General features: G+C 40.6%; 774 protein-coding genes, 8 tRNA genes, 1 other RNA gene and 20 pseudogenes (2 of these 803 cut by a window edge). 362 read left to right on the forward strand and 441 right to left on the reverse strand.

Annotation, left to right across the window (positions count from 1 at the left end):
* Positions 1-325, reverse strand: partial view of an excinuclease ABC subunit UvrB gene (gene uvrB, locus NSMS1_RS11045; protein ID WP_224093156.1) — the 5' portion only. Its footprint begins 1,673 nt before the window's first position; the window shows 325 of its 1,998 coding nt (coding positions 1-325); the start codon lies at positions 323-325; its stop codon lies beyond the left edge, outside the window.
* A gap of 257 nt (positions 326-582) precedes the next feature.
* On the opposite strand from uvrB, the gene NSMS1_RS11050 reads away from it, so the two are divergent.
* The 6 genes from NSMS1_RS11050 (at position 583) to NSMS1_RS11075 (ending at position 4,907) form a co-directional block, all read left to right on the forward strand.
* Entirely contained in the window at positions 583-1,065 is a 483-nt protein-coding gene (locus tag NSMS1_RS11050; RefSeq protein ID WP_224093158.1) for a hypothetical protein, read from the forward strand.
* Positions 1,066-1,437: 372 nt separating this feature from the next.
* The gene (locus NSMS1_RS11055; protein ID WP_224093160.1) at positions 1,438-1,620 is read left to right on the forward strand and encodes a CsbD family protein; all 183 of its coding nucleotides are present in this window, start codon (positions 1,438-1,440) and stop codon (positions 1,618-1,620) included.
* A 241-nt stretch (positions 1,621-1,861) separates the two neighbouring features.
* Complete coding sequence (locus NSMS1_RS11060; protein ID WP_224093162.1) at positions 1,862-2,305, forward strand: hypothetical protein; 444 nt, start codon at positions 1,862-1,864, stop codon at positions 2,303-2,305.
* A 39-nt stretch (positions 2,306-2,344) separates the two neighbouring features.
* The gene (locus NSMS1_RS11065; protein ID WP_224093164.1) at positions 2,345-2,866 is read left to right on the forward strand and encodes a hypothetical protein; all 522 of its coding nucleotides are present in this window, start codon (positions 2,345-2,347) and stop codon (positions 2,864-2,866) included.
* A gap of 418 nt (positions 2,867-3,284) precedes the next feature.
* On the forward strand, positions 3,285-4,439 hold the full coding sequence (locus NSMS1_RS11070; protein ID WP_224093166.1) for a glycosyltransferase family 39 protein: 1,155 nt from the start codon (positions 3,285-3,287) through the stop codon (positions 4,437-4,439).
* Between the two features lie 87 nt (positions 4,440-4,526).
* The gene (locus NSMS1_RS11075; RefSeq protein ID WP_224093168.1) at positions 4,527-4,907 is read left to right on the forward strand and encodes a hypothetical protein; all 381 of its coding nucleotides are present in this window, start codon (positions 4,527-4,529) and stop codon (positions 4,905-4,907) included.
* Positions 4,908-4,959: 52 nt separating this feature from the next.
* Here NSMS1_RS11075 and rpe read toward each other — a convergent pair whose 3' ends face one another.
* Positions 4,960-5,667: a ribulose-phosphate 3-epimerase gene (gene rpe, locus NSMS1_RS11080; RefSeq protein ID WP_224093169.1), complete on the reverse strand. Its 708-nt coding sequence runs from the start codon at positions 5,665-5,667 to the stop codon at positions 4,960-4,962.
* 225 nt (positions 5,668-5,892) lie between these two features.
* Between rpe and NSMS1_RS11085 the strand changes: the two genes are divergently transcribed.
* The 6 genes from NSMS1_RS11085 (at position 5,893) to NSMS1_RS11110 (ending at position 12,622) form a co-directional block, all read left to right on the forward strand.
* The gene (locus NSMS1_RS11085) at positions 5,893-7,491 is read left to right on the forward strand and encodes a S8 family serine peptidase (RefSeq protein WP_224093171.1); all 1,599 of its coding nucleotides are present in this window, start codon (positions 5,893-5,895) and stop codon (positions 7,489-7,491) included.
* 346 nt (positions 7,492-7,837) lie between these two features.
* Complete coding sequence (locus NSMS1_RS11090; protein WP_224093173.1) at positions 7,838-9,166, forward strand: serpin family protein; 1,329 nt, start codon at positions 7,838-7,840, stop codon at positions 9,164-9,166.
* Positions 9,167-9,268: 102 nt separating this feature from the next.
* The gene (locus NSMS1_RS11095) at positions 9,269-9,496 is read left to right on the forward strand and encodes a hypothetical protein (protein WP_224093174.1); all 228 of its coding nucleotides are present in this window, start codon (positions 9,269-9,271) and stop codon (positions 9,494-9,496) included.
* On the forward strand, positions 9,496-9,909 hold the full coding sequence (locus tag NSMS1_RS11100; protein WP_224093175.1) for a type II toxin-antitoxin system VapC family toxin: 414 nt from the start codon (positions 9,496-9,498) through the stop codon (positions 9,907-9,909). The genes NSMS1_RS11095 and NSMS1_RS11100 overlap by 1 nt, the downstream gene beginning before the upstream one ends.
* Before the next feature lie 59 nt (positions 9,910-9,968).
* A complete protein-coding gene (locus NSMS1_RS11105; RefSeq protein ID WP_224093176.1) occupies positions 9,969-11,231 on the forward strand; it encodes an FAD-binding oxidoreductase in 1,263 nt (420 codons plus the stop codon).
* A 35-nt stretch (positions 11,232-11,266) separates the two neighbouring features.
* Positions 11,267-12,622, forward strand: coding sequence for a (Fe-S)-binding protein (locus NSMS1_RS11110; RefSeq protein ID WP_224093177.1), 1,356 nt, complete (start codon positions 11,267-11,269; stop codon positions 12,620-12,622).
* A gap of 11 nt (positions 12,623-12,633) precedes the next feature.
* Here NSMS1_RS11110 and NSMS1_RS11115 read toward each other — a convergent pair whose 3' ends face one another.
* From NSMS1_RS11115 to NSMS1_RS11125, 3 genes are read right to left on the reverse strand one after another with little or no spacing between them, the layout of a single operon-like run.
* Entirely contained in the window at positions 12,634-13,338 is a 705-nt protein-coding gene (locus NSMS1_RS11115; RefSeq protein ID WP_224093178.1) for a Uma2 family endonuclease, read from the reverse strand.
* A 44-nt stretch (positions 13,339-13,382) separates the two neighbouring features.
* Entirely contained in the window at positions 13,383-18,542 is a 5,160-nt protein-coding gene (locus NSMS1_RS11120) for an eIF2A-related protein (RefSeq protein ID WP_224093179.1), read from the reverse strand.
* A complete protein-coding gene (locus NSMS1_RS11125) occupies positions 18,512-19,849 on the reverse strand; it encodes a P-loop NTPase fold protein (RefSeq protein ID WP_224093180.1) in 1,338 nt (445 codons plus the stop codon). The genes NSMS1_RS11120 and NSMS1_RS11125 overlap by 31 nt, the downstream gene beginning before the upstream one ends.
* A 432-nt stretch (positions 19,850-20,281) precedes the next feature.
* Here NSMS1_RS11125 and NSMS1_RS11130 point away from each other — a divergent pair, with 432 nt between their 5' ends.
* Positions 20,282-20,923, forward strand: coding sequence for a hypothetical protein (locus NSMS1_RS11130; RefSeq protein WP_224093182.1), 642 nt, complete (start codon positions 20,282-20,284; stop codon positions 20,921-20,923).
* Between the two features lie 144 nt (positions 20,924-21,067).
* On the opposite strand, the gene NSMS1_RS11135 is transcribed toward NSMS1_RS11130, so the two are convergent.
* On the reverse strand, positions 21,068-21,691 hold the full coding sequence (locus tag NSMS1_RS11135) for a hypothetical protein (protein WP_224093184.1): 624 nt from the start codon (positions 21,689-21,691) through the stop codon (positions 21,068-21,070).
* A 187-nt stretch (positions 21,692-21,878) separates the two neighbouring features.
* Here NSMS1_RS11135 and rpsD point away from each other — a divergent pair, with 187 nt between their 5' ends.
* Positions 21,879-22,487, forward strand: a complete 609-nt coding sequence (gene rpsD / locus NSMS1_RS11140; RefSeq protein ID WP_224093185.1) for a 30S ribosomal protein S4 — start codon at positions 21,879-21,881, stop codon at positions 22,485-22,487.
* 300 nt (positions 22,488-22,787) lie between these two features.
* Here the strand turns inward: rpsD and NSMS1_RS11145 are convergent, their stop codons facing one another.
* A complete protein-coding gene (locus NSMS1_RS11145) occupies positions 22,788-23,108 on the reverse strand; it encodes a hypothetical protein (RefSeq protein WP_224093187.1) in 321 nt (106 codons plus the stop codon).
* A 723-nt stretch (positions 23,109-23,831) separates the two neighbouring features.
* Here NSMS1_RS11145 and NSMS1_RS11150 point away from each other — a divergent pair.
* The 3 genes from NSMS1_RS11150 (at position 23,832) to ssrS (ending at position 25,742) form a co-directional block, all read left to right on the forward strand.
* Complete coding sequence (locus NSMS1_RS11150) at positions 23,832-24,308, forward strand: pentapeptide repeat-containing protein (protein WP_224095198.1); 477 nt, start codon at positions 23,832-23,834, stop codon at positions 24,306-24,308.
* Positions 24,305-25,447 (forward strand): 5-(carboxyamino)imidazole ribonucleotide synthase, encoded by a 1,143-nt coding sequence (locus NSMS1_RS11155; protein ID WP_224095199.1) that lies wholly within the window; start codon positions 24,305-24,307, stop codon positions 25,445-25,447. The genes NSMS1_RS11150 and NSMS1_RS11155 overlap by 4 nt, the downstream gene beginning before the upstream one ends.
* Before the next feature lie 111 nt (positions 25,448-25,558).
* Positions 25,559-25,742, forward strand: a non-coding RNA gene (gene ssrS / locus NSMS1_RS11160) — 6S RNA.
* Positions 25,743-25,958: 216 nt separating this feature from the next.
* On the opposite strand, the gene NSMS1_RS11165 is transcribed toward ssrS, so the two are convergent.
* Complete coding sequence (locus NSMS1_RS11165; RefSeq protein ID WP_224093188.1) at positions 25,959-26,525, reverse strand: PEP-CTERM sorting domain-containing protein; 567 nt, start codon at positions 26,523-26,525, stop codon at positions 25,959-25,961.
* Between the two features lie 316 nt (positions 26,526-26,841).
* On the opposite strand from NSMS1_RS11165, the gene NSMS1_RS11170 reads away from it, so the two are divergent.
* Entirely contained in the window at positions 26,842-28,044 is a 1,203-nt protein-coding gene (locus NSMS1_RS11170) for an argininosuccinate synthase (protein ID WP_224093190.1), read from the forward strand.
* Positions 28,045-28,222: 178 nt separating this feature from the next.
* On the opposite strand, the gene NSMS1_RS11175 is transcribed toward NSMS1_RS11170, so the two are convergent.
* Entirely contained in the window at positions 28,223-28,852 is a 630-nt protein-coding gene (locus NSMS1_RS11175; protein WP_224093192.1) for a DedA family protein, read from the reverse strand.
* Positions 28,853-29,312: 460 nt separating this feature from the next.
* Here NSMS1_RS11175 and NSMS1_RS11180 point away from each other — a divergent pair, with 460 nt between their 5' ends.
* Positions 29,313-29,666: an STAS domain-containing protein gene (locus tag NSMS1_RS11180; RefSeq protein ID WP_224093194.1), complete on the forward strand. Its 354-nt coding sequence runs from the start codon at positions 29,313-29,315 to the stop codon at positions 29,664-29,666.
* Between the two features lie 622 nt (positions 29,667-30,288).
* Here the strand turns inward: NSMS1_RS11180 and NSMS1_RS11185 are convergent.
* Both NSMS1_RS11185 and rpsF read right to left on the reverse strand, forming a co-directional pair.
* Positions 30,289-30,852, reverse strand: coding sequence for an Npun_F5560 family protein (locus NSMS1_RS11185; RefSeq protein ID WP_224093195.1), 564 nt, complete (start codon positions 30,850-30,852; stop codon positions 30,289-30,291).
* Positions 30,853-31,129: 277 nt separating this feature from the next.
* Positions 31,130-31,456, reverse strand: coding sequence for a 30S ribosomal protein S6 (gene rpsF / locus NSMS1_RS11190; RefSeq protein WP_224093196.1), 327 nt, complete (start codon positions 31,454-31,456; stop codon positions 31,130-31,132).
* Positions 31,457-31,630: 174 nt separating this feature from the next.
* Here rpsF and NSMS1_RS11195 point away from each other — a divergent pair, with 174 nt between their 5' ends.
* Positions 31,631-32,404, forward strand: coding sequence for a fumarylacetoacetate hydrolase family protein (locus NSMS1_RS11195; protein WP_224093197.1), 774 nt, complete (start codon positions 31,631-31,633; stop codon positions 32,402-32,404).
* Between the two features lie 2 nt (positions 32,405-32,406).
* Here NSMS1_RS11195 and NSMS1_RS11200 read toward each other — a convergent pair whose 3' ends face one another.
* Complete coding sequence (locus tag NSMS1_RS11200) at positions 32,407-32,886, reverse strand: Tic20 family protein (protein ID WP_224093198.1); 480 nt, start codon at positions 32,884-32,886, stop codon at positions 32,407-32,409.
* Between the two features lie 81 nt (positions 32,887-32,967).
* The gene (locus tag NSMS1_RS11205; protein ID WP_224093199.1) at positions 32,968-33,165 is read right to left on the reverse strand and encodes a hypothetical protein; all 198 of its coding nucleotides are present in this window, start codon (positions 33,163-33,165) and stop codon (positions 32,968-32,970) included.
* A 626-nt stretch (positions 33,166-33,791) separates the two neighbouring features.
* Between NSMS1_RS11205 and glyA the strand changes: the two genes are divergently transcribed.
* The 3 genes from glyA to NSMS1_RS11220 all read left to right on the forward strand — a co-directional run bounded on the left by glyA (position 33,792) and on the right by NSMS1_RS11220 (position 37,736).
* The gene (gene glyA, locus NSMS1_RS11210) at positions 33,792-35,075 is read left to right on the forward strand and encodes a serine hydroxymethyltransferase (RefSeq protein WP_224095200.1); all 1,284 of its coding nucleotides are present in this window, start codon (positions 33,792-33,794) and stop codon (positions 35,073-35,075) included.
* 216 nt (positions 35,076-35,291) lie between these two features.
* Positions 35,292-36,338: a glycosyltransferase family 4 protein gene (locus NSMS1_RS11215; protein WP_224093200.1), complete on the forward strand. Its 1,047-nt coding sequence runs from the start codon at positions 35,292-35,294 to the stop codon at positions 36,336-36,338.
* A gap of 147 nt (positions 36,339-36,485) precedes the next feature.
* Positions 36,486-37,736 carry a competence/damage-inducible protein A gene (locus NSMS1_RS11220; RefSeq protein ID WP_224095201.1) on the forward strand — a complete coding sequence of 417 codons (1,251 nt, stop codon included), beginning with the start codon at positions 36,486-36,488 and terminating at the stop codon, positions 37,734-37,736.
* A gap of 209 nt (positions 37,737-37,945) precedes the next feature.
* Here NSMS1_RS11220 and NSMS1_RS11225 read toward each other — a convergent pair whose 3' ends face one another.
* The 8 genes from NSMS1_RS11225 to NSMS1_RS11260 all read right to left on the reverse strand — a co-directional run bounded on the left by NSMS1_RS11225 (position 37,946) and on the right by NSMS1_RS11260 (position 47,762).
* On the reverse strand, positions 37,946-40,993 hold the full coding sequence (locus NSMS1_RS11225) for a GAF domain-containing protein (RefSeq protein WP_224093202.1): 3,048 nt from the start codon (positions 40,991-40,993) through the stop codon (positions 37,946-37,948).
* Positions 40,994-41,302: 309 nt separating this feature from the next.
* Positions 41,303-41,464 carry a hypothetical protein gene (locus NSMS1_RS11230; protein WP_224093204.1) on the reverse strand — a complete coding sequence of 54 codons (162 nt, stop codon included), beginning with the start codon at positions 41,462-41,464 and terminating at the stop codon, positions 41,303-41,305.
* Between the two features lie 7 nt (positions 41,465-41,471).
* The gene (gene petN / locus NSMS1_RS11235) at positions 41,472-41,561 is read right to left on the reverse strand and encodes a cytochrome b6-f complex subunit PetN (protein ID WP_010998401.1); all 90 of its coding nucleotides are present in this window, start codon (positions 41,559-41,561) and stop codon (positions 41,472-41,474) included.
* Positions 41,562-41,886: 325 nt separating this feature from the next.
* Positions 41,887-42,834: an aldo/keto reductase gene (locus NSMS1_RS11240; protein ID WP_224095202.1), complete on the reverse strand. Its 948-nt coding sequence runs from the start codon at positions 42,832-42,834 to the stop codon at positions 41,887-41,889.
* 153 nt (positions 42,835-42,987) lie between these two features.
* The gene (gene dusB, locus NSMS1_RS11245) at positions 42,988-44,040 is read right to left on the reverse strand and encodes a tRNA dihydrouridine synthase DusB (protein ID WP_224093207.1); all 1,053 of its coding nucleotides are present in this window, start codon (positions 44,038-44,040) and stop codon (positions 42,988-42,990) included.
* Between the two features lie 258 nt (positions 44,041-44,298).
* On the reverse strand, positions 44,299-45,195 hold the full coding sequence (locus tag NSMS1_RS11250; RefSeq protein WP_224093209.1) for an MBL fold metallo-hydrolase: 897 nt from the start codon (positions 45,193-45,195) through the stop codon (positions 44,299-44,301).
* Between the two features lie 314 nt (positions 45,196-45,509).
* Entirely contained in the window at positions 45,510-46,301 is a 792-nt protein-coding gene (locus NSMS1_RS11255; RefSeq protein ID WP_224093210.1) for an inositol monophosphatase family protein, read from the reverse strand.
* 12 nt (positions 46,302-46,313) lie between these two features.
* A complete protein-coding gene (locus tag NSMS1_RS11260; protein ID WP_224093211.1) occupies positions 46,314-47,762 on the reverse strand; it encodes a BCD family MFS transporter in 1,449 nt (482 codons plus the stop codon).
* A 234-nt stretch (positions 47,763-47,996) separates the two neighbouring features.
* Between NSMS1_RS11260 and NSMS1_RS11265 the strand changes: the two genes are divergently transcribed.
* Together NSMS1_RS11265 and NSMS1_RS11270 are read left to right on the forward strand one after the other, a co-directional pair.
* A complete protein-coding gene (locus NSMS1_RS11265) occupies positions 47,997-50,123 on the forward strand; it encodes a pentapeptide repeat-containing protein (RefSeq protein WP_224093212.1) in 2,127 nt (708 codons plus the stop codon).
* 263 nt (positions 50,124-50,386) lie between these two features.
* Complete coding sequence (locus NSMS1_RS11270; protein WP_224093213.1) at positions 50,387-51,769, forward strand: serine/threonine-protein kinase; 1,383 nt, start codon at positions 50,387-50,389, stop codon at positions 51,767-51,769.
* A 259-nt stretch (positions 51,770-52,028) separates the two neighbouring features.
* Here NSMS1_RS11270 and NSMS1_RS11275 read toward each other — a convergent pair whose 3' ends face one another.
* Positions 52,029-52,928 (reverse strand): DUF3365 domain-containing protein, encoded by a 900-nt coding sequence (locus NSMS1_RS11275; RefSeq protein WP_224093214.1) that lies wholly within the window; start codon positions 52,926-52,928, stop codon positions 52,029-52,031.
* Between the two features lie 192 nt (positions 52,929-53,120).
* Here NSMS1_RS11275 and NSMS1_RS11280 point away from each other — a divergent pair, with 192 nt between their 5' ends.
* Together NSMS1_RS11280 and NSMS1_RS11285 are read left to right on the forward strand one after the other, a co-directional pair.
* On the forward strand, positions 53,121-53,894 hold the full coding sequence (locus NSMS1_RS11280; protein ID WP_317986589.1) for a phosphate/phosphite/phosphonate ABC transporter substrate-binding protein: 774 nt from the start codon (positions 53,121-53,123) through the stop codon (positions 53,892-53,894).
* Between the two features lie 120 nt (positions 53,895-54,014).
* Positions 54,015-54,821 carry an aminoglycoside N(3)-acetyltransferase gene (locus NSMS1_RS11285; protein WP_224093215.1) on the forward strand — a complete coding sequence of 269 codons (807 nt, stop codon included), beginning with the start codon at positions 54,015-54,017 and terminating at the stop codon, positions 54,819-54,821.
* A gap of 81 nt (positions 54,822-54,902) precedes the next feature.
* Here NSMS1_RS11285 and rbsK read toward each other — a convergent pair whose 3' ends face one another.
* The 4 genes and pseudogenes from rbsK to NSMS1_RS11300 form a co-directional block, all read right to left on the reverse strand.
* A complete protein-coding gene (rbsK, locus tag NSMS1_RS11290) occupies positions 54,903-55,826 on the reverse strand; it encodes a ribokinase (RefSeq protein WP_224093216.1) in 924 nt (307 codons plus the stop codon).
* Between the two features lie 18 nt (positions 55,827-55,844).
* Entirely contained in the window at positions 55,845-55,970 is a 126-nt protein-coding gene (locus tag NSMS1_RS35055; protein WP_263432571.1) for a hypothetical protein, read from the reverse strand.
* Between the two features lie 81 nt (positions 55,971-56,051).
* Positions 56,052-57,158 carry an IS630 family transposase gene (locus tag NSMS1_RS11295; RefSeq protein ID WP_224087570.1) on the reverse strand — a complete coding sequence of 369 codons (1,107 nt, stop codon included), beginning with the start codon at positions 57,156-57,158 and terminating at the stop codon, positions 56,052-56,054.
* A gap of 79 nt (positions 57,159-57,237) precedes the next feature.
* Positions 57,238-57,540: pseudogene (locus NSMS1_RS11300) on the reverse strand (IS630 family transposase); the annotation flags it as partial.
* A gap of 167 nt (positions 57,541-57,707) precedes the next feature.
* Between NSMS1_RS11300 and NSMS1_RS11305 the strand changes: the two are divergent.
* Entirely contained in the window at positions 57,708-58,571 is an 864-nt protein-coding gene (locus tag NSMS1_RS11305) for a 5'-nucleotidase, lipoprotein e(P4) family (RefSeq protein ID WP_224093217.1), read from the forward strand.
* A 168-nt stretch (positions 58,572-58,739) separates the two neighbouring features.
* On the opposite strand, the gene NSMS1_RS11310 is transcribed toward NSMS1_RS11305, so the two are convergent.
* A complete protein-coding gene (locus NSMS1_RS11310; RefSeq protein WP_224093218.1) occupies positions 58,740-59,864 on the reverse strand; it encodes a hypothetical protein in 1,125 nt (374 codons plus the stop codon).
* Positions 59,865-60,313: 449 nt separating this feature from the next.
* Here NSMS1_RS11310 and NSMS1_RS11315 point away from each other — a divergent pair, with 449 nt between their 5' ends.
* Positions 60,314-64,486 carry a CheR family methyltransferase gene (locus NSMS1_RS11315; RefSeq protein WP_224093219.1) on the forward strand — a complete coding sequence of 1,391 codons (4,173 nt, stop codon included), beginning with the start codon at positions 60,314-60,316 and terminating at the stop codon, positions 64,484-64,486.
* Between the two features lie 94 nt (positions 64,487-64,580).
* Here the strand turns inward: NSMS1_RS11315 and NSMS1_RS11320 are convergent.
* Positions 64,581-65,654, reverse strand: a pseudogene (locus tag NSMS1_RS11320) (IS701 family transposase); the annotation flags it as partial.
* A gap of 40 nt (positions 65,655-65,694) precedes the next feature.
* Between NSMS1_RS11320 and NSMS1_RS11325 the strand changes: the two are divergent.
* A protein-coding gene (locus NSMS1_RS11325) for an IS630 family transposase (RefSeq protein ID WP_411908649.1) occupies positions 65,695-66,806 on the forward strand; the annotation gives its coding sequence in 2 pieces (ribosomal slippage) (positions 65,695-66,115 and positions 66,115-66,806; 1,113 coding nt in all).
* A gap of 17 nt (positions 66,807-66,823) precedes the next feature.
* Here NSMS1_RS11325 and NSMS1_RS11330 read toward each other — a convergent pair.
* Both NSMS1_RS11330 and NSMS1_RS11335 read right to left on the reverse strand, forming a co-directional pair.
* Positions 66,824-67,051 (reverse strand): annotated as a pseudogene (locus NSMS1_RS11330) (transposase); the annotation flags it as partial.
* 48 nt (positions 67,052-67,099) lie between these two features.
* A protein-coding gene (locus tag NSMS1_RS11335; RefSeq protein ID WP_263432538.1) for an IS630 family transposase occupies positions 67,100-68,054 on the reverse strand; the annotation gives its coding sequence in 2 pieces (ribosomal slippage) (positions 67,100-67,712 and positions 67,711-68,054; 957 coding nt in all).
* Between the two features lie 177 nt (positions 68,055-68,231).
* Between NSMS1_RS11335 and NSMS1_RS11340 the strand changes: the two genes are divergently transcribed.
* From NSMS1_RS11340 to NSMS1_RS11370, 7 genes are all read left to right on the forward strand, one after another.
* Positions 68,232-68,456, forward strand: coding sequence for a type II toxin-antitoxin system ParD family antitoxin (locus NSMS1_RS11340; protein WP_224093220.1), 225 nt, complete (start codon positions 68,232-68,234; stop codon positions 68,454-68,456).
* On the forward strand, positions 68,443-68,781 hold the full coding sequence (locus NSMS1_RS11345; RefSeq protein ID WP_224093221.1) for a type II toxin-antitoxin system PemK/MazF family toxin: 339 nt from the start codon (positions 68,443-68,445) through the stop codon (positions 68,779-68,781). The genes NSMS1_RS11340 and NSMS1_RS11345 overlap by 14 nt, the downstream gene beginning before the upstream one ends.
* Positions 68,782-68,979: 198 nt before the next feature.
* Positions 68,980-70,347: an NAD-dependent succinate-semialdehyde dehydrogenase gene (locus NSMS1_RS11350; RefSeq protein WP_224093222.1), complete on the forward strand. Its 1,368-nt coding sequence runs from the start codon at positions 68,980-68,982 to the stop codon at positions 70,345-70,347.
* A gap of 103 nt (positions 70,348-70,450) precedes the next feature.
* Complete coding sequence (locus NSMS1_RS11355; RefSeq protein WP_224093223.1) at positions 70,451-72,097, forward strand: acetolactate synthase large subunit; 1,647 nt, start codon at positions 70,451-70,453, stop codon at positions 72,095-72,097.
* Between the two features lie 882 nt (positions 72,098-72,979).
* Entirely contained in the window at positions 72,980-77,653 is a 4,674-nt protein-coding gene (locus NSMS1_RS11360; RefSeq protein WP_224093224.1) for a filamentous hemagglutinin N-terminal domain-containing protein, read from the forward strand.
* 22 nt (positions 77,654-77,675) lie between these two features.
* Complete coding sequence (locus tag NSMS1_RS11365) at positions 77,676-79,562, forward strand: ShlB/FhaC/HecB family hemolysin secretion/activation protein (RefSeq protein ID WP_224093225.1); 1,887 nt, start codon at positions 77,676-77,678, stop codon at positions 79,560-79,562.
* Between the two features lie 56 nt (positions 79,563-79,618).
* Positions 79,619-82,564 carry a CHAT domain-containing protein gene (locus tag NSMS1_RS11370; RefSeq protein ID WP_224093226.1) on the forward strand — a complete coding sequence of 982 codons (2,946 nt, stop codon included), beginning with the start codon at positions 79,619-79,621 and terminating at the stop codon, positions 82,562-82,564.
* Positions 82,565-82,931: 367 nt separating this feature from the next.
* Here the strand turns inward: NSMS1_RS11370 and NSMS1_RS11375 are convergent, their stop codons facing one another.
* The 3 genes from NSMS1_RS11375 to NSMS1_RS11385 form a co-directional block, all read right to left on the reverse strand.
* Complete coding sequence (locus NSMS1_RS11375; protein WP_224093227.1) at positions 82,932-83,843, reverse strand: DUF928 domain-containing protein; 912 nt, start codon at positions 83,841-83,843, stop codon at positions 82,932-82,934.
* Between the two features lie 22 nt (positions 83,844-83,865).
* Positions 83,866-85,749 carry a CHASE2 domain-containing protein gene (locus tag NSMS1_RS11380; protein WP_224093228.1) on the reverse strand — a complete coding sequence of 628 codons (1,884 nt, stop codon included), beginning with the start codon at positions 85,747-85,749 and terminating at the stop codon, positions 83,866-83,868.
* 158 nt (positions 85,750-85,907) lie between these two features.
* Positions 85,908-86,945: a TIR domain-containing protein gene (locus NSMS1_RS11385; RefSeq protein WP_224093229.1), complete on the reverse strand. Its 1,038-nt coding sequence runs from the start codon at positions 86,943-86,945 to the stop codon at positions 85,908-85,910.
* Positions 86,946-88,415: 1,470 nt separating this feature from the next.
* On the opposite strand from NSMS1_RS11385, the gene nuoB reads away from it, so the two are divergent.
* Entirely contained in the window at positions 88,416-89,105 is a 690-nt protein-coding gene (nuoB, locus tag NSMS1_RS11390; RefSeq protein ID WP_224093231.1) for an NADH-quinone oxidoreductase subunit NuoB, read from the forward strand.
* 52 nt (positions 89,106-89,157) lie between these two features.
* A complete protein-coding gene (locus tag NSMS1_RS11395; RefSeq protein ID WP_224093233.1) occupies positions 89,158-90,531 on the forward strand; it encodes a cytochrome P450 in 1,374 nt (457 codons plus the stop codon).
* Positions 90,532-90,655: 124 nt separating this feature from the next.
* On the opposite strand, the gene NSMS1_RS11400 is transcribed toward NSMS1_RS11395, so the two are convergent.
* Both NSMS1_RS11400 and NSMS1_RS11405 read right to left on the reverse strand, forming a co-directional pair.
* Positions 90,656-91,255 (reverse strand): hypothetical protein, encoded by a 600-nt coding sequence (locus tag NSMS1_RS11400; RefSeq protein WP_224093235.1) that lies wholly within the window; start codon positions 91,253-91,255, stop codon positions 90,656-90,658.
* Between the two features lie 238 nt (positions 91,256-91,493).
* On the reverse strand, positions 91,494-92,366 hold the full coding sequence (locus tag NSMS1_RS11405) for a 4-hydroxybenzoate solanesyltransferase (RefSeq protein ID WP_224095204.1): 873 nt from the start codon (positions 92,364-92,366) through the stop codon (positions 91,494-91,496).
* Between the two features lie 331 nt (positions 92,367-92,697).
* Here NSMS1_RS11405 and NSMS1_RS11410 point away from each other — a divergent pair, with 331 nt between their 5' ends.
* From NSMS1_RS11410 to NSMS1_RS11430, 5 genes are all read left to right on the forward strand, one after another.
* Entirely contained in the window at positions 92,698-94,350 is a 1,653-nt protein-coding gene (locus tag NSMS1_RS11410; RefSeq protein ID WP_224093237.1) for a Ppx/GppA phosphatase family protein, read from the forward strand.
* An 81-nt stretch (positions 94,351-94,431) separates the two neighbouring features.
* Positions 94,432-94,809, forward strand: a complete 378-nt coding sequence (locus NSMS1_RS11415) for a type II toxin-antitoxin system HicB family antitoxin (protein ID WP_224093239.1) — start codon at positions 94,432-94,434, stop codon at positions 94,807-94,809.
* Positions 94,806-95,225 carry a type II toxin-antitoxin system VapC family toxin gene (locus NSMS1_RS11420; RefSeq protein ID WP_224093240.1) on the forward strand — a complete coding sequence of 140 codons (420 nt, stop codon included), beginning with the start codon at positions 94,806-94,808 and terminating at the stop codon, positions 95,223-95,225. Before NSMS1_RS11415 ends, NSMS1_RS11420 begins: the two co-directional genes overlap by 4 nt.
* A gap of 310 nt (positions 95,226-95,535) precedes the next feature.
* Complete coding sequence (locus tag NSMS1_RS11425; protein WP_224093241.1) at positions 95,536-96,606, forward strand: DMT family transporter; 1,071 nt, start codon at positions 95,536-95,538, stop codon at positions 96,604-96,606.
* Positions 96,607-96,794: 188 nt separating this feature from the next.
* Complete coding sequence (locus NSMS1_RS11430) at positions 96,795-97,928, forward strand: peptidoglycan-binding protein (RefSeq protein ID WP_317986590.1); 1,134 nt, start codon at positions 96,795-96,797, stop codon at positions 97,926-97,928.
* A 123-nt stretch (positions 97,929-98,051) separates the two neighbouring features.
* Here the strand turns inward: NSMS1_RS11430 and NSMS1_RS11435 are convergent, their stop codons facing one another.
* Together NSMS1_RS11435 and NSMS1_RS11440 are read right to left on the reverse strand one after the other, a co-directional pair.
* Positions 98,052-98,507, reverse strand: a complete 456-nt coding sequence (locus NSMS1_RS11435; protein ID WP_224093243.1) for a DUF2141 domain-containing protein — start codon at positions 98,505-98,507, stop codon at positions 98,052-98,054.
* Positions 98,508-98,757: 250 nt separating this feature from the next.
* Complete coding sequence (locus NSMS1_RS11440) at positions 98,758-99,264, reverse strand: pentapeptide repeat-containing protein (protein WP_224093244.1); 507 nt, start codon at positions 99,262-99,264, stop codon at positions 98,758-98,760.
* A 137-nt stretch (positions 99,265-99,401) separates the two neighbouring features.
* Here NSMS1_RS11440 and NSMS1_RS35060 point away from each other — a divergent pair, with 137 nt between their 5' ends.
* On the forward strand, positions 99,402-99,527 hold the full coding sequence (locus NSMS1_RS35060; protein WP_263432572.1) for a hypothetical protein: 126 nt from the start codon (positions 99,402-99,404) through the stop codon (positions 99,525-99,527).
* A gap of 22 nt (positions 99,528-99,549) precedes the next feature.
* Here NSMS1_RS35060 and NSMS1_RS11445 read toward each other — a convergent pair whose 3' ends face one another.
* Positions 99,550-101,061, reverse strand: coding sequence for an LCP family protein (locus NSMS1_RS11445; RefSeq protein WP_224093245.1), 1,512 nt, complete (start codon positions 101,059-101,061; stop codon positions 99,550-99,552).
* A 116-nt stretch (positions 101,062-101,177) separates the two neighbouring features.
* On the opposite strand from NSMS1_RS11445, the gene NSMS1_RS11450 reads away from it, so the two are divergent.
* The 6 genes from NSMS1_RS11450 (at position 101,178) to NSMS1_RS11475 (ending at position 111,420) form a co-directional block, all read left to right on the forward strand.
* Positions 101,178-102,242 carry a mannose-1-phosphate guanylyltransferase gene (locus tag NSMS1_RS11450; RefSeq protein WP_224095205.1) on the forward strand — a complete coding sequence of 355 codons (1,065 nt, stop codon included), beginning with the start codon at positions 101,178-101,180 and terminating at the stop codon, positions 102,240-102,242.
* Between the two features lie 189 nt (positions 102,243-102,431).
* Positions 102,432-104,075, forward strand: coding sequence for an ABC1 kinase family protein (locus tag NSMS1_RS11455; RefSeq protein WP_224093247.1), 1,644 nt, complete (start codon positions 102,432-102,434; stop codon positions 104,073-104,075).
* A gap of 255 nt (positions 104,076-104,330) precedes the next feature.
* Positions 104,331-105,179 carry a hypothetical protein gene (locus NSMS1_RS11460; RefSeq protein ID WP_224093249.1) on the forward strand — a complete coding sequence of 283 codons (849 nt, stop codon included), beginning with the start codon at positions 104,331-104,333 and terminating at the stop codon, positions 105,177-105,179.
* 101 nt (positions 105,180-105,280) lie between these two features.
* On the forward strand, positions 105,281-106,261 hold the full coding sequence (locus tag NSMS1_RS11465) for an ATP-binding cassette domain-containing protein (RefSeq protein WP_224093250.1): 981 nt from the start codon (positions 105,281-105,283) through the stop codon (positions 106,259-106,261).
* A 48-nt stretch (positions 106,262-106,309) separates the two neighbouring features.
* Entirely contained in the window at positions 106,310-107,098 is a 789-nt protein-coding gene (locus NSMS1_RS11470) for an ABC transporter permease (RefSeq protein ID WP_224093252.1), read from the forward strand.
* A 206-nt stretch (positions 107,099-107,304) separates the two neighbouring features.
* On the forward strand, positions 107,305-111,420 hold the full coding sequence (locus tag NSMS1_RS11475) for a tetratricopeptide repeat protein (protein WP_224093254.1): 4,116 nt from the start codon (positions 107,305-107,307) through the stop codon (positions 111,418-111,420).
* Between the two features lie 75 nt (positions 111,421-111,495).
* Here NSMS1_RS11475 and NSMS1_RS11480 read toward each other — a convergent pair whose 3' ends face one another.
* The 3 genes from NSMS1_RS11480 to NSMS1_RS11490 form a co-directional block, all read right to left on the reverse strand.
* Positions 111,496-111,933, reverse strand: a complete 438-nt coding sequence (locus NSMS1_RS11480; protein WP_224093256.1) for a hypothetical protein — start codon at positions 111,931-111,933, stop codon at positions 111,496-111,498.
* 310 nt (positions 111,934-112,243) lie between these two features.
* Positions 112,244-113,914 (reverse strand): serine/threonine protein kinase, encoded by a 1,671-nt coding sequence (locus NSMS1_RS11485; protein ID WP_224093258.1) that lies wholly within the window; start codon positions 113,912-113,914, stop codon positions 112,244-112,246.
* A 204-nt stretch (positions 113,915-114,118) separates the two neighbouring features.
* Positions 114,119-114,976 carry an alpha/beta fold hydrolase gene (locus NSMS1_RS11490; RefSeq protein ID WP_224093260.1) on the reverse strand — a complete coding sequence of 286 codons (858 nt, stop codon included), beginning with the start codon at positions 114,974-114,976 and terminating at the stop codon, positions 114,119-114,121.
* 367 nt (positions 114,977-115,343) lie between these two features.
* Between NSMS1_RS11490 and NSMS1_RS11495 the strand changes: the two genes are divergently transcribed.
* The gene (locus NSMS1_RS11495; protein WP_224093262.1) at positions 115,344-115,925 is read left to right on the forward strand and encodes a hypothetical protein; all 582 of its coding nucleotides are present in this window, start codon (positions 115,344-115,346) and stop codon (positions 115,923-115,925) included.
* Positions 115,926-116,151: 226 nt separating this feature from the next.
* Here NSMS1_RS11495 and NSMS1_RS11500 read toward each other — a convergent pair whose 3' ends face one another.
* The 3 genes from NSMS1_RS11500 to NSMS1_RS11510 form a co-directional block, all read right to left on the reverse strand.
* The gene (locus tag NSMS1_RS11500; RefSeq protein ID WP_224093264.1) at positions 116,152-116,511 is read right to left on the reverse strand and encodes a Spx/MgsR family RNA polymerase-binding regulatory protein; all 360 of its coding nucleotides are present in this window, start codon (positions 116,509-116,511) and stop codon (positions 116,152-116,154) included.
* Between the two features lie 158 nt (positions 116,512-116,669).
* A complete protein-coding gene (locus tag NSMS1_RS11505; protein WP_224093266.1) occupies positions 116,670-120,653 on the reverse strand; it encodes a CHAT domain-containing protein in 3,984 nt (1,327 codons plus the stop codon).
* A 220-nt stretch (positions 120,654-120,873) separates the two neighbouring features.
* A complete protein-coding gene (locus tag NSMS1_RS11510) occupies positions 120,874-121,554 on the reverse strand; it encodes a hypothetical protein (protein ID WP_224093268.1) in 681 nt (226 codons plus the stop codon).
* A gap of 242 nt (positions 121,555-121,796) precedes the next feature.
* On the opposite strand from NSMS1_RS11510, the gene NSMS1_RS11515 reads away from it, so the two are divergent.
* Positions 121,797-123,782: a DNA polymerase III subunit gamma/tau gene (locus NSMS1_RS11515; protein ID WP_224093270.1), complete on the forward strand. Its 1,986-nt coding sequence runs from the start codon at positions 121,797-121,799 to the stop codon at positions 123,780-123,782.
* A 144-nt stretch (positions 123,783-123,926) separates the two neighbouring features.
* On the opposite strand, the gene NSMS1_RS11520 is transcribed toward NSMS1_RS11515, so the two are convergent.
* The gene (locus NSMS1_RS11520; protein WP_224093272.1) at positions 123,927-125,333 is read right to left on the reverse strand and encodes a glycosyltransferase; all 1,407 of its coding nucleotides are present in this window, start codon (positions 125,331-125,333) and stop codon (positions 123,927-123,929) included.
* 54 nt (positions 125,334-125,387) lie between these two features.
* Positions 125,388-125,612, reverse strand: coding sequence for a hypothetical protein (locus NSMS1_RS11525; RefSeq protein ID WP_224093273.1), 225 nt, complete (start codon positions 125,610-125,612; stop codon positions 125,388-125,390).
* 464 nt (positions 125,613-126,076) lie between these two features.
* Here NSMS1_RS11525 and ebsA point away from each other — a divergent pair, with 464 nt between their 5' ends.
* From ebsA to NSMS1_RS11550, 5 genes are all read left to right on the forward strand, one after another.
* On the forward strand, positions 126,077-126,451 hold the full coding sequence (gene ebsA / locus NSMS1_RS11530; protein WP_224093274.1) for a type IV pilus biogenesis protein EbsA: 375 nt from the start codon (positions 126,077-126,079) through the stop codon (positions 126,449-126,451).
* Positions 126,452-126,860: 409 nt separating this feature from the next.
* A complete protein-coding gene (locus tag NSMS1_RS11535) occupies positions 126,861-127,952 on the forward strand; it encodes a phosphotransacetylase family protein (RefSeq protein ID WP_224093275.1) in 1,092 nt (363 codons plus the stop codon).
* Between the two features lie 200 nt (positions 127,953-128,152).
* On the forward strand, positions 128,153-128,656 hold the full coding sequence (locus NSMS1_RS11540) for a DNA recombination-mediator protein A (RefSeq protein ID WP_224093276.1): 504 nt from the start codon (positions 128,153-128,155) through the stop codon (positions 128,654-128,656).
* A 223-nt stretch (positions 128,657-128,879) separates the two neighbouring features.
* Complete coding sequence (locus NSMS1_RS11545; protein ID WP_224093277.1) at positions 128,880-129,275, forward strand: MAPEG family protein; 396 nt, start codon at positions 128,880-128,882, stop codon at positions 129,273-129,275.
* Between the two features lie 75 nt (positions 129,276-129,350).
* A complete protein-coding gene (locus NSMS1_RS11550) occupies positions 129,351-129,842 on the forward strand; it encodes a YajQ family cyclic di-GMP-binding protein (RefSeq protein ID WP_224093278.1) in 492 nt (163 codons plus the stop codon).
* A gap of 120 nt (positions 129,843-129,962) precedes the next feature.
* Here the strand turns inward: NSMS1_RS11550 and NSMS1_RS11555 are convergent, their stop codons facing one another.
* Positions 129,963-130,517, reverse strand: a complete 555-nt coding sequence (locus NSMS1_RS11555; RefSeq protein ID WP_224093279.1) for a glutathione S-transferase family protein — start codon at positions 130,515-130,517, stop codon at positions 129,963-129,965.
* A 12-nt stretch (positions 130,518-130,529) separates the two neighbouring features.
* Entirely contained in the window at positions 130,530-130,985 is a 456-nt protein-coding gene (locus NSMS1_RS11560) for a hypothetical protein (RefSeq protein ID WP_224093281.1), read from the reverse strand.
* A gap of 368 nt (positions 130,986-131,353) precedes the next feature.
* On the opposite strand from NSMS1_RS11560, the gene NSMS1_RS11565 reads away from it, so the two are divergent.
* Complete coding sequence (locus tag NSMS1_RS11565) at positions 131,354-132,064, forward strand: tetratricopeptide repeat protein (RefSeq protein WP_224093283.1); 711 nt, start codon at positions 131,354-131,356, stop codon at positions 132,062-132,064.
* 310 nt (positions 132,065-132,374) lie between these two features.
* Here the strand turns inward: NSMS1_RS11565 and NSMS1_RS11570 are convergent, their stop codons facing one another.
* Both NSMS1_RS11570 and psaM read right to left on the reverse strand, forming a co-directional pair.
* Positions 132,375-132,788 (reverse strand): hypothetical protein, encoded by a 414-nt coding sequence (locus NSMS1_RS11570; RefSeq protein ID WP_224093285.1) that lies wholly within the window; start codon positions 132,786-132,788, stop codon positions 132,375-132,377.
* Positions 132,789-133,613: 825 nt separating this feature from the next.
* Complete coding sequence (gene psaM / locus NSMS1_RS11575) at positions 133,614-133,736, reverse strand: photosystem I reaction center subunit XII (RefSeq protein ID WP_224093287.1); 123 nt, start codon at positions 133,734-133,736, stop codon at positions 133,614-133,616.
* A 159-nt stretch (positions 133,737-133,895) separates the two neighbouring features.
* Here psaM and NSMS1_RS11580 point away from each other — a divergent pair, with 159 nt between their 5' ends.
* Entirely contained in the window at positions 133,896-135,164 is a 1,269-nt protein-coding gene (locus NSMS1_RS11580) for an FGGY-family carbohydrate kinase (RefSeq protein ID WP_224093289.1), read from the forward strand.
* A gap of 83 nt (positions 135,165-135,247) precedes the next feature.
* Here NSMS1_RS11580 and NSMS1_RS11585 read toward each other — a convergent pair whose 3' ends face one another.
* Entirely contained in the window at positions 135,248-135,847 is a 600-nt protein-coding gene (locus NSMS1_RS11585) for a hypothetical protein (RefSeq protein WP_224093291.1), read from the reverse strand.
* Between the two features lie 147 nt (positions 135,848-135,994).
* On the opposite strand from NSMS1_RS11585, the gene NSMS1_RS11590 reads away from it, so the two are divergent.
* Together NSMS1_RS11590 and NSMS1_RS11595 are read left to right on the forward strand one after the other, a co-directional pair.
* Positions 135,995-136,672: a response regulator transcription factor gene (locus NSMS1_RS11590; RefSeq protein ID WP_224093293.1), complete on the forward strand. Its 678-nt coding sequence runs from the start codon at positions 135,995-135,997 to the stop codon at positions 136,670-136,672.
* Positions 136,669-138,099, forward strand: a complete 1,431-nt coding sequence (locus NSMS1_RS11595) for a sensor histidine kinase (RefSeq protein WP_224093295.1) — start codon at positions 136,669-136,671, stop codon at positions 138,097-138,099. Before NSMS1_RS11590 ends, NSMS1_RS11595 begins: the two co-directional genes overlap by 4 nt.
* A gap of 35 nt (positions 138,100-138,134) precedes the next feature.
* Here the strand turns inward: NSMS1_RS11595 and NSMS1_RS11600 are convergent, their stop codons facing one another.
* Complete coding sequence (locus tag NSMS1_RS11600) at positions 138,135-138,593, reverse strand: hypothetical protein (protein WP_224093297.1); 459 nt, start codon at positions 138,591-138,593, stop codon at positions 138,135-138,137.
* Between the two features lie 541 nt (positions 138,594-139,134).
* Here NSMS1_RS11600 and NSMS1_RS11605 point away from each other — a divergent pair.
* The 3 genes from NSMS1_RS11605 to NSMS1_RS11615 all read left to right on the forward strand — a co-directional run bounded on the left by NSMS1_RS11605 (position 139,135) and on the right by NSMS1_RS11615 (position 140,561).
* On the forward strand, positions 139,135-139,734 hold the full coding sequence (locus tag NSMS1_RS11605) for a tRNA-(ms[2]io[6]A)-hydroxylase (protein WP_224093299.1): 600 nt from the start codon (positions 139,135-139,137) through the stop codon (positions 139,732-139,734).
* A gap of 17 nt (positions 139,735-139,751) precedes the next feature.
* Positions 139,752-140,159, forward strand: a complete 408-nt coding sequence (locus NSMS1_RS11610; protein ID WP_224093301.1) for a VOC family protein — start codon at positions 139,752-139,754, stop codon at positions 140,157-140,159.
* A 162-nt stretch (positions 140,160-140,321) separates the two neighbouring features.
* Positions 140,322-140,561, forward strand: a complete 240-nt coding sequence (locus NSMS1_RS11615) for a hypothetical protein (protein ID WP_224095206.1) — start codon at positions 140,322-140,324, stop codon at positions 140,559-140,561.
* A 54-nt stretch (positions 140,562-140,615) separates the two neighbouring features.
* Here the strand turns inward: NSMS1_RS11615 and NSMS1_RS11620 are convergent.
* Positions 140,616-141,957: pseudogene (locus NSMS1_RS11620) on the reverse strand (transposase).
* Between the two features lie 403 nt (positions 141,958-142,360).
* On the opposite strand from NSMS1_RS11620, the gene NSMS1_RS11625 reads away from it, so the two are divergent.
* The 3 genes from NSMS1_RS11625 to NSMS1_RS11635 all read left to right on the forward strand — a co-directional run bounded on the left by NSMS1_RS11625 (position 142,361) and on the right by NSMS1_RS11635 (position 144,100).
* A complete protein-coding gene (locus NSMS1_RS11625) occupies positions 142,361-142,840 on the forward strand; it encodes a GNAT family N-acetyltransferase (RefSeq protein ID WP_224093302.1) in 480 nt (159 codons plus the stop codon).
* Positions 142,841-142,880: 40 nt separating this feature from the next.
* Positions 142,881-143,570: a ComF family protein gene (locus tag NSMS1_RS11630; RefSeq protein WP_224093304.1), complete on the forward strand. Its 690-nt coding sequence runs from the start codon at positions 142,881-142,883 to the stop codon at positions 143,568-143,570.
* A gap of 128 nt (positions 143,571-143,698) precedes the next feature.
* On the forward strand, positions 143,699-144,100 hold the full coding sequence (locus NSMS1_RS11635; protein WP_411908675.1) for a PPC domain-containing protein: 402 nt from the start codon (positions 143,699-143,701) through the stop codon (positions 144,098-144,100).
* Between the two features lie 253 nt (positions 144,101-144,353).
* On the opposite strand, the gene NSMS1_RS11640 is transcribed toward NSMS1_RS11635, so the two are convergent.
* The 6 genes from NSMS1_RS11640 to NSMS1_RS11665 form a co-directional block, all read right to left on the reverse strand.
* Positions 144,354-144,677, reverse strand: coding sequence for an RNA recognition motif domain-containing protein (locus NSMS1_RS11640; protein ID WP_067763816.1), 324 nt, complete (start codon positions 144,675-144,677; stop codon positions 144,354-144,356).
* Between the two features lie 174 nt (positions 144,678-144,851).
* The gene (locus NSMS1_RS11645) at positions 144,852-145,640 is read right to left on the reverse strand and encodes a carbonic anhydrase (protein WP_224093308.1); all 789 of its coding nucleotides are present in this window, start codon (positions 145,638-145,640) and stop codon (positions 144,852-144,854) included.
* Positions 145,641-145,666: 26 nt separating this feature from the next.
* Entirely contained in the window at positions 145,667-146,035 is a 369-nt protein-coding gene (locus NSMS1_RS11650) for a Crp/Fnr family transcriptional regulator (RefSeq protein WP_224093311.1), read from the reverse strand.
* Positions 146,036-146,506: 471 nt separating this feature from the next.
* On the reverse strand, positions 146,507-147,259 hold the full coding sequence (locus NSMS1_RS11655) for a hypothetical protein (RefSeq protein ID WP_224093312.1): 753 nt from the start codon (positions 147,257-147,259) through the stop codon (positions 146,507-146,509).
* 18 nt (positions 147,260-147,277) lie between these two features.
* A complete protein-coding gene (locus tag NSMS1_RS11660) occupies positions 147,278-148,003 on the reverse strand; it encodes a hypothetical protein (RefSeq protein WP_224093313.1) in 726 nt (241 codons plus the stop codon).
* 1,070 nt (positions 148,004-149,073) lie between these two features.
* The gene (locus NSMS1_RS11665; RefSeq protein ID WP_224093314.1) at positions 149,074-149,535 is read right to left on the reverse strand and encodes a VOC family protein; all 462 of its coding nucleotides are present in this window, start codon (positions 149,533-149,535) and stop codon (positions 149,074-149,076) included.
* 75 nt (positions 149,536-149,610) lie between these two features.
* Between NSMS1_RS11665 and NSMS1_RS11670 the strand changes: the two genes are divergently transcribed.
* The 4 genes from NSMS1_RS11670 to NSMS1_RS11685 all read left to right on the forward strand — a co-directional run bounded on the left by NSMS1_RS11670 (position 149,611) and on the right by NSMS1_RS11685 (position 154,600).
* On the forward strand, positions 149,611-150,072 hold the full coding sequence (locus NSMS1_RS11670; RefSeq protein WP_224093315.1) for a DUF4385 domain-containing protein: 462 nt from the start codon (positions 149,611-149,613) through the stop codon (positions 150,070-150,072).
* Positions 150,073-150,807: 735 nt separating this feature from the next.
* Positions 150,808-152,754 (forward strand): amino acid transporter, encoded by a 1,947-nt coding sequence (locus NSMS1_RS11675; RefSeq protein ID WP_224093316.1) that lies wholly within the window; start codon positions 150,808-150,810, stop codon positions 152,752-152,754.
* 358 nt (positions 152,755-153,112) lie between these two features.
* Positions 153,113-153,367, forward strand: a complete 255-nt coding sequence (locus NSMS1_RS11680) for a hypothetical protein (protein WP_224093317.1) — start codon at positions 153,113-153,115, stop codon at positions 153,365-153,367.
* A gap of 3 nt (positions 153,368-153,370) precedes the next feature.
* Positions 153,371-154,600 (forward strand): murein transglycosylase A, encoded by a 1,230-nt coding sequence (locus NSMS1_RS11685; RefSeq protein ID WP_224095207.1) that lies wholly within the window; start codon positions 153,371-153,373, stop codon positions 154,598-154,600.
* An 84-nt stretch (positions 154,601-154,684) separates the two neighbouring features.
* Here NSMS1_RS11685 and glsA read toward each other — a convergent pair whose 3' ends face one another.
* The gene (gene glsA / locus NSMS1_RS11690; RefSeq protein WP_224093318.1) at positions 154,685-155,665 is read right to left on the reverse strand and encodes a glutaminase A; all 981 of its coding nucleotides are present in this window, start codon (positions 155,663-155,665) and stop codon (positions 154,685-154,687) included.
* 824 nt (positions 155,666-156,489) lie between these two features.
* Between glsA and NSMS1_RS11695 the strand changes: the two genes are divergently transcribed.
* The 4 genes from NSMS1_RS11695 (at position 156,490) to NSMS1_RS11710 (ending at position 161,156) form a co-directional block, all read left to right on the forward strand.
* Positions 156,490-157,599 carry a septal ring lytic transglycosylase RlpA family protein gene (locus NSMS1_RS11695; protein ID WP_224093319.1) on the forward strand — a complete coding sequence of 370 codons (1,110 nt, stop codon included), beginning with the start codon at positions 156,490-156,492 and terminating at the stop codon, positions 157,597-157,599.
* Positions 157,600-157,766: 167 nt separating this feature from the next.
* Positions 157,767-159,371, forward strand: coding sequence for a bifunctional pantoate--beta-alanine ligase/(d)CMP kinase (locus tag NSMS1_RS11700; protein ID WP_224093321.1), 1,605 nt, complete (start codon positions 157,767-157,769; stop codon positions 159,369-159,371).
* Positions 159,372-160,120: 749 nt separating this feature from the next.
* The gene (locus NSMS1_RS11705; RefSeq protein ID WP_224093322.1) at positions 160,121-160,723 is read left to right on the forward strand and encodes a superoxide dismutase; all 603 of its coding nucleotides are present in this window, start codon (positions 160,121-160,123) and stop codon (positions 160,721-160,723) included.
* 226 nt (positions 160,724-160,949) lie between these two features.
* Positions 160,950-161,156 carry a hypothetical protein gene (locus tag NSMS1_RS11710; protein ID WP_224093324.1) on the forward strand — a complete coding sequence of 69 codons (207 nt, stop codon included), beginning with the start codon at positions 160,950-160,952 and terminating at the stop codon, positions 161,154-161,156.
* 114 nt (positions 161,157-161,270) lie between these two features.
* Here the strand turns inward: NSMS1_RS11710 and NSMS1_RS11715 are convergent.
* Positions 161,271-162,325 (reverse strand): IS630 family transposase gene (locus NSMS1_RS11715; protein WP_224085966.1). Its coding sequence is split into 2 segments (ribosomal slippage): positions 161,271-161,930 and positions 161,933-162,325, totalling 1,053 coding nucleotides; the frame shifts between segments, so codons are not numbered across the junction.
* A gap of 518 nt (positions 162,326-162,843) precedes the next feature.
* On the opposite strand from NSMS1_RS11715, the gene NSMS1_RS11720 reads away from it, so the two are divergent.
* The 3 genes from NSMS1_RS11720 (at position 162,844) to NSMS1_RS11730 (ending at position 166,325) form a co-directional block, all read left to right on the forward strand.
* Positions 162,844-163,530, forward strand: a complete 687-nt coding sequence (locus NSMS1_RS11720) for a PHP domain-containing protein (RefSeq protein WP_224093326.1) — start codon at positions 162,844-162,846, stop codon at positions 163,528-163,530.
* 283 nt (positions 163,531-163,813) lie between these two features.
* The gene (locus NSMS1_RS11725) at positions 163,814-165,169 is read left to right on the forward strand and encodes an ATP-binding protein (RefSeq protein ID WP_224095208.1); all 1,356 of its coding nucleotides are present in this window, start codon (positions 163,814-163,816) and stop codon (positions 165,167-165,169) included.
* A 286-nt stretch (positions 165,170-165,455) separates the two neighbouring features.
* The gene (locus NSMS1_RS11730) at positions 165,456-166,325 is read left to right on the forward strand and encodes a DUF5895 domain-containing protein (protein WP_224093328.1); all 870 of its coding nucleotides are present in this window, start codon (positions 165,456-165,458) and stop codon (positions 166,323-166,325) included.
* Positions 166,326-166,464: 139 nt separating this feature from the next.
* Here the strand turns inward: NSMS1_RS11730 and NSMS1_RS11735 are convergent, their stop codons facing one another.
* Positions 166,465-167,796, reverse strand: coding sequence for a GAF domain-containing sensor histidine kinase (locus tag NSMS1_RS11735; RefSeq protein ID WP_224093330.1), 1,332 nt, complete (start codon positions 167,794-167,796; stop codon positions 166,465-166,467).
* A 279-nt stretch (positions 167,797-168,075) separates the two neighbouring features.
* On the opposite strand from NSMS1_RS11735, the gene NSMS1_RS11740 reads away from it, so the two are divergent.
* Entirely contained in the window at positions 168,076-168,393 is a 318-nt protein-coding gene (locus NSMS1_RS11740) for a DUF3155 domain-containing protein (protein ID WP_011318525.1), read from the forward strand.
* A 108-nt stretch (positions 168,394-168,501) separates the two neighbouring features.
* On the forward strand, positions 168,502-168,705 hold the full coding sequence (locus tag NSMS1_RS11745; RefSeq protein ID WP_224093331.1) for a hypothetical protein: 204 nt from the start codon (positions 168,502-168,504) through the stop codon (positions 168,703-168,705).
* Between the two features lie 231 nt (positions 168,706-168,936).
* Here the strand turns inward: NSMS1_RS11745 and NSMS1_RS11750 are convergent, their stop codons facing one another.
* Together NSMS1_RS11750 and NSMS1_RS11755 are read right to left on the reverse strand one after the other, a co-directional pair.
* Positions 168,937-169,467, reverse strand: coding sequence for a cofactor assembly of complex C subunit B (locus tag NSMS1_RS11750; protein WP_224093332.1), 531 nt, complete (start codon positions 169,465-169,467; stop codon positions 168,937-168,939).
* Positions 169,468-169,520: 53 nt separating this feature from the next.
* A complete protein-coding gene (locus NSMS1_RS11755; RefSeq protein WP_190475648.1) occupies positions 169,521-169,868 on the reverse strand; it encodes a PadR family transcriptional regulator in 348 nt (115 codons plus the stop codon).
* 570 nt (positions 169,869-170,438) lie between these two features.
* Here NSMS1_RS11755 and NSMS1_RS11760 point away from each other — a divergent pair.
* The 8 genes from NSMS1_RS11760 to rpsN all read left to right on the forward strand — a co-directional run bounded on the left by NSMS1_RS11760 (position 170,439) and on the right by rpsN (position 176,344).
* Complete coding sequence (locus tag NSMS1_RS11760) at positions 170,439-171,017, forward strand: DUF3611 family protein (RefSeq protein WP_224093333.1); 579 nt, start codon at positions 170,439-170,441, stop codon at positions 171,015-171,017.
* A 171-nt stretch (positions 171,018-171,188) separates the two neighbouring features.
* Complete coding sequence (gene serS / locus NSMS1_RS11765; RefSeq protein WP_224093334.1) at positions 171,189-172,469, forward strand: serine--tRNA ligase; 1,281 nt, start codon at positions 171,189-171,191, stop codon at positions 172,467-172,469.
* Between the two features lie 168 nt (positions 172,470-172,637).
* The gene (locus tag NSMS1_RS11770) at positions 172,638-173,381 is read left to right on the forward strand and encodes a hypothetical protein (RefSeq protein ID WP_224093335.1); all 744 of its coding nucleotides are present in this window, start codon (positions 172,638-172,640) and stop codon (positions 173,379-173,381) included.
* Between the two features lie 91 nt (positions 173,382-173,472).
* Positions 173,473-173,694 carry a hypothetical protein gene (locus NSMS1_RS11775; RefSeq protein WP_224093336.1) on the forward strand — a complete coding sequence of 74 codons (222 nt, stop codon included), beginning with the start codon at positions 173,473-173,475 and terminating at the stop codon, positions 173,692-173,694.
* Complete coding sequence (locus NSMS1_RS11780; RefSeq protein WP_224093338.1) at positions 173,682-174,083, forward strand: type II toxin-antitoxin system VapC family toxin; 402 nt, start codon at positions 173,682-173,684, stop codon at positions 174,081-174,083. Before NSMS1_RS11775 ends, NSMS1_RS11780 begins: the two co-directional genes overlap by 13 nt.
* Before the next feature lie 120 nt (positions 174,084-174,203).
* Complete coding sequence (gene rseP / locus NSMS1_RS11785) at positions 174,204-175,298, forward strand: RIP metalloprotease RseP (protein ID WP_224093340.1); 1,095 nt, start codon at positions 174,204-174,206, stop codon at positions 175,296-175,298.
* Positions 175,274-175,966, forward strand: a complete 693-nt coding sequence (gene nth, locus NSMS1_RS11790; protein ID WP_224093341.1) for an endonuclease III — start codon at positions 175,274-175,276, stop codon at positions 175,964-175,966. Before rseP ends, nth begins: the two co-directional genes overlap by 25 nt.
* A gap of 75 nt (positions 175,967-176,041) precedes the next feature.
* The gene (rpsN, locus tag NSMS1_RS11795; protein WP_224093342.1) at positions 176,042-176,344 is read left to right on the forward strand and encodes a 30S ribosomal protein S14; all 303 of its coding nucleotides are present in this window, start codon (positions 176,042-176,044) and stop codon (positions 176,342-176,344) included.
* 77 nt (positions 176,345-176,421) lie between these two features.
* Here the strand turns inward: rpsN and NSMS1_RS11800 are convergent, their stop codons facing one another.
* A complete protein-coding gene (locus tag NSMS1_RS11800) occupies positions 176,422-176,751 on the reverse strand; it encodes a hypothetical protein (RefSeq protein WP_224093343.1) in 330 nt (109 codons plus the stop codon).
* A gap of 98 nt (positions 176,752-176,849) precedes the next feature.
* Between NSMS1_RS11800 and aat the strand changes: the two genes are divergently transcribed.
* A complete protein-coding gene (gene aat / locus NSMS1_RS11805) occupies positions 176,850-177,425 on the forward strand; it encodes a leucyl/phenylalanyl-tRNA--protein transferase (protein ID WP_224095209.1) in 576 nt (191 codons plus the stop codon).
* A gap of 53 nt (positions 177,426-177,478) precedes the next feature.
* On the opposite strand, the gene NSMS1_RS11810 is transcribed toward aat, so the two are convergent.
* The 7 genes from NSMS1_RS11810 to NSMS1_RS11840 form a co-directional block, all read right to left on the reverse strand.
* Positions 177,479-178,564, reverse strand: a complete 1,086-nt coding sequence (locus NSMS1_RS11810) for a glycosyltransferase family 4 protein (RefSeq protein ID WP_224093344.1) — start codon at positions 178,562-178,564, stop codon at positions 177,479-177,481.
* A gap of 12 nt (positions 178,565-178,576) precedes the next feature.
* Positions 178,577-179,737 carry a glycosyltransferase family 4 protein gene (locus NSMS1_RS11815; protein ID WP_224093345.1) on the reverse strand — a complete coding sequence of 387 codons (1,161 nt, stop codon included), beginning with the start codon at positions 179,735-179,737 and terminating at the stop codon, positions 178,577-178,579.
* Complete coding sequence (locus NSMS1_RS11820; RefSeq protein WP_224093346.1) at positions 179,731-180,915, reverse strand: hypothetical protein; 1,185 nt, start codon at positions 180,913-180,915, stop codon at positions 179,731-179,733. Before NSMS1_RS11820 ends, NSMS1_RS11815 begins: the two co-directional genes overlap by 7 nt.
* Before the next feature lie 14 nt (positions 180,916-180,929).
* The gene (locus NSMS1_RS11825) at positions 180,930-181,514 is read right to left on the reverse strand and encodes a D-glycero-alpha-D-manno-heptose-1,7-bisphosphate 7-phosphatase (RefSeq protein WP_224093347.1); all 585 of its coding nucleotides are present in this window, start codon (positions 181,512-181,514) and stop codon (positions 180,930-180,932) included.
* Positions 181,515-181,583: 69 nt separating this feature from the next.
* Positions 181,584-182,147, reverse strand: a complete 564-nt coding sequence (gene gmhA / locus NSMS1_RS11830; protein ID WP_224093349.1) for a D-sedoheptulose 7-phosphate isomerase — start codon at positions 182,145-182,147, stop codon at positions 181,584-181,586.
* A gap of 9 nt (positions 182,148-182,156) precedes the next feature.
* Positions 182,157-183,083 carry an NAD-dependent epimerase/dehydratase family protein gene (locus tag NSMS1_RS11835; RefSeq protein WP_224093351.1) on the reverse strand — a complete coding sequence of 309 codons (927 nt, stop codon included), beginning with the start codon at positions 183,081-183,083 and terminating at the stop codon, positions 182,157-182,159.
* Between the two features lie 3 nt (positions 183,084-183,086).
* Positions 183,087-184,289 carry a class I SAM-dependent methyltransferase gene (locus NSMS1_RS11840; RefSeq protein ID WP_224093352.1) on the reverse strand — a complete coding sequence of 401 codons (1,203 nt, stop codon included), beginning with the start codon at positions 184,287-184,289 and terminating at the stop codon, positions 183,087-183,089.
* A gap of 485 nt (positions 184,290-184,774) precedes the next feature.
* Here NSMS1_RS11840 and NSMS1_RS11845 point away from each other — a divergent pair, with 485 nt between their 5' ends.
* Positions 184,775-188,377 (forward strand): S8 family serine peptidase, encoded by a 3,603-nt coding sequence (locus NSMS1_RS11845; RefSeq protein ID WP_224093353.1) that lies wholly within the window; start codon positions 184,775-184,777, stop codon positions 188,375-188,377.
* An 11-nt stretch (positions 188,378-188,388) separates the two neighbouring features.
* Here the strand turns inward: NSMS1_RS11845 and NSMS1_RS11850 are convergent, their stop codons facing one another.
* The 8 genes from NSMS1_RS11850 to NSMS1_RS11885 all read right to left on the reverse strand — a co-directional run bounded on the left by NSMS1_RS11850 (position 188,389) and on the right by NSMS1_RS11885 (position 197,807).
* Positions 188,389-189,354, reverse strand: a complete 966-nt coding sequence (locus NSMS1_RS11850) for a class I SAM-dependent methyltransferase (protein WP_224093354.1) — start codon at positions 189,352-189,354, stop codon at positions 188,389-188,391.
* A 42-nt stretch (positions 189,355-189,396) separates the two neighbouring features.
* Positions 189,397-192,387, reverse strand: coding sequence for a glycosyltransferase (locus NSMS1_RS11855; RefSeq protein WP_224093355.1), 2,991 nt, complete (start codon positions 192,385-192,387; stop codon positions 189,397-189,399).
* Positions 192,388-192,415: 28 nt separating this feature from the next.
* The gene (locus tag NSMS1_RS11860; protein WP_224093356.1) at positions 192,416-193,396 is read right to left on the reverse strand and encodes a hypothetical protein; all 981 of its coding nucleotides are present in this window, start codon (positions 193,394-193,396) and stop codon (positions 192,416-192,418) included.
* Between the two features lie 37 nt (positions 193,397-193,433).
* Positions 193,434-194,483, reverse strand: a complete 1,050-nt coding sequence (locus tag NSMS1_RS11865) for a class I SAM-dependent methyltransferase (RefSeq protein WP_224093357.1) — start codon at positions 194,481-194,483, stop codon at positions 193,434-193,436.
* Positions 194,480-195,226 (reverse strand): sugar phosphate nucleotidyltransferase, encoded by a 747-nt coding sequence (locus tag NSMS1_RS11870; RefSeq protein WP_224093358.1) that lies wholly within the window; start codon positions 195,224-195,226, stop codon positions 194,480-194,482. Before NSMS1_RS11870 ends, NSMS1_RS11865 begins: the two co-directional genes overlap by 4 nt.
* Positions 195,227-195,238: 12 nt before the next feature.
* Positions 195,239-196,171, reverse strand: a complete 933-nt coding sequence (locus NSMS1_RS11875) for an NAD-dependent epimerase/dehydratase family protein (protein WP_224093360.1) — start codon at positions 196,169-196,171, stop codon at positions 195,239-195,241.
* Positions 196,172-196,253: 82 nt separating this feature from the next.
* The gene (locus NSMS1_RS11880) at positions 196,254-197,000 is read right to left on the reverse strand and encodes an ABC transporter ATP-binding protein (protein ID WP_224093362.1); all 747 of its coding nucleotides are present in this window, start codon (positions 196,998-197,000) and stop codon (positions 196,254-196,256) included.
* Entirely contained in the window at positions 197,001-197,807 is an 807-nt protein-coding gene (locus NSMS1_RS11885) for an ABC transporter permease (protein WP_224093364.1), read from the reverse strand. It lies immediately after the preceding gene.
* A 485-nt stretch (positions 197,808-198,292) separates the two neighbouring features.
* Here NSMS1_RS11885 and tatA point away from each other — a divergent pair, with 485 nt between their 5' ends.
* Positions 198,293-198,466: a twin-arginine translocase TatA/TatE family subunit gene (tatA, locus tag NSMS1_RS11890; protein ID WP_317986600.1), complete on the forward strand. Its 174-nt coding sequence runs from the start codon at positions 198,293-198,295 to the stop codon at positions 198,464-198,466.
* Positions 198,467-198,536: 70 nt separating this feature from the next.
* On the opposite strand, the gene cphA is transcribed toward tatA, so the two are convergent.
* Positions 198,537-201,242, reverse strand: a complete 2,706-nt coding sequence (gene cphA, locus NSMS1_RS11895; RefSeq protein WP_224093368.1) for a cyanophycin synthetase — start codon at positions 201,240-201,242, stop codon at positions 198,537-198,539.
* A 174-nt stretch (positions 201,243-201,416) separates the two neighbouring features.
* Positions 201,417-202,280: a cyanophycinase gene (locus NSMS1_RS11900; RefSeq protein ID WP_190471389.1), complete on the reverse strand. Its 864-nt coding sequence runs from the start codon at positions 202,278-202,280 to the stop codon at positions 201,417-201,419.
* A gap of 563 nt (positions 202,281-202,843) precedes the next feature.
* Here NSMS1_RS11900 and trmD point away from each other — a divergent pair.
* The 6 genes from trmD to argH all read left to right on the forward strand — a co-directional run bounded on the left by trmD (position 202,844) and on the right by argH (position 208,758).
* A complete protein-coding gene (gene trmD, locus NSMS1_RS11905) occupies positions 202,844-203,563 on the forward strand; it encodes a tRNA (guanosine(37)-N1)-methyltransferase TrmD (RefSeq protein ID WP_224093370.1) in 720 nt (239 codons plus the stop codon).
* Between the two features lie 51 nt (positions 203,564-203,614).
* Complete coding sequence (ispF, locus tag NSMS1_RS11910) at positions 203,615-204,103, forward strand: 2-C-methyl-D-erythritol 2,4-cyclodiphosphate synthase (protein ID WP_224093371.1); 489 nt, start codon at positions 203,615-203,617, stop codon at positions 204,101-204,103.
* Positions 204,104-204,187: 84 nt separating this feature from the next.
* The gene (locus NSMS1_RS11915; protein ID WP_224093372.1) at positions 204,188-205,975 is read left to right on the forward strand and encodes an ABC transporter substrate-binding protein; all 1,788 of its coding nucleotides are present in this window, start codon (positions 204,188-204,190) and stop codon (positions 205,973-205,975) included.
* Positions 205,976-206,063: 88 nt separating this feature from the next.
* On the forward strand, positions 206,064-206,852 hold the full coding sequence (gene larB / locus NSMS1_RS11920; RefSeq protein ID WP_224093373.1) for a nickel pincer cofactor biosynthesis protein LarB: 789 nt from the start codon (positions 206,064-206,066) through the stop codon (positions 206,850-206,852).
* Between the two features lie 97 nt (positions 206,853-206,949).
* Positions 206,950-207,156, forward strand: coding sequence for a hypothetical protein (locus NSMS1_RS11925; protein ID WP_224093374.1), 207 nt, complete (start codon positions 206,950-206,952; stop codon positions 207,154-207,156).
* 180 nt (positions 207,157-207,336) lie between these two features.
* On the forward strand, positions 207,337-208,758 hold the full coding sequence (gene argH / locus NSMS1_RS11930) for an argininosuccinate lyase (RefSeq protein WP_224093375.1): 1,422 nt from the start codon (positions 207,337-207,339) through the stop codon (positions 208,756-208,758).
* Between the two features lie 143 nt (positions 208,759-208,901).
* Here the strand turns inward: argH and NSMS1_RS11935 are convergent, their stop codons facing one another.
* Positions 208,902-209,066, reverse strand: a complete 165-nt coding sequence (locus tag NSMS1_RS11935; protein ID WP_224093376.1) for a hypothetical protein — start codon at positions 209,064-209,066, stop codon at positions 208,902-208,904.
* Positions 209,067-209,536: 470 nt separating this feature from the next.
* Here NSMS1_RS11935 and NSMS1_RS11940 point away from each other — a divergent pair, with 470 nt between their 5' ends.
* Positions 209,537-210,280 carry a hypothetical protein gene (locus NSMS1_RS11940; RefSeq protein WP_224093377.1) on the forward strand — a complete coding sequence of 248 codons (744 nt, stop codon included), beginning with the start codon at positions 209,537-209,539 and terminating at the stop codon, positions 210,278-210,280.
* Positions 210,281-211,407: 1,127 nt separating this feature from the next.
* Here the strand turns inward: NSMS1_RS11940 and NSMS1_RS11945 are convergent.
* On the reverse strand, positions 211,408-213,123 hold the full coding sequence (locus NSMS1_RS11945; RefSeq protein WP_224093378.1) for a diflavin flavoprotein: 1,716 nt from the start codon (positions 213,121-213,123) through the stop codon (positions 211,408-211,410).
* Between the two features lie 278 nt (positions 213,124-213,401).
* Between NSMS1_RS11945 and NSMS1_RS11950 the strand changes: the two genes are divergently transcribed.
* Positions 213,402-214,091, forward strand: a complete 690-nt coding sequence (locus tag NSMS1_RS11950; RefSeq protein ID WP_224093380.1) for a Uma2 family endonuclease — start codon at positions 213,402-213,404, stop codon at positions 214,089-214,091.
* A gap of 194 nt (positions 214,092-214,285) precedes the next feature.
* Entirely contained in the window at positions 214,286-214,516 is a 231-nt protein-coding gene (locus NSMS1_RS11955) for a DUF433 domain-containing protein (RefSeq protein ID WP_224093381.1), read from the forward strand.
* An 85-nt stretch (positions 214,517-214,601) separates the two neighbouring features.
* On the opposite strand, the gene NSMS1_RS11960 is transcribed toward NSMS1_RS11955, so the two are convergent.
* From NSMS1_RS11960 to NSMS1_RS11975, 5 genes are all read right to left on the reverse strand, one after another.
* Positions 214,602-217,643, reverse strand: coding sequence for a HEAT repeat domain-containing protein (locus NSMS1_RS11960; protein ID WP_224093382.1), 3,042 nt, complete (start codon positions 217,641-217,643; stop codon positions 214,602-214,604).
* 105 nt (positions 217,644-217,748) lie between these two features.
* The gene (locus NSMS1_RS11965) at positions 217,749-218,195 is read right to left on the reverse strand and encodes a hypothetical protein (protein WP_224093383.1); all 447 of its coding nucleotides are present in this window, start codon (positions 218,193-218,195) and stop codon (positions 217,749-217,751) included.
* Positions 218,196-218,239: 44 nt separating this feature from the next.
* Positions 218,240-218,374 (reverse strand): hypothetical protein, encoded by a 135-nt coding sequence (locus NSMS1_RS35065; RefSeq protein ID WP_263432574.1) that lies wholly within the window; start codon positions 218,372-218,374, stop codon positions 218,240-218,242.
* A 9-nt stretch (positions 218,375-218,383) separates the two neighbouring features.
* The gene (locus NSMS1_RS11970) at positions 218,384-219,193 is read right to left on the reverse strand and encodes an Rpn family recombination-promoting nuclease/putative transposase (RefSeq protein ID WP_224093384.1); all 810 of its coding nucleotides are present in this window, start codon (positions 219,191-219,193) and stop codon (positions 218,384-218,386) included.
* Positions 219,194-219,350: 157 nt separating this feature from the next.
* The gene (locus tag NSMS1_RS11975) at positions 219,351-221,075 is read right to left on the reverse strand and encodes a diflavin flavoprotein (RefSeq protein WP_224093385.1); all 1,725 of its coding nucleotides are present in this window, start codon (positions 221,073-221,075) and stop codon (positions 219,351-219,353) included.
* Between the two features lie 109 nt (positions 221,076-221,184).
* On the opposite strand from NSMS1_RS11975, the gene NSMS1_RS11980 reads away from it, so the two are divergent.
* A complete protein-coding gene (locus NSMS1_RS11980) occupies positions 221,185-222,192 on the forward strand; it encodes a pantothenate kinase (RefSeq protein ID WP_224093386.1) in 1,008 nt (335 codons plus the stop codon).
* A 21-nt stretch (positions 222,193-222,213) separates the two neighbouring features.
* Here NSMS1_RS11980 and NSMS1_RS11985 read toward each other — a convergent pair whose 3' ends face one another.
* Positions 222,214-223,026, reverse strand: a complete 813-nt coding sequence (locus tag NSMS1_RS11985; protein WP_224093387.1) for an alpha/beta fold hydrolase — start codon at positions 223,024-223,026, stop codon at positions 222,214-222,216.
* A gap of 100 nt (positions 223,027-223,126) precedes the next feature.
* Positions 223,127-223,621, reverse strand: coding sequence for an NUDIX hydrolase (locus NSMS1_RS11990; protein ID WP_224093388.1), 495 nt, complete (start codon positions 223,619-223,621; stop codon positions 223,127-223,129).
* 488 nt (positions 223,622-224,109) lie between these two features.
* Between NSMS1_RS11990 and NSMS1_RS11995 the strand changes: the two genes are divergently transcribed.
* The 4 genes from NSMS1_RS11995 to NSMS1_RS12010 all read left to right on the forward strand — a co-directional run bounded on the left by NSMS1_RS11995 (position 224,110) and on the right by NSMS1_RS12010 (position 227,602).
* Positions 224,110-225,300 carry a site-2 protease family protein gene (locus NSMS1_RS11995; RefSeq protein WP_224093389.1) on the forward strand — a complete coding sequence of 397 codons (1,191 nt, stop codon included), beginning with the start codon at positions 224,110-224,112 and terminating at the stop codon, positions 225,298-225,300.
* Positions 225,301-225,440: 140 nt separating this feature from the next.
* A complete protein-coding gene (locus tag NSMS1_RS12000; RefSeq protein ID WP_411908676.1) occupies positions 225,441-226,163 on the forward strand; it encodes a GDSL-type esterase/lipase family protein in 723 nt (240 codons plus the stop codon).
* Between the two features lie 52 nt (positions 226,164-226,215).
* Positions 226,216-227,091 carry a polysaccharide deacetylase family protein gene (locus tag NSMS1_RS12005; protein WP_224093393.1) on the forward strand — a complete coding sequence of 292 codons (876 nt, stop codon included), beginning with the start codon at positions 226,216-226,218 and terminating at the stop codon, positions 227,089-227,091.
* A gap of 76 nt (positions 227,092-227,167) precedes the next feature.
* Positions 227,168-227,602 (forward strand): hypothetical protein, encoded by a 435-nt coding sequence (locus NSMS1_RS12010; RefSeq protein WP_224093396.1) that lies wholly within the window; start codon positions 227,168-227,170, stop codon positions 227,600-227,602.
* Positions 227,603-227,802: 200 nt separating this feature from the next.
* Here the strand turns inward: NSMS1_RS12010 and nrtS are convergent, their stop codons facing one another.
* From nrtS to NSMS1_RS12045, 7 genes and pseudogenes are all read right to left on the reverse strand, one after another.
* Positions 227,803-227,991 carry a nitrate/nitrite transporter NrtS gene (gene nrtS / locus NSMS1_RS12015; RefSeq protein WP_317986591.1) on the reverse strand — a complete coding sequence of 63 codons (189 nt, stop codon included), beginning with the start codon at positions 227,989-227,991 and terminating at the stop codon, positions 227,803-227,805.
* A gap of 107 nt (positions 227,992-228,098) precedes the next feature.
* Complete coding sequence (locus tag NSMS1_RS12020; protein ID WP_224093398.1) at positions 228,099-228,839, reverse strand: amino acid ABC transporter ATP-binding protein; 741 nt, start codon at positions 228,837-228,839, stop codon at positions 228,099-228,101.
* 113 nt (positions 228,840-228,952) lie between these two features.
* Positions 228,953-229,969, reverse strand: a complete 1,017-nt coding sequence (locus NSMS1_RS12025) for an amino acid ABC transporter permease (RefSeq protein WP_224093399.1) — start codon at positions 229,967-229,969, stop codon at positions 228,953-228,955.
* A gap of 107 nt (positions 229,970-230,076) precedes the next feature.
* The gene (locus NSMS1_RS12030; RefSeq protein ID WP_263432575.1) at positions 230,077-230,787 is read right to left on the reverse strand and encodes an ABC transporter permease subunit; all 711 of its coding nucleotides are present in this window, start codon (positions 230,785-230,787) and stop codon (positions 230,077-230,079) included.
* A 188-nt stretch (positions 230,788-230,975) separates the two neighbouring features.
* Positions 230,976-232,463, reverse strand: a complete 1,488-nt coding sequence (locus NSMS1_RS12035; RefSeq protein WP_224093400.1) for an IS1380 family transposase — start codon at positions 232,461-232,463, stop codon at positions 230,976-230,978.
* Positions 232,464-232,547: 84 nt separating this feature from the next.
* Positions 232,548-232,847, reverse strand: a pseudogene (locus NSMS1_RS12040) (amino acid ABC transporter permease); the annotation flags it as partial.
* Between the two features lie 122 nt (positions 232,848-232,969).
* Positions 232,970-234,043 carry an amino acid ABC transporter substrate-binding protein gene (locus tag NSMS1_RS12045; RefSeq protein ID WP_224093401.1) on the reverse strand — a complete coding sequence of 358 codons (1,074 nt, stop codon included), beginning with the start codon at positions 234,041-234,043 and terminating at the stop codon, positions 232,970-232,972.
* 505 nt (positions 234,044-234,548) lie between these two features.
* Between NSMS1_RS12045 and NSMS1_RS12050 the strand changes: the two genes are divergently transcribed.
* Complete coding sequence (locus tag NSMS1_RS12050) at positions 234,549-235,106, forward strand: hypothetical protein (RefSeq protein ID WP_224095210.1); 558 nt, start codon at positions 234,549-234,551, stop codon at positions 235,104-235,106.
* A 186-nt stretch (positions 235,107-235,292) separates the two neighbouring features.
* Positions 235,293-235,934, forward strand: a complete 642-nt coding sequence (locus tag NSMS1_RS12055; RefSeq protein ID WP_224093402.1) for a DUF3318 domain-containing protein — start codon at positions 235,293-235,295, stop codon at positions 235,932-235,934.
* Positions 235,935-235,985: 51 nt separating this feature from the next.
* On the opposite strand, the gene NSMS1_RS12060 is transcribed toward NSMS1_RS12055, so the two are convergent.
* Complete coding sequence (locus NSMS1_RS12060; protein ID WP_224093403.1) at positions 235,986-237,467, reverse strand: esterase-like activity of phytase family protein; 1,482 nt, start codon at positions 237,465-237,467, stop codon at positions 235,986-235,988.
* Positions 237,468-238,119: 652 nt separating this feature from the next.
* Positions 238,120-238,914 carry a 7-carboxy-7-deazaguanine synthase QueE gene (locus NSMS1_RS12065; protein WP_224093404.1) on the reverse strand — a complete coding sequence of 265 codons (795 nt, stop codon included), beginning with the start codon at positions 238,912-238,914 and terminating at the stop codon, positions 238,120-238,122.
* Positions 238,915-239,104: 190 nt separating this feature from the next.
* On the opposite strand from NSMS1_RS12065, the gene NSMS1_RS12070 reads away from it, so the two are divergent.
* Both NSMS1_RS12070 and NSMS1_RS12075 read left to right on the forward strand, forming a co-directional pair.
* Positions 239,105-240,154, forward strand: coding sequence for an anti-sigma factor antagonist (locus NSMS1_RS12070; RefSeq protein ID WP_224095211.1), 1,050 nt, complete (start codon positions 239,105-239,107; stop codon positions 240,152-240,154).
* A gap of 217 nt (positions 240,155-240,371) precedes the next feature.
* Positions 240,372-240,650, forward strand: a complete 279-nt coding sequence (locus NSMS1_RS12075; RefSeq protein WP_224093405.1) for a hypothetical protein — start codon at positions 240,372-240,374, stop codon at positions 240,648-240,650.
* A 143-nt stretch (positions 240,651-240,793) separates the two neighbouring features.
* On the opposite strand, the gene NSMS1_RS12080 is transcribed toward NSMS1_RS12075, so the two are convergent.
* The 6 genes from NSMS1_RS12080 to NSMS1_RS12105 form a co-directional block, all read right to left on the reverse strand.
* Complete coding sequence (locus NSMS1_RS12080) at positions 240,794-241,291, reverse strand: transposase (RefSeq protein WP_224092650.1); 498 nt, start codon at positions 241,289-241,291, stop codon at positions 240,794-240,796.
* Positions 241,255-241,677, reverse strand: a complete 423-nt coding sequence (locus NSMS1_RS12085; protein ID WP_224092649.1) for a hypothetical protein — start codon at positions 241,675-241,677, stop codon at positions 241,255-241,257. The genes NSMS1_RS12080 and NSMS1_RS12085 overlap by 37 nt, the downstream gene beginning before the upstream one ends.
* 278 nt (positions 241,678-241,955) lie before the next feature.
* Positions 241,956-243,278: a CO2 hydration protein gene (locus NSMS1_RS12090; RefSeq protein ID WP_224093407.1), complete on the reverse strand. Its 1,323-nt coding sequence runs from the start codon at positions 243,276-243,278 to the stop codon at positions 241,956-241,958.
* Between the two features lie 75 nt (positions 243,279-243,353).
* Entirely contained in the window at positions 243,354-243,941 is a 588-nt protein-coding gene (locus tag NSMS1_RS12095) for a CDP-alcohol phosphatidyltransferase family protein (protein ID WP_224093409.1), read from the reverse strand.
* An 80-nt stretch (positions 243,942-244,021) separates the two neighbouring features.
* Positions 244,022-245,524 carry an NADH-quinone oxidoreductase subunit M gene (locus NSMS1_RS12100; RefSeq protein ID WP_224093411.1) on the reverse strand — a complete coding sequence of 501 codons (1,503 nt, stop codon included), beginning with the start codon at positions 245,522-245,524 and terminating at the stop codon, positions 244,022-244,024.
* Between the two features lie 84 nt (positions 245,525-245,608).
* Positions 245,609-247,471 carry an NAD(P)H-quinone oxidoreductase subunit F gene (locus NSMS1_RS12105; RefSeq protein ID WP_224093413.1) on the reverse strand — a complete coding sequence of 621 codons (1,863 nt, stop codon included), beginning with the start codon at positions 247,469-247,471 and terminating at the stop codon, positions 245,609-245,611.
* Positions 247,472-247,882: 411 nt separating this feature from the next.
* Between NSMS1_RS12105 and NSMS1_RS12110 the strand changes: the two genes are divergently transcribed.
* The 3 genes from NSMS1_RS12110 to folP all read left to right on the forward strand — a co-directional run bounded on the left by NSMS1_RS12110 (position 247,883) and on the right by folP (position 250,542).
* The gene (locus NSMS1_RS12110) at positions 247,883-248,716 is read left to right on the forward strand and encodes an SWIM zinc finger family protein (RefSeq protein ID WP_224093415.1); all 834 of its coding nucleotides are present in this window, start codon (positions 247,883-247,885) and stop codon (positions 248,714-248,716) included.
* Positions 248,717-248,880: 164 nt separating this feature from the next.
* Positions 248,881-249,606 (forward strand): triose-phosphate isomerase, encoded by a 726-nt coding sequence (tpiA, locus tag NSMS1_RS12115; RefSeq protein ID WP_224095212.1) that lies wholly within the window; start codon positions 248,881-248,883, stop codon positions 249,604-249,606.
* Positions 249,607-249,696: 90 nt separating this feature from the next.
* On the forward strand, positions 249,697-250,542 hold the full coding sequence (gene folP / locus NSMS1_RS12120) for a dihydropteroate synthase (RefSeq protein WP_224093417.1): 846 nt from the start codon (positions 249,697-249,699) through the stop codon (positions 250,540-250,542).
* Between the two features lie 79 nt (positions 250,543-250,621).
* Here folP and NSMS1_RS12125 read toward each other — a convergent pair whose 3' ends face one another.
* From NSMS1_RS12125 to fabI, 5 genes are all read right to left on the reverse strand, one after another.
* A complete protein-coding gene (locus NSMS1_RS12125) occupies positions 250,622-251,455 on the reverse strand; it encodes an SPFH domain-containing protein (protein WP_224093419.1) in 834 nt (277 codons plus the stop codon).
* A gap of 385 nt (positions 251,456-251,840) precedes the next feature.
* Complete coding sequence (locus NSMS1_RS12130) at positions 251,841-253,328, reverse strand: SLBB domain-containing protein (protein WP_224093421.1); 1,488 nt, start codon at positions 253,326-253,328, stop codon at positions 251,841-251,843.
* Between the two features lie 440 nt (positions 253,329-253,768).
* On the reverse strand, positions 253,769-254,773 hold the full coding sequence (locus NSMS1_RS12135; protein ID WP_224093423.1) for an ABC transporter ATP-binding protein: 1,005 nt from the start codon (positions 254,771-254,773) through the stop codon (positions 253,769-253,771).
* Between the two features lie 173 nt (positions 254,774-254,946).
* On the reverse strand, positions 254,947-255,576 hold the full coding sequence (gene hisB / locus NSMS1_RS12140) for an imidazoleglycerol-phosphate dehydratase HisB (protein WP_224093425.1): 630 nt from the start codon (positions 255,574-255,576) through the stop codon (positions 254,947-254,949).
* Positions 255,577-255,706: 130 nt separating this feature from the next.
* The gene (gene fabI / locus NSMS1_RS12145) at positions 255,707-256,483 is read right to left on the reverse strand and encodes an enoyl-ACP reductase FabI (protein WP_224093427.1); all 777 of its coding nucleotides are present in this window, start codon (positions 256,481-256,483) and stop codon (positions 255,707-255,709) included.
* A gap of 591 nt (positions 256,484-257,074) precedes the next feature.
* On the opposite strand from fabI, the gene ntcA reads away from it, so the two are divergent.
* From ntcA to NSMS1_RS12160, 3 genes are all read left to right on the forward strand, one after another.
* Positions 257,075-257,746 carry a global nitrogen regulator NtcA gene (gene ntcA, locus NSMS1_RS12150; RefSeq protein ID WP_017321409.1) on the forward strand — a complete coding sequence of 224 codons (672 nt, stop codon included), beginning with the start codon at positions 257,075-257,077 and terminating at the stop codon, positions 257,744-257,746.
* 179 nt (positions 257,747-257,925) lie between these two features.
* Positions 257,926-259,416, forward strand: coding sequence for a DUF3084 domain-containing protein (locus tag NSMS1_RS12155; protein WP_224093429.1), 1,491 nt, complete (start codon positions 257,926-257,928; stop codon positions 259,414-259,416).
* A 105-nt stretch (positions 259,417-259,521) separates the two neighbouring features.
* The gene (locus tag NSMS1_RS12160; protein WP_224095213.1) at positions 259,522-259,968 is read left to right on the forward strand and encodes a pre-16S rRNA-processing nuclease YqgF; all 447 of its coding nucleotides are present in this window, start codon (positions 259,522-259,524) and stop codon (positions 259,966-259,968) included.
* 92 nt (positions 259,969-260,060) lie between these two features.
* Here NSMS1_RS12160 and NSMS1_RS12165 read toward each other — a convergent pair whose 3' ends face one another.
* Positions 260,061-260,324, reverse strand: coding sequence for a DUF3146 family protein (locus NSMS1_RS12165; protein WP_096682280.1), 264 nt, complete (start codon positions 260,322-260,324; stop codon positions 260,061-260,063).
* A gap of 216 nt (positions 260,325-260,540) precedes the next feature.
* Here NSMS1_RS12165 and NSMS1_RS12170 point away from each other — a divergent pair, with 216 nt between their 5' ends.
* Together NSMS1_RS12170 and NSMS1_RS12175 are read left to right on the forward strand one after the other, a co-directional pair.
* Positions 260,541-261,548 carry a glycerophosphodiester phosphodiesterase gene (locus tag NSMS1_RS12170; RefSeq protein ID WP_224093430.1) on the forward strand — a complete coding sequence of 336 codons (1,008 nt, stop codon included), beginning with the start codon at positions 260,541-260,543 and terminating at the stop codon, positions 261,546-261,548.
* 56 nt (positions 261,549-261,604) lie between these two features.
* Complete coding sequence (locus tag NSMS1_RS12175; RefSeq protein ID WP_224093432.1) at positions 261,605-262,339, forward strand: ATP-grasp domain-containing protein; 735 nt, start codon at positions 261,605-261,607, stop codon at positions 262,337-262,339.
* 57 nt (positions 262,340-262,396) lie between these two features.
* On the opposite strand, the gene NSMS1_RS12180 is transcribed toward NSMS1_RS12175, so the two are convergent.
* The 3 genes from NSMS1_RS12180 to NSMS1_RS12190 form a co-directional block, all read right to left on the reverse strand.
* On the reverse strand, positions 262,397-263,287 hold the full coding sequence (locus NSMS1_RS12180) for a hypothetical protein (RefSeq protein WP_224093434.1): 891 nt from the start codon (positions 263,285-263,287) through the stop codon (positions 262,397-262,399).
* Between the two features lie 118 nt (positions 263,288-263,405).
* Positions 263,406-263,852 carry a DUF6174 domain-containing protein gene (locus NSMS1_RS12185; protein ID WP_411908677.1) on the reverse strand — a complete coding sequence of 149 codons (447 nt, stop codon included), beginning with the start codon at positions 263,850-263,852 and terminating at the stop codon, positions 263,406-263,408.
* Between the two features lie 307 nt (positions 263,853-264,159).
* The gene (locus NSMS1_RS12190; RefSeq protein WP_224093437.1) at positions 264,160-265,407 is read right to left on the reverse strand and encodes a bifunctional sterol desaturase/short chain dehydrogenase; all 1,248 of its coding nucleotides are present in this window, start codon (positions 265,405-265,407) and stop codon (positions 264,160-264,162) included.
* Between the two features lie 563 nt (positions 265,408-265,970).
* Between NSMS1_RS12190 and NSMS1_RS12195 the strand changes: the two genes are divergently transcribed.
* On the forward strand, positions 265,971-266,522 hold the full coding sequence (locus tag NSMS1_RS12195) for a hypothetical protein (RefSeq protein WP_224093439.1): 552 nt from the start codon (positions 265,971-265,973) through the stop codon (positions 266,520-266,522).
* A 9-nt stretch (positions 266,523-266,531) separates the two neighbouring features.
* Here NSMS1_RS12195 and NSMS1_RS12200 read toward each other — a convergent pair whose 3' ends face one another.
* On the reverse strand, positions 266,532-266,699 hold the full coding sequence (locus NSMS1_RS12200; RefSeq protein WP_224093440.1) for a hypothetical protein: 168 nt from the start codon (positions 266,697-266,699) through the stop codon (positions 266,532-266,534).
* 284 nt (positions 266,700-266,983) lie between these two features.
* Between NSMS1_RS12200 and bchM the strand changes: the two genes are divergently transcribed.
* Together bchM and NSMS1_RS12210 are read left to right on the forward strand one after the other, a co-directional pair.
* A complete protein-coding gene (gene bchM, locus NSMS1_RS12205; RefSeq protein WP_224093441.1) occupies positions 266,984-267,670 on the forward strand; it encodes a magnesium protoporphyrin IX methyltransferase in 687 nt (228 codons plus the stop codon).
* A 178-nt stretch (positions 267,671-267,848) separates the two neighbouring features.
* Entirely contained in the window at positions 267,849-268,199 is a 351-nt protein-coding gene (locus tag NSMS1_RS12210; protein ID WP_224093442.1) for a hypothetical protein, read from the forward strand.
* A gap of 86 nt (positions 268,200-268,285) precedes the next feature.
* Here NSMS1_RS12210 and shc read toward each other — a convergent pair whose 3' ends face one another.
* Positions 268,286-270,196, reverse strand: a complete 1,911-nt coding sequence (shc, locus tag NSMS1_RS12215; protein ID WP_224093443.1) for a squalene--hopene cyclase — start codon at positions 270,194-270,196, stop codon at positions 268,286-268,288.
* Between the two features lie 172 nt (positions 270,197-270,368).
* Between shc and NSMS1_RS12220 the strand changes: the two genes are divergently transcribed.
* Together NSMS1_RS12220 and NSMS1_RS12225 are read left to right on the forward strand one after the other, a co-directional pair.
* Positions 270,369-271,577: a glycosyltransferase gene (locus tag NSMS1_RS12220; protein WP_224093444.1), complete on the forward strand. Its 1,209-nt coding sequence runs from the start codon at positions 270,369-270,371 to the stop codon at positions 271,575-271,577.
* Between the two features lie 6 nt (positions 271,578-271,583).
* Positions 271,584-271,844, forward strand: a pseudogene (locus tag NSMS1_RS12225) (DUF4351 domain-containing protein); the annotation flags it as partial.
* Here NSMS1_RS12225 and NSMS1_RS12230 read toward each other — a convergent pair.
* On the reverse strand, positions 271,830-272,543 hold the full coding sequence (locus tag NSMS1_RS12230; RefSeq protein ID WP_224093445.1) for a phosphorylase: 714 nt from the start codon (positions 272,541-272,543) through the stop codon (positions 271,830-271,832). The pseudogene NSMS1_RS12225 and the gene NSMS1_RS12230 overlap by 15 nt on opposite strands.
* A 175-nt stretch (positions 272,544-272,718) precedes the next feature.
* On the opposite strand from NSMS1_RS12230, the gene NSMS1_RS12235 reads away from it, so the two are divergent.
* Together NSMS1_RS12235 and NSMS1_RS12240 are read left to right on the forward strand one after the other, a co-directional pair.
* Entirely contained in the window at positions 272,719-273,714 is a 996-nt protein-coding gene (locus NSMS1_RS12235) for a peptidoglycan-binding protein (RefSeq protein WP_224093446.1), read from the forward strand.
* 128 nt (positions 273,715-273,842) lie between these two features.
* Positions 273,843-274,196 carry a phage holin family protein gene (locus tag NSMS1_RS12240; RefSeq protein ID WP_224093447.1) on the forward strand — a complete coding sequence of 118 codons (354 nt, stop codon included), beginning with the start codon at positions 273,843-273,845 and terminating at the stop codon, positions 274,194-274,196.
* 300 nt (positions 274,197-274,496) lie between these two features.
* Here NSMS1_RS12240 and NSMS1_RS12245 read toward each other — a convergent pair whose 3' ends face one another.
* Both NSMS1_RS12245 and cofH read right to left on the reverse strand, forming a co-directional pair.
* Positions 274,497-274,916, reverse strand: coding sequence for a cobalamin biosynthesis protein (locus NSMS1_RS12245; RefSeq protein ID WP_224093449.1), 420 nt, complete (start codon positions 274,914-274,916; stop codon positions 274,497-274,499).
* A gap of 791 nt (positions 274,917-275,707) precedes the next feature.
* A complete protein-coding gene (gene cofH / locus NSMS1_RS12250) occupies positions 275,708-276,877 on the reverse strand; it encodes a 7,8-didemethyl-8-hydroxy-5-deazariboflavin synthase subunit CofH (RefSeq protein ID WP_224093451.1) in 1,170 nt (389 codons plus the stop codon).
* Positions 276,878-277,242: 365 nt separating this feature from the next.
* Between cofH and NSMS1_RS12255 the strand changes: the two genes are divergently transcribed.
* From NSMS1_RS12255 to NSMS1_RS12265, 3 genes are all read left to right on the forward strand, one after another.
* A complete protein-coding gene (locus tag NSMS1_RS12255; protein ID WP_224093455.1) occupies positions 277,243-278,829 on the forward strand; it encodes an LA_3751/LA_3752 family putative glycosyltransferase in 1,587 nt (528 codons plus the stop codon).
* Positions 278,830-279,137: 308 nt separating this feature from the next.
* A complete protein-coding gene (locus tag NSMS1_RS12260; RefSeq protein ID WP_317986592.1) occupies positions 279,138-280,874 on the forward strand; it encodes a glycosyltransferase family 39 protein in 1,737 nt (578 codons plus the stop codon).
* Positions 280,875-281,104: 230 nt separating this feature from the next.
* Entirely contained in the window at positions 281,105-282,199 is a 1,095-nt protein-coding gene (locus tag NSMS1_RS12265; RefSeq protein ID WP_224093457.1) for a Gfo/Idh/MocA family protein, read from the forward strand.
* Between the two features lie 24 nt (positions 282,200-282,223).
* On the opposite strand, the gene NSMS1_RS12270 is transcribed toward NSMS1_RS12265, so the two are convergent.
* Entirely contained in the window at positions 282,224-284,266 is a 2,043-nt protein-coding gene (locus tag NSMS1_RS12270; protein ID WP_224093462.1) for an ATP-binding protein, read from the reverse strand.
* 318 nt (positions 284,267-284,584) lie between these two features.
* Here NSMS1_RS12270 and NSMS1_RS12275 point away from each other — a divergent pair, with 318 nt between their 5' ends.
* From NSMS1_RS12275 to grxD, 4 genes are all read left to right on the forward strand, one after another.
* Positions 284,585-285,286: a RibD family protein gene (locus tag NSMS1_RS12275; RefSeq protein ID WP_224093466.1), complete on the forward strand. Its 702-nt coding sequence runs from the start codon at positions 284,585-284,587 to the stop codon at positions 285,284-285,286.
* Between the two features lie 162 nt (positions 285,287-285,448).
* Positions 285,449-286,621 (forward strand): GNAT family N-acetyltransferase, encoded by a 1,173-nt coding sequence (locus NSMS1_RS12280; protein ID WP_224093472.1) that lies wholly within the window; start codon positions 285,449-285,451, stop codon positions 286,619-286,621.
* A 66-nt stretch (positions 286,622-286,687) separates the two neighbouring features.
* The gene (locus NSMS1_RS12285) at positions 286,688-286,927 is read left to right on the forward strand and encodes a BolA family protein (RefSeq protein ID WP_224093474.1); all 240 of its coding nucleotides are present in this window, start codon (positions 286,688-286,690) and stop codon (positions 286,925-286,927) included.
* Between the two features lie 84 nt (positions 286,928-287,011).
* A complete protein-coding gene (gene grxD, locus NSMS1_RS12290) occupies positions 287,012-287,335 on the forward strand; it encodes a Grx4 family monothiol glutaredoxin (protein WP_224093476.1) in 324 nt (107 codons plus the stop codon).
* Between the two features lie 66 nt (positions 287,336-287,401).
* Here the strand turns inward: grxD and NSMS1_RS12295 are convergent, their stop codons facing one another.
* The 3 genes from NSMS1_RS12295 to NSMS1_RS12305 form a co-directional block, all read right to left on the reverse strand.
* On the reverse strand, positions 287,402-287,908 hold the full coding sequence (locus NSMS1_RS12295) for a molybdenum cofactor biosynthesis protein B (protein WP_224093478.1): 507 nt from the start codon (positions 287,906-287,908) through the stop codon (positions 287,402-287,404).
* 88 nt (positions 287,909-287,996) lie between these two features.
* Positions 287,997-288,332, reverse strand: a complete 336-nt coding sequence (gene psb28, locus NSMS1_RS12300; RefSeq protein WP_224093480.1) for a photosystem II reaction center protein Psb28 — start codon at positions 288,330-288,332, stop codon at positions 287,997-287,999.
* Positions 288,333-288,602: 270 nt separating this feature from the next.
* Positions 288,603-291,734, reverse strand: a complete 3,132-nt coding sequence (locus NSMS1_RS12305) for an MFS transporter (protein WP_224093483.1) — start codon at positions 291,732-291,734, stop codon at positions 288,603-288,605.
* A gap of 488 nt (positions 291,735-292,222) precedes the next feature.
* Here NSMS1_RS12305 and NSMS1_RS12310 point away from each other — a divergent pair, with 488 nt between their 5' ends.
* From NSMS1_RS12310 to NSMS1_RS12325, 4 genes are all read left to right on the forward strand, one after another.
* Positions 292,223-293,524 carry a general stress protein gene (locus NSMS1_RS12310; protein ID WP_224093490.1) on the forward strand — a complete coding sequence of 434 codons (1,302 nt, stop codon included), beginning with the start codon at positions 292,223-292,225 and terminating at the stop codon, positions 293,522-293,524.
* 94 nt (positions 293,525-293,618) lie between these two features.
* Positions 293,619-294,086: a BON domain-containing protein gene (locus NSMS1_RS12315; protein ID WP_224093492.1), complete on the forward strand. Its 468-nt coding sequence runs from the start codon at positions 293,619-293,621 to the stop codon at positions 294,084-294,086.
* Between the two features lie 156 nt (positions 294,087-294,242).
* Positions 294,243-294,668, forward strand: coding sequence for a CAAD domain-containing protein (locus NSMS1_RS12320; RefSeq protein ID WP_224093494.1), 426 nt, complete (start codon positions 294,243-294,245; stop codon positions 294,666-294,668).
* 214 nt (positions 294,669-294,882) lie between these two features.
* Entirely contained in the window at positions 294,883-295,311 is a 429-nt protein-coding gene (locus tag NSMS1_RS12325) for a hypothetical protein (protein WP_224093496.1), read from the forward strand.
* A gap of 74 nt (positions 295,312-295,385) precedes the next feature.
* Here the strand turns inward: NSMS1_RS12325 and NSMS1_RS12330 are convergent, their stop codons facing one another.
* Positions 295,386-297,677, reverse strand: coding sequence for an ATP-binding protein (locus NSMS1_RS12330; RefSeq protein WP_224093498.1), 2,292 nt, complete (start codon positions 297,675-297,677; stop codon positions 295,386-295,388).
* Between the two features lie 753 nt (positions 297,678-298,430).
* Between NSMS1_RS12330 and NSMS1_RS12335 the strand changes: the two genes are divergently transcribed.
* The 3 genes from NSMS1_RS12335 to NSMS1_RS12345 all read left to right on the forward strand — a co-directional run bounded on the left by NSMS1_RS12335 (position 298,431) and on the right by NSMS1_RS12345 (position 301,397).
* Complete coding sequence (locus NSMS1_RS12335; protein ID WP_224093500.1) at positions 298,431-298,889, forward strand: GAF domain-containing protein; 459 nt, start codon at positions 298,431-298,433, stop codon at positions 298,887-298,889.
* Positions 298,890-298,950: 61 nt separating this feature from the next.
* A protein-coding gene (locus NSMS1_RS12340) for an IS630 family transposase (RefSeq protein ID WP_224085966.1) occupies positions 298,951-300,005 on the forward strand; the annotation gives its coding sequence in 2 pieces (ribosomal slippage) (positions 298,951-299,343 and positions 299,346-300,005; 1,053 coding nt in all).
* A 21-nt stretch (positions 300,006-300,026) separates the two neighbouring features.
* The gene (locus NSMS1_RS12345; protein WP_411908684.1) at positions 300,027-301,397 is read left to right on the forward strand and encodes a sensor domain-containing diguanylate cyclase; all 1,371 of its coding nucleotides are present in this window, start codon (positions 300,027-300,029) and stop codon (positions 301,395-301,397) included.
* Positions 301,398-301,415: 18 nt separating this feature from the next.
* Here the strand turns inward: NSMS1_RS12345 and NSMS1_RS12350 are convergent, their stop codons facing one another.
* The 7 genes from NSMS1_RS12350 to NSMS1_RS12380 form a co-directional block, all read right to left on the reverse strand.
* On the reverse strand, positions 301,416-301,934 hold the full coding sequence (locus tag NSMS1_RS12350) for a hypothetical protein (protein ID WP_224093501.1): 519 nt from the start codon (positions 301,932-301,934) through the stop codon (positions 301,416-301,418).
* Positions 301,935-302,150: 216 nt separating this feature from the next.
* The gene (locus tag NSMS1_RS12355) at positions 302,151-303,260 is read right to left on the reverse strand and encodes an aliphatic sulfonate ABC transporter substrate-binding protein (RefSeq protein ID WP_224093503.1); all 1,110 of its coding nucleotides are present in this window, start codon (positions 303,258-303,260) and stop codon (positions 302,151-302,153) included.
* Between the two features lie 111 nt (positions 303,261-303,371).
* On the reverse strand, positions 303,372-304,193 hold the full coding sequence (locus NSMS1_RS12360; protein WP_224093505.1) for a class I SAM-dependent methyltransferase: 822 nt from the start codon (positions 304,191-304,193) through the stop codon (positions 303,372-303,374).
* A 164-nt stretch (positions 304,194-304,357) separates the two neighbouring features.
* Positions 304,358-305,539 carry an acyl-CoA dehydrogenase family protein gene (locus NSMS1_RS12365; RefSeq protein ID WP_224093507.1) on the reverse strand — a complete coding sequence of 394 codons (1,182 nt, stop codon included), beginning with the start codon at positions 305,537-305,539 and terminating at the stop codon, positions 304,358-304,360.
* 177 nt (positions 305,540-305,716) lie between these two features.
* Complete coding sequence (locus tag NSMS1_RS12370; RefSeq protein WP_224093509.1) at positions 305,717-306,817, reverse strand: ABC transporter substrate-binding protein; 1,101 nt, start codon at positions 306,815-306,817, stop codon at positions 305,717-305,719.
* Positions 306,818-306,837: 20 nt separating this feature from the next.
* Positions 306,838-307,167 (reverse strand): ferredoxin family protein, encoded by a 330-nt coding sequence (locus NSMS1_RS12375; protein WP_224093510.1) that lies wholly within the window; start codon positions 307,165-307,167, stop codon positions 306,838-306,840.
* A 59-nt stretch (positions 307,168-307,226) separates the two neighbouring features.
* Complete coding sequence (locus NSMS1_RS12380) at positions 307,227-308,852, reverse strand: FAD-dependent oxidoreductase (protein ID WP_224093511.1); 1,626 nt, start codon at positions 308,850-308,852, stop codon at positions 307,227-307,229.
* Positions 308,853-309,850: 998 nt separating this feature from the next.
* Here NSMS1_RS12380 and NSMS1_RS12385 point away from each other — a divergent pair.
* The 5 genes from NSMS1_RS12385 to NSMS1_RS12405 all read left to right on the forward strand — a co-directional run bounded on the left by NSMS1_RS12385 (position 309,851) and on the right by NSMS1_RS12405 (position 316,122).
* Positions 309,851-311,623, forward strand: a complete 1,773-nt coding sequence (locus NSMS1_RS12385) for an iron uptake porin (RefSeq protein ID WP_224093513.1) — start codon at positions 309,851-309,853, stop codon at positions 311,621-311,623.
* 395 nt (positions 311,624-312,018) lie between these two features.
* The gene (gene ssuD / locus NSMS1_RS12390; RefSeq protein WP_224093515.1) at positions 312,019-313,179 is read left to right on the forward strand and encodes an FMNH2-dependent alkanesulfonate monooxygenase; all 1,161 of its coding nucleotides are present in this window, start codon (positions 312,019-312,021) and stop codon (positions 313,177-313,179) included.
* Entirely contained in the window at positions 313,176-314,003 is an 828-nt protein-coding gene (ssuC, locus tag NSMS1_RS12395) for an aliphatic sulfonate ABC transporter permease SsuC (protein WP_224093519.1), read from the forward strand. The genes ssuD (NSMS1_RS12390) and ssuC overlap by 4 nt, the downstream gene beginning before the upstream one ends.
* Before the next feature lie 152 nt (positions 314,004-314,155).
* Positions 314,156-314,926 (forward strand): ATP-binding cassette domain-containing protein, encoded by a 771-nt coding sequence (locus NSMS1_RS12400; protein WP_224093525.1) that lies wholly within the window; start codon positions 314,156-314,158, stop codon positions 314,924-314,926.
* 248 nt (positions 314,927-315,174) lie between these two features.
* A complete protein-coding gene (locus tag NSMS1_RS12405) occupies positions 315,175-316,122 on the forward strand; it encodes a D-2-hydroxyacid dehydrogenase (protein ID WP_224093528.1) in 948 nt (315 codons plus the stop codon).
* Between the two features lie 87 nt (positions 316,123-316,209).
* Here the strand turns inward: NSMS1_RS12405 and NSMS1_RS12410 are convergent, their stop codons facing one another.
* Positions 316,210-317,409 carry an acyl-CoA dehydrogenase family protein gene (locus tag NSMS1_RS12410; protein ID WP_224093529.1) on the reverse strand — a complete coding sequence of 400 codons (1,200 nt, stop codon included), beginning with the start codon at positions 317,407-317,409 and terminating at the stop codon, positions 316,210-316,212.
* Between the two features lie 853 nt (positions 317,410-318,262).
* On the opposite strand from NSMS1_RS12410, the gene NSMS1_RS12415 reads away from it, so the two are divergent.
* The 3 genes from NSMS1_RS12415 (at position 318,263) to NSMS1_RS12425 (ending at position 320,734) form a co-directional block, all read left to right on the forward strand.
* Positions 318,263-319,042 (forward strand): class II aldolase/adducin family protein, encoded by a 780-nt coding sequence (locus NSMS1_RS12415; protein WP_224093530.1) that lies wholly within the window; start codon positions 318,263-318,265, stop codon positions 319,040-319,042.
* Positions 319,043-319,177: 135 nt separating this feature from the next.
* Positions 319,178-320,275, forward strand: coding sequence for an LLM class flavin-dependent oxidoreductase (locus tag NSMS1_RS12420; RefSeq protein ID WP_224093532.1), 1,098 nt, complete (start codon positions 319,178-319,180; stop codon positions 320,273-320,275).
* Positions 320,276-320,299: 24 nt separating this feature from the next.
* Complete coding sequence (locus tag NSMS1_RS12425; protein ID WP_224093534.1) at positions 320,300-320,734, forward strand: GlcG/HbpS family heme-binding protein; 435 nt, start codon at positions 320,300-320,302, stop codon at positions 320,732-320,734.
* A gap of 336 nt (positions 320,735-321,070) precedes the next feature.
* On the opposite strand, the pseudogene NSMS1_RS12430 reads toward NSMS1_RS12425, so the two are convergent.
* Both NSMS1_RS12430 and NSMS1_RS12435 read right to left on the reverse strand, forming a co-directional pair.
* Positions 321,071-321,902: pseudogene (locus NSMS1_RS12430) on the reverse strand (IS982 family transposase).
* Positions 321,903-322,311: 409 nt separating this feature from the next.
* Positions 322,312-323,814 carry an IS5 family transposase gene (locus NSMS1_RS12435; RefSeq protein ID WP_224085439.1) on the reverse strand — a complete coding sequence of 501 codons (1,503 nt, stop codon included), beginning with the start codon at positions 323,812-323,814 and terminating at the stop codon, positions 322,312-322,314.
* An 11-nt stretch (positions 323,815-323,825) separates the two neighbouring features.
* Between NSMS1_RS12435 and NSMS1_RS12440 the strand changes: the two genes are divergently transcribed.
* Complete coding sequence (locus tag NSMS1_RS12440; protein ID WP_224093535.1) at positions 323,826-324,623, forward strand: hypothetical protein; 798 nt, start codon at positions 323,826-323,828, stop codon at positions 324,621-324,623.
* Positions 324,624-324,710: 87 nt separating this feature from the next.
* Here NSMS1_RS12440 and NSMS1_RS12445 read toward each other — a convergent pair whose 3' ends face one another.
* Positions 324,711-326,699: a zinc metalloprotease HtpX gene (locus tag NSMS1_RS12445; protein WP_224093536.1), complete on the reverse strand. Its 1,989-nt coding sequence runs from the start codon at positions 326,697-326,699 to the stop codon at positions 324,711-324,713.
* A gap of 705 nt (positions 326,700-327,404) precedes the next feature.
* Here NSMS1_RS12445 and NSMS1_RS12450 point away from each other — a divergent pair.
* The 5 genes and pseudogenes from NSMS1_RS12450 (at position 327,405) to namA (ending at position 331,722) form a co-directional block, all read left to right on the forward strand.
* The gene (locus NSMS1_RS12450; RefSeq protein WP_224093537.1) at positions 327,405-327,965 is read left to right on the forward strand and encodes a DUF2808 domain-containing protein; all 561 of its coding nucleotides are present in this window, start codon (positions 327,405-327,407) and stop codon (positions 327,963-327,965) included.
* A gap of 332 nt (positions 327,966-328,297) precedes the next feature.
* A pseudogene (locus tag NSMS1_RS12455) lies at positions 328,298-328,659 on the forward strand (FAD-dependent oxidoreductase); the annotation flags it as partial.
* 445 nt (positions 328,660-329,104) lie between these two features.
* Positions 329,105-329,293 (forward strand): hypothetical protein, encoded by a 189-nt coding sequence (locus tag NSMS1_RS12460; RefSeq protein ID WP_224093539.1) that lies wholly within the window; start codon positions 329,105-329,107, stop codon positions 329,291-329,293.
* 60 nt (positions 329,294-329,353) lie between these two features.
* Positions 329,354-330,568, forward strand: coding sequence for an MFS transporter (locus NSMS1_RS12465; protein WP_224093541.1), 1,215 nt, complete (start codon positions 329,354-329,356; stop codon positions 330,566-330,568).
* Positions 330,569-330,654: 86 nt separating this feature from the next.
* The gene (namA, locus tag NSMS1_RS12470; protein ID WP_224093543.1) at positions 330,655-331,722 is read left to right on the forward strand and encodes an NADPH dehydrogenase NamA; all 1,068 of its coding nucleotides are present in this window, start codon (positions 330,655-330,657) and stop codon (positions 331,720-331,722) included.
* Positions 331,723-331,892: 170 nt separating this feature from the next.
* Here the strand turns inward: namA and bioU are convergent, their stop codons facing one another.
* Positions 331,893-332,897: a (S)-8-amino-7-oxononanoate synthase BioU gene (gene bioU, locus NSMS1_RS12475; RefSeq protein WP_224093545.1), complete on the reverse strand. Its 1,005-nt coding sequence runs from the start codon at positions 332,895-332,897 to the stop codon at positions 331,893-331,895.
* Between the two features lie 275 nt (positions 332,898-333,172).
* Between bioU and NSMS1_RS12480 the strand changes: the two genes are divergently transcribed.
* The gene (locus tag NSMS1_RS12480; RefSeq protein WP_224093547.1) at positions 333,173-333,754 is read left to right on the forward strand and encodes a Uma2 family endonuclease; all 582 of its coding nucleotides are present in this window, start codon (positions 333,173-333,175) and stop codon (positions 333,752-333,754) included.
* Positions 333,755-333,855: 101 nt separating this feature from the next.
* Here NSMS1_RS12480 and NSMS1_RS12485 read toward each other — a convergent pair whose 3' ends face one another.
* Together NSMS1_RS12485 and NSMS1_RS12490 are read right to left on the reverse strand one after the other, a co-directional pair.
* A complete protein-coding gene (locus NSMS1_RS12485; protein WP_224093549.1) occupies positions 333,856-334,311 on the reverse strand; it encodes a HEAT repeat domain-containing protein in 456 nt (151 codons plus the stop codon).
* Between the two features lie 282 nt (positions 334,312-334,593).
* A complete protein-coding gene (locus NSMS1_RS12490; RefSeq protein WP_224093551.1) occupies positions 334,594-335,109 on the reverse strand; it encodes an SMI1/KNR4 family protein in 516 nt (171 codons plus the stop codon).
* A 108-nt stretch (positions 335,110-335,217) separates the two neighbouring features.
* Here NSMS1_RS12490 and NSMS1_RS12495 point away from each other — a divergent pair, with 108 nt between their 5' ends.
* Positions 335,218-335,472 (forward strand): hypothetical protein, encoded by a 255-nt coding sequence (locus tag NSMS1_RS12495; protein WP_224093553.1) that lies wholly within the window; start codon positions 335,218-335,220, stop codon positions 335,470-335,472.
* Positions 335,469-335,816, forward strand: a complete 348-nt coding sequence (locus NSMS1_RS12500; protein ID WP_224093557.1) for a type II toxin-antitoxin system RelE/ParE family toxin — start codon at positions 335,469-335,471, stop codon at positions 335,814-335,816. The genes NSMS1_RS12495 and NSMS1_RS12500 overlap by 4 nt, the downstream gene beginning before the upstream one ends.
* Before the next feature lie 39 nt (positions 335,817-335,855).
* Here the strand turns inward: NSMS1_RS12500 and NSMS1_RS12505 are convergent, their stop codons facing one another.
* From NSMS1_RS12505 to kdpA, 5 genes are all read right to left on the reverse strand, one after another.
* Entirely contained in the window at positions 335,856-336,956 is a 1,101-nt protein-coding gene (locus NSMS1_RS12505) for a universal stress protein (RefSeq protein WP_224093561.1), read from the reverse strand.
* 33 nt (positions 336,957-336,989) lie between these two features.
* Positions 336,990-337,595, reverse strand: coding sequence for a K(+)-transporting ATPase subunit C (gene kdpC, locus NSMS1_RS12510; protein ID WP_224093563.1), 606 nt, complete (start codon positions 337,593-337,595; stop codon positions 336,990-336,992).
* Positions 337,596-337,667: 72 nt separating this feature from the next.
* Positions 337,668-337,862 (reverse strand): potassium-transporting ATPase subunit F, encoded by a 195-nt coding sequence (locus tag NSMS1_RS12515; RefSeq protein ID WP_224093565.1) that lies wholly within the window; start codon positions 337,860-337,862, stop codon positions 337,668-337,670.
* Positions 337,863-337,930: 68 nt separating this feature from the next.
* Positions 337,931-340,030 (reverse strand): potassium-transporting ATPase subunit KdpB, encoded by a 2,100-nt coding sequence (kdpB, locus tag NSMS1_RS12520; protein WP_224093573.1) that lies wholly within the window; start codon positions 340,028-340,030, stop codon positions 337,931-337,933.
* A gap of 96 nt (positions 340,031-340,126) precedes the next feature.
* On the reverse strand, positions 340,127-341,812 hold the full coding sequence (gene kdpA / locus NSMS1_RS12525) for a potassium-transporting ATPase subunit KdpA (RefSeq protein ID WP_224093575.1): 1,686 nt from the start codon (positions 341,810-341,812) through the stop codon (positions 340,127-340,129).
* A 446-nt stretch (positions 341,813-342,258) separates the two neighbouring features.
* Between kdpA and NSMS1_RS12530 the strand changes: the two genes are divergently transcribed.
* Entirely contained in the window at positions 342,259-343,743 is a 1,485-nt protein-coding gene (locus NSMS1_RS12530; RefSeq protein ID WP_224093577.1) for an FAD-dependent oxidoreductase, read from the forward strand.
* A gap of 149 nt (positions 343,744-343,892) precedes the next feature.
* Here NSMS1_RS12530 and priA read toward each other — a convergent pair whose 3' ends face one another.
* Complete coding sequence (gene priA / locus NSMS1_RS12535) at positions 343,893-346,511, reverse strand: primosomal protein N' (protein WP_224093582.1); 2,619 nt, start codon at positions 346,509-346,511, stop codon at positions 343,893-343,895.
* A gap of 798 nt (positions 346,512-347,309) precedes the next feature.
* On the opposite strand from priA, the gene NSMS1_RS12540 reads away from it, so the two are divergent.
* The 3 genes from NSMS1_RS12540 to petJ all read left to right on the forward strand — a co-directional run bounded on the left by NSMS1_RS12540 (position 347,310) and on the right by petJ (position 349,622).
* Positions 347,310-348,485 carry an RpoD/SigA family RNA polymerase sigma factor gene (locus NSMS1_RS12540; RefSeq protein ID WP_224093583.1) on the forward strand — a complete coding sequence of 392 codons (1,176 nt, stop codon included), beginning with the start codon at positions 347,310-347,312 and terminating at the stop codon, positions 348,483-348,485.
* Positions 348,486-348,610: 125 nt separating this feature from the next.
* Positions 348,611-349,096, forward strand: coding sequence for a GNAT family N-acetyltransferase (locus NSMS1_RS12545; protein ID WP_224093585.1), 486 nt, complete (start codon positions 348,611-348,613; stop codon positions 349,094-349,096).
* Between the two features lie 190 nt (positions 349,097-349,286).
* The gene (gene petJ / locus NSMS1_RS12550) at positions 349,287-349,622 is read left to right on the forward strand and encodes a cytochrome c6 PetJ (RefSeq protein ID WP_224095216.1); all 336 of its coding nucleotides are present in this window, start codon (positions 349,287-349,289) and stop codon (positions 349,620-349,622) included.
* 99 nt (positions 349,623-349,721) lie between these two features.
* On the opposite strand, the gene NSMS1_RS12555 is transcribed toward petJ, so the two are convergent.
* Both NSMS1_RS12555 and NSMS1_RS12560 read right to left on the reverse strand, forming a co-directional pair.
* Entirely contained in the window at positions 349,722-350,516 is a 795-nt protein-coding gene (locus NSMS1_RS12555; protein WP_224093586.1) for a DUF2993 domain-containing protein, read from the reverse strand.
* Positions 350,517-350,730: 214 nt separating this feature from the next.
* Positions 350,731-351,225, reverse strand: coding sequence for a pentapeptide repeat-containing protein (locus NSMS1_RS12560; RefSeq protein WP_224093587.1), 495 nt, complete (start codon positions 351,223-351,225; stop codon positions 350,731-350,733).
* Positions 351,226-351,399: 174 nt separating this feature from the next.
* Here NSMS1_RS12560 and gcvT point away from each other — a divergent pair, with 174 nt between their 5' ends.
* The 3 genes from gcvT to gcvP all read left to right on the forward strand — a co-directional run bounded on the left by gcvT (position 351,400) and on the right by gcvP (position 356,200).
* Positions 351,400-352,530, forward strand: a complete 1,131-nt coding sequence (gene gcvT / locus NSMS1_RS12565; RefSeq protein WP_224093588.1) for a glycine cleavage system aminomethyltransferase GcvT — start codon at positions 351,400-351,402, stop codon at positions 352,528-352,530.
* Positions 352,531-352,620: 90 nt separating this feature from the next.
* Positions 352,621-353,013 carry a glycine cleavage system protein GcvH gene (gene gcvH / locus NSMS1_RS12570; RefSeq protein WP_067764001.1) on the forward strand — a complete coding sequence of 131 codons (393 nt, stop codon included), beginning with the start codon at positions 352,621-352,623 and terminating at the stop codon, positions 353,011-353,013.
* A gap of 232 nt (positions 353,014-353,245) precedes the next feature.
* Positions 353,246-356,200 carry an aminomethyl-transferring glycine dehydrogenase gene (gene gcvP / locus NSMS1_RS12575; RefSeq protein ID WP_224093589.1) on the forward strand — a complete coding sequence of 985 codons (2,955 nt, stop codon included), beginning with the start codon at positions 353,246-353,248 and terminating at the stop codon, positions 356,198-356,200.
* A gap of 101 nt (positions 356,201-356,301) precedes the next feature.
* Here the strand turns inward: gcvP and NSMS1_RS12580 are convergent, their stop codons facing one another.
* The 6 genes from NSMS1_RS12580 to NSMS1_RS12605 form a co-directional block, all read right to left on the reverse strand.
* Entirely contained in the window at positions 356,302-358,602 is a 2,301-nt protein-coding gene (locus tag NSMS1_RS12580) for a GAF domain-containing protein (protein ID WP_224093590.1), read from the reverse strand.
* A 423-nt stretch (positions 358,603-359,025) separates the two neighbouring features.
* The gene (locus NSMS1_RS12585; RefSeq protein WP_224093594.1) at positions 359,026-359,580 is read right to left on the reverse strand and encodes a hypothetical protein; all 555 of its coding nucleotides are present in this window, start codon (positions 359,578-359,580) and stop codon (positions 359,026-359,028) included.
* A gap of 9 nt (positions 359,581-359,589) precedes the next feature.
* Positions 359,590-360,855 (reverse strand): glycoside hydrolase family 10 protein, encoded by a 1,266-nt coding sequence (locus NSMS1_RS12590; RefSeq protein ID WP_224093596.1) that lies wholly within the window; start codon positions 360,853-360,855, stop codon positions 359,590-359,592.
* Positions 360,856-361,026: 171 nt separating this feature from the next.
* Positions 361,027-361,686, reverse strand: coding sequence for a hypothetical protein (locus NSMS1_RS12595; RefSeq protein ID WP_224093598.1), 660 nt, complete (start codon positions 361,684-361,686; stop codon positions 361,027-361,029).
* Positions 361,687-361,837: 151 nt separating this feature from the next.
* The gene (gene glcD, locus NSMS1_RS12600; RefSeq protein ID WP_224095217.1) at positions 361,838-363,310 is read right to left on the reverse strand and encodes a glycolate oxidase subunit GlcD; all 1,473 of its coding nucleotides are present in this window, start codon (positions 363,308-363,310) and stop codon (positions 361,838-361,840) included.
* A gap of 229 nt (positions 363,311-363,539) precedes the next feature.
* Positions 363,540-365,270, reverse strand: coding sequence for a WG repeat-containing protein (locus NSMS1_RS12605; protein ID WP_224093601.1), 1,731 nt, complete (start codon positions 365,268-365,270; stop codon positions 363,540-363,542).
* A gap of 321 nt (positions 365,271-365,591) precedes the next feature.
* Here NSMS1_RS12605 and NSMS1_RS12610 point away from each other — a divergent pair, with 321 nt between their 5' ends.
* A complete protein-coding gene (locus NSMS1_RS12610; RefSeq protein ID WP_224093603.1) occupies positions 365,592-366,320 on the forward strand; it encodes a Uma2 family endonuclease in 729 nt (242 codons plus the stop codon).
* A gap of 46 nt (positions 366,321-366,366) precedes the next feature.
* On the opposite strand, the gene miaA is transcribed toward NSMS1_RS12610, so the two are convergent.
* Positions 366,367-367,251, reverse strand: a complete 885-nt coding sequence (gene miaA / locus NSMS1_RS12615) for a tRNA (adenosine(37)-N6)-dimethylallyltransferase MiaA (RefSeq protein WP_224093605.1) — start codon at positions 367,249-367,251, stop codon at positions 366,367-366,369.
* Between the two features lie 358 nt (positions 367,252-367,609).
* Between miaA and gyrB the strand changes: the two genes are divergently transcribed.
* Positions 367,610-369,547, forward strand: a complete 1,938-nt coding sequence (gene gyrB, locus NSMS1_RS12620; protein WP_224093608.1) for a DNA topoisomerase (ATP-hydrolyzing) subunit B — start codon at positions 367,610-367,612, stop codon at positions 369,545-369,547.
* A 1,573-nt stretch (positions 369,548-371,120) separates the two neighbouring features.
* Positions 371,121-372,293 carry an RNA polymerase sigma factor RpoD gene (gene rpoD, locus NSMS1_RS12625; RefSeq protein WP_224093609.1) on the forward strand — a complete coding sequence of 391 codons (1,173 nt, stop codon included), beginning with the start codon at positions 371,121-371,123 and terminating at the stop codon, positions 372,291-372,293.
* Positions 372,294-372,466: 173 nt separating this feature from the next.
* Here the strand turns inward: rpoD and NSMS1_RS12630 are convergent, their stop codons facing one another.
* The 8 genes and pseudogenes from NSMS1_RS12630 to NSMS1_RS12665 form a co-directional block, all read right to left on the reverse strand.
* Entirely contained in the window at positions 372,467-372,646 is a 180-nt protein-coding gene (locus NSMS1_RS12630) for a chlorophyll a/b-binding protein (protein ID WP_224093610.1), read from the reverse strand.
* A gap of 416 nt (positions 372,647-373,062) precedes the next feature.
* Positions 373,063-373,683: a DUF3226 domain-containing protein gene (locus NSMS1_RS12635; protein ID WP_224093611.1), complete on the reverse strand. Its 621-nt coding sequence runs from the start codon at positions 373,681-373,683 to the stop codon at positions 373,063-373,065.
* Between the two features lie 43 nt (positions 373,684-373,726).
* Positions 373,727-374,519, reverse strand: a pseudogene (locus NSMS1_RS12640) (IS5 family transposase).
* A gap of 112 nt (positions 374,520-374,631) precedes the next feature.
* Positions 374,632-375,393 (reverse strand): AAA family ATPase, encoded by a 762-nt coding sequence (locus tag NSMS1_RS12645; RefSeq protein WP_224093612.1) that lies wholly within the window; start codon positions 375,391-375,393, stop codon positions 374,632-374,634.
* Positions 375,394-375,572: 179 nt separating this feature from the next.
* Positions 375,573-375,878, reverse strand: coding sequence for an AAA family ATPase (locus NSMS1_RS12650; protein WP_224093613.1), 306 nt, complete (start codon positions 375,876-375,878; stop codon positions 375,573-375,575).
* 97 nt (positions 375,879-375,975) lie between these two features.
* Positions 375,976-376,584 carry a Uma2 family endonuclease gene (locus NSMS1_RS12655; RefSeq protein ID WP_224093614.1) on the reverse strand — a complete coding sequence of 203 codons (609 nt, stop codon included), beginning with the start codon at positions 376,582-376,584 and terminating at the stop codon, positions 375,976-375,978.
* Positions 376,585-376,616: 32 nt separating this feature from the next.
* Positions 376,617-377,747, reverse strand: coding sequence for an aldo/keto reductase (locus NSMS1_RS12660; RefSeq protein WP_224095218.1), 1,131 nt, complete (start codon positions 377,745-377,747; stop codon positions 376,617-376,619).
* A 187-nt stretch (positions 377,748-377,934) separates the two neighbouring features.
* Positions 377,935-378,432 (reverse strand): bifunctional nuclease family protein, encoded by a 498-nt coding sequence (locus NSMS1_RS12665; RefSeq protein ID WP_067763954.1) that lies wholly within the window; start codon positions 378,430-378,432, stop codon positions 377,935-377,937.
* Positions 378,433-378,769: 337 nt separating this feature from the next.
* On the opposite strand from NSMS1_RS12665, the gene NSMS1_RS12670 reads away from it, so the two are divergent.
* A complete protein-coding gene (locus tag NSMS1_RS12670; protein WP_224093615.1) occupies positions 378,770-379,429 on the forward strand; it encodes a riboflavin synthase in 660 nt (219 codons plus the stop codon).
* Between the two features lie 103 nt (positions 379,430-379,532).
* Here the strand turns inward: NSMS1_RS12670 and NSMS1_RS12675 are convergent, their stop codons facing one another.
* The gene (locus tag NSMS1_RS12675; protein ID WP_224093616.1) at positions 379,533-381,098 is read right to left on the reverse strand and encodes a M23 family metallopeptidase; all 1,566 of its coding nucleotides are present in this window, start codon (positions 381,096-381,098) and stop codon (positions 379,533-379,535) included.
* A gap of 83 nt (positions 381,099-381,181) precedes the next feature.
* Entirely contained in the window at positions 381,182-382,006 is an 825-nt protein-coding gene (locus tag NSMS1_RS12680; protein ID WP_224093617.1) for a biotin--[acetyl-CoA-carboxylase] ligase, read from the reverse strand.
* Between the two features lie 72 nt (positions 382,007-382,078).
* Between NSMS1_RS12680 and pgeF the strand changes: the two genes are divergently transcribed.
* Complete coding sequence (gene pgeF, locus NSMS1_RS12685) at positions 382,079-382,858, forward strand: peptidoglycan editing factor PgeF (protein ID WP_224093618.1); 780 nt, start codon at positions 382,079-382,081, stop codon at positions 382,856-382,858.
* Between the two features lie 230 nt (positions 382,859-383,088).
* On the opposite strand, the gene NSMS1_RS12690 is transcribed toward pgeF, so the two are convergent.
* The 5 genes from NSMS1_RS12690 to NSMS1_RS12710 all read right to left on the reverse strand — a co-directional run bounded on the left by NSMS1_RS12690 (position 383,089) and on the right by NSMS1_RS12710 (position 386,597).
* A complete protein-coding gene (locus tag NSMS1_RS12690) occupies positions 383,089-383,598 on the reverse strand; it encodes a hypothetical protein (RefSeq protein WP_224093619.1) in 510 nt (169 codons plus the stop codon).
* 49 nt (positions 383,599-383,647) lie between these two features.
* Positions 383,648-384,415, reverse strand: coding sequence for a class I SAM-dependent methyltransferase (locus NSMS1_RS12695; protein ID WP_224093629.1), 768 nt, complete (start codon positions 384,413-384,415; stop codon positions 383,648-383,650).
* Positions 384,416-384,475: 60 nt separating this feature from the next.
* The gene (locus tag NSMS1_RS12700) at positions 384,476-385,105 is read right to left on the reverse strand and encodes a glutathione S-transferase family protein (RefSeq protein ID WP_224093631.1); all 630 of its coding nucleotides are present in this window, start codon (positions 385,103-385,105) and stop codon (positions 384,476-384,478) included.
* 50 nt (positions 385,106-385,155) lie between these two features.
* Positions 385,156-385,692 carry a peroxiredoxin family protein gene (locus tag NSMS1_RS12705; protein WP_224093633.1) on the reverse strand — a complete coding sequence of 179 codons (537 nt, stop codon included), beginning with the start codon at positions 385,690-385,692 and terminating at the stop codon, positions 385,156-385,158.
* A gap of 293 nt (positions 385,693-385,985) precedes the next feature.
* Positions 385,986-386,597, reverse strand: a complete 612-nt coding sequence (locus NSMS1_RS12710) for a peroxiredoxin (RefSeq protein ID WP_067764307.1) — start codon at positions 386,595-386,597, stop codon at positions 385,986-385,988.
* Positions 386,598-386,795: 198 nt separating this feature from the next.
* Here NSMS1_RS12710 and NSMS1_RS12715 point away from each other — a divergent pair, with 198 nt between their 5' ends.
* Positions 386,796-389,012, forward strand: a complete 2,217-nt coding sequence (locus NSMS1_RS12715; RefSeq protein ID WP_224093635.1) for an amylo-alpha-1,6-glucosidase — start codon at positions 386,796-386,798, stop codon at positions 389,010-389,012.
* A 166-nt stretch (positions 389,013-389,178) separates the two neighbouring features.
* On the opposite strand, the gene NSMS1_RS12720 is transcribed toward NSMS1_RS12715, so the two are convergent.
* On the reverse strand, positions 389,179-390,546 hold the full coding sequence (locus tag NSMS1_RS12720; protein WP_224093638.1) for an NAD(P)/FAD-dependent oxidoreductase: 1,368 nt from the start codon (positions 390,544-390,546) through the stop codon (positions 389,179-389,181).
* A gap of 536 nt (positions 390,547-391,082) precedes the next feature.
* On the opposite strand from NSMS1_RS12720, the gene NSMS1_RS12725 reads away from it, so the two are divergent.
* The gene (locus NSMS1_RS12725; protein WP_224093639.1) at positions 391,083-391,334 is read left to right on the forward strand and encodes a hypothetical protein; all 252 of its coding nucleotides are present in this window, start codon (positions 391,083-391,085) and stop codon (positions 391,332-391,334) included.
* Here the strand turns inward: NSMS1_RS12725 and NSMS1_RS12730 are convergent.
* From NSMS1_RS12730 to NSMS1_RS12755, 6 genes and pseudogenes are all read right to left on the reverse strand, one after another.
* Positions 391,331-391,672 carry a XisI protein gene (locus NSMS1_RS12730; protein ID WP_224093641.1) on the reverse strand — a complete coding sequence of 114 codons (342 nt, stop codon included), beginning with the start codon at positions 391,670-391,672 and terminating at the stop codon, positions 391,331-391,333. The two genes, NSMS1_RS12725 and NSMS1_RS12730, sit on opposite strands and share 4 nt — an antisense overlap.
* Positions 391,660-392,076 (reverse strand): annotated as a pseudogene (locus NSMS1_RS12735) (XisH family protein). Before NSMS1_RS12735 ends, NSMS1_RS12730 begins: the two are co-directional and overlap by 13 nt.
* A 161-nt stretch (positions 392,077-392,237) precedes the next feature.
* Positions 392,238-392,450 carry a type II toxin-antitoxin system HicB family antitoxin gene (locus NSMS1_RS12740; RefSeq protein ID WP_224093642.1) on the reverse strand — a complete coding sequence of 71 codons (213 nt, stop codon included), beginning with the start codon at positions 392,448-392,450 and terminating at the stop codon, positions 392,238-392,240.
* Positions 392,434-392,700: a type II toxin-antitoxin system HicA family toxin gene (locus NSMS1_RS12745; RefSeq protein ID WP_224093643.1), complete on the reverse strand. Its 267-nt coding sequence runs from the start codon at positions 392,698-392,700 to the stop codon at positions 392,434-392,436. Before NSMS1_RS12745 ends, NSMS1_RS12740 begins: the two co-directional genes overlap by 17 nt.
* A gap of 162 nt (positions 392,701-392,862) precedes the next feature.
* Positions 392,863-393,219, reverse strand: a complete 357-nt coding sequence (locus tag NSMS1_RS12750; protein WP_224093644.1) for a DUF5615 family PIN-like protein — start codon at positions 393,217-393,219, stop codon at positions 392,863-392,865.
* Positions 393,216-393,461 carry a DUF433 domain-containing protein gene (locus tag NSMS1_RS12755; RefSeq protein WP_190469354.1) on the reverse strand — a complete coding sequence of 82 codons (246 nt, stop codon included), beginning with the start codon at positions 393,459-393,461 and terminating at the stop codon, positions 393,216-393,218. Before NSMS1_RS12755 ends, NSMS1_RS12750 begins: the two co-directional genes overlap by 4 nt.
* 441 nt (positions 393,462-393,902) lie before the next feature.
* On the opposite strand from NSMS1_RS12755, the gene NSMS1_RS12760 reads away from it, so the two are divergent.
* The gene (locus tag NSMS1_RS12760) at positions 393,903-394,604 is read left to right on the forward strand and encodes a hypothetical protein (protein ID WP_224093645.1); all 702 of its coding nucleotides are present in this window, start codon (positions 393,903-393,905) and stop codon (positions 394,602-394,604) included.
* A 55-nt stretch (positions 394,605-394,659) separates the two neighbouring features.
* Here the strand turns inward: NSMS1_RS12760 and NSMS1_RS12765 are convergent, their stop codons facing one another.
* The 3 genes and pseudogenes from NSMS1_RS12765 to NSMS1_RS12775 form a co-directional block, all read right to left on the reverse strand.
* On the reverse strand, positions 394,660-394,971 hold the full coding sequence (locus NSMS1_RS12765) for a HigA family addiction module antitoxin (RefSeq protein WP_224093646.1): 312 nt from the start codon (positions 394,969-394,971) through the stop codon (positions 394,660-394,662).
* Between the two features lie 41 nt (positions 394,972-395,012).
* Positions 395,013-395,291: pseudogene (locus NSMS1_RS12770) on the reverse strand (type II toxin-antitoxin system RelE/ParE family toxin).
* Positions 395,292-395,383: 92 nt separating this feature from the next.
* Complete coding sequence (locus NSMS1_RS12775) at positions 395,384-399,370, reverse strand: magnesium chelatase subunit H (protein ID WP_224093652.1); 3,987 nt, start codon at positions 399,368-399,370, stop codon at positions 395,384-395,386.
* A 473-nt stretch (positions 399,371-399,843) separates the two neighbouring features.
* On the opposite strand from NSMS1_RS12775, the gene NSMS1_RS12780 reads away from it, so the two are divergent.
* Complete coding sequence (locus NSMS1_RS12780; RefSeq protein WP_411908678.1) at positions 399,844-400,677, forward strand: hypothetical protein; 834 nt, start codon at positions 399,844-399,846, stop codon at positions 400,675-400,677.
* Positions 400,678-400,805: 128 nt separating this feature from the next.
* Here the strand turns inward: NSMS1_RS12780 and NSMS1_RS12785 are convergent, their stop codons facing one another.
* The 4 genes from NSMS1_RS12785 to pds all read right to left on the reverse strand — a co-directional run bounded on the left by NSMS1_RS12785 (position 400,806) and on the right by pds (position 404,883).
* Entirely contained in the window at positions 400,806-402,131 is a 1,326-nt protein-coding gene (locus NSMS1_RS12785) for an ABC transporter substrate-binding protein (RefSeq protein WP_224093662.1), read from the reverse strand.
* Between the two features lie 193 nt (positions 402,132-402,324).
* Positions 402,325-402,416 (reverse strand) — tRNA-Ser (locus NSMS1_RS12790).
* Positions 402,417-402,527: 111 nt separating this feature from the next.
* Positions 402,528-403,460: a 15-cis-phytoene synthase CrtB gene (crtB, locus tag NSMS1_RS12795; RefSeq protein ID WP_224095219.1), complete on the reverse strand. Its 933-nt coding sequence runs from the start codon at positions 403,458-403,460 to the stop codon at positions 402,528-402,530.
* Positions 403,444-404,883, reverse strand: a complete 1,440-nt coding sequence (gene pds / locus NSMS1_RS12800; protein WP_224093665.1) for a 15-cis-phytoene desaturase — start codon at positions 404,881-404,883, stop codon at positions 403,444-403,446. The genes crtB (NSMS1_RS12795) and pds overlap by 17 nt, the downstream gene beginning before the upstream one ends.
* A 311-nt stretch (positions 404,884-405,194) precedes the next feature.
* Here pds and nagZ point away from each other — a divergent pair, with 311 nt between their 5' ends.
* Entirely contained in the window at positions 405,195-406,295 is a 1,101-nt protein-coding gene (nagZ, locus tag NSMS1_RS12805) for a beta-N-acetylhexosaminidase (RefSeq protein ID WP_224093668.1), read from the forward strand.
* On the opposite strand, the gene NSMS1_RS12810 is transcribed toward nagZ, so the two are convergent.
* The 4 genes from NSMS1_RS12810 to NSMS1_RS12825 all read right to left on the reverse strand — a co-directional run bounded on the left by NSMS1_RS12810 (position 406,292) and on the right by NSMS1_RS12825 (position 410,189).
* Positions 406,292-407,161 carry a polyphosphate kinase 2 family protein gene (locus NSMS1_RS12810; RefSeq protein WP_224093671.1) on the reverse strand — a complete coding sequence of 290 codons (870 nt, stop codon included), beginning with the start codon at positions 407,159-407,161 and terminating at the stop codon, positions 406,292-406,294. The genes nagZ and NSMS1_RS12810 overlap by 4 nt on opposite strands.
* 70 nt (positions 407,162-407,231) lie before the next feature.
* On the reverse strand, positions 407,232-407,726 hold the full coding sequence (locus NSMS1_RS12815) for a hypothetical protein (RefSeq protein WP_224093674.1): 495 nt from the start codon (positions 407,724-407,726) through the stop codon (positions 407,232-407,234).
* Between the two features lie 91 nt (positions 407,727-407,817).
* Positions 407,818-408,795 carry a formylglycine-generating enzyme family protein gene (locus NSMS1_RS12820; RefSeq protein ID WP_224093678.1) on the reverse strand — a complete coding sequence of 326 codons (978 nt, stop codon included), beginning with the start codon at positions 408,793-408,795 and terminating at the stop codon, positions 407,818-407,820.
* A gap of 20 nt (positions 408,796-408,815) precedes the next feature.
* A complete protein-coding gene (locus NSMS1_RS12825) occupies positions 408,816-410,189 on the reverse strand; it encodes a sulfatase (RefSeq protein WP_224093680.1) in 1,374 nt (457 codons plus the stop codon).
* 369 nt (positions 410,190-410,558) lie between these two features.
* Here NSMS1_RS12825 and NSMS1_RS12830 point away from each other — a divergent pair, with 369 nt between their 5' ends.
* The 5 genes from NSMS1_RS12830 to NSMS1_RS12850 all read left to right on the forward strand — a co-directional run bounded on the left by NSMS1_RS12830 (position 410,559) and on the right by NSMS1_RS12850 (position 416,542).
* Complete coding sequence (locus NSMS1_RS12830; RefSeq protein ID WP_224093683.1) at positions 410,559-411,278, forward strand: hypothetical protein; 720 nt, start codon at positions 410,559-410,561, stop codon at positions 411,276-411,278.
* A gap of 637 nt (positions 411,279-411,915) precedes the next feature.
* Complete coding sequence (locus NSMS1_RS12835; protein ID WP_224093686.1) at positions 411,916-413,646, forward strand: DUF1565 domain-containing protein; 1,731 nt, start codon at positions 411,916-411,918, stop codon at positions 413,644-413,646.
* A 170-nt stretch (positions 413,647-413,816) separates the two neighbouring features.
* Entirely contained in the window at positions 413,817-414,035 is a 219-nt protein-coding gene (locus NSMS1_RS12840) for a chlorophyll a/b-binding protein (RefSeq protein WP_224093689.1), read from the forward strand.
* Between the two features lie 234 nt (positions 414,036-414,269).
* Positions 414,270-415,817 carry a cation:proton antiporter gene (locus NSMS1_RS12845; RefSeq protein ID WP_224093700.1) on the forward strand — a complete coding sequence of 516 codons (1,548 nt, stop codon included), beginning with the start codon at positions 414,270-414,272 and terminating at the stop codon, positions 415,815-415,817.
* A gap of 278 nt (positions 415,818-416,095) precedes the next feature.
* Positions 416,096-416,542, forward strand: coding sequence for a response regulator (locus NSMS1_RS12850; RefSeq protein WP_224093702.1), 447 nt, complete (start codon positions 416,096-416,098; stop codon positions 416,540-416,542).
* A gap of 60 nt (positions 416,543-416,602) precedes the next feature.
* Here NSMS1_RS12850 and mazG read toward each other — a convergent pair whose 3' ends face one another.
* Both mazG and NSMS1_RS12860 read right to left on the reverse strand, forming a co-directional pair.
* A complete protein-coding gene (gene mazG, locus NSMS1_RS12855; protein WP_224093704.1) occupies positions 416,603-417,430 on the reverse strand; it encodes a nucleoside triphosphate pyrophosphohydrolase in 828 nt (275 codons plus the stop codon).
* Positions 417,405-418,010, reverse strand: a complete 606-nt coding sequence (locus NSMS1_RS12860; protein ID WP_224093712.1) for a metal-binding protein — start codon at positions 418,008-418,010, stop codon at positions 417,405-417,407. Before NSMS1_RS12860 ends, mazG begins: the two co-directional genes overlap by 26 nt.
* A 107-nt stretch (positions 418,011-418,117) precedes the next feature.
* Between NSMS1_RS12860 and NSMS1_RS12865 the strand changes: the two genes are divergently transcribed.
* Positions 418,118-418,190: transfer RNA gene (locus NSMS1_RS12865), tRNA-Val, on the forward strand.
* A 754-nt stretch (positions 418,191-418,944) separates the two neighbouring features.
* Entirely contained in the window at positions 418,945-419,592 is a 648-nt protein-coding gene (locus NSMS1_RS12870) for a hypothetical protein (RefSeq protein ID WP_224093713.1), read from the forward strand.
* Between the two features lie 269 nt (positions 419,593-419,861).
* On the opposite strand, the gene NSMS1_RS12875 is transcribed toward NSMS1_RS12870, so the two are convergent.
* Together NSMS1_RS12875 and NSMS1_RS12880 are read right to left on the reverse strand one after the other, a co-directional pair.
* Complete coding sequence (locus NSMS1_RS12875; RefSeq protein ID WP_224093715.1) at positions 419,862-421,199, reverse strand: PrsW family glutamic-type intramembrane protease; 1,338 nt, start codon at positions 421,197-421,199, stop codon at positions 419,862-419,864.
* Between the two features lie 339 nt (positions 421,200-421,538).
* Complete coding sequence (locus NSMS1_RS12880) at positions 421,539-422,216, reverse strand: GntR family transcriptional regulator (RefSeq protein WP_224093721.1); 678 nt, start codon at positions 422,214-422,216, stop codon at positions 421,539-421,541.
* 75 nt (positions 422,217-422,291) lie between these two features.
* Between NSMS1_RS12880 and NSMS1_RS12885 the strand changes: the two genes are divergently transcribed.
* Positions 422,292-423,893 (forward strand): 2-isopropylmalate synthase, encoded by a 1,602-nt coding sequence (locus tag NSMS1_RS12885; RefSeq protein WP_411908679.1) that lies wholly within the window; start codon positions 422,292-422,294, stop codon positions 423,891-423,893.
* Positions 423,894-424,039: 146 nt separating this feature from the next.
* On the opposite strand, the gene NSMS1_RS12890 is transcribed toward NSMS1_RS12885, so the two are convergent.
* Together NSMS1_RS12890 and NSMS1_RS12895 are read right to left on the reverse strand one after the other, a co-directional pair.
* Entirely contained in the window at positions 424,040-424,819 is a 780-nt protein-coding gene (locus NSMS1_RS12890) for a hypothetical protein (protein WP_224093723.1), read from the reverse strand.
* Between the two features lie 489 nt (positions 424,820-425,308).
* On the reverse strand, positions 425,309-426,796 hold the full coding sequence (locus tag NSMS1_RS12895; RefSeq protein WP_224093400.1) for an IS1380 family transposase: 1,488 nt from the start codon (positions 426,794-426,796) through the stop codon (positions 425,309-425,311).
* A gap of 362 nt (positions 426,797-427,158) precedes the next feature.
* On the opposite strand from NSMS1_RS12895, the gene NSMS1_RS12900 reads away from it, so the two are divergent.
* The 3 genes from NSMS1_RS12900 (at position 427,159) to NSMS1_RS12910 (ending at position 431,773) form a co-directional block, all read left to right on the forward strand.
* On the forward strand, positions 427,159-430,173 hold the full coding sequence (locus NSMS1_RS12900; protein ID WP_224093726.1) for a response regulator: 3,015 nt from the start codon (positions 427,159-427,161) through the stop codon (positions 430,171-430,173).
* Positions 430,174-430,179: 6 nt separating this feature from the next.
* Positions 430,180-431,229 (forward strand): response regulator, encoded by a 1,050-nt coding sequence (locus tag NSMS1_RS12905; protein WP_224093729.1) that lies wholly within the window; start codon positions 430,180-430,182, stop codon positions 431,227-431,229.
* Positions 431,230-431,335: 106 nt separating this feature from the next.
* Positions 431,336-431,773, forward strand: a complete 438-nt coding sequence (locus NSMS1_RS12910) for a KTSC domain-containing protein (protein WP_224093732.1) — start codon at positions 431,336-431,338, stop codon at positions 431,771-431,773.
* A gap of 123 nt (positions 431,774-431,896) precedes the next feature.
* Here the strand turns inward: NSMS1_RS12910 and NSMS1_RS12915 are convergent, their stop codons facing one another.
* The 3 genes from NSMS1_RS12915 to ppsA all read right to left on the reverse strand — a co-directional run bounded on the left by NSMS1_RS12915 (position 431,897) and on the right by ppsA (position 437,200).
* The gene (locus tag NSMS1_RS12915) at positions 431,897-434,065 is read right to left on the reverse strand and encodes a tetratricopeptide repeat protein (RefSeq protein ID WP_224093734.1); all 2,169 of its coding nucleotides are present in this window, start codon (positions 434,063-434,065) and stop codon (positions 431,897-431,899) included.
* Positions 434,066-434,143: 78 nt separating this feature from the next.
* The gene (locus NSMS1_RS12920; RefSeq protein WP_224095221.1) at positions 434,144-434,656 is read right to left on the reverse strand and encodes a universal stress protein; all 513 of its coding nucleotides are present in this window, start codon (positions 434,654-434,656) and stop codon (positions 434,144-434,146) included.
* 39 nt (positions 434,657-434,695) lie between these two features.
* Positions 434,696-437,200, reverse strand: a complete 2,505-nt coding sequence (gene ppsA, locus NSMS1_RS12925; RefSeq protein ID WP_224093748.1) for a phosphoenolpyruvate synthase — start codon at positions 437,198-437,200, stop codon at positions 434,696-434,698.
* A 403-nt stretch (positions 437,201-437,603) separates the two neighbouring features.
* On the opposite strand from ppsA, the gene NSMS1_RS12930 reads away from it, so the two are divergent.
* Positions 437,604-437,855, forward strand: coding sequence for a hypothetical protein (locus NSMS1_RS12930; protein WP_224093753.1), 252 nt, complete (start codon positions 437,604-437,606; stop codon positions 437,853-437,855).
* 197 nt (positions 437,856-438,052) lie between these two features.
* Here NSMS1_RS12930 and NSMS1_RS12935 read toward each other — a convergent pair whose 3' ends face one another.
* The 3 genes from NSMS1_RS12935 to NSMS1_RS12945 all read right to left on the reverse strand — a co-directional run bounded on the left by NSMS1_RS12935 (position 438,053) and on the right by NSMS1_RS12945 (position 440,816).
* Positions 438,053-438,274, reverse strand: coding sequence for a DUF4327 family protein (locus tag NSMS1_RS12935; protein ID WP_224093756.1), 222 nt, complete (start codon positions 438,272-438,274; stop codon positions 438,053-438,055).
* Between the two features lie 471 nt (positions 438,275-438,745).
* Entirely contained in the window at positions 438,746-439,294 is a 549-nt protein-coding gene (locus NSMS1_RS12940; RefSeq protein WP_224093768.1) for a Uma2 family endonuclease, read from the reverse strand.
* Positions 439,295-439,394: 100 nt separating this feature from the next.
* Positions 439,395-440,816: an NADP-dependent isocitrate dehydrogenase gene (locus NSMS1_RS12945; RefSeq protein ID WP_224093771.1), complete on the reverse strand. Its 1,422-nt coding sequence runs from the start codon at positions 440,814-440,816 to the stop codon at positions 439,395-439,397.
* A 378-nt stretch (positions 440,817-441,194) separates the two neighbouring features.
* On the opposite strand from NSMS1_RS12945, the gene NSMS1_RS12950 reads away from it, so the two are divergent.
* Together NSMS1_RS12950 and NSMS1_RS12955 are read left to right on the forward strand one after the other, a co-directional pair.
* Positions 441,195-441,911, forward strand: coding sequence for a GUN4 domain-containing protein (locus NSMS1_RS12950; protein ID WP_224093774.1), 717 nt, complete (start codon positions 441,195-441,197; stop codon positions 441,909-441,911).
* A 125-nt stretch (positions 441,912-442,036) separates the two neighbouring features.
* A complete protein-coding gene (locus tag NSMS1_RS12955) occupies positions 442,037-443,137 on the forward strand; it encodes an ABC transporter ATP-binding protein (protein ID WP_224093776.1) in 1,101 nt (366 codons plus the stop codon).
* A gap of 140 nt (positions 443,138-443,277) precedes the next feature.
* Here the strand turns inward: NSMS1_RS12955 and NSMS1_RS12960 are convergent, their stop codons facing one another.
* Together NSMS1_RS12960 and NSMS1_RS12965 are read right to left on the reverse strand one after the other, a co-directional pair.
* Positions 443,278-446,067 carry a GAF domain-containing protein gene (locus NSMS1_RS12960; RefSeq protein ID WP_224093777.1) on the reverse strand — a complete coding sequence of 930 codons (2,790 nt, stop codon included), beginning with the start codon at positions 446,065-446,067 and terminating at the stop codon, positions 443,278-443,280.
* A 430-nt stretch (positions 446,068-446,497) separates the two neighbouring features.
* A complete protein-coding gene (locus tag NSMS1_RS12965; protein WP_224093780.1) occupies positions 446,498-446,989 on the reverse strand; it encodes an NADAR family protein in 492 nt (163 codons plus the stop codon).
* A gap of 167 nt (positions 446,990-447,156) precedes the next feature.
* Here NSMS1_RS12965 and NSMS1_RS12970 point away from each other — a divergent pair, with 167 nt between their 5' ends.
* The 3 genes from NSMS1_RS12970 (at position 447,157) to NSMS1_RS12980 (ending at position 449,475) form a co-directional block, all read left to right on the forward strand.
* Positions 447,157-447,633, forward strand: a complete 477-nt coding sequence (locus tag NSMS1_RS12970) for a DUF2243 domain-containing protein (protein ID WP_224093782.1) — start codon at positions 447,157-447,159, stop codon at positions 447,631-447,633.
* A gap of 136 nt (positions 447,634-447,769) precedes the next feature.
* Positions 447,770-448,375 carry a DUF4129 domain-containing protein gene (locus tag NSMS1_RS12975; RefSeq protein ID WP_224095222.1) on the forward strand — a complete coding sequence of 202 codons (606 nt, stop codon included), beginning with the start codon at positions 447,770-447,772 and terminating at the stop codon, positions 448,373-448,375.
* Positions 448,372-449,475, forward strand: a complete 1,104-nt coding sequence (locus NSMS1_RS12980) for a DUF4350 domain-containing protein (RefSeq protein WP_224093783.1) — start codon at positions 448,372-448,374, stop codon at positions 449,473-449,475. The genes NSMS1_RS12975 and NSMS1_RS12980 overlap by 4 nt, the downstream gene beginning before the upstream one ends.
* Before the next feature lie 43 nt (positions 449,476-449,518).
* Here NSMS1_RS12980 and NSMS1_RS12985 read toward each other — a convergent pair whose 3' ends face one another.
* The 3 genes from NSMS1_RS12985 to NSMS1_RS12995 all read right to left on the reverse strand — a co-directional run bounded on the left by NSMS1_RS12985 (position 449,519) and on the right by NSMS1_RS12995 (position 451,646).
* Positions 449,519-449,743, reverse strand: a complete 225-nt coding sequence (locus NSMS1_RS12985; RefSeq protein ID WP_224093784.1) for a DUF433 domain-containing protein — start codon at positions 449,741-449,743, stop codon at positions 449,519-449,521.
* Between the two features lie 143 nt (positions 449,744-449,886).
* On the reverse strand, positions 449,887-450,159 hold the full coding sequence (locus NSMS1_RS12990) for a LapA family protein (RefSeq protein WP_224093786.1): 273 nt from the start codon (positions 450,157-450,159) through the stop codon (positions 449,887-449,889).
* A 59-nt stretch (positions 450,160-450,218) separates the two neighbouring features.
* Positions 450,219-451,646, reverse strand: coding sequence for a phosphoglucomutase/phosphomannomutase family protein (locus NSMS1_RS12995; RefSeq protein WP_224095223.1), 1,428 nt, complete (start codon positions 451,644-451,646; stop codon positions 450,219-450,221).
* A gap of 111 nt (positions 451,647-451,757) precedes the next feature.
* Between NSMS1_RS12995 and NSMS1_RS13000 the strand changes: the two genes are divergently transcribed.
* A complete protein-coding gene (locus NSMS1_RS13000) occupies positions 451,758-452,621 on the forward strand; it encodes a PD-(D/E)XK nuclease family protein (RefSeq protein WP_224093789.1) in 864 nt (287 codons plus the stop codon).
* 86 nt (positions 452,622-452,707) lie between these two features.
* Here NSMS1_RS13000 and NSMS1_RS13005 read toward each other — a convergent pair whose 3' ends face one another.
* Positions 452,708-452,947, reverse strand: coding sequence for a hypothetical protein (locus tag NSMS1_RS13005; protein ID WP_224093792.1), 240 nt, complete (start codon positions 452,945-452,947; stop codon positions 452,708-452,710).
* Between the two features lie 262 nt (positions 452,948-453,209).
* Positions 453,210-454,979, reverse strand: a complete 1,770-nt coding sequence (gene pyk / locus NSMS1_RS13010; protein WP_224093793.1) for a pyruvate kinase — start codon at positions 454,977-454,979, stop codon at positions 453,210-453,212.
* Positions 454,980-455,348: 369 nt separating this feature from the next.
* On the opposite strand from pyk, the gene crtR reads away from it, so the two are divergent.
* From crtR to NSMS1_RS13025, 3 genes are all read left to right on the forward strand, one after another.
* A complete protein-coding gene (gene crtR / locus NSMS1_RS13015) occupies positions 455,349-456,239 on the forward strand; it encodes a beta-carotene hydroxylase (RefSeq protein ID WP_224093808.1) in 891 nt (296 codons plus the stop codon).
* Positions 456,240-456,488: 249 nt separating this feature from the next.
* On the forward strand, positions 456,489-456,806 hold the full coding sequence (locus NSMS1_RS13020) for a hypothetical protein (RefSeq protein ID WP_224093811.1): 318 nt from the start codon (positions 456,489-456,491) through the stop codon (positions 456,804-456,806).
* Positions 456,803-457,171 carry an aspartyl protease gene (locus NSMS1_RS13025; protein WP_224093814.1) on the forward strand — a complete coding sequence of 123 codons (369 nt, stop codon included), beginning with the start codon at positions 456,803-456,805 and terminating at the stop codon, positions 457,169-457,171. Before NSMS1_RS13020 ends, NSMS1_RS13025 begins: the two co-directional genes overlap by 4 nt.
* 89 nt (positions 457,172-457,260) lie before the next feature.
* Here NSMS1_RS13025 and NSMS1_RS13030 read toward each other — a convergent pair whose 3' ends face one another.
* The 5 genes from NSMS1_RS13030 to NSMS1_RS13050 form a co-directional block, all read right to left on the reverse strand.
* Positions 457,261-457,479 (reverse strand): type II toxin-antitoxin system HicB family antitoxin, encoded by a 219-nt coding sequence (locus NSMS1_RS13030; protein WP_224093817.1) that lies wholly within the window; start codon positions 457,477-457,479, stop codon positions 457,261-457,263.
* 33 nt (positions 457,480-457,512) lie between these two features.
* Positions 457,513-458,124, reverse strand: a complete 612-nt coding sequence (locus NSMS1_RS13035) for a class I SAM-dependent methyltransferase (protein ID WP_224093818.1) — start codon at positions 458,122-458,124, stop codon at positions 457,513-457,515.
* Positions 458,125-458,245: 121 nt separating this feature from the next.
* Complete coding sequence (gene aroH, locus NSMS1_RS13040) at positions 458,246-458,656, reverse strand: chorismate mutase (protein WP_224093821.1); 411 nt, start codon at positions 458,654-458,656, stop codon at positions 458,246-458,248.
* A 102-nt stretch (positions 458,657-458,758) separates the two neighbouring features.
* Positions 458,759-459,580 carry a signal peptide peptidase SppA gene (gene sppA, locus NSMS1_RS13045; protein ID WP_224093823.1) on the reverse strand — a complete coding sequence of 274 codons (822 nt, stop codon included), beginning with the start codon at positions 459,578-459,580 and terminating at the stop codon, positions 458,759-458,761.
* Between the two features lie 542 nt (positions 459,581-460,122).
* Entirely contained in the window at positions 460,123-460,419 is a 297-nt protein-coding gene (locus NSMS1_RS13050) for a hypothetical protein (protein ID WP_224093824.1), read from the reverse strand.
* 376 nt (positions 460,420-460,795) lie between these two features.
* Here NSMS1_RS13050 and NSMS1_RS13055 point away from each other — a divergent pair, with 376 nt between their 5' ends.
* Positions 460,796-461,587, forward strand: coding sequence for an MlaE family lipid ABC transporter permease subunit (locus NSMS1_RS13055; RefSeq protein ID WP_224093826.1), 792 nt, complete (start codon positions 460,796-460,798; stop codon positions 461,585-461,587).
* A gap of 60 nt (positions 461,588-461,647) precedes the next feature.
* Here the strand turns inward: NSMS1_RS13055 and NSMS1_RS13060 are convergent, their stop codons facing one another.
* Positions 461,648-462,838 (reverse strand): transposase, encoded by a 1,191-nt coding sequence (locus NSMS1_RS13060; protein WP_224085836.1) that lies wholly within the window; start codon positions 462,836-462,838, stop codon positions 461,648-461,650.
* 249 nt (positions 462,839-463,087) lie between these two features.
* On the opposite strand from NSMS1_RS13060, the gene NSMS1_RS13065 reads away from it, so the two are divergent.
* The gene (locus NSMS1_RS13065; RefSeq protein ID WP_224093828.1) at positions 463,088-463,474 is read left to right on the forward strand and encodes a DUF3119 family protein; all 387 of its coding nucleotides are present in this window, start codon (positions 463,088-463,090) and stop codon (positions 463,472-463,474) included.
* A 154-nt stretch (positions 463,475-463,628) separates the two neighbouring features.
* Entirely contained in the window at positions 463,629-464,879 is a 1,251-nt protein-coding gene (locus tag NSMS1_RS13070) for a DUF3086 domain-containing protein (RefSeq protein WP_224093830.1), read from the forward strand.
* Positions 464,880-465,005: 126 nt separating this feature from the next.
* Here NSMS1_RS13070 and NSMS1_RS13075 read toward each other — a convergent pair whose 3' ends face one another.
* The 4 genes from NSMS1_RS13075 to NSMS1_RS13090 all read right to left on the reverse strand — a co-directional run bounded on the left by NSMS1_RS13075 (position 465,006) and on the right by NSMS1_RS13090 (position 469,899).
* The gene (locus NSMS1_RS13075; protein WP_224093832.1) at positions 465,006-465,380 is read right to left on the reverse strand and encodes a DUF5615 family PIN-like protein; all 375 of its coding nucleotides are present in this window, start codon (positions 465,378-465,380) and stop codon (positions 465,006-465,008) included.
* Positions 465,364-465,606 carry a DUF433 domain-containing protein gene (locus NSMS1_RS13080; RefSeq protein WP_224093839.1) on the reverse strand — a complete coding sequence of 81 codons (243 nt, stop codon included), beginning with the start codon at positions 465,604-465,606 and terminating at the stop codon, positions 465,364-465,366. The genes NSMS1_RS13075 and NSMS1_RS13080 overlap by 17 nt, the downstream gene beginning before the upstream one ends.
* 244 nt (positions 465,607-465,850) lie before the next feature.
* Positions 465,851-466,522, reverse strand: a complete 672-nt coding sequence (locus NSMS1_RS13085) for a rhomboid family intramembrane serine protease (RefSeq protein WP_224093840.1) — start codon at positions 466,520-466,522, stop codon at positions 465,851-465,853.
* A gap of 257 nt (positions 466,523-466,779) precedes the next feature.
* Complete coding sequence (locus tag NSMS1_RS13090; RefSeq protein ID WP_224093843.1) at positions 466,780-469,899, reverse strand: plasmid replication protein, CyRepA1 family; 3,120 nt, start codon at positions 469,897-469,899, stop codon at positions 466,780-466,782.
* 500 nt (positions 469,900-470,399) lie between these two features.
* Between NSMS1_RS13090 and NSMS1_RS13095 the strand changes: the two genes are divergently transcribed.
* The 3 genes from NSMS1_RS13095 to NSMS1_RS13105 all read left to right on the forward strand — a co-directional run bounded on the left by NSMS1_RS13095 (position 470,400) and on the right by NSMS1_RS13105 (position 474,309).
* Positions 470,400-472,925 (forward strand): penicillin acylase family protein, encoded by a 2,526-nt coding sequence (locus NSMS1_RS13095; RefSeq protein ID WP_224093845.1) that lies wholly within the window; start codon positions 470,400-470,402, stop codon positions 472,923-472,925.
* A gap of 201 nt (positions 472,926-473,126) precedes the next feature.
* On the forward strand, positions 473,127-473,288 hold the full coding sequence (locus NSMS1_RS13100; protein WP_224093847.1) for a DUF2256 domain-containing protein: 162 nt from the start codon (positions 473,127-473,129) through the stop codon (positions 473,286-473,288).
* 64 nt (positions 473,289-473,352) lie between these two features.
* Complete coding sequence (locus NSMS1_RS13105; protein ID WP_224093849.1) at positions 473,353-474,309, forward strand: isoaspartyl peptidase/L-asparaginase; 957 nt, start codon at positions 473,353-473,355, stop codon at positions 474,307-474,309.
* 102 nt (positions 474,310-474,411) lie between these two features.
* Here the strand turns inward: NSMS1_RS13105 and rdgB are convergent, their stop codons facing one another.
* From rdgB to NSMS1_RS13135, 6 genes are all read right to left on the reverse strand, one after another.
* The gene (gene rdgB / locus NSMS1_RS13110; RefSeq protein ID WP_224093851.1) at positions 474,412-474,993 is read right to left on the reverse strand and encodes an RdgB/HAM1 family non-canonical purine NTP pyrophosphatase; all 582 of its coding nucleotides are present in this window, start codon (positions 474,991-474,993) and stop codon (positions 474,412-474,414) included.
* Positions 474,994-475,113: 120 nt separating this feature from the next.
* Complete coding sequence (locus NSMS1_RS13115; protein WP_224093853.1) at positions 475,114-476,550, reverse strand: phosphoglucomutase/phosphomannomutase family protein; 1,437 nt, start codon at positions 476,548-476,550, stop codon at positions 475,114-475,116.
* Positions 476,551-476,769: 219 nt separating this feature from the next.
* On the reverse strand, positions 476,770-477,270 hold the full coding sequence (locus NSMS1_RS13120; protein ID WP_224093855.1) for a plasmid segregation centromere-binding protein ParR: 501 nt from the start codon (positions 477,268-477,270) through the stop codon (positions 476,770-476,772).
* A gap of 5 nt (positions 477,271-477,275) precedes the next feature.
* Positions 477,276-478,424, reverse strand: a complete 1,149-nt coding sequence (locus tag NSMS1_RS13125) for a ParM/StbA family protein (protein WP_224093856.1) — start codon at positions 478,422-478,424, stop codon at positions 477,276-477,278.
* A 220-nt stretch (positions 478,425-478,644) separates the two neighbouring features.
* Positions 478,645-479,262: a DedA family protein gene (locus tag NSMS1_RS13130; protein WP_224093858.1), complete on the reverse strand. Its 618-nt coding sequence runs from the start codon at positions 479,260-479,262 to the stop codon at positions 478,645-478,647.
* Between the two features lie 154 nt (positions 479,263-479,416).
* The gene (locus NSMS1_RS13135) at positions 479,417-480,493 is read right to left on the reverse strand and encodes a Gfo/Idh/MocA family protein (protein WP_224093860.1); all 1,077 of its coding nucleotides are present in this window, start codon (positions 480,491-480,493) and stop codon (positions 479,417-479,419) included.
* Between the two features lie 1,021 nt (positions 480,494-481,514).
* On the opposite strand from NSMS1_RS13135, the gene queC reads away from it, so the two are divergent.
* Positions 481,515-482,189 (forward strand): 7-cyano-7-deazaguanine synthase QueC, encoded by a 675-nt coding sequence (gene queC / locus NSMS1_RS13140; RefSeq protein ID WP_224093862.1) that lies wholly within the window; start codon positions 481,515-481,517, stop codon positions 482,187-482,189.
* A gap of 95 nt (positions 482,190-482,284) precedes the next feature.
* Here queC and NSMS1_RS13145 read toward each other — a convergent pair whose 3' ends face one another.
* Positions 482,285-483,634 carry a hemolysin family protein gene (locus NSMS1_RS13145; RefSeq protein ID WP_224095224.1) on the reverse strand — a complete coding sequence of 450 codons (1,350 nt, stop codon included), beginning with the start codon at positions 483,632-483,634 and terminating at the stop codon, positions 482,285-482,287.
* A gap of 93 nt (positions 483,635-483,727) precedes the next feature.
* Positions 483,728-484,429 (reverse strand): hypothetical protein, encoded by a 702-nt coding sequence (locus tag NSMS1_RS13150; RefSeq protein WP_224093864.1) that lies wholly within the window; start codon positions 484,427-484,429, stop codon positions 483,728-483,730.
* A 203-nt stretch (positions 484,430-484,632) separates the two neighbouring features.
* On the opposite strand from NSMS1_RS13150, the gene NSMS1_RS13155 reads away from it, so the two are divergent.
* Positions 484,633-484,705, forward strand: a tRNA-Ile gene (locus tag NSMS1_RS13155).
* A 209-nt stretch (positions 484,706-484,914) separates the two neighbouring features.
* Here NSMS1_RS13155 and NSMS1_RS13160 read toward each other — a convergent pair.
* Positions 484,915-485,349, reverse strand: a complete 435-nt coding sequence (locus NSMS1_RS13160) for a hypothetical protein (RefSeq protein WP_224093866.1) — start codon at positions 485,347-485,349, stop codon at positions 484,915-484,917.
* A gap of 101 nt (positions 485,350-485,450) precedes the next feature.
* On the opposite strand from NSMS1_RS13160, the gene pyrE reads away from it, so the two are divergent.
* Together pyrE and NSMS1_RS13170 are read left to right on the forward strand one after the other, a co-directional pair.
* Positions 485,451-486,071: an orotate phosphoribosyltransferase gene (gene pyrE / locus NSMS1_RS13165; protein WP_224093868.1), complete on the forward strand. Its 621-nt coding sequence runs from the start codon at positions 485,451-485,453 to the stop codon at positions 486,069-486,071.
* 102 nt (positions 486,072-486,173) lie between these two features.
* Positions 486,174-486,401 carry an HNH endonuclease gene (locus NSMS1_RS13170; protein ID WP_224093870.1) on the forward strand — a complete coding sequence of 76 codons (228 nt, stop codon included), beginning with the start codon at positions 486,174-486,176 and terminating at the stop codon, positions 486,399-486,401.
* A gap of 181 nt (positions 486,402-486,582) precedes the next feature.
* Here NSMS1_RS13170 and ssuE read toward each other — a convergent pair whose 3' ends face one another.
* Together ssuE and ssuD (NSMS1_RS13180) are read right to left on the reverse strand one after the other, a co-directional pair.
* Positions 486,583-487,149, reverse strand: coding sequence for an NADPH-dependent FMN reductase (ssuE, locus tag NSMS1_RS13175; protein ID WP_224093872.1), 567 nt, complete (start codon positions 487,147-487,149; stop codon positions 486,583-486,585).
* Between the two features lie 38 nt (positions 487,150-487,187).
* Positions 487,188-488,348 carry an FMNH2-dependent alkanesulfonate monooxygenase gene (gene ssuD / locus NSMS1_RS13180; RefSeq protein ID WP_224093874.1) on the reverse strand — a complete coding sequence of 387 codons (1,161 nt, stop codon included), beginning with the start codon at positions 488,346-488,348 and terminating at the stop codon, positions 487,188-487,190.
* A gap of 493 nt (positions 488,349-488,841) precedes the next feature.
* Here ssuD (NSMS1_RS13180) and msrB point away from each other — a divergent pair, with 493 nt between their 5' ends.
* Entirely contained in the window at positions 488,842-489,336 is a 495-nt protein-coding gene (msrB, locus tag NSMS1_RS13185; protein ID WP_224093876.1) for a peptide-methionine (R)-S-oxide reductase MsrB, read from the forward strand.
* 77 nt (positions 489,337-489,413) lie between these two features.
* Here msrB and NSMS1_RS13190 read toward each other — a convergent pair whose 3' ends face one another.
* The 5 genes from NSMS1_RS13190 to hemE form a co-directional block, all read right to left on the reverse strand.
* Positions 489,414-491,000, reverse strand: coding sequence for a B12-binding domain-containing radical SAM protein (locus tag NSMS1_RS13190; protein ID WP_224093878.1), 1,587 nt, complete (start codon positions 490,998-491,000; stop codon positions 489,414-489,416).
* Between the two features lie 141 nt (positions 491,001-491,141).
* On the reverse strand, positions 491,142-491,438 hold the full coding sequence (locus NSMS1_RS13195; protein ID WP_224093879.1) for a type II toxin-antitoxin system RelE/ParE family toxin: 297 nt from the start codon (positions 491,436-491,438) through the stop codon (positions 491,142-491,144).
* The gene (locus tag NSMS1_RS13200; RefSeq protein WP_224093880.1) at positions 491,423-491,608 is read right to left on the reverse strand and encodes a hypothetical protein; all 186 of its coding nucleotides are present in this window, start codon (positions 491,606-491,608) and stop codon (positions 491,423-491,425) included. The genes NSMS1_RS13195 and NSMS1_RS13200 overlap by 16 nt, the downstream gene beginning before the upstream one ends.
* Before the next feature lie 40 nt (positions 491,609-491,648).
* Positions 491,649-492,605: an NAD-dependent epimerase/dehydratase family protein gene (locus NSMS1_RS13205; protein ID WP_224093882.1), complete on the reverse strand. Its 957-nt coding sequence runs from the start codon at positions 492,603-492,605 to the stop codon at positions 491,649-491,651.
* Positions 492,606-492,761: 156 nt separating this feature from the next.
* Positions 492,762-493,814, reverse strand: a complete 1,053-nt coding sequence (gene hemE, locus NSMS1_RS13210; protein ID WP_224093884.1) for a uroporphyrinogen decarboxylase — start codon at positions 493,812-493,814, stop codon at positions 492,762-492,764.
* Positions 493,815-494,086: 272 nt separating this feature from the next.
* Between hemE and NSMS1_RS13215 the strand changes: the two genes are divergently transcribed.
* Positions 494,087-494,845, forward strand: coding sequence for a hypothetical protein (locus tag NSMS1_RS13215; RefSeq protein WP_224093886.1), 759 nt, complete (start codon positions 494,087-494,089; stop codon positions 494,843-494,845).
* Between the two features lie 37 nt (positions 494,846-494,882).
* Positions 494,883-496,952: a S9 family peptidase gene (locus NSMS1_RS13220; RefSeq protein WP_224093889.1), complete on the forward strand. Its 2,070-nt coding sequence runs from the start codon at positions 494,883-494,885 to the stop codon at positions 496,950-496,952.
* A gap of 178 nt (positions 496,953-497,130) precedes the next feature.
* Here NSMS1_RS13220 and NSMS1_RS13225 read toward each other — a convergent pair whose 3' ends face one another.
* Positions 497,131-498,120 carry a metal ABC transporter solute-binding protein, Zn/Mn family gene (locus tag NSMS1_RS13225; protein ID WP_224095225.1) on the reverse strand — a complete coding sequence of 330 codons (990 nt, stop codon included), beginning with the start codon at positions 498,118-498,120 and terminating at the stop codon, positions 497,131-497,133.
* 633 nt (positions 498,121-498,753) lie between these two features.
* Between NSMS1_RS13225 and NSMS1_RS13230 the strand changes: the two genes are divergently transcribed.
* Together NSMS1_RS13230 and NSMS1_RS13235 are read left to right on the forward strand one after the other, a co-directional pair.
* Positions 498,754-499,713, forward strand: coding sequence for an orange carotenoid-binding protein (locus NSMS1_RS13230; RefSeq protein WP_224093890.1), 960 nt, complete (start codon positions 498,754-498,756; stop codon positions 499,711-499,713).
* A 153-nt stretch (positions 499,714-499,866) separates the two neighbouring features.
* Positions 499,867-500,193 carry a hypothetical protein gene (locus NSMS1_RS13235; protein WP_224093892.1) on the forward strand — a complete coding sequence of 109 codons (327 nt, stop codon included), beginning with the start codon at positions 499,867-499,869 and terminating at the stop codon, positions 500,191-500,193.
* A 362-nt stretch (positions 500,194-500,555) separates the two neighbouring features.
* On the opposite strand, the gene NSMS1_RS13240 is transcribed toward NSMS1_RS13235, so the two are convergent.
* The gene (locus tag NSMS1_RS13240; protein ID WP_224093893.1) at positions 500,556-501,599 is read right to left on the reverse strand and encodes a WD40 repeat domain-containing protein; all 1,044 of its coding nucleotides are present in this window, start codon (positions 501,597-501,599) and stop codon (positions 500,556-500,558) included.
* Between the two features lie 142 nt (positions 501,600-501,741).
* Positions 501,742-502,713 (reverse strand): CobW family GTP-binding protein, encoded by a 972-nt coding sequence (locus NSMS1_RS13245; RefSeq protein WP_224093894.1) that lies wholly within the window; start codon positions 502,711-502,713, stop codon positions 501,742-501,744.
* A 475-nt stretch (positions 502,714-503,188) separates the two neighbouring features.
* Between NSMS1_RS13245 and NSMS1_RS13250 the strand changes: the two genes are divergently transcribed.
* Positions 503,189-503,692, forward strand: a complete 504-nt coding sequence (locus tag NSMS1_RS13250; RefSeq protein ID WP_224093899.1) for a phosphate-starvation-inducible PsiE family protein — start codon at positions 503,189-503,191, stop codon at positions 503,690-503,692.
* A 342-nt stretch (positions 503,693-504,034) separates the two neighbouring features.
* The gene (nifV, locus tag NSMS1_RS13255) at positions 504,035-505,165 is read left to right on the forward strand and encodes a homocitrate synthase (protein ID WP_224093900.1); all 1,131 of its coding nucleotides are present in this window, start codon (positions 504,035-504,037) and stop codon (positions 505,163-505,165) included.
* 76 nt (positions 505,166-505,241) lie between these two features.
* On the opposite strand, the gene NSMS1_RS13260 is transcribed toward nifV, so the two are convergent.
* The gene (locus NSMS1_RS13260) at positions 505,242-506,324 is read right to left on the reverse strand and encodes an ATP-binding protein (RefSeq protein WP_224093901.1); all 1,083 of its coding nucleotides are present in this window, start codon (positions 506,322-506,324) and stop codon (positions 505,242-505,244) included.
* Positions 506,325-506,497: 173 nt separating this feature from the next.
* Between NSMS1_RS13260 and NSMS1_RS13265 the strand changes: the two genes are divergently transcribed.
* Entirely contained in the window at positions 506,498-509,245 is a 2,748-nt protein-coding gene (locus tag NSMS1_RS13265) for a cation-translocating P-type ATPase (protein ID WP_224093902.1), read from the forward strand.
* Positions 509,246-509,330: 85 nt separating this feature from the next.
* On the opposite strand, the gene NSMS1_RS35330 is transcribed toward NSMS1_RS13265, so the two are convergent.
* The 6 genes from NSMS1_RS35330 to NSMS1_RS13295 all read right to left on the reverse strand — a co-directional run bounded on the left by NSMS1_RS35330 (position 509,331) and on the right by NSMS1_RS13295 (position 515,939).
* Positions 509,331-510,044, reverse strand: a complete 714-nt coding sequence (locus NSMS1_RS35330; RefSeq protein ID WP_224093903.1) for a rubrerythrin family protein — start codon at positions 510,042-510,044, stop codon at positions 509,331-509,333.
* 140 nt (positions 510,045-510,184) lie between these two features.
* Entirely contained in the window at positions 510,185-510,823 is a 639-nt protein-coding gene (locus tag NSMS1_RS13275; RefSeq protein WP_224093908.1) for a lysophospholipid acyltransferase family protein, read from the reverse strand.
* Between the two features lie 292 nt (positions 510,824-511,115).
* Positions 511,116-511,997: an ACP S-malonyltransferase gene (gene fabD, locus NSMS1_RS13280; RefSeq protein ID WP_224093910.1), complete on the reverse strand. Its 882-nt coding sequence runs from the start codon at positions 511,995-511,997 to the stop codon at positions 511,116-511,118.
* 90 nt (positions 511,998-512,087) lie between these two features.
* On the reverse strand, positions 512,088-513,080 hold the full coding sequence (locus NSMS1_RS13285) for a beta-ketoacyl-ACP synthase 3 (RefSeq protein WP_224093912.1): 993 nt from the start codon (positions 513,078-513,080) through the stop codon (positions 512,088-512,090).
* A gap of 156 nt (positions 513,081-513,236) precedes the next feature.
* Positions 513,237-514,262 carry a phosphate acyltransferase PlsX gene (gene plsX / locus NSMS1_RS13290; protein WP_224093916.1) on the reverse strand — a complete coding sequence of 342 codons (1,026 nt, stop codon included), beginning with the start codon at positions 514,260-514,262 and terminating at the stop codon, positions 513,237-513,239.
* Positions 514,263-514,463: 201 nt separating this feature from the next.
* The gene (locus NSMS1_RS13295) at positions 514,464-515,939 is read right to left on the reverse strand and encodes a leucyl aminopeptidase (RefSeq protein WP_224093920.1); all 1,476 of its coding nucleotides are present in this window, start codon (positions 515,937-515,939) and stop codon (positions 514,464-514,466) included.
* 240 nt (positions 515,940-516,179) lie between these two features.
* On the opposite strand from NSMS1_RS13295, the gene NSMS1_RS13300 reads away from it, so the two are divergent.
* Positions 516,180-516,878 carry a Uma2 family endonuclease gene (locus NSMS1_RS13300; RefSeq protein ID WP_224093921.1) on the forward strand — a complete coding sequence of 233 codons (699 nt, stop codon included), beginning with the start codon at positions 516,180-516,182 and terminating at the stop codon, positions 516,876-516,878.
* A gap of 10 nt (positions 516,879-516,888) precedes the next feature.
* On the opposite strand, the gene NSMS1_RS13305 is transcribed toward NSMS1_RS13300, so the two are convergent.
* The 3 genes from NSMS1_RS13305 to NSMS1_RS13315 all read right to left on the reverse strand — a co-directional run bounded on the left by NSMS1_RS13305 (position 516,889) and on the right by NSMS1_RS13315 (position 519,989).
* The gene (locus tag NSMS1_RS13305; protein WP_224093923.1) at positions 516,889-517,932 is read right to left on the reverse strand and encodes a hypothetical protein; all 1,044 of its coding nucleotides are present in this window, start codon (positions 517,930-517,932) and stop codon (positions 516,889-516,891) included.
* 128 nt (positions 517,933-518,060) lie between these two features.
* Positions 518,061-518,891 carry an alpha/beta fold hydrolase gene (locus tag NSMS1_RS13310; RefSeq protein WP_224093924.1) on the reverse strand — a complete coding sequence of 277 codons (831 nt, stop codon included), beginning with the start codon at positions 518,889-518,891 and terminating at the stop codon, positions 518,061-518,063.
* Positions 518,892-519,263: 372 nt separating this feature from the next.
* On the reverse strand, positions 519,264-519,989 hold the full coding sequence (locus tag NSMS1_RS13315) for a lysophospholipid acyltransferase family protein (protein ID WP_224093925.1): 726 nt from the start codon (positions 519,987-519,989) through the stop codon (positions 519,264-519,266).
* A 377-nt stretch (positions 519,990-520,366) separates the two neighbouring features.
* Between NSMS1_RS13315 and metG the strand changes: the two genes are divergently transcribed.
* The 3 genes from metG (at position 520,367) to lptC (ending at position 524,221) form a co-directional block, all read left to right on the forward strand.
* Positions 520,367-521,953, forward strand: coding sequence for a methionine--tRNA ligase (gene metG / locus NSMS1_RS13320; protein ID WP_224093941.1), 1,587 nt, complete (start codon positions 520,367-520,369; stop codon positions 521,951-521,953).
* 178 nt (positions 521,954-522,131) lie between these two features.
* On the forward strand, positions 522,132-522,758 hold the full coding sequence (locus NSMS1_RS13325) for an NYN domain-containing protein (RefSeq protein ID WP_224093943.1): 627 nt from the start codon (positions 522,132-522,134) through the stop codon (positions 522,756-522,758).
* A gap of 308 nt (positions 522,759-523,066) precedes the next feature.
* Positions 523,067-524,221 (forward strand): LPS export ABC transporter periplasmic protein LptC, encoded by a 1,155-nt coding sequence (gene lptC, locus NSMS1_RS13330; protein WP_224093944.1) that lies wholly within the window; start codon positions 523,067-523,069, stop codon positions 524,219-524,221.
* 471 nt (positions 524,222-524,692) lie between these two features.
* Here lptC and NSMS1_RS13335 read toward each other — a convergent pair.
* The 6 genes and pseudogenes from NSMS1_RS13335 to NSMS1_RS13360 form a co-directional block, all read right to left on the reverse strand.
* Positions 524,693-527,257: pseudogene (locus tag NSMS1_RS13335) on the reverse strand (AAA-like domain-containing protein); the annotation flags it as partial.
* 204 nt (positions 527,258-527,461) lie between these two features.
* Positions 527,462-529,072, reverse strand: a complete 1,611-nt coding sequence (locus tag NSMS1_RS13340) for an AAA-like domain-containing protein (protein WP_224093946.1) — start codon at positions 529,070-529,072, stop codon at positions 527,462-527,464.
* Positions 529,073-529,209: 137 nt separating this feature from the next.
* Entirely contained in the window at positions 529,210-530,529 is a 1,320-nt protein-coding gene (locus NSMS1_RS13345) for a D-alanyl-D-alanine carboxypeptidase/D-alanyl-D-alanine-endopeptidase (protein ID WP_224093947.1), read from the reverse strand.
* A 206-nt stretch (positions 530,530-530,735) separates the two neighbouring features.
* On the reverse strand, positions 530,736-531,806 hold the full coding sequence (locus NSMS1_RS13350; RefSeq protein WP_224093948.1) for an LOG family protein: 1,071 nt from the start codon (positions 531,804-531,806) through the stop codon (positions 530,736-530,738).
* 580 nt (positions 531,807-532,386) lie between these two features.
* Positions 532,387-532,734, reverse strand: a pseudogene (trxA, locus tag NSMS1_RS13355) (thioredoxin); the annotation flags it as partial.
* Positions 532,735-533,091: 357 nt separating this feature from the next.
* On the reverse strand, positions 533,092-534,255 hold the full coding sequence (locus NSMS1_RS13360) for a GuaB3 family IMP dehydrogenase-related protein (protein ID WP_224093950.1): 1,164 nt from the start codon (positions 534,253-534,255) through the stop codon (positions 533,092-533,094).
* Between the two features lie 278 nt (positions 534,256-534,533).
* Between NSMS1_RS13360 and NSMS1_RS13365 the strand changes: the two genes are divergently transcribed.
* The 5 genes from NSMS1_RS13365 to NSMS1_RS13385 all read left to right on the forward strand — a co-directional run bounded on the left by NSMS1_RS13365 (position 534,534) and on the right by NSMS1_RS13385 (position 541,513).
* Positions 534,534-535,499, forward strand: coding sequence for a hypothetical protein (locus NSMS1_RS13365; protein ID WP_224093952.1), 966 nt, complete (start codon positions 534,534-534,536; stop codon positions 535,497-535,499).
* 235 nt (positions 535,500-535,734) lie between these two features.
* Positions 535,735-538,152 carry an endonuclease MutS2 gene (locus NSMS1_RS13370; RefSeq protein ID WP_224093954.1) on the forward strand — a complete coding sequence of 806 codons (2,418 nt, stop codon included), beginning with the start codon at positions 535,735-535,737 and terminating at the stop codon, positions 538,150-538,152.
* 658 nt (positions 538,153-538,810) lie between these two features.
* On the forward strand, positions 538,811-539,416 hold the full coding sequence (locus NSMS1_RS13375) for a DUF3038 domain-containing protein (protein ID WP_067767421.1): 606 nt from the start codon (positions 538,811-538,813) through the stop codon (positions 539,414-539,416).
* 25 nt (positions 539,417-539,441) lie between these two features.
* Positions 539,442-541,001 carry a DUF4335 domain-containing protein gene (locus NSMS1_RS13380; RefSeq protein ID WP_224093956.1) on the forward strand — a complete coding sequence of 520 codons (1,560 nt, stop codon included), beginning with the start codon at positions 539,442-539,444 and terminating at the stop codon, positions 540,999-541,001.
* 227 nt (positions 541,002-541,228) lie between these two features.
* Positions 541,229-541,513, forward strand: a complete 285-nt coding sequence (locus tag NSMS1_RS13385) for a YiaA/YiaB family inner membrane protein (RefSeq protein WP_224093957.1) — start codon at positions 541,229-541,231, stop codon at positions 541,511-541,513.
* 105 nt (positions 541,514-541,618) lie between these two features.
* Here NSMS1_RS13385 and NSMS1_RS13390 read toward each other — a convergent pair whose 3' ends face one another.
* From NSMS1_RS13390 to NSMS1_RS13400, 3 genes are read right to left on the reverse strand one after another with little or no spacing between them, the layout of a single operon-like run.
* The gene (locus NSMS1_RS13390) at positions 541,619-542,080 is read right to left on the reverse strand and encodes a ferredoxin (protein WP_224093959.1); all 462 of its coding nucleotides are present in this window, start codon (positions 542,078-542,080) and stop codon (positions 541,619-541,621) included.
* The gene (locus tag NSMS1_RS13395) at positions 542,080-542,466 is read right to left on the reverse strand and encodes a DUF1257 domain-containing protein (RefSeq protein WP_224093961.1); all 387 of its coding nucleotides are present in this window, start codon (positions 542,464-542,466) and stop codon (positions 542,080-542,082) included. The genes NSMS1_RS13390 and NSMS1_RS13395 overlap by 1 nt, the downstream gene beginning before the upstream one ends.
* 38 nt (positions 542,467-542,504) lie before the next feature.
* Complete coding sequence (locus NSMS1_RS13400; RefSeq protein ID WP_224093963.1) at positions 542,505-542,714, reverse strand: DUF2997 domain-containing protein; 210 nt, start codon at positions 542,712-542,714, stop codon at positions 542,505-542,507.
* A 783-nt stretch (positions 542,715-543,497) separates the two neighbouring features.
* Here NSMS1_RS13400 and NSMS1_RS13405 point away from each other — a divergent pair.
* Positions 543,498-545,549, forward strand: a complete 2,052-nt coding sequence (locus tag NSMS1_RS13405) for a hypothetical protein (RefSeq protein ID WP_224093965.1) — start codon at positions 543,498-543,500, stop codon at positions 545,547-545,549.
* Between the two features lie 77 nt (positions 545,550-545,626).
* On the opposite strand, the gene NSMS1_RS13410 is transcribed toward NSMS1_RS13405, so the two are convergent.
* Entirely contained in the window at positions 545,627-546,502 is an 876-nt protein-coding gene (locus NSMS1_RS13410) for an alpha/beta fold hydrolase (RefSeq protein ID WP_224093966.1), read from the reverse strand.
* 108 nt (positions 546,503-546,610) lie between these two features.
* Positions 546,611-546,778, reverse strand: a pseudogene (locus tag NSMS1_RS13415) (NAD(P)H-binding protein); the annotation flags it as partial.
* A gap of 191 nt (positions 546,779-546,969) precedes the next feature.
* Between NSMS1_RS13415 and NSMS1_RS13420 the strand changes: the two are divergent.
* From NSMS1_RS13420 to NSMS1_RS13435, 4 genes are all read left to right on the forward strand, one after another.
* The gene (locus NSMS1_RS13420; protein ID WP_224093967.1) at positions 546,970-547,353 is read left to right on the forward strand and encodes a hypothetical protein; all 384 of its coding nucleotides are present in this window, start codon (positions 546,970-546,972) and stop codon (positions 547,351-547,353) included.
* A 400-nt stretch (positions 547,354-547,753) separates the two neighbouring features.
* Positions 547,754-549,523, forward strand: a complete 1,770-nt coding sequence (locus tag NSMS1_RS13425) for a WD40 repeat domain-containing protein (protein ID WP_224093968.1) — start codon at positions 547,754-547,756, stop codon at positions 549,521-549,523.
* 327 nt (positions 549,524-549,850) lie between these two features.
* Entirely contained in the window at positions 549,851-552,619 is a 2,769-nt protein-coding gene (locus NSMS1_RS13430) for an ATP-binding protein (protein ID WP_224095226.1), read from the forward strand.
* Between the two features lie 85 nt (positions 552,620-552,704).
* On the forward strand, positions 552,705-553,934 hold the full coding sequence (locus tag NSMS1_RS13435; protein WP_224093974.1) for a response regulator: 1,230 nt from the start codon (positions 552,705-552,707) through the stop codon (positions 553,932-553,934).
* Here NSMS1_RS13435 and NSMS1_RS13440 read toward each other — a convergent pair.
* A complete protein-coding gene (locus NSMS1_RS13440) occupies positions 553,897-554,067 on the reverse strand; it encodes a hypothetical protein (RefSeq protein WP_224093976.1) in 171 nt (56 codons plus the stop codon). The two genes, NSMS1_RS13435 and NSMS1_RS13440, sit on opposite strands and share 38 nt — an antisense overlap.
* 174 nt (positions 554,068-554,241) lie before the next feature.
* On the opposite strand from NSMS1_RS13440, the gene NSMS1_RS13445 reads away from it, so the two are divergent.
* The 3 genes from NSMS1_RS13445 (at position 554,242) to NSMS1_RS13455 (ending at position 557,978) form a co-directional block, all read left to right on the forward strand.
* Positions 554,242-555,552 carry a response regulator gene (locus NSMS1_RS13445; protein ID WP_224093978.1) on the forward strand — a complete coding sequence of 437 codons (1,311 nt, stop codon included), beginning with the start codon at positions 554,242-554,244 and terminating at the stop codon, positions 555,550-555,552.
* A 224-nt stretch (positions 555,553-555,776) separates the two neighbouring features.
* The gene (locus tag NSMS1_RS13450) at positions 555,777-556,928 is read left to right on the forward strand and encodes an FIST signal transduction protein (protein ID WP_224093980.1); all 1,152 of its coding nucleotides are present in this window, start codon (positions 555,777-555,779) and stop codon (positions 556,926-556,928) included.
* Between the two features lie 15 nt (positions 556,929-556,943).
* On the forward strand, positions 556,944-557,978 hold the full coding sequence (locus NSMS1_RS13455; protein WP_224093981.1) for a sensor histidine kinase: 1,035 nt from the start codon (positions 556,944-556,946) through the stop codon (positions 557,976-557,978).
* A 138-nt stretch (positions 557,979-558,116) separates the two neighbouring features.
* Here the strand turns inward: NSMS1_RS13455 and NSMS1_RS13460 are convergent, their stop codons facing one another.
* From NSMS1_RS13460 to NSMS1_RS35080, 3 genes are all read right to left on the reverse strand, one after another.
* The gene (locus NSMS1_RS13460; RefSeq protein ID WP_224093982.1) at positions 558,117-559,679 is read right to left on the reverse strand and encodes an NAD(P)H-quinone oxidoreductase subunit N; all 1,563 of its coding nucleotides are present in this window, start codon (positions 559,677-559,679) and stop codon (positions 558,117-558,119) included.
* Positions 559,680-560,106: 427 nt separating this feature from the next.
* A complete protein-coding gene (locus tag NSMS1_RS13465) occupies positions 560,107-560,763 on the reverse strand; it encodes a response regulator (RefSeq protein WP_224093983.1) in 657 nt (218 codons plus the stop codon).
* A 6-nt stretch (positions 560,764-560,769) separates the two neighbouring features.
* Positions 560,770-560,895, reverse strand: coding sequence for a hypothetical protein (locus tag NSMS1_RS35080; protein ID WP_263432577.1), 126 nt, complete (start codon positions 560,893-560,895; stop codon positions 560,770-560,772).
* 142 nt (positions 560,896-561,037) lie between these two features.
* On the opposite strand from NSMS1_RS35080, the gene lipA reads away from it, so the two are divergent.
* Together lipA and NSMS1_RS13475 are read left to right on the forward strand one after the other, a co-directional pair.
* Positions 561,038-561,940, forward strand: coding sequence for a lipoyl synthase (gene lipA, locus NSMS1_RS13470; RefSeq protein WP_224093984.1), 903 nt, complete (start codon positions 561,038-561,040; stop codon positions 561,938-561,940).
* 197 nt (positions 561,941-562,137) lie between these two features.
* Complete coding sequence (locus tag NSMS1_RS13475) at positions 562,138-562,272, forward strand: photosystem I protein PsaX (RefSeq protein WP_224093985.1); 135 nt, start codon at positions 562,138-562,140, stop codon at positions 562,270-562,272.
* 126 nt (positions 562,273-562,398) lie between these two features.
* Here NSMS1_RS13475 and NSMS1_RS13480 read toward each other — a convergent pair whose 3' ends face one another.
* Complete coding sequence (locus NSMS1_RS13480) at positions 562,399-563,265, reverse strand: branched-chain amino acid ABC transporter permease (protein WP_224093986.1); 867 nt, start codon at positions 563,263-563,265, stop codon at positions 562,399-562,401.
* Between the two features lie 195 nt (positions 563,266-563,460).
* Here NSMS1_RS13480 and hrmK point away from each other — a divergent pair, with 195 nt between their 5' ends.
* The gene (hrmK, locus tag NSMS1_RS13485; protein ID WP_224093989.1) at positions 563,461-565,272 is read left to right on the forward strand and encodes a hybrid histidine kinase/response regulator HrmK; all 1,812 of its coding nucleotides are present in this window, start codon (positions 563,461-563,463) and stop codon (positions 565,270-565,272) included.
* A gap of 131 nt (positions 565,273-565,403) precedes the next feature.
* Positions 565,404-566,237, forward strand: coding sequence for an ATP-dependent sacrificial sulfur transferase LarE (gene larE / locus NSMS1_RS13490; protein ID WP_224093991.1), 834 nt, complete (start codon positions 565,404-565,406; stop codon positions 566,235-566,237).
* Positions 566,238-566,370: 133 nt separating this feature from the next.
* On the opposite strand, the gene NSMS1_RS13495 is transcribed toward larE, so the two are convergent.
* Both NSMS1_RS13495 and NSMS1_RS13500 read right to left on the reverse strand, forming a co-directional pair.
* Positions 566,371-566,733, reverse strand: a complete 363-nt coding sequence (locus NSMS1_RS13495) for a DUF4864 domain-containing protein (protein ID WP_224093993.1) — start codon at positions 566,731-566,733, stop codon at positions 566,371-566,373.
* Positions 566,734-566,780: 47 nt separating this feature from the next.
* Entirely contained in the window at positions 566,781-567,911 is a 1,131-nt protein-coding gene (locus tag NSMS1_RS13500) for an SGNH/GDSL hydrolase family protein (RefSeq protein ID WP_224093995.1), read from the reverse strand.
* 391 nt (positions 567,912-568,302) lie between these two features.
* On the opposite strand from NSMS1_RS13500, the gene NSMS1_RS13505 reads away from it, so the two are divergent.
* Positions 568,303-568,515, forward strand: coding sequence for a hypothetical protein (locus tag NSMS1_RS13505; RefSeq protein ID WP_067767345.1), 213 nt, complete (start codon positions 568,303-568,305; stop codon positions 568,513-568,515).
* Positions 568,516-568,721: 206 nt separating this feature from the next.
* On the opposite strand, the gene NSMS1_RS13510 is transcribed toward NSMS1_RS13505, so the two are convergent.
* From NSMS1_RS13510 to NSMS1_RS13525, 4 genes are all read right to left on the reverse strand, one after another.
* Complete coding sequence (locus tag NSMS1_RS13510) at positions 568,722-569,621, reverse strand: DNA-methyltransferase (RefSeq protein ID WP_224093997.1); 900 nt, start codon at positions 569,619-569,621, stop codon at positions 568,722-568,724.
* A 32-nt stretch (positions 569,622-569,653) separates the two neighbouring features.
* Positions 569,654-570,094: a cyanase gene (gene cynS, locus NSMS1_RS13515; protein WP_224093998.1), complete on the reverse strand. Its 441-nt coding sequence runs from the start codon at positions 570,092-570,094 to the stop codon at positions 569,654-569,656.
* Positions 570,095-570,387: 293 nt separating this feature from the next.
* Positions 570,388-570,804, reverse strand: a complete 417-nt coding sequence (locus NSMS1_RS13520) for an acyl-CoA thioesterase (protein ID WP_224093999.1) — start codon at positions 570,802-570,804, stop codon at positions 570,388-570,390.
* Positions 570,805-570,876: 72 nt separating this feature from the next.
* Entirely contained in the window at positions 570,877-571,308 is a 432-nt protein-coding gene (locus tag NSMS1_RS13525; RefSeq protein WP_224094001.1) for a pentapeptide repeat-containing protein, read from the reverse strand.
* A 78-nt stretch (positions 571,309-571,386) separates the two neighbouring features.
* Here NSMS1_RS13525 and NSMS1_RS13530 point away from each other — a divergent pair, with 78 nt between their 5' ends.
* The gene (locus NSMS1_RS13530; protein WP_224094003.1) at positions 571,387-571,569 is read left to right on the forward strand and encodes a hypothetical protein; all 183 of its coding nucleotides are present in this window, start codon (positions 571,387-571,389) and stop codon (positions 571,567-571,569) included.
* 337 nt (positions 571,570-571,906) lie between these two features.
* Positions 571,907-574,654: a zinc-dependent metalloprotease gene (locus tag NSMS1_RS13535; protein WP_224094005.1), complete on the forward strand. Its 2,748-nt coding sequence runs from the start codon at positions 571,907-571,909 to the stop codon at positions 574,652-574,654.
* 226 nt (positions 574,655-574,880) lie between these two features.
* Here NSMS1_RS13535 and NSMS1_RS35450 read toward each other — a convergent pair.
* The 4 genes and pseudogenes from NSMS1_RS35450 to ligA all read right to left on the reverse strand — a co-directional run bounded on the left by NSMS1_RS35450 (position 574,881) and on the right by ligA (position 584,113).
* Positions 574,881-575,971, reverse strand: a pseudogene (locus NSMS1_RS35450) (ISAs1 family transposase).
* Between the two features lie 185 nt (positions 575,972-576,156).
* Complete coding sequence (gene moeB, locus NSMS1_RS13545) at positions 576,157-577,329, reverse strand: molybdopterin-synthase adenylyltransferase MoeB (RefSeq protein ID WP_224094007.1); 1,173 nt, start codon at positions 577,327-577,329, stop codon at positions 576,157-576,159.
* Positions 577,330-577,485: 156 nt separating this feature from the next.
* Positions 577,486-581,682, reverse strand: a complete 4,197-nt coding sequence (locus tag NSMS1_RS13550; protein ID WP_224094009.1) for a chemotaxis protein CheB — start codon at positions 581,680-581,682, stop codon at positions 577,486-577,488.
* Positions 581,683-582,076: 394 nt separating this feature from the next.
* The gene (gene ligA, locus NSMS1_RS13555) at positions 582,077-584,113 is read right to left on the reverse strand and encodes an NAD-dependent DNA ligase LigA (protein WP_224094011.1); all 2,037 of its coding nucleotides are present in this window, start codon (positions 584,111-584,113) and stop codon (positions 582,077-582,079) included.
* 329 nt (positions 584,114-584,442) lie between these two features.
* On the opposite strand from ligA, the gene NSMS1_RS13560 reads away from it, so the two are divergent.
* Positions 584,443-584,799, forward strand: a complete 357-nt coding sequence (locus NSMS1_RS13560; RefSeq protein ID WP_224094012.1) for a KGG domain-containing protein — start codon at positions 584,443-584,445, stop codon at positions 584,797-584,799.
* Between the two features lie 200 nt (positions 584,800-584,999).
* Here NSMS1_RS13560 and NSMS1_RS13565 read toward each other — a convergent pair whose 3' ends face one another.
* The 8 genes from NSMS1_RS13565 to NSMS1_RS13600 all read right to left on the reverse strand — a co-directional run bounded on the left by NSMS1_RS13565 (position 585,000) and on the right by NSMS1_RS13600 (position 592,301).
* Complete coding sequence (locus NSMS1_RS13565) at positions 585,000-585,788, reverse strand: SDR family oxidoreductase (protein WP_224094014.1); 789 nt, start codon at positions 585,786-585,788, stop codon at positions 585,000-585,002.
* Between the two features lie 14 nt (positions 585,789-585,802).
* Positions 585,803-586,624 (reverse strand): NADPH-dependent oxidoreductase, encoded by an 822-nt coding sequence (locus NSMS1_RS13570; RefSeq protein WP_224094015.1) that lies wholly within the window; start codon positions 586,622-586,624, stop codon positions 585,803-585,805.
* A gap of 96 nt (positions 586,625-586,720) precedes the next feature.
* Positions 586,721-587,842 (reverse strand): sulfonate ABC transporter substrate-binding protein, encoded by a 1,122-nt coding sequence (locus tag NSMS1_RS13575; protein ID WP_224094017.1) that lies wholly within the window; start codon positions 587,840-587,842, stop codon positions 586,721-586,723.
* A gap of 196 nt (positions 587,843-588,038) precedes the next feature.
* Positions 588,039-588,800 carry a class II aldolase/adducin family protein gene (locus NSMS1_RS13580; protein ID WP_224094019.1) on the reverse strand — a complete coding sequence of 254 codons (762 nt, stop codon included), beginning with the start codon at positions 588,798-588,800 and terminating at the stop codon, positions 588,039-588,041.
* Positions 588,787-589,455, reverse strand: a complete 669-nt coding sequence (locus tag NSMS1_RS13585) for a hypothetical protein (RefSeq protein WP_224094021.1) — start codon at positions 589,453-589,455, stop codon at positions 588,787-588,789. The genes NSMS1_RS13580 and NSMS1_RS13585 overlap by 14 nt, the downstream gene beginning before the upstream one ends.
* Positions 589,452-589,703 (reverse strand): RRXRR domain-containing protein, encoded by a 252-nt coding sequence (locus tag NSMS1_RS13590; protein WP_224094023.1) that lies wholly within the window; start codon positions 589,701-589,703, stop codon positions 589,452-589,454. Before NSMS1_RS13590 ends, NSMS1_RS13585 begins: the two co-directional genes overlap by 4 nt.
* Positions 589,704-589,833: 130 nt before the next feature.
* A complete protein-coding gene (locus tag NSMS1_RS13595) occupies positions 589,834-590,871 on the reverse strand; it encodes an aliphatic sulfonate ABC transporter substrate-binding protein (protein ID WP_224094025.1) in 1,038 nt (345 codons plus the stop codon).
* A gap of 260 nt (positions 590,872-591,131) precedes the next feature.
* Positions 591,132-592,301, reverse strand: a complete 1,170-nt coding sequence (locus NSMS1_RS13600) for an acyl-CoA dehydrogenase family protein (protein WP_224094036.1) — start codon at positions 592,299-592,301, stop codon at positions 591,132-591,134.
* Positions 592,302-592,897: 596 nt separating this feature from the next.
* On the opposite strand from NSMS1_RS13600, the gene NSMS1_RS13605 reads away from it, so the two are divergent.
* The 7 genes and pseudogenes from NSMS1_RS13605 (at position 592,898) to NSMS1_RS13635 (ending at position 597,764) form a co-directional block, all read left to right on the forward strand.
* Positions 592,898-593,935, forward strand: coding sequence for an NADP(H)-dependent aldo-keto reductase (locus NSMS1_RS13605; RefSeq protein ID WP_224094045.1), 1,038 nt, complete (start codon positions 592,898-592,900; stop codon positions 593,933-593,935).
* A gap of 114 nt (positions 593,936-594,049) precedes the next feature.
* On the forward strand, positions 594,050-595,105 hold the full coding sequence (locus NSMS1_RS13610) for an aliphatic sulfonate ABC transporter substrate-binding protein (RefSeq protein ID WP_224094054.1): 1,056 nt from the start codon (positions 594,050-594,052) through the stop codon (positions 595,103-595,105).
* Positions 595,106-595,278: 173 nt separating this feature from the next.
* Positions 595,279-595,494, forward strand: a pseudogene (locus NSMS1_RS13615) (glutathione S-transferase family protein); the annotation flags it as partial.
* A gap of 76 nt (positions 595,495-595,570) precedes the next feature.
* Positions 595,571-596,625 (forward strand): IS630 family transposase gene (locus NSMS1_RS13620; protein ID WP_224085966.1). Its coding sequence is split into 2 segments (ribosomal slippage): positions 595,571-595,963 and positions 595,966-596,625, totalling 1,053 coding nucleotides; the frame shifts between segments, so codons are not numbered across the junction.
* Positions 596,626-596,646: 21 nt separating this feature from the next.
* Positions 596,647-597,036 (forward strand): beta-lactamase hydrolase domain-containing protein, encoded by a 390-nt coding sequence (locus NSMS1_RS13625; protein ID WP_224095227.1) that lies wholly within the window; start codon positions 596,647-596,649, stop codon positions 597,034-597,036.
* 76 nt (positions 597,037-597,112) lie between these two features.
* Positions 597,113-597,469: a hypothetical protein gene (locus NSMS1_RS13630; RefSeq protein ID WP_224094056.1), complete on the forward strand. Its 357-nt coding sequence runs from the start codon at positions 597,113-597,115 to the stop codon at positions 597,467-597,469.
* 145 nt (positions 597,470-597,614) lie between these two features.
* Positions 597,615-597,764: a hypothetical protein gene (locus NSMS1_RS13635; protein ID WP_224094057.1), complete on the forward strand. Its 150-nt coding sequence runs from the start codon at positions 597,615-597,617 to the stop codon at positions 597,762-597,764.
* A gap of 24 nt (positions 597,765-597,788) precedes the next feature.
* On the opposite strand, the gene NSMS1_RS13640 is transcribed toward NSMS1_RS13635, so the two are convergent.
* The 5 genes from NSMS1_RS13640 to NSMS1_RS13660 all read right to left on the reverse strand — a co-directional run bounded on the left by NSMS1_RS13640 (position 597,789) and on the right by NSMS1_RS13660 (position 604,221).
* Positions 597,789-599,240 (reverse strand): hypothetical protein, encoded by a 1,452-nt coding sequence (locus NSMS1_RS13640; RefSeq protein ID WP_224094059.1) that lies wholly within the window; start codon positions 599,238-599,240, stop codon positions 597,789-597,791.
* Between the two features lie 111 nt (positions 599,241-599,351).
* The gene (locus NSMS1_RS13645) at positions 599,352-599,738 is read right to left on the reverse strand and encodes a hypothetical protein (protein ID WP_224094060.1); all 387 of its coding nucleotides are present in this window, start codon (positions 599,736-599,738) and stop codon (positions 599,352-599,354) included.
* Positions 599,739-600,797: 1,059 nt separating this feature from the next.
* Positions 600,798-601,529: a carbonic anhydrase gene (locus tag NSMS1_RS13650; RefSeq protein WP_224094068.1), complete on the reverse strand. Its 732-nt coding sequence runs from the start codon at positions 601,527-601,529 to the stop codon at positions 600,798-600,800.
* 112 nt (positions 601,530-601,641) lie between these two features.
* Positions 601,642-603,174, reverse strand: coding sequence for a SagB/ThcOx family dehydrogenase (locus tag NSMS1_RS13655; protein WP_224094070.1), 1,533 nt, complete (start codon positions 603,172-603,174; stop codon positions 601,642-601,644).
* Positions 603,175-603,345: 171 nt separating this feature from the next.
* The gene (locus tag NSMS1_RS13660) at positions 603,346-604,221 is read right to left on the reverse strand and encodes a DUF4349 domain-containing protein (RefSeq protein ID WP_224094079.1); all 876 of its coding nucleotides are present in this window, start codon (positions 604,219-604,221) and stop codon (positions 603,346-603,348) included.
* A gap of 174 nt (positions 604,222-604,395) precedes the next feature.
* Between NSMS1_RS13660 and gatA the strand changes: the two genes are divergently transcribed.
* Positions 604,396-605,856 (forward strand): Asp-tRNA(Asn)/Glu-tRNA(Gln) amidotransferase subunit GatA, encoded by a 1,461-nt coding sequence (gene gatA / locus NSMS1_RS13665; RefSeq protein ID WP_224094088.1) that lies wholly within the window; start codon positions 604,396-604,398, stop codon positions 605,854-605,856.
* Between the two features lie 73 nt (positions 605,857-605,929).
* Here the strand turns inward: gatA and NSMS1_RS13670 are convergent, their stop codons facing one another.
* Positions 605,930-606,799: a helix-turn-helix domain-containing protein gene (locus tag NSMS1_RS13670; protein WP_224094098.1), complete on the reverse strand. Its 870-nt coding sequence runs from the start codon at positions 606,797-606,799 to the stop codon at positions 605,930-605,932.
* A 533-nt stretch (positions 606,800-607,332) separates the two neighbouring features.
* On the opposite strand from NSMS1_RS13670, the gene NSMS1_RS13675 reads away from it, so the two are divergent.
* Positions 607,333-608,616: a valine--pyruvate transaminase gene (locus NSMS1_RS13675; RefSeq protein ID WP_224094100.1), complete on the forward strand. Its 1,284-nt coding sequence runs from the start codon at positions 607,333-607,335 to the stop codon at positions 608,614-608,616.
* A gap of 2 nt (positions 608,617-608,618) precedes the next feature.
* Positions 608,619-609,332 (forward strand): ribosome maturation factor RimM, encoded by a 714-nt coding sequence (rimM, locus tag NSMS1_RS13680; RefSeq protein WP_224094102.1) that lies wholly within the window; start codon positions 608,619-608,621, stop codon positions 609,330-609,332.
* A 141-nt stretch (positions 609,333-609,473) separates the two neighbouring features.
* Here the strand turns inward: rimM and NSMS1_RS13685 are convergent, their stop codons facing one another.
* On the reverse strand, positions 609,474-610,478 hold the full coding sequence (locus tag NSMS1_RS13685) for a serine/threonine protein kinase (protein ID WP_224094104.1): 1,005 nt from the start codon (positions 610,476-610,478) through the stop codon (positions 609,474-609,476).
* A 176-nt stretch (positions 610,479-610,654) separates the two neighbouring features.
* On the reverse strand, positions 610,655-611,554 hold the full coding sequence (locus tag NSMS1_RS13690; RefSeq protein ID WP_224094106.1) for an alpha/beta fold hydrolase: 900 nt from the start codon (positions 611,552-611,554) through the stop codon (positions 610,655-610,657).
* A 284-nt stretch (positions 611,555-611,838) separates the two neighbouring features.
* Between NSMS1_RS13690 and NSMS1_RS13695 the strand changes: the two genes are divergently transcribed.
* Positions 611,839-613,452: an S-layer homology domain-containing protein gene (locus tag NSMS1_RS13695; protein ID WP_224094117.1), complete on the forward strand. Its 1,614-nt coding sequence runs from the start codon at positions 611,839-611,841 to the stop codon at positions 613,450-613,452.
* 254 nt (positions 613,453-613,706) lie between these two features.
* On the opposite strand, the gene NSMS1_RS13700 is transcribed toward NSMS1_RS13695, so the two are convergent.
* Together NSMS1_RS13700 and NSMS1_RS13705 are read right to left on the reverse strand one after the other, a co-directional pair.
* Positions 613,707-615,224 (reverse strand): serine hydrolase, encoded by a 1,518-nt coding sequence (locus NSMS1_RS13700; RefSeq protein ID WP_224094119.1) that lies wholly within the window; start codon positions 615,222-615,224, stop codon positions 613,707-613,709.
* 306 nt (positions 615,225-615,530) lie between these two features.
* Positions 615,531-616,268: an RNA methyltransferase gene (locus tag NSMS1_RS13705; protein WP_224094121.1), complete on the reverse strand. Its 738-nt coding sequence runs from the start codon at positions 616,266-616,268 to the stop codon at positions 615,531-615,533.
* Between the two features lie 167 nt (positions 616,269-616,435).
* Here NSMS1_RS13705 and NSMS1_RS13710 point away from each other — a divergent pair, with 167 nt between their 5' ends.
* From NSMS1_RS13710 to NSMS1_RS13720, 3 genes and pseudogenes are all read left to right on the forward strand, one after another.
* Entirely contained in the window at positions 616,436-617,779 is a 1,344-nt protein-coding gene (locus tag NSMS1_RS13710) for a PQQ-dependent sugar dehydrogenase (protein ID WP_224095228.1), read from the forward strand.
* 262 nt (positions 617,780-618,041) lie between these two features.
* Complete coding sequence (locus NSMS1_RS13715; protein WP_224094123.1) at positions 618,042-618,446, forward strand: phosphomannose isomerase type II C-terminal cupin domain; 405 nt, start codon at positions 618,042-618,044, stop codon at positions 618,444-618,446.
* 128 nt (positions 618,447-618,574) lie between these two features.
* Positions 618,575-619,665, forward strand: a pseudogene (locus NSMS1_RS13720) (ISAs1 family transposase).
* Positions 619,666-619,839: 174 nt separating this feature from the next.
* Here the strand turns inward: NSMS1_RS13720 and NSMS1_RS13725 are convergent.
* Positions 619,840-620,385: an NADPH-dependent FMN reductase gene (locus NSMS1_RS13725; RefSeq protein ID WP_224094132.1), complete on the reverse strand. Its 546-nt coding sequence runs from the start codon at positions 620,383-620,385 to the stop codon at positions 619,840-619,842.
* 389 nt (positions 620,386-620,774) lie between these two features.
* On the opposite strand from NSMS1_RS13725, the gene ftsH reads away from it, so the two are divergent.
* The gene (gene ftsH, locus NSMS1_RS13730; RefSeq protein WP_317986595.1) at positions 620,775-622,676 is read left to right on the forward strand and encodes an ATP-dependent zinc metalloprotease FtsH; all 1,902 of its coding nucleotides are present in this window, start codon (positions 620,775-620,777) and stop codon (positions 622,674-622,676) included.
* A gap of 252 nt (positions 622,677-622,928) precedes the next feature.
* Here ftsH and psaK read toward each other — a convergent pair whose 3' ends face one another.
* On the reverse strand, positions 622,929-623,189 hold the full coding sequence (gene psaK / locus NSMS1_RS13735) for a photosystem I reaction center subunit PsaK (protein ID WP_067765074.1): 261 nt from the start codon (positions 623,187-623,189) through the stop codon (positions 622,929-622,931).
* 239 nt (positions 623,190-623,428) lie between these two features.
* Here psaK and NSMS1_RS13740 point away from each other — a divergent pair, with 239 nt between their 5' ends.
* Positions 623,429-624,328, forward strand: a complete 900-nt coding sequence (locus NSMS1_RS13740; RefSeq protein WP_224094143.1) for a glutaminase — start codon at positions 623,429-623,431, stop codon at positions 624,326-624,328.
* Between the two features lie 66 nt (positions 624,329-624,394).
* Here the strand turns inward: NSMS1_RS13740 and NSMS1_RS13745 are convergent, their stop codons facing one another.
* A complete protein-coding gene (locus NSMS1_RS13745; protein WP_224094146.1) occupies positions 624,395-625,912 on the reverse strand; it encodes a hypothetical protein in 1,518 nt (505 codons plus the stop codon).
* A 731-nt stretch (positions 625,913-626,643) separates the two neighbouring features.
* Here NSMS1_RS13745 and psaA point away from each other — a divergent pair.
* The 4 genes from psaA (at position 626,644) to NSMS1_RS13765 (ending at position 632,259) form a co-directional block, all read left to right on the forward strand.
* The gene (gene psaA / locus NSMS1_RS13750) at positions 626,644-628,902 is read left to right on the forward strand and encodes a photosystem I core protein PsaA (RefSeq protein ID WP_224094148.1); all 2,259 of its coding nucleotides are present in this window, start codon (positions 626,644-626,646) and stop codon (positions 628,900-628,902) included.
* 125 nt (positions 628,903-629,027) lie between these two features.
* Positions 629,028-631,259 (forward strand): photosystem I core protein PsaB, encoded by a 2,232-nt coding sequence (gene psaB, locus NSMS1_RS13755; protein ID WP_224094158.1) that lies wholly within the window; start codon positions 629,028-629,030, stop codon positions 631,257-631,259.
* 86 nt (positions 631,260-631,345) lie between these two features.
* The gene (locus tag NSMS1_RS13760) at positions 631,346-631,750 is read left to right on the forward strand and encodes a deaminase (RefSeq protein ID WP_224094159.1); all 405 of its coding nucleotides are present in this window, start codon (positions 631,346-631,348) and stop codon (positions 631,748-631,750) included.
* A complete protein-coding gene (locus tag NSMS1_RS13765) occupies positions 631,750-632,259 on the forward strand; it encodes an Imm1 family immunity protein (protein WP_224094161.1) in 510 nt (169 codons plus the stop codon). The genes NSMS1_RS13760 and NSMS1_RS13765 overlap by 1 nt, the downstream gene beginning before the upstream one ends.
* 200 nt (positions 632,260-632,459) lie before the next feature.
* Here NSMS1_RS13765 and petA read toward each other — a convergent pair whose 3' ends face one another.
* Positions 632,460-633,461 carry a cytochrome f gene (gene petA / locus NSMS1_RS13770; protein ID WP_224094163.1) on the reverse strand — a complete coding sequence of 334 codons (1,002 nt, stop codon included), beginning with the start codon at positions 633,459-633,461 and terminating at the stop codon, positions 632,460-632,462.
* 130 nt (positions 633,462-633,591) lie between these two features.
* Positions 633,592-634,131 carry a cytochrome b6-f complex iron-sulfur subunit gene (petC, locus tag NSMS1_RS13775; RefSeq protein ID WP_224094165.1) on the reverse strand — a complete coding sequence of 180 codons (540 nt, stop codon included), beginning with the start codon at positions 634,129-634,131 and terminating at the stop codon, positions 633,592-633,594.
* A gap of 232 nt (positions 634,132-634,363) precedes the next feature.
* Between petC and NSMS1_RS13780 the strand changes: the two genes are divergently transcribed.
* Positions 634,364-634,672: a DUF3067 family protein gene (locus NSMS1_RS13780; RefSeq protein ID WP_224094167.1), complete on the forward strand. Its 309-nt coding sequence runs from the start codon at positions 634,364-634,366 to the stop codon at positions 634,670-634,672.
* A 52-nt stretch (positions 634,673-634,724) separates the two neighbouring features.
* Here the strand turns inward: NSMS1_RS13780 and NSMS1_RS13785 are convergent, their stop codons facing one another.
* Positions 634,725-635,057: a tRNA-binding protein gene (locus NSMS1_RS13785; RefSeq protein ID WP_224094169.1), complete on the reverse strand. Its 333-nt coding sequence runs from the start codon at positions 635,055-635,057 to the stop codon at positions 634,725-634,727.
* Between the two features lie 8 nt (positions 635,058-635,065).
* The gene (gene tatC / locus NSMS1_RS13790; RefSeq protein WP_224094171.1) at positions 635,066-635,863 is read right to left on the reverse strand and encodes a twin-arginine translocase subunit TatC; all 798 of its coding nucleotides are present in this window, start codon (positions 635,861-635,863) and stop codon (positions 635,066-635,068) included.
* Between the two features lie 538 nt (positions 635,864-636,401).
* Here tatC and NSMS1_RS13795 point away from each other — a divergent pair.
* Positions 636,402-636,635, forward strand: a complete 234-nt coding sequence (locus tag NSMS1_RS13795; protein ID WP_224094173.1) for a hypothetical protein — start codon at positions 636,402-636,404, stop codon at positions 636,633-636,635.
* A gap of 148 nt (positions 636,636-636,783) precedes the next feature.
* On the opposite strand, the gene NSMS1_RS13800 is transcribed toward NSMS1_RS13795, so the two are convergent.
* From NSMS1_RS13800 to NSMS1_RS13810, 3 genes are all read right to left on the reverse strand, one after another.
* On the reverse strand, positions 636,784-637,533 hold the full coding sequence (locus NSMS1_RS13800; protein ID WP_224094182.1) for a choice-of-anchor E domain-containing protein: 750 nt from the start codon (positions 637,531-637,533) through the stop codon (positions 636,784-636,786).
* 621 nt (positions 637,534-638,154) lie between these two features.
* The gene (gene murJ, locus NSMS1_RS13805) at positions 638,155-639,759 is read right to left on the reverse strand and encodes a murein biosynthesis integral membrane protein MurJ (protein ID WP_224094184.1); all 1,605 of its coding nucleotides are present in this window, start codon (positions 639,757-639,759) and stop codon (positions 638,155-638,157) included.
* Positions 639,760-639,842: 83 nt separating this feature from the next.
* Positions 639,843-640,340: a cupin domain-containing protein gene (locus tag NSMS1_RS13810; protein WP_224094186.1), complete on the reverse strand. Its 498-nt coding sequence runs from the start codon at positions 640,338-640,340 to the stop codon at positions 639,843-639,845.
* Positions 640,341-640,493: 153 nt separating this feature from the next.
* Between NSMS1_RS13810 and NSMS1_RS13815 the strand changes: the two genes are divergently transcribed.
* The 10 genes from NSMS1_RS13815 (at position 640,494) to NSMS1_RS13860 (ending at position 649,823) form a co-directional block, all read left to right on the forward strand.
* Positions 640,494-640,565 (forward strand) — tRNA-Lys (locus NSMS1_RS13815).
* A gap of 217 nt (positions 640,566-640,782) precedes the next feature.
* On the forward strand, positions 640,783-642,018 hold the full coding sequence (gene cbiE / locus NSMS1_RS13820; protein ID WP_224094194.1) for a precorrin-6y C5,15-methyltransferase (decarboxylating) subunit CbiE: 1,236 nt from the start codon (positions 640,783-640,785) through the stop codon (positions 642,016-642,018).
* Between the two features lie 179 nt (positions 642,019-642,197).
* A complete protein-coding gene (locus NSMS1_RS13825) occupies positions 642,198-642,398 on the forward strand; it encodes a hypothetical protein (protein ID WP_224095230.1) in 201 nt (66 codons plus the stop codon).
* 206 nt (positions 642,399-642,604) lie between these two features.
* Entirely contained in the window at positions 642,605-643,849 is a 1,245-nt protein-coding gene (locus NSMS1_RS13830; RefSeq protein ID WP_411908680.1) for an N-acetyltransferase family protein, read from the forward strand.
* A 71-nt stretch (positions 643,850-643,920) separates the two neighbouring features.
* On the forward strand, positions 643,921-644,379 hold the full coding sequence (gene ruvX, locus NSMS1_RS13835) for a Holliday junction resolvase RuvX (RefSeq protein WP_224094218.1): 459 nt from the start codon (positions 643,921-643,923) through the stop codon (positions 644,377-644,379).
* Between the two features lie 138 nt (positions 644,380-644,517).
* Positions 644,518-645,093, forward strand: a complete 576-nt coding sequence (locus tag NSMS1_RS13840; RefSeq protein ID WP_224094227.1) for a DUF3727 domain-containing protein — start codon at positions 644,518-644,520, stop codon at positions 645,091-645,093.
* Between the two features lie 319 nt (positions 645,094-645,412).
* Positions 645,413-645,952 carry a YqeG family HAD IIIA-type phosphatase gene (locus NSMS1_RS13845; RefSeq protein ID WP_224094228.1) on the forward strand — a complete coding sequence of 180 codons (540 nt, stop codon included), beginning with the start codon at positions 645,413-645,415 and terminating at the stop codon, positions 645,950-645,952.
* Between the two features lie 261 nt (positions 645,953-646,213).
* On the forward strand, positions 646,214-647,323 hold the full coding sequence (gene proB, locus NSMS1_RS13850; protein ID WP_224094230.1) for a glutamate 5-kinase: 1,110 nt from the start codon (positions 646,214-646,216) through the stop codon (positions 647,321-647,323).
* Positions 647,324-647,986: 663 nt separating this feature from the next.
* A tRNA-Ser gene (locus NSMS1_RS13855) sits at positions 647,987-648,073 on the forward strand.
* Between the two features lie 247 nt (positions 648,074-648,320).
* Entirely contained in the window at positions 648,321-649,823 is a 1,503-nt protein-coding gene (locus NSMS1_RS13860) for an IS5 family transposase (protein ID WP_224085439.1), read from the forward strand.
* A 576-nt stretch (positions 649,824-650,399) separates the two neighbouring features.
* On the opposite strand, the gene NSMS1_RS13865 is transcribed toward NSMS1_RS13860, so the two are convergent.
* The 4 genes from NSMS1_RS13865 to NSMS1_RS13880 all read right to left on the reverse strand — a co-directional run bounded on the left by NSMS1_RS13865 (position 650,400) and on the right by NSMS1_RS13880 (position 655,518).
* Positions 650,400-651,584 carry an McrC family protein gene (locus tag NSMS1_RS13865; RefSeq protein ID WP_224094232.1) on the reverse strand — a complete coding sequence of 395 codons (1,185 nt, stop codon included), beginning with the start codon at positions 651,582-651,584 and terminating at the stop codon, positions 650,400-650,402.
* A gap of 5 nt (positions 651,585-651,589) precedes the next feature.
* Positions 651,590-653,203 carry an McrB family protein gene (locus NSMS1_RS13870; protein ID WP_224094241.1) on the reverse strand — a complete coding sequence of 538 codons (1,614 nt, stop codon included), beginning with the start codon at positions 653,201-653,203 and terminating at the stop codon, positions 651,590-651,592.
* A gap of 91 nt (positions 653,204-653,294) precedes the next feature.
* Positions 653,295-654,245, reverse strand: coding sequence for an N-acetylglucosamine kinase (locus tag NSMS1_RS13875; RefSeq protein ID WP_224094243.1), 951 nt, complete (start codon positions 654,243-654,245; stop codon positions 653,295-653,297).
* 1 nt (position 654,246) lies between these two features.
* A complete protein-coding gene (locus tag NSMS1_RS13880) occupies positions 654,247-655,518 on the reverse strand; it encodes an MFS transporter (RefSeq protein ID WP_224094245.1) in 1,272 nt (423 codons plus the stop codon).
* A 204-nt stretch (positions 655,519-655,722) separates the two neighbouring features.
* Here NSMS1_RS13880 and NSMS1_RS13885 point away from each other — a divergent pair, with 204 nt between their 5' ends.
* The gene (locus NSMS1_RS13885) at positions 655,723-655,998 is read left to right on the forward strand and encodes a GlsB/YeaQ/YmgE family stress response membrane protein (protein ID WP_224094257.1); all 276 of its coding nucleotides are present in this window, start codon (positions 655,723-655,725) and stop codon (positions 655,996-655,998) included.
* A gap of 161 nt (positions 655,999-656,159) precedes the next feature.
* Here NSMS1_RS13885 and NSMS1_RS13890 read toward each other — a convergent pair whose 3' ends face one another.
* Complete coding sequence (locus NSMS1_RS13890; RefSeq protein WP_224094259.1) at positions 656,160-656,342, reverse strand: CsbD family protein; 183 nt, start codon at positions 656,340-656,342, stop codon at positions 656,160-656,162.
* Between the two features lie 183 nt (positions 656,343-656,525).
* On the opposite strand from NSMS1_RS13890, the gene NSMS1_RS13895 reads away from it, so the two are divergent.
* From NSMS1_RS13895 to NSMS1_RS13910, 4 genes are all read left to right on the forward strand, one after another.
* Positions 656,526-657,392, forward strand: a complete 867-nt coding sequence (locus tag NSMS1_RS13895) for a TIGR02587 family membrane protein (RefSeq protein WP_224094261.1) — start codon at positions 656,526-656,528, stop codon at positions 657,390-657,392.
* Positions 657,389-657,787 (forward strand): TIGR02588 family protein, encoded by a 399-nt coding sequence (locus NSMS1_RS13900; protein ID WP_224094262.1) that lies wholly within the window; start codon positions 657,389-657,391, stop codon positions 657,785-657,787. The genes NSMS1_RS13895 and NSMS1_RS13900 overlap by 4 nt, the downstream gene beginning before the upstream one ends.
* 64 nt (positions 657,788-657,851) lie before the next feature.
* Complete coding sequence (locus NSMS1_RS13905; RefSeq protein ID WP_224094264.1) at positions 657,852-658,529, forward strand: potassium channel family protein; 678 nt, start codon at positions 657,852-657,854, stop codon at positions 658,527-658,529.
* 5 nt (positions 658,530-658,534) lie between these two features.
* Positions 658,535-659,077: a DUF3124 domain-containing protein gene (locus tag NSMS1_RS13910; protein ID WP_224094266.1), complete on the forward strand. Its 543-nt coding sequence runs from the start codon at positions 658,535-658,537 to the stop codon at positions 659,075-659,077.
* Positions 659,078-659,182: 105 nt separating this feature from the next.
* On the opposite strand, the gene NSMS1_RS13915 is transcribed toward NSMS1_RS13910, so the two are convergent.
* From NSMS1_RS13915 to NSMS1_RS13960, 10 genes are all read right to left on the reverse strand, one after another.
* A complete protein-coding gene (locus NSMS1_RS13915) occupies positions 659,183-660,736 on the reverse strand; it encodes a cation:proton antiporter (protein ID WP_224094273.1) in 1,554 nt (517 codons plus the stop codon).
* A gap of 136 nt (positions 660,737-660,872) precedes the next feature.
* On the reverse strand, positions 660,873-662,372 hold the full coding sequence (locus NSMS1_RS13920; protein ID WP_224094282.1) for a cryptochrome/photolyase family protein: 1,500 nt from the start codon (positions 662,370-662,372) through the stop codon (positions 660,873-660,875).
* 105 nt (positions 662,373-662,477) lie between these two features.
* The gene (locus NSMS1_RS13925; RefSeq protein ID WP_224094285.1) at positions 662,478-662,732 is read right to left on the reverse strand and encodes a TIGR03643 family protein; all 255 of its coding nucleotides are present in this window, start codon (positions 662,730-662,732) and stop codon (positions 662,478-662,480) included.
* 14 nt (positions 662,733-662,746) lie between these two features.
* A complete protein-coding gene (plsY, locus tag NSMS1_RS13930; RefSeq protein WP_224094286.1) occupies positions 662,747-663,442 on the reverse strand; it encodes a glycerol-3-phosphate 1-O-acyltransferase PlsY in 696 nt (231 codons plus the stop codon).
* A gap of 137 nt (positions 663,443-663,579) precedes the next feature.
* Complete coding sequence (locus NSMS1_RS13935) at positions 663,580-665,748, reverse strand: GumC family protein (protein ID WP_224094288.1); 2,169 nt, start codon at positions 665,746-665,748, stop codon at positions 663,580-663,582.
* Between the two features lie 173 nt (positions 665,749-665,921).
* Positions 665,922-667,235: a polysaccharide biosynthesis/export family protein gene (locus NSMS1_RS13940; protein WP_411908681.1), complete on the reverse strand. Its 1,314-nt coding sequence runs from the start codon at positions 667,233-667,235 to the stop codon at positions 665,922-665,924.
* A 61-nt stretch (positions 667,236-667,296) separates the two neighbouring features.
* Complete coding sequence (locus tag NSMS1_RS13945; protein WP_224094292.1) at positions 667,297-668,031, reverse strand: cyanoexosortase B system-associated protein; 735 nt, start codon at positions 668,029-668,031, stop codon at positions 667,297-667,299.
* Positions 668,032-668,278: 247 nt separating this feature from the next.
* Positions 668,279-669,199 carry a cyanoexosortase B gene (crtB, locus tag NSMS1_RS13950; RefSeq protein WP_224094294.1) on the reverse strand — a complete coding sequence of 307 codons (921 nt, stop codon included), beginning with the start codon at positions 669,197-669,199 and terminating at the stop codon, positions 668,279-668,281.
* A gap of 72 nt (positions 669,200-669,271) precedes the next feature.
* Positions 669,272-670,441 carry a DegT/DnrJ/EryC1/StrS family aminotransferase gene (locus NSMS1_RS13955; RefSeq protein ID WP_224094296.1) on the reverse strand — a complete coding sequence of 390 codons (1,170 nt, stop codon included), beginning with the start codon at positions 670,439-670,441 and terminating at the stop codon, positions 669,272-669,274.
* Positions 670,442-670,832: 391 nt separating this feature from the next.
* Positions 670,833-672,185 (reverse strand): hypothetical protein, encoded by a 1,353-nt coding sequence (locus tag NSMS1_RS13960; RefSeq protein WP_224094305.1) that lies wholly within the window; start codon positions 672,183-672,185, stop codon positions 670,833-670,835.
* 392 nt (positions 672,186-672,577) lie between these two features.
* On the opposite strand from NSMS1_RS13960, the gene NSMS1_RS13965 reads away from it, so the two are divergent.
* The 3 genes from NSMS1_RS13965 to NSMS1_RS13975 all read left to right on the forward strand — a co-directional run bounded on the left by NSMS1_RS13965 (position 672,578) and on the right by NSMS1_RS13975 (position 675,616).
* A complete protein-coding gene (locus NSMS1_RS13965) occupies positions 672,578-673,870 on the forward strand; it encodes an acetyl ornithine aminotransferase family protein (RefSeq protein ID WP_224095231.1) in 1,293 nt (430 codons plus the stop codon).
* A gap of 98 nt (positions 673,871-673,968) precedes the next feature.
* Positions 673,969-674,880 (forward strand): DUF1338 domain-containing protein, encoded by a 912-nt coding sequence (locus tag NSMS1_RS13970; protein ID WP_224094307.1) that lies wholly within the window; start codon positions 673,969-673,971, stop codon positions 674,878-674,880.
* 544 nt (positions 674,881-675,424) lie between these two features.
* Positions 675,425-675,616: a hypothetical protein gene (locus tag NSMS1_RS13975; protein WP_224094309.1), complete on the forward strand. Its 192-nt coding sequence runs from the start codon at positions 675,425-675,427 to the stop codon at positions 675,614-675,616.
* Between the two features lie 299 nt (positions 675,617-675,915).
* On the opposite strand, the gene NSMS1_RS13980 is transcribed toward NSMS1_RS13975, so the two are convergent.
* Positions 675,916-677,382 carry a hypothetical protein gene (locus NSMS1_RS13980; RefSeq protein ID WP_224094311.1) on the reverse strand — a complete coding sequence of 489 codons (1,467 nt, stop codon included), beginning with the start codon at positions 677,380-677,382 and terminating at the stop codon, positions 675,916-675,918.
* A 255-nt stretch (positions 677,383-677,637) separates the two neighbouring features.
* On the opposite strand from NSMS1_RS13980, the gene NSMS1_RS13985 reads away from it, so the two are divergent.
* The gene (locus NSMS1_RS13985; protein ID WP_224094313.1) at positions 677,638-678,981 is read left to right on the forward strand and encodes an FAD-binding oxidoreductase; all 1,344 of its coding nucleotides are present in this window, start codon (positions 677,638-677,640) and stop codon (positions 678,979-678,981) included.
* A 196-nt stretch (positions 678,982-679,177) separates the two neighbouring features.
* A complete protein-coding gene (gene rtcA, locus NSMS1_RS13990; RefSeq protein WP_224094315.1) occupies positions 679,178-680,221 on the forward strand; it encodes an RNA 3'-terminal phosphate cyclase in 1,044 nt (347 codons plus the stop codon).
* Between the two features lie 198 nt (positions 680,222-680,419).
* Here rtcA and NSMS1_RS13995 read toward each other — a convergent pair whose 3' ends face one another.
* Complete coding sequence (locus NSMS1_RS13995; protein WP_224094317.1) at positions 680,420-681,781, reverse strand: NAD(P)/FAD-dependent oxidoreductase; 1,362 nt, start codon at positions 681,779-681,781, stop codon at positions 680,420-680,422.
* A gap of 437 nt (positions 681,782-682,218) precedes the next feature.
* Here NSMS1_RS13995 and smc point away from each other — a divergent pair, with 437 nt between their 5' ends.
* Positions 682,219-685,845, forward strand: a complete 3,627-nt coding sequence (gene smc, locus NSMS1_RS14000) for a chromosome segregation protein SMC (protein WP_224094326.1) — start codon at positions 682,219-682,221, stop codon at positions 685,843-685,845.
* A 58-nt stretch (positions 685,846-685,903) separates the two neighbouring features.
* Positions 685,904-686,878, forward strand: a complete 975-nt coding sequence (locus NSMS1_RS14005; RefSeq protein ID WP_224094328.1) for a PRC-barrel domain-containing protein — start codon at positions 685,904-685,906, stop codon at positions 686,876-686,878.
* Between the two features lie 143 nt (positions 686,879-687,021).
* Here NSMS1_RS14005 and NSMS1_RS14010 read toward each other — a convergent pair whose 3' ends face one another.
* The gene (locus NSMS1_RS14010) at positions 687,022-688,158 is read right to left on the reverse strand and encodes an AIR synthase related protein (RefSeq protein ID WP_224094330.1); all 1,137 of its coding nucleotides are present in this window, start codon (positions 688,156-688,158) and stop codon (positions 687,022-687,024) included.
* A gap of 111 nt (positions 688,159-688,269) precedes the next feature.
* Positions 688,270-690,429: a flavin-dependent dehydrogenase gene (locus NSMS1_RS14015; protein WP_224094331.1), complete on the reverse strand. Its 2,160-nt coding sequence runs from the start codon at positions 690,427-690,429 to the stop codon at positions 688,270-688,272.
* 161 nt (positions 690,430-690,590) lie between these two features.
* On the opposite strand from NSMS1_RS14015, the gene NSMS1_RS14020 reads away from it, so the two are divergent.
* Positions 690,591-690,824: a hypothetical protein gene (locus NSMS1_RS14020; protein WP_224094333.1), complete on the forward strand. Its 234-nt coding sequence runs from the start codon at positions 690,591-690,593 to the stop codon at positions 690,822-690,824.
* Between the two features lie 143 nt (positions 690,825-690,967).
* On the opposite strand, the gene cimA is transcribed toward NSMS1_RS14020, so the two are convergent.
* A complete protein-coding gene (cimA, locus tag NSMS1_RS14025; RefSeq protein ID WP_224094335.1) occupies positions 690,968-692,638 on the reverse strand; it encodes a citramalate synthase in 1,671 nt (556 codons plus the stop codon).
* A 75-nt stretch (positions 692,639-692,713) separates the two neighbouring features.
* On the opposite strand from cimA, the gene NSMS1_RS14030 reads away from it, so the two are divergent.
* The 5 genes from NSMS1_RS14030 (at position 692,714) to NSMS1_RS14050 (ending at position 698,803) form a co-directional block, all read left to right on the forward strand.
* The gene (locus NSMS1_RS14030) at positions 692,714-693,052 is read left to right on the forward strand and encodes a 2Fe-2S iron-sulfur cluster-binding protein (protein ID WP_224094337.1); all 339 of its coding nucleotides are present in this window, start codon (positions 692,714-692,716) and stop codon (positions 693,050-693,052) included.
* Between the two features lie 21 nt (positions 693,053-693,073).
* Positions 693,074-693,565, forward strand: a complete 492-nt coding sequence (locus NSMS1_RS14035) for a hypothetical protein (RefSeq protein WP_224094338.1) — start codon at positions 693,074-693,076, stop codon at positions 693,563-693,565.
* 208 nt (positions 693,566-693,773) lie between these two features.
* Positions 693,774-695,786 carry a glycine oxidase ThiO gene (gene thiO / locus NSMS1_RS14040; RefSeq protein WP_224094340.1) on the forward strand — a complete coding sequence of 671 codons (2,013 nt, stop codon included), beginning with the start codon at positions 693,774-693,776 and terminating at the stop codon, positions 695,784-695,786.
* Between the two features lie 162 nt (positions 695,787-695,948).
* Positions 695,949-696,128, forward strand: a complete 180-nt coding sequence (psb34, locus tag NSMS1_RS14045; RefSeq protein WP_224094341.1) for a photosystem II assembly protein Psb34 — start codon at positions 695,949-695,951, stop codon at positions 696,126-696,128.
* Between the two features lie 461 nt (positions 696,129-696,589).
* Entirely contained in the window at positions 696,590-698,803 is a 2,214-nt protein-coding gene (locus tag NSMS1_RS14050) for a tetratricopeptide repeat protein (protein WP_224095232.1), read from the forward strand.
* A gap of 146 nt (positions 698,804-698,949) precedes the next feature.
* Here the strand turns inward: NSMS1_RS14050 and NSMS1_RS14055 are convergent, their stop codons facing one another.
* Positions 698,950-699,900 (reverse strand): serine hydrolase, encoded by a 951-nt coding sequence (locus NSMS1_RS14055; protein ID WP_224094343.1) that lies wholly within the window; start codon positions 699,898-699,900, stop codon positions 698,950-698,952.
* Between the two features lie 5 nt (positions 699,901-699,905).
* On the opposite strand from NSMS1_RS14055, the gene NSMS1_RS14060 reads away from it, so the two are divergent.
* From NSMS1_RS14060 to NSMS1_RS14070, 3 genes are all read left to right on the forward strand, one after another.
* The gene (locus tag NSMS1_RS14060; protein WP_224094345.1) at positions 699,906-700,610 is read left to right on the forward strand and encodes a C40 family peptidase; all 705 of its coding nucleotides are present in this window, start codon (positions 699,906-699,908) and stop codon (positions 700,608-700,610) included.
* Between the two features lie 14 nt (positions 700,611-700,624).
* Positions 700,625-701,644: a glycosyltransferase family 2 protein gene (locus NSMS1_RS14065; protein WP_224094347.1), complete on the forward strand. Its 1,020-nt coding sequence runs from the start codon at positions 700,625-700,627 to the stop codon at positions 701,642-701,644.
* A 100-nt stretch (positions 701,645-701,744) separates the two neighbouring features.
* The gene (locus tag NSMS1_RS14070; RefSeq protein WP_224094348.1) at positions 701,745-702,977 is read left to right on the forward strand and encodes an MFS transporter; all 1,233 of its coding nucleotides are present in this window, start codon (positions 701,745-701,747) and stop codon (positions 702,975-702,977) included.
* A gap of 61 nt (positions 702,978-703,038) precedes the next feature.
* Here NSMS1_RS14070 and NSMS1_RS14075 read toward each other — a convergent pair.
* Positions 703,039-703,112, reverse strand: a tRNA-Arg gene (locus tag NSMS1_RS14075).
* 37 nt (positions 703,113-703,149) lie between these two features.
* Here NSMS1_RS14075 and moaC point away from each other — a divergent pair.
* Positions 703,150-703,656: a cyclic pyranopterin monophosphate synthase MoaC gene (moaC, locus tag NSMS1_RS14080; RefSeq protein ID WP_224094350.1), complete on the forward strand. Its 507-nt coding sequence runs from the start codon at positions 703,150-703,152 to the stop codon at positions 703,654-703,656.
* Between the two features lie 3 nt (positions 703,657-703,659).
* On the opposite strand, the gene NSMS1_RS14085 is transcribed toward moaC, so the two are convergent.
* Positions 703,660-704,682: a DUF389 domain-containing protein gene (locus NSMS1_RS14085; RefSeq protein WP_224094352.1), complete on the reverse strand. Its 1,023-nt coding sequence runs from the start codon at positions 704,680-704,682 to the stop codon at positions 703,660-703,662.
* 252 nt (positions 704,683-704,934) lie between these two features.
* On the opposite strand from NSMS1_RS14085, the gene NSMS1_RS14090 reads away from it, so the two are divergent.
* Entirely contained in the window at positions 704,935-705,846 is a 912-nt protein-coding gene (locus NSMS1_RS14090; RefSeq protein ID WP_224094355.1) for an IS982 family transposase, read from the forward strand.
* Between the two features lie 299 nt (positions 705,847-706,145).
* On the opposite strand, the gene NSMS1_RS14095 is transcribed toward NSMS1_RS14090, so the two are convergent.
* From NSMS1_RS14095 to nifH, 9 genes are all read right to left on the reverse strand, one after another.
* Positions 706,146-707,246, reverse strand: coding sequence for an ABC transporter ATP-binding protein (locus NSMS1_RS14095; protein ID WP_224094357.1), 1,101 nt, complete (start codon positions 707,244-707,246; stop codon positions 706,146-706,148).
* Between the two features lie 5 nt (positions 707,247-707,251).
* On the reverse strand, positions 707,252-708,136 hold the full coding sequence (locus NSMS1_RS14100) for a carbohydrate ABC transporter permease (protein WP_224094359.1): 885 nt from the start codon (positions 708,134-708,136) through the stop codon (positions 707,252-707,254).
* 3 nt (positions 708,137-708,139) lie between these two features.
* A complete protein-coding gene (locus NSMS1_RS14105) occupies positions 708,140-709,051 on the reverse strand; it encodes a carbohydrate ABC transporter permease (protein WP_224094361.1) in 912 nt (303 codons plus the stop codon).
* A 55-nt stretch (positions 709,052-709,106) separates the two neighbouring features.
* On the reverse strand, positions 709,107-710,420 hold the full coding sequence (locus NSMS1_RS14110) for an ABC transporter substrate-binding protein (RefSeq protein WP_224094369.1): 1,314 nt from the start codon (positions 710,418-710,420) through the stop codon (positions 709,107-709,109).
* A gap of 626 nt (positions 710,421-711,046) precedes the next feature.
* On the reverse strand, positions 711,047-711,484 hold the full coding sequence (locus tag NSMS1_RS14115) for a response regulator (protein ID WP_224094371.1): 438 nt from the start codon (positions 711,482-711,484) through the stop codon (positions 711,047-711,049).
* 298 nt (positions 711,485-711,782) lie between these two features.
* Complete coding sequence (locus tag NSMS1_RS14120) at positions 711,783-712,505, reverse strand: Crp/Fnr family transcriptional regulator (RefSeq protein WP_224094373.1); 723 nt, start codon at positions 712,503-712,505, stop codon at positions 711,783-711,785.
* 263 nt (positions 712,506-712,768) lie between these two features.
* Positions 712,769-713,455, reverse strand: a complete 687-nt coding sequence (locus tag NSMS1_RS14125) for a Crp/Fnr family transcriptional regulator (protein WP_224094375.1) — start codon at positions 713,453-713,455, stop codon at positions 712,769-712,771.
* Positions 713,456-714,430: 975 nt separating this feature from the next.
* Complete coding sequence (locus tag NSMS1_RS14130; RefSeq protein ID WP_224094385.1) at positions 714,431-715,234, reverse strand: SDR family NAD(P)-dependent oxidoreductase; 804 nt, start codon at positions 715,232-715,234, stop codon at positions 714,431-714,433.
* A gap of 482 nt (positions 715,235-715,716) precedes the next feature.
* Entirely contained in the window at positions 715,717-716,607 is an 891-nt protein-coding gene (gene nifH / locus NSMS1_RS14135) for a nitrogenase iron protein (RefSeq protein ID WP_067767564.1), read from the reverse strand.
* Positions 716,608-718,057: 1,450 nt separating this feature from the next.
* Here nifH and NSMS1_RS14140 point away from each other — a divergent pair.
* Both NSMS1_RS14140 and NSMS1_RS14145 read left to right on the forward strand, forming a co-directional pair.
* Positions 718,058-718,279 carry a hypothetical protein gene (locus NSMS1_RS14140; protein ID WP_224094387.1) on the forward strand — a complete coding sequence of 74 codons (222 nt, stop codon included), beginning with the start codon at positions 718,058-718,060 and terminating at the stop codon, positions 718,277-718,279.
* Positions 718,272-720,509 (forward strand): ATP-binding protein, encoded by a 2,238-nt coding sequence (locus NSMS1_RS14145; RefSeq protein ID WP_224094389.1) that lies wholly within the window; start codon positions 718,272-718,274, stop codon positions 720,507-720,509. The genes NSMS1_RS14140 and NSMS1_RS14145 overlap by 8 nt, the downstream gene beginning before the upstream one ends.
* Here the strand turns inward: NSMS1_RS14145 and NSMS1_RS14150 are convergent.
* The 5 genes from NSMS1_RS14150 to NSMS1_RS14170 all read right to left on the reverse strand — a co-directional run bounded on the left by NSMS1_RS14150 (position 720,506) and on the right by NSMS1_RS14170 (position 724,713).
* Positions 720,506-720,907 (reverse strand): hypothetical protein, encoded by a 402-nt coding sequence (locus tag NSMS1_RS14150; RefSeq protein ID WP_224094391.1) that lies wholly within the window; start codon positions 720,905-720,907, stop codon positions 720,506-720,508. The genes NSMS1_RS14145 and NSMS1_RS14150 overlap by 4 nt on opposite strands.
* A gap of 51 nt (positions 720,908-720,958) precedes the next feature.
* Entirely contained in the window at positions 720,959-721,657 is a 699-nt protein-coding gene (locus tag NSMS1_RS14155; protein ID WP_224094393.1) for a Crp/Fnr family transcriptional regulator, read from the reverse strand.
* Between the two features lie 71 nt (positions 721,658-721,728).
* Positions 721,729-722,151 carry a response regulator gene (locus tag NSMS1_RS14160; RefSeq protein WP_224094395.1) on the reverse strand — a complete coding sequence of 141 codons (423 nt, stop codon included), beginning with the start codon at positions 722,149-722,151 and terminating at the stop codon, positions 721,729-721,731.
* Between the two features lie 289 nt (positions 722,152-722,440).
* Positions 722,441-723,253 (reverse strand): type 1 glutamine amidotransferase, encoded by an 813-nt coding sequence (locus NSMS1_RS14165; RefSeq protein WP_224094397.1) that lies wholly within the window; start codon positions 723,251-723,253, stop codon positions 722,441-722,443.
* Between the two features lie 134 nt (positions 723,254-723,387).
* On the reverse strand, positions 723,388-724,713 hold the full coding sequence (locus NSMS1_RS14170) for a MurT ligase domain-containing protein (protein WP_411908685.1): 1,326 nt from the start codon (positions 724,711-724,713) through the stop codon (positions 723,388-723,390).
* 259 nt (positions 724,714-724,972) lie between these two features.
* Here NSMS1_RS14170 and NSMS1_RS14175 point away from each other — a divergent pair, with 259 nt between their 5' ends.
* The 4 genes from NSMS1_RS14175 (at position 724,973) to NSMS1_RS14190 (ending at position 727,130) form a co-directional block, all read left to right on the forward strand.
* Complete coding sequence (locus tag NSMS1_RS14175) at positions 724,973-725,560, forward strand: thylakoid membrane photosystem I accumulation factor (protein WP_224094401.1); 588 nt, start codon at positions 724,973-724,975, stop codon at positions 725,558-725,560.
* Positions 725,561-725,726: 166 nt separating this feature from the next.
* The gene (locus tag NSMS1_RS14180; RefSeq protein ID WP_224094403.1) at positions 725,727-726,335 is read left to right on the forward strand and encodes a hypothetical protein; all 609 of its coding nucleotides are present in this window, start codon (positions 725,727-725,729) and stop codon (positions 726,333-726,335) included.
* A 143-nt stretch (positions 726,336-726,478) separates the two neighbouring features.
* Complete coding sequence (locus tag NSMS1_RS14185) at positions 726,479-726,829, forward strand: transposase (RefSeq protein ID WP_224085447.1); 351 nt, start codon at positions 726,479-726,481, stop codon at positions 726,827-726,829.
* Complete coding sequence (locus NSMS1_RS14190) at positions 726,795-727,130, forward strand: transposase (RefSeq protein ID WP_224085446.1); 336 nt, start codon at positions 726,795-726,797, stop codon at positions 727,128-727,130. The genes NSMS1_RS14185 and NSMS1_RS14190 overlap by 35 nt, the downstream gene beginning before the upstream one ends.
* 302 nt (positions 727,131-727,432) lie before the next feature.
* Here the strand turns inward: NSMS1_RS14190 and NSMS1_RS14195 are convergent.
* The 7 genes from NSMS1_RS14195 to egtD form a co-directional block, all read right to left on the reverse strand.
* Positions 727,433-727,506, reverse strand: a tRNA-Gly gene (locus tag NSMS1_RS14195).
* 100 nt (positions 727,507-727,606) lie between these two features.
* Positions 727,607-727,680, reverse strand: a tRNA-OTHER gene (locus NSMS1_RS14200).
* Between the two features lie 5 nt (positions 727,681-727,685).
* Positions 727,686-728,855 (reverse strand): SDR family NAD(P)-dependent oxidoreductase, encoded by a 1,170-nt coding sequence (locus NSMS1_RS14205; protein WP_224094404.1) that lies wholly within the window; start codon positions 728,853-728,855, stop codon positions 727,686-727,688.
* Between the two features lie 203 nt (positions 728,856-729,058).
* The gene (locus NSMS1_RS14210; protein WP_224094406.1) at positions 729,059-730,333 is read right to left on the reverse strand and encodes a sensor histidine kinase; all 1,275 of its coding nucleotides are present in this window, start codon (positions 730,331-730,333) and stop codon (positions 729,059-729,061) included.
* A gap of 27 nt (positions 730,334-730,360) precedes the next feature.
* Complete coding sequence (locus NSMS1_RS14215; RefSeq protein WP_224094407.1) at positions 730,361-732,538, reverse strand: ATP-binding protein; 2,178 nt, start codon at positions 732,536-732,538, stop codon at positions 730,361-730,363.
* Between the two features lie 647 nt (positions 732,539-733,185).
* Complete coding sequence (locus NSMS1_RS14220; RefSeq protein ID WP_224094409.1) at positions 733,186-733,995, reverse strand: hypothetical protein; 810 nt, start codon at positions 733,993-733,995, stop codon at positions 733,186-733,188.
* Positions 733,996-734,395: 400 nt separating this feature from the next.
* Positions 734,396-735,409 carry an L-histidine N(alpha)-methyltransferase gene (gene egtD / locus NSMS1_RS14225; protein ID WP_224094416.1) on the reverse strand — a complete coding sequence of 338 codons (1,014 nt, stop codon included), beginning with the start codon at positions 735,407-735,409 and terminating at the stop codon, positions 734,396-734,398.
* 289 nt (positions 735,410-735,698) lie between these two features.
* Between egtD and dndD the strand changes: the two genes are divergently transcribed.
* Positions 735,699-737,687 carry a DNA sulfur modification protein DndD gene (dndD, locus tag NSMS1_RS14230; RefSeq protein WP_224094418.1) on the forward strand — a complete coding sequence of 663 codons (1,989 nt, stop codon included), beginning with the start codon at positions 735,699-735,701 and terminating at the stop codon, positions 737,685-737,687.
* Between the two features lie 2 nt (positions 737,688-737,689).
* On the opposite strand, the gene brxL is transcribed toward dndD, so the two are convergent.
* The 5 genes from brxL to NSMS1_RS14255 form a co-directional block, all read right to left on the reverse strand.
* Complete coding sequence (brxL, locus tag NSMS1_RS14235; RefSeq protein ID WP_224094420.1) at positions 737,690-739,138, reverse strand: BREX system Lon protease-like protein BrxL; 1,449 nt, start codon at positions 739,136-739,138, stop codon at positions 737,690-737,692.
* The gene (locus tag NSMS1_RS14240) at positions 739,125-741,311 is read right to left on the reverse strand and encodes a hypothetical protein (protein WP_224094422.1); all 2,187 of its coding nucleotides are present in this window, start codon (positions 741,309-741,311) and stop codon (positions 739,125-739,127) included. Before NSMS1_RS14240 ends, brxL begins: the two co-directional genes overlap by 14 nt.
* A 2-nt stretch (positions 741,312-741,313) precedes the next feature.
* Complete coding sequence (locus tag NSMS1_RS14245) at positions 741,314-745,942, reverse strand: hypothetical protein (RefSeq protein WP_224094424.1); 4,629 nt, start codon at positions 745,940-745,942, stop codon at positions 741,314-741,316.
* A gap of 239 nt (positions 745,943-746,181) precedes the next feature.
* Entirely contained in the window at positions 746,182-746,622 is a 441-nt protein-coding gene (locus tag NSMS1_RS14250) for a hypothetical protein (RefSeq protein WP_224094426.1), read from the reverse strand.
* Positions 746,612-747,436: a DUF4007 family protein gene (locus tag NSMS1_RS14255; RefSeq protein ID WP_224094428.1), complete on the reverse strand. Its 825-nt coding sequence runs from the start codon at positions 747,434-747,436 to the stop codon at positions 746,612-746,614. The genes NSMS1_RS14250 and NSMS1_RS14255 overlap by 11 nt, the downstream gene beginning before the upstream one ends.
* A gap of 171 nt (positions 747,437-747,607) precedes the next feature.
* Here NSMS1_RS14255 and dndE point away from each other — a divergent pair, with 171 nt between their 5' ends.
* Positions 747,608-748,009, forward strand: a complete 402-nt coding sequence (gene dndE, locus NSMS1_RS14260) for a DNA sulfur modification protein DndE (protein ID WP_224094430.1) — start codon at positions 747,608-747,610, stop codon at positions 748,007-748,009.
* Positions 748,010-748,039: 30 nt separating this feature from the next.
* Positions 748,040-749,503, forward strand: a complete 1,464-nt coding sequence (locus NSMS1_RS14265) for a DNA phosphorothioation-associated putative methyltransferase (protein ID WP_224094432.1) — start codon at positions 748,040-748,042, stop codon at positions 749,501-749,503.
* Positions 749,504-749,726: 223 nt separating this feature from the next.
* On the opposite strand, the gene NSMS1_RS14270 is transcribed toward NSMS1_RS14265, so the two are convergent.
* Both NSMS1_RS14270 and NSMS1_RS35095 read right to left on the reverse strand, forming a co-directional pair.
* Positions 749,727-750,293: an HdeD family acid-resistance protein gene (locus NSMS1_RS14270; protein WP_224094434.1), complete on the reverse strand. Its 567-nt coding sequence runs from the start codon at positions 750,291-750,293 to the stop codon at positions 749,727-749,729.
* 60 nt (positions 750,294-750,353) lie between these two features.
* Positions 750,354-750,485: a hypothetical protein gene (locus NSMS1_RS35095; RefSeq protein ID WP_263432580.1), complete on the reverse strand. Its 132-nt coding sequence runs from the start codon at positions 750,483-750,485 to the stop codon at positions 750,354-750,356.
* 390 nt (positions 750,486-750,875) lie between these two features.
* Here NSMS1_RS35095 and NSMS1_RS14275 point away from each other — a divergent pair, with 390 nt between their 5' ends.
* From NSMS1_RS14275 to NSMS1_RS14285, 3 genes are all read left to right on the forward strand, one after another.
* Positions 750,876-752,345, forward strand: coding sequence for an efflux RND transporter periplasmic adaptor subunit (locus NSMS1_RS14275; protein ID WP_224094436.1), 1,470 nt, complete (start codon positions 750,876-750,878; stop codon positions 752,343-752,345).
* A complete protein-coding gene (locus tag NSMS1_RS14280) occupies positions 752,342-753,559 on the forward strand; it encodes an ABC transporter permease (protein ID WP_224094446.1) in 1,218 nt (405 codons plus the stop codon). Before NSMS1_RS14275 ends, NSMS1_RS14280 begins: the two co-directional genes overlap by 4 nt.
* A 219-nt stretch (positions 753,560-753,778) precedes the next feature.
* Positions 753,779-754,657, forward strand: coding sequence for an aspartoacylase (locus NSMS1_RS14285; RefSeq protein WP_224094448.1), 879 nt, complete (start codon positions 753,779-753,781; stop codon positions 754,655-754,657).
* 59 nt (positions 754,658-754,716) lie between these two features.
* On the opposite strand, the gene NSMS1_RS14290 is transcribed toward NSMS1_RS14285, so the two are convergent.
* Both NSMS1_RS14290 and NSMS1_RS14295 read right to left on the reverse strand, forming a co-directional pair.
* Positions 754,717-755,601 carry a succinate--CoA ligase subunit alpha gene (locus NSMS1_RS14290; RefSeq protein ID WP_224094457.1) on the reverse strand — a complete coding sequence of 295 codons (885 nt, stop codon included), beginning with the start codon at positions 755,599-755,601 and terminating at the stop codon, positions 754,717-754,719.
* Between the two features lie 109 nt (positions 755,602-755,710).
* Entirely contained in the window at positions 755,711-756,946 is a 1,236-nt protein-coding gene (locus tag NSMS1_RS14295) for a succinate--CoA ligase subunit beta (protein ID WP_224094460.1), read from the reverse strand.
* A 648-nt stretch (positions 756,947-757,594) separates the two neighbouring features.
* On the opposite strand from NSMS1_RS14295, the gene NSMS1_RS14300 reads away from it, so the two are divergent.
* Positions 757,595-759,373, forward strand: a complete 1,779-nt coding sequence (locus NSMS1_RS14300; protein ID WP_224094462.1) for a hypothetical protein — start codon at positions 757,595-757,597, stop codon at positions 759,371-759,373.
* A gap of 94 nt (positions 759,374-759,467) precedes the next feature.
* Here NSMS1_RS14300 and NSMS1_RS14305 read toward each other — a convergent pair whose 3' ends face one another.
* Positions 759,468-760,688: a FecR family protein gene (locus tag NSMS1_RS14305; protein ID WP_224094464.1), complete on the reverse strand. Its 1,221-nt coding sequence runs from the start codon at positions 760,686-760,688 to the stop codon at positions 759,468-759,470.
* Positions 760,689-760,982: 294 nt separating this feature from the next.
* Here NSMS1_RS14305 and NSMS1_RS14310 point away from each other — a divergent pair, with 294 nt between their 5' ends.
* Complete coding sequence (locus tag NSMS1_RS14310) at positions 760,983-762,296, forward strand: hypothetical protein (RefSeq protein WP_224094466.1); 1,314 nt, start codon at positions 760,983-760,985, stop codon at positions 762,294-762,296.
* A gap of 149 nt (positions 762,297-762,445) precedes the next feature.
* On the opposite strand, the gene NSMS1_RS14315 is transcribed toward NSMS1_RS14310, so the two are convergent.
* Both NSMS1_RS14315 and NSMS1_RS14320 read right to left on the reverse strand, forming a co-directional pair.
* The gene (locus tag NSMS1_RS14315) at positions 762,446-762,721 is read right to left on the reverse strand and encodes a hypothetical protein (RefSeq protein ID WP_224094468.1); all 276 of its coding nucleotides are present in this window, start codon (positions 762,719-762,721) and stop codon (positions 762,446-762,448) included.
* A 24-nt stretch (positions 762,722-762,745) separates the two neighbouring features.
* A complete protein-coding gene (locus NSMS1_RS14320) occupies positions 762,746-762,982 on the reverse strand; it encodes a hypothetical protein (protein ID WP_224094470.1) in 237 nt (78 codons plus the stop codon).
* A gap of 456 nt (positions 762,983-763,438) precedes the next feature.
* Between NSMS1_RS14320 and NSMS1_RS14325 the strand changes: the two genes are divergently transcribed.
* The gene (locus NSMS1_RS14325; RefSeq protein ID WP_224094479.1) at positions 763,439-763,627 is read left to right on the forward strand and encodes a hypothetical protein; all 189 of its coding nucleotides are present in this window, start codon (positions 763,439-763,441) and stop codon (positions 763,625-763,627) included.
* Positions 763,628-763,825: 198 nt separating this feature from the next.
* On the opposite strand, the gene NSMS1_RS14330 is transcribed toward NSMS1_RS14325, so the two are convergent.
* Both NSMS1_RS14330 and NSMS1_RS14335 read right to left on the reverse strand, forming a co-directional pair.
* Positions 763,826-764,014: a hypothetical protein gene (locus NSMS1_RS14330; RefSeq protein ID WP_224094481.1), complete on the reverse strand. Its 189-nt coding sequence runs from the start codon at positions 764,012-764,014 to the stop codon at positions 763,826-763,828.
* Positions 764,015-764,219: 205 nt separating this feature from the next.
* Positions 764,220-765,038, reverse strand: coding sequence for a sulfurtransferase (locus NSMS1_RS14335; protein WP_224094489.1), 819 nt, complete (start codon positions 765,036-765,038; stop codon positions 764,220-764,222).
* 163 nt (positions 765,039-765,201) lie between these two features.
* On the opposite strand from NSMS1_RS14335, the gene NSMS1_RS14340 reads away from it, so the two are divergent.
* The 3 genes from NSMS1_RS14340 to glmU all read left to right on the forward strand — a co-directional run bounded on the left by NSMS1_RS14340 (position 765,202) and on the right by glmU (position 769,568).
* Positions 765,202-766,128, forward strand: a complete 927-nt coding sequence (locus NSMS1_RS14340; RefSeq protein ID WP_224094491.1) for a tRNA (5-methylaminomethyl-2-thiouridine)(34)-methyltransferase MnmD — start codon at positions 765,202-765,204, stop codon at positions 766,126-766,128.
* Positions 766,129-766,722: 594 nt separating this feature from the next.
* The gene (locus tag NSMS1_RS14345) at positions 766,723-767,940 is read left to right on the forward strand and encodes a two-component system response regulator (protein ID WP_224094493.1); all 1,218 of its coding nucleotides are present in this window, start codon (positions 766,723-766,725) and stop codon (positions 767,938-767,940) included.
* A 272-nt stretch (positions 767,941-768,212) separates the two neighbouring features.
* Positions 768,213-769,568: a bifunctional UDP-N-acetylglucosamine diphosphorylase/glucosamine-1-phosphate N-acetyltransferase GlmU gene (gene glmU, locus NSMS1_RS14350; protein WP_224094495.1), complete on the forward strand. Its 1,356-nt coding sequence runs from the start codon at positions 768,213-768,215 to the stop codon at positions 769,566-769,568.
* Positions 769,569-769,829: 261 nt separating this feature from the next.
* On the opposite strand, the gene NSMS1_RS14355 is transcribed toward glmU, so the two are convergent.
* The 9 genes from NSMS1_RS14355 to NSMS1_RS14390 all read right to left on the reverse strand — a co-directional run bounded on the left by NSMS1_RS14355 (position 769,830) and on the right by NSMS1_RS14390 (position 777,778).
* Positions 769,830-770,168 (reverse strand): P-II family nitrogen regulator, encoded by a 339-nt coding sequence (locus NSMS1_RS14355; protein WP_017749852.1) that lies wholly within the window; start codon positions 770,166-770,168, stop codon positions 769,830-769,832.
* A gap of 403 nt (positions 770,169-770,571) precedes the next feature.
* Positions 770,572-771,210: a hypothetical protein gene (locus NSMS1_RS14360; RefSeq protein WP_224094496.1), complete on the reverse strand. Its 639-nt coding sequence runs from the start codon at positions 771,208-771,210 to the stop codon at positions 770,572-770,574.
* 245 nt (positions 771,211-771,455) lie between these two features.
* Entirely contained in the window at positions 771,456-772,274 is an 819-nt protein-coding gene (gene thiD / locus NSMS1_RS14365; protein WP_224094498.1) for a bifunctional hydroxymethylpyrimidine kinase/phosphomethylpyrimidine kinase, read from the reverse strand.
* Positions 772,275-772,357: 83 nt separating this feature from the next.
* A complete protein-coding gene (locus tag NSMS1_RS14370) occupies positions 772,358-773,962 on the reverse strand; it encodes a hypothetical protein (protein WP_224094508.1) in 1,605 nt (534 codons plus the stop codon).
* A gap of 391 nt (positions 773,963-774,353) precedes the next feature.
* The gene (locus NSMS1_RS14375) at positions 774,354-775,778 is read right to left on the reverse strand and encodes an aminoglycoside phosphotransferase family protein (RefSeq protein WP_224094510.1); all 1,425 of its coding nucleotides are present in this window, start codon (positions 775,776-775,778) and stop codon (positions 774,354-774,356) included.
* A 107-nt stretch (positions 775,779-775,885) separates the two neighbouring features.
* The gene (locus NSMS1_RS14380; RefSeq protein WP_224094511.1) at positions 775,886-776,305 is read right to left on the reverse strand and encodes a DUF1499 domain-containing protein; all 420 of its coding nucleotides are present in this window, start codon (positions 776,303-776,305) and stop codon (positions 775,886-775,888) included.
* Positions 776,295-776,423, reverse strand: a complete 129-nt coding sequence (locus tag NSMS1_RS35100) for a hypothetical protein (protein WP_263432581.1) — start codon at positions 776,421-776,423, stop codon at positions 776,295-776,297. The genes NSMS1_RS14380 and NSMS1_RS35100 overlap by 11 nt, the downstream gene beginning before the upstream one ends.
* Positions 776,424-776,506: 83 nt before the next feature.
* A complete protein-coding gene (locus NSMS1_RS14385; protein ID WP_224094513.1) occupies positions 776,507-776,695 on the reverse strand; it encodes a hypothetical protein in 189 nt (62 codons plus the stop codon).
* Positions 776,696-776,701: 6 nt separating this feature from the next.
* Entirely contained in the window at positions 776,702-777,778 is a 1,077-nt protein-coding gene (locus tag NSMS1_RS14390) for a PIN/TRAM domain-containing protein (RefSeq protein WP_224094521.1), read from the reverse strand.
* 251 nt (positions 777,779-778,029) lie between these two features.
* Here NSMS1_RS14390 and hemW point away from each other — a divergent pair, with 251 nt between their 5' ends.
* Positions 778,030-779,220, forward strand: coding sequence for a radical SAM family heme chaperone HemW (gene hemW, locus NSMS1_RS14395; RefSeq protein WP_224094530.1), 1,191 nt, complete (start codon positions 778,030-778,032; stop codon positions 779,218-779,220).
* A 44-nt stretch (positions 779,221-779,264) separates the two neighbouring features.
* Here hemW and dndC read toward each other — a convergent pair whose 3' ends face one another.
* Positions 779,265-780,914, reverse strand: a complete 1,650-nt coding sequence (gene dndC / locus NSMS1_RS14400) for a DNA phosphorothioation system sulfurtransferase DndC (RefSeq protein WP_224094533.1) — start codon at positions 780,912-780,914, stop codon at positions 779,265-779,267.
* A gap of 154 nt (positions 780,915-781,068) precedes the next feature.
* On the opposite strand from dndC, the gene NSMS1_RS14405 reads away from it, so the two are divergent.
* Positions 781,069-782,667, forward strand: a complete 1,599-nt coding sequence (locus NSMS1_RS14405; RefSeq protein ID WP_224094536.1) for a DGQHR domain-containing protein — start codon at positions 781,069-781,071, stop codon at positions 782,665-782,667.
* On the opposite strand, the gene NSMS1_RS14410 is transcribed toward NSMS1_RS14405, so the two are convergent.
* The 6 genes from NSMS1_RS14410 to NSMS1_RS14435 all read right to left on the reverse strand — a co-directional run bounded on the left by NSMS1_RS14410 (position 782,668) and on the right by NSMS1_RS14435 (position 789,549).
* Complete coding sequence (locus NSMS1_RS14410; RefSeq protein ID WP_224094538.1) at positions 782,668-783,609, reverse strand: HNH endonuclease; 942 nt, start codon at positions 783,607-783,609, stop codon at positions 782,668-782,670.
* Between the two features lie 12 nt (positions 783,610-783,621).
* Positions 783,622-784,092 carry a DNA phosphorothioation-associated protein 4 gene (locus tag NSMS1_RS14415; protein ID WP_224094540.1) on the reverse strand — a complete coding sequence of 157 codons (471 nt, stop codon included), beginning with the start codon at positions 784,090-784,092 and terminating at the stop codon, positions 783,622-783,624.
* A gap of 110 nt (positions 784,093-784,202) precedes the next feature.
* Complete coding sequence (locus NSMS1_RS14420; protein WP_224094541.1) at positions 784,203-786,095, reverse strand: DUF3370 family protein; 1,893 nt, start codon at positions 786,093-786,095, stop codon at positions 784,203-784,205.
* A gap of 92 nt (positions 786,096-786,187) precedes the next feature.
* A complete protein-coding gene (locus tag NSMS1_RS14425; protein WP_224094543.1) occupies positions 786,188-786,862 on the reverse strand; it encodes a cadmium resistance transporter in 675 nt (224 codons plus the stop codon).
* 444 nt (positions 786,863-787,306) lie between these two features.
* On the reverse strand, positions 787,307-789,379 hold the full coding sequence (locus NSMS1_RS14430) for an AAA family ATPase (protein ID WP_224094545.1): 2,073 nt from the start codon (positions 789,377-789,379) through the stop codon (positions 787,307-787,309).
* Positions 789,376-789,549: a hypothetical protein gene (locus NSMS1_RS14435; RefSeq protein WP_224094547.1), complete on the reverse strand. Its 174-nt coding sequence runs from the start codon at positions 789,547-789,549 to the stop codon at positions 789,376-789,378. Before NSMS1_RS14435 ends, NSMS1_RS14430 begins: the two co-directional genes overlap by 4 nt.
* Before the next feature lie 399 nt (positions 789,550-789,948).
* On the opposite strand from NSMS1_RS14435, the gene prfB reads away from it, so the two are divergent.
* From prfB to NSMS1_RS14455, 4 genes are all read left to right on the forward strand, one after another.
* A protein-coding gene (gene prfB, locus NSMS1_RS14440) for a peptide chain release factor 2 (protein ID WP_224094563.1) occupies positions 789,949-791,071 on the forward strand; the annotation gives its coding sequence in 2 pieces (ribosomal slippage) (positions 789,949-790,020 and positions 790,022-791,071; 1,122 coding nt in all).
* Between the two features lie 166 nt (positions 791,072-791,237).
* A complete protein-coding gene (locus tag NSMS1_RS14445) occupies positions 791,238-791,393 on the forward strand; it encodes a DUF3285 domain-containing protein (protein ID WP_224094565.1) in 156 nt (51 codons plus the stop codon).
* Positions 791,394-791,433: 40 nt separating this feature from the next.
* Positions 791,434-791,961, forward strand: a complete 528-nt coding sequence (gene ybeY / locus NSMS1_RS14450; protein ID WP_224094568.1) for an rRNA maturation RNase YbeY — start codon at positions 791,434-791,436, stop codon at positions 791,959-791,961.
* A 133-nt stretch (positions 791,962-792,094) separates the two neighbouring features.
* Positions 792,095-792,550: a diacylglycerol kinase family protein gene (locus tag NSMS1_RS14455; protein WP_224094570.1), complete on the forward strand. Its 456-nt coding sequence runs from the start codon at positions 792,095-792,097 to the stop codon at positions 792,548-792,550.
* Between the two features lie 151 nt (positions 792,551-792,701).
* Here the strand turns inward: NSMS1_RS14455 and NSMS1_RS14460 are convergent, their stop codons facing one another.
* The 4 genes from NSMS1_RS14460 to NSMS1_RS14475 all read right to left on the reverse strand — a co-directional run bounded on the left by NSMS1_RS14460 (position 792,702) and on the right by NSMS1_RS14475 (position 797,613).
* Positions 792,702-794,270 (reverse strand): alkaline phosphatase D family protein, encoded by a 1,569-nt coding sequence (locus tag NSMS1_RS14460; protein ID WP_224094572.1) that lies wholly within the window; start codon positions 794,268-794,270, stop codon positions 792,702-792,704.
* A 173-nt stretch (positions 794,271-794,443) separates the two neighbouring features.
* Positions 794,444-795,121 (reverse strand): DevA family ABC transporter ATP-binding protein, encoded by a 678-nt coding sequence (locus tag NSMS1_RS14465; RefSeq protein ID WP_224095233.1) that lies wholly within the window; start codon positions 795,119-795,121, stop codon positions 794,444-794,446.
* 57 nt (positions 795,122-795,178) lie between these two features.
* Positions 795,179-796,333: an ABC transporter permease DevC gene (gene devC / locus NSMS1_RS14470; RefSeq protein ID WP_224094581.1), complete on the reverse strand. Its 1,155-nt coding sequence runs from the start codon at positions 796,331-796,333 to the stop codon at positions 795,179-795,181.
* Between the two features lie 89 nt (positions 796,334-796,422).
* Positions 796,423-797,613: an ABC exporter membrane fusion protein gene (locus NSMS1_RS14475; protein ID WP_224094583.1), complete on the reverse strand. Its 1,191-nt coding sequence runs from the start codon at positions 797,611-797,613 to the stop codon at positions 796,423-796,425.
* 128 nt (positions 797,614-797,741) lie between these two features.
* On the opposite strand from NSMS1_RS14475, the gene NSMS1_RS14480 reads away from it, so the two are divergent.
* The 9 genes from NSMS1_RS14480 (at position 797,742) to NSMS1_RS14520 (ending at position 805,661) form a co-directional block, all read left to right on the forward strand.
* Positions 797,742-798,287, forward strand: a complete 546-nt coding sequence (locus NSMS1_RS14480; RefSeq protein ID WP_224094585.1) for a PadR family transcriptional regulator — start codon at positions 797,742-797,744, stop codon at positions 798,285-798,287.
* A 366-nt stretch (positions 798,288-798,653) separates the two neighbouring features.
* Positions 798,654-798,980, forward strand: a complete 327-nt coding sequence (locus NSMS1_RS14485; RefSeq protein ID WP_224094587.1) for a hypothetical protein — start codon at positions 798,654-798,656, stop codon at positions 798,978-798,980.
* 293 nt (positions 798,981-799,273) lie between these two features.
* On the forward strand, positions 799,274-799,966 hold the full coding sequence (locus NSMS1_RS14490; protein ID WP_224094589.1) for an SDR family NAD(P)-dependent oxidoreductase: 693 nt from the start codon (positions 799,274-799,276) through the stop codon (positions 799,964-799,966).
* A gap of 427 nt (positions 799,967-800,393) precedes the next feature.
* Complete coding sequence (gene psbB, locus NSMS1_RS14495; protein ID WP_224094591.1) at positions 800,394-801,923, forward strand: photosystem II chlorophyll-binding protein CP47; 1,530 nt, start codon at positions 800,394-800,396, stop codon at positions 801,921-801,923.
* A gap of 75 nt (positions 801,924-801,998) precedes the next feature.
* Positions 801,999-802,103, forward strand: a complete 105-nt coding sequence (locus NSMS1_RS14500) for a photosystem II reaction center protein T (protein WP_082727189.1) — start codon at positions 801,999-802,001, stop codon at positions 802,101-802,103.
* Positions 802,104-802,481: 378 nt separating this feature from the next.
* A complete protein-coding gene (locus tag NSMS1_RS14505; protein WP_224094593.1) occupies positions 802,482-803,501 on the forward strand; it encodes a 30S ribosomal protein S1 in 1,020 nt (339 codons plus the stop codon).
* A 93-nt stretch (positions 803,502-803,594) separates the two neighbouring features.
* On the forward strand, positions 803,595-804,329 hold the full coding sequence (locus NSMS1_RS14510; protein WP_224094595.1) for an HAD family hydrolase: 735 nt from the start codon (positions 803,595-803,597) through the stop codon (positions 804,327-804,329).
* A gap of 63 nt (positions 804,330-804,392) precedes the next feature.
* The gene (locus NSMS1_RS14515) at positions 804,393-804,974 is read left to right on the forward strand and encodes a Uma2 family endonuclease (RefSeq protein WP_224094597.1); all 582 of its coding nucleotides are present in this window, start codon (positions 804,393-804,395) and stop codon (positions 804,972-804,974) included.
* A 99-nt stretch (positions 804,975-805,073) separates the two neighbouring features.
* Entirely contained in the window at positions 805,074-805,661 is a 588-nt protein-coding gene (locus NSMS1_RS14520) for a Uma2 family endonuclease (protein ID WP_224094606.1), read from the forward strand.
* 87 nt (positions 805,662-805,748) lie between these two features.
* Here the strand turns inward: NSMS1_RS14520 and NSMS1_RS14525 are convergent, their stop codons facing one another.
* Positions 805,749-807,071, reverse strand: coding sequence for an alkaline phosphatase PhoX (locus NSMS1_RS14525; RefSeq protein ID WP_224094608.1), 1,323 nt, complete (start codon positions 807,069-807,071; stop codon positions 805,749-805,751).
* 701 nt (positions 807,072-807,772) lie between these two features.
* On the opposite strand from NSMS1_RS14525, the gene NSMS1_RS14530 reads away from it, so the two are divergent.
* Complete coding sequence (locus NSMS1_RS14530; RefSeq protein ID WP_224094610.1) at positions 807,773-808,414, forward strand: PEP-CTERM sorting domain-containing protein; 642 nt, start codon at positions 807,773-807,775, stop codon at positions 808,412-808,414.
* A 103-nt stretch (positions 808,415-808,517) separates the two neighbouring features.
* On the opposite strand, the gene NSMS1_RS14535 is transcribed toward NSMS1_RS14530, so the two are convergent.
* Positions 808,518-808,676 (reverse strand): hypothetical protein, encoded by a 159-nt coding sequence (locus NSMS1_RS14535; protein WP_224094612.1) that lies wholly within the window; start codon positions 808,674-808,676, stop codon positions 808,518-808,520.
* On the reverse strand, positions 808,633-808,815 hold the full coding sequence (locus NSMS1_RS14540) for a hypothetical protein (protein ID WP_224094614.1): 183 nt from the start codon (positions 808,813-808,815) through the stop codon (positions 808,633-808,635). Before NSMS1_RS14540 ends, NSMS1_RS14535 begins: the two co-directional genes overlap by 44 nt.
* A 762-nt stretch (positions 808,816-809,577) precedes the next feature.
* Between NSMS1_RS14540 and NSMS1_RS14545 the strand changes: the two genes are divergently transcribed.
* Positions 809,578-810,321 (forward strand): response regulator transcription factor, encoded by a 744-nt coding sequence (locus NSMS1_RS14545; RefSeq protein ID WP_224094616.1) that lies wholly within the window; start codon positions 809,578-809,580, stop codon positions 810,319-810,321.
* 514 nt (positions 810,322-810,835) lie between these two features.
* Here NSMS1_RS14545 and chlP read toward each other — a convergent pair.
* Positions 810,836-812,056, reverse strand: coding sequence for a geranylgeranyl reductase (gene chlP, locus NSMS1_RS14550; RefSeq protein WP_317986596.1), 1,221 nt, complete (start codon positions 812,054-812,056; stop codon positions 810,836-810,838).
* A gap of 291 nt (positions 812,057-812,347) precedes the next feature.
* Between chlP and yidD the strand changes: the two genes are divergently transcribed.
* Together yidD and NSMS1_RS14560 are read left to right on the forward strand one after the other, a co-directional pair.
* Positions 812,348-812,905 carry a membrane protein insertion efficiency factor YidD gene (yidD, locus tag NSMS1_RS14555; protein ID WP_224094633.1) on the forward strand — a complete coding sequence of 186 codons (558 nt, stop codon included), beginning with the start codon at positions 812,348-812,350 and terminating at the stop codon, positions 812,903-812,905.
* 104 nt (positions 812,906-813,009) lie between these two features.
* Complete coding sequence (locus NSMS1_RS14560; RefSeq protein ID WP_224094635.1) at positions 813,010-814,026, forward strand: sulfate/molybdate ABC transporter ATP-binding protein; 1,017 nt, start codon at positions 813,010-813,012, stop codon at positions 814,024-814,026.
* 152 nt (positions 814,027-814,178) lie between these two features.
* Here the strand turns inward: NSMS1_RS14560 and NSMS1_RS14565 are convergent, their stop codons facing one another.
* A complete protein-coding gene (locus tag NSMS1_RS14565) occupies positions 814,179-815,681 on the reverse strand; it encodes an IS5 family transposase (protein ID WP_224085439.1) in 1,503 nt (500 codons plus the stop codon).
* A 302-nt stretch (positions 815,682-815,983) separates the two neighbouring features.
* Here NSMS1_RS14565 and NSMS1_RS14570 point away from each other — a divergent pair, with 302 nt between their 5' ends.
* From NSMS1_RS14570 to NSMS1_RS14610, 9 genes and pseudogenes are all read left to right on the forward strand, one after another.
* Positions 815,984-816,274 carry a helix-turn-helix domain-containing protein gene (locus tag NSMS1_RS14570; protein ID WP_224094637.1) on the forward strand — a complete coding sequence of 97 codons (291 nt, stop codon included), beginning with the start codon at positions 815,984-815,986 and terminating at the stop codon, positions 816,272-816,274.
* A 116-nt stretch (positions 816,275-816,390) separates the two neighbouring features.
* The gene (locus NSMS1_RS14575; protein ID WP_224094639.1) at positions 816,391-817,008 is read left to right on the forward strand and encodes a Uma2 family endonuclease; all 618 of its coding nucleotides are present in this window, start codon (positions 816,391-816,393) and stop codon (positions 817,006-817,008) included.
* 168 nt (positions 817,009-817,176) lie between these two features.
* Entirely contained in the window at positions 817,177-818,160 is a 984-nt protein-coding gene (locus NSMS1_RS14580) for an alpha-ketoacid dehydrogenase subunit beta (RefSeq protein ID WP_224094641.1), read from the forward strand.
* A gap of 78 nt (positions 818,161-818,238) precedes the next feature.
* Positions 818,239-818,810 (forward strand): annotated as a pseudogene (locus tag NSMS1_RS14585) (Uma2 family endonuclease).
* Between the two features lie 119 nt (positions 818,811-818,929).
* Positions 818,930-820,351, forward strand: a complete 1,422-nt coding sequence (gene secD / locus NSMS1_RS14590) for a protein translocase subunit SecD (RefSeq protein ID WP_224095234.1) — start codon at positions 818,930-818,932, stop codon at positions 820,349-820,351.
* The gene (secF, locus tag NSMS1_RS14595) at positions 820,348-821,331 is read left to right on the forward strand and encodes a protein translocase subunit SecF (protein WP_224094643.1); all 984 of its coding nucleotides are present in this window, start codon (positions 820,348-820,350) and stop codon (positions 821,329-821,331) included. The genes secD and secF overlap by 4 nt, the downstream gene beginning before the upstream one ends.
* Positions 821,332-821,430: 99 nt before the next feature.
* A complete protein-coding gene (locus NSMS1_RS14600) occupies positions 821,431-821,826 on the forward strand; it encodes a hypothetical protein (protein ID WP_224094644.1) in 396 nt (131 codons plus the stop codon).
* A 161-nt stretch (positions 821,827-821,987) separates the two neighbouring features.
* Positions 821,988-822,533, forward strand: coding sequence for an imm11 family protein (locus NSMS1_RS14605; RefSeq protein ID WP_224094646.1), 546 nt, complete (start codon positions 821,988-821,990; stop codon positions 822,531-822,533).
* Positions 822,534-822,792: 259 nt separating this feature from the next.
* Positions 822,793-823,263, forward strand: coding sequence for a GNAT family N-acetyltransferase (locus tag NSMS1_RS14610; protein ID WP_224094648.1), 471 nt, complete (start codon positions 822,793-822,795; stop codon positions 823,261-823,263).
* On the opposite strand, the gene NSMS1_RS14615 is transcribed toward NSMS1_RS14610, so the two are convergent.
* The 3 genes from NSMS1_RS14615 to NSMS1_RS35105 form a co-directional block, all read right to left on the reverse strand.
* On the reverse strand, positions 823,223-824,140 hold the full coding sequence (locus NSMS1_RS14615; RefSeq protein ID WP_224094650.1) for a sensor histidine kinase: 918 nt from the start codon (positions 824,138-824,140) through the stop codon (positions 823,223-823,225). The two genes, NSMS1_RS14610 and NSMS1_RS14615, sit on opposite strands and share 41 nt — an antisense overlap.
* Positions 824,141-824,327: 187 nt before the next feature.
* Positions 824,328-824,519 (reverse strand): hypothetical protein, encoded by a 192-nt coding sequence (locus NSMS1_RS14620; protein WP_224094652.1) that lies wholly within the window; start codon positions 824,517-824,519, stop codon positions 824,328-824,330.
* 419 nt (positions 824,520-824,938) lie between these two features.
* Positions 824,939-825,061, reverse strand: a complete 123-nt coding sequence (locus NSMS1_RS35105; protein ID WP_263432582.1) for a hypothetical protein — start codon at positions 825,059-825,061, stop codon at positions 824,939-824,941.
* Between the two features lie 893 nt (positions 825,062-825,954).
* Here NSMS1_RS35105 and xth point away from each other — a divergent pair.
* The 3 genes from xth (at position 825,955) to NSMS1_RS14635 (ending at position 829,285) form a co-directional block, all read left to right on the forward strand.
* Positions 825,955-826,737, forward strand: a complete 783-nt coding sequence (gene xth, locus NSMS1_RS14625) for an exodeoxyribonuclease III (protein ID WP_224094654.1) — start codon at positions 825,955-825,957, stop codon at positions 826,735-826,737.
* 106 nt (positions 826,738-826,843) lie between these two features.
* Positions 826,844-827,719, forward strand: coding sequence for an SDR family oxidoreductase (locus NSMS1_RS14630; protein WP_224094656.1), 876 nt, complete (start codon positions 826,844-826,846; stop codon positions 827,717-827,719).
* A gap of 69 nt (positions 827,720-827,788) precedes the next feature.
* Positions 827,789-829,285: an HlyD family efflux transporter periplasmic adaptor subunit gene (locus tag NSMS1_RS14635; protein ID WP_224094659.1), complete on the forward strand. Its 1,497-nt coding sequence runs from the start codon at positions 827,789-827,791 to the stop codon at positions 829,283-829,285.
* 73 nt (positions 829,286-829,358) lie between these two features.
* Here the strand turns inward: NSMS1_RS14635 and NSMS1_RS14640 are convergent, their stop codons facing one another.
* On the reverse strand, positions 829,359-831,266 hold the full coding sequence (locus NSMS1_RS14640) for a lipoxygenase family protein (RefSeq protein WP_224094668.1): 1,908 nt from the start codon (positions 831,264-831,266) through the stop codon (positions 829,359-829,361).
* Positions 831,267-831,387: 121 nt separating this feature from the next.
* Here NSMS1_RS14640 and NSMS1_RS14645 point away from each other — a divergent pair, with 121 nt between their 5' ends.
* The 5 genes from NSMS1_RS14645 (at position 831,388) to NSMS1_RS14665 (ending at position 836,975) form a co-directional block, all read left to right on the forward strand.
* Positions 831,388-832,224 (forward strand): FAD-binding domain-containing protein, encoded by an 837-nt coding sequence (locus tag NSMS1_RS14645; protein ID WP_224094670.1) that lies wholly within the window; start codon positions 831,388-831,390, stop codon positions 832,222-832,224.
* A gap of 95 nt (positions 832,225-832,319) precedes the next feature.
* A complete protein-coding gene (locus NSMS1_RS14650) occupies positions 832,320-832,736 on the forward strand; it encodes a universal stress protein (protein ID WP_224094671.1) in 417 nt (138 codons plus the stop codon).
* 43 nt (positions 832,737-832,779) lie between these two features.
* The gene (locus tag NSMS1_RS14655; RefSeq protein WP_224094673.1) at positions 832,780-834,480 is read left to right on the forward strand and encodes a hypothetical protein; all 1,701 of its coding nucleotides are present in this window, start codon (positions 832,780-832,782) and stop codon (positions 834,478-834,480) included.
* A 198-nt stretch (positions 834,481-834,678) separates the two neighbouring features.
* Entirely contained in the window at positions 834,679-835,431 is a 753-nt protein-coding gene (locus tag NSMS1_RS14660) for a Uma2 family endonuclease (protein ID WP_224094675.1), read from the forward strand.
* A gap of 149 nt (positions 835,432-835,580) precedes the next feature.
* On the forward strand, positions 835,581-836,975 hold the full coding sequence (locus NSMS1_RS14665) for a TldD/PmbA family protein (protein ID WP_224094677.1): 1,395 nt from the start codon (positions 835,581-835,583) through the stop codon (positions 836,973-836,975).
* A gap of 16 nt (positions 836,976-836,991) precedes the next feature.
* Here the strand turns inward: NSMS1_RS14665 and coaE are convergent, their stop codons facing one another.
* Positions 836,992-837,582, reverse strand: coding sequence for a dephospho-CoA kinase (coaE, locus tag NSMS1_RS14670; RefSeq protein ID WP_224094678.1), 591 nt, complete (start codon positions 837,580-837,582; stop codon positions 836,992-836,994).
* 233 nt (positions 837,583-837,815) lie between these two features.
* Positions 837,816-838,214, reverse strand: coding sequence for a hypothetical protein (locus tag NSMS1_RS14675; protein WP_224094680.1), 399 nt, complete (start codon positions 838,212-838,214; stop codon positions 837,816-837,818).
* 187 nt (positions 838,215-838,401) lie between these two features.
* Between NSMS1_RS14675 and NSMS1_RS14680 the strand changes: the two genes are divergently transcribed.
* Entirely contained in the window at positions 838,402-839,088 is a 687-nt protein-coding gene (locus NSMS1_RS14680; RefSeq protein ID WP_224095235.1) for a dienelactone hydrolase family protein, read from the forward strand.
* A gap of 93 nt (positions 839,089-839,181) precedes the next feature.
* Here the strand turns inward: NSMS1_RS14680 and metH are convergent, their stop codons facing one another.
* Positions 839,182-842,718, reverse strand: a complete 3,537-nt coding sequence (gene metH / locus NSMS1_RS14685) for a methionine synthase (protein ID WP_224094682.1) — start codon at positions 842,716-842,718, stop codon at positions 839,182-839,184.
* Positions 842,719-843,080: 362 nt separating this feature from the next.
* On the opposite strand from metH, the gene bchH reads away from it, so the two are divergent.
* Entirely contained in the window at positions 843,081-846,848 is a 3,768-nt protein-coding gene (gene bchH, locus NSMS1_RS14690) for a magnesium chelatase subunit H (RefSeq protein ID WP_224094684.1), read from the forward strand.
* 59 nt (positions 846,849-846,907) lie between these two features.
* On the opposite strand, the gene NSMS1_RS14695 is transcribed toward bchH, so the two are convergent.
* From NSMS1_RS14695 to NSMS1_RS14710, 4 genes are all read right to left on the reverse strand, one after another.
* Positions 846,908-847,402, reverse strand: coding sequence for a pentapeptide repeat-containing protein (locus tag NSMS1_RS14695; RefSeq protein WP_224094686.1), 495 nt, complete (start codon positions 847,400-847,402; stop codon positions 846,908-846,910).
* A gap of 260 nt (positions 847,403-847,662) precedes the next feature.
* Positions 847,663-848,256, reverse strand: coding sequence for an HPP family protein (locus tag NSMS1_RS14700; RefSeq protein WP_224094696.1), 594 nt, complete (start codon positions 848,254-848,256; stop codon positions 847,663-847,665).
* Positions 848,257-848,662: 406 nt separating this feature from the next.
* Positions 848,663-849,499, reverse strand: a complete 837-nt coding sequence (locus tag NSMS1_RS14705) for an alpha/beta hydrolase (protein ID WP_224094698.1) — start codon at positions 849,497-849,499, stop codon at positions 848,663-848,665.
* Positions 849,500-849,685: 186 nt separating this feature from the next.
* A complete protein-coding gene (locus NSMS1_RS14710; protein WP_224094700.1) occupies positions 849,686-850,384 on the reverse strand; it encodes a DJ-1/PfpI family protein in 699 nt (232 codons plus the stop codon).
* A gap of 88 nt (positions 850,385-850,472) precedes the next feature.
* Between NSMS1_RS14710 and NSMS1_RS14715 the strand changes: the two genes are divergently transcribed.
* The gene (locus tag NSMS1_RS14715) at positions 850,473-851,192 is read left to right on the forward strand and encodes a LuxR C-terminal-related transcriptional regulator (protein WP_224094702.1); all 720 of its coding nucleotides are present in this window, start codon (positions 850,473-850,475) and stop codon (positions 851,190-851,192) included.
* A gap of 82 nt (positions 851,193-851,274) precedes the next feature.
* Here the strand turns inward: NSMS1_RS14715 and NSMS1_RS14720 are convergent, their stop codons facing one another.
* The 31 genes and pseudogenes from NSMS1_RS14720 to scyA all read right to left on the reverse strand — a co-directional run bounded on the left by NSMS1_RS14720 (position 851,275) and on the right by scyA (position 888,210).
* Positions 851,275-852,777: an IS5 family transposase gene (locus NSMS1_RS14720; protein WP_224085439.1), complete on the reverse strand. Its 1,503-nt coding sequence runs from the start codon at positions 852,775-852,777 to the stop codon at positions 851,275-851,277.
* 205 nt (positions 852,778-852,982) lie between these two features.
* A complete protein-coding gene (locus NSMS1_RS14725) occupies positions 852,983-854,002 on the reverse strand; it encodes a tRNA dihydrouridine synthase (RefSeq protein ID WP_224094704.1) in 1,020 nt (339 codons plus the stop codon).
* A 28-nt stretch (positions 854,003-854,030) separates the two neighbouring features.
* Positions 854,031-854,711 (reverse strand): NADPH-dependent F420 reductase, encoded by a 681-nt coding sequence (locus NSMS1_RS14730; protein WP_224094713.1) that lies wholly within the window; start codon positions 854,709-854,711, stop codon positions 854,031-854,033.
* A 260-nt stretch (positions 854,712-854,971) separates the two neighbouring features.
* Positions 854,972-856,093 (reverse strand): Gfo/Idh/MocA family protein, encoded by a 1,122-nt coding sequence (locus NSMS1_RS14735; protein WP_224094715.1) that lies wholly within the window; start codon positions 856,091-856,093, stop codon positions 854,972-854,974.
* Between the two features lie 234 nt (positions 856,094-856,327).
* Positions 856,328-857,050, reverse strand: coding sequence for a molybdopterin-dependent oxidoreductase (locus NSMS1_RS14740; RefSeq protein WP_224094717.1), 723 nt, complete (start codon positions 857,048-857,050; stop codon positions 856,328-856,330).
* A gap of 65 nt (positions 857,051-857,115) precedes the next feature.
* Positions 857,116-857,711 (reverse strand): annotated as a pseudogene (locus NSMS1_RS14745) (cytochrome b/b6 domain-containing protein).
* A 669-nt stretch (positions 857,712-858,380) separates the two neighbouring features.
* Complete coding sequence (locus NSMS1_RS14750; RefSeq protein WP_224094719.1) at positions 858,381-859,523, reverse strand: PEP-CTERM sorting domain-containing protein; 1,143 nt, start codon at positions 859,521-859,523, stop codon at positions 858,381-858,383.
* A 140-nt stretch (positions 859,524-859,663) separates the two neighbouring features.
* Entirely contained in the window at positions 859,664-860,191 is a 528-nt protein-coding gene (locus NSMS1_RS14755) for a hypothetical protein (RefSeq protein ID WP_224094721.1), read from the reverse strand.
* 445 nt (positions 860,192-860,636) lie between these two features.
* Positions 860,637-861,701, reverse strand: a complete 1,065-nt coding sequence (gene aroF, locus NSMS1_RS14760; RefSeq protein ID WP_224094723.1) for a 3-deoxy-7-phosphoheptulonate synthase — start codon at positions 861,699-861,701, stop codon at positions 860,637-860,639.
* Positions 861,702-861,723: 22 nt separating this feature from the next.
* A complete protein-coding gene (gene trpD / locus NSMS1_RS14765) occupies positions 861,724-862,815 on the reverse strand; it encodes an anthranilate phosphoribosyltransferase (protein ID WP_224094725.1) in 1,092 nt (363 codons plus the stop codon).
* A 52-nt stretch (positions 862,816-862,867) separates the two neighbouring features.
* Positions 862,868-864,094: a tryptophan synthase subunit beta gene (gene trpB / locus NSMS1_RS14770; RefSeq protein ID WP_224094727.1), complete on the reverse strand. Its 1,227-nt coding sequence runs from the start codon at positions 864,092-864,094 to the stop codon at positions 862,868-862,870.
* A 31-nt stretch (positions 864,095-864,125) separates the two neighbouring features.
* Complete coding sequence (locus NSMS1_RS14775) at positions 864,126-865,454, reverse strand: tyrosinase family protein (RefSeq protein WP_224094729.1); 1,329 nt, start codon at positions 865,452-865,454, stop codon at positions 864,126-864,128.
* 36 nt (positions 865,455-865,490) lie between these two features.
* Positions 865,491-866,339 carry a tryptophan synthase subunit alpha gene (trpA, locus tag NSMS1_RS14780; protein WP_224094731.1) on the reverse strand — a complete coding sequence of 283 codons (849 nt, stop codon included), beginning with the start codon at positions 866,337-866,339 and terminating at the stop codon, positions 865,491-865,493.
* A 174-nt stretch (positions 866,340-866,513) separates the two neighbouring features.
* Positions 866,514-867,338, reverse strand: a complete 825-nt coding sequence (gene trpC / locus NSMS1_RS14785; protein ID WP_224094733.1) for an indole-3-glycerol phosphate synthase TrpC — start codon at positions 867,336-867,338, stop codon at positions 866,514-866,516.
* Between the two features lie 92 nt (positions 867,339-867,430).
* Complete coding sequence (locus NSMS1_RS14790; RefSeq protein ID WP_224094735.1) at positions 867,431-869,626, reverse strand: anthranilate synthase; 2,196 nt, start codon at positions 869,624-869,626, stop codon at positions 867,431-867,433.
* Positions 869,627-870,011: 385 nt separating this feature from the next.
* A complete protein-coding gene (locus NSMS1_RS14795; RefSeq protein WP_224094737.1) occupies positions 870,012-871,394 on the reverse strand; it encodes an alkaline phosphatase family protein in 1,383 nt (460 codons plus the stop codon).
* Between the two features lie 76 nt (positions 871,395-871,470).
* The gene (gene eboE / locus NSMS1_RS14800) at positions 871,471-872,712 is read right to left on the reverse strand and encodes a metabolite traffic protein EboE (RefSeq protein WP_224094739.1); all 1,242 of its coding nucleotides are present in this window, start codon (positions 872,710-872,712) and stop codon (positions 871,471-871,473) included.
* A 5-nt stretch (positions 872,713-872,717) separates the two neighbouring features.
* The gene (locus tag NSMS1_RS14805; RefSeq protein ID WP_224094741.1) at positions 872,718-873,917 is read right to left on the reverse strand and encodes a 3-dehydroquinate synthase; all 1,200 of its coding nucleotides are present in this window, start codon (positions 873,915-873,917) and stop codon (positions 872,718-872,720) included.
* Positions 873,914-874,552, reverse strand: coding sequence for a DsbA family oxidoreductase (locus tag NSMS1_RS14810; RefSeq protein WP_224094743.1), 639 nt, complete (start codon positions 874,550-874,552; stop codon positions 873,914-873,916). Before NSMS1_RS14810 ends, NSMS1_RS14805 begins: the two co-directional genes overlap by 4 nt.
* A 12-nt stretch (positions 874,553-874,564) precedes the next feature.
* Positions 874,565-875,461: a bifunctional chorismate mutase/prephenate dehydrogenase gene (tyrA, locus tag NSMS1_RS14815; protein ID WP_224094745.1), complete on the reverse strand. Its 897-nt coding sequence runs from the start codon at positions 875,459-875,461 to the stop codon at positions 874,565-874,567.
* An 18-nt stretch (positions 875,462-875,479) separates the two neighbouring features.
* A complete protein-coding gene (locus tag NSMS1_RS14820; RefSeq protein ID WP_224094747.1) occupies positions 875,480-876,763 on the reverse strand; it encodes a glycosyltransferase family 4 protein in 1,284 nt (427 codons plus the stop codon).
* Positions 876,764-876,952: 189 nt separating this feature from the next.
* A complete protein-coding gene (gene eboC / locus NSMS1_RS14825; RefSeq protein WP_224094749.1) occupies positions 876,953-877,852 on the reverse strand; it encodes a UbiA-like protein EboC in 900 nt (299 codons plus the stop codon).
* Between the two features lie 75 nt (positions 877,853-877,927).
* Positions 877,928-878,863 carry a TatD family hydrolase gene (locus NSMS1_RS14830; RefSeq protein ID WP_224094751.1) on the reverse strand — a complete coding sequence of 312 codons (936 nt, stop codon included), beginning with the start codon at positions 878,861-878,863 and terminating at the stop codon, positions 877,928-877,930.
* Positions 878,864-878,898: 35 nt separating this feature from the next.
* Positions 878,899-879,606, reverse strand: a complete 708-nt coding sequence (locus NSMS1_RS14835; RefSeq protein WP_224094753.1) for an EboA family metabolite traffic protein — start codon at positions 879,604-879,606, stop codon at positions 878,899-878,901.
* A gap of 99 nt (positions 879,607-879,705) precedes the next feature.
* Positions 879,706-880,860, reverse strand: a complete 1,155-nt coding sequence (gene scyF, locus NSMS1_RS14840; protein ID WP_224094755.1) for a scytonemin biosynthesis PEP-CTERM protein ScyF — start codon at positions 880,858-880,860, stop codon at positions 879,706-879,708.
* Between the two features lie 178 nt (positions 880,861-881,038).
* On the reverse strand, positions 881,039-882,334 hold the full coding sequence (locus NSMS1_RS14845) for a ScyD/ScyE family protein (RefSeq protein WP_224094757.1): 1,296 nt from the start codon (positions 882,332-882,334) through the stop codon (positions 881,039-881,041).
* A gap of 43 nt (positions 882,335-882,377) precedes the next feature.
* Entirely contained in the window at positions 882,378-883,697 is a 1,320-nt protein-coding gene (locus NSMS1_RS14850) for a ScyD/ScyE family protein (protein ID WP_224094759.1), read from the reverse strand.
* A 79-nt stretch (positions 883,698-883,776) separates the two neighbouring features.
* Positions 883,777-884,757 carry a scytonemin biosynthesis cyclase/decarboxylase ScyC gene (gene scyC, locus NSMS1_RS14855; protein WP_224094761.1) on the reverse strand — a complete coding sequence of 327 codons (981 nt, stop codon included), beginning with the start codon at positions 884,755-884,757 and terminating at the stop codon, positions 883,777-883,779.
* A 122-nt stretch (positions 884,758-884,879) separates the two neighbouring features.
* Entirely contained in the window at positions 884,880-885,941 is a 1,062-nt protein-coding gene (scyB, locus tag NSMS1_RS14860) for a tryptophan dehydrogenase ScyB (protein WP_224094763.1), read from the reverse strand.
* Between the two features lie 264 nt (positions 885,942-886,205).
* On the reverse strand, positions 886,206-886,343 hold the full coding sequence (locus tag NSMS1_RS14865) for a hypothetical protein (protein WP_224094765.1): 138 nt from the start codon (positions 886,341-886,343) through the stop codon (positions 886,206-886,208).
* Entirely contained in the window at positions 886,297-888,210 is a 1,914-nt protein-coding gene (gene scyA / locus NSMS1_RS14870) for a scytonemin biosynthesis protein ScyA (protein ID WP_224094767.1), read from the reverse strand. Before scyA ends, NSMS1_RS14865 begins: the two co-directional genes overlap by 47 nt.
* Positions 888,211-889,287: 1,077 nt before the next feature.
* On the opposite strand from scyA, the gene NSMS1_RS14875 reads away from it, so the two are divergent.
* From NSMS1_RS14875 to NSMS1_RS14890, 4 genes and pseudogenes are all read left to right on the forward strand, one after another.
* Positions 889,288-891,201 (forward strand): scytonemin biosynthesis sensor histidine kinase, encoded by a 1,914-nt coding sequence (locus NSMS1_RS14875; protein ID WP_224094769.1) that lies wholly within the window; start codon positions 889,288-889,290, stop codon positions 891,199-891,201.
* A 135-nt stretch (positions 891,202-891,336) separates the two neighbouring features.
* On the forward strand, positions 891,337-892,167 hold the full coding sequence (locus tag NSMS1_RS14880; protein ID WP_411908686.1) for a response regulator: 831 nt from the start codon (positions 891,337-891,339) through the stop codon (positions 892,165-892,167).
* 619 nt (positions 892,168-892,786) lie between these two features.
* Positions 892,787-893,800 carry an SDR family oxidoreductase gene (locus tag NSMS1_RS14885; RefSeq protein ID WP_224094773.1) on the forward strand — a complete coding sequence of 338 codons (1,014 nt, stop codon included), beginning with the start codon at positions 892,787-892,789 and terminating at the stop codon, positions 893,798-893,800.
* Between the two features lie 2 nt (positions 893,801-893,802).
* Positions 893,803-894,893: pseudogene (locus tag NSMS1_RS14890) on the forward strand (ISAs1 family transposase).
* A gap of 106 nt (positions 894,894-894,999) precedes the next feature.
* Here the strand turns inward: NSMS1_RS14890 and NSMS1_RS14895 are convergent.
* Positions 895,000-895,707 (reverse strand): hypothetical protein, encoded by a 708-nt coding sequence (locus NSMS1_RS14895; protein ID WP_224094775.1) that lies wholly within the window; start codon positions 895,705-895,707, stop codon positions 895,000-895,002.
* A gap of 15 nt (positions 895,708-895,722) precedes the next feature.
* A complete protein-coding gene (locus NSMS1_RS14900) occupies positions 895,723-897,024 on the reverse strand; it encodes a mannosyltransferase family protein (RefSeq protein ID WP_224094776.1) in 1,302 nt (433 codons plus the stop codon).
* A gap of 473 nt (positions 897,025-897,497) precedes the next feature.
* Here NSMS1_RS14900 and NSMS1_RS14905 point away from each other — a divergent pair, with 473 nt between their 5' ends.
* From NSMS1_RS14905 to NSMS1_RS14930, 6 genes are all read left to right on the forward strand, one after another.
* Positions 897,498-898,739, forward strand: a complete 1,242-nt coding sequence (locus tag NSMS1_RS14905; protein WP_224095236.1) for a M16 family metallopeptidase — start codon at positions 897,498-897,500, stop codon at positions 898,737-898,739.
* 129 nt (positions 898,740-898,868) lie between these two features.
* Entirely contained in the window at positions 898,869-900,152 is a 1,284-nt protein-coding gene (locus tag NSMS1_RS14910; RefSeq protein WP_224094778.1) for a M16 family metallopeptidase, read from the forward strand.
* A 38-nt stretch (positions 900,153-900,190) separates the two neighbouring features.
* A complete protein-coding gene (locus NSMS1_RS14915; RefSeq protein WP_224094780.1) occupies positions 900,191-901,366 on the forward strand; it encodes a sigma-70 family RNA polymerase sigma factor in 1,176 nt (391 codons plus the stop codon).
* A 125-nt stretch (positions 901,367-901,491) separates the two neighbouring features.
* Positions 901,492-902,655 carry a DUF1822 family protein gene (locus NSMS1_RS14920; protein WP_224095237.1) on the forward strand — a complete coding sequence of 388 codons (1,164 nt, stop codon included), beginning with the start codon at positions 901,492-901,494 and terminating at the stop codon, positions 902,653-902,655.
* Between the two features lie 71 nt (positions 902,656-902,726).
* Positions 902,727-903,194, forward strand: coding sequence for a DUF4870 domain-containing protein (locus tag NSMS1_RS14925; protein WP_224094782.1), 468 nt, complete (start codon positions 902,727-902,729; stop codon positions 903,192-903,194).
* A 79-nt stretch (positions 903,195-903,273) separates the two neighbouring features.
* The gene (locus tag NSMS1_RS14930; RefSeq protein ID WP_224094783.1) at positions 903,274-904,395 is read left to right on the forward strand and encodes a Gfo/Idh/MocA family protein; all 1,122 of its coding nucleotides are present in this window, start codon (positions 903,274-903,276) and stop codon (positions 904,393-904,395) included.
* A 405-nt stretch (positions 904,396-904,800) separates the two neighbouring features.
* Here the strand turns inward: NSMS1_RS14930 and NSMS1_RS14935 are convergent, their stop codons facing one another.
* The 4 genes from NSMS1_RS14935 to NSMS1_RS14950 form a co-directional block, all read right to left on the reverse strand.
* Positions 904,801-905,949: a hypothetical protein gene (locus tag NSMS1_RS14935; RefSeq protein ID WP_224094785.1), complete on the reverse strand. Its 1,149-nt coding sequence runs from the start codon at positions 905,947-905,949 to the stop codon at positions 904,801-904,803.
* A 573-nt stretch (positions 905,950-906,522) separates the two neighbouring features.
* On the reverse strand, positions 906,523-908,421 hold the full coding sequence (ilvB, locus tag NSMS1_RS14940) for a biosynthetic-type acetolactate synthase large subunit (protein WP_224094787.1): 1,899 nt from the start codon (positions 908,419-908,421) through the stop codon (positions 906,523-906,525).
* A gap of 185 nt (positions 908,422-908,606) precedes the next feature.
* The gene (locus NSMS1_RS14945) at positions 908,607-909,869 is read right to left on the reverse strand and encodes an MFS transporter (RefSeq protein ID WP_224094789.1); all 1,263 of its coding nucleotides are present in this window, start codon (positions 909,867-909,869) and stop codon (positions 908,607-908,609) included.
* Between the two features lie 185 nt (positions 909,870-910,054).
* A complete protein-coding gene (locus NSMS1_RS14950) occupies positions 910,055-910,627 on the reverse strand; it encodes a hypothetical protein (RefSeq protein WP_224094791.1) in 573 nt (190 codons plus the stop codon).
* Between the two features lie 318 nt (positions 910,628-910,945).
* Between NSMS1_RS14950 and NSMS1_RS14955 the strand changes: the two genes are divergently transcribed.
* A complete protein-coding gene (locus tag NSMS1_RS14955; protein WP_224095238.1) occupies positions 910,946-912,058 on the forward strand; it encodes a ferrochelatase in 1,113 nt (370 codons plus the stop codon).
* A gap of 101 nt (positions 912,059-912,159) precedes the next feature.
* Here the strand turns inward: NSMS1_RS14955 and NSMS1_RS14960 are convergent, their stop codons facing one another.
* From NSMS1_RS14960 to NSMS1_RS14990, 7 genes are all read right to left on the reverse strand, one after another.
* Entirely contained in the window at positions 912,160-912,312 is a 153-nt protein-coding gene (locus NSMS1_RS14960; RefSeq protein ID WP_224094792.1) for a hypothetical protein, read from the reverse strand.
* A 118-nt stretch (positions 912,313-912,430) separates the two neighbouring features.
* Positions 912,431-913,765: an IS701 family transposase gene (locus NSMS1_RS14965; protein WP_224086148.1), complete on the reverse strand. Its 1,335-nt coding sequence runs from the start codon at positions 913,763-913,765 to the stop codon at positions 912,431-912,433.
* A gap of 394 nt (positions 913,766-914,159) precedes the next feature.
* Entirely contained in the window at positions 914,160-914,918 is a 759-nt protein-coding gene (locus tag NSMS1_RS14970; protein WP_224094794.1) for a HEAT repeat domain-containing protein, read from the reverse strand.
* Positions 914,919-915,103: 185 nt separating this feature from the next.
* Complete coding sequence (locus NSMS1_RS14975; protein ID WP_224094796.1) at positions 915,104-915,634, reverse strand: GNAT family N-acetyltransferase; 531 nt, start codon at positions 915,632-915,634, stop codon at positions 915,104-915,106.
* 70 nt (positions 915,635-915,704) lie between these two features.
* Positions 915,705-915,869 carry a hypothetical protein gene (locus NSMS1_RS14980; RefSeq protein WP_224094798.1) on the reverse strand — a complete coding sequence of 55 codons (165 nt, stop codon included), beginning with the start codon at positions 915,867-915,869 and terminating at the stop codon, positions 915,705-915,707.
* 105 nt (positions 915,870-915,974) lie between these two features.
* Positions 915,975-916,385: an ABC transporter permease gene (locus NSMS1_RS14985; RefSeq protein ID WP_224094800.1), complete on the reverse strand. Its 411-nt coding sequence runs from the start codon at positions 916,383-916,385 to the stop codon at positions 915,975-915,977.
* Entirely contained in the window at positions 916,370-917,881 is a 1,512-nt protein-coding gene (locus NSMS1_RS14990; protein ID WP_224094803.1) for an AmpG family muropeptide MFS transporter, read from the reverse strand. The genes NSMS1_RS14985 and NSMS1_RS14990 overlap by 16 nt, the downstream gene beginning before the upstream one ends.
* Before the next feature lie 691 nt (positions 917,882-918,572).
* Between NSMS1_RS14990 and NSMS1_RS14995 the strand changes: the two genes are divergently transcribed.
* Complete coding sequence (locus tag NSMS1_RS14995) at positions 918,573-918,836, forward strand: SemiSWEET family sugar transporter (RefSeq protein WP_224094805.1); 264 nt, start codon at positions 918,573-918,575, stop codon at positions 918,834-918,836.
* Positions 918,837-918,916: 80 nt separating this feature from the next.
* On the opposite strand, the gene NSMS1_RS15000 is transcribed toward NSMS1_RS14995, so the two are convergent.
* The 4 genes from NSMS1_RS15000 to NSMS1_RS15015 form a co-directional block, all read right to left on the reverse strand.
* Positions 918,917-920,977, reverse strand: coding sequence for a ribonuclease catalytic domain-containing protein (locus tag NSMS1_RS15000; protein ID WP_224094807.1), 2,061 nt, complete (start codon positions 920,975-920,977; stop codon positions 918,917-918,919).
* A gap of 218 nt (positions 920,978-921,195) precedes the next feature.
* Positions 921,196-921,411, reverse strand: a complete 216-nt coding sequence (gene rpsR / locus NSMS1_RS15005) for a 30S ribosomal protein S18 (protein WP_067763256.1) — start codon at positions 921,409-921,411, stop codon at positions 921,196-921,198.
* Between the two features lie 2 nt (positions 921,412-921,413).
* A complete protein-coding gene (rpmG, locus tag NSMS1_RS15010) occupies positions 921,414-921,608 on the reverse strand; it encodes a 50S ribosomal protein L33 (protein ID WP_224094809.1) in 195 nt (64 codons plus the stop codon).
* Positions 921,609-921,651: 43 nt separating this feature from the next.
* Positions 921,652-922,209: an RDD family protein gene (locus NSMS1_RS15015; protein WP_224094811.1), complete on the reverse strand. Its 558-nt coding sequence runs from the start codon at positions 922,207-922,209 to the stop codon at positions 921,652-921,654.
* Positions 922,210-922,599: 390 nt separating this feature from the next.
* Between NSMS1_RS15015 and glp the strand changes: the two genes are divergently transcribed.
* Positions 922,600-922,746 carry the beginning of a gephyrin-like molybdotransferase Glp gene (gene glp, locus NSMS1_RS15020; protein WP_224094813.1) on the forward strand. The gene runs 1,086 nt beyond the window's last position, so the window shows 147 of its 1,233 coding nt (coding positions 1-147); the start codon lies at positions 922,600-922,602; its stop codon lies off the right edge, out of view.

Below are 922,746 nucleotides of genomic sequence, written 5' to 3' on the forward strand. Positions count from 1 at the left end.
CAATATAAGTATCGGTAACGGGAATATAAGCTTCTGGCTGATAGTAGTCGTAATAACTGACAAAATACTCAACAGCATTTTTCGGAAAGAACTCGCGCAATTCATTACAAAGCTGCGCCGCCAAAGTTTTATTATGCGCCAAAACTAGAGTTGGCCTCCCCACCTTCTCAATAACTGCGGCGATAGAAAACGTTTTACCTGTTCCCGTAGCACCTAGTAAAGTTTGGTAGCGGTTGCCATCTTGAATACTAGCAGTTAACTGAGCGATCGCGTGTGGTTGGTCGCCTGTCGGACTAAACGGAGCTTGCAGGCAAAATTCTGTCATACATTTGTACTAAAAATACCCTATCTCATGGTAGCGATAAATCTTAGTCAGCAGTCAACAGCCCACTGATTAAGCCTGCCTTTTTATCAAGCAATCTTTTTTCACAAAATTTTAAGATTTAAGTTTACTTATATGTCAGTTTTGAAGATACTTATATATATGCAAGGTTCTTTAAGGGTAAACTCACTTATATAGGAAATAATCTCTTTTTTCCTTAAGTATTGTAAAGTAAAGTTAATATCCAGAGGTGTTTAATTATGACCATTAGCAGTACCGGCAAAACGGTCAGTCCTCGACAAAGACGCGCCAAACTGAAAGGAGAATCAACAGTGGAAGTAGAGAATAATCAGAGTCAGAGCTTGAATAAAGAGCAAGCCGAAGCGAATGGCGGTTTGTCGGCTGACAAATCTGAGCAAAAAGAAATTGTGGGAACACTAGCAATTTCTGGAGTGCGTCCCATTGCCGGTAGTGACTTGCAAGTAGCCCACACAATTTCATCTGCGGGAATACGTCCCATTGGTGTTAGCACTTTGCACATAGTTGAGACAATGAATGTGATGGGCATACGTCCCATTGGTGCTAATACAATTGATGTAGTTGATAGCATTAATCTTTCTGGAGTGCGTCCCATATCTTCCAGTGCGTTGGCGATTTCTAGTAGTTACTCAGTTATGGGTAATCGTCCAGTAGCATCAAATACTATTGATGATTCTGATGGCTTGATGGGTTTTATAGATTAGAGCGCAAAATAATTTAATTAATTTATATAACAGTAAAACCCAGTTGCATGATGCAACTGGGTTTTTACGTTTTTTGTTAGTTATCAGTACTCGTTACTACTACAGACAAAACTTTCTCCTCTTTGTTTTCATAGCATCATGCAGAGAAGTTTCTTATTGCTAAAAATTTGATCCCCGAATAATTACAAAATTTAAAGATATATACCTCAATCGTATATATTCAGTGATTTTTCACTCTTTATATATAGATAGTTAATATCTCTTGTGGCGGAAGGCTACAACAAGAAGTTTAAGTTACTTTGTAAATGTGATAACAAATTCAAAGTTAGTTAATAGCTTTGAAATTAAATTATATAAGATTAGGAGAGCAAAATGAGCTTAGAAGATAGAGCAAAAGCCACTGCTAAAAATATTGAAGGTAAAGCTCAAGAGGCTTTAGGAAATGTAACTGGTGATCCTGAAGATAAAGCTGAAGGTAAAGCCAAACAAGCCGAAGGCGAATTACGTCATGGCGTTGAAGATGTTAAGGACAAAGTAAAAAAGAATATTGACTAAGTTTAATTTAGTCATAGTTCAGGTAACTACTCAATGTGAGGAGTATTTAAAAGTTACCTGTTAGTTAAGGTTTTAGTTTGGGAGATGGAGGTTTATTTGCAAGGTTGTTGTAGAGATGTGTTCAATCATATCTCTACATTTCTTAAGTTTATTCAACATACTTAAATTAAGCAAAAAGAAAACTCAATCCATTTATTAATAAAAAAGCAGTTATGGAATTTATTGTTACAGGAGGTAGACAATGATGTTGGTTCAGCAGGGTCGGAAAATCTTGACTACTGTTGTCTTGGTTTTAGTGTTGATGATCACTACCGCTTGTAGTGGTGGCGGAAATGTTGCTCAACTTGATCGCACCAGCACACCACCAGCCATTGGTAGAGATGTAGCTTATTCTCAATTAGAAAGAGGTAATTCCCCATCTGGACAAAGTTTCGGTAATTGGGTTGTACAAACCTCTCAAGGATTGGTTCAAGATGCTTACGTCCGCGATAACAACAAATTAGGAATTGTAATTTCGCGCCAAGTACGCCCCAACGAAGTAAAACCTTTAGCAAAGTCTTTAGCGCAAGGTTTCCGCAAGAATTTTCCTAATCAGGATTTAACTGTTCTCGTGTACGGCCCCGACAAAAAACTGATTTTGACAGCTAAATACGATGTTCAGTCTAACCAAATTCAGTACACCTAAATACTGATTACTGAATTGGCATTAATAAGGAGAAAAATAGTGAGTAGTAGCGAAGAATACAGACGGCAAGTCATGAGAGATTTGGCAGAAGGTAATGTCGAATCTTTAGATGCCCCAACAGGCGAACCTGCGGCTGAGTACGAAACTTTTGACGATTTCGCACAACGGACAACTACAGATCAGCGTCGTCAATTATTCGGTCGTTCTTTGCATCCAGAACAGATTCCTAGCAGCCAAATGGAACCTGAATTGCAAAAAGCGATCGCCCAAATCAAACCCAATGAACGCGATGATGTCGCCCGTGCCTTTTTCAAACACTTCAAAGAACGGGGATTAGATGAACGCCACCTAGAACAACAACTAGGTCTTACCACCCACCATGCTGGTCGGATGAATGCTGACGATGTAAGTAAACTTGCATCCTTCGCCTATCATAATCACCCCGACATCTTCCGCGAAGTCCTAGCAGAACAACCAGGAATTATCAAATTCCTCAGCAATCCTGTAGTTGCAGGTATTATCGGAGTTGCAGCCGCTAAATGGTTAGGTGGTCGCAAATAGGTATAAGGTCATCAACTAAATAAAAATAAAAAGGTGGGTATTATCCACCTTTTTTTATTAATGTTTAACAGAAAAGTATTTGTGTATGGCAGCTAATAGAAAACAAACTCAAAAATTTCTGGCTGTAATTTTTATGAGCTAATCTATCTTGCAAAGGTTGCTATTTTATCTAAATTTTTTATATAATCAATTCCACTTTAATCTAAGTAAGTTATTTATAGTTTATAGTTTATAGTTATAAAAAGTACTAAAAAATAACTTACGATATTAGTTTAATATAAAGTTTTTGTAAGGAAATTATTTTTTCAAACAGAAAATATAATTTTATCTATACTAACTATTATAGATAAAATATGTGCTTGCCTTTAAACCATAGCAAGAACTACTAATGTAATTAGGAATTGTGAATACACAAGCAATGCAACTAAAAGAAAATTTGCAAACACATGTTAAGACTAGAAATATCAAAAAGCAGTACCTTCTACTCGGCAGTTTGATAGTTATTGGTGTACTATTGCGTTTACCAAGCCTTAAATTAGGTGTATGGCGGGATGAAGGATCAACCTATTTTAATGCACTGCCAACAAACCTACATGAAGTAATTAACACTGTTATTTATAGCGAACTAAATCCACCTGGTTTTTACCTCATTATGCACAAGTGGATACAGTGGTTTGGAGCAGATGATGTCATTTTTAAGTTACCTGTATTCATTTTTGGCATATTGCTAATACCTGCTACATACACACTAGGTTCTTTAATTAGTTCACCTAAAATTGGACTTATTGCTGCTGCTGTCACTACTTTTGAACCAAATGCTATTTATTACTCTCAAGAGGCTCGACCTTATACTTTAGCAGCTTTATTATGCTGTTTAATCTTAATTTTATACTGCAAAGCAATTAATAGTGACAAGCAGATATGGTACTTAATAGGCTTGGTAATTTGTGCTGACATAATGCTATATGTGCAGTATACGAGTTTAATTTTGCTTGCTAGTCTGGCGATTGTTACTGTGTATTTATGGTGGAGTGGGGTTGCCAATATTCGCCCAATAAGATTTGTTATAGCGGGTGTAATTATCTTTTTGCTATTTACACCCTGGTTGAAAATTTTCTTGATACATTTGTCAACTGGTCTTCCTTGGTTAACTAAAAAAGTTTGGTTTACTCGACCTAAGTTGTTGTATGACATTTTTTTATATACCCTACCCGTAACGAAGTTGCAAAAGTATTTAGTAGGAATTATTGTTATATTCTCTTTTGCATATCAAGCACGTCAGTTATTTTCTCGTAGTCAACAATTGACTGCTCTAAAAAACACAACAATCAAAACATATACATTGATATTATATTTGAGTGTTTTACTAACAGTTATGCTGCTAGCAGCCCTTTCCTATAGCGGACGCTATGTGTTTCCTTTTGCTCCTCTAGCTTGGGTAGTCTATACTCACAGTGTAGTTAATCTTTTCCAAAGCATAAATAACTACCGAACTGCTCAATTGTATCGTTTTAGTAAGCAAGTAGCTGTTGTTTTACTAGTTACTTTTATTATTTTCCCCAATATCAAATAAGCTTTATCTTTACAGGAGAGAGATAAATCGGGAATAAGAGCGATAGCGGCTGATGTACGTAAAGAATCACAAGAAAAAAGCTTTTACTTGATTAATCCTGACTATTTAAGTCCAACATTTGGTTACTATTTCGCGCATAAACCAGTCAAATTTTATGGCGTTGGTCGCTGGAATAATCCTGAAATATTTAGTCCGCAAAGTTATGCCGAAGTGTGGAAAAAACCTACCTTAATATCAGATATAGAACAGGGTATTCAAAATGAAATCAATAATGGTTATACACAATTATTCCTTGTTCAAGAATTAGGCACTAGAAAGAATATGGGAAAAATGGAATATAGCCGAGCTAATGAAGTTTTGGCAAGGTTAAAACAAAAATATTTACTACGAAGCAAAACTGACTATCGTGGTGTTACTGAATCTGTAAGTCTTTATGATTTCGCATTAAGAAATGAGATAAAGCAGTAAAAAAGGCGATCGCAATTTGTGATCGCCTTTTAATTATTTACTAACTAATTGCTTAAACCTTAGCCAATTCTGGTGTAGGACGCTTGCTGTTGCGAATATTTGTAATAGCCTCAGCATAATCCTTAGCATTAAATACCGCAGAACCAGCCACAACTGCATTAGCACCTGCTTCTAGAACTTGCCAAGTATTATTAGCTTTGAGTCCGCCATCTACTTCAATCCAGGGGTCTAAACCGCGCTCATCACACATTTGACGTAGCTTACGAATTTTCGGCAATACACCAGGAATAAAGCTTTGACCACCAAAACCTGGGTTAACACTCATAATTAGTACTAGGTCAGCTAATTCTAGTACATATTCAATCAGTTCTAAAGGAGTGCCGGGATTGAGAACTACTCCAGCTTTTTTACCTAACTCTTTGATTTGTCCCAGAGTGCGGTGTAAGTGAGGAGAAGCATTATGTTCCGCGTGAACAGAAATAATATCAGCTCCTGCTTTAGCAAAGCCTTCTACATACTTTTCTGGTTCCACAATCATCAAGTGGACATCCAGAGGCTTAGTTGTAACCGGACGAATCGCCTCCACTACCAGAGGCCCTATCGTTATATTAGGTACAAAACGACCGTCCATTACATCAACATGAATCCAATCGGCTCCAGCCGCGTCTACGGCGCGAATCTCCTCGCCTAAACGGCTAAAATCGGCTGATAGGATAGATGGAGCAATTACTATGGGTTTTTCAGATCGGTTTTGGGTCATGGCTAGTGGCTTTTTTAGCGTCCTCGTCTGTAAGCATTGTAACAAAATCTTGTAACAAAATATTGAGAATTTTAGAAACAAGGGAGTGGGGAGTAGGGAGTGGGAGATGAGTGAGATGAGGGAGAGGGGGAAGGGAGAAAGGAAGAAGCCTTTAACCTCTTACTACCTCCTACCTTTTGACTGTGGACTATTGACTATGGACTAATGACTGATGACTAATGACTAATGACTATGAAAAAACTAATTTGGATAATTTGCGGATTTAGTGCTTCTTGTTTGAGTGTACCTGTGTTGGCTATACCTTTATCAAGTTCTATAGGAACTAATGGTATTGATGCTTTGAGGTTACATCAACCTCCTTATAATTTACTCGGTCGTAAAATTGCTATCGGTCAGGTGGAAATCGGTCGTCCTGGGATGTTTGGTTGGGATAAGGCGGTGTCAAAAAATCGCGCTGTATCACTGGCGGCTGTCTTTTTACGCAATGGCCCAGCTAAGTCTAATAATGGTGTTGACCCCCACGCTTATAATGTTGCCGGTGTGATGGTGAGTAGGGACAAAGCTTTACCTGGGGTTGCGCCGGAAGCAAGGTTATATTCGTCGGCGGTGGGTTCTACAAAAAATATGGGTCAACCAGAGGAGTGTTTGTCCGCGCAGCACATAGCTTTACAAAATGGTGGTGATGTCCGGGCAATTAACTTTAGTTTTGGTGAACCCCTCAACCGTGACCCTCGACCGGAGGCTGTTCTAGATGGGAATGCTTTACTAACTTTATGTGTTGATTGGTCGAGTCGCGTTCACAATGTTTTGTATGCGATCGCTGGCAATCAGGGTAAAGGGGGTATACCTATCCCTACAGATAATTTTAACGCAGTTAACGTGGCTTTTTCATCCCGACGAGGAGGGATTTTTAATAAAGTAGACGTTTCTAATCTAGCTGGGGTGAATCAGGGTGTAAGTGGTCGCTTGGCGGGTAGGGAATTTAATATTGATGGTCGCCGCGCTGTGAGTATAGTAGCGCCTGGGAGTAATATTGCCATGCTCAATCCCGATGGCAAAGTAAACAAGGTAACAGGTACAAGCTTTGCTGCGCCTCATGTGACAGCTACTGTTGCTTTATTACAAGAGTTTGGTGATAGACAACTACGGACAAAACAACCACACTGGAGCATTGATAGCCGCCGTCAGCAAGTGACGAAAGCTGTATTACTCAATTCGGCAGATAAAGTACAAGATAATGGTAATGGCTTAATGCTGGGCATGACTCGGACACTTATTGATAAACAAAATCAAGACTGGTTGAGTTCTGATGCCTATAAAAACCCGAAAATTCCCTTAGATGCGCAAATGGGAACAGGTCATTTGAATGCGTTTCGTGCCTATCAGCAATTTAGTGCGGGTCAATGGCAACCAACAGCACCAATTCCGGCAATTGGTTGGGATTATCGACAAGTAGATGTAGGCAAATCTGTTGATTATACGTTAGCAAAATCGTTAAAACAAGGTAGTTTTGTCGCTATTACTTTAAGTTGGAATCGATTAGTAGAATTAAATGATACTAATAAAAATCAACAATTTGATGTGGGTGAAAATTTCCGCGATCGCGGTTTAAATAACCTCGACCTTTATTTAGTAAACGCTGATGCTAAAAGTACAGATCCCGGCGTTGTTTGTTCTTCAATTAGTGAAGTTGATAGTGTAGAGCATATTTTCTGCCCTGTGCCTGCTACTGGTAATTACAAAATCCGTGTGCAGTACCAGAAACAGGTCAACGACGCAACTCAGCCCTATGCTTTAGCTTGGTGGACAGTTCCTACTAATTAAGATTTTGTCAAGAGGTGATAGACAATATTAGGGTGGGTTATCCCCACCCTTCTTATTTACTAATTACTATTAGAATCCTGCTAAAATTATTATTTAGTAGTTTAGAATACAGATATTTAAGCTAAAAATCAACAGTCAAAGTTAACGATAATAAACTAAATCTGCATTGCCATATTTATAAAAATTTGGCAATAGTTATATTTACTTCTTTTAATAAGATTACTGTTACCAAAATTGTAACCGTCGATTGTTCAGGTTTTGTTAATGCAATAGTAAATAATCAAGACAACATGAATAATCTCAGGTTTGATAGATAGTTAAAAACTTTGGCGTGCGAGGTAGTAAAATGAATCGGCAAAAGTTCAGTGGTGTGAAAGACAGTTTCTTACAAAGACGCTACGGTGTTAGTTTGGGAAGACGTTATGTTTTAGCCGCCGCTAGTGTCGTTTTGTTTAGCGTATTAGGTTGTTCGCAAGTTGATACGAAGACAAGCGCGTTAGCACAGTCTGGACTACCTCAACCAGAGTCTTCATTGCAAAAAAAAACAGTAGTGCCTAATACTAAAGTTGTAGATGCTAATAATAAGTTTGCATTCAAACTGTTCTCAGAGGTGGTGAAAGAGGAAAATAACGCTAAAAATATTTCTGTTTCACCGACGAGTGTAGCGATCGCCCTAGCCATGACCTACAATGGCGCTAGCGGCTCTACGCAGAAAGCAATGGCTAAAACCTTAGAGTTACAGGGTATTACTCTACCAGAACTCAATTCTGCTAATGCTGAATTAAACAAGCTGCTACAAAACCCCGAAGAAAATGTCCAGCTAACTATTGCTAACTCTTTGTGGGTAAATAAAAATATTAGCTTGCGTCCTGATTTCTTGCAGAGGAACCGCGATTTTTATCAAGCTCAGGTGTCAAATTTAGACTTTCAAAACCCTAACGCTACAAAAACGATTAACAATTGGGTTAAAGAGAATACTAAAGGGAAAATTAACAATATTGTTGACACAATTGAGCCAAATCAGGCGTTATTTTTAATTAATGCCATATATTTTAAGGGGCAATGGAGCCAAAAGTTTGATAAAGCTCAGACTAAGCCTCAGACTTTTTACACTGGATCTGGTCAACAAAAACAACACCCAATGATGTCCCAAAAGGGTGAATATAGATATTTTGAAACTCCACAATTTCAGGCTATAAGTTTACCTTACGGTCAAAAAAGAAATGTCAGTTTATATATATTCTTACCTAAACAAAACTCTAACTTAAAAGCTTTCTACCAAAACTTAACTCCTGAGAACTGGAACAAATGGCTGTCTGAGTTTAGTCAGCGAGATGGGTCTATAACTTTGCCACGTTTTCAATCAGATTACGATATTTCTCTTAATGATACGCTGAAAGCTTTAGGCATGGGAGAAGCTTTTACTAATAAAGCCAATTTTTCCGGGATGGGAGACAAATTAGCTATTAGCCAAGTTAAACATAAAACTGTGATTGAGGTAAATGAAGAAGGTACAGAAGCTAGTGCAGCAACCTCTGTAGGGATAGTAGCTACATCTTTAAGACAGCCCCAACCACCATTTCAAATGGTTGTTAATCGTCCTTTCTTCTATGCAATTCGGGATCATCAAAGCAAGAATATCTTGTTTATGGGGGCAGTGGTTGACCCAGAGTAATTATTATACATTCATTGTTTAATGAGTATTTAATCTGGGATTGGTAAATACTTCTGACTTCTTTTAAAATTTAAAAACCAGCATTTGGTGGAGTCAATTTTTATGTCGCTTCAACAACTGAAACAACAAGCCCGTCAATTGTCTATAAATGAGCGCTTGGAACTTATCAGCGATATTATAGAATCATTACAAGCTCCTCGAACTCCACCTTCTGAGCGATCGCATATACTCAAGCAGATGAAAGGTTTATTGAAAACAGACCAGCCAGTACCAACTGATGCAGAAGTGGAAATCATGCTAGACGAACGTAGGGTGGAGAAATACCTTTAGTGAGAGTGTTGATTGATACCAATATTGTTTTAGATTATTTATTAGAGCGGAAACCTTTCTTTGAGGACACTGAAGCTTTATTTAACAAAATCGATTCGGGTCAAGTTATCGGATATGTTAGCGCTACAACATTGACTGATATTTTTTACATTGCACGTAGACAAACACGTAACCTTGAACTAGCCAGACAAGCTATATCGACTACATTAGCTGTCATGATGATTTGCCCAGTTAATCAAAATGTACTAGAAACTGCTTTTGCATCTGGCTTGGAAGATTTTGAAGATGCAGTACAAATTGCTTGTGCAGTAGCTTTAAGATTAGATGGGATTGCTACTCGTGATCAACAGGGCTTTATCGGTTCACCCATACCTGTACTAACAGTACATCAGCTATTAGAACAGTTAGGTTAAGGTTGTCGATTTTGTGTCATCATCACAGAGAATGGGATGTAGGAACTCAACATAAACTGATGACTGCCATCGCTGCTACTATTGCATCTATCGTTGGTGAAGAAAATACCGTTTCCCCAAAAGAAAATCTCAAACTTAGTCAAGCTATATCGGGAAACCTCCCCAGTTGTATCGTTTATCCCCAAACTCAAGCACAACTAGCCGCAGTTATCGCCGCAGTACACCAAAATAACTGGCGTGTTTTACCCTGTGGTAGCGGGAGTAAACTTAGTTGGGGTGGTTTAACTAAAGATATTGATGTGGTCGTCAGTACGGAACGCATCAACCAATTAATTGAACATGCTGTTGGTGATTTGACTATTACCGTTGAAGTTGGGATGAAGTTTTCCCATCTCCAGAATATTTTGGCACAAGCAAGACAATTTCTCGCCCTTGACCCCTCTACACCAGAAGCAACCATTGGGGGTATTGTCGCTACTGCTGATACTAATTCCCTACGTCAACGTTATGGTAGTGTGCGCGACCAACTTTTAGGTATTACTTTTGTCCGTGCTGATGGTCAAATTGCCAAAGCTGGAGGACGGGTAGTTAAAAATGTGGCTGGTTATGACTTGATGAAGTTATTTACAGGCGCATACGGTACATTAGGAATTATTAGCCAAGTAACTTTTCGTGTGTATCCTGTTCAAGAAGCATCAGGGACAGTAGTATTGACTGGTGCAGTAGAGGATGTATCGCAAGCGGCTACAACTTTGCGAGGTTCGGCATTAACACCTACCCAAGCTGATTTAATCTCTACTGGATTGGTATCTAGTCTAGAATTGGGTAAGGGAGTAGGGTTAATTGCCCGTTTTCAAAGTATTAGTGAGAGTGTGAAGGAACAATCGAACCGTTTGTTAGAAGTAGGGCAGAAGTTAGGTTTAGCTGGGGTAGTATTTTCTGGTGCAGATGAAAGTCATCTATGGCAGAGATTGCAACAACAAATACATCCTCCTACTACAGAATCTACAATTACTTGCAAAATAGGAGTATTACCTAGTGCGGCTGTAGAGATTTTGCATCAAGTACAAATTGGTTTGATTCATATTGGTAGTGGGTTGGGTGTATTACAAGTTGAGGATAAAAATCAAGTTTTGCAAATGCGATCGCTTTTATCATCTCACAACGGTTTTTTAACAGTTCTGCAAGCGCCTGTACCAGTTAAGCAACAAATAGATGTATGGGGATATGCTGGTAATGCTTTACCGTTGATGCGTCGCATTAAAGAACAGTTTGATAATAAAAATATTTTAAGTCCGGGTCGGTTTATGGGTGGAATTTAAGTAACTCACTAGAGATATACAGGGAGCAGATAAATATGCAGGTTTCAGAAAATTCTACTAATAATACTGCTAGTATCAAAAATTTACAGGGATTTGATCCTAATCATCCACCTGATCCAAAATTAATTGATAGTTGTGTACATTGTGGCTTTTGTCTTTCTACTTGTCCTAGCTATCGGGTAATTGGGAAAGAAATGGATTCTCCTAGAGGACGCATCTATTTAATGGATGCCATAAATGAGGGAGAAATTGCTCTTAATACAGCTACAGTAGAACATTTCGATTCTTGTTTGGGATGTCTTGCTTGTGTAACCACTTGTCCTTCTGGTGTGCAGTATGACAAGTTAATTTCTGCTACTCGTCATCAAGTAGAACGTAATTATCCTCGCAGTTTTTCTGATAATTTAATTCGTAAATTAATATTTACATTATTTCCCAACCCGGATTTATTACGTATTCTATTAATACCCTTATTCTTTTATCAAAAGTCAGGCATTTCCAAAGCCATCCGCGCTACAGGCTTACTCAAAAAAATCTCGCCTCGCTTGGCAGCAATGGAGTCAATTCTGCCAAACATTACGCTAAAAACTTTCCAAGATAATCTGCCTACTATTATTCCCGCACAGGGTGAGAAACGTTATCGAGTCGGAGTAATTTTAGGATGTGTGCAAAGACTATTTTTCTCGCCAGTTAATGAAGCGACAGTGCGAGTATTAACGGCAAATGGTTGTGAGGTGGTGATTCCTAAATCTCAAGGCTGTTGTGCGGCGCTTCCCGAACACCAAGGACAAACAGAACAAGCCAAAGCTTTAGCTAGGCAAATGATAGATAGCTTTGCTGATACTAATGTTGATTATGTGATTATCAACGCTGCTGGGTGTGGTCATACTTTAAAAGAATATGGTCACATCTTAGCGGATGACCCAGAATATAAGGAAAAAGCTCAAGATTTTGCTGCTAAAGTGAAAGACGCTCAAGAGTTTTTGGCTACTGTAGGGTTGACAGCCAAACTTTCACCACTGACAGATAAACCTTTGAATTTGGTTTATCAAGATGCTTGTCATTTATTACATGGACAAAAAATTAGTGTGCAGCCTCGTCAACTATTAAAGCAAATTCCCGGTGTGAAGCTGAAAGAACCATTGGATGCAGCTTTGTGTTGTGGTAGTGCGGGTGTTTATAATATGTTGCAACCAGAAGTTGCTGAGGAATTAGGCCAGCAAAAGGTGACAAATTTATTAAATACTGGCGCTGAGTTAATTGCTTCTGCTAATCCCGGTTGTACTTTGCAGATTACTAAGCATTTAGAATTACAAGGCAAGAAAATCTCTGTCATCCATCCGATGGAGTTATTAGATTACTCGATTTGTGGTGTGAAATTTGAAAGCTAATATTCAACTTTTCACACACCTCTTGTAATTGTTTCTACAAACTGTTCATGTGCGGCTGAAGTTAAACCTTGCTGCAATACTGCCAAAACTTGCGGCATATCTCCTGCTACTAATGCCGCAACATCCAACCACAAGCCGGGGAAGACTTGGCTTTTAATGATGCCTGCCTCATCTGCTGTTAATGGTAGGTATTCCCCATCCTGCAAACTAAACCAACTGACAGTTTTTTCATAAACCTGCCAAACAAAATACTCTTGAATGCCATTACGACGATAAGCACGTTTTTTATCATACAAGTCTTTGGCGGCACTACTGGCTGCAACTTCTGCGACTAATTCTGGTGCGCCTTCTACGTAACCATCGACGCTAATACGAGATGAACCACCATAAGCGGCATCAATTAAGAGAATGGCATCCGGTTGGGGTTCATTATCTAAATCTAGTCGTAAAGTTGGATTATCTCCCAGTCTAGTTCCTGGTGTACTTACTTTATAATTACCAAGCCAAATCATTAAATTAGCATGAGGTTCGGCATGAGGTTCAAAACGCAAAGGAGATGCCACGTAAACTATTCCTTCAATTAATTCGGCTTTTTTGAGATCAGGCATGGCGTTGTAGCGCCGTTCAAATTCGACACGAGTTAAGCGATCGCCACTTTCTAACGGTGGCAAGTTGGGGTTACTATTATTACCGTATTCTGGGGAAATCTTCACCATAACCGCAAGCAATAGAGGAGAGTAAATTCATTCTAAGTTGCCAGCTACTTAATATGGGGGCATAAAGTGCGATCGCTGTTACTCACTTTCATATTAGTTTTCAAATAATCATGTAGTGAATCACATCCACGCACCAGCAAATTTTCTAATTTAATATCAGCTAAGTTCCGCAACATGACCTGACCATCACCGCTACCTACTGCCAAAATTTGGCTGTCGGGACTGAAGGTAACACTAGTTAACTCTTCTTTGTCGCCTTTGAGGACTATCAGCAATGTCCCTTTTTGATTCCAAAGCCTGACTTTATCATCACTGCTGGCGGCTAACATCTTACCATCAGGGCTAAAACTGACGCTGATGAAACTATCTCCATCACCCGAAAGATTTTTGATCAGACTACCATCTCGATTCCATAGTTTCACTGTGCCATCAATACTAGCAGAAGCTAAAATCTGCCCATCTGGCGACCATGCTACGCCATTGACTCGGCGGCTATGGTCTTTGAGGTTGCCAATTAATTGACCTTCTCGATTCCATAATTTGATGGTGGTATCATCGCTGGCGGAGGCTAACAACTCACCATCAGGGCTAAAACTCACCCAATTAACAGCATCAGTATGACCTTGTAAGGTGTGGAGTAGTTGACCGTCTCGACTCCATAATTTCACAGTTTTATCTTTACTAGCTGAAGCTATTACCTGACTATCTGATGACCAAGCTACAGCTAAAACTCCATCTTGATGACCCACTAAGGTATGGAGTAATTTTCCTTGTGGGTTCCACAACTTCACAGTTTGATCTTTACTAGCTGAGGCTATCATCTGACGATTTGGCGACCAAGCTACACCCCAAATTGAGTCTGTATGTCCTTTAAGAATGTTGAGTTGTTTGCCATCTGGGTACAAAATTTTCACCGTTTTATCCCGACTCGCCGCCGCCAAATTCTTACCATCAGGACTAAAACTCACACTTGTTATCCAATCACTACCATCCGTTTGAGGATTTCGCAATAAGACTCGATCCCAACGCCAAAGGATCACCGTTTTGTCTCGACTACCAGAAACAAGGGTACGGCCATTAGGGCTGAAATTGACACTATTTACCCAACTGTTATGTCCCTTGAGGGTTCCTAAGAGTAGACCTTGCGGACTCCATAATTTTATAGTTGCGTCGATACTTGCAGATGCGATCGTTTGTCCGTTGGGGCTGAAGGTGACGGCTGTGACTTCCGCCGTATGTCCTGATAAGGTTTTTAATAAATTACCTTGGCGATTCCAAAGTCTGATAGTCTTATCGAAACTGGCAGTGGCAATTGTTTCATCCTTGGGCGACCAAGCTACACCCAAGATAGCATCATCATGACCTTGCCAACTTTTGAGGAGTTTACCTTCTCGACTCCAAAGTTTGATGGTTTTATCAGCACCCACAGAGGCAAGAGTTTTACCATCACCTGACCAAGCTACACCCAAAACAGCATCACTATGACCTGATAGAGTCTTGAGTAATTGTCCTTCTCGACTCCATAATTTAACGGTGTTGTCGCTACTAGCGGAAGCAATGAGAGAACCGTCAGGGCTGAAACTAGCACTATTTACGCCATCAGTATGTCCTGTTAAAGTTTTGACTAATTGACCGACTCGATTCCATAATCTAACTGTCTTGTCTTGACTAGCAGAGACAATCAACAAGCCATCAGGACTAAAGCTCACGCTGTTAACTACATTAGTATGTTGGGATAAGATGTTAACCGGAGTACCATCTTTACGCCACAGATGGATGGTATTATCAGCGCTGGCGGAAGCAATGAGGGAACCGTCGCGGCTGAATACAGTACCATTTACGCCAGCAATATGTCCTTCCAAGCGGTTGTACTCCCTCACTCCCACCACTGCTTGATAGAGTGCTGTTTTTACCTGTTCTCTGGTGTAACCATCTACCCAAATAGCTTGTTGTAGTTTTCTACCAGCTTTGACACCTTCTTTAACTGCATCAAGTCCTTTTTGCGAAGCAAACAAGGCTTCACTGGAAACACTCAAGGTTTTTATTTCGTTATCTACGGCTGTAATAATAGAGTAACTTAACCCTAAAATGGCAAGGCAAGAAGCAGCCAAGGCAATTTTTAGGGAACGATTAAGCTTGGCTTCACTTAGCCTTTGTTGTTTTTGACTTTCTACTAGTTGGGCAGTTAATTCTTTTTCTTTTAATTCTGCACGTAATTGTTCAATTTCTAGTTGAGTTAATTCTTCGCGTTTGCGTAACTCTCTCAGTTCTGTCACTAAATCTAATCCCGGTTGAGGATTAGGATCTAAGATTTTAGACTGCTGCTTTTTTTGTCTAAGTTCGCTTTGCAGTCGGGCAATTTCAACTTGACTTTGCTGCACTTTACGGCGCAATTGTTTAAGTTGTGCCTGTAAGCTTGATTCCTGTTGTTGGAGAAAGCGAATTAAATCTACTAGATAATCATGAATTAGTTGATAACGTTCGGGAACATCAGGAAATAAGACAACTAAACCAGAGCTAACTAAAATATCTAAGACTAACTCTAGTTTGTCTGGATCTTCTAATTCTGCTAGTTCAGACGCTAATTCTGCACGAGTTTTAAAAGGACGTTTATTACTCTCATCCGTTAATAAATATAAAACAAGCAACGCTGCACGCTCATTTTCCGGGCCACAATCTTTTATAAGTTCTTTGATATATCTTTCTATGAGTTTGTTTGGTCGATATTGCTGATATTCTTTTAAAGTATTAATTCGCTCATCTTGTAATTGAGCGCCAACTACTTGTAATTCGATGGGGCGGACTTCTCCTAATTCTGTAGATAAGTCTTCAACTAAAGCATCAATTAAGGCTGGTTCTAAATTGAGTTGAGAACGTTGTGTTAATTTTTGAATGATGACTTTGGCGTATTCGGGAGAAAAGTTATTTAATTGATAACGGATTTGTTTATCAAGAATATTATTATTGATTGCTTCTAGGTGAGAAAAATGTTTAAATTCTAATAGACGATGTAAATAGTCTTCTCTAATAGAAAGAATGATTTTGACAAAAGATATATTGAGACATTGGCTCAAGAAATTATCAAATTCTTGCTTTTGTTGTCTATCGCTATAACCAAAGAAAAATTCCTCAAACTGGTCAAATATCAAAACCGTGATCAAATGGTTGTTAGCATTTTGACGTAATTGATCTAATATATCCGCGATCGCCAAAGGTCGGGCATTATCTACCCCCATTGGTGGCGTAGGCGTTGATAAAATCTCTGGGGCAATGTTAACCTCCCCTTGCACATGATTAACCGCCTCAGTTAAAGATTTACCTAATTCGCGCACCCAATCTGTATATACTTGCAATACCACAGGCATAGCCAACTGATCACCGATCGCGCGATTTTGTAATGCTGGCACTAACCCAGCCGTCACCGTCGAACTCTTACCTACTCCCGATGGGCCGTGAATGACAATCAGTTTTTGATCAGAGCGGCTAATTCTGCCAATTAAATTATTAATATCCTGTTCTCGACCGGAAGCCTCAATTTCTAACGCCACACTACTACTTCCCAAGGGTGACATCACAGCCGGGTTAGTCGCTTGTCTTTGGGGTTGTAACCTCCCCGCACCAATAAAAGCGCGTAACCCATACTGCTGTTCTACAGAACGCCGTTGTTGGCGAATGCGGTAAGCTTCTAGATATCTGCCAGCTTCAAAGTAAAGCGATCGCAAAGTCCGCAGCAGTCTAATATAACGATGGGCATCATATTGATGGACACTATTTTCTAAGGCAGATGGTAATTCTCTAGCTGCTTTATCTAAATACTCCTGGGCAACAGCTTGTTCACCCAGATTTTGCTGGGCTTTGGCTAAAATTAGGTAATATACCTGCGCCAACAGCAGAGGAAACAGGCAATGATGGGGGTCACTATCTTGCAGTTGTTGCGCCTCAGCTAACTTGAGAAGTGAGACATGCGCCAAAATACTCGCCTGCACCCAGCGCGACTGTTGTAGTGCTACCTGCGCCAAAAAACCATAATCACAAGCTAACTGAATATGATTACCGTAGGTATGATGTAACTCTAGCGCCGTTTCCGCTATAGTTTGCAATTCACCCCAAGCTTGCAGATGTTCTAGAACTTCCTCCAGTTGACCAACAAATTCCGATGCAATATCTGGTCTTCCAGCTAATTCCAAAGTCTCCAAGCATTCCTGCAAGTAAAATTTGGCCGTATCCCAATGACGACGATTCTCTAGCTGATTATGTTCGGCAAGACGGCAGTAACATAATCCTATATAAAATTGCAAAACCCCCTGTCGGAGAATTGGCGCAGTGGGGGGAGTAGGAGGAGTAGGGGAAGATGAGGGAGTGGGGGGAGATGATAATTCATTGCTGCCTCCTGCCTCCTGCCTCCTGCCTCCTGCCTCCTGCCTCTCCCTTTTCACAAGCTGTTGCCAAACTTGCAGGCTTTGCTGAAAATGATGTAAGGCGTGATGAATGCGATCGCTTACGTAATCATCTAAGCCAAAAACAAATTTTAAACTGGCATTTAATTCTGGTTCTAAGGTAATTCCTCGTTCATGTAACTCGGAAATGCCATAGTGTAATTCTTTATTACGTTTCCAAACTTGCTCTAAAGTAGAGTATTCTTCAGGGGTTTGTACTTGTTGGCGCTGTCCGATATCTTTAGGTAAGACTTTGGCAAATAAAGAGTCGGTTTCTTCCCGCAGAAATTGTAACAACTCTGGCGTTGTCATTTCAAAACGAATCGGTGTCGCTGCCCAACTGGCGAAATCAGGCGCTAAACGCATCACCTTTTGTAAAACTTCGTCATTCACCCAAAAAATCATCGGAAATGAATGGCGTTTAGGAAATTCATCCCGAATGTGATTAATTGCTCTGAGTAAGTCGTCAATTTCATCGACTGATTCTAAACCTAACACCATCAATGCTGACGGCTGTTGTTCGGGTAGATTGATATGCAGTGTTGTATATAAACTTCTGGTATTATGAGGTAAAACAACTTTTTGAATGTAAGTACCACTCGCCAGTTCATCTAGTCTTTGCAGTATCCGATCTTGTAAGACTCGGTAATTACAACAAACCAAAGCTACAGAAAAATTACCATGAGATAGGGCGATCGCTCTCCAAAGACTCCTCAAAGCACGCTCATTTGCTGCTTTTATATCGACTGATGGGTTTCCTTCAACCATGATTTGAACTTTTGTGTCTCCGCTATAACTGGGTTAACAGCAAACCAAGCTCCTTGATGGTCGCGGTACTCAAAAACAAACAAGCTCCGCAATAGTGCATGATATTCAATATCACCCCTAACCCTCTGCTCTTGCATTACCCGGAAGATTAACTCCCATTCGTGGGGGTCGATGGCGTTGGCGCGGTAGTCCCGTTGTCTTTGAATAACCAACTCGACACATTCCCGTCCAAAGGGTGGATCTTGTTCGCGCAAACAGTCAAACAGCAACCCTAATAAGTCGCGTACATGACCACCACTGATCAAACACAACCTATCCAATGTTTCTAAACTATCAAACACTTCTGTAATTAAGCCTAACCGATCACTTGTGGGAATGTCAGGGAAACTCCTTGCTAATACCATTTGTCGCATCAGTGCTAACCCCTGCGTAAATATTTCCCCAGACCGCAGACGTACAGGTATCATTGGTAAGACTTTCGGTGCGACTCCACCACCCAGACGATGTTGCAGTTCGGCGCTATCGTTGGAGAAGGTTAACGCTAAAGGAATTGTGTAAACTACATGACAGTTGAGTTTCCGTAGCTGTTCGCCGCGTTCAATAAACAAGTATTCTGGAAGCGATCGCCCGGATGGTAATGGTCGAATTGCTACCCTATCCAAGTTGTCAACAATAACTACCAAACCCTTTTTACCTATAGCTTTGAGGTCTTTGGTGGCACGTTCCAGCAACTCTTGATTAATTGATTGCAGTATATTTTGTGTACGTGGTTCTAAGTAATCGCGTAACCTTCGCCGTAATTGTGGACTTTCCTTTGTCTTGGCGGTAATCTTGGCAATACCTACAGATAACTCACCTTCCACGCCTAACTCAATTGGCGTTTGTAGAAAATCTACAACCTCCCCAAACAACTTAGTAAAGTAGTTGGGTTTGAGACGAATTTTGATAGCTTCTAAACTCTCGCTCACCTGACCCGCGATCGCAAGTAAAATATCAGTCACATCCACATCCGCCATTTCTAGGACATGGGTAGACTCAAAATAAACTACGTGGAATTGTTGTTCTTCTAACTCAGCCTTGAGGCGTAATAACTCTGTAGATTTGCCACAACCAAGATGCCCAGTAAATAGCTGACAAGTAGGGGCATCCGGTGATATTTTACTAATTGTACGTAATAGAGCCTCGATAATTTTCCCGCCCCGTACCGCCGCAAAATCGATATAATAACGGCGATCGCTAGCATCACCTATCATCAAAGGTCTGCTTGGATTGCAAGCTTGATAAAATCTTTCTAAATCCAGGGGCATAGCTAATTAAACTTACTGAGGAATGGGCAAGTTGTATCTGCTGATTAAATATATTAATTTTTAGCAAGTTATGCTCTAAATCTGCCCGGTTTGTACCAGTTACTCACTAATTTAACAATAATTTAGTCAAATAGGTGGTTAGAAACTGCTTCTATCCACATATCTGTCATATTCTTTTGGCTTTAGTAATTAATTAAAAAAACAAGGAAGCTCAAGTAAGCGTCCGTTAGTTGACATCAGCCACACTCTTTTACCAGCAAGGGTTTTGATGATTGGCACAAATTTTGGCCATATCTAGGGTTTTTTCTAGATTTATATAGTACAATTGTACTAAATTGATTTTTAGTTTTGGCTATTACACTTTGTTGGGGTCAAACAACTGCCAGCAACAGTCTAGCCACAAGAAAAACCCTACTGTGAGATCATTTACTCATGATGACACCAATACAGGGTGTAACTGCAACCCAAATTAACTCACACCAGTTTGAGCCATACGTCGAAGATTCTGTGACCGCATCAGAATTTTCCTTTCAAACCCTTGCTGATGTCACCAAAGCAATTTTACGTCATGCTTTCTGGCTAGCCGAACAGAAACACAATCTTTCATTAAAAGAGTATAAAAAATTACTATCAATTTATGGTTGGCAAGGAGAGGAAAAGAAATACCTCAAGATTGCAGCCACATTTGGTAAGTTTGAGCCTCAAGATTTTGCTCAAGTTGAGCCAAGAACAATCTATCAACTAGCAGAGAGAAGCAAACAGTATCAAAAAGTTATAGATAAACTATTAGATTTAAGTGTAATTAACCAAGAAACGGTACGTACCCTAATTCAAAAACAGCGTACCCCAAGAGCGGCTAGACCCAAAAAACCCAGTATTTGGCGACGGTTAAAGAATGGCGGGAGATATTGCCAAATTCCCCCCATTCACGAAACCTCAGAACAAACTGGTACAACTTTACAAAAAATGATGGATGAAGAGGGATTGACCGCCCAACAAATCGTAGCAGAAGCGATCGCTCTGCGCCAAGCTTACAAAGAAGGGCAGCTAGTATTGGCAAAAGATAGAAATTAGTGCTGATTTATATATTGGTTGAAGTGGTAATAGCTAATGGGTAATTGTTTTCTCCCATTACCTATTACCAACCACCACAATATGATCAGTATTTAAACAGATCATGAGTGCTGAGTCACGAGATTTACCCTAACTCATCACTCATCACTGATTAGGACTTGCTGGCATTGGTTGAGTCTCAAAAGTCGGGCTGAACTGTGTTCCTCCTTGTTGACTTGGTAAGCTTGATGGAGGAGTATATCCACTAATGCGATCGCTACCATCAATACAAGTATCCAATGCCTGAATAGGAGGTAGCTCCTTAATTTCACTACGTAAGCCAACAACACACTGAGCAAACCGCACTGGTAACAAACTACGACCACAGTAATTTATTACATCTGGGTTAATAGACCCTTCAGTATTTTTACTTACTGCAACTGCACAAGTAGCTAAATCTCTCGGCTGTCTTGCCCTTCTACAGCCAGAAAGCGCATCAGTAGCAGTTATTTGAGTATTTCTGCTAATATCCAGCACACAAGCAGATAAATCTCTTGGGCGAAGTGCTGTAGCACAACCTTCAGCTGCTGCTTGTGCCGTTACTCCCAAACTGACGAGTCTACCTGCACAAGCACGATAATCATTGTTGTATGAGGCAGTAACAGCCACACCAGGGACACTCATCCCTAAAATCCCAGCCGTAGCCAAAGCAGGCGCTGTTAGCCGCATAATGCGAGTTTTGAGAGCTAATTTTTGTTTTTCCAACCCAAAAACCTTCTTTCTGCACATTGCCGTTCTCCAAACACCCAACGTTATGCTAACTCAAATGTGCAGCGAATCTTTGGCAAATCAGGTAAAACAGCAAATATAAAATAAAATTTTGCTGATCTGACCAATGATTTTTGCATTTGTGATTTCCAAGTACTTATAATAGTATGTCTGGGTAAATTTAAACAGGATTAAATTAAGGAAACTCATGTCCCGATATAGAGGGCCACGTCTTAGAATTGTACGTCGCTTGGGCGATTTGCCAGGATTAACTCGTAAGAGCGCTAGACGCGCTTACCCACCAGGACAGCATGGTCAGAACCGCAAGAAGCGCTCTGAATATGCTATCCGTTTAGAAGAAAAGCAAAAGCTGCGGATGAACTACGGTTTGACTGAAAAGCAACTGTTACGTTATGTGCGTCGAGCTAGACGTGTAACTGGTTCTACCGGACAAGTATTGCTACAACTGTTAGAAATGCGCTTGGATAATACGGTTTTCCGTTTGGGTATGGCTCCCACAATTCCAGCCGCTCGTCAGCTAGTAAATCACGGCCATGTTACAGTTAACGGTCGTGTGGTCAATATTGCCAGTTACCAATGCCGTCCCGGCGAAGAAATTGCTGTTAGAGACAAAGCACCATCACGGAAGTTAGTAGAAAACAATCTACAATATCCTGGTTTAGCTAACCTCCCCAGCCACTTAGAGTTTGACAAAAACAAGTTGGTTGGTAAGGTTAATGGTGTCATCGAACGTGAATGGGTGGCGCTACAAGTTAACGAACTGCTGGTTGTGGAATACTACTCACGGCAAGCGTGACAAAATCCCGTCGCCAACTGCCTTAGCAGCACGGCGCGGGCTTCTTCAGCTTATTTTTCACTCGCGTATTTTGATCTTGAGGTCTTCATCAACGACCTCAAAATTTTTATAGGGCATTTGTCTACCACATGACAAAATCATCCTGCTAATTGGTAATCATCTACTCATTCTTTGCCAATTAGCAGACTGTTTAGAAATCCCAAAAAGATTACCTTAGCTATAACTAAAAACTGCTCTTGGGTTAAAAGATTTCCAGCGCAGTAATACATCAGTTAATAGTTAATATCTGAAATCAATGACCTATGCTTCCTCTGGTTCAAGTTGAGCCACTGTCACGGCATTGACAGCAAAAGCAAATACTAATGGCATGGGACAACGGAAGACAAAGGTAGTGATAACCGCCAAAATTGTGCTAACTACGGCTGATATTGACCACAATCTTTCATCAAAAGTTAATCCTTTTTCGGCTTTAATATCTCTAAGAACATGGTTCGGAATAGGTTCAGGCATTACACAGCCAGGAGGAAACGCCCAAAAGTGGTTTCTTCTTTCTTCAAATAATTCTGTCCAGCCGTTTTCCTCGCACCATGCTTCAATCCATTCAATAGAATAATGAGTCATAATCACTGTTACTGATTGTTTTGGTTGAGTTTGTTTACTTAGTAAAAATAAGAATTTAGATAATTTATAGCTAATCTGTAATTAATTAAGGAATTACAATCAATCCTACATAAAGGAGTATATTAACCAGCATAAATATATAGTTTTTATGCTCATTGTCTTGCTATAGCTTCACCTTGTTTAACAGACTAACAGTCAACCTTACCTAGTAAACATAAAAGACAATAAACTTTACCTACAAAAATTAAAGTAAATAAATGTAAATCTAGGACGCACATAATAACTAATAAAAATATTTATATCGCAAAAATCGCCGCCAAAAATCAAGAATTGTAAACTACAGCTTGAGCAATTACTTGAAACTAAACTTAATACTTTATATATCTTCTAAAACGCTTATTTATCTAGTACCCAAAGTTATATCTAGCTAAACGTTTGTCAGCATTTAGTCATAAATTTCAGGACATAGACAGCTAGAGCAAAGTGCTGTTATCGGTAGCGGGACTTTGAGTGTCAAGCCTGCTATTTCAGGCTTTGAACAGTCAACAACTTTCTTACGTTATTGACGATTTTCCTAAAATCAGACTTTTGTGACAAAATGTTAAGTATAAATAATACCAAATAACTAAAAAATAGGGGATATAAGAAGTGGCAATCCAGAATGCTAGAAATTCTTATGCGTTCATCAAAAACCGAATTAGCCAGCTAACAAAGTTCTGCACGATCGCATTAGCTATAATATCCGCGATCTCTATACTTTGCTTACCATACCCAGCCTTAGCCGACTGGACTCATCCCCTATCATTTAGCAATGCTGAATTATCAAGACATAACTTTGCAGGTGAAAGTCTACAAGCGGCTGAGTTCTCTAACGCTAATTTAGAATTGGCTAACTTCGTCGGTGCTGACTTGCGTGGTGCAGTCTTGAGTGCTTCTGTGATGACACAAGCCAATCTCCAAGGAGCGGATTTAACGAATGCGATGGTTGATCAGGTAAACTTAACAGGGGCTAATTTAAGCGATGCCGTTTTTAAAGAAGCTCTTTTACTCCGCGCCGTATTCGCTAACGTGAACATAGAAGGCGCAGACTTTACTGATGCAGTTTTGGATAAAGCACAAATTAAAGAACTTTGTACAAAAGCAAGCGGAGTAAATACAAAAACTGGCGTAGAAACTCGTGATTCTTTAGGATGTCGATGAAGCGTGTAGGCGTAATTGGTGGTGGACAACTGGCTTGGATGATGGGAAGCGCAGCCAATAAACTAGGGGTTGAGTTGATAGTGCAGACTCCTAGTATGAATGATCCGGCTGTATCCATTGCCCAGGATACTGTATTAGCGAAGATAGATGATGCTCATGCTACAGAGATTTTAGCTCAAAAGAGTGATGTCATCACGTTTGAAAATGAATTTGTGAATCTAGAGGCTTTATCACTGTTAGAAAATCAAGGTGTCTATTTCCGTCCCAAGTTAGACGCTTTAAAACCATTGTTAGATAAATATCATCAGCGTTGCTACTTACAAAAGTTAGGTTTACCTGTTCCTCAATTCTTTGCACTGGAACACCAAGAAAATTTGTTATCCAAAATAGATAATTTGGGTTTTCCTTTAGTTTTAAAATCTCGCCGTCACGGTTATGACGGACAAGGCACTTTTATCATTCATGATTTAGCAACTTTACAAGCAAAAATTGAGTTAGATAAAAATACAAACACTGAATTTTTAATAGAAGAGTTTATCCCTTTTGAACGAGAATTAGCAGTAATAGCGGCTCGTTCTTTAGATGGGAAAATTGTCATCTATCCTGTGGTAGAAACGCAGCAAGAACAGCAAGTTTGTAGACGAGTTATTGCACCTGCTGATATTACATCTGAGCAAGCCGCAGCCGCCGAAGCGATCGCCCGTACACTATTAGATAGTTTGGAAGTAGTCGGCGTATTTGGCATCGAGTTATTCCTTACCGCCGATGGTCAAGTCTTAGTCAATGAAATCGCACCCCGCACCCACAATTCAGGGCATTTTTCTCTAGATGCTTGTGAAACATCGCAATTTGAACAACATTTGAGGGCTGTTTGCGGATTATCTTTAGGCAACCCAGCCTTACAATGCGCTGGTGCAGTCATGGTCAATCTTTTAGGCTACGAAACATCTCAAAGTGATTACCAAAGTCAGCGCCAACAACTAGCCGCCATTCCCCAAGCTCATGTCCATTGGTATGGCAAAACAGAATCTCGTCCCGGACGCAAACTAGGACACGTTACAGTTTTGTTAAATAATCATAACCAAAAGGATGCAGAAGCGATCGCTCGGACAGTGGAGTCGATTTGGTATCCCAGTTAGGAGATGAGGGAGCAGGAGATTACTGTCAAATGTCAACTGTCAATTGTCAACTGCCCAAAATTTTTAGACTTTGAATTTGTACAACCTGTTTTTGAAAGCTATAATGAGTTAGTTGCACTGCGACGTTGGTGACTGCCATCAAGTTTTTTGATCTATGTCTTTAAGAAAAAGGGAACTAAACATCTCTCGTGGCAGTAGACCGGGCATGTACCCGGAAACTTTAAACGAGGAAAATCGGTTCCCCCCTGGTTTTACCAGGTCATAAACTTAGGTAAAACGGCGTTGCGGTGAACTCAAAATTTTTAGCTCCCAAATCGTAACTTGGGAGCTTTAGTTTTTTAATTGGCAACTCATACAAGCAGACAAATGAAAACCCCACCTGTTAAAGTGGGGAGTGATTCAATCAGGATTTCTCTTGTCAGTACAAGTGTACTACATAAGATAAAAAATAACAAGCTATGTGCAGAAAACTGTTCATAGCTTTATTTTTTATCAGTTGCCAGAACAGATTTTATGCTGATTGGGTGCTTTTCTTTTGGCGGCTTGTCCATAAACCAACAGCAGAAGCGATCGCAGTACCAACAACAGCCAAAGGTTCTGATACTGGTACTGTAGAGTAGGTGACTGTGCCTACTGGGATAGCCGTGAATAAATTAGCACTCTCAACACTATAAAAAATGTTACCGCCTAAGAAGGGATTATCTAAATCTCCACCGATAAAAAATTGATTTTCCACTAAATAACTCAGTCCTAAAACTTTGCCATCTCTAAAGCTAACCAATGGTGCTACCCCTGTTGGGAAATCAATATCGTCTACTTCTGTATATTGAGTACCCAAGTAATCAAATTTAATAGATAATAATCCATTGCTGACATCTAGACTCTCTTCACCAAGTCCAGTTAAATTCGAGTCATCGTAACTAAAAGAACCAAAATACTGACCAGGATTACCACCAGATGTAGCATCTACAGTAAAGTTGTAATTAACTACAGCAGCCTGTGTTGGTTTAGCTTCTAAAGTAGCTAAAGAAACGGCAAGAGCAAAACTAGCCAAGCCAAGATTTTTATTTAATCTCATTAGACAAGCTCCAAAGCAAAAAAGTAAACATTATTGCTATGTCACTTAAATAAGCTTTGAACTAATGACAGAAGGTTAAGACAAATAGAATAAACGGTTAAGCTCGTAGTAAAGGCTTTAGCCTTTTCTTGAGGACTAAAGTCTTAACTACAAAAGTAAAATCATCAAGCTCTGACAAAAAATGCACAGATATTGTGCCTGTCCCTTGTCCCCTGTTTCCTACTAATTCCCAATCATTCAGCATTTAGAGAAAATATACCCTATGTAGTTAGATATAATAATGACTCATTATTTGTTTTCCTAACTGGAGAAAGCAATGGGTCGCGCCAAAAAGGTTGTTCTGGCATATTCTGGTGGGGTGGATACCTCCGTTTGTATTCCTTACTTGAAGCAAGAGTGGGGAGTAGAAGAGGTAATTACCCTCGCAGCAGATTTAGGCCAGGGAGATGAATTAGAACCAATCCGAGAAAAAGCTTTAAAATCGGGTGCAAGTGAATCCCTAGTAGCGGATGTCAAAGAAAGTTTTATTAAAGATTATGCTTTTCCCGCGATTCAGGCCAACGCCCTATATGAAAATCGCTATCCGCTAGGAACTGCTTTAGCTCGGCCGTTGATTGCTAAGATATTAGTTGAAGCGGCAGAAAAATACGGTGCTGATGCGATCGCACATGGTTGTACAGGTAAAGGTAACGATCAGGTGCGTTTTGATGTTTCTTGTACCGCCCTCAATCCTCACCTCAAAATCCTTGCCCCGGCGCGAGAATGGGGGATGAGTCGGGAAGCAACCATCGCCTATGGTGAAAAGTTTGGTATCCCCGCACCAGTGAAAAAGTCTTCACCTTACAGTATTGATAAGAATTTGCTGGGTCGCAGTGTAGAAGCTGGCTCCTTAGAAGATCCTACATTTGAACCGCCGGAAGAAATTTATGAAATGACGAAGGCGATCGCAGACACCCCTAATGAGCCAGAATACATTGAGATAGGATTTACCCAAGGTATACCCACCGCCATCAACGGTACCCCTAAAAATCCTGTAGAACTAATTCACGAACTCAATCAAATAGTGGGAAATCATGGTGTCGGACGCATCGACATGATTGAAAACCGACTAGTGGGAATTAAATCAAGAGAAATTTACGAATCTCCCGCGATGTTGGTGCTAATTCATGCTCACCGTGACTTAGAAAGCTTGACCTTGACAGCAGACGTTAGCCATTACAAACGAGGCATTGAAGAGACATACAGCCAAATAGTTTATAACGGTCTGTGGTACAGTCCCCTCAAAGCAGCCCTAGATGCTTTTATTCAAAAGACCCAAGAAAGAGTGTCAGGAACTGTGCGAGTAAAGCTGTTCAAAGGTAACGCCACCATAGTTGGACGCTGGAGTGAGAACACACTCTACACCCCAGACTTAGCCACCTACGGCGCAGAAGACCAATTTGACCACAAAGCTGCCGAAGGCTTCATCTACGTTTGGGGACTACCCACACGTATTTGGGCGCAGAAGGATAGAGGTTAGGGGTAAGGGAGATGAGGGAGTAATCAATTCAAAATTCGTCTTGGAAAGTTTCCTACGGAGGGAAACCCTCCTACAGAACTTTCCGCAAAATTCAAAATTCAAAATTTTCAGAACTTCTCACTTCCCCTACTCCCTCATCTCCCCCCACTCCCTCATCTCCTCTACTCCCTCATCTCCTCTACTCCTCAGCCGCCCGTTTAACTTGACGAGACTCCAGCCATATCGGCACGAAAATTAACGCTGCGAGTATAAGGACAGCTACAATGGCAAACTGACTTACCCAAGCAACTAATTGTTCGAGGGAAATTACTTTACCTGCGAAAAAGGCTAATGTCACCATCAAACTAGCCCAAGCTGTCGCCCCTGCTAAGTTATACGCAAAGAATTTTCCAAAAGGCATCTCAGCTATACCTGCCAAAGGAGCCGCAAAAATTCTTAACAATGCAAAAAAGCGGCCAAAAAATACGGCTTTAGCAGCATTTTGACTAAATTGTTCTTTGATATTTAATAATCTTTCTTCAGATATCCGAAAAATCTTCCCAATTCGCAGCAAGAAAGGCCAGCCGCCTAGTTTACCAACCCAGTAACCGCAATTAGCGCCAATTACGGCTCCTGTAACGGCGACACTGAGAACTAGCCAGTAATTCAATTCATCACTGCCAGCCAAAAATCCACCCACTAGAGTTACAGTTTCACCGGGTATGGGAAGACCCAAATTTTCTAGTAATATTCCTAAAAAAATCGCCCAGTAACCGTACTGATGGGCAAACTCCTGAATGTTTTCTAGTGAAATCAGCTCAAGAGACATCCCGCACCGCCGTCTTTACAATTTTTTACCATATAACCTATCTTGGCTCGTTTATGCCTGGGGTGTCAATCAAGCCGCCTTTGGATATTATGATGATTTTGCGTTACTTATATCTACTGCTGTGTGCGTATTGACAATACAATATAGTGCCGTTAAATAGCACAACCGCATAATTACGGACATAAATCAACTGTTTATTATAAAAAATTTATAAAAGCCCTGGACAAATATAAAAATTATGTAAAAGATGCGCTTGATACTGAAATCATTAAGCGTTTGTGCCTATATTGATGAAAGTTAACACAAATTATACGGCATGAATACTGACAGACAATTTGTCAACTATGTAGCTGTTGTGTTTCGTTTACACGAATAGCACAGCAACTTTGTTGAGGGAATTAATCAGTATTAATAGCCGTTTCTTGCTTTTGTTAAGTGTGCAGTTTACTTAGTAAAATTTATGACTATTACACAAGAACAACAACTAGTTTTATTCAAGCCCCAAGGCAGTATAGATTTGCAAGGTGGCTTGGCTTTATCGGAACAGATGACTCAGGCAGGATCGCAACCGGATCAACTTTGGGTTATCGATTTAGCCGAGGTAGATTTTATGGATAGCTCCGGGTTAGTTTCATTAGTTAAAGGACTTACTTCTGCAAGGCAACTTGGTTGCCGCTTAGTTCTGTGTAATGTACAAACTCCAGTCAGATTGATTTTAGAACTCACTCAATTAGATTCTGTGTTTGAAATTTTCGACACTTACGAAGATATTGTTACCCTCGTTAACGGTGGTAATCTCGCTTTAGTGAGCTAATCCAATATCTTACGATGGATAGGTGGCGAGGTCAATAGAAAGTGGTAGCTTCTTTTCAAAACCATCATTTTTACCATTACCTATGACTGCACCTATCGTCGGCGTAGCTCATACCAAGGTATTGGTATTAAAGTTATCTAACTCAAATTATGCGTGAGTATTTATACTAGGGATTCTTGCAAATTGCGATCGCTCATTCAACAATGGACAATGGACAATGGACAATTAACAATTGACTTTTTCCCTCTCGCGCTTAACTGAGAGGATTGGAGAAAAGGATCTATTTTTTGATTTTTTCTCTTTGAAAGGAGAGGTCTTAAACCGTTCGGCTGACGCTCACGGCGGAAGCCTTGAATGAAACAATTGTCAATTATCAATTGATAAAGCTATGGAACTAAAGAATTAGCAAATCTTATAGATGAGGAGTTATACCAATTCATAAAGCTTACGGTAAGTTTAATGCTTACCCAATTAAGAAAATTCAGATGTGACAAAATTTTTCCTGCTCTGCATCTGCTGCTTAATTTTTGAGAATTGGTATTACTCAATATCTAGTTAATTTATTACTAAAAATGTTTTGACTCCACAGAGTCAAGATTCAAAAAATAAATTTTTAGAGAACCTAAGCATTCTGTACACTAGGCATACCACCTTGTCCTGATATTGGACGGGGGAAGTTTGGTAAATCTATGCCACTGTGGCTAGAAGTACGGGTTTTTAATGCCAGACGATAACTAACACTTTGCAGTTCTGCTTGTAATTGCCGATTTTCTCGCTGTAGTACTGATACTTTTTCTCTAACTGGAGCCATACGTTCTTCAAATTTACGGCGGTAAATTTGAGGTAATTCTTGTACTACTTGCTCCAGCATTCGGCTACGATCAGTTAGTTCTTGTACTGACTGACGCAGTTGGTAAATTTCAGTGTCACGTTCTGTAATTTGCTCTTGATAAAACGTCACTTGCTGTTCAACAGCTTGTAATTGTTCTCGCAAGGCTTGTATCTGACTCAAATCAGGCTCAGACTCAGTTCGCAAGGGGGGCATAAAATTAGTGTTGCCCTTGACTAACCGAAAGAGTTCCTGAGATAGCTGTTGCACTAGTTGGTCTCGCAACTGTAGTTCTTGACGCAGCTGCGATATTTCCGTTGATAGAGCTTGGATGTTGGGTGTATCAGTTTGGCTCACGGTTGCTTACAGTTCCCATTGACGAATGTCGAACCTTATGTCTAACTGCAATAGTACTGCTTTTGGCAAGTACTTGTTAATCTAGCATTCCCAACTAAATAAAAAAAAAGTCAGAAGGTAAAATTTTTTTAAAAGAGTCGTAAGTGCTGAGTCGTCAATGCTGAGTGCTAAGTACTGAGTATGTCAGTTAACAGTCAACAGTGAACATAACTTGATAACTACTGAGTGTTGAGTTGTGCTAACCCAACGCTCAGTAAAAATTAGTTTAGAGACTATATTAAGCGGTCACAGGCTCTTTGTCTTCTTTTTCTTCGGTTACTTCTTGCTTAACTGTTAAGTAACGAATTACTTCTTCGCTCAACCGCATAGCACGCTCTAGAACAGCGATCGCATTTCCAGGTGCGTTGTAGTTAAATTGAACGTAAACTCCATCACGCTGCTTTTTGATTTCATAAGCTAGACGGCGCTTACCCCGATTTTGAATTTCTAGATCAGTCGCACCTTGATCTTGAAGTATGGTTTGGTATTTAGCGATCGCTTGGTCTACCTGTTCATCTGTCAGGTCTGGGCGTAGGATGTATAAAGTTTCGTAAACTGTGGACATGATAATATTAGTCTCCTTTTGGACAACTGGCTGCTTGTATTGGTTTATACAATTAGTTGATAATAACTACTCGCATCAATCAATATTTGAGCAACAAGGAACTATAATCTTACCAGTTTTTAAATTGAATCATCAGGTCTATCTGCCCTAACATCAAGGATATTCATCAAAATTATGGCGCAGCGCTACGTGCGAGTTCAAAACCGAGAAGGTAAAGTCTACTATGGGTTGCTACAACCATCTTTCAATGTGCAGGTTCTAGATGCTCCACCGTGGCTACAGGGACAACCAACGGATTTAATTTTAGAACCAGACCATTATCAAATTTTGGCTCCCTGCGCTCCTTCTAAAATTATCGCAGTGGGCAAAAATTACGCCAATCATGCAGCCGAAATGGGAACATCAGTTCCTAGTGAACCACTGATTTTTCTCAAACCACCAACAACAATTATCGCTTCGGAAACAGAAATAAAATATCCTCAGCAGTCGCAAAGGGTGGATTATGAGGGAGAATTAGCGTTAATAATTGGCGATCGCGCTTGTAACTGCACACCAGAAGAAGCCCAAACTAAAATTTGGGGCTACACCATCGCCAATGATGTCACAGCACGAGATTTGCAGCAGAAAGATGGACAATGGACAAGAGCTAAGGGGTTTGATACTTTCTGCCCCATAGGGCCTTGGATTGTCCGAGAATTGAGTCCTGGGGCAAAATTACAAACTTTTCTCAACGATGACACCAATCCTGTACAATCGGCTGGGATTGACCAAATGGTATTTGCCCCCGATTTTTTGGTGTCATATATCAGTCAAGTAATGACATTGCTCCCTGGTGATGTAATCTTAACGGGTACGCCAGAGGGTGTAGGAGCATTGCATACAGGCGATCGCATCCGTGTAGAAATTGAAGGTATCGGTCGCTTAGAAAACACCGTGGCAACCCGTTAACTCTAGCGCACCTGCATATAAACTGCATCTGAGATGGCAGGAATTTCTGCGTAACGTCCTAGCAAAGAATTAGCCACAGAATAGACAACGGCAGCGACAATACCCAAAAAGATGGTATTGGCTAATGTTTCTATTGCAAAGGCAGTGCCAGGAACCTGAGTCAAAATTCGCACTAATATAGAACACAAAAATATGACGATATCCAGCAGAATTGCCTGCATGGTGTTGAAACGAATGAAATGATTAATCTTTTCATTTCTCACCACAAATATAAATAAGGCAAAAAACATGAGAAGTTGACCCAACTGTCCCAAGCTTTCGTAAATTATCAACACTGGCTGCAATGGTATTAGCAGTACTTGTAGCGCGGGGAAGTTCCTAAATAAAAAACTCCCAAACATTAAACTATCAACTATGGGCAACAAGTAAGGTAAACAAGCAAAAATTCTATCTTTGATGGTTGTAGACCCGCGCCATGTCATCGTGCGTTCTCCTGTGGCTAAATTTTATGACCTACTTGAGCTTAGGATAACGCAGTTACTCAGCATTACTGGCAATTATGATTATTCTATCTGGGCAACCCGAAAACCCATGAGACATTCGTACTGTTCTGGTTGCTCTTGAGCAAGTTGACGAATAGCTTGACCACAGCTAAGTTTGCCACCGCGCCATCGGGGTTGGCCACTACCGTTAGCGAGTAAACAAGATTGGCAAACCCGCTCAGGGGCGAGGATTTGATCGTCCATTAAAATGACTAACATCTCCATTCCTCCTGTAACTCCTCAACACTCAGCAGTTTCTATTCAAATCGCCAAGTGAACCTAAATTTATTGTATGTTGTATATCTCGGAGATTAACTCTTTGGGTAAGATGTCATATATAAATTATTACTCCTTTGGTTAGTAGTCAGTAGTCAATTGTTAGTCGCTTTTGGATTTGGTTGATAGCTTGCTTTCTTATCAGAGGACTGCTAAAGCAAAAACATTCCAGATTTTCTCGTAGAATAGTCCCTCCAGACAGCCTGTTCTAGTTTATGGGTCGTCAGGATGCCCCGTCGGCAAACGGAAGATTTTATTGCAGGAAAATACACAATGATTTTCAAATACAAGTAGCTACTGACCACTAACAAAAAGCTGATAATAAATAAACCAGCATAAATAAAAGTCAATAGTACAGATTACGATGAATTGTAGGTGTACGGCTGCCAAAATAGATTGAACTCTTGATTGGTAAAACCAGCGCCCTCCGGGTTCCTCCCGTTGTTCGCGTTGGCACAGCCTCTTGTAGAGAAGAGAGGCGAGTGGCGAACCCCAAGGGGGAGTTTTATTTAAAAGCTGCGTTCAAACAAAATCAACGGTTTTGCAAGTTTCCATTAGGTATAGTTGAAGTGACAAGAACAAACTCAGATTTTCTCAATAATTCTGACCCGGCGATCGCCGGATTAATTAATCAAGAACTCCAACGTCAACGCGACCACTTGGAGTTAATTGCTAGTGAAAACTTTACCTCGGCGGCTGTGTTGGCGGCTCAAGGTTCGGTACTAACAAATAAATACGCTGAGGGTTTACCAGGAAAGCGTTACTACGGCGGTTGTGAATTTGTCGATAAAATCGAGCAAATCGCCATTGACCGCGCTAAACAGCTATTTGGTGCGGCTCACGCCAACGTCCAACCCCACTCCGGTGCACAAGCTAATTTTGCTGTCTTCCTGAGCTTATTGGAACCAGGAGACACAATTATGGGGATGGACTTGTCTCATGGTGGACACCTCACCCACGGTTCCCCCGTCAACGTTTCTGGAAAGTGGTTTCAAGTAAGCCATTATGGTGTGAGCCAACAAACAGAACAACTAGACTACGAGCAAATTCGTGAGCTGGCGCTTAGGGAGCGTCCCAAGCTCTTAATTTGTGGTTACTCTGCTTATCCTCGAATTATTGACTTTGAAAAATTCCGTAGCATCGCCGATGAAGTTGGCGCTTACTTGCTGGCGGACATTGCTCACATTGCCGGTTTAGTAGCAACTGGACTCCACCCCAACCCAATACCTTACTGTGATGTAGTCACAACCACCACCCATAAAACACTACGTGGCCCCAGAGGTGGTTTGATTTTGACCCGTGACGCAGAACTTGGGAAGAAATTAGATAAATCAGTTTTCCCTGGAACTCAAGGCGGGCCTTTAGAACATGTAATTGCTGGGAAAGCAGTTGCTTTTGGCGAAGCTTTAAAACCAGAGTTTCAAGAGTACTCAGCGCAAGTAATTAAAAACGCCAATGTTTTGGCATCTCAACTACAAAATCGTGGATTGAAATTAGTATCAGACGGTACAGACAACCACCTAATGTTAGTAGATTTGCGGTCTGTGAATATGACAGGTAAACGAGCAGATCAGTTGGTGAGTGAAGTAAATATTACCGCTAACAAAAATACCGTTCCCTTCGATCCTCAATCACCATTTGTTACCAGTGGCTTGCGTTTGGGTTCCCCAGCTATGACAACAAGAGGTATGGGAGTAGATGAATTTACCGAAATCGGTAATATTATCGCTGATCGCCTACTCAACCCAGACTCAGAAACAGTAGCTCAAGATTGTAAACGCCGGGTAGCCGCATTGTGCGATCGCTTCCCCTTGTATCCACACTTGGAGATTCCTGTGCCTGTCTTGGTGTAGGGATGAGGCAGGAGGCAGGAGGTAATTGACAGTTGACAGTTGACAGTTGACAGTTAACAGTTTGTTTTTTCTCCCCTGCCCCCCTGCCCCCTGCTCCCCCACTCCCCACTCCCCACTCCTAAATTTCTCGCTGATCAGGGTCTGAAATGTAGTAAAAATATGTAAGAAAGTCTGTTTGATTATTTTTGTTTCATAAACTACTCATTAAATATACAGATGCCTGCTCAGATTTATCATCTGATTGCCTTTTTGGTAGCGGCGGTAGTCGTTCTCTGGACTACGCCTGATGTGAGGAATATTGGTATAAAAAGTGGACGTTTAGATAGACCAGGCGATCGCAAAATTCACGACCGTCCAATGGTACGTCTGGGGGGGGTTTCTATCTTTGCGGGTACGATACTTTCCCTCATGGTCGTTTGGTGGTTGGGTGGATTTAATAACCTCTCCCCAGAAAAAGAATGGCAAATTTGGGGCGTTGTTTTAGGTGGTCTGGGCTTTTTCCTGATTGGTTTAGCTGATGATTTATTAAACCTGTCTCCTTTGGGGCGTTTAATTATACAAGTTATTGTGGCGGCTGGTGCTTGGAAAGCAGGTGTCAGCATAGATTTTGTGACTGTTCCCTTGATGGGGATAGTTGACCTCAACTGGCTGAGTTTGCCCATCACAGTTATATGGTTAGTGGGGATGGTAAACGCTATCAACTGGATTGATGGTTTAGATGGGTTAGCATCTGGGGTTTCGGGAATTGCAGCTGTGGTGATGCTGCTTGTGTCCTTGTTTATGCACCAACCAGCAGCAGCTTTAATTGCAGCCGCCTTAGCTGGTGCGGCTTTGGGATTTCTCCGCTACAATTTCAACCCCGCACAAATCTTTATGGGTGATGGCGGGTCTTATTTTATGGGCTTCACCTTGGCGGCTGTGGGTGTTATTGGTTTGGTAAAAATCCCGGCGTTTACGGCTGTAATTTTGCCTTATTTAATTTTGGCAGTTCCCATTGTTGATATGTCGGCGGTAATTCTGTCTCGTATCCGCCGTGGTAAGTTGCCTTGGGTGGCTGATAAACGCCATCTCCACCATCGATTATTACAAGCTGGTTTATCCCATCGCTGGACTGTATTATTGATTTATACTTTGACTTTGTGGGTAGGTAGTCTAGCGTTAGTTTTAGCTGGCGTACCTAGTAGCATTGCTTATGCTTGTGGTTCCACATCGCTGTTAACTTATGTGATTTGGAGAGCGTGGAAAGTTTCTCAGCAAAAGTAAATAAGTAAAGTAGTATTAGTGCCTTTGCCTTTTTACTTAATTATACCAATTTGAAAAAAGAAGGCGACAAATACACAGTCTCAAAGCCTTGTTCTGTCTGGATTTCTAATTTTGAATTTTGAATTTTGAATTTTGAATTGGTATTACATGAGTGCAGAAATTATTTGTGTTGGTACTGAACTGCTTTTAGGGGATATTCTTAATGGCAATGCTCAATATCTAGCGCAGCAGCTAGCTCAACTCGGTATTCCTCATTATCATCAAACTGTAGTTGGGGATAATCCAGACAGAATTAAGCAAGTTATAGAAATTGCTATTTCCAGAGCCAAAATTTTGATTTTTACAGGTGGACTAGGCCCTACACCAGACGACCTCACTTGTGAAACCATTGCTGATTTTTTTGGCTCACCTTTGGTAGAAAGTCCAGAAATTATTGAAGATATTAGCCAAAAATTTGCTCAACGCGGTCGGGTAATGACACCAAGCAACCGCAAACAAGCTTTAATTCCGCAAGGGGCAGACATTTTACCTAATCCCACTGGTACAGCACCCGGCATCATCTGGCAACCCCGTCCTGATGTGACGATTTTCACTTTTCCTGGTGTACCTAGTGAAATGCACCGGATGTGGGAAGAAACAGCCGTCCCGTTTCTTAAAAGTCAAGGTTGGGGAAAAGAAATTATTTATAGTCGCAGTCTCAAGTTTTGGGGTATTGGGGAATCTGCTTTGGCAGAAAAGGTAACAGATTTACTCAACTTGCCTAATCCCACAGTAGCGCCCTATGCAGGCAAAGGAGAGGTGAGGCTGCGTGTTTGTGCAAAAGCACCCTCAGAAGCCGCCGCCGATGCTTTAATTGTGCCTGTAGAAAAGCAAATTAAAGAAATTGCTGGCTTAGATTTTTATGGTGTCAATAGTGATACCTTGGCTTCTGTGGTGGGTGATTTGTTACGCGCGTCTAGGGAAACACTATCGGTAGCAGAATCTTGTACTGGTGGTTTGTTAGGGCAAATGTTAACAGAGATTTCTGGTAGTTCTGATTATTTTTGGGGTGGTGTCATTTCCTACGACAACTCGGTGAAGGAGGGGTTGTTGGGAGTGAACCCGGAAGATTTAGAGAAATGGGGTGCAGTCAGCGATACTGTAGCTGAACAAATGGCTATAGGTGTGAAAACTCGTCTGTCAACAACGTGGGGATTGAGTATTACGGGTATTGCTGGGCCGACTGGGGGAACTGAGACAAAACCTGTAGGTTTGGTTTATATCGGGTTAGCTGGGCCAAAAGATGAAGTCAAAAGCTTTAAATATCAGTTTGGTACAATGCGCGATCGCTCTTTTATCCGTCATTTAAGTGCATGTACAGCCCTAGATTTACTCCGCCGCCAATTATTGACTAGGTAAAGGCAAAAATGCGATCGCCTAATTTGCGATCGCATCTCTAAGGTTTATTATTTTTACAGTAGTTTAACAATTACGAATTACGAATTAAGTAGCTCAGTGTTAAAAATTATCGCTATGGCAAGGCAGGAGGCAGGAGGCAGAAGGCAGGAGGGAAGAGGGTTATAGCTTTATTTACCTTTCTTAACTTAGTTTTGTTTTTTCCCACCGACTTACTTAACTGGTATTTCTATACAAAACTCCGTACCCTTACCTAGTTCAGAAATACACTTAATTTGCCCACCATGTTTTTCCACAATAATTTGATAGCTAATAGATAAACCTAAGCCTGTACCCTGTCCTGGCTGTTTGGTAGTGAAAAAGGGTTCAAAAATGCGCGATCGCTTTTCTTCTGGAATCCCACAACCATTGTCAGCAATACAAATCACAATGTTTTTTTGTTCTAACTTTGTCCTTATTGTAATTTGTGGTTTTTCAGTTATTTCTCCTGCATTTTGAGAATTTTCTATGGCATCAATTGCATTATTAATAATATTCATGAATACTTGATTCATTTGGGCTGCATAACACATTACTTCCGGGAGATAATCATATTCTTTAACAATCTCTATAGAGAAATTATTAGTATTAGCTTGCAGCCGATGTTGAACTATTAATAAAGTGCTATCAATACCATCATGCAAATTAACTGGCTTCATTTCGGCTTCGTCAAGGCGAGCAAAAGTGCGTAAAGATAAGACTAGCTGGGAAATTCTTTCAGCACCCGATTTTAGAGAACCAAGTATTTTTGGTAAATCCTCAGCAATATAATCTAAATCTATTGCTGTTACTTCTTCTTTAATGTCTATCTTTTGTTGATAAATATTTATTAATTTGAACAAATTATCTATGTGTTCTGTAACATATGTAATGTTACCGTAAATAAAATTAATAGGATTATTAATTTCATGGGCTACTCCAGCTACTAATTGCCCTAAGCCAGCCATTTTTTCACTTTGAATTAGCTGGCTTTGAGTGGCTTGCAATTCTTTAAGAGTATGAATGATTTCTTCTTTTTGACGCTCTGTTTGTGCGAGTAATTCCGCTTGCTGGATTCCTACTCCCAATTGAGTACCAATCTGCACTAATAAATCTACTTCATCTTCTTGCCAATCACGGGGGTTGGTATTTTGATAAGCACCTAATAATCCCCATATTTTATCACATTGAAAAATTGGCACAATTATATATGCTCTTGCCTGCATAGCTTCAATCAGAGCAATATGGTATTGAGAATAATCACTACCGTAAATATCTTTGATAACTAAATTTTTGCCATTAACAAAGTATCCACCTTGAGTTCTTTGTAAATAATCATCTGTAACTACAGGTTGAAGTTGGCTAACTGGTGTCCAACCCTCAGCTAAAGATTCGGCGACAAATTCACCACTCCAATCTGGATTGAAACAATAAATAATCACTCGCTCTACTTCTAAAAGTCGCCGCACTTCTTGGGTGCTAGTAGCAAAAATAGTATTTAAGTCCAGGGAACGGCGGATTTTCTCTACTGTCGCAGCTAATGCTTTTTCCCTTTGTGCAGCTTTTGCTAATTGTGTGGCTTGTACTTGTACCTGTTTTAAAGTTTCAGCTTGCTGTAAGGCTACCCCTAACTGCACCCCAACTTGCGCGAGTAAGTTAATTTCTTCTTCTTGCCAATAACGGGGTTGGGAGTTCTGATAAGCTACTAGCAATCCCCACAACTTATCACCTTGAGAAATAGGTACAAAAACCTCATTACGTGCATACTTACCAGCTTGGGTTCTTTGTAGTAGTAGCCGTTCTGTGAAAGGCTGTGGTTTAACTATTGGTGTCCAGCCATCAACAATAGAATCAGCAACAAATTCACCACTCCAGTCAGAATAAAAGCGATAAATTGCCACTCTTTCTACTTCTAACAGACGTAAAACTTCTTGAGTAGTAGTTTTAAAGATGGTATCGATATCGAGAGAGTGACGAATTTTTTCAACAGTGTTAGCTAACGCTCTTTGTCTTTCCGCAGCTTTGGTAAGTTCTGCGGCTTGGGTTTTTAATTGTTTTAAATATTCTGCTTGCTGTAATGCTACACCCAGTTGGGTGCTAATTTGAGTCAGTAAGTATACCTCATCTTCTTGCCATTCACGCTTGCTTGTATTTTGATAAATTGCTAGCAAACCCCATAGTTTTTGACCGTGGTAAATAGCAATAATTACATAAGCTCTAGCTTGGTAACTTTCTAATATCTTGATGTAGCAGTCGCTAAAGCCTGCATTATAAATATCATTACAGACTCGATAAATTTCACATTTTGTAAATAGCCCACCATCTGTTTGTTGTAGGTAAGTATCCACTACAGGGATAGTAGCTAAATCTTTGGCGCTACATTCACTAACATTTTTTCTGAGTTCTGCATTATTTACCTGTTCATCTATCAGAGAAATCCAACCATCAGCAACAGATTCAAAGACAAACTCACCGCTCCAATCTGGATTAAAACGGTAAATAGCCACGCGATCTGCATTTAATAGTTTTCTAATTTCTGTGGTACTGGTGCGGAAAATATTTTCTAAATCAAGGGACTGGCGAATTTTTTCGATAGCGATCGCCATGCTTCTTTGCCATTGTGTGGCTTTTTCTCTGGCTTTGGCTTGTGCTAATTGTGCTGATTGTGCTTTTACCTGTTCTAGATATTCGGCTTGTTGTAAAGCCACTCCTAAATGTTCAGCGATTAATTGTACAAATTCAATTTCTGATGCGTTCCATTGTCTGGGTCTATCACATTGATGAATACATAGCAATCCCCATAAATCCTTTCCTCTCATCAAGGGAGCGGTTATATTAGCACGTACTTGCAACTTTTCTAGCGTCTGAATTTGACAATCACTAATTTTAAGTTCGTAAATATCAGCAGTTGCTGTGATTTGTCCATGCTGATAGGGTTGAGCGAACTCCTCACCAAAACAGCGATCGCCAAGTTTAGCTGTGAGGACAGAACTCCACTCACTACCTACATCCTCATATATAAATTTTCCTTCCCATCCCAACTCAGGATAAAAACGCAACACTCCCACCCGATCAGTCTGTAATAGTTGACGTACTTCCCTAACAGTAATTTGCAATATCGTTTCTATATCCAGAGACTGACGAATCCGAGCAATTATCATAGACAAAGCTGTTTTCATGTCTAATTGATGTTCTTGCTCGGTAGGGTTTTGTAGGGGTTGTGTTTGATACAAGTTTTCCATTTTGTTGGGACTTAAAATATCAAAAAGTCTTGTCTACTTATTGTTCCCAATTGTCTAACAAATGTAACACTTGTTAGCAATTATCAAGTTTCAGTAAACAGTAAATAAACTACTAAATTAACTACACAATCTTCATAAAAAATTTAGGGATACGAGCTAATCGTATCCCTAAAAAAGCATTTGTTTGTTAGTGGTCAGTAGTTGGTGGTCAGTGGTCAGTTGTTTTAAAGTAAATGAAAATTCTGACAAAGAATTGATTAAACCAGAGCAAGAAACAACTAACAACTGACAAACAACAACTGAAACGCGCTAGCGCCGTTTGGGTGTGCTGCGTCGGACTTCGCGCTTTTCGTTGTCTCGAAGACGGCGATCGCGCCAGTCTGCTAGTGTTAGATAACCAACGCCGCCTGTAACAGCGAGTAATAGCACTATGGCTACTAAAGCCAAAATACTTAGGAATGGACTTTCCACGATTCTCCTACAGTCCGTTACGTCCCCAAACTACCATCGCAATCGACCAAGTAAACACAACTAACAGTGATACCCATCCCAGTGTCAAAATCGCCATAGTCTCTCTTTGAAATTTATTTACAAAATGTCTCTAATATTTATCATACTGGGGACTGGGTGTTTAGGGATGAGGGTCATGGATATGTTTCGGTGGATTGTGGAAATTGTTCTTCGACCTCTGGAGAAGAAAGGTTTTGTTCATTTACCTTAAAACCTCGCCCCTAGTGGGCGAAAAAAAGCTAAAACTTTTTCCTCATTCAAACCCCATCCCTTTATGGTTGAATTTAAAAGCCGTATCCCAACTTTCCAAAAAATAGTGAAAGATATAGCCCAGGAAAACCTTGCTATATCCAAATTTCTTAATTATGAATTACGAATTGGTATTATTTCCACTCAAGAGTAACTTTATCTAAATCCTGAACTTCCTGGTCGCTTAATCTCCAACCCAACGCGCCTGCATTTTGCTGTACCTGTTTGGCGTTTTTGACTCCAGCGATAGGAATTACGTTACCTTGAGCAATCAACCAGTTTAGGGCGACTTGCGCAGGAGTGCGATCGTATTTTTCACCTAAGCTACGTAGTAGTGATGTTACTGATGTAATTTTTTGCAATCCGTCTTTATTAAATCTTGGGTCTATACTTCTAGCACCTGTCGGTGTTTCACCACTTTCAGGGGAATATTTTCCTGTAAGTAACCCTTGGGCTAAGGGACTATAAGCCAAAATAGTTACATCTAACTCACGCGCAGTTGCAAAAATCCCGTTAGTTTCTATTTGGCGAGTTACCAAAGAATAGCGGACTTGATTCACCGCTAAAGGTACACCCTTAGCAGCTAAAATTTGATGCGCTTCACGCATTTGTGATGCTGAGTAATTACTTACACCAACAGAGGCAATTCTGCCGCGCTTCACCTCATCCGCTAAGGTATTTAACAAAGTTTCTTGACTTAACAAAAAAGCAAACGGCCAATGCACTTGGTACAAGTCTACCCGCTCAAGTTGTAGTCTTTTAAGACTATCTGTTAAGGCATCAGAAACAGACTGGCCTGTAAAGCGCCAAGGTACAGGGCCAAATTTCGTGGCAATTTGTACAGGTTGGTTTGCCTGCTTGATGAATTTTCCTAATAATTCTTCTGATAAACCAAACCCGTAGATTTCTGCTGTGTCAAAGAAGGTAACACCAGCTTCTAATGCTGCGTTAAATGCTTCTTGCAACTGTTCCGGGCCGTAGCCATTGCCATAATTCCAGAAAAGTTTATCACCCCAAGCCCAAGTTCCAATACAAAGGGGTGTGACAGCAGGGCCATTTTTCCCTAAAGTAATTGTTTCCACGATCGCCAAATCTATTTATTTACATTTCTTTACTTTCTTAGTGTAGCCTTGGCGAACTGAATTTTATAAAGCTTCCAGGTTATGTACAATACACTGTCCTGAGAGAGATGCTAGAGAGGAGAATATTTTTACTCCACCCTCTCACGTTTAGTCTTAAGCAACTTGAAAGTTATCTGCTTCCTCGACAACCTCATAGCCATGAGTTAACTGTTCAGTGGCTTTATCAATTAAATCTAAACCTTGTTGGACTGTTTCAATTACACTTAATTGTCCACGTAGTTCAGCCGCACCGACAAAACCCTTAGCGTACCAAGTCATGTGCTTACGGGCTTGACGGACACCGCGATCGCCTTTATATTCCCATAAAGCCTGTAAATGATCTCTAGCACATTCCAAACGTTGAATTGGCGTTGGTGCTGGCAAAATTTCCCCAGTTTTTAGGAAATGGTCAATTTCTCCCACCAAAAACGGATAACCCAAAGTTCCACGGGAACACATCACCCCATCAGCGCCAGTTTCTTCCAAACATCTCACCGCCGCTTCCACTGAAAATATATCCCCATTACCAATTACCGGAATGGAAAGAATTTCTTTCACACGGGCTATCCATTCCCAACGAGCATTACCATTGTAACCTTGAGCGCGGGTGCGTCCATGCACCGTGATCATTTGCGCTCCCGCATCTTCCATCCGCTTGGCAAAGTCGAGAATGGTAATTTCTTTATCATTCCAACCAATACGGGTTTTGACGGTGACTGGTACATCAACAGCTTTCACCACTTCCCGCACAATGGCTTCTGCAACTTCCGGTTGGCGTAATAAAGAAGAACCACCACCATTTTTGGTAATTTTATTTACCGGACAACCCATATTAATATCAACAGTATCAGCGCCTTCCGCAACAGCTTTGACTGCGGCTTCTGCTAGGAAATCAGGGCGACAGTCAAACAACTGAATACTAATTGGTCGCTCGTTGGGGTCTACTTCCATGATTTTTGGTAACTGCTTAACATAATGTAAACCCGTAGCATTGACCATTTCCGTATACATCATCGAATCTGGTGCATAGCGACGTACCAAGCGGCGAAACACCATATCTGTCACCCCCGACAAAGGCGACTGAAGAACACGGCTGTTAACTGCAAATGAGCCGATTTTTAGGGGTTGAGCAAGTCTAGTTTTGAGGTTGGGAGACAGAGTAACCATAGAGGCAATTGAAAATACCAAATCAATGATAATTGTTGACTGTTGATTGTTGACTGTTAGAAGATATTTTAAAAGTCCTTCATGATGTATCAAATACTTTTAGATCCCCCTAAATACCCCTTATTAAGGGTATTTAGGGGGATCTAACCACATTTTGCACTCAGCACAAAGATGTGTGTACACCGTAGCCTTTTTAAGGGGGGTAGGGGGGATCAAGGAGTGTCTAAAATTACAGCCAACCACTCTTAAAATAACCTCTTAACTGTTGAATGTTAAAGGTTGACGCTGATCAGCAATTAACTCAATACACTTGTGTATCTGCTGACGCATTGTATCAACATCAGCATGAAAACGTCGCCCATGTCCTGGCAATACCCACTCAAAAGAGTAATCAGCTAATCGCCGCATGGACTTAATTTGTTCTGCCCAAGAATACCAGCATACATCATGAAATGCTATTAATTGTTGCCGAGTTTCTGACCATGCAAGATGATCACCTGTAAACAGAAACTTATTTTTATATAGTAAAACTGTGTGTCCTTTAGTGTGACCAGGGACGGGAATAATTAAGACATCTGGTTGTAAAGTAAATACTTCTGTACCAGATAATTGTATTTCTACATTGCGAGTACCTGTAGAAATTTCATCAGCGTGCAAGATACGTTGACAATGGAAATGTTCAGCGAACTTTTGATGATCTGCCACATCATCCCGATGAGTTAAATACATATATTTAATTCCCCCCATTTCTTCTATCCGTTTCACTAAAGGCGGTGTAAAGCGTGGGGAGTCTACTAATATATTTCCTTCGGGCTGTTGAATTAAATAGCTGGCTGCACCATAGGATTTTTCTGAATGATAGCCACAGTGATAAATATTCTCATCGACTAAAATAGGAAAATTTTCCTGAGCCACTTTGATATCTTTGGGTTTTTCAACTGTACCAATAGAACTTGTAGGACAAGATAAAAGTGCTTGCAGTGCTGCTAATCTTTCTGTCTCGTTTGCAGGTTGATGATACACTGCTGACATCTCATCAGCACGATAGAAAACTTCCGGTGTCATCCAGCGACAGGTATCGCAATCAATACAGGTAGTATCGACATAAAAATCGCCCTCAGTATTTTCCAGGCGACGAAGATTTAAGTGAGCCATAATCACCTCTGGTTAGCGATTTGCTAGGCGAGTCAGTAACCCTTATTTCACTACCCTAACAAATGCTGTTTGAAACTATCTGCACCACCAGAAATATATCAATGTAGGAGCGCTGTACTGTGCGCCCCTATTGCCAATTCATTTTTTACAAAAATTTTTGGAAATGGTGTAAGTAGAACGAGGTGAAAATCTACTAGTTCATTTGTTCGCGTTGAAAAGGCTGGGTGGGCAATGCCCACCTTTACATTTTGGGTAAAATAGGACTGCTGTGGACTATTGACTATTGACTATTGACTGTTGAGTGGAATTACATCTTAAATCAAGGGTGTGAAGTAGGGGACTAATTCTGAGCGACTGACGACGAGGGTAGGGAAAGAGCGATCGCTATAATCTTCCCCTGCTATTAAAGGAAAAGGTTCACTGTTAAGGGATACCCAGCTACCGCCAGCCGCTTGCACAATTACCCATGCGCCTGCTATATCCCAAACTTTTGGCGTTGCTTCTATACCCCCTAGTGTCGCCCCTGTCGCCACAGTGAGGAAGTTGTAACTCGCTACACCCAACATCCGAATTTTGCAGGGAAAGCCATTCTGTACAACCGAGAGACTGCGGGAACAAAGGTTAAAGAAGTGGTTGCTACTGGGAGCATCGTTACTGGTATGGATGGGGTGATGATTAAGAAAGGCTCCTGATGGGGTAGCTAAACCTGATGTACCTGGGTAGAAACCATGAAAGGCTTGATTAAGGGGCGGTACATAAACATAACCAAAAATTGGTGTGCCTTGATAAAGTAAACCCAAGGAAATCGACCAAATAGGAATACCCCGTGTGAAGTTTGTTGTCCCATCTAGGGGATCAATCACCCAACACCATTCTGTTCCCGGAAAGGTGCGATCGCTTTCTTCTGCTAATATGCCATAACCAGCGAAATTAGCTGCGATCGCATCACGAATTTCTTGATCTGCCCATTTATCTGCTTGCGTTACCAAACTACCATCGGCTTTTTGCAAAGCCTGCACTTGCCCAAAATCCTGCATTAATTGTGCGCCTACTCTGGTGGTAGTAGTTTGGGCAAATTCGAGAACTGTTGTCCAAAAATCACTCATGCTTGTTTTTAGTTAATCTAAATCACTTTCCAACACAGAAGCGATCGCTTGTTTGGTAGTGCTTTGAAATTCTGTCACATTCACGCGGTTAAGGAACCAAATCGATAACACCATCCCCACTGCTTCCAGTACAAATACTAAACAGTAAGCTAGTTCTAAGGTAGGAAATGCTTTTTTCCCTGCATCCAAGACTGCGCCACCTATAACTACTGCTAGTCCTCTAGCTAAGGACTGCGCCAGTCCCCAAGCACCGATAAATGTACCTGCGGTTTCTGCAACTGTTAAATCCAACATTAAACTAATTGCTGCCGTAGTGACAAAACCAGTGGCTAAACCAAACAATACCAAACCCAACTTCAAAAAAGCAGGATTAGCCGAAAAGCCTGACGCGCCTAGCAATAATGCCGCAAATGCCACCAGCACACAACCCAGGCGTGCAGTTCGCCGCTTACCCAAGCGCGGAACAATAAAAAAGCCAGTCACACCATAGGCAATTAAAATACCTATGCCATAAAAAACATTCAGTCTGGTACTTTCTGCCAAAGGCATCTTAAACACCTGACCCGCAAAAGGTTCAATTACTGGGTCTTGCATAAATAAACTGATGCTCATCACTACTAAAAAAGTGAAGAACAACGCTGTTTGAGGGCTAGCTGTCAAAATCTTCCAAGCAGCACCTAAAGTAATACTATCTTCTCTGTTTACGAGAGTGGAACGCTTGGTATATTGAGAGTATTTTTTCTCTACACCAAGGGTTGCAATAATTGACAACGCAAATACAATTGCTGGGACGATAATAAATAACCGATTAACTGCGGCTTGCAAGGTAGTTACAGTGGCTTCTGGTGTTAATTGTTTGAGTAAGCTAGAACTGATAATTGCTCCAACAATAATTCCCACCATCAACATCGACCAAACTATGCCCACCACTTGAGAACGGTTATCTTCTTCGGAGATATCCACCAATAAAGCGGCGAAAGCCGTACCACTAGCACAAATTGCTAGACCGTATATGGCAAAAACTAACGAGAGAACTGCCGTCCAGCCCATAGTTTGAGTAGTCCACACCCAACCGCTAGGGTTATTGGCGACAGCATTTAACTGCCACATTACTTGTACAGCTAAAAAAGCGGCGATCGCAAATACAGCCGCCCCTACCCAAACATAAGCTGTGCGATGATAACCCCACAAAGGCTTGGCATCAGACATCTGACCAAACCAGATGCGAGAAGGAGACACAAACGCAGGTAAAGCCAACACCACAGCTACTAATGTTGCCGGAATCGCTATTTCTTGAATCATGACTCTGTTGAGTACACCCAGAGTCAAAATTGACATCATACTCAGACCCATTTGAAATAATCCGAGTCTGAACACCGTCGGTATATTCACTCTGGGAACTGAATCAGGACGAATTGATTGACCTGATTCGGGATCGGGTAAAAAATTGCTAGTTGCCATTACGACTTTAAAGAGAAATAGTAAAGGATTTAGTCTTTATAACTAAAGATAAACCCTGCCCATCCCCAGTCTGCTAATTTTCATTCTGTTTACAAAAAAGGTGGTGGGGAGCTTTTAAAAATAGGAAATCTCTATGTCTTCATGACACTCACAATCCCTTCATTTTGGCAGAAACAGGAAAATTACATAGTAAACTTGTATAAAACCTCCGTATAAACCCTTAGTGATGCGATTATGCCACCAGACTATTCCGGTCAAAACTTGCGAGGTCGTTCATTTAAAGGTCAAGACTTGACTGGAGCTAATTTTAGTAAAGCAGATATTCGAGGCGCTAATTTTAGCAAGGCTATTCTCAAAGGGGCTAATTTCACAGGTGCTAAAGCTGGACTACAGAAACGTTTGATTGTTAGTTTGCTTATAGGCTCATGGTTGTTGTCAGCAATATCAAGTTTTTTCTCAATTCTTCTGGGTTCATTTGTAGCATATGCTTTTAACCTCAGCGAAACTGAAAACTTCAATGGAGGAATGATCAGCTTAATTATTCTTATAGTTTTTTGTATTGTGACTGTTCGTAAAGGTTTAACAGCAGGTTTTGGAGCCGTAGCCGTAGCCGTAGCCATAGCCTTCGCCATAGCCTTCGTCGTAGCTGGAGGCTTCGACGTAGCCGGAGTCGTAGCCGGAATCGGAGCCATAACCGGAGTCGTAACCTTCGCCTTGGTCGTAGCCGGAGCTGGAGCCGGAGTCGTAGCCGGAGCCGTAGCCGTAGCTGTAGCCGTAGCCGGAGCCGTAGCCGGAGCAGGAGCCATAGCTGTAGCCGTAGCCGTAGGCGTAACCGAAGTCGTAGCCTTCGCCGTAGCTGGAGCCGTAACTGGAGTTGGAGCCGAAGTCTTAGTCGTAGCCGTAGCCGGAGCCGGAGCTTTCACATTATTTATTGCTTATATTGGCTGGCGTAGTCTAGAAGGAGATGAAAAAGATGCTTGGATTCGCTCATTCGCCATTACCTTTGCAGCAACAGGCGGTACAAGCTTCTTTGGTGCTGATTTAACTGATGCTGACCTGACTGGAGCAACTCTCAAAAATACAGATTTCAGAATAGCAAATCTAACACGCACTCGTTTTTATGAATCTAAAAAACTAGACCTTGCCAGAGTAGGCGATGCAATATTAGCTAAACGAGATATTCTCAATTTGCTAGTTAGTTTAAATGGCAGAAATAAATCATATTTTGGTGCTAACCTAAAAGGCGCAAACCTCATAGGCGCAGATTTAAAAGAAGCTAATTTTAAAGACACCGATATTACTGAAGCCACATTTGCAGGAGCCTGTTTAGAGTGGTTAAACTTAACTCTAGCTCAAGCTGTAGGTACTGATTTCACTCGCGCTCAAATGACTGGTGCTTGTGTAGAAGCATGGAATATTGAAAGTACAACTAAATTAGATCATGTCGATTGTCGCTTTATCTATCTTCTAGAAAATCCCCATCCTGGAACTGATGATAGAGAACGCCGTCCCAGTAGTGGCGACTTTCAACAAGGTGAATTTACAAAACTATTTGCAGAAGTTTTAAATACTGTCGATTTAATTTTCCGCAATGGCATAGACTGGAAAGCTTTTGTTAGCACTTTCAAAAAAGTCCAAGAAGATAATCAAGATACAGAGTTAGCTATCCAAAGCATTGCAAATAAAGGTGATGGCGTAGTTGTTGTTAAACTTGACGTACCTGATGGTACAGATAAAGAAAAGATTCATAGTGATTTCATGCAGAATTATCAGTTAGCATTGCAAGCTGTCGAGGAAAAATATAAAGCGCAATTGCAAGCTAAGGATAATGAAATCACAATTTATCGCCAACAGAGCGCAGATATGAAAGAAATTATTAGCTTGTTAGCAAATAAGCCAATTAATGTTCAAGTTGATAATAAAGTAGAAACTAAAGCTATGACTAATAGTAATGACTCCAGCCGTAATATTAATATTGGCAATATTGGCAGAGATTTTAACGCTAGTGGACAAGCATTAAATTTAGGCGAAATTAGTGGTACAGTGACAAATACCATCAACCAATTACCAACTGCACAAGAACCAGAAAAACCCGGAATCAAGGAATTATTGACACAATTACAAGCAGCAATAGAAGCTGAAACAGATTTATCTGATGAAGATAAAGCCGAAGCCTTAGAGCAAGTACAAGCCTTAGCCGAAGCTGGGAAAAATCCCCAAGAAGAAACAAAACAGAAAGCTGCAAAAACTGCGCTGAAAATTTTGAAAGGGACAATGACTGGTTTACCAGCCACAGCAACATTAATTGAAGCTGTGAGTAAACTATTACCTTTGATTTCTAAGTTTTTGGGTTTAGGGTAGTAGACACAATAAAAAACTACTAAATTTTTCTATGACTCTTACTTGATTCTGAAAATATATATAGGGTGAGCATTTCCCGCGTATCATGGCTGTGTGGGCATTACCCAATCCATAAATACTGCATAAGCTCCAAAAGGTTTTTAATATCTAGAAATTAGATTTATATATATGTTAAAATAATTACCTGTATTTTTAACATAGCTTTTATTTGCTCATTTAGTAATTATGTCAAGATAAATGTAAGACTTAGCTAAAGTCATACAATGTTAGGTACTGTATTAGTCGGTCGTTATCAAATCCGCGAAATGTTGGGTGGAGGTGGATTTGGTAAAACTTATATCGCAATTGACACTCAACGTCCTGGTCAGCCCCAATGCGTAGTCAAACACTTTCAGCCTGTCACCCATAACCCAGAGTTTCTGGAAACGGCCAGACGGCTGTTTAACAGCGAAGCCGAAACACTAGAAAAATTAGGACATCATGACCAAATTCCGCGCCTTTTAGCATACTTTGAGGAAAATCACGAATTTTTCCTGGTACAAGAATTTATTGAAGGGCATTCACTGAAAGTAGAAATGCCACCTCATCAACCTTGGTCAGAAGACAAGGTTGTCAAACTGTTGCAGCAAAGCTTAGATATTTTGAAGTTTATTCACTCTCATCAAGTGATTCATCGAGATATTAAGCCAGAAAATATGCTCAGAAGGCTAGAAGATGGTAAGGTGGTGCTGATAGATTTTGGAGCTGTAAAACAAGTCCAAACACAGATAAGTGGACTTAGTGGACAAACGGAAATGACAATTGCTATTGGCACACCAGGATACATGCCTTTAGAACAGTTTCGGGGTAAACCACACCTTAACAGCGATATCTATTCTTTAGGTATGGTTTGTATTCAAGCGCTAACAGGGGTACATCCTAGACAATTAGGCGAAGATCCTGCTACTGGAGAATTTCTTTGGCAATATAGAGCCAAAGTTAGTCCTGAGTTAGCATCTGTGTTATCAAAGATGGTACTTATTAATAATAAACTGCGTTATCAGTCTGCAAATGAGGTTTTAGAGGCGCTACAAAATAACTTTTATCCTCACATAGAGACACAAGTAACTGAAGCACCATCAACATTAATGCAACCATCTCCAGTGACCATATCACAACAATCAGTAGATGATTGTTATAGTCAAAATAGCTTAATTCTTTCCGCAGAACAGTATCACTCTTTAGAAAATACACTCATGAAGTTTGTCGGCCCCATAGGTCGAACTTTGTTACAGCGTGCAGTATCAGTATCTAACTATCAAGAATTAGTAGATAATTTATCTTCGCATTTAACAGGAAATCAACAAACTGAGTTTAAGCAAAAAATAATATCTTTACTAGAAGAACAAACTAGCAAGGATGAAAATACTCCTATTAATACCCCACAACAAACACAGCCAGATATTAATAAAATAAATGATTCTGTTATCCGTGAATGTGAGAAAGAGTTACTCAACTTAATTGGGCCAATTGCCACTTTCCTAGTCCAAAAAGTAATAAAGTCTGGCAGTGCTGCACATTCTCGCGCCGAATTTATTCAAATGTTAGCGGCGGAAATTCCTGATGCTCAAAAAGCTTTGCAATTTCAGAAGCGTTTACTTCCTTAAATGTAAGACAATGAGATTTATTAACTGTTGGCCGTACTAATTTTTGATTTTAAATTTTGGATTTTGGATGATTTTTGGTTCAAGCCCAGCCCCTTGTGGGCGGAACAAATCGCGCTGCTTCGTCAATCCAAAATCTCCAAGCTGCATCCCCTTGTGGGTGCAGTCAATCCAAAATCGTCAATCCAAAATCTAAAATTGTTTGACTTTTACCAGCCAACATAAGAAAATAAAATCAGCTGCACCCCAATAGGAAATGTTATTAATTCTGCTTATTTAACATATCCATAGCTATAGTTAAACTGTACTTCATTCGATTAAATGCTGCGGCTAAACCACCAATTTCATCATTAGCATTATCCTCAAATTCTACAGCCATATCGCCTGTGCTTACTCTTTGGGCTATATTTTCAATTCTTCTAATGCGCTGAATTACAGTTTTCTTAATTAGGAAGTTAATAATAAATATAATTATGGCAAACAAAACGCTTAAAGATGCCATAATTCCTAACCAAGTAGTTCGCGCGTTACTAAACACTTCTTCAGAAGGCACTGAGATAATTTGAGCAGCAACAATTTCATTCAGGTTCCAGCCAAAACCATTTTCGGAACCATAGGTTACAAGTTGACTTTTCGGCGCTTTTTCTGGTGTAGAATGACATTGCAAACAGGTTTGCTCTTTGATGGCTAGTGGTCTAGCGATGTAAAATACTTTACCTTCAGGCAAATCACGAAAGTCAGTAATTTCCTTGAGTGAAGGATTTTTGCGAAAGCGCTCTACAATTGCTGATTCATAAGTATCAGCCTTATCTCGTAAATTCGTAGGGTTCAGTGTTGCTTCTTTATAGAAAAAGTTTTGATACTGTTCATTTTTGCGTAAATTTTCAAATACTTCTGTTGCAGAGTAAGCAGGTACGGTTTCTGGAATAAATGATGATGCAGTCTCTAGCTGAGGTAAGAGTAAATTTCTGACCTTATTTTGTGTGTATTGGCGTACAGCAGTCATTGTGTTCAAGAGCGCTAGGGCTTTAGAAGCTACTTCTGTTTGCGCTCGTTGCTGGAGTATGCTGGATAGCACTGTACCGCTTAAAACAATACTAATGATAAAAACTATAGTTAATAGTAAGTTAAATTTTGTACCAATCTTTAATTTTTTTAACATTAGTCTAAAATTATTAGATAAGTCTTATCTACTATTGTAGTAAAATACTGTAGCGAAGATAGCGGATAAAAGCAAGATAATATATTAATTAAAACTACTAATGCTAAGGAAATTCTCACGACGTTTTTTTTTGGGCAATCAATTTTATTAATAGTTAATGCCTGTACATCACAGTCTGAATCTTCTGGATTATTGAATATTGGTGTAATCAATTATGAAGGTGGAGCAGAAATAATTAATCAGTACGCTAGATTTAAGCGTTATCTGGGAGAGAGAACAAAAGCGAAGATAATTTTAGAGCCTACTTTTAATGAAAATAAAGCCATTGAGCGTTTAGAATCTCTTGCTTGGTCATTGATGTTTGCTCCTCCTGGATTAGCTGCGATCGCAATTTCCCGCTATCAATATATTCCCATATTTCCGTTAATTGGTTTAACTAATTTGCGATGTGTACTTGTTACCCGTGAAGACAGCGCCATTCGGAATATACAAGATTTACAAGGTAAAACAGTAGCGTTAGGGCAATTAGGTTCAGCCACCGGCTATTATCTGCCTCTTTATAATCTTTATGGACTGACACTAGCTGAAGTTTTATCTGCACCTACACCAAAAACCGTCATGGAATGGGTAGCAGAAGGAAAAGCTATTGCTGGGGCTGTTTCTATGGCAGAATTTAATCTTTATAGATCCCAATTTCAAGACACTAAATTTCGCATTTTCTATACCGACCCTCATTATGTACCGCCTGGTGTAGTGTTAATTCAACCAAATATAGAAAGTAAACGTCAAGAGTATATTCGTAAAGTTATGAGTGAGTTTCCTTCCACTTCGGCTCAAGAAGTTGGTTATATACCTAACGCACCTATTCCTAATTATCAATATATGATTAGTGTGGTTGAAAGAGTCCAACCAATTGCATCTCAATTACAAAGCAAACCTGTTCAGTTATTTAATAAAACTATTTAGCTATTAAGTATTTTTGTGCTAAAGATTAATGTTTTTTAATTAATTTTGAGCATAGTTATTTGTATAACCTGTAGTACATTAGCCAACTAATATTCTGCTCCTGCAAATATTATAAGTTCTATGAGCGAATCAAAGGTCATCCTCAGCACATCATTACCTCGCACTCGCCAGAGTCTAGCCACAGACTTATTCAATGCTGGGGTTAACTCAGGTATGACAGTAATAGTTCATTCATCTCTTAGTTCTATCGGTTGGGTTTGTGGGGGTTCGGTTGCAGTGGTTCAAGCGCTAATGGATGTAATTACATCAACCGGAAATATAGTCATGCCTACTCATACTGGTGATTTGTCTGACCCTGCTAACTGGCAAAACCCTGCTGTTCCTAGAGAGTGGTGGACTATTATTCGGGAAACGATGCCAGCTTTTGACCCTAAAGTAACGCCAACGCGAGGGATGGGGCAAATCGTAGAAACCTTCCGCACTTGGGAAAATGTGCTGCGAAGTTCTCACCCACAAGTTTCTTTTGCTGCTTGGGGAAAAGATGCCCAAAAAATAGTATTAAATCATTCTCTTGACTATTCTTTAGGAGAAAATTCACCCTTAGCTCGTCTCTATGACCTTGATGGTTGGGTATTGTTATTGGGAGTTGGATATGAAAATTGTACTAGTTTTCATCTAGCCGAATATCGGATTGGTGGAGGACAGCAAATTAAAAAAGGTGCGCCTACTGTAGAAGCTGGACAACGAGTTTGGCGTTGGTTTACAGATATTGATTTTGATACAAGCTGTTTTGTAGAGATGGGTAAGGCTTTTGAACAAACTGTTCAGGTAAAAATATCAACAGTTGGTTCTGCACAAATTAAGTTATTTAAAGTGAGGAATGCAGTTGATTTTGCTGTTACTTGGCTAAGAGATTATTCATGCTAGATAGATACAACAGTTTATTTTGATTGTGAATTTTGCTAGTAAAAATTAAATATCAGACTGAAAGTATTTTCCCAAGGCGTTTTATCCACAACGCTCTTTGAGGAAAGCATCAAATGTAAACCTGTTGGGTAACGAAGTTTGTGCGCCTAATTTTGTGGCGGCTAAAGCACCAGCCGCCGTACCCCAAACAACTGCTTGATGTAAAGAAAGTCCTGTGTAAAGTCCTGCTGCTAAACCAGCATTAAAAGCATCACCAGCCGCTACAGTATCAACAGCTTCTACAGAGAATGCAGGGACAAAAAACACTTCTTTTTCCGTAGCACAAACAACACCCTTAGCACCAAGTTTCACGATCGCACTTTTCACACCTCTTTGCAACAACATGCCAGCCGCCTTGGTTGCTGCTGCTTCCCCATCTACAGGAAAACCAACTAATTGCCCCGCTTCTACTTCATTTGGCGTAATAATATCGATTAAAGGATAAAGTTCTGCTGGTAAATTCGCTGGTGCTGGTGCTGGGTCTAAAATTACCTGAATATTTGCATTTCTTGCTGCTTGTGCAGCTGCTACTACGGCATTAATAGGAATTTCTAGTTGCAATAATAATGTTTTTGCGTCTGGTATTATATATGACAATCGCTCTACATCTTCCTCATCAACCCGTCCGTTAGCACCAGGAATCACAATTATTTGATTATCACCATTATGTGCCACGGTGATAATAGCAACTCCAGAACTGACGGTTTCATCTGCAAAAATATTCTCAGTTTCTACGCCAGCATCTTGTAGATTTTGCACCAGTTCTGCACCAAAACTATATGCGCCCACACGCCCTACCATTTGTGTAGGAACTCCTAACCTTGCTAGGGCGACAGCTTGGTTCGCACCTTTACCGCCAGGAACCTTCAAAAAATTTTCTCCCAGCAATGTTTCTCCGGCAACAGGTAAGCGGGGTGCTGTGGCGACTAAATCTATATTGATGCTGCCGAAGACGATAATACTCATGATTTATATCATGTTTGTTTAAATACTTATCATATCTTGAGGATTGGTAATTGGTGAGTCCAGTCCTGTAGGCAGGTTTCCCGCCGTAGGGAACTGGCGAACCCGGAGGGTAATTGGTAATTGGTCAAGATACTGGTGTGGCAAAACTCAAATTTAACAAACGATTTGGATAAAATTAACCGCCGATACACGTTTTTTAATGAATAAGCTGTTACGCAGCTAAAGTTAATAAACAGCATTACCTTTATTTTTAATCTTGCGTTCCCATTTAATAATAAGTCCACCTTGATTGAGCAATTTATTTAACAATTCTTCTAGCTGTGATACAGACTCAAACAATCTATGAGCTATATATTCTTTAGCTGAATGCCAAAGCAATTCAATTAAATTATAATCTGGACTATAAGGTGGAAGAAATTCTAGAATAATATTTGGCATTTCTGACTCAATTTTAGATAAAATATCTTTCCTTTTATGGAAACTAGCATTATCTAGTATGATAACTATTTTCGCTGAACCATCTTTAAATTCTTCAACTGATTTCCCTTGTTCTACCCATTCTTGTAACAGAAAATTATTTAGAGATTTAATCTGTTCATAGAATACATCTGCATTTCCTTTTTTTATGACAAAATTTATTCTTTTCTTGTCATGATAACGTAACCCTCCCATAATATTTACTCTTCCTCTTCTCCTTTGCCCTGTAACTTTTTTCCTTGTACCTTTCTTACCCCAACTTTTTCTTCTTATCACTCTTAAACTAAATCCACTTTCGTCCCAAAACCATACTTGTAAACGCTCTGGAGTTTTTTTGGTTATTCTTAAATATTCTGATAGCTTTTCTTGAAATGCCTTACGCTTTTCAGGATTCTGTTTGTCCTCTAGGCTATATTTTGCCCAGAGGTAAACGTACTTTTTTCGCTCTAATATTCTCCTAACTTGAGAGCCGCTTAACTTAATTCCTGTTGTTTCTTCAAGATATGTTGCTAATCTTGCCGCCGTCCATCGACCAAATTCATATCCATTTTCTACTGGGTCTTTCTCAATTATTTCTAATAACAAATTTTCATATTCTTTGGTAACTTTGCGGCAGTTACCTTCTCTTCTTCCATCTAAAAAGCTTTCTAAATTATCCGGGTCGCCGTGAACTGCCCAATATGCGACTGTCGGATATGCAATCTCTAAAAAATTGCTAATTTCTTGATATGTTTTTCCATCATTTATCAACAGAATAATCAGAATCTTCTCTCTTACATAAGGATTTTCATGCTCTTTTAGTGTTTTCAGTAGCCTTTCCTTCTGCTCTTGAGAAAGATGGTTTTTTGCTGGCATATATGGCCGATAATAGTTTTTACTTAAGTTTATATTATACAATTAAGCTGCGTAGCAGCTTACCCAGATTTATATAGGACTAGTATTTGATTTCTGAAAAAACTCCGTACATCTGGAGAGACATAAAATCAAAGGTAGTGTTTTGGATAAACCATTCAAACATCCACTTTAAATGAGAGAATGTTGAAATTAAAGCGCAAAAACGTCTAATCCAGGTTTTTGCTTGTAACCAAATATCTTATATAGGATTTTGTGATGGGCAATTAGGAGCAAAGCGGACGCAATGAATTTTCCATTGCTCTTGAGATAAACCTTGACTTACCTCGCATAAAAAGTTTTGAACCAGATGCGAACGATGGTAAGAAGCACCATCCCAAAAAATATGATTCCTATATATCTCAGTGTGTTATAAGTATTTAACTGTACAAGTAAATTAGTTAAAGCTAAATATCTACTTAGCGAAATACTAAGGAGAAATCCATAATAATGTATCACCAATATTTTAAATTTGTTACATTCTCTACACTCCTAACATCAAGTTTACTTCTATTGGGACTTAAACAAGATGCCGCAGAAGTTACTAACACACAGTTGAATGAACAGTCTGTATTAGCAATTAATTGGGTACAGCAATCTGGTGAGTATCAAGCCCTTGCTTACCAAGCTTTTAATATAGCTAAAATTGTTTTTGACCAAGCCAAAGCTAAAAAAGTACGTCAACCAGCCATTATTGTTGATATTGATGAAACAGTTCTCGATAATAGTGCTTATCAAGCTGGTTTAGTTGACACTAATAATAGTTATGAACTCTCAACATGGAACAAATGGGTAGCAGCATCTGGGGCTAGGACTGTTCCTGGTGCAGCTAAATTTGTTAATTATGTTAACGATAGTGGTGGGAAAGTCTTTTTTATTTCTGACCGAGATAAAAGCAGTAATAAACAGAGAAATAACAATGATTTAGAAATAGCAACTATCAATAACTTAAAGGCAAATGGTTTTAAAGGTGCTAATAGTACAACAGTGTTACTAAAAGGCGAGTTTACTAAAATTATTGATGGTAAAGAAAATACTTCAAAACAATGGCGGCGTGAAGCAGTAGAAAACGGTCAAGCCGATAGTAAAAAATATACGATAGTAGCCTTAATTGGCGATAATCTTAATGATTTTGACCAAGCAGCCGGCATCACAAATCAGGAACGTCGTAGTTACGTAGAAAAACATTCTAGTTACTATGGCATCCTTGATTCTATTCCTATTAGTAAGACTTTAGAGCCTGCATATATTGCGCTACCTAATCCCATGTATGGTAACTGGGAAACAGGGCTATATAAACCGCAAGCTGGTCAAAAACCATCACAAAAAAATCAGCAACGCAAGGAAGTTTTAATTCGTTGGCTACCCGATAAATAATTATTAACTAACTTATGTAAGTAAATGAGGAAAGGAGAGCCTAAAACTTTATTTTAAAGCAGTATTTAACTCTGATAAAGCTTTTTCAAGGCTCTTCTCCAATTAATTTAATGATATTGGCAAACAGAGGTTTGTTGCTCAACATTGCTGATGAGAAACTACGTAGGGTTACGGTGCGGGAACTGCTACGCGATTACTGGGAACAATCTGTGGCTGATATGAAAAAACTTCTCGGCTACGAGGATCTACTGTTACCTTAAGCCACTGTACATCGTTAGTACCATTTGCCTGATTGTCGCCAAATGTCTCAACTCTAGTAAAATTCTCCAGTCGTCTGCCTTGAGTATCTAGAAATGGCTTGTCAATACGGAAGTAGTGTGAGTCACCGTGTACATAGGCAACTGGCTTACGGAAAGCAATTACTTCTTCGCGCAACGCTAGTAAAAAGTCTTTGAAGCCATCAGGTTGTCCATCGGTTTGTTCTAGCGTTTTGGGATTACGCAAAGGCGCTCTGGTTGAATCGCTCTGATCCCAACCAGGATCGGCTTGAGAAATCAACATGACTGCTGACGAGTTGCGTTCCTTCGCCACTCTAAAAGTTTCTCTCATCCATGCAATATTAGCTGCGTTGCGTGCTTCGTACTCGGCTTTGTCTGGTGCTGTGTCGCATAAGTTATTGCATGAACCCTGGATGTTGAGTGTCACATAGGTAACTCTACCGACTGTCCAACGACGGTTCTCAACACAAGGAACTGCACCGTTAACACCAAGACAGAGTGGCGTTGTCTGCACTTCCTGGAATAGTCGGCGCTGTCCTTGGGTGAAATTCGTGCTGAAGAATACGCGACGCTCGTAGTCAAGGCGCTCAAGTGAGTTGTAGCCACCATTGGAAGTGCGATCGCAATCTGTCCAATCGTTGTCACCTGGTGTAAAGGCGGCTGGTGCATCCAAGGCGTTGAGGTAGCGGAGTGCTTTGGTGTACAGCGCATTGTCACAAAGGCTATTAGAACCAGCTTTGAGATCGCCATCATGAACGGTGAAAGCAAGTCTCTGCGAGTTCATATCCTCAATTAGTTTTATTACCCCAACTTCCTGTGCAGGCGAGTAGGGTAAGTCGCCCCAAAGCCCAATCTCATAGGGTGCATTCGCGTTCTCACGATCTCTAGCAACCACTAAATTAGTGTTAGCAAATGCCAAAAACGGTAAAGTCAGACCTACTAAACATATTTTGTAGAGCAAATGTGTAGTGGTGAAGCGTCGAAACAGTGAGTAGCCAAGCTTGGTCATCATCATATCCTTGTTTGTTTCTGGGTTCGTGGGTGCATTCTGGAGAAGTAGTTTTTGCCCACGCTATTCCTCTCAGAAATTTAGACTACCGATTCTTGATGAGAGATTGGTTATGAATAGGTTAATTGAGCAATTACCCAGATGAGAGGTAGTGTTGATTATATATTTCTGGCGTTGCTGAATAGCATTGCTGAGTTTAGGGATGATTTTTGTAGGGTAGGTATTGTACCAATACGGTTTGGTTAAGCTCAAAAATATTTAGACTGAGGGTTGTCCCCTAAATGTACTTACGTCATATCATTGAAGTGAGCTAGTGCTTTTCCTCCTGGCATCTGGCAACATGATCAGTTTTTTGGTTGAACTGAGACGGTCTGCTGTTAAGCCTGCTCAAAAAATCGCTCAACTACTGCTTAGTTCAGTGTTGCTCAAAGAAGCATTGAACCCCTATACAATTTATGTCTGCTGAGTCACCCCTCCCCAACGATCCATCCGACTCACTCCCCGTCAACCCAGACTCGGAGCTAAATCAGCCATCCCAAACCAATGCCCCTTTTCCCGTGGTGGGAATTGCCGCTTCTGCTGGCGGGCTAGAGGCATTTACGGAACTGATCCGCCATTTGCCAACGGATACAGGCATGGCGTTTGTGCTAATTCAGCATTTGTCTCCTGATCATGAAAGCCTGCTGTCGGAAATTTTGGGCCGAGTGACTACCATGCCTGTGCTTCAGGTGCATGACCAGATGCGGGTTGAGCCAAACGCGGTCTATGTGATTCCGCCCAATGCCCAAATGACCCTGGTCGATGGCATTCTGCGGCTCGCGCCCCGGCAGAAAAGTAAGGGCAAATATTTGCCCGCAGACATCTTTCTTGAGTCGTTAGCGACCGATCGCGGCAACAAAGCGATCGCCGTTGTGCTGTCGGGGATGGATGGAGACGGTGCTGAGGGGGTGAAAGCCGTCAAGATTGCTGGAGGTGTCACTTTTGCCGAATGTGATGCCACGGCGCAATTTAACAGTATGCCCAATACGGCGGTTGCAACTGGCAATGTGGATTTTGTGTTGCCGCCGCCAGCCATTGCTAGAGAACTGAGCAATCTCAGTCGCAACCCCTTTTTGGTGCAATCAGAGCCATTGCCGATCATCCAGAAGTTACCCCCGGAACCGGGTGATCCCCTGAGCCGAATTTTTTCCCTCCTCCGCACAACAACTGGCGTTGACTTTACCCAATACAAACCGGCATCGCTGGAGCGCCGCATCCAGAGGCGGATGCTGCTATATAAGCTGGACAGTCTGGCAGCATACGCGCAATATTTGCAAACGCACAGCGACGAAATTCAAGCTCTGTATGAAGAAATTCTCATCCATGTGACCAGTTTCTTTCGCGATCCCCACGTCTTTGAGAAATTGAAGACCCAGATTTTCCCTATGATCAGCCAAAATAAAGGCAGCGATGTTCCGCTTCGGATTTGGGTGGCTGGCTGTTCAACTGGGGAAGAAGTCTACTCACTCGCCATCTGCTTGTTAGAGTTTTTCAGCGATCGCGCCACCGTCCCGCCGATTCAGATTTTTGCCACCGACATTAGCGAAACAGCCATTAGCAAAGCCCGAACAGGCTTATACCTAGAAAGCCAGATGGAAGGCGTTTCACCGGAGCGTAAAAGTCGGTTCTTTGTCCCACAGGCAGAGGGTGGCTATCAAATTAGCAGTACCATTCGTGAATTGTGTGTGTTTGCCCATCATAACTTATGCGACGACCCCCCATTCTCGAATCTCGATCTGATTAGCTGTCGCAACCTGCTGATTTATTTATCAGATCGCCTGCAAGAGCGCATCATGGCGCTGTTTCATTACAGTCTCAACTTAACGGGCTATTTGGTGTTGGGTACGGCAGAAAGCGTCAAAGCTGCCTCAAATTTGTTTGCGCCCGTGGATGAAGCCTGCAAAATCTATGCCCGAAAATTAAGCTTATCTAATCGCTTATTTTCATTTACAGCCACTTCTGGGCGCGTCCCCAGTCTCCATAATCCGCAGCCCATTCCAGAAAACCGTTCCATTTCCTTTGATTTAGCCAGAGAAGTTGACCAACTGATCGCCAATCGCTATATGCCGCTATCAGTCGTGGTTAATGAACAAATGCAGATATTACAGATGCGCGGAGACCTCGATCTTTACCTGAAGTTGACCCCTAGCACCACGGAGCTAAACCTGCTGTCTATGGCACGCGAAGGGCTGGTAACACCCCTTCGCACCGCCCTATATCAGGCTCAGACAGAGAACGTGCTGGTGCGGCAGGAAGACGTTCAGATGGAACAGGGTGAGAGATCGCGACTGAATCTAGAGGTGCTGCCATTTCGCCCAGCCCAGACGAACACACTTTATTTTTTGGTGCTTTTTAATCCCATCTCGCCTTCTGCCCCTGCCTCTAACACGTTCACCAGTCCCGCAACAGTAGAAAACTTGGAGCCGGCAGACTTAGCGCGTGAGCTTGTAACGCTGCGTCAGGCCCTATCTGCTGCCACCCAACGTGAACTCTCAGCCCAAGCGCATCTGCAAGCGGTGATACAGGAGCAAAACCAACTCAACCAAAACTTACGCATAGCGAATGAAGAGATCCTATCGAGCAATGAGGAACTGCAAAGCACGAATGAAGAACTGCAAACGGCAAAAGAAGAAGTTCAAGCCACCAATGAAGAACTCTCGACGACCAATGAAGAGCTGCGGAGTCGGAATCTGCAACAAAATCGAGACAATAGTGATCTCAACAACTTTATCGCCAGCATTAATATCCCGATTGTGATGCTGACGAATGACTTAAGGATTCGTCGCTATACACCAACCGCCCAGAGACTGTTCAATTTCATCCCCACCGATATCGGACGACCCTTCACTGACCTGCATGGCAATTTTGACGTTTCCCAGCTAGAACCAATGATTTTGGAGGTTTTGGAGACCCTCAATACGAAAGAACAGGAGATCCAAACAGAAACCGGATACTGGTATACCATCCGCATTCGCCCCTATCGCACCACTGAAAACCAAATTGACGGTGTGACAATGGTGCTACAGGATATTGATGCCCTCAAACGCTACAACGTCAGCCTAGAGCGCGCTCGCAACTATGCAGAAACCATCATTGAGACGGTGCAAATCCCTCTGGTTGTGCTGGACGCTGATTTACGGGTGAATGCCGCGAATCGGGCATTTTACGAGACATTTCAGGTTTCTGAAGCTGAAACCATCCATACGTTGCTGTTTGAATTAGGCAATGGGCAGTGGGATATTCCCGAACTGCGATCGATGTTGAACGGTATTCTGGCGGGTGAGCTTGCGGTGCAGGATTTTGAGGTCAATCATGATTTCGAGCAGATTGGGCAGAAAAATATGCTGCTCAATGCGTGCAAATTGCACCGAGAAGACAACACAGACATGATTTTGCTAGCGATCTTAGATGTTACCGAGCGCACGGCACGCCAGCAGGCTGAAGCGGCCAGTCGTGCCAAAGATGAATTTCTCTCAAATCTATCCCATGAACTGCGAAATCCTCTCACCTCGCTGCTGGGATGGGTGCAACTGCTCCGCAACCGCAACTGCGACGAGGTAACAGTTGATCGCGCCTTAGAAGCCGTTGAGCAGAACGGTAGGCTACTCAATTACCTAATTGAAGATATTCTGGATGCCTCTCGGATTACGAGTGGCAAGTTGCAATTGAATAGCCGCCCGATCGACTTGAGCTTATTGGTTCAAGCTGCTCTCGATAGCGTTAACTTATCGGCGGTGGCAAAAAATATTCAGTTAGTGTCATCGTTGAGTGAGATCACCGTGCTGGGGGATGCCGAACGATTGCAGCAAGTGCTGGGGAACATGCTCTCGAATGCGATCAAGTATACGCCTGCGGGTGGACGAGTAGACATTACGCTGTCACAGGTTGACAACCAGGCGCAAATTCAAGTCAGTGACACCGGAATTGGTATTTCAGCAGATTTATTGCCACATATTTTCGAGCGGTTCTATCAGGGTGATTCCAGTACAATCAAAACCAATCAAGGGCTAGGACTGGGCTTGGCGATCGTGCGGCATCTCATCGAGCTGCATGGTGGCACTGTGCAGGCAGAAAGTCCAGGCGAAGGACAAGGTGCCACACTGACCGTGCGGTTGCCTTTATACGTCCCGCCCCCAACCTCACCGCCGATTGTCGAACCGACGGTAGAAACATCTTTGGACGCTTCGCAAAATCTCCCCTCTCTAGAAGGCTTGAAAATCCTGGTGGTTGATGATCAGGTCGATGTGCTTTTACCCTTGCAGTTAATGCTAGAGGATTACGGGGCAGAGGTGTTGGCCGTAACGACTGTCAGAGCAGCCCTCTCTGCTCTCAGGGAAAGCCCTAACCGCTATGATGTGCTGATTTCTGATCTCGGCTTGCCTGAGGAAGATGGCTACTTCCTGATTCAACAGGTGCGATCGCTCAGTGCGGCAGATGGAGGACAAATTCCGGCGATCGCTCTGACGGGCCATGCCAGTAAAGCAGAAGAGCAACGGGCGATCGAGGCTGGGTTTCAAATGCACATAGCTAAACCCTGTGATCTGGTTCAACTAGGTGCAATAGTTGCCGATTTAGCTAAACGAACTTAACGGCTTGCTTCTATACTCAATACTGCTTAGAGCTTAACCGAACCGTATTGGGCATTGTACTTGCTGATAAATATTAGCGGGACTTAGACAAAAATCAAGCCCAAATAAAGCCTAAACTGGCTTTATAAGCGGTAAACACGTCACGGTTGAGGGTCAACCAATCGAAGAATCGATAAGACATAGCCGTTCTAAATGCTTCCAAAGCTTCAGTAAAGGTGTTCAAAGGTTTGTTTGCCCACCTACGTCTCAAGCCTCCTGTCATCTGATGCCAAAGAATAAAAGTATAAGCACAAAAAACCAAGATAAAATGTCGAAATAAACTTCTTTTATCTCGAACTTGATATTCTCTTAGCCCTAACCACCCTTTTGCTTCTCTATAAAAAACTTCTACCCAATTTCTTGAGCTATAAGTGTCAACTATCCATTCTGGGGTGACAATTGATGAGTCAACATTGGTAATAAAATAGTCAATATCAGTAGCTTGTGAGAAAGTCGCAGCATTCATGACGATAGCAATATTCCGCTTTCCACTTAGACCAGATATCTCTACTTCTTTAGTTACCACCCATAATGTTTTGGGTTTATTTAAGTTGAGTTGAATTTCTGTAAAAGCTTCTTGGGGTAACGCTTGCGCTAATTCATCTAGTCTGATTGTTTCTCGAACCTTCTCTTGATTATTGACAATGACTTTGCGATTTTTAGCCAATCCCCCTAAATACTTTAGTTGGCGATTTTCTAATTTTAATAAGAAGGATGTGTTGTTGCCATATCCAGCATCTACAATTACTATTCCTGGTTGATAACCACGGTTTAAACTTAGGTCTATTAATTTAATTGCTAGTTCGGGTTTTTTCTCAAATTCTGGGTGTTGTTTCCCAGATGATAAAGAATCAGCGTGCTGATATAGCTCTATATCTAATGGTAAACTTTTTCTTCCATCATATAGATGTGTTGTTACTATTACTATTCCATTATCTGTTTTGCCAATTTCTCCGATGTACTGCCTTCCCACTCCAGCAGTAAAATTACCACTTTTTCTATGACCAGAATCATCAATTATTAAACTAAAACCTCTACTGATTCTCGTCTGGCTACACTTATCCATGATCTCTAACCGACGCTCATTCACTTGGCTACTAGTAGTCTGCCAAGGTAACTTTGCTAAGTAAAACCTCTAATTGGTAAAATAGCCAAAAACGGGGTGTAACATGGCGAAAAAGTACATTGTTGACTTGAATGAAGAGGAAGTTTCTCAGCTACAAGCAATAATTAAAAAAGGTAAACACAAAGCAAGAACCATAACCCGTGCAAACATTCTTCTAATGGCTTCTGAAGGAGAAACGGATCAAGCGATCGCTAGCATAGTTAGAGCGCATGTTGCAACAGTGCAACGAATACGAGAAAAATTTGTCATTGGGGGGTTAGATTTTGCTTTAAAGGATGAAGTTCATCCACCAAAACCTAAAAAGTTAGATGAAAAACAAGAAGCATTTTTAATTGCCACTGCTTGTTCCAATCCACCAGTTGGAAGAGTACGTTGGACAATGCAATTATTAGCGGATCATTTAGTGAACGTTGGTATCATAGATTCAATTTCGGACGAAACAGTGCGTCAAACTTTAAAAAAAATGAAATCAAACCGTGGTTAAAACAACAGTGGTGCATTCCTGAAGTTAACGCAGAATATGTTTTCCGAATGGAAGATGTGTTGGATTTATACAATGAGCCTTATGATCCTAAACGTCCTGTAGTCTGCTTTGATGAACGTCCCTACCAACTAGTAGAAGAAGTAAGACTTCCTTTGCCACCAGAGCCGGAGCAGCCTGAACGTTATGATTTCGAGTATAAACGTAACGGGACAGTAAATTTATTTGCGTGTTTTCAACCCTTGGCAGGTTGGCGGCATATCGAAGTTACAGAACGTCGAACTAAAGTCGATTTTGCTAAACAGATGAAAAATTTAGTAGATGTTTGCTACCAAGATGCTGATGTTATTCGTTTGGTAGTTGATAACCTGAATATTCATACTCCCAGCGCATTATATGAAGTTTTTCCACCAGAAGAAGCACGTCGAATTATTCAAAAATTAGAGTTTCACTATACTCCTAAGCACGCTTCTTGGTTGAATCAAGTAGAAATTGAATTATCTGTTTTATCCCGCCAATGTTTAGAACGGCGTATTCCTAATGCAGAAACATTAACTTCTGAGATTGCCGCTTGGGAGAAACAACGTAATCAGCAAAAAGCCAGTGTCTATTGGGGTTTCCAAACCAAAGATGCTCGCCGAAAAATGCAGCGTTTATATCCAACTCTAACCTAGCAAAGTTGTCTTGGCAGACTACTAGACCAAGGTGCTTCAGTTAAAAAATGGTGTAATCGGTGGTAAGTTACTCCTACAGCATTCTCTGCAATTTGAAACAGGTTTTTTCTCTCACTTTCACCCAATAATCCACCTACATAATGCCTAAACTCTCTTTTTTGAGCCTTATGAGTAAATACATCATCAAACCGTTGACACCATCTTTCAAAGCATGGCGGCATGGCGGCAGGTGTGGTTTCTTTCATGAGCTTTTTTAACGTGAAAGCTATGCTAATTCAGCATTATAGCGTTTCTCACTCTGGTGAAGTACAGTAACAAGAATGGGTAAACCAATTATAAATATCATTTAACGAGACTTGGTTAAAAGCACTTTCAATTGCTTTTGCTAAGTCTGGATAACTTTTAGCTCCAATAGAACGTAGTATATTTTTAATTTTTGACCAACAGTTTTCAATGGGTGAGAAATCAGGAGAATATGGTGGTAAATAAATCAATTTAGCTCCAGCAGATTCGATTAATTCCTCAATATCTCTACCTTTATGAATTGAACAATTATCCATAATTACATAAGCGCCTTCCCACAGTTTTGGAACTAATTTTTGAGAAATGTAAGCCTCAAATGTTAGCCCATCAGATGCTCCTAAAATGCTATATTGACTAATCACGCCTTTGAGAGCAATCGCTCCAATTATGGATACATTTTTACAACGTTTTTGAGGTCGTGAACTATGCGCTCTTTTACCTTTTTTAGAACGGGCGGAGTGTCTTATTAAAGATAGATTAGCTCCTGCTTCATCAATAAAGACAAGGTTTTCCGCCGGTATCTCATGAAGTTTAAGCCAGAACTGTACTCTTAATAATTGTACTCTTTCAGTCTCTTTTTCAGAGGCGTGCAATGTTTTTTTTTAGGCTGATTTCTATCCTCTGTAACATCCTGTCTACCGTAGATATACTAATTGTTATTCCTGTTTTTTCTTTGAGAATTAAGCTAATTTCTTTTAAGGTGGCATCATTCTTAGCTTCAACTATTTCTTCCAGAATCTTAATTTGTTCTTCGTTGAGCTTTGGAGGAGTTTGTTTTGTCCTCACTTTAGGAGCGATACTTGCTGTTTCTCTATATTGCTTTAGTAATTTCTCAATAAAACCTAAACTTACACAAAATTTGTTTGCTAATTGACGTTGTGATATTCCACCTGTTTTATATGTATCCAATATTTTTTGGCGAAAGTCTAGGGAATATGGTTTCATTTTTACCCTTGAGTAGATACACTGATTTATTTTAATAACTGTACTTCATTAGACTGGTAAACGCTATATACCCTTTTTTACTCTTAACTTCTGTTTAAGTCCCGTTAGGAACAGTTGGGGCTGCAAATTAAGTTACTATATTAGTAAGGATTTTCTTTACTACTTTTTGGTAGGAATATGAAAGCAGAAAAATTATCTATTTCTTTACCACCATCCTTAGTGGAGTTTATCGAAAACTATAAGTTTAATAAAGGATGTAAATCTCGTTCTCAAGTAATTGAAGAAGCGTTAGAGTTACTGCGAAATCGAGAACTAGAAGAGGCTTATCGAGAAGCCTCTGCGGAAGTTGACAGTGATTGGAATGTAACAGTAGCAGATGGACTAGCAGATGAAACGTGGTGATATTTACTACGCAGACCTTAGTCCTACCCTTGGTTCAGAAATGGGTAAACGCCGTCCAGTGCTGGTAGTGAGTAATAACATTAGTAATCGTGTTGCTACGACAGTAACGATTTTACCTCTTACTTCTAACGTTAATCGTGTTTATCCTTTTGAAGTGCTGCTAAATCCAGAGGTGAGTGGTTTAACAAAACCTTCTAAAGTCCAGGCGCAACAGGTAAGAACAATTTCTAAGGAACGAATTATGGGCGAAGTAGTGGGTAGTTTAGATGAAGAGATGATGGTACTAATTGATGCTGCCTTGATGTTGCATTTGGGATTGACTTGACTAGGAATAATGATGCGATCGCCTACAGCATTAATGCTTAGTCTCTGGTGTAGTCTATCACTAGAAAATAGTAACTTATAAGACATTTTTGGGAAAAATCAAAACGAAAAGACTAGAATTTGGGTGGTAGCTGACTTTGGGGAATGTGTGTAACACTAAGAAGCTACCTCAAGCTATTTATCCACGGGAGGTTAGGAAATGGCGATCGCCACCATCAATCCCGCAACTGGGGAGACGCTCAAAACCTTTGAGCCGATCAACGATGCAGAAATTGCCGCTAAATTAGATTTGGCAGACCAGGCTTTTGCAAAGTACCGTCATACAAGTTTTGCCGAGCGTGCCAAGGCTTTGCAAGCAGCAGCAGATATCTTAGAGCAAGAAAAAGCCGACTTTGCTAAGTTAATGACTGTGGAAATGGGCAAGCCTTATAAAGCAGCTATTTCCGAAGTCGAAAAATGTGCGGCTGTCTGCCGATACTATGCAGAAAATGCCGCCGATTTCTTAGCTGATGTCAGTGTAAAAACGGATGCTAGTCATAGCTTTGTCCGCTATCAGCCTTTGGGTATTATTCTGGCAGTCATGCCGTGGAATTTTCCCTTTTGGCAAGTATTCCGCTTTGTTGCACCTGCACTCATGGCGGGGAATGTGGGCTTACTCAAGCACGCATCGAATGTACCACAGTGCGCTTTAGCTATCGAAGATATTATCCTCCGGGCGGGTTTTCCTGAAGGTGTCTTTCAAACCCTGTTAATTGGGGCGGCAAAAGTAGCCGATGTCATCGCTGATGATAGGGTCAAAGCTGCTACCTTAACTGGAAGCGAACCTGCCGGTGCTTCTTTGGCGGCGGCGGCGGGAAAACAAATTAAAAAAACCGTGTTGGAATTGGGGGGAAGTGACCCCTTTATTGTGTTGGAAAGTGCTGATTTAGCAGCCGCAGCCGCGACAGCGACAACTGCAAGGATGTTAAATAATGGGCAATCTTGTATTGCAGCTAAACGCTTTATCATTGCAGAAGCGATCGCAGATCAATTTGAAAAACTGCTGTTGGAAAAATTCACAGCCCTAAAAATTGGCGACCCCTTGCATCTCGACACTGATTTAGGGCCATTAGCTACCCCCGACATCCTCCAAGATTTAGACCAACAAGTACAAACTGCCGTGAAAAGTGGTGGTAAAGTCTTGACTGGCGGCTATCCTTTAAGCGATCGTCCTGGCAACTTTTACCCCGCGACAATTATTATAGATATCCCCATTGACGCGCCTATCGCCCAAGAGGAATTTTTCGGCCCAGTAGCCTTGTTATTTCGAGTGCCAAATTTGGATGCTGCGATTAAACTAGCTAATGCTACACCCTTTGGGTTAGGTGCGAGTGCTTGGACAAACAATGACCAAGAACGCGATCGCTTAATTTCGGAAATTGAAGCCGGCGCAGTATTTATTAATGGTTTAGTTAAATCCGACCCCCGACTACCGTTTGGGGGCATAAAACGTTCTGGGTACGGCCGAGAATTAAGTATTCAAGGCATACATGAGTTTGTGAATGTAAAAACTGTTTGGGTGAAGTGAAAGGGGAGTAGGGAGTAGGGAGTAGGGAGTGGAGCTATCTTTCACTACTCCCAATTCCCCACTCACAACTCCCCGATATTTATCGCTAATTGAGGATTTGAAAATGAATACAGCAGAATTACTAGTCAAGTGTTTAGAAAATGAGGGTGTTGAATATGTTTTTGGTCTTCCTGGCGAAGAAAATTTACACGTTTTAGAAGCGCTTAGACATTCATCTATCAAGTTTATCACAACTCGCCATGAACAGGGTGCAGCTTTCATGGCAGATGTTTACGGACGTTTGACGGGGAAAGCTGGCGTATGTCTTTCTACCTTGGGGCCTGGGGCGACTAATTTAATGACTGGGGTAGCAGATGCTAATTTAGATGGTGCGCCGTTGGTGGCGATTACTGGGCAAGTGGGAACAGATAGAATGCACATCGAATCCCATCAATATTTAGATTTGGTGGCGATGTTTGCTCCGGTAACTAAGTGGAATAAACAGATTGTCCGTCCTAGCATTACACCGGAAGTTGTGCGTAAAGCCTTTAAGCGATCGCAAACTGAAAAACCCGGTGCAGTTCACATCGATTTACCAGAAAATATTGCCGCGATGCCCGTAGAGGGCAAACCTTTACATAAAGATAATAATATCGAAAAAACCTACGCTTCATTTGCTAGTATTCGCGCCGCCGCCGCCGCTATTTCTCAAGCGGTTAACCCCTTAATCTTGGTAGGTAATGGGGCAATCAGGGCTAACGCTAGTGATGCTGTAACCCAATTTGCCACGCAAATGAATATACCTGTGGCTAATACTTTCATGGGTAAAGGTGTGATTCCCTACACCCATCCTTTAGCTTTATGGTCGGTAGGATTGCAACAGCGAGATTTTATCACTTGCGGCTTTGATAACACCGATTTAGTAATTGCGATCGGCTATGATTTAATTGAATTTTCACCTAAGAAATGGAATCCAGAAGGGAAAATTCCTATTGTCCATATTGGGGCAGATGGTGCGGAAATTGATAGTAGTTATATCCCAAAAGTGCAAGTAATAGGAGATATTTCTGATTCCTTAGTAGAAATATTAAAAGTAGCAGATAGACAAGGTAAACCTAATCCTTATGCTATCAGCTTGAGAGGAAATATTCGCGCAGATTATGAGCAATATGCCAACGATGATGGTTATCCTATTAAACCGCAAAAATTGATTTATGATTTGCGGCAGGTAATGGGGCCAGATGATATTGTTATTTCTGATGTCGGCGCTCATAAAATGTGGATGGCTCGTCATTATCATTGCCATAGTCCTAACACTTGTATTATTTCTAATGGCTTTGCAGCAATGGGGATTGCTATTCCTGGTGCTTTGGCTGCCAAACTCGTATATCCAAACCGCAAAGTAGTAGCGGCTACTGGTGATGGTGGCTTTATGATGAATTGCCAGGAATTAGAAACCGCTTTACGAGTAGGTACACCATTTGTCACCTTAATTTTCAATGATGGCGGCTATGGTTTAATTGAATGGAAACAAGAAAATCATTTTGGTAAAGGTCACTCATCTTTTGTACATTTTGGCAATCCAGACTTTGTTAAATTAGCCGAAAGTATGGGTTTGAAAGGTTATAGAGTTGAATCAGCTTTAGACTTAATTCCTGTACTCAAAGAAGCCTTAGCGCAAGATGTACCTGCTGTCATCGATTGTCCGGTAGATTATCGAGAAAATAGCCGTTTTACACAAAAAGCTGGTGAGTTAAATTGTTCTGTTTAGTAGGATTCGCAAATAAGCTACTTTAACTATTTCAAGTTAGGCTTTTTCATTTAAGAATCTAGCCTCACATTATTTAAGTTCGTAGTAAGGACTTTATTCCTCTTTTTTATAAAGACTAAAGTCCTGACTACGAACATTACTTTCTTTGGTTTGTCTTGCGTCGCTAATTATAATAAAGCTACACTTTTTAAAACTTGTCTCATCATTATTGAGATTTTTTATTAAGAGGCTATTGATAAAGTAAATCTAAAAGTGAGAATAAAAGATTTAAAGTAAAATATAATACTTTATTTATAGTGTATTTACACAGTTAATCATAACACGAAGCTTTACCCCACAAGCTTAACTGATATGAAATGGGAAATCCTGTCTGTGATAAATGTGCGCTTTGTGTCTAAAGATTTACTTTATAAATAAATAGTCTCTCACGAGGTACAAAAGTATTTTTGTGGAACGTGGCGATTAATAGTGGTCTTTTACTAGTGGGGGTTTAAAATTGTAATATTAGCTTTTAATTAATTATTTTTACAGATTATTCATCAAATTTTTCTATCACTACTATATTTCTCACCCAATCATAATATTGATCTCCCATTATTCTCTTAGCTCATATATGCTGCTTGCTTCTAAAAGCAGCATATGTTACTATCCGTGGGAATACGGAAAAAAGTCCGTTAGCTAAATCTATTTGTAGATTCTAGATGCTAATCATTAGCAAAATTTATAGTGTTTCTTGATTTTGTGCTAAGAGTTTTTTCGGTTTAAGTTTAACTAAATTTACTACATAGATTGCTATAGATAGGCATTTGGTGTTTGTCATAGCGTAGCGACTGGCTACACTCAAAAAATACGGTTAAATAAATTTAGTAACAAGTAAAACTTATGAAACTAGGGTATTGGTGTATAGGTATGGCTCTGGCTACAACTAGCGCCATAATATCAAATGGGAATAAAGCGATCGCACAAATTATCCCAGATAGCAGCTTGGGGGTAGAAAATTCGGTAGTCACACCCAATATTGATATTAGAGGTATCACGAGCGATCTCATTGATGGAGGGGCAATTCGTGGTGCTAACCTCTTCCATAGTTTTCAAGAGTTCAACATTAGAGAGGGACGAGGAGCCTATTTTACTAATCCGACGGGAATCGAGAACATTTTCAGCCGAGTGACTGGGGGTAATGCTTCTCATATCTATGGCAAACTCGGTGTACTAGGCGATGCCAATTTATTTCTGCTCAATCCTCACGGGATTCTCTTTGGCCCCAACGCTTCCTTAGACTTGACGGGTTCATTTTTAGGCAGTACAGGTAACAGTTTTAATTTTGGTAACGGACTAGAGTTTAGTGCCACAAATCCCAAAGCTGCGCCATTGCTCAGTGTATCAGTTCCTTTGGGAGTGCAGTTTAACCAGGGACAACCAAAAGCGATCGCCAACTCCGCCCACCTCAGCGTAGGTACAGGGCAGAACCTCACCCTGTTGGGAGGTACAGTTGCTAGTACAGGGCAATTATCCGCAGGAGGAGAAATTGCAGTTGCCGCCGTACCCGGTAATAGTATTGTCAATGTCAATTCATCGGGACAGTTACTCAATATAGATACTTCTTCAATAGCCACTGGAGAAGGTTCTGCTCTGGCTGATTTATTACTCAACAGCGATACACAATTCCATCCAGGGCTGACGGTAAATAGCAATGGACAGGTGGAAGTGACTGAATCGGGCTTGTCTGTAACAGATGGTGATGTGGTAGCGAAGAATGTCGTAGCCCAGACAGCAATACTCACAGCCTATAACAATTTAACTCTGGTAGAAAGTTTGATCGGGACGAATGGCGATTTAAACCTGCTAGCAGGGGATACAGTACAGGTACGAGATAGTGCGGCGAATCCCTTTGTAGCCCAAGCTGGAGGAAAGTTATTAGTTCAAGGTAGACAAGGAGTTGATATTTTTGCCTTGAATAATTCTAATAGTGGGTTGGTATCGGGTGGGGATTTAATATTGCGATCGGCTAACACAGTCGGCGGTGATGCTCACTACTGGGCTGGTGGGAATTTCCGCATTGAACAAATGGATGGCAGTTTAGGAGGTTTGTTCAGTCCTTACGATCCCATTATTCGAGCGGCTGGAGATGTGAGTTTTGCAAGCTATCGAGGGGCTTCGCTGCACATTCTCGCTGGTGGGAGTGTCACAATTAACGGCAATGTTGAAATTATAGGTGCAGATGCAAATGCACTTACCGAAACAGTACCTTTATCACAAACACTACCAGATGGAACTTCATCAGTCCGGATTAATGGCATAGAACAACCAACTTTGGATATTCGGGCGGGTGTACGTGCAGATGCGATCGGTACTAGTACTAGTAGAATCGAAGGTATTCTTACTGATGTATCTGCTATTACAGGACAAAATCCTAATGAAATTGTCAACCGCCAATTAGGTAATGAACCAACAAGCGCGAACATCACAATCGGAAGCATTGTTAACACAAGAGTTAATGGTCAAATATTTTTAACTAATCAATATCAGCAAAATCCCAATCTAGCTGGCGGTTTGATTGAAATTACAGATGGGACTGTAGATCCAGAAGCCCCTACTTTAGGCTCCTTCTCAATCCGTGCTTACGGTAATCCAGTCACGATAGATGCTAGAGGAAATGTGCAGGTTAATGGCATCATTACTGGTAGAGGCGATGGTAACGGTGGAAATGTCAAAATTCTCAGTGACGGAGATATCAATACTACAGGTGGAAATATACTATCAAGAAGCAGTGGGCGTGCTGGTGATGTGACTCTTCAAGCGATTGGTAATATTAATTCTGGTAATATTGAAGCTTCTAATAATAGCAATACTAATGATAGAAACAATTTCAGTACAATCACACTTCGTTCATCACGAGGCTCTGTTTTCTTGGCTCAAGTTCAGCTAGAAGCTAGTAATAGTGGTTCAGATTTTGCAGGAGATATTAACATTTTTGCTCCTCAAGGGAATGTAGAAATCACTGGAAATGGAAGTACAAATCGTGGAGACGAAACTATTCTTACTGATGGATATTTTGGAAGAATTAATATTGAAGCTGGCGGTCAAGTATCTATCACTAATAGTACAGTGACAGCCCAAGCTAAGAACCCAAATGGAAGAGTGTTACCTGCCCCAGGACAAAGTATAAATCCTCAAGCGGGAAATATTGAAATTACTTCCCAAAACGGGGATATTAGGATACTTAACTCCCTTGTAAATAGCAGCACTAGTGTGCAAGTACAGCAAAATGGCAACAACATCAACGTAGATGCAGGCAACATCAACATTAATGCCAGAAATGGCTCTGTATCTGTTGTATCTTCTAAAGGTGAATCTAGAATTTTCAGCAGAAATGAGGGTGGACGAGGGAATGCAGGCAATGTGACGATAACAGCTAATAGTGGTACGGTTACTATCGATGGATCTCAAGAGAATGCTCTCCCCACTGTAGGTACTGATGTAACACAAGGTGGAATAGGAAACGGCGGCGAGAGACTCGATATTACAGCACGCTCAGTTCGTATTCAAGATGGGGCGATAGTAGCAGCTAGCATTCTCAGTGGAAATGGAGGAAGAAGACCAGATGGAACAACAATTGCAGCACAGGCTGGCAATGTGACTATTACGGCAACTGATACGGTTTCTGTAACTGGCAATAGTGTGGTTTTCAGCGAGGTAGTTGGACAATCAGTTGGTAACGGTGGCACAGTTAATATAACTGCTCCCAACGTGACTCTCAACCAAGGTACTTTAGCTACTGTTGTTAGAGAAGGAGGTCAGGGTAGGGGGGGTAATATAAATATCACAACTCAAATGCTGTCTTTAGAAAATGGCAGTATAGTAGCTACTAGCACTTTCGGTAATAGCACCCTTGGTGTTCCAGGTGGCGCTGGCAATGTAAATATTAGACCCATTAATTCTGAAGAAATTAATACTGTTAAAGTTGATGGTCAAGGTAATAATAGATGGAGTTTTTTAGTACCGAGTATTCGGGGTGATCGTAATAGCGATTTTATTCCTAGTGCAATCTTAAGCACAGTAGAAGCACCAGCACAAGGGACAAATAATGGCGGCATAATTGATATTAAAACTGGCTCGCTTTTTGTTACTGAATTTGCTCGATTGATTACTAGCACTTTTGCACAGGGAAAAGCCGGCAATTTAATTATTAATGCGGCTAACCAAGTTACCTTTGATGGAGGTTTTGCCTTCGCCACAGTTGAAACTCCCACACAAACACAAGCACGTATTACTGGTCAAGGCGGAGACATCAACATCAACACTGGCTCCTTCTTTGTTCGCAATGGCGCTCAAGTGCAAGCCCTCACTAGGGGACGGGGGGATGCTGGGAAAATAACAATTAATGCTTCTAATTCTGTCAATATTTCTGGAAATTCTAGCAGATTATTAACTTCCGCAGAACCCGGTTCTATAGGATCTGGTGGCGATATCACTATAGGGAGTGAAATACGACCTCATCTTTTTCGCATATCAGATGGTGCTGACTTAACTGCAAGTACTAATAACACTCAAACAGCAGGCAACATTGAAATAAATGCTAATAGAGTTGAAGCTATTAATGGCGGACAACTGATTGCTCAAACCAACGTTCAAGGTGGAGGAGCAGCAGGTACAATCACTGTCAATGCTGGTAGGCGGGTAACTATCAATGGGAATCCTGAAGTTGCAACTGGCTTTTTTGTTAGTTCTCAAAGCTCAGTGAGTCAAGCAGGCGATATTAATGTTAACTCACCCATCGTGTTTTTAGACAACAATGGCAGGTTGAATGCTAACTCTGGTAGAGGTAATGGGGGTAATATCAATTTGAACAATGGGACTTTACTACTGTTGCGTCGTAACAGTCTCATCTCAACTAATGCAGGTACTGGTGGGAATCGGGGCAATGGTGGCAGAATCAATGTCAATTACCCTGAAGGTTTTGTGATTGCTGGTTTTCGCAGAAATAACGACATTGCGGCTGACTCTTTTCAGGACTATGCTGGCAGAGTCACAATTAATGCTCTTGGTGTTGTAAATATAGAAGCGTTAAGTCGAGAAGAATTACAACGCCGATTACCTGACACCCCACTAGTAAACTTAAACCCTCAAGACTTACCAACTAACGATGCCACGGCAAACTCACTGACAAACCCTGCTGGAGCGGGGATTGTAGAAATTAATGGCATCATTGCAGACCCCACACGCGGGACGATTCAGTTACCAGAAGATTTAGGTGATTCTTCTAAATTGATTGCCCAAAGTTGTCGAGTAGGTGTGCAGGGGGCTGCTAGTAGCTTTGTCATCACTGGACGCGGAGGATTACCGCCTAGTCCTAATTCTGCTCTCAGCACTGATACTTTTTTAGGCAGTGCGGCAAATACTTCTGGTGAACAGACCACTTCCACCCCAGCACCTTTACGAGAAGCGCAAGGTGTGGAGATTGGGTCTAGAGGACAGCTTATTTTGACTGCTCGTCCCTCTACTTTCACACCTGATCCTTCAAAACCTGTATTCAACAGTTGCAATGGACTATAAATATTTTGGGTATTTGTGAAATATGCGTCAGCTTAAATTCTTACTTACACTAGCGGCTGTGGGGTTCAGCCTACCTATACAAACCAGAGCAATTGCTGAGGAAACAGTTCCCAGGCAAAACTTGCTTGCCCAGACTAACGTACCACAAAATTTACCTCCTCCCCAGGATGTCTTGCCTGCACCTTCTCCATCTCCTGAACTGCCAACAACGCCTTCCGCACCACCTTCTCCAGATAACTTACTACCTACACCTACTCCCAATCTCCCACAACAATCAGATCCTAAAGTACCGATTAAGTTATTAATCAATAAGTTTCAATTTAGGGGTAGTTCAGTTTTTAAAGATGAGGAAAAATTACTCCAAGCAATTGAAGTTTTTCTGTTTGAAGAAAGCTCTAATTTATTAAATGAGCAGGCAAAATGCGATCGCCTAAAACAACTCAATCAACAGCCTCCCCCACGGAAACTACCTAGAAACGAAACTGACCCTCCCGTTGAACTCACATTTTCTCAGTTACTAGAAGCACGTTCTGCTATTACTCAGCTTTATTTATGTAATGGCTATATCACCTCTGGCGCGGTGATCCCAGCAGGGCAAGAACTCCCACCTCCACCCCAAGCTGGTGCGGTAACAATAGAAATAGTCGAGGGTTCTTTAGAAGATATCCAAGTTATTGGGAATCGGCGGTTAGGTAAAGACTATATTCGCTCTCGCCTAGCCAGGGGAAGTCAAAAACCTCTTAATCGTGAGAAGTTATTAGAAGCCCTACAAATATTACAACTTAATCCTCGGATAGAAAATTTATCGGCTGAGTTAGCTGCTGGTACTCGTATAGGTCAGAATTTACTCGTCGTGCGAGTTGAAGAAGCCAAAACATTTAACGCTCAGATCGCCCTTGATAATAATCGTTCTCCCGCCGTGGGTACTTTCCAACGTAGCCTTCAGTTAGAAGAGACAAATCTGAGCGGGATAGGAGATACGTTGAGCGTTGGTTACGCCAACACTGATGGTAGTAATGAAGTGAATGTCAGCTATACTTTACCTTTAACTCCCCAAGAAACTACCTTAGCTTTCAACTACGGGAGGGGTTGGAGTAATGTAATTGAAAAACCTTTTGACAGGCTAGATATTTCTTCTGAGTCTGAGAATTATCAACTGACACTGCGCCATCCATTGTTTCGCAATCCTCGTCAAGAATTGGCCTTGGAATTGGCTTTATCCCATCAACAAACTCAAACCTTTATCGGATTTGATGATATCGGCCCTTTCCCTATTTCACCAGGAGCTGATGATGAGGGACGGACTCGTATCTCTGCGTTGCGTTTTGCTCAACAGTGGACTGATCGTGGCGATCGCTCTGTTTTTGCTCTCCGTTCTCAGTTCAGTGTAGGACTTGATTTTCTGGGTGCAACAATTAATGATTACGAACCAGACAGCCGCTTTTTTGCTTGGAAAGGACAGGCTCAATGGGTACGTCTTTTAGGTAGAAATACATTCTTAGTGCTGCGTGGCGAGTTGCAATTAGCAGACCGAAGACTTGTGTCTCTAGAGCAGTTTCGTCTTGGTGGTCAAGCAAGTGTAAGAGGCTTTCGTCAAGATGCTTTACTTGCAGATAATGGATTCTTCGGTTCCGCAGAAGTCCGCTTACCAATTAAAACTTTTCCTGAAATTCAAGGCTCATTACAAGTCATACCTTTTGTTGATGTGGGTCAAGTTTGGAATAACTTCGAGGGTGCTGAACTTGAGCCAAATCCTCTGGTGTCTACGGGTTTAGGTTTGCGTTTTCAAATGGGCGATCGCTTTGACGCACGTCTAGATTGGGGTATTCCCTTAGTATCTGTTAATTCTGATAAAAAAACTTTACAGGAACAGGGCATTTATTTTTCTCTCATATGGAGCCTCTTTTAATATCGGGCTAGGACTACTACTTAATCAACTTGAGCTTAATAAAATATCTATTTCTTATGGACAAGCTATCCCGAAAAATAATTTCTCTATTCCTATTAAGTCTTATAGGCTTACTTTCAACATTGATAATTCCTGTATTAACATCTTCAAAAGCCATAGGTATTCAGACGCAATTAGCGCAACCAGCAAATCAGGAAATCAATTGTTCAAACACGACAAAGCTGACACCAGAAGAATTCAGCATACGAGGGAGATATAACTATCAATTTTCTCATTTTGAAGATGCAATAAATTGCTGGAAAAATGCTGTTAAAGCCTATCGTCAAATTAATAATGAAGAAGAAGTTATTAATAACCAGATCAACCAAGCCCTAGCTGAACAAGCAATGGGATTATACCCGCGAGCTTGTAATACTTTATTACAAATTTATAAGATAGAAGATTGTATTTCACAAATACAAGATGAAGACAAACGCCAAAAATTTAGAGAGAAATTTAACAAATCAGAATCCATAATAGAACTGTCAACCTCTCCTGGTAAAGCTGCTGGGCTGCGTATATTGAGTAATGTTTTTAGAGGACTTGGTGAGATAGATTTATCATATAAAATCTTATTAGCTTTAGCTAACAATAAAGAAAAAATACCACAACAATCAAAAGAGATATGGCTAGATTTAGGTAATGCTTTACGCACTTTGAGTAACAGAGAACAGGATTTTTATAGCCGTAATCAACAATTGCAAAATTTCAATTGTGCGTTTAGATATGCCAATGTTGCAGATAGTATCTATCGACAAGTTTCTAGTATCCAAGACACATCATCAAATGCTGATTTAGCAAAAATACAAGCACAACTTAATCAGTTAGGCATTGTGTTAGATTTGATTAGTTGGAGTGAGCAACTTACTAAAGAAACTCAAGCAAAAGAAAATATATTTCAAAAATTTACTAAGTTATATAGTAGCTCCTCTGGAAATCCCAGATGTGAAGAACTACAATTTGATCAAGACCTATCCAAGCTACTAGCAAATATTAGCACTGAAACGAAGCAGGATAACTTGTATGCGATCGTTCAACAGTTAACACAAGAAAATTGCCAATTTATCTCTCAGCAAACAGATAGTCTTCAACGGCAAATAGAGCAATTACCCTTTACTCATTCAACACTGCTCATTAAACTCAATTTTGCTAAAAGCTTAATTCGCATTCAAGATATCAATAAAGATGTACCTGATGTCAAAACTGAACAATTTCTGAAGAATACGATTCAACAAGCTAAAAATATAGGAGATTTAAGATCCGAATCCTATGCTTATGGTTATCTTGGTGAGTTATATGAAATATATGCAAAAGGTAAAGGTGAGTTATATGAAAAAAGTCAAATATGGAATTTAGCTAAAGAAAACACCGAGAAGGCTTTATTAATTGCTCAATCTTTATCTATCCCATCAGCACCGTCAGATATTGAATATTTATGGGAGTGGCAACTAGGCAGAATTTACAAATCTCAACTTCCACCAAGAATACAAACTCAAAATAAACAAATGAAGACAGAGAGTTTGCAAAACTTGGATAATGCTAACCAATTTTATCAAAAGGCGTATCTAACTTTGCAATCACTGCGGAGAGAATTAGTAGCTGGTAATCCTGATGCTCAATTCTCCTTTCAAAATGATATCGAGAGTATTTATCGAGATTATGTTAATTTGCTGTTATGGGATAGTAATCCTGAGCAAGAAAACTTATTGAAAGCTAGAGAAGTTATCTCTTCTTTACAAGCGGTAGAATTAGAAAATTTCCTACGTGCAGCCTGTCCCGAATTTAATTTAGAAGAAATTGATGCAATTGTTGATCAACAACCAGTAAAAACAGCGTTTTTATATCCAATTCTCTTGGATGATCGCATTGAAGTTATTCTCAAGTTACCCGACGCATCAAATTCTCTAAAAAATAAATCTTCAAGCAAAAATATTCCATCTACTTTAAGACATTACAGTAATTCCATAGACCAAGCTACAGTCAAACAACAAATCAAAGATTTGAATTTGCACACAGAACCAAATGAATATACTTTTAATGCTCTGATCAGAAAATTGCAAATTGATTTAGAGGAAGAGTATACATTTGAAGATTTAAAAAAAGAAGCTAACTTGGTCTATAAATGGCTCTTACAAAAGGCAGAAAAAGATATTAAAGAGGAACAGATTGATACATTAGTATTTGCTTTAGATACTAATTTACGTAACATTCCTTTAGCTGCATTAGTGGTAGATTATAACGAAAAGGAGAGAATAACCAAATACTTAATTGATGAATATGCGTTAGCACTAGCCCCAAGACTAGAAATTCCCAAAACCAAATCTCTTCAAGGTAAAGGACTGAGAATTTTAGCGGCAGGTTTAAAAGAACCAGACATAAACAGAAGAAAATATCCTGAACTAAATTATGTCCAACAGGAAATAAAGGCAATTGAAACAATACCTAATTCTGGCTTTTCTGTATCTCAGCTGATTGATAGTGACTTCAAAATAAACAACTTAAAAAGTCAAATTAATACGTTTGATTTTAATGTTATTCACTTAGCTACACACGGTGAGTTTAGTTCTAGCCCTGAGAAAACATTTCTCTTAGCTTATGATGACTTGATTAATATCAATCAGATTGGTAATATATTCCGCAGGCAAGCTCAAAGACAGCCTGAACCTGTTGAATTACTCGTATTAAGTGCGTGTGAAACTGCTACTGGTGATAAGCGAGCAACTTTAGGCATTTCTGGTGTGGGGGTTCGATCTGGGGCGCGTAGCGCTTTGGCTTCACTATGGACTTTGGATGATGAAGTCAGCGCTGATTTCACAAAGATATTTTACAAACAGTTAGTTGACTCCACAACCATTACAAAAGCTCAAGCATTAAAACAAGCTCAAAAACAACTTAAAGATTTACCAGGCCGTGAACATCCTAGATATTGGGCATCTTATATCTTGCTTGGCAACTGGCTTTAAATTGGCAATTTCAAGTCCTAAGAGGATGCCTGAGAAGTGTGAAATATATCTTTTGATCCCCCCTAACCTCGCTTAAAAAGTTATCCATTAGTCACATCTTTCTTAACAATCCTAAAACGCTTGTTTTCTAATCATCTTGAACACTGAGGGGTTAAGCATACTTGACAAACTCGCTTTTTGTATTCTCGCTAAAATTGGCTTTTTATTGAGAATTAAGAACGAAGTAATCAGGGTTAGAAAAAGCGTGAGTGAATACTCTGATAAATGTTGAGAAAGATCCGGGTAATGGATAGCTTGAAAAGGGGGATTTAGGGGAATCTACTAGTCTTAAACACAACACGAAAAAGTCTTCAGACATCCTCTAAATTTAACTTTGCATGGATGTGGGATTTGGAACAGGAACTAATTCTTGGATAGGAAAGCTAACGATTTTATTTGCTATTTCATCTAGATTTTCTGCTTCACTAATTTTTTCACTTATCTTTGGTTTCTTGATCACATCTTTGAATATATACTTAACAAGCCCTAGTTTGTCTTCCTGTGATTGTGTTTGCAAATCTTTAGTAGTCAATAGCCGTGTTATCATATCATACCAAATACCTCTTTCGATATAAAATAAATTGTTTTTTGGCGGAAAGAAGCCTAGTTTAGTTCTTTGAATCCAACCTACAACACCAGGATTATTCGATGGTTTCAAAGAATTACAGATGATGGAAAAATACCAGTTATATTCTTGATTTTCTTTGAGGGGAGGAACCGTGTTTGGTAGGGTAAATTTTGCCAGGATAGGTTGATTAGATTCAGGAATTTTTACTAAGATTGGCCCTGCAATAATTTCCTGATTTTGGTTTAATAAAACAAATTTTCCATACTCAATTTCTGACTCTTTATAAGAATAAGGAATGTAAAACCAGAAGGTTGGATATGCTTCGGTTGTCGTACCCCAAACTATATCTACCTCGGATGATGATATTTGTTGTTCTTGTATTGTGGGTACAAAAGCAGTCAATGGGATTTCATTATTGTCTAAAGATATAAGAGCAGGACAGCGACCTCTACCAGCACCTCCTCGTGAACGACCATTAGGTGCTTTCAGTTCTTTGCGCTGCGATCGCCCTTTCACAGCATCCGTCACAGCTTGGAAAAAAACTTGAATAAAGTTTCTGTCGTCTTGCTGTGCTATTGCTGGTGTCGGATAACTTATAAAAATAATAATTGCCAGAATCAAGCTTATAATGGCTCTCAACCAATTTACTATGGGTAAGGATAATTTAAGCATAAAAAATAGTTTGGTAATTTATTTAAAACTTTCTGGGTTTTGAAGATTTTAACTTTATAAACAATACGAATCCTCCTGTACTTAAAAAACTCAAAATAGGAGGAATACAAGGTATCCAAATCATAGGAATAATAAACACCATATAGCAACTAAAAGGTATAGTGAATAAAGTTATTATACCCACAACAGTCCACTTTCTGTTTGTACTATAATTTTGGAATAAAGTTCCTCCAATTAATGACCAGGCAAAAATCCAAGATATATCCAACCAAATAGGCCAAACTTGCAATAAAGGACGTTTTTCTAATACTGCGTTTATAATTTGGCTGACCATTTGCGCCTGAATAATTACCCCTGGTACTTGTCGATGACTTTTAGAATATAAAGGAGTAGTCCAAGGTGCTTCATAAGTAGAGTCTGTTACTCCAATTAAAACAATCTTATCTTTGATAAACTCTCCGTACCTTGTGATGAAATCATCTTTGAGGACATCAGCAATTGTGACTTTTTTTGCAAAATTCTCAGGAGAGCAGGTAGCTCCACTTTCGCAATGTATACGATAATTTAGTAGTATTTGATACCCATCAAAATCGGCGAACATCGAATAGCCACTACGGTAGTCACTGTAAAGTGCTTCAAATGAAGTGTTATTAATTTTTAAATCAGTTTCATTCTTAAATGCTTCTTGTTCAGATTGGTCTAAAAAGTGCAGAGCTAAATTTAGGCTAAAAGCATTCTTAATTGGTTTACGGTCAGGATTTGTTCTACAAAGAGAAGAAGTCTGCTTGTCACCCATTCTGAGGATATGACGACGAACTATACCATCCCTATCTGGTAGAAAATCACTAAAACCTACGCGGTTGTTGGGTAATTCTGGTGGTGGTTTAACTCCATAACGATTTTGTTGAGTTTCATCACCCACATAGCAAATACCAAAAATAGGATTATTTTTGTTATCTTTTAAAAATTCAGATAATTCTTGATTTTTAGTTTCAAAATCACGATATATGTCTATGCCAACAACTTTTGGTCTAATGTTTTCCTTATTTTTTAGTAGTTTATTGAGTATATTAAGTAAGGTTTTATCTGTTAAAGAACCTTGTCGTGGGTCTGAACCCTGATTACTTATATCTTCAGATGTAACTTGAATAATTAATATGTTTTCATCTTGGTCTTCGGGCAATTTATATCTCATCATATTGTCAAACAACCAAAACTCTGATGGCTCCAAAAGTCCAAAAAAGCGTACAAATATGATTAGGAAACTTACCCACATACTGCTCACAACAACGTTACGAACACCATACCAATGAATAGCCTTGAGCCAGTTCTTCTTTTCTTTAGTTTGGCTATTTTCTTGAGGTGTGGTTTTTGTTGTGGGAGTTTCTGGAGGGTGAAGTTGGTCTAGCGATTTCTTTGTTAGCCGAGAAATTTCGTCGATAGTCTCCTTAATGCCTTGAGCAACTTCTGTAAATGCTTCATCTTCATTGCTTAAACTTTTGATAAAATTCCCGTCTTTTGGCAGAGTTTGTATCGGTCTATTCAGTGGCTTACGTTGCCAAAGGCATTTACGAAGTAGTACAGGAATAACACGAGCTTCTGTCGCATCGTGCCTCTCCATAGCTATTTTTACATCGCGCTCCCAAAGCTTATCGGAAGCAATAAAATCTGGGCTGATAAGTAGAAGAATTATACGGGCTGAACTTAAATGTTGTTTAATCTCATCATCAGTGTCCTTCCCTGCACTAACTTGACTTTCGTACCAAGAAATAATTTCTACATCTTTTTCTAAGGTACTTAAGTGCTTTACAAGTTCCTTCCTGAGTATTTCATCCTTTTCAGAATTGGAAGAGGAAAAGAAAATTTCAATTGCTTGGCTTACCTGAGTATGTGTCACATTAGTCACGATTATTGGTATTTAAATATACAATGAATGTAACTTAAATGGCAAAATAACTTAACAGGAAAATTGATGCAGCTAACTTTAATTCAATTTAAATCTCCTTCTAAAATTTTCTTTATTAACTAATAAATATATTTGTTAATGAATAATTATATTGAATACTAGTTAGCTAAAACTTGGCGGATATCTTTGGCAATTTCTGCAAATGCTTCATCTTGATTTTTCCATGTTGTTACAGGCTGTCTATTTTTTGGTAAAGGTTGTAGTCTCCCAAATGGTGTTTTTTCCCAATCTACTGGACGCAAAATAATTGGAATTACACGAGCTTCTTTTGCTTGATGACGTTCCATTGCTCTTTTTACATCACGTTCCCAAAGTTCTTCTGAAAAAATAAAATCGGGGCTAATCAGTAGCAAAATTATCTGGGCTGAGTTTAAATGTTTTTCAATTTCACTTTCTTTGTCACTACCACCGGAAATGTCGTGTCCATGCCAAGCTTGAATAGTTCCCTCTCTCTGCATTAGTTTTAGATGCTTTGCCAACTCATCTTGTAATTCTTTATCTTTTTCGTCGTAGGAAAAGAAAATTTTGATCGCTCGATTCTCTGGTTGGCTAGATAAAGGTTCTACAGTCTTGGGTAGTTGTGTTTTCTTAAGTAAAACTGGTGTCAGATTTTCTTCGATTCCCTCTAATTGAATAGCAGCGCAACCAACAGCGTAAGCCATTTCAATCGATTTTCCGGCTCCTAACGTATCGTAAAAACCCACTGCAAATTCAATAGCAGCTTTGTCACCGATCGCTCGATTCATACCAATAACATAGTTAATGTGTTGATTTATCGCTTCTGCTTGCACTACTGAATAGCAGCCGTTCAGCAACACACACTCGATATCTTCAGCAAATATTTTAAATAAATTAGCTAGTGCAGAGCCGCTTACTAGCTTGTGATTCCCCATCTCATCCTCAAAAACTAGTCCTTCTTCTCCTGCGCCATGTCCCGAAAAATGAATGATTTGTGGACTGACATCTAACAACGCTCGTTGGATATCTCTAGGACGAACAGCTAACTTTGTCTCCAAGCTAAACTGGTCACGTTTTTGTGAGCGTCGTAATCCTTCGTCAATATCTCTTACCTCCTGATCTACACGTAGGCGAAGAGTGTTTGTAGGATTAGCAGCCAAAATTAGTATTTTTTTCACTGGATTTTACCGTGGTGATCCATGTCTTGGGTCAATAATAACATTTACGTTAAATTACTCATAGTATAAACAACTAGTTATCTAAAGCTGAGATTTTTATTATACCGATACGGAAATTCATGTATTTGCGATCGCCTGACCATATACCATGTTGCCAATCTATGATTAATATAGGAAATCTAATTCTGTACTTATGCTGTCTGTTATTAATTATTGCCTGTAATAGTTTTATCTCTGATACACAATCAGATATTAAATCTCTTAAAGTAGCTACAGACCCTACTTTTATTCCGTTGGAGTTCCAAACATCGCAAGGAGAACGGGTTGGTTTTGATATTGATTTGATGAGAGACTATTTTATTTATAAAGTAAATCTTTAGACAACAGGACTACGTAAAATAATACGAGACATAACAGCGTATATGTCAGCTTCACTCCTGCGCTTGCAAATGCTCATAATCTATTTTTTTAATTATTAGAGCTAGCGCATATTTTACGCAATTATTTATAAATAATTGCTTTTCAAAGCATTTTGTATTGTGTAATACCAAACATAAAAAAATATAAAAATATTAGCCTGTTAGGCTGTCTTATAGCTTGAGAAAAGGCATAAGAGCAAATTCTATTAAGTGAGAAATATAACTTTTGTAATAATACGTAACCTAACTACAGATGGTTCGGAATCATAAGTTTATATCAATAGTATGAGTAAGAATAAACCAGATAACTAGTGCTTTTCATCGTAAAAATACTCCTTCAGAATTAGATGTTGACTTCAAATTGGCAAATTCCACTTCCGTTGGATCAATACCTAAATCACCGGGTTGTCCTATATTTTTTCAGCGATGGGTACTGGGTTCCAATAAAATATTGCAGTTTAACAAAAGCAATTGAACTGCATCACAAAATCCAAGGTGAGGCAAATAAAGAAGTTTTTCTTTTTCCTATCGATTTAAACCCAAATACTTTTCAGGAATAGTAAATTTATGAGCAAAATGTGTAAAAAAGCTTACAAAAGAGATATGTTATACCAATTTTGGATTTTAGATTTTGGATAAAATCTTGACTCATAGTCTTAGGACTTACACATCAAGATTATTTGTGAAGACTGGGTATAAGGGTTTTGCAATATAAGCTTTTATCCCAATTCAATCAATCTTTTAATACATTGATTATCTGTAAGGGCGTACTGTTGTACGCCCTTACCTTGTTAAAAGCCTTAATTTTTCGTTTTCATACGTAAATCTTATTAGCGCCGCGCTTAAGTTAGAGCCTTAACGCCTTTATCTTTACTGGCGTAGTTTCCTCTTGCAGTGGAGACTGTAGTTATAGCGTTTCTTTCCGTAAGTACGTTTCGTTGAGATGAGGAAATAAATGTTAGGCGCTAGTGTGTACTCATGGGATAAGGGCCTGCTATATCGAACAAAACTGCTGAAAAACTTACAATAGCCTCAATTTAAGGGGAACCTCATGACTAATACAATCATCAACCCGGCTGAACGTCCCGAAGTGACTCAGAATTTATCAGAGAACTTCATTCTAACTACAGTAGATGACCTTTATAACTGGGCGAAAATGTCCAGTTTGTATCCACTGATGTTTGGTACAGCTTGCTGTTTCATGGAGTTTATGGCGGCTTATGCGTCCCGCTTTGATATGGAACGCTATGGCATGATTCCCCGCGCTACACCACGCCAAGCAGACTTAATGATTACCGCAGGTACAATTACCATGAAATATGCGCCCAATTTGGTACGCCTCTACGAACAAATGCCAGAACCTAAGTATGTGATTGCAATGGGCGCTTGTACAATTACTGGGGGAATGTTTAGTGTTGATTCTCCCTCGGCTGTGCGCGGTGTCGATAAGTTAATTCCAGTTGATGTATATATTCCTGGTTGCCCACCTAGACCAGAAGCAGTTATCGATGCCATCATTAAACTACGCAAGAAAATCTCTAACGAGAGTATCCAAGAATTACAACAAACACAACAAACTCATCGTTATTACAGTACTACACATCGAATGAAGGTAGTTGAGCCAATTCTGGATGGGCAATACCTCACAAGTTCAAAGCGCGAAGTTCCGCCGCCAGAACTAACAGCAGCTAAAGGTTTACCATTGGTTAATAGTCAAGAGTCATTAGTTATTAGTTATTAGTCATTAGTCCATAGTCAACAGTCAACAGTCAACAGTTAACACTCAACAGCTTATGATTACCTTACAAGAAAATTCAGCAAATGAGGCTGCTGTCAAACTACCGGATGGGAGTAGTAGCTTTAAATGGCTACAAATTATTAAAATAATTTTGCGACCTATCGAAACTCTACAAGAGATAGAACAGCGCTATGGTGATATATTCACTTCTGATTTAGGTGTGTTTCCTAAACAGATAATTGTTAGTAATCCCCAAGCTATTCAAGAACTTTTTACGGCTGATGCTCAGTTATTTGAATCAGGTTCAGGAAATTTTGTAGTTCAACCTTTGGTGGGTGCTAACTCGTTAATTTTGTTAGATGGCGATCGCCACCTGCAACAGCGTAAACTATTAATGCCTCCGTTTCATGGGGAAAGGATGCGGGCTTATGGTCAAGTCATCCGTGATATTACGGGGCAAGTCACTAGCCGATGGGCTATTGGCAAACAGTTTACAGCTCGTACCTGTATGCAGGATATATCTCTGCAAGTAATTTTACGTACAGTATTTGGTTTACAGGAAGGGGAACGTTACCAACAAATTAAGCAAGTCTTAGTGGAAATGTTGGATTCCTTTAACACACCCATCAGTGTTGTATTCTTATTCTTTAAATCATTACAACGCGATTTAGGGCCTTGGACTCCTTGGGGTAGGTTTATCCGTCGCAGACAGCAGCTTGATGAACTCCTTTATCAAGAAATTCGGGAACGTCGTCAGCAACCAGAGGCTAATAGTGAAGATATCCTCAGCTTGCTATTATCAGCGCGTGATGAAAATGGTCAACCTATGACTGATGTAGAGTTACGCGATGAGTTGATGACTATGCTATTTGCTGGACATGAAACAACTGCGATCGCTCTCTCTTGGGCATTATATTGGATTCATTACGTTCCCGAAGTCCGCGAGAAGTTACTGCAAGAACTAAATTCTATTGATGTAGCTAATGCAGATCCTACAGCAATTACTCAATTACCTTACTTAAATGCTGTCTGTTCAGAGACATTACGAATTACACCTGTTGCCTTCTTTACCTTCCCGCGTGTTCTCAAACAACCGATGAAATTCATGGGTTACAACTTACCAAAAGGGATGATGATTTCACCTTGTGTATATTTAACTCATCATCACCCAGATATTTATCCAGAACCTGAACGTTTTAAGCCGGAACGGTTTCTTGAACGTCAGTTTTCTCCTTACGAATTTATCCCCTTTGGTGGTGGTAATCGTCGTTGTTTAGGAATGGCATTTGCTTTATTTGAAATGAAGTTAGTATTAGCTACTATCCTCTCCCAATACTCACTCGAATTATTAGATAAAGTTCCTCTTAAACCTGTGCGTCGAGGAATAGTATTTGCCCCACCCGGTGGTGTGCGTTTGATGGTTCACTGAGTAGTGAGTGCTGAGTGATGAGTAGTGAGTGGTGAGTTATGAGTGCTGAGTAAAAATTTCTCCCTCATCCCCCTCATCCTCCTCATCTCCCTCATCTCCCTCATCCCCTTCATTTCCACATCACTTACCATTTTTCAGCCCAATAAATAATTTCTGAAGCTGAACTATCAATAGCTACACCATAGCTATCACCGTGATTCCACTTAAAACCTGGTCTACCTTTATCCTCTGCATTCAAAACAAGTATTTCATAGGAAGGGGGAAAAGATTCAGCAGTTTCACCAGTGTAGAAAAAAGTAGTTGGCACACCGTTGGGTAAATTGGCGTGAACATTAGTATCACCGCCTCTATATTGATGTTTAGCCAGTTTGCGGTATTGAGTTAATAGTTGTTGAACCTTTTGTGGTGAGTCTTTCAGCCTGACTTGGAAATAACTACCAGTTTGTGAACTTCCAGGTGAATAAGCTAGACGTACATTCTCAACTTCCGCCGATACTTCTGTTGGGAAGTGTTTAATCTCGTCCTGACTAGTCCAAAGTTGATTGCGAATTTCTTGGTAACGTGAAGTATCAGTAACTACTTCTAGTTGGTTACTACTACTAAAAGCTTTCTTAAGAAAGAAACTCCCTCCGACAACACCAACGCTGCCAAAAGAGATTAAAACTATCATGATGGCTTTGACTAGGTGCGATGGGATTTGCGTCAGTGTAAGCGATCGCTTCATAGCGTTGGGTAAGTCTAAGTTTTATAACCATATACCCAACTACTAAACTATATTCGTAATATTTCGGAGGCGATCGCAGATATTTTGATTAAAACTTTGTCAAATCAGGGTAAATACTAATTTTTAGTGAAGTCTTGGTAAAGTTGATTATGTAATAATACTTAAAATTTAGGAATGAGGATTTAATCAGTCCATAGTCAGCAGTCAACAGTCAACAATGAACATCACCTGATAACTGTTAAAAAGAACCTACTATCATCCCAGCCAGTAAAAGAAAACCAAGCCAAACATTTTGTCTGAACATCTCACCATAGGCGGGATTAGGTAATTTTGGCTGTCTTAAGCGTACAAACTGCCAAACCCAACCAAATGTGGCAATTGCTAAGGTAATCCAAAATGCTAAATGTAGATGAATGGCAACACCTAACCAAGCGAGGCAAATAATTGTACCTAAAAAGAAAATACCAATTGCTAAAGGTGCATAATCACCAAAAAATAAGGCACTAGAATTAATACCAATGCGCCGATCATCTTCGCGATCGCTCATGGCGTAAACTGTATCAAATCCCAATGTCCAGAATAAGGTAGCACCCCACAGTAACCAAGTAGGCTGAGAAATGTTCTGGGTGACTGCACTCCAGCTAATTAACACCGCAAAACCCCAGGCGATAGAGAGTACCAATTGCGGCACAGGAAACACGCGCTTCGCACCCGGATACAACAAAATCACAGGTACAGCCGCCACAGATAACCAAAAGCTTAGGGGGTTAAGGTAAAAAGCCAGAATCGCTGCACAAAATAAAGCTATAATACCAACGGCAATACCAACTTTTATGGAAAGGGTACGAGCTGCCAAAGGGCGATCGCGGGTTCTCTCCACTTGTGGGTCAATATCCTTATCCCACAAATCATTTGCGATACATCCAGCTGCACTGGTAGCCAGAGTACCTAAAATAATCACACCCACCAAAGGTAAAGGTGGTTTACCTGCGGCTGCCAAAAACACAGCCCAAAGGGCAGGTATCATCAAAATTAAGCGTCCTTCCGGTTTATGCCATCGCAAAAGACGGAAAATAGTTAGCCACACTGGTTCTTGCTTGCTTTCTAACATAGTCAATAGTCATTGGTCATTAGTCATTGGTCATTGGTCATTGGTCATTAGTTTTTTCTCCCCCTACTCCCTCATCTCCCTTGCTTTACATATCTTTACATCTATAGAATAACTTTATTTGATATTTATAAAAACACAATCTATTCAGTGACGACTTTAAGTCAAATTAACTAAATAGTCACTAAAATTGTAAACGACAGGGTGAATATACTTACATCAGGTAATTCCGGCTACGTCCGCCTGAAAACAAGTGTGTTGCAACGTGTATCAGTGCCAACTACCCCGACACGCCATTCATTTCCATCCATCCTGAATATAGCGAGAAGACTAGATGGTGAATTTAGTTTCATCAAGTTGGGAGAGTGTCAGCACTCAACCAGTTCAGCAACATCGGATTATTGCTGCCATCGATATGGGAACCAATTCTCTGCATATGGTAGTAGTAAAAATTGACCCGACACTACCAGCTTTTAGCATTATTTCCAGAGAAAAGGAAACTGTGCGGTTGGGCGATCGCAATATTGCTACTGGAGAATTAAAACCAGAGGTGATGGCAAAAGCGATCGCTACTTTGAGGCGCTTCCAAGAAGCCGCTAAAATTGCCAATGCGGAAACCCTAATTGCCGTGGCAACTAGTGCAGTGCGGGAAGCACCCAACGGTAAAGATTTTCTCCATCAGATACAAACCGAGTTGGGTTTAAGTGTTGATTTAATTTCTGGTCAAGAAGAAGCGCGACGCATCTACCTGGGTGTGCTGTCGGGGATGGAGTTTCACAACCAGCCGCACCTAATTATCGACATTGGCGGCGGTTCAACAGAATTAATTCTCGGTGATTCTCAAGAACCGCGAACCCTTACCAGCACAAAAGTAGGTGCGGTAAGACTCACTAGCGAGTTAATCACCACAGACCCCATCAGCCATATTGAGTTTCAATACCTGCAAGCCTACGCGCGGGGAATGCTAGAACGTTCTGTGGAAGAAGTCCTAACAAATGTCAAATCTGGCGAGTCTCCCCGCTTAATCGGCACATCCGGCACGATTGAAACTATAGCCATGATTCATGCGCGGGAAAAACTGGGAACAGTACCCTCGACCCTCAACGGCTATCAATTCACCCTGACAGACCTCAGAGAGTGGGTAAATCGCTTGCGGAAAATGACCAACGCCGAAAGATCCGCCATCCCTGGTATGCCAGAAAAACGGTCTGAAGTCATACTTGCTGGTGCAGTCATCTTACAAGAAGCGATGGCACTGTTGGGTGTGGAGTCATTAACAGCTTGCAGTCGCGCATTGCGGGAAGGTGTAATCGTTGACTGGATGTTAAGCAATGGCTTAATTGAAGATAGATTACGCTTTCAAAGTTCGATCCGCCAACGTAGTGTGTTGAAGCAGGCAAGCAAGTATCAAGTTAATTTAGCATATAGCGATCGCGTTGCCAACTTTGCCCTAAGTTTATTTGACCAAACCCAAGGCTTACTTCACCATTGGGGAAGTAATGAAAGAAGACTACTATGGGCGGCGGCAATTTTACACAACTGCGGTCATCACATTAGCCATTCATCACACCACAAACACTCTTACTATCTCATTCGTAATAGTGAGTTACTTGGTTACAACGAAACTGAGATAGAAATTATTGCGAATCTAGCCCGTTATCATCGCAAATCACCACCCAAGAAAAAGCATGATAACTTCCGTAACATGTTGAGTAAAGAACATCGTCAAGTTGTATGTCAACTCAGCGCACTATTAAGATTAGCAGTAGCATTAGATAGAAGACAAATTGGGGCTGTATCTGAAATTAAATGTGATTATTATCCCCACTTTCAGCAGGTCAATTTGTTAATTTATCCATCACAACCAGATGATGATTGTGATTTAGAACTCTGGAGTTTAGACTTCAAAAAAGGAGTATTTGAAGCCGAGTTTGGCGTGAAATTAGTCACACATTTAGAAAGAAATCTGCTACCTCAATACTCCTGAAAAGTAGGGTGCGTTATTTTATTAACGCACCTATTAATTATTTCCATAAGTTATAATTTATATAAAATGAGGTCGAACTATATGTTATCTTTTCAGAGTAATAAGATTCAAAATCAACATAAATCTGCTTATGATATATTAATAGAAAATGAACAAGATGGTACGGTAAGTGCAACAGTAATAGGTATAGCAGACTGTAAAAGCTCAGGTGCAACAGAAGAAGAAGCAATAGAAAAACTAAAACCTCTTTTGCAAGAGCGTTTGCAGCGAGCCAAAATAGTTACCTTAGAAATTGAACCTCCCCAAACAGAACATCCTTGGATGAAATTTGCTGGTATGTTCAAAGATGATCCTCTATTTGATGAAGTGTTAGAAAATATAGAAGCAAATCGTCGTGAACTTGATTCAGAAATGGAACAACATTATCATCAACTGGATGCTGAGGATGAAAAGCAGTGAGTTTGTGGATACTTGATACAGATCATGTTTCTCTTTTTCAACGGCAACATCCTAATGTAGTTCAGCGTATTAATCAGATTAATTCTCAAGATATTGCTATAACTATAATCACAGTTGAAGAACAGATAAGAGGTAGACTCAATATTATTAGAAAAGCTGAGTCATCAGAAATATTACTATCAGCTTATACAAGGTTACTGACTAATTTGAATTTTTTTCAAAGCATCAATGTAATAAATTTCAATCACGATGCACTCAATCATTATCAAGCACTGGTAAGTCAAAGAATCCGTATAGGTACACAAGATTTACGTATTGCAGCCATTACTTTATCTGTAAATGGTATTTTAGTAACACGCAATCATAAGGATTTTGCCAAAGTTCCTAATTTGCAACTAGAAGATTGGACGATATAAAAATTTTAGGCTCATGAGGGTAAACATTGTTACCTCATATCATGTTTTAGATGCTTAGTTATTTCTTACATGGCTTCTACGCATTTGTTATGGTGTGATTTTATCTGTACTCATAGTTGCTAGCTTTTAATAAGTCGAGGGATATTTATCTACGTAATGACAGGGTTCGCTCAAGGTGATTAAAAATAACAAGTTTGTAGTAAGAACTTCAGCCCTGAAAATCTAGCATCACTGACTCCAAAACTATTCCTTCACAAAAAGACACAATTGGGTAGAATTGGTAAAAGTAATCTCTGCAACCTGTAAATCCATGCAACTGAAACTCAGTGCATCTAAATTCCCCATATCCACAATCTTGTTAATTGCCCCGTTTTTTCTCTGGGGGACAGCAATGGTAGCGATGAAGGGAGTTATGCCTCATACCACGCCGTTTTTTATGGCGGGGGTTCGATTAGTACCGGCGGGAATCTTGATTTTAATTGCTGCGGCGCTTTTAGGTAGACCCCAACCCAGTAGTTGGGAAGCATGGTTATGGATAGCCTTATTTGGGCTAGTAGATGGAACTTTATTTCAAGGATTCTTAGCTGAGGGATTAGTCCGTACTAGTGCGGGTTTAGGTTCAGTCATGATTGACTCCCAACCTTTGGCTGTGGCGTTGCTATCGTTGTGGTTATTTCAAGAACACATCGGTTTATGGGGATGGCTGGGTTTAGGTTTAGGCGTAACAGGTATTAGTTTAATTGGCTTACCGGATGAGTTGATTTACGGATTCTTAGGTACAGGTGCAAGTGTGACACTTGGTAACTGGCAAGACCTGTTTGCTAGTGGGGAAGGGTTAATGTTGTTAGCGGCTTTATCTATGGCGGTGGGGACGGTATTAATTAGATTTGTGACTCGTTATGTTGACCCAGTGACGGCTACAGGATGGCACATGATTTTGGGTGGGTTGCCATTGTGGGGAATCTCCTCTGTAGTGGAGTCTCAACAATGGGAGAATTTGGTTGGTTCTGAATGGCTGGCTTTGGCTTATGCTACCGTTTTTGGTAGTGCGATCGCCTATGGATTATTTTTCTACTTCGCTTCTAGTGGTAGTCTCACCAGTCTGAGTTCTCTTACCTTCCTTACCCCTGTATTTGCCCTCTTGTTTGGTCATCTCTTACTCTCAGAAGTTCTCAGTACTTTGCAATGGGTAGGAGTATTTCTTACCTTAGTTAGTATCTATCTAATTAATCAGCGTGATAATCTGTCAGGAGAACATACACAACCTGTTCTAGAAGAAGCATCTGTAACATTGAAGCCGCTAGTTACTGAGACATCTGGTAAAAAATTTAATCCTTTAGCGATACAAGTGAGAGAGTCTAAATCAGAAAATATACCGTAGATTTACAAGAAAAAAATAAAATAACCAGACAAAATACGATATATTACTAGCAACTTAGGTTAGATTTTTCCGTCAAAATAACAGATAACACCTAGATAAACTTACGTTGTAAATAACTCATTTAGGCTCTAACTTTTAATATGAGGCTACAATACTCCTCACTTTTCATACTTACCTGTTTTTCTTGTGTGGGTTTATATTCAATTCCAGCCAGCACAGCCACAACTAAGTTCACACCAGAAAAATTAGAACTGGCACAAGTCAGTTCCATCTCAACTACTCAAGTCGTGCTTGAGCCAGGTAGACAAGGGCCAGATGTACAGAGATTACAAACTCAACTAAGTCGGCTAGGCTACTACAGTGATGTTGTAGATGGAAAATATGGGCAAAGTACGAAAACGGCTGTAGCAAAATTTCAACAAGCCAAGGGTTTAAAAAGAGTAGATGGGATCGCGGACATAACTACTAGAAGAACCCTGCAAACCTCCCTAAAAGCTAGCAGCACTAAACCAACAAGCCTAATATCAGCTTTTGACGTTCCTACCACAACCCCTCCCAGCCAAAATAACTCTGATTCAGGACTGAGAGATTTTCTTTGGTGGTCAATATTGGGTTTGGGAACTTTAGGAACTGTCGGCGCAACTCTATATCTATTGCGATGGTTTGACCCACAAAAACAGAAAAAGCAACGTAAGCCTTCCATACACAAAGCTTTAAGCCCTACGCAACAACAGCAAATCACACCAGTTTTAAAAGAGTTAGCCCACGCAACAAGTTATCAAGAAAACGGTGTTCACGCCAACAATGGTTCTCAAACAGGCAAAGCATCAGTTCCAGCAACAATGATGCCTATAGAACCGACATCTCGTCTTGCTAAAGTCAACATAGTTGAGGAGTTGATTCAGGATTTACGTAGTACCGACCCAACAAAACGACACAAGGCGATTTGGGATTTGGGACAACAAGGTGATTCCCGTGCAATTCAGCCACTAGTAAACATGTTGATTGATGCTGATTCACAACAGCGTAACTTAATTTTGGCGGCTTTATCAGAAATTAACGTGCGATCGCTCAAACCAATCAACAAAGCTTTTGCTGTCTCCATACAGGATGAAAGCCCACAAGTTCGACAAAATGCCATCCGTGATTTAACCCGCGTGTATGACATGATGTCCCAAATGAGCCAAATGTTAGTTCACGCCTTAGATGATCCTGATCAAGAAGTACAGGCAACTGCAAAGTATGCTCTAACTCAGATGAATAAAATGCGGAGTGTAGAGAAGGCAAGCCTAGCAGAAAATAGCCCACAGGATGCGCGTTAAGAGGTGAGTAGGGAATAGAGAGTGGAGAGTAGGCAGATGAGGGAGTAATCAATTCAAAATTCGCTCATTAAGAATTTCTCAGCACGTGCTAAACGCCCCGCTATCGCTAACAGCACTCTGTACTCATAACTTTCTCATCTGGATTTGAATAACAGTGCTGGGACCTGCCAATATAAAAGCTGCATCACCAAACTTGGGGGCGCTGTTGCGAACTTCTGGGTTGAGGGAAAATCCAAAAGGTTCAACAGGCATCCCTAAATTATTCCGATTGAGAGTACCATCACCATTCAGGTCTTGAATTACAGCTACGGCGTAACTACCAGCTTTTAAATTATCAAAAGTAAGCGTTAAAGGCGTTTCGCTAATCTGAGTACACTGCTTTTGTAATGCCCGTTTACGGTCACTGGGGAATCCTTGGCTACTACTAAAGATACTGGCGCAGACTTGTCCTTGTTTATTTTGTAATCCATCGATTTCCACAATCAGCTTGCCATTAAAATTAGCCCTAGCACTCAACGACCAAGCTAAACTACTGACACTTGTCATTAGCATTAAGCTAATTGTCCATTTTTTCATCATAGAATGTACTTTGATTGGCTCATGCAGACTTATCCTGACATAACTGCGTCGATATACGCAAGTATTTTGTATAAAAATTAGTCATTGGTCATTGGTCATTAGTCATTAGTCAACAGTTATTAGTTTTTCTCCCTTACTTCTCTGCTTCCTGTTACTCAACGTAACTTCTTTTCCCTCACTTTTAGATTTACTTTATAAATAACCTCTAATTTTGAGCTAATAATTGCTTTACTCAGTGATGTTGCTGATATCATTTACAGCCCAAACTCTCACGGGTAGCAACGCCTGTAATAGGATTTACCCCATCTGCCTTTTCGCACAGCAAGGAAACTTGATAGCGGTCAATTATCGCGTCTGTAAAATCCGCTCCTGTAATGTCAGCTTCATAGAAGCGACTACGAGTCAAAGTTGCTTCTGTGAAAATGGCATTTTTTAAGTTAGCGTTGTCTAAAGTTGCTCTGTCAACTAAAGCACCTGTTAAATTTGCTCCCTCCAAATTCGCCTTTAATAAAACTCCCTTGGTAAGAATAGCGTTAGTTAAATTCGCACCTTGAAAGTTTGTACCTCGCATTTCTGCGGCAACAAAAGTTACTCCTACTAAATCAGCATTAGTGAAGTCACGATTATCTAGATTTATATTGCTGTAGTTAATTGTATTGATTTGTGCATAGGCCGGACTTGGAGTCATAATTAACCAAAAACAAGCCAAAATTAAAACCAAAATTAAACTAAATAATCGTCCTAAATTTTTTCTCATATAGGAATGAATCCGATTTGATTTCTAAAAAAATCTCAGTAATTGTAGGGTGAGCATTGCCCACCCTACTAAATTTTTTCTCATAACTTCACAAGATATCTGAAAAAGAAAAAGTCAATAGTCTTAAGTAATAACTAATGACCCGTACGGGTATGCCTTCTCTACGAGAGGCTGCGCCAACGGCACGCCAAGGGCGAACGCCAGTTCCCTATGGCGAGAAACCCACCTACAAGACTGGCTCACTAATGACTAATGACTATTGACTATTGACTATTGACTAAGTAACTATTTCCAATCTTTCCCAATCCGAATTGTCAGATCAGATCCTAAATCGCCAATAGATTTAGTCTCCACTAAGCCTACTCCTAAAACCTTTTGTAATTCAAATCCTGCGGTACGGTTGCCTTTTTGAACTATAATTTGGGTTTGGCGTTGGCTATCTGGCCAATCTGGGACAGTGTAAATATTTTTAAAGCCTTTCTGTTGCAAGTAAGCAATAACTTTTTGAGTTAGCTGAGGTTGATTGGAAGCATTTTGAATAGCAATTTTTAGTTGAGAAACGGGTCGAGAATCTTGTTTGAGTCCAGGCACGTCTACGCCAACATAATTGTTTAATAGATTTTGCTGTCCGGTGAGATTCAGCCAATAGTTATTAGGGTCTTTACTAAATTTACTGAATGTACCAGGTAGCATGGCCATTTGGAATTTATCCCGTTCTACATTAACGGAAAAATTCACCAAAGCCATCATTTCTTCTATTTTCAAATTTGTATCAAAATATTTCCGCATCAGGCGGGTTAATTGGGGCAATCTGGGTAATACTGTAGGACTATTCAGCCTTTGCAGCAATGCAGCTACAAGTGCTTGTTGTCGCTGTACTCTCGGTAAATCCCCTAATCCTTCTTCGCGGTAACGAGCAAATAATTCTGCCTGTTCACCGTTCAGAGTTTGCCATCCTGCAACTAAGCTAATCGTAGAGCCACTTTTAGGGTCTTGATAAGCCATTGCTTTAGGTACAAAAATCTCTACTCCACCCAATTGATCAACTAATTGCTTTAAACCACTGGTGGAAATGCGAATATAGCGATCTATTCGAGCATTATTTAAGGTACGGCTGACTACCCTAGCAGCCAATACTGGCCCGCCTTGAGCGTTAGCTTCGGATACCTTAGTTAAGCCCTGTTCGGGGATGGCAATCATTGTATCTCTGGGAATGGAAAGCACCCGCATAGTTTTATCACTGGGGTCTAGCCTAGCCATTAACATGGTGTCACTTTTACCAGCGAAACTTTCTGGTGAACCATCCACAGCACCATTAACCGGCTCAATTCCCATAATGAGAATATTCATCGGTTTAGATAGCTGATACTGGGAAATTTTGCTCCATAATTCCCCAGGCAATGGCATTTTCTGCTCATCTTTCCCAGTTACACCCAATTCTTCGTCGGTACGGTCTAAATTACTCCACAAGGGAGTCCACAGCGCCAAGGTGGATACTAACAGCCCAGATAGGATGACTCCTAAAACAACTGTCAAAATCCACAATAGCCAACGAGGCATGGTTAAGCCCAAGCGCTCGTATAGTTCATGAGGTATTATGCCGACAGACTCAACAACATTACGAGAAACGGTAGCTGACTGGTTTTGAGATTCTGTCTCTATCTCTTGTGTTGATGCGCTTTGAGGCATTCCCTGATTTTCTACCAGTTGTATTTGTCCTGGCCCCACCTCTAAATTGAGATCCGGTATTTGTTGCGGTGTGACCTGATTTTCCGACCATTGAACCTGTTTAATCACAATTATCTCCCCACTCAAACCACTCCCTAGCAGTATATTAATCCAAGCTACCAATCTTGCCAGTGTCAGACCGCACTGTACACTTAAAATGTTCTACCGTTGGTGTGTATGACAAGATGAGTAGTCCATTGTTCCCAGTAATCCTGGCTGGTGGTAAGGGAGAACGTTTCTGGCCCCTCAGCCGCCAAGACCGACCGAAACAATTTTTAAGTCTTGATGGTAGCTCTAGAAGTTTATTGCAATCAACCGCCGATAGGCTGGTTAAGCTCGCCGGCGGACGGACTGAATTATGGGTAATCACCTCTAGTCAGCTAGGACTAGGGGTGCAACAACAACTACCCGAATTACCATCGCAAAATTTATTAATTGAACCCCAAGGTAGAGACACGGCTGCGGCTGTTGCTTGGGCCAGTTTGGAAATTCAAAAGCGTTATGGTGATGACGCAATTATAGGCTTTTTTCCTGCTGATCACTGGATAGCAGATCAAGAGGCATTTAAAAACACCTTAGATGCTGCAACCCAGTTAGCGGCAAGCACAGAAGCGATTGTCACTTTAGGGATTAAGCCTGCTTTTCCATCAACTGGCTACGGCTACATTGAACAAGGTCAAAAAATTGGTAGCTTTAATGATTTGCCAGCCTATCATGTCAACCGCTTTACTGAAAAGCCCAACCGCGAAACGGCAGAAACTTTTTTATCTACGGGAAGATTTAGCTGGAATAGCGGTATGTTTGTCTTCCGTGCGGGAGTTGTCCTCAAGGAACTACATACCCATGCACCTGAAATTATCGAACCATTAGAAAAACTGGGTGTTGAGGTCTATCCCCAGTTACCTAAGAAAAGTATAGACTACGCACTCATGGAAAAGACTAGTCTAGTATATGTCTTGCCAGCAGAATTTGGTTGGGATGATCTAGGCGATTGGAATGCTATTGAGCGTTTGTTAAAAAAAGCAGATATACCTAATGTAGAACTAGCTACTCACGTCGGTCTGGATACGCACGGGGCAATTCTTTACGCTTCTGATCCAGATGATGTAATTGTTACTATTGGTTTAGAGGATCTAGTGATTGTGCGCGATCGCAATGTCACTCTCATTGTTAACAAAGAACGCACCCAAGAAATCAAGCAAGTCCTCAAAACCCTCCAAAGCGATCCCCGCTTTACCGAACTGCTTTAAAAGTTGACAGTTGACAGATAAGTAGTAAAAGTTAGAACCCTTGGCAGAGGCGGAAATGCGGGGTTTTTAGTAAAAATATCAAGGAAGGGATAAGGGAGATGTGGAATACTTTACAGTTTTTCTCCCCCTACTCCCCTATCTCCCCCCACTTCCCCATCTCCTCCACTCCCTACTCCCCCCTCCCCAACAATGTTCCTCACCCAAACTGTCCCCCGACAACGCGAAATTCTTGAAGTCTTCCTCCGCAATGGTTGGGATTATATGCGGCGGTTGCTTACAGGCGGTAAAGCTGATGAACCCCAACTACCTACACCGGCGGTTTTAAAAAATATTTTGATAGATTTGGGGCCGGTTTATGTGAAACTCGGTCAATTGATGTCCACTCGTCCAGATTTGCTGAGTGGGGCTTATATTGAAGAACTTTCTACCTTACAAGACGAAGTTCCCCCAGTTCCTTGGACAGAAATTGAAATAGTCCTGCGTCAACAACTCAAACGCCCTCTAGAGGAGACTTTCAGCAAAGTTAATCCTGTACCAGTGGCGGCGGGATCAATTGCGCAAATTCATCGCGCTACATTAATAGATGGTCGAGAGGTAGCAATCAAGCTCCAAAGACCAGGGATCGATGTAACAATTGCCCAAGATACAGCTTTGATTCTAGGGATTGCTGATTTGGTGGCACGTACCGAATTTGGGCAGAATTATGAAATTAAATCCACTGCGGAAGAATTTACTAAAGCTTTAGAAGCGGAGTTAGATTTTACACGCGAAGCTACGCATACAGACCAGTTGCGGCGTAATTTATCTCGTAGTCGCTGGTATGATCCAACACAGCTTGTAGTGGCTGAGATTTACTGGCATTTGACTACAGAGAAATTGCTGGTAATGGAATGGTTAGATGGTGTACCTATACTGTCAACAAGCTTAAACAATAACAATGGTAAAGACCCGATAGAGGTACGCAAAGCGATTACCACACTGCTATTCCGGGCTTTCTTTCAACAGTTATATGTCGATGGCTTCTTCCATGCTGATCCCCATCCAGGAAATATTTTCTATCTCAATGATGGTCGTGTTGCCCTGTTAGATTGTGGCATGGTGGGCAGACTAGATCCCCGGACTCAGCAGATATTAACAGAGATGTTGTTGGCGATCGTAGATTTAGATGCGGGGAGATGCGCCCAATTAACTCTACAACTGGCAGATTCCGCCCAACCTGTGATTTTATCAAGGTTAGAAAGTGATTATGACCGTATGCTGCGGAAGTATTACAACGTCAGTTTGACGGAGATGAATTTTAGCCAAATTTTTTATGAAATTTTGCAAGTTGCCAGAAATAATAAAATTCGCTTACCCAGCAATATGGGTTTGTATGCCAAAACGATCGCAAATCTGGAAGGAGTAGCCCAGACGTTTAATCCAGAGGTAAATTTATTTGAAGAAATTCAACCATTAATTACCGACTTGTTTAGACGGCAGTTGTTAGGCGATAATCCAGTGCGATCGCTCCTGAGAACAGCCTTAGATATAAAAAGTCTCTCCTTACAATCTCCCAGGCAAATCGAACTGCTGCTAGATAGAGTCACATCGGAAACCCTGCGCTGGAACTTTACCCTACACGGTTTGGATGGGGTGCGGCGGACAATGGATGATGCAGCTAACCGCCTATCTTTCAGTATTTTGGTGGGTTCGATGATTATGGGGGCGGCGATTATTTCTAATAACGCCCATACAAGCCAGTTGTCGCTGTTGAGTAATTTACTGTTTGCGGCGGCGAGTTTGTTGGGATTGTGGTTGATTATTAGTATATTGCGATCGGGTCGTTTAAAGTGATTTTTTTAACGCAGAGGAGCGCAGAGGTTAGCGCGGAGGAACGCGGAGTAAGAGGTTACAAAAACATTTAGTATTATTTTCTGCTGCCTCCTAGTCTATTTGAGGTATGTATCTATTATTAGATGTAGGTTAAGTTGAGACACAAAATCCAACACCTCAAACCCTTGTATAATTTGGGTTTGGTTATGTTCAAGCAAACCTACGCATTTGTCGCATTCTTTAATTAAATTGGTATTACTAAAATGGGATGTGAATATGGAACACAACACAAGCATAGAGCCACAGGATAATTACTGTTATGAACAAATAGTAGATCAATTATTATTTGATAATATCTTTAATCTAGATAATTGTGACAATATTATAAAAATTCCTTCAATTGAAATCAAAATTGAAGGAAGACCTTTGAGTTTTCAAAATAAAAATAAGCAAAATAATAGTAGACATAATGATTTCAAGGAAAAAGTTTTAGAAAAAATAGATAAATTTGATTATTTCATAATTAATAGGGTTCAAATTGAAATTCAGTTATACATAAAAGAAATGACTTTGTATGAAGACCATACATTAATAGATATAGATAATATACCCAAAAACTTAATAGATATTTTACATCAATCATTTCCGAAAGGTATTTTAATAGAAGATACACAAGTTGATAAAATTATTTCTGAACGTATTCGTATATTACCTAAACCTGGAATTTCTTGTAGTGAGCATTTTTTAATATGTATAAGCCCAATCAACGAAAGTGAAATTTATGCAATAAAGAAGAATGATATAATATTTATACCTATTATTAAGGGTGAAAAATCTAATTCTAAATTATATTATCCAGTACCTAAAAGTAATCAGGAAATAATCGATAAAACGCAAAACTTATTTGAATGTTTAAATAATATTAAATATAGATTAAAAAAATATACTTTCTTTTGGATATATCTTTTCCTTTTGGTTTTAGAATCAGGTTCAGGCAGCTTAATAAAATATATCTCTCGTAAATTGTGTGTCAGTGTAGAGGAATATATGCTAAGTATAGGTATGCTTTCAGGTACAGTATTTCCTAGTAGAATACTGAGGAAGGGATTTAAATCTATGCCATGAGTTTGTTAATCAATATTTTCTACAGGATTTTCTGTCAATTAAGAAGAGCTACAGATGAAAATAGATAAATATTCATTTGTGGTTTTAATATTTAAGATAATATGTCTATTATTTCTGTTGAAAATCTCAGTAAGTCTTATCCTGTGGCGGTGAAGGAACCTGGGCTTGCAGGAACAATTACCCACTTTTTCCGCCGCACCTATCGTTCAATTCATGCTGTTCAGGATGTGTCTTTTGAAATCGCTCCTGGGGAAGTAGTGGGCTTTCTGGGGCCGAATGGTGCTGGTAAAACTACCACGCTAAAAATGCTGACAGGATTAATTCATCCTACTAGTGGTGTGGTTAAGGTAGCTGGTTATGTGCCTTTTTTACGCCAAGAAGCATTTTTACAAAAAATCACTTTGGTAATGGGGCAGAAACAGCAGCTTCTTTGGGACTTACCAGCCTTAGATTCTTTAAAAATTAACGCGGCTGTTTACAATATCTCCGATAAGGAGTTTCATCGCCGGATAGGGGAATTAACAGAAATGTTGTCTTTGGAGAGTAAGCTTACCCAACCAGTACGGAAACTGTCTTTAGGTGAACGAATGAAGGCGGAACTTCTAGCCGCACTCTTACACCGTCCCCATGTGTTGTTTTTAGATGAACCAACTTTAGGATTAGATGTTAACGCTCAAGTCGCTGTGCGCGATTTTTTACGTGAGTACAATCAACGTTATCAAGCGACAGTGTTATTAACTAGTCATTACATGGCTGATATCACAGCTTTGTGTGAAAGGGTATTGTTGATTCACCAAGGGAAACTTATGTATGACGGTAGTTTAGATGGACTACTAGAACGTTTTGCACCATACCGAGAAGTGCGTGTAGAGTTAGCCCACCCTTTACCTTTAGAAAAACTCCAATTGTACGGTGATGTGCAACTTCTGGAAGGACGAGCGGTATGTTTTATGGTGCAACAAGAGATTTTGACACGCACAGTATCTAAGATATTAACTGATTTGGAAGTTATAGATTTGACTGTAACTGAGCCGCCTGTAGAAGAAGTAATAGGACGAGTTTTTCAGGCAGGAGTGGTTTAGAGAGTGCTGAGTGTTGAATCAAAAGTAATTTTTAATAGCAGGGAGTGAATGAAAAGGGTAATTAGAAAAGCTTTGACTTTGCTGACAGTTTACTACGCCTATATGCTTGAGTATCGAGCAGAACTAGTTTTATGGGTTTTGTCTGGTTCTTTACCAATTATCTTGATGGGGGTTTGGATAAAGGCGGCACAAGGTGGAAAATTTGGATTATCTCCTGTGGATTTTGCCCGTTACTTTTTGACGGTTTTTATTGTCAGGCAAATTTCTGTTGTGTGGGTAATTTGGGAATTTGAAAGGGAAGTTGTAGAAGGTAAGTTATCCCCTAAATTATTACAACCTTTAGATCCGGTATGGCATCATGTAGCATCTCATCTTTCGGAAAGGGTGGCGAGAGTACCTTTTGCACTGTTACTCATAGGGTTGTTTTTTATTCTGTACCCTCAAGCTTTATGGATGCCGAGTTTTAGCCAATTATTTTTATTTACAATTGCTGTAGCGTTGGCTTTTGTTTTGCGCTTTGTAATTCAGTACACCTTTGCTATGTTCGCCTTTTGGACGGAAAGGGCTAATGCTTTAGAAAACTTCTGGTTTTTGTTTTACTTGTTTTTATCAGGGTTGATTGCTCCTTTAGATGTGTTTCCGCCAGAAGTAAAGGCGATCGTTTTATTTACCCCATTTCCATACTTGATTGATTTTCCTGTTAGTTTATTAGTAGGAATACCTGTTGATATTGGACGAGGATTTTTAGCACTACTTGGATGGATATTAATATTTTGGATTTTGAATCGCTTATTGTGGCGTGCGGGATTAAAAAGATATTCAGGAATGGGAGCATAAATCTTAAGATTCTATTTTGATGTCGGTATACTTCACCGAAGTTATATAGTAATCCATTTGATTCTAAAAAAGTCTTAGTATCTGTAGGGTGGGTATTTATAGTGATTTGAGGTTCTTTTGGGGAATTTGGCGAAAAATTTTCGGAAATTGTAGATTATACTTAAGTATCTCAATACATCCTGGTATTTACTTAAGCTAAGTTGTGTATGGCAGTAATCACGATTCGGGAAAAACAGCTAACAGAAAAGGGTTTTGCCGCAAGTTTGATTTTTGAGGGTGGGGAATACCCAATCAATATTACTGATCCGTTTACACCCCAGGAAGAAAGACAACTGGAATGGTATTTTGAGAAATGGCTGACTTACCCGATGTTAAACGGAAAGAAAGCAGAAGCGGCGAAAATGAGCGTTGCTAGTTATGGGGAAAGTTTATTTAACCAGGTTTTTAAGGCTGATATTGATGCTTACAGCCATTATCGCCAACTGCGGGGAAATCTGAAGCAGGTAAAAATTGAGATAGTTGGTAATAGTCCCGAATTTCACGCGCTGCACTGGGAAGCTATGCGGGATCAGGATTTGCCGCGACCTTTGGCTGTGGATTGCGTAATGATACGCAAACGCCTTGATAAAGCGGCATCAGTGGCGGCGAATATGGCAGAATCACCGATAATTAACTTGTTGGTGGTAATTGCTCGACCGGATGAGGAGCATGATGTGGGTTATCGTACCATTGCTCGTCCGTTGATTGAGGTGATTGAAAATAGCCACTTGCCTGTAAATATAGACTTATTGCGTCCGGGTACTTATGAAAGTTTAGAACGCCATTTAGAGGCAAAGGGTGCAGGATATTACCATATCATCCATTTTGACTGTCACGGGGCGTTGATGGCATACGCAGATATTCAGAAAGGGGTGAAACGTAACCGATATACCTATCAAGCTAGGTGGGGACGGGAAGATATTCAACCCTATGCTGGGGTAAAGGCATTTTTGTTTTTGGATGGGGAAAGTAAGGGAAAAGCCGATCCCATAGAGGCGGGGGAATTAGCGAATTTGTTGACGGGGAAGGGAATTCCTGTTTGTATTCTCAATGCGTGTCAGTCGGGGAAACAGGTACGAGGAAACGGGGAAGCAGACTACGACTACGCTCAGTCTACAGAAAGTCGAGACACGACTACACTCAAGGAAGTAGACTACGACTACGCTCAGTCTACAGAAAGTAGGGAGACGAGTTTGGCTAGTCGGTTGATGACTGCGGGAATGCAAATGGTAGTTGCAATGGGGTATTCGGTGACGGTTTCGGCGGCGCGGTTGATGATGGAACAGGTTTATCAAAACTTGTTTGGGGGAAAGGAGATAACCGAAGCGATCCGGTTGGGAAGAAGAGAGCTATTTAATAATAAGACGCGGAAAGCTTATTTTAATATCAGTATTGATTTGGAAGATTGGCTTTTACCTGTAGTTTATAGTAACCAACAGGTGAATTTGAATTTGCGGCGATTCACAGCAGAGGAAGCAGAAAAATATTATGAAAGTTTAGGTAATTTATATCAATATACGCCGCCAGAATATGGATTTATTGGGCGTGATTTGGAGATTTTGAAGATTGAAAAGGCTTTATTCCGTCATAATATTTTGCTGTTGCAGGGAATGGGAGGTACGGGAAAAACTACCCTGTTAAATTATTTGCGTAGTTGGTGGCAGACAACGAACTTTGCACCAGACATATTTTATTTTGGTTATGATGAAAAGGCTTGGACGCTGACGCAGATTTTGTTTGACATTGGCAAGCGGGTATATAAAAAGTTTGAGTTTGCGAATTTTCAAGCAATGAGTTTAACTGCACAGAAGCAGCAATTACTGGTGAAATTGCGGTCGGAATCTTATGTTTTGATATTGGATAATTTGGAGTCGGTGACGGGACAAGCTTTAGCGATTCAAAATACTTTACCGCCAGATGAGCAACAGCAATTGCGTGACTTTTTAACAAGGTTGGTAGAGGGAGAAACGCGGGTAATTTTAGGTTCTCGCAGTGATGAAATTTGGTTAAAAGATGCTTTTAAACAGAATGTTTATCAGTTGCGAGGATTGGATGCGGAAGCGAGAACTGAGTTATCCAATAAGATTTTAGAACGGAATGTGGGGGATGAAAAGAAGATAGTCAAGATTCGGGGAGATGAGTATTTTCAGAAATTGATGAAGGTGTTAGCGGGGTATCCGTTAGCGATGGAAGTGGTATTGGCAAATTTAAAAAATCTGTCATCCCAGGAAATTTTGGCAAAGTTAGCAGCAGCAGATATTAATTTAGATACGGGAAGCGAAGACAAAACCCAGAGTATACTCAAATGTGTGGAATATTCCCATAGTAATTTATCACCGGAGGCTCAGAAGTTATTATTGTGTTTGGCTCCTTTTAGCGGGTTTATTGATAGAGGCGATATTCCTAATTATGCCAAGGAATTAAAGAAGTTAGAGCCGTTTCAAGCTTATGATTTTGATGGATTTGATGAGGCAATTCAAGAAGCGATCAATTGGGGTTTGCTTTCTGATATCTCCTCTAACTCCTCTGCGAGGAGAGGAGAAGAAAAATTACTACAAATTCAACCAGTTTTTCCTTTCTTTCTGAAAGCAAAATTAGCAGAAATCGATGCAGCTACCCGCGAAGCCTTGCAGGAGGGTTTTAAAAACCACTATATCGGTTTAGCTCGTTCCTACAATCACTTGATGGAATCGAAAGAACCGGAAGAAAGGCGGTTCGGAATTTTATTCTGTCGGCTAGAATATGAAAATTTATATAAAGCTTTAGAAATTTGTTTAGAGAAACAAGAACCTATTGATATTTTCGTTTGCTTGGATAAGTATTTAGAGTTAATTAATGATATTCCAAGTAGTTTGAAACTGTCGGGATTTGTCTGTAAGGCACAAGCTGCTTATCCACCAGAAATTAGAACAGGTAGGACGGGTTGGGAAATTCTGATGGCACTTGATCGCCTTGCTATGGGTTATTTGAAAACACAAAATTATCCCCAAGCAAAAGAATCTTATTTGCGGGTTATAGAATTATCTCAACAACTCCAAGGTGTAGAACTAACACAAGTCAAGTCTTCCTTAGCTAGCACCTACCACCAGTTAGGATATATTGCCCAACAATTGCGAGAATACGACCAGGCCAGGGATTATTATCAACAAGCCCTGGAAATCAAAATCGAATTTGGCAATCGCTACTCTTGTGCTAGCACTTACCACCAGTTGGGAATGGTTGCCCAACAGTTGCGCGAATACGACCAAGCCAGGGATTATTATCAACAAGCCCTGGAAATCAACATCGAATTTGGCGATCGCTACTCTTGTGCTAGGACTTACCACCAGTTGGGAAGTGTTGCCCAACAGTTGCGCGAATACGACCAAGCCAGGGATTATTATCAACAAGCCCTGGAAATCAAAATCGAATTTGGCGATCACTACTCTTGTGCTAGCACTTACCACCAGTTGGGAAGGGTTGCCGAAGAATTGCGAGAATACGACCAGGCAAGGGATTATTATCAACAAGCCCTGGAAATCAAAATCGAATTTGGCGATCGCTATGAGTGTGCTGGCACTTACGGACAATTGGGAATCGTTGCCCAAGAATTGCGGGAATACGACCAGGCAAGGGATTATTATCAACAAGCCCTGGAAATATTTATCGAATTTAGCGATCGCTATTCTTGTGCTGGCACTTACCACCAGTTGGGAAGGGTTGCCGAAGACTTGCGCGAATACGACCAGGCAAGGGATTATTATCAACAAGCTCTGGAAATCAAAATCGAATTTGGCGATCTCTATGGGTGTGCTAGGACTTACCACCAGTTGGGAAGGGTTGCCGAAGACTTGCGCCAATACGACCAGGCAAGGGATTATCATCAACAAGCTCTGGAAATATTTATCGAATTTAGCGATCGCTATTCTTGTGCTAGGACTTACCACCAGTTGGGAAGGGTTGCCGAAGATTTGCAAGAATACGACCAGGCAAGGGATTATTATCAACAAGCCCTGGAAATCAAAATCGAATTTGGCGATCGCTATTCTTGTGCTAGCACTTACTATCAGCTTGGGAAAGTAGCAGAAGCATTAGGAGAGTTAGAGGAAGCAAAAGCCAATTACTTACAAGATTTGATAATTACAACTGAGTTTAATGACGAGCATGATTTGGGTATTTCGCTGCGTAATGTTGCCCGTTTTTATCAAACTACCCAGGATGAAGATTTATTGAATGAGGTAGCGAAGATATTCGGGACAACGGTGGAGGAATTGAAGAAGGCAATAATCAAGAGTGGGGAGTAATTGAGCGCATTTGGGTTTGTGGAGATGCGATCGCCCGTGCTTGATTGTAAAGTGCGATCGCGCTGCTTAACGAAGTTATTCTCCTGGTGGTAAAGTTCCCTTATCACCTTCATCGGTATATTGACAATAGACATTCAAACCGATTTTGAAGATGTAGAGAACAATAATAGTAGCAATAGATGGATCGAGTGGAATTGCGGTTAAAGCCATGAGGGATGTAATCGCTGCTGTAAGTAACACAGCGTTTTCTGGACTTTTGGTATAATCGCTCAAACGCGCACGAAAACCTTCATCTCCGCAAAGTTCTTCCCGCAACACTTCTAATGTAGTTTGCCAGATTTCTTTTACTCCCATAGTCGAGGTTCCGTTTTTCTCTATCCACAGTTCTTCAAAGGAGGTTTCGAGATTACCGTTGTGATTTTCTAGAGTATCAATGGCTTTGTTAGCTGGTTGATATTCTTTGAGTGATTTGCGTAGTGAGTTAATTTCGTCTGGAGTTAGATGTGCATCCATATTGTTTTATTTCAGATTTAAAGCAAGCATAGAAGACTACTTATTCCATATCTTGCACCTTCTCAATCAGCAGGTGGCGCTGCACTGTCCAACCTACTACTAAATAACAAGCTTTTGGGACTTTTATTTTGTCAATAAGAGAGTGGTGCAAAATATCAGTATCAAGTAAATCTTATACTGTTACACTGCCATAAATCCAGACTATACCAAAATGGCATCTGACTTTTCACGGTATATGGAAGAACCCTCTCCTTTTAAATCTTCAATCTCCATAAATTTATTAGTGAGCGATCGCACCCAAAAAACAATGTTACATTTTACTTGATATTGTCTTAAATTTATCTACAGAACCTAAAGAATAATCTTCTAATTTAAAATCCCCAAAGGGTTTATTTTCTAATCTATCTCGCAAAGCCTCGTCAATGACTACAGCTTTAGATTGTCTTTTTACACCTATAATAATGACACTGCTTTGATATGCAGTTAAATCTCGATTACTTTGACAATCCACAGCTTGAAATTGCCCTAAATTTAATAAGCGGTAATTTTTAACGCTTGGTGTACTTTGAAATAGTCTTTTTACTAGGTTTTGAATCTGTTGCGATCGCTCGAAAGCTTTGCGTTGAGCAACTGTTATATTACCTTCACAAGAAGCAGTTCCTACAGAGATAATTTCCTCTGGATTTTCCATTATTTCCTGTATGCCTTCTTGCTCCAAACGTAACTTTAAAACATCAAGGCTAATTACTCTATCATTATTTTTAATTTGAAAATTACTGCCAGAAAGCCATTTATATTCCATTGATAAAACAGCTATATTAAATTTAGCATACCGTCCTTGATTATCTTTACCTGCTTCATAAGAAAAGTAAGCAATCTTGCCTTTTCTTTGTGGTGATTGGCTTGGTGGTGGTAATAAGGTAAATCTGGGATAGCTTATCCAGAAACTAACTAAACTTAGCAACCCTACTGAAACTAAAAGGGCGGCACAAAATGCGGTTAACGGAACTTTTTTAAGGTTTTTAATAGAGGATTGTGAAGAAATTTGATGTTTTAGCTGAGTGTGTTGTTCAGTTTTAGGTGATTCTGGAACACTAACTTGCTGCTCAATATCTCGTAGACGCTGTAAAATTCCCTTAGCGTTTGTCGGACGATTTTTTAATTCTGGTGCTATTAACCAATCAATTAAATTCAATAACGAAGGTGAAATTTGTTTAGTATGGTTACGCCAATGCAGTGAGTTTTGGTGAACATCATACATATCTAAGGGATGTTGTCCTGTGAGTAAAAAGACAAAAGTACGTCCCAAACTAAAAAAATCAGATTTCGGTACAGCTTCTCCGTTCATCTGTTCTGGAGCGCTGTAACCAGATAATAAGGTTGGTGTAGTGGTTCCATTAGCATAAATTCTCTCTGCACCAAAGTTAATCAAAACTACCTTCCCGTCAGGTTGGAGCAGAATATTAGATGGTTTAATATCTAAGTGCAGGTATAGTTTGCTATGTACTAAATCTAAAACCTCTGCTAACTGTATTAACCAAGTGATAGCTTGTGTTTGGGAAATCGGCTGATAGTGTTGCTGTTGTAGCCAATCTTCTAAGTTCGTTCCAGTGATTTTCTCTGTAACGATGCAGTGCAGAATCGTTCCATTTCTGGTTTGATGTTGGAAGTAGCTATCAACTTTAGGAATACCCGAATGATTTAGCTGTCCTAAAACCACCGCTTCTTGGCGAAATTGTTCTACTGCTTGAGAATCACTGGCGTAATTAGCTTTGAGGACTTTGAGTATTTTGGCTGTGTTTTGTTCGTAGGCTTCATAAATTGCGGCAATGCCTGTTGTATCATTTAAAAATTGCTTTACCCGATAGCGTCCTAGCAATTCCAATTGGGAACCACAACTTTGACAAAATCGGTTTTCGTTGTTACCGGGATGGTTAGGCTTGGGGCAAACTGGATTTATACAAAAAGAGTCATTAGTCATTAGTCCATAGTCATTAGTCCATAGTCATTAGTCATTGGTCAACTGTCAACTGTTAACTGTCAACACTTCTCTGCGTTCGCGCAAGCGTGTCGTAGACAGACGCTCCGCGTAGCTTGCTTTGCTACGCAACGCTACCGCGAACCACGGAGTGGTACGACAAGCTCAGTGCATCGCTGTCAACTGTATTCCCTGCTTATCTATCTATCAATGATGAGATTGCTTTTCCTGACATTCTGCTAAGAATGCTGCTATTGTTTGATTGAATGTCTGTGGTGCGGTTAAGAAAGGCCAGTGATTACCGGGTGTTTGGCACAGGCGGAAGTTTTTAAGATAGGTTTTGTAGGGTTTGATTTGCCATTCCTGGCGGTTTAGTCCCTGTTCTGGTTGGATGAACAAGGCTGGAGTGTCTAGGGAAATGGTGAAGCCAGGTACGCGCAATACATCATCAAAAATGCCATCACGGGCGGCTATGGTAAATTTGCTACCCCAGCTACCATCGGGTTTCTGTTCGATTCCAGCTTGAAAGACTTGTTGTTGTAAAGGACTCCAGCCTTGGAATTGGTTTAATTGTTGTGCTGTTTGTTCGGCTTGTTCGTAGCTGGTAAAAGGCCCCATTGCTTTGAGGAAGGATAAGAAGCGGTAAAGCAGGGGAAATGTTAGCCGAAATAGGTTGGGCATTTTCCAAATGAAGATGGGGTCAATTAACACCATACTCCGCAGGCGTTGGGGATTTTGCCTTGCCCAAATGACTGCTAATTTACCTGTCCATGAATGGCTGACGATGTGGGCTGATGTCCAGCCTACATGATCCATGAGGGCTTCTAGGTCGGCGATCGCACTCTCAAAGCTATAATCTTTCTCTGGCTTGCTGCTTTCGCCATGACCCCGCATATCTGGCGCTACTATGTGGTAGTCTGCCGCTAAATAATCTCCTAAACTAGACCAAACTAAGGCATGATCGCCTAAACCATGTAATAGCAGCAAAGGTTCTTTTCCACCTTGATTCCATTCCAAGTAAGACAGTTGGATCTCAGGTGTTAATAGGGTTTGGCGTACAGGCATTGTCTTTAGTAATTCACTATGCAAAATAGTCTCAAGTAAACAGTGGTAAATAACTGGTAAATCAGCACTGTTACGGGTACTTTACGAGAACTAATACGCGAAATGCAAGTAGTGGCATGTTACCCATACTTTTTCTGAGGGCATCCTAAGTTTAGTTTAATTTTTAGTACTGTTTTATACTATGAGTAGTTAGCCAATTGTCAAAAATGTCTTGTTTTCATAACTGAATTTCTTCCAAAAGTTTTTTATATCTATATCTTGCGATGGATTACTAATAAATTATCAATATAAGGACTAGTTTGATAGCTAATATATTTCTCTCTTTGGTTACTCATGTACTGACTATCATGTTTGTTATTTTTTTAATATGACTATAATTAGAAACCAATCTTTAAATCACTCAATAAGTTCTTCAGATCAATTAGCTCGTAAGCAAATTGAAAAACAGCGAATGCGAGATGTCCAGCTTTTGCTACTCAACTTATCTGAGAATGAAGAAGCTACAATTAAACTGATTTTAGATAGCCTTTATGATATTGGTGCAGTCAACTTTATTAACCAAAGGTTTCGCTATCGACCTTTTAATCGAGTATTGAAATCAATCGCTCGGATGTCTAAACCTGTATTTAAAATTTATGCGTGGCACTGGTTTAAGAAAAATTGCCCTCAATTAATTGCCAATTGGTTATACACTCAGGTAGCTTTTGAAAATCCCATTGCTGTGGCTCAAGAAATAGCTGTTGAAGCCTCAACAATTCAACAACCTCAACTTTTACCAGCAGAAAATGCGATGCTTGAGGTTAAGGCTTTACGTCATCAAATTAGATGGCTGAGTTGTATTACGATTGTCTCACTTTCTACTTTAGGTATAGTCATTGCTACATGGAACCGTAATCCTCCAAGATTATTACAAAGCAGTCCACAATATCAATCAAGTATATGCCGATAGTTTAATATGTAATTTATAGTAAAGACTTTAGTATTTTTGGCTCTTCAGTTCCTTTTATGGAGTCGAATAATAAATAAAATCTAGTCAGAGCTTATATTCCTTATTATGACTGGATTTTAGATTTTTGAGCCTTTCTATAAAACGGCTATTTTAATGCCGTACCATAAAACCAACGCAAGAGCCGTCTTTTTTGAGGACTAAAGTCTTTACTACATAGCTTAATTATTTATCCAGTTATATTTAATTTCTCTTTAATTACTTTCTCATCTCTAAAGCCTACCGCGACGGCTGTACCATCGATAACAAAAAGTGGGCGTTTGAGTAGCATTGCATCCTTTGCAAATGCTTCAATCCATTGTTCATCAGTCCAGTTCTTTTTTTCATCACCCAAAGCGCGATAAGATTGACCAGAAGTATTACGCATGGGTGCAGAACCTAAAGCTTTCACCCAACCTTTGATTAATTCATTTGTTGGAGGATTCTCTTTGGTGTTAATAAATTCATAGTCAACATTATTATTTTGTAGCCAGCTTAAGGCTTTTTTACAAGTCCCGCAGTTAGGGATTCCGTAAATTTGGAGAGACATAATAATTTGTAATTCGTAATAGTCTGCGACATCGCGTAGCGTCTCGTAGAGAAGGCTTGCGACTACGTAATTCGTAATTAATATACAGTTCCATCATGCCAGTGATGGGTACAAGTTTTTACTTTTAGCAATTATCAATTGCTAACCTGTGCTGTATTTTAATTGTTGGTATGGAGATAATAGCTTAGGGATTTTCCGGGCTTACCTGTAATCACGAAAGCTGCCCAATAATAAGGATGAGAATAAAGTTTTTTATCGGGGGGCATTTTACTAATTCTATATAAATGGGTGGCTAAGTAAGCTTTGATTTTTATTTCATCTGGATCAAGATTTTTGAGCAAATCTTCATACCATTGTGTTAGTTCTGCTGCTGTTAATTCTCTTAACCAAAGAGTAGCTTCTGTTAAAGCTGTGCTTGCTGATTGTACTAATTTTAGTCGGCGGTAAAACTCAATAATTACTAAGGCACTGGCAGATGATTCTATTGTCCAGAGAGTACTAATTACATGAGGAACACCTTTATGGAAGAAAGCACTCACTAAGTCTATATATTCACCTGTAGTTATTTGATTATTAGCTACAGTTTCACAATGAGAAAGAGTAACTAAGTTATATGTTGATAAATTCGTTTCGCAGATTTCTTCTAAAGTAAACTTATCTTGACCCGCTAATACTAATTCTGATGCTTTAGGCTCAACTGCAATATTAATTGCCTGACCTGAAAAATGCAATATATTGTATTTTGCAAAGAAAGCATCTTCAAAGTTAATTTTTGTAGCGTCCCTACCTTGGATGCGGAGACGGTTTGTAAACATCTGACTAACAACTTCGGCTTCTAGGTTAGCAAACCTCAAGGTAGGATAAACTGTATTTTCAGGGTATTCCACACTTAAGAAGACTTGGTTATCAAACTGGGCAATGTCTGTATTTTTTACTGATAATCCTGTTTGAATATTTGGTAAATAACTAATATTTAAAATTGAGATTTCTTCTGTGGCTGAATTTACATGAAATAAAGAATGTAGAGGTAGTTTAAATAAATCGCGGTGGGGAACTAAGATTAGTTCGGTAATACCTTCCAGTTCTTGTTGAATTGTGTCAATTTCTAAAATATTCCTTAATTGCAACAATCTCTCTTCCATTTCTACGCGCCAAGGATGATTATTTTTACTTTGTTGGTCTTGAGCTTGCTGGCGATATGCTTGATAGGTTTGTTGCCAATCTTCTAACCAATTTTCAAATGCAATTAGCCGTCTGTTGGCTTCGGGTAATGGTAAATCTTGTAGGGGTGTAGCGCTAATAGTTCCAGTATCTTGAACTGGTGTAAAAACGAGAATTGGTGATGGGGCTTGGTCTTTGATAATGAATGTGTGTAATGCAACTGGGCTAAGATGCCAATAAATAATTGCCGTGTGGGAATTGAGTAGTGGTTGAACTGAGCGATAATTTAAGGGGCGAATGTCTGCATTCCATCCAGATAATTGCCAAGTAAAACAGGCTTTTTTTCCTTGTTCGGCAATTTCCCAAGCTTCTACTAAATCACCATATTCTACAGATATATCAACAGCTAATTGAGTAAATCCTGCAAATTTCAAGGCTAATTGTTTTTTAATTTCACTACTGCGCCCTGGTTCATTAAGTAATTTTTGTAATAAATTTGCGCCGCGTTGCTGTAGTTCTTGGGCTTGTGCTGTTTGTCCTAGTCCTAGTAATGCTTTAACTAGGGATTGTAAAACTTCTAAATGTAACTGAGGAAAACCAGCAATTGTCAGTGTTAGTAAGGCTTGATTATATTCAGTGACGGCTTTGCGCCAATAGTTACGAGATGTGGAATGTTTTTTACCTTGTTCGTAGTATGTATTAGCGATCGCCAAATGCAATCTCCCCCAACCTTCTGGGTGTGTATCTGGGCGGATATGCTTTAAACCTTCCTGATAACTAGCTAATTTACCTTCATGACCAGCTAATTTCAACGCAGAATTATTTGTGGCGATCGCAGTCAATAAATTTAACGGCGTTTCTGTCTCACTCAAATTACCAACAGCCGTCCCTCTCCCAATCCAAGCTTCCCAGTAATCAGGCTTGAATTGTAAAGCGTTGTCATAACAAACGATCGCTTCTAAATATCTTTCTAAATAAAACAACGCCACCGCTTGGTTATACCAAGCTAAGTGGAAATCTGGCTTAATCGCGATCGCTTGCTTATAGGATGCGATCGCTTCTTCACGACCACCTAAGTTTTCTAAAGCCACACCCCGATTATACCATGCTAGGTAAAAATCTGGCTGTGTAGATAAAGCCTGATCCCAAGAGGCGATCGCATCTGACCATTGTTTTAAGTTAAATAACACCACACCCCGATCAATCCAAACTTCGTGGAAGTCCGGGTAAATTTCCAAGGCTTTATCATAAGAAGCGATCGCTGCTTGGTATTGTTCATCGATACCTAAAGCAATTCCTCGGTAATACCAATTTTCTGGGTCATCGGGTGATAAAGCCAAAGCTTCGTCATAAGAGGCGATCGCTTCAGTAATTTGCCCCACCTTTAATTCCGCCCAGCCTTTACTAGACCACACTTCCGGCGTATCCGGCTGGATGGTAATTGCTTGTTTAAATGAGGCGATCGCTTCCTCATACAATCCCAATTGTCCTAAAGTCCCGCCTCGGTTGTACCAAGCTTTGTAATAATCAGGCTTGAGTTCGATGGCTTGGTCATAAGAGGCGATCGCTTCCACAAACTGTTCTAAATGGAACAGAGTTAAACCACGATTAAACCAGTATTCGTAAGAGTTGGGGTATAATTGAATTGCTTGTTCATAGGCGGCGATCGCTCCTGATAAATCACCCGTTTTTGCTAACTGCAACCCTTGGTAATATAGCGCCTGAGCCTTAATAAACGCATTGGATTGTTCACTGGTAGTAGTAGGCGACTGGTTAGTTTGCATGATTAAATTAGCCGCCAATTGCTGGACTAAATTTGTACTTTGATCCAGCCGCACCATTAATTCATCTAAAGTATAAGCAACATTAGGTTCTAGATTAACTAAAGACTGATCCCAATCACTTTGTGTAGATATTATAGCTGCTGAATTTTGTTGCCTATAATCCAATGCCAGTTCGCCTAAGTTACTAATAACATCTTCCTGTGCTGGCATTAGTAAAGCTGGTGCTGTAAATTCTACTTCTTGATATTCCCAAGTATGTTCTTGTGAATTGTCTATTGTTTCATCCACTGGTTGATTCGACGCTGTTGTATATTCCCAAGTATGTCCTTGTGAATTGTTTTGTGAGGTTTCATCTACTGATTTAGCCCAGGCTGTGGGATATTCCCAACTTATTTCTGTTGTATTTTCATTATCTAATTCAACTTCTGTTGTGGTATCTTCCCAACTTTGTTCATGTACTTGTTCACTTCTATATTCTTCTACTGGTTCAGTTGGGTTTATTTGATATTCCCAACTCAATTCTTGTAAACTACTAATTGTATCTTCATGAACTAATTCGTTGGGTGTAATTTGATATTCCCAACTCAATTGTTGTAAATTACTAATTGTATCTATATTATTAACAGTCTCAATCTCTGGTGCTGCTTTAGAAGCCTTAACTTGTGGTTCTTCCGACTCCCACAATAAATCTCCCAAGTTACGAATTAATTCTTGTCCAGGCGAATCTAGAGTATGTTCGTTAAGTTCTAAGGCTGTAGCCGAAGATATTTCTTGTTCCTGATTAAATCCATTTAGTTCAATAAATTCCTTATTTAGCAAACGGATACCAATATCGTAGGAAAGTTCTCCCACCTTCCCAATTTCTAATTCACCCAACTGCACCATTTTTCTACCTAAATCATGATTTGGTGCAGGTGAGATTAATAGTTTTTCACCAAATAATAATAACCAATCTATCCAGCGCTCAACACTAATACGGTCTTCCATCCGTTGCAAAAACTTAACTGCCCATTGCTGTTCTCGTCCTTGTTCTACACCTTGCAGCAGTTGAGTAAACAGCAATTCCAAATCCGCATTAGTTAGTTCAGGTGGTCTTTCTGCCACCTGTTTATTGACACCCTTAAAATAATCAGTTTGTGGATTATCAACTGGGTGTTTGTCAAAAGTTTTAAGCCACTGAAATAGCCGAGTGAGCATTTGTCATACTCTTAAATTTTACTTAACGTAGATTGTATAGTCGAAGGCAGTGGTTAAACTGCATTCACCAACTAGGCAGGGGGTAAACACATTAATATTGCTGACATTTACGCTTTCAAAATGTCTTAAATTAGACCGTTGTGTTTAAGGACATCATGATAACTCATAATTTCCGTGGAATCTACGAAAGTTAACATAGTTTTCCATAATTGAGGGATTCCTACTCCCCACCCTCAGCTTCCTGACCCGCATGATATTGACTCATCAAAGTTTCCACAATAGCTTGCGGATCGTCTGTTTCTATTCCTAGCTGTTCGGCTATCTGTTGGCGGAGGTTATCATCTTGCTGCAACATGATAAACAACTGATCAAGGGTGACGGTTTGATATTCTCCCTCTGGGTTTTCCTCAGTTGCGGAAACGCTTTCCTCTGTATATAATACATTAGTACTATCAAGGTCTGGGCCATCGTATTCCCAGATGGGTTCGCCTTGATTGCGGCTTAACACCTGCATACCAATGTCGTAGGCGACATCGCCTATTTCCCCAACACCCAATTCACCCAGTTGGACTAATCGAGCTGCTAATTCATTATTTGGTGAGGAGGATGCTAGTAATTTTTCGCCAAAACGTTTTAACCAATCTACCCATTGTGCAGTCGTGACACGATTCTCAATATTTTGTAGCCATTTAACAGCCCAAGCTTCGCCTCGCGCCTGATGCACTCCTTCAAGCAGTTCAGTAAACAGAAATTCTAAATCTGTATCACTGAGGGGTGGTGCTGGTTGTTTTGTCGCGGTAGGACTAGTTCTAACCGCAGTCTTTTTCTTACCACCACCAAACAAGCGTTGAAAAAAACTTTTCAGCCATTGGACGAGCCGCCTGAGCATTTGCTGTACCATCTACTATTGTTTCCCCTAAGATTGTAGCCGCCGCCTAAAGCTAGCGATCGCATTCACTAATTCTCTTCTAGGGTATGCCACAGTTTCCAATATATGTGGCAAAGTTTAAAATGGTTTAACTTCATTCACCATTCAAAATGTTCAGACTCTTTGGGGAAAAAATACTAACGATGGGGTGTAAGTAAATTTAAGGCAAACTGCTTCCTAAATCAACCCTAAAAGGTATTGACTTTTTCCTAACCATGTCTTATGAACCCCTGCACCACAAGTATCGCCCAAAGAGTTTTGCTGAACTGGTGGGGCAAGAGGCGATCGCTACCACTCTCACAAACGCTATCCGCACAGCTAAAATAGCCCCAGCATATTTATTTACAGGCCCTAGAGGTACAGGTAAAACCTCCAGCGCCCGGATTCTTGCCAAATCCCTCAACTGTCTTAAAAGTGACAAACCCACAGCCGAACCCTGTGGGGTTTGTGATGTTTGTCAGGGAATCACTAAAGGCTACTCCCTCGACGTAATCGAAATTGATGCCGCAAGTAATACAGGTGTAGACAACATCCGCGAACTGATTGAAAAAGCCCAGTTTGCCCCTGTACAGTGCCGTTATAAAGTTTACGTGGTCGATGAATGCCATATGCTCAGTAGTGCGGCGTTCAATGCGCTACTAAAGACACTGGAAGAACCACCTAAACACGTAGTTTTTGTATTAGCCACAACTGACCCACAACGAGTATTAGCGACAATCATTTCTCGTTGCCAGAGATTTGATTTTAGACGCATTCAACTAGAGGCGATGGTGAAGCATTTAAGTGCGATCGCCTCCAAAGAAAATATTAGTATTTCCCAAGAAGCTGTAACATTGGTAGCCCAATTATCCCAAGGTGGATTACGGGACGCAGAAAGCTTACTCGACCAGTTAGCCTTATTACCTAATGAAGTCACACCGGATAAAGTATGGGATTTAGTCGGTTCAGTTAGTGAACGCGACTTGTTGATGTTGCTAGAAGCGATCGCCCAAGATAACCCAGAAGGAGTATTAGACTGTGCTAGGCAAATCTTAGATCGCGGTCGAGAACCCTTAACCATTCTGCAAAACCTAGCCGCCTTCTACCGCGACTTACTCATAGCCAAAACAGCCCCCAATCGCCATGATTTAGTAGCTTGCACTCAACAAACTTGGAAATCCCTAGTTGAGTCAGCCCAATCATTGCCCATAACTACAATCTTGCTAGGGCAGAAACACCTACAAGAAGCAGAACTACAAATTAAACACACCACCCAACCCCGCTTATGGTTGGAAGTGACATTACTAGGACTATCACCCAGCGCCAACATACAACCTACAACCATAATCCCTACATCAAACAATAACCGTTCAGCATCACCACAAACAGTTCCTCAAAAACCAGCCGCACAAAATCCTCCCCCCCAATACATACCCTCAACCCCACCATCCTCCAGCCAGTCAGAACTTAATAACAGGTCTGTATCCCCAGTTTCACAGGAAGTTAACACTAAACCTCCAACTACCCCAGAAACCAAAGCACCACTACAGAACCCAGTTGAACAATCTACTTCCCCTGTAACTGAAGAAGTAATTGATACAGGAGAACTTGACTTAGCCCAAATTTGGCAACGAGTAGTCACCAGTATTGAACCAATATCTAGACGGTCTTTACTAGGTCAAATGTGTAGTCTGATTGAGTTTAATGGCGCAACAGCTCGTGTTGGTGTCCAACCTAAATGGTATGACAAAGTTAAATTAGACTTACCAACAATTACGGCCGCTTTCCAACAGACTTTTAATCGTGGAGTTCAGGTAACTTTAGAAAGTAATAACGCCATTAAAACTTCCACAGTAAAAAAAACGCCATCAGCCAACACTAATAACGGTAACGGCCATAAACCTTCTTCTACCGTACAACAGCCACCTCCACCAACTTTTAACAACGGAAAGCCAGCCACTCCTCCACCACAAACCAGTACACCCCCACTTACACAAAAAACACCGCCAGCAACCTCAAATAGTGGAGGGGCAAAAACAACACAAGCCGCCCCGAATAAAGCACCTATAGTTGAGTGGGAAACTGACGAAGTTGCGATCGCCGCCCAACGTCTAGCACAATTTTTTGATGGGCAAATTATCAGATTTGGCGACGATGGCGAAGCATTAACCGAGATCGCTACATCTGAATGGACAGATGACTCGGATTTAGAAGATGAGTAATCAATTCAAAATTCAAAATTTAAAGAGTTATGCTTCCTGTCTTTTGACTAATGACTAATGACTAATGATCAAATATAAAAAAATGCAAAATCCAATCGTATATTTTTGGACTTTGCATTTTGTATTTTGAATTGTTTAAGAGAATTATTCGCCAGTTCCCGTATGTACAGTTTTTACCCACTTTAAACGCTTGGGTCGGAAGGACATCCGCGCTGTGGTACTGCTCATAACTACTAGCCAGTGCAGCATATATAATGTGCCGCGTACTGTTTGCAGTAAAAGCACAAAGGGGGTGTGAACTTGGAATTTTTGCTCTTGGCGGATGCGGCGTAAACCAGCAAACATCCCAACAACGGACATGGTTACAGATAAACCTGTTACCGGGCCTAGCATTGGCGGGCGATGACGAGCGATCGCCATTAGTACGTCGGGAATTGCTGCTGTCGGTAAAATATACATCGTCAGCATAAACATGAGCATATCCCAGGTTTTCCTGGTTCCCATGCGATTTTTGAGAATCAAATCCCAATAGTCTAAATAGCGTTGATAACCGCCTTCCGCCCAACGATTGCGTTGATGCCAAAGGGCGATCGCCGTTGTTACGCCTTCTTCTTGCACTGCTGGGTAAAATAAGCATTCAATATCCCATTTGTCAAGATGCAGGCGGAAAGTCAGATCCAAATCATCGGTGATTGTTTCTTCATTCCAACCACCACAGCTATCTAAAGCTTGACGGCGTACAAATTGACCATTCCCCCGCAGTTCTCCAATACCTCCCAAGGCTGTGCGTTGCTGCTGGAACCACATATCCAGAGCCATTTCCGCCATTTGCCCTTTTGTCCAGAAATTCTCTCTGGCGTTGGCGATGGCTTTTCGCACCTGCACCGCCCCCACCTTTTCGCGTTGAAACAACGGTACTACATGAAGTAACATATCTGATGCCACTTGAGCATCAGCATCAAACACGGCGATGATTTCACCTTTAGTTAATGGTAAAACCTGATTTAAAGCCCCCGATTTTCCACCAGTAGCTTGAGCAGAACGTCTAAGGACTTTGAGTTTGTCACACTCTTTTGCCACTTCTGCTAAGACTTCGGAGGTTTTATCTGTACTATTATCGTCAATTATCCAAACTTCGTATTGCCCGTTGGGATATTCCAGATTACAAAGATTTTTCGCTAATTTCGCAATGACAGCTTCTTCATTTTTCGCGGCTACCAATATAGATACAAAAGGTAAATTACCCTGGATCTCTTTTTGATGGTGGCGGGGACGAGCAAAAATTACTCCTAAAGCATGAATACCTAAAATGGTAGTCAGCCCTAGTATGAAAATAAAACCCCAAGAAGCCAAATGTAGAGCGATCGTGCCACTCCAGACAATTGTTAAAACTAGAGCAGCTTTCCCTCTACGTCCTTGGAACCGGGATGTTCGAGATAAATCCCGTGTTTCCACTACTGCTTCCTCAGTTATTGAGAGGTCAGATAACAGGGAATTGAGTGGATCAAGCTCTTTGTAGGAATCGTTGTCGGGCCAGGGATTGGCTGGCATAAGTTACTTGATTCAAAAACCAGTATTTGTCTACACCTCACTAGAAGCTGGGAATCAGTTAACAATGAACTGCGTTAGCCATCTTTGCCCATCCTTAGCTATTTCAGAAATCAGACTATTAAATAGTGCTGATGATTGATCACGATAAAATCGTCTCTGAGTTGCGCTTGAGATTGGTAGAGCGATCGCCAAACTACAGTTAATTGTTGCTAGAAACTGCAATACCAGCATCCACAACTTAAAGGAGCGGATTTTGGCAATAATTGCACCCAGCTTCAAAAAAGCTAATGCTGCCCTATTTTAACCGACATTTTAATATTTCTTAGCAGTAACTTGGATTATCACTCTCATTGGTCATTAGTCATTAGTCATTAGTCCATAGTCATTCAATACGGTTCGGATAAGCATTTTGAACTAATAATTGGTTTAGGGAAAAGGTTAAAGGGTAAGGGTTAAAGGTTTTTTCTTCCCTTTTCCCCTTCGCCTTTCCCCTTTAACCGAACCGTATTGCATAGTCATTAGTCAACAGTTCATAGTCAAAAGGCAGTAATAATTATTGTCTCCCCTCTCTCCCTCATCTCCCGGTTGGTGAGCGTAGCCGTTCGCGTTAGCGTCTCTGAAAGAGAACCACATCTTCCCCCACTCCCTACTCCCCACATATGTGAACAATCAAAAATTTTTGGGAATACTATTGACAACGACTGATACCCCTAGTTGTCGATTAACTTGAGGAATAGCCAAAGATGTCTCTTGAGCAACTCCAGCCTGCCACGCCACAACAAGCGAATGTCTACTTACCTTATATTCAAGGTACTAAGCGTAACCTTTTACCCGTTGCTATCAGTCTTTATCAAAAAGGCGTTCTCGAAGGGCAACGTAAAATAGAAGCAGGTGACAATATTCCCTTTGTTGCTTCTTGGAACGTTGCTACTTTACCTTCAGATTTGACACGTTGCCGGATGCAGTTTGATGGGAACGCTGAGTTGAGTTATGAAGTAATGATGGCAAGTTTTGAATTTATCAGTTTTTTAATCGAATTAATGGAAAATCATAAACGTTATAAGCTAACAGATTTCTCCCAATCTTTTTACCGCAAACTCCTGCGTATAGATGAGTAAACATCTTTTGTATATATTAAGTATAAGAGTTTAGCAACGGAAATATATCCTTTAAGTTATGCTCTTATACTTTTATTTATTCAAACTTTTATTTAAGATAAATTAATTTTTTATATTTAATACTATAAATATTTACCTAAAAGGGAACTATCAATTTTGTGGGTGGTCAGTAGTTGGTGGCGAAATATGTTGTTAACCTGTCTAAAAGCAGATGGACTAATAAAATGTCTCTAAAACAACTGATACCTTGGAGCAGTAAAAATATTTAGTATTTGATGAATTTGATTACCTAAAAAAAGTACATTTCCAAAAAATACTTTCTAAAAACGTCTGAGGTTTCTGCCAGAACCAATTAAAATTAGTAAACACCTGACTGGTTTTATTGCCTTTTGAAATTAGGAGTGCGCGTGTGCCAAAGTCTGCTAAATATTTGCTGATTGGCTCAACTGAGACTTATAGCGGTAAGTCCGCAACAGTTCTGGGATTGTCTCATCAGTTACAGCAAAAGGGATTAGACATTGCTTACGGCAAACCATTAGGTAATAGTTTGAGTAAGTCGGAAGGCACTGTAGTTGAAGAAGATGTCCAGTTTATTACTCATAGTCTCAACCTATCGGCAAACCGCATCGCTCCCACAATACTGGCTTTAGATGAAGTTAGTGTGCAGAAGCGTCTGTTTGGCGAAGACACAACTGATTATCACCAGACTCTAGTAGAGCAATATTTACAAATTCCCCGTGGGGACTTAGTTGTACTAGAAGGGCCTGGAGATTTGTCGGAAGGCTATTTGTTTGATTTGTCTTTACTACAAGTAGCAGATGTTCTAGATGCTTCTGTGCTATTGGTAAGCCGTTACAGTTCGCTGATGTCTATTGAGCCTGTATTATCTGCTAAACAACGTGTGGGCGATCGCTTGATTGGTGTTGTCATCAACGATATCCCCACTAACGAGTTAGAAATGGTGAATAATTTTGTCCGTCCTTATCTAGAACAGCATGGTATTGCCGTACTAGCAACACTACCGAAAAACGACTTACTCCGCAGCGTCAGCGTAGGCGAATTAGTCAAACAGCTCAACGCCGAAGTTCTATGTCGGAGTGATCGCTTAGATTTGATGGTGGAAAGCCTAGCAATTGGCGCTATGAACGTCAACGCGGCAGTAAAATACTTCCGCAAACGCCGCAATATGGCAGTAGTTACAGGCGGCGATCGCGTAGAAATTCAGCAAGCAGCCTTAGAAACCTCTACTCAATGCCTCATCCTCACCGGACAATTACCTCCCCCACAGTTTATTCTTAGCCGTGCTGAAGAATTAGAAATCCCCATCTTATCCGTTGATTTGGATACCCTAACTACTGTGGAAATTGTTGACCGTACCTTCGGTCAAGTGCGCGTCCACGAACCCATTAAAGTACACTGCATTCGTCAGTTAATGGCAGAGCATTTTGACTGCGATCGGCTACTGTCTAAACTTGGGTTAACGCCTGTTACTAGTCATTAGTCAACAGTTCATAGTCAACAGTTCATAGTCAACATTTCATAGTCAACAGTCAACAGTAATTAGTTCTGCTCCCCCCACTCCCTCATCTTCCCCCACTCCCTACTCCCCACTCCCTTCACAAAATTCTGATTTAACTTCGCTTCGCACTTACACGCTCTTTGGTAAAATAACTTGGTTGTTTAATCTGAACATTTCCGTCTTTGAGCCAGTCAATAGACCTTATTAACCTCGATACGTTAGCGCAAGAACTGGCGACAATCCAGCAAACAGGTTCTAAACGAATCGCTTTGTTGGGTTCCCGTCATGTGCCGATTACGCATCAGAATCTAATCGAAATGATGACTTATGCCTTGGTTTTGTCAGGGAATCGAGTCATTACCTCTGGTGCTACCGGTACTAACTCAGCTGCCATTAAGGGCGCAATGCGTGCTGACCCCAATTTGCTGACGGTAATTTTACCTCAAAGCTTGGAACGTCAGCCCCAAGAATCGCGCCAGCAACTAGAACAAGTGATGCACCTAGTAGAAAATCCTAGTAATGATAACTTGTCTCTCGCTGAAGCCAGTTACTTGTGCAATAAAGAAATCGTTTCTCGATGCCAGCAGCTTATCTGCTTTGCATTCCATGACAGCCGGACTCTACTACAAACTTGTGGAGATGCGGAAGAACAAAGAAAGGTGGTGACACTTTTCTACTTTGATTAGTCAGCAGTCAAACAATTTTGGATTTTAGATTTGCGATTTTAGATTGACTCAGGTGTAACTGGGGGATTTTAGATTTGCAATTTTAAATTTGCTCGCCTACAAGCGACAGGGCTTGTACCAACGAAGCAATCCAAAATCCACAATCCAAAATCTAAAATTGGCACAGTCAAACATCTAAACTATTGACTGATGACTAATGACTAATGACTAATAACCATAAAACATGATTATTTTCTTATATTCTATTGCCGCAGCTGCGGTTTTAATTTATCTACCATTTTTGGTGGTAGGTTATGCTCGTGCGCGTTTTGGGTATGATGTTTCTGCTCCACGCGCTATGTTCGATAAGTTACCACCTTATGGGCAACGGGCTACATGGGCGCACCAAAACTCTTTTGAGGCGTTTATGATTTTTAGTGCAGCCGCACTGATGGCTTATGTTACAGGTGTAAATTCCCCGATAGCCATTTGGGCTGCGATCGCCTTTGTTGTGGCTCGTTTGCTATACTCTATCTTCTATATTTTGAATATACCGCTTTTGCGATCGTTGATGTTTGCCACTGCCTCTACTAGCAGTGCGACTCTGTTTATTTTGAGTATCATACAAGCTAACAGTTAATTGGGGAGTGGAACTTTCCTCAATCCATACTCTATCCTTCATCTAAAATCAAAAATCGCAAACTAGACATTTTTTATGGCTTCCACTTATTCCTTTGACATTGTGAGCGATTTTGATCGGCAGGAATTAGTTAACGCTGTTGATCAAGTCGACCGAGAACTTAAAAGTCGTTACGACCTCAAAGATACTCAGACAACTGTGGAATTGGGTGAAGAAAAGATTACCATTGGTACGGATAGCGAGTTTACCCTAGAGTCTGTTCACAACATTCTTCGGGAAAAAGCCGCAAAACGTAATCTCTCACAAAAAATCTTTGATTTTGGCAAAGTAGACTCAGCTAGTGGTAATCGTGTTCGTCAAGAAATCACTCTCAAAAAAGGTATTAGTCAAGATATCGCCAAGCAAATCTCTAAGTTGATTCGAGATGAATTTAAGAAGGTTCAAGCCTCGATTCAAGGTGATGCTGTGCGAGTATCTGCTAAATCCAAAGATGATTTGCAAGTAGTTATTCAACGATTAAAGCAAGAAGATTATCCTGTAGCTTTGCAATTCACTAATTATCGTTAAAAGCCAATTTCAAACATAAAAAAGCGGGGAAATTATGACATATCTACCCGCTTTTTTATTTTTTTTAATCAGTCAACAGTCAACAGTCAACAGTCAACAGTTAGCGATTCAAATTGTTCACTACCTTTTACCGATACTTTTTTGAAATGCTGGTCTTTCAGTAATTTGCTTGATATAGTTCACTACGGCTGGATAAGCGCTTAAATCTAATTTCAACATAGTAGGAATGTAAGCCAACATTGAGCCGACAGCAACATCAGCAACACTAAATTCATTACCCAGCAAAAAGGGTTGATGTTGGAAAATCTCATTTAACGGAGTTAGTAAACGAGGCATTTCCTTTTCTCGGTTAGCTTCTACAAAAACACCAGGGCCAAGAGTGGCGTTAGCAAATAATACCCATTGAGAGAATATTCCCCTCTCCTCTGGAGTTAGAGAAGTTTGACCATACTTATCGTTTAGATAGAGCAAAATTGCTCCTGATTCCCAAAGTTGAAAATCCCCGTCTACAATTGCGGGTACTTTGCCAAAAGGGTTGATTTTTAGGTATTCAGGACTGCGGTGTTCTCCAGCCTGCATATCTAGCAGCACAAACTCGTAGGGAACTTCTAGCTCCTCTAAATACCATTTAACGATTGATGCGCGGCTAAAAGCCCCACCATATAGCTTCAACATAACTACCTGAGATTAAAGTATTTTGTGAGTGTGAGAATGTTGTTTGACGTTATCGTCTTTCGTCACTACTCTACTAGCATTTAATACCCGCTTGCGGTCAAGGGAATATTTAAAATCTGTATAGGTTGTGCCTAGAGGAATCAATGATTTCGCACTTTCTCGACGCTTGTATGTACGCGCTGCTGCAAATACTCGTGGTGCAAATTCATCTGCGAACTGAGCCGAGTCGGGAAAGCCTGCTGGTAAAATTGGCTCATCTTTGTTAACTACTGAACCTAAAGTAGTTGCACAAGCATATTTGTAAGATGTAGGGATACCCTTCAAAAGCGCTTCTAAAGACGCTGAGGGAATTGGTTCAATTACATCGACTTGATGAACTTCACCATCTTCCTTAATAAAGCAAGTAGCTAGACCGATGACAATATAATCGTCAGCAGTTAAATCAACAGAGTTTTGTTCAGAAATCATAAGGAGTGGGGAATTGGGAGTGGAGAGTAGGGAGTGGTGAAAGAGAGAGGAATAAGCCTTTAATCTCTGTCAACTGTCAACTGTCAACTGTCAACTGTCAACTGTCAACTGTCAACTGTCAACTGTCAACTGTTCTATCCCTCTTACCTCTCTGGCATTTTACCGAATTTGTCCCTCTTACTACTTGAATAGTCTTAGAGATTAATATTTCTTGTTTCAGGAATTTACCCTGAGGATGACGTATGTATTACTAGATTGGAGTGTAAATAGTCTGTATCAGGTGTGCTTGTCTTCAAGAAAATTTATAAACAAGCTACCCCAGCAACTCTAATTTGATTTCCCAGACCAAGCAGCTAAGGTAGGAAAATATGAACACTCACCCGTTTTTAGCCTCCGGCGATCAGCAAAATAGTTGTTATCAGTTTCTTACTCAAACTACACTCGACTCCCAAAAGCATGGGGTTAACTGTGATGAGTCGGGGTTTGCTGACGGCTACTTACGGTCTTGTGCTTTACGTTCAGCACAACAGGGAAATTATTATGAAGCGATCGCACTCCTCAACCAATTAATTAATCGTCACCCTTACAATGCGGTTGACTACAACAACCGGGGGTTAATTTATTTTCAAAGCGGTCAAAACCAACAAGCACTGCAAGATTACAACACGGCTCTCCAGTTAAATCCTAATTTAGCTAGTGCTTACAATAATCGTGCCAATTATTACGCCGCCTGTGGAGAGTTAGCAGCCGCGTTAGCTGATTACGATCGCGCTATTGATTTAAACCCTCGTCATGTACGGGCGTGGATTAATCGTGGTATCACTCTACGCGATTTGGGCGAGTACGAACAAGCAATTGAGAATTTTGATATCGCGCTCGTTTTTGGTCAGCTAGAAGGGCATATTTGGGCGGAACGCGGTAGAACTTACCACCTCTGGGGTGACTGGAATTGTGCGATCGCTGATTATCGTCGCGCTGTGTCACAGTTACCTTCTTTGTATAGTCGCCGAGATGTTCCTGGCTACCGTTTGCGTTTACAATTAGAAAATTGGATAAATGAATTGTTACCTTCGGGGTAATTCGTAATTCGTAATTACATGGGTTGAAATAACAATTTTAAATAAGAGTTAATTTGAAATTTGAGTTTGATAAGTGCAGGTTAAGGGCTAATTTACATCCGAGATTTTAAATTTTGAATTGATACTATTTACGCTGGGTGTGGTGGTAATGGATAATGTTATTTTTCATTACCAATTACCAATTACCAACGGCACAGCTATCATAAGTTTTCCAACGGACGTTATATTAGCAGTCTGTAATAAAACCCTGGTTTTAAAAGCTCACTACATTTGTAAATAATTTATATCATCATTGTCTTAATGATATTTTTTATGGCAAAGATTCAGGAGCTTCGTTATCTGGCTGCTCTTGCTTTGTCACTACAATAGGAATTTGATTAGGTTCAAATTTAAATGCTTGTTCTTGCCGAATACTGTTAGCCTGACGCGGATCTAAATTACGGCTCAATTTTTCTTGTAAATCACTAACACGCTTTTCCATCTGCTTAACTTCAACATGGACTTCGCGCAACTTGGCCTGTTGTGACAAGTGATGAGGAATAAGCTGTATCAAAGCGCCTGCGGCGGCGGCAGAAATTGCTACGTTAACCCCTATCTTAGCTGTTGTTTCCACAGCCATAAGCCGATATGAACGTTGCCGTAGATGCCGTTTTGGGCGCGGGGCTGGTGGGCGCTGTTGTGGTGTAGGTTGTTGCGGAAATTGGGAAGGTTGAAAAGCGTTCATGATGCTACAGAAAAATTGCCTGATTGAATAAGTCCAGCCGTCAGAAGCCTACTGGCTTTGATAACGGCTAAGATTAGCTGACATATTACTTCATTTTTTCCAAATTGCTACACGTATGTTCTTTGTTAAAACAAAACAAAACATACGTAGGTAACTGGTTGGCACAACTTTGTAGGATTCAGCCACCAGTATCTGGAAACTGCACCTTGTATGCCAAGGATTATTATTCTTTTGGGTGTCAATGTCAATTGCTATGTGCATCTCACTTGTGAAGCACAAGTTGATGTATTATATTGACTTTTGGATGTTTAATTTCTCTGAAGAAATTAAACCCCTCTAACGTATCAAGCGAAACTTGCTTTTGTCAATTTAACTCCATTAATACCTGTATACTCTTCAACTATTTATGCTGTTAATGGGTAATTATTGCCATTTTTAGCTGATTACTATAGCTATATTTCATGTGTATTATTTGTAATTTTACGTTTATACACGTAAACAAAAGGTATAGAATTTAAGTTTGTTTAAAGATACCAATACATGAGTAGGGGCGCACAGATGTCCGCCCCTACAGATGACCAATAATTATGGAAATTGGTATGACCAACAATACACAACAATGCAAAAGAGCTAGATTGTTGTGTTGGCAAACATGAAGCTAGATTTTATACCAATTCATTAAATTCATTACTCAAATTCAAACCTAGAAAGCTTTGAAAAATTCAGTTTTTCTAATTTTGAATTTTGCGGAAAGTTTCTTACGGTGGGAAACCCTCCTACAGAACTTTCCAAGACGAATGCACGAATTTTGAATTGGTTCAAGCTTTAGAACTTGTAAAGTTCTGTTGCCAAGCGCCAAGCCAGAACACCTGGGATTAGCGCTACAACTAGAGCGATGTAAACTTGAGTATCTGGGATGGAAGTTACTGCAAGATACAGATTAGGCATGGTGGGAAACCTCCTAAACTCGAATGGATGTGAATAGTAGTTCGTTTACTACTTTTCCTTGTTTTGCCAAGAATGGGGAATATCTTGTTACAAGATGCAACAAAAGCAGTTATAAGTCAGTAATATTAGTCATTTTTCATAAAAAAAATTTATAAAAATATGGATTTTTATTTGGGAATCGACTTTGGTACGTCTGGGGCTAGGGCAGTGGTAATTGATGAGGCTGCCCATATCCAGACACAAGTGCAGTATCCTTGGGCTGCGGCTGATGCTGAATTAATGGTGAGTTGGCAGGAGGCTTTATTCACGCTGTTAGCACAAATCCCTGAAGCGTTGCGGCGAGGGATGAGAGCGATCGCTATTAACGGCACTTCCTCTACAGTCTTATTATGCGATGAGGATGGCAACCCTGTAGATGCGCCTTTACTCTACAACGATGCGCGGGGATCATCGGTGCTGGATGGGTTGAAAGATATCGCGCCACCAAATCATACAGTTTTAAGCGCTACCTCTAGTTTGGCTAAATTGCGCTGGATGATGCAGTTACCCTCTTTTGGTGAGGCGAGGTATTTTCTACATCAAGCTGACTGGTTGGCGTTTCTGTTACATGGAAAGTTAGGAATTAGCGACTACCACAATGCCTTAAAGCTGGGGTATGACGTTGAGAAGTTGCAATATCCAGAATGGCTGTTAAGGCTGCAAATACCGCTTCAGTTACCTACAGTATTAGCACCTGGGACTCCTATTGGGGAACTACGTCCTGAAATTTCTCAGCAGTTCCTATTCCCGTCAAATTGCTTGGTATGTGCAGGGACAACGGATAGCATTGCGGCGTTTCTGGCGAGTGGCGCAAAATCTCCTGGGGAAGTTGTGACTTCCCTTGGTTCGACATTGGTGCTGAAACTTTTGAGTCGCACCCGTGTAGAGGATGCAAGGTATGGGATTTATAGCCATCGCCTGGGTGATTTGTGGCTGACTGGTGGCGCGTCGAATACAGGGGGTGCAGTATTACGCGAGTTTTTCACCGATGCTGAGTTAGAAAACTGGAGTCGTGAGATTGATGCTAGTAAAGCCAGCGAATTAGATTATTATCCCTTGTTGAAGGTAGGCGATCGCTTCCCGATCAACGATCCCAATTTACCCCCACGCCTGACACCACGCCCAGATCATCCTGTTCAATTCCTGCATGGCTTATTAGAAAGTATTGCCCGGATAGAAGCCCAAGGATACGAACTATTGCAAAAACTAGGCGCAGATAAATTAACTCAAGTATATACAGCCGGAGGTGGGGCAAAAAACCCCACCTGGACTGCAATTCGGCAAAGAAATTTACAAGTTCCTGTAATTTCCTCAATTAATACAGAAGCCGCCTATGGAACAGCATTGCTGGCGATGAGAGGTACTGGAGACTCAGAACATAACGAATGATCTTGAGAAAACCTCTGCGTACCTCAGCGCTAACCTCAGCGCCCCTCTGCGTTAAAAAACAAAAAATGCAGTGTTTTGTGCGTTTATATGGAAGGTGCTGGGCGATCGCCTTCACCTGGAGGATGCGGTGGAACACCAAGTGCGTCTTTTAACTGTTGTTCAGTCACACCCAACTTAGTGGCGGCTGCGGCAAAATCAGGACGAGGTGGACGTTGATTTCTATCTCCAGGGCTAGGAGGATTAGCAGGTACTCCTAACGCATCTTTTAACCGTTGTTCAGTTACACCCAACTTGCTGGCGGCGGCGGCAAAATTCGGGCGGGGTGGATGAGGCGGAACACCGAGTGCATCTTTTAACTGTTGTTCAGTTACACCTAACTTGCTGGCGGCGGCGGCAAAATCTGGGCGGGGTGGACGCTGATTTCTGTCTCCAGGATTGGGAGGATTGGCCGGTACTCCTAGCGCATCTTTTAACTGCTGTTCAGTCACACCTAACTTGCTGGCGGCGGCGGCAAAATCTGGGCGGGGTGGACGCTGTTTATCTGGTCGTTGGTTGGGTTGTGGTGATGCTTGGGCTAGTTGATAAGATGGGTTAGCAGCATTTACCTGATTTAGATAAATCAAACTAAATGTACTAGCTACAACAGAAATTGCTGTTACGACTACTGCTTTATTCAGCTTCATGGTCATCCTCTACAAGTTAGATTGTTTATGCTTCTGATTGAAATAGATAAAAATTACAGTTAGCCCTGCTTTTAAATGACAATTTTGTAATTTGAGCTAAAGAGTAATCAATCTAAAATGGAACAATAGATAAACTAATTAATAGTTGTGAAGGTTCTGTTTGTTGAAGATGAAGCAAAAATTGCTAACTTCGTCCGGGCTGGATTGAAGGAGCAGGGGTTTGTTGTGGACTACTGCGACAATGGTGATGAAGGATATCTGCGGGCATTAGATAACGAATATGATGCGATTATCTTGGACATTATGGTTCCGGGAAAAGATGGGCTGGCAATTCTCAAACAACTACGGCGAGAAGGTCGTAATGCTCCGGTAATTTTGTTAACGGCTCGCAATGAACTAGACGATCGCCTACAAGGTCTAAATTTGGGCGCGGATGATTATATTGCTAAACCGTTTTTTGTGGAAGAGTTAGTGGCGCGTATTCATGCGGTTGTGCGCCGGAGTGTGGGCGATCGCCAAAATCTCTTAACGGTTGGGTCAATTAAACTTGATCGCATCACGCGCGAAGTTACTTGCAATCAAAAGGCAATTGAACTTACCAGCCGGGAGTTTAATCTGTTGGAATATCTGATGCGATCGCCGGGAAGAGTTTTCACCCGTACCCAAATTCTAGAACACGTTTGGGGCTACGACTTTAACCCCAACACTAATGTTGTGGATGTATCTATTCAGCGCATCCGCAAAAAAATTGACTCCATTGATGAAGCTAGTTGGATTGAAAGCATTCGCGGCGTTGGCTATCGATTTCGCAAACCAGAATCATGAAACAATTGCGATCTTTTCGCCTGCGAATTGCTCTGTTGTCTGCGGCTCTGGCTGGCAGCACATTAGTCGGGTTTGGTGCTGTCTCGTGGTTGCAGATTTATAATGCCAAAATCAGCAGTTTAGATACAGAACTGTTAAATCAGTTGATGCGAGCTGGTCTTCCACACCCAAGAGAGCGATTACCACCTCCACCAAGAGTAGAAACGAATACCAAAACTCCTGTAACCCTACTGATACTTGATGCCAATGGTCAGACAGTATTTCAATCTGACTCCCTATCTACCGATAGTCAGCTAAACCGCTTATTAGTTGAGCGTCTTGAGTTAACACCTCTACCGCTACCCCTTCCAGAACTACCAAATCCATCCTTAGAACCACCATCCTTTCGCCCACCTCTCCCGCGATTTGTTACCGCAAAGACAACTTCAGCAACTTGGCGGATAGGAGCCGCTAAATTTCCTGCTCATCAAGTGGCGATCGCAGTTAGCCTGCAAGCTGTCAATCAAGAGATGGCGACAATTCGCAATATCTTTTTGGTTTCAATTCCCGCCGCGTTGTTACTAGTTGCGATCGGCGCATGGTTAATTTCTGGTGGGGCTTTGCGTCCTATCGGCCAATTAACGGGTGTGATTCAACAGGTAACAGTCAAAGGGTTAGATCAGCGCATTCCCATCGGGACAACTGATGTTGAGTTTGTGCAACTGATTGTGGTGTTTAACCAAATGCTAGAGCGCCTAGAACGGAGTTTTACCCAAGCTTCCCGCTTCAGTGCTGATGCGGCGCACGAACTGAAAACCCCACTGACAATTTTGCAAGGCGAACTAGAAAGAACTCTGCAACAGGTTGAGCCTGGAAGTGAAGTGCAACAAAGTCTCAGCAATCTTTTGGATGAAGTGCGTCGCCTGAGTGGGATTATGCGGAAACTGCTGCTGCTATCTTTGGCAGATGCGGGACAAATGAGCTTGTATTTGGTTGAGGTGGATATGTCACAGTTACTGATGGAAATGGTAGAGGATGTGGAACTGCTGGCTCCTAGTTTGACTGTAGAAACTGATATTTCCAGTGGACTCAAAGTAGAAGGCGATCGCGATTTGCTCATGCAGGTTCTACAAAACCTCTTGAGTAATGCCATCAAATACAATCTTCCTAACGGCTGGATGAAGATTTATGCCGCGAAAACGCCAACAAATATTCAGATTACTATCGCCAATGCTTCCAAAGACATCCCTCAGAGCGATCGCGATCGCCTTTTTGACCGCTTCTATCGCGGCGATCCGGCGCGTACCCGCAAAGTTGAAGGTATTGGGCTAGGACTAAGTTTAGCCCGTGAAATTGCTCGCGCTCACCGTGGCGACCTCACCCTTAACTCAACATTGAACGGTCAAACAGCCTTCACCCTCACCTTACCAATGGCTCATCATCATTAAATTCTGGCTTTTTGAATTTTGAATTGGTATAACCTCTAGCCTTTCTGGTAAATATGCTGATAAACCAAATCCCGCAACATATTAGCTTGATGATTTGGGATAGATGTATGCAGACTCCTCAACGTCATCCGCACCAGCAAGTTCTTTTGATGAGGTTGAATACCCAAACGATGAATAACTTTATCCGGGAGTTGGTGATAGGGAGTATCACTCAAAATTTCCACAGATTCTAACAACTCAGCATCATTACCTAAAATCAGTATGATTTGTTCACAAATATCTTCTAATTCAGTATCTATCCCAGTGACAATCGACATATCACGGCTGATACTAGGTTTATTAGATACCAGAATATAGGGTTCCAGGTTCGTCATCTGGGCAGCTATTTGGGGATGGGTGCTTCGCAACAAACGAATGTCATCCATCCCTTTAATTAGTCTATTCCATTGTTTTTCGAGTGCGCGATCGCCAATCTGTAAAAGTAGATTAATCAAATATCAAAAGTTTAAAGGTGATGCAAATCAATAACTTATTTTATAGATAATAAACAATAGGAAACAAAATATTTTCCTTTGTTTAAAATTTATTATATTTGGATTACTTACAATCTAATTCTTAATTAGTGATCAAGTATTAAATTGCAAAAACTAAATAAAAATGTGTGGCTTGATACAATACTTTTGAAATAGCTGGTATATGCTTTTTAAACCCTTTACTTTTACCCTAATTGCGGAATATACCGCTTAATTAACGCCAGAGTGTTGGAAATTATGCTTAACTAAAAGCAATTTGCGCTAATCAAAAGCAACAATTGTGAAGTAAGCTAAGTTTGTTCCTCCGCCCTGGTGGTTTATTTATGGTAGTAATTTTTAGTTAGGTGAAGTACAAATTAAAAGTTTTTTAGGTAGAGAGCAAAAGAAAAGTAATACATCTCTACTCATAACTCAATACTTTTTCAACGCAGATAACCGCAAGCCTAACTATTCACATTACAATCAAGGTCTAGAGTTACAATTTTTATAGTTTTGTCGCCCTGTGCTTATCTCCGTGTTACAGACTATCAATGCACTAAAGCAACCCACTAGTGAAGCTTGGATAGAACAAGCGATCGCTAACTTAGATATCATCTTGCTGGATCATTCACACTGCGAACGTAAAGCAGCTGGTGTGGCGTTAAATTTTATGTTTCGCTACCCATCAAATACCAAAATGGTACGAGAATTAACTGCGATCGCTCGTGAAGAATTAGAACACTTTGAACTGGTAAATCAGTGGCTAGAACGCCGCAATATACCCTTAGCACCCCTACCACCCCCTCCCTATGGTGCGGGTTTAAAAGCTTCTGTACGTCCCAATGAACCCGAACGCTTTCTAGATTCCTTACTTGTGACTGGTTTAATCGAAGCGCGGAGTCATGAACGCTTGGGACTATTAGCTACTCATTGTCCTGAACCAGAATTAGCCAAATTTTATCAAGGTTTGATGTCATCTGAAGCGCGACACTTTGGTACATACTGGGTTTTAGCCGCTACTTATTTTGAGCGAGAAATTGTTAGCCAAAGGCTCGAAGAATTGGCTATTGTGGAAAGTGAGTTACTAGAAAATTTACACCCTGAACCGAGAATCCATAGTTAGTATAATCACTTATAAATATGCAGCTACAGTTAACACATATCAGGTTGCTTGTCTCCAATTATCAAGAATGTTTTTTATTCTACCGGGATGCGCTGGGATTTGCGATTGATTGGGGTGATGAGAATAGTGGTTATGCCGAGTTACATACCGGCGACTACATCAAGTTAGCTTTGTTTAAAAAAGAGTTAATGGCGGAAGCCGTTCCCAGTGCTTATCAACCTTCAGCAGTTGAGTGTCAGAACAAAGTCGCTTTAGTGTTTGCAGTGGATAATGTCGATGAGTTGTATTATCACCTCAAAGACTATAATGCGATCGTTGTCACTCAACCTCTAGACCGTCCAGAGTGGGGACTACGAACAGCACATTTTCGTGATCCTGATGGAAATTTGATTGAAATATTCAGCAATATGAGCAGTGTAAATTAACATTAGTTACTTCTTATTAATTAAGAAAAAGTAATGGATAATATATGGTTCTCAATCATTACCAATTATCCATTACTAAATCTGCATAAAAGCAATTTAGGTAAGCAGGATTCGCTGTTACAATACAACCAATTCGCTCAATTTAAACGAGACAAACAGCCTATGATTACTCAAATGATGGTTCAACCCTCATTCTGGGTAGAATCTGGAATTAGACTTAGTAAAGTAAGAAACATATATTTATTCAAGTTTACTGATGAACTACAATTTCGGCTTGAAGAACTCTCACAGAAGAGAAAAGCCGAATTTTTGACATTAGAAGAAGAAGCTGAACTAGCAGGCATATTAGAACTTGATAGAATTTTTACCTTGCTCAATGCCAAAATTATTTCTGAATCATGACTGTCAATGATGCGACTAAAAAGATAGTTATACAAAGACAATACCTTTGCCAAATTACGAGGGTTCAACGCCCGTAGAAACGGGATGAATACGTCCTAAAGAAGTAAGCTTGGCAAAAATCTGGTTTAATAAAATAGGCTCAGGGATTTCTGGAAGCATTTTCAAGATTTCATGGACATATCGAAAGCCACGATAATGAGCCTTAAGGTCAATAATGCCGGAGTCGGGATTAAGGGTGCGGAAATCAGCGAGAAGATGATGAGATAAATTAACCATAAAGAATGCGCTTATTAGCAGCATTAGTAACCGCAGTTTGACCGATGTTCATAAAGTCTTCCAATCCCCAAAATTGCTTGGCATCACGGAAGTTAAACTCGATTTGAAAGCGCAGTTTGTAGTAGTCAATTATTTTCTCAGATGACAATTTTAGGTCACTAGAAAAAAGAATGACGTGACTGCGAGCATTAGTTTTAAGATTGGTTTTCACCAAAATAACTACATTCAGAGGCTGGGCAAATTCTTTGTGCAGTAAACTAGCTTGGTAAGTATCGGTTTGGATATTCTCTTCAATAATACTTTGACGCAAATATTCATTAGAAATATTACTCCAGTCCAGTTTATCTCCGTATTTACGGCGTGAACGATGATTGGGGTCAGGATTTTGATAAGGTATGTATAATGCGGAATCGTGGCGTAGCTTGGAAATTATATGTAAGTTTACTTGTCGAGCCATCTGCAAAGCATTATTGTTTCCAAAATGACCATCTAAAACTAAGTAACTCAAGGGGATAAAGTTAGCTATTAACTTGAGTAACTCATTAATCATCTTCTTAATTCTTAGTAATTCAGATGTAAGAATTACCTCTGTTTTATTCTTGTTCTTGCTCCCTTTCGGTCGTCCACGCTTATGTTTCTCTTTCTTGTTTATTTCTGGGGTTGTTGATGAGCTACTTTTTTCTATATTGCTCTTTATCACCTGTTCTATCCCAATTGGAAATGAGTGCCTTCGCTCAACACTTATTAATGACAATGTGAAGAAAGATATTCCTGATATAGGTTTGCTGATCAGACTGGAAAAGAACCTATCCAACCCATAAGTTTCTTTACCTGCCTTACTGACTACAACTTCATCTCCTGCAAGCAAATATACCTCATTTGCACGGAACAAATGCTTACGGAAAAATAGCCAAAACAACGTCGCCCAAGGTATTACTGTCTGAAAGAATCTTAATATCGTCCGATAGCTACCACCAGTGCCTGCCCAACGCGAGATTCCCAACATCGTGACTCGCCCGCTCATCGTTAACATAGCCAGGATTATTTGGTTAAATTGCCGCATTGTTGTGGCGTTGATCTGCGGTAGCAGGCATTGTAACAATGATAAGATATCGGGCATGGGCGAATTGTAGCTTTTGAGTTGTCGTTTTGAGAGACAATAACTCTACTACGAAACGCCCTACCTCTTCATGCTCTTATTTTGGCAACGGTATTGTCATAATGAAGGGTCTATTGTTAAAGCACGTCGTCTTTGGATTAAAGGTGGTTGGCATCCACCTACGGGAGATAAGCGACAAGTATAAAGAATTACTATTCAAGATAATAAATTCAAGATCCATAGCATAAAGAATTAATACGATCGCCTCTAGCCTCACAAATCCAAGAACTATTGCTTTGCATAGATAAAAACCATGCGTTGAACGTGCGACCTGAGCTAAAATCGACAGGAGAAGCTTTATGCTGGGTAAATTGGGGAATAAATCCAGAAGACTTTTCTGTACAAACCTGACCCAAAAACGGTAATGAACAGCTATTATCAAGACTTTTTAATTCGTAACTGGCAAAAAAGCGATCGCACTAAAGCAGCCGCAGTCATCAGTTACGTGTTATCAGAATATGGTCTAGGTTGGGAACCTAAAGGCGCTGACCGCGATGTATTGGAAGTAGAGGAATGTTACTTAGCCACAGGAGGCGAGTTTTGGGTAATTGAACACCAAAGCCAAATTGTAGGTACGGGGGCATATTATCCGATAACTCGTGGAGAAAAGGCTGTAGAAATCAGGAAAATGTATCTTTTAGCCAGCGTTAGGGGTTTGGGATTAGGGAAATATTTGTTACAACAGTTGGAAGCTGCGATCGCTTCTCGTGGTTTCCAGCAGATTTGGATTGAAACTGCCAGCGTTTTGGTAGAAGCAGTCAAGCTGTATGAAAACAATGGTTATCAAGCAGCCACGGGTGTAGAAACCCCACGTTGCGATCGCGTCTATGTTAAATACCTCTAAGTAAGTTTCGCCCCTCTCTCAGTTCCCCATCCCTGCTTCAATGCCATCATGGAATCAACATTTTAAAGGTCTGCTTGACCTGTTTTTACAAGCTAACTGTCCACTGTGTCAAAGACCTACATCGAGTGAAATTTGTCTCAACTGCACTAGACAGTTACAAAGATGTCATCAAAAACATCCTCATGCTTTGTGGCAACAGCCTATACCTGTATTTGGCTTGGGTGTATATGGTGGTATTCTTAAACGAGCGATCGCAGTTATGAAGTATGAAAATCAGCCTGAAATTGCTCGTTGTTTGGGACAATGGCTAGGAGAAGCATGGTTATTACATTCTCTTCATCAAACAACCCAAATTTTAGTTGTACCCATCCCACTCCACGCCAGCAAGCAAAAACAACGAGGTTACAATCAAGCTGCGTTAATTGCCCAGAGCTTCTGCCAAGTAACTGGACTAAAATTAAAACAAAATGGTTTGGCAAGAGTACGTAATACGACAGCGCAGTTTGGTTTATCGGTATCTGAACGAGAAAATAACTTGGCCCAAGCTTTTGCTATTGGACAAGATTTTCGCCATAGTCACCCAAACGCACCAGTATTGTTAATAGATGATATTTACACCACTGGGGCAACTGTTAAATCTGCCGTGGAAACACTCCGCCAAAATGAAATCACCGTCTTGGGGTTAGCGGCTGTTGCCACTGCTGTTAAAAATAGTTACATGAAAAATTAACAGGCAAGCTATCTCTGAGGAATTTATAATTAATAAAACTACCCAGTGTTTGTGGGAACATCACTTACATGATCAGTAAATCTTTGACAAAGAATTTCACAAGAATAATTATACTTCCCGCTACATTAATGGCAATAGCCACAAGTACAACAGCAGCATTTGCTCAAACTAGTAAGTTGTACAGTCCTATTCTTTTAACTGATTTTAAGGAAATTTCTGATTCACTTTCGGATAAAGATATTCCCACAGGACAGGGTGGATTTGCCCGTGATTATGCGGTGAAATTGAATAAGGGTGACAATCTAGCAGTTGATTTATCTTCAGAAAGTTTTGATAGTATCATCACGCTACTAGCACCCGATGGCTCGACATTAGCAGAAAATGATGATGGCCCTGACGGTACTAGTAATTCTTTACTGTTTACCCGCATCAATGAAACAGGGACTTTTATTATTCGTGTCCGGTCTTTTGGTGAAACGGGAGTAGGGGCTTTTAAACTTAAGGTAACAAAACTGCAACCAATGAAGTAATTACTAATTCGTAATAGCCTACGTCCAAGACTTGCGCCTACGTAATTCGTAATTAGGAAAGGCAGACTCAATGTGGCTTTTTGCGATTGAGTCTGTTGTTATAATTGGGAACTTTGCAGCAAAAAGGCTCAAACATATTTGTTTGAGCCTTTTATAATGCTAGTTTTTCAAAAAGAAGATTGAAATTCAGGAATACTAAATAAGTAGAAATTACTACTACCTGTTCTTATTTCCTAATTCAAACGGGTTCTTCTTAATAACGGTTACGGAAGTTGTTATTACCACCTCGATTCCCACCACCATAGGAACCTCTGGAACCGCCGCCGCCTCTGTCTTCTCTGGGTTTAGCCTTATTAACTTTTAAGTCACGTCCCATCCACTCAGCACCATCAAGTGCTTCAATGGCAGCTGTTTCTTCCGCATCGCTACTCATTTCCACGAAACCAAAGCCACGTACCCGGCCGGTTTCACGGTCTACAGGTAGCTGAACGCGCTTTACAGAACCATATTCTGCAAATACAGCATTCAAGCTCTCTTCTGTAACGTCGTAAGAAAGGTTGCCTACATAAATGGACATATTTTGTCTCCAAAATCGTTAGTTTGTAGAGATTTAGACTTCGGAGAGATGTCTGTAAATACCACAAGGAAAAAGCCTGTCAATACTAAAAACAAACGCGGTCTGCCGAGTTAATTCTCACTTCCTAGTATGGCACAGCAATTCAAAATGCGGTAATAGTTTGCAATAAATATTTTAAATAAATTCCATTACTATGCGATCGTTTAACTGTTGGAGCGGACGCGCATTAACTGGAAACATTTGGCTAAACTGCACTATTTGTGCTGTGGAAGCTTCGATAGGGGTTTCCATAACGCACCAGAGAACATTTTCTGAACAGGGTGGAGTTGTTAGAGAGCCGGAATAAGCTAAAAATGTGTGTTTTGCTGGCAAAAATTGAGAAGCATCAATATTTATATCCTTAATTCTTGTTTCTACTCCTTTTTCTTGAGGCATGGCATCCCAGATAATTTGCAGTGTGGGATTAAACTTGCCAGCCTCCAAGAAAACAGCCATCACAGCTAGATTGCCGTTTTGACTCCGGTGAACTAAATGCAGTTCCATATCATATGACTTACCATTCAGTCGGTGTTCGCTGATGTGATGAAAGTGGAACTGTAGTAACTCAAACTGTTGTTGTCCAAATTTTAGGTAACTTCCAGCTTGATAGTTAACTTGAATAGTTTTACCGTTATTGATCAGGTGTAATGCCGTTGGCTGATAATTGACGCTCAACAAATCCTGATTGGTGACATTTTTGACATCTGCAATCTGCAAGTCAATGGGTGTTTGTTGTCTTCCTAACCCACAAAGCTGATATTCAGGGGAAAGTTCACCCCAATGTTCTGGCCCAGCTTTACCAATATAACCCCAGTTTACCGATGTTGCTCTAGCTGGGGAAGTGATGCAGCTAGAGAATGAGGTTCCCAGGATACTCATACCCAACAATTTTAATAATTGCCTTCTCGGCACAGTGTTAGTCATGTCACTGGGGTTGAATTAACTGTATTTTAAACTAGACGTTGCAAACGACTAAGCCGTTCTGCATAGCTTCTTAGCACATTAAGTGCAAACATAGGTGTTTCTTGCACAGCAAATAAAAACCGTTTCTCATCTAGATAAGCTAGTTGACAATCAGTTTTGGCGATCGCAGTATAAGTCCTTTTCGCTACTCCTACTAGTACACCTGTGCCAAATATTTCTCCTGCCTCTATTGTTTCTACAACTTTGGCATTGATAAATAAATTAACTCTCCCTTCTACGATACCGTACATATAATCGCCGTGCTGTCCTTCCTCAAATATGACATTTCCGGCTGAGAATACTTGAGGATCAGGTTGCTTTTGAAAGATAGCGATCGTCAATACAGGATTTAACATCAGCACTCACCTAGCTTGTTTCCATCTAGCTCCAGCTTGGGCAAAGCCAAGATTAGAGCAGGACAAATTATACTATGGGAATCCAGTTTGATGAGTATATTTGTTCACGTAGGCGGGAAAAAATTAACAACACATGAATATGTACTGAATGGACATAAGTTAAATATAGATCCTTTAATTTATGCTGAAGCCTAAGCTTAGGAAATATTTAATAATAAGGTGATAAAAATTCAGTACTTCTCAAGTGTTAACTTGAATAAGTGCCAAAAGAAAACTTTTGTGGCAATTTGGCAGTTATCAGAATTTAAACACTGTTACCTTTTATATATGCAAGGAGTGTAGCAGAAATTAGCCTAATCTTAAGGTCAGGCTGGTTTCTGCGCCTTTACTTAAAATTATTTATCTTAACTTATTATAATTACCTATTGCCAACAAAATTCATGTTTAATTAAATATGTTGATTTTTGAATATTAACTATAGTTAACAATATGGAAACCATCACAAGGATAAATTCTGCGTATGCGAAAAATTTGCCGGGACTGAAAACTTTCAAGATTACAAGTCCATGTTAGGGAGAAGTCTAGACGATGGCGAAACAATAACTCAAGCCGTGATGATCTGGTAGATAAAATTACTCCTTGATAGCGCACTAAATGAAAATCGAAATTATTATCCTGAATAAATAAATCCAAATCCTTAGCTTTCAGGACTGTTTGCCGCATAATTGGTTCTAAAATAAAAATCATGCCATATCGACGAATATAACGAACTTTTTCTTTATTCTTCCCTGGTTTTCGGCAAATGCCATAACCTGACAATAATACGCCTTCATCGTTTACCAAAGCCAAATTATTAATAATAATTTGTTTATTTAGCTCCCTCTCAATATATTTAATTTCTGTCTTGTTTAAATAACTAAGTTTTTCTGGATCAAGATAAGTTCGATATAAAGCATCAAGCAAAGTAACTTCTGATTCTTGCCAATTAAGTTTTTCTCCCCAGTCTGGAATATCTGTACTTCTATATATAAGTCCATTTCTTTTAGATTTATGTTTCCATAATTCAAATTGCTGATGAAAAGGACGGTGTAAAGGGAACTTTTGGCAACCTGTATATTCTCTATTAACTTCAACAAATTGAAAAAATGCGCTACGTACTGTTTGAGGTGTAAGAATCAGTAACCGTCCATCACCAGCTAGAGATAATTGAATTGGCAAAACCATAGAAACTCAAAAATTACTTCATGTTTGATTTTGCGGTGATGGCAACTTAGCCAAAATTATACGGCTGATGTTATCAATCACACTATCAAGCACAGGATCATTTTCTCTGCCTTTAGTATTAGCTTCATCAATCGCTACTTGAATAGACGTACCTAAATCATCAACCATTTCACCTAATTCATTGAGCAGTTTAATATCTAAACCGTAATCAATTTCTACTTTTTGTGTGTAATGAGTGATGACTTTATACGTTTCTTCATAAGTTCTAATTCTCGTAGTCGAATCTTCTTCATACGGTACGTAGCGAGTCTCTATTTCTTCGTGTTTTTGCTTTACATGAGCAAAAGCTGGACGATTATTAACTGTTGTATTGTAAATGAGTTTAGGATTACGGCGAGGAAGTTTATGCACTAATTCTTCTAATACTGTATGAGCGCTTTGTAACGCACGTAATTGTGGCACAGTAAGTTCTACAGAGATACCGTACCATGTGAAAGTCCCTGTATTTTGGGAATTTGCCTTTTGTCGCGCACCATGTTGGATGACTACATTTTTGACAATTTCTAACACATGATGACTAATTTCTTCTGGAGAATAATCTACATAGGTTTCGCGGATTTCGTCTTGTAGTTCATCTTGAGCGTTATAATTACGATGACGAACTTCTTGCGCTCTAATTTTTTCAAGCCAGGAAATTGCTTTAGCTAGTTCCCGTTTTTGTTTAGTGAATGTTGTTTGCACCATAGAGTATTGATGTTTAAAGTAGTAGCAATTTAGTTAATCATTTAGATATTTAAAAGAAAGGCATTACTTTATATCTGGATACTAGATATTCCATAGTATTACTACTACAAAACTGAAGGCTTAACGGTAAGAACCGAGGAGACTTTGCCACTAAGGTATTCGCCAGCTATTTTGAACAAATTACTAAAGCATATGCAGATCCAGAGGTCTTATCTTTTTACAAGAGCCTACTTTCTTTTCTGCTCATTGCCAAAGCAAAAGTAAAAATAACCAACATCCTACGAATACCTACCTTGTAGTGGCTCTCTGAGTTACTAAAATCTCCCTGAAATCTTCAATGAAGACTCCAGCTAAATTCACCCATCATCTCTATGTCACCATAGAGAACAACTGACAGATTGATTCTCCGCTCTTACGACCTGTTTAGGGAGTCGCTCCCCCACTTTTAGTAATGCTTAACGCCGCCACGCTAATAGCAAGGGAATTGAAAATAGTCATTGTCATGGAGAAATCCCGCAGGATTTAAGGTTCTAGTGAGAGTTTTTCCGTGCCTGTATCTGATAATAATGTTTTGAATACATCATATTTGATTGGACAACGGATGAAAGCCTTCCTCCCTCTCTAATATCTCTTATTCAAGATCCGAGAAGTTTACGACCCCAACGAACGGCTCAAGGTTATACCCCTCTCCAAACATCTTAGGCTAATTTCACATTAGTTTTTCAAGGATCGGTTTACTATCCTTTACTTGTTTGGCGGAACTTTTTATCATCAGTTCTATCCCATTTGTCTTTGGTTATTGAAGAACTTAGATATTTTCTCTGAAAGATGAATCCTATAGTCTTGAACGAGATTTTTATTCGTAAAGACATATATCTTTACTTTTCAGAAAGCTTAACCTTTCTTGCAATAGCTTAGAACAAGTCTAAGTTATTACAATACTAAGTTTAACTCTAGTCAGTATTATTTTGTCTAGTGGATTAGAAGCAAGTAATTTTGTAGATGCAACTTTGATTCAGGGCAAAATTATTTATTAAAGTAGGCTGTTCATGAATAATTCTGAGCCTCGCTTACTGGGGGTCGCAGCGTATTTCGATCATAAAGCCATCGGGGTCGTAGAAATATACACCTCTACCTGTGGGACGAGTCACAGGGCCATGAGCGATCGCAATTTCATTTTCTCGCAATACTGCCAACGCTCGCTCAAATAAACGTGGGTCAATGTCAAAGGCTAAATGGTATGCTCTAGTAAAACTCTGCTCTGGGTCTGGATTTGGTGGTGTTAAATCGGGTGTCCAAAATAGGTCTAAAATTGTCCCGTCGGGAGTGACAAAGTTAGCAACTTTCCCTGCGGCTACCATTTCCACCAAAGTTGCGGGTACTGCATCACCTGTGAGTTCATGTAGACCCAAAATAATACCGTAAAAGTGTCGGGAAGCCTGCATATCTTTAACATTGAGGGCAATATGATGTACTCTCCGCAAATTACCCGGTATCAGCACACTGTTGAGGGAGGAAGGGGTAGTAACCATAGCAGTATAAATTCCCTACAAAGATGGAAGCGTAACTCTATTTTTAGATTTTATAATCCATGATAAAAAACAATCATGGCTTTTGATTATTCTTTAGATTTCAAGAATATAGATTTTCGGCAACATCCTGATCTGTATCGTGTTGGTAAAGGTGAACAGGGTGTACTTTTAGTTGAGCCGTATAAATCAGAGATTCTTCCCTATTGGCGGTTCAAAACTCCTGATATTGCCAAAGAATCAAGCCAAAAGATTTACGAGATTTTTTTGGAGTATTTAGATAAAGATGACTTTATTGGTGCAGATATGGCGCGGAAGTTCTTACAGATGGGCTATACGCGATCGCGCCGCTATGCTAATCATAAAAGTGGCAGAAAATATAAGCAAGATGATGAGAAAAAAGAGATTCTGCCTTATGATGTAGACCCTGTTAAAGCCGAGTCAGCAGCAATATTTAAAACTAAGTGGATAGAAGCAAAAACGAATGATAAATATCTGTATCTATTAACAAAGCATAAACAAATGTATGAAACAACTTAAAGCATATTTTCCCTAATAAATTTTAATTAAATAAATCAGTAATTTTACTAACAATTATAAAAAGAGTTTTTATAATTGTACTTAATAATACAATACTACTATGGAAATTTTTTGATAAATATTTAAAATAATTACACACAAATTTAGTATATAGGACTCATATTTGATTCTGTTCGCGTGGCGTAGCCATACAAAACTCAGTACACTTTTATTCTTTCTTACCTGTTCCCTATTCTCTACCTACGCAAATGATTTCAGGAATCAAAGCAGATTCTTATATTTATCAAAGGGTTGATTTAGAGCTAACCAAAGCTTAATTAACTAACTTTGCTAAAAGTCTACTCATTCATGTGAATTTACATATAAAACCAAAGATGGACGCAGATAAACATAAATGAATTTAATAATTATTAAGGTTTATATATTACTTAGGGATCTGAGTTATAAGTATGGCTGCAACTATACCGAGTATGTAAAGGTGCAGTTTGTTTATAGATAGATAGTTAATTTGTTTGTCTTTAGTCTTTTACTATATTTGTAGCTGAAAATTTTTTATCAGAGTTAGGACTTCCAGATGGAAACGAAAAATTAAAGATTTTGGTAAGGATGCACGGTTATTAGGAGTGTACCTATAAAAAACCTTTATACCCTGCCAACACATATAAATTTCGTTGTGTAAGTCCTGAAACTCCTAAAAATTCTATCCCAGCGATTTTTACAATAAAACTGTGTCTAATGGCTAAACGAATTTTTTCCACAAAACATCTCGGTAGACAGTTGATGGACTGGCTACTAGAAGAAAACAGACGCAAAACAGAAGGCCCTTACCGTAAGGAGACGGCACATCGTCAGCATCCTTGGTGGCAGGTAATGTGCTTGACTGGTGTAGATTATTTTTCTACTCTTGGTTATCAACCAGGTATTGCCGCACTAGCAGCCGGCGCTCTTTCTCCCATAGCTACACTGATTTTAGTTTTATTAACGCTTTTTGGTGCATTACCAATTTATCGCCGCATTGCTGGTAAAAGTTCTCATGGTGAAGGTTCTATTGCCATGTTGGAGCATTTGCTTTCCTGGTGGCAAGGAAAATTACTGGTGTTATGCCTACTTGGTTTCGTGGCGACGGACTTCATCATTACTATTACACTCTCGGCTGCTGATGCTACCGCCCACATCATCGAAAATCCTCTGACACCAAACCTATTTCATGGTCAAAGTATTGCTATCACCCTTGTACTAGTAACCTTATTAGGGGCAGTCTTTTTAAGAGGTTTTCGAGAAGCTATTGGTATTGCAGTAGTTTTGGTAAGCGTTTATCTACTGCTAAATATAATTGTAATTGCGGTTGGCTCGTATCAAATTCTGATTAACCCATCGACGATCGCCAATTGGCAAACAGCAGTTTTTGCTCGTCACTCTAATATTTTTACCATCATCGGCGTAGCTATCCTGTTATTTCCCCGGTTAGCATTGGGGTTATCAGGTTTTGAAACTGGTGTTACCGTTATGCCTTTGGTAGAAGGTAGCAGCACCGATACTCATGATCATCCTAGAGGACGTATCCGCAATACTCGGAAGCTACTGACAGTTGCGGCTTTAATTATGAGTTTCTTTTTGCTCACCAGTAGCTTTATTACCACCTTGCTCATACCAGCCGCAGAATTTGCCACAGGTGGTAAAGCCAATGGACGCGCCCTAGCTTATCTAGCACATCTACATCTAGGTAACAGCTTCGGCACAATTTATGACCTCAGCACAATTTCTATTCTCTGGTTTGCTGGCGCATCGGCAATGGCTGGACTACTAAATATTGTGCCTCGTTATCTGCCACGTTATGGTATGGCTCCAAATTGGGCATTAGCATCCAGACCTTTAGTATTGGTCTATACAGCGATCGCCTTTGTTGTTACCATTATCTTTCGGGCAGATGTGGAAGCCCAAGGTGGAGCTTATGCTACAGGTGTCCTAGTTTTAATTACTTCCGCCGCCTTTGCCGTCACTCTCTCCGCTCACCGTCACAACTCCACAAAGGGTAGATTTATCTTTGGTAGCATTACCTTAGTATTTATATATACGACTATTGTCAACATCATTGAAAGGCCGGAAGGTATTAGAATTGCGGCGTTCTTCATCAGTGCAATTATTATTACCTCCCTAGTCTCCCGCGTTTGGCGGTCAACTGAATTACGGGTAGAGCAAATCGAATTTGACGAAATCGCGCACCAATTTTTAGCCGAAGAAAGCCAAGGAGCAATTCGCCTCATTGCCAATAGATTAAGTGAGGGTAATGAACAAGAGTATTCTGCCAAAGAAAAAGAAGTGCGCGAAGACAACCACATTCCTCCAACCGATCCGATTCTCTTCTTAGAAATCGTCATTTCCGATGCTTCAGACTTTGCTGATGTAATCAAAGTTCAAGGCGTACAAGTCGGAGACTACCGCATCCTCCGCGCTAAAAGTGCCGCCGTACCCAATGCGATCGCAGCTTTACTTCTATATATACGCGATCAAACAGGTAAAATTCCTCATGCTTATTTTGGTTGGGTAGAAGGAAACCCAATCCAATACCTACTGCGTTTCATCTTGTTTGGTGAAGGTGATATTGCTGTAGTCACCCGCGAAGTTCTGCGCCGAGCTGAGAAGAACCCCGAAAGACGGCCTGCTGTGCATGTGGGAGGGTAAACAGTTGATAGTTGACAGTTGACAGTTTATTTTTAATGTCCACTGTCACATCCACTCCCTTTAAAATTCTTGGGAACCGTTTCTTAGTAAGTAACCGTCATAGGCGGAAAAGGAAAACTTAGGATTGATGCTTCATGAGTTTCTATAGTTAGGACATTTTGAGAGTGATGAGTGATAAAGCGCGGTAGCGGGGCGTTCAGTCCGTGCTGAGTGGTTAGTAAAAATTTCTCCCTCATCTCCCTCATCTCCCTTATCTCCCCTTACTCCCCATACTTCCTATACCCCCGTATGCTTACCCTTTTCATTCTGGTAAAACGTGGTTAAAAATGGGTTGAACATAATTTGGGGATTCAACCTTATGCCTAGAACACCGAGTGAATACGCTGTACACCTAATGTTAGAAAGTGGTCATCGTGAAGAAGTCCGGTTTCCCACAATTCAAGATTTCCAAAAATGGTATAGTGGGGAACTTGTACCTAAATCTGGTTCTAGTGACTTCATTAGCGTACCAATCAAAAATATTCAAGGGGAGTATATGGTTGTGCGCCCATCCCGGATTGTGGCAATTCGGGTAGAACCTGTTTTTAGTTCTAGTGTTGAAAGATTCAACTAAATGATGAGAAAAACCCTTGCTTTGGTTTCCTTGAGTCTGGGAATTGCTTGTGTAAATCCGATCGCAATAGCTCAGGTGATTGATGTTCCGTCACCACTCCCTAGCCAACCTGTATTACCCTCACCTGGAAAACAGCCACCGCTTAAACTTGTAGAGATTGGCAATAACTGTGTTACCCAAGATCCTTGTTTGGGTTTCGATGAGCAACTTTTTGGGATGGGTAGGCCAAGTGACCGCCGGGCGCTATTAGCGTCAATTGATAACAGTCTGCGTTATTTAACGACCAATACCGCCAAACGAATTTATCAAAATTATCCAGTCAGAGGAATTACTCTAAGTCGTGTCCGGCGGAGTTTGCTACGTTTTCGCCAACTAGTTGTCAACTCCAGAACTCCCGCCCAATTGCAAGCTGCTGTGCGGCAAGAGTTTGCTTTTTACCAGTCCGTGGGTAACGATGGCAAGGGTACTGTCAAGTTTACTTCCTACTATCAGCCAGTTTATAACGCCAGCCGTTTTAGGACATCTATATATAAGTATCCTGTTTATCGATTACCATCGAATTTTGCCAATTGGCCTAAACCACATCCCACAAGGCTACAACTGGAAGGAGAAGATGGCTTACAAGGAGATAAAAGCCCATTACGCGGTTATGAATTGCTCTGGTTTAGCGATCGCCTAGATGCGTACATGGTGCAAATTCAAGGTTCTGCCCAAATTCAGTTAGCTGATGGTAGCCAAACTGCGATCGGTTATGCAGGCGGAACTGATTATCCCTGGACTAGCATCGGTCGAGAACTAGCAAAAGATGGCAAACTCCCTTTGTCGGGAATGACACTACCAAAAATGATCAGTTACTTCCGCCAACAGCCAGAGGAACTGAATGTTTATCTCCCACGTTGGGAACGGTTTGTGTTCTTTCAAGAAACAGGTAGTAGACCAGCCACAGGTAGTATTAATGTACCAGTTACACCAGAACGTTCTATTGCCACCGACAAATCTGTAATGCCTCCAGGCGCACTAGCCCTGATCAATACTTCCATTCCCTTCCCCTCTAATGCTGGAACAATGGAGTATCGTACAGTTAGCCGTTATGTCTTAGATCAAGACACAGGTAACGCCATCAAAGGCCCAGGCAGAGTAGATTACTTCATGGGAACCGGGAAACTAGCAGGCGATCGTGCAGGCGTTACAGGCGGCGCTGGTTCACTATATTATTTGCTGCTGAAAAGATGATGTAGGGAAGCAGTTGACAGTTGACAGTTGATAGTTGTCCTCTGCTCTTCTGCTCCTCTGCTCCCTCTACTCCCTCATCTCCCCCTACTCCCCACTCCCAAATTTCCCACACTCAAACAGATGTAACCCCAACTGTCCAGAAAGTTCTTCACAGACTTTCACTCCCCGGACGCTGTTACCTCTGATATCCAAAGGTGGGGAAAATACAGCGATTCCCATTTTATTAGGAACAACTGCCAAAATTCCGCCGCAAACGCCGCTTTTCGCTGGAATACCAACTTTATAAGCCCACTCGCCAGCAAAGTTGTACATCCCGCAGGTGTACATGACGCTGAGGATATCTTTTATATATCTACTATTTACTGCTTGTTCCCCTGTGATTGGGTTCACACCCCGATTAGCTAAAGTAGCCGCCATCACTGCTAAGTCATGGCAGTTCACCATCACAGCACATTGTTGAAAATATAGGTCTAAAGCTTCTTCTATATTTTTATCTATCATGCCAAAGTTGAGCATGAGGTGCGCCATCGCCCGGTTACGGTGTCCGGTGCTGCGTTCGGAAGTAAATACAGAAATGTCCACGAATACGTCATGGCCGATGTAGCGGTGAAACATTTCCAGTACGCGATTGAGGCGTTCTGTTGCTCCAGCCCCTTTGATTAAACTTGTGGTGGCGATCGCACCAGCATTTACCATCGGGTTGTAAGGTCGCTTCGACTGCTCATCCAAGATAATCGCATTAAAAGCTTCCCCTGTGGGTTCTACACCCACCCTCGTTAACACATAATCCCGTCCATGATCCTCCAAAGCCAGCCCGTAAGCAAAAACTTTAGAAATTGACTGAATAGTAAAAAGTTGTTGATAATCTCCTACCTGATATACCTGACCGTCTACCGTAACGATGGAAATACTAAATAGATCCGGGTCAACTTTGGCCAGTTCTGGTATGTAGTTTGCTACTATCCCTTCTTTTAATGACTTGTATTTAGAATGCAAATCATTGATCACGGTTAATAGGGGAGAAGGAAGTATTTCTAAATCTCCTTGATTTACTTTATTGGCCATGAGCTAATAGCTTGCTCTCGAAAATAGAGTTTTATTAAGTAATTTGGGGCTTTTTCAATATGTGTATTTTTTTATACATATATTAATTAGTTTACTCAAACTAATGCCCTATTGCTCATTATCTCACTATGTAATTCAGATTTTAAATAAAAACAAAATAGCTACAAAACTAAGCAGTTTTTTTTACTTAGCTTTACTGTAGTTAACTTGTCACCTGCATCACGTTTTTTTACAAAGTTGGGAGTATAATCACATATCTAAGTATGCTAAAAAAGCATTGGTAATAAATACTTATAGATAAATTTCGGTATTTTTTAAATCTAAAAGTATTGACATATAACAGTTACAGGCTATCATAAAGGAAATATAAAACAATTTTATTACAACCGTCTAAGTAAAAGCCGACTGTAGTATAATAGATTATTATTTAAATGATTTAAAATAAATATATATATAAAATTATACTTAAATTCCTAGAAATAATACATAATTTCTATATTGGTTTAGGGGCAATTTCAAAACCAATAATTGTTAAGTTTTATAAAAAAAAACCTAGTAGATAGAAAAAAACGCTACATAGGCAGAATCCGCATTTGAACAAGGTTTCGCCCTTGTTTACAGAAATAAAATTTGTTTAAAGAGCCGATCTCTACGATAAAACCCTGATCCCCAAGTCGAGAAGTTCGTGTTAGTCTGTTGCAGTTACAAAACAAGAAAGTGAAAGCGGAACGAGTTTACATTTTTAGGAGTTGCCACTAAAAAGTGAACCAAACTCTTATGAGTTAAGAAAACTGCTGTTCTACAGTCGCTTTATAATCGGACGCATGAATCAAAGACATTTGTGGACTATTGTCGCCCTCTCTGTAACTGTTTTGGGTACGCCCGCAGTCGGTCGGACTCAAACCACTAAAACCACAACACCAGCTGCTCAAATTCTAGCTAGTGATGTAGTCAAAGTAGGGGAGTTTCAATCAAGAGATGGGAAAACAACCTCGGATGATGTGATCACAAGCATTTATCCTCACAACATCGGAGGTCGTAAGGCGGCAACCCTATTTATTCGCAAGATTCCAGTTCTCACATTTTTGAGTTCTAAGCCAGTTGCCAGTGCAGAGACTAAAATCGGTGCAATTGGAGATGCCCAAGGAGAGGAGTTATACACTCTAAAAGCAGAAAACTCAGTGCAAGTGGCGAGTATTGGAGACTTAGCGGATTCCAAAAGCCAGAATCGTTCCTCAAGTGATGATCCAGTTAAGAGAGCTAGTTTAGTAGCAGCAAGAATCAATCAACTAATCAGAGATAACGTCAAAGCTGACCAGATTACTGTCAGTTGGAAGGGAGAAGATCCCTCAATTGCCTCTCAATCTCAAAATAAAAGTTCTTCTAGCCAACAATCAGACCGCTACACCATCAAAATCAACAACCAAGAGTTGGTGGAAATTAATGAAAATACACGGCTGGCAGACTCCACCAGTAATCTTGCTAATGATGCGTTGCAAGCCACAAATCGTCTCCGCAGACTTATAGGCAATGCTTCGCCCCTAACAGCAATTGCTAATTTACCAACAAGCTCACCCAAGCGTTCTCGAAATCCAATAGCAAACATACAGCAACAAATCGCTAGTACTATCAAACTCACGTTCCAAGGCATAGCCTCCTTCTACGGACATGAAGATGGGTTCGCAGGTAAACCCACAGCCACAGGTGAGAGATTTAATCCCAATGCGATGACAGCTGCACACCGTAGCTTACCTTTCGGTACTAGAGTTCGTGTTACGAATACCAGTAATGGTCGTTCTGTAGTAGTACGAATCAACGATAGGGGGCCATTTGCTCGTGGTCGAGTGATTGATCTATCTACAGGTGCAGCCAGAGTGCTAGGAATGATTGGCAGTGGTATTGCACCAGTAAGGATTGAAGTTCTAGGAAGATAAGGCTTAGACACTCACATTCAGTTTTCTCAATGAAAATAGCCTTTCAAATCCAAAAATTAAAATCTCAAATCTAAAATCCCAATTCCTCTAGTTATTCATCTCTTACCCCTAATTCAGATATAAACTAACGGGGGAAAGGTTCAATGAAGAACTAGAGGTATTTTTTTGTGCGCCTGTTAACAACAGTTGCAGCTTTACGCTGTTTTTTAACTAAACGTCGCTTGGAAAGTCAGGTTACAGTATCAGAAGAACAGATACTAGATGGCCTCAGTAGTTGGTATCAGACAGATGTTGGTCTGGTTCCCACAATGGGTAACTTGCATCAAGGACATTTAAGCTTGATTGAACGGGCGCGGCAAGAAAACTCCACTGTGATTGTCAGTATTTTTATCAATCCTCTGCAATTTGGCCCTAACGAGGATTATGGACGCTATCCCCGCACTCTAGAACAAGACCGACAATTGTGCGAACAAGCTGGAGTTGATGCAATTTTTGCACCTTCTCCGGACGAAATGGGAATACCGCAGAAAAATATACAAGAATCACAGGTTACACAAGTGATCCCTCCATCTGTTATGATATCTGGCTTGTGTGGTCGTTCTCGATTAGGTCACTTTCAGGGTGTAGCGACGATTGTAACCAAGCTTTTGAACTTGGTACAACCTGATCGAGCCTATTTTGGTCAAAAAGATGGTCAGCAGTTGGCAGTGATTAAACGGCTAGTTGCTGATTTGAATTTGCCTGTGGAAATTGTTGCTTGTCCTACTGTGCGAGAAGCATCGGGTTTGGCCTGTAGTTCTCGTAATCAGTACTTGACTGCTCAGGAAAAACAGCAGGCAGCAGTATTGTATCGCAGTTTGTTGCAAGCTGAGGCTGCATTTAAGGCTGGTGTTCGCTATAGCAGTAGGTTGCTAGAAGTGGTACAGCAGGAATTAGCTAAGGTTAGTAGTGTTTTAGTGGAATATATTGAATTGGTTGAACCGACTACGTTAATGCCGTTAGATAAAATTCAGGAGGAAGGAATGCTCGCGATCGCTGCTCGTCTTGGTGCTACACGTTTGATTGATAATACCATCTTGCGCGATCGCCAACCTATCATCGCTATTGATGGGCCTGCTGGTGCGGGAAAATCCACCGTCGCCCGTCAAGTGGCCACTCAACTAGGTCTAGTGTATTTAGATACAGGAGCTATGTACCGTGCTGTCACTTGGTTAGTACTACAACAGGGTATTGCCATTGACGATGAGTGTGCGATCGCTGAATTAGCCAACAAGTGCAAAATAGAATTAACTCCTAGCCAAGATTTACAATCTCCGGTGCGGGTGTGGATTAATGATACGGATGTTACCCAAGCTATTCGCACGATTGAGGTGACTTCTCAAGTATCGGCGATCGCCGCTCAAGCTGCTGTACGTCAAGCGCTAGTCAAACAACAGCAAAGCTTGGGTAAGCGTGGTGGATTAGTAGCTGAAGGTAGAGATATTGGTACTCATGTATTTCCTGAAGCAGAAGTGAAAATCTTTTTAACTGCGTCAGTAGGTGAACGCGCTCGTCGCCGCCAACAAGACTTTAAAACCCAAGGTCAATCTGAAGTAAGTTTAGAACAGCTAGAAAAAGATATCGCTGAACGCGATTGGAAAGATAGTACTCGTAAAGTTTCTCCCCTTAAAAAAGCAGAAGATGCCATAGAACTACAAACAGATGGACTAAGCATATCAGACGTTGCCTCAAGAATTATTGACTACTATCAACAACGCTTGTCCCAATGGTAATAAAAACACGCTGTTGTGATTCATACATTTGAATTTATTTAGGAGGTGAGTCTAGTAAAACTTACCTCCTATTTTTCTGGGCTGCTGAAAAGACTTCACAACCAGTTATGTTGCAGAGAAATTCGACTTAGTAGTGAATATATTAGAACTATTGTTGTGAAATTCATCTAACTTTAGAGATATTTTTAGATATAAAATACTACTTCTAAAGATGGAAGTCAGTTAAAGTTGGAGATAGCTAAATAGGTTTGTATATAGGAAAATTATTTGAATCAGTTAGAACTTGTATATAGCTCTTATGAAAACTTAAGATATCAAGAGGTGATTTGAGCAGTTGACAATTTTGAGTTTTACTGTAGATAAGATATTTTTACTTAATAAGTATATCATCTTTATTTCCTTAGTATTGGCGAGGTTGAGAAACTAGTATTTATTTGGTCAATCTGTGAAAAGACAAAGACCACAGTTTAAAAGGTCTATGTTGTTCATCAATAATCCTCATATCCACAGATTCTGATTAACCTTTGCATAAAAAGTATTAGCGGTTTTTATTCATAATTCTTGATTTACCAGATTTTGACTTATGAAAAAAACTATTTTGTCTGAGTCTTCACTTTGGTAGTAGAATGACGATGTTAAGTTTTATATCCCACCATGAAAGATATAAAACTACTAAGCACATAACCTGTAATTTCCCAGGCTGCTCAATAGCCTTTGCATGGAAACTGGTAAAGAGAGGACTTCACAAAATGGCATTTGTACAGGAACCACTACCCTACGATTTTAATGCTCTAGAGCCGTATGGCATGAAAGGTGAGACTTTTGAGTATCACTATGGCAAACATCACAAAGCCTATGTAGATAACTTGAACAAGCTCGTCGATGGTACAGAACTAGCTGATAAATCTTTAGAAGAAGTCATCAAAACCTCCTTCAAAGATTCCTCCAAAGCAGGAATCTTTAATAACTCTGCTCAAGTATGGAACCATACCTTCTTCTGGAACTCTCTAAAACCTTCAGGTGGTGGCGCACCTACAGGTGAACTCGCAGCTAAGATTAATCAAGACTTTGGTAGCTTCGACAAGTTCAAAGAAGAATTTTCTAACGCGGCTGCTACTCAATTCGGTAGTGGTTGGGCTTGGCTGATTGATGATGGTGGTACACTCAAAGTCATCAAAACACCAAACGCCGAAAATCCCTTGGCTTATGGACAAAAAGCACTTTTGACTTTGGATGTGTGGGAACACGCCTATTACATCGACTTCAAAAACGCTCGTCCAGCATTTATCAAGAATTACTTAGAGCAATTAGTTAACTGGGACTTTGCGGCCAAAAATTACGCTAAAGCTTAATTCGCTGGTGAGATAAGAGCTTGTGCTAAATCTTTAAAGCAAAATAGTTAATTAATTTTTCAACAGAACAAGCAGCCACGGCTTTATCGTGGCTGTTTTGCTATCTAATTATGTAAGTGGGAAGCCAAGAGAAAAAAACTTTTGACTATAGACTATGGACTAATGACTAATAACAAATTGCCTCACTTATCATTAAAAGTAGTTAAACATTCATCATTAGAGATACATGGATAGCAGAGAACTAGCACAATATATGGAATCAACCAATAGCATTGCCAAGCCGTGGCTATTGGTACAACTACGCTTGAAGAAATTACAAGAACACCGAGATATCATTCCAGAAGATGTTTATGCTAAAGAATTAGCCGATATTCACGAAGATTTGATGAATTTAGGCGAATGGTGGCGAGGTATTGAACATGAGGTTTTTTGATTTTGCTGAATTAGCAACTGTGTTTTAATTTTTTTGTAATAGTAATCTTGACCTTGTAAGATTTACAGCACCTAAGTAAGTCGTGGAGAAAATTTATAAGTATGTAACAAAGAATTAAGCAGAAGAATAAGAGTTAAATTTTACACGTTGCGTACTGTAGTTTCCCTTTTCTCCTCTATTTTGAACTCCATCAATGACAGCATAGGCAAGGTCTAATTCATCCTCAAAACTTTGAGAAGCTAGTTCATTTTTTTTCAGGTGTTGCCACTCCAATTCAATTGGATTCATCTCTGAGCAATATTTAGGTAAAAAGAAGATGTACAAACCCATCTCTTCCCACTTTGTCCATAATTGCTGAACTTCTTTGCACCGATGTATCGGGCCGTTGTCCTGAACGATGACTCTGATACGACCTGCTTTTTGGGCTTCAAGTGCTTCAAGCTCCATCATTTGAATATAGGATTTGCGTGAAACGCCACCAATCACTAGACCGTACACAAAACTAATTAGGGGTTGAAGAAACCCAATAATACTTAACCTTCGACCCCGACGCTTACTCTGCTCCAGGCGTTTTTGCTGACCTCGGAAGTAGTAACTGTAACTGGGTTCACTCCAGGCACAAAACCCTGATTCATCCATATACTTTAAATCGATTTCTCCAGCAGCAGCAGATAATTCCAACATCTCTAAGTCTGCCTGTTTGATTTGCTGCAATACTTTGTCTTGCTTTCCTTTGTGGCTTTTTCTAGTTCGCTTCCAAATGACCCCCTTTTTTTGAGTACCTGCCTTAACCAGTCAGGACTCAATTTCACGGAGCGTTCTTGCTCTAATTTTTGGGCTAATTGAACACTATTATATGTACGTGGTTCTTGCTCCAAGCATTTTTCTAAGAACGCCATGTCAGCTTCTGCCCACCTTGATTTTCCTCCCCGCCCTGCTTTCTCCCACAGTCCTTCTAGACCTTGTTTTTCCCATCTATGCAAAACTTCTCTTACTGTTTGGGCAGTCCAGTCAAAGTGATCTGCTATCTTCTCTACGTACCAACCATGTGCGCTTAATCTGATCACTTCGGCTCGGTCTTTCACTTTCTGGGGTACATCTGCCGTTCTCAGGTTGAACAAAATTTTATCTTGCTTAGGAGTCAGAAATACCCTTAAACGGCTGCCCATATCCCTGTTACCTTGGTAGACACATTTATGTATTTACTTATCTTTACACACTTTGGTTTTTTCACCTTGTTCTACTTATATATTTGTAGTGAGTGCTTTAGTTCTTCAATATTGAAAGCATTAAAGTGCTTACTACAAACCGACTCAACAATATATTTCTACTTTCTATAATTTTTGGACTTAGAAGATTTAAGTTATTTTTAATACAAAAATAAAACTATATTTATAAGCCATTAGTAATGGATATCTTGGAATAGTCATTATTTATCTCAATATTTATTTACGTAAAATTACTGCAATATAGCAATATTTGTCACTATTGCTTATGAAGGCAATTGGAAATACTCATGACCAGAAGCGTTCAGATTTGCTAACGTAGTCTTAACATATTGCAAAATTTCAATTGATTTACTAGAGAAAATAACTATTAGCACTAATCAAAAGTGCTAGGTGTGTTTCTTTTATGAGTGTGGCGTGTTGGTTTGTGAGGATTCGCGTATTGTTATTTAGAGGGGGTTATGGTTATCAATTTTGCCCGGACATCTGCTTCCACAGAATTATTAAAGCAAGTATTTCAGACAATTGATGCTCAAAGTTGTCCGAAATTATTTAACTTTCATATGCATACAGTTTATTCGGATGGTAGATTACAGCCTAATATATTGTTAGAGCAAGCGATCGCCATCGGATTACAAGGTTTTGCTATCACCGATCACCATACCATAGGCGGATATGAAGCCGCACAAGCTTGGTTAGAGAATTGGCAATGGAACAATCCTGGGGTAGCAACTCCTTACCTATGGAGTGGCGTAGAAATTAATGCCAACCTATTGAATGTAGAAGTGCATATTTTAGCTTATGCCTTCCAAACCGGACATTCTAGCATGAAGCCTTATCTGCAAAGAAAGCCGACTACAGATAAAGAATATCAAGCAGGTAATGTAATAGACGCTATTCATGCAGCCGGAGGAATAGCAGTATTAGCGCACCCTGCACGTTATCGGCGATCGCACTTTGACCTAATTCCGGCTGCTGTAGAATACGGGATTAATGGTGTAGAAACATTTTACGCCTACAACAACCCCAACCCTTGGAAGCCAAGCGTCATTGAATCAGAACAAATACAAAACCTAGCCCAAGAGTACGGACTTTACAATACTTGTGGTACTGATACCCACGGTTTAAGCCTACTCCAACGCTTGTAAAGTTGTTGTCAACTAATGCAGAACTCCTGGTTTCCCAGCCAGGGGATATTTTTGTGAGGAAGGAAAGGCAGATCAGGGACAAAGAGACAAGAATTATTAATTATAAATTAATCACTAATATGAAGATTTAGCTAAATATAGAATAGCCATTAATTATGTGAAATTTTATTAAGCTATTTTGGGAAATATAAGTATGGCAATACTGCTTTGTTTAGTAATTGCTGAACTTCAGTATTCGCAATGCAAAGTAGTAAAGATACCTGAAGGGCAAGGAAATAAAACGATGTTCGCTACCCACAGAGTAGAAGATGCTAATGAGTTGAGCCTGCAATTAGATTCTACGTTACAAGAATTACCTGGATGGGATGTGAAGCTAGAAACTCATCTTCCAGGTAATAAATTGAATAGTCTTTTTGAGAATGAATCTTTATTGCCAGGAATTATTTTGACTGATAAACAGCATTTTGTGGGGATGATTTCGCGGCAGAAATTTTTTGAATTTATGAGTCGCCCTTATAGTTTTGGTTTGTTTTCTATGCGACCAATTCAAAGCCTGTATAATTTTATTCACCCAAAAGAGTTCATATATCCTGCAAATATGCCGATTACAGAAGCAACTCAGGCAGCATTGCAGCGATCGCCTCAATGTGTGTATGAACCAATTTTAGTCAAAAGTGCATCAGGAGAGTATAAAGTAGTAGATTTTCATCAGTTACTTTTGGCTAACTCCCAAATCCATGCTCTGACATTAACAAAACTACAACAAGTAGAACAACAATCGCAAATAGCTAAAGCAGGATTTCGTGACTTGCAAAATAACTATACCCGACTGTTGCAAAATGAAAAAATGGCAGCTTTAGGCCAGTTAGTTGCTGGTATTGCTCATGAAATTAACAATCCCATCAACTTTATTGCTGGTAATCTCGTTCATACCATCGACTATAGCCAACAATTACTAGACTTGATTAATCTGTATCAAAAGAACTATCCGCATCCAGTAGCAGAGATTGAAGATGCGATCGCCCAAAGTGAATTAGACTTTATTACCAGTGATTTACCTACAATACTCAATTCTATGCAGAGCGGTTGCGATCGTATCGGACAAATTGTTCGCTCCTTACGTAATTTCTCTCGTCTAGATGAATCTGAGAGAAAACTCGTTGATATTCATGAAGGTATTGATAGCACTCTGTTAATTTTACACAGTCGGCTTAAAAACCAAAAAAATTATCACAATATTAGCGTTATTAAAGAATACGGCAATCTACCTTTAGTTGATTGCTATGCTGGTTTGCTTAATCAAGTATTTATGAATCTTCTTAGTAATGCTATTGATGCTTTAGAAGAGTCAACACTACAGAATCAAACAACAACAAAACCTCAAATTATTATTCGGACAGAAATTACAAATGATCGGCAAGTACTCGTTAGTATTGCTGATAATGGAATAGGCATTCCAGAAGAAGTACAAGAGCGCTTGTTTGATCCATTCTTTACCACAAAACCTGTAGGTAAAGGTACTGGCTTAGGTTTATCTATCTGCTATCAGATTGTTACGGAAAAACATGGAGGTCAAATTAATTGTCTCTCTATTTTGGGGCAAGGGTCTGAGTTCATTATCAAAATTCCTATTCAGTAAGATATCGTAAATATTTCTCCAACTTACTATTGACAATTTTCGCTAAATACTGTATTCATAATTACTTAAATCTTACAGCAGAAGATTTTTCTCGTAAATAGCTGCCGTTTGGGGATATACGGAGAAAACGAAGGTAAATTTGTTGTTAAAAAACAAAACAGGGATTGCAACATAGAATGATTCTGTCTTAATCTGGAAAGGCAACGGCTAGTTTCCTTAACTGGCTTTACAGCCTTGGTGCTGTAACAATAAATCTCTCTAGCAAAACACACTGTAGCCTAAAACGATGAAAGCATCTGCTAAGTTCGACTTTGAGGACGAGAAATTTAATGCACCCCCTTCTCAAGTCATCCCTTGGTGTCAGATGATTAATCCTCGGTATGGCACAGATGGTATGCAACACCACGGTTTAGCAATTAAGTTAGATAATGCTCAAGCTGTTGGTTTCCAGCCTGATGAAAATTGGCAACAGGTAGAGCATGAGTTTAGCTCTGGTATAGAAACAGTATTTATTACCAGTACGCCTCGAATAGTGATAGTGCGGCGGGGGCCTTTGTCTGTTAAGGACAGGGAAACAGGTATTAAATTAGGAACGCTGAAAGAAAATTATGATGCGTTTCTAGCAGACAAACTCAAATTTAAAACCTTTACACGTTACTTAATTTTTTTAGCAGGCGAAAATAAAAAATTTTTACATGAATCGCCATTACAATTAACCCTCAATGGTGCAGCAGGAGCTAGTTTTAGCAAAACTTATTGTGAGTTTCAACAAGGCAAAGTAACAGGTGGATTTGTAGCGGAACTCGAAAGAGCTTATGCTTTATACCGCAAGCAACCAATAACGCCAAAAGGCCCCTTATTTCATGCTCATGGTATCTTTTGTCCCATTATTGAATGTGAAGAAAGAGGGATTGAACCAAATACAGTTTTAGTCGCCTCAACTGTAGATTATGAACATCCTACAGTGGGGAATTTGACAAGATATTTAATCGCTTCTGATGCACCAGAATCAGCAATTATTTGTAGAGCTTTTGAAGATTACAAAGATTTTGGTAAGGAACCTGTAAGAACAGAAACACCAAAAATGGCAATGGCTGGAGTTTCTAGTTCTTATATTTATCCTGATGAAGATGAGTTTGGTTATCCGCCCTATTAAAGGATATTTTAAAAGTCTTTAATACATCATTAAAGACTTTTAGCAGACCCTAAATCTTTTCCTAAGTGAAAATTTGACTGTTGACTGTTTACCCTGAGCGTAGCCGTTCGCGTTAGCGTCTCCGTAGGAGAAAGGTTGACTAAGAACTAATCGGCAACCAAATAATAAATGTTGTTCCTGGTGAATTGGTTGCATTTGATTTAGAATTAATTGCTGGGCTGAAAATTTCTATTTTGCCTTGCATTTGTTCAATTAGTTGTTTAGCTATGGCTAACCCTAAACCTGTACCGGGAATTTCTGTTTGGGCTTGTACGCCTCGGTAATGTCTTTCGCCTAGATGGGCTAAATCTTCTGGAGGAATACCAGGGCCATTATCACTAATAGCAATTCCTTGAAAGTTGGGTTTTTCTTGTCCAGCTTGAATATAAATTCTGCCGCCTTGCGGAGTGTACTTTAAAGCATTATCAATAATATTGCTTAACACCTCTTGCAAGGCTTTGATATTAGCTTTTACTAGCGGTAAATTTGGTGGAATATCGGCTTTTAATTTAATTTGTCTTTCTTGAGCGATCGCTTTTGCTGAAACTAGTAACGGTGTGAGCAAATCAGCCACATAACAATCAGTAACTTGCTCACCTGTTCCGGGTAATAATAATACTGGTTTGGTTTCTTTGTGGACTGTTGCTTCTACAACTGGTTCATTTTCTGGTAATGAAAGTGTAGCTAAATCTACTTCTGTCCAATCAACAACTTGTTCAAATTTTTGTAGTAATTCTTTGAGGCGATCGCTTTCCCTAACAATATTTTCTCCTACATCCCGATTAGGATCGCCTGGGCGTAACCGTTTTAATAGTAGCTTTCCAAAAGTCCGTAAGGCTGTTAATGGGTTACGAAACTGATGTAAGAGATTGTCTAGTAAATCTTGCTGTTGTTCTTGCAAAATTTGTTGTTGATGCAGTTGATGTTGCAACCATGCTCGACGCTGATCCAAAATACAAGCGATCGCTAATGTTTGCCCTACCTTCTGTACTTGACTTTGTTCTTGTTCATTCCAAGGGCGATCGTCTCGGTTTGTTACCAATAGTCCCATCATTACACCCTCATGTATTAAAGGTAAGACTATTTGGTGTTCATCAAGCAAGTATTCGTCCCTATAAGATGATTGTTTCGCCTCTGGTGTTTCTTGGTCTGTCCCTACTGTTAATGAATTTTTCACTTGTTGAGGTAACAACAGCAAGTTTCCTACCTGTAATTGTTTACGTGTAGTTACTTCCGCAATCTCGTCTCCTGGTAGTATAACTGCTGTTTCTGGGTAAACCACCACAGGAATTAGTTTCGCCTCTCCTGCTGGCGAGTCTACCAATTCTTGCGTTAAATAAACTACACTTAAGGAAGCACCTAGCCCTTGGGTAAGTAATGCTATTTGCTCTCGACATAGAGCCACAAAATCTGGACTGGCAGACATTAACATTTTTCAGCTCTTGCTCAGGATCACAGGATTTGAGGAAAATAAAAGAAGACACTCTATTTTCCTTGGTTATTTAATAAAGCTTAACTAAAACTTTTTAGTAATGGTTTCTTCTAAGCGATGATGTACTAATTAGGTTCTGATTTATCTACCATCAATAGTAATATCTTTCTTGTATCTAAAGTTAAAAAACTATTGATCTTTTGAACTAGAACTTATATAATGACGACGGATTTTGTAGCTATCACTACAATCTATAGCTTGAAAGAGGAGGAAAATAGGTTGGCAAGGAGACGTAAAAGAAAGAGTCGTCGTCGCCAAGAAGGACGGCGTATTTTAGAACATGTGCCTCAATATAGCATCGAAAGCGGCGAAGAAAAACCCGTGACAGCAGCCAGAAAATTTATTCAAGCTGAAGGTATCTTGCCACCAGCGTTGCTACTCGTAAAGCGAAACGAACACACTACAGACCGTTATTTTTGGGCAGAGAAAGGGCTGTTTGGCGCTCAATACGTCGAAGAAAATCATTTCTTATTTCCTAGCCTACGGGTGTTAGAGTCTCCCGCAGGTGCAGAACCAGTGGCAGTAGGAAGTCGCTGAGTCATAAATGATTATCTTACGAATGAAGTGCAGCTTCTGACAATCATTTAACTGGCAAAAATGTTCAGTTTAGGCAAAATTTCCATTTTTTTTAAGTTTGTAACTGATTTGCCAGTACAGCTAGTCCAAGTAATTGGAAAGTTAACTCTCAACAAACCAATTTGGTTTGTCTGGGTTGATTTCTGTTCTCATGATGCAGAAGAGAATCAGGATAGAGCAAACAAAACCCAGAAGCGAGAGTTGAACTTTACTTTTCTTTTGTGGATTGTTCAGAAAACTCTGTCAGCAGATTACACTTTTCCCTACGATTAAAGTCGTAGGGAAAAATCGCACTAGTACAATAGGCACAGGTAAAAGCAAAGGGCAAAACATTAGCTTCGTATCAATTCAAAATTGAGAAAGCCGAATCCTATAAGGGTTTCTCAATTATCAAGAATTGATATGTTGTAGATTCTATTTTGGCACTTAAGTACTAGTGATGCTCCAACTCCTGCCTTTTAAACCGTGGTTCGTGAATATAATGTACATCGGGCATCTACACACCTATTCAGCAGTCTTCAAAGGTAATACTTTTTGTAACTCGATTAGTTCATCCCTGTGAGCAACCACAGTGATCTTACTAAAAGCTTGTTGCTGATTAGTTTGGGGTTCTAGCCTCAGCAAGACTTTTTCGAGTCTGCCAGCCTTCTGCCAATAAAAAAAGCCACTTAAGGGCGCAAATACTACTAATACAAAAAAAATATTACCGAATCTAGGGAACAACAGAGCAAAAACCAAAGACAAACAAACCAAGCCAGCAGATGCTAACAGCGTGAGAAATGCAGCTAGAAATATGCTGGGTTTAACGAACCCTTCAAAAATCACTTGGTTTTTTGCATGGTCTACCTCTGCCACTCGGTAGGAACGAGAACGAAAATACTCTTGTAATTGAGGCATAAAAACAGCTTCTTCTTGCTCGGATATAAGTTGTGTTGTTTCTGTACGATCTTTAGTCGATGCTCGAATAAAGAAAAACAACCCAACTGCAAGCAACAAGGTGAGTACAAACGTTGATGGCAGAACAGCAGTATCCATAAATAATCACTAATGTTTAACAGGCTTAGACTGATTCATTACTAAATTATTGGTTAATTTGTCCTCCCGTGAATATAATTTTGCCAAAGCCGAGCTAATTCTTGGGCTTGCTGTTGCCATTCTGGAGAAACTTGATACATTCGCCTGGGACGACCTCGGCCTTCTAACTTCTTCCAATACCCGGTAATAGCTTTATTGTCTTCCAGAAATTTGATGGCGCTATAAAGCACAGTATCTGAAAGTCTATAGGTTGGGTGTTCAGTTTCTATTTGCTGAATTAACTCAGTTCCGTAAGATTCACCTTGGAGTAAAACATACAGAATGTAGCAAATAGCTACTTCCTGACAAAGGTAAGTTGGCGGAGGATTTTCAAAAAATTTATATATATCCTCAAGTTTCATAAGTTAGTGATGGCTAAAAGTATTGCTTACTGTGGAATCTACAGGTTTGTTGTTAGTGTATAGCACTACTACTCAAAGGGTAAGTATATAGCGCTACCTAGACAGGATTTTTTGGCGTAAATAGTAAATAGTTACCCACGCCATGAAAAAGGGAGGGTAGATACAAAAGCTTTGGAAACGCACAGATAAGTGCGTCCCTACCTGGCTCTGAGTTAGTGTGGTGAGGAGCAATCAAGACAGTGATTTTGCCACTATCTTGGTGTTAAGTAATGCCGAGCTAGTTGAGAACTGCTGAAACGTAAGATGCTATCGAAGAAATTTTACAGGTAAAATGCTGTTTTGTCTGTAACTTTAATAAATAGTCATTAGTCATTAGTCATTAGTCCATAGTCCTTAGTCAACAGTCCACAGGAATGGACAAGGACTTACCCTTTCCCCTCATCCCCTTTTCTGGAAACTAGCAAATGCTTAGTCTTCGAGGGCGAAATCGAGATACCATTTAAGATCAGCCCTCAGCCTTTGGGATGGGGGTTTATTAATAATTGCGTTTTTGCTTCGTTGGTGAGCAGTATGTCACAGAACCGCGACGCTCCATCGTCCTCCTCTACTCTCCGCACAATTGGTCAGACTTTTCGCCTCACTGGTTGGATTAGCTTTTGGATTCAGTTAGTCTTAGGTGTAATTTCTGGCATTATCGTTTTACTGTTTGGTATCTTTAGTCAAAGATCAGGTAGCCCAAATAACAATCCTGGGACTGGGTTTGGAGTATTCTTGGCAGTCTGTGGGTTGTTGGTCTTGGGTGGGGGTATTTATTTAGCCTATCGTTACACTAGAATTGGTGGTCAATTATTGTCCTCTAACCCAAGTAACCGCCCTCGAAAAGCTGAGACGGTGCAAGTATTACGCTTGGGACTGTGGATTAATTTAGGGGGAACAGTATTAACATTGTTGGGAGCGCAGGCGATCGTTGGTACATTGGTTGCTAGGTCAATATCTCCCCAAGCTGTAACAACTCAATTATTTGACCCTACACGCATTATTAGCGGTTTAGATATGTTGGTAGTGCAAGCAAACATCAACACAGTCTCAGCTCATTTTTGTGGGTTAGTTGGGTCGCTGTGGCTGTTAAATCGCATCAATAAATCTTAAATTGTTGACTGTTGACAGTTGACTGTTAACAGTCAACACAAAAATTGGTGTTTTGCGAAATCATATAGACCTTCTATAGATATTTATGATTGCTTTTCCTGGCACAGCGAGTCAAAATCAGTATATGCTGATGTGTTGGCAGGAAGATAGGCGAAAGATTGAGAAAAATTTGTGCTGGATATTAAGCAAATACGGGAAAATCCGCAATTAGTTCAAGAACGGTTGAATAGTCGCAATGGTACGTATGACATTCAGCCAATATTGCAATTGGATAAGCAACAACGGGAATTGGAAGCGACTCGCAGTCAACTCCAAGCCCGGAGTAATGAAATTGGTAAAACAGTCGGGCAGAAGATTAAATCTGGAATAAATCCTCAAGACCCGGAAATTCAATCTCTACGGGATGAGGGTAATGCTGTTAAAGCCCAATTAAGTGAACTGGAGCCGAGGGAAAAAGAACTTAAGGCGGAAATTGAGCAACTTATACTCGCAATTCCTAATTTACCTAGTGAATACACACCTGTAGGTAAAAGTGAAAATGAGAATGTCGAGGTAAGGCGTTGGGGTGATGAGTACATACCTCAACATCCGAACATTCTCCCGCATTGGGAAATCGGCGAAAAGTTGGGTATTCTCAACGTAGAACGAGCTGTGAAAGTTGCTCAAAGTCGCTTTGTGAATTTGATAGGCGCTGGTGCGGCTTTAGAGCGGGCATTGATTCAGTTTATGCTGACTATGCAAACTCAAGCTGGGTATGTAGAAGTTAGTCCGCCACTGTTGGTTAATAGTGCATCTTTAACGGCAACTGGTCAGTTACCCAAGTTTGCGGAAGAAAGTTTTAGATGTGCTGATGATGATTTGTGGTTAATTCCCACAGCAGAAGTACCCGTGACGAACCTGTACCGGGGTGAAATTCTCGCGACTGAAGATTTACCTATTTACCACTGTGCTTACACTCCCTGTTTTCGCCGGGAAGCTGGTAGTTATGGGCGAGATATGCGGGGATTAATTCGTCTGCATCAATTCAATAAAGTGGAGTTGGTGAAATTCGTCCATCCCAGCACTTCCTTTGATGAGTTAGAAAAATTGGTGGCGAATGCAGAAGCAATATTACAGGCTTTAAAGTTGCCTTATCGAGTCATCAATTTATGTAGTGGTGATTTAGGTTTTTCATCGACGAAAACCTATGATTTAGAGGTATGGCTACCGTCTTCTGGTAAATACAGGGAGATTTCTAGCTGTTCCAATTTTGTAGACTTCCAAGCACGACGGGCTGATATTCGGTTTAAAGAAGCTGGAAAGAAAGGAACTCAGTTTGTGCATACCCTTAACGGTTCTGGCTTGGCCGTGGGGCGGACAATGGCAGCTATCTTGGAAAATTATCAGCAGCCTGATGGGACAGTGTTGATACCGGAAGTTTTACAAGCTTTCTTAGGAAGGAAGGTTTTGTAACTCAAAGCAGTTATTACAGCTAAGACCTGTCCATACATTTTAGGGATATACGGTGCAAATTCGTATAATCCCTAACTTTTACTTTTAATAAAAAATAGTAATCGCTAGTGTTAGATTATACCATTGATGTTTTGTGTCAATAAATTAAGATTCTTCTCTAGCAACTATATGGAACGTATAAAAAGAAATCCTATTTACTCTGATCTTCAATGGCCATCTTGTATTGAAGGAGGCCCAAACCACTATTGGGTTACAGGCCATTTTGGGATGATTTATCATAATGAGTTCCGGTGGCTACTTTTTGATTTTTGCCGTATGCACCAAATTGTGTATAAAGAGATAGGTCATATTGATGAGCATTTAGATAATTTTCTTCAGGAAAATAAAGAAAACTTAAATCTATCTGGAAATCCAAAATCCGAAGAAGATTTTTATAAGGAATTACAAACATCACGAATGTTGGATGGGATAATTGCCCAAGAGCATGAAAACAGAGGTGTAATTAGATTCATTGATCAGATGGCTGTTGTTGGTTTATGGGCGCTGAGTGAACAGTTTTTAGGTAGGATATACAGAGAGTATATTGCTGTAAAAGATAGTATTGATGCTGATACAGTCACTGCACCATATAAATGGAACGATTTTATTGATGAGTATAAAAGTATTGGCATTGATCTTTCTCTATGTGATAATTTTCAAGATGCCAATGAGTGTAGATTAGTCAATAATGCTATTAAGCATCATCCAGTAATTGTTGGAAAACTTGCAGAATTTCCATATTTTACATCCTATAAAGGTAAAAGAATTATGGAAATTACGTTAGATATGCAGCGTTATTTAAACGGCATAAGTAACTTCTTGGGAAGTTTATTTGAAAAAGTAGATACAAAATTAAAAGACAGCAATAACTAAGTATCTCTCTTTATATATTTTGTTTAAGTGCTAAAACGTAACCCCAAACTATAATTAAGAAAACAACAATGTTAATAGGGGTAACATTTCTATGCTAAAAAGTTACGAAGCGATTTATGAGAATGGTCAAATAAAGTGGATATCAGAACAGCCTCAAGTTAATACTGCTCGTGTCATTGTTACCTTTATAGAAGAAAATTTACCATCAAAGAAACGCCGCACTGCCCCTGCATCTATTGCAGGTAAAGGTAAAACATTAGGTGATATTGTCAGTCCTATTGTTGATGAAGAAGACTGGGAATGTCTGAAGTAATAGTTTTAGATACTCACATTTGGTTCTGGTTGATTAATCAAGAATTTTCAAGATTTCCGACTCAGTGGAGAGATGCTATCGAAACGGTTGAACAAGTAGGAGTTTCGGTAATTTCTTGTTATGAAATTGCACTAGCACAACAACGAGGCAGGCTAAAGTTACCTTGTGCTGCTAACCAGTGGTTTCAGGACGCTTTGCAGCCAGCAGATATTACATTATTTTCCTTAAGTCCCGAAATTGTCTGCCGTGCTGTAGATTTATCTCCTATTCACAAAGATCCGTTTGACCGCCTGATTATTGCTACTACTTTGGAATATCAAGCAAAGTTAGCCAGTATTGATGGTGTGTTCCCACAGTATCCTGAACTTGATACTCATTTGATGAAGTAGTGGGCGCTCAGTCTTACTCAGGTATAGTCTAATTATTGTAGGAGCGATGGAATCTCTGCACTTGTTGTCAAGCTACTACAATAAAAATATATATCCGCATATTTTTGATTAATTTGCTTTATGTCAGTTTTAGCAGCGATCGCAGTCTTAGCGGTATTAATCTTGGTACACGAGTTGGGACATTTTGTCGCCGCACGTTCTCAAGGTATTTATGCCAATCGTTTTTCTCTTGGATTTGGGCCTGTTTTGTGGAAGTATCAAGGTGCGGAAACTGAGTATGCTATTCGGGCTTTTCCTTTAGGTGGTTTCGTCGGTTTTCCTGATGATGACCCCGATAGCGAAATTCCCCCCAATGACCCGAATTTGCTGCGTAACCGTCCCATTTTAGACCGGGCGATCGTTATCAGTGCGGGTGTCATCGCTAATTTAATTTTTGCTTATATGCTACTGGTAGCCCAAGTAGGCTTGATCGGTATCGGTCAAGCCAGCCAGCCAGGGGTGTTAATTCAGCAATTAGCGCCAGAGGTGAGTGCCGTTGCTACCGATGCTGGACTTAAACCAGGAGATGTAATTCTTGCAGCTAATCAAAAGCAGTTTGGTACTTCCCTGCAAGAGATAGACGCATTAAGAGACATCATTAAAAATAGCCCAGGTAAATCGATTCAACTGCAAGTTGCCCGTGGAGATGAAAAGCTATCGGTTAATGTTACTCCTGAAGCGAAACCAGCCGGTGGTAGCATTGGCATTGGGCTTGCGCCTAACGGCAAAGTAGAACGCCGTCCTGTGGGTATCACTCAAGCTTTTAGCGTTGGTGCTACTGAGTTTCAGCGCATTGTCGTCATGACATTTAAAGGCTTTGGGCAGCTAATCACTAATTTTGGCGAAACAGCCTCTCAAGTAGCTGGCCCCATCAAGATAGTCGAAATTGGCGCTAACATTGCCCAAAATGATACAGGTAGCTTGTTCTTCTTTGCAGCCTTGATTAGTATCAACTTGGCAGTCATCAATATTCTGCCTCTCCCAGCTTTGGATGGTGGACAACTAGCCTTTTTACTCATTGAAGGTTTACGTGGTAAGCCCTTACCTAACCGTATTCAAGAAAGCGTTATGCAGACTGGTCTGGTGCTACTGTTGGGTTTGGGTATTTTCCTCATCGTTAAAGAAACCACCCAGTTAACTACCCAATTAGAATGGGTGCAAAAATTGTTCCAGTGATTACGACTAAACGCAAATCTTTATCTAAGAAGCAACGGGCGTTAGAAATTCTCTCGCGCCTGAAGCGTCTTTATCCTGATGCAACTTGCTCATTAAACTACACCACACCAGTACAGTTGTTAGTGGCTACTATTCTCTCTGCTCAGTGTACAGATGAGCGAGTGAATTTAGTTACACCTACTTTATTTAGTTGCTTTCCTGATGCGCCTAGTTTAGCGAATGCTGACATAACTGAGTTAGAAAACCTGGTACGTTCTACAGGGTTTTATCGCAATAAGGCAAAGAATATTCAAGCCGCCTGTCGCATGATTGTGAATGAGTATAACTCTGAGGTTCCTAATACAATGGAACAGTTGCTAAAACTGCCAGGGGTGGCGAGGAAAACGGCAAATGTGGTTTTAGCCCATGCTTATGGTATTAATGCTGGGGTAACTGTTGATACTCATGTGAAGCGCCTTAGTCAACGTTTGGGTTTAACTAAGTATCCAGACCCTATCCACATTGAACAGGATTTAATAAAATTATTACCGCAACCTGATTGGGAAAATTGGTCGATTCGGCTAATTTATCACGGTCGCGCTGTGTGTAAAGCCCGTTCTCCTATGTGTGAGGCTTGCGAACTGGTGGATTTATGCCCATATAAGACGAAAACAATTATTGTTGGCTAGATGAGTAAAAATAGAGGCGATTAGCCTTTTCTAAATGTAGAATGGAAAATGCTGTCAAAATTGTTGAATTAATTTATGGCAAAGAAAAGCATGATTGAGCGCGAGAAGAAACGCGCTAGGTTGGTAGAAAAGTATGCTGCAAAGCGTGAAGCTTTGTTAGAAGAGTTCAGAACTACTGAATCTCCTCTAGACAAGTTAGAAATTCACCGCCAGATTCAACAGCTACCCCGCAATAGTGCGCCTATCCGTCGCCGTAACCGTTGCTGGGTAACTGGTCGTCCTAGAGGTGTTTATCGTGACTTTGGGCTATCTCGGAACGTTCTCCGGGAATGGGCGCACGAAGGCCTTTTACCTGGGGTTGTTAAGTCTAGCTGGTAGTCATTAGTCATTAGTCAACAGTCAACAGTCAACAGTTTCATACTTTGGACTATGGACTTTTGACTATGGACTAAACTTTATTGTCCACAACAACGGTCTATACCTAGACTTTCTAAGAGTAGATCGCTGACGGCGTTGGCGATCGCAAACTCTCCATAAAAGCTTTTGGAAAAATCAAAGGCCTGCATCTCTGTCACAATGGCAATTACCAGAGAACCCAGGTCATTCTCACCTTCCATTCTTTGGCGGACAAAGATTTGGGCTGCACGTTGAGCAATTTTTTGATTGACTGCTTCGGGAATAAATTCCGTATCTAGCCACCGTAGCAAACGCTCTTGCAACCATTCACCTTCGAGGTTTGGATTGGCTGCTGGTGGTAGGGTGATTGGTGGTATGGGTTGTGTCATATTCTTAAACGCAGAGGAACGCTAAGGGAAAGACAGAGGAGCGCGGAGGATGGATGCTAGCATCAGACTGCGTTCCTCTGATATTTTTATTTTTATCTATGCAATATGATATCGCCTCTATTATTCAAGGCTACGCTCAAGGCTATTTTCTCATGGCGGATGACAATGATTGTCTGGGATGGTATGGTAGCCGCGATCGCACTTTGATACCTTTAGATGAGCGATTTCGTTATCCTAAATCTTTACAACGTGTTTTGAATCAAGAAAGGTTTTCTGTGGCGATTAACCGTGATTTTGCGGCTGTAGTCGCTGGCTGTGCTAACCGCGAAACTACTTGGATTTCCCAAGAACTGCAAGAAATTTATTGGCTAATGTATCAGACTGGTTACGCCTATAGCTTTGAAACATGGCAAGGTGATGAGTTAGCCGGCGGGATTTTAGGAATTGTCATCGGTGGTGCGTTTATTGGTGAATCAATGTTTTATCGCATTCCCGATGGTTCTAAGGTAGCAATGGTGAAGCTGGTAGAAAGATTACGTAAAAATGAATTTGTCATGTTTGATGCACAAATGATGAATCCCCACTTAGAAAGATTTGGCGCTTACAGCATTAAGGATAAAGAATATAAAGCTCTACTGGGCAAAGCACTACAGACTTCTTGCAGTTTAAGTTAATATCAAGCTCACTTAAACACTTATCATATTGTGGAGGTTGGTAATTGGTAATCTTATAGAAAGCGAGATAAAACTTCAACGGTGGCTTGCCCTGTTTTTTCCCAACTAAATTGATTAGCTCTATCTATACCTTTAATGGAAAGCTGCGATCGCAGTTCTGCATCCGTGGTTAACTGCTGCATTGCATCGGTAATTTCTGCGGTGTTGTAGGGGTTGATGAGGATAGCAGCATCACCAGCAACTTCAGGTAAGGAAGATAAGTTAGAGGTAATAACAGGCGTACCGCAAGCCATAGCTTCTAAGACAGGGAAACCGAAACCTTCCCACAGACTAGGAAATACAAGAGCGATCGCACCATTAATAATTATTGGTAAGTCAGCATAGGCTACATAGTTGAGAAATTTCACGCGATTAGTAATTCCCAATTCCTCAACCTGCGCTTGCAAAAACGGTGTATATCGCTTATCAGTCGGCCCTACTAACCATAGTTCATAATCATTGTTTGGTAACGCAGCAAAAGCCGTGATGAGGCGCTGTAAATTTTTATATGGGTCTTGCCTACCAATGTAGAGAAAGTAGTTGCGAGTTGGTAAATTGAGAAAACGGAAGTGAGTGCGATCGTGTGCCAGATGAATCGGTGTTATTTTATTAGCGGGAATTTGATAAAAGTTAACGATATCATCGGCTGTAGCTTGAGAGTTACAAATAACGTGTTGCGCTTGCTTCAGCACTTGGGGGATGTAGTAGCGATGGTATGGTGTCAACGGTGAGAAGCGTTTAGGAAAGCGCAACGGTATTAAGTCATGCGACATGACCACAAAACGACAGTTGCTATGTAGAGGTGCTTCTGGTAAGGGTGAAAATAAAAGTTGCGATCGTAGTTGATAATAAATTTTTGGTAATTCCCATTGTGTCCAAACTAATCTGCGAAAATGTCCTTTTGTTCCATGAGCAGGAGTCAAATTATCTGGTATGCAATAACACTTGTATTCAGGATGATTTTTTGCTGTTAATAATATAAGATTCAGTGCTTTTAAATTAGGAAAAACCCTTTGGGCATAGTTACTTATGCCTGTTGGTTGGGATAAAAGTATAGATAAATTAACAATTAGTGCATTAGAGTTGGTATTATCTATCATGTTAATTAAAAATTAAAATAAGCTTTTATAAGCATTTAGGGTTTCTTTTGCTGTTCTTTCCCAAGAAAATAATTTTGCTCTTTCTTTACCTTTAATAATTAAATCTTGCCTTAATTGAGAATCACTAATTACTTTGAGTATTGCATCTGCTAGTTGAATAGGGTCATTTGGATCAATTAGTAGAGCCGCATCTCCTGCAACTTCGGGAATTGATGAAGTATTAGAAGTAACTACTGGTGCGCCCAAAGTCATAGCTTCTAAAACAGGTAAGCCAAAACCTTCATAATAAGATGGATAAACAAAAACATTAGCTTTTGCATAAAACAATGCAACTAATTCATCTGATAAGTAATCAAGATGGTGAATATCATTTTTCCAAAGAGAATTTTCAATAGCTGTAAATATAGGTTTGTAACTCCAGCCTTTTTTCCCAATTAATACTAAATTATGTTCAATTGCCTGCTTTTGTTTCAGTAAGTTAAATGCTGTTATTAAATTAGTAATATTTTTTCTAGGCTCTATGGTACTAACGAAAAGTAAATATGGTTTATCAAAATTATAGTTAATTTGATTTTGTAAAGCAGAAAATTCTACATTACATAAGTAATCGGAATGGTAACGACTAGCTAGGGGAGTCACATAAACTATTTTAGGATCTACTTGCAAATACTCAATTATATCTTTCTTTGAACTTTCTGAACTTGTTAAAATTAGATCAGTCCACTGGAGATTTTGCTGAATTTGTCTTTTATAATTTTTTGCAACAGAGTCCACATATTGTGGATATTTTTCAAAAGCCAAATCGTATATATTCAAAACACGGCGACTTGAAAGATAGGGATAGACACTGTGGTTAGTTCCATGAACTATATCCGGTGTATCTAAATATTTTTCCAAGTAGAAAGAAAATAATTGAGGCGACAGGTTTACTAATAGATTGGATAATCTAACTGGTAAAGGAATTACAGTAGTGTTTGTATATTGCTCAAGGAGTAGAGGAACATACCTGTTATTTTTTAACCAGTTTATTAAACGGGGTTGGTAAGCTATAAAAAGTTGAAATTGTTCAGAACTCTGTAGGTAATATAGAGAATTTATTAAATTTAACACATGAAAACCAACACCACTTTGTTCTGGCATTATTGGTGTGGCATCAATGGTAATTTTTAGCATCTTCTACATTTATATGAGTCATCACACAATTCTTTCATTTGTTTAGCAAAACCTTCTATTGTATGGAATTTTTGATAAGCTTGTTGAATTTCTTTAATTTTATTTTTTATATTTAAAGATTGAGAAATATTAAAAATTTTATGTATAACAGTTTCATGTTGACTCCAATCTTCTATAATAACTTCCGTTAAATCATATTTTGAAAGTTCTTTTGCCATCCAAGTACCTTGAGTAACAAGGGGGATTTTACCAGCCATAATAGATTCAGTAAAAATTCCTGAAGTACGTTCTTTATAAGCGTTAGCATCATATGGCAGTAGTATAATATGAGATTTTTGTAACCAGATGATATACTCTTTTTTACTTAGGTGATTTGGCACAAACTGAACTCTCACCCCGCCATCAATAGGAACCAGTTCAGAAGCTTGAGCAGCTACTACACAGATTCTGCTTGCTTGTTGAGCAACAGAACTGACTAAATCTTGAATAACATTCCATCCTTTTTCGTCTCTTGGTGGCCCAGCCCACCAACATATTATTTCATCATTTGGATAATAATCATTTTCAATATGTAAAAATTCTGTGTGAGGAATAGGCATTACCATTACAGATTCATCAAAATATTTAGATATAGAACTACTCAATATTTCACTATCTGTTAGTAAATGAAATTTTCCTGAAGCTACTCTGTTTTTAATTGCCTTATTTAATAATTTATATATCCAACAAGTTTTGTCGTTATGTACCTCTCTGCGATAAAGTAACCAGATTGATAGATTCTTTATTGGAATAATGTAGAGTGCTATCAGCAAAGCCAATAATTGTACATGGATAAATCTTTCAAGAAAAATTATGGGATGTTTATATCTAGGTAAAATATCTTGATTTAACTTTTTGGCAATACTCCAACCCAAATCGAAAATAGCTCTTAATTTTAAAATTCTTACCACTGGATGCAGTTTAGCCTCCAAGTCTTCACTACTAAGGCAAGGATACCAATTAGCAGGTAAATCAACAATTTTTGGATCAGGTGTGGCTAATGCTATATGATGCCAATTTAACAAATTTGCTGCTTGAGTAACCGAAGTGTGATATGGTACTATGTGACCATCTCCTCCCATGAGATTGGGAATGATAGATATTAAAATAGGTGTATCATCTACATCACTCACATTCATAAAATTTTAAAAATTTAGTTAGCCTGAATGAATTTAACTGTTTTTGTTAGCTCTTCAACAACATAAATTAGAACTTGCATGTCAGCTAATTGTTTAGCAAAATCTGAGGTTCTATCTGTAAGTAATAAGATTGCTTGACAACCAGCATTTATAGCACACTCTACATCACTAATTGCATCTCCGATAAAAAAAGATTGCGAAAGGTCTATAGAGTACTTACTTGCAGCTTCTAAAAGCATATGCGGGGAAGGCTTGCGGCATTTGCAGTTATCAGATGGTTGATGAGGACAAATAAAAATATCATGAAAATATACGCCAAAGCTTTCATATTCTTGGCGAATTTCTTTATGAACCATATCAACATCATCTAGAGTGAAATAACCTCTACTTACACCAGATTGATTGGTAATTACTATTAATAAATAGCCGGAATTTTGCCATTTTTTAAAAGTTTCCTTAGCACTGTAGGGAACTTTTACTTGATTTGGATGATTCAGATAAGGAAGATACTCTATCAAAACTCCATCTCTGTCAAGAAACAAAGCTTTATTAAGTTGATTTGCTTGAGGGGTAGCTTGATTTTCATCATGAATGAACATATTTATCTGAGTATGCTATACACTTTTAATATATGCAGTCTATGTATATTAAAGTTGTGATATGTATATTTATTTTGTAAATAACTGAAACTCTACCAGTTCACAAATCCGATGGTAGGTAATCACATGAATTTCTTGAACTAATGGCGTATGTTGTTCAGCAACAAATAAGGGATAGTCTGCAACACCTTGAAGCATACCTCCTTCGTTACCTGCCATACCTATAGTGATAATTCCCATTTGTTGAGATGCTTTTAAAGCTCGAATAACATTTTGAGATTTACCAGAGGTGGAAATTCCCCAAACAATATCTCCTGGTTTACCAAGAGATTCCACTTGTCGGGAAAAAATAGTTTCAAATTCGTGGTCATTTGTCCAAGCTGTGAGAGTAGCTGGATTAGTAGAGAGTGCGATCGCCGGCAATCCTTTACGATTAACTAAGAAGCGTCCAATAAACTCAGCAGCTATGTGTTGTGCGTCAGATGCAGATCCACCATTACCGCAAATGAACAAGGTATTGCCTTTTTGGAAACTTTCCACAATCAAACCGACTACCTTATCTATAGCTTGGCAATACTCTGGTGTGAACGCTGCTTCCAAGCTTTTGAGTTTATCCTGCACCCAGTAATCCAAAGTTCTTCCTCACTTGTTTGGTAACAGTTTATCTTTTTGTGTCTCAAACCACTCAATTGTTTTGGACAAACCAACTTCTAACGGAGTTAAAGTTAAATCAGGAATATATTGTTTTAATTTATTGATGGCTAGACACTTAGATTTAGCGCCAACATAGCGTCCTGTGTCAAATTGGATTAAGTTGAAATCATAGTCTACCTGCTCACAAATGAGTTTGGCGAAGTGTCTAATAGTAAATTCTTCACCAGCACCGATGTTAATTAACTCATTGTCTACTGTCGCTGCTAATTGCAGCATAATTTTGACAAAATCGGTTACAAAAACCAGTTCGCGGGACTGATAACCGTTCCCCCAAAGAGTTACTGTTTCCCCATAGAGTTTACCGCGAATAATCTTGCGGATTAAATCGAAAATAAAGTGCATTTGCCGCCCATCTGTATGGTAGCCTGGGCCATATAGGGTAGAGGGTACTAGACAAAGGTACTTCAAGCCATACTGTTTATGTAATGCTAGTTGACCAGCATACAACATCCGTTTGGTCATTGCATAGGTAAACAAGCTGTCTATAGGCATTCCTGTGAGATAATTTTCTTCCACTAACTCTAAATCGGGAGCGTAGGCACAGCTAGTACCCATACTAATTAACTTTGCTTGAGGTTGATATGCCTGCCACCAAGCAAGTATATTGGTGTTGATTTGTTGGTTGATAATCCACTGTTCGCCGGGATGGTAGAGGCAAAAATCACCAGCTTGAGTCCAAGCTGCTAAATGATACATTTGGTCGTAAGTTTCATGATTAAACTTTAGCAAAGAGTCTTGTTGAGTGAGGTCACAGTTTTGAGAATTAAGACGGACTAACTCATGACCTTGAGCTTCTAGCTGTGTACAAAGGATTGTACCTAAAAAGCCTGTAGCACCAGTAATTAGTATTTTCATAAATTAACTGTCTTGAGGATTGACAGGAAAGTAAAATTCAACTCCTTGATCGATAAGGTGTTGATTGTTAGACAAAATCTCTTTTTTAAAGTTCCAAGCTAAAACGTAGTAAATATCGGGAAGTTCCTCAAGTTCTTTCTCAATCACGATAGGAATGTGCATTCCTGGTGAATAAAGTCCGCGACGTAATTCGTTTTTTTCTACTAAACAATCTATGTAATTGCTACCAACACCAAAATAGTTCAACATAGTATTTCCCTTAACGGGAGCGCCAAAACCAAAAATCTTCTTACCTTGCTGTTTAGCTTGTTCTAAATAAGCAAGATTTTCGGTTTTCATTTGTTTAATTCTTTGGGCAAATGTTAAATAAGTAGATAATTCATTGCTTTTATCATCTACTTCTGATTGACGCATTTTCTGTAGGCGATCGCTTGGTTGTTTTTGCCCTTTATGTGTTACAAACCCAATAATAGAACCACCATGAATAGGTGAAAGGTAAGCATCAAACATGGATAAGCCATGTCTGTTTAACAGCACTTCTATAGTGTTGAGATTGTAGTAAAGTAGATGTTCGTGGTAGATTTGGTCAAAAGCAAGATTTTCTACAATCCGTTTCATGTAGAGAAACTGGACAACAAACACCCCGTCATCCCTTAATGCTTCTCGAATCCCTTCAGTAACAGAATGTAATTCTTCTAAGTGAAAAAATACCCCGGCTGCATTGATGACATGAAATTTACGGTTCAGGCGTTGAACCACATCTAAATTGAAAAACTCATTTAAAGTTGTAATTCCTGCATCATTAGCAATCTTAGCTGTAGTTTTGGAAGACTCTACACCCAGAACATCATAACCAAGAGCCTGGAAATGCTTGAGTTGAGTACCATCATTAGAGCCAATATCCAGCACTGACTTATTTTCTACATCTTGAAAGAAGCAATTTTCAACCTCTTGGGCGACATTTTTGAAATGTTCACTTAAAGAGCGAGTCACACCTGACAAATAGGTATGATCGCCAAACATAATTTCTTTTTTAACAGTGTAATCTAGCTGGACTGTACCGCAATTGTGACAATACAAAACCCGCAAAGGATAAAAAGGTTCTTTACCAATTTCCTCTGGTTTGAGAAAGTGATTACACCAAGGTTGCGAGCCTAAGTCAACCGCAATTTCTAAATCTGTGGAGTCACAAACACGACATTCCATTACGGAAAAGACCTCATAGCTAAATTTTCAAAGCGATCGCCGAGAGTATATCTCAGTATATTAAATGGCGATCGCTTTACTATCTCATAATTATGCGGTCTTTTTGTGGCCCATTTAATTATTTCTCTGGTGAGCTAAAAATTCTTACCGCTACAAGCTAGTAAAATCTACAGACCTTCATATTTTTTTTACACTTTATGAATATAGAAATAAATACTTAATTTTGTATAAATAGTATAAAGATTTTATTTGATTTTTCCTAAATACTACGAGAAAATACTAAAAAATAGATTTTATCTACGAGCGGAAACGGCAAATGTAACAGTATAAACCACCATCGGGAAACTCTAACACATAGTCGTAGTTTTGACAAAAAGTTTGTTAACCAAGATTACTTGGGTAACTTTACTGCTTGAAGCCAGAGTAACAAACCGCTAAACAATAAATTATTTAAATAATTTTAAACTCAATCAAAGTATTTCCTTATGACAAATCCTGCTTTTGATCTGATTGGTTTGACCCAACTACGCAACGACTCACGCTTTACTGGTATAGATGGTAGCGGAATGACCGTTGCTGTAATTGATACTGGATTAGATAGAACTCATTCCCTGCTAAATGATAATTACATTGCTGGGCGAGATTTTATTTATGGAGATGATAACCCTGAAGATGTAGAAGGGCATGGTACTCATGTGGCGGGTACAATTGGGGCGGAAGATCCACAGTATGGAGTCGCTCCCAATGTAAAGCTTATTGGTTTGAAGGTATTTGGCAATGATGGAAGCGGAGCCTATGGTACAGATGTTGAAGCTGCTCTACAGTGGGTAATTGCCAACAAAGACCGTTACAACATTGTTGCCGTTAATATGTCTTTAGGAGGCGGATTCTATACATCTGCGTCTCAGGTTGCTGGTGATATTAGACTTGATGAAATCAGAAGGCTGGAAGAATTAGGAGTAGTAGTTGTCTCGGCTGCCGGTAACTCATTTAAAGATCATGAATATCAGAATGTGGCCGCACCTGCAATTTTTAGTACCTTATCTGTAGGTGCTGTCTGGCAAGATGGAGTTAATCAAGATGCTCAGTGGGGTTCGGGAGGAGTTGATTACACGACAGGCCCAGATCGCGTTACTAGTTTTTCACAACGCTTAGATGCAGCAAACACTATATTTGCTCCAGGAGCAATGATTACCAGCACAGTACCTGGAAACGGTATTGAGCAACTGGCCGGAACGAGTATGGCCTCGCCCATAGTGGCGGGAGCGGTAGCGCTGATGCAGGAAGCATCCATGCAATTTGGGGGACGGTTGTTGAGTCCAGCCGAAGTTGTAGATATCATGCGCTCAACCGCAGATACTATATTTGATGGTGACGATGAAAACGATAATGTTGGCAACACCAATGTTGCATATCCTCGTTTAAATATATATAAAGCAGTCCAAGAAATTCAAAGAAGATTTCAGCAAACTGCTCCTAGTGGCGACCCGAATGGCACTATTCAGGGAGCGATTATTGGCCCAATATTAGATGGTACTACTGCGATTAATCCGATTCTGGGTAGCATTGGCATTGATGGGACTTTAACCAATGTAGGCAATAAAGATGTTGACATCATCAGATTTGAAGTGCGTTCTCGTGGTACAGTCACCATTCAACTGGGTTCACATACCACAAATCGTGCAGATTTTGATACTCTTTTACGCCTGTTTAACTCTTCAGGACAAGAAATAGCTTTTAACAACGATGTAGGTAGTAATAAATTCTCGGCAATTACAGCTATCCTCGATCCAGGCACATATTATGTAGGGGTAAGCGGTGCTAACAATCGCAACTATAATCCTAATGTTGCCGCTAGCGGTGTAGCTGGTGCCACAGGCAATTACTCCCTACAATTTCAACTCAGCAACTCTGATCCTAACGGTATTCTCAGTGGCGCAGTTCCAGTCAATCTGGGTACAGATTTAGCACCCTTAAAATTCAATGGTATTTTAGGCTCCGACCCGATTGAAAACTCCACCGAACGAATTAATATTGGGGCAGCCGATGTAGATATATTTAAATTAGTTGCACCAGATAATGGCATTCTGCTGATAGATATTGATACGCCATACGACAGTGACTTTGCTGATTCATTTTTGAGAATATTCGATGCGGATGGTAATGAGCTATTTAGTAATGATGATGCCTTAGCTTTTGATAGCACATTAGCTTACACAGAGTTTACAGACTCCAGATACCCAAATTTAGTTTTTGAAGATCCGAGCGATCGCACATATTTCTATGGACACACCACCGATAGCTTTATTGGTTTAAGAGTAGATCGAGGGGAAACTCTTTATATTGGTGTTTCTGATTATTTTAACGATGCTTATAATCCCAACAATCTTAGTGGACGTTCCACTAACAATGCGACTGGTGGTCTATATGATTTAATCGTCCAGTTCTTCAATAATGACCAGAATGGCAGTATCTCTCAGGCATTAGATAGTTCTGTCAGACCGCTTCCCAGCATTAAAGCGCCAGGAGTCATAGGTGGAGATAGTAATTTTACGACTGGAGAATTTATTGAAGTAGGCGATCGAGATGTAGATTTTATCAAAATCAATTCTCCCACCGCAGGCATTTTAGAAATTGATATTGATTCCTACGATGATTCCACCATTACAGATAAAGTTGATACTGTCGCCTTTATTTTCAACAAAGACGGTCAATTATTAGCTTCTAATGACGATACAGATTCATCTTTAGATCCCCTTATACGCTATCAAATAGCAGCTAATACAGATTATTTCGTGGCTGTAGCAGGCTATGGCAATGACAATTTTGATCCCTTTCAACTAGGTAGTGGTTCATCAGGAGATACAGGAGAGTATAAGTACAGCAGCCGACTCTTACCACTGTCTCAAACAAATCTTTTATCCAATAACACATTCACCAGTGGAGGTGTACAAAATATTTCCTTTGGTGCAACTGTTTTTGCCGACATCGGTTATGACAATGGCTTTTTCATAGGTGGTAATGATGTTGATATCTATCGGTTTACCTCTACAATAACCGGACAAGTAACCATTAGAACTAGCTCAAATGAAGCTTATAGTGCTGATACATTTTTACGAGTCTTCAACACTAATGGTACAGAAATCGCTTTTAATAACGATGAAAATACTTCCACCAGAGGCAGCGCCGTTCAATTAAATGTAACTGCTGGTACTCAATATCTCATAGGTGTTAACGGAGCAAGTTCTCAAGCCAGAAATTATAACCCTGTGATAGGTACTGGAGCAGCTAGCGGTAGCCAAGGTAACTATTCTCTAACGATTTCTACTAATGAAAGTACATGGCAAATTGAGGGAACAGGAGACTTTAACCGTGATGGACACATCGATATCCTCTGGCACAACTCATCTACTAACCAAAATGGCGCATGGTTAATGAACTCTGGTGGTGCAAATATCGGCTGGCAAAACATGGCAGGCAACCCCGCCGGTTGGGAAATTAACGGTACAGGAGACTTCAACCGCGACGGCAACATCGATATCCTCTGGCACAACGCATCTACTAACCAAAATGGCGCATGGTTAATGAACTCTGGTGGTGCAAATATCGGCTGGCAAAACATGGCAGGCAACCCCGGCGGTTGGGAAATCAACGGTACAGGAGACTTCAACCGCGACGGCAACATTGATATCCTCTGGCACAACTCATCTACTAACCAAAATGGTGCATGGTTAATGAACTCTGGTGGTGCAAATATCGGCTGGCAAAACATGGCAGGCAACCCCGGCGGTTGGGAAATCAACGGTACAGGAGACTTCAACCGCGACGGCAACATCGATATCCTCTGGCACAACTCCTCTACTAACCAAAATGGCGCATGGTTAATGAACTCTGGTGGTGCAAATATCGGCTGGCAAAACATGGCAGGCAACCCCGCCAGTTGGGAAATTAACGGTATAGGAGACTTCAACCGCGACGGCAACATCGATATCCTCTGGCACAACCCCACCAGCAACCTCAATGGTGCATGGTTAATGAACTCTGGTGGTGCAAATATCGGCTGGCAAGGTATGTCTCCTAACCCGTAAATTTTTAATACTTATTTCACATGGGTAAACCATAGTGAGCCACCAGATAACCAACCATCAGGAGAATCTCGCCATTGTTGCAGAATTGGCTCTATTGCCTGCTTAAAATCTGCACTATCAGACATAAATCTAGATGGCATGAGTATTTTTACTTTATCTCCTGCGGCTAACAGATATGCTGCCAGGATATATTGCTCGTTCCAATACCAATCACTAAACATATCTGGATAGTCATAAGGAAGCACAATATCATGGAAGTGAATAACTACTCCTGGCTTAAGCTTAGGCAGTACGTCAAGCATAAATACAGTGACATCTGAGTTCATAAATGAACGATGACTGCCATCCATAAATACGATGTCTCCAGGCTCCAGATTATAGAAAACTGATAAATCTGTAGTTTCAAGTCCCGCTCTAATTACCTCATCGCAGACAGCATCCACATCTGCACGGGGTTCTGGGTCAATTGAGACTATGCGCGTTGTCAGGTTATGATCCCGTTTGGCTCGTGCCGCAAACAGCGTAGTCACCCCAGAACCAATTTCTAAATAAGTTTTTGGTTTGAGTTCGTATACAAAGTAGTACAGCAAAGCAGTATCTATTGCATTAATAGGCCCACCAATCCATCCTGGTTCACCTGTATGCTCATGAGAAAATTTAGAATTTATTTTTAATAAAAAACTTTGTAAACCTACTAACTTATGAAACGTTTGACAATACTCATGATAGTTTTTATTAAAAAAATCTATGAGACCTTGGTGCGGCGGATGAGTATTCCCCCATCTTGGGCGGTAATCACGGGATGGAGGATAATCTAATTCAACAATGAATTTTTCATGATTATGGCCAGTATGATGGCTATTTTGTTTTTCTGCTAATGATTTAGTGAGTTCACTAATATTTTGAATCTGTTGTTCTAATTCTGGTAAGTTGAGCGCTCTTCGTAATCGTTTTTTTATCCAATTTCTTATGCCCATAACTGCCAATTTGGTATTTGATAAGTATTCAATGCTCTCCTATTAATTCTCAAGACTTGTATACCAAGTAAATGAGTGCTGTTCGTGACGATTATCATTAAAAATTTTATACATGGGTTCAATAGCTTGATTACTCATAGCTTGATGTTGTCTCTCGATTTCTGTAATCACACGATTTGCGCGGATAACGGTATTGGCAGGTAGAAACTTAGAAATGTGGGGTAGCCAATCTAATAATCTATAAGTATCTAGTAACTTTTTAGTTCCTGGTAGATATTTTAATGCTGGTGAATCTGGTATATGTTGCTGTATATAACAACCTACATTGTAGGCATACTCTACATCTGTACTCCAGTGCTGGCAGTATGACTTGCGATATCGCAGGCAACTGTAAAATAATTCCTCAGCTTCTTTGGGGTCGTGATTGGCAAAAGCATACTCAACTCCTGCTAAAGTACGATGCAAATACCAAGCGCGTAAATCTTCTATCTCTGCTCTAGGATGCTGGGTTGTTCGCTCATCTGGGTAGTTACGAAAAACGCCTAAAGTTTGGGGAATAGCTTTAGTTTTAATGAATGGTAAGACGCGACTTTTAAATTCTGTGTCTCCAGCAGCTCTGAAGCTAGCATCATAAAAACCAAATCGGTCGTGAATAGAACGACGATAAAGCGCACCTACCCACGATAAATAACAGGTTTCTAGGTAGACAAGACCTTGTTTATAACCTTTTCGATCATAAGTCATAATGTCGCTAACCCATGAACCACTCTGATCTACGTTTGTTACTAAACTGTTAGCCTGTACCCAGTCTAAAGTCGGATCTGCATCTAATTCTGCTGCTAAAATCTCTAAACATTCAGGCAGTACGGCTTCATCAACACCTAAAAAAGTTAAATATGGTGAGCGTGCCAAGTCAATACCACGATTCCAAGCACTTTGTATGGTTTCACGTTGAGCAGACCGAGCATAGATAATAGGAATATCCAGGGATTCCATTACTTGCTTAAATACCCGATACTCATCAGCAGGGGAACCGCTATCAACTAGAATCACCTCAGCTACACCAGCTTGAATCAAAGTTTGAAGTTTGAGTGTTTGAAGAAACAAAGGTAATTTGGCAGCAGCATTATAAAGGGAAACTATAACGGAGACTCGACAACTAGATGAAGTACGCCGATCATCTATAAACTCGTACTCCCACTTCTGGTTATGTTTGTTGTTTACTAAAGCTTCATTGATTAGTTCTTGACATCGTTCATGTTTATCGGCAAAGTTACCATACATGGCTTCCGCCGTTATTGCTTCTCGACTAAAACCATTAGCTTGAAGTACGGAGACAACATTTGAAAGATCGCCAAAATAATCATAGCCTAGCGATCGCATACATCTAATTTGATAAGTTGCCGCAACAATATCATTTCCTCTTAGCATCTCTAATCGTGCGATTTCTCTCCACATCCTGGCACGATCAATCCGATACTCAGATGATATATTCCAACAACTACTCACCTTGCTACTTAATTCTATCTGGCTGGTTTCACCTAAATTGAAAATATACTGATAACTATCAATTAATGATAAAGCTTTTAAACCTTGGTCTACAATTTTTAGGTTCTCGTAATTGTCCTTACTTAAAGCAGATCGTAACTGTTCTTTTAAAAAGAATTTAGGATTAGACTGTAAAGATTTTAACCGCTTGAATACTTGTTTTATTTCTGGTTGAACTCGTTTTTTAATAACTTTTATAATATCATTTTTAATATATTTAGACTTAACAATATTTCTACGTTTAACTTTCTCTTGGTATTTCATTAATTGAAGATACCAATTCTCCGTTTCACTACGTAAAACTTGCTCGTATGAGACTTGACTTTCGTATATTGATTCTATTGATAATCCAGATCCTTCTGGTTTAGCTTGAGCTAAATATTCAACTAATTGATAACGATATTCATCATAATTTTCTAATAATCTAATTATCTGCTGTATACATGAATAAATATTATTTATATCTATAGTTATTAAAGGTAAATTAGGATATGTCTCTAGGAGAAATCTTACAATGCCTGCTCCAGTTCCTATAACTGTTGGACAACCTGAAAATAATGATTCTAGAGCTGTCAAATTAAATGTGTCATATTTAGATGGTAGTATTGTTAACGACTTACTAGCAAATACTTGTTCACAAAGCTCTTCATAACTCATAGATGACCTTAGTCTAATGTCATCCTGTAGCCTGTTATTGATCATTTGGTACAGAAACAGTCCTGAACCAAATTCACCCTTATAATCAAAACTCTGTGGCCCAATAATATTAGCTGTTTTGAATTTAGAACGAGGTATCCACCAAGCTAATTCAACAAAACTATCTGGGCCTTTACGCCTTTCAGTCCGACCGACAAAATTTATATCTGGCAATTCATCTAAGTTTTTAGATATCTTTGGTTTAGGCAGAGATATAACTGACAAAGGATTCAAATAATAAGACTTTAAATCTACCTTTTGACTCCATTCATCTAAATACGTCTTACTGATACCGTAGCGAGTATCTACCACGCTATATTGGATTTTTTCTTGCCAAATTAAAGTTTGGTCAACTTTTCCACCATAAAACCAATCCATCTGAATAGAAGTAGATATATTTCCGTGCATAGATAAAGCAATACGTTCAAAATCCACATTATGATGTTTAAATGCTGGTCTTAGCATAGTACCTAGCTGTTCATAATCTGGTATATCTACAACATCAAAACTCTGCCCTGTTACTGAAGCTGCAATATTACTAGCCATAACAAAGGCTCTATAAATCCATTTTGGTGGTGTTAAATCAAGGAAATTTACATAATCAGCTACATTATATTTTTCTTTATAAAAAATGGTATGAGCATTACTTGGACGATAGCATTCTAGAGCTTCAGAAATTATAAAATAGTAAAAATCAATCTGTGGATTTTTTTCAATTAGGCTACGGTAGAATGTTTGTCCACCACCAATTTTATTAAATAAATCAAAATCAACGATTAAAACTTTCATGCGCTTTTTTGGTTTGTTAAATTATGTTTTAAGAAAAAATAACTTGCGAAGCAGGTGCATTAATTTTTACATTTAATATTTGTTGAGCAGAAAAAACCTTTTGTAGATAAGTATGAACTTCTACAGGAGCGAAAAATAGCATAAATCCACCTGCTCCAGCCCCTAGTAACTTTCCACCCCAAGCACCTGCTTCTATCCCCATCTGATAAATTTTGTCAATTTCAGAGTTAGAAATCCCTCCATCAAGGCTACGTTTAGCTAACCATGCACGATGTAATAAAGCACCAAACTCTGATAAAGGTATATTACTAGTCAAAATATCCCAACCTTCATCAACCATGTGTCGCATTTCTTTTAAAATGGCTGTGTTATCTGATACTTTTTGTAATTGTTGTGCTACAACGTCACATGCCTTGCGTCTAATACCTGTAAAGACAATGAAAATATGCTGCTCAAATTCTTGTAGGCGTTGCTGAGAGATTGGTACGCGATTGACTACAATATCATCTTCACCTCTAAACTCAACTAAATTAAAACCACCAATGGCAGCTAAAACCTGATCTTGACACCCTACTTTGTCTTTAACTAAATGTCGTTCTACATAAATTGCTTCATATGCCAATTCAATTGGTTTAAGAAATTCACCTTTAAAACTATGCAGTGCGTGTAGCAGAGAAACCGTAAATGCTGACGAAGAGCCTAGACCAGTAAAAGCAGGTAAATCAGCTACATTATGTAGCTCAATATCCTTATCCAATCCACAAAATTTTAAACATTCTCGATAAACACTGTGTTCAATTTCATCTACATTTTTCACTAACTCTACTTTGCGGTAGGACACACGAATTGAGTAGTCAAATAGACGACTAAGAAATGTACTAGCAGTAACATAAGAATACTTATCAATTGCCGTAGCTAATACAGCGCCTCCATGCTGAAGAAAATATTCAGGGTAGTCAGTTCCACCACCAAAAAAACTAATACGAACAGGTGCGCGAGATATTAGCATAGTTAACTCCTGTTGTAGCTATTAACTACTGTCATGTTTAGCTGATCATTTCAAGAGCAAAAATATTTGTATTATCTGGACTCCAATTAAAAGGGTGGTTTTTACCTATTTGTTCACAGATGTATAATTCATTCTTAATTGGAAATAAGCCAAATTTAGCAAATTTATCAAGCCACCAATCACGAGGTCGTACTAGTATATGCACGTCAAACACTTGCAATGATGCTGTACAAAATACTACTGATTTTGAGTGCATATGATTTTTGATAGTCTTAATAAAGTTGTCAATCATTTCTTCTTTTATATGCTCAAGCACTTCAAAAGACATTATGATATCGAATTTTAATTCATTTGGCGCACAGAGTTTAATTTCCTGCTGAAGGTTTAATAATAAAAATTTTTCCTTATCATTGATTAAATACGGATTAAACTTAATAAAATCTGGATGTCCATCTATCCCTACATAATTATTGATGCCGTATCGGTTTAGAAAAAAATGTAAATGAGCTGGCCCACAACCTAACTCCAATATAGAAGGCTTGGAATAATTTGCATACCCAAACGATGCAATAATACCAGCTAAACCAACATTACTCCAAAGCTCATGAAATTGAGTATCTGGGTCAAAAATAGCATCATCGGGAGCAAACCCTTCAAAACCTTCTATATTTTGAACACGTTTATCAGAGTTTAGAAAAGTTTCAACTATTTCCTTAGCGGAAGAAAACGTTGATTCAAGTAATATAGGACCACTATTAGGTAAAATATTTTGTAAATATTTATAATTTATATCACTATCAAATTGAGTTAAATTTTTTCTAATTAATCCTTTAGTCAAATTATTAAAGTAGTATACAAGTTGTGAATCTAAATTATTAATTTGAGTTTGTTGTAATTCTTGGTAAGCTAATATTAGTCGTTCATAAGTAGTTTGCAAATCAATATTCAAAATTTCTAATTCCTGAATTTGTTGCTGCTGAATATCAACCTTGTTTTCTAGTTTGTGATAAGCAGTATCTAAATCTCGAACAAAAGTTCTTATTGAACGCGGCATTAACTTTTTTACAATGGAGTAGATTGGTGTCATAAGTTATTGGTAATTTTATGAAAATTATGTTTAATAAATGAATCAGCTTGTAGTAGAGATTCAGGAGTACCTATATCTAAAAAGGCAGTATCAGTAATTTCTACTTGCAAGTGAAAACTTTTGGTTAAGAATAAAGGAAATACTTCATTTTCAAAACTTAAAGGCAGACTTTGTGGAAATTCTTGTATTAAAGAGTTTCTTAATAGATAAACACCTGCACTTATTATTCCAGCACCTGGACGCTTTTCTGCAAAACTATCTAATTTACCAAACTGATCACACACTAGGGAACCATATCGAGAAGCATCACTCACAGATAAACCAAGTATGACACCACTAGTTTTGATATCAGAAAGATGATCACTAAGTAATGCCAAGTTGGCAAAAACTAGAGAATCACCATTGACAACTAACCAAGTTTTAGGCGACTCGCCACTCTGATGCACAGCATTTAAAAAACCTCCGGCTGTTCCTAATGGCTCGGTTTCTCGGCAAAAAATAATTTGCATCCCGTCAATAGGATTTTTGAGAAAATACTCCTCTATCACTTCTGCAAGATAACCTGTAGAAATGATAGCTGTAGTAATTCCCTGCTTTTTTAAATAACGTACAACCCACTCAACAAATGGCTTGCCTGCAACTACTGCCATAGGTTTAGGTACACCGTTTAGTAGGTGTTTAATCCGTGTGCCGTAGCCACCAGCTAGGATTACAGCTATGACTTCATTTGGGTCAAATGGCATCGACTTACTCTACTAAACATTAGAATAAAGACTGTTACGGAGTATTGTATATCCTTTGATTAACTCTTTTATACCTCTGCTTAAAGACCAATCTGGCTCGAAGCCTGTATTCAAAATCCTGGCATTAGAAACTATGTAATCGCGCTTATCTGGATCTTCACCGATAGGAGCTTCTAGATAAACAAAGTTAGGTAAGTGTTTCTTAATTTCGGCACATAACTCTAATTTAGATAAATTAGCTTCTTCTAAACCTACATTGTATGGTTTGCCCTTCATTTGTTCAAAGTTAGCAATGCCATGTAAAAACACATTAGCTACATCGCGGATATGAATATAATTTCTCTTAAAATGTCCCTCAAAAACAAGCACTGCTCGGTCATGTACAGCCCTGTAAACAAAGTCATTTACTAATAAATCTACTCTCATCCGAGGCGACATGCCAAATACAGTCGCTAATCTAAAAGTGATACTATTTTCTCTATCCAGTACTACTTTTTCTGCTTCTACTTTCGTTACTCCATATAGGGAAATAGGCCGTAGAGGTGTGTCTTCTGTGCAAAACTTTCCGGGTTCACCAATACCATAACCACTATTTGTCACTGGCATCAAAATTCTCTGTTCTTTGCTTGCCAGACGACACAGCATATCTACTGCATCAAAGTTGATAGTTTGAGTGCCAATTTTATCATTTTTGCACAGAGGCGCACCTACTAATGCAGCCAGAGGGATAATAACATCAGCATCTTTGAGAACCAATTTAAGGGTATCTTCATCTCTGCAATCACCTCTGACAACCTGGAATCCTTCATATTGACAGCAATCAGCTAAACTATTTTGGTGAAACATGAAGTTATCTAATACTGTCACCTCATAACCTTGAGCTAGTAAAGTTGGTGTCAAAACTGAACCAATATAACCAGCTCCTCCAGTAATTAGTATTTTCATAAAACCCCCTGATTCACTCTGATTGAAAATTTTACAAGTTAAAGAGCTTTTTTAAGCAAAATATAGTTTTGTAAATAAAAACTTATAAGTTAGTGTCTTTCACGGCTTGTAAATAATGATCTACAGTCTCTACTGCATTTCCCATAAACTTAATTTGTCCTTGATTTAACCAGATAGCTCGTTCGCAGGAATTTCTAATAAATCCCAAATCATGGGATACAGCTATAACTGTTGCATTACCATCCCAAAAATTGTCAATTCTCTGTTTACACTTGTTTTTAAAACTTTCATCTCCAACCGATAGAACTTCATCCAGTATCAAAATATCCGGCTGCACATCAGTAGCAATAGCAAAACCTAACCTTGCCACCATACCAGATGATAAACCTTTCACTGGTACGAAAGCGTAATCTTGTAATTCTGCAAATTCTAATATTGAAGTAGCTCTTTTTCGCATCTCTGCTTTGGAAAAGCCTAGCAGCACACCGTATAAAAAAATATTATCCATAACAGAAATTTCTGTATCAAAGCCTGCCCCCAACTCAATTAGAGGGGCGATTTGTCCTTTTACTCTCACTGTACCGTTTGTAGGCTTGAGAATACCACAAATTATTTTTAGTAGAGTTGATTTGCCTGAACCATTTGCTCCAATAATTCCTATTTTTTCACCTGAATTAATAACTAAGTTAATTTGGTTTAACACTAATTTTTTTGCAGGCTGGCGATATTTGCCTTCTAAAATAGATAGCAATGTCTTCTTGAGGTCGTAAGAAAACTCTTCTTGCGTCCGCCGCCATAATGAAATTTGATCTAGACGAATGACTTCCATTTACAGCAAATCCATAAATTGATGTCGCCACATATGAAAACAAACCCATCCTAATGACAAAATAATTACCCCACTGAGCAAAGCTCCCCAGATTAAGCTCAAATCTGGTGTATTTCCTGAGATTGTAATTTGGCGTAAGCTTTCAATAATCGGTGATAGTGGATTTAATAATAAGAATGGTTTTACTCGTGCTGGGACGATCGCAGCAGGATAAAACACCGGACTACTGATCCAAAGCACAAATACAACTAACTCATAAAAATAAGGCAAATCTCTAAAAAAAACATAAAGCGCACTGACTAAGAAACCTACTCCTGTAGAAACTAAAACTAAAGAGATAAATGGAAATAGTAGAGCCAGAACATTGATTATACTCTTAGAATTAATCAGGGCAATTACTGCTAGTAAGGGGAACGCACCCACAGCAAACTGGAATACGTTAGCCGCAACCATCGAAACAGGAAAAACACTAACAGGCAAGCGAATTTTATTTAATAAAGCTCCATTTCCTACTACACTGCTTAAAGCTTGAGATGTAGAAGCAGAGAAAAAGTTGATAACTACTAGCCCGGTAAATGCTGCCAATATATAGTTCAGGATAGAATTACCGTAATAGGAAGCAAATGCTGTACCAAAAATTGCACCATACAGCGCTGTCATAATTAAGGGGTTCAATAGCGACCAATACACACCTAATAAGGAACCGCGATAGCGGACTTTAAGATTCCGCGTTACTAAAACGTGCGACAGTTCCCAGTAGCGATGTACTTGCAGCCAGTCGGCATTTTTTTTAATTAAAAGGGTCATCCTCAAGTACCACCACAAACCACAGCCAAGTTATTCGCGCATTGTATACTATCCGAGTGTACTTTGCCGCACTAGCATAGTAGGAAAATTAAATTTTTCTACCCATTATTAGCAACCAAGATAATTTATCATTTTGCAGATAGAATAATAAAGCATATTTTACGTCTGCAAGACCAATTTATTGTTAAATAGGTTCCTCAAATCACTTGTGAGTGATTAAGTATTGTTGAAATATCATTGAATGCCTAAAAATTAAATTAGTACCAAGATTGTAAATGAATATACATTAAATTATGTGTAGTACATGTATGGAAATTTTATTTGTGCTTAAGTGAGGTTAGTTGAGTTTATATGTGAGCGATCGCAAATCCTTAGCCAGTCTATGAGCCAATTGACATTCTCGCTGTCAATTCTTCCGTTAATCATGTATGGCAACTGGTGGTTAACTATAGTTAGTTAAGGATGATTTTGAGGAACGGTGTATGTTGTTTGGACTAGGATGGCCGGAAGTAGCGATAATTGTCGTCGTGGCGGTAGTAATTTTCGGGCCGAAAAAAATTCCCGAACTGGGAAGCGCACTAGGTAAAACCCTCAGAGGTTTTAAGGAGGAATTGAAGAATCCTAGTGAGGATACCACCTCGGAGGAAGAAGAAAAATAAAGATTGGCAAATTGGATTTATCAGCAACGGTCAATAGTGGAGATGGGAAAAACCGCATCTCTACTATCGACTACAGCAGAGTATTAATTACAGAAGAAGATGCTACACCATTTTGGTTATCTATAACTGTTGTTGAGGAATTTTGTTGCTGTATCTCCTCTTTGACTAAACCGCGCAGTTTAATTAACTTAATAGCACGGCTAACACTTTCTGGTAAAATCACCACCAATCCGTTAGCGGGAGCCATATCCAAGCCTTTATTAATTGCTTGGGTTTCATCAAGAATTGACTCAAACCGCGCATCTGGTTTGACTTGGGTGATGCCTTTGGTAATCAACGCGGAAGCTGATCCCCTGGCTCTACCTCTGGTGTCGTCGTCTTCTTTGATGATAATATAATCAAATATTTCGGCTGCGAGTTTGCCCAAAGTGACAAAATCTTCGTCACGGCGATCGCCTGGCCCACCAATTACGCCTATACGTTGTCCATTCGTCCAGTTCCGCACAAATGCACCCACGGCTTCATAACTAGCTGGATTATGGGCGTAATCTACTAAGGCATGGTAGTTACCCAAATTGAATAAGTTCATCCGTCCTGGGGTTTGGCTGACGGAAGCGCGGAAGGTTCTTAAACCTGCGCGAATTTGCTCAATGGTGACATTCTGCACGAAGGCTGCCAAACTTGCCGCTAGGGCGTTAGCAATCATGAATGGGGCGCGTCCACCCATTGTTAAGGGAATATTCTCTGCCCTTTCGATGCGGTGTGTCCAGTCGCCTTTGACGATGGACAGGTAGCCATTTTCATATACAGCCGCCACTCCGCCCTTTTGGATGTGCTTGCGCACCAATTCCGAATCGGGGTTCATGGTGAAGTAGGCGATATTGGCTTTGGTTTTTTCTGCCATTGCCGCAACACGGCGATCGTCAGCATTCAAAACTACGTAGCCATCAGGATATACTGCTTCTGCTACGACACTCTTGAGGTTGGCTAACTGGTCGATAGTGTCAATGTCCCCGATACCTAAGTGGTCAGCCGCTACATTTAACACTACACCTACATTTGCGGCTTCAAAGCCTAAGCCTGAGCGCAGGATACCGCCACGGGCTGTTTCTAAGACTGCCACCTCTACTGTTGGGTCTTGTAAAATCAGGTGGGCGCTTTGCGGCCCGGTGTTATCCCCTGCTTCTACCAAGTATTCACCGATGTATGTCCCATCTGTAGTTGTATAACCGACAACTTTACCCGTTTGCTTGTAAATATGAGCTAACAGGCGGGTAGTTGTGGTTTTACCATTCGTCCCGGTAACGCTGAGAATGGGGATACGGCCCGACTGTTCATTGGGGAACAGCATATCCATGACTGCGCCGGCGACGTTGCGGGGAATGCCTTGACTGGGGGCTACGTGCATTCTAAAGCCAGGGGCGGCGTTTACTTCCACAATTACGCCATCTGTCTCGCGTAGGGGGCGACTAATATCGGTAGTCACGATATCCAGTCCGGCGATATCTAAACCGATGATTTTGACTACCCTTTGGGCTATCCAAAGGTTTTCCGGGTGAATTTCGTCTGTCCTGTCTACAGCTGTACCACCTGTACTCAAATTCGCGGTTGCCTTTAAATAACAAATCGTGCCTTTGGGTGGCACGCTGTTGAGGGTGTAACCTTGTCTTTCGAGTAGTTGGTAGCTAGTACGGTCTAGTTCTATTTTGGTGAGGACTTTATCATGCCCGTCGCCACGATTGGGGTCAAGGTTGGTTTCCTCGATGAGTTCGGCGATGGTGGATCTACCATTACCAACGACATGAGCGGGTACACGTTCGGCAACGGCCACTACTTTACCATCTACCACTAGTACCCTGTGGTCGCGCCCAACGTAATATCGCTCAACAATAATTGACCGGGAAACCTGTCTGGCAGCTTCGTAAGCAGCTTCGGCTTCTTCCCAAGTTCTAATATCGATAGTAATACCCCGTCCGTGATTGCCATCTAGCGGCTTAATCACGATGGGATAACCACCGACGTATTCTATGGCTTCTTCTAAGTCATCTAAGAAATTAATCACCGTACCTTTCGGTACTGGCACACCAGATGCCGCTAGAATGCGCTTGGTTGCTTCTTTGTCACAAGCTAGTTCTACACCTAAAATGCCCGTCTTATCGGACATGGTGGCCTGCATCCGCTTGTGATTCACGCCATAGCCTAGTTGAATCAAAAAGCGTGCGCCTAGCTGCATCCAAGGGATACCGCGTTTTTCTGCTTCTTTAACTATTGCTTCGGTTGAAGGGCCAAGGGAAGCATCACGCCATAAATCTTTCAGGTCTTGTATATCTTGCTCTAGTTCTGCCTTGGGGTAGCGACCGCGATCTACGATGCTTTGGCACAACCTGACAGCTGCTCGTCCAGCATAGCGCCCCGCTTCCTCGTTTAAATATTCGATGACTACCTGATAAACTCCGGGTGTGGCAGTTTCGCGGGTACGACCAAAGCCGACGTGCATCCCCGCTAATTCTTGGAGTTCTAAGGCTACATGTTCCACGATATGACCCATCATGGTGCCTTCTCGCACTCTCATCAAAAAACCACCATGACAGCCAGGTGAGCAATAATGACCCTCCAGACTCGGCAGCGCCTCTACCAATCCTTCATAAAATCCGGGGATTTCATTTGATGGCACCTCGGCAAGGGTTTCTAAATCGAGGCGCATGACGATTAGTTTGTGGCGTCGAATGCTCCAGTAGTTTGGGCCGCGTAAGGTCTGGATCTTGAGGATTCTCATGGGAATAGGTAGATGGAGATTCGGAACCAAAATTCTAGTTTCTAACTGTAATTGACCAGTAAACTGTTCACAATAAACAGTTTTTTCTATTATTTACATCCTATTTCTCTGGTTTTTCTACAGCAGGAAGTTAATAGATGATCAATTCAGTCTAACCTCGGATACTCTATTCCGTCAGCTGGAGATGCGGTGTACGGCAGGCAATACAGTCCTTTGGTACAGGTGGAAGCGATCGCCATAGCTGAGGATATGCAGGCGTAAGTTATGCACGGTTAAAGGTTCGGTCGCGCCAACGTGAGGTTCGTTGGTGTGGGTGAGTTCGGTAGGATCGACAATGGTGACACTGCCTTTACCTAACACTTGGAGCCAGCCATCGCGCTCAAATACAGCACAAGTATCTTCATCAATGCCGATACCTAAGCGATCAGGGTGAGCGGCGATCGCACTAATCAGACGACCCATGCGATTGCGATTGTGGAAGTGTTGGTCAACTATCACTTCAGGGATTAGCCCTAAGCCTGTTGCCATATCCACTAGGGAACGATTGGGCGTTTCGCCACTACCGCCACCAGCAATCATATGATGCCCCATCACCGCCGCACCAGCACTTGTGCCTGCCAGAGTTAGTTGTCCACCTCTGACTCGCTGCCGGATAATATCCATCACAGGTGTATCAGATAATACACCACACAGGCGCAGTTGGTCGCCTCCTGTGAGAAATACACCACTACAGGCTTCTAGGGATGCTCTCACTTGGGGGGATTCGCACTGCTCCCGTTCACGGATGTCTAAAATCTCGACCTTTTCAGCACCCATTTCTTCAAAAATGCGAATGTAACGACCACCGATGATCGCAGGTTCGCGGGAGGCAGATGGAATAATTGTAATATAGGCTTTGTTTGCACCAGACCTGCCAAAAAAAGTTCTGAGGATTTCGCGTCCGTGAACTTTGTCTTCTGCGCCTCCGATTACCAGAACGGCGGTTTTAGTTGCTTGGGGTGTCCTCATTTCCAGCGATTTAGCTTGTAGTTGCGGCATTATGTTTCTCCTGTCAACAACTTCAGAAGCCATCGCCTTGTACAGGTTTCCCGGTTTGTGGCGAATGGCGTGTGAATTTAACAAGGTTTTGCAGCCTGATGATGTTCGCACTCTGCTTTTTTCTGAAGACACTGCCACAAATGCCATAAAGCCTCATGATTTGTAAGTGCCGTGTCCTCAAAGCCAGCGCCTTGTTGTTCACCTGTCCACTTGTTCCAGACTGGCGATGAGTAGTGCTTGGGGTTCAGGTTCCCCTCTGGCGCTAGGAATTAGTTTTCCCATCTGGGCTAAGAGTGAGCAGGTCATTACACATATTTTCTGAGGCTGGCTCGACGCATCCTGTAAGTTGTTAACCTGGTTAGATTATTTATTCAAATGGTAGTTGTGACAATATTTAAACATAAATTAAGTAATTAGAAAAACTTTTGCTCCCAAGGAAAAGCAATAACTCTAGTCCTTTTAGATACTATTGTGAAAGCCTATGTGTAGTTTTACCCTGTGGAAGCATCTTGTGTTTGATAGCCATTCAAATTTAAGATTAGTGTTCTCGAATACGAATTACTGTGCGCTTTGATATAGTTACACTTTTTCCTGACTGTTTTACCTCTGTTCTCAGTTCCGGTTTACTGGGTAAAGCTCTTGCTAAACAAATTGCCCAAGTAAATTTAGTAAATCCTAGAGATTTCACCACAGATAAACATCGCAAGGTAGATGATGAGCCTTACGGTGGTGGTGTGGGGATGCTGATGAAGCCAGAGCCGATTTTTAGTGCTGTAGAGTCTTTGCCGATTCTAGAGCGCCGAGAAGTGATTTTGATGAGTCCCCAAGGGGAAACAATTAATCAGCCCCTCTTGCGAGAATTGGCTAGTAATTATGACCAATTAGTAGTAATTTGTGGGCATTACGAAGGAGTAGACGAGCGGGTACTGCATTTAGTCACCCGTGAGGTGTCTTTAGGCGATTTCATCCTCACAGGTGGAGAAATCCCCGCAATGGCACTAATTAACGGTGTAGTGCGGCTGCTTCCGGGAACTGTCGCCAAAACTGAATCCCTCACCGCCGAAAGTTTCGAGGAAGGTTTATTGGACTATCCCCAATACACCCGTCCCGCCGACTTTCGCGGCTGGAAAGTCCCTGATGTCTTGTTATCTGGAAACCACGCTGCGATCGCCAAATGGCGTTATGAGCAGCAAATCAAGAGAACAAGCGATCGCCGCCCTGATTTGCTAGAAAAATGGCAACGACAGAAGAAAGAAGGGGAGCAGGGGGAGCAGGGGGAGTAGGGGAAGTAGAGGAACAGAGGAGAATAACTGTGGACTATGGACTAATGACTAATGACTATGAACATCAGAATTGGTAACGGCTACGATATTCACAAATTGGTGAGCGATCGCGCTTTGATTTTAGGCGGTGTTAACATTCCCCATGAACTCGGTTTATTGGGGCATAGTGATGCTGATGTACTCACCCACGCCATTATGGATGCCATGTTAGGTGCTTTGTCTTTGGGGGATATTGGTCATTATTTCCCCCCTACAGATCCTAAATGGGCTGGGGCAGATAGTTTAGTTTTGTTAAGCCAAGTCAACGAATTAATTCTTACGCAAGGTTGGCGCATAGGTAATATTGACTCGGTGGTAGTTGCAGAACGTCCCAAATTGAAACCACACATTAAAACTATGCGTGACAAACTAGCCCATGTTTTGCAAGTAGAACCTAATCAAATTGGAATTAAAGCTACTACTAATGAGAAATTAGGCCCAGTAGGACGAGAAGAAGGCATCTGTGCTTATGCTGTAGTCTTGCTAGTAACTGCTGATTAGGATAAATTGATGTTTATTTTACTGAAACTCAAGATTTTCTTGATCGGCTAAAGACTTAAAATCAATAAATTTATAGTTAATGTTATGCACTCAACTAATCATATATTTTCTGTAGTTAAACGTTTTTGGATACTTATAATCATGGCTGCATTCACAGCCGTTACATTAGCAGCTTGTAATCCATCCAATTATAAAAGCTCGGCGGCTCAAATCCCGCAATTAGTAACTAGTATCCTTAGCGATCCTAAAACATTTAACTACCCTCTAAGTTCAGAATCGCCTAACGTTTTTGGCTTGATTTATGAAGGTTTAATTACGGAAAACTTTGATACTGGTGCAGTTGAGCCAGCCTTAGCCGAATCTTGGACAATTTCTGATGATAAATTAAAGATTGTTTTTACTCTCCGCGACGGTTTAAAGTGGTCTGATGGACAACCATTAACAGTAGATGATGTAGTCTTTACTTACAACGAAATTTACTTAAATGAAGCAATCCCTACTGATATTAGAGATATTATGCGGATTGGTGAAAGTCGCAAATTACCAACTATCAGAAAAGTTGATAATCGTCGGGTTGAGTTCTCTGTACCAGAACCGTTTGCACCTTTTTTACGTAGTGTTACAAGCAACGCTATTTTACCAGCCCATGTACTCAGAGAATCGATAAAAACTAAAGATTCTGAAGGCAAGCCTAAGTTTTTGCAAATGTGGGGAGTAGATACACCACCAGACCAAATTGTTTGTAATGGCATGTACAAACTAGAGCGTTATGACACTAGTGAACGTGTAGTATTCCGCCGTAACCCATACTATTGGCGCAAAGGATCAAAAGGTGAAGCTCAACCTTATATTGAGCGATTAGTATGGCAAATTGTTGAATCTACAGATACTTCTTTACTACAATTCCGTTCTGGTGGACTGGATAGTATTAGTGTTTCCCCAGATTACTTTTCTCTGTTAAAAGTGCAAGAAAAGCAAGGTAATTTTAAAATATACAATGGTGGACCAGCTACTGGGACAACATTTATCTTATTTAATCTGAATAAGGGTAAGAGAAATGGTAAACCACTCATTGATCCGATAAAATCACGCTGGTTTAATACAGTAGAATTTCGGCAAGCGGTAGCTTATGCCATTGACCGTCAAACAATGATTAATAATATTTATCGAGGTTTGGGTCAAACTCAAGATTCACCAATTTCTGTTCAAAGTCCATATTATCTTTCCCCCAAAGAAGGGTTAAAAGTTTACGATTACAACATAGAAAAAGCCAAGCAATTACTATTAAAGGCTGGGTTTAAATATAATGCTCAAAATCAGTTGCTAGACTCTGAAGGTAATCGAGTCCGCTTTTCATTGTTGACGAATGCGGGAAATAAAATTCGTGAGGCAATTGGTTCGCAAATTAAACAAGACTTAAGCAAAATCGGAATGCAGGTCGATTTTACTCCCTTGGCTTGGAATACTTATTTAGATAAGCTTTCCAACACTTTAGATTGGGACGCTTCTATGTTGGGTTTGACTGGTGGTTTAGAACCAAACGACGGTGCTAACGTCTGGAACCCTGAAGGCGGGTTACATATGTTTAATCAAAAACCCCAAGCAGGACAAAAGCCGATTGAAGGTTGGGAAGTAGCGCCTTGGGAAGCAAAAATTGGTCAACTATACATCCAAGCTGCTAGAGAATTGGATGAAGCCAAGCGCAAGGCAATTTATGCCGAAACGCAAAAAGTTACCCAAGAAAACTTACCATTTATTTACTTGGTAAATCAGTATGCGCTATCCGCAGTACGCGATCGCTTTGAGAACATCCGCTTCTCTGCATTAGGCGGCGCATTCTGGAACTTGTATGAAATAAAAATTGTTAAATAGGTAATTGGTAATTAGTAATTGGTAAGTAGCAACAACTGTTACCCATTACCTATTACCCATCACCCATTACCCATTACCTAAAATTACTGTGACCCAACCTGAAGCTTTGCGATCGCTCCTCGAAGCGGTTGCCAATGGTAAAGTTACCCCAGATAAGGCGTTAGATTCTCTCAAGAATTTAGCCTATGAACCTGTGGGTGAGTTTGCCAAAATTGACCATCACCGTCATCTGAGAACTGGTTTCCCTGAAGTAATTTGGGGACCAGGTAAAACACCAGAACAAATTGCGCGAATTATGGAGGTGATGCGCCAACGCAATCCGGTAGTCATGGCTACCCGCATTGAACCAAGCGTTTACGCCTTATTGCAGCCAAAGATTAGAGATTTACACTACTACGAATCGGCAAGAATTTGTGCGATCGCTCCCTCTACTATCGAACCTCAGTTTGAGGGAGTTATCGGCATTCTTTCAGCTGGTACTGCTGACTTACCTGTGGCGGAAGAAGCAGCCGTCACAGCTGAACTGTCTGGTTTTCGCGTAATGCGTCTTTGGGATGTGGGGGTGGCGGGTATTCATCGCCTGTTAAGTAACCGTCATCTAATTGAAGCCGCATCAGTATTGATTGTTGTCGCTGGGATGGAAGGTGCTTTACCCAGCGTCGTGGCTGGTTTGGCTAATTGCCCTGTAATTGCTGTACCTACCAGCGTGGGTTATGGCGCTAGTTTTGGCGGTTTAGCGCCTTTGTTGACAATGCTTAACTCTTGTGCTGCGGGTGTAGGAGTAGTGAATATTGATAATGGGTTTGGTGCAGCCGTCTTAGCTGGGCAAATTTTGCGGACAGCAGAGAAATTGCGGATGGCATCACAAGAATCTTGAGTTATGACATCAAGGTACATGGGTATGAGGACGGATTTAATTCAAAATTCACCTTCCTCTAATTCCCTAAATTACATCCCTAAATTAATTACCTAAGATGCACTACTTTAACGATTTCATATTTCAGATTCTGGGGAATTTCCCGGTAAATTTACCTGTACTGGCGCAAAACGTCACTGACCCAAATCTTTTAGGTCAAATACAGAAAGCTTGGACTCATTTTTTGCAAACAGGTCAAATATGGGCCCTGTTGATTGGTTTAGTTGTTGGTTATATGTTCCGTAACCTCACCAAGTACGGTTGACAAGTGTGGGGAGTAGGGAGTAGGGAGTAGGGAGTGGGGACTAGTAAAATTACCCAGTTCCCTTGAATTTTGGATTGCTCAATCCAAAATCCGTCTTGAAAAGTTTCTTACGGCGGGAGACCCGCCTACAGAACTTTCCGCAAAATCCAAAATTCCTCACTTCCCAGTCCCCTCGTACTTATGACCGAAAAACAAACTTGGAGTCAGCGATTTGAATCTGCACTACATCCAGCGATCGCTCGTTTTAATGCCAGTATAGGTTTTGACATAGAATTAATCGAATACGACATCACAGGTTCTCAAGCCCATGCCCAAATGTTGGCGCATACAGGGATTATTTCCCCAGCAGAAGGAGACCAACTAGTTGCAGGTTTAGAGCAAATTCGTGAGGAATATCGTCAAGGTAATTTTCAGCCAGGAATTGATGCTGAAGATGTCCATTTTGCTGTGGAACGGCGGTTAACAGAGATTGTAGGAGATGTAGGGAAAAAACTACATACTGCGCGATCGCGTAATGACCAAGTAGGTACTGATACTAGACTTTACCTGCGTGACCAAATTGGGCAAATTAAAACTCAGTTACGAGAATTTCAAAGTGTCCTACTAGAGATAGCTGAACAAAACGTAGAGACTCTGATTCCTGGTTATACTCACCTACAACGCGCCCAACCACTGAGTTTAGCCCATCACCTGTTGGCTTACTTCCAGATGGCACAACGAGACTGGGAACGGTTGGGTGATGTATATCGTCGTGTGAATATTTCGCCTTTGGGTTGTGGCGCTTTAGCTGGTACGACTTTTCCGATTGACCGTCATTACACAGCCGAACTGTTGCAATTTGAGCGTGTATATGAGAATAGCTTAGATGGGGTGAGCGATCGCGATTTTGCGATCGAATTTTTGTGTGCGGCAAGCTTGATTATGGTTCACCTCAGCCGTCTTAGTGAGGAAATTATTCTTTGGGCATCAGAAGAATTTCGCTTCGTCACCCTCAAAGATAGCTGTGCTACAGGTTCCAGCATCATGCCCCAAAAGAAAAACCCCGATGTTCCAGAATTAGTTAGAGGAAAAACTGGGCGTGTATTTGGTCATCTCCAAGCAATGCTGGTAATTATGAAAGGATTACCCTTGGCATATAACAAAGATTTGCAAGAAGACAAAGAGGGTATATTTGACAGCGTTAACACAGTTAAAGGTTGCTTAGAAGCCATGACAATACTGCTGCAAGAAGGGCTAGAATTTCGTACTCAGCGCCTTAACACAGCCGTCACAGAAGATTTTTCTAACGCTACAGATGTGGCAGATTATTTAGCAGCTAAAGGTGTACCGTTCCGCGAAGCTTATAATCTCGTAGGTAAAGTAGTCAAAACCAGCATTGCGGCTGGCAAACTTTTAAAAGATTTGACCATAGAAGAATGGCAACAAATACATCCAGCATTTGCCGCCGATATTTACGAAGCTATTTCCCCCCGCCAAGTTGTAGCAGCCCGTAATAGTTACGGTGGTACTGGTTTTGAGCAAGTCAGTAAAGCCCTAATTGCTGCGCGTCAGGAGATTGGGGAGAACTCAATTCAAAATTCAAAATTCAAAATTCAAAATTAGAGAATTTTGGAGAGATGAGATAAAGAAGTAGGAAAGAAAACTATGGACTATGGACTAATGACTAATGACTAAAAAAATTAGGGTGTACAGATGTACACCCTAAAAACTAAAACACTTCAAGAATCAAATTTTAAATAGATAAATTATTCAGCATCAACTGCTGCTGCTCCTTCATCTTCCTCATTCTTGGGTGTTCTTTGTTGGAACCTTCTTTGCATTCTTCCTGTTGTAGTCCGTTTACGAAACTTTCTGGCGTATGCCTGGTTCCGTAGCGCCTTTTCTTTTTTCGGGTTACGGCGCTTTGCCATATTCACCTCGTTTATAAACAACAAAAAATCGCTACTAGGCGTTTTTGAGAGAATATCAGCTACGAATGTTATTGATAAAACTCTGGCCTAGTTTAGCTGGATAAATCTTTGAACAGCATACAATTCTACCGCATCTATCTAATTATGTCAATTGAGAATAACTATGAAATGGTGAAAGGCACAGGGCAATAAAATACTGATAAAAATCAAAAATACACGTATATAAAGATATACTTTATTAGTATTAACACTAAAACATATTTAATTTACGTATACTGTAATCCTTATAAATTAAGGATAAATAAGCCTGTGATAAAAATATTGCCATTTTTGAAATTTATGTTAATGTTGTGTTTGCTACCCCGCAATAAAATAAAGTTCACAATGGCTTGGGGTGACAGGCTGTGCATTTACCTATCTGTGTCTCCTGACTCTTAGATTCTTCTTTGAAAATAACTCGGATAGGTTCAATGATTAAATATTGCAAGTTACCAAAATATTTCGCTTCTCTATCTTTAACAGCAGTATTCGCATCTAATTTAGCGATGTCTTCGGCTACTGCTCAAGTTGCCACTCAGTCAGCTTTTGGCCCATCTGTGACATTCACTTGTAATGACAGTGAGGCAACTATCAGGGCTAAGAATGGCCCAAGGGTAGTGATGGGGACGACAAGTATCTACATCGGTTATCAGCAAGTAACTTCCGTAAATAAAGACCCACGCATTATTCGTTTCGATAATGGTGTCAGAACTTGGTGTCGTAGTGATTACGAAACAACAAATGATGATGGTACAGGTTACGGCTTGATGTGGGATAGAGGAAACGTTCTGTATGGGGTTTTCACTTCTACAGGAACCCAGACAGGAAATGATTTCCGGCGTTTTAGCAATGGTCGTTGGATGCCTACCTATGGTAGCGGTGGTGGTGCAAAAGTAGCGGTAATCGCTCGGATTAATCCTACTAATGGCGATGTTAACTACGCGACTTTTTTATCTGGGAGAAAAACTAGTGATGGCACAAGTAACTCTTTGTCAGTTCTTGGTTTGTCATGGAATGGGACAAATTTGACGGTGCTATCAGATGCTTGGGCGTTTCCTCGCCGTCCTGACAGAACTTCTATGAGTTGTACTGGTTCATCACCTTTTAAATATGTGGCTGTTTTCACAGGTGATTTGACCACTATGAGTGGTGCTGCGGCTATTGGCTGTAATTAGGTTAGTAAGCTCCTGCGGGTAGGCTAATACCTATATCATTACTTAACTGTTGATTTTATTTTGTTATCAGGGTTGTATCGTTTTTTCTTGGTGAAGTAATATAGTGCAGCGTATGGGCTATGGGCATTATTATTGAAGCAAAAAAATAAGGCTCTTGCGTTGGTTTTATGGTGCGGCATTAAAATAGCCGTTTTATAGAAAAGCTCAAAAATCTAAAATCCAGTCATAATAAGGAACATAAGCTCTGACTAGATTTTATTTATTATTCGACTCCATAAAAGGAACTGAAGAGCCAAAAATAAAGCCTCTGAATTGAGACAAGTCAGTCAGTTATTAACTAAAAATCAGTAATTTAAAACTTAATTAAATATGTGATATTATGTCGGATACATATACTCATAGCCTATTTGATGATTTTCAAATAGGCTACTACTCTTATAGGAGGTTAAAAGTGCTAAAATACTTGGTTTTAGCATTTCTTGCACTGCTCATAGCGGCTTTTATGTTTTATTACCTTTCCGCTATGTTTAGCAAAATTGATAGCATTTTGAAATCAATCATTGTGCTACTGAACATGCTGCTTAAATAAAGTTATCAGCAAAAACTTGTATAGCCTAAACTAGACTGATCCTCTTATTTAGCTTTTTTCGAGTCGCTGAAAACTTGAGAAACTTAACTCTGTAACTTAGTTACAAACTTATTATATCACCATACTTTACATCGTCAAGTATGGTGCTTCCTTAGAAATACTCTCAGATTTTAAAGTCACTTTAAAATGGCATGAGTTCGGCGTTGAGAGAAACCCCCCTCCAAACCTCTCCCCTACAAGACTACGGTGTACACACAACTTAGGCCGCAAGGGTTTCAACTCTTTAATTCTCGATAAATCACCAAATTTTGGGCAACTTGAAACTCTATTTATCCCCCTAATTTTAGAGCTAGGGCGACGAAACCGAGCTTCAGGTAGTATTTCTAGACTTGTGTGTACACCTTAGCCTACAAGGAGAAAGGCTTAAAGTACCTAGTTTTCCGTTGGACTTCAAATGTATTTAAGCCTCTCTCCGCGTCGAAGAGGGGTGGGGGAGAGGTCGATCAAACTCACTTCCCCATCTGTCTCCTACTATCAATTAATAATGATTACCTGATTTGCGATGATGGACTGCGGTTACACCATCCTGATTTAAGACTTTGCCATTCTCTACAGTGGCGTAAACTAGCCAGTGATCACCTGACTCCATCCTATTTTTGACTGAACACTCCAAATATGCCAGGGCATCTTTGAGTACAGGACTGCCGTTTTCAGCTTGTTCTGTAGCTACATCAGCAAATCTATCTTGTGCTGGGCCAAAGGGTTTGAGGAAGTGTTTCATCAACCCCAAGTGATTACCTTCTTTGAGAACATTGAGAACAAACTTATTACCAGTGTGGGTAAGTGTTTCCACTGCTCGGTCTTTAGCAACTGCAATAGTTAAGCCAGGAGGATTAAAGCTGGCTTGAGCTACCCAAGAGGCTAACATGGCGCTGGAAATTTCGCCTTGCTTGGCGGTGACTACACACAATGAACCAACTATGCGCCCTACTGCTTGTTCTACGTTGGTGGCGGGTAGACTTTGCGATCGCACTTTCTTAGCTTTCTTCAAGCCTTGAGCAAAGTCGGTTCCGGCTTCTTCACACAATTGCAAGGTGACTTCGTTGGGTTTGAATTTGACGCGGATGGGTTCAAAGCCAAACCGATAACCTGCATCTTTGAGCTTACTTTCTATTAAATCAACGGCTTCACCACTCCAACCAAAGGAACCAAACACACCAGCTAGTTTATTATTGGTGGCGGTTGATAACACTATTCCTAAAGCTGTTTGTACTGGTGTAGGTGCATGACCGCCAAGTGTTGGGGAACCAATCACAAAGCCAGCCGATTTCTCTACGGCTGCACGAATTTCTTCAGGGTCGGCAAATTCACAGTTAATTGATTCTACAGCAACACCAGCTTTGGTAATGCCACGAGCGATCGCTTGGGCTAAGGTGGCTGTATTCCCGTAAGCAGACGCATAAATCAACGCTACTGTCAAGTCAGCAGATGTCTGTTGTTGGCTCCATTCCCGATAGGCGTGTGTGAGGTCGATTAAGCCGTAACGGACTAAGGGGCCGTGTCCGGTGGCGTAAAGTCGGGCGGGATAATCTGCTAGTTTCTCTAAGGCTGTTTCTACTTGCCGGGCATGGGGAGCCATCAAGCAATCATAATAGTAACGGCGGTCTTCGTTGATTGTCTCCCAGCCCTCATCAAATACTTGGTCGCCGCAAATATGCGCCCCAAATAGCTTGTCTGTGTAGAGAATTTCGGTTTGGGGGTCGTAGGTACACAACTCGTCAGCATAGCGGGGGTTGGGTGTGGGGATGAATTGCAAATCATGCCCTTTACCTAAATCAAGGGTTTCATCACCCCGCATAATCAAAATTGGTAAATCAGGCTTTTCTAGCGCCCCGCGTAAATTAATCGCCCCTGGATTAGAACAGACAAAGGTAACTTGTGGCGCTATTTCTAGTAAAGCTTTTAAGGTTGCGGCTCGGTTGGGGTTAACGTGACCGAGAATTACATAATCGATAGTTGTGACATCTAGTCTTTGCTGCAACGCATCCAGATAGATTTCCGTAAAAGTTTCCCCAGGTGGGTCAATCAAGGCAAGCTTATCACCTCGAATGAGATATGAATTAGCCGTTGTTCCTTTTGCTAAAGCATACTCAATTTCAAATCTCAATCTTGTCCAACTGCGCGATCGCAGTACAGTTGTATCTGTGCTAATTGGTAATACTTGAACGTCGCGTGGTTTATTTTGTGGCTTCATAATTTACTTATTTGAAAGTATTTTTGATAAATTTGTCACTAGATTTAAACTATTGCCAAAGTGTAGGCATTCACAACTTTAGGAAATGAGTAGCTATTTATAATTAAAGCTTAGTTTATTTGAGTAGATTTTCAGCGTTGATGATCAATGAGATAAATGTTTAGTAATCTCAATTGTGAATTTGGATTTGAGAGAGCGATAAGCGTAGCTTAAGCCTTTGGCTATTGCCTCAAACAACGCTGTTACAATAAAGGCATACTTGATGCCGTATTCATTCTATGACCATCGCTCAAGAAATCAATCCGCAAACAACATTCTGCCAGGATGTTACATTTCCTCCTAGTGACATATACAGTGATGAACCACCCTTGGAAAGCGAACTACATCTAGAGCAAATCATGCTCTTACTACAATGTTTAAAATGGCTGTGGCGGGAGAGGAATGATTTCTATGCGGTGGGAAACTTGACTATTTACTACAGTCCCCATCAACGTAAATCAGAGTATTTCCGAGGGCCAGACTTTTTCGTAGTGCTAGGATGTGAACGTAAAACCAGAAAAAGTTGGGTGGTATGGGAAGAACACGGCAAATATCCCAATGTTATCGTTGAAATTCTGTTTGACTCCACAGCTGATACAGACAAAAATTTAAAAAAAACAATTTATCAAGACACCTTCCGCACACCGGATTATTTTTGGTTTGACCCTTACACCTTAGAATTAGCTGGGTTTCATTTATTAGATGGTGAATATCAACCTCTGCAACCAAATGAACATGGGCATTTGTGGAGTCAACAATTAGGATTGTATTTGGGTGTACATGAAGGATTATTGCGTTATTTTACACCAGAACATCAACTCGTACCCACGCTGGAAGAAATTGCACAACAAGCGCAGCAAGCACAACAACAAGCAGAACGTATGGCGGCTAAACTGCGGGAGTTGAATATCGATCCAGATACAATATGAGTATTTTAGGCAAGCTATTGAGTAAACTTAGTTTGTATTTTGCGACTTTGTTTTGCTATGGTTAACGGTTCGTCTAAGGAAAGTTGACCAAGTTCATTAACAGTTCCTTGAACCTCAATGGCTTTCATTGGTGTAAATCTGAGTTTACCTTTAATAGTATAGAGTTTATAACCATACATCACGAAGCCACAACCATGCAAAATCTTACCAGAATTACCCGTAATCCAGAGGTGATGGGCGGTAAACCCTGCATTCGGGGAATGCGCGTTACTGTTGGTACTATAGTCGGTTTAATGGCATCTGGACATACCAACAGCGATATCCTCAAAGCGTATCCCTATCTGGAAGAAGCTGATATTTATGAGGCACTTGCCTATGCTGCATGGCGAGTTGAAGAAATTGAAGTACCTCTCACAAGTGCATGAAAATTTTGATTGATATGAACCTTTCGCCTAATTGGGTTGCGGTTTTTGATAGGTACAATTTGTAATGTCGCTGCTGCAAAAGTGCTTAAATTATTTTGGTGAAGAGGATTTGCTTTAAGCTTCGTATTGCACGAGTAACAAAATTATGCTGATGCCAAGCTTGATAGAAATCGGGGTAAGGCATATTCTGGGAGCATTTCCACAAAACACTGTAGCAATTAGCATCAAATTGCTGATAAGCACTTAAAACATTGACTACCTCAAAGCGAGCCTGATTATTATGTAAAATTTCGCTTAAGTTTGATGCTACAAACATACGGGTGATGTAATCCTTAATATTTGATTGTAACAGTTTTACCAAAGCTGCGCTCGCTATTTTATTACCAGGGTCGATCATTCCTAAGCTTTTTGCTACATACATACGAGTTTGGTAATCCACATTATTGGATTGCAGCAGTTGTACTAAAGCTGTGATCGCCAGTTTATCGTTTAGTCCAATTTCCCCTAAGTTTGATGCTGCCTTCTTAAGTATGGACTCAGGCACATCTCTGAATTGCAGCAGTTGTACCAAAGCTGTGACCGCTATTTTATTGCCAGGGTTGATAATACTTAAGCATTCTGCTACCTGCCTACGTATGTCATAATTCACATTATTTGATTGCAGCAGTTGTACTAAAGCTGTGATCGCCATTTTATTGCCAGGGTTGATAGTCTCTAAAGTATATGCTGCCCGCCTACGTATGTCGTAATCCACATATTTATACCTAAAATCTTGATTTGATTGAAGCAGTTGTACTAAAGCTGTGATCGCTATTTTATTGCCAGGGTCGATTTTACCTAAGCTTTTTGCTGTATATATACGGGTGTCCTCATGCAAATCTTTAGATTGAAGCAGTTGTACTAAAGCTGTGATCGCTATTTTATTGCCAGGGTCGATTTTACCTAAGTTTTCTGCCGCCTCTATACGAAGGGAGTTAGACACATCTTTAGATTGAAGCAGTTGTACTAAAGCTGCGATCGCTATTTTATTGTCAGGGTCAATAGTCCCTAAACTTTTTGCTGCATATATACGGGTGTGATAATCGACATCAGGTGATTGCAGCAGTTGTACCAAGGCTCTGATTGCCATTTCATTGCCTGTGCCTATTTTTCCTAAGCTTTCTGCTGCCGCTCTACGGGTGTAGTCATACACATCTTCGGATTGCAGGAGTTTTGCCAAGGCAGTGATTGCCATTTCATTGCCTGTGCCTATTTTTCCTAAGCTTTTTGCTGCCTTACTGCGGGTTTCGTCAAGTACATCTTCAGATTGCAGGAATTTAACCAAGGCAGTGATTGCTATTTCATTGCCTGTGCCTATTTCCCCTAAGCTATAAGCTGCATTACTATGGTTGTCCTTATCCGCATTATCTGATAGAAGCAGTTGCACCAAGGCGGCGATCGCCATTTCATTGCCTGTGCCTATTTTCACTAAACTTTTTTCTACCTGCCAACGGACGTGGACAGGCACATCATTGGACTGTAGCAGTTGCACTAGGGCTGTGATTGCTTTTTTGCGGTCTGTCTGTTGCAGTGCTAACTTAGCTTCCTCTTCAATTGGATATGGAAATTGTATCCATTCTTGTTTTTTAATGTAGAAATGACCAAAGCACCACTTGATAATTTGCGCTATTATTTCATCGGCTCTAGTAGAATTATCTCTAAACTCTTTAATTCCTGCGGCTGCTAAAAAATAAGCATAATACTCATAAAATCCTTTATAGAAATCGTCTAGATTCCAACATTCATCTTTAAAGTTGACTAAAGCATCAATAAACTCTTCCTTTTGCTGATTAAAATGTTCTTCTTCTCTTCCCAACCATAGTAATATTGTTTGCTTCCACTGCGGTTCAAAAATCCGATATTTCTTATTTTTAACAGGTTTATTTTTGTGTTTACGAGGTAAGAAAAAGTCCCAATTATCAATTGCTGTAGCAGCAAAATACTCTTGAAATGAGGCATGAAAGAAAGCGTAAAAAGGTTTTTTATTTGCATCTATTCCTACTTGATTCAACCAGCCACGATTTAGTGCTAATTTCAGCAGTGAATTTCCATCATCCGTATTACCCAAAAACCCAGTTACAAAATCCTGACGCAAACGAAAACGGGTTGATTCTTTATCTATCGATTCTTTCGCTAATTCCCCTAATTTGATATTGAGTTGCTGACGCTGGTGAGATGTTGTAGCAAATTCTTCTTGTTTCCACTTGTAAAAATCATCAACAAATTGCTGATATAATCCTGCTTGAGTATACGGTAATTTTCCATCTCCTGATTGCCAATTTAGGCACAGTAGAGTTAAACGTAAAGGATTTTTTACTAAATCTTGAATGCGTTCTTTACCTTGTTCTTTCAACGCAGTACATAACTTCTTTCCAGTTTCGGGAATTTCAATTTTAGTGAACCATTTAGCAATAAATTTTTCTACTTGTTCTGGATAAGAAAAGTCTAAAGTACGATAGATATCAAAATTATCAAGTTTATGAGTATTGCCATCCCATAAATTAACTCGACAAGTCATTACAATTCGCGCTTGAGCAATAAACCCTACTTCACGGAATTGTCGCGCAATTTCTTCTAGAGGATTAGACGCAGATATTTCATCTAATCCATCTAGCAGCAACCACACATGATTTTGATTAAATAAAGTTACAAGGTCATCCTTTAGTTGCTTGGGTACATCAGCTTTATCCTTTTTCTCTGCAACCTGTGTCAACCAAGTTTCAAACAGATAAGATTTGAGGTCTTTACCTTGTAAATCTGCTAAAGATACCCAAATGACTATCGACTGGGAAATCTCACGAGATACCCGATCTGCAATCTGTTGTAATAATGTTGTTTTTCCTGCGCCTGGTTCACCAATAATCGCAATTCGCCTACCCTGACTTTTAGGCGTGTTCTGTTGTTTGAGAACTTCTTCTAAAAAAGCATCATGCTCAAATGTTCTAGTGATTTCTGTCTCTTTATACAGTTCTGAACCCTGTTCTGGAGAAACATCACCTTGAGGCTTCGGCTGTTTTTTACGCTCAACTAATCCCAGTGGTACATAAACATCATCAACTTGCAGCGCAACGCCTTCTGTTAATGTCAAAGGATTTGTTGTCAGCTTACGCCGTTCCGCAATTATTGCAAGACAGATTTCACGCCATTCATCGGGAGTTAACTTTGTCCCCTCCTCCCCTGGAGACGGCTGTAGTCAGTTGTAAGTATTATTCTGTTGCTCAATTTTGATTTGTTGAGCAACCATTGCACCTTTTTCCGCTTTAATTTCTTCTGCTAACTTCGCAAAGTTATTGACAACTGACGGCTGAGATTTAATTTCATCTGCTTTATTTTTAATTTCTTTAGCAGCCTCAGAGTGAGTGCTGTTAACTGCTGTTTCCACATCTACAACAGCTTGAGCAATTTCGGGATCTTTGTCTACTGCGGCTTTGAGTTCTAGCACTGCTTGACCGTAATCTAATGGCTGCGGTTCATTACTAGTAAGAGATGGAGCTTTATCCTTTTGGCGCAGTAATTCTATCAACTTACTAGGAGCAGTCCATAAAACATCACCAATGTTTTCGCCAATTTTCTCCTGTGCTTTAGTCCACAGTACGTTAGCGATCGCAGTAGCTACAGCAGTCAAGCTCACAGTTATCATAAATCCACTATCAATAAACCAAATAGTGTCAAAATTTGATGTGTCTATTCTACTGGTAAAACTACTGTTACGCGAAAACTGAAGGCGATCGCTCTTGGCGGCTGTATAGTCAATTGTACTGAGCGACTCTTTACCCCTAAACTTAGGTAAGATGAAATGCGATCGCCATGACTCATCAAGGGTATATCTTATCTGTATTTCTCCACTGATTCCACAGCAACATTAAATTGTTGAGCAATCTGTTCGACACTCATCCCAGTTTTTAGTAACAGTGGGACAGCAACTTTCAACATTTCAGCTTCCCGTTGTTCTAAACCTTGTTTTCGACCTTCTTCTCGACCTTCTGCTTTGGCTTCTTGATATACTCTGGTTTGCTCTAAAGTTATTCCTAGCATGGCTTCCACTTCCTCCCTACTTAAAGACGAAAACTTGTAAACAGCAATTGTCGTAATCATTTCGATGATTTCGTTTTTCGGCAATGTGCCTGTTTCTTCTAATTTTACCCGTTGAATTAGTTGCTTTGCTTCCTCTGCCATTACCTTGTCTGAGGCAATTGTCAACTGTATTAAATTAATACCTATTGGCTGAGTATTAGGATCACCTAATTCATCCAAATAAATGCGCTGCACTTGTTCACTATTGAAAAACATTCGATGAGTTCTGGTATCACTTGGCTCTAAACTCCGTGAAGGAAATATCACTACACAATACCAATCATCGTATTGAGATTGATTTCGGTACAAATACGTCAGCGACTCCGTAAAAAAGCGATGATAAAGACTTTCATCTTTCTGAAATTGAACTTCGGCAAAATAGATAACTCTAGATGTTGCGTCTTCTGGTGGTAGAAAAACGCCATCAATGCGAAAGGCGGTTTCTTTCACCTCCACTGACTCAAATCGATAGTTTTGCGCTTGTGCGGGGCGGTTATCAATCAGTTCAAATATTAACGCTGGAAATCGCTTGAAAATTTGGTAATAAATGGAGTCACGTTTCACAAAAATATCGCCATATTATGTTGATAATGCAGGAGTATTTGAATTAGGCAAATTTTGATGCAGTCATCCATTAAAAAGACGTTGCACTACAACGTCTTTTTAACAGTGATTCTCGCTCTGTTCACTAAAACGATAGGATGTGTTAGTTGGAAATCCCTTAGTAATGATTTCCGACTTTGCGGTGGTGAACGGCTGTTAGTGCTTCGGGTTTGGATACTCGTCCGGCGTAGACGGTGCTGTATACTGCCCAGTGGTCGCCGCAGTCCATCCGGCTAACTACTTCACATTCTATATACGCTAGGGCATCGCTCAGGATGGGTGCGCCATTTTCGGCTGGCTGGGTTTTGACTCCTTCAAAACGGTCTGCACCGGGGGCAAATCGTTTGAGGAAGTGGCGCATGAGTGGTTGGTAGTTGCCTTCTTCTAATACGTTGAGGACGAAGCGATCGCCTACTTGCATTAATGATTCAATTGCTCTATCTTTAGCTACGGCAATGGAAAATCCTAGAGGTTTGAAGCTGGCTTGGGCTACCCAGGAAGCTAACATGGCGCTGGCTACTTCGCCTTTTTTGGCTGTGATGATATATAAGCCACCGCTCAGTCTACCTAATGCTTTGTCTAAATCAGCACCTAAAGATTTCATGGCTTTGATGCTGCGATCGCGTGTTATCCATTGTCCTAAGTCTGTACCAGCTTCTTCACACAGTTTGTAGGTGTTTTCTGTAGGTGTGTCTTTAATTTGAATTACTGGGAAGCCTACATGTAAGCCCAAGGCACGGAATTTATTTAGTAGAGGATAGGTAGGTTCATCATCACCGCCACCAGTTTCAAAGATACCTATGGTTTGTTTTTCGGTGGCAGAACCTAAAATGGTGCTAAGTGCTGCTTGGATGCTGGCTGCACTAGAGGCGGGAGTCATACCGATTACGAGTCCAGAACAACGCCCCACTAGTTCGCGCAATTCCTGTAAATCAACGGGTGAACCCAGGTCTACTACTTCAACACCGATACCAGTTTTACTGATACCATTGATAATTGCTTGGGCTAGGCGATCGCTATATCCATATTCAGAAACGTAAAATACACCGACGCTGGTTTCTGCCTTGGTTTGGTTTTGACTCCAATGGCGGTAACGTCCAGTTAGTTCCTCAACGTTATGGTAAAGTAGTGGCCCGTGACCAGTGGCAATCATTTTCACGGCTGGTAGTTCTCCCATGCGCTTGAGGGCAGATAAAACTGACCGCGCATTTGGCCCCATCAAGCATTCATAGTAATAATGAAAGTCAGCTTCGATGGTTTTTAAGTCTTCGTCAAAGGTGCTATCAGAACAGTAGTGCATTCCGAAAGCGTCGCAGGTGTAGAGGGTTTGGGTTTTGTGATCGAAGCTAAAGATGGTGTCCGGCCAGTGTAAATTGGGGGCGATGACAAACTCGATTTCGTGACCGTTGCCTAAATCTAGGCGATCGCCATTTTTGACAATCTTCCGCTTAAAGGGCTGGTGTACTAAATCTTCGAGAAACTGAATTGCTACTTTTGAGGCTACCACTGTAATATCTGGAGCCATCTGTAACAAATCTTTAACTAAGCCACTGTGGTCTGGCTCGGTGTGGCTAACAATTAAATAATCTATATCTGTAGGATTGATTAGCCCTGTCAGGATATCAAAATAAAGTTTACGAAACTTTTCATGAGACGTATCAACCAAGGCTATCTGCTCACCGCGTATGAGAAAAGAGTTATAGGTAGTGCCGTTTTGCAGACCAAACTCAATATCGAAGCGATCGCGATCCCAATCTAGAGAGCGAATTGCTGTAGTATCTTGAGCAATTTCCGCAGTCTGTATGGTGAGCCGTTTTTCAGTTTTATCAGTGATTGCTACCATAACTCTCTCCTTAACACAATGAGTATTTATTCCCCTAGTCTTATTTTGACACGGAATATTTGTAAATTTTTATTCAAAAACCTATAGATAACTTAAAAAATATAAAAAAGTGAAATCACAACAGTATCTAGAACGAATAGAAGGTACATGGTTAGCCTTAGAAATAGGTAATTCTCGGCTACATTGGGCATTATTCAATGGCGAATCCCTAGAATTTACGTGGGATACAGAATATCTACCTGAGTCTGTTATACAGCAGTTGGGGGACAGTGGGACAGATTGGGGAGTAGGGAGTGGGGAGTGGGGAGTAGGAGGATTAGGGAAAGATGAGGGAGTGGGGGGAGTAGAAGGAGTAGGGGGAGAATTTTTATCTATATTGTCTACCTTGACTCCTTTATCTCCTATCCTGCGGATAGGGTTAGAACTGCATCGGCGCAGCCTCTCGCAGACAAAGCAAGCTAAAGACTCATCCTCCACCCCTTCATCTCCCCCCATTTCCCCCACTCCCTCATCTCCCCTCACTCCCCTACCTCTCTTCCTCGCCTCGGTAGTTCCTCGCCAGACTGCACTTTGGCAAAGTTATCCGAATGTTCGTGTGATTACTTTAGAAGATATACCGCTTAACAATATATATCCAACGTTGGGAATTGATAGGGCTTTGGCTTTGTGGGGGGCGGGGATGAGTTGGGGTTTCCCGATGTTGGTCATTGATGCGGGAACAGCACTTACTTTTACGGCTGCGGATGGGGAAAAAAATCTGGTGGGTGGGGCTATTTTGCCAGGGATGGGTTTACAGTTGGCAAGTTTGGGACAGAAAACTGAACAATTACCACAGTTAGAGGTTGGGAAAATTCAATCTTTACCGCCACGTTTTGCACTGAATACACCAGAAGCGATGCAAAGTGGGGTGATTTACACTTTATTAGCGGGAATTAAGGATTTTGTTGAGGAGTGGTGGAGTTTGTTTCCTGATGGAAAGGTGGCGATGAAAGGAGGCGATCGCAATTTACTATTAAATTATCTCCAAGAATTATATCCAGCGATCGCCTCACGTTTACTCGTCGAACCTAATTTAATTTTCTGGGGTATGCAGAAAATATCTATAAGTAGTTCATAAACACCAATTACCAATTACCAATTACCCATTACCAAGAAAATCCTTAACCTCCCCAACCACAAGCCCTACACAAGATTGTGGCAAATTATTTTCGGCGTGGGCAATGATTTTCAACTCTGCTTGAGGAATCAGTTTGCTGTAAGCTTGGCTTCTAGCTAAAGCATCGGGTGTATCTTTACCGCCTTGCAAAATTAAAGCAGGAATCTCTAGTTTGCCCAAACTATTGTTTAATAATTCTGCTTCGATTTCTGGTTGCTGACGTTGAAAGAGTAGTTGAGAAGCTGTAAGATTTTGTAGTAACTTTTGGCGTGTTTGCCAGTCTTGTTCTATTTTTTTATCTAACCCAAATAGTTTAGTTAAAAAACGCAGCGATCGCAGTATTTTAAAAAATAGTGGTGGACGCTGGATTAATTGCCGCATCTTCCGACAATTTTGTTCTTGTCCTTCTATGTTTACACCCTCTGGCGCTGACAAAATTAATCCCTGAACTTGTTCTGGATACTTTAAGGCATAAGTAGCAGCAACCCAAGCCCCAAGGGAGTCTGCTAATAGATAGACTTTTTCTAACTTTAAAGCTTGGCAAAATTCGGCTAAACACTCTACTTCTAAATCTATTGAATAATGAATATTAGGTCTTTCTGATTCACCAAAACCCAATAAATCTGGTGCGAAGCAGTGAAAATTTAGGGAAAGTGATTCTATCACTTCTACCCATTGGCTACTTTCATACCAATTTCCATGTAACAAAACTATTGGTATGCCTTCACCAGCTTCACGCCAGAATAATAGCCCTTGAGATAGCTTTCTCCGGGCGTTACGTAAGAGCGTATCCATTTTGATATAGTAGTTAACCCTGAGTGAATTTTATGTTCTTAATCAGTATATTCATATATAAAATATAAGCAACATTTTTAACCCAAAAGTTCACTAATTTTTAAGCTAAAGTAGTTAATCCATTTAAGTAATCTTGTAGCTGTCGATAGTGGTCATGAGACATTGGCTCTTGCGGTATGGAACCAGGATAAAAAGCCTTAATTTCTAGAACTTCTGAGGTATCGTGAATTTCCATTTTTCCCTGTACCTCAGCCTCAACCACAACACAAATAGAATGTATTCTGGGGTCGCGGTCTGGTGCAGAGTAAACACCCACCAGCCGTCTAATTTTGGTTAATTCTAGTCCGGTTTCTTCCAACAACTCACGGCGGACTGTCGTGGGAATGTCTTCTCCCCAGTCCACCATACCTCCAGGCAATGCCCAAAGGCCATCATCACGCCGACGGATGAGTACAATTGAGCCATCCGCTAGGAGGGGGATAATACTAGTTCCCGTGATTGGGTGGCGAAATATAATACCCAATACCGTTTGACCAATGCGCCACAGGCTACGTGTGGTTTGGATCGGTGACTTTAAAAAAGCAATAACGTTCAATCTAAAATTATCTATGGTTGAGTTTTTTAATTGTCTACCACTGGCGCAATCTCAACTAAATAATGTAGTTGAGTTTTGCATTATAATGCAATATGCCAACGATGTTAGTGGTTAGCAATTATATTTTAACTATATTCACATAATATATCAACTTAATCCGTTGAATTATACATAAATTTATCTGTATTTGCCTATACATAAGACATATTTCAGAAAAATAGTATTAGGCGATCGCTATAAATTAAAATCACCTCAACCCATAGTCGGAAACTTGTATTTTTCTGTTTTTTCCATGATCAAATAGGTGGGATTGTCTATTCTAGAATCTGGGACAGATAAATTAAGTAGCGGCAGATTTTGCTGTTCCTATCTTTAGGTCGTTGTACTGCCGTCTGAACTTATGAAGAGAATAGAAGAATCGTATACAAAAAAACTTACATAGTATATGTGAGGTATTCAATAAAAATATTTAATTTCAGGATAATGTGATGCAAACAAATTGGAAAATCGGATCTTTATTTGGTATTCCCCTATTTTTAGACCCTTTGTGGTTTGTAATTTTGGGTTTAGCAACACTGAATTTTGGTGTTGCTTACCAAGAATGGGGAACTGTAACAGCCTGGAGTGCTGGCATAGTTATGGCGTTGCTGCTATTTGGTTCGGTATTATTGCACGAGTTGGGTCATAGTTTAGCAGCGCGATCGCAAGGCATTAAAGTTAACTCGATTACTCTATTTCTATTTGGTGGTATTGCTGCCATTGAAGAAGAATCGAAAACTCCGGGTAAAGCTTTTCAAGTAGCCATTGCTGGGCCTTTGGTAAGTATCGGCTTATTTTTGTTGCTGAGAATAGTAAGTACAGTCATTCCAGATACCAGCCCAGTCAGTATGATGGTAGGTGATTTGGCACGCATTAACTTAGTCGTGGCTCTATTTAACTTGATTCCTGGCTTACCTTTAGATGGAGGTCAAGTTTTGAAAGCTGCACTCTGGAAAATTACCGGGGATCGCTTTCAGGCGGTACATTGGGCAGCCAAGGCGGGACAAATTTTGGGTTATAGTGCGATCGCTCTAGGTTTTGCTGTAGATTTCTTTACTAGAGAGTTAGTTACAGGCTTGTGGATAGCCTTGTTAGGTTGGTTTGCCATTCGTAACGCCAACTCCTACGACCGTGTAACCACATTACAAGAAACCTTACTCAAAGTCACAGCCGCCGATGCTATGACTTGTGATTTTAGGGTCATTGATGCCGACCAAACTCTACGTTCTTTTGCTGATACCTACTTATTAGCCGCTACCCCAGAAATTTATTTTGCTGCTTCCGATGGACGTTATCGCGGTATGGTTGCCATTGAGGATTTACGTTTGGTGGAAAGAAGCGCCTGGGAAACCCAAACTCTCCACAGTATCGCCCATCCTTTGACGGAAATTCCTTCTGTTACAGAATCAACTTCCATCGCTGAAGTCATCAAAAAGTTGGAGAATGAACAGTTACCCCGTATTACCGTACTTACTCCGGCTGGCGCTGTTGCTGGCATGATTGACCGGGGTGATATTGTTAAAGCATTGGCACAAAAGTTAGGCTTGCGAGTTACAGACGCAGAAATTAAACGCATTAAGGAAGATGGTAGTTATCCGCCAGGGTTACAGTTAGGGGTAATTGCTAAATCAATTGATTAGTCATTAGTCCATAGTCAACAGTCAACGGTCTATTGCCTTACCTCTTAATCAAGCTTTGAGGACAAAAGACAAAAAATATACTGTGTAATGGTGTAGAAATGTATAGAATCTTGTAAAGATATAAATTAAAATCTTTTAAGATGCAAACATTTCCCACTCATTCCTCAATGCAGCTGTCTGTAGCACCAACCCAATGTCAGCCTTTGAAGATTATCGCACTGGGGGATAGTTTAATATATGGCTTCGGCGACCCAGAAAAAGGCGGCTGGGTCGAGCAATTGCGGCGCTGGTGGATGCTGCTCGGTAGCTCTGGTCATGTCCTGTATAATTTGGGAGTAAGAGGCGATCGCACCCAGCAAGTAGCCCAAAGGTTAGAGGTAGAATTTCGGCATCGTGGCGAATTGCGAAATCGTGTCCCTGATTTAATTATCCTTTCCGTTGGCGTAAATGATTCGGCGCGGTTAGCCCGCCCCAATGGACGAAATCATACAGATTTTGCCGTGTTTGAATCGGAAATCGCCGCTTTACTAGACCAAGCCCAGCAACTCTGCCCTGTATTATTTGTGGGTATGGTTCCAGTTGATGAAGCCAAAATGCCTTTTGTCGATTGCTTCTATTTTAATCATGCCGACCAATACCGCTACAAAGAAGCAACCCGCATCGCTTGCAATCAAAGGCAAATTCCCTATTTAGATATTTTTGACCAATGGATGGCGCGGGGCGAGGCTTGGCGAAACAAGCGTTTCACCGAAGATGGACTACATCCCAATACTCTAGGTTATCAGTCCCTATTAGAAGATGTGATTCATTGGGAACCGTTAGCAGCCTATCATACCCCCCGACCTGATTATCAGTTAGTCTGACTGTTGACTGTTGACTAATGGCTTATCATGGGGTGAGTTTTAGGAATCTTTCATGTCCAACAACCACCCTAAAATAAATAAATTTTTTGGTTTAATAGCGATCGCTACTTTTTTAGTAGCTAGTTCTATTACCATAGGTATATTTTTGGCGTTCCGCAAGAACCAAACGGCAATAGCCACGCCAGATTTACCAGATGCAAGTAATCAAGTAAAGCCATTAGTTAAAGAACCTTCACAGCCATCAGCTAAGATAAATAATCTTAACTTTACTGTGCCAGTCCAGTATCAGGGTAAGACAGTTTATCAGCCACAGATTGATAGTAATAAAAAAACAAATACCTATACTGGGCGGAAAGTCATCGCTCTGACTTTTGATGATGGGCCTTGGCAGAAAACCACCCCAGAAATATTAGATATTCTTAAACAAAATCAAATTAAAGCGACCTTCTTTTGGGTAGGACAAGCCTTACAAGCCAACCCTGAAATCGCCAAACAAGTTGTAGCTGAAGGTCATGCTATTGGTAATCACACTTGGCATCATTGGTATAAGCGTATGGATGCAGCCACAGTTAAGAGTGAAATTGAGCGGACATCTGAGCTAATTTACAAAACTACAGGTGTGAAAACTCAATTATTCCGTCCCCCTGGAGGAGTTCTGAATAATGGTTTAGCCAGTTACGCCAAAAGCCAGAAAAATGCTGTGGTGATGTGGTCTTTAACTTCAGCTGATACTGATCCTCATGCCAAATATGAGGTATTTATTAAAAATGTAGTCAAAGGCGCAAAGCCTGGTTATATAGTTTTAATGCACGATGGAGGAGGCGATCGCAAAAGAACAGTAGAAGCCTTACCAAAAATTATCAGTGGATTAAAACAGCAAGGTTACGAGTTTGTTACAGTTCCCGAATTACTAGAAATGAACCTGTAACCCTACTCTCAGGATAGAATAATGCGTAATTCATCAATTTTGAGATGTAATTATTTATGCAGCATTTGTTACTTTTATGACTCCAACTTTATTAGGTCGTTGGCAAACTAGACTGTTATTACTTGCTACTGTCGGTGTAGTAGTATCCTTGCCTTTTGCAATAGGTTTAATTGGCCCTGGTGCTAACTCAGTATATTTTTGGATACTAGCCTATGTTGCTATCTTCGGCTTGGGCTGGGACATCCTTTATAATTATTTGCAAAAGTTCCGTTGGGATCGAGATTGGCCTGCCGTTTATCAACTCATAGCTGGTATTTGGGAACTAATATTTGTTTTTTGTGGGGCTAAACTTTTTGGTTTCTTACCATTACCCATACCTAAAGAAGAACTACCAGTAGATGCTTTTATATTTCATTACAGTGTGGTTTGGTTAGCAGTTTTTATTGCTTCCCAAAGCATTATGCGAATTATATTTCCTCGTTGGCGTTTCCGGGGAGGACAATGGCTATAATAATTAGTAATTCGTAATTCAAGCAATGTGCGAATTATGATGTTAAGCCCTCTTCAAACCACTTCAATAAAAGGAGAGAAGTTTAAATTCTTACTCCCCTTCCCTTGTAGGGAAGGGGCTGGGGGTTAGGTCTGAAAGAAATTTATACAAGGCGTTGATTAGTAATTAATAATTTTGCTAACTTGATATTAATTAGGTAATTAAAGAGATTTGTTGCGATAAATACTAATATATTGTCCATGAATATTAACGAAATAGGGAACTATATAAGTTAGCCCGGCGGAAATCCAGCGATCGCGGCTCATATTCCCTTTTAATAAAGCATGAGCATGATTGATGGTAAATAAGATAGAGCCAACAACAAGTGCAACTTTTAAAGCAGTTGGCACAAATTTTGGATCAGTCAGACTTGCAAAATATCCTTTTAGAAAATCTATCTTTTTGACCATAAATCATTGAATGCTGAGAGAAAATAATTAAAAAACTAATGACTCATTTAAAGAATTTGTGATAGAAACCTGCGAGTACGTTCTTCTTGAGGTTTTGTGAAGAAGTTCTCTGGAGTAGCTGATTCCACTAGGTTTCCGCCATCCATTAAAACTACTCGATCAGCGACTTCACGAGCAAATCCGACTTCATGAGTAACTACAACCATTGTCATCCCGTCGCGTGCTAGACCGCGCATTACGTCTAGGACTTCTCTTACCATTTCTGGGTCTAAAGCGGAAGTAGGTTCATCGAATAGCATAATTTTAGGCTGCATCGCTAATGCACGCGCGATCGCCACTCGTTGTTGTTGTCCTCCAGATAACTGTCCGGGGTATTTATTCGCTTGTTCTAAAATCCCCACTCTTTCCAACAATTGCATTGCCAATTCTTCGGCTTTAGCTTTTTTCGCTCGCCGTACCCAAATAGGAGCCAAAGTAATATTTTGCAGGACAGTTAAATGGGGAAATAAATTAAATTGCTGAAATACCATTCCTACTTCTCGACGAATGGCTTCAATATTTCGTAAGTCGTGACCCAGAGTAATTCCATCGATAATGATTTTGCCTTGCTGATACTCCTCTAAAGCATTAAAAGTACGAATAAATGTTGATTTACCCGACCCAGAAGGCCCCATCAAAACTACCACTTCTCCACGGTACACTGTTAAACTCACACCTTGAAGCACATGGAATTTCCCATACCATTTATGCACATTTTCAGAAATAATTATCGGCGTTTGTTCTGTCATATTTTTTATTCAACTAGTTGATAAAAGTAGGGTATTTGGTTCGGCTACGCTCACCAACCGGGAGAGGGAAAACAGGTGATAATAACTATGGACTATGGACTGTTGACTAATGACTAATTATTCAATTGCCTTTCTAAATGCCTAGAAGCTAATGACATTAAGTAACAAAATACCCAATAAATAAAACCAACAAATAAATAGGTTTCTGCATAACGACCAATAAATTGAGGTTGTGCCAAAATGGAACGGGAAATTCCTGTAAGTTCCACTAAGCCTACAAGAGATAATAAAGAAGTATCTTTAAATAGTCCGATAAATTGCCCCACAATGGCAGGAATAACTGCTCGTAATGCTTGAGGTAAGACAATAAACAGAACTACAAAGAATGTATTTAATCCTAACGCTTTTGCCGCTTCAACTTGTCCACGGGATACAGACTGGAGTCCACCGCGTACATTTTCTGCCATGTAAGCTGCACTAAATAGTACCAAACCAGCGATCGCTCTCAACACTCGGTCTAAACGGAAATCAGTAGGTAACAATAAAGGCAACATAACTTGCGCCAGGAATAAAATTCCAATAAGTGGCACTCCGCGAATAATTTCAATATAAAGAATAGAAAACCAACGTATCACAGGCAATTTGCTAGTCCTTCCTAAAGCGAGTAGAAGCCCAATAGGAAAGGAAAGGACAATGCTAATTGCTGCCATAAGTAAGGTGAGTAGTAAACCGTTCCATAAATTGCTGGAAACAGGACGCAAACCAAACCCACCGCTAATTAACCACAGAATAACAGGGAATGATAATAACCAAATTAAGGAAAGCCAAGGCGCGACTAATTTTGTCAATCCTGCGAACCTTTGCTTACCAAAGAATACAACCGCAGTAATAGCAGCTAAACTTAAAGCGATCGCCAAAACAACCCAAACTCGCCAATACTCAGTTTGCGGAAATCTCCCAACTAAAAATAAAGGTAAATTAACTTGTACAACTGCCCATTGCGCTTTAGTAGTTGCCCAAACAAAAGCCCCTAGCAACACCCGAAACAGTAACACCAAGCAGATAACAGTTAAGGCGCTGTTATACCAAGTATTAAATAAGTTTTTACGTAGCCAAGATAGATTAGTCATTGGTCATTGGTCATTAGTCCATAGTCAACAGTCCATAGTCCAAAGCTATTTTTTCCTTTTCTCCCCCACTCCCTCATCTTCCCCCACTCCCTCATCTCCCCCACTCCCTACCTCTCCTTAATCTGCACGGTGCGATTAAAGGTATTCATGATGAGAGATATAGTCAAACTAAGGGTGAGATAGGTAAGCATGAGTAGTAACATGACTTCTACGGCTCTACCTGTTTGGTTAAAGGTAGTGGAGGCGACAAAATAAATATCAGGATAGCCGATCGCGATCGCTAAACTTGAGTTTTTTGTTAAGTTTAAATACTGACTGGTTAGGGGAGGAATAATCACTCGCAAAGCTTGGGGAAAAATAACTAAGCGCATGATTAAGCCAGGTTTTAAGCCGAGCGATCGCGCTGCTTCCCATTGTCCTTTCGATACTGATCCAATCCCACCCCGGACAATCTCTGCGATGAAAGCGCCTGTGTAAAAAGTTAAACCCAGCAATAAAGCAGAAAACTCAGGAGATAGGGTAAACCAAGGTAGTTCTATGCCATTTTGACTCAGCCCAATCAATCCCCCAAGAGAAATTTTATTATCAGCTTTGGGAAAACCGAGAAAAACGGCAAAGTACCAGAATAGCAACTGTAAAAGTAGCGGCGTATTCCGAAAAATTTCCACATACACCAGCGCAATATTCCGTACTAACCAGTTATCTGATAATCTGGCAACCCCAGCTAACACACCGACGATCCCGGATTTCTCACAAGCAGTAAAAAATAAATTTACATGACCTGATGTGAGGCTCTTTTCTGATACATCATCAATCAAAATTTAGGCGCAGAGATAAATTAAGTATAAAACCGAAGTTGTTAAGTAAAAATGATTACTATTTTTTATTGCTGGTAAAATTAAAATGCTCTGTTCATAAAATATCCGCATTCCAAAACAGGACTTGAATCGGCCCAAGCCCAAAGTATCATTGATTAGAAATAAGCAAAAGGCAATTTAATTTCAATTTAAGCAGTATTAGGGAGCATTTTTAAACGTCTATGAGCAGTAGCAAATATATGTTTGTATGGACAAGAACTAGTAATTGCAATTAAAATACGGCGTGTACTTATAGTAATTAAAGCTCCTAACTTCAATAACTTGGTACGAATAGTTCCAACAGTGGCATTTTGTAATTCAGTTTTAGCTAAACATTTTTGACGCAACGCATTCATCAAAACGTAAGCAACAGAAGAAAACCACAGACGTAATTGATTTCCCGCAAACGTGTGGGTGCTTGTTCTATCACTAAAAAGTTCTAATTGTTGTTCTTTAAAGCGATTTTCCATCTCCCCTCGCTGACAATATTTTTGTTTATACAGTTGACTAGGAGGTACTTTATTAGTAGCTAAAGAAGTTACAACAAAACGAATTTTAGCTCCCTTCGTCCCATATTCAACCTTACAAACAACACGACGACTACGACTCCAAGATTCACGGGTTTGATAGTCTAAAGACTTGTACCAAATTGAGTTATCAATCAAATCTTCCGCAAGCGAAGGAAGTTGTTCATCTGGCTGAAATACTGTTTCTAAAAATGAAACTACTGTTGATAGTTTTTGCTCAAACTCAAGCGAGGCTCTATTTTGAGTCGTCGTAGTCATCCCAATTAAACGACTATTTTGCGCCAATCCAAAAACATAATCTAAACCGGGCTGTGATTCACACCACCTCATGATATCGTCCCTAGAATAGGCACTATCTCCACGTACTAAAATCTCAACATTCTTCCATTGTTGACGTATTTGTTTAATCACTCTCTGTAGTTCTGATAATGCCCCAAATGCTGGGTCTACATTTGAAGGGCGAAGTTTGGATGCTAACAGATGTTTTCCACAAAATATATACAGTGGAGCATAGCAGTATCCCCCATAATAAGTATTGAAGAAAACTTGCTCCTGATTGCCGTGTACTAAGTCATCAGTTACATCTAAATCCAAAATAATTTGTCTTGGCTCTTTGGCGTAAGATTCTAGAAATATTTTGACAAATAAACTTTCAATCTCTGATCGAGAATGCCCGATTTTATGATAACGACTGTCTACTCCTTGTTCTATCTCTTCAGGGCAATGTTCCAGTCGGTTTAATGTACTTTTTCCTGCCAATATTGCAGGCTCATCCTCTATTCCAATTGTTTTTAAGACTGCTAGAGCAAACATCGGGTCATGACGTAATTCCTCGTGGTCATTTAAGTCTTCATATCCCATGACTAACCCGTATATACGTTGTTTAATTAAACTCTCTACTGAATGGTCAACTCGATTTGGCTGACGGTAATCTTGGAAACACTGTGCAAATTTTGATGTGATTTCTAATTTTCTGTCTATTTCCGCAATTAAGCTTAATCCTGCATCCGATGTTACCGTCCCACCCTGAAAATTAACTACAATCGGGTGTGATTTTTCCCCGGAGAATTTGAATTGTTTTGGTGTAATATCTGTGAAAGTCGGGGTCATGGTTTATAACTGCTGGAATGCTTATCCTATATACATTTTCGCAGTTTTTGACCCCCTTTTTTTATCTCTTTGTGAGAAATCCGGGACGATGGTTGCCAGAATAATTCCGGTAACTGCTACTCGTAAGGCGTTAATTAGTCCCACCAACAAAGCGAGAGTATAGGTATCTGTTGGTTTATAAGCAATCAGGGTTTCGCCGATATCAAAAGATGCTTGCTGTTTAAGAAAATCAAAGCCGAATTGAATGCCTAGTTGTTGCAAATTGCGGTTGAGATTACCCAAAAGCACAGCCACCACAAATGCTGCTAAGAACAAAGCCATCAATTGTCCGGCAATATTCCAGAAGCGATTATCACGCCATAAAGGGGGTTTGTCATTGGTCATTAGTCATTAGTCATTAGTCATTAGTCATTAGTCAACAGTCCATAGTCCATAGTCCATACTTCTTCTACCTTGTCTCCCCCCACTCCCTCATCTCCCTCATCTCCCTCATCTCCCCCACTCCCTTACCTGAACGGTGGCGAATATAACAATCCACCTTTTGACCATAGTTGATTTTGACCGCGTGCTAGGTTGAGTTTTGTTTTGGGGCCGAGGTTGCGATCGTAAACTTCAGCATAATTACCTACATGTTTGATAACTCTGGCGGCAAAGTCGTTAGGTAAACCTAGTCCTTGGCCTAAATTGCCTTCGGTTCCTAAAAAGCGTTTGACATCTGGGTCTGTGCTATTGGCAAATTGCGCTAAATTTTGGGAATTAATGCCCAATTCTTCAGCTTTTACTAAGGAATAAACTACCCACTTTACGGTATCACCCCACTTGCTATCTCCTTTGGCTACGGCTGGGGCAAGGGGTTCGGAAGAAATTACTTCTGGCAGAATTTGGTTATCTTCTGGTTTGGGGAGAGTCGTTCCTCTGGATACTAAAGCTGAACGGTCTGCGGTAATTGCGTCACAGCGTCCTTCGGCATAGGTGGCAAAGGTGATGTTAACGTCTTCAAAAACTACAGGTTTATAAGTTATGTTGCGCTTGCGCATTTGGTCTGCCAAGTTCTGCTCTGTGGTTGTGCCTGTTTGTACACAAATGGCTTTATTTTTGAGGTCTGCTAAAGATTTGATACCGCTACTTTTGCGTACCATGATTGCTTGACCATCATAAAAAACCACTGGTGCAAACTCTAAACCAACTGAAGTAGCGCGGCTTAATGTCCAGGTGGTGTTGCGGCTGAGAATATCTACTTCGCCAGTTTGTAGCGCGGTAAACCGTTCTTTAGCATTGAGGTTGCGAAATTCTACTGCATCTGGGTTATCAAATAAGGCAGCAGCTACGGCACGGCAAATATCCACATCAATACCGCTATATTTGCCGTCAGTTCCCACAAAACTGAATCCAGGAACTTCACCACTGACACCACAGATTAATTGTCCGCGATTTTTGATTGTGTTGAAGCGATCGCCACCTGTTTTTTGCGCTACTGGTGTACCTCCTGTATTAGTGGTTGTAGTTGGTGCTGAGTTTCCCCCACAAGCAGTAGTAGTTAAAATTAAGGATGCTCCCAGAATTAAAGCCGATTTTTTCATAAACTTCAAAGACAATTAATGCTCAAGAATGTGTTGATGAATACAATAAGTATGTAATCTCAATATTGATGTCTGTAATATAAAACTTTTTTGGCACTTATGATGTAGTTTACTTTAAGAAAAAGCCTAGTAATGCCTAACAACATTGGCTCTTGAGTTTATGTAATGATTTATATTCAGCTTGAATTTTGTTTTTTCTATTGAAAATAGACTAATTTATTGTTTATCTAGAAAACAGATTATCAAAACCAAATAAATGCTTCCATATTTGCTATCAAATCAAAAATATCAACAAAGAATTTTCATTAACTCATAATTAGTATATTAGGCAGAGGATCTACTATCCAGAAATTTGTAGATGTTAACGCATCAACTAATCTAAGATAGTAAGCCTAAGAGCATACTTATAGAATTAGAGAAGCAATTAGGGTAATTAAGTAAAGTCCACTAAAAGGTTAAACTAGGTCTTGTGACAGATGCTCCACCATTTTTTCAAGGGGCTTATATGGGAGCTAACCTCAAACAAATTGCTAATTACCTAGATAGACTGGGTTGGGACTACCGCCTTGAGGAGGAAGAAGACCGCATTATTACAGGTGTGGACGCTGATAACCTAGAAGATTTTTTGATAGTTGTCCAACTGGATGAAGAAGGTAAGTTTTTTCGGGTATTTGCGCCACAAGTTTTGGCGGGAGTGCAAAACCATCCTTACAAAGGAGCAATCTTACAGACTATGCTGGCGATTTCCTGGGAAACAAAAATGCTGCAATGGGAGTATGACCCATCAGATGGTGAAATCAGGGCAATTATAGAGTTTCCCTTAGAAGACTCAATTTTGACAGAGAAGCAGTTTCATCGTTGTTTGAGTGGATTAATTCAAATTGTCGATAACATAGCTCTACCTCGCCTGAAGGAAGTTATGAAAACAGGGCATGATCCAGGAAATATAGAACTTGGGGAAAGAATTTTATTGAGTATCCAAGAAGAAGCACCTGGATTATTAGAAATATTAGAAAAAGCAATGGAAGCACGAAAGAAGCGCGGAAGCTTTCCTACAGAGTGAGGCGGATCAGCACCGAAATAGCTATCATTAACTACATACACCAGAATGAATGCAAAGAGTGGCTTAGACTAGAGGATAGAGGTGAAAATTTTTTACTCAGGACGCAGCACTCATTGCTGATCCAAGTCAGCTATACTCCAAAATGATAACCTCGCTATATATTGAAATTTTTTAGGGCTGGATTTTATGACATCCTATGCAACCTCCTCTGCCAAAGCGGAAATGAGTGAACTTCGGCGGTTGAAAGGCTTACTACCGCCAGAATTGCAGAGCTGGGTCACGGTTGAAGGTACAACTGAAGTCAATCCACCCCTGATCCGCAGCGAAGAAATCGGTAAAGACCAAGTAGAGATTCAAATTGACTTGGTGAAATGGGATTCTTTGGCGATGGATCAGCGTAATCTGCTATTTTGGCATGAAGTCGCCCGCATTCAAAATGACACAATTCCCAAAGATGGTTGGGAAATGGCAGCATTAGCTATTGGTTTAGGCGGTGCTGTGGGTGAATTATGGGTACAGGATGGATTATTGTTAGTTTTAGCTTTGGCGCTTTGCGGTGTTTCCGGCTGGCGATTGTATCAAAAGAATAACGGCGAAAAGCAGATGCGCGAATTGCTTGATGCTGATGAAAAAGCGATCGCCCTCGCTACTCGCTTTGGTTATAGTCTCCCCAACGCCTACAAGAGTCTTGGTAGTGCCTTAAAAACACTGATTGACACTACACCCAGTAAGCGCCAACGTTCCCGCTATGAAGCTAGGCTTTCAGCACTCAAGCGCAGCGCCAACAAGGCAAAAGGCAAATCTCGAAATGATGAATCTGATCTGTAAAATATTTACAGTTAGTGGGTTGGATACTGCACAACCCACTAAAGTGTTTAATTATTTTTTGATAGCCCTTGATTGCCGCTTCAACAAGAAAGCACCCAAACCGAGCATGAGTAATTCCGCGCTTGCGGTTGGCTCTGGGACTGTTGAAACATTCTGAGGCGCAAAAGTAGAATTACCCAGGTCTGCATCGGTAAAGCCAAATACGTAGAAACGGTTTGGCCCAGCAGTTTCCGGTACAAAGTCGTTATCGTTGGCTACCCAAAGGGTATGGTTGACAACACCATTGACAATAACATCTTGACCGATGGCAAGACCTTCGATTTTAGAAGGAATCTGATTCTTGGGTATGTTGTTTGGTGCGCTATTGAGGATATTAACAATATCTAGAAAAGGCTGGGCGGATTTTGTGACTGCCTTGTTGACAGCTTGTGCGCCAGTTAGATTGCTGACATCAGAAGCATTGCTAATATCTATCTTGAAGACCTGCTTGATGGCAGCAGAAGAACCATCTCCAAGACCTTTTCCATCACGTTCATCAACTAGAAACTCATGGTCGTTCAGTGCCACTATATCACTCACGCCTGATCCAGTTGTCAGATTGTAGGCATATTCATGGGTTGTCGCTCCAGTTGCGATGTCAATAGTCACCATACGTAGCACTTTTGCTGATTTACCACCAGCGTTGGCATCCTGGATGAGTGAAGCTTGCACCATAGCGACCAGAGTTTTACCATCAGGAGTAATAGCGAGTGCCTCTACACCCTTATTAGCAGTGCGACCAGAAGTGTTGTTCTTAATCTCTGTACTACCCACAGAAGATAGATTTTTTACATAGAATTTATCAGGTAGGGTGAAGGTGCGGATGCGCTCACCAGTTGAGCGGTTGAACTGATAAATATATGGCCCGTATTCGTCGGAGACAAAAACACTAGTGCCATCGTTGGAGAGGCGAATACCTTCCGGGTCGAACCTAGCATCGTTAGGATTGCCAGAGTTTTTGGATGGGTCGTAGTTGTCTGACCGGCCAGTAAAGTAGAACTTACTGGGGGTATTTACAGAAGGCGCACCCGAACCGAGACTGACATTGCTTCCTGTTCCGTATGTGAGTGGGGTTGAACTATAAAGTAAGGTAGTTTTAGCCAACGTCGGTATCAAGGAAAAAGGTTGAGCAGATCCAGGCGCGTTAGGTGTCAATTCCATCGATATAGTGTGAAACCGTGAAATAAAAGATACGGTGTCATCAACTTGACTGTTATAGGGAGTAGCGTTAGGCCCACGGTCAGGTATTGCCAAGAATGTGTTACCTCCTGCCCAGGTTAAGCCTGATCCAAGACCGCCCAGGATATTCTTTGGCAAACCGTTCTCCAGATTGCCAGTCAAGCCAGATAAGTCCGCATTAACACCTGATTTAGATCCAGTAAGTGTACCTGTGGCTAATAACGATGCTGCTTTTGATTCAGATGCACCGATCAACCAGAGGCAGGCAGCAAAAACTAAGTATTTGGGAAATTTTCTCACGATGCTCAGTCTCATATTTGGATATGTGTTTCTATACAAAATAATCAGCAGAATTTGGAAATCTAAAATTTCTTGAGGTGCTTGTTAAGGTTTAGAGAAGCTATTAGCACCATAGAAATTGATGCCATCAGTATTTGAAATTAAGTAATCTCTATTTTTCTGTTACCAATTTTTAAGGTCACAGTTAACACAAGTAATTGCGTCAATAGATGTTATGTAAGTGGTAATAGTAACTACAGTAACGACCAAAGGAAAACTTAATTCAGAGAGCCGATGCTTTGGTAGAATCCTCGATATTATGGCAAAAGTGAACACTTTGCTCATTTTTGGAGCGTTAAGTTAAGAAAAAATTATCTAATGATTAAGGTTTACACCACTACATAAACACTTCATAAAAGCATTTATGAGGAGGCAGTATATTTATGGAAATTACTCTTGATATTTGAATCAATATAATTACATAATTAAAGTTACAAAGACCAAAGTTTAGCCATAAAAAAATAGGGAACTGTTTGTTGTTAGGGTTCCCTATTTCCTGCCCTTGAATGTGTAATTAATTTTGTTGAGGTACTTAATAGGATGAGATGAGAATTATTCATCGCATTTTCTCCTCACACAAATTTTAATTTTATCGGAGAAATTTACTTAAAATTCTTACTCTTTAGGCCTAGAGTTGATTTAACATTTTATGAGTCTGCGGCACGACGCGGACTTGTTTTAAGAACCGTTTCATCAAGGCTTGCCAAGTCAACACTTGTTCAGGCGCAGGAGCAAGCACAGGTGTTTGGCTCAATTGCTCAGAAGCAGCCAATGGCGTGACGGGTTGTAAATATACAGGGATTTCGGGACTGACATCTGCCACTAGCAAAGCAGCATGTTCTAATTCAGCTATGTCTGTACTGTTAGAGATGATTATCTTGACAAAAGTCTCTAAATGTGGATAGCAAAGTTGAAGGAATTGGCTATGCGCTTGCCAATGAGATTCACCACTGACGCTCTTGAGCTTCAAATCCATACCCACAGAATCTAGATGGGGTAAAATCGTGGCCAGTTGTTCTGGCCGATGCCCGCCGCTTTCTAGGTATATAGGTAAACCAGTGAGCGATCGCACTTTGGGCAAAAACTCTTGTAAAAAATGAGCATGAAGAAGTGGTTCTCCCCCAGTCAAGCTAATGCTATCGTGTAGACAAGGTAAATTTTGCCTTTGAACCCATTCGATCAGGGTGTGTAGTGGAACGGGATTTAAGTGGTTTTCAAAATCTCTCAGTCCAGGCGATCGTTCTATTCTACAAGTATCAGGTGCATTCCAAGTGTGGGCGCTATCGCAAAAGTGACAGCGCAAGTCACAAAAAGCAAAGCGAATGAAAATTTGACGTGTCCCGACATTCAGTCCTTCCCCTTGAATAGCAGAAAAGACCTCAACCAGGCGTGCAGTAGGTTCGGCTGTAGTTTTAGCAGTCATGGGTATAATATGCGATCGCACCGCGTCGATGCAACAATAAGTAAGTTTTTTGGCTTATTGTTCTATTGTGAATCGTCGTCAGCAATCTCTAAATCCTGAGAAAATAACTATAAGTCATTATGCCTACTGATTAACCTATAGGTTAGGTAATTTTCTAAAGCAGTAATGATGTGTGGCAGATTTAATGTACATGGCAACCAAAGTGCAAAGCTTCATGACCAGCCAACCCACAGAGGTAAATTTTCTAGTTACTACCCTAAACGAAACAGTAATAGTGCAGGTTCCTACGCGATTAAGCGTGCTAGAGGCAGTAGACTTTAAGCAAACTTGCCAAAACTTAACCAAAGAAGAATCTCTTCCCAAAGAAATCATCGTTGATTTTCAAGCTACCACTTTTATGGATAGCAGTGGTTTAGGAGCCTTGGTTAGTAATTTTAAAACTACCCAAGAAAAAGGGATTCCCATGATCCTGCGGAATGTTTCTCCTCAAGTCATGGCAGTGCTAAACCTTACAGGACTAGATAAAGTTTTTTCTATTGAATCTAGTAGCGAAGTACTTCCCAAAGAAACAGAAAACGCTTCAGAGCCTCACAAGGGTTCTACTCGGAAAATAGAGCAGCTTCCCACCACTCATCCTTCTGTGGCATCGTGGACTAAACGATTTCTCGATATTGTTGGTGCGTTGGTGGGTTTGGTAATCACGGGGATTTTATTGATTCCTATAGTAATTGCCATTCAAATTGATGACCCAGGCCCTATTTTCTTTGGACAAATACGTTGTGGTTGGATGGGTAAACGCTTCAAAATTTGGAAATTCCGCTCCATGTGTGTGGATGCAGAAGCGAAAAAATCCCTAGTGGAAAATAAAGTACAGGGTGCTTTCTTTAAGAATGAAAATGACCCCAGAATTACGCGAGTTGGCAGATTCTTACGCCGCACTAGTCTAGATGAATTTCCCCAATTTTGGAATGTCTTGAAAGGTGATATGAGTTTAGTAGGAACTAGACCACCTACACCAGATGAAGTAGAACGCTATGAAGTACCTGAATGGCAGCGTCTAGATGTTAAACCTGGGATGACTGGGGAATGGCAAGTAAATGGTAGGTCTAAAGTTAATAGTTTTGAAGATGTAATTCGCTTAGATTTGCTATATCAAAAAAACTGGAGTTTGATGTACGATTTAAAGCTAATTTTCAAGACTATTGCTGTTATTTTTGATAGAAATAGTGGTGCTTACTAGCAGATTAATATATTTGGGTAACTGTCAAAACCGATAAATAGTGGTAACTAAATACAATTAGTTGTTAAAAACATTGATGATCCCTGAATTAACAAATCAGGGATTTTTTATGATAAATTTTTCCACTTGGAGATTTCTAGTCAATTAGTGCCAACATGGCTTCAAGGCAAACAGGAAGGACGATATTATGAGCAATTAAATATAAGTACTGCTAAAGATGGCTGATACAAGCTTAATTATGAAAACAATTATTAAAAAAGTTCGTAATGAAATAATTAGAAAGTTATATCAAATACCATTGCTCAGTACTAATGCTGATATTGCTTATAAGACTGCGATCGCCAAACATATTAACCATCTACCTCTGCGAACATATTTTATAGAGGAAAATTACCTCTATCTTCAGATAGATTATCAATATTTTTTGACTACACTACCAGAAAACCCAAACATCCGTTTTATTGTAAATCTTCACTTACTGAAAAAGATTTATTAGTAACCAAAGTTGCGGGTAATAGAAGATAAAAGAGGATATGGAAAGTGTAGGCACAGTAAATGAGGGATTGTCCGAACTACAATCACCATGAAAATGCAATCTGAAATATTCAGTGTAGTTGAAGATGAAGTAACATTTACAACTTAGTCAATAAAAGCTTGTTGCAGAGTATAAGCAAAAATAAAAGCTTGTAACTTCAGTAAAAACCCTTCAAATGTTACCGCATGAATAGATTTGTGAAAGCGCCTAGTAATGCCGCTAAATACAGTTTCAATGTAATGACGAATAGACTGTTTAATGTATTGAATCCACGGTGCATCTTGGCGTTTAGAGTTAATTTTTCGCATGACTTGCATCGAGATTTGACTAGTTTCAATCAAGTCATCTTCTACAGTGTAATCAAGATAGGCACAATCGGCATAAACTTGGCTCCCTGGTAGTAAATTCAAGGGTAAAGCTCCCAATCCCCGTATATCTGTCGCGCTAGCTGGCATGAACACAAATTCCACCGGAATACCTGTTTTGGTGGTTAATAACTGTACTCTCACTCCATAAAAATAACGTTTCTTCGATGCAATATAACCCCGATATTCTTCTGATTGAATCAATTTCGCATTAAAGATGCGAATATTATGAGCCACTCCGTTGCGGGGGTTCCCCCCGTTGTAGGAAGTGGCGAACCCGTAGGGTCACATATCGGCACCGGAAATGAGTCTAAAAGATATTCCGTATCTTCACTAATCTCTTTGAGTGCCATTCCTACTTGATGAAATAAATCGTTGATTAACATCGAGACTTTGTGTAATCGCCGATTAAATCGTGATTTTTCTAACATTCGTGGTATCAAATTATGGTCTTTCATATAGCTGCAAGTCTGACTGTGATTACCACCAAAGTACATAGCTGCGATTATTGCCGTTGTGATAATTTCTCCATCGCTCATTTCACAACGACTATCTTCATCATGTCCGATCGCCTTCAACAGGTCATCTATGACAGAATAGATGGTAACTATTTCATTTAACATATATCCCTCCTAATTCTCTGTCTGGAGGGATTTTCTTGTTTCTTTACCCCTATGTCATCTTTCGGAAGAGAGTAACTAGCAACTTGGGTTAGTAGTTATTTCCAAATTAACTGAAAATCAAAAGCAGTATGTATTCTGGCAGCATAATTACAATTAAATTGGGCGGGTGGGGTCTTTTGTATTCCATTGACTAGCAAAATGCTGTAACTGGCAATAATAAAAAAGCCCTCCTAAAAAGGGGGCTGGAGTAATCGAAATGTAGTCGTAAGGTAAAGACTTTAGCGATAATCTTGATTTTGAATTTGGCGCAGACGCGCAGCATCACGCATATTGTATTCGGAACGAGTAAAGCGATTTAGCTGGGCTTCAAAAAACTCGCGGTTGGCTTGTAAATGTTTGGGGTTTGGGTCATCTAATGGATATAAAAGTGCTGTACGTAATGCTTGAATTACAGCAGAAGTAACGTTATACATTGAACGTTGGAAAGTAACTCCCAACTGAATCAACATATCTTCTTCACCACGGCAATATTGTTTGTAGTAATCAAGCAGATATGGTGGTAAGAAGTGCAACATATCTTGCATTAATAATGTGGGCGGAATACCCGCAGTACCTACAGGAAATACGTCAGCGTAGAGAATACCGTAGTGGAAGTCTTTTTGATCAGTAGGTACTTGACCAGCTTGGGCGTTGTAAGATTTTGTACCACGGAATGGGGCTGTGCGGTAGAATACTGCTTCTACGTAGGGTAATGCAGCTTCGTATAGCCAAGTGAAACCTTTGGATTTGGGGATAATTTCGTAACATTCACCCCGAATATATACATGATGGTAAATCGGACGACCTGCGATCGCAAATATTCCATTAATCAAAAAGTCCATCGCATCGGGAACACCTTTGAAGCCGCCTTCATCATAGATATCCGACATTTCAAAGAACACCGGGGCCATGACTTCCCAGAATAAGCCCAGGTTAGCGTAGTATGACATCTGGCGGCACTGTTCCAAGAACATATCAGGGAACAGTTTGTAAAGTCCCAACATCAAGGGGTTGCCTTGGAAGTAGGCTTTAATTGCCCTATCAGCGTTAGCTTTATATTCGTCTGAGTCTAAGTAGGCATCAAACTGGTTAACAGGCGCATACATGTGGCGATGCCATAGCATAGCCTGCATACACGCTTCCGCGAACTCCATGTTAACGCGATCGTGTAACCAGTGATGCAATAATTTTGGCATCTTGCCGGTTTCACCCTTCTCCATAAATTCCAGAAGTTCCGGGTGTGCTGTGGCTGGGCCACGCCAAATTCTTAAATCAGCATCATCACCAGCGTAATGATTATGTCTATCTAAATATTCTTGAGGAATGAAGTATTTGAAAAAGGGTAACGGGTTTAAAAATACTTGTTCGGCAATATAAAGTAGGTCACGCCAATAAAAATCCATCGGCACAGCATAAGCCTTATATATGCCGATAATTTGCATCAGATTTTCTGGCGTATCTGGTAACATGGAACCGCCAGCTTCTAGGCGATGAATTACCTCAGCAAACTCATGTTGAGACGGTGGTAATTTTGTAATCGGTTTTTCTGGAGTTTGTACCATCGTGGTTTCCTTGGAGCAAATTTTCTATCAAGGGTTAATCAGCAAGAAACAAAAGGATTGCTTTTTTTGGGTTAATTAGACTTCACTTTTTTGAAACTCTTGGCGTAGACTCAGCGCATGAAAAATACTTAAAACATCATGAGTCCAAACAGGCAATATTAAGGTCATCAAAATTTCTTCAATACTATGAATTGTACCGACAATGCAGGTTATCCATAAAGTAATTCCTGCATAATTAAAGCCAAATAAAGCAATAATGGCGACGAATAGAGTGATGCCCCAGAACTTGGCTGAGTAGGTGTGATAGCTAGCAGGTTTACCATATTTAATTAAATTAACTATCCACCATGCCAACTGAGCAAAAACAGCCATCAATAAAGGCAATTTTTCAGCTATAAGAATATCTCGATAACTCAACCATGCACTTATAAATACACTGCTGAAAAGGTAAACATCAGCCCAACTGTCAGCTTGTCTTAAATTAGCAGTGCTGACACCCAAGCGTCGGGCGATAATGCCATCAAAAATATCAGAAACAAAAGCAGCAACAAAACCCACGATAAACCAAATACTGGTTTGTCCATCCCAGGCATCCCACAGGAGGAAAGGTGATATCAAAAAGCGAAATAGTACAAGACCAATAGGGATGAATTTGAGATCCATTTTTCCTCCTGTAATAATTAAGTGCTGAGTAGTAAGTGCTGAGTCATGAGTGAATTAATCAAATACTCAGCACTCCTTAATTACTTCAAAGCAACTTGAGAGATTACAGTTTTCTCTACAGGGGGAATTGCTGCTACCATTGCCGTGGTTGTGGGTTCACTCCAACGTACTAACCAAGTGGGTTGCACACCTAAGAAGATGATTAAAGCTGCCAAAATTAAGGCTGGTGTTTTCTCAGGCCAAAGAACTCTGGGGTAGTAGGCTAGGTTGTTATCTAGTTTACCGAAACAGGTACGGTTGAGGAGGATAACGAAATAAACTGCTGTTAACCCGCTTGCTGCAACACATAACAAAGTCGGTAAAGGGAATACAGAAAAACTAGCTTGGAAAACGATAAATTCAGAAATAAATCCGACTAACCCAGGTATACCAGCACTAGCCATACCACTGAGAACCAGTAAAGCACTAATTAGCGGTAGACCACGAATAGGACTCATCAAACCATTAAGTTTATCTAGTTCTCTTGTGCCAACTTTAACTTCTATGACTCCTACCAAATGGAAAAGTATAGCCAGGATTAAACCGTGGCTAAACATTTGTGATACAGCGCCTACTAAGGATAGAGAATTACTAGCGGCAGAAGCTAATAATACGTATCCCATGTGACCGATAGAACTGTAGGCTACCATGCGCTTGATATCTGTTTGAGCGATCGCAATTACTGCGCCATAAATAGCACTGACTGCGCCCCAAATTGCTAAGGTTGGTGCTACTACACTCCAAGCTTGGGGAAACATCCCCAAACCAAATCGCAATAATCCGTAAGTTCCGAGTTTTGCCAACACACCACCTAAAAGAATGGCAACTGGTGCAGATGCTTCTACATAAGCATCAGGCAACCAAGTATGGAAAGGAATCAGAGGAATTTTGATACCAAAGCCGATGATAATTCCGCACAGAAGAACAAATTGCAGTGTGGCAGAGATGGTTTGAGTTGAGATAGCATCAAAGGCGAAGCTGGTAGAACCAGTCAGCCAAACCATGCCTAAGAAGGTTGCCAGAATGAATGCGCCGGAAACAGCTGTGTAAATCAAAAATTTGATACCAGCGTAAGCGCGTTTTTCCCCTCCCCAAATGGAAATTAACAAATAAAAGGGGATTAATTCTAGTTCGTAGAAAAGGAAGAATAGCAGTAAATTCTCTGCTAAAAATGCACCAGCAGCGCCGCCACTGACTAACAAAATCAATGAGTAGAAAAGGCGTGGGCGTTCTGTCTGGTTACTGCTGCTGTAAATAGCAATCCAAGTGAGGAGGCTATTTAATATCAACATCAAAATTGATAGCCCATCTACGCCTAATTGGTAACTCAAGCCCAAGGTATCATTCCAAGGTAGATACTCTTGAAACTGCATTCCTGGATTGCTGAGGTCGAATTTCAGCAGAATAAATAGGTTCCAGAATAAGACTATGGCCGCAACGGTTAAAGATATTAGACGAATACGGCTGGCTTGATTGGGACTACTTGGCCAAAATCCGATAATTATGGCGCTTACAATCGGTATCCAAATTAATACACTAAGCATAACCAATGCAAAATTCAAAATAAAAGTGATCGCAGTAGTCAATTGTAGATTTTTGCTACTAACAACTGACTACTAACTATTGACTTAATAAATCAATTCTAAAAAGGGGATTCCCCAGAAAGGCCAAGTCACCCACGCGCCTAAAAGACCTACTCCTAAAAGTACGGTGAAGGCATAAAATTGGGTTTGTCCAGAGGTGCTGTATTTTAAACCTTCCCCGCCTAATAGCGAGAACAGACCCACAAAATTGACGATACCATCGACGACGAAACGGTCAATCATATCGGCGAATTTGGATAGTTGAGCAACGCCGAAAATGATCGTCATTTTATATAATTTGGGGGTGTAAAAATCGTAAGCAATTAGGTCTTGTAAACCTTTGAAGGGTAGGCGGACTGGTTTAGGAATAATGTTGCCTAAGTAGATGACGGCGCTAATGCTGCAACCGAAAATGCTTGACCAAATTAATAGTAGAGCAACATCTTTATTTAAGGTGGCCCAACTAGGTAAAAGAGATAAGCTTTGCAATATTAAAGGCAGGTGTAGAACAAAGCCGAATAAAATCATCATTGGTAATACCATTGGCCAATGAACTTCCGGCGATCGCTCACTCATTTGTTTAGCTTTACCACCAAAGATTAAGCCAAACTCTCTGGTTAAACTAAAGGCTGTTAAAGCGTTCACCCCTATAACAATTCCCACTAACCAAGGGTGAGTATTCCATAAACCATCAGCTAGTTTCAGTAATGCCCAAAAGCTACCAAGTGGGGGAACACCAATTAAACCCAATACACCAACGATGTAGGATAAGCCGGAAATAGGGCGGCGTGACCATAACCCACCTAGTTGAGTCAAATCTTGGGTGATGCTATTCCAAACAATACCGCCAGTACTCATAACTAACAATGCCGCAGCTAGGGCATGAGTAAGTACTAACAATAGTGCTGCTTCGTCTTGCTGTGCGCCTACAGCAATAAACACCAAACCCATGTATGCGCTGACTGAGTATGATAAGCAGCGTTTAATATCAATTTGGGCGATCGCAATTAAAGAAGCACCAATGGCTGTTACTGCACCAATCCCCACAATAAATGAAGAAACTATTGGCGATAGGGTTAATACTGGTTGCAGTTTAATCAGAATCCATGCACCACTAGCAACTACTACCGAGTTCCGCAAAATTGTACTAGGAACAGGGCCTTCCATCGCTTCATCTAACCACAGATGCAAGGGGAACTGAGCGCACTTACCCATCGGCCCGGCAACTAAAGCTAAACCTACTAATGTAATGACAGTGGGGTCAACCTTAGCTGTTTGCGCCCATTGCTCTAGTGCGGGAAAATCCCAAGTTCCTGCTAGAGTCCATAACGCTAATACTCCCATCAGGAGAAACAAGTCTCCTACCCGTTTGGTGAGGAAAGCATCTCTCGCACCAGAGACTACCAGTGGTTGGCTAAACCATAAACCCACTAATAAGTAGGTTCCCAAGGTAAGAACTTCTAATATGACATAGCTGAAGAAAAGGTTATTACACAGCACTAAAGCGCATAACCCGGCTTCAAATAACCCTAATAATGAGTAGAAACGCCCCCATCCCCAATCCATTTCCATGTAGCCAACGGCAAAAATTTGGGCGAGGAAATTTAAGCCAGTGATGACTACCATTGCTCCCACTGTGATAGAGGAGATTTCTATCGCAATAGTCAGGTCTAACCCAGCCGTAGATAGCCAGGGAAAGAATTGTTCTATGGGTGGACGGTTCCAAGTTGCTTGTAAGGCGATCGCGCTATGCACCAACGCGAAAAATGTCATGATTAAATTTACATAACCTGCCGGTCTTGGCCCCGTTTTGCGAATGATCCCCGGCGACCAAGGTATAGCTAACAGCCCGCCAATCAAAGGATACAAAGGGACTAGCCAAACAGTCTCAAGGAGAAACTGAGCCATGAACTTACCTCTAGAATTGTCACAAAAAATTACAGTATTTCGGAGTTAACTTTTGTTACTCCTAGCCAATCCGGATATTTTCAGATGATGCAAATTTATCTTTGCTTAATATTCTTCTTAGCTTACCGTTTTATCTATCAAAAAGGAATTAACTATCAAAATAAATCAACGATGTCTACTCTAATTAATTCTTATATGTCGAATATTCTGATACTTACCATAAACAAAACTCTATGGATAATCTAAAACCTATAATAAAGGAAAACAAAAAAGGAAAGAATTTATTATTTAGTTAAGATTCAATACTTAATTAGCTTAACTATGTAATAAATGACACAACAATATAAAAAGTTTTTCTTTTATCCTTACATCCCCCTTAAGTAATATTTATAGAACATTTTGTAAATAATTATGAATACATACACTCTACAAGCAAGCCGTGAATGGTGGTCACAAAGGTGGCTAGATTTATTAGATTCTTATCGCTTTAAAAAACGTTTAGAACGAGCAAGAATATATGCCCGTCAAGGTAATGTCTTAAGTATCGAATTTAAAAGTGCAAAAGTATTAGCAAGAGTTCAGGGTAGTGAAGAAGAACCATATAAAGTCTCTTTATCTCTTGATCCCTTTACTGATGAACAATGGGGCTATGTAATTGAAACAATGTCTCAAAAGGCTGTATTCGCTGCCAAGCTATTAGCAGGAGAAATGCCCCAAAATATTGAAGATGTATTCACCAGTAATGGGCTTTCTTTATTCCCTTTTACTCTGTCTGATGTCCATAGTAAATGCTCTTGTCCTGATAAAGCTAACCCTTGTAAACACGTTGGTGCAGTTTACTATCAGTTAGGTGATAGATTCAGTGAAGACCCATTTGTATTATTTCAATTACGCGGACGTACCAAAGAGCAAATTATTAGTGATTTACGACAATTACGTAGAGGAAAAGTTGAAGTTAAAGTAACAGAAACATCCGAAACGCAGAAACCAATTACCAATAATCAAATAAATATTAACCTGCTTTCTTGTTGGCAATACAACGAGCCACTAGAGTCTTCTTTAGTTGTGATTGCACCATCAACTAGCGAAACTGTATTAGATATATTGGGGGCAATTCCTTTAGCAAAGGATGAAGAAAATTCAGCAAGTCTAAATTCTAGCGATATAGTCATGAAATACTTGGAAACTCTTTACAAAGAAGTTAGCCAAAAAGCTATGCTGGCAGCAATGAATGTGGGCGGTTAGATAAATAGACAATACGCACCCTACAGTTACTCTAGCCTCAAGCCCCTAGCTCTCCCTCCTGTAAGCTCCCAGACCAGTTTGAGCAATTATAGGCAGGGTGGGTCATAAAAAGTAGTACAGTGAAAATTGCATCTAGTAGCGTTAGGAACTTGGCTAAATCACCTGTGCGGAAAATAGTTATTGCTGGTAACTGGAAAATGTTCAAAACTCAGGCAGAGTCCCAAGAGTTTCTACAAGGATTTCTGCCTGCACTAGAGGAAACACCTCAAGAACGAGAAGTGCTGCTTTGTGTTCCTTTTACTGACCTGGGCATTTTGTCCAAGAGTTTACACGGCAGCCGTGTACAACTAGGAGCGCAAAATGTCCACTGGGCGGAAAGTGGAGCCTACACGGGTGAAATTTCTGCCCCCATGTTGACAGAGATTGGTGTACGTTACGTAATTGTCGGTCATAGTGAACGGCGACAATATTTTGGGGAAACAGACGAAACAGTTAATTTGCGTCTGAAAGCAGCTCAAACCTATGGTTTAACGCCAATTCTTTGTGTAGGCGAAACCAAACAACAAAGGGACGCTGGGGAAACTGAATCACTCATTACCAGCCAATTAGATAAAGACCTAATTGATGTCGATCAGACAAATTTAGTGATTGCCTACGAACCAATTTGGGCAATTGGCACAGGCGACACCTGTGAGACAACTGAGGCTAATCGAGTTATTGGTTTAATTCGTAGCCAGTTGAAGAATCCTAATGTACCAATTCAATATGGTGGTTCAGTCAAACCAAACAATATTGATGAAATTATGGCTCAAAGTGAAATTGACGGCGTTCTCGTCGGCGGAGCAAGTCTAGAACCTGACAGTTTCGCCAGAATTGTCAACTATCAGTAAGGAGTCAAAAGTTAATAGTCCACAGTCAATAGTCAATAGTCAATAGTCCAAAACTGTTGACTATTGACTATTGACTATTGACTAATAATTATGTGTAGTAAGTTAGTAATACGCGATCGCTGTTTTAATTGGGGGCAGCGTACTTATTTAATGGGCGTGTTAAATGTAACGCCTGATAGTTTTAGTGATGGTGGTAAGTTTAATACTACTTCGGCGGCTTTGGCTCAGGCACAAGCTTTAGTAGCGGCTGGCGCTGATATTATCGATATTGGTGGTCAATCGACTAGACCAGGAGCAGAGCAAATCACTCTGGCAGAGGAACTGGAGCGAGTCTTGCCAATTGTGGAGCTAGTGCGATCGCAAAGTTCTGTGCCTATATCCGTAGATACAACTAGAGCTAGTGTAGCCAAAGCAGCGATTGAAGTTGGAGCAGATATTATTAATGATATTTCTGGTGGTACATTTGACTCCCAAATGTTGCCAACAGTAGCAAGTTTAGGCGTACCAATAGTATTGATGCACATGCGAGGTACACCGCAGACGATGCAGCAATTTACTGATTATCAAGATTTAATGGGAGAAATTGCTAGTTTTTTAGCTAACCAAATTACCATAGCCACAAATTTGGGTATCAAACCCGAAAAAATCATGATTGATCCAGGAATTGGTTTTGCTAAAAACTACGAACAAAATCTAGAAATATTACGAAACTTACATTTATTGCGATCGCTAAACTGTCCTATTTTGGTAGGTGCATCTCGTAAAAGTTTCATCGGTCGGATATTAAATCAACCAGACCCCAAAGCGCGAGTTTGGGGAACTGCAGCCGCTTGTTGCGCTGCCATTTTCAACGGTGCGGATATCTTAAGAGTACATGACGTACAACAGATGCGCGAAGTATCTCTGGTTGCAGATGCAGTATTTCGAGGTAAGTAGTGTTAGCGGTAGCGGCGCGTTTAGCGCATGATGAGTATTGAGTAACAAAGAATTTCTCCCTCATCTCCCTCATCTCCTCCTACCTCTCACTACCATTTCCATTACTTTCAGTATTTGTAGATTCAGCAATTACTTCTTTCATCAAGTCACCTGATTTACCAGGGTCTACAAATACAACTTTGGCATTGGGACTTTCTCCTAGTCTGTAGCTGGCATTAATATAATCTTGAGCTACTAAATAACGCAAAATTTCTTTACTTTCGGGATTGCTACGCAATGCTTCTGCAATTATCTGCATTGAGGACATGGTTCCTTCCGCTTTCTTAATTGCTGCTTGGCGTTCCCCTTCAGCTTCGGAAATTAACGCTCGTTTTTTGATTTCAGCCGCTCTTTCCTCTTCCATTGACCTGCGAACACTCTCTGGTGGAGTAATTCTTTGAATATCCAACCGGATAATTTCCACCCCCCAAGTTGCTGTTGTCTCATTCAACTCTCTAAGGATTGTGCGGTTCATTTCCTCTCTGGTAACATTGGTTTCCTCTAAAGTGTTTTGAGCAATAATCTCTCGGAGTGTGGTTGTTGCCAACTGCATCAAGGCTCCTTGCAAGTTTTCGATTGCATAAAAACTCTTTTCAATATCTCTGATACGCCAGTAAAGAATAGCATCAACTTCTAAGTAAATATTATCTTTGGTGATTACGTTCTGTGGCTTGATATCTAAATACTGTTCGCGCGTAGTGTCTTCCATCACAACCTGATCCACCAACGGCACAATAAAGTTTAAACCTGGACTTAAGGTGCGATGTCTCCGTCCCAAGCGTTCTACAAGGGCGGCATTTCCTTCATTAATAATTTTTGCCGATCCTAACGCATAACCGATCAGGGCTAAGACTATAGCAATAATTGGCTCCATAGATGCTCCTATTACCTTTTAGGGCAATTTTAGTTTAAAGGACACGGTACTACCATGCCCTACATTTAAGTCTAATGTTTTCACTTATGCACTAGTGGATACTGCTGCTTTTACAGATATCATGGTCAACTAGCTTACCGCGACAGTTGTATTTTATATAGCCTAAATAATACCAACTAAAAAAAACTTTGTAACATACCTATTATCTGTAGTGACGCAAAACTATGCGTCACTACGAGTACATTCTTTTTTAAACGGGTATAACTAATATTTTTTTAGAAAAAGAAAATAATGAGCCGCCTAATCTCTCAGTTTTCCTGTATGGTTCAACAAAAAAACCTGGGGACAAGTAAATTTAACAAAGCCCCCAGTTTAATAGATTGCTTTAAAAACCGATGACCAACCTAATTAACCCTAAGAAAGTACCTAAAGGCCCTGAAATCAAACCTACACTATCACTAGTGCTGGCTAGACCTGAGCGACCAACTAAAACAACATCGTTGTTTCGTAGTATGGGATTGGTTTGCTCGTTAATTCCTTGGTTAAAGTCAATTTTTATATCGCGTTTAGTCACTGAACCATTAGGATTAAGACGAATCAACTGTACACTGGCACTACGCGCTCTTGCATCATTAAATCCACCAGCAGCCAGTATTGCTTGATTTAAAGAACTATTAGGTTTAATATCTACAGATCCTGGGCGTTTTACTTCACCGACTACACCAACCTGAATTTTATCTGGAGATAAAGTAGTAGTTGCTAATTCCGTAGCTAATGCTGGGTTAACCGTAGTAGCTTTAGGAATAACGATTGTGTCTCCATCTTGGACAATTACATCTTGATTCACATCACCATTGCGTAATAGTTCCAAAAGATTAAGGTCTATACTTTGCTCACCACCAGTTCTTGTTGGTCGGCGTAGCTTGATAGTAGTAACATCAGCGTCTGAAGTAATACCACCAGCTAATTGAATTGCCCGTGTCACAGTTGGTAAACCACTGCCACTAGCTCCACCAGTAGCTCCACCAGTTTGAGCTTCTGTCGAACCCGCAGTTACAAGATATGAGCCAGGACGATAAACTTGACCAATTACTGCTACTGTGCGTGGTGCAGTTTGACTAGCAGCAAAGTTAGCAGAAAATAAATTACGTGCTTCTGCAACGTTAAAGTTAGTTGCTGTTGGCACAACTATAACGTCTCCATCCCTCAAGGTAATATCTTGAGACGAACTACCTGTTTCTATGAGTTGTTTTAAATTGAGATTAACAACTTGCTCAGTAGAACCACTAGTTTTACGTCTGAGTGTCACTTGGGTAACATCTGCGGCTAAGGTGACACCCTGAGCTATTGTGAGTGCAGCCAATACAGTTGGATATTGTACCCCTGGATTCTGACCTGCGCCTCCTTGTAAGTTCAAAGTATAAGCACCTGGGCGTGTTACTTCTCCAGCCACTAAAACGTTGATGGGGCGGGGGGATAAAAGATTGACAGAAATCTGAGGACGTTTTAAATACCTACGGTATTTTTCGGTAATTATGTCAGCTGCTTGCTCAGTTGTTAATCCTTGAACAGTAACACTACCAACTAAAGGTAAGTTGATAGCTCCACCAGGAGGAATTTGATATTCACCACCATATTCAGGTACTTCAAACACATTTACACGAACAAGGTCGCCGCCTCCCAATAAATATTTTGTATCTATTGGTATTGGTGCTGTTGCTTGTCGGTTAATGGGGGTTACTACTCGCGGATTGGGAAATACTTGTTGTCCCTGAGCTACACTGGCAAACGGCACAAACAAATAAGCAGCCGTTAACAAAGTCGCACCCACAGCTGGCTGTGATAGAAGTTTCAGCGAACCGGTGTTAAGCATATTTTTTAAACTCTGAGACTACAATCGGTAAAGTATTGTCTAAACATTTTAATCTTGACTATACTTAAGTATTCAAGTTTCCCGACAATTCTCATTTTCTTTAAAAATTAAACTCAATCCGGGCAGATGTTTTTACCTGAAATTAAATTTTTAGTAAAGTTAAAGTAAAGTTTGTCTAAGTCTACTAACCAGTTATTTTGATAAAGTTCTGGTCTTAGTATTTATACTGAAATATTGCCATTAATTCAGAAATTAAAACATACTTAGGAAGATGTACACTTTGTACTCCCTCATATAAGCTATTCCATCTTTAGCTTGCATTATGATTGTGGACAAAATGCCCAACTCACATGAATTACTGAAATTTTCCTTATGTAACCTAAAAGTAGTTTAGCTTAGTGTATGGGTTTATGTGAGGTTCCATATAGCAAAATTTTGCATCATTCTAATTCCTGAAGTGTAGGCTCAAAAGATTGATCTTGTTTTTGAATTTGAGTGATAAAAAATTCTTCTAAAGACTGACGAGATAAATTCATAGAAATAATTCGTCCACCCATCAAGCGAACACTAGCCAGAAAATCGTAATAATCGTCATGCAAAGTACCGCGCCAAGAACCATCAGGTTCAAATGTTAAATTGGGAAGCCATTTTTTGAGAACTTCCCAATCACCGCCTTGACCTTTCATGTGGTATGTATTTTCACTACCTAGTAGTTCATCTAGGGAACCAGAGCAAATTAATTCACCTTTAGAAAGAATGGCGATGCGATCGCAAATTTGCTCCACTTCACTGAGAATATGGCTGTTAAAGAAAATCGTTTTACCTGCGGCTTTCAGTGACAAGATAATTTCTCGCATCCGGTAACGTCCCAAAGGATCTAAACCAGACATAGGTTCATCCAAAAATATTAAGTCTGGGTCATTGATGAGCGCCTGAGCCATACCAACACGCTGTAGCATACCCTTAGAATAACGACGCATCTGTTTCTTACGTGCATCGGCTACAGATAAACCCACTAAATCTAGTAATTCGGGAATGCGTTGACGTTGTAAATCGGTAGGAATTTCAAACAAACCAGCCGCCATTTCTAAAAATTCCCAGCCAGTCAGATACTCATACAAATAAGGATTTTCTGGTAAATACCCAATATGTTGCTTAATCTGGCGATCGCCTAATGGTTTACCCAATAGTAATCCCTTACCAGCAGTAGGACGGATAATTCCTAGCAGTAGTTTTAACAGAGTAGTTTTACCCGCACCATTTGGCCCCAATAAACCAAAAGTTTCCCCTTGATAAACCTCTAAAGAACAGCCTTTAAGAGAAACAACTTTTTGATTCATCCAAAACCCGGTGCGGTAAACTTTTCGCAACTCGGAAGTCAAAACTACCTCTTGGGTATCTGTTGTAGTTAGTTGAGGATTGGAAGTATCTGTAAAAGACTGCATTTGGTTTCAATTAACAATAGTGACTGCACAGGATGGTTATAAAGTACCCAAGAAGACAACTGCGATCGCCACAAGTTTGTTAATTGTTGAAAATTATTTAAGCATGGGGAGTAGGGAGTAGGGAGTAGGGAGTAGGAATTTCTCCCTCATCTCCCTCATCTCCCTCACACCTCCTAAAGCACACCCTTAGAACTAGGAATAGTCCCAGCACGGCGGGGGTCGATTTCTATTGCGGTTCTGACGGCTCTGGCGAAGGCTTTGAATGTAGCCTCAATGATGTGATGGGAGTTAATACCATCTAGCTGACGGATGTGTAGCGTCATTTGGCTGTGGTTGACTAATGCTACAAAAAATTCTCTAACTAATTGAGTGTCATAGTTTCCTACACGTTCGGTAGGGATTTGTAAGCCGTAGCTCAGGTGAGGACGACCGGAAAAGTCTAGTGCTACTTGTACTAAAGCTTCGTCTAAGGGTGCTAAAAAATTGCCGAAGCGGACTATACCTTTGCGATCGCCTAGTGCTTTAGCCAAGGCTTGTCCTAAAGTAATACCTACGTCTTCATTTGTGTGGTGATCATCAATTTCCCAGTCTCCCTTAGCTTGAATATCCAAATCAATCAAGCCGTGGGAAGCAATTTGATGCAGCATATGATCTAAAAAGGGAATGCCAGTGACGGCTTGACAAATTCCCGTACCATCCAGATTTATAGTCACCTGTACATCCGTTTCCCCAGTTGTACGGTGAACAGAAGCAATTCGAGGAATTGAGGATAAATTGAGTTGGGGATAATCGCTGATTTGCATAATTAGGGATGAAGGAGTGGGAAGATATAAGGAAGTAGGGGGAGATGAGGGAGTGGGAAGAGAATTATGTACTGTGGACTGTGGACTGTGGACTAATGACTAATGACTAATGACTAATAATCAAATCTTATTACATTCCCATAATTTCATATCCTGCATCCACATACAGGACTTGTCCGGTGATACCACTAGCTAAATCACTTGCTAAGAAAGCCGCAGTGTTGCCTACTTCTGTTTGTGTAACAGTCCGACGTAGAGGAGCTACTTCTTCTACATGGTGAATCATATCTAAAATGCCACCGACGGCACTAGATGCTAAGGTGCGAATAGGACCAGCAGAGATGGCATTAACGCGAATATTTTGGGGGCCGAGTTCAGATGCTAAATAACGGACACTTGCTTCTAAACCTGCTTTGGCAACACCCATAACGTTGTAGTTAGGAACTGCTCTGACACCGCCTAAATATGTCAGGGTGATAATACTACCGCCTTCGGTCATTAAAGGTTTAGCTGCACCGCTTAATTGCACTAAAGAAAAGGTGCTGATATCCAAAGCTGTGGCAAAACCAGCACGGGAAGTTTGGCTAAAATCTCCTGTCAAATCATCTCTGTTAGCAAAAGCCAAACAATGAATCAGAATATCTAACCTGCCCCATTTATCGCGGATAGTATCAAAGGTGGACTGAATTTGTTCATCGTTTTGAACATTACAGGGAACGAATAAGCTGGGATTGAGGGGTTCTACAAGTTCCGCAACTTTTTTCTCCAATTTGCCGCGTTCATCTGGTAGGTAAGTAATACCAAGGTTCGCTCCTGCTGCGTGCAGTTGTTGGGCAATTCCCCAGGCAATGGAGCGATTATTGGCGATACCTGTAACCAAGGCATTTTTTCCGTTCAGATTCAGCATATACAATTTTGATGTGCTTATTTTGATTTATTCATTAGGAGCATACCTGAATCGTTGACCTATTGGTTAGTGGTTATTGGTCATTAGTCCATAGTCCATAGTCATCGGTCAGTTGTTCGTAGCATTACGGAAATGGAAGATGAGGAAGTAGGTGGAGATGAGGTAGATGAGGTAGATGAGGTAGATGAAATAATTCACTCCTGCCTCCTGCCTTTTGACTGTGGACTAATGACTAATGACTAATGACAAACGGAGTCCTTTATCTATGTTTTATACATTGGTTACAAAAATGTTTATTATTAATGGAGTTTTTTAGAATAAAATGTTTGTTAATTCTTAAGATATTTTCAAGATTACTTAATTTTTTCTGTAAGAAACCTGATGGTTAGAGCAAGTAGAAGTATCTATCAAGAATTGATGGCTAAAAATAGCAGAAATTAGGTATCATTATGAACAAATATCCTTAAAGTTGTGTGTTTGAGTATAGGAAAGTACAGAATGGTTAACGGTGCTTTATTCATTTTTCAGGTGTATTCTTAGGTAATTAGTTTTTAGTTTTTTATTATTCCGGTATTGGGTAGGGGAAGGGAGATGATCGTGACACAAGATAAGGCCCTAGCAAATGTTTTTCGTCAGATGGCAACCGGGGCATTTCCGCCGGTTGTAGAAACGTTTGAACGCAATAAAACGATCTTTTTTCCTGGCGATCCTGCCGAACGAGTTTACTTTCTTTTGAAAGGCGCTGTAAAACTTTCCAGGGTGTACGAGGCAGGAGAAGAAATTACAGTCGCACTGCTACGGGAAAATAGCGTTTTTGGAGTCCTGTCTTTGTTGACAGGAAACAAGTCAGATCGGTTTTACCATGCGGTGGCATTTACTCCAGTAGAATTGCTGTCTGCACCCATTGAACAAGTTGAGCAAGCACTTAAGGAAAATCCTGAACTATCAATGTTAATGCTGCGGGGTCTATCTTCGCGGATTCTGCAAACAGAAATGATGATTGAAACTTTGGCTCACCGAGATATGGGTTCAAGGTTAATCAGTTTTCTGTTAATTCTCTGCCGTGATTTTGGTATTCCCTGTGCAGATGGCATCACCATTGACTTGAAGTTATCTCATCAAGCGATCGCAGAAGCAATTGGTTCCACTCGCGTTACTGTTACGAGGCTATTAGGGGATCTCCGCGAGAAAAAAATGATTTCCATCCACAAAAAGAAAATTACTGTGCATAAACCAGTGACTCTCAGCAGACAGTTCACTTAAAATCAGCCCAGTTAACTGTGATCAAGGGTGGGTGGCGCATGTTATATTTTTGTAAATAACGCATATAGTTGGAACAAAGTCGAAAACCTTGGTAATTTCAGCTATTGCCACCCTCCCATCCTCCACAGATAATGATTGAAAGTAGTAGGCTGTATCTGGACGCAATTCGGTAGCAGAAGATGACCACCGGGTACATCCTCATCGCAGCAATTTTAATTCTGGGAGGTGTAATTGCCACTGTTGGCGATCGCATCGGCACAAGAGTTGGCAAAGCACGCCTCTCACTGTTTAATCTACGCCCTAAAAATACGGCTGTACTGGTAACTATTATTACTGGTGGATTAATTTCTGCCACTACCTTAGCTATTCTATTTCTTGCTGATGAAGGGCTACGGAAAGGGGTGTTTGAGTTAGAAGATATTCAAAAAGACCTCAGACAAAAACGAGAACAGCTCAAAGTTGCTGAGGCACAAAAAAGCCAAGTAGAAGCTGAACGCAATAAAGTTAATCAAGAGTTAGAAATCACCAGAAGCGATAAAAGACAGGTAGAAACTCAGCGCGACGAAGCGAAGAAAGAGAAACTAAAAGCACAGCAAGATTTAGCACAAACACAAGCACAATTCCAGCGCACACAAAGCCGGCTAGGTCAAGTTGTCACGCAATATCAAAAAGCGATCGCCGAACTGCAAAACGTTTACAATCAAAGACAAGCACTACAAGCCGCAGTTGAACAACTCAAGACAGAACGGCAAAAGCTATATGCTGAAGCCAAAAAAGCTATAGAACAGCGTGACAAAGAATTAGCTAACCGTAAACAAGCCATAGAAGAACGCGATAGGGAACTAGCTAACCGTCAACAAGCCGTAGAACAGCGCGATCGCAAAATTTCTGATCTGGATAAAATCATTCAAAACCGTAACCTAGAAATTACCCAAAGAGAAGAAGTACTAGCCAAGCGAGAATCTCGCCTGAAAGAATTAGAAAAACAACAGGATTATTTAGAACAAGAAGTAGCTCGACTGGAAAAATATTATCAGTCATACCGCGACTTACGTTTAGGCAAATTAGCCTTAGTTCGTGGTCAAGTTTTGGCTTCTGCTGTGGTGCGTGTTAATCAAGTTACCGCAGCACGTAAGGTAATATCGCAACTGTTGCAAGAAGCAAACCGTAATGCTAGTTTTGGACTAAGCGAACCTGGGGCGAACTCGGCAAATACCGAATTGCTACGCATTACTCCAGATAGAGTTGAACAACTGATTCAGCAAATAGATGATGGTCGAGAATACGTAGTGAGAATATTCTCGGCTGGCAACTATGTCAGAGGAGAAAAGCAGATAGAATTTTTTGCTGATGCGGCTAGAAATGTATTGGTATTTTCAGGAAGCGAAGTTTTGGCTACAACCACAGCCAATCCTAGCAGTATGACATCTTATGAATTAAGACAGAGGTTAGATTTATTAATTTCTGCTTCTCAATTTCGCGCTAGGAATGCAGGAATTGTTGAAAGCGTGCAAATAGATGGTACAGTGCTGCGCTTTGTTGCTTTATTGAGTCAAATAAATCAATCAATAGAAATTAAAGCTGTCGCTGCCGAAGACACATACACAGCCGGGCCTTTAAGAGTGAGGCTAGTAGTAATTCAAGATGGCAAAGTTATTTTGAGTACTTAAAACCAATTTAGCGATTGAATAAAGATATTACAAAAGCGACAGATATATTTATTTTCTATGTGAAATTTTCAATAACTATTTGTATTAATTTATTTTGAATTTATGATGATTGTTAGTGAATTTTCTCCAACACAACCAGTTATCTTAGGCTTTGACCCTGGTAAAGATAAGTGTGGTTTAGCGGTGATGGGATTGGATCGGCAATTATATTATCATCAAGTCATTCCTTCCCCAGAAGCGATCGCCAATATTAATAAACTCAGACAAAAGTTTCCCATTTCTATGCTAGTTATGGGCAACCAAACCACAGCCAAACGCTGGAAACAGCAACTACAGCAAGAGTTAATCGAGGCATTAAATATTGTATTAGTAGACGAGCGCTATAGTACCTTAGAGGCACGCGATCGCTATTGGCAGATGTATCCCCCTAAAGGAATAACAAAGCTACTACCACAAGGAATGCGCCAGCCGCCACGCCCCATAGACGATATCGTCGCTATTCTTTTAATTGAACGATACCTAAATCGCCTTACAGAGTCGGTTAATGGTTAATAGTCATTGGTCATTAGTCATTAGTCATCAGTCAACAGTCCATAGTCCATAGTCAAAAGGCAGGAGGTAGAATTACTTCTAACTCAGCACTCTTATAACTGTGCGCGAATCTTAAAAGCATAGTCTCCTCCTGGTTCTAGCTGATAATCTTGCTGTTCCAAGAAGCGACCGAGGGGTTCTTTAATTAAAGCCCGGCCTTGAGATGGCTTAACTAAAAGTTCTCCTCGACGGAAATTCCATTGAAAATGCCATTCAAAATCGCCAGCACTCACTTCACCTTCTAAGAAGCCGTGTTGCCAAGATTGGCGGGTAATTTTGACATGGGCTGTGGTTTCTGGCAAACGTTTAGCACTCACAATGCTTGGTGTTAAATATGGAATAAAATTTGAAGCTTAATTATGTAAGCTATTTCTTTTATTTACCAAACTTCGCCCAAATCGACAAACTGACAAAATGAGTATTTATAGTTTTGATAAGTATATATCACCATTCATCTGAAAGAAGTAGATGACTCTGTTGACCAATGACTGTTGACTGTTGACTATGGACTAATGACTAATAACTAATGACTAATGACTAACCTTATTATTATTGGACACCGGGGCGCTAGCGGTTATCGCCCAGAACATACTTTAGCTGCATATGAACTAGCTATTAAGATGGGGGCTGATTATATCGAACCTGATTTAGTTTCTACTAAGGATGGTGTTTTAGTTGCGCGTCACGAAAACGCTTTAGCAATTTTTAACCCTGATAGTACGCTTAATACTACTGATACTAGTACAGATGTTTATTTACGTCCAGAGTTTGGCGATCGCAAAACTACTAAAGTCATAGATGGACGTTCTATTACAGGCTGGTTTACAGAGGATTTTACCCTAGCAGAGTTAAAAACTCTCCGCGCCATAGAAAGGATTCCTACTATTCGTCCTCAGAACACTGAATATAATGGGTTATTTGAAATTCCCACTTTTCAAGAAATCATTAATTTAGCCAAGCAGCAAAGTTCTTCACTTGGACGGACTATTGGTATTTATCCAGAAACAAAGCATCCAACTTATTTCGATTCTATTGGTTTACCAATGGAACAGAGGTTAGTAGAGATTCTTGATACTAATGGATATGTTGATGAAGCAGCCCCAGTTTTTATTCAATCATTTGAAGTTAGTAACTTGCAAAAGCTCAATCAATTAACTGATGTCTGTTTAGTGCAATTAATTAACAATAATGGACAACCTTATGATTTTCAAGTTAATGGAGATGTTCGCCAATATAGCGACTTGATTAGAACTAAAGGTTTAGCAGAGATTTCTACTTATGCCAATGGAATTGGTGTTCATAAAAACTTAGTTATTCCAAGAGATAGGCAAAGTAAACTATTAACGCCTACCACTTTAGTTAATGATGCTCATGAGGCTGGGTTAGTAGTTCATACTTGGACGTTTCGTAATGAAGATGTTTTCTTGCCTAAAAATTTGCAAGGTAAGCCACAAGAGGAATATAAAATATTTTATCAACTGGGTGTTGATGGTGTATTTAGTGATAACCCAGATACAGCTTTTACGATGCGTTCTAGCTGATTTACTGCCTTATAATTTTAGGATGATAATTTTGCGATTGTTTATAAATCTACTCTATGAAAGCTTATATACAAAAAAACTCTGAAGGTGAATTTGCTACTGTTAATTTTTTTGCTGCTTATGATAGTTTTAAAAAAATGGGTTGGGAAATTGTTCCTTTTACTAAAGGGGAATCTTTTCTAGATTTAGAACCAGATAATGTAGTAGTAGGATATGTTGATGCTGTTCATGCAGCCCTTAAAAGATTAAACATTCCTTGTCCAACCGAAATTAACTATCCAGTAGAGTTACATGAATTTTTAGTTAGAAGAATCTGGAAATCAAAAATCAATTATATTGCTAGTCATCCAGAAGAATGGAATATTTTTGTCAAGCCTGCTTATGCTTCTAAAAAGTTTACAGGTAGATTGATACGAAGCACTAAAGATTTAATCAGTTGTGGCGATGAGTTTGAGAATACTGAAGTTTGGTGTTCTGAACCTGTAAATTTCCTGGCAGAGTGGCGGTGTTTTGTTAGATATGGCGAAATCCTTGATGTAAGAATCTATAAAGGAGATTGGAGAGCAAGTTTTGATTACAAAGTTATTGAAAAAGCGGTGAAATCTTATCAATCTGCTCCTAATGGATATGCTATTGATTTTGGTTGTACTGATAAAGGAGAAACATTATTGGTTGAGGTAAATGATGGATATGCTTTAGGTTCTTACGGGCTATTTCCTTTAGATTATGCCAAGCTGTTATCAGCAAGATGGGCAGAAATTACAGGTTCTGAAGACTATTGTAATTTCTAATTCTACTTTTATAAAATGCTTGCTAAATACCTAGTTAAAAGTAGGTATTTTATAGACTTATCTAGCCAACCATAAAGCAGCATTACGCACAAAAGCTTGTATATCTTCTAAAGCACGAGGTTCTGTTTTCATACTATTTCCTGGTGCTTCATCGACAAACGAAGGGCACCCTTTTTCTATATCCCAGTTGTAATCAACAAAGTGATGAAAACTAGATGTAGCTATTGCCCTTCCTATATGGTTTTCGTCAGTATCTTTGTAATGTTCAATTGCTACAATCAAATTGAAGTTACGGCTAGTAAATAAGCTCTTTCCTAAAGCAATTACCCGCGAGTTCAGGCTATCTGGTTTTACACCAATACCACCTTCATGGGGATGAGATGGGAAAAATTCAATCAAGCCAGAAGGTGAATTGGGGTTATATAAAAGTTCGTGGACTGGTTCTAGAGGAATAATTTTCTGATAGTCGCCATTAGCTCCAGAATGGTAGTTAGTCCAAGAAATATACGTTGTATGCGGGTCGTCACGACTCCAGCGAGAATCATCGGGGTCGGGATTTTTGGTGTTAAAATAATGGACATCACCAATATCAATTAAGCCGCACATAGAACAGCCCATATCTTGATGATCTCTTGTTGTCAGAATGCCACCGCCTCGTTTTCTAAAAGCGTTAATTCCGGCAACGTCTTGTTCTGTTAAACCATCACCAGTATCAAGGGCAAATAGCCAAAGTTGATCAAAGTCTGATTGGTCTAGTGTACTTAAAATGGGGTCATTACCTGCGGCATCTGATAGGCGATCGCGTGCTATAACTGTAAATAATGGACTGCTTGATTCATCTTTTAGAGATTCTAAATAATCTTGCAATAACGAAAAACGGAAGATACTCCAGTCATCTTCAGTTGTGGCGATTGTTGTCTGTAAGAGGATGCGAATTGGTTCTGCCATAAATTTTCTAAGTTAATTGTTCTACCAATCGACTCAGGGTTATGAATACTTGCATTACTCTACAACAAATTCACCAATAAATATCTAAAGATGGCTGGAATAGGCAAAACATTAACTTTTATTGAATTACTTGAAAATTCTCAATTTTGAGAAATAATTCTTCATCGGCTATTTGAGCGCTGTAATCAATATTAATTTGCGTGGGATAACCCCGTCTAGTATCGTAATTGACTGTTAGACTAGATGCTTGACGTGCGATCGCATCTTGAATTAGATTGAAGAGTTTAGGGATTGTATTGTAGTTTTGAAAATATTCTGAGTTAACTGGTTGACCAGTAGCAACAGAGGTAATGGAAGTTGTTTGACCATTGCGAACTTCAATGATCACTGGGCCTCTAGCTTCAGGTATACAAAAACAACTGTTACTCAAGGTATAGCGGTAGTTGGAAATATTTTGCTTGTTCCACAAGTTGCGATTAAAATATAATTGTCGCGTACTCAGGTTACTAAGAGCAACTAATTGTGGTTTAGCTACAGCAGGCTGAGACATGGTTGGAGCAGTCATGCTCAAAAACAATAGTAATCCCAGGCTAACAGAAGTAGATAAGCGCATAAACTTTGTTGGGGAAATTTTTCGCGGAGGTTATTTTAATAAAGTTGCAGAGATATAAAAGGGAATAGAAAAAAGGCTCAAAAGCTTGTTGTAAAAGCTTTATAATTCATTTATATCCTCATATATCTGACGATTACTATACCACCTCATCTGGATATTAATTCTTCAGATGTAACTAATGTTTTTATACATGCTTAATATAATTTAATCCCCGACTTCTCAAAGAAGACGAGGATTATTTTACAAAATATCTCAATTGTTATTTTTCAGTTGTCTTGCTAAAAATTTTGTAATACAACCAAGTACTTGTTTCTTTCAGTGGAAATAAAATACAAGTAAGAGGATTAATTGTCACAATAATATTGCGGAAGTCTCGACGAGCTAGAAACAAAACCATCCGCGCTACTTGTTGTGCTGACATTACTCCGTAAGGATTAAGTTGACTTTTGAAGGGGCCGAGAATTAATTTACGAATTACACAATCATCATCTAAGCGTTTGAGAGTAACAATATCTCCTAATGCACGTTTGCTGAGTTCATAAAGTGGACTCAACGCCGGAGATACTTCCGCCTCAGACGTATTTACCCAAATTTCTTTAGTTGCTTTTGCTTGCGGCCCAGTTACAGTTGTTAAAAATACATCCATGAGTCGCAATGCAGAAAAAGTATTTACTTCATAGGAAGAGTTAATTGCTTGTGGTGTGCGTTTGTCATACACATTAATTCCGTGGTTGATTATTAGAATATCTACTTTTTCTAAAGCAGCTTTGAGTTCAGCTTCACTACCTAGTTCCCAAGGAATAATTTTAATGCTGCCATCTGTTGGTAGTTTATCGGGATTAGTGGTTAACGCTACAACCTTGGCATTATGCTCAAGTAATTGCTCTGTTAAGGCTTGTCCTAAAGCACCTGATGCACCAGTAATAGCAACAGTTTTACCTTTGAGTGAGAGTGCTGTTCCCAATACTTTATCCACTAGAGAAAATACACCGCTATAGTAAGCATCAACATCATCGAAATGGTGTCGCCAATGGTAAGTGCGATTTACCCACCAAACAGAAGGAATTGCCTCTAAAGGCCCTGGTAAGTGATTATAGTCTGTTTCGATTGTGCCTTGGTAATATCGTAGGGATGCACCAAACAAGAACGTACAAGCGTAAAAGACTCCCAACCATAACCCAGCTTGCTGGACGAGTAAAGCTGTTACCGTTAGGACAATTACTAGTAGACTTGATTCTAAAATGTCGTGATAGAGTTGAGATTCTTGATAAGCTTTCAGTGAAACTATCGACAAATCCCGCCGATATGCTGCATGATGCTTGTTGTGCCATTTACTCAGCCAGTTGACTTGGTGGCACAAGGCATGGTAGCTATCTCTGAGTATCTCCGCCAGCAGTAGGGAAAAAAAGCCCCAGATAGCAAACTGCCAGCAGGTATTAATCAGCATCCCATCAATTTTTAACTTAGCCCAAATATCGGTTAAGCTTTCAGCCAATATCTGTATCATGTCTTTCTACACGTTACTTGTCTTAATCTTTGTTCATATTCTGATAAGGATAGATTAAGGCAGAGTTACAAAGCAAACTTAATTGGCTATATCAGTATTTAGCGTTGTTATGGTGGCTGATGCTGTATGGGCGATCGCACAAGATTGGTATCATATAGCACTAAGCTACTTTTGTACTGATGAATCCACATTAACTTCTTAAATACTCAGTTTAAACTCTTACTAAAAAATGTTACTTAAAGTTTAACTTACAAGACGTGTATCTATGTTTGAGAGACAATAGAGATGTAGAAACACTCAGGCTTTTATAGAAATCAACTTCTGCTTCTACGATTTGCTCACTACCTCATGAAAATCTAAATTAGCTATAGATGGAGGTGTACAATGACTCACGATTTTCCTATATACAACCTTAGCAATTACCTGATTTTTAAAATCAGTATTTTAGTTTTGATGCTGGTACTATTTTTGATCATTTCCTCAGCTCCAGCCATTTAGAAATCAGTTAATCTCATCTTAATTATCCTCATTGCACTAATTCTTTTGATAATGAGGATGATGTTATGCTGAATAAAAACAATTTCACACAAGTGCTGGTAATTCTTGGCGCTGTATTTTCTATTGGCTGCGTTTTGAATCAACCAGCTAAAGAATATAAAAGACCATTTCTAATGGTCGAACAAAAAGTTAATATTGCAAATTTAGCAAACGGTAACTACCAATTTTGTAGCCAACCTGATCCTCAAGATTGGCGTGATGGTGCGGGGGTTTGCGCCAATTTCCAAAAAAGGGAAAATCGCTTCGATGGTTATTATGGCTATCCTCATTCAGATAGCTTTATCTGTATTAGAGGAGATATCAAAGATAATTTGATTGCAGGTAAAGCTTTATCTATCTTATGGACTGATGAACAGAATAATATAGCTACATCTGCGTTTAAATGGGATTTAGAGGAGCGATTGACACTCAGCCAAGGTAATTTTATTAGTGCTGCTAATAATCAGGATGATGTGCAGTGGATTGTTTATGGCCAAGCTTTACTAAATCTTGAGGGATTTTATCAATACAACCGCCCTCGTATGACACCTGTGTCTCAACTATGTAAATGGAATTAAAATCATCAATTAACTGGCGTGGTTCCAGTCGCTTAATAACTCATATTCTTGTTTGATTTTTTTTGCTTTACGTAATGGGACTCTGGGTGTGCCGATATCCACACTTAAAAAAGACGGTTGTCTCTTTTTGGCTAATTTTTTGTCTTGTTTAGGGGAAATAGTCTGTGTAGTTGTCATTTTTGTCTCAATCCTTGGTCTAAACCGAGAGTTCAGTTTATATCAACAATTTCAAAACGGCAAATATCCCATAGACATAGGTTTTCATCATATTTATTAATCGAGCAGTATATTTTTTACACTGGGCGGGGAGTGGTGAGTGCTGAGTTAAGATATTAACCTTCTGTACCCTGCACCATGCCTCCTGCTTCTTGCCTTCGCTTAAAAATATGTGGAAGCGATCGCCTCAGTGCTGCTTATGGATGATAATTTTAAGCATTGGGAACCCTTAAAAATCGAAGTTTATGAACGCAGCCGACGATAAAACCATTGTTCGTGAGTATTTCAATTCCACGGGGTTTGACCGATGGAAACGCATTTATGGCGATGGCGAAGTCAACAAAGTCCAACTCGATATCCGCAATGGCCACCAGCAAACTGTGGATACTGTCATCGGCTGGCTAAAAGATGATGGCAATTTAGCAGAGTTATCAATTTGTGACGCTGGCTGTGGTGTGGGTAGTCTCAGCATTCCCTTAGCCACAGAAGGCGCTAAAGTCTATGCCAGCGACATTTCTGAGAAAATGGTAGAGGAAGGTAAGCAAAGAGCCTTACAGACCTTGGGAAATGCCGATAATCCCACTTTTGCGGTGCAAGACTTGGAATCTTTGAGTGGTAGTTATCATTCTGTCATTTGCTTGGATGTGTTGATTCACTACCCCCAAGAAAAAGCCGATGAAATGATTTCTCATCTTTGTTCATTATCACAGTCGCGGATTATTCTCAGTTTTGCACCTAAAACCTGTGCCTTAACTTTGCTTAAAAAAATTGGCAGTTTCTTTCCTGGCCCAAGTAAAACCACCCGCGCTTATCTACATCGTGAAGCTGATGTGATCAAAATTTTAGAAAGCAATGGCTTTGCTATTCAAAGAAAGGCGTTTACTAAAACTCGCTTCTACTTCTCCCGCATATTAGAAGCTACAAGGGCTTAAGTTAGGAAATAAGTATTGGGAACTGGTGACTGGGATTTAAAGTAGACAAGAGTGAAAAATTCTTGATTTTATCCCGCCCCAGTTACCCCAATTGATACATCTAGATTAGGGCGCTGGTTGTCTTGAAAAAATACTATGAATGACTCTGGACTGCGCCAACAAATTGCTGAGATGACCTATGCTTGATTTATACGATTTGCTCCGCAATATTCAAAAGCGCCCTGCAATGTACTTGGGTCAACCTTCAATTTCTCATTTGCAAGCTTTTTTATCAGGTTACTTCTTCTCTCGTCATCAACTAGGAACCCCGGAAACAGAACAGGAAAAAGATTTTGCCAATTTTCAAACCTGGATTCAGGAAAGATTTAAGGTGACATCTAGTCAGTCTTGGGACAAAATTATTTTGTTTTTTTCACAAGATGAACATAAAGCCTTAGAACAATTTTTTCAATTATTTGATGAGTTTACTAAAAGCGATCGCCATGACCAAACCTCTGTAATTCTCGACAATAATCACTCACATACATAGTTAAGTTAAGGCGATCGCAACTTCATGAAAAAGCTGGGTTTTCTTGCGTCAACCCAACCTATTTGTCTAAAGCACTAAAGTGCTTACTACGAACTTATTGCTTGATACCTACCAAGGGCAATTAAAGGAAAGTATTGTTGATAATAGTGATACTTGAGATAAAAGTGGCAGGGGAAACCAGTTCCAGTAAAGTATGCCTCAAACCAGCTACCGTCAGGCTGTTGAGTTGAGACAAGATAGTTAACACCGCGTTCAATAGCATCACGGGCAAATTTGCCTGTAGCTTCACCCGCAGCTATCAACCCAATTATTGCCCAAGCTGTTTGTGATGCTGTACTATCACCCTTACCTTTCAGACTGGGGTCGTTATAACTAAAGCAAGTTTCACCCCAACCACCATCAGCATTTTGACAACTAACTAACCAATTAGCCCCGCGTTCAATCTGACGTTGATACTTTTGGGGATTAATTAAGGCTAGGGCAGAGAGAACGCCGCTAGTACCATAGATGTAATTTACGCCCCAGCGCCCAAACCAACAGCCCTCGACTTCCTGTTCATTTAACAGGTATGTCAACGCCCGTTCTAGGTTATGGGAATCTATGGTTAAGTTACAAGCGCCAAGCATTTCTATCACTCTGGCGGTAACATCTGCGGTGTTGGGGTCAATCATGGCTTTTAAGTCGCCATAGGGGATAGCATTGAGCCAATCTTGATCGTTGTCAATATCAAAGGCAGCCCAACCACCGGGTTTGCATTGCATTGAGGCTACCCATTGCAGAGCGCGATCGCAAGCTTTCTGTTTTAATTGTTCATTAGGTAGTTTGGCGGCATGTAGTGCCATGACTACTACAGCCGTATCATCTACATCAGGGTAAAAGCGGTTATCAAATTCAAAAGCCCAAGCCCCTGGTTTACCTTGGGGATTTTTGACTGTCCAATCACCATAATCGAGGATTTGCTTTTGTAATAGCCATTCCCCCGCCTTAACAATAGCGGGATGGTCTGGTGACAACCCAGAGTCAATAAACGCCCTTATTACCCAAGCTGTATCCCACACAGGCGACACACAAGGCTGGACTACATAGGAATCTTCTGTTTCAATAGCGAAGTTATCAATGGCTTGTAAACCCCGTTCCACAATGGGATCGCTGGTGTGATAACCCAGAGTGCGTAAAGCCAACATCGAATTTAACATGGCGGGAATGATTCCCCCCCAGTCGCCTGTGGCTTCTTGGCGTTCGATAATCCATTTTTCGGCGGCTTTGATGCCTTCTTCGCGGAAAGGGATAAAGTTGAAGCTTTCTGCTAACTTAAAGCCTTCGTCAAGGGTGAGGAATATATCTGTCCAGTCGCCACTTCGGGATAACTCATAGCGGACATTCTCTACACCTTCCGCGTATAACTCATCAAGGTTAATGGCTGGGTTAACTTGATAGACAGGTTTCTGATCAAAGACAATCAACAGTGGCACAGTGCTAGAACGCGCCCAACTGGACATCTCATAAATATTAACTGGGAACTCCTTGGGTAACAGCATCACCCAAGCTGGTAAGGAAGGAAGACCACGCCAGTTGTAGCAGCCGATGAGTGCAAGGTGAAATTTGGTAAAGATGCGGGTTTTGCTGATACCACCACGTTGGATAATAAACTCTCGCGCCCGTATCATTGCTGGGTCGGTTGCAGGTACACCCAGCAGTTTCAGCGCCATATATGCCTCAACCGATGTGCTGATTTCTCCCCCGTCCCCGTAGAATAATTCCCAGCCTCCATGTTGCCGTTGCTGCGATCGCAAGTAGGTTTCTACTTTATGTAAGGGTCTAGTTTTATCTGTTCCCCAAATTTTATGAAGTAAGACCGCCTCAGATGTAATGGTGACATTCGACTCCAACTCCGCCCACCAGTAGCCTGCCGGATTTTGTAACGATAGCAGATATTTTTGACTAGCTGCGATCGCTTCGGCAATGGGATTGACTTGTACCCTGTCTTGTGTTTGCATCAAATACTACTCAAGCGCAATCAGCAATTATTGTATTGTGTTTGGGGTATTAAAGTAAGGAGGCAGGAGGCAGGAGGCAGGAGGCAGCAATGAATTATTATCTCCCTTGTCTCCCCCTACTCCCCCCACTCTCCCCACTCCTCACAATTTTGAATTTAAGCAGTAGCGACTTATGGGTGCATTTTTTTTAGGGTTAATGCTTTTATCGTTGGTTATTTGGTTGGGATTGTTAAGTTTGCGAGGGCAGTTTTGGCGGTCAGATCAGAAGTTAGAAGTTGAAGAAATTCAGTTAAAATCTTTACCAAAAATTTGTGCAGTAGTGCCAGCGCGTGACGAAGCTGATGTGATACCTGTGAGCTTGCGATCGCTCCTGCTGCAAGATTATCCTGGTGATTTCCACATTTTTTTAGTAGATGATCAAAGTACAGACGGGACAGCAGCTTTTGCCGAAGGTGTAGCCCACGCTGTAGATAAAGCCCAACAATTACATATTGTTCTTGGTGAATCCTTGCCTCCTGGCTGGTCTGGTAAACTTTGGGCAGTTGAACAAGGTATTCGCAACGCTAAGACACTTGCACCTGATTATTTTTTCCTCACTGATGCAGATATTCAACATGATGTTAGTAACCTGCGGCGATTAGTCGCTAAAGCCGTACAGGAAGATTTAGACCTAGCATCAGTAATGGTAAAGCTTAGATGTGAAAGCTTCTGGGAAAAATTTTTAATCCCCGCCTTCGTCTTTTTCTTTCAGAAACTCTACCCCTTTCGCTGGGTAAATAATCCAAAAAACAAAACTGCGGCGGCGGCTGGCGGTTGTATTCTCATTCGCGCATCAGCTTTAGAACAAATTGGCGGTATCCAAGTCATCCGCCAAACCCTAATCGATGATTGTACCCTCGCCCAAGTCATCAAAGGCACAGACAACAATTCAAAATTAAAAACTTCTCCCCCATCTCCCCCTACTCCCTCCCGCAAAATCTGGCTAGGCTTAAGTTCATCAACTCACAGCCTCAGACAATATCAGTCTTTGCAAACAATTTGGGATATGGTGGCGCGGACTGCATACACTCAATTAGATTATTCGCCTTGGTTACTCTTGGGAACTGTCGCGGCGATGACTTTGATTTATCTGCTTCCACCTGTGGGAACCATCATCGGCGCATTGATGGGTAACTTAGGAATAGCGCTTACAGGTTTAGCTACTTGGTTGTTGATGTCCTTGGCTTATTTCCCTACGATTCGTTTTTACAAACTTTCCCCGTTGTTAGCTTTTAGTTTACCTGCGATCGCTTTTCTCTATACCCTCATGACCATTGATTCAGCATTACGTCATTGGCAAGGACGCGGCGGTGCTTGGAAAGGTAGAGTCTATCCAGGGTAAATATATAAAGACTTTATTCGATTATTGAGCGAGAATATTATGCAAGAGTCAGTAATTTATCAAGATATTTTGCAGAAAGGTGAAAAGAAAGAAGCTTTCCGTTTTTTAAAGCGTCTTTTAAACAGGCGCTTTGGTGAACTAGATTCATCAATTATTGAGCGTATTCAATCTTTATCCACAGAACAATTAGAAGAATTAGGGGAAAAGCTTTTAGATTTTTCTCATGTGTCGGATTTAATTGTTTGGCTTGAATCACCTACAGCATAGTGATTTTGTTAATTCTTCTAATACTTTTAATCCTCGTAGGGAACCGCGAATCAGGCGAGTTGCGGCTATAGGTTGACGTAGCAAACTCAAGGCTAGAGGTAATGGCTGTAGCGAACCATCGGCATTAAATGCTGCTGTGAGATCAGGGATATCATGATGACAGTCATCGCTGACTACCCGCACCATAGCTACTGCTACACCGATGCTATTGAAGAACTCTAGGGCTGCGAATCCTTCCATGTCAACCACATCAGCCCCTAAGATTTCGCCAAGGTATTGTTTTTCTGAAGCAGTGCAAATAACGCGATCGCTTGTCAATGATTTGACTAAATTCAGTGCTGGCTGCTGAGTTTTGAGTTTTGAGTGTAGTTCTGTGGTAAAAGAGCGATCGGTGAAATCGTGCTGTAGGCGATCGCACTCTTGTAGTTTTTGCTGATAAATACAACTCTCATACAAAACAATATCCCCCACATGATAGCGCGGGGTTAAGCTGCCGCATAAACCCATGACTAGAAATCTGGATTGGGAGTTATTAGGAAAATATTCTTGCTTCTGCCATTTTTGCAGGTATCTTGTTAATGGCTCTATACCTACTGGTATCTGGACAATTTTGGGTGTTTGCCCAGTTATTTGGGTCAAACCACGATACACAGCTTTATATTCAGATCCTTGGGGTACAAAAATCGTATCGATAGTCATTAGTCAACAATTATAGCAGTAGACAAAACTGTTAGGACGTATTCGAGGAGCCTTAATTCATCCCTACTCAGCACGCGCTAAACGCGCCGCTACCGCTAACAGCACTCCAAAAAGACTACTCAATTAACTCAAGCGGAGATAATATTAGCATCAGAAGATTCTGAGAGCAATTTCTATGAAAGGCAGCTTGAGAGCAAGTATCACTTACTTAGAGCCACAAAATACATTTGGCTGCTTTAGAGTAAGCAAATTTTATTGGCTACTGATGTTATCCTTGATGACTACTTTCATCGGATCTTCGGCTGTAGTAGCAATTGCACCACCACAAAAAATTGCCCAACAAGTTGTTATTAACCGTCCTACACTTAGGGTTGGAAGTCAAGGTGAACGTGTTTCTGAACTGCAAGCAACGCTGAGACTTTTAGGGTTTTATTCAGGTGCGGTAGATGGAGTTTATAACGAAAGTACAGCCAATGCTGTGTCTCAGTTCAAACAAGCGGCTGGCTTGACTCCTGATGGTATTGTGGATGCTGCTACTTGGCAAAGATTATTTCCTAATCAAGCAACGGGTATATCAACGGCTTCTGTACCAACCACAACACCTAATCCGCCAGCCAGCTTAGTAAATGATTTCCCTGTTCCCACTCAGTCCACAACTACTCCGAGTGTTAATCCCAAAGTTACTACTCCCGCTCCACTAAATAACACAAGAACTGAGCCAAGACTGACTACCCCCAGACAGCCTTCCAATCAAGTTGTTAATACTAGACCCGCTCCTTCGCGGGTAACAACTCCCAGTCCCAGAGGACAAACAACCCCACAACGATCATCTTCCAGCCCAAGCTTTGGCACTACACCACCTGATCAACGACTGTCTGGTATACAATACACTACCGAAGGCTGGCCGATTTTGCGTGTGGGGATGAAAAATTCGGAAGTCACCAAATTACAACAAAGATTGAGTCAGCTTGGTTTTTTAAAGGGTGGTGTTGATGGATATTTTGGGGTGCAGACAGAGGAAGCACTCAAAGCTGCTCAAAAACGCTACGGTATAGAACCTGATGGTGTGGCTGGTGGTGCTACTTGGGAAGCACTATTACGGCGTTCGCCAACGGCGGGGCGAAGCTCATCGCCGAATACAGGACGTAGTACATCGTCCCAGCAACGTTAGGTTAAAGTAAGTGTTAACTGCTGAGTTGTCATCTTTAAATATCTCAACTCAGCACTAAGTTCATTCTTACAACCAAAAAGCAAAAATTCTGGTTCAATTTATTACTGATTTCTGCCAAACAACAACTGATGAAACACTTTTTATTTACATGGCTCGGCACTGCGTTGGCTTTGCTCGTTACTGCCCATATCGTCCCAGGATTTATTGTTAAAAATTTTATAGCGGCTCTAGTTGCTGTATTAGTGATTGGGTTAGTTAATGCCTTAATTCGACCAATTCTCAGCATTTTGTCCTTTCCTATTACTTTACTAACTTTTGGATTATTTACATTTGTGATTAATGCTTTAACCCTATGGTTAGCAAGTGTGATCACACCTGGTTCTGATTTCAAGATTGAAGGCTTTTTGGCTGCTCTTTTGGGTTCAATTGTTTTATCTATTGTTTCTAGCTTTATTAATTACCTTTTGAGAGTGGTTGAATAAATGTAATTTAATTTATAGCAGGAGGCAGGAGTAAAAGTCTTACTATTCCTTGCATTCAGGCTTTAGAAATGTCCGCGCCCTATGTGACTACGGCTATAATGTTAATTTCTTGCTTGTAGTGAGCAATTGATACCATTTCACAAAAAACCTGATACAGATGCAAACGCTTAAACCTTTGCTACGTATCACTTTCTTAATTTTGAATTTTGAATTTTGAATTGGTATGACTGCGAGTTCTATTTTATTTACTAAAATATTAAGCTAGTATCTCTTAGTATCCTGTTTACTACAAGATAATAATTAAACTTCTGTAGCGATCGCGATCGTTACTACTCCTGGTTCCCCAGGTAAGCGAAAGATTCGTTTAGGAACTAATAACGTTACTTCTAGCGGCTGTTTTTCATTGGCTGAAGCTGCAAGTATAGCCGCAGCCTCAGCAACACTTGCAGTGCCTACTTTTGCAGCAATCATTTGGCTAGGATGAGGAACAGCAACATTAGCCAGTAATTCGCTACTAAAGGTTTTTAAGGGTAATTTAAGCAAGCTGCAAAACTCTACTAAGCCAGGTTCTAATGCTTTTGTATCGATTGTGGCAATCCCTGCAATTACTTTTTGCTCAAGTTTGTTTTCTTGCCAAACTTGGTTGATGGCGACGGCGATTAAGTGACTAGAAATACCTGATTGACAACCAAATCCCACCCACAAATTTCTCCCAAACACTGTTATTGATTAATTTTTACTATTACTACTAAATTTTAACTAAGTAGAGTTTGAGACTTTATACCTTTTACGTAATTGAAAAGCTGATAAATTATACTATTTTGGAGTTTACTAAAACACCCATAAACTGATAGTTAGAACACTGTTCTCAGAAATGAAAAACTATATATTAAGCATATCTAGCACAGTAGGAAACGCCGGGGGGAGGACGAGGTAAAAATAGAAAGTGTAATTACTTTTTGCGTTTTGTTTTTTGGACAACTTAGAAACAAATACATTTTACCTGGTCTACTTCGGTGTTTCAATTTCTTCCTATTGTTGACAGTAACTTAGTCAACAGATTGGACAGTAAATTTTGTAATTTAGTTTTTTATTTCTGAGCTTTATTACAGCAGGGAATAAGCACTTAAGCTGATTGCTATAAAAAATTTATGATTTATCTATATAGCTACTGCTCTACCTCCTTTAGTATTTAATTAAATAGCGTGGTTGGCATTACTTGTCAAGGTATGTAACCACGATTTTCTAAGATAAGTAAATTTAGGCTAAAATTACCTAAAAATTCTTCTTACATCAGGTTTTTACACTACATAATTGAAACTCTTTTGTTTCTCTTACTAGAGAAGCAAAAGATACTTAACTAGAAAGGCTTTAATTTGCGAAGTTCATCCAAACATTATTGACAGTGTGCTTAAAAGCACAATTTATTAAATATTTAGTATGTCCTAACACAGCTACTTAGTATACGTGTAGATATACTACCAATTGAAGATGCGAAATTTTTTGATAGCTTAAAAAATCAAGCCATTAGCTAATTTCTTAGCTGAATCTACGAGATAATAAAGCGTATCTCGTTGTTGGTATGGTCTACCTAAAGAAGCGATCGCACTTTGCAATGTTTCTACTTCCATACATGTGCCACCCACAGCACCAGCCATTGTGGTGATGTGTTCTTCCATCAATGTGCCGCCAATATCATTACAACCCCACACTAGGGCTTCGGTTGCCCCAGCTAGCCCCAATTTAACCCAACTTGGTTGATGGTTGGGTATCCAATTACCTAAATAAATCCGCGCTACTGCACCCAATAAGAGGGCATCGGCTAACACTGGTTGGTCGCGTCCTACACGCCGACGTAAAGATTTAGGCGCTTCTTGACCCACAAAAGGCAAAACAATAAACTCTGTAATCCTGGCTGGGTATTGGTGATTGATGGCTGTTTGTTGTAGCGATCGCAATTTTTCTAAATGCCCAATTTGTTGTTCTGGAGTTTCAATATGTCCTGATAGTATGGTGCTGGTGGTATGTAAACCTAATTTGTGGGCTGTACCTATAATTTCTAACCAAGTAGCAGTATTAATTTTTTCTGGGCAGAGTATGCGCCGCACTTCATCATCCAAGACTTCGGCTGCTGTTCCTGGCATAGAATTAACACCAGCATTTTGCAAAGCAGAGATGACATCAATATATTCCAGTCCGTCCACTCTGGCGATAAACTGCACTTCTTGGGGTGAGAAAGCATGGAGATGAATTTGCGGATACTCTTGCTTGATAGTTTCTACTAATTTGAGATAGTAAGGTAGAGATTTACCGTTGATTTGCGCTTGTGGGTGCAATCCTCCCTGCATACAAATTTCTGTTGCCCCTCTCTGCACAGCATCATAGGATTTTTCTAGAATGGCTGCCCAATCTAACCAATAAGCGTCATCATCTCCATCATCCCGGCGAAAAGCACAAAAACTACAGTGCTGCTCACAAATGTTAGTAAAGTTTATATTGCGGTTAATTACGTAAGTAACCGTATCACTTACTTGCTGCTGGCGGAGTTTGTCAGCCGTGGTGCGAATAGCTGCGATCGCCCCTGTGTCAGCTTGCTTGAGTAATACTACTCCTTCTTGCGGGGATATGTCATCTCCTACCAAGGCACGCTCAAGAATGGCATCAATCGTTTTATAATTCACAGTAAATTCAAAATATTTCTAAAAAAATTTATAGTAAATAAGCCTAAAAATAGTAGATTTATCATTAGGCACAATAAAAATTATACAACTCCTCAACTTGATTTTACCAAGTTGGTTCACAACATGATATTTTACGTACGTCTAATTACAAATGATTTTCTATATTTTATTCTCAACTGAAGCTACCTTTAAGTAGAAGGACTAAATCAAACCTAACTTGATATCACCGGGTTTCGACTACGCTCAACCCTCTTATAGTCTGGTTATCGAGCATTGAGCGTAGTCGAAATGCGTCTTCTAAATAATTGTGTCTACCTACTTACTGATGATTACAAAGTTTCTAATTTTTTCTATTAATTATCAATATGAAAGCACTAAAAATTAATATACCTTTAGCAATTATCTTATTAGGTATAATCTTTTCCTTGTACTTACTCTCAAGAGTACCTAATGATATTTATTTTAGTGGAGATGGTGGACTAAAAGCATTACTGACTCAACAGTTTAGTTCAGGCAAGCTCGATTTTGATTTGAAGTTAACAGTACCCTCATGGGTACATAGTCTTTGGAACAATGGATTATACCCTTTTGAACCACCTTTTAGTTATAAAATAGCTAATCGTTACTATATTACGTTTCCCTTTACTTTCCCTTTAGTAACAGCACCTTTTTACGCCCTATTCGGTTATCGAGGTTTTTATATAGTTCCATTATTATCTACTTGGCTTATTTGGATTAATCTTTATCGAATTTGCCAGTTTTTTAAAGTTAGTTTACTTTTAACATCTGTTGGTCTTACTACACTAATATTTGCTTCTCCACTTACTATGTATAGTGCTATGTATTGGGAACATACACTAGCAGTTAGTTTAGCTTTTGGAGGACTGGCAATTATATTAACTAAAGGACAAGAAGCTTTTACTCAAAAAGATGCTGTAATTAGTGGTATTTTAATTGGCTTTTCCGTTTGGTTCAGACCTGAGTTTCTTGCCTTAGCAGCAATTTTATTACCTTTAATTGCGGTTTCTTATAAATGGAGAATAGGTAGCTTCAATATTATTGACCAACAAAAAACATTATTTATCGTTGCCCTAGTTACAACAATTATTGGCTTTTTTATCGCTAATCAACTAATTTATAATCATCCTTTAGGCGCTCACGCGCTACAAGTTGTGGAAGAATTTTCACTACAAACAAGGTTAAAAACTGCTAAGAAAATTTTTGGCATATTGTGGAATAATTTCCAGCAATATTTTCCAGTCATATATTTCATACTTGTATTTACAGGGGTGTCAGTGTTTTATCGGCCTATGAAACTGACATCTGTGATGCAAAAGATTATAGTAATATCTACTCCATTCTTATTTTTAGTACCTATACTTCTACCTAGTGATGGCGGTAAGCAATGGGGGCCTAGATTTTTATTAATTTTGATTCCTCTGTTGAGTCTACTTACAGTATTTTTGTTAGAGTCTACTTTATCTATCAAAAAGTTTGGCATCAAATATATTAGTAGCGCTGTGTTTGTAGCATTTTTTGTGCTTGGTGTTCACACAAACACAGTCATGGGTTTAAATCACAGCTATTACACGGGAAATACTGAAGTTGTTGATGTTCTCAATTATTTCCGTAACAATAACCAAAAAGTTGTAGCGGTTGCTCATCAATATGTTAACCAAACTTTTGAGCCTGCTTTTAAAGATAAAATATTTTTACTCACGAAAACACCAGAGGCTGTGAGTAAGCTGGGTTTAGCATTGCATGAACAAGGCTATCAAAATTTTGTTTATATATGTCCTGCTTATGATCCTTGCTACTCTTCACCAACCATACCTACTGTATTAAATATAGCCGCCAAAGATAAACCTTTGCAGATTCAATTTAAACAAATCAAAAAGAACAAAAAATATATTGTTCAAGAGGCAAATATTGTGCAAGCAACAGCTAAGTAAAGTATGAAAATGATTTTGTAGTGAGGATTAATTTCTTCACTACTTTTGCATAGTCTGTTATAGGCGGACGCTACTTATAATACTTTTAAATAGCCTTTACAATATATTAATTATTACAGACGCACAGTGACTTGCATTTCTCCCACCGACTTAGGTGCTGTGCGCCTCTACAGCTAATTCTTTTAAAAATTATGAAAGCTTTATTTAGTAATGTTTAAGTGTGTAAAAAAGTATTAAAAATCATAGTTATTTTGCTTACAGAAACTAAGTTTAATACTTAACACAATTATTACAGAAAAATATAAAAATTGCTGTATCATGACAACAACACTTTACAAACAAATATATTGATGAATCCTGGGTTGCCAACTACAAAGCTAAATAAACTAGTTTCCATCCAAACATTAGCATTAGGCGCGATCGCTATTGCCGTAGTTCTACGGTTAGTCAATTTAGGTAGTCGAGAGTTTTGGTACGACGAAGTTTTATCTTTACTCTTGTCTACAGGGCAAAAAAACGGATACCAAACTCCTGGTGATATACCAGTAGCCTTAGCTCCATACTTATCGGTATTCACTATCCCTGTTGAATCTGGTTTTGGAGGAGTTATCTCAAGCGTCAAAAACTTACTTTTGGGTCTTATGGGGGGGGAACCACATCCACCACTATTTTATTTGAGTCAACATTTCTGGTTACGTCTGTTTGGTAACAGAGAAGCAGCAATGCGGAGTTTAAATACATTATTGAGCATTGGTGCGATCGCTAGTGCCTACAATTTGGGAAAAGTCGTCCTTGGACATCGGGGTGGGTTACTATTGGCTGCGTTGTTGGGACTCAACCCCTTTTATTTATTCCACTCCCTGAATGTGCGTATGTATGCACCTTTAGTTTTGTGGACAACATTAAGTGCAGCAGCGCTTCTCCATTTGATTGAAAAACCTACTACCTCAAACCCTGACAACACTCGCCGCTATTCGTTGCTGTGGAACATCCTTTTAATTGGTTCAATTGCTGCTGGCTTACTGACATTTTATTTATATATATTTTTTGTAATAGCTTTAGCTGTTGTAGTACTTTATCTTGACAGAAGACATTGGTGGCAGCATGGTTTGCGTTTAGGCGCGGGAGTAATACTAACTACCCCTTGGATTTTCTTGGGAGCTATCAAACAAATCCGTAATGCAGATTTAAAAAGATTCGGTGTTATTAAAGATTCTGGTTCAGCAATATTAATTCACTTACAAGATACAGCTAAGACTTTAGCAAGTAACTTAATATTAGGAGACTGGGTAACAAGCTTACCAGCAATCAGTATTCTTATAGTTGGTTGTTTAGCGATCGCTTTGATAATTGCCTCTAGCCTGAAACTTTGGCAACATGGTGAACAGAAAAAATTAACTGTAGCCTTGATACTGGGAATTTTGCCGCTATTATTGGGTTTATTATTGGATATTGCTAGCAAAAAATCAACTTTAAATTTTGGCGGCGGAAGAACTATGATTATGATTCTTCCTGGATGCCTATTACTTCTAACTTTGTGGTTAGAAAAAGTTATTTCTACGCAATGGCGGACACTGGTTGCTTCTTGTTTGTTAGTGTTATATCTCGCTATTGGTGTCAGTGATTATAGTTTACGGCAACGCTCAGTTTTCCATTCAATTGCCAAAATAGCAACACAACAAGCACAACAACCAACCTTAATCGCTATGAACTCTAAAGCTTGGGGTCATGTTGCGCGTTTAGCATACTATACTCCACCCACAGTCCCAGTAATGCTGTTAGCTCAACACCCTGCAAAATTGGCTGACTCACTAGAAAAAGTTCTCCAAGATGAGCCAAATAAATATTCTAGTGTGCTTTGGTTAGACAGCGAAAATCCGGTTTGGTCAAAATTAAAAACCCCAGCAGATAAAGAGAGAGAACAACAGAAAATCCAGCAGATATTATCCAAACAATTTCAACTCAAACAAACTCAAAATCTTACAGGAACTATGAATTTAGATAATTTCATAGCTAAAGTTTATGAACGCACTGCGAATAATTGAACTTGTTGAAACTTGCTGCTAATAACTATTGACCGTACTAATTTTAGATTTTAAATTTTGGATTTTGGATTATTTTTGGTTCAAGCCCTGCCCCTGGTGGAGCCACTCTCGTGGGCGGGTTTCCCGACTTGAGAGAAGTGGCGTGGCGGAACAAATCGCGCAATCGTCAATCCAAAATCGTCAATCCAAAATCTAAAATTGTTTGACTGTTGACTATGGACTAATGACCAATGACTAAAATCGCTATTATTGGTGTTGGACGCTGGGGAGTGCATTTGTTGCGGAATTTTTTAGCACATCCGCAAGCTGATGTTGTGGCGGTAGTTGATCCCCATCCAGAAAGGTTGGCAGTTGTTAAGCAGCAGTTTAATTTGGATGAAAGTATCCTGCTTACTACCCAATTCTCTGATTTACAGCAAATATCAGGTTTGTCAGCAGTGGCGATCGCCACTCCAGCTACTACTCACTACACTCTCATCAAAGATGCTCTCAATCAAGGCTATCATGTTCTGGCAGAAAAACCCCTTACCCTAGACCCAGTAGAGTGTGAGGAACTGTGCCAACTAGCCCAGCATCGGCAATTAATCCTCATGGTTGATCATACCTATCTATTTCACCCAGCCGTCGAACAAGGGCAAACCGTAGTTCAGGCGGGTAAATTAGGCAAGTTACGTTATGGCTACGCCGCACGCACCCATCTAGGCCCTGTCCGCCAAGACGTTGATGCTTTATGGGATTTAGCTATTCATGACATCGCCATCTTTAACAACTGGTTAGGTCAAGTTCCAGTCAGTGTGCAGGCGACTGGTACAGTTTGGCTACAAAGTGGGAGTGGGGAGTGGGGAGTAGGGAGTAGGGAAGATGAAACAAACTCAGTCAACAGTCAACAGTCAACAGGATTAGCCGATTTAGTTTGGGTAACATTAACATACCCAGATGGATTTAAGGCTTATATTCACTTATGTTGGTTAAATACTGATAAACAGCGCCGCTTGGCGGTTGTGGGTAGTCGTGGAACTTTGATTTTTGATGAAATGTCATCAGCATCACAGTTAACTTTATTACATGGTGAGTTTGAACGCCAGGGAAATTTATTTATCCCTGTGAATCAAAGTAGAGAAGTGTTGGAACTAAAATCAGGCGAACCGTTGCAGCGAGTTTGCGATCGCTTTATTACTTCCATTCTCCATAATACACCCCCTGAAATTTCCTCCGGCTGGGTAGGCACAGAATTAGTCAAAATCCTCTCAGCCTTAACAGCATCTCTCAATCAAGGCGGTCAAATTATATCAATTCAAAATTCAAAATTCAAAATTCAAAATTAAAGATTTATGCTTTTTGACTAATGACTAATTACAATAAAGACTAACTTCACAGTCTTTTTCTAATGGTTGTAGTTCGCAGTATTCTTGATTTCCATTAGATTCTGAAAGTACTGCTTCTGTATAATTGCCAGACAAATAGTTAGTGCTTTTAATTCCTTCATTACCAGGTAAAAGTTTCTGGTTTTTGCTATTATTCTCTTTGTTTGTTAGAGCTAATGAAGAAGCATCAATGATTGGCAAAGTAATCTTAACTGTAGTGCCTTCATTTATTCCCGCACTCTCTAGAGTAATAGTACCTCCCATCAGTTCAATTAAGTTACGCGAAATCGCTAAACCTAAGCCTGTACCTTCAAATTTACGAGTGCTGCTACCATTTACCATTACAAAGGGACGAAATAGTTTGTGTTGTTGAGATGGTTCAATACCCAAACCTGTATCTTTAATACTAACTGTTACATGTGATGTGCCATCAATTAGAGTTTTAATTGTTGTCACAATTGTAATACCACCTTCATCAGTAAATTTAGTGGCGTTACCAATAATATTAATTAATACCTGTTTAAGTTTAGCTGCATCCGCTTTGACGGGAATTTGTTCTGTACCTAATTCAGTTTTTAGTTGTAAGCCTTTTTGTTGAACATTTACTGATTGTATATTGATGACTTCTAAGAGTATTTGCCTTAAGTCTAAAGGCTGCATAACCACAGAAAGTTTTCCTGCTTCAATTTTAGAAATATCAAGCAAGTCGTTAATTATTCCTAATAGGTGTATGGCTGTCTCATCAGCGCGTTGAAGAAATTCGAGTTCTTCTTCTCTGTTATCACACAAACCATCTTTAACTAAACGTACACAATTAATAATAATGTTTAAGGGATTGCGTAATTCGTGAGAGGTTGTAGCTAAAAACTGACTTTTAATTTGATTAGCATTCTTGGCTTCTTTCCATGAGGTTTCTATTTCTTCTGACCAAGCTTTGAGTCTATCAACCATTTGGTCTATTGCTTGTGCAAGTTGATTAAATTCCCGAATTTGGAAATTATGGGGTACTGGTCTGGCGGCGTGGTGGCTGTGAATATTTAAAGCATAGTCGCGTAATTCTTCCACAGGCCCAGCTAAGTAAGGCCCCAAATATAATGATGCTGCTAAACTTGCACCAATTAGACCAACTGTTAATACAATAAGAATAAGTTTAATTTCCTCTAAACCAAGTAGAGCATTATCTACAGTGGTCACAGACATGATGATCCATTTTTGCTGCGGTCGTACTGTACTAGGATCAGTGATTACTGTATAACCTGCTACTAATTCTTTAGTTTTTTGGAAAATTAAATTTATCGGTTCGTTACGTCCAGCAATTGCATTGTTGATAATGCTTTGTACTTGTTTTGCATCTGAGTGTTCTTTGATGTTAGTTCCCATCAACTCAGGTAATGGGTGAGCTAATATAGTTCCGTCTTCAGCAATTACTATCGTGGAACCTGCTAATGAACCAGGTTGATTACGAGTTTGTTTATACAATGATGACTCAAGGTTTAATGTATATAGTAATTGCCCTGAGTTGTTATATACGGAAGTTGTAAGTAATAATTGTAACTGGTCTTCGGGATTGCGTGGCCCAGTAGTTCCAGGTTTTGGGGGTGGAACGTTGCTGATTTCTACGCCATCATTAGGTACTGGTGGCCCAATTTGAATAATTTCTTTTTTACCGCAGCTACTAGCAATTACTTCACCATTCTCCACGCTGGTTAGTTGCAAGCACTGGATATAGTTAGGTAGTGCTTGTGCTAGCTCCATTAAAAATGCTTCTTTTTCCTCAGCATTACCTGATTGTAAAACAGTAGTGCGACTAGCAGTTAATATACCAGTTTTGAGAGTAGCGATCGCACCTATTATCCTCTCTCCTCTCATGACAGCACTTTCTGTGAGATTCTGTCGAGCAGTTTTGAGTAAGCTAGAGCGTGCCTTATTTAAGGCGACAATCTGTCCAATAAATAATACTGGGACAAACAGCAGCAAAATCCTTGTTACTAAAATACGTCTAAATGACGATTGACCGTTAATACGCATCTAGTGTCTCACTTCGCAACTGCAAATCACAACAGAAAACACAGGCAATTAGACTAGCTAAAGGAGACATTCATGAAGTTATCATAAATTTGTTATCAAGAATTAAAATTATCAAAAGTTTAATATATAAAATGCAATTTAGGATACAAAATTTTATGCAAATTTATGTATTGGCAAAGCATACTGCATTTAACCCCACACTAACAGGTAGAGTTGAAAAAGTTGATGGATGATTGGGGAGTTTACTTAGGCTATGATATTTCTGTTTCTGCCCTCATTTGCTAGTAAGTAGAAAATCGAGACTATCAAACCAACCTCATGATGCAACACCGTCCGCATACAACAGTAGTTTTAGCAATGAGTGCTGATGGCAAGATAGCAGATTTTAAGCGATCGCCTGCTCGATTTGGTACTGGTGTTGACAAATCACACTTAGAACAACAAATTGCTGCTGCTGATGCCGTTTTTATAGGTGCGGGAACACTCCGGGCCTATGGTACAACAATGACTGTATCAAATACACTCCTGTTGCAACATCGCCGACAAAACGGCAAGTGCGACCAACCGATTCATATAGTTATTACACATTCTGCTAACCTCAATCCGGAAATTAGATTTTTCCAACAGCCTGTTAAGCGCTGGCTAGTAACAACAACATCGGGAAAAAATGCTTGGCAAGGACGCTCAGAATTTGAGCGCATTTTAGTTTTTGAAACCCCAACAGGGAAAATAGACATTACAGCAGTTCTACAGCACCTCATATCTCTACAAATAACACGCTTGGTTGTGTTAGGTGGTGGTGCATTAGTAAGTTTAATGCTTGAGGCTGATTTAATAGACGAACTTTGGCTGACAGTGTGTCCGTTGATTTTAGGTGGCGTAAATGCACCCACCCCAGTAGATGGTAGAGGGTTTTTCGCACAAGTTGCCCCTCATCTCCAACTTTTGGAAGTCAAACAAGTAGAAAACGAAGTTTTCCTGCACTATGGAGTGCAAAAGGGAGTGGGGAGTAGGGAGTAGTGAGTGTTTAGCAAGAAGTTTGCCGACACTATCAACTACAACGGCAGGATAGATTAAATTAGTCATTAGTCATTGGTCATTAGTCCATAGTCCATAGTTATTAATTGTTCTCCCTCATCTTCCCCCACTCCCTCATCTCCCCCCACTCCCCACTCCCCAAATATGGTTGAACAACTCAAGCCTCGCTATTCCAGCGTTTGGATTAATAAAATCGCTGAAGTACCCCAAGATGCTTGGGATGCTTTGGCGCTACCTTTAAAAACTCCCTTTTTAGAGTGGGATTGGCTGCATAATTTAGAAACTTCTCAAAGTGCTACGGCGAAAACTGGTTGGCTACCTAATCACTTGACGCTGTGGCGCGATAGAACGCTGATTGCTGCGGCTCCACTGTATATTAAAGGGCATAGTTATGGTGAGTTTGTATTTGACCACCAATGGGCAGAGTTAGCAGAACGTATTGGTGTACAGTATTATCCCAAACTTTTGGGTATGACTCCATTCACCCCGGCTGAAGGTTATCGCTTTTTGATTGCCAATGGGGAGGATGAAGAAGAGATCACGGCAATGATGGTGCATGAGATTGATGCTTTTTGTGTGAAGCATCATATTTCTAGTTGCCATTTTCTCTATGTTGACCCAGAATGGCGACCAGTATTAGAACGACAAGGTTTTACAACTTGGTTACACCATAGTTTTGTGTGGGAAAATTCAAAATTTCAAACCTTTGATGATTACTTGAAGATGTTCAATGCTAATCAGCGTCGGAATATTAAGCGGGAACGTAAAGCTGTGGAAAAGGCTGGTTTACAACTGCAACCAGTAGCGGGTGATGAAATCCCTAAATTTTTATTTCCTTTGATGTATCAGTTTTATGCTGATACTTGTGACAAGTTTGGTTGGTGGGGTAGTAAGTATTTAACAAAGCAATTTTTTGAGCAGTTACACCACGATTATCGTCATCGGGTGGTGTTTTTTGCTGCTTACCATGAGCAAGATACCCGCCAGCCTTTGGGTATGTCTTTCTGTTTGTATAAAGGCGATCGCTTATATGGTCGTTATTGGGGAAGCTTTCAGGAAATCGATTGCTTACACTTTGATGCTTGTTATTATGCACCGATTGAGTGGGCGATCGCTAATGGGATTCAACTATTTGATCCCGGTGCTGGCGGACGGCACAAAAAACGTCGCGGTTTTCCGGCTGCACCTAATTACAGCCTGCATCGCTTTTATAATAGTCGTTTAGCACAAATACTCCGTCCTTACATTAGTGAAGTGAATCAATTAGAAGAACAGGAAATTGCTGCTATCAATGCAGAGTTGCCTTTTAGTCAGTAGTCAACAGTCAACTGTTGCCAAATCTGTTAATAATAGAGAGGACAGTAAGTTTTTTCAGGAATTGCGATGGTTACTCCGCAGGAAGTTGAGGCAATGATTAAGGCACAATTGCCAGACGCGCAGGTTCAGGTGCAAGACTTGACTGGTGGCGGCGACCATTATCAGGTGACAGTGGTCTCATCGCAGTTTGCAGGTAAAAGGCTTGTACAGCAGCATCAGTTAGTTTATGCTGCGTTGCAGCAAGCTATGTCCACCGAAGCCATTCACGCCTTAGCATTAAAAACATCCACTCCCGATAGTCAATAGTTCATAGTCAACAGTCCACAGTAATGACCAATGACTAATGAGCAATGACTAATAAATCATCAAAAACTAGGACATATAACAGCCATGACACAGGACGTTAAAGAGAGAATCGGTAACTTAATAAAAGAAAATAAGATTATGGTTTTCATGAAGGGAACCAAATTGATGCCGCAGTGTGGTTTTTCTAACAATGTGGTACAAATTCTTAATACCTTGGGTGTTCCTTTTGAAACTATCAATGTTTTAGATGACAGTGAAATTCGTCAAGGTATTAAAGAGTATTCCAACTGGCCGACAATTCCCCAAGTTTATATCAATGGTGAGTTTATAGGTGGTTCCGATATTTTGATTGAAATGTATCAAAAAGGTGAGTTACAAGAATTGGTGGAAGTTGCTTTAGCTTCTTAGTTTTCGTTTGTAGTAAGTACTTTAGTACGGAGGAATTAAGGACTAAAGTCCTTACTACGAACAGTTCTATTTACGCATTTGAGTTACTAAATGAGTCAATTCTGGCAATATCAACTTTTCCATTCCTAATCTCACTGCATTGCTGGAACCAGGAAGGGAAAAGATTAATTTATTTTGATATACGCCTGCAACTGCACGGGATGCGATCGCTCTTGAGCCAATTTCTTGATAACTTAAATATCTGAATATCTCCCCAAATCCAGGTAGGGTTTTTTCTAACAATTTTTCAATAGCGTCATACGTATTATCTCTAGGTGCGATACCTGTACCGCCATTAAAAATGACGGCATCCAGATTACCCTTTTGGCTCAGGATTTCTATTTGTGCCTGAATTTGTGCTGGTTCATCAAGAATAATGGCGTAAGCCACCACAGTATGATTTGTGTCAGATAACAACTGTTGAATCAGTTGACCACTTTTATCTGTTTCTGGGGTACGTGTATCGCTAACGGTCACAACCGCGCAATTGACGGTTATTCCCGGCGCATCGGGATGAGGTTTTTGTGTATTCATTCTTCTGGGAAGTTAATAGTCCAGAAATGCGTTGACTGTGGACTATTAACTATTGACTGTGGACTATTGACTATTGACTAATGACCCTTTAAGATTTACTGAAATCCAAACCGTTTTCTTCTGCGTAACGCTGCATAAAGCGAAGGAAACGATCCCATTCTTCGCTGGATTTCATTAAGTAAATAGCTTCTAATGCTTCCGGTCTACCGTTGACAAATCTAGCTTTAACTTCGCGGGTGATGAGTTCCCCCTCTTCGTCGATGAGGTACATTCCGGTAATATCATCAGTAGTAGCTTGATCTAAAGCTTTAGGATTCACAAACACAAATGTTGCTGTACCACTATCACCACTGCGCGATCGAGTCAAGCGTACATCTGGAATTGCGTCTTCGTCTATTCCCCTAGAAAACTGGATTTTTGCCATGATGGTTAAGTTTAAAGTTTTGTGATGGTTAGTTTAATATTTTCTCATCATTTAGAACTTACTAAACCGTCATTACAAGAATTTAAAAATGAGATAAATAGACAAAACTTAGCATAATTGCCAAACTCTCCACCTACAAAGGTACAGATACTTGATTTATCTTTTTTACCCCACCCTAACCCTCCCCTTGGAAAGGGGAGGGAACTTAATTTATTGATTTCCCCCCTTTGCAACGGGGGATTAAGGGGGGTAAGTCCATTACCAAAGATTTTATACTCCAGTGACGGCTAATGCACCAGCGATCGCACTAGCTATGAGAGAAGAAAAAGCAGCACCGAATAGCCACCAAGCGGCGCTGGCGACGGTTTTTCTCGTTTCTTCGGCTTGCTTTTTAGCTTGCTTTCTGATAGCTTTGATGCGGTTTTGTGCTTCCTGTTGGATGCGTGTGGCGCGATTTAGCACACTATCCCGTGCAGCTTCGATTTGGTCGATGATGCGGTTAACATCTTCGCTGGCGATATCTTCACGGGAACTGAGGATAGCAACTAGGGTATCACGGTCGAATTGACCCAGGCGATCGCGTAACGCTTCAAATCCAGCTTGTGGGTCATCGAACAATTTAGCAAAGTCTTGACGGATACCTTCGTAACTAAGTTCGGGACGATTTAAGGAGTTGAGATAGTTACGAATCCTGTCAAAAACTTGGTCAATTGCTGACTGTACAGTGTTTTGAATTTGCTGTACTTGTTTGGCAATGTTACTGCGAACCGATTCAATTTGATCGGCGATGCGGTTTGCTTCTTCCTCGGAAATGTCTTCCCGTTGCGATAGTAAAGCGACAACTGTGGAACGGTCAAATCGGGAGAGGCGATCGCTTAAACTACCAATTCCTAAGCGGGGGTCTTGCAAGAGTAACTGTAAATCCCGTTTGATAGCATCAGGATTCAATTCCTCTTTATTGGTTTGACGCAGATAATCTTCTAGGCTGGCTTCAAAGTCTGCAATCCTTTGTGTAGTGCGTTTAGCTAAACGGCGAGGCGCTTTAATAATATCCCGAATAGCATCTTGTACTTGGTCAATAATTTGATTAACTTGGTCTTCACTCAAGTTTTGCTGTTGGCTGAGAAGTTTGACTAAGGTGTCGCGGTCAACTTGTGACAACCTGTGTCGTAAAGCCACAGCACCCTCTTTAGGATCGCTGAGTAAGGTTTCCAAATCTTGTCTGATACCTGCGGGATCTAATTCTTCTAAGTTTGTATTGCGGAGATAATCAGCGATCGCTGTGGTAGTCTTTTCGTATTGTTCTTTGGCTTTATCTACCACTACTTGCGGTGCTTGTAATACATTATCTTTAACTGTCTCTACTTGGTCAACAATTTGATTAATTTGGTCTTCGCTTAAATCTTGACGCTGATTGAGCAGTTGTACTAAGGTATCACGGTCAAACTGAGATAGGCGCGATCGCAACAGATTTATTCCCACTTGGGGGTCTTCCAGCAATACTTGCAAATCACGCTTGATAGCATCAGGATTTAACTCCTCTTTATTGGTATTGCGGAGATAGTCTTTCACTCTATGCCATAATTCATCAGCTTTAGCTGTTGCTTGTTCTTTTGTTTCACTGGCTTGAGTTAAGAAATTATCCCGGATGCTTTCGAGTTGGCTAACAATATTATTAGCCTCGTCTTCGCTGAAGTCTTGACGTTGCAACAATACTTGGATAAAGGCTTCCCGGTCAAATCCTTGTAAGCGACTACTGATATCTGCAAACTCTTGGTCTGCTTCTGTCAACAGATTGCCAAAATCTCGCTCAATTGCTTCTGGGTACAGTTCTTGCTTACCAGTCGCACGGAGATAATTTTCGATGCGGCTGCGAATTTCTTGACCTTTTTCAGATTTCTCCGATAGTTGTACTGTTTCTAGAACTTGCTGACGAATGCTGTCCATTTCTTGAGCAATTTCTTTGACCTTAGCTTCGCTGAGGTCACCTCTTTGAGTCAGCAAGTTAGTAAAATCATCTGTATTTAATTGTTCAATTTGCTGGCGGACATTTGTAGGATCTGCCTGTGGGTCGTAGATGACATCCTGAAATTCATTTCTAATGGTAAGGCGGTTAAAATGCCAGGGAAAAGAATTACGGATGTAGTCTTCTACATCTGTTTTGACAGTGTTATCGTTGGGAGTAGAGAATGTTTGACTAACTTGCTCAGTCGTTTTTGCTCTAATTTGTTGTAATTGTTGAGTGATTTTTTCGACATCAATATCTTGAACTTTATCTCTCAACTGTTGTAGTTGATTGGTGATTCTATTTACATCAATGTCGGAAAGGTCTACTCGATCTAATACAGCAGGTAAAGCGGCACTAACGCCATATTTTACTGCTTGCTGCATTACCCCATTTCTGCCGTTGCCATTTTTTCTAGTTGTAACTAGTTGTTGTAAACGCTCACCCAAATCTGCTGATTTTAATTCTTCAGGTGTGGCAGATTGCAGTAAGTTAATTACCTGTTCTGTGGGGTTACGACGATTAGAAACTTGTTGCCAAGCCGCTTGTAATTGGTCAGCTATTTGATTAATCTCTGCTTTAGATAAATTGGTGCGATCGCTAATTAAATCAACAAAAGTTTGCCGATTTACATTCCGCAGTAAATCACTATCACCCAAAGATTGCCAATCAATATCACCCAGAATTTTATCAAACTGGCTGCGAACTTCGTTTAAATTTATTGTTGGTATGGGTAGAGCTGATAAAGAAGATTGAAGGGTGTTTTTAATAGTATCCTGATCCAGCCCAGCAGTTAATTCGCGCCGGACGGCGGCGGTAATATCTTCTGCTGCTGATACCATTTGATTTTTAGTAGTTGCCGCCCCAATGGCGCTAGTTGCTGTTCCTGTAAGCGCCTGTATACCAGAACTAACAGTGCTGATAATTGAACCCAGTAAGGAACCTACGGCAGAAGAACCAAACCAAGCTATTAAGAAAAAGTAGGTAGACCAAATAACCACACCACTAATTGCGCCTAGTGTTGCACTTTGAATGAATGTTAATTTTACTGCTAAGAAACTAGCAGCAAAGAGGGCAATACTAGCAGTAGCGATCGCCCAACCACCAACTTTAGCTTCTATCTCCCGAACCTGTTCACCAAAGCTTTCTGAATCGTCATCATCACTATCTGGGGTCTTTCCGTATGTAGAGATGCCCACAGCTACAGAAAGATTAGTTAATAGTAAATGAAAGGCGATCGCCATTAAAGTACCAGCTAACAAAGCCACTAAGATTTTAGTAGCAGAAAAATCTATAGGGATTGTTGTTGGAGATATGACTTGGGGTAAGCTATCTGCTGGTACTACCCCCAAAGATAGGCAGGAAGTAACCAATAAACTGGCAAAATTATAAATCATAGGACTTTTTTTCTTACGTCCGATAGATGAAATACCCATCATCCATATAATGGGCTTATCTCCCAGTCTATTTATTGTTGACAGCGTCCTACACTTTCTCTGGTAATAATTACATTTATCAAAAGTTGTATTTTTCATAAACCAAAAAAAGATGCAGTTTTTTGCTATAGTTATCTGATTTTTTCAAAAAAATAAAACTAATGTTTTAAGTAGAAAGCGCATCTCTATCTAAATTAGTATTAGCCTACATATTTATAAAGTTTTATATATTTAAAAGCTTTAATTAATCTGTGAATTTGAAATTTAAGTTTACCTATAATTTATACATTAAAAAAATCTATATCTAATGATAGAGCTAAAATTTATTCCGGCTGATTGATGAAAGAACATTATTGATGAGTGATAAATAGAAAGTAATGAACATCAATATTTTGTAACTAGTTATTAACTAATTTTGTCTTGTTTATTTACTGAGGAGAAACTTAAGCATGGTAGTAGGATTACATAGACGTGCGGTGGGTGTATTTTCTCACCGTCGAGATGCTGAAAAAGCATTAAACGAATTGAAAAATTCTGGTTTTGCAATGGATAGAGTTTCTATCATTGCTCAAGACGCAGACCGGAATGAAGAAATCGCTGGTAGTCCAGTACGCGAGAAAGTAGGCGATAAATCAGACGAGGGTGCTACAACTGGTGCTGTGACTGGCGGTGCTTTGGGTGGTTTAACAGGCTTATTAGTTGGTCTTGGTACTCTGGCAATTCCCGGTATTGGGCCAATCATGTTGGCAGGTGCAACTGCAACTACCTTAGCTACAACTTTAGCTGGTGCAGGTATAGGTGCAGTAGCTGGTGGTTTACTAGGTGGTTTAATTGGTTTAGGTATCCCTGAAGAACGCGCTAGAGGTTATGAAAGCCGTGTACGCAAGGGTCACTACTTAGTAATCGTTGATGGTACAGATGCAGAGATTGCCCAAGCAGAAGCAATTCTCCGCCGTGGTGGGATAGAAGATTATGACGTTTATGATGCTCCTGGTGGGGCGGCTGCGGCCACAACAGGCGTAGCGGCTGGAACTGCTGGTGTTGCTCATCGGGATATTACTCCCTCTACAACTACACAAAGAAGGGCGATTGGTGTATTTCCTCACCGTCGAGATGCAGAAGCAGCATTAACAGACTTGCGTGATGCTGGTTTCTCCATGAATCAAGTATCTTTGATTGCCAAAGATAGCAGTGGTAGTGGCGCTACAGGTGCAGGCGCTAATCTTGGACATGGTAACAAAGCAGATGAGGGTGCTAAAGCAGGTGCAGCTACAGGTGGTGCTTTAGGCGGTCTAGGCGGCTTATTAGTTGGTTTAGGCGCTTTGGCTATCCCTGGAGTCGGGCCAATTATTGCAGGTGGTGCAGTTGCTACCACGATCGCTACAACTTTAGCAGGTGGTGCTATCGGTGCAGCCGCAGGCGGTATTGCTGGCGGACTGGTAGGTTTAGGCATCCCTGAAGACAGAGCGAAAGTATATAGCGATCGCTTCCAAAGAGGTGAATATCTAGTCATCGTTGATGGTACAGAATCCGAAATCCAACGTGCTGAAGCCATCCTCAAGCGCCGTGGTATTCAAGAATACTCAGTTTTTGACGCTAGAGATTTACACGATACCCACCGTTCTGGTGTTGATCGTGCTGTGAGTGGCGATGTTGGCACTTCCACCGTAGGCGATCGTGTTTCCCCAGTAGTAGGCGACTATAACGAACCCAGCGTAGTTATAGTTGACAACCGGGAAGAAAGAATCTAATTCCTTTGATGTTTGAGGGACGCAACATATCGTGTCCCTCACGCAGTTAAACAAAATTTATCCTCTTTAATTATTGATACCGAGAAGTAAAGAAATGAAAAAACTAACTCCTTTTCTAATTAGTGGCTTGCTATTATTAGGTACTGCTGCTTGTCAACAGGCAGAAAAAACTACTCAGTCTGCACCTGATAATCCTGCACAAAATGTACAAGCACCCTCTGTAGAAGAAACACAAGCAGCGCAAAAAGACGCTCAAAGTCAAGTTCGTAGAGACCAACTCAACTCTGATATCCGCTCTCGTGAACAACGTAATAACACTACTGGCGGCGATACACAAAGAGCTGAAGGTGATTTAGAAAGTGAAGTTCGCTCTAAATTAGAAGCGAATATACCCAACGGTCAATTGACAGTTGCTGCTGAAAAAAATGGTACTGTCACAGTTGGCGGAACTGTTAACAACCAAGACCAACTAGCTAAAATTGATCCTTTAGCTAGACAAATTAAAGGTGTCAAAAATGTAGTTGTCAAAGCAAAAGTCGCTCCACCTACATCTAACAGATAAACCACCTCTAGGTGAATCATCAATATTTTATCCGTATCAGTAGTTAGATATACTAACTACTGAGAAATTTTATTGACAATTGTCAACATGAATGTTTATGTTTATTTACGTCTAGCTACCTAAAGCAACTGTTGTAATTACCCAGATATAAAAACTATGGAAACCGAACAAAAGCCACTGGAATCTCTAAATACAGAGGGAGCGATCGCACTCCCTAGTGCAGCAAATAACAACCTACCCAAGCTACCACCAGCTACAGCGAATACTACCCAATGGCAACAAATTACCCAACAAGTTACTGACTTTTTGACAGAACTACCAGGGTATATAGGTGGCTTCTATCAAAAATACAGTCAGCCTATACTTACCGTCGTGTTAATCTTATCAGCGATCGTTACCTTAAAAGTCGTATTAGCTTTGGTTGGTGCAATCAATGATATTCCTCTGCTACAACTATTTTTTGAGTTGATTGGCATTAGTTATTCCATCTGGTTCACTCTCCGCTATCTATTAAAAGCCTCAACTCGCCAAGAATTAAGTGCAGAGGTTGATACACTCAAAAATCAAATTTTTGGTAAATAATTTAATCCAAGGCACTATCTTTAATTAGTAAATAAATACCCAGCTTTTTAGTAAAGTTGGGTATTTATCATTTTGTAATTTTGTATATATCTAAAGAGAGAGGTTTTTTTATAATTTGCTATTAAATCACTTCTAAAGATAGTCGATTTATACCTATCAAAAATCGTAATCTAGTTCTCGAAGTTTTAAGAAATCTTTTAACGAGGACAGATTTATGACTAATGAATCAACTAATAAAGCAAATCAGCCAGTCGGTACAACAAATGATTCATCTGATAGAGTACAAGGCGACCATTACGATCGCATAATCGTACCCGCCGAAACTGCTGCCCGTAAAGAAAGAGAAGGCGACCTCTTTAAATCAACTCCTACAGAGGAAAGAGAAGCAGACGCAGCCACAGACGACCAAACAGATGCTCAAAGCATCCGCACTACAGATGGTTACACAGTAGATAAAGAAGGTTTATTAAACAACTACGCCGTTGAACCAGAAATGTACTACGAAGTTCCTGGTGATGCTAGAAAAGCCAAACAACAAGAAACAGCTTCACGGGTTCAAGAATTAGTAGATGTTAACGAAGATAAGCAAGGTGAGTTAACCGAAAGAGGCGATGATCGCGGTAGAGGCCCAGGTTTAGTTTAAACAACAATTATCCAGTTTGATATTAAGTTTGGCTAATTACTGATGATTTTGTAGGGACGTACATATGTGCGTCCCTATTTAATTTTTCCCACTACACTAGCGACGACAGCCGTCAACTGTGTGGGTTCAATAGGTTTGGGGAAATGTGTTTGATAGCCAGATGCGATCGCCTTGAGTCTATCTTCTTCCCGTGTAAAGGCTGTGACCGCTATGGCGGGAATGTGACTACCTACATCAACCTCCCGCGCCCTCAATTGACGAATAAAAGAATAGCCATCTTCTTGTGGCATCCCAATATCGCACAGGATGACAGTAGGTTTCCAGGTGAACACTTGTTTTAACCCCTCTGCTGCGGAAGCACAGGTATATACTTCTGCTCCTTGTTGTATGAGTACAGCTTTGGCAATATCTCTCGCATCATGTTCGTCGTCCACCACCAGCACCCGCACGCCCTCAAGCCTATGCTGAGTTTCGGGTAACGAAGGGGCGCTATCTACGGGTGTTTTCGCTGGTGTGCTAATATTCTCCTGACGCGCAGTTACAGGAAGTTTCACGCTAAAAGTTGCTCCCTTACCTTCCCCCTCACTATCAGCCTGCACTGTCCCGCCATGAAGTTCAACCAAATGGCGAACGATCGCTAAACCCAGCCCCAAGCCGCCAAACTTTCTAGTAGTTGAGCCATCTGCTTGGCGGAAACGCTCAAAAACGTGTGGCAAAAACTCTGGCTTAATACCTACTCCAGTATCACTTACCATCAATTCAACAACTGAACCAGTCTGCCTTAAATGCACTTCAACTCGCCCACCTTCAGGCGTAAATTTAACGGCATTCGAGAGGAGATTCCACACTATCTGCTGAAGACGATTCTGGTCGCCTAAGATGGGTTCTACATGGGCAAGTTGAATCTGCAATTCGATGTTTTTTACTTCCGCCGCATGGCGTACCGAATCGACGCTACTCATAATCAAACTAGCGAAGTTCAGCAAGCGTAGTTCTAGATGAAGTTTGCCCGTGATCATCCGCGATACATCAAGAAGGTCATTTACTAGTTGTGCTTGAGCTTTAGCGTTCCGCTCAATTGTTGCAATTGCTATCTCTACTTTTTCTGGATTGAGTTTGCCAGCACTTAGCAACTGCGACCAACCTAAGATGCCGTTGAGAGGGGTTCTCAGTTCGTGGGAAACGGTAATTAAAAACTCATCTTTGAGACGGTTAGCCGCCTCCGCTTCGGCTCGCGCTGCTTCCGACTGTCTTAAATTTTCATCCCGTTCTTGCTCTCGTTGTTGCAGCAGTTGCGCCGAAAATTCTAAAGCTTGTCCTAATAAAGCTACTTCCTTAATAGATGAAGGATTGATGCGGGGATATTCACCTTTGGCAAGTGCTTCTGCGGCAGTAGTAGCAGAGATGATACTCTCAGACATGGAGCGTGAGAGGGCGATCGCACCCACACCACTAACCACCAGCAATCCCAAGCCAGAGCCAATTACCAGCCACATTGCCTGACGAGGTGGACTTTCAATTACATCGGCGGGAACGACAACAGCAGTTGTCCAGCGAGAAAAATTAGTTCGATTGAAGGCAACGTAAACTTGCGCTCCCTCCAAAGTAGTTTCGCGGTAAACATCCTCAGTTTTTGCGGCAATTCGCTTGAGAAAAGATGGTGTACCTGACTTCCCCACAAATTTCTCAGGATTACGAGTCCGCGCTACCACAATTCCATGACCGTCAACAACAGTTCTTGTCCACTCGCCATCAACTTGTGTTCTGTTTTTAATGATATTGGTGAGTGCTTCTGAGGAGATGAGGGCAGTAAGTACATACCGTACTTTGCCATCCCGCATAACCGGAACACGGACAGGAAAAGCCCATTGATTTTTAAGACGTGCAAAAGCAAGATAACCTACTGTCGGCTGGTGCGTTTTCACAACCATCTGCACACTTTCAGGCTCATTTACTAAAGGTAAAGCAGTGCCGTAAGGACGAAAAGTGTTGAGAATCTGTTTCCCATCCGGCGTTAACAGAATCACACTTAACCAAGTTGTTTGCGTCTTTGCTGTGCGTTTTGCCTCTTTATAAAAACCTTTTAAATCATTTTGGTCGAGACGTTCAGAAGCCGCCAACGCTTGCAGAGTCCTGGCTGTGCTGGAAACCTCCCATTCTACATCTTGAGTAAGATTACGTGCTGCCAAAGCCAAGCGCCGCTCTGATGCTGCACGCTCATTGAGTGAGAGTTTGTGTACAACCGCAACAGCAAAAAGAACGACTGGAAGTAGTACCCCAGCAACGAGCAACACAAAATGCCACTTTAGAGAAAGTGTATATCTACCAAAAGCTTTTAAATCATAATTTAGACTTGTTTTCCGCAACCTGATTTCCCAATGTGAGAATAATTGTGGTTTCCGTGAATATTGTTACGCTTTTTTATCAAAAGCACTCGAATCACTAAGTGTAGAATGGTCATTTGGATTATAGCTACCTATTTACCTCATGTTCGTAACACTAGTGAAATATTTTCTCCAATAACAGATTTTTACCCACTTAATCAGGTTCACAGCCCACAGGACTGGATTTATCACCTGTAAGAGCTAACTTTTAAACCTGTGGAGGTAGATTTTATTTGTATATCAACGATTTTTGAACATTTATTTGGCTGAAAGTATGTGCTGTCTTCTTGCTTCAAATTGGTAGTAAAGATTAATGGTTAAAAGCTAAATACCATCTCTTTGCTTTATATTTTATAGCTATAAATATTAATTGTAAAACTTGACTCTAAGTAAAAATAATCGTTTGTTGAAAATATAGTGAAAAATAAAACCCTAATATTAATAAATATATAAATACAAAAACTATGTAAATACTTTAAAATTAATCAAATAACTTGCTATTTTGGCAAATAAATCAGCTAAACGGGGGAATATCATTATTATTCCTCTACACATAATGCTGATAAACAGCAGTTATTATGCTGTAAGTCTTAACAAAGTCTTCTAACAAGAAATTTCTAGAATATTTAGAATGAAAAAAGTTTTAATACATATTCATATATAGTAAAAAAAATACAGTATCATAGGAATCACTTATGTATTTTTATACAATAAACAATTAAGACTAGACTTCTTATGTCAGACAGAATTTTACATAAAATCACAAAAGCATCTGCTGATTTATTCTGTAAACTTTTAGGACAGCCTAGTAATAGTAATTTAAAAACTCAATTACATGATAAAAACATTCAAATTGAACAACTAGAAGAGCAAGCAAGGGCGCTATATCGAGTCATTAGCAGAATCAGGGCTTCTTTAGAGCTAGAAACCATTTTTAGGACAGCCACCAAAGAAACTTGCAAGTTACTACGTGTAGAAAGGATAGCTGTGTATCGTTTCAATGAAAACTGGGGTGGGGAATTTATCTACGACTTTGAGTTTGCAGAGCCTGGATGGGACAATATAGAGACATTAGGAAAAAATCTAGTCTGGAATGATTCTTATTTACAGGAACATCAAGGTGGACGGTATCGTCACAATGAAACTTTAGTAGTTTCAGATATCTACTCAGCAGGCTTAAGTAGAACAAGGTGAAAAAACCAAAGTGTGTAAAGATAAGTAAATACATAAATGTGTCTACCAAGGTAACAGGGATATGGGCAGCCGTTTAAGGGTATTTCTGACTCCTAAGCAAGATAAAATTTTGTTCAACCTGAGAACGGCAGATGTACCCCAGAAAGTGAAAGACCGAGCCGAAGTGATCAGATTAAGCGCACATGGTTGGTACGTAGAGAAGATAGCAGATCACTTTGACTGGACTGCCCAAACAGTAAGAGAAGTTTTGCATAGATGGGAAAAACAAGGTCTAGAAGGACTGTGGGAGAAAGCAGGGCGGGGAGGAAAATCAAGGTGGGCAGAAGCTGACATGGCGTTCTTAGAAAAATGCTTGGAGCAAGAACCACGTACATATAATAGTGTTCAATTAGCCCAAAAATTAGAGCAAGAACGCTCCGTGAAATTGAGTCCTGACTGGTTAAGGCAGGTACTCAAAAAAAGGGGGTCATTTGGAAGCGAACTAGAAAAAGCCACAAAGGAAAGCAAGACAAAGTATTGCAGCAAATCAAACAGGCAGACTTAGAGATGTTGGAATTATCTGCTGCTGCTGGAGAAATCGATTTAAAGTATATGGATGAATCAGGGTTTTGTGCCTGGAGTGAACCCAGTTACAGTTACTACTTCCGAGGTCAGCAAAAACGCCTGGAGCAGAGTAAGCGTCGGGGTCGAAGGTTAAGTATTATTGGGTTTCTTCAACCCCTAATTAGTTTTGTGTACGGTCTAGTGATTGGTGGCGTTTCACGCAAATCCTATATTCAAATGATGGAGCTTGAAGCACTTGAAGCCCAAAAAGCAGGTCGTATCAGAGTCATCGTTCAGGACAACGGCCCGATACATCGGTGCAAAGAAGTTCAGCAATTATGGACAAAGTGGGAAGAGATGGGTTTGTACATCTTCTTTTTACCTAAATATTGCTCAGAGATGAATCCAATTGAATTGGAGTGGCAACACCTGAAAAAAAATGAACTAGCTTCTCAAAGTTTTGAGGATGAATTAGACCTTGCCTATGCTGTCATTGATGGAGTTCAAAATAGAGGAGAAAAGGGAAACTACAGTACGCAACGTGTAAAATTTAACTCTTATTCTTCTGCTTAATTCTTTGTTACATACTTATAAATTTTCTCCACGACTTACTTATCTCCATGCCATATAGAAATATTAGAACAGTTCTATATTCGAGCTTACGCAACTGCACCAATTTTTGTAGGCAAAAAACTGTGGGGAGTACTCGCTGCATATCAGCACTCACAACCGCATGAATGGAAAAAAATAGAAATACAGTTTCTCTCTCAGATTGCCACACATTTAGGGTTTGCCGTTAAACAAGCAGAATTATTAGCACAAGCAGAACAAAGAGCAGCAGAACTGCATAAAGCCAATGAGCAGCAGGAAATTCTCTTTAACTTAGTAGCGGAAATTCGTGAATCTCTTAATTTAGATACTTTGTTTAAAACAACTGTCCGAGAAATGCGTAAAGCTCTGCGTGCAGATCGTGTTGGTATTTTTCGCTTTGACCATGAATCAAACTATACCTTTGGCGAATTTGTTGCTGAGAATGTATTGCCTGATTATGATTCTGCGATCGCCATTAAAGTCAAGGATAATTGTTTTGGAGAAAAATATGCAGTTTATTATCAACAAGGTCAAATACAAGTATTATCAAATATTTATGAAGCTGAGTTACAAGATTGCCATCTTGCAGTATTAGAGCGATTTCAAATCAAAGCCCAAATTATTGTTCCCCTAATGAAAGGCCAAACATTATGGGGATTACTATGTGTTCATCAATGTCGTTGTCCACGCGAGTGGAAAAAACCAGAAATCCAATTTATTCGCCAATTAGCAGCGCAGTTTAATGTAGCTTTAGAACATTCAGAATTATTAGAGCAATTTCGTTCTCAAACTAATCAATTGGCTCAGACAAATAAAGCTTTAAAACTAGCAAATTCTCAATTAGAAAAACTGAGTAAACTAGATGGTTTAACTAAAATCGCTAACCGTCGTTGCTTCGATGAATTTTTAGAGCGAGAATGGAATCGACTACAACGAAGTGGAAATTATTTATCTTTAATTATATTTGATATTGATTATTTCAAAGCTTATAATGATAATTATGGACATCTAGCAGGGGATAAATGCTTAATACAAATTGCTCGTGCAGCACAATCTGTATTAAAGCGTCCCACAGATTTAATAGCTCGTTATGGTGGTGAAGAATTTATTGTCCTTTTGCCAAATACAAACGAATCGGGTGCAACTAAAGTAGCTAAGTTAATTCATAAGTCTATAGAAGAATTAAAAATTCCTCATAAAAGAAAGAATGGTATTGAAGATTTTGTGACTGTCAGTTTAGGTGTTGCCAGTCAAGTACCAATAATTAGAACTTCGCCTCAAGAGTTAATTAATGCAGCCGATCAAGCTTTATACAAAGCAAAAGAACAAGGACGCAACAGATGGGTTTGTGCTGCAAAAGTCTTATTTCAGTGAAATGTATCAAAATAAATTTTAGTCACTTCCACCCCAAGTCCAGGTAGGATTGCCATTCTTTAAACCCTTTTTCAGAACAACTAAGGGATAATTATTAGGATCAAAGCCGCCTGCCAAATCTAAAATAAAGTAAACCTTACCTTTAACAAAGTGCATTCTTAAATAATTAATGTTCCCAGAGTAATTTTCCCCGTCAACCTTAGTCATCCCAGCAGATGCCAAACACTTAGCATATCTCGGTTTGAGTTGACCCACCCATGTAACACTAAATTCATTACTACTAACAACAGAAACGTTACTAGCATAAGCATTCAGGTTAACAGAACCATCTGTACTAAAACTCCCTTCTCTATAAGGTTGGGGTTTTTCTGTAACAAGCACTTTATCTGGACAGCTTTGTTTTTGGTCGTTTTCGCTATAAATTTTTAATTCAATCTTTTGAGAAGTATTTTGGGCAAAGGCGTGTAAGTTAGACAATACAGGTAATAAAACAATACTTGCGCCTATGATCAAAGGTCTTAATATAATCGTATTCATATAAACTGTTACCAAGGTGACGAGGATGCTAACTTCTAAACGGTTCCAGTTTAAGAGAATTAATGATTTTTGTCAGACACAAAGTTATAGTTTTACTAGCCTCCAACCTAAAACATTGGTTTGGAGTATAAAAATGTAATAATTTTAAACACCAACACCCTTACACTCCTAAACCTTGTTAAAACCTTTGATTTTTCGTTTCCATGCGTAAGCCAATTATTTCCTAGAAGCGCTGGAACGAGCAATAACATCTGAAGGAGTAATTTTAGCGTACTCTTCTGGCGTTAAAAATCCATCTCTCACATTCACCTTCTTCGGTATTAATCCCAGACTGTACCATTTATCAGCGACTTCTTGTTGCTTGTTAATTACTTGTTCGGTAATTGGCAACAAGCCATAATCATATTTATTGTGCATAATTTCCAAGGTAGCTGCATCAAGCTGAGTCACAGGTGCAAGTAATTGCGCCACTTCTTTAGGATGATCCTTTGTCCAGAGTTCAGCTTTTTCTAATTCTTCTAAAAATATTTTGATTACGTCTGGATTTGCTTGATAAAACTGACGAGATGTTGAGTAGAAATTTCCCGTATCTCGCAGACTACCACCATCTACTAAAACCCGACCTATTTTATTTTGTACATTTCTGGTCACAAATGGCTCCCAAATAAACCAACCATCTACCTTATCCTGACTAAATGCTACATTTGCGTCTGGAGGAGGTAAAAAAACCGACTGCACATCACTCAATTTTAAACCAGCACTTTCTAACGCTTTCACTAACAGGTAATGACCAATTGATGCTTTTTGAAAAGCAACTTTTTTGCCTTTCAAATCAGCAACACTTTTAATAGGAGAATTTGTAGGAACTATAAGTGAAACTGCTTTACCACTAGGACGAGTAGTAGCTAGATAAACAAGAGGCGCACCTGCGGCTTGAGAAAAAATAGGTGGAGATTCTGCTGTGGAAGCAATATCAAGTCCATTAGCATTAAGGGCTTCCAATTGTTGCGGCCCGGCTGCAAACTCAGCCCACTCAACTTTATAACCCAGAGGTGCTAATCTTTTTTCTAAAGAACCTTGTTTTTCTAAAATAGCCAAAGCAGAAAGTTGTTTAGAACGAACTACCCGTACTACTTTGTCTGTTTTTGGTTGTTCGTTACTAACAGCAGTAGTTGTAGGCGTTGGCTGTTGAGTTGTTTGCTCGGCTTGATTGCAACTAGATAACGTAGTTGATAACACTAAGCCATAACCCAACATAAATAACAACGAACGGCGTGTTGTTTTTAAACCTTGTTTAAATTGAAATTTTGGTTTTGAGAAAGACATGGGTTTCTTATAGGTGGTCAAAATCTTTAAGAAATTAGGAAGAGGGGCAGATATAATCCACCCCAGGCGACTCAAGGGACTGAAAATTGATTAGATGTTAACTGTTAACAACTAATGCTTCCAAGCTACTAAGATTGTTACTTTGATTTCTTCTGTGAACTGTCCAGAAGGCTCGACTGTTAATAGTGCTTCTTCTAAGTCGGCTTCAAATGCTGGTGCGTTATCACCAAAGAAAATTTTCAAAGCAAAAGCTGTAGTGTATAAATAGCCAAGGTAGCTGGAGACTGTCCAGCTTTTCTCAAAGGGAACCTCGTAGAATTGTTGACGAGCGAACGCTGAATTAGCGATGACTACTTGGTGAGGTGGGTCTACTGGTTTACGGACACCTTGTCCTCTTTGTCCAGTCCGCCGTTGTTCACCCAACCACTTTTTCACAACTCCAATAGCAGCTTGTTTCCAAGGTAGTTGGCTTTCCCAAGGGTTTTCATTGGTATTGAGTAAAGCTATGCCACCATCATCAGATAGCAATGGATAAAGACGCTCAAGTACAAGTTCTCTCTCCATCCAGTGGAAGGCTCTACCAACAGTAGTTAACTTAAATGTGCCTAAACTGGAATCGATTAGTTCTGCACCTTGCTCTAACCAAGTAATATTATTTGCCTGTACTGCTGCGGCTTGCTGTTGAGCTTCTTTGATCATATCTGGGTCTGGATCAACAGCCACAACTTCCTCAAAATACTCGCGGAAAGGAATAGCAATTAATCCAGGCCCACAACCTAAATCAAGCAGTCGTCCTTGTCCATTCAGGTTAAATATTTCTGCTAATTTTTCAAATACAACAGGCGGGTATTTGGTTCGATACTGAGCATAAGCCTCAGCTGCACCCTCAAATAATGTCGGGTCGTAAGTTGGAAGTGTTTTTATTGTAGTCATTGGTCATTGGTCAAATAATTTAGATAAGTAGGACGAACACTAGATTGTGTTCACCCTACGAGTTAGCGAGTAGACAGCTTATACCAACTCAAAATTAACTACTAATAACCCAGCACGGGCTGAACGCCCCGCTTCCGCTAACAGCACTCATTACTCAGCACTGTTTAGGAATACTGAGTCACTACAGGCAATTCTTTATTGAGAACCCAATTGCCTATATCTTTGAGTTTGTAGTCTACGGGGTCGTGGAGGGTAAAGGTGCGTAAGTCGCGCCAGTAGCGGTCAAAGCCATACTTGGTGGCTGTGGCGCGTGTACCTGTGACTTCAAATATACGGTTGGTAATATCTATACCTACGCGGGTGGCTAGGGCTTTAGCGGCGGAGACTGCGATCGCCACTTCTCCTCTTTCTTCTGGAGTCAGCGCCACATCTTTCTCCCAAGCTGCTTGCACCTGTTGAGCAGCTTTGTCAGCTAAACCAATAGCCGCTTGCAATTCTACCCAAAATTCACCGTAATGATGCAGAATATATGGGTCTTGTGTAGCACTTTTTACACCAGAAGTAATCCAAGGTTTAGTATTTGTTTGTGTATACTCCCGTGCTGCCGCAAAAGCCCCTTTGGTAATCCCCAAATAAACGTTAACCTTGGTTAATTGGGCAATAATTCCTAAAAATGTTGCAAAAATATTATCAGGGGGACTGGGTGGCCCTAAAATTTCATCTTTGTAAACTAAGACATTATTAAAAGTAAAACTACTGCTATCAGTCCGACGTTGCCCGAAGTTGTCCCAATCTTGATTAGAAACCAACCCTTCTCTATCTTTAGGAATCACAAAAAAGAAAGGTATTTCTACACCGTCTTGCACAGCAGAGAAGACACGTAAATCAGCTAATGCCACTCCTGTAGCAAAGCTTTTTACACCATGCAAGCGATAATTTTCACCATCAGGCGTAATTTTTAATCTTGTATCCCTTGTATTGATAGCATTTGCCCAAAATAAATTATTTCTAGCAGTTTCCCGATAATATTTTTCCTTCTGTTCTGGGGTTCCAGAAACATGACCCAAAGCTGTTAGATTGAGATGATTACCATACAACTGACCAATTGAACCATCAGCTTTTGATAACTTTCTCACTACTTTTAAAGCATCAATCCAAGTTGCACCAATTCCACCATATTGCTTAGGTACAATCAAGGATAATAAACCACTTTCACGCAATTTGTTGATTTCTGCTTCGGGAACTCCTGCTTGAATATCTCGTTCAACTGCTGTTTGTGCTAATTCCTTAGATAAAGCTTCTGCTATATCAATATAATCTTTTGGTTGCGTAGTGTTGAGTACCATAAACAACCTATCCTTAATGTAGATTTTTGTAAAAAGTGAAGATATCAGAAATGTATAGTGGGTGTAATATTAATTTTTCAAAATTCAAAAGTAGATTAAAAATTATTGAATTTTGAGTTAACATTGCCCACTCTACAAGTGACAGAGGAAATGGAACATGGAAAATTTATCCAATTCTTATTTCTTAACTATCCAATCAGCTAACTGAAAATCGGACTTGGCTAAATTCTGGGAAACAAGAAACTTTTTAGTCCCTTCTACAAGTTTCACACCCTCTGTTGGGAATGGCTCTTCAGATACTTGCTTGAGTGGGAAAGAAGTTTTGATAATCTCCACAGGATATTTAGCTACCTGAGCGTGGTATTTATAATACTCTTGTGAGTTAGCTTTTAAGTCTTTAGTAGCTTCCGTTAGCAGTGCATTTAACTTTTGCGGAAAATCTGGTTGTTGAGCTAAAAATTTTTCAGTCGCTACAACTAATGATGTACCTGAAAGACCTGGGTGATCTCCAGAGGAGTCAATTATGGGAAACCCTTGTGATTTAAGAAAAACACCTAAATCACTAGAAGCAGCATAAGCAGCAATATCACCCCGCTCTAAAGCTGGCTTTGCTTCCGTACTCAACAAGTGTACGACTTTAACATCCTTAGAGAGTCCCTTCTGATCCAAAAGTCCTAATAGATAGCGGTGCATATAGGAGCCTTTTTGCGTAGCTACTATCTTTCCTTTCAAATCTGCAACAGAGAGCGGGCCATTCTTCTTCGTTACTAACCAGGCAGTAGTATTATATTGGCTGATTCTTAACAATCTAGTTTCTACACCTCTAGCTCTTAGAACTATAGCTGGTGTATCACCTAAAAAGCCTACATCTACTTGCCCTGCTACTAACGACTCATTGAGATTCGGCCCGTTCACAAATCGCGCATAGGTAATATCTCTAAATCCTAGTTTTTGCAGTTCTCTGTCTAAAAGACCTGTTTTCTTAGCCCAACCTAATGACCCTGTTGGTTCTGCACTACCTACATAACCTATGCGTAGTGTAGAGGTTTGCTTAGGAGTAGCAACAGAACTCACGCTACTAGTTTTGTTGCTATCAACAAACTGAGCCGATTCAGTTTTACTAGGACTACAAGCTGTAGTTATTAGTAGTAAAACACATGCAGCTAATTTTAGGGGAGTGGGGAGTAGGGGAGATGAGGGAGTGGGGGGAGCTAACAATTCACTACTGCCTTCTGTCTCCTGCTTTCTTCCTATTGTTCCTACTGCAAACCACCGCATGATTATATTTCTCCGCAGATTTATCTCATTTGTTTGAGAATTTGGAATGTTTGGTCATTTTTGGCTGTGGAAGCTCGTTTTGTTCCCCAGCCGATATTTTCTCGATAACTTCCGAGTAATCCTTTTTGTGCCAGTTCGTCCTCGTTGACTGAGGTTTGCAGATCAGTTTCTGGTGCTACATAAAGAGCGTCAACGGGGCAGTATAGTTCGCACATAAAGCAAGTTTGGCAATCACTTTTTCGGGCGATCGCAGGTGGTGCATCAGGTACACGGTCAAATACGTTTGTCGGACAAATGTTGACGCAGATATTACACTTAATACACCGCGACGCACTGACCAATTCAATCACAGTCTTACTCCTACTTTAGAAATTCAAAATTAATCAAGCTTTACCGTAGGTATTGCGAATTACGAATTACTAATTGCACCTATTAGAGTTTTTTCTGTTTTCTCAATTGGTTGTGATTTCACCCACACTTGATCTAAACCACCACTAATTAGGTGATGTTGTTGGTTAGCATCTTGTTGAGGATAGTCTTGGTGTTTGTGCATTCCGCGAGTTTCTTTGCGTTCTAAGGCGCTGTTGTACATCCACCGTGCTGTAGCTACCATTGCTGACGCTTCTCTAGCTCTGATTAGCTGTTTATTTTCCACCTGGCTATCTCTAACTTCTTGCCAGAGATAATCTAGTCTACCTAGTGAATCTAATAAGCCTTGCTCTGTACGGAATAGGTTGCGCTCATATGGGAACACTTCAGCTTGTACTGCTTGAATGACTTCATCGGTAGCTAAAGTATGGGGATGTTCTGTTCTGGGTTGGAATGCGGTTTCGCCTACTCTTTGGACTTGGCGTTGATTGGCTTTATGTCCTAAAGTTTTGGCATATTCTGCCGCAGATTCACCAGACCAATAACCAGAAGAAATTGCCCAGGCTGCATTGTGACTTCCACCACCTGTAAAACCGCCACAAATCAATTCTCTTGTAGCTGCATCTCCGGCTGCATAGAGTCCTTTAACGGAGGTTGCACAGGTTTCATCAATAATTCTGATGCCACCTGTGCCGCGTACTGTCCCTTCTAAGCGTAAGGTGACAGGAAATTTTTGGGTAAAGGGATCTATACCTGCTCGGTCGAAGGGTAGGAAGAAGTTAGGCTGCGCTAAACGCATTGATGAGCGCATCTCTTCTGTGGCTTTGTCGATGATGGCGTAAACCGGTTGTTCGAGTAATGTTTTGGCAATTAGCGATCGCCCACGTTGGGAACCTGCGCCGGGAATGGGTGTACCATCTTCGTAGGTGAAGGTTGCCCAGTTATAAAACAGGGTTTTTGTCACTGAAGAAAAGGCAGGAGAGATGCCGTAAGCGTTGGAAAACTCCATCCCCGACATTTCGGCACCTGCTTCCGCCGCCATCAAGTAACCATCCCCTGTTAGGACGTTACATCCTAACGCTTTGCTCAGGAATGCACAGCCACCAGTGGCAATAACTACAGCTAATGCACGCACACGCCACTGGTTATTTGTCTGGCGGTTGACTCCTGTTGCACCTGCGACGACTCCGGTTTCATCGACCAAAAGTTCTAAAGCAGGGCTATTATCTAAAATTTTTACGCCTGCTCGTTTAATTTGTCGCCGCATCAGTTTCATGTACTCTGGGCCTTGCAGCGATCGCCGATAAGGTTTACCCTCATCATCGGTAGGAAAGGGATAACCCCACTCTGCTAAAAGGTTAACGCTGGTATAAGTTTGATCTAGTACGCGCCTCATCCATTGGCGATGTGCTAGGTATCCACCCAAGGATTCCCGGCTTGCCATTGCTGCTTCTCTTGCTTGAGGTTCCGGTGGTACATACCAAACCCCATTACCCGACGCAGCCGCACATCCTGTTGTACCACAGTAACCTTTATCTACCAATACAACCTTCGCGCCTCTGGATGCAGCACTCCATGCTGCCCATGTGCCAGCCGGGCCACCCCCAATCACTAGCACATCTGTTTCTAGATCAACTTCCCAATCAGTCGTTAACTTACTCACCATTAATTATTCCCCCCATCGATAAAAGTGTTTAGCTTATCGATACCGTTGCTATAAAAGTTTGCTTAACTTTTGCTCTACAGCCAATGCTGTAAGCATTTGCCCGATTTAGCTGTAGACTCAGCTTGATTTATTTACAATCTACGGCAACTTGACCAAACTACCGTATTTTACATAACAAAGTCTTTCACAGTTACCAGCAAAAAGCAAGTGTTTTTAAAGACAAATTGCAAAGTTATGTTAAATTACCTTCTTAAAAATGGGACTTGCGTTTTGTATTAACTTGTGCAAATATCACTAAATAATAGACATACAACATAAATTCGATAGAATTACCGTACTTTATGGTTGTGAGCATTACAGACTAAGAATAAAAGTTACCATCAATGAATAGGAAACATAAATGTTTGGTAACAAACACAAAAGATGATGGCGACATTGTTATGAACAACTGACTTGAACAAGGGAGTAAGATAAAACCTTTTTATTAGCAGTTACTTAATTTTTTGGTTATGAAGTGAGCCGGAGACTTTGTTTCAAAGTAGAGTAATAACCTAAGTGTAAGTTTGTTTGCAGATATGATGCAAAACTAAAAGCGCTAAAATACTCGTTTTTAGATAAAGTTTCACCTTGGTTAACTAGATATTTGCTATATGTACAGCAAAGATGCTGTTGAATGCTTGAAAAAAGCATAACACAACCCCAGATGATTCTGTGTTATGAACTCTACATAAAACTAAAGTAAGACGTAACTACCTAACTATAAAGTTGCTCGTTGTCTCAAGGGTACTTACATTCAACAAGAGATTTTTGGTTGAAATGTTGATTACTTATGAAGTTATCTTGCCCTCAATTCAGCTACCTGAAAAATTAAGAAAAATTTTATATTTTTCAGGCTCTACATATCAGGTTGTTCATTCTTTTACAAAAGTCTTTTAACTACTTCATCCCGTAAATATTATCCAGTGCAATCAAGTTTATATTGTGTGAGGAACAACCCAATGTCTAAGTTTATTTGGAACTATGTCTTAGTAATTCCAACTTTTGTTAGTAGTTTTTTGATTATATCTTTAGTGGGAAATGCTGCTGAAGTACCAACAACATCACCTGCAAGAAATCAATTACAAAACTCTTTATCAAAAACTAAAGATAATGTTACAACAATTGCTCAGGAACCACTCAGCAATGTAGAGCTAGAAAAAACGCCTGAAGCTAACCAACAAACAGCCGAGATTCCAGTTACTCAGTTAACAAATAGCAACAACCAAGACTTAACCGGACAAGTAACATCTGTCTCCCAATTATCTGATGTTAATCCATCAGACTGGGCGTTTGGTGCTTTGCAGTCCTTAGTAGAGCGTTACGGGGTGATAGCGGGATATCCAGATGGGACATTCAAAGGTAATCGCGCCCTCACACGGTATGAATTTGCGGCTGGGTTAAATGCTGCTTTAGATAGGCTCAACGAACTCATCGCTACCAATACAGCAGATTTGGTACGTAAAGAAGATTTAGCTACCTTACAAAAACTGCGAGAACAATTTGCAGGAGAATTAGCTACATTGCGGGGAAGAGTCGATACTTTAGAAACTCGGACTGCTAGAGTAGAAGCCCAGCAATTTTCCACTACTACTAAATTAGTGGGGGATGCCATCTTTGTGGTTGGTGATACTTTTGGCGATGGGCTACGCCCTACCGTAGGTAATCGCGCCAATAATACCCCAGCCAATGATACAAAAGATAATACCAATACCTTTTTCGGCTACCGCGCCCGCCTTAACCTGCAAACGAGCTTTACTGGTAGAGACCAGCTATCAACCTTGCTCACGGCTGGTAACAATATTCCTAACTTGAGTGCTTCAACGGGAACCAACATGATCCGTTTTACCTTTGATTCAGATGGAACTGTAGGAACTTTTATCAGCCAATTAACTTATCGTTTTCCCTTGGGTGCGAATACCACCGTTTGGATAGGGCCAAGAGCATTACAACCAGCCATCTTTACCCCTACCTTAAATGGTGCAATTGGTGGCTTAAATGGTGGTCTTTCCCGATTTTCTACATTTAACCCTACTATTTACCGTCCTGGTTTTGATGGAGCGGGTTTAGCCTTTGCCTATAAGTTTAATAATCAGTTCCAACTCAATGCAGGCTACATTGCACCAGACACTCTTCAGGCCGCTAACCCGGCAACTGGTGGGTTGTTCGGTGGTAGTTATTTAGCTTTAGCTCAATTAACTATTTCACCAAGTCGCCAGCTAGATATAGGTTTAACTTACACCCGTAAATATTACACGGCTAACAGTGGTTTGAACCTGACTGGTGGTACAGGTAGTCGTAACGCCTTCCGTCCCTTTGATAACAATGCTACTAATGCCTTCTCCGCCGATAACTTTGGGGTGCAATTTAACTGGAGGGCTAGTCGTAAATTAGTTCTAGGTGGGTGGTTTGGTTACACAGAAGCACACCAAGAAAGTGGAGCTAAAAATGATGCCACTATTATTAATGGTGCGCTTACCCTTGCCTTGCCAGACTTTGGGAAAAAAGGTAATGTGGCTGGATTTGTGATTGGTGTACCACCAAAGGCGACAAGCAACACCATAGCGAACCGAAAAGATCCCGATACTTCCTTACATTTAGAAACTTTCTACACCTACCGAGTCAATGACAACATTACTGTCACCCCAACTTTTTACGTTATTACTAGTCCAGAACATAACAGTGCTAATGATGCAATTTGGGTAGGTGCTGTCAGAACTAGTTTTTCTTTCTAATAGTTTGATGAACTAAATATTAATTGAGCGAAGTTTTTGTCTCCTAATCAAAAGCGATCGCACTTGTTTTACCAATGGCGATCGCTTATTTCCTTGATTACCCCTAGCCTCAAGCCTGTATTTTTAACTCTGGACTATTAACTATTAGTTATGAACGAATAACTAATAACTAATGACTATTCCGTAGTAACTTGTGTTTCCCACTACAACTATTTTGGTTAAGAAAGTGTCAGAATCATTTTTGAAGATGTTCTTTCTGTTTCAAAACCGAAAATTTTTTATATTTCATCAACTAAAAGTACCGTTTGACAATTTTTGATGTAAAATCTATGGCTATAAAATACGGTAACTCGACCGAATAACCGTACTTTTAGACCTTAAATACCTTGACACTAATGCAGATTCTTTGGTTTATTCCCACAAGTCGTGACGGACGTTATTTAGGCACAGAGATTAGCGGACGCGATGCCACGCCCGATTATTTACAGCAAATTGCCCAAGCTGTAGATAACTTAGGTTATGTAGGCGCTTTATTACCAACAGGCCCCTTTTGTGAAGATGCTTGGATTACTGCCGCATCTTTGATTCCTGTTACTAAAAGGATGAAGTTTCTGGTAGCAATTCGCCCAGGAATTAGTTCTCCTGGTGTGGCGGCGCGAATGGCTGCGACTTTTGACAGAATGTCAAATGGCAGATTATTGATCAATGTTGTCACAGGTGGCGATCCAGCACATCTAGCTGGAGACGGACTTCATCTAAGCCATGATGACCGTTACGACCTAACCGATGAATTTTTAGCAGTTTGGCGAGGTATTGTAAGCGGGGAAACAGTTGATTTTCAAGGTAAATACTTGGATATTAAAGGTGGGAAGCTTTTGTTTCCACCAATTCAAAAGCCTTATCCACCGTTATGGTTTGGTGGTTCATCAGCAGCCGCGAAACGAGTAGCCGCCAAGCATATCGATACTTATCTAACTTGGGGTGAACCACCTGCACAGGTAGCTGAAAAAATTGCCGAAGTGCGCCAGCTGGCCGCCGAACAAGGTAGAACAGTGCGGTTTGGTATTCGCTTGCACGTTATTGTCAGAGAAACAACATCGGCAGCTTGGGATGCAGCCAATGAGTTAATTAAGTATGTGGATGATGAGGCGATCGCAAAAGCGCAACAAGCCTACGCCACCTCTGATTCCGAAGGGCAAAAACGCATGGTGCAATTGCACAACGGTAAACGCGATGCCCTAGAAATTAGCCCCAACTTGTGGGCAGGACTTGGCTTAGTTAGAGGTGGTGCTGGTACTGCCCTGGTTGGTGATCCTGACACCGTAGCCGCAAGGATGTTGGAATATCAAGAATTAGGAATTGATACCTTTGTCTTCTCTGGATATCCCCATCTGGAAGAAGCTTATCGTACCGCAGAATTGCTATTCCCTCGCCTACCTCTACAACAAGAAGCTGCGACAATCACATCATCAGTTGTGACTCCTTTCAGCGAATTTGCCAGCAAAGAGAACTTGACTCAAAAAATCAAAGAAGTAGCTACTACGAGTGCCTCATGACTATTACTTTCAAAAACACTAAAAGCTACAACAATATATCTCTAAGTGGGGTACTAAATAGCCGCCAATTTCAGAAAATTGTTCCCTGGATTGTGCCTATCTTAGTTCTCACACTTTGGGAAACTGCTTCTAGAACAGGATTACTCTCTAGTAGAATCTTGCCAGCACCAAGCGGTGTAGTACTCACAGCGTTTAAACTAGCTTCCACTGGCGAATTATTCCAAAATATTGGAATTAGTGCCGCAAGAGCAATATCGGGCTTTGTCATCGGTGGTAGTATTGGCTTTGCTTTAGGATTACTCAATGGCTTTTCTCGTGTCGCTGAAAATCTGTTGGATAGCTCTTTACAAATGCTACGTACTATTCCTAACCTAGCATTAATTCCCCTAGTAATATTGTGGTTTGGTATTGGCGATCAAGCTAGATTATTTCTAGTATCAATGGGGGTTTTCTTTCCCATTTACTTGAACACATTTCATGGTATTCGCAGTGTTGACCCCGGATTAATTGAAATGGGAAAAGTGTATGGATTAAAAACACCACAACTTTTGTGGCATATTATTTTTCCCGGAGCATTATCTTCAATTCTCGTCGGTGTCCGCTTTTCTTTGGGGATTATGTGGTTGACACTAATTGTGGCAGAAACCATTGCTGCTGATTCTGGGCTGGGTTACATGGCGATGAATGCCCGTGAATTTATGCAAACAGACGTAGTGGTTTTGAGTATTGTGATTTATGCGTTGTTGGGTAAATTAGCAGATTTTGTTGCCAGAACATTAGAAGAAAAATTCTTGGCATGGAATCCCAATTATCAGTTGAAGTGAGAGTCAAAGTCACATACACCATAACTCAGGAGTCAGAAAACAAAATAATTGGCAGAGTAAATAGCCATAATACTTTTCCAAATTATTAAGGTTTGATAGCAAATCTTTCTGACTCTTAGTTATTTTTTATGACCAAAAAGGAGATTTTGAAAATGGTTACACATAAAAGAGGCACACAACTCAGCATTCTCGATTTGACAAAATCTTTTGGCAAACAAACGGTCTTAAATTCTTTGAATTTAGAAGTCCCTCCGGGAGAGTTTGTTGCTATTGTCGGTCGTAGTGGTTGCGGTAAAAGTACATTATTACGTCTAGTTTCAGGTTTAGATAGACCAAATAGCGGTGGTATCTTACTAGATGGAGAGCCATTGCGTAAGCTTGGTGATTCTCTGCGGGTAATGTTTCAAGATTCGCGCCTGTTACCTTGGAAAAGTGTGATTGATAATGTAGGTTTAGGTTTGCATGACAACTGGCAAGAAAAAGCCTTGTGGGCATTAGAAAAAGTCGGACTTAAAGCTAGAGCCAAAGAATGGCCATCTGTACTTTCTGGAGGACAACGCCAAAGAGTATCCTTAGCAAGAGCTTTAGTGAATCAGCCCCGTTTGTTGTTGCTTGATGAACCTCTAGGCGCGTTAGATGCTTTGACTCGTTTAGAAATGCAGCAGTTAATTGAAAACTTGTGGCTAGAGCGAGGATTTACAGCGTTTTTAGTTACCCACGATGTAGAAGAAGCCGTGGCACTAGCTGACAGAATAGTAGTCATTGAAGAGGGTGGAATTGCGCTAGATTTGCCTGTAGATTTACCACGCCCCAGAGATAGAGCCAGCGAAGCATTTGTTAATATTAGAGAAGCTGTGTTGGAAAAGGTAATGAATACAGAAAACGGTTATGCCAACAAGCAGTTATTACAATTGAGTAGCTAAAATTCAGGACTTCATGCCATTAACTCTACGCCTAAGAATTTTCACATTAACCTCAAACTATCAATAACCTATCATTGTACATAAGGCATCTCTACAAAAATAGAGAGTTTGATAGTATGAGTGTGTGCGTTAGTCAACGAACTCTGGCGTAAACAGAGCGTTGCCAAACGCTTGAGATAAAAGTTGTTATTGAATCTACATTAAAAAAGCTTTTCCTAAAAACTCTGCCACTAGGAGAAAGAGTCTATATGAAACTCATTTTGCCCATCGAAGTCGCTGCGGAAATTGAGCCTCATCTACCATCTGATACAAAAGTGGTATTAGTTGATAGTGATGGCAAGCTTGATGGTGATGCTAGTGATGCAGAAATTTATCTCAGTTGGTTCTTTCTCAAAAGCCCAGTTTTACATAGAGTGTTAGAATCTGCTCCTAATTTACGTTGGCATCATGCACCTAATGCTGGTGTAAACCATATTTTGACACCTACTTATTTGGAACGCGATCTCATCTTGACAAATGGTGCAGGAGTCCACGCAATTCCCATCGCTGAATTTGTCATTGCTTACATTCTCTCTCACGCCAAACACTTACCAGAATTACACGCGCTACAAACTGAACGTCGCTGGCAAAGAGGCTTTGCTATTCAAGAATTAACAGATGCAACTATACTAATTATCGGTGCTGGTGGTATCGGTCAAGCGATCGCATCTCGCGCTAAAGCCTTCGGTACAAGAGTAATTGGTAGCCGCCGCAAACCCGAACCACTACCCAATTTCGACAAAGTAGTCGGTGCGGATGAATGGCGATCGCACCTTAGCGAAGCCGACTATGTAGTAGTTGCTACTCCCCTCACCCCAGAAACCAAAGGTTTAATTGATGAAGCAGCTTTGCGATCGCTACCTCGTCATGCTTATTTAATTAATATTGCCCGTGGTGCTGTTGTTGATGAACCTGCCTTAATTAAAGCAGTCACAGAAGGTTGGATTGCAGGCGCAGCTTTAGACACAGTAATTAATGAACCTCTATCATCTGATAGCCCTTTGTGGACAGTGCCAAACCTCTTCATTACACCTCACTGTTCCGGTCATTCCCCAAGAGTAAAACAGCGTTCTATAGAACTATTTATTGATAATTTCCACCGCTATATTACTAATCAGCCCTTACGTAATGTAGTAGATAAACAGGCAGGATATTAATACCAATTCAAAATTTCCATGACAAATTAGAATACACTCTATGCCTCTGTGGTTAAAATCACCAAACACAAAGGCATCAAACAGGTATTAATTAACTTTCAAAGCTGACTTACCCAAAGACTGACAAATCACATCATTTTGTGGCGTATGAATACGGCTACACAAAACATCACGATAATGTCTTTCTAAAGGATTCTTTTTCATCAAACCAGGATTTCCAGTTAGTTCTAAGCCAATTTCTACAGCCTGAATTGAATTTTTAGTTGTGAGATATTTCACAGCTTGCGCTTGTAGCCCTATATTAGACTCATATTCATTGTTATCAATCTCTTGTGCCAAACTGTAAATAATTTTGCGGTTAGCAAATAGCAAAGCTTCTATTTCGCCGATCGCAATTTGAAAGCGTGGTAAACTTGCCAAAGGTTCACCTAAATTAGAAGGTGTGCGCTCATTCAGATATTCCACTAACCAGTTACGAGCGCTAGTAGCTACGCCTTGATACAAAGCGCTGATAGTTAAACTACCCCAAGTGGAAATTAAGGGGTCTATAGGTTGAGATACTGATACAGGACTCAGATTTAAAGCATACTCGTGAGGAATTAAGACATTTTCCAAAATTAAATCATGGCTACCTGTAGCTCTCATTCCCAAATGATCCCAAGTTTCCACAATTTGCAAACCGGGTAAGTCGCGGGGAACTAAAAAACTACCAACTTGGGGTTCGTCTTCAATGGTTCTGGCCCAAACCACAAAGTAACGTAGTATGGGGCTACCAGTTGTGTACTGCTTATGTCCTGTTAACCGCCAACCCTCGGCTGTAAGCTCTGCAAATGTTGCTGGTAAGCCGCCTCTAGCTGGCGTACCTAACTCTGGTTCCACACGCGCCGCATTGAGCAAAGCAATACCCTCTATAGACTCGCGGCATAAGCGTTTGTATAATTCTGAATGCCAGCGACGATGGCGAGAAGCATGGGCGTGTTGCAGATAGTGCATCGTCAAAACTAGCGCCGTTGAAGCATCACCACGGGCTACTCCTTCAATGACTTTGCAAGTATCAGCTAACCCAAAACCTTGACCCCCTAATTCACGAGGAATTGTCAGGCTAAGTAGTCCAGCTTCGTGTAATGCTGTAAAATTCTCAAAAGGAAAAGAAGCTTCTTTGTCATGTATGGCTGCACGAGTAGCAAAATCTTGAGCCACAGTATCAACTCGCTCAAAAACGGTAGTGCTACTTTCCCATTCTTTAGTAGTTGAGGCATTTGCTACTAATTGTTCTAAAGGTGTCATATCCACTCCTAGACATTTACTTTGATAATTTCTGTATTGGCTATATCAATATTTTGAAAGTAATTTCTACTTAAACTGCTAATGAAAATACTTATCAATTCTGACAAATTGCAACTATGCAGCGAATGTACAGATAATTTACTTTAGTCAAACTGTTGTAGATATTCTAGCGATCGCCTAAGCCCCACCATAGCCTATCGCAATTTATTTTCAGCCTGAACTAGATAGTACTAAAAACTTATGGGTTTACTGAATTTAGTTAGTATCACTAACTATGACACACCTAACCATAGCTGTGAAGTACTCAGCTTAAAGTCAGCCCATAACTCAGGCGACCTTAAACTTAATCTTTCTTTATTATGTTAGTAACCAGATTTCCACTACATTTCAGCCATTGAAGACAAATTTTATGTTCTATGCAATTATCTTCAGCTTGCTTATTCAATTAATTTGTGGTACTTTTTAATTTGTAAAACTACGGTAAACCAATCAATTTACAGTAGTTAGGCAAAATTTTATGATTGAGTCGAAACAGAGTCTTGGATTTAATCCAGTCTAAAGATTCTAGACACTTCCTGCCAGATTTTGTTACAAACTTCTAGAATATTGCACAGTTGCAGCAAAAGAATCTGCCAAAACATTCATATTGATGAATACAGCCCATAACTTTGTTTTATCAATTGATAATTAGCAATTGACAATTGTTTCATTCAAGGCTTTAAACCTCTCCTTTCAAGGAAAAAATAAAAAAGTTCCTATTCTCCAATCCTTCCACTACCTCCTGAAAGGTAATTGTCAATTGTTAATTGTCCATTGTTGAACTAGACCTATTTATATATAGGAGTTGAAAATCATGGTGCAAGCTTCCCCCATACGTCCTAGCAACCCCTTCCAACAACCCACCTTTGTTTCAATTGAGACAGAACGTCGTCATCGCAAAGAACGTTTAGCAGCAGCGTTTAGAGTATTTGCCCGTTTGGGTTTTGCTCAAGGTTTAGCAGGACATATTACAGCTCGTGATCCTGAACTGACAGATCATTTTTGGGTTAACCCTTTTGGCTTACACTTTAGCCGGATTCGAGTTTCCAACTTGATATTAGTCAACCGTGACGGTGAAGTTATTCAAGGTGAAGGCAACGTGAGCCAAGCAGCTTTTGCCATTCACTCGCAAATTCACGAAGCTAGACCAGATATAGTTGCGGCGGCTCACGCTCATTCATTCTATGGAAAAACTTGGTCTTCTCTAGGTCGCCTGCTCGATCCCATAACCCAAGACTCCTGTGCTTTTTATCAAGATCATGCCTTATTTGACGACTATCAAGGAGTGGTTTTAGAGACAAGTGAAGGCAAACGTATTGCTGAGGCGTTAGGCGATCGCAAAGCCATCATCCTCCGCAACCACGGTATATTAACTGTAGGACACAGCGTAGACGAAGCTGCCTGGTGGTACATCAGATTAGAAGATACCTGTAAAGCCCAGTTACTAGCAGAAGCAGCAGGTAAACCCGTTATCATTAACCACGACATCGCCCTAAATCTGCAACAACGTGCAGGCACACACAAAGCCGGCTGGGGCAGCTTTCAATACCTATGGGATGAAATCACCCACGACCAACCAGATTTATTAGATTAATTGGTCATTAGTCATTAGTTATTAGTCCATAGTCCATAGTTAACAGTCATTAATTATTCTCCCTCATCTTCCTCATCTTCCCCCTTTCCCTCATCTCCCCTCACTCCCCAATCTCACTTCACAGGAGAATTAATCGTGCCAGTCGAGTTTATTGGATTGATTCGGACAAAGCCTGCTTCAGAGTTGAATAGCCCTACTGGTAGCTTAGGCGATGATATTATTGACCCTGCTTATGTGCGTGAGTTTGCCAAAGCGCACGAAGATGGCGACTTTGACAAAGTATTAATTGGTTATAGTTCTAGTAGCCCTGATGGTTTGACAGTTGCTAGTTTTGCGGCTGCGGCTACAGAGCGTTTAGGCTTTTTGATTGCTCATAGACCGGGGTTTGTTGCTCCTACTCTCGCGGCGCGTAAGGCAGCAACCCTAGACCACTTTACTAACGGTCGCATTGCCATACATATCATTACTGGTGGTAGTGATGCTGACCAACAAAAAGACGGTGATTGGTTAGACCATGATAACCGCTACCGCCGCACTGATGAGTATCTAGAAATCGTCCGTCGTGTCTGGACAAGCGATACACCATTCGATTACGAAGGCGAATTTTACCGCGTCAAAGATGCTTTCTCTGCCGTCAAACCTCTACAAAAGCCCCACATTCCTATTTACTTTGGTGGTGCATCTGGCCCAGCTGTGACAGTAGGAGCCAAGCACAGTAACGTTTATGCTCTCTGGGGTGAACCAATTGCGGCTGTTAAAGAACGTATAGCCCAAGTCAAAGCTGCTTTACTTCCTGGTCGTTCTATTCGCTTTAGCGTTTCTCTTAGACCTATTCTTGGTAAAACCGAACAAGAGGCGTGGGAAAAAGCACACAACATCTTGGCACGTATTCAAGAATTACGGGGAGGGGTGAAAGTAGCTCCCGCAGCTAGACCACAGGCTGTAGGTTCACAACGGTTACTAGATTTCGCGGCAAATAGTGAAGTCTACGATAAGCGCTTGTGGACACCGATAGCCGCCGCCACAGGTGCAGCAGGTAACACTACTGCTTTAGTTGGTACACCAGAACAAGTTGCTGAAGCTTTGGTTGATTACTACGACGCAGGTGTGACGACACTTTTAGTTCGTGGTTTTGATCCTTTACAAGATGCCATTGACTATGGACGTGAGGTAATTCCTCTGGTACGTGCAGAGGTAGCACGACGCGAACGGCAAGCTGTAGCAGTTGGTTAGGCTAATTCGTAACAAATAGGAATTATGGTACAAACATCTACGCCTACTAGAACCGTTGAGTTAATTACTGTTGATACTGCATTGACCGCAGTTAAAGCAGGGTTAAAAGAGAGTCAGAATTTAGGCGTTGGTGTATCCATCGCTGTTTACAACTCACTACTGACTTTAGTTGCTTTTGTGCAAGGTGATGGAGCAACGCCTCACAGCGTCGAAACCAGCAAACGCAAAGCCCAAACATCGGCTTCGATTCGTCGCCCTACTGGCACATTTTCTGATAACTTGGCTGTAGCTTTACCTTTAGCATCAGGCAATTTATTAACTAACCTTGGTGGCGGTTTGCCTATTCGTTTTGGTGGCGTTCATGTAGGAGCCATTGGTGTTGGTGGTGGGACTACCGACCAAGATATAGTCATAGCTAAAGCCGCTCTCAGTGCCATTGGTGCAGACCCCATAGATTAACCTCAGTGTCACATCGGGTTTTGGGCATATTTTATCTCCCTTACCCGGTTCTTTTTCCCCAAGTTTCAACTCCCCTAGCTAAATTCTCACCAAAATACCTGCATATCATCAGTATTTGGTGAGTTTTTCTATTTGAATAAAAGGGGAATGAAAATGCAGAGGAGCCGAGGAGAATAACTAATGACTATGGACTAATGACTAATGACCAATGACTAATAACTTTTATGATTAGCGGCATTTTTGAAAATTGTGTTGGCTCAAAAGATATTGAAGCTACTTTGAAATACTGGACTGAGTTTGGCTACAGAGAAGTAAATAGACGTGAGTTCGACGGAGCTAAAAAATGGCAGGAGGTAGAGCAGGCAAGTCTTTTGGATAAATATCAATAGATGGTTTTTTAGGCAAATAAGTATAAGCTGCCAAGCCTGCCATTAAATTAACCAAAAAGTTAAGTGGACTACGATGTCGAGAGTGTTCTATTTGACAAATATTTTTGAGATGGTCATTCACTGATTCAATGACTGCTCGTTTACGTAACAAAATTTTATCAAGCAACTTGACCAAGCGATTTTTCATGTTTTTCTTGGATTTAGTAATTAGCTCTAAACCTCGTTCGTATAACTCTTCAAATAATTTTTGTGAAACATATCCTCGGTCACCAAACAGTTTGCCAATCAAATCCTCAGTCATTTCTGGCACTGGCTTGCGGTCATCTACGTTGGCAGAAGTTAATTTAAATGCCAACAATTCACCTTGGTCATTAATTATCAAATGAAGTTTGAATCCGAAGTGCCAACCGACCGAGTTTTTGCCCCAATTTACTAATCCTTTAAATACTTTATGTGCATGGGCGCGGCAATTATGGCACACATTAATAGGCGTTGAATCAATAAAACTAATTCCCGTAATTTCTCCTGTCCTTGTATGCAAAAAGCAGCACAACAGCATTAAGCACCACGGCATCAATAAATGTTCGATATCCACTACCATGAAAGGCAATGACTATTGTCATCACTTCCGATATGCTCATCCTTGAGCGACTACGACGTTCTCCTGTTATCGATGGTAGCTGTGGGATCACTTGCCATAACTGTTCCCACTGTTTACAGAAATCATCTACATCACAGAATACTTGTGTAATATCGAGGCGAGATACAATAGTAGACATAGCCGAGACCCTGATTTTGTAATGATATTTTTTAGTCTCGGTCTTTTTTTATGTTTTTTTCACCCTCTTGCCATAAATTTTACTGTTCTTTGATTTCCTTGTTCGCCAATTCCTTTTTATACTAGCTTTCTGGCTTTCTTCTCTCATCGAACTCACGTTAAATAGAGGTCAATTCACAGCAGAACAAGCTGGTTTACTCTATGGCTATAAGTCAGATTTAATATCATTGCGGCTGCAAAATGGGAACTCGGCAAATCACGGACTAGTGCGGGTGATGGGGTGGCAAGAACCTCGGAATGAGGGTCTTGGTAATACTTTGCCGGTGGTCGTTGGTAGTCGCTGGTTTGCTTCTTTAACTAGGGCTTGCTGAAAAAGTCATTTCAAAGGAAGAGAAAAATTGATTAAGTAGTCAGTCCAGAAAAAAGATAAGTTTTTGTTGTTTAAGGTTTAATGAAATATCAGTTTCGATAATAGAAGAAGTAAAAAAAGACTCAGTTTTGAAAAATAGGCAAAAAAATACACAAAAAAGCCGTAATAGCAGAGTAGAAAGATTCATAACTAAAAAAGTTATGGCAATAGCGGTGAAAGAAGTATGAGGAAGTTTAGCCATAACTCTACCAAGGCTAAATCTTCGTTTACCTTGTCCAAACTTGCCCTCAATACAATTACGAATCCTTTCGTCATAAGCGGCTTGTTTCTTCTTTTCAGGGCTGACATTTTGGGGGGGTCTACCTAGTGGTGGGCCACTAATTCTAATTCCCCTTTCTTGACACCAAGCTCGATTCTCCCTCGTCCGATAAATCTTATCAACATGAACTGATTCAGGATAATATCCGGTGTAGTTTTTGTATGCTTCTACTTGTGATTTTAAGTCTCCTGATTCGTTAAAGTTGTCCCAACTAATATGGTCTAAAAATACATAGCCATCATAGTAACTAGCTGAAAACTTAGCCCCAAACTCTACTGTTCTCCCGGCTTTACCTCGGATAATCGGACGAATGTGTGGTTGGTTTAAACTGACAATGCGGTCTTGTATACTAATTTTTTGATTTTCATATAACCATAACTGTTGACGATAAACTTCTGCTACTACTAGCAACATCTTATATTGACTGTTGCTCAGTTTTAATAGTGACGCACCTAAATTTATTAGCTGCTGAATATGAGTTAAATTTCTGTTGATATATTGCAGTTGCTTTCTGATAGCTTTCCTTCTTTCTTTAACTGTTGGTTTTCTTTTCTTGGCTACTGCTAAATAATCCTTTCTTGCTTTGTTTCTGTAGGTTCTTGGTTTGTTGATATTTCTTACTAATAAGGACTTATATAATGTATCTATGATTGTTTCTGTTTGCTTTCTGGCTTGATTTAATAATCCTAAATCTGTCGGATAACTTATGTCTGCTGGCGCACAACTAGCATCTAATATTAATTTTCCTCTATTGGCTGGCTTACTTTTTGAATCCTCGACCTCTGGCTTTTTTGCTCTTACTTCTACCTCCTGTTTATTTTCTAACATCTTCCTGACTATTTCTTGATTGATTTTATTGACTAATTCTATATCTATCCTTTCTCTAAAATGAACTAGCATTGACGGGTCAAATGCAGATTCATTACTATATGCTGACATTCCTATAAAGTATTGCAGATACGGGTTCTCCCGAATTTGTTCTACTGTCTCTCTGTCACTTATTCCTAATTTTTCTTTAATTATTAATGCTCCCAACGCCATTCTAAATGTTTTGGCTGGCGCTCCCATTCTTGCTGAAAATATTTCTGCGTACTCTGCTTCAAATTTTGACCAAGGTATCATGTTCGCCATGATTACCCATCGGTTATCTGACGCTAGTTTTCCCCCAAAGGGTAGTTCAAAGTTTTCTGCTGCTTTTTCTTGCTTTTGCGCTCTTCGATACATTTTAACGCAACTTGCTACAAGGATTTTTACTTATCTTACCCTTTTTCTTTTCACCTTATTTTTCTTTCCTGACCCTGAAACTCTTCATTCTGCTATCTTTCGCCCTTATTCAGCCAGCCCTAACTAAAGATATTTATGCGATCGCTGATGCTTTTACTGATGATAAAGCTAACGGCGGACACTGGATTTATACTGAACCTGTCCGTGCTATTGAAGCGATCGGTAATGTTGGTACTGGCTTATATAATCGCTTTGTCGGTGTGCGGGAAATGTTTGTTATTGGGGCTGAAACAAGACAGGCATTTTTCCAACGTTACAATTATAACTGCCCTGGCTACGGCACAATTGAGCCAGATTCCCCACTCTTAGTAAGTGAAGGGACTCACTCTAGCTTGGTTACTTCTGATCATAGCTTTGTATCGTTTTATGCCGATGTTTTTGGATTGATACCACTAACTAATAGTAAGCGATCGGGTTATCAAAATCCTTCTACTCGCCAAATATTGATATTATCTGAAGGGCAAGAGTTTTATCTTTCGGCTTTTAGTTCACCTAAAACCAATGTAGGCTTGTTTCAAGTTTACAGCCCGCTTTATTCCACACCAGATAAGCGCGATTATTCTCAACCCGGTTCTTCGGGATTGAGTTTGTTTACATATAAAGTTGATGATATCGCGTCTTTTCATCAACGAGTCAGCCAGAGTGCGGAGACAAATATTAGCCCAATTTTAACTAACGAATTTGGCGAACCATCGTTTGGATTGATTGCACCAGATGGTACTTACTGGGTGATAGTAGGATTGATTTAGAGACACTTTTGATGCTGGACAATTCAAAATAAAAATAGGGCGGTTAATAACTGCCCTAGAAATAATAGCAGAGAAGAAATTTAACTATTAACTACTCAACAACACACTGAAAACAATACCTGCAACAATTAATCCACCGCCAAGGACGAATGACCAGAAACGATGGTAACTATTTACGATAGTACCGTTCTCACTTTGAAGTTGAATTAAATCCATCCAAGGCGCAACGCCACGACGGAACCAACCTACAGCCCCGACATCTTGACCAAGCAAGCTTTGTACTCGCTTCATCCCAAACAAAAAATTACCGATGGGGCCAAAGCGAGAGGAGTATTGTAAATACAGCATTCCACTACGGTCTTGAATCTTCAAATCAGAACCAAACTTATAACCTGCATCACCACGACCAATTAATACACCCTCCAACTTGGCGGGTTGTCCACGTAATGGACTGGCGTAAGGGTCTGACATGAGGGTGAGAACGTCGGTTTCTGGCGCTTGTTTATAGTCGGGGAACATTACAAAAGCTTTGATGATAATTCCCATCCCTATACCAATGAATGGCGCAGCAAAAGCCAAAGGCGAGTTACTTGCCCAAAGGATGGTAGAGATAACCAAACCTGTTAAGAAACCGATGGTTTCCGCCCCATACAACACCACATCTAAGAAGAAGTTACCGTAAAGCTTACTCTTACTCAAGGTTTTGCCTTCACCGATGACTCGTCCCATATCAAACTCAGTTGGTAAACCTAGCTGTTCGGCGTAGGTACTGAGGGCGCGGACTCGTTTACCAGTCAGAGGGTGAGTAGAATTTAACTCCATCCACCAACCCCACGGGTTAAAAATATCCCACAAAAAGACGCGACCAATTTTTTGAGTATCGGAGGCTACACGGTAGGCTGTACCAGTTGATGCGGCGGCTTTGGGGTCATAGATACCTAAAGCCCTTGTTCCTTCAACTAAGCGACTAGGCTCTTTTGACCGTGAACCTTCTTCTAGTATCCCGTAAGCAATTTTGACTAAGGCGCGGGATAAGCCGTTGGGGTTGCCTGTAGTTTCTGCGGCGAAGTGGTCAGCAAAGTATTCTCTAGTACGGGAGAGATACAAAACTAGGTAAGTACCGACCAAGTAAAATATGTACGCCACTAAAGCGGCTGTTTGCATTGCATCTTTGATTTTGCTATCGCCGCCGCCGCGTCCCAGTCTTCTGGCTGTGCTGTATATCAAGTAGCAAATTTGCACTAGGGTAGAGGCTATCGTCATGACGGCAAAGTCCCAATGGACGATGTGTCCTAGTTCATGAGCGTAGACGGTAGCAATTTCATCGTCATCTAAGTAAGTGAAAAGTCCTTGGCTGACAACTAGGCGGGCGCTATTAGGCAAGGAACCGTAAGTAAAAGCCGTAGGGTTTTGGTCGTTAATAATGCCCAGGCGGGGAACTTTGAGGTTTTTCTGCTGACAAACTTGGCGAATAACTCTGGCTGTCTCTGGACTATAGCTTTCCACCTCTGCTAACTCTACCCAGCGAGTTTGATAAAGCCAGCTTTGGGTTAAGTCCATGAGGAAGGGAGACAGGAAGAAGGCGAGAATATTAAAAACTAGGGTAATACCAATTGCGATCGCCAGCCCTTGCACTGGGTCGTCGCTACCTAAAATAAATACTAAGCTCAAACCTAAAGCCAACACCATGCCAAATAGCAAGGTCATGGTGACACCAGAGGCTAATACCAAACTACCACCAACGCCCCCCATCGCTAATTTCACGCCAGATGTAGCCGCACGCCCCGCTTTTTGGACGGCGTTAGACTGGCTTTGGAGATTTTGCGGTAAGGTTTGGCTAGCTTTTTGGGCCCAACTGCGTACTTCTGGGTTTTGGCTCATCATCAGCTTTTGACACATAATCGCAGCTTTTTCTGGTTCGCCTGCACCTTGATACGCTTTCATCAGCCACATTTGCGCAGATAGGTAGTCTGAGGAATTTTGATCAGCACAATTGCGGCAGAACTGTTCTAGTAGTTGAACTGCTTCTTGATAACGCCCTGCTTGAAAGGCATCTAATCCAGATTGCAATGACATAAAATCTCCTTAGTCAAGGAGTAGTATTTGATCCATGAATAGCCAATGGATACAATCTTTGTCATCACATTTTCGTAAAAATTTAAAATATTATTCAATTTATTATTTTTCTATTGATAAATACTGAAGCTCAGTAGTTCTAACATTACTTACGGGTGTTATCAATTTGGCATCAGTACAATCTAGAAAATTTCTGCATAATAAAGTTGAATAAATCATCATACTCATTGTTTAAACACAGTGAACCAGCGCTGTAGGAGGGTTTCCCTTCGTCGTCGACTGGTGAACCCGAAGGGAGACACAAAGACACAGAGATAGCAATAATAAAAAATTACATTGAGTTTTATACTTGCATTTAGTAACTTCAGCTTTTGTAAACGTAATAAATTAAACTACTGTTTGTCTACTGATATATAGTTGTTTGTGTCTCAAAAGACTCATAAAATCATCGTCTTTTCGGTCATTAAAATCTGCTCATAATAACTAATATTTTTGCTATTAATAAAAATAAAAAATTCTGATTTTAGTGCTAATAAATTTCGAGTTGCTATACTTATAAAACAATGAAATAAGCATAAAAATAAGTCAACAAATTTAATTACAGTACAATCATTAATCGCTGTAGTTGATGAATTTGTTTGTTGATATGGTGGTGCTTTTATACCAATCTCACAAATAAAAGCGTACGGAGAGGTAAATCAAATCATGAAATACGTACATAAATTCTTAGGTACACTTTTAATAGTTAGTACCGGAATTTCGTCATTGCCGCATATAGCAAATGCAGTGACTCTTAGTAATGGTGAGGTTGCTTTTGTTCAACCGCCGCGTCTAGTTAGTGCTTCCACCCCATACACTGATACTAGCTTCCCTAACCCCACCTACTACTTTACTGTAGAAGTACCAGCCGCAGCCGGAGAAGCGTTACAGCAAGTAACCTTTACCCAACGGAGTGGAACGGAAAATATTGAGTTTGCACCAAATGAAACGATCGCCTTTGTCGGTACGCGCCACCGTCAAGGACAAAGTTTAGCAGTGAGAACACTCAGAAGTGACACACAAAGACAGACTGTAACTGTCACCTTTGATTCTCCCATACCACCAGGGCAAACTGTGACAATTGGTTTACGTCCCGATCGCAATCCCTTCTATGATGGGGTATATTTATTTGATGTAACCGCTTTTCCTTCTGGAAAGCAAACAGCCGGGCAGTCACTCGGCGTTGGTCGCTTACAGTTCTATTCAGACACGACCACAGAAAGCTAATGTCATCAGGCGCATCGAAATTTATTCGCACACCATTTGCTATTTTATTTTGGGACAAGAGAAATCTTGTCCTTTATTTTTAGGACTTTTTTGTTGCCATAATCACATTTTTGGTGAGCATTATCACTAATTCTTAATATCCTCTTGTATTTTTCCTTAATCTATGCAAATCTCATACTTATATAATACGGTAAATCTATAGAATTAACGTATTATATTGATGGTTGAATTTCTCAATAGTCTAAACGTAGCTTGTGAGCAGTTATCTCAATCTCAACGTGATGGCTGATAACTGAATTTGATATTTAAAAAGTTAGGAGATTTGAAACATCGTGAGTGCTTATCAATCGGAGTTAGGCAGCAACTCGCAACTAGAACTAGAGGCTGATGTTTTAGTTATCGGCGGTGGGCCGTCTGTAACTTGGGCAGCTTGGAATGCAGCATCTAACGGAGCCAAGGTAATTTTAGTAGATAAGGGTTACTGCGGAACGAGCGGAGCCACCGCACCTTCTGGGACTGGTGTGTGGTGCCACCAGAACCCCAACAACGGGAAGCCGCAATGGCTAGCCGAGAAGCATTAGGGGGGTTCCTCTCAGAATGGCGTTGGATGGAACGGGTATTGGATCAGACTTACACCAACCTCAATCAATTGGGCGACTGGGGCTATCCTTTTCCTGTAGATAATGACGGTCGTTATTTTTTGGACGAAATCAGTTGTTGAAGCAGTGTAGTTACCAATGTTTTAAACTCTGGCTTTTCAATTGAAGAATAAAAAATTTATTAGCCATAGTTTAAGAGATGGTCTGCTTAAAAACTCAATATTAATTCTGAAACTAATATGCCATAAATCATACAAATACTATTTTTTGGTAATGGATTTAGATGTTTATATAAGTATACTTGCTCAATTTTTGCAATTGATTATTTTTGATAATTAATACCTACGATGAGAAAATATGATAACGGTTCAGACTCAGAGTTAAACAAAAAAGAATTTTTGTTTAAGAAAACAAAACAAATTATTATTTAACGAGATACTTAAAAGTTAAATATATATTGATAATTTCTTATATAAGCAGTTTTTAAAATGCAAAAAATACGCAGAAGATAATACATTCGTATTACAGGAGATTGCAATCATGTTTTTTGGATACATTGAGAAAGAACTATTAGGGATAGAAATTGACCCAACTAACCAAACCACAACATTACCAGAAAGCTTACAGTTACAAATAAATAAGGGACAAGGCAAACAAGATATTTGGGAATGCCAGTGTGAAGAGATACAGGCGGCGATTAAAAAACAGAGTGAGAAAAAGCTGAAGTAGAAAGCTTTTTTAAGGGCGAATTGGTATAAATGTATGGATAAATAGTTAAGGCGCATCGTAATGGATTTTCAAGAGCAAACAGCTCTGACTACCGCTAATAACAGCTTTAGTAAGCGTAGTACAGTTTTAATATTAGCGATCGCCTGTGGATTAGCGATCGCCAATGTTTACTATAACCAACCACTACTAGGACACATCGGACGCAGCTTAGAAATTCCTGTCAAACAAGTAGGATTTATTCCCTTCTTAACTCAAATGGGCTATGCAACGGGGCTACTTTTGCTAGTTCCCTTGGGGGATAGAATGGAACGCCGCAATTTAATTACTACGATGCTATTGTTGCTGTCCTGCGCTTTAGTAGCTGAAGCCACATCTCCTAATTTGATTTGGTTATCTATAGCTAGTTTTGCGCTAGGTTATTGTAGTATTGTGGCGCATTTAGTGTTGCCCTTGGTTGCATATATGACAGCCCCAGAACAAAGGGGTAAAGTAATTGGCACATTATTAAGTGGCATGATTCTTAGTGTCCTGTTAGCGAGGACTGTTAGTGGGGCAATTGGCGAACATTTTGGTTGGCGGAGTGTATATGCGATCGCCGCAGGTTTGATGATCATCTTAGCTTTAATAGTTAGAAAAGAAATACCTGTAAGTAAGCCCTCATCTACACTCTCTTATCAGCAATTAATGGCAAGTCTTGTAGATTTATTTCGCCAGCAACCTGTATTGCGAGAAGCTTCATTTAATATTGCTTTAATATTTGCCGCCTTTAATATCTTTTGGGCTAGTTTAATCTTTCTTTTAGAGTCACCTATTTATAATTTCAACGCTCAAGTTGCGGGTCTATTTGGTTTAGCTGGTATTATGGGTGCTATTAGTACCCCTATTGTTGGCAGATTAACAGACGAGCGTGGGCCAAGAATGTTAGTAGGAATAGCGGTGTCCCTTGTCTTATCAGCTTTTGTCATCCTTTGGTTAGCGGGAACTTATTTAATGGGTCTAGTGGTGGGAGTGATCATTTTAGACTTGGGGATGCACACTGGCTATATCTCCAACCAAATTCGTGTTTATAACTTGGTTCCCAATGCCGAAAGCCGTTTAAACACGGTTTATATGGTCATAAATTACAGTGGTGGCGCACTAGGTTCTTTTATGGGTACTTACGTTTGGGGTTTATGGCACTGGAATGGTGTTTGTGCATTGGGATTCAGTCTAATAACTATCGCTGCACTAATTCACTTTAATACACGCCAAAGAAAACTAATTCAAAGCCCTTAAATTACGAACTACTAACTACGAATTAAGAATTACGAATTACGAATTATTAAATTTCTTTCACCTAGCAAGAGAAGGAACCAATACCAATGACACACCTATTTGAACCATTGAGGATTCGTGAAGTAACTTTTCGCAACCGCATCGCCGTGTCACCGATGTGTCAATATTCCAGTACTAATGGCTTTGCCAATGATTGGCACTTGGTTCATTTAGCTTCTCGTGCTGTAGGTGGGGCGGGTTTAGTCATCTCAGAGGCGGCGGCTGTGGAACCTCGCGGACGCATTAGCCCCCAAGATTTGGGAATTTGGTCAGATGCACATATAGAAGCTTTAGCGAGAACTGTCAGCTTGATTCATAACTTTGGTGCTGTAGCAGGTATTCAACTAGCCCACGCCGGGAGAAAAGCCAGCACCGCTAAACCCAGCAAAGGGGGAAAAGTTTTAGATGAGTCTCAGGAGGGTTGGCGGCCTGTAGTATCTAGTAGTGCGATCGCTTTTAGTAAAGAAAGCCCAGTACCCGAAGCCCTGAGTATTGAAGGTATCCAGCAAGTTATCCAAGCCTTCGTAGAAGCTGCCAAGCGTTCTTTGCAAGCTGGTTTTAAAGTAATAGAAATTCATGCAGCCCACGGGTATTTGCTACATCAATTCCTTTCCCCCTTAGTTAACCAACGTCAAGACGATTACGGCGGTAGTTTTGAAAACCGTACCCGCATACTACGAGAAGTAGTTGAGGCAGTTCGTGAGGTATGGCCAGAGTCTTATCCTTTATTTGTCCGCCTCTCTGCTACCGACTGGATAGATAAGGGTTGGGATATTGAACAAAGTATTGCCATTAGTGACAAACTTAAATCACTAGGCGTAGATTTAATAGATTGTTCTTCCGGTGGTGCGATACCAGGTATTAATGTACCTGTGAAACCCGGATACCAAACTCAGTTCGCCGAACGTATTCGCCAAGAAGCGAATATTGCTACAGGTGCGGTAGGTTTAATTACGACACCAGAACAGGCCGACCAAATTATTCGTAGTGGTAAAGCCGATATAGTTCTGTTAGGGCGCGAACTCCTCCGCAACCCTTACTGGCCACACTTAGCAGCCAAACAACTAGGACATGAGAAACATTGGCCAGTTCAATATGATAGAGCTTGGTTGTAATAGCCTTGGGTAATTGGTAATAGCTAATAGGTAATTGTTTGAGCCACTACCCTGCGGATAGTCCTACGGAGAAGTAAGCCACGCCAGTTTCCTACAGTGGGAGACTCACCCATTACCCATTACCTATTACCAACCCTCACGATATGATAAGTGTTTAAACGGACATGATATTACTTGACAAACTGAGGCATGATTTCCGCCGCCGTAAATATGCCGTAGATACCGCGTTGGTGCAACTGTACGCCAGCTTTGAGATAACCAAATGCGGGGCCACAGACATTGGCTGCCATGCTGGTTTCATCTCCTAATGTAAAGGTATGGGTAGAAATTTTCCCTTCAAAGGTACGTCCTGTGACTTTTACATTGGTGCTGAGGGGTTTTTTAGGATTGCGGGTATCAACTACACCACCAACAGTCACGCGATCGCGCTCTACTATCCCTGCTAACTCTAGCATGACATCATCGGCGTGTTCCATATTTTCTAAGGTCAGCACGCCGTTAGTTTTGTCTAGTAATGCTTCCACTTCTGCATCAGTCATCGCCCTAGCGGCTTCGACTGTGTAACTAGGCATATGTCCAATATCTTCACGGACGGTGGCGCGGTAAGCTTCCCAATTGGCAATACCTACACCAAAAGTAATTTCTACTTTATGAATTTCGGCATAGCTTTGGGCGGCTAAGGCGGCGGCGGCGGTTAACAGTCCGGGTGTTGCACCACATCCTGTCATGTAGGTAATACCAGCCGCTTGCAATTCTTCTTTCATAGCAATTAGCTGTTCTACCGCACTGGTACGCTTAATCGCATCTACCAGCACACCACGCCAACCAGATTGAATAAATTGTCTAGCTACGGAAGGGATAAAATCGTTGGGTAGGTTGGGTAAAGCCAGAAAATAGCCGTCTACAGGTTGGGCGCTGTCGATTAAATCTTGAATACTGTTATTGGTTAAATTGCCGATAGGTTCTAAATAACCGACTGAACCTTGAGACTGATAGGTAGCAATGCAATCTTTAAAATTTAAACCCTCGGCGGCATAAGCATAACCTTTTTGGTCTGCCACTGCTACTAGGGTCATTTCCCGTTTACCTGCAAGTACCTTGGCGGCTGCTTGTCCGAGTCCACCAAAACCTAGAACTCCCACACGTATAGCTGGCGCAATATTTGCTGTACTCATAGTCAATTACTTAAGTTGAATCACAAGTTTTGAGGATGAACCATCTTGGGTGATAGCATCGCTCAAAGCTATAAAGGTTAATTATGCTTCATTATCCTGGTTTCTTCCCCAACCAGATCAATTTTTTCACCAGAAATTGTTGCTGAGTGATTCACACTTGAGCAAATTTTTATGTGAAATTGCATTGCAGGCTGATTTGTACACGTACTGAAGTATTCAAAAGTAATAAGTTTTTTCCGCTATCCTATAAGAGTAAATCATTGCCCGATTTAGAGATGGTTACTTTACCCGATAGCATTTTCATGAATGCTGAGGAATATTTTATTTGGGAATCAGCCCAAGAACTACGCTACGAATATTGGGATGGTGAAGTTGTTGCAATGGTTGGTGGTACGCGCAACCATAATCGGGTTTCTGGCAATTTTTTCAGATTATTAGATGATGCTTTAGCCGATCGCTACTGCGAAGTGTACATTGTAGATGTGAAGGTGCAAGTGGAACCAGGACAGAAGTATTTTTATCCTGATGTGGTGGTTACTTGCGACGAACGCGATAATGATCCACTATTAATACAATTTCCTAGTTTAATTATTGAAGTGTTATCACCTTCAACCGAAGCAGTTGATCGCGGGAAAAAGTTTGCTGCATATCGTCGTTCTCAAACTTTACAAGAATATGTCTTAGTCCAAGTAACACAACCGGGTGTAGAAGTATTCCGGCGCAATGAACAGGGGAAATGGGTATTGTATGAGTATAATTTAGATGACAAATTGCGGCTTGAATCTGTGAATATAGAAATTGCGATCGCTGATTTATACCGACAAGTTGAGTTTGAAGCTGAAGTAACCAAAAGTTAATAAATGATTACACATATCTAAATTGATGTGGTGCAGTTTCCAAACACCTAGCACCCATCGGCAGTAAAACCATTGTCAATCCAATTTTAGAAGTTATTTGTCTAAAAAGGAACCATGTTAATAATTGCTGGAAATTTTAAAACCATTTTTTCATAAGCTTCTCGTGCAGCTTCTCTTACTTCAACATTACTATCTTGTAAAGCTACAATTATTGCCTCTGCTGCTCTGTAATCTCCAATTTCTCCTAATGCCCATACACATTCTTTACGAATATCTGCATCATCGTTTTTCAAAGAATCAATTAATACGTCTACACTTTTTAGCATAAAAAGTAGAAATACCACTGTTCGTTTAATTATTGCCTCACTACTTTCTGAAGCATTTATGAAAGTGATTATTTCTTCATCTTCTAAAGTTTCTACATAACATCTAATTTCGTTGTATTCTAATTCACTAATATTATTGACGCTATATTCTGATTCAGTTAACAACTTCATATATAAAGAAAGTTTAGCTATGGAACGACTTTGCCAGTATTCTTCCTGTAGGCTTTTCAAGCGAAATCTTATTTTCTTACAATCATCTTCCTGATAGATAAGTCTTGTCGCTATTTGACGAATGCGCGGATCTTCACTATTATTACCGATTTTTTGAACTAACTGTGCTAAAACTTCTGGTATTTTTGGATTATTAAATTTAATCCAATCTAAGACTATCCTTTCTATGGATTCCCAAGATGGCAGACTTAATAAGTTTTCTATCTCAGATTCAGCAAATTGATATGAGTTATATTTATACCAAATATGAATACCTTTATGTTTCTTATCGGTAGATGAATATCATATCATGCTCTTACTATTATTTTCTTGCCTATATTCTGCTATGGTTAGCATCATATTTGTAAGGCTGGTATAGTACATTTCACGAATCCAGAAACCATCTGACCAGTAACCGAAATCTAGCCAGTTTATTTCTCCTTTTTTACTGACTATAATATAACCTTGGTCACTTTCTTCAGGACTAAAAAATAGCTTTAGAAAGTTGGAGTGGAAATGGTTACTAAATCTCCATCTATCATCTTCTGTACCAGGTTGATATGTTATTGATATATCCTGTAAAGTAGGAAATGTAAACCCATCAAAAATATAGTCATAGAGACCGATATCATCAGGTATAGAGCCATTTCTCCATTTATATAGTTCACGAACTTCTGTTGGTAACTGAACTGACCAATCTTGAGTAATTTGGTCTATTTCCTCATCTGAAAGACCGGGCTGTAATAATGTTACTTGTGATGGAAAATGTTTTTGCTCCCATTTAAGTATTTGCTCTAAGGCTTCAGTTAATAATGACATAGCAGTAATCTATAATTGCTGTTGAGAGATCGCTCATTAAGTCTCAACCGCATTTTAGCTTTTTAAAATAAAATAGGATTTAAACACATAAAGGCAAAGTACCCAATTATGGCGATCGTTGTTTCCTTGAATCCAGAATTAGAAGCCAGACTGCGCCAGAAAGCAGCACAACAAGGAAAAGATGTGAGTTCGGTTGCTTCTGAATTGCTAGAAGGTATCCTAGAGTGGGAGTTGCAAGACTCTCAAGAAGCTATTGAGGGCATTCAACGAGGATTAGAAGACTTTGAAGCGGGTAGATATCGTTCCTTTGATGAGTTCGCTGAGGAACAGCGTCGCAAATATAACCTACCTATTGATTCATGAAATATCGTGTAGAAATTTCCAGCGTAGCAGAATCAGAAGCAGACAAAATATTTTTACAGTTGTCTCAAGTTACTTCTCCTGAGAAAGCAAGCCAATGGTATGTAGGGCTACTGCAAATCATCCAGTCTCTATCACAAATGCCAAAGCGATGTTCTCTAGCTAGAGAAAATGATTACTTTAGCCAAGAAATCCGCCAAATACTTTACGGTCGAGGACGCAATTCATACAGGATAATTTTCACAATTGTAGATGGGCAAGAAATATCTACAGTTCGTCTACTTCATATCCGTCATGCCTCACAGCAAACTCTTGGTGAAGTACCAGATGACTCAGACGCGACCTAATTTGATTCATACTAAAATTTAATGTTTAATGGCTTGCTATCAGCGTTTGGATGCAGAAACTTTTTCGCTGGCTATGATGTGTATATCGATATTTTTTAGTAAGCGGACTAATGTTTGCGTTAAAGAACCTTTAAGGAACATTTGCCAACGAGAACGCTGACTTTCGCCAATGACTATTTGTGTAATACGATATTTTTCTGCAACTTGAGCGATCGCCTGAGCTACATTATTATTAGTCTCTCTAATGAAAGTGCCGTCAAATTCTTTACACAATTTCTCACAAGTATCTATGTGTAAGCTTTCTTCTTTAGTTAGGAAGCGTTCAGGATTAGCAACGAATAATACATATAAGGGTGCATTCATGTAGTTAGATATTCTTGCACCCCTGCGTAAAAGTTGTACTGAATTGGGGTAAGTAGATACACAGACTAAAACTCGTTCATGAATGTTACAAAATTGTCCGTTGGGGATAGTGGCGATCGCTTCTTCTTCTACGTTGTCTGCTACTTCACGTAAGGCTAATTCCCGCAACGCAATTAAATTACGGCGTTGGAAAAAGTTATCCAGAGATTGTTGAATTTTCTGTGGTGCGTAAATCTTCCCTTCTAATAACCGTTCTTGTAATGTTTCTGGTGTAACATCTATTACTATTATCTCGTCTGCATCATCAAGAATCCTATCGGCTACACGCTCCCTAACTACAACACCAGTAATTCTCGCTACTACGTCATTGAGGCTTTCCAAATGCTGCACATTCATTGTGGAATAGACATCAATCCCTGCGGCTAAGATGACTTCCACATCTTCGTAGCGTTTTTCCCGTGGCGAACCAGGAACATTAGTATGAGCGAGTTCATCGACTAACACTAACTGGGGCGATCGCTTGATAATAGCCTCAGTATCCATTTCAGTTAATGTTAGTCCGCCTCTGACAATTTCCTGACGAGGTACAACTTCTAAACCTTCAGCTTTATCGGCTGTCTCCTTGCGTCCGTGGGTTTCTAAAAGCCCAATAACGACATCAATCCCTTCTTGTTTAAGTGCGTGCGCTTCTTCTAGCATCCGGTAAGTTTTCCCTACACCCGGAGCCATACCAATAAATATTTTGTGCTTACCCCGTTTTAATTGGTAATTTGTCATTAGTCCATAGTCAACAGTTAACAATTAAAAATCTTATCGATTTTGCTGATTATTCAAATCTTGCAAATCAAGAGCAGCGTTTAAGCGTAAAACATTGACTCCTGGTTCTCCAAAAATCCATAAAAACCTGCCATTAGTGTACTTATTAAGTAAAGGTAGAATTTCATCTGGTTGGATACCACGGGCGCGGGCTACTCTTTCTATTTGTTGTCTTGCTGCTTGAATAGAAATATGGGGATCTAAGCCTGAACCAGAACTATATATTAAATCTTCAACGGGTTGAATATTCTCATCGCGGAGTTGATTTGCTTCTTCAAGAATACGGTTTAATAGAGCCGGGTTGCTAGGAGCTAAATTACTACCACCAGATATACCAGTTGGTCTAGCTCTCCTTCCTTGACTATATCTTGTCACACTGGGACGACTATGAAAATACTTTTCGGAAGCGAATACTTGACCAATTAAAGCAGAACCAATTGGTTCCGCTCCTTCTATAGGGTAAATGATGCTACCGTTAGCTTGAGAGGGAAATAATCCTTGACCAACTACTAAAATAGCCAGAGGATAAATGATGGCTGTAATTAACCAAAATATGAGAGTAATGCGAATTGCTTTTAAAAGTTCTCTAATGAGTGACATATAAAATTTTCCGGCTACTGTTGAAGTTTTAATTTTGTAGTTGTAGATTTCCCTTCAATTTATTTAGCATCATTAAAAGCGTTCTGGCTGAAAAACGACGGTAAATAAGTAAATGACAAGTGCAGTTAGCACTAATGCTAATACGCGAAAAGCCCAAGCAGAGGTTTGATTTACAGTAATCCCCGTAACCGCATAAGCTGCTGGATGAAAGAGCAGATACACACCGAGAGTAATTGCGATCGCTAATAATAAATGTTGTTTACGCATAGTTAGTTAATAGTCAATAGTCCATAGTCATTAGTTCTTCTCCTCCTCATCTCTTTTATCTCACTACTTCACGCCAACCCAACGAGGGTAATTAACACATCGATCAATTTAATGGCGATAAATGGGACGATAACTCCACCTAAGCCATAGATTAAAATGTTGCGTTGTAGTAATTGATTAGCAGTAAGAGGTCGAAACTGTACACCTTTCAAAGCTAAGGGTATGAGAGCGGGAATAATTAGGGCATTGTAGATTAACGCAGATAGTACGGCAGAATTGGTACTGGTTAAGTTCATAATATTGAGGCTTTGCAGATTAGCCGATGCAAAGATGACGGGAATAATTGCAAAGTATTTAGCAATATCGTTAGCAATGGAAAATGTGGTTAATGCGCCCCGCGTAATCAGTAATTGTTTACCAATACCGACAATATCAATCAATTTTGTGGGATCTGAGTCCAAATCAACCATGTTGGCGGCTTCTTTGGCGGCTTGGGTTCCTGTATTCATGGCTACACCGACATTAGCCTGGGCTAAGGCTGGGGCATCGTTGGTTCCGTCTCCTGTCATGGCTACGAGTTTGCCTTGGGCTTGTTCTCGTTGGATGACGCTAATTTTATCTTCCGGGGTGGCTTCGGCAATGAAATCATCAACTCCAGCTTCTTGGGCAATGACAGAAGCGGTGATGCGGTTGTCACCAGTGAGCATGATTGTACGTACACCCATGCGCCGCAATTGGTCAAAACGCTCTCGAATGCCAGATTTCACAATGTCTTTGAGGTAGATAACACCGTAGATTTCGTTATCTAAACAGACTGCTAGAGGTGTACCTCCCTGTTGGGAAACTCGCTCAAAGGCTGTATCTAACTCTGGGGTAGTTCCTCCATTGCGCGATCGCACAAATCCCTTAATCGCTCCGACTGCTCCCTTCCGCGCTTCCCTTCCACCCGGTAGGTTAGTACCACTCATGCGTGTTTTGGCGGAAAACTCTACGCCTTGGGCTAGGTTGGTGTCGAGGTCATACCTTACACCAAATTTCTCAGCTAGACGAACAATAGATTTACCTTCAGGTGTATCATCAAAGACACTAGCAGCCCAAGCAACGCTGGCTAATTCTTCGATGGAATGACCGTTGATAGGGATAAACTCCTCTGCCAAGCGATTACCCAAGGTGATAGTGCCAGTTTTATCTAATACTAGAGTGTTCACATCACCGCAAGCTTCCACAGCCCGTCCTGAAGTAGCAATAACGTTGAATTGGGCGACTCTATCCATACCCGCAATACCGATCGCACTGAGTAAACCGCCAATGGTAGTGGGGATCAATGCAACTAACAGGGCAATCAAAATTGAGACATTGACTGGAGTATCGGCGTAGTAGGCAAATATAGGTAAGGTGGCGACAACAAATAAAAATACCAAGCTCAACACAGCCAGCAATACCGTCAAAGCAATTTCATTTGGCGTTTTTGTCCGTTCCGCACCTTCTACTAAAGCAATCATCCGGTCAATAAAACCTTTACCTGGGTCAGCCGTTATTCTGACAATGAGTTCATCAGAAATAATCCGCGTACCACCAGTAACGGAACTGGCAATATCTGAGCCTGATTCCTTGAGGACTGGGGCTGATTCTCCGGTAATTGCCGATTCATCAACTGAGGCGACACCCATAATTACTTCCCCATCGGCGGGAATGATGTCACCAGCTACTACATATACAGTGTCGCCTTGTTTGAGGTTGGTGGAAGGGACATCTGTAATTGTGCCATCGGGTGAAAGTAATTTGGCGAGGGTTTCCGATTTGGTTGAGCGCAAAGCATCAGCTTGGGCTTTCCCTCTACCCTCGGCTACGGCTTCGGCAAAGTTGGCGAACCAAACAGTAAAGAACAAAATCGCTGTTAAGATGCCATTGAAAAGCTGGGGATTTTTCTGCTGAGTCGGGCCGAATAAATTAGGTTGAATTGTGAGTGATAAAGTGATGAGCGTTCCCACCCACACCAAAAACATCACAGGATTTTTAATGGCTAATTTGGGATTGAGTTTAACAAAAGCATCCCTAATTGCCCGGAGGTAAATACCTTTGGTTTTGATTTTAGCTTTCTTGCGTGCCTGACGGCGATCGCTTGGGCGAGAACGGGTTTTATTTTTTGGGGTAGGTGCAGCGTTCATGGTGGGGAGTAGGGAGTAGGGAGTGGGGAGTGGGGAGTGGGGAAAGAGAAAGGGAGTAATTATTTTCTCCTCTGCTCCTCTGCTCCCCTGCCTCTTCTAACTACCAGAGGCTAGTTTAAATGCTTCGGCGATGGGACCTAAAGCAAGGACGGGGAAGAAGGTTAAGACTCCTAATATCAAAACTATGCCGGCGGTGACGGTGGTAAATAGTAGGGAATCTGTCTTTAAGGTTCCTGGGGTTTGGGGTACAGTTTGCTTACGGGACATACTGTCAGCCAAGAGTAGCATTGCCACAATTGGAACGTAGCGTCCGATGAAAATGCTAACGCTGGTGCTGAGATTCCACCAGAGGGTATTGTCTCCCAGTCCTTCTAAGCCGGAACCATTGTTAGCACTGGCTGAGGCGTACTCATAAACTACCTGGGAAATGCCGTGGTAGCCAGGGTTAGTAATACCCGCAAGAGAAAAAGGATAGGCTAGGGCGATCGCACTGGGAATTAAAACTACTATGGGGTGAATTAGTAATATTAAGCTGGCGAGAACGATTTCACGTTTCTCAATTTTGCGTCCAAAGATTTCTGGGGTACGTCCTACCATTAATCCTGTCAAAAATACGGTGAGAATCAGGTAAATAAATAGGTAAGCTGTGCCAGTTCCCTGTCCACCCCAAATTATTTGTAAGAATAAGTTAAATAAAGTCGCAAATAGTCCTTGAGGCATTAAAGCATCGTGCATACCGTTGACTGCGCCGCACATGGTGGCGCTTGTCATCACTGCCCATAATGCTGTTTCTGCCCAACCAAAGCGCAATTCTTTGCCTTCTAGATTCGGTTTCTCTATTCCTAAAGAGCCGTTAACTAGAGGATTTCCTTGTAGTTCGCCAGTTGCGGCTACCCACACCAGAATTACAAATACGATAAAGACCATCCAAAACAACAGCCAAGCCTGTTTGATATTTTTGGCAAATACTCCGTATGTATAAATCATGGCTGCGGGGATCGCAATCATGGCAATGCTTTCTATCAAGTTAGTCGCACCGTTGGGATTTTCAAAAGGATGAGCGGAGTTAGCTGCAAAAAAACCACCGCCGTTTTCACCCAACATTTTGATCATCTCGAAGGATGCTACCGGGCCTCTGGCAATATATTGTGTTCCACCTTCTAGGGTAGTTATAGTTAATGTTGGGCCTAATGTTTGGGGTACGCCTAACAAAACTAAGACGATCGCACCAATTACCGAGATGGGCAATAATATTCTGGTGATCCCACGGGTGAGATCAATATAGAAATTTCCTAGCTTTTTACCTGTTAAACCACGAATAAAAGCAATACCGACTGCTAAACCAGTAGCGGCTGAGGTAAACATCAAAAATCCCAAAGCTGCTACTTGGGAGAAGTAACTGAGGGTTGTCTCACCAGCGTAGTGTTGCTGGTCAGTATTGGTGACAAAGGAAATTACTGTATGCAGTAGAATATCCCAGCGAGGTACACCTAAACCGTTAGGATTCCACGGTAATAACCTTTGATAATGTATCAGTGAATATACTAAAATACCCATGAATAGGTTAGTGTACAGTATTGCGCGGATATACTGCCAACCATTCATGTCATCTTTAGGACGAACACCCGATATTACATAGATACTGCGCTCTATTGGGTTCATTAAAGGATCGAGTATCGTTCTTTCTCCCAAGAACACACGCGCTATGTATCTACCCAAAACGGGGGTAATTGCTATGACAATACATAGCATTAAGCCGATTTGTAACAAACCTTGTCCCATTTATTTCATACCCAAAGCCAATGGAATGTCATGAAACTAATTATTAGATATAAAAAATAACCTGTTTACTGAGAAGAGTGTGAGCAATTTGGCAACTTCTGCGATCGCTCAACTAACTCTACATAAATTACTTGTTTAAACCATAACTATTTTTTACTTGCTGTTTAAAGTCTCCATCAAGAATAGTTAAATTTACTTTTACACATATATTTGACTTATTAACACTCCTGTTTATACAACACATCCACAAGATTGGCTACTGAATGGTTGTAATAATTACCTGATGGCAAATTAACTAAAAGTATAATATTATACAAAATTTTGTATATGCTCAGGATGAATATAGGATCTAACTTTTAATAGTTTTGAGGAATAAACATATTAAGAAATAATAGCTAAGTAGAAGGACTAAATTAAACCTACTTACTATTAAATTTAAAAAGAATATGTGTGCAGAACAATATAATCATCAAAGTGTGTTAATTGTCGGTGGAGGCCCGGCTGGTTTTGCTACTGCATTAATGTTGGCTAAACGCGGTTGGACTGATATCACAGTTCTAGAACAAAGAAGCACAGCAGATTACTATGAACCAGACAAGTCCTTTAATTATCTAATTGATGGTCGGGGTCAAAAGTTCACAGATTATCTAGGAATGACTTCTAAACTGTCAGCAATAGGCGTTTCCACCCAAAATTTTTACTTAACAAGAATAGCCCCAGATGGTAGCAAGAAATTATCAAAGTTGCCTATTGTAGACCCTAAGCGAAAAACTTCTTATTGGATTACAAGAAAGGCTTTTGTCAGAATGTTGTATCAGGAAATTGAACATAATTGGCAAAATTATATCAAAGTATTGTTCAATGCTAAATGTGTCGAAATTAACAAGATACCTGTCAATCACAATGAAGACAAACTAGATGTTATTGCTGAGGTCGGTAAGGATAATTTTATTAAATTTGCACCTAGTCTTCTAGTTGGTTGTGATGGTCTTCGTTCTGTAGTTCGCAATACCTTGGCAGAGTGGGATACCTCCGGGTTGAATAAATTTCAGATGCAGCTTTTCCCCTCTGATAGTGCTGGTTTGAGGTATAAAGTTTTAAGCTTACCACCGAAGCTACCTTTGGACAACAAGGGTGAAGAAGATACCGTAAGTGAAATGGCTTATGTTGTTATGGGCGTATTGCGTCATCCTCAGCGTTCTTTACGTCTTGGTTTATTACCTGTAAAAGACCCAGAGGAACCACGGACAGCAAATGTTATAAATAAACCAGACCATGAGGTTTGGAATTTAAAAGATGGCGAGGCAATTTACAGCTTTTTTGAGAAATCTTTTCCTCAATTACCCTTAGACAAAATATTATCCCCAGAAGAAGCAGACCGTTTTGCTAAAAGTGAAGGCGGTTATTTCCCGAAACCTCAATACTGTTCTGGACTCCAATTTTTACTGAGACACAAGCCAGAAAGTAAAGATGCTTCAGCTATTGGGGTAGTGCTGTTAGGTGATACTATTCATTGCTTCCCGCCAGATATCGGACAGGGAGTAAACTCAGCGTTAGAAGATGTTCTTGTTCTGGATGAAGCGCTTTCTCAGACGAATGATGACATCTCCCAAGCACTACCTTTATATGAGTCCTTGCGAGTTGCTGATAGCAAAGCTTTAATTAGGCTTGTCCAAATTGCTTTTCCCTGGCAATACGGTCAAGACCCCTTCCGCTCTAAGCTATGGAGTATCAAGTTGTTTCTCAAGCTTGCACTCAGTCGCCTCTTACCCTTCCTACTCAGTCCACCAGCATATTTCCTCGTCCGAAATTACCAGCTTTCTTACCAAGAAATTCTGTTTAGAGTCGAGCGTACCAACAAAATTCTCTACGTACTTGGGCTAATAATATTGTGTGGATTGTTAGTTGTGGGCGATCTCTGGCGATTATAACAGTTGACAATTGACAATTGACAGTTGTCCATAAGAAAGGGCAAAGGGTAAGGGGTAAAGGATTTTCATTCTTACCTTTCACCTTTCACCTTTTCCCTCTTAAATCTCCCTCATCTCCCTTATCTCCCCCCACTCCCCACTCCCTTTCATCACATAATATTTAACGGGTCTACATCTATTGTTAAAGTGACATTATCAGCACACAGTAAGCGTACTTCGTCCCAGTCAGGTAAATATGGCAAAGCGTCAGGGGCAAATTTTAACAATATCTGCCAGCGATAACGGTTTGCTACCCTCATGACACTGGCTGGTGCTGGGCCTAAAATTTCAAAGCCTGGGTTGTCGCTTAAGACTGTGGCGATCGCACTAGCTGTATTTTGTACTTGAATAGGATCAAGGCTACTCAATCGCAATAAAATTAACCTGCCATAAGGTGGGTAATTCAGAACTTGCCGTTGTTCTAATTCAGCCTGCACAAAAGATTGATAGTCATGATACCTGACTGCCTCAATTACCGGATGTTCTGGGGTATAGGTTTGCATAATTACCCTGCCGGGATCATCACCTCTACCAGCCCTACCTGCTACTTGAGTTAAGGTTTGAAACGCCCTTTCACTGGCGCGATAATCTGATAAGTTTAACAGTCCATCGGCAGCCACTACACCTACCAGTGTCACCTGTGGTAAGTCCAAGCCTTTAGTCAGCATTTGTGTACCCACTAATAAATTCGCTTCCCCATTGGCAAACCGAGTTAGTAGGGTACGGTGTGCGCCTTTGTTACGAGTGGTATCACTGTCAAAACGGATGTATTTCAATTCTGGAAACTGTCGGCTTAACTCTTGGGCAACACGTTGAGTTCCGCTACCGAAGAATTTCAGGTAAGGGGAACTACATTCCGGGCAGTGTTTAGGATGTACAGCTACATAATTACAGTAATGACAGCGTAATAATTGCGGTGCGCCTTCTTCTGTCTGGTGATACGCTAGGGACACATCACAGTGGGGACACTCCACGACATAGCCACAACTACGGCAAGAGACAAAGGTACTATGTCCGCGACGATGGATAAATAAAATTCCCTGTTGTCCTGTCTGTTGCAGTTGTTCTAAAGCGTCTTGTAACGACCGACTAAATATAGACCGATTTCCCTCCTGCAACTCTTGCCGCATATCTACAATTTCCACTGGCGGTAGAGGGCGGGAGTTGATGCGTTCGGGGAGGGGGGAGTAGTGGGTGGGGAGTGGTGGTTCGGCTACGCTCACCAACCGGGAGTGGGGAGTGGGGAGTGGGGGAGATGAGGAAGTGGGGGGAGTAGGGGGGGATGAGGGGGATGAGGAAGTTGTTAATTTTGAATTTTGAATTTTGAATTTTGAATTTTGACTCACACTCACCCACGTTTCTAACGATGGTGTGGCGGAACCTAAAATTAAGGGACAGTTTTCTAGTTCTGCACGCCATTGGGCGACGGTGCGGGCGTTGTAGGTGGGGATGGGGGAGTCTTGTTTGAAACTGCTGTCGTGTTCTTCGTCGAGGATGATTAAGCCGAGGTTGGGTAGGGGGGCAAAAATGGCGCTGCGTGTGCCGATGACAATTTGGGGATCGCCTGTCAGCATTTGTCTCCAGGTGTCGTAGCGTTCGCCGTCGGAGAGGGCGCTGTGATAGACGTTGATTTTATTGTTACCAAAACGGGCGCGGAAACGGTCGGTGAGTTGAGGCGTAAGACCAATTTCTGGGACTAAAACTAGGGCTGATTTTCCTTGTGCTAGTAGTGGAGCGATCGCTTGTAAATATACTTCTGTTTTGCCGGAACCTGTCACTCCATGTAACAATACTTGAGCAAATCCGTCTAGCTTTTGTATAGTTGCTAAGGCATTACTTTGGGCAATATTTAATGATTTTGGTGTATCTAAATCTAATACTTGTGCTTGTTCTTTTCGTAATATTTCCCGTTCTTCAATAGCAATGTAGCCTTTTTGTTCCATCGCCTTTAGGGTAGAGGAACTGGTACTACAAATTTGTAACAATTCACTGTGCCATAACTCACCACCACTTCTACGCAATACATCTAAAATTTCTCTTTGCCTGGTGGTTAAATCACTATCAATTGTGTTAATTAAGATCACTGCTTTTTGCAGTTTTGGTCGAGTTGTTCGGGGTGGTTCTATGTAACTTTCTACTAAACCAATACGTAATAATTCCCGCACTCCCCTATAAGTTGATTTAACTTTTTGCTGTAAATAAGCGAAGCTATAATCTCCTGCGCTTTGGGCTTGTAATAGCTTGAGAATTTGCTGTGCTGGAGGACTTAAAAACGAAATTGAAGATTGCTCATTTTGTCTTTTTATCAAGCGGACTCTGCGTTGGGATCGCCCTAATAATCCCGGTGGTAAGGCTACCCTTATTACCTGAATCAATGGCGTATAGTAATACGCTGCTACGCGATTTAATAATTCCCAATAAGCACTAGCAAAAAACCCAGAAGTTACTACATCCTCTACTTCACGGATTTTTTCTGGCGCTATGTCAACATTGGGTTGTGTGGATAATCGAATTGCGATCGCGCCTAATTGCTGAGGGCCAAAAGGTACACTTAATATATCTCCTGGTTTGATTTCTAACTGATTTGGTATCCGGTATGTGAATAATCCTGAATTACCAGGACAGTCAACTAATACTTCAACATACTGATTTGCATTGCTTGCCGCTCGGTATAAGTTCTGATTTTCGCTAACTAATAAACCTAGTGAATTGTTGTCATTAATATACATAATTGTTTAATTCTAAAGATAAATCTTCTTATTTCCTTAGACCAAGCCACTTAACTTTACTGAGCTTGTCAGATTATGGTTTTTCTTTCCTTAGATGTAAATTGTAAATCCTACTACTTTTATTACTTATAATACTTGATAAGTTTCCTCTTATGTAATCTACTAGACAAATTTAACCAAAGCATACGTGCAATAAATATTTGAAGACAACTATAAAAAATCAAACTATGTCCTGGGAAATTGATGAAATAGTTTATCTAAGTACTAAATAGGGAATAGCCTTTTTTCCGCCCATTGATAGATATTCATTCCTTTGTCTCTATGAGATGCTTTTATACAAATAATTTCTTGGAAATAATAAATTGCCAAATTATTAGCATTCGGGAAAATTACTCAAGCTAATAACAAATCAAGACCAACAAATATTATGTGATTCCTCTCATATCTCTCTACAGGTAAAGCTAAAAAACTTTATAAAAGTTTATAATTTTTAAAGATAATAAGGAGAATAACTTATATTTCTTTCTATTTGTTAAATAAAAAAGAGATTGAGGGGGTTTGACAGATTAAAGGATTAATAAAAAAATAAGCAATATATTTGTAGGAAACTGAGAAAATAAAATTTGGGTGCGAAATTAATATCCCAAGAAATTGAACATAGCAGCTACACACCGACAGCTAGCAATTAATGGAAATTTCTAAAAATTAAATTACGAACACTGGATGCTGTCAACAAAAAGACACAGCTTAAGTTAGGGAAACTACCAATTCTCAGTAGTTAATATATTTCATTAAATTATGTACCAGACAAAGCATGAATCCCTCAAGGAAACTATGAATATTGCTGAATTGGGAACAATGGAGATACTAGGGAATGCTGTTGAACATGATGAGCATTCACTTGATAGCCTTGATAATTTAGAACTAATCATAGAAGAAACCCCAATAATAGAAAATCTGGAAACAGACGAACGTGATGGGGACGAAATGGCAGCCGCCCGGCCTTCTGGGTATAATAAAACCGAGCATGATGATGCAGTAGGCGCGTTTTTCAAAGAAATGGCACGCTATCCACTGCTAAAACCTGAAGAAGAAGTGGAATTGGCCAGAAGAGTTAGATTTTTAGAAGAATTTAGAGATTTACAAGCTGCTTTAGAAACACAATTAGGACAGCATCCGACAAAAGCTCAGGTAGCTGCTCAGTTAGATATAACAGAAAAACAATTAGAAAATCGCTTGTATCAAGGTCGAGTAGCGAAAAGAAAAATGATTCGCTCGAACTTGAGATTGGTAGTATCAATTGCTAAACGATATCTTAATCGCGGAGTACCTTTTCTAGATTTAATTCAAGAAGGAGCGATGGGATTAAATCGAGCTACAGAAAAGTTTGATCCCGATAAAGGATACAAGTTTTCTACCTATGCTTACTGGTGGATTAGACAAGCAATTACAAGAGCGATCGCAAATGATGCCAGAACAATCCGCCTACCAATTCACATTGTAGAAAAACTCAACAAACTTAAAAAAGCTCAAAGGGAACTCAAACAAAAATTCAGCCGCAACCCTACCGAAGCGGAAATGGCAGAATGGTTGGAAATCACCGTCCAACAATTACGCCAATTGCAACAATTAAGGCGACAAGCATTATCTTTAAATCACCGAGTCGGTAAAGAAGAAGATACCGAACTGATGGATTTATTAGAAGATGAAGACAACCTATCTCCAGAAGCAAAAATGAACGAAAACATGATGCGTCAGGAGATTTGGGAAGTTTTAGGTGATGTGCTTACCCCTAGAGAAAAAGACGTAATTTCCTTACGTTATGGTTTGACAACCAGCGAACCCTGCACCTTAGAAGAAGTCGGCAACATGTTCAACCTATCCCGCGAACGAGTCCGGCAAATTCAAAGCAAAGCCATGCGCAAGCTCCGCCGTCCTCACATAGCTAAACGGCTTAAGGGTTGGTTGATTTGAGGAACAATTGACAATGGACAATTGACAATGGACAGTGAACAATAGACAGTGGACAGTGAAAATAATCTGTCAACTGTCAACCCTGCGGCTACGCTCAGGGTAAGCTGTTAACTGACCAATGACTAATGAATAACAATTTGACTGTGCGTTTTGCTGAACCTGCTGATAGCGAAACACTGTTTGGCTTGATTAAAGAATTGGCAGAATACGAAAAGTTAACTCATGCTGTAACTGGTAACGCTTTGGCACTGCAAGAGCATCTTTTTGGTTCGCAAAAATACGTGGAAGCAATTTTAGCGGAATCCGCAGGCCAAGCTGTAGGTTTTGCCTTATTTTTTCCTAACTACTCTACCTTTCTCACCAAGCCAGGGATTTATCTGGAAGATTTGTTTGTCCTACCAGAGTATCGTCGGCAAGGCATCGGTAAAGCCCTTCTGACTAAACTAGCCCAAATTGCAGTCGAACGCGGTTGCGGCAGATTAGAGTGGAGTGTTCTCGACTGGAATGAATCAGCCCAAGCATTTTATCGCCGCATGGGAGCATCAATATTAGATGATTGGCGAATTTGCCGGGTTACAGAAGAAGCAATAAGTAAATTAGCTGCTAGTTGACAGTTGACAGTTGACAGGAGTTAATAATTTTTTCCCCCACTCCCTCATCTCCCTCATCTCTTTCATCTCCCCCCACTCCGCTCTCTCTTAAACTTTGACAACCTGTCTTTTGACGCAAGTAATGGCTCAGTTGACAATTATTGAAGAAGATATTGGCTCAATCAAGCCTTACTTGCAGAGAGAACACGAAATGAAAAAGATTTTTTCCTTAGTACTGTTAGGCATAGCACTCTTCACTTTTGCCTTCAGTAAACCAGCATTGGCGGCAGACAGTACCAATGGAGCCAAAATATTTAGTGCTAATTGTGCTTCTTGTCATGCTGGCGGCAAGAATTTAGTTCAAGCCAATAAGAATCTGAAGAAAGACGCTTTGGAGCAGTTTGGTATGTACTCAGCAGAAGCTATTATTGCTCAAGTCACCAATGGTAAAAACGCCATGCCTGCTTTTAACGGTCGCTTAAAACCAGAACAAATTGAAGATATAGCTGCTTATGTACTAGAGCAAGCAGACAAGGATTGGAAGTAATCACTAAGGGGAGTGGGGAGTGGGGGAAGTAGGGGAAGATGGGGAACAATACTAACAATTCTTCCTCATATTTCTCATCTCTCCATCTCCTCTGCTTTCTTAAGAACTACGCGGAATCCTTTCGATTTCTGCGTAGCCACTAAATATCAATTTGTCTCCTTCAGTATCTAAACGATTCAGGCGCATTTTCACGCCGTCAAGGTCAAAACGGTCTAAATCGACCATATTATCTAAAATTTCTGCCAGTACTAGGCTTAAGGTTTTTGATATTTCTTTTTGCGATTCGGAAACTGAATCAAGATCAACTATAGGATTTTTAAAAGAAATGCGGCGACGCTTTTCTACAGCCACTGTTAGAGTCATCGTTATAGGTATGAGTTCTCCATCACCTAAATCTGCCTGGGCATTAATTTTTAGGCTATTTTGGGGCAGAAGTTGTACTTGAACCTCCGTAAAAGAGACTGGTTTCCCATCCGATAACTCAGTTAAGGCGGGTACAGCTAAGTTAACTAGACGCTTCTGCACTAGTTCAGCTTTAAATGCTTTGTTGAGTCCAGTTTCAGATAATATAACTTGAGCGATCGCCTGAGTAGGTTGTTTGAGATTTAACTTACCGCTCAAAACAGCACCAAAGTCAATAGATACCGCATCAGTCTCAAAAGACATTTCCTCTACGGCAAAATCTCTGCGAATAACTAAGCCTCGTCCGCTCATTTTGAAGCTGTCAATACTACCTTGCAACAGCTTGCTGGAGGGAAAGCAACGCACAAAGACTTCTACTGACTCGCTTTGAGTAAACAAGTGGCGAATCGTTTGGCTGGCAACTGTATTGAGCATTCTTTCGCCCCAATCAGTGCCTTTAGGATCTTGGAAACCAGTAAGTCCGCCGAACATTTGGTTGTGGGTCTCTAGAAGTTCTTTGTATTTTTGTAACAAAATGTGAAGATTTCAGCAACCCCTGAGTGATTGAATGTGCTGATATGCAGGGTCGAGTTTTCTAATAAATCAAGATAAAAGCTACAAAACGCTACTTCTTAGCGTTCTGTATAGGAATTTTTTACTGAATTTTGAGTAGGGAATAAGAAATTTTTAAATTCCCTTCTCCTTGTTACTTACAACCCAGAGACTCGCGGGTATCAACCCCAGTTTTGGAATTAACTCCACTAGCTTTGGTGCAGAGCTTTTTTACCTGTACTCCGTCCAAAACCGCATTAGTAAAATCCGCCCCAGTAACATCTACATTATCAAAAATAGAGCGCAGCATCATGGCATCGGTAAAAATAGCATCAGTTAAATCAGCATTTTTAAATTTTGCCAGATAGGCTATGCCATTACTAAAGTCTACACCATGTAAATTTACTCCCTCCAATACAGTACCGTTAAATACGCCACCGCGTAAATCAGCATTGCTGAAGTTGGCATTTTCTAAATCCAGATTAGTAAATTCCGTACCAACTAAGCTTTGACCTGCAAAATCCTTCACCTGCACCTCATCACCAGCAGAACGGGTGATACTAGAAGAACTTGCAGCTTGCGCCGACGCAGGAAACAGAAATAAAACCATAGCCAAAACTAGGCTTGTTACTACTCGCCAATAATTCATAACGCTTTCTTAATAAATCTCAACATTACTCCATTATTAAACATCACTTTGAGTAATGAGTAGTAATTGCAGAGGAAGAAATAAATTATATTTTTCTTCACGATTCCCTATTACCGACTCCCTACTCCTTATAAGATTAGATGTTGGAGTGCGATCGCATAAGCAAAACTATCTGTGGCTAATCAACAAGACACTGCCGAAATCTTAGGGAGAACCCCTCTGTATCAACTGGGTGTAGAACTCAAAGCCCGCTTAACCAGCTTTGGCGGTTGGGAAATGCCAGTACAATTTAGTGGTATTACTCGTGAACACGAAGCTGTGAGAACTGCGGCTGGCATGTTTGACATTTCTCACATGGGCAAATTTACCCTCCAAGGTAAAAACGTAATTTCTCAACTCCAGGGTTTAGTACCCTCAGACTTAAGTCGGTTACAACCAGGGCAAGCCCAATACACTGTGTTGTTAAATCCTCAAGGTGGAATCATTGACGATATTATCGTCTACTACCAAGGCGAAGACAGCAACGGTACACAACAGGCGTTTATCATCGTCAATGCAGCCACCACCAATAAAGACAAAGCATGGATATTGCAACACCTAGATCAAAATCAAGTGCAATTCCAAGACCTTTCACCAACCAAAGTTTTAATTGCCCTCCAAGGGCCAAAAGCTATCAATTATCTCCAACCCTTTGTCAAAGTAGACTTACAACCAATCCCAGCCTTTGGACATTTAGAGACAACAATACTAGACAAACCCGCCTTTATTGCTCGTACAGGTTACACCGGGGAAGATGGCTTTGAAGTTTTAGTAGACCCAGAAGTAGGGGTAGATTTATGGCGTAGTTTGTATAATGCTGGTGTCATTCCCTGCGGACTGGGTGCAAGAGATACCCTCCGGCTAGAAGCAGCAATGGCACTTTACGGACAAGACATCGATGATACAACTACACCTCTAGAAGCAGGCTTAGGGTGGCTAGTTCATTTAGATACCAAAGGTGATTTTATTGGTAGGTCAGTTTTAGAACAACAAAAAGCCACAGGAGTACAGCGCCGACTCATAGGTTTGCAAACCCAAGGTAGAAACATTGCCCGTCACGGCTACCAAGTTTTGTCACAAGGTAAAGTAGTAGGCGAAGTTACAAGCGGTACTCTATCCCCCACATTGGGTTATCCTGTTGCTTTAGCCTACGTTCCCGCTAAACTAGCAAAAGTCGGTCAACAGCTAGAAGTAGAAATACGTGGTAAAGCATACCCAGCAGTTGTAGTTAAACGTCCCTTTTATCGTTCAAGTAATAAGGGATAAAAACGGTTGACTGTTGACTGTTGACTGTGGACTAATGACTAATGACTAATGACTAATGACTAACGACTAAGTGTTTTAAGAGGAAAAGAAATGTCGTCGTTTGAATACCCTCAAGATTTGCGATATTTAGATACTCATGAATATGTGAGGCTAGATGGTGAAATTGCTACTATTGGCATTACAGAATTTGCTGTAGATCAGTTAGGTGATGTAGTGTTCTTAGAATTGCCAGAAATTGGTGACTTACTGACTAAGGGAGATACTTTTGGCTCAATTGAGTCAGTCAAAGCTGTCGAAGATTTGAATGCACCAATTACAGGAACAGTAATAGAACGGAATGAGGCTTTAATTGAATCTCCTGAAGCAGTTGCAGATGATCCTTACGGTGAAGGGTGGTTCTTAAAGTTACGTGTTAATGACCCTGATGAAGTAAATGACGCTTTAACTGCGGATGAATACCGCGCTGAGGTAGAAGGCGAGTAGTTGGGGAGTCAGTTAACAGTTAACTGTTAACTGTCTTGCCTTGTTTATTGAAAGTTGACAAATTACACCAATTGTCTAAACTTCAGCAACAGATACAAACCCCGAAATCCTTGTAATATCTGGTTTTCTCAATTTTGAATTTTGAATTTTGAATTTTGAATTTGGTATTACCCCCACTTTCTGTAGGTATTTGTTGCAAAATATGAAATAGTTACTTCTGGAGTTTAATTTAGTGGTATCTTATGCCCCTATTCCTCAGTCTAGCGATGAAGGTCGTTTTAATGAAGACCAACGCCAACAACTAGACCAAGGGAAACAAGTTTTAAATACTTTTATACAAAGACATATAGGCCCATCATCGGCAGATATTCAACAAATGCTTGGTGTATTGGGATTTTCTAGTATAGATGACCTGATTAATAAAACAGTACCCGCATCAATTCGGCTGAATAAAAAGCTACAGCTACCAGAGGTGCAAACTGAGTATGCAGCACTGGCAAAGTTAAAACAAATTGCCTCGAAAAATCAGGTATTTCGCTCATACATTGGTATGGGATATTACGATACAATCACGCCGACAGTGATTGGGCGTAATATCTTAGAAAATCCTGGTTGGTATACTGCTTATACTCCCTATCAGCCAGAAATTGCTCAAGGGCGGCTAGAAGCGCTGCTTAATTTCCAAACCATGATTATCGACTTAACAGGGTTGGAAATTGCCAATGCTTCCCTACTTGATGAAGCGACAGCCGCCGCCGAAGCTATGAGTATGAGTTATGGAGTGAGTAAAAATAAAGCCAATGCTTATTTTGTTTCTCATGAGTGTCATCCCCAAACGATAGACGTTTTACAAACTAGGGCTAAACCCTTGGGGATTGAAATTATTATCGGGGATCATCAGACTTTTGATTTTGCTCAACCGATTTTCGGCGCTGTCTTACAATATCCCGCCACTGATGGCACAGTCTACGACTACCGTGCTTTCATCGAAAAAGCCCACGCCCAAGGTGCATTGGTAACAGTAGTAGCAGACCCTTTAAGCTTAACTTTACTCACTCCCCCTGGTGAATTTGGTGCTGATATTGCCGTCGGTAGCACCCAACGTTTCGGTATTCCTATGGGTTTTGGCGGCCCTCATGCGGCATACTTTGCTACCAAGGAGGAATACAAGCGGCAAGTTCCAGGGCGAATTGTCGGTGTATCTAAAGATGTCAACGGTAAAACAGCACTGCGTCTAGCTTTGCAAACCCGTGAACAACACATCCGTAGAGAAAAAGCTACTAGTAATATTTGTACGGCTCAGGTATTACTGGCGGTGATGGCGAGTATGTACGCCGTCTATCACGGGCCAGAAGGACTCAAGCAAATTGCGGAAAATATTCACCAGTTAACTGTTACCTTGGCAGAAGGTTTAAAGAGGCTGGGTTATAAAATTAGTTCTCAAAATTTCTTTGATACCTTGCGGGTAGAGTTGGGAACACAAAAATTAGAAACCATCCTCGCAGGTTGCCAAGCCCGTAATATTAACTTACGAATTTATGATGAGACGGCTGTGGGAATTTCTTTAGATGAAACTACCACACCAGAAGACCTCATCGACCTCTGGCAAATCTTCGCAGCTAAAGATGATTTACCCTTCACACCAGAAGAATTAACATCTTCTCCCGATATTTCCCTCCCTCGTACTAGCAGTTACCTCACTCACCCCATCTTCAAGCGCTATCACTCAGAAACAGAGTTACTGCGCTATCTGCACAGGCTGGAAACTAAAGATTTGTCTTTAACTACATCGATGATTCCTTTGGGTTCTTGTACGATGAAGTTAAACGCTACATCTGAGATGATTCCTGTAACTTGGGAAGAATTTGGGAGGATACATCCTTTTGCACCACCAACCCAAACACGGGGTTATCAAATTCTGTTCCAACAACTTGAGGCTTGGTTAGCAGAAATTACTGGCTTTGCTGGTATTTCTCTACAACCTAATGCTGGTTCGCAAGGGGAATATGCTGGGCTTTTGGTAATTCGTCAGTATCATGAAAGTAGGGGAGAAGCAAACCGCAATGTGTGTTTAATTCCTACTTCTGCACATGGGACAAACCCAGCGAGTGCGGTGATGTGTGGGATGAAGGTTGTTGCTGTTGCCTGTGATGCTGAAGGTAATATTGATGTTGATGACCTCAAAGCTAAGGCAGAAAAACACAGCCATGAACTTGGGGCGTTGATGGTAACTTATCCCTCAACTCACGGCGTGTTTGAGGAAGCAATTCAAGAAATTTGTGCGGTTATTCATAGTCACGGCGGTCAAGTCTACATGGATGGGGCAAATATGAATGCCCAAGTGGGGATATGCCGTCCTGGGGATATTGGCGCGGATGTTTGTCACTTGAATTTGCACAAAACTTTCTGTATTCCTCATGGTGGCGGCGGCCCTGGTATGGGGCCAATTGGTGTGGCTTCCCATCTTGTGCCATTTTTACCAGGACATCCCATTTTAGGGAGTGGGGAGTGGGGAGTAGGGAGTGGGGAAATATCTAATTCCCAAAATATTGGCGCGATCGCAGCTGCTCCTTGGGGTAGTGCTAGTATTCTAGTAATTTCTTGGATGTATATTGCCATGATGGGGGCAGATGGGTTGACCCAAGCAACTAAGGTAGCAATTCTCAACGCCAATTACATCGCCAAGAGATTAGAGTCTTACTATCCGGTGTTGTACAAAGGGCAGAATGGTTTGGTTGCCCATGAGTGTATTTTAGATTTGCGATCGCTCAAAAAATCAGCAAACATCGAAATCGATGATGTAGCAAAGCGTCTCATGGATTACGGTTTCCATGCTCCCACAGTCTCTTGGCCTGTGGCGGGTACAATCATGGTGGAACCGACAGAAAGCGAATCTCAGGCAGAATTAGACCGTTTCTGTGATGCTTTAATTGCTATTCGTCAAGAAATTGGCGAAATTGAAGCAGGTAAACTAGATATTCAAGATAATCCCTTGAAAAACGCCCCTCACACTGTCGAAAGCCTCCTCAGTTCCGAATGGCATCATCCCTATTCTCGTGAACAAGCCGCCTATCCAGCCCCTTGGACACGCGAGTATAAATTCTGGCCGAGTGTCGGTAGAATTGATGCGGCTTTTGGCGACAGGAATTTTGTTTGTTCTTGTCTGCCAATGGAAGCATATTCGTAAGTGCTAATTCGTAATTCGTAATTAATAACGAGCTTTGCTACATCTGAGTTCCTGAATTACGAATTACGAATTGGTATTACCAATTACCAAAACCCACCATCTTATCTGAATTTACCTGAACTCAATATAGATGATGCGGGAAATTTAATCATAAAAGTGGTTTGACCATTGCCACTCTCAACATTAATGGAGCCGCCTAAATGCTTGATCATTTGTTTAACTAATGCCATTTCCAAGCCAGTACCGCTATATTTCCAAGGGTCTTTGTCGGAAATATGATAGAAAGGCTCGAAGATGCGCGATCGCACATCATGAGGAATTTCTAATCCAGAATTGCTTATACTCAATTGCATAGCGTCTGCGGTGAGTTGGGCGGAGACTGTAATTGATTCACCCGCAGGAGTATATTTACAGGTATGGGTAAGTAATTCGGTAACAATACGTTCCAGTTCGGTAATATCAGTTTCTAAACGTGGCAGTCCTGGTTCAATAATTAAGTTGAGTTCCTGTCTTTGACAACTGGTGAGGTCGTGAAAAGACTCAACGATAGGAGGAAGCCAGGTTTGGAGGTCGATAGAAATGAGTGTAGGGGGTTCTGGTTGGGCTTGTAAATAAGTCAGTGTCAACAGATCATTAATTAGTTCGCTTTCTCTACCGCATTCGCTATGGAGAATTTGCAAAAGCTGGGGGACGACTTCATCTAATGTACTTGTGGGAGATAGAAGGCTTTCGAGAGTTTGCGCTGCTAGGCTAATGCTAGTTATTGGTATCCGCAATTTTTGAGAGAGTTTTTTGAGAAATGTATTGGTGAGGTTTTCTCGCTGTTCTAATTTTTGCAGTCTTGCTTGAGTGGTTGCGTCTAACCTTGCTTGGCGAATAGCGATCGCACAATGATTTGCTAAAGTTTTTACTAGGCATATTTCCGCTTCATCAAACATCTGTTGTGTTGGTCGAACCAGCCAAAGATTACCTAACATCCCCTGTCCATCAAAAATTGGACAAGCTAGTTGAGTGATGACTAATAACTGGGGATGCCAACCAGGTACAATTTCTATTGTGTGGAAGTTTTGTTTTTGTAAAAGTGGTTGATAAATTTCGCTTAAGTCTGCAATTTGCTTAGTTAAACCTTTGTATGTGGGTTTAGTAGTTGAGTATTCATGAATGACATTAGCACAGGTGTAGTCAGGGTGATAAAGTTCGATATAGCAGGATTCTAGTTGAAATAAATTGGCTAATTCTTGCGTAACTGTTGCTAGAATTTGTTTTTCATTACAGCGTTCGCCTTCGGCGGGGAGTAGCCCATCGCGGATTTTCTCTGTTATGTGCAGAACTAGAGCCTGAAACTTTTGAGACTGGTGTAACTGGTCTTTCTGCTCCTGTTTATGAGAATCTAGTTTAGTTTGTAGTTGTTTTATTTGTTGTTGTAGTTTGGTCTGCTGGATAGCGACACTTAATTGTGTTGATATTTGCTTGACTAAATCAACTTCTATCTGCTGCCATTGATGAGGTTCATCACAATACTGGGCAATTAATAGCCCCCATAAGTCTTTGTGTAAGTTAACGGGTACAACTAAATTAGCCCTCACCTGCATAGAAGCAAGGAACTCTCTTTGACAAGATTTCACTCTGGCTGCGTAGATATCTTCAATAATTTCCAAACAACATCGCCCCTGGCTTTGGTGATATTTGCCGTTTAAGCAAGGATCACGAAAACTTTTACCCAAAAGCGGAATATCAGGAAATACAGTTGATTCCGCCACAACAGTACCATTGTTCTCAGACTTGATTTTATAGATGAGGATGCGATCGCAGTTTAAACACTGGCGTAAATCTTGAGCAATTTGATCTAAAATCCTGTCTAAATCCAAGGATTCTTGAATTTTCTGAGCAATTGCCGCTAAAATTCCTGCGCCTTGGGCTTGAATTTCTCTGGCTTGCACTAACTGTTTTGTGGCAGTAATGTTACTACTAGTGCCAATCAAGCGATAAATTCTGGAATTGCCATCTCGTAGTGGTGTGAGAGTTGTATTCCACCAAGTAGTTACTCCCTGAAACTGCAAGCATTGTTCATAGGAAATCGTTTTGCCAAAGCGCACACAGTCATTGTAGTGTTGACGTACCTTCACCGCATCAACAGCCGTTAAAATCTCCTCTGGTTTTTTGCCCCGCAACTCTTCCGATTTAATACCCAACCATCTTTCATGAGTAGGATTGAGTGCCACATACTGAAAGTCTCCATCTTCCAGTACATCCACTACAAATATAGATGTCTGCATAGAATTATACATACTCAGTAGTAACTGTTCGCCACTACTTGGTTCATCTACCTCTGTCCCAAAAAGAATATGCTGATGCGCCTGTTCCTTCAACTTAATGGTTGAGTCTACTGGGTTGGTATTCATGCGAGAGTCCCTGTCTGGTGTTACTGGGTTATATAGGCGCGTTCTCTCGAAATTTCCTGGTAGAAAATGCTTTTTAGCGCCTAAAGTAAAGATTTGTTAGACTTTCCTGATGATATTTTGATCTTTCTTTATTTCTTACCAGAAATCTCAGAAAGTTAATAGCGGTATGATAAAAAAATACTGCTAGTCAATGCCTAAAACACATTTGCAGGCTACTGTATTTTTACTGAAGTTTATTATTAAGATTAATTAAGATTGTTGCATAACTTTAATTCAATTTTAATTGAAAATTAATTTACGTCATATTTCTTGATAAAGTCATGCTTTCTTAACTTTATATAGCAATAGGCAGATGAGGGAGACAAGGAAGCAGAGGAGAATAACTTTTGACTATGGACTAATGACTAATGACTAATGACCAAATTACTTCACTAACCGATAAGCATTGATACCCGTGAGAATGGCGACTATCAGCCAAGTAATGCCTAATCCTACAACTTCGCCTAAAAATAAGCGTGACAAGCGGTGCAAGATAAAACCTAGTGTAGTACCTATCGGGATAGCGATCGCCCAACTGCAACAATTCACTAATACCCATTGCCAAGCCCAAGGGACTGGCTGACGAATTGCTAACCATTGGGCTAGTCCGATACTCAAACCACCGATAAAACCGGATCTAATCCCATTGAGCAGGCGTAGGGGGAAAATATCTATGGAGGGTATAATCCAACCAATAGCACCTACACCAATTGCTGTTACTGCTACCCAAGCCACCGACGTAAACAAAACCCATTTGAGTATAGAGATATTTTCTTTGAGGAGCAAGCTTTGAGGTAGTGCGATCGCTAATCCACCAATAGCAGCTTGTACCATACCAATCTCTGGCTGTTCAGCAATTTCTAGCCAAAACAAACTACCCAAAAACCCACCACAAGTAGCAACAGTCCACAGCAAGATAAATTTTAACGGTGTTTTCATCTGGGTATGTCAGTTATCAGATGATGTTAACTGTTCACTGTTAACTGGTGCTAGAGGCCTAGCGGCTTTAGCACTGAACATTTTTTGAAAAACCTGACGACGGTAAGGGGGTGACTCTGGAGTGATGTAACCCCACAGACTTTCCCAGTAAAAAAAAGAGATACCAAAAAAAGAGCGATCGCGCACAGCTTGTACTTGTTTTTTAATTTGGTCAATCTTAACAGGAGTTTGCCAAGTTCCTGTTGATATGCCAATAGCCACAGGAATTTTAGTCCGGGCAAACTTGACGGCTGGTTGTTCTAATTCAGTTACAAAACTACTTATATTGTTGCGATACACTTGTAAAACTAACTCATCAATCAGACGTTTTTTCACCCAGGTTGACCAATCTTGTAAATAATATTTGTATGCAAAATATTGAGAATTGGGTGCAAGAGATATTTTAGCATTAGGTTTCAAGTCTTTTACAACCTGATGTATTTCTGTCATGAAACGAGTAATTTTGCTAGCACGCCAACTCATCCATTCTGAGTCAAAGGTGTTTTTAGGAGGGCTTTTTCCTTGATGTTCTTCTTGATAAAGTTTTATGGTGTATGGGTCATAGCCAAATTGTACTGGCATACCAAAATGGTCATCAAATTGGATACCTTCAACATCATAATTAGTAATAACTTCTGTAATTAGCGCTAAGATAAATTGTTGAACTTCTGGATGTAAAGGATTGAGCCAGACTAGCTTATTTGTGGGGTCATTATCACTTTCTTCTGGTAGCATTTCACTAATAGATATAACGCCACCTTGACCATTTGTTAACCACTCAGGGTGACGTTTAGCTATAGCTGAATTAGGGGGAGCCATGAAACCATATTCAAACCAAGGAATTACACTTATACTTTTCGGTTTGGCAAGTTTAATTAACTTGGCTAAAACGTCTTGTCCTCCGTGCATTAAGTTCAGCAGGGGTTGAGTGTCGTCACCTATCACAGATTTAGCTGTAGCACTCTTGTAAAATGTATGACCCCGATTCCAAACTACAGGATAAAGTGTATTAAAGTTAAGTGCAGATAATTGCTCAATAGCACGATCTATACCCCAAGGTACAAAGAGTACACCACTAGCAACATTAGTTAACCAAACTCCTCGAATTTCTGTTGTAGTTGGTACACTGCTTTTTTGTTCATAATTAGGCAATGAAGGGACAGACAATCCTGTTAAATACAATATTAATTGTACAAACAGTAAGTACGAAAAAAACAGTTTTGCCAACCGAGTCATGAGAGGGTCTAACTTCGCCGGGAAGATGGGATAGGAATTACGGAATAAGTTAGTATACCCTCAAAATATTTACAAATAACGTCATCTATGTATCAATAATTTAAACTGTATTAATTGATGATGAGCTTGCTTTATTGATAGAAATTACACATTTGGCGAAAAAAGTTAGTGTCAAATATCATTTTTTAATAAATTTGGTAAAAATAAAATAGTTATATAACCATAAATCAGTCCGGTAGATGCACTAATTGGTATAGGTGCAAATATTAAGTAAATTAGAACTCCTAAACCACCGCCAGTTAACGCTGCGCCAATTGAAATTATGAGAAAAAATAGACCTACACCAACTAAAACACTAGCTAAAATGCTGAGAATATGAGCAAGTAACCATTGGGAAATTTTTTTGATAGACCACTGCATGATTATTGCCTGAGAAAGCCCGATGAGAAATAGGATTAGAGATAGGTTAAAAACTAACATCTGAGGCGTTAAATTACCATTTACATTAGTCCATAGACTAGTTACTTGGCCACCTATACCAAATCCAATAGTTGTTGCCAAAATCCATTTAATAGTAAGCTGACGTATATTTGTAGATAATCCCTGTTTTTTTAATAACTTTTTTAAAGCTATACCTTGACCGAAGCCGAGAAATAATCCTGCGATCGCACTAGGCAAAAAGTTTATCAGTCCTTTGTTAGTAACTAAAAATGGGACATTATAGATAGCAGTAATAGCCAAAATCGCAGCAGCTAATCCAGCAACTAGCCCTATAGTAGTTCCTAATATCCAAGAAAAGTTAAGCTTATCTTTTTTCTCGCCAAAGTACATAGATAAATGTAGAGACTCAATAGAGTTTTTATATTATAGATAAATTTAATGTATGGTTTTACACGTAAAATTTTAATTTTTTAGATTCTTAAAAAATTAAGGGCTTTAGCCCTTATTACGAACAATATATTATGTTGTTAATTGATGAGTGTTAAAATCTTTCTACTCCCTCAAACTGTTGATTTTTGATGACATTTGCAGCTTCGCCACAAGTGCGTGGGGTAGGGAATATCTTCCCAGGATTTGCTAAACCTTGGGGATTAAATACCTGTCTTACCCATTGCATAGTTTCTAAATCGGCATTACTAAACATATCTGGCATGTAACATTTTTTATCAGCTCCAATACCATGTTCCCCAGAAATGCTACCGCCAACTCTCACGCAAAGTTTGAGAATTTCACCTCCTAACTCTTCGACTTTCTCCAATGCACCATGCACAGCATTATCAAAGAGAATTAACGGATGCAGATTACCATCACCAGCGTGAAATACATTGGCAATTGGATAACCAAACTTCTGACTTAATGCCTCAATCTCTTGCAAAACATAAGGTAATTGAGTCCGAGGAATTACCCCATCTTGCACATAATAATCTGGGCTTAAATGACCAGCAGCCGCAAACGCAGCTTTACGCCCTTTCCATAATTTCAATCTAGTTTCTGGGTCACTAGCACAAGTCACACTCCGCGCACCATTCTTTTTACAAATATCGGTGACACGTTGTTTATTCACCTCAACTTCGACTTCTAAACCATCAATTTCCACTAACAAAATCGCCGTAGCATCACGAGGATAACAATTAGTAGCAACAACATCCTCCACCGCGTTAATACTAACGTTATCCATCATTTCCATCCCACCAGGAATTATCCCGGCACTGATAATGTCAGAAACAGCCGCCCCAGCCGCCTCCACGCTGGTAAAATCTGCTAATAACACACAGATTGATTCTGCACTTTTGAGAATACGTAAGGTAATTTCTGTAGCAATTCCTAAAGTCCCTTCTGAACCGACAAATATACCTGTTAAATCATAACCAGGGCTTTCAGGAATTTGCCCACCCAAATCAACTATTTCCCCTTCCGGCGTAACAATTTTCAAACCCAAAACGTGGTTAGTAGTAACACCATACTTTAAACAATGCACCCCACCAGAGTTTTCCGCCACATTACCACCAATTGAACAGATAATTTGGCTAGAAGGGTCTGGTGCATAATAAAATCCCGCACCACTGACAGTTTGTGTTACCCAACTGTTAATCACTCCTGGCTGTACTACAATGCGCTGATTATCTAAATCTACGCTAAGAATTTGCCGCATGAGTGACGTAACAATTAATACTGAGTCTTTCGATGGTAACGCCCCACCAGATAAACCAGTTCCAGAACCGCGTGCAATGAAAGGTACAGCATACTGATTACATATTTTTACTACCGCCGCCACTTGTTCAGTAGTTCTAGGTAACACCGCCACAGCCGGACGCTGACGGTAGCTAGTCAAACCATCACACTCGTAGGTGATAAGTTCTTCTCGGCGTTGGACTACGCCTTTTGTACCAAGCACAGCCTCAAAGGCTTTAATTATGGGTTTCCAGTTACGTTGTTTTTTATCTTGGTCTTGGATAAGCATAGATTTTTATTTAACTACCGGGTGGAGGAGTTTAATTAGTATATGTTGTAAGAATAACAGTTTCAGGCGATGAAAGGGCAATGCCTACGGCCGCTTTGCCAACGCTCTCATCAAATCTTATGACTGGATGGCTGAAGATTGCATTGCTGCATTTTTTATTTGTTTGTGGTATTAAGTGAGTGAGAAAAACAATATTTAAAGGTTTCAATTGACGCTGGTGAAGTTAATAAATAAACCTTCCATTTTTATCTATATAACGTTCCTGTTTACCAATTTTTACCAGTGCCAATCCTTGAGAAAAATATTCAGCATCATCAAACTGAGGAGATATAACTAGCTTTCCAGTTTTATCGATATAGCCCCACTTGTCATCGATTTTGACTCTTGCCATCCCCTCAGAAAAGTTGAAAGTTTCATCAAATTGAGGAGATATAACTAACTTCCCTGTTTTATCGATATAGCCTAGCTTGTCATCGAGTTTGACTAATGCTAGCTCTTCAGAAAATGCCCAAGCATCATCAAACTGGAGAGGTCTCACTAGCTTACCTGTTTTATCAATATAGCCAAATTTATCACCAATCTTAACCACTGCAAGCTCTTCCTCAAAGTCCCAAGCATCATCAAACTGAGGTGCAATAACTAGCTGGCCACTTTTGCCAATATAACCATACTTATCACCTAATTTGACCAATGCTATGCCTTTAAAAAAAGTCCAAGCTTCATCAAACTTAGGCTCGATGATTATTTGACCACTTTTGTTGATATAGCCAAATTTATTGCTGATTTTCACTCTTGCCAGACTTTCATTGAAGGCTTGAACATCATCAAACTGAGGTGGGATAACTAGCTGTCCTGTTTCATCTATATAGCCAAATTTGTCACCAATCTTGATCACTGCTAGCTCTTCAGCAAAATCCTCAGCATCATCAAACTGTGGTGGAATAACTAGCTGTCCTGTTTTATTTATATAGCCAAATTTGTTACCAATCTTGACCACTGCTAGCTCTTCAGAAAAGTTTTCAGCATCATCAAACTGCGGTGGAATAACTACCCGCCCCATCTGGTCAATGTAACCATACTTATTATTAACCTTTATTCGTTTTCGTGAGGTCGTAACAATTAATGAAAGCAAATCTGATTGTTTTAAAGCTTGCAATACCTCACCTGCATCTGTGTATCGTTGCCGGGAATTATACCGCACCATTTTGGTCAAAATATCTGCCAGTATGTTGCTTACTTGAGCTTTTTCCCGCCAGATAACTTCTAATGTGTCGGGATCTATGTGTAGTTCTTGTGGTGGCAACCCAGTTAACGCCTGAATTGCAGTCATTCCTAGCGCATAAATATCACTACATAATTTAGGATGACCATGAAGTTGCTCACTTGGCATATAACCACGAGTACCAATTGGAACTGTACTGCTGATTTTTCCTTTAGCATTTACGCCTAAAGCACTGATTTCTTTGACAATTCCAAAGTCAATGAGGACGATTTTATTATCTAAATACCGCCGCATCAAATTTAATGGTTTGATATCACGGTGGATCACATTATTTTGATGAACAAAATCTAGCACCTCTATAACTTCTTGCAAAAGTTGAATTACCTCAGCCTCACTCCAAGGTTTACCTTGTTCCATTTCGTAACTCAAATCATGTCCATCAATATATTCTTGAACAAGATAAAATTCTCTATTTTCCTCAAAGAAATCATACAGTTCAGGAATTTGGTTATGTTCCTTACCCAACTTGAATAATATAGCTGCTTCTCTCTTAAACCTTTCTTCTGTATCTAAGTCTGGAGTCTGGGGTCTAGTAAGCCGCTTGACAACACATTTATACTTTGAGTTGACTGGTAAATCCTGCGGGTATTCAGCTAGATAAGTTTCACCGAATCCACCTGAGCCTAATTGTTTGATAATTTTATAACGTCGCCACAGTATGTATCCAATCATGATGCTGTTCTACAGTCCTATATTTGTAGATTTTGGCACAGCTTACTCAAGTTTTGTAGGTAAATAACTAAAAGGGTCTTTGGAAAGTCGAAAAGTACACTAATAACCCCTCTCCAAACCTCTCCCCTACAGATGTAGAGACGTTGCATACAAAATCTCTACATTAATTGCTAACTCTTCCCTGCAAAGGAATGGGGGCTAGGGGAGTTAGGTGTTTTATAATTTAATGTTAGTAATAATACTTTTCAAACATCCTTGAAGTATCTTCTCACTCATAATCAATTAACCTAGAAATAACGCACTTACATACTGGATAAATTTATGGTTGAGCAACTTATCATAAATAACGATAATTTCTATGTGCCAGATGCCAACCAGCTAATTACCGAAGATGATACACCTGTGGATAATTTTGCATCTGCCAAACAACAACGTTTATTAGTTAGTTCTCTTTACACTTCTTTTCAGAATCAACCCTTTTTGGCTGAAGCTAATGTAGGTATATATCATTCAGATAAACAGCCACAAATTGTTCCTGATATTTTCCTCAGCTTGGATGTCCAAAGCCCTGAAAATTGGTGGGAAAAACAAAACCGTTGTTATATGGTTTGGCAATTTGGTAAATTTCCAGAGTTGGTGATAGAGATTGTTTCAAATAAAGAAGGGGAAGAACTCGGTAAAAAGCTGCGAATTTATGAACAAATGCGAGTAAGTTACTACATTGTATATGACCCAACACAGCAATTAGGAGAAAAGACACTACGAGTATATGAACTAAGAGGAAGACGTTATTTTGAAACTTCAGAAAATTGGTTAGAACAAGTTGGCTTAGGTATCACTTTTTGGCAAGGTGAGTTTGAAGGAAGACAGGACAATTGGTTACGTTGGTGCTACCAAGACGGTAATCTTTTGCTTACAGGAGATGAACGTGCAGAACAGGAACGACAACGCGCAGAACAAGAACGACAACGTGCAGAACAAGCAGAAGCACGCGCACAACTTTTAGCCGAAAGACTAAGGGCTATGGGTATTGACCCCGATGCTTTGTAAAGGCGATTTGTGAATGTACCATGTAGAGGCGTTTAATGAAATGTCTCTACTGTTGTACTCGCTGCCAAACTTTTTCTAATAAATTAGGGTCATTAGCATCAAACCACTCAATTTGCGAATATGCTCTAAACCATGTACGCTGACGTTTGGCAAATTGTCGTGTATGTAAAACCGTTAATTCTTTCGCTTCCTCCAACGAAATTTTTTCTGCTAAATATTCCTTGATTTCTTGATACCCTAAAGTATTCAGTAAAGGCAAATCAGCACCATATTTTTGACAAAGATATTCAACCTCAGCAACTAAACCATCTGCTATCATTTGCTCAGTGCGTTTGTGAATCCGCTCACCCAATCTATCTATTTCACAATCTAAGCCAATTTGTAAAATAGGATAATCTGGAGGGTTTTCTCCTTGTTGTTCAGATATAGGAATACCAGTCACGTAAAATACTTCTAATGCTCGTAAAGTCCTCACAGGGTCATTGGGATGGATTTTTTGAGCAGCAATAGGATCAACTTGTTGTAATATGCTGTAGAGTGTGGTTTGTCCGAGGGATTCGAGTTGCGATCGCAATTCATAATTCGGTGCAACCCTTGGAATCTTCATTCCCTGCACAATCGAGCGGATATATAAACCAGTACCACCTACTAATAAAATTGGTGAATGTGGCAAAGAATTAATTAATGCTTGAGCTTGTTCTTGATAATCTGCCACTGTCATCGTCTCTTGAGGAGCGCAGATATCTATTAAATAATGAGGAACAGCTTGTTGTTCTGCCAAGCTGGGTTTAGCAGTACCAATATTAAACTCACGATACACTTGACGAGAATCAGCACTAAGAATTACAGAACCCAACCGCTTGGCTAACTCCAAAGCCAAACCAGATTTCCCCGTCGCCGTAGCACCACAAATTACGATTAATTTAGTCATTGGTCATTAGTCATTAGTCCATAGTCAACAGTCCATAGTCCAAACCTATTCCCCCTCATCTTCCTCATCTCCCTCATCCCCCTCTCAGAGCTTTTGTGCTAAAATTTTTAGGCTTTTTGCCATGAACGCTACAAGGTCTTAATTTTTCTACTCAAAACTTGTTGAGTATGTTATAAATCGGTGAAATTTGCAATAGTCAGGCGATTAATTGAAAAAACTTATGGGGATACATCCCCTATTTAAACTTCTCACAAGATTGCCCTACAGCAGCCTTTAAGGCTTTTGTGTTAAAATTTTGGAGTGATTTGACTTTTTAGCCTTTAGGCGATTTTCCACCCCACGCATCAGGAGAATTTTCATGACGAGCAGTTACAGTGCCGATCAGATTCAAGTTCTGGAAGGTCTGGAAGCCGTCCGCAAACGACCGGGGATGTACATCGGTTCTACCGGGCCGCGAGGACTCCACCATCTAGTTTATGAGGTGGTAGACAACTCTATTGATGAAGCATTGGCAGGTTACTGCACTCATATAGAGGTTGATCTCAATGCAGATGGTTCCGTGACTGTCACAGACGATGGTCGGGGGATTCCTACGGATACTCACTCGCGCACGGGGAAATCGGCGTTAGAAACTGTACTAACCGTGCTACATGCTGGGGGTAAGTTTGGCGGCGGTGGTTACAAAGTTTCTGGAGGATTACACGGGGTTGGTATTTCTGTCGTAAACGCCTTGTCAGAAGTTGTCGATGTAACAGTCTGGCGGGATAAAAAAGTTCATACCCAACGTTACGAACGGGGTGTTCCTGTTACAGAACTCATCGCCAAGCCTTACAAAGAAGCAAGAACGGGAACATCTGTCAGCTTCAAACCAGATACGCAAATCTTTACTACTGGGATTGAATTTGATTACATTACCCTAGCAGGTCGCTTGCGCGAGTTAGCATATCTCAATGCAGGAGTAAAAATAACTTTTACCGACAGCCGTTTAGACCTGCTTAAAAGTGATACACCCAAAGTAGAAACTTATGAATATAAGGGTGGAATCAAAGAATACGTTGCTTACATGAACCGTGACAAGCAAGCACTTCATGAAGAAATCATTTATGTGCAAGGCGAACGTAATAACGTCCAGATAGAAGTTTCTTTACAGTGGTGTACAGATGCTTATACAGACAACGTTTTGGGTTTTGCCAATAATATCCGCACCGTAGATGGTGGTACACACCTAGAAGGCTTGAAAGCAGTTCTAACTCGCACATTAAATGCGATCGCTCGTAAGCGTAATAAAATTAAAGAAAATGAACCAAACCTCAGTGGTGAACATGTCCGCGAAGGTTTGACAGCTGTTATTTCCGTTAAAGTCCCAGACCCAGAATTTGAAGGACAAACCAAAACCAAACTTGGTAATACCGAAGTCCGAGGTATTGTTGATTCTTTAGTCGGCGAAGTTCTTACCGAGTACCTAGAATTTCACCCCAGCATTGCTGACTCAATTTTAGATAAAGCCATCCAAGCGTTCAAAGCTGCTGAAGCAGCACGCCACGCACGGGAATTAGTTAGACGTAAATCTGTATTAGAATCTTCCCCACTACCCGGTAAATTGGCAGACTGTAGTTCCCGCGATCCTAGTGAATCAGAAATTTATATAGTGGAAGGTGACTCAGCAGGTGGTAGTGCTAAACAAGGACGCGATCGCCGTACTCAAGCTATCCTGCCTCTACGTGGTAAAATTCTTAATATTGAGAAAACTGACGATTCCAAAATCTATAAAAATAACGAAATTCAGGCATTAATCACAGCCTTGGGTTTAGGGGTAAAAGGTGAAGAATTTGATTCTACCCAACTACGGTATCACCGCATCATTATTATGACCGACGCGGACGTAGACGGGGCGCATATTCGTACACTACTATTGACCTTCTTTTATAGATACCAGCGATCACTCATCGAGCAAGGTTTCATTTACATCGCTTGCCCCCCATTATATAAAGTAGAACGGGGACGTAATTATGAGTATTGCTATAGCGAGCGTGAATTACAACAAGCGATCGCCAAATTCCCAGCCAACGCCAACTATACCATCCAACGCTTCAAAGGTTTGGGTGAAATGATGCCAGAACAACTCTGGACAACCACCATGAACCCCGAAACCCGCACTCTTAAACAAGTAGAAATTGAGGATGCAGCCGAAGCTGATCGCATCTTTACAATCTTAATGGGCGATCGAGTTGCACCCAGACGCGAATTTATCGAAACCTACGGTTCTAAACTTAACCTCATCGATTTAGATATCTAATCGCTTACGAGCTTCAGTATTTAATTTATCAATGGGTAATTGATGTTAGGCAATTACCCTTTTTTTATTGAGTTGTCATCTCTACTGTTCACTGTCAACTGTCAACTGTTCCCATTTCCACAAAAAATTTTTCATCTTTTGATTAGTTTGGGGAAAATGTTTGATAGGATACATTAGGAATATTAAGCCAATTCATAACTTTTTCCGCATATACCGATGCACAAAATTTACCTTCAGTCAAGTATTTCAAATGACGCTTGTAAATTTTTTATCATCTATCTCAGTAAGATGGTGCAATATGAATTTGTGAATAAGTTAAGATCGGCTACAAATTAAACAAGTATTTGTTAAGCTCGTATAACAAAGTTCACCTGGAATTTCAGGCGCAATGAGCATGACTATCTTGATGATTAAAATCTACAAGATAGCAATTTTATTGCTGAACTAGCGTAATTTATTTCACACTTTTCTTATGAAAACATAGCTTGCAAAATTTTCCAATTTTATCAATTCACTAAACTTACGATTTCAAAGAATGTTGCTAGCATAAGATAATGTACTGCTAGTAACTTGCTCATATACGCTAGCTCATCTTTGAAAAAGCTACACATTCTGTCAGTATTTGGTAAAGTTTTCCCATAAGTAAACAAATATCTGTAATTTTGAATGTCAAAGTCCTTTTGAATTGATTAAAATATCGGTGGATACAATAAAAAGAGTTTGTCAAGATTCAATGGGTGGAAATCTCAGTGGTGCGCTAATGTGTGAATAAGACCAAATCAGTAAAATCTCAACTGCTAGTCACTCGGCTAGTCTATCCACACCCTTTACCAATAGCTCAAGACGCTAAACACATAAAACGTCAAGTTTCAGTAAAGGAAGCATCATCTCTGTAGGCTGTATGCACTTCTTGATGAGTCATCTCCAATTCTCCGGACTAATTTATTTATGAAGGAAATGTAAAAATGGGTGCGTTCATGATTCTCGCCTCAGTTAACATAAAATATACTGTTTCTAGGTAATTTATGTTTCACACAACACCAAAAATTGTATGAAGGCGGCATTAATTTCCTGAGTATGTAAAGATAATGGCAATGCAATTGCAAAAAGCTTTAGAGAAAATTTAAGGGGATTACTACCATTTTCAACATCTTTTTGATATCGGAGGCTTTACCTTCCCTAATCAGTTCATGATTAATACACAAAAAGAGTGCAATTTTTGTGAAACAGGCTACAATCGGAACAGTCTTTATAAGAAAATATGCCAACAGTCATAAATCATTTATATGCAGTGGTAAATTTTTTTATCAAGACCAGTCTATTTTTTAGACAAACCAGTTAAAAGTGATCAGCGAAAGCAACACTTTGGTTTGTACAGAGATAAATAAGTCAGCATTAACTGCGACTTTTAACACTTAGTTCAAAAGTTCCTCTTTGGAGGAACAAAACGTCCAAAAAGATTAGGGATAAAGAACTTAAAACCCTATCTTTTGATTATTAACTAGCTCATATTTAAAAGAGCAGTTAAGACATCTTGAGTAATTGATTCTGCAAGGAGCATGAGGAACGCGGCATGAACCAGGCTAACAACGTACTCGATAGCATTTATCAGCCTGACCTAGAAATAATGAATCAGCCTGAGATCGAGTTAGAAGACCTCTTAATAGAAGAAGATGAGGACTTATTGCTCGCTGATGATGGCGATATTGATGAGTTTTTAGAGCCTCAGTCTGATGAGGACGACGCAAAGTCTGGAAAAGCCGCTAAATCGCGTCGTCGGACACAAAGCAAGAAGAAGCACTATACCGAAGATTCCATTCGTCTGTACTTGCAAGAAATTGGTCGTATCCGTTTGTTGCGTGCAGATGAGGAAATCGAACTGGCTAGAAAAATTGCTGATTTATTGGAATTAGAAAGGGTACGCGAGAGGCTGTCAGAACAGCTAGAACGTGACCCCCGTGATAGTGAATGGGCAGAAGCAGTACAAGTTCCATTGCCCGCATTCCGTTACCGCCTGCACGTTGGCCGCAGAGCAAAAGATAAAATGGTGCAATCAAACTTGCGCCTTGTAGTTTCAATTGCCAAGAAGTACATGAACCGTGGCTTATCTTTCCAAGATTTAATTCAAGAAGGAAGCCTTGGTTTGATTCGTGCGGCTGAGAAGTTTGACCACGAGAAAGGCTATAAATTCTCAACCTACGCTACTTGGTGGATTCGCCAAGCAATTACCAGAGCGATCGCTGACCAATCTCGCACCATCCGTCTGCCGGTTCACCTCTACGAAACCATCTCCCGCATCAAGAAAACCACCAAGTTATTGTCTCAAGAAATGGGACGCAAGCCAACAGAAGAAGAAATTGCAACTCGCATGGAAATGACCATCGAGAAACTGCGTTTCATCGCTAAATCTGCACAGTTACCCATTTCCTTAGAAACACCTATTGGTAAAGAAGAAGATTCTCGCTTAGGCGACTTTATCGAATCCGATGGCGAAACCCCAGAAGACCAAGTTTCTAAAAACCTTCTGCGCGAAGATTTAGAAAAAGTCCTCGACAGCCTCAGCCCCCGTGAACGAGACGTTCTCCGCCTGCGCTACGGTTTAGATGACGGACGCATGAAGACTTTAGAGGAAATTGGGCAAATCTTTAACGTCACCCGTGAACGGATTCGCCAAATCGAAGCCAAAGCACTCCGTAAATTACGCCACCCCAACCGCAACAGCGTTCTTAAGGAATATATTCGTTAGTCAGTTGTCAGTGTGCGGTTGTCTTTACAATTGACCACTGACAAATAACTTAAAAGCCTGGAAGTGTTGTTACACCTCCAGGTTTTTTTGTTTAGGCTGTTGACGCTTAACTGTTAATCGTCAACAAACCCTATGAGCGACCATGTAATGTAGCTTATTTATTTTTATAGGTCTTACAGAATGCCCCAGAAGTGTAGGAAGCCTTGACCAGAGAACAGCTCAATTAATGCGGCTGCTAAAAAGCCAATCATTGCCAAGCGACCGTTCCAGATTTCGGCTTGAGGAGTGAAGCCCCAACGCCAAGAATTGCGGTCTTCAACTATAGAAGCAGAGATTTTTGTTGTGTCTGTCATGGGTGGCACTCCAAATTAATTTTTATAAGGATGATTGCCTTATGTAAACTAATATAACAATATTTTTCGAGATTGCAACAATTGTTTAAGTTTTTGTTGTCATAAATTTGGTTGTAATAGTTTGCTGCTGAGGAACAACCAAACTTTACGTCTATGGAAGTAGATGAAGCAAGGACAACAACAAACAAATGATTTTATAGAGAATTATATATATTGCTATTATTTAGCAACTATTTTAATAGTAAGCTCCTGTTTTACTTTATTTATCAGTATTGAATAGTTTGTAAACTTTAATATTAAATATTATATTTGCTAATTAATCGCAATTAATGCAGATATCACACGATAGGCGATCGCATTGTTTTTTGATTGGTATAAGAGGTATGTGGCGATCGCTATTTTTCGCCAATAAAAATTTAGAGGTCGTACAAAGCCTTAAACCAGTTCACAAATACCTGTGCCTTTGGATGCTGGGGATTTAAAATTTTATACTTGATAGCTTGATGCAGTTGCCTTCCTGGTTCTTCCTGCCATGCTAACCAACTGTGAATTTTTGCTTTATCAGTACGTGCATCTATAAATAATGCTCCCTTATTTTTTGCCTCTGCTACAACTTCCTGGGCGTATGTCCAAAGTAGCTCACTCTCATCTGGAATCATATAAGCTAAAAAAGTCTCTAACATTCCTTGCATTGAGTTATCTGGCATCATCCAGACACCAAACTTAATTCCTGTGTTTGTAGTGTGGATTAACCCTGTTTCTGGGATTTCTTGAGGAATATCAAGAATACTATCTACACAAGCATCTCTAATACTTTGCCAACGTGCTTGAGGCTCATCATCTGCATCTACCATTAAACCCAGATGAGTTAGTCCTGATGCTTGTAACTCTGTTGATATCAGGTCTGAATTAAGATTGCTATAACCACCGTAATCTTCAATTGATACAATCGCTTCCTTCTTGTTATTACCCCAAACAATTCCATTTTTTTCTATCAATTCTGGTATGACGCGCAGATCATCCTTCCCCTCAACCAAAAGCTTCTTAGAGGATGTTTGAAAAGTTTTAGGAAGTCAAAAATTAAGCCAGTCGCTTCAGCATAATACGGATCATTGCAAGGTAGATAAAAGTTTCTGATGTTTCGGGCAATAATTCATAGTCTCTGACCAATCGGCGACATCCCATAAACCAACCAAAAGTGCGTTCCACCACCCAACGTTTTTTGAGCAAAACAAAGCCCTTAGTTTGCTCTGGTCGCAGCACAACCTGGACAATCCAGCGACAAAAATTCATAACCCATTGCATGAAAGGTTCTCCATCAAACCCACCATCAACCCAGATGGTTGTTAAGCGAGACTGTGGCTGAGATTGTTTGACTCGTTTGAGAACTTGTTGACCGCCAGCGCGCTCACCCACATTGGCAGCTAGCTGTGACCAAGACTCGTAGCACTAATCCCAAGGTATCAACTGTGATAAATCGCTTACGCCCTTTAATTTTCTTACCTGAATCAAAACCTACGTCTTGACTCACCATTGCCGCACTTTTAACACTTTGACTATCGATAATGGCTTCCGATGGATTCTTGTGTCGTTCCTGGTCTATTCGCACCCACTCCCTGAGACTGTCATGGATTAACAGCCACGTCCCATCTTTGCGCCAATTACGGAAATATGTGTACACTGTCTGCCAGGGCGGAAAGTCTCCTGGTAGCCCTCGCCATCTCACTCCTTCTACCAAAATATAGAAAATTGCATTGAGAACTTCCCACGTATCGACTTCACGCTTGCGTCCTCCTGGTTTTGCCTCTGGAATCAGCTCACTGAGAAATTCATATTGGTCACGGGTCAGATTGCTGGGGTATGCTTTACTCATGTCGCTCTCTCGGTGCTGTTTACTATTCATTTACAGCTTATACTGAGAGAGCTTTTTTACTACTTTCCCGACTTTTCAAACATCCTCTTAGCTGCGTAACCTCTTGGCATTGCTAACGCACCTCAATTTCTCTTTCAGCCGCAATGACAATTTGAGGTTCTGTAAAGACTACACTTTTATCTTTACCTGGCTCAATTCTGTGGATTCTAATACCATCCTCAGTAGCATCATCCCGTTGAGCAATACTGGCTAAACTCATCCAACAATCACTATTATGAGTAGTAGCGAACACCTGTACATTTAACCGCTTTGCTGTCTCCCAAATCATTCGCCACATATCAGACATGGCTGTAAAATGAAGCCCAGTATCTATTTCATCAACAAATAAATATCCATCTTTAGCACAAACTGTAGCTAGTGCCAACCCTAACATACGCCAAATCCCATCACCCATACTTCCTATTGGTACGCGCTGGTTAATATCAGAAAGAAGCACAAAAAAGCCGCCCCGCGAACCATCTAAAGAACGCCTAAATTTAATAGAACCCATTGGAGCGATACGTTGAATTTTAGAATCAATTATATGAAGTGCTTGCTCTACCAGTTTTTCCTCTGGGGTTAGTACAATTTGGTCAAAGAGTTCAATCATCTTCTCAGTCTCTAAAGAAGATGATGTTACAAATTGTACTTTTGAAGCTGCATTTTTGGTATTCCTACGAAATCGCCGGATATAGTCTATAGGTAGCCCTCCGTTAGATGATAGAGGCAATGTTGAAGGCTCTTTTTCTTGTTCATTGTTCCACCTTGTAATAAACTCAAGATTTCTTAATGATTCTATAAATTCATCACCTAGAAGATCAGGAAGTAAACTCAATTGTGCGATATTAGTAATGTTTTCACGTGATTCTATGGATACAACAAGCTCTTCTTGAAGATTGTTATTAGTGCCTAAGTAGGTCGACGTAAATAATTATTGTTGTAATAAGGCAGGGGGCAGGGGGCAGGGGGAGAAAGAGTTTAAGCCTTATTTACTTTTCTTTACATAGTTTGGTTTTATTGCAACGACTTACTTATTATTGAAAATCTGCTTCCTTGATCAATTTCATGTCCATAAAAAAGGTTACGAACATCCAGTTCTTGCGAATTGTTAGAGTTTTCATCAAAATAAAATTCTCCCCGCTTAGTCATGGCTTGACGAAGTGGTTCAAGATTATTTCGTGAACATAAAAGTTGAATAGCTTCTAGTATTGATGTTTTACCTGTATTATTTTTACCTACTAGCAGGTTAACTCTGCCAAGCTGCTGAAGCTCGAAGGACTGAAAACCTCGAAAATTTTCTATTTTTACAGACTTCAACATAATTTTGCTAGCAGGTGATGGAATGGAAATAAAGAATATTTTGAAAATTAGTAATTATAAATATTTCTACTTTAGCAAAAAGTAGCGATCGCGCTCCCTAATCCACACCATCAATTTTCCCTTCCGGCTCTGCAACCTCAAAGTTTACTTTGTCGTATAAATCCTGTAAGGTAATCTCAAAGGGAACAGTTACAAGAGCGATCGCCTCATCTTCCTCATCATATTCCCTTAGATTCCACTGCTTTTTCCCTGTTTTGGAAAACTGCTCTACATGAATCCGAGTTTGATCAATTAACAAATATTCTTGGAAACTAGGAATTGTTCGGTAAGCCTGAAATTTATCTTCACGGTCATACCCTTTAGTAGACTTTGATAAAACTTCAATAATCACCTGGGGATTAGTAATGATATCTGTTCTATTGTTATAGAACTCTGACTCACCGACTATAATCATTGCATCAGGATATGTATAGATACGCTTTTGAGGTAGCCATAAACGCATATCACTGTTAAAAACTTCGTATTCTTTTTGCCTGAATGCAAAATTCATTACAGCATAAAAGTTACCTGCTATTCGATTATGATTTGCTGTTCCGCCTGCCATAGGAATTATTTGTCCATCAATATATTCACTTTTATATTCAGCAGTTTCCTCAAGTGCTAAATATTCTTCTGGTGTGTAGTCTTTCTGTTGTGTTACTTGCATAATTCTCTAAAAAATAAATTACGAATTACGAATTAGCCCCACAATCTTCTCCCAGCTTTGCCATTTAATCGATTATGGGTATCTTCTAATAATGTAGGAATATCTAACTTTTCTGGACACCGAGGTAAACAATCACCGCATTCTGTACAACGGTTAGCTTTCATTCCTGGGAACCAGTGACCAGCATTTTCAAACATTCCATAGCGATATTGTGCGTAATCGGTCATGTTGTACGCCACTGCCAAATTACGTAACCGCAAAACTTCAGGAATATTGATTTTTTCTGGACAAGGTAAACAAGCATAGCATTGGCTACACTTTTCAGTTCCTAAGACTGTTTTTTGATGATTTTCTAAATGCTGAAAAGTGGCAAGTTCTGCTGGTGTTAACTCACCATCACTATCAGCAACTTGTAACGGTTCTATTAATTCTTCTGGAGTGGCTGGCCCTACACTTAAGGTAGTAATACGTTGGTCACTTAACAGAAATCTATAGTTTAATTCTAGAGGTGAAAAGGGGTGACATAAATCTTTAAGGCTTTGGGGTGGCGTGTATAGCTTTCCTCCCTTGTCGGCTGGGGAGATGATAAAAACGCCCATATCTTTGCTTGCAGCTTGGGCGATCGCATCTACATTCCTCTGAAAAAAATAGTAATAATGTAGATTAATAAACTCAAAAAAATCTGTGTTAATTGCGGCTTGAATTAAATCTAACGCCCCGTGGGTGGAAAAGCCAACGTGTCTAACTCTACCATCGTTTACAGCTTCTTCCACGGCTTTCATGCAGCCATTTTTAGCTTGTACCCACTCCAGATGTTCCCAAGTATTTAAGCCATGAATACCTAGACAATCTAAATAATCTAAATTCAACCGTTCTAGGGACTCATCAATATACCGACGCATACTGTCAGCGTCAGATGTTGAGGGAATTTTAGTCGTTATATACAGTTGGGAACGAGGTACACACAACCCAGCTTTGACAGCTTCACCAAAATACTCCTCACTTTTACCGTAACCTCTGGCTGTTTCTATATGATTAATCCCTAGCGCTAAGGCTTTAGCAATAGTTTGCTGCACATTTTCGCTATTAGCCAAGTAGCGCATTGTTCCTAGAGAAAGAACCGAGAGGTTCAGGTTAGTTTTGCCAAAGCGTCGGTAGTGCATAAGTTGAGTGCTGAGTGCTGAGTGCTGAGTGATGAGTGAAAACTTTTTCTTTGAGGATTTACGCCAAATCATTGAAAAATCAATCAGAAAAGATACTGCGTAAAAAAGTTAGGATTAAGAGATAAATTAGCTCAAATCCTGTCCCTTATTTTTACTCAGAACTCGCTACTCATTACTCCACACTTTTCTAACTGTCACCATTACCAAAGCGCTTGATTAAATCCTCGGGACGAAGATTGGAAATAAATTCCTTAAAGGCTTGTTGTTCAGCTTCATCAGCATCACGATCTACGGGAATGGAAGCATCAGCAATTACTTCTTCCATCACCCAAATAGGCGTATTTGTACGGAGAGCAACAGCGATCGCATCACTAGGACGTGCGTCAATTTCTTTTTTGACTTCGCCTTGCTGAAGAATCAACGCTGCATAGAATGTATCCTTTTGTAACGAGTGAATAATCACCTTTTCTAGAGTCATGTCCCACGCCTCCAAAATATTCACTATTAAGTCGTGGGTTAAGGGACGGGGAGGCTTTTGATTCTCCAGTGCGCCCATAATAGCCCTAGCCTGTTCTTGACCAATATAGATTGGTAAAGCACGGCGATCGGAAGCGTCTTTCAACAATACTATTGGGCTGCGGGTTATGGCATCTAATGCTATGCCAGCGACTTTCATTTCAATCATTGACTAAGCCTCTATCATCCTTTGAGTTATCAAGGATAAGTGATAAATAATACCCTTTATTGGGTAAGTAAAAGCAGGAGTAAACATAGTCATCGTTATTTATAATTGCTTCTATTAAACTCCGAACTGGTTGTGAACACCAGAGTAATTCAAATGGGTCTTGGTAGACAATAACCTTCTTTCACAAGTATGCCTTGGGAAAAACGTAATTGTGTTAATAACCTTATAATAGATAAAGTCAGAAAATATACTCAGAATTTTTGCCATTCTTGTGAGAATTACCAGTGGATTTTCGGCAAAATTAAGTAATAAATAGAGTTAGTTTTACAAAAAAGCCGTGTTTACAGGATTAATCCAAGCATTAGGAACAATCAAGCCTCTAGGGGGCGATTCTTGGCAGATTACTTGTGTAAGTCAATCATTATCAATCATGCAGGATTTGGCTTACGGTGACAGCGTGGCGGTAGATGGTGTTTGCCTCACAGTGGAAGAAATTTTAAAAGATGGGTTTATTGCCTCCGCTTCCCCCGAAACTCTCCGCCGCACCACTCTAGGCACTGAACAAGCACAACAAGGATACGTCAACCTAGAAACTTCCTTAAGAGTTGGTGGTAAAGTCGGCGGTCACTTTGTCATGGGTCATGTAGATGGTGTAGGACAATTACTAGGGTTGGAACAGACAGCCACTTCTTGGGAAATGACTTTTACCGCACCAGATGCGATCGCACGTTACATTGTCTCCAAGGGTAGCATTACTGTCAATGGCATCAGTTTAACTGTAGCCGCCTACGAGCCAGAATTATCTCAGTTCACCGTGGCAGTAATCCCTCTAACTTACGCTGAGACGAATCTTCGCTATCTTATCCCTGGCAGATGGGTAAATTTAGAAGGTGATATCTTAGGCAAGTACGTCGAGAAATTTCTCCAACCCGGTCATCGACACAGCAACAATACAGATATTACGCCTGCCTTTTTGGTAGAGCATGGGTATATGTAGCTGGGGAGTGGGGAGTGGGGAGATGAGGGATATGAGGAGAAAAAACAACTGTCAACTGTCAAGTGTCAACTTTCACCACTCCCTACTCCCTACTCTCTACTCCCTATTTCCTCATAGCTTGCGCTGTACGTCTGTTATTCAGCAGTTGGCTAAGGGCAATTTGTAGCTCTACACCAGGATCAACTGCTACCCATCCATTTTGTGTGAGATGGCGGGCTTCAAAGTGCAGGTGAGGCCCTGTAGAGTTGCCAGTACTACCGACCTCTCCAATTACCATACCTGGTTCTACCCATTGTCCTGGTTGGACTAGGATTTGTGACAAATGCCCGTAGAGGGTTTGCTGTGCAGAACCGTGATTGATAATGATGGTGTTGCCATAACCCCCTACCCAACTAGCAGTCTCTACTTGACCTCTGGCGGCGGCTAAAACGGGTGTACCCATAGGCGCACCTAAGTCAATCCCAGCGTGGAAGCGTTGAGTTCCTGTGATGGGGTGAATACGCCAGCCGAATAAAGAGGTAATGGGAGATGCTACCGCCAAGGGGTACATTATCCCTGAACCACTATAAGCGAGGGTATTGCTGAAGGGAATTTGCGGCAGTACTGATGCTAGGGGAATGTCGTAAGCTACAGTGCTAACACGAGGCGCAATGTTACCTTCTGCCATTGGTGGGGGTAACATACCACCACTAGGGGCGATGGGGGTCGCGCTGGTTGTGGTAGTGCCGACAAATTCGCTGGGGTTGGGAATAAAGCGATTGGGGTTATATGCGGTTTTGGTAACGTTAGCAGTCCCAACTGGAGAATTACTCAATTGGCCGTTGTTATTAGCCAAAAATCGCCGATTTGGGGTAAGGGTAGCTACCTGAGCCGTTTGACTTCTTCTGAGCCAAGTGGGAGATGATTTGCCACTGGAATTAGCAACACGCTGGTTATCTGAGGGTTTGGCACAGCCATTACCAACACCTTGCCCTGTAGCTAAAATAGTCCGACAACCGCTAGAGCGTTCGGTAATAATTACAGAATTTGGAGCTTCGTAGGTTCCCGCAGTTTTATCGCTGTAATCGGTGGGGTCAATGTAGGCGTTGTTAAAATCCCTATTTTTCTCTGTCGCCACACCACTGTTTGTAGGTTTGGCAAAAGCTGGGAGGTTATCTGCTGGGGAAGGTGTCGGTGTAGCTACTTCTGTGTCTTTAGTAGGCGTAACTTTTGGAGTTTCCGCTACTTGGGGTTTGACTTGGGGATTTTTAGCTGGAGTTACACGGGAAGTTTCTACCTGTGGTTTTGACTGTCTAACGCTAAAAACAGGTTCGGTAGATTCTGTTTTAGGTTGGGACGGTCTTGTTTGGGAGACTTCTTGTTTACCCAACCTTTGTCTGAGTGTGCTTCTTCTAGAAGAGAATTTTGGCTCAGTTGGTGATGCTTCCGGTATAACAATATCTTTTTTTACAGTAGTTGTGCCTGCTGCTGGCTGGGCATTTTCAATAGTAGGAACAATGTTATCTATTGATGCTTCTGTTTGGGCAACCACTAAGCCACCACTGAGGAGGCTAACGCTACTTAACAAACATAAACCCTGTGCTGGTAAAGTATAAGCTAGGCGTTTTGTGCTTGTTTCTGGCTGTGGTTGGTGTGAATTGTTATGGGCAGAGTTATTGCGCTGCGTCATTTGTTGTCTCAGTTATGTTAATTTGTGCTAAACAGATGATGACAGTGGTTTGTCTAGCCCAAAGAGCAGTATTTAAAACAAACCTAATATGTGCCTAAAGACCTACGATAACCCAAATTAATTGTACCGGGTTCTAGAGAAAGTTCTGATGTTTTAATATCAGTTAAGCCATCTGTTTGGAGAGCCACGCGCAAATCTCCTTGGGGTGTAACTCCCACCACAACACCCCAAAGCTCATTAACGTGTACGCGATCGCCCATATTCACTAATAATTCACAATAGCGAGACAAAAGGATATCAATTCCTTCTTGAAAAAGGCAAGCCAGACCGGACTCTATTCCCAGCAAAACCTTACTGGTTAAAGTTTCTAGACATGAAATTGGTTTATCTACTTGCTGGGCTTGCCACGATTCTAAGTTAATCCCTGTCTCTGGTACGGGATTTGCCCAGTTAATCCCCACACCCACCACAGCTTGCGAAATATGACCGAATTTGATTTTAGTTTCTGTCAGAATCCCGCCTAATTTTCGCCCCTCCAAAACTAGATCATTCGGCCATTTAATCCCCACATCTACACCAGCTTGGCGTAATTGAGAGGCAATACCCCAAGCACTAGCTAAGGTTAACTGATAACTAGTATTTGCTGCTATTTTGGGCGCAATAGCTACAGACACATATAATCCTCCAGTAGGAGAAACCCATTGACGACCCCATTGTCCCCTTCCGGCAGTTTGTTGTGTGGCAATAACTACAGAACCCGCGTCTGCACCTTGGTCGATTAGTTCCCAGAGGGTGCGATTAGTGGAGGCGACAGAAGAAAAAATATGCAGAGAAAATGGTAAATATACAAATTTCCGCCCGTTTTGCAAGGCAGATTCTAATTTTTGCTGATTAAATTCCACAGCCATTGACCGAAATCCCGTTGATCAAGTTAGCATTAATTGGCTGATGAGTGATTTTTTGTTTAGGTTTGGTTCAAGATGCACACTTGGCACTGGCACAATTGGGAAGGACTATCTTATCTAAGTTGTAGTCTCTTAGCAGATTGGCAACACGGCTTTTTCACTCAGCAATTTTGGCCGCGATCGCCCCACGAATTAACAAAGGTGCTGCACCCAGAAGCATCAGCATATCGCTTGAAGCAGGTTCATGGCAATACCGTTCTTACCCCACAAGAAGTTGATAGTCAAACTGATGGCAATACAGAGGATTCTGCTTTAGCCTCAGCCGATGGTTTAGTCAGCCAGCAACCTCTACAAGCCGTCTGGGTAGCCAGCGCCGATTGTACACCAGTCTTGATTGGGGATATGAAAACTGGGCAAGTAGCCGCACTCCACGCAGGTTGGCGGGGTACAGCTAAAAAAATTGTCCCTCATGCGATCGCCCGGATGCAGGCACATGGTAGTCAGTTAGCTGATTTACGTATTGCAATGGGGCCTGCGATCGCTGGTGAAGTTTACCAAGTCTCTATAGAAGTAGCTGCGGAAATTGGGGCTAGTATTATACCACATGATGACACTCATACTATAGTCAAATCATTACATGAATTACCCCATTCACCCCTATTAGCCGACCCAGAACCGGGAAGAGTCAGAGTTGATGTCCGGCGAGTTAATGCTTTGCAGTTAGAGAACTTAGGTATTAGCAAAGAGCAAATAGCGATCGCTCCCTATTGTACATACCAAACCCCTGAGCATTTCTTCTCTTACCGCCGTGAACAGCAGAAAAAAGTCCAATGGTCAGGGATTGTTAGTTATTAGTCATTAGTCCATAGTGAGATAGTGCGTTCCTGTCGCCTTGCGTCGGAAAGCAACTATCGAACCCGTAAGGGTCAACAGTCCATAGTTTTCTTCTCTGCTTCTCTGCTCTTCTTGTTAATGTTAGGAATCTGGTTTGATTCGTGAAATTAATTGTAACGGGAGGGAACGGGAAACAAAAATTATGAGACTGTTTCAGAAATCAAATATGGATTTTATAATTTGATAATGAATTATTGATAACGACGTAATTTATCTTGAGTATTCAACTCGATATTACAATTACTAGGGCTGGAATTAAAACTACAAGTATATGTTCCTAATAGCTCTTTTTGATAGTTAAACACTCGGACATTATAACTATCCCTTCTAGCAGTGCTACCCAAGCGATTTATAAAGTTATAACGTTCTAGGTAGTCTAATAAACTCCAAATTTGCTGATTGACAATTAAATCTACTCGTCCAACTCCTTTTTCTGTGGCTGGATACGCTATCCAATTATCTAATAATTTGTTTTCTGAACTATCTCTTGCCCACCATAAACTGGGAGTACTTAAGCCTGATAAGTTGATAGTATCAGATGTAATTACAGAGCCTTTTGGTTTCGTTAGTAAATCTAGCTCTAAAGGTGCTTCTGAAGGTTGGGGAATCGATGATACTTGTGCAAGTGATGGTGAAATTGAGGAAAGAGAAATAAAGTTGAAAGTTATGGTTAGGAATAATAAAAATTTGTATCTAAGCATAGCTTAAATTAAAGGTCTAGAGGCTAGATGTAGTGACAACTATCTGTGATTAAATTTTTGTAGCCACTATACGTATTCGTCGATAGTCTGCTGTCCAAGTTCCTTGGTAATAGAGTTTTCCTTGTAAAGATTTTTCGACTTCCTGTATTACTTGTACTTGTTGGTCAGATGATAATCCTACCAAAAAATTACTAGCGAACATCTTAATCCAGTTTGCCATACCTGCTTCACCTTCTGCCAGAGGTGTAGGACGGTCAAACAAAACTGCATAGATGACATCAAAGCCTTGTGCTTCTAATAAGCTAACGTACTCCCCAATACTAGGAAAATACCAAGGACTGAGTGTTTGTGGATGGGAAATGCCAATGCCTGCTAAAGCTTTGTATAAAGCTTCGAGGATTTGTTGTATGTTACCTTTACCACCAAACTCAGCCACGAACCGCCCTCCTGATTTTAAGGCTTGATGTATGCTGGCGATCGCAGCTTCTGGTTCTTTTACCCAATGCAGCACAGCATTAGAAAAGACTGCATCTAATGGTTTATCTACCTGCAAGTTCTGCACATCAGCAACTTCAAAATGCAAATTAGCGTAGTTTTGTCTAGCCTTCTCAATCATTGTGGCTGAATTATCTACCCCTACAACTTCTGCACCAAACTGGGCAATTTTTTCTGTTAACTGTCCAGTACCACAACCCAAATCTAATATAAATTCGCCTCGTTGGGGATTGAGTAATTGCAACAAGTCCTCACCATATTGCCAAACAAAGCTGTGTTTATCTTGATATAAGTTGGCATTCCAAGAAGTTTTAGTTGTCATGAGATTATTTACAAGTTAATGACGAACAGACTTTTAAGTATTAGTAAAATGTTCTCTTCTCTAACTCATGCGAGACTTGATTGCTTCTATTGAAGGTTCAGTAGCTTGCCATGACGGACGTGCTAGTAAGCGATTGCACCAAGCATCAAGTTTGGGATAATCATAGAAAGGTAAGCTACTTTTTAGTAACCAAGGAACTATGGTTCCGGCTGCGATGTCAGCTAAGGTGAGATATTCACTACCAAAGTAAGGGCGATCATCTAATAAACTTTCAAAATATTTGAGTACTGTTTCTGCTTTTTGCTGTGCTTGCTGAATTTTTTCTGCATCACCTCCAGGTAAGCCGAGAATTTGCCCAGATAGTGCAATAGTTGCAGGCAATAATTCATTCGCACTCACCAATTGTATCATGCGGACGAGCGCTAAATCTCTAGCATTTTTTGGTAACATCACAGGCTCAGGATATTTTGCTTCTAAATAGTCCAAAATTGCCAATGACTCAATTATCTTAAAGCCATCATCCACTAAAATTGGCACATGATGGAAAGGATTTTTTAGTAAGAACTCTTGATTATACTGTTCACCATTCAGGTTTACTTGTATCAGATCAAAATCTAATCCTTTTTCTAAAAGAGCAATCCAGACACGACGAGAGTTAGGTGAAATTTGAGCGTGATAAAGCTTCAGCATGGAAAAACCTGCGATTACCTGAGTAAATTATGTAAGTAATTTAGCAGCTATTAATTAAATTCTTTTAACAATTTCTCAACGCTAGCATTATGGTCGAAAAATGAAAATAAATGCTTGTAAGCGAGTCTGCCATTTTTATCTAATACGAACTGGGCTGGTAAAGGCGCTCCTAAAGCTTGTCCTACACGATAAGTCCGAAATACTCGGCAACTAGGGTCACTAAGCAATGGCATTTTTAAACTCAAATCTCTCACAACTATTTGGCTTTGTCTTTCATCTGTACTCGTGACTAATAAAACTTCTATACCACGATTAGTAAACTCTTCATACTTTTCGTTTAAAGCTTTGATATGAGGAAAGCAGAAAGGACAATATTGTTTTTCAGTAAAAATTCTAGTGAAGGCTAACAACACAGGCTGTTTACCTCGATAATTTGATAACTTAACTACTGTACCGTTAGTAATATCTGGTAACTGAAAATCTGGAGTTCCTACATCTAACCTAAATTCATTACTCGCTGGAACAGGCAAAAAATTCCGAAAAAAACGTTCACTAAATAAATCAGTAAAATCTGTTGATATCAGCATATTTTTATTCCTAAAATTATAAATAGTACTTGTCAGATACATTAGAGCATAATCATATTATAAAGGCTTTTTACAGAAGGATTGTAGCCCTTTTCCTGCAACCGTTATAAATATCAGCACAAAACAAAACCACAGCTAGATACTGATTTTATATCTGTGTATAGCTGTGGTAATAATTATTTTTTTGACTTTTGCCCGCAGGGTAGAAGTTAGAAATATTGGTAATAACAGGATTGGTTGCAGCAAGGCAGAAAAAAGTTCAGTTGTTTCTTTCTCCTGCCTCCTCCTACCTTCTACACAGCAGCGAAATAAACTTTGGACTTCACGGGATCGGGAGTCATGGTTTTTTCGCCAGGTTGCCAACCAGCAGGACAAACTTCATCTGGGTGAGATTGAACGTATTGAATAGCTTGTAATGTACGCAATGTTTCATCAACGCTACGACCAAAAGCTAGGTTATTAATTGTGGCGTGCTGAATTACACCATCTTTGTCTATGATGAATAGACCACGTAAAGCAATCCCTGCTGCTGGGTCTAGTACGTTGTAAGCGGCGCTAACCTCTTTCTTAATATCGGAAACTAGGGGATAATTTAGGTCGCCAACACCACCAGACTTGCGATCGGTTTGTATCCAAGCTAAGTGGGAGAACTCGCTATCAACGGACACACCGAGAATTTCGGTGTTAAGTTTTTTAAATTCTTCGTAGCGATCGCTAAATGCTGTGATCTCAGTGGGGCAAACAAAGGTAAAGTCTAGGGGGTAGAAGAATAAGACAACATACTTACCACGATAGTCGGAAAGCTTAATTGTCTTAAATTCCTGATCAACCACAGCTGTTGCTGTAAAATCGGGAGCCTGTTGACCAACGCGGAGGCTACCTTCTATTCCGTAAGTGATGGACATTAACTTAATTCTCCTTCAACTTATATCGATTTACTTGGTATTGGAGTTTGGGTTAGGAATAAACTACCCATCCACGCTTTCACCCTATCGGGTAATCTACGAGCAGCCCTACGTAGTAAGCAGTCCTTTAGGGCTGTCTCACAGTTTAATTACGATCTGTTACGACTATATCATAGTCATAACGATTTTGAGTAGCAAATGGATGATTTAGATACAAGAGAATGGTTACTTACCAATGGGTTAGGGAGTTTTGCCAGTGGTACTGTTTCGGATATCCGTACCAGAACCTACCACGGCTGGCTATTTGCCGCGACAAATCCCCCTGGTGAACGTACTCTGCTACTGTCGCATCTGGAAGCTAGCTTAGAAATCGCAGGTAAAGCAGTGGCATTAGGAACAAATATTTGGGGATCAGCAGAGATTACACCAACAGGTTACAAGCTGTTACGTTCCTTTGATATTAACCCGGTTCCCAAATGGGTCTGGGGTGAAGGAGATTGGCAATTAAGTCGGCAATTCGTCATGCCTTATGGCGTAGGGAGTAGGGAGTGGGGAGTAGGCAGTGGTGGAGTAGAGGCAATAAAAACAACTCCTTACTCAGCACCCAGCACTCAATACTCAGCACGGGCTGAACGCCCCGCTTCCGCTAACAATACTCAACACTCCCAATTTTGTCATCGGTTGTTAATTCAATATCGTTATGAAGGTAGAGAAAAGGCTGTACTAAGGCTGCGATTACTGATTGCCGATCGCAACTTTCACCATCAACAAAGCCAAAGTCCAGATATCCAATTCTCTCAAGTGCTAGGTGATCAACAGATTTGTTTACAAGCAATGATTGCTGGGCGCTTTGGCACACCTTGGAAGTTGCGATGGTCACAAGGAGAATATCAAGCAAATGCAGTGTGGTACTGGCAATACGGTTTACCAGAGGAGACGCAACGAGGATTGGGCGATCGCGAAGACCTCCACAGCCCTGGTTATTTAACAGTGACACTCCAACCAGGAGACACAGTTACCTTAGAGGCAAGCATGGGTTTTCCTACAGAATCTACAGATTTCCTCAGTAGCGACACCTTCACAGAAGCGGTGGAAGCAGAACAAGAAAGGCTGGCTCAGGTGTTTGGATGGGAAGTGGATAGAGACGCGATTAATCGCGTCTGTACTGGGGAGTGGGGAATAGGGGGAGATGTGGAAGCGGGGGGAGATAAAGCAGAATTTTTGTATACTTTTTCTCCCTCATCCCCCTCATCTCCCCCATCCGCCATTCGCCAGCAACTACTCAAAGCAGGCGATCAATTCATCGTCTATCGTGAATCTATCGCTGGCCCTACAGTGATTGCTGGATATCATTGGTTTAATGATTGGGGGCGTGATACTTTAATTGCTTTACCGGGTTTAGCTTTAGTACCACAGCGTTTTGGATTGGCAAAGGGATTATTGCAAACCTTTGGACGTTACTGTCGTCACGGTTTGATACCTAATACCTTTCCTGATATTGAGAGTGAGCCATCTTACAACAGTATTGATGCGGCTTTATGGTGGATTGAAACTTTAGGGCTTTATCTGGAGGCTACGCAAGATTGGGAATTTTTGGCGGAACAGTTCTCAACTGTACAGCAAATCTACAAAGCATATTTTGGCGGTACACGCTACAACATTCAGGTTGATGCTACTGACGGCTTAGTGGGTTGGGATGCTCGTGGCATGGCTCTGACTTGGATGGATGCAGTAGTTGGAGGAGAACCTATAACTCCCCGTCCTGGTAAACCAGTGGAAATTAACGCTCTTTGGTATTCTGCTTTATGTTGGCTGAGTCAATGGGCTGAACGTTTGAGTAAGTTTGATATGGGTGATTCAGAGCGTTTGGCAAAACAAGCGCGGCGTTACGCTCAACAAGCGCAACAAGTAAAAGCCTCTTTGCAAAAGTTCTGGAATCCACAGCTTGGTTATTTGTACGACACTATTGATTTAGACGATCGCCGTAATGCTCAAATTCGTCCTAATGCTGTATTAGCCTTATCTTTGCACCATTGCGGGTTTTCTCAACAACAAGGACAACAGATATTAGATTCGGCTACCTATCGCTTGTTAACTCCATACGGTCTACGTAGCCTCGACCCCGCAGACCCTGAATATATTGGTAAATATGAAGGTAATCTTGAAAAACGCGATCGCGCTTATCATCAAGGTACAGTTTGGACTTGGTTAATCGGGCCATTTATTCGCGCTTGGCAACGTTTCTATCCACAACAACCACTACCTTTTGATTGGCAACCCTTATTAGATCATTTTCTTAACGATGCTTGTCTTGGTTCTATTTCTGAAATCTTCGATGGCGACCCTCCCCACAGAGCAAGAGGAGCTGTTGCACAAGCTTGGTCAGTTGCTGAAATAATTAGACATTTTGAGTAGTGGATAGGGAACAGGCGACAGAAATATTTCAAAAAATAGGGGCGTACATTTGATAATTATGTACATCCCCTTAAGTTAACTATTAACTATTGCAGTCGTTACATAGGTTAAGACATAGATAGATCGTCAAATCTTTTCCCTATTCCTTATTGCCTACTATCAAAAACTAAGCGTTAATTGGTTGTCTATTGTTTGCTGGTGCGTAATGGCTTTCACTATCATTACCTTTAGCCAATGCTAAAGATTCTTCACCTGTAATCAATCTGGCGCTACGTTTGCGGGTGAGGTAGTTCCAAGCCCACTGCATCATAACTAAGATTTTGTGGTCAAACTCGATTAAGAAATAGATGTGAATTAGTAGCCAGAACACCCATGCAGAGAAGCCTGTCAGCTTGATTAAGCCTAAATCTACAACGGCTGAATTTTGCCCAATCATGGCTAGGTTGCCGTAATCAGTATATTTAAAGGCTGGCAAGGTTTTACCGCGTAGGCGTTTTTTGATTAATGTGGCGACGTATTCACCTTCTTGTTTAGCTACGGGTGCAACACCAGGAAGGGGTTGACCGTTTTGGTGAGAGAAGTTAGCTAAGTCACCTACTACAAATATGTTCTCATATCCTTTAACACTGAGGTCTGCTTCCACAATCACTCGTCCAGAGCGATCGCATTCTACTCCAGTTTTTTGAGCTAAAACTTTCGCCATTGGTGAGGCTTGTACACCTGCTGCCCATAATATAGTTTTGGCGGCAACTTCTTTAAACTCATCACCTTGTTTGATGGTAACAATATCGTTTTCGATATTTGTGACGCGAGTTTTGGTGTGTACGTCCACACCAAACTGTTTTAAGGATGCTTCAGCTTCTTTGGATAACTCTGGTGCAAGGGCTGGGAGGATACGATCAGCACCTTGTAATAGTAAGATTCTAGTTTCTGAGGTGTCAATGTTACGGAAATCTTCTTGTAGAGTTTTGTATGCTAACTCTGCGATCGCACCTGCTAATTCTACGCCTGTAGGGCCACCACCAACAATTACAAAGGTCAACAAGGCACGGCGTTTTACAGGGTCTGTTTCTTGTTCTGCTGCTTCAAAAGCTGTAAAGATACGGCGACGCATTTCAATCGCATCTTCTACAGTTTTCAAGCCGGGAGCTACTTCTTGCCAGTCATCCTTACCGAAGTAAGAATGCTTTGCACCTGTGGCAACAATTAAAGTATCGTAGGGGATTTTTTTATCACCCATAACTACTTGTTGTGTTGCTGAGTCAATATCATTGACTTCTCCTAGCAACACTTGTGTATTTTTGCTTTTGCTGAGTACAGAACGCAATGGAGCGGAAATATCTGTAGCTGATAGCGCACCTGTAGCAACTTGATATAAAAGTGGTTGAAATAAATGGAAGTTACGTTTATCGATGAGAGTAACATTTACATTATTCGCATTAGCTAACGCCTTTGCTGCATATAGTCCACCAAAGCCTCCACCAATGATGACAACCTGATGGGGTGGATTGTTCTCAAGTGAAGCTACTTTCATAAAAATTTCCTTGTGTTAAGAGCTTTGTAACTATTCTTAATGAATATGTAACAAATTCTTGATGTCTGTTGTAGTTGGTTAAGAACAATTCAGAAAATAATAAAAGTAATCAAATTTACTATTTTGGAGTTTTGAAGCATATTCTTGCTAAAAAAATGCCTAATAAAATATTTATTTACAATCTAAAAATCTTTCCAATATAAGGATTGTAGACATCTAGTAGTTAAGCAAGTAATAAAAATCTGCACTGGAGATTATCTTAAAAATTTTATTTTTATTGAGTATAAACAACTAAAGAATCTGTTTATAAAAATGTGAGTAAACAATCACTAAATATTAAGAGATGTAATGTTATTAATGAACTATAAATATATATAAACTAATAATTCCAATACCTAAGATAATTATGTGAGCGATACCTACGTTAAGCTGCGCTAACGCTTATATGGAGAGATTAGCGATCGCCTGTTTGCCAACTAGAGAAAAGCAGTCTGTGTATATTAGATTTAGAGCAGAAAATTAAAACTGTAAATTTTATGTCTAGCTATCACGAAGTATTACAACAGGCTCAAAGTTTAACACCTGAAGAACAAATGCGCCTAATAGAAGACTTATCCAGTTTAATTTGTCAACAAAGGGCGATGATATCTAAGCCAAAGCGTAGCATTTTAGAATTGCGTGGATTGGGTAAAGAAATCTGGAATTGGGTTGATGCTCAAGAATATGTTAATCAGGAACGTGATTCATGGAATGGCTGCGCTAACGCCTATATGGGAGCCATTGATTAGGCTGTTGCAAAATCTGTAAATTTCCTTACATCTGGAGGATGAAAAGCCAGCACAATATCACTATTAGTTACACCCAATCTTATTAATTCATTTGCTATTCCTTCCTCTGTATAGTCTTCCTCTATATAAATTTTTTCATTCTTAACCCGAACATGAACATAAGTATATTTAATTCGTTTGCTGCCTTGCCAATCTACAGCTAACCAGAGATAATTATCATGATTTTCATCAAATGCTAAACAAGTTTCGTAATTAGTTTCAGGCGATTGGCGAGATAAATTATCATATTCAGTAAGTACTTGTTTAATTAAATTCCGATATTCTGCTACTCTGTCCATAAAGTAATTTCCTCTCTTTCATTGTTAAAAACAATAAGTTTAATATGATGAAGTTCTATAACTGCTTGAATAGATTTTCTTTGAAAGAAGCTATCAAAGATAGTATCTCTAATAGCTAGATATATATCATAGTTTTTATTTGCTAATTGTAAAATGTCACGGTATAAAATATATTGACCTAAAGCATTTTGAAAATCTTTCATTAGAGAAGGGCTGATGAAGCTCTTGATTTCAACAACTATTTTCCGTCCTTCTTGTTCAGCTAGTAAAGCTTTTTCTACAAATAAATCAGTATAAAGTTCAGCATCTTCATACTGCAAAAAATAAGGATCAGCCGTAATTGTTCACCCATCTTTAATTAAGGCATCTTTAACAGCATCATGGTAAATGTCCTTAGCTGGCATTTCGTTCTCTTAATATGGACTAGATAAATTATACTAATTGTGCAAGCAATCGCACTCTGCATTTCCAAAAGCGATCGCCTGTATAGGAATATGAGCGATACCTACGGTAAGCTACGCTAACGCTTGTATAGAGAGATGAGCGCAGTTTATGTTTTAATCACTTAAGTAGACATCAAACGCTGTTTTGGTTCAGGAATTGAACGACCCAATTCTTGAGCAGTTTCAATCCATTCTTGCATAATAACTTCAACATTTTTTAGCGCTTCTTGATAAGTTTCACCGTCAGCAGCACATCCAGGTAATTCTGGCACTTCGGCTATAAATGCTTGGTCTTCTTCACTCCAATAAATATTAATTTCATATCGCAGATTCATCTTGTCCTCCTAGTTCATATTTGAGAATTACTTCACGAACTTGCTTGACCTGATACGCTTTAGCTTTACCTTGTTTAGGCTGAAGATTTAATATTTCTTCAATACCTTCTTTTGTATATATGTGATGGCTACCGCGAATACGTTCATCAAATCCCAATTTAATTAACAGTTGACACAAATGTTCAAAAGTAATATTTTTATCTGATGTGCCTGATAATATTTTAGACAGTAGTTTATCTGTTTGACTCATGATTTAGCATAAGCGATCGCTAATTATATAATCGCATGGTTGGCGATACCTAATGTGAGCTATGTTAACGCATTTTCTCTAGGCTATGAAATAGCGATCGCCTACGGTAAGCTGCGCTAATGTCTGTCTTAAGCATAGTAAAATATAATTTATTTTTATTATTTAATTTCCAATCCGACGAATACGAATAGCTGTTGGTGTAATAACAGTAAAAGCTCCCAGTAATTCAGAACTGTGTTCATTGATAGTATTGGCAATAATTTCTGCTTTGCTAATTATTGATAATCCAGCTAATCTAATTAATACAACGCCTGAAGCAATACGACGCAAGCGAAAAACTAACTCACCAAAATCTTTGTCAGATGTTAATAATATTGCTTCTTCTTGATTAGCTAAATCCAGCACTACATCATCTGAAATTCCTGGCTCCATTTCAGCAACGTACCACACTAAATGACCACCTTGGCGCAAATGCTCAACAATCTGCGAATCTAAATTTTCGTCTGCTAGGAATTTCAAGAAGCGTTCTCAACAATCGGATAAATCACATCATATCTTAAAGCCTCAGCCGCAAATGCCAAAGCTGCTTGAATGGCTTCGCGTGTGAGTCGTGGATGTGATTCTAATATTTGTTCTGGGGTTTCGCCAGCAGCTAATTTTTCTAGAATTAACTCAACAGTGATGCGCGTACCTGCAATTACAGGTTTACCCATCATTACTTTTGGGTCGGATATAACTATTTGTTTAAGCGGTTTTTGCATTGTATTGGCTCATCGCTTGCTTTTTATATCATGCCATTAATAACTTACGATACTTAATGTAAGCTAATGCTGGTACGACTAAATGCGTGATACCTATCGTAAGATACACAACATATACTAACGCATTGAGTAATTACAATAATAAACCAGATATCAAATGCTGTTTCTGGATAAAATATACTATTTGTGCAATTGAGTGTATCTTCTCTACTATGTATAACAGCGATCGCACTCTACACATTTTCAAAAGCAATACCTACGGTAAGCTGCGCTAACGCTAATGATATGATTTTAATCGGTACTTGGGATAAGTTTAGCCCTTTTTAGAAAAAATTATTTAATCCTTAGTTAATTTTGGTGTGTTTTAGGGAAACATAAGCTGTAATAGCTAAAGTCAAAAGTCAATGGCTAATTTCAACATACAATCTAATATTTCTACCTATGGAAACAATAGAAAGTATTTTTACTGCTTTAGAGAATAAGGTTAAAGAAATAAATGTAAGTATAAAACTTACTTTTGGTAATACTAATCTTATGAAGCAACAGCTACGTCATATTATTCTCTGTAAAGAGCAATTAAATGAGATAAAATTAAATTTAGAAGAACTAATTAAATCTACTGATAAAAACACTAAATTTCCTATAATACCTGCTGCTTTAGGTGCTTTACTAACTTTAGTAGGCGGAACTACTTCCGCATTCGGAGTTGATCTAACTATAGAAGCCATACAACACCATACTAGTGAGAAAGAGAGAAGGGAAAATCTTCGTCAACGCTGCATATCTCTTCAGAAAAACGTTGAAGAAATCATACAAACCTGCGAAACTTTACAGTTAGTAGCTGATAAATCATTTGGAAATAGGGAGATTATGCAGTATTTAATTAAGAAAAAAATGCTAAAGAACTGTATTGAATTAATAGGTAATACTGTATTTTGGTTGATTTTTTTTATATTTACTCTGCTTCTGATTTACTCAATCATATTATTGTTCAGATTTGAATTAGGAGGGTTATTAGTTGCATTAATTTTTACTGGCTTCACTGCCGCTCTTGGCTCTAAAGTAGCAGAATATGTCTCAAGTAATGAGAAACAATGGAAAATGTTGCTAAATGATATAGCTCATAACTGTCATAATAAATAATCTTAAGGTAAGTTTGAGGTTAATTAAACATTTCTGCATTCCAGCTTCTTTTCTTTTACACTAATGTCATAACTTGCTCATATTCTTCTTTATGGCTTTGCAAAGCATCCCAAATATCAACTTTTTGCTGAAGATTGAGCCAAAGTCTAGGGCCATTTCCTAACGCTTTACCAAGACGAATTGTTATATCTACTGTAATTGGTTTCTGACAGTTAATAATTTCCTGAATTGTTTGATTAGGTACTCCTAATATTTCCGCAAATTTTGCTGTATTAATATCTAAGTCATCTATAATATCGGCAATTACTTCACCTGGATGTATTGGTCTAACTAATCTATCTTGAGTCATATCTTTCCAGTTATTCATAATTAATATCTAATAATTTAATACTATACTAACAATATATATTAGTGATAATCTTCCAGATTGACATCATAAGCATCACCATTTTCAAAGTTAAAAGTAATACGCCAGTTTGCAGACACCTTAATTGACCAAGTTCCTTTTCTATCTCCTTTTAACTCGTGCAAATCCTAACCCGGTAATCTAATATCTTCTACAATTGAGGCTGAGTCTATAACTTCTAGCCTAATTCTAATTTTCTTTTCTAAGTTAGCAGGGATTCCTTTATTAGAATCTTCTTTAAATAGATTTTCTAATGCTTTACTTTTAAATGTTTGAATCATCTATTTTTTGATTTTATCTCAGCCGCTTAAATCATTTATAGTGATTACCATAATTTAAAAAATATGGCAGGCATAAAGCCTGCCATCTAATCCTATTCTATGCCCTCAATTCGGTCTTCGACTTCTTGGTACAACTCGCGCAGGCGGTCTAAATTCTCCTCGCTAGTTTCCCAATAACCGCGACCATTCACTTCCAACAATGTTGATACCATCTTGCGGAAAGAATGGGGGTTGAGGTTCATCAACCGTTTCTGCATTTCTTCATCTTTGATGAAGGTTTCGTTGGCATCCTCATATATCCAGTTGTCCACAGCGCCGGCTGTTGCACTCCAACCCATTGTGTTTACTAACCGCTTGGAGAGTTCGCGTACACCTTCGTAACCGTGAGATAGCATACCCTCATACCACTTGGGATTTAATAGTTTGGTACGGGCATCTAGGCGGACGGTTTCGGATAAGGTGCGGACTTGGGCGTTAGCTGTGGTGGTGTCTGCAATGTAGGATGCTGGGGTTTTGCCATCACCACGCAGACTTGCTACCAGTTTGGTGGGGTCTGAGTCAAAGTAGTGGGACACATCTGTCAAGCTAATCTCGGAAGAATCCAAATTTTGGAAAGTCGCATCAGCAGTTTTGAGGGTGCTTTCAAAAATCTGCCGGGATTCGTCCATCATTCCGGGGTTATCGGAATTGAAGGAGAAGGATTTGCGCTTGAGGTACATTTCCTGCAACTCGGCTTCGCTATCCCATGTGCTGTTTTCTACTGCCAAGTTAATGTTTGACGAGTAGGAACCAGAAGCATTGGAGAAAACGCGAGTGGCTGCTTGACGCAGATTAATTCCCATTTCCTCAGCTTGCTGCATGGCGTGTTTGCGGACAAAGTTCATTTCTAAGGGTTCATCCGCTTCCGCCGCCATTTTCACCCCTTGGTCTAGCAGGTTCATCTGGTTGATGAACAAGTCGCGGAATACTCCAGAACAGTTGATGACTACATCAATTCTGGGTCGTCCCAATTCTTCTAAGGGAATTAACTCCAACTTGTTCACCCGTCCTAATGCGTCGGGAACGGGACGCACACCCACCATCCACATGATTTGGGCTAGGGATTCCCCGTAGGTTTTGATGTTATCGGTTCCCCAGAGGACGCAGGCGATGGTTTCCGGCCAGTTACCGTTGTTTTCCGCCTTGTTCCTTGCCAATAGCCTATCTACCACGATTTTCGCTGATTGTACAGCCGCAGCCGTAGGGATGGACTGGGGGTCAAGGGCGTGAATGTTCTTACCTGTGGGTAATACATCTGGGTTGCGGATGGGGTCGCCACCAGGGCCGGGGAGGATGTATTCGCCTTCCAAACCTTTGAGTAATGCGCCGAGTTCGTTGTCTGCACAAACTTGTTGTAAGCAGAACTCTAAATACTCAAACAGGGGTTTTAAAGCGGAAGCATCAACTTTGGGATAACCTGCTTTGTGTAATGCTTCTACCCAAGGTTCCTTTTTACCCATGTTGAAGAAATTCAACTTAGAAACTAGGGAAACCCTGCCTTCTGCATCGGTTTGTTCTTGTACCAAGGCGCGGACGGCGGCGCGAGTTGCTAGAGTGATGTCTTGTAGCAGTTGGACATCTTCTAATACGCCTTTGTCGCTGTTTAGGTAGATTTCGTCAATGTTACGTCCGATGCTGTTGGCGATGATGCGGGGTAAGCTGAGGATTTCTTCTTCTTGACGGTCTAAGCTGGCGATATTAACTAAAGTTGCGATCGCTTCCTCTGCACTGGGTGGTTTACCAATGACGTGTAAGCCACAAGGTAACAACCGCGATTCGATTTCCATCAACTTGCGGTAGACGCTACCAACGATATTATCCCGTTCTTCCGGGGTCATATCTTTGGCATCGGTTTCTGGCAAGTTAATATCTTTATCTAGGTTAACGATGCGGCATTTATCCATAATCGTGTTAACGATGGGGATACCGCGACCGCTATCTTTTAGGGTTTGGTAAGAAGCAATTAACTCGCTGAGTTCCTTCAAACCTTTGTACAAACCAGCATTTTCTGCGGGTGGTGTGAGGTAAGAAATTGTCTCGGCGTAACTGCGGCGTTTGGCAATTGTCGCTTCGCTGGGGTTGTTGGCGGCGTAGTAGTACAGGTTAGGAATTGTACCAATTAAGTTATCTGGGTAGCATTCGCCTGACATCCCCATTTGCTTCCCTGGCATAAATTCCAAGGAACCGTGTGTCCCAAAGTGCAGCACTGCATCCGCACCCCAAATCCTTTCTAGGTATGTGTAGTAGGCGGCGAAGCCGTGGTGTGGGCTGGCGGAACGGGAGAACAATAGGCGCATGGGGTCGCCTTCATAACCAAAGGTGGGTTGTACACCGATGAAGACGTTGCCGAATTGCTTACCGTAAATTAACAGGTTTTGTCCGTCGCTATTGAGGTTTCCTGGTGGTGGCCCCCAGTTTTCTTCTAGGCGTTGGGAATAAGGTGTGAGTGCTTCATATTCTGGCACTGACATCTTATAGGCGATGTTGAGTTCGGGGCTAGCATACTGCGCTTGTGCGTCGTGGATGACTTGTTCCATCAACTCTTTCGCGTTTTCTGGCAAGTCTTGCACGTCGTAGCCGTTGTTTCTCAACGCCTGCATCACTTCGTAGATGGAACCGAATACGTCTAGGTATGCGGCTGTACCTACGTTGCCTTTGTCGGGGGGGAAACTGAAGACGGTGATAGCAACTTTTTTGTTTAGCTTCGGTTTGCGGCGGAGGTTAGCCCACTTCAAGGCACGTTGAGCTACGGCTTCGATGCGGTCTCGGAGGGCGATCGCCTTCCCAGTCGCCCCATCTCTACCCGATAATATAATCGGTTCAATCGCCCCATCAAGTTCAGGAATAGCAATTTGCAATGCCACTTGGATGGGATGTAAACCTAAATCGCTATCTAACCACTCTTCGGTAGTTTGGAATACCAAAGGCAACGCCACCATATAAGGACGGTTGAGTTTCTTAAGGGCTTCAATTGCCTTGGGATGGTCTTGTCTAGCTGGGCCACCTACCAAAGCAAAGCCTGTTAAAGATATAACCGCATCTACTAAGGGATGCTTGGTAGTTGGTTCGTAGAAGTAAGCATCTACAGGCTTAGAGAAATCTAATCCGCCAGCAAATACGGGTAATACTCTTGCCCCTAGCGATTCCAACTCCTGTACCATCGCTACATAATGGGCATCATCCCCTGTAACTAGGTGAGTGCGTTGTAATACTAACCCCACACAGGGCGCTAAAGGATCTTTTAAATCGCTGGAAATATCCTTACGGGCTGTGTACCAGTTGAGGTATTCTCTCACATCCTCAAACATAGTAGTTGCCAAAGGATGCCAAATACCCATGTCGGGGTACACCACTGGCGCTTGATATTCCACTGATGCGGAATTTTGTTTTTCTACAGCTTTTAATACGTATTTATCAGCCAGCATCAGCAAGAAGTTTTCCAGGTTTTCTGGCGAACCTCCTAGCCAATACTGAAAACTGAGCATAAAATTACGCGCGTCCTGTGCCTTTTCCATTGGTAGATACTTCAGCACTTGCGGCAATGTCCGCAAAAGCTTCAGCATCCCATCTTGGAATCCCGCACCGGATTTTTCCTTGCGTTTGCGCATGAATTGAGCGATCGCACTCTTCGATTGTCCCAACTGTGCCAGAGAGAAACTGCCCATTTTGTTTAGGCGCATAACTTCTGGCATTGAGGGGAATACAACCGCAACGTCGAGGCGATCGCGGTATGGTTCTACTGCTGTAACTACTTTCTGTGCTAAGTCTTCGATGAAAATCAGTGAAGCGATAAAAATATTGGCACTCGCGATCTCCCGTTGGAACTCTTCGTAGTTCTCTGGATCTCTCAGTTCCTCAATCAAATACCCACTGATTTCAATCGCCAGGTTGGGATTATTCGAGTTAATCGTGCGAACCGCTTGCGACAGTGCGCTCTGGTACTGGGACTCAAGCACGACATAGACCACCTTAATTAAGTTACGTCCGCCCAGATTATCAGGGGCAATGTGTCTAATGGTGGACTTGACGTGGGTGAACATGCTTCCTCGGCTCCTTTGATGCGTGTTCTCTACTAAATTTCCTTTGCGACTTTTGCCGTCAAAGGTGATTTCTTTTGTTCGGCAATATGAGTTTTTTATCAGAAAAACCTTACCAAATGGGCATTTTCTCGTTTATCTGACACAAATCGATATAAAAATCGCAAACTTTGTTAACAAACATTAATAAATAATAAAAGTAAATACTCACTATTTGTAAAGAAAATTTAATAATTACCCATTAATTACGGGCAATTACACCCCAAAAGCTTTAATCTAACCCTGAGATATTTTTTCTATATCTGAACGTTAGGGAAGCACAGTTGTGCGCTCCTACTCCCTACCCTCCATTTACCTCCCTGTAAGGATGTAAAAGCTGATTTTTTGGGGTAAATTTTTCAGATTGCTAGAAATTATCGGAATTTAGAGTAACTGCTAGAATTATCTAGTGTGGAACTTGTTTGTTAGGAGTGAATGTGAATAATTTTTCTCTTGATAAAAATATTTTTTGGTTGCCAAGTTTAGCTGCTTTAGCAGTTGTCAGTACTGGCTTATCTGCTCATGCTCAAACAGCTACTCCTGTTGATGCTCAACAGTTGAATGAATCTTCTGCAACTGTAGTTTCTTTTGATGAAGCGAATACTGAAGCAGGTACACAAATTCAAGAATTTGCTATCGATAATCAAGTATCAGATAAAACTATATCACAACAGTTTCCTAGTATTAATACAGAAAATGTAACTGGTCGCACAATCACACCCGTACCTGGAACTGTAGCAACTACATCCTCTACCTTAACGCCTGAGAATGTAGAACCAACATCTCAACCATCTACTGCTCAAGCGCCTACATCTACAATTGCCCAATCAGATATTGACCCAGGTAGACCTACTCGCGGTGGCAGAAGCTACATTGGTATTGGTGCAAATATCGGTATTAGTGGAGATAGTTCATCTTTGGGTGATGGTAACTTCGCCGTTGTCAGCAAGATTGGTTTGACCAACGCTTTTTCTTTCAGACCATCAGCAGTCTTTGGGGATGATACCACGATTTTGCTCCCCCTTACTTACGATTTTAACCTACAGGCAGCTGATGCTTTTAGTGAACCACTAGCGATCGCTCCCTATGTAGGGATAGGTGCAGCCATTTCAACTGGTAATAACTCAGAAGTAGGCTTTTTAGCTTCTGGTGGAGTCGATTTCCCCCTATCTACTCAATTTACCGCCACAGCATCAGTGAATGCCGCCTTTTTCGATGACACCACTGTTGGTTTACTGCTCGGTATTGGCTACAATTTCACTGGTTTCTAGTTAGGTTAGGGACTGGGTTAAGAAGAGGGGTGATAAGGAAGATAAGGAAGATGATCAGTTTAAATGCTCCCCTATCTTCCCCTACTCCCCCTACTCCCCCATCTCTTACCTTACCAACTCCCTAATCCCTAACTCTTAGGCGTAACTTTATCTACAGTCTTAATCTTGCCATCGTCTCCTACTGTCCACACATCATAGACACCGATGACATCACCATTAGCATCAATATCAACGTTCCCACTGGCTCCCTGATAGTTGATTTTTTTGCCTTCCTTCAATAACTTCAGCCCTTCACAGACATCCGTAACTTCTTGTCCTGGCCCACTGGCTACTTCCCGAATTTTACTAGCAATACCCACACCAGTATTTTCTTTAGCGGCTTGGGCTGCTAAGACTAATAGTGCGGTTGCATCCCAGGCTTGGGGTGCAAATTCTCCAGGCGCACTACCTTTTTTCGCTTGCCAAAGTTTGGTTAAGGCTTCTAAACCTTTACCATCTGAGCCAGGAACTGTACCAATAATGCCAGAGGCAATAAATTTACCATCGCCAGTTTTACCAACTTGGGCGGGAAACTCATCAGATTTCATCCCATCTGTGAGCATTACCTGCACGCCTTGGGCCACACCTTGTTGATAGGCTGATTTGAGTAGCAAGCTACCTGTTTCTACGTAAAAAACGCCGAGAACTGCATCTGGCTTACCTGCAAAAGCTGAGGCTGCTTCAGTTTCAAAGGTAGTTGCTTTGGGGTCGTAACGGACAGGATTATTTTTATTAACTATAGTCCCACCTAGTTTTTCAAAAGCTTGGACAAACGCCTTTTCAAAACCAACTCCATAGTCATTATTAATCACAATTGTCGAAACCCGCTTAAAACCCCTCTTCTTTGCAAGTTCCGCTAAGGCTGGGCCTTGGTAGCTATCAGGGGGAACTGTCCGCGCCCAAAAACCTTGGAAGTCTCCCTTCTGGGCTTTTTCGGTAAATACGGGACTGGTACTACCAGGGGAAACCAACATAACTTTATTTTGAGCCGCAATGGATACAGCTGCTGTGGAAACGCTACTAGCGAAAGAGCCAACTACACCTGCAACTTTATCTATAGTTGCGAGTTTGGTCATACCAGCCGCGCCGGCTCTGGGGTCTGTTTGGTCGTCTACAGCAACTAGGCTCACAGGTTGACCATTAACACCACCACAAGCATTGACTGTTTCCACTACCAAGGGAACAGCAGCAGCCATTTGTTGACCGATAGATGCTAAATCACCTGTTGTTGGCAATAGAGAACCAATTTTTAGACCTGAACCGCTACTGGTTGTGGTTTGAGCGGCTGGGGTACTGGTTGCACCATTGTTAGCTGTACCGTTGGGTGGGGTGTTAGAGGTTTCACAGGCTGCTAACAAAAAACCAGCTGTGAAAGTGGCTAAACTTAAACTCAGGGCAGCACTAATTTTTTGCATATATTACTTTCACTCCTCAAAGATGCGGGAGCCTGAAAGTAAGATTCAAGCTAGATTTTTAGGTTAGCCTGATCTTAGCAGGACTCTAAAGGTTAAATGATAACATCCACCTTTAGATGTAGAAGTGTTTGCCCCAACATTAGTATTTTTTATTAACACATAACTGTGTATATGTGCTGGGATGCTTGAAAAACGGAGAGGGAGGGATTCGAACCCTCGGTACGGAGTTGCCTGCCGTACAACAGATTAGCAATCTGCCGCTTTCGACCACTCAGCCACCTCTCCACGGTGACAAAAATAAATGTTAGCAGATATTTTTGTCAATGTCAATTAATGTTTGGTCAGTAGTCAGTAGTCAGTAGTCAGTGGTTTGAGGTTTTGACTATAGACTATTGACTAAAGAACTTGCGATCGCATCCACGCTAAGGGTAGGGTACGGAGCTTTTTCCACTGGGGGACGTAGGCGCGTTGACTGAAGACATCGTAATTGTTGCGTTCAATCACATCTAAAATTTGTCCGTATAACATAGATGCTGCCCACACTGGCCAACGGGCATCGGGGGCTAGGTAGGTAATGCCCTTTTCTGCTTTGATGTAGAATTGTCGCGCTCTGTCTATTTGAAAGCGCATGAGCGCACGCCAGCGTTCGTCTACAACACCTTTGTTGAAGTCTTGCTCGGTATAGTCGAATCTGGCTAGGTCTTCTAGGGGAATGTAGATTCGCCCTCGTCGGGCATCTTCGCCTACATCCCGCAGAATATTAGTTAGTTGATTGGCTATACCTAAAGCGATCGCTTCTTCTGTTGGCATATACAATGGTTGTTTTTGATACCACGGTGCTGTTCTGCTTGTGGTATCTACTTCCATTACCGATGTTGACATTAACCCTACAGTGCCAGCCACACGGTAGCAGTAAAGGTATAGTTCGTCAAATGTTTCGTAGCGACTTCGGTATAAATCCATACGTTGCCCAGCGATCATATCCCGGAAGGGCTGAATATCTAGGTTAAAGCGTTGGAGTGCATCTACCAAGGCGACATCGTAGTTTTCTTGGGGGTGTCCCGCAAAAATCGCTTCCAGATGCTGCTCCCATAGGTCTAGGGTTTCTGGTGTGGTAATGGCGGATGCGGGCCCGTCCACTAATTCATCTGTACGGCGACACCAGGCATATATTGCCCATATAGCTTGACGCTTTGCCGGACTCATCAGCAATGTACCCAAGTAGAATGTTTTGGCATACTTGGCTGTGAGATGCCGACAAAGTTGATAGGACTCGTCTACAGAGACCAGCGTTTTCATGCGCGGTGGGGAATCAGGCAGTTGCAGCATTCGTTGCAGGCGGTCGGGATAGCGTTTGCAGGTTTGAGGTATTTGCCTCTGGCAGCGATTCACAAATCGCCTGCGCTGTTAGCTTACCAGAAAGTACGGCCCCTTCCATACTGCCTAAGTAGCGTTGCATGGTGTAACTGCCACTCAGGAAGAAGTTAGCTATGGGAGTTTTTTGGGGTGGACGGTACTGTTGGCGACCAGGAGTCGCTTTGTAAACTGAACGTGGCGTTTTCACAACATGATATTTGAGCAATTTTGCCGGATTATCTTCGCTAAAGTGGTCGGGGAAGAGTTTTTCTAACTCGACCATAGTCGCGCAAACAATTTCTTCTTCAGATTTGCTAATCCAATCTTTGGCGGGTGCTAGAACTAATTCCAGCATTGAGCGGTCGGGATTAGCATATTCGCGGCAAGTGTTGCTCATATCAGCATAAACGCTAAGGAGGGGCGATCGCGAGAATAACAGGTGATCAATATCTGTTAATTTACGATCAAACCACAGATGGAGATTAATTACTGGCACGCCTTCTAGTCCTTCTAGCATCTGGAAAAATTCCATTTGCTTCCAGGTATCTGGCAACATAACTTTCAACGGGTCAACTGATAGGGCTGATACGTAAAAGTCTGCTGTAATCACTTCATCGCTTTCTCCATTTAATCCGCGTAGCAAGAATCCTTTTACTGTACCATCCGAGTTGAGCAAAATTTCCTTGAGAGGTGCATTCAACCGAACTTCACCACCCCGTTCGGTGATGTAATCGACGATGGGTTGGCACAGCCGTTCTGTAGGAGAACCATCCAAAAAGGCTATTTTGGAGCCATATCGCTCTTGCAGAAAGCGATTTAGTGCTGTTAATAAAATTGTGGAGGAAACTTCATCAGGGTTAATAAAGGTGAGTGCTTTGGAAGCAGCGATAAATACGTCACTAGCTACCCTCTCACCCACGCCTTGTCTTTTCAACCAATCTGAGAAGCTGTATTTGTCCATCTCCTCAACATACTTTTGACCCCGAACTATGGCTGGAAGCAAGCCAATGGCGAACCTAATCTTCTGCTCCCAGGTCAACATATCGTTGTTGCGGAGAATTGAGGCAATGATGTTAAACGGGGAGGGGATATCGGGAACATCAAAACGGGAGAGTGTTCCGGGTTTATCCGGTTGGTTAAAAATCAATGTATGCTCTTTCCACTGGAGTCGGTCTTGGATGCCTAACTCCTTGAGCAATTGCAGCATATTGGGATATGCACCAAAGAAGGCGTGTAACCCGGTTTCGTACCAGTCGCCGTCAGAGTCTTTCCACGCCGCCACAAGACCACCCAATACATCCCGACGCTCTAGGACAATGGGAGTGTGACCTGCATCCGTGAGATATTTCGCGCAGGAAAGTCCTGCTAGACCAGCGCCAGCGATCGCTACTCGCATTTAAACCTACTGTGCTTCAATATTTCTTAATGGTTTTGCCGTTCTCATTATACGTTGCAATCTGTAACATTTGGCAGAGATTGTGCGATCGCTTCAGGAAAAAATTGGGGAGCAAGTTCTTTATGAGTAAATCGGCTTTTCTCAATGAAGTGCTGAGGGCGTAGGATAGGGTCTAAGATTATTTATGCTGTGAGGCTATTAAGCCGCATGGTCATTCATCAGGTTGGTTAATTGCTGACAGTTAACACTCAACTGTCAACAGCCAATCTCAATTGCAGTCTTTCATCTTATAACTATAGGTTTTAACTATTATGGCAACATTGCAGAAGCTAGAACGCTTTGGACATCACTTAATTATGGGTATTTCCGGGACTACTTTAAGTGATGAGGATAAACGCGCTTTGAGTGAATTAAAACCCATAGGGGTAATATTTTTTGCAAAAAATTTCTTAGATGGTGTACATTATGAAGCTTGGCTGAAAACTTTTGGACAATTACACAGCCAAATACAAGAATATACAGAACGTGATTCCATGTTCTTTACTTTAGACCATGAGGGAGGTCGCGTTGTCCGCACACCTTTACCCATTACTAGATTTCCTCATGCGTTGTTGTTGCGATCGCACTCTCGTGAAGTAGCTAAAGCCACGGCAACTGAATTAAAATCATTAGGTATCAATTTATCTTGGGCCCCTGTAGCTGATATTTATTCCAACCCCCAAAATCCTGTTATTGGTTCTCGCGCTTTTGGTGATACCCCTGAGACTGCGGCTTCTGGTGTGCGTGAATATTATTTAGGACTAACAGAAGCGGGAATTATTGGGTGCGCCAAACACTTCCCCGGACATGGTGATACAAGTAAAGACTCTCATATTGAATTACCAATCCTTAATTTGGCTCCAGAAGATTTACAAAATCGAGAACTGATACCCTTTAAAACATTGATTGAGGAAAACATTCCTTTAATCATGACAGCCCATATATTATTTCCTAAAATCGACCCTGATTTACCAGCTACCCTCTCTCGTCCCATCCTCAAAACCATCCTCCGGGAAGAACTTGGTTTTCAGGGGGTAGTTGTGTCTGATGATTTAGATATGAAAGCTGTCTCAGATATGTTTACCCAAACGGGTACAGTAGCTAGAGCCTTTTATGCTGGTTGTGATTTATTTATTGTCTCGCGTAACATTCACTCATCATCGATTGAACGTACATATAAAATTGCCGAAGATTTGGTTGATTCACTCAATAATGGTACTCTAGCGGAGTCGGTGGTGGAAGCGGCAAAAGAGAGAGTTGAAAAGCTATTAGCTGGAACTCCCCAATATGCTGTACAGGCTTTAGATAAAGATACTTTAGTACATCATGCCCAGTTGGCGATCGCTTGTTGTTTTGAGAAGCATACTAATTAAGCTTCCTGCTCCAAAATATTCTTAGCCTTCAAAAGTTCCTGGTGATGTTCTTCGCTAACTGTAGGATATTGGAGATTTAACTGTTGTAATTTAGAGCAGATAATATCCGACACTACCAAACGTGTATACCATTTGCGATTCGCAGGGATGATATACCAAGGAGCATATTCAGTACTTGTATGCTGAAAAACCTCCTCATAAGCTTTCATATAATCATCCCAAAAAGCTCGCTCACGCACATCATTTACAGAGAACTTCCAGTTTTTATCAGGATATTTTATCCGTTCTAAAAAACGTTTCTTTTGTTCATCTTTAGAAACATTTAGAAAGAACTTAAGAACAACAACCCCATTATTCACCAAATATTTTTCAAAATTATTAATTTCTTCAAAGCGTTGCTGCCAAATCTGATCGCCCTTATATTTATAAGGAAGATTTTGCTTTTGCAAAATTTCTGGATGTACACGAACTACTAGTGTTTCCTCATAATACGAACGATTAAATATGCCAATACGTCCTCGTTCTGGCAGAGCTTTTGTAGCACGCCAAAGATAATCATGGTCTAATTCTTCGTCACTAGGAGCTTTAAAACTAAACACCTGAAATCCTTGTGGATTTACTCCAGACATAACGTGTTTAATAGTACTATCTTTGCCAGCCGCATCCATTGCTTGAAAGATAACCAAAACAGCGTAAGTATTTTGAGCGTAGAGGGTATCTTGATACTTAGCTAATTGTTGGATATTTTCTTGTAGTTGTTGCGCTGCATCAGCTTTTTCGTGATAGCCATCCTGATAAGCAGGGTCATAATTTTTTCGCAGAGAAACTTTTGACCCTGGTGTAAAAATAAAAGCATCCTGATCCATGTAAATCAAGTTACCAATCAATAAATTATTTTATGTAATCGCAAACTCAGTAATTATGCTGAGATTTGTCTTATTTCTTAACCTTTTGCTCTAAATGTGGAAGACGCATTGCTTCTCGACCTAAGAGAAACATTCCCGCTACACCTAAGTTGACAAACCAAATATATTGATGCCAGTATTGCCGAATCTGGTCTACAGTACTTAATTCTGGATGCAGAGTATTTAAATAAAGTAGTAGCACCAGCACTACCAACGCACTAAACCCGACAAAACTTAACCCGATAAAAATTCTCGCAGGTCGCAATTCTAAATCGCTAATTTCTTCTAAATCAATTTCTGCCAGTTCTTTTAAAGACTCATCGGCAACTGTAGAGGCTGCTTGCAAGTTATTGCTTAATTTTGATGGTAGAAGCGGGGTTAGTGTAGCAACAGTTGGACGACGTAGTAAAGCCTCTGTGTTTCGTAAAATCTCTAATGGTTTACGAGCGGTAAGCGATCGCCTAAATTCTACAAATTCTACATTATTTGTAGCAGTCTGAGCGGAGGTTTTGCTTTCAAAATCCATAGCACGCCAGATTAATAACGGGATTATGAATAGCCTAGCTAATTAACCCAGAGTAAGGCAAATGTTTAATAGTTATTTGTAACAAGCAATATTATGTAGATGAGACACAACGGAAGCCAATATGACAGGTGGAAGTGTCAACTGTCTCTGCATGGCGAGCGGCTGGCCGATAGCGAAAGCAGTAATTTGCAGCACAAAGAAATGAACCGCCTTTCAAAACTTTTCTGGGAATGCGAATTTCTGGGAAGTCTGGATCAAAACTTTCTTCCAAACTCCCACCTCTGGGATTTACGGGTATACAGCAAGATTTTGGTTTAGATGCAAGAGGCTGCGTTCTGTACCAGTCCATTGTCCATTCCCAAACGTTACCAGCCATATCATACAAGCCATAGTTATTGGCAGGGTAAGAGCCAACAGGTTCAGGTTGAGGCGGATGAGATTTTAAGTTTTGCCAGGGAAACTCACCTTGCCAAATGTTAGCTAGTAACCTGTTTTTAGGAAACTCATTACCCCAAACATACACCGCACCTTCTAAACCACCACGGGCTGCACACTCCCATTGTGCTTCAGTTGGTAATGCTTTACCTGCCCATTTGGCGTATGCTTCTGCATCCTCATAAGCAATGTGTACAACTGGGTAGTTTTCCCGCCCTTTAATGGAACTACCCGGCCCTTCTGGATGTCTCCAGTTAGCGCCAGGAACATAATTCCACCAACTACAAGAGCTTAAATCAACTGGATGGGGTGGCTGCTGAAAAACCAAAGAACCAGGAACTAACAATTCTGGTAAAGCTCCCGGATAATCTTGTGGGTTTGGTTGGCGCTCGGCAAAAGTTATATATTTGGTATCCTTGACAAATCGCTGAAACTGTTTATTAGTAACAGCGTATTTGTCCATCCAGAATCCAGTGACGGTGACACGTTGTGCAGGTGCTTCTTCAGGATAATGATGATCCGAACCCATTGTAAATGTACCAACCGGAATCCACACCATATTTTTGTCTGGTGGTTTTCCTGGATGGTTTATAGTCGTAGCGATCGCGGCTTTACTCTGTCCGTGCTGTTTCATTAACTATATTACTAACCTAATTAAGACCCATAAGGCAGCACTTGCAACTCCCAATGTTCAAATTGGTTGCGTAACCGCGTAAATACCTGAGCGTTACTAGTCTTGAGGTCTGTTTTTTCTCCTGGGTCAGTGGCTAAATTAAACAAAGCTTCTTGATTTCCCTGTCTCAAATACTTCCAATCACCACTTCGTACAGCTTTTTGCCTTGTCTGTGCGACTGCTCCATAACGCCAAAACAGAGTGCGGGAAAACTCACTTCGTTCGCCACGCAGTAGGGGAATTAAATTTTGACCATCCGGTGGATAGTTGGAAGCAAAACTTGTACCTGTAGCAGCAAGAATAGTTGCAGTTAAATCAAAGGTGACAATCACCTGATTACTAACTTGATTAGCTTGAGTCACCCCAGGATAGCGAATGATAGTAGGTACTCGAATACCACCTTCGTATAGACTACCTTTCCTACCCCGGAAAGGGCCAAAGTTAGAGTATCTTTCTCCACCATTATCACTGGTAAAAATCACCAAGGTATTATCAGCCTGTCCAGTTGCCTCCAAAGCCTGTAATACCTTGCCTACTCCCTCATCTAGCCTTTTTACCATAGCAGCATAGATGGCTTGGGAACCGCCTGCCGTATAGCCATTATTGTTATAAAAACTACTGCTCAATTCCTCATCATCTGGCCCTTCCCAAGGCCAATGAGGCGCATTGTAATGCAGACTGAGATAAAACGGGCGAGAGCGTTGACGTTGGATAAATTCTACCGCTCTGTCTGTATACAAATCTGTGGCATATCCAGGACGGTCTGCCAGTGCTTCACCTTCATAGAAATCTAGTACACGGCTTCCGTCTTTGTGATTGAAATAATCAATCCCACCGCTTAAGTTGCCCAAATACTCGTCAAAGCCACTCTTGAGAGGCCCAAAGTTAGGCGGATAACCGCAGTGCCATTTACCCACTAAGGCAGTTTCATAACCATTTGCTCTCAATAGCGAAGCAATAGTTGGATGACTTGGTGGTAATCCGACATTAGGATCAGCTTGCGAAATATTCGCTAAAGGTTCTCTTAAACCTACAGGTAATCGCGCCTGATAGCGTCCTGTGTAGAAAGCAATTCGTGTTGGAGTACAAACAGTTTGATTGGCGTAGGCATTAGTAAAACGTACTCCCTCCCTTGCTAGTCGGTCTAAATTTGGGGTTTCAAAATCAGTCCGCCCATATATGCTCAGATCACCCCAGCCCATATCATCAGCTAAAATGAACACCACATTTAGACGACGAGATTGAGCTACCGCTTTTGAGAATAAATTTGCACCTCCTGCCACCGTAAGAGTACTGGCAGCCGCCATACCTAAAAACTTACGGCGATTGATACTGCCATTTATCTGTTGCGTCATTGATTCATCTCCTTTTATGTCTCTAAATACACAAATCGCATAATGTTTAATAAGTTCTGTGCCTAGTTACTTACTCTGTGAACTCTGACAATAGTTAACTAGAAAGCTAAAATTAGGCTGATATTTATCTACTGTAATTTGATTGATATACCGGATTTAATATTACAGGTTGGAGTATCACACGGAAATTAGAACAAAGTCAAGCACTTGGATTACCCGAAGCTACTCTTAACTTTTTGTTAATAAATATTGCTGACAAAATAAATTTTTGATTTTACTATTTATCGGTAGACAAACCGTATTATAAATGATATTTTTACCAAGGATGGAATAATACTTAAACAATTTACCTAGTAAAGTATTTAGTTTATGAAAGTGCTAACTCGAACCAAAAAATTATCCGCAATAGCTACTAGCTCAATAACGTTGGCTGTGGTTGCAAGTTTTTCGTTCGCTTTACCCGCTCAAGTTAAAGCTGCAAAAGTTCAAGGTTTAGCATTTTCTGTTTCCAGTGGGCCTGATCCTAATGGGTATGGCATTTACTTTAGCTCTAGCACCAATAATCCCTTTGGTAATCCGCCTGGTAAAAATGAAGTTGGTAATTATTACAATGAAGATATTCGTGGTCTTTCTGAATACAATCTCACAGGCTTAACCTCTACAAAATCAGCATTGCTCAGTTTTAATGTTTTTAAAGCAGGTGGACTTTTCGTTGATCAAAATGACTTTCCTTTTACGGGAAATATCACGGTTTTAAGTTACGTTGGTAACAACTCAGAAAATTTGTATGACTATCAAGCTCCATCGATTGGAACTGTGGGAACTTTTAATACAGCAAATCTAGCTTTAGGAAATACCGTAAGTTTTGATATCACTCCAATTTTTAATAGTGCTATTAATAGCGGATTATCGTCTTTAGGTATTCGTTTGCAAGTTAGTGATGGGACAAATCCAGATGGTGGCGCTTGGACTTTCGATAATTTCCGTTTAACCACAGCTAGTGTTCCTGAACCTACATTTACATCAGCGTTGTTAATGGTTGCTTTTGGTAGCGGTGTGCTTCTGAAAACTAAATTAAAACAAAGCTAAATATTATAGTTAATCTTAAAGGTTGTTGAAAATTTTGGGTCTGTTGTATGAAAGCTAAAGTAGATACATTAGCCCAAACAACATCTAAGTTTTTATTAGTAAATTTTTGAATATTATTGTCAGTTAAAATTAATATTTATTAATGCTAATTTTTTCAATTTAGTAAGTAGAAGGACTAAATTAAACTTAACTTGATAGCGCCGGGTTTCGACTGCGCGGGAGTTGAATCTCGACCACGCTCGATTACCGCGTAGTCGAAACTCAACCCTCTTCTAATCAGGTTAACGAGCATTGAGCGTAGTCGAAATGCGTCTTATAAATAATTGTGTCCACCTACTTATAGATTTTTCTAATCTGGTATTTACTGAGAACATCACTAAATAAACTTGGAAAAAACCTCTACTTTTAAAACAATTAACAATAGGAATCCGATTTGATTTCTGAAAAAATCTAAGTATTAGACTGGGGAAAATATTACAACACTTTACAATAAATATTGTGTTTAGGTCATAGTTTAGCATCTAATTTTCTGGAATATCTCTGACTTATTGGGTAGTCAATGTTGCAAATTTTAGCGATCGCCACTTATCCTCAAGGTTAGCGCTAGGATGGCTATGTAATTCTCAACGGTATAAATATGGCGCAGACTTTTTACGTAAATCCAGCTACAGGCAATGATACTAACTCCGGTAGCCAATCAGCACCATTCAAAACAATTACCCAAGCCTTAAAAATTTCCGCTTCTGATACTACCATCCAACTTGCAGAAGGTACTTACAATGCTGCAAGTGGTGAAGTTTTCCCCCTGACAATTCCATCTACATTCAAGGTAGTAGGAAATGAAGCTAACAAAGGTAAAAACATTTTAATTGAAGGCAGTGGTAACTATCTCAGCCGTACTTTCGCAGGGCAAAATGTCACCTTTGTACTCCAGAATAACTCCGAACTGCGCGGGGTAACTGTAACAAATCCCGCCAGCCGTGGTAGTGGTGTTTGGATAGAATCAACTACGCCAACTGTAGCTAATTCTACCTTCATCAATTGCAAACGCGAAGGTATATTTGCTACAGGTGATGCTAACCCTGTAATTACTGGTAATGTGTTTACAGAGAATGCCGCTAATGGAATTGCGATCGCTAAAAACTCTAAAGGGCAAGTTCAAGGTAACACCTGCTTTAAAACAGGCTTTGGTATTGCTGTTAGTGATACCGCATCACCCACACTTACAGATAATAGAGTCTACGAAAACCGTTCTGGAATCGTTGTATCTGGTTCTGCTCGTCCCATCTTACGTAATAATCTTATAGAAAATAATACGGATGATGGTTTAACAGTCATTAATACTGCGTTACCAGATATTGGCAACACGAACAACCCAGGCGGCAATATTTTCCGCAATAACGCCAAGTTTGATTTGCAAAATGCTAGTTCTAATAAGTTGGTGTCCACAGGTAATCAAATAGATGCAGTTAAAGTTACTGGAAATGTAGAGGTGATAGTAAGTCAGGTTCCAATACCGACACCAACGCCGACACCCACACCCACACCAACGCCGACACCCACACCCACACCAACGCCGACACCCACACCCACACCCACACCAACACCCACACCTACGCCGACACCCACACCCACACCAACGCCGACACCCACACCCACACCCACACCCACACCAACACCTACGCCGACACCCACACCTACACCCACACCCACACCTACACCCACACCCACACCCACGCCAACACCCACACCCACACCCACACCCACACCCACACCTGCACCTATAGAACTAAAAGATGTTGGTAATCATTGGGCAGCACCATTTATAAAAGAGTTAGTCAGACAGAATATAGTTAGCGGCTTTCCTGATGGCACTTTCAGACCAGATGCAACAATGACAAGGGCGCAATATGCAGCCTTACTAGTCAAAGCGTTCAACCCATCACCAAATCGGGCTGTCATTAGATTTAAAGATGTACCTGATAAGTTCTGGGCGTTTAAGGTAATTCAACAAGCATATCAAGGTCTATTTCTTTCTGGTTTTCCCGATAATACCTTTCGTCCTAATGACAATATTCAACGTGTACAAGTAATAGTCTCATTAGTCAACGGACTAGGACTAGGTTTATCGGCTGATGTTGCCAAAACTATCAAAAAATTTGACGACCAAACTAAAATTCCAGACTACGCCAAAGATGAAGTAGCCAAAGCCATAGAAAAAGGCATCATCGTTAATTATCCAAATCTCAAACAACTTAACCCTACCCGCGAAGCTACACGCGCAGAGGTAGTGGCGATAGTTTACCAAGCTTTAGTAGATGCTGACCGTGTAGCGGCGATTGATTCGCCTTATATCGTCAATGCTTAATTTCAGTTGACAGTTGACAGTTGACAGTTATCACGTTGTGTTGGCTGTTGACTGTTGACTATGGACTATTGACTATAGACTGATTCTCTCTTTAGGCAGATTAAGATGCTTTACAATAATTAATATATTTGTTACATTAGTTAACAAGCAATAAAACTGGGGAAAATTAAATGCGTACCAACAATGCCATCGTTGATGACCAAGGTTTAATGAACAACTTTGCAATTGAGCCTAAAGTATATTTAGATGAACAAGGCGATCGCACTGGGTTCACTCCATATGCAGAAGTACTCAACGGTCGCTTGGCGATGATTGGTTTTATCTCATTAATTGCTTTAGAAGTATTGACAGGAAAAGGAATTTTTGGTCTTTTAGCAAGCTTGCAATAATAAATTTTAATTTTTGTGAAAAAAATTGATTTAACAAAACTAGAGGTGGGAAAATCCCCGCCTCTAATTTTTTGTGTAGGTATGTAGTAAGGACTTTAGTCCTCATTACGCGCTTTAACATCGCTGAATACAGTTCGTTAGTGATGACTGATCTGAAAAATTCTCATATTTAGCCGATGTCATTTAAGAATGGTCAGAGGACAATAAGGACGAAATTCTACCAAATACTGAATTATGGTAATTGAATCGGCAATCAGTGAAGAAGCGATCGCCAGTAATCTTAAACAGTTCCTCTTAGTGCTTTCGGTGTCATTGGGAGTTGCAACCCTACCGCAAGTATTTAGTTGGTTTCGACAAATACCCTACACCTTACTCTTAGTCATTGTCGGCTTGGGTTTAGCAGTTGTTGATGTTCGTCTTGTTGTCCTCTCTCCTGGCTTAATTCTCTTCATTTTTTTACCGCCGCTATTATTTGAAGCCGCATGGAATTTAAAATGGTCTGACTTGAAGCGAGATTTTGTTCCTATCTGTCTGTATGCAATATTAGGGGTGGTTATCTCCATCGCCGGAGTCGCCATTGGTTTAAATCAAATAGCTGGACTTTCTTTGACAACAGCTTTGCTTATCGGTGCAAGTCTGTCTGCTACTGACCCGGTTTCTGTGACTGCGTTATTTCGTGAGTTAGGTGTAGGTAGCCGCCTTACCACCTTAATGGAAGGTGAAAGCTTATTTAACGATGGTATGGCAGTAGTTGCCTTTGGTTTTTTGGTAGCTTTGCCTTTAGGAAATGCTGAGTTAGGTTTTCAACCCATTTTGTTGCAGTTTTTTCAAGTTGTGGGTATCGGTTTAGCTGTAGGTGGTTTAATTGGCTTTGGTATTTCCTACATGACCCAACGCTTTGACTTACCAATGGTAGAACAGTCTTTAACCTTGGTTTCCGCTTACGGTACTTATTTAATCACCGAGGACTTGGGAGGTTCCGGTGTCATAGGAGTTGTTACCACAGGCTTAATTTTAGGAAACTTTGGTTCGCGCATAGGGATGAATCCCCGGACAAGGATTATTGTTTCCGAATTTTGGGAATTTTTGGCATTTTTTGTTAATTCAATTGTGTTTTTGTTGATTGGCGACCAAATCAGGTTTGCTAGCTTAGGAGAAAACTTGCAAATCATTGGTATTACAGTAGTAGCAATGATTTTAATGCGGGCGATCGCACTTTATCTTCTCAGTAAACTCAGCGCTACCATCACTCAATCAACAATATCCTTACCCGACCAAACAATTCTCTGGTGGGGTGGGTTACGTGGTTCAGTTTCCATTGCCTTAGCCTTGAGTGTACCGACGGTATTACCGGAGAGAGAAAAAGTTATTGCTACTGTATTTGGCGTAGTTTTATTTACCTTACTCGTCCAAGGTTTGACCATTAAACCCTTACTACAAAAACTCAACCTATTAGGCGATGCACCCTTACGTCAGCAGTATTTAGAATTAGTAGCCCGTAACGTTGCCCTAGAGAGGGTTTTGCAATATATCCAGACAGAAAAACGTCCAGGCATTGACCCAGAGTTTATTCGCTATCAAGAGAAACTCATCAAAGGCGAAATTGGAGAAATACAAACACAGATTGATAAATTACATGATGAATATCCCAATCTTCGCAACTTTACAACCGAACAATTCCGTGATGAGTTATTAGCAATTGAAGCAGATACCTATGCAGAATTTGTTCGTTCTGGTCGTTTAAATAATGAACTTGCGCCTTTACTAGAGAATATTTTGTAAATTAAGAATTAAGTAGGTAATTTAATACTACTTCAGACCGAGTGCAGACTTTCATTTAAACCTACTAGCGTATCAAAGCTAAACTTGTGCATTACCTAACAATGTCATTTTAAAAGCATTGGTGCGCTTACTAATTACTAAAATATTCTTGCTACCTGTAAGCCTCATTAATACTCCTGTTTACTCTTTTTATTTCTTGAGAAGGAACATTTCTCATGACTGAGTGGCTGCAATAGAAGAAGCTAACTGTAATTGGGAATGAAAGGAAGGACTGCATTGTGACTAAACAAGTAAAAGCTCAACAAGCACAGTTAGATTTATTACCAGATATCACTTCTATCCGCATTTTACTGGTTGAGGATGAGCCTGACATAGCCGACCTACTAATGGTTCTTTTAGAAGCTGAAGGTGCAGAGGTGATAACCTTTAACAACGCTGAAGCAGCACTTGCCCAGCTCGAATCACTCCAGCCCGATATTCTCTTATGTAATGTAAAATTACCCCATCATGATGGAAATTGGTTAGTTAAACAGCTTCGTTTGCATTCATGCCCTTTCATACAACATCTGCCTGCTATTGCTATCACTTCCTATACACGAGATTTTCCTATGTCTCTGGCTTTAAACGCTGGTTTTGATCGATGTCTTTCCAAAATTGAAAATTTAGATGATATCGTCGGTGAAATATTTAAGCTAATATCTGCCCCCAATTTACCAGAGTTATGAAACACATCTAAGCCTAGAAACAATTAAAATCGAGTGTGGGTTGCAATATTAATTGGAAATCTACTCCTTAGCGAGTTGTGCTTTAGCCTGTTGCCATAGCGCTTCTAACTCATCCAAACTGTAATCTGAAAGAGGGCGATCAACTACCGCTTCCATTTTTTGTAACCTTTGAACGAAGCGTTGATTTGTCCCTTGTAATCCTTCACTGGGGTCAAGATTATACCAACGGGCTAACTGAATCACCGCAAATAGTAAATCACCTAATTCCGCCTGTTGGCGTTCTGGCGTTTCCTGGGCTAAAGCTTGTTGAAACTCCTCGAACTCCTCATGGAATTTTGCCCACACACCATCAATATTTTCCCACTCAAAACCCACAGCCGCAGCTTTTTGGGATATCTTCATCGCGGCGGTAAGTGGCGGTAGAGTACGCCCATAACGACTGAGTTTGTCACTCAGCTTTTGATGTTGTGCCGATGCTTCGCCTTTTTCTGCCGCCTTAATCTGTTCCCAGTTTTGCCGCACCTCATCTACGCTATTTACCGACACATCACCAAATACATGAGGGTGGCGGCGGATTAATTTTTGTGAAATGCCTTTAGCGACTTCTTGCAAAGAAAATTGCCCATACTCACTAGCAATTTGGGCTTGTAACACTACTTGTAATAATAAATCACCCAACTCCTCAGCGATCGCCTCTTTATCCCCCGTCTTAATCGCATCTACAACCTCGTAAGCCTCCTCAATGACGTAAGGTGTCAGAGTTTGCGGAGTTTGTGCCAAATCCCAAGGACAACCCCCATCAGGCGATCGCAATTTAGCCACAACATCAATTAACTCTTGTAACGCTGCCAAAGTATCACCGTTATTTTGTGCCTTTTCCTCGGTCATTCACCCTTACTCCCTTACGACGACTCGTTACTTTACGCTTCTTAATTTTGCCACTAGGAAGTATGCCGCGAATCCCCTGTTTGCGGAAACGCTTGTAAGCCGAACCTCCCCAATCGCTCAGAGAATGACTCATCGCCCCCAATTCTAAACCTAAGAACAGGGCAAGAAATTCTGTAGCGTAACTAGAAAGTGATCGCCCTACAGTCTTTTCTACATCCTGCCATGTTACAGCTACATTCCCAAACCTATCGGCGATCGCCAAAATTACTACCATCAACACAGCCAGCAAGCTGCTAAGGTAGACAACCCTTAATGTTGTGCCAATAAGCGGCCCGTGGGATAAGAAAGAGCGATGGCGGAGGCTTTTTTGATAGGGTAGCCAAATCCAACGCAGAAACCCCCAACGTTGATATTGACGCGAGTAGATATCCAAATCCGGGCCGAACATCAACCCACCAAACATAAACCCACCAGCCACCAACAAAGTGACATTACCAGAGCGAGTTTGCCAGAAAGTCACACCCGCCACCATTGGTAATGCCCATAAAGTAATGCGATCGTGCGTCCGACCAGAGGGCATTTATTGGTTCTCAAAAATATTGCAAAATTTTTTCTCAAAAATACTAGCGCAATCCAAAATTATTTGCTATATTGTTTAATTGTGAGCGCAAACAGAAAAGCGCAAGCGGGTGGTTAGCTCAGTTGGTAGAGCGCCTGCCTTACAAGCAGGATGTCACTGGTTCGAGTCCAGTACTACCCATAGATATAGCAAGTGCTAACATAACTACTCGTTTGTACAGTGATTAATTATTGTCAGGGTGACTTTTTAATTGTCGCTGTAACCAATTAGTATCCTGAAAGCAGTGATGACTAATTATTGTTATTTTGTAAGATAAAAAGTTTGGCTCACACAAATCAAGTTTTTGATGTATTGGCTAATTGGATTAACTTTGAATCTAAGTATATCCTTACCTTTGTCCCGTTGTTTAAAATTCCTTACTGCTAGTTAAGACATGGCAGTTTAGATTTTTCTAAAAGGGTAGTACAGGACTTGCTTTCAACCCTCCAATTGCTGAAATATGGCAACTCGCTATGAAATTGGACTACAGTATCTGTTGCGTAGCTCTTTCAACCCACTCAATACATGGAGGGTTGTTGCTACTTCATCACAACTTCATCCAAATTTAAGTATGTGTTCTGCTGTCAACCCACCTGTACAGTGACAAAAAATTAGTCACTGTACAGAAGATTTTATTTATAAAATATTTACTAATGAGGAAATGTTCTTGTAGCGTTTTTTAGGAAGGTGTTGTTAGCTGGTTGTGCAAAGATTTGTTGTAATCCGTTTAAAAGGGAATTGAGCGTTAAATCAATCAACCATGACTTACAACTGACACAAGCAGTGCAGTAAAGGGTTAATGTAAAGATTAAAATAAGCTATTTTTTTTGCGGAAATCTCAAATTGTCTACTGTAGCTTTCATTGTCAACAATTTAATTTCACAAGAGGCTATCAATGATTCATAAAATTAACGGTTCAGACGCTCGCCATTCTGTAGTATCTCAAATCGAACTAGATTTATTAGCAACGTTACTAGAATCAGAGGATGCGGCTTATCCTTGGAATCCTGGTGATGCTGAATCAGAAGCATATTTTGACGAACTCGAACGGCAATTTGCAGCCCAAGAGGTTTTAGATGAAGAACTGACAACTAGAGCGCAGGTTTTTTACGACCAACTCGATAACCTATGGTCTGGCGTAAGCAATGCTTCACACTACAATCATACTACAGAGTCTACAGTTGTAGCTCATCTTCAAGAAAATTTACATACAGCTTTTGCAGCTGGTATTCCTCAAGCGTTGCTAAATGCGATCGCCACTAAAGCAGCAGAGATTGTTACATCTGGGCAATCTTTAGGCGAGCAATTAGTAGAATGTGTACAAAGTGTATTACCCACATGGGGAACAGAGGACTTATTAATCTTCACCCGTCCCTACGCTTATGCAATGCGGAGCCGGGAAGAACAAAACCTCACATCTATAGTTGATAACGTTAATAATCAGGATTGGTCTAATTTATCAGAAATCGAACAGGCAAAGATGAGTGTAGCGATCGCTTACTATGCTATCAAACAGCTTAATGATTCCCAATCAGAAGCCTAGACTCTGTATTTTGTTAGTTTATTCTTATTTTGATTTAACTCCGGTGAACAGTAAGATTGCTCACAGGTGGCTTTGTTGTAGGAACTTTTAAATCTATAGTGCTAGCTTTTACTCATAAAAAACCATTATATTGTCACCATAAGCTGATGAAAAAATTAGCACAATCTATCCTAAGATAGATAATACTAGTTCGTAATTCGTAATTCGTAATTGGTATCAATACTCAGCACGCGCTAAACGCGCCGCTACCGCTAACACAACTCACAACTCTATTTATTATCAAGAAAGCGAGTAGCAAAATTTTGCGATCGCGTGGGTGATAATGCTCTAGCCTTGAGAATTGCTGCCATCAAGAAAGCGTAAGACAAGACCCCAACAACGACTAAGAGTAAATTATTGCTGTGTCCTGCGGTATTCCATAAAGCATGAAGTGCGGCGGCGCTGAGATAGCCAACTGCAAGAATTTGTTTAGCATGACGGGGTTTGAGTGCAGCCAACCCGATAAAATATCCCAAATAGCCACTATAAGCCATGTGTCCGGCTGGCAAACCTAATATTCTGGCAATTAAGACTTGTAAACCAACATCTGTACCCGCTTGTATGGACGCGGCTGGTACATATTGACCGAGAGTTTCTAATAAAGTGAAGCCAACAGCCGAAGCTGTTCCTAAAAGAATCCCATCCAAAGGTTCCCAAATACCGATCCGCTCCCGCCAAGGTGATGGTAGTCCTAAAGCGATGAGATATGCTGCCAATATAGGTAAGGCTTTGAGTAATTCTTCCATTAACCCAGCGCCAAAAAAGTACCCCACAAATAACTCTGTGAGGCTGTTGACTGGTTGATCTACGGCTGGTACGTCGCCAGGAAGAACTACACGAAAAATGTAAATGAATAAATTTAATATCGGACTGAGCAAAATTAACGTTGTCGTCAAAGCTGCACCGACTAAGACCCACCAAGGTTTAGGTTTGCCGCACAGTTGGTAAATAAAATAGTAAGCAGCTAAGGCGATATAAGTTGCTACTATGACTTGATTAGCTTGTGGCCTGCCTACCGTGGCAAACATCAACACTACAAATACTACTGTCAGTATTCCTGGGACAAGGTAAGCTTTACGTGTCAAATCCTTCCCAGTGGAAATGATGGGAAACAGTTGAGTAAAGCTAACCGAATCTGGCTTTTGTGGGGAATTTTTAGCTGAAGGTAGAGGTGAAGCTTGATTGGTGATAACTGTAGGTTGGGGTGCAACGGCATACTCGAATAGAAATTCTGGGCCATCCGCGCCTAAAGAAATGCGATCGCCTGCGTGCAACTCCTGACACCCATACAAGCGCTGACCGTTTAAATAAGTACCATTGGCACTGTTTAAATCACAAAGTACCCAGCTAAATGTGTTATCGACAGATGAAGCGACGGGACGAACCACAGCATGACGGCGGGACACCATCCGATACATCATGGCATCTAAAACAACTTGGCAACTGGGGTCACGTCCAATTACTACCTCTTTACTGGTAAGCGAGTAGCGAGATTCTGATCCAAATGCCGCTCCATTACCAGACACTAGCCGCAGAAAAGCATTATGTCTTGCGTTTTTGCCTGTCATCGAGTAGGTTTTTCCAAACTAATTCCTAAAATACCTTGGCATTGGAGGTTAAATTGACCGCGCCAATAGCAGCATTGATAAGTACACTATAGCTTTACTCTTTGCGAATAAATTTAAAATTCACTCATACAAAATTTAAAATTATTTCTCTTAATTTTGACAAGTCTTCTTTTTATAAAAAGTATAGTTTGTACTTTATTTATTAGATGTGTCAATTATAAAAATCCTGTAATTAATAAAAAGTACAGATAGTAAACAAATTTTGACAGTTGACAGTTGATAGTTGACAGTTGACAGTTAGCAATTGTTCTGACTTGCTCCCTCATTTCCCCCCACTCTCTACTTACAGGCTTTTTGCTGCAAATATGCCACTAGCTGTTCCCCTGCACTGTCAATGTGGTGTTTGAGTAAGGGAACAGCTATTTTAATGTCTCGTTTTCGGCACGCCTCTAAAAGTTGATAGTGTTCTTTTTGAGAAAATTCTTGGTAGTCCATTTGCGCCATTTGCACCCGGACGTAGCGATCGCAATTTATATGTAATGTCTTAATCATCCCTAACAGGCGTGGACGTTCGGCTGTGGCGTAAAGGGTGGAATGAAATTCCCAGTTTAATTTTGCTAATTCACCAGCATCAGTAGCTTGGTTGCTGGCTTCCAATATTACTGCCGCTTTTTCTATATCTATTTCCCTAATTTTGGGAATGGCTAACTGTATCGCTGTTACTTCCAAGGCGCTACGAATTTCACAAATTTCCTGTAATTCCGCCGCCGTCAGTACGGAAACGATCGCACCACGATTAAGATGCAGTGTCACTAAGCCTTCCGCTTCCAACTGCCGCAATGCTTCCCGCACAGGAATACGGCTGACACCAAACTGTGTGGCAATTTCGTCTTGTCTGAGAGATTGTCCTTCCGCAAAGATGCCGCGTAGAATCGCTTCCCGCAAAGCATCGGCAATTAAATCGGGGGTGCTGCGTTGTTGTTGCAGCACGTTAGCAGCTAGTTGAGTTAAATCCATAATTTATATTGTATACAATTTATGTTATTGTATACAATATCCAAAATAATTCCCTTAAACCAATGGGAGACAGTTATGAGTATGGAATCCACAGCAGATAGAGTTATCATCTTCGACACCACCCTGAGAGATGGCGAACAGTCTCCAGGTGCAACCCTCAATGTAGAAGAAAAGCTAGCGATCGCTCATCAACTGGCTCTCTTAGGTGTAGATGTAATAGAAGCTGGTTTTGCTGTGACTAGTTCTGGGGATTTTCAAGCGGTGAAAACCATTGCTGAAAAAGTCGGAACCCCTGATGGCCCAGTGATTTGTAGTTTGGCAAGAGCGGTACGCCAAGATATTCAAGTCGCCGCCGAGGCTTTGAAAGGTGCAGCGCGTCGGCGCATCCACACATTTATTGCCACCTCGGATATTCACCTGCAATATCAGTTGAAAAAATCTCGTAGCGAAGTATTGGCGATCGCAGAGGAAATGGTTGCCTATGCGAAATTGTTTGTAGATGATGTAGAATTTTCGCCAATGGATGCCAGCCGTACCGAAAGAGAGTTTTTGTATCAGGTATTGGAGAGGGCGATCGCCGCAGGTGCAACTACAATTAATATTCCTGACACTGTTGGTTACTGCACACCCAAGGAAATGGGTAATTTAATTCAAGGGATTCGCCAAAACGTCGCCAATATTGACCAAGTAATTTTGTCAATTCACACACAAAATGATTTAGGTTTGGCAACAGCCAACGCTTTGGCAGCAATTGAAAACGGTGTGCGTCAGGTAGAGTGTACGATTAATGGTATTGGCGAACGAGCGGGAAATGCAGCCTTAGAAGAAATTGTTATGGCTTTACAGGTTCGCAAACATTATTTCAATCCCTATTTTGGGCGTGTAGTAGATAGTGATGTACCCTTAACCAATATCAAAACCCAGGAAATTTATAGAACTTCCTCCTTGGTTTCCCAATTAACAGGGATGCTGATTCAACCGAATAAAGCGATCGTTGGTGCTAACGCTTTCGCCCATGAATCGGGGATTCATCAAGATGGGGTAATTAAGCATCGTCAGACTTACGAAATTATGGAAGCTGCATCTATTGGCTTGCCAGAAAACAAGATTGTCTTAGGTAAGCACTCTGGTAGAAATGCTTTTCGGACTCGGTTGAAAGAATTAGGTTTTGAATTGGGCGAGGCGGAATTAAATAAAGCCTTCAATCGGTTTAAAGAAGTCGCCGATAAGAAAAAAGAAATGTCGGATTTGGATTTAGAGGCGATAGTCAGAGATGAAACCCAAATTCAAGTAGACAGTGGTTTTCAGATAGAACACGTACAGGTAATTTGCGGTGACTGTACTTGTCCGACTGCAACTATCACTATTGTCACCCCTGACGGCAAAATTATCACCGATGCCAGTGTGGGTACAGGCCCAGTAGATGCGGTGTACCAAGCTATTAATCGCTTAGTGCAGATTCCTAATCAATTGATTGAGTTTTCTGTGCAGTCGGTGACGGGTGGAATTGATGCACTGGGAACGGTAACAATTCGCTTAGAATATCAAGGGCAAATATTCTCTGGACAAGCATCTGATACTGATATTGTAGTGGCGGCTGCTTATGCTTATATCAATGCTGTCAATCGTCTTTATCGGTATTTGGAAACGCAGAAGTCGGTTTTGGTAACTTCTTAACTTTGTGGTTTAATGAGTGATTTTAACCACAGAGGCACGGAGAACACAGAGGAGAAATAACAAAGGGGTTTTATGGATTGATGAGAATCTGCCATAAAACCCTTATTAATTTAATGCTGAGTGTTGTTAAAAATTTGCAGGTATAACTAAAGTCCGGCTAACTGACTACCTGTTTGTCTAGCGTTGACTAGATATAAGTTATCTTGTCCGCGTCTGGGTGTGAATACAAAGGGTTGTTCGCGTGCTGGCTGTTGTAGGCGAGGAGGAAGCAGTGCGAAGATATTTTGGAAATCGACTGTAATTTGCTTGGTAGCGCCATCAACTATAAAACAAGATTGATTGCCGCTACTTTGATAGTTATCATATAAAGCATTAAGCGCTTTAGCACTTAAGTCTTTGGCAGGAGAAACATAAACTAAGTACTTCTTGGCATCTAGTTCCTTAGCTTTTGCGATCGCTTTGTTGGCATCTGTGAAGAATGCAATTTGCGTATCTTTAATTTGCAAAGGGCAGGATAGCGCTGGATCTCCAGCTACTACTGTGTAGAGTTTTTGTCCAGAAGGGGCATTAACGCTAAACAATTCGTTACCTGCTGTTTGGGCTTGTGCAGCTTGGAAATCAAACCAAGCTTTAGTGACAGAACCATCACCCAACTTCTCAACTAAACCGGGTAACAGTTTTTGAAATTCTTCTTTAGTTTGGGGAAAAGGAACGCCTTGAGGAATTTCCTGTGCTGGAATCGCTACAGCGTATTGTAATATATCGTGATATACGCTGTACCCTTGTTTCTGGTCTTCTGGGTTATTGTAAAGGCTAGTTATACCTAATGCTGGTTTGGGGGAAGACTGCGCGAGGGCAGGGCTTAATCCGCCTAGCCAAAGAACAAAGGTGAGAGTTACGGCTAAGAAGTAGGTAAACTTTTTCACAAAAATCTTCCGTTGTAACGTTGACTGGATTATTAGGTGGTGTCTTAACAAGAATCTGCAAATATTCCGGTTGGATTATTTGCATCAAGTTGTTTTATTAGACACGCTATTTGTTAAAGGTTTATGCTGAAACTTTGTATGCCAAATTAAGCGCCAGACAATATATGTAGCAAGGCACTAATCTATGGAAACAATAGTTTTAGACAAGTTTTAGACTGCTAAACCCGGATTTCTCACAAGCAGTAAAAAATAAATTTACATGACCTGATGTGAGGCTCTTTTCTGATACATCATCAATCAAAATTTAGGCGCAGAGATAAATTAAGTATAAAACCGAAGTTGTTAAGTAAAAATGATTACTATTTTTTATTGCTGGTAAAATTAAAATGCTCTGTTCATAAAATATCCGCATTCCAAAACAGGACTTGAATCGGCCCAAGCCCAAAGTATCATTGATTAGAAATAAGCAAAAGGCAATTTAATTTCAATTTAAGCAGTATTAGGGAGCATTTTTAAACGTCTATGAGCAGTAGCAAATATATGTTTGTATGGACAAGAACTAGTAATTGCAATTAAAATACGGCGTGTACTTATAGTAATTAAAGCTCCTAACTTCAATAACTTGGTACGAATAGTTCCAACAGTGGCATTTTGTAATTCAGTTTTAGCTAAACATTTTTGACGCAACGCATTCATCAAAACGTAAGCAACAGAAGAAAACCACAGACGTAATTGATTTCCCGCAAACGTGTGGGTGCTTGTTCTATCACTAAAAAGTTCTAATTGTTGTTCTTTAAAGCGATTTTCCATCTCCCCTCGCTGACAATATTTTTGTTTATACAGTTGACTAGGAGGTACTTTATTAGTAGCTAAAGAAGTTACAACAAAACGAATTTTAGCTCCCTTCGTCCCATATTCAACCTTACAAACAACACGACGACTACGACTCCAAGATTCACGGGTTTGATAGTCTAAAGACTTGTACCAAATTGAGTTATCAATCAAATCTTCCGCAAGCGAAGGAAGTTGTTCATCTGGCTGAAATACTGTTTCTAAAAATGAAACTACTGTTGATAGTTTTTGCTCAAACTCAAGCGAGGCTCTATTTTGAGTCGTCGTAGTCATCCCAATTAAACGACTATTTTGCGCCAATCCAAAAACATAATCTAAACCGGGCTGTGATTCACACCACCTCATGATATCGTCCCTAGAATAGGCACTATCTCCACGTACTAAAATCTCAACATTCTTCCATTGTTGACGTATTTGTTTAATCACTCTCTGTAGTTCTGATAATGCCCCAAATGCTGGGTCTACATTTGAAGGGCGAAGTTTGGATGCTAACAGATGTTTTCCACAAAATATATACAGTGGAGCATAGCAGTATCCCCCATAATAAGTATTGAAGAAAACTTGCTCCTGATTGCCGTGTACTAAGTCATCAGTTACATCTAAATCCAAAATAATTTGTCTTGGCTCTTTGGCGTAAGATTCTAGAAATATTTTGACAAATAAACTTTCAATCTCTGATCGAGAATGCCCGATTTTATGATAACGACTGTCTACTCCTTGTTCTATCTCTTCAGGGCAATGTTCCAGTCGGTTTAATGTACTTTTTCCTGCCAATATTGCAGGCTCATCCTCTATTCCAATTGTTTTTAAGACTGCTAGAGCAAACATCGGGTCATGACGTAATTCCTCGTGGTCATTTAAGTCTTCATATCCCATGACTAACCCGTATATACGTTGTTTAATTAAACTCTCTACTGAATGGTCAACTCGATTTGGCTGACGGTAATCTTGGAAACACTGTGCAAATTTTGATGTGATTTCTAATTTTCTGTCTATTTCCGCAATTAAGCTTAATCCTGCATCCGATGTTACCGTCCCACCCTGAAAATTAACTACAATCGGGTGTGATTTTTCCCCGGAGAATTTGAATTGTTTTGGTGTAATATCTGTGAAAGTCGGGGTCATGGTTTATAACTGCTGGAATGCTTATCCTATATACATTTTCGCAGTTTTTGACCCCCTTTTTTTATCTCTTTGTGAGAAATCCGGGTAAAGCGTAGCATCTGTGACACACTGTATTCGCTATTTTTTCAGTGGTCAATCTTCTTAATAAAACTTAATATTAGTTATATATACGGACTGAGTACTGAGATTGCGTGTTGCTATTGAGAGGAATTAAAGCTGGTTAACAAGTATTTCAAGTTAGCAATAGTAGCTATTTTTTATAATTCTTAACTTATTGTCTGTGTATAAAGAATAATAATTTTAGCCATGAATTTGTGTTATTAATAACATATAATTTATTGGTATAAAAGCTATTTTTTTAAATGAAAGCTTCAGACCTAGCTTTGTCAGAAAAGTTTGATATTACTAACTGCGATCGCGAACCTATTCACATACCTGGATTGATACAACCTCATGGAGTTCTGATAGTTTTACAAGAGCCAGAGTTAAAAATTATCCAAGTTAGTGAAAATACGAATGCTTTTTTCGGTCTCTCAGCAGAATCTTTAATTGGTAAACACTTAAGCTACTTAATATCACCTGAGCAAGTAAGTAAAATTCAAAGCTTCTTCACCCAAGAGAATCAAGTACTTATTCAACTACTGAAAATAAATCATCAAATTCTCAATAGTAACCATGAAATTGCTGAATTACTTAAGTCTGTATTTTTCTTAAGTATTATCCATCGCTGTGAGGGAGTTTTAATTTTAGAACTAGAACCTCAAGTATCAAAAGCGACGAGTAATTATTTAGAAAATTATCAAGTATTAGAAAAAGCCGTTAACAACATCCGTAATTCTAAGACTTTAGCAGAACTATATGAAAATATTACTCATGAATTGAGACAAATTACGCAGTTTGACAGGGTGGTGATTTACAAATTTGAAGCAGATAACAGTGGAGTGATTATAGCCGAAGATAAACAAAGTCATTTAGATAGCTACTTAGGACTACATTATCCAGCTTCCGATATTCCAGCGCAAGCGCGAAGACTTTATTATCAAAAATGGCTGCGACTCATCCCAGATGTTAATTATCAACCTGTGCAATTAATTCCTACAAATAATCCCCTCACAGGTACACCACTCGATTTAAGCGATGCTGTATTGAGAAGCGTTTCACCCTTACATATAGAGTATTTACAAAATATGGGTGTGGCGGCTACTGTTTGTGTTTCCTTGATTAATGAAAATAGGCTTTGGGGTTTGATAGCTTGTCACCATTACACACCTAAAAATGTTGATTATGAAGTTCGCAAAGTGTGTGAATTTATTGGCAAGTTTGCATCAGTAGAATTGCTGAATCAACAAGAGCGATCGCTCTATTCGTACCGCCAACAAGTCAAGCTAATTCAAGAACAGTTAAGACAAGCATTATCAGATGACTCTGAATACATTGGTGGTGTGTTTAAACGCAATGAAACTAACTTATTGAATTTAGTACAAGCACAAGGGGCGGCGATATTATTAGCGGGACAACTAACCCTACTGGGAGTTACGCCAACGGTATCAGATACGCAAGCGATCGTTAGTTGGCTGATGAGCCAAAATACTCAAGAAATTATTTATACAGATTCCTTACCTCAACTCTATCCCAAAGCTGGAGACTTTAAAGATAAAGCTTGTGGTTTATTAGCAATTTCAATTGTTCTCAATCACAGTTCTTATCACATTATCTGGTTTAGAGCAGAGCAAATTCATACAGTTAATTGGGCAGGTAATCCTCATAAACCAGTGACTATTGATCCAGATAATAGCCTGCGTTTGTCTCCGCGTAAATCATTTGAATTGTGGAAAGAAACAGTCAAAGATAAATCATTACCGTGGCAACATTTTGATATTGAAGTTGCTCACGAAATGAAAAATAATTTGATGCTGGCTGCATTAGAGTTTTCTCATACAGCACTCAAACAAGCCGCAGAACATGCAGAAATTGCTAACCGCGCCAAGAGCCAATTTCTAGCTAAGATGAGTCATGAATTACGCACGCCACTTAATGCTATTTTAGGCTTTACCCAACTTATCGCCCGTAATCAATCTTTATCCCATGAAGATAGAGAAAATCTCGACATTATTAGTAGGAGTGGTGAACATCTATTAGGGTTAATTAATGATGTTTTAGAAATGTCTAAAATAGAAGCTGGACAATTAACCCTGAATGAAAACTATTTTGACCTACATCGGCTGCTTTACTCAATTCGGGAGATGTTTGCCTTAAAAGCGGCAGAAAAAGGGTTATATTTAAGTATTTATTTAAGTCCAGAAGTTAATCAATATGTTTGTGGAGATGAAAACAAACTCAGCCAAATATTAATTAACCTCATCGGTAATGCCATCAAATTCACAGTTATTGGTCATGTTGCGCTCAAAGTTTATTATCCGCCTGATTGTGCAGTATCTACAGGCAAAGTAATAATTGAATTTGAAGTTGAAGATACAGGACTAGGAATTGATTCTGAAGATATAGAGTTAATTTTTGATGCTTTTGTACAAGCCAAAAGTGGACGACAATTTACACAAGGTACAGGTTTAGGTTTACCTATTAGCCGCCAGTTTGCCAGACTGATGGGAGGCGAGGTAACAGTCAAGAGTATTTTAAATCAAGGTACAACTTTTACTTGCCGTATCCAACTAACTGTAGCAGAAACAGTTGATGTGCTTCCTCTAGCACAAATTACGAGGAGAGTCATCGGTTTAGAGCCTGGACAACCGCATTATCGAATTCTCATTGTTGAGGATATTCAAGAAAATCGGCAACTGATGGTCAAACTTTTGGAGTCTGTGGGTTTTGAAGTTTGTGCTGCGGAAAACGGTTTACAAGCTCTTAATATCTGCAAGGAATGGCAACCGCACCTGATTTGGATGGATATCCAAATGCCTGTATTAAATGGGTATGAGGCAACTAATCAAATTAGAGCTATGCCGCAAGGAAAAAACATAGCAATTATTGCTTTAACAGCAAATGTTTTTGAGGAAGATAGAAAAGCTGTTTTAAAAGTTGGCTTTGATGATTTTGTCGCTAAACCTTTTGAAGAAACAACTCTTTTCGACAAAATGTCAGACTGTCTTGGTGTGCGTTATATTTATGCCGAAAGTTCCCCCCAAAAGTTACCTGAACCAAAGAAAATATCTCTACAGTTAACAGTAGCAGATTTGCAAATTATGCCAGCCGACTGGATTGCTCAAGTTCATGAAGCGGCTCTGGTGATTGATGATGTAAGACTCTATGAGTTGCTCAATCAAATTCCCCAAAGTGAACAACAACTTGCTCATGCTTTAAAAGATTTAGTTGATAACTTTAATTTAGAAACTATCGTTAATCTTACCTATCCCCAATAAAAGCATATGTATATACCTCAATATTTTAATGAATCAGGACCTATTTTACTTGTTGATGATACCCCCGATAATCTACGGTTATTATCAAAGATTTTGGAATCTAAAGGCTTTAAGGTAAGAAAAACTGTAAGCGGTAAGATGGCAATTCAAGCGGCACAAATAGAGCCTCCTGATTTAATTTTACTCGACATTAATATGCCAGAAATCAACGGTTATGAAGTTTGCCGACAGTTGAAATCCCAAGAAAAAACTGCCCATATTCCGATTATTTTTATTAGTGCCTTAGACCAAGCTATAGATAAAGTGAAAGCTTTTGATATTGGTGGCGCAGATTACATTACCAAGCCTTTTCAAGAAGCCGAGGTTGTAGCTAGAGTGACGCACCAATTAATTATTCACCACCAGCAACAACAACTGCAAACACAAAACCAAAAATTACAGCAAGAAGTTCGCCAACGCCAACAGGTAGAAGCAAACTTAAAAAAAATACAGCGAGTTTATGAGGAGAAAGTTGTAGAATTGACCAATCAACTACAGCGATCGCTAGAATTAGTAGACAAAATACAACTCATCACGACTAAGCTGCATGATAGCTTGGCAGAAGCTGATATTTGGCAATTGGTAGTGCAAGAGTTAGCGGTGAGCTTAGAGCTAGAGAGTTGTTGTTTAACTAGCTGCGAACCAGAATTTTACAACTGCGCTATTACCCATCAATATGTGAACACTCAAGATAGTCAAGTCGGTCATCTGATTGAGTCATTGGTAAACTCGCCCAAATTTTATCAACAATTAGCGCCAGAAGATATTACTCAATTCTGCTTGTGGAAACCGAACTCAACCCAAGAGGAGGAACGCCAACAGACAATTCTCATCTACTCACTTTTTGACACCTACGGTATTTTCGGTAACTTGTGGCTGTTGAAGAAAAATGCAGAAATGTTCTCAGAATTGGAAATTCGCCTAGTCAAAGAGGTAGTTTATCACTGTGCGTTAGCCCTGCGTCAATCCCGACTTCATCCAGGTACATCAAGTATTGTTGGTGAATGTGTTTTATAAAGTTTTTGTGAACCAGATTGACGAGTAATAATTTATTTAGTACATATGTATTATAAAGATTTTTAGTTGTTTTAAAACTCCCATTACGCAATAGGAGAGCAAATTCATGAAACTATCCAAGATAGACTTGAGCAATTTAGTAGCTATCTCTCACTCTGATGGATGTTTGCAATTGTTGCTCGATAAAGGTCATGAATTTGAGTTTTTAGAAATTCCCGCACCAATACAAGCTTATGAAGGCTTGCAAGAACTGAACGAAATTGTCGCTGAAGCTAATGCACTTCCTTATGAAGAAGCAGCAATTGCTATGTTACCTGTGAACTCATCAATGGCGACAGCTGTTGGTTACGATAGCGAGGAACAGGTATTGCAGGTGGAATTTTACAATGGTGCAGTTTATCAATATTCGGGTATAGAAGCAGAAACTTGGGAAGATTTACAAGCAGCAGACTCTATTGGTCAGTTTTTTAATCAAGAGATTAAAGGTAAATATGAGTGTGACCGTTTAGATGAGATATGTGATTTTAATCAATGTAATTATTAATTTGTTCAATACTTATTATATAGTAGGGTTTGGTAATGGTTAATAGGTAATTCGTAATGAGAGAAAATAATTACCTATTACCAACCAAAGCAAACATATCGTAACTAATTAACCGGACTTGTATCATGTAATTAATTGTATAAATCCTTCATTATCTGCAATTTCATCAAAATCTATATCATTTGCAGCATCTTCTTTATATCGAGGATTGATAATAATTGCTTGTTGCAAATTGGCTAAAGCTAAGTTAACTTCTTTTTGCAGAGCATAACAAGCGGCTTTATTATAATAAGCACTGGCATAGTCTGGTTTAATTTCTAGTGCCTTATCAAAAGCAATTATTGCCTCATCATCAAAACCTAATCTAACTAAGCAATAGCCACGCTTATCCCAGATTTTAGGGGATTCTGGTTGCAATTTTAAGGCTTGGTTAAAAGATGCGATCGCATCTTCGTATGCTTCCAATTCTATCAGAGCCAAACCGCGATTTAACCAAACAACTCCATCATCAGGTTTAACTTGTGTGGCTTTGTCAAAGGCTGCGAATGCTTCCTGATGGCGACGGATATAGCCAAAGGCTACACCTAAATCACACCAAGCTTGATAATAGTCTGGTTGAATTTTAATCGCTTGATTGTAGGATTTTATCGCATCTTTGAAACGCTTTAACCTTGCCAGAGTAAGACCACGTTTAAACCAAGCTACAGAGTCATCAGCTTGAATTTTAACAGCTTGTTCGTAATAGGCGATCGCTTCTTCGTAAAGCTTTTGAGAAAACAGACTATCTCCCTGTTCAACACACTCATCAAATCTGACTTGTGGCTGTTCTGTTTCATTTATTGATTCTTCCGGCTGAGTTTCTTTTATTGGTTGCGATTCTAAAACTACAGCAGGTTGATTTGCCACTAATTCTTGTAAAATTTCATCCTTGCTTTGTTGAGCATCTAATTGTATTTCTGAGATTTGGTTGATAAACTCTGTTTTTAATTGTTCTAGCTTTTCTAGAATCAGAAATTTTTGTTGTTGAGCGTTAGATTGTATTTCCGAAAATTGGGAAACAAACTCTGAGCCAGATTTTTCTAATTCTGTAATTATTTGAGTTTTGCTATTTTCGGCATTTATTTTTAGTTCAGATATATATGATGCAAACTCTGATTGAAATCGGGTTAACTCTTGTTGTGTTTGCACTTGTAATTCAGACACTTGAGCTTGGAATAAACTTTTCAATTCCTCTAAACTTTGTAAAACCCTATCCTTTTCTAGCTGCACATCTGACTGCAACTGATTGAAATTATTGCCCAGGCTATCTTTTTCATTTTGGGCTGCTAATTGCAATTCGTTAACTTGAGAATTAAAACTACTTGCTACTTCTTGGATATTTCTTATCTGAATATCTTTTTGTTGTTGTAAATCTTGCTGTAATTCTGCTTGCCAGCGATTTAAGTTATCAATAATGTTATTTCTATGTTGTTGAGTTTCAGATTGTATATTTAATAAATTATTATTAAAGTCAACTCTAGTATTATCTATGTTTCCTAAAACTAACTTTTGGTGTTCCTCAGCTTTGTTTTGTAGTTCGACAAGTTGGCTACTAAGGAGTGATTCTATCTGAAATATATTCTCTAGGGTTATATCTCTTTGCTTTTGCGTATCTAACTCAGATTGAGAAAGCCTGTTGGTAAAGTCCAAAACTAAAGTTTCTATCTTGCTCTGAAAATTGCCAATCTCTGCTGTGATTTGTGCTAAGTTATCTGTTTTAGCTTGTAACAATTCAGATGTAGCAAAAGATAGATTTTCTTGTTCGATTTTAATTTTTTGTTGTAAAGCTTCAGTTTCTTTTTCTAAGACCCGATTAATATTTTTAGCATCTTGGATGAGGTTTTCGGCATCTTGTTTCACAATAACTAACTGATTTTCTAACTTTTCTACTCCCTCAAATTGAGACATTGCTCGATTCACGATTTCCCGAATGGCAACTCGGCGCAATAACCAAAATAAAGCGATGATAGCGACAGGAAATAAGCTCAGGATAACTAACCAGATATTGAGGAGGATGGTTGTACGGCTGAAAGCTTGCTCAAAATCAGCTTGAATTTGTGCGCGTTCTTTTTTATCTGCACGCAACTTCGTTAATTCTTCTCGTTCCTGATTTGTGAGTGCTTGAGCAACAATTTGTTGTTGCGTGGTTGATGGTGTCTGTCCACGGCTAATATCAGCACACAGCAGCAACGGCGAAAAGATTAAAGCACCTTTCAAAATCAGGGATACAACAAATTGATTCTTGCTCGTCATTACAACCATCCTCATTTGTTGTGCGTATCTCCTAATCTATAACAGAATTTTGTGGTGAACGACGATGCAGCCTGAATTTTACTTTAGAGTCATTGGGGTTTCTGGGGTGGCGGTGCTAATTCCTTGCACCGTCAACACTGAACAAGGAGCATGATGTAAAACATAATTGCTAACACTACCCAGTAGAAACTCACTCAAACCATGTAAACCCCGACGACCGAGAATAATTAAGTCAGCATTCCAACTCCGGGCAATTTCACAAATCAAGCGACTAGGCTCACCCAATTCTTGAGTAAAATCAACTGTGACACCTTTAGCGATCGCCTGATTAGTCAGCAGTGTCAAAAAGTCTATCCCCTCTTGCTTAAGCGTGTTCCATTGACCTATGTAATACTCAACAGCATCAGTTGGAGTTTTATAAGAACTGCGCGTTTCTATTGAGTCAGGATTCAAGTAATCTTCATCAAAAGGTGAGACAACGTGTAGCAACAACAATTCAGCATTAGTCGCCACCGCCAAAGATACAGCTTTCTCGAATACCTGCTTACCCACTTCAGTATTGTTTACCGCCACCAAAATTTTGTTAAACATAATTTTATTAGTCATTAGTCATTAGTCAACAGTCCATAGTCAAAAGTTGTTCTCCTCTACTCCCACATCTCCCCCCACTCCCTCATCTGAACTACCTTCCGCCTCAGCAATTTCCAACAAAGTCTTAAGCACTGAATCAGGGTTAAGGCTGATGGAATCAATTCCTTGTTCGACTAAGAAACAGGCAAATTCTGGGTAATCACTTGGTGCTTGACCGCAGATACCAATTTTACATCCGTGCTGTTTGACAGTGGCGATCGCTTTCGCTATCATCCGCTTAACGGCTTCGTCACGTTCATCAAATAAATGGGCGACTAACTCCGAATCTCTATCTAGTCCCAGTGTTAACTGTGTCAAGTCATTGGAACCAATGGAGAAACCATCAAATACTTGACAAAATTCGTCTGCTAACTCCACGTTACTGGGTAACTCACACATGACATAAACTTGTAAGTCGTTTTCCCCCCGCACTAACCCATGTTTCGCCATCTCTGCTAATACCCGCCGTCCTTCGTTGGGAGTGCGGCAGAAGGGAACCATTAAGATGACGTTGGTTAAACCCATGTCGTCGCGGACTCGTTTCATGGCTTGACATTCTAGGGCGAAACCTTCGCTGTAACGGGGGTCATAGTAGCGAGAAGCACCACGCCAGCCAATCATCGGGTTTTCTTCTTTAGGTTCAAACTGTCTACCGCCTAAGAGGTTGGCGTATTCATTACTTTTGAAGTCAGAGAGGCGGACTATGACAGGTTTGGGATAAAATGCAGCTGCGATCGTGGCAATTCCTTGAGCTAGTTTATCGACAAAGAATTGGGCTTTATCTTCGTATTGGGCAGTTAATTCTGCAATTTTGTATTTAGCTAATTCGTCTGCCAACTCATCGAAGTGAATCAATGCCATAGGATGGGCTTTGATGTGGTTGTTTATAATAAACTCCATCCTGGCCAATCCTACCCCATCATTAGGAATGCTCCTTAAGCCAAAGGCTTCTTCGGGATTGCCCAAATTCATCATAATTTGGGTACGGGTGCGGGGCAATTTTTCTAGCGGAATTTCTTTGATTTCGTAGGGTAACAAACCAGAGTAGACTTTACCTGTTTCCCCTTCTGCACAGCTAACAGTAATTTCCTGTCCAGTTTTTAAAATAGTAGTCGCATTACCACAACCCACGATCGCCGGGATACCCAACTCCCTAGCAATAATCGCTGCGTGACAAGTTCTACCACCAGAGTTAGTGACAATGGCACTAGCCCGTTTCATAATTGGTTCCCAATCTGGATCAGTGCGGTTAGTAACTAACACTTCTCCCGCTTGAAACTGGTTAATTTGATGGACATCTAGAATTACTCTGGCTTTACCTTGTCCAATCATTTCCCCAACACTGCGACCAGTAATAATAGGTGTAAGAGATTGAGTATTTTCTTCTCCATTTCTTGACAAGTGATAATTCCGCAGTACATTATTTGTTTTCTGCGATTGCACCGTTTCTGGACGCGCTTGGACAATGAACAATTCATTAGTTAAACCATCTTTCGCCCATTCAATATCCATTGGTGTGTAGACACCACGCACTTGAGAATAGTGTTCCTCAATGATGTAAGCCCAATGTGCTAGTTGTAAGATGTCTTCATCGTTGAGGGCGAAAACGTTGCGTTCTGAGTGAGGAACGGAAACGTTTTTAGTCAATTTTGAACCGCCCAAGTCATACACCATTTTAATTTCTTTAGTGCCGAGGCGCTTTTTAATAACTGAGCGGTATCCTTGTTTCAGAGTTGGTTTAAATACTAAATACTCATCGGGGTTAACTGCGCCTTGGACGACATTTTCCCCCAAACCATAGGCGGCTGTAATCAAAGCTGCATCTTTAAACCCGGTTTCCGTATCAATGGAGAACATCACCCCAGAAGTAGCCAAGTCAGAACGCACCATTTTTTGTACACCGACCGAAAGGGCAATATTGAAGTGGTCAAAGCCTTTGATTTGACGATAGGAGATGGCGCGATCGGTGAAAATGGAAGCAAAACACTTGTGACAAGATTCGAGGACGGCTGGTAAACCGTGGACATTGAGGTAAGTTTCTTGTTGTCCTGCAAAGCTTGCGTCAGGTAAATCCTCAGCCGTGGCGCTAGAACGGACGGCGACATCGGTATCAGCACCGTATTCTTGACAGAGGTTGGTGTAGGCTTGGGCGATCGCATCTTGTAATGCTGTCGGGAAAGGAGTTTGCAACATTAGTAACCTAGCTTGTTTACCACGCTGGCGTAAATTCTGCACATCCTCTACATCTAAATCTGCAAAAATCTCTCTTAATTTAGCTTCTAACCCGGCGGAGGAAATGAAATATCTATAAGCAAAAGCAGTAGTAGCGAACCCAGTCGGAACTTTCACACCCTTACGCCGCAATTGCTGAATCATCTCACCCAAGGAGGCATTTTTTCCACCTACTAAGGGGATATCTGCAATTCCCACTTGATTCAGAGGTAACACTAGAACTTGTTCTTTAGAAACTAAATCAGATTGGGAATTTATTAGTATGTTTACCATGATGAATTTTCCTATAACTCAAAGACTTAGTGTGTAGTCCAGTTATCTACTTTTAAGTCTCACACTCATGTTTATAGGAACTTATTTTGAGGAACTTGTGAGGACACTTCCTAACCCTAAATTTAGGGTTTTTAAACTGCCGAGGCTGCTTGTATTTGTGTAATAGCAGTCTATAGCCGTCGATTTGGCTGAAAATTTATATAGAAATTCCCACCTCTAGCTAATAAAATCATTTACTTTTATGTATAAATATTACGGAATATTACCAAGAATAATTTTCCTCACAAAATCCTCATATTACCTAACTATTCTCAAGATAGATAAAGAACATTTTAAGTCTAAACACGGTTGTCAATTGATTTGAATGATGTTGTCAACAAACTTTAAAAGAGGATTTATTAATATGATTAGCTGTCCTTGCTGTTCTAGGTTACTTTTACCGCACATACGCAGTGATGCACAAATTCATTGGTTTTGTCGTCACTGTTGGCAAGATATGCCAGTATTCTCATTGACGACTGTTTCTTTGACTGAAATCATGGTTGAAAAGATTTCTCGCAACTTTTATAATAAAGAACGGCTTAATAAAGCTGACTCTATCTATCAGCGTCAAACTATTGATGGGCGGGTAGAATTACAAGATGTTTTAGTCTAAAATACTTACGGCCTTGATTATTTCCTATGTATATTATTAGTCAATTATAATACATCGCATTAAGTTATAGATTTCTTAATCACTTTTATAAATTTTTAAACCCTCGATTAATTCGAGGGTTTTGTATATTATTGACAATTTTGAATCAACTATTTCTCAAGGATGATATTAATAGAAACCAAGTGTTCGTTATAGTTTTAGTCGTCTTCCCATTTGTCCTGGCTCAACAAATCGATAACTCTATCTCTCAGCAAAAATTCGTTTTTCTCTAACTCTAATTCAAAAAATGGCCAGTCGCGCTCTGGAATATATTTACACAAAGCATAAATTGGTTGTTGACGATTTAAAATCCCCTTAGAGATAAGGAGACGCGCTTCATCCTTGATAACTTCAATGTCATATTTTACTGCGGTATCCATAACTATTTCCTTTGTTCTTAATCAAGGAATCAAGAGGTAAATGTAATAAATACTTGACTCTAATTTAACTTTATCAAAAAAATGTGAAGAAATCTTGAAGATATCTAATAGTAAAATATCTTGATATTACTTATTTTTATGTCTGAAGATAGAGTTATTTTTAACTTTAAATTGGTGACTTTATATAAATATTAAATTATAAGTATATAAAACTCATATTTGGCTTATGTTCGTGTAGCGTGGCGTAGCCTTACAAAACTTCAGTATACGTTTATTCCTTCTTACCCGTTCCCTTTTCCCTACCTACGCAAATGATTTCATGAATCAAGCCAGATTCCTATAGATATGTTTCGGCCAATTGTAGCGATCGCTATTAGACCTCTGGAATTGAAAGGTTTTGTCAATTAATTCAAATATTTGGTTTTAGAAGCTGTGGTTATTTTATTACTGGTTGTAGTAATAAAATAACTCCTAGCCTAATAATTCATCTACTGCAACATTAAAGCCTTGAAGTACAGCTTGAGTTTTTACCACTTCACCACTAACAAAGATAAGGCGCTGATTTTTAGTCACAACTATAATCCAGCGATTTTCAGGAAAAACTAACCAAATTTCTTCACTGCCTGAGTGCAAATACTCTTGAGATTTAGCAATCATATCTTCGGCTAAATCTGTAGGGGAAATAATCTCAGCTATTAGGGGAAAACTCTGGGGTAAAACAGCAGGTTCACCAAATTGCTGCATCAATTCTGGAGTAAGATAAGCAACATCAGGACGACGACCTTGTTGATTAGTCCGACAGGGTGCTTCTGTATAAACTTCGCCGCCTTGCCCGTTGGTATTTTTAAAATTTCTCCAATAAAAATATAAATTACCCTGTATGCGGCTGTGCTTCAACGTCACTTCTTCTTTCTCCCGTAATTCCCCATTTACCCATTCTGTACCTTCAGGGGAATTTTGTAGCCAATTTTCTAAGGAATAATCTGTTGATATATCTTCTTTGATTGGTGTGATTACCATAATTAATTAATAAAGTTATTTCCTTTCAACAATGTTATGAATAAATTATATATAAATCGTTAATAGGACGAGTAAATCCCGCCCTATTAATTAACTCAAATTAACCGAAATGTTTGATAATTGCGTCGGCAAATTCAGAACATTTTAGTGGTTCTACTGGTGGTTCTAGTAACCTAGCTAAATCGTAGGTGACTTGACCATTGGCGATCGCATCCCCTAAACCTTTCTTAACTAAGTCTGCGGCTTCTTGCCAACCTAAATATTCCAGCATCATCACACCAGACAAAATCAACGAACCAGGGTTAATTTTGTCTAAGCCTGCGTGTTTGGGTGCTGTACCGTGGGTAGCTTCAAACACAGCGCTGGAATCACCAATATTTGCACCAGGCCCCATTCCCAAGCCACCGACAATAGCCGCAGCCGCATCAGATAAGTAATCGCCGTTTAAGTTCATTGTCGCCAGAATCGAATACTCATCTGGTCTGGTTTGGATTTGTTGAAAGATACTGTCAGCAATTCTGTCATTGACTAGAATTTTTTCTTTCCACTTGCCGTTACCGTGAGTTTCCCAAATTGAGTTAAGAACTGTTTCTACTTCCTTGACAATTTGTGCTTTCTTCTCTTGGGTAAGAGCATCAAAACCAGGGTCAATTTGACGGGCGTTTTCTTCCAAGGAAATATTTGGGTTCTTCTCCTTGTTGCTTAAGATCCAAGATTCCCGTTCGGTGACAGTTTCTTGACGGAACTCAGTGGTAGCGAGTTCATAACCCCAATCACGGAAAGCGCCTTCGGTATACTTCATGATGTTACCCTTATGCACCAACGTCACCTGCTGCTTTTGCTTGGGTAGTGTTAAGGCGTGTTTAATCGCCCGACGCACAAGCCGTTGGGAACCCGTTTTACTGATGGGTTTGATACCTATACCAGAATCAAGGGGGATCTGCTTCTTACCGTGTTCTGGGGTAGCGGGGATCAGTTCTTTGTTGAGGATGGAAATTAGGCGATCGCCTATTTCACTCCCTTGCTTCCACTCGATCCCCAAATAAATATCCTCTGTATTTTCCCGATAAACAATCACATCCAGCTTTTCGGGGTTTTTGTGGGGTGAAGGCGTACCCGCATAATAACGGCAAGGACGTACACAGGCATACAAGTCAAAAATCTGTCTTAACGCCACATTCAAAGAGCGAATCCCACCACCCACAGGAGTAGTCAAAGGCCCTTTAATTGCTACGCCATATTCCCGAATTGCTGTTAATGTATCCTCTGGTAAATACTGATAAGTACCGTATAAATCACAAGCTTCATCACCAGCGTAAATTTTAAACCAGCTAATTTGACGCTTACCTTGATAAGCTTTGGCTACAGCCGCATCTAATACTTTTTGCGTAGCTGGCCAAATATCAATTCCTGTTCCATCGCCCCGAATAAAGGGGATAATTGGGTTGTCAGGCACAATCGGCTCACCATTCTTAAAGGTGATTTTTTCTCCGGTTGTAGGGGGGGTAATCTTGTCATACATATTTCACACACTCCACAAAAATACACTGTGTATTGGGGATTGGAGACTGGGGATTGGGGAGATGAGGGAGTGGGGGGAGTGGGGGAAGATGGGGAAGAATTTTTATTTACCCTGTTCATCTTGTCTCTTTCTCACCCAGTGAAAAGCTGAAGCTACATCTCCCTCATCTCCCTTATCTCCCCACTATTTCAATTGAGGCGCAGATTTCCCCCTATTCCTCTTTTACAGTATTTGAGGATTCAGATATAGGATTTCCGTGAAACTGCCGCAATTTTGTACGATCAAAAATAGTAAACTACTTTTCGCTATCATTGCTTCGCTATCAAGAACGCCGATAGCCGATCGCTTTTTCACTGACCGCTAATTACGAGTAATGGCATGACAGACCCAATGATTGTATCAGGCACTGCTAATGACATCGACTCCCTCCGGCAACGGTTAATCGCTGGGTCTATTCAAGTTCAACAACAGATAATCCCACAGTTAGCTGATTTGGGCAATCAAGGATTAGATGTTTTACAGGAATTTTTACTGAAACGTCGTGACAACCCAGCGACTTGGATTGATGGGAAAGCTTACCAAGTCCTTTACAACTCTGATGCACCACAAGCCCAGGAGTTTTTACAAAATCATTTTCCTGAAGGAATTGTAACTCTAAAATCAAGCTGCGGGATGAATTACCATCCTTTGCAACAATTATTAGCCAAGCAAGACTTCCAAGCAGCCGATCGCACGACAATCGAAAAAATGTGCGAACTAGCAGGGCCAATGGCTGTAAAAAGAAAATGGCTGTATTTTACTGAGGTAGAAAGTTTTCCCATCGATGACCTACAAACAATCAATCAGCTTTGGCTTGTCCACTCTGAAGGCAAATTTGGCTTCTCGGTACAACGAGACATTTGGTTGAGTTTGGGTAAAAACTGGGATAATCTCTGGCCGAAAATCGGCTGGAAAAGCGGTAACAACTGGACTCGCTACCCCAACAGCTTCACTTGGGATTTAACCGCGCCTAGAGGTCATTTACCCCTGTCTAATCAACTGCGAGGAGTGCGAGTGATTGCTTCTTTATTTGCTCATCCTGCTTGGTCTAAGTGAAGGGAGTGGAGAGTAAAGAGTGGGGGGAGTGAGGGGAGATGTGGTTCAACTGCGCTCACCAACCGGGAGTGGGGGGAGTGGGGGAGAGTAACAACTGTCAACTGTCAACTGTCAACTGATAACGTATGGCAAAAGTTCGTTTAGAAGATATTAAGCGTCGGTTTAACAATGTTATCGCCATTGAGGATATCTCCTTTGAAATCCCTGATGGGGAGTTTTGGGTTTTGGTGGGGCCTTCTGGGTGTGGTAAGTCTACAATTTTACGCACGATCGCTGGTTTAGAAACTGCTAGTTCCGGTAATCTGTTTATTGGCGATCGCTTGGTGAATAATATCCCCGCTAGAGCGCGAGATGTGGCGATGGTGTTTCAAAATTACGCACTTTATCCCCACATGACGGTGGCGGAAAATATCGCCTTTGGGTTGAAGATGCGGAAATTTGACCCCAAGATGATCCAAGAACGGGTGGTGAAGGTGGCGCGATCGCTTTCTTTGGATCATCTGTTGGATCGCAAACCCAAACAATTGTCGGGCGGTCAGCAACAACGGGTAGCATTAGGAAGGGCGATCGCGCGTGAACCCCAAGTCTTTCTATTAGACGAACCTTTATCAAATTTGGATGCCCAATTACGTGATGATACTAGGACAGAGTTAAAGCAGTTACATCAACATTTAGGCATTACAACAATCTACGTTACCCATGATCAAGTCGAGGCGATGACTTTGGCTGATCAGATTGTGGTATTAAATGGCGGAAGGATTCAACAAATTGGCGAACCTCAAGCTATTTATGCTCGTCCTGCTAATCAAATGGTGGCAACTTTTTTAGGTAATCCACCGATGAATATTCTGAACGCAGTTTATAAGGGTGATGCTTTTGATGTCAATGGACAGTTACTAACTCTTCCTTCATCTCTTAAAGAGAATTTACCACTCCATTCAGGACAAAGTGTTGATTTGGGTATCCGTCCAGAACACATCTCAATTCATGCTGATGCAACTAATACAGAAAACTCAGGACTATTAGTCGAAGTCAAGGTAGTTGAACCTTTGGGGAGAGAAACATTAGTTCGTGTCAGTTTACCCGACTCGACGGTGCTTTTAAATGTTCAATTGGGTGGCGATGTTCGTCTACATCCAGGCGATCGCCTTTCTCTACAACTTGATTTAAATCAATTATTTATTTTCGATCCCAAAAGTGGACAGAGGATTTCACCCCAGGATTAATACCAATTCAAAATTCAAAATTGAGGAAACCGGACTTAGCATAGTTATGGCGTTTGCATCTGCATCATAATTTTTTGCGAAATGGTATAAACCCAGCCCATTGTGGGCAGCTTAGTTTCACTGTTTCCTATTCCCTTTAATTAAGTAGTTTTATTCGCCAACTTAACAGGTATTTCAATCCAAAACTCTGTACCTTTGCCTAATTCAGATATACATTCCAAAATCCCATTATGTTTTTCTACAATAATTTGATAACTTATAGCTAAACCTAGTCCTGTACCTTTTCCTACTGATTTAGTAGTAAAAAATGGATCAAAAATTTTATTTTTTGTTTCTTGTGACATGCCAGAACCATTGTCAGCAATCCGAATCAGTAGACGATATTCATCTATCGAGAGTTTAGTAGAGATATAAATTTGTGGGTGTTGAGTTGTCTTTTCTTTTACAGCACACAAACTTTTGTTTTTGTTAGTTGTTATGCTATTTGCCTCTGATATTTCACCACTCAGACTGGATTCCTCTAAGGCATCAATGGCATTACTAATAATATTCATGAATACTTGATTCATCTGTCCGGCATAGCATTCTATTAAGGGTAGATTACCGTAATCTTTCACTATTTCAATGCCAGAAAAATTAGGACTTGGTTTTAGGCGATGTTGCAAAATTAATAGAGTGTTGTTAATACCTTCATGAATATCAACTGGCTTACATTCAGCCTCATCTAAACGAGAGAAATTTCTTAAAGAAAGGACAATGGAACGAATGCGATCTGCACCAAGCTGCATGGAAGTGATGATTTTCGGCAAGTCTTCTAACAAGAAATCTAAATCAATATCTTCTATGGTTTCGGAAATTTTACTGGCAGGTTGTGGATAATGGTCTTGATAAAGTTTTAATAGTTCTAGTAGTTGTTGCGTATATTCACTAGCATGGCAAAGATTGCCGTGAATAAAGTTGACGGGGTTGTTAATTTCGTGGGCAACTCCTGCAACTAACTGTCCTAAACTAGACATTTTCTCGTTTTGTATTAATCTTGTCTGAGTTTGGTGCAATTGAGACAAAGCTTGTTCTAACTGTGTGGCTTTAGCTTTAGCCTCAGCTTCGGCTAGACAGCTTTGTGCATATAGTTGTGCTTGTTGAATGGCGATCGCCGCTTGATCTGCTAATTGTTGTAATAAATTAATTTCTATATCCTGCCAATCTCTAGGCGATGAACATTGATGGGCAATCACTAATCCCCAGAGTTGATTAGTCATCTTAATGGGTACTATTAAGTTCGCTTGCACTTGCAAACTCTCTAAAAACTCACGATGGCAAGCACTCATAGTCTCGGCTGAGACGTTATTAATCGCCCTCACTCTACCCCGAAAGAAAAGACGGGCATATTCATCAGGGAAGCAACCTAATGGCATCTTTATGCCTAAAACTGAATCCCAACTGCCGTTGAGTTCTTCAACAACAACTTCACCATCGTCATCTGTAATTTGGTAAATTATTGCTCTATCTGAGTTGAGCAAAAAACGAACTTCTTTAACAATAGTTTGCAGGATAGTTTTTAAATCTAAGGTGCTGCGGATTTGTTGAGTAACTTGCTTAATTACTTCTGTTAAGAGAAATGTTTTTTCTAGTTCCGCCGTTTGTTCTTGGACTTGATGTTTTAAATCAAGATTAAACGCTTGTAGTTTTTGGGTTGTATGTTTTTGGTGAATTGCTATAGAAAAGTCAGATGCTATCACTTGCGCTAAAGAAATTTCTTCCGTACTCCATTGTGGCGCTTGCCCTTTTTTTTGTTCGCGCCATAAGTCAAAGGAAAGCTGGGGTAGGCGTTGGCGTTTACTTTCTTCACATCTGCCAGCCCACAAAATTTCTGAATCAAATTCAAGGCGAAAAATGGTGATTACCCCAATCAAAACTTGTCGATAATGTAGGGGCATAACCAACATTCCGCGAATAAGAGTAGGTTGAAATGCAGTAGCTACAACCCGCAATCGAGTTTCTTTGTAAATATCAGTAATTGCCGCAATATCACCTGGTTTATACTCGCTCATCCAGTTTTGCCACACTGGATGGTTTTCCAGGATACTATAACCTAAATCATCCGATAAACTGGGTTGTTCGCCGCTAGTATATAGCTCTTTAGTTTGTTCTATATCAATATATAATCTGCCACTAGTACCGCCCAAAGCCGCGATCGCTGTTTCTAAGGCTGCTTGTAATTGAATAACTGATTGTCTATGTAAAAGACTATTAATTTGATTAATAATTGCTTCTCGCCTTTGCTGGGCGCGGGTTTCATTCAATAGATTACTTTGGGCGATCGCCATTGCTACCTGATCGCTTACTTGCTGTACTAATTTCAGTTCCCGTTTTAAAATTGTACGTACTTGAGAGTGATGTGAGACTAACAATCCCCACAATTGCGGCGGTTGGGAAGGTGTTATCAAGTCACACAATAAAATTGGCACTACCAAGGAAGACTGCACACCCATCGCTTGCAAATATTCCAGGTGGCAAGCATCAACCGGACGATAAGCTATATTCTCAGCTTGGGAAGATTCATGATTTGACGATGCAAGGGGAGATACACCAATACGTCCACTAGCTACATCCACTATAGAACGTTGCCCGGCTGTGACAAAAAGTTCTCTAGCTGTTTGCGGGATATCATCGGCAGGAAAGTGTAGCCCCAGCAACGAAGGTAAACGCTGTTCGTAAATAGATTCCGCAACTACTTCACCGCTACCATCTGTATCGAAGCGATAGATCATTACTCGGTCTGTTGCCAAAAAGTCCCGAATCTCTGACACTGTAGCTGTTAATATATCTTGCAGTTCGAGCGATCGCCTAATTCGGTTAATCATCCGATGCAATATACTATCTTGCTCTAATGATGTTGGAACACTACCTGGATTATCCGCAAATTTCATTACTTAATACACCTAGATAATAAGTATAGTATTTTTACGCAAAATTTTATCCTCAATTGCAATTAAGATACACTTTCCTGATTTTTAAAGATGCAGGTAAGAAACTATATAAATAATTCTTTATTGTATCTCCGTTATACTGATATGGATTCGGTGAAACTATCTAAGTTAAGACAATTTTTTAACTTTTTGCTAAGTAAAGTTTATCTTGAAGATAAATCATTATAATCTTCAATATTTCATGATTACTTAGTAAGTACTTACAACAAAATAATTAAGCTATGTCAACCAGAAAAACTAGAATCTACGAGCTAAAAGCTAATATTTTTTCAAGTTACCTTTGAGAAAGGCTTGAAAAAAACTGCTGAAATTTATGTATTAAAATCCTGAAAATATCTTCCCCTACTCCCCAGCCCCTCATCCCTAGTTACTAACCTCTATTCTCTAGAAGCTCACCAGAAAATACGGTTGTAAACTGTAGTTTGCGGATTTCTTCACGTACACTCATGAGAATTTTACCTAGATGATTTTGTCCAGTTTTATCCGCACCGCAGCCCCAAAAATAATCACAGTGTGAATTTTCTACCAAAACTTCATTACCCGTACTTAAGAGAGTTTCTCTAATATCAGCGTGAGTAAGAAACTTCTTCAGTACAGCTTCCCGCATGACTGTAGTTTTAACTAAATCCCAATCTGGGCGAAGCTTACGACTGCTACATCGTCCCAAAGCTGCCGCTTCTTCTGGAGTTTCGCAAGCGCGGATCATGGGTATAATCACGGCATCTACACTACCCACAAATTTTTGCGCTTGATAATAATGTTCTACTGTTAACCAGTAAGTCCCCTGAATTTCAATGCTATGGGGAGAAAAGTTAGAAAAACAGCCATAAGGCTGCCAAACCTTATAAAAGTAAATGGTCATTGAAAAATTGCTCTTTTTATATACATATATATTCTTACTTCTATGATGCCTTTAGTTGTCAGCAAGAAGTGAGCAACTTGAGATTGAACCGAGTATTTGCCTGAAGACAGAAGATATTACAACAAAAAAGTTATATTTTGGTGAAAAAACGGGTTAAGAGGTTGACAATGGAAGCAAATAATGAATTATCTAGCAAGCGTTTACCACTAATTTCTGCGGGAATTTTTCTAGGTTTGGGATTGGGAGGGTTTGTAGATGGCATTTTATTGCATCAAATTCTCCAGTGGCATCATATGTTAAGTAACGTTCGACCCTTGACCACAGATTCTAATATAGATTTAAACATGGTATGGGATGGGTTGTTTCATGCCTTAGATTGGGTTTTGACTGTAACCGGAGTGGTATTGCTGTGGCGAGCGGGAGGAAGGGAAGATGTGGTATGGTCTTCACAAACTTTCGTTGGTTCTCTGCTGATAGGGGCTGGGTTATTTAATGTAGTTGAAGGAATTATTGACCATCAAATTCTCGGTATTCACCATGTAAAATCAGGGCCTAATCAATTAGCCTGGGATTTAGGATTTTTAATTTTAGGGGCGTTGCTTGTGTTTATTGGGTGGGTGATGTTAAAAAGAGTTGACAATTGACAATTGACAATTGACAGTTGACAGTTGACAGTTGACAGTTGTTAGTTGTTAGTAATTCTCTTCTGCTCCCCCACTCCCCACTCCCCACTCCCTACTCCCAGCCATGAATCTACTAATTCTCTGCACCTACTACTTAATGTCTACAGATAACTTTGAAAAAGGTGGTTGGGATTGGCAGTTTTCTCAGTTTCAACAGCAAGTGGGAGAATGGTTGGAATATCAGTCATACCGTTTTGAGCGAGTTTTACCAGATTGGAGTCCGGCGTGGAAGTTTGCTCCGTGGCTGGGTGGTGTGTTGAATTTTCTGTCTTGGCTGCTACTAGGTTTATTTGTCGCGGTGGTAGTTTGGCGTTTATGGAGCGCACTCAACCCTTATTTATATACTTGGTTCAATATTGGTGGTTCTGGTCGTAATCGGGGGAAAATATTTACTCCAGATGTATCAATAGCCAATTTATTAGAGCGATCGCAATCTCTTTACCGTCAAGGTAATTATCGTGAGGCTTGTCGTTGTCTTTACTTAGCCATTTTGCAACATTTACACGATACTAAAATCATTACCCACAAACCCAGCCGCACAGATAACGAATATCTGCAATTGCTGCGTTCTGCTGTAACTCCTATCCAACCCTATGAAACTGTGATTACCACTCACGAGCAATTATGTTTTGGCAATGCAGAGATTTTGCCAGAAAATTATGAACAGTGTCGGCAAGCTTACCAGGAGATTGTCCAAAAATGAAACGCTCAAACCGCGTTGTTTGGCTGGGTGCGATCGCTTTAGTGGCAATAATTTTACTGAGTTTCCTAGCTGCGCCTAATACAAAAATTTACACTGGTTCTACTTATAATCGTGCTGTCGATGGTTATGGTGCTTGGTATGCTTTTATGCAGAAACAAGGCGTAACTGTTCAGCGTTGGCAAAAGCCTTTAGCAAAACTCGACAATGAAAAACGACCAGCTACACTCTTGCGTGTATATAGTTACCTCAGACCACCAGAACTAGATACAGAAGAATTAAATTGGTTGGAAAATGGAAATAATTTGGTAATTTTGGGTGTGAAAGCACGGGTAAGTGCAGCTAACTTTCACACCACACAGAAGTCATCTGTAGGTGAAGTAAAGATTGGTACAAGCAGACGTTATCAAGATAAACAAGTTTTATTAGGCGATCGCTTTGGTGCTGTAGTTTGGCAAGATAAGCAAGATAAAGGTCAAGTAATTTATGCGACTACACCCTATTTAGCTGCTAACGCTTATCAAGATAATATTAGTAATTTTAAATACTTAGCTAGTTTAGTTAATCAAAAAGGCAAAATCATATTTGTAGATGAATATATTCACGGCTACAAAGATGCTGATGTTAAAGAAGGTGAGGGAGAAGGGGATTTAATTAGTTATTTTGCTCGTACCCCTGTGGTAGTGATATTAGTACAACTTGGTATTTTATTACTGTTTTTGATTTGGGGACAAAATCGGCGTTTTGGTAAGCCTCAATCTTTAACTACCCCAGTTATTGATAATAGCCAAGCCTATATTCAAGCTTTGGCTGGAGTGTTACACAAAGCTGAATCTAGTGATTTTGTTGTAGACATTGTAGGGAAAGAAGAACAATTACAACTCCAGAAAGCTTTGGGTTTAGGAACAGTTTTATTAGAACATCAAACTCTAATCAATATTTGGACAGAAAAAACAGGTAAACCAGCCACAGAACTAGATGCAGTCTTAAAGCTACAACAACGCAAACGTCGTTTAAGTGAAGGAGAACTATTAAGTTGGTTAGCAAGATGGCGTAATCTGAGGGGTTTTAAAACAGACTCGGCTGAATCTCGTCAAAATTAGATACGGCTTTCATTGCTGATTTTGTTATGATCAAAAAGTAATCTCATGCTGGCATTGTCAACATTTGCCTTTCTCTATCAGCTGCATAACTCAGACAAGCCAAAATATCCTCTTGTGTCAAATAAGGAAAATCATTCAGCACTTCCTCATAAGTCATACCAGAGGAAAGATATGATAAAATATCATACACAGTAATTCTCATACCCCGAATACAAGGTTTACCACCTCGTTTTCCTGGCTCAATTGTAATAATATCTCGATACGACATATAAATTATTAACTTACATAAAAAGCTACTAATTACTAACTAGCCTCTAGCTTAATACAAGTTTCATTAACTAATAACGAATAAACCCTGTGCGTTCCTCCGCGCCTACCTCCGCGCCCCTCCGCGTTAAAAAACCACCCTCCTCAAAACTCCTCATCATCAACAAAAAACTCAGCATCATCCTCCAACCGAGAACCACGAGAACCAGCCACACCCCAAAGCGGTTGTAAAATAGCTATAGCAATTAACCCAATACAAGCACTGAAAGCCAGCACCAAACCCACTGGTATTTGCACCGATTGAAATGTTAAAAACTTTAACGATACAGGTGTAGCATTTTGGACAGAAATAATTGCGATCGCTGCCACCCAAAAAGCTACAACTAAAGATGTGATAAAAGGAGCAAAAGTTTTCATAAATCACGAACCACAAATACACACAGATGAACACGGGCGTTCATCTGTGGTGGAGATTCTTATCCTAACTTAGCGATCGCACTTTCCAACTCTTGCGCCAGCTTTGTCAGCTTCTCAGGAGAGTTGGTTTCTAAGTAAACGCGCACCAGTGGTTCAGTACCAGAGGGACGCAGCAACACCCAACTTCCTTCTTCCAAATACAGCTTAATCCCGTCCTTACGTCCAACTTCCTTCACTTTCACCCCAGCTACCTCGGAAGGAGGATTTTTTGTAAAGGAATCAATCACAGCATTTTTATGTGCTTCTGTCAAGTGTAAATCTAGACGATTGTTATACAAGGGGCCGTCAGCTTCCGCGATCGCTTCCTTGACTAATTGACTCAGGGGCTTACCTTCGTAGGCGATCGCCTCAGCAATCAGCATATCAGCTAAAACGCCATCTTTTTCGGGAATATGCCCAATAATACTTAAACCGCCTGATTCTTCACCCCCAATCAAGACCGCAGTTTCCCGCATCTTTTCCCCAATGTATTTAAAGCCTACTGCGGTTTCGTAAATGGTCAAACCGTATTTAGCGGCGAAGTTATCTAATAGGTGAGTTGTGGCTACTGTGCGGACGATAGCGCCAGTCTTGCCTTTATTTTTGATTAAATGGCGTGCCAGGACTAACAGCACAGTGTTGGGCGTGAGGACATTACCTAACTCATCCACAATCCCAAAGCGATCGCTATCCCCATCTGTCGCCAGTCCCAAATCTGCATGGTCGTTGCGGACTGCTTCAACTAACTCAACTAACTGTTCCCCCTTCGGTTCAGGCATTCCCCCACCAAAGAGAACATCGCGCCAAGTGTGGAAACTTTCTAATTGCACACCACTTTCTAGCAATACTTCATCTAAATAGCCACGGGATGTAGAATATAACGCATCATACTTGACTTTGAGTTGGGCGCTTTTAATTTTTTCCAGATCCAGCAAAGTGTAAATAAACTGGAGATAGTCCGGTTTGGGATCGAAAGTAGAAATCGAACCTGATGGCTTGCCAGATGGCAATTCATCCGATGCACTTTCAATATTTGCCACAATAGTATCAGTAATTTCTGGAGTGGCAGGGCCAGCATAATCAGGGATATATTTAATTCCACAGTATGGTGCTGGATTATGACTAGCCGTAAACATTAATGCCCCAGCCGAATTTAGGTGACGGGCGTTATAAGCGATTACTGGTGTGGGGCAATCCCGGTCAGTAATTTTAACATTCCAGCCCAAGTCCGCCAAGACTTGAGCTGCTGTTTGGGCAAACTGATCAGCTAAAAACCGCGTATCGTAGGCAATTAAAACAGGTCTATCTTTTGTGTAGGCTGTTTCTAAATAACTTGCGATCGCTCTTGTCACTTTCCGCACATTGGGAAAAGTGAAGTCATCGGCAATAATGCCTCGCCATCCATCAGTACCAAACTTTATCTTGCCGGAATTACTACTAGCGCTCATGTCTGCCACTTTCTCCCATTTATTTGAACTGAACACTATTAGGAAGCTTCCCGCAAAGCGTGCGTAGTCGCAAGCATCCTTCACCGTATTTTTTCTCACTGCTCTTGACCAATGTCAACCCCCGAACGACTGTTTGTTAGTTATCACCTCTGGTCTTTAGTTGCCCCAGCTATAGGGCAAGAACGTTGGCATTGCCAGATGAGACGGGGGTTTATCAAGGCGCGTCAACATGAGCCACAAGTCAAAGCACTACTAGGGAATGCTACCGCACCTCAGCGAATAGGTATCCTTGCCCAAAAAGGCGTTTATGAGTTTCATCATAATCGACATTTGTTAACACGCTCAGATGGAGTTGAGCAAGTAGCGCGGCTGTTGAAATTAAGTAACGCTACAATTCAAGTTCAACAAAGAGTGATACAAATTCTGAAGAAGTATTACAATTCACCTTTATTGTTGGGCAAAAAAATTCTGCAATTAACTCGCGGTGATGAAGGTTTTCCCAAGCCAATTTTAATTGAGCAGAAAGATGATCGTTTTCGCTTATATGCAGCGATGGACTGTGTTTTCATTGAGTCAGACGATCGCCATACTCTGCATATTTTAGATTTTAAGACTGGTAAAGCTGCTTTTGATAAAAGGCAAGCCTTAGTTTACTTATTAGCTGCTCATTACCTTTACCCAGGTAAAGAAGCTGTAGCATCATTTTATAATTTAGAACTCTGTCAAGAATCAGAGTTGATTAGTCTGAAGAGAAATGAGTTAGAAGATTTAAAGCTGGAGCTAATCAATATTGCTAAAAAGCACTACGAAGACGTACAACAGTATCAGGATGCTGCTGAAAATTTCAGTGAGATATTCCCACCCAATCCTGGTTATCACTGTCGCTTCTGCCCCTTTCAATCAATTTGTGAGTTTTCGGCTCAACCTTCTCAAGTACAATCTTCACCAATTATCAAAACTAATAGTAGTCAATAAAGCACAGCTTATAAACTAAAAAAATTTTAAAACTAAATTAAATCCTTGTGGGGTGGGCATCTTGCCCGCCCCAATTATACAAAATATTACATTGAACCTTTCTGCATTACTTCTTGGAGATGATTACGAATTTCTTGTGCTTGCTCAATATCAGACTGACGCAATTTTTGAAATAAATCTACACAAGGCTTAGAGTTAGCGGCTTGTGCATCTTCAATGTATTTATCATAAGCTCTCACCGCTTCCGCTTTGCTTTGTAAAACGGTGATAAAGTCGTACTCCAAGTTACTAATAGGTTGTTGAGAATTTCTGTTAGCTGTAGTCATTTATTCACCCTCCATTTAGGTCTTTAACTCATTTCTACTGAACCTTACACAGTCATTCATCCATCCAAAAGGGTAGAAAAAAGTACATAGGAGGGGGGTGGTAATTTATAATTCGTAATTCGTAATTCGTAATAGCCTACGGCATCTCTAAACGCCTACTTAATTCTTAATAAAGTGATAACTCTTGTCGGATAGGTAAAATACCTCATCTACAAGAGCTATCTTTTAATTCAGCAAACCCATCTTTTTGAGTTTTAAATTGCTATGGAGTTCCTACTGCCCCAGAGTAGACTAAACCACGTTGCAAATCCATAGTGAGAATTGCTCCATCACGAATGACTTGCGTGGCTTTCTTCACACCCACAATTACCGGGACACCAAGGCGTAAACCAATTACGGCTGCATGACTGGTTAAACTTTCATCCTCTGTAATAATGCCGCCTGCTTTGCGAATTGCTTCGACAAAATCTGCGCCAGTGCGGGGTGCAACCAAAATATCACCAGTGTTAAAGTTACTTACATCCAAACCCTTGTGAGCTACCCTAGCACAACCGCTTACCAAGCCTTGTCCTAAGCCAATTCCTTGACCTAACACGGCTGTCACTACTTCCACTTTAATTAAATCTGTCGAGCCGGATACCCCTTGCAGCGTTCCCGCCGTCATCACCACCAAATCGCCTTCAAATAGCAACTTATGCTCTTGCGCGACGTTAATGGCGGCTTGGAAGGTTTGACCAGCAGAGGGTAATTCTAACACCAGCAAAGGTTTCACGCCCCATACCATTTGTAGTTGCCGTGCGACGTTAACGTGGGGTGTTACTGCCAAGATTGGTGTATGAGGACGGAATTTAGAAACGTTGCGTGCTGTCGCCCCTGTTTGGGTGAGAGTCATAATTGCGGCTGCTCCCAACTGTTCGGCAATTTGCCCTACAGCTTGGCTGATAGCGTTGGGAATAGAACGGCGGTTATCGCGCAGTTGACGTAATTTGGTCGCAGTATATTCTTCCTGCTCGATGCGTTCAGCAATTCTAGCCATTGTCGCCACTGCTTCTACTGGGTAGCTACCCACAGCCGTTTCGTTAGAAAGCATCACCGCATCTGTACCATCAATGATGGCGTTGGCTACGTCAGAAACTTCCGCGCGGGTGGGACGGGGGTTGCTCACCATGCTGTCCAACATTTGGGTAGCAGTGATGATAGGAATCCCTAAGCGGTTGGCTGTGGCAATTAAGCGCTTTTGCAGTACAGGCACATCTTCTGCTGGTAGTTCTACCCCTAAATCGCCTCTAGCCACCATTACGCCGTCGCATAAAGCAAGAACAGCTTCCATCTGTTCGATCGCTTCATGCTTCTCAATTTTGGCAACTACTGGCACTTGTTTACCAGTGCTGGAAATCAACTCTTTAATTTCAATAATGTCCTGGGGGTTACGGACAAAGGAAAGCGCTATCCAATCAACACCCTGGTCTAGACCGAACATCAAGTCCTCGCGGTCTTTGTCGGTCATGGCTTTAATTGATAGGTAAACGCCGGGGAAGTTTACGCCTTTGTTATTCGATAACTTACCCGCTACAGTTACCCGACAATGTAAATCGCCTTTGTCGCGGTTGATTTCTTCTACCAACATTTCTACGCGACCATCATCAAGCAGGATTTTTGCGCCTACAGGTACTTCTTCTGCCAAATACTCGTAGGTGACGCAGCTGATTTCTTGAGTACCGACAACGGGGCGATTTGTCAAGGTGAAGCGATCGCCTTTCGCTAAAACTATAGACCCGTTTTCAAACTTACCCAAGCGAATTTTTGGCCCTTGCAAATCCTGGAGAATTGCCACTGGCTGATTTAGTTCAAATGCGGTTTGCCGAATTAGGCGAATACTACGCTGATGATCGGCATGAGTACCGTGGGAAAAGTTGAGTCGCAACGTTGTCGCACCCGCTTCAATAATTGCTTTCAGCATTTCTGGGCTGCTAGTGGCGGGGCCAATTGTGGCGACAATTTTTGTCCGGCGTACAGAATCTCTTAATTGCATAGGGGCTGATTCTAGGGAGCTATCTAGTGAGTCATAGTAAATTAAGGGGCTTTTAGTTTTCCGTCACGGTTATATCTGTGACGCAAACAATCCGAAATGTTATGGAACTATCAGACAGACTTGATATGTTACACCAATCTGGGTTCCATCCTGCTGTAGATAGAATTTCTTACATCAAAATTATTCGTTAAGCGGATAGCACACCCTACTCATCAGCTAAGATTTAGGTCTTGTTTGGAATCATAGCGCCATTCATCTACACCTCAGCATAGATATTAGATAAAAATTGCTATACAAAACCTTACAAAAATTTATTATCCACTAATATTTATCGTATATTTGTAATGTTTGATCAAAGAGGAGACAGTAATGCTCACATTGGAGGCACAGCAGCCACTGAAAGTCCCACCCAAGGAATTTTTAGCGCCTCCTGGTGATTTTAACCCCACGATGCTGTTATTTTTGGCATCTGTGGTGATGTTGGTGTTATCTAATTTTGGTTACTGGGTTTGGGAATGGCCGCATTGGTTGTGCTTTAGCGTTAATACTCTGGCTTTACATTTTGCGGGAACTGTAATTCATGATGCTTGCCATCAATCTGCTCACCGCGATCGCCTAATTAATGCCATGTTAGGTCATGGTAGCGCGTTGATACTAGCTTTTGCATACCCAGTCTTTACACGGGTGCATTTACAGCACCACGCCCACGTTAATCATCCCAAAGACGACCCAGATCATTACGTCTCTACAGGCGGGCCACTATGGTTAATTGCTGTGCGATTTCTATACCATGAGGTATTTTTCTTTCAACGCCGACTATGGAAGAAAAATGAGTTATTAGAATGGTTTATTAGCCGTCTAATTGTTATCACAATTGTTTACATTTCTGTTCAGTATCACTTTTTGGGTTACATTCTCAACTTTTGGTTTATCCCCGCATTTATCATTGGCATCACATTGGGGCTATTCTTTGATTATCTACCTCATCGGCCTTTTGCAGAACGCGATCGCTGGAAGAATGCCCGTGTCTATCCAGGAAAGCTGCTAAACATTTTAATCATGGGTCAGAATTATCATCTAATTCATCATTTATGGCCTTCAATTCCCTGGTATAACTATCAGCCTGCATACTATAAGATGAAGCCGCTTTTAGATGAAAAAGGCTGCTACCAAACTTCAGGATTATTGCAGAAAAAAGACTTTTTTGAGTTTGTTTATGACATCTTTTTAGGAATTAGATTTCATCATCATCAGGAATAGAATACTGGCATCAAGCACTTTTTTATTAAAGCTTGAATCATGTCATTGATGTGTTCAGTCTGACGAACAGAGAGACTTATATTGATAAGCCTTACTTTGGCTATGAAGGTATGATCAATATGATGGAAGTCATTGCTAACTATTGGGAAGGGAACGAGCTTTTCGTTCTAAACATATCCACTGAACTTAGGCAGAGGGCAATCGCTTTATAATAGAGTATGAGAAATAAATCTTCATCATGTAAAAAATATGACACACTCTTCACCCGAAAGAATTGTGAGACGTGGGAGAGTATTCCCCGAAATTCAGTGGACAAAAGCACAAAAAGCCCAAGACAAAGCCAGAAGACAAGCATTTTATGAGCGTTGTTGGGCGATTTTTGAACGTTTAAAACCAGAAATTCTAGATAAATATTATGGCTGGTATATTGCCATTGAACCTGATAGCGGCGATTATTTTATTGATCAGGATAAAGAAGTAGCCAGTAAAATGGCTAGAGAAAAATACCCTCAACTTATTCATCATATTTTTGGCATTAATGAAACAGGTGTTAGTGGCAGAATATGATTGAGGGTAGATTTGGAGAATATGGACAAATTTATTTTGAAATAGATTTAATTGGTGGGGATGACTTGAGTTTTCCTGTAGAAACGATGTTAGATACAGGATTCACTGAGTTTTTAGCTATGAACAAACAAGATTTAGAGAGTCTTGATTGGCAGTTTTTAAATCAAGATAAATTGAGAACTGCTCAAGGAGAAACTGAATTTGATGTTTATAGAGGTAGAGTAATCATAGATAATCAAGAATGGGAAATTCCTGTATTTGCTGGAAATGAAATACAGGAAATTTTATTAGGTTCTCGATGGTTGAAATCATTTATTTTAGTTGCTGATTATAGTCAAAATAGAGTTACATTAGAGTACACGTAAAAATTACCATCGCCCCATCTTCTGTAAATTTTTTAATCTGGGCGATCGCGTCCACAATCTTATTTGAAAGATACTCAGAAAGTGAGCCATTAAGTAATTTGAAGAGTTATAGGTTCAGGAATAGATACGCCTTCTGTTTCCCAAGCTTTCAAGTACATTTCAATTACTTCTTCGCCGTTATGTATTGCTTCTTCAAGAGTTTTACCATGAGTGCAAGGCATAATAACGCGATCGCTAAACTCTGGAATTGTTACTAAGAACAGCTGATCTTCATCAGACCATTGAATAATCATGCTGTATTGACTCATGTACTTTTTATCTCTAGTTGCTTCTCATCTTTTCTATTCTGCAACGCCGATTTTCTGAGCAATGATATAAACATGCTTTTCTGGATATTGGTCATATTCAACATGGCGACAAGTGCAGTTATGCTCAGTGATAATCCGCAGGAAAGTATCTACACCTAAAGTGCTGTAATCAAAATCCTGTCCTTGAAATGAACCAGAAATTTCACCGCTTGTATGGCTACCGCCACAGGTAAAGATAAATACTCCCCCAAGTTCTAACGCATCGCATAGCTTCCTCGTCATCGGTTCCTGCATGTTTAACGGTAGATGAAAAGTGCTATCCCAAGCAGAAATTAAACTGTAAAGTTTTGGCGGAACCCAATGACAGATATCTTCTCTGTAAAATGTGACTTCTGGATGTAATTGCTTGGCTAGATTGATCATTTCTGTTGAAATATCTAGCCCTTCAACCTGAAATCCATGCTGGCATAAAACGCGAATAAAACGTCCAGCACTTCCGCAGCCGATATCAATAGCTGAGTTTCGTCCAGAAGTAAATTTAATAGCCCGTTCTAATTGTGCAATCCCGTATGATGAATCTTGATGCTGAGTCTGCCACCATTTGGCGATTTGATCATATCGAGCGGCTGTATCATTAGGATTCATAAGACTGGGTTACTAGCTAAAAGGCAGGAAGCTAATAAATTCAAAATTCAAAATTCAAAATTCAAAATTCAGATTTTCCTTGCACATAGCACTCAGCACTCATCACTCAGCACTCAGCACTCTAAACTTTTGACTCTATTACTTGTGATGCTTGTAGCGCCTGGGGGAAACTCCAATCGGGACGTAACTTTGTAGCTTCGCGCAGATAAATATGATGAACAGAAACGGAGGCTGGGAGGTAGGCGTGGATTAAGAAGCGGATGCAGCGCTGTAAACTACCTTCAACGTGCATTTGCTGGACATCTAACATAGCTACATTATCCCAGCCGGGGCGGGGTCTGGCGATCGCAGCTGGAAAAATCGCATCTAAGTCTCGCGTTACTGAAAATGTCACGCTAATCATCTCCTCTGGCTGGAGTTGGTTTCGTCTTTCGAGTTCGTCAAGCAGTTCACTAACCGCTTCCCGGATAGCTTCCACTGTATTTTCAGAAACGGTTGTTGCTCCACGAATAGCACGCAATCGCCACTCCACGCCAAAATCCTCCTTAAGTGATCATTATTCAATAGTCATTAGTCAACAGTAATTAGTCAATAATCTATATTTATTTTTGATTGTCTTTTTTATCTCCCTTTATTACGGTCTATACAACCAGAGTGGCAAACCACTGGTAGACATTTCAAACTCTAACCAGTCAATACTTGCGCCTAGTTTCGAGTAACTACGACTGCTTCCGTTTAAAACTCGACTCAATAGCGGTTTTCGTTCTTCTAAGGTGTAACAAGTTGTTTTTTCTGGGTCAAGACCTACTAGTTCTGCTGTCCAACGACGGGCTTCTTCTTCAGTTCCCAGTCGGTCTACAACTCCTAATTCTAAGGCTTGCTGTCCAGTAAATATCCGTCCATCAGCAAAACTTTTCACTTGTTCTACTGTTAAAGACCGCCCTTGAGCTACTGTTTCCACAAATTGCTGATAACTGGTATCAATCAATTCTTGCAGAATACCTTGTTCTGGTTCGGTTAATTCCCGGTCAAATGCCAAGATATCTTTGTAAGGGCCAGATTTGATGACTTTAAAGGAAACACCAATTTTATCTAGCAGCCGTTCTAGATTGTTTCCCCGCAGAATTACACCTATACTTCCCGTGATGGTTCCAGGGTTGGCGACGATGTGTTCTGCTCCCATACCAATGTAAACACCGCCTGAAGCCGAAATATTGCCAAAACTAGCGACAATCTTGATTTTTTCTCGTAATCGCTTTAATGCACTATATATTTCTTGGGAATCTCCTACTGTACCGCCAGGGCTATCAATGCGTAGTAGCAATGCTGGAAACTTTCTTTCTTCAACAGTTTTTAAAGCTTCTAGCACCCGCTTACGAGTTGCACTAGCGATCGCACCTGTAATTTCAATGCGAGCAATTTGTTTACGAAATCTTGACTTGAAAGGCCAAACCATGAGCAAATTAAAAACCTGATAATGATCTAAATATAATTTGTCTAGTGGTCAGATGTGTTAACTCCGCTCTATTAAAAAAACGAGCAGCCATGAGTCCACACCGAATTTTAACTATTTTTTTATGCTTTGTGTGGATATTTGTTTGCTATTCTTATCCCACAGGCAACAAATTAGAGCAGTCTAAATAGGTTTAAAAACTTAAAAAATAATATTCTAATTTTTGCTTTCTGGTAAGCCCATGCTCAAATTCAAACCTTTCATTGGCTGAATTTGTAGCATTGATTTATATATTCAATATTTATTTGAATAACTATTCAACAGTAAATATATAACTATTTCTATATCACCAAGTAAGTGTAGCTATCCTTTCGTTGGCGGGCATAAGAGGCTACTAGTTTTTTGTAGCTTATTCAGTTGTAAATTTTATTATAAAAACAATTAATACTAATTTAGTAATATAAATATTTGTTAAATCGAAAAGATAAAATATCTCCGAGGCGTAGAAGCCATAGTTAAATTTGCCTTTGTGAATTTTGGAGGATTTAGGAATCTAAGCGTAAAATTTGATAGCGGTAGTAGACATAGGTATCGAACAGCGCACCGACGAAACTACAAGTCATGCAAATCACTAAAATGCCATGCAAAGCAGAACCACTACCAAAAATGCTCAAGAAATTAAAGATAGTATTTGCGATCGCCTCAGTTACACCTCCTAAAAGCGGAACATAGCCACCCAAAGACAAGAACAAGAGTACAGCACCGATCAAACATAGAGGTGCTGCAAAGCTAAAGATGATCGTCAATACCAAGGAACGAAGAAAATTGGTAAAAATAGTCATTTGAGATAAGCTCCAAGATTAAGTGAAAAATAGCCGAACAGCTACTTGTCCTCTTTCTACAATACGTGCGATCGCTTCTCAACAGCCAAGTTGTCAAAAATCTTAAGTTTTCATTAAAAAAGTAGGTTACTTGTTACACAAGTGCTGTGAGTGCAAAATCACATAACAATCTCTAAAACCCTTGTTAAATAAAGCTTATATTTCAGCCTGTCAAGAAGTTATCACGTTTAACGTGTTTATGCAAAGCAATATATCCTGAGAAATTTATTAAGCAAAGTTAATATTTGCCACAAGATCAAGGTGTAACAACAGTTGACCGTTGACTGTTGACTGTTGACTATGGACTAATGACTAAATGACCAATGACTAATTACAAATGACCATATCTAAATCCAGCTTAGGAACATGGAGTCAGCGATTGCTGGCGGCAACATTTCTAGGTGGACAAGCCATAGTTCACCTACTCAGGGGTAAAATTCACTGGCGTAATACTACAGAACAAATGGCAGCCGTAGGGCCAGATTCTTTATTCATTGCCCTGTTAACAGCAGTTTTTGTTGGTGCAGTTTTTACAATTCAAGTCGCACGGGAGTTTATTAACTTTGGCGCGGGGAATCTTGTCGGCGGAGTGTTAGCAGTCGCATTAACCCGCGAATTATCACCAGTACTCACAGCCGTAGTATTGGCGGGGCGTGTTGGTTCTGCCTTTGCCGCAGAAATTGGCACAATGCGAGTGACAGAACAAATTGATGCCATGTTGATGCTCAAAACTGACCCAATTGACTATTTGGTCATTCCCAGGCTACTGGCTTGTTTTATCATGCTGCCCATCCTAACAATCTTGTCCTTAATTACCGGAATGTTAGGAGGATTAATCATTGCCACAAACTTATATGGACTCTCCGACACAGTATTTTTAGATTCCGCCCGTAATTTGTTGGGAAGTTGGGATATTTGTAGCGCCATGATCAAGGCTTGCTGCTTTGGAGTATTAATCGCCATCATCGGTTGTAGCTGGGGTTTAACAACCACAGGTGGAGCCAAAGGCGTAGGACAATCAACTACAACAGCAGTCGTTACAGCCTTATTAATTATTTTCATCAGCAACTTCTTCTTATCCTGGGTAATGTTTCAAGGCACTGGTAGCGCATTTGAGCAAGGATTTTGAGAATGAGGAGATGAGGGAGTAGGGAGTAGGGAGTGGCTGACAGGTGTAGGTTTTTTACAATTAGGAGGAATTGAAGCAAAAGAAATCGTCAACAGGAGTATGAGGAAAAGCACTCCAACTGGGAAGATGAATAGGAAGATGGTTGAGTAAATCAGCAATCAGGGTCAACAGGCCTAACAAAAAACAAGAAATCTGACGCTGAGGATGAAGGTGGAAAGGCTGAGAAAAGACAACATGTCGAGGTGGAAGTTGTTCGAGAGTTGGGGGAGAAGATTGATTTTCCGCTTCGCCCCCCAGCATCACCATCCAAAGAGTGGCAACAGCGATGGCTAACCACAAACGTTCAGCACGTTGTGGTGAGAGCAAACGAGTATGATGCCAATCCCAACCATCTCCTTTGACATCCCGATAAACACATTCTGTAGAAGGACGTAAACCGTACCAGAGTGCAGAGGCGCTCGTGGGTTCAAGGTCAGTCAAAATCAACCAAGGGTCTTTGTAACCAAAATCCCAACGGGCAAGCAATGTACATTCAACGGGATTGGTGACAAAGCAAATAATTCGACCTGACCAAGATGTTCCAGGGGTACAAACCACATCTTTTAGTGGATGCCATGTATTCCCAGATGGCAGGCGATAAGTTCCTTGATGGTTAATACGTAAAAACGGATGCCAGCCAGCAGCCACAATCAATTCATACAACCAACAAGCATACAGTCCTCTGTCAGCAGTGACTATGACATCAAACTCAGTTGGGATGGCATCTTTGATTGCTGTGAGCAGATTGTGCCAATGCCCTTTCCAACTTCCTGGCTCATGTGCTTTGACCACACACCATGCTATCGGGATTCCACAACCCGCCAAGAGTATGTTTACTGATAAGACTACAAACTTATTGCCGATACTGGTTGCGTCTAGTGCTAGCGCAATACGCTTGATATTGGTAGGTAGCAAACTGATCACCCATAACAGCAATGGCGCAAAACAACTACTTACATCTAGAGTCCGACGATGAAGCCCTTTTTTGGCAGAGGCTTCCTCATACCATTCTTTTAATCTTTGACGTACTGTATTTGCCTTTTCTGAGTTGACTTGAGCTATGAATTTTGACACTTTGCTCAAGCTACTTGATCTTGTCATCACTATGCCAAAACTCCATGTTGCCAGCCCTACCACTTGTGGTAACGTCAGATGTGGCATTTTCTGTGACACTATATTTGTCCATTGTTTGAGGTACTCATTTTTCAGCATTTGAGCCTCTGTTTCACTTTGTCAGTCTGCTTTTATTTTCTGTCAAGCGTGAATGAATGCTCACACTCTTGTAAAAAACCTACACCTGTCAGGTAGGGAGTGGGGAGTAGGGGAAGATGAGGAAGCAGGGGGAGCAAGGGAAAAACGATGAACTGTGGACTAATGACTAATGACTAATGACTAATGACAACTGACAACTGACAAACTCCTAAAATAAAAAGAGTGTCTACTAAAATAGGATGAGAAACTGTGACCAGTTCAATTTTGCGTAACTCCACCGCCACTGTGGAACTTAAACCTAGTTACAATATCCCTGTAGTGTTGGTGATTGTGGCTATTCCACTATTATTGGTACAGCCTTGGGTGGGGATTGTATTTGCTCTTTTGGGTTTATTTCTTTTGTTTCAAACAGTCAGCTTGCGTGTGCAGTTTACCGCCACTGACTTTGACCTTTACAGAGGGAACAAACTTCTTCGCCGCTTCCCTTACCGAGAATGGCAGAACTGGCGCATTTTCTGGGATGTATTTCCCGTTTTGTTCTATTTTAAAGAAGTTAACAGCATTCACTTTTTACCAATTCTATTTGACCCCAAAACTCTGAAAGCTTGTTTAGAAGAGCGTTGTCCACGTATTTAAAGAGGAAGATGAGGGAGAAGTTTTTGAATTTTGAATTGATTCCTCCCTATTCCCCTTTTCAAGTTAGACTGAGAACTTAGAAATTTTCATGCAGCTTATACAGTAAATTTTTGAAAGCTATATTATTTGCATCTTAGGAATCGCACTATAGTTTATGAACCCTGACGAATCTCAAACTCCAGAACCGATTGATGAGTGGTTGGAGCAAATACAACAAGAAAACCCTAAGCTGGAAAATTCAGAAGGCTCATCTGGAGAGACAGTTGGGGAAATCGCGGAACAAACACCATCGGTTGAGCCAGAATCAATCTCAGACAATGTAACGATAGAATCAACAGATGATTTTGTTCGGCAGCTAGAAACAGAAACTACTGCACTGGGTTCAGAGTTAGCATCAGAATCATCAAATAATTCGCTATACACACAAGCCGAACAACGGCTTGCCGAACTGCAAAGTACAGAGGTAACGCTGAAAGAAGAAATAGCCAAACTGCAAGCTACATACACAACTCTGCAAGGGCAAATTAGCGATACTCAAACGGCATTGGGAAGAATTGTGCAAGAGTCGTTAGCACAGCTAGAACAACGCAAACAAGCATTGCAAATTTCTGTAGAACAGTTAGAACGTCGTCAAGAACGCATCCGTAATGAGATGCGGACTACTTTTGCTGGTACATCTCAAGATTTGGCAATTCGGGTACAAGGTTTTAAAGATTATTTGGCAGGTAGTTTACAAGATTTGGCATCCGCAGCCGAACAACTGCAATTAGTCCCAGCCGTTGTTGAAAGAGAAAAACCACCAGTTAAGGAAAGGGAACCTAAACCTACAGAACCCCAAGCAGGTACGCCACAATTTGCTCAACAGCAGTTTCAAGATACAACAAAGCAAATTCGTCGTTTAATTGACCAATATCGGAATAAACCAGATTATTACGGCCCACCTTGGCAACTGCGTCGCACCTTTGAACCAGTCCACGCTGAACGAGTTGCTAATTGGTTTTTTAATCAAGGTGGAAGGGGTGCTTTAAGAACTATGGGTAGCCGCTTGCAAAATATTTTAATTGCTTCGGCGGCAATTTCCATATTACATAAGTTATATGGCGATCGCGTCCGTACTCTAGTTTTAGCTAATACACCAGAGCGTCTAGGTGAATGGCGGCGAGGCTTACAAGACTGCCTTGGTATCGGTCGGCCAGATTTTGGTCCAGATAGAGGCGTTGTATTATTTGAAGCACCTGAAGCTCTAGCACAAAAAGCCGACCGTCTAGTCAAAGCCAACCAATTACCCGTGATTCTCATAGATGATTCCGAGGAGCAAATTAGCCTAGCATTACTACAGTTTCCTCTGTGGTTAGCTTTCGCTCCCGACCCTAAAGCTATGAGAAACTTTGACGATGATTTTTAAGTTAGTTATTAGTTATTAGTCATTTGTCATTTGTCATTTGTGAGATCGCTAATGTTGGGCGATCTCACAACAAAGAAGATTGGTGAACAATATATATTTAATAATCAAGTTTCTTCTATCAATTTTTTATAATTCAGGCACCAGGGGCAACCGACGTATACGGATACGGGTTGGCTCAACTGTTACCGCTACACCCTGGTTTAGCTCATCTGCACACTCATTAATAACTTTTCTTAATAAGTCAGTCAACGCTTGAGCGCGTAACCTTTCAATACGAATACGAATTACCGATGGAGAATTAGCCTCATCAATGGCTAACAACGTGTGAAAGTCAGCATCAAGTGTGATGATGATACGTCCTGCCTCTCTAGCTATTTGAATAATTTCCGTATCTTCGGCAGTGGATAGCCCAATCTCAGAAACGTGAACTGTATCAATTCCTACACTTTTTAACAATCCTGCGGCAGATAATGGTAATCCCTGATCAAGCAACAGTTTCATTGGAGTTAGGTAATTCAATAATGCGATCGTCTAAATAGGAAGATGCGAAAATGAGGGCTTGCCGAATGTCTTCATCTTCTAACTCTGGAAACTCTTGATGCAGTTCTTCTCGATCTGAATAAATAGTTAGTAATTCAATAACCCGTCTAACTGTAAGGCGAAGATTACGAATGCAGGGTTGTCCATTCATCCGGTTAGGATTACTAGTAATACGATCTAATTTCATATTGATAAACCTAGCTCTAGCATTTGTTTCAACTCCTTATATAGTTCTGGAGTTTGAGAACTATTGATTTTTCTGGCTTAATTACGCTTTCACCTTTGCATATTTTATAACTTTAACAATTTAGAAAATAGAAGATTATGGTAAACTTTTTCTGCCTTTTCATAAGGTTAAACTACCATAGCTTATGAATGGGTGTGAATACCCATTCATAAGAGTTCCGATACTCAATCCTCAAGAACTGCTGTTAATCACGTCTAAATAAACCAAATATAGGGCCGAGAATTATACCGAAAACAAAACCGCCAATATGCGCCCAATAAGCCACCCCTCCTGATTCTATAGTCATGTTGGCAGATGCTTGTAAACTAGCAAGACCAGAAATGACATTTTGAATAAAGAAAATGCCAATAATAAATAGTGCGGGAATGCTAATTGTAGTAACGAAGAAACCCAAAAAGACTAGAGTTGTCACCCTCGCTTGAGGAAAACGAATTAAATACGCACCCAGAACACCAGAAATTGCACCACTAGCGCCTAAAGATGGGATTGTGGAATACATGCCAATAAACCACTGACATGCGGCGGCTAAAGCACCACAAGCTAAATAGAAAATCAAATATTTGAAATGTCCTAGACGTTCTTCAATATTGTTGCCAAAAACCCAAAGAAACACCATATTTGATATCAAGTGCCACCAACCACCATGTAAAAACTGTGATGTAAATAATGTTGGCCACTCAACGCCTAAATTAGTGGTTAACTCTTGAGGTACTACTGCATACTGGCTGAGAAACAGATTTAACTGTGCATTAGATAAACTCACTTCGTGAAGAAAAACTAAAACGTTCATCCCTATTATCCCGTAAGTGAAATACGGGGTGATTCTGCTCGGATTTTCGTCGTAGAGGGGAAACACTGGTGTTTTTCCTAATGATTTATAATTGCAATATAGCTTGAATAGCTTGTCGTTGTTTATTCTAGGTAATTAGACTTATAGTATTGGCGTATCTAAACTAAAATAGTGTATTAGGGAAAAATATGAATCTTAATCATCTGCGTTTATCTGCGTTCAATTTTTTCTTAATCTAATCCAACATGTTAATCTAGACATTCCACTAGTATATATAATTTAAGTGCAACTTACTCCTTACAAGCAATTAGAAAACCATAAATTTAAAACAGCGAAACCATCGCAGAGATAACAGAATTAGCTGCTTTATTTTGTTGCTTTTGGTTGAAAAGTAAATTATTTGTTTCAGAACCTATACTTTGAGAATGAGCTAGAATCAACTCATCTCTTTGCTGCCAAATAGAGAATATTTCTTGTCTACCATCAGCAAGGCTTTCTGGCGATATTTGGTAAACGTCATTCTCTCTTTTTAACTTTAAGCCTAACAAATTTAACAAACGGCTCAAAACTTTAATTACTGTAATTCTTTCTTGACATCTAATAAAGTCAACACCCAAGACTCTTTTAATTTGCTTACTATGTTGGAATACAACATTTTTTAACCAGAGTAAGTCAGAGTCGATTTCAGTAAATTTTCTCTCTGTTTCAAGGAATTGCTGCATACCTAACGCTCTCATTGCTTCAACTTTTAAAGTATAGGTTTTTAAATCTGGCAAGAACACTTTACCATTGCCCCAAGACAATTGCTGATGCCATTCTTGTTGATCTCTAATTTGAAAGTACTCACTTTCATGAGTCAGGTAGTAATGAATTAATAATTGAGTGTAATATCCTTGGTCATCTCTTAACTTTAGCTGGGGAGTGACTAATACCCCATACTTTTGCCAAAGACTATATTTCTGCATCTGATTACGTTCATTATCTGTTAAAGAGTGCTTGGCACATAGATGATCGTATTCTAAATAATCAATATCTTTAGCATTAGCTACATTAGTTGCTGAAGTTAGTTGATTTTGTTGTTTAATTTTCTTAATTTGACGCTTAATCTCTTTACCCTTTTGTCGCTTCTCTACCCAATCATTTTGTACTTTGACAATTTCTAAAACTAACCTTTGGCGTTCTTTGATATCACTTGGTTCAGTAGCTAGGAATGCCAACCGTAAATCTCGAATAATATTATTATGAACTGCATTACTCCGCAATCTGATTTGATGTCCGTCAGCAGTTAAACCTTCTTCTAGAGATTGACGATAAAGGCGAATAGAAGCATTTACTCTGGCAGACATTTTAGCCCATGTTCTTAAATGAATAGGGTCATAAACTAATGGCAAATCTACATCTATTTTATGTAATGGGCTTAGTAAAGCTAGATTTTCTTTTTGATTTTCCTGATACCAATCAGATAGTAATCGATAGTTGGTGCTACCACTACCAATTAAACCAATTCCTCGTTTAGCACACCAGACAATTCTGGGTATATTATCTCTAACCCTAGCTAATGCTTGTCGTGCTTCTGCATCTGGTATCACACCCTGAAAAATGCCATACACTCGGTCAAAATGCTGCACATCAATACTAATACCTGTCCCTAAACTGGGAGTAACAAAGACGGTATTATATTCGGTAATTTTTTGATTAATGGCTGCCACAAAATCGACGGCTGCATGACCAGGAGTGCTAGTTGTATGACTATTAACTACTAATGTTTTCGGAAATTCATATCGCAGCTTTTCTAAACGTTCTTTGAGATAACGCTCGATGGTTTCACAGCTATAACGTCCAGAGCGGCTATCAGTAGTTACGTAACATTTGCGTCCTGCTAGTAAATCCAATTCTAACTGCTGAATTAAAGGAATAGGATTAGGAGAATCGTAAAAAGTTACCTCCCAACCACGTTGAGGTTTCCATTGATTTACTACTACCCAAGGTGTTATTTTGCAGCCTGATAAACCTTGTAAATATTCTAAAGATACATCTGATAAGTCAGCATCTTGGGCAATTACTAATCCACCTGTAGCTAAAACTTGAGAGATTAATTGCTGGAATATCTTTAATATTTTTACGCGCTTGTGTTTACAAGTATTACTGTTGAGGAGATGCCATAATGACTGCTCAACTTCATCTAAGATAATTATTGCTCCTCGCCAATCTTCTGGCTTAAGTCTCCAAATGGAATCAACGCATAAACCTAAAGATTGATTATTGAGATAGTTTACCCATTTGCTATCATGTTCTAACGGTTCTGGATTATTTAAACCCCATTTAATACCAATTTTCTCACACAAAAAACGCCCTAATTGGATTCGGTGAGTAATTAATAATACAGGTCTATTAATACTTTTCGCTTGCTGTACAACGCTTTTTAATGCAGTTGTTTTACCTGTACCTTTGGCTGATTTGACCCCAACTAATCCAGAATTAGGAAAAGCTATTTCTCCTAAGTATGGACGATTAACTGTAATGGTAGGTTGAATAGTTAATTCGGTGTGGGGTTTGATTTGAGCAAGGTAAATTTCTAAATCTACGCTTTGACGATAAATCTTTTCAAAATTACTTACACCTTTAGCAACTATAAATTCATCTACGCCCTTTTCTGCACCGGGCAATTCGATTACTTTTACAGGGCATTTTTTAGCTTGAAATAAACAACCTAGTTGGGAAATAGCATTACTAACAGCAGCTATCTTTCTTGGTTGAGTTTCATAATCAAAACATATATAAAATGGGCGTTTTGTTGTAGTAAAAGCAGCTAAGTCAGGAATTAATTGCCGACTGATGACTTTGCCAAATTTATCTTTGACGACTCTATAGCCACTGGTAATCCCCGGAATTGCGATCGCCACATATCCTTGTGATAATAATGTGGCAGCTTTCTTGGCTCCCTCGCAAATAATCACGGGTATATTTCGCTCTATCACCCATTGCCAAAAGCCTTCCGCCTCACCTTGGGAATTAACTGTGATATCTTCAGGTATAGGGCAATTGTAACGCTGGCAAACTTGCTGCCATATACCCAAAGTTACCCGCAGACAAAATATCCGCGTTGCTGTACTGGGAGGATGTTCATATTTGATGGACTTGCCATTTTGATTTGTTCGCGGTTGGTTTGGCTTAAAACATCCCCATTCCATAGCCTGCCAATTGTTGAGAGGATCTAACCCAGAACACCACCAACCTCCGACTGTGACATGGTTATAACGCTCTAACCAACCACTTTTCACCATACCTGTATTAGTCCGAGGTAAGTGTTCGGAAATCAATAGATGCTCATAAGCGCTTACGCCTTCAAGAGAACTAAAGTTAAGCTGTGCAAAGTGTAATTCTATACCACTACTGTTGACTAATTCTTCCTGGTGTTGTGGGTGTAAATCTAGCAGACGCATGGGGAAAACCGCGAACGGAATTAAGACGAATTTAAAACTTAGCACGCCTTCACTAGTTTGTTATGGAAGAAAAATCAAAAATTACTTATTACTAATATTACTTCGTTGTGTGAAACACATCGGTATAAGTGTCAGTGATTGATTTTGTCAGATCCCATTGCTCAAGTAATAAATTTGTATTGTAATATTTATGCCAATTAAATTTTATATTTCAGTAATTTTTCTAAAATAGATGAACTAGCATAGACTTATAAGCTTTGTCAATTAAAAGTTTTGCAAAAATTGAGGATTTTGAGGATTTTTGCAAAATTTATTTTTTAATACAGAAAATTAGTATTTTATTACTGATGTGATTTAATAAAATTCTTATAAAATAAACTGACAGAATTATTGATACTTAAGTAAGTTTTAGATATTTGCGTAAGACATTTTACGAGGGATGAGGCGGCAAGCTGTATAATATCCCGTGATTTGATTAACGCCGATACAGCACCCGCAGCATGAAAAGTTTCAGGAAACATAGGTTTTATCAGGGGCTAAAAACCACCGTAATTACGCTGATGGTGCTAAGTATAGTGTTTGTAGAAATTTTATCTTATACTATACGGCATTCTTTTCCGCTAGAAGATGGAGCGATCGCCATACCTGCAATCAAATCTGAAGTTACCATCAAACGCGACCAATGGGGAATACCCCACATCTACGCCAGCAATTCCCATGATTTATTCATGGCGCAAGGTTACATTCATGCCCAAGACCGTTTTTGGCAAATGGACTTTTGGCGACATATCGGTTCGGGAAGGCTGGCAGAAATTTTTGGTGCGTCTCAGGTAGAAACTGACAAATATCTGCGGACGATGGGCTGGGTGAGGGTGGCGCAACAAGAAATTGAGCAGATGGATGAGCAAATGAAGGCGAACTTTCAAGCCTACGCTGATGGTGTCAACGCTTATCTGCAAAAGCATCAAGGTAGTGCCTTGAGTTTAGAGTATGCCCTATTGCGATTACTTAATCCTAGTTATCAACCAGAACCTTGGCAAATCTTACACTCCCTAACTTGGGGTAAGGTGATGGCTTATGATTTGGGGCGGAATTTTCAAAGCGAAATCGAACGGACGGTTTTACTGAAAACCCTTACTTCTGCTGAAGTAGAGGAACTTTTTCCACCCTATCCTGAGAATTTGCCAGTCATTTTGCCAGAAACTTCAACAAACACTTCAAAAAAGACACAAATTATCGCCTCTGTAATTGGGGAAGTTAAGGAAATTGCCCCCATTTTACAATCTATTAACGCACCAATCAAAACACTCGAAAAACTCATTGGTTATACAGGTGCAGGAATTGGCTCGAATAACTGGGTAATATCTGGTGAGCTTACAGCCACAGGTAAGCCAATATTAGCTAATGATCCTCATTTGGGTGTACAAATACCTTCTATTTGGTATGAAGTGGGATTAAATTGTATAAAAAAGACTGCCAATTGTCCCTACGAAGTAAGCGGTTTTTCTTTTGCGGGTATGCTGGGGATAATTGTTGGACATAGCGATCGCATTACTTGGGGTGTAACAAATACTCAAGCCGATACTATGGATTTATACATCGAAAAAATTAATCCCAACAACCCCAACCAATATGAAGTCAATGGCAAATGGGTAGATATGCAGCTTGTTCCAGAAACTATCAAAGTTGCAGGAAGCCAGCCAATTGTGCAAACAGTACGCTACACCAGACACGGGCCGATTCTTTCAGATGTGTCACCAAACTTAAAACAGTTGAATCAAAAATCAACTGATAACTTACCAAAAAATTATGCTGTAGCTTTGCGATGGACAGCTTTAGAACCATCACAATTAGCATCATCAATTCCTCAAATAAACAGCGCCCAAAATTGGCAAGATTTCCGCACTGCTGCCAGTAAATTCGATATTGCTACGCAAAATTTAGTTTACGCTGATATTGCAGGGAATATTGGCTATCAAATGCCAGGAAAATTTCCTATCCGGGCGAAGGGAAATGGACGTTATCCTGTTCCCGGATGGACAGATGAGTATGAATGGCAAGGTTATATTGATTTTGCAAAGTTACCTCAAAGTTTCAACCCATTCGCAGGTTATATTGCCACTGCTAATAATCCAGTTGCTCAAGAATATCCATATTTAATTACTACAGATTGGGTTTATGGGTATCGAGCAAAACGAATTGTTGATATGATATCCCAGCAAAATAAACCTCTTTCTATAAATGATGTGCAACAGATACAGGGTGATAACTTTAATTTGAATGCTCAGAATTTAGTACCAATACTGCAAAAAATATCATTTGATAATCCTCGCTTACAAGCAGCACAAAAACTACTACAAAATTGGAATTTACAACTAGAAACTAAATCATCTGCGGCTGCTTTATTTGAAGTATTTTGGAAACATTTATTAGCAGATACATTTCATGACCAATTACCAAAAGAATATTATCCAGATGGTGGTGATCGCTGGTATGCTGTCATGCAAAATATTATCCAGCAACCTAACAGTAATTGGTGGGATAATCGCCAAACCAAAGAAGTAGAAAACCGCGACCAAATATTCCGTCAAGCCTTCACAAAAACCGTAGATGAACTAGAACGCCTCCAAGGCAAAAATCACCAATCTTGGAATTGGGGAAACCTGCACACCATCACCTTTCGTAACGCCACCTTTGGTAAATCAGGCGTTGCACCAATCGAGGCTTTATTTAACCGGGGTTCCTTCACCACGACTGGTAACGGAGAAACCATAAACGCCAACCGTTGGAGAGCAAATAAATCCTTTGAAGTAACTGATATCCCTTCACTAAGGATGATTGTAGATTTAAACAATCTCGACAACTCCATAGCTATTCACGCCCCTGGACAGTCAGGTCATGCTTTCCATCAACACTATACTGACATGATTGACCCTTGGCGCAAACTCGAATATCATCCGATGCTTTGGTCACAGCAGACAGTAACAGCGAACACGACGGGCAAATTACAGTTAATACCTGAATAAATAAGTTGATTGGCGGTTAATAATCATTAAATATCTAATTATTCACCCGTGTTAATATTCTCTTGAACTAAAACCCTAATACATCCACCGGAGGATACCCAATATAATTGTTCAACAAGCATATCTTTCCTTTGTAACAATCTGGTTATAATTATTTTCCATCGTTCTTAGAAATCTAACTTTATTCAGCACGGTATTTATATGGGACGCGCTCGTTCTAAATCTGACCTGCCCACAAAAATCTGTCCGGTGTGTCAACGTCCCTTTACATGGCGGAAAAAATGGGAAGATTGCTGGGACGAAGTTAAATATTGCTCAGAACGTTGCCGCCGTCGTCGTTCTGAGGCTAAAACTGAGGGCTGAATCAGTTAACAGTTGACTGACACACCCAATATTCAAACTAAGACGCAAATAGCGCAAGGTATAAATGAAGTCACAGGTGCAACCAAAATTAATTATTCACGGGGGAGCAGGTAGTTCTCTCCACGGCAAAGGCGGATTAGAAGCAGTGCGGCAAACGCTCCATGCAGTAGTAGAAGAAGTCTACACTCTACTGTTGTCAGGAGTGAATGCTTCTGTAGCAGTGGTGCGGGGTTGTCAACTGTTGGAAGATGAACCCCGCTTCAATGCAGGTACTGGTTCGGTGCTGCAATCTGATGGGCAAATTCGCATGAGTGCTTCCATTATGGATGGCGCATTAAGCCGCTTTAGTGGTGTGATTAATGTTTCCCGCGTCAAAAACCCCATTGATTTAGCGCAGTTTTTACAAAATTCACCAGACCGAGTGCTGTCAGATTTTGGCGCAGCCGAATTAGCCAGGGAAATGCAACTTCCCAGTTACAACGCCCTGACTGAATTGCGGTTACAAGAATGGATTCAAGAACGGCAAGATAATTTTAAAAGAACAATGGCCGGGGTGATAGCAGAACCAGAACTATTAGAAACAAGTAACGCTGGACGCGGAACTATCGGCGTAGTAGCTCTAGATGTTAATGGTAAATTGGCGGTTGGTACTTCTACAGGTGGTAAAGGTTTTGAACGTATTGGGCGTGTAAGTGATTCTGCTATGCCTGCGGGTAATTATGCAACTAATCATGCAGCCGTCAGTTGCACTGGCATCGGTGAAGATATTATTGATGAGTGCCTAGCACCAAAAATTGTCATTCGTGTCACAGATGGATTATCTCTATTAGAGTCGATGCAGCGATCCTTTGGTGAAGCACACGAAAACCAAAGAGACTTCGGTGCGATCGCCTTAGACGCAACTGGCTCGATCGCTTGGGGTAAAACTAGCGATGTGATTCTCGCCGCTTTCCATGACGGATACAAAATCGGCGATACATTAGAACTGCCCGGTGGTACACAGGTAGGGTGTACAAGTTAGAATATAGGGAATAGGGCATTTTTTCCAACTCTCTACATTCTCTAGAATAGATATTTTGGTAGGGGCGTAAATCTGTACGTCCCTACTCACATTAAATCTTCATCAAAGATTACCTAGTTGTTCTAATTGGGGTAGTAAAGTGGCAAAAGCTTTACCCCGATGACTCACCGATTTTTTTAATTCTGGTGTCATCTGTGCAAAGGTCAGTTGCTTTTCGGGAACGTAGAAAATTGGGTCATAGCCGAAACCACCACTACCACGGGGTGCATGAAGAATTTCACCACGACAAATACCTTGCGCTTGCAATGCGATCGCCCCATCAGGAGAAGCGATCGCTACTACACACACAAACTGCGCTCCCCTGTTAATTGCGCTACCCAACTCATTCAGTAATCTCTCAATGCGTTCTGCATCGGTATTCCCATAACGGGCAGAATACACCCCAGGAAAACCATTCAACGCATCCACTTCTAAACCAGAATCATCGGCGATCGCCCAATTGCCTGTAGCCTTAGCTACCTCAGAAGCTTTAAGACAAGCATTCGCCGCAAAGGTATCACCAGTCTCCTCAACTTCTAATTCTGCTGGTTTGAGAGTCAATTCCCAGTCGGTATCTTGTAGGTAAGCCTGCATTTCGCCCAACTTACCTGGATTACTTGTTGCTACTACGAGAAGTTTTGTCATTGGTCAATAGTCATTAGTCAACAGTCATTAGTCCATAGTCAAAAGACAGAACTCTTGAATTTTGAATTTTGCGGAAAGTTTCCTACGGCGGGAAACTTTTCAAGACGAATTTTGAATTGCTTACTCTGCCCAATCTTTCGCCCAAGCAAGGGTTTTGTGAACTTCTTCAATAGTTGCGGCTTCGCAGTAGAGGCGGAGGACTGGTTCTGTACCACTAAAGCGAATCATTAACCAACTATTATCGGCTAGGCGGAATTTGTAGCCGTCGATGGTGTTACAGTCAATAACTGCTTTACCTGCAATCTCTTTTAAGGGTTGGGTTTCGAGTTGTTGCAGTAGACGCGCCCTTACATCCATACTGGCTAGGGGTAAATCGATGCGATCGTAAGCTGAGGTGAAGCCTGTTTGCTGTTGTAGGTGGCGGTAATAATCGCCTAAATCTAACCCAGATTCCACGATCGCCTCTAAGACATACAATGCTGATAACAAGGCATCCCGTTCGGGAATATGGCTTCCGTAACCAATTCCTCCCGATTCTTCGCCACCTAATAATACGGGTGCGGCTAACATGCGGTCAGCAATGTATTTATAACCAACGGCTGTTTCAAATATCGATAAGTTATGTAAGGCTGCTACCTTGGGCATTAAATCGGAACCACTCACGGTTTTGACGATTTCGCCTGTAAAGTTGCGTCTTAAAGTCAAGTGGTCAATTAATATGGGGATTAAAACTTGAGAACTCAAGAAGTTAGCATTGCCATCTACAGCAGCAATGCGATCGCAATCTCCATCAAATACTAATCCTACAGATAAACCTGAAGGATTCTGTTCTCGATGATTACGTATAGTATCAAATAACTTGGAAAGGTATTTTGGTAAGGGTTCCGGCGCACCACCACCAAATAAAGGGTCGCGGTTAGTATTCAGTTCTTGCACGCGATCGCCGAGTAATCTACCCAAACCACTTGCTGCTGCACCGTGCATCACATCAGCAAATACCGTCAGTTTACCAGAGGCGATCGCTTCTCTTATCTTTGTAATATCAACTTTCCCTTGCAAACCTTGAGTATAACTAGGCCAGGGGTCAAACTTTTCTAACTTACCAGGAGTCGCGGCTACTGGCACTCCTACTGATAATAATGCTTCTATATCTTTTGTAACTTCTTGTGATACTGAGCCACCAAAATAACCTTTAACTTTTAAGCCTAAATATGGGCCTGGGTTATGGCTGGCGGTAATAACTAGCGCCCCCAAAGCATTGAGTTGTTTCGCCGCCCAACTAAAAGCAGGTGTTGGAGCATAACTCTCACTGAGTAAAACATCAAATCCAACAGCAGTGACAGAATTGGCAACAGCACGGGCAAAATCCTCTGCCATAAAACGGCGATCGTAACCGACAATAATTGTCCGACTACCCACCGTCGAATAATAAGTATCATATAATACTTTTGCTGCAACTGGCGCGACCAAAGCTAGGCGTTCAAAGGTGAACTCATCACCAATCACGCCCCGCCAGCCGTCAGTACCAAACTTGATAGAGTTAGCTATAACTGGCATTGGGGAACCCTCAGTAGACACTTGAGGATTTTAGCATTTGTACAGGTTCCCAAGTGATAAAAGCGGCAGAAGAGAAGTGAGGGAGATGAGGGAGCAGGGGAATAGAGGACAAAAAACTAATGACTGTTGACTAATGACCAAATATTAATAATCCTTAATAGTAAATACTATTAAGGACTGAAATTAAAAATATAAATTGCTCACAATTATGGGCTTTTGTTAAAAATCGTCAAGAAATTGACTCAAGCGGCTAATTACAGGGTCAATTTCTTCCGGAGGGTGAACAGCATTACTAGTAGTAGTAGTGGGGTTAACTACTTCTACGGCTGGTGCTGATGGGGGAGCAGAGTAAACCAGAGTAGGTCGCTCACTCACCATAATTGCGAGATGCGCCAGTTGTTGCGTTAATTGCAAAATCTGGCGTTCCAGCGCCTCCAAACGATTAGATTCCTTGGCAAAAAAACGTTCCTCAAGGTCAGCTATTTGACGGCGCAGTTCAGCGATTTTCGGTTCAACCGACTCTGTTGCTGCTGTTTTAGAACCAGATTTTACAGATTCCGGTACGCATAAATATTGCCATAGGGCTTCTTTACAGAGGTCGCTAAAAGTCTTGTCTGGTTGTTTTTCTAAAAAGTTTTCTACAACCGCTAACAAACTTTCATCAGCGACCTCTGGGTTGAACGTGACCGACTTAACTACCTTTTTTGACCATTGGAACATTCTTTTTAAGCCCTAGAAGAGCGACTGGAAGCTAATTGTGCCTCTCCATAAATATACTGCCCTAAAGCGTTCGCTTGTCGAGAAGGAGCAGCTAAGTGAGCATTAATTTTGGCATCTTTGAGTAGACGTTGTACATCTTCCCAGAAGAACTCACCACCACCACCAGTAATAATTACATCGGTAACACGTTCTGGCAACCAAGCCAATACACGGCTGCAAATTTCACGAGAAAACTGCTCTATCAAGTTAGGCAGAGAATCATCCAAGTTAGTTGGCTTACTAGCACCTTTGGGACGATAGAAACGCTCACCTTTGGGCTTGTTAACAGCAGAAATTAACGCCAAAGACTGACTATCTGCACCTTCGATTTCCGCAGCCACTAGTTCATAGAACTTGTTCATACCGAAATCTTCACTCTTAGAAGCACCGCGTGCAAAGCGGAAATTATCAACCATGAGTAAATCAATGGTTTGATGTCCGATATCAACGATCGCTGTAGAAATTTTTGTAAAATCAGGGCTACTGCCATTCTTTTTAGGCTGTGCTTCTGACCACAGGAGACTACCGTAACCTTCTGGCATTACCCATACTTTGGTGATGTTCAAAGATAGAGATTCACCACGGAAGTTGAGAACATGAGGCCCGGTAACTTGGCTAATTATTTGTGCTTTTTCCCGTTCAAATTGCTCTAAAGAGAGAAAAGGCAGACCTAATACTACGGAAATTTCATCTTTAAGTTTGAAGTAGCCAGCGCTTGCCAGCACCTTAATTAGTGCATCTTCTACTTTAGATTGACCGACTCCCAAGTTAGCCCCAAAGTCTGCTGCTAATTGACCGACGGCATAGCCTTTGCCTTGATATTCCAACCACAAGTCCATTAAAGGGTCGGTAGCACGGGCTTCAAAAACGCCGCCACGTACTTGTTCTATTGTCATTTGCTTGACGTTGGCAGGTACGAACACAACGTTATTTGGTTCGCGGCTAACACAAGTTTTTGTAGAAGTTCTGCCTAAGTCAACGCTGAGAATAGCTTTACCAGAACCATTACTGGCTTTGGGGGTTGTAGCAGTATTAATTGGGGTAGATGCTGACACTCTGTTTAAAGGAATAGCAGCAGCATTCATTGGGGTAGCGGCGGAAGGTTGGTCTGTCATAAAAGTCCTCGTGCTTACTTACCTGTAAAAAGTTATCATGCCGGTTGTACAAACAAGGGGGATACCAGAAATCCTGAGTTTCGTCAAGTGTAGCTACTAACACGCCAAATTTTAAAGTTTTAGTAAAATTTAGGCGAAATCAATTCAGCATTATTTGGCATAGTGTAGGCGAATTTTTACCAGATGTAACCCCCAGGTGTAAAGAAAAAAGAACTTTATGTCAAATTCTGGTATTTCTACGCTTACGTCTGAGTACCCAGACTACAAATGCCACCACTAGAGTGCCTAGTACAATTTTGGATACAGGAGCAAGGTACTTATCCACAAGTTCATACTGACTACCTAACAGATACCCTGAGTATGTTAGCAAACCAACCCAAGCAGCGCTACCTAAAGTCGTATAGAATAAGAAAGGTAACAAAGGCATATTGCTAACGCCTGCTGGTACGGAAATCAAAGTGCGTACACCAGGAATTAAACGACCGATTAAAACTGCCTTGTTACCCTGAGTATCAAACCATTTCTTCGCTTTAGTAATATCTTTGCTAGATACACTAATCCACTTGCCATATTTATCGGCTAAATCTCGTAAACGCCTTTCACCCAAAAACTTTCCAGGGTAATACCAAACCAAAGCGCCAATTGTAGAACCTAAAAGCCCAGCGACAAATACACCGGCAATATTTAACTTTGACCCTGGCAGATTTGCTGTATAGCCAGCCAACGGCATGATTAACTCTGAAGGAATGGGTGGAAACAGATTCTCTACAAACATCAGTAGAGCTATCCCCCAGTAGCCTAGAGATTCGATAATATTTTTTATCCAATCAGATGACATGGATTTGTGATTGAAAACTGTGGTGATTTATCGTTATTCAATTTAGCTTGATTTTTACAAAACTTCATAAATTATGAAGATAGCAGTAGTTCAAGGATGCAGGTTGTAAGGGAAAGAATCATTTCTTCATCTCTCCCTATTTCCTCGTCTGTGTCTACACAGTTGGAGTTAGTGATTGCACTCTTGATTCAGATTGCCAGTCCAAGGGGTTCCACACCCGGTCTTCCAAAGCCATCTGCTCAATTAAACTTGCTAATCTGAGGGCTTTGAGCGCCTGTTCACCACCGACTGAGGGCTGATTACCACCATGTACGCAGTTAACAAAATGCTCAAGTTCTGCGCTCAAGGGTTGAATGTTGGTGGTATAAACCTTCTCAATTACGCCATCTTGTCTGTAATGACGATGGTCATTTAGTGAGTTAGCAGGGGTTTGACGGTGGATCAAAATTTCATTCTTGAGAAAATCCGCTTCGGTAAAGGAGTTTTTACAGTGGGCAACTATGCGACGGATTTTCCGATGAGTGACTTTGCTGGCTGTGAGAGTCGCCACAATTCCATTAGCAAACCCTAAAGTCGCAGTTACATAATCTAAATAACCAGAATCTAAGGCGCGGGTTCCACTGGCGGTTAATTTTGTTACTGGTGAGGCAGCTAGTTCTAATAGCAAGTCAATGTCATGAATCATTAAATCCAGCACGACTGAAACATCATTGGCTCGGTCTGAATAGGGACTCATGCGATGAGCTTCTAGTGCAAGAACTTCTTCAGTCTTTAAGACTTTGCTTAGTTCTTGGAAGGCTGGGTTGAAGCGCTCAATGTGACCTACTTGCAGAATACACTGAGATTCAGCAGCAGCATTCACTAGCGATTCCGCCTCGGAAATACTAGCAGCAATGGGTTTTTCGATTAAAACGTGGATTCCGGCTAACAGACAATTAATCCCCACGGCGTAATGTAAGCGAGTGGGGACGGCAACACAGACAGCTTCCACATGAGGAAGCAAGTCACAGTAATCCTCAAAAAAACGCACCTTGTATTTACTGGCAGTTTCTAAGCCTCGTTCGACGTTGATATCTGCCACGCCAACCAGTTCAACATCTTTCATGGAACTGAGTACGCGGGTATGATGCTGGCCCATGTTACCCACACCAATTACGCCTATGCGAATTGGTCGTGGCTGGTTACGTTGTGAAAATGAATTTGGTTCTGCCACTGACATGCTATTTTGCACTATTGTTCTCTCCTCAACCACCAAATTTAGAGACGCTATGGCCGTTGGCCTTTATACTAAACAGCCAATTATGATCCGTCTAAAACCATCCAGATGGTAACATAGAGGCCTGTTCATGAAGAATTTCAAACTTTGTAATCAGTTCCCGTAATTTGGCTGTCTTTGTTATAGACATTTCTAAATTTCTCAATTTTCTGAGATTTATGCTGAAAATTTATGTATATTTTATTACATTTTAACCTCGGTAAAATAATCCCTGAAAGTAATTTAGTTAATAAAATAACTATATGGAAAATCAATGATTTTATTGTTAGTAAAATCACTAATTATTATAAATAATACACGTAGGTGAACAGATAAAAAAATATTTATCTGAGATTGTCATAGCAGTTAGACTTAGATGATTGTTGCATTATTTGCAGATTACGTCCTCTATTTTTAGGGAGACAATGGTGTAAATATTTTGCTATGGCTACGGTAAAAGGCAGGAGCGAGGAGGCAGCAGGCAGCAGGCAGCAGGCAGAAAGTAGAAGATAGAAACATTTCTGTTGCTAAGATTTGCCCTTTTAGAATTTACTAATATATATGCTTTTGGCTTTGAACACCTAAAATTTACAGTGTATTGAAGGTTGCTTCTAGCTAGCGGTAGAAAGATAATTTTGTGATTAACCTTGCTAATTTTAAATTTTGCGGAAAGTTTTGTAGGTAACTGATGTTCGCGTAGCATATACGCAGGATTTACCCGGAGGGGTTTCCCGCGCCCTGGAACGCCACTTGCTACAACGGGGGGAACCCCCGAAGTTTGCCCGGAGGGAAACCCTCCTTGCAACTTCTCTCCGCAACGCAGTGGCTCAACTTTTCAAGACGGATTTTGGATTGTCTTTTCGGTATAAACCCCGCCCTATCTGGGCAAAACAAATTTAAAATCCCTAAGTTGCGTCTCAACAATGGGCGCACAGTCAATCTAAAATCACAAATCTAAAATCCACAATTGATTCACTGCCCAAAAATTGAAACTGAAATGAAAGCTGTAATTTTACTATCTGGTGGACTAGACTCTTCGACAATTTTGTATCAAGCTAAAGCAGATGGTTGTGAGTGTTACTCTATATCTTTTGACTACCAACAGCGACATCGACGAGAACTGGACTCTGCTTTTTTAGTAGGACAAAAAGCTGGGGTAATAGAACATCAAGTGGTAAATTTTGATTTACGCCTGTGGGGTGGTTCAGCATTGACAGACAACTCGATTGATTTGCCACAAGAGCGTTCGTTGGATGAAATGTCACAAAATATTCCTATTACCTACGTACCGGCACGGAACACGATATTTTTGAGTTTTGCTTTGGCTTATGCGGAAGCGATCGCCGCACAGCGAGTATATATTGGTGTCAACGCTCTAGATTATTCAGGATATCCAGACTGTCGCCCCGACTATATCCAAGCGATGCAGGAAGTTTACCGCCTGGGAACCAAACAGGGACGCGAAGGTCAACCCATAGAAATAGTTGCGCCCTTAATCAATCTGAAAAAAACCGAAATCATCCAATTAGGCAATCAATTAGGCGTTCCTTGGGACTTAACATGGTCATGTTATGCCGGTGCAGATGTCGCTTGCGGCGTTTGTGATTCTTGCCGCTTACGTCTAGCAGCTTTTGCAGAATTGGGGTTACAAGATCCAGTTCCTTATGCTTAGAGAGTGGAGAGTGGGGGAAGTTTGGGGAGTAGGGGGAGTAAGGGAAGAATTTCTACTTATATTGTCTCCCTCATCTCCCCCCACTCCCTCATCCCCTAACTTCCACCCAAGCGCCGCACTTGAATTTGATGCAGCCTCGGCCCGTCAACGGAGATGACTGTAAATTCGATGTTGTCATAGTGGAAAGTTTCGCCTTTGATGGGCATTTTTTGGAACTGATAGAGTAAAAATCCGGCTAGGGTCTGATACTGTTTTGTTAAAGGCAAATTGAGATGCAAAACTTCGTTCAGGTCTTCTAGATTGATTTGGGCTTGCACTAAAAACGTCTGCGGGTCTTGCATCTCAATTAGCAAGTCCTCATTATTTGAGGGTTGACCAGCATTGCCAATAATTTCTGCAATCACATCTTGGATTGTCACCAATCCCACAGTACCGCCAAATTCATCGACGACTATGACCATTGCTGGCTTTTCTTGCTGCATCATTGGTAATAGTTCACTAAGAGGGGTGTTTTCTGGTACGAACCGCGCTGGACGCATCCAAGATTGAATTTGTGTTTCTAGATATAACTGATTGGCTGCTAAGGGTTTGGCTAAATCTCTAAAATAGACAATTCCCCGAATATCATCTAAAGATTCGCCAATGATGGGATAACGAGAGTGTCCCGTACTGATCATCTGTTCGAGTAGGTGTTGAAATGTCGCATCGTTAGATAAGACAATAATTCCGTTGCGGGGAATCATCACATCTTGTGCTGTTATATCACCAAACTCAAAGATGTTATTTAGCAGTTCTCTCTCTGCCATCTGTAAGCCTGTAGATTCCCTTTCTGTGGAAATAATTAACTGCAATTCTTCTGGGGTTACAGGTGGTCGCCAGCTTTGACCTGTGTATTCAATGCGAAATAGCTTTAATAAATAACTGGTAGATTGATTGAGAATCCAAATAAAGGGACGGAAAAAACGCACGATCGCTCTGACAGCCGGCCCCAAAAAACGGGCTAACTGTTCTGAATACAGCATGGCCACGGATTTGGGACACAGTTCGCCTAAAACGATTTGCAAATAAGCTATCAAGAAAAAGGCAATGGGAATTGATAGAGAATGAGCAACAAAATTATTCACATTGGCGGGTAATGGCCAAGATTTCATCCACGCACGTATAATTACGGCAATCGAACTTTCCCCTATCCAGCCCAAAGCCAAGCTAGAAAGGGTGATACCTAACTGGGTTGTAGATAACAATCTATCGATGTTGCGCTGTAGTGACTCAACTGCGATCGCCTGAATATCACCAGACATAACTAGCTGATGAATCCGCGATCGCCTGACTGTCACTATCGAAAACTCTGCCGCGACAAAAAAAGCATTGATCAAAATCAGCAGCAGCACTGATAACAATCGCAGCCCCACATCTGTCAAACTCAAATTAGGAAATTCGTTCACCGCCAAATTTTGTTAGTCATTGGTCATTAGTCATTAGTCATTAGTCATTAGTCCATAGTCCATAGTCAAAAGGCAGAACTCTTTAATTTTGAATTACTTATCTACAGGAATATTTGTCACTTCTAGCTTCAACTTTTGATCTGGATAATCTGTCAGAGAGAGAGACACTTTTTTCACATCGTCTAGTAAAGCTGTGGGAATGCTGACAGTACCAGTAAATGCTGGGCCGTTGGTGGGTAAATCTGCGGGTAAACCTTCTGTACTTGCACTAAGAGTTCTACCTTTGTCATCAGTAACATCCAAGAAGCTATACAAAAAGCGTACAGAATCTTTACCTTTGTTCTGCATTTTGACTTTTAGCAGTAAATCACCGCCAGAGTAACGCGCAGATTGTACTGTCATTGTTACCCCTTCACTCTCGGCACTAACAGGAAACCCAGGCTGGAGTTTTTCTTCTACTACTTCCTTGGGTTTTTCTTGTGCTTTTTCCTTTTTGCCGCTAATCTCCTCATCATCCTCATTTACTTTTTCGGACTTAGCAGCTTTTGACTTACCATCTATACGCGACTTAACAATTTTTAATATTTCTTCTTCTTTTAAGAAGGTTACCGACCCTGCTTGTGAGCTATTTGCTTTACTAGCGGCAAACTTGCTGGTGGGACGACCATCTGGTGTAGTCACACCTTTGAGTGCGGAACTTCCCAAGTCAAATCCTAGAAACGCACTTACGGAGCCTGCGCCTAACATCAGGAATAACAAAATCAAAGTTAGAAGTACAGTAGAATTTATTCTCATTGCTGACAAGCTGTTGCAGAAGAATGCTGGTCTATATTAGCTGGTCTATGTTAAGACTTTTGAAGCTATATAGCTTGTTGGTTAACATAACTCAATCAATCATAGTTCCTCTATTCCATAATTAAATTATGTAGTATAAAAATCTAATAAACTATTTTAGAAGCTACCCAAGTTTGATACTCTAGGATACAATTAGAACTTAACCAGGGTTGGCCGAGCGGTTGAGGCAGCGAACTCATAATTCGCCCAAGGCAGGTTCAACTCCTGCACCCTGGATTAGATGAGTTATGAGTGCTGTTAGCGGTAGCGGCGCGTTCGGCGTGTGCTGAGTAAGCAGTCATGAGTGCTGAGTGTTGGGTTATGAGTTATTCAGTTAGAGTTGTTATCCTGGCGCTCTGTCAGCACTGAGCTATGAATTATTGTCCTTAACTCTTCACCTATTTTGGTTTCAACCCGTAGTTAACCCAACTCAGCACTCAGAACTCTTATCTTTGTGTGAAATTGTCAAATCGAAATTCTGTTCCTGTCCTGAGTTTATTGGCATTCATGCGCGGGGACATGAGCAAGGATGTATCGTAAGGGTTAGGAATGTCTGGTGTGCGTAGATAGGGGTCGTTCATGGATTGTTGCTTGAGGACATCGCGGTAGAGTGTGTTGACTAACTCAGCATCACGAGCAATTTCATTTTCGGGAAAGGAATTGCGAAAACCAGAGCCAGAACCCAACAATGCGTCTAACTGGCGTTTGGGAGTAGAATTTTCGTAAAAATTGCGATCGTGGCGGAAATAAGCCCGCTCAAATATCTCATTTGCGCTTTCATAATTGGGGACGGCTGGTTCGGCAACGGCTATAGAAGGAAATGCGATCGCTGTCGCTAACAGCACAAATAAACCACTGAGGGGCGGAAATTTTATACCCATTTTTTTTACTCCTCAAATTTCTGGCAAATCTTAACTTATGCTTAATTTCAGAACTCCGATGAGTTCAACCTTTGGTGTAGCATAACTTTTAGTGTTTTGTAATGACGTATTCTACTGAAACCCCTACGCAGTCGGATAATTGGGCAGCCAGTGCTGATGTCCCTACCCTGCGGCAAAAACTACTGGATTTATTTTGTCAACTTGCTTATCAAGAGGGTGAGTTTGTCCTGGCTTCAGGACAACCAAGTTCTTACTATATAAATGGTAAACAGGTAACACTGCATCCCCAAGGCGCTTTAGCCATTGGTCGGGTACTTTTGTCTATTTTACCTCCAGGCACTCAAGCAGTAGCCGGATTAACACTGGGGGCTGATCCAATGGTGACAGCAGTGAGTGTGGTTTCTGCGTATGAAAATAGACCCATACCAGCGTTAATTATTCGTAAAGAAGCTAAAGGTCATGGTACTAAAGCGTATATTGAAGGGCCGAATCTGCCAGAAGGTACTAAAGTAGCAGTTCTAGAAGATGTCGTCACAACTGGACAATCGGCCATGAAAGCTGTTGACCGACTCAGGACGGCTGGTTATGTTGTGGATGAGGTAATTTCTTTAGTAGACAGACAGCAAGGGGGAGCAGAGTTTTACGAGTCTGTCGGGTTGAAGTTTGTAGCTGTGTTCACGATCGCGGATCTGCAACAAAGGTATCGAGAGTTAAATAGTTAGTAGAATGCGATCGCCTTATTGACAAGTTTTGAGCAATGGGCGATCGCACTTTTAAGTTGTGAGAATAGTTATCCTAGAAGATACGAGTTCAGCAAATTTATAGTGTCTAACAAGCAACCACAGCAATGTGAATTGTGTCAAAGGGAAATGGATGATTTAACTGTCCATCATTTAGTTCCGCGACAAAATACCAAACGCAAAAAACAAGACCCAGGAGAAACAATCAATATTTGTTCTGCCTGTCATCGTCAGATTCATACTTTATTTGATAACAAAGTTCTTGCTCAAGAACTCAATACTCTCGAAAAACTCAGCAATGAACATAATTAATTTATATATTTAGGTGTAATTGTAATAGTTTTCTCTGGGTTTTAAGAAATGTAGCAGATGAATTTTGTTGAGTCATCTGCTAACAGCATACGGAGGTATAAACTTGATTAGTCATTAGTCATTAGTCATTGGTTTTTTACTATGGACTTTTGACTATGGACTATGGACTAAATGAACTAGATTAATTTGCATTAACCAATTCTTGAGTAGCTGCGGCATATGCTTTCACCGCTTTGACTAAATCTTTGAGAACATCATTAAGTCTTTGGTCAAGTTCTGCATCGAGTTTGACGCTACCATCGTCTTGACGTTCAATTTGTTTATCTACGGCGTAAACAGTAGCTAAAATATGCCGCGCTCCTAATTCGCCTAAGATGGGTTTTAAGGCATATTCTATTGATAATAAATGAGCAATAGTTCCACCTGTGGCGATGGGAAGAACTACTTTTCCTGCTAATGATTTCTGCGGTAGCAAGTCGAGAAATGTTTTTAATACGCCTGTGTAAGCAGCTTTATAAATAGGTGTGGCAATAATGACACCATCTGCTTTCGCTAATAGTTCTTTTGGTTGTTCTAGTGCTGGGCTGTCATACTTGCCAAATACTAAATCTTCGGCGGGTAAATCACGTACAGAAAGAATATCAACATGTAAGCCTTCTTGTTGTAATAGTTTGGCGGTATGTTCTAAAATTCCGTATGTTCTAGATGGATGAGAAGGGCTACCAGCGATCGCTAGAATACGTGCCATTTGATTAAACTCCAATAGTATTTTATAGTTCTGCTCTCTTAAGACACAAAGGTTGCCTTTTCTTTGTGCTGTTGTTTCGGGAAATCTTCGTTGGCAACAATCTCACCAAATGGACTGAGAACATGTTGTTGCTCGACTATAGGTAAATTATTTAAAGGCAGGCGGGGAAATAGTAACTCGGCAACGCGATATGCTTCTTCTAAATGGGGATAGCCAGAGAGAATAAAGGTTTCAATTCCCAATTCTGTATATTCCAACATCCTGGCGGCTACGGTATCGGGATCACCAACTAAGGCAGTACCCGCGCCGCCTCTAACTAACCCGACTCCAGCCCATAAGTTAGGACTAATTTCTAATGCTTCACGGCTACCTTTGTGTAGTTGACTCATGCGGCGTTGTCCTTCTGAGTCCATACGGGCATAAGCTTTTTGGGCTTTGGCGATCGCCTCATCATCCACGTACTTAATCAACTGATTGGCTGCGTCCCAAGCTGCTGTTTCGGTTTCGCGCACAATTACGTGTAAGCGAATACCAAACCTAAGTTTTCTCCCTTGTTCTTCGGCTAGTCGGCGGACTGTGGCTATTTTCTCGGCTACTTGTGCTGGTGGTTCACCCCAAGTTAAGTAAACATCTACGTGTTTAGCGGCGATTTCTTGGGCGATGGGGGAGGAACCGCCAAACCATAAGGGTGGATGGGGTTTTTGCACTGGGGGAAATAACAGTTTCCCATCTCGGATGTCGAGGTAGTCGCCTTGAAAGTTAGTTTGTTCACCACTGGCAAGCGATCGCCAAACCGTGAGAAATTCATCTGTTAGTTCGTAACGGCGATCGTGATTTAGGTGTAAGCCATCGCCAGCTAACTCTATCGGATCGCCACCTGTCACCACATTAATCAACAACCTACCACCGGATAAACGGTCAAAAGTTGCCGCCATTCTTGCTGCTACCGCCGGAGACGTTAACCCAGGACGAATTGCCACTAAAAAACGCATTTGGCGAGTTAGTGGTAATAGTGAAGATGCCACAATCCAAGCATCCTCACAAGAACGTCCTGTAGGAAGTAATGCCCCTGTGTAACCCAGGTCATCCACTGCTTGGGCAATTTGCCGGAAGTACTGAAAATTAACTGCCCTTCCCCCTGTGGCAGTACCAAGGTAACGTCCATCGCCGTGGGTGGGGATGAACCATAGTAGCTGCATGAGTCTTGTCCTTAATATCGGTAAATCGATAGGAATACCGTAATTAATTTTAAGTATTACACATTCCCTTTTGTCAAGCAAGAGGATGTGGCAAAAAGTACGGTACATTTATCGGATAAATGTATATTAAGTGAAAGTGGCAGGAAGTTCTAGAGGTTTTTTTAACGCAGAGTCATTAGCAGTCGTGATTTAGCTGAGGCTGTCTTGACTTAAATGCAACCCTGTTTCTTGCAGAGATAGAGCGAGTTTATCTAAGGTTGGCGATCGCTACCTCAAAATCGATGCAAATTGAAACGTTAGAGTATGAGATTCGTTGACAGTCAACAAGTCAACAAGAGAGAATATCTAATTTAGATGCGCAATAACTTATTCAAATATTCTCATCTATCTATCAGCCCCAACTCAGAAAAGTTAGTAATACTTAGTGTCAAGGTAGAGGAATCCCAACATCGTGACTGAGATAGCTGAGTAAAAAATAGAAAATAATAAATATATGAAGAAACGTGATTTTTTACAAGCTAGTGCAGCATTAGTTAGCACAGCTTTGTTATCACCCTATATTTTCCAAAGGTCAAAAATAATGGCAGCTTCTAATACTAAATTTGAAATTACTAAATCTGACCAAGAATGGCAATCAATTCTAACACCAGAACAATATCGAGTATTACGCAAACACGGCACTGAACGGGCTTTTACCAGTCCACTTGATAAGGAATATGGTGAAGGGACTTATGTGTGCGCTGGTTGTGGACAGCCCTTGTTTACAGCTGATACTAAATTTAACAGTGGTACTGGCTGGCCTAGTTTTTTCAACCCTATTGAAGGTGCAATTGGTACTACTGTAGATAGGTCATTTTTCATGACTAGAGTTGAAGTACATTGCAACCGTTGTGGTGGACATTTAGGTCATGTTTTTGATGATGGGCCTGCACCAACTGGTAAGCGCTATTGTATGAATGGTGTATCGTTAAAGTTTGAGCCTGCATAGTTTGGGTAATAGATAATGGGTAATTGGTAATAGGTAATGGGTAATTGTATTACTATTAGCTATTACCAACGCCCGATTTAACTCGCTACAGCCTCAGCTTTTGCTTCTACTGGTACATAGGGTGTTTCTGCACCTTGTGCTAGATATTCAGCCAGTTGTTTTTCAATTTCGTCGCGGACAATTTGGCGATATTCTAGGAAATGTTCGTTGTGGGCGCAGGCGGAAATATAATGTTCAACTACTCCAGGGTTACGCTTGAGGATGCTGAACAAGTGATGCCAGAATTTCCAACGAGTTTCACGTTTGATACCTTGCCGCCAAATGACGATTAATAAGGCTTTAATTACTACCAATTCTGGCATTTTAAATGGTGTTTTATAACGTGGCGCACCTAACATGAGGAAACAACGATAGGTGCGGTCTAAGTATTTTACAGGGTCGTATAAAGCACAGAACGCTTCAATATATTCCCTGGCAATATCTTCTAAGGGACGGGTAGGGACAAAGTTCATCAACGTTGTTTGGTTGATGTTACTTTCTATGTTTTCTCGTAAACGTCCTTCCTTCTTCAGACGATGCCACAATGCTGTGTTAGGTAATGCTTGTAACATGGCGAAGGTGGTAGAGGGAATGCCTGCTTGTTCAGCAAAACGCACGATGCGATCGCCTGCGCCTGCTTTTTCACCATCAAACCCAATAATAAACCCAGCCATTGGGCGTAACCCAGCCTTGATGATGGTTTGCACTGCATCTGTTAGGGAGTTACGGGTATTTTGAAACTTCTTCGTCAGTTGCAAGCTATCTTCATCGGGTGTTTCGATTCCCAAGAAGACGGCAGAAAAACCAGATTCAACCATTAAATCCAGTAATTCTTGGTCTTGCGCTAAGTCAACGGAAGCCTCAGTATCAAATTTGAATGGATATTGATGTTCAGCCATCCAAACTTTTAACTCTTTCAGTAACAATTTCACATTGCGTTTGTTACCGATAAAGTTGTCATCCACCATGAACACACCACGCCGCCAGCCTAATTCATAGAGGTAATCCAACTCTGCTAATAACTGTGCTGGGGTTTTAGTCCGGGGTTTGCGTCCGTAGAGAACGATGATGTCACAAAATTCGCACTGGAAGGGACAGCCGCGTGAGAATTGCACCGACATCATGTCATAGGCATCTAATTCTAGTAAGTCAAACCTGGGTATGGGTGTACTCGTTACATCTGGCTTTTCGGCGGTGCGGAATGTGCCAGAAGTTTCTCCCTTCTGCACTGCTTCCACAAACATGGGTAGGGTGATTTCCCCTTCGTCGAGAATGAGAAAATCTGCACCGACGTTCTGGACTGCGCTGGGTGTAGAGGTAGGATAGGGGCCACCAACGGCGACTAACTTACCACGGCGTTTTGCTTCTTGAATTTGTTCTAGTAAATCCTGTTTCTGCACAATCATTGCAGAGAAGATAACTATATCAGCCCAAGCCCATTCTTCTTCTGTAACTGGACGGATATTGCGATCTACCAGCTTAAATTCCCATTCCTGGGGCAAAATTGCTGCCACTGTTACTAAACCCAAAGGTGGTAACAATACCTTGCGATCGACCAAAGCTAAAATCTTTTCATAAGACCAAAAGGTTTTGGGAAATATTGGATACACTAATAGGATTCGCATCTCGTATCATTCCTCACGCTGTGATTGTATTCCCACGCTAACAAAAATAATTACTTATTGACTTTTTGTTAAATTTGCTTTAGTTTAGCGCAAATGCTTTTGCTTATGATACAAAAATATTCAACCTATCTAAATTTTCCTTTAAATATCTAGGTTTTCTTGTGCTGAATGCCAAAACCTAGCAATACTAATTTGTTTTTTATCTTCCTCTACTCTATAAATAATGCGATAAGGCTTAAGAATAAGCTGGCGAATATTGGCATCATCAAATTCAGTTACTTTTTGATTTTTGAATGGGAATTGACTTAACTCATTAGCTTTTTGTATAAGTTTGTGTCCCAGCTTTCTCGCGGCTTCAGGATTAGTTAAAGCAATGTATCTGACAATTGTTTCTAAATCTCCTACAGCTTTAGGAGAAAGAATTACTTGGTAATCCATCCTTCAATCATCTGTTCTACAGATTCAAGTGAAACACCTTTTCCCTGATCAATTTCAGCTAACCCCTCTTTTACAGCAGCAATAAACTCAATTTCTCGAAGAATCTCACGTAAAGTTACGTTGGCAGGTAATCGCTTTACTAATTCTAGAACTGTGTCTCTGTCGCTCATGACTGTTATGGTTTATAGGGAGTATAAAAATCATTTTAACTCAAGTTTTCTGACCCTTAACACCGCTAATTTTTAAGACATCGCTCATAGTTGCACAATAATTTGGCAAGCTAAAACTTTCAGGATTAATCACTGTGTCATAAGTGAAGTGTCGATAGTTCATACAGAATCTATCCCAAGCCGCCATTTGAATGCGAAATACAGCAATAATTAGATTTGCCAATGAGATAGATAAAGGAATGCGGAAATAAATATTTTTGCCTAGATAGTTGCAAACTTCTTCTATTGCTTGGTTAGCTGTTAAACGTTTTTGTCCTAATACTAGTCTACGCTTTGCATCTTGTTTAGGAGGATTAACTATTAAATATTTAACTACGCTGGCAATATCTTTACCGTGGATGAAGTGGAAACTACCATCGGCTTGCAAAAAGCGAATTAAATTAATATATTTGGCAACTTCAGGAATCCCAGAAGTGAGATGAGAGTAAGGTTTTTTGGCATCGCCACCTAAAACTAAAGTGGGGAAAACGGTGGTGATTTTTGGTGCAATTCCTAGATGTGATATTTTCTGTAAACACTCATATTTAGAGCGAATATAATCTGTGCCAATCTCACCTGCTTCTTTAAGTGGTTGATTGTGGCTATCTAAAACGCTGGCTGTAGAAAAATAAATAACTTGTTCACAACGGTCTGGATCTAATAAATTAAGTAACTCTATAGTTTTAGATACATTAATATCAAAGGTTTGCTCACCACCCCAAGCTGTTGCTGTGAGTACAGCTACATCAATTGTGGGCAGTAAATCAGCAAGTTTATTAATATTGAGCATATCACCCTGTAATACAGTAATACCTGGGCGAAATTGCGTTTCAACTTGCAATTTACTAGGATTTCTAACTAATAAATATAGTTCGTAATCTGTTTCTTGAATTAAGGCTTCGCTAATATAGTGACCAATACAGCCACTAGCACCCGTTACTAAAATTCGTTTTGTCATAGAAGAAGGCAGGAGGCAGAGGGCAGGAGGCAGGAGGTAGAATATCTTCACTGGCCTCATTAAATCTTTACTTAAAGGTCAATAGTCTCTAATCCCAAGCCAATAGTTCCCAGACGAAATACCAATGACTAAGGATTAATGACTATTGACTAATGACTACACAAGCGCATTTAGTTGTTTGGCTGTTTCAAAGAAGAAGGCAACGTTTTCTTCTGGGGTATCTGGTAGTACACCGTGTCCGAGGTTGAGAATGTGACCCCAATTACCAGCTTTACGCACGGTATCAATGATGCGATCGCGGATAAAATCTTTAGAGCCGTAAAGTACGCCAGGATCAAGATTACCCTGTACCTTCATCTGTTTGCCTAATCTGGCTCTAGCATCGGCCATATCTACTGTCCAGTCTACAGTGACGATATCAGCACCCGATTGTCCCATGCGTTCTAATACGCCTGCGCTACCACTGACTAGCAAAATCAAGGGTGTATCGGGGTGGGTTTGCTTGATTTGCTGGAATACTCGTTGCTGATAGGGTAGGGCAAAGATGTCATAATCTTGGGGGCTGAGTTGTCCTGCCCAAGAGTCGAACATTTGCACTACTTGTGCGCCGGAGTCGATTTGGTAACGGGCATAAACAGCGATCGCATCTGCTAATTTAGTTAGGAGTTGATGCAGAATTTTCGGATCTGAGAATGCCAGATTTTTGATCACAGAGTAGGTTTTGGAACCTTTACCTTCCACTGCATAGGCGGCGAGAGTCCACGGCGCACCCACAAAGCCTAATACCGTCGATTTATCGCCTACTTCTTGGCGTAACGCCCCCAGAATGGTTTTAATGAAAGGTAAAGCCGCTTCTGGTTCTAGAGGGCGCAGTGCGTCAACTTGTGCTTGAGTACGAATAGGCGCGTGAATGATTGGGCCTTTACCTTCCGCAATGTCCATGTCAATCCCCAAGCCAGGTAAAGGGGTGACAATATCGGAAAATAAAATTACTCCGTCTGGCTGGAAAGCTTTCCAGGGTTGCAGGGAAACTTCGATCGCTACTTCTGGAATTTCTGAGCGATCGCGAAACGAAGGGTATTTTTCCCGCAAATCCCGGTATGCTTTCATATATCGTCCCGCTTGGCGCATCATCCATACAGGGGGACGATCTACAATTTCACCACGAGCAGCCCGTAAAAGGTGAGGAGCCGTTGAAGTAAGACCCATTTAACACTTCATCCTAAGTCACTTTTTTATTTCACTGTTTAGCTTATCATTCTGGGATTACGCTTTATTCAAGGGAGGCAGGGGGCCGGAGGCAGGAGGCAGGAGGTTAAAAATAAATTTGCGGTTTAGTATTGCTTTTTTGCTGAAGTCAAAATAACTTGAAAACGCTGATGAAACGGAAATTCAGTAGTTGAGTTATAAACGTCTTTAATCACCTTCTGCCCTCTGTCTTTTGCCTCCTAATACTTTTACCTAGCTTTACTAAACTTAATATGCAAGCCAACTCTCACAGCTCACCTCGTGCTGCATCAGCTAGTACTAATTCTCATTTAAGTCGATTATTAATACCACGCTCTCAGCGTCGCATGTTCTTTCTCCAATTTACCTTGATGACTATCATGGGTTGGGTTGTCGGTGGTATTGCCAGTATCGCTTTAGAAAAAATTATTTGGGAAAATTGGCCAAATTTAATTGTATCTGCGCCAGAAACTTGGGTTCTTTGGGTGAAATTCCTTAGCAATGTTTTATTTGCTGTAGTCTTTGCGGCTGATCAAGCTTTAGTAATGCGCCGTTATCTTTCTGGGCGTTTATGGCTGCTTGCTACCAGCATCGGTTGGATAATTGCTCATCATGTAGCTACAGCTTGGAACAACTATCTTTCATTTATTGCAACTACACTTAATGAAAATTTAACTATAGAAATAACATATATTTTGAGTTTTTTGTCAACGTTTGCCTACATTTTTTCCGGCATTTGGCTGGGATTATTACAATGGCTAGTTTTACGTCGCTATGCTGCTAAGTGTTGGTGGTGGAGTTTTTTCCCTTCCGTCTCTTTTGTGTGTATCAGTTTGTTAGTGTGGCTGCTTTCTTTAGGACAAAATTTACTTCCCGAAGTTTACCGAACTCCTGTATTGTATTGGAGTCAACAGGGATTTACCGCTATTATTCTAGGAATTATCCCGGCAATGGGCTTATGTAGTTTAAAAAGAAACTTACAACGCAAAGCTAAAATTACTAGCTCATCCTAAGTAGCTATTTGCTGGATTTAAAATGCAGGTTGCAGATATGATAAACAAGGATAGGATTTCGCACAACCAAGTTACACCACCCATTGCAGAACAACAGCCTCATGTTTTAGAATTGCATGGCGATCGCCGCATCGATAATTACTTTTGGATACGTGATCTAGATAACCCAAAAGTAGTTGAGTATTTAGAGGCTGAAAATGCTTATACATCAGCGATGATGCAGCATACCGAGGAGTTGCAAAGCAAACTCTACGATGAAATGTTATCGCGGATTAAAGAAACGGATTTATCAGTACCTTACCGTAAAGATAATTATTATTATTATTCTCGCACAGAAGCTGGCAAAGCTTATCGCATTTATTGCCGCAAACAAGATAATTTAGATGCGCCGGAAGAAATACTTTTAGATGAAAATGAATTAGCCGCAGGACATGATTTCTTTGAATTAGGTACATTTGCTATTAGCCCTAATCATCAAATTTTAGCCTACTCATATGATACTAGTGGTTCTGAGCAATATACTCTGCTATTTCTAGACTTAAATACATATCAGTTATATCCAGAACAAATTGCAGAAACTTCTTATTCATTTTGTTGGTTTAACGATAATAAAACTTGCTTATATACCAAAATTGATGAGGCAAATCGTCCTTATCAACTTTATAAACATACTTTAAGCACATCACCAGAAAAAGATGAGTTAATTTATCATGAACCTGATAATGCTTATGCCTTAGCTGTAGGCAAAACCCGCAGTCAATCATATATATTGATGAGTTTGCAAAGCAGCATCACTACAGAGTTCCACTATCTAGATGCAAATAATCCAGATGGGGAATTTCAAATAATTTATCAACGGAAATCAGGAATAGAATATGACGTTGATCATCATAGTGATTACTTTTATATAGTCACCAATGAAGAAGCAGTTAACTTTAAGTTGGTAAAAACTCCTATAGCTGCACCATCGAAGGAAAATTGGCAGACTATCATACCTCACCGTGAGGATGTGTTGCTATCAGGGGTGAGTCTGTTTAATAATCATTTAGTCATCTATGAAAGGAAAGATGGTTTAAAAACTGCCAGGGTGAGAAACTTATCTACAGGGAGTGAAAAAAGTATTATCTTCCCTGAACCGACTTACCAATTCTCTGAAGGTAGTAACCCAGAATTTAATACTAATATCTTGCGGTTTAATTATAATTCCTTAATTACGCCGCCTTCTGTGTTTGATTATAATATGGATACTCACGAACAAGAGTTGAAAAAACAAACAGAAGTTTTAGGCAATTACGATAAAACTCAATATGGAAGTGAGTGGTTATTAGCTACGGCTGAAGATGGTAAACAAATTCCTATATCAATTGTTTACAAAAAAAGAATTGAAAAAAATGGCAAAAATCCTTTACTGTTAACAGGATATGGAGCCTATGGTGTCTCTTATCCAGCCTCATTTTCATCAGCTAGACTAGCTTTATTAGATAGAGGAATAGTATGTGCGATCGCACACATTCGCGGCGGCGAAGAAATGGGGCGAAAATGGTATGAAGATGGTAAATTTCTCAACAAAAAGAATACCTTTACAGATTTTATCGCCTGCGCTGAGTATTTAATTAAAGAAGGTTGGACAGCAAGCGATCGCCTTGCAATTAGTGGTGGTAGTGCAGGCGGTTTATTGATGGGTGCAGTCATTAACCTCCGTCCCGAATTATTTAAGGTTGTAGTTGCTGATGTCCCTTTTGTAGATGTTGTGACAACAATTTTAGATACCTCTTTACCCCTATCAGCAATGGAATGGGAAGAATGGGGTAATCCCAACGATAAAGTCTACTATGACTATATGAAATCTTACTCGCCTTATGATAACGTCGAGGCGAAAGATTATCCCCATTTGCTAATTATTGCTGGATTAAATGATTCTCGTGTGAAATATTGGGAACCAGCTAAATGGACAGCCAAACTACGACAGCTAAAAACAGATAACAATGTTCTCTTGCTTAAAACTAATATGGATGCAGGACATAGTGGCGCATCTGGGCGTTATGAAAGCCTACGTGAACTGGCTTTTGAGTATGCTTTTATTTTAGATTGTTTGGGTTTAGTTTAGTTGTCAATCAGCAGGTGGTGGGCAATGCCCACCCTACGAAATTATAAGGGTGTTCGGCTGTGATTCTCGCCATAGGGAATTGGTGCAAAATATTAAGATTACGAATTTTGCAGGTGCAAGCCTTGTCGTTCGCGTTAGCGTTGCGTAGTAAAGACTATTACGAATTACGAATTAAATATTAATTCTGCACTTTAGGTTGAAATATTAAATATGTTCCCCCCAACCCTTCAACAATTGTACGTGTATTAGCAACCATCATATTTTGATAGGTATCGCCATCACTTGTGGCTTCACCCAATCCTTGGGTATATAATTGACGTTGCGATAAATTTACTTCCGCCTCCGTCGCTATAGATTCCATCACCTTGGATGTATCCAACATATCTGCGAAAATTGTCGGTACATTAGATTTTTGAATGTATTGAACCAGATTTTTTACTCGTTGGTCTGTTGCTTGTGCTTCGCTACCAAGAGTGACTGAAGGAATGCTATAAGCTTTTGTATAATAGTCCATAGCATTATTTGTTGTTACTAATATACGCTTATTTTTAGGAATGGTAGCAATTTTTAATTTAATCCAATTGTCAAGCTGACTCAATTCGCTTTTAATTTCTTTCGTATTTTCATTATAAATGGTATTATTGCTTGGCTGTAATTTCTTTAAGTTGCTATTAATCACATCCACCATTTTGATAGCATTCTTAGGATTATGCCAAATATAAGGATTATTGACTCTACGAGTATTAACAATAAATTGTTGTGGCTGAGTCACTGCAATTTGACCCACAGCAATTTTAGACGCAGATTTTTTGGTAGTATTAATTTGCTTGATTAATTGTGATTCCAGATTATAACCATTGTAGAGAATCAGATTAGCTTGCTCAATAGCATTAATATCTTCTGCGGTTGGTTGATAACTCTGAGGGAATTGGTTGGGGGGAATTAGGCAAGTAAGATTAACTGTATTTTCAGCAATCTGTTTAGTTAAGTCACATAATACACTTGTGGTTGCAACAACTTTGGGCAGATTTTGATCAACTACATTAGTAGCCTGAGTTATCGATGTGGTTGTGGTTTGATTTCTACATCCAAAAAATCCGCTTATGAGAATGAATAGTATAACTTTTAAATAGAGGGAAGTTGGGGAAGATATACTTATCTGATTCATTGTGCATACTGCGCTGCTTGTGCGTCTATTTTTAAGTAATAGTTCATTAATAAAATTTTTTATACTATTCACTGTTATTGATTGGATAAAAGTAAGAATAGGGATTAATAGAATTGTACTAATTTTTAATTTATAGAAATTGGTTTTATATCCCCTCCCACAGCCGAGACGACTAAATCATAATCTTTTGGAGATTGCATCTTTATTGCTTACTCTCATCCCCAAGTTTTGTAAACTGCACCTGAGAACTTCCAGTAAAGAGAATTAAATCCGTATATCACCATAACTTGTTATGCTTCTATTGCATACTCTTTAACTTAAGCAAAGTATCCCAATAACATAAAGGACACACAGGAATTTATGTGTGGGATAAATATAATTTATCTTCATCCGTCAAGAAATATATTTAAGTTCCCATAACTGATGCTCTCGCTCATATTTTGATAAATCCCTGTATAGCCTATCAATAGAGGAGCACAGCTATTAAATAGTGGACATTTTTGAGATAATTGTAAATTTTTTTAAATTTATGCAAACTTTTGTGATAATTTAAACACGGGAGCAAAATGTATCTTCAAAGACTTTTTGCTTCACCTTTTGTCCAGGTAAAAACTTCACGAGGTAGCCCTCTGTATGGCAATTACTATTGATTCGGCCCGTCGGATTTTTCCTAACACACTACAGGCTGATGCTGTACCAGCTTTGATCGCACGATTCAACCAGCTCAGTGCTGAGGATCAACTGGCATGGACATGGTTCGCTTTCTTAGAGATGGGTAAAACCGTTACAGTGGCTGCTCCTGGTGCAGCCAGTATGCAGTTTGCAGAAGCAATCCTGAACCAAATTAAGCAAATGACCTTTGAGGAGCAAACTCAGGTTATGTGCGATCTAGCAAACCACACAGATACGCCTATTTGTCGTACTTATGCTACATGGTCTCCTAACATCAAACTAGGCTTTTGGAATCAACTTGGGGAATGGATGGAGCAAGGTGTTGTTGCACCAATTCCTGCTGGTTATCAGCTTTCAGCCAATGCTAATGCAGTATTAGAAACTCTGAAAACCCTTGATCAAGGACAACAGATTACCGTCCTGAGAAGCTCTGTTGTAGACATGGGGTATGATGCAGGTAAATTGGGTGGCTACACTAGAGTTTCTGAACCAGTCGTTGCACCTAAAGATATTTCTCAGCGCAATCAAGTCAAGATTGAAGGGATTAACAATCCTACCGTGTTGAGTTACATGAACAACTTGAATGCTAATGACTTTGATGAACTCATCAAGTTGTTTGTGGCGGATGGGGCTTTACAACCTCCCTTCCAAAGACCGATTGTTGGTAAAGATGCTATTTTGCGGTTCTTCCGCGAAGAGTGCCAAAACCTCAATTTGCTTCCAGAGCGTGGCGTAGCTGAACCCGCAGAGGATGGTTATACTCAGGTGAAGGTGACAGGTAAGGTGCAAACTCCGTGGTTTGGTGCAGCAGTAGGTATGAACATGGCTTGGCGGTTCCTGCTCAACCCTGAAGGCAAAATCTTCTTTGTAGCCATTGACTTACTAGCCTCTCCCAAAGAATTGTTGAACTTGGTTCGCTAGGAATATAAAGCATTTCTAGGTAATTAAATAGCTAGCGATCGCCTACGGCGGGGCGCAGCCCATCGCACTGAGCGCTCTTTTAATCAAGGGCGCTCAATTATCCTGAGTAAACAATCCTAACCAATTCATACTGCAAAAATTTTAGATTGGATCATGCAAGTGAGTGAAGCTGAGTGGACTGATACCGAGAAGAATATAGCCAAGACTGCCTTTGATCAAGCCTATAAGCGAGAGATTGAGGCTTTATTAAAACAAGTTCAACAGGAGGTTGATTCGCTCCAAAAGTTGGACGATCTTTGGCAATTACATGATTTTTTAAGTGCGAGAAGACATGAAATTGAGGGTAAATATAACTACCAATACTCAGCTTTGCTATTTGTCTTCGCTGGCTTAATTAAAGATGGTTGGCTGCATACGCACGAATTGGAAGGTTTAGCGAAAGACAAGCTATCCAAGGTTGCTGCTTTGGCTAGAATGTAGCTTATCAATTGATAATTGACAATTGAAAATTGTTTTATTCAAGGCTTCCGCCGTGAGTTTCGACAGGCTCAACTACCGCGTCAGCCGAATGGTTTAAGACCTCTCCTTTCAAGGAGAAAAAATCAAAAAATAAATCCTTTTCTCCAATTCTCTCACTTCTAGGGAGAGGGAAAAAGTCAATTGTTAATTGTTAATAGTCCATTGTTGAATGTTGTCATGATGGACAACCTGTTAGCGTGACCGGACTGATTTATTGCATAAATTTCTTCTACTATATGTGTAGTTTATTAGTGTAAGATTTTAGTCTGGTGACGCTACTATAGTAAATTCAAAATTGCCATAACCTATTTAGCTTCACATCCTTAACCACCTAAACTTTTTACCCAAATAAATAATTCCCCTTTCTCACCACCTGCGGCTAATAGTTTACCTTGGGGATGCCATGCTAGGGTAGAAAACCCATCAGTAACGCCTGTGAGAATTTGAGATACTTGCTTGGCTTCATTCCATAGACACAGCCAGCCGTCAGTTGCGGCGGAAGCAAGTGTAAAGCTTTTGGGTGCAAAGGCGATCGTATTAATCACACCCACATGATTAGTCAAAACTTGCGCTTCCCATCCCAAGTTTTCATCCTCTAATTTTTCCCAAACTACTATACCTTCCATACTAGAAGACGCTAGTATCGGCGCACCTACTCGACTATTTACTTCTGACCACGCTAACTGACGAATCTTACCAGGAAAGCCACGCATCACCCAAGGGTCAGGATTATTCCATTCCAAAACGGTGATACTACGATCCATATTGCCAGAAGCCAGGAATTTACCGTCAGGCGACCATGCCATCGTCACACTCACCGTAGGCATATTGAGATTATAAGGTTCTTCATCCCAGTCTTGCGCGTGCCAAATTTTTACGCCCTTATTCCCACCGATCGCTAAATATTGTCCATCAATACGCCAATCAATACTTAATGCAGATGAGTCGGCAAAATTCAGGGTAGTAACAACCTCGCTACTTTCAGCATCCCAGACCTGTACATAACGCCCTAAACTAAAAGCTAACTGATTACCAGCATGACTCCAAGCAAGTTTGTCTACCCATGCAGGCGAATTTTCTAAAGTGGCGACTAATTCCCGTTCCCGCCAAATCTTCACCCGGCCATCTTGTCCGCCAATAGCTAAAAACTTGCCATCAGGGGAGAAAGCTAGACAATCCACTGACTGGCCAGTACTAGCTTGTAGTGTTGTCAAATCACCATCCTGCCAAATTACCACCTCCCCAGCCGCCGAAGCCGCAGCTAGGGTATCTCCTTGCGGACACCAGGCGATCGCCGTTACATACTCTGCAAGTGTCCCGGAAAAGTGTACTTCAAATTCCTTAGTTTTGCTGGTTGTTGGGTTCATAGTTTTAGAAGATGAGGGAGAGGGGGGAGATGAGGGAGACAAGGGAGACAAGGGAGAAATTCTTACTTATAACTCAGCACGCGCTAAACGCGCCGCTACCGCTAACATGACTCAGCACTCACCACTCCCTACTCCCTACTCCCTAAACTAAACAAGCGAGGAAATCTTGCCTGAGTTGGTCTTCGTTTAAATTGCGGCCGATGAATACTAATTCGTTTTTGCGTTTTTCAGTTGATTTCCAGGGGCGATCGGGTCTACCATCAAATATCATGTGTACCCCTTGGAAGACAAATCTATTATCTTCACCAGCAATATTTAATATGCCTTTCATGCGGAAGATATCAGGGCCTTGGGTACGTAATAATTCTGATAGCCAAGCGTTTAATTTTTCTCCGTCGAGTTCCCCTTCCTGAACTAAAGCCACAGAAAAAACTGTATCATCATGTTCGTGGGTATCTTCACCTAAGAAATTTGGATCTATTTCCAAAGCACGGTCTAAATCAAAGGCTTTTACACCTAATAAGGCATCCATTGATAATTCTGAATTGCGAGTGCGGTAGATTTTGGCGATCGCATTCATCGACCGAATACGTTTTTCTAATTCATCTAATTCTGTTGGGGCAACTAAATCAGTTTTATTAAGTAAAATTACATCAGCAAAAGCAATTTGTTCTTGGGCTTCGTCTGCATCCCAATGCTGCCAAATATGCTTGGCATCAACTACTGTCACCACTGCATCTAAAGCCAGTTGACTTTGCATATCTTCATCTACAAAGAATGTCTGAATTACTGGTGCAGGGTCAGCCAATCCTGTAGTCTCAATTACTAAATGGTCAAACTTATCCCGGCGCTTCATCAAATTACCAATGATGCGGATTAAGTCACCCCGAACTGTACAACAGATACAGCCGTTGTTCATTTCAAAAATTTCTTCGTCTGCATCAATAACTAATTGGTTATCAATGCCTACTTCCCCAAATTCATTAACGATCACAGCAACTTTTTTACCATGTTCGTATGTGAGAATATGATTAAGTAGCGTTGTTTTACCTGCCCCCAAATAGCCAGTCAAAACAGTAACGGGAACTGAATCTGGAATTACGTCAGCTACCATACTATAACAGCCTCTAACCTTACCATATGGATAATCATTATCACCTATGATAAGCGGTTTTATATTTTTGTGCGAATGTAACGATTTTTAAATCTATTTGTGTATTAAGAGAACAAGGACAAGAAAGAAGTTTTTCAGAGCAACTATATTTTATGGTAGACCTGTACTAATAATATTAATTAAATAGATTTTTTATATAAAACTTATACATAATTTTTAGAAACTACGCAAGTATTGCTTACATAAAATATCATACGGTGAGCAATGTCTACCTAACGATACATTTTTCAAATTGTATAATATTATTCTTTTTTAGCACAAATATACAAAACTTTATTTTAATGTAACTTCAACTACATTGTTCTCTAGAAAATTAAAAAGTTAATTTACTTGAAAAACTGTTTGATTTTTTATAAAAATTAATTTTTAGGTTGTTTATGATGAATTGAGCAAGTTCATAAATTTGTCATATTTTATGCCTAAAAGAATAATTACACAATTAAATAGTTGGTTTCATAGAGATAAGATTGTCAGTAATCTTGAATTTTTTCAAGATATTATTATCATTTCGTTGTGTATGGGCTTATTTTGTGTGATGCTCATCCGTTTAGCTGATATGTTTTTATCTTTTCTACATCCTCTGGATTTGAGAGAAGTAACGTCTGATATTTTGTTTATTTTAATTTTAGTAGAGCTATTTCGTTTATTAATTGATTACTTACAAACACAAAAAATATCAGTGGGTGCTGCCGCAGAAATTACTATAGTTTCTGCATTACGGGAAGTAATTATACGTGGAGTTTTGGAAATACCTCGTGATCAAATTTTAGGTATTTCTATATTTCTCTTAGTTCTATTGGGAATATTAATAGCCTTACCTTGGATATCTCAGTTTTTTGAACACGTTAGAATTACTGAATACAAAAATCCCCAAGATAGCATAGAAACATTATCTAGTGATTCTATTAATGGAAATTAGTTATTAAGTAATATCGTGATAACGCTGGTTTTTGTGCAAAGGTAGGTCATGGTAAATCACCAATCAGATAATTGTGTCCACAGTGTGCATAAACTTATTCAGGTGCTATGTTAGGACTTATATCTAGTCAAAAAAATCAGAATTGATGTAAAAATTATCTAATTTGACAGTACCAAATTCTGCACCTTAACTAATTAAGGGTTTTGTAATGGTACTGAGAAATTTTACTCAATATGGGTTAGCAATTCGTTTAATTATAGAGTATTTTTTGTCAAAATCCCTTGGCATTTAGCCAAACTCAGGCGAATAATCTACTTTTGTTTCTTCGGAGACATTTTGCAAATGAATAAAGTGCTGATTAATGACACTACATTACGTGATGGAGAACAAGCGGCTGGTGTTGCTTTTAGCGTCGAGGAAAAAATAGCGATCGCGCTGATTCTCGATGCTATCGGCGTGCATGAAATTGAAGTAGGAATACCTGCAATGGGTAAAGCAGAACAGCAGGCGATCGCAAATATTGTTAACCTAGATTTGCAAGCACATCTACTAGGTTGGAACCGCGCTGTCATTTCTGATATTCAAGCTTCCATCGCCTGTGGTTTGCAGCGAGTTCATATCTCTATTCCCGTTTCTGCAATCCAAATCGCCGCCAAATTCCAAGGACGTTGGCAATTAGTTCTGCAAAAACTTCAAGATAGTATTAGTTTTGCCGTTGATCGAGGCTTGTTTGTTTCCATCGGTGGCGAAGACTCATCAAGAGCCGATGAAAGCTTTCTTCTTGATATCGTATCAGCTGCTCAAGAATGGGGCGCATCAAGATTTCGCTTTTGTGACACAGTAGGTATTCTCGACCCTTTCGCCACCTACACCAAAGTAAAACAATTGGTGACATCTTTGAGCATACCTGTGGAGATGCACACCCACAACGATTTCGGTTTAGCCACAGCTAACGCCTTAGCAGGTATTAAAGCAGGTGCTTTATCAGTAAATACTACAGTTAATGGACTAGGAGAAAGAGCCGGTAATGCTGCTTTAGAAGAAGTAGTAATGGCTCTCAAGCACTTATATCACTATGATTTAGGCATTGATACAAAACGGTTACTCGAAATTTCTCAACTAGTAGCATCAGCATCAGGGTACGCAGTACCACCTTGGAAAGCGATCGTCGGTGAAAATACCTTTGCCCATGAATCAGGTATTCATGCTCATGGTGTGCTGCAAAATCCCCAAACCTACGAACCCTATGCACCAGAAGAAGTAGGTAAAGAGCGCCGTTTAGTTGTAGGTAAACATTCTGGTAGACATTTACTATCTAGCATTTTAGAGCAACACGGCATTGTTCTCAATCACGAAGAAACCCAATCTATCCTAGATGCAGTTAGACAAGAATCGGTAGAGAAAAAACGCAGCCTCACCCCTCAAGAACTTCTACATTTAGTCCAAATACAACAACATTCTTGGGCAAGTTAAAGAAAGGGAGTAGGGAGTGGACAATGGACAGTGGAAATAACTTGTCAACTGTCAACTGTCAATTGTCAATTGTCTCCTAACTCAACCTCTGCCGCAACCACAAAGCCAATAATGGCATAGCTAATCTATAACCTTGTTCTGCACCATAAATTAACCCTTTATGGTGCAAACCTGTGAGTGCGCCTTGGAGACTTCCGCCTCTAGAAAGTCCGTGTTTTTGAATATAATCTCTACTTTGGGGTTTTTCTGTGGGATCTAAAGCTAGACATTCTAAAAGATGTACCTGATTTGCTGGTAGTAACATCAATAAAGATTCATAAATCATCGATAAATCTTTGAGCAGCCCTTCAATTGCTTGCTGTAAGTCTGTTTCAGTGATTAAGCTATCAGGTTTACAGGATATTTGCAGACGACGAATTAGCGCCATTGCATCGCCGATATGTCCTTGTACTGCATTTAAAAAAAGTTGCAATGCTTGAGAACGTGGATCGAAGGTGAGTTTGGCTGTGTGTAATATTTCCCTAGCCCACATTGCTAATACATCATGGCTGAGGGGTGGTAGTTGTATAGTTTCTAAATGATTCTGATCCTCTTGGGAGTAATTACCTGTTTCGGCAATCGTGGCGATCAAAACATAATTGATATGGCTATCTTCGTTAATTTTGCGGCGAAATGTCATTTCCCATAAACCGTTACGATCCCAAGAACGGATATGAGGAAAACTCTGCAAAATTATCACTACACGCTGATCTAAATCCACAGCTATCATTTGTGGCAATGCTAACAACATCTCAAATGCTTGCCATAGCTGCTTTTGGTTGAGAGAGCGTATCAATTTGAGTTTGGTTTCTGAATCAAAGATGAAAAACTCACTAGCATTTTCCGCTACCCAATGCTGAATTTTCCCTGCTTCCCAGTTTTGACTAATCGCTTCGGCTAGTAACTGTAAAAATCGCTCTCCATCTGTGGCGCGGATGCAGTCTATATCTAGTGCGATCGCACCTACTTCTGCCACACCCCACCGCACTAAAGTACGCCTACCACTACCAGGTACTCCAGTAATTAATAAGTCACCATCTTGGGCTAATACTTCTACAATGCGCCCAAACTCCACTGAGCGCCCAATCAATTGTAAGGGGGTAGACAAATCCAAACTCACCAGTTCTTTTACCTTTGGGTTTCATCATCAGTTTAAGGGAAAGCATAGTCAATTTTTTGCTGTTTATTGGGTTAAACAATGGCATTCATAAAAATTTATTAGTTCTAAAATATTATAGCACTACAAAATAGTGCTATAATAAATACAGCACGTTTTACAAGAAATTAATAATTATGGTTCAAACTGTAGCTTCCTTTACACCAGGAGAGAAACAGCCGACAATTTGGCATGTCTTAGAAATAGACGAAGCGATCGCCCGGTTGAACACCAATGCCCAGACAGGTTTAACTAGCACCCAAGCAATACAGTTATTAAATAAGATTGGGGCAAATGAACTGACTGGCAAGAAAAGTCAGGCTTGGTGGCTCAAGTTCTTGCTGCAATTTAATCAGCCGCTATTAATTATCTTGTTGTGTGCTGGGTTAGTAAAAGCAATCACGGGTAGCTTTGTCAATGCTGGGGTAATTTGGGGAGTTACCACCACCAACGCCATCATTGGATTTGTGCAGGAAGCCAAAGCCGAAGGTGCGATCGCAGCCTTAGCCAACGCCATCACCACAGAAGCTACAATCATCCGCGACGGGCAGAAAATCCGCGTTCCCTCACGGGAATTAGTTCCTGGTGATATCGTGCTGTTAACTTCCGGTGATAAAGTCCCCGCCGATTTACGCCTAATTCAAGTCCGAAACTTGCAAATAGATGAATCGGCTTTGACTGGTGAATCTGTAGCAGTAGAAAAAAATACACCAGTCTTGCAACCAGATACAGGATTAGCAGAACGCATTAACATGGCTTATGCGGGAGGCTTCGTTACTTTCGGACAAGGAATTGGCGTTGTTGTAGCAACAGGGAACTATACCGAGACAGGTAAAATTTCCCAGTTGATGGAGCAACATACAGATATTTCCACACCATTAACGCGGAAATTTAACAAATTTAGCCAAAATTGGCTATACATGGTACTGGGTTTAGCTACTCTTTGCTTTGCTGTCGGACTAAGCTTTAGAGGCTTCAACGAGGCTCTAGAAGCCGCCGTTGCTTTAACTGTGAGTGCTATCCCAGAAGGTTTGCCAGCAGTAGTAACTGTTACCTTAGCTATTGGTGTTTCCCGCATGGCAAAGCGGCACGCCATTATTCGCAAACTCCCATCTGTGGAAACCTTGGGTAGTGCGACTGTGATTTGTTCCGATAAAACCGGGACATTGACAGAAAATCAGATGACAGTACAAGCAATTTATGCTGGAGGGCATCAATATACGGTAACTGGTGTAGGCTATGCGCCCGATGGGGAAATTCTTAGGGATGAGAAACCTGTCTATTTAAACAGTGATAAGGGACTACAAGAATGTTTGATCGCCGGTTTACTTTGTAATGATTCCCATTTAGAAACTAAAAATGGTAGATGGGTAGTCATGGGAGATCCCACAGAAGGCGCGTTAATTGCATCGGCAAATAAAGCCAATTTCAACCAGCCGACTCTCGCCCAACAAATGCCAAGACTAGATGGGATTCCCTTTGAATCTGACTATCAATACATGGCAACCCTACATGATACACCCACAGGTAAAACTATCTATGTGAAAGGTTCTGTAGAGGCCATTCTCCAACGCTGTCACCTGATGCTAAATACTGATGGTAAGGCTCGTCCCTTAGATTGTTTGGAAACATTAAAGCAGAGTTCTATCGAACGAGAAGTGAATATTATGGCGCGTCAAGGCTTACGAGTTTTAGCCTTAGCCAAAAAGCCAGTTAGTGATGAGCAAGATACGGTAGATCATCCAGATATTGCTGATGGGTTAATTTTCTTAGGCTTACAGGGGATGATTGATCCACCCCGTGAGAGTGCGATTAAAGCGGTGCAAGCCTGTCAAACAGCCGGGATTCAGGTAAAAATGATTACCGGAGATCATGCAGTAACAGCGCAGGCGATCGCCCGACGGATGGGAATCAACAAAAACGGCTCGGTTCTAGCTTTCACAGGTACAGAACTAGCCAAGATGGATAAGGCTGAACTCGCGCAAGTTGCAGAGGAAGGGGTAGTTTTTGCTCGTGTTGCCCCAGAACAAAAACTGCGTCTAGTTGAAGCCTTACAATCCAAAGGTGAAGTTGTCGCCATGACAGGAGATGGTGTCAACGATGCACCCGCCTTAAAACAAGCTGATATCGGGATTGCAATGGGTGGCGCAGGTACAGAAGTAGCTAAAGAAGCCGCAGATATGCTACTTACTGATGATAATTTCGCCTCCATCGAAGCGGCTGTAGAAGAAGGACGAGCCGTTTATAAAAATCTTCTCAAAGCGATTTGCTTTATCCTCCCTGTCAACGGTGGGGAATCAATGACAATCTTAATCAGTACATTATTGGCGAGAGACTTACCAATTCTATCCTTACAAGTCCTCTGGCTAAATATGTTGAACTCCATCACCATGACAGTACCTTTGGCATTTGAACCAAAGGCGCAAAACGTGATGGAACAAGCACCACGTCATCCCAATGAACCCTTACTATCAGGGAGTCGTATCCAGCGTATTTTAGCAATTTCTCTCTTTAACTGGATTGTCATATTCGGGGTATTTGAATACATTCGTCAAACTACAGGTAATATCGATTTAGCCAGAACAATGGCGATTAATTCTCTCATTGCGGGACGAATATTTTACCTATTAAGTATTAGTCAATTAATTCCCAATCTCATCGCCAAAATGGACGGTACATTAAAAGAAAACGTTGATATTCCCGCTATTGCTTTTGGCATTGTCGGTGCAATTATCTTACAAATTGCCTTTGCTCATGTACCCTTAATTAATGAAGTATTTGAAACCGCACCATTAACTTTACAGCAGTGGCTGTTCTGTTTAGGAGTAGGTTCACCGATGATTTTATGGGCGACACTTGTCAATCGTTTAGATCCACCCAATTAACTTGAGAATATCTCAATAGTTATTAAGATTGAGTTCGTAGTGAGGACTGAAGTCCTTACTACGAACTTAATTTATTTATAGGACTCTAAGCAGCGATTTTTTCCTCAAGTGGTTTAAAAGTCTTCTTGGTAGCACCACAAATTGGACAATACCAATCATCGGGAATAGCTTCAAATGGTGTACCGGGTGCAATACCAGAATCAGGATCACCAGCCACAGGATCGTAAATCATACTACATTGTCTGCAAATCCACTTACGAGTGCTGGGATCTGTGCCTGCAACTCTAGTAACTGGTTGTCCACCATTCAATACTTCTAAAGCTTCACTATAGCGATCAGCGTGGTAATTTTCGATAAATTTTAATAACCCAAAGCGATGTGCAGCATCGCGGAAAGTGGTGGCGTGTTCGCTAGATTCTTGCGCTTGTTTGAGAAATTCTTCCGCCGCCGGATGATCGCGATCGCTTTGAGCGGCTGCGGCAAAATCAGGATACATTGTTGTATATTCGTAAGTCTCACCTTCAATCGCCAAAGATAAGCAACGAGAGACAATTTCCCGCTTTTGTTCGTCAGTCAAAGCGGCTGGATCTTTGACAACCAATTCCGGGTGCAGTAATTCAAAATGGGCAAAAGCGTGTTCTGTTTCTTGTTCTGCGGTTTCGCGGAATAATTTAGCTAAATCTGTAAATCCTAGCTTACGCGCTACTTCGGCAAAAAACAGATACTTGCGGTTTGCCATCGACTCGCCACCAAAGGCAGCTTCTAAGTTTTGTAATGTAGTAAAGTTCGATAAATCCATAATTTTTTGGATGCAGTGGAGTAGTATTGACGGGCAAATACTTTCTATTTACCTGTTGACTTTAAAGAAAACAGGACGATTGTGAATCATAAAACAGATTAATAGCAAGTGTATTGCAAGATTTTGCCTTTTAAACCTAATTAGCGTCCTAAATCGTGCATTTCATTAATCACAGCAGTACACTTTTGGGTTATTGCCTCCAATTCTTCTTTGTTTGTAGAAGTAGGCGTATCAATTAAATTGCCAATTCTCACCGTGAGAGGAACGGCTTGGGGTAAAGACGAGCCTTTTTGGAGAATTTTCTCCGAACCCCACAAACACACGGGTAATATAGGTGCTTTAGCTTTAGCTGCTAAAAGTGCTGCACCCCGTTTCGGGTCATGAATGCGTCCATCCGGTGTGCGAGTACCTTCCAAAAACACACCCACAGCCCAGCCATTTTCTAGATACTCTAACGCTGAACGGATAGCATTGCGATCGGCACTTCCTCGACTAACTGGGTAAGCACCATATAATTTAATCGCCTGTGCCAAAACAGGAACTTCAAATAATTCCTGTTTGGCCATGTATGCTACTGGACGGCGTACACAGTTAGAGACAATTGGCGGGTCAAAATAACTAGCGTGATTACTTACAACTACTATCGGGCCTGTTCGCGGAACATTTTCTACACCATAAATTCGACCCCGAAAGTAACCATGTAACATCGGACTAACAATAGACCATTTAAACGCATGGTACAGCGCCAGACTAATTAAAGGTTCACGGGTTCGAGACATAGGATTAAGGGAGTGGGGAGTCGGGAGTCGGGAGTCGGGGGGATGAGGGCGATGAGCGCGATGAGGAGGATGATGTATCTTTAAGTTATACCAATTTGAAAAAAGAAGGCGACAAATACACAGTCTCAAAGCCTTGTTCTGTCTGGATTTCTAATTTTGAATTTTGAATTTTGAATTTTGAATTGGTATTATTTATAAGGTGCAAGGTAATGTAAACAAGGCAGAATTTATTTTTGGTTATTAAAACCTGCTTATCTTTCTCCCCTACTCCCCATTCCCCACTCCCCACTCCCTAATTGGGCAATTCCGCAGCGTTGCGGACGTTTTCTAAAGTTACATCAGAAACAGTACGTTTAATTAAACCAGTGAGTACGTTACCTGGGCCAATTTCTACTACTTTCTCAATACCTTGCGTTGGTAGGGCTAAAGAAATTTCTCGCCAGCGTACTGAACCCGTCATTTGCTGAGTGAGGCGCTGTTTTAAAACTTGGGCATCAACGGCAGGTTCTGGCTCGACGTTGGATAATACGGGAACTGTAGCTTGTTGAAATTCAACATTTTCCAGAATTTCTTGAAACTCAGTCGCCGCCGCCGTCATGAGATGTGAGTGAAACGCGCCAGAGACTTTCAAGGGTACAGAACGTTTGGCTTTTACTTGCGACATTACAGTTTGTACTGCGTCGGGTGTGCCGGAAATTACAACCTGTGCAGGACTATTATCATTTGCTAAGACTACATCAGGGGTCTGGGCAATGACTGTTTCTAACTGTTCGCGGTCAAAATTCATCATTGCCGCCATCATACCGCCGGCTGCATTTTCCATGAGTTCAGAGCGGCGCTTAACCAGTTCCAACCCAGTTGACCATTCAAATACACCAGCGACGTAAAGGGCGATATATTCTCCTAAACTATGACCTGCAACTAAATCTGGTTTGTATCCTCGTTCCCGGATGAGGTCTGCCAAGATACTTTCAACTACGTAAAGACACGGTTGAGTGTAGAGTGTCTGTGCTAATTTTGCTTCTTCATTTTGGCAGATTTCGTTCACAGACCATCCTAAGATGTCCTCAGCTTGAGCAAATTTTTCTTTAGCACTTGGTATATCTAATAAGTCTGTTCCCATGCCCATAGCTTGAGAACCTTGTCCGGGAAACACCCATGCAGTTTTAGTCATTGGTCAGTAGTCAGTAGTCAATAGTCATTAGTCATTAGTCCATAGTTTGTAGTCCATAGTCAATAGTCCACAGTCAACAGTTAACAGTCTCTATCTTCCCCATTGAAAAATGGCTGCGCCCCAGGTTAAACCTGCACCAAAACCGGATGCAGCGATGATGTCGTTGGTTTTAATTTTGCCTTCGCGCACGGCTTCGTCTAAGGCTAAGGGGATGGAAGCGGCGGAGGTATTACCGTAATTAGCAAGGTTGCTGATTACTTTGTGGTCGGGAATATTAAGGCGTTGGGCTACGGTATCAAGAATGCGTTGGTTTGCTTGATGTAGTAAGAGCCAATCGATTTGGTCAACGGTTAACTTGGCTTCAAATAAGGCTTTATCAATTATTTCTGGAACTTTTTGAGCGGCGAAGCGGTAAACTTCTTTACCGTTCATAGTGAGGGGTTGATATGTGCCTTGGGTGACGTTGACGTTGGGGAGGATTTCTTGAGCAGTACCTTGATATCCCAGGTTGAGATAATGGTTTTGCGTACCATCACTCTTGAGGGCAAAACCTAATAGGCGATCGCTTTCGTTGGCTTGCAATACCACTGCCCCTGCACCATCACCAAACAATACACAAGTGCGTCTGTCTTGCCAATCTACCCAGCGAGAGAGGATATCACCCCCAATCAACAATACATTCTGATACACGCCAGTTTTGATGTATTGGGCGGCTGTAACTAGACCAAACACAAAGCCAGAACAGGCGGCGGTTAAATCAAAGGCTACAGCTTTGGTGGCTCCTATTGCAGCTTGAATTTTACAAGCAGTGCCAAACAAATCGTCTGGGGTGGATGTTGCCAACAAAATCAAATCTATGTCGGCTGCGGTGATACCAGCAGAGGCGATCGCTTGTCTACTTGCAGCCGCCGCCAGTTCGCTCAAGGATTCCGTCGGTAGCGCTAATCGCCGTTGACGAATCCCCGTTCTTGAGCTAATCCACTCGTCTGATGTCTCGACAAGTTGGGTTAATTCTTGGTTGTGAAGGGAAGTTTCTGGTACTGCCGAACCACTTCCGGTAATTGCGATGCCTAAATTTTGCACTCCTAGTCTCCCAAGCTGTTAGTCATTAGTCATTAGTCATTAATCATTAGTGCAAGAACTAATGGAACTTGTACCAATTCTTCAAAATCAAAAAACAGATGCAAATTATCAAACCCAGACTGGGTTTGAATTTTGAATTGGTACTAGAGCTAATGACTAATCGCTGCTGTTGTGTAGAATTTCGTATTGGGATTGCAGTTGTTGCATCACCTGATTGTCTACAGCTTCTTTGGCCATGCGGATGGCGTTGAATACTGAGGGTGCTTGAGAGCTACCGTGACCGATGAGGCAAACACCTGATACACCCAACAGCAAAGCACCGCCATGTTCTGCGTGATCCATGCGCTGTTTGATGCGCTTGAGGTTGGGTTTTAAAAGAGCTGTCCCGATTTGACCGTGCAGTCCTTGGGGTAGTTCTTCCCGCAGGATTTGCAAAATCACACCGCCGATCGCCTCAGCGAATTTTAGTAAAATGTTGCCGACAAAGCCATCGCAGACAATCACATCAAATTCGCCGGAAAGTACGTCTCTACCTTCGGCATTACCAATAAATTTGATATTGGGATTTGCTCGTAACAATTCATGAGTACGCAGAGCTAACTCATTCCCCTTGGTGTCTTCTTCACCAATGTTCAATAAACCAACTTTGGGTTCGTCTGTTCCCAATACGTACTTACTGTATGTAGAGCCGACAACAGCAAACTGTTCTAAAAACTTGGGACGGCAGTCTACATTAGCACCAACATCGAGTATCAGTACAGGTTTACCAGCTTTGATAGTTGGAAAAACTGTGCCAATTGCTGGACGGTCAACTCCTGGTAATCGTCCCAAGCGAAGCAAAGCTGATGCCATAGCTGCACCAGAATGACCCGCAGAGAATACTGCATCCGCCTGTTGCTGCTTGACTAAATCCATCGCCACATTAATCGAAGCCTTGCGCTTGCGTCTTACCGCGTTCAAAGGCTCCTCATCCATTGCGATCGCTTCCTCAGCAGGAACGATCTCCACCCGCTCCAAATTAGTTTTTGGTGGCAAGGCTGAGGCAATTTGTTGGGGATCACCCACCAACAGGACTTTTACACCCAATTCTTCGCTAGCTCGTACTGCGCCAGCTACGATTTCGTTGGGTGCGTGATCCCCTCCCATTGCGTCAATTGCTATCCGTACGCCAGTCGATCCCATTGCTCAGAGCTTCTAGAAACCTTACAAATTTTACCAGATGGCAGGGCTGAAAATCTTAACTTTCTAACTACCGAATAGTTGTTGTTACTATTGCAACAATTTTCCACGGCAAGCCCAAGATAGCATGAAATGTTGGGGATTGGCGAGTTCAGTGAACAGTTAACAGTTTGTGTTCACTGATAACTGTTCACTGTTCACTGATTAATTACTCAGTACCCAATCAACCAACAACCTTACGCCGTAGCCGGTTGCACCTGGTCCGTTGTAACCGTTTTCTTTATCTGACCAAACTGGGCCAGCAATATCTAAGTGCGCCCATTGGGTATCTTTAACGAACTGCTTGAGGAACAAGGCAGCTGTGATAGCACCGCCAGCGCGTGGCCCGGTGTTCTTCATATCAGCAATACCAGACTTCAACCCTTCAAAATATTTTTCTTCCATTGGCATCCGCCACAGCTTCTCACCAGACTCGCTAGCGGCTTGTTCTATCTGCCCTGCTAAAGCATCATCGGGAGTATATAAACCAGCGATGTCTTCACCTAGAGCAGTGACGTTAGCACCTGTGAGGGTTGCTAAATCAACGATCGCATCTAAACCCAATTTATCGGCATATACTAACGCATCAGCCAGGGTTAAACGCCCTTCAGCGTCAGTGTTGTTCACTTCGATTGTTTTGCCATTTGATGCTGTCAGAATGTCTCCTGGGTGCATAGCCTTACCGCTAATCATGTTTTCAGTAACGGCGGAGATAAAGTGAACTTCCACATCTGGCTTGATTTGGGCAATGGCCTTAGCTGCGCCTAATGTGGCGGCTGCACCACCCATATCCGTTTTCATGGTTTCGATACCGCTACCCGCGCCTTTAATATTGAGTCCACCGGAATCGAAGGTTAAACCTTTACCAATAATGGCGACTCTGCGCTTGGGTGTACCGTCTGGTTTGTAGGTGAGGTGAATAAATTTAGGCGGCAAATCTGAGGCTAGGGCAACTCCTAAAAATGCCCCCATACCTAGCTTTTCGCATTCTTCCCGCTCTAATATTTGCACTTGTAAACCGTGGTCAGTAGCAATTTGTTGAGCAGTTTCCGCCATAGTAATTGGTGTAACGCTGTTGGCGGGTGCTGCTACTAATTGCCGAGCCAAAATTACCCCTGAGACGATTTGATTGGCACGGTTAATTGCTTCTTCTTGCCCAGTAAAACCTAGTAATTCAATAGTTTCAACTTGGGAAACTTTATCTTCCGGGTCTGATTTAAAGCGAATATCTTGATATAAGGCTAGTTGTACACCTTCAGCAATTGCTTGAGCGGAGGCTGTGGGATCATTGTTCCACAAGGGAAAACTCAAACCCAAAACTTTGCTTTTTTGTTTTTTGGCTACCCTACCTACAGCCGCCGCCGCCCGTCTGAGGTTTTCGATTTTTAAGCTATCAGGTTTGCCTAAACCCACCAAAATGATTTTTTTTAATGAATTACCACTACCGACACGTGTAAAAACAGTGCTGTTGGCTTTGCCTGTAAATTCTTCTTCGGCAATGATCTCTTTTAAGATGCCAGCAAACTTCTCATCTAAACTTGCCAGTTCGCCAGTTAACTCGACTGCATCTTCAAATAATGCGATCGCCAAACTATCGCCCGCCCATTCTAGCAGGGGCTTATCACTTAATTGAATTGCCATGTTGGGATTTTGCCTATATATGCCTTCTTGTACCAGTATTGCTCAAAATTTTTGTTTCAGAACAGGGGGAATTGAGGAGATGGGGGAGATGAGGGAGTGGGGGAAGATGAGGGAGTGGGGGGAGATGGGGAAGTAGAAGAGAATAACTAATGACTATGGACTAATAACTAATGACTAATGACTAATGACTAATGACCATATAATTACAATTATCCTTAAACCTTCTGTATGGCTTAACTTATGACTTCAGCCTTATCCCCAAACCAACGGGCAGAAGTGTTCTATCCGAGTTCTGATGGTGAACCTTTGGCAGAAAGCTATGCTCATCTGTGTGTTTTGCTGGCAACTCTAGAAATACTACGCCAGTATTTGCAAGGACAACAAGCAACAGTCCTGGCTAATCAGTTTCTCTACTACTCTCAGGGTTTTCCTAAGTTGCGGGTTGCACCTGATGTCATGGTAATTTTTAATGTCGCCCCAGGTGGACAAGATAACTATAAGGTTTGGGAAGAGGGACAAGTTCCTTGTGTCATCTTTGAGATGACTTCAGCCGGGACGAAAAATCATGACCAAGAATTTAAGAAAACACTATATGAGCAACTGGGTGTGAAAGAATACTGGTTATTTGACCCCAGAGACGAATGGGTGCAAGGACAGTTGCAAGGCTATCGGTTGCGGAATGATGTATACGAACCAATTACAGATAGTCGTAGTGAACCCTTGGGGTTGCGGTTGCAAGTGGAAGGGGAATTAATCGCTTTTTATCGGGAAGATACAGGGGAAAAGCTACTAAATCCCACAGAACAAGCGCAAGCACTCCGCGAAGCACAAAAAAGGGCTGATGCAGAAGCCCTAGCACGCCAGCAAGCAGAACAACAGGTAGAACAGTTGAAAGAACGACTGCGATCGCTAGGTGTCGATCCAGAGGAAAATAGTTAACAGTTAACAGTTAACTGATACTGAATTTTTTGGCGATCGCATTAATAATATCTTCATCAACTGGTGTACTCTGTTTGTCAAGTTGGGCAATTTTGCGACACTGGGCTAGTAAGGGAACGGCAAAATCGCGGTTTAATTGGTTTAGTAACTCGTCTAGTGGTTGGGGTGATTTGATATTTTGTTTGATGGCTTCTAAGGATGCGGGGCTGAGGTTGGCGGCTTGTAACTCTGGTAAGATTTGTTCCCAGGTTTTTTCGGGATGGCTGGCTACAATCATGTGAACCAGTATCTGATCCATGATGCTTTGTTGTGTAATCGCTTTTTCTAAATATTTCTCACTCTCGGCTTTTAAGTTTGCCAATGTTTCTGGAGAATTAATCGAGGTTTTCTCGTCTAACTTGGCTTCATAAAACCGACATGCTGCATATCCTAACGAATAACACATCGTGGCATTAGAACTAGCGGCGATCGCTGCACCCGCAAAGGGGATATTTCTCAGAAAAGCTAATCCTGCTGCTTTTAGGAGATTATTTCCCCCCAAGCCTAGACCAAAAATTGTCAACAATTCCCCCTTCCTGGCGGGGTCTTTTAAATCCATCCCATATACAGCCGCAATTTCATAAAGCATTTCTGTCTGCAATTTCATTGTGGCGGCTAAATCTACTGCCAGTAAAGCTGCGGCTACTCCTGGTAAGATACTACTCGCAAACCCCACTCCACCAGATTTCGTTGCTTTGTCTACCATGATGCGATGAGCAATTTGGCTTGGTGATTCCTGGGGATATTGTTGCTTGAGTTTGTTAACTGAGGTGGCTACTTTTTCTAAATCTACGTTATCACTTGCACCAATTAGCCAATTGAGATTTAAAACACCTGAAACTTTTCTAATTAACCAATTATCACTTAAGCTATTGATAAATTTGCCAGTGATTTGTGTTCCTTGCTCAAATAAATTTTGTGTTTGCTTAAATGTTTCTTGCCCAAATTGAGCAAAATTATCTATTAAAGATGGGTTACTAGTTTTTTCTATTTTTGCTGGTGATTTATCTGGCATGGGCTTTCGTCATCCTGATTCAGCGCTCTGTTATAGTTGTACTCAATTAATAAAAGCTTCAACATCTGCCAATCAGGACAATTCTCTGTGCCTCTGTGGTTGAATATTTTAACCACAAAGACACAGAATTATATATGTTGTTGTGAAATTGTAAGGTCAGGAATTTTGGGGCTTTTAATTTCTAAAAAGTTATTAAATTGCATAATTTCGTAAAGGTTGACATCTTCCTCTAGTAAACAGGCGTGTCCACAATGAGGTAGAATTACTGCTTGGGAATTAGGGATGAGATTTGCCAAGCGGGTAGCTTCGTTTACTGATGGTAGCAGGCGATCGCTTCCACCTGCAATTAATAATGTTGTTTGAGTTATGGAACGTAATTCCTCATCACTCACATCAAATTCTCGCAATAAAGACAAACGCCAAACCACCGTTTCGGCTGGTACATAACGCATCGTTTTTAATAGTTCATGGCGAATATTGCGAGATATCCGTTGCAAAGATGCTAAAAATGGCAATAATCCCAATGCACCAACATCATATAGGGATTCTGGAACTAATTCCACAAGTTGAGAAATCCAATCTAACCAAGGACGCAGTTTAAAAGCGGAAGCTGGATTAATCAGAATGAGGCGTTTAAATAATTTAGGTGATTGAATGGCTACTTTTATCGCCAAGCAACCGCCAAAGGATTCGCCACACAAGTACACTACTCGCTGGGAACTTTTTTCTAATTCTGCATGAATTAAGTCTAAAACGTTATTTGTCAAAACGTCCCAGTTTGTGAGGTCTTGGCGGGGAATTGCTAAACAACGGACATCAAAGCCTGTTTCTAATCCCGCAGTTTGCGATCGCAATAATTGACCAGTCCCATCCATTCCTGGTAAATAGACGAACAACGGATACTCTGGTTGTATTCGTCTAGGAGTAAGAAAACACGGCTTTAATTCAACTTCCAGCATTGTTAAAGTTAGATGTTATTTACTGTTTTTATAAACTCTACTCTATCAATAGAGTATACTTTGTCTAAATAAGACAATCTAAGGATGCAGCTTGGTTCTGCATGTACTATCAGGGAACAGGATATAGGTATACTGAGTTTTGGTAAAAGTCTAATAGGCTTTTTTACTTCCGTTAAAATCATAGCTTGGGCGGATTACATATTATTTAAAGTTCCTTTGATTAATACCATTTAAAATTAAATATTCTTTGAATTATTGATGAGTATCCCCAAGGTAAATTTGAGGAATATATGGACTTAGTTTATTGCTATAAATCATATAAAAGACATCAACAAATTCATACATATTCCCTATTACTTTTCCCCTATCACCTTAATAAGAACCCTGGTATAGTAACTTAGAAATCTCATCATGGCAGTGTGTGGTTAGTTCAGCCACAACATTTTTCGCCTGTTTACCGTGATATTGGTTGTGATGATGGGATGTGATCCAATAAGGACGACCGATTAATATGGCCACCCGATGATAAATTATCAAGGGATGCCAACCGTATTGATTGAATAATGGTTCGGAAGGATCGAAGAGACTCAACAATTTTAGCGGAAAGGCGGCTGTATTGCTCTCCTCTAAGGAAGCGATCGCCACTGGTAAGACTGCTAAATCCTTCACCTGAGAACGTAGTGCTAGATGCGCGAAGCCGCGACGAAAATCACCGACTTGATCGGCTGGGGTATATTTCACCATCGGATCAGCACCTTCGGGAAATACTCCTACCATCTGTTTTGACTGTAGTAGCTTCTGTGACTGGGTAAAAAAGCTTTGCTGACGGTTCTGATTTTCCTCTAAGGGAAAGCAACCCAACTGTCCTGTGACAAACTCTCGCAGTATTGGCACTTGTCCCATATAGTGGTGGCAAGCAAAGCGAATGGGACTTGATAAGGCCGCCATTAACACCAGTGCATCCATAAAACTGCGATGATTGCTCACTATTAACAAACTAGCATCTTGGGGAATGCGATCCTCGTAATAGCGAAACGTTTTAGTAGAGAGTGTTGTTAATAATGTCCGGGAAATATCTAGAGGGTTATTTAGACTCATATTTAATTAATATGTTTTTTTTGGAAAATATCGCAGCTTATCTTGACTTAATTTTTACATTTCTTTACCAATACCATGACCGCCTTAAGGTAGAAATGTTTTATCCACAAAAGCCAGCAAATTCTCCATTTTGAAAGATTTGTATTCTCTATCACCTTAAAAGCAATCAAAACATTTACCAAGATTATTTAGACTTGATTTCAGTCTTTGCTTCATGATTATGTGAAATCATAGATATTATGAAATAATTCTTGGAGTAGTAAATTTGCTAGGATTAAAGTATTCTGGGAAAAGGAGGGTAATGTTTTATAATTGCATGGCTTTACTAATAGAACTTAAGATATAAAACCTTTTTATAAGTAGACTTTTTATTTTCCATGAATCTAGTGAATAAAGTAAAAAAGACATTTGCACTCACAACACCACTGTATTATGTAAACGATGTTCCTCACATTGGTAGCGCTTACACAACAATAGCAGCAGACGCAATAGCAAGATATCACAAGCTATTGGGGCATGAAGTGCTGTTAATAACGGGTACAGATGAACATGGGCAGAAAATTCAGCGTTCAGCCGAGAGTTTAGGCAAAGCACCACAAGATTTTTGTGACAGTGTTGTTCCCAGCTTTCAGAGTTTATGGGACATATTGAATATTCGCTACGATCGCTTTAGTCGGACTACGGCTGTGCGTCATAAAGCCATTGTCAACGAATTTTTTGGGCGGGTGTGGGAACGTGGCGATATTTACCAAGGCCAGCAAAAAGGCTGGTATTGTGTCTCCTGTGAAGAATTTAAGGAAGAACGGGAACTCCTAGAAGGAAATCGTTGCCCTATTCATATTAATAAGGAAGTGGAATGGCGAGACGAACAAAACTACTTTTTCCGTCTCTCCAAATATCAAACTCAATTAGAGGAATTTTACCAGTCTAACCCCGACTTTATCCAGCCAGAAAGCCGCCGCAATGAAGTTCTCAGCTTTGTTAGCCAAGGTTTGCAAGACTTTTCCATTTCGCGGGTAAATCTAGATTGGGGTTTTCCTATACCTACTGACCCTAAACATACCATATATGTTTGGTTCGATGCCTTGCTTGGTTATGTCACAGCTTTGTTAGATCCTGAAGCCGAACCCACCTTAGAAAATGCTTTGGCAAAATGGTGGCCGATAAACTTACACCTCATTGGTAAAGATATCCTACGCTTTCATGCTGTGTATTGGCCAGCAATGTTGTTGTCTGCTGGCTTACCTTTACCAGATAGAGTTTTTGGACACGGCTTTTTAACCAAAGATGGTCAAAAAATGGGCAAAAGCCTGGGAAATACTGTAGATCCCATTGCTTTAGTGCAGCAATATGGAAGTGATGCAGTTCGTTATTACTTCCTTAAGGAAATCGAATTTGGCAAAGATGGCGACTTTAATGAAATTAGGTTCATCAATGTTTTGAATGCAGATTTAGCAAATGATTTAGGTAATTTGCTCAATCGCACCTTAAACATGGTGAAAAAATACTGCGCTAACTATGCGCTATCAATTACCCATGAGGATATTCCGGCGGAAAATGCTTTGAAAAGACTAGGTGTAAGTTTAGGAGATAAAGTCAAACAAGCCTATGAAGTGTTAGCTTTTAATCAAGCTTGCGAACTTGTACTGTCATTAGTGCAAGCCAGCAATAAGTTTATTGATGAACAAGCACCTTGGACATTATATAAACAAGGACGACAACAGGAAGTAGAAACTGTACTATACACTGTTTTAGAATCTGTCAGGCTATCAGCTTACTTACTATCGCCAGTAATTCCTAATATCAGTAGCAACATTTATCGGCAACTGGGCTTAGGAATTGACTTTAACGAACAAACAGATATTGTCCCTTTTGAGATTCATTCCCAATGGGGCTTACTATCTAATCAACAACAGTTAGCTCAACCCCAACCCATTTTTAAACGCATAGAACCACCAAAGTAAGCACAAACGTTTTTTATTTTTGATTAAAGCCAATTCAGTTTATCTTAATTCTTTTTTCAAAAAATTAACGGGGCTGAACTTTATATTAGCCCCGGAACATTATCATAAGCCAATCTCAAAAACCACAATTGATAACAAATATCAAAAATAACAAGGATAAAATTGAGGTATGACATCAATGTTGAATAATCTGGAAAATGATTCGATATTTACACCAGAACAGGTTTTAGAAAATCGAGGACGAGTTGCCATTTTTATTGATGGGTCAAATCTATTTTACGCTGCTTTGCAATTAGGGATTGAAATAGATTACACAAAATTGCTATGTCGTTTGACTGGCGGTTCTCGATTGTTAAGAGCTTTTTTCTACACTGGTGTAGATAGAACCAATGAAAAGCAACAAGGCTTTTTGTTGTGGATGCGGCGTAATGGTTATCGCGTCATTGCCAAAGATTTGGTACAGTTGCCAGATGGCTCAAAAAAAGCCAACCTAGATGTAGAAATAGCTGTGGATATGATGGCTTTAGTCGATTCCTATGATACGGCTGTCCTAGTCAGTGGTGATGGGGATTTGGCTTATGCAGTCAATTCTGTCAGTTATCGTGGGGTGCGGGTAGAAGTCGTCAGCTTAAGGTCAATGACTAGTGATAGCTTAATTAATGTGAGCGATCGCTATATTGATTTAGAGGCTATCAAAGAAGATATCCAAAAAACCCCCCGCCAAAGCTACCCCTATCGACCTTTATCAGCTATGGGATTTTTAGATGATCCCAGTGATGGACACTTAGGACTTCAAGATTCATGAGCCATTTAAAAGACAGCAAAAAATCATAATTTTAACTAACAGGGGGGAAACAGCAAAACTTCCCCCCACTTTTATTTGCACTGTGTGTCAGTTGTTTGTGGTACTGGTTTAAGAGGATGTTTGAAAAGTCGCTAATGGTGTATCAAATACTTTTAGATCCCCCTAAATCCCCCTTACAAAGGGGAACTTAAAGAAATCCCCCCCTTAAAAAGGGGGGTTAGGGGGGATAAATAAGTGTCTAAAATCACAGTTAATAACTTTTTAAACAGCCTCTAATAACTTACGAATTAAATAATATTTAAGTAGATATGAGATTTAAAATTAAGTGGAATTATTTATTTTTAACTACATTATTAATCATTGGTTTAACAGCTTGTGTTGGTAAACTACCTGCAAATAATCAACAGAATAATGCTGACCCCGGTAGACGAGATAGTAGCTTAACATTCTTTGATGTGACCTTAGAACAAGCAGATGAAGTGGGGCGGCCTGTATGGCGAGTTAAAGCCAAACAGGCACAATATACAAAAGAAAAAGAAATCGGTGAAGCCTTAAGCCCCTATGGTGAATTGTACCAAGATGGGCAAATAGTTTATCAAGTTAAAGGCGAAAAAGCCGACATTGCCCAAGATGGAAAACAACTATTTCTTAAAGGAAAAATATTAGCTACAGACCCGAAAAATGGCGTAGTTTTACAAGGTAATGAATTAGAATGGCGACCAAAAGAAGATTTATTGATTGTTCGCAACAAAATTAATGGAACTCATAAACAACTACAAGCAACCGCACAGGAAGCTAAGGTCAAAACCCGCGAACAACGTATGGATTTTTCCGGTGGTGTGGTTGCTAACTCCCTTGATCCCCAAATGCAAATGCGAACTGAACACTTGATTTGGCAGATTAAAGAAGAAAAATTAATTGGCGATCGCCCAATTCAATTTGACCGCTACAAGAACAATCAAATCACAGATCGCGGTCGGGGAGACTCTGGGGAAGTCAACTTAAAAACCAAAATTGCTACAGTGAATAACAATTCCCAAATTGATTTACTAGATCCACCAGCACAAATAATTGGTAAATCGATGAATTGGAATATGAACACGGAAACTGTCACCACAAATTCACCCCTCCGCATATTTCAACGGGTGGATAAATTAACTGTCACAGCTAATCAGGGAGAAATGAGGATACCTCAAAAAACAGCTTATCTCACAGGTAATGTAAATGCTGTGGGTCAACGTCGCCAAACCCTCAACTCGCAAAAACTGACATGGTATCTCGATAAGAAATTAGTGGAAGCACAGGGAAATGTAGTCTATAAACAAGTTGACCCTGCTTTAACCTTTAACGGTGACACAGCCGTCGGTAATTTGGAAACCGAGAATATAGTAGTTAGGGGTGGTAATTCTGGCGATCGCGTAGTCACAGAGATTATCCCCGAAGAACCAAAAGCGAGAAATTAGGGCGATGTCTACGACGATGCTCCGCCTACGCCATCAACACGAAACATTTCAGTTTAGAACGAGAAACGTCAGGTTTGAAACGAGAAACGTCAGGCTTGAAACAAGAATCGTCAGGCTTGAAACAAGAATCGTCAGGCTTGAAACAAGAATCGTCAGGCTTGAAATGAGAAACGTCGGGCTTGAAATGAGAAACGTCGGGCTTGAAATGAGAAACGTCGGGCTTGAAATGAGAAACGTCGGGCTTGAAACAAGAAACGTCGGGCTTGAAACAAGAAACGTCGGGTTTAAAACGAGAACAATGCTGTTTATTTCTGGAGCGATCGCCCCTTCACCCCAAACCCAATCCCCTCATTTCCCCCACTTCCTACTCCCTACTCCCCACTCCCCATTTCCACATACTCTCGGCGCATTAGGATGACTAATCAAATAACCCTTCAGCCAACTGCAACCCTGCGCCAGTAAATCATCCAGATCCAAATTCCACAGTTTGATGGTCTTGTCACCACTGGCGGAAGCCAAGGTTTTGCCATCGGGGCTGAACACCACACTAATGACCGAATTGCTATGAACTTCTAGGGTGGAGATGAGTTTACCTGTGTCTCGATTCCACAGTTTGATGGTCTTGTCACCACTGGCGGATGCCAAGGTTTTGCCATCGGGGCTGAACACCACACTTCTGACCGAATTGCTATGACCTTCTAGGGTGGAGATGAGTTTACCTGTGTCTCGATTCCACAGTTTGATGGTCTTGTCAGCACTGGCGGATGCCAAGGTTTTGCCATCGGGGCTGAACACCACACTAATGACCGAATCGCTATGACCTTCTAGAGTGGAGATGAGTTTACCTGTGTCTCGATTCCACAGTTTGATGGTCTTGTCAGCACTGGCGGATGCCAAGGTTTTGCCATCGGGGCTGAACACCACACTATAGACCGAATTGCTATGACCTTCTAAGCGATTTATTTCCCGAATATCTAGCAGAATACTCTGCAAACTAAACAAAGGACTATAGGCAGGATAATCTGCTAAAGATTGTTTATCCTTGACTAAAGTTTTGAGTTTTTCCCCACTCTGCACGGCTAACAACAATCCCTCAATTTCTCTAAAACGTCTAAACTCCCGCAAGGCATTTGTTCCTGCCTGTTCTAGTTGCGTAGCTGTAAGGGCATCTTCACGGGCTATTTTTGCTTGTTGCAGTTCCCTTGTGGCTTGCTGTTGTGCTTGTCTTGCCCTATTTAAGCCTGCAATGGCATTTTGACGCAGCCTTTGAGCTTCATCACGTTGTTGTTGTGCCACTTGCTTCTGGAAAATTGCTTGCTGTACTTGTGTCTGCGCTTGTTTGTATTGTGCGTTAGCTTTATTTAATGTTTGCTGTGCTTGTTTTACATTGTTCTCAGCAGTCTTTAACTTTTTTTCTGCTAAAGATTTTTGTTCTAATATTTGTCTATTTTCTCTCTTGGTAACTTCCGTTGCTTTCTGCGCTTTTTCTAAATCTTTTTTAGCCGCATTTGCTTCTTTTGTGGCTGTTTCTCTAGCTGCGACAGCATTCTTAGATAATTCAATACTATGTTGAGCAAATAATAAAGCTACAACCGCCCCCACCACAGCCACACCCAACACCAAAAAACCAACACGAATCCTTTGATAAGCTTTCCGGTTCGCCTCTGCTAACACCTGCTTTGCCTGTTCCTCTGCTGCCAAACTTTTTTGCAAATCGCGCTTTTCTAATTCCTGACTAGCATCCAAAAATCGGTCATCGACATCAGTTAAACTTTTACCAGTCCGCCAAGCCAAAGCCTCTTGTAATGCTTGCCCAGTCAACAAGCGCGATTCATCTTGATAATCAGAGTCCACCCAAGCACTCAGCGCCACCGCATAAGGACGCAACTTAGCCAGAATATTCTCACACCACTCCTGCTTAAACACCTCTTCATAGATGCGGTTATAAAATCGCAACTTACCATCTCGCCGTACCACCAACCCCGACAGCCGCAACTCCGTTTGTTCAGCACTGTCATCAGCTGCAATTTCCTCCTGCTGCAAAATTTGCTGACACAACCCCAACAACCGCCCAGTCCGTTGTTCCCCACTCCGCATGATTCTGTCTCGAATCGTCTTTAAATGCTCCGGCTCATCCTGTCCCTCCCAATTCTCAATAATCCGCCGCCTCACAACCCCCTCAATTTTGGATTTTAGATTTTGGATTTTGGATTCCCCCCCTACTCCCTTATCTCCCCCTACTCCCTCATCCCCCTCATCTCTCTCATCTCCCCACTCCCCAATCAACTTACAAACCTTCTGCGTCAAAAACGGCTGTCCCCCCGTCCAAGCCAACACCTCCGCCATTACCTCCTGGGGATTTCCCACCACAGCCAAACCCTGCGCCAAAGGTTGCGCCTCCTCCAATTGAAAACCCGTTAAATCAATTGCCCGGCCAATATTAAAAGGTGTGCGGCGTTTATCTTGAATCAAATCAGAAGGAGTAGACACCCCAATCAAAGCAAAAGTAATCCGTTCATACTCAGGATTATCCGCCCGACGGTTATAACAATCCCGAATCACTGCAAAAAAGTCATCCAGATTAAAACCAAGACTGAGAATACTATCAATTTCGTCAATAAAAATAACAATTCTTTCTCTAATTCTGGGCAATAAAACCTGTTCAATAAACTTACTCAAATGCTGCACTGGTGAAAGTAAATTGTTCTCTTCCCACCAAGTCTCTAAATCAAAATCAATATATAAATTAAAATCTCCCACCAAAATATCAATTATCCCGGCGTACCATTGTTCAGCAGTAATATCCGCCGTACCAATTGCCGTAATATCCACAGATGCACAGGCAAACCCCTCCTGTTGCAATCGCCGCATCACCTGCACCCGCAAGCTAGACTTCCCCATCTGCCGCGAATTAAGCACATAACAAAATTCCCCAGCCGTCAAGCCTACATACAAATCATCATCAGCTTTTCGTTTGACATAAGTCCGCGCATCTGGGGGAAGACTACCCCCTACTTGATATTGGTAGTTAGTCATATCTTAGGAATTGGAGATGGGGGAGTAGGGGGAGATGAGGGAGAAATCGTCTGCAATTTGTAATCCAAATTGCTCAATTAATCCAGCTAAAGTGGCATCTTTTCCTTGAATAATTTGCACCATTCGCCGCTACCTGTTATTTATGATTATTTCTATTGTTATCACCCAGAGTATGGTAGGCAATGTCCATTAACAATTCAAAATTCAAAACATCTTCAGGCGATCGCCAAAATATTGCCGATACAATTGACACAATGGCATTACTTTATTCCCCTGAAATTTCACTATCCCCATACTGCGGAGTTTGAACGCTGCTACAGATCCCACATCTACGGGTTGTTCTGCTTTCACTACTTCTTTAATAGCTGCTAACAATTCAGCATCAGCTTGTAAGTTCAATAAATGGCGGCGCAGGTGGTCGCTGTAGGGGCCTTCTTCCGTGGGTGCAACTTGTTCTAACTTTTCTAAGGTCATCCGACCCCGCGCAATGTTATACAATGCCACCCTGACCAAATAAGGATGTCCTCCCACCCACAGCATCAACTCATTTATCTGGGATTTCGACCAATTCAACCCATGACGCTGCACTAAATCTTCTACTTGGCTTTGAATTAACTCAGGTAACTCTACAGGTAAACCCACATTAAACGGCGACTGATTAATATTCAAAGGAATGTAAACTTCTTTGGAATGAACTATTACTAGCCTGAGTTTTTGCCAAATTGGGTCATTTTTAGCCCGTTCATGCCAAGCCCGCAGTAACCCAAAGAAGTCAGTAGCAATTGTTGGGTGTTTAAATATTTCATCCACCTCATCCAAACCCAAGACAATGGGTGTCTCAACTTGCTTTAATAAATACCTTTGGAAGTAATTACTGGCTTTATTCTTACTCCCCAAAAGCCCTTTCCAGTAGTCTTCTAATTGACTTGATAAATTCAAATTGTCGCTAATACTGGCGCAGAACCATTGCAAGAACAAATCTAAATTACTTAAAAAGTCTGCGTCCGCTTCCTCAAAATTCAAATAAGCAGTACGATAATTTTGTTGCTGTGCATGATCCAAAATTCTTGACATTAATGAGCTTTTACCCATCTGCCGGGGAGCTTTGATGCGAATTAGCGCCCCATCTGTAAGAGTTGCTTCAAAACAGTCTGTTTCAATTGGCGGACGGACAACATAGAAAGGCGAATCTAGGGAAACTTGCCCTTCGGGATTTTCTAAAGATAAGGGCTTAATTATCTGGGCTTGGTTGTTACGAATCTTTCTACTCTTTAGCACAGGAATTGCCGACTCTGGTATACTTTGCAAGTCGACTGCATTACAGCCAAACTCGTAAGCATCTTCGTATGACCGATTAGCCCCCAGCGCATCATAAAAGGCGATCGCAAATTCTCTAGCTGCTACATCTCCAATTTCGTCATTCATCCCGACAACACAATCAATGTGCTGATAAATCTCCTCAGCTTGTGCCTCGCTGTAGCAGGAATTTAAAAATAGACATTCAATTGAGTCTTTACACAATTCAAATAGCTTGGCTAGTGCTTTTGTACTTACTAGCTGACCTTTCCCAGTTTCATCTTCTAAAACTAAACCTGCCTTACCTGCACCATGTCCAGAAAAATGGACAATATGAGGGTTGTGATCTAATAACGCCCGTCGTAAATCTTGAGTACGTACCGCCCATTTAGAAATAACTTGAAACTGCTCTCGGTTTCTAGAACGTTCTAAACCCGCTTCAATGTCTCGTACTTCTTGATCTAACCGTAGAGGTCTACCGTCACTTGGATGAGCTGACAAAATCAGGATGGTTTTCACTGGGCTACAAATTTAAAAGATGCACGTACATTACTTAGATGTAGTCTACAACAACCAGTACCCGAAAAAATACTGTCAGCATCATCCTTTAGTAATTCGTAATTACAAGTGCGTAGCCAATGACTAATGACTAATGACTAACCTCCATACACAATTTCACTCCGTTTAGTATCGCCAAGGTCGGGTAAGGAATTAGGTGAGTGGGGTGTGAGGGCTGTGGGTGTACTCGGTGCTACTTGTAACAGTTGCACGATACGTTGCAGGAGTTTGTCTTGTTGTTGACGGAAAGCGCCAACTTGGGGGCCACGGTTAATGATAGCAAACCAAACTAAACCGCGATCGCGGGTTGGGACAACTCCAGCTAAAGCACTTACATCACGCAGAGTACCAGTTTTAATTACAGTGTCCGGGGGGAGATGCCTAGAGTGTAATGTACCTCTATGGTCAAAACCAGACATCGCAAATAAGTCTGCCAAGTTGAGTTGATAAGTCGCAGCTTCTTGTTGCAATGCCATTAACATTGCACAAACTGCTCTGGGTGAAATACGATTTTCTGGGCCTAGTCCAGAACCATTAATTAATTGAATTTCTTCCTGTGGTACTCTTGCTAATTTGGCAGCCTTGGTCTGTACTACTTGGTGTCCACCTATATCATCTGCCAACATTTGAGCTATTTCATTGTTACTGTATACGTTCATTTCCTTGAGAATCTGCTTCAAGGGTATAGAACGATGACGTACCAGTAAAGTTTGTTTAGGGACAGGTTGGGCTGAGTATTTAATTGTGCCGTTAATTGCTACCTGTGGCTTTGGTGTTCCCTTCGGCATGATGGAATGGATGTAAATTGCCGGACGAGTCCAAGTTTTAGAATTTAATGCTTGTTTGAGCATTTGCCCAGCCAATACGGGGTAACGTTGGAAATTCATAGCAAAATTGCCTGTAATTACCAAATTACCCTTAACTTGCTTAATCCCCATTTTATTGAGAGTGTTACCTAAAGCGATCGCTTCTTCCCAAACAAACATAGGATCGCCGTTGCCATTAATAATTAAATCGCCTTGTAACACACCATTAACTACTGATCCATTAGTAGCGATCGTAGTTTCAAATTGATACTCTGGCCCCAGAGTTGTAAAAGCTGCCAGCGAAGTAGCAATTTTAGTCAGGGAAGCAGCCGGCAAAGGCGTAGTCCCTTGATGATTAGCCATTAACATCGGCCCCGACTGTAACCAAACTCCTTGGCTACTTTCTAGATTCTGGGCTATGAGTTTTGTTGTAATTAATCCTTGGAGGTAGTCCTTGACCGTATTAAATCCTGCTGGATTAGGGTCATTTGCAATAACTAAGCCAGGGCTACTTTGCCAAGTTACCACATCTAGAGCATCCGCAGGTCTGATTTTTACCCCAGCCATTTCCAGCCAGATAGAAACCAAACCCGAACTCAACAATTCCAGCATTATCTACTCTCCCCACTTAGAATTTAATATATAGTTTCCTGTGCTAATATACGCCCTTTAAGCTGTTAATCAGCATGGAGTAATGATAACTGCTGTTTTTCTCATTGGGGAGTGGGGAGATGAGGGAGATGAGGAAGTAGGGGGAGATGGGGGAGACAAGGAGGGCAAGGGAGAAAACACTCTGTCAACTGTCAACTGTCAACTACCTACTTCTTCTCTGGATGTACCTGTTCTTTTGTCGAACTACTACCCATTTGATTAATTAAGCCAATCATTTGATACAAGCGTCCCAAGTCTCGTTGATTAAAGTATAAAACTAGGCGGGGTAGTCCAATGGTTTCGTCCTGGCTTTCCTGGGGTAGAGACTGGCTTTTCTCAATTTTCCCTTTCACTAGAATGCTACTGAATTGACTATTGAGTTGCTCAACCTCATCATCTGATAATTCCTGGATTAAGCGAATTACTAATTTATCGCCCACATAACGACATGAGTGATACACCTGATAAAAGCGAATAATGGCATTGCAAGCCACTTCTAGGTTATCTGTCACCGTGTACAGGTTGGGGTCTTCAGGACTTACCAGCCCAGTTTTCACAAGATGCTGATTGATATATTCACTCCAAGCCTGCCAATAGTCACCGCCTGGATGGTCTATTAAAACTACTGGTACAGGGCCAAATTTACCTGTCTGACTCAAGGTCATGCACTCAAACGCCTCGTCTTGAGTACCGAACCCACCAGGAAATAAGGCTATAGCATCGCTTTCTTTGAGGAGGAACAGCTTGCGTGTAAAGAAGTATTTGAAGTGAATTAGTTTAGGATCACCTTCAATTACTGGGTTCGCCTGTTGCTCAAACGGTAGTTGGATATTTAAGCCAAAGGAATTTTCCCGCCCTGCGCCTTCGTGTCCGGCCTGCATGATACCACCACCACCCCCTGTCATGACCATAAATCCTAGCTCGGTCACTGCACGGGCAAATTCTGCTGCCATTTGGTACTCTGGACTGGCTGGTGATAGACGAGCCGAACCGAAGATAGTCACTTTGCGGACATGTCGGTAATCATAAAATAATTTAAAGCCTTGCTCCATGTCTGCTAAGGCAGCAGACAGTATTTTCCAGTCGAGACGTTCAATATCGCTATCAGCTAGACGGACTATGGTTGCCAAAGCATTGTGAATTAGCTGCCGATTCTTTAATGTCGGCAAGCGATCAATTAATTCCGTAATATCGGCTTGGAGAGACTCGAATGTGTCGAAGGACGCAGATGAGGTCATGAGAGATGCCACCACAATGGCATTACATTTTACCTAATTTTTGTGTGCAATTTATCAACTGCTTGGCAATTTCAGAAAAATTCAGCAGTTAGGGATAACTCATGAAAATACTTTTTAAGTCTATCTAAGGATAGTTCAATTTTTAAAAAAATCATGGTTATATTTCACATTGTCCAGTTGGTAACTAGACTCTATTTTGAAATTTAACATTTTTAGTTAAGCAATTTTTTCCAAAACATGATATTTCTCTATTAAAAGAATATTTGATTTTAAAAAAACTTACCTTTTTATTTATTTTCTTTGTGAATCTTTATTCAAAGACTATATAAATAAATTGATGAACAAAGTAGAATTGCTATGGATTTTTCTATTTAAAGCTCATACTTCAAAGTAATAATTTAGAAGTCATTATTCAGTGGGAGAAATTTTTCAGTTTAATCATGTTGTTTGAGTTTATTCTTTTCATAAGAAAATTTTATGAGGCGCTATAATTTGCGCCTCATAAAAGTAGTAGATGAAATTTATCCAAACTAAACGACGACAATAGATTACTCAACAAGAGTTTCCTACTGATTGAGTGTCAGATATGCTTTTCCAGAGTTTGGGACAATGTGGTTTTAGGAACCGCGCCGACTACCATATCGACTTTTGCTCCACCTTTAAAGATCATAAGCGTGGGAATACTGCGGATGCCATACTGACTTGCAACTTGCGGATTCTCATCAGTGTTAACTTTCACCACTTTGACTTTACCTTCATACTGTTGAGCTACTTCCTCAACAACAGGAGCGACCATTCTGCAAGGGCCACACCAGGGGGCCCAAAAATCGACCAGAACTGGTACATCGCTGTCGAGTACTTCTTGCTTAAAAGTAGAATCTGTAACTTGTGCGGCTGCTGACATGCCTAAAAACCTTTGCCAATTATATTTCTGACTTTCGTGAAAATTCTACCATAGCAAAAACAACTGCCCAAAACACGAAGGATGTACATTTGCAAAGAAGCTGAAGAATTTATTTATATATAAGGAACCGCCCGAACAGTAGTCCGGGCGGAGTGTGGTGTGAGGAGTGAACGGAAACATGCGTCTCCGCTATATCTATTGTAGGCGACATATGAGATTTTTCCAGTGGATGTTTAAAACTCTGGAAAAATTTTCTGAATAATTTAAAGTTGTCAGTTGACAGTTGTTTTTGTTTGGTGTCTAATACCTATGTCTTTGTGGGCTAGCTTTACAGAGCGAAAGCTACTAACTACTAACTACTGACCACTGACAAAAAACTTTTTATTTACCCATACCTAATTGTTGAGCTTTCTGATAAACTTTGCCTTCAGTTAACAATGAGGGAGCAATTACTACTTCAACTTGCTGCATTTCTTTAATATCTTTTGCTCCTAAAGTACCCATGCTAGTTTTTAACGCTCCTAAGAGGTTATGAGTACCATCATCTAACCCGGCTGGCCCAGTCAGAATTTGTTCGAGAGTTCCTGTAGTACCGACACGAATGCGGGTTCCTCTGGGCAATACTGGGCTGGGTGTAGCCATACCCCAATGGAAGCCTCGTCCTGGGGCTTGGGCGGCTCTAGCAAAGGGTGAACCAATCATTACGCCGTCAGCACCACAAGCAATACATTTGCAAATGTCGCCACCAGTGATTAAACCACCATCAGCGATGATGGGTACATATTTACCAGTCTCTCGATAAAAATCATCCCGTGCGGCGGCACAATCTGCGATCGCAGTTGCTTGAGGTACGCCTACACCCAACACGCCACGAGAGGTACAAGCCGCACCTGGGCCAATGCCTACTAATACTGCGGCTGCTCCTGCTTTCATTAAGTTCAATGTGACATCGTAAGTCACACAGTTACCTAAAATCACAGGGATGGGCATAGAACGGCAAAATTCAGCCAAATCCAGAGGCGTTACCGACTCTGGTGAGAGGTGAGCGGTAGAAACTACCGTGGCTTGAATGAAGAATAAATCTGCCCCAGCTTTGGCTACTACCTCACCGTATCTACTTGCGCCTATAGGAGTGGCGCTCACAGCTGCAATTCCACCTTGTGCTTTAATTTCTTGAATGCGTTTGGTGATTAATTCTGGCTTGATGGGTTCGGCGTATAGTTCCTGCATCAAAGAAACAAATTCATCTTTGCCAACTGACGCAATCCGATCTAAAATCGGTTCTGGGTCAGCATAGCGAGTTTGAATCCCTTCCAAGTTGAGAACGCCCAATGCACCAAGCTGTGATAAACGCACAGCCATCTTCACATCAACAACCCCATCCATCGCACTGGCGATAATGGGAATTTCTCGTTCAATATTGCCAATTTTCCACCGAGTATCGGCTAAACTCGGATCGAGTGTTCTGTTACCGGGGACTAGAGCAATTTCATCAATGCCGTAGGCTCTACGAGCTGTCTTCCCCCGCCCAAGTTGAATTTCCACGCTGTTAACTTTTCTCAAATCTGTTCTTGCTAGGGTATCAAATTGTGAGGCAGTTTGCAGCGATTTTTTTCACTAAGTGTTAGAGATGGCAGAATTTTAACGCGGAGGAGCGCTGAGGTTAGCGCGGAGGGGTGTGAGGTCTTTTTTCAGTTAATTCGTTGAGAATTTTGGGATTAGTGCATAAAGTTTCCTTGAGCAACCTATTGATGAATAGCCTTTAGAAATTGCGTAAGTACGTAAATCTTTTGGTATTCAATGTTGTTAAAGGTTTTGTGAATATGTTAGTCAGAAATTATAGTAAGTTTGCAAGTTTTGTGATCGCAGGATTGGTATTATCAAGTTTTTCTAATATTACGACTGCTGTTAATGCTGTCCAAACTCCAGCATTGTCCAAGCTGCAACTTGTCTCTAATCAAATTCCTCAGCCAGAGTTAGTATTTAAAGGTCAAGAAGCTTATACAAATGCAGGGAAGAATTTTCAACGGTATAACTTGGCTGTAGCTAACTCGGCTGCATTTCCATCTCAGTTGTTTGAGAGTGCGCCAGATTTACCACCTTGCGGACTCAATAAAAATTCTTCTAGAACTTGGGTAGATATTTATGATGCTCAAACTAATCAAAAGATTTACGGCTTCTGTGCTTTTTCTTCGCCACAAAATCTAAATTCTCTTTGGTTTGCTGTTGAGCAAGGTCAAACACCACCAAGTTCTGTATATATTGTTTTGACTGATAGAAGAACAAAGAAAACCTACCGTTCTAACTCGGTATCAATACAAACACAAGCACTGAAAGAAGATTGTATCGCCTTTGACCCTAATAATATTACTGTTAATCAAGTTAATGGTAGTTGGAAGATAGTTGAGGGTGGTAATCATTGGATGTTTGATTTTGGTAACAAAGCCAGCGAGGCGAAGCAGGCTTTTCAGGTTATCAAGAACTACCGCATGAATAAATCCTGTTTTGTTGGAAGACCACAACCATCTTTTACATATCTATTAGTTAATAATACTGCCCCATCTGCTGCAATGCCTGGCGAAGACTGTGTAGCGTTTAATCCTGCTACTACAACCGTCAACAAGATAAATAATCGCTGGAAAATTGTAGACGGTAATCACTGGATGTTTGATTTTGATAACAATCAAGCTGAAGCAGAACAATCATTGGCAATTATCAAAAAATACCAGTTCACCCGCTCGTGCTATGTAGGTAGACCTGATCCGAGTTTTAGTTACCTGCGGAAGTAAGAGGGTAGGGAGTGGGGAGTGGTTCTCTGCGTTCGCGGAGCGTGTCGGAGACAGACGCTCCGCGTAGCTTGCTTCCACGGAGTGGTACGGCTACGCTCACCAACCGGGAGTGGAGGAAGATGGGGGAGATGAGGGAAAATAACTTTTGACTATGGACTATGGACTATTGACCACTGTCAACTGATAAGATAAAGGCTAGAATTGTTACGATCACTTCAGATTTGATTTTGCAGCCTTGATTCAATCTGAAACTTTAGAACTACTAGAATGGTATCGCCTTTGTCAGCATCTTTCTACATTTGCGGCAACTAAGCTTGGGGCGATCGCATCACTGCATCTGCAAATCCCTGTATCTCAGATAGCAAGTGAGCAGTTATTATCACAGACCAAAGAAGTATATCAACTGGAAAGCCGTCTGGCTAGTGGTTTATCTTTTGAGGGTATCCAAGATATTGGTGATTCCTTAGAAAGAGCGGAACTACAAGGGATTTTGGCTGGTGATGAACTGTTAGCGATCGCTACTACCCTTGCTGGTGCGAGAAATTTACGACGTATAATTGATAACCAAGAAGACACACCAATTTTAACTCAATTAGTGGCTGAGTTACGTACTTACCCTGAACTAGAGCAAGAGATACATCTCTGTATTGATGAGCGTGGACAAGTCGCTGACCGTGCTAGCACTAAGTTAGGTGAAATTCGTACCGAACTGCGGAGATTGCGGAGTCAAATTACGCAAAAGCTGCAAAATATTTTACAAGTAAAATCTAATGCAGTTCAAGAACAGATAATTACTCAAAGAGGCGATCGCTTTGTTATCCCGGTAAAAGCACCCCAAAAAGATGCCATTCCTGGTATTGTGCATGACACCTCTACTAGTGGGGCGACGCTGTATATAGAGCCTAATTCTGTTGTGCCGATGGGTAATCAACTGCGGCAGACATTAAAACGAGAACAAGCGGAAGAAGAAGCAATTCGCCGGGTTTTGACGGAAAAAGTAGCAGCCGTTAAACCAGATTTGGAAAGGTTACTGGCGATTGTCACTACCTTAGATATGGCAACGGCTAGAGCTAGATACAGTTTTTGGCTCAAAGCCAATCCCCCCAGATTTATTAATCGCCAAGAACAAGAATTAGTCACTCTACGACAGCTACGCCATCCCTTGTTAGTGTGGCAAAATCAACATGAACAAGGTCATCCAGTGATCCCAGTAGACTTGTTAATCAGTCCTCATATCCGGGTAGTGACGATTACCGGGCCTAACACTGGTGGGAAGACGGTAACATTAAAAACCCTTGGACTAGCAGCCTTAATGGCGAAGGTGGGTTTATTCATACCCGCCCGCGAACCAGTAGAAATGCCTTGGTTTGACCAAGTATTAGCTGATATCGGTGACGAACAATCCCTACAGCAAAGTTTATCCACATTTTCAGGGCATATCCGCCGGATTAGTCGGATTTTGAATGCTTTAGGAGATGAAGAACTGGGGAGAGATGAGGGAGAAAAATATTCCTCATTTCCTGCATCCCTGGTTTTATTAGACGAAGTAGGTGCAGGAACAGATCCGGCTGAGGGTAGTGCTTTGGCGATCGCACTTTTACAATACCTCGCAGATCATGCCCAGCTAACGATTGCCACAACGCACTTTGGCGAATTAAAAGCCCTCAAATACGAGGATCAGCGTTTTGAAAATGCTTCTGTAGAATTTGATGATGCTACTTTGTCGCCTACCTATCGCCTATTGTGGGGGATTCCAGGACGTTCTAATGCGTTGGCGATCGCGTTGCGTTTGGGGTTGAAAAAAGAAGTTGTAGAAGAGGCGAAAACTCAAGTAGGTGAAGCCACAGACGAAGTTAATCAAGTAATTGCTGGGTTAGAAGCCCAACGTCGCCGCCAGGAAACGAAGGCTGCTGAGGCGCAAAAAATATTACAGCAAGCTGAACGCCTGTATAAAGAGGTATCAGAGAAGGCGGCTGCATTACAGGAGCGAGAACAATCGCTTAAGGCTTCTCAGGAAGTCGCTGTGCAGCAAGCTATTAACCAAGCCAAAGGCGAAATTGCCAAAGTCATCCGCCGCTTGCAGCAAGGTACAGCCACAGCCCAAGATGCCCAACAAGCCACTAACGCCCTCAATCAGATTTCCCAGAAGTATCAACCAGTAGCACCACCAAAACCAAAATTAGGGTTTGTGCCGAAAGTTGGCGATCGCATCCGTATTCCGCAATTAGGGCAAACCGCAGAGGTTTTAACGGCTCCCGATGAGGATGGTGAGTTAACCGTCCGCTTTGGCATCATGAAAATGACGGTGAAGCTACAAGACATCGAATCCCTTGATGGACAAAAACCCGAACCAGTTGCCAAGCCTAAACCAACGCCAGCACCAATTCCCCAACCAGCCCAACCTACCCCAGCAATTCGCACCTCCAAAAACACTTTTGATATCCGGGGTAAGCGGGTGGCTGATGCTGAGTACATCTTAGATAAAGCCATTTCCGAAGCTAGCGGCCCAATCTGGATTATTCACGGACACGGGACTGGCAAGCTGCGTCAAGGTGTCCACGCCTATTTACAACAGCATCCCAGAGTTAGCCACCACGAAGCGGCAGAACAAGCTGATGGTGGTAGTGGGGTAACGGTTGCTCATGTTTCGTGAAAGTAAAAGGTAAGAGATGGGGGAGTAGGGGTGCAGGGGAGAAAATAATTACTCAGCACGCGCTAAACGCGCCGCTACCGCTAACAGCACTCATAACTTAAAACAAAGGTAGAGAATGATCCGGTTCTCTACCTTTATTTAATGAATTTAATTAATAAAGTAATTGCAATAAATATTACTTTTTATACTTTATAAAAAGTCTCGACTGCTTGATGATGCTGCTAATTGAGAATTAAATATTAAAAATTCTAATGTTATTTAGTTATACTTAAGTACTTGAATATTAGATAATAGTGAGTATATTTTACCAAAAAGAATTACTTTCTACACTGTTGAAAATAAATTTTCATCTAGTAGAGTAAGACAGTGACAATTGCTGTTGACCAAAGTACGAAAAGCTAGTACAGGGTTGGAAAAAAGGTTTAGAGACTAGGGGCTAGGAATTAGAAAAGAGATTTTATCTTTGATTGTGGGTTTCTCCCACTAATTAGCCAACTTAAAACAATTGTTTGAGCGTTACGGAACCCTAGCCCACAAGTAATAACCTTTAGCCTCCAACCGCTATCTTCTAGCCGCCTGCACAGGAAACCAACTCCCATGATCAAGAGTCTGGTTTCAAAATGGGTAACAGCAACAGCCCCTACCAGCCTGATCACCTATGCTAAAAGTTATGCAAACGGCCGCTGATTCAGCTACTCCCAATTCTCAATGGGAGGATTTAATTAAACTACCAACTCCAAATGTAGTTGAATGGGACAACATCAAAACTCAGTTAGACTTGGTGCTGTTGGCTCTGGAAACCCTAACTGGAATTGGTTCGGAAGCTATGCTTTCGGCTGCGACTAATCTTAACTTAGAGTCGAAAGTTCCAGACCGCGTAGCTTTATGGCGCTTGCGTCAGTCTAATCCTTTACGCAAAGGCCAAGGAGGGCGGAAAAAGTTGGATGTGGAGGAAGCGCGATCGCTTGTTCTCATCATCTGCTATCTTGCCCAGCAGCATCAAGAATTAATCCGTCGTGCCGTAGGTTTACTCGAACAAATGGCGGGAAAGAATCGGGAACCTCATCAGGCTGCTTTACTTGGAGATTACATAGATGCTTTCTGCAATACCTACCAAGAGCGGATGGAAGAGGACGAGCAAATCTCGACGGATTTATTAACACACCTAGCGCTCAAACTGCTTGTAGATTTGCTGTTTTATAGCGCTCCTGGTGGACACCGCCGTCTCTGGCTAGCACTCATCGACCGTTCCGCAAAACCTTGAAAACATCTCCTTCGCTGTTCTTGCCATGCCTCTATCTAATTCTGTCATTCGTCGCTACACACCACCTACTTGTACGCTAGAAGTATTGGCGCAAAGCTCCCCTTTGTCCCGTTGGATGGGTAAACCTGTTCTGCGACAGTTAACTTTTGAGTTGCGCTTTGATGACCCACAACTGCCAGAAGAAAACAGAGTACCAATTCGTGGCGATCGCGATCAACTAGAAACCCTATGTGATGCTGTCACCACTTATGTACAGCAATTTCTCCAACAGCCACCGGAAAGCTTTTGGCTCAGTTTCTCTGGAGTCGAAGATTCAACTAAAGTACCCACCCAAGATTTAACAGATTCTTATCAAGCTGCACTTTTACCTAGATCAAAATCTTTTACACCCCAAATATTAGGCTCAAACATCTACTTAGAACCGGGTGATAATTTAACACATAATCTTTATCTTGGTTCCTTAGCTAATCCTGTATCTGGCCCTGTTATCCAACTGAGTCTGTTGCAACTGTTCGATTTAGCAACAGCTCTAGACGAATACTCAACAGATGTGATGGCTTTACCAGCCCTCAATAACACTAGTTCTGTAGCAAGATTGCCGACATGGGCCCCTGTTGCGGCTGTACTAGTATTAGCTTTAGGTCTAACGCCTTTAACTTGGCAATACGCTAACAATAGACAAAAAGACCAGCAGACAGCTAAGACAAGTAATTCCAGCAATGAACAAATTGCTTTACAACCAGCACCCAGTCCTAACTTTCCTGCACCTCAAACTGAACTTGTTCCCTCAAATAATTTATCACCTCTACCAATAGGTTCGACTCCGCCACCACCAAGTGCAACCTTACCGACAGCACCTCTCCCTGCTAACATTACAAGTTCTACGTTAGTACCAAATTCTCTGAGAACAAAACAGGGACAGAATCAACCTCAGCTACAAATTCCCTCTCTTCCTGGTAATTCCTCTACTACTCTTCCAGGACAACAAATTGCTATTCAACCTAATCCCACAAAATTAACTAGCCCAGAGGGAATTACTCTTAAGCGCAGTTTACCTCCTAGATTATCTACTTCTATAAGCAACTCTTCATCTAGTATTCCACCAGTACCCCCACCATTAGCCACCATTCCCAGCCCAATTCCACAAATCTCACCTGTAGCCACACAATCAGCGCGGGTTAGAAGTAATTCTTCAGTTAATACCCCTTCACAAGCGCCAGATACTAGCCCCTTTATAGATAAATTAGGGGATGAACCTAAAACCACCTCGACTACAGCAGCAGCTAACTCCGATACCCTATTCGATACACCGCAGGTAGCAGAAGCTAGAGAATTTCTCAAAAAGCGTTGGCAACCACCTTCAGGATTTTCACAAACCTTAGAGTACAGCCTATTGCTAGGGGTTGATGGCAAAATTGAGCGTATATTACCTTTAGGTAAAGCCGCCAGAGATAACATTGACTTAGCAAGAATGCCGGCTATTGGCGAACCTTTCGTTTCTGCCAATCGTTCTGGACAAATGACAAGGATTCGAGTTCTTCTCAGTCCCGATGGTAAAGTACAAACTTTCCCTGAGTCTGAATAAGTATATGGTCATTAGTCATTAGTCCATAGTTAAAGAAGCAGCTATTGACTATATAAAAATAATGCCACTTGTGAAACTGGTACATTTTTTTGTACCAGTTATTGCTTAATTTAATGACTTGTAAATTAGTTTTTGAGTCCAGTCACTAAAGTGGTTTCGTCTTCCGTACTGATGATTCTAGTTGTTAATACAATTGCAGCTAAGTCACGTTAATTCAGGTGGATAAGATGCAAACGATTGGGCCACAAAAGGATAGCGCAGCTTGGGTTATTCAAACATGGGCAGCTTTTGTGTTATCTGTGTCTATGACTAGTTTTGGAATTGTGAATTTACCCGTTGATAACTGGGTAAAAGGTTTTATGGGTATGGGTTTAGCTTTTTCCGTAGGTTCAACTTTTACACTAGCTAAAACTACCAGAGATTCACACGAAGCTAGAAGATTAGCAGCCCGTATTGATGAGGCAAAAGTAGAAAAATTACTGTCTCAACATGACCCTTTAAATCTTAAATAAAATATTAATTCTAATTTCTTAATTGAATTGGTTCTAAATTGGCATAGCAAAAATAAAAGGGCTTATACATTCAGCCCTTCTACTTTATAAACAGATTTTATTATCTTAATAACGGGATTTCTTATTTTTTGATTTTTGTTTTCTCCGTCGCTTTTCGGTAACTACAACTGCTTGGTCTATTGGGTAGCCAACAACAGGAATTACCTGGAATTTGCGTTCTTCTTCTAAATTTTTCAGTTCGGTGTAATCAACCCAATGAATACAATCGACCGGACAGGTGTCGATCGCTTCTTGAATAACTTCTTCCGCGTCCCCATCTTGACGAATTACACGCGATCGCCCATAATCAGGCTCAATATAGAAGGTATTACGCGCAACGTGGGCGCAGTGTTTGCAACCAATACAGGTGATTTCATCAACGTAAACACCTTTTTGGCGCAACATCCCACCTAATTCTGGTTCAAAACCAGAACGTTCTGGAGCATCCCGTAAAAAGCCCCCTAGTTCTGGTTCAAAACCGGAACGGTTATCTTCTTGGTCTTCCGGCGACGGCAGAAAATCAGCCATTACGCACTCCAGCGTTGTACAACTAAGCGAATTGAACCATCTTCATTTTTTTGCTGTTCTGTAACTTGAAAACCTACACGAGAGGTTTCTTTCACTACGGTTTGGTAAGCATAACGCTGAGTCACTTGACGCAAGAAACCATCAACGGAGAGATTTTGCTGCCAATATTGTAAATCAGCTACTAATTCGTATTCTTTGCCATTCCATCTAAAGCCGATGTCATAGCCATTTTCCTGCTCGATGGTGATTTCCGCAGGATGGGTTTGACCGCGATAGCCGCGTACTTCTCGTGGCCCCCTTTTCCAGTCTATGCCCAATTCGGTGAGCGCATCTTGTAAAGATTCGAGGTTACGGATCTGAGTCTTAATTTGGCTAAAGTGTGACATGGTGGTTGTAAATCAACGACAATAAACAGTTGTGAAACTTACCAATCGCTGTAAGTTGCTTGCGTGTTTGCCACACTAGATTGCTGCACCTGCGTGGCGAAGAACTCCGAGGTTGGCTCATGAGTGAGTACCAGTCCTAGCTGCGCCTCTATTGCTGCTGTAACTTCAGCGCAGGAAGCACCCACAATGCCAGTGACTTTTTCTTGTACCCGACCGTCTGGATAGATGATAAACTCTAGTGTCTCCATACTCTTGGCCAACCACGATAAGTACGCTTGTATTTTACTGCCTTAGCAGTAGGCTATATGTATAGCTCTAGGAACATTGTTACTTAGACACAAACTTGGCATTTTTTACCTAATGTTCCATCTCTCGAAATAAATATCTCAGAAAATTTACAAAAATTATTATTCTTATAAGCTAATACATCCATCATTAGTTAGTCTCTCTTAACCTAATCCAGAAGTCAAGGTTAATTTTATTGTCATGAATTTTGAGCGTGAAAGGCTTGAAAAATCTGTACTAGGGGTAGTGTATCGAGTTTAGTTAATTGTCAATATAGGTGTTTTATTGAAAATTTTTATCATTATCATCAAGTTTGACTTAATTATCGCCTGGTAAATAGAGCTTTCCTCCGTTAGACACGATACAAGTGGCAGAGGTTATCCTTAGTCCGCACCTGTTAGTAAGCTGTTACATATTCAATTTTCATCATAAGGGCGCTCATGATGCTCACCCCACAAGAGTTTGATTTAATTTCACTATGCAAACCAGATGTTTTTCATCTGACAACATGGAGAACCCCAACGAACATTAACCTGTCGGACTTTTCAAACAGCCATTAAGCCGCCTCACCTCGAACCTTGCTTTTATATATCTACTTCATCATCAATTTAATTTTTTGATTAACATCGTAAATTTCAGTTATATGAAGTTTACTGATATAGCTTTAGCTGATATTGTGAAATTTAGTTTATACAAATACGTTATTAGTATCTCAGAACAAATTTAATATATGCTGCTTCTAAGCTATGAAAAATAATGCTGTGGTTTACTTTACTGGTGCGATCGCGCCAATATTAGCTTCTAAACAATTTGCCATTATCTTTATCTCGATTTTTTCAATCATTCTGATTTTATACTGTCTTACAACCAACCCCATTAGACAAGGTGATGGCTATGAATACGCTTTAATTTTGCAAGGTTTCTTCAATCATTTCAGCCCAGATATTAGAGAAAGTGATATCACCAGTCTGATCAAAATTGTCGAGAATCAACCTAGTAACTACGATGTTAAAGTCCTACAAGGAACGCTGGAAGCATTAAGAAATGGTGAAAATGAGATTTACTTAGGTATTCTCAAATCTAACCGAGGGGAGTATTTTGGCTATCATTTTTGGCTATATCCATTAATTAACCTTCCGGCTAAAGCGTTTCTTGCTATTTTGAGGCTGAATGAACTCAAAGCGTTTCAATTAACTAACGCATTCTTGATTGATTTTACGCTGGGTTATGTTTTGCTGTTTTGCCGACAATCCCCTTTAGTGCGGTGGGCGATCGCATTATTGTATATAGCAGGGTGTGTGTTCTTTTACCTGCAATGGCCGCATCCTGAAGTTTTCATCGCTGCATCTATTTTAATTTCTGGATGCGCCTTTCTTGACCGACAGATTTATATTGCAGCGATCGCAGCTACTTTAGCCACGTTACAAAATCCATCGGTCGTTTTTCTTTTGGCATCAATTTTAGTATTTTTCTTAGGAAAAAATTTAAAATCAAATATTCTCAAACAACCTTTAGAGTTTATCAAAAAGCATATCTGGTTGGGTTTGATCGCGGCCGTCTCTCTTTTTCCTTATGGTTTTTACTATTATCATTACCAAATCCCAAATTTAATTGCCAAAAGAGGTTTTGTTGACCCCAGTTTAATTAGTTGGGGACGTTTCGTTTCTACACTTCTTGATTGGAATCAGGGACTAATTGTTGGTTTCCCAGGCTTAATGATTGGGGGTTTAATTATTGCCATATATCGTTTAATTCTGGTTATAGTTCAAAATAAACATCCAATATTTAACCCAAATGATATATTTCTATTAGCATTTTTTTTAATGCTCCAGCCAACTTTGAGCCAAACAAATTGGAATCATGGACAGGAGATATTCAGCCGTTATGCGTTTTGGTCAGCAATGGCTTTAATTGTCTGGGTAGCGGCAAATATCCAAGATTTAAAAGGCTTACTTAAATATTTACTGTTGCCTTTGATGTTGGTTTTACAAATTTTTCCCAATGAGCTTTTCTTCAGACATCCTTGGGATGGGCATTATTTAAAACTGAAACCTCCAGCAACTTGGCTTTTATCAAACTTTCCAAATTGGTACAATCCAGAGCCGGAAATATTCGCAGAACGTGCTAGAGAATATGAACGTTTTGGTGAGGCGATCGCACCTAATCAAATAGATTCGCCCTTTATTTATTTTGATAAAGCTGGCAACATTAGAAAAATTCTGATTTATCAAGATTTTGCCAAACAAACAGAAGAGCGTCTTTGTGGTACGAATGGAAAACTAATTAGCAACAATGCACAGGAATCGTTAGAAAAACAACTAGCTAATATCTCCTTTAATCGTCAAGGTTGGGGCTATCTCAATGGTAGTTTTCGATGTGCTACACCCTTTACTGTAACTTTTGCAGATGATGGTAATTTCCGTAATTTTGCCCGTAAAGGTTGGGGAAAATTAGAAGGCAATGGCAGTTTGATAAGGCCGCCGGAAGCGGTATTGTCTTTACCTATTGAAACTCGGAAATTAAATGATGTAAAGCTGTTAGCCAAAATTGAGAATTTGTCAGTAAATCCAAAGTTGCCAATCGATTTGGAGTTAATTGTTAATAAACAACCCGTTACTCAATGGACTTTAAATACTACAAGTCAGATTACTGAATATGAGGCGGTGATTCCTGAAAAAATCCTGCGTTCTAATTCTCCAGTATCTATAAGTTTCCGGGTTGTGGGTGCTTCGAAAAAATCTGATAAGTCTGTAAAACTCAAATTCTCATCTGTGAAAATAGATTCAAAAGGTTTGTAGTAATCTGTAGGGTGGGCAATGCCCACCTTACGTATTAAAAACTAACTATAAATCTGTAGCATTCATCAAATAAGAAATCAACTGCTAACCAAAAATTCATAAATAGCCTGATAAGTCTCCTCTGGTGCTTCTTCGGGTAGAAAATGACCACAAGCTAGAGACTGACCGCTTACATTAATTGCACGTTCTCGCCAAATTGCCAAAACATTATATTTACGGCCAATGATTCCTTTCTCACCCCACAGCACCAGCACTGGACAGGAAATTTTTTGTTTTATATCGAGTTCATCATGCTCTAAATCAATTGTCGCCGCAGCACGATAATCTTCACAGGTGGCGTGAATAACAGCAGGTTGAGAAAAGCAACGTATATACTCGGCTAAAGCTTGAGGATGAAATGCTGAAAAATCTTTACCCCACTTTTCTAAACACTGGCGTAAGTAATATTCGGGGTTAGCACTGATGAGGGTTTCGGGTAAATTATTGCCTTGAATTAAGAAAAACCAATGATAATAAGCTGTGGCAAATTCTTTATCAGTAGTTTTATACATTTGATATGTGGGTGCAATATCTAGTAGGGCGAGTTTTGTAACGCGGTGGGGATGGTCTAAAGCTAGACGATGGGCTACTCGCGCTCCTCGGTCATGTCCAACAACGTAAAATTGCTCATACCCTAACTCAGACATGACCTCTACTTGATCTTGCGCCATGACCCGTTTTGAATAACTGATGTGGTTAGGAAGACTCTCAGGCTGGGAACTGTCGCCGTATCCTCTTAAGTCTGTGGCAATTACAGTGAAATTTTCCGCCAGACGAGGGGCTATTTTATGCCACATCACATGAGTTTGGGGATAGCCATGTAACAAAAGTAGCGCCGGGCCATGACCAGCTTTGACTAAATTGATTTGAGCTTGTGTTGTCTTAACTGTAGTTTGTTCAAAGTTTGTGAACATAATAACTCACGCTCTTTGTTAATCCAAACTAAACTCAACAAAATCTCTTGGCGTGAATAACATATTTTTATCTACGGCCGAGAGGATTTTATTATTAGTGCGATCGCAAGCATCGCCTAAGACCACCTGAACGCCTACGGCTTCTAGTTCAGCACGAGATTTTTCACTTCTTAGGAGTGCTGTAACTTGGAGATTTTGTTTGGTGAGATAGTTGGCAATTTCTCTACCAACACCGCGACTAGCACCAACTAAAAAAATATTGGCTGTGTTTGCCATAGAATTTTCATCACTTACGCTCAAAGGATTCTATCAAAGGATTGCGATCGCGCGTAATCACTCCACCTTGATAGCGTACATCAGCCTCAATGCTGCATAGTTTATCGAAGTAATTATACTTAGCCCGAATGTAGGAGAGATTTTTTTCAGTAATTATGCGACTCTAATAAGTAATTCATCTTAGGTGAGTTATGGGTAAGCGATCGCGACAATATTTAGAACCATCTCAAGATATTAAAGTAACCGCCACTACAAAAATTTGGGGGTTGACGGTTATTATGCTTGCTATTTGTATACCTCTGTCGAAGGTAACTAGAAGCGGCCCTATTATTCCTTTAGCGGCTCTATTAGGGGCAACAGCTAGTACTTTGGCTATATGGCGCTCTGATGAGAAGAAATTAAAGCCTCCGTATTTATCCGGTCAAGAAACAAAATTATTAGAACAAAGAATTGCTAATTTAGAAACTATAGTTAGTAGGGATGACTTTTATTTACATCAAAAAATTCAACGCTTAGAATCTGATGTGACTGCTGATGTACGCAATCAAGTTACTACACCAGAGAACAAAGCTTAACATTAACCATATATCATTAATTACAAACCGCAAGTATTACCTTGATTGGCTACGAACTAAGCTTAACCTAAGCCCATTTTTCCTGAGTTATATGTATATTAAAACCCGGTTAAATCATATTCTTCTTTAGAAAGATAACTGTTCTAGACCAACAGTATCGCTTGGTTAAGATTAGTTAGAATTGGTGGACTTCAGAGAAATTCTTCCTATCTCAGTCACATCAAGCAATCAAGGCTACAAATCCTCTTGATTTGGAAACTCTCTGCGAATTTTGCCTGTGATTGTGTTCTATTAGACTGCGAGGATTACGGAATTTTTAATTAACTAGAAGTTATAAACTTGATTAATTGCATTGGTATCACTTACCTTAAGTATGCAAAATTGTGCCACAGGATTGCAGATGGATTGGATTAGCTTACTCAAAGCTCAACAAGCTGACTTCCTTCTCCGTGTGAAAAAACCCAAGACTTACGATTTGTCTTTATTGGAAAGTCAAGTAAAAGGGTGTCACAGTGAAATTATGGCATTTTGGGGGGAGCCATTTGCCAAAATTCTTGAAGTTTCTCGCCGTCAAGCCGAAATCCTGGCGAAAAATCCGCCTCCCATCCCGCCTGAATATCCTGAACCGCCTGACTGGACAATTCCTTTCCCTATCTACTTCCAGCAGCAAGCAGAAGATTATTTCTTGCGAGAACAAATTGTCGATCGCATCATTACAGAACGTTTGGGTAAGTTACTCAAAAAGTTACCCCAAGATACCGTGAAAAACATGGTATTAGATGATGAAGGCAATTTGCGGGGTGAAAGCAAGTTTACTTATTTGTTGGCGGATAACCCAAAAGTCACGGTGCAAGTTTATGTAGCAGATGGGGAAAGTTTTAACGGTATTAAGAAAGATAAAATTAAGTGGTCAGTTACTCAAGAAGATTTAAAAAGTCACCAAGTATTAATCTTTTTGTGTTTGTTTTATCCATCCACAGGTAAACTTGGTTATGAAAAACAAGCTGTGATTGCTGGCTTCTTACCCACTAATGAAATAGCTTTAACTGAACCAAAACTATATTTTACTCCCAGCCATTTATTATATGCAGGCGGATTAAGTTGGTATTTGGAATCACTAACTGCTAAAAGACAAGCAAAACTTGATTGTCTGCCAGTAGTTATTGAAAGGACAATCCCGGAAACTATTCAAACTGTACCTTCAGAACATCCCCGTAAAGAAATTATCGGTGATTGGGAATGTTGGCAAACATTAAGAGGACACACTAGAGGAATTAATTGTTTAGCTTTTAGTTCTAGGTGTGAAAATGGTTTGCCAATATTAGCTAGTGGCAGTCGGGGAGAGACAAAGTTATGGGATTTAAGTCAAGGTGAATTAATTGATACTTTGTCAGAATATCCTTGGAATGTCTCTGGGATGGTAGATGAAATAAATTCACTAGCTTTTAGTGCTGATGGGCAAATGCTCTTAAGTGGCGGTGCAGACTCAACTATTAAAATTTGGCATACAGGCGCACTAGATTTAATTGATATTCTGCATAAGCATAATGGTGTTGTACGGTGTGTAGCTTTCACTCCCGACGGACAAATGCTAGCAACTGGTGGCGATGATAGAAGAATTTTATTTTGGGATTTAATGCACCGTCAGGTTAAAGCTATTTTGTCTCTAGATGATACAGCTGCCCATTCGCTCTTTTTGAGCAGAGATGGACAAACTTTAGTTACAGGTAGTTATCGCAAAATTAAAGTTTGGCAGACTACTGATTTCTGGGTAGGGAAAAATCTCAAAGATGCACAACCATCACATATTCTTACAGGTCATGCTCATATTGTGCGTTCTCTAGTGATGAGTAAAGATGGACAACTACTGATTAGTGGTAGTTGGGATCAGACGATTAAAATTTGGCACTTGGCGACGGGAAAATTAATTCGCACCCTTAAGGGGCATACAGATAAAGTATATGCGATCGCCCTCAGTCCTGATGAACAAATTATCGCCAGTGGTAGCGCTGATCAAACTATCAAATTGTGGCATCTGGAAACAGGGGAATTATTAGCTACCTTTACAGGACATACTGATATTGTCACAGCACTCACTTTTACCACTTCTGGGGAAATGCTAGTCAGTGGCAGTTTGGATAAGACAATTAAAATTTGGCAGAGGAGTTAATAGTTAGTCATTAGTCATTAGTCCATAGTCCATAGTCCATAGTCAACAGTTAATAGTAACTAATTATTCTCTCCTCTCCTCCCTCTCCCCCAACCCCTAATACAAACACTATGTTTACGCTTAAGCAAAAGTTGATATAGTTAAGACCAGCACAATTTATGCTCTAATACTTAAGGCGCAATGGGCTATGCTCCTGTGTTAGCTTTTGTTTTGAAGTGGAATTGTGCAACGAAAAATGAACAGCATTGTGATATTGAAGCTGAAGGAGTGGGCAAAATAATGCCAAATAATGACACCAAGCCTTCTTTGCAGCTGCAAGTTAAAACAATGATTCATTCCGGGGTTCAAACCGCTCGCAAGTTGCCTTTGCGCCTGATTTTAATAATTCCGTTTGTGCTGCAAACTTTCACCGCAGTCAGTCTGGTGGGCTATCTGTCTTTTAGAAATGGACAGAAGGCAGTTAATGAACTGGCTGATCAGTTGTTGATGAAGGTGAATGGGCTAGTTGATCAACATCTGGACACTTATTTAGCAACTCCTCATCAGATTAATCAAATTAATGTGGATGCTGCAAGGCTAGGAATGCTGAACTTGGAGGATTTTCAGCTAACAGGACGCTATTTCTGGCAGCAAATGCAGGTATTCAATGTTGGTTATATTAGTTTTGCTAATCCCCAAGGGGAGTTTATTGGTGTTGAACGGTTAAACAACGGTAATTTATTAATTAATGAAGTTTCCCAAAAACAAGGAATTGGCAAACTTTACGTCTACGATACCAATAATCAAGGCGATCGCCTCAAACTAACAGCCGTTAAAAATTACGATCCTAGAGTCGAAGCTTGGTATTCTGACGCTGTTAATGTAACTAAACCTATTTGGAGCCAAATTTACCAATGGGAAGATAAACCAAACATTTTATCTATCTCGGCTAGTTATCCCATCCATGATAAAAAGAATAAGTTTGCTGGGGTACTAAGTGTTGATTTAATCTTATCACAAATCAGCAGATTTCTTGCCAATTTAAAGGTAGGTAAAACAGGTCAAATATTTATTATAGAACGCTCTGGTTTAATAGTTGCAGCTTCTAATCAAGAATCACCATACGATGTGATTAATGGCAAGGCACAAAGAGTATCAGCGTTTGAGAGTAAAGATTATTTAATTCAAAAAACTAGCAATTATCTTCAGCAAAAGTTTGGTCAACTGAAAAATATTCGAGCCTATCAACAATCTTTGATAGAACTGCAAGGTGAAAAGTATTTTGTACAAGTCAAACCTTGGAATGATAAGTTAGGTTTGGATTGGTTAGTAGTTGTGATTGTGCCTGAAAAGGATTTTATGGCACAAATTCATACCAATAATCGGACAACTATTTTACTTTGCTTGGGGGCGCTGATCATAGCTACTGCAATGGGCGTTTATACTTCCCGTTGGATTGTCCTTCCTATTTTACAATTAACTCAAGCTAGTAGTGCGATCGCCTCTGGCAACCTTGCCCAAGAAGTGGCAATTCCTGAATTAAAAGAATTAAGTATTTTATCCACATCTTTTAATAAAATGGCGGGACAGTTACGCGATTCTTTTGCAGCTTTAGAACAGACTAATCAGGAATTAGAAAAACGAGTTGAGCAAAGAACAGCAGAAATCACAGCCGCTAAAGAAGCTGCTGATGCAGCTAACCGTGCCAAAAGTGAATTTTTAGCTAATATGAGTCATGAATTACGCACTCCCCTCAATGGTATTCTTGGCTATGCTCAGATTCTCCAATTTGACTCCAACGCCACGGATGAGCAGATGGAAGGTTGTCAGATTATTTATGATTGTGGTTCTCATTTACTGACGTTAATTAATGATATTTTAGATATTGCCAAAATTGAAGCTAAAAAATTAGAACTTTATCCTACTGAATCTAATTTAGAACAATTAATCTCCGGCGTTTGTGATATTTGTCGCATTAAAGCTGAACAGAAACAAATTAAATTTATCTATGAGGCACATCATCAGCTACCAACGGCTGTTTATGCTGATGAAAAACGGTTACGCCAAGTTTTAATCAATATAGTGGGTAATGCTGTTAAGTTTACCAAACAAGGAACAGTTACTTTTACTGTAGAAATCATTGGTAGTGCAGACACAATAACAATTCCTGACAAGTATCCACAGTTACCAGTCAGCACAATTAGATTCAAAATTGAGGATACAGGTATTGGGATGACAACCGAACAACTCAAAAAAATATTTTTACCCTTTGAACAAGTAGGAGATAATTCCCACAACTCAGAAGGTACAGGTTTAGGTTTGGCAATTAGTAGTCAAATTATAGAATTGATGGGTAGTGAAATTCAAGTTGAGAGTAATTATGGACAAGGCACTAAATTCTGGTTCGACTTGAATTTGCCAATAGTAGATGCTACAAAATTGCCTAAATCATCTAAAATTATCAAAAATCTAATTGGTTATGAAGGTCAGATAAAAACTATTTTAATTGTTGATGATGTTTGGGAGAATCGGTCGGTTTTTGCTAATCTATTATTTCCAATGGGATTCAAATTAATCGAAGCTCGTAACGGAAAAGAGGGTTTAGAACAAGCAAAAGCTTCTCAACCAGATTTAATTATTACTGATTTAGCAATGCCTGAAATTGATGGTTTCCAGATGACACAAATTCTCCGTTCTCAATTAGAATTTCAAAATACAGTGATCATCGCTTCTTCTGCTAGTGTATCTAACTTCACTCGTCAACAAAGCCAAGAAGCTGGCTGTAACGATTTCCTACCAAAACCTATAAATACTGAGGAATTGTTTAATATATTACAACGTTATCTATTTTTAAACTGGATTTATGCTTCAGATCATAACTCCTCAGCAAAAACATATCGATATCCCGAAGAAATTATATTTCCCCCTGCTACAGAATTAGTTAATCTATATCAAGCTGCTAAGACAGGTTATGTGATGGGTATTCAAGAAGAGATAAACAGAATTAGACAATTAGATGAGAAATATACGGGGTTTTCTAATAAAGTCTCGGAATTAATTGCCGAGTTTGAAGATGAGGAAATAGTGGCGATGATTCAACCTTATTTATCTACCTAATTTTAAGTATTTTAGATAGGTGATTCTTCGCAAATTGCTTGAATCAACATAGATATAAAACTAAGATGTTTTCCAGGATTATCAGATGAGCAGTCCCATCAACAACTCAATCTTAATAGTAGATGATATTCCAACTAACATCAAAGTTTTATTTGACATTCTTAATCAGGCAGGTTTTAAAATTTCTGTAGCCAAAAATGGACAAAGTGCCTTAGCTAAAGCCAAAGAAGCATTACCCAATTTAATTTTATTGGATGTAATGATGCCTGGAATTGATGGATTTGAAACTTGTCGTCAACTAAAAGCTGACACTAGAACTAAAGATATTCCTGTAATTTTTATGACTGCTCTGTCTGATACACTTGATAAAGTCAAAGGGTTACAACTGGGAGCAGTAGATTACATTACCAAACCGATTCAACATGAAGAAGTATTAGCGAGAATCAACGTTCACTTAGAATTACGCAGGACTCAGCTAAGGTTAGCGCAAGAAGAAAAGATGTCTGCTTTAGGACAATTAGTTGCAGGTATTGCTCATGAAATCAATAATCCAGTCAATTTTGTTTATGGCAACTTGATTCATGCTCAAAATTATATTACAGATTTATTAGAATTAATTAAATTATACGAAGACCATACAATTAATCCCATATCAGAAATTCAAGAATTTTCTCAAAAGATTGAATTAGATTTTATTAAACAAGACTTGCCACATTTATTATCTTCGTTAGCAATGGGAACTGAGCGTGTGGAAAAAATTGTGCGATCGCTGCGCTTATTCTCTAGATTAGAAGATGTAGAATTTCAGCAATTTAACATACATGAAGGTCTTGATAGCACACTCATCATTTTAAGCCACCGCCTTAAAGCTTCACCAACAAGACCAATAATCAACGTTATTAAAGAGTATGGTGATATACCTTTGGTAGAGTGTTACGCCGGAAAACTGAATCAAGTATTCATGAATCTGCTTTCTAATGCCATTGATGCCTTAGAAGAGGCAGTAATTAATGCTCAAATAACTCATGAACTAACAATTTGGGTTCGCACAGCCGTTACGGATGATACAAAATCGATATTAGTGGAAATTGCTGATAACGGAGTTGGTATTCCCTCAGAAGCGCAACAAAATATATTTGAGCAATTTTTTACTACCAAGCCTTTAGGTAAAGGTACTGGTTTAGGTTTAGCGATCGCCTATGAGATCATAGTAGAAAAACACAGTGGTACTCTACAAGTAAAATCCACCCCTGGCAAAGGCGCACAATTTTTAATCACTATCCCCATTCAGCAAATAAGTGATGAGTGCTGTTAGCGGTAGCGGCGCGTTTAGCGCGTGATGAGTTTTGAAGTTTCCTTATCCCCCTCATCTCCCTCATCCCCCGGTTGGTGAGCGTAGCCGTACCACTCCGTGGAAGCAAGCTACGCGGAGCGTGGCGTTTAGCCATACCACATCTCCTCCATCCCCGTTAGTAATTCATATCTACGGGGAAAACTTATTAATGGGTAGTGAAGATGCAAAACAAGTATCAAATACCAGAAATAAACACTGATAAGATTTTCTACTGTACTCAACACCCAGTAATAAAAACCTTTCCCTTCTGAAAACACAGTTAAATCAAATGTCTCATACATCAGTTGAAAATAATTTTATTTTAGTTGTAGACGATACCCTAACCAATCTCGAAATCATATCTGAAGCACTAACTAGTGCAGGTTTTGAAGTAGCTACAGCAAGCAATGGAAAAAAAGCGTTTGAACAAATACAAATTAGATTACCAGATTTAATTTTATTAGACGTGATGATGCCAATAATGGATGGACTTGCAACTTGTAAGCAATTGAAGAATCATCCACAAACTAGAGATATTCCCGTCATCTTCATGACAGCTATTACTGATACAGATAGTAAAGTAGAGGCGTTAAGTTTAGGCGCTGTTGATTACATTACCAAACCTTTCCATAAAGCAGAAGTATTAGCACGTATTTCTACACATCTACAACTGAGAAACTTGACAAGAAACTTAGAAAATCGAGTAATTGAACGTACCTTTGAACTGAATCAAGCATTACAAGATTTACAAGAATCTCAACTCCAGCTTGTACAACAAGAAAAAATGTCTGTGCTTGGTCAATTAATGTCTGGTTTAGCTCATGAAATTAATAACCCAGTTAGTTGTATCTATGGAAATCTAGGTCATACTCTCACCTACTTAGAAAACATGACTCATCTGATAGACCTCTATCAACGAAACTATCCTCATCCCGTACCAGAAATTCAAAATGAAATTGATGCAATTGATTTAGATTACATGCGTTCTGATTTACCTAACTTAATTTTTTCTATGAAGGAAGGTATGCAGCGCATTCGAGATATTAGTAAGAGTTTACGAATTTTTTCTAGAGCAGATACAGAAAACAAGATTCAGTTTAATATACATGAAGGTATTGATAGCACCATTTTAATTCTTAAACATCGATTAAAAAGTATTGAAATTCGTCCTGATATTAAAATCAAGAAAGAGTATGGTGAGCTACCTTTAATTAACTGCTTTCCTGGGCAATTAAACCAAGTATTTATGAATATCCTAGCCAATGCTATCGATGCTTTGGATGAATCATTTAACAGTAAATGTAAAGTAGTATTAAATAGTGAGATAGATATATATCCTGAAATCATTATTCAAACAATTTTGAGTGAAGATAAAAACTACGCTGTAATTAAGATTAAAGATAATGGTATAGGAATTTCTAATGAAGATAAAGTAAAGGTTTTTGATAGTTTGTTTACTACTAAAGATGTAGGTAAAGGTACAGGTTTAGGATTATCAATCGCTAGGCAGATTATTGTTCAAAAACATGGTGGTCAGCTTGAAGTCAACTCAGAGATAGGAAAAGGAGCCGAGTTTATAATTTATATTCCTGTTGAATAGTAATAGTGTTTGTTTTTTATATAAACTAATATTGAGCAACAATATTTCTAGCCAATTTGGAAAGATATATGTGTTAATCTAATAATTGGATATTTCTATCTAAGAGCATTAACTTTGCGAATAGTTTAGTGCAAGTTCATATTAAATTTATCTGGTATGTAAATCTCTGCTGAAAACTAGGGAACTATATTGTTGTAGATATTAAAATACCATAGATAAATTCGATGCTAAAGATAGTAGTATGTCATAGTAATGATCCAGACTCTTTATCAGCAGTTCAAGAAGTAATCCTCCAGTCAAAAAATTCTCTGCAAGGAAATTTACCCCAGGCGGGAATTTTATTTGCAGCCATTGACTTTGAACATACCTTAATCTTGCAAAACATTCATCAAGCTTTTCCTGGGATTGAATTGATTGGTGGAACTACAGACGGAGAAATTTCATCATTGTTGGAGTTTCAGCAGGACTCAATTACTTTAATGTTGTTCTGTTCAGATGAAGTCGAAATTCGTGCAGGGGTAGGTTATCAGGTTTCACAAAACCCCATTTTAGCGACGAAGGAAGCTGTAGAACAAGCCAAAGCCAAAAGCACAACTACGCCTCAGTTATGTTTAACCCATCCAGAAAGCCTGACAACTAGTGGTGTGTCTATATTAGATGGGTTGAAAATGGCTTTAGGTGAAAAGTTTCCTATCTTTGGTGGTTTAGCCGCAGATCAGTCAGCATATCAAAACACCTACCAATTCTTTCAAGCAGAAGTTCTCACTGATGCTGTACCAGTTTTGTTATTTAGTGGAAAAGTCTTATTTTCCCACGGAGTCGCTAGTGGTTGGCTACCTATTGGGAAAACTAGCAAAGTTACCAAAGTAGATAAAAATATCGTTTATGAAATAGACGGTAAACCTGCTTTAGAGTTCTATCGGTATTATCTTGGTGAACTTCCGCCATCTATAGAAAATCCTGTAGCCGTGTTTACTCATGACGAAACCAACTTTTATTTAAGAGCGCCGATCGCTTACGATGAACAAACAGGTAGTGTTACATTCTTTGCTGATATTCCTGCACAAGCAAGCATCCAAATGGCTGAAGCTGGTAAGCAAGATATTTTAGCCGCTTCTCAAACATCATTCATGACTGCTTTCAATAATTATCCAGGTAAAGAACCAGCCGGAGTTCTCTTCTTTTCTTGTGTAGCTAGGCGACAAATTTTAGGTACACAAACGCAACAAGAGTATCTAAATACTAAAAATCTTATTAATAAGACTTTACCAGCTTGTGGTTTTTATTCTAATGGTGAGATTGCGCCGCTAGAATCAACAGGTCAAACACAATTTCATAATGAAACTTTTGTCACTTTAATTTTAGGCACTCATTAAAAGCGTAGGAGTATTATGGATTGTGAGCAGAAAATTAAAGACCTGGAAAAAGCTAATAGAATACTTCAGAAAAAATTAGAACGTTCTGAAGTTGACAGAGTGAAGCTGGAGGCAACTAATTCTAAGAAAGAAGCTTTGTTGAAGACGGTAATTGATGAACTTCAAGAATCAAAAACTCAGTTAGAAAGAAGAAGTAATGAATTAGAAAAAACCCTCTTTCATCTGCAAACAATGCAAGATAAAATGGCTGCTTTAGGTAGTATGGTTGCCGATGTGGCACACGAGATTAATAATCCCGTGGGATTTATCATTGGTAATTTAAACCCAGCATTTGAGTATATTCATGATTTATTTCACTTAATTAACCTCTATCAACAGCACTACCCCAATCCATGCCCAGAAATTCAAACAGAAATGGCAGTAATAGATTTTGAGTATATACGTGAAGATTTACCTAAATTAATTGATTCAATGAAAGAAGGAACTACTCGTATTAGTAATCTCAGCAACAGTTTACGGACTTTTTCTAGATCAGATACAGAATATAAAATACTATTTGATATTCACGAAGGTCTTGATAGTACCCTTTGCATTCTTCAACATCGTCTAAAGGCTAATCAAGACCATCCCCAAATCCAAGTAATTAAAGAATATGGTGAAATTCCGGCAATTAATTGTTTTCCAGGACAATTAAATCAGGTATTTATGAATATTTTGGCTAATGCTGTTGATGCTTTAGAAGAGTCTAACTTAGGATTGAGTTTTGTAGAGATTCAGCAAAGAAATAATCAAATTATTATTACGACAAATATAGAAAATAATTCTATTTTAATTAGAATCAGAGATAATGGCTGTGGTATTCCCGAAGATATAAAATCAAAAATATTTGCTCATTCATTTACTACTAAACCTGTGGGTAAAGGAACAGGCTTAGGACTAGCGATCGCGCAACAAATTATTACTCAAAAACATGGGGGAACATTACAAGTCAATTCAGTTGTGGGAGAAGGTTCTGAATTTGTCATTACTCTCCCCATTGAATCGGTGTGAGGGGCTAGGGAGAAGGCAGGAATAAAATACTATTGACTATGGACTAATTGACTAATAACTAATGACCAATGACTAATAACAAAATATCCCCGACTTTAAGAAAAAATCGGGGATACCAAGTGCAAATCGAATTATAACTTACAAACCTTCTGGTTTCTCAGGAGGAATAGCACTTACCTGAGTACTTACCACTTTTGTTGGCTGTAAGATAGCGGTATTGGCAACAGAGTTGTTTGCCAGGGTGAAAAGTGGATTGGATAAGATGCCGGCGATGGAAGTAGCAATTAAGGTGACTACTAAACCCACTTGCAACGGTCTAAATCCAGGTAAATTCCACTGGATTTCGGGGTAATTCTTGACTACCTCGGACATTTCTTGGGGTTCTTTGACTACCATCATCTTGACTACACGAATGTAGTAATAGATGGAGACAACGCTGGTAACTAAGCCTAGTAAGACCATCCAGTAAAGCCCAGCTTGCCAACCAGCCCAGAACAAGTAAATTTTGCCAAAGAAACCAGCTAGGGGAGGAATACCGCCCAAGGAAAGCAAGGAGATACTCAAACCTAGTGTGAGGAGTGGATCTTTTTGGTATAACCCAGAGTATTCGGCAATTTGGTCTGTTCCTGTTCGTAGGGAGAACAGAATAATGCAGGTGAAACCGCACAGGTTCATGAATAGATAAACCAGCAAGTAGAAGATCATGCTGGAATATCCGGCATCAGTACCAGCAATCAAGCCAATCATCACAAACCCAGCTTGGGCGATGGATGAATAAGCAAGCATCCGTTTCATGCTGGTTTGGGCTAGGGCGACGACGTTACCCAAAATCATACTGAGAACTGCTAAGGCTGTAAAGACAAACTTCCATTCTTCAGCAACGTAAGGGAAGACTGTAGTTAACAAGCGAATAGCTAGGGCAAAGCCGGCCGCTTTGGAACCAACGGATAAAAAGGCAATTACTGGGGTAGGAGCGCCTTCATATACGTCTGGTGTCCATTGGTGGAAGGGTGCGGCGGAAATTTTAAAGCCAATACCCGCGATGACGAAAACGAGGGCAATCACGACACCTAAAGATTGACCAACGTTAGCGGCGATGATGCCGTCAGCGATCGCACTCAGTTGGGTTTGTCCACCTGATAAACCGTATAAAAGTGACACGCCATACAGAAATACTGCTGTGCTAGAAGCTCCAATCAACAAGTATTTCAGCGCCGCCTCATTAGAACGGGGGTCACGCTTGGTATAACCTGTTAACAGATAGGAGGAGATACTCAGGGTTTCTAGGGAGATGAAAATCATTACCAACTCACTAGCACCGGAGAGGAACATCCCACCCAAGGTAGCGGTTAACAAAATGGCGGTGAACTCCGCTAAAGGAGTACCACTTTGTTCTACATAGCGGATTGACATCAGTATTGTAATGACGGCAGATAAGGCAATGATGCCGCGAAAGACTATGCTGAGGTCATCACTACTAAAGCCACCACTAAAAGCGATGGGATTTACAGCATCCCATTGGAAATACAGGGCTACAACCGCCGATAGTAACCCGGCGATCGCCAGATATCCAATCCAGCGCGAGGATGTACGCCCTAAAATCAAATCAGAAATCAAAACCCCCATGAGAGTAAGAATGACAATACTCTCTGGCAAAATTGTTCCAGCATTTAATTGTGCTGCAAGATTAGCAAAATCCATGAGATATATAGGTTTTGGCGATTAGAAATCAAGGCTCACTTTAGTTCATTCTATCCATTGTCTTTGACCAAAGTTGCATTTATCTTTTTAGCTTTTTATTTATGCTCACTTTCGGCTCAAAACCGCTCACTAGGAGCGTGGTAGCTTTTGGTGACGCACCCTCACTATACATACCATTAGATGATTTTATGCTGAAATGTAATATTTCTAGCTTGAGAGCCGATTAAAAAAACATTAGCCTACGGCAATGCGCAGGCTAATTAGGAAACAAGTGTAACTTTAAACTAAAAACAGATAGCGATCGCTATTATCAAATTTTTTATGACGCTGATAAGCAAAAAAAAATTTTGCTTGACAGCTAAAGTTACATAATTTTGCAACTTCGTAAATTTTTAATACAGCATAGCGTTGTTGGCATTTAGCGATGCTACTTAACTTTTTGCTTAATAAAAGTGACCACTTGTGCCAGTTGTTTCTTCAAGCCTTCGATTTCTGCCTGCATTTTGGCAACTTTCTCATTAAGTGCTTGAATTTCTGCTGCTGTCGCGGCGTTTGTTTCCCCAGTGGCTACTGTAGTCGGTACAGCAATTGTGGGTGCAGCAACCGCAGGTGGAGCAATAGTTGCTACCCCACCACTGTTAACAGCAGCAGTGGCTACATTACCATTCTTAGCAGTAGCACCAACTCCTACTAACTCCTGACGCGACAACTTAGCCTTAGTCATTGCTGTCTTAATCGCATTGATTAGCTGTTTCTGATCAAAAGGCTTACCCAGAAATTCAAAGTATTCAAAAGGTTCGGTAATTTTTTCCGTCACCTCTTCCTTCCGACCAGACATAATAACTAAAGGAATCTTTCTCAGTTCTGGATTAGCTTGAACTTGTTGAAATACCTCCCAACCGCTCAATTTAGGCAAGAGAAAATCCAACATGATCAAGCTCAGTTTTTCTTGCTTGATGAGATTAATCCCTTCCAAACCGTCCTTAGCTTCTAATACTTCAAAATTGCCAGGAGGCAACATTTCCCGTACTTTGACCCTGACTACGGTAGTGTCATCGATAACTAGAATTTTGTTACTTGCCACAACTGATTACTCTAAAAGAATATTTAAGTTTAAATAGCGGCTACGCCGAATGACCGTGAGAATGCTCCCACTATATCCAACAATGTTATTGATTGGGGGATAGTATATTTCGGTATAAATGTTAGTTGTCATTGGTCATTAGTCATTAGTCATTGGTCATTCGTCCATCGTCAACAGTCAACAGTATTTTCCCTAGCACCCCTAGAACTGTCAGAGTATCGCCAGCTACTATTACAAGTGATATTTATTTTTATCTTCATTAAACTATCGACCTATGACTTCTTCTCAACCTGCTCAGTTTAAGTCGGAAATTACGGCGATGCCTAGTTGGTTACGCCGTCCTATTGGTAAAGCCAGTGAACTCTCGACAGTACAGCGCATTATTAAGCAGCGCCAAATTCATACAATTTGCGAGGAAGGTCGCTGTCCGAATCGGGGTGAGTGCTATTCCCAAAAAACGGCTACATTCCTACTTATGGGGCCGACTTGCACCCGTGCTTGTGCTTTTTGTCAAGTCGATAAGGGTCATGCACCAATGCCAATTGACCCAGAGGAAGCCCAGAAGGTAGCAGAATCAGTCCAGCTTTTGGGGCTGCGCTACGTGGTAATTACCTCCGTCGCCCGTGATGACTTGCCAGACCAAGGCGCAAGCCATTTTGTCAAAACAATGGAGGCAATCCGCCAGTTAAATCCAGGTACACAAATTGAAGTGCTGACACCCGATTTCTGGGGCGGTACAGGCGCAGGAGAGGCAGGACAGCGCCAACGCATCGAAATGATTGTTAAAGCCGAACCAGCCTGCTTTAACCACAATATTGAGACAGTACGTCGCTCAACTGGGCGAGTGCGTCGGGGAGCTAAATACGATCGCTCACTCAACGTTTTGTCCCTAGTCAAAGAAATCAATCCCCAAATTCCTACAAAATCAGGCTTAATGGTGGGACATGGGGAAACTGTGGACGAACTTATCGAAGCGATGAAGGATTTAAGAATGGTAGGGTGCGATCGCCTCACCATCGGTCAGTATATGCGCCCATCCCTAGAACATCTCCCAGTCCAAAAATATTGGACACCAGAAGAATTTGACCAACTAGGCACAATAGCCAAAGAAATGGGCTTCAGCCATGTCCGTTCCGGGCCACTGGTGCGGAGTTCCTATCACGCTGGGGAGGAGTAAGGCAAGAGGCAGGAGGTAGGAGGTAGGAGATAGAAAAAAATCCTATGGACTATGGACTATGGACTGTTGACTATGGACTAATGACCAATGACCAATGACAAATTTGCTAATTCTCACAAATATTTTTAAAGAATTTTGATATTTTGTCCTTCTGTTTGGTATTTCTGAAAAAGTCATGACATAAGGAGAACCGATTTATGGCTAAAGCAAAAGCTCCCGCAGTTCCCGATACCGGAGCAAAACCACCCTATACTTTTCGTACAGGCTGGGCTTTGTTACTACTGGCTGTTAACTTCCTAGTAGCCGCTTACTACTTCCACATTATTGAGTAGTTAAATTGGGGAGTAGGTGTGTCAGTTAACAGTCAACAGTTATCAGTGAACAAAACCTGATAACTGATAACTGATAACTGATAACTGATTGATTCCCCTGTCACTAGCCAAGTGGAGTGGTGTTGCTCACATCGTGCCTTTGAATAAACCTTTGGGACGGATGAGCAGCACCAGAATCATGATTAGGAGGGCTACACCTTGTTTGTATTGCGAACCTAAAAAGGGTGTACTCACTTCCTGGGCAATGCCGATAATGAAAGCTGCGGCGATCGCGCCGTAGGGGTTGCCAATCCCACCTAAAATTACGGAAGCGAATAGAGGCAAAATCAAAAACCATCCCATATTGGGACGGACGGCTGTAATTAATCCATACATACTGCCACCCAATGATGTGACAGTGCCAGCAATTAACCAAGTCCAGAAAATTACTTGCTCTACATCAATTCCAGAAACCTTGGCTAAATCTAAATCGTCGGCAACAGCACGCATGGCTTTACCAATTTTGGTATTTTGCAACAGGTAATGCAAAGCGACAATGGATAACACGGCTAAAGCCAACACTAGCAGTTGATTTTGCGGTACTTTGACACCAAAAATATCCAAAGCTGGGGTAACAGGTAGATCATAGTTTTGGTTTCTACCACCCCAAATCAAAATAATTCCATTACGCAGGAACAACGCTAGCCCAATTGAGATGATAATAAGAGTAGTGGAATTAGCTTTAATTGAGCGCATCTTCGACCATAACAATGTTTCTGACAGTAACATTGCGCCTACGGTTCCTGCAACTGCCACTATCATCGATAACCAGATATTCACTCCAAAAGAGTTAACTAACAAAGTCAAATAAGCCCCTAAAGTTAAAAAATCACCGTGGGCAAAATTAGACAACCGTAAAATCCCGTAAGTAAGAGTTAGTCCTACAGCTGCAAGAGCAATAATGCTCCCTACAGCAATGCCGTTGACAATCAGTTGAATCGTTTGTGTATCCATATTTTTTGTTAGTTAAATTAAGCTAACCTATAGTAATTTTGGGAGGGTAAGTGACGATAAAAAATTCGTTTTACTTAGTCAGCATCGAGCTTAGAAAGTTACGATTTATCGACAAAAAAAAATTGTGAGCTAATATACATAGAAATGTTGTGGCATTTTTCGTAAAACTCCAGTTATTAAACGGTCTAGTTGACCATGCAGCAGTATTCAAGCTTACCAGAACACAACTCAAAGATAGAGGCATCGCCAGTGTTGGCAACGAGTCAGCAGTTGCGGGCTGAGTTATGGCTGGAACGCAGCTTGAACCAGCTACAAAGCCGCCTGAGCGATCGCCTACAGTCTGCATTTAACACCGTTCAGCCAATCACGCAAGCGGATATTTTCCAAACTGTGGTGAATGAACTCGATCTGGCTTTGAACAATAGCAGCACGGGTTTGCCACAGTGTGCCGTGGCTATTGCTTTATGTCAACCGCAAACGGCAGCTGGTAAAGTTTACTATATTTCTCGTTCCCTATCTCTTAGCTCTCAATCTCTACTTTTAGAAGAAATCCCCAACAAAGAGAAAAAATTGCGGTTGCAACTGCACCAAGTCATTAAACTTCAAGATTTACAGAAACTAGAAAAGCAACAACAGCCACAAGCTTGGCGATTAACAGATGATTCTGGTGATGTGATTGGGTGGTTACTCTTGGTAACAGAAAACCTTAAGCTTCATGACACAACATTTACTACATCACATCCGCAAATTAATATACAATTAATGGAGCGAGCAGCCGAGCAATGTGTCAAAGTGCTGTCTCACCTCAAGCAGATACAATCTTTGCAGCAACAGTCGGAAAACTTAGATATTACTAATCAGGAACTAGAGCGGACTAATCAACTAAAAAACCAATTCTTGGCGAATACAAGTCACGAAATTCGCACTCCTCTAAGTTCAATTATTGGATTCACTCACTTACTTTTAGCCCAAGGCTACGACCCAACAAGAGAACGCCATCACGAGTATCTAAATATTATTCAATCCAGTGGTAAGCATCTGTTGGCTTTAATTAACGATATTTTGGATCTCTCCAAAATTGAAGCTAATCAGTTAGAAGTGCAGTGGGAAAAAGTAAATGTACCTGAACTTTGTCAAAACGTATTATCACTAGTAAAAGAGAAAGCTGGAAATAAAGGGTTGAAATTGTCTTTGGAAATAGATCCAAATGCACAAATTTTGATTGCTGACCCTTTACGGCTCAAGCAAATGCTCTTAAATTTACTATTTAATGCAGTTAAATTTACTAGTCAGGGCTGTGTTGGCTTAAAGGTTAAACTTGAAGATTTATTGATCCACTTTACAGTCTGGGATACTGGTAGTGGCATATCTCCAGAAAATATTGCTTTATTATTTCAACCTTATTTTCAAATTCCCAATTCTTTAGTTACTCGCAATGAAGGTACTGGCTTGGGGTTAGTAGTAACTCGTAAATTGGCAGAAATTCACGGCGGTTCAGTAGAAGTAGAATCTGTAGTTAATCATGGTTCTCGTTTTTCGATTATCTTGCCTTTAAAACAGTATGGAGAAGTATTAGTTGCAGAAGACGATGAGGATAAAGAAGCAAAATCTTCTGAAGATATGATTCCTAGCATTTCCCAAGAAGTCTTATTAGTAGAAGATGATTTACCCAATGGTGAATTGATCAAAATTCATCTGAGCAAATTAGGATATCAAGTTACTTGGGTAAAAAATGCTGATGAAATGTGGAAGACACTAGCCCAAAAACAGCCAGCAGTAATTTTAATGGATGTGAGATTGCCAGATGGTAATGGTTTAGATGTAGTTAAGCAATTACGAGAAAAAGCCGAATATCAACAGATTCCTGTAATTGCCCAAACAGCAATGGCTATGAAAGGCGATCGCTCCATCTGTTTAGCGGCTGGAGCCAATGATTACATTTCCAAACCAATCGATTTAAAACTGTTGGCTAGTCTGGTGGCTAAGTATAGTTTGAGAAGTGAGTAGGGGAAGTGGGGGAAGATGAGGGAGAGGGAGGAGAATAACTTTTGACTGTGGACTTATAGACCAATGACCAATGACCAATGACCAATGACCAATGACTACAATATATAGGTTGTGGCAGCAATTGGGAAATTATGTTGACTGAAAAACTTGAGCAATTAAAAGCTTTATTTGCAGAAATGGGACAGGCTTTGATTGCTTATTCTGGGGGTGTGGACAGCACTTTGGTAGCGAAGATTGCTTATGATGTGTTGGGCGATCGCGCTTTGGCTGTGACTGCGGTTTCGCCTTCGTTGTTACCAGAGGAACTGGAAGACGCAAAAATTCAAGCAGCAACGATTGGTATCACTCATAAAATTGTCCAAACTCACGAAATGGACAACCCCAATTACACATCAAACCCCGTGAACCGTTGCTATTTCTGCAAAAGCGAATTACACGATACCTTAAAACCCTTGGCGTTAGAAATGGGGTATCCTTACGTAGTAGATGGGGTAAACGCTGATGATTTACACGATTATCGTCCGGGGATTCAAGCAGCAAAAGAAAGAGGAGCGCGATCGCCTTTAGCAGAAGTTGGCGTTACTAAGCCAGAAGTAAGACAACTCTCCCATCAATTAGGCTTACCTTGGTGGGAAAAACCAGCACAACCTTGTCTTAGTTCCCGCTTTCCCTACGGTGAAGAAATTACCATCGCCAAATTACAAAGGGTAGGTAGAGCCGAAATTTATCTGAGGAAATTAGGTTGGCAAAATCTGCGCGTCCGTTCCGAAGGTGACACAGCACGCATTGAATTACCACCAGAAAAAATCAAAGATTTTGTCCTCACAACAGATTTACAGTCTATAGTTAACGCATTTCAAGAGTTTGGATTTCTCTACGCCACCCTAGACTTAGAAGGTTATCGTAGTGGCAAATTAAACCAAGTCTTATCAATTCAAAATTCAAAATACTCTACGAGAAGCTAAAGCTACAAAATTCAAAATGAAATAACTTCAGGTAACTAGAAAAGTAGAAAAAAATACTATGGACTGTTGACTATGGACTAATGACTGATGACTAATGACTGATGACTAATGACTGATGACTAATGACCAATGACTAAAAATTCTCCGCTTCCACCGACACAAGAATACAACCATTGATTCTCCAGCTATCATCCAGTTGTTTCTCCATAAAATATAAAGCTCTTAGGGGAACACCATCAGGCGATAAAAGCAACACTGGCTGGGTGATATTGTCCTGGATGGTGGTAACTTTCTCAAAGAATACTGAGCGAGGACGGTAGACAGCCGGGTAACTCATGCTTACCATCCGCAAGAAATTGTCTGGGTTTTGAAACTGCTCTTGAATAGCTGGAGTTGCACAAGCAAAAGCATCAAGAGCATCATCTTGTTGAAAGGCTGCCAATTGTTTTTCAATCACAGACCTAATAGTAATAAAATCTTGCTCGGTAACTTCCATAAATATATAGATTAGGCTAGTTTTGGTGAACAGTTAAAAGTCAACAGTCAACGCTCAACACTTTGACTTTGAGCTAGTTTGAACTCTACCTGTTGGATAGCAAATCGCCATACGTCATAACCATCAGCCGATAAATGCAGCCCATCTGTAGTTAAATCAGAGCGTAAATTGCCATCCGCATCTGCAAACCAGCTATGAATATTTAGATAATTAACTTTTTCTTCTTTAGCAATTTGGGCTAGTTTTGTATTCAGTTGACGAATATGGCTGTTAGAAAGTGTCGATAGGTGTGTAGGTAATATAGATTGTACAAATATTTGAGTTTTGGGGTGAGATTGTCGCAAATTGCGAATAATGCGGCGATGATTACGCAGAATTACTTCATCACTAGTTCCCCGGCGTAAGTCATTAATGCCAGCCATGATGTAAATTGCATCAGGGCGAGTTTGTGCAAATGCTGCCAATCTATTTGAGATACCTGTGGAAGTATCGCCAGAAATACCTTGATTCAGCCACAGTTTACCAGAAGGTAACTTTTCCTTGGGAAACCACATACTTAAGGAATCCCCTACCAAGATACTGAGACGGTTTTTACCTTGACCTTGAGCGATCGCTTTCGCTTCTAGAGCTAAGAGATTTTTCCAATCATCATAAGTCAGTTGTTGCTTTTGACCCCTATCCCGCAATAATTTGTCAGTATCAGTATCTTGTCGTGTATAAATCTGACCAGTTTTTAATGTTGCTAATCTGTAATAGTAAAGTTGATTACCACTAATTAATGGTTCTTTAGGAGGTATAGGATTGAGGTTAAAGAATGAGTTTAGAGGTATTAATTGTTCTGGATTGGTAAACTCCGGTAAGGGAATCTCAGAACTGGGTAGATTTTTAGCGCTATCTGTTGATTCAGAGGCTTTGGCTGGTAACAAAGGTTGAGAGCTAAATTCTGGGATGGATACGTTAAAAACCGTAGGTAGAGCTTTTTCATCTACTACCTGTGATACTTTGGTGCTGAAGATAGATAAAGATGGAACTGAGGTAACAGTAGTTTGTGCGTTTGGTTTTACACCCGACACAAATTGAGAATTGTCTGGCAGGATATCCGATATCTGTGGTAGAGCTGATGCGGGTAGTGTCAATCCTGTGAACAAGCCTACTGCCAACAGATAAGAATCCCTCATTGCTTTGTCTCTCCTCTACTTACTATTTGTTCTATGACAGTTTTAATTTCCTGCATTCAGAAATTTTACTGTTGCTAAAATATTATTTTTCTCTAAAATATACGCTTCTGTAAACTAGGTTAATCAGATCATATTTAACAATTCACAGATTCTTTAAAGGCTATCTTGCAGTCTGGTAAGTCAATATACTCAAACTGATGAAACTGGTTGATTGTAACTTTAATTTGTTAAGTATTTTTACTATATTCATAAGTGTTGTAACAATTACTACCTGCTTTTAGAATATCTTTTGTGCTGAGGCTTGTAAATATTGATCTCTACATATATAAATTAAGTTCTTCTGATATAGAAGAAACCCGTAGAAAGTGCTAAGATTTAGGCGACGTAATAGATAATTCCCAGTAATTTCGTGGCTAGAGCTAGTACGGCAATCGGTGTTAGTCCAATTATCAAAGAGATTGTGCAAAAACAGGCACATTCGACTCGTTTAACCCTAAAAGAGGTAATTCTGATGGGAATGTTAGCAATAGATAAACTTGACGATCAAAGTCGTCAAGAGTTAGCAGACAAGGTTCATCAAATGCAGGTGAATGGCGAAATATAAATCTGCTGACTCCGGTTAATAGTCAAAGGTTCACAGCTAAATCATTCTCTATTAACTGTGCCAGTTTGAGATTTTAGAGATGAGGTTTTAGGTTGATACATGCTTTCTTTTTTAAGTCATCAATCTAAAGTTATAGAAGTTTCCAGAGTCTATTCCTTAACTGGAAACAACCTAAAATTATCAATCTAAAATCAAAAGTTAATTGACTATTGACTAAATCTATAGCGACTTCCTAAAACGTAATCGTGGTTAATTTCCACGGAAATCCATCGACGCTGTAAAGTCTCAGCAACAAACCCAGTAGTATTAGAACCTGCAAACGGGTCTAATACTATATCCTCTTCATCAGTCAAGAATCTGATGAAGAACTCAGCAAACCCTTGAGGAAACCTTGCTGGGTGTGGTTTTATCCCGGCTGCTTTACAGCGCCGTAAATAAACACTATTAGATTCAGTGTTAGGAATCTCTAATAAATTGGGTGGAATTGCGCCTGAATTATCTTTTTGGAATTTATCAGAAATGTCGTGTCCGCTAGGACGAATTTGAGCTTTATAACCATTTTTGAGTAATCGTTGCATACTCTGGCTATATGGTTTTAAAACTTTTCTATTATCTGCTTTCGGATTGGTTGTTTTTGATAGCCACCAAACTACATTTACAGCATCTTTAACTCTAATTCTTCTAATTGTCACCCATTCAGCCGGGGTAGGTAAACGCGCTGGATTATAGTGATAAAATTCTTGAGCTAGATAAAAGCCAACTTCTTTGCATAATATAACTAGAAGTTCATATTGGTAAATACTGCGTATAGGATTACCAGGAAGATAAGCTCCACCTAAATCTAAAACAAATGAACCTTGTTCTGTTAAAACTCGTTTAAATTCGTAAGCAAATGGTAGAAACCATTCAATATATTTTTCCGCACTTTCGTTACCATATTCTTTTTTGCGTGTTAAGGCAAATGGTGGTGAAGTGAGAATTAAATTAATACTATTGTCTGGAACTACTTTGATAATTTCCTGACAATCGCCTAAATAAGCATTACCGTATTTTTGCGTGTATATAGGTGTAGAATTAATTACTTGGGTTGTTTGTTGTGAGTTCAAGCGGCGTATAAATTATTTTGATGAGTCAAAGACTACCACTTTTTGTAAGGTAGGAATTTACCAGACATAGTAATCTTAACGCGATCGCCTTTGGGGTCTGTTTCTTTGTCCACATCTAAAGTAAAATCAATCGCGCTCATAATTCCATCACCAAACTTTTCTTGAATTACTTCCTTAAGCGGAAAGCCATATACCTGCATAATCTCATAGAAGCGATAAATCAAAGGGTCGGTTGGTACTATCGGCCCTAATCCCTTGACTGGGTATTCGGTCAACTGTTGAATATAGAGAGAGTCTAATCCCAATGCTTCCACCAACAACTTAGCCTCTTCTGGGGATGCACTGGCTTGACGGTAGAAAACAGATGCAATCCAAACTTCATCCCGTCCTATAATTCTTTCTAAATCACCAAAGCTTAGACCTTTGTTTTTCTTGGCGTTTAACAGCGTTTGCGTAATTTCAGGGATAGACATTGGTAATTCTTCTAGCTAATTAATTTTGCCAGAGAAAATTTTAACATGAGTTATGGGCGATCGCTTGAGAATTATGGGAGTAGGGGCAATACGGTTCGGTTAAAGGGGAAAGGCGAAGGGGAAAAGGGAAGAAAAAACCTTTAACCCTTACCCTTTAACCTTTTCCCTAAACCAATTATTAGTTCAAAATACTTATCCGAACCGTATTGGGAGTAGGGGGAGATGAGGGAGATGAGGGAGATGAGGGAGAGAGGGGAGACAGGAAACTAAGGAGAAAAAACTATTAACAACTATCAACTGTCAACAGTCAACTGACTAAACTTATCTATCATCAAGCGAGGAATTGGTCGCGGACGCATGGTTTTAGCGTCTACCCAAACCCATAAAGCTTCGGCTTTCACTAACAAATTTTCCTCATATTGCTTGCGAATTTCGTAACAACGAAAAGCACGAGTACCTTGTATTTGCTTCAACCATGTTGTAACTTCCAAATTTTCACCCGCAACAGCTGGACGCAAATAATCAATTTCCACTCGCCGCATTACAAATACACAACCAAATTCTTGGTAAACATCCAAGGTTAAACCTAGATGTTCTGAATGTTCTATGGCTGCTTGCTCTAAGTAGTTTTGGTAAACTGCGTTGTTTACGTGTCCGAGTGCATCCATTTCATAGTGGCGCACACGTAATAAAGTCTTAAATACTTCCATAAAAATTCAACAGTGAGAGATTATTAACATCTAACAACTCTCACTGTATAGATTTTGCTTGTTAACTGACCATTATCTAACATTGCCGCCATACAAAGCACCATAGACAATGGCTCCTCGTAAATCAGCGTTAGCTAAGATAGCGCCTTCTAAATCAGCATTATGAAGTTCAGCGTTGATAAGTTTTACATTAGTTAAGTTAGTACCGCTTAAACTTGCATCGCTGGCAAAAACTTCGCTTAAGTTTGCGCCTTTAAGGTTTGCACCAGTTAAATCAGCACCTTCTAAATTAGCTGCTTTGAGGTTGGCTCCTGTTAAATTAGCATTTCTCAAGTCTGCACCAATTAAGTGAGCTTGCTGTAAGTTTGCGCCTGCTAGGTTACAACCTGCACAACTTCTTGTAGTCAGTAATTGCCGCACATGCTGAGGGTTTGCCGCTTGTGCTGGAGCTGTTAAGGCAATTGTACTTAATAGTGCTGTGGTAGCTAAAATCTCTAGTTTCATCTTGATTACCTCATGAACTCAGTTACTAAGGTTTTGCTTCAAAACCGATTAAGCTTCCTTATAAACAGGTTCCTTTAAATGACCAGCTTTTGCCTCATACGTATGGCGTATAAAAAGTATGAGATTTATGAGGCTAATGCTGAAGAAATTGGATGCAACTACTATCGAGAGATGGGTTTGTTTCAGTATGCTTGTGCTAAATTTTTACTAATTCTTCGGGTAGGGTTGACCTACTTCTATCCTCACGATTTACAGGCGTAGCATCCACTACATTTTTTAGCTTCTAATGCAGATATAGTGCAAAAACATCTATCTTTAGATTTATAGCTTGTATTTCTTTAGAGATAGATATTGCTAAATCGTTAATTTTATCTTATAAATGAAAAATTACAAAATAACTCTCATGGCAATAAAAACACGCACTACTTTGGGGTTAGTAGTGTCATGTTTTCTACGGGCAAACAATAGTTTGTCTGACTCAAGTAGATTTATATGCGTTTAAGTTCTCAATATTTTGACAGTATTTGAAAAGCTGGCAAACGGCAGATTAATCTACATTTTCTACACACGAGAACCGCTTCAGGCAGAAAAATAAAGGATGAAATACTGGATAGCTAAATTAGTCATATTCACAGTGTTTTTATGTAATTTATTACTGAGTTCTACTTACGCAAGAGCCGAGCAACTTACACATCCTGATATCGAGCAACTAAACCCGCTCCCAGTAGTGGAATTAGCTGTTGCTGAAAATAATCATGAGGAGAAACCCCAGGAAGATTTTTGGCGATTTCGTGAGCTAGTCAGGGGAGCGAAGAAACTACAGGGACTTTTTACTATTTATAGCCGAGATAATTTTGGGGAAGTATTCTTAGAGATTAAACCGGAGCAATTAAATAAAAATTATTTAGCTACAGTCACATTGGAGTCGGGTGTAGGCGAAAGTGGTATTTATAGCGGTTCACCTTTAGCTGATTATCTATTTTATTTTCGGCGTGTCAATAATAATTTGCACTTTGTTGTGCGTAATGTTAAATTCCGTACAGAAGCAAGTAACCCAGAACAGCGATCGCTTGCTCGTTCATTTAGCGATTCAGTTCTTTATTCCTTACCTATAAACAGCATTGATCCGCGTAGTAAAAATATTCTCATAGATATGAACGACCTGCTGATGCAGGACTTCGCAGGCTTAACTCCTTTATTAAAATATTCCTTACAAGCTGACTACCACCTCGAAAAAAATAAATCTTATTTTGGTGAAGTTAATAGCTTGCCAAAAAATTTAGAGATTGACTCTATTTATGGTTTTTCTTCACCAGAAGGTGCAGATTTAGTTACCTTACCTGATAGTAGAGCGCTTACTCTCAAGGTACACTATAGTTTTTCCCAACTGCCAGAAAACAACGGCTATATTCCCAGACTCGCCGACGATCGCGTAGGATATTTTATTACGGCGTTTCAAGATTTTTCCGATCATCATGCTCAAGAACCCTTTGTCCGTTATATCAACCGTTGGCATCTCGAACCATCAGATCCCAGCTTACCCATATCGCCACCCAAACAGCCTATAGTATTTTGGATTGAAAACGCTGTACCCCACTCCTATCGTCAAGCAATTAAAGAAGGCGTACTCATGTGGAACAAAGCCTTTACCAAAGCCGGATTTGCAAACGCCATAGAAGTGCGACAAATGCCCGATGATGCCGGCTGGCAACCAGCCGATGTCCGCTACAATACTATACGCTGGTTTAATTCTCTAGATGCAGGCTTTGCCAAAGGGCCAGTCCGTGTCAACCCCCTCACAGGGGAAATTTTAGATGCAGATATCATCATTGATGCCAACATGGTGCTATCAGTTCAGCATGAGTACCGCGCACTGATGGATGATAGTACATCGTTGGGGGATATGTGCAGGAGGCAGGAGGCAGGAGGCAGGAGGCAGGAGGCAGTAGAAGAATATCTTACTCCCTCATCTTCCTCATCTCCCCCCACTCCCCACTCCTCCGAACTCTGCTATAGCCAAACTACATCAGAACAAGCGGCTATGGGAGCTTTGGCATTATCACTGCTGCAAAATACTCAACCTAGTGGTGAGGCGATGCAGGAATATGTGCATCAATACTTGCGCTATCTTGTTGCACATGAAGTCGGGCATACTCTGGGTTTACGCCATAATTTTCACGGTAGCACTATGTTAACTCCCCAAGAGTTAAATAATAGAGAAATTACCCGTACTAAAGGTTTAGTTGGTTCGGTGATGGACTATTTACCTGTGAACATAGCACCACAAGGCATGGAACAAGGTGATTATTTTCCAGAGGTGATTGGCCCTTATGATGAATGGGCAATTGAATATGGTTATAAAAACAGTCCTCGTGGAGAAGATGAGGTAATTACGCCACAAGAAGAAAAAAGTTTTCTACAGCAAATTGCTTTAGCTTCACCACAACCAGAATTATCTTACGCAACTGATGAAGATATCTGGGATATCAATCCTCTAGCGAATCTCTGGGATATGAGTAGCGATGTGCTGGTATATTCGCAATGGCAAATGGATAATGCCCGTGTGATGTGGCAGCGTCTGGATGACCATTATCTCCCACCTGGTGAAAGTTATAGCCATTTGCGGGTTTTATTTAATCGAGTATTGAAGTATTATTTCCGTAACGCTGCTTTACTTTCTAAATATATTGGTGGACAATCTTTTCGCCGCACTCATGCTAGTAATGATAGTGCTTGGGCATTTGTACCAGTTCCCCTTGATAAGCAGCGTCAAGCATTAGCAGAGTTACAAGAGTATGTTTTTGCTGAGGATGCTTTTAGTTTCTCACCGAAATTACTTAATCAATTAGCGCCTTCCCGTTGGCAACATTGGGGAAGTTCTGTACCCAACAACCGCCTAGACTATCCTATTCATGAACGGGTGTTAAATTTTCAAAGATATATTTTGCGATCGCTCTTAGATAATGAACGTCTCCACCGTATCCAAGATATAGAACTCAAAACCCCATCTGAGCAAGCCCTTACCCTACCAGAATTATTCGACACCTTGCAACAAGGAATCTGGAAAGAAGTTCTCACCACACCACAACTCAAGTCAATCTCTAGTATTCGCCGTTCACTACAACGAGAATATCTAGATATTTTACTGGAAATGGTGCTGCATAATCTTGATGCGCCCGAAGATGGACGCACATTAGCTTGGTATAAGTTACACCAACTGCAAAGCGCCATCGATACCCAGCTAAAACAACTTGGTAAACAAGCCGATGTTTACACCTTAGCCCATCTACAATTTTCTAGCGATCGCATTACTAAGACTTTGAGTGCACAGTTGGTTTCGCAATAGAGGGGAGTGGGGAGTAGGGAGTAGGGAATGGGGTAGAAGAAAGGGAATATTATTGATAATCCTTTATTTCGTTACTCTAGTTCCTAATCTTTGTTTCCATCTCTCCTACTCCCCACTCACCACTCCCTACTCCCCATTCACTCAAGTCCGCTTAATCGCCTGCGCTGCAAGGAAAGCTAAGACACCACCAGCTGCGATCGCCCCCCATTGTAATGGCAGGGCTGTTTCATTCTAAAAAGGAAAAAAGTAATTTAATATCATGGGCGCACTGTCGTATGGCTGTGGTTAGGGAATCAAAACCATTGTGAAGCAAGAGGTTAATGATAAAACTACGAATAATCGAGAAGTTAGCAGCAGCATAGCCATCAATCATTTGGCAAGAGTCTTCATCAAAAACAACATCCTTAATCCAATGCAATCGATTTTCAATCCCCCAGTGACCACGAATACCTTGGGCAAAATCTGATGCTGATTGAGACAGTGAACTAATGTAGTAGGCTATTTGTTGATAAGGTTGACCAGCACGAGTACCAACTCGTTCGACTTGAATAATCGACTTTAAACCCACCCAATCAGTGGAAATATTGTTCAAGTTGTCAAACACACAAACTCGACGTTGAGTGAGGCGATCGCTTCTTCGTTCAAGATCAGTATGTGTAGTTGTGGGCTGTGATTGCTGCATATTCTGTTGGAGTTGATGATCAAGTTTTGGCTGATTGGCTTTAACAGCAATCACGTAATCATTGCCACTATGGATGATTTGCTGGACTGTTTTTTTTGACAATGAAGTGCATCAAAACTAAACACCACACCCTTTAAATCTAATACGGCAATTAAGTTTTGAACTGTAGCAATTTCACTGGTGTGCTTGTTATCCATCGTTTGTAACCCGACGACTTGACCTTGGTGACTACTAAATATCGATACCACGCTGATGAATCTTTGGTAGTTACTGCTATAGTCCTGGACTGTCGCCTTGATACTTTTTCCGTCAGTTGCTAACCATTCTAATTCGCTTAATTCTACGTACTGACTTGCCCATTCATTAAATATCTGTGTCAATTCCTCGAAATTCACACGCATCATCACGCGGTGAATTGTCGAGTATGATGGCACTCTATCTTTTGGTATCTCTAGTATTTCGATTAATGATTTTTGATGACGTTTGACGAAATCTCCTAAACCTCTGTAACCTACACAACCGCTCATTGTTCCCATGATCACCAACACCAGTACCAGCCATAATGGGTGTCTTTGTCCTTGCTTTGTCCGAAAATCCCTGACTTTTTTCAGTTGCGTGATTAAGCTGACTGCCATTACTACTCTTCAACAATACACTCACTATCCGATTCAACCATTTTTCTCTTCAGAATGAAACAGCCCTGCCCTTTGCAAGGGGAGGGTTAGGGTGGGGTAAAACGAGGATTCATAAATTGTTGTTACAAAAAAAGGGAAATTCACAAGTTTGAATTTCCCGGCTTGTTCTCTACATTTAATTAGATTTAATATTCAGGAACCGATGGATCTACTTCTCGACTCCAAGCGGTGATACCGCCTTTGACATTGGTTCCCACAATGCCTGATTCTTTGAGGATGGCTAAAGCTTTAGCTGATCGCCCACCCATTTTACAATGAGCAATTAAGCGGTGGCCGTTGAGTGCTTCTTTGACTTTGGCTACACCATTACCATTTTCAATGTCTGGTAAAGGCACTAAGACAGAACCAGGAATTTTGGCTATTTCGTATTCATTGGGGTTACGCACATCTAGCAACACAAAATCTTTTGCGCCACTGTCTAACAACTCCTTAAGTTGTGTCACCGTCATTTCTTGGATTTCTTGCTGTTGTTGCGCCTCGGCTGCTTTGGCTTGAGGAATACCGCAGAATTGTTCGTAGTCTATCAGCTTTTCAATTACTGGGCGTTCGGGGTTAGGACGCAGTTTCAACTCGCGGAATGTCATATCTAAGGCGTTGTACAGTAACAGTCTGCCACTGAGGGTATTACCTTTGCCTAAAATGATTTTGACTGTTTCTGTGGCTTGGATGACACCAATCATTCCCGGCAGGATACCTAATACTCCACCTTCTGCACAGGAAGGAACTAATCCTGGTGGTGGTGGTTCTGGGTACAAGTCGCGGTAGTTCGGGCCGCCTTCGTAATTAAATACCGTTGCTTGTCCTTCAAAGCGGAAAATCGAACCGTAAACGTTGGGCTTGTTCAACAATACACAAGCGTCGTTAACTAGATATCTAGTGGGGAAGTTATCTGTACCATCCACCACAATATCGTAATCCTTGACGATATCTAGGGCATTTTCGGAACTCAGGCGAGTTTCGTAGAGATCAACCTGACAGTAGGGGTTAATCTCATGTATGCGGTTTTTTGCGGATTCAATCTTGGGTTTACCTACCCAGGATGTGCCGTGAATTACTTGGCGTTGCAAGTTGGAAGTATCAACCACATCGAAATCTACAATGCCGATGCGTCCAATACCTGCGGCTGCTAAATATAACAGTAGTGGTGAACCTAGCCCCCCAGTACCGATACACAACACACTGGCAGCCTTGAGGCGTTTTTGTCCTTCCACACCCACTTCCGGCAAAATTAAGTGCCGGGAGTAGCGTTCGTAGTCGTCTTTGGTCAACTGGATTTCTTCCAGATTGGGATTAAGCATAGCGATTTGAATGAGGAAGCGCGGAATATTGATTGTATCGAAAATTGATATCGGTCTTTAAGCTTAAGTAGTTAAATTATGTTATCAATTATTGTTTGGTAATTGGTAATTGGTTATTCTCCCTCATCTCCCCCCACTCCCTCATCTCGCCACTCTCTAACTTCTCACTCTCCCAGTCAAAGTAGCAACTAATGTCACTAGTTGCGCTGGGTCGATGGGTTTGGCGATGTGGGTTTGGAAGCCTGCGGCTAAGGCTTCGACGTATTCTGCATGACCAGCGTAGGCGGTGAGGGCGGCGGCTGGGATTTGTCCGCCAATTTCTGGACTTAGCAGCCTGATTTGGTGTATTAGGGAGTAACCGTCTTCTGCGGGTAAGCCGATGTCTGATAGCAGCAAGTCGTAGCCGTTGGGATTTGCCATGAGGGTTGATAGGGCGGCGCTGGCTGAGGCTACTGTTGTTACTTCTATGCCATATTCTTCTAAGATTAATTTGAATAATTGGCGGATGTCGGCTTCGTCATCTACGACAAGTACCCGCAACCCTGCTAGGGAGGAAATATTATCAGTGGGTAATTGGGTTCTGGTAAGGTTAAATGACTCGCTAGGAGTGAAGTAGGACATCTGACCCTGGATACTTTGTAATGGGAGGTGAATTGTAAAGGTTGCGCCTTGGTTTTCTCCTGGGCTGGTGGCTTCTACTGTACCACCGTGGAGTTCTATGAGGTGGCGCACGATTGACAAACCCAAGCCTAAGCCTGGATTTGAGCGGGTTCTGCTGCCATCGGCTTGGCGGAAGCGTTCAAATATATGAGGGAGGAAGTCATCTTTGATACCTTGACCTGTATCGCTGACTTGAATTTGGGCTTGGTAGGGGGTGTACTCTAGGGTGATATCAATTCTGCCTCTGACTGGGGTGAATTTGATGGCGTTGGAGAGTAAATTCCAGATTACCTGTTGTAAGCGGATGGGGTCGCCTACTATCTGTCTATGTGTCAGGTCTAGGTTGGTGTGAATTTGGATGCTTTTGGCTTCGGCTGCTAACCGGACAACAGCGATCGCAGCTTCTATAATCGGTACAAGTTCAATGGTTTGGACATCCATCCGCAGTCTACCAGAACTGATGCGGGAAATGTCCAATAAATCACTGATGAGGCTGGCTTGGGCTTGGGCGCTGCGTTCAATGGCTTCTAAACCCTGATTCACTGTATCTTGGTCTAGGTCGTGGGTTCGCAGTAGGCTTGCCCAACCCAACATAGCATTAAGGGGGTTTCGCAGTTCGTGGGAAAGAATTGATAAAAATTCATCTTTGGCACGGTTGGCTGTTTCTGATGCTTCACGGGCTGCTTGTTCTTGGGACAAAAGTTGCGTCCGTTCGGATTCTAGTTGCTTTTGTTGGGTAATATCTTCAATTACTAGGAGAATCATCGGTGCGTCGTGAATATGCGACAGTTTCCGCGCATTCAGCCGCATGATTTTCCGTCCAATATCCTCAAATTCATGCTCAACTTCTAAGTTTTGGAATTGACTTTGGTGGGGGAGAATGTCTTCTAGGAGCGATCGCAATTGCGGTATATCCCATTGTCCATTACCAATCTCATAAATCAGCCGTTGTTCTGTCTCTTCTGCTGATACGTGGAATTTTTCGTAGAAGAACTGGTTTGCGGTAATTACTTTTAAATCTGTATCCAAAACTACCAGCGATTCCCGCACAGTTGCCACAATTGCTTCCGCGTAATCCCTGGCGGCGGTGATTTGCTTGGCGCTGCGTTTGAAGTCGTTGATATCAACTAATACCACCACTGCCCCGTCAATTTTGTTGTCTACTGTACGGTAGGGGCGGATGCGTAAATCATACCAATGTCCCTCATTGTCTTGGATTTCCTGCGCTTTAAAGTTGAGTGTGTTGATGACTCCCAAAATGTGCTGTTCTAGGTCGGGAATATTTAAGTTGTGATTAATATCACTAAATGGTCGCCCAACATCCGAAGCAATCAGGTTAAAGATTCTTTCGGCTACGGGTGTAAAGCGGCGAATGCGTAAGTCTCCCCCTAACATGAGGATAGGAATATTGATACTGCTGAGGAGGTTTTGTAAATCGTTGGTAACTTGAGAGGATTCGAGGTTGCGGCGTTGTAATTCATCGTTAATTGTGTTTAATTCTTCATTAGTTGCTTGTATTTCCTCTTTCGCCGTTTCTAATTCCTCATTGGTACTTTGCAACTCTTCGTTACTGGAAAGAATTTCTTCGTTAGCCACTCTCAAGTCTTGATTGGTGGCTTGTTGTTCTTCAATAATTGATTGCAAATATTCTTTGGTAGTGGCTAACTCTTGACTGATGCGGTTAATTTCATCCTGGTCATCAGTTTGTTTACGTCTTCTATTAGCAGTGGGAGTTTTAGCTACATCTAACATAGAAGATGCCATCGCCTCCATTTGGGTAAACATCACCAAAAAGTAGGGCTTGGTAGTATTTGCTAGATTAAATGGTACTACATCAATCTGTACCAGTTTTAAGTGATCACTTTCTTTAATTTCAATACTTTCTTTCCTCACCGCTACTGAGCGTTTTTTCGCTTGGTGAATGACGCTACGTAATTCTAGCCGTAATTCTTCTTTAGCCATTTTCAGCAGGTTAAAGCTGGGTCTGCCTGATGGTGGTTGCAGATAAGGGCTAGTCTGTCCGCGAAATTGGACAATTTCTAATTCATTATCAATAACTACACCCACCGGAGCGAATTGAGCCAACACAATTTGGTCAGCCACTTTTTCCATTTCCAAATTATTCCAAACTTCTACGCTTTTTTGTGGCGGAGGTTGGGCAGTTTCACCCTGATAGTTATTACTAACTAAATCAATTCCTTGGGAAGTATTACCTATTTTGCGGGAATAAAGTTTGTATCTTCTGTCAACCAAAGTGAACGAGCCAGTAAAATCACCTACTGTTTCTGAAGTACCAAGCATCAAAAAGCCTGTTGGCTTTAAACCATAGTGAAAAATAGGTAGAAGTTTCTTTTGGACAGCATAACTCAAATAAATGAGGACATTGCGGCAGGTAATCAGGTCAAGGTGGGAAAAGGGAGGATCACCGATGAGGTTTTGTTTAGCAAAGATGCACAACTCTCGCACTGGCTTGCTGATTTGGTAGCCACCATCTACAGGTACAAAAAAACGTTGCAGGCGATCGCGTGAAACATCAATTAATTGGCTATGCTTGTAAATACCGATTCTGGCTTTCTCGATGGCTGATTCATTAATATCAGTGGCAAAAATCTGGATAGATTTACGAATCCCCTGACTTTGCAAATATTCCAGTAAGCAGATAGCAATTGAGTAGGCTTCTTCCCCAGTCGAACATCCCGCTACCCAGATACGGATGGGAAAATCAGCATTCTGTGCTTTGATAATGTTAGGAAATACTTTAGTTTTTAAAGCATTAAAAGCTTCGGGATCTCGGAAGAAACTAGTGACACTAATTAGCACATCCCCATACAGGGCTTTTACTTCCTCGGAATGCTCTTGCAGATAAGTTACATAATCCTCTAATCTCTCCAACTTATATAAAGTCATCCGCCGGAGGATGCGACGCTTGAGGGTGGTTTCTTTGTATTGATGAAAATTTACACCCGTCGCCGCCTTTAACAGACTAAAGATTGTTGAAAGAGCGTCACCTGCCGAGGGTATAATTTTCGCTGATTTTTCTGGGTTTGTTCCATTCACGTAGGGATGATGACTAAGTTTAGTTAACTCCTGGGCAATTTCTTGTGGTGTTAATACAAAGTCTACCTGACCAGAAGCGACAGCCGTGTTGGTCATACTGCTGACTTGTGCTGTTTCTTGACACTGGGCAAAAGTAATTCCGCCAGCTTCCTTTATGGCTTCCAGTCCCCTTGCACCATCAGAATCACCCCCAGATAAGATGATGGCAATAGCTTGGTTGCCCTGGTCTTCTGCCAAAGAAAAGAAGAACGTATCAACTGACATTACCTGTCCTCGGATCTTGGGACGCGGACTCAGTTGCAGCTTACCACCAGAGATAGTCATTAAAGCATTAGGTGGAATCACATATACATGATTTGGTTCCACCACCATCTCATGCTGGGCTTGCTCCACAGGCATTTGAGTTGTATTAGCTAAAATCTCAGCTAGAATACTTTTTTGATCGGGACTGAGATGCTGAATTAATACAAACCCCATACCCGTATCAGGGGGTAAATGGCTGAGTAACTGTGTAAAAGCTTCCAACCCTCCGGCAGAGGCTCCAATCCCGACAATAGGAAATGATTGATTTTCGTTCCCTTGCTGTTCTCCATCAGGGGTATCCGACTGAGATTTCTTCGACCGCCTAGAGTTCATGCCTGATAACCGATTAGAGTTGGGGTGTTGGGTAATCTTTAAATAAAATACAATGTTGTTGACTGCACTTCACATGACCATAGGATATATTTTAGACATTAGAGGTTGTTTGAAAAGTGATTTGCTGTGATTTTCAGCACTCATTGATCCCCCTAACCCCCCTTGAAAAAGGGGGGAACAAGAATCAAAGTCCCCCTTTTTCAGCGATGCCCTGAGCTTGTTGAAGGGAGGGATTTAGGGGGATATAAAAGTATTTAATACACCATTAGGGACTTTTCAAACATCCTCTAAGACAGAGGCACAGAGAGTAATAATTTGAGAAAGAAAGTTTGCTAATTGATCATTAATTTTTCGTGATTTATCTCTGCTCCTCTAGCCTCTAATCTTGAGCCTACTAACTTGCTTGCAAAAGTTCTAATAACTGAGCTTCGGTTAACTGTGCAACTCCCAATGCTTGGGCTTTTCCCAATTTAGAACCTGCATCTTCACCAACAACTAAATAGTCTGTTTTTTTGCTAACTGAATCAGTTACTTTTCCCCCAGCTTTTTGAATCAAAGCTTTAGCCTCATCGCGTTTTAATGTGGGTAAACTGCCTGTGATGACAAAGGTTTTACCTGCAAATTTGAGGTTAGCATTATCAACATTAGATATTTCTTCGGTGTTTGCAAATTGTAACCCTGCGGTTTGTAAGCGTTTAATTAAAGTTTGATTGGCATCAATTTGAAACCATTGATAAACAGACTGAGCAATTTCTGCACCTATGCCATAAATACCCTCGATTTCTGACTGTTTGGCGGAGGATAATTGCTCTACTGTCCGATATTTCTCCGTTAATAACTGAGCGTTAACGCTACCTATATGACGGATGCCTAAACCATATAATACCCTTGACCAAGGCTGGTTTTTTGATTGAGCGATCGCCTCAATTAATTTTTCTGCCGATTTTTTCCCCATTCTTTCCAACGCAAATAATTGCTCTGCTGTCAAGTCATATAAATCAGCGACGGAATGCACCAAGCCTTTATCTACGAGTTGATGCACCAGTTTTTCGCCTACACCCTTAATATCTAAAGCATCACGACTCACCCAATGTTCTATCGAACCTTTGAGAATGGCTTGACAAGAAGCATTCACACAGCGAGTTACCGCTTCCCCCGTCTCCCGCACCACAGACTGTCCGCACACGGGACAATTACTCGGCATAATGAAAGGTTGGGTATCAGGTGGGCGCAGTTCTTTCAGCACCCTGACAACTTCAGGAATAATTTCCCCAGCCTTGCGGACAATAACGGTGTCACCAATACGGATGTCTAATTGAGCGATGCGATCGCTATTATGTAAGGTAGCTCTAGATACGGTAGTTCCCGCCAACTGTACCGGACGCATTTCCGCCAACGGTGTTAACGCCCCCGTCCTTCCCACATTCACCGCAATATTTTCGACACGGGTGGGTGCTTCTTCGGCGGGATACTTCAACGCTACCGCCCACCTGGGGAATTTTTGGGTAAAACCTAACTGTTCTTGCAGTTTGAAAGAGTTAAGTTTTACTACCACCCCATCGGTCATGTAGGGTAAATTTAATCTTTCCGTATCCCAATATTTATAGTAATCTGCAACATCTGCTAAAGATTGACAAAGTTTGTGGTTAGGGTTCACCCGAAAACCCATTTTCTGCAATAATTCCAAAGCTTCCCATTGGGTATTGGCAATACTCGCGTCATCCATACCAGGAATATGCAGCGTATAAGCGAAAAAGTCTAACCGCCGCTTGGCGACTATGCGCGAGTCTAACTGTCTTAATGTACCAGCCGCCGCATTCCGGGGGTTAGCAAATAACTGTTCCCCAGCCTTTTGTCTTTCTTCGTTGATTTGTTTAAATACTTCCAAAGGCAAGAAAGCCTCACCCCTAACTTCCACCTTCTCAATTGCTTCCATACCATCAAAATTTAACCGCAAGGGAATAGAGCGAATTGTCCGCACATTTTGAGTGATATCTTCACCCATCACCCCATCGCCCCTAGTCGCACCCCTGACTAAAATACCATCTTGGTACGTGAGGGCGATCGCAGAACCATCAATTTTCAGTTCTGAGACATATTCAGCCTCAGTTTTTGCAACCTGTCGCCGCCAACGCTGATCCCAATTTTGCAACTCCTCCACATTAAACGCATTCTCCAAGCTATACAGAGGAATGTTGTGGCGCACAGAGTTAAACTGTGTAGCTGGCCTTTCCCCCACACGCTGCGTAGGGCTATCTGGCGTAACTAATTCTGGATACTGAGTTTCTAGTTGTTGCAGTTCTCGATACAGTTGGTCGTAGACTGCATCCTCCATGATGGGTGCATCCATGACATAATAAGCATAACTAGCTTGTTGCAACAGTTGACGCAGTTCTTGGGCGCGTTTAATCTCTGGCTGAATTTGTACCATTAGACTTTTGCAAAATACCTAGTAGATATAATTTCAAAACGATAATACCTGCTACTAGCAGATTTTTAATTAAAAACACCTATATTTATAGGTTACTTAGTTTAATATAAAAAATAAAAGTTGATTTAAAGGAAAGTCCCTACAGATATTTTCAAAATCTTTAGTTAATGACTTCAGTTATACGTCAAAAGTTCAAGCTCAATGAAAATCTTTCCCACCAATGGGACATGAAGGTAACTAAATTACTTAGCTAAATTGATAACGAATTAAAACAAAATTTTTACTAGCTGAAGAGTCAACAAATCGGCTTAGTATTAAGGAGCAAGATTATGTCAGATACAAGTAAACGTGGCTTTGCTTCTATGGATGAAGATAAGCAACGCGAAATCGCCAGCAAAGGCGGACAAGCTGCTCACGCTAAAGGTACTGCACATGAGTTTACTTCCGAAGAAGCTCGTGAAGCCGGACGCAAAGGTGGCGAAACCGTAAGCCAAGACAGAGAACACATGGCCGAAATCGGTCGTGAGGGTGGTAAAAATTCTCACGGTGGCGGACGCAAGAAACAAGATAACGAAGATAGCACAGAAATCGCAGATAGCGGCGAAGAACATACCCAAGGCGGTACAAGGGAACAACATTCCCAAGCCGGCAAGCAAAGCCATAAAAATACCAGCAAGAAAAAATAGTTCTTGGGGAATTTAATGGTTTATCTGGGTGGTAATGGGTCATAGGTAATTGGTGAGTCCAGTCCTGTAGGCGGGTCTCCCGCAGTAGGGAACTGGCGAACCCGGAGGGTAATTGGTTTTTACATTAGCAATTACCAATTACCTATTACCATCCTCACTATATTCTTAAGTGTTAAAAATTCTTAAGTGTTAAAACTGACTTAAAACGTCCCCGCGTTCAGTCCGCCATCTACCTGAAGCATGACACCGTTAACAAATGATGCCGCAGGTGAACAAAGAAATACTGCTACATTCGCAAACTCTTCTGGTTTACCCATGCGCCCCAAGGGAACGGCAGTATTAATACTAGCAATTTCTGCCTCTTTTGTTTGACCAGTTTTAGCAATACGGGCATTAATCAATTCTTCCACCCGTTCTGTATATGTCCAGCCTGGTAAAATACTATTGACGCGAATTTGATCCTTGCCTAATTCTTGAGATAGGGTTTTTGTTAAACCAATTACTGCCAACCGAATCGAATTTGACAACACCAGATTTTTGACTGGTTGTTTAGTGGAACTAGAAGTAATGGTGAGAATTGCCGCAGCAGTTGATTGACGTAGATGAGGTAAGGCATATTTTACTAAGCGCACCGTACTAAGTAAGGTTAAATCAACTGCGCTTTCCCAGGTTGCCAAATCTGTATCATCAAATGTACCAGCCGGAGGCCCGCCTGCGTTTGTCACTAAGATATCCAAACCGCCGAATGTCTCTATAGTCGTATCAATTACTCGTTCAATGTCGGCTTGTTGGGTAACATCTGCACGTAGCGCCAACACCTCAGCACCAGTATCATTGGTAATTTCCGCCGCCGCTTTCTCAACTACTTCGCTACGCGCACAGATTACAACTTTTGCACCCTCACGGGCAAATTGCCATGCCGTAGCTTTACCTAATCCTTTACTAGCTGCTGTGACTAAGGCTACTTTGCCCCTGAGTTGCAAATCCATAATCTACTTTTTCCCTAACGTAACTGGAAACCAAGACTATGCAATACTTCACGCAAGCGATCGCGTCCATTCAATGATTGTACAGTAGCCACGCGCTTGGAAGAATGTTCTGACCAATCGCCAGGAATATTCATCTTCTGTTGAGTATAGAACTCTTTGATGATGTCGTTGTAATGGGCGATCGCTTCTTCTTGTTCTGTCAGTTTATAAGTTTCCCGATGCAACACTGCCTCCTGGGGTAATCTCGGCTTTACGGCTGCTGGTACTTCTGGATTAGGATAACCCACACACAACCCAAACACAGCATACACAGAAGGCGGCAAATTGAGAATCTGCGCCACCTCTGCGGGATGATTCCGAATACCACCTATATACACAGTTCCCAAACCCAAAGACTCAGCCGCTACAGTTGCATTTTGCGCCGCCAAGGTAGCATCAACAGTTGCCACGACAAAGGATTCCAAATAATCTAAAGCATCATGAGAAAATCCCCGGTTGTCTGTCACATAACTCAACCGCGCCAAATCTGCTAACCATACCAAAAATAAAGGCACTTGCCGAATGTGTGCCTGATTTCCTGCCAATTTAGATAATTCTTCTTTGCGCTGGGGATCTTCAACAGCTACTACACTCCATGTTTGCAGATTAGAAGAAGTTGACGCAGACTGAGCCGCCGCCACCAGAGTTTCTAGTGTTCCCGGTGGTAAAGGATCAGATAAATAAGAACGGACGGAACGGTGAGTTAATAACGTAGTTAGAGATTCATTCCAGGCAATTTCGGGATTAAAAGGAACCTCACCATAGCGGGATTTCAATAATTCTGTCGGGTTGCTCATAAATTATTCCAGATAGAAAAATAATTTTTAGATTTTTTTATGTCTTTGTGAGGATTTTTTCACCACAAAGACACACCACAAAGACACAGAGTATTGTTAATTAACTGGAGGAGAAAAAGCAGCGTATTGTTCTTTTGTTAGAACTGCCTCTCTCACACTAACCTGTTTAGGAATCAGTTTCAACTGATAATATGTATCTGCAACTGATTGTTGTAAATTTATCAGTTCATCGGTAATTGGCACAATGCCAAAACTACGTCTATTAGTAGCCTTTCTCATTGTCTCAATATCAATTCCTAACACGGGTGATAGAGCTTGAGCCACTTCCTCTCGGTGATTTTTTGACCATTCTTCCAACTTTTGAATTTCTTCTAAAGTTGCTTTAATAATTTGAGGATTTTCAGTCACATACTTACGACTAGCTAAATAATAACCACCCTGTTTGTTAATCCCTGCACCATCAACTAAAACACGGGCTTTAGTGGCTTCTTGTGCTGCTGCATAAAACGGGTCCCAAATTACCCAAGCATCGACACTACCCTTAACAAAAGCGGCACGAGCATCAGCCGGCGGCAAGTATTTAGGCTCAATATCAGTATATTTTAATCCTCCCTTTTGTAAAGCTTGGACTAATAATAAATGAGCGCTAGAACCTTTCTGAAAAGCAACTTTCTTACCCTTCAAGTCTGAAAGTTGTTTAATAGGTGAATTTTGTGGTACAAGAATTGCCGAACCAGCAGGACTAGCTGAGATTCCTGCAATATAGGTTAATGATGCACCTGCGGCTTGAGCAAAGATTGGTGGTGATTCGCCTACATGTCCAACATCAATACTACCGACATTCATCGCTTCTAACAATTGCGGCCCTGCCGGAAATTCAATCCATTGCACAGATACACCTTCTGGTGATAACCGCTTTTCTAATACGCCTTTGGTTTTCAATAAAATGTTAGATTTCTGATAACCAAAGCGTAATACTTTAGCGGCTGTAGGTGCAGAATTACTAACATCTGTCGCACTAGGATTGGGATTAGTAGCTGTTGGTGTCGATGAGCAAGCAGCAAATAATAAGCTCAGACAAACACCAGCCAGAAAAGCTCCAGTTATTGGTAAAGGTGAAGCAATGCGAAGTGGTAGCGGATTTTTAAAGGGAAAATCCCCAAACTTTATTAATGCTCTCCACCTCGCAATCAGGCGGCGAAAAATGAGGTCAATCATTAGAATGATGTTTATAAACGCTATAAATACTATAAATCTATAGAGTTACCGGAGTATACAGCCAAAGCAATTTTTAATAGTGGAGTGATGAGTGATGAGTAGAGAGTGCTGAGTAATAAGTGACGAGTGATAAGTAATAAATTCCCCATCTCCCTTGTCTCCCCCCTCTGCCTCATCTCCCCCTACTCCCCACTCCCTAATCAAACAAATCAGGCTCTTCACGCACAATCCTGTCATAAAGGGGTTGAAAACTCAACCAACCGGCTTTAGGTGCGCCTACTTGACTATGGGTTAATCTGGCGGTTTCATGGCTAATGGGTTTAGGGTTCCCCGCAGCTTCGGCTAATAGTTGAGCTTGGCAAGTACGTTCTAAGGTAATGTACCAAAAAGCGGCTTCATCTACTGTTTGCCCCACAGTGAGAATGCCATGATTACGCAGAATAATTGCTTTGTTCTTAGCCAAGGTTTGGGCTAATCGCTGACCTTCAGAAGTTTCTAATACAACACCTGTATAATCATCTAACAAGGCATGGTCTTCATAAAAAGCACAAGCATCTTGTGTCAATGGGTCAAGCAGACGACCCAAGCTAGACCAAGCTTTGCCATAAATTGAATGAGCGTGAGCAGCAGCTACTACATCGGGTCTAGCTTCATGAATTTGGGAATGAATCGCAAAAGCTGCTTGATTTATATTTGCGTCACCTTTGACTACATCACCATCTTGATTGACTAACACCAAATCAGACACTCGAATGTGTCCAAAGTATTTTCCTAAAGGGTTTACCCAAAAATGATCTGTAAATTCTGGATCACGAGCTGTAATATGACCTGCAATACCTTCGCTAAAACCAAATCGTCCAAACAGGCGGAAGGCTGCTGCTAGACGTTGTTTACGATGCAGGCGTTCTTCTTCAATGCTATTAAAAATAGGGGGTTGGGGTCTACTAAATACGGACATTTTCTGTATCTTCCTCTTTGCAAGGAGCGTTGGAATATCCAGAGCGGAATGATTTCACACTGTGCGCTTCAGGTATAAACTGATGCCGCCAAATACAGCCAGTATCATTTCCTAAAACATGGATGGAAACAGATGGACTTGCAGATGTAGTTTTAACAGCGTGAATATCCCCCTCTGGTGGTAACAGACGGTAAATATCACCAGGTTGTAGCGATCGCTCTTCTACTACTTCCAATTGTGCGTGTCCTTCTAAGTTACCACCATCTATCCTGCTATATACTGTCTCAGCTTGATTACCCTTGTATAAACCAATCAATCCCCAAGCCAGATGGTCATGTACTGGCGTACCAGCACCAGGAGGAATTACCAAGCTAAATACAGTGAGGGAACGGTCTTGAGAACGATAAAGCAACCACTGACCAATTCCACCCCCCATCCCACTTTCCGGATTAATTTGGGCATATTTTTCCGGTAGCCATCCCTCCTGAGCTAGCAATTCCTGAAAATAAGGCTCAAGTCTATCTAAAGTACGCTCACGATTATCAATAGTATCGGCACTAATATCTCGCACCGTCGCCACAAAAGAGCGAAGTTCCTGACTATCAATAAACCATTGGTCTTCTGAAAGAGGTTCCAGAATGCCGTGTTCTGTCATCTATTGCCTCGCTTGAAAAAACGAACAGGATTAATACCAATTTTTTGGCTCTTAGTCTCATTAATATAAGTAGTTTTAATTCCCAGCTTTTCTAAACTCGGCTGCGAAAAACTTTCTTTGAGAATGATTGTAAACGGATACCTTTGAAATACTAACGCTTTACCTTGTGATAACAAAATCCTCGCGTGACTAATACGAACCGGGTATAAAGGCTGTCGATCTGCATCGAGAATGAGAACTTTTGACATGAGATGTAAGGAGTAGGGGATGAGGAAGATAAGGGAGTGGGAAAAGTAGGGAAGAAAAAACAACTGTCAACTGCCTTTTGACTATGGACTGTTGACTAATGACTAATGACTAATGACTAATGACCACTAACTACTGTTTAACAGTAGGACAGACAACAGATGCAACATCTACCCTTTTTGGCAGAATTTTTTTATCTAGCAGCCAATCAGCCGTTTTTTGAATATTGGCAATGTCATTAGCATCAGGTGTCACAATGTATTGTGGCCCTTGGTTTTCAGTTACTTGTTTGGCAACTTTTGAGGAAATCTTAATATCCTTAACTAAAAACTCAGATGCTGCATCAGGATTACTATTCAACCATTCGGCTTCTTTACCTAAAGCGACAAAAGCCGCTTTCACTGCTTGCGGACTTTGCTTGGCTGTTTCATTATGCACAAGCATCACTCCGTATGTTGGTGCAGGATGAGTAGTAGTGATACGTCTTGCATCATGTTCTAATATGGCAACAGAAATGTATGGTTCCCAAACAGCCCAAGCATCTACTGTACCTTGATAAAGTGCTGGTGCTGCATCAGTGGGACCGAGATAAACCAACTGGACTTTTTCTTTAGGAATCTTCTCTTTTTCCAACACTTTGAGTAAGAGATATTCTCCCGCGCCACCTTGATTGACAGCGACTTTTTTACCAATCAAATCAGCAGGTTTACGAATAGGGGAGTTACCTCGGACAACGATCGCACTTCCTAAAGATTCAGGTCGAGGACGTTGTACAGCACCGATACATAAATCCTGACCTGCGGCGATCGCCGATAACCCTGGAATATCACCACAGCTACCCACATCAGCCTTTCTCGCGGTCACTGCTTGCAACAAAGAAGCACAACGGTCAAAAGGCCCAGCCCATTCTGCCTTAACATTTTGCGCCGCTAATTCCTTGGTTAATTCGCCTCGTTGTTTGGCGATCGGAATCAGACCACCCTTTTGATATCCTAAACGAATTACACTACTTTGCTCTTGCGTAGTATTACTTACAGTCGTAGCTGTAGGATTAGGAGAATTATTAGAAGCGCAGCTAGACAAAGCCAAACTCAACCAAGCGCCAGTCAAAACTAGAGCGCTCAACTTTTGGCTTGAGGGCTTAAGTGAAATTAAAAACTGTATCAACAACTTTTTACTCCTTAATATAAGGATGAGAGTCTAGAGATAAACTCCAGCACTCTCGATTTACCGCCTATTGAGCTGTGATAGCAGTCATATAAACATCGGCAAGTCGCTCGGCAAACCGTTGTTTAAATAACAAGTAAAAATTATCACAGGCTAATGGAAAATGCAAGGGAGTGGGGAGTAGGAGAGGTGGGGGAGTGCGAGAAGATGGGGGGAGAGAGGGAAGCAAGAGAAGGATATACTAAATTTCCTCTCCCTCATCTCTAAAACTGGGAAAACTCGCCATTAAGCGCCCATTTCCCAACTTCCTGAATCTTGTAACTCAGGGGATCGTGGAGGGTGAGGGTGCGGAGGTTGCGCCAATAGCGATCAAAGCCGTATTCTGTGGCTGTGGCTCTAGCGCCCATGAGTTCAAAGATTTGGTTTGTAATCTCTAAGCCTACTTTGGTAGTGAAAGCCGCAGCCGTGGAAATAGCTATAGCAGTTTTGCCAAATTCATCTGCTGTTAGTTGTCTACCCCGCTCCCAAGCAGCTTGGAATTTCTCCGCCGCCTCATCACTGAGAACAGTAGCAGCGTTTAAGTCTACCCACAGTTTGCCGTAAGTCTGCAAGATGTAAGGATCTGCTGTAGCACTATGTACTCCAGAATTTACCCAAGGTTGGGTTGTTGTGGTGGTATATTCCTTGGCTTGAGCGAATGCACCCAAGGCAATTCCTAGTAAGATATTGACTCTGACTAGATGAGAAATATAAATTCTCAGTGCAGCAAAGGGAGTACCAATTGATTCTGGATTTGCTAATATCTCAAATTCTTTTACTAAAACGTTAGCAAAGGAAACGCTACCGCTATCGGTTTGCCGTTGTCCGATATTATCCCAATCATCATGAATGGTGATTCCATAACTGAAAGTAGGGATGGCAACTACTACAGGTTTAGATTCCCCTATTGGTAAGGCGGAAACTGTCAGCATATCGGAATCTTGAGCGCCAGAACAGAAGCTCTTGAGTCCGTTGAGACGGTAGTTTTTGCCGTCACTGCTGAGAGTCAGGCGCTTATCTAGGGGGTTGAGAGCATTTCCCCAAAACCAATTGTGTCTAGCTGTCCAAGTGTAGTAATTCTCTGCTTGTTCTGTTGTGCCGTAAAGATAAGGCGTAATCACTTGCAAATGGTGATAACCAAACAAATGAGCGATGGAACTATCTACTTGAGCAAATTGCCGCACGATTTGGAGTGTAGTTATCCAAGTTTCACCCAGTCCGCCGTATTCTTTGGGGATGATAAGTTTTAGTAAACCACTTTGCCGGAGGTGCGATCGCTCATACTTTGCTGTTCCCCCTTGTTTGTCCCTTTCTACAGCAGTCTGGGCAAACACAGGGACTAAAGAAGCAGCTAATTTGATATAGTCTTGGGTTTCGGTAATAACTGATGGCATAGACTTTCATGATGCAGTGGTTTACAGAATATTTTTTGTGTTTTTCTACTTCAATTGAGGAATCAAAATACAAAATTAGTTAGATTTTGTGAATATTTATTAAGTCCTGAATATTAAAATATTAAGACTATCTAATAAAATCTACGATAAACACGTCGAATTAGCGTATTCTAATATTCTAGAAAGGAGCATTTCACAAAAAATAGATAAAAGCAAGTGTTGAACAATACATTTTTCTAATTTCTCTTACTTGACCAATAGCTTACTTATCTGATTAATCTATGCAATAATGAACAACTATATTCATTAACTACGGTTAAACAATAGATTTACAGTAATATGTGTTGACAAGGAGCTTACTGTACATGTAACTTGGCTTATTATTAGTAATACAATCCTCTCGTCATAAATATTTTCAACATCAAGTTGAGAGAAAGAATCCCCTTTCTGAATGTCGCTCAAGTAAGAAATGATTATCTTGGGTACGTATTATATTTGCTGAAAAAAACTCAATATTTTCTCATTTTAGAGCTTCACAAATTAGCCAATTTAAGTCAAAATTTCATAGACTTGAACTCAAGAAAAAGACAAAGATTATGTTATATAACCAACTTGGTGAAAGTGATCTAAAAGTTTCAGATATTTGCTTGGGAACCATGACTTATGGTAAGCAAAATACTATTGAAGAAGCCCATGAACAGCTAGATTATGCGGTCGCCCAAGGAATCAATTTTATTGATGCGGCGGAAATGTATCCTGTACCAACAGGTGCAGACACCTATGGCAAAACAGAAGCCTATATTGGTGAATGGCTCAAGCATCAGCAACGAGATAAATTAATTATTGCTACAAAAATTGCAGGCCCCGGTAGAGGCTTTGAATGGGTGCGTGGTGGAGCAAAAGCAATAGACTATGCCAATATTAAACAAGCCGTAGACGACAGCCTCAGAAGATTACAAACTGATTACATTGACTTATATCAAATACACTGGCCTGATCGCTACGTCCCGCGTTTTGGACAAACAGTCTTTGATCCCACCCAGGTAAAACTATCAGTACCCATAGTAGAACAGCTAGAAGCCTTTGCCGATATTATTAAAGCTGGTAAAGTTGGCTATATCGGTTTAAGCAATGAAACACCTTGGGGAGTCACCCAGTTTAGTAATGCTGCTAAACAGTTAGGTTTACCTAAAGTTGTCTCCATTCAGAATGCTTACAATTTACTCAACCGAGTATTTGATGGTGCTTTGGCAGAAGCAGTTTATTACGAAAATATTGGTTTACTCGCTTATAGTCCTTTGGCTTTTGGTTTTTTAACTGGTAAATATTTGCATGGTAAACCAGAGAAAGCTAGAGTCACACTATTCCAAAACTTTGGGCAACGTTATCTCAAACCAAAAGTGAGCGAAGTAGTTGCAGCCTATGTAGACATTGCTAAACGCCATAATATTAGCCCTGCCCAATTAGCGATCGCATTTGTGCGGAGTCGTTGGTTTGTCACTAGCACAATTATCGGTGCAACAACCCTAGCACAACTCAAAGAGAACATAGAAAGCGTAAATGTAGTTCTAGATAAAGAGATTCTAGATGAAATAGATGCAGTACATTTACAATCACCTAATCCTGCGCCTTAAGAGTGGTGAGTGGTGAGTAGCCACTAATAAATTTGGTAATTGGTAAGAAGTAATTAGTAACTGAGAAGCAATTCTTACTTATTACCAATTATCCATTACCATTAATAAATATTAATGAGTATGAAGCAATTAAACCGTTGGCTATCTAATAGCCAGAAAGGTTCAGGAAAGACTATAGCCTATTTATTAATCGCCCAATCTTGCCTGAGTTTATTACTATCTGGCTGTAACCCAACTACTACAAACGCTGCTAATAATATCAAACCTGTAAGTGACCAGAGTCAAACTACTGCATTACAAAAACCGACAGTAGTGAAAATTAGCTATATCAAAGGTAGCTTATCAGCAATTGTTAAAGACCGGGGGACTTTAGAACGGGAACTTGCCCCCAAAAATATCAAGATTGAGTGGGTAGGAACCTTCCCCTCCTTTGCACCAGTTCTAGAAACTATTAATGCCAGAAGTTCAGATTTGGGTGCAGGTGGTGATATTGCTGGTTTATCCGCCTTATCTGGTGGGATTAATGCCTGCATTATTGCCTATCGTCCAGCTAATAAAAACTCAGAAGGTATTGTTGTTCATGCAGATTCCCCCATTCGTACTTTTGATGACCTCGTTGGCAAAAAAGTTATTGTCAATCGTGGTGGGATTAGTGAACATTTACTATTAAAGCTTTTAGAAAAGAAAAAGATATCCAAAGAGCAAGTCAAACGTGTTTACATGAAGCCGGATGAAGCACTAGCAGCTTGGGCTTCACGTCACGTTGATGCTTGGGCTGTGTGGGACCCTTGGGTAGCTACAGCCGAACTGAAATACAAAGCTAGACAAATTCCCTTACCTGATACTGTCCCACACTACTCGTTGTACATGGTGCATAAAGACGCATTAAAAGAAAAATCAGCAGCAATTAGAGAGGTCATTGCTGTTCTCTCTAGAGAGGCGGAATGGTTGAATCAAAATCCCCAAGAGGCTCAAAAACTCTACCAAAAAGTGACAGAACTACCGTCAGACGTTGTTAACCAAACATTCAAACGTCGCCCTGTGGATGGCGTGTTGCCATTAGATGAAAAAGTAATTAACGATTTGCAAGATGCAGCTAATTGGATACAAGAACAGGGAATTGTAGAGAAAAAGGTAAATGTGCGTAGTTCACTCTGCCCTCAATCTTAGTGAAGTGCTAAACCATGACTCTAGCAAAGTTAAGACAAAAACTCTGGCCTATTCAAAGTTTCGTTAGTGTTATTCCCCTACACCCCTAATACTAACAATTGAAGATTTGGGATTTTGCCTGAAACAATTTCCCAATGTCGCGTAAAAAGTCCTATTTACAAAGGAATTTCAATATGGCTGACATTAAAATTTACAGTGCAGTTACTTGTCCTTATGCTCATCGGACAAGACTTGTTCTGCAAGAGAAAGGCATCGACTTTGAACTGACTGAAATTGATTTACAGAATAAGCCTGCTAACTTTACTGATATTTCTCCTTATGGAAAAGTGCCTGCACTTGTACATGGGGATAAAAGAGTATGGGAGTCAGCAATTATTAACGAGTATCTAAGTAGAACAAGGTGAAAAAACCAAAGTGTGTAAAGATAAGTAAATACATAAATGTGTCTACCAAGGTAACAGGGATATGGGCAGCCGTTTAAGGGTATTTCTGACTCCTAAGCAAGATAAAATTTTGTTCAACCTGAGAACGGCAGATGTACCCCAGAAAGTGAAAGACCGAGCCGAAGTGATCAGATTAAGCGCACATGGTTGGTACGTAGAGAAGATAGCAGATCACTTTGACTGGACTGCCCAAACAGTAAGAGAAGTTTTGCATAGATGGGAAAAACAAGGTCTAGAAGGACTGTGGGAGAAAGCAGGGCGGGGAGGAAAATCAAGGTGGGCAGAAGCTGACATGGCGTTCTTAGAAAAATGCTTGGAGCAAGAACCACGTACATATAATAGTGTTCAATTAGCCCAAAAATTAGAGCAAGAACGCTCCGTGAAATTGAGTCCTGACTGGTTAAGGCAGGTACTCAAAAAAAGGGGGTCATTTGGAAGCGAACTAGAAAAAGCCACAAAGGAAAGCAAGACAAAGTATTGCAGCAAATCAAACAGGCAGACTTAGAGATGTTGGAATTATCTGCTGCTGCTGGAGAAATCGATTTAAAGTATATGGATGAATCAGGGTTTTGTGCCTGGAGTGAACCCAGTTACAGTTACTACTTCCGAGGTCAGCAAAAACGCCTGGAGCAGAGTAAGCGTCGGGGTCGAAGGTTAAGTATTATTGGGTTTCTTCAACCCCTAATTAGTTTTGTGTACGGTCTAGTGATTGGTGGCGTTTCACGCAAATCCTATATTCAAATGATGGAGCTTGAAGCACTTGAAGCCCAAAAAGCAGGTCGTATCAGAGTCATCGTTCAGGACAACGGCCCGATACATCGGTGCAAAGAAGTTCAGCAATTATGGACAAAGTGGGAAGAGATGGGTTTGTACATCTTCTTTTTACCTAAATATTGCTCAGAGATGAATCCAATTGAATTGGAGTGGCAACACCTGAAAAAAAATGAACTAGCTTCTCAAAGTTTTGAGGATGAATTAGACCTTGCCTATGCTGTCATTGATGGAGTTCAAAATAGAGGAGAAAAGGGAAACTACAGTACGCAACGTGTAAAATTTAACTCTTATTCTTCTGCTTAATTCTTTGTTACATACTTATAAATTTTCTCCACGACTTACTTACAACAAGCTGCAAACGATGGTTTTAAATCAGTTTTAAATTTACGCTTTCCTGATGAAGCAGGTTTTTTAACTGATGAACAACAGCAAGCTAAAGCAGCAGGATTGGAATATGCCAATATTCCTGTCAAGCCTTCAGAGGCGAATCCAGAACTTACACAAAAAGCTATTCAAGAAATTGATAATTTACCTAAGCCAATTTTAGTTCATTGTGCTGGTGGAGCTAGGGCTGGTGGTATTACTTTAATTGCTGAGGCTATTAATCAAGGATTCACTTATGAGCAAATTGTACAAAAAGCTCAAGAAATAGGACTGAATTTAGAACAACCACACCTCAAGCAATTTTTACTGGATAAATACCCTCTGAAATAATCTTTTTATAGCTAATATTATCAAACATAAAATCTATTTATGAAGTTTCCACGATTGAGACTACATTTTAATTGGTTTGATTTTCGCATCTCCTGGCGCGATCGCTGATCAAAATAAAAGAGCCGCCATCGGTGACTTTGTTTGTCGTCTAAAAAAAGCCCAAAATTGGCGAGAAGCCAACGCCAAAAATTTAGAAACTTGGTCTAAAGCCTATGCACAAGCCATTGGTGTAGATGTCAAGCTTGTCCTTGATGATGCAAAAAAAGGGTTACAACAACGTCGTTCTCAAATTGTACCCATATCTAAGGAAGCGATCGCCTCTCAACAAAGGGTAGCAGATACCTTTGCACAGACTGGTGTCATCCCATCCAAGGTAAATGTTGCACCTCTGTGGGATGGGACTTTTACTAATGCAATTAATCAATGTAGATAAAAGTTAATTTGTAATTGTTAATCTCGTGATTGTTTGAACACTTACAGCAAATTTCACCATGAATTTGGGCAATTACTTTCTCGGCGTGGTATGTTTCGGCATTATGGTTTTTAAGAATTGAATGATGACTTAAGCTATGCCCATAGTGAGTAACACTTCACCAATACTCAACTTGGCGATTGTGGATCAGATTGAACTCTTACGTCAGCAATTTGGCGAAATTTTGATTCCTAATGCAGTCTTGTTAGCGATCGCACAGGAACTTGATAAAGTAGTTAATGCTTTCCGAAACTAGGGTGAAGGAAAAGCTGACAAAAGTTCACTTTTTACTATCTTCTGGTTGCCAGATATACCAGTTATACCAGTGACGCACCGCCAACCAAATTGCAGACATTAAACCTGCAATGCTGAGGGTAAGACCACTGTAGGGTACTAGTAACCCCAAAACAGGCAATACTCCACCAGCAATGGTACAGATAATGGCGGCGAGGGAAGCACTACGAGTAGAACCCAAACCCCAGGTTAAAGTGAGTAGGACAAGGGAAATTATTGTCCATGCTAACTGTGCATCCATGAAGCGGCTGAGGTAGGTTAAGGTTAATAGACAGGCAAAGTAGATGCTACTAGCGATCGCTACATTCTTCAAACTCATTGGCAGAGATAAATATAGTAGCAATATCCACCATAAAAATAATGATGGTGCTAGTAATAATAAACGGGGAATAATTCCTGTTTGCCGAATAGGATTTGTATTAGTAAATACCCCAAACGGGTTTTTTACAGAAACGTTATCATCGAATACCCAAGTGTATTGAGTGCTGCGTCCGTCAACCTTCGTTTCTTTGGGTACAACACCACTAGCAAAATCAGCACCAGCAAAATTAGCAACTGTTGTGAGGCGAAAGTTAGATAATAACTGTCCGGCGCTATTGTAAACCCAGCGCGGCCCCCCTTGCGCCTGATAGGTGACACGCAAGTTAGTTTCTTGTCCTGGTTCTAGGCGGAAAGCAAAGCTGTAATTTTCTGGGTTAACTGGTTCTAGCCTAGTGCGATCAGCTACGCTGGGCGGAACGCCATCGCCTCCGGCGGGGCGTAGCCCATCGCGTTCTACTTTATAGTTGGACAATAATGAGTAACCGTTTAGTGGTGGTGCTTCAAAGAAAAAATCTTTAATATCTTTGAGACGATTAACTACTTTGTAATCAGCAGTGTAATCTACCCGATAAACTGCACTACGTCCTTGCACATCTGTAGTTTGTTCCAATTTTACTTGAATTTGTGACCCTGACAACGCTAGAAAGCGGTTCACTTGCTGCGTATCTTGGACTTTGGTGATTTTGCCGTTAACTTGGGTAGTATAAGTGTATGGTTCTTGCGTAACATAACGCACTTGCGGCGCAATTTGTTCTAACTTATCTCCAGCCACACTTTGAGCGACTTGAGCAACTTTTGCTTGTTCCCAATAATGATAACGATTGCTTAAAGTGGATGAGAGGAAAAATCCTATTACTAGTAAGATTAATACTAAAGTTAAATGTTGCAATCCTTGTAAGATTTGAGAGTAACGAATTGTCCACTCACCAATAAAGATAGTTTGTTGTGACTGATTTTGGCGCAAAGCGAAACTCATAAGAGCGATCGCAATTCCCAACGCTATGACTAAAAATACTAATAATAGAGAAGCTGTAATTAATTGGGAACCAAGCTGAATTAGCTCTGATGGATGCGTTAAATCAGGCAAACCTGGAATGCCTTGACTAGTAGGAGACATTGTTTGTTTTTCATATACTTTAAATAATCAGACTGCTGAAACATCTTAAAAGTTTCAACATGAAAATTCCCAACTCCTTAAAGAAATTGGGAATTATGGCTATGCAGATAATTAATTATTGTTGCGATTAGTTTCTACTCGGCAAATAATTTCCATAGCAGCTGCATCAGCAGTTTTAGGCTTGGGAAAAAGTTCCTGTTCAGTTTTATCCTCATTAATTAACTTGCCATTAGGTGCATAAATAGATAATTTTTTCGAGAATAATCTACCCTCATTACAGGCTGCATAAAATCTTCTCGTAACTATACCATCACCCTGTTTTTGGACAATCGTGTAATTAGTTCCTTCTATAGACGACAAATCCAAAGAAATGGGAAAACCATGACTATCCGCGCCCACTGGAAGATAAAAACTGTTCTTTTTTGTTTGGGCGATCGCCATACCACTAAATGATAATGAAGTAATTATCATCAATCCACTTAATCGTTTTAAAAACATTTAATTTACATTTAATAACTATATTTCATTTATATTAATAAAAGTTATTTTTTGGTGCTGTATAATCACTATAAATTAATACAACGCTGATACAGTAATTTCAACAATAATTAGTATTTTTCACAATAAATAAATCTACTGTCAGTAGTTAATATCTTTTATTGATATGTCTAAAAAATAATTGTTGTTGGGATGTGGTCTTATACCAATTCAAAATTCAAAATTAAGAAAACCAGACGTAGTATAGATTTGAGTATCTGCATTTGTTGGTCTTATATTACGAATTACAAACGTGCATCCTTACAGCCAATTTATATGTTGCAAATATTCTTGGGGTATATGCACATAATAAATAAAAAACCGTAGCGGGAACACTACGGTTAATATGAGTGGACTACTGAACTCTAACCTTTACAAAAACTCTATGTCTTGCAAATTCAGCTCTTTACCTGTCTGTAATCTCTTTGAAAATACAGTTTATCCTTTATAAATTCATTCGTCATTACTGAAATCTGTTATTAATTATGGTGAAATCTTCCTCTGAATTATCTGTAGCTTCTCTGTATTTAGTGAGATGAATGAATCAATAAATTTGAGTTTAACCGTACTATTACAGTAGTGTTTCTATTTTAGAAATACACATAAACCTGAAAATATAAGGTTTTTAGTTATAAGTAATACAATCTGAATACTATAAAATTCAGTAGCAAAAAAGAAATCCAGCAGTAGAATGTGCTGTTGGGTGGGAAAGAAAAATCTTATTATTTTAGAACCTATGCACCAAGCTGGCTGTTGAGACAGGGTATAAGGGTGTAGAAAGGAGTTCAAAAACTTTATATCTCTATACCCTTATAAGTAAGTCGGTGGGAAAAAACAAAGCTAAGTTAAGAAAGGTAAACAAGGCTATAACCCTCTTCCCTCCTGCCTCCTGCCTTCTGCCTCCTGCCTTGCCATAGCGATAATTTTTAACACTGAGCTACTTACCCTTGTCTAAATCCTTAATTGTTCTTTTTTATCGGTAAGTCCTAATATTTCAAAAGGTTTTGCTTTATTGCATGATCATCTGATGATTATGCGTGCATTTTGCGGTTGCACAGGGCGATTGTTAGTTCCGTTTACGGCAAGTGAAAATTTTTCTACCTGCTCTTTGGAAACGGTTAATGGTTCTTTCATTACCATCCATTTGACACCTTCCGAACATGGTGGTGTTGTTAAAGATCCGTTAAAACGGTAATATTCCTGATTTTGTGGGAGAAGGCTGTGAAGATTTTTTACATCTCCTTTAAGTACAGAATTTTCACCTGCTTTCATCGGCATTTTTTGCCAAAGCTCGGCTAGTTGAGAATTAGCTTTCCCTTCTGCAAACATTACAGCTATAACAGCTAGGTTGCCCTTAGCATCGGCGTGAACGAAGTGCGCTTCCAGGGGAAAACTTTTACCTGCAATGTGGTTTTCACTTGGTGTATGAAAGTGGTACTGTTTAAGTGCATAGGTGACTCCATCCACCACAATGCTGCTACCAGATTCGACATTCACCTGTACGGTCTGGCCTTTATTAAGAATCTCCGTAGATAATGTTTTGTAATTAAACTTAATCGACGGCAGGTTTGCGTCTACTGAAGTAGTGATATTGATAGGCGACTGATTTTTACCGATGTCGCACATTTGATAACTAGGAGACAGAGATCCCCAATTTTCAGGGCTGTTGTGGCCTGTATAGCCCCACTGTATACTTTTTTGATTGTCGGCGATCGCCATACTGTTGGCAATTACTATACCACTAACCGACAACAGGACTGCTGAAAATAATTTGATCTTTTTTAAACTCATGCTGACCTCTCCATACTCTTGAGATGTGTCATATTTAAAAGTTTACTGGCAAATACAGCCCTGCTTGATTGTTTTATCTTGTCCTTCCTAATGTAGTAATATAAACTACTGCTTCATCAGTAGGAATACCAAGAACATCATTCACATGGTCATCAAAGAAGCCACCAATACCACACACACCTAAATTTAGATGAACTGCTGCTAAATTAAGACGTTGTCCTAAATGTCCAGCATCCATGTGTAAATAACGATAAACACGATCACCATATTGTGCGATCGCAGATTTCAAATCAGATGTATGAAAAATTACTGCGGCGGCATCTCTGCCAAGTTCCTGCCCTAAACAAAGAAAATGTAACTCTCGGCGGAAGTTTTTAAAGCGAATTTGTCTTAATTCTTGGGCTTTGGGTGCGTAATAATAACAACCAGCCTCTAGTCCTTTAACACCGCACACAACAATAAAAGTTTCAATTAAATTTAGATCAAAATAATCTGGGGAATTATCTAAATTTTGGTCAATATAATTTTGGGGTTGATAAGTAAAGTCTAGTAAGGCTTTGAGTTCATCGAAAGTTAGTTCCTCACCATTGTAAGCACGAGTAGAGCGGCGCTTGTGCATCGTCATTTCCAAGTCAGCCAGTTTTTCTCCCCAGTATATGGGTGTGGTGACGGTGGGAATTTTTAGACAAAAAGGGAAATTATATTTATCTTCTAATGATTTTTCTTGTTTAACGGCTGGTAAATTCAGTTTGCCAGTGACACCTGGGGAAATTTGGGTATGGCGATGAAAATACTTTAATAGTTCACCATCGGGAATTTGTGGGTAGGTTGTCTCTGTGGCTGAGGGCAGGGCTGTACAACTGCGTGGTAAATTTTGTTTAATATCTAATAAGTCTGCTAAGGGTAAGACAGCGATCGCACCTTCTTGTAACGGGTCAATATACAGTAGATCATTGACTGCTTCATCGATAAAACCACCGATTAAGTGAGGACGATAATCAGCGATCGCAGATGCTAACTCAATATTACCTAAAAGATGTCCCGTATCTAAACAAATGCGACGGTAAGCCCGGTCTTCATAACGCCACGCTGAACGATAGAAAACGGCTGTGACAATAATTGCTAATTGGGTACTTTCCAAAGACGGATGCCAGAAACAAGCCTCCTGCAAACTTTGCCAAACATCACTTTCCCAATAGTGCATCAAGGAATGAGTCCGGCATTGATAGTTATACAGCCCTGGCGCTAATAATGGCGTACCACGGGATACCACATACACCTCAGCCGGATACAACCCCCCCGCACTAGGCGCAGCACGTAAGTATACCGTGTTACCCATAGAAGGCATTCTTGCTGTCAACCCATAACTGCGAAACAGCAACCGCGAAAGCCTTTGCCACCACTGACCATGAGAATCATTAACGAATGCCTCTGGTGGTTCTTGTAAGTAGGGCTTGAGGTCAATAGCCGAACCGATTTTATACTCCTTAAACGGCACTGGTTGTTTAGCCCAATCTAACCTCTGACTTTTAGAAGCAAGGGTCTCAGGGTCATATTTAGTACGTTCGTGATAATGTTGAGCGATCGACTGGTATATTTCTGGCATAGTACTTTCAATACCCTTATGACATCCTCATTTTGATCTTGGCATTCATCAGTCCTATTGTTTAGTGTTAATTGGTACATTCCGTAAAATTACGATTGTATAGAAAGCAGGAGGCAGAAGCCACAATAATTACTAACTATGGACTATGGACTATGGACTAATGACTAATGACTAATGACTAATCACCCTATTCCGCCGCCAACGGTAGAAGGTATAACCCCCGCCAGCTAGAATTAACAAGTAAGGACTGTAAACCATTAACCAAATACCCAATTTGAGTAGACCAACAGTAAAATTGCCCAAAGACTGGGTAGAGTTATTCCACGTTTCCTGGACTTGTGAACTCACACCGCGTTGGGGACTGGAACTAGAGACAGCAGCTTCTAGCTTTAGGGTAATAGTTGAGTAGGCGATTTGATTTTGTAAGTTTTTTAATTGAGCATAAATCTGCTCTATAGATTGTCTTACATTGCTGAGTTCTTGGGCAACACTTAGTATATCTCTGACCGAACCTGCCCGATCCATAATTTTTTGTAAATTCGCCTCAGTTTTACGTAGGTTGGTTAACCTAGCTTGAAAATCCACCAATTGGCTACCAACATCTTCTGCTGTGATATTACGGTTTTCTACTGTACCTAATTTAGCCAATTCTTCTAAAGTTGATTCCAGTAAATTCTGTGGTACTCTTAGCTGGATTGAGGCAGTATGACGAGAGTCTTCTTTTGTAGGTTGCTGTTCATTTAAACCTATTAAGTCTCCCTGTTGGCGATTGATAATTTGTGTAACAGTTTCAATACTTTTATCTACCGAATTGACAATCACTGTCATTGCCGCTTTTTTAATAAGTTGCGGACGAGAACGGGGAACTTGTGCAGCTTGGACTTTCTGTCCTACATTATCAGCAGCCCCAGGTGCGGGTGCAGGTACAGGTGCTAACGCTTGACTTTCAGGTGGAGGAGCAGAACCACAACTGGTGAAAATCACTCCCCCTACTAACACACTCAGCAATAAACCAGACTTATGTATTAATTTACCAGCATTTTGCATAATCCAACCCCAGATACTTGGAATTAACTACAAGTATTGCTGAGGCAAATCCTAAACCTGAGATTGTTGCATTTTATGTAACGTCTAGTTTGGTTGACTGTTGACCAATGACAAGTGACCAATCCCACCCAATATGTACTAAAATCAATGACTTGAGTCACTAAGAGAGCAATCATGGCATCCATCCGCGAGTTGCACGAACAGCTAGTTAAAAAAGAACGTTCTGCCGTTGAAATTACCCAAGAAACTTTAGACCGTATTCAAAATCTAGAGCCGAAACTACATAGTTTCTTACATATAACGGCACAGCAGGCGTTAGAACAGGCTCGTGCTGTGGATACCAAAATTGCCGCAGGTGAGGAAATTGGGCTTTTGGCGGGGATTCCTATCGGCGTTAAGGATAATATGTGTACTAAGGGTATCCCTACTACCTGCGCCTCGAAGATGTTGGAAAATTTTGTGCCGCCTTACGAGTCTACTGTGACACAAAAGCTACTGGATACAGGGGCGGTAGTGGTTGGGAAAACCAATCTAGATGAGTTTGCGATGGGTGGTTCTACGGAAAATTCTGCCTATTACAATACGGCGAATCCTTGGGATCTATCAAGAGTTCCTGGCGGTTCTTCTGGAGGTTCAGCTGCGGCTGTGGCGGCGGAAGAATGTGTGGTGTCACTGGGTTCTGACACTGGTGGTTCCATCCGTCAACCAGCTTCTTATTGTGGTGTGGTAGGGCTAAAACCAACCTATGGTCTAGTTTCGCGTTATGGTTTGGTAGCTTTTGCTTCATCTTTAGATCAAATTGGCCCCTTTGCTCGTTCTGTAGAAGATGCAGCGATATTGTTACAGGCGATCGCAGGTTATGATTCCAAAGACTCCACAAGCCTAAAAGTAGATATCCCTGACTACGTAGCCAGCCTCAAACCCGACCTCAAAGCTAGAGGTAAACTCAGAATTGGTGTAATCAAAGAAACATTTGGTGAAGGTTTAGACTCTGTTGTCGAACAAGCCGTTACCAAAGCAATTGAACAATTACAAAATTTAGGCGCGGAAATTCATGTAATTTCTTGTCCCAACTTCCGTTATGGCTTACCCAGCTACTACATTATCGCCCCATCAGAAGCCTCTGCTAACCTTGCCCGTTACGATGGCGTAAAATACGGCTGGCGTGCGCCGGAAGGCGATAACCTCCTTTCCATGTACACACGTACCCGCGCCACTGGCTTTGGTGCAGAAGTCAAGCGGCGGATTATGATTGGTACTTACGCCCTTTCTGCTGGATATTACGATGCTTACTACCTCAAAGCCCAAAAAGTACGGACTTTGATTAAGCAGGACTTTGATAATGCGTTTAAAAATGTGGATGTTTTAGTTTCTCCCACAGCACCCACCACCGCATTCAAAGCTGGAGAGAAAACTGCTGACCCCATCAGTATGTACTTGAATGACTTGATGACTATTCCCGTCAACTTAGCTGGTTTACCCGGTTTAAGCGTTCCCTGTGGTTTTGATGACCAAGGTTTACCAATTGGCTTACAACTAATTGGTAAAGTCCTTAGAGAAGACCAACTATTACAAGTAGCCTACGCTTACGAACAGTCTACTAGTTGGCATCTAAGTCAGCCGAAAATTTCTTAGTGGTCAACAGTCAACAGTCAGCAGTGAAGATTTTAGACTATGGACTATGGACTATGGACTTTTGGACTGTTGACTATTGACTAACAACTCCCGGCGTATATGTTACCTCTTTCACACGACCATTAGCGCCTAAAATTTGGGCGGGTTTTTCGTTGACAGAAATTAGTACAGCGCCGGCGTTACCAGAACGTACAGTTAACTGTTTTTTTGCTGTCCACGTTCTGCGTTGTCCTTTAGTCAGTTCCCCGACGAACTCTGTTTTACCATCGGCTTTCACTTGTACCCATGAATTACCTTGGAGTTCTAAGGTCACTGCTACTGGTGCATTAGGATTATTTGCGGTGCTGGGTGTGGGTGATGGGGTGGCTATGGCACTATTGTTTAATGGTGGGGTTATGGGTGATGAGGTGGAATTTTGTAGGTTGGCGACTGTTGCGTCTGGTGTTGCTGCTGGAGGTGCGACTGTAAGCGGTGAAGGTTCGGTTTGAACTGGCTTAGTCGCTGCTGAGTCTTGTTTGGCGAAAGATTGAGTGATGAGTTTGGGATTGAGCGTGTAAATAAGTGCGATCGCTGCACCTGCTATTAGTACAATGAAAGGAACAAAAAGAGGAATCCTGATATTGGGTCTTTTTCTTATGTGTTCAGTTTCCTCATGATGAAACTCTGGAGTAATGACAGGTGCAGCGTTGAGATTAAAGCTTTTAGCCAAAGCCTGTCCATCCAAACCTAACATATCTGCATAACGACGAATAAATCCTTGAACATACACAGGTTCAGGTAATTCTGTAAATTTACCTGCGTCTAAAGCTTGGAGGAAATATAGTCTAATATTTGTTTTAGCTGCTACTTCTTCTATACGGATACCTTTTTCTTGTCTTACCTGGAGCAAATATTTACTTATTTCTTTAAGTTGTTGTTCTTGATCCTCATTTAATAGGTTCACACTCTTCTCCTAGAATAAGCTAACGTTTACATACCTCAGTGAGAGGACAATGGTGCAGTAAATATTGTTACTATGTTTATGAATAAATTTTGTAGTCAGTTTAATTTTAATAGTAAATTCCGAACGCAGAATATTAAACTCTATTGCTAAATAGACAATACTTTGTCAGTAGGTTATGTAAATAGATTTGCAGTAACGATGGCATACAACTCAGACAAATGAGTAAGGAGTGCTGTTAGCGGTAGCGGCGCGTTTAGCGCGTGCTGAGTTATGAGTAGAAATTTCTCCCTCATCTTCCCCACCTCCCTCATATCCCTCATCTCTCTCATATCCCTCACCTCCCCCCACCTTCTGCTATATATCAAATGGTGGTTGCAAAAATTGTTCATTACTTTTTTGTACACTAACTAAAATTGCATTTTTTTCTGAGATTGGTACATTAGTTACAGGCGGCAAACCTGGAAAATGATATCTGTCTGCCGCATTAGGCTCATATTTTTGTCAACCCTTCAATTATCTGTAGTTTTAAGCTTATGAACCCTGCCCTAACTAAAATTGGCGATCAAATGTCCAACCTGACTGGTGTACGAGCGATTATGAAGGACATTATCGAAACGTTACAGTCTGGAGGAGGGCAGGATTTAATTAATTTGAGCGCGGGTAATCCGTTGATACTACCAGAAGTAGAGCAGTTGTGGCGGGATGCGACAGCAGAACTTTTGGCTAGTTCTGAATATGGCGAAGTAGTTTGTCGCTATGGTTCTAGCCAAGGTTACGGGCCATTGATTAGTGCGATCGCCAAAGATTTTAATCAGCGTTATGGTTTAAACTTAACTGAACGCAACATTTTAATTACTCCTGGTAGTCAAAGTCTCTACTTCTACGCTGCTAATGCCTTCGGAGGTTATGCCAGCAGTGGCGAACTCAAGCAAATTGTTCTGCCTTTAAGTCCTGACTACACTGGCTACGGCGGTGTGAGCTTGTTTCCAGAAGCTTTATTGGCTTACAAACCCACTCTAGATATTGATGCTGCTAACCACAAATTCAAATATCGCCCTGATTTTAGCCAACTGTCGGTAAATGAAAACACTGGTTGTATCATTTTCTCCCGTCCCTGCAATCCCACAGGCAACGTCTTAACAGAAGATGAAGTGAGAAAAATTGCTGCCTTGGCTGCACCCTATAATGTTCCTGTGTTAATTGACTCAGCCTATGGGCCTCCTTTCCCGGCGCTAAACTTCACAGATATGCAGCCAGTGTTCGGTGATAATATCATTCACTGCATGAGTTTATCAAAAGCGGGATTACCAGGAGAACGTATTGGTATTGCCATCGGTGATGAAAAGTTAATTCAAGTTCTAGAGTGTTTCCAAACTAACCTGTGTATTCATCCTTCACGCTATGGACAGGCGATCGCGGCTCGTGCTATTGACTCCGGTAGCTTAGTACAAATAGCCGAACAAGTAATTCGTCCCTTTTATCAACAGAAATTCACGGTTCTAGAAAGTACCTTAGACGCAGCCCTGCCCAAGGATTTACCTTGGTTCCTCCATCGTGGTGAAGGCGCAATCTTTGGTTGGTTGTGGTTAAAGGATCTACCCATGACTGACTGGGAACTCTATCAACAACTCAAGAAAGTAGGTGTAATTGTCGTTCCTGGTAGTACCTTCTTCCCAGGATTAAAAGAAGACTGGCAGCACAAACACCAATGTCTACGCATTAGTCTCACTGGTAGTGATGAAGAAATTGCCATCGGTATGCAGCGTCTAGCCAAAGCAGTTTCACAAATTTATCAGCCTACAGCCGTTAGTGCCTAAAAATGAAGCGTAAACAAAGCAGAGGCAGGAAGCAGGAGACAGGAGGCAGTTCTCGGAGCGTGTCGAAGACAAGGCAGGAGGAAATTAATTCAAAATTAGCTACTCCCTCATCCCCCCCCACTCCCCACTCCCCACTCCCCACTCCCCATTTCCAACTCTCCAACCCCGACGACTGGCTACAAATCGGTAAAATCGTCGCCCCACAAGGCTTGTCTGGGGAAGTTCGAGTCTATTCTGACTCCGACTTTCCCGAACGCTTTGAAGTGCCTGGGACTAGATGGATTTTGCGTCCAGGGCAGACTGAACCCCAACCCATAGAATTGTTATATGGTCGTTACCTGGAAGGTAAGAACCTCTATGTAGTGGAATTGGCTGGTGTAGAAAACCGCAACCAAGCCGAAGAACTGCGGGGTTGTATATTGTATGTGCCAGCAAGTGATCGCCCCGAATTAGGCGAAGATGAATATCATGTCGCTGATTTAATCGGTATGGAAGTGTTCTTACAGGCCTCTGGGGATTTAGTCGGGACAGTAGTTGATATCATCCCGGCTGGCAATGACTTGTTAGAAGTGAGTTTGCATCAACCAGTTCCTACAGACAAAAAACCCAAGACTGTATTGATACCCTTTGTCAAAGCGATCGCACCTGTAGTAGACTTACAAACTCGCCGCATTGAAATTACTCCCCCGACTGGGTTGTTAGAGTTAGCGAATTAGGGATGGGGGGGATGAGGAAGATGAGGGGGATGAGGGAGATTAAGAAAAATAAGGTAAATCACCTAAATCAACTAAATCACCTAAATAAAAACTCTTCCCCATCTCCCCCCACTTCTTCATCTCCCCCTACTCCCCACTCCCTCACTTCCTCGCTTCCTTTAACTGCTGCGCTACCCCACCTTGTTGAGACAGGATCAATGTTGTTCCTGCTACTGTAAGTATTGCAGTAATGGCTAAAGCTAAAACAGCAGTTTGTCTTTTCAATTTTAGGACTGTAACTAAGATTTCCATAGCGGTAGCAGTCCCAGTGGTGTGGATAGGCTTAAGTGCAGCCATAGCATCTGCGGCATTTGCATAACGATATTGCCGTTTGGACGCTACCATTCCCATTAACCATGAGCGAAAACGCAAACTAATTTGGGAATCTAATTTTTGAAAATTAAAACAACCCTTACTGTTCATTAATTGATAAATATCAACAGAACGGGTATTAGTCAGCAAACAAATTATTGTTGCTCCTAAACTATATAAATCCGAGGCTAAAGAAAGAGGATAACCTAATTGTTCCTCTGGTGATATATACCCAGGTGTTCCTACTACCAAACTAGTAAGGGCTATTTCTGCACCATGTACCCTCGCTAAATCAAAATCAACCAAGTAAGCATTTAATTGTTCATCAATTAAGATATTTTCTGGTTTGATATCTCGATGAATTATTGGGTTAATACGTTGTTGTAGATACACCAAAATTTCTAAAGTTGACAAAGCAATTTGCTTAACTTCTTGTGGACTAAAGCTGCGTTTTGAGCTTAAAGGAACAGCCTTTTTATACTCCAATACCAAATAAAAAGCTTTCTGAGTTGCAAAAGAATTGAGATAGCGAGGAATGCGAGGATGATTCAGTTTTTGCAGAATCTCCGCTTCATTCTCATAAGCTTTAAAAACAGACCAGTCCGCACTATTACTAACTAAACTGAATTCTTTAATGACTACCTGTTGTTGAGATTTCGAGTCATGAGCTAAATAGGTGATGCGTCCTGCTTCTGGGTTACGTCCTAGTACTCGAATAACTTGATAGCCTAAAGCATAAAAATCTGGATGATGAATTGAGGGAATTGCCCCTTTATTCTGCACATCAAGCTCCATTACACACCACCTGAGATTGATTTTGTCAAGGTGCAAACCACAAATTATAAATATTCACCCAGATTGTTACTTGCCATTCTGCCTTATTTAGTTATTGGTCATTGGTCATTGGTCATTGGTCAATAGTCAATAGTCCATAATTTTCTCCCTTGTTTCCCTCATTCAACAGTCAAAAGTCAACCGTTAACAGTCTTTAACCAATCAACAATCTGGGCGTTGACAATATCGGGAACTTCGTCGTGGGGGCAATGACCAGCACCAGGAATGGGGATAATTTTGATGTTTTTGCCGTTCTCTTGCGCCTGTTCGTAAATCTTCACCCCTGTAATGGGTGTCCAAGGGTCATCAGCGCCCCAAATCACCAATAAAGGACGTTCTACTTGGGGTAGTAGTTCTCCTGGTGTGGGGCCTGGTGGTGCTGTGAGGATGGAGGCGAAGACTTGCTGTGCGCCTGGATCACAGGATGGGGCGTACAGTAAATCTACAAGTTCATCGGTGACGGCACTACGATCGCGGTACACTTGGTACAAAGTGCGGCGAATTTGGGCTTTTTGGCGGATACGGTTAAAGACGAATTTGCCTGTGATGGGCGATCGCACTACTCTATTAAATGTAGACATGACTATCCGCAATGGTGGGTTCAATTCATGAGGACGATGACTCAAACCACCAGCCGAGTTAATTAAAACACCACCAGCCGTAATTTCTGGATATTGCGCCAATACCATCAAGCTGATAAGTGCGCCAATAGAGTTACCAATAAATACGGCTGGTCGTTGGATATTGTCTGTCCAAAAATCTTTTAAAAGTTCTACCCAAAGCTCTACGCTGTAATCAATTGCAGGTTTTTCTGAACCACCAAAACCCAACAAATCAATAGCAAACACCTGATGGCCAGCATTGGCTAAAACAGGAATATTTTTGCGCCAGTGGCCAATGGAAGCGCCAAAGCCGTGAACTAGTACCAACGGCTGTCCAGTACCCATGACAGTGTACTGAATTTTGTAATTACGCCAAGTCCAAACCAGTTTCTCAAAATTAGCGATCGCTGGCAACTTTTGAGTATCTAGGGTCATTATTATGAAGATTTCTAAACCATTTCTTTATATAGTAAAGCTTTTGACCCTGAGAATGTGTCTCACAAGGTGAGATATCTTTAGCAAAAACCCTAAAGATAAATCTACGTCTTGCTTGTTAGGCTTTGAAAACAGAAATTCATGTAAATTACAGCTTCTTTAATTTAACTGGTATAGTCCATAACTTTTATCAAAACAGGATGTTAGTTTTATCTTCACAAAGGGATTAATAAATAAAGGAAAGATGAATTTCCTGGTCTTTTAGCCATTTGGTACGATGTGAGATGAAATACACAAATCCGCGTTCCCTATCTCGCTTAAGTAAAGTTTTTCTAGCTGCCACATCGATTGCAGTTTTTTCTCCGATGCTTTCTGCTTATGCAAATCCAGGTGTCTCTACAACCGTAGCTCAACAACTTTTAGCAGATTCTACCAGTAGTACTAATACTTCAGTGCGAACAAAAACCCCTGGTTTTAGTTTGGCAATTTTACAACCTGCTGGCGACTTACCGGATGTAATTGCCCGTGTTTCCTTTAAAGGTAAACGTCAAAAAGGCTACTTAAAAGAAAGGTTTCTTGGTGATTACAAGTTTAAGACTAAGCACAAGGCAGAGTTTGTCAAAGGATTAAAAGCAGGCGATCGCGTAGTTGTGCGTCTGTATAATACTCAAAACAGCTTCCTCGGTTACAGCGAATTTGAATTATTATCTGTACATACAACTGTTAATCTCATTCTGTCTGCCAACCCTACAGAATATCAAGTTGTTCGTACTGTGTATGGGGTTGATGTTAACCAAGACGGCATTGTAGACACAGGCACAACCACTTACGATTATTTTACGCAAGTTAGCGGTGACAGGGTAACATTTCTCAGCAGTTCCCAAACCATTAATGTTAGCCAGTTCCAAACAGAAAGTTTCTCTGACGTTGCTACCAATAGCGTTTATCCTACCTCCTTTACTACAGGTAGTTCTGCCTTAGTACGTCAAACTATTAGTACTTTTAGCTATAGCTTGGCGGAAGCTTTGAAAGTTGAACCCGGTCGCTTAGTACAAATTCTTTCCATCAATGACAATAATTCTACTTACGATGTCAGTGACATGATGATGAATTATCGAGAGGTAGGTGTCGCTAACGGTATTCAAGTCAAGTTTACCGATGTATCTGGAAATCACTGGGCTAACGACTTTATCGCTGAATTGGCAGCTTTGCAAATCGTCCAAGGTTTTCCCGATGGCAGTTTCCGCCCTGATGAACAGTTAACCCGCGCTCAATTTGCGGCAATGATTAGTCAAGCCTTTGCTAAGGCGCAAGTCCGCAATGCCATCAGCTTTAGGGATGTTTCTACCAGACATTGGGCTTATAGTGCCATCCGCGAAACCTACTCAACAGGCTTTCTAAGTGTGTCTGGTAATAAGTTCAACCCGAACCAAACCCTTTCTCGTCTAGAAGTGCTGTTAGCTTTGGCGCGAGGACTTAACTACACCTTTACAGGTTCTACAGAGTCAATTCTTATAGCTTATAGCGATGCTAGCACTATTCGTAGCGATGTTCGTAGTGCGATCGCTGCTCTCACTGCAAGAGGTATTGTAGTTAATTATCCTGATATCCGTACTCTCAATCCTAACAAGGTGGCAACTAGAGCCGAAGTCTCTGCCTTAATTTACAAGTCGTTAGTTAGCATTGGTGAAGTCGCTGATATACCTTCTAACTACGCTGTAGAACCAACACAGCAAAGGGCTGAAGTGGAAATCAACGATAATAATGACGATAAAAAAGTACGTCGCCATTGTAACCAAGGAATTGGTAATGGTGCTGAGGGATGCGACCCTGGTAATTCCCGTCCTCACGGTGGCAGCAACGACGAAGGCGGAAGGACTCCTGGTGGTAAGAGATAAATGGACAGCAGGTTCAAAGAATTTAAAAAACCCCTCTCCAAACCTCTCCCCTGCAAGGAGAGAGGCTTCAAAGCCATAATTTTTCGTTGATATTTGAAAGATATTTAAGCCCCTCTCCGCGTCGGAGAGGGGTTGGGGAGAGGTCATAGAATTTACTTAAAATTAAAGATGTGAATCTTTCAAACCCTTACACCCAATCTCAACAGACAACCTTAGTGTATGAGTTCTGGGTAAATAACTTTACCTTTCACTTTCTATCTTGGTGGGTAATATTGTGGATTGATAACTGGCGATGAATAGCCCCCAATGTTATTAGCTCCGGGAGGAACCACAGCAGGATTTATAGGTGTAGTTGGAACAGGAGCCGTCACAACTGGCGATGGATAACCAGTAGGGGGGATACTGCTAGTGGTATTAGTTGGTGTTGGCGCACTTTGACTAAACTGTTGATAAGCAGCACGGGAAACTGAGCTAATGAATTTCTCGGCACGGGGGTCGTTATTAGGACGTTGTACCATGACAGCAACTATATAACGCTTCCCAGTGGGAGTATCAATTAAACCCGCATCGGCCAACATCGTACCGATGTCACCAGTTTTATGGTATACTCTCGCACCTGCACCCAAACCTGAAGGTAATAAATTATCGCGCTCTGTCTGACGCATAATATCCAGAATTTGGTCGCGCGATCGCATACTCACTAAATTGCCCTGACTCACCAGAGCCATGATGTTTCCTAATTCTTTGGGGCTGGTGGTGTTTGTCCCTTGTAAATCAGGCAATGAATTACGAATAGCTGTAGTAGTTAATCCCCAAGTGCGAAAACGCTCATTGAGTGCTTCCATACCTCCCAGCCGAGCAATTAGCATATTAGTAGCTGTGTTGTCGCTGATGGTAATCATTTTTGTGGCGACTTCCAAAGCAGCAAATTTAGTCCCGACTGGTTTGTATTGGAAATTACCAGAACCTCCTGCTACCATTTCCTGCTGCATTGTCAGCATCTCATCCAAGCGAATCTTGCCTGCATCAACATCTTGGAAGAAGGCAACAAGAATAGGAAGTTTAATTGTGCTAGCGGCTGGCGAACTACTACTTCCATTAATATCCACATAACCACCCGTCTCTAAATCTACCAAGAAGACTCCAGGGGTAAGATCGGGAGTAGCAGCCGCTAATTCTTGCACAGTATTCTTCAGAGATGTAATTTCTTGAGTTAAGAATAGACCAGCCGCTTGATTATTAGGAGTAGGCTGTGCTTGAGTTGACGTTGTATTGTTGGATGTAGTAGCAGTGGGAGCAATCCGATTTGCCGGGTCTAGAACTGATAAGGCTGTACCGACGATCGCACCAATACCCACTCCAATGATTAATAGCCTCACACCATACAAAATGGCTCTAGCCATCGGCTTTAATCGGGTTTTACGTGATACTCGTCTACCAGGTTGGGACGACATCGGCTGCTTAGTCACTCTTACTGTTCTAACTTTGACATTATTAGGGTTATAAGGGGGAATCTGACCTTTGGCTGTGGGCATGGGTTTGACCGCGCTAGGCATGACTAATCCCTGCCTTGGCTTACGACTTCCCGCCCCAACAGGCGCAGGTACAACATTAGGCGAACGGGCTACCATTGCCGCGCCTGTAGCCGCACGCTGTTGATTAGAAATTTTAGCTTTTTTCGGTTCTACTTTCTGCACCTTGCGCGATCGCTGGCGGCGATTGGCGGGTTGTCGCCGCGAGAAATCTCTTAGTTTGTCACCTGACTCTGCCACTGCCACTCCTTGTGACTCACTCGAATTTTTTCTTGCTGACTCCCGATCCAAAAATCACGCCAGAGGCGGCTTGAACTGGGAATTGGGACTGGAGAGTATTGAGTGATGAGTACTGAGTAATCATTTCTCCCCCACTCCTCTACTCCTAGTAGTCAGGTTCTAGTCCCTAATCCTGAGCTACTTGTAGCATTTTTGTGTTTAGTTTAAGCCATATTCAATATTTTGGGACATGCTTACGTCAATATTAGACAATGAATTATACCAAATTGAGAATCAATGTCTCTGGGCATAATTACGAATTACAAATTACGAATTATCATCACGTCGTTGATTAATTGCCCATTCTACCTGATGCAAAATCCCGCGCAGCATCCCTACTTCATGGGTTTGTAGATAAGCACGGTTATATAGTTGGCGAAATTTTTCCATACGGCTGGTTGCTGTATGCGGATATAAATAGCCAATTTCGAGGAGTAAATTTTCTAATTGCTGATAAAATCCCTCTACTAGTTCTAGAGGTGCAAATTCGCTTTCACTAGGGGCCTGCGTTGTAGGTGGTACGGTGTTTTGCGCTAATTCGTAACAGCAAATACCTACGGCTGTGGCTAAATTTAAAGATAAATAATTAGGGCTGGTGGGAATACGAATAAATCTCTGAGCGTAGATTAATTCTTCATTACTTAAACCTCTGTCTTCCCTACCAAAAATCAGTGCCGAGGGTTGACCTATTTCTTCTAATAACCAAGGTAAAGCTATTCTCGGATCTTCTAAAGTTAGACCCCAATCATTATCACGCCCTGTAGTGGCGATCGCTCGTACACATCCATGTAAAGCTTCTGGTAAAGTCGATAATAAAACAGCAGATTCAAGAATTTCCTTAGCGTGGACTGCCATTCTCATCGCTTCTTCCGACAGTGGATCACATTGGGGATTGACTAATACTAAGTCTGCTAATCCAAAGTTTTTCATAACTCTGGCGATCGCACCTACATTTAATGGCCCGGCTGGTTCCACCAACACAATTCTCACACCAGCCAATCCCATCTTTTACCCCCACCATTCATTAACTTAAAAATATTGATTAAATATCTCAATAATTGTAACCGACTTTGTAGTCAGGACTTTAGCTCCCAACACAATCAAACTTATGAGAGGCGACAAAGATTGAAATACCAAATTAAACTAAAAAAGTTGTGTATATCGACACTATCATGAAGGTTTCTAGGCTTTTTGTGCTGTCTGTGTTTCTATTCATGACTACAGCAGCCTGTAACCAGACTAGCGCCTCATTAGAAAATTCTTCTCAAGAAGCATCTACACCTTCGGCTCAACTGGCACAAAATTCTACACAGGGAAAAAACCTCATCCCCACACAAACGTTTTCGCCCCAGCCTATCCGCATCAACTTACAGAATTTACCAGCCCCCTTTGCCACAGACAGCGCCTCTAAATCACCACAAGTAGTATCCATCCCCCAAAAACCAGTCCTGAAAGTTCCCCCCGGATTTACAGTTAAAGTATTTGCCGACAATTTGGATGCACCACGTTGGTTGGCGCTAACTCCTAGCGGAGATGTTTTAGTCACAGAAACAAGACAAAACCGGATTCGCTTGTTACGCGATACTGATGGTGATGGAGTAGCCGATGTCCGCCAAACCTTTGCTAGTGCCAAAAATGGGCTAAATATTCCCTTTGGGATGGCTTTTGCTGGCAATTCCTTCTTTTTAGGTAATACCGATGCAGTCTTACAGTTTCCCTATAGTCAAGGACAGCAACAACTCACTGGCACTGGTAAAAAAATAGCTGATCTTCCTGGTGGTGGTTACAATCAACACTGGACTCGTAACGTTGTAGCCTCACCTGATGGAGATAAATTATACGTTTCCGTTGGTTCCCGTTCTAATGTGGATGAAGAAGAACTACCAAGGGCTTCTGTACAAGTGATGAATTTAGACGGTTCTCAAAAACAGACCTTTGCCTTTGGCTTACGCAACCCCGTCGGACTTGACTTTCATCCTATAACAAAAGAACTTTATACTACGGTCAATGAACGGGATGGAATTGGGGATGACTTAGTTCCAGACTACTTCACACGCATTCGCCAGGGTGAATTTTACGGCTGGCCTTATGCTTATCTAACACCAAAAAACCTCGACCCCCGACAAAAAACTGGCGATAAAAGTAAACGCCCAGATTTAGCCGCCCGTACCCTGACCCCAGATGTATTATTTCAAGCACACTCAGCCGCTTTAGGGGTACAATTTTATGATGGTAAGACTTTTCCCCAAAAATATCGTAACGGAGCTTTTGTAGCTTTTCGGGGTTCATGGAACCGCGATCGCGGTACTGGTTACAAGGTTGTATTTGTTCCCTTTAACGCCCAAGGACGACCACAAGGCTACTACGAAGATTTTCTTACTGGATTTTTACTTGACCCTTCTGTACCAACAACTTGGGGACGACCAGTAGGTTTATTAGTCTTACCTGATGGCAGTCTGTTAGTAACAGAAGAATCCAACAATCGCATTTACCGGATTCAGTATACAGGAAGCTAGGGAATGATGAGTAATGAGTGCTGAGTGCTAAGTAGGAATTTCTCCCTTGTCTCCCCCCACTCCCTCATCTCCACCTATCTCCTGCCATATTTTAGTCTTGGTTGTCAATTAGATACAATTAATGGCTTCAGGTCAAGCGAAGGCAGCCACTATCATCAGATAATATTTCTATAAAATATTGTGCATCTTACTCTTGGTCTGAATCTGGTTTCAATTGAATTGCCTGAAAACATTAATATTCCTTTAGCTGAGAAGTTTAGTTATGACTCAGAGTGAAAACAACAGCCAGTTAGATGCCAACGAATCTTCCTCACATTCAGGTTCACGTTACTGGGGTAATGTGGAAGTTATAGAAGAGGGGGAAAACTATAGGATTAGTCGTGTGGAAATTAAGCCCAGACACGGCATTAAACCCCAAATCCACTATCACCGTAATGAACATTGGGTGGTAGTTTCTGGTGTTGCCAAGGTGACTTGTGGCGATGAAGAAGTGTTGTTAGGTCATAATCAGTCAACCTATGTCCCCGCAGCAACACTACATAAAGTGGAAAATCCAGGGTCTATCCCATTAGTAATTCTAGAAATTCAAAATGGGGAATATTTAGGCGAGGATGATATAGAACGTCCCTATGATTTGAATTTAGTTAAACCCGTGGGTGAGAGTTAGTAGGGAGTGAGAACTGGGGGGAGATGAAGGGAAAACCCACCCCTAACCCCTCTTTGCAAGCAGGGCTGTTTCATTCTGAAGAGAAAAATGGTTGAATCGGATAGTGAGTGTATTGTTGAAGAGTAGTAATGGCAGTCAGCTTAATCACGCAACTGAAAAAAGTCAGGGATTTTCGGACAAAGCAAGGACAAAGACACCCATTATGGCTGGTACTGGTGTTGGTGATCATGGGAACAATGAGCGGTTGTGTAGGTTACAGAGGTTTAGGAGATTTCGTCAAACGTCATCAAAAATCATTAATCGAAATACTAGAGATACCAAAAGATAGAGTGCCATCATACTCGACAATTCACCGCGTGATGATGCGTGTGAATTTCGAGGAATTGACACAGATATTTAATGAATGGGCAAGTCAGTACGTAGAATTAAGCGAATTAGAATGGTTAGCAACTGACGGAAAAAGTATCAAGGCGACAGTCCAGGACTATAGCAGTAACTACCAAAGATTCATCAGCGTGGTATCGATATTTAGTAGTCACCAAGGTCAAGTCGTCGGGTTACAAACGATGGATAACAAGCACACCAGTGAAATTGCTACAGTTCAAAACTTAATTGCCGTATTAGATTTAAAGGGTGTGGTGTTTAGTTTTGATGCACTTCATTGTCAAAAAAAACAGTCCAGCAAATCATCCATAGTGGCAATGATTACGTGATTGCTGTTAAAGCCAATCAGCCAAAACTTGATCATCAACTCCAACAGAATATGCAGCAATCACAGCCCACAACTACACATACTGATCTTGAACGAAGAAGCGATCGCCTCACTCAACGTCGAGTTTGTGTGTTTGACAACTTGAACAATATTTCCACTGATTGGGTGGGTTTAAAGTCGATTATTCAAGTCGAACGAGTTGGTACTCGTGCTGGTCAACCTTATCAACAAATAGCCTACTACATTAGTTCACTGTCTCAATCAGCATCAGATTTTGCCCAAGGTATTCGTGGTCACTGGGGGATTGAAAATCGATTGCATTGGATTAAGGATGTTGTTTTTGATGAAGACTCTTGCCAAATGATTGATGGCTATGCTGCTGCTAACTTCTCGATTATTCGTAGTTTTATCATTAACCTCTTGCTTCACAATGGTTTTGATTCCCTAACCACAGCCATACGACAGTGCGCCCATGATATTAAATTACTTTTTTCCTTTTTAGAATGAAACAGCCCTGGGGGGTTAGGGGGGATCAAAACATTGTGGGACTAGGTTATCCAGACTTGTGTCTACACCGTAGCCCACCCTGCGGGTTCGCGTAGCGTCTCGTTAGAGAAGCAAGCTACATCCTCCTCATCTCCCTCATCTCTCTATTCCCCACTCCCAAGCTTTCGCCTATTTCTAATTTACTCCACGTAGCTTGCGGGTATTTTCTATTAAACTTTGAGCAAATTGGTCAAATCTTTGAGAAAGCTTTTCATCAAGTAGCTTTCCTTCAGGACTAAAAGCACTGTAGGCTTGTCCCACAGCAATTTGCTCTGGAATTACCCAACCGTGTACCCAACGAACAATCAATCTCAAGTCATTTAAGGCGTTACTGTTAGATTGACCACCCAAAACGCTGATCAATCCTGTTACTTTATCCGATAATTCGTCAAAACTCAGCAAATCTAAAGCATTTTTCAATACGCCGCTAACACCACCATGATATTCAGGTGTAGCTAAAATTAATCCATCGCTGTTGCGGACTGTATCGCGTAAGCGTTGCACATCAGGGTATTCTGGGTATTCTTTGCCACCATTACAAAATGGTAACTGCCACTGCCGCAAATCAATAATTTCTACTTCTGCACCCAAAGCTTCTAGACGTTGTACTGCGGACTGCAAAGCTAAGTGAGTGTAAGAGTTTGGTCTTAAGCTGCCAGCAATACCTACAATTTTTACCATAACTCACCTAATCATTAAGATTTTCTAAAAAACGAAGTCATTACGAATTTGCTTATTATCTTAACGATTTATTTCTTTATAGTCAAATTACCAATTGGTAAGGGAAAAAGTTTACAGGAGGTTAGGAAAAGGGTTATGGACTTTTAGTTTGGTTTTCTCAAGCATACTCAGTACATATTCATATCTTCTTAGCTGTACCCTTTATCCTGATTAAGAGTTTATGAATCAAACTACTTATTTAAGTCGTCTATTACTTTCTACCTACTCTCCTGCCTCTTAAGAGAGTTAGACTAGATTAGATAAAGTGATGTCCAGTTAAGACAATTTTTGCTAGAAGAATAGGCTTAAATCGACACTCAGCCTATGACAGCAGACAAAGGGTAATTGTTATGAAAAATTTTGGGAACAAAGCATTGATAAAACGGCAATCACCAAAGCGCGTTGCTTGGACTGGTGCATTAGCAGCCAGTTTGATTATGTTACCAACAATGTTTGGTGGTAATCCTGTCTTAGCGCAGAAAGCAGAGCGCGAGTCTCTGTCATACGGGGAGTTGATTCAAAAGGTTAATCAAGATCAAGTTAAAAGAGTCGAATTAGATGAAACTGAACAGATAGCTAGAGTTTATTTAAAAACTCAAAAGCCAGACGCACAACCAATACAAGTGAGGTTGTTAGAGCAGAACAACGAATTAATTGATAAACTTAGACAAAAAAATGTTGACTTTGGCGAAGTTTCTTCAGCTAATAGCAGAGCAGCTGTAGGGTTATTAATTAACTTGATGTGGATTTTGCCACTAGTAGCCTTAATGCTGTTGTTCCTGCGCCGTTCTACTAATGCTTCTAGCCAAGCCATGAACTTTGGTAAGTCCAGAGCGCGTTTCCAAATGGAAGCGAAAACAGGGGTGAAGTTTGACGATGTAGCTGGTATCGAAGAAGCTAAGGAAGAATTACAAGAAGTTGTCACATTCCTCAAGCAGCCAGAAAGATTTACAGCTGTAGGTGCGCGTATTCCTAAAGGTGTGCTGTTGGTAGGACCTCCAGGGACAGGTAAAACTTTACTCGCAAAAGCGATCGCAGGGGAAGCGGCTGTTCCTTTTTTCAGTATTTCCGGTTCTGAGTTCGTAGAAATGTTCGTCGGTGTAGGTGCTTCCCGCGTCCGTGACTTGTTCAAAAAAGCTAAGGACAATGCACCTTGTCTCATCTTCATTGATGAAATCGATGCAGTAGGTAGACAACGAGGTACAGGTATCGGTGGCGGTAACGACGAGAGAGAACAAACCCTCAACCAGTTACTCACCGAAATGGATGGTTTTGAAGGTAACACCGGCATCATTATTATTGCCGCTACCAACCGTCCCGATGTCTTAGATGCAGCCTTGTTGCGTCCTGGTCGTTTTGATAGACAAGTCATCGTTGATGCACCAGACTTGAAAGGACGCTTAGAAATTCTGCAAGTTCATGCGCGGAATAAGAAAGTTGATCCTAGCGTATCACTCGAAGCGATCGCTCGTCGTACCCCCGGATTTACAGGTGCAGACTTAGCCAACTTACTCAATGAAGCCGCTATCCTCACAGCACGGAGACGCAAAGAAGCAATCACAATTCTAGAAATTGATGATGCGGTAGATAGAGTAGTTGCAGGGATGGAAGGCACACCCTTGGTAGACAGCAAGAGCAAACGCTTAATTGCTTATCACGAAGTTGGACATGGTTTAATAGGTACTTTACTAAAAGAACACGACCCAGTGCAGAAAGTTACCCTCATTCCCAGAGGACAAGCACAAGGTTTAACTTGGTTTACTCCCAACGAAGAACAAGGTTTAATTTCTCGCTCCCAACTCAAAGCAATGATTACTTCTACCTTGGGGGGTCGTGCTGCTGAGGAAATTGTTTTTGGTAGACCAGAAGTTACTACAGGCGCAGGTAATGACCTCCAGAAAGTCACATCAATGGCGCGACAAATGGTAACAAGGTTTGGGATGTCTGAATTAGGTCCCTTGTCTTTGGAAAATCAAGGCGGCGAGGTATTCTTAGGACGCGACTGGATGAATAAATCAGATTATTCTGAAGAAATCGCAGCCAAAATAGATGCTCAAGTTAGAGAAATTATCAATAGTTGCTATCAAATAGCAAAAGAATTGCTACAAAATAATCGTCTAGTCATGGAACGGTTAGTAGATTTGTTGATAGAACAAGAAACTATTGAGGGTGAATTGTTCCGTAAAATTGTTGCTGAAAGCCAAAACCAAGTAACTGACGAACAATTATCTATGGTCAATAGTCAGTACTAAGTTGACAGTTGACAGTTACCTATCAACTGTTAACAGCAAATACAAACAGATGTGCAACTTATTTGCATAACTTCCATAGAAAAAAGCCAGAGAAATTAATCTCTGGCTTATTACAGACACAACAAAAATCACCTGAAGCTTAACTTCGGTAATAGCCTATTATAATGTTGCGCAAGGTATAAACCTCATTTAGTATCAGTAAGTAGTCGACAATGTGAGTAATTTTCTCTGTTGACTTTTCACTGTTTCTAATTAGATTCTGCCTAAATTATGCAGTCCTAAAACAAGACCTGCTGCTAAAATATGACCGAAAGCGGTAGTCGCTAGTAATGCAGGTACACCAAAACCACCAAATAAATTGGGTGAGGGTAAGGCTGGCTCTGAATTAGGATATTTGATGGTCAGCTTGCCATAAGTAATGGCAATGATATTGACAATAATGAAGATAATGCCTACTGTAGGACTCCATTCCAGGGGGGTGGTTGCAGCCGCAAGTAAGGTTGAAGTTAACACCAGATTAGCTCCTGAAATTTATTCGTGATTGACAATATAATCGGGAAAATCCTCAACTAAATTCAAGAAGAATCTTGATTTTGCATTATTATTTAACATTAGTTTTCATTACTTAATAGATAGAGAGGAGAACCTGAGATAAGGTTTGATTACTTAATTGTGTAGTGTGTTACTGTCTAATTTAAAAATAATCAAAACTAAAAACTTTTCTCCTTTCCTTTCGCAAAATAGTATCTATTGTGATCAGACTTGAGCAACTAGAAGCGATGGATTTGTCTGATTGGGTGGAAATAGCCAAAACACAAACAAATCGCGGACAGGTCATTAACCGTATCCCAAAATTAGCTGCGGCTGATCCTGATTGGTTTGCAGTTCACATCTGCTTTAAATCTGGGAAGTTTTATAGTCAAGGAAAGATTTCTCATGTCTTTCCACTGATGAGTGTCATTAAGCCATTAAGCCTGTTGTATTTATTAGAACATCTAGGGGCAGAACAAGTTCTTCAATGGGTTGGGGTAGAAGCATCAGATGCACCGTTTAATTCTTTAGAACAACTGGTAGCTGATAAGGGTAGACCACGTAACCCGATGATTAATAGTGGGGCAATTACTCTAGCTGATAAGTTACCAGGAAGAGACGCTAGCGATCGCACTCACTCTTTACGCAAATGGTTAAACCAGTTAGTAGGCTGTCAACTGGAGTTAGATGAGGCAATGCTGGCTTCTGTTAGATTATCTCGTTCGCCAGCAAATATTGCGATCGCCAACTATCTCAGCGAAAAAGGTTATCTAGAAAATCTTGATTTAGCTCTTGACACATACGAGCAAATATGCTGCTTATCTGGCACTGTTGAAGACTTAGCCTTAATTGGAAAAGTATTAGCTTTAGAGGGTGAATTATCATCACAGCATCGGCAGATTGTCAACGATGTCATGTTGACCTGCGGTTTATATCAAGCTTCTGCCGAGTACGCTGTCAAAATTGGTTTACCAATGAAATCGGGTATTGGTGGGGGTTTACTTGCCATAGTACCAGACCAAGGAGCGATCGCTGCTTACAGTCCCGCCTTAGATAGTATAGGTAATCCTGTAGGTGCGATCGCTTTCGTTGAAACTTTAGTACAACACTTGAAACATTAATTTCTCTGTGTCTCTGTGGTGAAAATCTTTTTAAACCACAGAGGCACAGAGACACAGAGGGTTAGTTTACTCTGTGACCGTGGGGGTTGCTGTAGAACGTGGGCGACGTTTGAAATAATCACCTAAGTTTGTCCTCTTAGGCTGAGTTACAGGTGTTTCACTCGCCTGGGGTGTAGGTGTGGCTTCTAGTTGTGGAGTTTCTTCTCGCTGTGCTGCTGGGGTAACTATTGGTGATGGTGTTTCAGCCGCCTCTGGTTGTGGGGTTTCCGTTGGTTGGGGTGTAGGCGTTATCTCTGGCTGTAGTTCTGGGGTAACTGTCGCCTCTGGTTGTGGTGTAGGACTCACACTAGGCAATGTTTGAGAACGAGGACGGCTGAAAAATCCGCCAAATCTTGGTTTTTCAGCTTTAGGCGTTGGTGTTGGAGTTACTTTTGGTGTCGGGGTTAATTCTGGTTGCGGTGGTGTAACTTCCGGTGTCGGAGTTAATTCTGGTTGTGGTGGTGTAACTTCCGGTGTCGGGGTTACTTCTGGTTGTGGTGGTGTAACTTCCGGTGTCGGAGTTACTTCTGGTTGTGGTTCTGGGGTAGGAGTTTCTGTCGGACTGGGTTCGGGAACTGGCGGTTTAGCTACATAAGCGGGATCTACAATGCCGCGTACCTCATCAGCCTTCAATTCCCCTCTGACAATTCTGGAGAGAGTATCTTTACCTTTAGGCTGGTAGTTAAATAATCTAACTGTAGTGTTAAAGGCATTTTTAACTGGATTACCTTGATTATCTAGAAACTCCAGCTTTACCCAGTTCTTCCCGGTGTTAAAGCCTTTGAGGTAAACTGCTTGCCAGCGATCAAATACAAAGCTTTCACCATTAATAGTGCAGCGAATACGCCAGTCACTAAATTTATCATTAGGGTCATCTTTAGCAACTGAGTGTAAAGGGGCGTTAGTTAGGTAAAAGTCTAACAAGATTGGTTCTGCCCCATAGCTGGCTTGAGGACGGCTGTAGGTTAACAGAGGTAGCTTAGAATCGGGATGATTGTCGTCGCTGGTTGTGAAAATGTGAAATGTTGTCTGGGCGTAAGCACCCTCATTTTTAAAACTTTCATGCCAAGGTCGGGAAGCAAAGACGCGCAGAGTATGAGTACCAGGAGACAAATCAGACAGCACTAGCGGCTGACTCAGGTCATATACAGGTATATAAGGTTGGTTGTCGAGGATTACGTGTAGATGAGGGCCTAGTTCCCATTGCGGATGCTTAAAAATTGGTAAGTCTTTAACTTGCAACTTAACTGTGACTGTGTTGTCACTGATAACTTCATCTGTTTTAGGCGTAATTATAGTAACCTGTGGTTGATATATTTCTAAACTTGAGCGTAGTTCTTGAATGACTGCTGGTGGCGAAACTTCGGAAAACTGCCCGGAAATCTGCTGAGGTTTGGTTGTTGAGCCCAAGGGTACTTGTTGACTAACAGCTTTGTCTCCGCAACTAGCCAGCGCCAAAACTAACACTAATGTAACGAGCCACCTAAAAATAGCAAAACTTCCAGGGAGGAACTTTCCCAAAGGCTTCTTGTGCCAAGGATTCATGCTTTCTACCCTCTGATAAACAATTACAGGGCTTACCTGCGAAACCAAGCCTTAAAAAGACCTAACCCTCCTATCCTTTTAGTTATAAAGGCAGGCGGTTTTAAAGCCTCTCTCCTAGCGGGGGAGAGGTACTCTACGAGAAGCACTACGCACTATGGAGAAGGGTCTTGTCAGAGTTTTGGCAAGGTGCAAAGAAGTAGAGATATCAAGAATTTTTACACCCTTCCCACAGGTAAGCCCTGAATTATTGTGACTGAAATGCGCGATCGCATACTACGACCTATAAGGTGAAATTTTTATCACATAGCACGACTTTTTAGAAAAAAATAAAAATCAGGATTTTTTTTACAATTTGTAGTAATCGTGAATGGTAATATTAATTATTAATGGAAAACAAATATACCAAAGGCGAACTCAGCATTTTTGTACCCTTTCTGGTATAGGGAAACATAAGTTTTACGAATTGTTATTGTTTGTAAATTAAATCAAGAAAGTATTGACTTTTTGCTTTAAACTTTGCACAGGAAAGGCAGATTTGACAAATATTTCGGCGATTTTGAATTATTGTTAAATTGTCTCCAACAAAGTACAAGTAAAGACTTTATAATTCAACAGAAACAAATTTCCACATAGCTCCTTCATCGCTACTCCAGCCACATCACTGGAGAAGGCGACTAAAGATCACTTTGTGGTTTCATGATTCCTCATTCCTTATCACCAGAGGAGGTCGAATGACAATCAGTCCTCCGGAGCGAGAGGAAAAGAAAGCAAGAGTTATCGTTGACAAAGACCCGGTTCCTACCTCATTTGAAAAATGGGCCCAACCAGGACACTTTGACAGAACTCTAGCTAGAGGTCCCAAAACCACTACCTGGATTTGGAACCTCCACGCCCTCGCCCACGATTTTGATACACATACAAGCGATTTAGAAGACATCTCCCGCAAAATATTTGCGGCTCACTTCGGTCACTTAGCCGTTGTGACAATTTGGTTGAGCGGGATGATTTTCCACGGCGCGAAGTTCTCGAACTACGAAGCCTGGTTAAGCGACCCGTTGAACGTGAGACCCAGTGCTCAAGTCGTATGGCCCATTGTGGGACAAGACATATTGAACGGTGATGTTGGTGGTGGATTCCACGGTATTCAAATCACCTCTGGCTTGTTCCAAGTATGGCGTGGCTGGGGTATCACTAACTCCTTCCAGCTATATGTAACAGCTATCGGCGGCTTGGTATTAGCAGGCTTGTTCTTGTTCGCTGGTTGGTTCCACTACCACAAACGCGCTCCCAAATTGGAATGGTTCCAAAACGTGGAGTCGATGTTGAACCACCACTTGGCAGTATTGCTAGGTTGCGGTTCCTTGGGATGGACTGGACACATCATTCATGTGTCCGCACCAATCAACAAGCTTCTGGATGCAGGGGTGGCTGTTAAAGATATCCCCTTGCCTCATGAGTTCATCCTGAACAAAGACCTGCTGATCGACCTATTCCCCGGCTTTGCTGCTGGTTTAGCCCCATTCTTCACCTTGAATTGGGGTCAGTACGCTGACTTCTTGACCTTCAAGGGCGGTTTAAACCCAGTTACCGGCGGCTTGTGGATGACTGACATTGCTCACCACCACTTGGCGATCGCTGTATTGTTCATCATCGCTGGACACCAGTACCGCACCAACTGGGGTATCGGTCACAGCATCAAAGAAATTCTAGAGAACCACAAAGGTCCCTTCACTGGCGAAGGTCACAAAGGTCTCTACGAAAATCTCACCACATCTTGGCACGCCCAATTGGCTACTAACCTTGCCTTCTTGGGTTCCTTGACCATCATCATCGCGCACCACATGTACGCGATGCCTCCCTACCCATACTTGGCAACTGACTACGCTACTCAGTTGTGCATTTTCACCCACCACATTTGGATCGGCGGATTCTTAATTGTTGGTGGTGCTGCTCACGCGGCAATCTTCATGGTGCGGGATTATGATCCTGTTGTTAACCAAAACAACCTGTTGGATCGGGTGCTTCGTCACCGGGATGCAATTATTTCCCACCTGAACTGGGTTTGTATTTTCCTTGGCTTCCACAGCTTCGGTCTGTACATCCACAACGACACAATGCGTGCCTTGGGTCGTCCTCAAGACATGTTCTCTGACACAGCAATTCAGTTGCAGCCAGTGTTTGCTCAGTGGGTACAAAATATCCACACCTTAGCTCCTGGTGGTACTGCACCCAACGCTTTAGAGCCTGTAAGCTACGCTTTTGGCGGCGGCATATTGGCTGTAGGTGGTAAAGTCGCCATGATGCCTATTGCACTAGGCACAGCCGACTTCTTAATCCACCACATCCACGCCTTCACCATCCACGTAACAGTTCTAATCCTGCTCAAGGGTGTACTGTTTGCTCGCAGTTCTCGTCTGATTCCAGACAAAGCTAACTTGGGCTTCCGCTTCCCTTGCGATGGCCCCGGTCGTGGTGGTACATGTCAAGTATCCGGTTGGGATCACGTATTCCTCGGATTGTTCTGGATGTACAACTCCCTGTCGATTGTAATTTTCCACTTTAGCTGGAAGATGCAGTCTGATGTATGGGGAACTGTAGACGCAGCCGGTAATGTGTCTCACATCACTGGTGGTAACTTTGCCCAAAGTGCCATCACAATCAACGGCTGGTTGCGTGATTTCTTGTGGGCGCAAGCTTCCCAAGTAATCAACTCCTATGGAAGTGCATTGTCCGGTTATGGATTAATGTTCTTAGGCGCACACTTCGTATGGGCATTCAGCTTAATGTTCTTGTTCAGTGGTCGCGGTTACTGGCAAGAATTAATTGAGTCCATCGTTTGGGCGCATAATAAACTGAAGGTAGCTCCCTCAATCCAACCCCGCGCTCTGAGCATTACTCAAGGTCGCGCTGTTGGTGTGGCTCACTACCTCCTGGGAGGAATTGCTACAACCTGGGCATTCTTCCACGCACACATACTTTCTGTAGGCTAGCAATTAGCTACACCCAGTTATGAGTGATGAGTTGTTGGATATAGAATAATACCTTTAACTCAAAACTCATAACTACCCTTAAGCTGATAAATGATGGCTAAAGGTCAGAGGAAATATCACAACCTATGGCAACTAAATTTCCAAAATTTAGCCAGGATCTCGCACAGGACCCAACTACGCGACGCATATGGTATGCGATCGCGATGGGCAACGACTTTGAAAGCCATGATGGCATGACCGAAGAAAATCTTTACCAAAAGATTTTCGCTACTCACTTCGGTCATTTGGCAATCATCTTCCTTTGGGCTTCCAGCCTCCTGTTCCACGTAGCCTGGCAAGGTAACTTTGAAGAGTGGATTAAAGATCCTCTACATATACGCCCAATTGCTCATGCTATTTGGGACCCCCACTTTGGTAAACCAGCAATTGAAGCTTTTACCCAAGGTGGAGCTAGCAACCCTGTAAACATTGCCTACTCTGGTGTTTACCACTGGTGGTACACCATCGGTATGCGTACCAACAGTGAACTGTATACAGGTTCCGTCTTCCTGTTATTGTTGGCTGCATTGTTCCTATTCGCTGGTTGGTTGCACTTGCAACCCAAGTTCCGTCCTAGCCTCTCTTGGTTCAAGAGTGCTGAACCTCGTCTAAACCACCACTTGGCAGGTTTGTTCGGCGTTAGCTCCTTGGCTTGGGCTGGTCACTTGATTCACGTTGCTATCCCCGAATCTCGCGGACAGCACGTAGGTTGGGATAACTTCTTATCCACCGCACCCCACCCAGCAGGTTTGCAACCCTTCTTTACAGGTAACTGGGGCGTTTACGCTCAAAACCCTGATACAGCAGGTCACATCTTTGGTACTAGCCAAGGTTCTGGTACAGCGATTCTGACATTCTTAGGTGGTTTCCATCCTCAGACAGAATCCCTGTGGTTGACAGATATGGCGCATCACCACTTGGCGATCGCTGTTATCTTCATCGTTGCTGGTCACATGTACCGCACTAACTTCGGTATTGGTCACAGCATCAAAGAAATGCTGAATGCTAAAGCTGGTTTAGTACCCGGTAGCAAGAGTGAAGGTCAGTTCAATCTACCTCACCAAGGTCTTTACGACACAATCAACAACTCCCTACACTTCCAATTGTCTTTGGCATTGGCAGCGCTGGGAACCGTTACCTCACTGGTAGCACAACACATGTACGCCCTGCCTCCTTACGCATTCATTGCTAAGGACTACACAACACAGGCAGCGTTGTACACGCACCACCAATACATTGCAGTATTCCTGCTGGTTGGTGCATTTGCTCACGCAGCAATCTTCTGGGTTCGTGATTACGACCCCGAACAAAACAAAGGCAACGTCCTCGACCGTGTACTACAGCACAAAGAAGCGATTATCTCTCACCTCAGCTGGGTATCGCTATTCTTAGGCTTCCACACCTTGGGCTTGTACGTTCACAACGACGTAGTAGTTGCCTTCGGTACTCCCGAAAAGCAAATCTTGATTGAACCTGTATTCGCTCAGTTCGTTCAAGCTGCTCACGGTAAAGTACTCTACGGCTTAGACACCTTGTTGTCTAACCCTGACAGCGTTGCTTACACCGCTTACCCCAACTACGGTAACGTTTGGTTGCCTGGCTGGTTAGATGCAATTAACGCTGGCACAAACTCCCTTTTCTTAACAATTGGCCCTGGCGACTTCCTGGTACACCATGCGATCGCATTGGGTCTGCACACCACCACCCTCATCCTAGTCAAAGGTGCTTTGGATGCTCGTGGTTCCAAGCTGATGCCCGATAAAAAGGACTTCGGCTATGCCTTCCCTTGTGATGGCCCTGGTCGTGGCGGTACTTGCGATATCTCCGCTTGGGACTCTTTCTACCTCTCTCTCTTCTGGGCATTGAATACAGTAGGTTGGGTAACTTTCTACTGGCACTGGAAACACCTGGGTATTTGGCAAGGTAACGTTGCTCAGTTCAACGAAAACTCCACCTACCTCATGGGCTGGTTCCGTGACTACCTCTGGGCTAACTCCGCTCAGTTGATCAACGGTTACAACCCCTACGGTGTGAACAACCTGTCCGTCTGGGCTTGGATGTTCCTCTTCGGACACCTAGTTTGGGCTACTGGTTTCATGTTCCTCATCTCTTGGAGAGGTTACTGGCAAGAGTTGATCGAAACCCTAGTTTGGGCGCACGAACGTACTCCTATCGCTAACCTCGTTCGCTGGAAAGACAAGCCTGTTGCTCTTTCCATCGTGCAAGCTCGTGTAGTTGGTCTAGCACACTTCACTGTCGGCTATGTCCTCACCTACGCAGCCTTCCTCATCGCCTCCACAGCTGGTAAGTTCGGTTGATCTGGCTACTAGTTTTGTAGGTAAGTAATAAAATCCCCTGCCGTAAGGTGGGGGATTTTTTCGTGGATGGAATTAGTAGAAATAAAATGGACAGTCTTTTTGATGACTTGGCTGAATACAGGCAGCATCTGGGTTTACCTCCTGCTGATAGTGAAACTGACGGCTCAACAATTGCTAAACTAGAAATAAATGGTCAAACTTTTTTTGGGGTAAATTCTAGTAGTAATCCCTATCATCGGCAAATAACTCTAAAGGTTAATAATATTTCTAGAACTCATGCAGAAGCTGATGCTTTTCAACAAGTGTTAGAAGCAGGTATTAAAGCAACGAGAGCGCGTTTAACTGTAGATAGAGATTTATGTCGTGCTTGTGGTTTACAAGGTGCTGTTAATTCTATGGCTTACCAATTAGGTATAGAAGAATTAGAAATTATTACTCCCAGTGGAAGTAAAAAAATTAATGTTACTGCTCCTAAGACAAGGAAAAAATAATGTTTGTATCCAAGTTATATACAGATAAATGGACAGGAAACAGAAATGAAGAAACTGTCATTGAAAATCCAAATTGGCAACAAATCAAAACGGCTATTTGTGAGTTAGATGGTAAAAGTAAAACTTTAGTTAGTTTAGAAGCAGATGATCAAAGTTATATGATGATTGGTGGAGGTAATGATGGTCAATATATTGTTACTGCAACTTTAGATAACGAGACATTTTATTCTCTTTTGCATTCAATTGCTCATAAAATAACCAGCTCATATATTTCTGTTAAAAAAATTTATCTATCAATTTTCTATCAAGCATTAATAAATGCAAAAAACCAAAATACCAACTCTGCTAATGAGCAAAAATTAGTTGTAGGTGGACAAGCAGGAAATTATTCTAAGAATATTTGTGTTGATTTATCCCAATGCCTAATAGCTGCAAACAGATTTGCTGAATCAGGTGAACTTGAAGCATTGTTTACTTGGCAAGAAGATGAATCTTTAGTGGCTGTGTAAAAATGTGTATCACTTTGCCTATTAATAAATTATAGGTATAGGTAAAATTTTGATGCTTTTACTAATTTTAGAGAAAAACTTATGCTTCGAGCATTTCAAATAACATAATAGTAAGAAGCGATCGCCCATCAACCACCTCTACTACAAAATAAAAAAGACAGGCTGTTGCCTGCCTAAAAAGTATTGATTTATCAGAGATGTTAGAAATTCATTTCGGCAGCTTGGACTTTTTCCACCTGCTTCTTCTTCAGAACTAGCATGACTTGCGCTAACATCACCAAAGCAACGAAAGCAATCAACCAGCCAACTCTATTGGCATCTTGAAGAACGATTTCTGCGTCTTTTTGACCGAAACCACCAACGTTGGGGTTACTTGTCAAAGCATCGCCAGTTGTAACAGCTTGTCCTTCAGAAACAATCAAGTCTGGACCTGCGGGTACGGTATCGCTAACAACCTCACCAGACTCAGTTTTGATGTCTACTAGATATTTAACAGTACCGTCTTCGCCTTCTTGTTTGGCAATCTTGCTGATTGTGCCAGTAGCAGAGGCGTTATAAACGTTGTTATTGCTCTTTTCGCCTGTGGGGTAAACTTGTCCACGTCCTCTATTACCACCGACATGAACTGCATACTTACCGAAGTGAATGTTCTTGTCGTTGGCAGGGTTGGGAGAAAGAACGGGGAAGACAATTTCCTGATACTGTTCACCGGGTAAAGGCCCAACGATGACGATATTTTCTTTATCTTCGCCGTAGGGTTGGTAGAAGAGATCACCGATTTCTTCCTTGATATCTTCAGGAATGCGTTCTGGAGGGGCAATCTTGAAGCCTTCGGGTAACATCAGTACAGCACCGACGTTTAAGCCGACTTTAGAGCCGTCAGCACCAACTTGTTGAACGTTGGTATCGTAGGGAATTTTAACAACAGCTTTAAATACGGTGTCGGGAAGTACAGATTGAGGAACTTCTACTTCTGTGGGCTTTGCTGCTAGGTGACAGTTGGCGCAAACAATTCTACCTGTAGGTTCGCGGGGGGTTTCAGGATAGGTTTGCTGCGCCCAGAAGGGATATGCAGCAGCAGACTGGGGAAGGGCAATGTCGCTGGTGAAGAAAAACGTCACGCTGGCGATCGCTACGAGCAATGTTTTTAGCATCGCTCTAGCACTGCGAGTTAACCTCGCTGTTGTACAAGCATTTCTCATCTCAATAAGGGCAACGATTAGATTTAGTCAAGGTCAAGAGTCAATAGTCATTAGTCAATAGTCATTGGTCATTAGTCAATAGTCCTTAGTTTTTACTATGGACTATGGACTATGGACTATTGACTAAAATTTAAGCCCACCAAGGTTCTTCGTTGGTGCGGAAGTCGGTTTCTGTCCAGGTAGTTAAAACGATTTTGTCGTTTTCAGCTTTGGCGTGGCTTAAAGCTAGGGATCTAGGTGCTGGGCCACGAACTACCTTACCAGTTGCATCGTATTGGGAACCGTGGCAAGGGCATTTGAATTTGTTTTCTGCCGCGTTCCAGGGAACGACGCAGCCCAAGTGGGTGCAAACGGCATTGATGCCGTAATCGGTAATCGCTTCTTTGCTTTCTACCACAATATAAGTTGGGTCGCCCTTGAGTCCTTGAACTAGAGTGCGATCGCCTACATTATGGCTTTCTAGAAACTTGCTGACGCTAACATCGTTGCCCAGCTCGTCTTTTGCTGTGGTTCCGCCACCAGCGCCACCCGTTGCTGGGGGAATGAAGTAATTGACCACGGGGTACAATACGCCCAAAGCCACGCCAGTAACAGTTCCAAAAGTTAGCAGGTTCATGAATTGACGTCTCCCCATATCGGGAACGTCCACTGATTCAGAAAATTGAGCCATAATCTACGCGCTCTTCGTGTATTTTGTTAAGCAGCATTAGACAAGAGCGCTAAAATACTTGAGCCACTCCTGTCTGAGTTGAAATGCTAACCTTTGTCCCAATGCTGTTAATCTTGATTTCAAGATATATCTAGCATCTTTTCTGTTAGCATTACATTTCTTTATATCCTTATCATACTTGAGTTACGGAACTTAACGTCATAACTAAATGTAAAATCTGGCTGAGAAAACTATGACAGGACAGGAATTACACCAACTATTGCTGGATAAATGGGGACATTCTTATGATGTGCAGTTTCGGCGCACACAAGGCAAAATATTTTTGCAGATTATGTGGAAATACTTAGAGCAAGCCTCATTTCCGATGAATGAGGCAGAATATCAAGAACATCTCGATAGTGTTGCTAATTACCTTCTTGCCTTGGGTAGTTCAGCACAAGTAAAAACATATATCACCCAAACAAAAGAGCGTCCTCGCCTTGGTAAAGCTGTTAGCATACCTCTAGATTTGGGCGAACGCTCTTCTGAATGGATTCTATAAACTTTCTATCTAGTCATTATCTACAATAAATTTTTATAATTTAATGTATAACCTATAAAATTCTTTTACCCAAAGGTACATTTCTATCCGGTTGAATTAGCACGACTGCATCATCGTCTAAAACTACACCCAACACCAAAACTTCAGACATAAAATCAGCTATTTGGCGTGGAGGAAAATTAGTTACGGCTAATACTAATTTGTTAACAATCTCGTCTGGTTGATAAAGTTTTGTGATTTGGGCGCTAGATTTTTTCATACCCAAATCACCAAAATCTATCCACAGTTTGTAGGCTGGTTTTCTTGCTTTAGTAAATACTTCTGCTTTGGTAATTTTGCCAACCCGAATTTCGACTTTTTCAAAGTCTTCATAACTGATTTGCATAGTTTATGTTACTTACCAGTTAACTTAACTAAAGCAATACCACCAAAGTAAAGAGTCAGCACCGCACCAGCTAGAAGACTTTGTGTTAAAGGGTCAGTGGAAGGCGTAAGCACAGCACCCAAAACCACGGCAGCCATAATTACAAATCGCCAACCAGAAACCATGCGTTCTGAGGAAACAATGCCTAAATTAGCCAGTAAAAGCTGGATTATCGGCACTTGAAAGGCTAAACCAGTGCTAAATAAAAGCAACAATACAAACTCAAAATATTTATCAATAGACCAGAGTTGTTCTACTACATCCGCACCGTAGCTAATGAAGAAATTCAAAGCGGCGGGAATGAGTAATAAATAGGCGAAAACTAAACCACCCACGAACAAAACACTTGAGCCTAAAACCACTGGCCCTAACAAGCGACGTTCGCGGCGAGTCAGTCCGGGGAGAACAAATAAAATAATTTGGTAGAGGATAAAGGGGGTAGAAAGCAACAACCCACTGTAGCCAGCTACTTTGACAGAGACAAAGAAATACTCTCCGGGCGCTAGTTGAAGAAATTTAACTCCTTGGGCGGGAACTTCTAGAAGCTGCACAATTCGCTTGACGGCGAAGAAACAACCAACAACACTCACTGCAACAGCAATTAACGAATAAAAGATACGCTGTCTTAACTCTTCTAGGTGGTCGAATAGAGACATTTCGACTTCACCCGGCAACTCATCTTCGAGGGAATCAATATCTGAGTTGCCATATCCTTCTGTCTCAATCTCAGGAGTTTGAATTGTATCTACTTCTTTTGAAGGGGTCATGGCTGGGGTGGTAGGCAACATTTGCTAACTATTGTATCTGGGGAAGCAGCTACCACCACAAGATTGACCCATACAAAACAAAAATCCTCGTTGTGGGTAAGCAACTGATAAATATGTCAGAATATAGAAGTATAGGGGAATTAATCTACTATTGACCGTACTAATTTTAGATTTTAAATTTTGGATTTTGGATTATTTTTGGTTCAAGCCCTGCCCCTGGTGGGCGGAAAAAATCGCGGAATCGTCAATCCAAAATCTCCAAGCTGCATCCCCTTGTGGATGCAGTCAATCCAAAATCTAAAATTGTTTGACTCTACACTTGGGACAGATATTTGCCCCGTTATGCTAGATATACCCTGCTTGCGTATCAGCAGGAAAAAATTGATGCACAGATTTTTGCCAGTAGTAGCATTGCATACATCGATATTTCATTAATAGTACAACGATTACTTTTAGAATTTCTTCTCATCAGGCTGCATCTACAAAATAAGTGATCAGTTCGCTCACCATTGGCGAACATAAGTTGTTTGCTGAGGTTATGATGAAAAGGAGAATTTGGATTAGTTTTTTGGCATTACCTATTTACTTTTACAATGCCGAAATAAATGCTGTAATGAGCCGTGAGGTAGAAAGCGTTATCAATCCATTTTTGAGTACAACTGCTTTCGTTGCTAATAGTCAAAATGTTCAATCAGAGATAATGCCGTGGCAAATGTCGGCCAGGGATGAACAGACAGGTGAATGCTTGCGTCAGCGTAAATGTAAAGATTAATGTAAATTTGTATCTAAAGGTAGCTATTGAAAGTATATAATTCATGCGCGAATTTTATGAAGTCTGCTGAATAATTAAAGTAATTGGGCTTTATATAAACAAATAAACGTCTAGTGAATAACTAGACGCTATTAAAAACAGAATAATATTAAACTGCTAACTTTTTCTGTGGTTTCGATGTTTGAGAAACTAACATAACACCAGCTAGTGCTAAGATGCCAAAAGTAGTAGAAGCTTCTGGAACTCTTCGGCGAACACTTACTTTCTTTTCACCATAGTATTGTACTTGAGCAGTAATTTTTGCCAATGTACTAATGTCAGATGAAACGTTACCACCATTAGCACTGACATTTGTTTCAATATTAGTAAAGGGAAGGAAACTATAAGTTCCCGTTTTTCCTAAGAATTTAGAAATTTCGGCGATACTAGTAAACTCCTTAGTAATGGTTGTAGATGTGGTAAAAGTGTCTATGTCGATAGTTTTATTGGCTCCTACGGAGTAAGACTTATTGATGAGGAACTGAGGAGTAGAGAAGACAGCAAAAGGATCTAATCCTATATCTGTCTGAATGTCGAACTGTTTTAACTCACTCTTCACAGTAACTGACCGAGAACTTCTAGTTTTGTTAGTCACTGTTCCCTCAGTCGTGAGTTCAGCTTTTAGACTCAAAACTATCTTGTCTATTATTGTTTCCTCTTTTTCAGAATCGTACTTGTTGAACGTGAGCTTATCTGTACCATCAAGATCAGTAAAGTCTGAAAAGATGACTTCAGGTGTAGTAGACAAGAGTGTTGAAGCATGAGCCTTCGGTGCTAGTACCAATGTGGCTAGCGGAACCATAGCTGTTACTCCAGCAACTTTTAGAACACGAGATAGGGATTTTGTCAGCATTGTCATGAGTTTAGTTTTTTGTTACGTACCAGAAATTAATCAGCAGGGAGATGAGGAATTGATAGTTATTTCCTGCCATTTACCTTCGTTATCAGATGATTGTTAAGGGATGAAGTAAATACGGAGGTATAATTCCAGCTACGAAGTTAAGTGTTAGTCTTTCTGCGTAAAAAGTAGTATTTTCACGTAGTGAAAACAAGACTATTAAATTACTTTAAAGATAAAAAAGCAAGTACCTAAGTAATTCCTCTATCAAAACTTCATTACTAGGTTGTAATAACTTCAAATAAACTGCGTATTAGCAAGCTTGAAGCAGCATTTTTGTGAGATGATATTAGGTATAAAAATAGTTAAAATTGCACTCTTGCCCAACTTATGGGTTATAGCAGGAGCAGGAAGTAAAATCTTACTAATCCTTGCATTCAAGCATTATCTACAATGTTCTGCTCCCTCATAAACCGCTAAAAAAGGGGGGTTATGAGGGAATATAAAGTCCACGGCAGTTACTCGATTGTCGGTAGAGTACTCTAACCACTGGTGAGGATGAAATAGAGTTTAATTGCAATCTCAATCAAAAAAGATGAGACTGGCCAAAATCCCACTTGTCCAAAATTACGATTAGGAAGTTTATCTTTTCAGAAAGCGCTGACGCATCCGCACGACAAAAGTATTAACTTCTGGTATTTTCATGAGTGAGGCGATCGCAGCAAACACCGCAATTCCCACGAAGCCAGATATACACAATTGTAAAATTAGAATTAATAAACCTTCTTTACCTAACAATTGCTGAGAAACTACCAAGGTAGCAAAACTAGCAATACCTGATACCACACTACCAGCAATTAAACCAAGGATTGGTACGCCCCACTCCCGCCAAGGTATCCCGTTGAGGCGGCGGTCAAGTATAAATAAGAGCATGAGCATCGAGCTACAATTGACACTCACTGTAGCTAACACCAAACCAGGAGCGCCAAACGGTTTCACGAAAAACCAATCTAATAAAGCATTGAGGAGGATGTTAAAAATGCTAATGCGGAAAGGTGTCTGCCCATCTCCTAAAGCGTAAAATACTCTTACTAAGACATCCCGCCCTAAATAAGCAAACATGCCAATACCGTAAGAAACCAGCAGGGATGAAACTAACTGTGTAGCATCTTGTTTAAATGCACCACGTTCATAAACCACCTGAACAATCGGCACTGATAAAGTTACTAACAATGCCCCCAAGGGAAGCATCGTTACAGCCGTAAGTAATAATCCTTGACGAATGCGTAATTTTAAATCTGGCCAGTTTTCTGGTTCCGCTAGTTTGGCGAAGATGGGTAATAAAGGCAACAATATAATATTAGAAATAATTCCTAAAGGTGTTTGTACAAGGAGATTGGCGTAGTTAAAACCAGCCGCAGCACCAGGAATTGGACTGGCAAAGTATAAGTCTGTAGCAACGTTAATCGGCATCATCCCAGAAGAAATCGTGGCTGGTGTCATCACTCTAATGACTTCCTGAACTCCAGGAGATTGAAAGTCAAATCTCAACCGTAATGTACCAAGTCCTAAGCGCCATTGCACAATTAACTGCACTAACCATTGGAGAATTGCCCCACCCAAGGTTCCCCAAGCCAACACCATACCACCGATAAAAGCATATTCTGGCTTGACGATATCTTTGCCTAATTGCATAGCCATGACACCTATACCGATAACAACTGTCACGCTGGATAATAGGGGGCTGATGGAGAGTAGCCAATATTGATTAGCGGCGTTAAGTGTACCGAAACCGATGCCGATTAAGCCAGAGAATAAAGCCATCGGGGCCATAATTTGAATTTGTTGAATGGCGATCGCTCGCGTCTTCTCCTGCAAACCATGACCAACAATATCTACAATATTATCTGCCAAGAAAATCTGGGCTACCGTTACTAACAGCAATATTCCCCCCACCAAGGTAGTCACAGTTTCTACTAGGGGTGCGGCTTCTTCTTGCTTGCGCTTGGCTAAAACGCTCACCACTGCACTATGTAACGGCCCATTAACCCCGCCCAGTAGTACCAATAGAAAACCAGGGATGATGTAGGCATAGCTGTAGGCAGTAGCAGCCGCACCCACACCGAAAGCAGCTGCGATCGCTTGCTGCCTTACCAAACCGAAAATTTTACTAATTAAAGTGGCTGCGGCAACAATGCCAGCAATCCCAGCGAAGGAACGAGAGGTTTTTTGCTCTTGATTAGTCACGAATATTTCCCGACAACTCTTGCAGAGTGCATACACCTGAAAACATTAACTCGAAATCTGGCGATCTGTCAGGTAAATTTTTTCTAACCAGCATTGGCAGTAGGTGGAAATCTTACCTCATACTTGGTTACAGCTAGGGCGATCGCTTTTTCTAGCTCGTCAGGGCCTATTTTACCCAATAGACTAAGTTTTTCTTTGTCGCTGCTTGGGTGTACTAGTTGTCCTGCTTCTATAAAAAACCGTTCACCGCCAGATGGGGTTATCCAAGCAAGAAATTTAGCAGGCTTTAAACCAATATTTTTAAAACTATGGAATTGACCTCTGGAGATATGAATAAAAGTTCCTGGGGTAGCAAATATAGTCTTTTCATCAATTTGGTACTCAACTTCCCCATCCAGAACGTAATGTACTTCGTCCATTTCATCATGAAGGTGAGGGGGTATAAAGCCTTGAGGCTGCATTAGTACTTCAATTAACCCATACGCACCGTTTGTCTTTTCCCCTGTAGCCAGAATCGTGTATAAATCCCCAAGTACCAAGTATGTCTCACCATTACCTGGTTGAATTACTATGCCTGTCATTTCTACAAACCTTTTGAATACAAGTAAGTTGATTACCCATTATTTATCAGGGATTTTTTCCATATTTATGAGAGAAATACTTAAAAGTATATTTTCCTTAGTTTGCGAAATCTTGGCAGCACTTGGGAATTTTGCTAATATCATAGTTAGTGCGGGTGACTAGCTCAACGGTAGAGCAGTAGACTCTTAATCTATTGGTTGCGGGTTCAAATCCCTCGTCACCCACTAATTTCAGGCTTGGCATTCAAAACATTGACAAAATTTTGCCTAAACTGAGCAATTATCTCTCCTCAATAGCGCAGTTTTTAGGGCAGAAATAGGTTTTATCCACAAATTGAGTCAAAAGCTAGAGCGAGCAAACTACTCACTTTGAGCTTGGTCAAGGATAGATTAGGGTGAAATATACCTAATATGTTAATTAGATATATCCTATCTATGGTCTATGGCACAAAAGTGGCTATCAATTATTGGTATTGGTGAAGATGGATTACCAGGTTTAAGTGTGATCGCACAATCTCTACTGGCTCAAGCTGATATCATTGTCGGCGGCGATCGCCATCTATCAATGTTACCCCCAAACGATCAGCGAGAAAAAATCCTCTGGGCTTCTCCTATCAGTAACTCAGTAGAAGAAATTATCAATCGTCGAGGTCAATCTGTATGTGTGTTAGCAAGTGGTGATCCTTTATGTTACGGCATTGGTGTTACCCTGACGCGACGCATACCCATATCCGAAATTACCATTATCCCTGCACCTTCATCTTTTAGCCTCGCCTGCGCCAGATTAGGATGGTCTTTAACTGAGGTAGAAACCCTAAGTTTATGCGGTCGTCCCTCGGCTTTAGTGCAATCTTATATATATCCTGGTGGGCGGTTATTGATTTTGAGTGAGGGTAAAAATACACCCGGTATTGTCGCGGAAATTCTTACACAGCGTGGTTTTGGTAATAGCCAGATCACCGTGTTGGAACGAATGGGTGGCATTCATGAAAGGATATTAACAAGTACAGCCGCATCTTGGCAGGAAACAGAAATTGCAGACTTGAATGCGATCGCCATTCATTGTATTGCTGATGCTGACGTTACACCATTACCCAGGATACCAGGATTACCAGATAACGTTTATCAACACGATGGACAACTTACCAAACGGGAAGTTAGAGCCTTTACCCTATCAACATTAGCACCCACCCCCGGAGAATTACTTTGGGATGTAGGCGCGGGTTGTGGTTCCATATCCATAGAATGGATGCGGACTCATCCCCGATGTAGTGCGATCGCCATCGAACAAAACGCCACTAGACTTCAATACATTGCAGATAACGCCGCCGCATTAGGCACACCCAACCTCAAAATCATCTCAGGAAAAGCACCTTCAGCCTTACAAGATTTACCTACACCCGATGCCATCTTTATCGGTGGTGGAGTTACAGCAGACGGCTTATTTGATATTTGTTGGCAAGCATTACGCCCTGGTGGCAGACTAGTTGCTAATGTCGTCACAATAGAAGGTGAACAAACCTTATTTCAATGGTATGAAAAAGTAGGGGGCAATTTTACCCGTATTGCCATTCAACGAGCAGAACCAATTGGCAAATTCTTAGGCTGGCGTGCAATGGCTCCCGTAACTCAATGGGTAGTAACGAAGAGTCAACAGTCAACAGTCAACAGTCCATAGTCCATAGTTCTTCTCCCCTGCTCCTCTGCTTCCCTACTCCCCACTCCCCACTCCCTACTCCCTTCTCCTCAATTACAAACCGTTAAACTTCATTGCGAAGTAACAAGCAGAGTGAAACAACATGATAAGTTTTGATAATGTAAAGCAATTGTCTAGAGGATAAGGAGAATACGGTGGCAATCGAATCAAACTTACTAAACGGCACAGTTCTACCAAAAGAAGACATTAGTGAATATGTTGCCCACCTCCAGCTACACATGACTTTACAAGCAAGGAATCTGGTTCCGACCTTACAACAAACCATACAAGACAGTAGACAACAATTGCTGCATCAAACCCAAGCCAATTTTGAAAAGCAGGTTTCTCGGCAAGGTTTATAATATAGATAAAAATAGATATTTAACGAAAAAGCAAATAAAATGAAAGCGGATGTTGTCGGTTTCACCTTGAAAGTGTTACCTACAAGTCTGCTTTTTCTAATTTTCCAGCCTTTAGTTATAAAAATCACTCTCTGGGTGCAAGAGTAAAGCGCATAAAACCGTTAAAATTGTTCCAGAAGCTCTTCCGTTCAATCCGTTAAGGCTAAATGACAGCCCAAAACAAAATGACTTCACTACTTCCTCGCAATCTCAGCGTTGTCATCCGGCCAGTCCATTACCGGGATCTGGACGGAATCGAGCGGATATCTCAAGAATCATTTGCCGCCCACACCCCGCAAGGAGCTAGTTCTATTGCCAATCAAATGCAATGGCTGCGTCGCTGGTATGGGTTACTCAAAGTTTTGAGTTGGTTTCCTAACCCGCTACAGTATCGTTTCTGTGCTTACGTAGCCGAACAGGAGCGGATGTTTTTAGGAATGATTCAAGTTTCGCCGTTCAACCGGACACGCAGTACTTGGCGAGTTGATCGGGTAGTGTTGGATCGGTCTGTTGATAAGCAAGGTATCGGCTCACAACTGCTACGTCATTGTTTTGAAGCGATTGTAGAAGCCCGGACTTGGTTATTAGAAGTTAATGTCAACGATATGGAAGCCTTGGCACTTTATCGGCAAAATGGGTTTCAGCGTTTGGCAGAAATGACCTACTGGGAAATTGACCCCGAATTATTAAGAGAATTAGCGCAAGCAGAGCCAGATTTGCCTAATCTCCTGCCAGTAAGTAATGCTGATGCACAGTTGTTGTATCAATTAGATACAGCATCAATGCCGCCGTTGGTACGCCAAGTATTTGATCGCAACACCCGCGATTTTAAAACCAGTTTGTTTGGCGCAATCAGAGATGCCATCAAACAATGGATAACGAAAATAGAAGTAGTCAGTGGTTACGTATTTGAACCACAACGCAAAGCGGCGATCGGTTATTTTCAAGTACAGTTAGACCGCAAAGGTGAAACTCCCCACGTTGCCACTTTGACAGTTCATCCTGCCTACACTTGGCTATATCCAGAATTACTTTCTCAGTTAGCACGCATTGCTCAAGATTTCCCCCAACAAGGTTTACAACTAGCCTCCTCTGACTACCAACCAGAGCGAGAAGAATATTTAGAGCGTATTGGTGCAAAGCGCATAGAACACACACTAATTATGTCCCGCTCAGTTTGGCACAAACTGCGGGAGTCGAAATTTGTCTCCTTAGAGGGTATTCAATGGACTGATGTTCTACAAGGACTACAGCCAGTACGTAAACCCATACCAGGGGGGATGTCATGGGTAAACCCCAGACAACAATCATCCCCAGATATTCCTGTACCCAACCAATCAGAGCCTATGGCTTTTGGTGTAAAAGAAGCCATCACTCAGCAAGAGCCAGTGGATGAGACTAGGGACAGTTGACAGTTGACAGTGAACAGTGTGGAAATAACCTGATAACTGACTATGGACTAATGACTAATGACTAATGACTAATGACTAAATATATTTCAGCTTTGGGATTAGATGTGGGACGTAAGCGGGTTGGTGTAGCTGGGTGCGATCGCACTGGGTTGATCGCTACAGGAATTACCACCGTTGAGCGCACATCTTTTGAGCGGGATGTTCAGCAGATACAAGATATAGTAAATGAGCGCCAGGTAGAAGTTCTGGTTGTGGGTTTACCATATTCAATGGACGGTTCTATCGGGTTTCAGGCTCGTCAAGTCCAAAAGTTTGCGACAAGGCTGGCTAAGGCTTTACAGCTACCCGTGGAATATGTTGATGAACGGCTGACATCTTTTCAAGCAGAACAAATGCTCATAGCTGAAAATCGTTCGCCATCACGCAATAAAGGCTTAATTGATCGCAAAGCCGCCGCATTGATTTTGCAGCAGTGGTTGGATACTAGGCGAACTAATGCTCAGAGTTCGGCGGTAGCAGTAGAGTATTGATACCTTTGAACATGATATTCTGAAATCTGTTACATAGCAGTTGTATCTAAGTCTAAAGCTATTTGCTTGACACATTTGTCATTCAAGAGTGTGGCTATTTAACATCTGCTGGTACTTATAAAGTCTCATACCTTGGCTATGTTTTCCTCCCCATTTTCTGAAGATAACGACCATGCTCCAACGGGTTCCATCACCTTGACGGATGAAAAAGGGCGATCGCTGGAATGCTATGTAGAACATTCGCTCACAGTGGATGACCAAGAATACGTTTTACTGCTTCCTGTCGATTCACCCATAGAAATTTTCGCTTGGGAAGGTGACGACGAAGACGAAGAAGCAATCCTTGTAGAATTTGATGATGCTGTTATTGACGACATTTTTGCCACGGCTCAAGCTGTCCTAGCAGAGCAAAACTTGGTACTCAAACAAACCGCCTATGCTTTGACAGTAGCAGGTGATTTGCCTCCGGTGGAAGAATCAGAGCTATTTACTCTCGAAATTGAAGACGATGCGGCTGATTTAGAACCAGAGCAACTCCAGTTACTTGCTAACTTCTATCACGATGACCAGGAGTATGCAATTTATACACCTCTTGATCCACTGTTATTTTTCGCCAAAATAACAAAGACTGGCGAACCGGTTCTCCTCTCTCCAGAAGAGTTTCGCAAAGTGCAACCCCTATTAGAAGAACAACTTTTTAATGAAGTTGAATAACATCAAAAGTTTTCAATAAAAAATTAAAAATATCAAGTTTTAATTTTTGATTTGAGGATTTTAAATTATAGTTAGTTGCACCATAGTCAATTTGATGCCAAGGATCAAGCCGTTCTATTAACTATTGGTTAGCTAACTTTGTGGTTAAGTTACGACGGTAATCAATATACATTTAACAAAATGCCAAAATCTCAAAATTCGTAGGTTTTGGCATTTTAAATTCTCTACATGTAGCCTTGCTTTCACTATTTGAAGTTAAACGCAAGAATTGAGTATCATAAAAATTCACTATTAAAAATAGTTCTCGATCCAAAATTCTATGACTTGGAATAAGTTCTTACAGCCTGATTTAATCTTGGCGGGTTCAGTATTAAACCTCACACCAGATATTATTCAACATTACAACCTCAAAGGTTTGGTGTTGGATGTGGATGAAACTTTAGTACCCATTACAGTAGGAGACGCTTCACCAGAACTGAAAGAATGGGTAGAGCAGATTCGCAGCCATACGGCGCTGTGGTTGGTAAGCAATAACTTAAGTGAACCGCGTATTGGTGGTATTGCTCGTTCCTTAAACATACCTTACTACTTGGGTGCAGCTAAACCCTCACGGCGGAAAATTAGAGCCGCCCTACAAGCAATGAATTTACCAGTTGAGCAAGTGGGTATGGTAGGCGATCGCTTATTTACCGATGTCTTAGCAGGTAATCGTTTAGGTATGTTTACCATTTTGGTAGAGCCAATCGTCCATCCTGATGCAGCTTTGCGTTCCCATCCCATCCGCAATTTTGAGGTTTGGTTTTCGGAGATTTTAGGAGCCACAATTAACCCTGAACACACAAAGAGTTACAACAAGTAATAATTCTTAAACAAATAAAATCTAAAGAAATAATTAAAAAAGACCATGAACAGCCAAAATTCGGAGAACATTATTGTTGATAATATGGGGTCAACAAAAAAAGACCCTAGCAATAATAAATACATATAAACCAGTAAAGCGCCAGCCTTCACCTATAGAAGCTCTGGCGCTTTACAATTTATTAATTAGTCAATAGTCCATAGTCCAAGCTAAAAACTGCTGACTATTGACTATTGACTATTGACCATTGACAACAGACTAATGACCAAAACAATCGTCGTCAAAATTGGTACTTCTAGCCTGACGCAACCGGAAACAGGACAATTGGCGCTTTCTACCATTGCTACTTTAGCAGAGACGCTTTCTTATTTAAGACAGCAAGGTAATCGCGTGATTTTAGTTTCTTCTGGTGCTGTGGGTGTGGGTTGTGCGCGTTTGGGTTTAACAGAACGTCCCAAAGCGATCGCTCTTAAACAAGCGGTAGCCGCAGTTGGTCAAGGCCGTTTAATGCGCGTATATGACGATTTATTTACCACCTTACAACAACCAATCGCCCAAGTATTGTTAACCCGGAGTGATTTGGTACAACGCAGCCGTTATTTGAATGTGTATAACACCTTTCAAGAACTACTAGCGTTGGGAGTAATTCCTGTAGTTAATGAGAATGATACAGTCGCCGTAGACGAACTGAAATTTGGTGATAATGATACCCTCTCTGCATTGGTTGCTAGTCTTGTCGAGGCTGACTGGCTATTTTTACTCACCGATGTAGACAGATTATATTCCGCCGACCCCCGCTCTGTTCCCGATGCTCGACCGATATCATTAGTAACTAGCATCAAAGAATTAGCAGACTTACAGGTGCAAACAGGAACGCAAGGTTCTGGTTGGGGTACTGGCGGGATGATGACAAAAATTTCCGCCGCCAGAATAGCGATCGCGGCTGGGGTGCGTACTGTCATTACTCAAGGGAGATTTCCCCGCAATATTGAGAAAATCTTACAAGGGGAACTGATAGGAACTCATTTTCAACCCCAACCAGAACCAACTTCTGCCCGTAAACGGTGGATTGCTTATGGTTTAGTACCTGCTGGTAAATTATACTTAGATTCAGGAGCGATCGCGGCAATCGTCCAAGCAGGTAAATCTTTATTAGCAGCAGGAATCAAAACTGTTGAAGGCGATTTTGATACGCAAGATGCGGTGCAGTTATTAGATACTCAAGGTAATGAAATTGCTAGAGGTTTAGTAAACTATGGTAGCAGTGAGCTAGAAAAAATTTGCGGTCGTCATTCTAAAGATATTCCGGCAATACTAGGTTATGTAGGTGCAGAAACCGTCATTCATCGGGATAACTTAGTGCTGACTTAAAAAAGAAAAACCCCGGTATCTAACGGGGTTAATAGTACTTTAGCCGCAATGATCAACAATAAAAAACAATATAGACTGAATCTTTTAAATAAAAGGCAGGAAACCCTACCTTTATACAGAGCTTATCTTTTAGCCTGAATTTAATATTACATAGGCGTTTGGCATCAATATTACAATCTGATGAAATTTGTGTGTATCTTAGTAGAGCGAACACGCCCCTACATCCAGATGGAACAGACAACCTTGGTGCATAACTTCAGAATGATTTAACTACCACATAAATTAGGAATGCGATCGCATTCAGACATTCTTTGCTCCAAATATACTCTTTATGTTTACTCACTGTTGTTACTATATTGCACCCAACTGAGAACCGCTATAGATAAGGAAGAACTAACTAGGATACTGAGAAAGTACATAACAGAAATATAAAGTTAGTGGCGATATAGTCCTGTTACCTAACCAAGATAGTCCAAGATAAGGGGGAACGCTTATTAAAAGAACAGTCTGAGAATTAGCAAACTTATAGCCATAGCGCTGGGGAGATTAAAGGGCAACAGCAAATTAATACTCAGGCGATCGCTTGACACAGATGTTATAATATCCAAATAAAACTATGCTTTAATAGTTTTCACATTCACAAAACCTTGTGAATCAATATCTGGAGAGGTGTCCGAGTGGTTGATGGTGACGCACTCGAAATGCGTTAAGGATGCAAGTCCTTCGGGGGTTCAAATCCCCCCCTCTCCGTTTTTTCCTTACATAGCAAGCCTTTTAAATTAATCAGTGATTGGTTGAATTAGTTGAATTGGTTGAAGAAATGGTTGAATTGGTTGAACTTATAAAACCATTATCAATCTATAATTCAAACTAATTAGGGCTGGCTGAATAAGGGCGAAAGATAGCAGAATGAAGAGTTTCAGGGTCAGGAAAGAAAAATAAGGTGAAAAGAAAAAGGGTAAGATAAGTAAAAATCCTTGTAGCAAGTTGCGTTAAAATGTATCGAAGAGCGCAAAAGCAAGAAAAAGCAGCAGAAAACTTTGAACTACCCTTTGGGGGAAAACTAGCGTCAGATAACCGATGGGTAATCATGGCGAACATGATACCTTGGTCAAAATTTGAAGCAGAGTACGCAGAAATATTTTCAGCAAGAATGGGAGCGCCAGCCAAAACATTTAGAATGGCGTTGGGAGCATTAATAATTAAAGAAAAATTAGGAATAAGTGACAGAGAGACAGTAGAACAAATTCGGGAGAACCCGTATCTGCAATACTTTATAGGAATGTCAGCATATAGTAATGAATCTGCATTTGACCCGTCAATGCTAGTTCATTTTAGAGAAAGGATAGATATAGAATTAGTCAATAAAATCAATCAAGAAATAGTCAGGAAGATGTTAGAAAATAAACAGGAGGTAGAAGTAAGAGCAAAAAAGCCAGAGGTCGAGGATTCAAAAAGTAAGCCAGCCAATAGAGGAAAATTAATATTAGATGCTAGTTGTGCGCCAGCAGACATAAGTTATCCGACAGATTTAGGATTATTAAATCAAGCCAGAAAGCAAACAGAAACAATCATAGATACATTATATAAGTCCTTATTAGTAAGAAATATCAACAAACCAAGAACCTACAGAAACAAAGCAAGAAAGGATTATTTAGCAGTAGCCAAGAAAAGAAAACCAACAGTTAAAGAAAGAAGGAAAGCTATCAGAAAGCAACTGCAATATATCAACAGAAATTTAACTCATATTCAGCAGCTAATAAATTTAGGTGCGTCACTATTAAAACTGAGCAACAGTCAATATAAGATGTTGCTAGTAGTAGCAGAAGTTTATCGTCAACAGTTATGGTTATATGAAAATCAAAAAATTAGTATACAAGACCGCATTGTCAGTTTAAACCAACCACACATTCGTCCGATTATCCGAGGTAAAGCCGGGAGAACAGTAGAGTTTGGGGCTAAGTTTTCAGCTAGTTACTATGATGGCTATGTATTTTTAGACCATATTAGTTGGGACAACTTTAACGAATCAGGAGACTTAAAATCACAAGTAGAAGCATACAAAAACTACACCGGATATTATCCTGAATCAGTTCATGTTGATAAGATTTATCGGACGAGGGAGAATCGAGCTTGGTGTCAAGAAAGGGGAATTAGAATTAGTGGCCCACCACTAGGTAGACCCCCCCAAAATGTCAGCCCTGAAAAGAAGAAACAAGCCGCTTATGACGAAAGGATTCGTAATTGTATTGAGGGCAAGTTTGGACAAGGTAAACGAAGATTTAGCCTTGGTAGAGTTATGGCTAAACTTCCTCATACTTCTTTCACCGCTATTGCCATAACTTTTTTAGTTATGAATCTTTCTACTCTGCTATTACGGCTTTTTTGTGTATTTTTTTGCCTATTTTTCAAAACTGAGTCTTTTTTTACTTCTTCTATTATCGAAACTGATATTTCATTAAACCTTAAACAACAAAAACTTATCTTTTTTCTGGACTGACTACTTAATCAATTTTTCTCTTCCTTTGAAATGACTTTTTCAGCAAGCCCTAATTAATTATCTATACCCTTAACTCTCCTCTCTCCTCTGTGACCCTAACCATGAGAACTGAGGTTAAGGGCATATGTTCTTATCCTTTAGTGTTACCTGAAATTATCCAATAAGTTATCCAATAAATTTGGACAGTACAAAGATACTAAGATACTCCCTGAATAACCACCCTGGATGTTACGTAATCAAGTTTTGATTCTGTTACGTTATCAAATTAGGATAATGGAAAATAGCATGAATGCCATTTGCCGGGTTCGTCAAGTCCGGCTTAAGAAGTCCAGGTGGTTCATTTTTCGCCTCTCTTAATTGGTTTTGTAGTATTAGTGTAATATATGATTGAGATGGAAGACCTCACCCGATTGAGTGAGTTTTCATTAAAATTTTCGCGTTGGTAATTAAAAATATGAATTTATCTCACGCATAGCCGCATTCGCCGTCAGGCGTTCCGCTTGCGTTAGGCGCAAAGTTACAAAGAAACAGAAAGGTAGTTTTTGCATTTCATATTCTGATTGAGCAAGGTTAAAATTAGACGCTATACAGGAGTTGGTCTAAAAAGGTTTGACCTGCAACATCAAGATTATCGTTAAGTGCAAAGGTCAAGCTGCGTACTCGGATATTACCAACAAAAGCATTTAAGGGATGAGCTAAGGCTGTTGGGTAAACTAAAGTTACTTCTTGGCAATTTTTAGAAACAGCGTAAGCGACTACTTGAGCTATATCTTGAGATGATGGACTATCCGGGGCTTTATACTTTGTATCTATAATATATTTAGGTGTAAAAGTCGCAGTATCATATAGAATTAAATCTGTCTTAAAATAAATATTTTTTCCTATATTGATTCTTTCTTGAAACTTGAGATTGAAATTAGATTTTAGGTGAAACTTAAGCCATTCTGCTACAAACAGTTCATACAGACGATCCATATTGACTAGGAAGGGTAAAGTTGTTTTATTACCTGTCTCATGGCTGGGTGTAGTATTTTCTAAGAAAAATCGACACAGAGCATGGAGGATTTGATAATCTTCGTTAAGGCGATTGTATTGGCGTTGAATACAATCTTCTGCGGTATAAGTTTGTAGAGTTACTAACCCTTGTAGAGCATGATAAGCTTTTCGGACTATTGCTGATACTTTTTCAGAACACAAACCACTATATCCAATAATATGTAATGTCCAGGCAAGGATTTGATTTTCCGCGACATCAGCAGTGTGTTCTTCATAGTGACATTTAAGTTTTACTTCCCAAGATTTTTGAATTATTTGCTGCATATTTAGCTTGCCTCGCACATAGGTAAGCTTCTCAGTTTTAGGTAAGTAAGTGCGATATAATCCTTTACGGCATCGTTCTAAAACTTTCTGAGCTAATATGTAAGCAAGATTATTATAAAATCCTTCTAAAGATTCACAATTTATTTGCCCGTCAAGAAAACGAAAACTCTTTAAATTATAAGCATACTCCAGCATTGCGAAAAGGTTTGTAATAGAAACCTTGGGATTTATTTTTATAACTATATCTGAGCTTATAGGGATGTAACCTACCCATCCTTTGGCTTTTAAATACCATTTATTACGAGTTTTATAATTAGGAAAATCTACATCTACTTGTGTTTTATATTTCTCATACAGTTGGATTCCGTCCTCATCAGGTATATCATCACGCTCAAAGTATTTAGTTTCATATTCGGCAATTTCAATAATTTTTAAGCTCACTTGATTTATATATGTAAACGTTGAGAAATTTTGTCCCAGCGAAATTCATCTACCTTATCTAGCTGATTAAAAAAGTATTCTTCTAGATAAGGTTCGATTTCCATTTGCCAGATATCTTGGATGTCATCACGCAGATTATCCGTTATAAAAAAAGAAATACCGATTTCGTAGTTTTTATCTGCGATCGCCAGATTTAATTGCTGTAAAATTTTTATTAAATCTTCTACTGCGTAACCTGTTTTTAGGTGATATTGTCGAAGTACATCATAGTTTGGACGAAGTTCTATAAACGCGAAGCGACGACGTAGTGCATGATCTATTTGAGCAATAGACCTATCTGCTGTATTCATCGTACCAATAATGCGGACATTTTTCGGGATGCGGAAGGTGTTACCAGCAGCTAAGGGAATTTCTCTATCTCGGTACTCAAGTAAGTACATCAATTCACCAAACACCTGTGCAAGATTAGCACGATTTATTTCATCAATGATAAGAACACAGATGTCTAGGCGAGACTCAGCTTTTTTGCAAAATTCTAAAAATCTACCTGGAACTAGTGGATATGTCAGCCTACCGTCTTGGCTTTGAGGACGAATACCTTGAATAAAGTCTTCGTAAGAATATGCTGGGTGAAATTGCACCAATTCAGAAAAGCCATCACCACCACCAATTAAGTGTTTAGCAAGCTTTTCAGCTATATAGGTTTTCCCTGTTCCAGGTGAACCGTATAAAATTACTTGACCTTTACGATGAATTGTATTTATCCACGATTTTATTATTGTTTCGTTTAAAGTAGTTTCAGTACTTAGTTTACTAATAGGATATCTAGTGTTATGCTTAGGATATGAAAAAAAACGTACTAGCTTTTCCGCAGCATCCATAACTAACTCAATTTCTTCTAATGTTGCAGTATTGATTAATATTTTTTCATGAATTATAACACTATTACAATCATAGATATCATAAGAATTTTCATTCTCCATATTTAAATAAAGTTCTGTTAAAAATTCTATATTTTTTAACTCTAAAATATCATCTATTTCCTGTTTTAAATAATTATTATTTAACACCATACCATCTTCTGAAGATTGATATTCATCTTTCAATATTTCTGTCTCTTTCGATAAATATGTAAAAAAATATATTGGATCATCAATTTCTTCGTATATTAGTAATTCTATTTCTTGTCGATATTTATCTACTATATTTAAAAAATTTGAATTTATTTGTCTGTATCGACTAATCTGTTTATTTCTGTCACTAAAAATAGGCTCAAATAATTCTGGATAGGGATTGAAGTATTCAATAATGTGATAATAACTAGAGCTATCTATATTAATAATTTCTGTTAAATCTACTAAAGAAAGACCGCAATTATAGCAGTAAGAATCCTCCCAATCTTCAGAAACTTCAAATAAAAAACTAAAAAGTGCAAAAAATCGTAATACTACTTCGCAAAGTTCTAATCTGCTTGAGTAGGTTGCAAGTCCAGCATTGATTATTATTTCCCATGCTTGCCACATCCAATCTAAAGCTTCCCACTCATGCTTCAATCCAGACAGTGCGATTCTCACAGTGTAAGTTACATCACCCCAGCTTAATATTTTTGTATCATTCATATAACAAGTAATTTAAATATTATCTATATTGCAATATTGGCATATTCAGATTTTTAATAATTTTTTCTTTAGAAGTACAACAATTACTAATTTATCTTGTCAAACTCTGCAAAGCCAATAACCCAGCGCCATATGCAGGTTCATGACGAGGAAAAATTACCTTTACCTGCGGAAACTTATCTACCATAGCAGATGTAAATCTCTCATGTATATTACATCTACCCTGCCATACACTACCCGTTGTCACTATCTCTAAAGCGGAGTCAGGACTAAAAATGTCCTCAATAACTGTAGCTGTAGCTTTCACTAATTCCCTAACAGCATCATCAATTATATGATTGGCTACTTCATCGCCATAAGCGGCGGCTAAATCAACTATCGGTGCTAAAGCAGCTATTTGTTTAACTCCCCATCCCCGACGATAAATAATCTCGATTAAGTCTTCTATATTTTTTAAATTCAGATGTTGCTGAAAAGCTTCGATGAGACTGGTAGATTTTTCACGACCATCATAAGATTTTAGTGCAGCCTGCATTCCCGCCACAGCAATTTTATAAGCGCTTCCTTCATCACCTAAAATATATCCCCAACCACCAACTCGCTTAGTTTCTCCCTGCTGATTTTGTCCAAATATTATAGAACCAGTACCGACGGCTGCAACAATTCCCACAGAATGACCAATACCACCAACTAAAGCAATTAAAGCATCGTTACAAATAACAATATTAGATGGTTGTAAATTCCAAGTAATAGGTAAAGTTTGGGTATCTATTAACCCACTTACTAAACCTTTAACTATGTCTATATCTTTAGCACGACCTACACCAGCTAATCCCAAACATATTGCATCAATTTTGATAGGCTTGCTTAATTTAATTGCCTCATAAATTGCTGATTGAATAGACATAAATGCGGCTTCTGTGCCTATACTTTGATAATTAGCTGCACCTGCTTGACCACGACCAATAACTTCGTGTTCATCATCCATTAAAATACACACAGTTTTGCTACCGCCGCCATCTATCCCTAATACGTAACTCATACTAACTAGTTTGGTTATTAGTTTCTGCTGGTAAAGGAATGAACAAAAGAGAAATAATTCCAGGTATGGCCAAAACACAAACCAGAGTGAAAAATAGTGGATAGCCAAGCAAATTTTGCAAATAACCACTCATGATTCCTGGTAACATCATTCCTAAAGCCATGATGCCAGTAGAGATGGCAAAGTGAGAGGTCTTGTATTCGCCTTGGGAGACATACATTAAATAAACGCTGAAAGCTGTAAACCCAAAACCATAACCAAATTGTTCTACAGAGACTAAAGAATATACCAAGGGTAATGTAGGTTTTGTATAAGCCATGTATACGTAAAATACATTTGGGACGTTTAAAGCTAAAGCCATAGGTAAGAGGCATTTTTCTAAGCCATATTTAGCTATAACTACTCCTCCTAAAATACCCCCACAAATTAGAGATATAACACCAAATGTCCCGTAGACTAAACCAACATCTGATGTAGTTAGTCCTAAACCGCCTTTTCCTATTGGATCTAATAAAAATAAGGAAGCTACTTTCAATAGCATTGCCTCACCAAACCTATAAAGTAGGATAAAGGCTAAAATTGCCAAAATCTTTGGCTGTTGAAAGTATGAGCTAATAATTTTGAAGAAGGGAATTTTGGTTGTTTGTGTTGGTTGTCGTGGTGTGTCTGATTCTGGTAGAGGTAAAGTTAGGCGATCGCACACCGAAATGACTGCTAAAATTACAGCAGCAAAACCTATAGCTAATGTCCAACTCAGAGGAATATTCTTAAGTTTTGCTTCAAGCTGTCCCGCTATAACAACCAAAACTCCAGAGCCAAAAATAACAGCTAACCGATAAAATAGTGAACGAATCCCTACCAAGAGTGCTTGTTGTTCTGTGGTTAAAGCGAGTAGGTAAAAGCCATCGGTAGCGATGTCGTATGTTGCAGAAATAAATGCACCTACTGTCAATGCTGCTAAGGAAATGAAAAAGAAATTGGGTAATTGTAAGCTAAAAGCCACTAAACCCAAACAAACAGACATAGCAAATTGGGTATAGAGTATCCACTTACGTTTAGTTGAGTAGACATCGACAATTGGCCCCCAAAACATTTTAATTACCCAAGGTAAATAAAGAAAACTTGTCCAAAAGGTGATTTGTGCATTATCTATACCTAACTTTTTGTAGAAAATCACAGAAACGGTGTTGATAATAACGTATGGGACACCAGAAGCAAAGTAGAGAAGCGGGATATAAATCGCAGGTGAGATAGATTTACTAGGAAACTTCATGAAATTTTATTAACTAAGCAATGTGACTGTTAATAGCTGGTAATAGTAGGCGATCGCTACCAGTATGATGGTAAGTGAAATTGCTATGTTAGACGATGAATGTAGTAAATCTATAAAACTGTATACGATACTTATCCCTTATGGTAGAAGGAATAATTAGCCGAAATTAATACATTACTAGTAAGTTATTTACACAGTAAAATTATGAACATCATAGCTTGGATTATTCTTGGTTTAATAGCTGGAGCTATAGCCAAAGCTATTTATCCCGGTCGTCAAGGTGGCGGTATTTTGGGAACTATGATTTTGGGTATTATTGGCGCTTTAATCGGTGGCACAATTGTTACCCTAATAGACACGGGAACACTTTCATTGACAGCAGCAACTCTTAGTATTTCCGGTATCATTGTGGCAATTATTGGTGCTATAGTTGCCATCTTCCTCTGGAATTTAATCACTGGCAGTTCCAGAAGTTATTAAACGCTTAATAACACTCATGGTTAGAGAGAATTTACTCTCAACTAACCTTTTTTATATTAAAGAATTAAACTATAAAAACTCCACTACATTATCAGTAGTGGAGTTTACAAATTATAACTATCACAACAAAAAACTGAACTACAAAGATTAACTAAAGCTTTTTAGTCAATAGCTTTCTTGAGTTCATCTTTAATATTTTCTGTTGTATGAATTACTTGAGCTTCAGCTTGTTTAGCTTTACCTTCAGCTTTATCTGAGGGATTTCCACTCAATTCACCAATGACTTCTTGTAATTTGCCTTCAATGTTTTTAGCAGTTGCTTCAATTCTTTTTTCGGTACTCATATTTTTCTATATTTATTCAAATCGTTAACATAAAGTAAACTACCAATAATCAATAATTTGTGAAACTATCACAAGGAAGATATTATTTTAAATAATTAATTACTATAGATAGATGCGTTAATATAAAATGATATATTAGTAAATACAAAGAATAAAATAATAGATATTAGGTAAGCATTAGGAGTGAATAAAGAACCTAAGATAAATGGTTGGTTACGAGAACTCAGTGATATTCTGCGGGGTACTTGTGGAGGCTTTTTGTTTGGTATCCCACTAATATATACTATGGAAGTTTGGTGGATTGGATCACTAGCAAAACCAAGACTAATAATAACAGCGATCGCCACAATGTTTTTTGTAGTTTTCGTACTCAACTATACAGATGGTTTTCGTAAACGCAGAAATACCTGGCGAGTTGATGAAGCTGCTATAGATACGGTAGAAGCAATGGCGATTGGATTTGTTTGTTCAGCTTTTATCTTGTGGTTGTTGCGAGAGATTACAGTAGAAACTTCCTTAAAAGAATCCTTGGGTAAAATCATCTTTGAAAGTGTCCCATTTACTCTCGGTGTAGCATTAGCCAACCAGTTTCTAGGAAATAGTAATCAAAATAACTCAGCATCAGATAATCAGCTAACAAATAACTTTGGTTTACACGCCACATTGGCTGATTTAGGTGCAACTGTCATTGGTGCAATTGTCATTGCTTTTAATATCGCACCAACCGATGAAGTACCTATGTTAGCAGCCGCTATTTCACCGCCTTGGTTATTAGCATTGATGGCCGCATCTTTAGTAATTTCTTATGCTATTGTATTTCAGGCTGGTTTTTCCGACCAAAAAAAGCGCAGACAGCAAAAAGGAATTTTTCAACGACCATTAAGTGAAACAACTATTTCTTATTTGGTATCTTTGCTAGCCAGTGCAGTGATGTTATTTTTCTTTCAAAAGGTTACTTTTTCAGACCCTTGGCGGATGTGGTTAGAACATACTTTAGTCTTGGGTTTACCTGCAACAATTGGCGGTGCGGCTGGTAGGTTAGTAATATGACACAAACACAAGAAAAACCACCTCGTTCTTTAGCTGAGATGGTGACATTTGGCATAGCTTTATTTATCCTGGCAATTATTATCGGCTTAGTGGGTTACATTTGGTTGAATGAAGATGACAAACCCCCTATTTTATCAGTAAGTAAAAGGCAAATAGTGCGGGAGGTTGATGGACAATTTTATGTTCCTTTTGAAGTTATGAATAATGGTGGAGAAACTGCTGAGTCTGTACAAATTGTTGCTGAGTTAGAAATTGCTGGTAAGGTTATAGAAACAGCAGAACAACAAATTGATTTTTTATCTAGTAGTGAAAAGGAAGAAGGCGCTTTTATTTTTACTAAAAATCCACGCCAAGGAAAATTAATTGTCCGGGTTGCTAGTTATAAGTCGCCATAGAAAATGCGGAAAAAGCTCCATAGCCTGTAATGTTAAAGTAAAAATATTCAGTATTGGAGCGACCATGTACGTGCTGATCGGTGGAGCAGGTTTAGTCGGGCTGAGTTTGGCTCAAAAACTAGTAGAATTAGGACATACTGTTGCTGTAATTGATATTGACCCTACCGCTTGTCGCTATGCTCGTGAACAAGTAGGCGCAATGGCTTTTGAAGGTAGTGCAGTAAGTACAGAAATACTACTAGAAGCAGGAATCCGTAAAGCTAATGCCTTAGCAGCAGTTCTCCGTAGTGATGCTTTAAACTTGGCGATGGTAACTCTTGCCAAGCACTATGGCGTTCCTCATATTTTAAGCCGGATGCGCCACCCTGATTTTGCTGAACCACTTCGTTTGGCTGGAGCCAATCATATCATCAGCACCGTTGAATTATCAGTGTCAACGATGGTGAATGCGATCGAGTATCCACAAGTAGAGTCAATGATGCACTTTGAGCAAGGACAAATTGAAGTTTTAAAACTGGCAATACCTAATAATTGTTATGTAGTTGGACGTAGTGTAGCAGAAATTGCTCAAGATTCCCGTTTTCCTACTGGTTCACTGATTATCGGTTATCAACCTCATCCCCACGAAAATCTGATGATTCCTAATGGGAGTACAGTATTAGAAGCTGGTTCAACTGTTTTGATTGTCACTAAACCAGGGTCTTTGCATCAAGTAATTGATTTTATCGAAGGCTGTAAATAAATTCAATGAAGCTTTATCAACATTTGTATTTAGCAATTACAGTTCTTATTCTTACCTCTTGCCAATCAGATATCCAATCAAAGTCACAATCAGATAATCCTCTAGCTACTCCATATCCCAAGGTAGTAACTTTAGATAAAGATTTTCAACCAGTAACAGGACAAACAATTTATGTTCCTGTCTATTCTCACATTTATCATCACAACCGAAAGGAAGTTTTTAATTTATCTGCAACTTTAAGTATTTGTAATACTGATTTAAACAATCAGATCATCATAACTTCTGTGCGTTACTATGACTCAAACGGTAAACTATTAAAGCAGTATTTGGAAAAACCGATTCAACTCGATGCACTAAGTGCTTATGATTTTTTTATCACAAGAGATGATGTTAGCGGTGGTGTAGGTGCAAACTTTATTGTAGAGTGGGTAGCAGCAAAAACAGTTTCTCAGCCCATAATTGAAGCCGTCATGATTGGTACAGACTTTCAGCAAGGAATTTCCTTTATCAGTCCTGGAAGGGTAATTAAGACTCAAAATAATAAGTAAAACCAACTTGGGATAGGTAGTATTGTTTGATAGAAAGAACAAATTCTTAAAAGCAAACTGGAACAAAATTTGTTCAGTATTCTTGATTGATATATTAGTAAACCATCAATCATCGTCAAGTCGGAGTAATTGTTCATCAATATTTCGTATTCTTCCTTGCACAGTTTCTTCTGATAAGATTCGCTTACGCATTGCTTCATTGAGGGCTCCTTTTTCTGCTAGTAGCAACCGACGACGAATAGCATCTAGTTTACTCAACACCCCATTTCTACCATCAAATTCATCGGGACGACGATTATAAAATTCACGTAATGCTTTTTCGGCGGAAGCTATCTGCACTTGATAAGTTGAACGCATTTCTTCATACACAGCTTTTGGTAGTACCCCTGTTTTTAACAAAGTATCTAGTTCATCCTGTGCAGCTTTAGCTGTGATTAGTTGGGCTTGTAAATTTTCGACCTGTTGCTGAACCTCCGTAAATTTAGATAGGTTTAAGCGTTTTACCATCCAAGGCAAGCTTAATCCTTGTCCTACTAGTGAGACTAGAACACTACCAAAAACTATAGCAATGAGAACTTCTCTACCCGGCAATGTAGTGGGTAAGCTTAACGCCAAAGCCATTGACAAAGAACCCTTGATATTGCCTAGAAAAAGTAAATGTTGCCAGCGCAGGGGAATAGGACGATCAAACCAACGCACTCCTGCTAACAAAGGATAAATAGTCAAAACTCGCCCAACTTGATAAGCCAAAACTGCAAATAAAATTGCAGGTAAGGTTTTCCAAAGTGTATTTAGGTCTATTTCTACACCAATCAGTAGAAAAATAAACGTATTAGCAGTAAAGCTAGCGTATTCCCAAAAACTCAACAAAGTGATGCGGTTAGAAGCTGAAGTATTCTGTGAAAGCGCAAAATTACCGAAAATCAAGCCAGCTATAACTACAGCAACAGCACCTGATACACCAAAAAATTGCCCTACCTGAAAAGTTCCTAAAGCAACGGCAACTGTTAACAACAGACTACTCAGTGGGTCATCTAATCGAGTGAATACAGGTATGCTCAAATAGCCCAAGACCAACCCCACAAGACATCCACCTACAGAGATAAACAGCAGTTGTTGGATTCCCTCTGCTACAGTAAGTGAACCTGTAGTATAAACTTGAGAAATCAGGTTGAATAAAACTAAAGCAGCCGCATCATTAAATAAGGTTTCCCCTTCCACAATAGTAGAAAGCCGAGATGGTACTGGTATTTCTTTAAAAACGGCAATCATGGAAACAGTATCAGTGTTTGCCAAAATCACGCCTACAAAAAATGCAGATATCCAAGGCAATCCCAACCCAAATTTCAACAAAAGAGCAATAATCGCACTAGAAATTGTAGCTCCTGGGCCAGCGAGCAAAGCAATTGGTTTAAAGGTACTTCTTAGCCGACTAATATCTGTATTGATGCCAGCATCAAATATGAGAATCGGCAGAAAAAGATTCAAAACTAAAGAAGGATCTAAACCAATGGGACGAGACAATAGTTCACTAATTGGCAACCCGGCCAATACTAAACCTGTTACGTAGGGAACACGAAGCCACCGCGTTAGCAAGGCAACGCTAGTAGCTATGATTAGGAGAATAATTGAAATTTTGATTAAGGACGCAACATCCACTTTGATTTATCACACTTATTTTAAGTACCTTGATAAACAGTGCCAAAAATGAGTACTAATGTCAAAATTCTATGGTTAGATTTCTAAGTACGTCGAATATATCTAAATGAGTTGAGGCATATTCGCCAATTACGAATTAACAATTATCGTGCCATACTTGCGCTTGTGTGCGGATAGATTGTAATTCTGCCGCAGACATTTTATCTAAATTTTTTAAAATAAAGCTCATCCTTCCTTGATGTTGTAACTTATCACGGTGTCTATCCAGAAAGTTCCAATAGAAAAAGTTAAAAGGACAAGCATCTTTACCAATTCTTTCTTTATGGCTATAAGTGCAATTTTTGCAATAATCACTCATTTTATTGATATAGTTAGCAGATGCTCCATAAGGCTTTGATGCTAATATCCCTCCATCGGCAAATAAACCCATACCAATCACATTTGTCTGCATTACCCAATCATAGGCATCTATAAAACTAGCATGAAACCAATTTTCTACTTCTTGGGGTGAAATTCCAGCAATTAAAGCAAAATTACTCAACACCATCAATCTTTGGATATGATGAGCATAGCCTGTACGTTGTATTTGAATAATAATCTGCTGTAAACAATTCATTTTAGTTTTACCAGTCCAGAAAAATTCCGGTAAAGGTTTTGTATGGTTAAACCAATTTTTCTGGTGATAGTCTACATCTACATAGTTATAGACACCACGCATATATTCTCGCCAACCCAAAACCTGACGAATAAAACCCTCTACACTATTTAAAGGTAGTTGTTTTTGTTGATAAGCTTTTTGTGCTGCTTGTATTACTTCTAAAGGATGAAGTAACCCTATATTGAGGTAAGGAGAAATCATGGCGTGCCACATGGTTTCTTCCCCTGTTACCATTGCATCTTGATAGGGGCCAAAATCAGATAATCTATATTCAATAAACCAATCTAAAATTTGCAGTGCTTGTTGGCGAGTCACACCCCAACGAAATGGTTCTACTTCTCCGTAAATGGGAACTGAAAGAGATTTAACTTTGGCTATAACATCTAATGTAATTTCATCTGTTTCAAACCATTGTGTCGGGGGTGTACGTAACTTACCTTTTGGTGGTTGACGGTTTTCTTTATCTAAATTCCACTGTCCTCCTACTGGTTTATCTCCCTCCATTAAAATCTGCCAGCGCTTTCTACCTTCTCGGTAAAAATCTTCCATTAATAGGCGTTTACGATTTTTAGCCCAACTATTAAATTGTTCTGTAGTCCACAAAAAATGATTATTAGGAACTAAACTAATTTTACAAGGTAATTCTAAACTTTGAATTATATGTAAGAATGGGCGATCGCTAGGAGTCATCACCCGTAGTTCAGTAATTTGATTTGCCCTTACCCATGCTTGTAAAGGTTGAGCAAAATCATCGGCTATTTCATAACTAACAGTATAATTTTTTTGCTGCAATTCTTCCGCAAAATGGCGCATTGCTGACCATACTAACACCAGCTTTTGCTGATGATAGCGGCGAGTTTGGATATGTTGTATTGATTCAATAAAAATTACAGGCAAATTTTCTTTTTGAGAACAGCTTTGTAATGCTGCTTGTTGTTCCCAAAGCTGATCACCTAATATCCAAACTCCAATTTTCATATCATGTCTGTTAAATGATTTATCATATCATGGGGTTGGTAATAGGTAATCGGAAAAAACAATTATCTGTTAGGTAGCAGAGTAAGCATACATATCACATTAAATTTATGTTTTTTGATTATCTGATTTGAATCTACCTGCAAAGAAATCTCGTTTAACTAAGTGCTTGGTTTTACGTTCAGTGACTCGCTCTCGCCACATCCGATAACTTGATTCTTTCATTTCGCGTTTCATGAGGGCAATTACCTGTTTTTCCAACAGTCCAAATTGCGCTTCAATCGCATCAAAAGGCGTTCTATCTTCCCAAGCCATTTCAATGATGCGGTCTATGGTTTCAGTATCTAATTCTGGTAGCTTCATAAGAATAATAACTGTCAACTGTCAACTGTCAACTGACTCTGCTCTGTTTCTGCTGTGAGTTTCTGCCCAATTTTGGGTTCTGTACCTGCAAGCAAGCGCTCGATATTGCTGCGGTGACGCAAGATTACATATAAGCCGCCAGCAATACCAAATAAAATGTAGGGCAAGGGTTGGTGCAGAAGTACCATTACTAGAGGAACTGCGATCGCTCCAGCAATTGAACTGAGTGATACAATCCGTGATATCGCCACCACAACAGCAAATACACCAAAGGTAGCCAAACCAACTTGCCAATTCATCGCTAATAATATTCCCAAGCTGGTGGCTACAGATTTACCACCTGTAAAGCCTAAGAAAATCGATTTACTATGTCCTAAAATGGCAGCTATACCTACTATGGTGACTAACCAAGGTTGCCATAGTTGAACATTTACTGTTGCAGGAATGAGGTTTTGGCTAGCGGCGAAGTTAAATAAATAATAAACTAAGGCGATCGCTAATACGCCTTTTAAGCAATCTAGTCCTAAAACAAATGCTCCAGGGCCTTTACCCAAAGTTCTCAGGACATTGGTTGCGCCTGTGGAACCTGAACCCACTTCACGGATATCAATACCCTTCAATTGTTTCACAGCGATATAACCTGTAGGGAAAGATCCCAACAGATACGCCACAAATACTACTGCACCACACAGACTTAACCACAAACCCATAAATCCACCACAGTTAAGTGACAGTTGACAGTTGACAGTTATTAATTATCAGGTTATTTCCCTGTTTATTTTTTACCATCCACTGTCCATTGTTCACTGTTCATTGTTCACTGTCTACTGTCCATTGTCTACTTTTCCTAATTATTACTAACACCAACAGAAATTTCTGATTCATCATTTACAGGTGTTGAATCAGTAAATTCATCTGATGGTGGTAAAGATACAGTAATATCAGCACCGTTGATAATTACCCCTAGTAATCCGAGTTCCGCTTCTACTAGTTGATCAATGGCTTCAGCCATCACACTTTCTTGGGTGTAGTTTACTCTTGATACTAATACTATGCCATCACTGTAAGGCTGAATTAATAATGGGTCGTTAGATACGCTTAATGGTGGCGTATCTAATATTACCAAATCGTAACGTTCCCTTACGTCTTCCATGAGTCGCCGTATTTCGCTCGATTCTAGGATGGCAGCAGATTGACGCACAGGCCCAGGACTAGGGATAATGTATAAGTTTTCGACTTCAGGAACTAAGCGAATACATTCACTTAAATTGCCGTAATAGCGTAGGGGTTCAAGAGTAGCATCATCATCAGGCGCAATTCTCAAGGATGCACAGCGTGATGGAGATCGCAAATCTGTTTCAACGATTAAAGTTCTTTTGCCAGCACGGGCAGAGGCTACACCCAAGTTATAAGCTGTGGTTGTTTTACCTTCTTTGTGCATGGTACTAGTAACTAAAAGCACCTTTAAATTTCTGCCACTAATGCGCCGTAAGTTACTGCGGATTTTTTCATAAAACTCTAAATACAGAGAATCGGGAGAAATAACTATAGGTAATGCTTCTGGTGGTAAATCGTCCACTGGTAATACTGGCACTTCTCCCAGCATTGCCACATCCCGTTGTTTGAGATTTTCTTTAATCGCTTCTCTAGTGCGGAGTGTACCTTCTAAGCTTCCTAACAAGAAGATTACCCCACCACCTACTATCAATCCTAAGAAACCACCTACACCCAGAGTTAAAGGTACACTTTTTGGTTTATTAACATCAATTGCGACTACGGGGGGTTGAGCAATACTAAAGCTACTCACAGTTTCAGCTTCGGCGGTTTGAGCGTCGGTGAGCTTGACCTGCATTTGATCGTAAACTGCTTTCTTGAGTCCGACTTCCTGCTCCAAACGCGATCGCTCTAATTGTTTGTTGGGTATCTGAGAATATTCCTGCCGCAATTTTTGTTCATCGCGGATTTGTTGAACTAATTGTTGTTGTAGTGTTTCTTTTTGAGTTTGCAAAGCCACCATTTGGTTAGCTAACTGCTGTCTTGCAGGGTCGAGGCTACTCTGGCTGCGGATGCCGTCAATATTTTTCGCTAAGGGTGCAGCCGTACCACCGCCACCAATTACTTCTGCCGCCCTTTGTTGGAGTAATTCTTCATTTGCTTGTTTTTGACGTTGCAACTGAATCATCGTCGGGTGTTCTGGTCGCAAATCTTTGCGCAGTAAGGCGATTTGTGATTCTGTTTGATAGATTTGCGTGCGCAAACTAGCGATTATCGGATCGGCACTTAAAGCCGAAGATACATAAGATTGATTAACATTTAAGCCTAATTTATCTTGCAAGCTGAGAATCTGCGCCTCAATGCCGGCAATAGTTTGGCGAATTACCCGTTGCTGATTTTGACTACTGGTAACAGCACCAAGTAAACTACCATTTTCTGCGGCTAATATCGCTGGACGTTCACGGCGATCATATTCTTCTAAACGTTTTTCTGCCGCTTGTAGTTCGCCTCTAACCTGCGGTATGCGTTCATTAATCTTGCCAATAATTGACCTCAATCGCCCAGTATTAATATCACTACTGAGCTTGACCATAGACTGCATTAGTGCGGTTAATATTTCTTGCGCCCGCTTGGGGTCACTATCTTTATATGCTAAACCAATCAGGTTTGATTCTAATTCCCCAGTACGTGGGTTTTTTTTCGCTGGTGACAGCGACACATTAGAACCAACTGTTCTGGCAGGAACTCCCACCTTAGCAGCCACGCCTTCAATTACTTGATTTGATAGAAGTACTTGCTGGTTTAATTCCTGACCTTGTTGCTGAATTTCACTACCTGTTGCCGAAAATGATACTGGGGGTCGAGAGTAAGTAAGAGAACCGGTTGCTGTGTAGGTAGGTGCTGGTTCTGGTTGGATCGCCACAACTGTTGACCCCGCGACAACTAAAGCAAAGCTGGCTAATCCAATCCATTTATATTTTTCAAAAGCAATAAGATAGCTTTTAACAATCGGTGGGGTCATAAAAGAGGCATATAAAATTAATAAAAATTTATGCGGTCAAGCAGAAAGTTGTTGTAATGTTTACTTGCTATTATTCACTATTTATGGTTCATTAGTCACCTAAATTACTTGATTCTTTATTTTTGAGGTCAACAGTAGTGCGATCGCAGTTCTCAAACTAGCTCTAGTCTCCACTACCGCCCAAAGCTGTCAAAAAAGTTCAGGAATGAACGAACATTAAAAAATGGTTGAGTAATAGTACTGAGGAAGTTTGTAATCCTACCAATCAAGTTGCGTCCAACTACAATAACATCATTATCTTGTAATGGCACATTTTGAGACACATCACCTTCTAAGGCTTTTCTCCCATCTAGTCTTTGTGTGACGGCTTTACCACGTTCAGCGTCAAACCGCACTAAAGCAATATTTCTCACATTAGCAGTATCCAGATTAATTCCACCTAGTGCATCTACAAAAGTACTACCATTAGGCAGCGTTTGAGTCACAAGACCACCAGCAGCGTAATTTAACACCCTGACTCTAATTTGTGGTGTCGCCAAAGTGGAACGTGCTACTAAATTGCGGTCATAACCGTCCTCTGTGCCGACTTCACGGCGAGGAATTACTAATGAATCGCCATCTTGTAAGCGTAAGCTAGGTATTGAGCCATCATTTTGTAATGCAGCATACAAGTCAACAGTTTGAGAAATAGTTGAACCATCCACTAATTTGCGACGTACTTGCACTTGACGTAAATCTGCGGAGATAGTAGAACCACCCGCCACCAGCAAAGCCTCGCCAATTCTGGGTAGTACAGGGTTCAAGTTATAAATACCGGGTCGGGAAACCTCACCGCTAATACTCACTTGCACTGGTCTGGGATTAGCTAAACTTACTACCAAAAGCGGATCGACGAGAATTTTACTCAAACTCAAACGGATTTTTTCTTGTGCTTCTTCCAAACTCAAGCCCTGTACAGACACTAATCCCACTTGGGGAACTATAATATTACCTTCTGCATTCACTTGAGCTTGAAAACTGTTATCTGGGCGTTGTGCTGTCAAAGATAAAACTACCACAGGGTTAATAACAAAGCGATTCAGCAATGAGCGGATTTTCTCTTGCGCTTCTAATAGAGTTAAACCTTGTAAGGAAACTGTGTCTAATAGAGGAACAATGATGTTTCCTTCTGGATTGATTGCAGCTTGAAAGCTCAAATCGGGAAAGCGTTGCACTGCAACACTAACTACATCTCCAGGCCCCAAGCGGTAAGGCCCAGGAGGGCGCTGAAATGTCACGTTGATTGCGTCACCAGGGCCTAGTAGGTAACGGGTGAATTGGGGAGAGGTTTCGTTGTTAGGATTTTGCGGTGCAGTTTCAGTTTCTGGAAGAGGTTGAGGAAATATTTGCCCAGTAGTTGGGGTTTGAGCGATCGCACCTTGAAAGCTTGTAGCTAAGACAAATCCTATTTGCAAACTGGCGAGAGAAAGGGCGTTGAATGCACGCATATGATTACTGAAAACTATTAACACTGTTGACTTTTGAATATACCGCAAGGAGTCGTTGCCACTATGAAGTAATTTTTAAAGGCCCCGCTATCAATGTGGATTGTACTGCTTCCCCAATAGACTTGGCTAATGGCCAAGTAGTTTCCACATCACCTAGTGGTTCCATAGGAATCAGTATACTGACAGCTACCCACGGAGCGCGACTCTTATGTAATTGCGCTAATTGATCTGCTAAAAACCAGCGTACAGGAGATGAGTTACCACCATTGGGAAAAGCATACCATTGCAGAACTGCAAAAGTTTGCTGCTGTGTAGAGGCTCGAAAGAATTGAGCTTCTACCTGAATTTTGCTATTTTCTTTGGCGTTAACTGACTGATTGATCGCAAATTCAGCAGAGCGGGATTGTGCTATTTCCCATTTTCCCCAGCGTAATTTTCCCCAACTACTAACATCAGTCCACTCTACTTCGGGTTGATTTTTTGAGGTAAGTTGTGGCAGTAAAAGCAATAAAACCTGTTTTTGTGAGCTTTCTTGCTTAAGAATCTGCAAAGACCATTTGTGCTGTCCAACAATTTGTTCACCTTGCTCTGTAGTTTGCCAACCAGGTAGATTTATTCCGCGATTACGTATCTCCCTTAATTCCTTAAGGGTTGCAATAGGTGGTGGTTGTTTCCATTGCCAGTGTCCGCTCAGATATCCGGGTACTGCTCCTACCGTCAACAGTAGAAGGAATAACAGAAGCACTACCAAAGTGGTCAGATGCTTGTAGTTGATGAATTTAGATAAGGGAACCATTAGTAAAACTGCTATATTTACGCAAGATTTTACTTGAAAAAATGACACTGTGAGTTCAGTAAAATCTTCAGTCTATCTACGTTTATACACTAGAATCTCCACAGCGATTTTGTTCAATCTGCTTAAGTATATGAATTATTGGTGAATTTTCTTGAGCCACTCCCCACTCAGCACTAGGTCAAAATAAAAAGTCTAAGCGCGAAAAGCTAACGCTCAGACTTTCTTTAGCTGCAATAGAAGTTTTTGCTTAATCAATAATCTCAGGTGGCAGTAGTTGATTTTCTGACTCTAGTTCAGTTTCTAGAGGTGCTGAAAAGTAATCACTCATCCAATTTAAAATGGGGATTAAAGATAGTAGCATCAATGCGGAGTAGAGGTCGCCACCCCAACTATCATGAAGCCATTCAAAGGCGGCTTCTTGACCAGTGCCATGAAAGAAGCTGAGTATTGTGTTACGAATGATATTCGCAATTACGCTAATCACAACAGCCGTGGATAAAAACCAGAGAGTTACACGGCGTGAAGATAAGTTGTCTGTCCAATAAAGCAGCATCAAACAAACATAGATGGTTGTAAATAACATTTTTAACCCTGCACAATAGGGTGCGACTTCAACAATCCTACCGTTTACGTAAACATTGATACCATCTACCACTGCATTCATTCCGAACTGGTTGAGAATAAAACCTGCTGTACCAGCGATGAAACTTTGCAGTGGAAAAGTATAAGGAGCTATCAAGTATGGAACTGCTGTTGGGGTAGCTAAAAATATCAAGAGTAAAGGGAAACCTAGCAATTTTAGCCCCGGAAAACTCTTAAACCATAAACACAAGCCTACCAAGATTGTGGGTAGCGAGAGGTTAACCCACTCGGTGACATTAGTTAAGTAAAATATTGCCCCAATGACGAGTAAAGCTGCTCCTAAAGGATTGGTTTTATTTGGTAGACGTTGCCATTTTTTGCGGTTCTCCCAAATCAGATAAGCGGCAAATGGGAGACCGATGATGCCATGACTAAAATATTCATGTTCTGTACTGATGGTTTTATATAGCCATCCGTTGAACCAATATATGATGACAGGAGCATACAGTAGCACTAAAAGACCAAGAATGCCTATGCTCAGTAATTGTTCTGTATTTCGAGTTCTAATCTGTTGCTGGAGTGCCATAAGCGTAAGCTATTTAAAAATTTATGAGTGCAACTTGCAAGCGCGGATTTTCTAGAAATACCGGACTCAGATTTATGCTACCTGAGTTTCAGAGGATGTTGACTTGATGGTATATCCTACGACTGTAGCTATGGCTGCTACTACTTCTCGAATCTGGCTTTGACTTAAACCAGGGTACATCGGTAAAGATAATATTTGCTTGGCTAGTTTTTCTGATTGGGGAAAATCACCTGGTTTATAGCCTAAATTGGTAAACGCTGGCTGTAAGTGACAAGGAATTGGGTAGTGAATGCCAGTTTGAATGCCTACGGCTGACAGTTGTTCTTGAATATACTGGCGTTCTACTGGACAGGAATCATCAATTCTAATTACGTAGAGGTGATAAACGTGACCTGTTCCACTATGGTTTTGTATGGGGGTGATGCCAGCAGATGCTAATGGTGCTAATTCTAGGTCGTAGGTTTGGGCGATATTGAGGCGATCGCTATTCCATTGAGGTAAATGTGGTAATTTTTCTAGTAATATTGCGGCTTGTAATGTATCCAAGCGGCTATTTGTACCCAGTTCAACGTGTACATACTTTTGGGATGAGCCATAATTACGGATACTGACAACTTTTTTCGCTATATCTGCATCACTGGTAAGAACTATTCCGCCATCACCGAAAGCACCTAAATTTTTACTGGGATAGAAACTAAAGGCGGCTGCTGTTCCTACAGAACCAGCTTTGTATCCTTCTCTCTGGGCTAGGTGCGCTTGGGCTGCATCTTCAAATATAACTACGTTATGGGTTTGAGCAAAATCTAATAGCTGCTTGGGTGATACCATCTGCCCATACAGATGCACAGGGATAATGGCTTTGGTTTTGGCGGTGACTACTTTAGCTGCTGCTTCTAAATCAATTAAGGCTGTTTGTGGGTCGCAATCTACGAGAATGGGTTTAGCACCGACTTGGAGAACACCAATTAATGTGGCGACAAAGGTGTTTGCGGGTAAAATCACTTCGTCTCCAGAGCCTATATTACAGGCTTGTAAACCCAAGGCGATCGCATCAGTACCAGAAGCCACTCCCACGCCATACCCCACCCCTGAAGCAGATGCAAAAGCTGCTTCAAACTCTGCTACTGCTTTACCTAAAATAAAATCTCCCTGTTGTAATACTTTCTGTATTGCCTGTTGTATCTGACTCTCAATGGGCTGATGTTGTAAATGCAAATCGACAAAGGGAACTTTTACACTCATTGCCAGTTAGCCTCAAAAATAAGTACCAGTAATTTATCTAGTTCTAATATGATGTATTTATGACATTACAGCCAACGGACAAAACAATATAATCTGCACAAGTTAATGAATATTTGATGAATTTTTGATGTATGGCAGAAGGCAGGAAGGTTTGAACATAATGCACTTCTATCAACATAGTTTTTGTCCAGCGTTCTACTTACGCCTATATAGCTAAATTTTTGTAATTTAGTATAAATAGATACTATATTAAAATATAAGTTATAACGCAATTTGGGCTAGGCGCGTTACGCTGAAGCTAACACGCCCTACAGATATTTGATCAATCAAGCATGATTCCTAAATTTTTAGGAACTTTGAAAACATCATTTCCAAGCTTTAACCCTTAATCCTATTTCTTCACTAAGAAATATACTGTGGCATACTCAGGTAATTGCCTAATATATTCTTTAAAAGAGTTTTGACTAGGAAAAACTCCTGATAGAAAATCCAGTTGATATAAGTTTGGTAAAAATGCACCGCCTGTATCTGCAATTACTCCCATTTGTAATTGCTTACGTCCACCTTGGCTATGCTCTAATAAAACTATTCTACCTAACCCAATATTTAAAACATCCCCAGCAAATGTTACTCCTGGTTTGACAGATATTTTGGCATCTATGTTATGTCCATAGCCTTTAATGGCATCGACTTGGCGAAAGTACCAGTAGCGCTTTTGGGCTGTTGCTCTGAGTCCTCGAACATAAGACATGCCGTTGTTTCTATCAACATTAAAAAATGCTTTAGTACCATCGGTAAAATTTATCAAGATTGTACCTTGCATTAAAGCTTCTTCTAAACCATTCCTAGTTAAATAAGCTAGAGGTTCAACTTTTCCATATTCTTTACCTCCTGGCTCATAAATACCAGATAATACATCTTGTTTTGTATATCTGGTATAGAATTTGTCGGCGATGTTGTTATCTTTTAAACTATAGATTGGTGTATTAAAAGTTGCACTTCGCTTGCGAGAACCTGGATGAGTAAATACAGCATATTTAGTAATTCTTAACTGCTTTTGAATTTGATTTTCTGGGTTATATGCTGTCCATCTAATGACTCGAAAATTGCGGTTGATAAAATTGGGATTTTGTAACCGTGTGATGCGATTGTTAGCTATATCTTCTTTAAGAACTGCAATCATAAAGTCCAGAGTTTTCAGAATATCTTCTGTGGTAACTTTTTGCGTACTCAGCAAGCCAGGGCGTAAAATATCTGGGTCGTCTGAACCATGTTCTTGAAAGTATTGTCTTGTATTAACGAGAACAGCTAATAAGTCTGATTGATTAACGTTAACTTTAGCGGTTGGTAATTGGCTAGGAGATAAAATTTGATCACCATCAACGCTAAACTTATACTTTTTCCACTCATCAATAATGGGATAAGTAATCGAGGTTGTGGCTAATTGAGTAATTAAATTAGGGAATTTTTGTTGAGTTCTATTTTGAGAAAATATTTCTGCTTGATTGATTCCTGTGTTTTGCCAAAAATTTGTGCTTATCTGCGTATTATAAGTAAGTAGCTGAGAGGATGTATTAGGTTTTACCTGTTGATTTAGGCTGATACTTTTGTCATCTTGGGGCTTTTGCTCTAGCTGTTTAGCTTGGGAGTAATTATTATAAACACTACTACTAGCTATACCAACAAATGAAAACGCCGCAACACCTAGTAAAAGTCTAATTTTTGGGCTGAACAGGATACTCATAAATCGTTAATTAATTCATACTATTAATTTGCTGATGCACTTTTATGGCATCGGACAGGGCATTAAACCTCTTCCATCTCTAGGGAGAAACTCAGCCTAAGATTGCATTATAACCTGCATACTGATGACTAAACTTTCGTTTTAATTCCTAGTCTTGACTGAAAAACTGTCTACTAGCAAATATAAACACTCAGTAATTACTGGGGAATATAGATTTGTCAGGAATCTTTCTCCAGATTCATGAAAACTTATTTGAATTTTCTCACGATCGCAATCACATATTCTTGTCGGTTTGGCAATTAGTAAGTTATACCAAATGGAATCAAAGGCTACTGTTAACAATTACACTTGGTAGTTCAATTAACCGTATAGCAAAATACCTAAAAAATAAAATGTTAAGTATCCCTATTAATCAACATTTACCTCTATCGCCACGTTTGTTAACATCCCTACCAGGGCCTAAAGCTAAAGCAATTGTAGAACGCGATCGCGCTGTTACATCCCCCTCTTATACCCGTGACTATCCCTTGGTTGTCGCCCGTGGTGAAGGCTGCATGGTAGAAGATGTGGACGGGAATGTGTTTTTAGATATGACCGCAGGTATCGCCGTTACCGCCACTGGACACGCCCATCCCCAAGTAGTCAGGGCAATTCAAGAACAGTCCACAAAACTATTACATATGTCGGGGACAGATTTCTACTATGAACCGATGGTAGAACTAGCGGAAAATTTAGCCAGTCGCGCCCCTTTTGTTCACGGTGCAAAGGTATTCTTTACTAATTCCGGTGCAGAATCCAACGAAGGAGCAATCAAACTAGCTCGATATTACACCAAGCGATCGCTCATCATCGCTTTTTTGGGCGCATTCCACGGACGTACCTACGGCGCAATGTCTCTAACTGGTTCCAAAACTGTACAACGTGCTAATTTCGGGCCGTTAGTTCCCGGAGTAACTCACATCCCCTACGGTACTCACGCCAGCCTAGATTACTTAGACAATAATTTATTCAATACAGTTATACCGCCTCATGAAGTAGCAGCTGTTGTTGTGGAACCCATTCAAGGCGAAGGCGGTTACATCGTCCCAGAAGACGGATTTTTGCAGAGAATACGTAATATCTGCGATCGCTACGGCATATTAATGGTAGTTGATGAAGTGCAATCAGGTATGGGACGCACCGGACGCTTATTCGCCATTGAACATTGGGGTGTTACGCCTGATATTATTACCACAGCCAAAGGTATCGCTAGTGGTATGCCTTTAGGAGCAATTTTATCTCGCCCTGAACTAATGACTTGGCCTCCAGGTTCCCACGCCACTACATTCGGTGGGAACCCTGTAGCCTGCGCGGCGGGAATTGCTACCTTAGAACTGCTAGAAAGTGGCTTGATGGATAACGCCACGCAAATGGGTGAATTATTACAAGCTGGGTTAACTCAACTGCACCAAAAATTTAAGAGAATGTCCTTACCTAGAGGTAAAGGATTGATGGTAGCCGTAGATTTATTCGATGAAGACGGTCATTTTGATCCTAAAGAGCGCGATCGCATTATTCAAGAAGCCTTTCACCGAGGTTTGCTATTACTAGGTTGTGGTAAAGCTGCTATTCGTTTCTGTCCTCCGTTAGTTATCAACAGTGAGCAAATTCAAACCGCACTCGATATTCTTGCAGAGATTATTTGATTAATGGAGATGAGGGAGAAAGGGAAAAATGAAATTCTTTACCCTTCCTGTGGACTAATGACTAATGACTAATGACTAATGACTAATGACTAATAACAATGAACAAAATCGCACTTAATCTTTTTTCATTACTCTGGCAAGAATACAGCGCCAGGGTTACTTACGCCCGGACTTATCAACAAATGATTACGGCGGCGGGTGGGACTGTGGCTAATGACCATATTGCATTGCGATCGCTCCGTTTATCAGTTGAGCGCCCACAAGGTAAAGTAAATCTGGGAATTGACTATCTATCTCAAATAGCAGAGGCTTTAGGTTATGTCCCGGCTGGAGAATATCATTTTCCCCAAACTCATCTTTACGCCCGTCACTATCGCCATCCCCAACAAGCAGAGTTTGATTTACCTAAGTTATTTATCAGCGAGTTAATTGTAGATGAATTGCCAGAACATATTGTTGAATTAATCTCTCAGACAGTATCAAAAATTCCTAGAGAATTTACTTCTACAATTACTGAATTTTCTCCACAAGAAAGTGATGAAATTATCACCCAAAAGTTGCAAAAAGTTTTCACTCGCCCTTGGTTAACTCCTCAACGTTCTGTTGTGGAAGAAGTTAATCAAGCTAATCAATATGGTGCTTGGGTGTTGTTACATGGCTATGCTGTCAATCATTTTACAGGTTATGTTAATCGCCATCAAACTCCAAAATACGCCAATATAGACGATACTGCTCGTGGTTTAGCTAGTTTAGGCGTACCTATGAAAGCAGAAATTGAAGGTGATATTGCTTGTGGTTTACGTCAGACAGCAACACAAGCCGTTAAAGAAATGGTAACAGTTATAGATGATGTCACTGGTCAGGAAATACAAATTCCTTGGACTTACGCCTATTATGAAATTGCTCAACGTTATCCTGTAGAAATAGCGCCAGGAAAGCAAGAACTATTTGATGCTTTTTTGGGAAATAATGCTCAACAATTGTTTGAAATGACTCGTTTATCTAAATAATATTAATTTCAGATAATTATTGAGAATATGGTTTATTTGGTCATGGGTAATAGGTAATGGGTAATTGATAATGTTTAAAAATAATTACCTATTATTTACTTTTTGATTTTGTATAACAGATAACAAAAAAATAAGATTTGAAGTGTGGCGGATTTTTCATCTTACATACTCAAGTACTGATGATTAAGTAGGTGGACACAATTATTTATAAGACGCATTTCGACTACGCTCAATGCTCGTTAACCTTATTAGAAGCAGGTTGAGTTTCGACTACACGGTAATCGAGCGTAGTCGAGATTCAACTCCCGCGCAGTCTAAACCCGGCGCTATCAAGTTAAGTTTAATTTAGTCCTTCTACTTACAACAGATTATGAAATTGAGAAAATATACAAGCAGAATATAGTATAATCATCGCCATCACTTATACTACAAAGCCTGACCTATTAAACTATGTGATTGAAAGTATACAATTATTTAACAAAGCTTAAAGTTGCTTTATTATATTATTTACCAAGGTGTGAGTTGAGTTTGGGAATTAATCACAATGGCTACTGCTACATCTACTGTATCTGAACGCGAATGCCAGGCTACCTGGACACAGCACTTAAATAAGTCCTTCTACCAAGATGATCAGCAAGCTAAGTTGATGAACTTGCAAGCAGAGGTGGACTCTTTGTTGGAACAGTTACAAAATTTAAAAGAACAACGTTTAGCAGCTACTAATCAAGAAGTATAAAACTTTATGGGGCGATCGCTCTAGTGGTTTTATTCAGGAATTGCCTAATTAACACACAGTTCCTCAATGCAAACACTCAATCTTTATATTAAATTCTAGCGATCGCACCTAGAACTTTATAAAGATTGTGTAAAGACATAATAAACAAGTTTAACATCATCTAACAAAACTAATACATGGGGGTGGAGATCATTCTTCACCCCCATAATTTTGGGAATGGGGAGATGAGGGAGATGAGGGAGAGGGGGGAGAATAACTAATGGACTATGGACTATGGACTATAGACTATGGACTATGGACTAAGAACTAAGTTGCTTTGTTAGACTTTGAATGTAATCAAGGTCAACTTGAGAAGTTGGCTTTTTTTCCTGTAACCAAGAGTTGGCTTTCTCTTCGCCCTGCTGGACTGTTAAAATTAATGCTCCCCAAGCTTGCACGGCTTGTCTATTCGGTTCAACCTCTAATGCTGTTTCTACTCTGCGCCACAAGCGACCTTGGTCTTGTTTTAACAAGATGGCTATTTCTTGTGCATTCTCTGGGGATGCGGTAAATACTTGCAAAGCTTTTTCCCAGCGACCATCTATTAAGTCTGCAAGTACTTGTTCACTAGGACTCGCCCAGGTTTTATCAGCTTGACTTTTTGTCACTTCAGAATGGAGACGGATCAAATCTAATTGTGCTTGGGCAATGGCTGGTAAACTATTTTTGCGCTGTTGCTTTACAGTGGTTAAAGACTCGAAAGCAGTAGACCAGAGTCTACTGCGGCTACTTAATAGAGCATTTTTGTAACGAGAATCTTTTAAAACTGGATTTTGTAAAGAAATTTCTTCAAGTTCGATGGGGTTCAGGTACAAGTTCACAGATTTGACTTGGTAAACTTTGAATCTTGGTTCTAAGCCTATTGTCTGATCAATAATTAATTCTTTGGTTTTATTACCCGTTACTTGTTCCCACTTGGGTATGTGTCCACTCGGACTTGTCCAAGACACCATAGGTATTAAGTTACTACGTTCTGGATTGTAGTAGACTATTTGACCGTAGCTGATTGCGTGATTATCTTGTTTTTGCTGCCCTTGTAAATTTAACCATACTCCTGAAGCTGGCGTTTTGTCTTCAAAGCGATTAACTTCATTTAAAGGTAGAGGGTTACTGACATCTTGGTGTTCTGATGGTGTATCACTCAGGGGTGCGATCGCAAATGATTCTTCTGGGCCTGTGATTGCTAAAGTATTTGCTAGACGATAAAATTTTTCTGGTTGTGCTTGGTAGTTTAAGTTTTCTAACTGATAAACTCTCAGTTCTACTATTTCTTTACAGTTAGATACACAATCAGCGCGCTGACGCATGACTGGTAAGAGTAATGATTTTTCATCCTCATCTAGAGGAATGGTTGCACCTGGGATTTCCTGTTTCTGACTGATACTAGCTTGAATTTGGGCAAGGGTTTGGGGGTTCTCGCTGTTGTCAAAGGGGATTTTGGCCCATTCTGGGAGGACACTATTTAGCCAAACTACTTGTTCAGGATTAAATATCAACATAACCCCAATCCAAGTAGAAGTTAGAACTAAACCAACACTACTAAGTAAGATGGCGATCGCAATTATAGACGATAGCTTGTAAGTTTTTTTTACCTGATTTTTCTCAATCCCACCATCACCTTGCTTTTTTTCTATTCTTTTTCGCCTAATTCGGGTTTTCTTTGCTCCTACATCAGATTGATTTTGGCTATCAGATTTTGGCGTTAGCTTGCGCGAGCGATTTGCCATCTTAGTTCTCAGTTAATCTAACGAATGAATTTGTGCTTATTTTTTTCTTTTATACTCGCGCTTTGAGCTATTGCCTAGAACTAATGATGTTTATATTTCTACACATAATACTAATTCGTAATTTTATATTAAGTAAGTAGCATGACAGTAGCGTTAATTATGAAGACTAAACGCAGAGGTATGCAAAGAATGAATCTCTCCGCGTTCCTCCGCGCTAACCTCCGCGCCCCTCTGCGTTAAAAAAGGATATACACTATGACAAACTACTTAGATAACCTCCTGCCCTCCCTAGAAGGCATCGAAACCATCACCGAAGCCAACCAAGTAGCGAAATTATCGCAAGACTATCACACCTTTAGCCCAGTGCTAGTTCCTAAACTGGAGGGGAAAGTGGGTGATATTGTAGTCCGCCCTGCCAACGAAGAAGAAGTAATCAAAGTTGCCGCTATCTGTGCCGCCCAGCGTGTACCCATAACTGTACGGGGTGCAGGAACGGGCAACTATGGGCAATGTGTACCTCTACATGGCGGTGTAATTCTAGATACAACTAAGTTACAGGAAATTTTGTGGATAAAACCGGGTGTGGCTAGAGTAGAAGCTGGCTTAAAGTTGGCAGCCTTAGATAAAAAAGCGCGAGAAAGCGGTTGGGAAATGCGGATGGCTCCTTCAACATACCGTATAGCCACAATTGGCGGGTTTATTGCTGGGGGTAGTGGTGGGATTGGTTCAATACAATATGGTTTGTTAGGCGATCGCGGTAATCTCTTAGCATTGCGAGTTGTCACCTTAGAAGAAAAACCCCGTGTCATCGAACTACGTGGCGATGATGTACAAAAAGTTAATCACGCTTGGGGTATTAACGGTATTATTACAGAAGTAGAAATTCCCTTGGGGCCTGCTTATCCTTGGGCAGAAGTTATAGTCACGTTTGACGACTTCATTACAGCCGCCAAGTTTGGACAAAGCCTAGCTAGTGCTGATGGCATGATTAAAAAATTAGTCACCATCTTTGCATCACCCATTCCCCAATACTTCCAACCCCTACATTCATACATTCCCGCAGAAACTCACCCAGCATTTCTGATTCTTGCCGAACCTAGCCTTGAACTACTACCAGGGTTAGTCCAAAAATATGGCGGACACATCACCTATCAAAAATCAGCCCAAGAAGCAGGCAAAGGTTTAAATTTAGCAGAATTTACTTGGAATCACACCACCTTACATGCCAGGAATGTCGATACTTCCATCACATATTTGCAAAGTATGTTTCCTGCGGATCAAAGCTTGCAATTAGTAGCAGACTTATATCATTACTTTGGTGATGAGGTGATGATTCATTTAGAGTTCATTCGCGTTAATGGTGCAGTAGTACCTGCTGCATTACAACTTGTGCGCTACTCCACAGAAGAACGCCTCAATGAAATTATCCGTTATCATGAAGCCAAAGGAGTATTTATAGCTAATCCCCACACATATATTATTGAAGATGGCGGTAGAAAAGTTATCGATCCTGAGCAGTTAAAATTCAAAGAAATGGTAGACCCTTACGGGTTAATGAATCCTGGAAAAAGTAAAGTATTAGAATTTAGCAGGGGATAGGTGACAGGAGATAGGGGAGATGAGGAGAGAGGGAAGACAAAGTAGACAAGGGAGAAAGAAAGAGTTATTAATAACTGTTGACTAATGACTAGTAACTAATGACTGTTGACTGTTGACTGTTGACTGTTGACTATGGACTAATGACTGATGACTAATGACTGATGACTAATGACTAATGACCAATGACTAATGACTAATGACAATTGAAATTGACGGTTCCTACGGCGAGGGAGGAGGACAAGTTCTTCGTACATCCCTTAGTTTAGCCGCCATCACTGGTGAACCCATACGCATTACAGGAATACGCGCTGGTCGCAAAAAGCCGGGGTTAGCCGCGCAACACTTAACAGCAGTGCGCGCGGCGGCGGCAATTTGTCATGGACAATTGCAGGGTGATGCGTTGGGTTCTACGATGCTGGAATTTATTCCTGGTGGTGTGGTGCAGCCTGGAACCTATAGTTTTGATGTTACTGAAGCACAGCAAGGTGGTTCGGCTGGGGCTATTACCCTAGTTTTGCAGACAATTCTCTTACCTTTAGCCTTAGCTGAGGGTGATTCTGAAATTACCCTACGGGGTGGAACTCATGTCATCTTTAGCCCGACAATGACCTACATTGAGCAAGTGTATCTGCCAATGTTACGCCGCATGGGCATCGCCGCCCAAGTCAAATTAGGGGCTTGGGGATGGTATCCCAGAGGCGGAGGGGAAGTAAATTTGCAGGTGAAGGGAGGCTGCAAACTCACCGGAATTAACTTATTGGAGAGAGGAGAGTTAAAGCGGGTGCGAGGACTAGCAGTGGCGACAGAATTACCTGTCCATATTCCCCAACGCATGGCCAGCCGCGCCGAGAATTTACTACGTACAGCCGGGTTAAGAGTATATGTGCAAGCACTACGAGAGAAAGGTGTAGCCCCAGGTGCAGGGATTTTTTTAACTGCTGAGTATCGTAATAGTTTGACGGGATTTGGTGGCTTTGGACGTTTGCGCTTATCCTCGGAAAAGGTTGCAGAGATTGCTTGCGAACAACTCTTACAATTTCACCAAACTGGCGCACCAGTTGATGAACACTTAGCAGATCAATTATTATTACCTGCGGTTTTAGCTTCAGGGGAAAGTCATTATAAAGTGTCTGAAGTGAGTACACATTTAACAACTAATGCCGCAGTTATTGAAAAGTTTGGGTTAGGTAAGATTAGTGTTAATCAAGCAGAAAAGACTGTGTTAATTCGTAATTCGTAATTCGTAATTAAAAAAATAATTACTTACGATATGGTTTGTTTAGTTGCTAATTGGTTTTCTGACAAATTTCTGATCAGAGAAAATCTCTGATCAGACTTTGCGTAACAACAAATAGGTAATTGTTTTCTCCTATTACCTATTACCTATTACCTATTATCCATTACCATCCCCGTAATACGATTAATCGTTTTCGGTTCCCTAAACATTGACTGGTAGCCTGCTTTCTGTCGGCTGGTAATGACTGTTATTGTTAACAGTTTTAACTGTTGGCGGCACTTCTCTACCTGTAATCAATCTAGCGCCACGATTACGAGTAACATAATTCCATGCCCACTGAATCATGACTACTAACTTATTATTGAACTCGATTAAGAAGTAGATGTGAATTAATAGCCAGAACAACCAAGCAAAGAAGCCTGTCAACTTCATAAAACCTAAGTCTACAACGGCTGAGTTTTGCCCAATCATAGCTAGACTACCGTAATCGTTATACTTAAATGCAGGCAGAGTTTGACCTTGTAGGCGTTTCTGCACCAATTTGGCGACGTATTCGCCTTCTTGTTTGGCGACTGGTGCGACACCGGGAAGGGGTTTACCGTTTTGGTGAGAGAAGTTAGCTAAATCTCCCACAACGAAAATATTGTTATGTCCCTTAATACTCAAGTCTGCTTCTACGATAACTCGTCCGGCGCGATCGCATTCTACCCCAGTTTTCTCAGCTAAGACTTTGCCCATTGCCGATGCTTTGACACCTGCTGCCCATAATACAGTCTTTGAGCCAATTTCTGTCACATCATCGCCTTGTTTGATAGTAACGATGTCATTCTCAATATTCGTTACCATCGTTTTTGTCTGTACTTTCACACCCAACTGTTTCAAGGATGCTTCGGCTTCCTGTGATAATTCTGGCGCAAAGGGAGGGAGGACTCGATCTAAACCTTCGAGGAGGATGACTTGCGCTTCTGTGGTGTCAATGTTGCGGAAGTCTTCTTTGAGGGTTTTGTAAGCTAATTCAGCGATCGCACCTGCTAATTCTACCCCAGTAGGGCCGCCACCGACAATTACAAAAGTTAACCAAGCACGGCGCTTTTCGGGGTCTGTTTCCTTCTCGGCTGCTTCAAACGCCATAAAGATGCGGCGACGCATTTCAATTGCATCTTCTACAGTTTTCAACCCAGGCGCAAATTCTTCCCAGTTATCTTTACCAAAGTAGGAGTGCTTTGCACCTGTGGCTACAATTAAAGTATCGTAGGGTATTTTTTCATCACCTAGTACCACTTGTTGTGCTGTTGAGTCAATATCGCTGACTTCTCCCAGCAAAACTTTTGTATTCTTACTCTTACTCAATACTGCGCGTAGAGGTGAGGAAATATCAGATGGTGAAAGAGTACCTGTAGCAACTTGATAAAGTAGCGGCTGGAATAGGTGAAAGTTCCGTTTATCAATCAGAGTCACATCTACTTTAGCTTTAGCCAATGACTTTGCTGCATACAATCCACCAAAACCGCCGCCGATAATCACGACCTTGTGGGGTGAGTTGTTCTCAAGTGCTTCAACCATAAGAATTATTTCCTAGTGTTACGGGTACTGTAACTATTCTTAACAAATTTGTATCAAAAATGTCACAATTATTTCTGTTTATCTTGAACATATAAAAAATTGGTTAAAGTTATCGTAAATACAGATATTGAGTAATATAAGCTACATAGTTTTTTTAGTTGTGACAAAATTATCTTGTGGCAACCCTATAAACCACATATACGTAGTGATAAAGCCTGTTTAGCCATCGTTGTAAATTACTTTTTTTATATAGTTAAAGATAAGAATTAATGCTTTTCCTATAATTTATAAAGATTGATTCTTAAACGCGAAGGGGCGCAGAGGAGGATTCTCTGGGGCTGGGTATAAGGCATTTAGAAAATATTCGTGCTAACCTGTTGCTAAATTTTGATAAATTGATACACTTGTTCTTCATTAACTTAGTGAACTAGCACTGCATGGTGCATATCAAGCGCGTAGAACTTACTAATTTCAAATCCTTCGGCGGTACTACAGCAGTCCCATTATTGCCGGGGTTCACTGTCATATCTGGGCCTAATGGTTCGGGTAAGTCAAATATTTTGGATGCGCTGCTGTTTTGTTTGGGACTAGCTAGTTCTAAGGGGATGCGGGCTGATCGCTTGCCCGATTTGGTTAATAATACTCAAACGGCTAAAAGTCGTTCGGCGGTGGAAGCTAGTGTAACTGTGACGTTTGATTTATCTGATCTCATAGATGTTAATGATCAGTTATCAGTTGTCAATGGTAGTGAAGAATTACCCCAGCATGAAGCACCATCGGTAAATGGGAATGGACACAAGGCTACAGAATGGAGTGTGACGCGGAAACTGCGGGTGACGCATCAAGGTAGTTATACATCGAATTACTATATCAATGGGATTTCCGCGACGCAGACGGAACTGCATGAGGAGTTGGAGAGGCTGCGGATATATCCTGAAGGTTATAACGTGGTACTGCAAGGGGATGTCACCAGTATTATCTCCATGAAGGGGAAGGAACGCAGGGAAATTATTGATGAGTTGGCGGGAGTGGCGGCGTTTGATCGGAAGATTCATCAGGCTAAGGGAACGCTGGATGAGGTAAAGGAAAAGGAAGATAGTTGTCGGATTATTGAGACTGAGTTAACTTTACAACGCGATCGCCTCTCGCAAGACCGGGCGAAGGCGGAAAAGTATCAAAAGTTACGTACAGAATATATAGAAAAGCAATCTTGGGAAGCGGTTTTATCTTGGCGTTCTCTGCAAGCACAGCAAGAGAAGTTAGCCACCCAAATTCAAGCAGGCGATCGCAATTATGCGGAACTGACTACCCAGCTTACCAGCTTAAATACAGAAATTGCCGAGAAAACTGCCCAACTGGAACAACTCAACGCCCATGTGAAAGCGATGGGAGAGGAGGAACTGTTAGCAGTACAGTCTAACTTGGCGACGCAGGAAGCAGAACGGAAGCAGTTACAACGTCAGCAAAGCGAGTTAGAGGCGGCTTTTCAAGAAACGGCTAGGCGGTTGGCGCAAACTGGGGAAGATATCCAAAAGCATCAGCAGGGTTTAGGGGAAATTGCCCAAGCCCAGGATTTGGAGCGGCAATCTATTGTATATTGTCAGCAGCAACGGGATGAAACACAACAAGCTTTGGAAAAGTCCCGCGAAGCCGCCGCCGAAATCGCCTCAGCCTCGGAAGCATGGGTACAACAGCAAACGGCGTTGAACCGTCAAATTGAAACTGTGCTGCAAACCTTGGAACCGCAACGAACCCAACAAGCGCAGTTAAGGGAACGGAATAATCAGTTACAGCAGTTAATAGCAGAGCAAACGCAGTTAATCGCTAACCTAGAACCACAATTAACACAGAAGCAGGCTGATTGTACTGGGTTAGAAATACAATTTAATACCTCTAGCGAACCCATCCAAGAGTTAGCGCAAAATCTCGCCGCTACAGAACAGGAATTACAAATTCAGCAAGATACCCAAAAGCGACTGCTGCAAGAACAACGAGACAAGCAACGTCAACTAGATAAAATTGACGCGCAAGCACAAGCACAGCAAGAGGTACAAGGAACTCAAGCCAGTAAGGTAATTATCCAGTCAGGAATGCCTGGGGTGTGCGGATTGGTGGTACATTTGGGAAGGGTAGAACCCCGCTTTCAGTTGGCGTTAGAAATTGCGGCTGGGGCGCGTCTGGGACATATTGTAGTAGAAGATGATGGTATCGCCGCCGCCGGAATTGAACTGCTCAAACAAAAACGTGCGGGGAGAGCGACGTTTTTACCTTTAAATAAAATTCAGACTCATAAATTTACCCAAGATGCTACATTGCGTTTAGCAAACGGCTTTGTTAACTATGCCGTGAATTTGGTAGATTGCGATCGCCGTTACAAAGACATCTTTAATTATGTCTTCGGTAATACTGTAGTATTTTCCAACTTAGACTCGGCGCGGAAAAATCTCGGTTTATATCGTATCGTTACTTTAGATGGGGAATTACTAGAAACCAGTGGCGCGATGACTGGGGGTAGTAGTAACCAGCGTTCCTCATTGCGGTTTGGCAATGCGGAAGCAGCAGAGTCAGAAGAAGCAGTTGCGTTAAAGCAGCGTTTAGCAGATATAGATAGGATTTTAGACCGTTGTGGTGATGCGATCGCTAATTTATCCATCAAAACCAAACAACTCTCACAAGAACTGACAGAAGCGCGTCAAGCAAGGCGGGAACAGCAGATACAATTGGAACAGTTGCAGAAAGATATTAAAAGTTTAACAGCCCAGTTAGAAGGGACGCGATCGCAACTGAGTCAAAATAACGAAAAATTTACCACAGCACAGTCACGCCTAGAAATTTTAGATAAAGAATTACCAGGACAAGAAAGCCAATTACAACAACTACGCCAAACCCTAACTGAGTTAGAAGCCTCCCAAACACCCAGCGAATGGCAACAAATTCAGGCGACAATTAAAATCCAAGAACAACAACTCCAACAAAGAGAAACCGCCTTAAGAGAAGCCGAACAACGCCTAAAAAATCTGGAAAATCAACAACAACGCCTCTTAGAACGCATCCAAGAAGGCGAACAACGCATTACTCAGTATCAACAAGAACAACAAACCCAACAAAATCAACTATCTTCCCTCAGCACTCAGCACTCAGCACTCAGCACTCAAATTACCCAAACCCGCGCTAAATTAACCGAACTGGAAAAACATCTGGGTGAGGAGAAACAAAAACGCGACGCTATTGAACAAGAAGTGCGATCGCACCTCCTGCGTCAGCAACAATTAGAATGGGAAATTCAAAAGTTAGAAGAATCTCAACTCAAACGCCGAGAAGATTTAACCACCTTACAAAGCCAGTTACAAGAATTAATCCCGGAATTACCAAATCCTTTACCAGAAGTACCAGACAAGGTAGACTTGGAAGAATTGCAGAAAGAATTGCGATCGCTTGCCAAACGTCTCCAGGCAATGGAACCTGTAAATATGCTGGCGTTGGAAGAATACGAACGCACGCAAAAGCGCTTAGAAGAACTATCGGAAAAATTACAGACGCTAGAAGGAGAACGCACTGAACTACTCCTACGTATCGAAAACTTTACCACCTTGCGGCAAATTGCCTTTAAAGAAGCCTTCGACGCAGTAAACGAAAACTTTCAATCAATCTTCGCCACCCTTTCCGACGGCGACGGCTACCTACAATTAGATGATCCTGAAGATCCCTTTAATAGTGGCTTAAATCTAGTCGCCCACCCCAAAGGTAAACCAGTACAAAGACTCGCTTCCATGTCTGGGGGTGAAAAATCCCTCACCGCCCTCAGCTTCATTTTCGCCTTACAACGTTATCGCCCCTCACCCTTTTACGCCTTTGATGAAGTAGATATGTTCCTCGATGGTTCAAACGTTGAACGATTGTCAAGAATGATTAAACAACAGGCACAACAAGCCCAATTCATAGTTGTTAGTTTGCGTCGTCCGATGATAGAATCAGCCGAACGCACAATAGGCGTTACTCAAGCACGAGGAGCTTATACCCAAGTTTTGGGAATTAAGTTATCATCCTCAAATACATCTGCTTGAGTTTTTGTTAATAATAGTGTATAGATAAACCGGATTCGAGATCAGGACTCCGTATAGAATGACCTCTGAACAGATAATTAGACGTTCCGACATATTAAATACCCAGGTGATCACCCGCGACAATGGCAAACGGTTAGGCATCGTGAGTCAAATCTGGGTGGACATTGATCAAAGAGAGGTTGTGGCTCTTGGTTTGCGAGACAGCCTGATCTCCATCTCTGGTCTGCCCCGCTATATGTACCTTAGCAGCATCCACCAATACGGCGATGTGATCCTAGTTGATAACGAAGATGTTATCGAAGACATAGAAGTTGAAGCCCTCAGTAACCTGATGAACTGGGAAGTCATCACCGAAACAGGCGAAGTTTTAGGTAGAGTCCGGGGCTTCAGATTTGAGGCGGAAACAGGTAAACTCACCAACATAGTCATCGCTTCCTTGGGACTACCCCAAATTCCCGACCAGTTTTTAAGCACCTACGAAATATCAATAGAAGAAGTAGTCAGCACAGGCCCCAACAGATTAATTGTGTTTGAAGGAGCCGAAGAACGGGTAAATCAGTTAACAGTAGGTGTCCTAGAACGTCTAGGTATTGGTAAAGCACCTTGGGAACGGGACGCAGACGAAGAATATTATGCTGCACCCCGCGCCGTTGCACCTTCAAATCAGCTACCTAGTGGTGTACCCTTACAACCACCCAAGCCCAAAGTCCGCACCCCCGAACCCGTAGCTGAGGAAGAATGGACTGAGGACTACATCGAAGAAGAAAGACCACAGCGTCAAGTCATGAAAGCGCGTCAATACGAGTCTATTCAATACGAAGAAGACGAGGAAGATAACTGGAGCGAAGCCACAGGTAAAGACAGATATCAAAAATCTCCCGCCCCATCCTACAGCGAGCCTTACACCGAAGATTATGATGATTATGATGATGATATAGAAAGTGATGCTTGGGATGATGCACCACCACAACCAGTAAATATCCCTAAAAAAGTCAAAGAAAGACAGCCAGAATATGAAGAAGAAGGATATTAATAACTGCTAATTGGTAATTGGTAATTGGCCCTCATCTTATTTGTAAGAGAGGGTTAATTTCATTTCAATTTTTTTGTAGGATGGGCATCTTGCCCGTCCTGATATTTGGGCGGGCAGGATGCCCACCCCACAAGATGTATGATTTATGCTCCTTTGGCGATGCCAAAAGATTCGCCTTTGAAAGTAATGCCAAATGGTTCAACCACAACTTCGCGGGTGGGGGATGCTTCAACTCTACCAGCGATCGCAGCTGTTAATCCCTGTTCTTTGGCTAACTGCACAATCCTCTCACCATCCTGCTCTGTCTCTGTATAAAATGCAAACCCTGCACCATAGTTAAATACAGAAAGCATCATTTCTTTCCCTCCTTCCAGATGGCTTTCCACAAACTGAAAGATTTCTGGAACTGGTAACAATTTTTCAATTACATACCGTAATGGTTTAGCAGACCGCATCAATTTCTGCCATCCATGACCAGTAATATTTTCCATCGCCGTGGGACGGATACCCTCACGCAATACTGCTTGCACAAGGGGCGTGTACAGGTGCGAGGCAGCATTCATCGCTTCCCATAACTCCTGTCCACTGGGTAGCTTTGTTCTGTAGCCGTCAGGTAGGGACTCGGCTAATTTCCGCACGGGGGTAAAGCCGTTTTCATGCAGTCCGGTACTTTCTACCAAAACGATCGCATTACCTTCAGCCAACCTTGTACCATCAATAGGAGGCACACCAGGAGGCATGACACCAAATACAGAACCCGCAATATCTAGCCTTCCGGGAATCATTTTAGTTTTGAGTTGTGGCGTTTCTCCAGAAATGTAAACGCAGCCTATACGTCTACATCCTTCAACCACGCCATCAAGAAACCCATCAAGAAAGGCAGGGGTAAATACGGTTTCTGGCGTACTTGAGGGTAAATACAACCCTAAAAGTACAGTTTGCATCCCCGAAGATGCAGCATCGTTTGTCAAACAAGAGAGAATTTTGATACCGATGTTCCACCAAAACCGCCGCAGTTCTTCTTCGGTAAGGTCATCAGGACGGGCATCATCAGCAGTACCAAGTCCTTCAGGAACAAGGCTAACAAAAAGCTCAGGGTTTCCCGTATGTAGGTAAGGGGCAAGATTAAAACTAAAGGCATTAGCACTTCCCCCAAGCCCAGCAGCCGGGACACCCCCGTAAGCAGGGGCGAATTGTAATGTACGTTTTGCCGCCTCAATAAAGCGACGCTTGGCAGCATCGAGAGTATTGTAATCGACTTGATCAACAGCTTGGGTCATTCTTCTATTTTGGGAGTAGGGAGTGGGGAGTGGGGAGTGGTGGAAGCAGGGGGAGCAGAGGAGAAAAAACAACCATTAACTGTCAATTGTCAATTGTCAACTGTCTCCTGCCTACCCCCTTGCCCCTTCTGGGTTATGAATTACTGCTTGGGAATTAAGTTCGGCATACTGCTGGCGCGATCGCGGTCTGCCTGTGGTGATAGCGTAGTTAATAGCTAATAACCGTAACCATAAGGCGGGGTTGTGTGTTTCTAGCCAAGGTTTTATTTGTATTAGTAAGCGTGGAAACCATGCACTCAGTAAAACATTAACTAAGGCGTGACGACCGAAGTTAAGATAATTGCCTACCCACCTTACCAAATCTCTGGAACCAGCTAGTTCCCAAATCCACCACACTAATGCAGGATTTTTCCTCGCGGCTTTAAGTGCTAGGCGGTTAAAGGTGAACCAGTCACACCTATCTTTAATGAAATTATCGGCAACTTCGGGAGGTTCATCTGCAAGTAACCCAAAAAATGTATTCAACATTGAGTTAATGCGTTGGGGAGGGATAAATTTCCCTGTGGGAACCATCATTCCTTTAGAAAATAGCCAAGTTATCGATACATTGCTTTGATAGGCTCGAATTAAATTCAAGTGACTGAACTTTAATAAATCATGTTTAAGGGCTACATCTAATAAGGTTGTTAGCCGTTCTAAGTTACGCACCAAGGAACCGAAACCAGTAAATACAAGGGGTGATTGTAGTGATGCAGCATCACCGATCGCAATTAATCTATCAAAAGCTATGGTGCGATCGCTACTACTAACACTAAAATGCCCTGGAATATACCCAAAGGTTGGCTTTTTCCACACCAGCTTGTCCATATCGCAACGGCGATATTCTGGCAAAATTGTGAAAAAGTCTTCGTACATCTCTAACAAGGAACCTGGGTTTTGGGCGTTGACTTCGTGGTAGTGAAACAAATAAATTGTCAGTTCTTCACCCGCCCCAGGAAATAATTCCCAAATTAACTGCCTCCCACGCGAGATATCACCATGACTATATAGAACATCTCCATATTGAGAATCCCACACTCCCGGCTCAAAACCTCCGTCTACCACTGCCCCCACTGTGGGACACACACTATCAAAAGCACGACCACCATTTAATTGCCATGCAATAGGAGAGGCTGTTCCCATCGCATCTACTAACAGCCGTCCATTGACTTGTTTTTCCTGTTGCGTGGGTAAATGCTTGACAGTAACAACAACTTGTGTATCATCAACATCGGCACGAATAAATTCCGTCTCATCCCAAATTTCCCCGCCAGCACTCAGAAGTTTCTGCCCACACATTTGTAGCCATTTCTCTGAGTCTAAAGCTATATTTAACACCGTTGGCGTATGTAAAACAGGCGATCGCAATTTCTCTGGGTTATTCCCATCAAAAAACTTATTAAAACCGTCCTTATATTCCCGGACAATTACCGTTTCTAACTCGGCTGCTGTCACCAAACCCAAGTTCAGCAAACTTTGCAATTCATCCCGCGAAATATTCCATTCCCGGTTCATCCGCCCAAAAGGCAACCGCTCCACCAGCAGCACTTTATACCCCAACTTTGCCATCACCGCCGCATGAATTGACCCCAATGCGCCGCCGATGTATATCAGGTCATAGGTGGGAGATGAGGAGGATGAGGGAGATGAGGAGGATGAGGGAGAGGTGTGTTTTCTCTCTTCCCCTACTCCCCCTACCCCTTCCACTCTTACACCTTGCGAAAATATTACTTGACGCGGCTGTTGCGGATTTCGTACTCCCTCACGCCATCGCTGTTCCCACCAGTAGGCACGGTTGAGGTCATATTCCCCATTAGGCATTTTTTGGAAATATTTAACTGTTAAAGGGTAATAGGGAGCTAGGGCGGCAAAAATTGATTGCTGGGATAAATCAATAGCTGGCGGTTCTGGGTAGTGATGTGGAAAACGCTGACGAATTTGTCTAGTTAAGTTTTGTAATACTTCCTTCTCTTGTGGTAATGGCTGTTCTGCCCAACGAAAAACCTTTAAATAAGTAGTTCTTTGGACTGACCACACAAATATAGAAAATTCTTTCGGTAGATTTTCGGTAATTTTTGCCCCATTTACTGTATATTTACTAGATATTTTCAGGCGACAGCCATCGGGGGTAAGTATTTTTTCCCAATTTCCTGGATCAAACTCTGTTTGCAGCCAACTGCGTACAGAAGCGATATCCGTAATTGGCACTTCTAAATACAGAATTTCTTTCATGTTTTGCTGACATCTCCGTCGATCTACTCACTAGGACAGATATGCGAAGGCAATAAATGCGATATACTCCGCCTTATCAGTTTTTATAAAGATTCAGTAAAGACTTTTTAATAATTTTGTCAATTTTTCTTACTCATTTAATAAATTTATAAACCTACGCCATGAATTATCCCATTCCAGATAGCCCACAAGAAATTTTTGCTTTAAAACAAAAGCCTATAGATGAAGAATTAGTAGCCTCGGCGATCGCTGGAGTAATTAAAATAGTGCGATCGCAAGGACAATCCTTAGATGAGTTAACAGCCCAGCTACTAGCAGACGACCCCTTATTAGACCAACAACAACGCCGTTGGCTAAGTAAAGTAGTCACTCAAGCATGGGAGAGTTTTACATGAGGGCAGTTGACAGTTGACAGCATTGCACTGAGCTTGCCCAAGTGTTGACAGTTGACAGTTGTCATTAGTTATTCTCCCCTGCTCCCCTGCTCCCCTGCTTCCCTCTCTCCCTCATCTCCCCCCACTCCCCACTCCCCACTCCCTCACCCCTTCACTGCCGCCTCAGCTTGAGCGTGTAATAACAAACCATATTCCAACCCCTCAACAACTGCTTGATAAGAAGCTGCCAAGATATTTGGTGAAACGCCTACAGTTGTCCAGCGTTGATGACCATTACCTGATTCCACCAAAGCACGAGTTTTTGCAGACGTGCCTGTGTGTCCATCCAGAATACGCACTTTGTAGTCTGTTAACTCAAAGGTGGCTATTTGGGGATAGAAGTTGACTAAAGCCTTGCGTAAGGCTGCATCCAAGGCAGCCACAGGGCCATTTCCTTCTGCGGCTTCCAAAATATTCTTACCGTTAACAGCCACCTTTACAGTCGCCAAGGCATTCGTCGTTTCCTTGCCCTCCACTAAATCACAGTGAACTTGGAAGCCCTTCACTTCAAAAAACTCCTGTCTTCCGCCCAAAGCTTCATACATTAACAAAGCAAAACTTGCCTCGGCTGCCTCAAATTGATACCCTTCACTTTCCAATTCCTTGAGGCGCTGAAGAATTTGCTTTGCTTCTGGTGTCTGTTTATCGAGTTCAATGCCAAAAGTCCGGGCTTTGGCTAATACATTACTAATACCCGACTGCTCAGAAATGACAATCCGGCGATGGTTGCCCACTTGTTCCGGCTGAATGTGTTCGTATGTCAGAGGATTCCGTTCCACGGCAGAAACATGAATACCACCTTTATGTGCAAAAGCCGAACGCCCTACAAAAGGGGCGTGTTCATCAGGAGCGAGGTTAACGACTTCACTCACAAAACGACTAGCCTCGGCAAGTTGCGTTAACTGGTGTTCTGCGATACAGCTATAACCTAACTTCAACTGTAAATTAGGAATTAATGAACATAAATTAGCATTGCCACAACGTTCGCCATAACCATTGATAGTACCTTGTACCATCGTCGCTCCTGCCATTACTGCTGCCACGGCATTGGCAACTGCCATATCCGAATCATTATGAGTATGAATACCAATTTGGGGAATTGGTAATTGGTAATTGGTAATTGGTAATTGGCTCAAATCTTCCCTACTTCCTACTGCCCATTTCTTACTCCCCGCTACAACATCTTGCACAACTTGACTGACTTCATGAGGCAAAGTACCGCCATTGGTATCACACAAAACTAGCCATTCTGCACCTGCTAACATTGCTGTTTTCAGAGTCTCCATAGCATAGTCTCGATTGTGCTTATAGCCATCAAACCAGTGTTCGGCATCGTAGATCACGCGCCGCCCTTGTGAGCGAAAAAACTCGATAGTCTCGCGGATCATCGCTAAATTTTCTTCTAAAGTTGTTTTTAAGCCCGTTGTGACATGTAAATCCCAAGATTTGCCGAAAATCGTTACCCAGCGAGAACCCGCAGTGAGGATATCTTGTAACATTGGTTCATCGGCAGCATGGGTATTGGGGCGGCGAGTTGAACAAAATGCAACAATTTCTGCTTGTTTGAGCGGATCTTCCTGAAGTTGCCAGAAAAATTGAACATCCTTTGGGTTGGCTCCCGGCCATCCACCTTCAATAAACGGAATCCCTAATTGATCGAGTCTGTGAGCAATGCGTAGCTTGTCTTCTATGGAAATTGATAGCCCTTCGCGCTGAGTGCCATCCCGTAGTGTGGTGTCATAAAGCCAAATGTGGGGTGAGGGATTTTTGGTCATAGGACTAAAACTTTGGAGACAACTTTAAAGGCAATGTGCCAAGATACAACAAAAAGCCAATTTGCTGATTAAAATATGCCTAAGGTATTAGCTCAGGGTCAGACAATCGAGTGTAAAAACGGAGAAAATTTACGCAAAGTTCTGCTAAAAAGTGGTATCGACCTCTACAATGGCGGTGCTAAGGTAATAAACTGTCGGGGTATTGGCAGTTGTGGTACTTGTGCTGTCAAGATAGAGGGTGAAGTGTCTGTAGCGAATTGGCGAGATCAAACGCGGCGTTCGCTTCCTCCTCATTCTCCTACAAAAGACTTGCGTTTAGCTTGTCAAACTCAAGTATTGGGTGATGTGAAGGTGACAAAATTTGATGGATTTTGGGGTCAAGGTTCTCAGGTAGTGTGGCAACCAGAAGGTTAGGTTAACAAGGAGAAAATCAAAATGGGTAGATGGACACCGTTAATTCTTATGGCTGGAGGCTTGGCAATTCTTATGGGAACTTTGCTAGGCATTAATTTTCCTATGGGCGGCCAGCAACAAACCGCTAGTAATACTACTTCAACTAGTAATACCACTCCTAGCGGCAAAGCGTCTAAGGTACTCCCAGCTAACATTAATGTTAATAGCTCCACCACAAATCGTAATCGCAACAATGCTACGTCCGAGGAAAACAGACGTAGTGTACCTCAAGAGAATCTCTCTACTAATAACGAAGAGAGAAATAGTGAAGAAAGCACTACCGAACAACGAGGTAACAGTAATCAGCAAGAGCGTACAGCTAACACTGACAGAACTAGTGTGGCGCAAAATAACAACTCTACTGAATCATCTGGGAATAATACATCAGAATCAAATACTACAGAAGTTCAATCTACCGATAATTCATCAAGCGACACAAATGACGCAAAAGAGCCAATTCGGGCTTTGTGGTAAGGCAGTGCTGAGTGCTGAGTCATGTTAGCGGTAGCGGCGCGTTTAGCACGCGCTGAGTCATAGGTGCTTGGTGCTAATTTTGGGAAAATTCTTAATTTTGAATTTTGAATTGATTCCCACTTGTACTAGTCGTTAGTTACAAGTTATGAGTTATTAGTTGTGTACTAATGGTAAATAGCTAATATTAAATACCAATGACTAATGACTAATGACTAGGGACATTGTAATTATTGGTGGCGGAGCTATTGGATTAGCGATCGCCGTTGAATTGAAATTGCGCGGGGCAGAAGTCACCGTTCTTTGTCGTGACTTCCAAGCGGCTGCTTCTAGTGCCGCAGCCGGGATGTTAGCGCCGGATGCTGAACAAATCACAGATCCGGCAATGAAGTCGCTATGCTGGCGATCGCGCTCTTTATATCCAGAATGGACACGTAAACTAGAAGATTTGACAGGCTTAAATGCTGGCTACTGGCCTTGCGGCATTCTTGCACCAGTGTATGGAGTTAAAAGTAGCAATAATTCTCCCTCATCTCCCTCATCTCCCTCATCTCCCTCATCTCCCTCATCTCCCTCCTACTGGCTAGACAAAACGTCTATCCATCAATACCAGCCAGGATTAGGTGCAGAAGTAGTTGGTGGTTGGTGGTATCCAGAGGATGCCCAAGTGAATAACCAAACGCTGGTGCGTGTGCTGTGGGCTGCGGCAGAAACCCTTGGTGTTGAACTCAAAGACGGCATTACAGTAGAAGGCTTATTACAGCAGCAAGGACAAGTTTTAGGCGTACAAACCAACATCGGCATTATCCGGGCTGAACACTATGTTTTAGCCACAGGTGCTTGGGCAAATGAATTATTACCTATACCCGTAAGTCCACGCAAAGGGCAGATGTTACGTGTGAGAGTGCCGGATTATGTGCCGGAATTGCCCTTAAAGCGAGTTTTATTTGGCGAAAATATATACATCGTACCCAGGAAAGACCGTTCTATTATTGTTGGGGCGACTAGTGAGGATGTGGGCTTTACTCCCCATAACACCCCCGCAGGCATCCAAAGCTTACTTCAAGGCGCAATCCGTCTCTATCCTCAATTACAAAACTATCCCATTCAAGAGTTCTGGTGGGGATTCCGCCCCGCTACCCCAGACGAACTACCCATATTAGGAACTAGCCACTGTCCTAACTTAACCTTAGCCACTGGTCATTATCGCAATGGCATCTTACTCACACCAGTAACAGCCACACTCATAGCCGATTTAATCTGGGAACAAAAATCCGACCCCCTACTATCTCACTTCCACTACTCACGGTTCCAGAAACCGCCATCTACCACCCCCCCCATGCTTACCCACTCCCCACTCCCCACTCCCCACTCCCGGTTGGTGAATCTCGACTCCGCTCGATTACCGCTTGTTGAAACACCACTCCCCAATCTTGACTCCCCCCTAATCATCGCCGGCAAATCTTTTCAATCCCGCTTGATGACTGGCACAGGCAAATACCGCAGCATTGAGGAAATGCAGCAAAGTGTTGTTGCTAGTGGTTGCCAAATCGTGACTGTAGCGGTGCGGCGAGTCCAAACCAAAGCCCCAGGACATGAAGGTTTAGCCGAAGCTTTAGACTGGTCAAAAATCTGGATGTTACCTAATACAGCCGGCTGTCAAACAGCAGAAGAAGCAGTGCGGGTTGCCCGTTTGGGTAGGGAAATGGCCAAGTTATTGGGTCAAGAAGATAATAATTTTGTCAAGTTAGAGGTTATACCAGACCCGAAATATTTACTTCCCGACCCCATCGGCACGTTACAAGCTGCCGAACAACTGGTAAAAGAAGGTTTCGCCGTATTACCCTATATCAACGCTGACCCCATGTTAGCCAAACGCCTAGAAGATGTAGGCTGTGCCACAGTCATGCCATTAGCATCACCCATCGGTTCAGGACAGGGTTTAAAAACTACTGCCAATATTCAAATCATTATCGAAAATGCCAAAATCCCAGTAGTAGTAGATGCTGGTATTGGTGCGCCTTCAGAAGCCTCTCAGGCAATGGAATTAGGGGCAGATGCCTTGTTAATTAATAGTGCGATCGCTCTAGCCCAAAATCCAGCCGCTATGGCTCAAGCCATGAACTTAGCCACCGTCGCTGGTCGTCTAGCCTACCTCGCCGGCAGAATGCCCATCAGAACCAATGCCAGCGCCAGTTCACCCCTAACAGGAACGATTAGTTAGTCCATAGTCAATAGTCCATAGTCCAAAACTCTCTGAACTGTTGACTGTTGACTAATGACTAATGCCTAATGACTAAATGTAACGATTTGTATCCAATGATATGAGTACAAGATATATCTTTTTATAAGATGAGATAAAAGAATCAGAGCAAGGAAATAATTCATGCCCTATACAAACGAAGAAGGCGGACTTCTAAACAACTTTGCTAGGGAGCCAAAGGTTTACCAAGCTGAACCTCCCACAACCGGACAAAAGCGTACTTACGTAATTTTAGGAGTCGCCGCCACGATTTTGGTTGGCGGTTTAATTTTTGTCGCCTTCTCTGTTTCTAATGTCAGTTAAGGATAAACCTTGAAAAATTTAATTAATATTACTTCAGGTTCTATTTTTTAAGAACCTGTTTTTATTTGATAATAAAAATATATTTATGTAAATATACTTATTTAATATAAGTGTAAAAGTTCTAAATTTATCCTGAGCAGAGTCTTAAACCTCTGATTATAGTTAAAACTTACACAATTGAGGGAGATGAGGAAGTGGAGGAGATAGGGAAGATGAGAGAGTAGGGGGAGACAAGGGAGAGAATAATTATTACTGCTTTCTGCCTTCTGTAATTTAAGAAGCTTAAGGTACGCCTTCCCTCATTCCTTACAGGCAAATCCTGTTGGTAGTTTACATCTTCCCGTAACGTCCTGTTCGCGGTAGTGTTGCGTAGCACAGAGAACGATAGGGAACAAAGCTACATCTTCCTCATCTCCCTCATCTCCCTCATCTCCCTCATCTTCCCTACCTCTCCTATCACCATGAGCGTCAATGACACTGGAAATCCTGAAAATTCTGTTTGGAATAGGCAAGTATATCACCGTCTAAAACTTGCCCTCAGTCTTGGTTTACGAAGACAAATTTTTTTAGCTGTTTGTGATGATTTACACCTACGCAATCAAGTCGCAGCCCGGTTGCATTCTACTTTGGCGTATCCTGTAGGACAAGTGTTGTATCAGCCATCACATGGACAAGAAGCAAGTACATCGGCTTATCCCAGGCTTGTTACTTTGCGCCTGAACTTAAATGAACCAGATCCTATTGCTCAAATTAATCAGTGGTTGACTAATTATCCACCGCCAATTGTTGGTGCTTCTAAGGATACCCCAGGAAGACCCTTACCAATTCCCACTTTTCAAATTGTCGGTGTAGAACAACTTACAAAACAAACTGTAGCTAGTCAACGTTTATTTCTTCACTACTTACGCTTAAGCGAACAATTATTTGCCGCTCAAGAATCGAGTCGATTTCTCGAATCTAGTGTATTGTTATGGGTGTCTCGTCCTTGGTTATCGGCTATTCAGCAGTCAGCACCACAGTTTTGGCGTTGGCGGACTGGTGTGTTTGTATTTGCGGGAGAACCTACCCCAACAACACAAAATTTAGGTCATCCAGAACGTTTATCTAATTCTCGAAACGTGAAGTTAGGAAATCTTGAGCAGTCTTTACTAGACGACTTAGGTATGGAAGGTGAGGTTAGAAGCTCATCTACTACAGAATTAAACTTTGGGGATGACTTAGGTTTATCAACAGAAATACCAGGGAATTACTCTCAACCAAAAGAGGAAACTCCACTGTTAGTCTCAGAATCACACACAACCCAGCAGAAAGCACAAGATAATATTGTTAGGTTTAATACAGCCAATCCTCAAGCTTTATTATCCTTATCTCATGTCAGCCAGGAATTGACGGAGTTGGTGCTGGCAACAATTAATACAAACATATCTTCAGATGTAGAGGGTGACTGGCAACCCCAAGAATTACTGTTAGAGATTGAAGCATTGCATTCGCAATCGGCTTCTGGGGAAATATTGGCGGCTGCTTATCATCAGTTAGGAAATTTGTATCGTCTGCGAATTGAGCAAGGACAATCAACCTTAGAAAATTTGATGGTAGCAATTATTGCCTATCAAGAATCTATTAGCTATGACGAAAATTCGCCGCAATTGCCGGATATATTAAATGATTTAGGTACTCTCTATTGGATGTTGTATCGCACACCACCCAATGTAGAGGAGGGGCAAACTTATATTGAGCAGGGGATAGAATTTTATGAGTTAGCTTTAAAAATGATTTCCCCTGAGACACACCCTGATACTTACGCACGGGTGCAAAATAATTTAGGAACTGCTTACGGAGACTTGGCGCGGTTTGAGAGTCCGGCGGAGAATTGGCAGCGAGCTGTTGTTGCTTATAGCGAAGCTTTACGCCACCGGACTGTGGAATCAGACCCCTTAAAGTATGCTGCTTGTCAAAATAATATTGGTACTGCCTACTGGCATTTAGCTCAGTATAATCAACCAGTAGTGCATTTGAAGAAAGCGATCGCCGCCTACAAACAAGCACTAGCTCATTACAATCCCCAAGATGAACCCCTGAAATATGGGATGATTCAAAATAATGTCGGTACTGCCTACTGGAATTTGGCACAGTACGAACAACCAGGGGAAAATCTTCAGTTAGCGATTGAGGTTTACAGTGAAGCTTTGAAATATCGCACGGCTGCGGTGGTTCCGAGTGCTTGTGCTGCGACACAAAATAATTTAGGTACAGCTTACTGGCATTTAGCAAATTTACCGCAAACGACCAAAGAAGTGCGGGAAAAATTATTAAATTTATGTATAACTGCTTATGAAGAAGCGATCGCCCTAGCTCATTCATTAGGTAATGTATCTTTAAGCTTTGATTTATTTGCTACACACAATAATTTAGGTTTAGCCCATTATCAGTTAGTAACTGATCATTCTTTTACTGGAGATAAAAACAAGCGATCGCACCATCTAGAAGCTGCATTGGATAATCATTTGCAAGCCTTAAATGGTTTGAGTAAACAACCAGAGGCTTATCAAGCAACCTTTGCTTACGTTGTGAAAACAATTCGTGCTTTTCATAATGAATTGGGTATTCAAGGGCAGAATTTGGCTTTATCTAAGGTTCCTGGTCATTTGTTACCGGAAATTCTCCCCAAGTTGTAGTTGAGATGGGCTAGGAGTCCGAAGCAAATAAGGTTTTCCAAATTTATCAAAAAATACAGTAGGGGCGAGCTGATGTGGTTCTCCTTCCCTACAGGACGCTCCGCGTAGCTTGCTTCCAGTGGTACGGCAAGCTCAGTGCAACGCTGTCAACTGTCAACTGTCAACTGACTAACCGCTTGAGCGATTAACTTAGAAACATAGGGTAAGATGTCTCGACTCTTGGCTTGGGCTTTACCTTCTGTAAAAACTACTAATAAGTAAGGACGCTGGTCTGGGATTTCGATATAGGCTGCATCATGACGGACTTGGCTTGTCCAACCAGCTTTTGACCAAATTTGTGCGTCTTGGGGTAAACCGCCGCCTAAAAAACCTGTCACTTGGTCTTCTTCTACATCTTGGGGTAACTCGTCGGGGTTGAGGCTGCGTTTGAGTAAAGCCATCATTGCTTGCGATCGCTCACTCGAAACCGCTACCCCACCCACGATACTATGAAGTAAACGGGCGATCGCATTTGTGGTTAACATATTCCGATTTTCAAACATCTCGCCATAAAACGCTCTTTCTCGTCCATAAGGGCCATCACCCCAGGTTTTTTGACAAGCGTTTATTGTCTCCATCTCCTCCCAACCTAAAGACTGGTAGTAGCGGTTAATAATATTACGTTGATTTTTCCAAGTATCATAAGGGCCTAATGGTAATTCTGGTCCTGAAGTCGTACCAGTCAAAATATCTACAACTAAGCTGGTAGCATCATTGCTAGAATCAACAATCATATCGCGCAAAGCCCGCTCTAACTCTTTTGAAGGTTGAGTCATACCTTTCTCTAACCATTCGTTAGCGGCTACCAAGTAAAACAGCTTAACTACACTCGCCGGATAAATTCGTTCCTCACCACGATAATTAAAACCCCTGACCGAATGGTTCCAAAAAGCATTAGGAGTTAACGCCCCACCAGTATTTACCGGTACTGGCGGATCGTAAACTACCCAAGTTAAGGCAATTTGGTTACGGTCTAAGGTGGGAAAAGCTGTCCAAGTGGCTTCTAAAAAGCTATGACCAAGATTTTCTAATTGTTTGTCTTTTTGAAAAAAAACCATTGCAGATGCTCTCTAATATAGAATCACAAATCCAAAATCCCCAATTGGCAGAATACGAATCTTTAGCTGATTTGAACTTATATGATTCCCCTGAATGTACCAGCTTGGCAACTCAGGCGACCTTCGGGCGACATTTACAGGTAACATCAAATCAGCAAGCTTCAGCAGTTGAGGTGTATTTATGTGAGGACGATTACCCAGGTTGGCTATCTCTTAGTGACTTAAATTTATTAAAACCTGCTACTGTACTTTATCAGGCTAAATCATTTTCGGAATCGGAAATTAAGAAACTGCTACCAGAAGTGATTGCTTTTACTCATAAAGCTATGCAGCAGTCAAATTATTATCTTTGGGGCGGTACAGTCGGGCCGAATTATGACTGTTCTGGTTTAATGCAGGCGGCGTTTGTTTCGGTGGGAATTTGGCTACCTAGAGATGCTTATCAGCAAGAAGCTTTTACTCAAGCAATTACTATTGACGAATTAGCACCAGGAGATTTGGTATTTTTTGGAACTCCCCAAAAAGCTACTCATGTAGGGTTGTATTTGGGAGATGGTAGTTATATTCATAGTTCAGGCAAAGCACAAGGACGTAACGGTATTGGAATTGACATCCTCTCGGAACAGGGAGATGTGGTAAGTCGGTCATATTATCAGCAACTGCGAGGTGCTGGCAGAGTTGTTAAAAGTTACGAACCACAAAGACGTTAAGGATACTGAGGAACATGAGGAGTGGGTTAGTTTCGGCTAGGGTGAACGCAGATAATGAAGGCATTTCTACTATTATTCCCGATGTTTCTGTGGTAGTGCCAGTACATGATGAAGTGGAAAGTCTACCTTTATTATTAGAGGCGATCGCATCTACTTTATCTGCTAGTCAGTTAAGTTATGAAATCATCTGTGTGGATGATGGTTCGACTGATGGATCAGATAAGTTCCTCAAAGAACAAGCACAAATTCGTTCTGACCTAAAAGTAGTGATTTTGCGGCGTAATTATGGGCAAACTGCGGCGATGGCAGCCGGATTCAATTATGCTTTAGGTGAGGCGATCGTTACTTTAGATGCTGATTTGCAAAACGACCCAGCCGACATCCCTATGCTATTGGCAAAGTTAGAGGAAGGTTTTGACTTAGTTAGTGGTTGGCGACACAAGCGTCAAGATGCAGCCATCTCCCGCTTACTTCCTTCTAAAATTGCTAACTGGTTGATTGGTAAAATTACTGGGGTAAAACTGCACGACTACGGCTGTTCCCTGAAAGCCTATCGTTCAGAAGTAGTGGCAGATATGAACCTCTACGGCGAACTGCACCGCTTTTTGCCAGCTTTGGCTTATATAGAAGGTGCGAGGATTACCGAAATTCCTGTACGACATCACGCTCGACGCTTTGGACGCAGTAAATACGGCATTTGGCGGACATTCCGCGTTCTGATGGATTTATTAACCATCTCTTTCATGAAAAAGTTCCTCACACGCCCAATGCACGTTTTTGGGTTGTTGGGTTTGATATCAATGGTTTTGGGTACAGGGATCGGAATTTACTTAACTTTCGTTAAGTTGGCTTTTGGTGAAATGATTGGTAATCGCCCTTTGCTGATTTTGGCAGTATTATTACTAGTCACAGGTGTACAGTTATTCTGCTTTGGTCTTTTAGCAGAATTACTCATGCGTACTTACCACGAATCCCAAGGACGACCTATTTATAGGGTGAGAGAAGTAGTAGCAAAAAATGGGAACTCAAGGTAAAAATGTTAGTAAAGAAAAGTTGGGAACTCAGCATTCAAAATCTTGGGTGTTCAATCCTGACTTTTTGGTTAAAAACACTTAGCATTGAATTGCATCTACCTTGAAAGCTTTTCATACCTTTGACGCAACTCTGCAACTTAACCTGCTGATTCTATTTACGGCAGGTTTATTATTCTGGTCTAGTACAGCTACTTTTTTACCCACTCTACCGTTATATATCGAGAACGTGGGAGGAAGCAAGCAAGAAATTGGCATTGTCATGGGTGGCTTCGCTATTGGGTTATTGCTGTTTCGCCCAATGTTGGGACGATTAGCAGATCAACATGGTCGGAAATTGCTGCTATTAATTGGCACAATTGTAGCGACAACAGCCCCTTTTGGTTATTTAGCGTTTAAAGCCATTCCCTTATTAATGCTGGTGCGAATATTTCACGGCATTAGCATTGCTGCTTTTACTACTGGTTACAGTGCCTTAGTAGCAGATTTAGCTCCAGTGACTATTCGTGGTGAGATTATTAGTTATATGAGTTTAACTGCACCCATTGGCTTGGCAATTGGCCCAGCTATGGGGGGATATTTAGAGTCTACTACTGGTTATCCTTTCTTATTTTTGCTAACTGCCGAATTGGCTTTTATCGGACTTTTAGGTGCATTACAAGTTAATAATCCTCCAATTCAAAAACAGCAAACAAGCAAAACTAGTAGTAATTATTGGCAAATTTTGACCAGTCCACGGGTGAGAATACCGACATTGGTGATGTTATTAGTGGGGATAGGAGTTGGTGCTGTCCATACTTTCGTCCCACTGTATATTAAATCAACGGGGGCAGAACTTAACGCTGGGCTGTTTTATACTATTTCTGCCATCAGTAGTTTTAGTTTACGGATTTTTATAGGTAAAGCAAGCGATCGCCTGGGCCGGGGTTTATTCATCACTTTTGGTATCATTGCTTATTTGATAGCATCTTTGCTGTTATTTTTCGCCAACAGTACCATTACTTTTATGCTTGCCGCTTTAGCTGAAGGTTGTGGCGGCGGTACAATGATTTCCATGATTACAACGATGATGGCAGACCGTTCGGTACCGCAAGAAAGGGGGCGGATTTTCGCTATTTGTATCGCTGGCTTTGACTTAGGAATTGCGATCGCAGCTCCCCTTTTAGGTTTTATAGCTCAACAAATGGGCTACCGGAGTATGTTTGCCTATACTAGTGTGTTAATGGTGGTAGCACTGATAGTTTTCCTGACTCTATCGAGTAAGAACCTAACTCATTCCTTAAAGTTTGCGTTGGGTCGTGGTCAAGATGTCTATTCCTTGAATAATAGCCACTAAGTTGATAAAAAAATAGGCAGAGCTAAAACAACTCTTGCCTGTTTAGTTTTTGCTTTTGGAACGGGCGAGGAGGGATTCGAACCCCCGACACCGTGGTCCGTAGCCACGTGCTCTAGTCCACTGAGCTACACGCCCTTACAAGAAATATATATTAGCACTTTCTTTGAGGATTATGCAAGACCTATTTTCGGAAAATTCTGCCAACCTCACTCATCTAGATGCTCAAGGGCAGGCACAGATGGTTGATGTGTCTGGGAAAGCCGCAACTGTGAGGGAAGCTGTGGCGGTTGGTCAGGTGCGGATGCGTCCAGAAACTCTAGTAGCCATCCAAGCTGGCAACACTCCCAAAGGTGATGTGTTAGCTACCGCTCGAATAGCTGGGATTATGGCAGCCAAACAGACGGCAAATTTGATTCCCCTGTGCCATCCCCTACCATTGCAGAAAGTAACTGTTGAGATTACAGCAGATCCTCTACTTCCTGGTTATCAAATCGAAGCCACCGTCAAAACTAAAGCCGAAACTGGTGTAGAAATGGAAGCTTTAACTGCTGTTTCCGTGGCGGCTTTAACTTTATACGATATGGCAAAAGCTCTAGAAAAATCGATGCAAATTGAATCGATTCGATTAGTTAGTAAAACTGGTGGCAAATCAGGAGATTATACTAATTTGGGATTTTAGATTTTAAATTTTAGATGGAGTATTCTTTGAGGGAGAACTTGTAACTTCCTCAATTTCTCCTACTTCAAAAATGAGCATAAAATGTTGACCCATTTCTTTTTCTAAAAATTTTTCTAATAGTGCTACTTGTTTTGGTGTAATAGGTTCTTTTGTGCGAACACTTAAACGAACTTCTGGTGGAGTGCTTAACCAATTTACATCACTATTTAGTAGTACCAACCTTTGAAAAGTCACAGTTCTATTAAGCAATGCTTGTTTTAAACTTACTTCGAGTCTGGCTTGTCTAATTAACTGATAAAAGCTGATGCTTAAGGGAATAAAAATTATTGCTGTTAAAGCTAACGTCCATGCTAGGGCTTTTCTTGCACGTTTAAATGACGTGCAACCCGTTAGTAAAAACGTCAGCATACAAGAAAGAGTGATTCCTAACAAATTGGTGAGATAAAGTAGAGATGCACCGAAACTCAGTGACCAATTGACTTGCGATAAACCTAAACCAATCACACAAATTGGTGGCATAAGCGCAACGGCGATCGCAGTTCCGGCTAAACTTTCAGAAATTTTAGGTTGCACCTTAGCAAAACCACTAATTCCCCCGGCCGCTACAGCAATACCTAAGTCTAATAAAGTAGGTCGAGAACGACTAATAATTTCGCTACCAAATTGTGGCAGTGCCACTAAGTAACCGATAATACAAGCTAAAATAATTGATATAGTTGTTCCAAGGGTAATAGCAGCTACAGCTTTACGGAATAAGATGAAATTACCTTCTAATGCTCCAAATGCTAGCCCACGAATTGGTAACATCAGAGGCGCAATAATCATTGCACCAATAATGACAGCAGCACTATTAGAAAGTAATCCTAATGTGGCAATTATACAAGAACCCAAAATCAGGACAATATAATTGGTATTAATTGTTGATTCTTCTAATAAGCCGTTACGTAAATCTTGTAATTGCAATGGTGTAATTCGGTTATTTTGAAAATTGTTAAACCGATTGCGAATACCTCTTATATTTACCACAATGCCTCAAGTTATAGTTTTTTGAAGGCGATAATTAACCGTCAACAAGTCAAGACATTTAATCTCAATTACAACCTGTCCTAGACTTAATGTAACGTGAGTTCGATGGACAAGAAAGCCCAAAAAGGTTGCTAGGGAATAATTTGAGAAATTGGGTAGGTCAAAAAAGGACTAAGATTTGTGGGGAATAAGTAAAAAAGGCACAAAAAATGCCGAGACTAAGAATATCTAACAAAAATAGGGGTCTCGGCTATGTCTACCATTGTATCTCGCCTCGACATCACGCAAATTTTCTGCGACATAGATGATTTGTGTCAGCAATGGGAAAATTTATGGCAGCAAGTACCACAATTGCCATCGACAACAGGAGAACGGCGTAGTCAATCCCGAATGCACTTATCCGAAGTGATGACAATAGTCATAGCCTTTCATGGCAGTGGATATAAGACTTTCAAGGAATTTTATACACTGCAAGTTTTGCCTGGTTGGCGTGAAGCATTTCCCAATTTGGTCAGCTACACAAGGTTTGTGGAATTGATGCCGTGGTGTTTAATGTTATTATGTTGCTTTTTACATACACGTACAGGAGAAATTACAGGGATTAGCTTTATTGATTCCACACCGATAAATGTTTGTCATAACGCCAGAGCGCATTCTCACAAGGTATTTAAAGGTTTAGTTAAATGGGGAAAAAACTCTGTGGGCTGGCATTTTGGATTTAAACTACATTTGATTATTAATGATTGTGGAGAATTATTAGCATTTTCCCTAACTCCTGCCAATGTGGATGACCGAAAACCAGTCCCAGACATGACTCGTGACTTAATCGGTAAACTTTTTGGTGATAGAGGATATATATCTCAAAAATTATTTGAGGAGTTATATCAACGAGGATTGCAGTTAGTCACAAAATCTCAGAAGAAAATGAAAAACCGCTTGGTCAAACTGATTGATAAGATTCTGTTACGCAAACGTGCTGTCATTGAATCAGTCAATGACCATCTCAAAAATATATGTCAAATAGAACACTCTCGTCATCGCAGTCCATTTAACTTTTTAGTTAACTTGATGGCTGGTTTAGCTGCTTATACCTATTTGCCTAAAAAACCTTCGATTGATATTTACCCAAAAGACTTACCTGCACTACCTCCTGCCATTTTTTAGTTCCTTCGAACTCACGTTAATTGAATGTAAGTTCGATGAACCTCTTCCCAACCTATTTCCACATCGGAGAAGGTTTTTTCCATCTGTCGAACTTACGTTAATTTTGAATTTGGCGGAAAGTTCTGTAGGCGGGTTTACCGCCGTAGGAAACTTTTCAAGACGAATTTTGAATTTTGAATTAAGTAAGTCGGTGGGAAAAAACAAAACTAAGTTAAGAAAGGTAAACAAAGCTATAACCCTCTTCCCTCCTGCCTCCTGCCTTGCCATAGCGATAATTTTTAACACTGAGCTACTTAGTATTAACCCCTCACACCTAACATTTGCCGCTTAACAAGTGCATGACCAGACTCAACATCAAACCAGTGGATATTCTCAGGGGGTAATGCTAGGGTAATATCCTCGCCACTCCAATTTTGATCTATTGGCAGCAAAGCACGTACTGTCAACGCTCCAGTTGGTGAACCTTCAACCCTGACACTGACCAAATAGTGCATCCCCAAGTTTTCTACTAAATACACTCGCCCTCTGATAGTTTGGGTATCACCGCTTTGAGCAATACGAACATTTTCTGGGCGGATTCCCAAGACAATTTGGGGTGGTACAGTTGGTAGGTCTGGCAAACGCACTTGGAAGTTACCCAGTAGCGCGGATCTTCCCTGACAGGGTAGAGTTAGCAAGTTCATTTGAGGACTGCCAACAAATCCCGCCACAAATAAGTTAGCTGGATGGTTATAGATGCGGTCTGGTGGGTCAAGTTGCTGTACGTAGCCATTATTGAGCAAAGCTACTTTTGTGGAAAGCGTCATCGCTTCTGTTTGGTCGTGGGTGACGTAGACTACTGGCACTTTTTGGGCGGCGAAAATTTGCTTGAGGTCGGCTCTAACCCGCTCCCGCAGTAGTGCATCCAGGTTGCTTAAAGGCTCATCTAGCAAGTAGACATCGGCATTACGCGCTAAAGCACGACCAACAGCAACGCGCTGGCGTTGACCTCCAGACATCTGACCAGGCTTACGGTTCATTAATTCCTCTAATCCCAAAACCTCTGCCACTTCTGCTACTCGTCGTTTAATTTCTGCGGTTGAAACTTTTTTCAGCTTCAACCCAGAAGCGAGATTTTCGTATACCGTCATGTGGGGATAGAGTGCATAGCTTTGGAATACCATTGCAATATTGCGCTCGGCTGCTCGTTTATGGGTGACATCCACATCCCCAATTTTGATTTGACCGCGAGTAGGTTCTTCAAGACCAGCAATCATGCGTAGGACGGTAGATTTACCACAGCCGGAAGGGCCGAGGAGAGTCAAAAACTCATGGTTATCTACAGTTAAGCTAACGTCTTTAACAGGAATAACTTTGGGATTATAGGTTTTATTCAAATTTTTGAGTTCAAGTTTAGCCATTTTTCTTATCCTTTTACAGCACCAGCCGTCAAACCTTGGACAATTCTGCGTTGGAAAAACAAAACTAGTAAAACTAGGGGTATAGTCCCGATGACAGTTGCAGCCGCGATGGGGCCATAGGGAATTTCGTATACACTTGCACCACCTAATTGAGCAGCCGCCACGGGAATTGTTTTCAATTCTTCGCGGGTCATAAATGTGAGGGCGAAGATAAACTCATTCCAAGCAAAAATGAAGGTGAGAATGCCAGTTGTGACTAAGGCGGGAAGGGTCATTGGCAGGACAATTTGCCACAGCAGTTGAAAGGTGTTGTAACCATCGACTCTAGCGGAATCTTCTAAGTCCTTTGGTAACTGCTCGAAAAAGCTTCTCAGGACTAGAATTGTCAGGGGTAAATTGATGGCGGTGTAGGGAATAATTAGCGCCAAATAGTTGTTACCCAGTCTGAGCGCTTGAATAATTTCTAACAATCCTAAGAACAGCAAAATTCCCGGAAATAAAGTCACGATGAGAATGCTGGCAAGGATGGCTTTTCCACCCCAAGGGCGTAACCTTGCCAAGGCATAAGCAGCAGGTGCGCCGATCACTAAAGATACAGTTGTAGAGATAATTGATACAAAGGCACTATTAAAGATGTAACGCCAAAATGGGCGACGAGTAAATAACTCAATATAGTGATTGAAAGTGAATCGCGTGGGAAAGTAGACAGTAGGAACAGCCGCGATATCTTCATTGACTTTAAACGAGGTGAGCAATTGCCACAAAGCTGGTGCTAGGCTGAATAGTACCACTAAGACAACAGCTATAGGCAGCAAGATTTTTTTAACAGAAAACTTAGTTCCTCCGGTTGGTTTTGGAGTCGTAGGAATTGTTTGGGGAGTTACACTCATAGCTTAAATGGCTCCTGATGATCTGGCACGGTATTTATTTAATAAGAAACTTGCGATCGCCACCGCAGCAATTAATATGAGAAATGTCACCACAACTAGGGCTGCACCATAACCAAAATCTAAGTAGCGCATCACTGTAGAATAAATGTACAATGACACCACTTCAGTAGAGCCACCAGGGCCACCCCCAGTCATCACTGCAATTAAATCGAAAATCCCAAAAGCTTGCGCAAACCGAAACAGCACTGCAATTAAGATTTGTGGCAGCAGCAATGGCAAGGTAATATTGCGGAAGCTTTGCCAAGCAGTTGCCCCATCAACCGAGTAAGCTTCATAGAGGTCTTGTGATATCGACTGTAAGCCAGCTAACAGGAGAATACTAATAAATGGTGTAGTTTTCCAAACATCAGCAAACACCACTGCTATCATTGCCAGCGTTGGATCTCCTAACCAGTTAATTCCCGTGTTAATCAACCCCAACCGTCGCAGAATATCGTTGACAACTCCAAACTGGTCATTAAAAATCCACGACCATGCCAGCCCAATCAAAGCTGTAGGCAAAGCCCAAGGTAAAATGGCAATTGTACGTACTATACCCCGGCCAAAAAACGCCTGATTCAGCACCAAAGCAATTCCCAACCCTAGCAGTAGTTCGGATATGACCGATGCTGTGGTGAAAACAGCCGTTGCCCATAAACTCTGCCAAAAACGACCATCCCCCGCCATCCGCACATAATTATCCAAACCAGAGAATACGGGTTGTAACTCCGTTCCCAAGTTCCTAGTAAATACACTTAACCAGAATGCCCGTAAAATTGGGTAGGCAAATACAAACAACAGCAGCAGCAGTGCAGGTGCTAGTAATATCCAGGCTGTGCGTTGTTCCCGACTTCGGAGTGTTTGTGAGTTAGTCATTGGTCAGTTATCAGTTATCAGGTGATGTTCACTGTCAATTGTCAATTGTCAACTGTCAACTGTCTCTAGCTCCTAACAATCTGCGCGTTTCTGCTGCCGCAGCTTGCATTGCTCGTTCAGGAGCCATCCGTCCGGCTAGGGCGGCGCTGAGATAACGCTGCAAAATATCTGAAGTTTGAGCATACTGGGCAATGGGTGGACGCAAAACTGCATTGCTCACAACCTCCAGTAGTTGGGGATAGTGGGGGTATTTGGCAACTATCTCTGGGTCGGTAAACAATTCTTTGCGACTTGGTACAAAGCCTGCGGTTAGAATGAAGCGGCGTTGTGCTTCTTTGCTCGTAAAATATTGAATCGCCTTCCAAGCTTCTTCGGGATGTCTGGAGTTTTTGGCAATGCCTAAACCCCAACCTCCTAGACAAGCTGCTCCCGTTTGTCCAGGAGCGTGAACCATTGGTTTAATTGCAACTTTGCCCCGAATTGGCGAATTTTCTGCCTGGGCTAGAGGCCAAGCGTAAGGCCAACTACGTAAAAATGCTACTTGACCACTTTGGAACAAGCGCCGGGTATCTTCTTCTTGGTAGGTTGTAACTCCAGAGGGCGAAATACCTTCTCTGACCGTATTACGCAGAAACTCAATGGCTTGTAGTGTTTCTGGTCTATCTAGTCCAACTTCCAAGTTATCGGGATTTACCCAAAAGCCACCAAAGCCTTCAAGGACTTCGATAAACATTGCCACGAGTCCTTCATATTGGCGACCTTGCCACAAATAGCCCCAATTCACTTCGTCCTTCTTCTGCAAGATTTGGGAAATTTGCATTAAATCAGCAAAAGTTTCTGGTGGCTTGAGTCCTGCTTGTTTGATTAAATCTTCCCGGTAGTAGAGCATTCCCACATCAGAACGCATAGGAATGCGGTAAAGTTTGCCTTGGTAACGTCCTCCTTCCACATCCTTATCGGAAAATGCTGCTAACTCCTGTTGCGAAATGCGGTTATCTAGGGGTAGCAACCATCCAGCCGCCGCAAACTTGGGTGTCCAAATGACATCCATATTGATCAAGTCATAAGGAGACTCACCTAAGATAAAAGATGAGGTATACAAGTCTTCTAGCAAGTTTGTTGCATTTGGCCCTTCAACTAGATTGAGGCGAATGCCTGGGTTAGCAGCCTCAAAGTCTTTGATTAAACCCTGTCTCCAAGGTTGGGCATCAGGGGCGGTGATTAACATATTCAGGGTAACTGGTCGCTGCGCGAGTGCTACCCAACTAAACAAAATGATCCCCAATAGGGTTGCCAGAAAGGCTCCCAGACGCAACAAACTTTGTTTTTTGATGAATTTTTGTAGTTTGTTTATTGGTCGGTACAACATTATCAATATAGCGATCGCTAGTGTTAATTAGTTAGAGATGAAAACATGAATTACCGTAAAAAAAGATTATTTTGTTTTCCTCAGTTACAGTATAAATACTTATAGACGATGAATCAAAAATCAAAAAAACAAAATTATGCTTACTAAAAGATAAACATAAGCATTGTAAATAAGTTAATTTTTGCTAATGAATTAAACACGTACACTCGTGCCGTTAGACAGCAATAAACTATCTCTTAATACAGTTAAAATTTACTGTTATTAATGTAAATTAATTTCTTATACTTTGAATAAGCAACTTTCTAAAGATAGAGTTAACTATATAAATGAAGTTCCGCAAGTAGTAATTTTCTTTATTTTATATAAATATTTTTTATTATTAAAAAATTTACTTTTTTTAATATTTAATTATTTGCAGTTAAGATTCTAAATAGATGACGTAGGAAACTCTTCTCTATACTGTTTTTAGTTTCTCTAGCCTCCCCAAGTTAAAAGCTAATTCCACCTCTACACCCCAAAACCCAGATTTTTGGGACACAAAGTTAAAAATCTACTCCTATTAGGGGAATACAGGAGGCCTGGTTATGTGCATTACTCTACAGAATTAGTATGAGGGAAGTCCATACTCAAATTAAGGAGTTTAAAGATTTTATTTGTACAAGATTAACAACTTTTTCAACTAATTCATCAAGAGCAAAAGGTTTACAAACAACCTCCTGAAAACCAGCCTTAATTGCTGCCTTATGATATTCTGAATCTAAATGATATGTAAGAGCGATCGCAGGCAGAAATTCTCCATATAAAGCTTCTTTATTCCTAATGGAGCGAATTAGTGAATAACCATCTTTTCCAGGCAGTCCGATTTCACTGATCAAAATATCTGGTTGCCACTCTTCTAGTATCTGTATTGCATGATCAACAGATATTGCTGTTTTAATTTGAGCTTGGCAATCTTCAAAAATCAACTTAATCATGCACAAGCAATCATCATTATTATCTACGACAAGTAGCCGTAAACCATTAAGAGATGGCGATTCCGTAAAAGGTATTTGGCCTAAAAGCACTGTGTCTTCTATGTATAGATTGCAGGAAATTTTCGGATAGAAAATGTTTCTCCTATGTAATAATTGCAACTATGAGTAAAAATCAGCATAACGTTCATTATTTACTTATGAACACTTTTATGAAGAAATTAAAATAACATTTATTTAGATGTCTTTAAGTTTACACTTGCTTCATCTCAGGAGTCTGTACGGTTCCGCACACTAACGCTTAAGTGTCAAGCTTTTTCGCTATGGCTAACCCCAACAGAGTTACAACATGATAAAACATTAGTTTCATGCCGACCGCAGTTTACCATAGCTAGCTCTGTATATGTAGCAACCGAGCATATTCGTTTTTGATAATGGAATAACACTCACAAGATGTATCTTCCAAGTCTGACCGATTCAGAATGGTAATATTGCCACGCTTGTAGCTAATCATTCCGGCTTTGCTGAGAGTACCAGCTGCTACTGTAACACCAGAGCGGCGACAACCCAGCATTTGGGAAATAAATTCTTGTGTCAGAGGAAATTTATCTGATTGCATACGGTCAGAAACTAGCAACAGCCACCGGGCAAGTCGTTCCTCTATCGTATGTAGGCGGTTACATGCTGCTGTTTGTGTAACCTGAGTGAATAGTGCTTGAGTGTAGCGCAACAGCAAACTTTGAAGCTCTCCACCTCGATGGAACTCCGCTATTAGTATCTCGGCTTTCATCCTCATACCACTGTCTGGAACTTGAACAAATGCGCTTGTATTTGTAGAGTGACCACCCCAAACTACAGGAAGACCCACTATACCATCATTGCTCACCATACCAGCTTCAACGGTCGAGCCATCTGCTTGGTTACAGACTAAAGAAGCTATTGCCTGATGAGGAAAATAGACGTGTGTGATTGGTTCACCTGTATGGTAAAGGACTTGATTAAATGTCAGTTCTACATGCTCTAAGTGAGGAATGAGACGTTGGTACTCAGTCTGGGAGAGTGAGGCAAGTATCTTATTTTTTATTGGTAGATGAGGCTGGTTAGATATGGGCATAAAAACCTCCAAGCGCCTGTTTTGCGTAGTTCAGCAACTGATGGCAGCTTGAGAGGAGTTAGGGACTAATCCCAATGTGTCAAAAGGTGAATTACTTTGTTTAGTTGCAGACTTAACGATTTACAACGGGAGCATCAGCGCATACAGCAGTAACACGTTAGCCTGATGTCTTCCTTAATGTTAAACTATTCAATGATTGTGCGATCGCAGTTCTACACACACCCACTAGTACCAATTTTGTAAATTACTAACCACAGGAAGCTTTATATTCTTAGCAACCTAATATACTCTTTTTTGATAATGGAATAACATTCGCAAGATGTAGCTTCCAAATCGTCACGATTCAAGATGGTAATATTTCCCCGCTTGTAGCTAATAATTCCGGCTTTGCTGAGAGTACCTGCCGCCACTGTAACACCAGAACGGCGACAGCCTAGCATCTGAGCAATAAATTCTTGCGTCAGGGGAAATGTATCTGATTGCATACGGTCATGGACTATTAGCAACCAACGAGCGAGTCGCTCTTCGATGGTGTGTAATCGATTGCAAGCTGCCGTTTGTGTAACTTGGGTAAACAGTGCTTGAGTGAAACGCAGCAGCAAACGTTGAAGCTCTCCACCCCGATGGAACTCCTGTATTAGTACTTCTGCTTTCATCCGCATACCAGTACCAGCCGCCTGGATAAACGCAGTTGTTGTTGTAGAATTGCCACCCCAAATTACCGGAAGTCCTACCATACCGTCATTGCTGATTACACCGGCTTCAACAGTCGAGCCGTCTTCTAAGTTACATACCAAAGAAGTTATTGCCTCATAGGGAAAATAGACATGGGTAATGGGTTCACCTGCTGTGTACAGCACTTGCTTAAGTAAAAGATTTACAGGCTCTAAGTAGGGAACTAGACGTTGATACTCAGTAGATGACAGTGAAGCGAGTATCTGATTCTTCATTGGTATATGAGGCACTTTAGATACAGACATTAATCCTGTGTTGTCAATCTAGAAAAAATTTCAAAGCTTTGGTTTTATGAAGGTTTGAGGCTTTATCTTCGCTCTAGAAACTAAAAATTCTAGGCATAAAAGGAAAACCAAAGCCCCTGAACTCTTGATGGATTACATTTTCTAAAAGTGACAAAAGACAGTTAAGAACCTTCAAACGTATCATTCTGCTTTAAACTTGTTTAAAATATCAAATTTGGTACAAAATTACACGCATTTAAAGACAGAAATCTGTACGGTTTCGTACCCTTGGATTGCTAAGTTCAAAAAACTTTGACCAAAGCCTGCTATACAAGCACCTCAACAGCGCATATATTTACAATCTTAAGGTTTTTATTATATATCTCAGTATAAATATTTATTGTTGGAATAGGAAAAATTAGACTGCGGAAGTCAGACTGTAATTAGGTTTGAGCATATTTGATTTTTCTCAAATTAGCTTTATTTGCTTAAGTCGTTTTACTGGTTTATTTCTTAGAAATTAAATTTTCTATAATCACCATAAACAATATAAATTCCTAAATTCATAAATGGATAAACGTTTGATTTTGTTAATTTTTCTTAAAAAAAGTTAATTAAAATGTCTAAAAATAAAATAATTAAAAAATATTTCATCTGAGAGGATGTTTGAAAAGTATTGCTTCCCCAAATCCAGTGCCTTAATAAGCTATCTTATAGAGACGACTTCGCAGTTTTATTGCGAAGTCGTGGTTCCATATTAATGGATTCATTCAAAATCCAAATGGGAGCTTAGAAACCGCTTATACACAAACAAAATTTGCCGATGCAGACTTAAAGACCTTAATTTTTGGTTATTCTGCAACCGCTACATCAAGCTAAATAAACTGTAATTAACAAGCTAAAGATTTTTACTTCTCTGTATTATTGAATGCAACTTAAAAAATATTGACAGCAAACTGAAAACAATTACTTATCCTCCTGCATATTTCTGACTATTTTAGTTACCAGATTTCTAGGTATAAATCTTACACTTTTTGCCATTATTTTATTGATTAGACCAGGAATCACAATTGTTTTGCCTTTCATTAAAGCATGATAACCAATATTTGCTACAGTTGCAGCATCCATCATTCTTTTACCCTTAACTAGTTTAGAATCTGCCATTCCTGTTCTTTCATGAAAAGCAGATTTTGTTGTGCCTGGACAAAGAACTGTCACAGTTACACCTGTACCTTCCAATTCATTAGCAAGTGCTTCTGAAAAAGATAAAACGTAAGCTTTAGTAGCAAAATAAACCGCCATTAAAGGCCCTGGTTGAAAAGCCGCAGCTGAAGAGACGTTTAAAATTTTACCTTTCCCTTGCTCAACCATAGTTTTTAGGAATAACTTAGTGAGATGAGTCATACATACCAAATTTACCTGTAGCATTTCTAATTCATCAGTAAGATTAGTTTCATGAAATAATCCATATGTACCAAACCCAGCGTTATTCACTAGCACATCAACTTTAATATTGTCCTGTGCTAATTCTTGAAAAATTTCTTCAGGAGATGTTGATTTGGATAAATCTTTGATAATCGATTTAACAGAAATGCTAAATTTATCTTGGAATTTATGGGCAATTTCTTGAAGCTTGCCCTCTAGCCGATCTACTAATACAAGATTGTAGTTGTTTTGGGCAAAGATGTACGCTAATTCATAACCAATACCATTAGCTGCGCCAGTAATAAGCGCAGTCTGCTTGTACTTAAAATTCTCTGTTTTATTCATCTTAGATGTTAGGTAATTCAATAGATTAACTAAGTAATTCAACTCACTTCCTCACACAGCAAGCGTAAATAATTCCTACTAATTCACGCTTTTACATTCTTAATTATTGTTGATGAAAATGAGCAATCCGTCCAAAATTATATCTATTCAGTTTCTTAGATTTTGTATGAAGACAAACTTTATGAAAAATACTTGGTTTTTCTTGAACAAATGAGAGACTATAGCTAACCTTTTTAAGGTCAATACGGTTCAGTTAAGCTTTTGATCCCCCCTAGCCCCCCTTAAAAAGGGGGGAACAAGAATCAAAATCCCCCTTTTTAAGGGGGATTTAGGGGTATCTAGAAGAATTGGGTTCTACTAACTGAACCGTATTGTTTTTAAGGTAAATATTACTAGATTGTAGAAGGTGAAAATTTCAAAACCCCGGTTTTTATCAAACCGAGGTTTTGTTTGCTCAGAAATGATTTATGACTACATCAAAATTACTTGGTGCTTTCAGCAGCTGTACCAATCATTTTTGCAGCATTTTCTTCGCTTTCAAGAATACCAAATTCAATCAACAACTCTTCTAGTTCTTCCATTTCAATTGGGGTGGGAACTTTGAGATTTTCGTTATTGATGATTTTGTTAGCCAAAATCCGGTATTCGTTAGATTGGTTGCTGTCGGGTGCGTACTCGTTAACTGTCATCCGGCGCAACTCAGCGTGTTGAACAATGTTGTCGCGGGGTACGTAGTGAATCATTTGGGTGTTCAAACGTTTTGCCAGAGTTTCGATAAGTTCGATTTCTCTGTCAACGTTACGGCTGTTACAAATCAAGCCACCTAAACGCACACCGCCTGTATGTGCATATTTCAAAATACCGCGAGCGATGTTGTTTGCAGCGTACATCGCCATCATTTCGCCTGATGTAACAATGTAGATTTCTTGTGCTTTATTTTCGCGGATAGGCATTGCGAAACCACCACATACAACGTCGCCTAATACGTCATAGGAAACGAAGTCAACATCTTGGTAAGCACCATTTTCTTCTAAGAAGTTGATGGCGGTGATAATACCACGACCAGCACAACCTACACCAGGTTCTGGACCACCAGACTCAACGCACTTCACACCACGGAAGCCGGTGAGCATTACTTCTTCGAGTTCTAGGTCTTCTACTGCACCACGTTCAGCAGCCAAGTGTAATACGGTGGTTTGTGCTTTGGAGTGGAGCATCAAACGGGTGGAGTCAGCTTTGGGGTCGCAACCGACGATAAGGATGCGCTGACCCATCTCTGCCATAGCGGCTAAGGTGTTTTGAGAGGTGGTAGACTTACCGATACCGCCTTTACCGTAGAAAGCGATTTGTCTGATTTTTTTGTCAATACTCATGGTTGGTATTTTCCTACAATTAATTTATCTATGGGCTGGAAATTTACATGAAACTTAAGGCTGAGGAGTGTTTGCACATATGAGGTATTGACAAACAAACAGCACAAAAGATTAAGGTCTAGAACATTGGCTATTCATTATTAGTCTTACTTGGTAACTAATAATCAATAAGTCAATTACTTTGATTGCCAAGTTCTAGCGTAAATAGTGATGATAGGTGGTGGAATGAGGATAGGGAAAGTTCTACCTGAAAATGCAAGCGAAAATTGAGAAAAGCTTGACATAAACTTGGCAGGTTTTTGTAGAATACCCATCGGTTGCTCAAGCCTTGAGAGTGTTTACAGTAGCAATTTACTTTTATTCAGGTTTGTACCCGAACCTAACCAACCAAAATTGCAATACACTCTCAATGGTTTCTACAAATTTACTATTTAGGATATGTCATGGCTTGTCATCATTTTCATAACGCGCACCGCACAATATCATCAGATACTAAGCAGTTTTCGCGCTTGTGCTATTGCTGAGAAATAGTCCTGAAAATTACTCTATCCTCTCGTAATTAATTCAAGAAAATTAATTTTTCATGACAAAGATATAATATTAGTCCCTGCCAATTACTTACAACATAGTTGATAAAGTCGGTAATAGATAATAGCGAATGGTTTACTGTTTTCTACCATTACCAATAGTTATCAACTTCCAAAATATGATAAGTAATTATGCGGACTTATCTTTGTTTAGTCAGCGTTCTAATTCTTCTGGAATGCCATTTTGTACTAAGAGTCTTTCTTCCCAGCCTCCTAGAGTAATTGTTTCTGGCTGATAATACTAGCTTGTCTAGCCAAATCTAACTAGTTATTACCTAAGCAAGTTATGACTGACTTCAAGTTTGTACCAAGGTTAGTATCCAGTTTGTCTGGCTGATTTCTAACGTGGCTAGAACTTGTAGTGATATTGAAGTGGATCTACCACAGCAAAAGGATTCTATTGAGTTTACCCCAATATTTTTCTTGAAGCCTTTTTGCATTCTTGCTTTTTTGATTCCTATTGTCAGCTTAACACGCTTTTGCTAATTTGTTGATTTGATTTTGAATTATATCTTGGCAGTAGGTTGTTCTTAGAAAATATTTTGCTTAAACATTAATACTGTATTGGTATTCCTCAAATTATAAAAATTTCCCTGACATTTTAATCTTTGGTTTTTGTTAGATTTGAACTTATATAGTAATCGGGTTTGATTACTTAACCAATTTGCATATACAAGGAATAGAAGACAGAAGAGAGCGAAGAAATAGGGACAGAGGTACTAAATTTAAAAAAAAATCAAAGATGAATCCTATGCTTACCTCGCGTTATAAAAATTTCACTATCTCCCTTAAGAAGGTGAACAAAGTTATCCTATTTGTCCTATTATGATTTCACTTAATTAAAAGCAGTAATGATCCTGACAATGCCAAAATCCGTAGAGATGGCAAATTTAGTGCATGGCTGGCGACAGCATCTCCACCTGTATCAGGATAGATTCGCTGCCAAATTGGGCGTTGCTGACAAAATGGGGAATTGGTGGCAGCTGGGGCATACTTTAGAGAAGGCAAGGTTAGGGCGATCGCTAGACGAACCTGAGAAAGCTTCTTTAAAGCATTATTTCTCAGGGGAGGAATTGAATGTCTGAGGCACAGCCTGTAAGTTTAGATGACATTTTAATTACAGCCTCTTTAGCCGAGCGATCGCCCAGAGTTGCTAATTTACAAGCAGAAATCCGATCTCTGCACTCACTAGCTCGACAACTAGCACAGCAACCGCAAACCATGCTGCAAGCTCTAGTGGCTACAGCTGTTGAGCTTTGTCTGGCGGGAAGTGCTGGCGTGAGCTTACTTGATGTAACTCCCGATGGGGAAGAAATATTTCGCTGGAGTGCGATCTCTGGTAGCTTAAAAGAGTATGAGCAAAGAACAACACCTAGAAACTATAGTCCTTGCGGCATATGTCTAGATCGTCAAGCGCCTATTCTTTATTCTTATCCTGAACGGTACTTTACTTACTTGCAAACAGCAAAACTTAGTATCGTTGAAGGTCTAGTTATTCCCTTGATGAATGGTGATCAGCCATTAGGTACGATCTGGATTGTGTCCCATGACCCAGCACGGCAGTTTGATGCTGAAGACTTAAGGATCATGACCAGTCTCGCTGATTTTACCTCTGCTGCCCTTGACAGTATTCACTTACGTCAAACGACTGAGGTTGCATTGCAGCATCAGCATTTTCTCGCAAATGCTACTAAAGTTTTGGCAGAGTCGATTGATTACAAAACCACACTATTGAATATTGCACAACTGGCTGTACCGTTTCTGGCTGACTTATGTTTCTTTGATGTCCTCAATACCGATTCTCAGATCGAAAGAGTAGGCTGGCATCACCGCGAACAGGATTGGTTTGAGCAGTTACAGCATTATTTACAGTTGCCAGATTGTGAAAGTCATCTATTTACGAACCTGCTTGACAGTAGTCAGGCTAACTTTGTGCCTTATGTCACCAAGGCGTGGCTACAAAATGCTACCACCTGTGCTGATTGTCGGCAATTTATGCAAGAGTTTCAGGTGCGATCGCTAATTAGTGTGCCTCTGATTGCTCATGGTCATCATCTGGGAGTATTAACCGTTTGCTTGACCGCAGACTCTGATCGCCAATACATTCCAGCCGACTTGGCAGTGGCAGAAGAATTAGGACATGGGGCAGCATTGGCTTTATCTAACGCCCGGCTTTACCAGCAGGCACAGGAAGCCAACCGCATCAAAGATGAGTTTTTGGCAGTGTTATCGCACGAATTGCGATCGCCCCTCAACCCCATTTTAGGTTGGCTACAGATGATCAAAAGAGGTAATTTGAGCGCCACTCAAACTGCACAAGCTTGGGCAACGATTGAGCGTAATGCCAAATTGCAAGCCAAATTGGTTGATGATCTACTAGATGTCTCTGCTATTTTGCAAGGCAAGCTTAGTCTCAATGTAGAGCAAGTTAATCTAGTGGCTACAATTCAAGCCGCCATCGATACTGTGCAGTTATCAGCCCAAGCCAAATCAATTGAGATCAACACAAGATTAAATTCTCAAGTCGTGACTATTTTGGGTGATGCCACTCGTTTACAGCAAGTCGCCTGGAATCTTCTCGCTAATGCGGTTAAGTTTACACCCCAAGGAGGGCGGGTGGAAGTCGGGTTAGAGCAAATTGAGGGTTATGCTCAGATCGTGGTGAGTGACACAGGCATTGGCATTGATCCCAATTTTTTACCTTACGTGTTTGACTACTTCTGGCAAGTCGATGGCGCAACTACCCGCCAGTTTGGGGGACTGGGTTTAGGGTTGGCAATTGTGCGTCAGATTATTGAGGCACATGGAGGAACGGTGTGGGCAGAAAGTCTGGGTAAAGGACAGGGGGCAATTTTTACACTGAGATTGCCATTGATGCCTGCTCAAGCTACCAAAGAGGGAGATAAGCTTTTAGAGGATGCGGTTAATTTGCAGGGAACTCAAATTTTAGTAGTAGATAATGAGCCAGATTCGTTAGAGTTCATCGCTTTGGCGTTGGAGCAGTCTGGAGCAAATGTGATTACAGCCAATTCCGCCGCCGAAGCGTTGCAATTGTTCACCCAATCTCAACCGACTTTACTAATTAGTGACATTGGTATGCCAGATGAGGATGGCTATATGCTGATGCAGCAAGTCAGAGCGCTCCCACCAGAACAGGGTGGGCAAGTTTTAGCGATCGCCTTAACTGCTTATGCGGGGTATGCTAATTATCAGCAAGCAATAGCAGCAGGCTTTCAGCACCACTTAGTTAAACCTGTTGATCCAGAGGTGTTAATTAAAGCAATTACTGATTTACTCAAAGAAAACCAACCTTAATACACCGGACACAACCGATAGAGGATGTTCTTCAACTGTTGCCCATCTTCTAGATAAGTCACATAGTCATGATCACCGACCTGAATATTCTGCCCTTCCATATCTTCCCCATATTTCTCAGCCATGATAATAATCGGTGTGCGGCTGTTCAATTCTGTGTTACGGCGAATTTGTTGTCCGAATACAATCATTTCATTGATTGATTTCCCAAACTGGTTCAGTAAAATCAAGTCAAAGCGATCGCGTCCTCGTTGGGTGCGTTGAATAGCATCATCCTCATCAAGCGCCATAATTACTTCATAGCCACAATTTTGCAGGTTATACTTCAGCACAGCCCGAACATCATCATCGGATTCAACAACAAAAATACAAGGTGATGTGGTGCGTAGCTGATTCATAATTTTCGCTAGGGAGAATAATAGATAAATAAAACTCGATAAGTGGTACCGTTATTTTTCTCCTAGTAAGCGATCGTATTCAGTTTTGATTGTTCTGAAACATTCACAGGAAGAGGCTTCTAGCCCAGACTGGTTCACAATCTGCACATGACCCCGACGATATTTGATCAGTTTGCGCTCTTGTAGTTTCTGCGCCGTTAGAGTCACCCCTGCTCGCCTTACACCCAGCATCATGGCAATAAAATCCTGCGTCAGAGGTAACTCATTGGAGTCAATTCTCTCTTGTGTTTCCAGCAGCCAGCGCGGTAAGCGTTGTTCTAGGGTGTGGAGAGAGTTGCAAGCTGCTGTTTGGGAAACTTGAGCCAGAAACGCCTGAGCATAACGCAGCAACAAGTCCCGTAGTTCACCATTGCGATCAAATTCCTGCCTCAGTATTTGGGCATCAATTCTCATCGCCCTACCTGCTACTTGGACGACGTATTCTGTTTGTGTGATTTCACTTCTGCCCATAAAAGCATTAATCCCCAATACTTCCCGATTACCCACCATCCCCACCTCTGCTGTCGCACCATTGAGCATCGTAATCGTGATCGAGAACAGACAGTCAATTGGAAAATAAAGATGAGTCAACACATCGCCTGGTCTATGAATCATCTCACCTTGGGCTAAGGTGACAAGAACCAGATGAGGCGTAAGCCGCTCTTGCACATCCGCAGACAGCATAGCTAGTATTTGATTTTCAGCGTTCATGGGAGCCTTAGAAAGTTTGCAAGAGAGGCTCTCCTTAGAATACATCTCAATTGAAAGGTTAAGGTTTGTTATTAACAGCAGGCCTTGGCTGACATTCCTTGTCCTGTAATATGAGCGATTGTGGCAATTAACTCGTCAACATTTATTGGTTTAACTAAGTATCGGCAAAATCCAGCCGCGAGGGCATGAAGGCGATCACTTTCTTTAACGCATACGGTGAGTGCGATCGCTGGAATCTCAACGCCATAAGTTTTTTCCCAGGCTTTCACTTTGCGGATGAATGAGTATCCATCATCATCGGGCAGCATGATTTCGCTGATCAAAAGGTCTGGTGGAGCTTGTTGAATTATGTCGAGAGCTTGAGTGGCACAAATTGCTGTGGTTGTCTTAACCCCATATTCAGCAAACAAAACCATTAGTAGCACACAAGAATCAAAATCATTATCCACTACTAGCACTCGTAAACCTTTTTGCAGCGAAATTGAATGACACATATCTGAGGCAGTCTATCATGTAGAAGGGACAATGTGGCACAATATAAGCTATAAATTCTCTTTACATAAGGCAAAAAAGCAGCAAAGAGTTTTTACAATTAACCCAATAGACAAAATACTGGTTACAGAAACAAAGTTCAGTACAGTTTCGTACACTAGAAGCAATTTAAGTATATCCAGTGTTAGTAATGTGTCATTTTTATCAAATTTTATATAATTAAAACGAAACAACCCCTCATACCATATAGTTGAGGAGTTGCTCATAAATACTTTACTATTAAGGTAAATTTTAAACTTTAGCTACTACAGTAGACTTTGGTGGGTTAACTTGCAACTTTTTAAACATTGCTTCTCGTGCCTGCATAGCTAAAGTATCATCTAAAGGTTGTAAAGTAATTGGCTGCTGATACTTTAAGCGTAATGCTGTTTGAATTAACCAGTCTGCAACAAAGGGATTTTTAGGTAACAATGGCCCGTGAGAATAAGTAGCGATCGCATTCTGATAAAATGCACCTTCAGTACCATCTTCACCATTATTTCCTAAACCATAAACCACTTTTCCTAAAGCTTCTACCTTACCTAATTTAGTCCGACCACCGTGATTTTCAAAACCTACTAAATAGGCTTTGCTTCCCGTCATTTCTGCTAAATCTTTCGCCAAACGGCTGGCTGTAACTTCAATGACCAAGTTACCGATACAACGCTTTGTATTCTCCCCAGGATGGATAGAAACTAAATCAAGTATTCCTAACCCTTGAATACGCTGTCCTAACCCTGGTTCGTAATAATGTCCTAATAACTGGGGTGAACCACAAGTAAAAACTCCTGGTGTGCCATTTTCAATTTTTTCACGCATTGCATCAGCTTTCGCACCTTGCAAATCACGCATAACAATTTCTTGCTGTCTATCTTGTGCGCCACCACCAACTATCACATCTACAGATTTAATATCATCTGCTGTAGCATTTTGGTCTAGAGGTAATACTTTAACGCTATATCCCCGCCATTGGGCGCGACGTTCTATAGTAATCACATTACCGCGATCGCCATAGGTACTCATCAATGTAGGATATAGCCAACCGATTGTTAATTCTAGGGTCATATTTTTAATTCGTAATTCGTAATTCGTAATTTGTAATTGGGGATGAGGGAGTAACCCACCCCTAACCCCTCCCAGGAGGGGAATAGCAGGGGAGCAGGGGAGAAAGAACTACTAACCACTGACAACTGACCAATTTACAGAATTTTCCTTCCCGTTAAGACTTCGCGGACTTCTAGCATGGCTGAATAGGTGGGGAGGATGTGGAGGGTTTCGGTTGTTGGGGTGTGTTCTAAGGCTTTGGCGATCGCTTGATGTAAATCTTCTTCGACAATTAAGTTAAGATTACTATCCGCCGATTTTTCACTATAACGCAGACGTAGCGCCATATCATAAACGCGATCGCCACTGACTACTAAGGTTCCTCCCCGTTCGACTAATTTTTCTGTATCTACGTCCCAAATCCAAGATACATCTGTGCCGTCGGGGGTGCGATCATTTAATACTAATAATGTGGTTTTATCTGTGCTTTGGGTGACGACGCGAATTGTTTCATTCGTCCCTACAGGATTTTTAGATAATAAAATTCTTACCCGTTTACCATCAATTACTAAATCTTCCGCACGGCCGAAAGCAGCTTGGAAATGATTAATAGTATCTCTGATTGTCGCCTCATCAACACCTAATTCTATAGCTGCGGTTGTGGCTGCTAAGGTGTTGTATTTGTTGTACAAACCAACTAAGATTTGCGGCCATTCCTTACTTGCTAATACTGGTTGACTTTTACTAAAACCGCAACTTGGACAAGTAAAATCTCCCAGGTGAGATAAATATACACCTTGGTAATCTAAAGAATGTCCACATTGAGGACAATAGATAGAATCAACAGCGTGAGGAATAGCTTCTAAATAATTTTCAGGTTCATTTAAGCCAAAGAATAAGACCTTTTGCTGTAACTGCTGACCGAGAAGCGATAAAGTTGGGTCATCAGCATTGGGAATTACCACGGTTTCCGGTGGAAGCGTCGAGATAACCTTAGTCCACCGCTTGCTGATAGTATCTACTTCACCGTACCTATCAAGTTGGTCGCGGAACAGGTTTAAACAGAGGATAATTCTTGGTTGGAGTGGCTTTAATACCTTGGGAACAATATTCTCATCTACTTCCAAAATCGCATAATCGACATCTAGAGTCCCCACCAAGCTGGTGCTTTCTAGCAAAGCAGTCATCAACCCATTTTCCAGATTTGCACCCGTCGAATTATGACAGACACGATAACCCTTATTTTCTAAAATCGTGCGTAACAGCAGCGAAGTGGTAGTTTTACCATTAGTACCAGCGATGATAATAACCCCATTTTTCACCTGCTGACTCAATAATTGTAAAAGCCTGGGTTCAATTCGCCGCGCAATTGACCCTGGTAATACACTAGCAGCACCCAGACGCAGCGATCGCACCAAAAAAGTCACGCTTTTCGCCACCGACACCGCAAAACCCAAACGCACTCTATCTATAATTTTCATAGTCATTAGTCATTAGTCAATAGTCCATAGTCAATAGTCCATAGTCATTAGTCCACAGTCAATAGTCCAAGTCATTCTCCACTGCTTCTTCGTCTCCCCCCACTCCCTCATCTCCCTCATCTCCCCTACTTCCCACTCCCCACAGTACCCACTAGGCGCTATCTTAAAAAATAGTATACGGGCGTAATTATATATCCAGTCCACGTTGCCTAATTCAGCACATACCGAAGACAAATAGTAACTTACAAGGTTCTTTTTGATGATTAGTATTGAGTTTTCTTTTTTACATAAAAGCATTGCTGACTGGCGAAGGTTGGTTTCTAAATGCCTGTTTTTGCTGATGTTTCTGTTAATTTTGGGGATGCAGCCAGCATTTGCGGGTATAAACGATGATGTTTATGACGGCAATATGTTCGTGGTTTATGCTGGTAATGGGTCATTAGTACCATCCAAATTTACCCTAGCCCAAGCTTTGGCAGAACATAAACCTACAGTTTTGGCTTTCTATTTAGATGACAGCAAAGACTGTAAGCAATATGCGATCGTGATTTCGCGGATACAAGAATTTTACGGTAGAGCCGCCGAGATTATCCCTATTAGTGTTGATACTTTCCTCGCTAAAAAGACTTATGAACCCACCGAACCAGGATATTACTATTCTGGGGGTGTGCCTCAGATTGTAGTGTTTAATCAGTCTGGTGAGGTAGTTTTTAATAAGAAAGGTCAAGTGCCTTATGAAGAAATCGACGATAAAATGCGGGAAGTGTTTGATTTATTGCCTCGTACCGAATCAGTACAATTAAAAAGGCGATCGTTCAATGAGTTCAGTAGTGAGTTAGCCAAGTAACATTGGGGGTAGACCAAATTGGTCTGCCCTAATTTTTAGTGATATCCGTTACTGCATTCCTTATTATGGCAAGAGATAATATCGAATTAATAGTCCAGAGTCCATAGTCAACAGTCAATAGCTCAAAACAATAACTAATGACTAATGACCAATTAAGTGTGTTTTGATGTCAAAGGTTTATACTACAGAAGAACTAATCCAGATATTGGCAACTGAACGTCAAGCTTGCCTTAAAGGAGAACGTTTAAAATTGGAAGTAACAGTTTCTGGCAATCCCTTAATTGACCAGTTTATCAAAGCAGAGGGATTACAAAAATTTACTGCCTATCAAGACTTTAAAAATGCGATTCATGACTATCAAAAAGAGCATCAAGTTTCTGGTATTGTCTGGAAGGAAGTATCAGTAAAAGGCAAAACATTACGTTATCCAGAAGTAGATACTCAACTAACTGCTTTAAGCAGCGATTTAGAAATATTACAAGGGGCTAGAAATTCTATTTTACAATTCTGGTATGAAGTCTCGGCCGGAATGGATTTATATTTGAGTGTTAATAATAATAAACAGCATCAGTTAATTCTGCTGTCTGATGTAGAAAGGATTGTCCAAAGAACAGAATGGGCTACCTTATTGAAGTGGGAGAATCCTAACTTTTTAGAAATACTTTTACAGTTAGGATGGGGCAACCCAGAAGAAGCGAGTTATAAACGCGGTAGACCAAAATCAGGTAGTGAATTTATTCACGCAGTCAATCCTGGTAATCTTCCTATTGGATAGCTGCTTGATTTGGGATGCGAACAATATTTTAAGTATTCTCTGGATATATATAGCAGTTTCCAGGGGAGAAACAATATGAACCTATCCCACTAATACCAGCAATATGATAATCTGCTGTTGAAAACGGTAAGTTGTATCAGGGTATGGCGGGGAAATTTGAAGGGTTAAGTGATATGGAGTGGAAGTTGTTTGAAGATATATTCCCCAAGGAACCAGAAAACAGAGGAAGGGGAATGCCTCATGCACCATTTCGTCATGTACTGAACACGTTATTGTATATATTGATAACAGGATGCCGTTGGTGTGATGCTCCCACAGGAGAAATCTGGGCATCAAAAAGTGCAGCGCACAGATGGTTGCAACGTTGGGAAACGGACGGAACTTTGGAAAGTTTACAAGCAAGGATACTAGGAATTGCAGAGGAAAGAAGCCTAATCAACTGGAATTACGGTGCTGTTGATGGGTCTTTTTCCCCCTGGCAAAGGTGGCGGTGAAGGCGTTAAGTACGGTCATAAAGGTAAGGGAATTTTAATACACACCTTAACTGATGGTAATGGTATGCCCTTGGCTAATCGCACAACTCCAGCCAACGGTAGTGAAACAGATCAAGTGATACCACTGTTAGATAGTGTCAAAGTTAAAACGAATAGACCCGGTAGACCTCGTAAACGTGTTAAAGTTCTGGCTGCTGACAAAGGCTATGATTCCAAGGACAAACGGGCTGCATTGCGTAAACGTGGAATCAGACCTCAATTGCCGCGCGCGTGTTTGGAAGAATCGAAAAAATCGGGGTAGACCAATTAAAATTTCTGTTCCGCGTTTTCAACAAGAGCGCTGTTTTGCTTGGTTTCAAAGAAAATATCGCCGACTCGTTGTTCGGTGGGAAAGAATTTCTGCCTGCTTCAACGGTTTTCTTTCTCTTGCGACAATTCACATCTGGATTAACAGAATTTTATTCGTGGGATAGGTTCAAGTATTGATGCACATCTAAATATTTGGTCATTTATTTATATTTAATTTTATGTATAGCAACGACGGGAATTGCACCCGTATTTCCTGGTCTACTCCAAGGGGTTTTCCTAATTAAACTACGTTACTGGTGGTAGTGAACCGAATCGAACGGTTGTCTTCCACCTGGAAAGCGGACATTTTACCATTAAACTACACTACCAAGTCAAATTTATTTTACTTTCTGATCAAAAGCAACGACGGGAATTGCACCTGTATCTCCTGGTTTACTCCAAGGTGTTTTTCTCATTAAACTACGTTGCTGGTGGCAGTGAACCGAATCGAACGGTTATCTGTCCATTTGAACGTGGAAGCTTTACCATTAAGCTACACTGCCAGAAATTACCAATCAATTTCTCTAAAGTCTTTGAATAATTTAGCAAAAGGTGTTTGATTTTGGTTAATTCCTAAATAAATTGGATCACAAATGCGTGCAGCCGCATCATCAATATCAAAGGGAGGATAAACGCCGCGTTCCTGCATGGATTTTGCTTGATGATAAGGATGTTGAAAACTAATCCATCCAGGGTCTACTGCATTCATAAAAATACGATATTTGGCGTATTCTTTGGCACAAGTACGAGTCATTTGATTGAGAGCAGCTTTGGCCATGTTGGTGTGGGGATGTCGCCAAGGCTTGTCAACATCGTTAAATCGTCCTTCCATTGAGGAAACATTAATAATGTATTTATTAATTTCTTTATTGTTGCTCATTAACCGCTTGAGTCTGCTGTTAATGACAAAGGGAGCGATCGCATTAATTATATGCACTTCCAATAACTCTAAAATACTTACTTCATCATCCTTCATCAGCCAGCTATTAAAAGGACGCAAATCAATTTGCTGCCCATCTTCGGTATACATTTCTGGAGGTAGCAAAGCTGAATTATCCTCGTTATCTTCGGGTAGTAAAGGAATTTGAGAGAGAAAAGCTGAACTTTGGGCAAAATTCGTCTCTGTCAGTTCTTTCTTGGCTAACAACGCAGGACTTTCAGTATTTACAGCATGATTATGGCTGACTAAAGGTTGTATTTCTAATGGTAATTCTTTTAGAGATAAGGATTCAAACTCAATTAAATGACGATAAAACGCAAGCGGACGACGCACTGTTTGCGCGGCATTATTAATAATAATATCAAGTCGTGAAAAGAACTTGCAAATGTGCTGAGTAAATTGTTCCACACTATGAAGATGACGCAAATCCAGTCCATAAATTTGCAAGCGATGTTGCCATTGTGAAAAATCTGGCTCTGCTGCATACCTTTTTGCGGAATCATGAGGAAAACGACTAGTTACTATCACAGTCGCCCCATTTCTTAACAGCCTCAATGCTACCCCATAACCAATATTTACCCTAGCCCCTGTGACAACGGCAATCATCCCTCCTAAATCAGCAACTTGCTGACGTTTACTAAAGTTGAGATTCCCACACTCAACGCAGAGTTTATTATAAAAACTATGCTCCTGTAAAAAAACTGTCTTGCAGACAATACAACGTTGTGGTTTGGTCATTGGTCATTGGTCAATAGTCATTAATCCACAGTTTATAGTTATTCTCCTCTGTTCTCTAAGCTTACACCTTTTGCTAATAAAAAACATTTCAGATTGAGTTAGAAAAAAAGTTTTTTAAATTGATTTATTTATCTTAAGTTTTAGATACATTTGTAGGCATTGCGCTTACAACTAATGCCAACAACGATGACTGAAATTAAGGTTTAAGAAAGAGGAAGAAAAATAATAAATTCGCTGCCTTTACCATATTCTGAAGAGACTTTTAATTGCCCATGATGTTTTTCGTCAATAATTTGACTTGCAATTGACAAGCCTAGCCCTGTCCCTTTACCAAAAGGTTTAGTAGTGAATAATGGTTGAAATAATTTATGTGTCATTTCTTCAGTCATACCAACACCGTTGTCAGCAATGGTAATTAATACTTGAGAATCTGTAACTTGTGTAGAAATGCGAATTTGAGGTTGTTGTACGTCTTCTACTGCATCAATAGCATTAGCAATAAGATTCATAAATACTTGATTTAATAGACCAGGATAACAATATATTTTGGGTAGTTCACCATATTGTTTAAGTATCTCAATAGCGGGGCGATCGCCTAAAGCTTTTAAACGATGGCGTAAAATCAAGAGAGTACTATCTAAGCATTCATGTAAATTGACAGCAATTTTTGTCGAGATATCGCTGCGATAAAAATTACGTAGCGAAACAGATATATCTTGGATTCGTTCAGAACTAAGTTTCATAGAATTCAAGAGTTTAAACAGATCATCAGAAGCAAACTCAATATCAAGCTCTTCTAAAGCATTTTCGATCTCTGGTACTGGTTGAGAATAATATTGTTGATAAAGTTGGATAACTGCTATTAAATTTTTTACATATTCATAAGCAGGAGGAATATTATTAACTATACAAGTAATAGGATTATTAATCTCATGAGCTACGCCAGCGATCAATTGCCCCATAGCTGCGAACTTTTCTTGTTGTACAAGTTGTACTTGTGTTTTTTGCAAAACATTGATTTGTTCAGCTAATTTTTTCTCTAACTCTTGATTCCATTGTTGTTGTTTTTTAGTTAACTGCTGAATTTGTAAGTGAATGCGGACTCTAGCTAAAACTTCTTCAGATTCAAATGGTTTAGTAATATAATCTACAGCACCTAAAGATAAGCCTTTGACTTTGCTAGTAACATCAGAAGCTGCCGTCATAAAAATCACAGGAATATCATAAGTTTCAGGATTAGATTTGAGCCTATGGCAGGTTTCAAATCCATCAATTCCGGGCATTTGTACATCAAGGATGATGAGTGCTGGAAGTTCATTATCTTCTGCCAATAACTCTAAAGCACTTTCACCATCTGTAGCTATCCGAATTGACAAATCAGCCTGATTAAGAATTTGTGCTAGTACCGAAAGATTAGTTGGGTTGTCATCAACAATTAAAATGAAACCTGAATTTATTGGTGAGTTTGGTATCAGCATAATTGTAGTATATTTTTTAAATGAATATTATTGGATTTCATCAATAAAAGTTTTCAAAAAATCTCGGAGTAATTTAATTTGAAAGTTTTGTCCTAGCTGAGTGACTTTTTGGATAAAAGGAATCAAATTAGTATCAGTATCTTCTAATTTATTTACTTCATTTATAACTGCGTAAATATCACCTTTTTTCGCCAACTGGTAAAGATTTTGTAAAATTTCTTGTGCAGGAGGAATAATTGTCTGTGATTGCAGTTGAGTCGTGAAAGTTTTGTCAATATTTTGGTTATTTGACCGATATATCCAATTAATTTTTAAAAATTTACTTAATAGCCGAAATAGCATATCTACTTGGATAGGTTTTACTAAGAAGTCATTGGCTCCGGCATCAATACTTTTATATTGATCAGTTTCAAAGACACTAGCTGAAGAAACAACAATAATTATGTCTTTGAATTTGGGTGACTGTCGGATATTTTTGATAAAATTAAACCCATCCATAACAGGCATAACTAAATCAGTAATAATTAAATCTGGTTGAGATTTAGCTGCTATTTCCAATCCCTCTTGACCATCACTAGCTTCAATTACATCAAATCCCAATGGTGCTAATAAGTTAGAAATAACAGAACGATTTTCCCATTTATCATCTACAACTAATATTTTTTGTTTTGTACCTTCGTAACCAACGATAGCGCTAAAATCTGTTAAGTTAGAGTCTTCAAACAAATTCTTTACTTCATGAAGTTGCACTTCAAAACAAAAACTACTACCTTGCTGCGGATAACTTTTAACTTGAATTTTGCTATTCATTAAAGAAACAATATTTTGGCTAATTGCTAATCCTAATCCTGTGCCTTCTGCTTGTTTCTTAGTATCACCAACCTGCTCAAAAGGCAGAAAAATCTTTTCTATCTGTTCTTGAGTTAGACCAACACCTGTATCTTCAACTTCAAAACGAATTTTATGAACTAAATCTTGATTAGTTATGGGATGAGATTGAATACGAAATGTCACATTACCTTGGTCGGTAAATTTAGTAGCATTACTTAAGAGATTAATCAAAACTTGGCGTAATCGCTTTTCATCGGCAAACAAACCTATAGGTAGTTGTGGATCTGGCTGGTATAAAAATGCAATACCTTTTTGTTCTGCGCGAATTTTACAAATTTCAGCAACACCTTCTAGAAAAGATGGAAAATGAAAATTTATAGGATGAAGCTCCATTTTGCGAGCTTCAATTTTAGATAAATCTAAAATATCGTTGATTAAAGTCAATAAATGAGAAGCACATTGCTGAATAATATCAACACCTTTGCGATGAGATTCAGGTAATGATTGAGAACGTTTAATAATTTGAGCATAGCCAAGAATACCGTTAAGAGGTGTGCGCAGCTCATGGCTCATGTTAGCTAAAAATTCACTTTTGGCTTTATTAGCACTATCAGCAGATATTTTTGCTTGTCTTAATTGCTCTGTGCGTTGCTCTACTCTAATTTCTAACTCTTCATTAGCTTTTTGCAACAATTCTTGGCTTTGACGTAGTGCTGTTTCAGCTTGTTCACGACGTTTATAATTTCTATGAGATTCAATTAAGTTAGTACAAGTTGCTAAAAATGGTTGTAAGTAAGCAATCACTGATTCATCATAGCCATTAGGACGATTGGCAATTCCTACCATACCGACCAATTGTTTATTACTGTAAAACGGTAGCCCTAAAAAAGCATTTAAAGGTGGATGCCCGTCAGGTATTCCTCCACGGCGGGGATCTGTGGTGGGAGAATTAGATATGACTGGTTCACCTGTAACAATAACAGCACCAAATAGAGTTTTTAAATTATGAAACTCCATTCCTTTTGGAGCATTTTCTTCATAAAAAGCTCTAGTTTCTTCATTCCAAGCAATATTGGTAATAGCATGAGTTTTTAAATAAGGATTACCACGCACTTTCATGTGTGTGGTCATATCTATATCACCAGCCTCTGTATAGTGCATTTCACCAATGAAACCGTACTCACTTTCCGTAAGTATTAAAAGATTATCAAGTAAGACATTAAATGCAATTCTAGGGTTAGACTCAACAATAAATTGAGATTGAGCCAGAGTGATAGCTTCTAATAATTTAGTACTTTTCTCTTGTTGACGTAGGGCTTCCTTAATTTTGAGTAATTCAATACTATGATCTGTAGTTAAATTAGAAATTTCCATCAAAGGTTTCCCCAAAATGTCTCAAAATATTTCCGGCTCTACTTGTGATTTAGGAAAGTAGAGTGGGTTCTTCATATAGAATGCCCATTATGAATAGTGATTTAACATCTAATGAGATAAAATGCTAAATATATTAAAGTTTTATTTTTGTATATGTATAAGAAAGTAACTCTTAGACGAGTCTTTTAATGTAAAAACTATAATTTAATTGGATTTGTTATGCTTTTCTAGCTTACCTACTTAGTTAATGAACTTGATATGATCATTATTTCAAAATAGAATATAAACTTACTAGAAGATATAAGTAGGTGGACACAATTATTTAGAAGACGTATTAGGTTTGTTCCACACAACCTACTTTTATTTTTATCACTTACGCATGAGAACGAAAAATTAAGGTTTTGGTAAGGGGTGTTGGGGTATAGAAGTGTAGGTGTTCAAAATCCTTATACCCCTATACCTTTACCCCTAATTAGTAAATCTCGACTCCGAGGTAGTTGAGCGCAGTCGTTACTCCGACTGCACTCAGTAAAAATCACGAAGCGTCTAGTAGATAACGTAGAGAAGTGTTTAACCACTACACTCAGTCTCAACAGACAACCTTGATGCGTAAGTCTTGACTTTAAATTAATCAAGAGAAGTAAAAGTTAAATTACTTCTTCGCCGCCAGGATAACAAAAGGAAGAACGGGGAGCATAGAAACCAAAAGTGATTTCTAGTGGTTGTTTTGGTCGCAAAGCATATACAGGATGACTTGGTTGTAAAAACTCCAAAGACTCAATTTTCCAAGGAGTCACTGTTTCTGCAATATAAGGATAAACACCACTTGTATATGGGCCGTAAGGCTTTTTAGTGATGTAGCGTAATTGACCACGAGCGACACTAGCAATAGCATTCCCGACCTTAGCTTTAGTACGGATGATAGGAATACCGTTAGACTCAGTTGTGGCGATCAAGGTTTCGCCATCAAGCCTCAAAATTGTACGTCCTGGTGTTGCTGGAACACCACGCTCTAAAACATATTTAATGACGGTAGAACTAGAGTTAAAGTAGTGAGTCCACCATCTACCAGGATTAACACCACCAGGAGCATCAAGGTTTTGCAGATCAACACCTAAATAAGTGAGTGAATACGCACCAAAGCCAGAAGTTTGTTCCGCAGTATCAACAATGTATTGGTTCATGAAGACAGCACCCTTGTAGTTGGGTGTGAACCGATTTGGCACTAAAGATTTAACCGCACTGGGATCTTCGGGAATCCAGCCGAAGTATAACATTCGGCTATTAATCACCATTTGGGGGGCTGAAAGCGTATTCGGTTCTTGAGCTTGTGCCGAACCATGACTATGAGAACCAGTAATTAAATTACTCAGTATTGGCGCACTGCTTACGGAAGCTGCACCAGTAATGAAGCCAGCTGTTTTCAGTATCTGACGGCGAGAGAAATTAGAAGACATTTTTAGCTCCTCTACTTGTGTGTTGCTCTTAAGGTATAAAAGAATATATTTAAAATATATGTGATACTTTTCACCTTTATAAAGGATTATCAGATACTTTATACCATCCTTACATATTTTTTTATCGTAAAATTACATATATGCAGCATCTAAATATACTATATTTGATATCATCGTTATTAAAATATGAATAGTATTGAGTATTAATTTGGTGATATTTAGTAAGTAATAATACTAAATATTCAGAGTTAAAGTTTTTCTTGATATTTACATATAGTAAGAAAGCGCACAGCTAACTGTGCGCTCCTACTGAATTTAACTCAAACTTCCCAAATGCACCAATAATTCAAAACTTAAAACCTTGAGAGACTTTGGTTCTTAAATTTTGAATTTATATTCTTTACGCTTGCAATTGGCATAGCATTACACCAAACCACTGATTTTTATCAGTCCAGGCTTGGATGGGTTTTAAACCTTTTGCTGTAAGTTGCTGCTTGATGGTGTCGAGGTGGAATTTACGAGAGATTTCGGTGAGGATGGTTTCACCTGGGGCAAAATTGACGGTGAGGTTGAGCGATTTTAAATGGACTGTTTGCGATCGCTCACTTTTTAAGTGCATCTCAATTTGCTTTTCAGCCTCATTATAAAATGCCGAGTGTGTAAACTGTGTTGTATCAAAATCACCCTCAAACCGCCTGTTTAAATGCTCTAGCATATTGAGATTAAACTCTGCGGTTACGCCTTGGCTGTCATTATATGCAGGTTCCAAAATTTCCTTTGGCTTCTGCAAATCTACTCCCAACAAGAAATATTCACCCGTCTGCAAGCTGCTTCTGATTTGCGATAAGAAAATATCACACTCTTGTGGGTTAAGATTACCCAACGTACTGCCAATAAAACAAATCATCCGGCTGGATAATGTTCTAGTGGTGAGTTGTGCCAGGGCTGATTCGTAAGTTCCTGCCAGGGCGTAAACTTTTAAGGAAGGATAATCTTGTAGCAACTGCTTGGCGCTAGTTTCCAAAATTCCTGCACATACATCAATTGGTAAATAATGCAGAGGATAATCTAGTTGCTCATAAGCGTCTAGTAAGACGCGAGTTTTGGTAGAATTACCACTGCCCAGTTCTACTAATTCACAAGCACCAGTAATTTGGGCAATTTCACCAGCATACTGTTGTAAAATAGCTGTTTCTGTGCGTGTCACGTAATATTCTGGTAACTCACAGATGCGCTCAAATAACTCAGAACCTCTGTCATCATAAAAGTAACAAGGCGGTAAGGATTTAGGTGTTTTCGTCAACCCTCTTACGACATCACTCCCAACCGTAGATGTAACTACGCGCGTTGGTTCCTGTAAACGTTGTATTTGCAAACGTTCTTCAATGCTGTTAACAGCTTTAAATACTGACATTTAACCTCCGTATGCTGGATGTAACAGACTGCCCTTACAGGCGAATCTTTACGCTAGCCAGTGAAACATATAGCCATAGTAATAACATCACGCCTAAGCTGGATTAATCAAGCATTAAAGCAATATTGGAAGTTTTTTAAGAATTAAGCAGGAGGCAGGAGGTTAAATACTTTTACTCAGCACGCGCTAAACGCGCCGCTACCGCTAACACAACTCAGGACTCATAACTCGTTAGTCTGTAGACGCGAATCATATTCGTTTAAAATAGTGTTCCGTTGCTTAAATCAAAATGCTCTTTCTCGAACTGGTTCTACAAAATTTTGGCCCCTACGCTGGGAGACAAGTCATCAATCTTGATCCAAGAATTGCACAAAATCCTCAGCCAATTATTCTGTTAGGAGGAATGAATGGTGGGGGTAAAACTACTCTCATGGATTCTATACGTCTTGCATTATACGGACAACGCGCACAATGTTCTACGCGCGGCAATTTAAGTTATAGTGATTTTTTAACTCAATGCGTCAATAGTCAAGCTAACCCTGCTGATAAAACTAGAGTAGAGTTACTATTTGAGCATATTGAAGACGATAAACCAATAAGATATCGTATTGTCAGAACTTGGGAAAAAAACCCTAAAGATGGGAAAGATGCACTAGGTATTTTAGGTGATGATGATACTTGGCCTGTAGATTCTTTGGTAAATATCTGGGATGACTATATAGAAAATTTTTTACCACTAGGTATTTCCAATCTGTTCCTATTTGATGGGGAACAAGTTAAGGAGTTGGCGGAACAGGAAACACCACCACAAATAGTAATTGAAGCTATTCGTGGGCTTTTAGGTTTAGAATTGGCAGATAGATTAGCAGTTGATTTAGAAATTTTAGTCAATCGTAAACGTAAAGAACTTGCTGATGTTAAAGATTTAGCTGAATTGGAAGAAATTGAGGAAAAATTACGTCAACAGCAAGCAGATTATCAAGTTATAGAAGAAAAGTTAGCAATATTTAAAAACCAAATTGAAGAATTAGAAATAATCCAGCGAGAAGCTTTAGATAAATTTGTTTCGGAAGGTGGTAAAATTGCCAGCGATCGCCATCAGTTGGAACTGCAACAAAAGGAAAAAAATCACGCAGCAGAAACTATCCGAGAGTCCATGTGTCAATTAGCGGCTGAGGCGCTACCATTGGCGTTGATTCCTAATTTACTTAGTCAAGTACAAGCACAAGGTGTAAAAGAATTTCGTTATCAACAGGTACAGTTAGCCAAGGATGTTTTGATTGAGAGAGATAAACGTTTACTACAATGGTTGCAGCAATTAACAATTGCTTCCGAACAAGTTGAGAAAATAGAATCCTTTTTAACTGAAGATGCTGACAATTTATATACAGGTTACTCCCAAGCAGAAGCGCCTTGGTTATTAGCAGATGAGGAAAGTTTAAGCCAGCTAGATAATATTAGATATCACTTACAAAATACTAAAGTTTCGGCAAAGCAACAATTAGCTAATCTTAAAAGCTTAGAAGAAGAACTAATTGTTTTAGAAAGACAAGTGCAAACAGCCGCCGAACCAGAAGCTTATCAAAAGTTGCGTGAGGCTGTGGAAGAAGCACAAAACCAAGTTGTGCAAGCTAAGGCTAATTATGAAACGACTCGCCGTAGTTTAGCCGATTTAGCAGAAACTATCGAACAGACAAAAAAAGAGTTGAGTAAATATACAACTGAAAATATTGATAATAAAAGTAGAGAACATATTATTACTTCAGCAACCAAAGTGCAAGAAACGCTGAAAGTTTTTCGGGATAAATTAACCCTCCGCAAACTCAATAAATTAGAGGAGGAAGTGAAGAATTGTTTCCTCTACCTACTACATAAATCTGATTTAGTATTTCGCATCGCTATCGATACTAAAACCTTTGCCTTATCTCTATTCGATTTCAATGGTAAACCAGTTGCTAAACATCGCCTCTCAGCCGGGGAGAAACAACTACTAGCAATAGCTTTTTTATGGGGACTAGCCAAAGTCTCTGGCTTACGCTTACCAGTAGCAATCGACACACCCCTCGGTAGGCTTGATTCCTCCCACCGTCAAAACTTGGTAGAGAAATACTTCCCCGCCGCCAGCCATCAAGTAATTTTGCTATCTACTGATACGGAAATAGGTAAAAAAGAAGTAGAGACGTTGAGGGAGAATGAAGCGATCGCTCGTGAATATCTTTTAAAATATAATTCAGCGACTCGGCAAACAACAGTATTAGAAAATCAATATTTTTGGTAATTTTACTTTGCTTCCACATAAATTTCTCTACCAAGCTGTTTAAATTCATCATCAAGATAATATAGTGAGTTGCGGACAGCTTGGCGTAGTTTACAAGCAGGTTCTAGACAATCACGCTCGTAATCCATTAATGTTAATTGCAAATGAGGATATAAAATTTTGAGAAATCCTGATGCTGATTTGAGGATAGCATTTTGGTCACGAACAGTAACGTTTTTGTCAAAGTGAGTATGCTGCTGTGCGTAAGAGATGAAACGATTATCGTGGCGTAATGATAATAAAACTTCGCCAAAAAAATCCATTTTTAAACCTACTTGATGGGCTACCATATCTCTGTTAAACTTAGGAATTTTCCAACCAGGAATAATCCCACACAATCGGTCTAATAATGCCGTTTCAGCAAAAAATTTAGGCAAATTAGTAATTAAATTATCTTCATGGCGTGGTTGTAATTCCTCATCTAGTTCAATATTAGCCAGCATTACTAACCCACAATCACTAGAAATATCTGCAAAACCAGAACGGTTATAACGACCACTTGCTAGATAATTCTTCAACGGGCCAATCATTTCTTCAGAATTATCAAAAGTTAAACTTTGGACTTCATCTAAAACGACAACTTCATGACGACCAAGTAAACCAACTTCTTTAGTTCTACCATTGAAAAATAATTGTGCCGGAGTAACTTTACCACCACTAATTAAACTAACTTTACTACTGATATTTTCAAAAAAGAAGCTTTTACCAGTACCTTTAGGCGCTAGTTCTATGACATGATAATTAGACTCTACTAATGCTAGCAACCTAGCCAATACCCATGTTTTTGCTTCGTGGTCATAGCTGGGATGCTGGGGGTTAAAACCCATTGAACAAAATATTAAATCTCGCCATTGTTGTGTATTAAATTTTGACCGACATTCAGCATAAGCTTGTAAGTCAACTTGCGAACATTGGAATGGTTCAAAATCCATTACTTCTACTTTACCTTCGGGAAGCATAGCTAAAGTAATTTTTCCCCATATCCCTTGGCGTAAAAGTATTTTATAACGTTCAACAATATCGGTAGCAATGCTACATTCAGTTAAATTCAGCGCCGGAATTTGTGCCAATGGTTCAGAAATTACTCGTCCTCCCTGTTCTAATTTGATGCGTACCTGCATCAAGGCAATGAGTTTTCTTATTTCTCCTTGAGTCAAATCGAAAATAATTTCATTACGGTCATCTTTGCGGGGAAAGGCTTTTTTAATAAAGTTATTAACTTTTTCTAATTCTAGAGAGGTGAGTTTTCCCGAACCTGGGACAATTTTATCTAGCAGCCATTCAGCCACAAAGCTAGGCAGACCAATAGAAGTTAGTCCACTTGATGGCAATCTAGTTTTATCAATACAAAGATTACCGAAAACATCGCGCACTAAATCGTTATTATAGGTTGTATGCTCACAAAAATTCATCTATATCAAATCCACTACTAAATATTTGCTTGATAGTAATTTTTGAGTCAGGGTCTAAGGCAACGCTTGCCGTTTCAGCATCGGCAAATTGAAAAGTTAATTCACCAGATAAAAATAGCTCATTACCTTGATTTGGTGGCAATTCTGGGACATGGGAAATAATTATTTTCCAACTACAGCGCTGATGATCTGGTATTTCTGCTAATAGTTCACCCTGTAGAAAACTGGGTAATTCTTGAATATATAAACAAAGATTTGTAAGCGGTACTGAGTTAGGATTATCGATGGTAATTTCTAGTTCTCCTGATTGGTTGGGTTTACCTTCACCACAGCAAAAAACTCGCACAGGACGACGTTGAATATATTTTCGCAGGACAGATACACCAACTACAACTTCTTCAGGAAATAAACCTCCGTGAGAACCGATAATTTTTTGATTATTAGTGTAACTGAAAGAACTTAAACTAGCGGAGCCTTTAATAATACTAATATCGTGGGGGAGACTATAGCGATCGCTCTCTAAAACCACAAACCTGTGATCATCAGTTTTACCAATCGCCATTCTGCCCATAGGTTGCAGCCCTGGAGGGCAATGAGTAATTTTTTCAGAAGTACCCATTATCTGACCGTGGTCGCTAGCAATGACGATTCTTAATGCTTCCGGGTTAGGGTATTGTTGCAAACAATAATCAATCTTTTTGGCAATGCCTTCTAGAGTGTGGGGACGTTCCAATTCATAAAAGCTTTGCCAGTCTTTTTGATGGTGATACAGGCTATCAAACTCATCTGTATCCCAACAATATAATTGATGTGTCTTTTTTTTCAAAGCGCTGTAGAGTTTGTCAACTTGCTTGTCTGTATAACGTTTGCCTAAGCCCATTTTGACAAAAGCTTTGCCAGCATCAGCCACCCAAGCAGGGTCATTAGGTAAAAGTTGAGCGTATAAGCTCCATTTGGCATATTCTGTTTTAGTAGGTAGGATGCTAAACTTGGGTGCGATCGCAGTTTCTACAGCCAGCTTGTAATTATTGGTGAGTAAAGCTAACAGTTCTAAATGATCCAACCATCCCAAACCATCGACTACAACCCAAAGAACTGGACTTTCTTGGCAAAGATGCTGTACTCTTGAAGCCACGCTGTAGTTAAGGTAAGAATCTGCTACTGAGTCTACCTGCATCTGGGGGTAGTGCTGGATGATCCAATCAACAAAGCTATGGGCTAGACTCTCACTAATTTTAGATGTAGATTGCTTGGTGACTTCCCAGCGACGGAAGGGCAAATACTCTTTTGTCACCCAAGCTAAAGCTTGCTGAGGGCTGGCATCTAAAGCTAGGGGTTGGGGTACAGATGGACTTTTACTCTGGCTTAATTGTTGCTGCTGTTGATAGTTTAAATAAGGTGTAACTTTAGCTTCCCGTACTCGATTAATCCAGTGAGGATGATAGCCGAAAACCTTGTAAGCACAATTGGCAATGCTTTCCATACCTACTTGGGTAGTAGAGGCGAGGGTATCTAAAATCTTGCCTTCGGTACGGATGATGAGTTGTTCCCAATAGCTGTCAAACTCTTGGGTAAGTGAGTCGGGAATTGGTAAGGGATATTTGCCGATGTCGTTAACTACTGGTTCTGCTATGCCTAACCACCGACGCAACAGTAATAATTTATCTTCAGTTTGGTAGTAGGTGGCTAACTCATGTTCTAGAAACTGCTGCTGCCAAACTCGCTCAAAAGGTTGGTATTCTTGGGGAATTACAATTGCTAACCAAGCGGCGAGATGGGAAATTGAGGCTTGGGTAAACCATATCTGTCCATTAACGTCAGCGATATTGTCTGCTAAAAAGTGGGCGATGGGGTTGTCTTGGGGATAAGCATCTAACTGGGTGGCGAAAATCAATACTTGCTCGTCAGTCCAATTTTGTGGTAAGGGTACAGTACCAAACAATTGTGTCAGCTTGTGGCGGGGATGTTGTTTAATCTCGGCAATTTCCGCACTCCTATTCCACACCCTCAGCCAAGTTTTTGCCCATTCACATAATCGCTCACCTTTTACCCAGCAGGGAACATCACTTACACCAAATGACTGTATCCATTCTACTTCTGTAGTGATGGGAATATAGCCAGAGGGAATATCGTACAGTCCCGTAGGGTCTAGTATGATAAGTTTATCATCCATCCCTACTCATCCTCCCTCGTTTGGGTGAGCATTTGTCCTAACTTGGCGTAGACATTTTGTTGTTGTAAATCAGGAAGTTGGCGGAACAAAAAGAAGATTTGATTAGCTATATCTTTATCTCTTTCCTCAACGCATTGACGCTCGATATTTGCTAATAACTGAGTTGCTGAATCACTAAGCAAGCCAATATAATTATCCTTTTGGGTTTGAATTTGCCCTATTAAATTATCTACAGCTTCCAGCCTATCTGTATCATCAGACAATTGGTAGATTTCGGTGCAACTATTTTCTAAACCCCTCACCCATTCCTCGGCAGCAGCTTGTGCTTGTTGCAAAATTTGTGATTGTTTTTGTGCTATTTCTGTACGCAGTGATTTTAGGCGATCGCTAAATTTTTCACTCACGCCTTCAGTTCTATTTTCCCAATCCTGTAGTTTATCTAACTGAGTTTGACAAGCTGCTAAACTCTCTAACTTTGTTGACTCGGCTATCTGCAATAACTCAATTAATAGTGTCGATTCTTCGATAGTTGCTTCATACTCTATTTCTAATTCTGATTGCAAGTATTGATTTGATTTTTTCCGTAGTTCTTTCTGAAATCTTTGTGCCTCTTCTACTGTTGTTAAATGCCCTAAATTATGCTTACATTCTTGTAATTGCGCAGTATATTCTTGGATTTTCTTGTGCAAATCTGTTTCTAACTGAACAATTCTTGCTTGAAATCGGTCAGCATTACAGATATTCAACTCTCGACTAGCAATTATTGCCAAAACCTCATCACAACTAGCAATTGTCTCACTTTGTTGATAACGAAATTCTAGTCTTTGTATCTGCTCAAGGTCATTCTTTAAACTTTGAATCTGTGGTTGTAATTCCTGATAGTCTACATAATCAGCAGTATCTTGAAACACAATATCTAGTTTGGCATATTCTGTATTAATAGCATCTAAATCTGGCAGACTAGTTACTAATAGTAGTTGAGTGCGAAGACTTGCCAAACTATGACGATATTCATTAATTTTATTTTCAATTGACTGCACAAGTCCAGCAATTTCCGCCGCAAATTTATCAGGATAGTTAAACCCAGATTGTAAATTGGTAATTTCTTGCAGCGCCTCTTGAGCCAGATGAATTGTTTTGCTTTTTGTGGCACAATTGCGGATATTCTGTATGATTTGTCTATCTTCAGCTTGCTTTTGTCCTGCTTGTGCCTGCTGCCTAATATCTGTTAATTTAATTTGGCTGGCACTGAGGGAATTTTGCAAACTCTCAATTAGGTGGGGAGGCAAGCCTGTAATTTGGTTAATTTGGTCAATAATTGCTTGAATTTCACCCTGATAAGCAATACAATCTGGTTCTGTAGCTAAGGATTCAGCAAGCTGGCTTTTTGCTGCTACTATTTGATTAATTTTATCAGCGATAGTTTGCCATGCTTGCGAAGTGCGATCGCGTTGTTGTGGTGTGGGTAAAATGGAATTGTTTGGCGATCGCTGCGACAGTTGCGGGTAAAGTTGTAAAAGCGTCGCTAATTTTGCATCATGGGGTAATTTTTCCACCGCTTCCACTGGTTGCAACCACTTGTCAATTTCCCCAACCCCAGCACTCACCAGCTTTTTATTCTTAGTTAACTCTTGTTTTTCTGACTCCTCCGGTTCATTAGACTCTAAAAAAGCAGCAACAGCAGCCAGATACGCCTGCGCCTGTTCATATTCCATAGGCGATGGCGGCATCGTCGGCATTTGTATCTGTTGACGACGAATTAGTTTAGACTTGTGCTTAACAATCCAATCCTCAACAAATGTAGTCGGGTTTAATATAATCTCCGTGTTACCCCAATTCTGCACAGACTTATTTTCTGTAGCAACCAATTCACCCTTTTTTGTAGTCAGTTTGATGCGTCCTTTTAAACTTACTTCTCTGCGGTGAATTGCCAACCATCCCGCCAGCAACATAGTAAAGTTATACTCGCTATAACCAAAAGGTGGCGTAGAAAGCGCTTGCCAAATTTTCTCTAAGTCAACACTGTTTGGCGATAAACCTTCTAAGTCAGTAATTTCCGAAATTTTATCCCAAGCAACGCGGATTTTCTCATTAGTTGGTGCTTGAACAATATATTTATCAGATGTTTTCTTAAACAGTCCCCATAACTTAACAAAAATCTGGTCAATAACAGTGCTATAAGAACGGTCAGGAAGTGTCTGTTGATTGATATTATCTTCAATCAATATTTGTTTTGCAGTCCAGCCAACAATTTTTTTACCTGTTTGATGGTCTGAACGCATTTTATCAATTTCATCCACAGGTGGAACCAAGGGGTACAAATCTTGTAGAAGTACACTAATTACCCGTTGCGCTTTTTGTTGTTCAGCCAAGGGAATCTTTTCTATTCCCACACAATGATAAGTACAATTAGTTAATAATCTAGTTAATCTTGTGTTTACCTCGCCTTGCCAACGCTGAAGCAGTTCTTGATAAGCTTTTCCAAAAAATCTTTTTTCAGTAGGATCAGATTTTTCCAGTGCTTTTATTTGGATAATCATCCGAGATAAATTTCCAGTCTCTTCTGTAGGAATAGCGACGGCGATGTAATTTTTTATGGGCGATTTTGATAAATAATTAGCTATCTGATTGCGAAAATCCTGTAACTCTTCTTGAGTTTCTGCCAAGACATAAGCCAAAATCCCCTTTTCGCTAGTTTCTTTAAGAATGCGATTACTTTCTAGGGCTTTAATAAATCTATCAATAGTATATATCTTACGCTCAAACCGCCAGTCTTCACTGACTAATTTATTGTCTTTGACAAACTGTGTAGCGCTAATTGTTAGCGTAGCTGGATATTCTTTAAGAATTTCAACTTGCTCACAATAACTGACAACATTATTAATTGATGTTTCCTGTGATTTAGTTTTTTCCTCAATTTCTTCTTGAATACTTTTAGGATTAATTCCTTCCCAGAAACGATAGAGTTTAATTTCTGGACGGTGGTAAATTAAATCTCTTTCCTTCTCTAATTTATCCAGTGCCGCCTGGAGTTTAAATTTAGATAAACCTGTCAATATTAGTAAAATTTCTTGATGTTCTTCCCTATCAGGCTTGGTGAGTTTTTCGCCACTGGCTTCATATAAAAATAACGCCTTAAGCACCATCAATTCATCTGTATCATCAGCCCCAACAACCAAATCTATAGCTTTCTTATATTGACTATAAACAGGATAATTAGAAAAGTTTTCCAGAAACGTATCAACTAAAGCAATGGGATAGATATAATTGAGTTTGCCAGCATCTTCTACAGCGTGATTAGCAATAAAGTTTTTCACATAGCCTTTAATAAACTGAATTGCTGTTCTATCTTGAGTAAAATCAAGGTTGCATAATAAATATGCTGTCAAAGGATGCAGGGGAAAACAACCTTCCGACAAATGATTGTAAAATTCCTGAAAAGACCAGCCTTTCTCTTTATAAATTTTAATTCTTCGCTCAAAAGCTGTTTCCGCTTCTCTCCTCAAACTGTTATGCCATTGAGAAACAAATGTTTGCCAAGCAAAATCATCTTTTTGTAATAATAAATTTTTGACGACCAGTTCTAAGCTAGAAGTAGGGTTGTAAGTAGTCCCATCCTTTGGCGCTAGGCGAGTGGCAATCTTTTGATATTCTAATATTGCATTGGCAGGAATTCCTACTGCTTGACCCAGATGAATTTGGGTAAAACTTAACAGAGCAATTTTTCCTTTATAATTTTCGCAAATATTAGTAATATTTTGCAGTGCTGTACCCCCAGCACCAATATCATCTACTGCCCAATCTCTCAAATATCGACTTAGTTCGTCAAATAATATTAAAATTCCTTGGAAGTAAGCATTCTCACCAGTACAATAATTTCTTATTAGGTCTTCTAAAATTGCTTGAATATCTATATTCGCTGTAAAATCAGGAGTTAAGCCTGTGAGTTGAAAGGCAAGTTTTTTTACAGTAGAGATAACGCCAGGATTGTTTTGTCTGAGTAAGCTGATAAGTTTACTTAAATTGCCATCAGTATTATCAATACTTTGTAAATATCTCTCAGCCTTTACTTGATCCTCTGGAGTTAAATTGTCTAAATAACTTAGGGGTTCCTTACATATATGTTGTGCTAAAGAATCTTGAATACCTGCTGCTGCCAAACTTTTGACAAGTTGTTGTAGAAATTGCTTCCTGATATCGCCGCCGATGTCACCACTAAGACAGATAACCAAATGTTGGTGACGTTGATTTTGTTTAAATAGCTTCAGCCCTTCAAAAATAGCCTGACTTTTACTAGATGTCGCCTTTTCCACTTGTGACAAAATACCTTGTACTTCCTGGCTGTGGCAGGGTTTTTGGAAAAAGTTGGCTATAGCGATCGCAAAATGAGATTTCCCCTTACCATATTGTTGAATCATCAAGTGGATATTCGGCTGATTTGCACTATGATAGCTACGACGCACCGCATCCAAAATACCAACCGTAGATAACTCAGGTTTAGCTGCATCATAGTTAAAAATAAAACTTTCGCATAAAGATAAATTTTGATGGGAATTATCCATCATGCCAAAGTTTACAGAACTAGCAATACTACCCTTTTCGTTAATTTCAACAAGTTGGTTGAGGAACATAGTTAATTTAAAATGGCAAATGCAAAAAGATAACTTAAGTAAGTCGATGAGAAATAATCAGTTTAGTGGCGTGGCAAGCTTAAAATGTGGCAATAGATTTGGAAAAAATTGAACGCAGATGGACGCAGATAAACGCAGATGAATAAGATGATATATTGTTGACTAAAGCACTAAATTAGCTGAAACAGTCCAGTAGGTTAAAAAAGACAAATCACAATAAAACCCTCTTTCTTCCTGCCTTATGCTGAAGGAATGCGCCTAATTCTCTCTGGCAACCAATTTTTCGGTGCTAGTTGATGAGGTAGGAGTATCCACAAAAGTTTTTCTAGCTTGCGAGTCTCTTCCAGTTGTTTCCAGAAAAGGGTAATACGACTACCAGATGTAACTTGCAGGTAAGTAATGAGACAGTCTAAACCTTCGAGTAAAACAATTTGTTTGTCAACACCAGAACAAATTGACTTAATAGCCCTGAGTTCCACATCTAAATTGTGATGTAGTGCAAGAAAACTTTCTCCCGGTTGAATCCTTTGTAGCAAATTTTCTCGGTAATTGATACGATGAGCATTGTTGTAATAAACAATACGTTTCAGTTCTGCTTCGTCAGGTGTATCCCACAGTAGCAGGTGAACTCTATCATCAGGTCTAGCATCTCGCAGTAGCAAGTTATCCTCAGCCTTCATAGGCTTTCTCCAGCAGTGCCAAGGGTTCACCCCAACGCGGAATTACCTGAAAAGGAGGTACTGCCCGACGCTGTTCGATGATGCCGTAAGCTTCTAGGGTATTTAGCTGTTCTTGTAACGCCTCTGCTTTCACTCCCAGGACAGCAGCCAGCCCCATTTTGTCGTTCACTATAGACTGAGTAAGAACTGAACCCTCGCCTTTAAAGTCACGTTCCCATAACTTAGCCAAGAAATAACCTAATAAATAAGCATTAGGTAAACGGGCATATCCACTCACATATTCATTCTTTTCTTGAGTGATAAACTTGCAGGCTGCTAAAGCGCTAAACTCAGTATATGCTCTTAATATAAACTTAATTCTATCAGCAATTACTTTGCTTTCTTCTTCAAATATTGATGCACTATGATATAGCAATTCTTCCTTAGTAAATTTAGGATAATTAGGTACAAATGTATAGACAAAGTAAGTCCAAGCACCCCAATCAGTAGGGTTTTCTGGTGCTACTAAAAGACCGCGATCGCCAAAACTTAAATAAAAGTGCATTAACCAATCTGTAATACTCGACTCAAAGTTGGGATCTAGCCGTAAAACAATTTCCCCTTCTGGACTAGGACGATTATTTTTAACTAAACCCGCACGTACCGCCCAACTTTTTACCCTTCCTACCTTGGCATTACCTAAACTTGTTTTTTCCATCAAATTTGGCAAGCTATCATCTAAACCCTTCTCTTGAGCAGCAGCATGAAGTAATCTGCTTACTTCATCTTTTTTTAAAGCAAAAGAACCATTAAAATGCAATTGCAATTTAGCCATAACATCCTTTAAGAATAAAAAGAATTAATAAATTATATTTTTTCCAATATATTAATAAAAAAGTTTTGAGTTATATTTATAAACAAACATTATACCAAATTGATTAATATATTATTCAGTAAGGTTACTTATATAAAAGTATAATATAGAGAATTTTTCCCATTTTTAATTATGGAAGCCCCAATCGAAAGAATTAGGCTATCGCAAACAGCCAAAGACCAACTGTTAAAACTCCGCCGCAGTACCAAAATCGACCAATGGAATATTTTATGTCGCTGGGCTTTTTGTCGTTCCCTCGCTGAAGCTACTCCACCTTCCCCTGTTCCCATTCCTCAAGATAGCAATGTGGAAATGACATGGCGTGTCTTTGGCGGCGAAATCTCCGATATTCTCCTCCTCGCCCTCAAACAACGCTGTCACAATGACAAACTCCCCATAGATAAAGAAACCCTCGCTACCCAATTCCGCTTACATTTACATCGGGGTATTGGCTACCTAGCAGGCGACCCAAATATCAAGAAAATTGAAGATTTAATAGAAATTGCAATAAAAGATGGAAAGGATATTAGTTAACTGTTAACTGTTGACTGTTAACTGAATATTATGTCTGAAGCGTTAGAAATCGAGCGTCATCGAGCCGCGATCGCAAGAGCGGAAATCTCTCGTCCTGTAAGATTAGCTATAGAATGGGCAGTCCTTAACCCAGACAAGACATTTTTTGACTACGGTTGTGGTTACGGTGGTGATGTTCAGCGTGTGGCTAACCTTGGCTACAACAGCGCGGGTTGGGACCCTTATTACTACCCTAACGAACCAATTACCGCCGCCGATGTAGTTAATTTAGGTTACGTCCTCAACGTTATCGAAGACCAAGAAGAACGCCGTCAAAGTCTCATCCAAGCCTGGGAACTCACCCGTAATGTTTTAATTGTTGCAGCACAAGTATTAATTAACGCTTCTAGTAAAGCACAACTCGCTTATAGCGATGGTATTGTCACTAGCCGTAATACGTTTCAAAAATATTACGAACAAGCAGAACTAAAAAAATATATTGATGAAGTCCTAAATGTTGATGCGGTTCCCGTCGCCTTGGGGGTTTACTTCGTCTTCCGCGATGAAGCCGAAAAAGAAAGCTTCAAAGCTATTCGCTTCTTTTCTCGCACCGCTACACCGCGAGTCCGCATCCCGACAAAGCGGTTTGAAGACTATCAAGAACAACTTGCGCCTCTGATGGCATTTTTCACCAAGCGCGGTAGACTGCCAGTGAAAGGGGAATTAGCCAACGAACAAGAATTACTGAGCGAATTTGGTAATTTCCGCCGGGCTTTCGCTGTTGTCCTCCAAGCCACTGATGAAGCAGAATGGGATGCGATCGCCTATCGTCGTTCTTTAGATATCCAAGTTTACCTTGCTCTGACTCACTTTGATCAACGTCCCAGATTTTCCCAACTCGCACCAGAAATGCGCCATGATATCAAAGCTTTCTTTGGTAGTTACGAGGAAGCTTGCGAAGTCGCCGACCAAAAGTTATTTAGTTTAGGTAGACCAGGAGTTGTGCAAACAGCCTGCGACAAAAGCAAAGTTGGTAAACACACACGCGGCGCTTTATATGTCCATGTCTCTGCCTTAGTTGCCCTCGACCCATTGCTACGCATATATGAAGGTTGCGCCAGCCGTACCATTGGGCGTGTAGATGGAGCTACACTGATTAAATATTACATTGACCAACCGCAAATATCCTACCTATTTTATCCAGATTTCGACACTGACCCCCACCCTGCCCTCAAAGCTAGTATCACAATAGACTTAAAAACCCTGTATGTAACTCACCGCGATTACAGCAATCGCGCCAACCCACCCGTATTACACCGTAAAGAAACCTTCGTTACCAGTAACTACCCACTCTATGAACAATTTGCTAAACTCACTCAACAAGAACAGCAATTTGGGCTGCTGAAGCAAAAAAGCGAAATTGGTACTCGTGAAGGTTGGCAAAAATGTCTGGCTGCACATGGTGTAGAAATCAAAGGACATGAAGTGTATTTAATTGAGGAACAATCAGAATAAGTAGGTCGGCGTAAATAAATATTGTTGGGATAAGGCAGGGGGAGAAAGAGTTTGAGCCTTATTTACTTTTATCGAAACAAGCGGGTTTAAAACCTTGCCTTTTAAGGCGAAAATCTCTTGGAACAGGGTATAAATCCCAGAGCAAACGCACCTTAAACTGTGCTGCCGTTGTGAGTTGATTTAGCTATTGCTATCACTTTCATCATTTAATCTAAAACAATACTTAATTAAGAGCTAATGCTTTACGAGTAGCAGTGGCAATTGACAACAGCGATGCGCCACTGAAGATCAAACTAATCCCAACATACAATCCAATTAGCCAGAACGAGCTATTTGGCCAACTATACAAAATAAAAATTCCTAAAATCAGAGTAATTATGCCATCTACTAATACCAGCCAGGACAAATGACTACCAGTCCGAGCTTTAAAGCTGGCAATAATTTCCACAATTCCTTCTAATATAAAAATACTGGCTAAAACTAGTGTCAGAGTAACCGCTCCTGCTAAAAGATTACTTAGAAGAATCAAACCTGCAATCATGTAAACAATTCCTATCACAAGACTCAGCCAGAATCCCCGAATCGGTTTGGATTGAAACGATTTTACCAGCCGGACAATACCTGCAATCAGAAAGATCCATCCGAAGACTGAAACAGAAACAATTGTGGCGACGATGGGCATCAGTATAGCAATTATTCCCAAAACAATCAGCACAATGCTCAGAGCAATAATCCAGGTTGTGTTTTTGCGAGTGGTTGCTTGAGTTTCTGGCGAGGTATCGAGCATCATAAACTTTCTCCCCCAAGGTTTAGCTGCGCTAATAATTTATGATGTTTGCAATCCCTTCAACTAAAAGCCTGTACCCAAAGACAGAACCAATTGCGCGATCGCTGCTTGAAAAAATATATTGAAAATCAGCAACAACCAGAAGATTAAGAATTGTTCGTTTCCTCCATGTTTTCCTCCCTTGCATGTCGGCATTGGTCGCTTAACTGTCGTCAACACAAGCGCCATTCATCTCATCACTTCCGCGCTTCGCGGTAAGTGAGAGGCTTCTGTCAGTTCAAGCTAAAAACGGCCTCCTGCCTTCGTTAATTACATAGTTTGGTTTTATTGCACCGACTTACTTGGGTTAGTGATTCACCTTTTATACCTTAAGGAAAGTGGGAATTAGTTCAGTTCACCCATTCAGGTGAAGGCATAAAAATTTTTTAGAGGCTAAAATCAAATTTGCGCAATATATCATTTATTACTTGTTAAGTTATCAAATTTCTATAAATATTTACTTGCCCAGTTGTCAAACTCTTGATTTTTGGCTTCCCTGCTCAGAATCACACCACTTCCTGAACCAAGGTTAATAGGCTGCTACTTATGATTGTGTATATAGAAGTTCCAATTATTGGCAAACTTAAACATCCGACTCGTTGGCTGGCGGGATTAGTGGCTGCTGGTGTGTTAGTAGTTGGCACAACTACAACTTATAAGATTGTCCAGCAGGGAAGCAGCAAACAAGATATTACACAACTAACGGTTCCCGTAGAAACTCAGAACGTCACTATTAGAATTACGGCTAGTGGTAAAGTTGTGCCAGTTCAGAGTGTAAATATTAGTCCAAAAAATCCTGGTGTACTAGCGCAATTATACGTAGAGCAAGGCGATCGCGTCCAGCAAGGACAAATTATCGCTCGGATGGATGTGGGAGAAATTGAAGCCCAAATTGCTCAATATAGAGCTAATGTAGCCCAAGCCCAAGCCCAGTTAGATGAAGCTAAAGCAGGGAGCCGTCCTCAAGAAATTGCTCAAGCCAAGGCACGTTTAGCCCAAGCCCAAGCCCAATTAGCTGAATCTGTCGCTGGAAATCGTCCCCAAGAAATTGCCCAATCCCAAGCCAGAGTTGATGCAGCCCAAGCTAAGGTAAATTACACAAATGAACAGGTAAAACGTTATCAGTATCTTTACGAACAGGGCGCAGAGAAGAAACAATTATACGACCAAGCCGTGAGCGAAGATAGAAGTGCTAGGGCTAATTTAGCAGAAGCGCAAAAACAATTATCACTATTGCAGAGTGGTACTCGTAGCGAAGTCATCTCTGCAAAGGAGGCGGCTGTCACTGAATCACGCGCCGCTTTGGTACTAGCACAAGAAGGTAGCCGTCCTGAAGAAATTGCCCAACGTCAAGCCGCCGTCAGAGCCGCACAAGCACAGTTAGCAGCCGCCCAAGTCAGATTAGCGGATACCGTAATTCGCGCCCCCTTCTCTGGCATAGTGACGCAAAAGTACGCCAATATCGGCTCTTTCGTCACTCCTACCACCTCAGCTTCTACTAGCGCCTCAGCAACTTCTAGTTCGATTGTGGCTGTAGCACAGGGTGTAGAAGTATTGGCACAAGTACCCGAAGCTGATATCGGTCGAATTAAGCAGGGACAACAAGTGGAAATTGTCGCTGATGCGTATCCTGATCAAGTGTTTCGTGGGCGTGTGCGTTTAATTGCCCCGGAAGCAGTTGTGGAACAGGGTGTGACATCCTTTCAAGTGCGGGTAGCTATTGATACGGGTGCAGATAAATTACGCTCTGGCTTAAATGTAGATTTAACTTTCTTGGGCGATCGCGTTAATCAAGCTTTGGTATTACCTACAGTTTCCATTGTCACCGAAAACGGGAAAACAGGTGTTCTAGTACCAGATGCCAAAAATAAACCCCAATTTCGGGAAGTCACAATAGGCGCACAAATTCAGGATCAGACGCAAGTTTTATCTGGAATCAAAGAGGGCGATCGCGTGTTTGTTGACTTACCTAAAGATTACAAAATTCAGAAGGCTAAAGAAAAAGCAAATCAATGAACTTCCTAGAAAGTATGCAAATGGCAGGTAAAACCCTGCTATCTAACAAACTGCGTAGCGCCCTAACTATGTTGGGCATTGTCATCGGTAACGCCTCCGTTATTGCCATGATTGGTATTGGTGAAGGCGGACAGAGATATGTCAAAAAGCAGTTAGAATCTTTAGGGCCGAATGTGCTGTTTGTCATTCCTGGGAACCAAGCCACGCAGCGTATCACCACCAACCTACCCAAGACTTTGGTACTAGCCGATGCAGAAGCGATCGCCACTCAAGTACCCACTGTAGCTGCCGTAACTGTAGAGTTAAATAGTCGGCAAGTAGTCACTTACAGTAATAGAAATACTAACATTAATATTATTGGTACAAATCCCAACTTCCTGTTAGTGCGGGATTTTGATGTGGAAAGGGGGCGATTTTTTAGCGATATAGATAGCAAACGCAGCAATCAAGTTGCCGTACTCGGTGCAAAGTTAGCTGAAAGACTCTTTAGCAATACTAACCCTGTAGGGCAGCAGTTACGCATCAAGAATACCAGTTTTCAAATTATTGGTGTGTTGGAAGCCAAAGGTTCAAACTTGGGTGTAGATTATGATGATGCAGCCCTCGTACCTATCATCACCGCCGCTAACCGCATTGTCGGACGCACTTCTCCCTATGGGTTGGAGTTAACCTACGTTGTCGCCTCAGCTAAAAACGCCGAAAGTGTGGATGCAGCAGTCTTTCAAATTACCAACTTACTGCGACAACGGCATAAAATTACAGATGAAGACGACTTTACCATCCGTACTCAAAAAGATGCCTTGCAGACAGTCGGACAGATTACAGGTGCATTGACAGTGATGTTAGCTGCGATCGCCGGTATATCATTATTCGTAGGTGGTATCGGCATCATGAATATTATGCTTGTCTCCGTCACCGAACGCACCCAAGAAATCGGACTCCGCAAAGCTATTGGTGCAACAGAACAGGATATTTTATTACAATTTCTCATCGAATCGGTGATTGTCTCTGCCATCGGTGGCTTAATTGGGACTGGTGTTGGTGTAAGTGGGATTCTCTTAGTAGCAGCTTTGACACCCCTAGAAGCAGCAATTTCTCCCGTAGCCATTGGTACAGCCGTAGGTATTTCCGGTGCGATCGGCTTATTCTTTGGCGTAGTTCCCGCCCGCCGTGCTGCTAAACTCGATCCTATAGTTGCCCTCAGAAGCGCCTAATACCAATTTAAAAATATTTGCAACACATTCATTAGTGGGGGAGTACAGATGTACGTCCCTACAGTCGCTATATTTTTTACATATAATTTTAGTAAATAAATCTGTATTGCAGATAGCATCAAGTTTGACTACCGTGCTAATACGATAGAATTTCATAGCATAAATAATTTGAACACAAAAATATCTGCTTACAAAGAAATATCATTTCGGGAGTTATTCATGCAGAAAATTAATCGTGTTGCCATTGTTGGCGGCACTCACGGCAATGAATTTACAGGTGCATTTCTAGTTAAGAAGTTTGAAAAGTATCCTAATTTAATTCAAAAATCTAGTTTTGAGACTTTAACTATATTAGGAAATCCCAAAGCTTTTAAGACAGGTAAACGCTACATTGAGAAAGATTTAAATAGATGTTTTTTAGAAGAAAACTTGCAAAATCTTCATCTCTCTAGCTATGAAGATATAAGAGCCAAAGAAATAACTGCAATTCTTAAAGAAGATAACCAAACAAAAGTAGATGTAATCATTGATTTACACAGTACAACAGCCAATATGGGCTTGAGTATTATTTTAGGTAATCAGCATCCATTTCTATTACAATTATCTACCTATTTAACTGCTATTAATCCTTTAGTAAAAGTTTGTTTTACTATTCCTGAAAATGGCAGTAATTTTCTTCGTTCCCTAAGTGAGATGGGTTTTGTCATCGAGGTAGGTGCTGTAGCCCAAGGCGTATTAAATGCAGACCTATTCCAAAAAACTGAGGAACTTATCTATACAATTTTGGATTATTTAGAGAGATATAATTATTCCGACATTACAGAAACCAATCACTCACTAACTCTATATAAATATATAGGTACTCTAGATTATCCTAGAAACGAAAATGGTGAAATTCAGGCAATGATTCACCCCGATCTACAATTTCGTGACTACGAGCCATTAAATCCTGGTGATCCGCTATTTTTAACTCTAGATGGTGAAGCGATCGCCTACGAAGGCACATCAACAATTTACCCAATTTTTATTAACGAAGCCGCCTATTACGAAAAAGGCATCGCCATGCTATTCACCGAAAAACAAATCCTCAACATTTAGTTAATAGGGAGTGGGGAGTGGACAATGAGTAGTGAACAGTAAACTGAACCTGTCAACTGTCAACTATTAACTGCTTTTTTCAACAACTGCGGAATCAGAGAAGGACGTTCAGCAACAGGAACTTCTGCGGCTTCAAAAGCTGTGATTTTGCTTTGGGCTGTGCCAAAATTAGGTGGACGACCAACAACAGTGGCTAAAGTTCCGGTTTGTCGCCAAGTTTTTCCCGGTCGCGCTTCTCTGCCAGCGATGTAAGCTATGACTGGTTTATCAATTGTTTCAGCAATGTACCGCGCGGCTGCTTCTTCACTACCTCCACCCGGCTGTCCCACTAAAACGATCGCCTCAGTACTATCATCCTCATCAAGAATTTGCAACCATTGCAAAAACGATGAACCAACGATCGCATCACTACCAATACTCACACTGATTGATTGTCCTAAACCAGCTTGTGTTAATTCTCGCGCCACTTCATAAGTCAGGGTGCTGCTACGGCTGACAATACCTACTACTCCAGGTGTATAAAATTCGCTGGGCTGAGTACCTAAAAGAATTTTACCTGGAACAATAATCCCTGGACTGTTGGGGCCGACTACCAAAGTTTCGCAGGCTTCAGCCTTGCGGAGTAACTGCACCATATCCAAAGGCGGCACACCAGCAGAAATAATGATAATCTGGCGAATGTAAGAAGCGATCGCTTCTAAAGCTGCATCTAAGACTTGGTAAGGGTGGACACAAATAATTGTCGTGTCAATATTGCCAAATTGCCCTACCACTTCCTCTACCAAATCAAAAACTGGCAGATTATAGAGTTCCTGTCCCCCGCATCCAGGCTGAACTCCAGCAACTAAATTGGTTCCATAAGCTTTCATCTGAGCAATATGACTCGCTGAAATAAATTCACCGAAGCCTTGAATAATCACTTTACTATCTGGCGTTAAGTTCATAGGGGAGAGGGGGGGAGAGGAAAAGGGGGAGTACAGGAGCAGGGGAAAATAACTTTGGACTATGGACTGTTGACTAATGACTGATGACTAATGACAACTGACTCAGATTTTAAGAAACTTTTTTATAAGCTGGGGATTTAGTTAATCTGACTGCTGCTGCTACGGCTGCGTCTAAATCTTCTACTAATATCAATCCATTTTCATGAGTTTGTAAGTCAGTTAAAACATCTTTAGCTGCATCCAGTTCTGAACCCGCTAAACGGACGACTAAATGGGGTGAGAGATTTTGACTACGGCTTTTGCTACCGTTGGACTTGGCCAGTAATGACTGAGTTTCACCTTTATTATTTAATATAAATTGGGCGATCGCTTGTGCTGCTTCTTCTGGTTGGGGAACACTTCCTAGCAGATTAATTAATATCACATGAGTATTGCTGTCAACAGCTAAGGTGTTGAGTCCTTTAACTAGGCGGTCATAAAATGTGGTGGGTGCAGGATCAGTAATTGCTGCATGGCGTAAGTTAAGAGATATCCCTGGTTTACCGCCACTACTGACAACTAAATCATAGGTCGCCATGATAGAACCAGTACCATTACCTAAAATGCCGATTCTACCTTGTGCATCTAAACTTTTTAACTCACCCGCACGCCCATTAGTTATGCTTCTTTTATGTTGACGATTATTTGTTTTTTCTGCCATTGCAGCAATTTCTGGATGTCTGCCAATGGAACGTTCGTTGACTCTGACTTTACCATTGAGCGCCATCACTTCACCAGCAAGGTTGACACCCAGAGGATTAATTTCTACTAAGTCCAAGTCTTTCTGTACAAATAACTGGTACATTTTTTCTAACACCGTGCTGACAGATTGAATCAGCGTACCTTGCAGACCCATTTTTAATGCTAGTCTACGAGCGTAGAAAGGTGAAAAGTCTTGTTCAACAACCACATACTGCATTTTTTGATCGGCTAATTCCAAATCAATATTTGCTTCTGTGGAACCTAACAGCACCGGACGACAAATTGCAGTATCTAAAACTACAGCTAAATAAAATTCTTGCTGGGCATCATACTTAGATTCAGCTAATAAAACTTCTGGTAATTCGCCCCATATTGATAGATTAAAGATATTTTGAGCGGCGGCGATCGCATCAATCGTAGTTTCTACCATTCTCACACCGCCGACTTTCTCCCGTTCCCCGGCGTGAACTTGAGATTTCAGCACTATCGGGTAGCGAATTTTCAGGCGTTTTAAATCTGTAGGATGGTCTATTCTTTGAGATGGCAATACAGGAATGCCTATTTCCCCAAACCATTCTTTAACTTGATACTCTAATAAATCCATTGTTAATGCACCTTATATTGACACTTCTAGAGAATTTTTATGGTGCTATTTCCTATTTTTTAAACGCACCCTCATCATCTAATCAACCTTTAACTCACTAACAAAACCGATTTTTTATGTATTAATTTTATCGAATTTACTCAATAGAGCAAATTAATTTATATCATTATTCACTTAAATTTGCTTTTTCTTGAAGTAATTCATCCTATCAGTAAATATACAGTAATAGCTAGAGGCTAGAGGCTAGCTAGTAAATCAAAAATATTTGTTGCTTGGAGGTAATGTTTGCCCATATTTAGCTGTTGATAAAGAGCGCTACATAACTCATACTAGCGTCCAGTCTTTCATTTCTAGCCTCTAGCCTGTTTTCTCAGCAATCAAAAAATCTATTATGCCCATTTATTAATTTGTAGTTTCTACTACAAGCTAGATTATAAAATTTAATCACAAGTCTCTGAAACACCAATACTACTAATCATTTTAGGTTATGTTTATTTGGTGAAAATTCAGAAGTTGTGTTAGAAAGTTGGTCTATCAGATTTTACGGTTATGGTTGGTTACACTGTGCATCTGTATTCAACGAACGAACAACTTCCTTTTTCTGCCACGGATACAAAAAATTATATAGAAGATCAGCAGGAAAGCTCTATGACAGTAGCAGTCCAGCAGGAAGATTTACAGCTATTAAGCCGAACTCTGCAAGAACAATTTCTGGCTGAGGTTCCTTCCGGCGAGTTTTTCCAGATTAAATGTGCTGTCAATAAGGATGAGCTAATGGTTTTGGCTCAACATCCAGTTAGTGTTAAAGCCGATACACAACAAATTTTTGCAGTACTTGAGGAAGCACTCCAATCATTACCACCTTATCGTGACCAGAAAGTCCAATGTTTTCTGCGAATGACGGGTGAAAAACTGCCTTACGCTAAACGTTCCCTCATCATGAAGGGACATGGACAACAGAAAAACCCCATCTTTAATAGAGATGAGCCAGACCAGAAAGAATTGCTAGAGGAAGAACCAATATCTTCATCATCGTTAGTATTTCCACCACATTATTCAGATCCAGATGATGTAGCCGCAGAGCAAGAGGAAGTATTTGACCCCTTAGCGGGTACGCCAGATTTACTTACAACTCCACCCAAGCGTTCAGTAAGTCCGATTTTATTATCAGCTTTGCTAGGAATTACTGTATTAAGTGGTGCTGGTGGTTACTTTATAACTCGTCCTTGTGTTATGTCTATGTGTCAGGAGTTGCAAGCCGGACAGGAACTCAACACTCAGTTTCGACAATTAATTAGTCGTGCTAAATCCACAAATGAACTAACAACAGTACAACAACAACTAGAAACAACGAGTGCAGCTTTAGCTGTCATTCCTGGTTGGTCATCTTATCACCAACAAGCAGAAGAACTCAAAACTAGTCTATCTGGACAAGCACAAAGAATCAGCCAAGTTACCCAAGCTTTACAGGCGGCCTCAGCAGCAGAGGAAAAAATGCAAACACCCGCCAACAACCAAGCAGAGTTGCAAGCTAGACAACAACTATGGCGACAAGCGATAACACCATTGGAAGCAATCAGCCCTAATAATGATTTGTATAGACTGGTGCAGCCAAAATTGCTGAAATATCGTATTCAGTTACAAAATATTAATCAACAAATACTGGCACAAGAAAAATGGCAGAAAAAATTAATAGATGCTAAGGGTGTAGCTAGTGTAGCCAATAAGTGGGAAACAACAGCCAAAACTCTGCAAGATTGGCAGAAGGTGCAATCTACTTGGCAAGTAGCAGTTAATGCCTTGAATGTGATTCCACCATCAAGTCCAGCATCTAGTGAAGCGCAACAACTTTTATTAGAATATAGACCAAAATTGGCCAGAGCGCGCGATCGCGTCACCATTGAACAATTAGCAGGCAAAAGCTACCAACAACTTTTAATCATAGCGAGTCAAGCCAAAGCCTACGAACAAAAACAAGAATGGCAAGCAGCCGTTATTTATTGGCAACAAGCTGTCCAAACTGCTAAACAAATTTCCAATAATAGCTTGTATTACACTCAAGCGCAGAGTTTAATTGCCCCATATTCAGCCTCTCTCCAGCAGGCACAAGAAAAACTCCAGTTAAATAATAGTTGGCAACAAACCCGCGCTGATTTAAATAAAACTTGTAATAGTGACATAAGAATTTGTACCTTTACCGTAGACGAGAAAGGTATCATGGTCAAAATTACCCCAGAATACGAACAAGTTCTACAAACTAATACACCCCAAAGCAACACTCAAGATGCAGAGTCTGCCGTTGGTGTAGCTAATCATTGGCAAAGATTACAAGAAGCTTTAACCATCATTAGCCAAAACGCTAACCTACCTTTGTTTATTTACAATTCCCAAGACCAGGTAATTTATATGCAAACACCCGGAGGTTAGGGAGTGGGAAATAGGTGTGTCAGTTAACAGTTATCAGTGAACAGTTAACATATCTGTCCACGGTTTTATTTTGGATGAATAAGCTCAATAAATACTAAGGAGGTGGAGCCGGTTCATCGTCACGCGGAGTTTCTGGTTGTGGAGTTGGCGTTGGAGTTGGCGGAGTTGGCGGAGTTGGCGTTGGCGTAATTTCTGGTTGTGGAGTTGGAGATGGCGTAATTTCTGGTTGTGGAGTTGGAGGTTGTGGGGTTGGAGGTGGCGTAGTTTGATTACCGTTACCACGGTCTTCACCAGCATTACCAACTGGTTTGTCATTACCTGGATTACCAGCAGAATTTCCTCCTGAATTATTACTGTTACCTGGATTCGTATTTATTGGAATTGGAGTAACTGTTGGGTTATTACTGGGATTGTTACTTACACTGTCTACATTATTTGTTGGTCGCTGTGCATTATGAAACAGAACTTCTCCTGTTTCTATTAAAGAATTAACCAGCGAATCATCTGGTGTGGAATTTACTTGCTCAGATTCCTCATTGGTAACGGTAGGGGAGGTGGTAGTTAGTTTTAAAAAAGCAGGGTTTTCTACCACTCCTTGACCTGTAACTGGTGACTGTGTTGCTAAAGCGGCAATAATTTCTGCTTGTACACTAGCAATAGCTGGATCTACTGTTGCCGAGGGATTTTGTCTAGTTAAATCTAACCCCTCAGTTAACTCACTTGTTTCATAAAAATTTCGTAAATCAAAATCGTATAAACCTTGGAATTGACCTTTAACTATAACTAAAAGTTGACCTGCTTGTAATGACTGAGTTTGTGATGCGTTCTTATTAGAAACTGCTATGCCACTATTTGTTAGCGCCCCAACAATTGTAGTATCTGTTTTTTGGTCATAACGGACAAATAATGCAGAGCCACGAATAGCGGCTGTTGCACTTGGTGTTTGAATACGTGTTTGCCCTCTTCCCGGTGGAATTAGTAGTAATACTGTTCCATTGGACAATCTAAAATTTCGAGTCCTTGGCATAAACTGAAAAACTGCTTGTTCACCAATCCGCGCCAAAGAGCCATCGTTAAAACGCAAATCTGCTAAAGAAGCTCGACCAGTTGCTAGGCCATCGCCTGGAATTATGGCATCTGCTGGTTTTGCTGGACGCTTATTCTGAGAATTACGGAGAATCAATTGTACGAAATTACGAAGACTTTGAATTTCCGCACGAGTTAAAGGAGTATTGGCATCTACTTGAGGTGACGCTATAAATACCGTTAACCCGTATAATAAGATTGAAAATAATGGTAACAGCTTTAAACGCATAATCAAGAATAATAAAAATTGAATTGTGATTAGGTGAGAAAATTAAATCTAAATTGCGTGTTAGTATTTCATTTGTTTTTGGATTTAGTTGAATGTGTTTGCTACTAATCACTAAATACTGACAAAAATCCTATGTTTGTGAGTAAAGTTTTTATTATGCTAATTTTGACAGATGGATACGGCTTTTTCAATTAAAAAAAATAAATTTTTCCTAAATTCTATATATTAAATATTTGAGAAAAATCCGTGGATTTAAGTATAATATAAAAACTCATATTCAATTCATCTATTAAGATGTGTTTCTCTGGCTGGAAGAAATATTTATTAACCATTGTCTTAGCTTCAATTAGCCCTAGCATTTACTGCATAGGTGCAGATGCTGCATCGATTCAGCCGTCTGATAAATTAAAGTGTTGTAACGAGTTAGTCCAGCAAAAAATAATTTTTACCAAGCTAGAAAATAATGATGAAATATGCCAATCGTATCAGATAAAAGCTAATATTTCTCAATTGCCACAATACCATATGTTTGACATGGCATTTACACAACAGATGCCGTTAGGTACTACACAAACGACATTGCTCACCGCTCAAGACGTTGATAATCCCAGGACTAGCCAAGTCAATGAAGAGTCTCCACAGTTAGAAGGACAACCAAGTAACCTCTCTCCACCTGACCAAAAACCAATAGAGCAATTATTAGAGTCTCCAATAGACAACAATGACAGGCTAGAGAGACTCAGGCGCAGGTTACGGCAAAAACAGCCAACCTCACAAACCGAAAGCAGCCAGGAATTAGGATTACGAATCAGACAAAGACCTTTACCGCCACCAATTGAACAGCCACCACTACCACCGGAAGAAACTGTATCCAGTTTTAAACCCATAGGTTCTTTGCAAGCTTATGTGGGTTATTTCCATAGCGATAATATTTTTTCATCTAATGTTTTACCTACAGATGATGGTTTGTTTTTTTATGGATTGAGGTTAGCTTCAGCTTACTTTCCTATAGGAAAAAAGACTTATATAAATGGTTCGATTGATGGTAATTTAATTCGTTACTCAGACCAATCAAAGTATAATTATAATCAATTAGTATTTAATTTAGGAATTTATCAACAGTTAGCCAAGCGGATGTATGGTGAAGTTGGTTGGACTAATCAACAATTGTTTTATGCTAGAAACAGTGAGTTTTTCCAAGCTGGCGATCGCTTCTTAAATGAGAACTCTTTGTATGCGTCATTAGGTAGGAGAGATCCTATTACTGACAAGCTGATGTTTGATAGTTATTACGAATTTAGTTGGAAACTAGCAGATCCAGAAAGTCGTAGCCGCATAGTTAACTCTTTGTGGCTATCTTTAAGTTACTATCTGCAAAAACCCCTACAGGTAGGTGTAAACTACCAGTTAATTTTATCAGACTTTTCAGAGCGCGATCGCAGCGACCAATATCATCGTTTATATGGCAGTATAATTTACCGCCTATCAAATTCTAGTAGCCTCAATTTTCAGACTGGCTATAGCTTTGGCGACTCCACAGCTAACAACATCGACTTTGAAAGCTGGTTTTTAAACATTAGCTATAATCTAAAAATTGGTGAGTTTTAAAATCAGTCAACAGTCGTAACCTCAAGATTTAGGTTTGAGACTATGGAAGATGGACTAATGACTATGGACGAATAGCACTAAGATAAGCTTTAACCTTTACCAATTAAGCAGTTTTTAATTGTTTATTGCTCAATTAGCCAAGCATAACTTTAATCCTGCGAGTTCTCAGATACCGCTATTGTTTTAATTAAACGGTGTAGCAAACGGCAAGGCCAAATGCAAGCACCACAAGCACTTACAGAAACAAGGACAACAAAAACACGCCAGTTCTGTTCAAGTTGATTATTAGGCTTTGATGAGTGAGATTGTATATCATTGATGATTTCGGGCAAAGAATGAAATAGCTGACTGGCGGTGCTGATCCCTTCAATCGTTGCTCCAATTAGATAAGCTACAAGGGCAATACCTAGCCAGTGATTTATCATATTTAATTTAGGAATTTTTTTGGACTAATGATTTTCTGCCTCAAACGAGAATCTGCTTTCGGCAGTGTCTCGAATTAAAGGTAGTTTAGATGTTATGTAAGTGTTAATGCTAGTATCTGCCTGTATATCAACTTCCTGTTTATTGTTTAATTTTTGGATAAGCAACTGTACTAAGGCTACATCATCAAACTGGAGTAGGGTGCTGACATTAGTAGACTCGATTACAGCCCAAAGCTGTTGCATCATTTTTGTAGTGATCATGAGTCTCTAACCTCTTAAGCTTTTCTTTATATTTGCACAGTTTTCTTGTTTGTGCCTAATTTTGGTGAAACAATTAATCAATCAATACAATTACACCGCTATCAGGGTATTAGCTGCCAGCAGAGAAAACAAAAGTTTCAGTGCCAAATATAAAGATTTAATAGGGATGAAGCGTTGATAATTATTTATGAAAACTTATGGTACATAGGGATTGTAGAGGATAATTGACTGATATTTACCCATGACTTACTTTTGGATAATGTTATGCTGAGATAATTGAGCGTTACTTTTGAATTATGTAATTAACCACACTTAGTATCTGATTAATCTAAATCTATACGTCTTATGAGCGCAAGACTATCTAATCGTATCTATCTTAAGGATTAGTTATACGATTGAGTAGGGGGTAGTTATCTGTAGTAATGCCCTAACAGAAAATATTAAAAAGGTGAGCATGTGGCAACAGTAAAGTATAAGCAAACAGGAAAATATCTTCCTCCTAACATACTTATTTCAGGAATATGTTTTGTACCTGGAATAACTGAAATTAGTGGCGAACAGCTAACTGAAATACGGCAGCTTATTAAGAGTGACCGAATGCTTCAGCATTATTTGGAACAGAAAATTCTGGTTATTCAAGAATAACTTCTACATAATAGAAACTCTAAAAAACAGATGCTTCTCAACACAAAAGAACTCTCTTGTGAGCTTTTACACTTGCAACAGCATCTGAAGTAGAACGCTTGGCAGGTGTAAAAGGAACTTTTACTACGACCTTAAATATTTCTTATCTTATAACTCCTCTTATATTGCAGAGTTAAAGATAGGAACATCACAAGATGATTAGCCAATTAATTTAATGACACCTTGAGTAACAAAATCTTCAAGCTGAGAATTGTGCTGTATTTGTTCGCGGACTAACCTAATCTGCTCGTGACTGAGAATATGTAATCCTGGACGGATCACATAACCATCGATAATAACATTTTGCGGTTGCTGGCTGTTAGTGCGATTGTAAGTAATTGAAGGCATATTTGTACCTAGATAAATGAAAACTGATACAGTTGTGAATTTTTCGCTCTTTTGTCTATAGCTTTACACAATTTCTTAGCCTGGGTGAATTTTTGAGCAACAGCTGAGTTTTTTTTATGCAGATCAATAAGCCAGCACATGAGGATAGTTATTACTGGGGTGATGTTGGGAAAAATTTTATTGCTATTGGACTATGGACTAATGACTAATAACTAATCCAATCACTCCAACTACCCGCATAAAGTTTACCAGTATGAATGCCTGCTAACTCTAAAGACAATAAATTCACACAAGCTGTTACACCGGAACCACAATAAACTAAAATTTCTGCGGTTGTGGCTAGATTTTGCCATCTTTGACTATGTTCTGTAGATGGAATTAAGTAGCCTTTCGCATCTGTTACTTCCATCCAAGGATAATTAACTGCACCAGGGATATGGCCAGCGATTTTATCAATAGGTTCTCGTTCTCCTCTGTAGCGATCGCTCTCTCTTGAGTCTACCAAAACTACTGACGGTAAATCTTTACGAGTTTTGACATCTGTAATATCTACTAACAGTTGTGGCTGTATTTGCGGCACAAAGTTAGCTGTTTTAAATTGAGGAATAATATCAGTAATAGGATAGCCTGCTTGTTGCCATTGGCTAAAACCTCCATTTAGCACCGCTACCTGTTCGTGTCCTAAATAGCGTAGTAACCACCAAAGACGAGATGCAAAAGCAAAGCGAGAGTCATCATAAGCAACAACTAAAGTTTTTTGGAACTCTACCCCAATATTTGCTAACTTCTTAGCTAGGTCATCAGGGTTAGGTAAAGGATGTCTTCCCCCATGTTCACTTACAGGACTAGAAAGATCCAAGTTTAAATCTAAATAGTAAGCTCCCTGTATATGACTCATTTTGTACTGTTGCTGTCCTAATTGTGGCTCTGCTAGAGAAAAGCGACAATCGACAATAACGACTTGTGGATCTTGAAGATGTTGTAACAACCAATTTGGTGAAACCACAGATTGAATCTCAGGCATAATTACAGTAGTTTTCTTTTGGATCAATTACAAGATTATAGGTTTTGAGGTAGGAGTTATAAACTTCTGATACCTAACAATCTATTATTTCGTACCTCACTTACTTGCAAACTGCTGTAATTCAAAATTTATAATGTTTTATATTTTTATTCTCACCTAATTTATGCCAAACTTTGAAAACTTTATTCCCCAAGCCACAGCCGATGGCTCTTTTACCTTCTTTTCTCAACAATTCAATGAAGCTTTTCACAGCCATTTTGGAGCCAAGCAGGAAAGTTTTTTCAAGTTTGTTAGTCCTACTCAACTAGAGATAGTTGCTCACCAACCAATTTTGCGGTTATTAGATATTTGTTATGGTCTAGGATACAATACAGCCGCCGCTTTAGAAACAATTTGGCGAATAAATCCTCATTGTTATGTCGAGTTAATAGGTTTAGAATTGAATCCTTCTGTCCCACAAGCAGCTATCAATCATAAGCTATTCGACAATTGGAACTATGAACACACAGATATTTTGACTCAGTTGGCATTTAAGCAAGAAGTGCAAACAGAACGCCTCCAAGGAAAACTTTTAATTGGAGATGCCAGAGATGCCATTAGTAGCGTACATCAGTTAGGTTTTCAAGCTGATGCTATTTTTTTAGACCCCTTTTCGCCGCCTCAGTGTCCACAACTATGGACTGTTGAATTTATTCAAAAAGTAGCCCTGTGTTTACACGTAGATGGTTTGTTAGCAACTTACTCTTGTGCGGCAGCTGTGCGTACAGCACTTTTGACAGCCGGACTACAGATAGGTTCGACTCCACCAGTCGGGAGGCGATCGCCTGGAACTGTCGCAGCACATCCTCAAAACTCCAGATTCCATACACATTCAATACTTCCTCCTCTGTCTTACGCTGAGAAGGAACATTTATTAACCCGTGCAGCCATTCCTTACCACGATCCTTATCTGAATGATCAGGCTACCATCATTGTGCAGCGCCGACAACAAGAGCAACAAGCAAGTTCATTAGAGCCTACATCCCGTTGGCGCAAACGTTGTATGACTCAGGCACTACCCGATTTTTTCAGCAGAATAGGCGGTTCGTAGTTAAAATTACGTATTAATGCTTCAGTTTAAAGATGAAAATTCAGTAATATTGCTGAGTTAAATTGTCTATTACAAATATTTACTGATGATTAACTAAAAAATTTTACAAAATTGAGATAAATTCTTCAGCAAATTGAAGTACTTATATTAAGTTTGTATAATTTACGTATTAATTCATACGTAATTTTGCAGTTTTTCTTGTTGAATAAAGGTTTACTCAAATTATAGAAATGCTGAAAATTTTTTATTTTGTTTACAAATAAAATCTTGTAATTGAAACTTTCTTAGCAAAATCATAAATTAAACAAATATAATTTTTTTGAAAAGCTATTAAGTTAGGTAATCTCAGTAAAAAACCTGATTGAATATTGGCAATAATTTATCATACTAAAGTAATCAACTATAAATCTTATGGAGAAATTCCTGCTCCTAAAATCATTCTTTTATCATCGTACATAAAAATTATTCTACATTAACTCAAAGAGTAAGTTGAAGACAGGGTGTAAACCTTGTTAAAAATTAGTTGAATATGAATAGCTACTCATTGTTTAAAGTCAAACACTATTAAATATTTAAAATGATTGGGGTACTTGTGTGATTAAGAGGAGTGGTAACTATACAGGTTCGACTGAACATGACTTTAGTGGGTCAGACTCCCCAAAGAAAAGAGATAGTATTGCTTCAAATCAGGTTATGAACTTAGATGACACTAAAGATAGCGCCTTAAACTTGCCCCAAGATAAATCTTTGGTTACGGAAAGCGAAACAGCTACTGCTTGGCTAAAACCTGGTATGAATTGTGTTTACGACCCTTTAATCCCTCAAACAATACAAACCCAAATTTCTCAAGTGAACGGCTTTGATGCAGAATCGCCGAAAATTCTGGTAGTTGATGATCATAGCGTCAGTCGCATGACTGCCGTTACCCTTTTGGGTATGGAAGGCTATGCAGTAATTGAAGCCGACGGTGGCATAGCGGCAATAGAAATGGTAAGGCAACAAAAGCCTGATCTCATCTTGTTAGATGTGATGATGCCTGGAATGGATGGGTTTGAAGTATGTCGAATACTCAAGCAGGATGAACACACTCGACTAATACCTGTAATTTTTATTACGGCTTTAAATGATAGGCGATCGCGTATTCGTGGTATCGAAGTAGGGGCAGACGATTTTTTAAGTAAACCTTTTGACCGGGTAGAATTAACAGCGCGTGTTAAATCTTTGGTACAGCAGAAACTGTTAAACGAAGATTTAGACCATGCAGCACAAGTACTATTTTCCATAGCTAGTACTATTGAAAGCCGTGATCCTAATACTGGCGACCATTGCGATCGCTTAATTAGGTTAGGAAGAGCCTTTGGGGAATCTCTAAATCTCTCCCGCTACCAAATTCGGGATTTGATGTGGGGTGGTTATCTTCACGATATTGGTAAGGTAGGTATTCCTGATGCCGTGCTATTGAAAACAGGCAAACTTACGCCCGAAGAATGGGTAACTATGAAGCAACACGTTTTAATTGGGGAAAAAATCTGCAAACCTCTACGGAGTATGCAGGGTGTAATACCTATCATTCGCCATCATCATGAACGCTGGAATGGTTCAGGTTATCCTGATGGACTCAAAGAAGATGAAATTCCCCAAATAGTCCAAATATTTCAGATTATTGATATCTATGACGCATTAACAAGCGAACGTCCTTATAAAAAAGCTTTTACCACCGAAGAAGCATTATCCATAATGTTTGAGGAAACAAAATCCGGCTGGCGTAACCCTAAACTTATGAAACAGTTTGCCGAGTTTATTCTTTTATAGTCAGCAGAAGTTGGGGAGTGATGAGTGATGTTAGCGGTAGCGGCGCGTTTAGCGCGTGCTGAGTTTTGTTAGCGGTAGCGGGGCGTTCAGCCCGTGCTAAGAAATTTTGAATTTTGTAGCTTGCTTCTCTGTTCGCGGTAGCGTCCCGTAGGGAAGGAGTATTTTGAATTTTGAATTGATATACCTCCTGCCTCATTAGCTGCTATGATTTGAGCCTAAATCTCTAAGTAACAAGCGCAACAGCGCGATTCATTGAAAGCTCATAGCTAATTATGGTAGTCGTAGCAATACTAGCAGCAGGACGCGGCACAAGAATGAAATCGGACTTACCCAAGGTATTACACTCTTTGGGTGGGCAATCAATAGTCGAAAGAGTTATTGCCAGCGTAGATCCGCTTTCACCTTCACGACGGCTTGTCATTGTCGGGTATCAGGCTGAACAAGTTAAATCAGGTCTTCAGTCTCCTAGTTTGGAGTTTGTGGAACAAACTGTGCAGTTAGGAACAGGTCACGCCATCCAACAATTACTTCCCCATCTTGAGGGTTATACCGGGGATTTGCTAGTACTGAATGGTGATGTGCCACTGTTACGCACTCAAACCTTAGAACAGCTATTAAAAACACACCAACAATATAAAAACGCTGCCACTATTTTGACAGCCCACATACCTAACCCTAAAGGCTATGGACGGGTTTTCTGTAACGGTGACAATATTGTCCAACAAATTGTTGAAGATAAAGATTGTTCCACTGCCCAAAAGCAAAATCATCGCATTAACGCGGGAATTTATTGTTTCCGTTGGGAAAATTTGGCAAAAGTGCTGCCTCATTTGCAAGCGAACAATGCTCAAAAAGAATATTACCTTACCGATGCTGTTACCCAAGTAGGTCAGGTAATGGCGGTAGATGTAGAGGATTATCAAGAAATACTAGGCATTAACGATCGCCTGCAATTAGCCACAGCTTACGAGATTTTGCAAAGGCGAGTCAAAGAACAATGGATGATGGCTGGTGTCACTCTTATAGACCCCAACAGCATTACGATTGATGACACCGTAGAATTAGAACCTGATGTAATTATTGAGCCGCAAACTCATCTGCGGGGCAATACAGTAATTAAAACAGGATGTCGGATTGGGCCAGGCAGTTTCATCGAAAATAGCCAGTTAGGGGCAAATGTTACCATCCAGTACTCAGTAGTAACTGATGGTGTCATCCAAGATGGCGCGAGAATTGGCCCCTATGCTCATTTGCGTGGTCATGCCCAAGTTGGTGCTAATTGCCGTATTGGGAATTTTGTTGAGTTGAAGAATACCGAGTTGGGCGATCGCACCAACGTTGCTCATTTATCTTATTTAGGTGATACCACTGCGGGAACCCAGGTAAACATCGGTGCAGGGACAATTACAGCTAACTACGACGGTGTGAAAAAACATCGGACTAAAATTGGCGATCGCACTAAAACAGGTTCCAACAGTGTATTAGTTGCCCCAGTTACTTTAGGTGATGATGTTTATGTAGCAGCCGGTTCCACTGTTACAGAAGATGTCCCTAATAATTCCTTAGTAATTGCCCGGACTCGCCAAGTAGTAAAACCAGGATGGCGCAAGAAAAGCGCGGAATCTTAAGGACTTAGAAATTCTCGGCTTGTTTGAATAATAGATTACAAAAAACCAGATACTTCCTCCAAGAAAATATTTATACCAATTTGAAAAAAGAATCCGACAAATACACAGTCCCAAAGCCTTGTTCTGTATGGATTCCTAATTTTGAATTTTGAATTTTGAATTTTGAATTGGTATTAGTAGGTAGGGCAGGCATTGTCACTATTTTATGGTTTTGATGAGCATTGCCTACCCTACAATTACTTAGCACCCTGAACTCACTACTTAGACTGCTTCGGTATTCTTTTCTCCAGTGCGAATCCGAACCACTTGTTCTACGGGTGAGATGAAGATTTTACCATCGCCGATTTCGCCTGTACGGGCAGCCGCAATAATTTTGTCAACGACCATATCAACTTGGTTATCCTCTACCACAATTTCCACCTTGAGTTTTTGGAGAAACTCAACAGTGTACTCAGAACCGCGATAGCGTTCTGTTTGTCCTTTCTGCCGTCCAAAACCTCGGACTTCAGAAACAGTCATACCGACAATACCCGCATTGACTAAAGCGATTTTTACCTCATCTAACTTAAATGGGCGGATAATTGCTTCTACTTTTTTCACCTTATCGACTCCTGTTATTTATAGGTTCGTTTATATATCTAACCAGATTCCCATGTCTGACACTTTCATCATTCGTCTTATTTTCAAAGATACTTATGAGAATTACAACTTTTTCTAGCCTTATCTGCTTTGTACAAGCAATTTACATCATCATGAATCATTAGCTAATTTTTGATTTTGTAATATTGAACTTATAATTTTTGTGAATTTTTTATGTAGCTTTTGTAACTTATAAAACAATTAGCTCCAACATAAAAAACAGCAAATAGTAGAAGAAATGTCAAGCGTAGAGTTATAGCGCAATGTAAAAAGTAACGCCTAATACCAATTCACAAAAAATTATGATACAAAAGCAAATGCCCAAACCTAGACATAGTATAGGTTTCTTAATTTTGAATTGGTATTAACGACTTTGGTGTTCAAATAGTGGGCGAACAATTAAATATCCAGCACCAAAGGCACTCAGCATAATTAAGATAATGCTGATGACTAACCACCAACTTTTAAATTCTTGAGGCTGCGCTTTTGAGGTAGGAGAAGGATGATAACTCACTTCCTGCTCCTCAATCAAGACGGTTTCCGGTGTCGGAGTAATTATTTCCCCTACCGGAATATAGATATTGGGGCGACGGTTCTTGCTGCTTGAGGGTTGGGGAACGACAGGTTGACGCGACGATGCTCCGCCCGCCATAGGCGATGGCGTTCCGCCCAGCGTAGCTGATCGCACAGCTTGAGAACGCGGCTGTGATTCTGTATATTGATCGATAGGATTATTCATCTCAGGGTGAGAACCAGGAACCCGATAATCTACCACCCTTTGCAGATGTAAAAAAGATTGCACGACTTGACTAATCTCATGTCGTAGTCTTTGATTTTCTTGCGCTAATTGTTGATTTTTTGCCGTAAGGGCATCTAACTTGTCTTGTGTTGCGTTTAATTCCACCGCCAATTCCCGGTATACGTACATAGGTACAGAAGATGGATAGGCTTGAGAGTTGGGTTTTGGCTGATTCCCGTTAACCGAACCAGTATTTATCCGCATTAGTTATTTGGTATCAAAAATAAAGTTATAAGAGTATCAGAAATAGTATCAAAAGATAATTCGCTCTGAAACTAGCCCAAGAATAATAGAAAAATGCTCGGAGTGCAAAGATATCTAAAATTACCTATTGGTCATTGGTCATTAGTCATTAGTCCACAGTCATTAGTCCATAGTCCATAGTCCATAGTTTTTCTCCTCTGCTCCTCATCCCCCTCATCCCCTCATCTCTCCCACTCCCCACTCCCCTACTTCAGCAGTTGGAAAAAATGCCCCACAGGGCCTTGTCCTTGACCGATATTGAGGGAGTAGGTTAAGGCGGTGGTGACGTATTGCTTGGCTTGTTTAACTGCTTGGCGTAAGTCTTGACCTTTGGCTAGATTAGAGGCGATCGCAGCTGATAAAGTACAGCCAGTACCATGAGTATTTTTGGTATCCACCTGCTGGGTTGTCAGGGTTTCTAAATTTTGTCCATCAAACCAAATATCAACACCACGGGCGTTTCCCTGCATTCCGCCACCTTTGACTAACACTGCCTTTACTTTTAAATTACGATGGATGAATTGGGCAGCCGCCCGCATATCATCTAAAGAGTTGATTGGGAAACCGCTTAAAATCTGGGCTTCATATTTATTGGGTGTAATAATAGCCGCTAAAGGAATCAATTGTTGGCGCAGAGTTTTCACCGCATCCTCATCAATTAATTGTGCGCCAGTCCGTGAAACCATTACCGGGTCAACGACTAAGTTTTCTATACCTAAAGCCTCTACCTGTTGGGCAACAGTGGCAATAATCTCTTGGTTGAGTAACATTCCTGTTTTTGCCGCTTGTACACCAATGTCTTCAACCACGGCTTGTATTTGGGCTGCAACTGCCTCTGGTGGCATTGCATCTACTCTGGCTACCCCTAGCGTATTCTGTGCCGTGACGCAGGTGATAGCACTAGTACCGTGGACACAATGAAAGGCAAAGGTGCGTAAATCAGCTTGAATACCTGCACCGCCACCACTATCTGAACCAGCTATGGTTAATGCAACAGGAACCCTGGATGTTGTTTCGGTATTCATAAAATCATGGGTGTAAAGATATAAGGATATAAGGGTGTAAGGAAAGAATTTAGACTCTACTTTTCCGCTATACCCATACACCCCTATTTTGCCAAAGGATTAGGTTGAGCATTCTGGGGTCTTTGTTGTGGTATTACTGTAAGATAAGGCTTGATTTTAGCATCATCTATCCAACCAGAGTAATATTTTATATCAGTAGATTTTGCCGATAGGTTGAGTAATTCTAAATCACCACGCATGGTATACCAATTAATCGGTGCATCTGGTCGTAGTTGACCTGAACCTATACCTCGCGGCCCCCCACCAGATAAATTTAGAGATACTTCATCTAAGCCACGTACAAAGCGGTTTCCGTTCCAATGCCATTCAAAACCCGGCCAATCAACAGAAGGCTTTCCTGGCGGTAAAGAACGGGGAAATTCATAATTACTCCTACCTTCCTCTAACTTTGCAGTGAAGCCTTGGGGATATCTAACTTCATAGCGTCCCTTTTGAGTTTGATAGTTAATGGGACTCCACCATAAAACCTCTACATTATCTTTGCCAGATAAAGATGCAGCTGGTGTTTTATTAGTGAGGGCGCTATAGATTGGTAATTTCTGGGGTAGTTTAGCCATTGCGGCAAATCGCCAACAATTCCAACTATCAGGATTATCAACAGTTTTCCACTTAATTTGACAAACACCGTTAGCGGTACTAACCCATAATTTATCGTTTTCTAATTTGAGTTTGTCGGGAATTGCGCCTACTATGGGGCTGTTATGTACGGTGTAAGCAGTTAAAGAACCTGTATTCGGATTTTGGGAATTGGGACGATAAGCCACCAGTCCCTTTGCGGGGATATAGAGATTTCCTTCACCACTAATATTAGTTCCCATCCAAAAAGTAGGATTATTAGTGTCGCCAGCGATCGCTAAATCAGTAATTTGGGTAAAGCCAAGTGCTTCTGGTTGAATCAGGCTAAATTTACCTGTTTTTGGGTCATAACTGACAATAGTAGCTATGCCGTTATTGCCTTCGCCTTGTTCAAAAGCTACTGACCACCAAATGCGGTCATTATTAACAAAGGCAGATGTTATTCGTGGAAATCCTAATTGAGTGCCTATGGCAGAATAGCCTGCTTTAACAGCAACATCTTGTAAATCTTTTAGGGTATATAAGGTTTTTTGTTGTGGGTTTTTAGCGTTGGGTGTGATTAATTCAAAAACAACCTTATCTTTATTTGGATCTGTTACATCAGGTCGGGAGATATTATTATTATCTCCAAGTGTGAATTGTGGTTGTCTCACAACTCGATATTGATAGGTTTTCCCTTGAAAATCAATTTTTTTTAACTTGGGATTTACTGTTTCCTGAGCAAATGCGGCATAACTGGTTGAAGGTTGTAACTCTTTGGGTAAAGTCCCTGTTTTTACTGTCCAACTATTATTAGCACGACAGAAAATAAAATCCTGTTTTAAAGTTTGAAATTTAACTGTATTAGCATTTGTGACAATATTCCGAATGTGGAAATCAAACCTGTCAAAGATGTCATTTTTATTTCGTACAGGTAAAGGTAAAACTTGAGATTGAGGACAGTTGGCACTTTGAGGATTGATACTATTTACTGCTTGAGAAGTGCTGGCAATATTGGAAGCACAAGCATTGATGAGTAAAATTACGCCAGAACCTAGAAGAATTTTTCGCATAAATCACCAGGCAATTTTATTTAATTGCTATTAATTAATCATTAAATATTAACTACGCGATCGCTAAACTATTTTTCTGATATTTTTAAAGTAATTTTGATAAAAATAAAGTTAATTAAACTCTGTAAATTTTCAATTATCTACCTATACAAGTAAGCTGGCGACATAGACGATGTTCACAAAACTTCTTCAGAGTAACAGCTATCGTCTAGTGATACTTTTTGCTTACACATTATTACTAGTCGTGAATATGACGTTGTAGGTTCCCGCAACTTGGACTTGGGATCGAACATCATCGATACATCCCAGCTATTCTACCTATAGTTACATAATCGAATGAGCGATCGCTCAACTTGAAAACCAAGCACCAAAAATTATTAATTACGAATTACTATAATTGAGTCGTCGCAGAAATAACCTCTCGCAGAAAACGAGGCAAAGCATTACTCAACTCTTGTTTTGCCCTTGGTTCTAAACAAGCGACAATATACTTATATGAAACTGCATGATGTAAGGCACACAAAGGTTTGGCTAACTTCCAAGCTTCTAGTAAACGCGACATTGGTTCATAATCAGTCCATTGCGCTAGATATTCTTTTTGTAAATCTTTGATTTTTGATGTAAAAGGTTTGTTTTTCCTAGAGAAAAATAACTCAAACATATCAAAAAAAGGATGAGAAATACAGCAATCAGTCCAATCAAAAAATAGGTAATTATCTTGATAAAAGGCAACATTACCTAAATGCAAATCACCGTGAACTAATGTCTGTGGTATTTGATAGCTTGCAAGTTGACAGCATAACTTTTTTAAATGGGGAGCTAAATTTTTTAGCTGTTTTATTTCCTCCGCCTGCAATTGAGATAAAGCAATTTCATCATTAAACAAAACATCGATTTGAGTTGCTAACCAATCCAAACGTCGGTCTAAACAACCTACACTTAATAATTTATCTATATATTGAACTGATTTAATTTGTACTTGAGCAAATACACGATAAATGTCTTTTTGCACTTTGATAGGTGCATTCCTGCCAACAGGTTGTCCAAAATCAGCTAATAACATCCAATGACGTTGATTATCAATGCTAAGAACGTTAGGAACATTTACAGGAAACAGATTAGCTAGTTCTACGGTTACTAATGGTTCATTACAAAAAAGAGGTAATGTAGAAGCTTCCTTTAAATAAATCTTGCCTCTACTTGTGTTAACTCTTAATACACAAGAAATTCCCCAACTTTTTATACATTCTACTGGAGAAATCCGTTGATAGTTTAACTCTAATAATTTTTCATCAATCCATTGAGTTGCTGCTTGTAACCACCCTTCTCTAGCCCAAGGTGGACGCAATTCTGGAATATCACCACTCTCAATTTCTGTTAAATATCTTTCAATAACCGATTTATGTTCAGGGAATTTTAGGGATAAAGTTCTCAAAATTTGCGAATCAATCCAATCACCTTGTTGAGATTCAGCACTACCCTTATCCGACACATATATACATTCAACTTGATGCTTTGATTCATCATAATCAAGTCTGGCATAATATAGAATGTTGACCGAAAATCCCAGTTTTGGCTCTATTTGAGATTCAATCCCTATTAAATCCTCAAAATCTATACATTCATCAACATGAACATGAGGTAGGAAATAACTACCATCTTCAGACAACATCAAAATCTTAGCTTCAGTGGGATGAGGTCGAATTATATAAATATCAGATTTCCATTTAGGTGGGAAAAATTTAGTAAGTGCTTGATTAAGAAATAATGATATAGATTGCACAAGAGAAGTCTTGATATTGCCTATTTGGAGCATTTCAAATTTACCCAATAGAACATTATAGAAACTTTTGCTGCTTGTATTTATAGGGTAGGCATCTTGCTTACCCTACAAGAGTAATTCCTCGATTCAGCTATGCCAAATTAAATATGCAAATCTTTTAAAGCTAGACGAATTTGTTCCATACGCCTGCGGTTAACACCAAGGTCTGATTCACCGATGCGAGATGCTGATCGCAGATGAATAACTGACTCATCAGCAGGTAAGTAAAATTCTACATCATCAGTAAACTTAAATATCCGGCTTTTAGAAAGAGCGTGGATATAACTATCAGTCTGTTCGACAACCTCTGTACGGGGAACAACGCTGAGAACTTTAAGTAGGATTTCTCGCGCCTTGTCACGACTGACACTATAAGGGATGGGATCAATGGCGTGTTTGGGATCAGCATTTTGACTAACAACACAATTTGGGGAAACTGGACAAGCACTTAAATGACCATTATTAACTCCCAACCCAGAAGCAGCCAAAGTAGGCGCAGCTAATATTAAACTACTTGTCATGAAGAATATGGTTAGAACAATACTCAATAAAAATTGTTGTGCGATGGGCGAAGCCCCACCGTAGGTGATCGCTTTCAGCAGACGGAACATAGTAAATACGCTTCTTAGGATAGGTCATTAGTCATTAGTCCATAGTCAACAGTCCATAGTCAACAGTAATTAGTTTTCTCTCCCTCATCTCCCTCATCTCCCCCCTCTCCCTCATCTCCGCTTCTTCCTCTCCTTCCAAGTACCACCGTAAACATAAAAGGGGTTATTCTCACTCACTCCTACCCAACATTGAGGACAGACAAAAATCCAATCACCGTTTTCCTCAAATTTCACCCGATACAAAATCGGTGCAGTTTGACTGCACCGATCGCACATTTTAACTCTATTCGTACCAGACATTCTCCCTCACGCCAATGCTGAAGCCTGGGGTTTGGCGAATATCATTCGTCCGGCTGAGGTTTGCAAGGCACTAGTAACTACTACTCGCAATTCCCCGCCTACATAACTGCTACCTTCCTCAACGACAACCATAGTGCCATCGTCTAAGTAGCCTATTCCTTGACTGGGTTCTTTACCTTCCTTAAGAATTTTTAAGTCGAGGTTGTCCCCTGGTAAATAGCTAGGACGGACTGCATTTACTAAGTCATTGACATTCAACACCGGCACTTTCTGCACACTGGCAACTTTTGATAAGTTGTAGTCATTGGTGAGGAGTGTGGCGTTAATTTCTTGGGCAAACCGGACTAATTTAGCATCGACTGTAGAAATATCTTCGTAGTCTGATGGATTAATTAAAATACGGTCTGGGTAAGCTTCTTTAATGCGGTTGAGGATTTCTAATCCCCGTCTTCCCCTCACCCGTTTTTGGTCTTTGCTGGCATCAGCTACTTGTTGTAGTTCTAGTAAGACAAATTGAGGGACGATAATTGGCCCTTCCAGAAATCCAGTTTCTAACAGCGCCTCAATACGACCATCGATAATACAACTAGTGTCTAAAACTTTGGTGTTGGCGGGTTTGAGAGTCCCTTCCGCGACCATTGTTTCCACTGTGTTGGGGTTAATGAATCGCAATAAGCCGCGTCCGTGGGTGTCGGCTAAATTCATCCCTGTGACAGAAAGAATAATACTACCAACTACTGCCACCAATGGTTTAATAAAACTAAAGTCGGTGGGGATCGGTAGCAAAAATAGAGGTGCTAACATTAAATTTGCTAGCAATAATCCGATCACTAAGCCGATCGCACGGGTTAGAATTACTTCCAGAGGCAGTTCTCGAATTTGAGCTTCTAAACGACGGTATGTCGTTTGAAAACTTAACCCAACAGCGCCACCAATGATGGCAGCAAAGACAGCAACAGTTAAGCGTAATGCTTCTAGGTTCGTGACCCGATCTAACGTACCATTGGGTAGTAGTTCGGTGCTGTAGTACCCTATTCCTGCTGCTGCCAGGATAAATGAGAAAATAATAATGGCATCAAGCATGATCTTGGTGTGTTCCTGCGACTGTTTTACCTGATAAAGTCAAGTATGTTTAATTCCATCGGTAAGAGAGACTAATTATATTGACTTAGACTAGGATTTTATGCAGGCAATATCTGCAAACATTATAACCAAAGTGATTAACCTCCAGTTTTGTCATACTTACGTCATAAAACGATAGAAACCTGTAAATAAAGTATTTATTTTCATTATTTCTAATTTTGGGTTAATAAAGTTTATTCTTGTTCATAAATATGCAAAAAGTTAACGTTTCTAGCCTTGCTAGTTCTGCTTATGTACACATTCCCTTTTGCAGACGGCGATGCTTTTATTGTGATTTCCCAATATATGTTGTGGGCGATCGCCAGCGTGGAGAAACATCTGTTACCATTTCTAAGTATGTAGACATCCTTTGTCAAGAAATTGACATTACACCCATCTCTGGGCAACCCCTCAAGACCGTGTTTTTTGGCGGTGGTACGCCTTCGCTATTATCAGCAGAACAGTTACAAAAGATACTTGAAACCCTAGATAGGCGGTTTGGGATTACGTCTGGTGCAGAAATTTCTATGGAAGTAGATCCAGGTACATTCGATCTAGCACATATCAGAGGTTATAGTAGCGTTGGTGTGAACCGCATCAGCTTGGGTGTACAAGCGTTTCAAGAAGAATTGTTGAAAGCAGCAGGGCGATCGCACTCAGTCACAGATATTTTTGCAGCTGTAGACTTAATTCACCAAGTTGAGATTCCCGAATTTAGCATAGACTTAATTTCCGGTTTGCCGCATCAGTCTTTGGATCAATGGCAAAATTCCCTAAACACAGCCGTTAAAATTGCACCTACCCACATATCAATATATGATTTGACAATTGAGCCTGGGACAGCTTTTGGTCGTTACTACAAACCAGGGGATCAACCCTTACCTACCGATGAAACCACTGTCAAAATGTATCAGATGGGGCAGCAAGTTTTAACTACTGCTGGTTATGAACATTACGAAATTTCCAACTACGCCAAGCCAGGACATCAATGTCAACATAACCGCGTCTATTGGCAAAATCGCCCTTATTACGGCTTTGGTATGGGTGCAGCGAGTTATATAGAAGGAAAACGCTTTACCCGTCCGCGTAAGACTCAAGAATATTACCAATGGGTGCAAGAATTAATTACTAATGATGGTGTGATTGATTGGGAAGTTACGCCAAAAGAAGATGTATTGTTAGAAACATTAATGTTGGGGTTACGCTTGGCTGAAGGTTTAAGGTTAGCCTCGCTTACTGAGGAGTTTGGTGAGGAAAAAATACAAGAAATTCACCAGTGTTTGCAACCTTATTTTCAGCAAGGCTTAGTGCAAATTGTGGATGGAAGGTTGCAGTTAAATGATCCCGAAGGTTTTTTAGTTTCCAATGTAGTGTTAGCAGATTTGTTTAGTAAGTTGGGGTAGTATCTTAATTACGAATTACGAATTAGTAACAATGATGAACCTGCTTAAGCTTTTGTTCCTTTATTCTTAAATTTTTTATTTGCCCAAGCTTTAGCCTTAGTATCAGATTTGGTTGTGTCAGTTTGTGTATCGGGTGCGATCGCTTCCGTACTAGGTGCGGTAAAATCTGCTAGAGTTAACTGCTTGACTTTGGCAACATCACCTTTTTCAACTGCTTCTTTCAAATCTCGCTTCAAGTGGGCATTTCTTACCGCTTCATCTTTAGAACGCGAACTGGTAGCAAAGCATTTCTCTAATGTGTCGTAGATTCCCACACGACGAGACATTTTGCGAAATTGACGTTCTGTATCCAAAAGTTTCGCCATCAATTCTAAGTGCATCTCATCGCCAGCACAAATTTCTTCTAACACAGACCATTCATCGCTACCTAATAGGCTCAGTCCAGCACCCGGACGCGGGTCTTTAAATTCTTCGCCTGTTACTTCTTGATAAATGCGCGGTAGGCTATCATCAAATTCGTGTTTTTCTTCTAGCCAAATACGGCGAATTTCACTCAATTCTTCTATTGAGATGAGAGAAATATTCCGCATATTTTCTGGTGCTGTGCGGCGAATTTTGGTTTGTGCTTCTAATAAACGTCTTAACAAATGTTCGCGCCAAGATTTAACGTAAGGGCCTGGTATTGGTTCAATAGAAATTTCTCCATCTAAGTTACGCTCAAATAGTTGAACTTCTCCCCAAATGCGGCGAAAGTCTCTTTTTTCTCGGTCTTTATCAATGTTTAAGTCCTCCAAGCGAATATCAATTAGCGGCTGTAACCATTCTTTTTCCTCATCATTTTGGATCATTGCCTGCATCGACCTATCACTATTAACCAGAGTGCAGACCCAGCAGCCAAAACGAGAGCTACCACAACTAGGGGTAGAAGTATCAACAACTAGGGGACATTCGTTATCTGCTGTTGCACCCCGATACATAGCAAATAAATCTTTGTTGCTATATTCCCAAGGATTTTCCCATTGCATCAAATATAACCATACTTCATCAGTACGCCAATCTTCTATGGGAGTGTAAAGCAATGAGTTTATAAGGCTGGGATGAGGGCTAAGGCGATCGCGTACTCTCCCAACTTCACGTTTTAACATGATAGCGGCACGATTCGTACTTTCAGTTTTACGTGTTCCTAAAACAACAATTGTTTCCCCGCTTGCTCTAATAACATTACGGATAAACAGGTTAGACGGTTCAATTTTCAATCTTCCAGTACACCAACGGAATCTATGGCGGGGTGCAGGGTAGCCTTTACCAATTAAACCCACCCAGTATGTTTGTTTAACTTCGGGTTGTAATAAATGCGGTTCTATTGGCATTTGTTGTTCTTGAGCCGCTATTCTCATTTGTTCTAAAGAGTTACGTACCCAAGTCGCAACATAAGGATTTTCTACGCCTGTATCAGTTGTAATTACATAAATGGACTTCTTCCGCTTTTCTAGAGGAAGTCCCGATATTGCATTCCAAATCAGCTGTAAAGTCGCTGTGCTGTCCTTGCCCCCCGAATAGCCAACAACCCAAGGTATCGCATCTAAACAATACAATTCTTGAATTTCCTTGGTAAGAACTTGGATGTACTCCACTAACTCTGCTACAGTACGTGTCTGCTGACCTTTATTATCTGGTTGTTGTGCTTCAGTCATTGCTTCCTACCTGTGGACATTTGGGCTTTACCGCTTTTTTAACCTAGCCTATGGAATGCGCGGGTTCCCAAAAAGTTTTTAAAAACTGATTAACTAGTATCTAACTTTTTGGATAATATAGCCACATTACAAGAGTAAGTTTTTAAAAATTAATATGAGTGATATTACATCTGACCTAACTGCTGACTTAGCTAAAGAGTATCTAGAAAGAGAAAATAAGGAAAAACAAGTACTAGCTTTACTTTTAGATAATTTTTTACAAAAAAAAGACCAAATTCTCGTCCAAAAAACGGAAATGGGGGGTATTGAGGCTTATGTAGGGTCTGTAACTCTAGAATGGTTTGCGGGTAGGGTTCACTTCGCCTCTGGTTTACCTCTGCTACAAAAAAAGTACAACCCAGATACAGATAATATCGAAATTGACGCAGACAGTATTGACGAAATTCAACAACGTCCTTTGGACTGGTCACGGCAAGCACCGTTAGTTCAGTATTTAGCAGCCAGAAAAAATCATAAATTTCCCCCAGTCTTAGTAGTAATAAATCAGCCTTGGGTGGATAACATCAAAGCTGCTGAATGGGACACACAAGGACGCGCTAAAACTTCTACAACTGATTTTACTCCCTTGGATAAAGATGGGAAGGTAGGCTTGCTTAATGTTTCTGAGGAGAATGTGACCATTTATGCACTTGATGGTCAACACCGCCTCATGGGAGTTCAAGGTTTAATAGAGTTAATTAAAACTGGTAAACTCCAGCGATATAGAAAGGATAAAACGGCTGATGATAGTTTTATCACAGTTTCAGATTTGCTAGAACAGTATCAGGTAGACCCTGCTTACTTACAAAGCTTACCTAAAGAAAAAATAGGCATTGAATTTATTTGTGCTGTGAATGCTGGGGAAACTCGCACTGAAGCAAGGCGACGGGTACGGTCAGTTTTTGTGCATGTTAATTTAATGGCTGCACCCTTAACTAAAGGTCAGTTAGCACAATTAAATGAAGATGATGGTTTTGCAATTGTGGCGCGAAAAGTTGCAGTGAGTCACCCACTTTTGGAACAAAAACCAAACCGTAACCCCCGCGTTAATTGGAATAGTGCAACAGTAGCCACAAATTCTACAGTTTTGACAACTTTGCAAGCGTTGCAAGATATGTCAGAAAGATACTTAGGTTATAAGTTTCCTCATTGGAAACCTTTTGAGAAAGGCTTAATTCCCATGCGTCCAGAAAATGAGGAAATTGAACAGGGAATTGCTGAGTTCACCAAACTTTTTGATAATTTGGCAAACTTACCTAGTTATAAGATTTTGGAACATGAAGATACGCCAGTTTTGAGAAGATTTAGTTTTGAAAAGGGTAGCGGTGAAGCAAATATACTTTTCCGTCCTGTAGCGCAGGTTGCTTTGGCACAAGCTTTAGGATTTTTAGTTTTTAAGAAGGGTGTTTCTTTAGCCAGTATTTTTAAGAAACTAAAAAAGTTTGACCAACAAGGTGGGTTTACTGGTATGGAATACCCTCAATCTCTTTGGTATGGGGTATTGTATGACCCTAATAAAAAGCGAGTCCAGGTTTCAGGAAAGGAATTAGCTGCAAAATTATTAATTTATATTTTAGGTGGAATTGAAGATTCAATGGAACGTGCTGAACTACGTAAGGCTGTGGCTAATGCTAGAACTGTGGAAAATAAAACCATTGGTTTTGATGGTGAGTTTGTTGAACTAAAAGAAGTTGGACTTCCACCTGTTTTGTAATTAGCCTTGAAATATATTTTGGCGATGCCATTGCAATGCTTCTAGTTCCGGGAAGTATTGTTCTTTATTTGGTAACAGTAGTTTTTCGCCATGAAAATCTTTCATTGGTTTAGTATGGGGAGTTATTTCTTCTAATTCCCTACTAACAATAATTTTATATTGCTCATCAGCAGTAAACCAACCACGGTCAAAAGCCCAGTGGTGATTTTTGCAAAGTGCAATACCATTATGTATTCTACTGTCATAGAATTGGGCAAATGGTTTGATGTGTGCGCCATCTACAATATTTTGGTTAACGGCTTTAGTTACTCTAATGCCGCAAAAAGAACATTGATAGTCATACATATGAACAATAGTTTTTCTGAAAAAAGCATTTCTAATTAATGATTTTCTTACACCCCATTTTGGCTTACTATCAAAGTTTCTTAACGAGTCTAATCTTTCTGCTTCTATATCATTTTCTCCAAAAGATTGATTGATTTGTAAAATATCTTCAATTTCTTCTATTTGTTCCTGGAAAAAAGTTGTGACCAGTGAGTCAACTAATTCTTGTTTTGAATATTCGTCTTGAAAAAAGTTGAATAGCTCATCATCTAGATAAGCATAAGCAACAGCCTCTTTCAGCTTGTTAGTTGTTTTTGGTTGTAGTCCCTTAAATTCTGGCTTAAAAATTAAGTACCAAAACCCATCACTTTGTAGATGGAAAAAAGGATAGTGTAAACCGCCTTTATACGATTTAGATCCTAAAATATTCCAGTATTGCTCAAATGTTTGAATTAATTCGTCGGAAATAGGAATTTGATTTTCAGTAATAATTCCTCTTGTAATCAAATCAATCACAGTTAAAACCAATATTGGTTTATATTGAGCATTACCACGCTTGCGGCTGCTACTTACGTTTAACTGAGCAAATAGTTGGCAATAATAACCTAGATTTTTCATATTTAATTTAAACTAATTTTTAAATCTACTTAAATCAAATTCTCCCTCTAAAGTTTCCTTATTATCTTTTTCAGAAATTAAAAATAATAAAATACGTTCTGAATATTCAACCGAACCACGTAATTCAGTTGCTAAAATTTCTAATCCGCCATTTGCATACTCTTCAAATACTTGAGTACGTTTATCTTCATATTCTTCTTCCTTAGAAGAAATTATTTCTATATCTTGTGTTTCATTAAGAGCTAGTAACTTAATAATTAAGTCATGTCCTAATGATGTAAATATCTCTTGAGGAATTGGCGAAGGTTCTCGTTTAGCTGTTTCACCTAGAGGGACTCGCTTTTTATATTTAACTCCTAATGCGGCTGCGAAAACCATTACTTCTGCATAAGTCTGAAAAGGCCCTGTTGTGTCCTTTGATGCTACTAGCGATTTCACTAACTCAGCCTTATCTTTAGCAACCCTGATTCTGTTTGCAGCCATGTCTTAAATATCTACTTTGTCACTATTGTAACAGAAGCGTACAAGTATAGGCAATTTTATACTAAGTGCAAGAGCGATCGCCTCCACTTCGCCATCTCTGTGTTAAACAATCACCCCTCAGTTCTCACCGTCAAAACCTGCGGCGGTGTAGAATCGGGGGGATACAAAAAGTCTACCCGAACCAGTCGCTTATCTCCTCCAGCCATCTTCAACCGTACCAAAGCTTCCCCTGTTTGTCCGCGTCGCTGTACCAAATGCAGATAGCGGGTTTGTTCTACCCCATTATCATCGGTGTAACGTACCCTCACCGTACCCCGAAAGAAAACCTGTTCAACTTGGGGGTTTAAAAATAGCAGCCTATCACTACCACCCTCATCTTTTAATGGTGTTTGTATTGATACTGTTACAGTCCGAGCTTGATTACTAGGGTTGTGTAGCGGTAAAGTTAGGTTGTATTCTACACCGTAGTTACTGTGGGCAAAGTACGCTGTATCAGGGTAGCGTTTTAACATTGGCGCACTTTGAATTTGTCCAGTGCTGAGGGTAATTAAATGCACAGTTCCCAAGGGGTAGGAAAATGCTTTTCCTTGTTGGGGTATAGTCAACTGTGAGACATTGGAATTATCTGTTATGTTCGCTTCCCATTGCGTACCTTGGGAAACACCAGCCACACGACTAAACACAGTTGGTTCTCTGGGAGGGTCGAGGGGTGTGGGTATAGGGTCGCGTTTTCCTGCTAAACTACTTGTATCTAGGAGCGTTTGCCACTCGTTGATGGTGGGAGGAAGATCGCTATTCTTTGCTAAGTTTGCCATATAAATGGGGCGATCGCTCACTAATCGCATCATTGTTGTGCGACCATTAGCAGATGGGATGGGTAAGTTTGCTAATATTTGCGTTTTTCCTGGTTCTATCACCAACTTATCGGGGAAATTTCCTTGTCTCACCCCCCGTAACACATCATTCATAGTTCTGTTACCAGGGCCAGAATAGACTGTGCTTAAAGCATTATCCGCCACATCGGGCAAATCAATAAATGGTGCTTCCCTGGTTAAATAACTAGCAGCGTGTAATACTTGCAATGTGACTGGTTCATTGCCTGGGTTGTGAACAATTAAGCCTTGGTATAGGGTACGCGGTGCATCTCCCCTAACAATATGATGGGCAAAGACATCAAACCTGCCTTGGAAGGCATAGTTTAAATGTGCTTCCCTTACCTGTTTACCATCAGGAGGAAAGGTGGAAAGTAAAATACCTTCGCTTGTTACCAGTTCGGGACTGTTGCTGTTAAAGGTGGGTATGGTGTCGAGTTTTCCCGGTAGGGGACGCACTTGTTGAGGACGAACTTCTACACCTGCAATATATTCTGGGGGAACAGTGTAGATATTCAACGCCCGACACATCAAAGCTGCAACTTCGCCTCTGGTGACACTTTGCAGAGGCTTGAGTTGTTTGACGTTGGGATAGTTCACCACAATACTATTGATAGTGGCAGATGCTATACCATTCTGGGCATAGTTAGGGATTTGTTGAGCATCTGTAAAGTATCGTTGTAATATCTGCGCTGGGTTTGGTTGTGGACTATAATTTTTTGCACCAGCCACAACACCGATAATTTGCACTCTAGGAATTGGTTGGTTGGGTTGAAATTCTCCCCCCGGATAACCAGAAAAGAATCCTTTTTGATAAGCTGTAGAAATTGCTTTAGCTGCCCAATAATTGGCAGGTACATCCTTAAACTTGGTATGACTACGTTTAACTGCTGCGTCAGGGAAGGCATTAAGCATGAGGACGGCAGCTTCCGCCCGTGTTACTGTAGCGCTGGGGCGAAAAGTGCCGTCAGGATAACCTGTGATGAGTTTACGCTCCCCCAGTTGTTGGATGCAAGCCCTAGCCCAGTGATTTTGTGTATCTGCGGCGGCGGAGTTTGATAGAGTGAGAATAAAGGCGATGGTGTTTAGCCCAGCGTAGGCGATCGCTACTACAAATTTACTCTTGTTCATTTAGTATAGTTAATTACATAAACACTGTTTACTATATAACTTTCATCGCTTGTGAAACAGGTTATGCAATTAACTCCAGTCTCCTTGAAGAACTAGCGGGAGAACATAGCCAGCGCGGGGAGGAGTTGATAAGATTCACTTTTAATTAAGATAGAGCATCCTAAGTAGATTAATACAAAGGGGAAGACTTTCCGCGCATGACGAGTCAAAATAGGAGCCATGAGAGGATTACGTACCATGTAATAAGACAGGAAGCACCATGTGCCAACTGTACAATAGCAGACAGATATAATTACAGCTAAAGAGGGAAAATTACTGCTGGCAAATAAAGGAACGTAGATACCAATATTGTTACCACCGTTAGCGATAGTTACCGCAGAAACACGGTAAGTTTGGCGATCGCGCAGAGTTGCTAGTAGAGATTTTTTGCGTCGTCCAGATGTAGGGGAAGCGTGGAAATCAATTGATACATCCTGTACATTATCTTCTTGCTGCTCTCTCCTCAATAGGTGATTAATACCGATGGCGATAGGTAAAAAACCTAACAACCCAATCCAAGATGCTGGAAGTATTAAGCCACCAAAGAAACCAGGAAGACTAGCCAGGACTAAGACTGTAAACCCTAAAAACTCGCCAAGAACAACATTTTGGGGGCGAAAGGTGCGATTAACTTTGCCAAAGAAAGCTGTCAGATATAAGTTATCGTCAAAGGTAGTGGCAAAAGCAACGGAGATTCCAAGAAGAATTGTAGTGATGAGCCAAGTCATGGTCTTTGCTTAAGGTAAAAATGCCCCATTGTTGGGAGGATTATGTGTCATATCCATCAATGGATGGATGTGTTGGTTGAGCAAGTAAGGTACCTTAGCCGCGCTTGAATTAAATATTAAGACTGATGGCTCGATAAAATCAAATCTTCTTTTTTTTCAAAACGATAAATAGAATTTATTATTATCAGTTGCTGTCATTACGCCGTCTATAAATACTGTCAGGACTTACGCACCAAGTATTTTGTTGAGATAGGGTGTAAGGGTTTTGAACAACTACACCCCTATACCCCTATAAGCTAAAAAACATTTAGTTTGCATATTGAAATAACATCATACTCTTGTGGGGTGGGCATCTTGCCCGCCCTAGTTATGCAAGTTAAATGTGGAACAGCTTACCCTTACCAAAACCCTTGATTTTTCGTTTTCATGCTTAAGTCTTAAAAATTACCAGTCTCGTTCAACGGCAATAATTTCTGTGTATTCAAACTCATTGGGACTTTGTTTGACCAGAGGATAGATTTCTCCGCCCAATTCAATATAATCTTGTTCACAATCTGGTTTAGATGAGTAATATGTCAGCACGTATTCCCTACCAATTCTATCTGCGATTTCTGCTTCTACCTCACCCCGCCATTGGGTTTTTGTCACTAATACTATCAACTGGTTTGCTAACTCAGGTAATGTTTGGGCAATTTTTCTACGGTAATTCTCATCTAAACTACCAAATGGTGAATCCATGACAATGGGGAAGGTACTACTGTCGGGTACGGTTAAGATTTTCCGTTTCTCACTCCAATCTCTTACCTTATCAATAATACTGGCAATAAAAGATAGGCTAAGGATTTGGTTTTCACCAGTAGAAGCAGCAACTGCTGCTTCCATCCCTGATGTATTTTCTACAAGCGTTAATTCGTATTTATCGCTGAGTTTTGGGACGTAGGGAGTAAAAGAAATGGAATTGAATATTTCTTGTAAACGCTTTTCCAATTGCAGACGAAACTGCTTTTCTTGGCGGTTTCTTACTTCTGTTAATCGTTCAATTGCATCTTGCGTAGCATTTATCCGTCTTTGTGCTAATAACTGTTTTTCTTCATTGAGTTTTTGTTTAGCAATTTGCTTAACTAAAGCATCGATATCAGTCTTCACATGAGCAATTTGTTGTTGATTTGCACCTTGTTCTCTATGCAATTCATCAATTTTACTTTCAATCTCATCCAACCGTTTCTGCAAACTGCTAATTTCTTCGTTAGTGTCTTTACGCAAGCGTTCTTGAATACTTTCTAACTCATGCTCAACTTGAGATATATTTTGACGTAACTGATTAATTCTCGCCTGTTCTCTGTCTACCTCCTCCCAAAATGCTACTGCTTGCTTATCAATTTCATCTACTTGGGCGCTCATGCGAATAGCAGTTTCTTCTACAGCCGAAGAACCAGCTTGATTTAACCAGAGGCTGACGTTTGTATGCGAATGATTTCCCTCATGTAATTCCGCACCACAAATACAACGTTGTGACTTAAGTAATTCATTAATAAATTCCCGCGAAATACCAGTTGTCAATTCACCCCGTTGTTTCAAATCCTGCATAATCTGCCGGAATTGGGTGGTACTATCTGATAGTAATACTGTGTAGCCCCGTGCGGAAATAATTTTCTTGAGTGCTTCTTTAGTTTGGCGTAGGCTTTCTTGATTCGCCGTCTTTTGATTTTCTAATTCTTGTCTCCTCTGTTGTAATTCTTTTGCCGCACTCAGTTCTTGTAAACGATTACCTGTCTCTTTTTTAAAAGTTTGTTGATACTCTAACTCTTGCTTAATTTCTGTTTGTCTACTATTAATACGTTCAATTTCTTGTTCTAGTTTCTCTTGTTCACGCAAAAGCTGTTTAATCTCAGAGTCACCAATAGCTTTTAATTCATTTTCTAAACTTTTTTTCGCTTCTCCCAAATGTCTAATCGAACGGTTAATAACTTCTACACCCAAGAAAATTTTCGTAGCTTCGGCAATTTCCGCTTTTTTATCAGAACGGACGATTTCTTCTATGCGTTCACCGTCGAAGAAAAAATATTGATGTAAGCTGACAGGTAAAATTTGCCCAATGATTTCTTCTGGTTGCTGGCTGGGATAATACCATCTACCATCATCCCCAGCTACCTGCATGAGTAATTCCGTCTTACCCACTGCAAAATCAGTTTTATTTTTATAGCCTTTACACTGGCGTTTAACGTTATAGCGTTTGCCTTCGTGTTCCCAGTTTATTTCTACCCAACATTCTACAGCTTGTCCTAGTGCAGCTTCTGCGATCGCTCTTTTATTCACCAATTGTTCTGTTGAGGCAAAAGCCGCACTAAACCTCTCATATAATACCCACGTAAAGGCATTGAGCAAACTGGTTTTACCTGAGCCATTATTGCCATGAATTATCGTGGTGTTAAGAACATCTCCCCCAGCAATAACTATCTCTGGCGTTCTCCCATAAAATGAGCGAAAATTACACAGCTTTATGGAAGTTAGCTTCATCGCACCGCTTCCTTCACAATTGTCAAAATATCATCATTGATTGGGCTATTACTTTTTTTATCTAGCCGATTTTTTTCTAAATGCCATACCCGCTCAATAATTTGCCGCACCTCTGGCGGAGCGTTAATAATTGGCTCTTGAACATCATCAATATTTTGCTCTTGAGACATCTTCATCTAGCAGTAGTTTATGCTTTATTTTAGCCGCATCTATTGTTAATTCTACATCTGTAAAGCCACGATCACGTTAATCTTTAAATTCTGCAAGTTGTGCTGATAAAAGTTTAAATATTTTTCACATAATTGAATAAGAAGTTTTTTAATTTTGATACTTTTGAGAAGACTCTATTCAATGATAGAAAAAATTTCGCCATAGATGATCGAAACGCTGTGGGTAGCTTGCTTGATAGATGCAGCCCAGGAAAGCTTTGCCGTATCGAAATTACGAATTACGAATTAGTATGACCCCCAGCCTCAACAAATAACCTATGTGCATCAGCCCCAATTCTGACGTAAAATCAAAAAGTCGAATACAATATCAACCAAAGCGCTGTCTTATAAGCGAGCTTTATGGAAGTTTTAGAACTCAAACGCGAAATCGAAACGTTGTCTAGCCGCCTGGGTAAAACCCAGGACTATCTTTGACGTACCTGCACTCAAAGCCAAAATTCAAGACCTAGAACAAATAGCAGCACAGCCGGAATTTTGGGACGACCAAAACCAAGCGCAAAAAACGCTGCAAGAACTCAACGACCTCAAAGCCCACTTAGATAGATATTATCAGTGGCACGCTAATCTAGATGATACTAGGGCAGTGGTTGAGTTATTGGAATTGGAAACCGACGAAGCACTGTTGCAAGAAGCGGAATCAACAATTACTAGGCTCAATCGTGACCTTGACCAGTGGGAACTGCAACAGTTATTATCTGGCCCCTACGATGCAGAAGGGGCAGTATTAACAATTAACGCTGGTGCGGGTGGTACAGATGCTCAAGATTGGGCATTTATGCTGCTGAGGATGTATACTCGCTGGGCGGAAGCACAAGGTTATAAGGTAGCTTTAGCCGAGGAGTCAGAGGGTGACGAAGCGGGGATTAAATCAGCCACCTTGGAAATTACTGGTCGTTATGCCTACGGTTATTTGCGCTCAGAAACAGGCACTCATCGCTTAGTAAGAATTTCCCCGTTTAACGCCAATGGTAAGCGCCAAACCAGTTTCGCAGGGGTGGAAGTTATGCCACAGTTGGATAACACGGTGCAACTAGATATCCCCGAAAAGGACTTGGAAATCACCACAACTCGGTCTGGCGGTAAAGGTGGGCAGAACGTTAATAAAGTAGAAACAGCCGTGCGAGTGGTTCACCTGCCAACAGGTATTGCTGTGCGCTGTACAGAAGAACGTTCCCAACTACAAAACAAAGAAAAAGCCCTCGCCCGTCTTAAAGCTAAGTTGTTAGTTATTGCCCAAGAACAGAAAGCCCAAGAAATCGCCCAAATTCGCGGTGATATGGTAGAAGCTTCCTGGGGGAATCAAATCCGCAACTATGTATTCCACCCTTACCAGATGGTAAAGGATTTACGTACCAACGCAGAAACAACTGCGATCGCCGACATCATGAACGGCGAAATCGATATGTTCATCCAAGCCTATCTACGGCAGGAGAATCAGATAGTGGAGGGGGAGGGTAGTTAGTTGACAATTGACAATTGACAATTGACAGTTGACAGTTGATGGTGGGCAGAGTTTGAAAGCTTCTTCCTTTTCCCCACTCCCCACTCCCTACTCTCCACTCCCTACTCCCTACTCTCCCTGCTTACCTGTTAAATTTATATATAAAAGGATTTGAAATTTAATTGTTATGAGTAATTCGCCTTCAACAGAATCTCAACCTAGCTACGTCAAGCTGGCTATGCGGAATATGGTGCGTAAGGGTGGGACTTCTGTTAAACATTTCGTCTTGACTACAGTGGGGCTTTTAGCTGTCCTGGTGGGACTTGCTTATTTAACTCGCTAATCATAAGCCAAAATCTTTTAGTGCTGAGGAGAGTGGGTGTTTGGTGCAAGTTGAACTAGATGTACAAGATAATTTCTTTGAGTCTTTCCCGGAAGTAGCTCAAGCTTCTGGATATGTGGATACAATTACTCCTACAACCTGGGAAGACTGGTTTGGTCGTTGGTTAGAAATTCTTGAGTCTGATCTTCCGCCTGCACCAAGCTATGAAATTTGCTTGCGGTTAACTGATGATACCGAAATGCAGGCAATTAATGCCCAATACCGTCAGCAAGACAAACCTACAGATGTTTTAGCATTCGCCGCTTTAGAAGTAGATTTGCCCCAAAATCCGGAATTGACCGCAGAGCCATTGTATCTAGGTGATATTGTGGTTTCTATCAATACGGCACAACGCCAAGCTAATCAACAGGAGCATACTTTGTCAACTGAGTTAGCTTGGTTAACTGCTCACGGGTTGTTACATCTGTTGGGCTGGGATCATCCCGATGAAGAAAGTTTAATTGCCATGTTAAAACAACAAATGATATTGCTAGAGGCTATTGGTATTCATATCAACATTAATCCTTAAGAATTTACTTATTATTTAAGTATTTATTCCTAACCATGTTTTTATAATACTTGAGGAGAAAATTGCCTAAAAGCACATAGCAGATTAAAATCGGCGAAGATTTATCACTAACCTAAATTTTATTTTTAAGCCTATGCCTCAACAAGTTACCCAGTCACCAACGCCAAACAGCTTACCATCACTAGTAATGAAAGAACGGGAACTTTCTTGGCAAGTTGCCACTAACTTATTGATTAGCTTTAAATATGCTTGGGCGGGAATCGTCTATAGTTTTCAAACTCAGCGTAATTTTCGCATTCATGTTAGTGTTTGTGCATTGGCGATCGCATTAAGTATTTTCTTACATTTACAACCCGTAGAGATATCGGTTATTGGTATCACTAGCGGTTTAGTCTTGGTGATGGAGTTGTTGAATACTGCGATCGAGTCTCTTGTAGACTTGACTGTAAAACAGACTTACCATGAATTAGCAAAAATCGCTAAGGACTGTGCAGCCGGTGCGGTACTAGTTTCGGCTATGGTAGCAGTGCTGGTTGCAGCAGCTCTATTACTCCCACCTCTGGTAGTTTTAATTAGGTCGGCTTTGTAGAGAAAGGGGAAGTGAACGTAATATGGCTTCTTTACTGGCAAGTAAGTGCCTTAGTTGAAAGCTTCACCTCAAGAATTTTATCATGGTTGGGAATATTTATAAATTAGGAGAGGGAGTTAGCGATCGCTAAATCTCTCTCCTAAAACTTATATCAGGCTTCTTTTGCCCCTGGCTGCCCATTTTCTACCACAAACGAGGCCAGAGTATTAATAGAAGCATTCTGATCAATTATGCTGGAAACTGCACGGTAATCACTTTGCCAACGTTCTCTTGTTAATTGACAACGGACATAACCCCGGTAAGCACCATCAAAGAATTTAGTATGAGGATTATCTATGAGTGCATTTTGTACGGGAATAATAAAACTATTGGGAAAGTCTGAAGTAATGGAAGTACCGACAAACTCAGTTCCAACTGTTGCAGAAAGCGGGTTATTGAAGTCAGTTTTTAAGTCATGTACCCAACTGGAATGAATATCTCCACTAATTACCACTGGGTTTGAGGGTTTACGCTGTTCTAAAAAGTTTAACAGTCTTCTACGAGCAGCTACATAACCATCCCATTGATCAACATTAAATAGTTGTATACCTGGACGAGGATCAAAATCAAATTGAGCCAACATGGTTTGTTGGGCAATTACATTCCAACGTGCTGGTGATTTATCTAGACCCCTAAATAACCAACTTTCTTGTCTTGCACCTGTCATAGTCGCTTTTGGGTCTAAAGCTGCATCACAAAGCGGCTTGAGTCCATCTCCACAAGGTTGGTCAGTACGGTATTGGCGAGTATCGAGAATATGGAACTCAACTAAATTCCCAAATGTTAATCGCCGATATAGCAGCATACTGGCTTGCTTAGGTAGAGAAGATAGGCGTAACGGCATATGCTCATAATACGCTTGGTACGCATTGGCGCGTCTGCGCTCAAATGCCTGCCGACTCTGGTTATCTTCTGGGATGAAGTTGGCATAATTGTTATCAACCTCATGGTCATCCCAAGTTACTGCCCAAGGGAAGTTAGCATGAACTGCTCGTAAATTCGCATCTGTTCTGTACAAAGCATAACGGTTGCGGTAGTCAGCTAGGGTGATGATTTCCGGTCCGATATGTTGACGCGGCGCATTAGGTTCAGGCGCATACTCATAAATGTAGTCACCTAAATGTACAACTAGGTCTAGGTCTTCCTCCGCCATGTGTTTATAGGCTGTGTAAAAGCCATTCTGCCAATCTTGGCAAGAGGCAAAGGCAAAATTAAATTTCTGAATAGAACTAAAAGGCGCGGCGGCTGTCCGTGTGCGTCCTACAGGGCTAACTTCATTGCCTACCTTAAATTGATACCAATACCAACGATCAGCCTCTAACCCGCGCACATCAACGTGTACCGAGTGACCTAGTTCTGGTGTGGCTAATACTGTTCCTTGCTGTACAACTTGCGTCAAGTTTTCGTCATGGGCAATTTTCCACTGTACAGGAACATTCACTGGTGGCATACCACCGCCATTGAGAGGTTCTGGTGCGAGTCTTGTCCATAACACCACACTATCCGGTAAAGGATCTCCAGACGCAACACCCAGACTAAACGGGTAGCCAGAAAAGCTTGTTTGTGCCTTCACAGGATGCCATTGACTAGCTACGGCTAACCCTGTAAAGAATCCTGCACCCAGTAAAAAATTCCGTCGATTAAATTGGGTTGCGAGGAAGTTGTTATTGATAAATTCCATATTCACCCCTACGAAAATTTCCCGATGTTGGCAAACTGCTTGAGTTTGTCCAATTAAGTAAGAGAAACTTATCAATGGATTATCAAGGGGGGTTTAAGAAGATGTTAAGTCATTGGTAATTGGTAATTGGTCATAACACTATGGACTGTTGACTATGGACTATGGACTATTGACTATTGACTAACTAAATACCCATCTTCCATGTGAATAATGCGATCGGCTATGTCTAAAATGCGGTTATCATGAGTTACTAGCAGGATTGTACAACCTTGTTCTTTTGCTAATTGCTGCATTAAATTAACTACATCACGCCCTGATTTACTGTCTAAAGCGGCAGTTGGTTCATCTGCTAATACTAGTTTAGGATGATGTACTAAAGCACGAGCGATCGCAACTCTTTGTTTTTGTCCACCAGAGAGGTCATCGGGATAATAATTTAGTCTTTCTCCTAAGCCTACAGTCGATAGCATTGCCGCAGCTTTGGTTGCTGCTGTCTTAACAGGAACTTTACCAGTCATTTCAAAAGGCATCTGCACATTTTGTTGGGCTGTCAGAAACCCTAGAAGGTTATGCGCTTGAAATATATAACCAATATTACGGCGCACTTCTACCATTTCATTTTTGTTAGCGCCAGATAGTTCTTTACCTAATATTTTTAAGCTACCAGATTGTACAGACCGCAAACTCCCAATTAATGTTAGTAAGGTAGTTTTTCCTGAACCAGAAGGGCCTGTCATGATGACAATTTCTCCTGGTTGTATTTCTAAATTAATATCAAAAAGAATCTGCTTTTTGAGTGAACCTTCACCATAATAGTGATTGAGATGAGAGATAGTTATGGCAGGCAACATAATAATTTGTAATGGGCTAACGCCCCGCTCCGCTAACATAATTGACTACATAAAGATTTAGAAAATTTCAGCAGGGTCGGCAGATTGTAGTTTTCTAATGGCTAGAGATGCAGAGATTGAACACATCAAATTTGTGAGCATAAAGATAAATACTGCCCGATCTAATGTCATCATGATGGGGAGGAGTGTTGCTTGACGGGTAATCATGTACAAGCCTTGGGAAATGGCAATGCCGGGAATAAAGCCAATTGCAGCTAAAATCAATGCTTCTTGAAAAACAATTATGAGTAGATAACGGTTTTTGAAACCTATAGCTTTTAATGTGGCGTATTCTGGCAGGTGATCAGAAACATCACTATAGAGAATTTGATACACAATGACTGCACCCACCATGAAACCAATAATTACACCCAATGTAAATGTAAAACCTACAGGTGTGCTTGTATTCCAATAGCTTTTTTCTTGGTCGGCAAATTGTTGTTTTGTTAATACTGTGACATCATCAGGAAGATTAGCTTTTAAATTAGCTATTACCCAATCTATATTTGCTCCTGTTTCTAACTTAATTAATCCTATATCAATTAACCCTGGTTGCCGTCTTTGATTAAAGAGACGGAAGAAGTTTACATCACTAGTAATTAGGTTGCCATTGATGCCGAAAGAGGTTCCTAGCTTGAATAAACCAACAGTTTTGATTTGACGATTATTAACTTCTGTGGTGAAGGAACCAGTAGTTTTAAATCGAGACACAATCTGACCAAATTCTTTCCGCGAACCTTGATCAAATAAGACAGTATCAGGTTCTCTTAATTTAGGTAAATTTTCTTGTACACCTGCTAAATTCAAGACTTTTTCTTCGGGATTGAAACCAATGACATAAATATTCCAAGTCTCTTGGTTATCAGGGTTTTTCCAAGCCAGGGGGTCAACATAGATAGGACTAACTGATTGCACACCAGTAAACCCCATTGCTTGGTAAAGTCTGCGTTGTGAGAAACGCTCCTGCGAAAATAGAGATTTGTAGCGGCTATTCACCAGCACAATCTCGCCTTCTAAGCTGTTGTGTAGTTGCACAGCACCATCAAACAAAGCTTCCCGAATACCAAGTTGTAAAAACATTAGCACATCTGCAAAAGCAATCCCAGCGATCGCCACTAGCATCCGTGCCTTTTCCCGCGATAATTGCAACCATGCTATATTTTTCATTGTCATTAGTCATTGGTCATTGGTCATTGGTCATTAGTCCATAGTCAACAGTCAACAGTCTTTTCCTCTAACCTCCTGCCTCCTACCTCCTGCCTTCAATTCAATGCGATCGCAACTTTGACTTTGGAGTTAGTTAAGCCTGTGACTCGCTTGCTTGATTTGGGGTTGAGGCGGATTTTGACTTCTACTACTCGCGCATCAATGTCGGCGGCTGGGTCGGTGTTGAGTACGTCTTTTTTGGCGATGAGTAAGCCGATTTGTTCAACGGTTCCAGTTAATTCTCCGGGTAGGTTAAGTTGGGTGATTGTTGCACGTTGTCCGACTTTGACGCGATTGATATCCAATTCATACACTTCGGCTACAGCATACATTTGATTCGTCTGTCCGATTTCGACAATACCTTTGTCGCTGACTACTTCCCCAGCTAAGGTATGAGTTTTCAGGATTTGACCAGCTTTAGGCGACCTGACATAAGCCAACTCTAAATTCGCTTGAGCTTCTTGGACTGCGGCTTTAGCACTATCTATTTGTGCTTGTGCAGCTTGCACATCGGTAGGACGCACTTCGGCAATTTGGTTTAAGGTGGCTTTTGCTTGTCTGAGTCTTTCTTGTAGGGTTTCTGATGTTTGGCTGCGGTTGGCTAAGGCTTCTCGTAAACTGGCTTCGGCGGTTTCTAGTGTCAGCTTTTTACTATCTCTCATAGAGGCGGAAACTGCACCAGCTTCTTGCAGAGATTGATAACGTTGATATTCAATTTGTGCATTTCTCACTTCTGCTTCTAAGCGCTTCACCGTCGCCACTCTGGCTGCAACTTCTTGGCGTAATTCTGCTTCTAGTTCCGCAATTAAGGCTTGTTGCGCAGCAATTTCTCCCTGTTTTGCTCCTGCTTTTACCTGCGCTAATTGCGACTGTGCTACTACAACTTGTTGTTTTGCTCTGTTTAACGCTGCAAGGCGAGTATCGTGATTATCTAAGATACCAATGATTTGTCCTTTGGTGATGCGATCGCCTTGTTTGACTAAAAGTTCGACTACGCGGTTACTCCCAGCAGTCTGCGAAACTGATACCTGTACAACTTCACCTTGCGGTTCTATCCTCCCTAAAGCCGTAACAGCTTTGATTACAGGACGATGATCAACCACAACTGGGGTAATTTCTTTCCCTGGTCGCACTAGCAAATATAACGAACCAGCCACACTTGCCAAGCCTACGGCAACTATACCAACGATAAGCGATCTATTCGGATACTTGAGATTCCTGAACTGGTCTGGATGAAGGTTTTGCATGAGTTACCGCCTGGGTGTTGGCAGCTAAATTTACTGTATACAACATTTTATTATCAAAAAGTTTTACTCAATTTGTTGTGTACAAACTCTAGTGTACACTTAAGAAAATATCTGTCAAGTAGTTCCTTATGGGTTTATCGCAAGCAATCCTGACCTGTTTAATTGATGCTCCCCACAGTGGTTATGATTTGTCTAAAGTCTTCAGCGAATCAGTAGGATACTTTTGGCAAGCTTCTCAGCAACAAATTTACAGAGAACTGGGTAAACTTGAGTCTGCGGGTTTGATTGTGTCCGAAGTTATTCCCCGTGAAGGTCGCTTAGATAAAAAAGTGTACTCAATCACAGAACAAGGAAAGCAACACCTAATCGAGTGGATGCACAAACCCAGTGAACCAGACACCATTAGAGAAGATTTATTAGTCAAAATTTTTTCTGGCGGTATAGTACCAGTAAGCGTGCTGATAGAAGATGTTGCACGTTACCGCAGAATCCATTTAGATAAATTACTTACCTATCGAGAAATAGAAAAAGAAAACTGTCCTTATCCAAGGGAACTAAATAAGGAAGAAAAACTGAGGAGTTTAGTTTTAAAGGCGGGAATTAACTATGAGCAAGCTTGGATAAATTGGTGCGATGAAGCACTAGAAATATTAAAAACTATATCACCAAACTGAAGATGACTATGATTAATAAGTATTTCTTTTAGGCTGCAATAGGAGACCTACTTAGGCTCTTTAGAGCTTAGTGTAACCATTCATGTAAAGTTTTGTATCAGTATCCAATATTTCTGGATCTCTGTATAAAAGCTAATAAGTAACTAAGTATTAAGTATTGCCAGATTAATTAGGAAAATTGAACGCTGTTAAATTGTAATAATTCAACATTTTTAATCTATAGCTGTGATATTTAGTAAATAATCAACAATTTTTATTGACTCATCATTTAATTTATTGAGTAAAATTGTTATAAATTGTGGTTTATCAGGGTTTATATTTCGTAGATATCAAACAAATAAAACTTGCCATAGAGGGACTCAAACCGTGAAATATTTCTTTCTTACTGAAGGATGGACTATTGGTAGAGTATGGGGATCTGAAGGATTATGGCAGATAACAGCATGGCGTAGGCAACCTGACATTCAACGTCTCAATATTTCTCTAGTAGAAAACAACGAATTAATGTGGCTTTATCGCATTGAAGATGCCGTTATTACTGTAGAAGTTAAACCAACCACATCAGCTATAGTTAGCCAAGCTATCGGTCAAGTAGTGCTAAAACGCCTCATGACAGCAGAACAAGTAATTGAACGTTTAGAGACAGCAGAAGCTAAGTGTCAGTTGCAAAACATTCAATCAGTCCTACTTTAGCTCAAACATAGTTTGAAGCAGAAAATCTAGCAATAAGTAGAAAGTAGATATAACATCATTTTCAGGCGGCTTTAAAATCTCCGTCTGAAATTTGTTTAGTTTTAAAATAGTTAATGTTTATTAAGCTTCAATGTAGGCAAAACCATAGAATTAGCCACTCTCAAATCGGATGTTGCTGTAATAGTCAATATTCAAGAGGAGAAACCTGAAAGAGAGGCTAAAAACTTGAATTGAATGTCATTTGTGGCTCCTGCAAGATAAACTGCATGAGTAACTGTAGCGAATTTGATTCAATGTTTAACACCCTTGTTGTTGCAGGTGCTAGTCGTGGAATTGGTCTTGCGGTTGCCTCACACTTTGCACCCAAGTCCCACCGATTACTGGCTGTATCTCGTACATTAGCACCTGTTGGGGAGTGGGTAAGCGCTGATTTATCTTCCCTGTCTGGTATGGAAACAACTGCAAAAGCAGTCGGTAGCGATGTGCTAGATGCCTTGTTGTATATGGGTGGGACATGGGAAACAAACGCCTTCACCCCTGATTACAACTTTGAGCATTGTTCAGATGAAGATATTACAAGAGTTATCGAAGTTAACTTAGTTGCCCCAATTCGTTTGGTTAAAGCCCTTTTACCTGCACTGCGGCGCTCGGCAAATCCAAAAATTATCTTCATGGGAGCCTTGTCTGGACGCGATAACTTTCCTGCTAGAGAAGTGGCAAACTCAGCATCTAAGTTTGGGTTACGTGGTGTAGTTCATGCGCTAAGAGAGGAACTAAGATCACAACAAATTAGCGTAACTGTAATTAATCCTGGCAACGTGGGAACGCCAGAAGTCCTTGAAGATTTTGGAAAAAAAGCGCTTTTAGGTGGTAAAGCCATTCCTCTCAACGACTTACTCAGTATAATCGACTGCATACTGTCTTTGTCTAGAGAAACCTGCCTCAAAGAAATCGATGTGGCTGCAATGCTTGGTACTGGTGCTTAACTCAGCATTGGCAGTGGGCAGTAAGATTAGCAACGGCCAGAAGTATAGAAACAATACTTTTACTCTAATTGTAAAGATTTATAAAGTTACACAGAATAACTTCTAACCCCGAATTATGGGAAGATGAACCTTACAGGCGAGGCAATCACATTGATTGAACCGCTTGCAAACAGTTCCATCAATAGTTACACTTTTTAAAACATTCTCATTTTTACTTGGCGATCGCTACCCTCTAGGGACACAATCCCAAGCGGTTGAGCTTGCCAAATAACCCACTGTTCTGGATTAATAAATTTAGACGTGGTAAAGGATCAGACTCTGGCAATAAATAAAATTTCAGAGAAGTCCGAGGTGAGGCTTCCAACCTTGGAACCTTAAGTAAGAAAATTGTTTTGTAAACATAACTCATCGAGGAGGAGCGTAGTCGATGGGACTACCCTGGTACCGAGTACATACAGTTGTTCTGAATGACCCAGGACGGCTGATTTCTGTACACTTGATGCACACAGCCCTGGTGGCAGGCTGGGCTGGTTCGATGGCACTATACGAACTAGCTATTTATGACCCTAGTGACCCAGTTCTCAACCCGATGTGGCGGCAAGGCATGTTCGTGCTACCCTTCATGGCACGACTAGGCGTTACCCAATCTTGGGGCGGTTGGAGCGTGACTGGTGGCCCTGCAACTGACCCTGGTTTCTGGTCATTTGAAGGCGTTGCTGCTGCTCACATCGTACTTTCTGGTCTATTGTTCCTAGCTGCCGTATGGCACTGGGTTTACTGGGATTTGGAACTCTTTAGAGATCCTCGTACTGGTGAACCTGCTCTCGACTTGCCAAAAATGTTTGGCATTCACCTGTTCTTATCTGGTCTACTTTGTTTCGGTTTTGGTGCTTTCCACCTCACAGGCTTATTTGGCCCGGGAATGTGGATTTCTGACCCCTATGGGGTAACTGGTAGCGTCCAGCCAGTAGCACCAGAATGGGGGCCAGACGGATTTAACCCATTCAACCCAGGCGGTGTAGTAGCTCACCACATTGCTGCGGGTATCGTCGGTATTATCGCTGGTTTATTCCACCTCACAGTTAGACCACCCGAAAGGCTCTACAAAGCCCTGCGGATGGGTAACATTGAAACCGTACTTTCCAGTAGTATTGCGGCAGTATTCTTTGCAGCTTTCGTAGTCGCCGGAACCATGTGGTACGGTAACGCTACCACCCCAATTGAGTTGTTCGGCCCCACCCGTTACCAATGGGATCAAGGTTACTTCCATCAAGAAATTGAGCGCCGCGTGCAGAACAGCGTAGCTCAAGGTGCAAGCCTTTCTGAAGCTTGGTCACAAATTCCTGAAAAACTAGCATTCTACGATTACGTAGGTAACAGTCCCGCTAAAGGTGGTTTGTTCCGTACCGGGCCAATGGTTAAGGGTGATGGTATTGCCCAATCTTGGCAAGGTCATGCTGTGTTCAAGGATTCTGAAGGACGCGAACTAACTGTACGTCGTCTGCCTAACTTCTTTGAAACCTTCCCAGTAATCTTGACCGATGCTGATGGTGTTGTCCGCGCTGACATCCCCTTCCGTCGGGCAGAATCTAAGTATAGCTTTGAGCAAACTGGTGTAACAGTTAGTTTCTACGGTGGCGATTTGAATGGTAAAACCTTTACCGACCCCGCCGATGTGAAGAAATATGCCCGTAAAGCTCAAGGCGGCGAAATCTTTGAATTTGACCGTGAAACTTTAAACTCTGACGGTGTATTCCGTACATCTCCCAGAGGTTGGTTTACGTTCGGTCATGCTGTATTCGCTCTATTATTCTTCTTTGGTCATCTTTGGCACGGCGCTAGGACAATCTACCGAGATGTATTCGCTGGTGTGGATGCGGATCTAGAAGAACAAGTAGAGTGGGGTTTATTCCAGAAAGTGGGTGACAAGTCAACCCGCGTTCGGAACGAAGCTTAATCTAGGTGCTGAGTTAAAGGATTAACTCAGCACTCATAACTTTAATTACTCGCTGGATAGGCAGGAGTTTTTAATATGGAAAGCGTTGCGTACATTTTAATTTTGACCCTAGCAATAGGCGTTCTCTTTTTTGCGATCGCATTCCGCGAACCACCCCGCATCGAGAGAAAAGAGAAGTAAGGTAGTTAATACTACTCTTCCTAATTTCAATAAAAGCTTATATCCGTTGTTTTTCTAGGAAAACAACGGATATTGTTTGTTTTGGCTTAAACAACAAGAAAGTCTAAATTTTTTTGTTTATTCTCTGAAATTCAGAACAAAGAATTTATAATTACAAGTTATATGGGTTTATGCTCCCTACCAAAAAACTTGCTAACAAAATTTTCACAGATAGATTGTGATACAATTATCTATCTGGAAGTTAATATGTGTGAATACTAGCTTTTCTGCGCTAGGATAAGACAAAGATATAAGTGTACACTACCCATTCAGGCAGTTGCATACACATGGCTAATATGGCATAACCACTACGGAGACTCGAACCAGGAACAAATCAGCATGGTCAATCAGAATTTAACCGCTACAGAAATTGGATTTACTCACGAGGATTTCGCTGCCCTACTTGACAAGTACGACTATCACTTTAGTCCTGGGGACATCGTACCAGGTACAGTTTTTAGTATAGAACCGCGCGGCGCTCTGATTGACATAGGTGCTAAAACAGCAGCATATATACCTATACAAGAAATGTCTATAAACCGGGTCGATGCCCCGGAAGAAGTTTTACAATCAAACGAAACCAGAGAATTTTTCATCCTTACCGATGAGAACGAAGATGGACAGCTAACCCTATCCATTCGCCGCATCGAATACATGCGTGCTTGGGAGCGTGTACGCCAATTACAAGCAGAAGACGCTACAGTCCGCTCTGGCGTGTTTGCTACCAACCGTGGTGGTGCTTTGGTAAGAATTGAAGGACTACGAGGCTTTATTCCTGGTTCTCACATCAGCACCCGCAAACCCAAAGAAGAATTAGTAGGCGAAGAACTACCCTTAAAATTCTTAGAAGTAGACGAAGAGCGTAACCGTCTTGTATTATCTCATCGTCGCGCCTTGGTTGAGCGCAAGATGAACCGCCTAGAAGTAGGTGAAGTAGTTATCGGTACAGTTCGCGGTATCAAGCCTTACGGTGCATTTATTGACATCGGTGGTGTTAGCGGCTTGTTACACATCTCAGAAATTTCCCACGAACATATTGATACACCCCATAGCGTGTTCAATGTCAATGATGAAGTGAAAGTAATGATCATTGACTTGGATGCGGAAAGAGGCAGAATTTCTTTATCTACCAAGCAGTTAGAACCAGAACCCGGTGACATGATCAAAAACCGTGATTTGGTTTATGATAAAGCCGAGGAAATGGCAGCTAAATACAGAGAACAATTGTTGGCTAAACAACAAGGCATTACTCTACCAGTGGAAGGTGCAGAAGATGTAATTGAGGAAGAAATTGAAATTCCTTCTGCTACCGAAGATCCTGTAGTTGAAGAAGAAATTCCAGCAGCTATTGAAGAGTAAGATAGTTTTGATTTAACTGTCATTTAAAATATCAAAGAGTAAAAGAGGGGTTTTCCCTCTTTTTTTATTTTGTATTCATTTGAGGTTGATACTGTGGCAACTATTAAGTGTAGAGACATTACATTTACTAACATTCAAGCAATTATATTTGATAAAAATGGTACTTTAGAAGACTCAGAAGTTTACTTGCGATCGCTCGGACAAAAAGCAGCCAGAATCATCGACGCTCAATTTCCTGGTACTGGCGAACCCTTGTTAATGGCTTATGGCATCAACGGCGATGTTCTCGACCCAGCCGGTATAGTGGCGGTATCCAGTCGCCGCGAAACAGAAATAGCCACAGCCGCCTACATCGCCGAAACTGGGAAAGGATGGTTTGACTCACTCAGAACAGCGCGTCAAGCTTTGGATGATGCAGAAAAGTATCTTGGCGTAACCCCAGCACCTTTATTTACAGGCGCATTAGAAATTTTACAATCATTATCAGCCGCCGGACTCAAACTTGGTATCGTTTCCGCCGCCTCAACCCAAGAAGTAAAAAACTTTGTCACCCATCATCAATTAACTAATTACATCCAAGCGCAAATAGGGGTAGATGACGGCCCTAGTAAACCAGATCCCATATTATTGTTACAAGCTTGCAAAATTTTAGGCGTAGAACCAAGCGCTACATTAATGGTAGGTGATGCTGTTGGTGATGTGCAGTTAGCTCGTAACGCTAAAGCAGCAGGTTGTATCGGTATCAGTTGGATAAATAAACCCCATAATGTGCAAGGTGCAGATGTAGTGATTAGTCGGTTAGATGAAATTCAAATTGTGGAAGGTTAAAGGCTAGAGGTTAGAAAATAGAAAGTAAGAAATCGAGCATTAACTCATAATGGAGAAACGCTGATGCTAGAAGTAAAACCACGATTTCAAAGCTTTGAAGAATACCTATCTTATGATGATGGCACAGATAAATTCTATGAGTTGTTCAATGGAGAATTAATTGAAATTTCCCCAAAACCAGGAACTAATGTTCAAATTGCCAATTATCTTTTACTTATTTTTGCATCTATTATAGGAATTAATCGAGTACGAGGCTATGGGTTAGAACTGGAAGTGAGAGGAGAACCCAGAAACCGTTATCCTGAACTAACAATTATTCGTGAAGAACATATTCAGCAGTTAGCAAAGCGTAATACTATACGCCTATCCATGCTACCGCCTCTACTGGTAATAGAAGTAGTTAGTCCTGGGGAATTGCAGAGAGATAGAGACTTTATCGCCAAGCGATCGCAGTATCAAGATTGTGGTATTCCTGAATATTGGATTATTGACCCCGAAACTAAAACTATATTAGTTTTACAACTTACCGATAAATCATACACTGAAGTAGGAAATTTCTCTGGTAATGATTTAGTTATCTCTCCACAATTCACACAACTAAGTCTCAAAACATCTCAAATATTTGCATCATTAAATCAAGATTAAAAGTCATCGGTCATTAGTTATTAGTCATTAGTCCATAGTCCATAGTTTTGCTCTCCTGCTCCCCTGTTCCTCTGCTCCCCTAGTCCCTAGTCCCTAATTATGCAAAACACAGAAACAACATTACAACTTCGTCTGTGGACAGTAGAAGAATATCACCGGATGGCTGAGGCTGGTATTTTTGGTGCAGACGAACGGGTGGAACTTTTAGAAGGGAAAATTATTTGGATGATTGCTAAAGGAACGGCTCATAGATCAGCAGTAGGAAGGACGGATTACTTATTCAAAAATAGGTTAGGAAAACAAGCTTGGGTATCCGTTCAAGACCCTGTAAAGTTAAACGATCGCTCTGAACCAGAACCAGATATTGCTGTTGTAAAAGTAGATCCTTTAGATTACGCAGACCACCACCCTACACCATCTGAAGTTTACCTAATTATTGAGGTAGCAGATAATAGTTTGAAATTAGATTGTGAGGCAAAAGCTAAGGCCTATTCGCAAGCAGGGATTCAAGATTACTGGGTATTAGATGTAGTTAATCGTCAATTGCACGTCTTTAGAGAACCAACTTCAGAAGGTTATAAAAGCGAAGTCGTTTTAGCAGAAGATGCAGTTATTACTCCTTTAGAGTTTCCTGATTTGCAGATTGTGGTTTTAGAAATGTTACCACCAGTGATGCGGGGTGAATGAGAAGCGATCGCTGATCCTCAAGTTAACACAGAGGTGATCGCTGTTCTCAACTAGAGTTATAAGAGCAGTGAATTTTTGCTATTATCACTAAACTCGTGAACGCCAAGGACCCCACATTGCGAAGGTAATACCAGGTCCTTGCATATTGAAAAATAGAGTTTGGCCATCAGGAGAGAAGCAAGCTCCAGCAAACTCACTAGCACCACCCTCAAAGTTGTTACGTACCAGATTATATAATTTTCCGTCAGGAGTTACACCTCTCAAGAAATTGGGAGCATCACCATCTTCGCATATAATCAGATCGCCAAAAGGTGCAACACAAATGTTGTCGGGCGCACGAAGGTCAGATGCGCCAGGAGACTGTACAAACAGTTGAAGCGTATTAGTAGCAGGAACATAACGGAAAACTTGTCCAAGATTTCCAGGTCCACCACTGGTACAACAGAAATACAATTCACCATTACCGTACCAAATACCTTCCCCACGGGCAAATCTAGCAGCTCCTAACTCACGACCTTGTACGCGGACATTATCTGTAGTTGGGTCGGGTTCAGGAATGTCTACCCAGTCTATGTTTGTCCATGTTTGTCCTGTATTGAAACCAGTAGCGGTGTTAACACTATTAGCGCTACCAGGAGTACCACCTATTCTCAGCGCCTGGAGTTTACCACCTAACGCTAATTTGCCAGGTACATTAGGAATGAAACGGTAGAATAGACCACTTCCGCTATCTTCGGTCTGGTAAACAATTCCAGTTGCGGGGTCTACAGCTATAGCTTCGTGATTAAAGCGTCCCATTGCCTTTAGAGGAACTGCCTGTACAGGACCAGTTGCACTAGCTGGAACTTCAAAGTTATAACCGTGGAATTTTGTAGACCCATCAGTGCTAGTAGGAGTACTGACATTTTCTTCACAAGTAATCCATGAACCCCAAGGAGTTCGGCCACCTGCACAGTTACGAATGGTTCCACCAAGAGATGCAAACTGTTTAATTAGCTGGCGATTAGAATCTATAACCAAATTAGTAGTACCACCTCTACTAGCAGAATCGTACTCGAAGCCTTGGGGTACAATTACTTTTGTTCCAGAGGTGTTGCTCAATTCGTGGTTACAAACCAATATTGTTGTACCTCTGGGACCTGGGAAGGCTGCCATACCATCATGATTTCCAGGTACGGGATTACCATCGATCATGCGATCGCCTCTACGAGATATAATCCGATACTGAAATCCGTTTGGTACTGCTAAAAGCCCGTCGGAACCGATGAAAAGCGGACCATATCCTGTAGTTGTAAGCGTTGTTTGACCAAAAGCGGCTCTAGCTAAAAGACCTTCTAAAGGAGAAGCAGCTAATGTTCCGGCGGCACTTGCACCTGCTAATGTAAAAAATTTCCGTCTAGATAAAGTCATGGGAGTATTTGGTTACATAAAATGCTTTATTACTGAGAAATTAATTGATATAGGTTAAGCGTTGGTAATGTTTGATTTAAAGGAAAATACTTAGTAACAAAATAGATTATTATAATCTTATTGAAACTATTAGAAGATTAAATAACTATAGAATTGCTTTCATTCATAGTATTTTCCCAGAAGCAAATACTTATATCATCTTGATCAAGATTAAGCACAAAAATATAGTTAAACTCCCTAACTTATTCAGAAGTGAGGGAATTTTTGCTTTCGACCTATTAATTATTAATTTATATACGTATTTGGAAAAAAATAAAAATTACTTCAGCAAATCAATCATTGATTAAAAAGAGTTTAAGAAGAGTTTAAACAATACAAATAAAATGTTTTTTTGATGAATATGTTTTTTATGTATAATCACTTAAAAAATAGGTAGTTAAATCAAAAATTAAATTAAATCTAATGGTAAAATCTCCCTAAGTAGTTGTGTGGATTATTAACACATATTAAAACTACTGCTGCGTTCAATTCTCATAAGTTAGTCAATCTAGCTATTGAGAACTAAGCATTCTAGTACAGACTATGCCTGAGTTTCATGTGTTTAGTTAATCACATGAGTCTATTTTGTTATTGTTTATCTTAGTCAGGTATAGTCAGCGTTTTAGCAATACAAAACTAAACCCATTGCTGTAATCAACAACATGAAAAGTATTTTGAACCAAATTCAAACTACAGTAGCTATTGCTGCCCTAACCTCAGTAGCGACTTTCACCAATCTTGCTCAAGCTAATGCAGCTGCCTTCAATCTTTCTTGGACAGGAAATCAAGGTTATTCAGCTCAAGGCAAGTTTAGTTATGATGATGCTTTTAGTGGGAATATCATTACTAAGGATCAGCTAAAGAGTTTTGATATTTCCTTCTTCAATCCTCAAGGAGTTTTATTGAGGGAGTTTAATTACAGCTTTCCTAATTCGAGTAGTAGTTTTAATTTCAATTTTGATAGGTCTAAAAAAACGGTACTGCAAACAGGTAACTTTGACAGACCTAACGGGTTTGATTTAGGTAGTGATTTTAATACAGTTTTGCAAGGATTATTCTTCTATACTTTTGGTGATTCTAGCCAAGGAATACCAGCAGGCACAATCTTTTTAAAAGATGATAATTCACCCGAAACATCACCAGCCTTTTGCCAAAGTCAACCGACAAATCCAAGTTGTCGGTTGGATCTTGGTGGTAGCTTGACTGCTACTCTCATTCCTGAACCTGGAACAATTCTCGGACTATTCGCAATGGGTTTCTTGGGCAAACGCCTCAAAAAAAGCCAGCATCTGTCTAGACAGTAAATCTGTATAGTCAAAGCTAGCCTGATTAGAACTTTAAGTGACCACTATTCTAGCTTTAAATAGACAAAGAGCAGCCACGAGAGTATTACCTTGTGTAGTTAATTTACTGTCTCAAAGCCTGTGAAAGCAGGCTTTTTTGTAAAATAGTCCAATCATTGCAAAACCCGATTCCAAGTCCACCAAATATCAAGTCTTGAGCTTGTCTCTGCACCCGTTTACTATTGAGATAGCCCAAGCGATCGCCGTAACGAGTTACCAGCAAATCTATAATTGGGATTAGTGCTACAAGCGGTTTGTAAATCAGCAACCAAGTCTAGATGAATAAAGGAGCGTCGGCAACGTAAACAATATACCAAGTTTTGATATCTCCGGTAACAGTTGTAGAGGACTGTTTGCTGCATAATAAGCTTCTACAGAGAGAAATCCAAGGCGCTTAATTACCAGTTCGTTATCAAAGACTCAGATAGTGTTTACTCTGTTATTAGTTTGTGTATCTAAGCTACCCGGATGCTTGTCATGTATTCGCCATGCTAGTATTTTGAAGTTTTGGTGATCATCTGCCCTAACTACCAACCAATTGGGTGACGAACTAAATAAGTAAGCGATCGCCTTGCATCATAATTTGGGTGAATCGCTATCTTAACCTAAAATACTCCTTGAGATTCAGCATTGGGGAAAATTCAGCAGTTTTGTGAGATTTGATAATCACATAGAACTGTGGCATATCCGTTTGCGTATGCTTTAGGCTTGAACAATCTTAAAAATCATTCTCTAGATCGCCTGTAATACCATAAGTCCCTACAATCATACTGTAAGCATTTTTAGGTATGGCAAGTAAACAAAAAATTGGTACATCTTGTCCACGCATTAATACTTTTTTGTGATACTTCGGCTCTAGATGAAGAATTGTATCTTGCCAATTACGTTTTCCCCATAAAGTAGTGTAGACAGTTTAACAACATCATTTTACAGAAACAAAGGCGGATTGTAGGGAGGGAAACATGTCATGCTGAGAATTTTATGTAATTTAGTTTTGTTTTCTTAATTCTGGTAGTTTTAAGGTTTATGTTAGATTTAAAATCTTTCTTATAATCAAGACAGAAATCTTTGTATCTATCAAAGGTTCTTATTTATCCTTAATAAGTAGTAATATCTTTTTAAGAATGCCAAGGATTCTTGTAATAGACGATGACCCAGCGATTTCAGAACTCGTTGCTGTCAACCTAGAAATGGCTGGCTACGATGTCAGCCAAGCGGAAGACGGCATTAAAGGTCAAGCCCTAGCTCTCCAGCTACAACCAGACTTGATCATGCTTGATCTGATGCTGCCCAGAGTAGATGGATTTACCGTTTGTCAACGCCTGCGTCGGGATGAGCGCACAGCTGAAATTCCTGTTTTGATGTTGACTGCCCTCAGTCAAACTCAAGATAAGGTAGAAGGTTTCAACGCCGGAGCTGACGACTATCTGACCAAACCATTTGAAGTTGAGGAGATGCTGGCGCGAGTACGTGCTTTATTGCGACGTACTGACCGCATTCCCCAAGCAGCCAAACACAGCGAAATTTTGAACTATGGCCCTCTTACTTTAGTTCCCGAAAGATTTGAGGCTATATGGTTTGGTGAAACTGTGAAATTAACTCACTTAGAGTTTGAATTGCTGCACTGTTTGCTACAGCGTCATGGACAGACAGTTTCTCCTAGCGAAATCCTCCGGGAAGTTTGGGGTTACGACCCAGATGATGACATTGAAACCATTCGAGTGCATATCCGTCACTTAAGGACTAAGTTAGAACCAGACCCTCGTCATCCCCGCTATATCAAAACAGTATACGGTGCAGGTTACTGCTTGGAATTGCCCAGTGTTCCACAATCAGGGGAGGGGGCTACCACATCAGTTGTTGAGTGAAATCTTGTTGGCTAAAGTACTTCCTCTAGGTTCTTGATTTCATTAATCCGTAAGCTCATGTGTCAAACTGAGGGAAATGCAGTTTGCAAGGTAGTGTAGTATCTGGGGAGATTGCTCTTCGATCAGCCGCTTGCTATGCGTCTACAGTCCCCTAAGCTACGTAGCCTATAGAATGACACTCATATCGCTACGAATCAACACCAAAATTAATTAGTAGTTGAGGGCAAAAGTTTTGATAATTTGTAGTATAGCGTTTCCCATTCTGATGAGGTACAAAATCACCCCTCCCCAACCCTCCCCTTGGCAAGGGGAGGGTGCGCGATAGCGCGGGTGGGGTGTATTTCATGTGCTTGGGAATTGCTATAAGCACTTTAGTTCTGTGATTTTCATGACTAAATTTCTTACTACAAACAAACTTTCCCCTCATAATTCATGCACTCAACTACTAGCAAATAAAATGGCACTCCCTTTCAGTATTAGGGGAGTGCCATTAACAATTAGTAATTATGTTTTTTTAGGGCGCTAAAGCATTACCACGGATGAGACTACCGATGGTCTTGGCGGTAATTTTCAACTGGGTAATAGGGTTAGCAGGAACAACAGTCTTATACAAATAGCTGTCGAAGGTGAGCTTTTGTACATCTAAGTCAGCACACATTTCTACAAATGCTTCGCGCGTAGCATCGGAACGGTAGAACACTGTTTGTAGGATGTCCAGCACTTTGTAAGTGAGTCCATATTTTTTATCCCAACGTTTGAGATAAAGCTTGAGTTCGTTTTCTGTGGGAATGCGGCTACCATTTTGGGAAACTTCCACAATGGTTTCTGCACACATCCGCCCAGATTTAGCAGCAAAGTAAATCCCTTCCCCGGAAGACTTAGTAACGTAGCCGGCTGCATCACCAACTAGGGCAATACGACCAACAACACGGCGAGGACGGGGATGTTCAGGAATGGGGTGTGCTTCTACTTTGATGATTTTACCGCCTGTGAGTTTCTCGCTAGCACGGGCGCGGATACCAGCTTGTAGCTGTTTGATGCTGGCTTTGTTGACGTGCATTGTGCCAGTACCCACAGCTACGTGGTCGTATTTGGGGAATACCCAAGCATAAAAGTCTGTAGAAACGTCATTGCCTACATACATTTCGGCAAGTTCGTTGTAATATGCCATTTTGTCTTCGGGTAAGCGGATGCGCTCTTGGAAGGCGATCGCATAATTATAATCCCCAGCATCCATCTCTTTGGCAATGCGGGAATTAGCTCCATCCGCCCCGATAATCAAATCTACTTTTAAAGTTTTGGTAACACCTTGTGCGCCACCTTCACTATGGTCTACATAGTGAATAGTGTACGGGTCAGTATTGTTTCCAGGTATATCAACTTTATGAACGGTGGCATTAATTAAATTTGCCCCTAATTTTGCCGCCCGATCCCGCAAAAAGCCATCTAAGACTTCCCGGCGGCACATTCCTATATATTCGTCTTCTTTTATTAGATTGATATCAACTTCGCGGTTGGAAGGTGAAATCATTTTCATCTTCCGTACTTGGCGATCAATAATCTCTGGTGGTAAGTCAAACTCACTCACCATACATAAGGGAATCGCCCCCCCACAGGGTTTGGCATTATCTAATTTGCGCTCAAACAGATAGGTCTCAATCCCAGCTTTGGCTAGTGTTTCAGCAGCAGAGGAACCAGCTGGGCCTGACCCAACAACAGCAACCCGTAGTGTCAAAGGTCTTCTCCCAATCTTCACATTTACCGAAAGCATCCTACCACGGTCTTTTGGCTGATTTCGCGCTCTACCTCCAGGTTTTGTTAGAAATGCAATATTCCTTAATATTCCGATACAAACTTTTTGGGAAATATAGAGCAGAGGCAATGATTAACATATTTGGTTGTCATTGGTCATCTGTCATTAGTCCACAGTCCATAGTCCATAGTCAACAGTCAAAAGGCAGGAGTTAATCATCATCTCCCTCATCTCCCTCATCTCCCCCACTTCCCACTCCCTACTCCCTGAACTATGCTCATTTCTCCCCTCGACTCTTTTACTAGGAAAATTGGTATTGTTGTGATCGCCGGATATCAAAAACATATTTCTCCCCACAAAGGTTTCGTTTGCGCTCATCGGGTATTACATGGGGGTGAGTCTTGCTCTGCTTATATTAAACGAGTAATTTCTGAGGAAGGGTTAATTGCAGGTTGGGGGAAATCTCACACTCGTTTTCAAGCTTGTAAGCAAGCAAATCTAACTTTACAAGCTTCTCAGATCAAGCGCAGGGTGTTACAGATAGAAAATTCCGAGCCGAGTGAGCAATCAGAAACGGAAACTGAAGAAAACCAACAATCAAAACGCTCTCGGCAAAAGTCAGCAAGTTCTTACAGTTCTGATTCTTCTTGTGGTGATAGCTGTTCTGATTGTTCAGATATTCCTGATTGCAGTTTCTTAGCTGACTGCGCTTCACTTGACTGTAGCGGTGCTGATTGTGGTTCGCTCGATTGTAGTCATGCTGATTGTAGTTCCTTGGATTGTGGTAGTGCTGATTGTGGTTCCCTTGATTGTGGTGGTTGTGGCAGTTAAATCTTTTTTAAAGTCATACTTCTAACTACGTTTATGTATGATATAAATAAAACACGGTAATCCTAGCAGTACGCCGTAGATAGATTTGCAGAGGTATAACGGCAGTGGGCATAGTAGTTGAAAACGTATCCAAACAATTTGGCAGCTTTCAAGCTGTTGATGAGGTGAACTTAGAAATCCAGAGTGGTAAATTAGTAGCCCTGTTGGGGCCATCTGGCTCTGGGAAATCTACCTTACTACGCTTAATTGCCGGGTTGGAAACACCAGATAGTGGCAGAATTATACTTACAGGTAAGGATGCCACAAACCAAAGTGTTCAAGAGCGCAATATTGGGTTTGTGTTTCAGCACTATGCTCTATTCAAGCATTTAACTGTGCGACAAAACATAGGCTTTGGGTTAGAGATTCGCAAAGCTCCGGCTAACAAAATTAAAGGGCGAGTTGAGCAGTTATTAGAATTAGTGCAATTAAGTGGTTTGGGCGATCGCTATCCTTCACAACTTTCCGGCGGTCAAAGACAGAGGGTAGCATTAGCAAGAGCGTTAGCAGTAGAACCAAGTGTATTGCTTTTGGATGAACCTTTTGGTGCATTGGATGCTAAAGTTCGTAAAGACCTACGGGCATGGTTACGCCGCCTCCATGATGAAGTTCATGTTACCACAGTATTTGTGACTCACGACCAAGAAGAAGCAATGGAAGTATCGGATGAGGTCGTGGTGATGAATCAAGGACGTGTAGAACAGGTAGGTACACCCGCCCAAATTTACGACAACCCCGCTACATCTTTTGTCATGAGTTTCATCGGCCCAGTGAATGTTCTCCCAAGCAGTTCGCGCATATTCCAAAGCAGCCAGTTAGAAATAGAACATCCAAACGTATTTTTACGCCCCCAAGATGTAGTGATTGAGAAAATTGCTAACGGTGCAACTGCACCTGCTACAATTAGCAGATTGATACATTTGGGCTGGGAAATCAAAGTGGAATTAACTTTAGACGATGGACAAGTCGTCAATGCTCATTTAACACGCGATCGCTACGATGAGCTACAGTTAGAACCAAAACAAAAGGTATATGTCAAACCCAAGGATGCTAAGTCCTTTCCTCTGTACTACTCTATCTAGATAGGTTTGGTAAAAATTTACACCTATTATTAATATTCATATCTAAAGGGTGAAGTAAAATACTTTACCCTTTTTTGCATGGAAAAAATTTCCCTCTACCTAGGGCTTGCTGAAAAAGTCATTTCAAAGGAAGAGAAAAATTGATTAAGTAGTCAGTCCAGAAAAAAGATAAGTTTTTGTTGTTTAAGGTTTAATGAAATATCAGTTTCGATAATAGAAGAAGTAAAAAAAGACTCAGTTTTGAAAAATAGGCAAAAAAATACACAAAAAAGCCGTAATAGCAGAGTAGAAAGATTCATAACTAAAAAAGTTATGGCAATAGCGGTGAAAGAAGTATGAGGAAGTTTAGCCATAACTCTACCAAGGCTAAATCTTCGTTTACCTTGTCCAAACTTGCCCTCAATACAATTACGAATCCTTTCGTCATAAGCGGCTTGTTTCTTCTTTTCAGGGCTGACATTTTGGGGGGGTCTACCTAGTGGTGGGCCACTAATTCTAATTCCCCTTTCTTGACACCAAGCTCGATTCTCCCTCGTCCGATAAATCTTATCAACATGAACTGATTCAGGATAATATCCGGTGTAGTTTTTGTATGCTTCTACTTGTGATTTTAAGTCTCCTGATTCGTTAAAGTTGTCCCAACTAATATGGTCTAAAAATACATAGCCATCATAGTAACTAGCTGAAAACTTAGCCCCAAACTCTACTGTTCTCCCGGCTTTACCTCGGATAATCGGACGAATGTGTGGTTGGTTTAAACTGACAATGCGGTCTTGTATACTAATTTTTTGATTTTCATATAACCATAACTGTTGACGATAAACTTCTGCTACTACTAGCAACATCTTATATTGACTGTTGCTCAGTTTTAATAGTGACGCACCTAAATTTATTAGCTGCTGAATATGAGTTAAATTTCTGTTGATATATTGCAGTTGCTTTCTGATAGCTTTCCTTCTTTCTTTAACTGTTGGTTTTCTTTTCTTGGCTACTGCTAAATAATCCTTTCTTGCTTTGTTTCTGTAGGTTCTTGGTTTGTTGATATTTCTTACTAATAAGGACTTATATAATGTATCTATGATTGTTTCTGTTTGCTTTCTGGCTTGATTTAATAATCCTAAATCTGTCGGATAACTTATGTCTGCTGGCGCACAACTAGCATCTAATATTAATTTTCCTCTATTGGCTGGCTTACTTTTTGAATCCTCGACCTCTGGCTTTTTTGCTCTTACTTCTACCTCCTGTTTATTTTCTAACATCTTCCTGACTATTTCTTGATTGATTTTATTGACTAATTCTATATCTATCCTTTCTCTAAAATGAACTAGCATTGACGGGTCAAATGCAGATTCATTACTATATGCTGACATTCCTATAAAGTATTGCAGATACGGGTTCTCCCGAATTTGTTCTACTGTCTCTCTGTCACTTATTCCTAATTTTTCTTTAATTATTAATGCTCCCAACGCCATTCTAAATGTTTTGGCTGGCGCTCCCATTCTTGCTGAAAATATTTCTGCGTACTCTGCTTCAAATTTTGACCAAGGTATCATGTTCGCCATGATTACCCATCGGTTATCTGACGCTAGTTTTCCCCCAAAGGGTAGTTCAAAGTTTTCTGCTGCTTTTTCTTGCTTTTGCGCTCTTCGATACATTTTAACGCAACTTGCTACAAGGATTTTTACTTATCTTACCCTTTTTCTTTTCACCTTATTTTTCTTTCCTGACCCTGAAACTCTTCATTCTGCTATCTTTCGCCCTTATTCAGCCAGCCCTACCTAACAAGACTTACAGTTTAGATACGTTAATCACCAGAAATTACCTCGTTTGTTAGAGGGTCAAGCGATCGCTTATGAACTATAAAGAAAATAGTTAATAAATTTTTGATTTTAATGATTGATATTTAATGTCAATCAATTTAACAAAAGAGTTAATATTTGTAAGGGGAGCGTGAGATATGGATATGCAAGTCCTGAGAGAGCGTGCGGGTCTTAGCCGTGCAGAAGTTGCCTTCAGGCTTGCCATCAGTGAAACTAGCGTCCGCAACTGGGAAGCTGGACGCACCGAGCCGACTATGACACCAAAAAAATATTTAGATGCAATACGCTTGTTCAAATGTACACCAGAAGAACTAGCAGCCGCCAGCGAAAAATCTATTAATCAGCGTCATAAACGTAAGCCTGGAAGACCTAGACGTTTTCCAGAAAATCAGGTAGTTCAAGTAACTGATACTCCAATTTGTAGTTAAATGATATTTATTTGGTGAATAGTGAAAAACAAAATCCTTAGCTGATAAGAAGGACGGGGGTATTGTCGTAAATAATTTAGGATGGCTATAGCTACTAATTTCTAACCGCTCAAATCATGACTCAAGCCTTACGTAAAGTAGTATCTTTCGATGAGTTTGTAGCTTGGTATCCAGATAACCAACGACAACGCTATGAACTACACGACGGAGTAATCGTTGAAATACAACGACCTACAGGCAAGCATGAAGAAACAATTGGTTTTCTAGCAGGAGAAATAGTTATAGAGTATAACCGCTTAAATTTTCCCTATTTCATTCCCAAAAGGGTCTTTGTCAAATCAGTTGAGAGTGAATCAGCTTATTCTCCAGATGTCCTGATCTTAAATCGTTATAACTTAGTTAATGAACCGCGTTGGCAGAAAGAATCAACTGTTTCTCAAGCAGCTTCAATTTCTTTAGTAATAGAAGTAGTCAGTAGTAATTGGCGTGATGATTATTACAAGAAATATGCTAACTATAAACAGATGGGAATCCCAGAATATTGGATTGTAGATTATGCGGCGTTAGGTGGTAGGGAGTTTATCGGTAAGCCTAAACAACCGACTATCTTAGTTTGCTGTTTGGATGAAGGGGAGTATCAAATTCATAAATTCCGGGGTAGTGACCGTATCCAGTCACTAGCATTTCCAGAGTTGAATTTAACAGCTGAACAAATTTTTCAAGCTGGTAATTAAAATTTGTCATGTAGTTGATGGTTACAGACAAAGATATAATTAGACGGCTACATCACCTATTTAAGATAAACAACAAACAACAACTTTCTCAGCTAGTGCGATCGCTAACTATATTAGCTACGGTGGCACGATAAGATTCTAAAATAATAGTCGTAATTACAGGTCTAAATGGCAGAAACACTATTCTTTAACGCTCTGCGGGAAGCCATTGATGAAGAAATGGCGCGTGATTCCAGTGTCTTCGTTCTAGGTGAAGACGTAGGTCACTATGGCGGTTCATATAAAGTTACCAAAGATTTATATAAAAAGTATGGTGATTTGCGAGTTTTAGATACTCCTATTGCCGAAAACAGCTTTACTGGTATGGCAGTAGGTGCAGCCATGACTGGTTTGCGCCCCATAATTGAAGGCATGAACATGGGTTTTCTGCTATTAGCCTTTAACCAAATCTCCAACAACGCGGGGATGCTGCGCTATACATCCGGTGGTAACTTTAAAATTCCCCTAGTCATTCGTGGCCCTGGTGGTGTAGGTAAACAGTTAGGTGCAGAACACTCTCAACGCCTAGAAACCTACTTCCAAGCAGTTCCAGGGTTGAAGATTGTTGCCTGCTCTACACCTTACAACGCTAAAGGACTCCTCAAGTCAGCTATCCGCGACGATAACCCAGTTCTATTCTTTGAACACGTTCTGCTTTACAACCTCAAAGAAAACTTACCAGAGGAAGAATACCTCGTTCCTCTAGACAAGGCAGAAATTGTTCGTCCTGGTAAAGATGTAACAATCTTGACTTATTCACGGATGCGCCATCACGTAGTTCAAGCCGTGAAAGCTTTAGAAAAACAAGGATACGACCCAGAAGTAATTGATTTAATATCCCTCAAGCCATTAGATTTAGAAACAATTGGTGCATCTATCCGCAAAACCCACAAAGTGATAATTGTGGAAGAAGCTATGCGGACTGGGGGTATTGCTGCCGAATTAATCGCTTCAATCAACGATCGCTTCTTTGATGAATTAGATGCGCCAGTACTGCGCCTATCATCTCAAGACATTCCTACACCTTACAACGGTACTTTGGAAAGATTAACAATTGTGCAGCCAGAACAAATTGTTGAAGCTGTGCAGAAAATGATCGCGTTGCGAGTTTAGGATGTAGGGGTATGGAGGTGTAAGGGTGTGGCTCTACATCCTTACCCACATACATCCATCACCGATATTATTGGAGTTATGATAGCTACTCCTCAAGAACAACCAAAAATGACCGTCGAGGAATATCTCGCATGGGAAGCCCAGCAAGACTGCCGTTACGAATATGTCAACGGCGAAGTTTTTGGTATGTCTGGCAGTACAATTCCCCATAACGATATTGCTTTAACTTTTACACTGCTTTACACCCTCATTTACGTTCTAGAGGCTGTCGGGTAAATGTTTCAGATGTCAAAGTGCAAGTCACACCCCAAAGTCCCTACTATTATCCCGATGTGATAGTCAGTTGTGACCCCCAAGACCTTAAAGCGCGTCAATTTATTGAAAAACCTAAATTAATTGCGGAAGTTCTTTCTCCTGCTACAAGTAGTAAAGATAGGGGAGAGAAGTTTAATTACTATCTGAAAATCCCTAGCTTACAAGAATATATTTTGATTGATTCAGAAACAATTTCTGTCGAGCGTTACTCTCGCGGCGAAGGCAGAATGTGGCTTTACTATCCCTATACTGGGGGAGATATGATCACTTTGTCTAGCATTGGGTTTGAGTTTCCTATCGAATTGCTGTATGAAGGTGTGGTATTGGAAGGGTGAGAGTGAAAGTCCTATTCCATCTACTAAAACGATCGCCTTTGGAACTCAAAACATTAACGAATAGCTCATAACTCTTACAAAGAGCGTTATTATAGCGTTTGTCAGTTGCGAGTTATGATATGCAGAGACAGCGATCGCTTTTAGCGTTGATTGTAGTTTTATTAATCGCCGCCATTACGGTGATTCTCACGATTCCCATACCCTTGGGATTGGACTTACGCGGAGGTTCCCAGCTAACAATTCAGGTGAAAACAACGCCTGAGATTAAGCAAATCACCGAACGCGAATTGAATGGGGTAAAAAGTGTTGTCGAAGGACGAATTAACGGACTCGGCGTTTCGGAACCAATCATCCAAACTGTGGGGACGGATAAAATCCTTGTACAGTTACCGGGCGTAAACAACCCAGAACAGGCAGAAAGAGTGCTAGGTGGAACAGCACAGCTAGAATTTCGTACACAAAAACCTGGGACAGAAACCCAGCTTTTAGCTTTTCAGTCATCACGATTTGAACTCAAAGCCAAACAAGAAGAACTAAAAAAAAGCAACGATAAAGCCACAATTAATAAAAATTTAGAAGATTTACAAAAAAATAATCAAGCGATCGCCGAATTATTTGAAAGTACTAACCCCCCTCTAGATGGGAAACACCTGAAAGATGCCTATGGTGAACCAACTCAGGGTAATAACTGGAACGTAGCCATTCGTTTTGACCAAAAGGGCGGTGAACTGTTCGCCAATTTAACAAAAAGTTTGGCAGGTACAGGGCGTAGTATCGGTATCTTTTTAGATAATGAACTTATCAGTTCTCCAGTTGTTGGGGTAGAATTTGCCTCTACAGGAATCACAGGTGGTTCGGCTATAATTACAGGACGATTTACAGCCCAACAAGCCAATGATTTAGGCGTACAATTACGCGGTGGTGCTTTACCCGTACCTGTAGAAATTGCGGAAATTCGTACTGTTGGCGCAACCTTGGGTAAAGATAGTATCAACAGCAGCATCTATGCTGGGATTGGTGGTCTAAGCTTAGTCCTCATATTTATGGTGGTGTACTATAGACTACCAGGATTAATTGCCGATGTGGCCTTAATCATTTACGCCATCCTCACCTGGGCTTGTTTTGCTTTGTTAGGTGTGACTTTGACCTTACCGGGAATTGCTGGTTTCATTCTCAGTATCGGTATGGCGGTAGATGCCAATGTGTTAATTTTTGAGCGCACAAGGGAAGAATTACAAGCGGGTAAATCTTTGTATCGCTCTGTAGAATCTGGCTTTTATCGTGCCTTCTCCAGTATTTTAGATGGCAACGTCACTACAGTTATTGCTTGTGCTGCTTTATTTTGGCTGGGGGCTGGTTTAGTCAAAGGTTTTGCCTTGACTTTGGCTTTAGGGGTAGCAGTGAGTATGTTTAGTGCTATTACTTGTAGTCGCACCTTCATGTTTTTAGCAATTAGTATTCCTAGCTTGCGTAAACCTGAACTATTCTGTCCAAATCTCTCAGGGACAAGTGCATCGAATAAGACAGAGGTAGCTCAATGAAATTAAGTATAAATAAATCGCGATCGCTCTGGTGGACTGTTTCGAGCGCCATCACCATAGCTGGTTTCATATCAATGTTCATTTCCTGGCAAAACCCAGCTATTCACGCACCTCTACGTCCCAGTTTAGATTTTGTCGGTGGATCAAGATTGCAATTTGAGCGGGACTGTAATCGAGCAGGAAACTGTGATAAACCCATTGATATTAACGTTGTCCGTGATGTAGCCAAAGAACAAGGTTTGGCTGACAGTAGTATTCAAATTGTCGCTGATAAAGATACCAGAGCAGAAAATGGTATTTTAATCCGCAGCAAAACCTTAAATCGTGAACAACGTACCAACTTACAAAATGCCTTAAGCCAAAAAGTTGGAGCTTTTGACGAGCAGAAAAACCAGTTTGATACCGTAGGCCCCACCTTGGGGCGCGAATTGTTTACCTCTGGGATGATCGCGCTAATTGTCTCCTTTATTGGTATCACCGTCTACCTAGCATTTCGGTTTCAGTTGGACTATGCTGTATTTGCCATCATTGCGCTTCTGCACGATGTCTTAATTACAGTCGGCATATTTTCTATTTTTGGCTTAGTCTTTGGTACTGAAGTAGATAGCCTGTTTATTGTGGCACTGTTGACAATTACAGGTTTCTCCGTCAACGATACAGTAGTAATTTACGATCGCATCAGAGAAACACTAAAAACTAACCCCAACCGTCCCATAGCGGAAATTGTTGATGATGCTGTTAACCAAACCTTGGGAAGATCAATCAACACCACTTTTACCACTATGCTTCCCTTGTTCGCCATTTACCTATTTGGCGGCGAAACCCTGAAAAACTTTGCCCTAGCTCTAATTTTTGGCTTTGCAGCCGGAGCTTATTCCAGTATCTTCATCGCCAGCACTCTTTTAACACTATGGCGAGAACGTACCAACAACTCTGAGGCATTAGCAACTACAGGCGTAACTGATACATCTGTGGAGTAGTCAGTTGACAATTGACAATTGACAGTTGTCAGTTGTGAGTAGTTCTTTCCCCCTGCACCCTGCCCCCCTGCTTCTTTCTCTACCCACTCCCCACCGCCTATGGATCAATCAGATAATCATGTTGAAAATAAAGATCCATCTTTAACTCAACAAGTCGAAAAGCTACACCAATTGACTGTGTATGGTAGGTGGTGTTTTGTTGGCTGTTTGTGGCTAACTGTCGCACCCATTTGTTTGTGGAATTTACGTACAGAAATTGCTTTGTGGCAACAATACTTTACCTGGGTAGCGGTGCGTTATGGACTATCTGCTCATTTACTGTCTACTATGGGTTTAGCTTTTTGTATCGGGATGACTGCTGCTGTTTTAGTTTGGCAAAGTCGAAATATTCTGTTGGGTTTACCTAAACAAGAACAGCAACGTTTAGAACAACAAGTGTTTAAAATCCGTCAACAGGGGCCAACACATCCCCTGTGGAAGTGGATTTCTCATTAAAGACTAGCTATTTTTTGGCATGGAGACTAAATTTTAGCTTTTTTGAACGAGCTACAAATAAAGCAGAAATAGAAGCAATACTTCAAAGTATTGCTGCTAAAATTCAGGCTGAAAGTTTCTCCCCGTAATATATTTCAAAAACTTAATTGAGATAGATTTACATGAATATTTATATTCCTATCCCTGATAGCGATAATTATGATGGCTTCTATTATCTAGATCAAGAAAATTCACATGATATTTTATCAAGGTTTCTTAATTTCGCCATGTATCAAGACATTGAAGAAAAGAGTGAATGGATTCCTTTACCAGTAGGAATTGAATCATTTGGTACTAAACGAGGTGATTTTCTTGGAGTTGTTGCATGGACTTTTGCTTGTAATAATAGGGCTTGGAAAATTTTAGAGCCTTTAATTGGTAATAGCGTTAAACTGCTGCCATTACAATGCGATGAAGGTGAGTTTAATATTTTAAAAGTAATTAATATTATTGATTGTCTTGATTATTCAAGGGCGGATTTATTTATTTTTGAAGAAACTGGTAGAGTTTTGCGTATAGAAAAGTATGCTTTTAAAGAAGAGTTAATTCAAGATCAGCATTTTTTTGCAGTCCCAGAGTGTAAATTCGGAATATTAGTATCTCAAAAGTTCAAGGACGTAGTAGATCAGCATCAATTGAAAGGGCTAAAATTTAAGCAGGTGGTCTAAGATTAACCCTTGGTTGTCATTTCTATAAGAGAATAATGTAGGACAACCCCGAAGTGCTTAAAGTGACAAATGAGGGTTAGTTATGTGCCAAAAGAATGGATATTAGGAGTATCTTCATCAAAAATACTACATATTAATATGGTAATCACCAGATAAATTAATACCTCCCTGTTCCCTACTACAGATACACAGATTCTATAATGTCTTGCACAATAAACTTAAAGACAGTAAAAATACTGCCATACTGGAGTAACTATACATGACCTATTCTCAGATTCAGTTTTGCGATCGCCAGTCTGAAATAAACCTCTATCAACTCCAAGAGCTATTTAATGTTTCTGCATTTTGGGCAAAAGGACGCAGTATAGAGGATTTACGTATAGCTATTATCAATAGTGAACCAGTGATTTCTGTTTGGGATAGTGAGCGTCTCATTGGTTTTGCTAGAGCAACCTCCGATGGCATCTATCGCGCTACTATCTGGGATGTGGTAATTCATCCAGACTACCAGGGTAATGGCTTAGGAAGCAAATTAGTCGAAACTGTATTGGCTCACCCCAAAATGCAGTGGGTAGAGCGTGTATATTTAATGACTACTCATCAACAAAAGTTTTACGAAAAAATAGGCTTCCAAGCCAATAACAGCACTACTATGGTGCTGCACAATCAATCCAGAATTAACTCTTTAGCTAGTCCAGAAATTCAGTTTCAGGAATCGCTAGAGGGATAGATAACTGGAGTCTAGTCATTTGCTCTGGTGTATTCATTTCCGACGAGGAAAGGATTTCTAAATTTCCTTCCATCGCTGCTAAAAGTTTTTGGCTGAGTAACACTTTCATAGCTGGAGAAAGACCTGCTTTGTGTTTCTCCTCTAGGAGAGCTTCGTCAGCAATTTCCAGTAAATCAATTGGTTCGCTTTTAATCAGAGCATGACTAGGTATATCCAACCAGATATAAATTGTTTTGCTATTTGGTGCTGGCTTTGCGGATATGGAAATACTGCCTTCCTTCATCTGAGAAATAGCAGTATCAACTAAATTTAAAAATACTTGACGTAACCATTTTGGATCTGTCAAGACATAAATTTCTGGGTCTGGGGGAGAAATTTGCAACTTCAAATTGCGATCTACCGCCAGCATATAAGTTAAATTATGAATTTCTTGTAAAATCTCCGCTAAAGATTTTGGCTGAATATCTAATTTGTTATTACCGTGTTCTGCCTTAGCTACATTCAGAATTTCATCCATTAAGTGTAGCATTTTTAACGCTCGCTCATGCGCTTGGGCGATAAATTCGCGCTCCTCTGCCGGATCTTCGCAAAGATCAGACAATATTAATTGATGTAAACCAATTAAACCATTGAGGGGCGATCGCAATTCATGGGTAGTTCGTGCTAAAAAACCCCCTTTAAACAGACTCATCTCCCGCGCCATTTCGTAAGCCAGTTGTGTTTGTTGGAGCTGTTGCAGGAGTTTTGTATGCTCTTGCTCCCCCGGTGTAACTGCGGACTGATGGGAAGTGGAATTGGCAGAACGCGCAAACAACCCACGAAAACCAATCCCTAGTAATAATCCTGCTCCTAGATATATCCAGTTGCTCCAATTCATATTTAGACAGTTATTAACTTGTTAATTTGACCACAATGTCTCAAAGACAGGTTCCCGATTTTTAGTTCATCAGTTTCACTTGATTAAACTCAAAATTGGGAAAACAACATTATAACTGTCTAAAAAATGGGGAGTAGGGAGAGATGAGGGAGATAAGGGAGAATAACAACTGTCAACTGTCAATTGACTACTCAACACTCACCGTTGCTTGAGCAACTCCCGCAGTGTTGCGAGTATCGACATTTGGTAAACGACTATAATTCGTCAATAATGGGACTTCTTGACGACAAGATAGACAAAACCAATATAATTCGCCGTGACGGACATGGCGGAGGAGGGAACCACCGCAGCATGGGCAATTATTGGCTCGCTGACTCATACCAATGTCCTCCTACAAGAAAAATCTCTGTTGAAAAGTGATGAAAAAAGTTTTTGTTTAAAGTCAGATTTAAGTCGCATCGATATAACCATTCCATTTGATACGGCTGGTGAGGATTTGTTTTCCACATATTCTCTACAACTGCGCCGAATCAATTCCTAAGCAACAGGCATCATTTGAGCCATTTCTTGATAGATTTGGCAGATATGACCTTAAGTCACCTCTGGAAAGGAACCGAGATTCATCTGCATTGCTGATGTCCCGGCTGCCATTGATCTAACCATCTCTAGCCCATAAGCTTTTAGCCTATTGATGGGGAAGAAGATAATTGCAGTACTGCCAGAAAATTCAGCTTTTTATGTATGGTTAATTTCGTCTAAATATTGGGTTTGTCTACCATATATATGGATGACAATTTCTTATTCAAAAAATTTGGCATCTACTGCATCAACCTTCTCTGCCATTTTTAAGTGCCAACCACTTTGTTTGGCGATCGCTTGATGTACTGATTTTGCAGAAGCAAAGCTTCCTAAAAATGCCATGTATAGTGGCTGTTTTGGTTAGTCAATGCCGTTATTGAGATGAACTTGACGCTTGGCGTTGCTAATACTAACTTATTACTGTTTGTAATAGTAACTAAATTTATGGTTGTCTTCGGTAAAGACTTTAGAAGCCGTTACCAAATTCGCCCAAAATAATTCATTAATCCCTATATGGGAATGAATATTATCGAATCCCGTCGCATTCTGATAAAATTAGCTTGGTTTTAAGGCTTTATACACGGCATACGCTTGGAAATTTTTATCTAAGTGTAATATACGCGAATAAACTACCTCTAAATCAGCCAAAGTTTGAGAATCGCCAAAGGCAAATGATTTTACCTCATGACCGCGAAGAACTAGTTCATTAGTCTAGTGACTTAGTACTAGTTCAATCCCTCCTTAATTGGCGGGTAGAACTCGTTTCCACAAAGGGGTAACTTGAGCGATTTTCATAAATTGTAATGGTTCGGTCGGTAAAATGCTCTTAGCAAATAAGACCAACAATATCTTATGAGCAATTACATTATTCCTTACTGTTTTGACATCTAAATTAACCTAAAGGTAAAAGATAGGTTAACTATTAGTGTCAAACTTCCCTTCAACATTTGAAACCGTTAGATGTAGCCGCTTGGCGACTGTTTTTATAATATAGCTCACATTTTCTAGGTTCATCTATCTCCAGGATCATAAATATATAGAAGAATTTGTATCCTACCTGACAAAAAGTGAGATTTTTGTAGCTGACACTACTAAAAATATAGTTCGGGATCAATGTTTTATGGGTGGTATTTGGAGAAATGCTAAAAATACATAGTAGATTGAGAAAGATTAAATAATTATAATAAAGCGTCAATAAAAAAATTATTATTCATTTACATAGTGTTCAGCAACTAATGAAAGTCGCAACTTGGAATGTTAACTCAATTCGCACACGTCTAGAGCATGTTATCGCTTGGTTGAAGGAAAATCCCGTCGATGTTCTGTGCTTGCAAGAGACAAAGGTTGTAGATGCCGATTTTCCGCGATCGCCTTTGGAAAGTTTGGGTTATAACCTATATATATCAGGACAGAAAGCCTATAACGGTGTAGCCTTAATTAGTCAGCAACCGCTTACAGATGTTATTACCGGATTCACACCAATATTGGCAGATATTGAGCCAATATGGGATGAACAAAAGCGGGTAATTACAGGTGTGCTGGATGGCGTGCGGATTGTAAACCTTTATGTACCGAATGGTTCGGCGATCGCCAGTGAAAAATACGAGTATAAGCTACGTTGGTTAACAGTGTTAAGAGAGTATTTGCGATCGCTTTTACTTTTGCAACCCGCCATCTGTATGTGCGGCGACTTTAACATCGCCTTAGAAGATATAGATATTCACGAAAAAGTCAAAGCCGAAAATCATATCATGGCATCCCCAGCCGAGCGCCAAGCTTTACGAGATGTCCTAGAATTGGGATTTGCTGACGCTTTTCGCAAATTTACTACCGAAGGCGGACACTTCAGTTGGTGGGATTACCGCGCCGCCTCTTTCCGCCGCAATCAAGGCTGGCGTATAGACCATCACTACCTGACACCTGTATTATACGAACAAGCAAAAAGCTGCATCATTGATATCTCCCCTAGAAAGTTAACTCAACCCAGTGACCATACTCCAGTCATAGTGGAATTTTAAAGTTGAGACTTTAGACTAGGGAGAAGGAATTTTAGATTAAAGCCTAATCCAAAATCGCAAATCTAAAATCCAAAATCAAATTGCCCTCATCCCTAATCTAATCATTATGTTTTTGGTAACTGGAGCAACAGGAGACATTGGTCGCCGAGTTGTGCGACTTCTACGCGAACAAGAGCATTCAGTCCGAGCCTTTGTTCGACTCACCTCGCGTTATGGCGAACTAGAACACCGAGGAGCCGAAATCTTCATCGGTGATTTACGGCGAGGACACGATATTGAAAAAGCTTGTCGGGGTGTTCAATATATTGTCAGCGCCCACGGTTCTGATAGCGATGCGCTCAACCTCGACTACCGCGCTAACATCGAACTCATCGACCAAGCCAAAGCTAACGGTGTGCAGCACTTTGTCTTTATTTCCGTCTTAGGAGCAGACCGGGGGTATGAAGATGCTCCCGTATTTAAAGCCAAACGAGCTGTAGAAAATTATTTGGCTGCTAGTGGCATCAATTACACTATTTTACGCCCGGCTGGATTAGCATCTAACTTGCTAAGTTTAGCAGAAAGATTTCGAGAAACAGGGTTATATTTATTGATTGGCGACCCCAAAAACCGTACCTCAATTGTGAGTACAGATGATTTAGCAAGGATAGTAGTAGATTCAGTGAAAATTCCCGGCGCTCTTAACCAAATATTTTCCGTGGGAGGGCCAGAGATTTTATCGCGTGAGGATATTCCCCAAATTTTTAGTCGTATCTTTAATAGACAACCTATAGTAGTTAATTCACCATTAGTTGCAGTTGATGGGTTGCGGGGTATCCTGGGCTTAGTCAATCCTGAAGCACAACAAGCTTTAGGAACCTTTCGGACATTGCTGTCCAATGAATTTTTCTGTAGAAAAGATGAAATAGCTAAATTAGAACGAACCTTTAATTTTCCCTTGGAAACCTTGGAGAGTTTTTTAAGGCGTTATTTAGCTGTTTAGTCAGTAGTTAGTTGTCAGTGGTTATGACAACTGACAACTGACCACTAACCACTAACAAATAAAAACTTTATGAAGTATTCCCTATTAGCCAATGCTGCTCAAGCACGCCAGACAAAACAGCAATTTGCTAGACCAGAAGACCAACTATCTTACGAACTGGGTAAGGCGATTAAGGAATTGCCGCCCCTTTATACTAGATTATTAGCAGGAACCATTAGCTTAGTAGTATTTGGTGCGATCGCCTGGGCTGGTTTATCGGAAATCGACGAGGTAGCAGTGGCTCAAGGGGAATTAATCGCGTCTTCCCAGGTACGACCAGTAACATCCTTGGGTGATGGGGTAATTAAAATAATTAAAGTCAAAGAAGGCGATCGCGTCAATAAAGACCAAGTATTAATTCAACGTGACCCAGACCTCAAACAAACTGACGTTGCTCGGTTAGGCGAATCTACAAAATTGATTCAAGAAGATATCCGGCGTTTGCAGGTGGAACGTTTAGGCGGACAGTCTACTGGTACAGAAATGCAGGATGAACTCTTAAAGGCTCGCCTGCGCGACTATCAAGCACGCCAAGCGGCCGCAGAAGCAGAAGCTGGTCGTCAACGTGCGTTAATGGATCAGGCAAAAGTGCGGCTAACTCGGTTACAAGACAATTTAGTCAATGCTAGGACTGGTGTTGCTAACGCCAAAACTAACCTGTTCAATGCTAAAACTATCAGCACTCAAGTTCAAGAAAATCTAGAAATTGCTCAAAATAGAGAGAAAAATTTACGTACTCTGATAACTCCTGGCGCTGTTCCGCGAGTTGATTACCTAGATGCAAAAGAAAGATTGGCTCGCGCCCAAACAGATATTACCAGAACTCAAGATGAAGTAATCAACGCCCAAAATCGCTTGACAGAGGCTGAAGATAAAGTTGAATCCTTAGAAAGAGATATCGCAGCTCAAGCTCAAGAAATCCGTCAAGTCGAAAAAGCCTATGAAGCTGCTCGTAGTCAAGCACAACGTGTAGCTTCAGAGCGCCAAAGTGAAATCTTAACCGAGATGAACAAGCGCAAAGAAGAATTAGCCAACGTTTCTGGACAGTTAGAGCAAGCCAAAAAACAAAAAGATGGTGAAACTATCAAAGCTCCTGTAGCTGGGACAATCTATAAAATTAAAGCAACTAAGGGGCCAGTACAAAGCGGTGAAGAGTTATTATCAATCTTGCCAGAGGGTGAGGATATATTACTAGAAGTGAAAGTTCTCAACCGTGATATTGGATTTATTCGTAAAGGGATGAGAGCTAAAGTTAAATTTGCAACTTTTCCCTTCCAAGAGTTCGGCACTGTTGATGGTGAAGTTGTACAAGTTAGCCCCAATGCTACTGTCGATAAAGAGTTGGGCTTAGTTTTCCCCACCAGAATCAAACTAAATCAGCACTCAGTTTCTGTTCGCGGTCAAGAAGTAGTATTTACTCCAGGGATGGCTGCAAGTGGTGAAATTGTAACTCGTAAGAAGTCAGTTTTGACTTTCATTATGGAACCAGTGACTCGCAGATTTAGCGAAGCGTTTTCTGTTAGGTAATGGGTAATGGGTAATGGGTAATTGCTTTCTCCCATTACCAACCCCCACTATAAGATAAGTGTTTAAGCGGACATCAAATATTGATACTGTTGGGGATGCGGGAAGGTAGTAGATAAGGATAATCTACGCCAGTGGCTACTAAGCGTTTGTGATTGCGGAGTCTGATTTTGCTTTCAATTTCTGTTAATTCGCTTTGGAATTGTGAAAGAATCTGCCGATCGCCTCTATTATTAAACCGAATTAACTCGGAACTACCTAATTTTCCCCAAGAAATCCCATTCAAGGCAAAAGTTAACTCCATTTGTTTGAGTTCTTTATCGGCTGGCGGTAGCAATTCTGACATACTGGCTGATGTATCGGGATGGCTGTAAAGGGCAAACGGTGCATTGGGTACATAACCCAAATAATCAAACTGACTAAAATTAACTGCTGCGTGTTGGGGGCCACAGGTGAAAATGATGATTGTGGCAATATCTATGAGTTGTTGCAGGCTGGTGATTTTAGTAAAGCCAGGAACGCGGGGATATGTAGGTAATTCTTGGGGTTGGAGTCCAGTGGCGATCGCCAATTCGGTTGGACACCAAGCTGGTAATTGGGGAAACTCTGATTTAGGACGAGTGTTTAAAGGTGCGCTGAGTTCATCTGCCCAAGCTTGTAAGTAGATATCCTTCAATACAGCTTTATCATCTGCATAGTAGCGTTTTAGGTAACTGCTGGTGTATTTGGCGATCGCTTCCCACAATAACAAAGCATCATCTCGGTAAGGATATTCAGCCAGGAATTTCGTTTCAATTCCCCGGTGTTCGATGTCATTAGGTAAGGCGTAATCCCAAAACACCTTTTCCCTGTAAGCTTTATTCATCAACTCCAATGATACTTGCCCTACAGGAGCCATCAGGGAACTAATAGCTGAACCTTCTTGCAAAAGGATTTGATTACCACGTTGATTAATTGCTAGTAAAAATTGCAGATGAGGATTGAGTAATTGATAAAAGGGATGATTACTAGGTATTTGTCTAGGAGTAGCGATCGCAAACACTTCCATTGCTAAATGAGTATAGCTGAGGTGAGAGAATAACTCATGATGGGCTGCATCTGCCGACTGCACATAAAGTTTGGCTCTTGTCCAATCATCTGCACCACCGCCAACAAAAGCTGGAGTAACTACACGCCCTTTTTCTAATTCTATAAGGATTGGTTCTAATCCCTGCTGTGAACGATGAAATAGGGCAATTGGATTACCTATATATTTACCTGGTTGTAAATCTGTAACTTTTAAATCTTTGAATAAAGGGTATTCAGCAATAAATAAGCGATTTTCGGCGGCTGAGGCAATTAAATCTACATTATTAGAGTGACTTGCCCAAGATTGTATCAAGGCTTGATCTTTTGGCTGGACTCGCCGTAGTACCAGTGGGTTATCTCCTGCTAATCTTTGCCGACTAAATTCGCGATCGCTTAAACCCCCATCCCGTTCATGAATTACACTAGCTACCGGACGGGTGGGAATATAAGGATGCTGATTCTTCTTTGCTTTAGCGCTTCTTTCTAGGGATTGATAGAATATCGCTCTTTTTTGTCCAATCTCAGTTTTTGTTTCTGCTGCTTGCTTGGCGGCGGAAAGCCTTTGTCCTAATTCCCGACGTTCTCGCACATAACTAGAATTGAATTGTTCATTGGGTGGTAAGTAGAGATTGAACCATCCAGATTGAAAGATTTCCCAGTCTACTAAGATTGTAGAAAAGTCTAACCAAGTTTTGTCTATTGTAGCGATCGTCTGCTCAAACTGCTTGAGAAGCAAACTCCAAGGCTCAGACAACTTTCCCTGCTTTAAAGCATCTTCTCGTAATTTTGTCACAACATAGAGCAGCGCCCCATCTTCTCCCGTGTAGGGAAATATCCGCGCCGGGCCTTTGTGATTTAACCCTATAGGATGATAGCGGTAGTGACCTTGTTGCTCAGTTTTGATAATTTGAGACACAATAGATTGATCCTGTTTGCAAGAGTGGCGATAGAAGTTGGAGAATAGAAATTAGTCATAGCTATTTAACTCGTTAGCTATATATATTGTCAGCTGTATTTAATGTATATTTAACTAGCTTATGTTGCGTAAATTTACGAGTAGAGACGAACTAATAGCTTACCTGCGTGAACAATTTCCCCAAGCAGCCGAAAGAAGCGATTATATTAGTGATACCAAGGGTGGTAGGAAAGCTGCTGAAGAAACTTTACAAAAAGTAAACCCTGCTACTTATGCGAAAACCCGTAACTTCTTAACAGGCGATGTCACACGGCTATCACCATATATCCGCTACGGAGTTTTAAGCCTGCGAGAAATTCGAGATTATGTACTTGATAACGTCAAAAACCCTGATGAAGCCACAAAACTCATCAATGAATTAGGCTGGCGGGATTATTGGCAGAGATTATATGTCAAATTAGGTCATGGTATCTGGGAAGACCAAGAAGAATACAAAACAGGTTACACTCCCGCAGAATATAAATCAGATTTACCTGTAGATATACAAGAAGGTAATACAAGATTAGTTTGCATCGACAGCTTCAGCCACGAATTGCAGGAAACAGGTTACTTACACAACCACATGAGAATGTGGCTAGCTGCCTATATCGTCCATTGGCGGCGCATTCGTTGGCAAGCCGGAGCCAAATGGTTTCTAGAACACCTTTTAGATGGTGATCCTGCCAGTAATAATATGTCTTGGCAATGGGTAGCCAGCACCTTCAGTCACAAACCTTATTTTTTCAACCGCGAAAACCTAGAACGTTACACCAAAGGCGTATATTGTCAAAAATGTCCCCTCTACGGTCATTGTGATTTTGAAGGCAGTTATGAACAATTAGAACAGCGACTTTTCCCCAAAGGACAATTCAACAAACAACCCAACAGCCAAAGTTGGCAACGTGGGAAAAAGAAGTAGTTAGTTGACAGTTGACAGTTATCAGTTGTTCTCCTCATCTCCCACCCTGCGGGAAGCTAAAGCTACATCTCCCTCATCTCCCCACTCCCTCAACTATGACCAAACCAATAATATGGATACATGGCGACTGTCTCAGTCCCTACAACCCAGCTTTACAAGAATACCCAGATGCGCCTGTTATTTGGGTTTGGGATGATGCTTTGATAGAAGAATGGCAATTAAGCCTTAAACGCATCACGTTTATTTATGAATGTTTGCTAGAGTTACCTGTAGAAATTCGCCGTGGGAATGTGGCACAAGAAATTGTGTTATTTGCCAAAGAAAACAATGCTGATTTAGTAGTGACAGCAGATAGCCCTAGCCCTAGATTTGATGATATATGTGATGAAATTGAGCGTTCTATAAAAGTGGAAGTGTTGGAAGTAGAACCGTTTTTTGACTATGACGGTTACATCGACTTGAAGCGATTCTCTCGATATTGGAAGGTAGCTGAAAAGTACTTATTTGAATAAAGTACATTTTAGCGTTATTCCAACAAACTGGTTATCATTATCAATGTTTTTTAATTACCTGCATAAAACTTTAACTACACCAATTGATGAAGTATCTAAAAACAGAAATCCATGTAATTCTATATTGATAGCTTTTTGGTTAAATCTAAGCTTAGTATTTGCCATAGCTTATGGTATTCTAGCGCTACAAAAAGCTTTTAGGGGAGAGTATATAGCTCAAGATGATGCCAGAGAATACGTGTTTTGGATGCAACGATTTGTTGATGCTGAGTTATTCCCTGGTGATTTAATTGCCGATTATTTCCAATTTATTACTCCTATTGGATACGCCACTTTATATAAAGTAATGGCTTATCTTGGTATAACTCCACTTTTGTTTAGTAAATTATTACCGCTTATTTTAGGATTAGTTGGTACTGTCTATTGTTTTTATCTATGCTTAGAAATTTGTCCAATTCCAGGTTTTGCGTTTATTACTACATTATTACTTAACCAAAGTCTTGGATTTAAAAGTGAGTTGGTTTCAGCTACGCCAAAGTCTTTTATTTATCCGTTGTTGTTGGCGTTATTTTACTATCTATTACAGGGTTCTTTACTCAGAGTTTGCTTAATAATTATTTTAGAAATATTATTTTATCCTCTGCTGATATTTATTTCTTTAGGACTAGTCTTAATTCGGTTACGTCATAATTATCGATGGCTTTGTAGCATATTACTATTAATATTTTTATTATTGTTACCTTATGCTTTTAATCATTCTCAATTTGGTTCAGTCGTTACAAGCAGTCAAGCTTGGATAATGCCGGAACATTGGACACAAGGAAGACATCCTTTTTTTGATAAAAATCCGTGGAAATTTTGGTTGATTGGACAACATAGTGGTATATTACCGCCGTTGTTGCCGCCTCTAATATGGCTAGGTTTATTTTTACCAATAGTACGGAAAAAACTTAGGGCTTTTTCTGTTGTCAAGTTAGTCAATAATAAAGTAACAATAATACCACAAATTATTATCGTATCTTTGGTATTATATATTACTGCTCACGCTGTTTTTTTGAAGTTGTTTTTTCCTACACGCTACATAGTACATACGTTCCGAATTGTGCTAGCGATCGCCGCAGGTATTACATTAACTGCAATTTTAGATTGGCTGTTTTATAACTATCAACAAAAACGCCAATTTTGGCAGCCAATATTAGCAGTTATTTTAGTTGGTGGTTTGTTAATATACCCAAATATTTCTGGGCGTTTTCCTACAACTGATTATCGGCTATCTGAAGCATCAGCATTATATAAATTTCTACAACAACAACCCAAAGATAGCCTGATTGCAACTATCTCTGATGAGGCAGACAATATTCCTACTTTTGCCCAAAGACCGATTTTAGTAGGTAGGGAATATGCTTTGCCTTTTCATTTAGGTTACTATCGCCAAATTCGCCAACGAACTATTGATTTAATTCAGGCTCAATACAGTCCTGATTTGACTGTAGCAAAGCAATTAATTCAAAAATACGGGGTAGATTTCTGGCTATTAGAAAATAATTCTTTTGAGAGTGAGTATTTAACAAGTAAACTCTGGCTGAAAAGTTTTCAACCAGTATTTTCAGAGGCTTTGAACAATTTGTCTGTAGGAATTACACCTGCATTAGCGAATTTAACAAAGCAGTGTTCAGTTTTGGAGTCAGCAAACACTATCCTATTAAAATCAGAATGTGTTTTGCATCCACCGCAAAATCATTAGACCTCTTGCATTCTAACTATCACGTTTGAAAAGCTGATTCAGTGAATTTATGTATGTTAATAGATTTTAGCGATCGCGCACTAACAGCAAATCAAAATTCCAGACTTAAAACTTTATTTAGTAGTTTGTGATTATTATAGTAATTACACCTGTGCATCTAGCAAAAGCCGTTTATCTTATCCTCATTGCCCTAAAGCCATGTCAGTTGCTCAAGACTTGGAACCAGTGAAAGATATAATATTTCCACCAGGAGATATATATAGTGACGAACCACCGTTGGAAAGCGATTTACATCTACACCAGATTATTCTTTTATTGAAGTGCTTAGAATTGTGGTGGCAAAACCGCAATGATTTTTATGCGGCTGGGAATCTGACAATTTACTATAGCCAGCGTCAACTTAAATCAGAAGAATTTCGCGGGCCAGACTTTTTTGTAGTGTTAGGATGCGAACGCAAACCGCGCAAGAGTTGGGTAGTATGGCAAGAAAACGGTCAATACCCCAACATAATTGTCGAGTTGCTGTCCTCCTCTACCAAAGCGACGGACAAAGACTTAAAAAAACAAATTTACCAAAATATCTTCCGTACACCTGAGTATTTTTGGTTTGACCCCTACAATCTAGAGTTTGCTGGTTTTCATTTAGTGGATGGAAATTACCAACCAGTAGAACCGAACCACCAAGGGTGGTTATGGAGTCAGCAGTTAAAGTTATATTTGGGTGTACATAACAATCAGCTACGCTACTTTACGCAAGAGGGACAGCTAGTACTTACACCTGAAGAATTGGCACAGCAGGAGACACAGCGTGCCGAACAGGAAGCACAGCGTGCCGAACAGGAAGCACAGCGTGCCGAACAGGAAGCACAGCGTGCCGAACAGGAAAGGCAACGTGCCGAACGTTTAGCCGCCAAGTTACGGGAATTAAATATCGACCCCGATAGTCTTTAGTTCATAGTCAATAGTCAACAGTCAACAGTTAGCTGAGTTTATTGACATTAGTAGCAAACATTACTTGAAAAATTGCAAAATAAAAGTAGTCCGTTGTAGCCAAGATGTTATCTAATGACTATGGACTGATGACTAATGACTAATGACTAATGACTACTACACTTGTTGACGCACAAAATTTACTTTCTGACCTCATCACGCGCTACTCATCGCGTGTAGATTACTTAATCATTCGCTTAGAGGAGGCAGAAGGGACTGATATCTTGTTGCGTGGCGACAAGGTAGAAACCCTCAGCGAAGGAATCTCAATTGGTGGACAGGTCCGCGCTTGTTATAAGGGTGGCTGGGGTTTGAGCTGCTTTAATCAATTGGCGACCATTAAGGATAGGATCGAAGAAGCGATCGCCGCAGCTCGCTTGGTAGGAGATGAAGAAACTATACTGGCTCCTATTGACCCAGTGCAAGCAATATGCACTCTACCCTTAAGCGGTACAGACCCGCGAAAAATTCCTCTAGTGAAGAAAAAAGAATTATGCGATCGCTATACTGAATTACTCAAAAATGTTGACCATCGCATTACTACCACCTCAGTCCGTTATAGTGACAGCGCCCAAAAAATTATCCTCGCCACATCTGAAGGCACTCTCATTCAACAGTCTTGGGTGGATATGGAAATGCGCTTTGCCGCCACTGCAAAAAATGGCGAAACTGTACAAACTGGCAGAGAAACTACAGGTTCTCGCAAAGCCTACGAAGATTTAATTAATTTAGATGATCAAGTCAAAAATGCAGCCCAAAGAGCGGTTGCTGCTTTGTCTCTGCCATCAGTTAAGGGTAACACTTACACCGTAGTCATTGACCCAATTCTGACAGGATTATTCGTTCATGAAGCTTTCGGACATCTTTCCGAGGCAGATATGGCTTACGAAAACCCAGATTTATTAGAAGTCATGACTATTGGACGGCGATTTGGGCCAGAAGAATTGCAGATTCTCGATGGTGCAGCGCCAGAAGGACATCGCGGCAGTTACTTTTATGATGATGAAGGCACACCCGCCACTACAACTCAACTAATTCAAGATGGTGTTCTAGTAGGACGTTTGCATTCTCGTGAAACCGCAGGTAAGTTAGACGAAGCGCCCACAGGAAATGCTCGTTGTTTAAATTATCACTTCACTCCCATTGTGCGGATGACGAATACCTGGATTGAGCGAGGTAAAACGCCAGTTGCAGATTTATTCACTGGTATTAAAGAAGGAGTATATGCCCGTAATTGGTTGGGTGGGATGACGAATGGCGAAATGTTCACATTTAGCGCCGGGGAAGCTTGGATGATTAGAAATGGTAAGATTGCTGAACCTGTGAAAGATGTAACTCTTTCAGGCAACGTTTTTCAAACCCTCGCAGATATTGAAGCCATCGGTGATGATTTCTACTGGGACGAATCTGGTGGTTGCGGTAAAGGTGGACAAAATGGCTTACCTGTAGGCTGTGGCGGCCCTAGTCTACGGATTAAGGATGTAGTAGTTGGGGGGGAGATATAAATTCAAAATTCAAAATTCAAAATTCAAAATTAAGAGCTATATCTACTTGTTTCAACAGTGCTTCCAAGGATGAGGAGTTATCTAAAATTACATCTGCGATCGCAGCTTTTTCTGTAAGTGATAATTGACTATTAATTCGCGCCTGTGCTTGTTCGGGGGTGAGGTGATTGCGTTCAATTAATCTTTGCAATTGCTGTGCTTCGGAACAGATGACAACCCAAATTTCCGTGACTAAATCAGTCATTTGGGCTTCAATTAACAAGGGTACGACTAATACTATGGTTGTAGAAGTGGATTGGGCAATGGCTTTGAGGAAGCGATCACGCACATAAGGATGTATGATACTCTCCACCCATTGCCGTTCCTCTGGATGGGGAAAGATAATTTCACCTAGCTTTTGACGGTTGAGGCTACCATCTGGTAGTAATATTTCCTTACCGTAACGATTGGCGATCGCATCCAAAATCGGCGAACCCAAAGATACTGCATCTCTGGCGTAAATATCTGCATCGAAAACTGGCAAATTATAAGCACTAGCCAAATAATTAGCGACAGTAGTCTTACCTGTAGCAATACCACCAGTTAAGCCGATAATGCGTTTAGTCATCTATCCCACTTTCACATAACGTAATCACCAATTAAGTAGAAGGACTAAATTAAACTTAACTTGATAGCGCCGGGTTTCGACTGCGCGGGAGTTGAATCTCGACTACGCTCGATTACCGCGTAGTCGAAACTCAACCTTCTTCTAATAAGGTTAACGAGCATTGAGCGTAGTCGAAATGCGTCTTATAAATAATTGTGTCCACCTACTTACCAATTACCAATTACCAATTAATCCTACACGTCACCACAATATTTTGTAGCAATAAGTTGATTATTTTTATAAACTAATACTCTGCCATAACCTGTATCTTGAACAGCAGCATACAAGTAATTCCCACTTCTAAATCTGTAAACTGGGTCTCCATTTTCATTACGTCTTACTGTACCATTATTTAGAATCAGGCTAGGGCGTTGTAAAGTCGTAGGAATATTGTACGCTTGGTACTGTAACTTTCCATTGTAAAGGCGAGATACTTGAACATAAACATCTGGCGCACTACAACTAAATACAGGTTCAGAACTAGCAGCAGTCGCAGGTGCGGCTACTGTAGCTGTTAGCATAGAAACTGCTCCTGTAAGCGTAGCTAAGATTCCTAGTAAAGATTTTGTACTTTTGTTGTTTAAGGCTTTCATGATTAGTTCCTGTAAGTTTGTATAGCCTTATCTACAAACTTCAATTTGTATTTTTCGGAAATAAATTAGAGAAGTGAAATAGTAGCGATGCGCGGCGGTTTTACTTAATCCTGCTTGATATGTCTTAAGCTAGTAAGCGAACCAAACATACGGGAGCCTTAAGGTGCAAATCGAACAGACACAGGTGATGATTTCTACGCCTGATGGACAGATGCCCGCTTTTTTGTGTACACCGACTGCTGCCATTCAGCAAGCAGGCGTGATCTTGTTAATGGAAGGATTTGGTTTAACAAAGCATATTCAGGATGTGGCAGAGCGAATTGCCAAAGAGGGTTACTTAGTGCTGGCCCCTGACTTGTATTATCGTGAATTGCCGAACAACAAATTCGGATATGACGAGGTTGAACAAGCAAGAGCTATGATGTTCCGCCTTGATTTTGAAAAGTCTGTGGATGAAGATATTCGAGCAGCAGTAGCTTATGTCAAATCACAATTAGAACCTTCCAGTCTGGTTGGTGTTACAGGATTTTGCCTGGGAGGTGGGCTAGCTTTTCTGAGTGCTTGTAAATTATCAGATCAGATTGCTGCGGCTGCTCCATTCTACGGTGTAATTTTAGATCAATGGCTGGATGCAGCCGTTGATATTCAAGTACCTATGTACTTATTTTTTGGTGATAGTGATCCATTCATTCCTCAGCAACGTGTTAGACAAATGCAGTCCCGATTAGAAGAACTTGGTAAAGACTATCAGTTAAAAGTTTACACTCATGCCGACCACGGTTTTTTTTGTCATGAGCGTTCTTCCTATAACCTCGAAGCAGCTGAAGATTCTTGGCATAAACTCACACAATTTTTTGATCAACATTTGCATTAAATTTTGTAAAAGAAATAATTACTAATCCTACTCAGATGAAGATGTTTATTTCATCAAATTCTCCTCCTCACACAAGAGGAGGAGACGAAAGAATTATGCGCTGAAATACTTAGCTACAGGATGATAGGTAATAATCGCCGTTGTAGACTGTTCTGGATAAAGTTGTTCACTTTCATCCATATACAGATTAATCCTGCTAGTCTCCAACAACTCTAATTGCTTGAACTGATCCTGAATATTCGGACAAGCTGGATAGCCAAAACTATACCGAGAACCCTGATATCTTTGTGCTAGAACATCCCGAATATTATCGGGTTCATCAGCCCCAAAGCCTAATTCACGGCGGATTCTGGCGTGTGTCCACTCAGCCAAAGCTTCAGCTACTTGCACCGCTAAACCGTGGAAATACAGATAATCAGTGTATTGATTAGCCGCAAACAGTTTTTGAGCGTATTCTGTAGCCACTTCTCCCACAGTCACCGCCTGCATGGGGAAGACATCTATAATTCCCGAATCTTTTGGTGCAAAGAAATCAGCAATACATAATCTTCTGGAGGATTTCTGTCTAGGAAATTCAAAGTGAGTTCTAGCTTTTGCATCTAGGCTGTTGCCTTCATAGATATACAAAGTATTTCCCTCAGATTGACAAGGAAAATAACCGTAAATTACTTGGGGATGCAGCAGATTTTCTCCAATGATGCGTTCCTTCCAATTTTCGAGAATTGGATATACTTTCTCATTCAAGAAATCTTGATATTCTTCCTTAGATTGTTCTTTGGGTTTGCGGAATTGCCATTGTCCCGCAATCAAAGCTTGCAAATCTAAATACCAGAATATTTCCTCCCAAGGAATATCACCGGGTTGTAACAACTGCGTTCCCCAGAATGGTGGCGTGGGACGAGGTATATCTATGGCGACGGCTTCGGAACGTCGGGTGTCTACGGGGAGTGGGGAGTCGGGAGTTGGGAGTGGAGATTTTTTGGTAGTAGCTGCTGATTTCTGATTAATAGTCTCTAATTCATCAGTTGCTACTTCATCTAAAAATCCTAGTGAGTTATCCCATTTACCAATGGCTTTAGCTGGCATTAATTTATCCATAAAATGCAAGTCAGCAAAAGCATCTTTGCCGTAGATAACTTTACCTTTGTAGGCGTTTTGGCAATCTTGATGGACAAATTTAGGTGTTAATGCCGCACCACCTAAAATTACTGGAACAGTGATACCTTTTTCGTTAAACGCCTCCAAATTGTCTTTCATGAAAGCGGTGGATTTTACTAGCAAACCACTCATTGCAATACAATCAGCATGATGCTTTTCGTAAGCCTCAATGATATTTTCTACTGGTTGTTTAATACCTAAGTTAATTACCTTGTAGCCGTTGTTAGACAAGATGATATCTACTAGATTTTTACCAATGTCGTGAACATCCCCTTTCACGGTGGCGATAATTACCGTTCCTTTGGCATTATTTCCTGCTTCGGATTTTTCCATGAAGGGTTCTAGGTAGGCTACCGCCGCTTTCATGGTTTCGGCTGACTGTAAAACGAAGGGTAGCTGCATTTGTCCTGAACCGAACAATTCACCCACTACCTTCATCCCATCTAGGAGGAAGGTGTTGATAATTTCCAGGGGGGGATATTGTTCCAAGGCTTTGGTTAGTTGCGCTTCTAAACCGATGCGTTCGCCGTCGATAATGTGGCGCTTGAGGCGTTCTTCGATGGGTAGGCTTTCATCTACGCCTTTGTTACGTTTGGTTGTAACTCCTTCAAACAGTTTGGTTAGTTCTGTGAGGGGGTCGTAAACGCAGACATCACCTTCAAATTTGCGTTGATCATATATTAACTGACGGCAAACTTCTTGATGGCGTTCTTCAATTTTGGATAATGGTAGAATTTTGCTGGCACTTACAATTGCCGCATCCATACCAGCTACCATTGCCTCATGCAGAAACACCGAGTTCAAGACAACCCGCGAGGCTGGACTCAAGCCGAAGGATATATTCGACACACCCAATATGACATGACACCCCGGTAATTCTCGGCGAATGCGGCTAATAGATTCAATTGTCGCCTTGCCATTTTCCCGGTCTTCTTCAATCCCTGTAGAAATTGGTAGAGCTAGGGTATCAAAAAATATTTCATGGGCAGGTATACCATATTCTACCGCTTGACGGTAAGCACGTTGGGCAATTTGAAACTTCTTCTGGGCCGTCCGCGCCATCCCTTCCTCGTCAATTGTGCCAATAACGACACCCGCACCGTACTTCTTCGCCAATTCCAGCACTTTCAGGAAACGAGGTTCCCCATCTTCGTAGTTGGTGGAGTTCAGCAAACACTTACCACCAGCCACCTTTAAACCCGCTTCCATCTTTTCCCACTCGGTGGAGTCGAGCATCAAGGGAAGTGTGACATTATTAACAATACGGGAAACTAATTCGTGCATATCCCGCACACCGTCGCGTCCCACATAATCGACGTTGATATCGAGAATGTGTGCGCCTTCCTTAACTTGCGATCGCGCCATTGAAACCAGTCCGTCCCAATCTTCAGCGTTCAGCAAATCACGGCATTTCTTGGAACCACTAGCGTTGAGGCGTTCACCCACAATCAAGAAGGAATTATCTTGGTCGTAGGGTTGCGTACTATATATTGATGCAGCCGCAGGTTCTAAACTTGGCTGTCTGACTTTCGGCTTTAAATCTTTAGCGATTTCTGCCAATTGTTGAATGTGTGCTGGACGTGTCCCACAGCAACCCCCTATCACTTGGACACCCAAATCTTCAACAAAGTGCATCAACGCCATACGTAATTCGGTTGGTGTTAAGCGGTAGTGCGCTTGTCCACCAACGTTTTCTGGTAAACCCGCGTTGGGAATACAAGAAACCACAAACGGCGAATGTTCAGCCAAATATTTGATATGCGGTTTCATCAAGTCTGGGCCTGTGGCACAGTTAAGACCGAGAATATCAATTGGGAACGGTTCCAAAATTGTTAGGACAGCGCTGATTTCTGAACCTACCAGCATTGTCCCCATACTTTCCATCGTTACCGACACCATTAAGGGTATGCGTTCCCCTCTCTTGGCGAAAACTTCTTCAATTCCATTCAGCGCCGCTTTGATTTGCAGCACATCTTGGCAAGTCTCGACAATAAATAAATCTACTCCACCATCTAACAACGCCTCTGCTTGTTCTGCAAAAGCCGTTTTCATGGTGTCAAAGTCGATGTGTCCCAAGGTGGGTAGTTTGGTTGTTGGGCCAATGGAACCGGCGACAAACCGGGGTTTTTCGGGTGTGGAGAACTCCGCCGCTACTTTCTTAGCTAATTCTGCGGCTGTCTTGTTGAGGTAGTATGTTTGGTCTGCTAAATCATACTCTGCCAAAACAATGGAAGTAGCACCGAAAGTATCAGTTTCGATGACATCTGCACCCACGGCGAGAAAGTCGCGGTGAACTTTGGCGACGGCTTCCGGTTTGGTGTGGACTAGGTATTCGTTACAGCCTTCATACTGCACACCACCAAAATCCTCAGCCGTGAGGTTTTGGGTTTGTAAGTTAGTACCCATTGCACCGTCAAAAACGATCACTGGAAGTTCTGGACTGTGCAGGCGTTTCAGGAAAGGATGAGTCATATTTTCCTAGAGGAAATGAGCAAATCAAGAGAGTTTTATGATACTCAACTTAATTTATTATTTTCCCAAATTGCGGAAGTATTGGGGAATGGGGAAAAAGGAGTTTACTTTTGCTGATCTTCAAATTAACAAAATTAAAAAAGACCCCCGGTAGTTAACCGAGGGGTTCTGCAAGTCTATAGTCGCACAAAGACATTCGTGAATCTCACAATACCAAGCTCGTAATTACTAAATCTGCCAAAATGCCAAAAGTTGGGGAGTGGGTGTGTTAGTGAATATTACCCGATAAGTGATAACTGACTTCCATTTGTCAATAGGTTATGTAAAATCTTAAGTAAAGAAATATTTCTTGGCTTACGGTAATGAAACGCATCGTCTTGATTGCTGGATTTGAATCATTTAACGCTGACTTGTACAGAAAGGCAGCCTCATTGGCTAGTTCTCGCTGTGCTGATTTGGATATTCGAGTATTTAGCGATCGCAATATTACCAGCAACCGCCAGGAAGTAGAAGCGGCTTTACAAGGCGCGGATGTATTTTTTGGTAGCCTGTTATTTGATTATGACCAAGTTTTGTGGCTGCGCGATCGCATTTCGCAAATTCCCATCCGCTTAGTATTCGAGTCAGCCTTAGAACTGATGAGTTTAACCAAAATAGGGGCTTTCGCCATCGGCGACAAACCCAAAGGAATGCCCAAACCCGTTAAATTCATCCTCGACAAATTCAGCAACGGACGCGAAGAAGACAAACTCGCAGGTTATATTAGCTTTCTCAAAATCGGCCCCAAACTTTTAAAATTCGTCCCAGTACAGAAAGTCCAAGACTTACGCAACTGGTTAATTATCTACGGTTACTGGAATGCAGGCGGTTCCGAAAACGTCGCTGCCTTATTTTGGACACTAGCAGAAAAATACTTAGATTTAAAAGTCGGTGACATTCCCCCACCCATTGACACCCCCAACATGGGGCTACTTCACCCAGACTACCAAGGATTTTTTACATCTCCCCGTGAGTATTTGGCATGGTATCAAGGAGGAGGCAGGAGGCAGAAGGCAGAAGGCAGGAGCCAGGAGTTAATAACGTCTCCCTCATCCCCCTCATCTCCCCCCCCTCCCCACTCCCTACTCCCTACTCCCTACTCCCCACTCCCCACTCCCCACTCCCCAGTCGTCGGTATTCTCCTCTACCGCAAACACGTCATCACCAAACAACCTTACATTCCTCAACTAATTCGCCGTTTTGAAGAAGCTGGGTTAATTCCCTTACCCATCTTCATCAACGGTGTGGAAGGACACGTGGCAGTACGAGACTGGATGACAACGGACTATGAATCTCAGCAACGGCAAATAGGTAATATTGAAACCCCTTCACTTTCGCAAGAAGCAGTCAAAGTTGATGCAGTTGTTTCCAGCATCGGCTTTCCCCTCGTCGGCGGCCCGGCTGGTTCAATGGAAGCAGGCCGTCAGGTAGAAGTAGCAAAACGCATCCTCACTGCCAAAAACGTTCCTTACATCGTCGCTGCACCTTTATTAATTCAAGATATCCACTCTTGGACACGTCAAGGTGTGGGTGGTTTGCAAAGCGTCGTATTATACGCCTTACCAGAATTAGACGGCGCTATTGATACCGTCCCCCTTGGTGGTTTGGTGGGGGAAAATATATATTTAGTTCCAGAACGGGTACAGCGTTTAATTGGTAGAGTCAAAAGCTGGATAGCTTTACGCCAAACACCCCCATCAGAACGCAAAATTGCCATCATTTTATACGGCTTCCCTCCTGGTTACGGTGCAGTAGGTACAGCTGCATTATTAAATGTTCCCCGTAGCCTAATTAAACTACTCCACTCCCTCAAAGACCAAGGTTACAAAGTCGGCGATATTCCAGAAGATGGGGAAGAATTAATTCGGCTGGTTAAGAGAACAGATGAAGAAATGGAAACATGGGAAAAAAATAAACCTTTTCCCTCCGCAGCCAATACCGTTAATAGCCGTAAATTAGAAAAATGGTTAGGATATCTCCGCACATCTCGCATCGAAAAACAATGGAAATCCCTTACAGGTAGTGGAATTAAAACCTATGGCGATGAATTTCACATTGGCGGTGTGCAGTTAGGAAACGTGTGGATAGGTGTCCAGCCACCCTTGGGGTTACAAGGCGACCCCATGCGGTTAATGTTTGAACGAGATTTAACGCCCCATCCCCAATACGCCGCTTTCTACAAATGGTTGCAAAATGAACTCCAAGCCGATGCTATTGTCCATTTTGGTATGCACGGCACTGTAGAATGGTTGCCGGGTTCACCTTTGGGTAATACAGGCTATTCTTGGTCGGATATTTTATTAGGTGATTTGCCCAATCTATATATATATGCAGCGAATAATCCTTCCGAGTCAATTTTGGCAAAGCGTCGGGGTTATGGCGTGCTAATTTCTCACAATGTACCCCCTTATGGTCGGGCTGGTTTGTATAAGGAATTGGTTGCATTGCGCGATTTAATTGCGGAATATCGAGAAGACCCACAAAAGAATTATGTTTTAAAAGAAGGGATTTGTAAGAAGATTGTTGATACAGGTTTAGATACAGATTGCCCATTTGATGATGCCAAACGTTTGGGTATTCCTTTTACTCCTGAAAATATCAGGCTGTTTAGCGCCCATGCTTTTGATGATTATTTGGTGAAGTTGTATGAGTATTTGCAAGTATTAGAAAATCGCTTATTTTCTTCTGGGCTGCATACGTTAGGTGAACCACCAAATGAGGAAGAATTAGCATCTTATCTCGAAGCTTATTTTGGTGAAGGACAGACAAAATCACCAGAGATAGAAAAGCAAATCACTGATTTATTAATGCAAACTACCGATGAATTAACAAATTTATTACGGGGTTTGAATGGTGAATATATTCCCCCAGCACCAGGAGGCGATTTATTACGAGATGGCGCTGGTGTTCTACCTACAGGGAGAAATATTCATGCGTTAGACCCTTATAGAATGCCATCACCTGCCGCTTATGAACGGGGTAGAGAAATTGCTCAAAAAATTATCGCCCAGCATCTACAAGAACACCATAAATATCCTGAAACGGTGGCGGTTTTATTGTGGGGATTAGATGCGATTAAAACTAAGGGTGAATCTCTAGGCATTCTATTAGAATTAGTTGGTGCTGAACCTGTGAAGGAAGGAACAGGGCGTATTGTTCGTTATGAGTTGAAGCCTTTAGCAGAAGTCGGACATCCGCGTATTGATGTATTAGGAAATCTATCGGGAATTTTTCGGGATAGTTTTGTGAATATCATCGAATTATTAGATGATTTATTTCGAAGGGCGGCGGATGCGGATGAACCAGAAGACCAGAATTTTATTAGAAAACACGCCTTAGCTTTAAAAGCCCAAGGTGTAGAAAATGCTTCCGCAAGATTATTTTCTAACCCGGCTGGTGATTTTGGTTCTTTGGTGAATGACCAAGTTGTTGACGGGAATTGGGAATCTGGGGAAGAATTAGGTAATACTTGGCAAAGTCGCAATGTGTTTAGCTATGGCAGACAGGATAAGGGACAAGCTAGACCAGAAGTTTTACAGCAGTTGTTGAAAACTAGCGATCGCATCGTCCAAGAAATAGATTCGGTAGAATATGGTTTAACCGATATTCAGGAATATTACGCCAACACAGGCGGTTTGAAAAAAGCAGCAGAAAAGCAACGCGGTAAAAAAGTTACGACTAGCTTTGTGGAAAGTTTCTCCAAAGACACCACACCCCGCAATTTAGAAGATTTGCTACGGATGGAATACCGCACCAAATTACTTAATCCCAAATGGGCGCAAGCAATGGCGAGTCAGGGTTCCGGTGGTGCTTATGAAATTTCTCAACGCATGACAGCCTTAATCGGTTGGGGTGGCACGGCTGATTTTACTGATGATTGGGTATATGATCAGGCTGCTGATACTTACGCTTTAGATGCAGAAATGGCGGAGAAATTACGTCAAGCCAACCCCGAAGCTTTTCGTAATATTATCAGCAGAATGTTAGAGGCGCATGGGCGCGGTTTTTGGCAAGCTGATGAAGATAAGTTAAATAAGTTGCGTCAGTTGTATGAATTGACTGATGAACAATTAGAAGGTGTGACGGTTTGAAATAAAGGATTATGCTTATTAACGCACCACTTCTAGCCTATATGTATCCTGCCTCTACTTTATTCCTCAGTGACGTTGGTGAGAATATCTCCTTCAGGCATAATGGTGTTACTCAAATAGCAGACACATAAACTATTTCTGTCTGCAAAAGCATTTCTGAGGTTGCAGTTGTAGAAGGATGTTTCACCAAAGGAAACTCCTCTGAAGTTAGCACTTTCCAAATCGACGCAATCCATACAAACTTCAATCAAGTTGGCACTTTCAAAGTTGACTTGCTTGAGACTGGAGTTTCTGACAGTAGCACCACCCAAGTTGGCACCACTGAGGTTAGAATCATCGAACTCGACTTCCTCCAACAAGATATCAAGCAGGTTAGCACTAGTGAGGTTAGCATTACTCAGGTTAATGTCTCTCAAACGGGCAGCGTACAAATCAGCCTCACTCAGGTTAATGTTACTCAAGTTGGCTCCTTGCAAATTAGCACGTCTCAAGCTAATTCTAGAAAAATCTCTCTCGCCGGCAGCGTACCTTTCTAACAATTCTTCAGCATCCATAACTCAAATACTACATTGCAAAGCCTATCAACGGAAAAATGAATGGATAGGTTATTGCTAAAGAACTACTTCGCGTTAGATATTACCTAATCTATTACAACCCAGTAAACAATAGAACATCAGCAATTCCCAGACATACAGAAATTGTTGATGTTCTCGCCGTAAAAATTTGCAAAGACTTAGAAATTCCGTATCCTTAGCAATTTCTCACATTGTGGAATCTAAATTTTTTCATACGGCAAAGTAAACAACGCCAACAGTTAATACCAATACTTAGGATATGTTCGCTCGTGTGCCAAATTATTGAATACCACTGCACAGAGTACCAGAATTATTGAACCTTCTAAGGCAGGTGTTAAAAGAAATTGCCAGGATGCTTTTGTCATCATTACAACTAATGCAACTGCTCCCGAAGGTGGATGTAAAGTATGGGTAAGTTGCATCATCCCAATAGCGGTAGCTACCGCCATTCCCATCGCCCAAGGTTCTGAGCCGAAAAGATGCAGAATTGTCAGGCTAACTAATGCTGCGACAAGATTACCACCAATTACATTTCGCGGTTGGGCTAATGGACTATCAGGAATACCAAAGATTAATACGCTAGTAGCGCCGAAGGGAGCCATCAATAGAGGAGAATTAGTTTTTACAGAAAGGTAAGCGGTTGCTGCTATGCCAATAAAACTACCGCACCAACTCCAAAAGATATGTCTGTGGTGGGGTTTATCTAAACAGGTTGAACGTCCAGTTCCACGAATTTTAAAACAGTAGTTTTTCCATCTTTCCTGAACATTTTGATAATTTAATCTAGCAATATAGTTTGAGTAAAAACGTCTTTTGGGTAAATAACCTTTCATAATTCTCCAGAGCTACTACAACCAACAGTCCTCAACACAAAAAATTAAGTGTATTACTGCCTTACCTAATCTTTATGAGCAAATTATTTGAAAATCATCCCTAAATTCTGCCAAGGGACAGAATTTTTAATGATAATCATCGGCTAAAATGCCAATTCCATGCACATTATTTTTAAGCATTAAATCAGCATTGCTCTCAATAAAAAATTCAGATTCATTGATAAAAGAGTTTAGTTAGTCCAGTATGTCATGAAACTATGACATATAATCTCCAAAATACCGTTTGAAACTAAATAGAGAAACACCGCACCTATATAAATAAGTAATAATGCTTATAAATTTTATTTATGCTTGACTTTTTTAGCAGAATAAATTGAGATTTTTTGGCAAAATATGCAACGCGCAATTAACTTCCAGATTTTTGAGAACGTGACACTAGATCAGCAAACTCTCTCAAACTATTTTTATATCTTTCACCAGCTACCCAGAAAAAATCATTATGACTTGCCTCATCCACCCATAGATTCAACTTTGGCGATGGTGCAGCAGCATATAACTTTTCTGCATGAGTAAAAGGAATTATCTCATCAGCTTTACCGTGCATAATCAATATTGGACACTGAACCTTTTTAATTTTTTCCAAATTATTAAATTTATCGAATGGGAGAATTTTTACTGGTATTACAACCTTAAAGGCAGAAGTGAAGGTACTTTCTATAATTAGACCTCCAACTTGCTTTTTTGCTGCCAAATCTACTGCTGAACCACCTCCTACTGAACGTCCAAAAACAATAATATTATTGGGTTGTATTTTTAAATCTTTAATTAAATAATTGTAAGCAGCATCAATATCTTGATAAGCATTATTTTCTGTAGGAGTGCCTTCGCTTGTACCATAACCGTGATAATCATAAGCCAAAACATTAAAGCCTAAATCGCGTAATTGCTCTAGAAATTGTTTAATTTCACCTAAATCTTCTGCATTACCATGAGCGTAAAGAATTGTGTACTTAGCAGTAGGGTTAACTAAATGCACGGCTGAGATTTTCGTTTTTTCTCCACTTACTAGCTTTAATATATCTTTAGTATCTTGATAGCTAGATGGTTGAGGTAAGAAAATCATACTATCTGCTCGGAAATAAATATAGACAGCAAAAAACACATAGATAAAAATTAGAGATTTTAACAATCTTTTCCAAGTAAAATCACCAATTAAAAGTTTTTGCAGACTTTGTTTATTCATTTACTCTTTATTTCATAAAAATTTAGCATTTACTTTCAACTTCATCAGTGTCTAGCATTATGAATAACATTGCACTCATTGGCATCCTTCACCAATGAGTGAGTTTTATAGTTATGATACCCGCCTCATGTCTCTACGCGATCGCACTACCACAGCATTATTAATCGCTTTTTTTCACTGTTATACTCAATCCGTCATTTCTAAACCTGCTTTTTGACTGGCTGCGTTTGATGCTTCAATTAAAGGTTTAGCAACGTCTAACACAGCTTGCACCAGACGAGAAGGAGCTTTTTCTGGCGAACCAACACCAAATGGAGGTGCTGGATTATACTCTAACATTAATTCAAGAAATTTAGCTGTAGATTCTCCACACAACATAGCTGCAATAGTTAAAGCAAAATCAATTCCGGCTGTTACGCCGCCACCTGTGATTCGGTTACTGTCTACAACTACTCTTTTGTGACTTACTTCTACACCCATGAGGGTTAGCTGTTCTCGAAACGCCCAATGACAAGCTGCACGATATCCTTGCAATAATCCCGCAGCTGCCAAGATTAGAGAACCAGTACATACAGCCGTTACATACCTAGCTGTCTGTGCTTGCTTTTGCAAAAACGCTAACATTTGGGCATCCTGCATCATTTCCACAGCCCCAAAAACACCACCAGGAACACACAACACATCAAGTTGCGGACATTGATCAAAGGTAGTAGTCGGTAAAATTGTTAGTCCACCATTACTAACAACTGGTTGGAGAGTTTTCCACAAAAGTAAAACTTGTGTATTAGGCATAGACGAAAAAACTTGATGTGGCCCAGTAATATCTAATTGGGTCATATCAGGGTAAATTACTAAGCCAATTGTATATTGAGTCTGACTTCCCATACTTAAATTCTAAACGCTGTAATGATTACAGTTATCCTAGAATTAAATACATTAACTGCCAATTACCCAGTTGAGTACATTTTTACGCATGGCTTACACTTTGCCACAGTTGATTAAACAAGTCACAAATGCTTCATCAATAAACCAACTATGTGGACATTATATGGATGCGGCAGGAGAGTTATTTGGTAGTCAACATTGGGGAATATATATACATGGCAAAGCAGGACAACGAGGTACTATACACTTGCAAGGTTTGCCAGATAGTTTTATTGATTACTACTCTCAGATTGGTGCAGCTTTAGATAAAGTGATGGAGTATGTTGTTTCCCATCATGCACCTGCCCACGAACAATTAATTTTTACACAAGAGACTTGGAAACAAAGTGAACTATATCAAATTGGTTGTGGCAAAATATATGACCACGAACATATCATGACCGGGCCGATTGTAGGAGAAGGAAAGTTAATTGGTACAGTGCAATTTGCTCGTACCAGTGGAACTCCAGCTTATAATACGCAAGATTTGCTGCAATTGAGCGCCATCTGCGCCCATATTTCTACAAAATTAGCACTTTTGCAGTCTGAAAATAAGTTATTGCTGCCCAAGAATGACATTTCTTTAACACCAAGAGAATTACAAATTGCTGTTTTGGTAGGTAAAGGCTTAACAAATGCAGAAATTGCATCTGAACTATGGATTAGTCAAAATACAGTCAAGCAGACCTTAAAACGCATTTTTCGCAAATTAAATGTATCTGCAAGAGCGGAAATGGTAGCACAGTTGCATCTGTATCCTATGTTTTAGGAAATTGTATTAGTTCACTCTCACATTAAGTAGGGCTTGCTGAAAAAGTCATTTCAAAGGAAGAGAAAAATTGATTAAGTAGTCAGTCCAGAAAAAAGATAAGTTTTTGTTGTTTAAGGTTTAATGAAATATCAGTTTCGATAATAGAAGAAGTAAAAAAAGACTCAGTTTTGAAAAATAGGCAAAAAAATACACAAAAAAGCCGTAATAGCAGAGTAGAAAGATTCATAACTAAAAAAGTTATGGCAATAGCGGTGAAAGAAGTATGAGGAAGTTTAGCCATAACTCTACCAAGGCTAAATCTTCGTTTACCTTGTCCAAACTTGCCCTCAATACAATTACGAATCCTTTCGTCATAAGCGGCTTGTTTCTTCTTTTCAGGGCTGACATTTTGGGGGGGTCTACCTAGTGGTGGGCCACTAATTCTAATTCCCCTTTCTTGACACCAAGCTCGATTCTCCCTCGTCCGATAAATCTTATCAACATGAACTGATTCAGGATAATATCCGGTGTAGTTTTTGTATGCTTCTACTTGTGATTTTAAGTCTCCTGATTCGTTAAAGTTGTCCCAACTAATATGGTCTAAAAATACATAGCCATCATAGTAACTAGCTGAAAACTTAGCCCCAAACTCTACTGTTCTCCCGGCTTTACCTCGGATAATCGGACGAATGTGTGGTTGGTTTAAACTGACAATGCGGTCTTGTATACTAATTTTTTGATTTTCATATAACCATAACTGTTGACGATAAACTTCTGCTACTACTAGCAACATCTTATATTGACTGTTGCTCAGTTTTAATAGTGACGCACCTAAATTTATTAGCTGCTGAATATGAGTTAAATTTCTGTTGATATATTGCAGTTGCTTTCTGATAGCTTTCCTTCTTTCTTTAACTGTTGGTTTTCTTTTCTTGGCTACTGCTAAATAATCCTTTCTTGCTTTGTTTCTGTAGGTTCTTGGTTTGTTGATATTTCTTACTAATAAGGACTTATATAATGTATCTATGATTGTTTCTGTTTGCTTTCTGGCTTGATTTAATAATCCTAAATCTGTCGGATAACTTATGTCTGCTGGCGCACAACTAGCATCTAATATTAATTTTCCTCTATTGGCTGGCTTACTTTTTGAATCCTCGACCTCTGGCTTTTTTGCTCTTACTTCTACCTCCTGTTTATTTTCTAACATCTTCCTGACTATTTCTTGATTGATTTTATTGACTAATTCTATATCTATCCTTTCTCTAAAATGAACTAGCATTGACGGGTCAAATGCAGATTCATTACTATATGCTGACATTCCTATAAAGTATTGCAGATACGGGTTCTCCCGAATTTGTTCTACTGTCTCTCTGTCACTTATTCCTAATTTTTCTTTAATTATTAATGCTCCCAACGCCATTCTAAATGTTTTGGCTGGCGCTCCCATTCTTGCTGAAAATATTTCTGCGTACTCTGCTTCAAATTTTGACCAAGGTATCATGTTCGCCATGATTACCCATCGGTTATCTGACGCTAGTTTTCCCCCAAAGGGTAGTTCAAAGTTTTCTGCTGCTTTTTCTTGCTTTTGCGCTCTTCGATACATTTTAACGCAACTTGCTACAAGGATTTTTACTTATCTTACCCTTTTTCTTTTCACCTTATTTTTCTTTCCTGACCCTGAAACTCTTCATTCTGCTATCTTTCGCCCTTATTCAGCCAGCCCTAAGTAAATGAACACAACCAGCAGCGATCGCATAGCGTAATAAGGACACACTGTACGTGTAGCTAAGGCTGCCAATCCTCAAAATTTACACGCCTGAGTAGGGTGCTAGAGCTAAGGTTTTCGTCTTCTCACTCAGGAGAAAGCGATCGCAGATTTTAAACAGTTCCACCTCAGTCTGCGTTTGTCGCATCAACCGCAGAAACTGACCTTCAGCGTCCACACTTAAGGCAATGTAGTTAAGGAACATTTTCATGTAGCCTACACGCGCTCGTTCTGGAAAGTTTGGCGCTTCTGGAGTTTGCCATAAACGCTCAATATAGTTGCGTACCTCAACTAAAGGAACAGGCGTAATCGGTTCACCGCGCAAAGCTTGGCGAATTTGCTCAAAAAGCCAAGGATTGCCAATTGCCCAGCGTCCAACCATGACACCATCTGCACCCGTTTGAGTCAGCACCGATAAGGCATGAGTTGCTGAGTAGATGTTACCATTGGCTAACACTGGACAATCAACCCGTTTGACAGCTTCGGCAATTAAATCATATTTGACTACACCGTGATACATATCTTTGACGGTGCGACCGTGCAAACTCAGCAAATCAATATTGTGGCGATTGATGAGGTCGAGAATTTCGTAAAAGGTATCTGTATTGTCAAAGCCTATACGCATTTTCACTGTCAAAGGGCGATCGCTTACCGCCTGTCGCAGTTCTGCCAAAATCCGATCCACTTTTGCTGGTGAAAGCAGCAAGCCACCCCCAGCTTTTTTGCGATAAATTCTTGGTGCTGGACAGCCCATATTCAAATCAACCCCAGCGATATTATAGTTGCACAGTTCTTTGGCTGTTCTGACTAAATCGGGGATACTTTCGCCAATCATCTGTGCAAAAACGGGGCGACCTGTGTCGTTTTCGGTAATCGATGCCAGAATGCTAGGATTCAGCCGTGAGGTTTCATTTACACGGAAATACTCGGTAAAGAAGTAGTCAGGACTGCCGTATTGGGCAATGACCTTCATAAACCAGAGATTTGTTACATCCTGCATAGGTGCAAGAGCCGTGAGGGGTAGGTTTTGGTAGAGTGGCTGGGGAAGCGATATCTGCGACATAGAAATGCCAGCGATCGACAAAGCTTAATTATGAAAGATTAGATGCTCGTCGTCCACCCAATCGTTGCTCGGATGCAGCAGGCAAAACGTTGACAGAAATCGTGGCATAAGGATTTTGTAGCTGACCGATCATCATAAATCTAATAAAGTCTCCTAAGCCCTCAATTAATCGCGCGTGACGTAATTCTCCACAGTCAACGGCAACAAATCCAATATCCTCAGCCAATTGCATGACAGTTTTACGAGCTTGCGTATCATCTGCACAGACAAAAACAGAGACTTGATAATCTTTTAGCGGACTGGGTGCAAGTTCAAAAACTTCCTGAGCCATTGTATTAAAAGCTTTTACAACCCTTGCATTGGGAACTTCTGAGGCTAATTTTTCTGCCAGTGATTGAACTATAGGGGAAAATGCAAATCCCTCAGGAATATCAAAGTTGTTGCAGTCAATTAGTATTTTGCCAGATAGGACATCAATTGAAGTAATTACCTCGGCCGGATTTATGCCTCTTACTGTATAAAGCAAAACATCACCAAAATTTGCGGACTCATCGTTAGTTCCCCCCTGTGTTCCATGCCCAACAAATGCTGCTACTGACTGCCCCTTCTCTTTTGTCCTAGCGCCAAAAAAAACCTCATGTCCTTGTTCTGCCCACAGTAAACCCAGAGAGCGCCCCATATTTCCACTGCCTATAATACCAATTTTCATAGTTTGAGCAGCTTATTTTAACGTCATGATTACTATATCACTCGTATTGCAAAACAATCTTCAGTTGGAAAACACTTATTTCTTGAGTAACGCTTAATAAATTAAAAACCAGTCTTTTAAAAGAGTTTGGGCAAACATAGAAATTAATTTACATAATCATAAAACCAGAATTGATGCGATCGCACTCAAAACAACTCAATGAATAAACACTTATGCAATGGTCTACCCTTGGTGGTAGACCATTTCTTTTAAAAGCTATTTCAAGAATTACCACCAGGAGAAGCAGCATTAATTAAATCTGGCTTATCCTCAAGAGGAGGATGTTCAATAGCTTGCTGTGATGTTGGACGCGCTTCACGTTCTAGAGTTGGTATTTGTATAGGTTGACCTGTAGTAATCGATTGATAAAGTGCCTCAATAATGCGGACATCAATCAATCCTTCTATGCCATTTGGTTCTGGCTGTTTATCTTGCAAAATACAATCTGAAAAATAAGTAAATTCAGCAGCTAACTGATCGTGATCTGCAAAAGTGCGCTCTTGAGTTTCCCCATCAATAGTTAGATAATGCTTAATTTCTCCTTGCCATGAGTAAGCAGACTCTACAAGTAAATCACCTTTGGTTCCCACTATTTGGTAATTAGAAACCTTACCTGCACCAAAACTACAAGTAAATGATGCTAATCGTTCATTGGGAAAGCGTAGAATCACGCTGGTCATTTCTTCAACTTCGCTGAAGCGTTGTTCCCCTTTACTTGCTGCTACAGCAAACACTTGGGTTGGTTCATCTTGGAACAAATAACGTGCAGCATTAATACAGTAGATGCCAATATCGTAAATCGTGCCGCCACCTGTAATGTCTCGTAAACGGATGTTACCTCCTTCCACTTGTTGAGTAAAAACTGAGTTAAACACCCGTGCTTCACCAATTTGCTGTGAGCGAACTATTTCCACGGCTGCTAAGTTTGCTGGATCAAGGTGTAATCGATAAGCAATCATCAGCTTGACACCATTATCATTTGCAGCCTTAATCATCTCCTCACATTCTTCTTCGGTAACAGCCATTGGCTTTTCGCATAAAACGTGAATTGCTTGATTAGCCGCACGTACAGCGTATTCACAATGCAGGTGATTGGGTAATGCAATATAAACAGCATCAATTTCATCGCTGGCTAGGCAATCTTCATACTCTTCATAAGAGTAGGTATGATCAATACCATACTTTTGGCTTAGTTCTGCCAATTTTGTCTCATCATCGGAAACCAGAGCCACTAATTGGGAATTTTCACTATGAGCGAATGCAGGTAAAGCCGCTTCTTGAGCAAACCACCCTAAACCAACGACAGCATAACGGATTTTGTTATTTGAGTTTGCATTTGTCATTGTTAAACCTATAAATAAAAAACTTGGCTGGAAATGGCTCTTCCACTGTCGTCAAGTTTTTCGCTTATTCCATCCTGCGGATGAAGTAGACGCTTATCTTACTTAAGAGGGTAAAAGTTTTGTTATTCTATACTATTACTGGTATTTTTTCACTTGGAGAAACAGTCAAAGTTACAGCGATCGCATTTAAAGCGTAGCTTATAATTTTAGAAACGTAATTACGAATTATAAAGTCTAAATTCCTGCAAACCACTCATAACCTTGATCCTCCCAGTAGCCTTTAAATATAGATAAACTACTAGCCAAGGTAATTTGAGTTACCCATTTACTTTGTTTGTAACCTAACTTAATTGGTGAAGCTAAACGCAAAGGCGCACCGTTTTCCACAGGTAAAGGCGCACCATTTTTCTCATAAGCTAAAAGTGTTTGTGGATGTAAAGCTGAGGCAATATCCCAACTTTCGTAATAACCATCAGCCGATTTAAAATAAGCGTATTTGACCTGTGATTTTGGTTGAGCAAGGGCAATAATGTCTCTTAACTTAATACCACCCCATTGCACAATGGCAGCCCAACCTTCTACACAAACATGGCGAATAATCATAGAAGTTAAGGGTAAATCCTTAATTTCTGCCATGCTAATATTTAAAGGATTATTCACTTCTCCATCAACGATTAAACGATATTTTTCTAAATCTATAATTGGTGTATAACGAAAGCTATTAACTATTAATGCTTCTGGTTGAATTTCACTTAATGAAAATTCTGGTACAAGTTTTTGAGGTTTAAAGATTAATTCCTCTACTTTTTGATTTAGTGGTTGAGAAACTGCACCAACTAAATCTTCAAAAACAGGTGTACCGCAACCGCCAAATAGCAAACTCATACTGGAAATACCAGATAGCTGCAAAAATCGACGGCGTGATATTTGCGGATGAGGTATGTGAATTAAGCCCATATCGTAATTCGTAATTCTTAATTAAGAAAAGGTTAAATGTTTTCAAATTTGTTCTTTGCTATACTCTACCAAAACATTGATTCGGTTAATTGCTCACCCCCAGCTTGTCGCCCTAAAAATGAGTGAATAATCGTAAATATAATTACCATTGGCACTGAGGCAAAATGTACAATTCTCAATGCTTGCCAACTGCCAAACATATCGACAAGCCAAGGAAATTGAGCAGGCTTATACATCCCTATACCTGTAAGTAATGCCAATAGTAAGATAGGAATGATAGATGTATAAACAATGCGATGCCAAGCATAAATTAGACGTTTAGGGTTTTGGCTTTTTTGTAATGCTTTAATGTCATTAGTCCCAACAAATCGATGTCGCCAACGTCGCGTAATTAAAATATAAAATCCATACCACAAAAGATTTAGAGAAAATAACCACATGGCGGCAAAGTGCCAATGTCTACCTCCAGCCAACCGCCTAAAGTGAATATGGGTGGGATATGGAAACCTGCGCGTCCACCAAAAACAGGATTTGCGTTGTAGATTTGTAACCCACTGGTAAGCATGAGAAATAGGCTAATGATATTCACTGAATGAAAAATCTTTGCGCCTATGGCTTGGGTTGGTAATTTTCGTGTTTTTGAGGGAATACTGGCAGTCATATAAATTTAGGTAATTTTTATAAACCAATTATCGCAAAATGGGCTTGGTTAATCGGGCGTATCTTCTGCAATTCCAGCATTTTGCCGAGCCTGATATGAATTAGTATAAATCTCTACCCTCTTATGGGTGAGGTTTTAGTTATGGAAGTTTCATTTTGTTTTGTTCCCTTGCGGGGAATGGGTGGTGTTTAACGCACAATCAGATCCAGTGTATTCCTATTACACACTGTGGTTTTCCGCCCTCTTGCGAGGAATAAATAGTGTTTAACCCTACCCTTTGGAAACTATTGATATCAGTAAGGGAGCGCTAAAAAACACAACTAAATTAAGCAATTTACATTTCTTAAAGCTTATATTCAAAGCTTTTTTGGTGCTTTACATAAGTTTATATAGTTCGGTTTAATTGTGCCTACCTACTTATTTGGTTTTAAAGGTTCAGTTGGGACGAACTACGTAAAAGACCCATTAATCTTCCATTTCTCTTCTCCGTAAGAGGACTAAAATATCAACTAAGTACTACTTAATCTTCAACGCTTGGCGTAAGTCTTCACAGTTTCATAAAGTATTTGCAAATCTTCCGTCACCACTTGCAAAGTTTTACTTATCTCTCGACTTGCTAAAAAAGTCGCCCTTGTTGATGCTACCTCAAGGGCGATCGCCCTTCACAGATTATATCCCCGTAACCTTGAGTCTTTTCTTGAACCTTGATAACAGCAAACAGATAAAACCGACTACCATCAGCGATATAGAAGAAGTAGGTTCTGGTACAGATTGAGGATTTGCTCCAGGTGGATAAGGTGAATAATTGGTAGAAACGCCACTAAGTAAAGCTATAAGTTGCTCAATATCAGTTGATAAATTACTATTGGGGTTATTTCTTGACAAAATAAGTTGATTATATGTTTGAGTTCCCTCTACACTCGAATTTCCTGTTAACCCAACAAAATCCTGACCTATTCTTCCCACAAGTGAGTTAATTATCTCATCAATTTTTGTTTTAGTAGTTTGTACAAATGGATTCAAATTACTACCAACGCCAATATTTACATTATCCTCATCCACTAACCAATTACCATTACCAACAATTGTATTGTTGCTAGTAAAAACCCAATTACCATTACCAATAATTGTATTGTTAACGCCGAAATCCCAGTTACCGTTACCAACAGTTGTCCCATTTAGACCAAAGTACCAATTACCATTACCTAAAGTTGTATTATTCTTACCGCTATCTAAATACCAGTTACCATTACCAATAGTGGCATTATCACTACCAAAGTACCAATTACCATTACCTAAAGTTGCGTTACTACTGCCATCATCCCAATACCAGTTACCATTACCAATGGTAGTATTATCACTACCAAATTTCCAATTACCGTTACCAATAGTGGTGTTGCTTTTATTGAAATTCCAATTACCATTACCAATTGTGGCGCTATCATTGGCAAAATCTGAGTTGAAATTTCCTATAGTTGCGTTATTAGTTCCGAAATCTCTATTGCTATTACCAACAGGTGAGTTACCAATGACAAAAGGATTACCACCACCAGTCAAAAAGGGATTGTTGGCACTATTGAAAAAATCATCACCTAAAATTAATTTCAAGCGGTCAGAAATTAACTTTTGTATTTGAGTACCAGCCTCACCAGTAAAAGGATTTACACCCCCACCAGGAATATTATTAACACCTGTGGGTACATTTGTACCTAAATTTGTGTACAGACTTTCAAGAGGCGATCGCTCAGATAAACTATTAGTGCCAGAGCTATTTACCTCTGTATTAATCTGTGTAATTACTGATTCTTCCATTAGGAATAGTTTCCTTTATTTGCATTTCAATATTTACGAGAAAATACAGATGAATACAGATAGTTACCATTTGTTAATCTGCATCCATCTATAAATTTGTGCGGAAATTATAATAAATACTGCTACATTGCCACTAAATACTAGGCAAAGGGATTGTTACCACCTGCAAAGGGATTGCTACCACCTGCAAAAGGATTCTCACCGCCTGCAAAAGGATTGCTACCGCCTGCAAAGGGATTCTCACCGCCTGCAAAAGGATTGCTACCGCCTGCAAAAGGATTGCTACCGCCTGCAAAAGGATTGCTACCGCCTGCAAAAGGATTGCTACCGCCTGCAAAGGGATTTTCACCACCTTCAAAAGGATTACTACCGCTACCGCCAGTTAGAGGATCGGCGCTAGTAGCCTGATTGATAGCAGCCCAAGGATTAGTACCACCTGTTAAAGGACTACCAGGAGCATTTGGATTGCCAAAGTTAGCAAAGGGATTACCGCCATAAGGTTCTTCACCAGCATTTGGACTACCACCAGGATTGTTACCACCAGTTGCATTACCAAAGCCTGCAATTATTTTGTTTGGATCTACACCTTGGTCAATTAAGGCTCCCCAAGGAGACTGCTTAAGTAGATCAATCAGCTCACCATTATCAGAAGTGTTTGAATCTGGCATTAGAAAACATCCTCCTAGATTTTTTAACTTTTGTTAGTTTTGGAATCTGAATTGAACTCATTCATCAAAATTCCCAAACTTAGCGGCAATTTTTTTGTGGGCCAAATAGATTATTAGCTATCACTTTCTCTTGATAGCTTCTCAAGTTAAGAGCTTGATTATTAAAAGTAATTAATCAAGTCCACAAATTCTTAAATACAAAGAAATATTAAGTCAATAATTATAGCTATTACAATGATATATATTTTGATATCATGGTTATTAAATATCTTATTTTTATAAGTTTTAAGCTAAAAAATAAAACAATAAAAAATCCACCTTTCAATAAATAACTGGCGAATGAATACCCTGAAAATATCATGCGCTAACTATTTATTGAGGTGGAATTGAGTTATTGGAAATAAACTTAAAAATTTGCTTGTATTGACAAGCTTAGTGACGCTAACTAAATTGCATTAACCAAAGCAGGTTGACTCCAACGTCCGACAACTTTACCAATGACTGACATTTCTTGTGCTAAACGATCGAATCTTTCCGGTGTTAAAGATTGTGGCCCATCTGATAAAGCTCTAGCAGGGTTGGGGTGAACTTCAATCATTAAAGCATCTGTACCAGCCGCGATCGCAGCTGCGGCCATAGATGGTACATACTCAGATTTACCTGTACCATGACTGGGGTCAATCATAATGGGTAGGTGAGTGAGCGATCGCAAAATAGGAATTACCGCTAAATCCAAAGTATTGCGTGCATACTTACTATCAAAAGTTCTTACACCCCGTTCACACAGAATCACATTAGGATTTCCCCCCGCCAGGATATATTCAGCAGCCATCAACCACTCATCGATAGTTGCAGCCATCCCCCGCTTGAGGAGTACAGGCTTATCTTGAGCGCCTACTTTTTTCAGTAACGCGAAGTTCTGCATATTTCGCGCCCCTACTTGAATTACATCTGCATATTTCGCCACGGCTGCTAAATCAGCAGTATCCATAACTTCGGTGATGATGCCTAAACCAGTTGCTTCACGAGCAGCCGCTAACAACTCTAAAGCACTTTCCCCATGTCCTTGGAAAGCATAAGGCGAAGTCCGGGGTTTGTAAGCACCACCGCGTAAAAACTTCGCTCCCGCAGCCTTTACGCGCTTTGCAGTCTCCACAATCATTTCCTCATTCTCAACAGAACAAGGCCCAGCCACCACTACTATAGGATGATATTCGCCAAAATGGACACGCTCATTTGGTGTATCAACAATTACCTCGCTGGGTTCACCATAGCGGAACTCTCGGCTAACACGTTTGAATGGCTTCTGCACACGCATTACTTGTTCAATCCAAGGGCTAAACTCTTGAATTTGTAAAGTATCGATAGTTGCAGTGTCACCAATAATGCCTAGAATGATTTTATGTTTACCGACACTCTTTTCAACAGTTACACCCCAAACCTCACTTAGACCTTGGCTTATGCGAGTAACTTCTTCATGAGGTGTACCACTTTTAAGTATGACAATCATGTTTGCTTCCTTTTAATATTTGTTATTGCAAGAATTGTGCAAGTTGTTCTAACTTCGTCCAAGCCGCACCACTTTGTAAAACTTCCCTAGCAATAGCAATACCTTTGACAGTAGCTTCTACAATGTCTGTTGCTGGAATCGCCTCACCAACTTGCAATGCTAAGGCTGTATTTAGAGCAACTACATCTTGCTGTGCTTGAGTACCTTTACCTTGGAGAACAGCCTTCAAGATTTCCGCATTTTCTGCCACATCTCCACCAGCTAATGCTTCAGTTGGTGCATGGTTTAACCCTAAATCTTGAGGATTGAGAGTAAAACAACTCACCTGTCCATCTTGAAGTACGGCTAAATCTGTAGCATCTGCCAGTCCAGCCTCATCTAACCTTTCCCGTCCGTGGAGAGCGATCGCCCGGCGACATCCCAACTGTGATAAGGCTTGGGCGATTTCTTCAATTAACAACGGGTCATTCACACCAATAATTTGCCCCGTTGGACGTAAGGGATTAACCAAAGGCCCCAGCAGGTTGAAAATAGTCCGCACCTTGAGAGTTTTGCGTAAAGCTGCGACTGTCTTGAGTGCAGGATGCCAGCCAGGAGCAAATAAGAAGGTAATCCCCACCTCATTTACAGCCCCTTGCACCTTCTGGGGATCAGCATTGAGATTGATTCCCAAAGCTTCCAACACATCAGCAGAACCAGTCTTACTAGATGCGGAACGATTACCATGTTTAGCAACTTTCACCCCTGCGGCTGCGGCTACAAAAGCCACCGCCGTAGAAATATTAAAAGTGGAAGCGCCATCTCCACCAGTTCCGCAAGTATCAATTAAGGGTACTGGATATTGGGTAGATTCTGTCCCTTGTCCCTGAGATTGTAGAACGCTGGCCATGCCAACTAATTCTTCGGCAGATACGCCTTTAGCTTGAATTGCCGCTAAGATGGCTCCTGATAAGACGGGGGGAATAGTATCTGTAAGCCAACCGTGCATTAAATCTGTAGCTTGGGCAACTGTCAACGATTGCCGTTTGAGCAATTGTTGTAAGATAGCTGGCCAGTCATGAGAGTCAGAAGTAACAGAGATGTTTTCAAGTGGGGTTTGAGTTACAGTTACCATGTTTGGTTTACCAATTCGTAAGTAATTCCGTCAGCAGTCAACAGTTAAGAGCTTAATAACTAAGAACTTTCGCCACAGTTTGTACATCCTTGTCACCTCTGCCAGAACAGTTGATGACGATGCGAGGACTACCATTTAGTTGTGGGCAGAGGGTTTCTAAATAGGCGATCGCATGAGATGTTTCGAGGGCTGGGATGATACCTTCTAAACGAGACAATCTCTGGAAACCATCTAATGCTTCTTCATCAGTCACACTATAATATTCAGCGCGTCTGAGATCCTTCAAATAACTATGTTCTGGCCCCACACCTGGATAATCTAGACCAGCACTAATTGAATGTGCTTCAATCACTTGACCATCATCATCTTGTAGAACATAGCTCATTGCACCGTGCAGAACTCCCACTCTACCTAAAGTCAAAGTTGCGGCGTGCTTCTGTGTATTCACACCTTCACCAGCAGCTTCTACACCAATTAGACGGATAGAATGCTCATCTACAAACTCATGGAACAAACCAATGGCATTGGAACCGCCGCCCACACAAGCTAAAAGAATGTCTGGTAAACCGCCCCATTTCTCTTGACACTGGACGCGGGTTTCCTTACCGATAATGGCGTGGAAGTCGCGGACAATCATCGGGTATGGATGAGGGCCAGCCACAGAACCCAAGATGTAGTGAGTAGTTTCTACATTTGTCACCCAATCACGGATAGCTTCAGAAGTCGCATCTTTGAGAGTTCCTGTACCAGCTTCCACTGGGCGAACTTCAGCCCCCATCAACTTCATCCGAAATACGTTGAGGGCTTGACGCTGCATATCGTGGATGCCCATGTAAATCACACAGTCCAACCCAAAACGCGCACATACTGTTGCAGTTGCTACACCGTGCTGTCCTGCACCTGTTTCAGCGATAATGCGCTGCTTACCCATGCGTTTGGCTAACAACACCTGAGCCAAAGCATTATTAATCTTATGTGCGCCCGTATGATTTAAGTCTTCACGTTTTAAATAAATCTGCGGCCCAGTCCCATCTGGTTTAGCGTAATGTTCTGTCAGACGTTCAGCAAAGTATAAAGGGCTAGGTCTGCCCACATAGTCGCGGAGTAAACCTTGCAACTCTGTCTGAAAACCAGCATCATCACGATATTTTTGATATGCAGTTTCCAACTCGCTCAAAGCCGGCATTAAGGTTTCTGGAACATACTTACCACCAAACTTACCAAATCTACCTAAAGAGTCGGGACGCGCAGTTGTTTTAATATCTGGAGTGCTTACCACAGTTTGAATCCTTTTACGTTCAAGTATTTTCTTAAGAAGCTATAGCCGAGATTTCTTTTGTTTTTGTTGGTTTGGCTTGACGCTTTCGCCGTGAAATAACTAGCAAAGCCGACAGACTGCATAGAGCCAATGTAGAACCTGGTTCTGGAACAGATTGCAAAGTATCGTAGGTATAACCCAAATTTCTATAATCCAGAACGTCTACAGGTCTTACCAAGTCGTTAGAATTAAAAACTGGTAATAAAGATAACAAATCTCCTAATTTTGTCGCTTTGGGTGTAGACATACCACCATCCCAAGGCCACATCAAGTCATTAAGATTATGACCATAAGGTTGACCATCAGCCGGGTAAAAATCACTACCTTGATGTCCGTCTTCTTGCCATTCAGCCCACAGGCGGTCTACATTCGCATGATGCAGCCAAAACACAGGGTCATAAGGGGAACTAGGAATATTGCTCATGGTTCCCAAACCTTTAAAGGTCACGGGTGTTGTGGTTGGGTCTATCTGCACCCCACCTACTAAGCCATGAATATAGTTATGTGTATAACCGCCTGGAATAATATTACCCTGTTCATCAACAGTAACAAATCCCTCTAAAGCAGTGCGAAATAGAGAATAATCATTGATAGCCATGACGCGATCAATATCTCTTTGCGGTAGAGGATATTCACTGGCTGGTGGTACTCGCAAAAAGCGTACAAGAGATGTTCCAAGAGACTTTTCTGCTGTTGGGTCATAATTCAGTTGGGGGTTAAGTACCCAACCGTTAGCAACAGAAAAAGCACCAGACTGAACAGTCCCACCTGTAAAGTTACCCAACCCAGGTATATTGGTAGTTACTCCCTGACCATTAGGGCTAAGGAAGTCATCATTAAAAATGACATCCAGTGCCTTTGCATCAGTCCAATCCCAATAAGGTATAGTGACGCTTGGGTCTACTGTTTGTAGTGCTTCTTCAAACCTATTAATATACTCTCTGTGCCAAGGTAAAAAAGCAGCATTTTCATGAGCCAATTCTTGGGTTGAACTAGCATGACCTTCATGGTTATGAATTAAGCGTGTTGCTCCTAAATGGACAGCAACAAACTCGTCATAAATACTAAGTTTATTACCTGGAAGAGTCGTATTTTTTAATGTGATAATGGCATTGACTAAATTGCTTTTCTCTTTCGAGGTAAGGCTAGTAACGCTCTTTCTCACATTTAGGTGAGTATGTGGTTGTGGTTTTGGGGTTTCGTGATTTTCGTTATGTTCACCGTGGTCAATGTCATTGTGGGCAAAAGCGGGAAGTGAAATTGCATTAGTTACAACTATGCTGGAAATTAATATCTTGAAAGATATTTGCAAAACTTTCATTACTTTAATCGTAGACACAGAACAGCACATCTGAGATTATTTGGCTGAACCTACTGGTTCCAATGCTGGTGCGATGGTCTCCGACCGACCGGAGGTCATCGCTTCTTTCAATTCTTTGCTAAGTTGTTCTATAGCTTGCAATCCTTCGGCTGGGCTACCTTCTGCTAAACGTTTGACAAAGGCGCTACCAACAATTACCGCATCCGCACCCCATTCTTTAACTTGACGCGCTTGTTCTGTGCCTGAAATACCAAAGCCTACACCAATGGGCTTATCGGTAACGTTGCGTAAATCTGTGATTAGATGCTGTACGCGGTCTTGAATTTGGGAACGGATACCTGTAACACCTGTTACACTAACTAGATAAATGAAACCTTGTGATTGATGTGCGATCGCCTCAATTCTATCCTGAGAACTGGTAGGCGCTACCAGCAAAATCACTTCAATATTAAAACTAGCAGCCGTTGTAATTAATTCTTCTGCTTCTTCTAAAGGTAAATCTGGTACTACCAAACCGCGCACCCCAACCGCCGCAATGGTTTCTAAAAACGACTTAATCCCACGATGCAAAATAGGGTTGTAGTAAGTAAATAATATTATTGGTGCTTGCAGACTAGGACTAACATCTGCGACTATCTCTAAAACTTGTTCTAATTTAGTTCCCTTTTGCAATGCGCGAGTCGCCGCAGCTTGAATTACAGGCCCATCCGCCAAAGGATCAGAATAGGGAACACCCAACTCAATAAAATCAGCACCATTACGGTCTAAAATGCGTAAAGCCTCGGCGGTAGTTTCTAAATCAGGGTCGCCAGCCGTGATAAAAGGAATTAAAGCGCACTGTTGGCGCTGGCGTAAAGTTTGAAAACGTTCAGAAATTGTCGTCATTGTTTTGGTTAGGAAAAGTTGACAGTTGACAATTGACAGTTGATTAAGAAAAAGGTTAAGGGAGAAAGTATAAATTATTCACTTACCTTTCCCCTCAGCTTAACCTCCGCAAGAAGCTTTCTCTATGTCTTTGTGGTGGAATTTTCAACCACAGAGACACAAAGACACAGAGTTTTAAGTTAACAACAAACTACGGGTTGCTTGTTCAACGTCAGTTTGTTTAACTAAAGATTCTCCGACTAACACAGAACGCGCACCAACTTCAGCGACAAATGATAAATCAGCAGGTGTATAGATTCCCGACTCGCTGACAATAGTCAGGTCTAAGCCTTGGATTTGTTGCTGGCGCTGGCTTAAAAGTTGCTGTGTAATTTTTAAATCGACTGTAAAATCTTCCAGGTTGCGGTTATTAATTCCCAGCAAGCGCAAGTCTTGCAGTTTGAGGACTCTATCTAATTCAGCTAAGGTATGGACTTCTATGAGTGCATTCATACCCAAGTCGTGAATTAGTTGCAGGAAGTTTTGCAGTTCTTCATCGGATAAGATAGCTGCAATCAACAATACTGCATCTGCACCCGCAGTTCTGGCAAGGTATATTTGGTAAGGGTCAATAATGAACTCCTTACATAATAGGGGTAGTGAGACTTGCTGGCGTACAAGTCGTAAATTGTTGAAACCACCTTGAAAGAACTTTTCGTCAGTTAAGACAGATAGACAAGCTGCGCCACCTTTTTGGTAATATTGGGCGATCGCTACTGGATCAAAATCTGCCCGAATAATACCACGGCTGGGCGAGGCTTTTTTCACCTCTGCAATCAAGCTGGGTTTGTGAGAATTTTCTTGCAAGGCTTTCAAGAAATTCCGCACAGGTGGCGCAGTCTCTAACTGTTGTTGCAAAGCAGTTAAAGATACTTCTTGTTGTAACTGTGCAACTTCTTGTCTTTTATGCAGCACAATCTCATCGAGAATGTGGCGAGGAGGTGCAATTTGGTTAGTCATAGTAGTAAGGGGGAAGGGGGAAGGGGGAAGGGGGAAAGGGAAACACCTCTACCCTTTTTATGAACTATAGACTATGGACTATGGACTAATAACTATTGACTAATAACGATTGGCTGCGTATACTTGCGCACCACATTTTTAATCATTGCTAAACCAACTTCTCCAGCTAAAGTCATAATTGACTCTGGGTGGAACTGAACGGCTGTGATAGGAAGTGTCTGATGTTCGATAGCCATAATGACTTCATCATCAGAAATCGCTGTCACCTTAAGTTCTTTTGGTAAACGTTGCGCTAATGCAAATAAGGAATGGTATCTACCTACTGGAAAAGATTCGGGTAAGCCTTGGAATAGTACAGAATTGGGTTCTGTAACAAAAATCCTAGAGGATTTACCGTGTTGTGGGTAGTTCAATACACCTAATTCACCACCGAAGGCTTCTACAATTCCTTGCAATCCCAAACAAACACCAAACAAAGGTATTTGCCGACGGACGCAAGCAGCAACGACTTCTGGGACTTTAAATTCACTTGGTCTACCAGGGCCAGGAGACAAAACTACTAAGTCTGGTCGTTCGGTATCAAATAGTGATTCTGGGAAGCCGTGACGAAGTGTAGTTACAGTTGCACCTGTAGAACGAATGTAGTTAGCTAGGGTATGAACAAATGAGTCTTCATGGTCGATAAGTAAGACACGTTTCCCTGCTTCCACATCAGGAACAGATTTGCTGAGGATAGTAATACTAGAATCTTCAATTTTTGCGTCTGTCTGTTTAGCGCGGCGAATGGTTTCAAAAGCAGCCGCAGCTTTGGTGATGGTTTCTTGTTCTTCGGCTTGTGGTATAGAGTCATATAACAGAGTTGCACCAACTCGCACCTCTGCAATTGAATCTTGCAATCTGATTGTTCGCAGAATTAATCCTGTATTCAAATCACCATTAAAGCTGAGATAGCCAACTGCACCACCATACCAACGTCGGGCGGTGCGTTCATGCTGTTCGATAAATTGAATTGCTGCCCGTTTAGGTGCGCCTGTAACTGTAACTGCCCAAGTATGACTAAGGAAGGCATCTAAGGCATCAAACTCTGGTCGGAGTATGCCTTCTACATGGTCTACTGTATGGATTAAGTGGCTATACAATTCAATTTGACGACGACCAATAACTCGTACTGAACCGGGTTCGCAAATCCGAGATTTATCGTTGCGGTCTACGTCTGTACACATTGTTAACTCAGCTTCGTCTTTGTGAGAGTTGAGTAAGTGACGAATTTGTACAGCATCATCTAAAGCATCCTGTCCTCGGCTGATAGTACCGCTAATAGGGCAGGTTTCCACACGCCGACCTTCCACCCGCACAAACATCTCTGGTGATGCACCGATGATGTATTCGCCGCCAAGGTTAAAGATAAATCCGTATGGACTAGGATTAATTTGTTTTAGAGTTTCAAATAGTTTACTTGGTAAGGCTTCGCAAGGTGTGAAGAAGTTTTGGCTAGGAACTACTTCAAATAAGTCACCCCGACGGAAATAATCGAGGGCATATTCTACTAACTTAGAATACTCGCCTATTTTGTGATCACCATTTTGTGAAGGGATGAGGCGTTGACCTCGATAATCAACAGACTCTCCAGTGCGTGGTATCTCATCGGTTGTACCATACTCTGTGATGAAGTCATACTCTATGCGAAATGCTTGTTGTTGATAGTAGTCTATTACTATCAGTTGGTCGGGTAAATATAAAACTAAATCTCGTTGATCATGCGGACGTTCTAGGTGTTTGTTGATTTGCTCAAATTGGAATACTAAATCGTAACCAAATGCACCATATAAGCCTAAATGTTCATCTTCTTGGCTAGAGAAGATATGCAGAATCTCTCGAATTACAGAAAATGTTGAAGGTTGTTTACTGCGTTCTTCTTCTGTAAAGAATTGGTTTGTTTGTTTAACTAATCCGGTAATTTGTTGATAATTTTGATTAAGTTCTTGGAGTTGTTCTGATTGGGATAGACGCTCAAATATTACTGGTAAAAGTATATGACCGCGATCGTTTAATGCTGTAATAGTAAAAGCGTTTTCTCTTGTAGATAATTCTAAAGGTGGATTGACAAATCCAATTGCCCATCTCTTGTATCTACCTGGATATTCATAACTACTGGTCAGCAAGCCGCCGCGTTGAGAGTTTAAATAGAAAAGAATCTCTTCCAGGGCTGTCTCCATCTTAACTGGGGTGATGAAGCGAGAGACATGGATACCCCCAAAGGTTGTATAGTCATGGGAATCGGCAATCATAATAAGCTCTCTAGAATAGTTACTATTTAATTAATCAAAAACTTGTCATTGCTATAGTTGAGATAAGTAACAGGGGATAGGCTTAAAAGGCTTTTAAATTACGTTTTTATAGTTGGTTTTTGTCCTGTTATATCTGTTAGGTGCTATGCAATTTAACTTTGTGCAATAACAAGTTTTAACAATTTGAGGTTTTGAAACTATGACAAGTAAATAATTATTGCCAAAGTTTAGGGGAAATAGCTCTTTGCTTGTAAACTCTTCATCCAGACTACTTAATTTTTATAATTCTTAAAATGAAGTATTTTTAGATGTAGGTATCAATTTATTAGCATGGTCATTGACTATTTATTCGATCTTGCCCACATCTAACTAAAGGAATAAACATTTAATTAATTTTATCTACCAAATGTTTGATGATTAATTGATAAACATCAGTCGCCATAATTGCAGGGGAGTCTAAAAGATGAGATTGTTGGGTGATGAATAACGGCCCCTGAGAAGGAGAAGGAGGAAGGCAACCATGAGAACCTTTAACCAAAGAAGCATCTAAAGGAATGACATCCATCAAGTAGCGAAAACCTAATTTTTTCTGAATTAGCTTAGAAGCGATTTTGACTGGGGGTAGTTTGATTTCGGGGTCGATGAAAAGTTCTACAGGGTCGTAACCAGGTTTGCGGTGAATATCTACAGTTCTAGCAAAATCGGGTGCGCGACGGTCATCTAGCCAGTAATAGTAGGTAAACCAAGCATCTGGTTGGGAAACTGCGATTAACTCACCTGAACGTGAATGGTTGAGGTGATAGGTAGGCTTTTCGGTTTCGTCTAAAACGTAGGCAATGCCATCTGCATCTTCTAAGAGCGATCGCACCTTGGGTATGTAAAATGGATCATTAACATAAACATGCGCTAGTTGATGATCTGCAACTGCAAAAGCTTTACTTGCACCAGCATCTAGTAGTTCTCGTCCCAATTCTTCCCGGACTGTGAGTAAACCATGTTCGCGCAAAATGCGGTTGATATGGATGGGTTTGGAGACTGAGGTAATACCGTATTCAGATAACACAATGACTTGTGCGCCGCGATTTTCATAGTATTGAATTAAGTCACTACAAACCGCGTCAATTTCTTGTAAATCCTTGGCTACCTTAGTTGTGTCGGGGCCATGTTTTTGTAGACAGTAGTCGAGATGGGGTAGATAAATTAACGTGAGTGTTGGGTTGTGGCGTTCATTCACAAACTTGGCTGAGTCTGCTATCCATTGGGTAGAAAGAATTGATGTGTTCGGCCCCCAGAAGTTGAATAATGGGAATTGGCCTAGTTGAGATTGGAGTTGCGATCGCAGATTTTCCGGTTGAGTATATATATCAGGTAATTTCCTGCCATCAGCAGGATACATCGGTCGTGGTGTGACAGAATAATCGGCTGAGGAGTACATATTGTACCACCAGAATAAGTTAGCACAGGTAAAGCTGGGGTCTATTTCTTTGGCAATGTCCCAAACTTTTGGTGCTTGAATTAGTTTATTAGACTGTCGCCAGAATTTCACCTCACACTCATCACGAAAATACCATCCATTGGCCACAATTCCGTGTTCATCCGGTGATTTACCTGTAAGATAAGTGGCTTGTGCTGTACAAGTAACAGCAGGTAATACTGGGTCTAAAGTTACAGCCTTTCCTTTAGCTTGCCAGCCTGAAAGGAAGGGTGTATGTTCACCTATAAGTTCAGGTGTTAACCCGACGACGTTGAGAACAACTGTTTTCTGCATAAAAATTACTAATAATTAAGAACAAATACTCTTGTGGGGTAGGCATCTTGCCTGCCCAAAACCCCACTAAAAACTATTAACTAAGAACTAATTGCTTAGTTGATAATTTATTCATTACCCACTCATATTCACGCCCAATTGAAGCTGATAAATCAAGCTTTATCTCATCTGGTAAAACTTCCCAAGTATAAGTTTCAATTTCCAAATGGTCACAGAATTGATGACTTTGTAACAACTCCAAGACATTTTCAATGTCGCTTTGAGTAGACTTTAATAGCTGATAATCATGAATAAAAATCGGTACATGAAAATGTATCCGCCATTCTTCATCTATGGTGTTTTCTAGCTTGAGTAAAGCCTCTTCTAAATCTCGATAGTGAACTAATCTATTCTGGCTGGTGCGTCCAATAACTTGATGTAAATATGTAGATTCAGCAAAGGGTTGCAATCTTTTAATTAAAAGATGACGTTTTTGCAAATCCTGCGGTATTTGTACTTGTAATGCTGCACTAATTTGGATTTTACCGATACGTATTCCCGCAGCTTGAAATTGCAAAATTACTGACATGGGGTCTTCATGTTCCACCGCAAAGTGGCAGGTATCATAACAAATACGCACATGGTCTAGAATGTAACTTTCTGCCGCCTCTTTTGTGATGCCCAATTGCTTGCTTAAATAAGCCCCAGCTACTGGTAGTAAATACATCTGGAAGTAATCAACAACTTCAACTGCATTTTCAATTAGTCCATCTGGTTCTGGTTCTAAATCTAAGTGCAGAATTTTGCCTTGTTCCAGGCGGATACGTACCATGCGTTCTACGACTTGGGCTATGTTCAGGCTAGCATTAATAAATACTGGCGCTTGCACAAGCTGGTTTCCCTTGAACCAGGGTTTGTATGATAAGGGTAGTGTGGAAATGCTACCTTCCATACCAGGAGGTAACAATTCTGCTAAGATTTGCGTTAACTGCAAAGTGTAATCTAAGCGTTCCTGCTTTGACCAATCTGGGGCATAAACTTGGTCTTTGACTACTTTTTGATGAAATTGTCCGTAAGGAAAGCCGTTTAGGGTAAATACATATAAGTCGTTTTCTGTTAGCCAGGACTGAAACTGGTTTAAGGTATCTCCTGTGAGTAATTCTCTGGCTGCTACCTCAGCTAAACGTAAACCAATACCAAATGGTTTTTCTGGCGCTAATTTTGTTTTTAAGGGAGGGATGTATTGCTTGAGGTTGGCAAAGACTTTTTCCCATTCTTCGCCAGGGTGAATGTTGGTGCAGTAGGTAAGGTGGAGGTTGTTATTGGTTCCGATTTTCATTTTTTTTAACCCACAGAGTCACAGAGGCGCAGAGATTCGTGTATGAGGGAGATTGCTTGTTTGTAGATGGATAAATCTACTTCGTGAACTTCAATTCCTTTGCCGATGTGTTGTAGAAGTGTAATAGTGAGTTCACCGCCTAAGTGTTCACGGAACTCTGTTAAGCCTTGGAACAAAGATGAGGTATCGGTTAATTCTGGTACGTAGAGTTTGAAACCTAGCCCTGAGAGGGTGTTTAATATCTGTTGCCACTCGGAATGAGAAAGCCATCCCAACAGGTAGGAGTAGGTGCTATCTAAAGCGATACCAATGGCTACGGCTTCGCCATGTCGTAGGCTGTAATTGGTCAATTGTTCTAGTTTATGGGCTGCCCAATGTCCAAAATCTAAGGGGCGGGATGAACCTTTTTCAAAGGGGTCGCCAGCTTTGGCTATGTGTTGTAAGTGCAGTTGGGCGCAGCGATAAATAACCATCTGCATGGTGTCCATTTCCCGCAGGACTAGGGCTGCGGTGTTTTCATGGATGAAGTTGAAAAAGATGGGGTCTTTAATTAAGGCAACTTTGATGGCTTCGGCAATACCAGAACGCCAATCGCGATCGCATAATGTAGTTAAGAATGCAGAGTCGTTAATAACTGCGTAGGGTGGTGCAAATGTCCCTAAAAAGTTCTTTTTGCCAAAGGCATTGATCCCGTTTTTCACACCAATACCAGAATCATTCTGCGCTAACACCGTTGTAGGAATGCGAATTAGCCTCACTCCCCGGTGTGCTGTGGCTGCTGCATAGCCAATTAAATCTAATACTGCGCCACCACCAATTCCTAATATATAGGAGTGGCGACATATTCCCGCAGTTTCTACCAATTCGTGAATTTGGTCTAATAACTTGGGGTCATTTTTGGCAGCTTCGCCTCCTGGGACAAGGAGTGGCGCTGAGGCTAAGGTTAATACTTCAGCGTAAAAATTTGTATAGGTAGCAATTTGCTGGGGTAAGTCAGGAAAGAACTCTAATAAACCTGCATCTACTACCGCTACAACTTTCTTGGGCTTTTTCTCGCCATCAGATCCAATAACCTGTGCTAAAGTTGGGTTCTTTAAACTAAACAGATTAGTAGTAAAGTGAATTTCGTAGTTAAACGAAACTGCGAAATTCTGTTGAATAGGTTGTAAATTAAATTTTGTTTTTTGTCTAATATCAAGTATCATATTTTTGCTTCCACAAGTACAGCACGATTTAAAGCCTGAAGAAATAACTCTACTGAACCAGAGCCTTTTACTTGGACTTTATTGTTAATAATGAAAAAAGGTACACTGTTAATCTCCTTTAATCGGGTAAATGTTGATTCAGCCACAATGCCATCAAAGAAATTATGATTAATTAGCTGATTTCTTAAATCCCTAGCATCCATGTGGTAGGTTTTGCCGATATCAACAAGAACATCAACATCACCAATATTTAACCCATCTTCAAAATAAGCTTGATAAATTGCTTCCACCACCTGATTTTTGATATTCTTGGGAGCAAGTGCTATCAATTTATGAGAAAGCTTTGTATTCACAGCTAAAGTAATTCTATCAAAATTAAGTGTCACTCCAGATGCTGCACCTATACGTCGTGTCTCATTAAATAAATTTTGGATTGCTTCTGGCTGGATACCCTTTCTTTCCTGCATAAAACTACGAAATTCGTAGCCAGATATAGGTAAACTATCATCAAGTAGGAATGGATGCCAATGGATATTTACTGTTTCTTGCTGCCATTGTGATAGGGCATCAAAAAAGTGTTTTTTTCCTATACGACACCAAGGACATATTGTATCATGAAAGATATTAATTAACATAACAAAATTTATTTAATGAAATCTATTAAATTGAGTATTTTTGTTTTCTGTAACTGTATAAGTAACAGGTAATAAATAATTATCTTCCTGTTGAAAAAACTCTTTATTTTCTTCAAACTCCCTAATTAGTCCTTCTCTATCTTTGTTAACCACTAATTTAGCCAAACGTTGATAAGTTTCAGCTAAATCATTAATTGCTTGGCATCTTTCTTCTGTAGCTAAGATGATATCAACACATAAATTAGGGTTTTGCTTAAATAAACGCTTAAGAATTTCAATTTCTTGACGATAACTGGGGGATGACATTAACAAACTGCGTTGTAAATCAATATTTGCCTGTGCTAAGAAGACACCAAGGCTAAGTCTATAAAAATGTTGTGTCGCTTGCACAAACACCATCATTTGGTCGTGTTCTTCAGGCGTACAAGTAATTAATTCCCCGCCTTGGCTTTGCATGAAATCTAATAACCATTGAAATGAGTTATCACCACGACCTGAACATACTACTATTTTTTGCCCTGAAAAAGATTTCACACTCGGCCCAAACATAGGATGTAAACCCATGACAGGGCCTTGATGGTACGCCAACATAGCTTGTGTTGGCTGAACTTTAATACTGGTGATGTCACACAAAGCTGTAGTAGGAGAAAGATATTTAGCAGCACGTTCGATAATAGCAACTGTATGTTCTATAGGAACGGAAACTATGACTAATTCAGCCTGACTCAAGAGTGTATCTGCATAGTCCCAATCTTGCTGTCCTAGAACATTAACTTTATGACCTATAGCCATAAGTTTTTGGGCGAATAGTTGACCCATTCTACCACGTCCACCAATAATGGTGATTTGTCGAGATTTGACGTTGTTTCCTGATGCAAACTCTACATCGAGTGAGGATTGAATAGACATTTTTCGAGTCTCCAAATTTTACACATCAACAATTGAGCCTTTGGGACTTAATTCAGGTAATGCTACTAAATTATTATTGGCTATGACATCGGTGAATAATTCTTCGTACCTATCTAAAGCTGTCTCAAAAGCATAATTTTCTATAGCAAAATTTCTACCCTGATGACCTAATTGTGTGGCTAAATCGGGATTTTGATATAACTTGAGTACCGCATCAGCTAAAGCCTTGGGTGACTCTGGCGCAACAACTATACCACCACCACTTTTGCGGATGGCTTTAGCCGCAGTCCCAGTTGCGGGAACTGAACCAATAATTGGGCGATCGCTTGCCATCAGCAATGGTATTTTAGAAGGCATATTAAAGGCAACTACATTGCTTTTCTGCACAACTAAACCCACATCAGCCGCCGCTAACATTTCGGGTAATTTCTCTCTTGGTTGCAGTGGTAGCAGCAACACATTATCAGCACCACAACTTAGACAATATTTTTGCAGTCTTTCTAAAGATTTCGATTCGCCTGCAATGACAAAAGCAATTTCTGGTACTTGACGTAACCGAGATGCTGCTTCAATTACTGTTTCTAAACCTTGAGTCAGGGCAATATTACCCGAATAAAGTACGACAAATTTATCATCAAGGTTATGAACTTTTCTCCAAGAGTTATTTTTAGGAGCTTCAGAATTGATAAAGTTTAAGTTGACCCAATTAGGAATACAGGCAATTTTATTATCAGGTACACCTTTATTCACTAAATTCTCAACAAAACCCTCAGCAATCACACTAATAGTATGAGCAGTACGGTAAGCAAATTTTTCTATAGCTTCCAAAGCTCGAATCATTAATTTATTTTTAATTAAGCCGACACGGATACCAGCTTCTGGTAATATATCTTGTACATTCAATACGACTGGGCAATTATAAATCCATCCCAATAGAGTGGCAGATAAAGAAACCAAAAGCGGCGGTACTGTCACAAGAATTACATCTGGTTGCCAACCGTTGAAAGCTTGGGGAAGGCTAGTTGCAATAAAACTCAACTCCAGCAAAAGCCTATCAATCAAGTTAGGGTTAGATTTAATCCGTAAATAGCAACGTTGAATAGTGACACCGTTTCTTTCTTCTGTCTGATACCACTTTCCTTGATACTCATCATATATGCGCCGTTGAGGATAATTAGGCATCCCAGTAATCACCCGCACTTGATGACCTCGTTTAACCAAACCTTCCGCCAGTTCAGTCATCAAGGGAGCAATACCAATTGGTTCTGGATAATAATTGTAGGAATAAATAAGAATTTGCATGATTAGTCAATAGTCATTGGTCATTAGTCAATAGTCATTGATGTGAATCTTGAGTATTGACATCCTCAACGGGCAATTTACAGATTTTTGGGAAATAAACTATTTATTTTGTGGGGTGGGCATCTTGCCCGCCCAGGTTTACCAAGAATATTTGTGATGGGCTTACGCCCCGCCATAGGCGATCGCCCTTTAAGTCACAGCAAATAGTTGCGACAATATCATCGAAAGTGGTAAAAGACTTAAAACCAACAAACCATAGGGTAAACCAGCAAAACCAGCCGCTAAGGTAGTATCTAAAATAATCAGAGATAACACACCTGCCCTAACTGCAATGCGAATTTGTTCTGGAGTAGGTTGACGCGCAGCTTTGATAAAAGGAATCAAAACTCGGATAGCTAACAATGTGAGAAATGGTAAGGCTGTGATGACTTGATAATTTGTCAGCCATCCTAAACCTAACAGCCCGACTATCACCGCCGTAATTAATAATAAGGCTATAATGCCTGTACTCGATTTTCCCCCTTGCACTTCACCCCGACTCAAAGCTGTGATAGCAGCAATGTAGACTATGGGAATTAAACCTAAAAACCAATAATCACCGATCGCAACTGGAACCACACTCACCCCTAGTAACAAGTTACCACCCCGGCAAAATCCCATATTGATGGGGCCGAAAATTGGGTGATGCTTGCTAAAAGCATCATACAACAGGGCAGAAGTTGCGATCGCCAAAGCTAACACTCCACTCAACCACGAAACCTGCACCGCCGCCGCCACACCCACAACTAACAGCGAACCCCCCAGTAAACTTGCCCCAGTCCGAGAAGCCCTACCACTGGGAATAGGTCTTTCTGGTCGTTCTTTGGCATCCAGTTCAGCATCAAAAACATCGTTAAATACAATACCGCCGCCATATAAGCCAGTGGTAGCTAAGAGTAGCCACAGGAGTGGGGTGAGATTTAGTTGTACAAAATACCCAGAAGCCGCAAAGCCAGCCATGATATCTGCCCAAGCTGTGATAATATTGGCGGGTCGTAGTAATTGCAGGTATGCCCAGAAGCGGTAGGAGTTAAGGGTGGTGGTGTTCATGGTTTTACTCACGCAAAGACGCAAAGGCGCAAAGAAAGAGATTTTGAATTTTGAATTTTGAATTTTGAATTGATATTATTCAATCAGCGCATATTCACGACGCGACTCAACCAATGGTTGTTGTCCTCGGAGGACGGAGTTGTCGTTGAACTTCTGTCTTTGGTCGATGGGTGGGAGGTTTAGCCAATCTGACTCTTGCATTTGACCGCTTTGGCTGTAGGCGGCGAGGGCGTTTTCATAACAGACTTTTTTCACAGCCGCTTCAGAAATGCCCCGTTCTAGCATGAGTAGGGCAGTTTTGGGTACGGCGAGGGGGTCGCTTACGCCCCAGTCGGCGCTACTATCAACGATAATGCGATCGCTCCCATATTCACGGACAATTTCTACCATGCGGGCATTGCCCATTTTAGTATTTGGATAAATGGTAAACGCTGCCCAAAAGCCTCTATCTAAAACTTCTTTGACGGTTTCTTCGTTATTGTGGTCTACAATTACCTGAGATGGCTTTAACCCATGCTCAATGCAAACATCCATACTGCGGCTTGTACCTGCTTTTTTATCGCGGTGTGGTGTATGAATCATCACCAACATATCTAATTCTTTCGCTAGGTCTAGTTGCAGGCGGAAGTATTTATCTTCGACAGGTGTCATGTCATCGTAGCCAATTTCCCCAATGGCGACTACACCCTCTTTACAAGCATACAGAGGTAATAATTCCATTACCTGCTCTGCCAAAGGTTCATTATTAGCTTCCTTGGAATTTAAACCAATTGTGCAGTAATGTTTAATCCCAAACTGCGAAGCCCGGAACCTTTCCCAACCAACTAAACTGCTGAAATAATCTTGGAAGGAACCAACATGAGTACGTGGTTGTCCAAACCAAAAAGCCGGCTCAATTACCGCCACAATTCCCGACTGACGCATCATCTCATAATCATCAGTCGTGCGCGAACTCATGTGAATGTGGGGGTCGATAAACATCATGTCTTTGGTGATAATACTGTTATTCATGGTTAGGGATGTGTTGACTATTGACTGTTGACTAATTACCTGTGACTAAATTTCTCTACCAACGGCCAAATTTCACCAGAAACAGAACGTTTGGCACTGTAGCGTTCGTTGGCATAATCGGTTAACATTCTGGCTAATTCTGGGTTGGCGCGGGAGTCTAAGCCTTGAATTAAATGTAGAGGACTACCGACAAACAACGCTTTCACTACCATCTGATTCCAAGCTAAGGTATCGAGATGTTCGGCTGGGTATGGATTACGTAAAGCTACGGCATTGAATACGGCAGTCATGTTGCTGCGTATACCTTCCGCCGCTCTCTTTTGCCAGCGTTCGGGGTAAGGCAATAAAGGTAAAGCTTGATATAGTGTAACTAATTCACCAACATCGGCAGATTTGAATACTTGTTCTAAAGTATAAACGTACTTTTCTGGATGATATTTTGGCGAAGTTAATATTAATAATGTCCTTGCAGCTTGGTCTATGCTCCAATGAGTAGGAAACCATCCGGGACGCAACTCTGATGCTGTTTTTAGGTCTTGTGCGGTTAGCTGTAGTTGTACTTTACCTATGTAGCGGGGAACAGCGCTAAAGGCAGTAAAAAATACTCGCGCCTTATCATCATTATTGATTTGTTCTCTTTTTTCTTCCAACCAAGCAACGCCTTCTGGACTTGCTTGTTGTATTATCCAATGAAGTAATAATTGACTAATATTATTTAGTTTTAAATCAGTAAAAGCAGACATAACAGTTAACTAAGTTAAATTCATTGGTTCCCTGGCATTGCCAGGGAACACTTGTACAGTCATTAACAGGGAAAATTTTTCAAGAAATAATGCAAAAAACTATTGATTTATACCAACAGTAAATTTCTGCTGCCGATTTTTTCTTAACTTAACAACACCAGCTCCAACTCCAAGTAAACCCAAACCTAAGATTGAAGCAGGTTCAGGAGTTGAAGTTGCTGCACCTTCAATACTCAGCACTTGCACACGACCTTGGAAGAAGTCGCCCACATAAAGCTTGCCATCTTTATAGCTTGTACCCGCAGTCCAGTTAAATACGCCTGGAGTGAGGTCAAGAGGATTACCAAATGGGGGTTCGCCTAGTTGTGGTGGTGGTGCGGCGGCTGGTGTACCGTAAGAGGTGAGGAATTTACCGTTTTTATCAAATACCTGAACGCGGCTGTTGATAGAGTCAGCTACATAGATATTCTCAAACTCGTCTACTTCAATCCCAATTGGTTGATTAAACTCGCCATCACCAGTACCTTGTTTACCAAAGGTAAACAGGGGTTTTCCTTCTGGGTCAAGTACCTGAACACGGTTATTAAATTGGTCACTGACATAAATGTTGCCACTGACTGGAGAAATTCTTAGACCTGCTGGGCCTTGGAATTGTCCAGGTGCAGTTCCCGAACTGCCAATACTACCAACTAACACACCGTCTTTAGTATATTTATTGATTTTGTCACCACTAAAATCACCAATATACACAAAGCCTTGCTTGTCGAAGGTAACACCAGATGGGCCAAAGAAGGCTCTACCAGGAATCAGACCACCAAAGGAACCAAATGAATTTATAAAGTTACCGTTGGGGTCGTAAACGTTGACGCGGTTGTTAAAAACATCACCAACATACAAGTTACCAGTCTGAGGGTCAATTTCTAAGGCTGATGGTTCATCGAATTGACCAGGACCAGTACCACCTTCGCCAATTGCGCCTAAATACTCATTTTGAGGACTGAATATTTCGACTCTGTTACCGACGCTAAAATTGGGTGTACCGTCTGGGTTAACACCACGACCGTTACTGACAAGGATGTTACCAGCACTATTGACGGTGATACCTTGGGGAACGAATAATTGTCCAGGGGCAAAGCCGGGGCTACCGATTTGACTGTCGTATTTTAAGCTTAAGGCGGATGCTTCGGCGGATGCTGCTAGTGTGAGAAATCCAGTGCTAGCAACTGCGATCGCAAAATTTTTGACTAATCCCATAAGTTTTAAGACTGAGTTATACTCTTTGCTAGACTAATTTCGTTTCCAGCCCTAGTTAAGGGAGTTGGGATTTGCGGCTGTTACCTCCTGCACAACTATCTGTGTGAGGCAACAGCTTTTTAATTGACAGTTGAAAATTGACAGTGGACAGTTGATTTTTACTGTCCACTGTCCACTGTTAAACTAGCTCTACTTCTTTTTTGACTACTTCTTTAGGCTTGCGCTTCTTCATCATGGAAGCCGCACCCAAAGCAGCCGCAGACAGACCAAATGTTACAGAAGGTTCGGGTACAGTTGCGTTGGGATCAATAGCAACAATTTCACCTGTACCTGCAAGTCTGGCGCGGTTGGAAGTATATAGTCTGCCATCGGGGCCAAAAGTTAGACCAGAGGCGGCTTCCAAGCCCTTGCCGCTCCAAATGGTTGTACGAGTACCATCGGGAGCAATTTTGATTATCGAACCACTGATGTCACCAGTGATAATACCGCCTTGTTGAATTGCCTTCCATTCGGAAACATTAATGTGTTGCAAGACGTACAAGTTGCCTTCTGGGTCGTAGGCTGCGCCTGTTAACTGGGTAAAGCCATCAGCAAGAACTGTAGGCTGCAAAGTCAAGGGATCTACTTTGAAGACACGAGCTTCACCTTCTGGATAAGGGAAGTAAGTATATTCGGTAACTGTCAAGCTACCATCTGGAGCAACTGTGATACCTGTAGGTACGGACTGTTGGGTAACTGGTAAGGTATTAGGATCGGTTCCCCCTAAGTCTGGATATTCCAACTTATCTCTAGGAACTATGTCAAGTGGGAAAGAGTTGACTTTTTGAATACCACTGCCATCAAGACCTACAGAATAGATGCTATTGCCGCCCCCATCAACTACATAAGCAATATCATCTTTAATTGTGAAGGCGTAGGGGTTGGAAATGATATCAGTACCATCAGGATTATTGGCCGCTTCGTAAGCAGCAAAATCAGCAATAGGCGTTAAACCACCAGTTACTAAATCGATTTTGTATAATCTTCCCAGGTCGGGGGATTTTAAGACTGTATCGCGGTTACTGGGGTCGCCAGCCAGACCAGTCAACAGATAAGCGTTGCCTTTAGAGTCAAATTTAATATCCGCAGGGCCGGCTGCTTGTTCTCCAGAAGGGGATAAAGCTAGAGAGGTGAGGCTAGATAAAATGGTTGTCTTTGTACCGTCTTTGGTGATTTTGCCGACATAACCATTTTGTCCAGCACACAAAGGAATGTAGCCAGCACTAGGCGATGGAATACATCTGCCATCGGCTCCATCTCCACCTTTACCACTTTCTGTAAAATACAGAGTGCCGTCAGCACCGAAAGCCAAATTTCTGGGGTTATCCAAGCCGTTAGCAATTACGGAAAAGCTGGCAGCTTGGGCTGCTTTGGGCATGGAGGCAAAAGCAATAGAAAGACCAATAAAGGTTAAGGCAAATGGCTTGAGTTTCATTTGTCGCAAGGTTTAGATATTAATGAGGTTGAAAAATTTTGGATTAGTCATTCGTCCTGATGAGGGACTGATGACTGGTATGGAGTTGCCAAGGTAAGGTCTTGGCGCGGTTTCTATTGCGTTTTTGATAACACAAGGAACCAAGACTGAAAACACTAAACGCTACTAAGCCAGCAACAGCAGTAGGTTCAGGTACAGACTGAGAAGTCTCTACTCTGATGATTTGGCCTTGTCCTGGGCGATCGCTACGATTAGATATATAAACCGCTCCATCAGCACCAATAGTCAAAGCGTTGGGTGCTTCTAGTCCATTACCACTGAGGATGGTTTTACGAGTGCCATCAGTAGCTATTTTGATTAATGAACCATCAAAATTACCTTTCCACGCTGACTGGTTGGCATACTGCAAGGCATACAAATTACCAACACTATCAAATTCCAAGTCTGTTAAATGGGTAAAGCCATCTGCATAAACTGTTGTCGTCCCATCAGTACCAACTCGGAAAATTTTGGCTTTGCCTTCAGGAAAGGGAAAGCCAGTAAATTGACTAACGTAGTAAGCACCATCAGGGCCTTTGACGACACTTGAAGGTACTACTTGAATAGGCAACTGGGATGGCGGTTGCTCTGTTGGGTCTGGTACTTGTCCGGGTTCGGTAGATGGTTCACCGGACGGTGGGAAGACGGGGTTAGTCAATATTTCTTGGGGGAATACAGCCAGCGCTTGCAAGTTAGAACCATCATTTCGCACACTTAGCAAGTCGTTAGCGCCAGCATCGACTGCAAGTAAGCGATCGCCATCTATAAATAGCCCCAAGGGATTACTGTTTACATCGCTACCATCTGGGTTATTCACCAACTCGTAATTAGATAAGTCAGCAACACTTCTCCATGAGTTGGTAGCAAAATCGGGAGCGATGATTTTGCCTAAGTCAACGTTACCAAGATTACTGCGGAAGCTCGGATTAGCCCCATATCCCAGCAAAATATAAGGTTTGCCGCTAGCATCGAATTGGATGTCTCGCGCTCCACCAGCATTAGTGCCATCAGCTAGAGCTAGAGAAGGTAGTCCTGTGAGTGCTGTCTGAGTCTGACCGTTCTCAATTCTCAGAACTTGACCCGTTGCACCATAACACAAGGAACCTTGACCAGTTACGGAGGGAATACAAGCTCCATTACCTCCGTTTCCGGCTTCGGTCACATACAACGCACCATCAGGGCCGAAGCTCAATCCTCTGGCGTTATTCAGACCATCGGCTACTACTGAAAATGATGCAGCTTCCGCAGATTTTATGCCTGAAAGAGTGGCAACACAAAGAGTAATTAGAGTGACTGTTAGTTGTTTGATGTGTTGTTTGGTCATTTTTAAACGCAGAGGAACGCAGAGGTTAGCGCAGAGGAATAGGGAGAAAAACTATGGACTATGGACTGTTGACTATGGACTAATGACTACCAACCAATTCTGGTTGTTGAAGTTTGTGTACTGGTATGTAGCTCATACCCCGGTCGAAGGATTTGAGGTTGCCAGCTTTGGCTTCTAAGAAGCGTTTGATATTCATGCTCTCAGCACCAAAGTCTTCTATTTGCAGCTTGCCGTGAGTGAATTGACCTTCATTTTTCCAGAAGGTGATGCGATGGAGGATGAAACCAGTAGCTTCAGGGTCAGCGAAGGAGTAAGCGGCGGGGATGAGTAAGGCTACAGAACGTTGATAGAAGTTGTGTTCTGGATAGAAGTATTCTTCTTCTAGCAGGTAATACTTGCTGAGGCTATGGACACGTACCGAAATAGTAACTTTTTGGTCGTACTCGTCCAAGAAGTCTCCAGACTGACCGCTAAGTTCGCCTACAGGTCTGACTAAATGCGCCCATTCATCAATATTTTTGACTTCTTTTAAATATTCAACTCCCAGTTCTACAGGAGCATCTACATATATGGTATCGGTATTAATAAAGTAGCGTCCTTTGGCTGCTGTTTTCAAACCCTCTCTGCGTTCTAAATTAGCTTTAAGAGAACGACACTCAGAAGTATGCACGGTGTGAATACCCTGCATAATCATTTGTGTTTGCCGACCAGGATCAACAAAGCTTAACCAATGGAAGTACACACCTTTTTCATCTGTTCCCGGTTCGATATATTCTGGGGGAAACAGTAGTACAGGATAAACTTGGAAATATTGATTATACTCTAACCCGCAATGCCACTCGATACCATAAAATAGCGGGCTTTCCAGTTTCTTAACGTGATAATATAAATTTCTATGATAACCGGATGCAGTTCCGAGCCAAGTATCTTCATCAATCTGTTCCTGCATCCGACTAAATAATGTCCAATCATCCAAATTTTTCAAACTGCAAAGATACTTGAATGCAGTTTCTGGTGATGTGGCAATATATGCGGATGTCGCAAATGTATTTTTTTCCACTGTTCGCTCCTCAAATTAATAGTTTTTGGCTCTCCAAATTTTAGATTTTAAATTTTGGATTGTTTTTGAGTGCAGTCAATCTAAAATATAAAATCCGAAATCTAGAATTGGTTGGCTCATGTCTATGCAGCTACGGGCTGTTTTTTACTAATTCTGGCCTTCAGGATTCTTTCATCTGCAAGATGTTTGGAAGCATCATTTGTAGTAATGCTTTGCTGTTGAGCAATCTTAAAAATTGCTAACAGTGTGTCGTAAATATTATTGACTTGCTTGAAAGCTTTATCTTCGTCGTAGCCAATCATTTCGTTGTAAACGTTAATGATGCCGCCAGCATTAATTACATAATCAGGACAGTAGAGAATGTCTTTTTCTACTAATCTTTGACCATGTAGGCGCTCATTTTCTAGTTGATTATTGGCTGCACCAGCAATAATTTTAGCTTGGATTTGGGGAATAGTTTGACTATTAATAATTCCCCCCATAGCGCAGGGGGCGAAGATATCTACGTTTTGTGAGTAAATTTCATCCGGTGCTACTACTGTAGCACCAAAACGCTGTTTTATTTCAGCAGTTTTTTCTGGACTAACATCAGCGACAATTAGTTGTACACCATGTTCATGTAGGTGGCGGCACAGGTTGCTACCTACATTTCCTAATCCTTGTACTGCAACCTTTAGCCCGTCTAATCGTTCAGTTTGCCAGCGAAATTTGACAGCAGCTTTTAGACCTAAAAATACACCTAAAGCTGTGATGGGAGCAGGGCCACCAGACTTCTCTTCTACACCAACTACATGTTTAGTTTCTTGATAAATTGTGCGGACATCATCTGGTGTGATATTCATATCTTGCCCAGTGATAAAACGTCCTTTGAGACTTTCGACAAAGCGTCCATAAGCTCTCAACATCTCGTCAGTTTTATCTGCGGGATTAGCAATAATTACTGCTTTACCACCACCAGCAGGAATGTTAGCACAAGCTGCTTTGTAAGTCATGCCACGGCTGAGGCGCAAAGCATCTCTCAAAGCCGCTTCTTCATTCACATAAGGATAGAGTCTAGTGGCTCCCATTGCAGGGCCTAAGCTGGTGTCATGAATAGCAATGATAGCTCTAATATCTGGGTTTTTTCCATGACAATAGAGTACTTGCTCGTGACCCATTTCTCTAACTGTTTCAAATAGCTGCATTTTCCTTTCTCAATTTCAATTAATTTAGGGGAGGTAAAGAGAGTGACAAAATTTAGCTGTGGTTTTGGTAATTGGTAATGGGTAATCGGTAATAGTTAAATCTATTTACTTATTACCCATGATCAATAAGACCAACGTTGGGAGAAATCTAGAGAGTGTGAAGAATTTTTGCGAAAAGGTTAGCTAATTTTGTCACTCTGTATAATTAGGGAGTTCAGAAATTGGAAGCTTGATGTTTGTCTTAAAAGCTGAAAATTTCTAACTTCATTGTTTTGGTTCTTGGTATGAATCGAGAAGCCCTCTTTTCATACCATCTTCTTGAGCGATCGCTTCAGACATATTTTTTGGCATCACATCACACCAAGGGAAAAGATACTTGCTTGGTAGTAGTTGATTTGCCATTGCCGTTGCCGTTAGTAGTAGACTTCACCCCTTGGGCAGCTAAACTCTTGTTCCGTCCGCCAGAAGGTGCGGGACGATCTGCGTCAATGATGACATCGACAACAAAGGGGCCTTCAGCTGCGATCGCTTGTTGTAAAGCCGTCTCTAAATCAGACTCGTTCATAACAGCAATCCCATCTGCACCCATACCACGGGCAATCATGGCAAAGTTTGCAGGAGGAATCTCTGCATCTGCGCCCTTCATTCCCAGTACCTTCATGCCTTGGTAGCACATATTGTATCGGGCATCGTTGAGGACAATCCAAATCGCCGGAATCTTGTACTTGACGGCTGTGCTGATTTCGTTATTCATCAGCATTGCTCCATCGCCTACAATCGCAACAGCTTTACCGTTCCGTGCTTGCGCTGCACCCACAACACCTGTAGCTGCATGACCCATTGCACCTACTCCAGTGCTAACACGGTAACGATTGGCTTCATTAAACCGTAAACAATGAGTAGACCAAGTAAATGAGTTACCACACTCCGCCAAAACTATAGCGTCGCTACCTTCAACAATAATTTTTTGGATAGCCGCCATCAATGCTTCAGGACGCACTGGATAGTCTGCGCCGTCTGGAATGGGATCAAGTTGGGGACGAGGTAAAGACAAATTACCAGGAGGTAAAGACAAATTACCAGAACGGGGAGTTTCTGGTAAGTATTGCAAAAGATCCTGCAAATAGGTCTTGATGTCAGCTTGAATCGAGAAGGTATTGGCGTGGGGATAAGCTACACCAGGAACTTCTGGGTCGATATCTACATGGACAAAGCCCTGTGCTGGAATCATCGTTGGACTCCAGAAAGAAGTAGGTTCACCTAAGCGAGTTCCTAATACCAGAGTACGGGCTGGGGTTTGCTCCTCCATGTAGGTAATGACGGAAGCATCACCACCCAATCCTGTCACACCCACAAATTGAGGATGGTCTTCTGGAAAGATGCCTTTACCACGAGGTGAGCAAAAAACGGCTGCGCCTGTTCTCTCTGCCAATTGACGAATTTCTTCGGCCGCATGACGCGCACCGAAACCAACCCAGATGGCGAAGGGTTCGGAGAATAGTAACTCTGCGGATTTGGCAATCTTTTCTTTGCGAGCAGTTACCTGATAAGCCGCTACATTCAACTCCGGCCAAGATATACCTTCAACCAAACTTGTCTGTACACCTGTAGGAATACTGATGTGGGCGACAAATCCCCCTGGTTGGGCTAAACCCAAAGCCAGTTTGCGGAAAATTTGTGGTAGTTGGGCGGCTGATTCTACGGTGATAGCGTAGTTGAACAATACGCCAGGGGTGAACATACCTCCACTGGGTAAGGTGTAGCTACTGGTTTCTTGAATTGCCCAGCGTCCACGTTGAGGCGATGAGGTACAAGCAGACAACAGAATCACCTTTGCACCTTCACCACGGGCAGCGAATAAGCCTGTGAGAGCATTGGTAATACCTGGCCCGGCTGTTGTAAATACCACCGTAGGATGATTATTTGCAAAGTAAGCTTCAGTAGCAGCAAAGGCGGCTCCTGCTTCGTGGCGGAAGTTCAACACTTGCAGGGCGCTATTGGATAAGGCATTCCACAAACTAGCCATAGCCCCGCCAGCTACACCAAAGGCACTAGATACACCCAAGTTAACCAGCATCTGCACGATAGCATCGGCAACTGAGAGCGTAGAGTTATCATCCTGGGCAAACAACGGTTGAATTTCTATATCGTTCAACTCACGGGAGTCGTGAGATAGAGATTCTACATATTGACTGCCGTCTGTGGGTAATTCTTTGTACAGCTCACCAGTGAGAATCTGGGAGTTGGAATCAGTATATTTTTGACTCATTTGGGTTCACTAAATTCCAGAAAATTGCACAAGATTCTCTAGGCTATACTTAGCCGTAGGGAAAAATTTAATGTCAAGAAACTTGTGCTTGTAATATTAGCCAGTTTGGGCTGAGGCAGTAGTAGAGGTTATGAAGCAGCTTTACAGCCCAGATGAAAAAACTTTTTAAAAAAACACTTTGGTACTTATGAATACAAGATTACGAGAAATTAACACTAGCTTGCAATGAAGAATCTTTTGATTGCAGTTACCAATTCTTTCGCAATTGTCCGCATAACTACATTTTTGACAAAATCTAGCAAACTCTCTGGACATCTTGCACTATTTGTTAAGTTATGTCACATTAACTTAAGAAAATAATTATTTACTAGCCTTTATTTGGTAAGTAATTATGCTCAGTATTCCGTAGCGTTCGCAAACTTATTCGATGTAAATCGAACTTGTTTATCTGGTGCTATTGCTGAGGCAAAGTCAACTATAGTTGATGAAAGAAGCAACCTAAATTTTTGAGTTTGCTTTAGAAGTTAGTCATAAATCACTGTAATTAAAATATGACAATTGCGACACTAAGTTTAATCTAATTTTTGCTGTGTTCTGCCAAACTCCATGTCTCATATCATTCGACAGACATCTTGTTAAAAGTAGTTGGAAACATAGACAAGTTTTTTAAATAACAAAATGTATGCCTTACGATAGATAGCTTTTTTATAGTTAGAGATAGATTGAGGGTAATGTATTACTAATGACAGATGAATAACCTGATACATCCATATTAGATTCCTGAGTAATTAGTTTAAGAATAATTAAGGAGACATAGCTATTGAGTAAATAATTGCCAATCTAGGCGAAATCTATAAACTATCTGATTTGACTAGAGCGCTGACTTCTAGAGGTATATAAAAAGAAATAAGTAAAAAGGAATATAGTTTATTTAAGCTTTACACAAACTGAACATAAGCTTCATCTAAGAAATATATATCAGCCCATAATTGGTTGTTGGTAAACCATAAATGAATATGCTGCCTTTCTTCATGTCAATACATAAAAATCAAAGCTGTTTTGGAGTTCTAAAACGTAATGACTATCCAGTCAAAATTAGAATTTAAGTTTGCTCATTTTTTGATAAACAACATTGTAGAAACAGCCTTTTGTTTAGGCGAAGACTGGCAATTTCTCTATGTTAATGATGCAGCTTGTCGCATGACTGAATATTCTCGTGAAGAGTTATTGACGATGAATTTGCAAGATTTAGACATAGATTTTTCTCTACGTAATTGGGCTGAAATTCAATCACAAGATTCCTATACATTTAAAACTCGATACCGTGCTAAGAGTGGTAGGAGTTTGTTGGTAGAGACTTCGTTAACTTTTATAGAGGAACAAGGAAGAAAGTTTAGTTGCGCTTTTGTGCAGGAAAAGAGTAATGAAATAGTAGATTTAAGTATAGAAAAGTGGCTCAATGAATTAAGAGATGCTAACAACAATCTGCAACAACAAGTTGCGGAATTAAAGAAAAAAGAGGTAAATTTAGAAACATCCCTATCCGTCCTCAGTTCGACTCTTGAATCAACTGCGATCGGCATTGTTTCTATTAACTTTGAAGGTGATATTCTTAACTATAATCAAAAATTTGCCGAGATGTGGAAAATTCCACAGGCTTTAATACTATCTAAGAAATGTCCTAGATGTAAGGCTTTCTTTGAGAGCCAAATAAAAGACCCAGAAACTTTTAATAGGATGATTTGGGAAGTTTCTAGCACATCGGATATGGAAAGTTACGATGTTTTAGAATTAAAAGATGGTAGGGTTTTCGCTCACTATTCTCAGCCGCAAAGACTTGGAGAGAAGATAATAGGTAGAGTCTGGAGTCTTTGGGATATTACTAAATCTAGGCAGACAGAGGAAGCATTACGGTTAAATGAAGCAAGATTTCGCGCTTTGGCTGAGACTAGTGATGCTAGCACTTTCCTTATACAAGGTACACAATTTTGTTATGTTAATCCGGCAGTACAAGTACTGACGGGCTATACCAGAGAAGAGCTTTTGAGTGGCTTTGATATTCGCCGATTAATTAAACAAAGAAAAGGTCGGCAGATACGTAATTCAGCTAAAGCCACTAACTTTGAGTATCAAGAAATCACTATTCTCACTAAAAATGGTGCGGAACGTTGGTTAGCTTGTGCGGTTACAGTTCTAAGTAGCACGATAGATTTCCAAGGTAAATCTGTGGAGATGATTACAGCTATTGATATCACAGATTACAAACAAGCTGAATCAGAACTTAACCAAGCTTTAGAACAGGCAAAACACCTTGGTGAATTAAGAGCAAGTTTCCTTTCGATGGTCTGTCATCAATTCCGTAATCCTTTAAATATAGTGTCTTTCTCAAATAATTTAATCAAACGATATCTTGATGCACAAACTGAGGAGACAGTACAACCAATACTCGATCAAGTTCAACTATCCATAGAACAACTCAACCAAATGTTGGATGATATGTTGTTCTTTGCCAGAACAGAAGCCGCAAAGTTGAAGCTTGAACCAAGCCAATTTGAATTAGTGGAGTTTTGTCATGATTTAGTTGCACAAATGCAAATGGGTAATTTTACTAATTTAATTCATTTTATCAGTCAAGAAAATTACTTGAGAGTTTGGATGGATAAGAATATATTAGATTCTATTCTCAAGAATTTGCTCGATAATGCTATCAAATATTCTCCCTCTGGTAGTATGGTAGAGTTGAAACTTTTCCGTAACAATGAAAAGGTAGTTTTCAAGGTCAAAGATAGTGGAATTGGCATTTCCTTACAAGACCAAAAACGACTATTTGAACCATTTTACCGAGGCAACAATGTTGATAACATTCCAGGTACTGGACTGGGGCTGTCGATTGTTAAAACGCTGGTAGATTTACATAGTGGTCAGATTGCTGTAGAAAGCAAAATTGGTGTAGGTACAACATTTACTGTCATGTTGCCATACAGGATATAAATCTCATTGCTTCCAACTTATAAAAGTTAAATTTATTACTTAACATTTATGAAGTGGAATTAATGAATATTGACCAAAGCTGAATGCAGATATTGGTGAGGAATATTAATGCAAACTTCTATTTACGGAAAAACAATGCAGGAATCATCACATACAATTCTAGTCATTGAAGACGATACAATTACCCGCAATCTCTACTTAAAGGGATTAAAAATTGAAGGGTTCGATGCAATAGGTGCTGAGAATGGTATGGTGGGTATTCAAAAAGCACAAGAGTATTTACCCGATATAGTTGTTTGCGATATTATGATGCCGCAAATGGATGGCTATGCTGTTCTCACTGCACTCCGCCAAGATCCCCGCACTGCACCTATTCCCCTAATTTTTTTGAGTGCTAGTGATACTAGGGGAGATATTCGCAAAGGTATGGAATTAGGGGCTGATGATTATATTACTAAACCCTCTACCCTAGATGAATTACTCAAAGCGATCGCCGTTCGCTTACGCAAGCAAGCATCTCTGCAAAATTGGTGCAATAATCTCCTCCCCAAAAACGTAAAACCTTCACCCACAGGCAATCCTGAACCAGCGACTCCTACAGAACCTCAGTCAATTTTTCCCGCCGTTCCTCAATTGAAAGAAGTGTTTGACTTCATTGAGGCTTACTTTCACCAAGGAATTACTCTATGTGATGTAGCTGCTGCTGTTGGTTACTCTCCGGCTTATTTAACTAATCGTGTAGCCAAGCAAACAGGAGATACTATCAATAACTGGATTGTCAAACGTCGTATGGCTGAGGCTCGTCGTTTACTACAAAATAGTGATGAGACAGTAGAGCAAATTTCTCGCTCGTTAGGTTATCAACACGTTTGTCATTTCTCCCGCCAATTTCGTCAACATAATGGTTTACCGCCCCATGCTTGGCGGTTATGTTATAAGCAAAAACAGGAATTAGTGAAAATTTAAAAATTAGTCCATAGTCCATAGTTTGACTTCTCTGGATGAGCAAAATTCATCTCATTAATTAGTAATGTCCTAAATCTTACATAGCTAATTTGTTTGTGATTTTATTAAGTATGAAATCACTAAATTAATGTATTGATAATTTTCTCTTTTGCAACCTACATCTAAAGTTAAATCTGATTAAAGGTTATGCCCCTTCTGGAGATAGAGGGCTAAAGAGTTTATTTGAAGTTAAATTAAGTGCATTGACTGTTTCACACTCAAGTTAGCTCCTAAAGAAGTATCTTGGGAGCTTTATTCATAAGTGTTGAAGTGTTGTTTAAGCTGATGATATTTCTGGAGGTTTGTGATTGGTAATTGTGAAAAGTAATTATTTAATAGCTATCACCTATGAGTAAGTAAATTTTACTGAGGATTATATTTTGTTTAGCTATTTTAAAATTAGCAGGATCACTTTACCTGAATTTCATATTAATACTTTGTTGATACTTTTTTGAGTATTCTTAACATTTCTCAACTTTTTTATTGAGGTTGGATAAAACCACCACAAAGCAGACAGTAAAACTGGTTTGCAACTGATAAATATTGACGAATTTTAGATTAAGTCGTAGGAGTAAGATTTATGCAATTGAAGCCAATTAATCAACAGGTTGTTGTCGTTGTTGGGGCTTCCAGTGGAATTGGACGGGAAACGGCGCTGCGCTTTGCCAAAGGTGGAGCAAAGGTAGTTGTTTCCGCACGGAGTCAATCGGGGTTAGAATCTTTGGTGAAAGAGATTACCGACTTTGGCGGAGAAGCGATCGCCGTCGTTGCGGATGTAGAACACTTTGAACAAGTAAAGGCGATCGCAGATAAAACTGTAGATTATTTCGGCAGACTCGACACTTGGGTACATGTGCCAGCGATTGGTCTATTTGCCAACTTCGACAATACCACACCAGAAGAATTTAAACACGTTATTGATGTCAGCCTCATGGGGCAAGTTTACGGGGCGATGGCTGCACTTCCCCACCTCAAGCGTGAAGGACGAGGCGCATTGATTCACGTTTCCTCAATGGAAGCTAGGCGATCGCTACCATACCAAAGCGCCTATTCCTCAGCCAAACATGGGGTAGATGGGTTTATTGATGCCATGCGCCTAGAACTGATACATGATAAATGGCCGATTAGCGTCACCAGTATCAAACCAGCCGTCATTAACACACCCTTCTGGAATAATGGTCTAACAAAATTAGGTGTCCAACCAGCAGGCGTACCACCTTACTATGATCCCCGGTTAGTAGCTAACGCCATCCTTCACGCCGCCGAACACCCAACCCGCGATTTATTAGTGGGAGATGTAGCCAAAATCTTAGATGTCCTCCATCGCATCTCACCACAACTGACAGACACATTATTACTACTTGTTGGTTTCCAGTTCCAGCGTAGTTCCGGCGTACCCAAATCAGAAGATGATCCCAATAACTTTTACGAACCAGTTCCAGAACACGATAGAGTCGATGGCGACTATGGACATTTAGTAATTCCCAGCATTTCCGACTTTATAGAACAGAATCCCCCATTACAATGGCAGGGCTGTTTCATTCTGAAGAGAAAAATGGTTGAATCGGATAGTGAGTGTATTGTTGAAGAGTAGTAATGGCAGTCAGCTTAATCACGCAACTGAAAAAAGTCAGGGATTTTCGGACAAAGCAAGGACAAAGACACCCATTATGGCTGGTACTGGTGTTGGTGATCATGGGAACAATGAGCGGTTGTGTAGGTTACAGAGGTTTAGGAGATTTCGTCAAACGTCATCAAAAATCATTAATCGAAATACTAGAGATACCAAAAGATAGAGTGCCATCATACTCGACAATTCACCGCGTGATGATGCGTGTGAATTTCGAGGAATTGACACAGATATTTAATGAATGGGCAAGTCAGTACGTAGAATTAAGCGAATTAGAATGGTTAGCAACTGACGGAAAAAGTATCAAGGCGACAGTCCAGGACTATAGCAGTAACTACCAAAGATTCATCAGCGTGGTATCGATATTTAGTAGTCACCAAGGTCAAGTCGTCGGGTTACAAACGATGGATAACAAGCACACCAGTGAAATTGCTACAGTTCAAAACTTAATTGCCGTATTAGATTTAAAGGGTGTGGTGTTTAGTTTTGATGCACTTCATTGTCAAAAAAAACAGTCCAGCAAATCATCCATAGTGGCAATGATTACGTGATTGCTGTTAAAGCCAATCAGCCAAAACTTGATCATCAACTCCAACAGAATATGCAGCAATCACAGCCCACAACTACACATACTGATCTTGAACGAAGAAGCGATCGCCTCACTCAACGTCGAGTTTGTGTGTTTGACAACTTGAACAATATTTCCACTGATTGGGTGGGTTTAAAGTCGATTATTCAAGTCGAACGAGTTGGTACTCGTGCTGGTCAACCTTATCAACAAATAGCCTACTACATTAGTTCACTGTCTCAATCAGCATCAGATTTTGCCCAAGGTATTCGTGGTCACTGGGGGATTGAAAATCGATTGCATTGGATTAAGGATGTTGTTTTTGATGAAGACTCTTGCCAAATGATTGATGGCTATGCTGCTGCTAACTTCTCGATTATTCGTAGTTTTATCATTAACCTCTTGCTTCACAATGGTTTTGATTCCCTAACCACAGCCATACGACAGTGCGCCCATGATATTAAATTACTTTTTTCCTTTTTAGAATGAAACAGCCCTGCATGGGGGAGAGGGGTCACTAGTGTACTTTTCGACCTTCCAAATATCCTTTAATGTGATGTTAGTAAGATATCACTCCAAATTATTTTAAGTTAAATTAAACACTTTCAGGTTCAGTAAATGGTATTGAACCCATGTGTGGATAACTTAAAGCTAAAAATCCATCTCCTCTTTTTAAAGCTTTAGATAAAGCTGACAAAAACAATGATCTAATGTTTTTTGCTACGTCTTCATTAACATTTCCTCTTGCCCCGATTGTTCGCACTCTTTCAAAGAATTGTTTATCTTCTACTTCATTAAATATCTTCTCAATCTTTGTAAGACTATGCGGAATATCTTCTGGTAAGATAAACATATTTCCCAAATAGCCTGGTAATCTATTTCCTCTCTCCCAACCTAAACCGCCCCACAATATTTCAGTTGCACCTACACGATTAGTAATTATAAAGTCTAAATGTGCTTCTAACATTGACTCAGAAATAGCTGGGGGATTGCTTTTAAATAGATTATCAAACATATCTACGAATGCTTTTGGAAAGAAAAGATGATAAGCGTCATGCAAATTATCCCAATCGAATGCTTGAATATCTTGTTGCTTATCAACAAAAGCTTCAGGAATAAAATGATTAATTATATCTCTATTAAGAAACTGCAAATCATCACTTTCTTTCGTCCTATTTTTGTTAAATTCACTTATTTTCTCAACTATCTGTGATTGCTCAATAGCTTTGTTAAATAACGTTTTAACATTAACTGTATCTGAGGAATGAACTCTAAATAAGCACCAAACTGTATCTGCACTCATAGTTCTAATAGCCTACTATCCTACCCACTGTTCCTGAGCGAATCCTACAGCTAATTTGGCAAGTATTGTAATGAATAACCCCAAAACAAAATATGCTTGACGAGGATAACGAGATAACAGCATCCCCATTGCAATATTCAAAGGGACTATACCATAAGCCAAACGACTCAGGGATATTGTACCCCCGGAGGACAATAACAACCCGATGCCACAAAAACCATAAATTACAGTTACCGGAGTCAATTTACTCCGACATTGCCATAAGCTATAGCCACCAGCAACAACCATAAAAAGATTGAGTATGCGGTTAATAAAGTCTGATGGTGCTATTAGTAGTATCAACAAAATTGCACTGTAATAACCATAGATAATTTTGGCGTTTAGGTGTTTGCGGAAATGATATAAACAATATCCTCCCCCTACAACCAAAGTAAACAATAAAGGATGCCAAGGGTCATTAATTAAACCAGATGCAGGTTTAACCCAGCCCCATTGCCAATTTTGCGAACCTACTATAATTTTCATTGTCATATGAAACCATCCTTGCCAATCGAAGCCAAAGGATGGTCGCCAACCTCGTTGTGCAGCAATAAATGCTAAGGGGTCTTGGAAACGCAAAGCACAATATATACTAAATGAAATGACTCCTGTAGCTGTGGCTAAACCAGCAATATAAGCCTTAACTAATCTGCGTTGTCGCCAAGCTGCGATCGCAAATGTGGGAATCATGGCCATTCCTGTAGGACGTGTGGCTGTCGCTAATGCACCCCACAAAGCTGTCCAGCCATATTGCTTTTGATCAAAGGCGCGTAAAGCTGCTGTACTGAGAAATAAATAAAGCCCTTCAGTATAAACCACTCCTGTAAACATGGAAGCTGGATACCAGGACAATACGACTGTACTCCATCTAGCAACTCTGACTCCATAGCTATTTTTCAACCACAGGTATAAAAAGTACAGTGCTGCTAAAAATGCCAAATTGTTGATTAAAAGACCTGCTACTTCAAACGACAAGCCTAAATTCATCAATACTCTAATGCTGAAAGGAAATAGGGGGAAGAAAGCTAAATTATGCTGTTTACCGTCATTAACAAACTCATATCCTTTAGTGGCGATCGCTCTATAATGGACACCATCCCAAGCGTCGAAAATTCCCCAGCCTGAACTAGATAAATCATCAGGCGCTGATGGTAAATTGGGCGCAACCAAAAACATTGTCAGCCAAATTACCACCCGACTGAGAAACCACATTGCGATCGGAAAGAGAAAATCATTTTTCCATAAAAACTTTGTGATCAATATCTGCACTTTAGCCATAGACCTGAGTCTTTCCCTAAAATCCCTTACGCATTGTTCCATCTAAGGTGATCACCCTATAGTTTGGCATTCCTGAAAAAATTTAGGAAATTTACCTCTGATTTACAGGGATTAAAATTATATTTTGCTTTTATTAAGTTTATGTGTCATTTGTCTGTTGTTCTTGATTAATCTCACGTTCTCTAGTTGGTAGAGTTTTGTTATTGCAAGACTCAATATATCTGGGTAGGAGCATACAGCAGTAAGCACCTACAGGTAATGAGTGTATTACCAAGATTTTTTAAATCGGTGTGAGCCATTGAGAATTAATATTGCCAGAGGATGAAAACTCTGTCTATTGACAACTGATTAATATGCAATTCTGTATCAGTTGATGCCAAATTAGCGATCGTTCAGAGTTAAAATCACAAACAATAAAGTTAAATTGTGGTTAAAGATACAAAACCTTGTCAAAACAACAACTTACCCATCCTGTGTTTCCAGCCTCGGTATACCGATTAGACAATGGTTTAACATTTATTCATCAAGAAATTCCGACTACACCCGTTGTTGTGGCTGATGTTTGGGTGAAAGCGGGAGCAATTCGTGAGCCAGAACCTTGGTTTGGGATGGCGCACTTTTTAGAACACATGATTTTTAAGGGAACAGCCACCTTACCTCCGGGAATGTTCGACCATCAAATCGAAAACAGAGGTGGAGTAAGTAATGCAGCTACCAGCTATGATTATGCTAATTACTCTTTAACTACAGCTGCGCCTTATCTAGAAGATACTCTTCCTTGTTTAGCAGATTTGCTCCTCAACGCTGTAATTCCAGAAGATGAGTTTGAGCGGGAACGAGATGTAGTCTTAGAAGAGATTCGCGCTTGCTATGATGACCCTGATTCGGTAGGATTTCAATGCTTGTTAGAAAGCATTTATCAGGATCATCCTTATGGGCGTTCGGTTTTGGGTACTGAGGATGAACTAATGCAACAATCACCCCAAGCTATGCGCTGCTTTCATCGCGCTCACTACCAACCAGAAAATATGACCGTAGTGATTGCTGGTGGTATTGCTCAACAACCAGCTTGGGAATTGGTGCAGCGTTCATTTGCTGATTTTGCTCAACCTTTAGCATGTCCACAACTTAAGCCAGTCAGCAAACCAGCAATTGAGGGAGTAATTCGGCAAGAATTGACTTTACCCCGGATAGAACAAGCTAGATTATTAATGGCGTGGGTTGTCCCAGGAGTAGAACAACTCCGCACAGCTTACGGTTTAGATTTTTTGTCAGTATTATTAGCCGAAGGGCGGACTTCTCGCCTAGTTAGAGAGTTACGCGAAGAACTACAATTAGTTCAAGGAATTTGCAGTAATTTCTCTTTGCAATGTGAATCCAGTATGTTTACAGTTAGCGCCTGGTTGGAGCCAGAAAATCTAGAAAAAGTTGAGGAATTAATTCTGAGTCATTTAGATGAAATCCAAACCAATGGCGTGAGCGAACAAGAAATAGCCCGTACCCGTAGACTTTTATGTAATGAGTACGCCTTCTCCACAGAAACGCCAAACCAGCTAACAGGGCTTTACGGTTACTACAATACCATCGCCCAAGCAGAACTAGCAGTAACTTATCCACACCAAATTAAATCATTTGGTACTCAAGAACTGCAACAATTAGCTAAACAGCATCTTTCACCCCAGAATTACGCTGTTACTATACTTAAACCTATGTAGTCAATAGTCCATAGTCAATAGTCCATAGTCAAAAATCCACAAGCAAGAAACAAATGATTAATAACTAATGACCAATGACTATTGACCAATGACTATTGACTAATGACTATTGACTAATGACTAATAAAAATGACCCAAACTGTGAAACCATCCCTCGGACACTCCCCAATTCATCGCACCGTATTAGACAATGGCATTGTTGTGCTGGTAGCGGAAAATCCAGCCGCAGATATTATTGCTGGACGAATTTTTATCCGTGCTGGTAGTTGTTACGAAAAACGAGAAAAGGCGGGGTTAGCCCATCTACTGGCTTCTGTGATGACTAAGGGATGTGAGGGATTTTCTAGTTTGGAAATTGCTGAACAAGTAGAGTCTGTAGGTGCAAGTTTGAGTGCTAATACTTCTACAGATTACTTTTTGCTGTCGTTGAAGACGGTAACATCGGATTTTCCCGAAATTTTAGCATTGGCGGGGCGAATTTTGCGATCGCCTACATTCCCCGAAACCCAAGTTGAACTCGAACGGCGTTTAGCCCTCCAAGATATCCGCTCCCAAAAAGAGCAACCCTTTACCCTCGCCTTTGAACAAATGCGGCAGGTGATGTATCAAAATCATCCCTATGCCATGTCTGTATTAGGTGATGAAAATACTTTGAGCAGCATTACTAAACAAGACTTAGTAGAATATCACCAAACTTATTTTCGTCCAGATAATGTAGTAATTAGTATTGCGGGGCGTATCACATTACAAGAAGCTGTAACTTTAGCAGAACAAGTTTTTAGTGATTGGCAAAAACCAACCATAGCCCCTCCAGTAATTAATTTACCAGATATACCCATCAATCCCCAGCATCAGTTAAAGCCAGTACAAACACAGCAGTCCATCGTTATGCTTGGCTATTTAGGCCCATCGGTGAGTTCTCCTGACTACGCTGCGATGAAATTACTGTCTACATATTTAGGCAATGGTCTTTCTAGCCGCTTGTTCGTAGAACTACGAGAAAAACGGGGATTAGCCTACGAAGTCTCAGCCTTCTATCCCACTAGGCTTTATCCAGCATCTTTTGTAGTGTACATGGGTACAGCACCAGAAAATACCAGCATCGCCCTAGAAGGTTTACGTACAGAAGTTGAGTTACTAGTTAATGAAGAAGTATCAGCCAATAGTTTACAAGCTGCTAAAAATAAAATTCTGGGACAGTATGCTTTAGGTAAACAAACTAATGGTCAAATTGCTCAAATCTACGGTTGGTATGAAATTTTGGGTTTGGGAATTGATTTTGACACAGAATTTCAAGAACTTATTACCTCTGTAACTGCTCAAAACGCTTTAAAATCTGCACAGCAGTATTTACAACAACCTTACATATCATTAGTTGGGCAAGAAGAAGCAATTAATCAGGCGATGAAATGAGTGCTGAGTTATGAGTGAATCAGGGTGTTAATTTTTATATGCAACCTCGGCAAAGCATTACGGAAATCTTTTCTACTTTTGTACAATTTGATGCCGATCGCTTCAGTTGTTGGGCGACGGAATCCCGATTGCGCCGGAGTATGCAAAGGTGTCTTCAGCACACGCCAAAGGAAACTTCAGAATATTTTTGGGCTTTGTATTGGTATAAGTTTTGGCAGAATGATGAAACTCAATCTTTAGCAAAGCAACATCTTACCGCTTATTTGCAAGAACCTTGTTATTGGATATCGCAAAAGACAGCCGCCACTTTTGTTAGTACGCAATATAAGTTATCAGATTGTTTTCAAATTGCGATCGCTCAAGTTGATAAAGTCCTTAAAGGCTTCAATCCCAGCCAAAGCAGTACCCTAAAAAACTACGCCAGCATTATCTTTGGTAGTGCTATCCGCGAAACTCTACGCCAACGCCAAGAAGTCGATATCTGTACTGATTGGGGTTTGTTACGCAAAATTAGCCAGAAGCGTTTGGATGAGTCTTTACAAAATGCTGGTTTAACCTTAGCGGAAATTCCTAGTTATATTCTGGCTTGGAATTGTTTTAAAACCTTATATATCCCCACAAAGGCAGCTAATTCTCGCCAACTGTCTCGACCAGATGATCATACTTGGTCAGCGATCGCCAAAGCTTACAATTCCCAAAGTCAGCAACCAGCCACCGCCGAAACTATTGAAAAATGCCTATTAACTGCGGCTAAGGCTGTCCGTAAATATCTTTATCCCACGCCTGATTCTCTCAATGTTGCCAAAGGTGAAGATGATGCTTATGAGATGTTGGATAATCTCCCAGGAACACAACAGCCATCTCTAATTCAAGAAATTATTGCCCAAGAAGAAGAACAAGCGAGAACTTCTCAGCAAGCCCAAATTCATCAGGTGTTAGTAGATGCGATCGCGCAACTAGAAACACAACTACAACAGATTTTACACCTATACTACAAGCAAAAACTTAATCAAGATGGCATTGCTCAACAATTAAATATTAAACAGTACACTGTCTCCCGGCGGCTAACCAAAGCCAAGGAAACCTTATTGAAGTCTGTCGCTAGCTGGAGTCGAGACGCACTGCATATTTCTTTAACTTCCGACATACTCAAAGCTATGAGTACATTGATAGAAGACTGGTTACAGAATTACTACAACGACTCTAAAGCATAAAAGCTCATCAAACAGTCGGAAATTAGCTATTAATTAAGGATTGTCAATTTTCATGTCTGTTGGGGAAACAGCGATTTTCCCAGCTTAACCCAAACCCAGCCAAAGCGATCGCCAAAGGAAATCCTATGACTACTAATCAAACTGTATTCACTTTTGCTGACTCGACAGACTTGATTTTAGAAATTTCTCACACCACACCCGCCAATTTTGAAAATCAGTTTTCTCATCCTTATCTGCGTTATCAAGCCTATCTCAACGAACTTTGCTTAAATGCAGTTTTGCCTTGGTTGCAGGATTTTTCTCCCCAAGCAAAGGTTTGGCCTTCTAGTGCAGTTCTAGCAAGCTTTTGGGAACTGGTGAATGGAACCACAGTCACAGTAGACGCAACTAGATTTGTTTTGGTTCCCAGTGAAAATATTGATCATAGTGAATTACGAGTACCCCAAGAATGGGTAGATTTACCAAGCTGGGCTGGAGATTATTATTTAGCTGTGGAAGTTGCAGCAGATACAGGTTATGTCAAGGTTTGGGGTTATTGTACTCACGCACAACTAAAGAATCAGGGCAAATATGATGCAGGCGATCGCACCTATTCTTTAGATAGTAGTAATATTGTTAATGATATTAGTGTGTTAGCTGTAGCACGGGATTTATGTCCTGATGAAGTTACCCAAACTGCCATAACACCTGTACCCTCATTACCCCAAGAACAAGCTCAAAATTTAATTACCCGTTTAAGCAATCCTGAAATCATTCACCCCAGGTTAGCAATTCCCTTTCAATTATGGGGCGCATTAATTGAACATGGCGGCTGGCGACAAAGCCTGTATGAACACCGTTTAGGACTACCAGAACAAAGATCAGTGCTGCAATGGTTGCAAAATGGTATATCTCAAATAGCTGAGGCTGTAGGTTGGGAACGCTTGAATTTGCAATTAAGTCCGGCTGGCGCTAGGAGTGTAGAAGACAGACAACCACAAATCATCCTATCTCGCAGATTAACAATTGCTGGTCAATTATACGAACTGTTGATTACCCCCCAAGGCGAACCGGACGCACCCTTTTGGCGGTTTGAGTTGCGAAATACAACCGTAGGCGCTGCTATTCCTGGCGGCTTTAAACTCCGACTGTTAACAGAAGACTTACAACCATTCCCCAACAATGAGGATATCGCCACAACTGCCGTAGAACGACTCTACGTTGAAGTCGCCCTAGAGGCTGGAGAAGGCATAGTTTGGGAAATCGAACCTTTGCCAGAAGATTATGACCGAGAAATTATTAAATTTTAAGCTGTTGTGGGGCTTTTTTTCTTGATAATGTGAATAAGCATTCATTCTCAACCCACATGAGATAATCCGCCATGAGAGTAAAACACAACAAACAAATGCGATTCTGGGCAATGTTGTGTCATTCCTCAGCTTTATTAGCATGGTTACTTTTATTCGCTGTAGTCTTTCTGGGTATTCCTTTAATTTTACCCCTAAATATTTTAGCCCCCTTTGTTATTTGGAAATTTAGGAAGGTCAAATATCCTTGGGTAGACTTTCAAGGTAGAGAATCCTTAAATTTTCAAATTTCTTTAACTTTTTATATCGTATTTGTTATAGCTATATCTTTGTTACTGGTTCTAGCTAGTTGTAGTGTAGCTGTCACTACTAATGGTCAAGTAAATCAAGTAAGTGCTGTTTTAGATGGCTTACTATTTATTTGGATGTGCTTTACCATTGCTCTACTTTTATTACAGTCATTTCTTGTAACTTTTGCAGCCACAAAAGCTTACAATGGTGAACATTATCGCTATCCTTTCACAATGCGAGTTTTGCGTTAGAAGGAGTTAGAAAAACTGTATCTGGAATATTCACTTCTTCAGCTATTAAAAAATAAATGATTTTGAGTATATAAACTGTATGTCTGGATTACAAACAAATCAGGGTAAAATTGGCGTGGCGATTGTTGGGACTGGCTTTGGTCAGAAAGTCCATATACCTGCATTTCAAGCTCATCATCGTACCGAAATAGTGGCAATTTATCACCGGGATATTAGTAAAGCTAAATTAATTTCTCAAGCAAATAATATTCCTCATGCTTTGGATAACATAACTAATATTGTTAATCTACCAGAAGTACAGGCAGTTAGCATTGCTACGCCGCCTTTTCTACATTATGAAATGGCAAAAGCAGTTCTAGAAGCAGGCAAACATTTACTACTAGAAAAACCAGTTACTCTAAATGTAGCCGAAGCACAAGAATTATATCAATTAGCACAAAAACATAATGTAATTGCCACTGTAGATTTTGAGTTTCGTTTTGTACCCGCATGGCAACTATTTTCAGAACTTTTAGCTTCAGGTTATGTAGGAACCCCTCGCTTAATTAGAATTGACTGGTTAGGTTCCTCCCGCGCTGATACTTCTCGTCCTTGGAACTGGTATTCCTCACAAGAAAAAGGTGGTGGTGCTTTAGGTTCGTTAGGTTCCCACGCCTTTGATTACATTTATTGGCTATTTGGTTCAATTCGGAGATTGAATGCACATTTGAGTACAGCAATTCCTCAACGAGTTGACCCTGCTAATGGTGAGTTAAAGCCAGTAGAAACAGATGATACTTGTATGCTGTCATTAGAATTAGCTAATGGCACACCTTGTCAAATGACTATCAGTGCTGTGGTTCATTCTAGTAGAACCCATTGGGTAGAAGTATATGGCGATCGCGGTACTCTAGTTATTGGTAGCGAAAATCAAAAAGATTACATCCACGGTTTTCAGGTTTGGGGTTCCCAACCAGGCCAACCACTCACAGAAATCGAAATTCCACAAAAACTACTCTTCCCCCAACATTACCCTGACGGACGCATTTGTGCTTTCCTACGTGTAATAGACCAATGGGTACAAGGAATTGATCAACATAAGCAAATAGTACCATCCTTAAAAGAAGGTATTTATTCTCAGTTGCTAATGGATTTATCTCACCAATCCCACAAAGCTGGTAGTTGGGTAGATGTGCCAAGTTTAGAAAGTTATCTAACTTAGAGTTTTTATCTTCTACTCGCAGATTTAAACAGACTTATTTTAATTGAAATCTGCGACTAGACGCTGATGAAAGTAAGCGATCGCCTACATTCAATGAATTTGTGTATAAGTAAGAAAATCAATTAAGAAAAATTTGATTATATAGCTCAAAAGCTTTTATTTGTAAGGCTTGCAGGAGCCAATGTGTCGCAACTTCCTTGCTCGGTCGTACCTTAGAAGCCATTATTGTCCCAACCCTGACTGCATAATCCTCTTGCTCGATCGTGGCTGCCGAAAACTTGATTACAAGCGGTCGGCAGCTTTTAGTTTGTATTTGTTTTTAAGCTGATTTTCGTACACACCGCAAACGCCAGAATACGGGAGCTTTGTTAGTTCCCTGCCTTTATGTAAGTTTTCACTTAACAGCTATGAGTTTTTCTTTTGACGGAAATTTTTTCTAAATTGCAAAGTACTAAGACCAAACATTAGGACGATTCCACCTATACTACTTGGTTCTGGAACTGAGGAAGAAGGAACTGAACTAAGATACTTCACACCATAGTCGCTAGTGAACATAAAGTTATCAACCTTATTTCCCTCCTCGTCAAAAACATTCACGCCTGTTAAAGTCAAGGTATTACCAAAGTTTGATTCTGCATCAAAACTTCCTTCACAATCAGCAACACCCTGGAATCGTCCTCCTTTAATAACTGGTCTTGGTAAGCATTTAGCAGTAACTAACGAGGCAAAGCCGATATCGAGATTAAATTCTTGCCCAAACTCCATTGGGATTAACGGTGTTGAAATTGATTGAGCATCAGTAAATTGCTGATAGCCTGCCGGGAATATTAAATTACCATTATTTCTGATTGCTAAAGCGCCAAAAGCATCGATCTCAACTTTGCTCTCTGTCCTGGGTATGTTGAACAGTACTCTTGCCCCCCCACCTGTCAATTTAAAGAGTAACTGATAGAAACCAGAACCAGTGTTCGTTAAGGAAGAAATAGTTGGTGTATCCTTTAAAGCCGACACTGCAAAACTTAACGCTGTTTCACCTAAAAAGCAGCTGCTACCATTAATAGTACCAGCCTCGCCAATATCAAGATCGCAATAATTTGAAGGAGATGGTGCGTATCCTAAAGAATATACAGTGCCCCTTGTGCTAGCTTTAAAATTCAAAACATTATCTTTAAATGTGATTGAAGATGTTGGTATTGCTCCTGGTCCTACTACTTGAGCACCAATTGAGCCTGTTTTTACTACTTTATCAACGAATAGGCTTTCTTCGTTTAAAGGGTCGTAAGTGGTTGGATCGTAAGTAGATAAATTAACAGATCTCCCTGTACTCGAACCATTTAACTCGTAGTAGCCAAGATTATTCACAACCAAGTCAGGATTATCAAAGAAGCGATTGATTTCAGCTAGCCCGTTGTATTCCCGACTCAAAAAACCGCTAGCATTTCCTGCTCCTGCCATCACTGTTGCAGCTTCGGCAGCAACAGTAGTACTATTAATTGCAACAAAAACGATACTAACACTGGCAGCAATTAATCTAGACTTTTGATTAGTATTCAATACTATATTCCTTCTTATTAGGTGGCAAAAGCAATCTAACAATATTCTAAGTATTGCTACGAGGTAATTCTCTAGCTTTAATGTAACTTTAATGTAACTTTTTACATAGAAAACATTTCAACTAAATTTTTTGTTAAATTTAGCACAAAGGCACAATGGCATTACGAGCCTAATGGTTTAGGGATAAACATTTTCTCTTGCTGTTAGTAGCCAAATTCGTAAAAAAAGAGGTAATTTTCCTCAATTAATTTAACTAAAGGAATTGGGTGAGCCACGACCACGCAAGAGGATTATGTCGAGGTTGGGACAACTGCTTCTAAGCTCCGACTGAGCAATAGAGATGCGCCGCATTGGCTCTCAAAACTCTTGATATCGTTTGATTATGGCAAATAAAGTAAGAAATGAAATGCTAAATTTTCTTACTTTGAGCAATAAGGTTCATTTTTATTTAACCTTCAGCCCAATAAGGTTTAATCTCAATGGATCTGTCAAGCTATGTATATAGGAAACTGTAAAAAAACGCAGGGTGTTTTTAACCCTGCGTCGAAAAATAACTATTTAAACCAAAATCAACTACAACTTAGTCCCACACTCAGAACAGAAATTGTGATTAGGTGCATTTGATGTACCGCAATGACTGCAATAAACTGGTTCAGTGCTAGCCTTTGGTGCTGGCTTAGGCAAACCAACCATCTGAGCATTACTTTTACCAGTAGGAACCATAGGATAGCAATTCTCATCCTTGGTAACACGCACATCCATAATTACTGGACAGTCGGCGGCTAACATTTCGGCGATCGCATCTTTCAATTGCTCTCGCTCCGTAACTACAATTCCCTTAATACCATAGGCTTTAGCCAACAACTCAATATCCGGCATACCTACTTCCATATTGGAACAAGAGTAGCGTTCGCCGTGGAAAGCTTGTTGCCATTGGCGCACCATTCCTTGCCAGCCGTTATTCAAAATAACAGTCTTGACATTAATACCGTATTGTGATGCTGTACCCAATTCTTGCAAACACATTTGGAAACTAGCATCACCGCTAATACAAATTACGTCTTCGTTTGGGAATGCTACTTTAGCACCAATCGCCGCAGGTAAACCAAAACCCATCGTTCCTAAACCTGCGCTAGAAATCCAACGCCGGGGGCCATTCTTGAGGAATTGTGCAGCCCACATTTGATGCTGACCCACATCGGTAGTGTAGAAAGCGTGGGGTGCTTGGCGACCAACCTCAACAATGACTTCCTGGGGAGGAATACTGTCAGGATGTTGGGGAACAACTAAGGGGTATTCTTCCCGCCAACGGTTAATTAAATTCAGCCATTCTTGGTTTTGGTTGGGTGTACCTTTTGCGCCTGTTTGCTTACAGCGACGCAACAAGTCAATTAAGACTTTGCGTACATCACCAACGATAGGTACTTCAGGAACGCGGTTTTTCCCAACTTCGGCGGGGTCGATATCGATGTGAATTACTTTGGCGTGGGAAGCGAACTCATCTAATTTACCTGTTACACGGTCATCAAACCTTGCACCAACACAAATCAACAGATCACAATCAGTAACAGCAAAGTTAGCGTAGGCTGTACCGTGCATTCCCAACATACCCAAGGATAGGGGATGGTGTTCATCAAAAGCACCGATACCCATCAAGGTTGTAGTGACAGGGATATTAAATAACTCAGCCAGTTCCTTAATTTCCCCATGAGCGCCGGATGCGATCGCACCACCACCGACATATAGTAGAGGACGACGACTTTCTTTAATTAACTCAATCGCTGCATTGATTTGTCTGGGGTTTCCCTTCACCGTAGGACGATAACCGCGTAACTTGACTGAACCAGGTTCTACTGGTACATAATCAAATTCTTCAAAAGCCACATCTTTTGGTACATCAATCAGAACTGGGCCTGGACGACCTGTACTAGCGATGTGGAATGCCTCAGCCACAATTCGCGGCAGGTCTTGAGGGTCACGTACTATATAAGAGTGCTTGACTATGGGTAGAGTAATGCCATAGATATCGGTTTCTTGAAACGCATCTGTCCCAATAACTTTCCGAGGTACTTGCCCAGTGACAATTACCATAGGAATGGAATCCATGTAGGCTGTAGCGATACCTGTCACTAAATTAGTTGCTCCAGGCCCAGAAGTACCAAAGCATACTCCTACTTTCCCTGTAGCACGAGCATAACCATCAGCAGCATGAGCCGCCCCTTGTTCGTGTCTGACTAGGATGTGCTTAATACTGCCAGTCGCTTCCACCTTGTACAGATCATCGTAAATTGGCAGAATTGCTCCGCCAGGATAACCAAAAATATACTCAACACCGTGGCGCAGTAGACTATCAAGTAACGCAAAACCACCAGTCACCCGCTTGGGTTCCACAACTGGCGATGCTGAACTGGTAGATTGAGTATGTTTCTCTGTTTGTGAGAGACTAGTCGGGGAAGGCAAACTCACAGTCACGGTCAAACCTCAGAGGATAGCTAAGTTAATGCTGAAATTCTGTAGTCAGTAATTCAATATTAATAGAAAACTTCAACCAAATTTATTATTTAGATGTCTTTGTTTAGATTGGCGACTTAAAGCTGGGTTTAAGGTATTGAGATGGGGGAGATGGGGGAGATAAATTATGGACTAATGACTAATGACTAAATAACATCTTGCAAAACTCGGCGGGTGTTTTTCCACGCCCAAAAACCAACTACCACTACAACTACACTCATTGTCATCATCACAGCCCGTAATCCTAAAGCATCTGTTAAAGGCCCTGTAATTGCTAGAGGTAAAGACAAAGCAATATTGACAGCATGATTTTGAAAGCCAAATACCTTACCATGCATATTTGGTGGAGTTTGCTGTTGAATAACAGTTTGCATAGGCACACCAATTAAGGCAGCACCGATACCTAAAATCGCGCATAGCCCTAGTGCTAACGCCAGATTATGAGTAAAGGTAAATACGCCTAAAACTAATGCTATCAGCAGAAACCCAATTAGGGGTAAGGGTTTGTGATGAAACTTTTCACCCCAATGTCCTAAAATACCTGCGCCTAATACCATCCCCACACCTGCTGCTGCTAAGAAAAAGCCGAATTGTTTTTCTTTTAAACCAAAATCTTCTGCTAACTGGATTGCTAATACTGTTAATGCTGCAAATACACAATATAAAGTAGTTAATTGCAGCATGGCATTTAATACCAAACGGTTCTTTTTAAGATAACGAATACTTTCTGTAAATTCAGCCCAAGGATGTGTTTGTGAGTTTTCGTCTTTTAATGGCTTATATTCTGTAAAGTTAATCGGTTGCATGATCACAGCCGATAAAATATATAATCCTCCCACTACCAGTTCTTGACCGTAGGTTTCTCCCATCCAGCTTTTCGCCCAGCTTAAAATAGGTTCGCCGATCGCAAAACCAACTATTAAAGCCCCCATCATGGTGCTACTAAACAAGGCATTGGCTGCTAACAAATTTTCTCGTCGGACTATTAAAGGAATCGCAGCTTGTTCGGCTGGGGCGAAAAATTGAGTCACAGAGGAAATGGCAAAGGCCAATATGAGCAGAATCAGAAACTCTCGCGGTAACAAAGGCAGACACAACGTCAGCAACCCGCGCACAATATCTGAACCAACCATAATTAACTTTTTTGGCAAGCGGTCTACTAATATGCCACCTGCCGAGCCGAATAAAATAGCTGGGATGGTGAACGCCACCATTAAGGTTGAGTACATCGAGTTTTGCGCGATTCCTGGTGGGGGTGGATATACCTCCAATAAGGCAATCATCAACACGAAGAATACTTTATCTGCCAATTGAGAAACTAATTGCCCAATCCACAGGAGCATGAAACCGCGATTTTTCAGCAGTGAGCCAAACCCATTATTAACGGCAGCAGGTTCAGTGGGAAACATGTTAAGTTCGGTTACTTACTAAGGTAGATGGGAAGGGGTGCTGAGTTCTGAGTTTTGAGTAGCATTGGCAGTAACTTAGTAAAAATTATCTTCTTTACCTTGTTACCTTAATTTTCTGTCTCTTAGCCTCATCATTTTCTCATCACTCAATATTTCACTCCTGTTTACTGTGATCCTTTTCCGGACTATTTTGCTTCATAGTGTCTTAACAATAAATGTAAGAACTCAGCCGCAGTTAGACGGATGTTTGAGGTAGTGTTTTCTACAGAAGAATCAACTCGCCAACCTTGTACTGTTTGGGGCGATCGCCACATAGTTAAATGTTCAACTGGTGGTTCTGCGTAAAAGTTATTTTGCCCACTTCCCAGTAATAATGAACTCCAATGAGTAAAAAAGTCATGACTCAGCCGATGGATGGGAAAATTCCCCCACAGTGGTACGCCCCACCCATCTATAGCAATAAACGCTCTGACATGACCTCCTTCTCGCTGCCATTGCCATGCAGCTGCGATCGCTCCTACTACGCCAGCACTAAAGCTGATAAATATGACTGGCGATTCTGGTTTACTACTGAGATTATCTTGTATAAACTGCAATATATAAGGTTGTGATAAAGGCAGCAGACCGTCAGTGGGAACAACAAGTATATTTACTTGATTGTAATGGATTGAGCTATCAGAGACTATACTAAACAACCCTGACATAAAGCTTTCGGTTAGTTCTGATTCATGGATTCCAGGGCAAATAATAATAGTCATTGGTCATTAGTCATTGGTCATTAGTCATTAGTCCACAGTCCATAGTCAAAAGGTAGAAGGCAGGACTCTTTAATTTTGAATTTTGAATTTTGAATTTTGAATTGATTACTTCCACTCTCATCAGCATACATTGTTAAATATTTGTCACTACTCGTGACCTAGTATTAACCTAAGTATGTCTTTTGATATATTATTGTCACTTTTGTGGTTATCCCTTCCAGGGGGATAGGATAATAGATAACTAGGTGGGCAAATAAGCCAGCTATGTTGTAGCTTCTGATTTTGCTTGCCATTCTGGTTTATATCGAGGAATTGCTTGTGGTCGCCACACCGGAAAAGCTACAAAATACACAGGAACATTTATCAGGGCAAGACCGAGTAGCGGTTCTGCTGATGGGTTATGGTGAAGTTGAAAGCTACGAAGATTTTGCTAACTACAACGAACAGGCTTTGAATCTACTGACAGCGAAGTTTGCACCTGTACCGACTTGGATTTATCCTCCTCTAGCAAAGCTGTTGGCGTTATTTGACCGTCATGAATGGGGACACCAACACCACGATTTTATTTCCCCTCACAACGCCATATTTGAAAAGCAGCGTGCTGGTATTGAACAAAATTTACAAGCAAAATGGGGCGATCGCGTCCAGGTTTTCAAAGCTTTTAACTTCTGCGCTCCCTTTTTACCTAACCAAGTTTTAGCAGAAATCAAAGACCAAGGTTTTGAGAAAATCCTCATTTATCCCCTACTAGTGGTTGATTCCATCTTCACCAGTGGTATTGCTATTGAACAAGTTAACAATGCTCTAGCAGAAACGAATGATGGTGAAAACCATTGGCTCAAGGCACTACGTTACATACCTTCATTCTACAACGAGCCAGAATACATTCATTTAATGGCTCATTTAGTTGAGGAGAAAATTAACTCTGGTTTAGCCACAGCTTATTTACCTTCTCAAATTGGTATTGTGTTGATGAATCACGGTTGTCCTCACAAAGCCAAAGGTTTCACCTCTGGTATTACCGAAAGTCAAGCGCTTTATGATTTAGTGCGCGAAGAATTAATTAATAAGTATCCCCTAATTTCTGTAGGCTGGCTCAATCACGACACACCGTTAATTGAGTGGACACAACCAAACGCCGAACAAGCCGCTAAGAACCTCATTCAATTGGGTGCAAAGGTAATTATCTTTATGCCTATTGGTTTTGCTACAGAAAACCATGAAACTTTATTAGATGTACACCACATTATCCATGCTTTAGAGAAAAAACATTCCGATGTGGATTATGTACAGATGGCTTGTGTCAATGACCATCCAGAGTTTTTAGCGATGGTTGCTGAATGGGCAAATGCTCAAATTGCTGAATTGCAAAATGAGCAAGCAGTGGCAATTAATCCACAATTAGCGTTGCATCATCACCATCATCATTAGAGGTGTAGGGATGTAGAGGTGTAAGGGTGTAAATAATTGAACCCTTACACCTTTGCTTGTTCTCTACCGAATCGCTATATATTTAAGTCTTGAATAATTTTTTAGATGGGGTTGTGGTTTAAATTACGTCGTAATTCTCGAATAGCTGTGCTGGTGTTGCGTTCAGAAGCTACTCGAAAACACTCATCAATTATTTCTAAAATATTAATGTTAGGAAAGTAAGGGCTATTTGTTTGTAGGTTATATTTTATCATCTTGAAAAGCGTAAATCTTCAGTTGTTTCTTTTTGAACAACCACACTTCAGGGACTTTGTAGGGTAAATATCCCTCTTCTGTCACTTTCCGAAATAAGCAAGTAGTAAATAACTGAAATTATCCAGAAGAGAAAAAAGGTTTAAATTGGTTCATTGTAAAAATTAGGTGATTAAATCCAAGCAATAAATCGGAATTGGGAAAAACATTTAGCCAGGGATAAATCAACCAAAATAATAAAAGAGGTTGAACAATTAAACGAAGATTATTTAAAGTATTCTTCCATCCAGAATCATGATTCCATTGTTTATGGTTAGAGAAATCTACACAACTAATACAAGCACTGTCATGTATTTCTGTTTCAGAAGGAGCTTGATTTAAGGATAAGAAAGGTGGAGAACTTAAACTAATCATTGTGTAGACACAAAAAATAATCTCCCACCATTTCTCAATATGTTGAAAATTTGTAAATCTGTAGTCTGTCCAGCCCAGTTCCTGTTTACACTGCCAAAAACCATATTCTACCCAAGTTCTTAACCCATATAAGTCGCCTAAAATTTTCTTGAGGTTCCCTGAAAGATTAGTCATGACAAATGAAGTAGAATTTTCTGGCATAGTTTCTGGATCAGTTGTTATTTCCCAGTAAGTTATGGCTCCTTTTTTACCATAAACTATTTCTCTAATATATCTAGTTTCTGATTTTTGGTTACTAAATGTTCTTTCAAATTTGCACCACTTATTCGCCCTAACGCTCTGCCCTGCTGGCAGCCAGACTCCATGATTACTTCTGATTGATACCACATAACCTAAGCCATATTCAGCCAGTTTTCTAATAAATTGGCTACTTTCACCATACAAACTATCAGCCAATACTAATTCAATATTGAAATCTAATTCCATTAACTCTGTAATTATTTCTGATGCTAACTCTATTTTAGTTTTATATTTATCTGAATCCTTTAGTGTTCCTTTTGGTTTAAATACTTTGAAAATTAATGGGAAAGTTATGTTGGCATAAACTCCATAAGCGTTAACTGAAACTATCCCTTTATCTACTTTTCCCACACTTCCTAAATATTGTCTAGCTACATAATCTGTCTTTTTACCTTTTTTTCTGTCTCCGGTTTCATCTATTACTACCGTAATTGTCTGACCATTTAATGCTCTTTTTATTTTCTTTAATCTTCGGCTCTTCAACTCATTTACTGACCAGTATGAATTGGCTATAAAATGATGTAATGATTGGGCTGAGTTTATACTGACTACTTTTGCTATCTCTGGTAATGATTTTCTTTTGATTGGTGAAATTATGCCTAAGTGTAAATATTTGAAACATTCATAATTTCTTACTTCTTTGAACAGGTCTTTGTACTCTGCACAATATTCATCTACGAGCGCAACTGTTGGCTGCGCATCTCTTGCCAAATGTTTCAGGATTTGTAATTCTACATCCATTGCCCTGCTTTCCTTCCAGAGTTTTTTCTTTTCATCCTTTTATTTAGAATACTCGGAAAGTGACAGAAGAGGGATAAGGATGTTGTTTTTGATGAAGACTCTTACCAAATGATTGATGGCTATGCTGCTGCTAACTTCTCGATTATTCGTAGTTTTATCATTAACCTCTTGCTTCACAATGGTTTTGATTCCCTAACCACAGCCATACGACAGTGCGCCCATGATATTAAATTACTTTTTTCCTTTTTAGAATGAAACAGCCCTGCTCCCAAGAGGGGAAAAGCAGGGAGCAGTGGAGAAAAACAACTGTCAACACTTCTCTTTCCCTTCGGGACGCTGCGCGAACAGAGACGCTACGCGAACGACAAGCTCAGTGCAGCGCTGTCAACTGCTTTTAAAACCAACCCTCTTGTTCTAAAGTTTCAATCAGTTGCAAACCACGAGGATCGCCTACACCTAGTAATGAGGCTTTAGCGTCTTCGCGTACACCTAAGTCTTTATCTTCGGCAAAAGCCTGGATTAAGGCATCGATCGCTGTGGCATAAACTATGTTGGAAGGCAGTTCTTTACATAGTTGTCCAATTGCCCAGGCGCTATTACTCCGCACGGCTGCAACTGTATCTTGCACTAGGGCTTCGATGAGTGGTGGTACTGCGCCAACAATAGCTTCATAGCCAACTCCTGCCATTTGAGCTAGGGCGCTAGCAGACCAAAGGCGCACGGCGGATATATCGGTTCTTAAGGCATCAGCTAGGGGCAATAAACAACGGCGATCGCGGCAGTTACCCAAAGCCCAAACTACCCCTTTTCTCACATAGCCATTCCAATCTCGATACAGTTGAGCAATTAGCGGTTCAACTGCATCGGCGCTAGGGTTACGTCCAATACCATAAGAAGCACTGACGCGGACTAAGGGACAGTTATCATTCAACAGGTGAATTAAAAGCGGCGTAGCCCGTGAGTCTTCAATATCACAAAAAGCACGAGCTGCTAGCATCCGTTTTTGTGGTTGCGGATTGTCTAGGAGGGCTAGCATTTCATCTGGGTCAGGCTTGGGTATTTCTGACTCAGCCGTGATGGGTTCTATCTTATCTAAGGGGCTTTCTAATTCTTCCTCGATATCGAGTAGGCTTAGGTCTTCTTCGTCATACATATTTCTATTGCACGCGCAGTGAGGTTTGAATGAACCCCCCGTGCTGATTATTTAAAGCTTTATTTTTATTGGTTAAATTATTGTACACTTTCTGATCCATCTCATACGCAATGAGTTGGGAATTAGCTGTAGGGAGATGAGGGAGAATAACTATGGACTGTTGACCAATGACCAATGACCAATGATTAATGACTAATTGGCTTGACCATCCACAGGGATTGAGTTTGATAGCCCAGTTGATTGTAGAGATTTAAGGCTGCTGGGTTGGATTGAAAGACTTGTAATCCGATTTGCCGATCGCCTCTTTGTTTTGCCCAATTTTCAGCATATTGCATTAAAGCCCTTGCTATACCACGCCGCCGATGTTCTGGTGCGACATACAACAGAAAAATATGGGCATGGCGATCGCCTTTTATTTGGTCTATGGCGTTTCCCATCCATAAACAGGCTATGGGAGATAAGACAGATGAGGGCGAATTGTTATTTATTCCTAGCTTTACTCCCTCATCTTCCCCATCTCTTGTTACTCCCTCACCAAGAAAATCGACCCACCACAAGGGCGTATCTTTGGAGAAGTATTGCTCAACAGTCTTTGCTAGATGGGCAAAGTCTTTTTGTTCAGGGAATAATTCCTGGTAGGTGCGTTGAGTAAATTTAACAAGTTGCGATCGCTCTAAGGTTGAGCCTTCCCGAATGGAATAACCTGGTATGGTCATTGGTTATTAGTCCATAGTCAACAGTCAAAAGGCAAAACTTTTGAATTTTGAACTGATTGCGCCTTTATCCCTAGACTTTAAACGCTAACCCCTTCAGCAACACACCAACTTCTTCAACAGGTGCGGGGGCTGCCATGTCTGAGGGGAGAAAGATACGGGCGCTGACTGCTACTAGGGCGAATATAAATACTAGTACCACTAGTAAGGGTGCAATGTACTGTCTGAATATAGCCATATTTTGATTTGTCCTTAGATTAGGTTTTACAGGAAAACCCAATCAAAAGATTTGTAAATTTTCCTTGACTTATTTTAGCGACATTTGGTCATAGCAAACCACAGTTTAGCGAGTATCACGGTCTAAATCATCAAGCACTCTCTCGGAGTACCAATTTTCTGGCATTCCCGGATAATTTTGCTTTGCTTGTTCTATTAGTCGTTCTGCTGCTGTTACATCGCCGTTTAATCTGGAAATGAGTTTGTTTTTTAGATGATTTTGATTTTCTGGTGTTTCTTGTTCTTCCAGTCTGGTGGGCATTTGGGCTGGTAATACTCTTGTTTGTCCTCGCTTCAATTGCCAGAATAGAACGTAATACAAAGTCCCAAAAATCAGAATTAAGCTAATTGTTCCGAAAAAGGTTAGCAGGTTAAACGCTAAATAACCCAGAACTAACTGAGATAGAACATAGCCAAGTAACAAACCTGTAAGTAAGAGAATAAATGTGCCGACGATAATCACTACTTGGTTTCCCATACATCCTCGTCATCAAGTCCTGGTCTATTTAATGCTGCCACTGGTTTAACATTCCAAGGGGCGACAAAAGGCAAAAGTAGCAATCCAGGTATTGCTGCTGCTATGGTGAGTAGGAAAAATACAGGCCAGCCTGTAGCTTTTGCCCAATCACCAGCCGGTGCGGATAAAACGTCTCTACTAATAGCCATTAAGCTAGAGAATAAAGCGAATTGAGTGGTGGTAAAGCGATGGTTACAAAGGTTCATCAAGAACGCAACTGTAGCAACTGTCACTAATCCCGCACTGAAGTTTTCGATATTCACTGCCAATACTAGAAGTGAATAATTTTTGCCAGCAACTGCTAGTGCATAATAACCTAAGTTACTGAGTAATTGAAGGATACCAAATAGCCATAAACTACGATTAATGTTGATTTTCGTCATAATTACACCACCAGCCAAGACACCAACAGTAGTGGCAAGAAATCCTATACCAGCTTGAATTGCACCAATTTCTGTTTTGGTAAATTGGATTTCTCGTAAAAACAAGTTAGCGGTAATGCCTACTAACGAGTCACCAAGTTTATAAAGGATGATGAAAATCAAAATAATACTGGCTTGAGTTAACCCAAATCTGTGGAAAAATTCTTTGAAAGGTAGAAAAATAGCCGCTTGTAAGTTTTGAGGAGAAGTGTCTTCTCTAGCTTCACCTAATAATTCTGTGGGTAATAATAAGGATGTGATAATCCAAGCTATGATTAACGCTGCCAATAACCAATAAAATACGGGCAGACTAATGTAGCCAACAAACACACTGACAATTAATCCGGCAACTAATGCTGTAATTAATACAATAAATATGACATCGTTGATAGATATAGGTGCATATCTTTCATTTTCGTTACGAATTTCTGCTTCTTTAGGGGCCCATAAGGTAGTCAGGATACTACCAGCCATGAAAGCAGCCATGAGTAGGTAAACACCCTTCCAAGGAATATAGTCAGCTAAAACCAAAGCTAGGGAACTAGTGACAAATATCGCTATACGGTAGCCAAGTACCCAAACTGATGCCCCTGGTTTAGCCTCAAGTGGGTTTAAAATATCGGTACGATAAGCATCTCCGGCAATATCTTGAGTGGCACTCAAAAAAGTAATGACGAGACAGTTAATGCCTAAGATGTTTAGTACGAAGTCATTCTGGGAGGGTTGTTGCAATGCTAGGGTGGCGATCGCTATTGTTAACCCAATTTGAGTAAATAGTAGCCAACCCCGTCTTGCGCCTAAAAGTGGTGGTACAAATCTATCTAATAAAGGCGACCACAAAAATTTTAAGGAATAAGGTAATGCCGTCACGGCAAATAATGTAATTTTGCCAATATCTACCTTGGCATCCTGCATCCATAGCTGCAATGTTCTACTTGTCAAAAACAAAGGTAAGCCAGACGCAAAGCCTAGCAGTAGTAGCGCACCCATTTTGCGACTCTGAAAGGCTTGTCGCAGTGCTTTAATTTCTTCCATCTTATATACTTTTCCTCGCTATTTTGCCATAGCTGTGAAGTGATTTCATCATTACGTTACAGATGACGCTTCAAGTTCTCAATACTCAAGCTGTAATCCATTCAATTAAATCAATTCTTGTGTCTTTTGCGTTACTAATATAAATAGGATGGTGCAGAAACACCAAACTATGTAAAGAAAAATAAAATATTAGATGCGTACAAATGTACGCTCCTACTAAATGTGTTGCAAAAATTTTTTGAGTCGGTATTGGTACGAAGAAATCATATTTTTAAGCCTTTCCCCTAGTCGGGGAGAGGTTTGCAGAGGAATTATCCTAAATTGGAAAATGTAGTCTTGTTTCCAAGATACAGTAAAGTTTTAAAATCAACTGAGCGCATAAGTTTTAGAGTTTGTAATAATTACGTCTACTCTATAACCAGCTAAAAAATGCTGCGTTTCTACGTTTAAAAAGCTGCAATTGCTTGTATACATGTATATACTACATCACTCATAAGTAATAACAGTTAAGATTTTAAACTATCTCTTATTTAGTATTTGCTTTCTCAAAAACAAAAATTTATATTTTGACTTTAGAGAGATATTAAATAATAAAAATAGCTATAAACTTTACTATGGTTAAGATTATTAACTCAGTGCTGAGTTAATTCAATATTAAAATTACAGTTTTTTGTCAAAAACCATAGTAATAATGAGAGAAATTATCACTTTTATTTTTGGATTGGGCTTCGTTTTTAATGCTAGCTTGTTTATACCTCAAGCTATAAGAATTATTAAAACAAAAAGTGCAAAAAACATTTCTTTAATCACTTTTGCTGGATTTAATGTAATCCAGTTAAATAGTGTCTTCTATGGTTATTACCAAAAAGATTTGATTTTGATGTATGGAAATTTAATTAGCTTTATTGCTTGTGGAACCGTAACTCTACTTGCTATTTCCTATAGGAACAGATAAATAGTAACGCATCTATTATATGAAATAAAGAGTACGTTACTCATTAAATATAATGCCCCTAACTGAAACTTATGTATAAGTTAGTTAGCAGCTGTCTGTGCTTCTTGGTAAATAATTTCTTGGAACTGGATTACATCTTTTTGTGGGTCGGAAATACTCACTTTTACTAATACTTGTTCGCCTAATCTCACCGATCGCTTGAATACCATCGGTAACTGTAAACCCAAATCTTCCAGTAATATCAGCGCTAAGTTACTATCTTCTCGCAGCCACATTAACACTGTGACTTGCCAGATTTCTTCAGGATGGCGGCGCAAATATTCTAACGCCCAGTATCTATTGGTTTGCCGTTCTACCATTGTCAATTCTTGAGTGGTACTGGTAACGGTCATCATCACTTCTTTGAGTTCTTCGGCGGTGAATGGCGGAACTTCGCCCCGGAGGTGGGCTTTGAGTTGAAAGTGGGTGAGTAAGTCACTATAGCGGCGAATGGGTGATGTGGCTTGGGTGTATGTATCCAAACCTAAACCAGCGTGGCGCACAGGCGTAATACTCATTTCACTTTTGGGCATACAACGCCGCATGGCGCAGGCGCGGACAAAGCCGGCGGGAAGGCTAAGTAATTCGTCGTCTGGGGGTAATTCTGGTTGTGGTTGACCACGGAAGGGTAAGGGGATGTTGTGTACTTGACCATAACGGGCGGCTACTTCCCCAGTGAGAATCATCATTTCTGCTACTAACTGGCGTGAGCGAGAATCGTCTAAAATGTCGATGCTGATGTCGTCATTTTTGACTTTGATCATCGCCTCCGGCATATTAATACTGATTGCGCCTTGATTATACCGCCAAGCTTTGCGCTTAGTTGCCCAATTAGCGATCGCCGCAATTTCTGGTTCTGCTTGTACTCCTAATTCCAACATCTCATCTACGTCTTCGTAGGTGAGGCGATAGGTAGGCTTAATTAAACTGGGATGAATGGTAAAATCTTCTACTGCCCCTGTCTGGCTCAAAATAACGCCAAAACTTAAAGCACCGCAAACTTTACCCTGTACCAAACTCATAGGGCCAGTTGCTAATACTTCGGGGAACATGGGGATCATCCCCGTTGGTAAATATACTGTACTACCGCGCTTTCTGGCTTCTAGGTCTAAATCGTCTTCTGGTGCTAGGTAGCGTGTTGGGTCGGCGATATGTACCCATAATCTTTCCCGCTCATCAGGAAGTGATTCCCAACTCAGCCCATCATCTATTTCTGTGGTGCTTTCATCGTCAACTGTATACACCTTCAGGTGAGTCAAATCAAGGCGATTTGTATCTAAATCTGTTGGCGGGAAATCCAAACGCTGTTGCGCCACTTCTAACACCTTACTAGGGAACTGGACTGGAATTGCCGAACGACGCAGGAACAAGTTCTCGGTCGGACTCCACCATCCCAAGTCTACCAATAATTGAAATGCTCCTTGGGGGGTTGCTGGTCGCCCCAACATATTCATCGTTTCTAATACTGGGGCTGGGGGAGGATAGGCACGAGGGAGGGTATCATAGTTTAGCCCAACCTTAACGATGTCCGCCAGGAGTGTGGCGTATTTTTCCAAAGCTTCCAAGCGCTGGCGGTCGTGGCGTTGCCAATCTACGGTTTCACCTTGGAGTGCTTGTTCTACACGGATCAGAAATTCTTGTTGTCCCCTAGCTTTGAGGGCTTCTACTTCTATTTGGTGCTTACGTTCGGCTACTTGAGCGGACGTTCTCGGTTCGTAAGCATCACCTTTTTGCTTAAAAAATAACTTATCGTCTGATAACAGGCAATGAGCAGCATAACAGGGGGCGGAATCGGATTGGGAAAATAACAGGTTAGCCATTTGTGATGGCGTGACTGTTTCCCCATCTTCCACCAGTAACTCCCAAGCCACTTCCAAGCTTGAGGGGTCAAGATAAGGCTTGACCTCCTCCAGAAAACTATCTATTTCTGATGACTTGTATGTTTTGCCGTTAACGGTATAGGTAAATTGTCTAGGCGCGAGGCTGTGGGATTGACCGCGTTCATCCACCACAAACCAACGGGTCTTTCCGTCTGGACGGTCTATCACGCCCAAACGGCGATCGCCTTGAACCCTAAATTCAACTAGCGTCCCCTTCTCCACAACTCTCGCAACTTTATTAATTGGTTAACAAATAGATTTTAGATTTTAGGCTTCAATAGTGACTACTAAATCCCAAATCTCATGATTTTAACTGTAGAACAATATCCTACACTAATTGAGATTTTAGATTATGGACTCAGACAATCGAAAGCTACATAACTCTATTATGTAGCTTCTTGAGTTGATCCAAAATCTAAAACTCTCGCCTCTGAATGGAATTAACCTTCCGCATTGATAAATGGCAGCAAAGCTACTAGACGCGCACGTTTAATTGCTAATGTCAAGTCTCGCTGCTGTTTAGCTGTCAGCCCAGTAATGCGGCGGGGTAAAATTTTACCACGTTCGGTAACAAATTTACGCAGCAAGTCAACATCCTTATAATCAATCGGTTCTCCCGGCTTAATTGGAGAAAGGCGACGACGATAGTAACTCATTTCTATTTGATTTCCTTGTGAACGGTATGTTTATTGCAGTGGGTGCAGAACTTATTGAGTTCTAAGCGGTTAGTGGTGTTACGACGATTCTTGGTTGATGTATATCGTGAAACACCAGGTGATCGCTTGTCTGGATTGGTTCTACATTCGGTACATTCGAGTGTCACTATGATACGGACACCTTTACTCTTTGCCATAATCTTACAAACGCTAAAGCCTGAAGAGAATTAACACAAATGACTATCTTCGCACATTCCGTTGCAAACTTTCAACTAATCGCTTAATTTTTAAATCGAGCGAATAGCCCCGACGCGACGAAACTATGAATGTCCCAGCATAGCGGTCATGCCAAGCTTGCCGCAGTTGGGTATCAGAGAAAGCAGCCCCACAATCAATTGCTAGGGGAATCACTAGCAGTATAGCAGTAGGGTTAAGTCTTATGTTGTCCAAAGCAATGGACACCAAAAGAACACCAAAGCCAATTATAGCTTCTCGTTTCAACAGTGCCAGCAATTGGGGAATCCTGGGGACAACTTCTCCATCTTCCACTTCTAAAACTTTTAAATCAAAAGCCCAACGTCCTATACTTTGCCCTTGATTGTTGTAAACAACCAACACCCGCAAGATCAACCAAGCCAGAATAAAAACGAGAATCTGAATAAATTGAATACCAATTCCACTACTACCCAAAAAAGCACTAATTACCCAAACACCAAAGAAATCTAACCCTAAAGCGAAACCGCGTCGCCAGAGGTCAGCTTTGGGGTAATGTTTTTTGGGGATGCGTTCTATAGTCATGGGCTTAAGGAGTGGGAATGAGATGAGATATTAGTTGTTCTACTATAAAATTAGGTCAGTCAACATCAAATACACACACCAAAAGACTTTTAGGGCAAACAAACAGAACTAGCTTTACAAGAGCAGGCTATATTTACCCGATTCATGCTGCATATTCCTGGCTGTGCATTTATCTAGGACAGCTACCAAAAGAACAGGGGGGTGATATTCCAGCGATCGCTTTAACTGCCTACACTAGAGACAGCGATCAACAACAAGCAATTGACGCAGGCTTTCAAAAGCATATGTCTAAGCCAGTTGATCCCTTTGAATTAGCGAAAGCTATTGTCAGTTTATTAGGCGACAGGGGATAAAAAATAATTTTTGTAGTTCATTTTATTTAAAAGAATTATGGTATCAGTCAGGGATGCAGCAGAGATTATTTTTAATTTAGTTAAGCCGTTAGATAGTCAACGAGATAGAGAAATTGTTGATTTATTAGCAGCAAATGGACGCATTCTCGCCAACCCTGTAGATAGTTCCCTAGATTTTCCTCAT

Source organism: Nostoc sp. MS1 (assembly GCF_019976755.1).
Classification (GTDB): Bacteria; Cyanobacteriota; Cyanobacteriia; order Cyanobacteriales; family Nostocaceae; genus Trichormus.

Coding starts and splice junctions, on each gene's coding strand:
- NSMS1_RS11050 (WP_224093158.1), top strand. CDS start 583: ATGACCATTAGCAGTACCGGCAAAACGGTCAGTCCTCGACAAAGACGC.
- NSMS1_RS11055 (WP_224093160.1), top strand. CDS start 1,438: ATGAGCTTAGAAGATAGAGCAAAAGCCACTGCTAAAAATATTGAAGGT.
- NSMS1_RS11060 (WP_224093162.1), top strand. CDS start 1,862: ATGATGTTGGTTCAGCAGGGTCGGAAAATCTTGACTACTGTTGTCTTG.
- NSMS1_RS11070 (WP_224093166.1), top strand. CDS start 3,285: ATGCAACTAAAAGAAAATTTGCAAACACATGTTAAGACTAGAAATATC.
- rpe (WP_224093169.1), bottom strand. CDS start 5,667: ATGACCCAAAACCGATCTGAAAAACCCATAGTAATTGCTCCATCTATC.
- NSMS1_RS11085 (WP_224093171.1), top strand. CDS start 5,893: ATGACTATGAAAAAACTAATTTGGATAATTTGCGGATTTAGTGCTTCT.
- NSMS1_RS11090 (WP_224093173.1), top strand. CDS start 7,838: ATGAATCGGCAAAAGTTCAGTGGTGTGAAAGACAGTTTCTTACAAAGA.
- NSMS1_RS11095 (WP_224093174.1), top strand. CDS start 9,269: ATGTCGCTTCAACAACTGAAACAACAAGCCCGTCAATTGTCTATAAAT.
- NSMS1_RS11105 (WP_224093176.1), top strand. CDS start 9,969: ATGACTGCCATCGCTGCTACTATTGCATCTATCGTTGGTGAAGAAAAT.
- NSMS1_RS11110 (WP_224093177.1), top strand. CDS start 11,267: ATGCAGGTTTCAGAAAATTCTACTAATAATACTGCTAGTATCAAAAAT.
- NSMS1_RS11115 (WP_224093178.1), bottom strand. CDS start 13,338: ATGGTGAAGATTTCCCCAGAATACGGTAATAATAGTAACCCCAACTTG.
- NSMS1_RS11120 (WP_224093179.1), bottom strand. CDS start 18,542: ATGGTTGAAGGAAACCCATCAGTCGATATAAAAGCAGCAAATGAGCGT.
- NSMS1_RS11125 (WP_224093180.1), bottom strand. CDS start 19,849: ATGCCCCTGGATTTAGAAAGATTTTATCAAGCTTGCAATCCAAGCAGA.
- NSMS1_RS11130 (WP_224093182.1), top strand. CDS start 20,282: ATGATGACACCAATACAGGGTGTAACTGCAACCCAAATTAACTCACAC.
- NSMS1_RS11135 (WP_224093184.1), bottom strand. CDS start 21,691: ATGTGCAGAAAGAAGGTTTTTGGGTTGGAAAAACAAAAATTAGCTCTC.
- rpsD (WP_224093185.1), top strand. CDS start 21,879: ATGTCCCGATATAGAGGGCCACGTCTTAGAATTGTACGTCGCTTGGGC.
- NSMS1_RS11145 (WP_224093187.1), bottom strand. CDS start 23,108: ATGACTCATTATTCTATTGAATGGATTGAAGCATGGTGCGAGGAAAAC.
- NSMS1_RS11155 (WP_224095199.1), top strand. CDS start 24,305: ATGAAGCGTGTAGGCGTAATTGGTGGTGGACAACTGGCTTGGATGATG.
- NSMS1_RS11165 (WP_224093188.1), bottom strand. CDS start 26,525: ATGAGATTAAATAAAAATCTTGGCTTGGCTAGTTTTGCTCTTGCCGTT.
- NSMS1_RS11170 (WP_224093190.1), top strand. CDS start 26,842: ATGGGTCGCGCCAAAAAGGTTGTTCTGGCATATTCTGGTGGGGTGGAT.
- NSMS1_RS11175 (WP_224093192.1), bottom strand. CDS start 28,852: ATGTCTCTTGAGCTGATTTCACTAGAAAACATTCAGGAGTTTGCCCAT.
- NSMS1_RS11180 (WP_224093194.1), top strand. CDS start 29,313: ATGACTATTACACAAGAACAACAACTAGTTTTATTCAAGCCCCAAGGC.
- rpsF (WP_224093196.1), bottom strand. CDS start 31,456: ATGTCCACAGTTTACGAAACTTTATACATCCTACGCCCAGACCTGACA.
- NSMS1_RS11195 (WP_224093197.1), top strand. CDS start 31,631: ATGGCGCAGCGCTACGTGCGAGTTCAAAACCGAGAAGGTAAAGTCTAC.
- NSMS1_RS11200 (WP_224093198.1), bottom strand. CDS start 32,886: ATGACATGGCGCGGGTCTACAACCATCAAAGATAGAATTTTTGCTTGT.
- NSMS1_RS11205 (WP_224093199.1), bottom strand. CDS start 33,165: ATGTTAGTCATTTTAATGGACGATCAAATCCTCGCCCCTGAGCGGGTT.
- NSMS1_RS11215 (WP_224093200.1), top strand. CDS start 35,292: ATGCCTGCTCAGATTTATCATCTGATTGCCTTTTTGGTAGCGGCGGTA.
- NSMS1_RS11220 (WP_224095201.1), top strand. CDS start 36,486: ATGAGTGCAGAAATTATTTGTGTTGGTACTGAACTGCTTTTAGGGGAT.
- NSMS1_RS11225 (WP_224093202.1), bottom strand. CDS start 40,993: ATGGAAAACTTGTATCAAACACAACCCCTACAAAACCCTACCGAGCAA.
- petN (WP_010998401.1), bottom strand. CDS start 41,561: ATGGCGATTTTGACACTGGGATGGGTATCACTGTTAGTTGTGTTTACT.
- dusB (WP_224093207.1), bottom strand. CDS start 44,040: ATGGTTACTCTGTCTCCCAACCTCAAAACTAGACTTGCTCAACCCCTA.
- NSMS1_RS11250 (WP_224093209.1), bottom strand. CDS start 45,195: ATGGCTCACTTAAATCTTCGTCGCCTGGAAAATACTGAGGGCGATTTT.
- NSMS1_RS11255 (WP_224093210.1), bottom strand. CDS start 46,301: ATGAGTGATTTTTGGACAACAGTTCTCGAATTTGCCCAAACTACTACC.
- NSMS1_RS11260 (WP_224093211.1), bottom strand. CDS start 47,762: ATGGCAACTAGCAATTTTTTACCCGATCCCGAATCAGGTCAATCAATT.
- NSMS1_RS11265 (WP_224093212.1), top strand. CDS start 47,997: ATGCCACCAGACTATTCCGGTCAAAACTTGCGAGGTCGTTCATTTAAA.
- NSMS1_RS11270 (WP_224093213.1), top strand. CDS start 50,387: ATGTTAGGTACTGTATTAGTCGGTCGTTATCAAATCCGCGAAATGTTG.
- NSMS1_RS11275 (WP_224093214.1), bottom strand. CDS start 52,928: ATGTTAAAAAAATTAAAGATTGGTACAAAATTTAACTTACTATTAACT.
- NSMS1_RS11285 (WP_224093215.1), top strand. CDS start 54,015: ATGAGCGAATCAAAGGTCATCCTCAGCACATCATTACCTCGCACTCGC.
- rbsK (WP_224093216.1), bottom strand. CDS start 55,826: ATGAGTATTATCGTCTTCGGCAGCATCAATATAGATTTAGTCGCCACA.
- NSMS1_RS11295 (WP_224087570.1), bottom strand. CDS start 57,158: ATGCCAGCAAAAAACCATCTTTCTCAAGAGCAGAAGGAAAGGCTACTG.
- NSMS1_RS11310 (WP_224093218.1), bottom strand. CDS start 59,864: ATGATGATGACCAAGCTTGGCTACTCACTGTTTCGACGCTTCACCACT.
- NSMS1_RS11315 (WP_224093219.1), top strand. CDS start 60,314: ATGTCTGCTGAGTCACCCCTCCCCAACGATCCATCCGACTCACTCCCC.
- NSMS1_RS11340 (WP_224093220.1), top strand. CDS start 68,232: ATGAAAGCAGAAAAATTATCTATTTCTTTACCACCATCCTTAGTGGAG.
- NSMS1_RS11345 (WP_224093221.1), top strand. CDS start 68,443: ATGAAACGTGGTGATATTTACTACGCAGACCTTAGTCCTACCCTTGGT.
- NSMS1_RS11350 (WP_224093222.1), top strand. CDS start 68,980: ATGGCGATCGCCACCATCAATCCCGCAACTGGGGAGACGCTCAAAACC.
- NSMS1_RS11355 (WP_224093223.1), top strand. CDS start 70,451: ATGAATACAGCAGAATTACTAGTCAAGTGTTTAGAAAATGAGGGTGTT.
- NSMS1_RS11360 (WP_224093224.1), top strand. CDS start 72,980: ATGAAACTAGGGTATTGGTGTATAGGTATGGCTCTGGCTACAACTAGC.
- NSMS1_RS11365 (WP_224093225.1), top strand. CDS start 77,676: ATGCGTCAGCTTAAATTCTTACTTACACTAGCGGCTGTGGGGTTCAGC.
- NSMS1_RS11370 (WP_224093226.1), top strand. CDS start 79,619: ATGGACAAGCTATCCCGAAAAATAATTTCTCTATTCCTATTAAGTCTT.
- NSMS1_RS11375 (WP_224093227.1), bottom strand. CDS start 83,843: ATGCTTAAATTATCCTTACCCATAGTAAATTGGTTGAGAGCCATTATA.
- nuoB (WP_224093231.1), top strand. CDS start 88,416: ATGACTAATACAATCATCAACCCGGCTGAACGTCCCGAAGTGACTCAG.
- NSMS1_RS11395 (WP_224093233.1), top strand. CDS start 89,158: ATGATTACCTTACAAGAAAATTCAGCAAATGAGGCTGCTGTCAAACTA.
- NSMS1_RS11400 (WP_224093235.1), bottom strand. CDS start 91,255: ATGAAGCGATCGCTTACACTGACGCAAATCCCATCGCACCTAGTCAAA.
- NSMS1_RS11405 (WP_224095204.1), bottom strand. CDS start 92,366: ATGTTAGAAAGCAAGCAAGAACCAGTGTGGCTAACTATTTTCCGTCTT.
- NSMS1_RS11410 (WP_224093237.1), top strand. CDS start 92,698: ATGGTGAATTTAGTTTCATCAAGTTGGGAGAGTGTCAGCACTCAACCA.
- NSMS1_RS11415 (WP_224093239.1), top strand. CDS start 94,432: ATGTTATCTTTTCAGAGTAATAAGATTCAAAATCAACATAAATCTGCT.
- NSMS1_RS11425 (WP_224093241.1), top strand. CDS start 95,536: ATGCAACTGAAACTCAGTGCATCTAAATTCCCCATATCCACAATCTTG.
- NSMS1_RS11435 (WP_224093243.1), bottom strand. CDS start 98,507: ATGATGAAAAAATGGACAATTAGCTTAATGCTAATGACAAGTGTCAGT.
- NSMS1_RS11440 (WP_224093244.1), bottom strand. CDS start 99,264: ATGAGAAAAAATTTAGGACGATTATTTAGTTTAATTTTGGTTTTAATT.
- NSMS1_RS35060 (WP_263432572.1), top strand. CDS start 99,402: ATGACCCGTACGGGTATGCCTTCTCTACGAGAGGCTGCGCCAACGGCA.
- NSMS1_RS11450 (WP_224095205.1), top strand. CDS start 101,178: ATGAGTAGTCCATTGTTCCCAGTAATCCTGGCTGGTGGTAAGGGAGAA.
- NSMS1_RS11455 (WP_224093247.1), top strand. CDS start 102,432: ATGTTCCTCACCCAAACTGTCCCCCGACAACGCGAAATTCTTGAAGTC.
- NSMS1_RS11460 (WP_224093249.1), top strand. CDS start 104,331: ATGGAACACAACACAAGCATAGAGCCACAGGATAATTACTGTTATGAA.
- NSMS1_RS11465 (WP_224093250.1), top strand. CDS start 105,281: ATGTCTATTATTTCTGTTGAAAATCTCAGTAAGTCTTATCCTGTGGCG.
- NSMS1_RS11470 (WP_224093252.1), top strand. CDS start 106,310: ATGAAAAGGGTAATTAGAAAAGCTTTGACTTTGCTGACAGTTTACTAC.
- NSMS1_RS11475 (WP_224093254.1), top strand. CDS start 107,305: ATGGCAGTAATCACGATTCGGGAAAAACAGCTAACAGAAAAGGGTTTT.
- NSMS1_RS11480 (WP_224093256.1), bottom strand. CDS start 111,933: ATGGATGCACATCTAACTCCAGACGAAATTAACTCACTACGCAAATCA.
- NSMS1_RS11485 (WP_224093258.1), bottom strand. CDS start 113,914: ATGACTAATGACTCTTTTTGTATAAATCCAGTTTGCCCCAAGCCTAAC.
- NSMS1_RS11490 (WP_224093260.1), bottom strand. CDS start 114,976: ATGCCTGTACGCCAAACCCTATTAACACCTGAGATCCAACTGTCTTAC.
- NSMS1_RS11495 (WP_224093262.1), top strand. CDS start 115,344: ATGACTATAATTAGAAACCAATCTTTAAATCACTCAATAAGTTCTTCA.
- NSMS1_RS11500 (WP_224093264.1), bottom strand. CDS start 116,511: ATGTCTCTCCAAATTTACGGAATCCCTAACTGCGGGACTTGTAAAAAA.
- NSMS1_RS11505 (WP_224093266.1), bottom strand. CDS start 120,653: ATGCTCACTCGGCTATTTCAGTGGCTTAAAACTTTTGACAAACACCCA.
- NSMS1_RS11510 (WP_224093268.1), bottom strand. CDS start 121,554: ATGGTACAGCAAATGCTCAGGCGGCTCGTCCAATGGCTGAAAAGTTTT.
- NSMS1_RS11515 (WP_224093270.1), top strand. CDS start 121,797: ATGTCTTATGAACCCCTGCACCACAAGTATCGCCCAAAGAGTTTTGCT.
- NSMS1_RS11520 (WP_224093272.1), bottom strand. CDS start 125,333: ATGCCAGCCAATCCCTGGCCCGACAACGATTCCTACAAAGAGCTTGAT.
- ebsA (WP_224093274.1), top strand. CDS start 126,077: ATGTCTCTTGAGCAACTCCAGCCTGCCACGCCACAACAAGCGAATGTC.
- NSMS1_RS11545 (WP_224093277.1), top strand. CDS start 128,880: ATGATTATTTTCTTATATTCTATTGCCGCAGCTGCGGTTTTAATTTAT.
- NSMS1_RS11550 (WP_224093278.1), top strand. CDS start 129,351: ATGGCTTCCACTTATTCCTTTGACATTGTGAGCGATTTTGATCGGCAG.
- NSMS1_RS11555 (WP_224093279.1), bottom strand. CDS start 130,517: ATGTTGAAGCTATATGGTGGGGCTTTTAGCCGCGCATCAATCGTTAAA.
- NSMS1_RS11560 (WP_224093281.1), bottom strand. CDS start 130,985: ATGATTTCTGAACAAAACTCTGTTGATTTAACTGCTGACGATTATATT.
- NSMS1_RS11565 (WP_224093283.1), top strand. CDS start 131,354: ATGAACACTCACCCGTTTTTAGCCTCCGGCGATCAGCAAAATAGTTGT.
- NSMS1_RS11570 (WP_224093285.1), bottom strand. CDS start 132,788: ATGAACGCTTTTCAACCTTCCCAATTTCCGCAACAACCTACACCACAA.
- psaM (WP_224093287.1), bottom strand. CDS start 133,736: ATGCCTAATCTGTATCTTGCAGTAACTTCCATCCCAGATACTCAAGTT.
- NSMS1_RS11580 (WP_224093289.1), top strand. CDS start 133,896: ATGGATTTTTATTTGGGAATCGACTTTGGTACGTCTGGGGCTAGGGCA.
- NSMS1_RS11585 (WP_224093291.1), bottom strand. CDS start 135,847: ATGAAGCTGAATAAAGCAGTAGTCGTAACAGCAATTTCTGTTGTAGCT.
- NSMS1_RS11595 (WP_224093295.1), top strand. CDS start 136,669: ATGAAACAATTGCGATCTTTTCGCCTGCGAATTGCTCTGTTGTCTGCG.
- NSMS1_RS11610 (WP_224093301.1), top strand. CDS start 139,752: ATGCAGCTACAGTTAACACATATCAGGTTGCTTGTCTCCAATTATCAA.
- NSMS1_RS11615 (WP_224095206.1), top strand. CDS start 140,322: ATGATTACTCAAATGATGGTTCAACCCTCATTCTGGGTAGAATCTGGA.
- NSMS1_RS11625 (WP_224093302.1), top strand. CDS start 142,361: ATGAACAGCTATTATCAAGACTTTTTAATTCGTAACTGGCAAAAAAGC.
- NSMS1_RS11630 (WP_224093304.1), top strand. CDS start 142,881: ATGCCATCATGGAATCAACATTTTAAAGGTCTGCTTGACCTGTTTTTA.
- NSMS1_RS11635 (WP_411908675.1), top strand. CDS start 143,699: ATGGCAATAGCCACAAGTACAACAGCAGCATTTGCTCAAACTAGTAAG.
- NSMS1_RS11640 (WP_067763816.1), bottom strand. CDS start 144,677: ATGTCCATTTATGTAGGCAACCTTTCTTACGACGTTACAGAAGAGAGC.
- NSMS1_RS11645 (WP_224093308.1), bottom strand. CDS start 145,640: ATGACTAACACTGTGCCGAGAAGGCAATTATTAAAATTGTTGGGTATG.
- NSMS1_RS11650 (WP_224093311.1), bottom strand. CDS start 146,035: ATGTTAAATCCTGTATTGACGATCGCTATCTTTCAAAAGCAACCTGAT.
- NSMS1_RS11655 (WP_224093312.1), bottom strand. CDS start 147,259: ATGGTTTTGCCAATTCAATTATCTCTAGCTGGTGATGGACGGTTACTG.
- NSMS1_RS11660 (WP_224093313.1), bottom strand. CDS start 148,003: ATGGTGCAAACAACATTCACTAAACAAAAACGGGAACTAGCTAAAGCA.
- NSMS1_RS11665 (WP_224093314.1), bottom strand. CDS start 149,535: ATGGTTACTACCCCTTCCTCCCTCAACAGTGTGCTGATACCGGGTAAT.
- NSMS1_RS11670 (WP_224093315.1), top strand. CDS start 149,611: ATGGCTTTTGATTATTCTTTAGATTTCAAGAATATAGATTTTCGGCAA.
- NSMS1_RS11675 (WP_224093316.1), top strand. CDS start 150,808: ATGGCTAAACGAATTTTTTCCACAAAACATCTCGGTAGACAGTTGATG.
- NSMS1_RS11680 (WP_224093317.1), top strand. CDS start 153,113: ATGCCTAGAACACCGAGTGAATACGCTGTACACCTAATGTTAGAAAGT.
- NSMS1_RS11685 (WP_224095207.1), top strand. CDS start 153,371: ATGAGAAAAACCCTTGCTTTGGTTTCCTTGAGTCTGGGAATTGCTTGT.
- glsA (WP_224093318.1), bottom strand. CDS start 155,665: ATGGCCAATAAAGTAAATCAAGGAGATTTAGAAATACTTCCTTCTCCC.
- NSMS1_RS11695 (WP_224093319.1), top strand. CDS start 156,490: ATGAATCAAAGACATTTGTGGACTATTGTCGCCCTCTCTGTAACTGTT.
- NSMS1_RS11705 (WP_224093322.1), top strand. CDS start 160,121: ATGGCATTTGTACAGGAACCACTACCCTACGATTTTAATGCTCTAGAG.
- NSMS1_RS11710 (WP_224093324.1), top strand. CDS start 160,950: ATGGATAGCAGAGAACTAGCACAATATATGGAATCAACCAATAGCATT.
- NSMS1_RS11720 (WP_224093326.1), top strand. CDS start 162,844: ATGGTTATCAATTTTGCCCGGACATCTGCTTCCACAGAATTATTAAAG.
- NSMS1_RS11725 (WP_224095208.1), top strand. CDS start 163,814: ATGTTCGCTACCCACAGAGTAGAAGATGCTAATGAGTTGAGCCTGCAA.
- NSMS1_RS11730 (WP_224093328.1), top strand. CDS start 165,456: ATGAAAGCATCTGCTAAGTTCGACTTTGAGGACGAGAAATTTAATGCA.
- NSMS1_RS11735 (WP_224093330.1), bottom strand. CDS start 167,796: ATGTTAATGTCTGCCAGTCCAGATTTTGTGGCTCTATGTCGAGAGCAA.
- NSMS1_RS11750 (WP_224093332.1), bottom strand. CDS start 169,467: ATGGATACTGCTGTTCTGCCATCAACGTTTGTACTCACCTTGTTGCTT.
- NSMS1_RS11755 (WP_190475648.1), bottom strand. CDS start 169,868: ATGAAACTTGAGGATATATATAAATTTTTTGAAAATCCTCCGCCAACT.
- NSMS1_RS11760 (WP_224093333.1), top strand. CDS start 170,439: ATGTCACAGAACCGCGACGCTCCATCGTCCTCCTCTACTCTCCGCACA.
- NSMS1_RS11770 (WP_224093335.1), top strand. CDS start 172,638: ATGGAACGTATAAAAAGAAATCCTATTTACTCTGATCTTCAATGGCCA.
- NSMS1_RS11775 (WP_224093336.1), top strand. CDS start 173,473: ATGCTAAAAAGTTACGAAGCGATTTATGAGAATGGTCAAATAAAGTGG.
- NSMS1_RS11780 (WP_224093338.1), top strand. CDS start 173,682: ATGTCTGAAGTAATAGTTTTAGATACTCACATTTGGTTCTGGTTGATT.
- rseP (WP_224093340.1), top strand. CDS start 174,204: ATGTCAGTTTTAGCAGCGATCGCAGTCTTAGCGGTATTAATCTTGGTA.
- nth (WP_224093341.1), top strand. CDS start 175,274: ATGGGTGCAAAAATTGTTCCAGTGATTACGACTAAACGCAAATCTTTA.
- rpsN (WP_224093342.1), top strand. CDS start 176,042: ATGGCAAAGAAAAGCATGATTGAGCGCGAGAAGAAACGCGCTAGGTTG.
- NSMS1_RS11800 (WP_224093343.1), bottom strand. CDS start 176,751: ATGACACAACCCATACCACCAATCACCCTACCACCAGCAGCCAATCCA.
- aat (WP_224095209.1), top strand. CDS start 176,850: ATGCAATATGATATCGCCTCTATTATTCAAGGCTACGCTCAAGGCTAT.
- NSMS1_RS11810 (WP_224093344.1), bottom strand. CDS start 178,564: ATGATAGATAATACCAACTCTAATGCACTAATTGTTAATTTATCTATA.
- NSMS1_RS11815 (WP_224093345.1), bottom strand. CDS start 179,737: ATGCTAAAAATTACCATTGATGCCACACCAATAATGCCAGAACAAAGT.
- NSMS1_RS11820 (WP_224093346.1), bottom strand. CDS start 180,915: ATGAATGTGAGTGATGTAGATGATACACCTATTTTAATATCTATCATT.
- NSMS1_RS11825 (WP_224093347.1), bottom strand. CDS start 181,514: ATGTTCATTCATGATGAAAATCAAGCTACCCCTCAAGCAAATCAACTT.
- NSMS1_RS11835 (WP_224093351.1), bottom strand. CDS start 183,083: ATGAAAATACTAATTACTGGTGCTACAGGCTTTTTAGGTACAATCCTT.
- NSMS1_RS11840 (WP_224093352.1), bottom strand. CDS start 184,289: ATGGAATGTCGTGTTTGTGACTCCACAGATTTAGAAATTGCGGTTGAC.
- NSMS1_RS11845 (WP_224093353.1), top strand. CDS start 184,775: ATGACAAATCCTGCTTTTGATCTGATTGGTTTGACCCAACTACGCAAC.
- NSMS1_RS11850 (WP_224093354.1), bottom strand. CDS start 189,354: ATGGGCATAAGAAATTGGATAAAAAAACGATTACGAAGAGCGCTCAAC.
- NSMS1_RS11855 (WP_224093355.1), bottom strand. CDS start 192,387: ATGAAAGTTTTAATCGTTGATTTTGATTTATTTAATAAAATTGGTGGT.
- NSMS1_RS11860 (WP_224093356.1), bottom strand. CDS start 193,396: ATGCTAATATCTCGCGCACCTGTTCGTATTAGTTTTTTTGGTGGTGGA.
- NSMS1_RS11865 (WP_224093357.1), bottom strand. CDS start 194,483: ATGACACCAATCTACTCCATTGTAAAAAAGTTAATGCCGCGTTCAATA.
- NSMS1_RS11870 (WP_224093358.1), bottom strand. CDS start 195,226: ATGCCATTTGACCCAAATGAAGTCATAGCTGTAATCCTAGCTGGTGGC.
- NSMS1_RS11875 (WP_224093360.1), bottom strand. CDS start 196,171: ATGAAAATACTAATTACTGGAGGAGCTGGTTATATTGGTTCAGTTTTG.
- NSMS1_RS11880 (WP_224093362.1), bottom strand. CDS start 197,000: ATGGAAGTCATTCGTCTAGATCAAATTTCATTATGGCGGCGGACGCAA.
- NSMS1_RS11885 (WP_224093364.1), bottom strand. CDS start 197,807: ATGACCCTTTTAATTAAAAAAAATGCCGACTGGCTGCAAGTACATCGC.
- cphA (WP_224093368.1), bottom strand. CDS start 201,242: ATGAGAATCCTCAAGATCCAGACCTTACGCGGCCCAAACTACTGGAGC.
- NSMS1_RS11900 (WP_190471389.1), bottom strand. CDS start 202,280: ATGCCGCAACTACAAGCTAAATCGCTGGAAATGAGGACACCCCAAGCA.
- ispF (WP_224093371.1), top strand. CDS start 203,615: ATGACTATGAACATCAGAATTGGTAACGGCTACGATATTCACAAATTG.
- NSMS1_RS11915 (WP_224093372.1), top strand. CDS start 204,188: ATGCACTCAACTAATCATATATTTTCTGTAGTTAAACGTTTTTGGATA.
- NSMS1_RS11925 (WP_224093374.1), top strand. CDS start 206,950: ATGCACTACTTTAACGATTTCATATTTCAGATTCTGGGGAATTTCCCG.
- argH (WP_224093375.1), top strand. CDS start 207,337: ATGACCGAAAAACAAACTTGGAGTCAGCGATTTGAATCTGCACTACAT.
- NSMS1_RS11935 (WP_224093376.1), bottom strand. CDS start 209,066: ATGGCAAAGCGCCGTAACCCGAAAAAAGAAAAGGCGCTACGGAACCAG.
- NSMS1_RS11940 (WP_224093377.1), top strand. CDS start 209,537: ATGATTAAATATTGCAAGTTACCAAAATATTTCGCTTCTCTATCTTTA.
- NSMS1_RS11945 (WP_224093378.1), bottom strand. CDS start 213,123: ATGAAGCCACAAAATAAACCACGCGACGTTCAAGTATTACCAATTAGC.
- NSMS1_RS11950 (WP_224093380.1), top strand. CDS start 213,402: ATGACCATCGCTCAAGAAATCAATCCGCAAACAACATTCTGCCAGGAT.
- NSMS1_RS11955 (WP_224093381.1), top strand. CDS start 214,286: ATGCAAAATCTTACCAGAATTACCCGTAATCCAGAGGTGATGGGCGGT.
- NSMS1_RS11965 (WP_224093383.1), bottom strand. CDS start 218,195: ATGATAACTGTGAGCTTGACTGCTGTAGCTACTGCGATCGCTAACGTA.
- NSMS1_RS11975 (WP_224093385.1), bottom strand. CDS start 221,075: ATGGTAGCAATCACTGATAAAACTGAAAAACGGCTCACCATACAGACT.
- NSMS1_RS11985 (WP_224093387.1), bottom strand. CDS start 223,026: ATGGATACGCTCTTACGTAACGCCCGGAGAAAGCTATCTCAAGGGCTA.
- NSMS1_RS11995 (WP_224093389.1), top strand. CDS start 224,110: ATGCAAACAAATTGGAAAATCGGATCTTTATTTGGTATTCCCCTATTT.
- NSMS1_RS12000 (WP_411908676.1), top strand. CDS start 225,441: ATGCAAACATTTCCCACTCATTCCTCAATGCAGCTGTCTGTAGCACCA.
- NSMS1_RS12005 (WP_224093393.1), top strand. CDS start 226,216: ATGTCCAACAACCACCCTAAAATAAATAAATTTTTTGGTTTAATAGCG.
- NSMS1_RS12010 (WP_224093396.1), top strand. CDS start 227,168: ATGACTCCAACTTTATTAGGTCGTTGGCAAACTAGACTGTTATTACTT.
- NSMS1_RS12020 (WP_224093398.1), bottom strand. CDS start 228,839: ATGACAGAACAAACGCCGATAATTATTTCTGAAAATGTGCATAAATGG.
- NSMS1_RS12025 (WP_224093399.1), bottom strand. CDS start 229,969: ATGACTAATCTATCTTGGCTACGTAAAAACTTATTTAATACTTGGTAT.
- NSMS1_RS12035 (WP_224093400.1), bottom strand. CDS start 232,463: ATGACCCCGACTTTCACAGATATTACACCAAAACAATTCAAATTCTCC.
- NSMS1_RS12045 (WP_224093401.1), bottom strand. CDS start 234,043: ATGAAAAAATCGGCTTTAATTCTGGGAGCATCCTTAATTTTAACTACT.
- NSMS1_RS12050 (WP_224095210.1), top strand. CDS start 234,549: ATGGGAGCTAACCTCAAACAAATTGCTAATTACCTAGATAGACTGGGT.
- NSMS1_RS12055 (WP_224093402.1), top strand. CDS start 235,293: ATGACATCCTATGCAACCTCCTCTGCCAAAGCGGAAATGAGTGAACTT.
- NSMS1_RS12060 (WP_224093403.1), bottom strand. CDS start 237,467: ATGAGACTGAGCATCGTGAGAAAATTTCCCAAATACTTAGTTTTTGCT.
- NSMS1_RS12065 (WP_224093404.1), bottom strand. CDS start 238,914: ATGACTGCTAAAACTACAGCCGAACCTACTGCACGCCTGGTTGAGGTC.
- NSMS1_RS12070 (WP_224095211.1), top strand. CDS start 239,105: ATGGCAACCAAAGTGCAAAGCTTCATGACCAGCCAACCCACAGAGGTA.
- NSMS1_RS12075 (WP_224093405.1), top strand. CDS start 240,372: ATGGCTGATACAAGCTTAATTATGAAAACAATTATTAAAAAAGTTCGT.
- NSMS1_RS12085 (WP_224092649.1), bottom strand. CDS start 241,677: ATGTTAAATGAAATAGTTACCATCTATTCTGTCATAGATGACCTGTTG.
- NSMS1_RS12090 (WP_224093407.1), bottom strand. CDS start 243,278: ATGGTACAAACTCCAGAAAAACCGATTACAAAATTACCACCGTCTCAA.
- NSMS1_RS12095 (WP_224093409.1), bottom strand. CDS start 243,941: ATGGATCTCAAATTCATCCCTATTGGTCTTGTACTATTTCGCTTTTTG.
- NSMS1_RS12100 (WP_224093411.1), bottom strand. CDS start 245,524: ATGCTTAGTGTATTAATTTGGATACCGATTGTAAGCGCCATAATTATC.
- NSMS1_RS12105 (WP_224093413.1), bottom strand. CDS start 247,471: ATGGCTCAGTTTCTCCTTGAGACTGTTTGGCTAGTCCCTTTGTATCCT.
- NSMS1_RS12110 (WP_224093415.1), top strand. CDS start 247,883: ATGAATACATACACTCTACAAGCAAGCCGTGAATGGTGGTCACAAAGG.
- folP (WP_224093417.1), top strand. CDS start 249,697: ATGTGTAGTAAGTTAGTAATACGCGATCGCTGTTTTAATTGGGGGCAG.
- NSMS1_RS12125 (WP_224093419.1), bottom strand. CDS start 251,455: ATGGAGCCAATTATTGCTATAGTCTTAGCCCTGATCGGTTATGCGTTA.
- NSMS1_RS12130 (WP_224093421.1), bottom strand. CDS start 253,328: ATGCTTAACACCGGTTCGCTGAAACTTCTATCACAGCCAGCTGTGGGT.
- NSMS1_RS12135 (WP_224093423.1), bottom strand. CDS start 254,773: ATGCAGTCTTTTACAGATACTTCCAATCCTCAACTAACTACAACAGAT.
- hisB (WP_224093425.1), bottom strand. CDS start 255,576: ATGCAAATCAGCGATTATCCCCAACTCAATTTATCCTCAATTCCTCGA.
- fabI (WP_224093427.1), bottom strand. CDS start 256,483: ATGCTGAATCTGAACGGAAAAAATGCCTTGGTTACAGGTATCGCCAAT.
- ntcA (WP_017321409.1), top strand. CDS start 257,075: ATGATCGTGACACAAGATAAGGCCCTAGCAAATGTTTTTCGTCAGATG.
- NSMS1_RS12155 (WP_224093429.1), top strand. CDS start 257,926: ATGACCACCGGGTACATCCTCATCGCAGCAATTTTAATTCTGGGAGGT.
- NSMS1_RS12160 (WP_224095213.1), top strand. CDS start 259,522: ATGATTGTTAGTGAATTTTCTCCAACACAACCAGTTATCTTAGGCTTT.
- NSMS1_RS12170 (WP_224093430.1), top strand. CDS start 260,541: ATGACTAACCTTATTATTATTGGACACCGGGGCGCTAGCGGTTATCGC.
- NSMS1_RS12175 (WP_224093432.1), top strand. CDS start 261,605: ATGAAAGCTTATATACAAAAAAACTCTGAAGGTGAATTTGCTACTGTT.
- NSMS1_RS12180 (WP_224093434.1), bottom strand. CDS start 263,287: ATGGCAGAACCAATTCGCATCCTCTTACAGACAACAATCGCCACAACT.
- NSMS1_RS12185 (WP_411908677.1), bottom strand. CDS start 263,852: ATGACTGCTCCAACCATGTCTCAGCCTGCTGTAGCTAAACCACAATTA.
- NSMS1_RS12190 (WP_224093437.1), bottom strand. CDS start 265,407: ATGATACAGATATTGGCTGAAAGCTTAACCGATATTTGGGCTAAGTTA.
- NSMS1_RS12195 (WP_224093439.1), top strand. CDS start 265,971: ATGCTGAATAAAAACAATTTCACACAAGTGCTGGTAATTCTTGGCGCT.
- NSMS1_RS12200 (WP_224093440.1), bottom strand. CDS start 266,699: ATGACAACTACACAGACTATTTCCCCTAAACAAGACAAAAAATTAGCC.
- bchM (WP_224093441.1), top strand. CDS start 266,984: ATGAACGCAGCCGACGATAAAACCATTGTTCGTGAGTATTTCAATTCC.
- NSMS1_RS12210 (WP_224093442.1), top strand. CDS start 267,849: ATGCTTGATTTATACGATTTGCTCCGCAATATTCAAAAGCGCCCTGCA.
- shc (WP_224093443.1), bottom strand. CDS start 270,196: ATGCAAACACAAGACAGGGTACAAGTCAATCCCATTGCCGAAGCGATC.
- NSMS1_RS12220 (WP_224093444.1), top strand. CDS start 270,369: ATGGGTGCATTTTTTTTAGGGTTAATGCTTTTATCGTTGGTTATTTGG.
- NSMS1_RS12230 (WP_224093445.1), bottom strand. CDS start 272,543: ATGACTATCGATACGATTTTTGTACCCCAAGGATCTGAATATAAAGCT.
- NSMS1_RS12235 (WP_224093446.1), top strand. CDS start 272,719: ATGAAAGGCAGCTTGAGAGCAAGTATCACTTACTTAGAGCCACAAAAT.
- NSMS1_RS12240 (WP_224093447.1), top strand. CDS start 273,843: ATGAAACACTTTTTATTTACATGGCTCGGCACTGCGTTGGCTTTGCTC.
- NSMS1_RS12255 (WP_224093455.1), top strand. CDS start 277,243: ATGAAAGCACTAAAAATTAATATACCTTTAGCAATTATCTTATTAGGT.
- NSMS1_RS12265 (WP_224093457.1), top strand. CDS start 281,105: ATGACTAAAATCGCTATTATTGGTGTTGGACGCTGGGGAGTGCATTTG.
- NSMS1_RS12270 (WP_224093462.1), bottom strand. CDS start 284,266: ATGCGTATTAACGGTCAATCGTCATTTAGACGTATTTTAGTAACAAGG.
- NSMS1_RS12275 (WP_224093466.1), top strand. CDS start 284,585: ATGATGCAACACCGTCCGCATACAACAGTAGTTTTAGCAATGAGTGCT.
- NSMS1_RS12280 (WP_224093472.1), top strand. CDS start 285,449: ATGGTTGAACAACTCAAGCCTCGCTATTCCAGCGTTTGGATTAATAAA.
- NSMS1_RS12285 (WP_224093474.1), top strand. CDS start 286,688: ATGGTTACTCCGCAGGAAGTTGAGGCAATGATTAAGGCACAATTGCCA.
- grxD (WP_224093476.1), top strand. CDS start 287,012: ATGACACAGGACGTTAAAGAGAGAATCGGTAACTTAATAAAAGAAAAT.
- NSMS1_RS12295 (WP_224093478.1), bottom strand. CDS start 287,908: ATGAATACACAAAAACCTCATCCCGATGCGCCGGGAATAACCGTCAAT.
- psb28 (WP_224093480.1), bottom strand. CDS start 288,332: ATGGCAAAAATCCAGTTTTCTAGGGGAATAGACGAAGACGCAATTCCA.
- NSMS1_RS12305 (WP_224093483.1), bottom strand. CDS start 291,734: ATGATTTATAATTTTGCCAGTTTATTGGTTACTTCCTGCCTATCTTTG.
- NSMS1_RS12310 (WP_224093490.1), top strand. CDS start 292,223: ATGGTAGTAGGATTACATAGACGTGCGGTGGGTGTATTTTCTCACCGT.
- NSMS1_RS12315 (WP_224093492.1), top strand. CDS start 293,619: ATGAAAAAACTAACTCCTTTTCTAATTAGTGGCTTGCTATTATTAGGT.
- NSMS1_RS12320 (WP_224093494.1), top strand. CDS start 294,243: ATGGAAACCGAACAAAAGCCACTGGAATCTCTAAATACAGAGGGAGCG.
- NSMS1_RS12325 (WP_224093496.1), top strand. CDS start 294,883: ATGACTAATGAATCAACTAATAAAGCAAATCAGCCAGTCGGTACAACA.
- NSMS1_RS12335 (WP_224093500.1), top strand. CDS start 298,431: ATGTCAGACAGAATTTTACATAAAATCACAAAAGCATCTGCTGATTTA.
- NSMS1_RS12350 (WP_224093501.1), bottom strand. CDS start 301,934: ATGAATACGATTATATTAAGACCTTTGATCATAGGCGCAAGTATTGTT.
- NSMS1_RS12355 (WP_224093503.1), bottom strand. CDS start 303,260: ATGTCTTTCTCAAAACCAAAATTTCAATTTAAACAAGGTTTAAAAACA.
- NSMS1_RS12360 (WP_224093505.1), bottom strand. CDS start 304,193: ATGACTACAATAAAAACACTTCCAACTTACGACCCGACATTATTTGAG.
- NSMS1_RS12365 (WP_224093507.1), bottom strand. CDS start 305,539: ATGGTACTCAACACTACGCAACCAAAAGATTATATTGATATAGCAGAA.
- NSMS1_RS12370 (WP_224093509.1), bottom strand. CDS start 306,817: ATGCGGTGGTTTGCAGTAGGAACAATAGGAAGAAAGCAGGAGACAGAA.
- NSMS1_RS12380 (WP_224093511.1), bottom strand. CDS start 308,852: ATGGTGAGTAAGTTAACGACTGATTGGGAAGTTGATCTAGAAACAGAT.
- NSMS1_RS12385 (WP_224093513.1), top strand. CDS start 309,851: ATGTCTAAGTTTATTTGGAACTATGTCTTAGTAATTCCAACTTTTGTT.
- ssuD (WP_224093515.1), top strand. CDS start 312,019: ATGCAGATTCTTTGGTTTATTCCCACAAGTCGTGACGGACGTTATTTA.
- ssuC (WP_224093519.1), top strand. CDS start 313,176: ATGACTATTACTTTCAAAAACACTAAAAGCTACAACAATATATCTCTA.
- NSMS1_RS12400 (WP_224093525.1), top strand. CDS start 314,156: ATGGTTACACATAAAAGAGGCACACAACTCAGCATTCTCGATTTGACA.
- NSMS1_RS12405 (WP_224093528.1), top strand. CDS start 315,175: ATGAAACTCATTTTGCCCATCGAAGTCGCTGCGGAAATTGAGCCTCAT.
- NSMS1_RS12410 (WP_224093529.1), bottom strand. CDS start 317,409: ATGACACCTTTAGAACAATTAGTAGCAAATGCCTCAACTACTAAAGAA.
- NSMS1_RS12415 (WP_224093530.1), top strand. CDS start 318,263: ATGGTGCAAGCTTCCCCCATACGTCCTAGCAACCCCTTCCAACAACCC.
- NSMS1_RS12425 (WP_224093534.1), top strand. CDS start 320,300: ATGGTACAAACATCTACGCCTACTAGAACCGTTGAGTTAATTACTGTT.
- NSMS1_RS12435 (WP_224085439.1), bottom strand. CDS start 323,814: ATGTATCGAAGAGCGCAAAAGCAAGAAAAAGCAGCAGAAAACTTTGAA.
- NSMS1_RS12445 (WP_224093536.1), bottom strand. CDS start 326,699: ATGTCATTGCAATCTGGATTAGATGCCTTTCAAGCAGGGCGTTATCAA.
- NSMS1_RS12450 (WP_224093537.1), top strand. CDS start 327,405: ATGAAATACGTACATAAATTCTTAGGTACACTTTTAATAGTTAGTACC.
- NSMS1_RS12460 (WP_224093539.1), top strand. CDS start 329,105: ATGTTTTTTGGATACATTGAGAAAGAACTATTAGGGATAGAAATTGAC.
- NSMS1_RS12465 (WP_224093541.1), top strand. CDS start 329,354: ATGGATTTTCAAGAGCAAACAGCTCTGACTACCGCTAATAACAGCTTT.
- namA (WP_224093543.1), top strand. CDS start 330,655: ATGACACACCTATTTGAACCATTGAGGATTCGTGAAGTAACTTTTCGC.
- bioU (WP_224093545.1), bottom strand. CDS start 332,897: ATGAGTACAGCAAATATTGCGCCAGCTATACGTGTGGGAGTTCTAGGT.
- NSMS1_RS12480 (WP_224093547.1), top strand. CDS start 333,173: ATGGTTACTTTACCCGATAGCATTTTCATGAATGCTGAGGAATATTTT.
- NSMS1_RS12490 (WP_224093551.1), bottom strand. CDS start 335,109: ATGTCATTATTAACTGAAGCCTTAGAGCAAATACTTAAATGGGAGCAA.
- NSMS1_RS12495 (WP_224093553.1), top strand. CDS start 335,218: ATGGCGATCGTTGTTTCCTTGAATCCAGAATTAGAAGCCAGACTGCGC.
- NSMS1_RS12500 (WP_224093557.1), top strand. CDS start 335,469: ATGAAATATCGTGTAGAAATTTCCAGCGTAGCAGAATCAGAAGCAGAC.
- NSMS1_RS12505 (WP_224093561.1), bottom strand. CDS start 336,956: ATGACAAATTACCAATTAAAACGGGGTAAGCACAAAATATTTATTGGT.
- kdpC (WP_224093563.1), bottom strand. CDS start 337,595: ATGTCACTCATTAGAGAACTTTTAAAAGCAATTCGCATTACTCTCATA.
- NSMS1_RS12515 (WP_224093565.1), bottom strand. CDS start 337,862: ATGCGTAAACAACATTTATTATTAGCGATCGCAATTACTCTCGGTGTG.
- kdpB (WP_224093573.1), bottom strand. CDS start 340,030: ATGAACGCTGCACCTACCCCAAAAAATAAAACCCGTTCTCGCCCAAGC.
- kdpA (WP_224093575.1), bottom strand. CDS start 341,812: ATGGGACAAGGTTTGTTACAAATCGGCTTAATGCTATGTATTGTCATA.
- NSMS1_RS12530 (WP_224093577.1), top strand. CDS start 342,259: ATGTGTGCAGAACAATATAATCATCAAAGTGTGTTAATTGTCGGTGGA.
- priA (WP_224093582.1), bottom strand. CDS start 346,511: ATGTATATTAATGACAACAATTCACTAGGTTTATTAGTTAGCGAAAAT.
- NSMS1_RS12540 (WP_224093583.1), top strand. CDS start 347,310: ATGTACCAGACAAAGCATGAATCCCTCAAGGAAACTATGAATATTGCT.
- NSMS1_RS12545 (WP_224093585.1), top strand. CDS start 348,611: ATGAATAACAATTTGACTGTGCGTTTTGCTGAACCTGCTGATAGCGAA.
- petJ (WP_224095216.1), top strand. CDS start 349,287: ATGAAAAAGATTTTTTCCTTAGTACTGTTAGGCATAGCACTCTTCACT.
- NSMS1_RS12555 (WP_224093586.1), bottom strand. CDS start 350,516: ATGTTCGGCGGACTTACTGGTTTCCAAGATCCTAAAGGCACTGATTGG.
- NSMS1_RS12560 (WP_224093587.1), bottom strand. CDS start 351,225: ATGAATTATTGGCGAGTAGTAACAAGCCTAGTTTTGGCTATGGTTTTA.
- gcvH (WP_067764001.1), top strand. CDS start 352,621: ATGTCGTCGTTTGAATACCCTCAAGATTTGCGATATTTAGATACTCAT.
- NSMS1_RS12580 (WP_224093590.1), bottom strand. CDS start 358,602: ATGAATACCAACCCAGTAGACTCAACCATTAAGTTGAAGGAACAGGCG.
- NSMS1_RS12585 (WP_224093594.1), bottom strand. CDS start 359,580: ATGAAAACACCGTTAAAATTTATCTTGCTGTGGACTGTTGCTACTTGT.
- NSMS1_RS12590 (WP_224093596.1), bottom strand. CDS start 360,855: ATGACTCGGTTGGCAAAACTGTTTTTTTCGTACTTACTGTTTGTACAA.
- NSMS1_RS12595 (WP_224093598.1), bottom strand. CDS start 361,686: ATGTACTTTGGCGAGAAAAAAGATAAGCTTAACTTTTCTTGGATATTA.
- NSMS1_RS12605 (WP_224093601.1), bottom strand. CDS start 365,270: ATGATTGGATACATACTGTGGCGACGTTATAAAATTATCAAACAATTA.
- NSMS1_RS12610 (WP_224093603.1), top strand. CDS start 365,592: ATGGTTGAGCAACTTATCATAAATAACGATAATTTCTATGTGCCAGAT.
- miaA (WP_224093605.1), bottom strand. CDS start 367,251: ATGACTAAATTAATCGTAATTTGTGGTGCTACGGCGACGGGGAAATCT.
- gyrB (WP_224093608.1), top strand. CDS start 367,610: ATGACGAGCAGTTACAGTGCCGATCAGATTCAAGTTCTGGAAGGTCTG.
- rpoD (WP_224093609.1), top strand. CDS start 371,121: ATGAACCAGGCTAACAACGTACTCGATAGCATTTATCAGCCTGACCTA.
- NSMS1_RS12630 (WP_224093610.1), bottom strand. CDS start 372,646: ATGACAGACACAACAAAAATCTCTGCTTCTATAGTTGAAGACCGCAAT.
- NSMS1_RS12650 (WP_224093613.1), bottom strand. CDS start 375,878: ATGTTGAAGTCTGTAAAAATAGAAAATTTTCGAGGTTTTCAGTCCTTC.
- NSMS1_RS12655 (WP_224093614.1), bottom strand. CDS start 376,584: ATGCAAGTAACACAACAGAAAGACTACACACCAGAAGAATATTTAGCA.
- NSMS1_RS12660 (WP_224095218.1), bottom strand. CDS start 377,747: ATGCACTACCGACGCTTTGGCAAAACTAACCTGAACCTCTCGGTTCTT.
- NSMS1_RS12665 (WP_067763954.1), bottom strand. CDS start 378,432: ATGATTGAAATGAAAGTCGCTGGCATAGCATTAGATGCCATAACCCGC.
- NSMS1_RS12675 (WP_224093616.1), bottom strand. CDS start 381,098: ATGACGCAGCGCAATAACTCTGCCCATAACAATTCACACCAACCACAG.
- NSMS1_RS12680 (WP_224093617.1), bottom strand. CDS start 382,006: ATGGCTGTGGAATTTAATCAGCAAAAATTAGAATCTGCCTTGCAAAAC.
- pgeF (WP_224093618.1), top strand. CDS start 382,079: ATGCACACTTGGCACTGGCACAATTGGGAAGGACTATCTTATCTAAGT.
- NSMS1_RS12690 (WP_224093619.1), bottom strand. CDS start 383,598: ATGCTTAGATACAAATTTTTATTATTCCTAACCATAACTTTCAACTTT.
- NSMS1_RS12695 (WP_224093629.1), bottom strand. CDS start 384,415: ATGACAACTAAAACTTCTTGGAATGCCAACTTATATCAAGATAAACAC.
- NSMS1_RS12700 (WP_224093631.1), bottom strand. CDS start 385,105: ATGCTGAAGCTTTATCACGCTCAAATTTCACCTAACTCTCGTCGTGTC.
- NSMS1_RS12705 (WP_224093633.1), bottom strand. CDS start 385,692: ATGCTGATATCAACAGATTTTACTGATTTATTTAGTGAACGTTTTTTT.
- NSMS1_RS12710 (WP_067764307.1), bottom strand. CDS start 386,597: ATGTCCATCACTTACGGAATAGAAGGTAGCCTCCGCGTTGGTCAACAG.
- NSMS1_RS12715 (WP_224093635.1), top strand. CDS start 386,796: ATGGATGATTTAGATACAAGAGAATGGTTACTTACCAATGGGTTAGGG.
- NSMS1_RS12720 (WP_224093638.1), bottom strand. CDS start 390,546: ATGAAAGTAGCTTCACTTGAGAACAATCCACCCCATCAGGTTGTCATC.
- NSMS1_RS12725 (WP_224093639.1), top strand. CDS start 391,083: ATGTCTAGCTATCACGAAGTATTACAACAGGCTCAAAGTTTAACACCT.
- NSMS1_RS12730 (WP_224093641.1), bottom strand. CDS start 391,672: ATGGACAGAGTAGCAGAATATCGGAATTTAATTAAACAAGTACTTACT.
- NSMS1_RS12740 (WP_224093642.1), bottom strand. CDS start 392,450: ATGAATCTGCGATATGAAATTAATATTTATTGGAGTGAAGAAGACCAA.
- NSMS1_RS12745 (WP_224093643.1), bottom strand. CDS start 392,700: ATGAGTCAAACAGATAAACTACTGTCTAAAATATTATCAGGCACATCA.
- NSMS1_RS12755 (WP_190469354.1), bottom strand. CDS start 393,461: ATGCAAAAACCGCTTAAACAAATAGTTATATCCGACCCAAAAGTAATG.
- NSMS1_RS12760 (WP_224093645.1), top strand. CDS start 393,903: ATGGAAACAATAGAAAGTATTTTTACTGCTTTAGAGAATAAGGTTAAA.
- NSMS1_RS12765 (WP_224093646.1), bottom strand. CDS start 394,971: ATGAATAACTGGAAAGATATGACTCAAGATAGATTAGTTAGACCAATA.
- NSMS1_RS12775 (WP_224093652.1), bottom strand. CDS start 399,370: ATGTTCACCCACGTCAAGTCCACCATTAGACACATTGCCCCTGATAAT.
- NSMS1_RS12785 (WP_224093662.1), bottom strand. CDS start 402,131: ATGCAAAAAATTAGTGCTGCCCTGAGTTTAAGTTTAGCCACTTTCACA.
- crtB (WP_224095219.1), bottom strand. CDS start 403,460: ATGCTGCAACTGCCTGATTCCCCACCGCGCATGAAAACGCTGGTCTCT.
- pds (WP_224093665.1), bottom strand. CDS start 404,883: ATGCGAGTAGCGATCGCTGGCGCTGGTCTAGCAGGACTTTCCTGCGCG.
- nagZ (WP_224093668.1), top strand. CDS start 405,195: ATGGCAACATTGCAGAAGCTAGAACGCTTTGGACATCACTTAATTATG.
- NSMS1_RS12810 (WP_224093671.1), bottom strand. CDS start 407,161: ATGGATCAGGATGCTTTTATTTTTACACCAGGGTCAAAAGTTTCTCTG.
- NSMS1_RS12815 (WP_224093674.1), bottom strand. CDS start 407,726: ATGGATTTTGAAAGCAAAACCTCCGCTCAGACTGCTACAAATAATGTA.
- NSMS1_RS12820 (WP_224093678.1), bottom strand. CDS start 408,795: ATGAAACAGCACGGACAGAGTAAAGCCGCGATCGCTACGACTATAAAC.
- NSMS1_RS12825 (WP_224093680.1), bottom strand. CDS start 410,189: ATGACGCAACAGATAAATGGCAGTATCAATCGCCGTAAGTTTTTAGGT.
- NSMS1_RS12830 (WP_224093683.1), top strand. CDS start 410,559: ATGAAAGTGCTAACTCGAACCAAAAAATTATCCGCAATAGCTACTAGC.
- NSMS1_RS12835 (WP_224093686.1), top strand. CDS start 411,916: ATGGCGCAGACTTTTTACGTAAATCCAGCTACAGGCAATGATACTAAC.
- NSMS1_RS12840 (WP_224093689.1), top strand. CDS start 413,817: ATGCGTACCAACAATGCCATCGTTGATGACCAAGGTTTAATGAACAAC.
- NSMS1_RS12845 (WP_224093700.1), top strand. CDS start 414,270: ATGGTAATTGAATCGGCAATCAGTGAAGAAGCGATCGCCAGTAATCTT.
- mazG (WP_224093704.1), bottom strand. CDS start 417,430: ATGACCGAGGAAAAGGCACAAAATAACGGTGATACTTTGGCAGCGTTA.
- NSMS1_RS12860 (WP_224093712.1), bottom strand. CDS start 418,010: ATGCCCTCTGGTCGGACGCACGATCGCATTACTTTATGGGCATTACCA.
- NSMS1_RS12870 (WP_224093713.1), top strand. CDS start 418,945: ATGATTCATAAAATTAACGGTTCAGACGCTCGCCATTCTGTAGTATCT.
- NSMS1_RS12875 (WP_224093715.1), bottom strand. CDS start 421,199: ATGACAGGCAAAAACGCAAGACATAATGCTTTTCTGCGGCTAGTGTCT.
- NSMS1_RS12880 (WP_224093721.1), bottom strand. CDS start 422,216: ATGGATTTAACTCAACTAGCTGCTAACGTGCTGCAACAACAACGCAGC.
- NSMS1_RS12885 (WP_411908679.1), top strand. CDS start 422,292: ATGAGTATGGAATCCACAGCAGATAGAGTTATCATCTTCGACACCACC.
- NSMS1_RS12895 (WP_224093400.1), bottom strand. CDS start 426,796: ATGACCCCGACTTTCACAGATATTACACCAAAACAATTCAAATTCTCC.
- NSMS1_RS12900 (WP_224093726.1), top strand. CDS start 427,159: ATGAAAGCTTCAGACCTAGCTTTGTCAGAAAAGTTTGATATTACTAAC.
- NSMS1_RS12905 (WP_224093729.1), top strand. CDS start 430,180: ATGTATATACCTCAATATTTTAATGAATCAGGACCTATTTTACTTGTT.
- NSMS1_RS12910 (WP_224093732.1), top strand. CDS start 431,336: ATGAAACTATCCAAGATAGACTTGAGCAATTTAGTAGCTATCTCTCAC.
- NSMS1_RS12915 (WP_224093734.1), bottom strand. CDS start 434,065: ATGACGAGCAAGAATCAATTTGTTGTATCCCTGATTTTGAAAGGTGCT.
- NSMS1_RS12920 (WP_224095221.1), bottom strand. CDS start 434,656: ATGTTTAACAAAATTTTGGTGGCGGTAAACAATACTGAAGTGGGTAAG.
- ppsA (WP_224093748.1), bottom strand. CDS start 437,200: ATGGTAAACATACTAATAAATTCCCAATCTGATTTAGTTTCTAAAGAA.
- NSMS1_RS12930 (WP_224093753.1), top strand. CDS start 437,604: ATGATTAGCTGTCCTTGCTGTTCTAGGTTACTTTTACCGCACATACGC.
- NSMS1_RS12935 (WP_224093756.1), bottom strand. CDS start 438,274: ATGGATACCGCAGTAAAATATGACATTGAAGTTATCAAGGATGAAGCG.
- NSMS1_RS12940 (WP_224093768.1), bottom strand. CDS start 439,294: ATGGTAATCACACCAATCAAAGAAGATATATCAACAGATTATTCCTTA.
- NSMS1_RS12945 (WP_224093771.1), bottom strand. CDS start 440,816: ATGTATGACAAGATTACCCCCCCTACAACCGGAGAAAAAATCACCTTT.
- NSMS1_RS12950 (WP_224093774.1), top strand. CDS start 441,195: ATGACAGACCCAATGATTGTATCAGGCACTGCTAATGACATCGACTCC.
- NSMS1_RS12955 (WP_224093776.1), top strand. CDS start 442,037: ATGGCAAAAGTTCGTTTAGAAGATATTAAGCGTCGGTTTAACAATGTT.
- NSMS1_RS12960 (WP_224093777.1), bottom strand. CDS start 446,067: ATGAAATTTGCGGATAATCCAGGTAGTGTTCCAACATCATTAGAGCAA.
- NSMS1_RS12965 (WP_224093780.1), bottom strand. CDS start 446,989: ATGACCATTTACTTTTATAAGGTTTGGCAGCCTTATGGCTGTTTTTCT.
- NSMS1_RS12970 (WP_224093782.1), top strand. CDS start 447,157: ATGGAAGCAAATAATGAATTATCTAGCAAGCGTTTACCACTAATTTCT.
- NSMS1_RS12975 (WP_224095222.1), top strand. CDS start 447,770: ATGTCTACAGATAACTTTGAAAAAGGTGGTTGGGATTGGCAGTTTTCT.
- NSMS1_RS12980 (WP_224093783.1), top strand. CDS start 448,372: ATGAAACGCTCAAACCGCGTTGTTTGGCTGGGTGCGATCGCTTTAGTG.
- NSMS1_RS12985 (WP_224093784.1), bottom strand. CDS start 449,743: ATGTCGTATCGAGATATTATTACAATTGAGCCAGGAAAACGAGGTGGT.
- NSMS1_RS12990 (WP_224093786.1), bottom strand. CDS start 450,159: ATGAAAACTTTTGCTCCTTTTATCACATCTTTAGTTGTAGCTTTTTGG.
- NSMS1_RS12995 (WP_224095223.1), bottom strand. CDS start 451,646: ATGAGCGCTAGTAGTAATTCCGGCAAGATAAAGTTTGGTACTGATGGA.
- NSMS1_RS13000 (WP_224093789.1), top strand. CDS start 451,758: ATGTCAACCCCCGAACGACTGTTTGTTAGTTATCACCTCTGGTCTTTA.
- NSMS1_RS13005 (WP_224093792.1), bottom strand. CDS start 452,947: ATGACTACAGCTAACAGAAATTCTCAACAACCTATTAGTAACTTGGAG.
- pyk (WP_224093793.1), bottom strand. CDS start 454,979: ATGCAATTAAGAGATTCTGTACGCCGGACAAAAATTGTCGCCACAATT.
- crtR (WP_224093808.1), top strand. CDS start 455,349: ATGCTCACATTGGAGGCACAGCAGCCACTGAAAGTCCCACCCAAGGAA.
- NSMS1_RS13020 (WP_224093811.1), top strand. CDS start 456,489: ATGACACACTCTTCACCCGAAAGAATTGTGAGACGTGGGAGAGTATTC.
- NSMS1_RS13025 (WP_224093814.1), top strand. CDS start 456,803: ATGATTGAGGGTAGATTTGGAGAATATGGACAAATTTATTTTGAAATA.
- NSMS1_RS13030 (WP_224093817.1), bottom strand. CDS start 457,479: ATGAGTCAATACAGCATGATTATTCAATGGTCTGATGAAGATCAGCTG.
- NSMS1_RS13035 (WP_224093818.1), bottom strand. CDS start 458,124: ATGAATCCTAATGATACAGCCGCTCGATATGATCAAATCGCCAAATGG.
- sppA (WP_224093823.1), bottom strand. CDS start 459,580: ATGGTTTGGCCTTTCAAGTCAAGATTTCGTAAACAAATTGCTCGCATT.
- NSMS1_RS13050 (WP_224093824.1), bottom strand. CDS start 460,419: ATGACTATTTTTACCAATTTTCTTCGTTCCTTGGTATTGACGATCATC.
- NSMS1_RS13055 (WP_224093826.1), top strand. CDS start 460,796: ATGACCATATCTAAATCCAGCTTAGGAACATGGAGTCAGCGATTGCTG.
- NSMS1_RS13060 (WP_224085836.1), bottom strand. CDS start 462,838: ATGCTGAAAAATGAGTACCTCAAACAATGGACAAATATAGTGTCACAG.
- NSMS1_RS13070 (WP_224093830.1), top strand. CDS start 463,629: ATGAACCCTGACGAATCTCAAACTCCAGAACCGATTGATGAGTGGTTG.
- NSMS1_RS13075 (WP_224093832.1), bottom strand. CDS start 465,380: ATGAAACTGTTGCTTGATCAGGGATTACCATTATCTGCCGCAGGATTG.
- NSMS1_RS13080 (WP_224093839.1), bottom strand. CDS start 465,606: ATGAAATTAGATCGTATTACTAGTAATCCTAACCGGATGAATGGACAA.
- NSMS1_RS13090 (WP_224093843.1), bottom strand. CDS start 469,899: ATGCGTCTGCTAGATTTACACCCACAACACCAGGAAGAATTAGTCAAC.
- NSMS1_RS13095 (WP_224093845.1), top strand. CDS start 470,400: ATGAAAAGTTTCAGGAAACATAGGTTTTATCAGGGGCTAAAAACCACC.
- NSMS1_RS13100 (WP_224093847.1), top strand. CDS start 473,127: ATGGGACGCGCTCGTTCTAAATCTGACCTGCCCACAAAAATCTGTCCG.
- NSMS1_RS13105 (WP_224093849.1), top strand. CDS start 473,353: ATGAAGTCACAGGTGCAACCAAAATTAATTATTCACGGGGGAGCAGGT.
- rdgB (WP_224093851.1), bottom strand. CDS start 474,993: ATGACAAAACTTCTCGTAGTAGCAACAAGTAATCCAGGTAAGTTGGGC.
- NSMS1_RS13115 (WP_224093853.1), bottom strand. CDS start 476,550: ATGCCAGTTATAGCTAACTCTATCAAGTTTGGTACTGACGGCTGGCGG.
- NSMS1_RS13120 (WP_224093855.1), bottom strand. CDS start 477,270: ATGTTCCAATGGTCAAAAAAGGTAGTTAAGTCGGTCACGTTCAACCCA.
- NSMS1_RS13125 (WP_224093856.1), bottom strand. CDS start 478,424: ATGACAGACCAACCTTCCGCCGCTACCCCAATGAATGCTGCTGCTATT.
- NSMS1_RS13130 (WP_224093858.1), bottom strand. CDS start 479,262: ATGTCATCTGATTGGATAAAAAATATTATCGAATCTCTAGGCTACTGG.
- queC (WP_224093862.1), top strand. CDS start 481,515: ATGAAAGCTGTAATTTTACTATCTGGTGGACTAGACTCTTCGACAATT.
- NSMS1_RS13150 (WP_224093864.1), bottom strand. CDS start 484,429: ATGAGAATAAATTCTACTGTACTTCTAACTTTGATTTTGTTATTCCTG.
- NSMS1_RS13160 (WP_224093866.1), bottom strand. CDS start 485,349: ATGGGTATAAAATTTCCGCCCCTCAGTGGTTTATTTGTGCTGTTAGCG.
- pyrE (WP_224093868.1), top strand. CDS start 485,451: ATGACGTATTCTACTGAAACCCCTACGCAGTCGGATAATTGGGCAGCC.
- ssuE (WP_224093872.1), bottom strand. CDS start 487,149: ATGGCACGTATTCTAGCGATCGCTGGTAGCCCTTCTCATCCATCTAGA.
- ssuD (WP_224093874.1), bottom strand. CDS start 488,348: ATGCAGCTACTATGGTTCATCCCCACCCACGGCGATGGACGTTACCTT.
- msrB (WP_224093876.1), top strand. CDS start 488,842: ATGAAGAAACGTGATTTTTTACAAGCTAGTGCAGCATTAGTTAGCACA.
- NSMS1_RS13190 (WP_224093878.1), bottom strand. CDS start 491,000: ATGCGAATCCTATTAGTGTATCCAATATTTCCCAAAACCTTTTGGTCT.
- NSMS1_RS13195 (WP_224093879.1), bottom strand. CDS start 491,438: ATGGATTACCAAGTAATTCTTTCTCCTAAAGCTGTAGGAGATTTAGAA.
- NSMS1_RS13200 (WP_224093880.1), bottom strand. CDS start 491,608: ATGAGCGACAGAGACACAGTTCTAGAATTAGTAAAGCGATTACCTGCC.
- NSMS1_RS13205 (WP_224093882.1), bottom strand. CDS start 492,605: ATGACAAAACGAATTTTAGTAACGGGTGCTAGTGGCTGTATTGGTCAC.
- hemE (WP_224093884.1), bottom strand. CDS start 493,814: ATGGGTCTTACTTCAACGGCTCCTCACCTTTTACGGGCTGCTCGTGGT.
- NSMS1_RS13215 (WP_224093886.1), top strand. CDS start 494,087: ATGCAAGCCAACTCTCACAGCTCACCTCGTGCTGCATCAGCTAGTACT.
- NSMS1_RS13220 (WP_224093889.1), top strand. CDS start 494,883: ATGATAAACAAGGATAGGATTTCGCACAACCAAGTTACACCACCCATT.
- NSMS1_RS13225 (WP_224095225.1), bottom strand. CDS start 498,120: ATGAATCAGATAAGTATATCTTCCCCAACTTCCCTCTATTTAAAAGTT.
- NSMS1_RS13230 (WP_224093890.1), top strand. CDS start 498,754: ATGGCAATTACTATTGATTCGGCCCGTCGGATTTTTCCTAACACACTA.
- NSMS1_RS13235 (WP_224093892.1), top strand. CDS start 499,867: ATGCAAGTGAGTGAAGCTGAGTGGACTGATACCGAGAAGAATATAGCC.
- NSMS1_RS13240 (WP_224093893.1), bottom strand. CDS start 501,599: ATGAACCCAACAACCAGCAAAACTAAGGAATTTGAAGTACACTTTTCC.
- NSMS1_RS13245 (WP_224093894.1), bottom strand. CDS start 502,713: ATGGTAGCTGACGTAATTCCAGATTCAGTTCCCGTTACTGTTTTGACT.
- NSMS1_RS13250 (WP_224093899.1), top strand. CDS start 503,189: ATGCCTAAAAGAATAATTACACAATTAAATAGTTGGTTTCATAGAGAT.
- nifV (WP_224093900.1), top strand. CDS start 504,035: ATGAATAAAGTGCTGATTAATGACACTACATTACGTGATGGAGAACAA.
- NSMS1_RS13265 (WP_224093902.1), top strand. CDS start 506,498: ATGGTTCAAACTGTAGCTTCCTTTACACCAGGAGAGAAACAGCCGACA.
- NSMS1_RS35330 (WP_224093903.1), bottom strand. CDS start 510,044: ATGGATTTATCGAACTTTACTACATTACAAAACTTAGAAGCTGCCTTT.
- NSMS1_RS13275 (WP_224093908.1), bottom strand. CDS start 510,823: ATGTCTCGAACCCGTGAACCTTTAATTAGTCTGGCGCTGTACCATGCG.
- fabD (WP_224093910.1), bottom strand. CDS start 511,997: ATGACTAAAACTGCATGGGTGTTTCCCGGACAAGGTTCTCAAGCTATG.
- plsX (WP_224093916.1), bottom strand. CDS start 514,262: ATGGGATCGACTGGCGTACGGATAGCAATTGACGCAATGGGAGGGGAT.
- NSMS1_RS13295 (WP_224093920.1), bottom strand. CDS start 515,939: ATGGCAATTCAATTAAGTGATAAGCCCCTGCTAGAATGGGCGGGCGAT.
- NSMS1_RS13300 (WP_224093921.1), top strand. CDS start 516,180: ATGACTTCAGCCTTATCCCCAAACCAACGGGCAGAAGTGTTCTATCCG.
- NSMS1_RS13305 (WP_224093923.1), bottom strand. CDS start 517,932: ATGCCAGATAAATCACCAGCAAAAATAGAAAAAACTAGTAACCCATCT.
- NSMS1_RS13310 (WP_224093924.1), bottom strand. CDS start 518,891: ATGCTGGAAGTTGAATTAAAGCCGTGTTTTCTTACTCCTAGACGAATA.
- NSMS1_RS13315 (WP_224093925.1), bottom strand. CDS start 519,989: ATGAGTCTAAATAACCCTCTAGATATTTCCCGGACATTATTAACAACA.
- metG (WP_224093941.1), top strand. CDS start 520,367: ATGAATCTAGTGAATAAAGTAAAAAAGACATTTGCACTCACAACACCA.
- NSMS1_RS13325 (WP_224093943.1), top strand. CDS start 522,132: ATGTTGAATAATCTGGAAAATGATTCGATATTTACACCAGAACAGGTT.
- lptC (WP_224093944.1), top strand. CDS start 523,067: ATGAGATTTAAAATTAAGTGGAATTATTTATTTTTAACTACATTATTA.
- NSMS1_RS13345 (WP_224093947.1), bottom strand. CDS start 530,529: ATGCTGGAATTGTTGAGTTCGGGTTTGGTTTCTATCTGGCTGGAAATG.
- NSMS1_RS13350 (WP_224093948.1), bottom strand. CDS start 531,806: ATGACCTCATCTGCGTCCTTCGACACATTCGAGTCTCTCCAAGCCGAT.
- NSMS1_RS13365 (WP_224093952.1), top strand. CDS start 534,534: ATGTTAGTCAGAAATTATAGTAAGTTTGCAAGTTTTGTGATCGCAGGA.
- NSMS1_RS13375 (WP_067767421.1), top strand. CDS start 538,811: ATGCTAAAAGTTATGCAAACGGCCGCTGATTCAGCTACTCCCAATTCT.
- NSMS1_RS13380 (WP_224093956.1), top strand. CDS start 539,442: ATGCCTCTATCTAATTCTGTCATTCGTCGCTACACACCACCTACTTGT.
- NSMS1_RS13385 (WP_224093957.1), top strand. CDS start 541,229: ATGCAAACGATTGGGCCACAAAAGGATAGCGCAGCTTGGGTTATTCAA.
- NSMS1_RS13390 (WP_224093959.1), bottom strand. CDS start 542,080: ATGGCTGATTTTCTGCCGTCGCCGGAAGACCAAGAAGATAACCGTTCC.
- NSMS1_RS13395 (WP_224093961.1), bottom strand. CDS start 542,466: ATGTCACACTTTAGCCAAATTAAGACTCAGATCCGTAACCTCGAATCT.
- NSMS1_RS13400 (WP_224093963.1), bottom strand. CDS start 542,714: ATGGAGACACTAGAGTTTATCATCTATCCAGACGGTCGGGTACAAGAA.
- NSMS1_RS13405 (WP_224093965.1), top strand. CDS start 543,498: ATGAAAAATAATGCTGTGGTTTACTTTACTGGTGCGATCGCGCCAATA.
- NSMS1_RS13410 (WP_224093966.1), bottom strand. CDS start 546,502: ATGTTCACAAACTTTGAACAAACTACAGTTAAGACAACACAAGCTCAA.
- NSMS1_RS13420 (WP_224093967.1), top strand. CDS start 546,970: ATGGGTAAGCGATCGCGACAATATTTAGAACCATCTCAAGATATTAAA.
- NSMS1_RS13425 (WP_224093968.1), top strand. CDS start 547,754: ATGGATTGGATTAGCTTACTCAAAGCTCAACAAGCTGACTTCCTTCTC.
- NSMS1_RS13430 (WP_224095226.1), top strand. CDS start 549,851: ATGATTCATTCCGGGGTTCAAACCGCTCGCAAGTTGCCTTTGCGCCTG.
- NSMS1_RS13435 (WP_224093974.1), top strand. CDS start 552,705: ATGAGCAGTCCCATCAACAACTCAATCTTAATAGTAGATGATATTCCA.
- NSMS1_RS13440 (WP_224093976.1), bottom strand. CDS start 554,067: ATGGCTAAACGCCACGCTCCGCGTAGCTTGCTTCCACGGAGTGGTACG.
- NSMS1_RS13445 (WP_224093978.1), top strand. CDS start 554,242: ATGTCTCATACATCAGTTGAAAATAATTTTATTTTAGTTGTAGACGAT.
- NSMS1_RS13450 (WP_224093980.1), top strand. CDS start 555,777: ATGCTAAAGATAGTAGTATGTCATAGTAATGATCCAGACTCTTTATCA.
- NSMS1_RS13455 (WP_224093981.1), top strand. CDS start 556,944: ATGGATTGTGAGCAGAAAATTAAAGACCTGGAAAAAGCTAATAGAATA.
- NSMS1_RS13460 (WP_224093982.1), bottom strand. CDS start 559,679: ATGGATTTTGCTAATCTTGCAGCACAATTAAATGCTGGAACAATTTTG.
- NSMS1_RS35080 (WP_263432577.1), bottom strand. CDS start 560,895: ATGACAACTAACATTTATACCGAAATATACTATCCCCCAATCAATAAC.
- lipA (WP_224093984.1), top strand. CDS start 561,038: ATGACTTCTTCTCAACCTGCTCAGTTTAAGTCGGAAATTACGGCGATG.
- NSMS1_RS13475 (WP_224093985.1), top strand. CDS start 562,138: ATGGCTAAAGCAAAAGCTCCCGCAGTTCCCGATACCGGAGCAAAACCA.
- NSMS1_RS13480 (WP_224093986.1), bottom strand. CDS start 563,265: ATGGATACACAAACGATTCAACTGATTGTCAACGGCATTGCTGTAGGG.
- hrmK (WP_224093989.1), top strand. CDS start 563,461: ATGCAGCAGTATTCAAGCTTACCAGAACACAACTCAAAGATAGAGGCA.
- larE (WP_224093991.1), top strand. CDS start 565,404: ATGTTGACTGAAAAACTTGAGCAATTAAAAGCTTTATTTGCAGAAATG.
- NSMS1_RS13495 (WP_224093993.1), bottom strand. CDS start 566,733: ATGGAAGTTACCGAGCAAGATTTTATTACTATTAGGTCTGTGATTGAA.
- NSMS1_RS13500 (WP_224093995.1), bottom strand. CDS start 567,911: ATGAGGGATTCTTATCTGTTGGCAGTAGGCTTGTTCACAGGATTGACA.
- cynS (WP_224093998.1), bottom strand. CDS start 570,094: ATGTCTATCCCTGAAATTACGCAAACGCTGTTAAACGCCAAGAAAAAC.
- NSMS1_RS13520 (WP_224093999.1), bottom strand. CDS start 570,804: ATGGAAGTATTTAAGACTTTATTACGTGTGCGCCACTATGAAATGGAT.
- NSMS1_RS13525 (WP_224094001.1), bottom strand. CDS start 571,308: ATGAAACTAGAGATTTTAGCTACCACAGCACTATTAAGTACAATTGCC.
- NSMS1_RS13530 (WP_224094003.1), top strand. CDS start 571,387: ATGACCAGCTTTTGCCTCATACGTATGGCGTATAAAAAGTATGAGATT.
- NSMS1_RS13535 (WP_224094005.1), top strand. CDS start 571,907: ATGAAATACTGGATAGCTAAATTAGTCATATTCACAGTGTTTTTATGT.
- moeB (WP_224094007.1), bottom strand. CDS start 577,329: ATGCTTAATCCCAATCTGGAAGAAATCCAGTTGACCAAAGACGACTAC.
- NSMS1_RS13550 (WP_224094009.1), bottom strand. CDS start 581,682: ATGAACTCTAGGCGGTCGAAGAAATCTCAGTCGGATACCCCTGATGGA.
- ligA (WP_224094011.1), bottom strand. CDS start 584,113: ATGGTACAAATTCAGCCAGAGATTAAACGCGCCCAAGAACTGCGTCAA.
- NSMS1_RS13560 (WP_224094012.1), top strand. CDS start 584,443: ATGTCAGATACAAGTAAACGTGGCTTTGCTTCTATGGATGAAGATAAG.
- NSMS1_RS13565 (WP_224094014.1), bottom strand. CDS start 585,788: ATGGATTTGCAACTCAGGGGCAAAGTAGCCTTAGTCACAGCAGCTAGT.
- NSMS1_RS13570 (WP_224094015.1), bottom strand. CDS start 586,624: ATGAGCAACCCGACAGAATTATTGAAATCCCGCTATGGTGAGGTTCCT.
- NSMS1_RS13575 (WP_224094017.1), bottom strand. CDS start 587,842: ATGATTGACCTCATTTTTCGCCGCCTGATTGCGAGGTGGAGAGCATTA.
- NSMS1_RS13580 (WP_224094019.1), bottom strand. CDS start 588,800: ATGTCCGTATTTAGTAGACCCCAACCCCCTATTTTTAATAGCATTGAA.
- NSMS1_RS13585 (WP_224094021.1), bottom strand. CDS start 589,455: ATGACAGAACACGGCATTCTGGAACCTCTTTCAGAAGACCAATGGTTT.
- NSMS1_RS13590 (WP_224094023.1), bottom strand. CDS start 589,703: ATGTCAAAAGTTCTCATTCTCGATGCAGATCGACAGCCTTTATACCCG.
- NSMS1_RS13600 (WP_224094036.1), bottom strand. CDS start 592,301: ATGCCATCAGTTATTACCGAAACCCAAGACTATATCAAATTAGCTGCT.
- NSMS1_RS13605 (WP_224094045.1), top strand. CDS start 592,898: ATGTTATATAACCAACTTGGTGAAAGTGATCTAAAAGTTTCAGATATT.
- NSMS1_RS13610 (WP_224094054.1), top strand. CDS start 594,050: ATGAGTATGAAGCAATTAAACCGTTGGCTATCTAATAGCCAGAAAGGT.
- NSMS1_RS13640 (WP_224094059.1), bottom strand. CDS start 599,240: ATGTCTCCTACTAGTCAAGGCATTCCAGGTTTGCCTGATTTAACGCAT.
- NSMS1_RS13645 (WP_224094060.1), bottom strand. CDS start 599,738: ATGTTTTTAAAACGATTAAGTGGATTGATGATAATTACTTCATTATCA.
- NSMS1_RS13655 (WP_224094070.1), bottom strand. CDS start 603,174: ATGCCAGAAATATACCAGTCGATCGCTCAACATTATCACGAACGTACT.
- NSMS1_RS13660 (WP_224094079.1), bottom strand. CDS start 604,221: ATGCAAAATGCTGGTAAATTAATACATAAGTCTGGTTTATTGCTGAGT.
- gatA (WP_224094088.1), top strand. CDS start 604,396: ATGGCATCCATCCGCGAGTTGCACGAACAGCTAGTTAAAAAAGAACGT.
- NSMS1_RS13675 (WP_224094100.1), top strand. CDS start 607,333: ATGAACCCTGCCCTAACTAAAATTGGCGATCAAATGTCCAACCTGACT.
- rimM (WP_224094102.1), top strand. CDS start 608,619: ATGAAGCGTAAACAAAGCAGAGGCAGGAAGCAGGAGACAGGAGGCAGT.
- NSMS1_RS13685 (WP_224094104.1), bottom strand. CDS start 610,478: ATGGAGCTTGATGTGCAGAATAAAGGGGCAATTCCCTCAATTCATCAT.
- NSMS1_RS13690 (WP_224094106.1), bottom strand. CDS start 611,554: ATGACCCTAGATACTCAAAAGTTGCCAGCGATCGCTAATTTTGAGAAA.
- NSMS1_RS13695 (WP_224094117.1), top strand. CDS start 611,839: ATGAAATACACAAATCCGCGTTCCCTATCTCGCTTAAGTAAAGTTTTT.
- NSMS1_RS13705 (WP_224094121.1), bottom strand. CDS start 616,268: ATGGGATTGGCTGGTGTGAGAATTGTGTTGGTGGAACCAGCCGGGCCA.
- NSMS1_RS13710 (WP_224095228.1), top strand. CDS start 616,436: ATGAAGGTTTCTAGGCTTTTTGTGCTGTCTGTGTTTCTATTCATGACT.
- NSMS1_RS13715 (WP_224094123.1), top strand. CDS start 618,042: ATGACTCAGAGTGAAAACAACAGCCAGTTAGATGCCAACGAATCTTCC.
- NSMS1_RS13725 (WP_224094132.1), bottom strand. CDS start 620,385: ATGGTAAAAATTGTAGGTATTGCTGGCAGCTTAAGACCAAACTCTTAC.
- ftsH (WP_317986595.1), top strand. CDS start 620,775: ATGAAAAATTTTGGGAACAAAGCATTGATAAAACGGCAATCACCAAAG.
- NSMS1_RS13745 (WP_224094146.1), bottom strand. CDS start 625,912: ATGAATCCTTGGCACAAGAAGCCTTTGGGAAAGTTCCTCCCTGGAAGT.
- psaA (WP_224094148.1), top strand. CDS start 626,644: ATGACAATCAGTCCTCCGGAGCGAGAGGAAAAGAAAGCAAGAGTTATC.
- psaB (WP_224094158.1), top strand. CDS start 629,028: ATGGCAACTAAATTTCCAAAATTTAGCCAGGATCTCGCACAGGACCCA.
- NSMS1_RS13760 (WP_224094159.1), top strand. CDS start 631,346: ATGGACAGTCTTTTTGATGACTTGGCTGAATACAGGCAGCATCTGGGT.
- NSMS1_RS13765 (WP_224094161.1), top strand. CDS start 631,750: ATGTTTGTATCCAAGTTATATACAGATAAATGGACAGGAAACAGAAAT.
- petA (WP_224094163.1), bottom strand. CDS start 633,461: ATGAGAAATGCTTGTACAACAGCGAGGTTAACTCGCAGTGCTAGAGCG.
- petC (WP_224094165.1), bottom strand. CDS start 634,131: ATGGCTCAATTTTCTGAATCAGTGGACGTTCCCGATATGGGGAGACGT.
- NSMS1_RS13780 (WP_224094167.1), top strand. CDS start 634,364: ATGACAGGACAGGAATTACACCAACTATTGCTGGATAAATGGGGACAT.
- NSMS1_RS13785 (WP_224094169.1), bottom strand. CDS start 635,057: ATGCAAATCAGTTATGAAGACTTTGAAAAAGTCGAAATTCGGGTTGGC.
- tatC (WP_224094171.1), bottom strand. CDS start 635,863: ATGACCCCTTCAAAAGAAGTAGATACAATTCAAACTCCTGAGATTGAG.
- NSMS1_RS13795 (WP_224094173.1), top strand. CDS start 636,402: ATGATGAAAAGGAGAATTTGGATTAGTTTTTTGGCATTACCTATTTAC.
- NSMS1_RS13800 (WP_224094182.1), bottom strand. CDS start 637,533: ATGACAATGCTGACAAAATCCCTATCTCGTGTTCTAAAAGTTGCTGGA.
- NSMS1_RS13810 (WP_224094186.1), bottom strand. CDS start 640,340: ATGACAGGCATAGTAATTCAACCAGGTAATGGTGAGACATACTTGGTA.
- cbiE (WP_224094194.1), top strand. CDS start 640,783: ATGGCACAAAAGTGGCTATCAATTATTGGTATTGGTGAAGATGGATTA.
- NSMS1_RS13830 (WP_411908680.1), top strand. CDS start 642,605: ATGACAGCCCAAAACAAAATGACTTCACTACTTCCTCGCAATCTCAGC.
- ruvX (WP_224094218.1), top strand. CDS start 643,921: ATGACTAAATATATTTCAGCTTTGGGATTAGATGTGGGACGTAAGCGG.
- NSMS1_RS13840 (WP_224094227.1), top strand. CDS start 644,518: ATGTTTTCCTCCCCATTTTCTGAAGATAACGACCATGCTCCAACGGGT.
- NSMS1_RS13845 (WP_224094228.1), top strand. CDS start 645,413: ATGACTTGGAATAAGTTCTTACAGCCTGATTTAATCTTGGCGGGTTCA.
- proB (WP_224094230.1), top strand. CDS start 646,214: ATGACCAAAACAATCGTCGTCAAAATTGGTACTTCTAGCCTGACGCAA.
- NSMS1_RS13860 (WP_224085439.1), top strand. CDS start 648,321: ATGTATCGAAGAGCGCAAAAGCAAGAAAAAGCAGCAGAAAACTTTGAA.
- NSMS1_RS13870 (WP_224094241.1), bottom strand. CDS start 653,203: ATGAATGATACAAAAATATTAAGCTGGGGTGATGTAACTTACACTGTG.
- NSMS1_RS13875 (WP_224094243.1), bottom strand. CDS start 654,245: ATGAGTTACGTATTAGGGATAGATGGCGGCGGTAGCAAAACTGTGTGT.
- NSMS1_RS13880 (WP_224094245.1), bottom strand. CDS start 655,518: ATGAAGTTTCCTAGTAAATCTATCTCACCTGCGATTTATATCCCGCTT.
- NSMS1_RS13885 (WP_224094257.1), top strand. CDS start 655,723: ATGAACATCATAGCTTGGATTATTCTTGGTTTAATAGCTGGAGCTATA.
- NSMS1_RS13890 (WP_224094259.1), bottom strand. CDS start 656,342: ATGAGTACCGAAAAAAGAATTGAAGCAACTGCTAAAAACATTGAAGGC.
- NSMS1_RS13900 (WP_224094262.1), top strand. CDS start 657,389: ATGACACAAACACAAGAAAAACCACCTCGTTCTTTAGCTGAGATGGTG.
- NSMS1_RS13905 (WP_224094264.1), top strand. CDS start 657,852: ATGTACGTGCTGATCGGTGGAGCAGGTTTAGTCGGGCTGAGTTTGGCT.
- NSMS1_RS13910 (WP_224094266.1), top strand. CDS start 658,535: ATGAAGCTTTATCAACATTTGTATTTAGCAATTACAGTTCTTATTCTT.
- NSMS1_RS13920 (WP_224094282.1), bottom strand. CDS start 662,372: ATGAAAATTGGAGTTTGGATATTAGGTGATCAGCTTTGGGAACAACAA.
- NSMS1_RS13925 (WP_224094285.1), bottom strand. CDS start 662,732: ATGAAGCTACCAGAATTAGATACTGAAACCATAGACCGCATCATTGAA.
- plsY (WP_224094286.1), bottom strand. CDS start 663,442: ATGGGTTTGTGGTTAAGTCTGTGTGGTGCAGTAGTATTTGTGGCGTAT.
- NSMS1_RS13935 (WP_224094288.1), bottom strand. CDS start 665,748: ATGACCCCACCGATTGTTAAAAGCTATCTTATTGCTTTTGAAAAATAT.
- NSMS1_RS13940 (WP_411908681.1), bottom strand. CDS start 667,235: ATGCGTGCATTCAACGCCCTTTCTCTCGCCAGTTTGCAAATAGGATTT.
- NSMS1_RS13945 (WP_224094292.1), bottom strand. CDS start 668,031: ATGGTTCCCTTATCTAAATTCATCAACTACAAGCATCTGACCACTTTG.
- crtB (WP_224094294.1), bottom strand. CDS start 669,199: ATGGCACTCCAGCAACAGATTAGAACTCGAAATACAGAACAATTACTG.
- NSMS1_RS13955 (WP_224094296.1), bottom strand. CDS start 670,441: ATGAGTGTAAAAGTTCCCTTTGTCGATTTGCATTTACAACATCAGCCC.
- NSMS1_RS13960 (WP_224094305.1), bottom strand. CDS start 672,185: ATGAGTATCCTGTTCAGCCCAAAAATTAGACTTTTACTAGGTGTTGCG.
- NSMS1_RS13965 (WP_224095231.1), top strand. CDS start 672,578: ATGTTAAGTATCCCTATTAATCAACATTTACCTCTATCGCCACGTTTG.
- NSMS1_RS13970 (WP_224094307.1), top strand. CDS start 673,969: ATGAACAAAATCGCACTTAATCTTTTTTCATTACTCTGGCAAGAATAC.
- NSMS1_RS13975 (WP_224094309.1), top strand. CDS start 675,425: ATGGCTACTGCTACATCTACTGTATCTGAACGCGAATGCCAGGCTACC.
- NSMS1_RS13980 (WP_224094311.1), bottom strand. CDS start 677,382: ATGGCAAATCGCTCGCGCAAGCTAACGCCAAAATCTGATAGCCAAAAT.
- NSMS1_RS13985 (WP_224094313.1), top strand. CDS start 677,638: ATGACAAACTACTTAGATAACCTCCTGCCCTCCCTAGAAGGCATCGAA.
- rtcA (WP_224094315.1), top strand. CDS start 679,178: ATGACAATTGAAATTGACGGTTCCTACGGCGAGGGAGGAGGACAAGTT.
- NSMS1_RS13995 (WP_224094317.1), bottom strand. CDS start 681,781: ATGGTTGAAGCACTTGAGAACAACTCACCCCACAAGGTCGTGATTATC.
- smc (WP_224094326.1), top strand. CDS start 682,219: ATGGTGCATATCAAGCGCGTAGAACTTACTAATTTCAAATCCTTCGGC.
- NSMS1_RS14005 (WP_224094328.1), top strand. CDS start 685,904: ATGACCTCTGAACAGATAATTAGACGTTCCGACATATTAAATACCCAG.
- NSMS1_RS14010 (WP_224094330.1), bottom strand. CDS start 688,158: ATGACCCAAGCTGTTGATCAAGTCGATTACAATACTCTCGATGCTGCC.
- NSMS1_RS14015 (WP_224094331.1), bottom strand. CDS start 690,429: ATGAAAGAAATTCTGTATTTAGAAGTGCCAATTACGGATATCGCTTCT.
- NSMS1_RS14020 (WP_224094333.1), top strand. CDS start 690,591: ATGAATTATCCCATTCCAGATAGCCCACAAGAAATTTTTGCTTTAAAA.
- cimA (WP_224094335.1), bottom strand. CDS start 692,638: ATGACCAAAAATCCCTCACCCCACATTTGGCTTTATGACACCACACTA.
- NSMS1_RS14030 (WP_224094337.1), top strand. CDS start 692,714: ATGCCTAAGGTATTAGCTCAGGGTCAGACAATCGAGTGTAAAAACGGA.
- NSMS1_RS14035 (WP_224094338.1), top strand. CDS start 693,074: ATGGGTAGATGGACACCGTTAATTCTTATGGCTGGAGGCTTGGCAATT.
- thiO (WP_224094340.1), top strand. CDS start 693,774: ATGACTAGGGACATTGTAATTATTGGTGGCGGAGCTATTGGATTAGCG.
- psb34 (WP_224094341.1), top strand. CDS start 695,949: ATGCCCTATACAAACGAAGAAGGCGGACTTCTAAACAACTTTGCTAGG.
- NSMS1_RS14050 (WP_224095232.1), top strand. CDS start 696,590: ATGAGCGTCAATGACACTGGAAATCCTGAAAATTCTGTTTGGAATAGG.
- NSMS1_RS14055 (WP_224094343.1), bottom strand. CDS start 699,900: ATGGTTTTTTTTCAAAAAGACAAACAATTAGAAAATCTTGGTCATAGC.
- NSMS1_RS14060 (WP_224094345.1), top strand. CDS start 699,906: ATGCTCTCTAATATAGAATCACAAATCCAAAATCCCCAATTGGCAGAA.
- NSMS1_RS14065 (WP_224094347.1), top strand. CDS start 700,625: ATGAGGAGTGGGTTAGTTTCGGCTAGGGTGAACGCAGATAATGAAGGC.
- moaC (WP_224094350.1), top strand. CDS start 703,150: ATGCAAGACCTATTTTCGGAAAATTCTGCCAACCTCACTCATCTAGAT.
- NSMS1_RS14090 (WP_224094355.1), top strand. CDS start 704,935: ATGTCTACCATTGTATCTCGCCTCGACATCACGCAAATTTTCTGCGAC.
- NSMS1_RS14095 (WP_224094357.1), bottom strand. CDS start 707,246: ATGGCTAAACTTGAACTCAAAAATTTGAATAAAACCTATAATCCCAAA.
- NSMS1_RS14100 (WP_224094359.1), bottom strand. CDS start 708,136: ATGAGTGTAACTCCCCAAACAATTCCTACGACTCCAAAACCAACCGGA.
- NSMS1_RS14105 (WP_224094361.1), bottom strand. CDS start 709,051: ATGACTAACTCACAAACACTCCGAAGTCGGGAACAACGCACAGCCTGG.
- NSMS1_RS14110 (WP_224094369.1), bottom strand. CDS start 710,420: ATGTTGTACCGACCAATAAACAAACTACAAAAATTCATCAAAAAACAA.
- NSMS1_RS14120 (WP_224094373.1), bottom strand. CDS start 712,505: ATGCCCATATCTAACCAGCCTCATCTACCAATAAAAAATAAGATACTT.
- NSMS1_RS14125 (WP_224094375.1), bottom strand. CDS start 713,455: ATGAAGAATCAGATACTCGCTTCACTGTCATCTACTGAGTATCAACGT.
- NSMS1_RS14130 (WP_224094385.1), bottom strand. CDS start 715,234: ATGAATAAAACAGAGAATTTTAAGTACAAGCAGACTGCGCTTATTACT.
- nifH (WP_067767564.1), bottom strand. CDS start 716,607: ATGAGTATTGACAAAAAAATCAGACAAATCGCTTTCTACGGTAAAGGC.
- NSMS1_RS14140 (WP_224094387.1), top strand. CDS start 718,058: ATGCCAAAATCCGTAGAGATGGCAAATTTAGTGCATGGCTGGCGACAG.
- NSMS1_RS14145 (WP_224094389.1), top strand. CDS start 718,272: ATGTCTGAGGCACAGCCTGTAAGTTTAGATGACATTTTAATTACAGCC.
- NSMS1_RS14150 (WP_224094391.1), bottom strand. CDS start 720,907: ATGAATCAGCTACGCACCACATCACCTTGTATTTTTGTTGTTGAATCC.
- NSMS1_RS14155 (WP_224094393.1), bottom strand. CDS start 721,657: ATGAACGCTGAAAATCAAATACTAGCTATGCTGTCTGCGGATGTGCAA.
- NSMS1_RS14160 (WP_224094395.1), bottom strand. CDS start 722,151: ATGTGTCATTCAATTTCGCTGCAAAAAGGTTTACGAGTGCTAGTAGTG.
- NSMS1_RS14165 (WP_224094397.1), bottom strand. CDS start 723,253: ATGACCCTAGAATTAACAATCGGTTGGCTATATCCTACATTGATGAGT.
- NSMS1_RS14170 (WP_411908685.1), bottom strand. CDS start 724,713: ATGAAAATTATAGATAGAGTGCGTTTGGGTTTTGCGGTGTCGGTGGCG.
- NSMS1_RS14175 (WP_224094401.1), top strand. CDS start 724,973: ATGATTAGTATTGAGTTTTCTTTTTTACATAAAAGCATTGCTGACTGG.
- NSMS1_RS14180 (WP_224094403.1), top strand. CDS start 725,727: ATGTCAAAGGTTTATACTACAGAAGAACTAATCCAGATATTGGCAACT.
- NSMS1_RS14185 (WP_224085447.1), top strand. CDS start 726,479: ATGGCGGGGAAATTTGAAGGGTTAAGTGATATGGAGTGGAAGTTGTTT.
- NSMS1_RS14190 (WP_224085446.1), top strand. CDS start 726,795: ATGGGTCTTTTTCCCCCTGGCAAAGGTGGCGGTGAAGGCGTTAAGTAC.
- NSMS1_RS14205 (WP_224094404.1), bottom strand. CDS start 728,855: ATGACCAAACCACAACGTTGTATTGTCTGCAAGACAGTTTTTTTACAG.
- NSMS1_RS14210 (WP_224094406.1), bottom strand. CDS start 730,333: ATGCTGATACCAAACTCACCAATAAATTCAGGTTTCATTTTAATTGTT.
- NSMS1_RS14215 (WP_224094407.1), bottom strand. CDS start 732,538: ATGGAAATTTCTAATTTAACTACAGATCATAGTATTGAATTACTCAAA.
- NSMS1_RS14220 (WP_224094409.1), bottom strand. CDS start 733,995: ATGTCTTCTAATTTCTCTCGCCGTCAGATACTGAAAACAGCTGGCTTC.
- egtD (WP_224094416.1), bottom strand. CDS start 735,409: ATGTCAGTATTTAAAGCTGTTAACAGCATTGAAGAACGTTTGCAAATA.
- dndD (WP_224094418.1), top strand. CDS start 735,699: ATGCTCTTTCTCGAACTGGTTCTACAAAATTTTGGCCCCTACGCTGGG.
- brxL (WP_224094420.1), bottom strand. CDS start 739,138: ATGAATTTTTGTGAGCATACAACCTATAATAACGATTTAGTGCGCGAT.
- NSMS1_RS14240 (WP_224094422.1), bottom strand. CDS start 741,311: ATGGATGATAAACTTATCATACTAGACCCTACGGGACTGTACGATATT.
- NSMS1_RS14245 (WP_224094424.1), bottom strand. CDS start 745,942: ATGTTCCTCAACCAACTTGTTGAAATTAACGAAAAGGGTAGTATTGCT.
- NSMS1_RS14250 (WP_224094426.1), bottom strand. CDS start 746,622: ATGAAGGCTGAGGATAACTTGCTACTGCGAGATGCTAGACCTGATGAT.
- NSMS1_RS14255 (WP_224094428.1), bottom strand. CDS start 747,436: ATGGCTAAATTGCAATTGCATTTTAATGGTTCTTTTGCTTTAAAAAAA.
- dndE (WP_224094430.1), top strand. CDS start 747,608: ATGGAAGCCCCAATCGAAAGAATTAGGCTATCGCAAACAGCCAAAGAC.
- NSMS1_RS14265 (WP_224094432.1), top strand. CDS start 748,040: ATGTCTGAAGCGTTAGAAATCGAGCGTCATCGAGCCGCGATCGCAAGA.
- NSMS1_RS14270 (WP_224094434.1), bottom strand. CDS start 750,293: ATGATGCTCGATACCTCGCCAGAAACTCAAGCAACCACTCGCAAAAAC.
- NSMS1_RS35095 (WP_263432580.1), bottom strand. CDS start 750,485: ATGCCGACATGCAAGGGAGGAAAACATGGAGGAAACGAACAATTCTTA.
- NSMS1_RS14275 (WP_224094436.1), top strand. CDS start 750,876: ATGATTGTGTATATAGAAGTTCCAATTATTGGCAAACTTAAACATCCG.
- NSMS1_RS14280 (WP_224094446.1), top strand. CDS start 752,342: ATGAACTTCCTAGAAAGTATGCAAATGGCAGGTAAAACCCTGCTATCT.
- NSMS1_RS14285 (WP_224094448.1), top strand. CDS start 753,779: ATGCAGAAAATTAATCGTGTTGCCATTGTTGGCGGCACTCACGGCAAT.
- NSMS1_RS14290 (WP_224094457.1), bottom strand. CDS start 755,601: ATGAACTTAACGCCAGATAGTAAAGTGATTATTCAAGGCTTCGGTGAA.
- NSMS1_RS14295 (WP_224094460.1), bottom strand. CDS start 756,946: ATGGATTTATTAGAGTATCAAGTTAAAGAATGGTTTGGGGAAATAGGC.
- NSMS1_RS14300 (WP_224094462.1), top strand. CDS start 757,595: ATGACAGTAGCAGTCCAGCAGGAAGATTTACAGCTATTAAGCCGAACT.
- NSMS1_RS14305 (WP_224094464.1), bottom strand. CDS start 760,688: ATGCGTTTAAAGCTGTTACCATTATTTTCAATCTTATTATACGGGTTA.
- NSMS1_RS14310 (WP_224094466.1), top strand. CDS start 760,983: ATGTGTTTCTCTGGCTGGAAGAAATATTTATTAACCATTGTCTTAGCT.
- NSMS1_RS14315 (WP_224094468.1), bottom strand. CDS start 762,721: ATGATAAATCACTGGCTAGGTATTGCCCTTGTAGCTTATCTAATTGGA.
- NSMS1_RS14320 (WP_224094470.1), bottom strand. CDS start 762,982: ATGATCACTACAAAAATGATGCAACAGCTTTGGGCTGTAATCGAGTCT.
- NSMS1_RS14330 (WP_224094481.1), bottom strand. CDS start 764,014: ATGCCTTCAATTACTTACAATCGCACTAACAGCCAGCAACCGCAAAAT.
- NSMS1_RS14335 (WP_224094489.1), bottom strand. CDS start 765,038: ATGCCTGAGATTCAATCTGTGGTTTCACCAAATTGGTTGTTACAACAT.
- NSMS1_RS14340 (WP_224094491.1), top strand. CDS start 765,202: ATGCCAAACTTTGAAAACTTTATTCCCCAAGCCACAGCCGATGGCTCT.
- glmU (WP_224094495.1), top strand. CDS start 768,213: ATGGTAGTCGTAGCAATACTAGCAGCAGGACGCGGCACAAGAATGAAA.
- NSMS1_RS14360 (WP_224094496.1), bottom strand. CDS start 771,210: ATGCGGATAAATACTGGTTCGGTTAACGGGAATCAGCCAAAACCCAAC.
- thiD (WP_224094498.1), bottom strand. CDS start 772,274: ATGAATACCGAAACAACATCCAGGGTTCCTGTTGCATTAACCATAGCT.
- NSMS1_RS14370 (WP_224094508.1), bottom strand. CDS start 773,962: ATGCGAAAAATTCTTCTAGGTTCTGGCGTAATTTTACTCATCAATGCT.
- NSMS1_RS14375 (WP_224094510.1), bottom strand. CDS start 775,778: ATGCTCCAAATAGGCAATATCAAGACTTCTCTTGTGCAATCTATATCA.
- NSMS1_RS14380 (WP_224094511.1), bottom strand. CDS start 776,305: ATGACAAGTAGTTTAATATTAGCTGCGCCTACTTTGGCTGCTTCTGGG.
- NSMS1_RS35100 (WP_263432581.1), bottom strand. CDS start 776,423: ATGACCTATCCTAAGAAGCGTATTTACTATGTTCCGTCTGCTGAAAGC.
- NSMS1_RS14385 (WP_224094513.1), bottom strand. CDS start 776,695: ATGTCTGGTACGAATAGAGTTAAAATGTGCGATCGGTGCAGTCAAACT.
- NSMS1_RS14390 (WP_224094521.1), bottom strand. CDS start 777,778: ATGCTTGATGCCATTATTATTTTCTCATTTATCCTGGCAGCAGCAGGA.
- hemW (WP_224094530.1), top strand. CDS start 778,030: ATGCAAAAAGTTAACGTTTCTAGCCTTGCTAGTTCTGCTTATGTACAC.
- dndC (WP_224094533.1), bottom strand. CDS start 780,914: ATGACTGAAGCACAACAACCAGATAATAAAGGTCAGCAGACACGTACT.
- NSMS1_RS14405 (WP_224094536.1), top strand. CDS start 781,069: ATGAGTGATATTACATCTGACCTAACTGCTGACTTAGCTAAAGAGTAT.
- NSMS1_RS14410 (WP_224094538.1), bottom strand. CDS start 783,609: ATGAAAAATCTAGGTTATTATTGCCAACTATTTGCTCAGTTAAACGTA.
- NSMS1_RS14415 (WP_224094540.1), bottom strand. CDS start 784,092: ATGGCTGCAAACAGAATCAGGGTTGCTAAAGATAAGGCTGAGTTAGTG.
- NSMS1_RS14420 (WP_224094541.1), bottom strand. CDS start 786,095: ATGAACAAGAGTAAATTTGTAGTAGCGATCGCCTACGCTGGGCTAAAC.
- NSMS1_RS14425 (WP_224094543.1), bottom strand. CDS start 786,862: ATGACTTGGCTCATCACTACAATTCTTCTTGGAATCTCCGTTGCTTTT.
- NSMS1_RS14430 (WP_224094545.1), bottom strand. CDS start 789,379: ATGAAGCTAACTTCCATAAAGCTGTGTAATTTTCGCTCATTTTATGGG.
- NSMS1_RS14435 (WP_224094547.1), bottom strand. CDS start 789,549: ATGTCTCAAGAGCAAAATATTGATGATGTTCAAGAGCCAATTATTAAC.
- NSMS1_RS14445 (WP_224094565.1), top strand. CDS start 791,238: ATGAGTAATTCGCCTTCAACAGAATCTCAACCTAGCTACGTCAAGCTG.
- NSMS1_RS14455 (WP_224094570.1), top strand. CDS start 792,095: ATGCCTCAACAAGTTACCCAGTCACCAACGCCAAACAGCTTACCATCA.
- NSMS1_RS14460 (WP_224094572.1), bottom strand. CDS start 794,270: ATGGAATTTATCAATAACAACTTCCTCGCAACCCAATTTAATCGACGG.
- NSMS1_RS14465 (WP_224095233.1), bottom strand. CDS start 795,121: ATGTTGCCTGCCATAACTATCTCTCATCTCAATCACTATTATGGTGAA.
- devC (WP_224094581.1), bottom strand. CDS start 796,333: ATGACAATGAAAAATATAGCATGGTTGCAATTATCGCGGGAAAAGGCA.
- NSMS1_RS14475 (WP_224094583.1), bottom strand. CDS start 797,613: ATGCAAAACCTTCATCCAGACCAGTTCAGGAATCTCAAGTATCCGAAT.
- NSMS1_RS14480 (WP_224094585.1), top strand. CDS start 797,742: ATGGGTTTATCGCAAGCAATCCTGACCTGTTTAATTGATGCTCCCCAC.
- NSMS1_RS14490 (WP_224094589.1), top strand. CDS start 799,274: ATGTTTAACACCCTTGTTGTTGCAGGTGCTAGTCGTGGAATTGGTCTT.
- psbB (WP_224094591.1), top strand. CDS start 800,394: ATGGGACTACCCTGGTACCGAGTACATACAGTTGTTCTGAATGACCCA.
- NSMS1_RS14500 (WP_082727189.1), top strand. CDS start 801,999: ATGGAAAGCGTTGCGTACATTTTAATTTTGACCCTAGCAATAGGCGTT.
- NSMS1_RS14505 (WP_224094593.1), top strand. CDS start 802,482: ATGGTCAATCAGAATTTAACCGCTACAGAAATTGGATTTACTCACGAG.
- NSMS1_RS14515 (WP_224094597.1), top strand. CDS start 804,393: ATGCTAGAAGTAAAACCACGATTTCAAAGCTTTGAAGAATACCTATCT.
- NSMS1_RS14520 (WP_224094606.1), top strand. CDS start 805,074: ATGCAAAACACAGAAACAACATTACAACTTCGTCTGTGGACAGTAGAA.
- NSMS1_RS14525 (WP_224094608.1), bottom strand. CDS start 807,071: ATGACTTTATCTAGACGGAAATTTTTTACATTAGCAGGTGCAAGTGCC.
- NSMS1_RS14530 (WP_224094610.1), top strand. CDS start 807,773: ATGAAAAGTATTTTGAACCAAATTCAAACTACAGTAGCTATTGCTGCC.
- NSMS1_RS14540 (WP_224094614.1), bottom strand. CDS start 808,815: ATGCAGCAAACAGTCCTCTACAACTGTTACCGGAGATATCAAAACTTG.
- NSMS1_RS14545 (WP_224094616.1), top strand. CDS start 809,578: ATGCCAAGGATTCTTGTAATAGACGATGACCCAGCGATTTCAGAACTC.
- yidD (WP_224094633.1), top strand. CDS start 812,348: ATGCTCATTTCTCCCCTCGACTCTTTTACTAGGAAAATTGGTATTGTT.
- NSMS1_RS14565 (WP_224085439.1), bottom strand. CDS start 815,681: ATGTATCGAAGAGCGCAAAAGCAAGAAAAAGCAGCAGAAAACTTTGAA.
- NSMS1_RS14570 (WP_224094637.1), top strand. CDS start 815,984: ATGGATATGCAAGTCCTGAGAGAGCGTGCGGGTCTTAGCCGTGCAGAA.
- NSMS1_RS14575 (WP_224094639.1), top strand. CDS start 816,391: ATGACTCAAGCCTTACGTAAAGTAGTATCTTTCGATGAGTTTGTAGCT.
- NSMS1_RS14580 (WP_224094641.1), top strand. CDS start 817,177: ATGGCAGAAACACTATTCTTTAACGCTCTGCGGGAAGCCATTGATGAA.
- secD (WP_224095234.1), top strand. CDS start 818,930: ATGCAGAGACAGCGATCGCTTTTAGCGTTGATTGTAGTTTTATTAATC.
- secF (WP_224094643.1), top strand. CDS start 820,348: ATGAAATTAAGTATAAATAAATCGCGATCGCTCTGGTGGACTGTTTCG.
- NSMS1_RS14600 (WP_224094644.1), top strand. CDS start 821,431: ATGGATCAATCAGATAATCATGTTGAAAATAAAGATCCATCTTTAACT.
- NSMS1_RS14605 (WP_224094646.1), top strand. CDS start 821,988: ATGAATATTTATATTCCTATCCCTGATAGCGATAATTATGATGGCTTC.
- NSMS1_RS14610 (WP_224094648.1), top strand. CDS start 822,793: ATGACCTATTCTCAGATTCAGTTTTGCGATCGCCAGTCTGAAATAAAC.
- NSMS1_RS14615 (WP_224094650.1), bottom strand. CDS start 824,140: ATGAATTGGAGCAACTGGATATATCTAGGAGCAGGATTATTACTAGGG.
- NSMS1_RS14620 (WP_224094652.1), bottom strand. CDS start 824,519: ATGAGTCAGCGAGCCAATAATTGCCCATGCTGCGGTGGTTCCCTCCTC.
- NSMS1_RS35105 (WP_263432582.1), bottom strand. CDS start 825,061: ATGGCATTTTTAGGAAGCTTTGCTTCTGCAAAATCAGTACATCAAGCG.
- xth (WP_224094654.1), top strand. CDS start 825,955: ATGAAAGTCGCAACTTGGAATGTTAACTCAATTCGCACACGTCTAGAG.
- NSMS1_RS14630 (WP_224094656.1), top strand. CDS start 826,844: ATGTTTTTGGTAACTGGAGCAACAGGAGACATTGGTCGCCGAGTTGTG.
- NSMS1_RS14635 (WP_224094659.1), top strand. CDS start 827,789: ATGAAGTATTCCCTATTAGCCAATGCTGCTCAAGCACGCCAGACAAAA.
- NSMS1_RS14645 (WP_224094670.1), top strand. CDS start 831,388: ATGTTGCGTAAATTTACGAGTAGAGACGAACTAATAGCTTACCTGCGT.
- NSMS1_RS14650 (WP_224094671.1), top strand. CDS start 832,320: ATGACCAAACCAATAATATGGATACATGGCGACTGTCTCAGTCCCTAC.
- NSMS1_RS14655 (WP_224094673.1), top strand. CDS start 832,780: ATGTTTTTTAATTACCTGCATAAAACTTTAACTACACCAATTGATGAA.
- NSMS1_RS14660 (WP_224094675.1), top strand. CDS start 834,679: ATGTCAGTTGCTCAAGACTTGGAACCAGTGAAAGATATAATATTTCCA.
- NSMS1_RS14665 (WP_224094677.1), top strand. CDS start 835,581: ATGACTACTACACTTGTTGACGCACAAAATTTACTTTCTGACCTCATC.
- coaE (WP_224094678.1), bottom strand. CDS start 837,582: ATGACTAAACGCATTATCGGCTTAACTGGTGGTATTGCTACAGGTAAG.
- NSMS1_RS14675 (WP_224094680.1), bottom strand. CDS start 838,214: ATGAAAGCCTTAAACAACAAAAGTACAAAATCTTTACTAGGAATCTTA.
- NSMS1_RS14680 (WP_224095235.1), top strand. CDS start 838,402: ATGATTTCTACGCCTGATGGACAGATGCCCGCTTTTTTGTGTACACCG.
- metH (WP_224094682.1), bottom strand. CDS start 842,718: ATGACTCATCCTTTCCTGAAACGCCTGCACAGTCCAGAACTTCCAGTG.
- bchH (WP_224094684.1), top strand. CDS start 843,081: ATGAAACGCATCGTCTTGATTGCTGGATTTGAATCATTTAACGCTGAC.
- NSMS1_RS14695 (WP_224094686.1), bottom strand. CDS start 847,402: ATGGATGCTGAAGAATTGTTAGAAAGGTACGCTGCCGGCGAGAGAGAT.
- NSMS1_RS14700 (WP_224094696.1), bottom strand. CDS start 848,256: ATGAAAGGTTATTTACCCAAAAGACGTTTTTACTCAAACTATATTGCT.
- NSMS1_RS14705 (WP_224094698.1), bottom strand. CDS start 849,499: ATGAATAAACAAAGTCTGCAAAAACTTTTAATTGGTGATTTTACTTGG.
- NSMS1_RS14710 (WP_224094700.1), bottom strand. CDS start 850,384: ATGGGAAGTCAGACTCAATATACAATTGGCTTAGTAATTTACCCTGAT.
- NSMS1_RS14715 (WP_224094702.1), top strand. CDS start 850,473: ATGGCTTACACTTTGCCACAGTTGATTAAACAAGTCACAAATGCTTCA.
- NSMS1_RS14720 (WP_224085439.1), bottom strand. CDS start 852,777: ATGTATCGAAGAGCGCAAAAGCAAGAAAAAGCAGCAGAAAACTTTGAA.
- NSMS1_RS14725 (WP_224094704.1), bottom strand. CDS start 854,002: ATGTCGCAGATATCGCTTCCCCAGCCACTCTACCAAAACCTACCCCTC.
- NSMS1_RS14730 (WP_224094713.1), bottom strand. CDS start 854,711: ATGAAAATTGGTATTATAGGCAGTGGAAATATGGGGCGCTCTCTGGGT.
- NSMS1_RS14735 (WP_224094715.1), bottom strand. CDS start 856,093: ATGACAAATGCAAACTCAAATAACAAAATCCGTTATGCTGTCGTTGGT.
- NSMS1_RS14740 (WP_224094717.1), bottom strand. CDS start 857,050: ATGGGCTTAATTCACATACCTCATCCGCAAATATCACGCCGTCGATTT.
- NSMS1_RS14750 (WP_224094719.1), bottom strand. CDS start 859,523: ATGGAAGAATCAGTAATTACACAGATTAATACAGAGGTAAATAGCTCT.
- NSMS1_RS14755 (WP_224094721.1), bottom strand. CDS start 860,191: ATGCCAGATTCAAACACTTCTGATAATGGTGAGCTGATTGATCTACTT.
- aroF (WP_224094723.1), bottom strand. CDS start 861,701: ATGATTGTCATACTTAAAAGTGGTACACCTCATGAAGAAGTTACTCGC.
- trpD (WP_224094725.1), bottom strand. CDS start 862,815: ATGGTAACTGTAACTCAAACCCCACTTGAAAACATCTCTGTTACTTCT.
- NSMS1_RS14775 (WP_224094729.1), bottom strand. CDS start 865,454: ATGAAAGTTTTGCAAATATCTTTCAAGATATTAATTTCCAGCATAGTT.
- trpA (WP_224094731.1), bottom strand. CDS start 866,339: ATGACGACAATTTCTGAACGTTTTCAAACTTTACGCCAGCGCCAACAG.
- trpC (WP_224094733.1), bottom strand. CDS start 867,338: ATGACTAACCAAATTGCACCTCCTCGCCACATTCTCGATGAGATTGTG.
- NSMS1_RS14790 (WP_224094735.1), bottom strand. CDS start 869,626: ATGATTGCCGATTCCCATGACTATACAACCTTTGGGGGTATCCATGTC.
- NSMS1_RS14795 (WP_224094737.1), bottom strand. CDS start 871,394: ATGCAGAAAACAGTTGTTCTCAACGTCGTCGGGTTAACACCTGAACTT.
- eboE (WP_224094739.1), bottom strand. CDS start 872,712: ATGAAAATCGGAACCAATAACAACCTCCACCTTACCTACTGCACCAAC.
- NSMS1_RS14805 (WP_224094741.1), bottom strand. CDS start 873,917: ATGATACTTGATATTAGACAAAAAACAAAATTTAATTTACAACCTATT.
- NSMS1_RS14810 (WP_224094743.1), bottom strand. CDS start 874,552: ATGTTAATTAATATCTTTCATGATACAATATGTCCTTGGTGTCGTATA.
- tyrA (WP_224094745.1), bottom strand. CDS start 875,461: ATGTCTATTCAATCCTCACTCGATGTAGAGTTTGCATCAGGAAACAAC.
- NSMS1_RS14820 (WP_224094747.1), bottom strand. CDS start 876,763: ATGCAAATTCTTATTTATTCCTACAATTATTATCCAGAACCAATTGGT.
- eboC (WP_224094749.1), bottom strand. CDS start 877,852: ATGAACACCACCACCCTTAACTCCTACCGCTTCTGGGCATACCTGCAA.
- NSMS1_RS14830 (WP_224094751.1), bottom strand. CDS start 878,863: ATGAATAACAGTATTATCACCAAAGACATGATGTTTATCGACCCCCAC.
- NSMS1_RS14835 (WP_224094753.1), bottom strand. CDS start 879,606: ATGTCTGCTTTTACTGATTTAAAACTAAATAATATTAGTCAATTATTA.
- scyF (WP_224094755.1), bottom strand. CDS start 880,860: ATGGGATTAGTCAAAAATTTTGCGATCGCAGTTGCTAGCACTGGATTT.
- NSMS1_RS14845 (WP_224094757.1), bottom strand. CDS start 882,334: ATGAAACTCAAGCCATTTGCCTTAACCTTTATTGGTCTTTCTATTGCT.
- NSMS1_RS14850 (WP_224094759.1), bottom strand. CDS start 883,697: ATGACCAAACAACACATCAAACAACTAACAGTCACTCTAATTACTCTT.
- scyB (WP_224094763.1), bottom strand. CDS start 885,941: ATGCAGCTATTTGAAACAGTTAGAGAAATGGGTCACGAGCAAGTACTC.
- NSMS1_RS14865 (WP_224094765.1), bottom strand. CDS start 886,343: ATGGCAAATCAACTACTACCAAGCAAGTATCTTTTCCCTTGGTGTGAT.
- scyA (WP_224094767.1), bottom strand. CDS start 888,210: ATGAGTCAAAAATATACTGATTCCAACTCCCAGATTCTCACTGGTGAG.
- NSMS1_RS14875 (WP_224094769.1), top strand. CDS start 889,288: ATGACTATCCAGTCAAAATTAGAATTTAAGTTTGCTCATTTTTTGATA.
- NSMS1_RS14880 (WP_411908686.1), top strand. CDS start 891,337: ATGCAGGAATCATCACATACAATTCTAGTCATTGAAGACGATACAATT.
- NSMS1_RS14885 (WP_224094773.1), top strand. CDS start 892,787: ATGCAATTGAAGCCAATTAATCAACAGGTTGTTGTCGTTGTTGGGGCT.
- NSMS1_RS14895 (WP_224094775.1), bottom strand. CDS start 895,707: ATGAGTGCAGATACAGTTTGGTGCTTATTTAGAGTTCATTCCTCAGAT.
- NSMS1_RS14900 (WP_224094776.1), bottom strand. CDS start 897,024: ATGGCTAAAGTGCAGATATTGATCACAAAGTTTTTATGGAAAAATGAT.
- NSMS1_RS14910 (WP_224094778.1), top strand. CDS start 898,869: ATGACCCAAACTGTGAAACCATCCCTCGGACACTCCCCAATTCATCGC.
- NSMS1_RS14915 (WP_224094780.1), top strand. CDS start 900,191: ATGCAACCTCGGCAAAGCATTACGGAAATCTTTTCTACTTTTGTACAA.
- NSMS1_RS14920 (WP_224095237.1), top strand. CDS start 901,492: ATGACTACTAATCAAACTGTATTCACTTTTGCTGACTCGACAGACTTG.
- NSMS1_RS14925 (WP_224094782.1), top strand. CDS start 902,727: ATGAGAGTAAAACACAACAAACAAATGCGATTCTGGGCAATGTTGTGT.
- NSMS1_RS14930 (WP_224094783.1), top strand. CDS start 903,274: ATGTCTGGATTACAAACAAATCAGGGTAAAATTGGCGTGGCGATTGTT.
- NSMS1_RS14945 (WP_224094789.1), bottom strand. CDS start 909,869: ATGTTTCCCACTGAACCTGCTGCCGTTAATAATGGGTTTGGCTCACTG.
- NSMS1_RS14950 (WP_224094791.1), bottom strand. CDS start 910,627: ATGACTATTATTATTTGCCCTGGAATCCATGAATCAGAACTAACCGAA.
- NSMS1_RS14960 (WP_224094792.1), bottom strand. CDS start 912,312: ATGATAAAATATAACCTACAAACAAATAGCCCTTACTTTCCTAACATT.
- NSMS1_RS14965 (WP_224086148.1), bottom strand. CDS start 913,765: ATGGATGTAGAATTACAAATCCTGAAACATTTGGCAAGAGATGCGCAG.
- NSMS1_RS14970 (WP_224094794.1), bottom strand. CDS start 914,918: ATGTATGACGAAGAAGACCTAAGCCTACTCGATATCGAGGAAGAATTA.
- NSMS1_RS14975 (WP_224094796.1), bottom strand. CDS start 915,634: ATGACCATACCAGGTTATTCCATTCGGGAAGGCTCAACCTTAGAGCGA.
- NSMS1_RS14980 (WP_224094798.1), bottom strand. CDS start 915,869: ATGGCTATATTCAGACAGTACATTGCACCCTTACTAGTGGTACTAGTA.
- NSMS1_RS14985 (WP_224094800.1), bottom strand. CDS start 916,385: ATGGGAAACCAAGTAGTGATTATCGTCGGCACATTTATTCTCTTACTT.
- NSMS1_RS14990 (WP_224094803.1), bottom strand. CDS start 917,881: ATGGAAGAAATTAAAGCACTGCGACAAGCCTTTCAGAGTCGCAAAATG.
- NSMS1_RS14995 (WP_224094805.1), top strand. CDS start 918,573: ATGAGAGAAATTATCACTTTTATTTTTGGATTGGGCTTCGTTTTTAAT.
- rpsR (WP_067763256.1), bottom strand. CDS start 921,411: ATGAGTTACTATCGTCGTCGCCTTTCTCCAATTAAGCCGGGAGAACCG.
- rpmG (WP_224094809.1), bottom strand. CDS start 921,608: ATGGCAAAGAGTAAAGGTGTCCGTATCATAGTGACACTCGAATGTACC.
- NSMS1_RS15015 (WP_224094811.1), bottom strand. CDS start 922,209: ATGACTATAGAACGCATCCCCAAAAAACATTACCCCAAAGCTGACCTC.